Annotated in this window: 921 protein-coding genes, 1 tRNA gene, 1 other RNA gene, 4 pseudogenes, 5 riboswitches and 2 other annotated features (2 of these 934 running past the window's edge); of the genes and pseudogenes, 327 read left to right on the forward strand and 600 right to left on the reverse strand. The window is 48.4% G+C overall.

What is annotated here, in order from left to right; all coding sequences use genetic code 11:
* The 6 genes in view from M1Q06_RS07675 to recO are tightly spaced (at most 53 nt apart) and all read left to right on the forward strand, a layout consistent with a single transcriptional unit that may run on beyond the window.
* On the forward strand, nt 1–593 hold the end of the coding sequence (locus M1Q06_RS07675) for an HD family phosphohydrolase (RefSeq protein WP_434402609.1). It extends 1,537 nt beyond the left edge of the window; 593 of the gene's 2,130 nt are visible here — the last part of the coding sequence; its start codon lies beyond the left edge, outside the window; it ends in the stop codon at nt 591–593.
* 21 nt (nt 594–614) lie between these two features.
* Entirely contained in the window at nt 615–1,097 is a 483-nt protein-coding gene (ybeY, locus tag M1Q06_RS07680; protein WP_434402611.1) for an rRNA maturation RNase YbeY, read from the forward strand.
* The gene (locus M1Q06_RS07685; RefSeq protein WP_121300288.1) at nt 1,084–1,437 is read left to right on the forward strand and encodes a diacylglycerol kinase family protein; all 354 of its coding nucleotides are present in this window, start codon (nt 1,084–1,086) and stop codon (nt 1,435–1,437) included. Before ybeY ends, M1Q06_RS07685 begins: the two co-directional genes overlap by 14 nt.
* Before the next feature lie 53 nt (nt 1,438–1,490).
* On the forward strand, nt 1,491–1,901 hold the full coding sequence (locus M1Q06_RS07690) for a cytidine deaminase (RefSeq protein ID WP_058383646.1): 411 nt from the start codon (nt 1,491–1,493) through the stop codon (nt 1,899–1,901).
* Entirely contained in the window at nt 1,885–2,802 is a 918-nt protein-coding gene (era, locus tag M1Q06_RS07695; RefSeq protein ID WP_058380929.1) for a GTPase Era, read from the forward strand. Before M1Q06_RS07690 ends, era begins: the two co-directional genes overlap by 17 nt.
* Nucleotides 2,803–2,814: 12 nt before the next feature.
* Nucleotides 2,815–3,600 carry a DNA repair protein RecO gene (recO, locus tag M1Q06_RS07700; protein ID WP_121300017.1) on the forward strand — a complete coding sequence of 262 codons (786 nt, stop codon included), beginning with the start codon at nt 2,815–2,817 and terminating at the stop codon, nt 3,598–3,600.
* A gap of 22 nt (nt 3,601–3,622) precedes the next feature.
* On the opposite strand, the gene M1Q06_RS07705 is transcribed toward recO, so the two are convergent.
* Nucleotides 3,623–4,999, reverse strand: coding sequence for a glycine--tRNA ligase (locus M1Q06_RS07705; protein WP_175578514.1), 1,377 nt, complete (start codon nt 4,997–4,999; stop codon nt 3,623–3,625).
* 311 nt (nt 5,000–5,310) lie between these two features.
* Here M1Q06_RS07705 and M1Q06_RS07710 point away from each other — a divergent pair, with 311 nt between their 5' ends.
* From M1Q06_RS07710 to M1Q06_RS07745, 8 genes are all read left to right on the forward strand, one after another.
* The gene (locus tag M1Q06_RS07710; protein WP_058380926.1) at nt 5,311–5,949 is read left to right on the forward strand and encodes a helix-turn-helix transcriptional regulator; all 639 of its coding nucleotides are present in this window, start codon (nt 5,311–5,313) and stop codon (nt 5,947–5,949) included.
* Nucleotides 5,950–5,959: 10 nt separating this feature from the next.
* Nucleotides 5,960–6,769: a pyruvate, water dikinase regulatory protein gene (locus M1Q06_RS07715; protein ID WP_121300015.1), complete on the forward strand. Its 810-nt coding sequence runs from the start codon at nt 5,960–5,962 to the stop codon at nt 6,767–6,769.
* 224 nt (nt 6,770–6,993) lie between these two features.
* Entirely contained in the window at nt 6,994–8,799 is a 1,806-nt protein-coding gene (gene dnaG, locus M1Q06_RS07720; RefSeq protein WP_121300013.1) for a DNA primase, read from the forward strand.
* Between the two features lie 33 nt (nt 8,800–8,832).
* Entirely contained in the window at nt 8,833–9,987 is a 1,155-nt protein-coding gene (gene rpoD / locus M1Q06_RS07725) for an RNA polymerase sigma factor RpoD (RefSeq protein WP_434402615.1), read from the forward strand.
* 209 nt (nt 9,988–10,196) lie between these two features.
* Entirely contained in the window at nt 10,197–11,336 is a 1,140-nt protein-coding gene (locus tag M1Q06_RS07730; RefSeq protein ID WP_112232341.1) for an acyl-CoA dehydrogenase, read from the forward strand.
* Between the two features lie 191 nt (nt 11,337–11,527).
* Entirely contained in the window at nt 11,528–11,917 is a 390-nt protein-coding gene (gene cccA, locus M1Q06_RS07735; RefSeq protein WP_434402617.1) for a cytochrome c550, read from the forward strand.
* 59 nt (nt 11,918–11,976) lie between these two features.
* Nucleotides 11,977–12,690: a tRNA (adenine(22)-N(1))-methyltransferase gene (locus tag M1Q06_RS07740; RefSeq protein ID WP_434402619.1), complete on the forward strand. Its 714-nt coding sequence runs from the start codon at nt 11,977–11,979 to the stop codon at nt 12,688–12,690.
* Nucleotides 12,677–13,789 (forward strand): Nif3-like dinuclear metal center hexameric protein, encoded by a 1,113-nt coding sequence (locus M1Q06_RS07745; RefSeq protein ID WP_434402621.1) that lies wholly within the window; start codon nt 12,677–12,679, stop codon nt 13,787–13,789. Before M1Q06_RS07740 ends, M1Q06_RS07745 begins: the two co-directional genes overlap by 14 nt.
* Before the next feature lie 282 nt (nt 13,790–14,071).
* Here M1Q06_RS07745 and M1Q06_RS07750 read toward each other — a convergent pair whose 3' ends face one another.
* Entirely contained in the window at nt 14,072–15,052 is a 981-nt protein-coding gene (locus M1Q06_RS07750) for a 4-hydroxy-3-methylbut-2-enyl diphosphate reductase (protein ID WP_058380918.1), read from the reverse strand.
* Between the two features lie 131 nt (nt 15,053–15,183).
* Here M1Q06_RS07750 and M1Q06_RS07755 point away from each other — a divergent pair, with 131 nt between their 5' ends.
* From M1Q06_RS07755 to M1Q06_RS07775, 5 genes are all read left to right on the forward strand, one after another.
* Entirely contained in the window at nt 15,184–16,479 is a 1,296-nt protein-coding gene (locus M1Q06_RS07755) for a DEAD/DEAH box helicase (RefSeq protein ID WP_404337541.1), read from the forward strand.
* A gap of 12 nt (nt 16,480–16,491) precedes the next feature.
* The gene (locus M1Q06_RS07760; RefSeq protein ID WP_434402624.1) at nt 16,492–17,394 is read left to right on the forward strand and encodes a deoxyribonuclease IV; all 903 of its coding nucleotides are present in this window, start codon (nt 16,492–16,494) and stop codon (nt 17,392–17,394) included.
* Nucleotides 17,395–17,650: 256 nt separating this feature from the next.
* Nucleotides 17,651–18,424, forward strand: a complete 774-nt coding sequence (locus M1Q06_RS07765) for a metal ABC transporter ATP-binding protein (protein WP_434402626.1) — start codon at nt 17,651–17,653, stop codon at nt 18,422–18,424.
* Nucleotides 18,417–19,271: a metal ABC transporter permease gene (locus tag M1Q06_RS07770; RefSeq protein WP_058380914.1), complete on the forward strand. Its 855-nt coding sequence runs from the start codon at nt 18,417–18,419 to the stop codon at nt 19,269–19,271. Before M1Q06_RS07765 ends, M1Q06_RS07770 begins: the two co-directional genes overlap by 8 nt.
* Complete coding sequence (locus tag M1Q06_RS07775; RefSeq protein WP_434402628.1) at nt 19,268–19,678, forward strand: Fur family transcriptional regulator; 411 nt, start codon at nt 19,268–19,270, stop codon at nt 19,676–19,678. The genes M1Q06_RS07770 and M1Q06_RS07775 overlap by 4 nt, the downstream gene beginning before the upstream one ends.
* Nucleotides 19,679–20,056: 378 nt before the next feature.
* Here the strand turns inward: M1Q06_RS07775 and M1Q06_RS07780 are convergent, their stop codons facing one another.
* The 3 genes from M1Q06_RS07780 to M1Q06_RS07790 all read right to left on the reverse strand — a co-directional run bounded on the left by M1Q06_RS07780 (nt 20,057) and on the right by M1Q06_RS07790 (nt 22,476).
* Nucleotides 20,057–20,644, reverse strand: a complete 588-nt coding sequence (locus M1Q06_RS07780; protein ID WP_101190230.1) for a hypothetical protein — start codon at nt 20,642–20,644, stop codon at nt 20,057–20,059.
* Between the two features lie 12 nt (nt 20,645–20,656).
* Nucleotides 20,657–21,784, reverse strand: a complete 1,128-nt coding sequence (gene ispG / locus M1Q06_RS07785) for a flavodoxin-dependent (E)-4-hydroxy-3-methylbut-2-enyl-diphosphate synthase (RefSeq protein WP_058380911.1) — start codon at nt 21,782–21,784, stop codon at nt 20,657–20,659.
* Between the two features lie 176 nt (nt 21,785–21,960).
* Entirely contained in the window at nt 21,961–22,476 is a 516-nt protein-coding gene (locus tag M1Q06_RS07790) for a DUF1189 family protein (RefSeq protein WP_434402631.1), read from the reverse strand.
* 170 nt (nt 22,477–22,646) lie between these two features.
* On the opposite strand from M1Q06_RS07790, the gene M1Q06_RS07795 reads away from it, so the two are divergent.
* The 13 genes from M1Q06_RS07795 (at nt 22,647) to M1Q06_RS07855 (ending at nt 35,725) form a co-directional block, all read left to right on the forward strand.
* Nucleotides 22,647–24,278 carry a Na/Pi cotransporter family protein gene (locus M1Q06_RS07795; protein WP_434402633.1) on the forward strand — a complete coding sequence of 544 codons (1,632 nt, stop codon included), beginning with the start codon at nt 22,647–22,649 and terminating at the stop codon, nt 24,276–24,278.
* A gap of 85 nt (nt 24,279–24,363) precedes the next feature.
* Nucleotides 24,364–24,846, forward strand: coding sequence for a DUF456 domain-containing protein (locus M1Q06_RS07800; protein ID WP_101805408.1), 483 nt, complete (start codon nt 24,364–24,366; stop codon nt 24,844–24,846).
* A gap of 117 nt (nt 24,847–24,963) precedes the next feature.
* A complete protein-coding gene (locus M1Q06_RS07805) occupies nt 24,964–25,572 on the forward strand; it encodes a superoxide dismutase (protein ID WP_434402635.1) in 609 nt (202 codons plus the stop codon).
* Between the two features lie 113 nt (nt 25,573–25,685).
* Nucleotides 25,686–27,854, forward strand: coding sequence for a penicillin-binding transpeptidase domain-containing protein (locus M1Q06_RS07810; protein ID WP_101805410.1), 2,169 nt, complete (start codon nt 25,686–25,688; stop codon nt 27,852–27,854).
* A gap of 193 nt (nt 27,855–28,047) precedes the next feature.
* Complete coding sequence (locus tag M1Q06_RS07815; RefSeq protein ID WP_434402637.1) at nt 28,048–29,004, forward strand: PstS family phosphate ABC transporter substrate-binding protein; 957 nt, start codon at nt 28,048–28,050, stop codon at nt 29,002–29,004.
* 71 nt (nt 29,005–29,075) lie between these two features.
* Complete coding sequence (pstC, locus tag M1Q06_RS07820) at nt 29,076–30,002, forward strand: phosphate ABC transporter permease subunit PstC (protein ID WP_121299981.1); 927 nt, start codon at nt 29,076–29,078, stop codon at nt 30,000–30,002.
* Between the two features lies 1 nt (nt 30,003).
* The gene (gene pstA / locus M1Q06_RS07825) at nt 30,004–30,882 is read left to right on the forward strand and encodes a phosphate ABC transporter permease PstA (RefSeq protein WP_121299979.1); all 879 of its coding nucleotides are present in this window, start codon (nt 30,004–30,006) and stop codon (nt 30,880–30,882) included.
* Nucleotides 30,883–30,908: 26 nt separating this feature from the next.
* Nucleotides 30,909–31,730, forward strand: a complete 822-nt coding sequence (gene pstB, locus M1Q06_RS07830) for a phosphate ABC transporter ATP-binding protein PstB (RefSeq protein ID WP_121299978.1) — start codon at nt 30,909–30,911, stop codon at nt 31,728–31,730.
* Nucleotides 31,731–31,801: 71 nt separating this feature from the next.
* Nucleotides 31,802–32,461 (forward strand): phosphate signaling complex protein PhoU, encoded by a 660-nt coding sequence (gene phoU, locus M1Q06_RS07835; protein WP_121299976.1) that lies wholly within the window; start codon nt 31,802–31,804, stop codon nt 32,459–32,461.
* Between the two features lie 160 nt (nt 32,462–32,621).
* Complete coding sequence (gene rpmG / locus M1Q06_RS07840) at nt 32,622–32,771, forward strand: 50S ribosomal protein L33 (protein WP_082799233.1); 150 nt, start codon at nt 32,622–32,624, stop codon at nt 32,769–32,771.
* A gap of 115 nt (nt 32,772–32,886) precedes the next feature.
* Nucleotides 32,887–33,462, forward strand: a complete 576-nt coding sequence (locus M1Q06_RS07845; protein WP_434402641.1) for a 5-formyltetrahydrofolate cyclo-ligase — start codon at nt 32,887–32,889, stop codon at nt 33,460–33,462.
* On the forward strand, nt 33,459–33,665 hold the full coding sequence (locus M1Q06_RS07850) for a YqgQ family protein (protein WP_101190241.1): 207 nt from the start codon (nt 33,459–33,461) through the stop codon (nt 33,663–33,665). The genes M1Q06_RS07845 and M1Q06_RS07850 overlap by 4 nt, the downstream gene beginning before the upstream one ends.
* Nucleotides 33,666–33,820: 155 nt before the next feature.
* A complete protein-coding gene (locus M1Q06_RS07855) occupies nt 33,821–35,725 on the forward strand; it encodes an LTA synthase family protein (protein ID WP_434402643.1) in 1,905 nt (634 codons plus the stop codon).
* A gap of 96 nt (nt 35,726–35,821) precedes the next feature.
* Here the strand turns inward: M1Q06_RS07855 and M1Q06_RS07860 are convergent, their stop codons facing one another.
* Nucleotides 35,822–36,004, reverse strand: coding sequence for a DUF2759 domain-containing protein (locus M1Q06_RS07860; RefSeq protein ID WP_068869055.1), 183 nt, complete (start codon nt 36,002–36,004; stop codon nt 35,822–35,824).
* Nucleotides 36,005–36,157: 153 nt separating this feature from the next.
* Between M1Q06_RS07860 and M1Q06_RS07865 the strand changes: the two genes are divergently transcribed.
* On the forward strand, nt 36,158–36,793 hold the full coding sequence (locus M1Q06_RS07865) for an MBL fold metallo-hydrolase (RefSeq protein ID WP_121299970.1): 636 nt from the start codon (nt 36,158–36,160) through the stop codon (nt 36,791–36,793).
* 57 nt (nt 36,794–36,850) lie between these two features.
* Here M1Q06_RS07865 and M1Q06_RS07870 read toward each other — a convergent pair whose 3' ends face one another.
* Nucleotides 36,851–37,093, reverse strand: coding sequence for a DUF2626 domain-containing protein (locus tag M1Q06_RS07870; RefSeq protein ID WP_058380895.1), 243 nt, complete (start codon nt 37,091–37,093; stop codon nt 36,851–36,853).
* Nucleotides 37,094–37,379: 286 nt separating this feature from the next.
* On the opposite strand from M1Q06_RS07870, the gene comGA reads away from it, so the two are divergent.
* The 10 genes from comGA (at nt 37,380) to gcvPB (ending at nt 45,946) form a co-directional block, all read left to right on the forward strand.
* The gene (gene comGA / locus M1Q06_RS07875; protein ID WP_434402646.1) at nt 37,380–38,405 is read left to right on the forward strand and encodes a competence type IV pilus ATPase ComGA; all 1,026 of its coding nucleotides are present in this window, start codon (nt 37,380–37,382) and stop codon (nt 38,403–38,405) included.
* A complete protein-coding gene (comGB, locus tag M1Q06_RS07880) occupies nt 38,377–39,420 on the forward strand; it encodes a competence type IV pilus assembly protein ComGB (RefSeq protein WP_434402648.1) in 1,044 nt (347 codons plus the stop codon). The genes comGA and comGB overlap by 29 nt, the downstream gene beginning before the upstream one ends.
* A gap of 11 nt (nt 39,421–39,431) precedes the next feature.
* Nucleotides 39,432–39,749 carry a competence type IV pilus major pilin ComGC gene (comGC, locus tag M1Q06_RS07885; protein ID WP_058380892.1) on the forward strand — a complete coding sequence of 106 codons (318 nt, stop codon included), beginning with the start codon at nt 39,432–39,434 and terminating at the stop codon, nt 39,747–39,749.
* Nucleotides 39,743–40,177: a competence type IV pilus minor pilin ComGD gene (gene comGD / locus M1Q06_RS07890; protein ID WP_434402849.1), complete on the forward strand. Its 435-nt coding sequence runs from the start codon at nt 39,743–39,745 to the stop codon at nt 40,175–40,177. Before comGC ends, comGD begins: the two co-directional genes overlap by 7 nt.
* Nucleotides 40,178–40,190: 13 nt before the next feature.
* Complete coding sequence (locus tag M1Q06_RS07895) at nt 40,191–40,463, forward strand: hypothetical protein (RefSeq protein ID WP_434402650.1); 273 nt, start codon at nt 40,191–40,193, stop codon at nt 40,461–40,463.
* Nucleotides 40,451–40,891: a competence type IV pilus minor pilin ComGF gene (locus tag M1Q06_RS07900; protein WP_434402652.1), complete on the forward strand. Its 441-nt coding sequence runs from the start codon at nt 40,451–40,453 to the stop codon at nt 40,889–40,891. Before M1Q06_RS07895 ends, M1Q06_RS07900 begins: the two co-directional genes overlap by 13 nt.
* 200 nt (nt 40,892–41,091) lie before the next feature.
* On the forward strand, nt 41,092–41,616 hold the full coding sequence (locus tag M1Q06_RS07905; protein ID WP_434402654.1) for a shikimate kinase: 525 nt from the start codon (nt 41,092–41,094) through the stop codon (nt 41,614–41,616).
* A gap of 130 nt (nt 41,617–41,746) precedes the next feature.
* A riboswitch (glycine riboswitch) is annotated at nt 41,747–41,837 on the forward strand.
* A gap of 148 nt (nt 41,838–41,985) precedes the next feature.
* Nucleotides 41,986–43,086, forward strand: coding sequence for a glycine cleavage system aminomethyltransferase GcvT (gcvT, locus tag M1Q06_RS07910; RefSeq protein ID WP_434402656.1), 1,101 nt, complete (start codon nt 41,986–41,988; stop codon nt 43,084–43,086).
* A gap of 27 nt (nt 43,087–43,113) precedes the next feature.
* Nucleotides 43,114–44,481 (forward strand): aminomethyl-transferring glycine dehydrogenase subunit GcvPA, encoded by a 1,368-nt coding sequence (gene gcvPA / locus M1Q06_RS07915; RefSeq protein ID WP_434402657.1) that lies wholly within the window; start codon nt 43,114–43,116, stop codon nt 44,479–44,481.
* Nucleotides 44,474–45,946 (forward strand): aminomethyl-transferring glycine dehydrogenase subunit GcvPB, encoded by a 1,473-nt coding sequence (gene gcvPB / locus M1Q06_RS07920; protein WP_121299955.1) that lies wholly within the window; start codon nt 44,474–44,476, stop codon nt 45,944–45,946. Before gcvPA ends, gcvPB begins: the two co-directional genes overlap by 8 nt.
* Nucleotides 45,947–45,988: 42 nt before the next feature.
* On the opposite strand, the gene M1Q06_RS07925 is transcribed toward gcvPB, so the two are convergent.
* Nucleotides 45,989–46,369: a rhodanese-like domain-containing protein gene (locus M1Q06_RS07925; protein ID WP_058380884.1), complete on the reverse strand. Its 381-nt coding sequence runs from the start codon at nt 46,367–46,369 to the stop codon at nt 45,989–45,991.
* Nucleotides 46,370–46,757: 388 nt separating this feature from the next.
* On the opposite strand from M1Q06_RS07925, the gene M1Q06_RS07930 reads away from it, so the two are divergent.
* From M1Q06_RS07930 to M1Q06_RS08015, 18 genes are all read left to right on the forward strand, one after another.
* Complete coding sequence (locus tag M1Q06_RS07930; RefSeq protein ID WP_434402659.1) at nt 46,758–49,316, forward strand: vitamin B12-dependent ribonucleotide reductase; 2,559 nt, start codon at nt 46,758–46,760, stop codon at nt 49,314–49,316.
* A 435-nt stretch (nt 49,317–49,751) separates the two neighbouring features.
* On the forward strand, nt 49,752–50,192 hold the full coding sequence (aroQ, locus tag M1Q06_RS07935; protein ID WP_434402661.1) for a type II 3-dehydroquinate dehydratase: 441 nt from the start codon (nt 49,752–49,754) through the stop codon (nt 50,190–50,192).
* Nucleotides 50,193–50,197: 5 nt separating this feature from the next.
* Nucleotides 50,198–51,256 carry a M24 family metallopeptidase gene (locus tag M1Q06_RS07940; RefSeq protein ID WP_121299949.1) on the forward strand — a complete coding sequence of 353 codons (1,059 nt, stop codon included), beginning with the start codon at nt 50,198–50,200 and terminating at the stop codon, nt 51,254–51,256.
* A gap of 20 nt (nt 51,257–51,276) precedes the next feature.
* The gene (gene efp / locus M1Q06_RS07945) at nt 51,277–51,837 is read left to right on the forward strand and encodes an elongation factor P (protein WP_121299947.1); all 561 of its coding nucleotides are present in this window, start codon (nt 51,277–51,279) and stop codon (nt 51,835–51,837) included.
* A 126-nt stretch (nt 51,838–51,963) separates the two neighbouring features.
* Entirely contained in the window at nt 51,964–52,476 is a 513-nt protein-coding gene (gene accB, locus M1Q06_RS07950) for an acetyl-CoA carboxylase biotin carboxyl carrier protein (RefSeq protein ID WP_121299945.1), read from the forward strand.
* 12 nt (nt 52,477–52,488) lie between these two features.
* Nucleotides 52,489–53,841, forward strand: coding sequence for an acetyl-CoA carboxylase biotin carboxylase subunit (accC, locus tag M1Q06_RS07955; RefSeq protein WP_434402664.1), 1,353 nt, complete (start codon nt 52,489–52,491; stop codon nt 53,839–53,841).
* 14 nt (nt 53,842–53,855) lie between these two features.
* Entirely contained in the window at nt 53,856–54,251 is a 396-nt protein-coding gene (locus M1Q06_RS07960) for an Asp23/Gls24 family envelope stress response protein (protein ID WP_058380877.1), read from the forward strand.
* Between the two features lie 165 nt (nt 54,252–54,416).
* Entirely contained in the window at nt 54,417–54,806 is a 390-nt protein-coding gene (gene nusB / locus M1Q06_RS07965; RefSeq protein WP_101192173.1) for a transcription antitermination factor NusB, read from the forward strand.
* A 17-nt stretch (nt 54,807–54,823) separates the two neighbouring features.
* Nucleotides 54,824–55,699 (forward strand): bifunctional methylenetetrahydrofolate dehydrogenase/methenyltetrahydrofolate cyclohydrolase FolD, encoded by an 876-nt coding sequence (gene folD / locus M1Q06_RS07970; protein WP_274623231.1) that lies wholly within the window; start codon nt 54,824–54,826, stop codon nt 55,697–55,699.
* A gap of 72 nt (nt 55,700–55,771) precedes the next feature.
* The gene (gene xseA / locus M1Q06_RS07975) at nt 55,772–57,124 is read left to right on the forward strand and encodes an exodeoxyribonuclease VII large subunit (RefSeq protein WP_434402667.1); all 1,353 of its coding nucleotides are present in this window, start codon (nt 55,772–55,774) and stop codon (nt 57,122–57,124) included.
* Nucleotides 57,125–57,361: an exodeoxyribonuclease VII small subunit gene (gene xseB, locus M1Q06_RS07980; protein WP_058380874.1), complete on the forward strand. Its 237-nt coding sequence runs from the start codon at nt 57,125–57,127 to the stop codon at nt 57,359–57,361. It begins immediately after the preceding gene.
* Nucleotides 57,358–58,236, forward strand: coding sequence for a polyprenyl synthetase family protein (locus M1Q06_RS07985; protein WP_434402669.1), 879 nt, complete (start codon nt 57,358–57,360; stop codon nt 58,234–58,236). Before xseB ends, M1Q06_RS07985 begins: the two co-directional genes overlap by 4 nt.
* Before the next feature lie 94 nt (nt 58,237–58,330).
* Nucleotides 58,331–60,241: a 1-deoxy-D-xylulose-5-phosphate synthase gene (gene dxs / locus M1Q06_RS07990; RefSeq protein WP_121299937.1), complete on the forward strand. Its 1,911-nt coding sequence runs from the start codon at nt 58,331–58,333 to the stop codon at nt 60,239–60,241.
* On the forward strand, nt 60,238–61,083 hold the full coding sequence (locus tag M1Q06_RS07995; protein ID WP_121299935.1) for a TlyA family RNA methyltransferase: 846 nt from the start codon (nt 60,238–60,240) through the stop codon (nt 61,081–61,083). The genes dxs and M1Q06_RS07995 overlap by 4 nt, the downstream gene beginning before the upstream one ends.
* Nucleotides 61,084–61,259: 176 nt before the next feature.
* Nucleotides 61,260–61,709, forward strand: a complete 450-nt coding sequence (gene ahrC, locus M1Q06_RS08000) for a transcriptional regulator AhrC/ArgR (RefSeq protein ID WP_058380870.1) — start codon at nt 61,260–61,262, stop codon at nt 61,707–61,709.
* Between the two features lie 18 nt (nt 61,710–61,727).
* Nucleotides 61,728–63,425, forward strand: coding sequence for a DNA repair protein RecN (gene recN, locus M1Q06_RS08005; RefSeq protein WP_434402672.1), 1,698 nt, complete (start codon nt 61,728–61,730; stop codon nt 63,423–63,425).
* A 33-nt stretch (nt 63,426–63,458) separates the two neighbouring features.
* Entirely contained in the window at nt 63,459–64,208 is a 750-nt protein-coding gene (gene spo0A / locus M1Q06_RS08010; RefSeq protein ID WP_274623236.1) for a sporulation transcription factor Spo0A, read from the forward strand.
* A gap of 209 nt (nt 64,209–64,417) precedes the next feature.
* On the forward strand, nt 64,418–65,149 hold the full coding sequence (locus tag M1Q06_RS08015; RefSeq protein WP_434402674.1) for a glycerophosphodiester phosphodiesterase: 732 nt from the start codon (nt 64,418–64,420) through the stop codon (nt 65,147–65,149).
* A gap of 70 nt (nt 65,150–65,219) precedes the next feature.
* On the opposite strand, the gene M1Q06_RS08020 is transcribed toward M1Q06_RS08015, so the two are convergent.
* Nucleotides 65,220–65,456: a DUF2627 domain-containing protein gene (locus M1Q06_RS08020; protein WP_101190263.1), complete on the reverse strand. Its 237-nt coding sequence runs from the start codon at nt 65,454–65,456 to the stop codon at nt 65,220–65,222.
* A 128-nt stretch (nt 65,457–65,584) separates the two neighbouring features.
* Between M1Q06_RS08020 and M1Q06_RS08025 the strand changes: the two genes are divergently transcribed.
* The 13 genes from M1Q06_RS08025 to M1Q06_RS08085 all read left to right on the forward strand — a co-directional run bounded on the left by M1Q06_RS08025 (nt 65,585) and on the right by M1Q06_RS08085 (nt 82,706).
* Nucleotides 65,585–67,627, forward strand: coding sequence for a sigma 54-interacting transcriptional regulator (locus M1Q06_RS08025; RefSeq protein WP_434402677.1), 2,043 nt, complete (start codon nt 65,585–65,587; stop codon nt 67,625–67,627).
* A 122-nt stretch (nt 67,628–67,749) separates the two neighbouring features.
* Nucleotides 67,750–68,667: a phosphate butyryltransferase gene (yqiS, locus tag M1Q06_RS08030; RefSeq protein WP_434402679.1), complete on the forward strand. Its 918-nt coding sequence runs from the start codon at nt 67,750–67,752 to the stop codon at nt 68,665–68,667.
* A gap of 95 nt (nt 68,668–68,762) precedes the next feature.
* Entirely contained in the window at nt 68,763–69,863 is a 1,101-nt protein-coding gene (locus M1Q06_RS08035) for a Leu/Phe/Val dehydrogenase (protein ID WP_274623239.1), read from the forward strand.
* Nucleotides 69,864–69,891: 28 nt separating this feature from the next.
* Nucleotides 69,892–70,977 carry a butyrate kinase gene (gene buk, locus M1Q06_RS08040; RefSeq protein ID WP_434402681.1) on the forward strand — a complete coding sequence of 362 codons (1,086 nt, stop codon included), beginning with the start codon at nt 69,892–69,894 and terminating at the stop codon, nt 70,975–70,977.
* Between the two features lie 22 nt (nt 70,978–70,999).
* Nucleotides 71,000–72,427: a dihydrolipoyl dehydrogenase gene (lpdA, locus tag M1Q06_RS08045; RefSeq protein WP_121299920.1), complete on the forward strand. Its 1,428-nt coding sequence runs from the start codon at nt 71,000–71,002 to the stop codon at nt 72,425–72,427.
* Between the two features lie 13 nt (nt 72,428–72,440).
* Entirely contained in the window at nt 72,441–73,445 is a 1,005-nt protein-coding gene (locus M1Q06_RS08050) for a thiamine pyrophosphate-dependent dehydrogenase E1 component subunit alpha (RefSeq protein ID WP_058380860.1), read from the forward strand.
* Nucleotides 73,445–74,428 carry an alpha-ketoacid dehydrogenase subunit beta gene (locus tag M1Q06_RS08055; RefSeq protein WP_058380859.1) on the forward strand — a complete coding sequence of 328 codons (984 nt, stop codon included), beginning with the start codon at nt 73,445–73,447 and terminating at the stop codon, nt 74,426–74,428. The genes M1Q06_RS08050 and M1Q06_RS08055 overlap by 1 nt, the downstream gene beginning before the upstream one ends.
* 359 nt (nt 74,429–74,787) lie before the next feature.
* Nucleotides 74,788–76,134: a dihydrolipoamide acetyltransferase family protein gene (locus tag M1Q06_RS08060; protein ID WP_434402684.1), complete on the forward strand. Its 1,347-nt coding sequence runs from the start codon at nt 74,788–74,790 to the stop codon at nt 76,132–76,134.
* A 98-nt stretch (nt 76,135–76,232) separates the two neighbouring features.
* Entirely contained in the window at nt 76,233–77,927 is a 1,695-nt protein-coding gene (locus M1Q06_RS08065; protein WP_434402686.1) for a methylmalonyl-CoA mutase family protein, read from the forward strand.
* Complete coding sequence (scpA, locus tag M1Q06_RS08070) at nt 77,928–80,075, forward strand: methylmalonyl-CoA mutase (RefSeq protein ID WP_434402688.1); 2,148 nt, start codon at nt 77,928–77,930, stop codon at nt 80,073–80,075. It begins immediately after the preceding gene.
* Entirely contained in the window at nt 80,075–81,142 is a 1,068-nt protein-coding gene (gene meaB / locus M1Q06_RS08075) for a methylmalonyl Co-A mutase-associated GTPase MeaB (RefSeq protein ID WP_434402690.1), read from the forward strand. The genes scpA and meaB overlap by 1 nt, the downstream gene beginning before the upstream one ends.
* 65 nt (nt 81,143–81,207) lie before the next feature.
* Nucleotides 81,208–81,648 (forward strand): BrxA/BrxB family bacilliredoxin, encoded by a 441-nt coding sequence (locus tag M1Q06_RS08080; RefSeq protein ID WP_058380854.1) that lies wholly within the window; start codon nt 81,208–81,210, stop codon nt 81,646–81,648.
* Between the two features lie 65 nt (nt 81,649–81,713).
* Nucleotides 81,714–82,706, forward strand: a complete 993-nt coding sequence (locus M1Q06_RS08085; protein ID WP_434402692.1) for an aromatic acid exporter family protein — start codon at nt 81,714–81,716, stop codon at nt 82,704–82,706.
* 111 nt (nt 82,707–82,817) lie between these two features.
* Here the strand turns inward: M1Q06_RS08085 and prli42 are convergent, their stop codons facing one another.
* Nucleotides 82,818–82,913: a stressosome-associated protein Prli42 gene (gene prli42, locus M1Q06_RS08090; protein ID WP_156889046.1), complete on the reverse strand. Its 96-nt coding sequence runs from the start codon at nt 82,911–82,913 to the stop codon at nt 82,818–82,820.
* Nucleotides 82,914–83,078: 165 nt separating this feature from the next.
* Between prli42 and mce the strand changes: the two genes are divergently transcribed.
* The 24 genes from mce (at nt 83,079) to M1Q06_RS08210 (ending at nt 105,239) form a co-directional block, all read left to right on the forward strand.
* The gene (gene mce / locus M1Q06_RS08095; RefSeq protein WP_121299909.1) at nt 83,079–83,477 is read left to right on the forward strand and encodes a methylmalonyl-CoA epimerase; all 399 of its coding nucleotides are present in this window, start codon (nt 83,079–83,081) and stop codon (nt 83,475–83,477) included.
* Between the two features lie 15 nt (nt 83,478–83,492).
* The gene (locus tag M1Q06_RS08100; RefSeq protein WP_434402694.1) at nt 83,493–85,034 is read left to right on the forward strand and encodes an acyl-CoA carboxylase subunit beta; all 1,542 of its coding nucleotides are present in this window, start codon (nt 83,493–83,495) and stop codon (nt 85,032–85,034) included.
* Between the two features lie 122 nt (nt 85,035–85,156).
* Nucleotides 85,157–86,275: a M20/M25/M40 family metallo-hydrolase gene (locus M1Q06_RS08105; RefSeq protein ID WP_121299905.1), complete on the forward strand. Its 1,119-nt coding sequence runs from the start codon at nt 85,157–85,159 to the stop codon at nt 86,273–86,275.
* A 761-nt stretch (nt 86,276–87,036) separates the two neighbouring features.
* Nucleotides 87,037–88,278 carry a DNA polymerase IV gene (locus M1Q06_RS08110; RefSeq protein WP_434402696.1) on the forward strand — a complete coding sequence of 414 codons (1,242 nt, stop codon included), beginning with the start codon at nt 87,037–87,039 and terminating at the stop codon, nt 88,276–88,278.
* The gene (gene rnz, locus M1Q06_RS08115; protein ID WP_434402697.1) at nt 88,278–89,231 is read left to right on the forward strand and encodes a ribonuclease Z; all 954 of its coding nucleotides are present in this window, start codon (nt 88,278–88,280) and stop codon (nt 89,229–89,231) included. The genes M1Q06_RS08110 and rnz overlap by 1 nt, the downstream gene beginning before the upstream one ends.
* Before the next feature lie 84 nt (nt 89,232–89,315).
* Nucleotides 89,316–90,023, forward strand: coding sequence for a DNA alkylation repair protein (locus M1Q06_RS08120; protein WP_434402699.1), 708 nt, complete (start codon nt 89,316–89,318; stop codon nt 90,021–90,023).
* Between the two features lie 90 nt (nt 90,024–90,113).
* The gene (locus M1Q06_RS08125) at nt 90,114–90,335 is read left to right on the forward strand and encodes a hypothetical protein (RefSeq protein ID WP_058380847.1); all 222 of its coding nucleotides are present in this window, start codon (nt 90,114–90,116) and stop codon (nt 90,333–90,335) included.
* Nucleotides 90,336–90,613: 278 nt separating this feature from the next.
* Nucleotides 90,614–91,012, forward strand: coding sequence for a hypothetical protein (locus M1Q06_RS08130; RefSeq protein WP_434402701.1), 399 nt, complete (start codon nt 90,614–90,616; stop codon nt 91,010–91,012).
* 38 nt (nt 91,013–91,050) lie between these two features.
* Entirely contained in the window at nt 91,051–91,515 is a 465-nt protein-coding gene (locus M1Q06_RS08135; RefSeq protein ID WP_121299895.1) for a DUF2691 family protein, read from the forward strand.
* Nucleotides 91,516–91,530: 15 nt separating this feature from the next.
* Nucleotides 91,531–92,379: a TetR family transcriptional regulator gene (locus M1Q06_RS08140; RefSeq protein ID WP_434402703.1), complete on the forward strand. Its 849-nt coding sequence runs from the start codon at nt 91,531–91,533 to the stop codon at nt 92,377–92,379.
* Between the two features lie 27 nt (nt 92,380–92,406).
* Nucleotides 92,407–93,063 carry an NAD(P)H-binding protein gene (locus M1Q06_RS08145; RefSeq protein ID WP_434402705.1) on the forward strand — a complete coding sequence of 219 codons (657 nt, stop codon included), beginning with the start codon at nt 92,407–92,409 and terminating at the stop codon, nt 93,061–93,063.
* Between the two features lie 68 nt (nt 93,064–93,131).
* Entirely contained in the window at nt 93,132–94,514 is a 1,383-nt protein-coding gene (locus tag M1Q06_RS08150; protein ID WP_434402707.1) for a M1 family metallopeptidase, read from the forward strand.
* 136 nt (nt 94,515–94,650) lie between these two features.
* On the forward strand, nt 94,651–95,178 hold the full coding sequence (locus M1Q06_RS08155; RefSeq protein WP_434402708.1) for a DUF421 domain-containing protein: 528 nt from the start codon (nt 94,651–94,653) through the stop codon (nt 95,176–95,178).
* Between the two features lie 115 nt (nt 95,179–95,293).
* Nucleotides 95,294–96,124 carry a LysR family transcriptional regulator gene (locus M1Q06_RS08160; RefSeq protein WP_434402710.1) on the forward strand — a complete coding sequence of 277 codons (831 nt, stop codon included), beginning with the start codon at nt 95,294–95,296 and terminating at the stop codon, nt 96,122–96,124.
* 282 nt (nt 96,125–96,406) lie between these two features.
* Complete coding sequence (locus M1Q06_RS08165) at nt 96,407–96,727, forward strand: hypothetical protein (protein WP_434402711.1); 321 nt, start codon at nt 96,407–96,409, stop codon at nt 96,725–96,727.
* Nucleotides 96,728–96,789: 62 nt separating this feature from the next.
* Entirely contained in the window at nt 96,790–97,305 is a 516-nt protein-coding gene (locus M1Q06_RS08170; RefSeq protein WP_434402713.1) for a hypothetical protein, read from the forward strand.
* Between the two features lie 309 nt (nt 97,306–97,614).
* Nucleotides 97,615–99,255: a M4 family metallopeptidase gene (locus tag M1Q06_RS08175; protein WP_434402715.1), complete on the forward strand. Its 1,641-nt coding sequence runs from the start codon at nt 97,615–97,617 to the stop codon at nt 99,253–99,255.
* Between the two features lie 255 nt (nt 99,256–99,510).
* Nucleotides 99,511–100,335 carry an undecaprenyl-diphosphate phosphatase gene (locus M1Q06_RS08180; protein WP_434402717.1) on the forward strand — a complete coding sequence of 275 codons (825 nt, stop codon included), beginning with the start codon at nt 99,511–99,513 and terminating at the stop codon, nt 100,333–100,335.
* 313 nt (nt 100,336–100,648) lie between these two features.
* On the forward strand, nt 100,649–101,473 hold the full coding sequence (locus M1Q06_RS08185; RefSeq protein ID WP_434402719.1) for an MBL fold metallo-hydrolase: 825 nt from the start codon (nt 100,649–100,651) through the stop codon (nt 101,471–101,473).
* Nucleotides 101,474–101,545: 72 nt separating this feature from the next.
* Complete coding sequence (locus M1Q06_RS08190; protein ID WP_121299873.1) at nt 101,546–102,022, forward strand: hypothetical protein; 477 nt, start codon at nt 101,546–101,548, stop codon at nt 102,020–102,022.
* Nucleotides 102,023–102,109: 87 nt separating this feature from the next.
* Nucleotides 102,110–102,391: a hypothetical protein gene (locus M1Q06_RS08195; RefSeq protein ID WP_434402721.1), complete on the forward strand. Its 282-nt coding sequence runs from the start codon at nt 102,110–102,112 to the stop codon at nt 102,389–102,391.
* Nucleotides 102,392–103,226: 835 nt separating this feature from the next.
* Nucleotides 103,227–103,970 (forward strand): hypothetical protein, encoded by a 744-nt coding sequence (locus M1Q06_RS08200; protein ID WP_434402723.1) that lies wholly within the window; start codon nt 103,227–103,229, stop codon nt 103,968–103,970.
* 25 nt (nt 103,971–103,995) lie between these two features.
* Nucleotides 103,996–104,646 (forward strand): hypothetical protein, encoded by a 651-nt coding sequence (locus tag M1Q06_RS08205; protein WP_434402725.1) that lies wholly within the window; start codon nt 103,996–103,998, stop codon nt 104,644–104,646.
* Between the two features lie 44 nt (nt 104,647–104,690).
* Nucleotides 104,691–105,239 (forward strand): GNAT family N-acetyltransferase, encoded by a 549-nt coding sequence (locus M1Q06_RS08210; protein WP_434402726.1) that lies wholly within the window; start codon nt 104,691–104,693, stop codon nt 105,237–105,239.
* Nucleotides 105,240–105,410: 171 nt separating this feature from the next.
* On the opposite strand, the gene M1Q06_RS08215 is transcribed toward M1Q06_RS08210, so the two are convergent.
* A complete protein-coding gene (locus tag M1Q06_RS08215; protein WP_434402728.1) occupies nt 105,411–105,683 on the reverse strand; it encodes a hypothetical protein in 273 nt (90 codons plus the stop codon).
* Between the two features lie 18 nt (nt 105,684–105,701).
* Complete coding sequence (locus tag M1Q06_RS08220; RefSeq protein ID WP_101190284.1) at nt 105,702–106,346, reverse strand: hypothetical protein; 645 nt, start codon at nt 106,344–106,346, stop codon at nt 105,702–105,704.
* A gap of 217 nt (nt 106,347–106,563) precedes the next feature.
* Here M1Q06_RS08220 and M1Q06_RS08225 point away from each other — a divergent pair, with 217 nt between their 5' ends.
* The 13 genes from M1Q06_RS08225 (at nt 106,564) to M1Q06_RS08285 (ending at nt 114,085) form a co-directional block, all read left to right on the forward strand.
* Complete coding sequence (locus tag M1Q06_RS08225) at nt 106,564–107,004, forward strand: GNAT family N-acetyltransferase (protein ID WP_101805436.1); 441 nt, start codon at nt 106,564–106,566, stop codon at nt 107,002–107,004.
* A 286-nt stretch (nt 107,005–107,290) separates the two neighbouring features.
* Entirely contained in the window at nt 107,291–107,452 is a 162-nt protein-coding gene (locus tag M1Q06_RS08230) for a GNAT family N-acetyltransferase (protein ID WP_232787222.1), read from the forward strand.
* Nucleotides 107,453–107,479: 27 nt separating this feature from the next.
* On the forward strand, nt 107,480–107,878 hold the full coding sequence (locus tag M1Q06_RS08235) for a GNAT family N-acetyltransferase (RefSeq protein ID WP_434402731.1): 399 nt from the start codon (nt 107,480–107,482) through the stop codon (nt 107,876–107,878).
* Nucleotides 107,878–108,132: a hypothetical protein gene (locus tag M1Q06_RS08240; RefSeq protein WP_434402733.1), complete on the forward strand. Its 255-nt coding sequence runs from the start codon at nt 107,878–107,880 to the stop codon at nt 108,130–108,132. The genes M1Q06_RS08235 and M1Q06_RS08240 overlap by 1 nt, the downstream gene beginning before the upstream one ends.
* 577 nt (nt 108,133–108,709) lie before the next feature.
* Nucleotides 108,710–109,123: a hypothetical protein gene (locus M1Q06_RS08245; protein WP_434402735.1), complete on the forward strand. Its 414-nt coding sequence runs from the start codon at nt 108,710–108,712 to the stop codon at nt 109,121–109,123.
* 152 nt (nt 109,124–109,275) lie between these two features.
* Entirely contained in the window at nt 109,276–110,112 is an 837-nt protein-coding gene (locus M1Q06_RS08250; RefSeq protein WP_434402737.1) for an alpha/beta fold hydrolase, read from the forward strand.
* 49 nt (nt 110,113–110,161) lie between these two features.
* Nucleotides 110,162–110,707 (forward strand): NUDIX hydrolase, encoded by a 546-nt coding sequence (locus M1Q06_RS08255; protein ID WP_434402739.1) that lies wholly within the window; start codon nt 110,162–110,164, stop codon nt 110,705–110,707.
* Between the two features lie 252 nt (nt 110,708–110,959).
* Entirely contained in the window at nt 110,960–111,322 is a 363-nt protein-coding gene (locus M1Q06_RS08260; protein WP_434402741.1) for a hypothetical protein, read from the forward strand.
* 32 nt (nt 111,323–111,354) lie between these two features.
* Complete coding sequence (locus M1Q06_RS08265) at nt 111,355–111,858, forward strand: site-2 protease family protein (protein ID WP_434402743.1); 504 nt, start codon at nt 111,355–111,357, stop codon at nt 111,856–111,858.
* Nucleotides 111,859–112,083: 225 nt separating this feature from the next.
* Nucleotides 112,084–112,563, forward strand: coding sequence for a hypothetical protein (locus M1Q06_RS08270; RefSeq protein ID WP_274623297.1), 480 nt, complete (start codon nt 112,084–112,086; stop codon nt 112,561–112,563).
* The gene (locus M1Q06_RS08275) at nt 112,560–113,090 is read left to right on the forward strand and encodes an SMI1/KNR4 family protein (RefSeq protein ID WP_434402745.1); all 531 of its coding nucleotides are present in this window, start codon (nt 112,560–112,562) and stop codon (nt 113,088–113,090) included. The genes M1Q06_RS08270 and M1Q06_RS08275 overlap by 4 nt, the downstream gene beginning before the upstream one ends.
* A gap of 80 nt (nt 113,091–113,170) precedes the next feature.
* Nucleotides 113,171–113,614, forward strand: a complete 444-nt coding sequence (locus M1Q06_RS08280) for a hypothetical protein (RefSeq protein WP_434402747.1) — start codon at nt 113,171–113,173, stop codon at nt 113,612–113,614.
* A 51-nt stretch (nt 113,615–113,665) separates the two neighbouring features.
* Nucleotides 113,666–114,085, forward strand: a complete 420-nt coding sequence (locus tag M1Q06_RS08285; RefSeq protein ID WP_434402748.1) for a hypothetical protein — start codon at nt 113,666–113,668, stop codon at nt 114,083–114,085.
* Between the two features lie 395 nt (nt 114,086–114,480).
* Here M1Q06_RS08285 and M1Q06_RS08290 read toward each other — a convergent pair whose 3' ends face one another.
* Entirely contained in the window at nt 114,481–114,690 is a 210-nt protein-coding gene (locus M1Q06_RS08290; protein ID WP_112233096.1) for a heavy-metal-associated domain-containing protein, read from the reverse strand.
* Between the two features lie 250 nt (nt 114,691–114,940).
* On the opposite strand from M1Q06_RS08290, the gene M1Q06_RS08295 reads away from it, so the two are divergent.
* The 3 genes from M1Q06_RS08295 (at nt 114,941) to M1Q06_RS08305 (ending at nt 119,139) form a co-directional block, all read left to right on the forward strand.
* Entirely contained in the window at nt 114,941–116,839 is a 1,899-nt protein-coding gene (locus tag M1Q06_RS08295; protein WP_112233095.1) for a heavy metal translocating P-type ATPase, read from the forward strand.
* Between the two features lie 115 nt (nt 116,840–116,954).
* On the forward strand, nt 116,955–117,455 hold the full coding sequence (locus tag M1Q06_RS08300) for a Dps family protein (protein WP_225218478.1): 501 nt from the start codon (nt 116,955–116,957) through the stop codon (nt 117,453–117,455).
* A 199-nt stretch (nt 117,456–117,654) separates the two neighbouring features.
* Nucleotides 117,655–119,139 (forward strand): DASS family sodium-coupled anion symporter, encoded by a 1,485-nt coding sequence (locus tag M1Q06_RS08305; RefSeq protein ID WP_434402751.1) that lies wholly within the window; start codon nt 117,655–117,657, stop codon nt 119,137–119,139.
* Nucleotides 119,140–119,225: 86 nt separating this feature from the next.
* Here the strand turns inward: M1Q06_RS08305 and M1Q06_RS08310 are convergent, their stop codons facing one another.
* The 3 genes from M1Q06_RS08310 to M1Q06_RS08320 are packed head-to-tail and all read right to left on the reverse strand — an operon-like array spanning nt 119,226 to nt 121,597.
* Nucleotides 119,226–120,923 carry a cbb3-type cytochrome c oxidase subunit I gene (locus M1Q06_RS08310; RefSeq protein ID WP_434402753.1) on the reverse strand — a complete coding sequence of 566 codons (1,698 nt, stop codon included), beginning with the start codon at nt 120,921–120,923 and terminating at the stop codon, nt 119,226–119,228.
* 20 nt (nt 120,924–120,943) lie between these two features.
* The gene (locus M1Q06_RS08315) at nt 120,944–121,411 is read right to left on the reverse strand and encodes a cytochrome c oxidase subunit II (protein WP_112233092.1); all 468 of its coding nucleotides are present in this window, start codon (nt 121,409–121,411) and stop codon (nt 120,944–120,946) included.
* A 42-nt stretch (nt 121,412–121,453) separates the two neighbouring features.
* Entirely contained in the window at nt 121,454–121,597 is a 144-nt protein-coding gene (locus tag M1Q06_RS08320) for a cytochrome c oxidase subunit 2A (RefSeq protein WP_112233091.1), read from the reverse strand.
* A 459-nt stretch (nt 121,598–122,056) separates the two neighbouring features.
* Here M1Q06_RS08320 and M1Q06_RS08325 point away from each other — a divergent pair, with 459 nt between their 5' ends.
* The 5 genes from M1Q06_RS08325 (at nt 122,057) to copZ (M1Q06_RS08345) (ending at nt 127,196) form a co-directional block, all read left to right on the forward strand.
* A complete protein-coding gene (locus tag M1Q06_RS08325) occupies nt 122,057–122,278 on the forward strand; it encodes a heavy-metal-associated domain-containing protein (protein WP_112233090.1) in 222 nt (73 codons plus the stop codon).
* Nucleotides 122,279–122,292: 14 nt separating this feature from the next.
* Complete coding sequence (locus M1Q06_RS08330; RefSeq protein ID WP_434402756.1) at nt 122,293–122,997, forward strand: Crp/Fnr family transcriptional regulator; 705 nt, start codon at nt 122,293–122,295, stop codon at nt 122,995–122,997.
* A gap of 653 nt (nt 122,998–123,650) precedes the next feature.
* Entirely contained in the window at nt 123,651–125,507 is a 1,857-nt protein-coding gene (locus M1Q06_RS08335; RefSeq protein ID WP_434402851.1) for a heavy metal translocating P-type ATPase, read from the forward strand.
* Nucleotides 125,508–125,933: 426 nt separating this feature from the next.
* The gene (gene gap, locus M1Q06_RS08340; protein WP_068870869.1) at nt 125,934–126,938 is read left to right on the forward strand and encodes a type I glyceraldehyde-3-phosphate dehydrogenase; all 1,005 of its coding nucleotides are present in this window, start codon (nt 125,934–125,936) and stop codon (nt 126,936–126,938) included.
* Nucleotides 126,939–126,989: 51 nt separating this feature from the next.
* Nucleotides 126,990–127,196 (forward strand): copper chaperone CopZ, encoded by a 207-nt coding sequence (gene copZ, locus M1Q06_RS08345; protein ID WP_434402759.1) that lies wholly within the window; start codon nt 126,990–126,992, stop codon nt 127,194–127,196.
* A gap of 441 nt (nt 127,197–127,637) precedes the next feature.
* Here copZ (M1Q06_RS08345) and M1Q06_RS08350 read toward each other — a convergent pair whose 3' ends face one another.
* The 7 genes and pseudogenes from M1Q06_RS08350 to M1Q06_RS08380 form a co-directional block, all read right to left on the reverse strand.
* Nucleotides 127,638–128,342 carry a hypothetical protein gene (locus M1Q06_RS08350; protein WP_434402761.1) on the reverse strand — a complete coding sequence of 235 codons (705 nt, stop codon included), beginning with the start codon at nt 128,340–128,342 and terminating at the stop codon, nt 127,638–127,640.
* 24 nt (nt 128,343–128,366) lie between these two features.
* On the reverse strand, nt 128,367–129,806 hold the full coding sequence (locus M1Q06_RS08355; protein WP_101191801.1) for an MATE family efflux transporter: 1,440 nt from the start codon (nt 129,804–129,806) through the stop codon (nt 128,367–128,369).
* A 322-nt stretch (nt 129,807–130,128) separates the two neighbouring features.
* A pseudogene (locus M1Q06_RS08360) lies at nt 130,129–130,326 on the reverse strand (asparagine synthase (glutamine-hydrolyzing)); the annotation flags it as partial.
* 188 nt (nt 130,327–130,514) lie between these two features.
* Nucleotides 130,515–130,994 carry a TVP38/TMEM64 family protein gene (locus M1Q06_RS08365; protein WP_101191800.1) on the reverse strand — a complete coding sequence of 160 codons (480 nt, stop codon included), beginning with the start codon at nt 130,992–130,994 and terminating at the stop codon, nt 130,515–130,517.
* 142 nt (nt 130,995–131,136) lie between these two features.
* Nucleotides 131,137–132,297, reverse strand: a complete 1,161-nt coding sequence (locus M1Q06_RS08370) for a D-alanyl-D-alanine carboxypeptidase family protein (RefSeq protein WP_434402764.1) — start codon at nt 132,295–132,297, stop codon at nt 131,137–131,139.
* Nucleotides 132,298–132,322: 25 nt separating this feature from the next.
* Nucleotides 132,323–133,774: a UDP-N-acetylmuramoyl-L-alanyl-D-glutamate--2,6-diaminopimelate ligase gene (locus M1Q06_RS08375; protein ID WP_101191798.1), complete on the reverse strand. Its 1,452-nt coding sequence runs from the start codon at nt 133,772–133,774 to the stop codon at nt 132,323–132,325.
* Nucleotides 133,775–133,973: 199 nt separating this feature from the next.
* A complete protein-coding gene (locus M1Q06_RS08380) occupies nt 133,974–134,561 on the reverse strand; it encodes a YdhK family protein (RefSeq protein WP_434402766.1) in 588 nt (195 codons plus the stop codon).
* Between the two features lie 379 nt (nt 134,562–134,940).
* Between M1Q06_RS08380 and M1Q06_RS08385 the strand changes: the two genes are divergently transcribed.
* The 5 genes from M1Q06_RS08385 (at nt 134,941) to M1Q06_RS08405 (ending at nt 139,623) form a co-directional block, all read left to right on the forward strand.
* Entirely contained in the window at nt 134,941–135,648 is a 708-nt protein-coding gene (locus M1Q06_RS08385; RefSeq protein ID WP_068872625.1) for a cytochrome c biogenesis CcdA family protein, read from the forward strand.
* Nucleotides 135,649–135,686: 38 nt separating this feature from the next.
* A complete protein-coding gene (gene resA, locus M1Q06_RS08390; protein WP_101191796.1) occupies nt 135,687–136,232 on the forward strand; it encodes a thiol-disulfide oxidoreductase ResA in 546 nt (181 codons plus the stop codon).
* Between the two features lie 324 nt (nt 136,233–136,556).
* Complete coding sequence (locus M1Q06_RS08395) at nt 136,557–137,465, forward strand: F510_1955 family glycosylhydrolase (RefSeq protein ID WP_101191795.1); 909 nt, start codon at nt 136,557–136,559, stop codon at nt 137,463–137,465.
* A 99-nt stretch (nt 137,466–137,564) separates the two neighbouring features.
* Nucleotides 137,565–138,968 carry an ATP-binding protein gene (locus M1Q06_RS08400; RefSeq protein ID WP_434402769.1) on the forward strand — a complete coding sequence of 468 codons (1,404 nt, stop codon included), beginning with the start codon at nt 137,565–137,567 and terminating at the stop codon, nt 138,966–138,968.
* Nucleotides 138,946–139,623 carry a response regulator transcription factor gene (locus tag M1Q06_RS08405; RefSeq protein WP_029595517.1) on the forward strand — a complete coding sequence of 226 codons (678 nt, stop codon included), beginning with the start codon at nt 138,946–138,948 and terminating at the stop codon, nt 139,621–139,623. The genes M1Q06_RS08400 and M1Q06_RS08405 overlap by 23 nt, the downstream gene beginning before the upstream one ends.
* A gap of 59 nt (nt 139,624–139,682) precedes the next feature.
* Here M1Q06_RS08405 and M1Q06_RS08410 read toward each other — a convergent pair whose 3' ends face one another.
* Nucleotides 139,683–140,015 carry a four-helix bundle copper-binding protein gene (locus tag M1Q06_RS08410; RefSeq protein WP_084632964.1) on the reverse strand — a complete coding sequence of 111 codons (333 nt, stop codon included), beginning with the start codon at nt 140,013–140,015 and terminating at the stop codon, nt 139,683–139,685.
* Nucleotides 140,016–140,287: 272 nt separating this feature from the next.
* On the opposite strand from M1Q06_RS08410, the gene copZ (M1Q06_RS08415) reads away from it, so the two are divergent.
* From copZ (M1Q06_RS08415) to asnB, 6 genes are all read left to right on the forward strand, one after another.
* Nucleotides 140,288–140,491 (forward strand): copper chaperone CopZ, encoded by a 204-nt coding sequence (gene copZ, locus M1Q06_RS08415; protein ID WP_029336157.1) that lies wholly within the window; start codon nt 140,288–140,290, stop codon nt 140,489–140,491.
* 137 nt (nt 140,492–140,628) lie between these two features.
* Nucleotides 140,629–142,767 (forward strand): heavy metal translocating P-type ATPase, encoded by a 2,139-nt coding sequence (locus M1Q06_RS08420; protein ID WP_434402773.1) that lies wholly within the window; start codon nt 140,629–140,631, stop codon nt 142,765–142,767.
* 176 nt (nt 142,768–142,943) lie between these two features.
* A complete protein-coding gene (locus M1Q06_RS08425; protein WP_434402775.1) occupies nt 142,944–144,506 on the forward strand; it encodes an MATE family efflux transporter in 1,563 nt (520 codons plus the stop codon).
* A 158-nt stretch (nt 144,507–144,664) separates the two neighbouring features.
* On the forward strand, nt 144,665–145,375 hold the full coding sequence (locus tag M1Q06_RS08430) for a response regulator transcription factor (RefSeq protein ID WP_434402777.1): 711 nt from the start codon (nt 144,665–144,667) through the stop codon (nt 145,373–145,375).
* 16 nt (nt 145,376–145,391) lie between these two features.
* Nucleotides 145,392–146,774: a HAMP domain-containing sensor histidine kinase gene (locus M1Q06_RS08435; RefSeq protein WP_167456516.1), complete on the forward strand. Its 1,383-nt coding sequence runs from the start codon at nt 145,392–145,394 to the stop codon at nt 146,772–146,774.
* Between the two features lie 95 nt (nt 146,775–146,869).
* The gene (asnB, locus tag M1Q06_RS08440; protein WP_434402779.1) at nt 146,870–148,768 is read left to right on the forward strand and encodes an asparagine synthase (glutamine-hydrolyzing); all 1,899 of its coding nucleotides are present in this window, start codon (nt 146,870–146,872) and stop codon (nt 148,766–148,768) included.
* A gap of 259 nt (nt 148,769–149,027) precedes the next feature.
* On the opposite strand, the pseudogene M1Q06_RS08445 reads toward asnB, so the two are convergent.
* Together M1Q06_RS08445 and M1Q06_RS08450 are read right to left on the reverse strand one after the other, a co-directional pair.
* Nucleotides 149,028–149,294, reverse strand: a pseudogene (locus M1Q06_RS08445) (metal ABC transporter solute-binding protein, Zn/Mn family); the annotation flags it as partial.
* A gap of 116 nt (nt 149,295–149,410) precedes the next feature.
* Nucleotides 149,411–149,938 carry a GNAT family N-acetyltransferase gene (locus M1Q06_RS08450; RefSeq protein ID WP_068870833.1) on the reverse strand — a complete coding sequence of 176 codons (528 nt, stop codon included), beginning with the start codon at nt 149,936–149,938 and terminating at the stop codon, nt 149,411–149,413.
* A 415-nt stretch (nt 149,939–150,353) separates the two neighbouring features.
* On the opposite strand from M1Q06_RS08450, the gene M1Q06_RS08455 reads away from it, so the two are divergent.
* Nucleotides 150,354–151,646: an APC family permease gene (locus M1Q06_RS08455; protein WP_068870831.1), complete on the forward strand. Its 1,293-nt coding sequence runs from the start codon at nt 150,354–150,356 to the stop codon at nt 151,644–151,646.
* An 81-nt stretch (nt 151,647–151,727) separates the two neighbouring features.
* On the opposite strand, the gene M1Q06_RS08460 is transcribed toward M1Q06_RS08455, so the two are convergent.
* Nucleotides 151,728–153,230: a multicopper oxidase family protein gene (locus M1Q06_RS08460; RefSeq protein WP_434402782.1), complete on the reverse strand. Its 1,503-nt coding sequence runs from the start codon at nt 153,228–153,230 to the stop codon at nt 151,728–151,730.
* Between the two features lie 178 nt (nt 153,231–153,408).
* Here M1Q06_RS08460 and M1Q06_RS08465 point away from each other — a divergent pair, with 178 nt between their 5' ends.
* The 3 genes from M1Q06_RS08465 to M1Q06_RS08475 all read left to right on the forward strand — a co-directional run bounded on the left by M1Q06_RS08465 (nt 153,409) and on the right by M1Q06_RS08475 (nt 157,697).
* Entirely contained in the window at nt 153,409–154,311 is a 903-nt protein-coding gene (locus M1Q06_RS08465; RefSeq protein ID WP_434402784.1) for a F510_1955 family glycosylhydrolase, read from the forward strand.
* A gap of 50 nt (nt 154,312–154,361) precedes the next feature.
* Complete coding sequence (locus M1Q06_RS08470; protein WP_434399264.1) at nt 154,362–156,407, forward strand: heavy metal translocating P-type ATPase; 2,046 nt, start codon at nt 154,362–154,364, stop codon at nt 156,405–156,407.
* A gap of 441 nt (nt 156,408–156,848) precedes the next feature.
* Nucleotides 156,849–157,697 carry a cation diffusion facilitator family transporter gene (locus tag M1Q06_RS08475; protein ID WP_121299835.1) on the forward strand — a complete coding sequence of 283 codons (849 nt, stop codon included), beginning with the start codon at nt 156,849–156,851 and terminating at the stop codon, nt 157,695–157,697.
* A gap of 169 nt (nt 157,698–157,866) precedes the next feature.
* Here the strand turns inward: M1Q06_RS08475 and M1Q06_RS08480 are convergent, their stop codons facing one another.
* The 3 genes from M1Q06_RS08480 to M1Q06_RS08490 form a co-directional block, all read right to left on the reverse strand.
* Entirely contained in the window at nt 157,867–160,287 is a 2,421-nt protein-coding gene (locus M1Q06_RS08480; RefSeq protein WP_434399267.1) for a heavy metal translocating P-type ATPase, read from the reverse strand.
* The gene (locus M1Q06_RS08485) at nt 160,280–160,645 is read right to left on the reverse strand and encodes an ArsR/SmtB family transcription factor (protein ID WP_434399269.1); all 366 of its coding nucleotides are present in this window, start codon (nt 160,643–160,645) and stop codon (nt 160,280–160,282) included. The genes M1Q06_RS08480 and M1Q06_RS08485 overlap by 8 nt, the downstream gene beginning before the upstream one ends.
* 79 nt (nt 160,646–160,724) lie before the next feature.
* Nucleotides 160,725–161,339: a CadD family cadmium resistance transporter gene (locus M1Q06_RS08490; RefSeq protein WP_203333311.1), complete on the reverse strand. Its 615-nt coding sequence runs from the start codon at nt 161,337–161,339 to the stop codon at nt 160,725–160,727.
* Between the two features lie 317 nt (nt 161,340–161,656).
* Here M1Q06_RS08490 and M1Q06_RS08495 point away from each other — a divergent pair, with 317 nt between their 5' ends.
* The 3 genes from M1Q06_RS08495 (at nt 161,657) to M1Q06_RS08505 (ending at nt 164,431) form a co-directional block, all read left to right on the forward strand.
* Nucleotides 161,657–162,340 carry a DsbA family protein gene (locus M1Q06_RS08495; RefSeq protein WP_434399271.1) on the forward strand — a complete coding sequence of 228 codons (684 nt, stop codon included), beginning with the start codon at nt 161,657–161,659 and terminating at the stop codon, nt 162,338–162,340.
* Nucleotides 162,340–162,780, forward strand: a complete 441-nt coding sequence (locus M1Q06_RS08500; protein ID WP_434399273.1) for a disulfide oxidoreductase — start codon at nt 162,340–162,342, stop codon at nt 162,778–162,780. The genes M1Q06_RS08495 and M1Q06_RS08500 overlap by 1 nt, the downstream gene beginning before the upstream one ends.
* A 682-nt stretch (nt 162,781–163,462) precedes the next feature.
* Nucleotides 163,463–164,431 (forward strand): arsenic resistance protein, encoded by a 969-nt coding sequence (locus tag M1Q06_RS08505; protein ID WP_434399275.1) that lies wholly within the window; start codon nt 163,463–163,465, stop codon nt 164,429–164,431.
* Nucleotides 164,432–165,034: 603 nt separating this feature from the next.
* On the opposite strand, the gene M1Q06_RS08510 is transcribed toward M1Q06_RS08505, so the two are convergent.
* Nucleotides 165,035–165,313 (reverse strand): DUF1905 domain-containing protein, encoded by a 279-nt coding sequence (locus M1Q06_RS08510; RefSeq protein WP_204591927.1) that lies wholly within the window; start codon nt 165,311–165,313, stop codon nt 165,035–165,037.
* 702 nt (nt 165,314–166,015) lie between these two features.
* Here M1Q06_RS08510 and M1Q06_RS08515 point away from each other — a divergent pair.
* Together M1Q06_RS08515 and M1Q06_RS08520 are read left to right on the forward strand one after the other, a co-directional pair.
* Nucleotides 166,016–167,338 carry a PQQ-dependent sugar dehydrogenase gene (locus M1Q06_RS08515; RefSeq protein WP_434399277.1) on the forward strand — a complete coding sequence of 441 codons (1,323 nt, stop codon included), beginning with the start codon at nt 166,016–166,018 and terminating at the stop codon, nt 167,336–167,338.
* 299 nt (nt 167,339–167,637) lie between these two features.
* Entirely contained in the window at nt 167,638–167,922 is a 285-nt protein-coding gene (locus M1Q06_RS08520) for a hypothetical protein (RefSeq protein ID WP_121299803.1), read from the forward strand.
* A gap of 85 nt (nt 167,923–168,007) precedes the next feature.
* On the opposite strand, the gene M1Q06_RS08525 is transcribed toward M1Q06_RS08520, so the two are convergent.
* Entirely contained in the window at nt 168,008–168,718 is a 711-nt protein-coding gene (locus M1Q06_RS08525) for a hypothetical protein (protein ID WP_434399280.1), read from the reverse strand.
* Nucleotides 168,719–169,016: 298 nt separating this feature from the next.
* Between M1Q06_RS08525 and M1Q06_RS08530 the strand changes: the two genes are divergently transcribed.
* The 7 genes from M1Q06_RS08530 to M1Q06_RS08560 all read left to right on the forward strand — a co-directional run bounded on the left by M1Q06_RS08530 (nt 169,017) and on the right by M1Q06_RS08560 (nt 173,661).
* Complete coding sequence (locus tag M1Q06_RS08530; protein ID WP_434399282.1) at nt 169,017–169,661, forward strand: nitroreductase family protein; 645 nt, start codon at nt 169,017–169,019, stop codon at nt 169,659–169,661.
* A 106-nt stretch (nt 169,662–169,767) separates the two neighbouring features.
* A complete protein-coding gene (locus M1Q06_RS08535; RefSeq protein ID WP_434399284.1) occupies nt 169,768–170,196 on the forward strand; it encodes a MarR family winged helix-turn-helix transcriptional regulator in 429 nt (142 codons plus the stop codon).
* 29 nt (nt 170,197–170,225) lie between these two features.
* Nucleotides 170,226–170,522, forward strand: a complete 297-nt coding sequence (locus M1Q06_RS08540) for a putative quinol monooxygenase (protein ID WP_434399286.1) — start codon at nt 170,226–170,228, stop codon at nt 170,520–170,522.
* A gap of 97 nt (nt 170,523–170,619) precedes the next feature.
* A riboswitch (TPP riboswitch) is annotated at nt 170,620–170,729 on the forward strand.
* 128 nt (nt 170,730–170,857) lie between these two features.
* Nucleotides 170,858–171,865: an ABC transporter substrate-binding protein gene (locus M1Q06_RS08545; protein ID WP_434399288.1), complete on the forward strand. Its 1,008-nt coding sequence runs from the start codon at nt 170,858–170,860 to the stop codon at nt 171,863–171,865.
* A complete protein-coding gene (locus M1Q06_RS08550) occupies nt 171,865–172,158 on the forward strand; it encodes a thiamine-binding protein (RefSeq protein ID WP_434399290.1) in 294 nt (97 codons plus the stop codon). The genes M1Q06_RS08545 and M1Q06_RS08550 overlap by 1 nt, the downstream gene beginning before the upstream one ends.
* Nucleotides 172,158–172,925, forward strand: a complete 768-nt coding sequence (locus M1Q06_RS08555; protein WP_434402854.1) for an ABC transporter permease — start codon at nt 172,158–172,160, stop codon at nt 172,923–172,925. The genes M1Q06_RS08550 and M1Q06_RS08555 overlap by 1 nt, the downstream gene beginning before the upstream one ends.
* Nucleotides 172,918–173,661: an ABC transporter ATP-binding protein gene (locus tag M1Q06_RS08560; RefSeq protein ID WP_434399291.1), complete on the forward strand. Its 744-nt coding sequence runs from the start codon at nt 172,918–172,920 to the stop codon at nt 173,659–173,661. The genes M1Q06_RS08555 and M1Q06_RS08560 overlap by 8 nt, the downstream gene beginning before the upstream one ends.
* A 38-nt stretch (nt 173,662–173,699) precedes the next feature.
* Here M1Q06_RS08560 and M1Q06_RS08565 read toward each other — a convergent pair whose 3' ends face one another.
* On the reverse strand, nt 173,700–174,467 hold the full coding sequence (locus M1Q06_RS08565; RefSeq protein WP_434399293.1) for an alpha/beta fold hydrolase: 768 nt from the start codon (nt 174,465–174,467) through the stop codon (nt 173,700–173,702).
* A 345-nt stretch (nt 174,468–174,812) separates the two neighbouring features.
* On the opposite strand from M1Q06_RS08565, the gene M1Q06_RS08570 reads away from it, so the two are divergent.
* Both M1Q06_RS08570 and cls read left to right on the forward strand, forming a co-directional pair.
* Nucleotides 174,813–175,523 carry a YwaF family protein gene (locus M1Q06_RS08570; RefSeq protein ID WP_434399295.1) on the forward strand — a complete coding sequence of 237 codons (711 nt, stop codon included), beginning with the start codon at nt 174,813–174,815 and terminating at the stop codon, nt 175,521–175,523.
* 151 nt (nt 175,524–175,674) lie between these two features.
* On the forward strand, nt 175,675–177,126 hold the full coding sequence (gene cls / locus M1Q06_RS08575) for a cardiolipin synthase (protein WP_434399297.1): 1,452 nt from the start codon (nt 175,675–175,677) through the stop codon (nt 177,124–177,126).
* Between the two features lie 316 nt (nt 177,127–177,442).
* Here the strand turns inward: cls and M1Q06_RS08580 are convergent, their stop codons facing one another.
* Nucleotides 177,443–178,294, reverse strand: coding sequence for a MurR/RpiR family transcriptional regulator (locus M1Q06_RS08580; RefSeq protein ID WP_101190312.1), 852 nt, complete (start codon nt 178,292–178,294; stop codon nt 177,443–177,445).
* A gap of 131 nt (nt 178,295–178,425) precedes the next feature.
* On the opposite strand from M1Q06_RS08580, the gene gnd reads away from it, so the two are divergent.
* The 9 genes from gnd to M1Q06_RS08625 all read left to right on the forward strand — a co-directional run bounded on the left by gnd (nt 178,426) and on the right by M1Q06_RS08625 (nt 186,710).
* A complete protein-coding gene (gene gnd, locus M1Q06_RS08585; protein WP_404333446.1) occupies nt 178,426–179,307 on the forward strand; it encodes a phosphogluconate dehydrogenase (NAD(+)-dependent, decarboxylating) in 882 nt (293 codons plus the stop codon).
* A gap of 30 nt (nt 179,308–179,337) precedes the next feature.
* On the forward strand, nt 179,338–180,681 hold the full coding sequence (locus tag M1Q06_RS08590) for a GntP family permease (protein ID WP_404333448.1): 1,344 nt from the start codon (nt 179,338–179,340) through the stop codon (nt 180,679–180,681).
* A 62-nt stretch (nt 180,682–180,743) separates the two neighbouring features.
* Nucleotides 180,744–182,288, forward strand: coding sequence for a gluconokinase (gene gntK / locus M1Q06_RS08595; RefSeq protein ID WP_434399300.1), 1,545 nt, complete (start codon nt 180,744–180,746; stop codon nt 182,286–182,288).
* Nucleotides 182,289–182,464: 176 nt separating this feature from the next.
* A complete protein-coding gene (locus tag M1Q06_RS08600; RefSeq protein ID WP_434399302.1) occupies nt 182,465–183,328 on the forward strand; it encodes an aminoglycoside phosphotransferase family protein in 864 nt (287 codons plus the stop codon).
* Between the two features lie 92 nt (nt 183,329–183,420).
* Nucleotides 183,421–183,729 carry a VOC family protein gene (locus M1Q06_RS08605; RefSeq protein WP_434399304.1) on the forward strand — a complete coding sequence of 103 codons (309 nt, stop codon included), beginning with the start codon at nt 183,421–183,423 and terminating at the stop codon, nt 183,727–183,729.
* Nucleotides 183,726–183,878, forward strand: a complete 153-nt coding sequence (locus tag M1Q06_RS08610; RefSeq protein ID WP_434399306.1) for a hypothetical protein — start codon at nt 183,726–183,728, stop codon at nt 183,876–183,878. The genes M1Q06_RS08605 and M1Q06_RS08610 overlap by 4 nt, the downstream gene beginning before the upstream one ends.
* Before the next feature lie 44 nt (nt 183,879–183,922).
* Entirely contained in the window at nt 183,923–184,408 is a 486-nt protein-coding gene (locus M1Q06_RS08615; RefSeq protein ID WP_434399308.1) for an NUDIX hydrolase, read from the forward strand.
* 15 nt (nt 184,409–184,423) lie between these two features.
* Entirely contained in the window at nt 184,424–184,789 is a 366-nt protein-coding gene (locus tag M1Q06_RS08620; protein ID WP_058380749.1) for a cupin domain-containing protein, read from the forward strand.
* 82 nt (nt 184,790–184,871) lie between these two features.
* Nucleotides 184,872–186,710, forward strand: coding sequence for a dihydroorotate dehydrogenase (locus M1Q06_RS08625; protein ID WP_434399311.1), 1,839 nt, complete (start codon nt 184,872–184,874; stop codon nt 186,708–186,710).
* A gap of 103 nt (nt 186,711–186,813) precedes the next feature.
* Here M1Q06_RS08625 and M1Q06_RS08630 read toward each other — a convergent pair whose 3' ends face one another.
* The 5 genes from M1Q06_RS08630 to M1Q06_RS08650 form a co-directional block, all read right to left on the reverse strand.
* Nucleotides 186,814–188,175 carry a VWA domain-containing protein gene (locus M1Q06_RS08630; protein ID WP_434399313.1) on the reverse strand — a complete coding sequence of 454 codons (1,362 nt, stop codon included), beginning with the start codon at nt 188,173–188,175 and terminating at the stop codon, nt 186,814–186,816.
* A gap of 223 nt (nt 188,176–188,398) precedes the next feature.
* Nucleotides 188,399–188,875, reverse strand: a complete 477-nt coding sequence (locus M1Q06_RS08635) for a DUF948 domain-containing protein (RefSeq protein ID WP_101190321.1) — start codon at nt 188,873–188,875, stop codon at nt 188,399–188,401.
* Nucleotides 188,876–189,045: 170 nt separating this feature from the next.
* Nucleotides 189,046–189,744 carry a DUF2294 domain-containing protein gene (locus tag M1Q06_RS08640; protein ID WP_434399315.1) on the reverse strand — a complete coding sequence of 233 codons (699 nt, stop codon included), beginning with the start codon at nt 189,742–189,744 and terminating at the stop codon, nt 189,046–189,048.
* Nucleotides 189,745–190,281: 537 nt separating this feature from the next.
* Nucleotides 190,282–191,370 (reverse strand): FAD-dependent oxidoreductase, encoded by a 1,089-nt coding sequence (locus M1Q06_RS08645; protein ID WP_434399317.1) that lies wholly within the window; start codon nt 191,368–191,370, stop codon nt 190,282–190,284.
* A gap of 15 nt (nt 191,371–191,385) precedes the next feature.
* On the reverse strand, nt 191,386–191,967 hold the full coding sequence (locus tag M1Q06_RS08650; protein WP_434399319.1) for a CDP-alcohol phosphatidyltransferase family protein: 582 nt from the start codon (nt 191,965–191,967) through the stop codon (nt 191,386–191,388).
* Between the two features lie 186 nt (nt 191,968–192,153).
* Between M1Q06_RS08650 and M1Q06_RS08655 the strand changes: the two genes are divergently transcribed.
* The 6 genes from M1Q06_RS08655 to M1Q06_RS08680 all read left to right on the forward strand — a co-directional run bounded on the left by M1Q06_RS08655 (nt 192,154) and on the right by M1Q06_RS08680 (nt 198,775).
* Nucleotides 192,154–194,037, forward strand: coding sequence for an FAD-dependent oxidoreductase (locus M1Q06_RS08655; RefSeq protein WP_121299750.1), 1,884 nt, complete (start codon nt 192,154–192,156; stop codon nt 194,035–194,037).
* Nucleotides 194,034–194,687 (forward strand): TVP38/TMEM64 family protein, encoded by a 654-nt coding sequence (locus M1Q06_RS08660; RefSeq protein WP_121299748.1) that lies wholly within the window; start codon nt 194,034–194,036, stop codon nt 194,685–194,687. Before M1Q06_RS08655 ends, M1Q06_RS08660 begins: the two co-directional genes overlap by 4 nt.
* An 84-nt stretch (nt 194,688–194,771) precedes the next feature.
* Nucleotides 194,772–196,016, forward strand: coding sequence for an ABC transporter substrate-binding protein (locus M1Q06_RS08665; protein WP_434399322.1), 1,245 nt, complete (start codon nt 194,772–194,774; stop codon nt 196,014–196,016).
* Nucleotides 196,000–196,884, forward strand: a complete 885-nt coding sequence (locus M1Q06_RS08670; RefSeq protein WP_121299743.1) for an ABC transporter permease — start codon at nt 196,000–196,002, stop codon at nt 196,882–196,884. Before M1Q06_RS08665 ends, M1Q06_RS08670 begins: the two co-directional genes overlap by 17 nt.
* Complete coding sequence (locus tag M1Q06_RS08675) at nt 196,884–197,711, forward strand: ABC transporter permease (RefSeq protein ID WP_434399325.1); 828 nt, start codon at nt 196,884–196,886, stop codon at nt 197,709–197,711. Before M1Q06_RS08670 ends, M1Q06_RS08675 begins: the two co-directional genes overlap by 1 nt.
* Nucleotides 197,708–198,775: an ABC transporter ATP-binding protein gene (locus tag M1Q06_RS08680; protein ID WP_434399327.1), complete on the forward strand. Its 1,068-nt coding sequence runs from the start codon at nt 197,708–197,710 to the stop codon at nt 198,773–198,775. Before M1Q06_RS08675 ends, M1Q06_RS08680 begins: the two co-directional genes overlap by 4 nt.
* A 498-nt stretch (nt 198,776–199,273) precedes the next feature.
* Here M1Q06_RS08680 and namA read toward each other — a convergent pair whose 3' ends face one another.
* On the reverse strand, nt 199,274–200,290 hold the full coding sequence (gene namA / locus M1Q06_RS08685; RefSeq protein WP_434399329.1) for an NADPH dehydrogenase NamA: 1,017 nt from the start codon (nt 200,288–200,290) through the stop codon (nt 199,274–199,276).
* A 164-nt stretch (nt 200,291–200,454) separates the two neighbouring features.
* Nucleotides 200,455–201,258, reverse strand: a complete 804-nt coding sequence (gene proC / locus M1Q06_RS08690) for a pyrroline-5-carboxylate reductase (protein WP_274625571.1) — start codon at nt 201,256–201,258, stop codon at nt 200,455–200,457.
* 372 nt (nt 201,259–201,630) lie between these two features.
* Here proC and M1Q06_RS08695 point away from each other — a divergent pair, with 372 nt between their 5' ends.
* From M1Q06_RS08695 to M1Q06_RS08725, 7 genes are all read left to right on the forward strand, one after another.
* Nucleotides 201,631–202,581, forward strand: a complete 951-nt coding sequence (locus tag M1Q06_RS08695) for an MBL fold metallo-hydrolase (RefSeq protein WP_404333487.1) — start codon at nt 201,631–201,633, stop codon at nt 202,579–202,581.
* A gap of 87 nt (nt 202,582–202,668) precedes the next feature.
* Complete coding sequence (locus tag M1Q06_RS08700) at nt 202,669–203,262, forward strand: DUF3221 domain-containing protein (protein ID WP_434399332.1); 594 nt, start codon at nt 202,669–202,671, stop codon at nt 203,260–203,262.
* A 221-nt stretch (nt 203,263–203,483) separates the two neighbouring features.
* Nucleotides 203,484–204,716, forward strand: coding sequence for an argininosuccinate synthase (locus M1Q06_RS08705; protein ID WP_058380735.1), 1,233 nt, complete (start codon nt 203,484–203,486; stop codon nt 204,714–204,716).
* Nucleotides 204,713–206,086 carry an argininosuccinate lyase gene (gene argH / locus M1Q06_RS08710; protein WP_058380734.1) on the forward strand — a complete coding sequence of 458 codons (1,374 nt, stop codon included), beginning with the start codon at nt 204,713–204,715 and terminating at the stop codon, nt 206,084–206,086. The genes M1Q06_RS08705 and argH overlap by 4 nt, the downstream gene beginning before the upstream one ends.
* A 248-nt stretch (nt 206,087–206,334) precedes the next feature.
* Entirely contained in the window at nt 206,335–207,045 is a 711-nt protein-coding gene (locus M1Q06_RS08715; RefSeq protein ID WP_121299728.1) for a cytochrome c biogenesis CcdA family protein, read from the forward strand.
* 15 nt (nt 207,046–207,060) lie between these two features.
* Entirely contained in the window at nt 207,061–207,384 is a 324-nt protein-coding gene (locus tag M1Q06_RS08720; RefSeq protein ID WP_434399335.1) for a thioredoxin family protein, read from the forward strand.
* Nucleotides 207,377–207,883, forward strand: a complete 507-nt coding sequence (locus M1Q06_RS08725) for a CcdC family protein (protein WP_434399337.1) — start codon at nt 207,377–207,379, stop codon at nt 207,881–207,883. Before M1Q06_RS08720 ends, M1Q06_RS08725 begins: the two co-directional genes overlap by 8 nt.
* Before the next feature lie 295 nt (nt 207,884–208,178).
* Here the strand turns inward: M1Q06_RS08725 and M1Q06_RS08730 are convergent, their stop codons facing one another.
* Nucleotides 208,179–208,613, reverse strand: a complete 435-nt coding sequence (locus M1Q06_RS08730; RefSeq protein ID WP_083509134.1) for a DUF2621 domain-containing protein — start codon at nt 208,611–208,613, stop codon at nt 208,179–208,181.
* Nucleotides 208,614–208,731: 118 nt separating this feature from the next.
* Between M1Q06_RS08730 and M1Q06_RS08735 the strand changes: the two genes are divergently transcribed.
* The 4 genes from M1Q06_RS08735 to M1Q06_RS08750 all read left to right on the forward strand — a co-directional run bounded on the left by M1Q06_RS08735 (nt 208,732) and on the right by M1Q06_RS08750 (nt 210,026).
* Nucleotides 208,732–208,950, forward strand: coding sequence for a DUF1659 domain-containing protein (locus M1Q06_RS08735; protein ID WP_058380731.1), 219 nt, complete (start codon nt 208,732–208,734; stop codon nt 208,948–208,950).
* An 18-nt stretch (nt 208,951–208,968) separates the two neighbouring features.
* Nucleotides 208,969–209,184, forward strand: coding sequence for a DUF2922 domain-containing protein (locus tag M1Q06_RS08740; protein WP_274625876.1), 216 nt, complete (start codon nt 208,969–208,971; stop codon nt 209,182–209,184).
* 60 nt (nt 209,185–209,244) lie between these two features.
* Nucleotides 209,245–209,373, forward strand: coding sequence for a YvrJ family protein (locus M1Q06_RS08745; protein WP_083509135.1), 129 nt, complete (start codon nt 209,245–209,247; stop codon nt 209,371–209,373).
* A 95-nt stretch (nt 209,374–209,468) separates the two neighbouring features.
* Nucleotides 209,469–210,026 (forward strand): SCO family protein, encoded by a 558-nt coding sequence (locus M1Q06_RS08750; protein WP_434399340.1) that lies wholly within the window; start codon nt 209,469–209,471, stop codon nt 210,024–210,026.
* A gap of 46 nt (nt 210,027–210,072) precedes the next feature.
* Here M1Q06_RS08750 and mscL read toward each other — a convergent pair whose 3' ends face one another.
* The gene (gene mscL, locus M1Q06_RS08755; protein WP_121299715.1) at nt 210,073–210,462 is read right to left on the reverse strand and encodes a large conductance mechanosensitive channel protein MscL; all 390 of its coding nucleotides are present in this window, start codon (nt 210,460–210,462) and stop codon (nt 210,073–210,075) included.
* A gap of 148 nt (nt 210,463–210,610) precedes the next feature.
* On the opposite strand from mscL, the gene M1Q06_RS08760 reads away from it, so the two are divergent.
* The gene (locus M1Q06_RS08760; RefSeq protein WP_121299713.1) at nt 210,611–211,258 is read left to right on the forward strand and encodes a lytic transglycosylase domain-containing protein; all 648 of its coding nucleotides are present in this window, start codon (nt 210,611–210,613) and stop codon (nt 211,256–211,258) included.
* 282 nt (nt 211,259–211,540) lie between these two features.
* On the opposite strand, the gene M1Q06_RS08765 is transcribed toward M1Q06_RS08760, so the two are convergent.
* From M1Q06_RS08765 to M1Q06_RS08775, 3 genes are all read right to left on the reverse strand, one after another.
* Complete coding sequence (locus M1Q06_RS08765) at nt 211,541–211,804, reverse strand: GlsB/YeaQ/YmgE family stress response membrane protein (protein ID WP_068869160.1); 264 nt, start codon at nt 211,802–211,804, stop codon at nt 211,541–211,543.
* A 95-nt stretch (nt 211,805–211,899) separates the two neighbouring features.
* Nucleotides 211,900–212,442, reverse strand: coding sequence for a cysteine hydrolase family protein (locus M1Q06_RS08770; RefSeq protein ID WP_121299700.1), 543 nt, complete (start codon nt 212,440–212,442; stop codon nt 211,900–211,902).
* 338 nt (nt 212,443–212,780) lie between these two features.
* Nucleotides 212,781–213,650 (reverse strand): site-specific integrase, encoded by an 870-nt coding sequence (locus M1Q06_RS08775; RefSeq protein ID WP_121299698.1) that lies wholly within the window; start codon nt 213,648–213,650, stop codon nt 212,781–212,783.
* A 254-nt stretch (nt 213,651–213,904) separates the two neighbouring features.
* Here M1Q06_RS08775 and M1Q06_RS08780 point away from each other — a divergent pair, with 254 nt between their 5' ends.
* The 4 genes from M1Q06_RS08780 (at nt 213,905) to M1Q06_RS08795 (ending at nt 218,138) form a co-directional block, all read left to right on the forward strand.
* Nucleotides 213,905–214,408 carry a DinB family protein gene (locus tag M1Q06_RS08780; protein WP_101190341.1) on the forward strand — a complete coding sequence of 168 codons (504 nt, stop codon included), beginning with the start codon at nt 213,905–213,907 and terminating at the stop codon, nt 214,406–214,408.
* Between the two features lie 130 nt (nt 214,409–214,538).
* On the forward strand, nt 214,539–217,253 hold the full coding sequence (gene acnA / locus M1Q06_RS08785; protein WP_434399344.1) for an aconitate hydratase AcnA: 2,715 nt from the start codon (nt 214,539–214,541) through the stop codon (nt 217,251–217,253).
* 149 nt (nt 217,254–217,402) lie between these two features.
* A complete protein-coding gene (locus tag M1Q06_RS08790; protein ID WP_434399346.1) occupies nt 217,403–217,852 on the forward strand; it encodes an acyl-CoA thioesterase in 450 nt (149 codons plus the stop codon).
* Nucleotides 217,827–218,138: a hypothetical protein gene (locus tag M1Q06_RS08795; RefSeq protein WP_121299692.1), complete on the forward strand. Its 312-nt coding sequence runs from the start codon at nt 217,827–217,829 to the stop codon at nt 218,136–218,138. Before M1Q06_RS08790 ends, M1Q06_RS08795 begins: the two co-directional genes overlap by 26 nt.
* Before the next feature lie 37 nt (nt 218,139–218,175).
* Here the strand turns inward: M1Q06_RS08795 and M1Q06_RS08800 are convergent, their stop codons facing one another.
* Both M1Q06_RS08800 and plsY read right to left on the reverse strand, forming a co-directional pair.
* Nucleotides 218,176–218,472 carry a HesB/YadR/YfhF family protein gene (locus M1Q06_RS08800; protein WP_274625220.1) on the reverse strand — a complete coding sequence of 99 codons (297 nt, stop codon included), beginning with the start codon at nt 218,470–218,472 and terminating at the stop codon, nt 218,176–218,178.
* A 21-nt stretch (nt 218,473–218,493) separates the two neighbouring features.
* On the reverse strand, nt 218,494–219,084 hold the full coding sequence (gene plsY / locus M1Q06_RS08805) for a glycerol-3-phosphate 1-O-acyltransferase PlsY (RefSeq protein WP_434399349.1): 591 nt from the start codon (nt 219,082–219,084) through the stop codon (nt 218,494–218,496).
* Nucleotides 219,085–219,213: 129 nt separating this feature from the next.
* Between plsY and M1Q06_RS08810 the strand changes: the two genes are divergently transcribed.
* The 5 genes from M1Q06_RS08810 to M1Q06_RS08830 all read left to right on the forward strand — a co-directional run bounded on the left by M1Q06_RS08810 (nt 219,214) and on the right by M1Q06_RS08830 (nt 226,656).
* A complete protein-coding gene (locus M1Q06_RS08810; protein ID WP_121300268.1) occupies nt 219,214–219,627 on the forward strand; it encodes a CoA-binding protein in 414 nt (137 codons plus the stop codon).
* A gap of 117 nt (nt 219,628–219,744) precedes the next feature.
* On the forward strand, nt 219,745–221,715 hold the full coding sequence (gene parE / locus M1Q06_RS08815) for a DNA topoisomerase IV subunit B (protein ID WP_101190344.1): 1,971 nt from the start codon (nt 219,745–219,747) through the stop codon (nt 221,713–221,715).
* Nucleotides 221,712–224,138: a DNA topoisomerase IV subunit A gene (parC, locus tag M1Q06_RS08820; RefSeq protein WP_434399351.1), complete on the forward strand. Its 2,427-nt coding sequence runs from the start codon at nt 221,712–221,714 to the stop codon at nt 224,136–224,138. Before parE ends, parC begins: the two co-directional genes overlap by 4 nt.
* Nucleotides 224,139–224,297: 159 nt before the next feature.
* Nucleotides 224,298–224,861 (forward strand): GNAT family N-acetyltransferase, encoded by a 564-nt coding sequence (locus M1Q06_RS08825; protein ID WP_434399353.1) that lies wholly within the window; start codon nt 224,298–224,300, stop codon nt 224,859–224,861.
* A gap of 199 nt (nt 224,862–225,060) precedes the next feature.
* Complete coding sequence (locus tag M1Q06_RS08830; protein WP_121299682.1) at nt 225,061–226,656, forward strand: long-chain-fatty-acid--CoA ligase; 1,596 nt, start codon at nt 225,061–225,063, stop codon at nt 226,654–226,656.
* A gap of 47 nt (nt 226,657–226,703) precedes the next feature.
* Here the strand turns inward: M1Q06_RS08830 and M1Q06_RS08835 are convergent, their stop codons facing one another.
* The 3 genes from M1Q06_RS08835 to M1Q06_RS08845 all read right to left on the reverse strand — a co-directional run bounded on the left by M1Q06_RS08835 (nt 226,704) and on the right by M1Q06_RS08845 (nt 229,588).
* On the reverse strand, nt 226,704–227,252 hold the full coding sequence (locus M1Q06_RS08835) for a TVP38/TMEM64 family protein (RefSeq protein ID WP_434399356.1): 549 nt from the start codon (nt 227,250–227,252) through the stop codon (nt 226,704–226,706).
* Nucleotides 227,253–227,376: 124 nt separating this feature from the next.
* On the reverse strand, nt 227,377–228,078 hold the full coding sequence (locus M1Q06_RS08840) for a helix-turn-helix domain-containing protein (RefSeq protein ID WP_434399358.1): 702 nt from the start codon (nt 228,076–228,078) through the stop codon (nt 227,377–227,379).
* 250 nt (nt 228,079–228,328) lie between these two features.
* Nucleotides 228,329–229,588 carry a YeeE/YedE family protein gene (locus M1Q06_RS08845; protein ID WP_434399360.1) on the reverse strand — a complete coding sequence of 420 codons (1,260 nt, stop codon included), beginning with the start codon at nt 229,586–229,588 and terminating at the stop codon, nt 228,329–228,331.
* A 254-nt stretch (nt 229,589–229,842) separates the two neighbouring features.
* On the opposite strand from M1Q06_RS08845, the gene M1Q06_RS08850 reads away from it, so the two are divergent.
* Both M1Q06_RS08850 and M1Q06_RS08855 read left to right on the forward strand, forming a co-directional pair.
* Nucleotides 229,843–230,238 (forward strand): VOC family protein, encoded by a 396-nt coding sequence (locus M1Q06_RS08850; RefSeq protein ID WP_434399362.1) that lies wholly within the window; start codon nt 229,843–229,845, stop codon nt 230,236–230,238.
* 212 nt (nt 230,239–230,450) lie between these two features.
* On the forward strand, nt 230,451–231,341 hold the full coding sequence (locus tag M1Q06_RS08855) for a DMT family transporter (protein ID WP_434399364.1): 891 nt from the start codon (nt 230,451–230,453) through the stop codon (nt 231,339–231,341).
* 551 nt (nt 231,342–231,892) lie between these two features.
* Here M1Q06_RS08855 and M1Q06_RS08860 read toward each other — a convergent pair.
* Nucleotides 231,893–232,215 (reverse strand): annotated as a pseudogene (locus M1Q06_RS08860) (winged helix-turn-helix transcriptional regulator).
* On the opposite strand from M1Q06_RS08860, the pseudogene M1Q06_RS08865 reads away from it, so the two are divergent.
* Nucleotides 232,215–232,748: pseudogene (locus M1Q06_RS08865) on the forward strand (MFS transporter); the annotation flags it as partial. The pseudogenes M1Q06_RS08860 and M1Q06_RS08865 sit on opposite strands and share 1 nt — an antisense overlap.
* 95 nt (nt 232,749–232,843) lie before the next feature.
* Here the strand turns inward: M1Q06_RS08865 and M1Q06_RS08870 are convergent.
* A complete protein-coding gene (locus M1Q06_RS08870; RefSeq protein WP_434399366.1) occupies nt 232,844–234,856 on the reverse strand; it encodes an ABC1 kinase family protein in 2,013 nt (670 codons plus the stop codon).
* Between the two features lie 242 nt (nt 234,857–235,098).
* Nucleotides 235,099–235,554: an SRPBCC family protein gene (locus tag M1Q06_RS08875; protein ID WP_121299667.1), complete on the reverse strand. Its 456-nt coding sequence runs from the start codon at nt 235,552–235,554 to the stop codon at nt 235,099–235,101.
* Nucleotides 235,555–235,660: 106 nt separating this feature from the next.
* Here M1Q06_RS08875 and M1Q06_RS08880 point away from each other — a divergent pair, with 106 nt between their 5' ends.
* Nucleotides 235,661–235,873, forward strand: a complete 213-nt coding sequence (locus M1Q06_RS08880; protein ID WP_434399369.1) for a hypothetical protein — start codon at nt 235,661–235,663, stop codon at nt 235,871–235,873.
* 67 nt (nt 235,874–235,940) lie between these two features.
* Here the strand turns inward: M1Q06_RS08880 and M1Q06_RS08885 are convergent, their stop codons facing one another.
* From M1Q06_RS08885 to M1Q06_RS08900, 4 genes are all read right to left on the reverse strand, one after another.
* Complete coding sequence (locus M1Q06_RS08885) at nt 235,941–236,285, reverse strand: hypothetical protein (RefSeq protein WP_434399371.1); 345 nt, start codon at nt 236,283–236,285, stop codon at nt 235,941–235,943.
* Between the two features lie 28 nt (nt 236,286–236,313).
* Nucleotides 236,314–236,901: a histidine phosphatase family protein gene (locus M1Q06_RS08890; protein WP_434399373.1), complete on the reverse strand. Its 588-nt coding sequence runs from the start codon at nt 236,899–236,901 to the stop codon at nt 236,314–236,316.
* Between the two features lie 48 nt (nt 236,902–236,949).
* Nucleotides 236,950–237,153, reverse strand: a complete 204-nt coding sequence (locus tag M1Q06_RS08895; protein ID WP_434399375.1) for a hypothetical protein — start codon at nt 237,151–237,153, stop codon at nt 236,950–236,952.
* A 197-nt stretch (nt 237,154–237,350) separates the two neighbouring features.
* Nucleotides 237,351–237,716 (reverse strand): nuclear transport factor 2 family protein, encoded by a 366-nt coding sequence (locus M1Q06_RS08900; protein ID WP_434399377.1) that lies wholly within the window; start codon nt 237,714–237,716, stop codon nt 237,351–237,353.
* A 232-nt stretch (nt 237,717–237,948) separates the two neighbouring features.
* Here M1Q06_RS08900 and M1Q06_RS08905 point away from each other — a divergent pair, with 232 nt between their 5' ends.
* On the forward strand, nt 237,949–238,224 hold the full coding sequence (locus M1Q06_RS08905) for an HPr family phosphocarrier protein (RefSeq protein ID WP_121299657.1): 276 nt from the start codon (nt 237,949–237,951) through the stop codon (nt 238,222–238,224).
* Between the two features lie 90 nt (nt 238,225–238,314).
* Here M1Q06_RS08905 and M1Q06_RS08910 read toward each other — a convergent pair whose 3' ends face one another.
* Genes M1Q06_RS08910 through M1Q06_RS08920 form a run of 3 tightly spaced genes read right to left on the reverse strand, consistent with a single transcriptional unit; the run spans nt 238,315 to nt 241,921 of the window.
* Nucleotides 238,315–240,243, reverse strand: coding sequence for a PTS fructose transporter subunit IIABC (locus M1Q06_RS08910; protein WP_434399380.1), 1,929 nt, complete (start codon nt 240,241–240,243; stop codon nt 238,315–238,317).
* Nucleotides 240,240–241,172 (reverse strand): 1-phosphofructokinase, encoded by a 933-nt coding sequence (gene pfkB / locus M1Q06_RS08915; RefSeq protein ID WP_434399382.1) that lies wholly within the window; start codon nt 241,170–241,172, stop codon nt 240,240–240,242. Before pfkB ends, M1Q06_RS08910 begins: the two co-directional genes overlap by 4 nt.
* Nucleotides 241,169–241,921 carry a DeoR/GlpR family DNA-binding transcription regulator gene (locus M1Q06_RS08920; protein ID WP_434399384.1) on the reverse strand — a complete coding sequence of 251 codons (753 nt, stop codon included), beginning with the start codon at nt 241,919–241,921 and terminating at the stop codon, nt 241,169–241,171. Before M1Q06_RS08920 ends, pfkB begins: the two co-directional genes overlap by 4 nt.
* A 147-nt stretch (nt 241,922–242,068) precedes the next feature.
* On the opposite strand from M1Q06_RS08920, the gene M1Q06_RS08925 reads away from it, so the two are divergent.
* The gene (locus tag M1Q06_RS08925) at nt 242,069–242,338 is read left to right on the forward strand and encodes a phosphocarrier protein HPr (RefSeq protein ID WP_101805477.1); all 270 of its coding nucleotides are present in this window, start codon (nt 242,069–242,071) and stop codon (nt 242,336–242,338) included.
* Nucleotides 242,335–244,047: a phosphoenolpyruvate--protein phosphotransferase gene (ptsP, locus tag M1Q06_RS08930; protein WP_434399386.1), complete on the forward strand. Its 1,713-nt coding sequence runs from the start codon at nt 242,335–242,337 to the stop codon at nt 244,045–244,047. Before M1Q06_RS08925 ends, ptsP begins: the two co-directional genes overlap by 4 nt.
* Nucleotides 244,048–244,093: 46 nt before the next feature.
* Here the strand turns inward: ptsP and M1Q06_RS08935 are convergent, their stop codons facing one another.
* The 3 genes from M1Q06_RS08935 to M1Q06_RS08945 all read right to left on the reverse strand — a co-directional run bounded on the left by M1Q06_RS08935 (nt 244,094) and on the right by M1Q06_RS08945 (nt 247,103).
* The gene (locus M1Q06_RS08935; RefSeq protein ID WP_121299649.1) at nt 244,094–244,816 is read right to left on the reverse strand and encodes a 3-ketoacyl-ACP reductase; all 723 of its coding nucleotides are present in this window, start codon (nt 244,814–244,816) and stop codon (nt 244,094–244,096) included.
* 112 nt (nt 244,817–244,928) lie between these two features.
* Nucleotides 244,929–245,864 (reverse strand): MBL fold metallo-hydrolase, encoded by a 936-nt coding sequence (locus M1Q06_RS08940; RefSeq protein WP_434399388.1) that lies wholly within the window; start codon nt 245,862–245,864, stop codon nt 244,929–244,931.
* 99 nt (nt 245,865–245,963) lie between these two features.
* A complete protein-coding gene (locus tag M1Q06_RS08945; protein WP_434402856.1) occupies nt 245,964–247,103 on the reverse strand; it encodes a M14 family zinc carboxypeptidase in 1,140 nt (379 codons plus the stop codon).
* Between the two features lie 387 nt (nt 247,104–247,490).
* Here M1Q06_RS08945 and M1Q06_RS08950 point away from each other — a divergent pair, with 387 nt between their 5' ends.
* The 4 genes from M1Q06_RS08950 (at nt 247,491) to M1Q06_RS08965 (ending at nt 250,271) form a co-directional block, all read left to right on the forward strand.
* Nucleotides 247,491–248,345: an NAD(P)H-hydrate dehydratase gene (locus M1Q06_RS08950; RefSeq protein WP_434399389.1), complete on the forward strand. Its 855-nt coding sequence runs from the start codon at nt 247,491–247,493 to the stop codon at nt 248,343–248,345.
* A gap of 220 nt (nt 248,346–248,565) precedes the next feature.
* Nucleotides 248,566–249,186: a hypothetical protein gene (locus M1Q06_RS08955; RefSeq protein ID WP_101190362.1), complete on the forward strand. Its 621-nt coding sequence runs from the start codon at nt 248,566–248,568 to the stop codon at nt 249,184–249,186.
* Nucleotides 249,183–249,755 carry a peroxiredoxin family protein gene (locus M1Q06_RS08960; protein ID WP_434399390.1) on the forward strand — a complete coding sequence of 191 codons (573 nt, stop codon included), beginning with the start codon at nt 249,183–249,185 and terminating at the stop codon, nt 249,753–249,755. Before M1Q06_RS08955 ends, M1Q06_RS08960 begins: the two co-directional genes overlap by 4 nt.
* Before the next feature lie 96 nt (nt 249,756–249,851).
* Nucleotides 249,852–250,271, forward strand: coding sequence for a DUF2892 domain-containing protein (locus tag M1Q06_RS08965; protein ID WP_434399391.1), 420 nt, complete (start codon nt 249,852–249,854; stop codon nt 250,269–250,271).
* A gap of 36 nt (nt 250,272–250,307) precedes the next feature.
* Here the strand turns inward: M1Q06_RS08965 and M1Q06_RS08970 are convergent, their stop codons facing one another.
* Nucleotides 250,308–251,402 (reverse strand): acyltransferase family protein, encoded by a 1,095-nt coding sequence (locus tag M1Q06_RS08970; RefSeq protein ID WP_434399392.1) that lies wholly within the window; start codon nt 251,400–251,402, stop codon nt 250,308–250,310.
* A 210-nt stretch (nt 251,403–251,612) separates the two neighbouring features.
* On the reverse strand, nt 251,613–252,302 hold the full coding sequence (locus M1Q06_RS08975) for an SGNH/GDSL hydrolase family protein (RefSeq protein WP_434399394.1): 690 nt from the start codon (nt 252,300–252,302) through the stop codon (nt 251,613–251,615).
* Between the two features lie 137 nt (nt 252,303–252,439).
* Here M1Q06_RS08975 and M1Q06_RS08980 point away from each other — a divergent pair, with 137 nt between their 5' ends.
* Entirely contained in the window at nt 252,440–253,441 is a 1,002-nt protein-coding gene (locus tag M1Q06_RS08980) for an ion channel (protein WP_434399395.1), read from the forward strand.
* 189 nt (nt 253,442–253,630) lie between these two features.
* Entirely contained in the window at nt 253,631–254,362 is a 732-nt protein-coding gene (locus tag M1Q06_RS08985; RefSeq protein ID WP_434399396.1) for a YqcI/YcgG family protein, read from the forward strand.
* A 47-nt stretch (nt 254,363–254,409) separates the two neighbouring features.
* On the opposite strand, the gene M1Q06_RS08990 is transcribed toward M1Q06_RS08985, so the two are convergent.
* From M1Q06_RS08990 to M1Q06_RS09010, 5 genes are all read right to left on the reverse strand, one after another.
* Nucleotides 254,410–255,393, reverse strand: a complete 984-nt coding sequence (locus M1Q06_RS08990; RefSeq protein ID WP_434399397.1) for a LacI family DNA-binding transcriptional regulator — start codon at nt 255,391–255,393, stop codon at nt 254,410–254,412.
* A gap of 332 nt (nt 255,394–255,725) precedes the next feature.
* Nucleotides 255,726–256,616: an HNH endonuclease gene (locus M1Q06_RS08995; protein ID WP_434399398.1), complete on the reverse strand. Its 891-nt coding sequence runs from the start codon at nt 256,614–256,616 to the stop codon at nt 255,726–255,728.
* Nucleotides 256,617–256,739: 123 nt separating this feature from the next.
* Nucleotides 256,740–257,522, reverse strand: coding sequence for a cytochrome c oxidase assembly protein (locus M1Q06_RS09000; RefSeq protein ID WP_434399399.1), 783 nt, complete (start codon nt 257,520–257,522; stop codon nt 256,740–256,742).
* A gap of 4 nt (nt 257,523–257,526) precedes the next feature.
* Nucleotides 257,527–258,006: a DUF2243 domain-containing protein gene (locus tag M1Q06_RS09005; protein ID WP_434399400.1), complete on the reverse strand. Its 480-nt coding sequence runs from the start codon at nt 258,004–258,006 to the stop codon at nt 257,527–257,529.
* Nucleotides 258,007–258,071: 65 nt separating this feature from the next.
* Nucleotides 258,072–258,500 (reverse strand): Hsp20/alpha crystallin family protein, encoded by a 429-nt coding sequence (locus M1Q06_RS09010; protein WP_121299623.1) that lies wholly within the window; start codon nt 258,498–258,500, stop codon nt 258,072–258,074.
* A gap of 369 nt (nt 258,501–258,869) precedes the next feature.
* Here M1Q06_RS09010 and M1Q06_RS09015 point away from each other — a divergent pair, with 369 nt between their 5' ends.
* Nucleotides 258,870–259,067, forward strand: a complete 198-nt coding sequence (locus M1Q06_RS09015; protein WP_058380680.1) for a hypothetical protein — start codon at nt 258,870–258,872, stop codon at nt 259,065–259,067.
* Between the two features lie 95 nt (nt 259,068–259,162).
* Here M1Q06_RS09015 and M1Q06_RS09020 read toward each other — a convergent pair whose 3' ends face one another.
* The 7 genes from M1Q06_RS09020 to M1Q06_RS09050 all read right to left on the reverse strand — a co-directional run bounded on the left by M1Q06_RS09020 (nt 259,163) and on the right by M1Q06_RS09050 (nt 267,093).
* Entirely contained in the window at nt 259,163–259,324 is a 162-nt protein-coding gene (locus M1Q06_RS09020) for a hypothetical protein (protein ID WP_434399401.1), read from the reverse strand.
* Nucleotides 259,325–259,517: 193 nt separating this feature from the next.
* The gene (locus M1Q06_RS09025; RefSeq protein ID WP_121299621.1) at nt 259,518–261,032 is read right to left on the reverse strand and encodes an AbgT family transporter; all 1,515 of its coding nucleotides are present in this window, start codon (nt 261,030–261,032) and stop codon (nt 259,518–259,520) included.
* A gap of 21 nt (nt 261,033–261,053) precedes the next feature.
* Complete coding sequence (locus M1Q06_RS09030; protein ID WP_121299619.1) at nt 261,054–262,367, reverse strand: hypothetical protein; 1,314 nt, start codon at nt 262,365–262,367, stop codon at nt 261,054–261,056.
* On the reverse strand, nt 262,351–263,598 hold the full coding sequence (locus M1Q06_RS09035; RefSeq protein ID WP_121299617.1) for a M20 family metallo-hydrolase: 1,248 nt from the start codon (nt 263,596–263,598) through the stop codon (nt 262,351–262,353). Before M1Q06_RS09035 ends, M1Q06_RS09030 begins: the two co-directional genes overlap by 17 nt.
* Complete coding sequence (locus M1Q06_RS09040; RefSeq protein ID WP_434399403.1) at nt 263,591–264,904, reverse strand: amidohydrolase; 1,314 nt, start codon at nt 264,902–264,904, stop codon at nt 263,591–263,593. Before M1Q06_RS09040 ends, M1Q06_RS09035 begins: the two co-directional genes overlap by 8 nt.
* Nucleotides 264,905–264,915: 11 nt before the next feature.
* On the reverse strand, nt 264,916–266,091 hold the full coding sequence (locus tag M1Q06_RS09045; protein ID WP_434399404.1) for a M20 metallopeptidase family protein: 1,176 nt from the start codon (nt 266,089–266,091) through the stop codon (nt 264,916–264,918).
* A gap of 210 nt (nt 266,092–266,301) precedes the next feature.
* Nucleotides 266,302–267,093, reverse strand: a complete 792-nt coding sequence (locus M1Q06_RS09050) for a hypothetical protein (protein ID WP_434399405.1) — start codon at nt 267,091–267,093, stop codon at nt 266,302–266,304.
* Nucleotides 267,094–267,541: 448 nt separating this feature from the next.
* Here M1Q06_RS09050 and citZ point away from each other — a divergent pair, with 448 nt between their 5' ends.
* Together citZ and M1Q06_RS09060 are read left to right on the forward strand one after the other, a co-directional pair.
* Entirely contained in the window at nt 267,542–268,660 is a 1,119-nt protein-coding gene (gene citZ / locus M1Q06_RS09055) for a citrate synthase (RefSeq protein WP_434399406.1), read from the forward strand.
* A gap of 160 nt (nt 268,661–268,820) precedes the next feature.
* Nucleotides 268,821–270,281, forward strand: a complete 1,461-nt coding sequence (locus M1Q06_RS09060) for a protein adenylyltransferase SelO (protein WP_434399407.1) — start codon at nt 268,821–268,823, stop codon at nt 270,279–270,281.
* 62 nt (nt 270,282–270,343) lie between these two features.
* Here M1Q06_RS09060 and M1Q06_RS09065 read toward each other — a convergent pair whose 3' ends face one another.
* Nucleotides 270,344–270,556, reverse strand: a complete 213-nt coding sequence (locus M1Q06_RS09065) for a hypothetical protein (RefSeq protein ID WP_121297483.1) — start codon at nt 270,554–270,556, stop codon at nt 270,344–270,346.
* A 182-nt stretch (nt 270,557–270,738) separates the two neighbouring features.
* A riboswitch (TPP riboswitch) is annotated at nt 270,739–270,843 on the forward strand.
* An 80-nt stretch (nt 270,844–270,923) separates the two neighbouring features.
* On the opposite strand from M1Q06_RS09065, the gene M1Q06_RS09070 reads away from it, so the two are divergent.
* The gene (locus M1Q06_RS09070) at nt 270,924–271,529 is read left to right on the forward strand and encodes a YkoF family thiamine/hydroxymethylpyrimidine-binding protein (protein WP_434399408.1); all 606 of its coding nucleotides are present in this window, start codon (nt 270,924–270,926) and stop codon (nt 271,527–271,529) included.
* 120 nt (nt 271,530–271,649) lie between these two features.
* On the opposite strand, the gene M1Q06_RS09075 is transcribed toward M1Q06_RS09070, so the two are convergent.
* The 3 genes from M1Q06_RS09075 to M1Q06_RS09085 all read right to left on the reverse strand — a co-directional run bounded on the left by M1Q06_RS09075 (nt 271,650) and on the right by M1Q06_RS09085 (nt 274,329).
* Nucleotides 271,650–272,069, reverse strand: a complete 420-nt coding sequence (locus M1Q06_RS09075; RefSeq protein WP_434399409.1) for a sporulation protein — start codon at nt 272,067–272,069, stop codon at nt 271,650–271,652.
* A 67-nt stretch (nt 272,070–272,136) separates the two neighbouring features.
* Entirely contained in the window at nt 272,137–273,327 is a 1,191-nt protein-coding gene (locus M1Q06_RS09080) for an AI-2E family transporter (protein ID WP_121297486.1), read from the reverse strand.
* A 57-nt stretch (nt 273,328–273,384) separates the two neighbouring features.
* Nucleotides 273,385–274,329 carry an LCP family protein gene (locus tag M1Q06_RS09085; protein WP_434399410.1) on the reverse strand — a complete coding sequence of 315 codons (945 nt, stop codon included), beginning with the start codon at nt 274,327–274,329 and terminating at the stop codon, nt 273,385–273,387.
* A gap of 235 nt (nt 274,330–274,564) precedes the next feature.
* Between M1Q06_RS09085 and msrA (M1Q06_RS09090) the strand changes: the two genes are divergently transcribed.
* Together msrA (M1Q06_RS09090) and M1Q06_RS09095 are read left to right on the forward strand one after the other, a co-directional pair.
* Nucleotides 274,565–275,095: a peptide-methionine (S)-S-oxide reductase MsrA gene (gene msrA / locus M1Q06_RS09090; RefSeq protein ID WP_434399411.1), complete on the forward strand. Its 531-nt coding sequence runs from the start codon at nt 274,565–274,567 to the stop codon at nt 275,093–275,095.
* 159 nt (nt 275,096–275,254) lie between these two features.
* The gene (locus M1Q06_RS09095; protein ID WP_434399412.1) at nt 275,255–275,554 is read left to right on the forward strand and encodes a hypothetical protein; all 300 of its coding nucleotides are present in this window, start codon (nt 275,255–275,257) and stop codon (nt 275,552–275,554) included.
* On the opposite strand, the gene M1Q06_RS09100 is transcribed toward M1Q06_RS09095, so the two are convergent.
* Nucleotides 275,538–276,710 carry an MFS transporter gene (locus M1Q06_RS09100; RefSeq protein ID WP_434399413.1) on the reverse strand — a complete coding sequence of 391 codons (1,173 nt, stop codon included), beginning with the start codon at nt 276,708–276,710 and terminating at the stop codon, nt 275,538–275,540. The two genes, M1Q06_RS09095 and M1Q06_RS09100, sit on opposite strands and share 17 nt — an antisense overlap.
* Nucleotides 276,711–276,795: 85 nt before the next feature.
* Here M1Q06_RS09100 and M1Q06_RS09105 point away from each other — a divergent pair, with 85 nt between their 5' ends.
* Together M1Q06_RS09105 and M1Q06_RS09110 are read left to right on the forward strand one after the other, a co-directional pair.
* On the forward strand, nt 276,796–277,029 hold the full coding sequence (locus M1Q06_RS09105) for a hypothetical protein (RefSeq protein WP_068869215.1): 234 nt from the start codon (nt 276,796–276,798) through the stop codon (nt 277,027–277,029).
* A 106-nt stretch (nt 277,030–277,135) separates the two neighbouring features.
* Entirely contained in the window at nt 277,136–278,743 is a 1,608-nt protein-coding gene (locus M1Q06_RS09110) for an ABC-F family ATP-binding cassette domain-containing protein (protein WP_121297491.1), read from the forward strand.
* Between the two features lie 62 nt (nt 278,744–278,805).
* On the opposite strand, the gene M1Q06_RS09115 is transcribed toward M1Q06_RS09110, so the two are convergent.
* From M1Q06_RS09115 to M1Q06_RS09125, 3 genes are all read right to left on the reverse strand, one after another.
* A complete protein-coding gene (locus tag M1Q06_RS09115) occupies nt 278,806–279,282 on the reverse strand; it encodes a YkvA family protein (protein WP_434399415.1) in 477 nt (158 codons plus the stop codon).
* A 24-nt stretch (nt 279,283–279,306) separates the two neighbouring features.
* Entirely contained in the window at nt 279,307–279,513 is a 207-nt protein-coding gene (locus tag M1Q06_RS09120; RefSeq protein ID WP_121297493.1) for a cold-shock protein, read from the reverse strand.
* Nucleotides 279,514–279,651: 138 nt separating this feature from the next.
* On the reverse strand, nt 279,652–279,852 hold the full coding sequence (locus M1Q06_RS09125; RefSeq protein WP_033541967.1) for a cold-shock protein: 201 nt from the start codon (nt 279,850–279,852) through the stop codon (nt 279,652–279,654).
* Between the two features lie 415 nt (nt 279,853–280,267).
* On the opposite strand from M1Q06_RS09125, the gene M1Q06_RS09130 reads away from it, so the two are divergent.
* Both M1Q06_RS09130 and M1Q06_RS09135 read left to right on the forward strand, forming a co-directional pair.
* Nucleotides 280,268–280,972, forward strand: coding sequence for a 5-bromo-4-chloroindolyl phosphate hydrolysis family protein (locus M1Q06_RS09130; protein ID WP_121297494.1), 705 nt, complete (start codon nt 280,268–280,270; stop codon nt 280,970–280,972).
* On the forward strand, nt 280,893–282,116 hold the full coding sequence (locus M1Q06_RS09135; RefSeq protein ID WP_421958170.1) for a toxic anion resistance protein: 1,224 nt from the start codon (nt 280,893–280,895) through the stop codon (nt 282,114–282,116). Before M1Q06_RS09130 ends, M1Q06_RS09135 begins: the two co-directional genes overlap by 80 nt.
* A gap of 321 nt (nt 282,117–282,437) precedes the next feature.
* Here the strand turns inward: M1Q06_RS09135 and M1Q06_RS09140 are convergent, their stop codons facing one another.
* The 9 genes from M1Q06_RS09140 to M1Q06_RS09180 all read right to left on the reverse strand — a co-directional run bounded on the left by M1Q06_RS09140 (nt 282,438) and on the right by M1Q06_RS09180 (nt 294,258).
* Nucleotides 282,438–284,294 carry a vWA domain-containing protein gene (locus M1Q06_RS09140; RefSeq protein ID WP_434399416.1) on the reverse strand — a complete coding sequence of 619 codons (1,857 nt, stop codon included), beginning with the start codon at nt 284,292–284,294 and terminating at the stop codon, nt 282,438–282,440.
* A 9-nt stretch (nt 284,295–284,303) separates the two neighbouring features.
* Nucleotides 284,304–285,161: an AAA family ATPase gene (locus M1Q06_RS09145; protein ID WP_434399417.1), complete on the reverse strand. Its 858-nt coding sequence runs from the start codon at nt 285,159–285,161 to the stop codon at nt 284,304–284,306.
* 55 nt (nt 285,162–285,216) lie between these two features.
* Nucleotides 285,217–285,414, reverse strand: coding sequence for a DUF6501 family protein (locus M1Q06_RS09150; RefSeq protein ID WP_121297498.1), 198 nt, complete (start codon nt 285,412–285,414; stop codon nt 285,217–285,219).
* A gap of 76 nt (nt 285,415–285,490) precedes the next feature.
* A complete protein-coding gene (locus M1Q06_RS09155; protein WP_121297499.1) occupies nt 285,491–286,090 on the reverse strand; it encodes a DedA family protein in 600 nt (199 codons plus the stop codon).
* Between the two features lie 77 nt (nt 286,091–286,167).
* Complete coding sequence (gene odhB / locus M1Q06_RS09160; RefSeq protein ID WP_101190396.1) at nt 286,168–287,448, reverse strand: 2-oxoglutarate dehydrogenase complex dihydrolipoyllysine-residue succinyltransferase; 1,281 nt, start codon at nt 287,446–287,448, stop codon at nt 286,168–286,170.
* A gap of 24 nt (nt 287,449–287,472) precedes the next feature.
* Nucleotides 287,473–290,301: a 2-oxoglutarate dehydrogenase E1 component gene (locus M1Q06_RS09165; RefSeq protein ID WP_434399418.1), complete on the reverse strand. Its 2,829-nt coding sequence runs from the start codon at nt 290,299–290,301 to the stop codon at nt 287,473–287,475.
* A 244-nt stretch (nt 290,302–290,545) separates the two neighbouring features.
* On the reverse strand, nt 290,546–292,192 hold the full coding sequence (locus M1Q06_RS09170) for a diguanylate cyclase domain-containing protein (RefSeq protein ID WP_434399419.1): 1,647 nt from the start codon (nt 292,190–292,192) through the stop codon (nt 290,546–290,548).
* Nucleotides 292,193–292,210: 18 nt separating this feature from the next.
* On the reverse strand, nt 292,211–293,158 hold the full coding sequence (gene dapF, locus M1Q06_RS09175; RefSeq protein ID WP_434399421.1) for a diaminopimelate epimerase: 948 nt from the start codon (nt 293,156–293,158) through the stop codon (nt 292,211–292,213).
* 23 nt (nt 293,159–293,181) lie between these two features.
* A complete protein-coding gene (locus M1Q06_RS09180; protein ID WP_434399422.1) occupies nt 293,182–294,258 on the reverse strand; it encodes an undecaprenyldiphospho-muramoylpentapeptide beta-N-acetylglucosaminyltransferase in 1,077 nt (358 codons plus the stop codon).
* 109 nt (nt 294,259–294,367) lie between these two features.
* Here M1Q06_RS09180 and M1Q06_RS09185 point away from each other — a divergent pair, with 109 nt between their 5' ends.
* Nucleotides 294,368–295,717, forward strand: coding sequence for an MATE family efflux transporter (locus tag M1Q06_RS09185; protein WP_434399423.1), 1,350 nt, complete (start codon nt 294,368–294,370; stop codon nt 295,715–295,717).
* Here M1Q06_RS09185 and M1Q06_RS09190 read toward each other — a convergent pair.
* The 16 genes from M1Q06_RS09190 to M1Q06_RS09265 all read right to left on the reverse strand — a co-directional run bounded on the left by M1Q06_RS09190 (nt 295,711) and on the right by M1Q06_RS09265 (nt 307,548).
* Complete coding sequence (locus M1Q06_RS09190; protein WP_434399424.1) at nt 295,711–295,950, reverse strand: hypothetical protein; 240 nt, start codon at nt 295,948–295,950, stop codon at nt 295,711–295,713. The two genes, M1Q06_RS09185 and M1Q06_RS09190, sit on opposite strands and share 7 nt — an antisense overlap.
* Nucleotides 295,947–296,828: a CobW family GTP-binding protein gene (locus M1Q06_RS09195; RefSeq protein ID WP_121297507.1), complete on the reverse strand. Its 882-nt coding sequence runs from the start codon at nt 296,826–296,828 to the stop codon at nt 295,947–295,949. The genes M1Q06_RS09190 and M1Q06_RS09195 overlap by 4 nt, the downstream gene beginning before the upstream one ends.
* A gap of 63 nt (nt 296,829–296,891) precedes the next feature.
* Nucleotides 296,892–298,421 carry a S41 family peptidase gene (locus M1Q06_RS09200; protein WP_434399425.1) on the reverse strand — a complete coding sequence of 510 codons (1,530 nt, stop codon included), beginning with the start codon at nt 298,419–298,421 and terminating at the stop codon, nt 296,892–296,894.
* Nucleotides 298,422–298,524: 103 nt separating this feature from the next.
* Entirely contained in the window at nt 298,525–299,229 is a 705-nt protein-coding gene (gene deoD, locus M1Q06_RS09205) for a purine-nucleoside phosphorylase (RefSeq protein ID WP_121297508.1), read from the reverse strand.
* 69 nt (nt 299,230–299,298) lie between these two features.
* Entirely contained in the window at nt 299,299–299,514 is a 216-nt protein-coding gene (locus M1Q06_RS09210; RefSeq protein ID WP_121297509.1) for a YozE family protein, read from the reverse strand.
* 52 nt (nt 299,515–299,566) lie between these two features.
* Nucleotides 299,567–299,992 carry a peptide-methionine (R)-S-oxide reductase MsrB gene (gene msrB / locus M1Q06_RS09215; protein ID WP_434399426.1) on the reverse strand — a complete coding sequence of 142 codons (426 nt, stop codon included), beginning with the start codon at nt 299,990–299,992 and terminating at the stop codon, nt 299,567–299,569.
* Nucleotides 299,989–300,519 (reverse strand): peptide-methionine (S)-S-oxide reductase MsrA, encoded by a 531-nt coding sequence (gene msrA, locus M1Q06_RS09220; RefSeq protein WP_434399427.1) that lies wholly within the window; start codon nt 300,517–300,519, stop codon nt 299,989–299,991. The genes msrB and msrA (M1Q06_RS09220) overlap by 4 nt, the downstream gene beginning before the upstream one ends.
* A 16-nt stretch (nt 300,520–300,535) precedes the next feature.
* A complete protein-coding gene (locus M1Q06_RS09225) occupies nt 300,536–301,111 on the reverse strand; it encodes a YpmS family protein (protein WP_101190405.1) in 576 nt (191 codons plus the stop codon).
* Between the two features lie 11 nt (nt 301,112–301,122).
* Nucleotides 301,123–301,920 (reverse strand): GDSL-type esterase/lipase family protein, encoded by a 798-nt coding sequence (locus M1Q06_RS09230; RefSeq protein ID WP_434399428.1) that lies wholly within the window; start codon nt 301,918–301,920, stop codon nt 301,123–301,125.
* A 29-nt stretch (nt 301,921–301,949) separates the two neighbouring features.
* A complete protein-coding gene (locus M1Q06_RS09235; protein WP_434399429.1) occupies nt 301,950–302,789 on the reverse strand; it encodes a DegV family protein in 840 nt (279 codons plus the stop codon).
* 63 nt (nt 302,790–302,852) lie between these two features.
* Nucleotides 302,853–303,572 carry a lysophospholipid acyltransferase family protein gene (locus M1Q06_RS09240; protein ID WP_434399430.1) on the reverse strand — a complete coding sequence of 240 codons (720 nt, stop codon included), beginning with the start codon at nt 303,570–303,572 and terminating at the stop codon, nt 302,853–302,855.
* Nucleotides 303,565–304,062, reverse strand: coding sequence for a dihydrofolate reductase (locus M1Q06_RS09245; RefSeq protein ID WP_434399431.1), 498 nt, complete (start codon nt 304,060–304,062; stop codon nt 303,565–303,567). Before M1Q06_RS09245 ends, M1Q06_RS09240 begins: the two co-directional genes overlap by 8 nt.
* Nucleotides 304,063–304,081: 19 nt before the next feature.
* The gene (locus M1Q06_RS09250) at nt 304,082–305,023 is read right to left on the reverse strand and encodes a thymidylate synthase (RefSeq protein ID WP_101805069.1); all 942 of its coding nucleotides are present in this window, start codon (nt 305,021–305,023) and stop codon (nt 304,082–304,084) included.
* A gap of 123 nt (nt 305,024–305,146) precedes the next feature.
* On the reverse strand, nt 305,147–305,740 hold the full coding sequence (locus M1Q06_RS09255) for a YpjP family protein (protein ID WP_434399432.1): 594 nt from the start codon (nt 305,738–305,740) through the stop codon (nt 305,147–305,149).
* Nucleotides 305,741–306,334: 594 nt separating this feature from the next.
* The gene (locus tag M1Q06_RS09260; protein WP_434399433.1) at nt 306,335–307,117 is read right to left on the reverse strand and encodes a class I SAM-dependent methyltransferase; all 783 of its coding nucleotides are present in this window, start codon (nt 307,115–307,117) and stop codon (nt 306,335–306,337) included.
* Nucleotides 307,114–307,548 (reverse strand): BrxA/BrxB family bacilliredoxin, encoded by a 435-nt coding sequence (locus tag M1Q06_RS09265; protein ID WP_112231767.1) that lies wholly within the window; start codon nt 307,546–307,548, stop codon nt 307,114–307,116. Before M1Q06_RS09265 ends, M1Q06_RS09260 begins: the two co-directional genes overlap by 4 nt.
* A gap of 374 nt (nt 307,549–307,922) precedes the next feature.
* On the opposite strand from M1Q06_RS09265, the gene M1Q06_RS09270 reads away from it, so the two are divergent.
* On the forward strand, nt 307,923–308,672 hold the full coding sequence (locus tag M1Q06_RS09270; protein ID WP_434399434.1) for an excalibur calcium-binding domain-containing protein: 750 nt from the start codon (nt 307,923–307,925) through the stop codon (nt 308,670–308,672).
* 109 nt (nt 308,673–308,781) lie between these two features.
* On the opposite strand, the gene M1Q06_RS09275 is transcribed toward M1Q06_RS09270, so the two are convergent.
* From M1Q06_RS09275 to M1Q06_RS09290, 4 genes are all read right to left on the reverse strand, one after another.
* Nucleotides 308,782–309,087 (reverse strand): hypothetical protein, encoded by a 306-nt coding sequence (locus M1Q06_RS09275; protein ID WP_112231763.1) that lies wholly within the window; start codon nt 309,085–309,087, stop codon nt 308,782–308,784.
* Between the two features lie 71 nt (nt 309,088–309,158).
* Complete coding sequence (locus M1Q06_RS09280) at nt 309,159–310,289, reverse strand: conserved virulence factor C family protein (RefSeq protein WP_434399435.1); 1,131 nt, start codon at nt 310,287–310,289, stop codon at nt 309,159–309,161.
* 20 nt (nt 310,290–310,309) lie between these two features.
* Complete coding sequence (locus M1Q06_RS09285) at nt 310,310–312,202, reverse strand: ABC-F family ATP-binding cassette domain-containing protein (RefSeq protein WP_434399436.1); 1,893 nt, start codon at nt 312,200–312,202, stop codon at nt 310,310–310,312.
* Nucleotides 312,199–312,834: an HD domain-containing protein gene (locus tag M1Q06_RS09290; RefSeq protein ID WP_434399437.1), complete on the reverse strand. Its 636-nt coding sequence runs from the start codon at nt 312,832–312,834 to the stop codon at nt 312,199–312,201. The genes M1Q06_RS09285 and M1Q06_RS09290 overlap by 4 nt, the downstream gene beginning before the upstream one ends.
* 162 nt (nt 312,835–312,996) lie before the next feature.
* Here M1Q06_RS09290 and M1Q06_RS09295 point away from each other — a divergent pair, with 162 nt between their 5' ends.
* On the forward strand, nt 312,997–313,203 hold the full coding sequence (locus tag M1Q06_RS09295; RefSeq protein WP_058380613.1) for a cold-shock protein: 207 nt from the start codon (nt 312,997–312,999) through the stop codon (nt 313,201–313,203).
* Nucleotides 313,204–313,318: 115 nt separating this feature from the next.
* Here M1Q06_RS09295 and M1Q06_RS09300 read toward each other — a convergent pair whose 3' ends face one another.
* The gene (locus M1Q06_RS09300) at nt 313,319–313,516 is read right to left on the reverse strand and encodes a zinc-finger domain-containing protein (RefSeq protein ID WP_058380612.1); all 198 of its coding nucleotides are present in this window, start codon (nt 313,514–313,516) and stop codon (nt 313,319–313,321) included.
* 141 nt (nt 313,517–313,657) lie between these two features.
* Between M1Q06_RS09300 and M1Q06_RS09305 the strand changes: the two genes are divergently transcribed.
* The 5 genes from M1Q06_RS09305 to M1Q06_RS09325 all read left to right on the forward strand — a co-directional run bounded on the left by M1Q06_RS09305 (nt 313,658) and on the right by M1Q06_RS09325 (nt 316,664).
* Nucleotides 313,658–314,353, forward strand: a complete 696-nt coding sequence (locus M1Q06_RS09305; protein ID WP_058380611.1) for a queuosine precursor transporter — start codon at nt 313,658–313,660, stop codon at nt 314,351–314,353.
* The gene (locus tag M1Q06_RS09310; protein ID WP_434399439.1) at nt 314,350–314,739 is read left to right on the forward strand and encodes a ribonuclease HI family protein; all 390 of its coding nucleotides are present in this window, start codon (nt 314,350–314,352) and stop codon (nt 314,737–314,739) included. Before M1Q06_RS09305 ends, M1Q06_RS09310 begins: the two co-directional genes overlap by 4 nt.
* 102 nt (nt 314,740–314,841) lie before the next feature.
* The gene (locus M1Q06_RS09315) at nt 314,842–315,054 is read left to right on the forward strand and encodes a hypothetical protein (RefSeq protein WP_058380609.1); all 213 of its coding nucleotides are present in this window, start codon (nt 314,842–314,844) and stop codon (nt 315,052–315,054) included.
* An 18-nt stretch (nt 315,055–315,072) separates the two neighbouring features.
* Nucleotides 315,073–315,399 carry a hypothetical protein gene (locus M1Q06_RS09320; RefSeq protein WP_434399440.1) on the forward strand — a complete coding sequence of 109 codons (327 nt, stop codon included), beginning with the start codon at nt 315,073–315,075 and terminating at the stop codon, nt 315,397–315,399.
* Between the two features lie 251 nt (nt 315,400–315,650).
* Nucleotides 315,651–316,664, forward strand: coding sequence for a PQQ-dependent sugar dehydrogenase (locus tag M1Q06_RS09325; protein ID WP_434399441.1), 1,014 nt, complete (start codon nt 315,651–315,653; stop codon nt 316,662–316,664).
* 275 nt (nt 316,665–316,939) lie between these two features.
* Here M1Q06_RS09325 and M1Q06_RS09330 read toward each other — a convergent pair whose 3' ends face one another.
* Genes M1Q06_RS09330 through M1Q06_RS09340 form a run of 3 tightly spaced genes read right to left on the reverse strand, consistent with a single transcriptional unit; the run spans nt 316,940 to nt 318,686 of the window.
* Entirely contained in the window at nt 316,940–317,437 is a 498-nt protein-coding gene (locus tag M1Q06_RS09330; RefSeq protein WP_434399443.1) for a GNAT family N-acetyltransferase, read from the reverse strand.
* Between the two features lie 16 nt (nt 317,438–317,453).
* Nucleotides 317,454–318,464: a S66 family peptidase gene (locus M1Q06_RS09335; RefSeq protein ID WP_434399444.1), complete on the reverse strand. Its 1,011-nt coding sequence runs from the start codon at nt 318,462–318,464 to the stop codon at nt 317,454–317,456.
* Nucleotides 318,465–318,476: 12 nt separating this feature from the next.
* A complete protein-coding gene (locus M1Q06_RS09340; RefSeq protein ID WP_058380604.1) occupies nt 318,477–318,686 on the reverse strand; it encodes a hypothetical protein in 210 nt (69 codons plus the stop codon).
* Between the two features lie 172 nt (nt 318,687–318,858).
* Between M1Q06_RS09340 and M1Q06_RS09345 the strand changes: the two genes are divergently transcribed.
* Nucleotides 318,859–319,503 (forward strand): SDR family oxidoreductase, encoded by a 645-nt coding sequence (locus tag M1Q06_RS09345; protein ID WP_434399445.1) that lies wholly within the window; start codon nt 318,859–318,861, stop codon nt 319,501–319,503.
* A gap of 44 nt (nt 319,504–319,547) precedes the next feature.
* On the opposite strand, the gene M1Q06_RS09350 is transcribed toward M1Q06_RS09345, so the two are convergent.
* From M1Q06_RS09350 to M1Q06_RS09365, 4 genes are all read right to left on the reverse strand, one after another.
* Entirely contained in the window at nt 319,548–319,805 is a 258-nt protein-coding gene (locus M1Q06_RS09350; RefSeq protein WP_434399446.1) for a hypothetical protein, read from the reverse strand.
* Between the two features lie 151 nt (nt 319,806–319,956).
* Nucleotides 319,957–320,157 (reverse strand): hypothetical protein, encoded by a 201-nt coding sequence (locus M1Q06_RS09355; RefSeq protein WP_434399447.1) that lies wholly within the window; start codon nt 320,155–320,157, stop codon nt 319,957–319,959.
* 17 nt (nt 320,158–320,174) lie between these two features.
* On the reverse strand, nt 320,175–320,894 hold the full coding sequence (locus M1Q06_RS09360; protein ID WP_434399448.1) for an SDR family NAD(P)-dependent oxidoreductase: 720 nt from the start codon (nt 320,892–320,894) through the stop codon (nt 320,175–320,177).
* A gap of 2 nt (nt 320,895–320,896) precedes the next feature.
* Nucleotides 320,897–322,477, reverse strand: a complete 1,581-nt coding sequence (locus tag M1Q06_RS09365; protein ID WP_434399449.1) for an amidohydrolase — start codon at nt 322,475–322,477, stop codon at nt 320,897–320,899.
* Nucleotides 322,478–322,643: 166 nt separating this feature from the next.
* Between M1Q06_RS09365 and M1Q06_RS09370 the strand changes: the two genes are divergently transcribed.
* A complete protein-coding gene (locus M1Q06_RS09370; RefSeq protein WP_434399450.1) occupies nt 322,644–323,957 on the forward strand; it encodes a hemolysin family protein in 1,314 nt (437 codons plus the stop codon).
* Nucleotides 323,958–324,270: 313 nt separating this feature from the next.
* Here M1Q06_RS09370 and M1Q06_RS09375 read toward each other — a convergent pair whose 3' ends face one another.
* From M1Q06_RS09375 to M1Q06_RS09425, 11 genes are all read right to left on the reverse strand, one after another.
* Complete coding sequence (locus M1Q06_RS09375; RefSeq protein WP_434399451.1) at nt 324,271–325,203, reverse strand: sulfurtransferase; 933 nt, start codon at nt 325,201–325,203, stop codon at nt 324,271–324,273.
* A gap of 1 nt (nt 325,204) precedes the next feature.
* On the reverse strand, nt 325,205–328,786 hold the full coding sequence (locus tag M1Q06_RS09380; protein ID WP_434399452.1) for a dynamin family protein: 3,582 nt from the start codon (nt 328,784–328,786) through the stop codon (nt 325,205–325,207).
* Nucleotides 328,787–328,876: 90 nt separating this feature from the next.
* Entirely contained in the window at nt 328,877–329,635 is a 759-nt protein-coding gene (locus tag M1Q06_RS09385) for an SDR family NAD(P)-dependent oxidoreductase (protein WP_434399453.1), read from the reverse strand.
* A gap of 43 nt (nt 329,636–329,678) precedes the next feature.
* Nucleotides 329,679–331,172, reverse strand: a complete 1,494-nt coding sequence (locus tag M1Q06_RS09390; RefSeq protein ID WP_434402858.1) for a carboxypeptidase M32 — start codon at nt 331,170–331,172, stop codon at nt 329,679–329,681.
* A 157-nt stretch (nt 331,173–331,329) separates the two neighbouring features.
* Nucleotides 331,330–333,237 carry an ATP-dependent DNA helicase gene (locus M1Q06_RS09395; RefSeq protein WP_274623491.1) on the reverse strand — a complete coding sequence of 636 codons (1,908 nt, stop codon included), beginning with the start codon at nt 333,235–333,237 and terminating at the stop codon, nt 331,330–331,332.
* Between the two features lie 49 nt (nt 333,238–333,286).
* Nucleotides 333,287–334,423, reverse strand: coding sequence for a THUMP domain-containing class I SAM-dependent RNA methyltransferase (locus tag M1Q06_RS09400; protein WP_121297553.1), 1,137 nt, complete (start codon nt 334,421–334,423; stop codon nt 333,287–333,289).
* A 189-nt stretch (nt 334,424–334,612) separates the two neighbouring features.
* Nucleotides 334,613–334,991, reverse strand: an RNA gene (gene rnpB, locus M1Q06_RS09405) — RNase P RNA component class B.
* Nucleotides 334,992–335,039: 48 nt separating this feature from the next.
* The gene (gene gpsB / locus M1Q06_RS09410) at nt 335,040–335,333 is read right to left on the reverse strand and encodes a cell division regulator GpsB (RefSeq protein ID WP_068869266.1); all 294 of its coding nucleotides are present in this window, start codon (nt 335,331–335,333) and stop codon (nt 335,040–335,042) included.
* Between the two features lie 75 nt (nt 335,334–335,408).
* A complete protein-coding gene (locus M1Q06_RS09415) occupies nt 335,409–336,665 on the reverse strand; it encodes a ribonuclease H-like domain-containing protein (RefSeq protein ID WP_434399454.1) in 1,257 nt (418 codons plus the stop codon).
* Between the two features lie 4 nt (nt 336,666–336,669).
* A complete protein-coding gene (locus M1Q06_RS09420) occupies nt 336,670–338,940 on the reverse strand; it encodes a DEAD/DEAH box helicase (protein WP_434399455.1) in 2,271 nt (756 codons plus the stop codon).
* Nucleotides 338,937–339,305: a YppE family protein gene (locus M1Q06_RS09425; RefSeq protein WP_058380589.1), complete on the reverse strand. Its 369-nt coding sequence runs from the start codon at nt 339,303–339,305 to the stop codon at nt 338,937–338,939. The genes M1Q06_RS09420 and M1Q06_RS09425 overlap by 4 nt, the downstream gene beginning before the upstream one ends.
* A 190-nt stretch (nt 339,306–339,495) precedes the next feature.
* Here M1Q06_RS09425 and recU point away from each other — a divergent pair, with 190 nt between their 5' ends.
* Nucleotides 339,496–340,098 carry a Holliday junction resolvase RecU gene (gene recU / locus M1Q06_RS09430; protein ID WP_274623486.1) on the forward strand — a complete coding sequence of 201 codons (603 nt, stop codon included), beginning with the start codon at nt 339,496–339,498 and terminating at the stop codon, nt 340,096–340,098.
* 27 nt (nt 340,099–340,125) lie between these two features.
* Entirely contained in the window at nt 340,126–342,870 is a 2,745-nt protein-coding gene (locus M1Q06_RS09435) for a PBP1A family penicillin-binding protein (RefSeq protein ID WP_434399456.1), read from the forward strand.
* A 103-nt stretch (nt 342,871–342,973) separates the two neighbouring features.
* Here the strand turns inward: M1Q06_RS09435 and M1Q06_RS09440 are convergent, their stop codons facing one another.
* The 16 genes from M1Q06_RS09440 to M1Q06_RS09515 all read right to left on the reverse strand — a co-directional run bounded on the left by M1Q06_RS09440 (nt 342,974) and on the right by M1Q06_RS09515 (nt 357,498).
* Nucleotides 342,974–343,306: a YpoC family protein gene (locus M1Q06_RS09440; protein WP_121297558.1), complete on the reverse strand. Its 333-nt coding sequence runs from the start codon at nt 343,304–343,306 to the stop codon at nt 342,974–342,976.
* The gene (gene nth, locus M1Q06_RS09445; protein ID WP_434399457.1) at nt 343,281–343,961 is read right to left on the reverse strand and encodes an endonuclease III; all 681 of its coding nucleotides are present in this window, start codon (nt 343,959–343,961) and stop codon (nt 343,281–343,283) included. The genes M1Q06_RS09440 and nth overlap by 26 nt, the downstream gene beginning before the upstream one ends.
* A gap of 11 nt (nt 343,962–343,972) precedes the next feature.
* The gene (locus M1Q06_RS09450; RefSeq protein WP_434399458.1) at nt 343,973–344,674 is read right to left on the reverse strand and encodes a DnaD domain protein; all 702 of its coding nucleotides are present in this window, start codon (nt 344,672–344,674) and stop codon (nt 343,973–343,975) included.
* A gap of 444 nt (nt 344,675–345,118) precedes the next feature.
* Complete coding sequence (asnS, locus tag M1Q06_RS09455; protein ID WP_121297561.1) at nt 345,119–346,414, reverse strand: asparagine--tRNA ligase; 1,296 nt, start codon at nt 346,412–346,414, stop codon at nt 345,119–345,121.
* A 29-nt stretch (nt 346,415–346,443) separates the two neighbouring features.
* On the reverse strand, nt 346,444–347,634 hold the full coding sequence (locus tag M1Q06_RS09460) for a pyridoxal phosphate-dependent aminotransferase (RefSeq protein ID WP_434402860.1): 1,191 nt from the start codon (nt 347,632–347,634) through the stop codon (nt 346,444–346,446).
* Nucleotides 347,635–347,648: 14 nt separating this feature from the next.
* Nucleotides 347,649–348,122 carry a DUF5590 domain-containing protein gene (locus tag M1Q06_RS09465; protein WP_121297562.1) on the reverse strand — a complete coding sequence of 158 codons (474 nt, stop codon included), beginning with the start codon at nt 348,120–348,122 and terminating at the stop codon, nt 347,649–347,651.
* Between the two features lie 8 nt (nt 348,123–348,130).
* On the reverse strand, nt 348,131–348,301 hold the full coding sequence (locus M1Q06_RS09470) for a YpmA family protein (protein WP_068869277.1): 171 nt from the start codon (nt 348,299–348,301) through the stop codon (nt 348,131–348,133).
* 43 nt (nt 348,302–348,344) lie between these two features.
* Nucleotides 348,345–351,107: an ATP-dependent DNA helicase DinG gene (gene dinG, locus M1Q06_RS09475; RefSeq protein ID WP_434399459.1), complete on the reverse strand. Its 2,763-nt coding sequence runs from the start codon at nt 351,105–351,107 to the stop codon at nt 348,345–348,347.
* Between the two features lie 140 nt (nt 351,108–351,247).
* Nucleotides 351,248–351,631 carry an aspartate 1-decarboxylase gene (gene panD, locus M1Q06_RS09480; protein WP_058380581.1) on the reverse strand — a complete coding sequence of 128 codons (384 nt, stop codon included), beginning with the start codon at nt 351,629–351,631 and terminating at the stop codon, nt 351,248–351,250.
* A gap of 3 nt (nt 351,632–351,634) precedes the next feature.
* The gene (gene panC, locus M1Q06_RS09485) at nt 351,635–352,471 is read right to left on the reverse strand and encodes a pantoate--beta-alanine ligase (RefSeq protein WP_434399460.1); all 837 of its coding nucleotides are present in this window, start codon (nt 352,469–352,471) and stop codon (nt 351,635–351,637) included.
* Nucleotides 352,472–352,691: 220 nt separating this feature from the next.
* A complete protein-coding gene (locus tag M1Q06_RS09490) occupies nt 352,692–353,672 on the reverse strand; it encodes a biotin--[acetyl-CoA-carboxylase] ligase (RefSeq protein WP_434399461.1) in 981 nt (326 codons plus the stop codon).
* On the reverse strand, nt 353,650–354,783 hold the full coding sequence (locus M1Q06_RS09495; protein ID WP_434399462.1) for a CCA tRNA nucleotidyltransferase: 1,134 nt from the start codon (nt 354,781–354,783) through the stop codon (nt 353,650–353,652). The genes M1Q06_RS09490 and M1Q06_RS09495 overlap by 23 nt, the downstream gene beginning before the upstream one ends.
* On the reverse strand, nt 354,780–355,922 hold the full coding sequence (gene bshA, locus M1Q06_RS09500) for an N-acetyl-alpha-D-glucosaminyl L-malate synthase BshA (RefSeq protein ID WP_241663032.1): 1,143 nt from the start codon (nt 355,920–355,922) through the stop codon (nt 354,780–354,782). Before bshA ends, M1Q06_RS09495 begins: the two co-directional genes overlap by 4 nt.
* A gap of 11 nt (nt 355,923–355,933) precedes the next feature.
* Nucleotides 355,934–356,338: a methylglyoxal synthase gene (mgsA, locus tag M1Q06_RS09505; protein ID WP_058380577.1), complete on the reverse strand. Its 405-nt coding sequence runs from the start codon at nt 356,336–356,338 to the stop codon at nt 355,934–355,936.
* Between the two features lie 18 nt (nt 356,339–356,356).
* Nucleotides 356,357–357,157 carry a 4-hydroxy-tetrahydrodipicolinate reductase gene (gene dapB, locus M1Q06_RS09510; RefSeq protein ID WP_434399463.1) on the reverse strand — a complete coding sequence of 267 codons (801 nt, stop codon included), beginning with the start codon at nt 357,155–357,157 and terminating at the stop codon, nt 356,357–356,359.
* A complete protein-coding gene (locus M1Q06_RS09515; RefSeq protein WP_121297568.1) occupies nt 357,157–357,498 on the reverse strand; it encodes a nucleotide pyrophosphohydrolase in 342 nt (113 codons plus the stop codon). The genes dapB and M1Q06_RS09515 overlap by 1 nt, the downstream gene beginning before the upstream one ends.
* 102 nt (nt 357,499–357,600) lie before the next feature.
* Here M1Q06_RS09515 and M1Q06_RS09520 point away from each other — a divergent pair, with 102 nt between their 5' ends.
* Nucleotides 357,601–358,464, forward strand: coding sequence for a YitT family protein (locus M1Q06_RS09520; protein WP_121297569.1), 864 nt, complete (start codon nt 357,601–357,603; stop codon nt 358,462–358,464).
* Nucleotides 358,465–358,528: 64 nt separating this feature from the next.
* Here the strand turns inward: M1Q06_RS09520 and M1Q06_RS09525 are convergent, their stop codons facing one another.
* The 36 genes from M1Q06_RS09525 to M1Q06_RS09700 all read right to left on the reverse strand — a co-directional run bounded on the left by M1Q06_RS09525 (nt 358,529) and on the right by M1Q06_RS09700 (nt 389,114).
* Nucleotides 358,529–359,212 carry a zinc metallopeptidase gene (locus tag M1Q06_RS09525; RefSeq protein ID WP_101190445.1) on the reverse strand — a complete coding sequence of 228 codons (684 nt, stop codon included), beginning with the start codon at nt 359,210–359,212 and terminating at the stop codon, nt 358,529–358,531.
* A gap of 63 nt (nt 359,213–359,275) precedes the next feature.
* Nucleotides 359,276–359,884, reverse strand: coding sequence for a DUF1405 domain-containing protein (locus tag M1Q06_RS09530; protein WP_101190446.1), 609 nt, complete (start codon nt 359,882–359,884; stop codon nt 359,276–359,278).
* 60 nt (nt 359,885–359,944) lie between these two features.
* Complete coding sequence (locus M1Q06_RS09535; protein WP_434399464.1) at nt 359,945–360,727, reverse strand: c-type cytochrome; 783 nt, start codon at nt 360,725–360,727, stop codon at nt 359,945–359,947.
* A 36-nt stretch (nt 360,728–360,763) separates the two neighbouring features.
* A complete protein-coding gene (qcrB, locus tag M1Q06_RS09540; RefSeq protein WP_058380570.1) occupies nt 360,764–361,438 on the reverse strand; it encodes a menaquinol-cytochrome c reductase cytochrome b subunit in 675 nt (224 codons plus the stop codon).
* A gap of 21 nt (nt 361,439–361,459) precedes the next feature.
* Nucleotides 361,460–361,963 carry a ubiquinol-cytochrome c reductase iron-sulfur subunit gene (locus tag M1Q06_RS09545; protein ID WP_274623472.1) on the reverse strand — a complete coding sequence of 168 codons (504 nt, stop codon included), beginning with the start codon at nt 361,961–361,963 and terminating at the stop codon, nt 361,460–361,462.
* 140 nt (nt 361,964–362,103) lie between these two features.
* Nucleotides 362,104–362,568, reverse strand: a complete 465-nt coding sequence (locus M1Q06_RS09550) for a YpiF family protein (RefSeq protein WP_241663033.1) — start codon at nt 362,566–362,568, stop codon at nt 362,104–362,106.
* On the reverse strand, nt 362,561–363,124 hold the full coding sequence (locus tag M1Q06_RS09555; protein WP_434399465.1) for a ReoY family proteolytic degradation factor: 564 nt from the start codon (nt 363,122–363,124) through the stop codon (nt 362,561–362,563). Before M1Q06_RS09555 ends, M1Q06_RS09550 begins: the two co-directional genes overlap by 8 nt.
* Before the next feature lie 14 nt (nt 363,125–363,138).
* Nucleotides 363,139–364,392, reverse strand: a complete 1,254-nt coding sequence (locus M1Q06_RS09560) for a tetratricopeptide repeat protein (protein ID WP_434399466.1) — start codon at nt 364,390–364,392, stop codon at nt 363,139–363,141.
* A gap of 84 nt (nt 364,393–364,476) precedes the next feature.
* A complete protein-coding gene (aroA, locus tag M1Q06_RS09565) occupies nt 364,477–365,760 on the reverse strand; it encodes a 3-phosphoshikimate 1-carboxyvinyltransferase (RefSeq protein ID WP_434399467.1) in 1,284 nt (427 codons plus the stop codon).
* 14 nt (nt 365,761–365,774) lie between these two features.
* The gene (locus M1Q06_RS09570) at nt 365,775–366,863 is read right to left on the reverse strand and encodes a prephenate dehydrogenase (RefSeq protein WP_434399468.1); all 1,089 of its coding nucleotides are present in this window, start codon (nt 366,861–366,863) and stop codon (nt 365,775–365,777) included.
* Nucleotides 366,860–367,243, reverse strand: a complete 384-nt coding sequence (gene aroH / locus M1Q06_RS09575; RefSeq protein WP_068869297.1) for a chorismate mutase — start codon at nt 367,241–367,243, stop codon at nt 366,860–366,862. The genes M1Q06_RS09570 and aroH overlap by 4 nt, the downstream gene beginning before the upstream one ends.
* The gene (aroB, locus tag M1Q06_RS09580; RefSeq protein ID WP_434399469.1) at nt 367,243–368,316 is read right to left on the reverse strand and encodes a 3-dehydroquinate synthase; all 1,074 of its coding nucleotides are present in this window, start codon (nt 368,314–368,316) and stop codon (nt 367,243–367,245) included. The genes aroH and aroB overlap by 1 nt, the downstream gene beginning before the upstream one ends.
* A gap of 3 nt (nt 368,317–368,319) precedes the next feature.
* Complete coding sequence (gene aroC, locus M1Q06_RS09585; protein ID WP_434399470.1) at nt 368,320–369,492, reverse strand: chorismate synthase; 1,173 nt, start codon at nt 369,490–369,492, stop codon at nt 368,320–368,322.
* A gap of 234 nt (nt 369,493–369,726) precedes the next feature.
* Entirely contained in the window at nt 369,727–370,173 is a 447-nt protein-coding gene (ndk, locus tag M1Q06_RS09590; protein ID WP_058380561.1) for a nucleoside-diphosphate kinase, read from the reverse strand.
* A gap of 86 nt (nt 370,174–370,259) precedes the next feature.
* Nucleotides 370,260–371,234 (reverse strand): heptaprenyl diphosphate synthase component II, encoded by a 975-nt coding sequence (gene hepT / locus M1Q06_RS09595; RefSeq protein WP_121297580.1) that lies wholly within the window; start codon nt 371,232–371,234, stop codon nt 370,260–370,262.
* Between the two features lie 22 nt (nt 371,235–371,256).
* Nucleotides 371,257–371,955, reverse strand: a complete 699-nt coding sequence (locus M1Q06_RS09600) for a demethylmenaquinone methyltransferase (RefSeq protein WP_121299430.1) — start codon at nt 371,953–371,955, stop codon at nt 371,257–371,259.
* A gap of 5 nt (nt 371,956–371,960) precedes the next feature.
* Nucleotides 371,961–372,737, reverse strand: coding sequence for a heptaprenyl diphosphate synthase component 1 (locus M1Q06_RS09605; RefSeq protein WP_121297581.1), 777 nt, complete (start codon nt 372,735–372,737; stop codon nt 371,961–371,963).
* A 75-nt stretch (nt 372,738–372,812) separates the two neighbouring features.
* Complete coding sequence (mtrB, locus tag M1Q06_RS09610) at nt 372,813–373,034, reverse strand: trp RNA-binding attenuation protein MtrB (RefSeq protein ID WP_058380559.1); 222 nt, start codon at nt 373,032–373,034, stop codon at nt 372,813–372,815.
* Between the two features lie 25 nt (nt 373,035–373,059).
* Nucleotides 373,060–373,635 (reverse strand): GTP cyclohydrolase I FolE, encoded by a 576-nt coding sequence (gene folE, locus M1Q06_RS09615; protein ID WP_167456523.1) that lies wholly within the window; start codon nt 373,633–373,635, stop codon nt 373,060–373,062.
* A gap of 237 nt (nt 373,636–373,872) precedes the next feature.
* Nucleotides 373,873–374,145, reverse strand: coding sequence for an HU family DNA-binding protein (locus tag M1Q06_RS09620; RefSeq protein ID WP_052651392.1), 273 nt, complete (start codon nt 374,143–374,145; stop codon nt 373,873–373,875).
* A 164-nt stretch (nt 374,146–374,309) separates the two neighbouring features.
* Nucleotides 374,310–375,029 carry a hypothetical protein gene (locus M1Q06_RS09625; RefSeq protein WP_121297583.1) on the reverse strand — a complete coding sequence of 240 codons (720 nt, stop codon included), beginning with the start codon at nt 375,027–375,029 and terminating at the stop codon, nt 374,310–374,312.
* A 13-nt stretch (nt 375,030–375,042) separates the two neighbouring features.
* Entirely contained in the window at nt 375,043–375,246 is a 204-nt protein-coding gene (locus M1Q06_RS09630; protein ID WP_058380557.1) for a DUF2768 domain-containing protein, read from the reverse strand.
* Between the two features lie 88 nt (nt 375,247–375,334).
* A complete protein-coding gene (locus M1Q06_RS09635; RefSeq protein WP_121297584.1) occupies nt 375,335–376,354 on the reverse strand; it encodes an NAD(P)H-dependent glycerol-3-phosphate dehydrogenase in 1,020 nt (339 codons plus the stop codon).
* Nucleotides 376,355–376,487: 133 nt separating this feature from the next.
* Nucleotides 376,488–377,798 (reverse strand): ribosome biogenesis GTPase Der, encoded by a 1,311-nt coding sequence (der, locus tag M1Q06_RS09640; protein WP_121297585.1) that lies wholly within the window; start codon nt 377,796–377,798, stop codon nt 376,488–376,490.
* Nucleotides 377,799–377,891: 93 nt separating this feature from the next.
* Nucleotides 377,892–378,947 (reverse strand): type 2 isopentenyl-diphosphate Delta-isomerase, encoded by a 1,056-nt coding sequence (gene fni, locus M1Q06_RS09645; protein ID WP_434399471.1) that lies wholly within the window; start codon nt 378,945–378,947, stop codon nt 377,892–377,894.
* Complete coding sequence (rpsA, locus tag M1Q06_RS09650) at nt 378,948–380,093, reverse strand: 30S ribosomal protein S1 (protein WP_058380553.1); 1,146 nt, start codon at nt 380,091–380,093, stop codon at nt 378,948–378,950.
* A 68-nt stretch (nt 380,094–380,161) separates the two neighbouring features.
* Nucleotides 380,162–380,752 (reverse strand): lysophospholipid acyltransferase family protein, encoded by a 591-nt coding sequence (locus M1Q06_RS09655; RefSeq protein WP_121297587.1) that lies wholly within the window; start codon nt 380,750–380,752, stop codon nt 380,162–380,164.
* A complete protein-coding gene (gene cmk, locus M1Q06_RS09660; RefSeq protein WP_121297588.1) occupies nt 380,749–381,429 on the reverse strand; it encodes a (d)CMP kinase in 681 nt (226 codons plus the stop codon). The genes M1Q06_RS09655 and cmk overlap by 4 nt, the downstream gene beginning before the upstream one ends.
* Before the next feature lie 144 nt (nt 381,430–381,573).
* Nucleotides 381,574–382,248 carry a glutamic-type intramembrane protease PrsW gene (gene prsW / locus M1Q06_RS09665; RefSeq protein ID WP_121297589.1) on the reverse strand — a complete coding sequence of 225 codons (675 nt, stop codon included), beginning with the start codon at nt 382,246–382,248 and terminating at the stop codon, nt 381,574–381,576.
* A 29-nt stretch (nt 382,249–382,277) separates the two neighbouring features.
* Nucleotides 382,278–383,249 carry an asparaginase gene (locus M1Q06_RS09670; RefSeq protein WP_434399472.1) on the reverse strand — a complete coding sequence of 324 codons (972 nt, stop codon included), beginning with the start codon at nt 383,247–383,249 and terminating at the stop codon, nt 382,278–382,280.
* 21 nt (nt 383,250–383,270) lie between these two features.
* On the reverse strand, nt 383,271–384,251 hold the full coding sequence (locus M1Q06_RS09675; protein WP_434399473.1) for a YpdA family putative bacillithiol disulfide reductase: 981 nt from the start codon (nt 384,249–384,251) through the stop codon (nt 383,271–383,273).
* 34 nt (nt 384,252–384,285) lie between these two features.
* Entirely contained in the window at nt 384,286–385,071 is a 786-nt protein-coding gene (locus M1Q06_RS09680; RefSeq protein ID WP_434399474.1) for a metallophosphoesterase, read from the reverse strand.
* Nucleotides 385,072–385,140: 69 nt separating this feature from the next.
* Complete coding sequence (locus M1Q06_RS09685) at nt 385,141–385,770, reverse strand: CBS domain-containing protein (RefSeq protein WP_121297592.1); 630 nt, start codon at nt 385,768–385,770, stop codon at nt 385,141–385,143.
* A gap of 61 nt (nt 385,771–385,831) precedes the next feature.
* Nucleotides 385,832–386,584: a LysM peptidoglycan-binding domain-containing protein gene (locus M1Q06_RS09690; protein ID WP_434399475.1), complete on the reverse strand. Its 753-nt coding sequence runs from the start codon at nt 386,582–386,584 to the stop codon at nt 385,832–385,834.
* A gap of 80 nt (nt 386,585–386,664) precedes the next feature.
* Nucleotides 386,665–388,092: a RecQ family ATP-dependent DNA helicase gene (locus M1Q06_RS09695; protein WP_434399476.1), complete on the reverse strand. Its 1,428-nt coding sequence runs from the start codon at nt 388,090–388,092 to the stop codon at nt 386,665–386,667.
* Nucleotides 388,089–389,114 carry a helix-turn-helix domain-containing protein gene (locus tag M1Q06_RS09700; RefSeq protein WP_434399477.1) on the reverse strand — a complete coding sequence of 342 codons (1,026 nt, stop codon included), beginning with the start codon at nt 389,112–389,114 and terminating at the stop codon, nt 388,089–388,091. Before M1Q06_RS09700 ends, M1Q06_RS09695 begins: the two co-directional genes overlap by 4 nt.
* 106 nt (nt 389,115–389,220) lie before the next feature.
* Between M1Q06_RS09700 and M1Q06_RS09705 the strand changes: the two genes are divergently transcribed.
* On the forward strand, nt 389,221–389,472 hold the full coding sequence (locus M1Q06_RS09705) for a ferredoxin (protein WP_068869317.1): 252 nt from the start codon (nt 389,221–389,223) through the stop codon (nt 389,470–389,472).
* Nucleotides 389,473–389,528: 56 nt separating this feature from the next.
* On the opposite strand, the gene M1Q06_RS09710 is transcribed toward M1Q06_RS09705, so the two are convergent.
* From M1Q06_RS09710 to M1Q06_RS09760, 11 genes are all read right to left on the reverse strand, one after another.
* A complete protein-coding gene (locus M1Q06_RS09710; RefSeq protein WP_121297596.1) occupies nt 389,529–390,110 on the reverse strand; it encodes an ECF transporter S component in 582 nt (193 codons plus the stop codon).
* Nucleotides 390,111–390,255: 145 nt separating this feature from the next.
* Nucleotides 390,256–390,391, reverse strand: a riboswitch (FMN riboswitch).
* Nucleotides 390,392–390,469: 78 nt separating this feature from the next.
* A complete protein-coding gene (locus M1Q06_RS09715; protein WP_434399478.1) occupies nt 390,470–391,645 on the reverse strand; it encodes a hypothetical protein in 1,176 nt (391 codons plus the stop codon).
* Nucleotides 391,635–392,168 (reverse strand): RNA polymerase sigma factor SigX, encoded by a 534-nt coding sequence (sigX, locus tag M1Q06_RS09720; RefSeq protein ID WP_101190467.1) that lies wholly within the window; start codon nt 392,166–392,168, stop codon nt 391,635–391,637. The genes M1Q06_RS09715 and sigX overlap by 11 nt, the downstream gene beginning before the upstream one ends.
* Nucleotides 392,169–392,214: 46 nt before the next feature.
* On the reverse strand, nt 392,215–393,993 hold the full coding sequence (locus M1Q06_RS09725; RefSeq protein ID WP_101190468.1) for an ATP-binding protein: 1,779 nt from the start codon (nt 393,991–393,993) through the stop codon (nt 392,215–392,217).
* Complete coding sequence (locus tag M1Q06_RS09730) at nt 393,986–394,702, reverse strand: response regulator transcription factor (protein ID WP_101190469.1); 717 nt, start codon at nt 394,700–394,702, stop codon at nt 393,986–393,988. Before M1Q06_RS09730 ends, M1Q06_RS09725 begins: the two co-directional genes overlap by 8 nt.
* Before the next feature lie 102 nt (nt 394,703–394,804).
* Complete coding sequence (gene ccsB / locus M1Q06_RS09735) at nt 394,805–395,989, reverse strand: c-type cytochrome biogenesis protein CcsB (RefSeq protein ID WP_434399480.1); 1,185 nt, start codon at nt 395,987–395,989, stop codon at nt 394,805–394,807.
* A complete protein-coding gene (locus M1Q06_RS09740; protein WP_101805092.1) occupies nt 395,986–397,638 on the reverse strand; it encodes a cytochrome c biogenesis protein ResB in 1,653 nt (550 codons plus the stop codon). Before M1Q06_RS09740 ends, ccsB begins: the two co-directional genes overlap by 4 nt.
* A 13-nt stretch (nt 397,639–397,651) precedes the next feature.
* Nucleotides 397,652–398,203 carry a thiol-disulfide oxidoreductase ResA gene (gene resA, locus M1Q06_RS09745; RefSeq protein WP_101190472.1) on the reverse strand — a complete coding sequence of 184 codons (552 nt, stop codon included), beginning with the start codon at nt 398,201–398,203 and terminating at the stop codon, nt 397,652–397,654.
* A gap of 89 nt (nt 398,204–398,292) precedes the next feature.
* Nucleotides 398,293–399,024 (reverse strand): pseudouridine synthase, encoded by a 732-nt coding sequence (locus tag M1Q06_RS09750; RefSeq protein WP_101190473.1) that lies wholly within the window; start codon nt 399,022–399,024, stop codon nt 398,293–398,295.
* Between the two features lie 164 nt (nt 399,025–399,188).
* Nucleotides 399,189–399,779, reverse strand: coding sequence for an SMC-Scp complex subunit ScpB (gene scpB / locus M1Q06_RS09755; protein ID WP_101190474.1), 591 nt, complete (start codon nt 399,777–399,779; stop codon nt 399,189–399,191).
* Complete coding sequence (locus tag M1Q06_RS09760; protein ID WP_101190475.1) at nt 399,751–400,524, reverse strand: segregation/condensation protein A; 774 nt, start codon at nt 400,522–400,524, stop codon at nt 399,751–399,753. Before M1Q06_RS09760 ends, scpB begins: the two co-directional genes overlap by 29 nt.
* 62 nt (nt 400,525–400,586) lie before the next feature.
* On the opposite strand from M1Q06_RS09760, the gene M1Q06_RS09765 reads away from it, so the two are divergent.
* Nucleotides 400,587–401,087 carry a DUF309 domain-containing protein gene (locus M1Q06_RS09765; RefSeq protein WP_101805093.1) on the forward strand — a complete coding sequence of 167 codons (501 nt, stop codon included), beginning with the start codon at nt 400,587–400,589 and terminating at the stop codon, nt 401,085–401,087.
* 3 nt (nt 401,088–401,090) lie between these two features.
* Here the strand turns inward: M1Q06_RS09765 and M1Q06_RS09770 are convergent, their stop codons facing one another.
* The 7 genes from M1Q06_RS09770 to M1Q06_RS09800 form a co-directional block, all read right to left on the reverse strand.
* A complete protein-coding gene (locus M1Q06_RS09770; RefSeq protein WP_058380529.1) occupies nt 401,091–401,450 on the reverse strand; it encodes a GNAT family N-acetyltransferase in 360 nt (119 codons plus the stop codon).
* Nucleotides 401,451–401,631: 181 nt separating this feature from the next.
* A complete protein-coding gene (gene lysA, locus M1Q06_RS09775; RefSeq protein WP_434399481.1) occupies nt 401,632–402,954 on the reverse strand; it encodes a diaminopimelate decarboxylase in 1,323 nt (440 codons plus the stop codon).
* Between the two features lie 67 nt (nt 402,955–403,021).
* Nucleotides 403,022–404,326 carry a pyrimidine-nucleoside phosphorylase gene (locus tag M1Q06_RS09780; RefSeq protein ID WP_434399482.1) on the reverse strand — a complete coding sequence of 435 codons (1,305 nt, stop codon included), beginning with the start codon at nt 404,324–404,326 and terminating at the stop codon, nt 403,022–403,024.
* Nucleotides 404,327–404,343: 17 nt separating this feature from the next.
* A complete protein-coding gene (gene deoB / locus M1Q06_RS09785; RefSeq protein ID WP_434399483.1) occupies nt 404,344–405,528 on the reverse strand; it encodes a phosphopentomutase in 1,185 nt (394 codons plus the stop codon).
* 68 nt (nt 405,529–405,596) lie between these two features.
* Nucleotides 405,597–406,499, reverse strand: a complete 903-nt coding sequence (xerD, locus tag M1Q06_RS09790; protein ID WP_434399484.1) for a site-specific tyrosine recombinase XerD — start codon at nt 406,497–406,499, stop codon at nt 405,597–405,599.
* Between the two features lie 66 nt (nt 406,500–406,565).
* Entirely contained in the window at nt 406,566–407,033 is a 468-nt protein-coding gene (locus M1Q06_RS09795) for a Fur family transcriptional regulator (protein ID WP_121297610.1), read from the reverse strand.
* A gap of 104 nt (nt 407,034–407,137) precedes the next feature.
* On the reverse strand, nt 407,138–407,689 hold the full coding sequence (locus M1Q06_RS09800; RefSeq protein WP_434399485.1) for an NUDIX hydrolase: 552 nt from the start codon (nt 407,687–407,689) through the stop codon (nt 407,138–407,140).
* An 80-nt stretch (nt 407,690–407,769) separates the two neighbouring features.
* Between M1Q06_RS09800 and M1Q06_RS09805 the strand changes: the two genes are divergently transcribed.
* Both M1Q06_RS09805 and M1Q06_RS09810 read left to right on the forward strand, forming a co-directional pair.
* On the forward strand, nt 407,770–408,672 hold the full coding sequence (locus M1Q06_RS09805) for an aldo/keto reductase (protein ID WP_434399486.1): 903 nt from the start codon (nt 407,770–407,772) through the stop codon (nt 408,670–408,672).
* A gap of 345 nt (nt 408,673–409,017) precedes the next feature.
* Nucleotides 409,018–409,437, forward strand: a complete 420-nt coding sequence (locus M1Q06_RS09810; protein ID WP_434399487.1) for a hypothetical protein — start codon at nt 409,018–409,020, stop codon at nt 409,435–409,437.
* A 65-nt stretch (nt 409,438–409,502) separates the two neighbouring features.
* On the opposite strand, the gene M1Q06_RS09815 is transcribed toward M1Q06_RS09810, so the two are convergent.
* Both M1Q06_RS09815 and M1Q06_RS09820 read right to left on the reverse strand, forming a co-directional pair.
* Nucleotides 409,503–411,002 (reverse strand): flotillin family protein, encoded by a 1,500-nt coding sequence (locus M1Q06_RS09815; protein WP_121297613.1) that lies wholly within the window; start codon nt 411,000–411,002, stop codon nt 409,503–409,505.
* 107 nt (nt 411,003–411,109) lie between these two features.
* A complete protein-coding gene (locus tag M1Q06_RS09820) occupies nt 411,110–411,280 on the reverse strand; it encodes a hypothetical protein (protein ID WP_158290775.1) in 171 nt (56 codons plus the stop codon).
* Nucleotides 411,281–411,523: 243 nt separating this feature from the next.
* On the opposite strand from M1Q06_RS09820, the gene M1Q06_RS09825 reads away from it, so the two are divergent.
* On the forward strand, nt 411,524–411,667 hold the full coding sequence (locus M1Q06_RS09825) for a hypothetical protein (protein WP_167456508.1): 144 nt from the start codon (nt 411,524–411,526) through the stop codon (nt 411,665–411,667).
* Nucleotides 411,668–411,709: 42 nt separating this feature from the next.
* On the opposite strand, the gene M1Q06_RS09830 is transcribed toward M1Q06_RS09825, so the two are convergent.
* Nucleotides 411,710–411,919: a DUF3886 domain-containing protein gene (locus M1Q06_RS09830; protein ID WP_121297614.1), complete on the reverse strand. Its 210-nt coding sequence runs from the start codon at nt 411,917–411,919 to the stop codon at nt 411,710–411,712.
* A gap of 12 nt (nt 411,920–411,931) precedes the next feature.
* The gene (locus M1Q06_RS09835; protein ID WP_121297615.1) at nt 411,932–413,116 is read right to left on the reverse strand and encodes an acetyl-CoA C-acetyltransferase; all 1,185 of its coding nucleotides are present in this window, start codon (nt 413,114–413,116) and stop codon (nt 411,932–411,934) included.
* Nucleotides 413,117–413,190: 74 nt separating this feature from the next.
* Here M1Q06_RS09835 and M1Q06_RS09840 point away from each other — a divergent pair, with 74 nt between their 5' ends.
* Nucleotides 413,191–414,090: a hydroxymethylglutaryl-CoA lyase gene (locus tag M1Q06_RS09840; protein ID WP_121297616.1), complete on the forward strand. Its 900-nt coding sequence runs from the start codon at nt 413,191–413,193 to the stop codon at nt 414,088–414,090.
* Between the two features lie 12 nt (nt 414,091–414,102).
* A complete protein-coding gene (locus M1Q06_RS09845) occupies nt 414,103–415,062 on the forward strand; it encodes an alpha/beta hydrolase (RefSeq protein WP_121297617.1) in 960 nt (319 codons plus the stop codon).
* Between the two features lie 87 nt (nt 415,063–415,149).
* Here the strand turns inward: M1Q06_RS09845 and M1Q06_RS09850 are convergent, their stop codons facing one another.
* Nucleotides 415,150–415,383: a YneF family protein gene (locus tag M1Q06_RS09850; protein WP_058380516.1), complete on the reverse strand. Its 234-nt coding sequence runs from the start codon at nt 415,381–415,383 to the stop codon at nt 415,150–415,152.
* Between the two features lie 146 nt (nt 415,384–415,529).
* The gene (locus M1Q06_RS09855) at nt 415,530–416,483 is read right to left on the reverse strand and encodes a PstS family phosphate ABC transporter substrate-binding protein (RefSeq protein WP_434399488.1); all 954 of its coding nucleotides are present in this window, start codon (nt 416,481–416,483) and stop codon (nt 415,530–415,532) included.
* A gap of 55 nt (nt 416,484–416,538) precedes the next feature.
* Between M1Q06_RS09855 and M1Q06_RS09860 the strand changes: the two genes are divergently transcribed.
* Nucleotides 416,539–416,802 carry a hypothetical protein gene (locus M1Q06_RS09860; protein ID WP_434399489.1) on the forward strand — a complete coding sequence of 88 codons (264 nt, stop codon included), beginning with the start codon at nt 416,539–416,541 and terminating at the stop codon, nt 416,800–416,802.
* A 42-nt stretch (nt 416,803–416,844) separates the two neighbouring features.
* Here the strand turns inward: M1Q06_RS09860 and tkt are convergent, their stop codons facing one another.
* The 4 genes from tkt to yneA all read right to left on the reverse strand — a co-directional run bounded on the left by tkt (nt 416,845) and on the right by yneA (nt 420,190).
* Nucleotides 416,845–418,845 (reverse strand): transketolase, encoded by a 2,001-nt coding sequence (gene tkt, locus M1Q06_RS09865; protein ID WP_434399490.1) that lies wholly within the window; start codon nt 418,843–418,845, stop codon nt 416,845–416,847.
* 85 nt (nt 418,846–418,930) lie between these two features.
* Nucleotides 418,931–419,164, reverse strand: a complete 234-nt coding sequence (locus tag M1Q06_RS09870; RefSeq protein WP_058380513.1) for a DUF896 domain-containing protein — start codon at nt 419,162–419,164, stop codon at nt 418,931–418,933.
* A 58-nt stretch (nt 419,165–419,222) separates the two neighbouring features.
* On the reverse strand, nt 419,223–419,876 hold the full coding sequence (locus M1Q06_RS09875) for a YneB family resolvase-like protein (RefSeq protein WP_434399491.1): 654 nt from the start codon (nt 419,874–419,876) through the stop codon (nt 419,223–419,225).
* Entirely contained in the window at nt 419,873–420,190 is a 318-nt protein-coding gene (yneA, locus tag M1Q06_RS09880) for a cell division suppressor protein YneA (protein ID WP_121297621.1), read from the reverse strand. Before yneA ends, M1Q06_RS09875 begins: the two co-directional genes overlap by 4 nt.
* Nucleotides 420,191–420,357: 167 nt before the next feature.
* On the opposite strand from yneA, the gene lexA (M1Q06_RS09885) reads away from it, so the two are divergent.
* Entirely contained in the window at nt 420,358–420,978 is a 621-nt protein-coding gene (gene lexA, locus M1Q06_RS09885; RefSeq protein WP_068462754.1) for a transcriptional repressor LexA, read from the forward strand.
* 153 nt (nt 420,979–421,131) lie between these two features.
* Here the strand turns inward: lexA (M1Q06_RS09885) and M1Q06_RS09890 are convergent, their stop codons facing one another.
* From M1Q06_RS09890 to M1Q06_RS09910, 5 genes are all read right to left on the reverse strand, one after another.
* Nucleotides 421,132–421,335, reverse strand: coding sequence for a hypothetical protein (locus tag M1Q06_RS09890; protein WP_121297622.1), 204 nt, complete (start codon nt 421,333–421,335; stop codon nt 421,132–421,134).
* A 60-nt stretch (nt 421,336–421,395) separates the two neighbouring features.
* A complete protein-coding gene (locus M1Q06_RS09895) occupies nt 421,396–421,926 on the reverse strand; it encodes a hypothetical protein (protein WP_434399492.1) in 531 nt (176 codons plus the stop codon).
* A 192-nt stretch (nt 421,927–422,118) separates the two neighbouring features.
* A complete protein-coding gene (gene glnA / locus M1Q06_RS09900; RefSeq protein WP_101190491.1) occupies nt 422,119–423,453 on the reverse strand; it encodes a type I glutamate--ammonia ligase in 1,335 nt (444 codons plus the stop codon).
* Between the two features lie 38 nt (nt 423,454–423,491).
* Complete coding sequence (locus M1Q06_RS09905; protein WP_121297624.1) at nt 423,492–423,878, reverse strand: MerR family transcriptional regulator; 387 nt, start codon at nt 423,876–423,878, stop codon at nt 423,492–423,494.
* A gap of 114 nt (nt 423,879–423,992) precedes the next feature.
* Entirely contained in the window at nt 423,993–425,225 is a 1,233-nt protein-coding gene (locus M1Q06_RS09910) for an aminotransferase class I/II-fold pyridoxal phosphate-dependent enzyme (protein ID WP_434399493.1), read from the reverse strand.
* Between the two features lie 109 nt (nt 425,226–425,334).
* Here M1Q06_RS09910 and M1Q06_RS09915 point away from each other — a divergent pair, with 109 nt between their 5' ends.
* Nucleotides 425,335–425,943 (forward strand): trimeric intracellular cation channel family protein, encoded by a 609-nt coding sequence (locus tag M1Q06_RS09915; protein WP_121297626.1) that lies wholly within the window; start codon nt 425,335–425,337, stop codon nt 425,941–425,943.
* 32 nt (nt 425,944–425,975) lie between these two features.
* Here the strand turns inward: M1Q06_RS09915 and M1Q06_RS09920 are convergent, their stop codons facing one another.
* The 80 genes from M1Q06_RS09920 to M1Q06_RS10315 all read right to left on the reverse strand — a co-directional run bounded on the left by M1Q06_RS09920 (nt 425,976) and on the right by M1Q06_RS10315 (nt 513,974).
* Nucleotides 425,976–426,278 carry a rhodanese-like domain-containing protein gene (locus M1Q06_RS09920; protein WP_274623695.1) on the reverse strand — a complete coding sequence of 101 codons (303 nt, stop codon included), beginning with the start codon at nt 426,276–426,278 and terminating at the stop codon, nt 425,976–425,978.
* Nucleotides 426,279–426,318: 40 nt separating this feature from the next.
* A complete protein-coding gene (hfq, locus tag M1Q06_RS09925) occupies nt 426,319–426,543 on the reverse strand; it encodes an RNA chaperone Hfq (protein ID WP_112231553.1) in 225 nt (74 codons plus the stop codon).
* A gap of 18 nt (nt 426,544–426,561) precedes the next feature.
* On the reverse strand, nt 426,562–427,506 hold the full coding sequence (miaA, locus tag M1Q06_RS09930) for a tRNA (adenosine(37)-N6)-dimethylallyltransferase MiaA (protein WP_121297628.1): 945 nt from the start codon (nt 427,504–427,506) through the stop codon (nt 426,562–426,564).
* Entirely contained in the window at nt 427,499–428,419 is a 921-nt protein-coding gene (locus tag M1Q06_RS09935) for an alpha/beta fold hydrolase (protein WP_434399494.1), read from the reverse strand. The genes miaA and M1Q06_RS09935 overlap by 8 nt, the downstream gene beginning before the upstream one ends.
* Nucleotides 428,420–428,498: 79 nt before the next feature.
* Nucleotides 428,499–430,343: a DNA mismatch repair endonuclease MutL gene (gene mutL / locus M1Q06_RS09940; RefSeq protein WP_434399495.1), complete on the reverse strand. Its 1,845-nt coding sequence runs from the start codon at nt 430,341–430,343 to the stop codon at nt 428,499–428,501.
* Nucleotides 430,344–430,347: 4 nt separating this feature from the next.
* Nucleotides 430,348–432,873 (reverse strand): DNA mismatch repair protein MutS, encoded by a 2,526-nt coding sequence (mutS, locus tag M1Q06_RS09945; RefSeq protein WP_121297631.1) that lies wholly within the window; start codon nt 432,871–432,873, stop codon nt 430,348–430,350.
* A gap of 135 nt (nt 432,874–433,008) precedes the next feature.
* Complete coding sequence (locus tag M1Q06_RS09950) at nt 433,009–433,437, reverse strand: RicAFT regulatory complex protein RicA family protein (RefSeq protein WP_058380497.1); 429 nt, start codon at nt 433,435–433,437, stop codon at nt 433,009–433,011.
* Nucleotides 433,438–433,666: 229 nt separating this feature from the next.
* Complete coding sequence (locus M1Q06_RS09955; protein ID WP_434399496.1) at nt 433,667–434,464, reverse strand: TIGR00282 family metallophosphoesterase; 798 nt, start codon at nt 434,462–434,464, stop codon at nt 433,667–433,669.
* Between the two features lie 68 nt (nt 434,465–434,532).
* Nucleotides 434,533–436,092, reverse strand: a complete 1,560-nt coding sequence (rny, locus tag M1Q06_RS09960; RefSeq protein WP_121297632.1) for a ribonuclease Y — start codon at nt 436,090–436,092, stop codon at nt 434,533–434,535.
* A 228-nt stretch (nt 436,093–436,320) separates the two neighbouring features.
* Nucleotides 436,321–437,388, reverse strand: coding sequence for a recombinase RecA (gene recA / locus M1Q06_RS09965; RefSeq protein ID WP_121297633.1), 1,068 nt, complete (start codon nt 437,386–437,388; stop codon nt 436,321–436,323).
* A 175-nt stretch (nt 437,389–437,563) separates the two neighbouring features.
* Entirely contained in the window at nt 437,564–438,817 is a 1,254-nt protein-coding gene (locus tag M1Q06_RS09970) for a competence/damage-inducible protein A (protein ID WP_121297634.1), read from the reverse strand.
* A 24-nt stretch (nt 438,818–438,841) separates the two neighbouring features.
* Entirely contained in the window at nt 438,842–439,420 is a 579-nt protein-coding gene (gene pgsA / locus M1Q06_RS09975) for a CDP-diacylglycerol--glycerol-3-phosphate 3-phosphatidyltransferase (protein WP_211654416.1), read from the reverse strand.
* Between the two features lie 49 nt (nt 439,421–439,469).
* Nucleotides 439,470–440,336 (reverse strand): RodZ domain-containing protein, encoded by an 867-nt coding sequence (locus M1Q06_RS09980; protein WP_434399497.1) that lies wholly within the window; start codon nt 440,334–440,336, stop codon nt 439,470–439,472.
* 17 nt (nt 440,337–440,353) lie between these two features.
* Nucleotides 440,354–441,154: a YmfK family protein gene (locus M1Q06_RS09985; protein WP_058380490.1), complete on the reverse strand. Its 801-nt coding sequence runs from the start codon at nt 441,152–441,154 to the stop codon at nt 440,354–440,356.
* Between the two features lie 89 nt (nt 441,155–441,243).
* Complete coding sequence (gene ymfI, locus M1Q06_RS09990) at nt 441,244–441,963, reverse strand: elongation factor P 5-aminopentanone reductase (protein WP_434399498.1); 720 nt, start codon at nt 441,961–441,963, stop codon at nt 441,244–441,246.
* The gene (yfmH, locus tag M1Q06_RS09995; protein WP_121297637.1) at nt 441,960–443,261 is read right to left on the reverse strand and encodes an EF-P 5-aminopentanol modification-associated protein YfmH; all 1,302 of its coding nucleotides are present in this window, start codon (nt 443,259–443,261) and stop codon (nt 441,960–441,962) included. Before yfmH ends, ymfI begins: the two co-directional genes overlap by 4 nt.
* Nucleotides 443,254–444,528 carry an EF-P 5-aminopentanol modification-associated protein YfmF gene (gene yfmF / locus M1Q06_RS10000; RefSeq protein ID WP_434399499.1) on the reverse strand — a complete coding sequence of 425 codons (1,275 nt, stop codon included), beginning with the start codon at nt 444,526–444,528 and terminating at the stop codon, nt 443,254–443,256. The genes yfmH and yfmF overlap by 8 nt, the downstream gene beginning before the upstream one ends.
* Nucleotides 444,529–444,798: 270 nt before the next feature.
* Entirely contained in the window at nt 444,799–445,758 is a 960-nt protein-coding gene (locus tag M1Q06_RS10005; protein ID WP_121297639.1) for an ABC transporter permease, read from the reverse strand.
* 1 nt (nt 445,759) lies between these two features.
* A complete protein-coding gene (locus tag M1Q06_RS10010) occupies nt 445,760–446,809 on the reverse strand; it encodes an ABC transporter permease (protein WP_274623705.1) in 1,050 nt (349 codons plus the stop codon).
* A complete protein-coding gene (locus tag M1Q06_RS10015; RefSeq protein ID WP_274623706.1) occupies nt 446,799–448,340 on the reverse strand; it encodes an ABC transporter ATP-binding protein in 1,542 nt (513 codons plus the stop codon). The genes M1Q06_RS10010 and M1Q06_RS10015 overlap by 11 nt, the downstream gene beginning before the upstream one ends.
* A gap of 167 nt (nt 448,341–448,507) precedes the next feature.
* Entirely contained in the window at nt 448,508–449,587 is a 1,080-nt protein-coding gene (locus M1Q06_RS10020) for a BMP family lipoprotein (RefSeq protein WP_434399500.1), read from the reverse strand.
* Between the two features lie 46 nt (nt 449,588–449,633).
* Nucleotides 449,634–450,362 carry a GntR family transcriptional regulator gene (locus tag M1Q06_RS10025; RefSeq protein ID WP_058380482.1) on the reverse strand — a complete coding sequence of 243 codons (729 nt, stop codon included), beginning with the start codon at nt 450,360–450,362 and terminating at the stop codon, nt 449,634–449,636.
* A gap of 176 nt (nt 450,363–450,538) precedes the next feature.
* Nucleotides 450,539–452,953 carry a DNA translocase FtsK gene (locus tag M1Q06_RS10030; protein ID WP_434399501.1) on the reverse strand — a complete coding sequence of 805 codons (2,415 nt, stop codon included), beginning with the start codon at nt 452,951–452,953 and terminating at the stop codon, nt 450,539–450,541.
* A gap of 77 nt (nt 452,954–453,030) precedes the next feature.
* A complete protein-coding gene (locus M1Q06_RS10035; protein ID WP_101805104.1) occupies nt 453,031–454,698 on the reverse strand; it encodes a ribonuclease J in 1,668 nt (555 codons plus the stop codon).
* 251 nt (nt 454,699–454,949) lie between these two features.
* On the reverse strand, nt 454,950–455,960 hold the full coding sequence (locus tag M1Q06_RS10040; RefSeq protein ID WP_241663181.1) for an aspartate-semialdehyde dehydrogenase: 1,011 nt from the start codon (nt 455,958–455,960) through the stop codon (nt 454,950–454,952).
* A gap of 109 nt (nt 455,961–456,069) precedes the next feature.
* Nucleotides 456,070–457,281, reverse strand: coding sequence for a M16 family metallopeptidase (locus M1Q06_RS10045; RefSeq protein ID WP_121297644.1), 1,212 nt, complete (start codon nt 457,279–457,281; stop codon nt 456,070–456,072).
* A 78-nt stretch (nt 457,282–457,359) separates the two neighbouring features.
* The gene (pnp, locus tag M1Q06_RS10050) at nt 457,360–459,468 is read right to left on the reverse strand and encodes a polyribonucleotide nucleotidyltransferase (protein ID WP_434399502.1); all 2,109 of its coding nucleotides are present in this window, start codon (nt 459,466–459,468) and stop codon (nt 457,360–457,362) included.
* A gap of 139 nt (nt 459,469–459,607) precedes the next feature.
* Nucleotides 459,608–459,877 (reverse strand): 30S ribosomal protein S15, encoded by a 270-nt coding sequence (gene rpsO / locus M1Q06_RS10055; protein ID WP_058380477.1) that lies wholly within the window; start codon nt 459,875–459,877, stop codon nt 459,608–459,610.
* 134 nt (nt 459,878–460,011) lie between these two features.
* Nucleotides 460,012–460,953: a riboflavin biosynthesis protein RibF gene (gene ribF / locus M1Q06_RS10060; RefSeq protein WP_121297645.1), complete on the reverse strand. Its 942-nt coding sequence runs from the start codon at nt 460,951–460,953 to the stop codon at nt 460,012–460,014.
* A gap of 1 nt (nt 460,954) precedes the next feature.
* Nucleotides 460,955–461,884, reverse strand: coding sequence for a tRNA pseudouridine(55) synthase TruB (truB, locus tag M1Q06_RS10065; protein WP_434399503.1), 930 nt, complete (start codon nt 461,882–461,884; stop codon nt 460,955–460,957).
* 93 nt (nt 461,885–461,977) lie between these two features.
* A complete protein-coding gene (gene rbfA, locus M1Q06_RS10070; protein ID WP_068462817.1) occupies nt 461,978–462,331 on the reverse strand; it encodes a 30S ribosome-binding factor RbfA in 354 nt (117 codons plus the stop codon).
* A gap of 18 nt (nt 462,332–462,349) precedes the next feature.
* Nucleotides 462,350–462,628 (reverse strand): DUF503 domain-containing protein, encoded by a 279-nt coding sequence (locus M1Q06_RS10075; RefSeq protein WP_274624096.1) that lies wholly within the window; start codon nt 462,626–462,628, stop codon nt 462,350–462,352.
* Nucleotides 462,625–464,940 (reverse strand): translation initiation factor IF-2, encoded by a 2,316-nt coding sequence (gene infB, locus M1Q06_RS10080; protein ID WP_434399504.1) that lies wholly within the window; start codon nt 464,938–464,940, stop codon nt 462,625–462,627. The genes M1Q06_RS10075 and infB overlap by 4 nt, the downstream gene beginning before the upstream one ends.
* 14 nt (nt 464,941–464,954) lie before the next feature.
* On the reverse strand, nt 464,955–465,263 hold the full coding sequence (locus M1Q06_RS10085) for a YlxQ family RNA-binding protein (RefSeq protein WP_058380471.1): 309 nt from the start codon (nt 465,261–465,263) through the stop codon (nt 464,955–464,957).
* Nucleotides 465,260–465,541 (reverse strand): RNase P modulator RnpM, encoded by a 282-nt coding sequence (rnpM, locus tag M1Q06_RS10090; RefSeq protein WP_058380470.1) that lies wholly within the window; start codon nt 465,539–465,541, stop codon nt 465,260–465,262. The genes M1Q06_RS10085 and rnpM overlap by 4 nt, the downstream gene beginning before the upstream one ends.
* Before the next feature lie 19 nt (nt 465,542–465,560).
* Entirely contained in the window at nt 465,561–466,688 is a 1,128-nt protein-coding gene (gene nusA / locus M1Q06_RS10095) for a transcription termination factor NusA (protein ID WP_121297649.1), read from the reverse strand.
* 26 nt (nt 466,689–466,714) lie between these two features.
* The gene (gene rimP, locus M1Q06_RS10100; protein ID WP_434399505.1) at nt 466,715–467,194 is read right to left on the reverse strand and encodes a ribosome maturation factor RimP; all 480 of its coding nucleotides are present in this window, start codon (nt 467,192–467,194) and stop codon (nt 466,715–466,717) included.
* 126 nt (nt 467,195–467,320) lie between these two features.
* On the reverse strand, nt 467,321–471,628 hold the full coding sequence (locus tag M1Q06_RS10105) for a PolC-type DNA polymerase III (protein ID WP_434399506.1): 4,308 nt from the start codon (nt 471,626–471,628) through the stop codon (nt 467,321–467,323).
* Nucleotides 471,629–471,708: 80 nt separating this feature from the next.
* Nucleotides 471,709–473,412 (reverse strand): proline--tRNA ligase, encoded by a 1,704-nt coding sequence (locus M1Q06_RS10110; RefSeq protein WP_434399507.1) that lies wholly within the window; start codon nt 473,410–473,412, stop codon nt 471,709–471,711.
* An 86-nt stretch (nt 473,413–473,498) separates the two neighbouring features.
* Nucleotides 473,499–474,758, reverse strand: coding sequence for an RIP metalloprotease RseP (gene rseP / locus M1Q06_RS10115; RefSeq protein ID WP_434399508.1), 1,260 nt, complete (start codon nt 474,756–474,758; stop codon nt 473,499–473,501).
* Nucleotides 474,759–474,802: 44 nt separating this feature from the next.
* Entirely contained in the window at nt 474,803–475,945 is a 1,143-nt protein-coding gene (gene dxr, locus M1Q06_RS10120; RefSeq protein ID WP_434399509.1) for a 1-deoxy-D-xylulose-5-phosphate reductoisomerase, read from the reverse strand.
* A gap of 18 nt (nt 475,946–475,963) precedes the next feature.
* The gene (locus tag M1Q06_RS10125) at nt 475,964–476,755 is read right to left on the reverse strand and encodes a phosphatidate cytidylyltransferase (RefSeq protein WP_274624104.1); all 792 of its coding nucleotides are present in this window, start codon (nt 476,753–476,755) and stop codon (nt 475,964–475,966) included.
* On the reverse strand, nt 476,752–477,546 hold the full coding sequence (locus tag M1Q06_RS10130) for an isoprenyl transferase (RefSeq protein WP_434399510.1): 795 nt from the start codon (nt 477,544–477,546) through the stop codon (nt 476,752–476,754). Before M1Q06_RS10130 ends, M1Q06_RS10125 begins: the two co-directional genes overlap by 4 nt.
* Before the next feature lie 152 nt (nt 477,547–477,698).
* A complete protein-coding gene (frr, locus tag M1Q06_RS10135) occupies nt 477,699–478,256 on the reverse strand; it encodes a ribosome recycling factor (RefSeq protein WP_121297657.1) in 558 nt (185 codons plus the stop codon).
* Nucleotides 478,256–478,981: a UMP kinase gene (gene pyrH / locus M1Q06_RS10140; RefSeq protein WP_101190520.1), complete on the reverse strand. Its 726-nt coding sequence runs from the start codon at nt 478,979–478,981 to the stop codon at nt 478,256–478,258. Before pyrH ends, frr begins: the two co-directional genes overlap by 1 nt.
* A 79-nt stretch (nt 478,982–479,060) precedes the next feature.
* Nucleotides 479,061–479,945, reverse strand: coding sequence for a translation elongation factor Ts (tsf, locus tag M1Q06_RS10145; RefSeq protein WP_121297658.1), 885 nt, complete (start codon nt 479,943–479,945; stop codon nt 479,061–479,063).
* An 88-nt stretch (nt 479,946–480,033) separates the two neighbouring features.
* On the reverse strand, nt 480,034–480,750 hold the full coding sequence (gene rpsB / locus M1Q06_RS10150; RefSeq protein WP_101805111.1) for a 30S ribosomal protein S2: 717 nt from the start codon (nt 480,748–480,750) through the stop codon (nt 480,034–480,036).
* 255 nt (nt 480,751–481,005) lie between these two features.
* Nucleotides 481,006–481,785, reverse strand: coding sequence for a GTP-sensing pleiotropic transcriptional regulator CodY (codY, locus tag M1Q06_RS10155; protein ID WP_121297659.1), 780 nt, complete (start codon nt 481,783–481,785; stop codon nt 481,006–481,008).
* 95 nt (nt 481,786–481,880) lie between these two features.
* On the reverse strand, nt 481,881–483,278 hold the full coding sequence (hslU, locus tag M1Q06_RS10160) for an HslU--HslV peptidase ATPase subunit (protein WP_101190523.1): 1,398 nt from the start codon (nt 483,276–483,278) through the stop codon (nt 481,881–481,883).
* A complete protein-coding gene (hslV, locus tag M1Q06_RS10165; protein WP_058380455.1) occupies nt 483,275–483,823 on the reverse strand; it encodes an ATP-dependent protease subunit HslV in 549 nt (182 codons plus the stop codon). The genes hslU and hslV overlap by 4 nt, the downstream gene beginning before the upstream one ends.
* A 16-nt stretch (nt 483,824–483,839) precedes the next feature.
* Nucleotides 483,840–484,733 carry a tyrosine recombinase XerC gene (xerC, locus tag M1Q06_RS10170; protein WP_121297661.1) on the reverse strand — a complete coding sequence of 298 codons (894 nt, stop codon included), beginning with the start codon at nt 484,731–484,733 and terminating at the stop codon, nt 483,840–483,842.
* 69 nt (nt 484,734–484,802) lie between these two features.
* Entirely contained in the window at nt 484,803–486,113 is a 1,311-nt protein-coding gene (gene trmFO, locus M1Q06_RS10175; RefSeq protein WP_434399511.1) for an FADH(2)-oxidizing methylenetetrahydrofolate--tRNA-(uracil(54)-C(5))-methyltransferase TrmFO, read from the reverse strand.
* Between the two features lie 20 nt (nt 486,114–486,133).
* On the reverse strand, nt 486,134–488,203 hold the full coding sequence (gene topA / locus M1Q06_RS10180) for a type I DNA topoisomerase (protein WP_434399512.1): 2,070 nt from the start codon (nt 488,201–488,203) through the stop codon (nt 486,134–486,136).
* A gap of 109 nt (nt 488,204–488,312) precedes the next feature.
* The gene (gene dprA, locus M1Q06_RS10185; RefSeq protein WP_434399513.1) at nt 488,313–489,200 is read right to left on the reverse strand and encodes a DNA-processing protein DprA; all 888 of its coding nucleotides are present in this window, start codon (nt 489,198–489,200) and stop codon (nt 488,313–488,315) included.
* Between the two features lie 84 nt (nt 489,201–489,284).
* Complete coding sequence (locus M1Q06_RS10190) at nt 489,285–490,028, reverse strand: hypothetical protein (RefSeq protein ID WP_434399514.1); 744 nt, start codon at nt 490,026–490,028, stop codon at nt 489,285–489,287.
* 153 nt (nt 490,029–490,181) lie between these two features.
* Nucleotides 490,182–491,084 carry a succinate--CoA ligase subunit alpha gene (gene sucD, locus M1Q06_RS10195; RefSeq protein ID WP_101190528.1) on the reverse strand — a complete coding sequence of 301 codons (903 nt, stop codon included), beginning with the start codon at nt 491,082–491,084 and terminating at the stop codon, nt 490,182–490,184.
* A gap of 18 nt (nt 491,085–491,102) precedes the next feature.
* The gene (gene sucC, locus M1Q06_RS10200; RefSeq protein ID WP_058383573.1) at nt 491,103–492,263 is read right to left on the reverse strand and encodes an ADP-forming succinate--CoA ligase subunit beta; all 1,161 of its coding nucleotides are present in this window, start codon (nt 492,261–492,263) and stop codon (nt 491,103–491,105) included.
* A gap of 121 nt (nt 492,264–492,384) precedes the next feature.
* Complete coding sequence (locus M1Q06_RS10205; protein ID WP_434399515.1) at nt 492,385–493,155, reverse strand: ribonuclease HII; 771 nt, start codon at nt 493,153–493,155, stop codon at nt 492,385–492,387.
* Nucleotides 493,156–493,210: 55 nt separating this feature from the next.
* On the reverse strand, nt 493,211–494,086 hold the full coding sequence (gene ylqF, locus M1Q06_RS10210) for a ribosome biogenesis GTPase YlqF (RefSeq protein WP_274624610.1): 876 nt from the start codon (nt 494,084–494,086) through the stop codon (nt 493,211–493,213).
* Nucleotides 494,087–494,097: 11 nt separating this feature from the next.
* Nucleotides 494,098–494,655 carry a signal peptidase I gene (lepB, locus tag M1Q06_RS10215; RefSeq protein WP_121297720.1) on the reverse strand — a complete coding sequence of 186 codons (558 nt, stop codon included), beginning with the start codon at nt 494,653–494,655 and terminating at the stop codon, nt 494,098–494,100.
* A gap of 196 nt (nt 494,656–494,851) precedes the next feature.
* Entirely contained in the window at nt 494,852–495,196 is a 345-nt protein-coding gene (gene rplS, locus M1Q06_RS10220; protein WP_058383570.1) for a 50S ribosomal protein L19, read from the reverse strand.
* Between the two features lie 135 nt (nt 495,197–495,331).
* On the reverse strand, nt 495,332–496,060 hold the full coding sequence (gene trmD, locus M1Q06_RS10225) for a tRNA (guanosine(37)-N1)-methyltransferase TrmD (protein WP_434402863.1): 729 nt from the start codon (nt 496,058–496,060) through the stop codon (nt 495,332–495,334).
* A complete protein-coding gene (gene rimM / locus M1Q06_RS10230) occupies nt 496,060–496,575 on the reverse strand; it encodes a ribosome maturation factor RimM (protein WP_434399516.1) in 516 nt (171 codons plus the stop codon). Before rimM ends, trmD begins: the two co-directional genes overlap by 1 nt.
* Before the next feature lie 63 nt (nt 496,576–496,638).
* Nucleotides 496,639–496,872, reverse strand: coding sequence for a KH domain-containing protein (locus M1Q06_RS10235; protein ID WP_101190532.1), 234 nt, complete (start codon nt 496,870–496,872; stop codon nt 496,639–496,641).
* A gap of 12 nt (nt 496,873–496,884) precedes the next feature.
* Nucleotides 496,885–497,157, reverse strand: a complete 273-nt coding sequence (gene rpsP / locus M1Q06_RS10240; RefSeq protein WP_058383567.1) for a 30S ribosomal protein S16 — start codon at nt 497,155–497,157, stop codon at nt 496,885–496,887.
* A gap of 92 nt (nt 497,158–497,249) precedes the next feature.
* On the reverse strand, nt 497,250–498,608 hold the full coding sequence (ffh, locus tag M1Q06_RS10245) for a signal recognition particle protein (RefSeq protein ID WP_434399517.1): 1,359 nt from the start codon (nt 498,606–498,608) through the stop codon (nt 497,250–497,252).
* A 13-nt stretch (nt 498,609–498,621) separates the two neighbouring features.
* Nucleotides 498,622–498,945 carry a putative DNA-binding protein gene (locus M1Q06_RS10250; protein ID WP_058383565.1) on the reverse strand — a complete coding sequence of 108 codons (324 nt, stop codon included), beginning with the start codon at nt 498,943–498,945 and terminating at the stop codon, nt 498,622–498,624.
* A gap of 67 nt (nt 498,946–499,012) precedes the next feature.
* Nucleotides 499,013–500,029, reverse strand: coding sequence for a signal recognition particle-docking protein FtsY (ftsY, locus tag M1Q06_RS10255; protein WP_058383564.1), 1,017 nt, complete (start codon nt 500,027–500,029; stop codon nt 499,013–499,015).
* A gap of 11 nt (nt 500,030–500,040) precedes the next feature.
* Nucleotides 500,041–503,589 carry a chromosome segregation protein SMC gene (gene smc / locus M1Q06_RS10260; RefSeq protein WP_434399518.1) on the reverse strand — a complete coding sequence of 1,183 codons (3,549 nt, stop codon included), beginning with the start codon at nt 503,587–503,589 and terminating at the stop codon, nt 500,041–500,043.
* 2 nt (nt 503,590–503,591) lie between these two features.
* Nucleotides 503,592–504,347, reverse strand: a complete 756-nt coding sequence (gene rnc / locus M1Q06_RS10265) for a ribonuclease III (RefSeq protein WP_274624614.1) — start codon at nt 504,345–504,347, stop codon at nt 503,592–503,594.
* A 139-nt stretch (nt 504,348–504,486) separates the two neighbouring features.
* A complete protein-coding gene (locus tag M1Q06_RS10270) occupies nt 504,487–504,723 on the reverse strand; it encodes an acyl carrier protein (protein WP_058383561.1) in 237 nt (78 codons plus the stop codon).
* A gap of 40 nt (nt 504,724–504,763) precedes the next feature.
* Entirely contained in the window at nt 504,764–505,510 is a 747-nt protein-coding gene (gene fabG, locus M1Q06_RS10275) for a 3-oxoacyl-[acyl-carrier-protein] reductase (RefSeq protein ID WP_434399519.1), read from the reverse strand.
* On the reverse strand, nt 505,507–506,445 hold the full coding sequence (fabD, locus tag M1Q06_RS10280; RefSeq protein ID WP_121297726.1) for an ACP S-malonyltransferase: 939 nt from the start codon (nt 506,443–506,445) through the stop codon (nt 505,507–505,509). Before fabD ends, fabG begins: the two co-directional genes overlap by 4 nt.
* The gene (gene plsX / locus M1Q06_RS10285; RefSeq protein ID WP_404333891.1) at nt 506,442–507,434 is read right to left on the reverse strand and encodes a phosphate acyltransferase PlsX; all 993 of its coding nucleotides are present in this window, start codon (nt 507,432–507,434) and stop codon (nt 506,442–506,444) included. Before plsX ends, fabD begins: the two co-directional genes overlap by 4 nt.
* Nucleotides 507,431–508,015 (reverse strand): transcription factor FapR, encoded by a 585-nt coding sequence (gene fapR, locus M1Q06_RS10290; protein WP_434399520.1) that lies wholly within the window; start codon nt 508,013–508,015, stop codon nt 507,431–507,433. Before fapR ends, plsX begins: the two co-directional genes overlap by 4 nt.
* Before the next feature lie 89 nt (nt 508,016–508,104).
* Nucleotides 508,105–510,147 (reverse strand): ATP-dependent DNA helicase RecG, encoded by a 2,043-nt coding sequence (gene recG / locus M1Q06_RS10295; RefSeq protein ID WP_434399521.1) that lies wholly within the window; start codon nt 510,145–510,147, stop codon nt 508,105–508,107.
* Nucleotides 510,137–511,036, reverse strand: a complete 900-nt coding sequence (gene sdaAA, locus M1Q06_RS10300) for an L-serine ammonia-lyase, iron-sulfur-dependent, subunit alpha (RefSeq protein WP_058383555.1) — start codon at nt 511,034–511,036, stop codon at nt 510,137–510,139. Before sdaAA ends, recG begins: the two co-directional genes overlap by 11 nt.
* A gap of 16 nt (nt 511,037–511,052) precedes the next feature.
* Nucleotides 511,053–511,715 carry an L-serine ammonia-lyase, iron-sulfur-dependent subunit beta gene (gene sdaAB / locus M1Q06_RS10305; RefSeq protein WP_434399522.1) on the reverse strand — a complete coding sequence of 221 codons (663 nt, stop codon included), beginning with the start codon at nt 511,713–511,715 and terminating at the stop codon, nt 511,053–511,055.
* Between the two features lie 225 nt (nt 511,716–511,940).
* The gene (locus M1Q06_RS10310; protein ID WP_434399523.1) at nt 511,941–513,593 is read right to left on the reverse strand and encodes a DAK2 domain-containing protein; all 1,653 of its coding nucleotides are present in this window, start codon (nt 513,591–513,593) and stop codon (nt 511,941–511,943) included.
* A gap of 18 nt (nt 513,594–513,611) precedes the next feature.
* Nucleotides 513,612–513,974 (reverse strand): Asp23/Gls24 family envelope stress response protein, encoded by a 363-nt coding sequence (locus M1Q06_RS10315; protein ID WP_058383552.1) that lies wholly within the window; start codon nt 513,972–513,974, stop codon nt 513,612–513,614.
* A gap of 220 nt (nt 513,975–514,194) precedes the next feature.
* Here M1Q06_RS10315 and rpmB point away from each other — a divergent pair, with 220 nt between their 5' ends.
* Nucleotides 514,195–514,383 carry a 50S ribosomal protein L28 gene (gene rpmB / locus M1Q06_RS10320; RefSeq protein WP_058383551.1) on the forward strand — a complete coding sequence of 63 codons (189 nt, stop codon included), beginning with the start codon at nt 514,195–514,197 and terminating at the stop codon, nt 514,381–514,383.
* Nucleotides 514,384–514,440: 57 nt separating this feature from the next.
* On the opposite strand, the gene M1Q06_RS10325 is transcribed toward rpmB, so the two are convergent.
* The 13 genes from M1Q06_RS10325 to M1Q06_RS10385 all read right to left on the reverse strand — a co-directional run bounded on the left by M1Q06_RS10325 (nt 514,441) and on the right by M1Q06_RS10385 (nt 527,000).
* Nucleotides 514,441–515,079, reverse strand: coding sequence for a thiamine diphosphokinase (locus M1Q06_RS10325; RefSeq protein WP_434399524.1), 639 nt, complete (start codon nt 515,077–515,079; stop codon nt 514,441–514,443).
* Entirely contained in the window at nt 515,076–515,741 is a 666-nt protein-coding gene (gene rpe / locus M1Q06_RS10330) for a ribulose-phosphate 3-epimerase (protein WP_121297731.1), read from the reverse strand. The genes M1Q06_RS10325 and rpe overlap by 4 nt, the downstream gene beginning before the upstream one ends.
* Nucleotides 515,734–516,630, reverse strand: coding sequence for a ribosome small subunit-dependent GTPase A (gene rsgA / locus M1Q06_RS10335; protein WP_434399525.1), 897 nt, complete (start codon nt 516,628–516,630; stop codon nt 515,734–515,736). Before rsgA ends, rpe begins: the two co-directional genes overlap by 8 nt.
* A 33-nt stretch (nt 516,631–516,663) precedes the next feature.
* The gene (gene pknB / locus M1Q06_RS10340; protein ID WP_434399526.1) at nt 516,664–518,640 is read right to left on the reverse strand and encodes a Stk1 family PASTA domain-containing Ser/Thr kinase; all 1,977 of its coding nucleotides are present in this window, start codon (nt 518,638–518,640) and stop codon (nt 516,664–516,666) included.
* A 2-nt stretch (nt 518,641–518,642) separates the two neighbouring features.
* Nucleotides 518,643–519,392, reverse strand: coding sequence for a Stp1/IreP family PP2C-type Ser/Thr phosphatase (locus M1Q06_RS10345; RefSeq protein ID WP_101190547.1), 750 nt, complete (start codon nt 519,390–519,392; stop codon nt 518,643–518,645).
* 18 nt (nt 519,393–519,410) lie between these two features.
* A complete protein-coding gene (gene rsmB, locus M1Q06_RS10350) occupies nt 519,411–520,766 on the reverse strand; it encodes a 16S rRNA (cytosine(967)-C(5))-methyltransferase RsmB (RefSeq protein ID WP_058383545.1) in 1,356 nt (451 codons plus the stop codon).
* Nucleotides 520,763–521,695: a methionyl-tRNA formyltransferase gene (gene fmt, locus M1Q06_RS10355; RefSeq protein ID WP_434399527.1), complete on the reverse strand. Its 933-nt coding sequence runs from the start codon at nt 521,693–521,695 to the stop codon at nt 520,763–520,765. The genes rsmB and fmt overlap by 4 nt, the downstream gene beginning before the upstream one ends.
* Nucleotides 521,692–522,198 carry a peptide deformylase gene (def, locus tag M1Q06_RS10360; RefSeq protein WP_101190549.1) on the reverse strand — a complete coding sequence of 169 codons (507 nt, stop codon included), beginning with the start codon at nt 522,196–522,198 and terminating at the stop codon, nt 521,692–521,694. Before def (M1Q06_RS10360) ends, fmt begins: the two co-directional genes overlap by 4 nt.
* 18 nt (nt 522,199–522,216) lie before the next feature.
* Nucleotides 522,217–524,613, reverse strand: coding sequence for a primosomal protein N' (priA, locus tag M1Q06_RS10365; protein WP_434399528.1), 2,397 nt, complete (start codon nt 524,611–524,613; stop codon nt 522,217–522,219).
* Nucleotides 524,610–525,809, reverse strand: a complete 1,200-nt coding sequence (gene coaBC / locus M1Q06_RS10370) for a bifunctional phosphopantothenoylcysteine decarboxylase/phosphopantothenate--cysteine ligase CoaBC (protein WP_434399529.1) — start codon at nt 525,807–525,809, stop codon at nt 524,610–524,612. Before coaBC ends, priA begins: the two co-directional genes overlap by 4 nt.
* A gap of 75 nt (nt 525,810–525,884) precedes the next feature.
* The gene (gene rpoZ, locus M1Q06_RS10375) at nt 525,885–526,109 is read right to left on the reverse strand and encodes a DNA-directed RNA polymerase subunit omega (RefSeq protein WP_101190551.1); all 225 of its coding nucleotides are present in this window, start codon (nt 526,107–526,109) and stop codon (nt 525,885–525,887) included.
* Nucleotides 526,109–526,729, reverse strand: coding sequence for a guanylate kinase (gmk, locus tag M1Q06_RS10380; RefSeq protein ID WP_434399530.1), 621 nt, complete (start codon nt 526,727–526,729; stop codon nt 526,109–526,111). Before gmk ends, rpoZ begins: the two co-directional genes overlap by 1 nt.
* Nucleotide 526,730: 1 nt before the next feature.
* A complete protein-coding gene (locus tag M1Q06_RS10385; RefSeq protein WP_121297740.1) occupies nt 526,731–527,000 on the reverse strand; it encodes an extracellular matrix/biofilm biosynthesis regulator RemA family protein in 270 nt (89 codons plus the stop codon).
* A gap of 122 nt (nt 527,001–527,122) precedes the next feature.
* Between M1Q06_RS10385 and M1Q06_RS10390 the strand changes: the two genes are divergently transcribed.
* The 3 genes from M1Q06_RS10390 (at nt 527,123) to M1Q06_RS10400 (ending at nt 530,479) form a co-directional block, all read left to right on the forward strand.
* Entirely contained in the window at nt 527,123–528,778 is a 1,656-nt protein-coding gene (locus M1Q06_RS10390; protein ID WP_434399531.1) for an Rqc2 family fibronectin-binding protein, read from the forward strand.
* A 168-nt stretch (nt 528,779–528,946) separates the two neighbouring features.
* Nucleotides 528,947–529,786 carry a transporter substrate-binding domain-containing protein gene (locus tag M1Q06_RS10395; RefSeq protein WP_434402865.1) on the forward strand — a complete coding sequence of 280 codons (840 nt, stop codon included), beginning with the start codon at nt 528,947–528,949 and terminating at the stop codon, nt 529,784–529,786.
* Nucleotides 529,787–529,801: 15 nt separating this feature from the next.
* Nucleotides 529,802–530,479 (forward strand): amino acid ABC transporter permease, encoded by a 678-nt coding sequence (locus M1Q06_RS10400; RefSeq protein ID WP_058383536.1) that lies wholly within the window; start codon nt 529,802–529,804, stop codon nt 530,477–530,479.
* A gap of 309 nt (nt 530,480–530,788) precedes the next feature.
* Here M1Q06_RS10400 and M1Q06_RS10405 read toward each other — a convergent pair whose 3' ends face one another.
* From M1Q06_RS10405 to M1Q06_RS10605, 41 genes are all read right to left on the reverse strand, one after another.
* On the reverse strand, nt 530,789–531,199 hold the full coding sequence (locus M1Q06_RS10405; RefSeq protein ID WP_101190556.1) for a VOC family protein: 411 nt from the start codon (nt 531,197–531,199) through the stop codon (nt 530,789–530,791).
* A 68-nt stretch (nt 531,200–531,267) separates the two neighbouring features.
* Nucleotides 531,268–532,602, reverse strand: coding sequence for a D-serine ammonia-lyase (locus M1Q06_RS10410; RefSeq protein ID WP_434399532.1), 1,335 nt, complete (start codon nt 532,600–532,602; stop codon nt 531,268–531,270).
* A gap of 108 nt (nt 532,603–532,710) precedes the next feature.
* Nucleotides 532,711–533,340, reverse strand: coding sequence for an orotate phosphoribosyltransferase (pyrE, locus tag M1Q06_RS10415; RefSeq protein ID WP_434399533.1), 630 nt, complete (start codon nt 533,338–533,340; stop codon nt 532,711–532,713).
* Nucleotides 533,337–534,029: an orotidine-5'-phosphate decarboxylase gene (pyrF, locus tag M1Q06_RS10420; RefSeq protein WP_434399534.1), complete on the reverse strand. Its 693-nt coding sequence runs from the start codon at nt 534,027–534,029 to the stop codon at nt 533,337–533,339. The genes pyrE and pyrF overlap by 4 nt, the downstream gene beginning before the upstream one ends.
* Nucleotides 534,026–534,940 carry a dihydroorotate dehydrogenase gene (locus M1Q06_RS10425; protein ID WP_434399535.1) on the reverse strand — a complete coding sequence of 305 codons (915 nt, stop codon included), beginning with the start codon at nt 534,938–534,940 and terminating at the stop codon, nt 534,026–534,028. Before M1Q06_RS10425 ends, pyrF begins: the two co-directional genes overlap by 4 nt.
* Nucleotides 534,937–535,704, reverse strand: a complete 768-nt coding sequence (locus M1Q06_RS10430; RefSeq protein ID WP_434399536.1) for a dihydroorotate dehydrogenase electron transfer subunit — start codon at nt 535,702–535,704, stop codon at nt 534,937–534,939. Before M1Q06_RS10430 ends, M1Q06_RS10425 begins: the two co-directional genes overlap by 4 nt.
* A complete protein-coding gene (carB, locus tag M1Q06_RS10435; RefSeq protein WP_434399537.1) occupies nt 535,701–538,889 on the reverse strand; it encodes a carbamoyl-phosphate synthase large subunit in 3,189 nt (1,062 codons plus the stop codon). The genes M1Q06_RS10430 and carB overlap by 4 nt, the downstream gene beginning before the upstream one ends.
* Nucleotides 538,882–539,976 carry a carbamoyl phosphate synthase small subunit gene (locus M1Q06_RS10440; protein ID WP_175578499.1) on the reverse strand — a complete coding sequence of 365 codons (1,095 nt, stop codon included), beginning with the start codon at nt 539,974–539,976 and terminating at the stop codon, nt 538,882–538,884. Before M1Q06_RS10440 ends, carB begins: the two co-directional genes overlap by 8 nt.
* Nucleotides 539,976–541,250, reverse strand: coding sequence for a dihydroorotase (locus M1Q06_RS10445; RefSeq protein WP_121297750.1), 1,275 nt, complete (start codon nt 541,248–541,250; stop codon nt 539,976–539,978). Before M1Q06_RS10445 ends, M1Q06_RS10440 begins: the two co-directional genes overlap by 1 nt.
* 1 nt (nt 541,251) lies before the next feature.
* On the reverse strand, nt 541,252–542,121 hold the full coding sequence (locus tag M1Q06_RS10450; RefSeq protein WP_121299450.1) for an aspartate carbamoyltransferase catalytic subunit: 870 nt from the start codon (nt 542,119–542,121) through the stop codon (nt 541,252–541,254).
* A 135-nt stretch (nt 542,122–542,256) separates the two neighbouring features.
* The gene (locus tag M1Q06_RS10455) at nt 542,257–543,546 is read right to left on the reverse strand and encodes a solute carrier family 23 protein (RefSeq protein WP_434399538.1); all 1,290 of its coding nucleotides are present in this window, start codon (nt 543,544–543,546) and stop codon (nt 542,257–542,259) included.
* A 30-nt stretch (nt 543,547–543,576) separates the two neighbouring features.
* Nucleotides 543,577–544,116 (reverse strand): bifunctional pyr operon transcriptional regulator/uracil phosphoribosyltransferase PyrR, encoded by a 540-nt coding sequence (pyrR, locus tag M1Q06_RS10460; protein WP_058383525.1) that lies wholly within the window; start codon nt 544,114–544,116, stop codon nt 543,577–543,579.
* 218 nt (nt 544,117–544,334) lie between these two features.
* The gene (locus M1Q06_RS10465) at nt 544,335–545,237 is read right to left on the reverse strand and encodes an RluA family pseudouridine synthase (RefSeq protein WP_434399539.1); all 903 of its coding nucleotides are present in this window, start codon (nt 545,235–545,237) and stop codon (nt 544,335–544,337) included.
* On the reverse strand, nt 545,237–545,710 hold the full coding sequence (gene lspA, locus M1Q06_RS10470; protein ID WP_175578498.1) for a signal peptidase II: 474 nt from the start codon (nt 545,708–545,710) through the stop codon (nt 545,237–545,239). The genes M1Q06_RS10465 and lspA overlap by 1 nt, the downstream gene beginning before the upstream one ends.
* Before the next feature lie 104 nt (nt 545,711–545,814).
* Nucleotides 545,815–548,577 carry an isoleucine--tRNA ligase gene (gene ileS, locus M1Q06_RS10475; protein ID WP_434399540.1) on the reverse strand — a complete coding sequence of 921 codons (2,763 nt, stop codon included), beginning with the start codon at nt 548,575–548,577 and terminating at the stop codon, nt 545,815–545,817.
* Nucleotides 548,578–548,620: 43 nt separating this feature from the next.
* Nucleotides 548,621–548,829: a binding site (T-box leader), on the reverse strand.
* Nucleotides 548,830–548,878: 49 nt separating this feature from the next.
* Nucleotides 548,879–549,406, reverse strand: a complete 528-nt coding sequence (locus M1Q06_RS10480; RefSeq protein ID WP_434399541.1) for a DivIVA domain-containing protein — start codon at nt 549,404–549,406, stop codon at nt 548,879–548,881.
* A gap of 89 nt (nt 549,407–549,495) precedes the next feature.
* Nucleotides 549,496–550,281, reverse strand: coding sequence for an RNA-binding protein (locus M1Q06_RS10485; protein ID WP_434399542.1), 786 nt, complete (start codon nt 550,279–550,281; stop codon nt 549,496–549,498).
* 152 nt (nt 550,282–550,433) lie between these two features.
* The gene (locus M1Q06_RS10490; RefSeq protein ID WP_121297754.1) at nt 550,434–550,697 is read right to left on the reverse strand and encodes a YggT family protein; all 264 of its coding nucleotides are present in this window, start codon (nt 550,695–550,697) and stop codon (nt 550,434–550,436) included.
* 18 nt (nt 550,698–550,715) lie between these two features.
* Nucleotides 550,716–551,219 (reverse strand): cell division protein SepF, encoded by a 504-nt coding sequence (locus M1Q06_RS10495; RefSeq protein ID WP_058383518.1) that lies wholly within the window; start codon nt 551,217–551,219, stop codon nt 550,716–550,718.
* On the reverse strand, nt 551,216–551,887 hold the full coding sequence (locus M1Q06_RS10500) for a YggS family pyridoxal phosphate-dependent enzyme (RefSeq protein ID WP_121297756.1): 672 nt from the start codon (nt 551,885–551,887) through the stop codon (nt 551,216–551,218). The genes M1Q06_RS10495 and M1Q06_RS10500 overlap by 4 nt, the downstream gene beginning before the upstream one ends.
* Before the next feature lie 199 nt (nt 551,888–552,086).
* Entirely contained in the window at nt 552,087–553,277 is a 1,191-nt protein-coding gene (gene ftsZ / locus M1Q06_RS10505) for a cell division protein FtsZ (protein WP_058383516.1), read from the reverse strand.
* Between the two features lie 58 nt (nt 553,278–553,335).
* Nucleotides 553,336–554,625 (reverse strand): cell division protein FtsA, encoded by a 1,290-nt coding sequence (gene ftsA / locus M1Q06_RS10510; RefSeq protein WP_068462961.1) that lies wholly within the window; start codon nt 554,623–554,625, stop codon nt 553,336–553,338.
* A gap of 104 nt (nt 554,626–554,729) precedes the next feature.
* On the reverse strand, nt 554,730–555,092 hold the full coding sequence (locus M1Q06_RS10515) for a small basic family protein (RefSeq protein WP_121297757.1): 363 nt from the start codon (nt 555,090–555,092) through the stop codon (nt 554,730–554,732).
* Nucleotides 555,093–555,094: 2 nt separating this feature from the next.
* Nucleotides 555,095–555,811, reverse strand: a complete 717-nt coding sequence (locus tag M1Q06_RS10520; RefSeq protein ID WP_434399543.1) for a DUF881 domain-containing protein — start codon at nt 555,809–555,811, stop codon at nt 555,095–555,097.
* A gap of 2 nt (nt 555,812–555,813) precedes the next feature.
* Nucleotides 555,814–556,551 carry a DUF881 domain-containing protein gene (locus M1Q06_RS10525; protein WP_434402867.1) on the reverse strand — a complete coding sequence of 246 codons (738 nt, stop codon included), beginning with the start codon at nt 556,549–556,551 and terminating at the stop codon, nt 555,814–555,816.
* Nucleotides 556,529–557,311, reverse strand: coding sequence for a cell division protein FtsQ/DivIB (locus M1Q06_RS10530; protein WP_121297760.1), 783 nt, complete (start codon nt 557,309–557,311; stop codon nt 556,529–556,531). The genes M1Q06_RS10525 and M1Q06_RS10530 overlap by 23 nt, the downstream gene beginning before the upstream one ends.
* A gap of 18 nt (nt 557,312–557,329) precedes the next feature.
* Nucleotides 557,330–558,694 (reverse strand): UDP-N-acetylmuramoyl-L-alanine--D-glutamate ligase, encoded by a 1,365-nt coding sequence (murD, locus tag M1Q06_RS10535; RefSeq protein ID WP_434399544.1) that lies wholly within the window; start codon nt 558,692–558,694, stop codon nt 557,330–557,332.
* Nucleotides 558,695–559,663 (reverse strand): phospho-N-acetylmuramoyl-pentapeptide-transferase, encoded by a 969-nt coding sequence (mraY, locus tag M1Q06_RS10540; RefSeq protein WP_121297762.1) that lies wholly within the window; start codon nt 559,661–559,663, stop codon nt 558,695–558,697.
* Between the two features lie 36 nt (nt 559,664–559,699).
* Complete coding sequence (locus M1Q06_RS10545; RefSeq protein WP_434399545.1) at nt 559,700–562,024, reverse strand: penicillin-binding protein; 2,325 nt, start codon at nt 562,022–562,024, stop codon at nt 559,700–559,702.
* Nucleotides 562,021–562,380, reverse strand: a complete 360-nt coding sequence (gene ftsL / locus M1Q06_RS10550; RefSeq protein ID WP_058383507.1) for a cell division protein FtsL — start codon at nt 562,378–562,380, stop codon at nt 562,021–562,023. Before ftsL ends, M1Q06_RS10545 begins: the two co-directional genes overlap by 4 nt.
* A gap of 12 nt (nt 562,381–562,392) precedes the next feature.
* Entirely contained in the window at nt 562,393–563,331 is a 939-nt protein-coding gene (gene rsmH / locus M1Q06_RS10555; protein WP_121297764.1) for a 16S rRNA (cytosine(1402)-N(4))-methyltransferase RsmH, read from the reverse strand.
* Between the two features lie 21 nt (nt 563,332–563,352).
* A complete protein-coding gene (mraZ, locus tag M1Q06_RS10560) occupies nt 563,353–563,784 on the reverse strand; it encodes a division/cell wall cluster transcriptional repressor MraZ (RefSeq protein ID WP_121297765.1) in 432 nt (143 codons plus the stop codon).
* A 147-nt stretch (nt 563,785–563,931) separates the two neighbouring features.
* Nucleotides 563,932–565,551 carry a bacillithiol biosynthesis cysteine-adding enzyme BshC gene (bshC, locus tag M1Q06_RS10565; protein WP_434399546.1) on the reverse strand — a complete coding sequence of 540 codons (1,620 nt, stop codon included), beginning with the start codon at nt 565,549–565,551 and terminating at the stop codon, nt 563,932–563,934.
* A 75-nt stretch (nt 565,552–565,626) separates the two neighbouring features.
* Entirely contained in the window at nt 565,627–566,007 is a 381-nt protein-coding gene (locus M1Q06_RS10570) for a DUF3397 family protein (protein ID WP_434399547.1), read from the reverse strand.
* A complete protein-coding gene (locus tag M1Q06_RS10575; RefSeq protein ID WP_434399548.1) occupies nt 566,007–566,864 on the reverse strand; it encodes a ketopantoate reductase C-terminal domain-containing protein in 858 nt (285 codons plus the stop codon). Before M1Q06_RS10575 ends, M1Q06_RS10570 begins: the two co-directional genes overlap by 1 nt.
* A gap of 112 nt (nt 566,865–566,976) precedes the next feature.
* Nucleotides 566,977–568,527 carry an acyl-CoA carboxylase subunit beta gene (locus M1Q06_RS10580; protein ID WP_121297769.1) on the reverse strand — a complete coding sequence of 517 codons (1,551 nt, stop codon included), beginning with the start codon at nt 568,525–568,527 and terminating at the stop codon, nt 566,977–566,979.
* Nucleotides 568,528–568,555: 28 nt separating this feature from the next.
* The gene (locus tag M1Q06_RS10585) at nt 568,556–568,771 is read right to left on the reverse strand and encodes an acetyl-CoA carboxylase biotin carboxyl carrier protein subunit (RefSeq protein ID WP_121297770.1); all 216 of its coding nucleotides are present in this window, start codon (nt 568,769–568,771) and stop codon (nt 568,556–568,558) included.
* Nucleotides 568,768–570,117 (reverse strand): acetyl-CoA carboxylase biotin carboxylase subunit, encoded by a 1,350-nt coding sequence (locus M1Q06_RS10590; RefSeq protein WP_434399549.1) that lies wholly within the window; start codon nt 570,115–570,117, stop codon nt 568,768–568,770. The genes M1Q06_RS10585 and M1Q06_RS10590 overlap by 4 nt, the downstream gene beginning before the upstream one ends.
* Nucleotides 570,118–570,279: 162 nt before the next feature.
* Complete coding sequence (locus tag M1Q06_RS10595; protein ID WP_121297772.1) at nt 570,280–571,032, reverse strand: enoyl-CoA hydratase/isomerase family protein; 753 nt, start codon at nt 571,030–571,032, stop codon at nt 570,280–570,282.
* Between the two features lie 103 nt (nt 571,033–571,135).
* Complete coding sequence (gene rpmF / locus M1Q06_RS10600) at nt 571,136–571,312, reverse strand: 50S ribosomal protein L32 (protein WP_082799159.1); 177 nt, start codon at nt 571,310–571,312, stop codon at nt 571,136–571,138.
* Between the two features lie 24 nt (nt 571,313–571,336).
* Complete coding sequence (locus tag M1Q06_RS10605) at nt 571,337–571,873, reverse strand: YceD family protein (protein WP_121297773.1); 537 nt, start codon at nt 571,871–571,873, stop codon at nt 571,337–571,339.
* Between the two features lie 384 nt (nt 571,874–572,257).
* On the opposite strand from M1Q06_RS10605, the gene M1Q06_RS10610 reads away from it, so the two are divergent.
* Nucleotides 572,258–573,472 (forward strand): nucleotidyltransferase, encoded by a 1,215-nt coding sequence (locus tag M1Q06_RS10610; protein ID WP_434399550.1) that lies wholly within the window; start codon nt 572,258–572,260, stop codon nt 573,470–573,472.
* Here the strand turns inward: M1Q06_RS10610 and M1Q06_RS10615 are convergent.
* From M1Q06_RS10615 to rsmD, 3 genes are read right to left on the reverse strand one after another with little or no spacing between them, the layout of a single operon-like run.
* The gene (locus M1Q06_RS10615) at nt 573,445–574,470 is read right to left on the reverse strand and encodes a SepM family pheromone-processing serine protease (protein ID WP_434399551.1); all 1,026 of its coding nucleotides are present in this window, start codon (nt 574,468–574,470) and stop codon (nt 573,445–573,447) included. The two genes, M1Q06_RS10610 and M1Q06_RS10615, sit on opposite strands and share 28 nt — an antisense overlap.
* Nucleotides 574,471–574,525: 55 nt before the next feature.
* Nucleotides 574,526–575,005: a pantetheine-phosphate adenylyltransferase gene (coaD, locus tag M1Q06_RS10620; RefSeq protein WP_434399552.1), complete on the reverse strand. Its 480-nt coding sequence runs from the start codon at nt 575,003–575,005 to the stop codon at nt 574,526–574,528.
* Nucleotides 574,998–575,573, reverse strand: a complete 576-nt coding sequence (gene rsmD / locus M1Q06_RS10625) for a 16S rRNA (guanine(966)-N(2))-methyltransferase RsmD (protein ID WP_434399553.1) — start codon at nt 575,571–575,573, stop codon at nt 574,998–575,000. Before rsmD ends, coaD begins: the two co-directional genes overlap by 8 nt.
* Before the next feature lie 83 nt (nt 575,574–575,656).
* On the opposite strand from rsmD, the gene M1Q06_RS10630 reads away from it, so the two are divergent.
* Nucleotides 575,657–576,037, forward strand: coding sequence for a DUF7147 family protein (locus M1Q06_RS10630; protein WP_434399554.1), 381 nt, complete (start codon nt 575,657–575,659; stop codon nt 576,035–576,037).
* Here M1Q06_RS10630 and M1Q06_RS10635 read toward each other — a convergent pair whose 3' ends face one another.
* Nucleotides 576,038–576,310 carry a YlbG family protein gene (locus tag M1Q06_RS10635; protein ID WP_058383491.1) on the reverse strand — a complete coding sequence of 91 codons (273 nt, stop codon included), beginning with the start codon at nt 576,308–576,310 and terminating at the stop codon, nt 576,038–576,040.
* 126 nt (nt 576,311–576,436) lie between these two features.
* Here M1Q06_RS10635 and M1Q06_RS10640 point away from each other — a divergent pair, with 126 nt between their 5' ends.
* Nucleotides 576,437–577,354: a glycerophosphodiester phosphodiesterase gene (locus tag M1Q06_RS10640; protein ID WP_434399555.1), complete on the forward strand. Its 918-nt coding sequence runs from the start codon at nt 576,437–576,439 to the stop codon at nt 577,352–577,354.
* Between the two features lie 33 nt (nt 577,355–577,387).
* Here M1Q06_RS10640 and M1Q06_RS10645 read toward each other — a convergent pair whose 3' ends face one another.
* Both M1Q06_RS10645 and M1Q06_RS10650 read right to left on the reverse strand, forming a co-directional pair.
* Nucleotides 577,388–577,834 carry a YlbF family regulator gene (locus M1Q06_RS10645; RefSeq protein ID WP_058383489.1) on the reverse strand — a complete coding sequence of 149 codons (447 nt, stop codon included), beginning with the start codon at nt 577,832–577,834 and terminating at the stop codon, nt 577,388–577,390.
* Nucleotides 577,835–577,928: 94 nt separating this feature from the next.
* Nucleotides 577,929–578,993: a CAP domain-containing protein gene (locus tag M1Q06_RS10650; RefSeq protein ID WP_434399556.1), complete on the reverse strand. Its 1,065-nt coding sequence runs from the start codon at nt 578,991–578,993 to the stop codon at nt 577,929–577,931.
* A gap of 140 nt (nt 578,994–579,133) precedes the next feature.
* Between M1Q06_RS10650 and M1Q06_RS10655 the strand changes: the two genes are divergently transcribed.
* Nucleotides 579,134–579,499 (forward strand): YugN family protein, encoded by a 366-nt coding sequence (locus tag M1Q06_RS10655; protein ID WP_121297781.1) that lies wholly within the window; start codon nt 579,134–579,136, stop codon nt 579,497–579,499.
* An 87-nt stretch (nt 579,500–579,586) separates the two neighbouring features.
* Nucleotides 579,587–580,645 (forward strand): sporulation integral membrane protein YtvI, encoded by a 1,059-nt coding sequence (ytvI, locus tag M1Q06_RS10660; RefSeq protein ID WP_434399557.1) that lies wholly within the window; start codon nt 579,587–579,589, stop codon nt 580,643–580,645.
* 461 nt (nt 580,646–581,106) lie between these two features.
* Here the strand turns inward: ytvI and M1Q06_RS10665 are convergent, their stop codons facing one another.
* The 7 genes from M1Q06_RS10665 to cyoE form a co-directional block, all read right to left on the reverse strand.
* Nucleotides 581,107–581,568, reverse strand: coding sequence for a DUF420 domain-containing protein (locus M1Q06_RS10665; RefSeq protein WP_101190597.1), 462 nt, complete (start codon nt 581,566–581,568; stop codon nt 581,107–581,109).
* A gap of 20 nt (nt 581,569–581,588) precedes the next feature.
* Complete coding sequence (gene ctaG, locus M1Q06_RS10670) at nt 581,589–582,515, reverse strand: cytochrome c oxidase assembly factor CtaG (protein ID WP_058383484.1); 927 nt, start codon at nt 582,513–582,515, stop codon at nt 581,589–581,591.
* A 147-nt stretch (nt 582,516–582,662) separates the two neighbouring features.
* Nucleotides 582,663–582,995, reverse strand: coding sequence for a cytochrome c oxidase subunit IVB (gene ctaF / locus M1Q06_RS10675; RefSeq protein ID WP_434399558.1), 333 nt, complete (start codon nt 582,993–582,995; stop codon nt 582,663–582,665).
* Between the two features lies 1 nt (nt 582,996).
* The gene (locus tag M1Q06_RS10680; RefSeq protein ID WP_101190599.1) at nt 582,997–583,623 is read right to left on the reverse strand and encodes a cytochrome (ubi)quinol oxidase subunit III; all 627 of its coding nucleotides are present in this window, start codon (nt 583,621–583,623) and stop codon (nt 582,997–582,999) included.
* Nucleotides 583,610–585,523 carry a cytochrome c oxidase subunit I gene (locus M1Q06_RS10685; protein WP_434399559.1) on the reverse strand — a complete coding sequence of 638 codons (1,914 nt, stop codon included), beginning with the start codon at nt 585,521–585,523 and terminating at the stop codon, nt 583,610–583,612. The genes M1Q06_RS10680 and M1Q06_RS10685 overlap by 14 nt, the downstream gene beginning before the upstream one ends.
* A gap of 25 nt (nt 585,524–585,548) precedes the next feature.
* Nucleotides 585,549–586,631, reverse strand: a complete 1,083-nt coding sequence (gene coxB / locus M1Q06_RS10690) for a cytochrome c oxidase subunit II (protein ID WP_434399560.1) — start codon at nt 586,629–586,631, stop codon at nt 585,549–585,551.
* Between the two features lie 55 nt (nt 586,632–586,686).
* A complete protein-coding gene (cyoE, locus tag M1Q06_RS10695; RefSeq protein ID WP_434399561.1) occupies nt 586,687–587,604 on the reverse strand; it encodes a heme o synthase in 918 nt (305 codons plus the stop codon).
* Between the two features lie 347 nt (nt 587,605–587,951).
* Here cyoE and M1Q06_RS10700 point away from each other — a divergent pair, with 347 nt between their 5' ends.
* Entirely contained in the window at nt 587,952–588,869 is a 918-nt protein-coding gene (locus M1Q06_RS10700) for a COX15/CtaA family protein (RefSeq protein ID WP_434399562.1), read from the forward strand.
* A gap of 38 nt (nt 588,870–588,907) precedes the next feature.
* Here the strand turns inward: M1Q06_RS10700 and pyc are convergent, their stop codons facing one another.
* From pyc to M1Q06_RS10715, 3 genes are all read right to left on the reverse strand, one after another.
* Complete coding sequence (gene pyc / locus M1Q06_RS10705) at nt 588,908–592,348, reverse strand: pyruvate carboxylase (protein ID WP_434399563.1); 3,441 nt, start codon at nt 592,346–592,348, stop codon at nt 588,908–588,910.
* A gap of 15 nt (nt 592,349–592,363) precedes the next feature.
* Nucleotides 592,364–593,530: an FtsW/RodA/SpoVE family cell cycle protein gene (locus tag M1Q06_RS10710; protein ID WP_121297791.1), complete on the reverse strand. Its 1,167-nt coding sequence runs from the start codon at nt 593,528–593,530 to the stop codon at nt 592,364–592,366.
* A 70-nt stretch (nt 593,531–593,600) separates the two neighbouring features.
* On the reverse strand, nt 593,601–593,882 hold the full coding sequence (locus M1Q06_RS10715) for a YlaN family protein (protein ID WP_058383475.1): 282 nt from the start codon (nt 593,880–593,882) through the stop codon (nt 593,601–593,603).
* A 164-nt stretch (nt 593,883–594,046) separates the two neighbouring features.
* Here M1Q06_RS10715 and M1Q06_RS10720 point away from each other — a divergent pair, with 164 nt between their 5' ends.
* From M1Q06_RS10720 to M1Q06_RS10730, 3 genes are read left to right on the forward strand one after another with little or no spacing between them, the layout of a single operon-like run.
* Nucleotides 594,047–594,553 carry a peptidyl-prolyl cis-trans isomerase gene (locus tag M1Q06_RS10720; protein ID WP_434399564.1) on the forward strand — a complete coding sequence of 169 codons (507 nt, stop codon included), beginning with the start codon at nt 594,047–594,049 and terminating at the stop codon, nt 594,551–594,553.
* 11 nt (nt 594,554–594,564) lie between these two features.
* Nucleotides 594,565–594,768, forward strand: coding sequence for a YlaI family protein (locus tag M1Q06_RS10725; RefSeq protein WP_058383473.1), 204 nt, complete (start codon nt 594,565–594,567; stop codon nt 594,766–594,768).
* On the forward strand, nt 594,768–595,217 hold the full coding sequence (locus tag M1Q06_RS10730) for a hypothetical protein (RefSeq protein WP_121297794.1): 450 nt from the start codon (nt 594,768–594,770) through the stop codon (nt 595,215–595,217). The genes M1Q06_RS10725 and M1Q06_RS10730 overlap by 1 nt, the downstream gene beginning before the upstream one ends.
* Here M1Q06_RS10730 and M1Q06_RS10735 read toward each other — a convergent pair.
* Together M1Q06_RS10735 and typA are read right to left on the reverse strand one after the other, a co-directional pair.
* Nucleotides 595,211–595,540: a YlaH-like family protein gene (locus tag M1Q06_RS10735; RefSeq protein WP_434399565.1), complete on the reverse strand. Its 330-nt coding sequence runs from the start codon at nt 595,538–595,540 to the stop codon at nt 595,211–595,213. The two genes, M1Q06_RS10730 and M1Q06_RS10735, sit on opposite strands and share 7 nt — an antisense overlap.
* A gap of 23 nt (nt 595,541–595,563) precedes the next feature.
* Entirely contained in the window at nt 595,564–597,411 is a 1,848-nt protein-coding gene (gene typA / locus M1Q06_RS10740) for a translational GTPase TypA (protein ID WP_121297796.1), read from the reverse strand.
* A gap of 107 nt (nt 597,412–597,518) precedes the next feature.
* Here typA and M1Q06_RS10745 point away from each other — a divergent pair, with 107 nt between their 5' ends.
* Entirely contained in the window at nt 597,519–597,728 is a 210-nt protein-coding gene (locus M1Q06_RS10745) for a YlaF family protein (RefSeq protein ID WP_434399566.1), read from the forward strand.
* A gap of 159 nt (nt 597,729–597,887) precedes the next feature.
* Here M1Q06_RS10745 and M1Q06_RS10750 read toward each other — a convergent pair whose 3' ends face one another.
* On the reverse strand, nt 597,888–598,685 hold the full coding sequence (locus M1Q06_RS10750; RefSeq protein ID WP_121297798.1) for an inositol monophosphatase family protein: 798 nt from the start codon (nt 598,683–598,685) through the stop codon (nt 597,888–597,890).
* Nucleotides 598,686–598,775: 90 nt separating this feature from the next.
* Nucleotides 598,776–598,970: a hypothetical protein gene (locus tag M1Q06_RS10755; protein WP_058383467.1), complete on the reverse strand. Its 195-nt coding sequence runs from the start codon at nt 598,968–598,970 to the stop codon at nt 598,776–598,778.
* Nucleotides 598,971–599,127: 157 nt separating this feature from the next.
* Between M1Q06_RS10755 and M1Q06_RS10760 the strand changes: the two genes are divergently transcribed.
* Nucleotides 599,128–599,772: a YktB family protein gene (locus tag M1Q06_RS10760; RefSeq protein ID WP_434399567.1), complete on the forward strand. Its 645-nt coding sequence runs from the start codon at nt 599,128–599,130 to the stop codon at nt 599,770–599,772.
* Nucleotides 599,773–599,784: 12 nt separating this feature from the next.
* On the opposite strand, the gene M1Q06_RS10765 is transcribed toward M1Q06_RS10760, so the two are convergent.
* Nucleotides 599,785–600,060 (reverse strand): UPF0223 family protein, encoded by a 276-nt coding sequence (locus tag M1Q06_RS10765; RefSeq protein ID WP_121297800.1) that lies wholly within the window; start codon nt 600,058–600,060, stop codon nt 599,785–599,787.
* A gap of 9 nt (nt 600,061–600,069) precedes the next feature.
* Complete coding sequence (locus tag M1Q06_RS10770; protein ID WP_434399568.1) at nt 600,070–601,041, reverse strand: NAD(P)H-dependent flavin oxidoreductase; 972 nt, start codon at nt 601,039–601,041, stop codon at nt 600,070–600,072.
* Between the two features lie 189 nt (nt 601,042–601,230).
* On the opposite strand from M1Q06_RS10770, the gene M1Q06_RS10775 reads away from it, so the two are divergent.
* Nucleotides 601,231–602,700: an aminotransferase class I/II-fold pyridoxal phosphate-dependent enzyme gene (locus tag M1Q06_RS10775; protein ID WP_121297802.1), complete on the forward strand. Its 1,470-nt coding sequence runs from the start codon at nt 601,231–601,233 to the stop codon at nt 602,698–602,700.
* A gap of 48 nt (nt 602,701–602,748) precedes the next feature.
* Here the strand turns inward: M1Q06_RS10775 and M1Q06_RS10780 are convergent, their stop codons facing one another.
* The 6 genes from M1Q06_RS10780 to M1Q06_RS10805 form a co-directional block, all read right to left on the reverse strand.
* Nucleotides 602,749–603,624: a polysaccharide deacetylase family protein gene (locus M1Q06_RS10780; RefSeq protein ID WP_434399569.1), complete on the reverse strand. Its 876-nt coding sequence runs from the start codon at nt 603,622–603,624 to the stop codon at nt 602,749–602,751.
* 89 nt (nt 603,625–603,713) lie between these two features.
* On the reverse strand, nt 603,714–605,123 hold the full coding sequence (gene lpdA, locus M1Q06_RS10785; RefSeq protein WP_121297804.1) for a dihydrolipoyl dehydrogenase: 1,410 nt from the start codon (nt 605,121–605,123) through the stop codon (nt 603,714–603,716).
* 5 nt (nt 605,124–605,128) lie between these two features.
* Nucleotides 605,129–606,520, reverse strand: coding sequence for a dihydrolipoamide acetyltransferase family protein (locus M1Q06_RS10790; protein ID WP_121297805.1), 1,392 nt, complete (start codon nt 606,518–606,520; stop codon nt 605,129–605,131).
* 171 nt (nt 606,521–606,691) lie between these two features.
* Entirely contained in the window at nt 606,692–607,669 is a 978-nt protein-coding gene (locus tag M1Q06_RS10795; protein ID WP_058383459.1) for an alpha-ketoacid dehydrogenase subunit beta, read from the reverse strand.
* 3 nt (nt 607,670–607,672) lie between these two features.
* Complete coding sequence (pdhA, locus tag M1Q06_RS10800; RefSeq protein WP_121297807.1) at nt 607,673–608,785, reverse strand: pyruvate dehydrogenase (acetyl-transferring) E1 component subunit alpha; 1,113 nt, start codon at nt 608,783–608,785, stop codon at nt 607,673–607,675.
* 255 nt (nt 608,786–609,040) lie between these two features.
* The gene (locus tag M1Q06_RS10805) at nt 609,041–609,685 is read right to left on the reverse strand and encodes a YkyA family protein (RefSeq protein WP_434399570.1); all 645 of its coding nucleotides are present in this window, start codon (nt 609,683–609,685) and stop codon (nt 609,041–609,043) included.
* A 146-nt stretch (nt 609,686–609,831) separates the two neighbouring features.
* Here M1Q06_RS10805 and def (M1Q06_RS10810) point away from each other — a divergent pair, with 146 nt between their 5' ends.
* Complete coding sequence (def, locus tag M1Q06_RS10810; RefSeq protein ID WP_434399571.1) at nt 609,832–610,404, forward strand: peptide deformylase; 573 nt, start codon at nt 609,832–609,834, stop codon at nt 610,402–610,404.
* Between the two features lie 72 nt (nt 610,405–610,476).
* On the opposite strand, the gene M1Q06_RS10815 is transcribed toward def (M1Q06_RS10810), so the two are convergent.
* Nucleotides 610,477–611,250: a Cof-type HAD-IIB family hydrolase gene (locus M1Q06_RS10815; protein ID WP_121297810.1), complete on the reverse strand. Its 774-nt coding sequence runs from the start codon at nt 611,248–611,250 to the stop codon at nt 610,477–610,479.
* Nucleotides 611,251–611,529: 279 nt separating this feature from the next.
* Between M1Q06_RS10815 and M1Q06_RS10820 the strand changes: the two genes are divergently transcribed.
* Together M1Q06_RS10820 and rnjA are read left to right on the forward strand one after the other, a co-directional pair.
* Nucleotides 611,530–611,745 (forward strand): DNA-dependent RNA polymerase subunit epsilon, encoded by a 216-nt coding sequence (locus M1Q06_RS10820; protein ID WP_058383454.1) that lies wholly within the window; start codon nt 611,530–611,532, stop codon nt 611,743–611,745.
* Nucleotides 611,745–613,412, forward strand: a complete 1,668-nt coding sequence (gene rnjA, locus M1Q06_RS10825) for a ribonuclease J1 (protein ID WP_121297811.1) — start codon at nt 611,745–611,747, stop codon at nt 613,410–613,412. Before M1Q06_RS10820 ends, rnjA begins: the two co-directional genes overlap by 1 nt.
* Nucleotides 613,413–613,453: 41 nt before the next feature.
* Here the strand turns inward: rnjA and M1Q06_RS10830 are convergent, their stop codons facing one another.
* Nucleotides 613,454–614,113 carry a potassium channel family protein gene (locus M1Q06_RS10830; protein ID WP_121297812.1) on the reverse strand — a complete coding sequence of 220 codons (660 nt, stop codon included), beginning with the start codon at nt 614,111–614,113 and terminating at the stop codon, nt 613,454–613,456.
* Between the two features lie 69 nt (nt 614,114–614,182).
* Entirely contained in the window at nt 614,183–614,479 is a 297-nt protein-coding gene (locus M1Q06_RS10835) for a hypothetical protein (RefSeq protein ID WP_121297813.1), read from the reverse strand.
* Nucleotides 614,480–614,849: 370 nt separating this feature from the next.
* Here M1Q06_RS10835 and M1Q06_RS10840 point away from each other — a divergent pair, with 370 nt between their 5' ends.
* The 6 genes from M1Q06_RS10840 (at nt 614,850) to M1Q06_RS10865 (ending at nt 620,489) form a co-directional block, all read left to right on the forward strand.
* Nucleotides 614,850–615,389, forward strand: coding sequence for a helix-turn-helix domain-containing protein (locus M1Q06_RS10840; RefSeq protein WP_434399572.1), 540 nt, complete (start codon nt 614,850–614,852; stop codon nt 615,387–615,389).
* Nucleotides 615,390–615,404: 15 nt separating this feature from the next.
* Nucleotides 615,405–616,508, forward strand: a complete 1,104-nt coding sequence (locus M1Q06_RS10845) for an ABC transporter ATP-binding protein (RefSeq protein WP_058383450.1) — start codon at nt 615,405–615,407, stop codon at nt 616,506–616,508.
* Complete coding sequence (locus tag M1Q06_RS10850; RefSeq protein WP_434399573.1) at nt 616,501–617,325, forward strand: ABC transporter permease; 825 nt, start codon at nt 616,501–616,503, stop codon at nt 617,323–617,325. Before M1Q06_RS10845 ends, M1Q06_RS10850 begins: the two co-directional genes overlap by 8 nt.
* Nucleotides 617,309–618,115: an ABC transporter permease gene (locus M1Q06_RS10855; RefSeq protein WP_058383448.1), complete on the forward strand. Its 807-nt coding sequence runs from the start codon at nt 617,309–617,311 to the stop codon at nt 618,113–618,115. Before M1Q06_RS10850 ends, M1Q06_RS10855 begins: the two co-directional genes overlap by 17 nt.
* A complete protein-coding gene (locus tag M1Q06_RS10860) occupies nt 618,112–619,188 on the forward strand; it encodes an ABC transporter substrate-binding protein (protein ID WP_434399574.1) in 1,077 nt (358 codons plus the stop codon). The genes M1Q06_RS10855 and M1Q06_RS10860 overlap by 4 nt, the downstream gene beginning before the upstream one ends.
* Before the next feature lie 107 nt (nt 619,189–619,295).
* Complete coding sequence (locus M1Q06_RS10865) at nt 619,296–620,489, forward strand: MFS transporter (RefSeq protein WP_121297818.1); 1,194 nt, start codon at nt 619,296–619,298, stop codon at nt 620,487–620,489.
* Nucleotides 620,490–620,546: 57 nt separating this feature from the next.
* On the opposite strand, the gene M1Q06_RS10870 is transcribed toward M1Q06_RS10865, so the two are convergent.
* The 6 genes from M1Q06_RS10870 to fadH form a co-directional block, all read right to left on the reverse strand.
* Nucleotides 620,547–621,662, reverse strand: coding sequence for an N-acetyldiaminopimelate deacetylase (locus M1Q06_RS10870; protein ID WP_434399575.1), 1,116 nt, complete (start codon nt 621,660–621,662; stop codon nt 620,547–620,549).
* A gap of 11 nt (nt 621,663–621,673) precedes the next feature.
* Nucleotides 621,674–622,387 carry a 2,3,4,5-tetrahydropyridine-2,6-dicarboxylate N-acetyltransferase gene (gene dapD / locus M1Q06_RS10875; RefSeq protein WP_434399576.1) on the reverse strand — a complete coding sequence of 238 codons (714 nt, stop codon included), beginning with the start codon at nt 622,385–622,387 and terminating at the stop codon, nt 621,674–621,676.
* 66 nt (nt 622,388–622,453) lie between these two features.
* Nucleotides 622,454–623,329, reverse strand: a complete 876-nt coding sequence (locus M1Q06_RS10880; RefSeq protein ID WP_101190631.1) for a LysR family transcriptional regulator — start codon at nt 623,327–623,329, stop codon at nt 622,454–622,456.
* Nucleotides 623,319–624,794: an MDR family MFS transporter gene (locus M1Q06_RS10885; RefSeq protein ID WP_434399577.1), complete on the reverse strand. Its 1,476-nt coding sequence runs from the start codon at nt 624,792–624,794 to the stop codon at nt 623,319–623,321. The genes M1Q06_RS10880 and M1Q06_RS10885 overlap by 11 nt, the downstream gene beginning before the upstream one ends.
* Nucleotides 624,795–624,858: 64 nt before the next feature.
* The gene (gene cbpB, locus M1Q06_RS10890; protein WP_058383441.1) at nt 624,859–625,302 is read right to left on the reverse strand and encodes a cyclic-di-AMP-binding protein CbpB; all 444 of its coding nucleotides are present in this window, start codon (nt 625,300–625,302) and stop codon (nt 624,859–624,861) included.
* A gap of 100 nt (nt 625,303–625,402) precedes the next feature.
* Nucleotides 625,403–626,170, reverse strand: coding sequence for a 2,4-dienoyl-CoA reductase (fadH, locus tag M1Q06_RS10895; RefSeq protein WP_434399578.1), 768 nt, complete (start codon nt 626,168–626,170; stop codon nt 625,403–625,405).
* Between the two features lie 128 nt (nt 626,171–626,298).
* Here fadH and M1Q06_RS10900 point away from each other — a divergent pair, with 128 nt between their 5' ends.
* Complete coding sequence (locus M1Q06_RS10900) at nt 626,299–626,760, forward strand: YkyB family protein (RefSeq protein WP_121297823.1); 462 nt, start codon at nt 626,299–626,301, stop codon at nt 626,758–626,760.
* Between the two features lie 37 nt (nt 626,761–626,797).
* Here M1Q06_RS10900 and M1Q06_RS10905 read toward each other — a convergent pair whose 3' ends face one another.
* A complete protein-coding gene (locus M1Q06_RS10905; protein ID WP_434399579.1) occupies nt 626,798–627,667 on the reverse strand; it encodes an NAD(P)-dependent oxidoreductase in 870 nt (289 codons plus the stop codon).
* Between the two features lie 229 nt (nt 627,668–627,896).
* Nucleotides 627,897–628,085, reverse strand: coding sequence for a hypothetical protein (locus M1Q06_RS10910; protein WP_274624147.1), 189 nt, complete (start codon nt 628,083–628,085; stop codon nt 627,897–627,899).
* Between the two features lie 137 nt (nt 628,086–628,222).
* Here M1Q06_RS10910 and M1Q06_RS10915 point away from each other — a divergent pair, with 137 nt between their 5' ends.
* Together M1Q06_RS10915 and M1Q06_RS10920 are read left to right on the forward strand one after the other, a co-directional pair.
* Nucleotides 628,223–628,837: a lysostaphin resistance A-like protein gene (locus tag M1Q06_RS10915; protein ID WP_434399580.1), complete on the forward strand. Its 615-nt coding sequence runs from the start codon at nt 628,223–628,225 to the stop codon at nt 628,835–628,837.
* 99 nt (nt 628,838–628,936) lie between these two features.
* Nucleotides 628,937–629,575 (forward strand): hypothetical protein, encoded by a 639-nt coding sequence (locus M1Q06_RS10920; RefSeq protein ID WP_434399581.1) that lies wholly within the window; start codon nt 628,937–628,939, stop codon nt 629,573–629,575.
* A gap of 31 nt (nt 629,576–629,606) precedes the next feature.
* On the opposite strand, the gene M1Q06_RS10925 is transcribed toward M1Q06_RS10920, so the two are convergent.
* From M1Q06_RS10925 to M1Q06_RS10970, 10 genes are all read right to left on the reverse strand, one after another.
* Complete coding sequence (locus tag M1Q06_RS10925) at nt 629,607–630,050, reverse strand: MarR family winged helix-turn-helix transcriptional regulator (protein WP_121297828.1); 444 nt, start codon at nt 630,048–630,050, stop codon at nt 629,607–629,609.
* Nucleotides 630,051–630,131: 81 nt separating this feature from the next.
* Nucleotides 630,132–631,481, reverse strand: coding sequence for a TrkH family potassium uptake protein (locus M1Q06_RS10930; RefSeq protein ID WP_216968987.1), 1,350 nt, complete (start codon nt 631,479–631,481; stop codon nt 630,132–630,134).
* A 222-nt stretch (nt 631,482–631,703) separates the two neighbouring features.
* Nucleotides 631,704–633,074 (reverse strand): anti-sigma-I factor RsgI family protein, encoded by a 1,371-nt coding sequence (locus tag M1Q06_RS10935; protein ID WP_434399582.1) that lies wholly within the window; start codon nt 633,072–633,074, stop codon nt 631,704–631,706.
* Nucleotides 633,074–633,820 carry an RNA polymerase sigma-I factor gene (gene sigI / locus M1Q06_RS10940; RefSeq protein WP_434399583.1) on the reverse strand — a complete coding sequence of 249 codons (747 nt, stop codon included), beginning with the start codon at nt 633,818–633,820 and terminating at the stop codon, nt 633,074–633,076. The genes M1Q06_RS10935 and sigI overlap by 1 nt, the downstream gene beginning before the upstream one ends.
* 194 nt (nt 633,821–634,014) lie before the next feature.
* Nucleotides 634,015–634,773 carry a TerC family protein gene (locus M1Q06_RS10945; RefSeq protein WP_434399584.1) on the reverse strand — a complete coding sequence of 253 codons (759 nt, stop codon included), beginning with the start codon at nt 634,771–634,773 and terminating at the stop codon, nt 634,015–634,017.
* Between the two features lie 217 nt (nt 634,774–634,990).
* Nucleotides 634,991–636,070: an SDR family oxidoreductase gene (locus M1Q06_RS10950; protein ID WP_434399585.1), complete on the reverse strand. Its 1,080-nt coding sequence runs from the start codon at nt 636,068–636,070 to the stop codon at nt 634,991–634,993.
* Between the two features lie 100 nt (nt 636,071–636,170).
* Nucleotides 636,171–639,257: an efflux RND transporter permease subunit gene (locus tag M1Q06_RS10955; protein WP_434399586.1), complete on the reverse strand. Its 3,087-nt coding sequence runs from the start codon at nt 639,255–639,257 to the stop codon at nt 636,171–636,173.
* A gap of 193 nt (nt 639,258–639,450) precedes the next feature.
* Nucleotides 639,451–641,019 carry a peptide chain release factor 3 gene (locus M1Q06_RS10960; protein ID WP_121297835.1) on the reverse strand — a complete coding sequence of 523 codons (1,569 nt, stop codon included), beginning with the start codon at nt 641,017–641,019 and terminating at the stop codon, nt 639,451–639,453.
* A 145-nt stretch (nt 641,020–641,164) separates the two neighbouring features.
* Nucleotides 641,165–642,628 carry a UDP-N-acetylmuramoyl-L-alanyl-D-glutamate--2,6-diaminopimelate ligase gene (locus tag M1Q06_RS10965; protein ID WP_434399587.1) on the reverse strand — a complete coding sequence of 488 codons (1,464 nt, stop codon included), beginning with the start codon at nt 642,626–642,628 and terminating at the stop codon, nt 641,165–641,167.
* 17 nt (nt 642,629–642,645) lie between these two features.
* A complete protein-coding gene (locus M1Q06_RS10970; RefSeq protein ID WP_434399588.1) occupies nt 642,646–643,695 on the reverse strand; it encodes a M42 family metallopeptidase in 1,050 nt (349 codons plus the stop codon).
* 103 nt (nt 643,696–643,798) lie between these two features.
* On the opposite strand from M1Q06_RS10970, the gene M1Q06_RS10975 reads away from it, so the two are divergent.
* The gene (locus tag M1Q06_RS10975) at nt 643,799–645,370 is read left to right on the forward strand and encodes an ATP-binding protein (RefSeq protein WP_434399589.1); all 1,572 of its coding nucleotides are present in this window, start codon (nt 643,799–643,801) and stop codon (nt 645,368–645,370) included.
* Between the two features lie 57 nt (nt 645,371–645,427).
* Here M1Q06_RS10975 and M1Q06_RS10980 read toward each other — a convergent pair whose 3' ends face one another.
* The 6 genes from M1Q06_RS10980 to M1Q06_RS11005 all read right to left on the reverse strand — a co-directional run bounded on the left by M1Q06_RS10980 (nt 645,428) and on the right by M1Q06_RS11005 (nt 651,259).
* Nucleotides 645,428–645,895 (reverse strand): PepSY domain-containing protein, encoded by a 468-nt coding sequence (locus M1Q06_RS10980; protein ID WP_434399590.1) that lies wholly within the window; start codon nt 645,893–645,895, stop codon nt 645,428–645,430.
* 195 nt (nt 645,896–646,090) lie between these two features.
* The gene (locus tag M1Q06_RS10985; RefSeq protein WP_434399591.1) at nt 646,091–646,807 is read right to left on the reverse strand and encodes a PepSY domain-containing protein; all 717 of its coding nucleotides are present in this window, start codon (nt 646,805–646,807) and stop codon (nt 646,091–646,093) included.
* A 2-nt stretch (nt 646,808–646,809) separates the two neighbouring features.
* Nucleotides 646,810–648,180 carry a sensor histidine kinase gene (locus M1Q06_RS10990; protein ID WP_434399592.1) on the reverse strand — a complete coding sequence of 457 codons (1,371 nt, stop codon included), beginning with the start codon at nt 648,178–648,180 and terminating at the stop codon, nt 646,810–646,812.
* Entirely contained in the window at nt 648,164–648,859 is a 696-nt protein-coding gene (locus M1Q06_RS10995; protein ID WP_434399593.1) for a response regulator transcription factor, read from the reverse strand. Before M1Q06_RS10995 ends, M1Q06_RS10990 begins: the two co-directional genes overlap by 17 nt.
* A 70-nt stretch (nt 648,860–648,929) precedes the next feature.
* Complete coding sequence (locus tag M1Q06_RS11000) at nt 648,930–650,318, reverse strand: aldehyde dehydrogenase (protein WP_434399594.1); 1,389 nt, start codon at nt 650,316–650,318, stop codon at nt 648,930–648,932.
* 20 nt (nt 650,319–650,338) lie between these two features.
* Nucleotides 650,339–651,259, reverse strand: a complete 921-nt coding sequence (locus tag M1Q06_RS11005; protein ID WP_434399595.1) for a Gfo/Idh/MocA family protein — start codon at nt 651,257–651,259, stop codon at nt 650,339–650,341.
* A 98-nt stretch (nt 651,260–651,357) separates the two neighbouring features.
* On the opposite strand from M1Q06_RS11005, the gene M1Q06_RS11010 reads away from it, so the two are divergent.
* The 4 genes from M1Q06_RS11010 to M1Q06_RS11025 all read left to right on the forward strand — a co-directional run bounded on the left by M1Q06_RS11010 (nt 651,358) and on the right by M1Q06_RS11025 (nt 653,049).
* On the forward strand, nt 651,358–651,495 hold the full coding sequence (locus M1Q06_RS11010; RefSeq protein WP_167456511.1) for a hypothetical protein: 138 nt from the start codon (nt 651,358–651,360) through the stop codon (nt 651,493–651,495).
* Between the two features lie 141 nt (nt 651,496–651,636).
* Nucleotides 651,637–652,356, forward strand: coding sequence for a thermonuclease family protein (locus tag M1Q06_RS11015; RefSeq protein ID WP_434399596.1), 720 nt, complete (start codon nt 651,637–651,639; stop codon nt 652,354–652,356).
* 16 nt (nt 652,357–652,372) lie between these two features.
* Nucleotides 652,373–652,879: a hypothetical protein gene (locus M1Q06_RS11020; protein WP_434399597.1), complete on the forward strand. Its 507-nt coding sequence runs from the start codon at nt 652,373–652,375 to the stop codon at nt 652,877–652,879.
* 97 nt (nt 652,880–652,976) lie between these two features.
* A tRNA-Val gene (locus M1Q06_RS11025) sits at nt 652,977–653,049 on the forward strand.
* Nucleotides 653,050–653,164: 115 nt separating this feature from the next.
* Here the strand turns inward: M1Q06_RS11025 and M1Q06_RS11030 are convergent.
* From M1Q06_RS11030 to M1Q06_RS11045, 4 genes are all read right to left on the reverse strand, one after another.
* Complete coding sequence (locus M1Q06_RS11030; RefSeq protein WP_434399598.1) at nt 653,165–655,198, reverse strand: TRAP transporter permease; 2,034 nt, start codon at nt 655,196–655,198, stop codon at nt 653,165–653,167.
* Complete coding sequence (locus tag M1Q06_RS11035) at nt 655,191–655,712, reverse strand: DUF1850 domain-containing protein (RefSeq protein ID WP_112231189.1); 522 nt, start codon at nt 655,710–655,712, stop codon at nt 655,191–655,193. Before M1Q06_RS11035 ends, M1Q06_RS11030 begins: the two co-directional genes overlap by 8 nt.
* A gap of 76 nt (nt 655,713–655,788) precedes the next feature.
* Nucleotides 655,789–656,766, reverse strand: a complete 978-nt coding sequence (locus M1Q06_RS11040) for a TAXI family TRAP transporter solute-binding subunit (protein ID WP_434399599.1) — start codon at nt 656,764–656,766, stop codon at nt 655,789–655,791.
* Between the two features lie 128 nt (nt 656,767–656,894).
* On the reverse strand, nt 656,895–657,479 hold the full coding sequence (locus M1Q06_RS11045; protein ID WP_434399600.1) for a phosphatidylglycerophosphatase A family protein: 585 nt from the start codon (nt 657,477–657,479) through the stop codon (nt 656,895–656,897).
* Between the two features lie 106 nt (nt 657,480–657,585).
* Here M1Q06_RS11045 and M1Q06_RS11050 point away from each other — a divergent pair, with 106 nt between their 5' ends.
* The 3 genes from M1Q06_RS11050 (at nt 657,586) to M1Q06_RS11060 (ending at nt 659,332) form a co-directional block, all read left to right on the forward strand.
* Complete coding sequence (locus tag M1Q06_RS11050) at nt 657,586–658,308, forward strand: alpha/beta hydrolase (protein WP_121297851.1); 723 nt, start codon at nt 657,586–657,588, stop codon at nt 658,306–658,308.
* A gap of 76 nt (nt 658,309–658,384) precedes the next feature.
* Nucleotides 658,385–658,903 carry a YjcG family protein gene (locus M1Q06_RS11055; protein ID WP_058383411.1) on the forward strand — a complete coding sequence of 173 codons (519 nt, stop codon included), beginning with the start codon at nt 658,385–658,387 and terminating at the stop codon, nt 658,901–658,903.
* The gene (locus M1Q06_RS11060; protein ID WP_058383410.1) at nt 658,904–659,332 is read left to right on the forward strand and encodes a GNAT family N-acetyltransferase; all 429 of its coding nucleotides are present in this window, start codon (nt 658,904–658,906) and stop codon (nt 659,330–659,332) included.
* Nucleotides 659,333–659,376: 44 nt separating this feature from the next.
* Here the strand turns inward: M1Q06_RS11060 and fabI are convergent, their stop codons facing one another.
* Nucleotides 659,377–660,147, reverse strand: a complete 771-nt coding sequence (gene fabI / locus M1Q06_RS11065) for an enoyl-ACP reductase FabI (RefSeq protein WP_058383409.1) — start codon at nt 660,145–660,147, stop codon at nt 659,377–659,379.
* Nucleotides 660,148–660,251: 104 nt separating this feature from the next.
* A complete protein-coding gene (mgtE, locus tag M1Q06_RS11070) occupies nt 660,252–661,622 on the reverse strand; it encodes a magnesium transporter (RefSeq protein WP_434399601.1) in 1,371 nt (456 codons plus the stop codon).
* 87 nt (nt 661,623–661,709) lie between these two features.
* On the opposite strand from mgtE, the gene prpE reads away from it, so the two are divergent.
* Complete coding sequence (prpE, locus tag M1Q06_RS11075) at nt 661,710–662,447, forward strand: bis(5'-nucleosyl)-tetraphosphatase PrpE (protein ID WP_121297853.1); 738 nt, start codon at nt 661,710–661,712, stop codon at nt 662,445–662,447.
* Here prpE and M1Q06_RS11080 read toward each other — a convergent pair.
* The 3 genes from M1Q06_RS11080 to M1Q06_RS11090 are packed head-to-tail and all read right to left on the reverse strand — an operon-like array spanning nt 662,444 to nt 664,807.
* The gene (locus M1Q06_RS11080; RefSeq protein WP_434399602.1) at nt 662,444–663,319 is read right to left on the reverse strand and encodes an RluA family pseudouridine synthase; all 876 of its coding nucleotides are present in this window, start codon (nt 663,317–663,319) and stop codon (nt 662,444–662,446) included. The two genes, prpE and M1Q06_RS11080, sit on opposite strands and share 4 nt — an antisense overlap.
* A gap of 4 nt (nt 663,320–663,323) precedes the next feature.
* On the reverse strand, nt 663,324–664,133 hold the full coding sequence (locus tag M1Q06_RS11085; RefSeq protein ID WP_121297855.1) for an NAD kinase: 810 nt from the start codon (nt 664,131–664,133) through the stop codon (nt 663,324–663,326).
* A complete protein-coding gene (locus tag M1Q06_RS11090) occupies nt 664,130–664,807 on the reverse strand; it encodes a GTP pyrophosphokinase (protein WP_058383404.1) in 678 nt (225 codons plus the stop codon). The genes M1Q06_RS11085 and M1Q06_RS11090 overlap by 4 nt, the downstream gene beginning before the upstream one ends.
* Nucleotides 664,808–665,079: 272 nt before the next feature.
* On the opposite strand from M1Q06_RS11090, the gene M1Q06_RS11095 reads away from it, so the two are divergent.
* The 3 genes from M1Q06_RS11095 to M1Q06_RS11105 all read left to right on the forward strand — a co-directional run bounded on the left by M1Q06_RS11095 (nt 665,080) and on the right by M1Q06_RS11105 (nt 666,938).
* On the forward strand, nt 665,080–665,649 hold the full coding sequence (locus M1Q06_RS11095; RefSeq protein WP_434399603.1) for a CYTH domain-containing protein: 570 nt from the start codon (nt 665,080–665,082) through the stop codon (nt 665,647–665,649).
* Between the two features lie 96 nt (nt 665,650–665,745).
* Entirely contained in the window at nt 665,746–666,144 is a 399-nt protein-coding gene (locus M1Q06_RS11100) for a globin (protein ID WP_434399604.1), read from the forward strand.
* A complete protein-coding gene (locus M1Q06_RS11105) occupies nt 666,141–666,938 on the forward strand; it encodes a ClpXP adapter SpxH family protein (protein WP_434399605.1) in 798 nt (265 codons plus the stop codon). The genes M1Q06_RS11100 and M1Q06_RS11105 overlap by 4 nt, the downstream gene beginning before the upstream one ends.
* Nucleotides 666,939–667,386: 448 nt before the next feature.
* Here M1Q06_RS11105 and pepF read toward each other — a convergent pair whose 3' ends face one another.
* The 10 genes from pepF to M1Q06_RS11155 form a co-directional block, all read right to left on the reverse strand.
* The gene (gene pepF / locus M1Q06_RS11110) at nt 667,387–669,195 is read right to left on the reverse strand and encodes an oligoendopeptidase F (protein ID WP_434399606.1); all 1,809 of its coding nucleotides are present in this window, start codon (nt 669,193–669,195) and stop codon (nt 667,387–667,389) included.
* A gap of 52 nt (nt 669,196–669,247) precedes the next feature.
* Nucleotides 669,248–670,336: a competence protein CoiA gene (locus M1Q06_RS11115; RefSeq protein WP_434399607.1), complete on the reverse strand. Its 1,089-nt coding sequence runs from the start codon at nt 670,334–670,336 to the stop codon at nt 669,248–669,250.
* Between the two features lie 127 nt (nt 670,337–670,463).
* Nucleotides 670,464–671,120 (reverse strand): adaptor protein MecA, encoded by a 657-nt coding sequence (gene mecA, locus M1Q06_RS11120; RefSeq protein WP_121297861.1) that lies wholly within the window; start codon nt 671,118–671,120, stop codon nt 670,464–670,466.
* 297 nt (nt 671,121–671,417) lie between these two features.
* Nucleotides 671,418–671,813, reverse strand: coding sequence for a transcriptional regulator SpxA (spxA, locus tag M1Q06_RS11125; protein ID WP_008429739.1), 396 nt, complete (start codon nt 671,811–671,813; stop codon nt 671,418–671,420).
* A 406-nt stretch (nt 671,814–672,219) separates the two neighbouring features.
* Complete coding sequence (locus tag M1Q06_RS11130; RefSeq protein ID WP_434399608.1) at nt 672,220–673,419, reverse strand: putative glycoside hydrolase; 1,200 nt, start codon at nt 673,417–673,419, stop codon at nt 672,220–672,222.
* Between the two features lie 180 nt (nt 673,420–673,599).
* Nucleotides 673,600–674,541, reverse strand: a complete 942-nt coding sequence (locus tag M1Q06_RS11135) for an ABC transporter ATP-binding protein (RefSeq protein WP_135449438.1) — start codon at nt 674,539–674,541, stop codon at nt 673,600–673,602.
* Nucleotides 674,541–675,596 carry an ABC transporter ATP-binding protein gene (locus M1Q06_RS11140; RefSeq protein ID WP_434399609.1) on the reverse strand — a complete coding sequence of 352 codons (1,056 nt, stop codon included), beginning with the start codon at nt 675,594–675,596 and terminating at the stop codon, nt 674,541–674,543. The genes M1Q06_RS11135 and M1Q06_RS11140 overlap by 1 nt, the downstream gene beginning before the upstream one ends.
* Nucleotides 675,597–675,611: 15 nt before the next feature.
* Nucleotides 675,612–676,631 carry an oligopeptide ABC transporter permease gene (gene opp3C, locus M1Q06_RS11145; protein ID WP_434399610.1) on the reverse strand — a complete coding sequence of 340 codons (1,020 nt, stop codon included), beginning with the start codon at nt 676,629–676,631 and terminating at the stop codon, nt 675,612–675,614.
* On the reverse strand, nt 676,631–677,566 hold the full coding sequence (gene opp3b, locus M1Q06_RS11150; RefSeq protein WP_121297866.1) for an oligopeptide ABC transporter permease: 936 nt from the start codon (nt 677,564–677,566) through the stop codon (nt 676,631–676,633). Before opp3b ends, opp3C begins: the two co-directional genes overlap by 1 nt.
* A gap of 184 nt (nt 677,567–677,750) precedes the next feature.
* On the reverse strand, nt 677,751–679,463 hold the full coding sequence (locus M1Q06_RS11155) for a peptide ABC transporter substrate-binding protein (RefSeq protein ID WP_434399611.1): 1,713 nt from the start codon (nt 679,461–679,463) through the stop codon (nt 677,751–677,753).
* Between the two features lie 242 nt (nt 679,464–679,705).
* Here M1Q06_RS11155 and M1Q06_RS11160 point away from each other — a divergent pair, with 242 nt between their 5' ends.
* Nucleotides 679,706–680,047 carry a DUF3899 domain-containing protein gene (locus M1Q06_RS11160; RefSeq protein ID WP_434399612.1) on the forward strand — a complete coding sequence of 114 codons (342 nt, stop codon included), beginning with the start codon at nt 679,706–679,708 and terminating at the stop codon, nt 680,045–680,047.
* A gap of 51 nt (nt 680,048–680,098) precedes the next feature.
* Nucleotides 680,099–680,313 (forward strand) — a binding site (T-box leader).
* Nucleotides 680,314–680,379: 66 nt separating this feature from the next.
* A complete protein-coding gene (gene trpS, locus M1Q06_RS11165; protein ID WP_434399613.1) occupies nt 680,380–681,372 on the forward strand; it encodes a tryptophan--tRNA ligase in 993 nt (330 codons plus the stop codon).
* 76 nt (nt 681,373–681,448) lie between these two features.
* Here the strand turns inward: trpS and opp4C are convergent, their stop codons facing one another.
* From opp4C to M1Q06_RS11200, 7 genes are all read right to left on the reverse strand, one after another.
* Nucleotides 681,449–682,366, reverse strand: coding sequence for an oligopeptide ABC transporter permease (gene opp4C / locus M1Q06_RS11170; RefSeq protein WP_434399614.1), 918 nt, complete (start codon nt 682,364–682,366; stop codon nt 681,449–681,451).
* Nucleotides 682,367–682,381: 15 nt separating this feature from the next.
* Nucleotides 682,382–683,347, reverse strand: a complete 966-nt coding sequence (gene opp4B / locus M1Q06_RS11175) for an oligopeptide ABC transporter permease (RefSeq protein ID WP_434399615.1) — start codon at nt 683,345–683,347, stop codon at nt 682,382–682,384.
* 148 nt (nt 683,348–683,495) lie between these two features.
* Complete coding sequence (gene opp4A / locus M1Q06_RS11180) at nt 683,496–685,223, reverse strand: oligopeptide ABC transporter substrate-binding protein (RefSeq protein WP_434399616.1); 1,728 nt, start codon at nt 685,221–685,223, stop codon at nt 683,496–683,498.
* 29 nt (nt 685,224–685,252) lie between these two features.
* Nucleotides 685,253–686,263, reverse strand: coding sequence for an ABC transporter ATP-binding protein (locus M1Q06_RS11185; RefSeq protein ID WP_434399617.1), 1,011 nt, complete (start codon nt 686,261–686,263; stop codon nt 685,253–685,255).
* Entirely contained in the window at nt 686,260–687,300 is a 1,041-nt protein-coding gene (locus tag M1Q06_RS11190; protein WP_121297874.1) for an ABC transporter ATP-binding protein, read from the reverse strand. Before M1Q06_RS11190 ends, M1Q06_RS11185 begins: the two co-directional genes overlap by 4 nt.
* 246 nt (nt 687,301–687,546) lie before the next feature.
* Entirely contained in the window at nt 687,547–688,782 is a 1,236-nt protein-coding gene (gene fabF / locus M1Q06_RS11195) for a beta-ketoacyl-ACP synthase II (RefSeq protein ID WP_434399618.1), read from the reverse strand.
* A 27-nt stretch (nt 688,783–688,809) separates the two neighbouring features.
* Complete coding sequence (locus M1Q06_RS11200; protein ID WP_121297876.1) at nt 688,810–689,742, reverse strand: beta-ketoacyl-ACP synthase III; 933 nt, start codon at nt 689,740–689,742, stop codon at nt 688,810–688,812.
* A gap of 190 nt (nt 689,743–689,932) precedes the next feature.
* On the opposite strand from M1Q06_RS11200, the gene M1Q06_RS11205 reads away from it, so the two are divergent.
* The gene (locus M1Q06_RS11205) at nt 689,933–690,115 is read left to right on the forward strand and encodes a YjzD family protein (protein WP_121297877.1); all 183 of its coding nucleotides are present in this window, start codon (nt 689,933–689,935) and stop codon (nt 690,113–690,115) included.
* 101 nt (nt 690,116–690,216) lie between these two features.
* Here M1Q06_RS11205 and M1Q06_RS11210 read toward each other — a convergent pair whose 3' ends face one another.
* The 3 genes from M1Q06_RS11210 to M1Q06_RS11220 all read right to left on the reverse strand — a co-directional run bounded on the left by M1Q06_RS11210 (nt 690,217) and on the right by M1Q06_RS11220 (nt 693,634).
* A complete protein-coding gene (locus M1Q06_RS11210) occupies nt 690,217–692,352 on the reverse strand; it encodes an ATP-dependent Clp protease ATP-binding subunit (RefSeq protein WP_434399619.1) in 2,136 nt (711 codons plus the stop codon).
* Nucleotides 692,353–692,489: 137 nt separating this feature from the next.
* The gene (locus M1Q06_RS11215; RefSeq protein ID WP_058383381.1) at nt 692,490–692,798 is read right to left on the reverse strand and encodes a metal-sulfur cluster assembly factor; all 309 of its coding nucleotides are present in this window, start codon (nt 692,796–692,798) and stop codon (nt 692,490–692,492) included.
* 68 nt (nt 692,799–692,866) lie between these two features.
* The gene (locus M1Q06_RS11220; RefSeq protein WP_434399620.1) at nt 692,867–693,634 is read right to left on the reverse strand and encodes an alpha/beta fold hydrolase; all 768 of its coding nucleotides are present in this window, start codon (nt 693,632–693,634) and stop codon (nt 692,867–692,869) included.
* A gap of 136 nt (nt 693,635–693,770) precedes the next feature.
* On the opposite strand from M1Q06_RS11220, the gene M1Q06_RS11225 reads away from it, so the two are divergent.
* From M1Q06_RS11225 to M1Q06_RS11235, 3 genes are read left to right on the forward strand one after another with little or no spacing between them, the layout of a single operon-like run.
* On the forward strand, nt 693,771–694,583 hold the full coding sequence (locus tag M1Q06_RS11225; protein ID WP_434399621.1) for a Cof-type HAD-IIB family hydrolase: 813 nt from the start codon (nt 693,771–693,773) through the stop codon (nt 694,581–694,583).
* 13 nt (nt 694,584–694,596) lie between these two features.
* Nucleotides 694,597–695,448, forward strand: a complete 852-nt coding sequence (locus M1Q06_RS11230) for a DegV family protein (protein ID WP_434399622.1) — start codon at nt 694,597–694,599, stop codon at nt 695,446–695,448.
* A 14-nt stretch (nt 695,449–695,462) separates the two neighbouring features.
* Complete coding sequence (locus tag M1Q06_RS11235) at nt 695,463–696,794, forward strand: CoA-disulfide reductase (protein WP_434399623.1); 1,332 nt, start codon at nt 695,463–695,465, stop codon at nt 696,792–696,794.
* Nucleotides 696,795–696,879: 85 nt separating this feature from the next.
* Here the strand turns inward: M1Q06_RS11235 and M1Q06_RS11240 are convergent, their stop codons facing one another.
* From M1Q06_RS11240 to M1Q06_RS11270, 7 genes are all read right to left on the reverse strand, one after another.
* Entirely contained in the window at nt 696,880–698,331 is a 1,452-nt protein-coding gene (locus tag M1Q06_RS11240; protein ID WP_434399624.1) for an alpha-amylase family glycosyl hydrolase, read from the reverse strand.
* 250 nt (nt 698,332–698,581) lie between these two features.
* A complete protein-coding gene (locus M1Q06_RS11245; protein ID WP_274623586.1) occupies nt 698,582–698,956 on the reverse strand; it encodes a YisL family protein in 375 nt (124 codons plus the stop codon).
* A 68-nt stretch (nt 698,957–699,024) separates the two neighbouring features.
* Nucleotides 699,025–699,924 carry a fumarylacetoacetate hydrolase family protein gene (locus M1Q06_RS11250; RefSeq protein WP_434399625.1) on the reverse strand — a complete coding sequence of 300 codons (900 nt, stop codon included), beginning with the start codon at nt 699,922–699,924 and terminating at the stop codon, nt 699,025–699,027.
* A gap of 43 nt (nt 699,925–699,967) precedes the next feature.
* Nucleotides 699,968–701,149 carry a DUF418 domain-containing protein gene (locus tag M1Q06_RS11255; protein ID WP_434399626.1) on the reverse strand — a complete coding sequence of 394 codons (1,182 nt, stop codon included), beginning with the start codon at nt 701,147–701,149 and terminating at the stop codon, nt 699,968–699,970.
* A gap of 7 nt (nt 701,150–701,156) precedes the next feature.
* Nucleotides 701,157–704,762 carry a helicase-exonuclease AddAB subunit AddA gene (addA, locus tag M1Q06_RS11260; protein ID WP_434399627.1) on the reverse strand — a complete coding sequence of 1,202 codons (3,606 nt, stop codon included), beginning with the start codon at nt 704,760–704,762 and terminating at the stop codon, nt 701,157–701,159.
* Nucleotides 704,740–708,216, reverse strand: a complete 3,477-nt coding sequence (gene addB, locus M1Q06_RS11265; protein WP_434399628.1) for a helicase-exonuclease AddAB subunit AddB — start codon at nt 708,214–708,216, stop codon at nt 704,740–704,742. The genes addA and addB overlap by 23 nt, the downstream gene beginning before the upstream one ends.
* A 73-nt stretch (nt 708,217–708,289) precedes the next feature.
* The gene (locus M1Q06_RS11270) at nt 708,290–708,904 is read right to left on the reverse strand and encodes a TVP38/TMEM64 family protein (RefSeq protein ID WP_101805160.1); all 615 of its coding nucleotides are present in this window, start codon (nt 708,902–708,904) and stop codon (nt 708,290–708,292) included.
* Nucleotides 708,905–709,064: 160 nt separating this feature from the next.
* On the opposite strand from M1Q06_RS11270, the gene M1Q06_RS11275 reads away from it, so the two are divergent.
* Together M1Q06_RS11275 and M1Q06_RS11280 are read left to right on the forward strand one after the other, a co-directional pair.
* The gene (locus M1Q06_RS11275; protein WP_434399629.1) at nt 709,065–709,757 is read left to right on the forward strand and encodes an AzlC family ABC transporter permease; all 693 of its coding nucleotides are present in this window, start codon (nt 709,065–709,067) and stop codon (nt 709,755–709,757) included.
* On the forward strand, nt 709,757–710,065 hold the full coding sequence (locus M1Q06_RS11280) for an AzlD domain-containing protein (protein WP_121297889.1): 309 nt from the start codon (nt 709,757–709,759) through the stop codon (nt 710,063–710,065). The genes M1Q06_RS11275 and M1Q06_RS11280 overlap by 1 nt, the downstream gene beginning before the upstream one ends.
* A gap of 12 nt (nt 710,066–710,077) precedes the next feature.
* Here the strand turns inward: M1Q06_RS11280 and M1Q06_RS11285 are convergent, their stop codons facing one another.
* The 13 genes from M1Q06_RS11285 to hpf form a co-directional block, all read right to left on the reverse strand.
* On the reverse strand, nt 710,078–710,335 hold the full coding sequence (locus tag M1Q06_RS11285; RefSeq protein ID WP_101805147.1) for a CsbA family protein: 258 nt from the start codon (nt 710,333–710,335) through the stop codon (nt 710,078–710,080).
* A gap of 12 nt (nt 710,336–710,347) precedes the next feature.
* The gene (locus tag M1Q06_RS11290) at nt 710,348–711,505 is read right to left on the reverse strand and encodes a PDZ domain-containing protein (RefSeq protein WP_434399630.1); all 1,158 of its coding nucleotides are present in this window, start codon (nt 711,503–711,505) and stop codon (nt 710,348–710,350) included.
* 81 nt (nt 711,506–711,586) lie between these two features.
* Nucleotides 711,587–712,693 carry a trans-sulfuration enzyme family protein gene (locus M1Q06_RS11295; RefSeq protein ID WP_121297891.1) on the reverse strand — a complete coding sequence of 369 codons (1,107 nt, stop codon included), beginning with the start codon at nt 712,691–712,693 and terminating at the stop codon, nt 711,587–711,589.
* A complete protein-coding gene (locus M1Q06_RS11300; RefSeq protein ID WP_434399631.1) occupies nt 712,690–713,280 on the reverse strand; it encodes a peroxiredoxin family protein in 591 nt (196 codons plus the stop codon). Before M1Q06_RS11300 ends, M1Q06_RS11295 begins: the two co-directional genes overlap by 4 nt.
* A 168-nt stretch (nt 713,281–713,448) precedes the next feature.
* Nucleotides 713,449–714,963 carry a murein hydrolase activator EnvC family protein gene (locus M1Q06_RS11305; protein ID WP_434399632.1) on the reverse strand — a complete coding sequence of 505 codons (1,515 nt, stop codon included), beginning with the start codon at nt 714,961–714,963 and terminating at the stop codon, nt 713,449–713,451.
* Between the two features lie 110 nt (nt 714,964–715,073).
* Nucleotides 715,074–715,958: a permease-like cell division protein FtsX gene (gene ftsX / locus M1Q06_RS11310; RefSeq protein ID WP_274623595.1), complete on the reverse strand. Its 885-nt coding sequence runs from the start codon at nt 715,956–715,958 to the stop codon at nt 715,074–715,076.
* Nucleotides 715,948–716,634, reverse strand: a complete 687-nt coding sequence (gene ftsE / locus M1Q06_RS11315) for a cell division ATP-binding protein FtsE (protein WP_121297895.1) — start codon at nt 716,632–716,634, stop codon at nt 715,948–715,950. Before ftsE ends, ftsX begins: the two co-directional genes overlap by 11 nt.
* Nucleotides 716,635–716,901: 267 nt before the next feature.
* A complete protein-coding gene (gene cccB, locus M1Q06_RS11320; protein WP_058383362.1) occupies nt 716,902–717,249 on the reverse strand; it encodes a cytochrome c551 in 348 nt (115 codons plus the stop codon).
* Nucleotides 717,250–717,303: 54 nt separating this feature from the next.
* Nucleotides 717,304–718,119, reverse strand: a complete 816-nt coding sequence (locus tag M1Q06_RS11325) for a YitT family protein (protein WP_407951589.1) — start codon at nt 718,117–718,119, stop codon at nt 717,304–717,306.
* Nucleotides 718,120–718,338: 219 nt separating this feature from the next.
* Nucleotides 718,339–719,538 carry a cation:proton antiporter gene (locus M1Q06_RS11330; RefSeq protein ID WP_434399633.1) on the reverse strand — a complete coding sequence of 400 codons (1,200 nt, stop codon included), beginning with the start codon at nt 719,536–719,538 and terminating at the stop codon, nt 718,339–718,341.
* Nucleotides 719,539–719,680: 142 nt separating this feature from the next.
* Nucleotides 719,681–720,782, reverse strand: a protein-coding gene (gene prfB / locus M1Q06_RS11335) for a peptide chain release factor 2 (protein WP_121299458.1) whose coding sequence is annotated in 2 segments (ribosomal slippage) — nt 719,681–720,709 and nt 720,711–720,782 — 1,101 coding nt in all. Because the reading frame shifts where the segments join, the coding sequence is not laid out codon by codon here.
* Nucleotides 720,783–720,845: 63 nt separating this feature from the next.
* A complete protein-coding gene (secA, locus tag M1Q06_RS11340; protein WP_434399634.1) occupies nt 720,846–723,362 on the reverse strand; it encodes a preprotein translocase subunit SecA in 2,517 nt (838 codons plus the stop codon).
* A gap of 292 nt (nt 723,363–723,654) precedes the next feature.
* Complete coding sequence (gene hpf / locus M1Q06_RS11345) at nt 723,655–724,224, reverse strand: ribosome hibernation-promoting factor, HPF/YfiA family (RefSeq protein WP_434399635.1); 570 nt, start codon at nt 724,222–724,224, stop codon at nt 723,655–723,657.
* Nucleotides 724,225–724,350: 126 nt separating this feature from the next.
* Between hpf and M1Q06_RS11350 the strand changes: the two genes are divergently transcribed.
* A complete protein-coding gene (locus tag M1Q06_RS11350; RefSeq protein WP_434399636.1) occupies nt 724,351–725,058 on the forward strand; it encodes an SDR family NAD(P)-dependent oxidoreductase in 708 nt (235 codons plus the stop codon).
* 58 nt (nt 725,059–725,116) lie between these two features.
* Here the strand turns inward: M1Q06_RS11350 and M1Q06_RS11355 are convergent, their stop codons facing one another.
* The 4 genes from M1Q06_RS11355 to M1Q06_RS11370 all read right to left on the reverse strand — a co-directional run bounded on the left by M1Q06_RS11355 (nt 725,117) and on the right by M1Q06_RS11370 (nt 728,707).
* Nucleotides 725,117–725,776 carry a ComF family protein gene (locus M1Q06_RS11355; RefSeq protein ID WP_434399637.1) on the reverse strand — a complete coding sequence of 220 codons (660 nt, stop codon included), beginning with the start codon at nt 725,774–725,776 and terminating at the stop codon, nt 725,117–725,119.
* The gene (locus M1Q06_RS11360) at nt 725,773–727,101 is read right to left on the reverse strand and encodes a DEAD/DEAH box helicase (RefSeq protein ID WP_434399638.1); all 1,329 of its coding nucleotides are present in this window, start codon (nt 727,099–727,101) and stop codon (nt 725,773–725,775) included. Before M1Q06_RS11360 ends, M1Q06_RS11355 begins: the two co-directional genes overlap by 4 nt.
* 40 nt (nt 727,102–727,141) lie before the next feature.
* On the reverse strand, nt 727,142–727,972 hold the full coding sequence (locus tag M1Q06_RS11365) for a DegV family protein (RefSeq protein WP_434399639.1): 831 nt from the start codon (nt 727,970–727,972) through the stop codon (nt 727,142–727,144).
* 174 nt (nt 727,973–728,146) lie between these two features.
* Nucleotides 728,147–728,707, reverse strand: a complete 561-nt coding sequence (locus tag M1Q06_RS11370) for a DUF4440 domain-containing protein (protein WP_121297903.1) — start codon at nt 728,705–728,707, stop codon at nt 728,147–728,149.
* 131 nt (nt 728,708–728,838) lie between these two features.
* Between M1Q06_RS11370 and M1Q06_RS11375 the strand changes: the two genes are divergently transcribed.
* The gene (locus M1Q06_RS11375; RefSeq protein ID WP_434399640.1) at nt 728,839–729,447 is read left to right on the forward strand and encodes a 3'-5' exonuclease; all 609 of its coding nucleotides are present in this window, start codon (nt 728,839–728,841) and stop codon (nt 729,445–729,447) included.
* Nucleotides 729,448–729,523: 76 nt separating this feature from the next.
* On the opposite strand, the gene M1Q06_RS11380 is transcribed toward M1Q06_RS11375, so the two are convergent.
* Both M1Q06_RS11380 and M1Q06_RS11385 read right to left on the reverse strand, forming a co-directional pair.
* Nucleotides 729,524–730,198, reverse strand: coding sequence for a response regulator transcription factor (locus M1Q06_RS11380; RefSeq protein WP_058383351.1), 675 nt, complete (start codon nt 730,196–730,198; stop codon nt 729,524–729,526).
* A gap of 28 nt (nt 730,199–730,226) precedes the next feature.
* Complete coding sequence (locus M1Q06_RS11385) at nt 730,227–731,372, reverse strand: sensor histidine kinase (RefSeq protein ID WP_434399641.1); 1,146 nt, start codon at nt 731,370–731,372, stop codon at nt 730,227–730,229.
* A 153-nt stretch (nt 731,373–731,525) separates the two neighbouring features.
* Here M1Q06_RS11385 and M1Q06_RS11390 point away from each other — a divergent pair, with 153 nt between their 5' ends.
* Nucleotides 731,526–732,161 carry a YigZ family protein gene (locus tag M1Q06_RS11390; protein WP_434399642.1) on the forward strand — a complete coding sequence of 212 codons (636 nt, stop codon included), beginning with the start codon at nt 731,526–731,528 and terminating at the stop codon, nt 732,159–732,161.
* A 164-nt stretch (nt 732,162–732,325) separates the two neighbouring features.
* Nucleotides 732,326–733,384 carry an LCP family protein gene (locus M1Q06_RS11395; protein ID WP_434399643.1) on the forward strand — a complete coding sequence of 353 codons (1,059 nt, stop codon included), beginning with the start codon at nt 732,326–732,328 and terminating at the stop codon, nt 733,382–733,384.
* An 83-nt stretch (nt 733,385–733,467) separates the two neighbouring features.
* Here M1Q06_RS11395 and M1Q06_RS11400 read toward each other — a convergent pair whose 3' ends face one another.
* Nucleotides 733,468–734,544 carry a glycosyltransferase family 4 protein gene (locus M1Q06_RS11400; protein WP_434399644.1) on the reverse strand — a complete coding sequence of 359 codons (1,077 nt, stop codon included), beginning with the start codon at nt 734,542–734,544 and terminating at the stop codon, nt 733,468–733,470.
* 316 nt (nt 734,545–734,860) lie between these two features.
* On the opposite strand from M1Q06_RS11400, the gene M1Q06_RS11405 reads away from it, so the two are divergent.
* The 3 genes from M1Q06_RS11405 to brnQ all read left to right on the forward strand — a co-directional run bounded on the left by M1Q06_RS11405 (nt 734,861) and on the right by brnQ (nt 736,901).
* The gene (locus M1Q06_RS11405) at nt 734,861–735,151 is read left to right on the forward strand and encodes a hypothetical protein (RefSeq protein WP_121297908.1); all 291 of its coding nucleotides are present in this window, start codon (nt 734,861–734,863) and stop codon (nt 735,149–735,151) included.
* 113 nt (nt 735,152–735,264) lie between these two features.
* Entirely contained in the window at nt 735,265–735,456 is a 192-nt protein-coding gene (locus M1Q06_RS11410; protein ID WP_434399645.1) for a CsbD family protein, read from the forward strand.
* A 122-nt stretch (nt 735,457–735,578) separates the two neighbouring features.
* Nucleotides 735,579–736,901, forward strand: a complete 1,323-nt coding sequence (gene brnQ / locus M1Q06_RS11415) for a branched-chain amino acid transport system II carrier protein (RefSeq protein ID WP_434399646.1) — start codon at nt 735,579–735,581, stop codon at nt 736,899–736,901.
* Between the two features lie 56 nt (nt 736,902–736,957).
* Here brnQ and M1Q06_RS11420 read toward each other — a convergent pair whose 3' ends face one another.
* Nucleotides 736,958–737,902, reverse strand: a complete 945-nt coding sequence (locus tag M1Q06_RS11420; protein WP_434399647.1) for a general stress protein — start codon at nt 737,900–737,902, stop codon at nt 736,958–736,960.
* 163 nt (nt 737,903–738,065) lie between these two features.
* Complete coding sequence (locus M1Q06_RS11425) at nt 738,066–738,659, reverse strand: general stress protein (protein WP_434399648.1); 594 nt, start codon at nt 738,657–738,659, stop codon at nt 738,066–738,068.
* Nucleotides 738,660–739,059: 400 nt separating this feature from the next.
* Here M1Q06_RS11425 and M1Q06_RS11430 point away from each other — a divergent pair, with 400 nt between their 5' ends.
* Together M1Q06_RS11430 and M1Q06_RS11435 are read left to right on the forward strand one after the other, a co-directional pair.
* Complete coding sequence (locus M1Q06_RS11430; RefSeq protein WP_434399649.1) at nt 739,060–740,349, forward strand: helix-turn-helix domain-containing protein; 1,290 nt, start codon at nt 739,060–739,062, stop codon at nt 740,347–740,349.
* A gap of 13 nt (nt 740,350–740,362) precedes the next feature.
* On the forward strand, nt 740,363–740,791 hold the full coding sequence (locus tag M1Q06_RS11435; RefSeq protein WP_434399650.1) for a hypothetical protein: 429 nt from the start codon (nt 740,363–740,365) through the stop codon (nt 740,789–740,791).
* 95 nt (nt 740,792–740,886) lie between these two features.
* Here M1Q06_RS11435 and M1Q06_RS11440 read toward each other — a convergent pair whose 3' ends face one another.
* The 9 genes from M1Q06_RS11440 to M1Q06_RS11480 all read right to left on the reverse strand — a co-directional run bounded on the left by M1Q06_RS11440 (nt 740,887) and on the right by M1Q06_RS11480 (nt 748,749).
* Entirely contained in the window at nt 740,887–741,621 is a 735-nt protein-coding gene (locus M1Q06_RS11440; protein WP_101190720.1) for a gamma-glutamyl-gamma-aminobutyrate hydrolase family protein, read from the reverse strand.
* An 86-nt stretch (nt 741,622–741,707) separates the two neighbouring features.
* Nucleotides 741,708–742,019, reverse strand: coding sequence for an MGMT family protein (locus M1Q06_RS11445; protein ID WP_434399651.1), 312 nt, complete (start codon nt 742,017–742,019; stop codon nt 741,708–741,710).
* A 10-nt stretch (nt 742,020–742,029) separates the two neighbouring features.
* Entirely contained in the window at nt 742,030–742,515 is a 486-nt protein-coding gene (locus M1Q06_RS11450; protein ID WP_434399652.1) for a hypothetical protein, read from the reverse strand.
* Nucleotides 742,516–742,548: 33 nt separating this feature from the next.
* Nucleotides 742,549–743,532 (reverse strand): GNAT family N-acetyltransferase, encoded by a 984-nt coding sequence (locus M1Q06_RS11455; protein WP_434399653.1) that lies wholly within the window; start codon nt 743,530–743,532, stop codon nt 742,549–742,551.
* Between the two features lie 26 nt (nt 743,533–743,558).
* Nucleotides 743,559–744,218: a YveK family protein gene (locus tag M1Q06_RS11460; protein ID WP_101190724.1), complete on the reverse strand. Its 660-nt coding sequence runs from the start codon at nt 744,216–744,218 to the stop codon at nt 743,559–743,561.
* A gap of 327 nt (nt 744,219–744,545) precedes the next feature.
* Nucleotides 744,546–744,845: a MarR family transcriptional regulator gene (locus M1Q06_RS11465; protein WP_058383334.1), complete on the reverse strand. Its 300-nt coding sequence runs from the start codon at nt 744,843–744,845 to the stop codon at nt 744,546–744,548.
* A gap of 189 nt (nt 744,846–745,034) precedes the next feature.
* On the reverse strand, nt 745,035–746,330 hold the full coding sequence (locus M1Q06_RS11470) for a Zn-dependent hydrolase (RefSeq protein ID WP_121297920.1): 1,296 nt from the start codon (nt 746,328–746,330) through the stop codon (nt 745,035–745,037).
* Between the two features lie 20 nt (nt 746,331–746,350).
* Nucleotides 746,351–747,529, reverse strand: a complete 1,179-nt coding sequence (locus M1Q06_RS11475; RefSeq protein WP_434399654.1) for an amidohydrolase — start codon at nt 747,527–747,529, stop codon at nt 746,351–746,353.
* 23 nt (nt 747,530–747,552) lie between these two features.
* Complete coding sequence (locus M1Q06_RS11480; RefSeq protein ID WP_434399655.1) at nt 747,553–748,749, reverse strand: hypothetical protein; 1,197 nt, start codon at nt 748,747–748,749, stop codon at nt 747,553–747,555.
* Between the two features lie 332 nt (nt 748,750–749,081).
* Between M1Q06_RS11480 and M1Q06_RS11485 the strand changes: the two genes are divergently transcribed.
* Nucleotides 749,082–750,506: an NAD-dependent succinate-semialdehyde dehydrogenase gene (locus M1Q06_RS11485; RefSeq protein WP_434399656.1), complete on the forward strand. Its 1,425-nt coding sequence runs from the start codon at nt 749,082–749,084 to the stop codon at nt 750,504–750,506.
* 46 nt (nt 750,507–750,552) lie between these two features.
* Here the strand turns inward: M1Q06_RS11485 and thrB are convergent, their stop codons facing one another.
* Genes thrB through M1Q06_RS11500 form a run of 3 tightly spaced genes read right to left on the reverse strand, consistent with a single transcriptional unit; the run spans nt 750,553 to nt 753,811 of the window.
* A complete protein-coding gene (gene thrB, locus M1Q06_RS11490; protein ID WP_121297924.1) occupies nt 750,553–751,458 on the reverse strand; it encodes a homoserine kinase in 906 nt (301 codons plus the stop codon).
* The gene (gene thrC, locus M1Q06_RS11495) at nt 751,455–752,516 is read right to left on the reverse strand and encodes a threonine synthase (protein WP_434399657.1); all 1,062 of its coding nucleotides are present in this window, start codon (nt 752,514–752,516) and stop codon (nt 751,455–751,457) included. The genes thrB and thrC overlap by 4 nt, the downstream gene beginning before the upstream one ends.
* The gene (locus M1Q06_RS11500) at nt 752,513–753,811 is read right to left on the reverse strand and encodes a homoserine dehydrogenase (RefSeq protein ID WP_121297926.1); all 1,299 of its coding nucleotides are present in this window, start codon (nt 753,809–753,811) and stop codon (nt 752,513–752,515) included. Before M1Q06_RS11500 ends, thrC begins: the two co-directional genes overlap by 4 nt.
* A gap of 128 nt (nt 753,812–753,939) precedes the next feature.
* Here M1Q06_RS11500 and M1Q06_RS11505 point away from each other — a divergent pair, with 128 nt between their 5' ends.
* Nucleotides 753,940–755,307, forward strand: coding sequence for an aspartate kinase (locus M1Q06_RS11505; protein WP_121297927.1), 1,368 nt, complete (start codon nt 753,940–753,942; stop codon nt 755,305–755,307).
* Between the two features lie 67 nt (nt 755,308–755,374).
* Here the strand turns inward: M1Q06_RS11505 and M1Q06_RS11510 are convergent, their stop codons facing one another.
* The 7 genes from M1Q06_RS11510 to M1Q06_RS11540 all read right to left on the reverse strand — a co-directional run bounded on the left by M1Q06_RS11510 (nt 755,375) and on the right by M1Q06_RS11540 (nt 762,422).
* Nucleotides 755,375–755,872, reverse strand: a complete 498-nt coding sequence (locus M1Q06_RS11510; RefSeq protein ID WP_121297928.1) for a cupin domain-containing protein — start codon at nt 755,870–755,872, stop codon at nt 755,375–755,377.
* A gap of 44 nt (nt 755,873–755,916) precedes the next feature.
* Complete coding sequence (locus M1Q06_RS11515; protein ID WP_121297929.1) at nt 755,917–757,542, reverse strand: M20/M25/M40 family metallo-hydrolase; 1,626 nt, start codon at nt 757,540–757,542, stop codon at nt 755,917–755,919.
* A gap of 147 nt (nt 757,543–757,689) precedes the next feature.
* Nucleotides 757,690–758,853 carry an aminotransferase class I/II-fold pyridoxal phosphate-dependent enzyme gene (locus M1Q06_RS11520; protein ID WP_434399658.1) on the reverse strand — a complete coding sequence of 388 codons (1,164 nt, stop codon included), beginning with the start codon at nt 758,851–758,853 and terminating at the stop codon, nt 757,690–757,692.
* A 35-nt stretch (nt 758,854–758,888) separates the two neighbouring features.
* Nucleotides 758,889–760,178 (reverse strand): TRAP transporter large permease, encoded by a 1,290-nt coding sequence (locus M1Q06_RS11525; RefSeq protein WP_434399659.1) that lies wholly within the window; start codon nt 760,176–760,178, stop codon nt 758,889–758,891.
* Nucleotides 760,175–760,669, reverse strand: a complete 495-nt coding sequence (locus M1Q06_RS11530; RefSeq protein ID WP_274623847.1) for a TRAP transporter small permease — start codon at nt 760,667–760,669, stop codon at nt 760,175–760,177. Before M1Q06_RS11530 ends, M1Q06_RS11525 begins: the two co-directional genes overlap by 4 nt.
* Nucleotides 760,670–760,734: 65 nt before the next feature.
* Nucleotides 760,735–761,760, reverse strand: a complete 1,026-nt coding sequence (locus M1Q06_RS11535) for a DctP family TRAP transporter solute-binding subunit (protein ID WP_434399660.1) — start codon at nt 761,758–761,760, stop codon at nt 760,735–760,737.
* Complete coding sequence (locus tag M1Q06_RS11540; protein WP_434399661.1) at nt 761,757–762,422, reverse strand: GntR family transcriptional regulator; 666 nt, start codon at nt 762,420–762,422, stop codon at nt 761,757–761,759. The genes M1Q06_RS11535 and M1Q06_RS11540 overlap by 4 nt, the downstream gene beginning before the upstream one ends.
* Before the next feature lie 214 nt (nt 762,423–762,636).
* Between M1Q06_RS11540 and M1Q06_RS11545 the strand changes: the two genes are divergently transcribed.
* On the forward strand, nt 762,637–764,013 hold the full coding sequence (locus M1Q06_RS11545) for an FAD-binding oxidoreductase (RefSeq protein ID WP_434399662.1): 1,377 nt from the start codon (nt 762,637–762,639) through the stop codon (nt 764,011–764,013).
* A 126-nt stretch (nt 764,014–764,139) separates the two neighbouring features.
* On the opposite strand, the gene M1Q06_RS11550 is transcribed toward M1Q06_RS11545, so the two are convergent.
* Nucleotides 764,140–764,784: a CPBP family intramembrane glutamic endopeptidase gene (locus M1Q06_RS11550; protein ID WP_434399663.1), complete on the reverse strand. Its 645-nt coding sequence runs from the start codon at nt 764,782–764,784 to the stop codon at nt 764,140–764,142.
* A gap of 224 nt (nt 764,785–765,008) precedes the next feature.
* Between M1Q06_RS11550 and M1Q06_RS11555 the strand changes: the two genes are divergently transcribed.
* The gene (locus tag M1Q06_RS11555; RefSeq protein ID WP_434399664.1) at nt 765,009–766,007 is read left to right on the forward strand and encodes a TRM11 family SAM-dependent methyltransferase; all 999 of its coding nucleotides are present in this window, start codon (nt 765,009–765,011) and stop codon (nt 766,005–766,007) included.
* Between the two features lie 85 nt (nt 766,008–766,092).
* On the opposite strand, the gene M1Q06_RS11560 is transcribed toward M1Q06_RS11555, so the two are convergent.
* Nucleotides 766,093–766,938, reverse strand: a complete 846-nt coding sequence (locus M1Q06_RS11560) for a LysM peptidoglycan-binding domain-containing protein (protein ID WP_434399665.1) — start codon at nt 766,936–766,938, stop codon at nt 766,093–766,095.
* A gap of 406 nt (nt 766,939–767,344) precedes the next feature.
* Here M1Q06_RS11560 and M1Q06_RS11565 point away from each other — a divergent pair, with 406 nt between their 5' ends.
* Nucleotides 767,345–767,980 carry a hypothetical protein gene (locus M1Q06_RS11565; protein ID WP_434399666.1) on the forward strand — a complete coding sequence of 212 codons (636 nt, stop codon included), beginning with the start codon at nt 767,345–767,347 and terminating at the stop codon, nt 767,978–767,980.
* 54 nt (nt 767,981–768,034) lie between these two features.
* Here M1Q06_RS11565 and M1Q06_RS11570 read toward each other — a convergent pair whose 3' ends face one another.
* Both M1Q06_RS11570 and M1Q06_RS11575 read right to left on the reverse strand, forming a co-directional pair.
* A complete protein-coding gene (locus M1Q06_RS11570) occupies nt 768,035–768,340 on the reverse strand; it encodes a hypothetical protein (protein ID WP_434399667.1) in 306 nt (101 codons plus the stop codon).
* 90 nt (nt 768,341–768,430) lie between these two features.
* Nucleotides 768,431–769,081 carry a LytTR family DNA-binding domain-containing protein gene (locus M1Q06_RS11575; RefSeq protein WP_121299462.1) on the reverse strand — a complete coding sequence of 217 codons (651 nt, stop codon included), beginning with the start codon at nt 769,079–769,081 and terminating at the stop codon, nt 768,431–768,433.
* Between the two features lie 180 nt (nt 769,082–769,261).
* Between M1Q06_RS11575 and aceA the strand changes: the two genes are divergently transcribed.
* The 3 genes from aceA to M1Q06_RS11590 are packed head-to-tail and all read left to right on the forward strand — an operon-like array spanning nt 769,262 to nt 772,299.
* Nucleotides 769,262–770,554 carry an isocitrate lyase gene (gene aceA / locus M1Q06_RS11580; protein WP_121297941.1) on the forward strand — a complete coding sequence of 431 codons (1,293 nt, stop codon included), beginning with the start codon at nt 769,262–769,264 and terminating at the stop codon, nt 770,552–770,554.
* A 5-nt stretch (nt 770,555–770,559) separates the two neighbouring features.
* The gene (aceB, locus tag M1Q06_RS11585) at nt 770,560–772,152 is read left to right on the forward strand and encodes a malate synthase A (RefSeq protein WP_434399668.1); all 1,593 of its coding nucleotides are present in this window, start codon (nt 770,560–770,562) and stop codon (nt 772,150–772,152) included.
* Between the two features lie 18 nt (nt 772,153–772,170).
* Nucleotides 772,171–772,299: a YhfH family protein gene (locus M1Q06_RS11590; RefSeq protein ID WP_194098862.1), complete on the forward strand. Its 129-nt coding sequence runs from the start codon at nt 772,171–772,173 to the stop codon at nt 772,297–772,299.
* 46 nt (nt 772,300–772,345) lie between these two features.
* On the opposite strand, the gene M1Q06_RS11595 is transcribed toward M1Q06_RS11590, so the two are convergent.
* Complete coding sequence (locus M1Q06_RS11595; RefSeq protein ID WP_058383316.1) at nt 772,346–772,639, reverse strand: hypothetical protein; 294 nt, start codon at nt 772,637–772,639, stop codon at nt 772,346–772,348.
* 127 nt (nt 772,640–772,766) lie between these two features.
* Here M1Q06_RS11595 and M1Q06_RS11600 point away from each other — a divergent pair, with 127 nt between their 5' ends.
* The gene (locus M1Q06_RS11600) at nt 772,767–773,426 is read left to right on the forward strand and encodes an HAD family hydrolase (RefSeq protein ID WP_058383315.1); all 660 of its coding nucleotides are present in this window, start codon (nt 772,767–772,769) and stop codon (nt 773,424–773,426) included.
* Nucleotides 773,427–773,457: 31 nt separating this feature from the next.
* On the opposite strand, the gene M1Q06_RS11605 is transcribed toward M1Q06_RS11600, so the two are convergent.
* The 4 genes from M1Q06_RS11605 to pcp all read right to left on the reverse strand — a co-directional run bounded on the left by M1Q06_RS11605 (nt 773,458) and on the right by pcp (nt 777,545).
* Nucleotides 773,458–774,561, reverse strand: a complete 1,104-nt coding sequence (locus M1Q06_RS11605) for an ABC transporter permease (RefSeq protein WP_434399669.1) — start codon at nt 774,559–774,561, stop codon at nt 773,458–773,460.
* Nucleotides 774,558–775,817: an ABC transporter permease gene (locus M1Q06_RS11610; RefSeq protein ID WP_434399670.1), complete on the reverse strand. Its 1,260-nt coding sequence runs from the start codon at nt 775,815–775,817 to the stop codon at nt 774,558–774,560. Before M1Q06_RS11610 ends, M1Q06_RS11605 begins: the two co-directional genes overlap by 4 nt.
* Nucleotides 775,818–775,830: 13 nt before the next feature.
* Nucleotides 775,831–776,763: an ATP-binding cassette domain-containing protein gene (locus M1Q06_RS11615; RefSeq protein WP_434399671.1), complete on the reverse strand. Its 933-nt coding sequence runs from the start codon at nt 776,761–776,763 to the stop codon at nt 775,831–775,833.
* A 170-nt stretch (nt 776,764–776,933) separates the two neighbouring features.
* Nucleotides 776,934–777,545, reverse strand: coding sequence for a pyroglutamyl-peptidase I (pcp, locus tag M1Q06_RS11620; protein ID WP_434402870.1), 612 nt, complete (start codon nt 777,543–777,545; stop codon nt 776,934–776,936).
* Nucleotides 777,546–777,678: 133 nt separating this feature from the next.
* On the opposite strand from pcp, the gene M1Q06_RS11625 reads away from it, so the two are divergent.
* From M1Q06_RS11625 to M1Q06_RS11640, 4 genes are all read left to right on the forward strand, one after another.
* Nucleotides 777,679–778,449 (forward strand): ABC transporter substrate-binding protein, encoded by a 771-nt coding sequence (locus M1Q06_RS11625; RefSeq protein WP_434399672.1) that lies wholly within the window; start codon nt 777,679–777,681, stop codon nt 778,447–778,449.
* A 31-nt stretch (nt 778,450–778,480) separates the two neighbouring features.
* On the forward strand, nt 778,481–779,140 hold the full coding sequence (locus M1Q06_RS11630) for an amino acid ABC transporter permease (protein WP_101190766.1): 660 nt from the start codon (nt 778,481–778,483) through the stop codon (nt 779,138–779,140).
* Complete coding sequence (locus tag M1Q06_RS11635) at nt 779,133–779,855, forward strand: amino acid ABC transporter ATP-binding protein (protein WP_434399673.1); 723 nt, start codon at nt 779,133–779,135, stop codon at nt 779,853–779,855. Before M1Q06_RS11630 ends, M1Q06_RS11635 begins: the two co-directional genes overlap by 8 nt.
* A gap of 102 nt (nt 779,856–779,957) precedes the next feature.
* Nucleotides 779,958–780,827 carry a hypothetical protein gene (locus tag M1Q06_RS11640; protein ID WP_434399674.1) on the forward strand — a complete coding sequence of 290 codons (870 nt, stop codon included), beginning with the start codon at nt 779,958–779,960 and terminating at the stop codon, nt 780,825–780,827.
* A gap of 50 nt (nt 780,828–780,877) precedes the next feature.
* On the opposite strand, the gene M1Q06_RS11645 is transcribed toward M1Q06_RS11640, so the two are convergent.
* A complete protein-coding gene (locus M1Q06_RS11645; protein ID WP_434399675.1) occupies nt 780,878–781,645 on the reverse strand; it encodes a serine hydrolase in 768 nt (255 codons plus the stop codon).
* Between the two features lie 159 nt (nt 781,646–781,804).
* Here M1Q06_RS11645 and M1Q06_RS11650 point away from each other — a divergent pair, with 159 nt between their 5' ends.
* Nucleotides 781,805–782,077, forward strand: coding sequence for a hypothetical protein (locus tag M1Q06_RS11650; protein WP_058383306.1), 273 nt, complete (start codon nt 781,805–781,807; stop codon nt 782,075–782,077).
* Between the two features lie 70 nt (nt 782,078–782,147).
* Here M1Q06_RS11650 and M1Q06_RS11655 read toward each other — a convergent pair whose 3' ends face one another.
* The 20 genes from M1Q06_RS11655 to M1Q06_RS11750 all read right to left on the reverse strand — a co-directional run bounded on the left by M1Q06_RS11655 (nt 782,148) and on the right by M1Q06_RS11750 (nt 795,194).
* On the reverse strand, nt 782,148–783,155 hold the full coding sequence (locus tag M1Q06_RS11655) for an LLM class flavin-dependent oxidoreductase (protein WP_434399676.1): 1,008 nt from the start codon (nt 783,153–783,155) through the stop codon (nt 782,148–782,150).
* A 96-nt stretch (nt 783,156–783,251) separates the two neighbouring features.
* Nucleotides 783,252–783,545: a hypothetical protein gene (locus M1Q06_RS11660; protein WP_434399677.1), complete on the reverse strand. Its 294-nt coding sequence runs from the start codon at nt 783,543–783,545 to the stop codon at nt 783,252–783,254.
* Nucleotides 783,546–783,967: 422 nt separating this feature from the next.
* On the reverse strand, nt 783,968–784,633 hold the full coding sequence (locus M1Q06_RS11665) for an HAD family hydrolase (protein ID WP_434399678.1): 666 nt from the start codon (nt 784,631–784,633) through the stop codon (nt 783,968–783,970).
* Complete coding sequence (locus tag M1Q06_RS11670; RefSeq protein WP_434399679.1) at nt 784,630–785,178, reverse strand: histidine phosphatase family protein; 549 nt, start codon at nt 785,176–785,178, stop codon at nt 784,630–784,632. Before M1Q06_RS11670 ends, M1Q06_RS11665 begins: the two co-directional genes overlap by 4 nt.
* Before the next feature lie 21 nt (nt 785,179–785,199).
* Nucleotides 785,200–785,391 (reverse strand): hypothetical protein, encoded by a 192-nt coding sequence (locus M1Q06_RS11675; protein ID WP_274623824.1) that lies wholly within the window; start codon nt 785,389–785,391, stop codon nt 785,200–785,202.
* Between the two features lie 112 nt (nt 785,392–785,503).
* Nucleotides 785,504–786,259, reverse strand: coding sequence for an amidohydrolase family protein (locus tag M1Q06_RS11680; protein WP_434399680.1), 756 nt, complete (start codon nt 786,257–786,259; stop codon nt 785,504–785,506).
* Nucleotides 786,256–786,741: an HIT family protein gene (locus tag M1Q06_RS11685; RefSeq protein WP_434399681.1), complete on the reverse strand. Its 486-nt coding sequence runs from the start codon at nt 786,739–786,741 to the stop codon at nt 786,256–786,258. Before M1Q06_RS11685 ends, M1Q06_RS11680 begins: the two co-directional genes overlap by 4 nt.
* A gap of 1 nt (nt 786,742) precedes the next feature.
* Nucleotides 786,743–786,979: a hypothetical protein gene (locus M1Q06_RS11690; protein WP_434399682.1), complete on the reverse strand. Its 237-nt coding sequence runs from the start codon at nt 786,977–786,979 to the stop codon at nt 786,743–786,745.
* Nucleotides 786,980–787,032: 53 nt separating this feature from the next.
* On the reverse strand, nt 787,033–787,566 hold the full coding sequence (locus tag M1Q06_RS11695) for an NUDIX hydrolase (RefSeq protein WP_434399683.1): 534 nt from the start codon (nt 787,564–787,566) through the stop codon (nt 787,033–787,035).
* A 242-nt stretch (nt 787,567–787,808) separates the two neighbouring features.
* Nucleotides 787,809–788,087, reverse strand: a complete 279-nt coding sequence (locus tag M1Q06_RS11700) for an iron-sulfur cluster biosynthesis family protein (RefSeq protein WP_434399684.1) — start codon at nt 788,085–788,087, stop codon at nt 787,809–787,811.
* Between the two features lie 49 nt (nt 788,088–788,136).
* Complete coding sequence (locus M1Q06_RS11705; protein WP_434399685.1) at nt 788,137–788,565, reverse strand: protein-tyrosine phosphatase family protein; 429 nt, start codon at nt 788,563–788,565, stop codon at nt 788,137–788,139.
* 42 nt (nt 788,566–788,607) lie between these two features.
* Nucleotides 788,608–790,377 carry an arsenical pump-driving ATPase gene (arsA, locus tag M1Q06_RS11710; RefSeq protein ID WP_434399686.1) on the reverse strand — a complete coding sequence of 590 codons (1,770 nt, stop codon included), beginning with the start codon at nt 790,375–790,377 and terminating at the stop codon, nt 788,608–788,610.
* Nucleotides 790,378–790,389: 12 nt separating this feature from the next.
* Entirely contained in the window at nt 790,390–790,749 is a 360-nt protein-coding gene (arsD, locus tag M1Q06_RS11715; protein ID WP_434399687.1) for an arsenite efflux transporter metallochaperone ArsD, read from the reverse strand.
* 261 nt (nt 790,750–791,010) lie between these two features.
* Complete coding sequence (gene arsC, locus M1Q06_RS11720) at nt 791,011–791,430, reverse strand: arsenate reductase (thioredoxin) (RefSeq protein ID WP_112230968.1); 420 nt, start codon at nt 791,428–791,430, stop codon at nt 791,011–791,013.
* A 79-nt stretch (nt 791,431–791,509) separates the two neighbouring features.
* Nucleotides 791,510–791,860 carry an ArsR/SmtB family transcription factor gene (locus M1Q06_RS11725; RefSeq protein ID WP_434399688.1) on the reverse strand — a complete coding sequence of 117 codons (351 nt, stop codon included), beginning with the start codon at nt 791,858–791,860 and terminating at the stop codon, nt 791,510–791,512.
* A 179-nt stretch (nt 791,861–792,039) separates the two neighbouring features.
* Nucleotides 792,040–792,984 carry a cation diffusion facilitator family transporter gene (locus M1Q06_RS11730; RefSeq protein ID WP_434399689.1) on the reverse strand — a complete coding sequence of 315 codons (945 nt, stop codon included), beginning with the start codon at nt 792,982–792,984 and terminating at the stop codon, nt 792,040–792,042.
* A gap of 145 nt (nt 792,985–793,129) precedes the next feature.
* Nucleotides 793,130–793,891, reverse strand: coding sequence for an STAS domain-containing protein (locus tag M1Q06_RS11735; RefSeq protein WP_404334208.1), 762 nt, complete (start codon nt 793,889–793,891; stop codon nt 793,130–793,132).
* Nucleotides 793,869–794,519 (reverse strand): cobalamin B12-binding domain-containing protein, encoded by a 651-nt coding sequence (locus M1Q06_RS11740; protein WP_434399690.1) that lies wholly within the window; start codon nt 794,517–794,519, stop codon nt 793,869–793,871. The genes M1Q06_RS11735 and M1Q06_RS11740 overlap by 23 nt, the downstream gene beginning before the upstream one ends.
* Before the next feature lie 4 nt (nt 794,520–794,523).
* Entirely contained in the window at nt 794,524–794,892 is a 369-nt protein-coding gene (locus M1Q06_RS11745; protein WP_101190809.1) for a hypothetical protein, read from the reverse strand.
* Nucleotides 794,889–795,194 carry an antibiotic biosynthesis monooxygenase family protein gene (locus tag M1Q06_RS11750; protein WP_101190811.1) on the reverse strand — a complete coding sequence of 102 codons (306 nt, stop codon included), beginning with the start codon at nt 795,192–795,194 and terminating at the stop codon, nt 794,889–794,891. Before M1Q06_RS11750 ends, M1Q06_RS11745 begins: the two co-directional genes overlap by 4 nt.
* A gap of 197 nt (nt 795,195–795,391) precedes the next feature.
* Nucleotides 795,392–795,494, forward strand: a riboswitch (SAM riboswitch).
* 76 nt (nt 795,495–795,570) lie between these two features.
* Between M1Q06_RS11750 and M1Q06_RS11755 the strand changes: the two genes are divergently transcribed.
* Both M1Q06_RS11755 and M1Q06_RS11760 read left to right on the forward strand, forming a co-directional pair.
* Nucleotides 795,571–796,695 (forward strand): methionine biosynthesis PLP-dependent protein, encoded by a 1,125-nt coding sequence (locus M1Q06_RS11755; RefSeq protein WP_434399691.1) that lies wholly within the window; start codon nt 795,571–795,573, stop codon nt 796,693–796,695.
* Nucleotides 796,688–797,860 carry an aminotransferase class I/II-fold pyridoxal phosphate-dependent enzyme gene (locus M1Q06_RS11760; protein ID WP_101190813.1) on the forward strand — a complete coding sequence of 391 codons (1,173 nt, stop codon included), beginning with the start codon at nt 796,688–796,690 and terminating at the stop codon, nt 797,858–797,860. The genes M1Q06_RS11755 and M1Q06_RS11760 overlap by 8 nt, the downstream gene beginning before the upstream one ends.
* A 143-nt stretch (nt 797,861–798,003) precedes the next feature.
* Here M1Q06_RS11760 and M1Q06_RS11765 read toward each other — a convergent pair whose 3' ends face one another.
* The 16 genes from M1Q06_RS11765 to M1Q06_RS11840 all read right to left on the reverse strand — a co-directional run bounded on the left by M1Q06_RS11765 (nt 798,004) and on the right by M1Q06_RS11840 (nt 817,118).
* Nucleotides 798,004–799,215, reverse strand: coding sequence for an NAD(P)-dependent malic enzyme (locus tag M1Q06_RS11765; protein WP_434399692.1), 1,212 nt, complete (start codon nt 799,213–799,215; stop codon nt 798,004–798,006).
* Nucleotides 799,216–799,338: 123 nt separating this feature from the next.
* A complete protein-coding gene (locus M1Q06_RS11770; protein ID WP_434399693.1) occupies nt 799,339–800,274 on the reverse strand; it encodes a 3-hydroxyacyl-CoA dehydrogenase family protein in 936 nt (311 codons plus the stop codon).
* A 90-nt stretch (nt 800,275–800,364) separates the two neighbouring features.
* Nucleotides 800,365–801,096, reverse strand: coding sequence for a hypothetical protein (locus M1Q06_RS11775; protein ID WP_434399694.1), 732 nt, complete (start codon nt 801,094–801,096; stop codon nt 800,365–800,367).
* Between the two features lie 109 nt (nt 801,097–801,205).
* Nucleotides 801,206–801,535: a hypothetical protein gene (locus M1Q06_RS11780; RefSeq protein ID WP_121297983.1), complete on the reverse strand. Its 330-nt coding sequence runs from the start codon at nt 801,533–801,535 to the stop codon at nt 801,206–801,208.
* 131 nt (nt 801,536–801,666) lie between these two features.
* Nucleotides 801,667–802,350 carry a DUF4956 domain-containing protein gene (locus M1Q06_RS11785; protein WP_434399695.1) on the reverse strand — a complete coding sequence of 228 codons (684 nt, stop codon included), beginning with the start codon at nt 802,348–802,350 and terminating at the stop codon, nt 801,667–801,669.
* A complete protein-coding gene (locus tag M1Q06_RS11790) occupies nt 802,334–803,113 on the reverse strand; it encodes a polyphosphate polymerase domain-containing protein (protein ID WP_434399696.1) in 780 nt (259 codons plus the stop codon). Before M1Q06_RS11790 ends, M1Q06_RS11785 begins: the two co-directional genes overlap by 17 nt.
* Nucleotides 803,114–803,282: 169 nt before the next feature.
* The gene (locus M1Q06_RS11795) at nt 803,283–804,425 is read right to left on the reverse strand and encodes a YeiH family protein (RefSeq protein WP_434399697.1); all 1,143 of its coding nucleotides are present in this window, start codon (nt 804,423–804,425) and stop codon (nt 803,283–803,285) included.
* 77 nt (nt 804,426–804,502) lie between these two features.
* Entirely contained in the window at nt 804,503–805,615 is a 1,113-nt protein-coding gene (locus M1Q06_RS11800; protein ID WP_434402871.1) for an aminotransferase class I/II-fold pyridoxal phosphate-dependent enzyme, read from the reverse strand.
* A gap of 125 nt (nt 805,616–805,740) precedes the next feature.
* Nucleotides 805,741–807,129 (reverse strand): hypothetical protein, encoded by a 1,389-nt coding sequence (locus M1Q06_RS11805; protein ID WP_434399698.1) that lies wholly within the window; start codon nt 807,127–807,129, stop codon nt 805,741–805,743.
* A gap of 37 nt (nt 807,130–807,166) precedes the next feature.
* Nucleotides 807,167–809,026: a polysaccharide biosynthesis protein gene (locus tag M1Q06_RS11810; RefSeq protein ID WP_121297988.1), complete on the reverse strand. Its 1,860-nt coding sequence runs from the start codon at nt 809,024–809,026 to the stop codon at nt 807,167–807,169.
* A gap of 36 nt (nt 809,027–809,062) precedes the next feature.
* Nucleotides 809,063–809,761, reverse strand: coding sequence for a CpsD/CapB family tyrosine-protein kinase (locus tag M1Q06_RS11815; protein WP_434399699.1), 699 nt, complete (start codon nt 809,759–809,761; stop codon nt 809,063–809,065).
* Nucleotides 809,697–810,485, reverse strand: coding sequence for a YveK family protein (locus tag M1Q06_RS11820; RefSeq protein ID WP_121297991.1), 789 nt, complete (start codon nt 810,483–810,485; stop codon nt 809,697–809,699). Before M1Q06_RS11820 ends, M1Q06_RS11815 begins: the two co-directional genes overlap by 65 nt.
* A 42-nt stretch (nt 810,486–810,527) precedes the next feature.
* Complete coding sequence (locus M1Q06_RS11825; protein WP_121297993.1) at nt 810,528–810,950, reverse strand: DUF4870 domain-containing protein; 423 nt, start codon at nt 810,948–810,950, stop codon at nt 810,528–810,530.
* Nucleotides 810,951–811,173: 223 nt separating this feature from the next.
* Nucleotides 811,174–811,866: a response regulator transcription factor gene (locus M1Q06_RS11830; RefSeq protein WP_434399700.1), complete on the reverse strand. Its 693-nt coding sequence runs from the start codon at nt 811,864–811,866 to the stop codon at nt 811,174–811,176.
* A gap of 18 nt (nt 811,867–811,884) precedes the next feature.
* Nucleotides 811,885–815,142, reverse strand: a complete 3,258-nt coding sequence (locus M1Q06_RS11835) for an ATP-binding protein (RefSeq protein ID WP_434399701.1) — start codon at nt 815,140–815,142, stop codon at nt 811,885–811,887.
* Between the two features lie 305 nt (nt 815,143–815,447).
* Entirely contained in the window at nt 815,448–817,118 is a 1,671-nt protein-coding gene (locus M1Q06_RS11840) for a diguanylate cyclase domain-containing protein (protein WP_434399702.1), read from the reverse strand.
* A 270-nt stretch (nt 817,119–817,388) separates the two neighbouring features.
* Here M1Q06_RS11840 and M1Q06_RS11845 point away from each other — a divergent pair, with 270 nt between their 5' ends.
* Nucleotides 817,389–818,147 carry an NRDE family protein gene (locus tag M1Q06_RS11845; protein WP_434399703.1) on the forward strand — a complete coding sequence of 253 codons (759 nt, stop codon included), beginning with the start codon at nt 817,389–817,391 and terminating at the stop codon, nt 818,145–818,147.
* Nucleotides 818,148–818,308: 161 nt separating this feature from the next.
* Here M1Q06_RS11845 and M1Q06_RS11850 read toward each other — a convergent pair whose 3' ends face one another.
* Nucleotides 818,309–818,794, reverse strand: coding sequence for an SRPBCC domain-containing protein (locus M1Q06_RS11850; protein ID WP_434399704.1), 486 nt, complete (start codon nt 818,792–818,794; stop codon nt 818,309–818,311).
* Nucleotides 818,795–818,891: 97 nt separating this feature from the next.
* On the opposite strand from M1Q06_RS11850, the gene uvsE reads away from it, so the two are divergent.
* Nucleotides 818,892–819,764 (forward strand): UV DNA damage repair endonuclease UvsE, encoded by an 873-nt coding sequence (uvsE, locus tag M1Q06_RS11855; protein WP_434399705.1) that lies wholly within the window; start codon nt 818,892–818,894, stop codon nt 819,762–819,764.
* 46 nt (nt 819,765–819,810) lie between these two features.
* On the opposite strand, the gene M1Q06_RS11860 is transcribed toward uvsE, so the two are convergent.
* Together M1Q06_RS11860 and M1Q06_RS11865 are read right to left on the reverse strand one after the other, a co-directional pair.
* Nucleotides 819,811–821,079, reverse strand: coding sequence for an ATP-binding protein (locus M1Q06_RS11860; protein ID WP_434399706.1), 1,269 nt, complete (start codon nt 821,077–821,079; stop codon nt 819,811–819,813).
* 69 nt (nt 821,080–821,148) lie between these two features.
* Entirely contained in the window at nt 821,149–821,637 is a 489-nt protein-coding gene (locus tag M1Q06_RS11865; RefSeq protein ID WP_121298004.1) for a sigma-70 family RNA polymerase sigma factor, read from the reverse strand.
* 240 nt (nt 821,638–821,877) lie between these two features.
* On the opposite strand from M1Q06_RS11865, the gene M1Q06_RS11870 reads away from it, so the two are divergent.
* Nucleotides 821,878–822,315 (forward strand): competence protein ComK, encoded by a 438-nt coding sequence (locus tag M1Q06_RS11870; protein ID WP_434399707.1) that lies wholly within the window; start codon nt 821,878–821,880, stop codon nt 822,313–822,315.
* Nucleotides 822,316–822,405: 90 nt separating this feature from the next.
* On the opposite strand, the gene M1Q06_RS11875 is transcribed toward M1Q06_RS11870, so the two are convergent.
* The gene (locus tag M1Q06_RS11875) at nt 822,406–822,915 is read right to left on the reverse strand and encodes a GyrI-like domain-containing protein (protein WP_434399708.1); all 510 of its coding nucleotides are present in this window, start codon (nt 822,913–822,915) and stop codon (nt 822,406–822,408) included.
* A gap of 323 nt (nt 822,916–823,238) precedes the next feature.
* Here M1Q06_RS11875 and M1Q06_RS11880 point away from each other — a divergent pair, with 323 nt between their 5' ends.
* A complete protein-coding gene (locus M1Q06_RS11880) occupies nt 823,239–824,432 on the forward strand; it encodes a LysM peptidoglycan-binding domain-containing protein (protein WP_434399709.1) in 1,194 nt (397 codons plus the stop codon).
* Between the two features lie 343 nt (nt 824,433–824,775).
* Here the strand turns inward: M1Q06_RS11880 and M1Q06_RS11885 are convergent, their stop codons facing one another.
* The 12 genes from M1Q06_RS11885 to M1Q06_RS11940 all read right to left on the reverse strand — a co-directional run bounded on the left by M1Q06_RS11885 (nt 824,776) and on the right by M1Q06_RS11940 (nt 837,971).
* Complete coding sequence (locus tag M1Q06_RS11885; protein ID WP_121298011.1) at nt 824,776–825,333, reverse strand: DUF4126 domain-containing protein; 558 nt, start codon at nt 825,331–825,333, stop codon at nt 824,776–824,778.
* Between the two features lie 146 nt (nt 825,334–825,479).
* On the reverse strand, nt 825,480–826,382 hold the full coding sequence (locus tag M1Q06_RS11890; RefSeq protein WP_434399710.1) for a hypothetical protein: 903 nt from the start codon (nt 826,380–826,382) through the stop codon (nt 825,480–825,482).
* Between the two features lie 68 nt (nt 826,383–826,450).
* Nucleotides 826,451–827,161, reverse strand: a complete 711-nt coding sequence (locus M1Q06_RS11895) for a hypothetical protein (protein WP_434399711.1) — start codon at nt 827,159–827,161, stop codon at nt 826,451–826,453.
* Nucleotides 827,162–827,302: 141 nt separating this feature from the next.
* On the reverse strand, nt 827,303–828,988 hold the full coding sequence (locus tag M1Q06_RS11900; RefSeq protein ID WP_434399712.1) for a DUF2334 domain-containing protein: 1,686 nt from the start codon (nt 828,986–828,988) through the stop codon (nt 827,303–827,305).
* Nucleotides 828,989–829,005: 17 nt separating this feature from the next.
* Nucleotides 829,006–830,028 carry a hypothetical protein gene (locus M1Q06_RS11905; protein WP_434399713.1) on the reverse strand — a complete coding sequence of 341 codons (1,023 nt, stop codon included), beginning with the start codon at nt 830,026–830,028 and terminating at the stop codon, nt 829,006–829,008.
* Nucleotides 830,025–831,257 (reverse strand): glycosyltransferase, encoded by a 1,233-nt coding sequence (locus tag M1Q06_RS11910; RefSeq protein WP_434399714.1) that lies wholly within the window; start codon nt 831,255–831,257, stop codon nt 830,025–830,027. Before M1Q06_RS11910 ends, M1Q06_RS11905 begins: the two co-directional genes overlap by 4 nt.
* The gene (locus M1Q06_RS11915; RefSeq protein WP_121298019.1) at nt 831,254–832,015 is read right to left on the reverse strand and encodes a hypothetical protein; all 762 of its coding nucleotides are present in this window, start codon (nt 832,013–832,015) and stop codon (nt 831,254–831,256) included. Before M1Q06_RS11915 ends, M1Q06_RS11910 begins: the two co-directional genes overlap by 4 nt.
* A gap of 346 nt (nt 832,016–832,361) precedes the next feature.
* Nucleotides 832,362–832,877 carry a hypothetical protein gene (locus M1Q06_RS11920; protein WP_434399715.1) on the reverse strand — a complete coding sequence of 172 codons (516 nt, stop codon included), beginning with the start codon at nt 832,875–832,877 and terminating at the stop codon, nt 832,362–832,364.
* Between the two features lie 86 nt (nt 832,878–832,963).
* Nucleotides 832,964–833,842 carry a UTP--glucose-1-phosphate uridylyltransferase GalU gene (gene galU / locus M1Q06_RS11925; protein WP_434399716.1) on the reverse strand — a complete coding sequence of 293 codons (879 nt, stop codon included), beginning with the start codon at nt 833,840–833,842 and terminating at the stop codon, nt 832,964–832,966.
* A 95-nt stretch (nt 833,843–833,937) separates the two neighbouring features.
* Entirely contained in the window at nt 833,938–835,302 is a 1,365-nt protein-coding gene (locus M1Q06_RS11930) for a YjiH family protein (RefSeq protein WP_434399717.1), read from the reverse strand.
* 36 nt (nt 835,303–835,338) lie between these two features.
* Entirely contained in the window at nt 835,339–836,649 is a 1,311-nt protein-coding gene (locus M1Q06_RS11935) for an aspartate aminotransferase family protein (RefSeq protein WP_434399718.1), read from the reverse strand.
* A complete protein-coding gene (locus M1Q06_RS11940) occupies nt 836,646–837,971 on the reverse strand; it encodes a sigma 54-interacting transcriptional regulator (protein ID WP_434399719.1) in 1,326 nt (441 codons plus the stop codon). Before M1Q06_RS11940 ends, M1Q06_RS11935 begins: the two co-directional genes overlap by 4 nt.
* Nucleotides 837,972–838,186: 215 nt before the next feature.
* Here M1Q06_RS11940 and M1Q06_RS11945 point away from each other — a divergent pair, with 215 nt between their 5' ends.
* Complete coding sequence (locus tag M1Q06_RS11945) at nt 838,187–839,365, forward strand: processed acidic surface protein (RefSeq protein ID WP_434399720.1); 1,179 nt, start codon at nt 838,187–838,189, stop codon at nt 839,363–839,365.
* Nucleotides 839,362–840,045: a class D sortase gene (locus tag M1Q06_RS11950; protein ID WP_434399721.1), complete on the forward strand. Its 684-nt coding sequence runs from the start codon at nt 839,362–839,364 to the stop codon at nt 840,043–840,045. Before M1Q06_RS11945 ends, M1Q06_RS11950 begins: the two co-directional genes overlap by 4 nt.
* 85 nt (nt 840,046–840,130) lie before the next feature.
* Here the strand turns inward: M1Q06_RS11950 and M1Q06_RS11955 are convergent, their stop codons facing one another.
* The 8 genes from M1Q06_RS11955 to M1Q06_RS11990 form a co-directional block, all read right to left on the reverse strand.
* Nucleotides 840,131–841,570 (reverse strand): trypsin-like peptidase domain-containing protein, encoded by a 1,440-nt coding sequence (locus M1Q06_RS11955; RefSeq protein WP_121298028.1) that lies wholly within the window; start codon nt 841,568–841,570, stop codon nt 840,131–840,133.
* A gap of 368 nt (nt 841,571–841,938) precedes the next feature.
* A complete protein-coding gene (locus M1Q06_RS11960; protein ID WP_121298030.1) occupies nt 841,939–842,307 on the reverse strand; it encodes a hypothetical protein in 369 nt (122 codons plus the stop codon).
* 157 nt (nt 842,308–842,464) lie between these two features.
* Nucleotides 842,465–842,998, reverse strand: coding sequence for a divergent PAP2 family protein (locus M1Q06_RS11965; protein ID WP_434399722.1), 534 nt, complete (start codon nt 842,996–842,998; stop codon nt 842,465–842,467).
* 131 nt (nt 842,999–843,129) lie between these two features.
* Entirely contained in the window at nt 843,130–845,160 is a 2,031-nt protein-coding gene (locus M1Q06_RS11970) for a S8 family serine peptidase (protein ID WP_434399723.1), read from the reverse strand.
* Nucleotides 845,161–845,421: 261 nt separating this feature from the next.
* Nucleotides 845,422–847,095: a glycerol-3-phosphate dehydrogenase/oxidase gene (locus tag M1Q06_RS11975; RefSeq protein WP_434399724.1), complete on the reverse strand. Its 1,674-nt coding sequence runs from the start codon at nt 847,093–847,095 to the stop codon at nt 845,422–845,424.
* Nucleotides 847,096–847,231: 136 nt separating this feature from the next.
* On the reverse strand, nt 847,232–848,734 hold the full coding sequence (gene glpK / locus M1Q06_RS11980; RefSeq protein ID WP_101190874.1) for a glycerol kinase GlpK: 1,503 nt from the start codon (nt 848,732–848,734) through the stop codon (nt 847,232–847,234).
* Between the two features lie 19 nt (nt 848,735–848,753).
* Nucleotides 848,754–849,587 carry an MIP/aquaporin family protein gene (locus M1Q06_RS11985; RefSeq protein WP_434399725.1) on the reverse strand — a complete coding sequence of 278 codons (834 nt, stop codon included), beginning with the start codon at nt 849,585–849,587 and terminating at the stop codon, nt 848,754–848,756.
* Nucleotides 849,588–849,905: 318 nt separating this feature from the next.
* The gene (locus M1Q06_RS11990) at nt 849,906–850,451 is read right to left on the reverse strand and encodes a glycerol-3-phosphate responsive antiterminator (RefSeq protein WP_101190877.1); all 546 of its coding nucleotides are present in this window, start codon (nt 850,449–850,451) and stop codon (nt 849,906–849,908) included.
* A gap of 141 nt (nt 850,452–850,592) precedes the next feature.
* Here M1Q06_RS11990 and M1Q06_RS11995 point away from each other — a divergent pair, with 141 nt between their 5' ends.
* Complete coding sequence (locus M1Q06_RS11995) at nt 850,593–851,303, forward strand: MBL fold metallo-hydrolase (protein ID WP_434399726.1); 711 nt, start codon at nt 850,593–850,595, stop codon at nt 851,301–851,303.
* Nucleotides 851,304–851,313: 10 nt separating this feature from the next.
* Here M1Q06_RS11995 and M1Q06_RS12000 read toward each other — a convergent pair whose 3' ends face one another.
* Genes M1Q06_RS12000 through M1Q06_RS12010 form a run of 3 tightly spaced genes read right to left on the reverse strand, consistent with a single transcriptional unit; the run spans nt 851,314 to nt 852,844 of the window.
* Nucleotides 851,314–851,871 (reverse strand): GNAT family N-acetyltransferase, encoded by a 558-nt coding sequence (locus M1Q06_RS12000; protein ID WP_434399727.1) that lies wholly within the window; start codon nt 851,869–851,871, stop codon nt 851,314–851,316.
* A 25-nt stretch (nt 851,872–851,896) separates the two neighbouring features.
* Nucleotides 851,897–852,538, reverse strand: a complete 642-nt coding sequence (locus M1Q06_RS12005) for a flavin reductase family protein (RefSeq protein WP_274624184.1) — start codon at nt 852,536–852,538, stop codon at nt 851,897–851,899.
* A gap of 18 nt (nt 852,539–852,556) precedes the next feature.
* Complete coding sequence (locus M1Q06_RS12010; protein ID WP_274624185.1) at nt 852,557–852,844, reverse strand: hypothetical protein; 288 nt, start codon at nt 852,842–852,844, stop codon at nt 852,557–852,559.
* Between the two features lie 292 nt (nt 852,845–853,136).
* Between M1Q06_RS12010 and M1Q06_RS12015 the strand changes: the two genes are divergently transcribed.
* Nucleotides 853,137–854,309, forward strand: coding sequence for a DUF2157 domain-containing protein (locus M1Q06_RS12015; RefSeq protein WP_434399728.1), 1,173 nt, complete (start codon nt 853,137–853,139; stop codon nt 854,307–854,309).
* On the forward strand, nt 854,306–854,752 hold the full coding sequence (locus tag M1Q06_RS12020; protein ID WP_434399729.1) for a GDYXXLXY domain-containing protein: 447 nt from the start codon (nt 854,306–854,308) through the stop codon (nt 854,750–854,752). Before M1Q06_RS12015 ends, M1Q06_RS12020 begins: the two co-directional genes overlap by 4 nt.
* Before the next feature lie 93 nt (nt 854,753–854,845).
* On the opposite strand, the gene M1Q06_RS12025 is transcribed toward M1Q06_RS12020, so the two are convergent.
* From M1Q06_RS12025 to M1Q06_RS12070, 10 genes are all read right to left on the reverse strand, one after another.
* Complete coding sequence (locus tag M1Q06_RS12025; RefSeq protein ID WP_434399730.1) at nt 854,846–856,024, reverse strand: glycosyltransferase family 4 protein; 1,179 nt, start codon at nt 856,022–856,024, stop codon at nt 854,846–854,848.
* Between the two features lie 16 nt (nt 856,025–856,040).
* On the reverse strand, nt 856,041–857,117 hold the full coding sequence (locus M1Q06_RS12030) for a hypothetical protein (protein WP_121298043.1): 1,077 nt from the start codon (nt 857,115–857,117) through the stop codon (nt 856,041–856,043).
* A gap of 46 nt (nt 857,118–857,163) precedes the next feature.
* The gene (locus M1Q06_RS12035) at nt 857,164–858,342 is read right to left on the reverse strand and encodes a glycosyltransferase family 4 protein (protein ID WP_434399731.1); all 1,179 of its coding nucleotides are present in this window, start codon (nt 858,340–858,342) and stop codon (nt 857,164–857,166) included.
* 15 nt (nt 858,343–858,357) lie between these two features.
* A complete protein-coding gene (locus M1Q06_RS12040) occupies nt 858,358–858,978 on the reverse strand; it encodes a sugar transferase (protein ID WP_434399732.1) in 621 nt (206 codons plus the stop codon).
* Nucleotides 858,979–858,992: 14 nt separating this feature from the next.
* Nucleotides 858,993–860,174, reverse strand: a complete 1,182-nt coding sequence (locus M1Q06_RS12045) for a UDP binding domain-containing protein (protein ID WP_434399733.1) — start codon at nt 860,172–860,174, stop codon at nt 858,993–858,995.
* Nucleotides 860,171–861,454: a hypothetical protein gene (locus M1Q06_RS12050; RefSeq protein WP_434399734.1), complete on the reverse strand. Its 1,284-nt coding sequence runs from the start codon at nt 861,452–861,454 to the stop codon at nt 860,171–860,173. Before M1Q06_RS12050 ends, M1Q06_RS12045 begins: the two co-directional genes overlap by 4 nt.
* Nucleotides 861,455–861,473: 19 nt before the next feature.
* Nucleotides 861,474–862,988, reverse strand: coding sequence for a murein biosynthesis integral membrane protein MurJ (gene murJ / locus M1Q06_RS12055; protein WP_434399735.1), 1,515 nt, complete (start codon nt 862,986–862,988; stop codon nt 861,474–861,476).
* Nucleotides 862,989–864,281: 1,293 nt separating this feature from the next.
* Nucleotides 864,282–865,298, reverse strand: coding sequence for a GNAT family N-acetyltransferase (locus M1Q06_RS12060; protein WP_434399736.1), 1,017 nt, complete (start codon nt 865,296–865,298; stop codon nt 864,282–864,284).
* A 20-nt stretch (nt 865,299–865,318) separates the two neighbouring features.
* Complete coding sequence (locus tag M1Q06_RS12065) at nt 865,319–866,326, reverse strand: GNAT family N-acetyltransferase (protein ID WP_434399737.1); 1,008 nt, start codon at nt 866,324–866,326, stop codon at nt 865,319–865,321.
* A gap of 58 nt (nt 866,327–866,384) precedes the next feature.
* Complete coding sequence (locus M1Q06_RS12070; protein ID WP_434399738.1) at nt 866,385–867,461, reverse strand: GNAT family N-acetyltransferase; 1,077 nt, start codon at nt 867,459–867,461, stop codon at nt 866,385–866,387.
* Between the two features lie 205 nt (nt 867,462–867,666).
* On the opposite strand from M1Q06_RS12070, the gene M1Q06_RS12075 reads away from it, so the two are divergent.
* On the forward strand, nt 867,667–868,149 hold the full coding sequence (locus M1Q06_RS12075) for an antibiotic biosynthesis monooxygenase family protein (protein WP_434399739.1): 483 nt from the start codon (nt 867,667–867,669) through the stop codon (nt 868,147–868,149).
* Nucleotides 868,150–868,670: 521 nt separating this feature from the next.
* Here the strand turns inward: M1Q06_RS12075 and M1Q06_RS12080 are convergent.
* Nucleotides 868,671–869,924 (reverse strand): ATP-grasp domain-containing protein, encoded by a 1,254-nt coding sequence (locus tag M1Q06_RS12080; protein ID WP_434399740.1) that lies wholly within the window; start codon nt 869,922–869,924, stop codon nt 868,671–868,673.
* Between the two features lie 243 nt (nt 869,925–870,167).
* On the opposite strand from M1Q06_RS12080, the gene M1Q06_RS12085 reads away from it, so the two are divergent.
* Nucleotides 870,168–871,157: a GNAT family N-acetyltransferase gene (locus M1Q06_RS12085; RefSeq protein WP_434399741.1), complete on the forward strand. Its 990-nt coding sequence runs from the start codon at nt 870,168–870,170 to the stop codon at nt 871,155–871,157.
* Between the two features lie 98 nt (nt 871,158–871,255).
* On the opposite strand, the gene M1Q06_RS12090 is transcribed toward M1Q06_RS12085, so the two are convergent.
* From M1Q06_RS12090 to M1Q06_RS12110, 5 genes are all read right to left on the reverse strand, one after another.
* Nucleotides 871,256–872,524: an ATP-grasp domain-containing protein gene (locus tag M1Q06_RS12090; protein ID WP_434399742.1), complete on the reverse strand. Its 1,269-nt coding sequence runs from the start codon at nt 872,522–872,524 to the stop codon at nt 871,256–871,258.
* 148 nt (nt 872,525–872,672) lie between these two features.
* The gene (locus tag M1Q06_RS12095) at nt 872,673–874,196 is read right to left on the reverse strand and encodes a glycosyl hydrolase family 28-related protein (protein WP_434399743.1); all 1,524 of its coding nucleotides are present in this window, start codon (nt 874,194–874,196) and stop codon (nt 872,673–872,675) included.
* Between the two features lie 140 nt (nt 874,197–874,336).
* A complete protein-coding gene (locus M1Q06_RS12100; RefSeq protein WP_434399744.1) occupies nt 874,337–875,749 on the reverse strand; it encodes an amidase in 1,413 nt (470 codons plus the stop codon).
* The gene (locus M1Q06_RS12105; protein WP_434399745.1) at nt 875,746–875,925 is read right to left on the reverse strand and encodes a hypothetical protein; all 180 of its coding nucleotides are present in this window, start codon (nt 875,923–875,925) and stop codon (nt 875,746–875,748) included. The genes M1Q06_RS12100 and M1Q06_RS12105 overlap by 4 nt, the downstream gene beginning before the upstream one ends.
* Before the next feature lie 760 nt (nt 875,926–876,685).
* A complete protein-coding gene (locus M1Q06_RS12110; RefSeq protein ID WP_121298058.1) occupies nt 876,686–877,435 on the reverse strand; it encodes an SDR family NAD(P)-dependent oxidoreductase in 750 nt (249 codons plus the stop codon).
* A gap of 116 nt (nt 877,436–877,551) precedes the next feature.
* Between M1Q06_RS12110 and M1Q06_RS12115 the strand changes: the two genes are divergently transcribed.
* Complete coding sequence (locus tag M1Q06_RS12115; RefSeq protein ID WP_434399746.1) at nt 877,552–878,187, forward strand: TetR/AcrR family transcriptional regulator; 636 nt, start codon at nt 877,552–877,554, stop codon at nt 878,185–878,187.
* A 672-nt stretch (nt 878,188–878,859) separates the two neighbouring features.
* On the opposite strand, the gene M1Q06_RS12120 is transcribed toward M1Q06_RS12115, so the two are convergent.
* Both M1Q06_RS12120 and M1Q06_RS12125 read right to left on the reverse strand, forming a co-directional pair.
* On the reverse strand, nt 878,860–880,947 hold the full coding sequence (locus tag M1Q06_RS12120) for an EAL domain-containing protein (RefSeq protein WP_434399747.1): 2,088 nt from the start codon (nt 880,945–880,947) through the stop codon (nt 878,860–878,862).
* A gap of 320 nt (nt 880,948–881,267) precedes the next feature.
* Nucleotides 881,268–881,594, reverse strand: a complete 327-nt coding sequence (locus tag M1Q06_RS12125) for a hypothetical protein (RefSeq protein WP_121298061.1) — start codon at nt 881,592–881,594, stop codon at nt 881,268–881,270.
* A gap of 132 nt (nt 881,595–881,726) precedes the next feature.
* On the opposite strand from M1Q06_RS12125, the gene M1Q06_RS12130 reads away from it, so the two are divergent.
* Nucleotides 881,727–883,127 carry an LA2681 family HEPN domain-containing protein gene (locus M1Q06_RS12130; protein ID WP_434399749.1) on the forward strand — a complete coding sequence of 467 codons (1,401 nt, stop codon included), beginning with the start codon at nt 881,727–881,729 and terminating at the stop codon, nt 883,125–883,127.
* A 40-nt stretch (nt 883,128–883,167) separates the two neighbouring features.
* On the opposite strand, the gene M1Q06_RS12135 is transcribed toward M1Q06_RS12130, so the two are convergent.
* Nucleotides 883,168–883,584, reverse strand: a complete 417-nt coding sequence (locus tag M1Q06_RS12135; RefSeq protein ID WP_434399750.1) for an Lrp/AsnC family transcriptional regulator — start codon at nt 883,582–883,584, stop codon at nt 883,168–883,170.
* Nucleotides 883,585–883,704: 120 nt separating this feature from the next.
* Between M1Q06_RS12135 and M1Q06_RS12140 the strand changes: the two genes are divergently transcribed.
* Nucleotides 883,705–884,466 carry an MBL fold metallo-hydrolase gene (locus M1Q06_RS12140; RefSeq protein WP_434399751.1) on the forward strand — a complete coding sequence of 254 codons (762 nt, stop codon included), beginning with the start codon at nt 883,705–883,707 and terminating at the stop codon, nt 884,464–884,466.
* Nucleotides 884,467–884,514: 48 nt separating this feature from the next.
* Here M1Q06_RS12140 and M1Q06_RS12145 read toward each other — a convergent pair whose 3' ends face one another.
* The 4 genes from M1Q06_RS12145 to M1Q06_RS12160 all read right to left on the reverse strand — a co-directional run bounded on the left by M1Q06_RS12145 (nt 884,515) and on the right by M1Q06_RS12160 (nt 889,067).
* The gene (locus tag M1Q06_RS12145; protein ID WP_434399752.1) at nt 884,515–884,796 is read right to left on the reverse strand and encodes a hypothetical protein; all 282 of its coding nucleotides are present in this window, start codon (nt 884,794–884,796) and stop codon (nt 884,515–884,517) included.
* A gap of 362 nt (nt 884,797–885,158) precedes the next feature.
* Entirely contained in the window at nt 885,159–885,776 is a 618-nt protein-coding gene (locus M1Q06_RS12150; protein ID WP_434399753.1) for a flavodoxin family protein, read from the reverse strand.
* Between the two features lie 63 nt (nt 885,777–885,839).
* A complete protein-coding gene (locus tag M1Q06_RS12155; RefSeq protein ID WP_434399754.1) occupies nt 885,840–887,030 on the reverse strand; it encodes a MalY/PatB family protein in 1,191 nt (396 codons plus the stop codon).
* An 81-nt stretch (nt 887,031–887,111) separates the two neighbouring features.
* Complete coding sequence (locus M1Q06_RS12160; protein ID WP_434402873.1) at nt 887,112–889,067, reverse strand: LTA synthase family protein; 1,956 nt, start codon at nt 889,065–889,067, stop codon at nt 887,112–887,114.
* Between the two features lie 189 nt (nt 889,068–889,256).
* Between M1Q06_RS12160 and M1Q06_RS12165 the strand changes: the two genes are divergently transcribed.
* Nucleotides 889,257–889,658, forward strand: coding sequence for a DUF2512 family protein (locus tag M1Q06_RS12165; protein WP_434399755.1), 402 nt, complete (start codon nt 889,257–889,259; stop codon nt 889,656–889,658).
* A 91-nt stretch (nt 889,659–889,749) separates the two neighbouring features.
* Here the strand turns inward: M1Q06_RS12165 and M1Q06_RS12170 are convergent, their stop codons facing one another.
* The 5 genes from M1Q06_RS12170 to M1Q06_RS12190 all read right to left on the reverse strand — a co-directional run bounded on the left by M1Q06_RS12170 (nt 889,750) and on the right by M1Q06_RS12190 (nt 894,369).
* Nucleotides 889,750–890,880, reverse strand: coding sequence for a GGDEF domain-containing protein (locus M1Q06_RS12170; protein WP_434399756.1), 1,131 nt, complete (start codon nt 890,878–890,880; stop codon nt 889,750–889,752).
* 155 nt (nt 890,881–891,035) lie between these two features.
* Nucleotides 891,036–891,266: a hypothetical protein gene (locus tag M1Q06_RS12175; protein ID WP_434399757.1), complete on the reverse strand. Its 231-nt coding sequence runs from the start codon at nt 891,264–891,266 to the stop codon at nt 891,036–891,038.
* Between the two features lie 79 nt (nt 891,267–891,345).
* The gene (locus M1Q06_RS12180; RefSeq protein ID WP_434399758.1) at nt 891,346–891,807 is read right to left on the reverse strand and encodes a VanZ family protein; all 462 of its coding nucleotides are present in this window, start codon (nt 891,805–891,807) and stop codon (nt 891,346–891,348) included.
* A gap of 51 nt (nt 891,808–891,858) precedes the next feature.
* Complete coding sequence (locus M1Q06_RS12185; RefSeq protein WP_434399759.1) at nt 891,859–893,910, reverse strand: cell wall-binding repeat-containing protein; 2,052 nt, start codon at nt 893,908–893,910, stop codon at nt 891,859–891,861.
* 123 nt (nt 893,911–894,033) lie between these two features.
* The gene (locus M1Q06_RS12190) at nt 894,034–894,369 is read right to left on the reverse strand and encodes a hypothetical protein (RefSeq protein WP_434399760.1); all 336 of its coding nucleotides are present in this window, start codon (nt 894,367–894,369) and stop codon (nt 894,034–894,036) included.
* Between the two features lie 336 nt (nt 894,370–894,705).
* Between M1Q06_RS12190 and M1Q06_RS12195 the strand changes: the two genes are divergently transcribed.
* A complete protein-coding gene (locus M1Q06_RS12195) occupies nt 894,706–895,179 on the forward strand; it encodes a PH domain-containing protein (protein WP_434399761.1) in 474 nt (157 codons plus the stop codon).
* A 47-nt stretch (nt 895,180–895,226) separates the two neighbouring features.
* Nucleotides 895,227–895,523 (forward strand): TIGR04104 family putative zinc finger protein, encoded by a 297-nt coding sequence (locus M1Q06_RS12200; protein WP_158290836.1) that lies wholly within the window; start codon nt 895,227–895,229, stop codon nt 895,521–895,523.
* 229 nt (nt 895,524–895,752) lie between these two features.
* Here the strand turns inward: M1Q06_RS12200 and lexA (M1Q06_RS12205) are convergent, their stop codons facing one another.
* Nucleotides 895,753–898,179: a transcriptional repressor LexA gene (gene lexA, locus M1Q06_RS12205; RefSeq protein WP_434399762.1), complete on the reverse strand. Its 2,427-nt coding sequence runs from the start codon at nt 898,177–898,179 to the stop codon at nt 895,753–895,755.
* A 256-nt stretch (nt 898,180–898,435) separates the two neighbouring features.
* Between lexA (M1Q06_RS12205) and M1Q06_RS12210 the strand changes: the two genes are divergently transcribed.
* The gene (locus tag M1Q06_RS12210) at nt 898,436–898,747 is read left to right on the forward strand and encodes a TIGR04104 family putative zinc finger protein (RefSeq protein WP_434399763.1); all 312 of its coding nucleotides are present in this window, start codon (nt 898,436–898,438) and stop codon (nt 898,745–898,747) included.
* A 60-nt stretch (nt 898,748–898,807) separates the two neighbouring features.
* Nucleotides 898,808–899,113 carry a TIGR04104 family putative zinc finger protein gene (locus tag M1Q06_RS12215; protein ID WP_434399764.1) on the forward strand — a complete coding sequence of 102 codons (306 nt, stop codon included), beginning with the start codon at nt 898,808–898,810 and terminating at the stop codon, nt 899,111–899,113.
* Nucleotides 899,114–899,259: 146 nt separating this feature from the next.
* Here M1Q06_RS12215 and M1Q06_RS12220 read toward each other — a convergent pair whose 3' ends face one another.
* The 5 genes from M1Q06_RS12220 to M1Q06_RS12240 all read right to left on the reverse strand — a co-directional run bounded on the left by M1Q06_RS12220 (nt 899,260) and on the right by M1Q06_RS12240 (nt 905,665).
* Nucleotides 899,260–899,622 carry a rhodanese-like domain-containing protein gene (locus M1Q06_RS12220; protein WP_434399765.1) on the reverse strand — a complete coding sequence of 121 codons (363 nt, stop codon included), beginning with the start codon at nt 899,620–899,622 and terminating at the stop codon, nt 899,260–899,262.
* A gap of 96 nt (nt 899,623–899,718) precedes the next feature.
* Nucleotides 899,719–899,961 (reverse strand): hypothetical protein, encoded by a 243-nt coding sequence (locus M1Q06_RS12225; RefSeq protein WP_121298082.1) that lies wholly within the window; start codon nt 899,959–899,961, stop codon nt 899,719–899,721.
* 108 nt (nt 899,962–900,069) lie between these two features.
* Entirely contained in the window at nt 900,070–904,200 is a 4,131-nt protein-coding gene (locus M1Q06_RS12230) for a C39 family peptidase (RefSeq protein WP_434399766.1), read from the reverse strand.
* An 89-nt stretch (nt 904,201–904,289) separates the two neighbouring features.
* A complete protein-coding gene (locus tag M1Q06_RS12235) occupies nt 904,290–904,499 on the reverse strand; it encodes a hypothetical protein (protein WP_121298084.1) in 210 nt (69 codons plus the stop codon).
* A gap of 203 nt (nt 904,500–904,702) precedes the next feature.
* Entirely contained in the window at nt 904,703–905,665 is a 963-nt protein-coding gene (locus tag M1Q06_RS12240; RefSeq protein WP_434402874.1) for a N(5)-(carboxyethyl)ornithine synthase, read from the reverse strand.
* A 500-nt stretch (nt 905,666–906,165) separates the two neighbouring features.
* Between M1Q06_RS12240 and M1Q06_RS12245 the strand changes: the two genes are divergently transcribed.
* On the forward strand, nt 906,166–906,960 hold the full coding sequence (locus M1Q06_RS12245; RefSeq protein ID WP_434399767.1) for a glycoside hydrolase family 16 protein: 795 nt from the start codon (nt 906,166–906,168) through the stop codon (nt 906,958–906,960).
* A 308-nt stretch (nt 906,961–907,268) separates the two neighbouring features.
* On the opposite strand, the gene M1Q06_RS12250 is transcribed toward M1Q06_RS12245, so the two are convergent.
* The 8 genes from M1Q06_RS12250 to M1Q06_RS12285 all read right to left on the reverse strand — a co-directional run bounded on the left by M1Q06_RS12250 (nt 907,269) and on the right by M1Q06_RS12285 (nt 917,847).
* Nucleotides 907,269–908,573, reverse strand: a complete 1,305-nt coding sequence (locus tag M1Q06_RS12250) for an O-antigen ligase family protein (protein ID WP_434399768.1) — start codon at nt 908,571–908,573, stop codon at nt 907,269–907,271.
* Between the two features lie 42 nt (nt 908,574–908,615).
* The gene (gene murJ, locus M1Q06_RS12255) at nt 908,616–910,136 is read right to left on the reverse strand and encodes a murein biosynthesis integral membrane protein MurJ (protein WP_434399769.1); all 1,521 of its coding nucleotides are present in this window, start codon (nt 910,134–910,136) and stop codon (nt 908,616–908,618) included.
* Nucleotides 910,137–910,347: 211 nt separating this feature from the next.
* Nucleotides 910,348–910,968, reverse strand: coding sequence for a YveK family protein (locus M1Q06_RS12260; RefSeq protein ID WP_434399770.1), 621 nt, complete (start codon nt 910,966–910,968; stop codon nt 910,348–910,350).
* 386 nt (nt 910,969–911,354) lie between these two features.
* Nucleotides 911,355–912,416 carry a glycosyltransferase family 2 protein gene (locus M1Q06_RS12265; RefSeq protein WP_434399771.1) on the reverse strand — a complete coding sequence of 354 codons (1,062 nt, stop codon included), beginning with the start codon at nt 912,414–912,416 and terminating at the stop codon, nt 911,355–911,357.
* A 182-nt stretch (nt 912,417–912,598) separates the two neighbouring features.
* Nucleotides 912,599–913,159, reverse strand: coding sequence for a sugar transferase (locus M1Q06_RS12270; RefSeq protein WP_434399772.1), 561 nt, complete (start codon nt 913,157–913,159; stop codon nt 912,599–912,601).
* 127 nt (nt 913,160–913,286) lie between these two features.
* On the reverse strand, nt 913,287–914,528 hold the full coding sequence (locus M1Q06_RS12275; protein ID WP_434399773.1) for a DegT/DnrJ/EryC1/StrS family aminotransferase: 1,242 nt from the start codon (nt 914,526–914,528) through the stop codon (nt 913,287–913,289).
* Nucleotides 914,529–914,844: 316 nt separating this feature from the next.
* Entirely contained in the window at nt 914,845–916,740 is a 1,896-nt protein-coding gene (locus M1Q06_RS12280) for a polysaccharide biosynthesis protein (RefSeq protein ID WP_434399774.1), read from the reverse strand.
* Between the two features lie 489 nt (nt 916,741–917,229).
* Nucleotides 917,230–917,847, reverse strand: coding sequence for a GntR family transcriptional regulator (locus tag M1Q06_RS12285; RefSeq protein ID WP_434399775.1), 618 nt, complete (start codon nt 917,845–917,847; stop codon nt 917,230–917,232).
* A 202-nt stretch (nt 917,848–918,049) separates the two neighbouring features.
* Here M1Q06_RS12285 and garR point away from each other — a divergent pair, with 202 nt between their 5' ends.
* From garR to M1Q06_RS12305, 4 genes are all read left to right on the forward strand, one after another.
* The gene (gene garR / locus M1Q06_RS12290) at nt 918,050–918,940 is read left to right on the forward strand and encodes a 2-hydroxy-3-oxopropionate reductase (RefSeq protein ID WP_434399776.1); all 891 of its coding nucleotides are present in this window, start codon (nt 918,050–918,052) and stop codon (nt 918,938–918,940) included.
* Nucleotides 918,941–918,943: 3 nt separating this feature from the next.
* Nucleotides 918,944–920,383 carry a four-carbon acid sugar kinase family protein gene (locus M1Q06_RS12295; protein ID WP_434399777.1) on the forward strand — a complete coding sequence of 480 codons (1,440 nt, stop codon included), beginning with the start codon at nt 918,944–918,946 and terminating at the stop codon, nt 920,381–920,383.
* Nucleotides 920,384–920,444: 61 nt separating this feature from the next.
* A complete protein-coding gene (locus M1Q06_RS12300; RefSeq protein WP_434399778.1) occupies nt 920,445–921,281 on the forward strand; it encodes a class II fructose-bisphosphate aldolase in 837 nt (278 codons plus the stop codon).
* Nucleotides 921,282–921,423: 142 nt separating this feature from the next.
* A protein-coding gene (locus tag M1Q06_RS12305) for a GntP family permease (protein WP_434399779.1) crosses the window boundary here: on the forward strand, nt 921,424–922,746 show its 5' portion. Its footprint extends 21 nt past the window's final position; 1,323 of the gene's 1,344 nt are visible here — the first part of the coding sequence; the start codon lies at nt 921,424–921,426; the stop codon falls past the right edge of the window.

Below are 922,746 nucleotides of genomic sequence, written 5' to 3' on the forward strand. Positions count from 1 at the left end.
TTTCGGATGCGGCGTGCGAGGCGATTGGGGCGAATGGCTTGCTTGCGCGAGTCGGCTGTTATTATCACGATATCGGCAAGACCATCAACCCTCAGTTTTTCATCGAAAATCAATCCCATGGCAACCCGCATGACCATCTTAGTCCGGAACAAAGCCGCGACATCATCCTTGCTCACGGAAAAGACGGGGCGGCAATTTTGCGCAAGCAGAAAATGCCGAAAGAATTGATCGATATCGCAGAGCAACATCATGGCACGACGTTATTGAAATTCTTCTATTATAAAGCAAAAGAGCAAAACGAAGAGCTTCCTGAGGAACAATACCGCTACACGGGGCCGAAACCGCAGAGCCGGGAAATTGCCATCATCATGGTCGCCGACAGCCTGGAAGCGGCGGTGCGGTCGATGCAATCACCGAGTACAGAAAAAATTCGCAAGATGGTTGATTCCATCACAGAAGATAAATTGAAAGATGGACAGTTTGACGAATGTGATATAACGTTAAAAGAACTGAAACGGGTCAAGAGCGTCATGTGCGAAACCTTGAACGGGATCTTCCATTCGAGGATCGCCTATCCCGATGATAAAAAATAATGTATTGGAGGAGGGAAAGCGATGCTGACGATCGATTTCATAGATGAAACGGAACAATTGGACGACAAGGCGCTGGCCTTTGTGAACAAGGTATTGGAGCATGCGGCACAGCATGAGGAAACAGGAGAAGCGGAAGTATCGATTACATTCACGGACGATGAATCGATCCGTGTGATCAACCGGGATTACCGGGAAAAAGACCAGGCGACGGATGTCATCTCCTTTTCGATGGAAGAGCAAGGAGAAGATGAAGTGGCCATTATTGGTGAAACCGGCCCGCGCTTGCTCGGGGATATCATCATTTCGGTAGAGCGCACAAAAGTCCAGGCAGAGGAATACGGGCATAGCTTCGAACGCGAACTCGGCTTTTTGGCAGTGCACGGATTTCTGCATCTGCTCGGCTACGACCATATGAATGAACAAGATGAAAAGAAAATGTTTGGCAGACAGGAAGAAATTTTATCTTCACTTGGCGTTACGCGTGATGCGCATGAAGCTGAGTAGGTTTCTCTCCTCATTCCGTTTTGCTGCGCAAGGGATTGGCACCTCCATAAAACGGGAACAGAATATGAAAGTGCATGCGCTCTCGGCAGTGATTGTCTTGATCGCCGCAATCTGGACTGGCCTCGACCGCACGGAGTGGATGCTGGTGATTGTATTGATCGGCGGCATGCTGGCGCTTGAACTGGTCAATTCCGCCTTGGAGCGGACCGTCGACCTTGTCACCGCAGAGCGGCATCCCTTGGCGAAGCAAGCGAAAGACATGGCGGCAGGAGCCGTTTTGGTATTTGCTGTGACAAGTGCTATAATCGGTTTGCTGATCTTTTTGCCTAAATGGTTTTAAACATCGTCCGGCAGCTCGATGCTGCTGTGATCATAGAAAAGTGAGTGATGAAAATGGACAAACAACAATTAATGGAGCAAGCAATCTCGGCGCGCGGCAATGCCTACGTGCCGTATTCGAAATTCCCGGTAGGGGCAGCGCTATTATCTAAGGACGGTACAGTCTATACTGGATGCAATATCGAAAACGCCGGCTATTCCCTGACCAATTGCGCAGAACGCACCGCGGTATTCAAGGCGGTATCGGAAGGCGTCAAGCAGTTCGAGGCATTGGCAGTAGCTGCCGATACTAAGGGGCCGGTCGCGCCGTGCGGGGCATGCCGCCAAGTGCTGGTGGAATTTTGTGCGCCGGATATGCCGGTTTATTTAACGAATCTAGAAGGAGCGGTGTCTGAGACGACCATCGCAGAATTGCTTCCGGGCGCCTTCACAACGGGGGATTTAGACTATGCATCAAGGAAATAACGGATATAAATCAGGATTCATCTCCATCATCGGCCGCCCGAATGTCGGGAAATCGACGTTCTTGAACCGTGTGGTCGGGCAAAAAATCGCCATCATGAGCGATAAACCTCAGACGACGCGCAATAAAGTACAAGGCGTCGTAACGAACGAAAACAGCCAAATGGTCTTCATCGATACGCCGGGGATCAATGAGCCGAAGCATAAGCTTGGGGATTTCATGCTGAAAGTCGCAAAAAACACATTCCGTGAAGTGGACGTGCTGCTATTTGTCGTCAGTGCAGCGGACCGCATCGGCAAACAGGACCGTTACGTGCTCGACATGTTAAAAGGAATCGATGTGCCGGTATTTTTGGTGCTCAATAAAATCGACCAAGTGCATCCGGACAACCTGCCAAAAATCGTAGAATCCTACCGCAATGAATTCGATTTCGCTGAAGCGATTCCGATCTCCGCCTTGCAGGGCAATAATGTCGAGAACCTGCTCGCGAAAATCGAAGAGCGCTTGCCGGAAGGGCCGCAATACTATCCATCCGACCAAGTGACCGACCACCCGGAGCGTTTCATCATTTCAGAATTGATCCGCGAGAAAGCCTTGCATTTGACGCGCGAGGAAATCCCGCATTCAATCGCCGTTGTCATCGATAAAATTGCCAAAGACGAAGAAAACGAAAACATGATTCGGGTCCAGGCGACGATCATGGTCGAACGCGATTCCCAAAAAGGCATTGTCATTGGCAAAAAAGGCGTGCTTTTGAAAGAAATTGGCACGCGTGCGCGTAAAGATATCGAAAACTTGCTCGGCACGAAAGTATATTTGGAGCTTTGGGTCAAAGTCCAAAAAGATTGGCGCAATAAAGCAATGCATCTCCGTGATTTCGGTTTCAGAGACGACGAATACTAAGGAGCCTGGCTCATGCAGAACCAACTCGAAGCCATTGTTATCCGTACACGTCCCTATGGGGAAAATAATAAAATCGTCACTTTGTTCACAAAAGAAGCAGGGAAGATCACATGCATGGCGCGCGGGGCTAAAAAGCCCGCAAGCCGCCTGGCGGCCATCACTCAGCCGTTCACACATGGCGTTTTTTCGATCTATAAAGGCCGCGGCATGGGTACTTTGCAGGCAGGCGACCAATTGGAATCGCTGCGCTATATCCGCGAAGATATCATGGCCACTGCCTATGCGAGCTATGTCACAGAACTGATCGACCGCCTCACAGAGCAAGATGAGCCGCAGCCCGCCATTTACGATATGCTGTATCAGGCGCTGCATGCCATTGCGGACGGCTATGACCCGGAAGCGATCACCTTGTTTGTCGAATGGAAAATGCTGCGCGTGGCGGGGCTTACCCCGACTTTGCATGAATGCGCCAATTGCGGGGCGACGGAAGGGGAATTCGCATTCTCGTTCCAGGAACTCGGCTTTTTGTGCCACCGCTGCTTCCATCTCGACCGCTACATCATCCGCTTGAGCCCAGCACTCGTGAAATTGATCCGCACGTTTTATTTCGTGCCGATCGAACGGGTCGGGGCATTGACCTTGAAAAAAGAGTCGAAAACCTTGCTCAAGCAAATCGTCCGGACCATTTACGAAGAACAGGCGGGCATCCGGCTGAAGTCGCGTTCGTTTCTCGAGCAGCTCGAACGGACGCCGGAATTTTTCCCGGAACCGAAAAAAGACATCCCAGAAGGCGATTAGCCTCGGGATGTCTTTTTTTTTTTTAGAATTGGATATGCTGTTCGATATACGCTTGTACGTCTTTGATCGGCATGCGGACTTGTTCCATGGAATCGCGGTGGCGCACGGTTACTTCACCGTCTTCGACCGAATCGAAATCATAAGTGATGCAGAACGGCGTACCGATTTCATCCTGGCGGCGGTAGCGTTTCCCGATGGATTGGGATTCGTCGTAATCGACCATGAAATGTTTCGCAAGATCTGCGAATACTTCCGTCGCGCCTTCGGAAAGTTTTTTCGACAAAGGCAATACAGCAGCCTTGTATGGCGCAAGTGCCGGGTGGAACTTCAGCACAGTACGTGTATCATCATTGTCCAAGCTTTCTTCCTCGAATGCATCGACAAGGAAAGCAAGTGTCACGCGGTCAGCCCCGAGGGATGGCTCGATGCAATACGGCACGTAGCGTTCGTTGGTTTGCGGGTCGATGTAATTGAAGTCTTCGCCGGAATATTCCATGTGGCGCTTCAAATCGAAATCGGTGCGGTCAGCGATGCCCCATAGTTCGCCCCAGCCGAACGGGAATTTGTACTCGATGTCGACAGTGGCATTCGAGTAATGGGACAACTCATCAGCGTCGTGCTCGCGCAAGCGCATATTGTCTTCGCCCATGTTCAGCTCAAGCAGCCAGTTTTTGCAGAAGTCGCGCCAATACGCATACCATTCAAGGTCTTCACCTGGTTTACAGAAGAATTCCAGCTCCATTTGCTCGAACTCACGCGTGCGGAACGTGAAGTTCCCCGGTGTGATTTCGTTACGGAAACTCTTGCCGATCTGCGCAATCCCGAACGGCATTTTCTTGCGCATCGAGCGTTGGACATTTTTATAGTTGACGAAGATCCCTTGTGCCGTTTCCGGGCGCAAATACACTTCGTTGGTCGATGATTCAGTGACGCCTTGGAATGTCTTGAACATCAAGTTGAACTGGCGGATCTCGGTGAAATCAGCTTTGCCGCAAGTCGGGCACGTGATTTCATGTTCGTCGATCAATTCCTTCATGCGCTCGAATGACAGACCGTCAACGATCAGTTCGATGCCTTTTTCATCCAATGCATTTTCGATCAGCTTATCGGCACGGTGACGCGATTTACAGGCTTTACAATCGATCATCGGGTCGTTGAAGTTACCGAGGTGGCCGGATGCTTCCCATGTTTTCGGGTTCATCAGGATGGCAGCATCCAATCCGACGTTGTGGACGGATTCCTGGACGAATTTCTTCCACCATGCTTTTTTGATATTGTTCTTCAGCTCGACGCCGAGTGGGCCATAATCCCACGTATTGGCGAGCCCGCCGTAAATCTCAGAGCCCGGGAAGACGAATCCCCGGTGTTTGGCTAACGATACTACTTTTTCCATTGACATCTTCATTACCTCCATAAAATAAAAAAATCGCACACGCCACGGACAAATGTCCGAGGACGAGTACGTTACCCGCGGTTCCACCTCGATTGGCTGAAAGTCCAGCCCGCTCGCATTACCTATGGCTCCGGATTGCCGTTTCCCGCTTTGCAGGCTTTCACCATCCCTGCTCGCTTCATGCGCGGTACTTATCGATCCTTCATTGCCATTATTTGATTCCCGATTATTGTATCATGGCAATCTTTTCTTCGCAATATGGTATGTAATAGTATATAATAATTGGTATTGAGTATAACATATTTGAATTTGAGGCGGTGAGTCCAATCGAACTCAATAAGCGGCAAGAGGAAATTTTACAGATCGTCAAAGGCAATGGCCCGATTACAGGCGAGCAGATCGCAGACCGTCTGAATTTGACGCGCGCCACGCTTCGGCCGGATTTGGCTATTTTGACGATGGCAGGCTTTTTAGATGCCAGGCCGCGTGTCGGTTATTTTTATTCGGGCAAGAAACCGGGCCAGGATATTACCGATACGATGAACAATATGAAAGTGAAGGATTTTCAGTCGATCCCTGTCGTAGTCAGGGATGATGTCAGCGTATACGATGCCATCAGCCAGATGTTTCTGGATGACGTCGGGACGCTTTTTGTTGTGGATAAAAAATCCTGCCTCGCAGGTGTCCTGTCGCGCAAAGATCTATTGCGCACCAGCCTCGGCAATCAGGATTTGAATGCAATTCCTGTACATATCATCATGACGCGCATGCCGAACATCACCTATTGTTTGCGCAATGATTCACTCATACAGGCTGCAAACCGGCTGATCAACCAGCAAATCGACGCATTGCCGGTCGTCGAAGAACAACCGGAAGGGTATAAGGTCGTCGGCAGGTTGACAAAGACCAATATTACGCGGGCATTTTTATCCCTTTCGGAAAACCATGAACTGTGAGGTGCAGAATATGAGTTTATTGCGTGTTTTTATACTCTCCGATTCGGTAGGCGAAACTGGAGAGCTCGTCGCGAAAGCGGCCATCAGCCAATACTTGAATACAGAACAAAATGCCGTCTTGAAGCGGTTCCCATATATCGATTCCATCGAACACTTGCAGGAGATCATCAAACTGGCGGAAGGGCAGCGGGCAGTGATTGTCTATACGCTCGTCTCGAAGGAGCTGCGCCATTTCGTCGAACGCGAAACGGCGCGCCACGGCATCAAAGCGATCGATTTGATGGGCCCATTGCTCGATGCGCTTGAAGAGGAGCTGCATTCGGCACCGATCGGCGAAGCCGGGCTGGTGCGCAAGCTCGACGATGATTATTTCAAGAAAGTCGAAGCGATCGAATTTGCGGTCAAATACGACGATGGGCGCGACCCGCGCGGCATCTTGCTTGCGGATATCGTCTTGGTAGGAGTGTCGAGAACATCGAAAACCCCATTATCGCAATATTTGGCCCATAAACGGCTGAAAGTCGCCAATGTGCCGCTAGTGCCTGAAGTGGACCCGCCGGATGAACTGTTCGACGTGGATCCGAAAAAATGCTTCGGCTTGGTCATTTCACCAGAGAAGCTGAACAATATCCGCAAAGAGCGTTTGATTGCGCTCGGATTGAACGATGATGCCAATTATGCGAAATTGGACCGCATCCATGAAGAAATCGTCCATTTCCGCAAAGTGGTCGACCGCATCGGCTGTGAGACGCTAGACGTCACCAACCGCGCCGTTGAAGAAACTGCGAATTTAATTCTCGGTAAACTCCAGAAACAATAAGAGGATTCCGCCTATTAGGGCGGTTTTTCTTATGCTTGTATAATAGAAAGACCGTTTTTCTACGCCTTTCTATGGATTTTTACAAAAAAACGTTTTATAATGAAGAATTGTGGCTAAAGCTTAGTAACAACATGATGAGCTTTCCCATCTTTTTGTCGAAATTTGAAGGATTTTAATGGATTTCAACGAATAAAGTAAAGTAAGCAAATAAAGATGGTGATAAGGTGTCCAATCGAATTCCTGAAGAAGTGATCGAAGAAATCCGTTCCAAAGCGGATATTGTGGACGTCGTGGGCGAATATGTCCAATTGACGAAAAGAGGCCGCAATTGGTTTGGCCTCTGTCCTTTCCACGGGGAAAGCACACCGTCCTTTTCAGTGACGGCCGATAAGCAGATTTTCCATTGCTTCGGCTGCGGGGCTGGCGGCAACGCCATCACTTTCTTGATGGATATCGAAAACATCAGCTTCCAGGAAGCGCTGGTCAAACTCGGTGAGCGCTCTGGAATCGAAATCGATGTCCAGCCAGGAGAAGGCAAAGGGGCAGCTCAGGCAAGAAATGACGACCCGCTCATTTTGATGCATGAATTCGCTGCAGATATGTACCATCACATTTTGCTGAACACAGAAGAAGGGCAAGCAGCTCTTGACTATTTGGAGAATCGGGGATTCACCCAGGAGATCATCGAAAAATACCGGATCGGCTGGGCGCTTCCTGAATGGAACTATATGGAAGTCGCGTTGCGCAGAAAAGGGTACGACGATGAACAATTGGAAGCGAGCGGGCTGGCCATCAAGCGTGAGAAATCCGATGGCTGGTTCGACCGTTTCCGTGGCAGGATCATGTTTCCGATCATGAACGAAAACGGCAAGGCCATTGCGTTTTCGGGAAGGGTGCTTGAGCAGTCGAAGCAGGAAGCGAAATACATGAACAGCCCAGAATCACCGATTTTCCAAAAAAGCCAAGTTCTCTATAATGTCCATCTGGCTCGAGGCGCCATCCGGAAAAACCGGAAAATCGTCCTGTTCGAAGGATTTATGGATGTCATTGCTGCTGGAAAAGCTGGCATCGACAACGCGCTTGCGACGATGGGGACATCGCTGACATCGCAGCATATCCGCCAAATGAAGCGTTTTGCGCAGGAAGTGGTCGTTTGCTTTGACGGTGATGATGCCGGATGGGAAGCGGCTAAACGGGCGGCGGTGCCGCTTGAGGAAGCGAATTTCAAAGTCGGGATTGCGGTGCTGCCGAATGGCATGGACCCCGATGACTATGTCCGCCAAAACGGCGCCGATGCTTTTCGGGAGAACGTCATCGAAAAGCCGCAAACCTTTATCGCTTTCGCGATGATGCATGCGCGCCGCCATAAGAACTTTCAATATGAAAACGATCTCCTTCAATATATCCAAGAGGTGCTCCAGCTATTGGCCGGTAAATCCTCACCTGTTGAAAGGGATTTGTATATTAAGCAGCTGTCGGCCGAAACAAAGCTTTCAGAAGAAGCCATATTGCAGCAGTACAGGCGCTTAGAAACACGCAGCATCGAACGCAGCCGGCCAAAAGCTGCTGAATCGGTCCAGGCAGCCCCCAAAAGGGAGCAAAAGAAAATCACGTCGCTGCACCGCGCAGAACGTTTGCTGTTCGCACACGCGCTCGCAGACCCGGCCGTGATGGAGAAGCTGGCCCGTGAAGTGGAAACCATTCCGTTCATCAGTGAAGAATACCAAGCGCTTTATGTCCAGCTGCTCGGTTTTTACGAGGAATGGGAAAAAGCGGATTTCCATAAGTTCTTGGAAACCCTAACGGATCAGGAACTCCGGAAGTTAGTGATGGAGACGGCCTTGGCCGAGAGAGATCCCGAACACCCGGAAGAAGAGATCGAAGATTGCCTGAAGCACTTGAACAAGCACCGTATCGAGCAACAAATCAATTTAAAAATCCAGCAATCAAAAGAAGCGGAAAAACAGCATGATTTGAAGCGCGCTTTGCTTCTAGCACAAGAAGTGATTGCTTTACGGAAATCATTGTAGATTATTCCGGTTTTTTCTAAAGGAGGAAGTTGTATGGCTGAGAAATCTGAACGCCAAACAGAAGTCGTAACAAACAGCATCCCGATGCCTGCTGAAGGCCCGGAAGCAAGTGTAGAAGACGCGAAAAAGCAATTGATCGAACAAGGGAAAAAAACCGGAGAATTGAACTACGAACAGATTGCCGATAAATTGGCTATTTTTGAAATGGAATCGGACCAAGTAGAGGAATTCATTGATCAATTGGAAGGGCACGGCATCGAACTTGAACGCAAGAGCGATGATGAAGAACATTTGGACCGTCTCATGAAACCGACCGAAGAGAAGTTCGACTTGAACGACTTGAGCGTACCGCCAGGCGTCAAGATCAACGACCCGGTCCGCATGTACTTGAAAGAGATCGGGCGCGTCGACTTATTGAAGGCCGAAGAAGAAGTACGTCTTGCAAAACTCATCGAACAAGGCGACGAAGAAGCGAAAAAACGCCTTGCGGAAGCCAACTTGCGTCTCGTCGTCTCAATCGCGAAACGCTATGTAGGCCGCGGCATGCTGTTCCTGGATTTGATCCAGGAAGGGAATATGGGGCTTATCAAAGCAGTCGAGAAATTCGACTACTCGAAAGGCTTCAAATTCAGTACCTACGCAACGTGGTGGATCCGCCAAGCCATTACGCGCGCCATCGCCGACCAGGCGCGGACCATCCGCATCCCGGTCCATATGGTCGAAACGATCAACAAACTGATCCGCGTACAGCGCCAGCTGTTGCAAGACCTTGGACGCGAACCTTCACCGGAAGAAATCGGCGAAGAGATGGATCTATTGCCTGAGAAAGTGCGTGAAATCCTGAAGATCGCCCAAGAACCGGTATCGCTTGAAACACCGATCGGTGAAGAAGACGATTCGCATTTGGGAGATTTCATCGAAGATTCCGATGCACAGTCGCCATCTGACCATGCAGCTTATGAATTGCTGAAAGAGCAGTTGGAAGATGTGCTCGACACATTGACTGACAGAGAAGAAAATGTATTGCGCCTGCGTTTCGGCCTGGATGACGGCCGCACGCGGACACTCGAAGAAGTCGGCAAAGTATTCGGCGTGACGCGCGAGCGCATCCGCCAAATCGAAGCGAAAGCACTTCGCAAACTGCGCCATCCATCGCGCAGCAAGCGCTTGAAAGATTTCTTGGAATAAACTGAATGAATCCTTCCGGGTCAAAAGCCTGGAAGGATTTTTTTATGTTCAATAAAATCGCGATAGCGGCGTAGCCCTTGGTGAACAAGTATGTTTTCCATCCGCACAAAGGCATATTGGAATAACTTTCCGTTATGCCTTGCTTGTGTCGGAATTTTAGCTATATAATGAATATTGTAAGCGTATTCATAGCAAAGGGGATGTAAGATATGAATTTCGATTTGACACAAGAACAGCAAATGATCAAGAAGACGATGCGAGAATTCGCCGATAAAGTAGTGGCACCAGGTGCCGTCGACCGAGACCGCACGAAAGAATTTCCGAAAGAAGCATTCAAGCAGCTGTCCGACATGGGGATGATGGGCTTGCCGTTTGATGAAGCTTATGGCGGCGCCGGGGCAGACACCACAAGCTTTGCGATCGTCACGGAAGAGTTGAGCCGTGTCTGTGCTTCGACAGGCATCACGTATTCTGCCCATATTTCATTAGGTGGCGCTCCGCTCAGCTTATTCGGGACGGAAGAGCAGAAACAGAAATACTTGACGCCGATCTGTACGGGTGAATCGTTCGGCGCATTTGGGCTGACGGAACCGAATGCCGGTTCGGATGCTGGGGGGACGGAAACCCGAGCAGTGGAAGACGGGGACGATTGGGTCATCAATGGATCGAAAGTATATATTACGAACGCGAGCCACGCGAAGCATTTGGCGATCACGGCCATCACCGGAATGAACGACGGCAAAAAGGAAATCAGCGCCATCATCGTCCCGACAGATGCAGAAGGTTTCACCATCATCGATAATTACGAAAAGATGGGCTTGAACGCATCGAATACGACTGAATTGGTGCTCGAGAACGTCCGTGTGCCAAAGGAAAACCTGCTCGGCAAACGCGGCGAAGGTTTCAAGCAATTCCTCGTGACGCTTGACGGCGGGCGTATCGGCATTGCGGCGATGGCAGTCGGGATCGCACAAGGCGCGTTCAACAAAGCGCTCGCTTATGCGAAAGAACGCAAGCAGTTCGGCAAGCCTTTATCGGAATTCCAAGTGACGCAATTCAAGCTCGCTGATATGGCGATGAAAATCGAACTCGCGCGCAATATGGTCTACAAGGCGGCATGGCTGAAAGACCAAGGGCGCCCGTTCACGAAAGAAGCGTCCATGGCCAAATTGTATGCCTCCGAAATGGCGATGGAAGTGGCTGACGAAGCGATCCAGATCCACGGGGGGTATGGCTATATGAAGGAATACGAGGTCGAGCGCTATATGCGCGACGCCAAGCTCCTGGAGATCGGCGAAGGGACATCCGAAGTGCAGCGCATGGTTATTTCACGTCTGGTCGGCTGCTGATTGCTTTGCAAAACCGTGAAACTTTGACTGCCTGTTTATTGCCGTCAACAGAATCCTTCGAATTTACCGATTTTGTCACAATACGGCAATTATTATCCGTTATGGCTTTTCGTTTACTGGATAATACAGTACAATAATGAATGATACTTATACTATCATCAAGCAGAACACAGTAGAAGGAGGGGTAACGGATGCAAAAGAATGCAATTGTACCTTATATCTTAATCATGGCTTTCGGTATTGGCCTGATTTTCTTCCTGTCATTGGAAGGAGTCGGCAACGAAGCTGAAATCGCTGAAGAACAAGCGGCTGAAGAAGGCGGAGAAGAAGCGGCTGAAGGCGAAGGCGGAGAAGAAGCAGCTAGCGGCGACTTCGACCCTGAATCCCATGCACAGTCAAGCTGTGTTTCTTGCCACGGTTCAAGCTATGAAGGCGGAGTTGGCCCATCATTGGTAGCCACAGAACTTTCACAAGAAGAAATCGAAGAGATTCTGATCAACGGTAAAGGCTCAATGCCACCGGGTACGGTTCCAGAAGAAAACGTATCAGCAATGGCTGAGTGGGTACTGTCACTCGAATAGCATCAAAAACCCTTAGTTCTTCCGGAGCTAAGGGTTTTTTGTCAATTAGGAGGAACTTTATGAACGCGCAGCAATTATCAGTTCGATTAATGAAAGTGGCGGAATATGTCCAGGCAGGAGCTGTAGTGGCGGACATCGGCTCGGATCATGCCTATTTGCCATGCTACCTTCTCCATAACGGCACCGCCAGCCGTGCAGTGGCCGGTGAAATCGTCAAAGGCCCATATGAATCGGCGAAAAAGCAAGTGCGCGAAGAAGGGCTGGAAAGCAAGATCACTGTCCGTCTGGCGCCAGGCCTTGAAGCGGTCGAACCGGCAGACGGCATCTCGGCGGTGACCATCGCCGGGATGGGCGGTTCACTTATTGCTTCCATCCTGGAAGAAGGAAAAGGCCGGCTGCAAGGCGTGGAGCGTTTGATCCTCCAGCCCAATGTCCATGCCAAAGCGATCCGGCAATGGGCAGCCCAAAACGGCTGGCATATTGCCGCAGAGGATATCCTGAAGGAAAAAGACAAGATCTACGAGATCCTCGTGCTGGAACCCGGTGCTGAAGAAGTGCAGCTGGATGCGAAGCAATTATTGTTCGGCCCGGAACTATTAAAACAGCAAACGGATATTTTTAAGGAAAAATGGCAACGCGAGGCGACACAATGGAGAGCGATCGCCGAACGCTTGGAGAACGCACAACAAACCGAAGACATTCGTACGAGAAGAGAGCAATTGCTCGAGAAAATCGCATTGATGGAAGAGGTGTTCGCGGATGAAAATTCCTAACGGCCAACAGATCATTGAAGAATTCGAGAAATGGTCGCCGAAATATCTGGCGATGGAAGGAGATCCGATTGGGCTGCATGTCGGCACCTTGAATAAAAAGGTTGAACGCGTGCTCGTGACGCTCGACGTCGATGAGGCGGTGGCGGATGAAGCGATCGAAAAAGGTGCAGGGCTCATCATTGCGCATCATCCCCCGATTTTCCGGCCCTTGAAAAATCTCCAGACAGATTTTCCTCATGGCCAATTGATGGAAAAATTGATCAAAAATGATATTGCGGTATATGCAGCACACACAAATCTCGATGTTGCGTGGGGCGGCGTCAATGACCTGTTGGCGGATGCGCTTGGATTGAGCGACACGGAAGTATTGGTGAAAACCTATGAAGCGGAGCTCGTGAAGATTGCGGTATTCGTGCCTGAAAGCCATGAAGACCAAGTGAGAAAAGCGTTTGGCGAAGCGGGTGCCGGAGCAATCGGCGATTACGAATATTGCAGCTATACCTTGTATGGCACTGGGCGCTTCCGGCCAAATGCTTCAGCCGATCCGTATATTGGGGAAGCAGGGAAAATGGAAGAGACAGCGGAATCGAAAATTGAAGTCGTTGTCAGGAAAGCCGAAAAAGACCGCGTAATCCGTGCGATGATGGCAGCCCACCCTTATGAGGAACCGGCATATGACGTGTTCACCTTGGAAAACAAAGAGCTGCCGATGGGGCTTGGCCGCATCGGGCGCTTGAAAGAAAAGATGAACTTGGATACGTTTGCGGAGCATGTGAAAACAAGTTTGGATGTGCCGTTTGTCCGTGTCGTCGGAACTGGCGATGAAACGATCAAAAAAGTGGCGGTGCTTGGCGGCGACGGCAATAAATACATCCAGCAGGCAAAACGCGCGGGAGCGGATGTCTACTTAACGGGTGATCTTTATTTCCACGTCGCGCAAGATGCACAAGCAATCGGCTTGCCGGTAATCGACCCTGGGCATCATGTCGAGAAAGTGATGATCCAGGGAGTCGTAGACCATATGACGGAAAAAGGCGCAAACTGGCAATGCGAATTCCTGCCGTCTGAAGTAAATACAGAGCCGTTTCGCTTAAAGTGAAGATATAAAAAAGAGTGTTAAAGAAGTCTATAATCCGCCATAAATGAAAAAGGAGATACGATTTCTACATTCAAAAATCAATGTGCTATCTGAGTATTTGGAGAAGCGTTCGTTCGACTCCTGTGGGACTAGCGGGTTTGAGAGACCCCGCAGGAACGAAGTGACGAGGAGGCTCGATTCCCGCCCCATGGAAAGCGAGCGATAAGCTTCGGAAAATACGGTTTCCTGAGTTTCTCGACAGCCTGAAAAAAGAGGCCCCATTCAGGGCCTCTTTTTTACGTGTTATTCATTCACCGGATAGGGTTCGATGCGGTCCGATGGTTTCGGATGCTTGATCTTCGGCAAGATTTTATTAAGTGGTACGGAACGCTCGAGTGTGTGCGTTTCCGGATCTTCCGGATCGTATTGATCCAAGAACTTCATCACTTCTTTGACAATCGGTGTAGGCGTTGAGGCGCCAGCGGTCAAGGCGACCGTTTCGATGCCTTCCAGCCATTCCAATTTCAATTCAGACAAATCAGAGATGCGGTAAGCCGGCGTGCCTGCGATATCTTGTGAAACTTGCGCCAGGCGGTTGGAGTTATTGCTCATCGGGTCGCCGATAACCAATAAAAGATCGGTATCCCCGGCTTGTTCCGCGACGGCTTCCTGGCGAACTTGTGTAGCAAGACAGATCTCTTTATGCACTTCTGCCTGCGGGAAACGTTCTTTCAAGCGTTCCATCAAATGGACAACATCCCATTGGCTCATCGTCGTTTGGTTGGTGATGATGATTTTGTCTTCATTCAACTCTAGGGCATTGACGTCTTCGAGCTTTTCAACCAAATGGACTAGGTCCGGAGCGACGCCGATTGCGCCTTCCGGTTCCGGGTGGCCGCTCTTGCCGATGTAGATGATATGGTAGCCTTCTGCCGTTTTCTCACGGATCAAGTCATGCGTCACGGTAACATCCGGGCAAGTGGCGTCGATCGAAACGAGCCCTTTTCTTCTGGCCAGTTCGCGCACTTGTGGGGATACGCCGTGTGCTGTAAAGATGACGGTACCAGTTTCAACCTTCTCCAAAATTTCTAGGCGGTTGGTGCCATCAAGGGTGATGATGCCATCTTGTTCAAATGCATCCGTCACATGTTTATTGTGGACAATCATGCCCAGTATATAAATCGGGCGCGGCAAGGTTTCATCCATGGCTGCATTTTTCGCGATGACCATGGCGTCCACTACCCCGTAGCAATAGCCTCTTGGCGATATCTTTTTTACTTTCATTATCAAACCGCACTCCTTTCAACATCATGACTTCATTATAACGGAGACGCCGTCTCTTTACAAAAGATGCATCGCTAAGGAGAGCCATTTTATGCTATAATAGCTAGAGCTTAAGGAGGGAACTATATCCCATGACAAAATTCAACGAATACCGTCTCAAGCCATTTTTGCTTGAAGCGGTCGAAAAACTCGGTTTCACAGAACCGACAGCTATCCAAAAGGAAATGATTCCACAAATCATGAGTGGAAACAGTGCCATTGGCCAGTCCCATACAGGTACAGGCAAGACCCATAGTTTTATCATCCCGATCGTCGAACGCATAGATGTTTCGAAACAGGAAGTCCAAGCAGTAATCGCTGCACCGACGCGAGAACTTGGGACGCAAATTTTCAACGAAATCCAGAAATTGATTGGCGATTCCGGCATCGAAGTGAAATCGTTCATCGGCGGAACGGATAAACAGCGTTCGATCAATAAATTGAAAACGCAGCCGCATATCGTTATCGGGACACCAGGACGCTTGAAAGACCTCGTCAACGAAAATGCGTTGCTCGTCCATACCGCTAAGATCTTAGTCGTCGATGAGGCTGACTTGGCATTCGATATGGGCTTTATCGAAGAGATCGACCAAGTCGCAGGGAAAATGCGCGACGATCTGGAAATGTACGTATTTTCTGCCACGATTCCAGAGAAACTCAAGCCGTTCTTGAAGAAATACATGGCCAACCCGGCTCATATCAAAATTGGCGACAAACGCCCGACGGCTGAAGGGCTGGACTTTTATTTAGTGCCAGTGCGCAGCAAGAAAAAAGTCGAGCGTTTACAGGAAATAATGAAAATCATCAATCCCTACCTTGCGATCATTTTTGTCAACACGCGCACCAATGCCGACTATATCGCTGAAGAATTATCGAAAAGCGGCATCCGCGTAGGGAAGATCCATGGCGATCTGGCACCGCGCGAGCGCGTCAAGATGATGAAGCAAGTACGTGATCTGGAGTATCAATACATCGTAGCGACAGACCTTGCCGCACGCGGAATCGATATCCAAGGCGTCAGCCATGTCATCAACTACGAATTGCCGGAAGACCTGGAATTCTTCATCCACCGCGTCGGGCGGACAGCGCGTGCGGGCCTTAAAGGCGTCGCCATCACCTTGTTCAGCCCGGAAGATGAAGATGCCATTGTCCGCGTCGAGAAGATGGGGATCCCGTTCCAGCAAAAAGATATCGTCAAAGGCGAATTTGTCGATATGAAAGAGCGCCACGGCCGTAAAAAACGTGTGCGCACGGAGAATGAGGCCGATACTAAGGCGAAATCAATGGTCCACAAACCGAAAAGCGTAAAACCGATGTACAAGAAGAAAATGAAATGGAAAATGGACGAAATCAAAAAAGCGGAACGACGCAAAAACCGCAAAAAGTAAGGGGTTTTGTAAATGCTATTAGGATCGCATGTCTCGATGAGCGGCAAGAAGATGCTTCTCGGCGCGAGCGAGGAAGCCGCTTCCTACGGCTCTACGACTTTCATGATTTATACAGGTGCACCGCAAAATACGCGCCGCAAACCGATCGAAGAACTAAATATCGAGGCGGGACGGGCGCATATGGCGGAGAATGGCTTGTCGAATATCATTGTCCACGCACCTTATATCATCAATATTGCCAACACGACCAAACCTGCAACGTTCGAACTCGGCGTTGAGTTCTTGCAGTCGGAAATCGAACGCACGGCAGCACTTGGGGCGGAGCAAATCGTCTTGCATCCCGGTGCGCATGTTGGCGCGGGGGTGGAAGCCGGCACACAGAAAATCATCGAAGGCTTGAACGAAGTGCTGACGCAGGATTTTCCAGTTAATATCGCCCTTGAGACGATGGCTGGAAAAGGCAGTGAAATTGGCCGCAATTTCGAGGAGTTGGCAGCGATTATCAACGGCGTGACGCATAACGAGCGCTTGTCGGTATGTTTCGATACATGCCACGTCCACGATGCCGGATACGACATCAAAGAAGATTTCGACGGTGTGCTGGCGGAATTCGACCGCATCATCGGAATCGACCGATTGCAAGTACTGCACATCAACGACAGCAAGAATGTGCGCGGGGCAGGGAAAGACCGCCACGAAAACATCGGCTTCGGCGAAATCGGTTTTGATGCACTCAATTCGATTGTCCACCATAAACAATTGATGCATGTGCCGAAAATACTCGAGACTCCATATGTCGGACTGGATGCGAAAAAGAAAAAAGCGCCATATGCATACGAAATCGACATGTTCAAAAACGGCATCTTTGCGCCTGATGACATCGAAAAGATGAAATTGCCGATCGAATCACAATAACGATGGGAAAAGGCTGATCCGAAAAGTCATGAAACATGGCATTTCGGACAGCCTTTTTTCTATTTGAAAGCAAGGGCAGACGCCAGTAAACAATAGCTGCGCAAGATCATGCATTATGTGTCTTTACGATTTGCAATCTTCCGACCCAACTTATCAAAGCTTTATTTAAAAGCCCAAACGGTTTACAGGAGCGTGCAACTGCTCTATACTTTCTATAGTAAATCGTAATCATTCTTATTGGAAAAGGGGCGTCCCTATGGCAGCGCCATTGATCAACATTAAAGAAGTTAGCTATGAATATGAACAAACGAAAGCATTGGACCACATATCGATGACGGTGGAGGAAGGCGATTTCCTGGCGATACTCGGCCCGAACGGATCGGGGAAATCGACTTTATTGAAAATCATGCTCGGGCTCATCCGGCCATCCGAAGGCAGCGTGGAATTGTTCGGCATTGATTCGAGGCAATTCAAACACCGCGAATGGATCGGTTATGTGTCGCAAAAATCGAATTCATTCAACTCAGCTTTTCCGGCCACTGTGCAGGAAGTGGTGGCAGGGGGCCTGGCGAAAAAGGCCGGGCTGTTCCATAAATTGCCGAAAAACACATCACAGCGAGTCGAAGAAGCGCTCGATGCGGTCGGCATGAAATCATTTAAAAACCGCAGCATCAGTGAGCTATCGGGGGGCCAGCAGCAGCGCGTCTTTATCGCACGCGCGCTCGTCGCCAAGCCGAAAGTGCTTATACTCGATGAGCCGACAGTCGGCATCGATGTCCAGAATGTCCAAGCTTTCTACGACATGCTCGCTGCGCTCAATCGGGAACGTAATATTACGCTGGTGCTCGTGACGCACGACGTCGATACGGTGACCGATCGCATCTCGCACGTCGCATGCTTGAACCAGACCATCCATTTCCACGGCTTTAAAGACCAATTGCATATGATGAGCGATGAGAAGCGCGAAGCGTGGTATGGCCATTCCGTCCGGAAAATCCATCATACGGAAGGAAGCCATACGCATGCTTGACGCCATACTGTCCTATGAATTTCTGCAAAACGCATTCGCATCCGGCTTGATCATCGGCGTCATTGCGCCGCTGCTCGGCGTCTTCATCGTCGTGAGAAGGCTGTCGCTGATCGCAGATGCCTTGAGCCATGTGACGCTTGCCGGCATTGCCGGAAGCCTTTATCTAAGCCAAAGTGTCGGGGCACTGGCGTTACTGAACCCGCTGTATCTCGGGATCGCCTCGTCGGTGATGGGCTCGATGCTCATCGAGCGGCTGCGCAGTGTCTATAAGCATTACGAAGAACTGGCCATCCCGATCATCCTTTCCGCAGGCATTGGCTTCGGGGCCATTTTCATTTCCCTGGCGGAAGGATTTTCGAGCGATTTGTTCGGCTACCTCTTCGGCACGGTCTCAGCCGTCAGCCGGCAGGATTTATTTATCGTCGCAGGAATCGCCGTGATCGTGTTGGCGTTTATCCGTATCTTCTTCAAGGAATTATTTGTCTTGTCCTTCGACGATGAATACGCACGGGCATCCGGCCTGCCTGCAAAATGGATCCACTTCCTGTTCATGATCGTCACGGCCTTAGTCATTGCCGGTTCGATGCGCATCGTCGGCATACTTCTCGTGTCATCACTGATGACCATCCCGGTAGCGACGGCAATGCGCGTCGCCAAAAGCTTCAAGCAAACCATCTGGCTATCGATCCTATTCGGTGAAATATCGGTCCTGACCGGGCTGGTCGCTGCGTTTTACTTCGATTTAGCGCCAGGCGGCACGATTGTCGTCACATCCATTGCCATTTTGCTGGTCATTCTGGCTTATCGAAAAATCTCGTTATCTAAGAAAAGGGGGGCAGCCGCATGAATTTACAAAAAGCGTGGGGCATCCTGAAAGAAAACGGTTTTAAAGAAACGACAAAACGCAATCAGATCCTGGAAATTTTCGAAGGGGACGAACGCTATCTGACCGCCCGTGATATTTTGGATGTCATGCAAAAAGACTATCCAAGCATGAGCTACGATACCGTTTATCGCAACTTGGCGACCTTTGTATCGCTCGATATTTTGGAGGCGACCGAGTTGTCCGGTGAAAAGCATTTCCGCATGCATTGCGAAAGCGACCATCACCACCATCATTTCATCTGCATGGATTGCGGCAAGATCAAGGAAATTCCGCTATGCCCGATGGACTTGTTGGGGGCGGCGTTACCGGCCTATGAAATCGACAATCATAAATTCGAAATCTACGGGAAATGCCCGGACTGTAAATAAACGTTAGTAATGAAAAGGGCCTGACAGCTAATGCTGCCAGGCCCTTCGGTCGTCGAGAAAGTTAAAAAGTCGTATTTTCCGAAGCTTATCGCTCGCTTTCCGTGGGGCGGGAATCGAGCCTCCTCACCCGCTATCGCGGTCTGCGGGGTCTCTCAAACCCGCTAATCCCACAGGAGTCGAGCGAACGCTTCTCCAAATACTGAGACAATTCGTTGATTTTTCATTGCGGAATAGTGTCACACTCTTTTCATTTATAGAGGATTATAGCCTTCGTCAAGACTCTAAGGGCCTGACAGCTAATGCTGCCAGGCCTTTTTGTCTACTGACAACAGAAACGGGCAAATAAAAAAGAGCGCAAGTTAGACTTGCGCTCTCTGTTTACCGCTTGAGCAATTCCTGTTGGACGCCGAACTCTTTTTTCACCCATTGCTCGGCTTCGAGCCAATCATAGACGCGGACCACTTTGTTCGGCACCGGCTCACGGTTGTAAGGGGTGTCGAACAAGATGACCGGGATGTCCAGTTCTTCGGAAATCTCTACCGCATTGTCGTGTTTGTCTTCGAAGAACAAATCGACATTATGCGCTTTGGCGGTGCTGATTTTTTTATGCGTGCCAATCAATTCGATATGGTCGTAAGCAATGGCATGCTGTTCGAACCAATCGAATGTAACGCTTCGAACGTTATCTCCGCGAGCGGAGATAAAATAAAGTTCGTATTGGTCTTTCCAATTATTGATAATTTGCTTGGCGTCTTTCGAAATAGGAGAAGCCGCGTAAATTTTCGGTTCGTGCTTTTTGAACCAGGAGTAGAACTCTTTTTTATCGAGCTGCGGCAAGGCCGCTGTCAGGTCGTATTCCCGGATATCTTCGATGGTCAGCTCGCTGCCGAATGCTTCATTGATATGGGGAATCAATGAAGTGGGGCAGGTGACGGTGCCATCGATATCGATGCCAAATCGGTACATATGATCACAACCTTATGCTTGTTGTTGTTCAAGTTCCTTTTGCTTTTTCTCTTCAGCTTGTTTGGCGAAATATTCTTCTGCCAATTTATCGATCTCGATCTTCAATTCTTCGACCATTGTTTCTTCAGGCACTTTACGGACTGTTTTCCCGTGCATGAAGAGCAGGCCTTCACCGCGTGCGCCGGCGATGCCGATGTCGGCTTCACGTGCTTCACCTGGGCCGTTAACGGCACAGCCGAGAACAGCGACTTTAAGCGGTGCTTTGATGTGGGAGATGTATTCTTCCACTTCGTTCGCGATGGAAATCAAGTCAATCTCGATGCGTCCGCAAGTCGGGCATGAGATGAGCGTCGCTGCGTTTGAAGACAAACCGAAGACTTTCAATAGTTCACGGGCTACTTTGACTTCTTCGACAGGGTCTGCGCTTAAGGAGACGCGGAGTGTATTGCCGATGCCTTTAGCGAGCAATGCCCCGAGCCCGGCAGAACTTTTCACAGTTCCGGAGAACAATGTGCCGGATTCTGTAATACCGAGGTGGAGCGGATAGTCGAATGCTTTCGATGCTTTTTCATATGCTTCGACAGCAAGGCTCACGTCTGATGCTTTCAACGAGACGATGATGTCATGGAAATCAAGGTCTTCTAGGATCTTGATATGGTGCAATGCTGATTCCACCATGCCGTCCGCTGTCGGATAGCCGTATTTCTCAAGGATTTTGCGTTCGAGCGAACCGGCGTTGACACCGATGCGGATCGGGATGCCTTTCGCTTTGGCTGCATTGACGACCGCTTCGACTTTTTCGCGGCGGCCGATATTGCCTGGATTGATGCGGATTTTATCGGCACCTTGCTCGATGGCGATCAAAGCCAGTTTGTAATCGAAATGAATATCGACAACAAGCGGGATATTGATGCGCTTCTTGATTTCGCCGATGGCATAAGCTGCCCGCTCATCAGGACAAGCCACACGGACGACTTGGCATCCGGCTTCTTCGAGGCGGAGAATCTCCGCAACCGTTGCTTCTACGTCATGTGTTTTCGTTGTCGCCATACTTTGTATGAATAGTTCATTACTGCCGCCAATCGTTATATCGCCGACTTTGACGGGGCGTGTTTTTGAACGGTGAGTCATTTCGCTCATGTTAAAAATCTCTCCTTTTTGTGAGTTTCCGGTAATCCGGACGGTTACTCAGCTTACCCTTGCACGCAATTCACGTGCGGGTCTATTTCTCTTGCCTATAGCTATTTTAGCAGTGTCTCGTTTGAAAAGACAAGAAAGACGGCTGTTCCGTACAGATTCTTTACAGCGTTGCAACATTAGCTCGGTTTTTTTACAGGTGGGGCTTTCGGATAGAAACGTGCTGCACTATATAGAAGAAACAGCGTCCATAAACTCGTCAACAGCGAAATCCACAAGCTATTGACCCAGAAACTCGCTACATACGCAGCGATAGTCGGCACAGTAACGGCGAGTGCCGCCGTGCGCCACATATGCCGGTATTCCCCGCGGCGCTTGAGCCAGGCGAGAAAGCCATAGCCAAACGCTGCAAACACGCTGATTTTGATGAAATGGTAGAGCGTCGTCGAGACGAATAGAAAAACGAGCGCAAACGGGTAAAGCAGCCATTCGATTTCTTCTATGAATTGCAGCAAGCCTTCCAGTTCAGAGGAGCTCGAGCCGATGCCAAGCACGAACTCGGCAAATGAGATAAGTGAAAGCAAGGTGATGAACAGGAAAACGAATTTCAAGATGCGGCCGATCGGCATAATGCGGACCGCTGCCCGTTTTTTCGGTTCCATGAAGCTTGCTTTCAATAGTTGGTAGAGATTCACAGCAATCTTCCTTTCCGGTTGTATTGTAATATTATCATGCCTGAAACGGAAAAATTCGGGCTTATGTTACGGGTTTGTAAATTTTCAATAAAGGTATTTACATTTACTTAGCGAAGTCTTCATAATAGGTGAGGTGTGATTACGTTATAATTAGGAGTTGAATGTGAATCGTGGAAATGAATTGGCAGGAATTGCTGTTTACCTTCTTCGGGGGTCTCGGTATTTTCCTATTCTCAATCAAGTATATGGGTGACGCTTTGCAGAAAGCTGCAGGCGATAAACTGCGGGACATTTTGGACCGTTTTACGACCAATCCGTTCATGGGTGTCTTGGTCGGTATCGTAGTAACGATTTTGATCCAATCGAGTTCGGGCACGACCGTTATCGTCGTCGGCCTTGTAAGTGCAGGCTTCATGACGCTAAGACAAGCAATCGGCGTCATTATGGGTGCGAATATCGGGACGACCGTTACAGCATTCATCATCGGCTTGGACGTAGGGGCATACGCATTGCCAATCATGGCGGTCGGTGCATTCTTGATTTTCTTCGTCAAGAAAAACCAGATCCAAAATATCGGGCAAGTCATCTTCGGTTTCGGCGGACTATTCTTCGGGATGGAAACGATGAGCGGGGCAATGAAGCCGCTGCGTGAATTGCCGGCTTTCATCGACATGACCGTCAACTTGAGTGAATTCCCGATCCTCGGCGTTGCAGCAGGGACAATCTTCACGTTCATCGTCCAAAGCTCCAGCGGAACGATCGCCATCTTGCAAGGGCTCTATGCAGAGAACTTGGTTACGCTTGATGCCGCATTGCCGGTTCTATTCGGTGACAATATCGGGACGACCGTTACGGCGGTGCTCGCAGCACTTGGTACATCCATTGCAGCGCGCCGTGCAGCAGCTGTCCACGTCTTGTTCAATGTCATCGGCTCCGTCATCTTCCTGATCCTGCTCGTGCCGTTTACAGCGTATGTCGAGTGGCTTACGGGCGTTTTGGATCTCGAGCCAAAAATGCAGATTGCATTCGCACACGGGACATTCAACATTGCGAACACATTGATCCAATTCCCGTTGATCGGCGCTTGGGCATACCTCGTGACAAAAGTAATTCCTGGCGACGAAGTGCTTGTCGAATTCAAGCCGAAGCATCTGGACTTGAACTTCATCGAGCAATCGCCATCGATCGCTCTTGGCCAAGCCAAAGAAGAAGTATTGCGCATGGGTAAATATTCTGTGCAAGGACTGGAAGAAACGTATGAATATTTGAAAACGAAAAGCAAGAAACATGCTGAAATGGGCTATCAATTAGAAGATGCCATCAATAACCTGGATGGTAAAATTACCGATTACCTGGTACTCATTTCTGCAGAATCGATCTCAGCAGCGGATTCCACTCGCCACACGATGCTGATGGAAACGGTCCGTGATATCGAACGGATCGGCGACCATTTCGAGAACATCATCGAATTGATCGATTACCAGGAAGCCAATAAAGTGAAATTGACCGGGGAAGCGATGGAAGACTTGGACGAAATGTTCACATTGACCATTGCGACGGTGTCGAAATCACTTGATGCACTTGACACGACAAGCCATGAGCTTGCACGTGAAGTGGCAGAGCAGGAAGACTTGATCGACAAAATGGAACGCAAATTCCGTAAAAAACATATCCTTCGCCTGAACGAAGGCGCATGTTCCGCTCAAGCGGGAATCGTCTTTGTCGATATCGTCAGCAACTTGGAGCGGATCGGCGACCACTCCGTCAATATCGCGGAAGCCATACTCGGTAACCGTACTTGATCCACACTCCCTTTCATCCTTTACATTTCTTGAAATGTAGGGCACGATGAAAGGGAGTTTTTATATCGGAAAAGGAGGGCTCGTGATGCTCGAAATTGTCGGCTGGGTTTTTGTGCTTGTGTTTTTTGCCATCGGTTTCATCGGACTTGTGTACCCGGTCATCCCGGCGTCGCTGTTCATTTTCGGCGGATTTATCATTTATGGCCTGTTTTTCAGCTTTGCTGATTTGCCGTGGTGGTTCTGGCTCATCGAAATCTTATTCGTCCTGTTATTGTTCGGTGCAGACTTTTTGGCCAATGCGGTCGGCGTCAAGAAATTCGGCGGTTCAAAAGCAGGTTTGGTGGGCAGCACGGTCGGATTGATCTTCGGGCCATTCGTCATCCCGTTTGCCGGCATCCTCATTGGCCCGTTCCTCGGTGCCATCATTGCAGAGATGCTCGTCAACAAATCGTCGATTAAAAAATCGATCCGCTCCGGAATCGGTTCGGTGGTCGGTTTTATTACTTCCGCACTGACGAAAGGTATTATTCAGGCAGTGATGGTCGGCTTGTTCTTCTGGGTGATTTGACTGCCGCCTCCGACTAAGGTCTGAAAAAGGCAGGTCGATATGCTTTATATTTGTGTCGGTCTGAAAATTTTGATACGCTAACAAAGTAGAACAATAGACTCAAGGAGGAATTTAATCATGGCATACGAACTACCGGAACTACCTTACGCGTACGATGCGCTAGAACCGCACATCGACAAAGAAACAATGAACATCCACCACACGAAACACCACAACACGTACGTAACAAACGTAAATGCGGCCTTGGAAGGTCATGACGATCTTTCTTCAAAATCAATCGAAGAATTGATTTCTGACTTGAACGCAGTGCCGGAAGATATCCGCACAGCTGTCCGCAACAACGGCGGCGGCCACGCGAACCACTCGCTATTCTGGCAGCTTCTTTCCCCGAACGGTGGAGGACAGCCGACTGGTGCAGTAGCTGACGCGATCAACAACAAATTCGGAAGCTTTGACGAGTTCAAAGAAAAATTCGAAGCTGCAGGTAAAACACGCTTCGGTTCTGGCTGGGCTTGGCTAGTCGTTTCTAACGGCGAGCTCGAAGTCACGTCAACGCCAAACCAAGATTCTCCTCTATCTGAAGGCAAAACGCCGATTCTTGGAGTAGACGTTTGGGAACACGCATACTACTTGAAATACCAGAACCGCCGCCCGGACTATTTGGCAGCATTCTGGAACGTTGTCAACTGGGACGAAGTGTCCAAGCGCTACGAAGCTGCTAAATAATTGTTAAATATTGAAACCTCGACACACACTTTTTCGTCTGAAAAAGTGTGTGTTTTTTTATGTCCGGTGCTATACTAGCAAATGGATATTTTTTTGAAAGGAGCTACGCGCTCATGAAAACCCCTCAAAAACGGCGTGTTTCGCTGGCGAAGTCCAAACTCCAGTCCAATACGACCTTCCGGATGAACATCCTCTTTTTTGCTATTTTTCTGCTGTTTTCCATGCTCATCCTGCGCCTAGGGTATTTGCAGATCGTTAAAGGTGAGGATTACGCCCGCGCAATTGCCAGAACCGAGGAAGTGGCCGTGAACACCAGCGTGCCGCGGGGACGGATTTTTGATTCTGCAGGACGTTTGCAAGTCGATAACGAGCCCGTCAACAGCATTACCTACACAAAGATGCAAACGACGAAAAGCAGTGAGATGATGGAAGTGGCTGAAGAGCTCGCTAAATTGATCGAAAAAGATACTGAAAAAGTGACCTTGCGCGATAAGCAAGACTTTTACATACAATTGAATACCGAAAGTGCAACTGAAAAAGTAACCGCTGAAGAGCGCGCTGCGATTGAAGCGGAAGATATTCCTCAAAAGGAAAAGCAGCAGAAGCTTGATGCCTTGGTCCGTGAGAAAATCACGGATGAAGAACTCGACAGCCTGACGGAGGAACAATTGGAAGTTCTCGCGATCTACAGGGAAATGACCTCTGGCTATGCGTTGTCGCCGCAGATCATCAAAGGCGAGGGCGTTACCGACGAAGAATTCGCTGTCGTGTCGGAGCGTTTAACGGACCCGAAATTAGAAGGTGTCAATACGGTCACTGACTGGAAGCGCGTGAAAATGACCGATTTGACGATCCTCGGCAGCACGACGTCGCCTGACCAAGGGATCCCGGCCAACCGCCTCGATTATTATTTAAGCCGCGACTACTCACGTAATGACCGCGTCGGCACGAGCTTCTTGGAACAGCAATATGAAGATGTGCTGCAAGGGCAGAAATCGAGCGTCAAAAACGTTACCGACGGCCGAGGCCGCGTCATCGAAACGGTACCGGTTGATGAAGGCGAACCCGGAAAAGATTTGGTTATGACGATCGACAGCGAACTCCAGTATGAGCTGGAAAAAATCGTGGAAGAAAAGTTGCTCGCATTGAAGGCGGGGCCAAACTCACAGCTTGTCAAAGATGCATACTTGGTCATGATGAATCCGCAAACCGGTGATGTGCTGTCGATGGTCGGTAAACGCGTCGGCGAAGATGAAAACGGCAGACGCGTCGTCAATGATTATGCGTTCGGTACGTTCACGGCTGCCCATGAGATGGGTTCCACCATCAAAGGTGCCACATTGCTGACGGGATATGAACAAGATGCCGTGGAGATGGGGGAAGTGCAGATCGACGAACCGCTGAAATTTGCGGGCACCACCCAGAAAAACTCGATTTTCAATACGACTCCATTCAATCGCATCCCGATGAACGATTTGATGGCAATTGAACGGTCATCCAACGTTTATATGTTCAAAATCGCTTTGGATATCGCCGATCGGCAATATCAATACAACCGGCCGTTGAGCGTCGCCCCGGAAAGTTTTGCCGTTATGCGCAATTCCTTCGCGCAATTTGGGCTCGGTGTTGAGACTGGCATCGATTTGCCGAACGAAGGCACCGGCTATCTTGGCGGCACGTATCCTGGGCCGAAATTATTGGACCTTGCGATCGGACAATTTGATACGTATACACCGATGCAATTGGCACAGTATATCTCCACCATCGCCAATGATGGCTACCGTGTGCAGCCGCATGTCGTCAAGGAGATCCGCAAAGCTTCTCCAGATGGCGAGACGCTCGGGCCGATCGAGACGGTCATCGAACCGAAGATCATGAACCGCATCAATAATACGCAAGAAGAAATCGACCGCGTTAAAGAAGGCATGCGCAATGTGTATATCGGAAGCTCCGGCTCGGCGCGCGCGCAGTTCAGCGATACGCCGTATACCGCAGCCGGCAAAACTGGTACAGCAGAAGCTTATTTCTTTGAACGCGGCCATGAATTGCACGGTACGGTGAACGTCAATATCGCGCATGTTGGCTTCGCCCCATATGAAAACCCGGAAATCGCGTATGCGGTTGTCATTCCATACGTAACGACCGATCCAACCAAAGTGCCAAAGACCAATAATGAAATCGCTCGAGCTGCGGCAGACAAGTATTTCGAATTGAAAGAACAGCGCAGCGAAGACGAAGCGAATGAAATCAAGCCGCCTTTCAGCGGAACACGAATTGAATAAACAAGCTTTTTATCTAGATAAACTAAACCGCCCAACCAAAGTCCTGAAACGGACGCTGGTTGGGCGGTTTTTGTTTTTTTCAATAAGACTTTGGTCATTTACAATTTCTTAACAATGGCTTCATATGTCCTCAACAATAGAATCGTATAGTTGGTCTTGTAAACAACAAACCATATTAGGGGGAAACATTAAAATGAGAAACTGGAAGTTCGCTATGGCATCAACAATTCTTGGAACGGCATTTCTACTTGGCGCCTGTGGCAGCACGGAAGAAACTGCCACAGGCAGCGAAACGGCTGATTCCGCTTCAGACGAAGCAGTACTAGAAGGTTCGGTCACTGGTGACGGTTCTTCCACAGTCGCGCCAATCCTTGAAGGCATTGTTGAAGAATACGCAGCAGTTCAACCTGAAGTCCAAGTAACGGTCGGTGTTTCCGGTACGGGCGGTGGATTCGAAAAATTCATCCAAGGTGAAACAGCTTTCTCGAATGCTTCTCGACCAATTAAAGAAGAAGAAGCAGCTGCTCTAGAAGAAGCAGGCATCGAATACACAGAATTCCTTCTTGCTTATGACGGGCTATCAGTAGTCGTCAACCAGGAAAACGACTGGGTAGAGGATTTGACAGTTGAAGACCTGAAAAAACTGTGGGTAGAAGATGGCAGCACGAAAATGTGGTCAGACATCAACCCGGAATGGCCGGATGAAGAAGTCGTATTCTATGCGCCAGGAACAGCTTCTGGAACATACGATTATTTCAATGAAGTCATCCTAGAAGAAGAAGACATCGTCGAATCAGCGACATTGTCTGAAGATGACAACACGCTTGTTCAAGGAATCCAAGGAGATCCAAATGCGATCGGATTCTTCGGCTATGCATACTACATCGCGAACCAAGATACATTGAAAGTCGTAACTATTGATGGTGTCGAGCCAACTCCTGAAACAATCGAATCCGGTGATTATTCACCACTGTCACGTCCGCTCTTCACTTACGCCAACAATGCGAAAATTGCTGAAGATGAAGCGGCTTACGATTTCATGAAGTTCACTTTAGAGAACGCTGGTCAAATGGCTGAAGCTGTCGGCTACGTGCCATTGGCAGTAGAGGATTATGAACAAGGCTTGGCAGATCTTGAAGCGTTGAAATAAATCAAGTTGCAAGTTCAGTCTTAGGGTGAGCAGCTGCTGCTCGCCTTTTGCGGTTGAAAGGGGATTCTATTATGCGCACATCGGTTCAAGAACTGATCGCAAAGTCGAAAGATAAGAAAAGCAAAAAAATCATTGAGAAACTCATACCGGTTTTGTTGTTCCTGATCGCTTCTGTTTCGGTCTTGACAACCATCGGTATTGTCCTGACATTAATCATAGAAACGGTCACGTTCTTTACAAGAGTGCCACTGTCCGAATTCATCCTTGGCACGACGTGGCTACCGTTCGCCAATAGCGGAGCCCAGTTCGGCATTTGGCCGTTAATCGTCGGTACATTGAAAATTACCGGCATCGCGATTGTCGTAGCTGTGCCGATCGGCATTTCGGCTGCCATTTATTTGAGCGAATATGCTTCTGACAACGTAAGACGCGTCGTCAAACCAATTCTAGAGGTTTTGGCAGGAGTCCCAACTATCGTCTACGGCTTTTTCGCCTTGACGTTTGTGACGCCTGTATTGCAAAGCTTTTTCCCGGACATCAAGATTTTTAACGCGATTTCACCAGGGATCGTCGTCGGCATCATGATCATCCCGATGATCGCGTCGCTATCGGAAGACGCCATGTCGTCTGTCCCGAAAAGCATTCGCGATGGGGCGCTTGCCATGGGCTCGACAAAGTTTGAAGTCGCTTGGAAAATCACCGTTCCAGCCGCGTTGTCCGGCATTATTGCCTCGGTTGTGCTCGGCTTGTCCCGCGCGATCGGCGAGACGATGATCGTTTCGCTTGCGGCAGGTTCAACACCGAAGTTCGATGGCGATTTCACTGGTTCGATCCAGACGATGACTGCCTATATCGTGCAAGTATCCAAGGGCGACGCCGGTTATGGAACGACGATTTACTATTCCATCTATGCGGTCGGGTTTACATTATTCCTCTTCACAATGGCGATGAATATCCTGGCTGGGTATATGTCAAAACGTTTCCGGGAGGAATATTAAGATGAGGTACATTGAACAGGAAAAAGTTGTCCGTCGCATGAACGGCCGGATGGTCGTCAACCGTGTCTTCCAAGGGCTCTTCATGTTTGCGACGGCGCTCGCACTGCTGGCGCTGGTGATCTTGCTGTACCGGATCGTCAGTCAAGGTGCGGGGCATCTATCCATTGATTTCTTAACCAACTTCGCTTCACGGTTCCCGGACCAAGCGGGTATTAAAGCAGCACTTGTCGGCTCGATCTGGCTGATGGCAGTAGTCGCTCCGACATCCATTTTGCTGGGTGTGGGATCTGCGATTTATTTAGAAGAATACGCCAAAAAAGGGCGCATCACGACTTTTATCCAAATGAATATTTCCAATTTGGCGGGGGTTCCGTCAGTTGTCTTCGGACTTTTGGGATTGACGATTTTTGTCCGTGCATTGGCGCTCGGCAACAGCATCCTTGCAGCAGGCTTTACGATGAGCTTGCTCATCCTGCCGGTCATTATCGTGGCGGCACAGGAAGCGATCCGTTCGGTTCCAGGTGAATTGCGTGATGCATCGTACGGAATGGGTGCAACCAAATGGCAGACCATCGTGCGCATCATCTTGCCGGCAGCAATTCCCGGTATCCTGACAGGCAGCATCTTGGCCTTGTCGCGTGCCATCGGTGAAACCGCACCGCTGATCGTGGTCGGCATCCCGGTTATCATCCAATTTTTGCCGGAAGGCGTCATGGATACGTTCACGGCGTTGCCGATGCAGATTTACGACTGGTCAAGCCGCCCGCAAGCTGAGTTCCAAACGGTTGCAGCTGCCGGGATCATTGTCTTGATGGTCGTGTTGTTATTCATGAATTCAATAGCAGTCTTCATTCGGAACAAATTCGATAAATCCTATTAAAGTGTCATGCGGAAGGGGAGTTCATTATGAACACAGCAACAATTAAAACAAAAATCAATACAGCCCAGCCTACTTCGGTAGAACAAGCTGAAAAGGAAAGTGTTTATAGCACGCGTCAATTGAATTTATGGTATGGCAATAACCATGCTTTAAAAAATATTGACTTGGAAATCGGGGAAAATGAAGTTACGGCGATTATCGGGCCATCAGGGTGCGGGAAATCGACTTATTTGAAAACCTTGAACCGCATGGTGGAACTCGTGCCTTCTGTGAAAACTTCAGGAGAAATCCAATACCGTGGCCGCAATATCTTCGAATCGAGCTACGGAGTTGAAGAATTGCGCACACGCGTCGGCATGGTGTTCCAAAAGCCGAACCCGTTCCCGAAATCGATTTACGACAATATCGCTTACGGCCCGCGCATCCACGGCATCAAAAACAAGAAAATCCTGGATGAAATCGTCGAAAAAAGCTTGCGCGGCGCAGCCATCTGGGACGAAGTGAAAGACCGCCTGAACGAAAATGCATACGGCATCTCGGGCGGCCAACAGCAGCGGATCTGCATCGCGCGGACATTGGCGATTGAACCGGATGTCATCTTGATGGATGAGCCGACATCAGCACTTGACCCGATTTCGACTTTGAAAATTGAAGAATTGGTGCAGGAATTGAAAGAGCAATACAGCATCATCATCGTGACGCATAATATGCAGCAAGCTGCGCGGATTTCCGATAAAACTGCCTTCTTCCTGAATGGGGAAGTCATCGAATATGACCGCACGGATGCAATTTTCTCAAACCCTGCCGATAAACGGACAGAGGATTATATTTCAGGTCGATTCGGCTGACCCGCAACTCTAATCAGCAGGAACGAGCTTCCTGCTGGCCGTTAGAAATGGATGAATGGGAGGAACTTTAAATGGCAGTACGCGAGAAGTTTGAATATGAACTGCACTCAGCACAGGAACAATTGATTACACTAAGCACAATGGCTATCGATGCACTCGACAAATCGATGAAGGCGCTGATCGCCCACGATATCGACAAAGCGCTTCAAGTAATCGACAATGACGCCAATATCAATCGTCTCGAAGAAGAACTGAATGATCAGGTGATTTTGTTGATTGCCAAGCAATCACCGGTTGCGACCGATCTTCGGCGCTTGATCGTCACAATCAAAGTGGCCTCGGACATGGAGCGTGTCGGGGATTACGCCGTCAATATCGCTAAAGAAACGATCCGCATCGGGCAGCAAGACCTGCTTGAGCCAATCAACAAAATCCAGCGCATGCACGAACTCGCAACTTCCATGCTGCGCCAGGGCATTGATGCCCTTATAGAAGAAGATGTGGAAAAAGCCAAGGAAATCGCCGACCTTGACGATGAAGTCGATGATTTGTACGGTGAAGCGATCCGGCTGTTGTTCCAGCACAGCGCAAAAGAGCCGGAACAGCTCAGCCAAGTGACGCAATTGGCATTTGTTTGCCGCTATATGGAGCGATCTGCGGATTATGCGACCAATATCGCGGAGCAATTATTCTACCTCGTCCGCGGCCGCCATTACGATCTGAACAAATGACAAAAAACCACAGCGCCGGCTGTGGTTTTTTATTTAGGGAAATGATGGGGAAGCATCATTTTTCAGTGGACAATCACTGAAGGTATGCTATAATAATTAAGTCGTATAGATCACGCTTATTAATGAAATGGATTTTTTGAAAGAATTGGGAGGGATATCGATGCGTGTAAACATTACACTAGCTTGCACAGACTGTGGCGAAAGAAACTACAGCACTGTTAAAAATAAGCGCAACAACCCTGAGCGTCTTGAATTGAAAAAATATTGCTCACGTGAAAAGAAAATGACAACACACCGTGAAACGAAGTAAGTAATTGACTGCCAAAACCTCTCGGGGTTTTGGCTTTTTCTTTTGTTATGCGCAGTTTACTATAGAAACTATACATAGAGACAATCTACAGTACAGCAGAAGGGGCGTTTGCGTAATGGAAAAAGCAGTGTTGAGGAAATCGGTCATCGGCCAAATGAGTGAACTTACAAAATCACAACATGCCCAAATGTCATCGGCGATTTTGGAGAAACTTCTGGAAGATCCCGATTTTCAAAAAGCTGAAACTATCGGGGTGACCATCTCGCGCTGGCCGGAAGTCGATACGATTCCGCTTATCGAAACGTGTTGGCGGCTGGGCAAAAGAGTCGCCGCCCCAAAATGTTTCGCAAAAGACCGAACGATGGATTTCCGGCTGTTCAGCAAGCTTAGCCAATTGGAAGTGGTGTACATGGACCTCCAGGAACCGATCGAAGCCGAAACGGAAGCGGTCGGCCCCGAAAGCATCGATTTATTGATTGTGCCGGGTGTTGTTTTTACGGAAAGCGGCTACCGAATCGGCTTCGGTGGAGGCTATTATGACCGCTATTTAAGTGGCTTTAACGGCAATACGCGGTCGCTGGCATTCGACTTTCAGTTAGCTAGCGAATTGCCTATCGAAAGCCATGACATCCCAGTCGATGGCATCATCACGGAAAAACGAACAATTGATTCGAAGGCGGTGAGAGCATGAAAGACCTTTACGATGTAATGCAATTGCTGAAAAGGTACGGAACGATCGTCTATACGGCGGATTTTATTTCGGATCTCGATCTGATGGAATCCGATATCCGCGAGCTGTACGACCACGATTTCATCACGCCGCGTGAATACGCATCTGCCTTGATGATTTTGCGGCAGAAACGCACAGAATACGAGAAAAAAGGAAAATCATGAAACCGAAAGCGTTTTGGCGCGTCTATTAAGGGTAATTGCTTTCTCTCGAAGGTGATTTGTTCTATACTATAAGGTATTGAATTTCCGATTTACTTGAAACTGAAATTCGCGCGAACCGGACAAACGCTCCGGTAAGACGAGGAGGATGTGCGGCAATGAAAAACAAAGAATGGCCTAAGCATTCGGTCCTGGCCATCGCAGTCATCGCGACATGGCTGACGACATATGTCGTCTACAAAACGGCCTTTTCCATAACCATCGACAATGCATTGCAGGAATTCATCCTGTTCTTGAACCCATTAAGCTTACTATTATTCGCCTATGGAGGCGCGCTCTTCTTCAAGAGCAAGAAAGCACGAAACCGCTATATCGTCATAATCGCTGTCGTTACATCGATTATCTTGTACGGCAATGTGGCGTTTTACCGCTTCTTCACGGATTTCATCACACTGCCCGTATTGTTCCAGACGGATAATTTCGGCGACATTGGCAACAGTGCTGCCGCAAGCATCTATTGGAGCGATATTCTCTATTTTGCCGATATCATCATCATCTTATTGGCGATGCGTTTTGTGAAAGAAAAAGAATCGGTGCTGAAATCGGCAGCGACACACCGTAAAGCATACTTCGTCCTGTCGGCAGCTGTGCTGTTCTTTAACCTCGGCCTTGCCGAAGCAGAACGCCCACAACTATTGACGAGAAGCTTTGACCGCGAAATGCTCGTCAAGAACCTAGGGATGTACAATTACCATCTGTATGATGTCTATATCCAATCGAAATCACAAGCACAGCGAGCGCTTGCGGACGGCTCGGAATTGACGGAAGTGACCAACTACGTCCGTTCGAACCAGGCAGAACCATCTGAAGAAATGTTCGGGGCTGCGGAAGGGCGTAATTTGATCGTCGTCACACTCGAGTCATTGCAGACCTTTGTGTTGAACAATGAAATGAACGGCGAGACCATCACGCCTTTCATGAACGAATTGACACAAGACGAAGATACGATTTACTTCCCGAACTTTTACCACCAGACCGGGCTTGGAAAAACTTCCGACTCCGAGTTCCTGCTTGAGACTGGCATGTATCCGCTAAGCGGTGGCGCCGTATTCTTTACACACAGCGGCAATACCTTCAATTCCATGGCGGAAAAGATGGGCAACGAAGGGTATTCGACCAATGTCCAGCACGCCAATACGAAAAGCTTTTGGAACCGCGACATGATGTACGAATCGCTTGATATCGACAAGTTCTATGATATCCAGAGCTATACAGTAGGCGAAGGGCAAGCTGTCAACTGGGGCATGAAGGACATTCCGTTCTTCGAGCAATCCGTCGGCCATATGTCTGAAATGCAGCAGCCTTTCTACACGCGCCTGTTGTCGCTTACGAATCACCACCCATTCACATTGGACGAAGAAGACAAGCTGATCGAGGAATTCGATTCCAATTCAGGTACCTTGAACCGCTATTTCCAGACGGTGCGCTATTTGGATGAAGCCGTCAAATCCTTGTTCGAAGATTTGAAGGAACAAGGATTGTACGAAAACTCCATCATCGTCATGTACGGCGACCATTACGGCATCTCCGACAACCACAACGAAGCGATGGCGCAGTATCTAGGCAAGGAAATTACGCCGTATGAATCGGCACAATTGCAAAAAGTGCCATTTTTCGTCCATATCCCAGGTTATGAAAAGGGCTATGTCGATGAAGAAATCGGCGGTCAAGTGGATATGCGTTCGACGATCCTTCATTTGATGGGCATGGAAACCGAAAAAGACATTCAATTCGGCGGAGATTTATTCTCTGAAGAACACGAGGAATTCGTCATTTTCCGTGACGGGCGCTTTGTGACTGATGAATATGTCTATGCAGCGAATGTCTGCTATGATATCGAAACGGGCGAACCGGTGGAAGACCAAAGCGTATGCGACCCATATGCTGAACGCGCCCTAGAGGAGCTCCAGTACTCCGAATCGATCATCAACGGCGACTTGCTGAGGTTCTACGAAGAGGAAAACGGCCAATTGAAAACATTGGGCGAACAAGAACAACCGTAATTCAAAAAGGGCTGCCACAACCGCATCGGTTTGGCAGCCCTTTTCTTTATGGCCAGTAAAAAAACCGGCGCAATGAATGCGCCGGTTTCTTCGTTCTTAATGAAGGCCAGGTGGGTAACCGTGTGTAATGAGAGTTGCAACGGTGAAACCGCCGAAAATAACAAAGGTCCCAAAATTAAATAAGAATCCTAAAACTTCTTTGTTTTTTAGGGTTTGAACTGTACCGATTGCAGCAAGAACTGCTGTGAGGCCGAAAATAACCATCAAAATCCAACTCATCTTATGACACTCCCTTCAACTTTAACAGCCAGTGCCGTCTTCTACTCTTTATATTGTAAAGAAATTCTGCAAGTTTGTCGAGGCGTAAAAATGTCATTCTATTGAACAAGCAAAAGAATGTGTTCATGATATACTGCTAATGAGGTGAAAGTCATGTTAAAAATCGATCGGCTGGAACTAGGCCCAGTGCAAACGAATTGCTACATCATATCAGGGGAAGGCAAACAATGCGTCATTTTCGACCCTGGCGAAGAAGCTGGTAAAATCCAGGACGTGCTGAAACGCAAGCAATTGACACCGCTCGCGATTCTTCTGACACACGCCCATTTTGACCATATCGGGGCGGTCGACGAATTGAGGGAGAAATATAAAATCCCTGTCTATCTTCATCATAAAGAACGCGATTTCCTTGGGCGGCCGAATTTGAACGGCTCGGGTAAATACGCGGCATTGCCGGATTACCGAGTAGCGGATGCAGACGAATTGATCACCGATGAACAATCGCTTGAAATCGGTCCGTTCAACATGGAGTTGTTCCATACGCCTGGGCATTCGCCAGGCAGCGTAAGCTTTTATTTTCCGCAAGACCGCTTCGCGATCGTCGGGGACACCTTATTTTCAGGAAGCATCGGGCGCACTGATTTGGCGGAAGGCTCAGAACAGCTGCTGTTAAAATCAATCCGTGAGTCTCTATTGACGCTGCCGGAAGAAACCTTCCTGTTCCCAGGGCACGGCCCGGAGACGACCCCAAAACAGGAACAACAGCATAATCCTTTCCTGCGTATGTAAAGGGCATAAAAAAAACGGCCGAGATGGCCGTTTTTTTGCGTTCACATTCAATTTCTATTAATGACCTGCTCCTGGGACGTGGATGAACGTAGAGTAGTAAGTAAAGCCAACGAAAAAGACTGTCAGATAGGCTCCAAAAATATACATGTACATGCGTTCAGAAATGTTTAAGTATCCAAGAAGAACGAAGAAGCCGGTATTGGCAACCATCAACAATGATACTTCTACCATATCGCCGACATAAAATAAAATTGCAAAGATTCCAGTCCACCATCCCATTAATTTAAACATATTATCCATGGGTAATCCCTCCTTTGCCACAATACAATAATCTCCTATTCATTATATAGGAAGACGAGTCTATGTGTAAACAAGGACTTCGGGCTAGTTTGTGACAAAGCGGTGTAGGTGTATCCATAAAGCGGTCTAAAGCTATAGGTGCCTGCCCTGAAAGCCTGGATTTCAGGGCTTTGAGGCGTTCAAATAATTATTTTGGTATTTTCGATATTCAAAGGCCATCTGTGTGCTTATACTAATGGGGAACGGAGAGGCAGCCTCCGCTCGCAGACCCGGACAGGAGGTGACTATGCAAGATATCATTGAACGGCGATGCTTCGACCTATTGCATTCCGCCGTAGAAGAAAAAACCACCGATATCCACATCAGGCCAGAACCCCGCGATTACAGCATCACCTACCGCACGTACAACCATTTCAAGCCGGTGGCGAAAATCCCCTTCGATTTAGGCGATCGCATGATTGCTTACTTCAAATACCTCTCCCTTTTGGACATGAGCGAAAAACGAAAACCCCAAACCGGCTCATTCCATCTTCAGATGAATGGCCATACCCACCATTTCCGAATTTCCACATTGCCGTCCGTGATGACGAAAGAAAGCATCGTCATCCGTGTCATTCCAGACAGCACAGCGTTATTTCTTGATGAATTGGCGGCGTTCCGCGATTCAGCCAGGCTGCTCGAGAAACTTGCCGGCGAACGGCAGGGCTTGATGCTGCTGACGGGACCGACCGGTTGCGGCAAATCCACCACTTTGTATTCTCTCTTGCGCCACTGTTCCGAACGGCTCAACCGAAATGTCATCACGCTCGAAGACCCGGTCGAGCGCCAAAACCCTGCCTTTCTTCAAATCCAAGTGAACGAAAAGTCGGGAATGAATTATGCGACCGGCTTGAAAGCCATTTTACGGCACGATCCCGACATTATCATGATCGGCGAAATCCGTGACGCCGAAACCGCTGAAATAGCTGTCCGGGCTGCATTGACAGGGCATTTGGTGTTTTCGACGATTCATGCCAGGCATTCGGTCGGCTGCCTCCACAGGCTCCATGACCTTGGGATTCCTTATGAAGACATGCTTCAGACGCTCATCGGCATCGCTGCCCAGAAAATTGTGCCGATGTACGAGGATTTGGACCAGCTCGAAACGAAGCATCGCGCGTTATATGAAATTCTGTGCGATGCAAGTTTGGCCGATGCCATCCGTTCGGCGAGACAACAGCAGGATTATCAACTGCCCGAGCATTTATCGTTCGGCGGACAGATCCGGGAAGGGGTGAGGATCGGTGCGCTTCATTCCGGTTTCGAGTTCTAGGCGCTTGCCGTTTCGTGAGCGCGCCCAGTTTTTGACCAGGCTTTCGGTGTTGATGTCGGAAGGCTATTTGTTTCCCGTCGCCATGACGCTTCTTTTGCCGATGCACACAGAACGTGTAGATGAAGCACTTGCAGGCATGGACCGAATCTTGAAGGGTGGCGGCAATGCTGCTGAAGTCCTGAAATTTCTTGGGTTCCGTGAGCGGGTGTTGTTCCCGGTCGAGATTGCTGAGTTCCATGGCAAGCTCAGCGAAGCGATTCATGGCATCGCTGCCGGATTCAAGCGGACTGAAGAAGTGCAGAAGAAACTTCGCAATATCCTCGTCTATCCTGTCTCACTATTGATTCTTACCGCCGCTTTGTTCTTATTTTTCAGGACCAATTATGTGCCCAATCTGACTGCCCTGATATCTTCGCTGCAGCACGGCGAAGAAGGCGCCGGGGTTCCGGTTTATTTGCTGCGCATTCCGGACATAGCGATTGCTGTCTTCGCGGCTGCTGCGTTATTGGTTCTTGGCTTTCGTGAATACCTAAAGCGGCAGCCTGCCGAGCGCCAAATGGCGTTATTGATTAAGCTGCCGGTTATCGGGCCTGTTATGCGGCTTTATTGGTCGCAGCTCGCTTCTAGGGAGCTGGGCACGCTTTTGCATAGCGGAATTTCCTTGCAGGAAGCGCTGAAGCTTCTGCGCATGCAGCGTCATCATCCCATCATCAGCCAAATCGCTGAATCGCTGCATGACGAAGTCAAGACCGGTATCGCGCTGTCATTTGCTGTAGACCGCCATGCCTTTGCGGCGAACGATATGGCGGCGTTCATCCGCCACGGGGAAGCGACCGGCATGCTCGGGAAAGAATTGATGCTCTATAGCGAAGTGTTGCTCGACAGAATTGAACTGCAAGCCCAGCGTTCATTGAAAATCATCCAGCCCAGTTTCTTTGTGCTGATTGCCGTTTGTATCGTCGCCGCCTATTTGGCGATTCTTTTGCCGATGTACAATCTCGTCCATACGATATAAGGAGGAATACGATGAAACGATTAAAAAACCAACGGGGCTTTACACTTATTGAAATGTTGATCGTCATGTTGATCATCACGGTATTGATTGCTATCGCCATCCCGAATGTCTCGAAACAGACATCGGCGGTCGATGAAAAAGGCTGTAAGGCATTTGTGCAGATGGTCCAGGGTCAAGTGGAATCCTACCGAATGGATAAAAAAGCCGTGCCGGTGATGGCGGATTTGGTATCCGAAGGCTATTTGAAAACAGGAGAGACGAGCTGCCCGAACGGGGAAGTGATCAATATTTCAGTTGACGGCGTGGTGAGCTCATCAAAAGCATCTTAAAAAGCAGTTCAGGCTTTACATTAATTGAAATGCTTCTCGTGTTGATTGCGGTCGGAATCAGTACCTCACTTGTCGTGGCTTCCGCTGCGCCGCTCGAAAAAAAGCGCGAAGAAGACCGGTTTTTTGTGTTGCTGGAACAAGACATCCATTATGCCCAAAGCCAGAGCTATTTACTCGGGACATCGGTAGTCTTGACTTTCCGGGACCATAAGCCGGGCTATGAAATAATGTATGGCTTAAGCCATCCGGGATACATCAGGACCATGCCAAAGTCGATCAGCTTGAACGCATCCAGCAATCTTAGCGAAGTATACTTCATGCCGAATGGCTCGATCCGCCAGCCAGGCACCTTGCGCTTTTCGACCAGCAGCGGTGAAAGGGCGGTGACGGTCCATCTTGGAAAAGGGCGCGTGGTGGTTTCAAAATGACAAGGGCATCTCCGTGGCGGAAACGATGCTCAGCCTGTTTATGGTATTTCTAATCTTCGGTTCGCTCCTGCCGCTCGTCCATGATATGCAAGTGAGGCTCGAACTGAAAAAAGAGCGCCTCGCCGCTTATGAGACCTTGCACGAAGCAGCAAAAACCATTGCCGCTACAGGCAGTATTGAAGGCCAGCGCTCGGTGAACGGTACACTGTATTCCTGGCAAGCGAATGGCCATTGTGTTGACTACGTGGATTTTCAAGGAAAGCAGGTGCGCTTATGCATCGAGTGAACATCCGATCGTCAAACGGATTTACGTTTCTCGACAGCTTGCTGGAGTTATTGGCATTATCGATCATACTGCCGCTTGCCGCGATGTTCTATTTGTTCAGTTCGCATATGCTGGTGGATCTGGATTCCGGCGCAACGGAGTTCCGGCTGTTTGCGCTGGAGCTGCAGCAGTATCTGGATGGCAGCGAACAAATTTACATCATGCGCGATGGAAAAGGCGTTCGCATTGTTCGTGAAGGGGTTGTTTACGATATCGAATTGTATGGCAGCGTTGTGCGCAAGAGAAAAGACCAGCTTGGCCATGAAATCATGCTAACCGATGTGAAAAACAGCTTTTTTCAAATGGAAGGCAAGCGTTTAACCATCCAGTTGGAGTTCAGAAGCGGCGCAAAGGAGGAGGCCGATTATGCGCTCTCGCTTCCTGATTAGCCAATCCGGCGCAGTCTATCCGCTATCCCTCGTGTTCTTTCTGTCCGCATTGGCGCTGTTATCCCATATGGTGCTGCTTTATGCGATTGAATATCAAACTTATGATAGTTTGGAAAATGTTCATAGAAATGCTACTATACAACTACTGATGGAAATTGGGCAAAATAAAATCCCTGAGTAGGGTAGTACGGGTGGGAACAATGAACAGAATATATTTGATCGGTTTTATGGGCTGCGGCAAAAGTGCGGTCGGCAGGAGGCTAAGTTTTTTATTGAAGATGCCCTATTATGACATGGACAAAGAAATCGTCCGTCAAATGGGCATGACGATACCGGAAATCTTCGAGCGTTTTGGCGAAGAATATTTCAGGAATCTCGAAACGGAATTTTTGCAAAATTTGCAACAGGATCATTGCATCATCTCTACCGGTGGTGGCGTCACAATGCGCAAAGTGAACCAGCGCCTCATGCGCCAGACGGGGCTCGTGTTATTCTTGGATGCACCGTTCAAGGAAATCTGGCGGCGTATCCATAAAGACCCGAACCGCCCGATCGTCAGGCGCTCGACGCGCGAGGAAATCGAAGCGCTCCACAAATCGCGTTACCGTGATTACAAACGGACGGCGCACATCACCATACGGACCGAATACCGCACGCTGCGGCAGATTACCCAATATGCTGCATTTCAAGTTAAACGCCTGAAAACGAATGATTGGAACGCATAATAATAAAACATTCGTGTTTTAGGCGTTAAGGTAAAAAAGATTGCGCTTTCGTCATTTCAATGTTAGGATGTAGTCGAAGTTATACTATTCTGTATAGCGGGATGGACCAATTCAACATTGATTTGGGCGGATGATTGTACGGGGAGAGAACGCATTGGCGTCGCCGAAGGAGCAAATGATTACATCATGAATCTCTCAGGCAAAAAGACTCGTACAGGACGCATCTCTGGAGAATGCTGACGATGTGCAGCTACCGATGAGGAAAGCCGTTACGGTAAACTTTCAGGTGCCAGGACAGAGAATTCCCTTTTAGTTTAAAGGGAATTCTCTGTCCTTTTTTGTGCGCTTTGAAAACAGGAGGGAAAAAGATTGGGACAATTGAAGCGAACACCTTTGTTTGACTCGTATGCCCGCTACGGCGGCAAAACGATCGATTTCGGCGGATGGGAATTGCCGGTGCAATTTTCTTCCATCAAGGACGAGCATGAAGCAGTACGCACTAAAGCAGGATTATTCGATGTTTCCCATATGGGCGAGATATTCGTCTCGGGCCCGGACAGCTTGTCTTATTTACAGAAATTGCTGACCAACGATGTATCAAAGCTTCAGGACGGCCAAGCGCAATACACAGCAATGTGTTATGAAGACGGTGGCACGATCGATGATTTGCTCGTCTACAAACTCGAAGATGAGCGCTACCTGCTGGTGGTCAATGCATCGAATATCGACAAGGATTTCGAATGGATGCAAAAACATCTTGAAGGCGAAGTCGAACTGGATAACGCTTCTGAACGCTTTGGCTTGCTGGCGTTGCAAGGGCCTCTAGCTGAGAACGTGCTGGCTGCGTTGACGGAGGAAGACTTGTCATCAATCCGCCCATTCCGCTTCAAGGACCAAGTAGAAGTTGCTGGACAGCGAGTGTTGGTGTCACGCACTGGCTACACGGGAGAAGATGGATTTGAAATCTACGGCAGCCCAGAAGCTGTCACTGCACTATGGGACCGGATCTTGGAAACAGGTGAATCGGAAGGCGTCGTGCCAGCAGGACTCGGTGCACGCGATACGCTGCGTTTTGAAGCGGGCCTTGCGCTTTACGGGCAAGAATTGTCGAAAGACATCACACCGCTTGAAGCTGGCATCGGATTTGCCGTCAAATTGAAAAAAGACTCCGACTTTATCGGAAAACAGGCTTTGGTGGATCAAAAAGAAGCCGGGGTACCCCGCAAATCCGTCGGCATCGAAATGATCGACAAGGGCATCCCGCGCCATGGCTATGTAGTTTACAAGGGCGATGAGAAAATCGGCGAAGTCACCACCGGTACACAGTCGCCGACATTGAAAAAGAATATCGGGCTGGCTTTGCTGGATGCTAAGCATAATGAGTTGGACACGGAAGTGGATGTCGAAATCCGCAATAAGCGGCTTAAAGCAAAAATTATCGCAGCGCCATTTTATAAACGCTCTAAATAATCCGAATAAAGAAGGGGACTGCACACGATGAAACATCGCTATCTACCAATGACTTCCCAAGATGAAAAAGACATGCTCGAGACGATTGGCGTCCAATCGATCGACGAATTGTTTTCGGACATTCCTGAAAAAGTACGCTTTAAAGGCGAATACAACATCAAGCCTGCAAAATCTGAATCGGCCTTGACGAAAGAATTGGCACAGCTCGCCGGCAAGAACGCGGATTCTGTCCGCTATGCCTCTTTCCTCGGCGCGGGTGTCTATGACCATTACAAACCGATCATTGTCGATCACGTCATCTCCCGTTCTGAATTTTACACAGCCTATACGCCATACCAGCCAGAAATCTCCCAAGGGGAATTGCAGGCGATCTTTGAATTCCAGACAATGATCGCTGAACTCACCGGCATGGATATCGCGAACTCTTCCATGTACGATGGCGGAACAGCGCTCGCAGAAGCAGGCATGCTCGCAGCCGGCCAGACGCGCCGCAAGAAAATCCTCGTTTCCCGTGCTGTCCATCCGGAGTCGAGAGATGTTGTCCGCACGTATGCACTCGGGCAGTCAATCGATGTGGTGGAAATTCCGCTCAAAGACGGCCGCACGGATATCGACGCCTTGAAAGAAATGATCGATGAAAATACCGCGACCGTCATGGTCCAATACCCGAACTTTTTCGGTCAAGTTGAGAACTTAAAAGAAATCGAGCCGATCGTCCACGAAGCAGGCGCTTTGTTCACGGTATCGTCCAACCCTCTGGCACTCGGCGCATTTACGCCTCCTGGGAAATTCGGCGCAGATATTACCGTCGGCGACGCACAGCCGTTCGGCATTCCTGAAGCGTTCGGAGGCCCTCATTGCGGCTATTTCGCTGTAACGCAGAAATTGATGCGCAAAGTTCCAGGACGCCTTGTCGGCGAAACGACAGACGATGAAGGCAGACGCGGATTCGTATTGACTTTGCAAGCGCGCGAACAGCATATCCGCCGCGATAAAGCGACGTCGAATATTTGCTCGAACCAAGCCTTAAATGCGTTGGCGGCTTCTGTTGCCATGACAGCGCTCGGCAAGGAAGGCACGAAGGAAATCGCCGTGCAGAACATTACCAAGACCCATTACATGAAGCAACAATTGAAGAAATCCGGATTCGAGATTGCATTCGACGGTGCCCATTTCAATGAAATTGCTGTCAAGCTCGGCTCATCGGTCAAGGAATTGAATGCGGCTTTGTTTGAGAAAGGCATGATCGGCGGCTATGATCTTGGCTTGAGCTATGACGAGTTGCAAGGGCATATGCTGATTGCGGTCACTGAGCAGCGTTCTAAAGAAGAAATCGACGCGTTTGTACAGGAAATCGATGCATTCGTGCGAGAAACGGAGGCTTCCCATGCATAAAGACAACCAGCCACTCATTTTTGAAATGACCAAACAAGGCCGTGTCGGCTACAGCCTGCCGGAACTTGATGTGCCGGAAGTGGATTTGACTGAATTGCTCGGCCAAGAACTAGTACGCGAAGAGTTTGCGGAATTGCCGGAAGTCTCGGAACTCGACATCATGCGCCATTACACAGCGCTTTCAAAACGCAACCATGGCGTTGATTCCGGATTCTATCCGCTCGGCTCGTGCACGATGAAATACAATCCGAAAATCAATGAATCCGTTGCCCGCTACTCCGGGTTCGCGAACATCCACCCGCTGCAGGAAGAATCGACTGTCCAAGGCGCGATGGAATTGATGTATGACCTTCAGGAACATTTGAAGGAAATTACCGGCATGGATGAAGTGACGCTTCAGCCCGCTGCGGGTGCACACGGTGAATGGACGGGTCTCATGATGATCCGTGCTTTCCACGAAGCAAATGGTGATTTCAACCGCACGAAAGTCATCGTGCCGGATTCTGCCCACGGAACGAACCCAGCTTCTGCAACAGTCGCTGGATTCGAGACAGTGACTGTTAAATCGAACGAGCACGGCCTTGTCGACCTGGAAGACTTGAAGCGTGTAGTCGGCGACGACACCGCGGCACTCATGCTGACAAACCCGAACACGCTTGGCCTTTTCGAAGAAGACATCCTAGAAATGGCATCGATCATCCACAAAGTCGGCGGCAAGCTGTACTACGACGGGGCGAACTTGAACGCCGTCATGTCAAAAGCACGCCCTGGCGACATGGGCTTTGACGTTGTCCATTTGAACTTGCACAAAACCTTCACAGGCCCGCACGGCGGCGGCGGCCCAGGATCTGGCCCGGTTGGCGTCCAAGCGGACCTGATCCCGTATTTACCGAAGCCGATCCTCGTCAAGACCGATGAAGGCTATACATTCGATTACGACCGCCCTGAATCCATCGGACGCGTCAAGCCATTCTATGGCAACTTCGGCATCAATGTCCGTGCCTATACGTATATCCGCACAATGGGGCCGGACGGCTTGAAGAAAGTCACTGAATATGCCGTATTGAACGCCAACTACATGATGAGAAGGCTCGCACCTCATTTCGATTTGCCGTACGACCGCCATTGCAAGCATGAATTTGTGTTGAGCGGGCGCCGCCAGAAGAAACTCGGTGTCAGAACGCTCGACATGGCGAAGCGCCTGCTCGACTTCGGTTACCATCCGCCGACGATCTACTTCCCGCTCAATGTGGAAGAAGGCATGATGATCGAGCCGACCGAGACGGAATCGAAAGAAACGCTGGATGACTTTATCGATGCAATGATTCAGATTGCGCGTGAAGTGGAAGAAAATCCGGAGATCGTCCAAAATGCGCCGCATACGACGGTCATTAACCGGCTGGATGAAACGAAAGCAGCCCGCAAGCCGGTTCTTCGTTACCAGAAACCGACAGACAGCGAATGACATAAAAAAAACCCCGGAAGCATTTGCTTTCGGGGTTTTTGATTATTTGGATTTGATTTTGCCTGTCCATTTTTTGAAGCCGCCCTGCAATTGGAACAATTGCTCATAGCCTTTTTTCTTCAGGAACAATGCGACGCGTCCGCTTCTTGCCCCGTTCTGGTCGTACAGATAGACCGGTTTGTCGGCGCGGATTTCCTTGTAGCGCTGGCGCAATTGCGATTGCGGGATGTTGCGCGCCCCGAGGATATGGCCGGCTGCGAAATCTTTTGGTTCCCGGACATCGATGAGCTGCGCTTTTCGGTAGCCTTGGATAAATTCTTCCTGGTTGAGATCGGTGACCGCTTTGCGGATGCGGAGGAAGGAGACGACCGCAAAAATGAGGATGGCGATGACGACACCCAATGTGATATACAATAATTCCACTGTTCTTGCCCCTTTCTATACTTACTCATTATAAGAGATAAGGTGACGGATATTCAATGGCTATGTTACAGTAATCGGGGCAAATCAGAGGCAATCCTGTGAAGCCTGCGGGCAGGAAGCGCGCTGTAGCTGGACTTTCAGTTGTCAAGTGCTTTCAACAGGAAATTAAATCGATTTTTGCGCTGATTTATGCGAACATACGTGTCTTTCGTCTCATTTTAACAAAAGCCAAATCGCGAAACCCTTGTCATTGCTCGGTTATCTGCCGAGTCGAATTTTCCATCAGAAAAATGTCATTGCGAGTGAGTTTCAATATATAGTATCATGGGAATTGTAATAATACTATATATAGTGTTAACTCCATATAATATAAAGGAGGATTTGTCAAATGGTTTCCGCCACACAATCCGAATATACATTAAACGTCGAGTCCCTGAACAAAGACATTGAAGCTTTCCCGCAAGTCCACGCGGTAACGAAGGACATGAAGAAAACCCATAAAGGCGTATCCCGCCTGGTCATGATCGACCGCTATTCCTTCAAGGACACCAGCAAAAGCACATTGAAGCCGGGCGATTTCGTCGTGTTGACGGTCAAAGAAGACCCGAAATTCCCAGCACGCGGCCTCGGATATATCGTCTCGATCGACCAAGATGCGAACAAAGCACGCGTCTGGATCGAAGAAGATTACCGCAGTGCCATCGATAACCCTGAAGAAGTAGAACAAGGCATAGTCAACCGGCCGATCGATGTTATCGAAAAACCGCTCGAAGTATTTTACGAGCAAATCGCCAAACGCAATGCCACTGGCCTTTCTGCAGTCGAGAAAACCCCAGAAAAGCAAAGTGAATGGTTCACGAAATTCTATGAGCAGCTCGTCAACTTGAATTTCGTCCCGGCTGGCCGTGTGCTGTACGGGGCAGGCGCTGACACCGATGTCACGTATTTCAACTGCTACGTCATGCCATTTGTCGCCGATTCGCGTGAAGGCATCTCAGACCACCGCAAGCAAGTGATGGAAATCATGAGCCGCGGAGGCGGTGTCGGGACGAACGGCTCGACTCTTCGCCCGCGCAATACACTCGCTCGTGGCGTCAACGGCAAATCATCCGGTTCTGTTTCGTGGCTTGACGATATCGCGAAACTGACGCATCTGGTCGAACAGGGCGGTTCACGCCGCGGCGCCCAGATGATCATGCTTGCTGACTGGCATCCGGATATCGCGGAATTCATCATTTCCAAAATGCAAAACCCGCGTATTTTGCGTTATTTGATCGAAAACACAGAAGACGAAACGATCAAACGCCTGGCGAACGATAAATTGAAATTCAAACCTTTAACTGAGCAGGAAGAAGCGATGTACCAAGGCTTGCTCAACTACCGGACCATTCCGGGCATGGGTGGATTCAACGAAAAAATCATGCGCGATGCAGAAACGAAACTGCGCGACGGCGGCACGTTCTCCGTTCATAACGAAGAATTCCTCACTGGCGCCAATATTTCCGTCACCTTGACGAAAGACTTCATGGAAGCAGTCGAAAAAGACGAAGATTTCGAATTGCGCTTCCCGGCAGTTGAATCGTATTCGAAAGAAGAGATGGCGGTCTATAACGAAGAATGGCATAAGATCGGCGATGTCCGCGATTGGGAAAAAATGGGCCATAAAGTCCGCACATACCGCGTGATCAAAGCGCGCGAACTATGGAATTTGATCAATGTATGCGCGACCTATTCCGCAGAACCTGGTATCTTCTTCATAGATAATGCCAATGAAAAAACGAATGCCACTGCATACGGCCAAAAAGTCGTAGCGACGAACCCGTGCGGTGAACAGCCGCTTGCGCCTTATTCCGTTTGCAACTTGGCGGCTGTCAACTTGGCACGCTTTGCTGATCCGAAAACGAAGCAAGTCGATTTTGAAGCTCTCAAAGAAACGGTGCGCGTCGGTGTGCGCATGCAAGACAACGTCATCGATGCAACTCCTTATTTCCTGGAAGAAAACCGCATCCAGGCACTCGGCGAACGCCGTGTAGGCCTTGGCGTCATGGGCCTTGCCGATTTGCTCATCTATTCGGACCGTGAATACGGCTCCCCGGAAGGCAACGAGCTGGTCGATGAGATCTTCAAGACGATTGCAGTCGCAGCTTATGAAGCTTCTACAGAGCTCTCTGAAGAACGCGGCAGCTTCCCATTCCTCGTCGGCGAAACAGATGCAGAAACGGAGAACTTGCGCCGTGCATTTACCGAAACCGGCTTTATGCAAGGGATGCCGGAAGAAATTCGCCAAGCGGTGCTCGACAAAGGGATCCGCAACTCCCATCTATTGACGGTTGCGCCGACAGGCTCGACTGGTACGATGGTTGGCGTATCGACAGGCTTGGAACCATATTATTCGTTTACTTATTACCGCAGCGGGCGCCTCGGGAAATTCATCGAAGTAAAAGCGGATATCGTCCGTGAATACTTGAAGAACAACCCAGACGCAGATGAAGAGAATTTGCCGCAGGCGTTCATCACGTCAATGGACCTCGCACCAGAAGCGCATGCCGATGTTCAGTGCATTATCCAGCGCTGGATCGATTCCTCGATTTCGAAAACGGTCAACGCGCCGAAAGGCTATACCGTCGAACAGGTTGAAGGCGTCTATGAGCGTCTCTACAAAGGCGGGGCCAAAGGCGGCACAGTCTACGTCGACGGCAGCCGTGATTCACAAGTGCTGACATTAAAAGCTGAAGACAATACTTTCGAAGAAGACCACAAGGAAGAAGACACTGGCAAGCGCCCAGTCGTCTTGATCGACACGATCCAAGACTTGCGCTCGACCAATGTCACGATCGGATCGGAAGTAGGCAATACCTGCCCTGTTTGCCGTAAAGGGACAGTGGAAGAAATGGGCGGATGCAATACATGCACGAACTGTGCAGCCCAATTGAAATGCGGACTGTAACAAAAAACTTCATATAGCCGGAGAAATATTCTCCAGTGACAAAAAGCGGAAGCCAAATAGGCTTCCGCTTTTTCAAGCTGTTGAGAAAGGTAAGAAATCGTATTTTCCGAAGCTTATCGCTCGCTTTCCGTGGGCTCGCGCCCAAGCCTCCTCAGTCGCTTTGCGCCTTGCGGGGTCTCGGTCGTCTCGCTAATCCACAGGAGTCGAGCGAACGCTTCTCCCAATACTTAGAAAGATCATTGATTATTGAATGTAGAAAAAATGACTCCATTCTAGTTCGTTATGGATTAATAGACTTCTTCAACACTCTGAAAAAGCGGAAGCCAAAATAGGCTTCCGCTTTTTTGTTTGCATAAGCGTCTCCGTCTTCTGGCTTGCCGCTAATTGATCGTATGCTAAAATGGAAAAGGAAAGCCAAGAAAGGGGTGCAAGGGCATGAGAGTCCTGGTGTTGAACGGTCCCAATTTAAACCGTCTCGGCAAACGCGAAAAACAAGCGTACGGAAGCTTTACATTGCAGGAGCTGGAGCAGGAACTGGTGGATTTTGCTGACAGTGAAGGCTTTGAGTTGGTCTGCCGGCAGTCCAATCATGAAGGGGAACTGATCGACTGGATCCACGGTGCGGACGATGATGCCATTTCCGGCATCGTCTTGAACGCCGGTGCCTATACGCATACGAGCATCGCGATACGCGACGCCATCGCATCGGTCCAAGTGCCGGTCGTTGAAGTACATATTTCCAATATCCACGCACGTGAAGAGTTCCGCCACTATTCCCATATCGCGCCGGTAGCCATCGGGCAAATCGCCGGCTTCGGCAAGGACGTCTATCGGCTGGGGCTCCAGTCGCTCTTGCTTCGACAACAGAAAGGATGAAACTGATGAAATTGATGAAACTGCGCGAACAAATGCAAAAGCGGGAACTGGATTCCCTGCTGGTGACAAATCCGTATAATCTTCGTTTTATTACAGGCTTCACCGGAACGGCTGGGCTTGCGCTCATCACGCCGAATGATGCTTGGTTCATTACCGATTTCCGCTACACTGAACAAGCAGGAGAGCAAGTCAAAGAATTCAAAGTGGTCCAAGCGCAAAAAGGCTTGATTGACGAAGTGGCGCGAATCGCTAAGGAAGCGGCAGTCGAACGGTTGGCATTCGAACAGGATTATATGACCTTTGCCACATATTCGCAGTATCAGGAAAAATTATCTGCAACGCTCGAACCGGTTAGCGGTCTGATTGAAAAGTTGCGCATGGTGAAATCTCCTGAAGAACTAGAAGTGCTGAAAGCGGCAGCCAAGATTGCTGACGATGCGTTCGAACATATCTGCTCTTACATCAAGGCGGGAATGACAGAACTGGAAGTTTCGAATGAACTGGAATTCTTCATGCGTTCACAAGGCGCAACTTCTTCTTCGTTCGACATCATCGTCGCATCGGGCTTGCGCTCGGCATTGCCTCATGGCGTTGCATCCAATAAGAAAATCGAACAAGGCGACTTGATCACGCTCGATTTCGGCGCCTTGTACAATGGCTATGTATCGGACATCACGCGCACGGTGGCAGTCGGCGAACCGTCTGACAAGCTTAAGGAAATATATCAAGTGGTCTTGGATTCACAAGTGCTGGCGCTGGAGAAAATCAAGCCGGGCATGACGGGAATCGAAGCGGATGCCATCGCACGCGATTACATCAAGTCAAAAGGCTACGGGGAAGCGTTCGGGCATTCAACCGGCCACGGCATCGGTCTCGAGGTCCACGAAGGGCCGGGGCTGTCGTTCCGTTCGGAAACTGTCCTTGAACCCGGAATGGCTGTCACGGTCGAACCGGGCATCTATTTGCCGGGAATTGGCGGAGTGCGCATAGAAGATGATATACTGATTACCGAAACGGGGAATGAGCGCTTGACGCATTCTTCAAAAGAGCTTCGCATTTTATAACAAATGGAGGAACTATTATTATGATTTCAGTAAACGATTTTAAAACAGGATTGACCATCGAAGTGGATAACGATATTTGGCGCGTGATGGAATTCCAGCACGTCAAACCGGGCAAAGGTGCGGCATTCGTCCGTTCGAAGCTCCGTAACTTGCGCACTGGAGCGGTCAATGAAAAAACATTCCGCGCCGGTGAAAAAGTCGCGAAGGCGCAAATCGATAACCGTAAAATGCAGTATTTGTATTCGAATGGCGATATGCACGCATTCATGGATACAGAAACTTACGACCAGATCGAATTGCCGGAAAAGAGCATCGCCTATGAGTTGAAATTCCTGCAGGAAAACATGGATGTACAAGTTATCCAATACCACGGCGAAGTACTGGGCGTCGAATTGCCGAACACAGTTGTCTTGGAAGTGGCTGAAACAGACCCAGGCATCAAAGGAGACACAGCAAGCGGCGGATCGAAACCGGCGATTCTTACAACAGGGCTTTCTGTCCAGGTGCCATTCTTCATCAACCAAGGGGATAAACTAATCATCAATACGACCGATTCTTCATACGTCTCGCGTGCCCAATAAGTAGGAAAGGCCTCTTTTAAGGGGCCTTTTTTTAAAATGTCGGCCTTGCTATTTCAAAATGATTCAAAAAAGTCTAAAATGGTGGAGTAGCTAAAATTAAATACATAACAGGGGAGTAGGTATTATATGAAAATCCAAGAAATTCGCGAAATCATCAAATTGGTGGATCAGTCATCCATCGACGAGTTCAGCTATGAATTCGAAGGCGTTAAAGTGAAGATGAAGAAAAATTCATCCAACCCTTCACAATCAGCAGCCGTAAAGTCAAAAGCTGTTGAAGAGCCTGCACAGGCACCTGCACCAGCAGCTCCAAAACAAGTTGAAGCAGCTGAAGCTGCACCAACAGAACAGCCGGTGCAAACGGAAGCGCCTGAAACTGGCAACGCGTCAAACGAAGATTTGCACAAAATCCTGTCTCCGATGGTCGGCACGTTCTACCAATCGCCATCACCAGAAGAAGATGCTTATGTAGCTGTCGGAACGAAAGTTTCTGCAGACCAAGTCGTTTGCATCGTTGAAGCGATGAAGCTTTTTAACGAAATCGAAGCAGAAGTGGATGGGGAAATCGCTGAGATCCTAGTCAAAGATGGCCAATTGGTCGAATACGGTCAGCCTTTGTTCCTCGTAAAAGCAAACTAAGGGGGGCTGACGATGATGAAAAAAGTATTGATTGCCAACCGCGGGGAAATCGCCGTTCGGATTATTCGCGCCTGCAAAGAGCTCGATATCCAAACCGTAGCGGTTTATTCAGAAGCGGATAAAGAAGCGCTCCACGTTGAACTGGCCGATGAAGCTTATTGCATCGGGCCGAAACTATCAAAAGACAGCTATTTGAACTTTTCCAATATTATTAGCGTCGCTAAACTGACGAATTGCGATGGCATCCACCCAGGATATGGTTTCCTCGCTGAAAACTCGAGCTTTGCCGAATTATGCGAAGCTTGCGACATCATGTTCATCGGTCCGACAGCAGCAGCGATTTCGAAAATGGGCACAAAAGATGTAGCCCGTGAAACGATGCGCGCAGCAAACGTACCGGTCGTTCCAGGCTCTACAGGAATTGTCGGAAGTGAAGAGGAAGGCTTGGAAATCGCAGAGAAGATCGGTTTCCCGGTCATCATCAAAGCGACGGCAGGCGGTGGCGGCAAAGGGATTCGCGTGGCGAGAACACGCGAAGATTTCGTCAAAGGCTTGTATATGACGCAAAAAGAAGCAGCGGCAGCATTCGGCAACCCAGGCGTCTACATCGAAAAATTCATTGAAGATTTCCGCCATATCGAAATCCAGGTGCTTGCTGATTCGCATGGCAATGCCATCCATCTAGGCGAACGTGATTGCTCAATCCAGCGCCGCATGCAAAAGCTTGTCGAAGAAGCGCCGTCTCCTGCTTTATCAGCCGAACTGAGAGCGGAAATGGGCGAAGCGGCTGTCAAAGCGGCGCAAGCGGTCAATTACCGTGGCGCTGGGACGGTCGAGTTCATCTTTGATGTAGAAAACCAGAAATTCTACTTTATGGAAATGAACACACGCATCCAAGTGGAACATCCGGTCACTGAAATGATCACGGGCATCGATTTGATCCAGCAGCAGTTGAAAGTCGCTTCCGGCGAGACCCTCGCCTATAAACAGGAAGACGTGACGTTCAAAGGCTGGTCCATCGAATGCCGCATCAACGCCGAAAATCCGCTGAAGAACTTCATGCCTTCTGCAGGGCGTGTGGATATGTACTTGCCGCCAGGCGGCATGGGCGTACGCGTCGATTCAGCGATGTATTCAGGTTATACGATCCCGCCTTATTACGATTCAATGGTGGCTAAGCTCATCACATTCGCCGATACACGCGAAGAGGCCGTGGCCAAGATGAAGCGCGCGCTGGACGAATTCGTGGTGGAAGGCGTCTTCACGACCATTCCATTCCATCTTCGCCTTATGGACCATGAGGTGTTCAAATCCGGGGACTTCAATACGAAATTCCTGGAAAAATACGATGTAATGGGCTCCTGAGGAGGAACATTCAAATGGCAGAAAAAGTAATCCCATATGTAAAAATGAAATCACCCGGTGCTCAGGATCTCGGGAATATCGAAGTTGCCTCGGAAGTGCTGGAAATCATCGCCAGCATCGCTGCGACCGATATCGAAGGCGTTGCCAGCATGCGCGGCAATTTTGCTTCAGGCGTCGTTGAACGTTTGGGCAAAAAAGTCCATGGCAAAGGCATCAAAACCGAACTATCGGATGAAGGCCTGGCGATCGACGTATATTGCGTTATCGATTATGGCGTATCGATCCCGAATACCGCCAAGAAAATTCAGGAACAAGTCCGCCAGACCTTGGAGACCATGACTTCGCTGCAGACGCAGGAAGTGAATGTGCACATTACCGGTATACATTTCGACAATCCCCAAGTGGACTGATAAGCAGGCTGCCCGGACATGCTGATGCATGTTTCGGCCAGCCTTCTTTTTTATGGATGCGCTGCGCCAGCGGTGATTTGTTGGAACATTTCAAACTTGGAAGTTCCGCGCGATTACCTGTATAATGGGGGGATAATCAGCTTGAAAAAGGAGACCGGAATTATGATGAAACGACACGAAGCACGGGAAAAAGCGCTTCAGACGCTATTCCAGCTCGATGGAACCGAATTGACGATTGAAGAAGCGATGGAACATGTCATGGACGGGGAAACCGACCAGTTCTATAAACTGCTAGTAGAAGGCACCAACAGCAAGCAACAGGAAATCGACGAAAAACTAAAAGGCCATTTGGAAAATTGGTCGCTCGAACGCTTGCCGAAGGTAGAACGCACCATTTTGCGCATGGCTGTTTTCGAACTTGAATATATGGACGATGCGCCGAGCCGCGTCGTCTTGAACGAAGCGATCGAGCTGAGCAAAACTTTCGGGGACGATAAATCAAGCCGTTTCGTCAACGGCGTTCTTTCGAAATTCACTGACCAAACTGCGAACTAATCATTGGAGGAATCTACGTGACTGCTGAATTGATTGATGGAAAAGCCGTAAGCCTGAAAATTAAAGAGCGAGTGCAACAACGTGTAGAGAAACTGAAAACAAACGGAATCACCCCTGGCCTGTCGGTCGTTTTAGTGGGCGATGATTCCGCTTCGCAAACTTATGTCAAAAACAAAAAGAAAACATGTGAATCATTGGGCATGCGTTCGGATCTTCACTTATACCCTGCTTCACTGACCGAGCAAGAACTGCTCGAGAAAATCGATGAATTGAATAACGACCCGGACATACACGGCATTTTGGTGCAATTGCCGCTTCCTGCCCAGATCGATGAATTCAAGATCATCACGGCAATCGCTCCCGAGAAGGACGTCGATGGCTTCCACCCGATTTCCGTCGGCAATTTGATGATCGGCAAGGACACTTTTTTGCCATGTACGCCACACGGGGTGATGGTGCTCCTAGAGCATTACGGCATCGATCCTGCAGGCAAGCATGCCGTCGTCATTGGCCGCAGCAATATCGTCGGAAAGCCGGTCGGCCAATTGCTGCTGCAAAAAGATGCGACCGTGACCTATTGCCATTCGAAAACACCAGACTTGAAAGCGATGACCCAGCAGGCGGACATCATCATTGCGGCAATCGGCCGTGCGAAGTTCATCGGGGCAGACCATATCAAAGAAGGTGCAGTCGTCATCGATGTCGGCATGAACCGTGACGAAAACGGCAAGCTGTGCGGCGACGTCGATTTCGAAGCGGTGCGAGAGCGAGCCAGCTTCATCACGCCTGTACCGGGTGGCGTTGGGCCAATGACCATCGCCATGCTGATGGAAAATACATTGCTGTCGGCTGAAAAAGGATTATCGAAAGACAAAGCTGCCGAAAGCGTGTAAAATGAATAGCAAATAGAGCTGTTTTTCGAAAGAAAGACAGCTTTTTACTTTCTATAGACAGGGGTTGACATTTTGGCGACCGACCCGTACTTAAGTGTTGCAGCGTTAACGAAATACATAAAAAAGAAATTCGACGCCGACCCCCATTTGCGTGATGTCTACGTAAAAGGGGAGCTGTCGAACGTAAAAATCCATACAAGCGGGCATATCTATTTCACGTTGAAAGACCAGAAAGCACGCATGCCGGCTGTCATGTTCTCAGCGAAGGCGAAATCGATGAAATTCCGTCCGGAAAGCGGCATGACCGTCTTGATCCGTGGGGATATCTCTGTGTATGAAGCATCGGGACAATACCAATTATATGCCCAGTCGATGCAGCCTGACGGCATCGGCGATTATTATTTGGCATTTGAACAGTTGAAAGAAAAGCTCAGCAAAGAAGGCTTATTCAATGTTGCGCATAAACAGCAGCTGCCTGAATACCCTGAAAAAGTTGCGGTCATTACCGCACAGACCGGGGCAGCGGTGCGCGACATCATCACGACGCTCAGGCGCCGTTACCCGCTTGCTCGAATCGTGCTGTTTCCGACATTGGTGCAAGGCCAGGGAGCCGTCCAATCGATTGTCCAATCCATCCAGCAAGCGAACCGTACAGATAGCGACGTCTTGATTGTCGGGCGCGGCGGAGGATCGATCGAAGACTTGTGGGCATTCAACGAAGAAGCAGTGGCACGGGCGATTTATGATTCGCGCATTCCGGTCATCTCGGCGGTGGGCCACGAAACCGATACGACGATCGCCGATTTTGTGGCCGATTTGCGCGCAGCCACCCCGACAGCCGCGGCAGAGCTTGCAGTGCCGAGCCGCATTGAACTGCTCGAACGGGTCATGGGACAGCGCCAAGTGATGTTCCGGTTCCTATCGAATGATTTGGAACAACGGCGCATTCGCCTGACGCAACTGCAAAATTCCTATCCGATGGCATACCCGGACCGGCTCTACCGCCCTTTCATCGAACGCATCGAGCGGGCAACGGATGCGCTGCAGCGCGAGACCGTGTTGACGGCAAGGCGTTCAAGCGACCGGTTGGCCATGCTTTCACGCCAATTGGAAAATCGCAACCCGTCTGACCGCATCCGCCAGGCTGAACGCGATTTAGCCAGTCTCGGAGACCGGCTCGACCAGCGCATCACCCAAGTTTTCCGGCAGCGGGACCAGCAATTAAAGTCTGCGATCCGGACACTGGATGCGCTTAGTCCTCTGAAGATCATGGACAGGGGCTATGCGATTCCGTTCAAAGAAGGCGAAGTGGTGAAATCGGTCGATCAGCTGGAGCTTGGCGACCGGCTCAGCCTTTCATTGAAGGACGGAGAAATCGAAACCGTCATCGAAGCGATCAACCCAAAAGATAAGGAGCGCGACTAAATGGCAGAAAATAACATGATGTTCAACGACGCAATGGAGCAGTTGGAGGAAATCGTCAAATTGCTCGAACAAGGCGATGTGCCGCTCGAAGAAGCGTTGACGCTTTACCAGAAAGGCATGGAGTTATCGAAGCTATGCCACGATAAATTGAAAAATGCCGAAACCCAGCTGGTGACGATGATGAAAGACGGAAAAGAAGTCCCGGCTGAAATCGAAGGGGAAGGAAATGCGCAATGAACTTAAAACAATTCAGAACCCATTATGAACCGGTCATCCAGCAGGAGATGGCGGAATTGATCAGTGAATTGGCCATTCCGGAATCTTTAAAAGAATCGATGCATTATTCATTGCAAGCAGGAGGCAAGCGCATCCGCCCAATGCTCGTGCTCGCCACCATGCATGAACAAGGCGCAGCCCATCCAGATGCCTTGAAAGTGGCGGCTGCGATCGAAATGATCCATACATATTCCTTGATCCATGATGATTTGCCGAGCATGGACAATGATGATTTGCGCCGCGGCATGCCGACCAACCATAAAGTGTTCGGGGAAGCTGTCGCTATTTTAGCGGGAGATGCACTGTTGACGTTCAGCTTTGGCATCTTGGCACGTCTGGACGATGTTTCCGCAGAAGATAAAGTGCGGCTCATCGACTTATTGTCGACAGCGGCCGGTGCAGAAGGCATGGTCGGCGGCCAGGTTCTTGATATCGAAGGGGAAGAAAAGCAGCTGGGCTTGGAACAATTGGAGCAAGTACATCTATTGAAGACAGGCGCTCTATTGACCTATAGCATCATTTCAGGAGCCATCCTGGCAGGAGCCAGTTCCGAGCAATTGGTGGCGCTTTCAACATTCGGCCGCCATCTCGGATTGGCCTTCCAGATCCAGGACGATATCTTGGATGTCACAGGCACTTCTGAGGAGCTCGGGAAAACAGCCGGTAAGGATGAAACGAGCGATAAAAGTACGTATCCCGGCATTTTGACCTTGCCGAAAGCGAAAGAAAAACTGGATTATCACGCACAACAAGCGCTTAATGCGCTTGCGGAACTGCCTGGTGAACAGCAGCTATTGAAAGAATTGACCGAGCTGATCGTCCAACGAAAAAGCTGAAAATAGGGCTCTTGTTTGTACATTTGCCCTGTCTTGCTATAATATGGGGAGACAACAATACAGGAAAATATAGAAAAAAGGTGTGTGATGGCAAATGGATCTTCATTCGATAACTGGTCCATCTTTCCTAAAAGAGCTAAATCCTGAGCAATTGGAGCTCTTAAGTGAAGATATCCGTCGATTTCTTATAGAAAATCTTTCGAAAACCGGTGGCCATATCGGCCCGAACCTCGGCGTGGTGGAATTGACGATTGCACTTCACCGTGTCTTTGATAGCCCAGACGACAAACTGATCTGGGACGTCGGGCATCAGTCCTATGTCCATAAAATTTTGACTGGGCGTGCAGATCAATTCGACACGCTGCGTAAATTCAAAGGCCTGTGCGGATTCCCGAAACGCAATGAAAGCGATCACGATGTCTGGGAGACCGGCCACAGTTCCACTTCCTTGTCTGCGGCAATGGGCATGGCGGCAGCGCGCGATATCAAAAAAGACAATAATTACGTCATTCCGATCATCGGCGATGGCGCATTGACTGGCGGCATGGCATTTGAGGCGCTAAACCATATCGGGCACGCACAAACCGATATGACCGTTATCCTCAACGATAATGAAATGTCGATCGCACCGAATGTCGGGGCGCTCCATAGCGTACTTGGCCGCATGCGGACAGCCGGAAAATACAATAAAGTCAAAGACGATCTTGAATACTTGCTGAAAAAAGTGCCGGCAGTCGGCGGCAAGCTCGCTTCTACGGCTGAGCGCGTCAAAGATAGCCTGAAATATTTGGTCGTTTCCGGTATGTTCTTCGAAGAACTCGGATTCACATACCTCGGCCCAATCGACGGGCATGACCTCGAGGAACTTGAAGACAACCTGGAATATGCGAAAAAAACAAAAGGCCCTGTCCTACTTCACGTCATCACGAAAAAAGGCAAAGGCTATTTGCCGGCTGAACAGGATAAAATCGGCACGTGGCACGGAATTGGACCCTATAAAATGGAAACGGGCGATTTAGTGAAATCTTCATCCACTGCTCCTTCGTGGAGCGGCTTGATCGCTGAAACTACACGCAAGCTTGCCCGTACCGATGAGCGCATCGTCGCCATTACGCCGGCAATGCCTGTCGGCTCCAAATTGGAAGGCTTTGCCTCTGAATTTCCTGAGCGCATGTTTGACGTGGGCATCGCTGAGCAGCATGCGACCACGATGGCTGCGGGACTTGCGACGCAAGGAATGAAGCCATTCCTGGCCATTTATTCGACATTCCTGCAGCGTGCGTATGACCAAGTCGTCCACGATATTTGCCGCCAGAACTTGAATGTCTTTATCGGTATCGACCGTTCGGGCCTTGTCGGGGCGGATGGCGAAACGCATCAAGGCGTCTTCGATATCGCCTTCTTGCGCCATCTCCCGAACATGGTCTTGATGATGCCAAAAGACGAAAACGAAGGGCAGCATATGGTGAAAACGGCAATCGATTACAATGGCGGACCGATTGCGTTGCGCTATCCGCGTGGCAACGGCCTCGGAGTACCGATGGACGATGAACTGAAAGCCATCCCAATTGGCAGCTGGGAAGTGTTGGAAAAAGGAACGGATGCCGTCATCTTGGCATTCGGCACGACGATTCCGATGGCGCTGCATGCTGCTGAGCAATTGCGCGAAGAAGGAATCCAAGTGGAAGTCGTCAACTCACGCTTCATCAAGCCGCTCGACGAAGAAATGCTCGCATCGATTTTCGGCCGCAAAGTGCCGGTTCTGACAATCGAGGAAGCGGTCTTGCAAGGCGGTTTCGGGAGCGCGGTACTCGAATACGCGCATGACAACGGCCACGAAGGAGCTGTCATCGACCGCATGGGCATTCCGGATCTCTTTGTTGAACACGGTGATGTGGCCGAGTTGATGGACGAAATCCATCTCAACAGCGACGAAGTGGTCAAAAAGGTGAAAACACGCGTGAAGCAAAATTCACAACAGCAGGAGCGGTCGAACGCTCTATGAATAAAGTGAAAAAAGAACGGGTGGATGTCCTGCTAGTCGAGCGGGGCATTTGCGAAACACGTGAAAAAGCCAAGCGTGCCATCATGGCCGGGGTGATTTTCTCTGGAACTGAACGCCTTGAGAAACCCGGCGAAAAAATCCCTGAAGATGCGCCGCTTGAAAAAAAGGGCAACGATCTGCGTTACGTCAGCCGTGGGGGCTTGAAACTGGAAAAAGCGCTCGCTGAATTCGATGTTGCGGTAGAAGGCAAAATGATGCTCGATATCGGTTCATCGACGGGGGGATTCACCGATTGTGCATTGCAAAACGGTGCCCGCCATGGCTATGCGCTCGATGTCGGCTACAACCAGCTGGCTTGGAAAATCCGGCAAGACCCACGCGTCACCGTCATGGAACGCACCAACTTCCGCCATTCGAAACCTGAAGATTTTCAGGAAGGCTTGCCGGAAGTGGCGACCATTGACGTTTCCTTCATTTCTTTGCGAATTATCCTGCCGGTACTGAAGACCATTTTGGTCCCGGGCGGCGATTGCATCGCACTCGTTAAGCCGCAGTTTGAGGCAGGGCGTGAGAAAGTCGGCAAAAAAGGCATCGTCCGCGATCCGAAGGTGCATCAGGAAGTGCTGCAAAAAGTGGCTGCTTATGCGGTCGATTGCGGTTTTGAAGTCAAGGCCATGACCCATTCACCGATTACCGGCGGTGAAGGCAATATCGAGTTTTTATTCCATCTTGTTTCCAATGAACAGGCAACAAAAAGTGAATTGCCGGATGCGCATTCGTTCGCTCAAACGGTGGAGCGTGCCCATTTAGCATTCAAGGAAAAAAACACACAATCCGATTAACCGGGCAGGGGAATTCATTCCCTGCCCTTTTTTTCTGTCTTGCCGTTGAAAATGAGTGAAGCTAGCCTATAAGGGGTAAATAGTTCTAGTGGGGCAGGAAGTTTCCTTGTTTTCAAAGTGGTTTAGATGTACGATATAAAGTATATGGAATAATTATTCACTCAAGGGGGAGCACCATGAATAAAGGACAACGTCATATCAAAATCCGCGACTTGATTTCAAATCGCGAAATCGAAACGCAAGATGATTTGGTCGACTTATTGAAAGCTGCGGGCTATGAAGTGACGCAAGCGACCGTTTCTCGCGATATCAAGGAACTGCATTTGGTGAAAGTCCCATTGCAGGATGGGCGCTATAAATACAGCTTGCCGGCGGACCAGCGCTTTAACCCAATGCAGAAACTGCACCGTGCGCTCACCGATGCGTTCGTCAGCATCGATGGGGCCAGCCATTTTTTGGTCATGAAAACCTTGCCGGGCAATGCCCATGCGATCGGTTCATTGATTGACCATTTGGATTGGGAAGAAATTTTAGGGACCATTTGCGGCGATGATACGTGTTTAATCATTTGCCGTGACGTGGAACACCGCGAAGTGCTGAAACAGCGTTTGATTGAAATGCTTTAATTAAAGAGGTGGATGTATATGCTGCGAGAATTGGATATCCGCAATTTTGCGATTATCGATACATTATCGGTCAGTTTTACAGAAGGCATGACAGTTCTGACAGGGGAAACCGGTGCCGGGAAATCGATCATCATCGATGCCGTGCACTTACTAGCCGGAGGGCGAGGAAGCCAGGAATTCATTCGCCACGGGGCCCAAAAAGCTGAAATTGAAGGCTTGTTCCACATCGAAAGCGAAAAGCATCCGGTGCATAAAAAACTGGACGATTTCGGGATCCAGGCGAGCGAGGGCGATGTTTTGCTGCGCCGCGAGCTGAACGGCAAAGGCAAGAACGTTTGCCGCATCAATGGCAAACTCGTGACCATTTCCATTTTGCGGGAAGTGGGGGCTGCGTTGATCGACATCCACGGCCAGCACGAGACACAGGAATTGATGGATGAAAAGCAGCATCTTCATCTATTGGATCAATTTGCCGGGAAATTATTGACCAAAGCCAAGGAAGGCTATAGCCATACATTTGATAAATACACGAAATTGAAACGTGAATTTGCCAGCTATAATGAAAACGAGCAGCAAATCGCACAGCGCATCGACTTATTGACATTCCAATTGCGTGAAATCGAAGAAGCCCAGCTCGTGCCGGGGGAAGAAGAAACTTTGCTGGAAGAACGCAAACGATTGCAGAATTTCACCAAAATCTTCGAATCGATTTCACAAGCCCATGAAGCGATTCAAGGGGAGTCGAAAGGGCTGGATTGGGTCGGCAATGCGATGAGCGAACTAGAACACGCAGCCGCGGTCGATGAACAGTTCCAGGAAGCGTCGGAATCGATTGCAGGGGCGTTTTATCAGCTTCAAGACACGTCGACTGAAATCAAGCGCATTCTGGACCAGCTGGAGTTCGACCCGGAGCGGCTCAACGAAATCGAACAGCGCCTGGCATTATTGCAATCCTTGAAGCGCAAATACGGCGCGTCGGTTGAAGACATGCTATTGTATCAGGAAGAGCAAGCGGACGAACTCGATAAATTGCTCAACCGCGACCAGCGTCTGCGCCTCGATCAGGAGAAACTGAAGGAATTGACTGAGGATTTGCGCATCGAAGCGGAAGAACTGACGATGCTGAGAAAACAAGCGGCAGCCAAATTATCGAAAGCGATCATGGAACAGCTAAAAGAGCTCCATATGGGCAAAGCCTCTTTTTCGGTGCAATTCAACTTGTTGCCAAAAGGCAAATTCGACCGTTTCGGCCAAGACAGCATCGCATTCCATATCTCAACGAATGTCGGGGAACCTTTGAAGCCGTTGACGAAAGTCGCATCAGGCGGTGAATTGTCGCGTATGATGCTCGCGCTGAAGACGATTTTTTCCAAACACCAAGGTATCACATCGATCATTTTCGATGAAGTCGATACAGGAGTCAGCGGGCGCGTGGCGCAGGCAATTGCCGAGAAAATCGCTGCCATCGCCCGCCATTCCCAAGTGCTGTGCATTTCCCATTTGCCGCAAGTCGCCGCCATGGCAGACCAGCATTTATTTATCGAGAAAAAAGTATCGAAAGACCGCACGACGACATCAGTGAAAGAACTGGCAGGGCGTAAACGCACTGAAGAAATGAGCCGTATGCTGTCAGGGGCGGAAATCACCGAATTGACCTTGCAGCATGCTGATGAATTGCTGACTTTGGCGAGGGACCGGAAGCTGTTGATGAAATAAGGGACCGGAGCCTGTATTTTAGGAGAGAAAATTATGGAGAAAATAAAAATCGCCATTGCCGATGACAACCGTGAACTCGTGGAGTTGATGACTGAGTTTCTTGAATCGCAGCCAAATATGGAAGTGGTGGGCGTTGCGTACGATGGCAGGGAATGCATCGGCATCCTGGAACAGACCGAAGCGGATATTTTGCTGCTCGACATCATCATGCCATATCTCGATGGGATTGCCGTACTTGATGTCCTGCGTTCCGATGAGCGCATGAGCAAGATCCACGTCATCATGCTTTCGGCATTCGGCCAGGAGTCGATCATGAGCCAAGCGGCTGACTACGGGGCTTCCTATTTTATCATGAAGCCGTTCGAAACCGAGCGACTGGTCGTCCAGATTAACCACATTATGAAAAATGGAGACCAAACAGCGAAGAGCGGCATGGTGACAAAGGACGAGCTCATCACCTTGAGATTGAAAGACATCGGCGTGCCGCCGCATTTGAAAGGCTATATGTATTTGAAAGCGGCCGTGTCAATCGTCGTTGATGAACCTTCCGCCCTTGGCAAAGTGACAAAAGAGCTGTACCCGAAAATCGCCTTGAAATTCGATACGACGGCGGCGCGGGTGGAAAGATCGATCCGCCATGCCATCGGGCAAGTGTGGGTGCGCAGCGAGTCCGTCGCGCATATTGCTAGCGTGTTCGGCTATAGTGAATCGCACCTCCAGTCGAAGCCGTCCAATTCCGAATTCATCGCCATGATCGTCGACAGCCTTGGCACAAACGAATAATCATAGTTACCGACCGTCGCCTGTGAAGGGCTTCGGTTTTTTTTTTTTTTTTGCGCGACAGCGCATCAGTAATAAATGTATTAAACTACATAAGGGAATATAGAAAAATCAAAAAACGCCCACAAGAAAGCCCCACACTTGCAGCTAGTTCATGAGATGATAAAATAAATGATTAAAGATAGGTCCTATCCAGAAAAGGGGAGGAAGCTATGTCTGAAATTGAAATTTATGCGCATCGCGGGGCCTCGGGGCATGCGCTTGAAAATACATGGCAAGCATTTGAATTGGCGGATCAATTGCAAGTCGGCATCGAGCTTGATATCCAGATGACACGGGATGGCATCGCGATCGTTTACCATGACGATCAATTAAAGCGATTGGCGGGGACGCAAGCGGATATTCATAAAATGCCGTACGAATCGCTGAAGTCGTTATCGATCCGCAAAAGGTTCAAGCGTTTTGGGCGCCATTCGATTCCACTGGCCTTTGAAGTGATCGACTGGGCGAAAAAGAAAGGCATTCCGCTAAATGTCGAGTTGAAGTCATCGGTTTCCAGGCATCCCGAGGGCGCTGAGATTGTCTGCGCGTTGTTGGAAGGGGCAGAAGGTGTGCATCTCTCTTCTTTTGATGCGGAACTTCTTAAAAAGATGAAAAGTTTGATGCCGCATATTGAGATAGCGTGGATCTTGAAACGCGCCGTGCAGTGGAACGAGCTGGAGAATTGCCAGTGGCTCGACAGCTTCCACTTCCATAAGAGGTTTCATAAGCCAAAATGGATTGAACCAATTGCCGAAATGGGTAAACCGGTACGGCTATATGGCATATCGGGGCATGAACGCATTCTGCGTAAGCTTCACCCTTCGGTCAAAGGGATCATCACAGACTATCCTGCGCGCGTAAAAGCAGTATGGGCGCAGGAAACCACCAAATTACAACCGTAACAACGAAAAAGAACGCCAGGAACTAAGGTTCCTGGCGTTCTTTTTAATTTGTTCAAATGCCTGCAGTCATTTATCGCTTCTGGAACCGTTCAGACACATTGCCTTTTTTACGGTCGCGGTTCAACAGGAATCCGGCGAAGAAACCGATGCCAATTACTGTAAAAAGCGTCCCGAGCGTGAATTGCATCCAAAGAGCCGGATACGGTTCAAGCAATTTATTAAAAAGGGTATCCCGCATTAATTTGATGCCGTAAGCGGCCATGACGCCGGGAATGAGCAAAATGATAAATGCAATCAATCGTCCCATCTATTCCACATCCTTCATGTTCCATTGTTTCCAATCCACTCAAAGTTGTCAAGAATTGTCCCCTGCGGTAGGCTAGAAATATGTGTGCAGCTCATTGCACGAATCGGGACAGAAAGGTTTGAAGAGAATTGCAAAAAGTGATCATTATTGGTGGAGGGATTGGTGGGTCCGCGATACTAAAGTTGCTCGTCGAATCTGGATGGTTTCACGTCGAAGGTGTAGTAGATATTCACGAGGATGCGCCAGCGTTAAAACAAGCTGAAAAATTCCGCATTGCCATCGGCACAGATTATCGGGAATTGCCGAAAACGGTCGACATTGTTTTTAATGTAACCGGCGACGACGACTTGACGCAGCGGCTGCGCCGCTATTATCCCCCTCGGACGGTCATTATCCCTGGCAGCGTCGCGAACATCTTCGTCCGCCTGATGGATGAGAAAGAGCATTACATTAATCGACTGAGCAACGAAAGCCATAAAGGGTCGATCATTTTCAATTCAATCGATGAAGGCATGGTTGGCATTGATCTGGACAACCATATTAACTTCATCAACCGCAGTGCCGCACGCATGCTTTCGGTCAAGCAAGGCGAAGCCATCGGGCGCCATATCCATGAATTGATTTCGATGAGCGAATTGCCGAGGATCATCGAGACGGGCAGGACGGAATTGAACCGGGAGCTTGAACTGAAAGACGGATCGAAAATCGTCACGAGCCGTTTCCCGATGATCGATGAAACCGGCGAATTGATCGGTGCCTTCGCGGTGTTCAAGGACATCACGGAAGTGGTTTCGCTTGCAGAGGAAATTACTGACCTGAAAGAAATTCAGACGATGCTGCAAGCGATCATCCAATCCAGCGACGATGCCATTTCGGTGGTGGACGAAAAAGGTAACGGCTTGCTTGTCAATCCGGCCTATACAAGAATCACGGGTCTTGAGATGGAGCAAGTGATTGGCCGCCCGGCATCTGCAGACATTTCGGAAGGCGAAAGCATGCACTTCAAAGCCTTGCAAACCCGAAAGCCCGTGCGTGGCGTTAATTTGAAAGTCGGACCGGCCAAACGGGAAGTCATCGTCAATGTGGCACCGATTATCGTCGATAACCAATTAAAGGGAAGTGTCGGGGTCATCCATGACACGACAGAAATTCGCTCTCTCATGAAAGAGCTGGACCGGGCGAGGAGCATCATCCGGACGCTTGAGTCGAAATATACATTCGATGACATCATCGGCTTGTCCCCTGAAATGCAATTATCGTTGCAGCAAGCGAAACTAGCTGCACAGACGCTTGTGACGGTGCTGCTGCGCGGGGAGTCTGGAACGGGCAAGGAATTATTCGCCCATGCGATCCACAGCGCCAGCGAGCGCCAATTCAATAAATTTGTCCGCGTCAATTGCGCGGCGGTTTCGAGTGAGCAGCTCGATGCTGAATTGTTCGGCTACGAAGAAGGTGCGACGATTGAACACCGGACCGGAGCGAAGCGCGGATTATTGGAAGAGGCGAACAACGGCAGCATCTTTCTCGATGAGATCGGGGAGTTGTCACCGCAGATCCAAAGCAAATTGCTGCGCGTATTGCAGGAACACGAAACGATGCGGATTGGCGGGACCAAACCGATCCCCGTCAATGTCCGTGTCATCGCTTCGACCAATGCCAATATGGAAAAAGCGCTGCTTGACGGAACTTTCCGTGAAGATTTGTATTACCGGCTGAACCGCATGCCGATCTTGATTCCCCCGCTGCGCAGCAGGAAACAGGATATTCCGCGCATCGTCGACCGGCTGCTGTTGAAGCTTAACCAGGAATACGGGCGCAACGTCGAAAATGTTTCGGAGAAAGCTTTGCAATTTTTGAAAATGTACGATTGGCCAGGCAATGTGAGGGAACTGGAAAACATTTTGAGCCGCTCGATGATCTTCATGCAAATGAACGACAAAACAATGACAGAAGAGCATATCCCCTTAAATATGCTGAAGGCAAAAGAAGCGAAAAACGAAGTGGTCATTCCGGCATCTGCGCCATTGCAAGAACAGTTGGAAACGGTTGAACGCGGCATCCTTCATCGTGCACTCGAAGAGGCAAAAGGGAACAAATCAAAAACCGCCAAGCAGCTTCAGATTTCCTTGCGCACTTTATACTATAAATTGGAAAAATTCGGACTACTATAAGGTTTTGCAACTCTTTGCAAGGTTTTGCAAGAATTTGCAAATAGAACTGCCGTATTTTGCAAATAAAACGCTTACATCCCTTATATCTCAAGCTTTCTTCTGTTTTAATTAAAAAGAATGAGGTGATAGATATGACCACTTTGCAGAACATCGTCGATGAAATCGACTTGCAGGACGAGCATGCAGTCGCAGTTGCAGCAGCAGCTGACCACGCAGTAATGGAAGCCATTTCATTAGCGCTCGACCAAAACCTCGCAAGCTTTCATCTATACGATGACGAAGCAACATTGAAGCAACTAATCGCAGCTGATTTCCCACATTTGAAAGGGCATCCAAAACTGGCGCTCCATCATGTGAATGGCCCTCAGCAAGCGGCTAAAGAAGCGGTAAGGGCTGTCTTCATGAATGACGCCAGCGTCTTGATGAAAGGGCATATCCCGACCGCTACTTTGATGAAAGCGGCACTTAACGCGGATTACGGACTTCGCACAGGTTCGGTACTGTCCCATGTGGCGGCTTTTGAAGTCGAAGGCTATGACCGGCTCATTTTCGTCACCGACGCCGGCATGAACCTCGAACCGTCGCTTCAGGAAAAAGCCCAGATCATCCGCAATGCCGTCCAGGTGGCGCGGGCAACTGGTGTCGAATTGCCGGTCGTGGCGGCGCTGGCGGCGGTGGAAGTCGTCAATCCTGCAATGCAGGCGACCTTGGATGCTGCAGCACTGACCGCCATGAACAAGCGCGGCCAGATCACCGATTGCGTCGTTGACGGGCCGCTCGCCTTGGACAATGCAATCTCCGTCGAAGCGGCAAAGCATAAACGCATTGAAGGGGATACGGCGGGGCACGCAGACATTTTGCTAGTGCCGAATATCGAAGCCGGCAACATCCTCTATAAATCGCTCGTTTATTTTTCCAAAGCCAAGGTCGGTGGCATCATCGCGGGTGCTAAAGCACCGATCGTGTTGACATCGCGCGCCGACAGTTCAGAAAGTAAATTATTTTCCCTCGCTCTAGCCTTGCGCTCAGCGACTTTATAAAAAGCAGCATGTATCCAAGGGGAACCTTGCTAATTGACTGCTACTAACCGGATCTATAAAAACTATAAAGCTTACACTATTAGGAGGAATTTACGATGGAAATTTTCAAAAAGATGGAAGAACACGATTACGAGCAATTGGTATTTTGCCAAGATAAAAACTCTGGACTTAAAGCCATCATCTGTATCCACGATACAACGCTTGGGCCAGCACTTGGCGGCACGCGCATGTGGAACTATGAAACAGAAGAAGAAGCGATTGAAGATGCCATCCGCCTTGGCCGCGGCATGACATACAAAAACGCAGCAGCCGGACTCAACCTTGGCGGCGGCAAAACCGTTATCATCGGCGACCCGTTGAAAGACAAAAACGAAGAAATGTTCCGTGCTTTCGGCCGTTTCATCCAAGGTTTGAACGGACGTTACATCACAGCTGAAGATGTTGGAACGACTGTTGCTGACATGGACATGATCCATGAAGAAACAGATTTCGTCACAGGTATCTCACCGGCATTCGGTTCATCAGGTAACCCATCCCCAGTGACTGCATACGGCGCATACATCGGCATGAAAGCGGCCGCTATGGAAGCTTACGGCGACGATTCACTAGAAGGCAAAACAATAGCCGTGCAAGGCGTCGGAAACGTCGCTTACCCGCTATGCGAATACTTGCACAAAGAAGGCGCGAAATTGATTGTCACTGACATCAACAAAGAAGCGGTTCAACGTGCTGTTGAAGCATTCGGCGCTACGGCTGTCGAGCCAAACGAAATCTATTCGGTAGAGGCGGATATCTTCGCGCCATGTGCTATGGGTGCCATCATCAACGATGAGACGATTCCACAATTGAAAGTGAAAGTGGTCGCAGGATCTGCCAATAACCAATTGAAAGAACAGCGCCACGGCGATGAGCTCGAAGCGCGCGGCATCGTTTACGCACCGGACTTCGTTATCAACTCAGGCGGCGTCATCAACGTAGCGGATGAGCTTTACGGCTACAACAACGAACGTGCGATGAAACGCGTTGAAACGATCTACGACAGCATTACACGCATTTTTGAAATTGCCAAACGCGACGGAATTCCAAGCTATATCGCAGCTGACCGTATGGCGGAAGAACGCATTGAGCGCGTACGCAACTCAAGAAGCCAATTCTTGCGCAACGGCCACGGCCATGACATTTTAAGCAGACGCTAAGTTTGAAGGAAGAAACGGAGGAATCGATGTGCAAAAACAGCTGAATCGAATTCTGGTCATTAACCCCGGCTCAACTTCGACAAAGATCGGCGTTTTTGACAACGATGTCCAGATCCTTGAAAAAACTATCCGCCACTCGACAGAAGAGCTGGCGGATTTCCCTGCCATTATTGACCAGTTTCAATTTCGGAAACAAAATATATTAGAAGCGCTTGATGAGGAAGGCATGAACGTCTCGAAACTTTCGGCGGTATGCGGAAGAGGCGGATTGCTGCGCCCGATCGAAGGCGGTACTTACGCTGTTAACGAGGCGATGCTAGAAGACTTGCGTGAAGGCTATTCCGGCCAGCACGCTTCCAATCTCGGCGGCATTATCGCCCATGAAATTGCCGAAGGGCTCAACATCCCGGCATTTATCGTCGATCCTGTCGTTGTCGATGAGTTGTCGCCAATCGCACGCATTTCCGGCTTTTCATTGATTGAACGAAAATCGATTTTTCATGCCTTGAACCAAAAGGCCGTAGCCAGACGCTACGCCAAAGAAACAGGGCGTGCTTATAAAGACTTGCGCCTTATCGTTACACATATGGGCGGCGGCATAACGGTCGGGGTCCATGAAGATGGCAAAGTCGTCGACGTTAATAACGGCTTGCATGGCGACGGCCCTTTCAGCCCCGAGCGGGCAGGAACCGTTCCGGCGGGCGATTTGGTCGAATTGTGCTTTTCCGGTCAATATTACCGCCACGAAATCATGAAAAAACTAGTCGGGCAAGGCGGATTAGTTGGCTATCTTGGCACGAATGATGCCGTGACGGTCGAAAAACGCATCCAAAAAGGCGATAAAGAAGCAGCGTTGGTTTACGATGCGATGGCTTATCAAGTCGCGCGGGAAATCGGTTCTGCAAGCGCCGTATTAAAAGGGCAAGTCGATGCCATCATCTTAACGGGTGGCCTTGCTTATGGAAAAGACTTCGTTAAAGCGATTTCAGACCGGATTTCCTGGATTGCCGATGTCGTGGTCCATCCCGGAGAAAACGAACTGCAAGCGCTCGCAGAAGGCGCTAGCCGGGTTCTCGACGGCGAAGAACAAGCGCGAATCTATCCAAACGGTTAACATTCCAAAGGAGGAATTCCCAATGGCTCAAAATTACGATGTCGTCATTCTAGGCGGCGGTACGGGCGGCTATGTAGCGGCAATCCGCTCAGCCCAGCTCGGCCTTAAAACTGCGATTGTCGAAAAGGGCAAACTGGGCGGTACATGCCTGCACCAAGGCTGCATCCCGAGTAAAGCATTGCTCCGCAGTGCAGAAGTATATGCAACGACAAAAAACCATGCTGCCGATTTTGGCGTCAACACCGGTGAAGTATCGCTCGATTTCTCACGCGTGCAACAGCGTAAACAAGGAATCGTCGACCAGCTTCATGCAGGGGTACAAGGCTTGATGAAAAAAGGCAAAATCGATGTTTACGAAGGCATCGGCCGCATTCTCGGCCCATCGATCTTCTCGCCAAACCCAGGGACCATTTCAGTTGAAATGAACAACGGGGAAGAGAACGAAATGCTCATCCCGAATAACGTCATCATCGCGACCGGTTCACGCCCGCGGACATTGCCGGGCCTTGATATCGATGGAGAGTTGGTCATGAGTTCTGAAGAAGCACTTGCGATGACCGAACTGCCAAAATCCATTTTGATCGTCGGAGGAGGCGTCATCGGAATCGAATGGGCTTCAATGCTCAACGATTTCGGCGTCGAAGTGACGGTTCTCGAATACGCAGACCGCATCGTGCCGACTGAAGACAAAGACATTTCCAAAGAAATGCAGAAGTTATTGAAGAAAAAAGGCGTAAAATTCGCAACTAGCGCGAAAGTCTTGCCAGAAACCGTTGAAAAAGGTGAAGGCCAAGTGTCGATCCAAGCCGAAATCAACGGCAGCAACGAAACCTTCACTGCTGAAAAAATGCTGGTATCGGTCGGACGCCAAGCCAATGTCGAAAATATCGGGATTGAAAACACGGATATTCTCGTTGAAAAAGGCTTTATCCAAGTGAAGAACACGTTCCAGACGAAAGAATCCCATATTTACGCAATCGGTGATGTCATTGGCGGCATGCAACTTGCTCACGTGGCTTCTCACGAAGGCATTACTGCGGTTGAGCATATTAAAGGCAATGCGCCACATGCCATCAACTACGACCTTGTGTCACGCTGCATCTACTCGAATCCGGAAGCTGCAAGTGTGGGCATTACGGAAGACCAAGCAAAAGAGCAAGGTTATGAGGTGAAAACCGGAAAATTCTCATTCAAGGCGATCGGTAAAGCGTTGGTCTATGGAGAGTCGGATGGTTTTGTGAAAATCATTGCAGACAAAGAAACAAACGATATCCTTGGCGTCCATATGATCGGGCCGCATGTGACGGACATGATCTCAGAAGCCGGGCTTGCCATGGTACTTGACGCAACGCCTTGGGAAATTGCAGACACAATCCACCCGCACCCGACGCTTTCAGAGGTCATGGGCGAAGCGGCATTAGCGGTAGACGGCAAAGCGATCCATAGTTAAAGGAGGAAATTCAATGGCTACGAAACACGAAGAAGTAGGTTTGACGAACGAAGATGTCTTGAAAATATATGAAACGATGTTGACGGCACGCCGCGTTGATGAGCGCATGTGGCTCCTGAACCGTGCAGGGAAAATTCCTTTCGTCATTTCTTGCCAAGGGCAGGAAGCAGCGCAGGTCGGAGCGGCTTACGCACTCGACAATACGAAAGATTATGTCGCACCGTATTACCGCGACCTCGGCGTGGTCCTTCACTTCGGCATGACGCCGAAAGATCTGATGCTATCGGCATTTGCCAAAGCAGAAGACCCGAACTCCGGCGGCCGCCAGATGCCTGGGCATTTCGGGCAAAAGAAAAACCGCATCCTGACAGGTTCTTCACCTGTAACGACTCAGCTTCCGCATGCAGTAGGTGTTGCGCTTGCTGGGAAAATGAAGAAAAAGGATTTCATCACATTCAACACGCTTGGTGAAGGTTCTTCCAACCAAGGTGATTTCCATGAAGGCTTGAACTTTGCCGGTGTACATAAATTGCCGGTCATCACCATGGTTGAAAATAACCGCTACGCGATTTCCGTGCCGTTTGAGCGTCAAGTGGCGAGCAAAAACGTTTCGGATCGTGCAGCAAGCTACGGAATGCCTGGCGTGACAATCGACGGAAACGACCCGATCGAGGTATATAAACACGTGAAACAAGCAGCAGACCGCGCACGCAACGGCGAAGGCCCGAGCTTGATCGAGACGGTTTCAGAGCGCATGACAGCCCACTCATCTGATGATGACCATCGCCAATACCGTTCAGCGGATGAACTCGCTGCACAAAAAGAAAAAGACCCAATTCTGTTGTTTGGTGCTTATTTGAAAGAAAACGGCATCATGGACGACGAACTTGAAAAAGAAATCAACGACCGCATCATGGCGCTTGTTAACGAAGCGACAGATTATGCAGAAAACGCAGCATACGCACCAGCAGAAAGTGCAATGAAATACGTCTATGCAGAAGAAGGAGGAAACGAATAATGGCAGTTATGAGTTATATCGATGCCATCACGCTTGCCATGAAAGAAGAAATGGCGCGTGACGAAAACGTTTTCGTACTCGGGGAAGATGTCGGGAAAAAAGGCGGCGTCTTCAAAGCGACACAAGGGCTTTACGATGAATTCGGCGAAGACCGCGTAGTTGACACGCCGCTTGCTGAATCAGCTATCGCAGGCGTTGGAATCGGAGCCGCGATGTATGGCTTGCGCCCAATCGCTGAATTCCAGTTTGCGGATTTCATCATGCCGGCAGTCAACCAGATTATTTCGGAAGCTTCGCGCATCCGTTATCGTTCTAATAACGACTGGTCTTGCCCGATCGTCTTCCGTGCTCCATTTGGCGGCGGCGTCCACGGTGCACTTTACCATTCGCAATCCGTCGAAGCGGTATTCGCTAACCAACCGGGACTTAAAATCGTCATCCCATCCACACCGTATGACGCGAAAGGCTTGTTGAAAGCAGCGATCCGCGATGAAGATCCGGTCATGTTCTTCGAGCACAAACGCGCATATCGCCTAATCAAAGGCGAAGTGCCGGAAGATGATTACACAATCGAAATCGGCAAAGCCGACGTCAAGCGCGAAGGCGAAGACATCACTGTTATCACCTACGGATTGGCTGTCCATTTCGCATTGCAAGCTGCAGAACGCCTGGCTGAAGATGGCTACTCCGTCCACATCCTGGATTTGCGCACGATCTATCCATTGGATAAAGAAGGCATCATCGAAGCAGCGAAAAAGACCGGCAAAGTCCTTCTGGTCACTGAAGACAATAAAGAAGGAAGCATCATCGGCGAAGTGGCAGCTATCATCGCTGAAAACTGCCTATTCGACCTTGACGCACCGATCAAACGCCTTGCAGGACCGGACATTCCGGCAATGCCATACGCACCGACCATGGAGAAATTCTTCATGATCAACCCGGACAAAGTAGAAAAAGCCATGAGAGAACTAGCCGAGTTTTAAGAAGAAAAGCGGAAATGGCCGTCTAGCTTCGACAGACATAAAGCAGGCTGGCGAAGCGGCGCTTTTTGCCGCACAGCCGGAATGGTTTATGACCCGAGAAGCTGGCCATTGCAGCTAGACAGAAGAAAAGCGCAGTTGCCCATCTAGGCCCGACAAGCGCTGGAGGGGTGGCCTGAAATGGCGATTTGTGCCATTTCCGGACAGACCGAAGCGACCTCGAGGGACTGGGCAACGGAGCTAGACAGAAGAAAAGCGGAAATGGCCGTCTAGCTTCGACAGGCATAAGCCCGAGAAGCTGGCCGTTAACGCATAAACCTTATAAATGAATATGCATCACAGATTGAAAAGGAGGAATCCCTTTGGCTATTGAAAAAATCACGATGCCCCAACTTGGCGAAAGTGTAACAGAAGGCACGATCGAAAAATGGCTCGTCCAGCCAGGCGACCATGTAAACAAGTATGATCCGTTGGCGGAAGTCAATACCGATAAAGTAACGGCAGAAGTTCCTTCATCGTTTACGGGGACGATCAAGGAATTGATCGCTTCTGAAGGCGATACATTGGAAGTCGGCGAAGTGGTCTGCACGATCGAAACTGAAGGCGGAGATTCTGCCCCAGTGGAAGAAGCAAAACCAGCTGAAGGCGAAAAAGCCAATGAAATGCCAGCTGCAGGAGCCGCACCGACCAAAAAACTCGAAGGTGAAAAAGGCTCATCAAAACCAGCTAAACCACAGGGCGGCAAAGCACGTTATTCACCAGCCGTTCTTCGTCTCGCGCAAGATCACGACATCGACTTGAACCAAGTCGAAGGATCTGGAAACGAAGGCCGCATCACCCGCAAGGATTTGATGCAATTGATCGACAGCGGCAACATTCCTCAAGCGGGCAGCGAGACTGCACAAGCGCCACAAGCGGCTGAAACAGCAGAACCTGTTCAGCAAGCTGCGCCGCAACAAACACCGAAAGCACCAGCTGCTAAGGAAGAATCCATCGAATCAGCTCCTGGCGATATCGAAATCCCCGTCACCGGCGTGCGCAAAGCGATTGCAGCGAATATGCTCAAGAGCAAGCATGAAGCGCCGCATGCGTGGATGATGATCGAAGTCGACGTGACGGATCTTGCGCAATTCCGCGATTCCATCAAAGGCGACTTCAAGAAAAAAGAAGGATTCAACATCACGTATTTTGCATTCTTCGTCAAAGCGATCTCCCAGGCATTGAAAGAGTTCCCAATGATGAACTCGATGTGGGCAGGGGACAAGATCATCCAGAAAAAAGACATCAACATCTCGATTGCGGTCGCTTCAGACAACGCCTTGTTCGTTCCGGTCATCAAAAATGCCGACGAGAAATCTGTTAAAGGCATCGGCCGCGAAATCAACGAACTGGCGCAAAAAGCGCGCACAGGCAAGTTGAAGTCGGCAGATATGCAAGGCGGCACGTTCACCGTCAATAACACCGGGTCGTTCGGTTCTGTCCAATCGATGGGCATCATCAACCACCCGCAAGCTGCGATCATCCAAGTCGAGTCGATCGTCAAGCGCCCAGTCATCATGCAGGGTGGAATGATCGCTGCACGTGATATGGTGAACTTATGCCTATCGCTCGACCACCGTGTTCTTGATGGCCTCGTTTGCGGGCAGTTCTTGGCACGCGTTAAGGAAATACTTGAAAAAATGAACAAGGACAATACATCAGTTTATTGATGAAAAGTTTGGAGTCTTCGGACTTCAAGCTTTTTTTCCTTTCAGTAACTTGCAACGTCAGGTAAAATGGAGACAGAAAGCTTTGAGGAGGGAATAGTTTGACGATTGAATCGATGAAGAACATTCAGTTTCCTGAGCGTACATACGAAGAATGGAAACAAGCGGCAGAAGCTGCACTGAAAGGAAAAGATTTTGAAAAGGTGATGAAAACCAGCACCATTGAAGACATCACCCTCGAACCCCTCTATACGAAAGACATGTTGGAGCGATCCGTATCCGATGTGGAAGCACAAGTAGCCGCTGTCCAGAGCGGCAAGTTCGGTCCTTCCTGGATCGTGGCGCAGGAAATCACAGCGCATGATGCCGAGGGATTTTTGGCTGTGACAGAAGATGATCTGTCACGAGGAAATGAAGCGGTCGTCTATTCCGGTGCACAGCCATTCGACTGGACCGAAGCGCAGCTCGAACAACTTGCGGATTTGATCGTCCGCTATCCGATTTATTTCAAGGTAACTGAAGACAACGATCCCATTTTAAAGGTGTTCGATATGCTTCCAGCTGAACAGCAGGCAAAAGTACAAGGCGTCATTTTCACGGAAGAGCCAATTCAGGCACCAGAAAATGTCCGGACTGGCTTGATTGATACTTTGCCGACGCATAACGCCGGCGGGACGATCATCCATGAACTTGGTGTGGCGCTTAGCATGATGGCCGAATCGCTGGACCAACAGGATTTCGAATCAGCAGCGAAGAGCTTTTGGGTCCGTTTTGCAGTCGACACGCATTTCTTCCAGGAAATTTCCAAAATACGGGCATTCCGTGTATTGTGGCAGGCATTCTGCTCCGCTTACGGAAAACAAGCGCCACGCATCCCGATATTTACGGAAACGTCGGTGCGCTCGTATTCCAAACTGGACCCTTACGTCAATTTGCTGCGGGCAGGCAATGCCACTTTTTCCGCCGTGCTAGCGGGAACGGACGGGCATACTGTGCATCCGCATGATTTCCTGACAGTTCCGACTGGTTCCAGCCGGCGCATCGCACGCAATGTACAATTGGTCATTAAAGAAGAATCCCATGTTTCGCACGTCACCGATGTTGCAGCTGGATCTTATTACATCGAAAGCCTAACGCGCGAATACGTCGATGCCGCATGGAACTATTTCTTGGAAATCCAGGAAGCAGGAGGCTATTCCGAAGTGAAGCGGACTGGCTGGCTAACAGACGACATTCAAGCCAAATGGCTCGATCGCGAACAGCAAGTGGCCAACCGCAAAGCTTCCTTGATCGGCACGAATATCTACGCCAACCCGCAGGAGCCGGTGAAAGACGCCAAAATCGATACCGCCCATTTGGAGTATATGACAGCCAAACGCTTGGCGACGCCGTTTGAGAAATTACGTGCGAAAAGCCGCGAAACGAGCGTCAAATCGGCCGTTATCTTGTTGGAGCCGTTAAAAGCCGTGAAACCGCAGGTGGATTTTGTGCAAGGCTTCTTATCCGTCGCAGGAATCGAGCCCGAAATCAGCCCGTATCTTTCCTCCGCTGACGAAGTAAACCGTTATATCCGTTCTGAAGAGCTCGACTACGCCGTTTTATGTGGAAGCCGTGAAACACTTGAAAAAACGATTCCGCAACTCGATGCGAAAGCGGCAATTGATGTAGCCGGGAAAATCGATAAGGAAACGTTAAAAAGTTGGGAAGCAAACGGGATCCGCGATTCTCTCTATGCGGGCAAGCCGTTGATCGATAAATTAGAAGCTGTTTTGTCACTTGGAAAGGAGGCGCTGTAAATGACGACACCTGATTTTACGAAAATTGACGTCACAAAACTCGATACGGCTAAATTGGGCGACCGGGATGAGAGCGCTTTTATGACCAATGAAGGCATTGCCGTGAAACCATTTTATTCTTCGAAAGACTTGAATGAAGAACAAACGAGCTATCCTGGATTTGCGCCGAACGTCCGCGGGCCATACCCGACGATGTACGTATCACGGCCTTGGACAGTGCGCCAGTATGCCGGTTTTTCGACCGCTGAAGAAAGCAACGCCTTCTATCGCCGCAATTTGGCAATGGGCCAAAAAGGCTTGTCCGTGGCATTCGACCTCGCGACGCACCGTGGCTATGATTCCGACCACCCGCGCGTTGTCGGCGATGTCGGTAAAGCCGGGGTAGCCATCGATAGCGTCGAAGATATGAAAATTTTATTTGACGGCATCCCGCTTGACCAAATGTCGGTATCGATGACAATGAATGGCGCAGTTGTGCCGATTATGGCATTTTTCATCGTCGCTGCAGAAGAACAGGGCGTCTCGCCAGAGCAATTGGCGGGCACAATCCAAAACGATATCCTCAAAGAATATATGGTGCGCAACACCTATATCTATCCTCCGGCGATGTCGATGCAGATCATTGCGGATATCTTTAAATACACATCTGATCATATGCCGAAATTCAACTCGATTTCCATTTCGGGCTACCATATCCAAGAAGCGGGCGCTACGGCGGATATCGAGCTTGCCTATACGCTTGCAGACGGCTTGGAATATGTCCGTACCGGTTTGGATGCAGGAATCGGCATCGACCAGTTCGCGCCGCGCTTGTCATTTTTCTGGGGTATCGGCATGAACTATTTCATGGAAGTCGCAAAAATGCGGGCTGGGCGCGAAATCTGGGCGAAGATGATGAAGAGCTTCGACCCGCAAAACGCTAAATCCTTGGCGCTCCGCACGCACTCCCAAACTTCGGGGTGGAGCTTGACGGAGCAGGACCCATTCAATAACGTGACACGGACGCTGCTCGAGGCGAATGCAGCGGCGATGGGCCATACGCAATCCTTGCACACCAATGCACTCGATGAAGCGATTGCCTTGCCGACTGATTTCTCCGCTCGTATTGCACGCAATACGCAATTATTCCTTCAAGAAGAGACTTTGATGAATAATACGATCGATCCATGGGGTGGTTCGTATTACGTTGAAAAGCTGACGGAAGAATTGATGGAAAAAGCGTGGACATTGATCGAAGAAGTCGAGGAACTCGGCGGCATGGCAAAAGCCATTGAAACGGGTCTTCCGAAAATGCGCATCGAAGAAGCGGCTGCGAAAAAACAAGCGCAAATCGATTCGAATGAAGAAACAATCATCGGCGTCAACCGCTACCGTCTCGATGAGGAAGACCCGATCGATATTTTGAACATCGACAACACGATGGTGCGTAAAAAGCAGATTGAGCGACTCGATCGGATGCGCGACACGCGCGACCAGAAAAAAGTAGAGAAAGCGTTGCTGGAGCTGACAAAAGCGGCAGAAAGCGGCGAAGACAATATTCTCGCCTGTGCAATTGAAGCGGCTCGCCACCGGGCATCACTCGGCGAAATTTCGGATGCCATCGAAAAAGCTTCCGGCAGGCATAAGGCGGTGATCCGTTCCGTGAGCGGTGTATACAGTTCTAACTTCTCCAACCAGGAAGAAATGCAGATCGTCAAACAAATGACGGAGGAATTCATTGAAAACGAAGGCCGCCGCCCGCGTATCCTGATCGCCAAGATGGGCCAGGACGGACACGATCGCGGCGCGAAAGTCATCTCGACCGCATTTGCTGATCTCGGCTTTGATGTAGACATCGGGCCATTGTTCCAAACGCCTGCAGAAACAGCCCAGCAGGCCGCGGAAAACGACGTCCATGTCATCGGCGTCAGCTCGCTTGCAGCTGGCCATATGACACTTGTGCCGGATCTCGCGGCAGAGTTGAAAAAAGTGGGGCGTGAAGACATTTTAATCGTCGTCGGCGGCGTCATCCCGGCACAGGATTACGAATTCCTGCGCAATAACGGCGCAAGCGCGATCTTCGGGCCAGGGACAGTCATCCCGGTTGCCGCCCAAAAAGTCATCGAAGAAATTTACGCGCGCCTCGGGTACGAGGAAGAGGCAGACTGATGGATCGCGAGAAGCAGTCCAGACAAGTCATGTCGGGTGTTTCGGACAAGCATGATGGCATGAAAGCATTGCCAAGGAAAAAATTTAAAAAGCCGGCTGCCAACCAATTTGATTTGGGCGAGCTCGCACGCGGCGTGGAAAGCGGATCGCGCTTGCATTTAGGTAAGGCGATCACCTTGCTTGAAAGCACTAACCCCGATCACAAAAAGCGCGGCCAGGAATTATTGAATGCACTGCTGCCAAAAACGGGCAATAGCATACGCATCGGCATCACCGGCGTTCCAGGAGCCGGCAAAAGCACATTCATCGAAACCTTCGGGACGATGCTGACAGAGCTCGGCCACCGGGTAGCGGTGCTTGCGATCGACCCCAGTTCCTCGCGAACGGGCGGCAGCATACTCGGCGACAAAACGCGCATGGAAGAACTGGCGCGAAACCCTAAAGCGTTCATCCGGCCATCGCCCACTGCAGGAACGCTCGGCGGCGTCCATAAAAAGACACGTGAGACGATGCTCTTATGCGAAGCGGCAGGCTACGACGTAATCTTGGTCGAAACGGTCGGTGTCGGGCAGAGCGAGACGCTCGTGCGCGGCATGGTTGATATGTTCCTGTTGCTTGTGTTGACGGGTGCTGGAGATGAGTTGCAAGGCATGAAAAAGGGCATCTTGGAATTGGCGGATGCGATGATTGTCCATAAAGCCGACCAGGACAATTTGCCGCTCGCAAAAAAAACCGTGCGGGAATACAAACAGATGCTGCATTTTTTGCAACCGGCGACCGAAGGATGGACGACACGCCCTTTGGCGGTTTCGTCCATTGAAGGAACCGGCATGCAAGAGATCTGGGATATGGTCAAGGATTTTGAACAAACGGTGAAAGAAAGCAGCTATTGGGACACGAGGCGTCAGGAACAGACGCGCGATTGGTTCCATTCGATGATCACCGATGAATTGCTTGGCCGTTTTTACGGCGATCCTGAGCGCAAACAGCAGGTTAAAGACATGGAACAGCGCATTCTCAATGACCGATTGACGGTCTCACAGGCGGTCACGGAACTGTTCAAGTAAGCTTTTTTGCAACTGTGCCGCCGTCCTGATATGATAAGAACAGCAATAATGAAGGAGTGGTACAGATGAGCATGGATTTTAATTTCCTGATGAATGATATTGTTACACAAGCCCGCCAAGAACTAACTGACGGTGGCTATACACAGCTCGAAACGGCAGAAGACGTGCAAGAGGCATTCGCAAAACCCGGCACGAGCCTTGTCATGATCAACTCGGTTTGCGGATGTGCAGGCGGCATCGCACGCCCGGCTGCTCTTCACTCGGTCCATTACGACAAACGCCCGGACCACTTGTATACGGTATTTGCCGGCCAAGACAAAGAAGCGACGGCGCAAGCACGTGATTTGTTCGGCGATGACCATTTGCCATCGTCACCATCGTTCGCTTTCCTGAAAGATGGTAAATTAGTGGATGAAATCGGCCGCCACGAAATCGAAGGGCACGATCCGATGTCGGTCATTACGCATATCCAGTCAATTTTCGAAGAGCATTGCGAAGAAATGTAAGAAAAAATGTAAGAAAAAATGCCCCCGGCAGCGGGGGCATTTTTGTATTTTGAGGGGAGACGCCTATGAAACTGAAACCATACCGCATCGGTTACCGGACCATGAAAACAGCACTCGGCGCCGCCATCGCCATTTATTTGGCCCAGTTGATCGGACTCGAATATTATGTATCTGCCGGCATCTTGACGATCTTGTGCATCCAGCCGACAAAAAAGAAGTCGGTCCGTGCCGCGTTCTCCCGCTTTGTCGCCAGCATGATCGCCATCGTCTTCGCATTCATCTTTTTTGAACTGGGCATGTATCATCCCATCACGCTCGGCATTCTAATCTTGCTGTTCATCCCGGTGCTCGTCAGCCTTGGGTTTTCGGATGGCTTCGTCTCCAGTGCGGTCATTTTGCTTCATTTATACGATGCCAAAAATTTGACCGGCGCATTGTTCCTGAACGAAGTGATGTTGATGATGATTGGTTTCGGTACAGCGTTGATCGTCAACATGTATATGCCGAGCATCGAGAAAAAACTCGACCGCTACCGGGAAGAAGTCGAACGGCTGTATTCGACGATTTTTCGTGAAACGACTATTTACTTGCGCCACGGGGAATCGGATTGGACCGGTAAGGAATTGATGGAATCGGAAAAGCTGATCGATAAAGCCAAAGCGCTCGCTTATCAGGATGTTGAGAATCACTTGCTGCGACACGAAAACAAGTATTACCATTATTTCGATATGCGCGAGCAGCAGCTTCAAATTATCGAACGCATCTTGCCGAAAATCACGGCGCTCCCGGTGATCGTCGGACAGACCCAGCTTGTTGCGGATTTTTTGGAAGACTTGTCCGAACATGTGCATTCCGGCAATACCGCCGACCAATACATCACCAAATTGGATCGGCTGAAAGCGAATTTCGCCGAGATGCCGCTGCCGGATACGCACGAAAAATTCCTTGCTATGGCGGATCTGAATGCCATCATTCAGGAAATGGAAACTTATCTCGAGATCAAGCAAAGTTATAAAGGCTTCCACAATAAAAAAGGGCTCAACCCAAGCCTAGCCTAAAAAACCGGCCAGAGAAATCACGCTCTGGCCGGTTTTTGTGTGCGCACGAAAAAAAGGGCCCTCTCAGCGCGTAGTTCATGCGCGGAAAGAAGCCCTTCAGCAGATTTCAAATTAAATGACGAAGCTTAAGCCCATCATCAGGCTCGATAGCAGCATCAATCCGACCATTGCGTAGACAATGACTTTACGGAAAGCTTGGTTTCTCATGGATAGCATAGCTCCTTTATTCCTGTACTTTGAAAGAATCATACCACATATGGGCTGATTTTTAAACTGGCAGCGTCGCCATTTTCTTAATATTCGATAACAACTAGAGTTTTTGGCTTTGAATGGGTACAATAAAGAGGAAGCCAAAAAAGGAAGTGAATAAGGATGAAGAAAGTAGATCATATCGGAATCGCTGTAAAAGATTTAGAGCAGGTCCTGCCTTATTACACAGAGACACTTGGGTGTCCGTTGATGAAAATCGAAGAAGTGGAAGGGCAGAAAGTGAAAGTGGCCTTTATCGATGCAGGCAACATCAAGCTGGAACTACTTGAGCCGATGAGCGAAGACAGCCCGATCCACAAATTTATCGAGAAAAAAGGCGAAGGCATCCATCACATCGCGTTCGGTGTCGACGGTATCGAAGAACGCATGTCGGAACTTCGTGAAAACGGTGTCAAATTATTGAGTGACGAACCGAAACCGGGAGCAGGCGGGGCAATGGTTGCCTTTTTACACCCGAAATCGTCAAATGGCGTTTTGTATGAACTGTGCGAAAAGAAGTGACGGAGGAGTGGGGAAATGGACATTTATGAACGCATCAATGAGTTGTATGACAGAAAAAGAGAAATCGAACTAGGCGGCGGTGAAGCCCGCATTGATAAGCAGCACGAAAAAGGCAAATTGACCGCCCGCGAGCGCATCGACTTGTTGCTCGATGAAGGCAGCTTTGTCGAATTAAGCCCGTTCGTCGAACACCGCACGACCGACTTCGGCATGGGCAAAGGCCCAGGGGAAGGCGTTGTCACTGGCTATGGCAAAGTGAATGGCCGCCCGATCTACCTGTTTTCTCAAGATTTCACCGTTTTTGGCGGTGCATTGGGTGAAATGCATGCGAAAAAAATCGCTAACGTCATGGACATGGCAGCCAAAAACGGCGCTCCGTTTATCGGTTTGAACGATTCCGGCGGCGCCCGCATCCAGGAAGGCGTGTTATCGCTTGATGGCTATGGCCATATTTTTTACCGCAATTCAATTTATTCGGGAGTCATCCCGCAAATTTCCGTCATTATGGGGCCATCTGCAGGCGGAGCGGTCTATTCGCCGGCCATTACCGATTTTGTTTTCATGGTCGACAAAACGAGTCAGATGTTCATCACAGGGCCGAAAGTTATCGAAACGGTCACGGGAGAAAAAATCTCCTCTGAGGATCTCGGAGGATCACGTGTACATACTGCGATTAGCGGAAATGCCCATTTCCGTTCAGGTTCAGAGCAGGAAGTTCTCGAAATGGTGCGCCAATTGGTCAGCTATTTGCCACAGAATAACCAGGAAATGCCGCCACGCCTTGAAGTCGACAACGAAGACGATTACCGCCCGGATCTGGCTGATATCGTCCCTTACGAAGCGATTCGCCCATACGACGTCCGAAAAGTCGTTGAACAAGTCGTCGACAAGGACAGCTTCATGGAAGTGCAACCGGAATTCGCCCGCAATATCGTGATCGGCCTTGCCCGCATTAAAGGCGAAACGGTCGGGCTTGTGTGCAACCAGCCGAAAGTAATGGCAGGCGGCCTCGATATCGATTCTTCCGATAAAGCAGCGCGTTTCATCCGCTTCTGTGATAGCTTCAATATTCCGCTCATTACCTTTGAAGATGTCACTGGGTTCTTCCCGGGCATTAAACAAGAGCATGGTGGCATCATTCGCCACGGGGCGAAAATTCTCTATGCTTATTCGGAAGCGACGGTGCCAAAAATGACCGTCATTTTGCGGAAAGCTTACGGGGGCGCCTATGTGGCACTCAACTCGAAATCAATCGGCGCGGATTTGGTGTTCTCTTGGCCGAATGCCGAAATCGCGGTCATGGGCCCGAACGGCGCAGCGAATATCATCTTCGCCCGTGAAATCGACGCAAGCGACGATCCCGAAGCGACACGTGCAGCGAAAATCGAAGAATACCGCGAGAAATTTGCGAATCCTTACGTCGCAGCGGCACGCGGTATGGTCGATGACGTCATCGACCCGCGTGAAACACGCATCAAACTCATCCAGGCTCTCGAGATGATGCGCCACAAGAAAGACGAACGGCCGAAGAAAAAACACGGCAATATGCCGCTATAAAAGACTTTTTGACCAATCTCTTCCTGTCACAGGGAAGAGATTGATGCGTTTTGCATGAAGTCGACAGGGGCTAAGGCTATAATAGGAACTGGACTAAATGGAATAGAAGAGGAGTTTTTGGAATGAAAACCGATCGCTTATTGGAAGAATTTTTGGAGCTTGTGCAAATTGACTCCGAAACAAAAGAAGAAGCCGCCATTGCGAAAGTATTGACGGAAAAGCTGGAAGCTCTCGGCTTTAGCGTCGTCGAAGACGATTCAAAACAACGCACAGGACATGGTGCAGGAAACCTGGTGGCGACACTTGAAGGCACGAAAAAAGATGCGCCGCCGATTTATTTCACCGTACATATGGATACAGTTGTTCCCGGTAAAGGCATCAAGCCGGAAGTCCGCGACGGCTATGTGTATTCAGACGGCACGACGATTCTGGGCGCTGATGACAAAGCTGGTGTTGCGGCATTATTGGAACTTGCACGCCATTTGTCAGAAGAAAATGTTGAACACGGGGATATCCAATTCCTGATTACAGCTGGTGAAGAAAGCGGTTTGGTCGGGGCGAAAGAATTCGATGCATCCCTATTGAAGGCAAAATTCGGCTATGCAGTCGATAGCGACGGCCAAGTCGGCGGTATTGTGACATCTGCGCCGAACCAAGCGAAATTGTGGACAACGATCTACGGCAAGACGGCGCATGCCGGCGTTGCGCCGGAAAAAGGCGTATCTGCGATCACCATCGCATCAAAAGCGATCGCGCGCATGAAACTCGGGCGCATCGATGAAGAGACGACCGCAAACATCGGCCGTTTCGAAGGCGGTAAAGCGACCAATATCGTTTGCGACGAAGTCCATATCTTGTCTGAAGCCCGCTCGATTAGCGAAGACAAATTGGCAGACCAAACGGCTCACATGGAATCCGTTTTCGAAGAAGTTGCCAAGGAAATGGGCGGACGTGCGGAAACAGACGTCCAGCTCATGTACCCAGGATTCCGTTTTGATGAAATGGACCCTGTCGTAGATATCGCGAAAGCTGCCGCTGAGCGCATCGGCCGCCCATCGCCTGTCCTCACAAGCGGAGGCGGAAGCGATGCCAATATCATCAACGGCCACGGCGTTCCGACGGTCAACCTATGTGTCGGCTATGAAGAAATCCACACAACGAACGAACGCATGCCGGTCCTAGAGCTTGAGAAACTGACCGAGCTCTTGGTCGAAATTGTCAAAGAAGCAGCCACGCGTTAATCAAACCATATCAACTGCCTTCGAAGACCATTCAATATGGTTTTTGGGGGCAGTTGTTTGTGTGTAGAAATGTTCTGGAGATTGCGCTGCAAGGGGCACGCTTGGGGCTCGCAGGATGCGAGTCATGCAGCTGATGCGACAGGACGTCGCGCTTTCAGCTGCCCGGGGATGGGGCGGGTGTTGAGACGCTTCTCTCACTGATATGGAAAGCGTTGCTCCCACATCTGCAAGCAGATGCGTCGCAAATGAATGGACTCGGCTTCCCCTCGCCATCCATTCGCCCCTTTCCGCTTCATCTCTAGTTTTAGAAAGTAAGTCAAATGCATCTGACAATGGAATTAATTTGAATAGTTTTGTTCAGCTTTGTAAGTTCAAATTGAATAGTCACGGCAACTTCATAACCATCAAGTCTAGCTAAGCGTCCCCACCAGTGGATGAATTCAAACGAAAAGACACATCATCGCATGCAATATCCAATGAAATATTAAAGCCGAACCGCGCACACGGGCGAGCCGAAGCAATAAGACAAGTGTTCTTCTTGGCTTATTGTGAGAGGCCAGCCCAAAGCGGGAGGCGGCTATTCAAAGATGAAAAAAACAACGGTCAGCACACCACGCTTACAAGTCCAACTAAGCACTAATTTTATTTAGCAAAGTTTAATAAATCTAGCACAAATCCATTGGAACTGGAAAGGGTGAACAGGATGCCTGTTCGCCTTTTTTTTGATACACTGAAAGAAAAAGGAAAGCGAAGCGATTGTTATGGCGGGGCGAGTTATTTTCCACATTGATATGAATAGCTTTTATGCATCCGTCGAGCAGGCGCACGATCCGTCGCTGAAAGGAAAAGCTCTGGCGATTGCGGGAAATCCGAAAGAGCGCAAGGGCATTATCGTCACCTGTTCTTACGAGGCGCGGGCGCATGGCATTTATACGACGATGCAAGTGCATGAGGCGAAGAAGAAATACCCCGGGCTCTTGCTGATGCCGCCGAACTTCGATCGCTACCGGGAAGCATCGCGGCAAATGTTCGAGATCTTGCGCACCTATACCGATGCCGTCGAGCCAGTGTCGATCGATGAAGCCTATATCGACGTGACGGAACTCTCGGCTGACCAGCATCCGGTGGACATTGCAGAAGAGGTGCAGCAGCGCATCCTGAAAGAACTCGACTTGCCGTGTTCCATCGGCATCGCGCCGAATAAATTCCTGGCCAAAACGGCGTCCGATATGAAAAAGCCGCTTGGCATCACTATCCTCAGAAAGCGCGATATCCAGCGCATCCTATGGCCAAGAGAAGTTATTGAAATGCACGGCATCGGTGAAAGTACCGCGAAAAAGCTCAATAGCTTGAAGCTTTATACAATCGGCGATTTGGCGAATGCGCCGGAGGGCTTGATTAAGGAGAAGATGGGGAAAAACGGCGTGCGGCTGCAGGCGCGTGCCAGAGGAGAAGATAGCCGCGAAGTCGACCCGGATTCAATCTATGACCGCAAAAGTGTCGGCACGTCGACAACTTTGCCGTTCGATGAAACCGACTTGGAAAGCTTACAGAAAATCTTCAAGACTTTAAGCTCGAAAGTCGCCGCCAGGCTGCATGCGAAAAACTTGGCAGGCCCAACCGTCAGCATTCAAACGCGCAGCGCCGACTGGAAAAACCGCACCCGCAGCGTCACCTTGAACAATACCGTGTGGAAAGAGCAAGACATCATGGTACAGGCGTGGCAATTATTTGAGACGCATTGGAACGGCGAACCGCTACGGCTTGTTGGCGTGACCGTCTCAAATGTCGTCGATAAGGGCGACATGACCGAGCAATTATCACTCTTTAATTTCGAGGAGCATGCGAAAGATGAACCGATTCTGGATTTGGTTGCCAAACTCGAAAGCCGTTTTGGCAAAGGCTCTGTCTCTAGAGGAATTCCGTATCATCAGTCGAAGCATGACGCACAAACCAGCTTAAGCAAAGATTTTTTGAGTGACCATGAGAGGAAGAAACGCTAATGCAAGTATTATTTTTAGGAACAGGGGCGGGCATGCCGTCGAAACAACGCAATACTTCGGCGCTCGCCTTGAAATTACATGAAGAACGGGGAGCTGTCTGGCTGTTTGACTGCGGGGAAGCGGTCCAGCATCAGATCCTCGAAACGACCCTCAAGCCGAGAAAAATCGAGAAGATCTTCATTACCCATATGCACGGTGACCATATTTTTGGCTTGCCGGGGCTATTGGGCTCGCGATCGTTCCAAGGCGGCGATGAGCCGCTCGACCTATACGGCCCAAAAGAGCTGAAGGAATACGTGGAAATGACCTTGCGCTTGAGCCGGACGCATTTGACTTACCCGATCCGTTTCCACGAAGTGAAGGAAGGCGTCATCTTTGAAGACGACACGATGACCGTCGAAGCGGGCCTCCTGGCGCACGTCATTCCGACTTACGGCTATCGCATCAAGCAAAAACCGCTATTGCCGAAGCTCGATATGGACAAAGCAAAACAGCTCGGTGTACCGAAGGGCCCGCTGCTTGCCAAGTTAAAGGCGGGCGAAACCGTAGAACTTGAGGATGGCCGAAAAGTGGAATCCAAAGAAGTGACCGACCCGGCAGAACCCGGCTTTACGGTCGCGATTCTCGGTGATACCCAGTACTGCCTTAAGTCGGAACAATTATCGCAAGATGCCGACCTAGTCGTCCATGAAGCGACGTTCGACGGCGAAACGGAAAAACTCGCTAAGGAATACGGCCATTCGACGACTTTGGATGCGGCTAATGTGGCAAGACGAGCCCGAGCTCAAAAACTCATCGTCAATCATATGAGTGCGAGGTTTATGCCGGAACATGAAAAAGAGTTATTGAAAAGCATGCGCCAAGTCCACGAGGACAGCGAAATCGCCCACGACTTTGACGAATTCGGGTGGAATAAAAAAGAGCGCCAGATGGTGAAGATAATAGAGGATTGAGTATCAGGCGTTTTCCGGTTGTTTCGATAGCATCGAATGAACAGCAAGGAAAACGTCTTTTATTAGCGAAAGGAAGTGCGGAACATGGATTTTCAGACTGTCATGCAAGAACTCGAAGCGCTAGGGAAAGAACGCACGAAGAAAATGTACTTGTCGAGCGGGGCGAAAGAGCCAGTATTCGGCGTGGCCACAGGTGCAATGAAGCCAATGGCTAAACAAATCAAAATTGACCAGCCTTTAGCAGAAGAGTTATATGCGACGGGCAATTACGATGCTATGTATTTTGCAGGCATTATCGCTGACCCGAAAGCGATGACAGAAGCTGACTTCGACCGCTGGATGGACGGGGCTTATTTCTACATGCTGTCTGATTATGTCGTGGCAGTTACCTTGTCGGAATCCGATATCGCGCAGCAAGTGGCCGACAAATGGATAGAAAGCGGCGATGAGCTGCGCATGTCTGCCGGCTGGAGCTGTTATTGCTGGCTGCTTGGCAACCGTAAGGACAGTGAATTCTCGGAAGACAAAATTTCCGCCATGCTGGATACAGTGAAAGAAACGATCCACGCATCCCCTGAACGGACGAAAGCATCGATGAATAATTTCCTCTACACAGTCGGCATTTCCTATAAGCCGTTGAGCGACAAAGCGGCCGAAACCGCAAAAGCCGTTGGCAAAGTCGAACTCAAAAGGGAAAACAAGAAACCAACACAGCTTTATGCCTATGACAGTATCCAGCAAGGCTTGGAGAAGGGGCGTCTTGGATTTAAGCGCAAATTTGTTAGGTGTTGATTGCAGCGTTTAGGGTTGAATAAACAATAGAACTGCAAGTTGTTTGTGGTACAATATGATTTAAATGGTAATTTAAAGGAGAATATAATCATGGCAAATGAAACCAAAACACTGGCAGGACTCAATTTGAACTTCTGGAAACAGGATGAACATACGATTCATATGTCTATCAAAAACCCGCATGCCGGAAAAGATTCATGGCTTACGAGCATTGAACATACCGATAAGCATGAAGGGACGCAAATGGCTCGTACACATAATAATTTGTTCAGAGACTTAAAATCAATTCTTGAAGAAAACGGCAAGTGGTAAGAAAACCTTCGTGATGAGTAAGCGAAAAACCTAGATGGCTGGCATGATAAATGCCAGCCATCTAGGTTTTTTTCTTTGCTCTCAATTCTCTCTGTCATTTGCCGACCATAAGCGCTGTGGGGCCATCTCTTTTTTCATCACTTTGATTTCCAGAATGTGTTATATGGTAAAATAAGTTGACATAAAATTCTTACATATCAATAGACCATTCAGAAAGCAGGAAAATCGATGGAACTGCGCCCGCGATTTTCAATATATATACAAAAGGGGAAATAGTGTTGGCGGATTTGGTTTTTGCGTCGCTTGGCGCTTTATTGTGCAGTTCAACGGTTGTTTACTATATAAAAAGAAAAGCCGAGGATTTTTATTTAGTGGTCATTACCACTGCACTATTTGGTTTGCTCTGCCTAATGCTTATATTTTGGACCGTACAAGACATGATTGCGATTAAGAACGGTGATTTCGAAACTGAAAGTGGCAATTGTAGCATTACAAAATTTGAAACGAGCGGAAGAACTCATATAGAAGAAATCCATATTGAATTAAATGGGAAAGTGATTTTTGGAGACTTTGCAGAATTCGACTCTGTCAGACTTGGTGATTACCCCTGTAAGGTTGAATACATTGAACAAACGATGACTTTATACTCTATTGAAGAACTGTCCGCAGATGACTAAAAAACCCATTAAGACTTGGTGGTAAGGAGTGACATGCTTTGAAGAGGGGAATCAGTTTTGAATTGCCGAATGACTATGGAAGTTTTTTTAAAGACATCCTTCATCCAATAAACATTAAAGCCTTTAAGTGGCACATAGACAATGTAGAAGCTTTTGCAAGCAGGAATGGAAGTCATACGAACGATCTGTTTCCACATAATACAGAGCAACTGACAGGTTCAGAGCTGAAGGAAGTAATCGAAACCGAACGAGCTTACGTGATCTTTGCAGAACTTCGCGCTTTTCAGGGGCCTGTTACTTCACATCCAGAAACTTACGAGGAGTTTGCTGCAAGCGACTGTCAATTGGTCCTGCTAATTGTCGATACAATCTATACGACGATCTATTGCAAAGATCAGCAAATGCTCCATGCGCTCTATGAGAACGCACACAGTTTTGGTTTTCGGGATTTGGAATATTTAAATGAACAAAACGATGCGCGTACAAGACTTTCAGTGTGGTGAGTGAGGAGGGTATCGATGGCTGAGCGAATTGAGGAACAAGTTCTATATACCATAGAGAAAAAAGAAACTGGGTCTGTGCAGATAGTTGATGCAGATTGGACAGAAGATGATGGGTTAGCTATTATTTTTGAGAAGAACAAACAATCATGGATTCAGTTAAATGGCGTAGATGTAAAGCTAGGCATTCAAAGAAACTTCCACAGTATTCGATGGATTGATTCAGCAAATTTAATCGTGAGTGCGCTTTCTGACTTCCCCATCAAAGAAAGCAGCAGATTGGAACAATTGATTATAAATAGAGAAGGCAAGATTATAGAAACCCTTTACGCAGGGGAATATGTGGCAGATCAAATTGCCTGCAAAGAAGGCATCTGGTTCAGTTATTATGATGAAGGAATATTTGGCGGTGGGATTGATAAAGAAGTCTTGATATTGAAGGATTTATCGGGTAAGACTGTTTTCAGGTATCATAGCGATTTACTTGATCGGCCGGATATAGATGACTGTTATGCAATCTGTGAAGGGAAGGGCAGGGAACTTTGGTTGTTCCCATATCCGACTTTTCAATTAGTTGCCGTTGACCCACATAAGCGGGGCTTGTGGTTGTTTAATGTTCCGGAAATGCTCCACGGTTCAGCTGGACTTTGTGTTCGCGGGGCTTATGCGTACTTTTATAATCCTTACGATAGCAACGGGAAATTGTATCAGCTGAAAATAGGAACTAGTCAATTAGAGTTGCTAGGGACATTTTCAGGGCGTCTTAGAGGAATGCCTCCTTCAGAACAGGCCCACTTTATTTCAATTGAAGAGAGCGCCGTGAAATTATACGAAATACAAAACGAGGATGAATACATATATTCATAAAAACTTCATCATAAAAGGAGGACCATTATGAACGCATTAGTGATCGGTGCAACAGGAGCGACAGGAAAAGACCTTGTAGAGCAATTGATGAAAGATGATTCATTTGAAAGAGTCGATGTATTCGTAAGGCGTCCACTGGATATTCAGCATGATAAATTAACGGTCCATGTCATCGATTTTGACCGGACGGATGCGTGGCACAACTTGGTGAAAGGGGATGTGCTGTTTTCCTGTTTGGGCACGACAATTAAAGCGGCAGGAAGCAAAGAGGAGCAATGGAAAGTAGATTATGGCTATCAATATGAATTTGCAAAAGCCGCAAAAGAAAATGGAGTCGACCGGTATGTATTGGTATCAGCTGAGTTTGCTTCGCCAAAAGCCCGCAGCTTTTACTCAAAGATGAAGGGGCAGTTGGAGGAAGCGGTCAAAGAGCTAGGCTTTCCCAAGTTAACCATCATCAAGCCGCCGATCTTAATGAGGAAGGGAAGCGACCGCACCTTCGAAGTGCTGGGCTTAAAAGCTATTCAATTCATGAATAAAGCAGGATTATTCCGCTCCCAACAGCCACTTCCCACTGAAGAATTGGCTATGGCGATGATCAACTCTGCGAAACGAACACAAGGTGATAATGAACCATTGATAGGGACAGTCATACGCGAACGCGCGTCTTTAAAATTCGATTGAATATAACCACTTAAAAACGGAAATAAATATCTTTATTCAATTTCTCATTGAGTGAAGGAGGTGTGCTAGTGAAAAGGAAAATCGGGTTCTCGGCTTTTCTGTTTTTCATTGCATTTTTTATTTATTTTGTTATTCAATATTATTCAGATGAACCGAGTGAGCAAACGGGAAATGCTAGCATTCCACAAAGCAACACTAGCTACGACATTGAGCTCGAAATGAGAGAAGCAGGAATTTTCCAGGTTTCTGCAGACATCCTAATTACAAATAACTCACAGGAAAGTTGGGCAGACATCGCGTTCCACTTTGTCCCCAACGCTATGAATACAGAAATGACTAATGCTTATTCAGAAGAACCAGCGGATGTAGAAGTGAATTCAATCACTTCGAGTGAAGATGAATTGCGATATGAATTGGATAGTGGTGGTTTATTTATCGAACTGGTATCGGATTTAACACCAGGCGAGCAACAAGCTGTCACGATTGAATACACCCTCACCTTACCTGAAAACGGCATGCGCTTGGCTCAGGTGGAAAACAATTATTACTTAGCTCATTGGTATCCGATGCTTGCTGAATATGACGGGGGCTGGCAAATCAATGACTATGATCCCAAAGGAGAATCCTATGAAACGGGGTACGGCGATTATACGGTCACTTATCAATTGCCAGAGGATTACCTGATCGCCACTTCTGCACCAGACGGTCCGGCAGAGGCCAGTTCATCTGGAACCTTAACTGGAGAAGCCATCAAGGATTTTTATGCGGCGTTTTTGGATCCAGCCGATTGGCAAGTCGCAGAACGCACGTCTGGAAATACCGAGTTGCGTGTGTTTGTGCCGGCTGAGTCGGAAATCCTGGAGAAGACGGCTGAACTGTCAGTCGAAGCATTTGCTTATTTTGAAGAAAACATTGGCGATTATCCGTTTGCTGAACTGGATTTGATTGCGAATGACGGCTATATGGAATACCCAAATATTGTGGAAGTACCGATGGACGAAGACTTGCTTGATTCGATCTTGGTACACGAAATAGCCCATCAATGGTTTTACTATTTGGTCGCCAATGACCCATACGAAAACGCTTGGCTCGATGAGAGTTTGACCGAGTTTAGCACCGGTTTGTTTCTTAGCGACTATTACGGTGATGAGGATAGCGGTTTTCAAAATGCAAAGGCTTATGAAGAATCTTACGAAACGGAAACCTATGCTGATTTGGCGCTTGATGAATTTGACACTCCGGCCTATTATGCGACCGTCTATGGCAAAGTTCCTTTATTGCTGAAAGGCTTTTTCGACGAGCGCGGCGGAAACGAGGCCGCGCTGGAGTTTCTAGCGGATTATTACGAAGAGTTTCAATTTCAGCGGGTGACGAAACAACAATTCAGGGAGTTCTTTGAGGATTCTTTCGAAGGGGACCAGCAGGCATTTTTGGATAGTTGGCTTCAATAAGATAATCATGCTTTTGAAGACGGGGAACTTAGCTAAAATCGGGTGGGTTCTCCGTTTATCGTTTATGGAATGTCCGTTTAATGAAGCAAAGGCCGGGTATTTGGAGAATACATGAAGCATCCGGAGGGGATTTGAAATGCTGGATACGATTTTATTCGATGGCTGGAAAAGCGTGCTGCGCATCGCGATCATGTGTATGCTGGCGTATCCTTTTCTCATCGTCATGTTGAGGGTTTTTGGAAAACGCAGCTTAAGCAATGTGAACATCTTTGATTTCGTTATCACCGTCACCTACGGGGCCACACTCGGCAGCATCATCACCAGTGACAAAATGTCTTTTGCAGACGGCGTGGTTGTCTTGTTTATGCTCACATTGCTGCAGTATATCGTTTCAAAACTGTCGGTGAATTCCAAAGGGTTCGCTGATTTGATCAAGGCCAATCCGAGTTTCATTTATCATGACGGTAAGTTTTACGAGAAAAGCATGCACAAGCACCGCATCCGAAAAGACGATTTGCGCGGAAAAGTCCGCCAGCAGGGCTTGAGCTCCTTTGAACAAGTGGAAGCGATCGTGTTGGAAGGAGATGGTTCATTGTCGATTATCAAAAAGGAGGATACTCAGTCAAAAGATGCCCTCGAAGGCGTTGAACGTTCCAATGCTTGAAACTATCCCTATATAAATGGAGCTATTGCTCATCATCCCGCTTTTGGACACGAGAGCGGGATTTTTTATGGTATGATGAATTGAGAATTATTATCAATTAAAAGAGGTGAATGCCGTGCTGGGGAAATTACATACCTTTCAAGTGCTGGCTGAATGCGGATCCTATACCGAGGCGGCGAAACAGCTGTATTGCTCGCAGCCTTCCGTCAGCCAGCACGTTCGCTATTTGGAAGAATACTACGGCGTGAAACTCATCATCCGCAAAAAGCAGCAGATTGAGCTGACAGAGCGCGGCATTCTCTTACAAAAACAAGCCAGGCAGCTGCTCGACTTGTTTGAGGCGACACAACAACTCATGGCCACGCCTGCCGCCCAAAAGCCAGTTGCCATTTATATGAGCAACCACATTGCCGAAAATTATTACGAAGAATTATTCGATGTCCACGCTGCTTGTTGCAAGGCTTGCCCTTTTGAAATCAACGGCCGTTGCTATACGGAATTGCATGGGCAGTTAATGGCTAAGAAAGCCAAGTTCGCTGTCATGCCGATTTATCCTGAAGATGAGAAATTACACCAATCGTATGACATCCAAGGCTTGTTTGAGGAAGAATTCCAGTTGGTCTTCTCCGCGAGCCATCCTTTGGCGACCCGAAAAGTGATCTATGCCAAAGACCTCGAACATGCAGCCGTATTGCAGACACAAAGCAGGCATATGCAAACACTCATCCAGCAGGCGCTCGAAGCAAAAGGTGTCGAGGCTTTATATATGCAGATGACCGATTTCAAGATCATCAAAAAAGCGCTGAGGCAAAGTGATTCGGTTTCCTTTCTTCCGCTAAAAGCGCTCGATTCAACGGACGCTTCCTTGGTTTACCGTTCCGTCAAAGGGCTGCGCATTGTCCGGCAAAACGGGCTCGTCATTGATCCGGAACAACAATTAACCTAAGCAGAACAAGCCTATTGCGATCACATTTCGGAAAAGCTCTCTTCATTTTAATGAGGGGAGTTTTTCTATTATAAGAAATGTTTATGGCGCCATCACGAACAATAATGTAACTGGCCGCAGCGTATGGTGGAAAAGGGAAAAATCAGTTATGGCTATCAACCACCTAGTTGATAACAATTCTCAGTGATGGTAGATTGAAGTGGCACAGCGATAGAGAAATCTCGGTTTATGCCGGGTTCTTTTAAAAGGCGCTGAGTTCCACTGGAGAAATGGGGCGAGCAGATGAAAAAATTCCTCTTCTTGCTGATCATCGGCCTGTCGCTTTCCGGCACAGCCGCTGCCGAAATGCTGCAGGATACAAGGATCGAAATTGGAAGCCATGAAACTGCACATAACCCTAACGAAGCGGCGGACCGACTGAAGTGGTTCTTTACTTCAAGTGATTTGAAGTCTGCGAATACTGAGCAAGAGGCGAACGTTCTTATCAAAGAAGAAATTGATGGACAAGCAGGAAAGGTAAACAAGACGACGCTTGCCGTTATGGCAGCCGCTGTTATATTCGCCTATTGGCTGAACAAAAAGAAAAAGCAGGAATTTGATTGAGCTAGAATAAGGAATTCGGAAAAGTCTTATATACACATCATTCATTGCAGGAGGTATTGGAAATGACAGCTATTCAAATCTACGATGAACAGGAATTGGTCCATATCGCTTTCGACGATATCCGTAAATACCACGGAGCCAAAGAAATGGCGTCTGTCGGCGTCGCTTACCGCATGGCTGAAGCCGCATTCGAGGCGCTCTACGGCATGGATGTGCCCGAGCGGCAAGAACTATCCATCCAAGCAGGACAGGGGTGCGCGGGATTCCGAGATGCCTTCGAATTCATCACAAGAGCCGAAACGCGCGGAAAATACTTCGTAGATCCAGACTATCCCACTGCCAGGTTCGATCCTTACACGAAAAGTTCCTATGCATTCATCTTTTCGCGGGCCACAGGAGAAGAAGTGGAAGTCAGCTTGAAAAAAGATTTCCTGCCTGCTTTGTTTTACGACTTGGTGAAAAAAGAAAGGGACTGCCTGCTCACACAGGAGGAAGCAGAAACCTTGGAAACGCTCAAGAAAGACTTATGCCTTCGCGCTTTGGAATTGCCTTTAGACAAAGTGGTGGAAGTGCGCTGAAGAATTGAGTTTGCTATAAAATAGTACTTATAAAACGAGGATGGCAAATGAAACTCTCAATAAGCCCACACAAATAAGAGGAAATGCTGAGACATTCAGCGTTTCCTTTTTTCCATTTATACATATGCCTTTCATCCTGCATAGAGCTGTTTTTAGTAAATCCAATATTTCCCTTTATGTATAAGGATAGAGATTCTCCAAAAATTACTAGGTAGTATTTTTCAAATATACCAAATAATCTGTAATCTTATTGCTTGTCTAAATTTACTTCGGTATACTAAATTTTATCAAAGTCGAGGAGGAAAAAATTTGAAGAAAAAATATATTGTACCTGTCATTTTATCATCTGCTCTCGTCGCAAGTTCTTTCACAGCCAGCACCACATTGGCAAATGGTCAACAAGGAAATGGTGCGCCAGATAAAACGTGGAATGAAAATGCCAATGTCCCTGTATTCGTCAAAGAGAAAATCGCTGAGAAGCGGGCTTCAAGCAATGCGTCAAATGCGCTTGATTACCTAGCGGAAAACGAGAACAAGACCGGACTGAAAAACCCCAAGAAAAACTTAAAGCAAAAAGAGATTGAAAAGGATTCACTCGGCATGACGCACGTCCGCTTTAGCCAGGCAGTCAACGGCGTCCCAGTGGAGGGAGCAGAAGTGGTTGTTCATTACAACGAACAGGACGAATTGGTTTCCGTTAACGGCGGTCATTTCCCTGAAGCGTCCGCCAGCAGTGTCGACACGACGCCGACTGTGAGCGTCGTCAAAGCCATTCAAACAGCGAAAGGCGCAGTTGATGCTCCAGAAGAACTCGAGTATGCTCCAGAATCGGAAGTCGTCGTCTATCCGTTTGACGGTGAAAATCATCTAGCTTATAAGGTAAACGTCAACTTTCTCGGGGACAAGCCCGGCAACTGGTTCGTCTTTGTGGATGCGAAAAGCGGTGGGGTAATTGACCAGTATAATGCGATCATGCATGCTGAAGACATCCATCAGTCTGTCGGAACCGGCGTACTCGGCGAGCAGCGCAAAATTCACACAACGAAGAGTAAAGAAGCCAAAGAAGGCACGACTTTTAGCCTGTCGGATGAGTCTCATAAAGACTTGGAAGGCATCTATACGTTTGATGCCAACGACGGGGAAATTGTCACGAACCACAGCGCTTCGTGGAAAGATGAATATTTACGCCCAGCTGTAGACGCACATTATAACTCGGAGCAAGTCTATGAATATTTCCATGATGAACACGACCGCAACTCGCTCGACGACAACGGCATGGCGATTATTTCCTATGTGCATTACGGCGAAAACTATAATAACGCATTCTGGAATGGCCGCCATATGACTTACGGCGACGGCGATGGCTCGTTCATGGTGCCATTATCAGCCGGCTTGGACGTCGCAGCGCATGAAATGACGCACGGCGTGATCTCCAATTCGGCGAATCTCCAGTACCGTTTTGAATCCGGCGCGTTGAATGAATCCTTTGCGGATATTTTCGGGGCCCTGGTTGATGAGGACGATTGGGAAGTCGGGGAAGACATCATGGGCCCTGATGCTAAAGAAGACGGCAGGGCCTCGTTGCGCAGCTTAAGCGACCCAAGCAAATATCCAGTTAATGCGGCTTACGTGGAGTACGGCGACGGTGAAGGAAACTACCCTTCCCATATGGATGAGTTCTATGACTTGCCGAGAAGTTTGGATAACGGCGGCGTCCATATCAATTCATCCATTACCAACCACGCAGCTTACTTGATCGGCGAAGAGATCGGCAAGGAAAAACTTGGCCAGATTTTCTACCGTGCATTGACGGTCTATTTGACGCCAACTTCCAACTTCAGCGAAGCCCGCAAACTCATTGTCCAGTCAGCGGCTGATATCTACGGAGAAGGCAGCGCAGAAGAAAAAGCGACGGCTAAAGGATTTGACGATGTAGGTATCTACGAATAAGCATTTTAAAACTTGCTAGCCGTTTGTCTACCTGGACAGGCGGCTAGTGCTTTTTAGTTTGGAGTGGAAGATGGCACTGGCACTCGAGCGATTGATTGTGTACGGAATACCGGGTTTAGTTAAGGATGATGCGATCGGTAACGGGACTTTATTAGATTGAAGAAAAATAAATTCAGGCTTGGAATTTTGGCGGAACCCGTATTTAAAAAATAGCGTCTTCATATTGTCAGTCTACTACGTTTAAAGGGAGCAATTATGGAGATCATCGAAATATTGAAAGCGTTGGTGCTCGGGATAGTGGAAGGCCTAACCGAATTTGCGCCCATCTCATCAACAGGGCATATGATCATCTTTGATGACTTATGGCTTAACACGGAAGGCTTTTTAGGAGGGCCGTCAGCCAATACCTTCAAAATCGTCATTCAGCTCGGTTCCATTCTTGCGGTCGTTTTCGTCTTCTGGAAACGCATGCTCAGCCTTGTCGGTTTATATAAAATCGAGCAAGACACACCCACGACATTCAATATCCTGCACGTTTTGATCGGTATTGTGCCAGCAGGGGTTTTCGGCTTGCTGTTTGAAGACTTTATAGATAAGCATTTATTCAGCATTGAAACCGTGCTGATCGGATTGGTCATCGGGGCATTCTTCATGATCCTCGCCGATAAATTCGGCCCCCAAAAAAAGTCGATCAATTCACTGGATGAAATCAGTTACCTTAAAGCCTTAACTGTGGGCACCGTTCAAAGCTTTTCCTTATGGCCAGGCTTCTCTCGCTCAGGTTCGACCATTTCAGGGGGCGTGCTGCTCGGGCTGGATCACAGAACTGCAGCTGATTTCACTTTCATCATGGCCGTCCCGATTATGCTCGGAGCTTCGATCGTCTCGCTCGTGAAAAATTGGGAAGCCATTTCATTTGATCATCTCAGCTTCTATGCTGCAGGGTTTGTCACGGCATTTATCTTTGCGTTGATTTCCATCAAGTTTTTCCTGAAATTGATTTCACACATCAAGCTGGTGCCCTTTGCCATTTACCGTCTTGTGCTCGCCAGCGTTTTGGCGTTCATTGTGTTTCTTTGACCAACAGTGCAATGGCATGGGAATAAATAGATGTAGTTGAATATAGATAGAACCAGTAACGAAAAAGAATTTCTTATGAGATTCTTTTTTTTGTTGAAGTATGCTGCTACCGTGTTTTAGCAAAAACAAGTTCCCCAGACAAACCTGCTTTGTCACACGGCAATTCAAAAGATTACAGCTAGTATTTTCTATTTTGATTCGAAGTCGAAGTTGCAAATAATATAGAAAAACCAGACCTATGAATGAATTTAACTTGAAAATCTTAGGATATACTAATTTTAATAGAAACTTATAAATCGGAAGGATGAAGGAAATGAACAAGTTCATTTGCAACACATGTGGCGTACAAACCGAAAGTGCTGGGACAGTACCTGAGCATTGTTGGATCTGTACCGAGGAGCGGCAATACGTCAATCCAAAAGGGCAAAGTTGGACGACATTGGAAGAGATGGTCGCATCCAATACCTATAGCAATGAGATTTTGTCAGAAGAGGAAGGGCTTTCAAGCATAACGACTGTACCGAGTTTTGGAATTGGGCAAACTGCGTATTTGGTTCAAGGGGAAAACTTCAATATCTTGTGGGACTGTATAAGCTATCTTGATACCGCGACAATCGAAACGGTTAAGGAGCTAGGGGGAATCGATGCTATCGCCTTGTCCCATCCGCATTATTATTCGACTCAAGTGGAATGGGCTGAAACTTTTGATGCGGTAATCTATATTCACGAAGATGACAAGCAATGGGTGACGAGACCAAGCGATCGCATTATCTTTTGGTCAGGCGAAACGCTCGAAGTTGCAGAAGGGTTCACGCTGCACCGGATCGGTGGCCATTTCAAAGGTGCAGCTATCCTGGAATGGAAAGATGGAAGTGCCGGCAAAGGCGTGTTATTGACAGGCGATATCGTCCGTGTCGTAGCAGACCGCCAGTGGGTCAGTTTTATGTATAGCTACCCGAACTTCATTCCGTTGCCTGCGCCCACTGTTGAAAGAATGGCGGCACAGTTAAATGAAATCCGCTTCGACCGAGTGTATGATGCCTTTCACCGGATCGTAATGAACGAGGCGCGGGAAGCCGTACAAAACTCGGCGAAAAGATATGTAGATGCATTAAATGGAGTGCTGTTCAAGACCTGATATCCCGACTTGCGTTATATCTAATTTAATAAACCGGACATTAGAATAAACCAAATATAAAAGGAGCAAAAAATGCATCAATCATTCTATCTTAAGAAACCGAGTACTTTTACATTCGATAAGAACTATAAAGTGTTTATTAAAGAAGGGAAGCTTTTCTTCTTTAAAATTGACTATAAATTCGATAAAGACAATGACGTTTGGTTTTCCTATTCGGGTTTGATTTACATGTTGCGTGATATGATTTACAAAAAATCAGCTAAGCGCAGCGAAAACAAGATTGACCAAGCAGTTCAAAACGATCAACTAGAACTACTAAAGCATAAAAATAATTTTCAACTCAATATAGTTGATATCAAGAGCGTCGAAGTAAATGAAAAACCCACTTCTCATTCATTTTTGCAGGACAACGGGACATTGTTGTTTATTTTAGATGACAATAAGCGTTATCGGTTTATTATGCCTTCGAGTATATCGAGAGAACTTATCATGAATTTACTGGAAGAGGCAGGGGTTTCACTCGAAATTCAACAATTTAATAAGTATTAACGTAAATTTTTAAAAGGTATGGCTAAATTGCCATCACCGCAAAATTTACTTGATTTCTGTATGGATTTGCTTAAAAGGAGGGATTCTGTGCCAAGAACGAACATGGGCAAAATCTCTTTTGCCATGCTTTTGATTCTCATCATTCAAATCATCTCGATCGTAAACATGTTGTTCATCAATGGCTTAGGGGCTTTAACGATTATTTTGTATTCATTTGTTACCGCACCTCTCGGACTGCTTTTTGGAATAGGCGGCATAGTAAAAGAAACCTGCAGCAGCCTCATCGTACCTTGGTTGACCACAACCGTTAGCGCCATTATGCTTGCGCTATTTTTGATTACTTTATTTGGATTTTCTTTTGGAGGGTAGATGCTCAAGGTCATTAGTGAAACTTTTCTATATCAATCGATGTGAAGATAGAAACAAGTCATTTAGACTCAATTTAGGCTTTCCATGAAGATCATTGTAACTAGTAATGAAATATTTACTAATAAATATTTACTTTCCAAATACTAGTGGTATTCTATTAATAGCTAAAATAGTAAACGAATTCCTTTAATTAAGTTCAATTTTAGTTGCAGTCTATTTAGGGAGCGAAGGCCGGGTGTCTCGAGAAAGCGTGCAGTTGATTTTATCCGTTGTTGTCATCATTTTAGTTGTGGGGCTTGGCATTTACCTCCAGAAAGTGGATGCTCCTATGTATGGCATTCCGGGTCTTCTAGAGTCTGTCATCAAGAACTGAAGCATTAAGCTGCAAACTCATTTCATTAGATTTTCATAACTGATGAAATGAGTTTTTTTATTGCAGCTTACCTATACCGTACTCAGTTTCAGTGAACTGAAATTGTCTCAGGAAGAACTGCAGAACCTAATTGATCCCGCGGCCCCGCTCCAGCTTATTAACGAAGGAGAAGATAGTGCTTATGTTGTTTATTAGTTTGAAGCGGTCGTGACTGCCGATATTGAAGAAGATGGGGAAACGATAGAAGTGAATTTGAATGTGGCTGAAGAAGGGGAGATCTGATCTGAGCAAACCATCTACAAATTAACCCTCGATGAAGAACACGAAATCATTGAGGTTTTTGTAAATGATGAAGCTACACCGATTGATGTGGCCTCAGGGATTTAACGCAATTCACGCCATCATGTTATCGCAGAAGTGGAACTGTTTTGGAAGCCATATTGGGGGAGGCTAAAAACGCAAATGATGAAACCATTTGTACCTGTTATGTCGATAATGATGAGTATCTTCCTATGTAGTGGCTGTTCTAGTGCTCCGGACGGATTAGAAGAAGTAGAGGGGACTGGGCTGGCGTTCAGCGAAAATTTCAATGCTTATGACGGGTTGAATGAGAGAGAACATGTGGAGTTTTATAAACCTGCAGAAGCACATCAATTGCCTCCGTCGATTTTAGGTGAACATCACCTGCTCGAAAAAGGGATCGATTCTGATTTAATGCCTTTTGAAGTAAATGAGGAAAATGCGTATGTGGTCACTTCCGAAGACCGAACCGGAAAAGTGACTCATCAAGTCCAGTTAAGCTACCTCGGTAAATCGGAAGAGGGCATTGTAGATGAGTTTTTTATTATCTCTGTAACTGAAATGGAAAAAAATCCGGTTGAGAATTATGAAGTTGCAGAAGCAACTGATTCGGTTGGAAATCGATTTGAAAAACAAGAGCTGAGCGGAGATGATTTTATTTTCCAGCAAGTGCTGACAACAAATAGTGCTTTATTGTACCGATACTATGAATATGATGCAGAGGAAGAACAGTTGAATGTGGTCGGTACCGCCGCAAACGAATTTTATTCCTACCATGATGGCTTCGTTTACCACATTGGTTATTTAATTGAGCGGAAAAGAAATACGGAGCAGGTTCAAGATAATATGCTCAACTTGACGCGTACTATTATTTTAGGGAAAGATCTCGCACATCAAGGAAGATGACCATAACTAAAAAAGGGGATAGATTATGATAAAAAGTAAATCGGGGGTCTTTGGTTCGCTTATTATTTTCGCTATATGCATGTCCTTGTTTTTTCCATTCCCCAACGATGTGATGACAGGGGCACAAATTACTTTTATGTCCTTTGCAATCGAAGATGAAAATGGATACAATCTATTGGGAATTATAGGTTCCCTTTTATTTGTTCTTGCTATTATTCTATTGTTAAACAGCTTAGAGAAATACCAATTTCGCGCACTAATTGCAGTAGTCATTATCTATATGTTTTTACCGAATCTATTGATCACGGCGTATCAGGAAACCCTGGCAAGTGGCGCCGCAGCTATTTCGTACGATGGAAATGGTCAATGTGGCTTTGAAACAATGGATGACACCATGGACGGGGAATGCAACCTGGTATTACAGAATCACAGCAATGAGGCTGTAACAGTTGAATTGGAATTTATCGATTCATTTTTTAGTGAGGAAGATGTGCGGATGGAGTCGCTGATGAATTTAGCTGGCCCTTATACCGTTACACTAGCAGCCAATAGCAAAAAGCACATTCATTTAAAAGAATTAATCGACTTATCAGGTGTTCCCGCGCATATCGACTCTGGAACTTCATTTGGTATAAATCTAAAAATTAAAGCCGGGAATAAAACGAGAATTTTATAGAACTTACATAATGAACCGGTAGGATCTATCGAGAGGAGTTACGTATGGAACATAACGAGAAGGTTTCAATAAAGCGGTTACAGAAGGAATTAATCCCTGTTGTAAACCAAGCAAATGAGCCTTTTTCTATTATCGGCAACATTCTCCCGAGCTTTTCGAATGGAAAATGGTCATACAAAGAACAATTATACGACAATCCATCGGAAACGCGTTTTCCTGATGACCAGCTCAATTGGGAAGAATATATCGACAGTGAGAAGAAAGTGGTGTTCCTGGCGATGAAGGGGAAGGAATGCGTCGGGCAAATTCGCTTGGTGAAAGACTGGAACCGCTTTGCATACATCGAGAATATCGCCGTCCGCAAAAGTTTTCGAAAAAAAGGGGTTAGTCAGCTCCTGTTAGAAGCTGCACAAAAATGGGCAAAGGGACAATCATTGATTGGTCTATCTCTTGAAGCACAGAACGATAATGTAATCGCATGTCGTTTCTATGCAAATCAAGGATTCGTATTGGGTGGTGCTGATACCTTAAAACAAAAAGCGAATCCCAATATAGATATTACTTTGTACTGGTACAAGGTGTTTGAGCTTTAGGAAGCATTATGGAGAAAAGTATCCTAGCTAACAATCTAAGCTCATAAAATCCAGGATTTAATTGAAATGCTTCAGCGAAGTGAACAGTACGGTTTATTCATAAAAAAGGGGAGAAGCTGCGCTAAAATAAATGCGCATCTTCTCCCTCTTCATTTCCGTAAAAGGCTTTTTTTACGAATGCTCGGGTTTTGCAGTGTACCCAATGTACAAAAAGACGAACCCAGTGATGCATGTGGCGGCTCCAAATAACAATCCTGCAGCAGCGGAACCCATTCCAGCTCCTGTTAAAGTGCCTAGAATGTTAAGAAGGAGAAAGAAGACGACCAAGGGCAGGACAAAAGCGGTAAGAAATCCGGCATTGATCCACTTCTCCCTGTTTTTTCCTGCAAACTTATGGACTGCAAAACTTAAAATAGCGATATAGGCAGCTAAAATCAAAATCATGTAATTCCTCCTTATTCCTCAAGGTTCCTGTATCAGTGAGCTCATCTTCTCAAGCCTTTCATAGGTATCTGCATAGACCTCGGCTCTTTCTTGTTCGGTTTCGATCTCATCGAAGTTCATAAGGCTGTTTTCCGTCTCGATCACCCATTGTTCTAAGGGTTCAAAGTCATTCAGTTCTTTGATCTGCTGGAGCCTGTTAAGGATAGGGTCGACTTGTCCTGCGGCATTGCCTTTTGTCCGATTCTCAGGCGTCGGTATTGCCGAAGCATCTTGAAGCCAGCCCATAACGACACCCGTATTTTGGCCATCCGTTGGTTCAGCGGGGCCAGACTCCGAATGAATTCGGGCCACCATGGCTTTCGTGTCTTGATCGAAGGTATAGCCATTTTCGTATTCAACCGCATTCACAAATTCACTGTCCGCCAAACGACCTTCCTCAGGCAGTTCGTAACTGTCGAAATGCTCCTTGATCTCTTGATAAGGAGATTCCAGTTGCGCATCTTCTTGTTCAGGAGTCTCTTCCTCAGCCGTGACCTCAGTTGTGGATTCCTCAGGCGTTGTTTCACTTTCATTACCACCAATATTAGCCGAGCCTTCAGAATCACTGCATCCTGCCACCAGCAAGACGGATGAGATTCCTAATCCTATGGCAAATTTCTTCATTGTATCTCCTCCAATTAATCGCTAATGTATTATAGTATAAAGAACATACATTTTTTATCCAGATAAGTAATTTTACGTCATACGAATTTCATTCATAAAACAGGATGACTATACGACGCAAAACTCTCGATGTTTTTAGCTGTTTTCCAATATACGAGTGTGAAAAAAGATAAAATCGTGTAACAAATATAGCCCCATTAAAGGAGATGTCACCAAAATGAACATCCGAAAAGCGGATCACAGCGACTTGAACGCTATTTTAACCTTATCGCCACAAGCTATTTACGATGGGACTTTGGGTGAAGTGATGCCTTCAAATGAAAAAGTCGAAAGTTTGGTTCAGCCTCTATTGGAAAAAGGCGGATTTTATTTTATTGCGGAAGAACAAGATAAAATCCTTGGCTGGGTACTAGTAGGCACGACAAAAGACCAGTTTACCGAAAAGCCGAACGGGTTTATCTACGAACTGTATATCCGACAACCATATCGTGGCAAAGGACATTCAAAACGTTTGATGAATGCAGTCATCGAGCATTTTCAAGAGGACGGATATACAGAAGTCCGGTTAAGCGCAAAAGCTGAAAATCCAGCCGTGCATATGTATGAGAATATGGGTTTTACAACAAAGACTGTCAGCATGAGCTTGAGTATAAAATGAAAAAAGCGTGAAAGAAATGCTGATCCTCCCACACTCTATCAATCCTACTAAAATTAAGATCGGCTTCTTTTTTTAACGAAAAATCGGATTACAATGAGCAATACCATAAAAAATACAAAGGTGAAAATCATATCTCCCCAGTTAAGAAATTCAAAAGACTCCATAATTATTCGCTCCTCAATATATTTATATCTATATGGTTATACTGACAAAATAAGGAATGGTTTCACATTTCCCAACTAAACATATAAAAGTTTTCAAAGTATGTAACGAAAGGAGGTTCACCATGAAAATTGAAAACCACTTAAAAGACATGCCATCATTCGAAACGGAGCGTCTTCTACTAAGAAAAGTAACGCAACACGACCTAGATGATGTGTTCGAATTCTCTTCCGACCCCGAAGTGGCGCATCGCATGACCTGGGAGAAGAACGATTCCAAAGAATAAACCCTATCCAACTTCCTGCAGCCGACTGTGGACGGATACAAAGATGGCCAAAGCGGTGTATGGGCGATTGTTTATAAAGAAAGCGAGAAAGTCATCGGAACCTGTTCGCTGGTCGGGTGGTCAAATGAACATCAAAAAGCAGAAATAGGTTATGTGTTAAATCGTGAATTTTGGGGAGCGGGAATCGCCACAGAAGCGTTAAAGGAAGTCCTAAGCTACGGTTTTGGCGTGCTTCAGTTGAACCGGATCGAAGGCGGCTGCGATGTAGACAATATTGGATCTGAAAAAGTTATGCTAAAATCCGGCATGGCCTTCGAAGGTGTTTTGAGAAAGAATGAACGCATCAAAGGAGAATTTCGAGATACCAAAATCTTTTCCATTTTAAAAAGTGAATTTGATTCTTTGACCAGAGGAGGTAGACAATAATGAACTCAGGCACAATCTCGGTTGCAGCGTTTTTGATTTCTTTGGCTGTTTATACAGTTTGGTTCTTTAATGAAAATCTATTCTCTAATTCAGCTATGATTGTATCTGTTGCTCTGCCGCTAATCGGAATCGTGGCAGCACTCTTTGCCAAGAACAGATCGCTCAGAGTAGTGGGCTTAGTTGGAAATTCATTGGTTCTTCTTTTAGCTGTCATTATTCCATTTATCTCTACATTGTTTTGGAGTACACCTTAAACTAACAAGATTTTTGTTCATAAGAAAAGACTGCTTTATCAGCAGTCTCTTTAGCGGATTTTACGAATGCCTCATTCGGTAATCTTTCCGCACTATAAACAGAACGTGAAATCCAATTAACGCAGGGACTAGGCTCGTGTTTACCAATTCAACATCAGAAAGTATAAAGACCCGGAACATCACGAAGAATACGAGGCTTGTAAACAAAACATATAAGACAAGCTTGCAGCAATAGGTGACTATCCAATTACTGGACGGTACGAACCGCGTCAGGAAGTCCACTAAATACGACATCGGAATGCCCAGCACAAAAAATGCCGGGAAAATAAATACGTAAGTTGACCATAACACTTTAAATAATGTGGTATCAGACAACAGCTCCTGTTCATTCATAATGAGGAGCTGCCACAAGAACATCAACATTACGTAAAGCGGGGCAGAAATAACCGCAGTGAAAAATCGTTCGAGAAAGCTTTTTATCATATCATGGCTCCCAGTATCTAAGAATCTCCTACCTACATAATCTAATTATACCAACCCGGAGTGAAGGGGCGTAATAATAGTTAGGAGGTGAACTTTGAAGAGGAAATTTCTAGTATTGCTCGCTGCATGTCTTTCAGTGAGGATGGTAATAGGATGTTCTGAAGAGGAAATAGTTCGTGTAGGTACTCCTTTTAACGATGAAGGCACGACGGGAGCGGAGTTTAATACAGGTTTCACGGATTCAGAAACAATATCTGAGTTGCGGGCGATTATTGAAATGGAAGAGAAAATAGAACCGCCCAAAGAGTTAGCGCCAGTCGCGGATCTCGTTCTTACATTGGATAAACCGCAAGAAAATGTTTCTGAACTTTGGCGGTACATATGGTATATGGATGATGGCAGTGCCGTCTTGTCCAATAGAGAAAACGCAGTGGTAGGAGAAGAAAAGCAAGAGTTCTATACTCTAGATCAAGAACAAACAAAAGAGTTGAAAAGCATACTGGAGTAAATGAAATATATAGAACGTAAAAGAAGCTGATGATGAGAAGCTTCTTTTTTTGCATGCTCATTAATAGCTCGAGTTATTTAATAATTATGATTTTAGTACTGTATTTAAAAACATTAAATGGTAAAATAAGTATGTATAAAAAGAGGTATCTTATGAAAAAGGAAATCATTAAATTTGAAACTGGATTACAGATAGGCCTGCGCTCATGGGGGAATGCGAGCCAAACAACGCTTCTTTTTCTTCACGGCCTGGGGAGTTCGGCAGCAAGCTTTATTGAACTGGCCAACTTACTTTCTCCAGAATACAGAATCATCACATTAGATTTGCCTGGCCATGGTTCATCAACAGCTGAACAAGCAGAAGAATCCTTTTCAGTGGCATCTTTGGCTAGGTGGGTAAAGGAAGCAATGGAACAACTTAATATTAAAGATCTTCATGTAATTGGACATTCTATAGGCGGAAATATAGCGTTGGCATTTGCTGAAATTTTCTCGGTTCAATCGGTTGTTCTCTTGGATGGCGGTTATATACGCTCAAGCAGTATTCCGGGTAGTTCAATCACTGAAGAGATTCGATTTGCAAAAGAGCATTGTAAAAATTACACCTTTGCATCCTGGGTTCAGTTCGAGGAAGAGGTGGCCGAGGAAGGCTTGGCTGAACGATTGATTGAAATGATGAAACCGAGTATGAAAACAGAAAATGATGCCATTAAGTTGATTTTAACGAGTGAACATGCCGGATATTATGTGAAACAACATTTCAATGAGCCAAGCATTGATACTTTAAGTGCTGTCGAAGTACCGGTCTTGCTGCTTAGAAGCACTTTGCCGAAGGCGTTTAATTCCCATCGTGAAAGTGAAACTGCGAGACTCAAACAGTACTTAGCTCTCTCTGTGGAAGAAGTGAAAGATACTTCCCACGATATCTATTGGGAGAACCCGGAAGTGGTGAGCCAAAAAATCTCGCAGTGGATCAGCCGCAAAAAATAGACCTGATAAATTAATAGTATCTCTACCATAATGAGCGGGGGATTCAAAGATGAAAACATGGGAGACGCTCTCTGCAGAATATTTGTATAAAAATCCATTCGGAAATTTGAGGAAAGAGCAATGTAAGCTGCCAAACGGAATTATCATTGATAACTTTTACGTAAACGAGTATGCGGATTGGGTGAATGCCGTAGTCCTTACAGAGAGAATGCAACTCGTACTTGTAAAGCAGTACAGGCATGGGACGAGAGGTTTTTATTTAGAAATTCCTGCAGGAAAGCTTGAAGAAAACGAAACAAGTAAGCAAGGAATTCTAAGGGAAGTTCTTGAGGAGACCGGATTCACTTCAAACAAAAATCCGATATTGCTAGGAGAACATATGGTGAATCCGGCCGTTCAAAACAATAAAATTTCTACATACCTAATCACTGATGCATTCATAACAAGCGATCAGCAATTGGATGATACGGAAGAGATCGATGTTAAACTGATCGATTTCGAAGAGTTTGATGACTTGATACTGAATCGGACTATCGAAACACAGTTGTTTACAGCGAGCGCTTATTATATGGCAAAGTCGTTTCTAAACAAATAAGAGTGCAAGTGAGAACTGAAAGGGGACCGATTAAATGATCAAGCAGAAAAAGAAGAATACGAATAAAAGTGATTTTTTCGATGTAGTCTTATTTTGGATCCCAGAACTGTTATTTCTTCCCTTCAAAATCTTCTTTATGGCGGTAAGGGGAATCGGTAGGTTAATTGGAGGCTTTTTTAATGTCGTCTAATTGCCGGCTTACATGGGTCTGATAAGTTCTTTACGTATTTAGTAAAGTCGAGAAGTGATGCGATGAACCGGTTGTGGAAAGTATTGAATAAGTGGATTTTTGAAAAATACGACCAGTTTTCTAATGAATTAGGCTACACGAATTGGAAGAATACTTCAGAAAACACTTTTGGAATTTTTCAAATGGAGGGGGATGCGTTTTATCATGCCACACAGCTGCCTAATAGCGAATGGGCAATTTGGAATGATAATGAAGGAGACCCGCCGTATGCCTTCCAAGTATTTCCGACTTGGGTTGAAGCGATCAACCATCTCCGCACATTGTTTGAGGAAAGCCAATTGCCTGAAAGCCATTGGTATCCTGAAGGATTTGATGTGGGAGAAGATGTTTTTTCAAAAGAGCCAGATCAAGAAAAAATGCTGTAAAAGCATTGATAGAGAATGGGGAGTTTAATTTGATGTTGCTTGAAATAATTATCGTCTTACTCGTTGTGAGCTGCTCTTTATTTATACATGAAATGGGACATGCTGTAGCAACAACAGTCACAGTGAGCAAAAATTCCAAAGCTGAAGTATTTATGGGTTCATCCAGCAAAGCGAAAAAGCTAAGGCTATCTTTTGGAAGAATTACTTGCTATCTGACCGTCGCCATATCGGGCTTCTGCGAGTACTCCATCCCTAAAGAGTCAACGCCGTTTACATATAAACAAAAACTCGTCTTCTACCTTGGCGGGCCAATCGCATCATTGCTTTGTTTTGTGACATTATTCATCGCTTCTCATTTTGTTTCCGGAGTAGCGGGGAATATAATCATTAATAGCGCAGGAGCAAACTTTTTTCTCTTCATCACATCATTGATTCCGTGGACTTATCCCCGCTTTTTAGGTGGCCTTCCGAGTGATGGCTTACAGACTTTGAACTTGATGAAAGCGAATAGAAAAGAGCGAAAGTTTATTACGTAATAAACTGTTGCTTACCTGATCTTTAGAACAAATCATTAAAGTGGTAAGAGTGGTCGTTCAAAATACATAAGTAGTGTGTGAACGAGGGAAACTCAAATATGAGTTTTTCCTTTTTTGATTAGAAATAAATTTATAGTGGAGCTTACTTAAGAATTTGCTAGTTATCTCTAAACGATATCCGTATATTTATAATATATCGAACTAGTGCTGTTACAGGAGGGTATTATGCAAACGATCCATTCAAAAATTGAAATAATGACCTTAGAAGATCGATTTGAAAACGAATTTGCCCTTATGTATGAAACAAATGTAATTCCTGAATTATTAATTGAAACGACAGGAACTTCATATACCAATATCATTAATACTTTGATTGCCCAAAAATATTCCTTAATTGTTTGTTTACCTCGACTACCGGTCTATAAGGAACTAAAGAAAGCGGAGGTGCTTAGAGAAAACCAGGCTTTTAAATTGTTGCGAATTCCTGCCGAAGACTATTCTTCTGCACTTGATGAGTTTCTAAAAGACTTTGAGTATGCTTTTACGTTTTTATGGATAAAGCATGCTTATGAAATCTCTTATGTATTGCCTAACACGAGCCAGGAAAGAATCAAACTTTTAAACTTAGTAGATAACGGAGTATATAGTTTCTGGATAGAAAATGAGGAATGCATCAGAGCTGTATGGATCGGAGAACCGAAATGAAGAAACATTACTACAATGGAAGAAACTTTTGGCAATGCGATACCAACAATACCAGACCTCTTTATCCATGCAATGATAAAGTCATCGAAAAAGCTGAGTTAGTCTTGGGGATCCGTTTTCCTAATTCTTTTAAAAACTTGATGAAAAAGCGAAATGGGGGAGAACTTCGTTACCCATACTTTACTGTTCCCGCATCTAGAGCAAATAGCAGATCAGGTGAGGTATATCATTTGCCAAGTATTGAACCTATACATTTTGAAGTGGAAGACACCGGTATTTTATCATCCAAAGAACTGATTACCTCTACAAATGATGAGCGAGGTAGTACAGCTCTTTCTGACAAGCTCATCGTGCTTTGGACTGATTTTCATCATTGGCTTGTATTTGATTATAAAAATCAAAAAGAAAATCCATCGGTATTATTGATTGTTGAGAATTACGATTCACCCGAAATAGTTTGGGAGATCATTGAGCTCGCCGAGTCTTTTGATCAATTCCTGGACCAATTGTTCCGGGAAACGAATTAAAGCGGTGACTCCCGAATGCTCGCTATATGTTTAGGATTTAGATAGGGCAGTCTCGTGGTGAGAAAGGAAGATTAGGGAAAATGGAAATTACTTGGAGGCCGCTTTGGTATGGGTTAGATCAAGCTATTGTGGCAGGAGATATTGATTATTATTACCTGTCCGACGACGTTGCAGAATTTGCGAATGGTGAAGTAAGCGCTGAGGATCAGGAAGTGTACGCTAAAATAGTGAAGATTATCCATCAGGAGATTGGTAAAGTGCGAGGCATCCTTACAGATGAATTGAGTTATAGAGTGTTTCTTGAAGATGGAGATATTATCCGGATCGATGCAGAAGAAAATATCGGATTGGTAGAATATCCAGCCGATTGCGGAATAAGTGAATGGACTTTCGAAGTGGAAATCGAGATCCTGAAGTTTACTGGATACTCATCTGAGGAGCGGATGACACTTATGACGGATAAGGAGTTCCAGGTTTGGCAGGCAGCAAGGGAAGCAAAACACAATTGCATGTTAGACATCTAGAGAGTCACAGTATTCTAAGGAACTGCAGGCAGTGAAACGGAGCGATGGACAATGGAATACTTTTATTTGTTTTTAAAGATTTCACTCGTAGGTTCGACAATTTTATTCAGCGATTTTATTTTTGGCCAAATTGGCTGGTGGTTCGCAGTTGTCATGATTCTCGCATTATGGGCATCAGGTTATTTCGATAAAAAATCGATTCAAATAAAAAAACAAAAACTGACTGAAAGGTTTTCGATTCTAAAAACCTTGGACAGCGGACAATCAGTCAATGTCGAACTAAAAAGTGGCGAGTTGTTTTCGGATTACAATTTCAGTTCTTTCAATGAGGACGAAATAACTGTCGCTAAAAAACTAGAGCGAGAACAAATTACGCAAGGAGAAGATAACGTTCGGGAGATCAAGTTCACAAAAATTCAGTCAATCACGAGCCCTGATGTTCAAGTTGCAAGAAGAAGACGGCGATTTTAAAAGATAGTCTTAAAAAATCTACTGATTGTTACGGCTAAACCAATCAACCAGGTGAAGATAGAAAACGATTGATACGTATTATGCGAAAACTTTTTCTTAAATAATTAAATTTAAAAGTTCGTAAAGGTGCCTTCAATTTTACGAACGTTCGTAAAGTGTTTTAATACGTTTACGAACGCTAGTTTACTTGGTTTTTGCACTTTTAAAGGTGTTCGCAAAGGTGTACTTTTACGAACGGATTTTAATAGCAAATTGCCCTAAGGTTTAATAAATATGTAATATTCAGCAAATACATTTTTATATCTTTGCCAAATACAAAAATACGAGCTTCCTTTGCCAAAGGAGCTCGTATTTTTGTATTTCGCCATCAAATCTGCAGCTGTCGGCAGCCGTCGTTAAGCAACTACCGGATAACCCAATTTCTCAATGACTGTTCTCAATTCTTCCGGCGCTACTTTGTCCGCGTCGTAGACAGCTTTCACTTTACTGGAGTTGAACAGCACTTTCACTTCCTCGACGCCATCTATTTTCCCTACTTTTCCTTCGATTTTTTTGATGCAGGAAGGGCAAGTGAGCGGTTCCAATTGGAATTTTACTGTGGTCATGTCAATCTCTCCTTTGTTTTTTTCTACCTTAAGTATAGGACGCCCATCCATCCAGTTCCTTGACGGCCATCAATCTTTTGAACGGAATAAGCTTCACGGTAGTTATAGAAATGGAAGAAAGAAAACAAACAGAAAAAGAAAACGCAAAAAAGCTTCAGGGCTTGATGAAGGTCAAGTTATTCTGTCTCGAAACCACTTAAGATAAGGGTGTAAAGAAAATAACAGTCGAAAGAAAGAGGAGTGGAACAAAATGATTGGGTTCATTCATAAACACAAAAAAAGCATCACTTTTCTAGCCGGTTTCTTACTGGTCCTGGCGCTGGTCTTGAACTTCACGGGTCACCATGACCTGCGGCAGTTCACATTGATCACCGCGACGGTCATTGCCGGGATTCCGATCGCGGTCAAAGCGTTCCAGGCGTTAATGATGAAAGCGTTCAGTATTGAAATGCTGGTAACAATCGCCGTCATCGGTGCGCTTTTTATCGGGGAATACGTGGAATCAGCAGTCGTAACGTTCCTGTTCTTGTTCGGGGATTATCTGGAAGCCCGCACACTGGAAAAAACACGTTCTTCTCTAAAAAGCCTGGTGGATATGGCACCGCAGGAAGCGACCATCATCCGTGATGGCGTCAGTGTGACCGTGCCGGTGGAAGAAGTCGTCGAAGGGGATCGTGTCATCATCCGGACGGGCGGAAAAGTGCCGGTGGACGGCAAAATCGTCACGGGGCAAGCGTCGTTGAACGAAGCGGCCATCACAGGGGAATCGGTCCCGGCGTCCAAAAAATTGGGAGACAACGTGTTCAGCAGTACGGTCATGGACACGGGCTATATCGAAATCATCGCTGAAAAAGTCGGCGACGATACAACATTCGCGAAAATCATAGAGCTGGTGGAAGAAGCGCAGGAATCGAAATCGAAAACGGAAAAATTCCTGAACAAATTCGCCAATATCTATACCCCCGCAGTCGTCGTCCTGTCGGTTGTGGTTTATGCCCTTACAAGAGATCTTCATCTCGCCATTACGTTTCTCGTCATCGCGTGCCCAGGGGCGTTGATCATCGGTGCACCGGTATCGAGTGTAGCGGGCATCGGCAATGGTGCAAAAAATGGCGTGCTGGTCAAAGGCGGCGAAGTGATGGACCGCTTCGCGAAAGTCGACACACTGGTCTTTGACAAAACCGGTACATTGACAAAAGGGAGACCAGAAGTGACGGATATCAAGGTCTTTCATTCGCACGGGGAACAGGACTTGCTTCGATTGGTGGCACAGGCGGAAACGGTGTCTGAACACCACCTTGGCCAAACGATCGTCAAAGAAGCGAAGAGTCGTGACATGGCTCTTGATCAGGAACCGGAAGCCGTCGACGTGATCAAAGGCAACGGTTTAACGGCTACAGTGGAAGGACGGGTTTTGGCGATCGGGAACCGCAAGCTTATGAACACGCAAAACATCGTCATCCCGGCGGAAGTGGAAGCGTATGCGGTAAATCGCGAGAAAGCCGGAAACACAGCGATCTTCGCGGCGGTGGACGGGGAAGTCGCCGGCATCTTCTCGATTGCCGACCAGATTCGCGAAGACGCGGCTCCCGCACTCGCTCAAATGAGAAAAAATGGCGTCAAGAACATCGTCATGCTGACGGGCGACAACCAGCACACAGCGGAACTCGTCGCGACAAAATTAGGGCTGGACGAATTCCATGCCGAACTGTTGCCGGAAGACAAAGTGGCTTTCGTGAAACAATTGAAACAACAAGGCCATGTCGTGGCGATGGCAGGGGACGGTGTCAACGATGCGCCGGCGATTGCCACAGCCGATATCGGACTCGCGATGGGTGAAGGCGGCACGGACATTTCGATGGAAACGGCGGATGTCGTCCTGATGGCCGATAAGCTGATGCAATTCTCACACGCTTACTCCCTGTCCAAAGCGACCATCCGCAACATGAAACAAAATACATTCTTCGCTGTCGGCATCGTCGCTGTCCTGCTTGTCGGTGTGCTAATGGGTTCCGTTCATCTGGCGTCCGGCATGTTCATCCACGAAGCCAGCGTCCTGATCGTCATCCTGAACGCCATGAGACTGATGGGCTTCAACCGGAAACAGATGCAGCAGCGGGAAAAAGAATTGGAACCCGTTCAAGTGTAAAAAATATAGGTGAAAATGAAGAGAAGGGAGGAATCCGCTACTTTCTCCCTTTCCTTTCTACAGCTATTGCGTAAAATCCGGAGTTAAAACCAAAACATTTAGGAGGAATCTTATCATGACTGAACATACTAACCACGAACACCATCATGCAACTGCAGCTTTTATGGTCAATCATTTAATCGCCAATCAAAATGTCTTATTCGTGAAACTTCACCAATTCCATTGGTACTTGAAAGGACCAGAATTCTTTCCGCTGCATGAGAAATTCAATGAACTTTATGACGAAGCCAACGAATACTATGATGCTTTCGGAGAACGCTTGATTGCCATTGGCGAGAAACCGTATTCGACTCTCGGTGAATATCTGGAACATGCATTTATTAGTGAAACACCTTATATTGAGCCGCTTTCTTCCCAAGATATGCTTGGCATATTAGTGGATGATTACCGGGTCATTCGGGATGTAACAGTCAAAGCCATCCATCTTGCGGCGAAAGAGAAAGACGATGTAACGGTGGATATGCTGACCGGATACAAAGCCAGCCTCGATAAAAACATTTGGATGCTGCAGGCTTATCTGGGCAACGATGCTTTAGAAGGGGAAGATGAAGAGTAGGAGAAAATAAAACGCGTTGCAGAAATATAGTCTCTCTAAATCAGTAAACCATCATACGATAGAGACACATTCGTTTCTATTGTACGATGGTTTTTTAATGTATTTATCTGAAGCTCTGAACAAGAGTCATCACCGTTTCACTCTGATCTCGACAGGGTAAGCAATGGTTGTGAATTTACTTCAAGAAAGGGTGGTTTTCATGGTGGAAAAAACAGCGGAAGAAAAACCGAAACGCAATTTAAGACCGGTCTATATTTTTTTGGCTTTTGCCATTTTAATTATCATTGTTTTATTGCCAACGCCGGGAGATTTATCAGTGGTGGGGCAAAGCACACTTGCCATTTTAGCATTTGCGGTCGTTTTATGGATGACAGAAGCGGTTTCGTATCCAGTCAGTGCCGCCATGATTATCGGGCTTATGGCTCTGTTGTTGGGTCTTTCCCCAAATCCCGAAAATCCAGGGGAGCTACTCGGTACGGGAGATGCACTCAGTCTGGCATTGGCGGGTTTCAGTAATTCGGCAGTGGCGCTTGTCGCTGCAGCCTTGTTCTTGGCAGCTGCCATGCAAGCGACGAATTTGCATAAGCGCTTGGCGTTGTGGATTTTATCGAAAGTCGGTACAAAAACGGGCGCTATCGTTTTTGGTGCCATCATTGTTTCAATTGTACTTGCATTCTTTGTGCCGAGTGCCACAGCCCGTGCCGGCGCAGTCGTACCGATTCTGCTTGGTATGGTCGCGGCATTCGGATTGCCTGTCAACAGCCGACTCGCAGCGCTATTGGTCATCACTGCGGTCCAATCGGTATCCATCTGGAATGTCGGCATCAAAACAGGTGCTGCACAGAACCTGGTAGCGCTTGGTTTCATGGAAAATGAGTTTGGAGAGACTGTGTCATGGAGCGCCTGGTTCCTTTATGCGGCGCCATGGTCCATCATCATGTCGGTTGTGCTGTATTTCGTCATGATTAAACTGATCAAGCCAGAGACGAAAGTAGTGGAAGGCGGCACCGAGTTGATTCAGAAAGACTTGAATGAATTGGGGCCTCTTAAGCCGGCTGAAATCCGGTTGATTGTCGTATCTTTGGCATTATTGCTTTTGTGGTCGACAGAAGAAATCTTGCATCCCTTTGATACAACAACGGTCACCATCGTAGCAATCGCTATTTTACTGGCTCCAAAAGTGGGTGTCTTTGACTGGAAGACGGTAGAAAAAATGATTCCATGGGGTACGATTATCGTTTTCGCTGTCGGAATTGCGCTCGGCTCCACTTTGTTGAGTACGGAAGCGGCCCAATGGTTGTCCGATAAAGTATTTGGGGCGATGGGATTGGAAAATATGCCGCTTCTTGCGACGATCGCCTTGCTTTCTTTATTTAATATTCTCATTCACCTTGGTTTTGCGAGTGCAACGAGCTTGTCATCTGCGTTGATCCCTATCTTTATCGCTTTGGCCACGACTCTGCAGCTCGATGGCAATGAAATCGGTTTTGTCTTAATCCAGCAATTCGTCATTTCGTTTGGATTCCTGCTTCCGGTCAGTGCGCCGCAAAACATGCTGGCCTACGGAACAGGGGCTTTCACAGTGAAGGACTTTTTGAAATCAGGTGTGCCGCTGACCATCATCGGTTACTTGCTGATATTGCTTTTCAGCGCGACCTACTGGAAATGGATCGGATTATTGTAAGAAAGAAAAAGAGGATGCCCCGAGTCTGCTGAAGAACTGACTTGGGAACATCCTCTTTTATCTATATCTGTAACTTTTCTGCTGAGCTAAGGCATCAAGAACGGCGGCGATCCCGGATTATGGCCCGAAGCAAAGCCGATCAGCGGGATGATATAAGCAATGGCCACTGATACTGTCGCCAGTGCCACCCAAATCGACCAGCGGTCCATGAACAGCGGTGATGCATCTGAAGGGCTGTAATCTTCTCCGATCGGAAAGTCTGTCTTTCCTTTTGGCGCGAAAAAGGCGAGCTGTGCCCAGATATAAACCAGCAGAATGATGCCGACGACCAGGATCACTCCGCCCATCGCCATCAACATTTCGTACATCGCCCAGTCCGCAGCGGCGCTGTGGCCATTGTAGGACGTATTGGCCGTCCGGCGGGGGCTTCCGAGCAGCCCGTTAATATGCATGGCACCCGACATGAGCAGCATGCCGCTCGCCCAAATGACCGTTTGGGCAACGGCCAGCCGGTTGATTGTCGGCGTCATTTTTCTGCCGGACAAATAAGGGATCAGCCAATAGGAAATCCCAAAAAATGTCAGGATGACCGTAGTGCCAACGGTTAAATGCAAATGGCCGGTGACCCAGATGGAATTATGGACAACCTGGTTAATTTGGTTGCTGGCGTTGATAATTCCGCCGAGCCCCGCTGGGATATAGGCAAACATGGCGACAATCAATGCGAAGAAACGGGCATCAGACCAAGGCAGCGTTTTCCACCAGCCGAGCAAACTCGTAACGCCTTTTGCTCTTCCGGTCCGTTCCATAGTGGCGAGCATCGCAAAGGCGGTCATGAGGGAAGGGAAAATGATCATGAATGTTTGAATCACGTGCAGAAATTTCACATTGACGGACAAGCCCGGATCAAGGATCTGGTGGTGGAAGCCGCCGGGTACATTGGCCACCACAAGAATGACCACAGCGACACGCGCCAGTGAATCACTGAATACTTTTCCGCCGATGATTTTTGGCATCGCCACATACCAGGCTGAAATGGATGTCAGCATCCAAATATTCACGAGCGTATGGCCGAAAGCCCAAAATAAGGTGCGGCCCATCATCGGATCAATGGTTGCAACCCATCCGAATGCCCACGGAATGACCATCGCTATGACAAAAACAGCGATGAACAGGGAAGCGAAAACCCAAAGGACGAAAACGGCATTTGCGAAAAAGGCGAAAAGCGGCGTTAGTTTTCCGGGATTTCGTTTGCGCCAGCTCTGATAGGTGATGAACATGCCGATGCAATTTAACAGGATGCCGACGACAATAAGCGCAAGCCCGATATAAAACCAGGGATGCGCCTGCATCGGAGTGTAAAACGTATAAAGCACATTGGCGTTTCCGGTAACAATAAGAAACGCAGCGATCAGCGTGCCGGTTGTCATGAGAGCAAAGCCTGCCCATCCGAAAGCGATGGTTTTATTGGCCAGTCCGCCAAGCACCCGTGAAGTTCCGGCATACAGGTAGCCGATGCTGAAAAAAGAACTTAATACCAGGATGAACATGACGCCGTGGGCAGTCAGCAGTGCATAATAACTGATCCACGAAGGGAGTTCAAAAAAACCGCTGCGGACCAGGCCCTGCAATAGACCGGCAAATCCGCCGATTAATAATGCAATAAATGCGATGAATAAATTCGCGGCCGATAGTCGGATATCCCGTCCCGTAATGCCGGCAGCGGCATCGTCGTTAACGGCCGTCCCTTTATGCAGAATCGGTGTTTCATTGATGTGAGCCATTTCTTCCCCTTCTTTCTTCTTTATTTGACGGTGATGGTGTTCGCCATGAACTCGTGCCCGAGGCCGCAATATTCATTGCATAGGATCAGGTATTCCCCTGGCTCGTCGAATGTATGGCTGACTTTCGAAATATGACCGGGAACGACCATGACATTGACGTTCGTGTCTGTAATTTTAAAGCCGTGGGTGACGTCAGGTGATGCCAAAGTGAAATGGACTGTCGCGCCTGCCGGAATTTCCAAATCACCCGGCTGGAACGCAAACATTTCCGCGATAATGGCAATTTCGTATTCGTTATCGCCGATTTCCTTCAGCTCAGTGTCCGCAAAAATCTCAGACTCGCGGACCGTTTGCGGATCGATCATTTCCGCATGGCTCGGCGGCCCCATTTCCAGGAAAAAAGTTTGAAATGCTAAAATCCCGAGGAAAACGGCTAAAATGAGTGAACCGATAATCAGCCAGAGTTTTTCATAACGATGGATATGCATACGTCGAATCTCCTCTCAAATTTCTATAATAGTTGCCCCGTTTCAGTTGCGCTCCAGGAATAAAAAGAAAACGCTGAACCAGGACACAAGCATGAATACCGCGATGATCAGAACGGAAGTAAAAGTGCCTCGCAATGAAGTTTCCTGAGCGTCTTCGCGGTCTTTCTTTTTGGAAGCTTCCTTCATTTTGATTTCCTCCTTTCTTTTCCGGATGAAGCAGAGAGCAGCTTCAGTTCTATTCAAGTTGCTTCATTAAGGAATGAAACCAACTTAAATTTTTCGAGTAAAACTCAAAATTGGATAATGCCGCAAAATACCAATAGAATGGAATTGCAGGAATATTGAAAATAAATCTGTTAAGACAGTATACGCGAATAAAAAATTGGATTGCTTGATGCCTGTCAATGCAAAACCAATATGGAACATTTCTCATTCACTTTTACGAATAGATGATTTGGGTATGCTTGCATATCGTATAAGTTTTTAGTCTAATTAGACTATACCTCTTTTGTATTATTCACTAAATTTTATTTTTTAATCCTTTTAAGGGTTAATTTCTTTAAACTACTATCATCCTTGACGGCCATCAAGGTTAAAGAAACAGGCACCCCTTATAATGAAGATGAATATAAGGAGGAGAGCAATATGAGAAAAGCGGTATTTCAAATGGAGCCATTCAGTTGTCCGTCCTGCATCAAAAAAATCGAGAATGCTTTGGGGAGACAGGCTGGTGTAAAGGATGGCAAAGTTCTGTTCCATTCCGGAAAAGTAAGAGTCGAGTTTGATGAAGCGCAAATTTCGGATCAGCAGATCGAAGAACTGATTGTGAAACTGGGTTATTCTGTGTATTCAAGGAAAGTTGCCTAACTAGGAGGGAAAGTATGAAGTATCAGGAAGCATGCCGGCATACAAAAGGAAACAAGGGAGCACATCAATTATGTGTTTCCATCGTTCCGATCTTTAATCATCTTCAAAACGAAGAAATGGAGGAAGTCGCCAAAACGACGCGTTCCATCTCCTTGAAGAAAGGGGAGCTGCTGCACAGTGCCGGCGATGCCTCGGATTCCCTGTATATCGTCCATCAAGGGAAAGTGAAAGTTTACCGCCTGTCGGAAAACGGCAAAGAGCAATTGATCCGGATTCTGCAGCCGGGCGATTTCACGGGTGAACTCGCCTTGTTTAAGGAATCGATTCATGATGGTTATGCGGAAGCGATGGAAAAGACCGACATTTGCAGCATCCAGCGCGGCGATCTTCAGGAATTTCTGCAGCGGTATCCAAATATTTCATTGAAAATCCTAAGTGAATTTTCCAACCGGCTTGGCCAGGCGGAAAGCCAGATGACCAGCTTTGCGACAGAAGACGTGGAAACACGGATTGGGCTTTATCTGGCTCAGCAGGTGGAAGAGAACAAATCAACGGAGTACCATTTGCCGATGTCCAGAAAAGATCTTGCATCTTTTCTTGGAACGACTCCCGAAACCATCAGCCGAAAACTTGCCAAGTTCGAAGACGAGGGATGGATCGAGCAGGAAGATCAGCGCCGAATCCGTGTTTTGGATCTGGATGCTTTGCTGCTCATCTAGTAATCGGTACGATATTTGATGGTAATTATGTGTAATGTGAAAGGATTTCAAAATTAAGTAAGACGATAAATCATTTTGGAGGAGATTCTTATGTTGTTGGTTATGTCTCTTGTTCTTATCATTACCGCGATTCTGACTCTTATTATATCTGTCGAAGTAAGTGGGACGGACGAAAATAACTGAAAATAGTTCATTAAAGATTAAACTGCCTGAAGTAATAGGATAATATAAAAACCCTTCGAAAGGATGCACTCGAAATAAGCACTGAAATCGGAGATGGTTTTGCATGTGCAAAACACCTAGTCACATGTCTCGAGATGGGCTGTTCGATTGCCACAGATAAAATGAACGACAAGTGTATAGGGAAAACTTGAGAATGCTTTAAGCAATTCTTTTTAAGGGAGTAGGTTACACTGGCAAAACATGAGGGAAACCATCACAATCACCATGAACATTTGCACTCAACTGGTCAGAACGGTCATCAGTCAGAACAGCATCAGGACGAGACTACGATACAGGAAGAACAGACGCATCCAGAACATGAACATCATGAACATCATGGGCATCACGGACACGGCGATATGGTGGAGGATTTCAAGAAACGTTTCTTTGTTTCCCTGCTTCTTACTATCCCTATCCTGGCATTATCGCCGATGATCCAGCATTTCATGGGAGTTGATTGGCGCTTCGATAATGATATGTATATCTTATTCGCCTTATCGACTGTCGTCTTCTTTTATGGCGGATGGCCATTTTTAACTGGTGGAATCAGCGAATCAAAAGAAAAAAATCCCGGAATGATGACCTTAATTGCGCTGGCCATCACCATTGCGTATGGCTACAGCACATTAGTGGTTTTCGGATGGGACGGCAACCAGCTTTATTGGGAACTCGCCACATTGGTTGTCATTATGCTGCTCGGCCATTGGATTGAAATGCGTTCCATCATGGGGGCTTCAAATGCTCTCGAACAGCTGGTGAAGTTAATGCCAAGCGAAGCGCATAAATTGGATGAGCATGATCAAGTTCAGGATATTCCCTTATCCGAAATCCGGAATAGAGACCGGGTATTGGTCAAACCGGGTGAAAAAGTTCCGGTTGATGGATTGATTGTGGAAGGAAAATCGACAATCGATGAATCGATGCTGACAGGGGAATCTATTCCGATCGATAAGCTGGAAGGCGATGCTGTAATCGGCGGATCGGTAAACAAAGAAGGTTCGTTGACCATTGAAGTGGAGAAAACAGGCGAAGAATCGTACTTGTCCCAAGTCATCACGATGGTCAAAGAAGCACAGGAATCCAAGTCCCGGACACAGGACTTAACGAATCGCGCAGCCAAATGGTTATTTTATCTGGCTTTGGTTGCCGGGTTTGTCACGCTGTCTATTTGGCTGGCGCTGGGCTACTCGTTTGATGTCGCCATTGAACGAATGGTCACTGTGATGGTCATTACGTGTCCACATGCTTTAGGATTGGCAGCGCCACTGGTCGTTGCCGTTTCCACTTCCATTTCTGCAAAACAGGGTCTTTTGATCCGGAATCGTGTGGACTTTGAAGGAGCGCGGAATCTGAATGCGGTGGTATTCGATAAAACCGGTACACTGACGAAAGGTGAATTTGGTGTTACGGATATTGTTTCCAACGACGATTATACTGATGAAGAAGTGTTGCAGCTGGCTGCGGCCATCGAACAACATTCGGAGCATCCGATTGCGACAGGCATCGTGAAATCTGCCAAAGAAAAAGAACTCTCAATCGGGAGAGTAAATGATTTCGAATCAATTACCGGAAAAGGCATTCAAGGACAAGTAGACGGACAGAAAGTCAATGTGGTCAGTCCGGGTTACGTAAACAGCAGCAGGATCAGTTACAATCAGACTCAATTTAACGAACTATCTGAAGAAGGAAAGACGGTCGTCTTCGTTCTTGTGGAAGATCAGCTGGCAGGAATGATCGCCCTCGCGGATATCGTCCGGGATACGGCAAAAGAAGCCGTGGCCGCCTTGAAGGAAAAAGGCATCCATTCGATCATGCTGACAGGTGACAACAAAAAAGTGGCGAATTGGGTAGCGAAGCAAGTGGGAATCGATGAAGTGTACGCGGAAGTACTGCCGGATGATAAAGCTCATCAAATCAAGAAAATCAAAGAAAAGGGCTGGAGGGTGGCAATGACCGGCGATGGCGTAAATGATGCGCCGGCACTGGCAACAGCCGATCTTGGAATCGCCATCGGGGCTGGAACGGACGTAGCGATGGAAACGGCTGATGTGGTACTTGTGAAAAGCAACCCGAACGATGTGGTGGCGTTGATCGATCTTTCGAAGAAGACCTACCGAAAAATGGTCCAGAATTTATGGTGGGCAACAGGGTACAACATCTTTGCTATTCCGTTAGCTGCAGGGGTTTTAGCACCTTGGGGAATTGTGATCAGCCCAGCAATCGGCGCTGTCTTCATGAGTTTGAGCACCATTATTGTGGCGATTAATGCCAAATTGTTAAGAGCATGAGTCATGACAAATAAGTCGGTTAATTGTTTCTTTTTAAGTTTACATATCATGAATTTATCGGAAGCTGCACAAAGAGGAAGGGACGGAAGATGCGCTTGGAATAGCATCTACTCTCCCTTTTCTCTATTGTTGTACTTTAAAATACAGTTTCGCAATTGTGTGGATATATCAATTTAAGCTGCAATTCAAATGTAGGATTCACCCCAGCAGAACGACTTATCATTCGCTGGATAAGTAACGTTATTCAGTGAAAAGCAGGAAATAAAACAATTAAAGAATTAATTTACGGAATGAAGGAGTTTTCTAAGTAGGAATAGAAAGATATGAAATGAAAGTCGTGCAATACTTGTAATAACTTAGTAGAATCGGGCTGCCTGTTTATTCGAGCTAAAAGATGTCTGAATCTATATTAGAGGAGGAAAATAAATGACCACTAGATTAGCTATTAATGGGTTTGGACGTGTAGGAAGAACAACATTAAGAAGATTAGTAGATACAAATTCGGAACTGGAACTGGTTGCTGTTAATGATTTAGCTAATATTGAAAACTTAGCTTATTTATTAGAATTTGATACAACTTATGGGCGATTAAAGCATGATGTTCAGGTACATGAAAATGTCTTGGTTGTTGGTGAGAAGGAAATTAAATTCTACCAAGAAGCTGATGCAAAAGATCTCCCGTGGAATGAGTTGCAAATTGATATCGTGTTAGAAGCAACCGGTATTTATAAAACGGCTGATAAGGCTCAGGCACATCTTGACGCAGGTGCTAAAAGAGTAATTATAACTGCTCCAGCAGATCAGGAAACGAAGATGATTGTTTACGGTGTTAATGAGAGCATTGTTACAAAAGACGACATGATCATTTCTTCAGCTTCTTGTACAACTAATGATTTAGCTCCAGTTGCGAAAGTATTACATGATAACTTTGGAATTATAACTGGTTATATGACTACAATTAAAGCCTATACACCTTCGCAAAAATTACATGATAGCCCTAATACGGATATGAGACGCGGACGGGCAGGAGCGATGAATGCAATTCCGACTTCTACTGGAGCAGCAAAAGCTGTCGGAAGAGTCATTCCTGAATTAACCGGAATTATTGACGGAACGGCAGTGAGAGTACCACTTTTAGGTGGGGCAATAGTGGAGTTTTATACAAACTTAGAAAGAAAAGTAACAATTGAAGAAGTGAATGAAGCCATGAAAGAAGCTGCGAGTCCCTCGTTTGAATACTCTGAAAAGTTAATTGTGTCCTCAGACGTTGTTGGAACTTCAGCCGGAGGTATTTTTGATGCCACATTAACTGATATCGTTGAAAATGGGGATAAGCAGCTTGTTAAAACTGTTTCTTGGTACGACAGCGAATATGGATTTGTATCTAATCTGGTTCGTTTGACTGAACATTTTGCTCAAGTCATTAAATAAATGTCAATTGAAATAGCCGGTTTTAAATCTTCAAAAAGGAGGTGAGAAAACATGCAAACCAAAACTTTAGATGTTAGGGGAATGACTTGTGGCCACTGCAAAATATCAGTAGAAGGCGCGCTAAAAGGTTTAGAAGGAGTATCTGCTGCAGAGTTAGATCTAAACTCTGGTAAAGTGAAAGTTACCTATGACGAATCAAAAGTTTCCTCAGAGAATATGAAAGAAGCTGTTGAGGAACAAGGCTATGACGTAGCATAAAAATAGATGATATAAGTGAGTTCCCTATATTGGAAGCTCGCTTTTTTTGAAATTTGCTTATTTGAGGTGGACGCCATCCAAACATCACCATCTGGGATGCCGGTTAGCAAAAGAGACCTCACCATCCGGTACGTTTTGCCTGCCTAGTTCCGTGACATTTAGGTTTCGATTTGCAATCTATTTATGATTTGGTAAATTTCCATAATTTCCGCACTTGTATAGTTGCCGTTGCGCTTCATCTGGATGACATTGGATTTCTTTCTCAGGATAGAGTTGTTTCAGTACCCTTTTTTGACCCTTTTTTGAAGCTATACAGAAAAACGCCTTGCATAGAATTTTGGTATTTTCATACCTTTTTTCAATGCAAGGCGTTTTTTAGTTTTATGTTTTTAGGTTAATGTCCAAAGTGATACCGAATTAATTTATGCTCTTTCTTGCAAGTTAATTTCTATCAGCGACTTTCATGACAAATGGAAAAGCGAGAACGCCCGCGTCTGAGAATTTGAATTCAACCCATAGTTTATAAAAACCAGGTGAAGGGAACTGAGCTTCAAATACGGGTTTATCTTCTGATACTGGATGGACATGGATAAATTTTTCTCCTTGTTCATCCAGCACAACTACATGGCCTAATGCCCCTAAGTAAGGCAAAGGAGTTTCGCCGTTTAAATCAAAAGATAGAGCAGCTGATTTTCCGGCAGTCAGCTTTGGATGGTGAAACGTAACGGTTTTACCCTCGACTTCTTTTGTAGCACTATCCCTTTCCGCAAGCATCTCCCAATCGATGCTAGGAGTTTCAGTGACTTTGCCAACTGTTATCGTAATTGGCTCGATAACGTAAGTCATTCCTACCGGGGTGATATCCGCGAAAGCAAGGTAACGACCCGGAGGCAGTTCTACCTCCACTTCGAAATCTCCAGAAGCATTTTCGATGGGATGGACATGTAAAAAAGTTTCTAAACCTGCACTGGTAATAACCAGGTGCATTCTTTTTTCGTGAGTTTCAGTTAAAGCTACAGCATTGTTTTCTTTATCACGGACTTTAATCGTCACTATCCCGGAGTTATAAGTGGTATTTACTTGGACTTCAAGAAGTTTTTCATCCATATCATGATGTTTATGATTTTTGTGATGTTCATGTTCCAAAAGAAACTCCTCCTTTTTTCTCCATTAGTAGTTGTTTGCATTTGTAGACATGTTTTCTTTAGTTGTTTGTGGATGGCATTGTGCCTCAGGTTCTGGTGCTTTCTCAAGTGCCATCCATCTTCCGCGACTGAATTGAATTACTAATACTACTGCACGAAAAGCAATATCAATGCCTATCGCCAGCCACACGCCAGCCAAACCCCAGCCTAACTGTATTCCTAACAAATACACGAGCAGTGTGCGGATGGCCCACATCCCAAAAGCGGTCAAGTACATAGGGAATTTCGTATTGTTCGCGCCTTGAAACGCTCCGGTCAAAACCATGAGCACGGCAAGGAAAGGCTGGAAAAGGCCCGATATTTTTAAAGCGGTTCCGATATCTCTGATCACCTCGGGGTCTTCCGTAAAGAAAGTGGCGGCCCATTCTCCAAAGAAGAACAAGACTCCCCCCAATAACGTCATACATACTACCGTGAACTGAGTGGAAAGCTTCGCATACTTTTTGGCTTCTTCCAGATTGCCGGCACCGATCTGCTGGCCAACCAAAATCGTTGCCGCGGTAGCAAAGCCATATCCGATCATATAAGAGAACACTTCAACATTTCCAGCAATTTGATGAGCCGCAAAGGCATTGGTTCCAAGTGCGACGACGAAACCGAAATAGACAATCTGTCCGGCCCGCATGACCAATCGTTCTCCTGCTGCAGGAGCGCCAAGAGTAGAGAGTTCCATTAGATGTTGTTTGTCTGGCTTCCAATATTCTTTTCTGAATGCCAGCACTTTTTCTTTGTTGATGTAATAGAAAAGGGCTAGAGTGCCGATTAAACGGGAAATGACCGTGGCTATGGCAGCACCGGCAATTCCAAGTTCCGGAATGAACAGGAAACCGAATATCAACACATAATCAAGCAAAGCATTGATGCCGTTAATGACTATACTGATCTTCATAGGCGTTTTGGTATCACCGGCTCCACGCAGAATTGCACTCATTACAAACATCAAAGACATGATGACAGAAGGAATTCCGACAATCCGAAAATATTGCGAACCCAATTCCAGGACTTCATCTTCGATGCCCATGAGCCGAAGCAGCGGTTCTGCAAAGAACCACGTAGCCAAGCCGGTGAGAATCCCAAAAAGGATTGCCAGAATAATGGACTGCTGGGAAATGTGCCTGGCTTTTTCTGGTTGGTTTGCACCCAGGAAGTTAGCAATTCGAACATTGGCAGCGACACCGATTGCCATAAAGACGGCAAAGTAAATCGCAAGGACCGCATTCGTGATCCCGACTGCTGAAACGGCTGCCAAACTGATGTGTGAAACAAAGTACGTATCCACAAAACCCAGCAATGTTTGAAAGAAATTCTCTATTACAGCAGGTATAGCTAAAATGGCGATAATCTTCAGCCGTTCTCGATCTGTCTTAGGTTGGAGAGGTTGGTGGGCCAGCAACTGCTCGTTCATGGATTTCTCCTTTCCGGATCTCGCCCCTATAAAACAAAAGCGCACGTTAAGAGGAATGCGTGACCTTGCATAGTCTTACGTTTCGCATTAAGTGATTGATAAAAAGACGGTTTTTTACTTGAATTAAGAGCATCTTATTATTAAAAATGCGCCTGTCCACCAAACTTAGATTAGAAGGGTGTACCCCTGAATCTGTAGTCAGCAATAACACAATGGAATATCCATTCATCTGGTATTTATTTGATGCTATACAAACTTCTACCCATCCGTTCTCTTCGCAAACTCCATAGAAAATGCACATTTGCTTTTGACTGACCAGCTATGATTCATCTTCATTGTAAAGGGGCTGACTGTCTGCCTCTAAATCGATAATGCTGAGGCGGCGAAAGCCTAAAGCAGTTTTGTTATCAATAAACATACCAGAGGAATCAGGTCCACGGTGTATGATGGTGTTCATCATTTGTTCCAAAACGGCTGACGAATTACTCGTTTCGCCGATAAATCCAGTAAATCCACACATAGTTTGTTGCTCCATTCAGTGTTTAATTTTTTCGAACCTCCGTATTATAAAGTTTTTAAGTGCAGATTTTATGCATAAATAAAAATGTAATTTTAAAACAATTTATGGGGGTGTACTTTCATTTCATTGATTTTCATTTATGAAAAAGAGGAAGTGTTTATCGTAGTTTTCTCAAACAGTGGGTAAAATTACAAAGATTTTTTTCTTTTGTTCTTTGCCCAGATCAGCAGAAACGATAGAAAGATCAAAATAAATAAGCCGTACTGATAACCGGGAGGTATGGATTCTACAAGGCCATAAACAACAGCCACTTCAAGAGAAACGGCCGGAATTTTACCGATGGTGCTGGCAATGATGAATAAGCCACCTGGAATGGGCGTCAAGGCCGCCCCTGCTGTCACCAAACCTGATGGAACAAAAGGAATTAAGCGCAGCAAGATGATTGCCCAGAAGACGCGGCTTATTGAAGAACTCTGGATGTACCTCCAGAACGGCCGCTTTAACCACTTTGGATTAACTTTTGAAAACCCATATCGATATAGGTAAAATCCGACGATAGCGCCAAAAATCTCCCCCGACAAAGAAAGGATGACGCCAATGGTTAACCCTAAAGAACTGATATTGAGAGACGTGAGCAAAAAGCTTGGGAAAAAGCCAACTGCACCCATACTTATGTTGAAAATGAGAAGCAGCAGAAATTCTAAAACGGGGAATTGAGTATTTATGGTATGATCCGCCTCCTGTGCTGTTTAAAAAATGGTGGTATATAAAAGTTCAGTTGAATGAAAATTTACGATAGAGAAGTGCGTTCTATATCCGTTTTTTTCGAACTCGGTAATACACTAATCCTGATAAGCCAACGACGAGGATTAACAAATAGATTGAACTTAAAATCCCAGGTGGGAAAAATGAGCGAACGTCTTCAGGGTTAGAAGGACGGTTTGTCTCAGAAGCACTGACAACGGGAAACTGATAAGAAGACAAAAGAGTGCCATCCTGATCAGTAATCCTTAATAGTCCATCTTCTTTTACAGCTTTCGTCACTTGCTCATCTGTTTGGTGTGTATAAAAGAAATCGCCTGGCGTAATGTATTCCACATCACCGGCAAAAAAGCTGCTTTCTTTCGGAATGCTTACTGTTTCAAAATTTTCTAATCCAAAATCCAAAAGTTGAACAGTGTCAGCATAAGCTTCTGCCTCTGTGTCGCTTTTTAAGGTGACGACAATTAAATTCAAGTTTTCTCTTTTGGCTGTCGTGGCCAGCGTGACGCCTGCTTCTGGCACAAACCCGGTTTTACCACCCGTAACGCCTTCATAAGGTTTTTCCCTTAATAGTTTGTGGTGGGTATAAAGCGTGGTATCCCAGGATTCACCGTTCCAGGGCAGTTCTTTTGTTCCAAATATTTTCATGAATTCATCGTTCTTCATCGCATATCGGGTTAACTTCGCTAAATCTTCGGCTGTCGTAACATGCTCGGGATCAAAAAGACCGTGGGGATTTTCGAAGTTCGTATTCCGCAGGCCAATTACATCTTCTAAATATAAATTCATATCAGCAGAAAATAACTCAACGCTGCCGCTGATGTGTTCAGCAATGGCGACGCCGGCATCATTTCCAGAGTTGACTAAGAGGCCCAGCAACAGTTTTTCTAAAGTCACTTGTTCTCCCTCTTCCAAATAAACACGGGTGCCTTCCGTATTGCGTGCTTTTTTACTGATGGTTACAACATCATTTAATTTTCTGTTTTCAATTGCATAAATGGCTGTGGCAATTTTTGTTAGGCTGGCAGGATACATCTGCGACTGTGCATTTTTTTCATAGAGGATTTCTCCAGTCGTTGCTTCCATGACAATAGCTGCTTCACTGGATACGTTTGGCAGGGAAGGGTCATCAGTTTTACTGAAAACGGACGAAACGATTAAAGTGTTGATCATGATTAAAATGGTTGAAACAACACTTAGTTTTTTCATAACTACTCCCTCCTGAGTGATTATTTTAGTTCTGCTTTATTATATAATTGACGGTTTCCCGGTCCGAATCAGTCGGTAAATGAAAGGTTTGCTGGTATTTCTCGTGTCCTTTACCGGTAATCACAATCCAGTCGCCTTCCTTGCTTTCATGGATTGCTTGCTGAATGGCGAGTGTACGGTCTGGAACGATGCTGCCTTTTGAGTTGCCGTATGTTTCATTTAGTTGGTTTAAAACTTCCAGCATATCTCCTGGAGAAACATTGTTCAGGTCGTCCAACGTTAAAATGTAGCGGTCACTCATTTCAGCAGATATGGATAGCATGTGCTTTCTCTTGCTGGCATCTCGATTTCCACGAAAGCCGAAAATATGGGTTATTCGTTGGGCCCCTTGTGATTTTGCAGTTTCCAGGCAGTAAGAGATGGCATCCGGAGTATGGGCATAATCCACAATAACGATCGAGCCCTTGGCCAGTTTCGTGATCTCAAAGCGTCCATCGACTCCCTTGAAATGGTGAATGGAGTTTAAGAGCTTTTCTTTGGGGATACCCAGCAACAATGATGTTCCGTAGGCCATTAAGGTGTTATACATATTGTGCATTCCGGTCATCGCAGCGACCATTTGATACGTTTCGTTACTTTCAATCACCCGCATAGTGGAGGACAGTGAATGAAATTTTGCAACACGCAGGTTGCATTCAGTGGATGTGCCAATTGCATAAATCGGTTTTCCCTTTGTTTGCAGGATTCCACAGAGCTTTCGTCCCCACTCATTATCTGTATTCACTACAGCAATCCCATGTTCTTTCATCTGATTGAACATTGTAAGCTTCGCCTGAAAATATTCTTCCATGGAACTGTGATAATCCAGGTGTTCATGGTGAAGATTGAGGAACAAGCCGTAATCAAATTCAATGCCTTCTAACCGATACTGGGCCAGTCCATGAGAAGAAACTTCCATAATGACGACCTCATCCTGACTGAGGGTCAACAGTTTATGGAGAGCGAGTGAATTTGGTGTGGTGTTCGAGCTTTTCATTTTTTCGCCATTGATAATATTTTGGTTGGTACCGATGACAGAACAACTCATACCGTTGCTTTCCAGAAAGTGCTGGAGCATATAGCTCGTCGTCGTTTTTCCGTTGGTGCCCGTAATTCCAATCATTATTTTCTGGTCAGATGGACGGCCATAAAAATTCCTGGCCAGGATGCCAAGCGCTTTCCGGCTATTTTCCACCTGTAAATAAGGGACACCTAACCGGGTAATTCCTTGTTCTCCGATGACAAGGGCTGCCCCTTTTTCAATTGCCTGGTCAATAAACCCGTGACCATCAATTTCAAATCCTTTAATAGCAACAAACACAAAACCTTTTGCCACATCGCTTGAGTTATCGGCAATCCCCTTGATGTCTAATTCTAATATTCTGGAATCTAATCGGGAGATCAGACCGGATTCGTTCAAAAGCTGATTTGTTTTCATAGATTCGGTGACCTCTCTAAAACTATTTAAATTTGATTTATTCTATTACAAAAATGTTGAAAAAATGTGCAGAATTTATACGGGAAGCCGAACTACTAAAACTTAATGTTTTTGTAATACAAACGAAATCGAATCCTGTATGAACCATCACAGATAAAAACCCGGGATCTTGTTGACAAGATCCCGGGTATTGGCGCTTTTATTCGGGTGACAGTTCGCTTTCAGTCACCCATTTATGATTGGTGACTTCCTCGCCTCCGGTGGTCGGGACGAAATCAACCATATAGACGGTCGTTTCTTCGGCAGAATCAATCGTAGCCGTTGCGCCGTCCATTCCTTCCATATGGTCAGCGGCAATGGCCGCTTCATCGCCCGTTTCTAATGGTTCATCACCTGGATTTTCCAATTCTTCGTGAATCACCCATTTGTGATTTTCAACCGGCTCGCCTCCGTCCGTCGGCGTATAGGTCACTGCATAGGCGGTTGTATCATAAGCCCCGACAATTGTGGCTTCAGCACCTTTCATGCCTTCCATGTGATCGGTTTCAATAATCGCCTGGCTTCCAACTTCAAAGGTTGGATTTTCGGCTTCCTGCAAATCATCCGGGACTTCACCTGAACCGGAATGGTCCATGTTCATATGGCCGGAACCTTCACTCATATTTTCTTCATTGGCATTATCCATGTCCATCGATTCGTCGCTCATGTCATCGCCTGTATTGCAGGCACTTAGCGTGACAGCTGCTACAAGTGACAGCATCCCCATCATCCATTTGTTTTTCGGCATTGCAATCTCCCTCTTTCTGCGGTTGTCTGTAGTTACTCTACCCCTTAATTTTGCATATTGTGTGCAGGAATCATGACATTTTCTTATTCTGGGGTCCGGGTCGCCGGATTGTGGCAAGTTCGTGAACCGATAGGAGAAGTTCACAGTTTAATAGAAGAAACTGCACAGAAAGTCAAGAATTAATCGGTAAACTGGATTGGTTGACGTCTTCTGGAACGGTTAAGCAAGCACGGGGAAGTAGAAGTTAAGAGAGGGGCTGTATTTAATTTTACATACCTTGAAATTCCCCGAGTCTTATATAGAAAATTTCATTTGATTCCTAAGGGATACAAAAATGATAAAGAAGAGGATTCAACTTACTGTAATAGGAGGTCTACAAGTGGCGGAAATTAGTTTGTATCTTGCGTTTGGCGCAGGGCTTTTATCATTTATCTCTCCATGCTCCCTTCCTTTGTATCCGGCTTTTTTATCCTACATTACCGGAGTTTCAGTCAATGAGTTAAAGACGGGCAAGGGAATGATGAGGAGCACGGCTTTGATTCATACGGTTCTATTTTTAATAGGTTTCTCCATCATTTTTTTAGCGTTGGGCTTGTCGACTTCGCTTATCGGAAACTTCTTCTTGGAATATCAAGTTCTTCTACGTCAATTGGGCGCTATTTTGATGGTGTTTTTTGGCTTAGTCCTAACCGGTATTCTGAAATTCGACTTCCTGCTGTCGGATAAGAAATTACAGTTCCAGAAAAGGCCCTCCGGATACGCGGGTTCTGTTCTGATCGGCATTGGCTTTGCAGCTGGATGGACACCGTGTACCGGTCCCATACTTGCAGGAGTTATTGCACTCGGAGTAGCGGATCCGGACAGTGGCTTACTCTATATGCTGTTTTACGTTCTGGGATTTTCAATTCCTTTTCTCTTAATGTCGTTTTTTATTGAGAAAATGACTTTCTTGAAGAAGAAGAGCGCTCTTTTCATGTCAATAGGAGGAGCATTAATGATTCTGATGGGCGTTTTGCTTTACTTTGACATGCTGACAGAAATCATCGCTTTTTTATCGCAATTTACGGGTGGATTTACAGGGTTTTAATGGACTCAACCCAGCATCTAGGAAGGACGTGACATTGTATGGCTGCTAAAAAGGATAAAAAGAGAAATCGCTTGATTATGAGGACAAGTATTTTGTTCATTCTGGTCGTCGCTATTGCATTTACTATCTACAACGGATTAACCAAAGAGAAAAACGAATTGCTGCAAGTTGGAGATTGGGCACCCGATTTTGCTTTGACGGATTTGAATGGGGAACAGCATCAGCTGTCTGAGTACAAAGGGCAGGGGGTGTTCGTGAACTTTTGGGGTACTTGGTGCAAACCGTGCGAAAAAGAGTTCCCGCTGATGGAAAAGCAGTACCAAGTATACAAGGACCAAGGTGTAGAGATACTCGCTGTCAATATTGCGCAATCCGATTATGAAGTGAGACAATTTGCTGAACAGCGAAATTTAACGTTCCCGATTGTTATTGATAAGGACAAAAGTGTTATGGAAGCCTATAATATTCGTCCATTGCCCACTACATTGTTGGTCAATCAAGAGGGAAAAATCGAGAAAATCATTACGGGTGAAATGTCCGAAGAGGATATTGCGAGTTATATGGAACAGATCAAACCGAGCTGATACAACTGAGTTCCCCAGAATAGTGCGAGCCACGTATTTTGAAAATTGATGCAAGGAAAAAACGAGAAAAAGACATTTCTTTAAAGTGGACTAAACCACAAGAAAAGCAATGTCAGGTGTAGAAAATATATAAACAAAAATCAGGTAAAGATCCTACACCGGACTGATTGGAAGGTCTGTTCTTTTAGGGCAATTAGTAAAGGGTATGAATTACCTGTTTGAAATCAAGATATCTGCACAAAAAGTCGAAACTTTTTCGTTAAGCTATAAGAGGTTGATACTTATGGAAAGTATAGAAAATTGACATATTCGGAGGGCATCTACATGAAAAAAAAGAGAATGGGCATAGCGGTACTGTCGGCTTTACTTTTACTGGCCGGCTGCAGCAATGATACAACGGATTCATTTGAAGTGCCGTTTGAAGGGGAACTGAACCATGTCCATGGGATGGGTTATGCAGGAGAAGAGAACGGACTGTATTTTGCATCACATACTGGGCCAAAAATTTACCGCGATGGCGAGTGGTTTGAAACAGCGGATAATTTTTACGATTATATGGGCTTTAACGCCGTAGATGAGGGCTTCTATTCTTCAGGACACCCGAGTGCAGATTCAGATTTGCCCAATCCACTTGGGATTCAGCGAAGTATAGATGGCGGCGAAACTTTGGAAGAGATTGCATTCCAAGGAGAAACGGACTTTCATGCGATGGCGGTAGGGTACAACAGTCACGATATCTTCCTGCTCAATCCGGCAAAAAACTCTTTGCTGGAAGCCGGATTTTACAAAAGTAACGATAAAGGAGAATCGTGGGAACCTGTGAAGGCTGAAGGGTTGAATGGGGAAGTGACTGCGCTCGCCCTTCACCCGACTGATTCGAACTTCGTCGCTGCGGCTACGGCTGCAGGGGTTTATTTCTCGCAGGATGGCGGCGAAGTTTTTGAAGCGATTACAGCCGGAAATGAAACAGGCACAGCGGTGCATTTCACCGAAGACCAGTTGTATTTCGGAAGCTACGGGACAGCGGCGGCTCTGGTGAAGTATACTATGGAAAATGAAGAACTCGAGCCGGTGGATACACCGGACCTTTCACAAGATGCCATCGCTTTTATTGCACAAAACCCGATGGATGGAATGGAACTGGCGATCTACACATTTGAAGGAAATGCCTACTTGTCGGAAGACGGATTACAGACCTGGAAAACGCTGCTGGAAGAGGGGAAAACCAAGTAGAAACCAGCTAGCCGTTTGAAAGACGAACCGAATCCAACAGCTTTCGGCAGCAGTCTTTGTCTTGATTGCTGCTAACCAATCGACTTAAAGAGGGATGCCATGTTAAACAGGCTTGCATTGAAAATAGGTTTGCTGTTTTTTGTGTTTATTATCATCATTGAATCGGTTTTGTTTCTAACCCTGTACGTTACTTTTGTCAATGAACGGGTGGATGAAGTCATGACCAACCTGCTTGCAAGAGGGAACACCCACAGCGAAGTATTGGAAGACAGTTTTGAACCGGCGACATTGAACCATGTGGCGTTGATGGAATCGGCCTCCGATTTCATCGTCATCATCACGGATGCAGATGGCAACGAATTGACCCATTCCGATCTGATTGAACCTGAAATGAGGGAAGTGTTGGAACACACCGATTTTGATGAGGTTCTGCAGGGAGGGAAGGTCGTGGAAGAGCGATGGGACAAAAAAGAGTTTATTGCGACGGACAGCCCAATCACCATTGAAGGAGAACATAGAGGCCACGTGTTCATGTTTGCGGAAACCAATCATATCAAAGGGATGGTCAGTCATTTGCGAAACCAATTCCTGATTGTTGGCCTGATTGCTGTCGGGTTGACCGTCATCACAATTTTTCTGCTATCCCGATTGATTACGTTGCCGTTGATTCGGATGAAAGAAGCGACGGAACAGTTAAGCGAAGGGCACCACGAGGTCAGCCTGAATATTGGCCGAAACGATGAGTTGGGAGAGCTGGCGAACGCCATCACTGCCCTATCCAGTGACTTGGAACATTTAAAAAATGAGCGGAATGAATTTTTGGCGAGTATTTCGCACGAGTTGCGGACGCCGTTGACCTATATCAAAGGATATGCCGATATCGCGAGCCGGCCGGATGCATCCGAGGAAGAGAAAAAGGAATACATTGGCATCATCCGGGAAGAGACGGCCCATTTGACGGAATTGATCCGGCAGCTGTTTGAGCTGGCTCAGATGGATCATAACCAGTTCGCCATTCAAAAAGAGGGATTTTCACTGGAGATGCTTTTTGCATCCGTCGTTGCCTTGGTTCGGCCAGCTTTTGACGAGAAACAGATTTCATTGGCTGTCCATTGTGAACATGAGATTGTCGCCTTCATTGATCCCGAACGTTTTCAGCAGGTATTGCTGAATGTCTTGGACAACGCCCGCAAGCATTCTCCTGAAGGAACACAAGTGGTATTACGGGGAGTCCAAGATAAAGGTACCATCACCATAAGCATCCGTGATGAAGGAGAAGGCATACCGGAAAAAGATCTTCCTTTTGTCTTTGAACGATTGTATCGGGTCGATAAATCCAGATCCAGACAGTACGGAGGAAGCGGTCTTGGCCTGGCGATTGCGAAAGAAATCGTCGAATCGCACGGTGGTCTCATGACGCTTCAAAGTGAGTACGGACAAGGGACAACCGTCCTGATAGAATTGAAAAGGGGGGATTCGCTTGCAGAAAGTGCTGTTGGTTGATGATGAACAACGAATGCTGGATTTAGTGGCTTTATATTTGAAGCCGCATCAGTACCTCTGTAAAAAAGCACTGGGAGCTCATGAAGCCCTCGACTATTTGGAATCGGAACCTTTCGATCTCGTCTTACTGGATATCATGATGCCGGAAATGGATGGCTGGGAACTGTGCCGCGAAATCCGGAAATTTTCGGATGTGCCAATCATTATGCTGACGGCGCGGGAACAACAGGAGGATATTGTTAAGGGATTGAATATCGGGGCGGATGATTACATCACAAAGCCGTTTAATGAAGATGAGTTGCTGGCCCGGATGGGGGCGCTGCTTCGCAGGAGAACTCCGAAAAATACCATTGAAGTGGACGGTTTGGTGTGGGACGAAGACCGGTTTGAACTTACGTACGGCAAACATATCATCAAATTGACGCCAAAAGAATTTCTGATGGTGGGCCACCTGATGAAGAATGCCGACAAAGTGTTTACGAGGGAGCAGCTGATCCAGTTAATTTGGGGATTCGACTCAGAGACGGAAGGGCGGACCATCGATTCGCATGTGCGAAATGTTCGGGAAAAAATCCGCCAGTCCGGTTTTCCGGTCGATGATCATTTTCTCACGGTTTGGGGAATCGGCTACAAATGGATCCATGAAGCAGAATGATGCTTGATAAAAGAAAAGGCCCGTCGGAAAATATTTCCGACGGGCCTTTTTGAGTAAGGTTATGCGGCGTTACGGCAAGCTTCTGCACATCTACGGCAAGCTTCCGCACAGCGTCTGCAATGTTCATGATGATCGGCGTGCTTCTCACATTCCTCTGCGCAAGCTTCGCAAATGGTTGCGCAAACGGCTGCCAGTTCGGAAACGAACGGTGAATTGCGAGTAATGGCATGTTCCAAAAATGCACAAATGTCCGCGCATTCCCGGTCTAATCGAATGCACTGTGCTAGCATCTTCACATCGTCTTCCTGCAGACAAGCGTCAAAACAATGGTTACATTCCGCTGCACAATCATGTAATGCCCGAATCAATTCCTGATGTTGTTCATGAGCCATGTTAAAACCTCCATTTCTTATTTTTGCTTCATTTACTGGATTTCCCTCTCCTTTCCAAACTAAACAGAAATACCGAAACTCCATAGAAACTGCACATTTTATAGACAAGTAATCAAATATTAAAATCAATGGTGCGGTTTTTTTGGGGGGTCATTGTGAACTTCTAAATTAGAGTCATGGAAACAGCGATAAAGTAAAATGATACTAAACACTTGATATACCCTATATGGGTATGTTAAGTTTAAGGAAATATTACTTTAGGAGGAATAATAATGATTGAAACATTAAAAGTACAAGGTATGTCCTGCGGCCACTGTGCAAACTCGGTTGAAACGGGCGTCGGTGAACTCGAAGGGATTTCATCTGTGACAGTTGATCTTAAAAAAGGCGAAGTGGCAGTAGACTATGATACTGCCAAGACATCATTAAACGAAATTCAGAAAGCGATTGAAGAACAAGGGTATGACGTCGTATAAGGGTGCTTTCACAGCACTCTTTACTTTTAAATGAAATATACCCCCGCGTGGTATATTCGGCAAGAACTTTGTGAATGTTAAGAATGTAAATAGGGTTAAATAGGATAAGAACCACTAGTTTGGAGGAGGCGCACTGAATGGCTAAAAATGATAAAGACCATCACCACCATCAAGACGAACAGGTAGATCACAGTAAAATGGATCATTCCAAACATGTTGGGCATTCGTACCATGAAGACCAAGTGAAAGAAGGCATTCAAGACGACAGCAATCCTGCCAAAATTCATGATGATCATGCCCATCACAATCATGGTGGCCACGATCATAGTGACCATGGACATCACCATCATGGGAATTTCAAAGAAATTTTCCTGAAGTCGCTGCCCTTGGGCATTGTCGTTCTATTATTGTCGCCGATGATGGACGTTCGGCTTCCTTTTCAATTTACTTTTCCATACTCGGATATTGTGGTCGCTGTATTAGCAACTATCTTATTGGTTTATGGCGGAAAACCCTTCTATCAAGGTGCAATCGCTGAATTTAAGGAAAAAGCACCGGGCATGATGGCCCTTATTTCATTAGGGATATCCGTTTCCTATTTGTACAGCATTTACGCCGTGCTGGCACGCTACGTAACCGGCGATCACATCATGGATTTCTTCTTTGAATTCGCGTCCTTGCTGTTGATCATGCTCCTTGGACACTGGATCGAAATGAAGGCTGTCGGAGAAGCAGGAGACGCGCAAAAATCGCTCGCCGAATTGGTGCCGAAAGATGCACATGTGGTATTGGAAAATGATTCGATCGAGACGCGTCCCGTAAATGAGCTGAAAGTCGGAGACCTTGTACGGGTTCAGGCCGGAGAAAACGTCCCTGCCGATGGCATCATCAAAAGAGGCACCTCGCGGATCAATGAAGCTTTGCTGACGGGGGAATCTAAACCCATTGAAAAAGGAGCCGGAGACAAAGTGATCGGCGGTTCCACGAACGGTGCAGGCATCTTATATCTTGAAGTACAGGAAACCGGCGACCAATCGTTCATTTCCCAAGTACAAACCCTGATAAGCCAGGCGCAGGATCAACCTTCAAGAGCTGAAAATCTGGCTCAAAAAGTAGCCGGCTGGCTGTTTTATATCGCCATTGCGGCGGCTTTCCTCGCTTTTGTCGTTTGGCTGTACATTGCTGACATTCAAACCGCTGTTCTTTTTACGGTTACGACATTAGTCATTGCATGTCCACACGCTCTCGGCCTTGCCATTCCGCTGGTTATTGCACGAAGCACCAGTTTAGGTGCAAGCCGCGGGCTGTTGGTGAAAGACCGCGAAGCATTGGAGCTGGCAACTAAGGCTGATGTAATGATACTGGATAAAACGGGTACATTGACTACTGGCGAATTTAAAGTTTTGAACATGGAAACACTGGATGGTCAACATACCGAAGCCGAAATCGCGGCGTTAATGGCAGGGATTGAAGGCGGGTCCAGCCACCCAATCGCCCAGTCAATCGTCCAATACGCTGAGAAACAAGGGATTCAGCCTGTCCACTTTGATTCGATTGATGTTGTGTCGGGTGCGGGTATAGAAGGAAACGCCAATGGCCGCAAATACGAATTGATCAGCCAAAAGGCACTTGGAAGAGATGTAGCGGTGGATGTTCCCAAAGGGGCAACATTAAGTATACTAGTTGAGGACGGGAATCCGATCGGTACGGTCGCATTAGGCGATGAATTGAAAGAAACGAGCAGAACGCTGATACAGGCATTGAAGCATTACAATATAAAACCGATTATGGCTACAGGTGACAATGAAACGGCTGCCCAAGGAGTAGCAGAGGAACTGGGCATTGAATACAGAGCCAATCAATTACCGCAAGATAAATATGATTTAGTGGAATCACTGAAAAATAATGGACAAACGGTTATCATGGTCGGCGATGGCGTCAACGATGCACCATCCCTTGCAATAGCAGACGTTGGGATAGCAGTCGGTGCCGGAACTCAAGTCGCCATCGATTCCGCTGATGTGATTTTGACTCAGTCGGATCCAGGCGATATTGAATCCTTTATCGAATTGGCCAATAAAACAACCAGTAAAATGAAACAGAACCTCGTGTGGGGAGCCGGTTATAACTTTATTGCCATTCCCATAGCGGCGGGTGTTCTAGCCTCCATTGGGATTACGTTGGCTCCTGCCGCAGGAGCAGTTCTGATGTCCGTGTCCACGGTTATCGTGGCTATCAATGCGATGACATTGAAACTAAGAAATAGAGCTGTTTAACACCGTGTTTAATTGTCGTACACGAAAAGTGCTGCCTCCCAAAAGTTGAATTTTCTTTAACCTTGGGGGCACAGTTTTGTATTAGGTTAAAGTCAAACGGAGGTTTGAAGACTTTGGATAATTAAATATATTTTTATAGTTAACATATGAGAAATTATCGGAAGAAGGAACTTCATTTGAAGTTCCTTTTCTTTTTCGTTTATGAAGTTAACCTTTGTGAACACTCTGAGACTGTGACTTTTGATAATAACCAGCGTATTAATAGAAAAAAGTACAATTTGAATAAAAAGAATTTTCACTTTACTTTGTTCGAGTCCATAATGGTATTAGTAGCTCGAAGGGAAGATGAAGTGGTGATACCTATGGACGAATTGAGTGAACCTAAATCTAATAGCGAGAAAATCAAAATCATCTTGTTGCTGGCAGTGCCGGCGATGGTGGAATATTTTTTGCAGACGGTGGTTGGCTTTATCGACACATTGTTCATTGCGCGGATCGGGCTGCAGGAAGTTACAGCGGTAGGAATAGCTGGTGCTGTGCTGGCCATCTATTTGGCACTCTTTATGGCTTTAGGCGTAGGAACTTCTTCGCTCGTTGCCCGGAAATTGGGAGCCGGTAATCTTGACGGTGCCAGGAAAGTTGCACAGGAATCGCTCGGGTTTTCCACGGTAGTAGCAATAATATTAAGTATTCTGACCTGGTTCGGTTCAGAGTTTTTTATGTCTTTGTTCGGCGCTGAAGAAAATGTGGTCCAAATAGGCGCCGTTTATTTAAAAATAGTCGGGGGCGGCGCGTTGTTCCTTGCTTGGATGACTCTACTTAGCAGCATACTTAGGGCAGGTGGCGATACCAAAAGCCCAATGAAAGTTGCGTGGATAATCAACATCATCCATATCCCACTAAATTACGTATTGATTTTCGGTATGGGGGCGTGGAATGGATGGGGTGTTGAAGGGGCTGCATGGTCTACACTTCTCGTCCGAGCAGTCGGAACGTGGCTGCTGTGGCGTTATTTGAAGAAATCTGTTTTGGCTATTTCACTCGGCACCTTATTTTCATGGGACAAGAATACAAAGGAAATGATTTATTTAGCCATTCCGGCTGCTGTGGAAAGAATGATTATGCGGCTTGGCCAAGTTGTTTATTTTGGCTTGATTGTAGTGATTGGGACAAAGACATTTGCTGCCCACACCATCGCAGGAAATATTGAGATGTTTTCTTATATGCCAGGGTATGGGCTGGCGCTGGCCGCGACAACTTTGGTCGGACATAGTTGGGGTGCGGAAAATTGGCGTGAAGCTTATCGCTATGGTATTTTGACAGCTGCAATCGGAGTGGTTTTTATGAGTTTTATCGGTCTTGCGATGTTCATCTGGGCTCCGTGGTATGCCTCGTGGTTTACAAAAGATTCCGAAGCGATAGAAATGGTTGCTATTGCTCTTCGCATTGATGCTTTTGCTCAGCCTGCGCTAGCTATAGGATTGATTTTAACAGGGGCGTTGCAAGGATTGGGAGATACGAAGTCGCCGATGTACAGCACGGCAATCGGCATGTGGGCAGTCCGGATAGTGGGTATTTATTTTCTCGGCATATATCTAGAAATGGGGATTGCAGGAATTTGGCTGGCGATTGCGGCGGACATTGCTTTGCGTGCGGTCTACTTATTCTTCAGGTTCAAGTCACAAACAATGCAAAAGATAAAACTAGAACAGGATCGTGACGAGAATATCTTCAACTAATTTGTAATCAGCTCTATTACAAATCGCAATGTATTTTAAGTAATATGTTATTCTGAGTAAAATTACGTACTTCACTTGAAACACGGGATTTATCATGATCAGGCGGTTTTCGCGGCAAACGTGTTAAGGCCCCGTGTTAGTGGGAAAGGAAGAAGCGAATGAAGCGCATTCTGGTAGTGGAAGATGAAAAATTGATGTGTGACCTTATCCGTATTCATCTTGAAAGCGAGTTCGATCTGGTGTTTGCCTACGATGGCGCTCAGGCGCTGCAGATAACAAAAGAGCAATCTTTTGATCTATTGGTATTGGATATCATGATTCCTTTCACGAACGGGTTTGAAGTGTGTAAAGAAATCAGGCGCAACTCCAATACACCCATCCTTATGTTGACGGCCCGATCTGCGATTGAAGATCGTGTAAAAGGGCTTCAACTCGGGGCAGATGATTATTTAGTAAAGCCTTTCGATTTCGAGGAATTGAAAGCGCGCGTCTATGCCTTGTTGAGAAGGAGCGCTCAAGTTAAAGAGAACGTAGCCAATGATTCGATAATTGTTTTAAAAGGTAAAAAATTAATGGTCAATAAACAGAATAAACAAGTAGTTTTCTGTGGACGGAGTATGGAGCTTACAGCGAAAGAGCATGCCATCATTGAGTTGCTCGCAGGGTCACCGAACAAAATCTTTACACGCGAAGAAATACTCGATTTGGTATGGGACTACTCAGAAATCCGGGATGTGCGGGCTATCGATTCGCACATCAAGAATATCCGGCTGAAATTCAGGAAGCTACAGCCAAACGTGTCGGTTATTAAAACGGTGTGGGGTTTAGGTTATCAAGTGGATTTGAAGGAAACTGCAGATGAGGCGTAAAGGGATTGTATTAAAGTTGGGTTTGCTGATTATGGCCCTATTTTTGAGTATCCTGATTCCGTTTGCATTCTTGATCGACCGAATATTCTTGAATGTTTATTCCATTTATCTAAACGATAACGTCAAGTCTCTCGCCCAGAGTTTGGAAGTCGAATGGGTAGAAAAAAATCAATCCCCTGAAGAAATTTATCATCACTTGGATCTTTTCTTCGAACATGAAGTGATTTTTTTAAATCAGGGTGGTCATATAACGCATGGCAATATCATGGAGTTCAATGAAGGGAACCATATCCCGGATGAATGGATCGCCCGGATGCAAAAAGGGGAGACCTTAGAAGGCGAACGTTACAACTCAGACACTGAAGAAAATTTTTATTATTTCGTAGCGCCAGTTTTTGACGATGAATCCTTTCAGGGTGGAGTAATGATTTTCTCTTCTATTGATGAACTGCATAATAAGATGCACAACGTAAGAGACTGGATGTTTCGGGCAATCGCGGCGACAATCCTGATTGCAATAGGTTATACGTTTTTCATTGTTTGGTATCTATCCAGGCCACTGGTCAGTATGGAGAAAGCGACACGCGAAATCGCAAAAGGCAATTTAACTACACGGGTAGAAGTGAAGAGCCAAGATGAACTTGGCTCTTTAGGCAACGCCATCAATGATTTAAGTGTGGAGCTTAATAATTACCGGAAAACCCGAAGTGAATTTTTAGCGAATATTTCTCATGAATTGAGAACCCCGACTTCCTATCTGATTGGCTATGCAAACCTTATTAAACAAGGAAAGTACGAAACACCCGAAGAGTTGGGCCGTTATGCATCGGTCATTGAGGGGGAAGCATCAAGACTTGCGAAATTGATCCAGGAGTTATTCGCTTTATCAAAAATGGAAGAAGGGGAATACACGCTTCAGATCCAAGAAGTGGATATGGAAGACTTTGTCCAAACCTTGCATGCGAAAATGAAACTGAAAGCCGCAGAGAAAGGGCTGGCTGCAACTGTACAGTTGCATAGCAATGACCGCGCATTCTTTACGGATGGCATGAAGCTCGAACAGATTTTGTTGAACCTCCTGGAGAACGCAATCAATTATACAGAACAAGGATCGGTCAGCCTGCAAGTCGAGATGGGAGAGGAACATATTGAGTTCATTGTCGAAGATACAGGGGCAGGAATACCGGAAAGTGATCAGTCTCTAATATTCGACCGATTCTACCGAGTGGACAAATCTCGATCCCGTGCGACCGGTGGGACGGGGCTTGGCTTGGCCATAGCCTCTGAACTGGCCAAACAAATTTCAGGAACCATCCAAATGGAAAGTGAGGAAGACAAAGGGACTCGTTTTATTGTAAAGTTTCCATACAGTATCGATAATCAGGATACAATGAACTGAGGTTTTTGGCTGAAAAGACACATTTTCTCTCCATATTTTCTCCATAATTCATTTCTATACTCATGTGTAACGAAATGGAAATGGGGAGATGTAGTATGTGTGGATTTATAGGGGTTATTCCTGGTTCTCCAGGGGCTAATGAAGAAACTGTGCTGAATGCTATGCTGAACCCAATTGTCCACCGCGGGCCGGATAACCAGTCAGTGTACAGTGATGGTCAAGTTGGACTAGGGTTCGCCAGATTGAGCATATTGGATCTACGAAGTGCTGCCAATCAGCCTTTGGAAGCTGAAGAGGTGGTCCTTGTCTTTAACGGGGAAATTTACAATTTCCGTGAAATCCGGACTGAATTGATGGAACTGGGGTTCGAGTTTTCAACGACTTCCGATACAGAAGTGCTGTTAAAGGGCTATCTGCATTTCGGGGAGAACATCATCGGGAAATTACGCGGCATGTTCGCGATCCTGATTTGGGATAAACCAAACGGGAAGTTCATTGCGGCAAGGGATCCGTTCGGCATTAAGCCTTTGTATTACACAAAAACCTCCGACGGCTCATTCTTGTTTGCCTCCGAGATCAAATCCTTCATGGAGCATCCCAGATTTTTGAAAAAGCTGAACAAACGGGCGTTGAAGCCCTATCTGACTTTCCAGTACTCAGTGTTGGAAGAGACCTTTTTTGAAGGCGTCTACCGTGTGCAGCCAGGAACTTATCTCGTGATGAAAAAAGGCGAAGAGACCCGGACGGTCGCTTATTTCTCCCGTGAATTTAAGGAACAACGTAAAAGTTACGGGGAATACATCGAAGATATCCAGCAGGCTGTCGCCGAATCTGTTGACGCGCATAGAGTAAGCGATGTCCCGGTAGGCTCCTTTTTGTCAGGGGGGATCGACTCGAGCTACATCACCTCTTTGCTGAAGCCGCAAAAATCCTTTACCGTGGGATTTGAAGATTATGAGGACATGTTTGATGAGACCCAACTAGCGGTAGAGTTAGCGGGACAGTTGGGAGTCGAGATTGAGCAGCGGTATGTAAGTGCGCAGGAAAGTTTTGACGTCTTTCCCAAAATTCAATGGCATATGGACGAGCCGCATTCCGATCCGTCGATTATTCCATTGTACTTTTTGAATGAAATGGCCAGCAAAGACGTGACCGTTATTTTATCCGGTGAAGGGGCGGATGAATTATTTGGGGGATACGAATGGTATCAGCCTTCTAAAAAGCTGAATTCGTACCGGCGATTGCCGAAAGCTGTCCAACATACGCTTGCACAAGTATCGAATGCCTTGCCGCAATCAAACCCGTATCGAAAGTTTTTCCAAAAAGCCATCCAGCCGATTGAAGAGCGTTTCATTGGCCATGCGCTTGTGTGGAGTGAGAAAGATGCGCTTGGAATTTTGAAAACCGACTATCAAGCTGGCCCTTCTGTACAGGAAGTGGTGGACCCGCAGTATTCGAAAATGAATTATTACAATGAAACGGATAAAATGCAGGCGCTTGATTTGGAGTTGTGGTTGCCTCGAGCTATCCTTCTGAAAGCAGATAAGATGAGTATGGCCCATTCGATTGAGTTGCGTGTGCCTTTCTTGGACAAGAAAGTATTCGAAACGGCAAGGCAATTGCCGGAAAGCATGCGGGTTGATTATGGCAAGTCGAAAGTCGCTTTACGGGAAGCAGCGCTTAAGAATCTTCCGGAAGACTGGGCAAAGCGGAAAAAGTTAGGTTTTCCCGTGCCGATCCGCCACTGGATGAGAGAAGAAAAGTTTTATCAAATGATTTATTCGACCTTCCAACGAGAGTATGTCCAAGAGTTTTTCAATCAAGAGAAACTGTTGGAGTACCTCGAACGGCATTATAAAAATGAGGAAAATCATGCGCGGTATATTTGGACAATCTATAGCTTCTGCATTTGGTACGAGCAGTATTTCTTGGACGAATCAAATAGACAGGAAGCCAAGAACCAAAATAAGCACCCAGTCTTGCAAGGACAGTAAATGAAACTTCAAATGTGCAGGAAACAACTTTCATTGGTCTTCCAATCAAAATTAGTTTGGACATCAAAAAACACCACGATTCATTATCGCGGTGTTTTTGTTATTTTAGCATCGTTTCTAAAGTTTTCAGGTTCTTTTGCATCAAAGTGAAGTAAGTTTTGTTATTGTCTTCATTTTCCGGAATGAGAACGCTTAGGTTATGAAGCTCCACAGCTCCGACTTCATTCTGAACCACTTCAGGCAGCTTGGAAGACACGTTTTACTCAAACGCAATGTGTTCGATGTTCTTCTCTTTTGCCAAGTCCACGATGGCCGTCAAATCTTTCTGCGAATGCTCATCTTGGCTATTCAACCCGGCAACCGGAACGTGTTCAAATCCGTATGTGTCCGTTATATAGCCAAAAGCATCATAGGAAACGAAAAATGTCATGTTTTCTGTGTTGCTGCCTAGTGCTTGATCGGATTCAGCCACTTGCTGCAGCTCGATAATCAGTTCCTCGTAATTTTCTTCATACGTCTCGGGACCTTCTGCATCAGCTTACACAAATAAATCTTTACAACGCGGTATAAAGGTAACTGGCAGTCATTTTAGGCGAGGCCGAATACAGACTGAGAGGAATATAAACCAAAGTTTATTCTTCTTTATAGTAAAAGAGTTAGTGATTGAAGAGGCAAATATTTCGCTGAAACAAACCGCTGAATTGGCCCAGGCCAATGATCGCGTTTGATTTCCACGTACTCGTTATTTGTATATTCAGATATGGTTTTTCGCCAAAACTTCTGTGCGGGAAGGTTGGTTTCGAGCTCAGCCACTTCCCAGACCCCTTGAAACAGGTCAAAAAGTTGAAATGCGGCTTGCTTGCCGATACCTTCCTTCCGGTATTTTTTCATGATGAAAAATTCGCATATCTTTAAATAGGAAGAACAACTTGAATCCTCAGACGCTATCTCGCGCACCAATGCAAATCCGGCAAGGTTTCCATCCACCTTGATTAGGAACGGGAAATGCGTAGGAATTGTCCAATAGTAATCCAGGTACTTGTAGCCAAACAAACCGTTTTCATCCACATCTTCGGATTCGAACTCGGAGAAGTCGTATTGATACAGTTCCATCAAGTTTTGCAATACATGCTTTTGTTCGATAGTCGGCTGAAAGATTTCAAGTTTCATGTTCCTTCCTCCATTCTGTCGATTTATTTATCTACTATAAATGTGAAATGTGTAAAAAGAATGGAGAAATGATTCTGAAGAATAAAATAATAGAAAAATTAAGAGTGGACTCTATAAAATTCGAAGTGGTGTAGAGATTGATGGGCTAAATTATGGTTGAGAGTAACGTTAGCATATTAGGGGATTATCGGTAGAAAACCTTCACTTGGAGCTTTTCTTTTTTGTAAATGACTTCTTTAGTAAAGATTTAAACCTTAACTATTGTATCTCGCCGAGTATTAAAATATGCAGTTTGTGTGGAATTCTTAACTTTCTGTTTAGCGGAACAGGGTCTAGGGAAAAGTCAAGTACTTGTTATCGATTTGATACTTAACATAAGTTAGCAATGTTTCTATACAGAATGGAGGAGTTGAGGATGGCAGATTATAAAAAGAATAGTATCTCCTTAATCGGTGCTGTAGGATTAGGAACCGGGGTGATGATTAGTGCAGGAATCTTTGCCTTACTAGGACAAGTCGCGCAACTTGCAGGATCATGGTTTCCTCTGATGTTTATAGTAGGGGGGCTTGTTACAGCTTTTAGTGCCTATTCTTATATAAAGCTAAGTAATGAATTTCCATCAGCCGGTGGAATTGGAATGTTTTTAGTTCAAGCTTACGGTAAAGGAACAATTACAGCTGCAGCTGCTTTGTTAATGGCCATTTCAATGGTCATTAATCAAAGTCTGGTTGCCAGAACATTTGGTACCTACACTCTACAACTTTTTGATATCAATCAATCAAGTTATCTTGTTCCGTTATTAGGAGTGGGGTTACTGACTTTTGCATTCTTGGTAAATATTTCTGGAAATAGCTTCATACAGTCGTTTACATCTATAGCTTCACTACTCAAGATTGCAGGATTAGCTGTTTTTGGGATAGGTGGATTAAGCGTAGCGGGATTTTCGTTTTCATCTGTAGAAAGTGGGGGAGATTCAGCAGACCCCACCATAGCAAGCTATATTGCTGCGGTAGCATTGACAATTTTAGCGTTTAAAGGGTTTACTACGATTACCAATAGTGGTTCTGAAATAACAAAACCGAAGAAAAACGTTGGCAGAGCCATTATGATTTCGATTTCAATTAGTTTGCTTGTGTATTTATTAATTGCATGGTCAGTTTCAAGTAATTTACCATTGGACCAGATCATTAAAACAAAAGATTATGCACTTGCTGAAGCAGCAAGACCTGCGTTTGGTGATTACGGTCTTTGGTTTACTGTCGGAATTGCCATCATCGCAACCATTTCCGGAATAATTGCAAGTGTCTTTGCCGTATCACGAATGTTAGCGATGTTAACAGATATGAAACTGATTCCTCATAAACACTTCGGTATGCCTGGTGATATACAAAAACATACCTTGGTTTATACAATCGTATTAGCTATGTTTCTAACCATCTTTTTTGATCTGAGTAGAATTGCTTCAATGGGTGCTATTTTATATTTGGTAATGGACATGATCATTCATTGGGGAGTGTTCAAGCATTTGAGAGAAAAAGTGGGAGCCAATTCAGTGATCGTATTGACCGCTTTGACACTAGATGCCATCATACTCGCTGCATTCATTTGGATTAAAATGAATTCCGACTTATTTGTGGTCGGTGTCTCCTTTATATTCATCCTGCTAATCTTTGCAGGAGAGCGTTTCTTTTTAAAACGTACAGCATAAACGATTTCAAAATGTTTTAAAATCGAGTTGAAAGACACCCGCAAGAAGTTCCCTAGGAACTTCTTGCGGGTGTCTTATTCTTCAATAGATTTCAATTTGTCCCATCATGCCACTATCTTCATGCTCTAAGATGTGACAGTGAAAAACATATACACCTTTCTCTGGAAACGTCACGAGCAATTTCACTTTTTCACCTGGATTAACTAATACACTATCTTTCAAGCCTTGTTCGCTAGGGTCTACTTCCTTGCCGTCACGAGAAATCACTTTAAATTGCGTCCCATGAATGTGAAACGGATGAATCATACCACCCATCATATCCTTCTTATTGTACACTTCCCATACTTCAGTAACGCCTTGTTCTTGGCGTAAGTCAATGCGATCGGCATCAAATTTTTTGCCGTTAATCGTTACCATATCCATCATGCCAAACAATTCAATGTTTTTTTCAATAGGCATTTCTTTTTCTTCCGGCGTTAAGAATGGCTCCTCTGTCGTCCACTTTTCCGTTGGATTTGCAGTAGCATCTTCAAGTTTCACATCAAATGGCAATAATTCAACGCCTTCATCGTTTATGATAGCGAGTGATTCTTCGGCTGTTAGTTTTGAAAAATCTATCAAAATTTCTGCGCGCTCTGATGCCGCTAATGTTAATTCTTGTATTTCTACAGGTTCATCGAGCAAACTTCCATCAGAAGCAATTTGAGTAAAGCTAGCGTCATTGCTTAAACTAAATGTGTAGTTTCGTGCATTCGATCCATTTAATACACGGAAACGCATAATTGGTTTTGTAATCGTTAATTTAGGATTGATTGTGCCATTCACGATAGAAACGTCTCCTAATGTGCCATCTTCATCCATAAGTTGGTTGTAATTCAACTGTTTGTCTTCACTAAAAAGGCGATCTTGGAAAATCAAGGGAATATCGTTAACTCCATAATCGTTAGGTATAACTAGTTCTTCCTTATCGGAGCTATCGATAAGCAACATACCAGATAAGCCTCTATATACTTGCTCAGCGGTCATTTCATGAACGTGTGGATGATACCATAAAGTTGCCGCTGGTTGATCTGCTTCGAGCGTTATAATCCGACTTTCTCCAGGTTGGATTTCATCAAGAGGTCCTCCATCTATCTCACCAGCAACTTCAAGTCCGTGCCAATGAAATGTAGTAGGTTCGTTTAAGTCATTTGTAATTTTAACCTCCACTTTTTCGCCTTCTTCTATTGTGAGAGTGGGGCCTAGTAAGTCGCCATTATATCCGTAAGTTTCCGTTGATATTCCTTTGTAAAACTCGGTAGTTCCTTGTTGGGCAACGACTTCATAATCATAATTTTGACCCTGCTGCTTTTCAAGCAATGGAGGTATAGTTAATTCATTGGAACCCTCAGAAGAGGCAAGGGAAGGTACATTCCCATGATCCATCATTGAACCCATTCCCCCTTGATTCATCCCTCCCATACTTTGGTCAGAATCTTCTCCGTTCATCATATTTGAATCCATTCCACCACGATTACCAGAACAAGCAGATAGAATTAGTAACAAAAAAACCATGAGCCCGATCAACTTAAGAAATGCACGCATTGTTTACCCTTCTTTCGTATTTATTATATTGCTACTGTAAACCTAATATGTGAATATCTTGTGCAGAAATAGTGACACAGTTATGGATAAAAGTTGAAAAAATTTATCTGCACAGAAAATCAAAACTATTCTTTTATACTTATTCTAGAATCGAATGGTAGAAAGTAGGAATACAGCAATGTTGAAAAATTTAGGATCAATAATTATCATGAGTGCGGTAATTTTGTCGGGATGTAATGAAGAGAAAGAACCAACAAAAGAAATTCCATACAGTGGTGAACTCAATCATGTCCATGAAATAGGCTATGCTGGAAATAATGATGGATTGTATTTTGCGAGTCATACGGGTTTGAAAATTCACCGCGAAGGAAGTTGGTATACTATTTCGGATAATTTTTTCGATTACATGGGGTTCAGTCCTACAGACGAAGGGTTTTATACATCTGGACATCCGAGTGCCGATTCAGATATGCCAAATCCACTTGGGATTCAAAAGAGTACAGATAGTTGGAAATCTTTGGAGCATATTGCTTTTGAAGGAGAAACAGATTTTCATGCATTGGCCGTAGGATATGAGAGCCACGATATCTTCCTGCTAAATCCAGAAGTGAACTCTGAATTAGCAGTTGGGTTTTATAAACGTAAGAGTACGCAAGATCAATGGGAGTCTGTAAATGCAGCAGGATTAGAAGGAGAACTTTCAGCGATTGCTTTGCATCCTAGCAACTCCAATTTAGTCGCAGCAGCAACGTCTACGGGGGTATATGTCTCTAAAGACGGTGGAGAACAATTCGAACGAATTACAGAGGAAGCAGTTCGAGGTACAGCAGTTTTCTTTAATGAAACTGAATTGTATTACGCGAGCTACGAAGAAAATGCAATGTTGACCAAATATACAACAACTAACCAGGAAGAACAAGTCAGTTTGCCAAATTTGAAGAAAGATGCGGTAGCTTTTATTGCTCAAAACCCTGCTAATGAGGAAGAATTGGGATTGTATACACTGCAAGGAAAAGCTTTTTTAACACAAGACAATGGAGGTACGTGGTCGTCTTTACTCCAGCAAGGCAAGGTAGATTAACCAAACACCGGTTATAGCTGAGGATAAGTCAATTAAAAGGAGTGATTAAGATGAACAATAAAAACTCACATCATAATCATGAACAACAAGCTTCGGAGCATGAGCATGATAAAGGGAAGGCAAATCATTCAAACCATAATCACGATGGCCATGGCGGTCACGGAGATATAGTAGCAGATTTTAAAAAGCGATTTTATATATCAATGATTCTAACTATACCCATCTTAGCCTTGTCTCCAATGATTCAAAATTTTTTAGGCGTTGATTGGCGATTTGATAACGACCTATATATTTTATTTGTCTTATCCACTATTGTTTTCTTTTATGGCGGATGGCCGTTTTTAACTGGAGGAATTCAGGAACTTAAAAAGAAAAATCCAGGTATGATGACCTTGATCGCATTAGCAATCACCATTGCCTATGGGTATAGTACGATGGTTGTTTTTGGGTGGGACGGTAATCAGTTGTTTTGGGAGTTAGCTACGTTAGTTGTCATTATGTTACTTGGCCATTGGATCGAAATGCGTTCAATTATGGGAGCGTCCAATGCTTTAGAAGAGTTGATTCAGCTCATGCCAAACGAGGCACATAAACTAGACGAAAATAACAACGCTCATGATGTACCATTAGCAGAAATCCAAAACAACGATCGCTTATTAGTCAAACCAGGCGAAAAAGTTCCAGTAGATGGATTAATCATTGAAGGAAAATCAACAATTGATGAATCTTTACTCACAGGAGAATCGCATCCTGTTGAAAAAGAAGAAGGCGACCAAGTTATTGGGGGATCTGTAAATAATGAAGGGTCCTTAATAGTCGAAGTTGAAAAGACAGGGGAAGCCTCTTATTTATCACAAGTAGTTAAGCTAGTAAAAGAAGCCCAAGAGTCCAAATCTCGAACACAAGATTTAACAAATCGCGCAGCTAAGTGGCTATTTTACTTAGCCATCGTAGCAGGACTTGTAACCTTTTCTACTTGGATTCTCATAGGCTACACTGTTGATGTAGCAGTGGAACGAATGGTTACGGTTATGGTAATCACATGTCCTCACGCATTAGGTCTAGCGGCACCACTCGTTGTAGCCGTTTCCACATCGATATCAGCTAAAAAGGGCTTGTTAATTCGCAATCGGGCAGGGTTTGAAGATGCACGCCATTTAAATGCGGTAGTTTTTGATAAGACAGGCACGTTAACAAAAGGAGAATTCGGCGTTACCGATATTATGCCGAGTAGATATTACACAGAAGAGGATGTTCTACAACTGGCTGCTGCGATCGAACAAAACTCAGAGCACCCCATTGCGACGGGTATTGTAAATTCCGCGATGGGTCAAGGACTTGAACAGAAACGAGTAACCGACTTTGAATCGATTACTGGAAAAGGTATACAAGGGCGAGTGGGCGATCTGAAAATAAATGTGGTCAGTCCGAGATATGTGAATGAAAATAATTTAAACTTTGATGAACAGCAATTTAATGAGTTATCGGAAGAAGGAAAAACAGTTGTATTTATTTTGGTTGATGACGAACTTGCCGGTATGATTGCTCTCGCTGATATCGTACGCGAAACTGCTAAAGAAGCCGTATCAGCATTAAAAGCACAAGGAATAAATTCAATTATGTTGACCGGGGACAATCAAAAAGTAGCTGATTGGGTAGCGAAACAGCTTGGCATTGACGAAGTATACGCAGAAGTGCTTCCAGATGATAAAGCCACCCAAATCAAAAAGATCAAAGATAAAGGATGGAAAGTAGCGATGACTGGAGACGGGGTTAATGATGCGCCGGCACTGGCAACAGCCGATCTTGGAATCGCCATCGGGGCTGGAACGGACGTAGCGATGGAAACGGCTGATGTGGTACTTGTGAAAAGCAACCCGAACGATGTGGTGGCGTTGATCGATCTTTCGAAGAAGACCTACCGAAAAATGGTCCAGAATTTATGGTGGGCAACAGGGTACAACATCTTTGCTATTCCGTTAGCTGCAGGGGTTTTAGCACCTTGGGGAATTGTGATCAGCCCAGCAATCGGCGCTGTCTTCATGAGTTTGAGCACCATTATTGTGGCGATTAATGCCAAATTGTTAAGAGCATGAGTCATGACAAATAAGTCGGTTAATTGTTTCTTTTTAAGTTTACATATCAGCGGTTATCGGAAGGGAAAAAGCTTAGATGTAGCTTCTTCCCTTCTTTTTGTTCATGTAAGTGTCCTTTTGCGAACGCTTTTTTTCAAAAATTAACTAGTTATCTTTTAAATAGCTGAGTATATTAAAGCAGCAAGAGAAAAGAATAGCAGATGAAGTTATATCAGGCGCTTTTGCAATAATTCCTACGTGATAATAAATTCCTCATCATTCTGCATGACCGCTTAGCGAGGTACTAAAGCCCCTTTACCTAGCATATTTTATTATTTCTCGGGAATAGAATACTAACCATACAAAGAGTTAGTAAAGGATAAGGCACAAGAAACAATTCTTTTATTAATTTTGATCTTAGAATAGAGAAGATAAAAAGTACCTAAAGAAAGGAGAACTATAATGGCAAAAGCTCATAAATCCACTAAGAATATTAAGTTGGCTTTCGCGATTAACCTTCTATTTTCGATAGGAGAACTCATTGGCGGCTTTTTGATTAACAGTGTCGCCATCATGTCGGATGCCATTCATGATTTAGGGGATGCCATTGCTTTAGGGATTTCCTGGTTTCTCCAAAACTTTTCAAATAAAGAAGGGGATGAAAAGTTTTCGTTCGGCTATAAACGTTTTTCCCTTTTGAGCGCATTAATTAATGCAGCTGTTTTGATTGCTGGCTCTATTTATATCTTTACTCAAGCCATCCCTTTGCTGTTTAATCCCGAACACTCCAATGCCCAAGGCATGATTTGGTTTGCTATTGTAGGCGTTCTTTTAAATGGTTATGCAGCTTTCAAGTTACACAAAGGGAAATCTGTAAATGAAGGAATCTTGTCCTGGCATATGCTCGAAGATGTTTTGGGATGGGTGGCAGTGCTGATTGTCGGTATTGTTCTGCTTTTCAAGGATATCCATATTCTAGACCCAATCTTATCTCTTGCAATTGCCTTGTTTATTTTGGTAAACGTTGTACGCAATCTGACTAAAACTATGAAAATTTTGTTGGAAGGCGTACCCGAGGGAATTAATATAGAAGAAATACAGGTGAAAATCGAAAAAATTCCCGGAGTATTAGCGGTTCAGGAGTTAAACATTTGGTCAATCGACGGAGAAGATAATGCCCTGAATCTACATCTTTCTGTTAAAGGAAATAGCCTTGCAGATTCAACCGCTATAAAAGAAAACGTAAGAAAGGCCACTTCCAACCTGAAAATTGCTCACTCAGCCATTGAATTGGAATGGAAAGACCACTAATACCCCTTCTTTTAATTCATGAGATTTCTATGTAAACCTTGATGGAATTTAATACAGACCTATCAATTGATTATCAGCTGTTTTAACAGACTTTTAAAAAGGAGGAGGCGCATCTTCTAATAGAAATGCAAAAACAGCGTGCATCTTTTCAGGTGCACGCTGTTTCTTTTTATTCTTTTACGCGCATCAGCCGTAAACTGTTGAGGGCAACTAGGAGGGTAGCGCCCATATCGGACATAATCGCGATCCACAGGGTCAACCAACCTGGAATGACCAACAGCAGCGCAATCGCTTTGATGCCAATAGCAAACGCAATGTTCGCTTTAATGATGTTCAATGATTTCCGGCTCAACTTCACCGTGAACGGCAGTTTGCTCAAATCATCTCCCATCAAGACCACATCAGCGGTCTCCATCGCGGTATCAGTTCCGGCACCGCCCATGGCAATTCCGACAGTAGAAGCAGCGAGTGCCGGCGCGTCGTTCACGCCGTCTCCAATCATCGCCACATTGCCGTACTCGGCCCGTAAGCGTTTGATAACATTCAATTTGTCTTCGGGCATCAGTTCGGCTTGGATTTCGGTGACACCGACCTCTCGGCCGATGGCCTGACCGGTCGCTTTGTTGTCGCCCGTCAGCATGATCGTCTTCTTGATGCCCATTTGATGCAGCTTCTGAATGACTTCCTTGCTGGATTCACGGACTTCATCTGCCACGGCAATGACCGCCAGGATATTCTGTTCCGTTCCGATGATCATCGCCGTCTTGCCCTGATTTTGAAGAGTTGTGACGGTTTGTTCCAAGTTCTTATCGGCACTTGCGGCGCCCAGCTCATTGAAGAGAATGGGGCTGCCGATGTAGTACGTGATCCCTTCTACGGTCCCTTTAATCCCTTTGCCGGTAATGGATGAGAAGTCCTCGACCAAGACCGAAGAATAAGAAATGTTTTCTGCGTCCGCTTTTTTCATGATGGCCGAAGCAAGGGGGTGCTGTGAGCGATACTCCAGCGCTGTGACGATGGAAAGCAGTTCTTTTTCATTGATGCTCTTGTTCAATACCTCAAAGTCCGTGACGACGGGAACCCCTTTGGTCAAGGTGCCGGTCTTGTCAAACGCAATCGCTTTGATGGCACCCATTTCTTCCAGGTACACACCGCCTTTTACCAAAACGCCTTTTTTCGCTGCATTCCCGATAGCAGATACAATAGAAATCGGAGTCGAAATGACCAACGCACACGGACAACCCACGACTAGCACAGCCAGCCCTTGATAGACCCAGGTTTCCCAGCTGGCGTCAAACAAGAGGGGAGGGACAATGGCCACGAGTGCCGCAACGGCCATGATGATCGGTGTATAATATTTGGCGAATTTATCGACAAACGCCTGTGAAGGAGCCCGTTCGCCTTGCGCTTCTTCTACCAAATGGATGATTTTTGCAATGGTCGTGTCTTCGACCAGCTTAGTGACTTTGACTTCGAGCAAACCTTCTTCGTTCAGCGTGCCGGCGAAGACTTCATCATTCACCGTTTTGGCGACAGGTACGGATTCACCGGTAATCGCTGCCTGATTGACCGCCGAATAGCCGTTGACCACCATGCCGTCCATCGCAATCTTTTGTCCGGGTTTGACGATCATGGTATCCCCGACGGCAATGTCGTCCACCGAAATCAGCTGTTCTTGTCCATTTCGTCGAACCAGTGCCTCTTTCGGGGCAATGTCCATCAACGAACGGATAGATTGTCGGGCCCGGTCCATGGAATAGCGTTCCAATGCTTCACTGATGGCGAAGAGAATGACCACGATGGAAGCTTCCGCCCATTCGCCGATGATGGCTGCCCCAATGACGGCAACCGTCATCAAGGTTTTCATGTCGAAATCCAGGCGTATCAAATTCTGAAAACCGACTTTAAAGAGCGAGTATCCGCCAATGACGATGGCTGCCACGAACAGGAGGGACGTCATCAGGTTTTCTTCCCCGTTGACGAACTGGGAAATGTACCCGAAGACAATCAACAGGGTGGAGTAGAGCAAGACGCTGTACTTTTGGTAGAACGGCACTTTCTTCTCTTTTGCAGTCGTCGTTTTTTCGGTTTCCATTTTCGGACCAGCTTGCCGACTTGTGATTTCAGGAGCGACCTTCAAATTTTCAAAAGCGCCGGCTTTTTCCAATTCTTCAACCGAGGCCTTCCCGTAAACAGAAATTTTCGAAGCCCCGAAATTCACTTTTGCATCTTGGACACCGGGAATTTTCTTGACGTTGTTCTCAAATTTTCCGGCACAGTTGGCACACGTAAAGCCTTCCACACGGAAGACATTTTTATCTTCTTCTCCCACGTTCACTTCGGGTGCCGTCTGGCGTTTCGGTTTTTCGGGTGCTACTTTCAAATTCTCGAAAGCACCTGCTTTTTCCAATTCCTCAACTGTCGCTTCACCGTAAACAGAAATTTTGGAAGCGCCAAAATTCACTTTTGCATCCTCAACACCGGAAAGATTTTTGACGTTCTTCTCGAATTTCCCGGCACAGTTGGCGCACGAAAATCCTTCAATACGGTAGACGGTTTTTTCTTCTTCTATCTTTGCTTTCTCAACCAACGCTGACACCCTCTTTCTGGTGAGTGAAGGCCACTTGCACGAGATGTTTCACATGCGCGTCATCCAACGAATAATAGACCAATTTGCCTTCTTTGCGGTATTTTGCCAACCCCATATTTTTTAACAGTCGCAGATGGTAGGAGGCGGTCGCCATAGAAGAGCCGATGATATTCGCAACATCACAGACACAGAGCTTGTCCTCCAGCGATAAGGCATAGGCAATTTTGATTCTCGTATCGTCAGATAATGCCTTAAAAATTTTCGCCACTTCCAACGGATTTTGTTCCGAAAGCTGTTGCTGGACTCGCTCTACTTTTTCCTCATCCACACATAAAATTTCGCACGTATCTTTGCTCATTTTATTTTCCCCTTTTCATCAATTTAATTTTTTGCAGCAAGCTTTTCTTCTATAAGAATAGAAAAAGAGAAAAATCACTTCAGCTCACCAGACTCCAAAGGAAACGGAATGTCCCGTTCTCCACCATAATCAAGATGCCGAGTCCGATAAAGACAACCGGCACAATCCAACGTTCCCATTTCTCGATGGTTTCAGAGACCGATTTAACGGATGCCAAGCGGTAACTGAGGTAACACAAAATAGCGATCATAATGGCAAAGACGACAAGCATCACAACGGTTTCACTTGGATTCAAGGTTGAAAAGTAGGGTATGTAGACGCCGATGTTATCCCCGCCGGCCGCCAGTGTAATGACCGTTATGGTGACAAACAAGCGATTGGACTTTCCGGAAGACAAGCGGGACAGGAGATCCTCTTCGTCGTTCTCTTCTTCCTCTCGCTTCCAAACCTTGACTCCCAAATAAATCGGTATGAGACCGAGCAGACCGACCCAGTGAGTCGGTACGAGCGTCAAGCCATACGCAGCCAATAGACTGACACCCACTAATATGGCTGTTCCCAAATATTGACCGATGACAATGGATTTTAACTGACCTTTTTTCATCGTCTGCGAAAACAGGATCAACAAAATGATGACATAATCGATGCTGGTCGCAACGTAAGCTGCAACAGCGGAAAAAATTGTCGTAATCAGCTCCACCAACTCCTTTATGGATATCAGAGCCAACTAATATCCTTCTAATAGTTATACGTTCAAACGAACGTTTGATTAATACAAGTGTACAAAGATTTCGTTAGATTGTCAATTATACATTCAAATGATTGTTTTAATATTTGAACAGGCTTGTTAGAATGAACAGGGAGTGACAAACGGCAAGGCGAATCGGAAAATAGGTGTAGCTAATCCGGACTTGTCTTGTTAAGCATTCTATTTCTATGAATGCTAGAAAATGTATGTGGGAACGATGACGAGTAATTGATTGATAAATCACGATAGGAAAGAGGATTACTATGAAGAAAAACAATAAGAAGAAACAATCGGGGATGAAGCTGGCGGTTCTCTTAACCATTTTGGCTCTCGGAATTCTAGCGGCAATCGTAGTATTGACAAACCAGCAAAGTGCCTCGACAGTAGAGACCACAGAAGTGGATATCACGGGTCAGCCAACACTTGGCGAAAGTGATGCACCGATCACGGTTGTTGAATTTGGCGACTTCAAGTGCCCATCTTGTAAAGCATGGGGGGAAATGGTGTACCCGCAATTGGTGGCGGACTATGTCGATACGGGCGATGTGAAATTCTCCTATATCAACGTTCTTTTCCACGGCAATGAATCGGTGGTGGGTTCTTTGGCTGCCGAAGCCGTTTACGAACAAAGTCCGGAATCCTATTGGCATTTCCACAAAGCCTTATTTGCGGCGCAGCCAGCTGCAAATCACGATGCCGCCTGGCTGACACCGGAGAAAGCTCTGGAAGTGGCCGCCGAATTTCCAGCCATTGACCAAGTCCAGATGAAAGCGGACATGGAAAAGCAAGAGACAATGGATAAAGTGGATGCGGATAAGGCCTTGGTAGAAGAGCACAGTGTGGCTTTGACACCGACGATAGTCGTCAATGGACAGACATTGGAAGATCCGTTTGATTACGATGCCATCAAAGCACTGATCGATGAAGCATTAGCGGAGGACAACTAATGGAAGAGACCAACAAACAATCGGATAAAAGTGGCTTCTTGCTGTACGGGGCTTGGTTTGTCTCGTTAATTGCGACGCTCGGAAGCCTGTATTTTAGTGAAATCAAAGGGTTCATTCCATGTGATCTGTGCTGGTTCCAGCGGATTTTCATGTATCCCCTTGTTTTCATTTTGGGGATTGCGACGTTTCAGAACGATTGGAAGGTTGCCCGTTATGTTCTGCCACTATCTGTTATCGGGGGAAGCATCTCGGCCATGCATTACATGGAACAGAAAATTCCAGGGTTCGGCGGGGTCCGGCCCTGTGTGAGCGGAGTTCCTTGCAGTGCGGAGTATGTCAATTGGTTAGGATTCATTACTATCCCTTTCCTTGCATTTGTTGCTTTTCTTTTGATTACGAGTGCGATGGTGTTGCTGATTGTGAAGAAAAAAGCAAATTAATATAGTAATTGATAGACAGTAAAAAGCGCTTTTCTCCGAATGAGAGAAGCGCTTTTCAAATTCCTTCATTTACTACCGTCTGTCTGTTAAAGATGCTTTCACGCTCTTCTGGTACTTGAATACTTTCGACCACAGATAGATGGCTAGGCCGATGAATAAGATAGGCATTTGCCAGCCAATTTTATCAGTTACTATAAAATCATATATGGACCAAATAAATAGAGCTCCACTATAAAAAAGAAAACCGATAGTAGAAGACCAATCTTTTGAGACATGTTTAGTTCGTGTCACCTATTCTCCTCCTTTTGATGTTGAAGTAGCTAAGTGCTCATCATTGATACGATATCAGAAGAAACACCAGCAAAAATTGAATGAATTGGTACGTGTCGTTCCTACACTTAACTTTAGTATACCTGCCTAAGATATCAAACATTTTTTGATATATTGACGAATGAAGATCCTGAATGTATAGGATTTACGGCAAGTATAAAATGAATTTGGGTTTACGTGTTATGGGATTATCGGAAGCTGTATAAACACAAAGAGAGAGAAGAGGCTGTTCAAAGCTTGTTTTCTTTCTCTTTTGTTTGTAAAAGTGCTGGCTTAAGTTTTTTGACTTAGTTAATCTTAAGAGGCAGTCGCTCATATAGTTAGTTTTCTCTTTCCGTAAAGGAGTGCCATCATGAACGTATTCGAAAAGTTTCAAACTGTTATCATTTTATCGGCAGTAGGAATCGGACTATTACTGGGACAGGTTGTTTTTTTTGAAACGTATGCAGAGTCTTTCATCGTTCCGTTTTTACTACTGATGCTTTACGGGTTATTTCTAAACATTCCATTGCAGCACTTGAAAGATGCTTTTGAAAATCGCAAGTTCTTAAATACCAGCATCTTTATCAATTTTATCTGGACACCTTTAGTAGCGTGGGGGCTGGGAGCTATCTTCCTTTCTGAGCATCCAGCTCTTTGGATTGGTTTTATCATGCTGATGGTGACGCCTTGTACCGACTGGTACTTGATGTTCACTTCCATAGCCAAAGGGAATATACCCTTGTCCACGTCTGTTTTACCGATTAATTTGATCCTTCAGGTAGTGCTTCTGCCCGTCTATCTATTCATTTTTGCTGGTACGATTCAATCCATTCCGTTATCGACCATTGGAGAAAGTATTCTATTGGTACTGGTAATTCCTTTCGCTCTTGCACACTTGACCCGTTATAGCTTGAGGAAGAAAAAAGCCTTCTTAAATAAGAAGTTGGTCCCTTTTTTCGCTACTGCACAAATCATTTTTTTAGCCATAGCAATCATGGCCATGTTCGCGTCGCAAGGAAATTATTTAATCAATAATCTTGAGGCCATTTCTGTACTAGTCATACCGGTGTTACTTTTCTTCGTTGTTAACTTCGTACTTGCCCAAACTGTAGGGAAAGCCATGAAATTTTCATACGAAGATACAGTGAGCCTAAGCCTTACCATCATTGCACGCAATTCGCCCGTTTCGTTAGCGATTGCGGTCATCGCCTTTCCGGATCAACCCTTGATTGCATTAGCCTTAGTCATTGGTCCACTTATTGAATTGCCCGTGTTAGCGATTGTTTCTCAAGCATTGCTCACTTTAAGGAAAAACAAGCCAGTAAATAATTTCAAATAGCTGTTTGCCGAAAAGCTGTTACTGGCATTTGAGGAATGTAGTGTTTGGCAATTAAGGGAATGCATGAATTACCGCATATTCAACGCTTTATACGGAGTGGCGGGTATGATAAGCTCGTGTGCTATGCAAAGTCACATAGCTCATTCCTTTGCGTGAAATCGTACCCGCAGAGGCTCCGTGTCAAGCGACATAGGGCAGAGAATTTATACATCTAACCGAATATTCTTAATTGCCATTATATACATTTCTTATCTGCCAAATACAGAAAAGAAGAGAGTGATTGGGAAGATAGCTAAGTTGAGTTAACATATGACCCCTTATCGGAAGTCTTTCTAAATGAAATATATAATTATAAAACCAGTAATCCTTATAGAAGGCTACTGGTTTTTTAAAACTCCGGTAAAAAATATAGCTTGAAATTGGTTCATATTATCTCTTGAAGTGACACCTAAATAATCGATGTCACGAAGAAGTTATATTAATTCATAAAACTCTATAAGTAGCAAAAAACCATATGATGAATGGTCAGAGCTCCTAAATAAGGAACTTTGAGAAAACCTTTTGTCTAACCTGGGAATTCGATTTGCTTATCTTCTTAGTAGGCTAATCATGCAGATATAAAGTGACCATTACCATATCGCCACCACTTTTGCCAATTGCGTCTCTAACTTCTTGATTGATTGAAATAATCTTGTCTTCATTTTTTCTTGGAGCCAAATTAATGCTTTTTATTTCAAAGTCATCAATTGTACCAGACACCTTTAGGTATCCCCATTTCCCTTGAATACTGGCCGTGCCAGGAAGTCTAATATGATACGTCCACGCTCCAAATCCTTTTTTGTACTGCAATTCGAGTTTCTGATTATCAATTATTTTGATCATAATAAGTCACCTCGTTTCTCATTAAGTTTACCAATAATCAAGGATTAGCAGTAACTGTCGCTGCTTACCCTTAAATAGTATCCAATAAGATGAGCATAAAGCAGAAGTTTCAGTAGACTTTCACGTTCCAACGAGAGCTCAACATGCATGCTTAAACAGTTTACATATTGCCGAATTATCGGAAGCTACAGATTAGAAGGGAGAGAAGAAGGCGGTAAGCCGAATCTTCTCTCTTTTTGTTATTGTTTCCTAAAAAAGTATATTTACGGCCGCTCTTAATATGAAAAGAAAGATTGTGTTCCATAGTTCTGTAACTAAAATAAATCCAACATGGTGGCAAACACATCTTGTTTCATTTTAAAGTGCACCCGCACAAACACGTAATAGAAATACCCACCTTCGTATTGACTGCCATTTCGTTCTGAATAAGCCATGATCTTGAAATCATTATCGTAACCTCTGACACAACAAATATATATAACAATGATTGTAGATGTGATTTCTTTGTCATAAACTTCTTTTTTTCCTCTAACCATAAAAAAAATCACATTACTTTTCATTTTCAAATAATTATGATGACATTATTTTCAAAGGAGTTTCATATATTACTTAGGAAATGGAATTCTTAACCAAGTTTTAATACTGGGTTTTTGGGGAAAGGAATATATAGTGTGTTAAATAGAAAAAAGGGGAGGAACACTAATGACGAAAAATTCGTGGTCAAGATTAATGTCCCTCACAGTTCTAAGTTCTGTGTTGGCTTTAGGAGCATGTGGCAATGAAGATGCTTCAGAAGAAGAGTCAACAAATGACTCTGATGCTACAACAGAAGAAAGTACAGATGAGGGCACTACAACAGAAGAAGGTGCAGACGAGGGCGCAAATGAAAGTGCAGAAACTGAACCCAAAGTCACTGAGTTTGAACCAGCATTTCCAGAACAAACTAGAGCACCTGCAGTAGAGACTGAAACAGAACTTAATGAGGAAGTTGTGGTTGAAGGTCTTGGCGTGACTTGGGGTATGGTAGAGTTTGAACCAAACCGCTTACTTGTGACGCAAAGAGATGCAGCAGAACTTCTTATTGTAAACCTTGAAGATGGTTCTGTTTCAGATCCAATCGAAGGTACACCAGAAGTGAATAACTCAGGTCAAGGCGGTTTGCTTGATGTAGCCGTTGCACCTGATTTTGACGAATCAAGAGCAGTATTCATGACGTTTTCTCAAGATCTTGAAGACGGTACCGTCACTGCTGTCGGTAAAGGTGTGTTATCAGAAGATGAATCCTCACTTGAAGATTTTGAAGTCATCTTCCAAGCAACACCGGCATATGATGGCGACTTACACTATGGCGGTCGTATTATCTTCGATGAGGAGGGCAACCTATTCCTAACAACTGGTGAGCGTTCAGACGATCCAATTCGTGAACGTGCACAAGACTTGGACGCTTACTTAGGTAAAGTCATTCACATTACACAAGATGGAGAGCCAGTAGATTCAAATCCATTTGTCGAAGATGAAGACGCACTGGATGGTATTTACAGCTATGGTCACCGTAATATTCAAGGCATAGACTACAACCCTGAAACAGGAGACTTATGGATTGTTGAATTCGGTCCACAAGCTGGGGATGAACTGAATATCATTGAACCAGCGAACAACTATGGATGGCCAATTGTTTCTTATGGTATCGAGTACACTGGTGAATTAATCAATGATGGTATTTCAGAGCACGAAGCGCAAGGCTTTGTGGAACCAAGATATTATTGGGATCCAACAAGTGCACCAAGTGGTATGTCATTCTATGATAATGACGCAATCCCTGAATGGGAGAACAATTTGTTTATCGGTGGTTTAGCCCCGAACTATATTGTACGTGTCGTTATTGAAGATGACATCATCGTTGGAGAAGAACGACTATTGACTGATGAAGCTCAACGTTTCCGTGACATTCTTGTAACTGAAGATGGCGCGCTTATTGCGAGCACTGATGGCGGTCTGATTTACCAGATTACTGCAGCAGAATAATTTATTATCCTCTAAAAGCATCTACTCTCATATCAGCGTCATTAATTTGAGTGGTATGAAAATATTAAATAAACAGGCATTCATGTATTCTCATGAATGCCTGTTTATTTGCTGTTTGAATAGATTGAAAGTGTAATGGCTGTAGAAGAAGGGGCTTGAAACCATCAGCAACTCTCATTGTCTTTTATGGTATAATTACCCAAATTACCAAGGGGTTATCGATTGCTTAAATACGAAAACATTTCATTAATAAGGTTATTTATGCTTCGTATTCAGTTTTATGAAGAGGAGGTTTCTTTATGAAATTAACCATCATACTTCTGCGTATTGTATACCTTCCTATAGCTGGACTTTTTATACTTCCCATATCTTATTGGTTTGCAGCTGGCTTCATCTCCGAATATGGACCGGAATCACCTGAAGTTATCTTTCCACTCTGGCTAATCCCCGCTGCAGTGTTCTTGCTCGGCGTCGTCATACAATGTTGGAAAAAGTATTTTTGGTTAGGAATAGGTATTACGGTGTTCTCGTTTATTTTGTTCTTTACAGACATCATTCCTTATAGAGCAATCAATCTGTTTTGAAATGATGGAACCGGTTTATGAAAAAGAGAAGCGAAAATAAACAAGCCCGGCTCAGTTCATAACTGTGCCGGGCTTATTTTGATATCTACCATTCGAACACAAATTTCAGTGTAATCGTAATCGCAGAGTATAGGATGACGGAAATAAGGAAAGTCGGGAAATGCGTGTCCTTTTCGCTCGGCAATTCGTGCTTGAATACGGTGAAGATCATGGCGCCGGAAACGAGCGAGAAGACGATCGATTTGAACAGCGGCGTCAGTTCAGTCGTCAAAGCGACAATCCAGCCGGCGACAATGCCGACAGCCAGTATATAACGACCGTATTTATTGTACTCCACAGGAAACTTCCGCCACATATCATGGGCGACCGCCATGAAATGCGGACCGATCGCGACGCAGTAGAACAAAGCTTGAATGGCTGACACTTCAAATGATAGGACAGAGTAGGATACGAGCGCGTTATAGAAAGCATAGAACACGATGACCGACCAGAAAGTAGAGGTGTGGGAAATATAATTTTGCTGAATGACGATTTGAATGCCGACAAACAAGACGACACCGAGAAGGCCGATGAAATAGATTTCCGACTCCATCGTTAGCTGCCGGTACGGTTCTTCGATCGCCGCTTGCTGCTTATGAAGTGTGGGGAGCAGGTAGATAAAAATATACGAAACAGCTAACCCGCCTGAAAACGAGAACCACTTCACTTGCTTCAGTTTATCTCGAGGCACCAGGACGCTCGCGAAGAAATGGATCAAGATGAATACTATGCCGATCAAGAACGGTATCAACAGCATGACCCAAGCCTCCTGTCAGATGAAATGATCTGATGAAATGGCGAGCTTTTGTTAAATTAAAGGGTACTATAAATAACGTAAATTGATTTTCTATATTGTACTGCTTCGTTTAGAAATAATGAAGCCGCTTTTACATAATTTTAGCAAAGAACTAACCGACTTGGCCTTGGCGATTCGATTTGTGAAACTTTCTGGTTGCATTTTTTCTTTAACGGCTTTATATTATGTGAGGCATCAATTAATGAGGGGTCAATTAATATTTCTCAAAACTATTAGGGTAGAAAAAGGAGCAATTAAGATGAACACATTACAAAACAAAAAAACCAATGATTTCAATGAAATCGTCAATGGGCGCCGTTCCATTAAGCAATACGACCCGGATGTGAAAATCAGCCGCGAGGAAATGACCGAAATTTTGGAACAGGCATCCACGGCCCCTTCTTCCATCAATATGCAGCCTTGGCGTTTTGTTGTTATCGACAGCGCAGAAGGAAAAGAAAAGCTTGCGCCGCTGGCATCTTTCAACTTGGAAAAAGTGATGAGTGCATCAGCTGTCATCGCCGTGTTCGGCGACCTTAACAACATTGAATACGCAGAAGAAATTTACGGAAAAGCTGTAGAACTCGGCTATATGCCGGAAGAAGTGAAAGAATTCCAAGTCGGCTACTTCAAACCTTTGTATGAAGGCATGTCCAATGAGCAGATGAAAGACATCGTGCTATTGGACTCAGGGCTTGTGTCCATGCAATTGATGCTCGTTGCCCGTGCATTCGGCTACGACACCAACCCGATCGGTGGCTACGACAAGGAAAAAATCGCTGAAACGTTCGGCCTGGACAAAGAGCGTTATGTGCCAGTCATGCTTCTCACGATTGGCAAAGCCGCCAACGACGGCTTCCAGTCGTACCGCTTGCCGGTCGAGACGACCACAACCTGGAGCTAAGCCAGCCAATCTTGAGTATTCGGGATTTATGTATTATATTTGACTGGTCAATGAATAGTGGGCACAGCTATCAATTGACTTCATCGATTATTTAGGAGGTCTTTCAATGCCGTGTTCATTTTCAAAGCAGGAACAAGTGCTGCACCAGTTTAAGGGCCTGACCAATCAAATCAGCCCGAAGTTCGAGCGTTGCACAGGCATCAGTGCGTCGCGTTATGAGTTATTGTCGCAGCTTTATAAAGTTGACGAAATCAACCAGTCAACGCTACAAAAATTGGTCAATATCGATAGCGCCGCGGTCACGCGCCATTTAAAACAGCTTGAAGCGAGCGGCATGGTCAAAAAGCGCAGAAATCCAGAAGACAATCGCGTCATTTTTGTCAGCCTGACCGATGAAGGCCGCGAGCGCATCGTCGAATACCGGAAAGAAAATACAGGCTTCGTCAAGCAAATGCTCCACGATTTCACCACTGAGGAAGTGGATGCGCTTAGCGATATGCTCCGGCGCATGCAAGACAATATCGTTGATTATTAAAAATACACATTAAAGGATGGCGAAATGAAATGATGATTATCCATGCACATTTGCAAGTAAAACCTGACCAAGAACAAGCGTTTTTAGATGAAGGCAAAACTCTTATTGAAGCATCGCGTCAAGAACCAGGCAATGTACAATACGATTTGATGAAATCGGTCGAGAAGGACGGCCATTACACGATGGTCGAAGTATGGAAAGATGCGCAAGCAATCAAAGCCCATAACGCGAGCGAGCATTTCACGGCATTTTCAAAAAAAGCAGCCGGATTCATGAGCGCGCCGATGGAACTGAAAGTCTATAGCGGTGAAGCTGTCCCAATGTAAGAAAAACTTGATGGTTTAAACGAGATATCAGGCAATGCTTGAACATCTCGGTGAACTGTGACAAGATAGACCTTGAAAGACAAATGCTAATTTCATAAAACACATGTGGGGGAATCGGTGTTGCCGATTGAGAGAATATCCGTGAGATATTGACCCTTGGAACCTGAACTGGCTAATACCAGCGGAGGGAACATATTCAAATCGGTCTATTCTGCGATGATATGCGCCCAAGGTTTCTATAACCTTGGGCGCTTTTTTGTATCCGCAATTGGATATGTCCCCTGACTCGGCTCCTGAAATCATCTTTTATGAATTCATTCAGAGGGGGAAACAAGATGAAAAAATGGTCGATTGCCATTGCACCGGTATTGCTGCTGGCGGCATGTACAGACGAAGCGGAAAATCCGGGCAGCGATGTGGCGAATGAACAGCAGGAATTGCAAGAAGTGACGATGGTCTTGGATTGGACGCCAAATACCAATCACACCGGATTGTATGTGGCACAGCAAAATGGTTATTTTGAAGAGCAAGGGCTCGATGTCGAGATCATCTTGCCGGGTGAAGCGGGCGCCAATCAATTGGTCGCTTCCAACCAGGCGGAATTCGGCATCGGCGCACAGGAAAGCTTGACGGAAGCGAGAGTACAGGACATTCCAATCGTTTCGATCGCGGCGCTCATTCAGCACAACACGTCCGGATTTGCATCACCTAAAGACAAAGGAATTGAGTCGCCGAGCGATTACGAAGGGAAAACTTACGGCGGCTGGGGAGCGCCAGTCGAAAAAGCGGTGCTTGGGTCCATCATGGAACAAGACAATGCCGATGTTGAAAAAGTCGACATCGTCAATATCGGCAATAGCGACTTTTTCACGGCGGTCGAACGCGACATTGATTTTGCGTGGATCTATTACGGCTGGACGGGCATTGAAGCAGAGTTACGCGGCGACGAATTGAACATGCAGTATTTGACGGACTACTCGGACAAACTGGATTATTATACACCGGTCCTGATGACCAATGAAAACTTGATTGCAGAAGATCCGGAAACCGTTCGTGCATTCACCAAAGCAGTCTCGCAAGGCTATGAATTCGCCATCGATGAGCCGGAACAAGCAGCTGAGATCTTGATCGAAGCGGTCCCGGATTTGGATCCGGAACTGGTGAAAGCGAGCCAGAAATGGCTGTCGCCGAAATATCAGGACGATGCTGCGAAATTCGGCCAACAACAAGAGCAAGTGTGGGCGGATTACGCTGCCTGGATGTTCGACAACGGGTTGCTGAATGAAGAATTGGACGTGGAGCAGGCGTACACCAATGAATTTTTACCGGAGGAGGAAAATTGATGGGCAATGCACTATTAAGTATTCAAATCATCCCGAAAACGAAAAACGGGGAAGACGTCATTCCGTATGTGGACAAAGCAATCGCCGTCATTGAAAAGTCAGGCGTCCCGTACCAAGTCAATCCACTGGAGACGACGATGGAAGGGGATATGGCGCAGTTGTTTTCGATCGTTGAGGAAATGAACGAGGCGATGATCGAAAACGGCAGCCCGAACGTCATCTCGCAAATCAAAGTGCTGTATCAGCCGAGCGGCGCATCGATGGATAAATTGACGGAGAAATACCGGCCGTGATGATTGTGCGGAAAGGATGGAGACCGGTTCTGGTCCTCATCCTTTTATTAATCATCTGGCAAGCGCTGGTGCCGCTGTTTGAAGTGCCGGACTGGCTATTGCCGACCCCTTATCAAATCGGGCTGGAAGCGGTAAACAGTTGGCCAAACTACAGCGGGCATTTGTTTGCGACGATCCGGTTATCGATCCTCGGCTTTCTCATCGGATCGTCGATCGGCCTTGGCGTCGCGATAATCCTTCATCTCGCGCCGAAACTGCGGGAGACCTTTTATCCTTTGCTGATTTTATCGCAAAACATTCCGATCATCGTGTTGGCGCCGCTATTGGTCATTTGGTTCGGCTTTGGCTTATTGCCAAAACTGATCATCATCATTCTCGTGTGCTTTTTCCCGATCACCATCGCGGCACTTGACGGGTTCAGGCAGACGAGCGGCGAATTGCTTCATTACATGAAAATGGCAGGAGCCAACAGACGCCAGATTTTTTGGAAGCTCGAATGGCCGCATGCGATGGCGTCGATCTTCTCGGGATTGAAAATTGCGGCGACCTATAGCGTCATGGGTGCCGTCATTTCCGAATGGCTCGGGGCGCAGGAGGGCATCGGCGTCTATATGACGCTCGCCTCGTCGTCGTTCCGGACGACGCAAGTATTTGTCGCGATCTTATTGATCATGTGTTTGAGCATGCTGTTTTTTGCGGCAATTGTGTTACTCGAAAAGCGAGTCATCCGCTGGAAAACGAGTGGGGGAGGGAATCCGAATGGCTGAATTGGCGATTGAGCAATTGATGAAAAGCTTTGAGGGGACCGAAGTGCTGAAAGAGTTATCATTGAATATAGCAGACGATGAATTTGTCGCCGTGCTCGGCCCTTCCGGCAGCGGTAAAAGCACGTTATTTCATTTAATTGGCGGGCTTTATGAGCCGGATGCAGGAAGTATTCTATTGGGCGGCGAGAACATCAACGGCCAAAAAGGCTCCGTCAGCTATATGCCGCAAAGCCCGTCGCTGCTTCCGTGGCGCACCGTGCTGGACAATGTTTTGTTAGGGGCTGAGATCGCTGGACACAAAGATCAGCAAGCAGCTATTCAAATGATGGAAAAAGCAGGACTGGCAGGGTACGAGCAATCGTATCCGCATCAATTGTCCGGCGGCATGAAGCAGCGCGTCGCTTTTATCCGCAGCCTCTTAAGCCCACAGCCGCTCATTTTGCTGGACGAGCCGTTTTCAGCGCTGGATGAATTCACCCGTTCGGAAATGCAAAAATGGCTCCTTGATATTTGGCAGCACAATAAACGCTCGATTCTTTTCGTCACGCATAATATAGAAGAAGCTTTGTTTCTCTCAGACCGCATTCTGGTGTTATCGGAAAAACCTGCGCGTGTCGTCGCAGAATTTAACGTGCAATTCAAGCGGCCGAGAGTACAAGGCATCACGTTGACAGATGAGTTTCTCCAATACAAAAAGGACATTTATAAAGTGTTGAAGAAAGAGGAACCAAAATAGAAATAGAGAAGGCCGTCGAGATTTCCCGACGGCCTTCTCTATTCACTTAGCGAATTTTTCTCTTCGTTTAGATCGCTTGTTATCCATTTCCGTAATAGGCGATTGAATTCTGTTGCTTGCTGAACAGGCCAATCATGTCGAGCGCCTGGAATAAGCATTCCGACCGCATTCGGCATGACAACAGGAGCCATTTTAGTCGAAGCGATTATGGCGAGCGATTCGTGCTCTCCAGCCGCAAACAGTGCGGGCTTGCGGAAAGAACTATACGATGCATCGAGACGGAAGCGAATGATTTCCTTAAATATGGCTTCATATGTCTCGCGCGTTAGCAGTTGATAATTGGAGACGAAGTCAGGGATCTTTTGAGGTGGCAAGCGGTAACGTTCGCGGGCCATCTTTTTGAGATGCGATGTATTGTGTATGTTCCGCTGCACAGCGCATGATTGCAGTTTCAATAAAAACCCGTAACGCAACGGCTGGACCGTGATGCCGCTAATAAAGAGGCTCAATACTTTTTCTGGGAAACGCTTAGCCAATTCCAAGGCGACATGGCCTCCTAAAGAAAGTCCCACTATATGAACAGCTCGATCCTTAATAACTTGATGGGCAATTTGTTCGGCACTATCCGCTAAACTGACCCAAGGTATCGCGGCACTTTTTCCGTGTCCAGGCAAATCAACCATAATCAATTGATGATCGGAAAATGTGTATTCTTGTTGCCACCATATCCAACTGCTTGCGCCAAGCCCGTGGATGAAGAGTATGGGTTCCGCTTCAGTAAACGTGGACTCTGAGTAAGCGATCATATTGGACACTCCTCGGTTTCTTTTTTTAAAACCAATCGATCAAATGCTTGATACCTAAAAAATGCGGCAGAATTTTTAGGGTCTTGAAGTGATCAAATAGCACAGTAGGGTTATAAAACGGTAACACAAAGCATATTGATTTCATCATTCCCCAATTTTAAGGCTTTTATCGTTTTACAGAAATACTGAAATTTTTAATGCCTGAGCGAAATTGGAACTGAGCGTTTGGAGTATAGATTGCCAATAAGCTCAAAAATAAACCTAATTTAAGCGATAAAAAAGTGAGTTCCGTCGAATGAGAAAAATGATAAAATATTATCAAAATACTTTTCGGGAGGGGCAGCGATGGATACGTGGTTTGGTGCAAGATCCGATTATCCGTTCGAGCTTTTTTCCATAAGCCATCTAATCGTATTGGCAATCGCCTTAACAGGATTCCTGTGCCTGGTCCTTTTAAGAGACAATTTCGCCGCTAAAGATTCCTTGTTCCAGCAATTGCGCTGGCTGCTGTTTCTTGTGCTGCTCATCTCTGAAGTGTCCTATCAGTATTGGGCCGTCAGCCACGAGTATTGGAGCTTCGATCGTTATATGCCGCTTCATTTATGCGGTGTCGCTTCTATCACCGCCATGATTGGCTTAGTCACTTTGCATCCATTTTGGATCCGTGTATCGTTTTTCATCGGCATCGTGCCGGCGGCTTTGGCACTGGTGACGCCGGATATGCCGTATGATTACCAGCATTACCGGTTTTGGAAATTTTTTGTCCATCATACTGCCATCGCCTGGGCAAGTCTGTTTTTGGCTTTAGCTATGCCAAGTGCACTTAAGTGGCGCTCGGTGTTTTCGGTTTATGGCCTTTTGCTCGTCTATGCCGCGTTCATCGGCTTTTGGGTCAATCCACAGACCGGCTCGAATTATCTTTACCTGTCGCAGCGGCCATCTACCGTCTCGCCCTTGGATTTCTTCGGGGACGGCGTTTGGTATTATATCAATTTATGCTTAGCTGCTTTCCTGTTATTTGCGGTTCAGTACGGGATATTCCGCTGGATCTTTTAAAAAAACGGCCATGAAGAAAACTGAATGCGACTAACAACCAGCTGCCAGGTGCGGAAATGCTTTCGTCTCGGGCAGCTTTTTCGATTTTCAATAGAGGACTATTTGCATATTTAGAGAATAGAAGGGGGACATAGCGAAAGGGGTGGCGGGGATGGATTGGGTAGTCGTACTGAGCTGGACATTGAACTCTTTGTTGCTGTTGAACATCGTGCTCGCACTTGTCATTATCTTCAATGAAAGGCGGGATGCAGGGACTACTTGGGCATGGCTATTGATTTTGTTTTTCTTGCCGATTCTCGGATTTATTGTCTATTTGTTTTTCGGCAGGCATTTGACCAACAACAACTTTTACAATCTGAGCGAAGACGAACAATCCTATTACACGCGGCAAGTCGAATCACAAGTCCAGCGCATACAGACAAGGGAAGCGGAGTATGATGAAGAGCTGCTGAACAAATACGAACAATTGCTGATCATGAATTTACGATCTTCCAAATCACTCGTCAGCTTCTACAACGAAACCCGGATATTCTCTGAAGGCAACGAGAAATTCGACACGATGATCCAAGACATCAGCAACGCGCAGGAAGAGGTCAATGTCCAATACTACATCATTAAACGGGATGCACTCGGCCAGCGGCTTTTCGATGCCTTGCTCGAGCGTGCCAAGGTAGGGGTCAAAGTGCGGCTTCTCTATGATGCAGTTGGGTCAAAGAGTTTGAAACAGTCGGATTTCAAGGAATTGATCGAGCACGGGGGCGAAGTGGAAATCTTTTTCCCGTCCAAATTGGGAATCAATTTCCGCCTCAATAACCGAAACCACCGGAAAGTGTGCATCATCGACGGGAAAATTGGCTATATTGGCGGGTTCAATGTCGGGACGGAATATTTAGGCGAAGTGGAGAAGTTTGGCTATTGGCGCGATGTCCATTTGCGCATAGAAGGGGATGTCGTCCAACACATCCAAGACCGTTTTGTCTTGGATTGGAATTATGCCAACCAGTATAAGAGCCGCGATGATATTTTTTGTTTCCCAACGCACCAAATCAAGAACTTCTCGCCTATGCAAATCGTTACGAGCGGGCCAAATTCCCATACCGAGCATTTGAAAAACATGAAAATCAAAATGATTTCTTCGGCAAAACGTGAAATCTACATCCAGACACCGTATTTCATTCCTGATAAAAGTTTTATGGACGCCTGTAAGATGGCCTTGCTGAGCGGTGTAAAAATGAATATTATGATTCCCGGCAAGCCGGACCATCCATTTGTTATGTGGGGATCCTGGTCGTTCCTTGGCGAATTGCTCGATTACGGAGCGGACGTCTATTTATACGATCGTGGTTTTTTGCACTCCAAGACGATGACTGTGGACGGCGAGATTTCAACTGTCGGGACCACCAACCTGGATGCCCGCAGCTTCCGCCTGAATTTCGAAATCAATACGCTGGTGTTCAACCGCCGGATTGCGCTGGAACTGGAGTCTTTGTTCGAGTCGGATACGGCCGATTGCCGCAAATTGACGAAAGAACTCTACGCAGAGCGCGACTGGACCATCAAGCTGCGCGAAGGTTTTGCCCGCTTATTGAGCCCGATCTTATAATTTGTGATAGTTACGTGTGGAATGTGGGTTGAAGAAGTCTACTATTCCAGTACGAATTAAAATAGAATTGTTTTTCTACATTCAAAATTCAATGATCTATCTAAGTATTTGGAGAAGCGTTCGCTCGACTCCAGTGGATCAGCGAGACGACCGAGACCCCGCAAGCAGCGAAGCGGCTGAGGAGGCTTGGGCGCGAGCCCACGGAAAGCGAGCGATAAGCTTCGGAAAATACAACTTCTTATCTTTCTCGACAACCTGAAAAAAGCTGGAACCTAAAATGGTTCCAGCTTCTTTATTTGCCCGAAGTTTTCAAGGCCTACAAGCGCTTCTGTGACATGGCTTCGCGCATATGGCGGAGTGCCGTCTTGCCTTCGTCTCCACGGGCGATCATGACGTTCGTGTAGAGCGCATCGATCAAGCTGAGTTGCGCGATGCGGGAAGCGAGGGCTTCCGAGCGGAAATCCGTTTCTTCCGACAAAGTGTACAGGACAATATCCGCCTCTTTGGATAAAGGTGATTTAGCGAAATTGGTTACACAGACGATCGTCACTTCTTTTTCCTTCAAGACGTGAAGCACTTCCAGGACATCGCGCGTGCTGCCGGAGTGGGAGATGACAATGGCCACATCGCCTTTGGTGAGCTGGGATGCGGACATAAGCTGCAAATGGGCGTCCATATTCATCGCCACATGAAGGCCGAGGCGGACAAATTTATGATAGCCGTCCATAGCGATCATCGCAGACCCGCCGTTTCCGAAAAACTCGATCTTGCGTGCAGACAGCACTGCAGCGACTGTTTGTTTCAAGGCTTCTTCGTCGATAATCTGCAAGGTATCTTCGAGTGTCTTGATATTGGAGCGGAACACTTTTTCCGCCACTGTTTTAACTTCGTCGCCTTCTTCGATCTGTTCATGGATATCTTTTAATGGTGCTACAACTTCGGCAGCCAAGGCGATTTTGAATGCCTGGAAGCCTTTGAAGCCGAGGCGCTGGCAGAAGCGGAAGACGGTCGATTCTGCCAGCCCGAGCTCATCGGCAATTTGGTTGATCGTCAAATGGATGATGTTGCGGGGGTCATTCAAGATGTAATCGGCGATTTTCTTTTCCTTTTCACTGAAATTGCGGTAACTGCCACGGATGGCTGCTAATGCGAATTGTTGTTGTTTCATTCTGCCACGCCTCTTTCTGCTACTTGGAGTTTTTTTATATTTCTATCATAACATGCTTGTATGTGGAAAAATATTTGATATACTGAGTTCATTAAGGAAAAATATTCTTTTATTCAACAGGAGGTTATATGATGGAAATCGGAATTATCGGTTTGGGCAAGATGGGGAAAAACTTGGCACTCAATTTAACAGATCATGGCCATACAGTGGTAGGGCATGACGCAAACGCCTTGGAAGTAAGCGATTTCAAAGTGGCAGGATCGCTCGAGGAATTGGTGCAGAACCTTCAGGCGCCTCGTACGGTGTGGTTGATGGTGCCGGCTGGAGAAATTACGGAATCGGTCATCGAACAATTGGTGCCGCTTTTGGACAAAGGCGACGCTATTATTGACGGAGGCAACTCGAACTACAAAGAATCGGTGCGCCGTGCCGAGGAATTGAAAGCGAGCGGAATTTATTTCTTCGACTGCGGCACAAGCGGCGGGACAGAAGGCGCGCGCCACGGCATTTGCGCAATGATCGGTGGAGATGAAGAGAAGTTCAACGACATCGAACCGCTCTTCCGCGACATCTCAGTCGAAGGCGGCTACCTCTATGCCGGCAAATCAGGCAGCGGGCATTTCATGAAAATGATCCACAATGGCATCGAGTACGGCATGATGCAATCGATTGCTGAAGGATTCGATATCCTCCACAAAAGTGATTTCGACTACGACTACGAAAAAGTTGCGGGTGTCTGGAACAACGGCTCAATCATCAGTTCTTATTTGATGGGCTTGACGCAAAACGCCTTCTCGAAAGATGAAAAGCTCGATGGCATCAAAGGGGTCATGAACTCTTCAGGAGAAGGAAAATGGACAGTGGAAACGGCACTTGATTTGAATGTGCCGGCACCGGTCATCACAATGTCGCTGATGATGCGCTACCGTTCGCTCGAAGATGATACCTTTACAGGAAAAGTCGTCGCAGCACTTCGCAATGAATTCGGCGGGCACGCAGTCGTCAAAAAATAAACCATTGTTTATCGGATAGGGGGAAGTCAAATGGCTGGTTCAACATTGATCATGATCGCGGTCGCAAGCATTTTCGTTTTGCTATTTTTGGTCATGCGCACGAAATTGCACGCGTTCGTGGCGTTATTATTGGTAAGTTTACTGCTCGGCATCGCGGCAGGCATGCCGCTTGGGGATGTTATCCAATCGATTCAAAACGGCATGGGCGGAACACTCGGCTTTGTCGCAGTCGTGGTAGGCCTTGGCGCTATGTTCGGGAAAATGCTTGAAGTTTCCGGCGGTGCTGAGCGCTTAGCGGCAACGATGATCGGCAAATTCGGGGAAGATAAAGCACCATGGGCTCTTGGCGTGACAGGCTTCATCGTTGCCATTCCCGTATTCTTTGATGTCGGCTTCATCATTTTGGTGCCGATCGTCTACAGCTTGGCGAAAAAGACCGGCAAATCGCTTTTGCATTACGGGATTCCGCTATTGGCGGGTCTTGCTGTTACACATAGCTTCATCCCGCCAACTCCGGGACCGATTGCGGTTGCGGAACTGGTCGGGGCAGAACTTGGCTGGGTTATCCTGTTCGGGGTGCTCGCGGGGATTCCTTCCATGATTCTAGCGGGACCTGTTTTTGGACGCTACATAGGGAAGCGCATTCATTTGACGATTCCGGATTACATGGATATCAAAGAACAAGAATACGATAAAGAATTGCCAAGCTTCGGCATGATCATTTCCTTGATCTTGATACCGCTTGTGTTGATTCTCTTCAACACCTTGTCAGCCGTCGTGTTGGATGAAGGGAACCAGATCCGTGAGATCTTGACTTTCCTTGGCCATCCATTCGTCGCCTTGACAATCGCTACGATCCTGACGTTTTTCTTCCTCGGCACACGCCGCGGCTATTCACGCCAGGAAGTTCAAGACATTGCAACGAAAGCACTTGAACCTGCAGGGATCATCATCCTCGTTACAGGGGCTGGCGGCGTGTTCAAACAAGTGCTTATCGACTCAGGTGTCGGTGATGTGCTTGGCCAAATGATGGGCGATTCTGCGCTTCCGCCGATTGTTTTGGCATTCTTGATCGCTTCTGCGGTCCGTGTGGCACAAGGGTCCGCTACCGTTTCCATGGTAACGGCTGCAGGATTGATCGCACCGCTTCTAGAAATTACCGGAACCACTGGCCCAGCACTTGGTTTGATCGTTATTTCCATCGCTGCAGGCGCTACGGTTTTGTCTCACGTAAACGATTCCGGCTTTTGGCTTGTTAACCGCTATTTCGGAATGAACGTCAAAGACACCTTGAAATCCTGGACCGTGATGGAAACCATCATCGGCCTCACCGGATTCGTGGTAGTATTGATTTTGAGTTTCTTTATCACATGAGTACAGAAAAAGAAAAAGGGATTCTCCTTTTTCTTTTTCTGTTATAAGGAAGGAAGAAGAACATGCCTGAACAATCCTATTATTTAGGGGTCGATATAGGGACCACTTCCACAAAAGCTGTCCTATTCAATAAAGCGGGGCAAATCAAAGACAGCCATACTGTTTTCTATCCTTTGCACACGCCGAACCAATTGACCGCCGAACAGGACCCGGAAGAAATTTTCCGCGCCGTCCTGACAACTGTCCGGGAAACCTTGAGAAAAAGCGACATCAGCAAAGAGTCATTAAAGCTCTTGTCGTTCAGTTCGGCCATGCACAGCCTGATTGCGGTGGATACTCAAGGAGAGCTTTTGACCAATAGCATCACTTGGGCAGATACGAGAAGCTCGAAGCACGCGAAACACATCAAAGAAAACTTGAACGGGCATGACATTTACTTGCGGACCGGTACGCCGATTCATGCGATGTCACCATTAGCAAAACTTTTGTGGCTGCAGGATGAAAAACCGGAAATCTGCCAAGCTACCGCGAAGTTCATCAGCATCAAGAGCTATATTTTCCATAAGTTCTTCGGAGAATACGTCGAAGATCATTCCATCGCCTCCGCTACCGGTTTGTTTAATTTGGAACAGCTCGATTGGGACCAAGGCGCATTGGATGTATCTTGTGTAACGGCAGAGAAATTGCCGCGCCTCGTGCCGACGACCGAGCAGTTCACTGGAGTCGCACCGGAGTTCGCTGCGTTCATGGGTGTCCGGGAAGACATTCCGTTTGTCATCGGGGCGAGCGACGGCGTATTGGCCAATCTCGGCGTCGATGCCATCGATCCCGGTGTCATTGCTGTGACCATCGGGACGAGCGGTGCCATCCGTACAGTGTCCCCGGTGCCGAAAACCGACCCGAAAGAGCGGACTTTCTGTTATGTATTGACGGAAAATCACTGGGTGATCGGCGGGCCGGTCAACAATGGTGGCATCATTTTGCGCTGGCTTCGCGATGAATTCGCATCATCTGAAGTGGAAACGGCGAAACGCCTCGGGATCGATACGTACGATGTGTTGACGAAGATCGCCGCAACGGTTAAACCAGGAGCTGACGGGCTCTTGTTCCACCCTTATTTGACAGGGGAACGGGCACCGCTCTGGGATGCCAATGCCAGAGGGTCGTTTTTCGGCCTGAGCATCCATCACCAAAAGCAGCATATGATTCGCGCTGTATTAGAAGGCATCGTTTTCAATCTCTATACCGTGCTTCTCGCCGTTGAGGAATTGACGGGAGAGCCGGCACGCATACAAGCATCCGGTGGTTTTGCCCGCTCCGAGTTGTGGCGTCAGCTATTGGCAGACGTCTTCGACAAGCCGGTCATCATCCCGGAAAGCTTTGAAAGTTCCTGTCTTGGCGCAGTGGTCCTCGGCATGTATGCCACCGGCGAGATCGAGGATTTCAGCATTGTTTCCGAGATGATCGGCAGCACCCATACGCATCACCCTGAAACGGAAGCAAGCAATATCTACCGCGAATTGCTTCCGATTTACATCCGTTTGTCGCGTTTACTGACAGAGGAATACGAAAGCATTTCCGATTTCCAGCGCAAACATATGAAATGAACCAGAACCCGAAGCTTAACGGCTTCGGGTTTTTCTAATTCCTCGATTCATTTTCGTGATGTAGTCGATCTATCTTTTGTAGAAAAGTTCTGAAAACGATCCGAATTCGAAGGGGCTTTTGATATACTAATATTTACAAGTACAGGTGGTTGCTGGGATAAAGGAGGGAGAATTCCATGCTTAATCAGGTGTTGAAACAATTCAAAATACAAGTGATTTCCGCCAACGAAGTCGAAGATTCTTTCAGTTCAACGGTGTACAAATGCACATTACCGAATGGCGAATCGGTCTTTTTGAAAATCCCGTATACCCGTGTGAAATACGAGCGTGAGTTGGCCGCTTATGAAATCCTCGCAGGGCATGTCCCGATTCCAAAGCTGCTCGATTATTGGGGAGGCGACGATAGCTGCCCGGGGGCCTTGCTGCTGTCTGAACTGAAAGGAAAGCCTTTGTCCGCAACAGCTTCTCCGGAAATCGCGCATCAAATCGGTACAATGCAAGCATCTATGCATCAAATCAAACCTTCTAACAAAACAGCACACGGCGCCATACAAAATGAATTTCCCAATTGGCATGAATTCATCGAAAGGCAGTTTTATAGCTTTGCGGAAGATGCAAAAGAAGTATTGGATGAAGATTTATATATGGCCAGCTTGCGCAAGTTTGAGCAAATGAAGTTGGAACTTCCAGCACCAGACGGGCCGAGTTTTGTCCATATGGATTTCCGCCCAGCTAATATCATTGTGGAGGAAGGCCAGGTTTCCGGCATGATCGATTTTGAAAGTGTGCGCTTCGGTTCGACGGAAATTGATTTCACTAAAATTTACCGTGATTTTTTAAAGTCGGATCCTGCCCTGCTGAATGCTTATCAGATGGGCTATAACAGCATTCGGCCGATGATCGATTTGCGAGCCGTCTTGCCCTTTTATCGCTTCATTGATGCCTTTAACAGCATCGGCTGGAGTCAAAGACGGGGCCTGGAGAAGAATTTTGCATTCTATGAAACCAATTTGGGGATTTTGAAAAAGATGGTGGAGTAGTTCGGTTATTTTTGAAACAGGTTATGTAGAAATATAGGAAGGAACTCAGTCTTTTTTTCAAGGTGATCTAAAAAAATAAAGAAGGCAAATCAATGATTAAAGGCCTTTACGAAGCGCATTTACCGGTCAGGGATTTAAAACGTTCCATTGAATTCTATATTAGTTTTGAATTGGAACTCGCTTATAAGACTCCAAAATTGGCTTTCTTTTGGATTGTCAAAGGGCAAAGTTGGGTGGGCTTATGGGAAACGGATAAAGTGGAAACGCCTTATCATCCTTCGCTTCGCCATATCGCTTTTCATGTGGATATAGGAGCGATCCGCAACGCGAAGGTTTGGCTGGCCGACAGAGGAATCGAAGGGCGAACGGCTTTCGGTTTTCACCGGAAGAACAACCAGTGATCTTGCCGAACCGGCCATATGCCCACGCAGCAGTTTATTTTCATGACCCGGATGGCAATTCACTGGAATTTATCGCACCGCTAGATTTCAAGGTTGAGGAAGAATTCGACATGATGTCTTTGGCACAATGGGATCAAAAGCACGTATAGAAAATGTTTAGCTGAGCAAGCAGAAAACTACGGGAGGGCATCACATGTTGAACTATATGTTGTGCTTGATTCGAAATGGTGATAAGATTCTGCTCCTGAACCGGGAGAAGCCGCCGCAGATGGGGATGTGGAATGGCGTCGGCGGAAAAATCGAGCCCGGCGAAACGCCGCTTGAAAGTGCCATCAGGGAAACCTTTGAAGAGACCGGCATTCGATTGACAGATATGCTGCATGCAGGAAATGTTCTTTTCACGAATGAAAGCAGCCGTCAAGGAATGTACTTGTTTATGGCGGATTTGCCGGAAACACAAGTTTTGGCTATGCCTCTTGGAACCCGTGAAGGCATATTGGATTGGAAGTCAATCGACTGGATTCTGCAAAAAGACAATCGCGGAGTAGCCGCTAATTTACGTGCCTATCTGCCTTCGTTGCTAAATGGTGATTTGAAATTGGAACATTGCTTCATTTATAAAAATAGGGAAATCGCTGAATACACAGCGGCAGCACTTTCAGAAGCAATACAAGCGTAGAGAGGAGTGGATTCGATGAATTTCAAGCCGATCAATTTCAATGAAAAGCTTTTGAAATTCGACGATCTATGGTCGCCGAAAGTCATCGCAGAAATGAATGATTATCAATTCAAAACCGTGAAAGTGCAAGGGGATTTCGTCTGGCATAAGCACGAAGAAACTGATGAAGTGTTCATTGTGTTAGAAGGAGAACTAGCCATTGAATTTCGGGACGGAAAAGTGGAATTGAAAGCAGGCGAAATGTTTGTCGTTCCAAAAAATACAGAGCACAAGCCATTTGCGAAAACGCAAGCGAGCATCTTGCTGGTTGAACCTAAAGGCGTCGTCAATACAGGCGATATTCAAAGTGGGCAGACGGCAGAAAATGATGTGTGGATCTAAACGGGTTTTTCATGAAATTTACGCTTTCGTTGCGTAAAATGCGGTAAAATAACAGCATACTTTGTTTTAGGACGTGATTTTCTTGCCGGATTGGACTTATCATACGATGTTTGAACCCGCACTTTCCCGCTTGCCGGCAAAAACCGGGAGAGAATTTATCCATAAAGGCATGCATCGGATCGCCTCGATTCCCGGCGGAAGCAAACTCATCGAATATTTGGGGCACACGGCTCCAGCCAAGCAGCTGGAAGCGGAGATTTTCGGGTTCAAGATCGCCAACCCCGTCGGCTTGAGCGGGAAAATCGATCCCTTGCTTTCCGGAACCAAGGCATTCAGCCATTTGGGAACGGGCTTTATCGAGATCGGCCCGGTGTCGTGGGAGCCAGTGGAAGCAGGTTCGCCGGCATTCACCGACTCAAAAGATAAGTTGCTGTTTCCATACCATCTGGAATCACCCGGTCTCAAGCGAACGATCGAGAAGCTCGAGAAGCTAAAGCCGTTCAGTAAGCCGATTTTCATCCGGATAGGGAAAAGCGGTTCTTTTGAACAAACGCGTTCTTTATTGAACAAGCTGTCTGCATATGGAGAAGCTTTTATCATTGAAGAGCCGTTCAGCGAGGAGCAGCGGCAGTCTTTAAAAGAAGCAGTCGGCAGCAAGCCGCTATTATGTGCCAGTTCAGCGGATGAAATCGATTCAGCTGTTATGGGACTGGCAGCTAATGAAACATACATAGACGGAATCGTCATCGATGAACTGGGAATAGACACGGGCGAAGGCATAGAATATCCGATCGAACAAACTGGACTGCTGGCTGAACAAGTGTCTGCCATTCGGCAGCACAGTACAATTCCGATCATCGTCTCAGGCGGAATCGCTGAACCGAAAGACGCCCTGGCTTTATACGGGGCAGGAGCGGATTTGGTGATGCTCTCTAGCGGTTATGTCAGGACCGGCCCCGGTTTGCCGAAGCGCATCAATGAAGGGTTGCTGGATCAACGAATAACGGCGCCTCCTGTGTACGATGGCTGGATTTGGCATTGGCTATTCGGAATGTTCATGTTCCTCGGCGGGGCAGTGGCAATGCTTGTCAGCATGACCATCGTCCTTATGCCTTATGACGAGGCATTTTTGAATTTATCGCGAGAAGAACTCATTGCGATCAATCCGAATATTTACCATTTCATGCAGCATGACCGGATGACCGTAGCCGGTACGATGGTTTCGGGCGGCATTCTTTATATGCAATTGGCAAGGCATGGCGTCCGTTACGGCCTAGAATGGGCAAAACGCGCCATTCACATCGCAGGGGTATTAGGGTTCCTCGGTATTTTATTATTCATCGGATTCGGTTATTTCGACTGGCTCCACGGCATTCTTTGGCTCGTTTTACTGCCATTTTTCTGGAAAGGCTACCAGGCATCCAAAAATCATGGCGAACATTCAGCTTCGCGAAACCGCACGAACCACCAAGCCTGTAAACGCAGCTTGTGGGGCCAGCTGGCGTTTGTCGCACTTGGATTTGCGCTCGCAGTAGCCGGGCTTGTCATTTCGACAATCGGCGTCAACGGCGTTTTCGTCCAAACCGACATCGCCTATATCTGCATGAGCCCTGAACAAATCGCTGCCATCAACGAACGGCTCATTCCTGTAATCGCGCATGACCGGGCGGGACTTGGCAGCGCCTTGATCAGTGTTGGGCTGCTCGTGTTGATGCTCGCGCTTTGGGGCTTTCAGGAAGGGCAGCGGTGGGTCTGGTACACGTTCCTGTTCGGCGGGCTGCCGGCGTTTGGGGCGGCCATCATCATTCATTACGTAATCGGCTATACGAGCTTTATCCATATCCTGCCGGCGTACGTGGCCTTAGTGCTGTTCGCAAGCGGGTTGATAATGTCCCGGAAGTTCTTTTTTTACGGATCATAATTTAGCTCAAAAAAAGACAGCCAAGTGGCTGTCTTTTTATATTCCTGACCATTGAAAGTGCCGAAGAAGTCAGCAGATTCGTAAATTTAAAAACGGCTACGTTTCAATCGCCGTCTTCCCGCAACTCTTCACGTTCTTCTTTCGCTTGATCTCGTGTTTCTTTTCTATGTTCATTGCCGCCACTGCGGAGTTCATTGCGCAAATTCGTGGCAGTGTCTCTTGCAAATTGCCTCAAATCAATGGCCGTTGCACTAATCAACTTGCGAACTGCCGCCCCGTCGATTTTCGCGGTATCTTCCAATTCATAGGTCAGTTCTTTGAATCGGGTTTCTTCGTCATATGTCGCATTGATGAATTCGGTCTCCTGGTCGTACAATTCGTTGATCCGTTCGGTTTCGGATTTGTACACTTTATTTAGATTCTCGGATTCCCATTGGTACCATTCGTTAATGATTCTCGTCGTTTCCTTCTCAAAAAATGCTTTTAGCTCCTGGTCATTGCGCACGGTGGAATAAGTGCCGTCGCCAGCATCAGCTACATCTTTCAATTGTTTCTGCCCATCATTTTCTACGTCGAAACCGATGATGTTGACAATCGCTTTTGCGCCGGACTGGTTCAATTGTTCCGCCTGTTTTACCGGGTTGCCATTGCACGTCTCCATGCCATCGCTCACCACATAGATCAAGTTTTCAGACGCTTGGTCACCAAAATGATTCTGTGCGGAGGCCAAAGCAGAGGCAAGGGGAGTCCAGCCGGCGGGTGAGAACGAATCGAGCGCAGCGGTGAACTGTTGTTCATCGAATTCGCCCAATTCGTACACTTCTTCAATCGCTTCGCAGGACTGTTCTTTATCCGCGGCTTTATCTGTCCCTTTATGGCCATATACGGTGAGAGAGACATTTGCCGAGTCAGGCAGTCCACTAACGAAGGAACTGACTGCCTCTTTTGCGGATTGAATTTTAGGGATACCACCGACATCGCCTGCCATGCTACCGCTGGAGTCAAAAAGAACTGCAATATTAACTTGTTGTTCAGGGGATCCTTGTCCATTCACTTCGCCCGGTTGTGCGCTTGCCGATTCAAAAGACGTATCGACATTGGAGATAAATTCCTCGAATTCCCGGTAATCTTCGCCGGCCAGTGCCAGCATTTCCAAATAAACAGCTTCTGCTGATTGGTCTTCAGTCTGATCTGCCATTTGTTCCATCACGGCGTCTTTCTCATAGTGTTCACCGCTATACGGTGCATTTGCTAAGTCTAGCTTCAATCGCTCTTCAATCGTTGAAAATTGAAGCGAAGCCGTATTATCGCCTGTATTGTTTTCTGCAGCCGCATCTTCCGTGGCAGAAGGGGAGTCGCCGGCCGTTTCTTCTCCTTGCTGTGCATTGTCATCTGCTGCAGAGCAGCCTGCCAACCAGATAAGCGTTGCGGGAAGAATAAATAATTTGTTCATTTTTTTGATCATGTGTACAGAAGCACCTCCAGGTCAATGTGAAAAATCCATCAATGCCGCTAATAGAGTGGGCGGCGTATTTGTATAATGTAAATGGTAATATATTCATATTATCTTTTTATTAATATGTATTGTCAAATTAAGTATGGATAAATAAACATTCGTTTAGTCGTAAAACATTAAAAAACCCCTTTCCGTAATCGAGACGGAAAGGGGTGAGCTGTTTGCAAAACAATTAATAGGTTTTGATTTGTTCTTTTCGGACGGTGGATTCTGGATTATAAGCTTGATCCTGGCTTTTCTTCTTATCCAAGTATTTCATCAAGCCGGCTGCGTTATTACTGTACTGGTTGACTTGGAAACGGTTGGCAGGGTCGTCTTCGACTTTTTTCGAAATGCCCGACGTGATGCTGCGGACTACCGAATTCATATCGATGACTGAATTGATCGTTCCTTTCGCCCCGTCGACCAGGACGGCCACTTTCTCGGATTTTTGTTGGATGTCTTCTTTCAATTCATTTGTCGTGTGCTGCAAATGAGTCGTTTCAAGCATCAGCTTGTCCATGCGGCCTTTCAAGTTATCTGCCGAACCTTTCATTTCTTTCATCGGCTCCTTGATGCCGGATAGCAGCATCACGACACCGACGACGGCGACGATCAGGCCAAGGACAATGATTCCTAGTGCTATGTAAAGCCAAATTATCGGGTCCATATAAACTTCCTCCTTTTTCGTTTGTGTATTAAGCCATACCCGTTTTAGGCAATCTTTAACACAAAACTAAGGAGAGCGTTTAATCTCGGCGGATCCAATTTTTTGGGGGAAAACTTTAAAGTTGTATGTACCAACCGCTTATTCATAGAGAAGATTTTGCTTTATTTCAATTACCGAGGGTCAGCGGATAGGATGAACGCAATGTATCCGACGTCTTGGCTGAAATTCCAGTCCATGAAAACTTCATCGATGTTCCTCTGTAAAGAGTGGTTCAAGGGGGCAGCTTTGAGAAGCTTCCGTTCAAGAGGGCGTTTGGCCAATTTGAGGATTTCAGAGAAGCCCCCCTCTATTAAAGCTTTTTCAATCCCTACCAAAATGCCGCTGCGCTTCAACAGCAAGGTCCGATTGCTCATCCATAAAGTTTCAATGCTATCCGGGATGCGGCCGGCTTCTTCACTGACACGTTCCAGTTGTTTATGGAAGATGTCCCGTTCTCCATCTTCCGGCCATCCTAATGGATCCGCGATGTGTTCTTCACCCATTACCCCGATAAAAATCCCGCTTTTTAGCGGCAAGTTCCAATCGGCGTATAACTCGGTAAATTCCAATTGCGTGATAGCCAAGAGCTCATTTAAAATTTCAGGCTTTAAGGCATTGAACATGAAATCCCTGGTTTCCAATACACGTTTGCCTTCTTCTTGATCGAGTAGAATCTTTTCCATGGGACTGACAAATCCGCGGAAATGTATGGTGATATAAGGCCTTTTAATTGTGACGTAAACAGAAGCAGGCCCTTTTCCGAAATGCTTTCGGAGTAGGTTTGAAATATAGCCCGAAACCTCTGATTGAATAGATCTTGCTTCCTGCATAATAACTGGCTCCTTCCCGGCATGTGACGACCGGCTAGTTCTTTGCTTTTCAATCGCTCTTTTCAGCGTCCAGAAAAATGGTTCTTTAACTGTAGTTCTTCATTCCGTTTAAAATCTTTAGTCAAAACCAAACGGGGGAAGGGGCATTATTGGGTAGATGGAAATGAAAAATCCAACTGTTGCTGGTATTCGGCCGACTCAAGCCGGGGATATGAAATAAAAAAAGACGCCAAAAAGAATGATTCATTCTCTTTGGCGTTATTCCCAGCTCTATTGTCAGGTATATACTCTGCGCAATTCCAATATGGCAGCCCGTGCTGCATTTTTAATTTCCACTCAACTGTTCGATGAAGCCCGCTAGATGTTCGCGGGAGATGATTCAACTACTGTATAAAGAATTATAGCGAGAAAGGGAAAAAATTTCAAGATGCTATTCCGGAATGGGCACATGCCTCACATGAAGATTTTCGCCAAGCGATATTAAGTGAACAGGTTTTCCGCCAGTTTGGCCCCATCTTGAATGCGGGATGGACCAATTTACTTATAAATCGCTTGATAGGACTTCATGAACTTCTTGTCGATAAACTGCTTAAGTTTCCATGGGAGTTTGCCATGCATGCTCCAATGTCCATAAGTCAAGAACGCTTCGCCACCGCCCGTGGAGAGGATGGCGACATAGCGTTTTTGCGGAATGAAGGCCGATAATGGATTTCCATCGAGGAAATTCAGTAGATTGCCCCACAACACGGGTCCTTGGCGAACCGCATAGACGCCGTTTTTCGCAAGGTCCGGATAGCGGTCGATCGAGACGCAATCGCCGGCACCAAAGACTTCGGGGAAACGAATCGATTGAAGTGTCTCACTGACAGCCAAAAATCCGGCACGGTCGACCGGCATGCCTGAGCGCTCGAATAAGGCAGGGCTTTTCGGGCCAGTCAGCCAAAGCACGTCTGACTGGGGATAGGAGGCACCGTTGCTTGCAATGACGGACGTTTCGTCGATGTCTTCTATTTTTACATTTGTGAAAAAAGGCAGCGATTTTTTCCGTGCAATCGCCTCGAGTTTTCTGGAAGCGGCCGCTCCGTGAGCCGATAGCAGCTCACCAGAACTGAACAGTAACGCATCGCTAAAATGCCGCCTCATTCGCCAGGCGTTTGTAGAGAAGGCCAATTCTACGCCCGATGCGCCGCCTCCGACAATAACGGGCTTGGCGGACTTTCGGAACTTCATTAATTGGTCCGGAAAATGATAATTGGGCTTGATTGGCGAGATGTGTTTCTTCAGCGCTTCCGGGCTATCCGTCTGCGACCCGATGTCGAAGGACACTGCATCATAAGGATAGATCTCGCCATGTTGGCCCGTCAGTGTGCGGGAGTCCGGATCGATGGCGCAGATTGCATCTTGATAGAAAGCCGCGCCGATTTTTTCAGCGAGCTGATTCAAGTCGATGCGGATCTCATCCAACCCGTAAACCTCTTCAGTGAATCCTGAAAACATCCCTGAATAATATTGATGCTCCGCAGGCGAGATGAGCACCAATTGTACATCTTCCCGCGGCTTTTTTGCGAATTGTGCAAGGGCGTGCAAATGTACATGGCCGCCCCCAACCAAGACGACAATCTTCATGTTAAACACTCCAATCTAGGACAAAATCCGCTTGGCTTCGGCCATGCGCTGAAAAATGGTGAAAATCTGAACGGCGATAAATAATAGGGTGATTGCCGTCAAATAAGGAGAAAAGACGATCATCAACGTAAACAAGATAAACCCTTCTGTCCGTTCCGCAAGCCCGGCTTGATAATAGAACGATTTCATCCCTTGTTTTTCGGATAATGCCCCGACGGTCAAGAAGACAGTCATGGCGACGATGATCGATGCGCTCAATAACAATAAAGCCCACATCGAATCCGGAAAGCTGAAGGCAAGGCCGAGGATAACGCTGATTTCCACCAATCGGTCAAAACTGATGTCGAGGAGCGTTCCCCAAGGAGAAGGTTTTGTTTTTCTCGCCATCGTCCCGTCGACTACATCCAAAAATCCGGATAGCCAAAGCGCAATGAGTGCCAAAACCGGCTGGTCCAGATAGATGAAGACACCCGATGACAGACCGATGGCAAATGCCGTCTTGGTCACGCCATCAGCTGTCAATCCTTTTTTCAATAGATAGTCGGCAGTCTTGTCGACTGCTGGTTGTACATGTTTTCTGGCATATGTATCGAGCATATAATTCACCTTTTCATGTAAAAGATATTCTAAGTATAAAGCATATCACCGTTTACACCCCCCACAGAACTCTTTAGACTGAGAGGATTTTTTATAAGCAGACTATTCGAGGGTAAATAAGGGTAAGTGTATAGAAGTCTTTGTTAAGATATATTTAATTCAGGATTAAGAAAGGATTTGACGGATATGACCAAGAAGTATGATATCGCAATTATCGGAGCGGGAGCAGCAGGCCTAACAGCCGCTTTTACAGCCGCTGGATTTTCGAAAAAGACCGTGCTGATCGACAAGAATCTGCCAGGCGGGGAATGTACGTGGTCCGGCTGCATCCCGAGCAAATCGCTCATCAATATCGCGAAAGAAGTCCATCACGCCAAAAAATATTCACCTGAGCTGAAAGTCGATACATCAGAAGTATTGAAAGATATCCAAAAAGTCATTCAAAAAGTATACGCCGGTGAATCGCCGGAAGTGCTGAAGGAATCCGGCATCGATTTTATCAACGCTTATGCCATATTTACTGGGCCGAACACCTTGGAAGTGGAAGGGGAAACGATTGAAGCGAAAAAAATCATCCTCTCCACTGGCTCCACTCCACTGGTGCCGCCGATTGATGGCTTGAGTGAAGTGGATTACCTAACCAATGAATCGATCTTCAAATTGGCCTCATTCCCGGAAACGATGACCATTCTCGGCGCAGGCCCGATCGGTGTCGAAATGAGCCAAGCGCTCAACCGTCTTGGCGTTAAAGTGACGCTGGTGGAAAAATCGGATCGCATCTTATCCAACGATGACGAAGAACTCGCGCTGATGATTCAGCAGCGGCTCATCGAAGAAGGCGTCACGATCCATGCTGGCGCAACAGCGGTAAAAGCTGCTCAACATGGCGGTCAAATTGAACTGACAGTCGAAAAAGACGGCAAGGAGATCACTGTTTCAAATGAAGGGCTTCTCGTTGCGCTCGGCCGCCAAGCGAATGTCTCCGGCTATAACCTGGAAACTGCCGGTGTCGAGTACGATAAGAAACGCATCCAAGTGGACGAACATATGGAAACGACCGCCAAAGGCATCTATGCCATCGGCGATGTCGTCGGCCCTTATCAACTATCGCATATGGCGAACGCCCAAGGCATTACCGCGACGCAGAACGCCATTTTGCCGATCAACCGCAAAATGAATTACGACCATGTGACCTGGTGTACATACACAGACCCGGAACTCGGCCACTCTGGCTTGTCCGAAGCACAGGCACGCGAACAATACGGCGATTCAATCCGCGTCTATGAACATGATTATGCGGATATCGACCGTGCCAATACGAAACAAGGCTCGATCGGCAAAGTGAAGATCGTTCTCGATAAAAAAGGCTATATTCTCGGGGCGAGCATTCTGGGCGATCGCGCTGGTGAAATCATCAGCCAAATCCAGACACTCAAAACACTTGGCATCAATATGGGTAAATTATCCAGTGTCATCCACCCATATCCGACCTATAGCGAAGTACTGGTGAAAATCGGCAAGAAAGTCTATGTCGATAACCTGCTCAACCAACCAGTCGTCAAAACCTTCAATAAAGCAAAAGCGGGCGAGTTGCCTGTCGAAAAAATCGGCTTGTACGGGGCTGCAGCAGCGGCAGGGCTCGGCATCGCCAATATGGCCATCCAAAATAACACCAAACCAAAACTTGGCGTTAAAAATGGCCGACTTAAGGAAATGCCTTCCACGCCTAATGCCGTTTCGTCGCAAACGACTGTACGGGACAAATTCGTTCCAGCATGGCCGTATAATGGCAGCAAAGAGCAAGCGAAAAAGAACTTGATCGGCATGTTGAAAGGCTATGAAGGCATCCGGATCGTACAAGTGAATAATGATTATGTTTATGCAATTGCCACGACTAAACTGATGAAATTCAAGGATGACATCGAATTTTACTTTAATGACGCAGCGCAGCAAATTGAATTCCGCTCCGCCTCACGCGTCGGTTATTCAGACCAAGGGCTTAACCGCAAGCGCTATGATGAGATGAGAAAACGTTATTCAAGTATTTCGACACACACCCGTAATTCATGAGTAAAAAGCGCATTGCTAAATGGCTGCTGGTGGCTGTGGCCATCGGCTTGGTCATCTGGCTCAGCCGTTCCGTTTTTGACGTGGAAGCGGAAGATCTTCGCAGCTGGATTTTATCGTTCGGGTTATGGGCGCCTGTCATTTACATTATCGTTTACACCATCAGGCCGCTGATTTTCTTCCCGGCCTCGGTGCTATCGATTGCCGGTGGCTTGGCTTTCGGTGCTTGGATGGGAACCTTTTACACCATCATTGGCGCGACTTTGGGGGCAATGCTGTCCTTTCTTGTCGCAAAGGTGGTCGGCAGAAGCATCGTTACAAAAGAGTGGACAGGAAACGCTGCCAAATTTCAGAGGCAAATGGAACAGAATGGCTTTTTGTATGTGCTGCTGTTCCGTTTGATCCCGGTCATCAATTTCGACTTGATCAGCTATATGGCGGCGATTGCCAAGGTGCGTTTCGCTTCGTTTGCCTTGGCGACTTTGATCGGCATCATTCCCGGAACCTTCGCCTATAATTTTCTCGGCAGCAGCTTTGTCAGCGGCAACCCGAAAATCATTGTAGCGGCGGTCGCCGTTTTCATTATCTTGACAGTCGTCCCGATTTTGATCCGCAACCGCTGGAATCAAAAAAACGGCAGCAAACCGGATTGATTGCTCGCGATAAGCGAGGCTCCCTGTTGATGCTTGATTGAAGATACAGAGAAGTAGCATAAAAGGAATTAGGAAGTGGAATTAATGAAAAAATATCCAATAGCGTCATTGGGCATTCTGGCACTCGCCTTGTCAGCTTGTTCATCCGGAGATGCAGGAAACGCAACCGATGCAGACAGCTTATTGACAGATGACTGGGGCGTTATTCAAGACGCGGCGCAAGGGCAGGAAGTCAATATGTACATGTGGGGCGGAAACGATAACATCAATACTTATTTGGATGAATGGGTCGCGCCGCGCATGAAAGAACAGCACGGCATCGAGTTGACCCGTGTGCCGATGAATGACGCGCAAGACATCATCAACCAATTGCTCGACGAAAAAATAGCTGGGAAAAGCGACGGCAGCATGGACATTATCTGGATCAACGGCGAGAACTTCAAAGCCGCAAAAGACAACGACTTGCTGTGGGGAGATTTCACCGGACAATTGCCGAATTTCAATGACTACATCGATTCCGATGCACCGGAAGTTTCACAGGATTTCGGAGAACCGGTGGAAGGCTTGGAAGCACCATGGGGCAAGGCGCAATTCGTGTTCGTGCATGATGAAAGTAAACACGAAACCCCGCCGAAATCGATGGCTGAACTCGCCGATTGGGTACAGGAACATCCGGGACAGTTCACATACCCTGCACCGCCTGATTTCACAGGAAGTGCTTTTGTCCGCCAGGTATTGTATGAAACGACTGGCGGACACGAGCAGTACCAGCAACCCGCTGCCGAGATTGAAGGTTTGGAACAACGCCTCGAGCCGATGTGGCAATACTTGAATAGCATCGAGCCGTATTTATGGCGCGAAGGCGAAACGTATCCGGAAAGCTTGGCGAAACAAGACCAATTGTTTGCGAGCGGTGAAATCGGCATGACAATGAGCTACGATCCAGCGCTCGCTGCGAGTGAAGTGTTGAAGGGACGTTTTCCGGAGTCGACCCGCACCTATCTATTAGACGGGGGAACGCTTGCGAATACGCACTTCCTGTCAATTCCGTTTAACGCATCAGATAAAGCAGGGGCGCTTGTCGCGATCAATGAACTAATGTCGCCTGCCGCCCAAACCGCCAAATTGTCCCCAGAAAATTGGGGCGATTTGACGGCGCTCGAATTGGAAAAACTATCGCCTGAACAGCAACAGGCGATGAATGCAGTGGATCTCGGGGAAGCGACACTTTCAATAGAAGAATTGGAACAAAACCGCTTGCCTGAATTGTCTTCAGATTATATCGACATCATTGAAAAAGGGTGGACGGAACATGTGGCGAAAGAGTAAACCGTATCTTTTGCTACTGCCGGCCGCCGGTACGATCATCCTCCTGTTTTTCGGGGGGATTTTTGATGGGCTGCTGAAAAGCTTCGGCTATTTTCCGGCAATCGGGGAGACGGAATTGACCTTTGCAGCCTACGACAGTCTCCTGCATTCAGGCTCTTTTTGGGAATCGATGGCGCTCACGTTGCGGATAGCGGCGCTGTCTTCATTGCTGTCGGCAGTCATCGGGGCGCTCGTTGCCTTGGCTTTGTTTTTTCTCAATGATTCCATGAAATCCGCGTCGCCGAAGGCTTGGCATCGCTTATTCCAATTGCCGTTGACCATACCGCATCTGGTCGCTGGCTATATCATCGTGCTGCTGTTCACCCAAAGCGGATTTGTATCGAGACTCCTTGCGGCATTTGGCTGGATTGACGACATCACGGATTTTCCGGTGCTCGTCAATGACCCGTTCGGTTGGGGAATCATCCTCACTTACGCTTGGAAAGAAGCGCCTTTTGTAGCACTTATGCTGTATCCGGTGCTGTCACGGATCCATGGCTCCTGGCGTGAAGTGTCGCGCGTTTTCGGTGCGGGCAATTGGCAATTCGTCCGGGAAGTGGTCGTGCCGGTCATGATGCCGGCGTGGGCGATTGCGACGTTTATCGTCTTTGTGTTTACTTTTTCCGCTTTTGAAGTACCTTATCTACTAGGTGTCACTTATCCAAGTGTGCTGCCGGTTTATTCGTACCAGCTTTACACAAGCGGCACGCTTTCGGATCGCCCCGAAGCGCTTGCGGTCAATATGATTCTCGCGGCTATCACGATTTTACTGGGTCTAGTGGCGTATTACTTCAGTAAGCGCTGGAATGTGCTAAAGGGGTGGGGCTAATGAAAAGACATCCACGCCTTCTGTCCTTGTTTGTCTTCATTACATTAATCATTTTCATCATCGTGCCATTTGTTCCCTTGCTATTGTCGAGCCTGTCATTCGGCTGGCGCTGGCCGGATGTGTTGCCTGAGTCATGGAGTTTTCGTGCGTGGGAATATATATTAAATGACGGGCGAACCTGGCAAGCGGTCGGGATCAGCTTATGGATTGCCTTGATTGTAACAGCCGTGAACATCTTACTGGCGATCCCGGCGGCCAACGCGTTGGTGCGTTATCCAGTCCGCGGCAGATGGTTGTTCGAAGCGATCATTTTTGCGCCGATCATCATTCCGCCTTTTATCTCAGTCATGGGGATCCACTTGACCTTTTTGCGGCTCGGATTGACTGAAACCGTTGTTGGGGTTGTGTTGGCGCATATCGCGCCGACTTTGCCGTATATGTTCCGTGCGGTCATGATTAGCTATCAAACTTTATCGGTTGATTGGGAAGACCAAGCGCGCATGCTGGGAGCGCGTGCGCTGCCGCGATTCTTTCACGTCGTGCTGCCGCATCTGTTGCCAGGCATAATGGCAGGTGCAAGTTTGAGCGTCTTGATTTCCTTGAGCCAATACTTGATCACCATCATCATCGGTGCCGGTCAAGTAGTTACCTTGCCGATTTTGCTGTTCCCGTTTGTCAGTGGAGGAGACCCAGGCATTGCCTCGGCTTATTCATTGCTCTATGCAGCCCTTGCCATTGCGGCTTTGGTTGGAATGGACGCCGCTTTAAAACGTTATTATCAATTGAATAAAGACTCACAGGATCCCGCGAAAGGAGTGAAACCGTGAGTGATTTACGCATCATCGATATAGAAAAGCGGTACAGAGCCGTAAAGCCAAAAAACGATGCGTCGTTCATGCTTCGCCCGGTCCGGCTGTCCATTCGCGAAGGAGAGTTCTTCTCGCTGCTTGGGCCTTCCGGCTGCGGTAAGACGACTTTGCTGAAATTGGTTGCTGGCTTATTGGAGGCAGATGGCGGGGAGATTTGGATAGGGGATAAAAACCTGACAAATGTGCCTCCTGAATCGAGACAATTCGCGATGGTGTTTCAGCAATCCTTGCTGTTTCCGCATAAAAACATTGAAGACAATGTCGCTTTTGCCTTGAAAATGCAGAAAGTCGGCAAAAAGCAGCGCTTGAAAGCTGCCCGCGATATGCTCGAACATGTGGGGCTCAGTGGATTCGGCAGCCGTTTTCCGGATGAACTAAGCGGTGGGCAGCAGCAGCGCGTGGCACTCGCCAGGGCCTTAGTGGCGAATCCGCGCGTCTTGTTGATGGATGAACCATTCAGTGCGCTCGATCCGGGCTTGCGGGAAGAAATGCGCGAACTGTTAAGCCGAATCCAAAAAGAATTTCGTGTCACCATTTTGTTCGTGACGCACGACCGCGATGAAGCTTTTGCGTTATCCGACCGGATCGCGGTCATGGGCGAAGGGGCATTGCGCCAAGTCGGCAATGCGAGAGAATTATACGAACGCCCCGACACGACAGCGGTCGCTGCTTTCCTTGGCTTGCGAAACATCTTGAGTGGTGCCCTGGAAAATGGCCGTTTCGTCTCTTCGGACGGATTTCTTGAAGTGGATGGCATCAGCCAGTTGGCAGATGGCGATTATTTTATGGTCATCAGGCCAGAAGCGATCAAAACGGCGGAAAGTGATCAATCAGGCCATGTCCGGATTCAAGGCATCGTCCAGGAAATGAAATACTCGCGCGGCATGTACAGCCTGAAAGTGAAAGCAGGAAACCAGCTGCTGGAATGTTTGTTTACTACTGCCCAAGCGGAAAAAACAACCGTCGGGGAAGCGATCGATTTGCTGGTGGATATGAAGGCAGTCCGTTTTTTAAAAGAATAGCATCACTCAAGTTAAAAGCCCCTTGCCATCAACGCGGCAAGGGGCTTCATGATTTTCTAGCTAACGGAAGCCTCTGACAACATAGGCGTCATTCCGGAAAGTGCTGAGTTCAATTGGGTTATTTTTACTGATTATTTTTACAGTTATCAATAGAACAAGTGTTCTGTTTGTGGTAAAATAAAGGTACAGCTGCATGAGGGCGGTTTGGCCATTCCCTATAGAAAGGGGGTGGTAGCATGACCATGGCAGAAGCATTTTCGCTTGTGTTCACGAGTGTCGGGTTGACGATCAGCGCATTGACGCTTGTCATATCCTTGATTCTGGTCATTCCGAAAAAAAAATAACCGTCCCATTGGCGTGGGCTGACGGTTATTTGATAAACCTATAGTGTCCAGCCGACCGCCCTCGAAAGGCGGCATGCAGCTGGCCGGATGCATACAGCATCCGGTTTTTTTCGTTACTTTCAGTATACTAAATTACAGCTATTTTGCAACTGTCTCATATCCAACCCCGCTCATAAGGCACAGGAGCTTCGATATCGGCTCCGAGCGTCTGAGCGGCAGTGTAGGCCCAATACGGGTTGCGCAGCAATTCGCGTGCCAGGAAGATGAAATCGGCACGGCCGTTTTGGAGAATTTCTTCAGCATGGCGCGGCTCCGTGATCAAGCCGACAGCGCCGGTTGCGATTGGTGTCTCTTTTTTGATCGTTTCCGCAAAATTCACTTGATAGCCAGGGAATACTGGAATCTGTGCCGGCACGACAGCCCCTGAACTGACATCGATCAAATCGACGTTCTGCTGTTTCATCCATTTGGTCATCTCGACGTATTGTTCAGGCGTCATGCCGCCGTCTGAGTAATCTTCTGCCGAAATGCGCACGAACAAGGGTCCGTCCCAAACCGAATTCACTTCATCCAATACGCGGCGCAGCAGACGGTAACGGTTCTCGCTGCTGCCGCCGTACTCGTCAGTACGTTGGTTGGTCAAAGGAGATAAGAACTGATTGATCAAATAGCCATGGGCTGCGTGGATTTCGATGACGTCGAAGCCGGCTTTTTTGGCGCGTACAGCGCCATCCCGGAACGCTTGGACGGTGTCATCGATTTCTTCGATTGTCATTGCTTTCGGTGTTTTGTATTTATCATTGAAGGCGATCGCGCTCGGTGCCTGGATGTCGCCATCGACTGTCGCTTTTCTGCCGGCATGCGCCAATTGGATGCCGGTTTTCGCGCCATTCGCTTTCATCAAGCGGACGATTTCCGCCTGTCCGTCGATATGGGCATCATCCCATATGCCGAGGTCGCGGGAAGAAATGCGCCCGATCGGCTGGACGGCAGTGGCTTCAGTGATGATCAATCCAACGCCGCCAACTGCGCGCGTCGGGTAATGGACACGATGCCAATCGGTCACATGCCCATCTTCTTTGTCGCTTTGGTACATGCACATCGGGGCCATGACGATGCGGTTTTTGAAAAGGACGCCCTTGAGCTCAAATTCTTCGAAAAGTTTTGCCACGTGAAATTCCTCCTTCAGTCTCTATACAAGAGATTAGTATACCGGAAATCCCGCGGGCGTTCGATTCGAAAGCCTTGCTTGACCTGCTTCTTTAGCGATGAAAACATCAGGGTAAACAGAAACACCCCGCAAAAGCTGTCGCTTCTGTGGGGTGTGATGGGGTTTTATTCGAATTCTTTCCCGAGTTCGCGGGAGCGGTTAGCAGCCGAAGTGACGCAGTCTCCGACGATGCGCTTGAAGTCGTTATCATAGAGGGCTTGAAGACCGGCTGCTGTTGTGCCGTTCGGGCTCGTGACGCGTTTGCGCAATTCGCCGAAATCTTCCTGCTGGAGCATTTCCGCTGCGCCGTCGAATGTTTGGCGCACCAGTTTCTTCGCATCGGCAGAAGACAAACCGTTGTCAATTCCAGCTTGCACCATGGACTCAGCGAAATAATAGAGATACGCCGGGCCGCTTCCGGCAATGCCGGTCACTGCATGCAATTGGTCTTCTTCTACGACCGTCACGCCGCCGATCGATGACAAGAGCTTTCTCAGCAAGTGTTGCTGTTCTTTGGTGACGAATTTGCTCCAGGCGACGCCTGTGGCCGACTTGCCGATTTGCGCAGAGGTATTCGGCATGGCGCGGGCAACAGCGAAATCGCCGACATGTTTTTGGATCGTGTCAATCGAAACGCCTGCCGCAACAGAAACGATGACGGTATCCCCGGTCAATTTTTCGCGGATGCCTTTCAATGCCACTTCGACATCTTTCGGTTTCATCGCGAGCAGGATGAAATCAGCATCTCTCAGTTCGGTCTTGTCGTCGCACACAATGTTAACGCCGTATTCATCATGCAAAAATTCCAAACGGTCCTGATCTGACCGGTTCATGACGGAGATTTCATCGGGTTTCATAATTCGCTTATTGATCCAGCCGTGGATCATGGATTCGGCCATCGATCCGGCCCCTACACATACAATTTTCATACATTCCACTTCCTTTTCTCAAAATAAAAAGCGCAATCATCCCTGTTATTCCAAGGACGAAAACGCTTGTTTCCGCGGTACCACCTAAGTTTGCACGTTTGCACAACTCGATATCCTTATCGCGGACAGACGGCCGTGTTTGCACGGCAGCTCAGAAGCAGGTTCAGGAAGGGAGCGGGGGTGCGGCGTTTCAGCGTTGGCGGCACTCTCTTGTACCCATCATCTTCCGTACTAATCTTCATCTACGCTTACATATGTTATTAAATTATAAGTAAAGAAATTTTATTTGTCAAATCGGCCAGCTGGCGTGACGGGGCTTGCCATTCAAGGTATGATAAGTGAATAGACATTCATTTTAAGGGAGTGGGAATGATGGAACCGATCAAAATCACTATCCCGACGCCATTTGCCGTCGGAGATGTCAATTCTTATTTATTGAAAGGCGACGCGTTGACGTTGATCGATGCCGGACCGAAAACACCCGAAGCCTGGGAAGCGCTCAAGGCCGGACTGAAAGCGGCGAATGTCGCTCCTGAAGACATCGAGCAAGTGGTTTTGACGCACCACCACCCGGATCACGCAGGATGGGTCGACGGCTTCGACGCCGCCAAATTGTACGGCCATCCATATAACGATCTATGGCTGCGCCGGGACGAAGCTTTTTTCGATTATCATGATGCGTTCTATCAGGAGCGTTTGAAAGAAGAGGGAGTGCCGGGCGATTTGATGTTCTGGATGAAGAAGATGAAGCGGCCGCTCAATTTAATGGGCAATCGCCCGCTCGATATGGCGATCAACGAAGGCGATACGATTCCGGGTCATGCGGACTGGCATGTCATGGAGACCTTGGGGCATGCCCAAAGCCATCTGTCGTTCTGGAATCCGGAAGAACGCACGATGATTGGCGGCGACCACGTCATCGCGAAAGTGTCATCGAACCCGCTCATCGAACCGCCGTATAACCCGGAAGAAGGACGCCCAAAGTCTTTGCTGCAATACAACGCCTCCCTCAGCCGGCTATTGAAGATGCCGATAGAGGTCATTTACAGCGGCCACGGGGAAGACGTGCGCAATGTTCATGAACTCGTTTCCACACGGCTCGAAAAGCAGCACTTGCGGGCGATGAAAGTGCTCGCCATGCTCGACCGGTCAAGCGAGCAGTCGGTTTACGAATTGACACAGCAGCTGTTTCCGCATGCCTACGAAAAAGAGCTCGGCCTGACGCTTTCCGAGACGATCGGCCAAGTCGATTACTTGCTCGAAGACGGCTTGATTGAAGAGCGATTGAACGACCGGGGCATTTTCGTCTACCGCCAGGCTTAATGTACAGAGTTGCATGCCTAAGCTTCAGCAGGTAAACTGAAAATTAAGAGTTGCAACAAGAATCTAAGCGTAAAGGATTGGGATAAAGTGAAAAAAGCTAGTTTATTTCTTGCAGGATTCCTGCTATTGGCAGGTTGCTCAGATGATGCCGCACCGACAGAACCGGCGGAGCCGGCAGGCAATGAAGAAGAACCGGAAATTGCAGTTGAACAAGAGGGCATGACGGAAGAAGGATTCATTACGCAGATCGGGGATGGACGCATTCTCATCAATAGCATTTACTTCGCTATTCCGGAAGACGTCGAAGTCCAGTTTGCAGAAGGCGGGGAAACAACAGAAGCCGTTATCAGCGACTTGCGCACCGGCATGAAAGTCAAAACCGATTATACAGGGCCGCTAGAAGAGTCTTACCCGATGCAAGGCGAAGCAGAAAAGATCACGATCTTGCAGGACGAAGAGTCCCAGCGGCAATCGGAAGCTTTGCAGGCCTTTATCAATGAAGAGCAGTTGTCCAAACTCATCATTTTGGGACAACCCATCGTGCGCGGCGACGAGATCGGATTTTTATTCAATAATATGGAAACTGGTGATTTAACGGAAGTGCGCATCGATATGAATACATTGGAATATACAATGGGCAATGAAGAAGATGAAGAACAAGCAGAAGACACCGAGGAATAAGCCGGCAGATCCCGGCAGCAGAAAACCCGGACGGCAGCGAGCCGTCCGGGTTTTTGCATGCACAGAAGTTGTTCTTTCTATAGAAGAAACACGGTTTTTTTGCATATTTCCTAAAAAACATGAAAATTTATGCGCGTCTTCCCTTGCGTTATAAAAAATGCCATGTTATTATGTGTATATTCATCGCATATAACGCATAAAAATACAGGAGGTCATATTATATGAACAAAAAAATTGTACTCGCATACTCAGGTGGACTAGATACATCGGTGGCCATTCCATGGCTCAAATCACAAGGCTATGACGTCGTCGCTGTTTGTCTCGACATTGGAGAAGGAAAAGACTTGGACTTCATCAAACAAAAAGCGCTGCAGGTCGGAGCGGTCGAAAGCTATATGATCGATGCCAGAGACGAATTTGCTGAAGACTATGCACTCATTTCGCTTCAAGCCCATACATTATATGAAGGCAAATACCCGCTCGTTTCTGCATTGTCGCGTCCGTTGATTTCCAAAAAACTCGTGGAAATCGCAGTAGAAAGCGGCGCAACTGCTGTTGCCCATGGCTGCACAGGAAAAGGCAACGACCAAGTTCGTTTTGAAGTTTCCATCAAATCCTTGAACCCCGACCTTGAAGTCGTCGCACCTGTTCGCCAGTGGGGCTGGTCGCGTGATGAGGAAATCGCTTATGCCAAGCAGCATGACGTGCCGGTTCCGGTCAACTTGGATTCGCCATTCTCCATCGACATGAACCTATGGGGCCGTGCCAACGAATGCGGCATCCTCGAAGACCCTTGGGCAACACCGCCAGCAGATGCATATGATATCACCAATGCACTGGAAGACACGCCGGATACGCCGGATATCGTCGAAATCGAATTCGTCAAAGGTGTACCGACGAAATTGAACGGCATCGACTATAAATTGACGGATCTGATTTTCGAATTGAACCACGTCGCAGGCAAACATGGCGTCGGCAGAATCGACCATGTGGAAAACAGACTGGTCGGCATCAAATCCCGTGAAATCTATGAAGCGCCAGCAGCGATGACTTTGATCGCCGCGCATAAAGAACTTGAAGATATAACTTTGGTAAAAGAAATGGCTCATTTCAAGCCGGTCATCGAGAAGAAAATGACGGAATTGATCTACGAAGGGCTTTGGTTCTCACCTCTACGTGTCGCACTTGAAGCGTTCTTAAAAGAAACGCAGGAGTTCGTCAATGGCACAGTCCGTGTCAAACTGTTCAAAGGCCATGCCATCACAGAAGGACGTAAGTCACCAAACTCCTTGTACAGCGAAGAACTGGCGACGTATTCAACAGACGATACGTTCAACCACGAGTCTGCAGTCGGATTCATCGAGCTATGGGGCTTGCCGACAGTCGTCAACTCGAAAATCAACAAGAAAGAAGTTGCGGTCACGGCACAAGTCAAAGAGGAGGTACAGCTATGACCAAACTGTGGGGCGGTCGTTTCCAAAAGACAGCTGAACAGTGGGTCGACGAGTTCGGGGCTTCCATTTCCTTTGACCAGAAATTAGTGCTCGAGGATCTCCAAGGCAGCATGGCGCATGTCACCATGCTGTCTTCCTGCAAGATCCTGCCGCAGCAAGACGCTGACTTGATCTTGTCAGGGCTTCAGACGCTGCAGCAAAAAGCGGAGAATGGAGAACTCGAGTACAGCGTATCGAACGAAGACATCCACTTGAATTTAGAAAAACTCCTGATTGATGAAATCGGCCCAGTCGGCGGCAAACTGCATACCGGCAGAAGCCGCAACGACCAAGTAGCGACGGATATGCACCTGTATCTAAAAAACCGCGTGACGGAAATCATCGAGCTGATTGAAGCCTTCCAGTCGGCGATCGTCGAGCAGGCAGAAACGCATGTTGAGACGGTCGTGCCGGGGTATACCCATCTTCAGCGCGCGCAGCCGATTTCATTCGGCCATCATTTGATGACCTATTTCTGGATGTTGCAACGCGACAAAGAACGCATGCAGGAATCCTTGAAACGCATCGATGTGTCGCCTTTAGGAGCAGGAGCGATGTCCGGGACGAGTTTCCCGATCGACCGCGAACTGTCCGCTGAACTGCTCGGCTTCTCAGGGGTCTACCAGAACAGCTTGGACGCCGTCAGCGACCGCGACTTTATCCTGGAGTTCCTCAGCAACTCATCGATGCTTATGATGCACTTATCACGCTTTGCAGAGGAGATCATCCTTTGGTCGAGCGAAGAGTTCCGTTTCATCGAACTTGACGATACCTTCTCGACCGGCTCGAGCATCATGCCGCAAAAGAAAAATCCGGATATGGCGGAACTTGTCCGCGGCAAGACAGGACGCGTCTATGGCAATCTATTCGGCTTGCTGACGACTTTGAAAGGCTTGCCGCTTGCCTATAATAAAGACATGCAGGAAGACAAAGAAGGAATGTTCGACACGGTCCATACCTTGATGGGATCTTTGCCGATCTTTGAAGGGATGATCCGGACGATGAATGTCAACACCGCCTCTATGGAAAAAGCGGTGAACTCCGACTTCTCGAATGCGACGGAGCTCGCGGATTATTTGGCGGCGAAAGGCATGCCGTTCCGCGAAGCGCACGATGTGACCGGCAAGCTGGTCTTCACTTGCATACAGCGCGGCTATTATTTGAAAGACCTGCCGCTTGAGGATCTCCAGGCAGCCAGCCCGCTCATTGAAGACGATATTTACGAAACCTTGCTTCCGCAGACGGCCGTCAAACGCCGCAACTCACTAGGTGGCACAGGATTTGATCAAGTACATCATCAATTGGGACTAGCCAAGAAACTCATCGGGTGATCATTAGTCCATTTATATGCGCGCTTGTTCTGTTCGGTACAACAGGCAAGTTACTTGCGCCCGGCTCTCTTCCCCCTAAAGAGAGCCGGTTTTTTTATGGCGTTATGGCCCTTTGCGTGTATCCTTAACATATAGGGCGAAAGCGTGAAGATTATGGAAATGTCCATAAAGATTTCACAGGCAATTTGGCGGTTTTTGCGCACTATCTCTGATAAGATAGAGTTCGTGAGAGAGAGGAGCGTGTTCGAATGGCAACCGATATTAATTTACTTTTGGCTTTCGGTGCCGGATTCTTGAGTTTCATCTCGCCATGTACATTGCCTTTGTATCCTGCCTTTTTATCTTATATTACAGGCATGACCATGGATGAGATTAAAAATGACCGAAAAGTAATGCAGCGCCGTGGAATGTTCCATACTTTATTTTTCCTATTGGGCTTTTCCACCATTTTCATCGCGTTGGGCTTTAGCACATCGTTCTTTTATGAATGGTTTGTACGCTACGATGAATTGATTCGCCAAGTGGGCGCTTTGTTCATCATCATTTTCGGACTGATGATCGTTGGGGTCTTCACGCCGAAATTCTTGATGCAAGACCGCAAGTTCTCGTTCAAGAATCGGCCTTCCGGATTTTTGGGCACTTTCGTTATCGGCCTCGCGTTTGCGGCTGGCTGGACGCCATGTACCGGACCGATCACAGCGGCAATTTATGCGCTCGCTGCGGCCAATCCCGGATCAGGCATTTGGTATATGCTCGCCTACGTACTCGGCTTTGCGATTCCATTTTTTGTTTTGTCGTTTTTCGTTACCCGCCTCGGCTGGCTGCGCAAGCATCACAGCACGATCATGAAAGTCGGCGGATTCATCATGATCGCGGTAGGGGTCTTGTTGTTCTTTGACGGCATGACATACATTATCCGCATTTTGAGCCCGATTTTCGGGGATTTCCAAGGATTCTAAAAAGTAGGTGACGAGATGGAAACCATTTCTTCAATGGATCAATTCCAACAGAAAATAGAAAGCTGCGAATCATTTCTGCTATTCGTCAAAACCGACCATTGTTCGGTATGCGAAGGGCTGAAACCGCAAGTCGAAGGATTGGAGCAGGATGCATCCATTCCGTTCTATTTGGTCAATGCAGCGCGCGTTCCGGAAATCGCCGGGCAGTTGATGCTGTTCACGGCGCCTGTGGTCATTCTTTTCAAGCAAGGGAAAGAACAGCTACGTTTCGCCCGTTTCGTGCGCATGGATGAACTGGAGAGCCGCCTCGGCGAATTGGAGGCAGAATTGGATGGATGAATTATTCAATAGCATCCCGCCAGCCGTTTTCTTGGCCGTGACGACCATCGGCGCGCTCATCATGGGTACGCTCGCAATTATCGTCCGCTCGAAATCGGCAAAAAAACCGGTCTCGGTCAAAAAAATCATTTTGCCGCCTTTGTTCATGTCGACCGGCGCCTTGATGTTCATTTTCCCGTTTTTCCGGGTGGCGCCGCTGCAAATCGCTGAAGCGCTGCTCGTCGGTGCTTTGTTTTCGATCATCCTGATCCGCACGTCGAAGTTCGAAGTGCGTGATGGGGAAATCTATTTAAAGCGCTCCAAAGCGTTCGTCTTCATTTTGCTCGGGTTATTGCTTGTGCGCCTGCTGGCGAAAGTCATCCTGAGCTCGTCGATTGATGTTGGGGAGCTTGGCGGCATGTTTTGGCTACTCGCTTTTGGCATGCTCGTGCCGTGGCGTCTTGCGATGCTGCGCAAATACCAATTGATCGCAGGACAAAAAAACGCTGTTCCCGAATAGGGAGCAGCGTTTTTTTAGTTTGTCGAGAAAGGTAAGAACTCGTATTTTCCGAAGCTTATCGCTCGCTTTCCGTGGGCTCGCGCCCAAGCCTCCTCAGCCGCTTTGCGTCTTGCGGGGTCTCGGTCGTCTCGCTAATCCACTGGAGTCGAGCGAACGCTTCTCCAAATACTTGGAGAGAACACTGAGCTTTAAATATAGAATAAGTGATCTCCTTTTTATTCACAGCAAATCACAGAATTCATAAATACTTTGAAAAAAACGCTGTTCCCGAATAGGGAGCAGCGTTTTTTTATGGTTATTGTTCGAAATATTGCTCATAGGGCGTGACATCGATTTCGAGTTCGGCCATTTTTTTGCGCAAAAATTTGTGGTCGCGTTTTGGCGTCGCTTGGATATAGCCACGGATAATGTGTTGCATTTCCATTTTCTTGGCTTTTTCCTCCAGCAGGATCTCGCCGATGCGCCCTGCGATTTTTTGTTTCGCTACCGGGCGGAACAGGTCCGGCACCGGCTGTACGAGTTCGTTCAATAGCTCTTTTTCTTCGGCTCCCCATAGGTGGATCGTCTTTTCTACGTAGTATTCTTCCCAGTTCAGATCCGATAAGCCGTCTTCTTTTGGCATCGATTTCAGGAATTTCCGGAACATAAAATAGCCGCCGATCGCGAACAGCCCGACCAGCACAACGACCCAGAACAATATGAACCATAAAAACCAGCCTTCTAATTCCACTTCGTCTCACCTCAATCATTCTCTCTACCATTATAGAAGCCCACGAAAAAAAATTCACCTGAAATGTATCCTTTTTTCGTGTTTATGTCTATATAGCGAATGAAAGGGGGTGAGCAATATGGCATTCAGCGATTTTAAGAACGCAAGCATGCGCTTGACGTTTGACAACGGGCTTGATGAGCAAGGGCGCTTGAAGCGCAAAGTGAAGGCGTACCAAAACGTGGCGGAAGCGGCTACTGCTGATGGGATTTTCCAGGCAGCGCAAGTGTTGGAAACATTCGGCACGAAACCGCTTATGGAATTGGAGAAAATCTCCGGTTCAAGCATCTACCAATAATGAGGAGGAGTGGGACACATGGCAAAAACATTGGAATTGATTTTTGAAACGGCCGCAAACAAAGCGGTCACCTTGACGGTCGATGAGCCGAGGGAAGACTTGACGGCGCAGGAAATCATCACCGGCATGCAGACGATCGTCGATCAAAATATCTTTGAAGTCGGCGGATCGCCGTTTGCGCTCGCTAAAGGCGCACGTGTCGTCGAACGCAACGTCGTCGAATACGAAGTTTAATGAACAGGGCCTTCCCGCAAATGCGGGAAGGCTTTTTTTAGAAAGAAAGGAGGCGCTTCGATGCAGGAGTGGATGCAATGGATACAGGAACTCGGATTTCCGATATTCGTTTCGTTTTACCTGATGCACCGTGTGGAAGGCAAACTTGTCGCGATACATGACGCGCTCATTACGATGAAGACGCCGTAATTCACAAAGTTGTGATTTCTGAAGTGGTAACCTGGATTGTTTTCAAGCCCTTGTTCGGCTATGATATAGGCAGTTACGAGAGTGGGGGCAATCATATGAAGTGGAAATGGGCGGTGCTTCTGTCAGCGCTGATGCTGTTTCTCGCAGCATGCGGCGCGGATGCGGTCGAAGATTTCAATTATACCGACCACCGCGGCGAACAAGTAAGCAAGCAGCAATTGGAAGGGACGCTTTGGCTGGCGACATTTGTCTTCACGAATTGTGAGACGGTGTGCCCGCCGATGACTTTCAATATGGCTGACTTGCAAAAGGAAATGGAAGCGAAAGGCTTAAGCGACTACAAAATTGTCGCATTTAGCGTAGACCCAAAAGAAGACACGCCGGAAAAAATGCAGGAATACTTGTCGCATTACCCGATTCCGGATGAAAGCAAATGGCATTTGCTGACGGGCTATTCGCAAGATGAGATCGCGGAGTTTGCGACGAAAAATTTTAAATCCTTGGTCAAGAACGACCCGAACAGCGACCAGGTCATCCACGGCACGTCTTTTTACCTGGTTGACCAAGAAGGGGTAGTCGTTGGCAATTACGACGGTTTTGAACAAGTTCCGACAGCGGAAATCATTGAAGACATGCAGAGACTCTCACAATGAAAAAAGAAAAAGCTACCGATAGACTCGGCAGCTGAAGGGAAACCGGTCATTGGCCGGTTTTTTCTTTTGACAAAAGATCGCGAATTTCGATCAATAGCTCTTCTTTTTTATCGAGCACTTCCGGTTCTTCTTCCGCCGGCACATCTTTTTGGCGTTTCATACGTGTAAATAAACGAATCACCATGAATATAGAGAACGCAATGATGAAAAAGTCGATGACGGATTGCGTGAATGCGCCATAGCGGAGTTCGGCCCCATTAAAAGTATAAGTCCAATCCTCGACACTGAATCCGCCAAGCAGAATCCCCACGGCCGGCATGATGATGTCTTCGACAAGCGAAGTGACAATCTTCCCGAACGCCGCACCGATGACTACCGCAATCGCCAAGTCCAGCACATTGCCTTTCAAGGCGAATTTCTTGAAATCTTCCCACATAGGCTGTTCCTCCTTTCTGCAGTTGTCATTATATATATTCTCTTCAACTAAAATTTCTCCTGCACCGGCCTCTAAAAACTTTCAGCAAATGGGCAAAGACCTGCGGGCTATGGTAAACTGAGGCAAATGAAACTATAGGTGTGAACATATGAAACAGAAAAAACGAAAAAAACCTTCGCTTCTTTTGAGGTTCCTCTTTTTATTGATGCTATTTCCTGCGGCGATCGTAGCTTTCACGCTTGTCGCGGTGGTGGCGTATTCCTATTACGGCGATACAGTGAAGGAAACGGTGCAAAAAGGGCAGGACCGCGTATTTGAAGTGCCGTTTCCGGAAGATAATATTACGCTCTACCAGGAAGCGGCAGACCGTTACGGAATTCCTTGGACATTATTGGCCGCACACCACCGAATTGAAACGAAATTCTCGACGATGGATCCGTTGTTGTCGCCGGTCGGGGCAGAAGGGCATATGCAGTTCATGCCCTGCACGTTCGTGGGCTGGAGCCACCCGACCTGTTCTGGACAGGGGCAAGGCGAAATACCGGAAGCGGACAAGACCGACCCGGAAGTCATCGCGAAATACGGGGGATACGGGGTGGATGCCGACGGCGACGGCGTAGCCGACCCGTATGACCTGGAAGATGCCCTCCACAGCGCCGCCAATTATCTGGCGCAAAACGGTGCGGCAGAAGGGGATTTGGAGCGGGCGATTTACCGCTACAACCATAGCGATGAATACGTGGAAGACATCCTTCATTATTACGGGCGTTTTGAAGAACAATATAATAATTCATAAAAAAAAGAGCGGACCGGAGTCCACTCTTTTTTTAAATTGTTGAAGAATTCTATGAAACGCTATAAATTAGAACGATGATTGCTTCTCTACATTTATAAATATTTGGAGAAGCGTTCGCTCGACTCCTGTGGGACTAGCGGGTTTGAGAGACCCCGCAGTGAGCGTAGCGAATGAGGAGGCTCGATTCCCGCCCCACGGAAAGCGAGCGATAAGCTTCGGAGGATTCGCCTTCTTAACTTTTTCGATAAAAAAAAGAGTGGACCGAAGTCCACTCTTTTTTTATTATGCGCGTTTGCGTCCTTTGTTCATTGATCCAAGGATCAAGCTAAGAACGAAGACGAAGATCAATGCGCCGATCAATGCCGGGATGATTGCTACGTCCCAGATGACTGGCCCCATGTCTCCTAGGAGCAAGCCGCCTAGCCATGCACCGATGATACCTGCAATGATGTTACCGATGATGCCGCCAGGAATGTCTTTCCCGAGGATTAGGCCGGCTAGCCAACCGATGATACCGCCCATAATTAGATATAAAATGATTCCCATGATTTTTCCAGCTCCTTCAAAATGTTTTATTGTTATGAGTGCTACACTCTAGGTATAACCACATTCAGGACTTTTAAAACATGGAACAGTAAAAATTATCGTATTTGGGCGCCTAAAATAGTTTCAAAGTGCCGCATGGCATAGCGGTGGCCAGCATCATCGAAACTTGCGACGGCCTGTTCGTGGATGACAATTTGGAATCCTTCATTATAGGCATCAATCGCCGTATGCAATACGCAGATGTCTGTGCAGACACCGATGATATGCACTTCTTCGATACTGCGTTCCCGCAACATCAGTTCAAGGCGTGTCCCGGCGAACGCACTATAGCGGGTTTTATCCATCCAGACGATATTCTCGTGATGGCGGTCGTATACATCCTGGAGACGGCCGTATAACTTGCGGCCATCCGTCCCTTTGATGTTATGGGGCGGAAACAGCTTGGTTTCAGGATGATAGGGGTCATTTTCTTCGTGTAAGTCCACAGGCATGACCACAAAATCGCCGTTTTCAATGAACTGTTCCGTAATGAAGCACACCGCTTCCTCGATTTCCTGCCCCGGGGCACCGCATGTCAACGCGCCGTCTTCCGCGACAAAATCCACTGTATAATCCACTACCAGCAATGCTTTTTTCATTTCAATCGCCTCCTGTTTTTTCTAGTATACCTGTTTCCATACGCACTGTTAACGAATGTGAAAATGAGAGAGGATGTTGCGGTTAAATATCTTGCCAATATTCTGAAAACTAATTATAATAAACAAAACAGAAAAGGGGTGTGTTCCATGCAATATGAAAACTTGGAAAACTCAACAAACAAGGGCTGTGGTTCACGGTCATCCACACACTCATCATTTTCAGCTTTGCGCTAGATTTTGGTTTTTTGGCCTAACAGGCGCATAAACAGAAAAGCAGCACACGAAAATTAAAACGAATCGATAAAAATCCACCCGTTCCAATAGGAGCGGGTGGATTTTTATGCGGGCGGATGGGCTTGGCGTTTCATGCGCACGAGTGAATCCTTCAACATGCGGGAAGCGGATTCGAGGGAGACGCCGAGGATTTCCTGGATCTCCTCCAGATTCTTGTGTTCGACCGCATACAGATGGTGGACGTAGGCAAAGCGGATGTCACCTGAACGCATCGGGGCGCCGACAAATTCGGCAAGTGCTTCCGTGTAGTCGGATAGCGAGCCCATCTGAAAATTGGTGAATTGGTCTTTTACTTTCGATGACAGCAGAAAGGAAGTGCCGCGCGTTTTCGCCCGTTCGATCCCTTGTTCCATCACTGCTTCTTCGTGTTCATCGAAATGCAGCGTGCAATGATAACCGTCTTTCTTTTCGACGTCCAGATGGAGGCCGTCTGCGTCATTTAGGAAATTATCGATGTCGATTGTCACCATATCGCGAAGGCGTAACCCTCTTAAATAGAAGACGTAGAGCAGTTTGGCATTGAGCGGCAGTTTTGCGGACTTCAACACGTCTGGTTTCTTATCCAAAAGATGGCCGTAGTCGACTTCGATGTCATGGGGCTTTAAATCAAGCTTATGGTTTAATTTGAATTTCGGCATGAAGTCATTCGGGATCTTGCCAATCTGCCACATATAATCGAACCAGCGGCGGATGTAGATCAATTTGCGGTTCAAGGTGCTGTCTTTGATGCCGGCTTCTTTTTGTTCCAATAGGAATTGCTGGATGTCGGAGGGACGGATTTCATGAGGCTCCACCGATTTTTTATATGTCTTTCGCAAAAAGGCAAAAAGCGCTCGGATCAATTGGACTTCATGGACAACCGTGTTGGGGCTGATGCCGTTATCCAATCTGTATTTTTCATAACCGTATGGCATGGACATTCACCTCTCTAACTAGGTTTTATTCATTGTACCAGTTTTTAGGCAGAATAGAACGCACTTTCCCTTGTGGCACAAGGAAATGACTGAAAAAATTCTTTATTCATTCATAAGTAACAAACTACTTAAGGGTATTACAAAAAAATCAAAAGCAGCCAACAAGGAATTCGAAATGGAAGTGAAAAAACGAATGATAATCGACAAAGCGGGTATAAAGAAAGATAATGGGAATTAGAAATGAGGTGCAGTAATTGCAAAACGAAGAAAACGCAAGAATACGCCATACCATCTTGAAGAAAGTCGAATCATTCGATGACAATGCGCTGAATGAAAAACCATCGGAAGGCGAATGGTCTGCCATGCAGATTTTGGATCATCTCCTTAAAATGGAGGAGGCGATTACAGCAGGCGTTGCAAAGACAGCGAAGAAAAACGAACGCAAGAAAGCCATGAAGAAACCGATCCAATTATCGGTCAGCCGCAAAGTGAAAGTTGACGCGCCAAATCATACGGTGCCTGAAGAGAAATTTTTTACCTTAAAGGAAATGAAAGAGAAGTTGAATGAATCAAGAAATCGCCTGTATGAAGTCTACACGCATACAGACGAAGAGACGCTCCAGAACAACTCCATGCCGCATCCTGTTTTTGGCGACGTGCCGCTTGTTCAATGGTTTCCATTTATCGGCTATCATGAGAAACGTCATCTAATTCAACTGGAAGAGACCTTAAGAAAAATCGATGAGAAAAAGAAATAGTCATTAGAAAAACTTATCGGAATGTATAATTTTAATGTAATTTACTTATGCACGTTGTTTCGGTATGATGGAAGAGGAGAAAAGACGCGGTAACACGCCTTTTCAGAAGATTTAAAGGAGGAACACGATTATGGCAAAGAGCAGTTTGCACAACAGCCGCACGTCGTTCGAGCTCAACGGCAAGACGTATAATTATTATCGTCTCGCTGCACTCGAAGAAGCGGGGATCGCGAAAGTATCTCGCCTTCCGTACTCTGTAAAAGTACTATTGGAATCCGTATTGCGTCAGCACGACGGATATGTCATCAAAGACGAACATGTAGAAGAACTAGCAAAATGGGGCAAAGACGCGAACAAAGAAGCGGAAGTTCCATTCAAACCTTCCCGTGTCATCCTTCAAGACTTCACCGGCGTACCGGTAGTTGTCGACTTGGCGGCGCTTCGTTCAGCAATGGCTGAAATGGGCGGCGACCCGGACAAGATCAACCCGGAAATTCCAGTTGATTTGGTCATTGACCACTCGGTGCAAGTTGACCGTTACGGCACTGAAGATGCACTGCGCGCGAACATGGAACTTGAGTTCGAACGCAATGCAGAGCGTTACCAGTTCCTAAACTGGGCACAAAAAGCATACGACAACTACCGTGCAGTTCCACCAGCAACAGGTATTGTCCACCAAGTAAACCTTGAGTACTTGGCGAATGTTGTCCACGCTCTTCCAAACGAAGATGGCACATTCGAAGCCTTCCCGGATACACTTGTCGGTACGGATTCCCACACGACAATGATCAACGGGATCGGCGTTCTTGGATGGGGCGTCGGCGGAATCGAAGCGGAAGCAGGCATGCTCGGACAGCCTTCATACTTCCCGATTCCTGAAGTTATCGGCGTGAAAATGACTGGCGAACTGCCAAACGGCGCAACTGCGACGGATTTGGCACTCAAAGTCACTGAAACTTTGCGTAAAAAAGGCGTAGTTGGCAAATTTGTCGAGTTCTTCGGCCCTGGCGTTACGACATTGCCGCTTGCAGACCGTGCAACGATCGCCAACATGGCACCGGAATACGGCGCAACTTGCGGATTCTTCCCAGTGGATGAAGAAGCATTGACTTACATGCGTTTGACTGCCCGTACAGAAGAGCAAATCGCTGTCACAAAAGAATACTTAAAAGCGAACGATATGTTCTTTACTGTCGACAACGAAGATCCGATCTACACGGACCTCGTCGAAATCGACTTGACGACAATTGAACCGAACTTGTCCGGCCCAAAACGCCCACAAGATTTGATTCCATTGTCGCAAATGAAAAAAGAATTCAACACGGCAATTACCGCTCCAGAAGGCCCGCACGGCTTCGCGTTGGACCAAAACGAAATCAACAAAACAGCGACCGTTAAATTCAACGACGGCAAAACAGCTGAAATGAATACGGGCGCTTTGGCGATCGCTGCGATCACATCTTGCACAAACACGTCCAACCCGTACGTTATGCTCGGCGCTGGATTGGTTGCGAAAAAAGCAGTTGAAAAAGGCTTGACGCCGCCGCCATACGTGAAAACGTCATTGGCACCAGGTTCGAAAGTCGTTACAGGCTACTTGAGCGATTCTGGCCTTCTTGACTACATGAACCAAATCGGATTCAACTTGGTCGGTTACGGCTGTACAACATGTATCGGTAACTCCGGCCCGCTCCTTCCTGAAATCGAAGAAGCGATCGTTGAAAACGACTTGCTCGTTTCATCCGTATTGTCCGGTAACCGTAACTTTGAAGGACGCATCCACCCGCTTGTAAAAGCAAACTACTTGGCATCCCCAATGCTAGTTGTAGCTTATGCACTTGCCGGTACAGTGGATATCGACTTTGAAGTGGACCCAATCGGTCAAGACCAAGATGGCAACGATGTATTCTTCAAAGACATCTGGCCTTCAACTGAAGAAGTGAAAGACGTCGTGCACAACACGGTAACGCCTGAATTGTTCCGTAAAGAGTACGAGCATGTCTTCACTGAAAACGCAGAGTGGAATGCCATCGAAACAAACGACGATTCATTGTATGCATTCGATGACAACTCTACGTATATCCAAAACCCGCCGTTCTTCACAGGCATGTCGAAAGAACCGGCACCGATCCAGCCGCTATCCGGCCTTCGTGTCATGGCGAAATTCGCTGATTCGATCACGACGGACCACATTTCTCCTGCAGGCGCAATCGGCAAAGATACACCAGCTGGATTGTACTTGCGTGAAAACGGCGTTGAGCCGCGTAATTTCAACTCTTACGGCTCCCGTCGCGGTAACCACGAAGTCATGATGCGTGGTACGTTTGCGAACATCCGCATCCGTAACCAAGTCGCACCAGGCACTACTGGCGGCTTCACGACATTCTGGCCGACTGGCGAAGTTATGCCGATCTACGATGCATGCATGAAGTATCAACAGCAAGGCACTGGCCTTGTGGTTCTAGCCGGTAAAGATTACGGCATGGGCTCTTCCCGTGACTGGGCTGCTAAAGGAACATTCCTTCTAGGCGTCAAAACAGTCATCGCGGAAAGCTATGAGCGTATCCACCGTTCGAACCTTGTGATGATGGGCGTCTTGCCGCTTCAATTCGTCAACGGCGAAAGCGCTGATTCTCTTGGTCTGACAGGCCACGAAACAATCAGCGTCAACTTGTCCGACGATGTGAAACCGCGCGACGTACTGACGGTTACAGCTACTGCTGAAGATGGCAAAGTAACGGAATTCAAAGTCCTCGCACGCTTCGATTCTGAAGTGGAAGTCGACTACTTCCGTCACGGCGGCATCCTGCAAATGGTGCTCCGCAACAAATTGCTAGAAGCATAAAAAATAAAAAGGCTGCCTTCGGGCGGCCTTTTTATTTTGAGAAGAAATCCCCACAAAGGATCTCGCAAGCTGCGAGAAAAACAGCTTCAGGGCCTTGTGCTTTTTGATCGCAAGGCATGTCCTGTATACTAGAGGAGAGGTGAAGGAAAATGTACATAAGCGAAAAAGAAATTGAGATCCGCTACGCGGAAACTGACCAGATGGGTGTCGTCTATCACGCCAATTACTTGATCTGGCTCGAGCTCGGACGCACCCAATTGATCGAGGATCTCGGGTTTACGTATGCGGGCATGGAATCGCAAGGATTCTTGTCCCCGGTGACGGACATCTCCATCCAATACAAAGCAGCGCTGCGCTACGGGCAGAAAGCGCGCGTCAAGACCTGGGTGGAGTCTCACGGCCGCTTGCGGACGACATATGGCTACGAAGTGCTCCACGAGGATGGCACACTGGCTGCAAAAGCGACGTCAGAGCATGTCGTGGTGAAAAAAGACAGCTTCCGTCCTGTTCCGCTGGCGAAAGTGGCCCCTGAATGGGATGCCAAATACAAGGAAGTGGTGAGGGAGGCAGAAGATGGCATTCGGAATCCGACGACCTGAATTGGAGCGCTGGAAACAGGATGTGCAAGACGGCCAGATCTCTTTTCTTACCCATTACTGGGTAGACCACCGATTCCCCGGCTGCAGCACAGTCACGAAAGTGGGCTGCAGTGACATCGATAAACTTGCCGACTGGGGCAGCCGCTACGGCTTAAGGCGTGAATGGCTGGACTTGCGCAATGACTATCCGCATTTCGACTTATTCGGCGACCGGCAAGCGGAAATCCTGGAGGCGGAAGGCCGCTTGGATCAATTGAATCGATTAATCAAAAACGAAAATGAATAGATTTGAATAAAAAAAAGAAGCATGACGCAACTTTGCGTCATGCTTCTTTTTGTTCGTATGAATAACTTAATTCACCCAATTCGTCATCAACGGTGACGTGCAGGTCGTGTTCGTCGAAATACCAATGGTCGGCTTCTTCTATAAAGTACAGCACGTCTCCTTCTTCGAGGCGGACCACCGCTTCGTAAGGACTATCTTTCGTGACGCCTAGCGAAAAGCCCGGCTGCAAACCAGCGCCTCCGTAGCGGACGAAAAACCGCACCGCTTCACCGGCCTCGACTTCCATTTCGTTATGGAACCAATCTCGTGCATCTTTGCTCAAATGGATCTCCATGCAAACACGTCCTTTCGGGTTCTACCACTTGATCTTCGGTTCGGTGCCTGCGCGTATACGCGCAATGTTCGCGCGATGCCGGTAAATGATGAACGTGGCGAGTGTGAAAATGACAGCCATGAACAGGTAATCACCGGTATTGATCGTGTAGAAGATCGTGTAGATAACCGAGACGACAGCCAAGATGATTGACGACAAGGATACCATCTTGGTGATCTTCAACGCAATCAACAAGACCGCGACGGCCAGTAAAAACAACGGCCATTGATACCCAAGCAAAATCCCGCCGGATGTGGCCACCGCTTTGCCGCCTTTAAAGCGCGCAAACAGCGGGAACATGTGGCCGATGACCGCGACGACGCCGAGAATCAGCGGGTGGACATCGGTCACCATGACGAGCGGCAGCAGCGTCGCGGCGGTGCCTTTTAAAATATCCAGGATGGTGACGACAAAACCCGCTTTCGGCCCGAGCACGCGGAAGGTGTTGGTCGCCCCTAAATTGCCGCTGCCCTTCGTCCGAATGTCCGTATTGTAAAAAAGTTTTCCGATCCATAGCGCTGAAGGGATGGATCCGAGTAAATAAGCGATAATTACCGGAAGCAAAATGTCCATGATTGACTCCTTTGACGTACACTGTTTTCTTTTCTACAGTTTACCATGACCGAAGACACAGAAACAATAGATGGCGGATTATTCAACAAACGGCCCACTTTCATGTATGATAGACTAAAAGGACAGGTGATTTTGTTGAAAAACCCAGACCGCACAGAAATCAAAGAAGTGCTCGACACGGCTAAAACCATTGCGGTGGTAGGCTTGAGCCCGAACCCGATGAGAACCTCGTATATGGTATCCAAAGCGATGCAAGACGCCGGCTACCGCATCATCCCGGTCAATCCGATGGCGGATGAAGTGCTGGGGGAGAAAAGCTACGCGGCGCTTACGGACATTCCGGAACCGGTCGACATCGTCAATGTATTCCGCCGCAGCGAATTTTTGCCGGCCATTGCCGAAGATTTTCTTAAGATCGAAGCCCCGGTGTTTTGGACGCAGCTGAACGTCGTTGATGAAGAGGTCTTCAACCGCCTCCACGCCGCCGGGCATACGGTCATCATGGACCGTTGCATCAAAGTCGAACATGCCATCCTGAAATAGCAGTTTTCACGAAGGGCGCCTAGCGCTCTTTTTCTATGAACATTGACAGGAATGCCTGGAATGGCATACGATTAAAAGAAGAGAGTATACGAACAAATGTTTGTTGGAGGGAAATAGATGGCTAAAACGAACAGCAATGCATACAACGAAGAAGCGATCCAAGTTCTAGAAGGGCTGGATGCTGTACGCAAACGCCCAGGGATGTACATCGGTTCGACCGATGCCCGCGGGCTTCACCACTTGGTCTACGAAATCGTCGACAATTCCGTCGATGAAGCGCTTGCGGGATTTGGCGACCGCATCACGGTGACCATTCACGAAGACAATAGCATCAGCGTGCGCGATTATGGCCGCGGCATGCCCACCGGAATGCACAGAAGCGGCAAACCGACACCGGAAGTCATTTTGACGGTGCTCCATGCCGGCGGGAAATTCGGCCAGGGCGGCTACAAGACGAGCGGCGGGCTTCACGGCGTCGGCGCATCTGTCGTCAATGCCTTGTCGAGTTTTTTGGAAGTGACGATCCACCGCGACGGGCGCAAATACCGCCAGCGTTTTGAAAACGGCGGCAAACCCGTCACGACTTTGGAAGAGATCGGCAAAACGAAAGAATCGGGCACCTTGATCCACTTTCTGCCGGACGAAAGCATCTTTAGCGTATCCAAATACAATTACGACACGCTGAGCGAACGCTTGCGTGAATCCGCGTTCCTCATGAAAGGCATGAACATCGAGTTGATCGATGAGCGCAGCCAAACCGGCGAGAGCTTCTTTTATGAAACCGGTATCAAAGCCTTCGTCGAATACTTGAACGAAGAAAAAGACGTGCTCCACAAAGTGGCGTATATGGAAGGGCAGAGCGACAGCCTCGAAGTCGAATTCGCGTTCCAGTTTAACGACGGCTATTCCGAAACGATCCTGTCGTTCGTCAACAACGTCCGCACACGCGACGGCGGGACGCACGAAACCGGCGCAAAAGCGGCAATGACCCGCGTATTCAACGATTACGCACGCAAAATCAATTTATTGAAAGATAAAGACAAGAACTTAGAGGGCTCCGACATCCGCGAAGGCTTAGCGGCCATCGTCTCGGTGCGCATCCCGGAAGCGTTGCTGCAATTTGAAGGCCAGACCAAGAGCAAACTCGGCACAAGCGAAGCCCGCGGTGCCGTTGATGCGGTGATCTCCCAGCAATTGATGTATTTCCTCGAGGAGAACGCCGAACACAGTGCATCACTCGTCCGCAAAGCAATACGGGCGTCTCAGGCGCGTCTCGCCGCACGAAAAGCGCGGGAAGATGCCCGAAATGGCAAAAAACGCAAGAAGTCCGATACTTTATTGTCCGGCAAATTGACGCCGGCGCAGTCGCGCAACGCCAAAAAGAACGAATTGTACCTAGTCGAGGGCGACTCGGCCGGCGGTTCGGCCAAGCAAGGCCGCGACCGGACATTCCAGGCGATCTTGCCGCTGCGCGGAAAAGTCGTCAATACCGAAAAAGCGAAACTGGAAGAAATCATGAAAAACGAAGAAATCGCCACCATCATCCACGCGATCGGCGGCGGCGTGTCTTCCGACTTCTCCGTAGACGACATCGCTTACAACAAAGTCATCATCATGACCGATGCCGATACCGACGGCGCGCATATCCAAGTGCTGCTGTTGACGTTCTTCTACCGCTACATGAAGCCGCTCATCGAAGCGGGTAAAGTATTTATCGCGCTGCCGCCGCTCTATAAAGTGTCCAAAGGCGTCGGCAAAAAAGAAGTCGTCGATTACGCCTGGACCGAAGCGGATCTTGACGAGTCGATCAAAAAAATCGGCAAAGGCTATATGCTCCAGCGCTATAAAGGTCTCGGGGAAATGAACGCCGACCAATTGTGGGAGACGACGATGAACCCGGAATCGCGCACCTTGATCCGTGTGACGATCGAAGACGGCGCGCGCGCCGAACGCCGCATCACGACTTTGATGGGCGATAAAGTCGAACCGCGCCGCAAATGGATCGAAAACAATGTCGACTTCGGTTTGGAAGACGACAGCAATATTCTAGAAAATGATTTGATTCACGCTGAGGAGGAACTCGTATGACACAAACCGAACGTTTCCAAGATCTGCCCTTAGAAGAAGTCATCGGCGATCGGTTTGGCCGCTATAGTAAATACATCATTCAGGACCGCGCGCTGCCGGATGCCCGCGACGGGCTCAAACCGGTACAGCGCCGCATCCTCTATGCCATGCACCACGAAGGTAATACCAACGACAAAGCGTTCCGGAAATCCGCCAAGACGGTCGGGAACGTCATCGGCAACTATCATCCGCACGGCGATAGCTCCGTTTACGAAGCGATGGTGCGGCTCAGCCAGGACTGGAAAATCCGCCACATGCTCGTGGAAATGCACGGCAACAACGGCTCGATGGACGGGGATTCCCCGGCCGCGATGCGTTACACGGAAGCCCGGCTTTCCGCGATTTCCGGCGAATTGTTAAGAGACATCGAAAAACGCACCGTCGAATTCATCCCGAACTTCGATGATGTGGACGTCGAACCGACCGTCCTCCCGGCGCGTTTCCCGAACTTGCTCGTCAACGGCTCGACTGGGATCTCTGCTGGGTATGCAACCGACATCCCGCCGCATGCGCTGCACGAAGCACTCGATGCTGTCCTCATGCGCATCGACAAGCCGGATGCGACAATCGATGAATTGATGACCGTCATCAAAGGCCCGGATTTCCCGACCGGCGGCATCATCCAAGGCGTCGAAGGCATCAAAAAAGCCTATGAAACGGGACGTGGCAAAATCGTCGTCCGTTCGAAAGCGGCCATTGAACCGCTCAAGGGCGGCAAAGAACAGATCGTCATTACGGAAATCCCGTTTGAAGTGAACAAAGCGAGCCTCATCAAGAAAATCGATGACCACCGCTTCGACCGCAAACTCGACGGCATTTCCGAAGTGCGCGATGAATCCGACCGCACGGGCCTTCGCATCGTCATCGAATTGAAAAAAGAAGTGCAGGCAGCCGGCATCTTGAACTATTTGTACAAAAACACCGACCTGCAGATCAGCTACAACTTCAATATGGTGGCAATCCATCACCGCCGCCCGACGATGATGACCTTGCCGACGATGCTCGATGCCTATATCGAACACCAAAAAGAAGTCGTGACGAAACGCTCGGAATTCGACTTGCAAAAAGCGAGCGACCGCATGCACATCGTTGAAGGCTTGATCAAAGCATTGTCGATCCTCGATAAAGTGATCAAAACGATTCGTGCCTCCAAAGACAAACGCGACGCGAAAAACAATTTGATCGCGAAATTCGAGTTTTCGGAAGCGCAGGCAGAAGCGATTGTCTCCTTGCAGCTTTACCGACTGACGAATACCGATATCACCGAGCTCGAAAAAGAAGAGGAAAGCTTGCGCAAATTAATTGCCGAGCTGACTGGCATCTTGACGAGTGCGACGAAATTGAAAAACGTCATCAAAAAGGAATTGCAGGCGATCCGCAAGAAATTCGCGGAACCGCGGCGCTCTGAAATCGAAGAAAAGATCGAAGAATTGACCATTACGCGTGAAATCATGATTCCAAGTGAAGAAGTGATTGTTACCGTGACGAAAGAAGGCTATGTCAAACGGACGAGCACCCGCTCCCATGCGGCTTCGAACGGCAAGGATTTTGCCATGAAAGACAGCGACCACCTGTTGTTCGAAGGCAATCTCAATACGCAGCATACGGTGTTGATCTTCACGACCGGCGGGAATTTCGTGTTCCAGCCCGTCAATGAACTGCCGGACATTAAATGGAAGGACCTCGGCCAGCATTTGTCGAGCATTGTCACGCTCGATTCCAACGAATCGGTGCTCGCGGTGTTCCCGTTCGAAGATTTTGAACAGGATGCGACCATTTTGACTGTCTCCAAATTCGGCCAAGTGAAGCGTTCGGCGCTAAAAGACTACCACGTGCAGCGCTATTCACGCGCCATCAAGACGATGAACCTGAAAAAAGACGACGACATGATATTCGCAGGGCTCGCGACGAACGAAACCGAATTGTTCCTGGCGACGAAAATGGCGTACGGCGTCCGCTTCCCGCTTGAAGAAGTGCCTGTAACAGGGCTTCGGACTGCCGGCGTCAAAGGGCTCAACTTGAAAGAAGGCGACGAAGCGGTGTCTGCGGTCATGATCGACGCGGAACAGCAGCCAGATCTCGTGCTCGCGACGCAGCGCGGAGCCGCCAAAAAGATGAAACTTAGTGAATTTGAAAGCGGCAGCCGCGCCAAACGCGGCGTCATCATGCTGCGGGAATTGAAATCCAATCCTCACCGCGTGGTTGCAGTCATCGGCACGACCGGCAAAGAAGAGATTCTGCTCGAAACCGCCAAAGGCTTGCGCATCTCGATTGCGCCTGGCCGCCTGAAAGCGGTCGACCGCTATTCCAACGGGTCGTTTATCGTAGACGAAGCAACAGACGGCGCCGTCACGGCAGCTTACTTAGTGCCCGCTACTGAATAATTTTGAAAGGCGTTGAATGAATAATTCATTCAACGCCTTTTTTGTTGTAGGTTTATCCATTCATTGAAAAATGCTGAAATAATTACTGAATAATGTATTGAATTCATTCTTTTTAACCGCACCAAAGCCCAGATGAATCACCAAAAAGGAGGCGTGTATATGACGATACTGGAAACCGAACGGCTGTGGTTGAAGCCTTATCAAGCGAATATGGCAGATAGCGTTTACGCCGTAATTAAAAAACGCGAAATTGCCGATACGATGCTGATGATCCCGCATCCGTATCCAAGAAAGCAGCTCGATGGCTGGCTCGACTATGTCCAAAAAAGCTTTGACATCGGCCAATCCTTTGAATACGCGGTCTTTACGAAAGACCAGCCCGCACGCTATATCGGCAATTGCGGATTGGTCGCCGTGTCAAAAGCCCATCACTCGGGCGAAATCGGTTATTTTATTGATTCCGCCGAGTGGGGACAGGGCTATGCGACAGAAGCATGCCGAAAAATGCTGGACCAGGCCTTCACCGAACACGGCCTGAACCGCGTATTCGGCCGCTGCCTCGTGCGCAACCCTGCCTCGAGGCGAGTGCTTGAGAAGGCGGGCATGGCCTTTGAGGGCCGTTTCAAACAGGAGTTTTTCATGAACGGTGCCTATGAAGACATCGATTATTTGGCGCTGCTGAAACAAGACTACGGTGCGCAGAAACAAGACATGCCATTTTGAATGCCGCCGCTCCTCTCGAATTGGTTAGTAGCTGATGGGAAATGGATTAGCTCGTCGTGAAAGAAATTGTGCTATAACACAAAATGTGTATTGTTTAATTTTTCCGCCAATTCCGAAACTTCCGTTGACAGCCCCTGTCCGGCTTTCTATACTTGATATATAACAGTTGGACACAAGAGACACGAGAGGGGTTTTCGAAATGATCGTACCATTGACACCGCTGGACTGGAAACGACGCGCGGTAAAGTATTACCCGGAGAAAGTAGCCGTGATCGACGGAGACAAGCGTTTCACGTACAAGGAGTTTGCCCGCCGCTCCGACCAGTTGGGGATTGCCCTACATAATGCAGGCATCAAGGAGAAAGACCATGTTGCCGTGATGCTGCCGAATACCCATTATATGCTCGAAGCGTTCTATGGCATCCCGCCGCTCGGAGCGGTCATCGTGCCGCTCAATTACCGTTTGTCTGCCAAAGACTTGGGCTATATCATCAAACACAGCGACGCGAAGATGCTGATCGTCGATGCGGAATACGCCAAGATCATTGAAGACATTCAAGGCGACTTGTCGATTGAGAAATACATTATCGTGCCGGCTGAAGGGCATGAGACAAGTCTTGCGGGCGTCGGCTACGAGGAATTTATCGGAGCGGTCACAGACGATGAACAATTGCCAAACGTCGAACTCGACGAGAACCAGATGCTGTCGCTCAATTACACGAGTGGCACGACCTCAAATCCAAAAGGCGTCATGCAGACGCACCGGACGAATTATTTGAACGGCGCGAACTTCCTGCATCATTTGGAGATCAAATTTGACGATGTTTATTTGCATACTTTGCCGATGTTCCACACGAACGGATGGGGCGGTGTCTGGGCGATCACAGCAGCAGGGGCCACACATGTGTGCTTGCGCAAAGTCGACCCGCCGCTGATTCTCGATCTGTTTGAAAGCCATGGCATCACCTCACTATGTGGCGCGCCGACGGTCGTCAATATGCTGGTCAATGAACCGAAAGCCAAACAGATCGAATTGAAGACCAAAATCCGCATGGGCACGGCCGGTGCGCCGCCTGCTGCGGCACTCATCGCCAAGGCCCAACAAACGCTCGGCCTCAACATGATGCACGTTTACGGGCTGACCGAGACTTCGCCATTCATTTTGTATTGCGAATGGAAAAACGAGTTCGACACGCTGGATGCCGATCAACAAGCGAGCATCAAGGCGCGCCAAGGCATTGAACTGGCCTTTAACGGCGAAACGAAAGTCGTCAACCAGGAAGACGGCCGGGAAGTCGCCTGGAACGGCAAGGAGCTCGGGGAAATCATCACCCGCGGCAATGTCGTCATGGCAGGCTATTACAAAGATCCTGAAAAAACCGCGGAAGCGATCCGCGACGGCTGGTTCTATACCGGTGACCTCGCCGTGACGCATCCGGACGGGTTTATCGAAATCCAAGACCGCATCAAAGACATGATCATCTCCGGCGGTGAAAACATTTCGTCCACCGAAATCGAAGGCGTGCTCTATAAGCATCCGGCGATCGCAGAAGTGGCGGTCATTGCCGTACCGGACGAGAAATGGGGCGAAGTGCCAAAAGCGATCATCGTCTTGCACAAAGGCGCAGAAGTAACCGAGCAGGAAATCCTCGACTACACGCGGGAGCACATGTCGCGCTTCAAAGTACCGAAATCGGTCGACTTCGTGGAAGCCTTGCCGAAGACGGCAACCGGCAAGCTGCAGAAGTTCCAATTGCGTGAAATGTATTGGGGCGGCGGCAAGAAAGTCAATTAAGGCATCTAAAAAAGCGAGAACTCCTCAACCGGGAGCTCTCGCTTTTTTTAATGGGGCATATTCTTTTTCGGGCTGCGTTTACGGATCAACGCAATCAATAGCAAAATCACCAAGCAGAGGCCGAGTGTGCTATACAACAGGGAGCGCGGCAGCCACAACACCAGCCCGAACGCGACCGCAATTTCAATGGCCACTGCCGGCAATTTCCCGAGCGAACTCGCCGCGAAAAAAGCGTGCGCCGAAATCCGTGTCAAGGCAGCGCCTGCCGTGACGGCACCGGATGGGACAAATGGCAAGATGCGCAGCGCCAACACTGCCCACCAAATGCTTACAGGGGATTGATTGCGGAAAAACCGGAGCCAGGAACGCTGTTGCCACGCATCCGGGATATGTTTCGCCCCGTAGCGGTACAGCCAAAACCCGAACAGCGCGCCGATCATCTCCCCGCTGATGGACAATGCACTGCCGCCGATCAAACCGAAGCGGTCGAGGTTGATTGGGGTGATGAGAATGCTCGGGATGAACCCAAGCGTGCCGATGGCGATATTGGCGATTAACAATAAGACGAATTCCAAAAAGCGCAGCAGTCCTTCCATTAGCGCGTCACCTCATTATTTACGGACAAGAAAGAGGTGCTCATCGCTTGGCCTCGAGGTTTTTCCGCTGCTCGCGAAACCGTTTCGGCGTGCTGCCGCTATGGCGTGTAAAAGCAGCGTGAAACTATGTCGCGCTCTTATAGCCGCAGAGCCCGGCAATGTCCGAAACCGATTGCTCTGAAGCCAGGAGCAGCTGCCTGGCGCGCTCCATGCGGCAGCTGATGACAAATTGCAGCGGCGTCTGGCCGACCGACTCCTTGAAATGGCGGCTGAAATGGAATTTGCTGAGGCCGGAAGCGGCAGCGATGGATTCAAGTGAAAAGGGTAAGTGGCAAGTTTCTTCCATTTGGTGCAAAATGCGTGCCGTTTTGGAAGAAGCCGCCGTTTGAATCGGGGCGCTTGGTGGTTTGGCTGCAGCATACAACCAGTTCAGCAAAAGCTGCACTTGTCTTGACGAAGCAGGGCTCACTTGTTGCAATTCACGGTTCAGTTCGTCCATCACGGATGCGAGAAAAGCAGGATGCGCAGGATAAGTGAAACAGATCGTGTCATTTGCTGACTCAAGGGGATGCGTAACCAGCAGTCTTTGATAGCGCTGTTCACTGCTTGAAGCAAAAGACAGTGCGTGCCATTGGCCAGGAGGAATCAGCGCAAGTGCTCCTGTTTCAAGTGTCAAGCATTCAGCGTTTGCGGTGATTTCGAGTTCACCTGACTCCACCCACAGCCATTCTGCCAGTTGCTGGTGGCGGTGGAGCGGGATATGCACGGACTGTCCGGTCGCGACGGTCTTCGATTCAATAGCATGCAATTCAAAATCACGGGTCATGTTCAGCCAACTTTCAGGGAAAGAATATGTTTATTATAGCAAGAAACAAGAAAAAGAACGGAAAATTTTCGGGGGATATACCGAAATCCGCTCCATGAACCGCAAGAATTGATAATCCGGGTGAATTTCATTTAATAGACTGGCCCATTTTCTAAAAAAGCAAGTCATGTTGCGTCCCGTTTCGCTTCATGCCCATAAAAAAGAGGCTTCCGATGAACGGAAACCTATATAAAAAGCAAGTTGTAAATGTCTAGCACACCGAATCGTTGGATTTCGGGACGGACAGGCCGAACAAGGGCCGCAAGTACAAGGCGAAGAACGTACCGGCGAGTGCGAGAATGCCCCAGATATAGCCATGGAGGCTAAATGAAGCGATGCCGCCGAAGTATGCGCCGATGTTGCAGCCGAACGCAAGACGCGCCCCGTAGCCCATCAGCAAGCCGCCGACAACGGATGCCCAGAAATTGCCCATCGTGATTTTGGTGAACTTGAACAAGCCACCAGCTGCTGAAGCGAGAAAGGCACCAAGGATGACCCCGAAGTTCAACACGGTCGTGGAGTCGGCAAAAATGGACGATTCGAGCATCGCTGCGTTCGCCCCTTGCCAGTAGCCCCAGCTTGCGACGTCCACGCCGAAGAATTCAGCAATTTTCGAGCCCCATAACGCGAATGCCGACGTGATGCCCCAAGGCGTTCCGCGCGTCATTAAGGTCAATGCGTTCAATACCGCAAGTGCGATCGCTGCGGCGAACAACGGCCAAGACCCGCGGAAAATGCGTTTCCATCCCGTAGTAGTCGGAAGCGGCGCCATTTTCGGTGCGCGTTTCTTTTTCTCGATAATTAAGGTGATCCAGGCGATGAGCCCGAATAACGTAATTGACACGAGCCATGCGCCGCCGTAGCCAAGCCCTGTAGACGTGGCCAGTGACACCGGTTCAAAAGCCGGCAAATCTTCTGTCCAAAACGGCAAGTGATACGCGCCGATGGTCGTTCCGATAATAAAGAATAATAGCGTAATAAACATGACCGAACGCCCACCGCCGATCGCATACAGCGTACCGGAAGCACAGCCGCCGCCGAGCTGCATGCCGATGCCGAAAATAAACGACCCGACCACTAAGCTCACACCGATCGGGGAGACGTAGCCTGATACACCGGTGCCGAAGAACGAATAGCCATACGCCAGAATCGGCGCGAACAAAGTCACGGCCACCGCCAGCATGAGCATATGCGAGCGCATCGCCTGGCCATTGCCGACCGACATGAAGCGGCGGAACGCAGAAGTAAAGCCGAACCGTGCATGGAATAAGGTATAGCCGAGCAACAGCCCGATGCCAAGCAGCACGGTTTGTGCGATATGCTGCGTGGCGAGTAAATACACCGTCAACAACGCCGCGACCGCAATACCTCCGGCAATCAAGGCTTTCTGCGGTGCGTTCAAGGCGGTCGTGTCGCGGTAGACGGGATCGTTCACTTCATTGACGGGTTGGACCCGTGTGCTAGTCGTCATATAAAACATCCTTTTCTGAGTGATATAGTAGGGAATAAAACATTATATTATAGGAGCGTTTCGGGAAAGTCAACGGAGCGGCTCGCATCCAGCAGGTGGTCACGAGGTTTGCTCGATACGGGCCAGGGAATAGAAAGATAAGTCGAACTGCGGACCTAGACTGGTACTGGAGAAGAAATATGAACATACTTATTAGAAGTTGTTCGATGATCCTGTCAATTGTTGTTTTAGGAACGAAAGCGAGGTGAAGCACCGTGGACAATCGGTTGTGGATCAATTTGCCGGTGAAGGATTTGCAGGCAGCCCAGGCCTTTTATGAACAAGCCGGATTTTTGCTGCCCAAAGCGGATGCCAGCAATGCCCAGCAGGCGGCGTTTTATTTAGAGGGCCAGCAACTCTATGTAATGCTGTTTCCTGAAGAAAGCTTTGAAGCTTTTACGCAGCAAGCAATCGCCGATACATCGATCGGTTCTGAGGTATTGTTTTCATTGTCGGCGAAAACCCGCGAAGAAGTCGATAACTTCATGTTTCGCATCGAACAGGCAGGCGGCACCGTCTTTGCACCTCCGGGTGAACGAAACGGCATGTACGGAGCGGGGTTTTCGGATGTTGACGGACATCGCTGGAACTTTCTAGTGATGGATGTTTAATTCGTACTATTCATAATGATGTAAACCGGAAGCGCCTCCTCGTGTGCGGTTCCGGTTTTTGCTGTGGGATGGAATTTAGCTGCAAATGAATAGCGGCAGATTTTAAAGAAAGGGAGGTAAATGAAACGGAATTGCGGTACGATGGATGAATAGACTAAAAGTTTTGACTAATTCTGGATGAGTTTTATCATGCAGCTAGGAGCGGGTGTCCTGTGAACAATAAATTCCTTTTCGCGTTTCTCGTCATCGTCACCACCAGTTTGATGGGTTCTTCGTTTGCGGTCGGCAAAATCGGCCTCGAACACGTCTCGCCGTTGCTGTTGGTCGGGATCCGTTTTACGATTGCGGGCATCTTGATGGCCACATTTGTCAAACTGTTCAAGCGCAAGCACCCACGGCAGCGTTCCGAATGGCTGCACATTCTCGTCATCGGCTTTTTCCAGACCGCTGGCGTCATGGGTTGTATTTTCCTGAGCCTTCGGACGATCACGGCCGGGGAATCCGCCATTCTGACGTTCACCAATCCTTTATTGGTGGTGATTTTTGGCACAGTCGCTCTCGGCATCCGCTACCGCATCGTTCAATGGGGAGGGGTGCTGCTTGGATTTTTCGGTGTCTTCATTACGATGGGCAGCCAAGTGAACTTGGAAGTCGGCACCTTGTTCGGCTTTGGCAGCGCTGTTTCCTGGGCAATTGGCACGTTGTTGATCAAGCATTGGGGCATTCGGCTCGATACGTGGGTGCTGACGGCGTATCAAATGCTGTTTGGCGGTTTGATTTTGCTGATCGCAAGCAGCTTATTGGAAACCCAGCGACTGGCTATCAATACTGAATCGCTGTTCATCATTTTTTGGCTGGCAATTCCGGCGTCGATCATCCAGTTTGCGATTTGGTTTTTCCTGCTGCAAAACGGCAATCCAGGGAAAGTAAGTGCCTTTTTATTCCTGGCACCATTTTTTGGTGTCATATCGGGATGGCTTGTTTTAGGGGAGCAAGTCGGGGTGTCGCTGATCATTGGCGGCACGTTGATCTTTACAGGCATATTCTTGGTGAATTGGCCGGAAAAGCGGCAGGAAGCGGCAATTCCTGGAAAAGCCATATGAAGGAGTACGATAGCGGATTTATGCGAATAACAGATGCTGTGGATCGATAACAGGCGGCAACCAAATCGAAACTGCAGCTAGGAGTTAGCCGGAGCGGTTTATGGCAACTGAAAACCGATGGAACCAAAAGACACTGAAGGATTACGGAAATACAGAGATGCATAAATGAACCGCGGATTCATCAGCAGGCTGACGACTTACGAGTCGAATTGATTTGCGAGAAGCTGACAATCAATTAAACCCAAACCGGAACGGCTGATCAACAGCTGAACCGGTTTGGGTTTTTAAAATTCGTATATCATTTTAATGAACACAGCGTACTTAGATAAAAACCGATAAAATCATTCAAACAAACGAATCGCTCAGCGAATGGAAAAACAGTCGGTTTCACTGTAAATCTCGGTTTCGTCTCACTATTATGAGTATACTTATTAAATGAAACACAACTTCCTATAATTTATATTATGTAAACTAAAATTTAAAAAAGGTTTAACGAGTGTTCAATCGGTCTCCCTCGTCCGTATCTAGTGTTGCCTGAAACTGGTTTGAGTTTATATCAAATTCTCGTTCTGCACTCCGGATTTCTCTCGATGTACTTTCTCGGTTTGTGTCTTCCCCAAACGCTGCAACGAATCCAAAATGCCCTGCAAGCTCCAGCCGTATTCGATTAGTTCGTATTCGAACTTGGTTGCAGACGATTCGATTTATGACTTCATCAGCTTCAAGTTCACGCAATTGCTGCGTCATCATCTTCTGTGTGATTTTGGCATCAAAGCCAAAGTTCACTCGTTCTTTTCGTGCCGTGCGTCAAATGATAGAGAATCACCTTTTTCCATTTGCCGCCAATCACTTCCAGCGTGGCTTCCACTGAAATTGTCTCCTTTGCTTCAGCAAGTCCCTAGCTTTGCAGCTGGAACCGTTACAATCGTTCTCTTCGGGTATGGCATCGCCATTGCAGCTGGCAATACAATTGGCGGGAAATTGGCCAATCGCAACCCTATTCGGGCATTATTCTATATGTTCTTGATTCAAGCTGTCATCTTGCTCATTTTGTCGTTTACAGCCCCTTTCAAAATCGCCGGTTTGATCACCATTTTCTTGATGGGCTTATTCGCGTTTATGAACGTTCCAGGCCTTCAAGTCTATGTGGTCATGCTCGCTGAGCGTTACGTGCCGAGCGCTGTAGACACAGCTTCTGCCATCAATATCGCTGCCTTTAATGCGGGCATCGCCATTGGAGCGGTGCTTGGCGGATCTGTAGCAGATTCGATTGGCCTGATCCATACGCCTTTGATCGGTGCGGTTATGGTCTTTGGCGCAGTGTTGCTGAGTGCCTGGAGCCGCAGCTTGGAGCAAGGTACTGAGCGAAAAGCTTCAGCTGTTGTCCGGAAATCCGCCACGACGTAAAAGAGTTCATCCATTCCATAAAAAACCCCATCCCAGAAGCAATTCTGGGATGGGGTTTTTCGCTTTATTTTCATTAGACAAATACGATTCAACAGTTATTTGTACTGATTGCTGCGTTTCATGTCCCGAATGGCTTGAATCGACAACCTAACGAGCAAAATGACGCATAAGAACAGCCCTCCATATGCGGCGGTATTCAAATAAATCGCGTACACCGTATCGATGAATTGGGCGATGGCCAATAAGGCAGCCGAGATAAACCCGAATGTAATCCCCGACATCAACAAGACAAACCTGGAGAATAACTGCATGACGAACCCCGAGTTGTGCTTATCGGAAAACACGTCGTGGTGCAAAATGATCTTGCCGCCTTCTACGCGCCGGATCAATTGATCGATGCGTTTCGGCAATTTGGCGACTTCCGGCAAAATCAACACTAATTCCTCTTCGATCCGTTCTTTTGTTGCGAGCGGCTGTTTGAATGGTTTTTTCAACACAGATGTCTTGTATTCTTTCGCAAAGCTTTTCGCTTCCGTGAACATGTCGAATTTCGGGTCAATGGTGTGCAAAGTGCTGTCTAGGCTGATCAACGACCTGAGCGCGATTCCAACGGACGGATAAAACGCCAAGCCGAATTCACGGGTGACATCAAATAAGGAATGGATCAATTCTGCGGTCGGTATGCGGTCGACATAGGAAATCTTTAATAAAATTTCCCCGATGGCTTGTTCAAATTTCGCCCCGTCGAGCTTCTCGCCATTTTCCACCAGCTTTCTGACGGCATCATGGACGATGCTTGCATCGTTTTGCTGGATGCCGATGATGAAATGATTGAGCGCTTCTTGCTGAGGCGCTGTCAAGCGACCGACCGAACCGAAATCAAGCAAAATCGGTTGGCCGTCCGTTTCATCAATAAAGATGTTGCCAGGGTGCGGATCGGCGTGGAATATGCCCGAAAACAGCATTTGTTCCAGAAATGAAAATAGCACCGTGCGCCCGAATTTTTTCGGCTCGACAGCAAAGTGACGAAACACCGCATCTCCTTTGGAAATGCTTTTGCCTCGGAAATACTGCATGACGATAATCGTTGAGTTGCTGTATTCCCTATAGACTTTCGGGATCTTGACTTGATTTTTGCTGTCTTCTAGGGCATTGCTCACTTGGATCATATTGCGCATTTCGATTTCAAAGTCAATTTCCTCGCGCAAACCATTGGCGAAGCCGACCGCCAGTTCACGGAATCCGATGTTCTGCGCCCATGTGGATTTGCTGGACACCCACTCGGCAAATTCCACTAAAATGTCCAAATCATCCCGCATGATGGCGCTCACTTCCGGGCGCTGCATCTTGATGATGACTTCTTCATTGGTCTTGCGCAGCACGCCCCGGTGAATCTGGCCGATCGATGCTGAGGCGAGTGGTTCTTTCTCGAGTTTGGAAAACACTTCTTCAATGGGCTGTGTCATGGATTTTCTCAGGATTTCGGTCACTTGTTCTTTCGGCAAGGCTTTAACATTTTGTTGCAGCTGGCTCAGTTCCTCGATGAAGACCGGTGCGAACAAATCCGTCCGCGTCGACAATACTTGGCCGAATTTGATGAACACGCCCCCGGCTTCTTCAAGCGTCCTGCGGAAAGCGACCGCAAGCTCCCGGTTGTTTTCGCGATGCCGCGCATACTTCAAGGTGCTGGAAATGCCGTTCTTGACTGCAATCTCCAGTACTTTGCTTAAGCGTTTCTGGCGTCTCCAACGGCTGCGCAGCCTTTTCCAGATAAATTTGCGGTTCGTGATGCGTTCACCGCGGTCGCCAAGTTCGATCGGGTCGAATAATTCGAGGATCAAGTAAAACAGCATCGAAATCATCAACATGCTGCCGATCCAAATGACGGTGCTGGTATCTGTCAACATCGTCGCGAATGCATCATCCATGAATTCGGTATAACGTAAATAGGAATACCAATACACAAATGTTGTCAAGACAATCCCTAACACAACAGATAATATCCGTTTTGTGAAATTCACTTTCGACCCCATCAAACGGCCGCTGACGAAATAGATGAAAATGGCGATGACCAGCATTTCTGCAATCATCCGTACATATATGACCATTCGCGGACTCCTTTCCCTGCGCCACTAAACCTGCAATGAATTATCGGTTCGTCTTTTGTTGGAACAAAACTATTGTCCGTCTATATAAGTAGTTTCGAGGTATCGTCAAGCCCTTCCTGCTTTTTATCCTCAATGAATGGATTTTGATTGTTGGCGGTTTTTTTCTTTTTTACGTTAAACCTTATGTAGTTAATTACATTTATATTTTTTATTCGTCCATTTCCTCTTCAAACCAGGCTTTTTTAGCTTTCACGTTCGGCTCGTTCCTTGACCCTGTTCATAAAATTCAACACGGTATTCCGTGCCGCCTTTTTGCTGCCTGCCAAAAGCATCATCTTCCCTGTGACGCTCATCCCTTTGTTTTGCCCTTCATAAATAAAACGCGTGCTTTGTGATGACTCTTTTTCCAAACTGAACGCATAGCGCACTTTGAACATGTGCCCCATCTCAAAAGCCGTCTCCCGGTATTTTCTGTCGGGTTCATCCACATAGGATAAAGTTTCAACAATATAGCGCTGCTGCTGTTTGCCCTCTGTATACACTTGCGCGTGTTTAGCGCCTGTGGCATTATTCTCCCCTTCGAGCAGGTCATGCGATTCCACTTTTGGCATAATGCGCTGGATTTGCTCGTCCTGGAACAATCCCCAAACCCTTTCGATCGGTGCATTGATAATCATTTGCTCTTTCCATTTGACCATTTTTCTCATCCTTTCATGAACTCTTTTCTACAATTCCCGTAAACACTTACTGCTGCCCTTTGATTCCGTTACAATGGAAACAGCAAAACGATTATGGAGTGATTTGATGAGAACCTCAACGATTCTGTTTATTTTTATACTGGTGATGCATCTATTGACCGTCCTCAACACCTTATTGTTCGGCGGCAATTTAAATGATCTTGTGTTCTGGTTCAATTCCGCCTTATTTATGGCGGCGCTGGCTGTGTTTGTTTACCGTCGCGGCATATTCGATGCCAAGGAAGCGCCTCCGTCCGAACCTGCCAAAAAACGCAAATGATTTGGTGCCATCAGCAATTCATCGATACCCTGTAAAACACCGCCTGAAATGGGCGGTGTTTTTCCATTCAATTCTTTTCATATGACTGAAGAATTTCTTCACATTTACCGGATAGCACGCCCGACCCAGCGAAGCCTTGCAGCAAGCCTTTGACAGTCAAGTTCGTGAATTTATGGCCCAAGCCTGCTGCCTGCTGTTCAAAAGCCTTTATGTCGCCGCTATAGCCGCGGATCAATTGAGTGAATTCCTGGAGTTCAGCTTTTGATAAATCATGCACCACAATGGCTTCATGGATAGTCGGCTCACGCATTTTATCTTCCAATGCATCCCCAAGCAACGCCAATAAAGTCCGGTTGTGAAACTTTAGTTTTTCAATTTCCTGATGCAAGCTTTTCAGTTCAATTTGTTCCATGCGTCAAGCTCCTTTTAGCTTTTTGCAATCACTTTGCCTTCGCATCCAACACTTCAAGATGGTCAATGAAGTTATATTTTTGGATCTCCCAGCGCTCGCTGGCATACGCCAAGTGGTTCATGCCCCCATTTTGCAAACGGGCTTCACCGTCGTATTCCCCGTGCGCCAATTGTTCAAGGATGGCATTGATGACGCCTCCGTGTGCCACGACGAGCACACGTTGGTTCCCGAAGCGTTCATTGAGCTGAGAAAGCCCGCTCGACAGCCTGCCGTGGAATTCTTGTGGCTGTTCCTGGCCAGGGTAATTTTTGTCGGGATACAAGCCGTAACGCTCCTCTGCTGTCATGCCTTCTGCTTTGCCAAAATGCTTTTCCTGGAACTCTTCCATTTCAAATACCGGCAAACGCATCGTTTCATTGATGATCGCCGCGGTCTGCTTCGCGCGCTTGAGCGGGCTCGTCACGATGACGTCCCACGCTTCTCCCGTCAGGTGAGATCCACACGCGCGTGCTTGCTGCTTTCCTGTCTCGTTCAGCGGCACATCCGTCGTCCCTTGGATGCGGCCGATTTTATTCCATTCTGTTTCTCCGTGCCGAATCAGGCAGATAATCGTCATCGTACTCTACTTCCCTTCCGTTGCTAATTGATTCATTACTGCTAGCCATCAATCTTCGCGTTGTTTTGTTTTGCGTTGTTTGCTCCAGCGCCAGAACATGATCGCTTCCCCGATTACCACACCGATTGCGCCTGCCGCGACCAATGTCGATGTATCCGGGTCATCGTTGATCAAAAATGCAATGACGATGCCCAAGACAAGCCCGCTCAGTAAAACGGCATATGCATTTTTGCGTGATTTCAGATAATCCACTGTCTCGCACCCTTTCTTGTTGCTATTATTCCATCTTGCCGAAGTTTTCCTGAGAACGCAAGAATTGTCAGCACCCACTTGCATGTACTTCTCTCTTATCTTGTAGGCTTGTTTTTTTTATTATTGAATTTCCTTATGTAGCTTAATACATGTTAATTAAACTAAAAGAAATTAAAAAAATAGAGCCCTTTTCGGCTCTATTTCGTTTCAACCACAAACGATGTCATTTTTGTTATTTGCGGCTCACCGTCTCCTTGCCATTCATAAAAATCGCAATAGCAGTATTTGCGTTCCCGATCATTGCCACCTTTGGCAGTCATAACGCCTTTTACCGCACCTTCCTGCCCTGCCGCAATGACGGTGTCGACCTCGAACGCCATCTGTGTATAATCCTGCATCCCAAAAGCCGCATCCACTAATGCCTGCCTTCCCTTTAAGGGCATCGTTCCGACCATGATCCATTCCACATCGTCCGAAACATGCTGTTCAATGAATTCTTTCTTGCCGTTGAAAAAAGCATCATTGAAATCCCTTAAAAAGTCGGTGGTGCTGCTCGTCTTCATTTTTTTCCCTCCCCTTACGAAAGTCAGGCTCTTTTTCTTCAAACTCGCACCTATTTATCCGAATATTCAACTTATTTACAGTTTACTCTCTTTGCTGCATCCTGCCTAGTCTATTGTTTCCGATTTCCCCTGTTTCTGTTCTTCAAGCTTGGTTTTTTCATTGCTTGTCTCCCTTAAATGGTTATAATGGAAAAATGCATTGTTACACTAAGCACTGAGAGGATACATTCATATGGCCAAAAAACAATTTTTCATTACCGCAGAAGAAGGCTTGCATGCGCGTCCCGCTGCAGCACTTGTCAGTGAAGCGAACCGCTTCCAATCAGAACTATCGCTCGAATTCAAAAACCGGACTGTCAACTTGAAATCCATACTCGGCGTCATGGGGCTTGGGATTCCGACCCGCTCCGACATCACGATCCATGCGGATGGACCGGATGAACAAGAAGCAATTGCCGGCACATCCGCCCTGTTGTTTGAAAAAGGCATGATCGATGCCGATCAATGAACACTTTTGGCTTTAAAGAGAACTATCGCTTGCTGTTTCCTCTCCATCAAAAAATGCCATCCGGTGATAGACCGGATGGCATTTTTTCATTTATGCAGCTGCCGTAATATTTTTCTTCAACAAGCCGACGAGGATCGCTGTTACAAACGAACCAGCGAGGATAGCGATCAAATACATCAAGATGCTTGCCATTCCCCCATCCACTAAGCCGATGACGAAGACGCCGCCGTGTGGTGCACGAAGCCCGATATCAAACAGCATGACCAGTGCTCCGGTTGTAGCCGCCCCTGCGATGGCCGACGGGATGACCCGGGCCGGATCGGCTGCAGCAAACGGGATGACGCCTTCAGTGATGAAGCTCGCGCCAAGAACATATGCCGTCTTGCCCGCTTCACGTTCTGGCTTGGTGAATTTCTTCTTGAACATCGTCGTTGCAATGGCCAGTCCAAGCGGTGGGACCATGCCCGCTGCCATGACCGTCGCCATGAAATTGAAGTTCTGTGCATCAAGCATGGCGATGCCGAATGTATAAGCGGCTTTGTTGACCGGTCCGCCCATATCGACTGCCATCATGCCGCCAAGGAGAAGTCCGACGAGAACCAGGTTGGTGCCGCCAAGGCTTTCAAGGAAAGCGGAGATTCCAGTATATATTTGAGTCAAAGGAGGGTTGATGAGCATCATGATGACCCCAGTGATCAGAATGCTGAATACCGGATAGAACAACACCGGTTTCAATCCTTCCAAGCTTTGCGGAATGCCCGAGAACACTTTCTTCACGAGCAGCGTTACGTAACCGGCAAGGAAACCAGCGATCAAACCGCCGAGGAAACCGGAACCGCCGCTAGCTTCTTCAACGCCTGTGACCGTGATTGCAAGCAAGCCGCCGATCATCCCTGGAGCAAAACCTGGACGGTCAGCGATGCTCATCGCGATGAATCCGGCAAGGACAGGAACCATTAAGAAGAACGCCGTGCCGCCGCCGATGGTTGACAGCATCGCAGCAAATTCATTGTATTGCGGGCTATCCGGATCTGCCGCGTTGATGCCAAAGAAGAACGATAGGGCAATCAAGATCCCGCCGCCGACAACGAATGGCAGCATGTTCGAAACGCCGTTCATCAAATGCTTATAGAATCCGGATTTCGGTTCTGTGCCGGCATCTGCGTCTTTTGTGCGGTCATGCTTATAAACAGGCGCATCTTGTGCAAGTGCGCGGTCCAATAATTGGTCCGTTTCATAGATTGCTTTGCCGACTTGCGTCTGGATGACGTGCTTGCCATCGAATCTCGCCATTTCGACTTTCGTATCGGCTGCGACGATGATGGCATCCGCTTCAGCGATTTCTGCATCGGTCAAGCGGTTTTTCACGCCGCTCGATCCGTTCGTTTCCACTTTCAAGTTGATGCCGCGCTCTTTCGCACGCCCGTTAAGCTTCTCAGCCGCCATATAGGTATGTGCGATGCCTGTCGGGCAAGCCGTAACAGCCAGGATCTTGCCGCCTGCAGCGGGTTCTGCTGTGCCGGCAACCGTTGCACTGTCATCTGCTTGTTCCGGCCCATCCACTTCCGCTTCTTTCGCAGAGACGATATCGAGCACTTGCTGTTTCGACTCGGCTTCCAAGATATTGACGCGGAATTTCTCATCCATCAGGAAAGTCGCCAGGCGTGATAAAGCTTCCAGGTGATCATCATTTGCCCCGGCTGTTGCCGCGATCATGAAAAACAGCTGTGCAGGCTGTCCGTCCAGCGATTCGAAGTCAATGCCGTCAAAAGAACGGCCGAACGCAATGGCAGGTGTTTTGACCGCTTCGGATTTTGCGTGGGGAATGGCAATTGTATCACCGATCCCCGTCGTGCTTTGTTCTTCGCGCGCCAGGATATCTTTCGTGAATTGCTTTTTGTCGTTCAATTTCCCGGCCCGGTCCAGTTGCCCAGCCAGTTCGTCCAATACTTCCCGTTTGGAACCGGCTTTCAGATCCAGAATGATGGTGTTTTCCGTCAATAATTGTGTAATTCTCATTTTGTCACATCCTTTTCTTCGAATGGGGTTACGGTCACTTCTGGGAGCAATTGTTCCACATCTGCCTGCTCGCATAAATCGGTCCGAAAAGCAGTGGCGCTTCCGCTGGCGACGCCGTATTGGAACGCTCTCTCAGGGTCTTGATGCTGAATATAGGAAGCGATGAATCCAGATACCAAGGAATCTCCCGAGCCGACGGTGTTGACGACTTTGCCTTTTGGCACTTGGGCTGTATAGCGATATTCACGGGAAGCATAGATGGCTCCCGCCCCGCCCATGGAGACGACGACATGCTGGACGCCTCTTTCCACCAGCCGGCTGGCATAATGGAAAGCTTGTGCTTGGGTAGTGATTTCGACTCCGAACATCTCTCCCAGTTCATGCTCATTCGGTTTAATGAGGAAAGGCTTCGTGTCCAGTAATTCCTTCAGCGCAGGGCCGGACGTATCGAGCACGAAATGAATGCCCCGCTCCTGGCAACTGTCTGCCAGGTCCTTGAAGAATTGGGTCGGCACCGATGACGGCAAACTGCCCGCCAAGACGAACCAATCGCCTTGTGCCATAACGGCAATTTTTTCTTTCAGTTGTTCCAGCTGCGCTTCCTTTAGCACCGGGCCAGGCCCATTCAATTCAGTTTCTTGGTCGGTCTTGATTTTGACATTGATCCGCGTAATAGCACCGGTGTCGATAAAATCGGTCTCGATGCCTTCTGCGTCCAGGAACTCTTCAATAAAGCGCCCTGTAAAACCACCAGCGTATCCGAGCGCCCGGCTTTTTAGGCCCAAACGGCTGAGTACGCGCGAAACATTGATGCCTTTGCCGCCGGGGTAATAATACACTTCATCCGAACGGTTCAAGGCGCCGCTTTCAAAATGCGTTAAATACGCTGTGTAATCAATGGATGGTGCGAATGTGCATGTGTAGATCATTGTGTCACCACCTTAATAGTCGTTTGTCGTTCGATTTCTTCCAATGCCTCATCCGTCAAGCCGTCGATGATGAGTGCAGACCGGCTTAAGTCGAAGATATGCGCAAAACTGACTTTGCCGTATTTTGATTGGTCCGCAAGCACGTAACAGCTTCTGGATAATTCCCCGGCCCTTCGTTTGACGGCCGCTTCTTCGGGGTCCGGTGTCGTGAAGCCATGGTCCGGGTGGATCCCGTTGACGCCGAGAAAGCTTTTATCGAAACGGTAATTCTCCAGCGATTGGGTGGCCTGCGGACCAACTAAAGCACCCGTGCGCGACTTGATGAATCCGCCCGTCAAATAGGAAGTGATCCCATGCTCGATCAAGGCTTCCAGGTGGCTCAAGCCATTGGTGACAACGGTTACATCTTTATCTGTTAAAAAAGGGATCATTTGCGCCGTCGTCGTGCCTGCATCCAGGAACAGCGAATCGCCTGTCTTGACGAGCGAGGCCGCATAGCGCGCAACCAGCTGTTTTTCCTTGAGGTTCTTTGCCGCTTTATCCGACAGACTCGGTTCCGGCACATTCGGGGCGATTCGGCTGGCGCCGCCAAAAACGCGTTCCAGCTTCTGCAATTCCTCAAGTTCCGTCAAGTCCCGGCGAATGGTGGATTCGGAAGCCGCGGTCAATTCAACCAACTCCTGGATTTTGATGCTCTGCTTTTCTTTTAAAAGGTTTAAAATCAATTGATGCCGCTCCGTCGTCAGCATTCCTTCACCTTCTTTTCTTTTCTGATTAAATAGATAATACTTGAAATCGTTTTCAAAATCAATCATAATCATTCATAAGCAGTCAAATTCATTCAAAAAATGAATGAATCCCGCTCAAATACACGCATATTATAGGAGGAACTCATCATGGTAGAAAAACAATATACAATTACAGACGAAGCAGGCATCCACGCTCGCCCGGCATCCGCACTGGTCGGTTCGATCTCGAAATTCCAATCGGACATCACGCTCGGCTTCAACGGCAAGCAAGTCAACTTAAAATCGATTCTCGGCGTCATGTCGCTCGGCATTGCTTCCGGGTCAACCGTGACGATTGCTGCGGACGGAACGGACGAAGAAGAAGCGATGGCTAAAATCGACGAAGTGCTGAAAGCGGAAGGGATCTCCAACCAATGACAAGCCCTCTCTCCGGTATCGCAGCCTCCACCGGGATCGCCATCGCCAAAGCGTTCCGACTGGAAAATCCGGAATTGACCGTCGAACAGCTGCAAGTGGGCAATCCTGCAGAAGAAATCGCGCGCTTTGATGCGGCCGTTGCTCAATCGGCCGCCGAACTTGAAGTCATCCAGGAAAAGACCGCACAGCAGATCAGCGACAAGGAAGCCGCGATTTTCGGCGCTCATTTGCTCGTCTTGAGCGACCCTGAACTGATTGGGCCGATCAAAGAGCGCATTGTAACTGATAGCGTCAATGCGGAATTTGCGTTGCAGGAAACAAGTGATATGTTCATCACGATGTTCGAAGCGATGGACAATGACTATATGAAAGAACGCGCAGCCGACATCCGCGACGTCCGCAAACGCCTGCTGTCCCATCTGCTCGGCGTGAAGATCCAAGACCCGAGCATGATCGATGAGGAAGTCATCGTCATCGCAGAAGATTTGACACCTTCCGATACCGTCCAATTGAATGCCCAGTTCGTCAAAGGCTTCATTACCGACATCGGCGGGCGCACTTCGCATTCGGCCATCCTTGCACGCACCTTGGAAATCCCGGCAGTGGTCGGCGCACAAAACGCCATGGCCACGATCCTCAATGGCCAAACGGTAATTATTGATGGCTTGGAAGGTAAAATCATCATCGACCCCGATTCAGCGACTATCCAGCAGTTCGAGCAGGAAAAGTCAGCCTATGACGCCCAAAAAGCTGAATGGGCCAAGCTCAAAGATGAGCCGACGCTAAGTGCCGACGGGCAGCATGTGGAACTTGCCGCCAATATCGGCACGCCGAAAGACCTTGCCGGCGTGCTCGAACATGGCGCAGAAGGCATCGGCCTTTACCGCACCGAGTTTCTCTATATGGGCAGAGACGCCTTTCCGACAGAAGACGAACAGTTTGACGCCTATTCTAAAGTCTTAAAAGGCATGAACGGCAAGCCGACTGTTGTCCGGACGCTCGACATCGGCGGCGATAAGGAACTCACGTATCTGGACTTGCCGAAAGAACTGAACCCATTCCTCGGCCTGCGCGCGATCCGTTTGTGCCTGGAGATGCCAGAACTCTTCAGAACGCAACTGCGTGCCCTATTGCGCGCAAGCGTACATGGCAATTTGAAGATCATGTTCCCGATGATTGCAACGGTAGAAGAATTCCGCCAAGGAAAAGCAATGCTTGCAGAAGAAAAGGCCAAATTACTGGAGGCGGGCATCGCAGTGAGCGACTCGATCGAAGTCGGCATCATGGTGGAGATTCCTTCTACCGCCGTCATGGCGGATGTCTTCGCCAAAGAAGTGGATTTCTTCTCCATCGGCACGAACGACTTGATCCAGTATACGATGGCCGCAGACCGCATGAACGAACGCGTGTCGTATCTGTACCAGCCGTTCAACCCCGCGATTTTGCGCTTAGTCAAAATGGTTATCGATGCCGCTCATAAAGAAGGCAAATGGGCAGGCATGTGCGGCGAGATGGCCGGCGATGACATCGCCATCCCGATCCTTCTCGGGCTCGGCTTAGATGAATTCTCCATGAGCGCTTCTTCGGTCCTGAAGGCGCGTGCACAGATCAGCCGTTTGTCAAAACAAGAAATGGCTTCGCATACCGACCGCATACTTGCGCTCTCGTCATCTCAAGAAGTGGAAGCGTACGTCAAAGGAATCAGCTAAAAAAACCCCTGAACGCCGAAAAGGCATTCAGGGGTTTTTCGTGTGATCAAAATGGGTTGGTCGCCCATTGTTTCGATAAAGGGATAAAGATGCGCGGGTTCAATTTCAATTGCGAAACGATGTATTCCGCGATGTCTTCCGGCTGCATGAACTTCTCTTTTTCCTGTTCCGTTTCATTGCCGGAATCAGTCATGCCCGTCACGACGCGGCTCGGTGCCAAAGCGAAGACACGGATATTGTCAGGGCGCACTTCCTGCATCAAAGCCTCGCTCATGCCGAGCACCGCGAATTTCGATGCGCTATAGGCGCTCGAGCCTTTCGTGCCTTTGAGTCCCGAAGAAGAGGAGATGTTGACGATATCGCCTCCCTGTTTTTCCACCATCTGCGGAAGCACCGCTTTGGTCATATGGACCATGCCCATCAAATTGATATTGAGCATATTTTGCCAATCCTCGGTCTCGAGTTCCATAAACTTGCCGTATTTCCCGATTCCTGCGTTGTTGATGAGGATATCGATCGTGCCGAGTTCGTCGGTCAATTTCTGGACGGCCGCTTCAACTTGCTTTGGATCCGACACATCCGCAACCGCAAATGCTGCGCGGCCACGCAACGAACGGATCTCCTGCGCCAATTGTTCGATTTCTTTTTCGGTTCTGGCGATCAGCCCGACGGCCACGCCTTCATTGGCCAGTGCTAGGGCGGTTGCCCGGCCGATGCCGCGCCCTGCTCCTGTAATGATTGCTGTCTTTTCCGTTAACACTTGTGCCACTTTATTTTCCGCCCTTCAGGTAAATGAATTTTCTCTGCCCTAGTCTTTGCCCCTAAACGGGCGGCGGTAAACCGGCTGTTTGCCTGAGGGCGACATTTTTTCTCCAGCCGCCTTAGCCTTGTCTATGGAAATAATCCAATAGGCCCTGTGCGCTGACCTGTAAGTCCATCTCGATATAAGGCATCACGCGGTGCGGCTGTTTGGCGCCTTTTTCCGCCAGCTGCGCCATAACCGGTGCCAGCAGACGTTTTGCCAATTGATCTGCGGATTCTTTGTTCTGATAGGCCACCGCTCCTTCTTCAACAAACAGCTCTAGCCATTCCAGCACCTGCTCTAGTGCTGCATCAGGGTTATGCGCAGCGCCGAAATGCCCGAAATAAAGCACATCGAGTTGCTGACTTTCCATTCGTTCGATGGATGCCTTCATCGCCTCCGGGTCGAATTGGTTCGGTGAGGTGGACGGCAAGTAAAAGTCGATGCCGTCTTCAATCAGCTGTGCATAACGGATGCCGGCCGTATCCCCTACGAAAAACCCATTCGATACCGGGTCTAAGATGCCGAAATGATGCTTGGCATGGCCCGGCGTATCCCAGAACTCAAGCGAACAGTCCGGACCGATTTGCAGCCGGTCGCCTTCCGTTTTGATAGCGATGCGGTGTTCGGGCACCGGAACGATCGGATTGAACAGATCATCGAATTTGTCGCCGTATACTGCGCGTGCGCCGGCGATGAGTCGGCTCGGGTCTGCCAGGTGCCTGGCGCCTTTCGGGTGCACGATGAGCGTCGCGTTCGGGCAGTCCTGCAATAATAAGCCCGCTCCACCGGCGTGGTCGAGGTGGATATGGGTCACGATGATGTAGCGGACCTCATCGAGTGAAATGCCGAGTTCTTTCAATCCTTGTTTCACATGCTCCACCGACGGGCTCGGACCTGTTTCAATAATGGTCAGCTGCTGTTCCATGATGACGTAGCTGCCTGTTCGGTGTTCGAGGCCGAGATCGAAACCGTCGATCAACTGAATGCGGTCGTTCAACTTGCTGATGGCCATACTGGCACCCCTTTCTGTTTGTCTTCAGTCTACCAAAGCCCGAGCTTGCTCTACAACTCGGCACATAAAAACGCCGCCAGAATTTGGCGGCGTTCCTCATCAATTGCTGGATGGGCTATAGGAAGTCAATGGAATGTCTTCATACTCTTCCGGGTCCAATGAATAGACGCTGTCGTCGGCTACCCCTTCGACAATCGCCGTCAATCCGCGCTCCACCGATTTGACCAATTGGCCTTTTTCTTTCTGCCCAAGCGACTGGGTTTGGCCGCGTACTTCAAACAACACGGTGCCGCTGCCGTTCAGTGCATAACTGCCAAGCGCTGTGCCCGGCAAATCGAGCCCTTGTGAATAAAGCGAGATATTGGTGAATTTCGAATTGCCGTAGGACTGCAGCTCCTCATACGCCGCCACATTCAACTGGCGTGAAAAATCATAATCGTACTGGTCTGCATAGTCGCTGTATTTCGCCCCTTCAGCACTGGATGGGTCCGGAACGAATTGGGCAGACAACGACAATGTAACTGGATCTGGCGTGCCATCGACATAATACATCCCTTGGTGATGCAGGTCGATAAAGACGTCGACGGTGCCATATTCCGCTTGCAATGATTTATAGACGTCGCGTGACACTTGGGCTTCTTTCGTGATAAACCAGCCCGGTTCGTTCGATGCGCCAGGGAAATCTTCCGCTTGTGGCACATAGTCCAGGTCCGGATTAAAGTCGCGGTTCACATCAAAGCCTGGATTGGCGCCGTAATCATAGCTTTGGCTGACGCCGCGGTCCAAATAATTCCATGATGGCGTTGCAGCGGCGAGTTCGGGATAATCCGCCACGACATCGCTCCATGTCATGCTATTGCGGCGCTTATCGCCTTCTGAGGCATCCGGATTCATCATCGGCATGAAGACGATCGTCACTTCGTCGCGCAAGGCTTTCGCCGCTTTCGAGTTGCCGGATAGCGATTTCAACATATTCAAAATGGCCACAGTGCCTGTTTTTTCGTTTCCGTGAATCTCACTTTGGATTAGCAGCACTTTATCGCCCGTGCCGACAGTCGCCGTATAAATATCACGGCCTTCGAAGGATTGGCCGGCGACATCCACGGAAACAGAGCCTTTGCTATTTGCTTCGATGCGCTGAAGTTCTTTTTTCAGCTCATCATAATCGATAAATCCGGAAATGGCGTTGTCGTGATGGTGTTCAGTCGGTTGTGCAGGCTCTGATGCTTGCACCGGCATCGCAAGCATCGCACAAAGCCCCGCCATGGTCATTGTCTTGAATATGTGTTTTTTCAACTATCCCCACTCCTTTTCATTTAATAGGCTGAGTATAGCAAAGCTTGTTAAGCTTGCCTATAGTTGTCAGAAATTTCAGTTCTTTGGATATATAATCCACAGCGCTAATCATCCTTCGCCCATTACCATTGCCGGAGCGCAAATTTTGAGCTTGCTGATTTCCATTGTTTCGTGGGACGAAATACCCTCAGCGTCCAGTTAACGGCTGCAGTCATTTATCAGGACTAAAACCCTCCCTCTGTCAACTTGTCTATTTAGCGCTTTTGGGTTTGCCTATTGCCTTAGATCGGCTACAGTTATACCATCAAGGAAGAAACTGGAGGTTATCATATGAACGATCCACAAATCCCGCAAGACAGCATCATCTGGTCGCAGGAAATGGTGCGCAGCACATTGCCAAAACGCGCCCAAGACAGCCATAAAGGCGTATTCGGAACGGCGTTATTAGTAGCTGGAGGCCCCGACATGCCCGGAGCCGCCTTGATTTCCGGGCTCGGCGCGTTAACAAGCGGCGTCGGGAAATTGGCAATCGGGACTTACCGCGAAACCATCCGCAGCATCGCTCACGCGGCCGCCGAAGCGACGTATGTGCCGGATGCGCTGATCCATATCGCCAACGGCACCCATTCACTCACTTCCTATAAAGCCATCGCCTGTGGGCCTGGCACCTTGCCGGATGCATTGACCGAAGCGGCTATTGACAGTTTGCTGAAGTCTTCTGCCCCACTCATTCTCGATGCCGGCGCATTGAGCGAACGAAGCTATGCCAAAAGAAGCGCCCCTCTTATCTTGACGCCGCACACCGGTGAATTCAGCCGGATCTCTGGTTATTCAATGGAGCAGCTTAGCGAGTCTCCCGATTCATGTGCTTCTGCATTTGCCGCGGAACACAATTTGACGATCGTCTTGAAAGGCTCCCGAACAACTATTGCGTTTCCAGACGGCGAACTGTACCACAACCCGACAGGAAATGCCGCGCTGGCAAAAGGTGGCACGGGTGATATGCTGACCGGCATGATGCTTGGTATGCTGTGCTGCCATGAAAACTGGCGCCACGCCGTTTTGAATGCTGTTTACTTGCACGGAGCGTGTGCGGATGAATTCATCAAAACCCGCTCCCCCCATACAATGTTGGCACGCGATATCGCAGAGTTGCTGCCGGAAGTATGGAAACAATTCGAGTGATCCGTTGTTCGGAAAATCGTCACACGCGCAATAGCCTGGCTGTGAATTAGTTCACAGCCAGGCTATTGTTCATTTATTGGATAAAACTGCTCACTATTTTGACAATCAAAAGAGATGAAAAGCTCATACTTTCCGCTATAATGGAAATCGCCAGGCATAAGATTTTCAATACGGACGGAGGTATCTTTATAATGAATAGACACCGGGCGGGACAAAGTTAGTGAACTATGTTCGGATACTTCACTTGACGGTGCCTGCGGTATGGGTTTCTGTGCTGTTGGCAGCCGCTGCAGTAAGCTTGCTGATGCGCGCCGCGATTGGGCATAAACCTGGCGAATGGTACTGGAACGCTTTGGCGCTTTACATCTTGACGTGGAAGCTCAGCTACATCGTTTTCAATTTACAGCATTTTCTTGACATGCCTTTATCGATTCTTTATTTCAACGGCGGGTTGTACGGCCATTTGCTCGCCATAGCATTGCTTATCGGCTATTTGGCCCTGGCACAAAGAAAACAGGCTGCTGTGGCGGAACAGGCTGCCACTGCCTGGTTATTGTTTTTTCTGGCGTATCAGTCCATCCTGCAATATTTTGACGCCGAGTTTGTGCAAGCAGCCCTTCAAACCGCTCTTTTCGCAGCAGCTATCGTGGCCATCCGCGTGCTGGGAAAACGGCCAGACGTTCCGAACAGCTTATTGCTTGCCGCATTTTTCACAGTGGAACTGCTCATCCTAAGCGCATTCGGCCCGCTAGTGACTTGGCAAAATGCGACGCTCATTGTTGTTGCCGCATTCACGATCGCCATGTACATACGTTTTGAACAGAAAGGACCGAGCATATGATAAAAAAAGCCATCATCGGCATATTGCTGCTTGCAGCGATCGCCATCATAGCCATCAATTTCTTTGAAGAAGATGCTCAGCCAATCGACACGAGCGAATCCGCCACTTCCGCAAGCGCACAAGACGAGTCACTTGCCGAAGGCCTCTCACAAGGGCAGGTAGCTCCCGATTTCACATTGACTGACCAAAATGGCGAAACGGTCAAACTATCCGATTACCGCGGTAAAAAAGTCATCTTGAACTTCTGGGCGACCTGGTGTCCCCCATGCCGAGCTGAAATGCCGCATATGCAGGAATTTCACGAAAACAACGCAGGCGGCGATGTCGTTATCCTGGCAGTTAACCTGACCGCACAAGATAACGGAGATGAAGCGATTCGCTCGTTTATCGATGAATTCGGTTTGACATTCTCCATTCCAATGGACGAAACCGGAAGCACCGCCCAAACGTATCAAATCCGTACTGTGCCGACAACGTACATCCTCAACACGAAAGGCGAAATCGCCCAAAAAATTGTCGGCCCGATGGATGAACAAATCATGAAAGACCAGACAGATAGCATCGACTGAGTTTCTCTACAAGGCTTGCATGAACTTAAGGGTTTAAAGAAAAGCCATTTGCGGAATACAAGTAGCAGGACTTGCAATGAAATGGAGGATTTTTTCATGGAACTTGATTTAGCTAAAGAACAATTGCCATCGACACAATCTAAAGTGAACGACCACACACCTGACCACATCAATCAGCAAATCGAACGGGAAACGGAAGCTTCGGTCAATTACTACAAGCGCCAAGGCGAAAGTGAAATCCGGGCGCGCATTAACGAGTTGGACAACGAATGGGACATTGAACGCCTAATGAAAGTAAATATGGCGTCCGTTGCAGCCCTTTCAACTCTTTTGGCAGTAAAGGGCAACAGAAAATGGGCGCTTCTAGCGGGAGCGTCAAGTGCAGCCATCATTCAGCACGCGCTGCAAGGCTGGACACCGGCGATCGTCATTTTCCGCAAATTGGGCGTCCGCACCGTCGATGAAATCAACCGTGAAAAGAAGGCTTTGCAAAATTTATTGAATAAACCTGAATAAGATAAAATCCCCTAAGCCTTAGCGCTTAGGGGATTTTTAAGTATTTTTCGCCGCAGCGTCTGTATCACTTGGCGCCACAACAGGTGTTTTGTTTCGCTGCAGCCAGCCTTTAAAGATTCGGTGCAGCGGCAGTTCGAGCTTGAAATGCGCCAAAATCCCGAAAAACATCATCAAAGCCACGAGCACCAAGCTCATGCCGACATTGCCCAATACTTCATGCAAACCGGCTTGATCCATCCATTCAGAGAATACATCGAGCACTACATTATGGACGAGATAAATCGCAAATGCGGCATTGCCAAGTTGATGAAACGCGTTCGGAATATGGATATCCTTTTTCAAATCGACCACGCCAAGCCCAATCAACAACAACATGATTGAAATGCTGGAGCTCATTTCAAAACTGACTTCCATAAACGGATTTATCGCATTCATCCATGTCACAGGAAAACCAACCAACCCACAGGCGATGAACAGATACCCGGTGATGACCGGTATGTTGGCGTGGAGAATGAGCCAAGCACAAAATACACCCGCTATGAACATTAAATTATAGGAAGCAAACAGAAAATCGAACAGAAAATGATCGATATAGACAATGCCGATGACACCTACAAGTGAAAGGATGCCCCAGGCGGCGAACAGTATCTTCCCGAGCAGGCGCGGGCTTAAAAACAACACGGAAAACATCAGATAAAAATAAACGGTATATTCTAATGACCAGGCCACGATCAAGAACGGGTCTTGCCATCCAGGATTCGGGACTAGGAAAATCGAAGTCAAAATGACAGCCATGTCCCGCTCCGCCCCCGTTGCAAACCATGGGAAGAGAAATGCCAGGAGTAGAAACACCAAGGTCACAACCCAGTACAGTGGATAGATTCGAATGAAGCGATTGATCAGAAAATCCGATAATTGGCCTCTTTTTCCGAATTTTCGTCGGTAAATATAATAAGCCATGAACCCCGACAAGGAAAAGAAATAATAGACGCCACCGGTCAGCGGCAAATACGCCAGGTTCCAAATGTTAAACCCGTAGTAATCCATCATGGTCGTCGATAAATGGTGAAGCATGACCAATATCGGCACCAATGCCCTGGACAATTGGATCAGCACCAGCTTTCTTCTCATGCGCCCCACCCCTCTATTGCAAATTCAAACACTCGACAAAAGACCTGATATAAATCATGAGACTCATCGGAATTTAAAATTTATAGACATAATATACCACGTTCCTTTAAAACCACAAGCATTTTCTCCCACTGTCTGCTAGAGCATCTAGCGCTGGCATATTTCAAGCAACAAAAAACCCGGAAACCATTAATGGCCCGGGTCTGGTCGTTATCGACGGTCTTTTACAACCGCTATGCCGGTTGTCTGCAAGGTTTCCAGCAGCAATTGATGCATGATCGCATAGCCTTCTTCATTCGGATGGATCGAATCCAGCCAAATGGACGGCACTTTCCCCATTTTCCGCGTGTTCGTGACGATGACGCCTTTCGTGCCGATTGCCGAATTCCACATGCGGAACAGCAGGTTGGTGAAACCGAAATACTGCACTTCTTTTTTCATCGAATTATATAAGCTATTTTGGACAATCAATACTCGATCGTTGCCAGCTTGAATATGTCCGTAAATCTCCAACAAATTGCGGCGGTATTTCTTTTTCAATGCAGTAAACTGGCGAATCAATTCACTTGCGCCTCCATCCTTGTATTGACGCAGCAAATCGTTGCCGCCGATATTCAGCAGCACGAGATCGGCTTGAGCCAATTCCGACTGCCAATGATCGGCCCGCAGCCGTTCGACGAGGCCATCACTCGTCAATCCATTGATGCCGAAGTTCAGCACCTCGCTAGCCGGAAAGCTGTCTTCCAAATGTCTCGCAATTCCGCCCTTTGTCCCGTAGCCATACGCTACGGAATCGCCAAGAATGACGATCTTATCTATGTGTCGCGGCCTTGCCGCATTGCGTTGTTTACGTCTGAGTGCCTTTTGATAAAGGGCACTCGACCGGAAATTCTTGCCCAATCTTCTGCACGCCCCCCTCGCTTTCGTATCTCTTCATTTTAGCATATCTGCTTGTTTCTTTTCCCTTTTCACGCTTATATGCATAACCTATAGGGGTGGAAGGGTATGGACAAGTAGAACATAAAGGAGGGATGTTGGTGGATCAGTTTTATCTACTTATCGGCATCATCATCGTCGTCCTCACACTGATCGATTTCATCTGGACGACTTTATGGGTCGATGGCGGCGCCGGCCCATTGACCCACAAGCTCACTTCCGCCTACTGGACACTCCATAAGCAAGTGAGCCGGAACAATTCGAAATTCCTGAGCCTCGCGGGGCCGATTATTTTGGTCTCCACCTTGGCGACATGGATTTTCCTATTATGGGCGGGCTGGACGTTCATTTTTGCCAGTTCCGACATGATCGTCGATACCAAAGACGGCGGGCCTTTGTCGTGGGTTGAATATGCCTATTATGCAGGCTACTTGATTTTCACGCTCGGCAACGGTGAGTTCTCCCCGGATGACGGCATCTGGCAGATCGTAGCAACCTTTGCGACCGGCACCGGCATGCTATTCATTACCTTCGGGGTGACTTATTTGCTGCAAGTGCTGAGCGCCGTGTCAGAAAAACGCTCGCTTGCATCGAGCATCAGCGGCATTGCAAAAGATCCCGCTTCCTTCGTCAACAATTCATGGAACGGGAAAAATTTCGACAACCTTAATCTATTGCTCGATACGTTCGCGAATGAATTAAGCAATGCCGTGTCGAAATACAACGCCTACCCCGTACTCCATTATTACCGCAGCTCGACGCATGACCGATCGTTGCCAGTCAATATCGTTGTGTTGGATGAAGCATTGACTTTTTTACAGCACGGCATACCAAAAGACATTCAACCCAATGCCTTATTGATGCAGGAACTCTCAAGCAGCATCACCAGTTATTTGGACACCTTGCATAGCTCCTCAATCGACGCATCCACGGTAGTCCCGCCCCATCAAGTGCTGGCGAATCTCGATGAATCGATTCCGACCGTTAACGCAGAATCCTATGAAAAGACAATGGAATCACTCGAACTACGCAGAAGAAAGCTTCTGGGGCTTGTGGAAATGACGGGCGAATCATGGCCAGGCACAGCAAACGATCTTGAATGAATCGATGAATGAATCACAACGCCTTGGCTAAATAATCGGATAGATCGACGTGAAGAAAGCGCAAATTCCTGGCGCTTTTTTCATTTCCTATTTTTGTCGTTCTTCCCAATAAATTAAAATAAGGTGTTTCAATTAAAAGCATTCAGGGAACAATTTGAAGGATGAGATTTTGAAATTGGAGGCTAAGTAATGCAAACGACGATTCCTGCTTTATTGACAAAAGAAGATTTCACAAACCGCAACGACTTGCCTGACTGGTTGCTGCGCGAATATAAAACCTTTCATGAGACGGTGACGGATAAGACTTTCCCGTGCTATTTCGGCAGAAGCGGCGAGTTGAAAGGCGAGCTGCGCTATGCATACATAAGCCAAGACGATTGGTCAAACCTGCCGGGAGCCGTGGCGGAATTCTTGACTCTGTTCGAAGATCCGAAACATAAGCGGCATGGCCTGTTTGTGTTCGTGGAACCATTTGAATCGGAAGCGCCACTGGATGCTTACCGCAAGCAGTTTTGGGAAATCCTGCAGTATCTTCATGATATGGATGATACTGAATGGCCCGAACAAGCGCCGCGTGATCCTGATCATTATTTATGGGATTTCAACTTCAAAGGGGAACCCATTTTCATCTTCGGCAACGCGCCTGCCTACAAACAACGGCGCACCCGCCACCTCGGCAATTCGATGGTGCTCGGGTTCCAGCCGAGAAGGATCTTCGAAGGGCTGACAGGGACTGAAAAAGGCGGCATCATGTCGCGTGAAAAGGTCCGGGAACGGGTCGAGAAGTGGGATGAATTGCCGACCCATCCGGATATCAGCCATTTTGGCGACCCTGAACACAATGAATGGAAGCAGTTCTTCATCGGGGATGATGTTGAGCCGGTCAAAGGCAAATGCCCGTTTTCGCATAAGGAACTTTAATTAAAAAAGCGCCTGTACAGTTTGCTGTACAGACGCTTTTTTTATGGTTAAGCTTTGCTTTTTTGCCGCTCTTTAAATTTTTTCACCGTGTTGCCCTTGCTAAGTTGCAACTCGTCCTCGGCAGCTGGCATCGCCGTTTCGCTTCCTTCGATCTGCTGAAGCAGGCGATCCACCACTTGCTGGGCAAATGGCTGTGCAGCGGATGGCGGCTTGACGGCCGTCAATTCAGCGTCATCCCCTTCAGGTTCCCCCACTACCACGATGCTGATGTCTTTTGGCACTTTGAATCCAGCGCTTTTCAAAGAATCGAGTAATTGCAGCCCGTCTTCATAGCTCGCGGCAACAAACGCACTGGTCGGTTTTTTAAACGCACGCAATTCAGCCGCAATGGCATCGAAATCCGTTGGGCTTTGTGTCGAATGGATGCGTTTTTTGCGCAGTTTCAATTGATGATGCGCCAATGCTTCATAATATCCTTGAAGCCTTTCGCTGCCATCCGGCAGATCTCCCCCGACCCAAGCGATCTGCTGGTGGTCTTTTTCAGCAAGATGGCTAGTGGCAAGGTATGCCGCTTTACGACCGTCAAATGGTTTCCCTTCATCCACTGCTTCTTCGGCTTGCAAATAAGGACTTGCTTCTTTCAAATATTCCTTCAGTTCAGCAGGAAGGCTGCCGATGCCGATGACGCCTGCAACTCCTTTTACTAAAGCCTTGCTGTCTTCCATCGATTCATTTCCAGTCAATGCATGGCCAGTCAGCTCGTAGCCCGATGCCTGTGCCGATTCGGTAAATTCGCGCAAACGGGCGAATTCAGCAGGCGCGCAATCCTCTGCAAGCAGGACGGCGATACGTTTTGCTGGCTCTGCGTGTTGTTCACTAGCGGCGCTCGCATTTCCGTAATCCAATTCAGCTAAGGCTTGCATCACTTTGTCGTAAGTTTCCTTTTTAACTTGCTCTGGCCGATTCAATACACGGGACACCGTCGTTTGAGAGACTCCTGCATGCTTTGCAACTTCTGTGGTCGATACCATTTCTGTCACCCTTCCCATTCATTCATTTGTTGAATATACTATAACACATTTAACCAAGATATTCAGGGGTGGTTCCAAAAAATAACGGAGATGAATGGCTCGAGGGATGCGCCGAATAACCGAAAGCTCCTGGTGAATTTAAAATATTTACAAACGAATAAAGTTATTCATAAAATATGGCGAGATTATTTTATTCATTATTATTCAATAAGCAACCGCTTAGTCATTTATTCATATATAGTTTTTTGTCTAACTAGATTTTTATTCAAGCCTTTTAGATAAATAAAAATGAATGGAAAAAGACGCGCAGCACTCGCTGCACGCCAAATTCATTATTCACCTACGAAAAAATTATTTCGATGCCATCTGAAAAAAGCCGTATTCGAATCCTTCGCTGCGATGCGCATATTTTTCTTCAAACCATAATGGCTCGCTTGTGGTTGAAGGGTTGCTGACATTCTCAGCGTACCTACGCCGGTAAAGGAAATTTGGCCGCTTTCATAAAGCGCTGCGTGATTGGCGCATAATAGCACCCCATTCGCTGGATTGATCCGTTCTGCATCAGTGCTGTCTTTCCATGGCTTGCTGTAGGCCGCTTTCAGCAATGCAGGATTATCAAGGCTGCATAGGGCACATTTATTTCCCCACCGCTCCAACTGCACTGTTTTAAACTGCCCCTTCAAGTCCCTGAACTTTCGCCGCAGCAAGTATTCGGAATCCATCATCCAAGCTGTTAAAGAATTGTATTTCTCTTCACGCACAGCGTCGTAAACAAATTCCAATTGCTCGATATTGCGCCATTTTGAAGACGATAATAATTCCAAAAACACCAACGCCAACGCTTCATTGCACGGGTATACATAACCGGAGTTGCCGTTGCCGTCCGGCTGGAAAGCGGAATACTTGATTGGCAAATGTTCCGCTACCATTTTGATGCACGACGCAATTTCCAATGGGTCATCCAGTTCCAAGTATTCACAAGGCGCAATCCACTCAGCTTGTGCAGTACCTGATGCCTGCTCGCGCGCATCTTCCTGGATGGTGCCTACCGCAACCAGTGCCCCCCGGACATAATGAAAGGTCCGATCCCCTTTTTGCAATGATTTTACCCGCTCCCACGAATGTGGCGTGGTTCCCGATTTATCTTTCATAGGCGCCCGGACAATTCCAAGTCGCTTTTCTTCTCTGTAGGTTTCCCCCTGCATAACGATGTAGCTATTCATTACGTGCCTCCTGACAATTGCTTTCTTCTATTCTACCATCATTTTGCCGTTTTCGCCCGGTGCCACGGCAAACAAACCAAATCATGGCCAAGAAAAAAACCATCTCCTAGAAGGAAATGGTTTTCAAATCGTACGGACGATTCGACCAGGGGCGGTGGCTTTATACCAGCTATAGCAAAAAAGGATGATAAGGGCCAGGTCGATAACATCTCCGCCATAGTACATGATTAGCGCTCCCATTTCTCCGTCACTGGTCGTGATTCCAGCAGGTGGCATGGCGTAAAGCGATTTCGCTAACACTTTATGGCTTGCTAGCGCCATAATCAAGACCGCTGCGCGCAAACGGAACGAATGTCGATGGGCAGTCAGGTCGGTATATAGAATCGACCACGTGAACATATAGCCTGCCAACAAAATATGAATATGGACCAAAGCGTAAACCCCTGTCGATTGATGCATCAAGACGAATAAATCCGTTCTGTACAGAATAAACAAGCCACCGAAATTCAACAACGCGGTGCTGGCGGGATGGCTTGCGACTGCAATGAATCGACTATTCAATAGGCGGCTCAGGCGCCGTGCGGATGTGGTCGGCAATCCTCTCATCACCAAAGTCAATGGTTTGCCGTGCAACAATAATAACGGCGCCAGCATGCCGAGCAGCAAATGCCCGGTCATATGGGCGGAAAAGCTGGTATGCGCTTTGTCCGCTAAAGGACCGACTAATGAAGCGCCTGCTGCGATCACGCCAGCAAACCAAAATATGTAACGGTGCATGGGCCATTTTCTATAGCGTTCGTTGGTCCATATCGAAAGCATCGGGTAAAACATCAGGGCCCAGGCAAGCAACAACGCCGCTGTTAGTTGAAACCAAGGTTCTATGGAGCCGAGGTAATGATGTATCATCGCTTTATGCGGACCGCCTTTCCTTGGCGGATTTTGCAAGGAACACCCCCGCAATGAGCAAAGCAGCGCCAAACAAATTCCAGCTCAAGTCATAAGGCCACAATTCGACCTGATAGCGGACTTGGTGGGTCCTGAACACCTTATGGTCTATGATCCCGTCAAATAGCTGGAAAGCCCCTGCGCCCATAAGGACTGAAGCAATCCAATACCGCATGCGGACCGCTTGCCGCCTTCTCAAGTCTGCAAACATGAAGAGCCCGCCGATTGCTGCAAACCAGGCAAAAGAATTCAACAAACCATCTGCAAAAATACCGATTTGCGGTGTCGCCAAATCATAGAAATGATGCCATTGAAGCAATTGGTGGAAGATGACTTCATCGACGAAGGCCATAGAGCCGATCCCGAACAAAATGCCGGACCAAAAATTCCTCTTTTGGAGTGTTTGGGCCGTTTCATCTGTGATTGCTTGTTCCTTACTTGCCATATATGCCCCTCCTTTTTACTCCGCTATTCTTAGCTCAATGAAAAAAGAGCCTCTGGCTGGGCTCTTTACTCGATTTCGATGCGTTTGCCATTGCCGGAGTCTTTTTCTTCCGGCTTTGGCACAGTTAATTGCAAGACACCGTCTTTGAAGTTTCCTTTAATGGCTTGTTCATCGACATCGCCGACGTAAAAGCTGCGCTTGAACGAACCAAAAGAACGTTCTTTACGGATGTAATGGCCCTCGTCTTCCGAAGTTTCCGAGCTTTCTTCTTTTTTGCCGCTGATCGATAAATAACCGTCTTTAAAATCGACCTGGATGTCATCTTTTGAGAAACCCGGCACGTCGACCACCACTTCATACTGCCCATTCGCTTCTTTTACATCGACTTGCGGGTAATTGCTTTCCTTGAAGAATCGGTCAAAGAAATCCGAATCCAAATCGCTTTGGAACAGTTTCGGGAAGAAATCCTCCCGTTTTCTGGGCATGAACTTCATCAGTCTTCCTCCTCGATCGCCGATTATCTAAAACAAGGCCAGAGACTCTTCGCTATAATTGGTGCTGTTACTGTGAATTATAGGGGGTTTTTACAAAAAGTCAACCAATTTTTTACCAATTACCAATAGTTTGACGAAAGCTTTCATAACTCTCCTCCACTGGCAAAAACGGCCGCATTATTCCTTGTCGCAGACTCGGCAGCACAGTATTTGCGCTAGTCTTTTATCCCATTTGGATTACTTATAGGTTTTGGACAGATGATGGGTTTAAAAAAACACGATTACAGGAATACTACAGAAAGCATATGTGTACTACTCATAATGATTTCCCTGTTATAATGGGAGATATTACTGAAGGAGATGATAGCGATGGAAATGGGTACGATTAAAGGTTCGAGCATGATGGTGAAAGTAGTGCGTTCCCTTATGGAAGAAGGCTGGTCTTTTACACCAAACGAATTGGACATCATCGTCCGCGCCGAGCATCCTGAAACTGGCGAATCCATCTCCTTCCCTTCATTCGGGAGCTTGAAAATGTGGCTTTACGAAAAAGGGCTTAGCTACTAACTGAAAAAGCTGCCCCTCTGCCGAATCGGCAGCAGGGACAGCTTTTTTTGTTGGTCATTTTAAGTTGATTGGTGGCAATTCGGGTCGTGTACAGGTTAGACAGACGGTTGAAGAATTGCCGGCTTTTTGCATAGCGAAGCATTGACGCCTTGTTTTCGCAGTTCGGAAACGATGGCGTCGTTGGTTTTTCTGCACGCTTCATACGATTCATCGAACATCCTTTTTAAGTGCTTCATTTGATTGGATTGACGGTTCATTCGACACACCCTCCACTCGGATGACTTCCTAGACCAGTATACAGGGCAACTATGAACAAACTATTAACAAATGGAAAAAACTTTTTAAATAAGTGGTTTTTCTTAATCCGCGCCACGCAAGTCCCTGCCTATTCACCTTCTCGAGTCCTGGCTTTTTAAAAAAATCCGCCTGCAAAAAGGCGGATTTTTTCTTTTACATACGCAAGCTGATCCCAGGACCGATTGGCAGCCCAGTCAATGCAAAGATGATCATCATGACCAGCCATACCCCGAAGAAGATGAGACTGTACGGCAACATCAAGGAAATCAAGGTGCCGAGTCCCGCTTTTTTGTCGTATTCGCGCATGAAGGCGAGCACAATCAAAATATACGGATTGAGCGGCGTAATGATGTTCGTCGATGAATCCGCAATGCGGAATGCCAATTGGACAAATGCGGGATGATAATCCAGCAGCATGAACATTGGGATGAAGATCGGCGCCATCAACGCCCATTGTGCGGAGCCGCTGAAAATCAATAGATTCAAAAGGGCTGCAAGGACGCTGAAACCGACCATGACTGGCAAGCCCGTCATATTGATGCTCGTCAAGAATTCCGCACTGTTGACGGCGAGCCAGATGCCCAGGTTGCTCCAGTTAAAATAACTGATAAACTGGGCTGCGGCAAAGATCAAGACGATATAACCGGACATGTCCTTGATGGCATCTCCCATATAAGCAGGAATATCTTTAGATTCAGTGATTTTCTTGACCGTGATGCCGTATGCGACAGCCACTGTAATGAAGAAGAACAGGATGATCGGCACGATGCCAGATAGAAATGGCGACGGGATGATGCCGCCGTCTTCGTTTCGGACAGGCGAGCCTGGGAAGAACAGCAGCAAAGCGATCAAGCCGATGTAAACGGCACCTGCAATCACGGCATTCAATAAGCCTTTGTTTTCCTGTTTCGTCACCGGTTCAAATGAATTATCGGCTTTGCCCGTGTATTTGCCAAGGCGTGGCTCGACCAATTTTTCGGTAATGATCGCCCCGACGATCGCCATGACGATGACCGATGCACTCATGAAATACCAGTTATCGACCGGCGTTACGACCATGGTATCATCGATGGTTCTCGCAGCTTCTGTGGAAATCCCGGATAGCAGCGCGTCTGTACCGGTAATCAGGATATTCGCGGTGAATCCTGCGCCGGTTCCGGCAAAACCTGCCGCAAGTCCTGCGAGCGGATGCCTCCCGACAGAAGCGAAGACCATTGCCGCAAGCGGCGGCACCAAGATAAAGGCAGCGTCTGAAGCCAAGTTCCCCATGATGCCCGTGAAAATGACTGCGTAAGTGATCAGTGATTTCGGTGCATTCAAGATGGATTTTTTGATGGCGGTCTCCATCAGCCCGACTCTTTCAGCCAAACCGATCCCGAGCATCATGACGAGCACGAGCCCGAGCGGCGCAAAGCCGGTGAAGTTATTGATCGTCTCTGCCAGGATATAACGGATCCCTTCCCCTGAAACGATGCTTTGAATCGCCAGTTCCTCGCCCGTTCCCGGATGGACGACGGTCGTCCCGAGTGAACTGACCAGCCAGGACAGCAAAACGACAAAAACTGCTAAGTATACAAAAATGAAGAATGGATCGGGCAAGCGGTTGCCCCACTTTTCAATAAAATTCAAAAATCCTTTTTTGTCTTGTTGTTCTGTCGGTGTCGCCATTCCCATTCCTCCCTTTTCGTTTTATGCACCGAATAACAAACGGTACAATTTCCGCGGCCGGCCGCGACGCCCGGCTTCTTCCCCCGCCACTTCGGCGAGGCCGATGTTCTCGAGCTCCGTTAAGATCCTGCGCGCATTGCGTTCTGTACTGTTCATCCATTGCGATAATTCCAACGCGGTAAGTTCGTCTTTCGCATAATGCCTAGACAAGGATTCAATGCGGGCGATAACGGTCTGGCTGATTGCTGCGCCTTTCAGCGATTCCTGCCACTTCGATTCGGAGCTGCGGCGGCTGTAGCGGAGACGCTCGCCTGATGAGTTGATTTCCGTTACTTTTCCACCTTCGTCGATATTGATGACCACGCCGTTCTCTTTTTCTCGGGCGTAGTCAAGCGCCAGGCGGACATTCTGCTCCGAGTCCGTGACGGTCCGGCCATAGCCGATGCCGATCCGCACCTGGAACTTGCTGTTGGCAAAAATCTCTTCCTTCAGCTCTTCCGGATGATGTGATTTGCTGTAAAGTTCCAATTCTCCGCGAGTCGTATAGATGAAGTAGATGCCATTGCCCATCCCGACTTTTGAGCCTTTGACTTCTTCGGCAAAATCGATGAGCACACGGTTCATCGCCAGTTCCTGGCGTTCAATCTTGAACGGCGTCTTGCGTTGCTGCGCTTGGCTCGGGTAGATTATTTCGATGCCAATCATCGCCAATTGCTTCATGCGGTACAAATCCGACAAGCTTCTTTCCTTGATGACTGAAATCGCGCGGTGGGCAGCCAGTTCCGATACGCTAATCCGGTATACCGGCACGCCGCGCTCCTTCAAGCCGCTATAAGCGGCGTGTACGCAAGTGAGCGCTGCTTGAATGTGCCCGGAGCGGTACAGTTTCTCGTGGTAATCGATCAATTCTTCTGCTGGGATATAGCCGAGCTCCGGCGCGGTATGGATCTCCAATTTTTCCAGATCAAAATCCTTGAGCATTTTCAGCACTTCGCGGCGTGGAACCGAATCGACGCTGATGCTCGATAACACAGCGCCTTCTTGCATAAAGGCATCGAGCATCGTTCCGAGCAGGCTTGACCCATGCAGCAAAATATAATCCGCATGATCCGCATCGATTAACTCTTCTTTTAAAGCAAAATGATAAGGCGCTGGGCCTGAAAAAAGCCAATGGCCGATGCGCGCAGAATGTTGGTTGATGATGTTTTTCGTTTCTTCCGTGTGCTGGTAAATGAAGGGGATGAGCTCGATGCCTTCTAAGCTGCCCGCCGCTTTCATCGTTTCATTGACCGAATCGTTCGGCCCGATCAGCCCGACTTTAACGTTTTCCGTCATGTCCAGTGGCCTCCATCAAGAAGCGGGACAATAATTCGACGCCCATCTTCAAATCTTCAGCAGTGGCAAATTCGTCAGGGTGATGGCTCAGCCCATCCTGGCAAGGGATAAACAGCAAGCCGCTTGGCCAAACTTGCGCCATGTTCATGACATCATGGCCTGCGCCGCTGTCCATCCGATGCGCCAAATAGGCTTCGTGGTCGCCGGCATCGACCAATTGCTGGGCGATACCGTCATCGAGCAACACGGATGGATTGTCAACGAGCACTTCGATATCGATCTTTACGCCTGTCGTTTCTTCAATGCGCTTCACTTCGCTCCGTATGGCATCTGCCATCTTCTTTTTCAGTGAATCATCCACACTGCGGATATCGACGCCTGCCGTGACGGTTTGGGGAATGACATTCATTGAATTCGGCGATGATGTCAAGGTTGACACGGTCGCCACCAATGATTTGTCGTAAGCATCGTTCATTTGAAGCGCCGTCTCCTGGACGAACGAAATGAACGGCGCGGCAGCTGCCAGCGCGTCTTGCCTTTGGCCCATCGGCGTCGTACCCGTGTGTCCCGCTTTTCCATTGAACGTGACCGCTAAGCGGACGGGGCAAGCGACGCCTTTAACGACTCCATAATCTTTTTCATGGTTGACGATATGCATCCCTTGTTCGATATGCAGCTCGACAAAGCATTGCAAGTCGTGTTTCGAACGCTTCGCATTTACTAGGTCTTGCCACACAAACCCTTGGCTTTCGACCGCTTGCGCGAGCGTGATGCCGTGCTGGTCTTCGAGTGTGCCGATGGACGGATCCAATATTCCGCTCATTGCTTTGCTGCCGATTGTCGAGACCCCAAAACGCGACGATTCTTCCGAACGGAAGCAAATGACTTCGATCGGGCGCTGCGGTTTAAAATCGGCTTCCTTCAACATCTTGATGGCCCCGAGCCCGCATACGACGCCTGCTCCGCCATCGAACGCACCGCCGTTTGGCACAGTGTCGAGGTGGGACCCTGTTGCTACTGCCGCATGCCCGCCTGCAACATTCCAGCGGGCGATGGCATTTCCTGCGGCGTCTTCTGAAACAGCGAGCCCCAGTTCTTCGGCGATCGCTTTAAAGACTTCGATAGCCTCTGTTTCTTCCGCTGTATAGCCTTCCCGCGTAAACCCTTGCGGCTGGATCAGTACATCACTTAAATTCATCCGTTGCAATTGCTCAACCAGCCAGTTATTCACGGGTTTCGTCCTCCTTCAGCAAATGATCGGTCGTCCGGATCAATGTTTCCAACCCTGCCGTCAATGCCTGTTCCTCGTAATCAAAACGCGGGTGGTGATGGCCGGCCGGCAAGGGGCTGGCGAAAATCATGAAAGTCGCTTTGCCGCCGCGTTCACGGACGCGCTCGATCATATACGTGACATCCTCGGAGGCGCCGATTGGCAAGTACGGCACAATATTCAATTTAGACGCGGCGCAGGCACGTTCCACGATGGCGGCGAACTCGAGATCTGCGTCAGCAGAAATCGCTTTTCCCATATGCTCGATTTCCAGTTCGACATCAAACATCGCTGCACTCGCCTGTAGGATGCGCAATGCATTTTCCTGCATGTATTCATCCAACTCGTTGGTCTCGCCCCGCGTCTCGATTTCCATCAGCGCTCGATCGGCGATGATATTGCGTCCCGATCCTGCGTGCAAGGTGCCGACATTGACGCGCGTCGCCCCGTCTTTATGGCGAGAAATGCCGTGCAAATGCATGGTGGCGGATGCCGCTGCGAGCAAAGCATTGCGCCCTTCGTTCGGCTCCAATCCGGAATGCGCCGATTTGCCTTTGAATTTCGCATTGATTTTGGAACTTGCCAAAAACTTGGACGTGGCTGCGGCGACGGTCCCGGACGGCAAATCGTGTATGCCGACATGGCCGCTCAGGAAATAATCGGCATCGTCCAGCCAGCCTTTATCGACAACGGCCTTTGCACCGCGTCCACCTTCTTCTGCCGGCTGGAATAAAATCGTATATTTGCCCCGAAGATGTTCTTTTTCTTTTACTAGGTATTCAGCGAGTCCGAGCCCGACAGCGGCATGCCCATCGTGGCCGCAGGCATGCATCATGCCCGAAATATCCGAGCGGAAATCTTGCTTAGCCGGAACATGGCCTGAGGTATCGTCTTCTTCAATCGGCAAGGCATCGATATCAAAGCGATAAGCGAAATTCGGCCCTGGCTTCCCGGTATCGAGTACAGCAGCAAGCCCGGTATGCCCGCCTTTCATCCGTTCCAGAAAATCAAGCGGGATGCCATAGTCGAGCGCGCGTTGTTCCTGCTGTTTCAAAAATTGCACGTCCGGCACGCCCATGCGTTCATCGCTCGTTAAAAAATCGGTGCCATAAAATAATTCAAAGCCTTTACCGGCCAATTGTTCGCTTAACTCATACGTCGTCACATATTCCGCAAATCCAATTTCGGGATATTGATGCCGTTTGCGCCGTTGTTTGATGAGATGCGGTTCGATTTCTTCCATAAACCGCTCGATAGCATCTGCCATGTCCATTCCTCCTAGTTATTCAATTCCGCGAGCACATCAAGCGCCGCCTGAGCCATCAGGCCGGTCCCGATCGACAATGCTTGTTCATCGATCATAAAGCCCGGGTCATGAAGGGGCTTTTGGGTCTCTCCGACTGATGTGCCGAGCCAGTAGTAAACGCCTTCGTATTTTTTCAAGAAGCGCCCGAAATCTTCGCCTGCCATGCTTCCGATCACTTCTGGAGCAGATTCAGTACCTAATTGCCTCTTGGCAGAGTCACGAACCACTTCAGCCCAGCGTTTCGTATTGACAGTCGCCGGATAGCCATCCGAATAATCAATTTCACACGAGCCGCCCATCATTTCAGTTGTGCCTTTGACGACTTCGTGGAAGCGTTTTTTCAATAATTTCTTCGTTTCGTCTGATAAGGAACGGATTGTGCCTTCCAACACCACACTATCTGCCACGACATTATAACGGTAGCCTCCCGAGATTTTTCCGATCGTGATGACACCAGAGTCCATCGGGTTGGCGTTTCGGCTAATGATGGTCTGAATGGCAGACATCACTTGGTTGGCGATGACGATTGCATCAATCGTTTGATGTGGCATCGATGCGTGGCCGCCCGCTCCATGAATCGTGACGTGAAAACGGTCAGAATTCCCCATGATCGCCCCGTCAATGACGCCGACTTGACCGGCCGGAAGTCCAGGCCATACGTGTTGTGCCAATATGACGTCCGGCTGGTACCGTTCGAACACGCCGTCTGCCATCATCTGATCCGCACCGCCAGTCGGTGCATTTTCTTCGGCTGGCTGGAAAATGAGCAATACCGTTCCTGCGATTTCGTCTTTTTGTTGCTGGAGCAGTTTCCCAACGCCCAAAAGCATCGCTGTGTGCGCATCATGTCCGCATGCATGCATTTTTCCATCAACTTTGGATTTGAATGGAACATCCGCTTTCTCCGTAATGGGCAAGGCATCGATATCGGCGCGCAAGCCGACCGTTTTTCCTGGCTTGCTCCCTTCGATAACGGCCAATACACCCGTTTTTGCATATCCAGTAAAGTAATGGATGCCATATTCATCGAGCTTTTCTTGTATTTTTTTCGAAGTTTCCATTTCTTCGCCGCTCAGTTCAGGCTGTTCGTGGAGATCCCGGCGAAACGCGCGTATTTCTTCAAATAACTCTTGTGCTTGTTGTTTCATGGCTGTCACCTACTTTTCGTATTTAAGGAAATAAACCTTAATCATTCCGTTAATAAAAAGTGTACCGTACTTAAGCAGTAAAATGCTACCACCATTTTGATTTTTCTGAATATCCTTTCAATAAAAAAGAAGCCTTCGCTACTGCAAAGGCTTCTTCAGAAGTCGAGCTATCTTAATTTTACTGAAAGGTGTTATAGTATCGAATGAAATTTAGCCGTATAATGCGGCGAATTGACTTTTGCGCTGCTCGATGGCAGTGAAAATTGCACAATCGTGCACTTCATTGTATTTGATGCCGAGTGTTTCCAAATATTCAGCCAGTTCGGCGTAAAGCTTCTCATAGATTTCCATGAATGCCGGGTCGGTGAGTTCGCTGACCGTTTTCGTATAGTCATCCGCCTGTTCCGTTTCGCCCGCTTGCCTCATGACATACAGCTCGCTTAAGGTATGGATCAAATGGCGGAATGTGCCTGTAATGTATGGGGTAGAAAAACTTTCTTCCTTTTTCGCCAAGACAAACGGCAAGCTTCTCAAGAACAAATCTGCCGAGCCTTCCATCTCGTGTCGGATCACTGAACTATGGACCTGACAGAAATACGTCTGCCAGCATTGGTAGCTGTCACTCTTGTCCAAATCCTGCCACTCGGCATGCCGCCGGATGTCCATGTTCTGCTTGAAATGCTCAATTGCCTGTCCGATGACAAAGGCAATCAAGGGAATGGTGTCATCTCCCGATATTTCGATTCCGATGATGCTTTTGACGCCAAACGGATGATGGACGGCTTTCTTGCCGTCAAATTCATCGTCGATGATGCCGTATTCAGTGAAGATCGCATGGCTGAAATCTTTGCGCTCATTGTAAAAGAAAAGAAGTTCAATTTTATCTTTGAAATTAAACGGTTTATACGCTGTTTTCGCTTTTTTCACCATCGCCGGAATATCAATTCCCGGCTCTCCATCCATTAATTCAATATAGCGGATCCCTTGTTCCGTAGTTTTCAATGGTTTAACTCCTTCTGTGTATGTCCATCTTTCTCCATTTTTCAAGTCATTTCCATTCTCATATGGTTAGCCCTATTATAAGAAAAACCTTTTCAAAAACACAAGCAAGAGCTTTTTCCCTTTTTTCACACCGCGTAAACATTCCGATAGCTGACCCGCTGGCATCCTTGTGAATTTCTTATATGCTTTACTGTACCATTTGATGCGCATAAATTATAATTCCCCTGTCTCTCAGCTCATCAATTAACTGCCTCAAGCCGTTTTTCCGTGTTTCAGCTCCCCAATTCCTGCGACTTGCCAATTTCCTGTAAACTTACATAATAATCAGTTAAATCCGGTCGTGAAAGCGCAGGCTTTATTTTTTGAAACCAGATGAAAGCGCTTTAAAAATAGCGCAACTTAAAGCCCCTGACCGGCAACCAGAATGATCAAAAAGGAGAGATTTTTTATGACAACAACAACTAAAGGTTTAGAAGGTGTAGTCGCAACACAATCGGCGATCAGCTCGATCATCGATGATACCCTTACATACGTCGGCTACAATATCGACGATCTGGCGGACAACGCCAGCTTCGAAGAAGTGATCTACCTATTGTGGCACCAGCGTTTGCCGAAGGCAGACGAACTAGCAGAGCTGAAACAGCAGCTTGCTGACAACATGGCGGTGCCGCAAGCGGTGCTCGACCACTTCAAGACATACGACATCAAGAACGTCCATCCGATGGCGGCACTGCGCACAGCGGTCTCCATGCTCGGTCTCTTCGACGAAGAAGCGGAAGTGATGGAAGATGCAGCGAACTACCGCAAAGCCATCAAAATCCAGGCGAAGATCTCGACGCTCGTCACGGCATTCGGCCGCATCCGTGCAGGCAAAGAACCGATCCAGCCGAAAACGGATTACAGCTTCGCAGCGAACTTCCTGTACATGCTGTCTGGCGAGGAGCCAAAAGACATCGAAGTCGAAGCGTTCAACAAAGCGCTTGTCTTGCACGCTGACCACGAACTGAACGCATCGACGTTCACGGCACGTGTGGCAGTGGCGACATTGTCCGACGTCTATTCCGGTGTGACGGCAGCGATCGGCGCCTTGAAAGGCCCACTTCATGGCGGCGCCAACGAGCAAGTCATGAAGATGCTCACAGAAATCGGGTCGGTCGACAACGTCGAGCCGGTCATCAACGAAAAACTGGCGAACAAAGAGAAAATCATGGGCTTCGGCCACCGCGTCTATCAACAAGGCGACCCACGTGCGAAGCACTTGCGTGAAATGTCGAAAAAGCTCACCGAGCTTCGCGGCGAATCGAAGTGGTACGACATGTCCGTCAAGATCGAAGAAATGGTGACAAGCGCCAAACCGCTTCCACCAAACGTCGATTTCTATTCGGCATCTGTATACCACTCGTTGAATATCGAGCATGATTTGTTCACGCCGATCTTCGCGGTCTCCCGTGCGTCGGGCTGGCTCGCGCACATCTTGGAGCAATACTCGAACAACCGCCTGATCCGCCCGCGTGCGGAATACATCGGGCCTGGCATGCAGACTTACGTGCCGGTTGAAGAACGTTAAGACGATGACCAAAAGCTTGAGCCGCAGCACCTTTTAATAGGTGTACGGCTCAAGCTTTTCTATTTGCACGAGCCAGCCCGCTATGGTTGTTTCAAGGATTTCATTACGGCTATAATAATATAAAGACATGCCCGACAAATTGTAGATAGGAGGCGCTCTCATGAATTACACAGAAACCGGCTGGAAACTGCAGAATAGTTATGCAGGCCTGCCGAAAACTTTATATGCCCCGATGGAGGCCAATCCGGTTTCATCGCCTGAACTCGTTATCGCAAACCGAGCATTGGCAAAATCACTTGGCCTGGACCCAGCACGGCTAGACAGCCCTGAATCACTGCAAATATTTGCAGGCAATCAATTTCCTGAAGGCAGCTTCCCGCTCGCCCAAGCCTATGCCGGCCATCAATTCGGCCAATTTACGATGCTCGGCGACGGCCGTGCCATCTTAATCGGTGAACAGCAAACACCGGATGGCGAGATTTTCGATGTCCAATTAAAAGGCGCCGGCATCACGCCTTTTTCCAGAAGCGGAGACGGCCGTGCGGCACTCGGGCCCATGCTGCGGGAATACATTATCAGCGAAAGCATGCATGCGCTCGGAATTCCAACGAGCAGAAGCCTTGCAGTTGTGTTGACAGGAGAAAAGATTCAGCGCTACTCTGCAGAACCTGGAGCGATCCTGACGCGGGTGGCCTCAAGCCATATCCGTGTCGGCACTTTTCAATTCGCAGCGAAATACCGTTCGACTGAAGATTTGAAAGCTTTGGCGGATTATACGATCAAACGGCATTTCCCAGAAATCTCCGGTCCAGACCGCTATATCGAATTATTCCGCCAGACAGCGCAGCGGCAAGCTTCACTCATCGCGAAATGGCAGCTCGCCGGTTTTGTCCACGGCGTCATGAATACGGACAATATGGCGATCAGCGGCGAAACGATCGACTATGGCCCGTGCGCTTTTCTGGACCGCTATGATGAATCCGCGGTCTTCAGCTCGATTGATGCTGGCGGCCGTTATGCTTATCGCAACCAGCCGCTCATCGGCGGATGGAATTTAGCGCGTTTTGCAGAGTCCCTGTTTCCTCTTTTAGATGAGATTCCGGAAAAACAGGCCTTGTCGTCTCTCCAAGGAGCGCTTGAGGAATACGTAAGTTCAGAAAAACGATTTTATTTAGCAGGCATGCGCGAAAAATTGGGCTTGTTTACCGAAGCGCCAGGAGACGAACAATTGATCGATGACTTGCTGGCATTGATGCAGGAAAAGCAAGCGGATTATACCAATACATTCCGTTTCTTGACTTTCGAAGCAGTGGAAGAGCCCCAACTGGCAAACGACCCGGCTTTTAAAGAGTGGCATAGCCGCTATAAAGCCCGTCAGCAGCAAGAAGGCCGCTCGGCACAAGAAATCCTGGAATTGATGAAAAGCCGGAATCCGGCCGTCATCCCGCGTAACCACCGCGTGGAAGCGGCACTGGAAGCGGCAGCGCAAGGCGATTATGAAGTGATGGAAAATCTTTTGGATATCCTTCGAAATCCATACTCCCATTCCGAAGAACAGCAGCCCTATACGGCCCCTCCACCGCCTTCGACGCCTCCATACCAGACCTATTGCGGAACATGAACCAAAAAATCCCCTGCCTTTTCATCGGCAGGGGATTTTCTCTATTGCGCTTGTCTGTTCGATCACTGTCCGTCTGTGACTTCAGTGACACTGACCATTTTCACTTCGTCCATCTTGAATTGGTAATACGTATCGTTGTCGCCGATAAATTCGCGGAAATCATCCGCATCCAGACCGCTGACCGCTTGTTTTGGGGTATCTGCTTCGACGGTGCTGACCGCTTCGACGCCTGCGCCGAAATGATAAACGACGCGGAATTTTTTTGTTGATGCCATAATAATTGGATTCCTCCTCAAATGCTTGTCTGCTTTAGGTTTACCCGATTTTTTAGGGAGTATTCACCTCAGCCATCACTTTCTCATTGTCGTTGAAAATAGGAGAACCCCTTTACTTGGAAAAGTATTTGGCTTAGACTTTAGCCATCGGGCAAACCCGACACTTAAAACCGCATACAGTTTTTCTGCACTGGGGGTGCATGTTTTGCTGAGATGAGAGCTTTCGCTCCGATCCCTTATGACTCGATCAGGTTAGGACCTGCGTGAGGAAGTGCGGTGACTTTCCGACATGACTACGAAGTAAGGTAAAGTGGCTGCATCTTCACGGATGCGGCTTTTTTGTGCATATTTTTAGGAGGGATTCTAAATGGAACCAACTTCATGCGGCAACAGCCCGATCGTCGGATTTCGCTTTTCCTTGCATCCGATGAGCGGAAATTTTATCAAGATCATCAAAAGCGCGTTAAAGGATACCGATACATCCCATGTGTGGATGCAAACCGATGATGTCTCCACCGTCATCCGGGGCAAACAACAGCATGTCTTCAATGTTGCGAAGGCGCTCACTCTTCATGCGGCGAAGACAAAGGAACATATCGCCCTGTCCGGCACCTTTTCAGCTGGATGTCCTGGAGATACCGCGGGCGATGTGTATTTGGAGACACCCGCTAAACCGGCAAACCAAGACCGTACCGAGCAATATGTTTCATCGCAATTCGCGCTTTACCCGATGAACAACCCCGACTATATGGATGTCATCTACCGCGAAGTGGAACGTGCCAAAGAGTTCGGCGTGTGGAACGATTCCATGCAATACGCTAGCGGCATTCACGGGGATATCCATGAGGTCTTTTCTTTTTATGAAACCTGCTTTTCGAGCGCACGCTCTGATCAATATCCCCATCTAGTGATGACCGTTTCCATGAGCATCAACAGTCCTTCACATAAAACGGGCGCTGAAAATTTTTCTTAAAGAATAAATTACCTTGTGACCCTAAATGTTGGTCATACAAAAACAACACCCCGCAGTTGGATCGTTCTCTGCTGGGAGTGTTGTTTTGGTTAACATAATAAGATTATCTTCAAACTGTTTTCAACTCTCGATTTTGCCGTAAGTGATTTCGTCTTCATCCTGTACATCAACGCCGTTTTTGACGTGGACAATGGTCCGCAAGATCAATTTGGCATTTACGTTTTCCAGCACCCACCGCTCATCTGGGACAATCTCGAATTGCTGCATGACGGTGTTCTTTGATTTCACGGCCCCCGCAAATTCCAAGCTCTGCTTGGCAACTGGCGTTTCATAAAAATCAAAATCGCTGTCTTCCCGGTAATCTTCCACTAAACGAATCACTTGCAGTTCGATATAATCGATTTCCTGATCGCCGCTTCCACCGTCTAAATAGACAGTCCCATTCAATGTTTCGCCTTCTTCAAGATGCGGCCTTTCCACTACAGTGTCCACTTTGATCGAACCGATGCCGATTGAAGATAAAAAGTCTTTGAATTTCATAAAAATCTATACCCCCAAAATTTGATAATTCTCCATACCACTTTTTCCTTGCCTTTAAACGGCACTCTTAAAGCTCAGTATAATCGTATTGTTTATCCAAGTCTGTCTCATAGCGGTTATAACGCCGTTTGAACAACTTGTACAAATGGCTGACGATGACCCGCAGCAACGCGTACATCGGGATCCCCAAAATGACTCCGACGACGCCAAACAAGGAGCCTGCCGTCAATAGGACGAAAATGATCGTGACAGGGTGGATGTACATCGTCTTGCCCATCACTTGCGGCGAGATCAAATTACCCTCCACCAGCTGCACAACGGTCCACACAATCGCCAGTTTCACGAGCATGAACGGCGAGGTAACAAGTGCAATGATCGCAGCGGGCGTAATTGCGATTGCTGGACCGATATAAGGAACGATACTGGTCACCATCGCCAAGGCGCCAAGCAGCAGCGCATAATCCATGCCGATGATCAAAAAGCCGATATAGACCATTACGCCGATGCAGAATGCCACGATGAGCTGGCCTTGAATATAGGCCCCCAATTGTTTGTCTGCATCCTTTAAAACTTCTCTTGTATCGTCGCGGAACCTCGGCGGCAACAGTTTCAGGAAATAGTCCGGAAGCTTATCGCCGTCTTTCAATAAATAGAACAGGATAAACGGAACGATGACAATCGACAAGATAACGCCCGTAATGGTTGAAATCCAGCTGGTGACGCGCGAAATGATGCCTGTCACTGTCGCTTGCAATGTATCCGCGATGCTGGTCGGCAAAGTGGCAATCAACGCTTCGATATTGAAGCTTGAATCCCGGTAATAATCACCGACAAAGGAATTGCGCAAGAACTGGTCGATATTATTCAATAAGCGCATGAAATAATCCGGAAATTCCTCGATCAAGTTCTGGAACTGGTCCCTTAAAAATGGAAACACAAGGACGCTCAACAACGTCAAGAGCCCGATACCCCCAAGGAAGATAATGAGAATGCCCCAAATTCTCGGGATCTTGAACCGTTCCAGTAACCGCAACACTGGCCGCAGCAAATAAAACAGGATAAGCGCCAGGACGACCGGCAAGACGACCGTTTTCATGAATACATTGAGTGGATTGAAGATGAACGACACTTCCCTGAAGATGAACACGACAAGCCCGATCAAAATTAAAATCAATAAAGTAAAGAACGTATTCCTTCCGCCCAGAAAGCGGATATAGTTGGTAGCGAAAAACGGCGGTCTATTGTCATCTGGCGGCATGGCGATCCCCTTCTTTATACAGGCTTCTACCTGTAGTTTACCATATTATCTGAAAAATTAGTTGAGTGGCTGAGACAAAAATTCTTCCAGCGCACGGCGGTTTTGCTCTATATCGATTTCCAGAACAGAGCCCGCTTGCGGATAATTCGCATAGCTGTAGCCGCTTTCAACCGGAATCGTCAAGCGTTCGATTTCGCCGCTGCCACCGGTTCCGAGCTGTGTCGCCAATTTGATTTGGTCGACCAAAGGCATATCGGTCTGCACATAGCCTTGTGCCGCTCCAGCTAGTTTCGGCAGTTTCGGGATTGACGATACGCTGATCAATTCATCTTTCAATGCGGCAATTACTTGCTGCTGACGGCGCACACGGCCGAAGTCGCCTTCATTATCCGAACGGAAGCGCGCGTAGCCTAGCAATTCCTGGCCGTTCAACTGCTGGACGCCGGGAGACAAAGTCACGCCGATTTTCTCGGACATTTCTTTTTCAACGTCGATTTCAACACCGCCTGGCGCTGCGATATCGACGAGCGTTTCAAAGCTCTTGAAGTCAACCAGCGCGTAATTATGAATTTCGACGCCAAACATTTCACGCAAAGTCGATGCCAGCAAGTCGACACCTCCCAAATAATACGCTGTATTCAATTTATAGGATTGATAGCCAGGGATATCCGCATAAATATCTCGCATGAACGACGTGATCTTCACTTCATTGTTTTCACGGTCGTGGGTCACCATCATCATCGTATCCGTACGGGACTGCTCTTCCCCACGCGAATCCACCCCGAGTACGAGGATATTCTGGTACCCGCTGTTGTCTTCATCTCCTGAAAATGGTTCCGGTTCAATTTCGGTTTCGCCGGCTATGTTCTGTCCCTGTTGATATTGGATGAAAAAGTAAATTCCCGCACCGAGCAATAAAATGATCAATAATAAGAAAAGTTTGCCTCTCGGGCGGAAACGTTTGCGTTTTCTGGTCTGCCTCGTTTCGTATTGTTCTTCCATGATGTTTACATTCCTTTCTGAGCTGTAGCAATTGATTAGACGCACATGAATGAAGCAAGGTTTCCCCTTGCAACACGTTTTTATTGTCTGTGCTTGGCTGGAGTGGTAAAATTCTTCTTATTCTCAGGCGCTATTTCCCATCCCCAGTCAAACATCCAGCTGGCTGATGCCCAAAGCTGCATGCATTGTATAGGGATGGTGGCTGCCAGTATAATAAATAGAGGGAGGCAATCCGATGTTTGAAAAAGCAACATTCGCTGGTGGCTGTTTTTGGTGTATGGTCAAGCCTTTCGATCAATTCGATGGCATTGAATCCGTGGTTTCTGGATATACAGGCGGCCATTTGGCGAATCCTTCATACGAGCAAGTGAAAAACGGCTATTCCGGTCATTTGGAAGCGGTCGAAATCACTTTCGATCCAGCGCTCTTCCCGTACGAACAGTTACTGGACATTTTTTGGCAGCAAATTGACCCAACCGATAATGACGGCCAGTTCCAAGATCGCGGGGCTTCCTATCGCCCGGCTATTTTCGTCCACAATGAAGCGCAGCGGCAAATAGCGCTTGCTTCCAGAAAACAGCTCGACGCAAGCGGCCGTTTCGATAAGCCGGTCATCACTGAGATCCAAGATGCTGAGCCTTTCTATCCGGCAGAAGACTATCACCAGGATTTCTACCTGAAAAATCCTGAACATTATGCCCAGGACCGCGCCGAATCCGGTCGCGATGAGTTTTTAACTGCTGTGTGGAAGAAAGCCGACGCCTAATGCGCCGGCTTTTTCTAGTTGTATAAAACTGTGAAAAAACCTAAATCATTTTCACGCTCCACATGGCTTCCATATTTTTCATTGACAGATTATTCACTTAGTTTAAAATCAGGATACGCGGGTCTTCCCGCCATACTGCGTTAAACAGGAGGCTCCCTTATGAAATGGCTCAGCACATTGGACATCTTTTTCGTGCAATTAATCCTTTTTCCGCCGTTTGTCATTCTGCTTGGCGTCGCATCCGCTATCCTAGCCAGCCGGATATTCATCGGGCCCCTCATCACGCTCGTTACAGCGCTTGAACTGAATTATTGGTATTTCTCAACTATCCTTCCAGAGGCGGAGATCCCCCTGATGATGATTGCTTCATGGGCAGTCCTGTTCCCGCTTTTGTCGCTATATTTTTCATGGATGGCGCTGGCCCTGCCCAATAAACAAAGCATTAAGGCTCTCGATTGAGCAAATAAGCAAAAAAGATCATGAAAAAGACGAATGCCAAGAACAACCATAAAGTAATATCGTGGTTCCCTGTCTGGTCATAAACCACTCCGATGATAAAAGGCATGAATGCCGAAATTAAATAACCGCCGGACTGGGTCATGGCAGCCCAACTATTGGCTTCGTCAGCAGAATCCGTCGCATCGAGCGGCAAAAGCAACGCGATCGGGAATAGACCACCAAGCGCCACGCCTATTAAAGCGGCTGCCAGCCACACCGACCAAGTTCCTGCAAACATCAACAATAGGATGCCGGCAGTCCCGAACGCAAGCACTGCCAATACCCACAGGAAGCGATTCGGATAACGGCTGAATAGCAGCGGGATCGAAATATTGCAGATAATCTGCACCGCCGTCATGACGGTAACGACAGCTCCTGCCGACAGCACGCTCAAGCCCTTGTCGATCGCAATGGGCGCGAGCCATGTCAGCATCGAGAAAAAGAAAGCAGATTGGAAGCCGAAGAACAAAAGCATATACCAAGCCTTCACATTTTTCCACGGGCTTCCGCTGATCGGCAATGAATCATCCGGCAGTTGTTCTGACTTTGCGCCCGCTTCAGGCATTCTCAACCATACGATAAGTGCGGCGAGTGCCAAGCCTGACCAAACCGCAAGTCCCGCCGGCCATCCAGAAGCCGCATAGACAACACTCGTCAATCCTGCGGCTAATGTCGCACCGAGCCCCATGCCGAACGAATAGACCCCGATCAAGGAAGCTGTCCGGGTCGGGAAGTCCCGTTTGATCATGGCAGACAACATCGGCCCGATGATGGCGATCGCGATGCCGATGAAAAACGAACTAAGCAATAAATTGAAATAGCTTGGCCAAAAGCCGCGCCCTAAAGTGAAAATGCCGATAACTACCAGCAAAAAGCCGATGGAACGCTTCAAGCCAAAGCGCCGGTTGAAGACGATCGCAAACGGCGCGAACACCCCCATGCATAACACTGGCACAGCGGTCAATAAACTGACTTGTCCATTGGTCAGCATGAGATCCGAGCGAATCGGCTCGAGCATCGGGCCGATTGAAGAAATGGCCGGCCGCAAATTGAGCGCCACTAAAAGGATGGCGAAAATGATGCCGGTCAAAGCAGATTTTTTTCCAACTTCCTTCATATTTTTCTCTCCTTATCCCCCGACACCAAACTTGTGTTCCTGCCGTCGCTTCCCTTAAAATAAGACTGGAAAGGCGGGTTGCTGGATGAAGCTCATAAATTGGAGCTACGCAAAACGATACAATATTAAAGCCACTTTTGATGAATTTCCGCACGTCGTCGTGCTGTTCCGCCAGATCGGCGGCTATTACTTTATTTTCTCGATGAAAGGCCTGACGCCGGAACACGTTCCAGGCAGGCGCGAATATGTACAGATGGAATACCTTCTGAATAAAGAACTCGGCCAATTGGATGCTTATCTCCGCAGAAAAAGCCGTTAACACTTGTCCTTTATTAGTTTAGCCGACACGGGCTTTGAACGCTACCGGTTTAGGGCGTATTCGTGTTATACTATTCATATTGTGAATTTTAGGAGGACGAATAATAATGATAGCAGTAAATGATGTATCCTTGCGTTTTGGCGACCGCAAATTATTTGAAGATGTCAACATCCAGTTCAACCCGGGCAATTGCTACGGCTTAATCGGGGCGAACGGCGCCGGTAAATCGACGTTCATCAAGATTCTTGCCGGCGAACTTGAAGCTCAATCCGGCAATGTCTCTATGGGCTCTGGCGAACGCCTCGCCGTATTGAAGCAAAACCACTTTGAATACGAAGAATATGCAGTTCTTGAGACAGTCATCATGGGCCATAAAAAGCTCTACGAGGTCATGTCCGAGAAGAATGCCATTTATATGAAAGAAGACTTCTCTGACGAAGACGGCATGCGTGCAGCTGAACTTGAAGGCGAATTCGCGGAACTGAACGGCTGGGAAGCTGAATCCGAAGCCGCCATCCTGTTGCAGGGCCTTGGCATTTCCGAAGATCTCCACGATAAGAAAATGGCGGAACTCTCCGGATCCGATAAAGTCAAAGTTCTTTTGGCACAAGCTCTATTCGGCAAACCGGATGTTCTTCTTCTGGATGAGCCGACCAACCACTTGGATTTGAAAGCCATCCAATGGCTTGAAGAATTCCTGATCAACTTTGACAACACTGTCATAGTTGTATCGCATGACCGCCACTTCCTTAATAAAGTATGTACCCATATCGCCGACCTCGATTTCGGGAAAATCCAGCTCTATGTCGGCAACTACGACTTCTGGTATGAATCCAGCCAATTGGCAACTCGCTTGGCATCCGACCAGAATGCGAAAAAAGAAGAAAAAATCAAAGAGCTCCAGGCCTTTATTGCCCGTTTCTCTGCCAACGCCTCGAAATCCAAGCAAGCGACCTCACGGAAGAAAATGCTTGATAAAATCGAGTTGGACGATATCCGCCCATCTTCCCGTAAATACCCATTCGTCAACTTCACCATCGGCCGCGAAATCGGCAACGATGTATTGACGGTAAAAGACCTGAGCCAAACAGTCGACGGCAATCAATTATTGAACAACATCAGCTTCAATATGAACAAAGACGACAAGATCGTCTTGATGGGCGACCCATTGGCGAAATCGGCGCTCCTTCGCGTACTTGCCGAAGAAGACGAGCCGGCTTCCGGTTCTGCCCGTTGGGGTGTCACCACTTCACGCGCCTACTTGCCGATCGACAATACCGAATACTTCGAAGGCAGTGAAACTTCCTTGGTGGATTGGCTCCGCCAGTATTCACCGGAAGATGAAAGCGAAACATTCCTTCGCGGCTTCCTTGGCAGAATGCTATTCTCTGGCGAAGAAGTGAAAAAGAAACCTTCTGTTTTGTCCGGTGGCGAAAAAGTACGCTGCATGCTATCAAAAATGATGCTGTCGCATGCCAACGTGCTGCTATTGGATGAGCCGACCAACCACTTGGACCTTGAATCGATCCAAGCCTTAAACAATGGCATGATCGCATTTAAAGGCGCCATGGTCTTCACTTCCCATGACCATCAGTTTATCCAGACGGTTGCTAACCGCGTCATCGAAATCCAGGAAGATGGCTCGATTCTCGACAAGCAATTGACTTACGATGAATTCTTGGAATGGAAAGAAACACAAGGCATCGCCAAATAATTCCCAGACATAGGAAAGCCCTTCAGAAATTTTATTTCTGAGGGGCTTTTTTTGTTTTGGTTTTATTTCAGGAAGCGTTTCACGGCTTTTCCGGCTGGCAACTTCGCTGCCCAACGGTCCCCGGAATTCGCCAGTTTGCTGAGCACTTTCAACAGGTCTTCGTCTCCCGCCCAGTGCTCGGTCACAACTTCTTTCGGGAATCGGTTCAAGACCGTGTTGATGACGTATACTGCGACAATGACATCGTCCATGAATCCGCCTGGCCCGACTAAAATTTCCGGGAGAAAATCAATCGGCGCCATGAAATAAAGCACGCCAGCACCGACGTAGGCTTTGCTTTTCTTATCGATCCGGCTGTCCAGCAGCAAGCGGGTCAATAAGTGGAAAAGGTCTGGTGCAAATAAGACGAACTGGCCAGCGGAATCCAGTTTTGATGATTTGCTCTCGAGCCAATTGTGTACCCTAACACGAAGCTTTTGATAGAAATCCTGTTGTTTCTCTTCACTTGGCAGTGGCTTTTTTAAATATTCGTTACCCATATGCGTTCCCCTTTCATCCGGCAGTTAGAAGACTAATGTAACGTTCGTCGCTACCCGTTCCTTGCCGGGAGCACCGTCGTAAATGGTAAATTCAACGTGTTGGTTCGGCATGAAGCGGCGGAAGCCTTCTTCATTGATGTTGATCGTTTCGAAATAGAACAATTCGCCAGTATCGCCTTCGATATAGCCGAATCCTTTGTCGTCATTAAATTCTTTGACTTTTCCTTGCATGGATAAATCCCCCTTCAATGTTCTTGGTATTCTAATTTAGATATACCCGACTAATACCGGAGATTAAACAATGGAAACCGCCTAGGAAAAAATCCATCAAAAAAGAACTGCCATTACGGCAGTTCTTGGATTGGAGAATTAAAGTTTAGTTACGTTAGTAGCTTGAGGTCCGCGGTTGCCTTCCTCTACTTCAAATTCTACGCGCTGTCCTTCGTCAAGCGTTTTAAAGCCTTCGCCTTGAATCGCTGAGAAGTGTACGAATACGTCGTCGCCGCCTTCAACTTCGATGAAGCCAAAACCTTTTTCTGAGTTAAACCATTTTACTGTACCTTCTTGCATGTTAAATTACCTCCTGTGGTAAGAAAAATTTTTCAATATGCGAACTTTCATAAAAAAATTCACATATTCCCAAAAGTACCGACACTTGCTGATCACTTTTGGGAATATGTGAATAGCTGTTGCGGAAGTTCGTATGTTGAATTACCTTAATTATATCAAATTGACTATAAAAGTCAAACAAATCTAAAAACTTTCTGAATTTTTTCCAAACTATTTTTTTGGCCTTCTAAAAAATCCTTATAAGCATTATGCCAAATTAATGGGAATTTGTAAAGCGCTAATGTGTCAGGCTGCTAACGGTCCGGAAGTTTGTATTGGCTCTCCCGTTCACGTAAAATAAGGGATAGAGACGCGCGCGATGAAACTTTTTCCTGCGCCGCACGTATAGTTTAGTAGCCGTTAAGGAGGTTAAAGCATGAAACCCATTAAGCCGATCGAAAACTTCATTAAAAGACAATCGGTCAGCCTCCCTCTCATGTCCGCTATGTTTCCGATCCTTTATTTAGGCGCGGAAATCGGGCTGCTTGCTTCTGGTGCAGTTGCTGCCGGCACCTATTTTGCCAGCAATACGTCGATGAAGCAATACCAGCTGTCGAGCGATTCCAAGCAGCTCGGCATGACCAGAAGCGAATACCGGAATATCCGCGTGCAGATCAAGGAAGGCAAAGAAAAAATCAAAACCTTGCAAAGCCAATATTATAAAGTGCGTTCCATTTCCTCTTTCAAGCAATTAATGGATATGGTCAAAATCGCCAATAAAATTCTACTTATCGTCCAGCAAAACCCGCGCAAATTCTACTTGGCAGAACCGTTCTTCTATTCGCATCTGGATTCAGCCATCGAATTGACCGGCAAATATACATTATTGGTCGGGCAGCCCGTCAAAGACATGGAAATGCGCATTGCGCTCCAGGAAACGCGAGAAATGCTTCGTTCATTGCAGCAAGTAATGGAAGCCGACTTGAAGCGCGTGCTGTCTACGGATGTGGAGCAATTGCGCATGGAACTCGATTATGCGCGGCTCGCTGTCGACCAGCACAATACGAGAACGATCGACCAGCAACAGCAAATCGAACATAAAGGAGACATGGAAAATGACCAACAATCAGACGAGAAATGAGTTGGATGAGCTTCTTGGAACCCCTTTTGGTATGGAGCAAGCATCCCCGCAAACGCAGTTGGCGCAGACGGAAGGACAGCCTGTCGCGCTGCTCGACCGCCTGAGTGCCGAAGAACAGGAAAAAGCACGTGAATTGGCCAAGCAGATCCCGACCGGCAACCGTGAAGCCATCCTCACATACGGTGCCAATGCCCAAAACCAACTGAGCCAGTTTTCGCATAAAATGCTCGATCATGTACAGCGAAAGGATATCGGCCCTGTCGGCGATGTGCTGCATGATCTCATGAAAAAGCTCGAACAGCTGAACCCGGAAGAACTGACGCAGAAAAAGCAAAAAGGGCTGCGCAAAGTGTTCAACCGCGCGAAGTATTCCGTCCAGGAAATGATGAGCAAATACCAGAAGTTAAGCACGCAAGTCGACCGCATCAGCATCCAGCTTGACCATTCAAAACGAGGCTTGTTGGAAGATGTCCAGATGCTCGAGCAATTATACGACCAGAACAAGACTTATTTCCAGGCTTTGAACGTCTATATCGCAGCAGCGGAAATCAAACGGGATGAGATCATGAACGAAACGATTCCGGCACTGCGCAAGAAAGCCGAAGCATCCAACGACCAGATGGCCTATCAGGAAGTGAACGATATGGTCCAGTATGTCGACCGCTTGGAAAAACGCCTGTATGACTTGCAATTGTCGCGCCAAATCACCATTCAAAGCGCGCCGCAGATCCGCATGATCCAACAGACCAACCAAACGCTCGCAGAAAAAATCCAATCATCGATCATGACATCCATTCCGTTATGGAAAAACCAGATTGCCATCGCTTTGACCTTGAACAAGCAGATGAAAGCGGTCGAAGCGCAAAAACAAGTGACCGCCACCACAAACGACCTGCTATTGAAAAACTCGGAAATGCTCAAGATGAATTCGATCGAAACCGCACGTGAAAACGAGCGCGGCATCGTCGAAATCGAGACCTTGAAGCAGACCCAGGAGAATTTGCTTGAAACGATCGAAGAAACATTGAAGATCCAGGCAGAAGGCCGACGTAACCGCAAAGCGGCAGAGCTTGAAATTGGCCGCATGGAAGAAGACTTGAAGCAACGCCTGCTTGCCATCCACGACGGCCAGGAAAAGAACTGATAAAAAACCCCTTCGCATTTTTTGCGAAGGGGTTTTTACAGAGTGTTGAAGAAGTCTATAAATCCATTGCGAAATAGAATGGAGTCGTTTTTTCTACATTCAATAATCAATGATCTTTCTAAGTATTTGGAGAAGCGTTCGCTCGACTCCAGTGGATCAGCGAGACGACCGAGACCCCGCAAGGAGCACAGCGACTGAGGAGGCTTGGGCGCGAGCCCACGGAAAGCGAGCGATAAGCTTCGGAAAATACGACTCTTAACTTTCTCGACAAGCTGAAAAAACCCCTTTGCATTTTTTGCGTAGGGGTTTTTAGGTTCTTCATTACAATGCCTGTACAACTAAATGCAAGGTACGTTTCAATAAGCGCAGCGTCTGCTCGACAAATTGCTCCAACGAATCAGCGCTTACCGATTTATTGCCATACAGCATCCGGTAGAATGCAGCTTGTTCTTCGCTCGTCGATTCACCGCTCAAGAACAGGTGCATCACTTCCATGCCCATTTTCTCGGTTTCCGAAACGGCTTGTGCCGTATCGATGATGCCGTTGTCGGCATAATTATAAGCAGATGGCTCGCCGTCCGAAAAGACCAGCATAAAGCGGTGTTTTTCCGGGCGCTGTTTCAAGCGTTCGGCCATCCAGCGAATCGCAAAGCCATCGCGGTTGTCCTCATGGGCATCGAGCGAGAGAATCTCTGCCGCATGGTCGGTCATGCCGTCGGTAAATTTATGCAGCCATTCAAAATAATTGGGCTGTTGAGCATCCCCCGCCTCATAGGCATCTTCATAAAACACCGCAATTTCATGAGGGATCTTGAGCGCCCTGAGCACATCGTGGAATAATAGCACTGCTTGTTTCGTCTCGTCGAGCTTGTCAACCATCGATGCAGAACCGTCTATCATCAAGCTGAATACCGCATCCAATTGTTTCGATGGGGCGGTTTTCCGGTAGAAAGGCTTTGGCCGTTCATCGGTGATGAGCGGCAACAGATTTTTCGATAATCGCCCGGCATGCAAATTCGTCCGTTCGCTTTCGATACGCTGCTGCATGCGCTTTTGCATTTCCTTCAGCAAGGCGCGCACAAAGGGTGCTTGCTCGCTGCGCCATTGCTGCAACTGCTGGCGGTCAAAAGGCAAAGCCTCGATGCGCGATTCATAATATACGACGCCATCGTTCGCGGAACCGAAACGGCCATTTGCTTTTTTCGGTTTCTTTTCGTCTTTTCTCTGTTCATCAGGCAAATTATCTTCCCGGTGTTCACCTTGGGATTCCCCGGTCCCGGTTTGTTCAACTTCCCCGGCGCCTTCTTCTTCCCTGCCCCCATCGGCAAGCTTCGAATCACCCCGTTCAAGCTCATATTCCAGGGCGGCGGCATCATTCAATTCCGTTTCACGGTGCCAGGATTGAAACCATTCTTCGATCGTGTCGATTTCCTCTTGTTCTTCGGACTGCTCCGCCTCGATGCCTTCATGGTACCTTGTCGGCGGCGTTTTTTCAGCCGGCTCCCCGAAGGTATAATACGTATGGAGGGCGTCAGAGCCCAATAAATACTCCAGGCGCGGCAACACTTTGGAGACCGTACGCGCAGAGTCTTCAGTGGAATCCGCACTGAACAATTCCGTCCATGTCAAAAACAAAGGATCCAGTTCATCACTTAACGAGACTTCCCGGCCGCGTAATTTTAAATAAGCGGCATTCAGGAAAGCATCCGCCCAAAACCCTTTTTTGCGATTTTGTTCCAGTTGGTCGGAATGAAAACCTGAAACGATGTTCTCCCTCACTCCAAAAGCATGCTTGGTCCCGGGGCGTTCCGCAGTGATGCGGTCACTTAAACGGAATTCTTCTGCCATTAACAGCAATTGCGCTGCCAGTTCCGGCAAACTGGTCTCCGTCTGCTCGAAACGGCGCCAGGAACGCAAGCTGAAATGGCGCCAAAATCCGGCGCTCACCAAATAAATATCCGAAAGATAACCTGCTTGTTCGACCTCTTTTGGGCGATGGCGCCAAAATACACTCATGGAAACAGCGCCTTCAGATGGCCTGAATTCCCAAAGCTTCCTTGTCGTCAGGCTTAGGTAAGGCGCGGATGACAATGCTCTCGCAAGCTGCTGCATCCGGTTGAGGAGCCTCGTATCAACCGTTTCGTTATTGAATTGGATAAAGCGATTGATTGAAGTCATCCTGCATCCCTACTTTCGCCACGTATTCGCCAAATCCATCAGCAACTCCCGTTCACTTTCGTCATCCAGCTTTTCGGCGATGGCGTAGCGGACGGCGCGCAGGGGGTCGATATGCAATGCGAGCGCTGTGGCATCGAGCAAGCTCCGGATCGAAGCGGCTTCTTCTGACATCAGGCCCGTTTCCACTTGCTTCATCAAATCCGCTGCCAAGTTCAGCATAAACGTTTTCAGTTTCGGGTCGGCATCCGGAAATTCCCGGTCCCATAGGCCCCGCAGCTGTTCTCCGGATAAATAAGGAACCGAATAAGAAATAAAGCGGTTTTTCAGCGCTTCATTCATTGGCGAGGTGCCGATATACCCTTCATTGATGGCAGCCATTACCGAAAAGTCAGGATGCGCTTGGATCACTTCACCGGTAAACGGATTGGTCAGCATCCGCCGATAGTCGAGCGCACTGTGAAGGATCGGCAAGGTTTCAGCTTTCGCCATATTGATTTCATCGATGTAGAGGATATGGCCATGTTTCATGGCGGTCACGACTGGGCCTTCAACAAATTCAATCGCGCTCTGGCCATCACGCTGCACCAATGTCTTAAAGCCAAGCAGCGCTTCCGCATCCAAGTCGACGGAACAGTTGATGCTCTGGATCGGCTGTTGGAACAGGTCGGAAACGCTTTCGGCGAGTTTCGTTTTGCCTGCTCCAGTCGGCCCTTTCAACAGCACCGGCTTCTTCAACACGACAGCTGTCAGGATATCATTCCATAAATTTTCATCAGGCGAGATATAGCCACCTTCCCCAATCAGGTTTGAATCTTCTGCATGGTCCCGTTGCGTCCGTTTCTTGATTTCTTCATCAATAATCGTCATTTGCTCCACTCCTGTCTCCATAGAAAAAACCGATGGATTCATCGGTTTTTTGTCATCACTCGAAATAAGTTTTGTAATAGCCGCCGACTTTACCTGTGTTGTCCACGACAAACAAAAATTCTTCAGTTTCATTTTTCACGTCGTATTGCTGTCCAGCTGTCAGCACGTTCGACACTAAAAATTTGTCGGCATCGGTATGCTTACACGTAACGGTGCGAACGGTTTCTTTTTCGAGCCAATTGGTATGTATCATCGGTATCATCCTTTTCTGTCAATGTGAATGTGATGTTCTGCTACTCTATTCAGTATAAGGAAAATTGTACGGGAATTCAAACTTGCCCTCCCTTGCCGCCCTTTCGCGTGATTGCCAGATACCCAATCAACCCGATGACCGCGATACTCGATAAAGCGATCAAAAACCATTGTAAATTCCCAAGAATCGCTTCATAAGCATATGGAAAACTGCGGCCTAATGTGAAATACGTGATGGTCCAGACAAATCCGGCAGGCATCGCGAATAGCAAATAACGGCCAAGTGGAAAGCGGTCGGCCCCTACGACATAAGGCATCGCCCAGCGCACACCGGGCAGGAAGAAGCTGAATGCAATTGCCCAATTGCCTTTATGGGCTAAAAATTGCCGGAAGCGTTCAATGCCATTCTGCAGAAATGTCGTTTGCAGCCATTCAATTAAGCGATGGCCGAACAGCCACCCGAGCCCGTAAGCAAATAAATTGCTCGTGACCAACCCGCTATATGCTGATAAAAAAGCTGGAAGCGGCTTGAAATCGCTCGTTTCTGTCACGACACCTGAAAACGCTGCCGCGAATTCATTCGGAATCGGCAGGCCAAACAACAAAAGCCAATTCACCAAGAACATGCTCAAGTACCCGTATTCCATCGCCATTTCCCATAAAAAATCCAGCTCCATCCAAATCCCCCGTCTCTATGCCACATTATCCCATAACAAAAGGCAGCCCCGCAATGGAGCTGCCTTCTGGAGTGGTCTTAAGATTCAAGCAATAGGTCTTCTGGGTTCTCGATCAATTCTTTCACTGTTTTCAAGAAGCCGACAGAATCGCTGCCATCGATGACACGGTGGTCATACGATAGCGCTACGTACATCATTGGACGGATTTCAACATTGTCGCCCACTGCGATCGGGCGCTTCTGGATCGTATGCATGCCGAGGATCCCGACTTGCGTACCGTTCAAGATCGGTGTAGACAAGAGTGAACCGAAGACACCGCCGTTTGTGATCGTGAACGATCCGCCGGTCATATCGCCGATCGACAATTTCTTGTCGCGTGCTTTTGTTGCCAATTCGCCGATAGACGCTTCGATTTCTGCAAAGTTCTTTTTATCCGTATCGCGGACGATCGGCACTACAAGGCCTTCTTCAGTCGATACAGCGATCCCTACATCATAAAATTGCTTCAAGAGCACATCCGTGCCATCGATTTCAGCATTGACGTATGGGTATTTTTTCAATGCAGCAGTTACTGCTTTTGTGAAGAATGACATGAATCCAAGCTTAACGTCATGGTCTTGCTGGAATTTGTCTTTCTTGCGCTTGCGCAGTTCCATTACATTGGTCATGTCGATTTCGTTGAACGTCGTCAGCATGGCAGTCGATTGCTTCACTTCAAGCAAACGCTTAGCAATGGTCTGGCGGCGTCTTGTCATTTTTTGACGGACTACGCGGCCGCTTTCTTCATCAGAAGAAGGCGCTGCAGGTGCAGAAGCTTTTGGTGCTTCCTGTTTAGCTGGAGCCGCTGCCGGTTTCGAACCGTGTGCTTCAACGTCTTGGACGCGTACGCGGCCCATTGGGTCTACTGGGGTGATAGAAGCCAGGTCGATGCCTTTTTCACGAGCCAATTTGCGGGCTGCTGGGCTTGCGATTGTGCGGTCAGAAGAAGTGCTTTCTTCTTCTGTAGGCGCAGCTTCCTGGTCTGCAGGAGCTTCTTGCTTCGCTTCTTCTTTAGCAAGATCTTCTTTTGGTGCTTCTTCTTTTTTCGCTTCTTCTTTCGGTGCTGAAGCTGCCGCTTCGCCAGAGCCTTCTCCGACTGTTGCGATTACTTGGCCGACTTCAACTGTATCGCCTTCTTCAGCGAGCAATTCCTGAACGACGCCCGCTTCTTCAGAGATGACTTCAACATTGACTTTGTCTGTCTCAAGTTCAACGATGAATTCCCCTTTTTCTACTGTATCGCCTGGCTGTTTCAGCCACTGGGCGATTGTTCCTTCTGTAATCGATTCTGCTAATTCCGGTACTTTGATCTCTGCCACAATTAATTCCTCCTTAAAAGTTCATCATTTCGATTTAGCTAGAGCTTCATCGATGATGCGTGCCTGTTCGACTTTATGTGACTCGCCGTCGCCTTCTGCAGGGCTTTGGCGCTTCATGCGTCCGTAGTATTTCACTTCTTTGCCATCTGCGAGTTCGCGCAAGTAAGGGTCGGCAAATGACCAAGACCCCATATTTTGCGGCTCTTCCTGGACCCAAGCCAATTCCTTGGCATTCGGGTAGCGGTCGACAATCGCTTTGATTTTTTCAGCCGGGAACGGATACAACTGCTCGACGCGGACGATATGCGCCCACTCGTAGTCTTTTCCGTCTTTGACGCGTTCCGCCAAATCGATGGCCATCTTACCGCTAGCGAATAGCAGGCGTTTCACTTTCTTCGCATCCTGCCCCATGCCCGGCTGTTCGATCACTGTCTCGAACTTGCCTTCTGCCAATTGATCGACTTCAGCCCCGACGAGCGGGTGTCTCAGAAGTGACTTCGGCGACACGATGATCAATGGGCGGATCGCTTCTTCCCCAAGCATTTTCGCCTGGCGGCGGAGAATGTGGAAATAGTTTGCTGCGCTGGATAGGTTAGCGACTGTCCAGTTATTTTCTCCAGCCATCTGCAAATAACGCTCGAGACGTGCACTGGAGTGTTCCGGGCCTTGCCCTTCATAGCCGTGCGGAAGCAGCATAACCAGGCCGGATTTTTGGCCCCATTTTGCGCGGCCGGACGAAATGAATTGGTCGAACATGACTTGTGCCATATTGGCGAAATCTCCATATTGAGCTTCCCAAATGACTAAAGCTTTGTCGTTCTCTACGTTATAGCCGTATTCGAAGCCAAGAATAGAAGCTTCACTTAACGGGCTGTTGTAGACGACGAATGATGCTTTCGAGTCGGAAATGTGGTGAAGCGGAACAAGTTCGTTGCCGTTCTTCTCATCATGCAGCACAAGATGGCGGTGTGCAAAGGTTCCGCGCTGTGCATCTTGCCCTGTGAGGCGGATCGGGTTGCCTTCTTGCAAAATGGCACCGAAAGCCAAAGTTTCTGCATGGGCCCAATCGATTTTGCCTTTTCCTTTGAATGGCTCTTCGCGGCGTTTCAGGATGCGCGCCAATTTGCCGAATGCGGAAAAGTCTTGTGGCCATGACAATAGTTCATTGTTCATCTTTTCAAGGACGTCTTTGCCGACGCCCGTTTCGATTTCCGGGAAACCATTCAAGACAGCTTCCGGCATCTCTAATTTCGGATGATCGTCGGATTTGTTTTCTTTTACTTTGTCATACGCTTCCTGCATCACTTTTTGGATGTCTGCATCAAGCTCTTTGACTTCATCTTCTGAAAGCACGCTTTCGGAAGCTAATTGTTTTCCGTACAATTCACGGACCGTATCGTGCTGGTGAACGCCGTGATACATCATCGGGTTCGTCACTAACGGCTCGTCCATTTCATTATGGCCATAGCGGCGATAGCCGATCAAGTCGATCAGGATGTCCTTGCCGAATTTCTCGCGGTATTCAAACGCGAAGCGGGCAACAGCTACAACAGCTTCCGGATCGTCTGCATTGACATGAAGTACCGGAACTTCAAAGCCTTTTGCAGGGTCTGATGAATAATGCGTCGAACGGGAATCGTGCTGTTCCGTTGTGAAACCGATCAGGTTATTGGCGATGATGTGGATCGATCCGCCCGTCTGGTAACCTTTGATGCGGCTGAAGTTCAAGGTTTCCGTCACGATGCCTTGCCCTGGGAACGCGGCATCGCCGTGTACGAGGATTGAATAGGCTTTATTCGCGTCTTGTGGTGCCAAGCCGCTCTGTGCTGTCATTTCCTGCGCAGCGCGTGTTTGCCCTGTCACAATCGGGCTCACGACTTCCAGGTGGGATGGGTTATAGGCAAGTTTGATCTTAGTTCCTGCTTTGGAACTGTGAGCAGCACCCATATGGTACTTCACATCGCCGAACCAACCTTTGGTGATCTCAAGTGACCCGTCTTCCGGAAGGAACGCTTCATCGCCGACATGCGCGAATCCAGCGAACATCATTTCGTACGGTTTATGGAGGATGTGCGTCAACACATTCAAGCGACCGCGGTGGGCCATGCCGATCATGATGTTTTCAGTGCCTGCCGATTCAGACATGCGGACCAGTTCATCCATCAAGACGACAAGCGAATCGACACCTTCGATAGAAAAGCGCTTTTGCCCGACGAATGTGCGGTGGACGAACTTCTCAAATCCTTCAACGCGCGTCAAAAGATCCAATACCTGTTTTTTCTTGTCGGCATCGAGTTTCGGCTTCATATCGCCCGCTTCGATTTTCGACTGGATCCAGCTGCGTTCCTGCGGTTGGATGACGTGCGCGAATTCGTAAGCGATTTTGTCCGTGTAAAGCGATTTCAGGTAATTGATTGCATCGAGGCCGTTTTTCACTTCGGCTGGAGGATTTTCCAGGATCAAAGATACGGGAACATCTTTCAAATCGGCTTCAGTCAAGCCATATTTCGAAATTTCCAGTCTTTCCGTATCACGCGGCTGGTCTTTCAACGGATAGATATCCGAAGCCAAATGGCCATGTGCACGGATAGCTTCCGCCAAATTAACCGCTGCCAATACTTTTTCAAAACGGTTCGGTTCGACTGCTACACCAGAAGCAGCGCCAGTAGCATCGCCTGTCTGTACGGCAGGCTGCTCTGTAGGGGGGCCGTATTGTTTGAATAGCTCTGCAAACTCAGGATCGATCAATTCAGGGGAATCCTGGTAAAGGTCGTACATCTCCATCACGTACCCTAAGTTCGGGCCGGTTATGGAATTCCATGGGGATTTTGTGTCCGGTTGATTGGTAGACATTGAATAACCTCCAACTATTTGCCTTATGGCATTCACTTTTATTTATAGGTCTTTCCTATTTTAGCACGCCCCTCGCCCGACTTAAAGCGGCAGGGCTGTAGCGGTACTGAACGAATTTCCATATCAATCTTACTACTTCCACTGAAAAAAACAATGCTTTTGGTTGAAAAGATTCAGCTAAAGCGCATTGAAGCGCTTACATGCCTGCAAGGTGGCAGAATTTCCATCTTTTAATGGAAGAAACTCATGATTCGCCATGAAAACAAACAATGCCTCCGCCTTTTTTCTTGGCCTCATACAGCGCATGGTCGGCTTTTTGGATCAGCTCCTCGAAATCGCTCCCATTTTCCGGATACAAAGCACTGCCAATTGAGCACGTCGGCGAGAAATGCTGGGCGTCGATTGCCCATCCATCTTTCAATGTTTGCTGAATTCGAGAGATGATGTTCTCAATCTGGCTCCGGCTATTGATCGCGGATATGCCGGGCAGCAGGATGAGAAATTCGTCTCCGCCGATGCGCGCCGCTACATCGTGTTTTCGTATGCTGCGTTCAAGCGCCCGGGCAAATTGATGAATGAATTCATCCCCGATTTCATGGCCATGCCGGTCGTTGATTTCCTTGAAATTATCGCCATCTATGTACAAGACAGCGACTTGGTCTCCTGTCCGGTTGCTTTTGGCTTCCATTTCACGAAAATGCTTGACCATCATCCGGCGGTTCGGCAAATTCGTTAACGGATCGTGATACGCCATATGATGCAATTGCTCTTCCATTTCTTTGCGGTCGGTGATGTCAAATAAGATGGACAGCATTTGATAGATGCGCCCTTCGACATCAAACAGCGGAATGATTGTGGCATCTACCCAAAACGGCTGGCCATTCTTTTTTAAGCTGCGCACTTGCCCACGCCAAATCTCGCCTTTTTTCAGAACCGACTGGAGATGGGCAAGTTGTTGGCTGGACATGATCGCCTGTCCAATCGACTGGATATTCATCCCAGTCAATTCACTGCTGTCAAAGCCCGTCAACTTCTTGAAATTTTCATTGGCAAATTCAATCATACCGGAGTTATCCCAAATGAGGACGAGCGCTGCGTAATTCAGTGCATCTTTGTAGCTTTCCAGAATATTCTCCGTCCGTTTCAGTTCATGCTTCAATAATAATTCATTCGTTAGCTCACGGAACACGACATGAAAAGCACGGATAATCCCGTTTTCCTTGATCAATGAATAACTGGCCGAAAACTTCGCTTCGCGGCCATCGCTTTTGATGCGGGTCAAAAAAATCGAACTCGCCTTATGAGTGCTTGTGCTGTTTTCAAGAAGAAGCTTGCCCATTTCAAAAAATTTCTGTTTGTCCTGCGGGATATCATCGTAATTGTGGCCGAGCCATTCCTTACGGTGCACGCCAAACGTTTTTTCGTAAGCCGGGTTCATATCGAGGATCGTGAAATCCGCTGAAATCATCAACATCGGGTCGACTGAATTTTGGACAAGCGATTGATAGAACAAATAATCCTCTTCGATTTTCTTTTGTTCGGTCACATCTCTCGTGACCGCCAACACATATTGCGTGCCTTCATGGCTGAAAGGGGTCAGTTCGGTTTCCATCGCGGTTCCGCGGTCGGAGAACAAGCTATAATCCCTGTATCGATGGCGTTCATTGCGCTTGATCGCAATCCGGTATTGCTTATGGATTTCAAGCGCCAATTCCCTCGGCATGCATTGTTCTACGCTGCGGCCCGTCAAATCGATCCCGAAAATCTCCCGGCAGACCGGATTGACCCAAGCATAAACGAAGCCGTTGCCCTGCTGCTGCATGAAATAGACCGGGTCGGCCGCTTTCCCGTACAGCATATCCATTTGCTCTTTCGTAAAAGGTCCCGACATCGAATCCACCGCTTTCTGTTATCTCAGCCCTGCTGTCGCACCGCTGATTTTCTCAATGAATTTTTCATAAGCCGGCTGCTCATCCGACTGTTTCACCAATTCCAGCTCGCTGTCTGCTAAAGCCGCGCCGGCATGGAAGCGATAAACGCCCAAATATGTCGCATTGCCGCTCAACTTCAATCGATAGTGGCCACCTTCGGATTTTACCGAACAGTTAACCATACCACCTGGGTTAAAGACGGAAACGTCCCCGAATGGAACAAGCCCCGCAAGACAGCTGACCAAGGCGGAAGCCGTCATGGCCGTACCGCAGGCATCCGTAAAGCCGACGCCTCTTTCATAGGTCCGGACAAAAATCCCTTCTTCTATTGGTGTCACATAGCTTAAATTGACGCCATCCGAGAAATACGGGTTATCGCCGTTAAAATATGCCGCCCATTTTTCCTGATGTGACGGATCTTTCTGCAATTCCTTGCCGACGATCCCGATCAAATGAGGATTCGGCACAGCGACAGCCGTAAACGGAATGTCAGCATCGATAAAAGGCAGCGCTTGCTGGCGCCATTCCGTATGCGTTTCGAGCGTCATCGGCAAATCGGCAAGCTGGAAAGATACCGGCGAAATTTCCACGCCGTACATGTTCACGCCAGCGTCAATCTCCGGTTCTTTCTGCACTGCCAAATCCGCTTTCATCGTTTCGATCACTGCCTGATCGATGCCTTCCCGCTCGCAAACAAAGCGCGCCACGCAGCGCAAGCCGTTGCCGCACATGGACGCTTCAGAGCCGTCCGTATTGAAAACACGCATTTTCGCATCAGCGTGTGTGGATGGCGAGACCGTCAAGAGGCCGTCTATTTGCTCATCAAGTGTCGCCAGTTGCTTCGTTAATTGCGGAAAATCCTTGCGGTCGTTTCCTTCATAGAGAAAAAATGTATTCATTGAACCATGTACTTTCAGTAATTCCATAACGACACCTCTTCAGCTCGAGTTTATTTTGCGTGGGCAGCTACCAATTTCGCCATTTCATAAGCAGTTTTCGGCGGCTCTGCTTCTGTCATTGCGTGGATCAATTGCTCTTCTTCAGCTACCAGGCGCTCAATTGCCGCCATGAAGCTTTCAGCATTCACTTGTTCTTCCTCAAGCACATGGGCAAAGCCTTGCGCTTCGAACAAATTAGCATTTAAGATCTGGTCCCCACGGCTTTTTTGCTTCGATAAAGGAATGAGCAGCATCGGCTTTTTCAATGCCAAAAATTCAAAGATCGAATTCGATCCTGCCCGGGAGACGACCAGGTCCGTCAAATGCAAAAGATGCGACAATTCATGCGTCACGTATTCAAACTGGCAATACTGTTCGTGGCCTTCAAGACGTTCATCGATATTGCCTTTTCCGCATAAATGGATGATGTTGAATTGCTTGGTCAATGTATCCAGATTTTCGCGCACTGCATCATTGATAAGCGCAGACCCTTGGCTTCCGCCCATGATCATCAATACTTTATGGGTGTTGTCGAAATGGCATAATTCCCTGCCGCTCGCAGCTGAGCCATCGAGCAATTCGCTGCGGATGACCGAGCCCGTGCAAGTCGATTTCTCTTTCGGCACATGGCGCATCGTTTCCTTGAAGACCGTAAAGATATGGTCCGCAAAAGGAATCGCCAATTTATTTGCAAGGCCTGGCGTGACATCGGATTCGTGAATGATGACAGGCACGCCTGCGAGACGCCCCGCCATCGCAACCGGCACCGAGACGAAACCTCCTTTTGAAAAGATCGCGACCGGCTTCACTTTGCGGATGATGTTCAAGGCTTGCGTCAATCCTGCCCCGACACGGAACGGATCCGTGAAGTTCTTCATGGAGAAATAACGGCGCAGTTTGCCGCTGGAAATGGCGTGATAGGTGATCTCCGGATACGAATCGCTGATTAATTCGTTTTCAATTCCTTCTTTGGAGCCGATATATTCTACACGGAACCCGAGTTTTTCCAGTTCCGGAATGATTGCCTGATTTAGAGAAACATGGCCGGCTGTCCCGCCGCCCGTTAAAATGATTGTCTTGTTTTCCATCTGTTGTCCTACTCTCCTACTATGCACATATGTGTCTTCATCACTTTGCGCGGTTTGTGTGATATACTCGTTTTATTTGGTATTGCAAGTGTATTGGGAGGCTATGTATATGTACGAAACAGAAACGACTCAAGAAAAACTCAAATTGTTAATGAAAATCGTCCTGCCGATTCTCATCACCCAAGTCGCTATGTATATGGTGACTTTTTTCGATATTTACATGACCGCCCGCTACGGGACCGAGGATCTTGCCGGCGTGTCGATTGGATCCTCTTTTTGGGTTCCGGTGTATATCGGACTTGCCGGCATCCTCATGTCCATTACTCCAATTGTAGCACAATTGATGGGGGCCAAGAAAAAAGATGGCGTGAAAGACGCCGTGCAGCAAGGGATTTACTTGGCGGTCATCCTGGCGGCGATCGTCTTCGCCTTTTTCTTCTTCGGCATCGATTGGATGCTCGGCTTCATGGATCTCGAGCCCGGCGTCAACGATGTGGCCAGCCGCTATATTTTCGCGATGAGCTTAGGGCTGGTGCCCCTATTCGCTTATAATGCGCTGCGCTCGTATATCGATGCGCTCGGCGCCACGCGCGTAACGATGTTCATCACTTTGATGTCGGCGCCGATTAATGTGTTCTTCAATTATTTGCTGATTTTCGGAAACTTCGGCTTCCCTGAACTGGGCGGCCCGGGTGCCGGTATGGCTTCAGCGATCACGTATTGGCTCGTGTTGGCGATTGCCGCGTTCATCATCCACACGAATGAACCGTTCAAGTCATTTGGGATTTTCCGCAAATGGGCTCGCCCTTCCTTAAGCAGATGGAAAGAAATCACCGGCATCGGCGTGCCGATCGGCATTTCGATCTTTGCCGAAACGAGCATCTTTTCTGCGGTGACGTTCATGATGTCTGTGTACGGGACGATCACCATCGCCGCCCACCAGATCGCCTTGAACTTCGCCTCGCTCCTCTATATGCTGCCACTCAGCATATCGATGGGCGCGACGATCCTGGTCGGTTTTGAAGTCGGGGCAAAACGCGCGTCACATGCTAAGCAATACAGCTGGCTTGGCGTCGGCGCTGCCGTGACGCTCAGTGTCATCTCGTCGGGCATTCTCTATTTCCTGCGAGAACCGATCGCCGAGTTGTATTCATCCGACCCCGCCGTCATCGGGCTCGCTGTCCAATTCCTGATCTTCGCTGCCTTGTTCCAAGTGTCGGACGCCGTCCAAGCTCCGGTTCAAGGGGCGCTGCGCGGCTATAAGGACGTCAATATCACGTTCATCATGGCGCTCATTTCCTATTGGGTTATCGGGCTGCCTTCCGGCTATTTGTTCGCCACGTTTACCGATCTTGGTGCGTTCGGCTATTGGGTCGGCCTAATCGTCGGACTCACGGCAGGCGCCGTCACTTTATCGATCCGCCTGTTGATCATCCAAAAAAAACTTGCCGCTCATTGAGCGGCAAGTTTTTTGTATAGCTGGATCAATTGTGTTTTTTCCTCTTCCATAAGCGCAGACTCCCCAATTCGTTCGACCGCCAACTCCAGCTTTTCTTCCACTGATTTGCGGACACGCGGATGCGTCAGTTCGTCGTTCAGCTCCACGCGTATGCTTGCCTCCAACTCGTCTTGTGTCGTGATGCGTTGCACCCCTTGCCTGTGCGGCCATAATCGTTTATACGCCTCAATCATGGCATTGACAGCTCCTCAAGGTTTTCACCGATCAGCACAATCTGGTTGCGCAGCTTCATGTATTCTGGCAGCCACTGCACCATGCCATAAGCATACTGGAAAGAATGCGGATAGCTATGGCCAGAAAGCGTAAGATAGCCTTTGATGCGGTAAACCGTATCCGGCAAATTGCGCAGCCATTCCTCAAACGCTTCGCGCTCGATTGGCTCATCAAATGACACGATCTTCGTCTGCAAATTCAATTTTGACACCGGTGCTTGTTCGACCGGCCCGCGCTGTGCAGGGCTCACAGATTCAAGCAATTTTAGCGGCACTTTGGCATGGACCGTCTGGACGATGCGCGCCGTCGGATTGATTTGCTGAATCTCGAAAATGGCTTGGCTTTGTTCCGATTCGCTCAGCAAATCCGTTTTATTCGCCAATAATAAATCGGCGTGGCGGATTTGCTCGATGAACAGCGAGCGGATTTGCGGAGACAATTGCTGGCGCTCTAAAAAGCGTTTGCTGTCCGCCACGGTGACAATGCCACGGAAGTTCAAGCGCTCCGCAAACAAAGGCGAGAAAATCGCGTCGAGTGCTTCGACGGGATGTGCCGCTCCTGTCGTTTCGATCAGCAACACATCGAATTCAGACTCCGCGAGCAGAGTCTGGATCTGCGCTTCCGATTTTTCCGAGCCGCTGCAGCAAATGCAGCCATCCAGAATTTCCTTAAGCGGCACCCCGTCCCCGACTTCTTCCGAATCGAAATTCATCGATCCGAGTTCATTCATGAACACTGCCGGCTTCAAGCCTTTTTCTTTAAATTCCATAATCATCTTTTTCAGCAAGGTCGTTTTCCCGCTGCCGAGAAACCCACTGAACAAATACACATCAACCATCAACTCACCCTTTCTCTCATTATGCAAGAAAAGGCCCGCCGGAAGCGGGCCTTTTCAACAAACTTATTCTTCTGTGTCAGCTTCTTCATCCGCCGGTTCTTCCGTTGCTAAGCCAGCCTGCTCCATCAGGATATCTGTTGCTTCCTGGAGCTGAGGATCTTCCGTATTGATCTTTTCGCGCAATTGGTCCATGACTGCATACGTCGTGTCTTCGGTCAATACACCGTCCGCTTCCAGATCGTTCGCTTCCTGGAACTCAGTTACGGCCTGCTCCATCTCTTCTTCGAACACGCCGTCGATTTCGCCGACTTCATAACCGAGTGCATCCAGCATTTTTTCTGCCGTCTGTACTTGTTCGGATATGCTGCCATCTTTCAATTCCACTGACGGGTCAAGGAACGGTAAGGATGCATATTCTGGATATGGAACCACTTCATCCGGCTCGATGCCTTCTTCGTGGATCCAATTGCCATCCGGCGTCAACCATTTGGCGGTTGTGAACTTCAAGTTTGAGCCATCCGAAAGGTCATTCGCTGTTTGGACGGTCCCTTTCCCGAAGGTTTTCTCTCCGACCAAAGTAACATCCGCGGATTCGCTCATCGCTCCTGCCAAAATCTCAGAAGCCGATGCACTGCCTCCATCGATCAATAATGTGACCGGGATATCCAATTTATCGCCGCCTGTAGCCAAATACACTTCCGGCTCTTCGCCTTTTGCCTGCACTTCGAACATTTCCTTGCCTTCTTCAATGAACAAGTTCGAAATATCGAGTGCTGTATTCAACAAGCCACCTGGATTCTGGCGCACATCGAGGACTGCTGCTTCCATGCCTTGTTCTTCCATTTCAGCGATGGCTTTCTGCAGTTCATCATATGTGTTTTCAGAGAAACTGGTGATATTGATGTGGGCGACTTGGTCATTGACCATTTCCGCATACACCGTTTCGATCGGGATTTCATCACGGACAATCGTAATTTCGATCGGATCTGCATTCTCGCCGCGCTGGATCGTTAAGGTCACTTCGGTTCCTTTTTCACCGCGAATCAACATGACCGCTTCAGTCGTAGAAAAACCTTGAATGCTTTCTCCATCAACTTCCAATATCTGGTCATTTGGCAAGACACCTGCTTTTTCTGCCGGTGAATTTTTGATCGGCGAAACAACCGTCACATAACCGTTGCGCTCTTGGACTTCTGCACCGATTCCTTCAAAGCTGGAGGAAATGCCTTCCATGAACTGGGCAGCTTCTTTTTCATCCATATAATCGGAATACGGGTCGCCAAGTGCATCCACCATGCCATTGATGGCACCATTGATTAATTCTTCCTGTTCCACTTCCTCGAAGTATTCCTGCTCAATCTGGTCATAAGCCGAATATAACTTCTGGAATTCCTGGCGCTCAGGGCTATTCACTTCCACTGCTTTATCTTCTCCGAAAGTTAAAGCGAAAACGGTGATGCCCGCTGTCGCGATAATCAAGAAGAAGACGAGCATAATGAAATAGAAGGTTTTCATTCGAATAAAATGCGGCTTCGGTTCCTCTGCCGCCTGCGCTTCGGGTTGTTGTTCTTCGCCCGGTCGCTTTTCGTCCATATGTTTCACCACTTTCTTCATTCACTTGACAGCAAGTTTCAAACACTCTTCCGAAACTTGGCGGGGTTAAAAGAAAAAGACTGCCTCGACAGTCTTTTTCCTGTTAGTCTTGGATCGCTGCGTCCAATGCCACAACAATCATATCGTTGAAAGTTGTTTGGCGTTCTTCTGCAGAAGTTACTTCACCAGTCAATAGATGGTCGCTGACTGTTAGAATCGATAGCGCTTTGCGGCCGAATTTCGCTGCTAGCGTGTACAATGCGGAAGATTCCATTTCCAGGCCTAGAATTCCGTATTGCGCCCATTTTTCGTGCTCTGCGTGTTCGTTGTAGAAGACGTCTTCTGTAAATACGTTCCCGACGCGCAAGTTCAAGCCTTTTTCCTGCCCTGCTGCATAAGCTTTTTGCAGAAGGTCGAAGTTGGCGATCGGCGCATACGTGATGCCGTTGAAGATGATGTCGTTCATTTTCGAATCCGTCGAAGCTGCCTGTGCAAGGATGACATCGCGCACTTTGACATCTTTGTGGATCGAACCGCAAGTGCCGACGCGGATCAATTTCTGCACGTCGTATTCCTGCATCAATTCCGTCACATAGATCGAGATCGACGGGACACCCATGCCCGTTCCTTGAACGGAAATGCGTTTGCCTTTGTATGTACCCGTGTAGCCGAACATATTGCGGACTTCGTTATACAATGTTACGTCTTCAAGGAATGTTTCCGCGATGTACTTCGCGCGAAGCGGGTCTCCAGGAAGCAGAATTGTATCGGCGATATCGCCTTTTTTAGCATTAATGTGGACACTCATCATAAAACCTCACTTTATTTTAGTCGATTTAATCATACTGTTTTTTTTAGCTAAGTGCAATGAAGAGCCTCAACCTGCCTCGTATTCTTCCCACATGCGGTCGAATGTGGAAGCTTGGAGAACGGGATGCGCCTTTTCTTCGACGTATTGCGAAATCTCCTGGAAATCCGTACTCGTTTTCGGAAAGCTGTGGTCCAAAAACATCGCCTCGGCAAATTGGGAATATTCATCCTGTACAAGCTTGCCGCGGTATTTCAATGCAAATTGATAAAACGAGCGATTCACGAGAGGCCCCTCCTTTCAGCAAAAAGCCCGGACCGGAGTCCAGGCTGCCTTTTTATTCAAATAGCTGCAAATACTCGCTATAGCCTTGTTGTTCCAATTGGTCTTTCGGAACGAAACGCAATGCTGCGGAGTTGATGCAGTAGCGCAAGCCGCCAAGTTCAGATGGCCCGTCCGGGAATAAATGGCCGAGATGCGAATCGGCTGAAGCAGAACGCACTTCAGTCCGTCTCATGCCGTGGCTCGTATCGAAGCTTTCTTTGACTTCTTCGCCTTCGATCGGCTTAGCAAAACTCGGCCAGCCGCAATGTGCGTCGAATTTGTCTTTCGAGCTGAACAAGGGTTTGCCCGAGACGATGTCGACATAGATGCCTTCTTCGAAATGCTGGTCGAATTCACCTTGGAACGGCGGCTCAGTACCGTTTTCCTGCGTGACGTGGTATTGCATCGGCGTCAATTTCGCTTTCAAATCGTGTTTCATTTTGATTCCCCCCAATGGTTTTGGATAAATGCCTTGCGACCGGATCCTGTCGCATAGCGGTTATAATGCGTTGGGTTTTTCTCGTAATAATCTTGGTGATACGTTTCGGCTGGATAAAATTCCTTCGCCGGTAAAATATCCGTTGCAATCGGTTTAGTGAACTTGCCCGACTGCTCCAATTGCTGTTTGGATGCTTCAGCAGCGATCCGCTGTTCTTCCGTATGGTAATAAATGGCGGTTTTGTAAGAATCACCGCGGTCGAAAAACTGGCCGCCCGCATCGGTCGGGTCGATCTGTGACCAATACACTTCTAGCAGTTGCTCATAAGGGTAAAGCTCCGGCTGGAACGTGATTTCAACAGCTTCCCGGTGGCCGGTCAAGTTTGTGCAGACTTGCTCATAGGTCGGATTCGGCAAATCGCCGCCTGTATAGCCACTGACGACCGCTTCGATACCTTCGAGTGAATCAAAAGGCTGTACCATGCACCAAAAACAGCCGCCGGCAAATGTCGCTTTTTCTGTCTTCATCTTACTCCTCCTCACATTATGGCTGAATCGTTACTAAAAGACGGATGTCGTCTTCTTCAAGGTCGAACGATGTTGCGCGTACTGAAACGCCGCCGTTGATGGGAATTTCGGTGAGATTCAACACGACTTCCTCTTCTTTCGGCAGTACTTCCATAAATTCTGGAAGATCCACGGAGTCTCGAAGCAATTTTAACGCTGATTCCGGTGGTATGTCGAGCCGTCCGACTTCGACCGAACGCTGTTCCAACAGCAAATTGCCATCCGGCAGCACGACCGGGTCGAATGTCAACAAGATCGGCAAGGTCACCCCGAAGACCGTTAACTCGGTCGACAAACTGACATTGTCAGTCACCGCGAGGCGCAAAGGCATCGGCTGGCCTTCCATCGCATCGGCGATATAGGTATTCGCAATGCCTTCAAAATCGGCTTTTGTCGTATTGACGACGACGGTATTGCCTTCAGGCGGCGGGCTGCTTTCCGCTTGATAGGTTTTAAAGTTATCGGATGGTGTTGTAATGAACAGGAAAAATCCAATGACGGCAATAAGGTTCAACACCAATAGCACGAAAAAGGCAAAACGCCATTTCTTCATCTTTCCACCTCCTATCCTTGGAAGCTGATTCCGCATTGCTCCATTCTTTCCGATACCCGCTCAGCCATCAAGTCATAGCCTTTGCTATTTGGGTGGAAAAAATCGGTATGATATACCAAATTCTCGTTGCCGACGAATAAATCGCTGACAGGGACGAAACAGGCATGCGGATCGTCTTCCACTGTTTCTTGCATGACTCCATTATAGGAGGCGATGATTTGATCGAATTCCTCCACTTCATCCGTCACCAGTGAAAACGGATTGTACAGGCCGACGACGATGAGCGGCGCAGATGGATTCAATGAACGGATGGATGCATAAATGGTCTCGAAGCGGTTCTGGTAAAGAATTAACTCTTCGGTGAATGCATCGATATTCAGCGAAAACAAATCCCGTTTCACGATGCGCATGACGTCGTTGCCGCCGATTGTCATGAAAATGTAATCCGAAGCGAGCAACGGACCGGACAGCTTGCCTTGCTGGAACAGCGCCAATAATTGGTCGCTTCTTCTGCCGCGCTTCGCTGTGTTTTCAAGGGCGATGCCTTCCACCCCCGGCCATTCCGCCATTTCGATCGCCAGGCGGCCGGCATAGCCCCCGCGGTTCTCCGTATCACCCACTCCTTGTGACAAAGAATCGCCAAGGGCCGTGATGATGACAGTTTGCGGGATGAAGTTCGGCGGGACGGTGTAAGGGGTGAATTCCACCGGCAAGCGCGGCGCCGCTTCTTCTTTACCGAAATTGAACGTTGAAGCACATCCCGCAAGCACAATCGATAAAGCGATGACAATATACAGGATGCGTTTCACGTCCGTCTCTCCTTTATGATTCTTTTAATTTACTCCGTGTAATACATGAACCCGATGGCGCCAATTCCCGTATGCGTGGAAATGACCGGAGTCGTGAAATCATAGCGTACGGCGGTAAAGCCGGTTTCCTTGATTTTTTCGCGCAGCGGCTCGGCCATCGACTGGCCATTTGCCTGGGCGATGCCGACACCTTTGACCACTTTGCCTTTTGTGCGTTCAGCAAAATCTTTCACCAAATAATCGACCACTTGCTTATGGCTGCGCATTTTGGCGACAGGGGTGTATTCGCCGTCGTCAAGAGAAGCAATCGGTTTGATCTTCAAGAACGATCCGATCATCGCACGGCCTTTGCCGATGCGCCCTCCTTTGACTAAATTATCGAGCGTATCGACTACGACATACAGTTTCGTATTGCGCCGCACCAGCTCCACGCGTTCGACGATTTCCTGGACGGTTTTGCCTTGCTTCGCCATGTTTGCAGCTTCGAATACCTGGAACGTCAGGGCATGGGAAATATAACGGGAATCGATGACGGTGACATCGGAAGCGGTCAATTCCGCAGCGGTTCGAGCAGATTCCACGGTGCCGCTCATGCCCCCGGTCATATGGATTGAAATGATTTGGCTTCCGTCCTTGCCGAGTTCGTCATAGAGCTCCTTGAAAACGCCTGGTGCCGGCTGGGAGCTCTTCGGGAATTTATCCGAATTCTTCATCAGTTCAAGAAAAGCTTCCGGTTCCAAATCGACGCGGTCGAGATAGGTCTTGCCCCCGATTTGGATCGACAACGGAACGACGTGTAGCCCGTATGCTTCTATTTCTTCTGCTTTCAAATCAGCAGTCGAATCCGTTACAATGTGAATTTTCGACATTCGATCACTTCCATTTCATCTGCTTATAGGGTGTTAATGGGATTAACTTTTCACACAAACGATTTACTGAACATCAGCCAGCGCTTGTTCAATACGGCTTCTGACCAATTGCACCGCTTTCACGCCCGCAGCGTCCAGCTCTTGCGGAGTTAAGGGTTCAAGCACTTGAACCCTTACACGGGCCGGGCGGATTTGGTTATTGTTGTTTTCCATTATGCGCGATGTGCCTTCGATGGCGATCGGCACAACCGGTACGCCAGCTTCTTTTGCGATGCGCATGAATCCTGCTTTAAACTCCTTGAGCCCTTGCCCTTTGCTTCTCGTGCCTTCCGGGAAAATCAAAATGGAATGGCCTTCGTGAAGCTTTCCGATGGTATCGGTGATGGACTTGAACGCGCTGCGGCGATCGGTGCGGTCGAGGAATACGCAATTCATCTCTTCCATATAAGACGGGATGATCGGAAATTTCCTCACTTCTTCTTTGGAAATAAAGCCGAACGGTTTAGGGATCGACGACAACAGCACTGGGATGTCGAAGTTGCCTTCGTGGTTGCTGACAAATAACACGGGCCCTTCCGGTAAGTGTTCGAGCCCGCTCACTTCGACCTGGCTGCCCGTCCGCTTCATGATGCCTGCCGCCCATTTCTGGGGTTCGCTATGGATCAGCTTGCTGTATTCCTCTTGGCTCATGCCCGCTTTACGCTTTTTGAACTTCGCCAGATTGGTTGCAGCAATCGGCAAATAGCCGAATAGATAAGAAAATGTTCGGGCGGACTTAATCACCTGATTCTCCCCCTGTGTTTCGTTCGTACACCAAATACGAATACGGGATGCCGTTCGAGTGTTGGCGTTCAGACTCCGATACTAACTTCCATTCCCTTCCGTATTCAGGAAAAAACGTATCTCCCTCGAACGGTTGATGAACCAGTGTAATATACAGCCTGTCGGCGATCGGTAAGGCTTCACGGAAAATCTGCTCGCCGCCGATAATCATTACTTCGTCGTGCTGCTCTTTGGCCAATTCGATGGCATCTTCCAGGTTATGGGTGATGTCGGCGCCTTGTGCTGTGTATTCCGTGTTGCGCGTCACGATGATATTGCGCCGCTTTGGCAAGGGACGGCCAATCGATTCAAAAGTATTGCGCCCCATTACCATGCCTTTTCCGAGGGTGTGTTTTTTAAAATAGGCCAAATCTCCCGGAATATGCCACGGCAATTGATTGTCCTTGCCGATTACGTGATCCTGGTCATGCGCCACCATCAATGAAATCATAAGTTCTCCTCCTTGGCCGTTATACAGCAACAGGCGCTTTGATCCGCGGATGCGGGTCATAGCCCTCGATTTGAATGTCTTCCATGTCCATATCGAACATCGATTTGCCTTCTGTTAATTTCAAAATTGGCAAAGCTTTCGGTTCTCTGCTCAATTGCTCCTGCACTTGTTCTAAATGGTTCACATAAAGATGCGTATCGCCGGTCGTATGAATGAATTCACCAGGCTCGAGCCCGCATTCCTGTGCAACGAGATGCGTCAAAAGGGCGTAGGACGCAATATTGAACGGCACGCCGAGAAAGACGTCCGCGCTTCTTTGGTATAGCTGGCACGACAATTTGCCGTCTGCTACGTAAAACTGGAACATGATGTGGCAAGGCGGAAGCGCCATATCATCGATGAATTCCGGATTCCATGCCGTTACCAAATGGCGGCGCGAGTCTGGATTGTTCTTGATCGATTCAACGACATTTTTTAACTGGTCAATCTGGCCGCCGTCAGTCGCTGCCCACGATCTCCATTGCTTGCCGTAAACCGGCCCCAAATCACCGTATTTTTTTGCAAACTCGTCATCTGCCAGTACTTTTTCCTGGAACAGCGTCATTTGCTGTTTGTACAGTTCTGCAAATTCCGGATCGCGCTGTGCCCGCCTACCGAAATCATTCATGTCCGGTCCGTCGTATTCATCGCTTTCGACCCACTGGGCAAATGCCCACTCATCCCAAATGTGGTTATTATCTTTCAATAAAGTTTGGACGTTCGTATCGCCTTTGATGAACCAGAGAAGTTCAGAGACGATCAGGCGAAACGCTGTTTTTTTGGTGGTCATGAGCGGGAAGCCCTCTGCCAGGTCAAAGCGCATCTGGTGGCCGAATACGCTGAGCGTCCCGGTCCCCGTACGGTCTTCTTTTTTGGCTCCTTGATCCAGAATATGTTCACACAACGCTAAATATTGTTTCATGCAATTCCCTCCATTATTAGTATCATCATAACAAAAACAAATCGAATAAGAAAAACTTTAAGAGTATCACATCCGAAGAAAGAAATGGGCGCATTAAAAAAAACCGTTATGGTGATAACGGTTTCAGGAAAGCCATTTAGGCGGTGTATTTTTTGACCAGTAGATGTCCCCGATGCTGATGTGACGCTGGTACTGATCGCTTGCCAAATGGTAATGGAAATTGAACGAATAGCCTTCAAGCGGTTTTTTCTCAGTCCGGACATGGAAGCGGATTTCATCTTGCCCGCTGTCTTTGTCATAGACGTGAAAGATTTTCTCGGCGTGGTCGCCGGACGGTTTTTCGGAAATCGCCAAATTGCGCAATCTGTCTTTGCCGTATGCAGCCAGTTCCGTGTCGATGACGTCCTGGATCGTCGGCAAAATGCGCGTACGGAATTCCGAGTCGATCACCGGGCCAATGCGCGAACCGAATTTCATATAGGACTGCTCTTCAGCGGCTTGGCGGAAATCGGCCAAAATCGAGTCTGCCGTCACATAATACTCTTCCGGGTCGATCCATTCTATCGTATATTGTTTCGTATCCCCTTGGCTTGCATGTGATTTCGGTTCCCCTTTTTCATCGAGCAAGGACTCCCAAATCATATGGTTCGGTGTAATTGCGCCCAATGTTAGGACCGCCACTACGACCATCAAGGATTTTTGCCACCAGCTTTTCACATTCATCACCTTCAATTTTGAACATTTTGTCAAGCTTACTATTGTAATAAACGATTTTTATGTGGAAAGGTTTCATCTTCTTCTAATTCATTGTACAATAAAGCGAGTAAGCACGCCTTGTTTTTTTCAAAAAGGAGGAATTTTCATGGACGCGTCATTATTGATTGGATTGGGTCTATTGTTTATGCTTGTGTATTTGACTTCGCTATCCTTTACAGACTAAAAAAATCTCCCGCTTTGGGAGATTTTTTTATTGTGTCGAGAAAGGTAAGAAGCCGTATTTTCCGAAGCTTATCGCTCGCTTTCCGCGGGCGGGAATCGAGCCTCCTCGATCGCTACGCTCTCTGCGGGGTCTCTCAAACCCGTCGCTTCGCTGCTCCCGCAGGAAAAATAAGATCGAACTACGTGAGAGCTTATCTTTGCGAAGTAATGCGCAGCATTATTGAGCAGAAGGGTTTACGAACGAACGCTTCTTTAAACACTAAACCACATCATTGATTTTTGAATGCGGAAAAGATAATCTTCGTTTAATTTATAATGGATTTCAGACTTCTTCAACACTCCGAAAAAAATCTCCCGCTTTTGGGAGATTTTTTATTGGGTCTTATTCATTTGGATGACACCGAAATGGAATTTCGTATTTGGGCGCACGCGCCGCTTGAAGCCGAACGCCTCAAAATCAGTCGAGCGGAAATGCGCTTTCAAGACGACGCTTTTCCTAGCGACGCGCTTCGCTTCCTCTACCCATTCCTCCGTCAATTGCCCGTGGTCCGCATTGTTCCGGAGCGGCGCGAAGTTCGACGCTTCGGCAATCTGTTCCGTGAACATCGGATCCATGTAAACGACATCGAAGGCATCATCATCAAGGCCCTTCAAATAATCGACCGCATTTTGCGGGACGACTTGGATGCGCCTCATCGATTCGTGCAGCTTCGGCATGTCCTGATAATTTTTCAAGCCTTCCCGGATGACATGGGCGATGACCGGGTCGCTTTCACAACCAACGACTTTTCCTGTGCCTCCAACGACAAGCGAAGCAATGAGCGCATCACTTGCCATGCCGAGCGTGCAATCCAGATAGGCATCTCCTGGCCCGAGTCCGGACACTTCAACAAGTGGATCGTTTTCTAATGGCCGCTTCGAGCGAAATGCCGCCGAATTGGGATGAAAAAAGAACGGCTCGCTTTGTCCGACTGGATAAAGCTCGAGCCGTTCTTTTTTGCAGACGATGATGTCCGCAGCCAGTTCTTCGTGCAGTTTGTAGATCGGCCGCTTATTGCGCTCGACTACCTGCAGACCAAGGAGCTGTGCGGTCTCTTGTGCACAGCGCTTAGTCGCATCAGTCGGCCGGTAAGCGGTCGTGACGACCGTCTTCACTGCGCTGCTTCCTCGATCGCTTGTTTCACGGCATCACGCACTTGTTCCATCTCAAAGCCTTCGATTTCTTCGCGCGGAATGAAATGCGCAAGCTGCCCGTCTTTCAAGACTGCGATTGAAGGAGACGATGGCGGCACTTCCTCAAAATACTGGCGCATCTGCGCTGTCGCTTCCTTGTCTTGCCCAGCAAATACTGTCACCAAATGATCCGGCTTATGCTCAGACAGTTCAACCGCTTCGCGTACTGCCGGGCGTGCAAGCCCTGCGGCACATCCGCAGATTGAGTTGATGATCACGAGGCTCACGCCTTGTGCCGTGCTCATATGTTCATTGACATCTTCAGCCGTCGTCAGCTCCGTGAATCCGGATTCCGTCAATTCTTTGCGCATCGGGACGACAATGCCCTTCATGTATTCATCGTATGCGTTCATATATATCCCTGCTTTCTTTAATTTTTTATAAGAATGGTTTTACTTCTCCACTCTTTATTCTAACTTACTTGAAGGTTAATTTCATTTGTTGACATGTAAATGATTTTAATCACATATCCTGGACTGAAATCATCTTTCCAAAATTGGACATCCAAAAAATCTTCTTGCGTTTTTTTCAGACTCCACGAAATATCAAAAAGTTATTTATTATCATTTTTTTAACATAAAAAATTTACTTATATGTTATAATTAATTTAACTTTTATAATAATTTACCATTGATGATATCAATTTTCAGTGTTTCAAAAATTGGTTTACCATAGTCTCTCTCTTCCGCTGTTATAAACTCACAAAAAAGGTTAAGGGGGGAGTTTAATGCAAGCGTTTTTCATCCTACTGGCTGTGGCTGCTGGAATCCTTTTTGCTGTTTTTGGTATTCAATGGTTAATGGTCAAATCAACTAAAAAAGCCCATGGGCCACAGGGCTATGGGCGAAATGCTTTTATCGCTTTTGCTGTATTGGCGCTTTCCATACTCATTTTTGATTTTCTAGGGACCAGGCAAATGGAAGCCGAGCGTGATAATTTACTGGTGTTAAACGATGAACTTGAATTCGAGAACAGGGAAATTGCCGCTGAAAAAAACGACTTAGAAACTAAATACAATGAATTACAGAGCGATTGGAACGACAAAAAAAATGAATTGGCTTTATTGAGTGAAGAAAACACTACGAATAAAGAACTGATTGAAGAGATGACCGTAAAAATGGCGGAAAATGAAAATGCAACTGACGAATTGAAAAAACAAAAAGAAACATTCAATCAAGAAAAAGAAGGTTTGACGGAAAATATAAGCGCTCTCGAAAAACAGCTCGCTGATGCTCAAGCTGAAAATGACGCGTTAAATGACACCATTTCAGGTTTAACAGCACAGGCTGAAGACTCGACTCCTCAAGTTTCTAATGAACCATCAACAGCTGCCGCAGCCCCGGCTTCATCAACTGCTTCGGTAGAGTATGACAATTGCACTGCGGCCCGGGAAGACGGGGCCGCCCCTGTTTACCGTGGCGACCCCGGATACGGTAAGCATCTCGATCGAGACGGTGACGGTGTCGGCTGTGAATAAAAATCATTGTGATTTTTCTCAGCATTGGTCATCGCTAACTAATCCCAGTAAAAAAATGGCAGCAAACTGCATACATGCAGTTTGCTGCCATTTTTTTACTGGGATCCAACTAATGTTTTTCTTTATAATGTTCATTAATATACGCCAGCATATCCCCGAAACTATCGTAATGGAACCAGTCATAGCGCATTTTCTGGTCCACTTCGCCTTCCTCATCGATATGCATGGAATTGGCGCTCAGCTGCAGGATTTCCGTATCTTCCACATCCGTCGGCTCTTCTTCGAACGCATGATCGGCGAATTCTTTCTTCACCGACTCATAAAACCTGTCGCGTTCGTCTTCCTGCTCGAATTCCCACGATTCGTACTTGCCTCGGCAAAGCACTTCTATCGAATACACTTGTTTTTCAGCCATTTTCTATCTCCTCCAAGTAAAGCGTCGTATTGCTCTTTACCTCAAGGAAGGAGGCGGGAAACATTTGCCTCTTACTTATTGTCTTTCATCGTCTGGCGGGCTTCGGTCATTTGCTTCCATACCGAACCGCGCGCTTCTTCGCCTTGTTCGATGCGGGCAATCGCCATCTTGATCTGAAGCTTCACTTCGAACTCAGGGTCATTTTCCGCTTCCTTAAGTGCCGGAAGCGCTTTTTCTGTCCCGGTTTCATACAAGAACATCGCGGCACGCCAGCGCACGAGCTTATTCTTGTCTTGCAAGGTTTCGATCATGATCGGCTCGAACGCTTCGAAGCCAAGGTCGCTGATGGTATCACCAGCTGTGCGACGGACCGCCCATGACTTGTCTCTCATCGCCTGTTCAGCGTAAGGTACGACCGCTTCGTCGTCGATATCGCCGAGATAGATGGCTGCTTGGCGGCGGATCGACATTTTGTCGTCTTCCAATGCCTTTCCTAACAACGGCAAATCCTCAAGATCCGCTTCAACCAATTGGCCGAGCAATTGAAAGCGCGTTTCCCAATCCGGTGCGTCGAATTCTTCCAGCGATACTCTGCGTTTGTCGATTTTGCCAGCCGATTCATTTGATTCGGTTTTGCTGGTCAAGGATTCCAAACGGTCGTCAGGGTAAGCCGCTTCGATTTCTTCGACGATGCTTTTGCCGATTTCCTCTTTTTCGCCGTAGCGGACGCCGTAATCTGCCCATTTGCGCTGGAAAATGAAGTTTTCATCAGTTGGGTCCATGACTTTGTTCATCGCCTGCACAAAACGGTTCGGCATCGCAAAGCGCTCTTCCGATTGCGAATCGAACACTTTTACTTGCAGCGGAATGCCTTTGAATTCCTGGACATGGACATACACTTCACCGAAATGCTCATCGATCTCGAGTTCTTCCTCGGAGCCATTGCCTTCGCCGAAGACGCGCCGGACATCAGCAAGAATGCCTTCCCAGTCGGATTTTGCGTTGCGTTCGACGGCAAGGAAATCCGCCACATGGTAGACGCCTTTGACGCCATCGATCTCTAAGATTTCCTGCACTTCTTTCGGCGCGCCTTCCGTCTGGTCTTTCTTGTAATTATGGCTTTTCCCGAACGGCAATTCCTGGTCGATGATCACTTTCATCGTATTCGGGCTTGGAGTCGGTTCAATAGCTACTATTTTCAAGATAATCCCTCCTGTGTAAATTACGCTTCTGCCAGTTCCTGCAGATAGCTCCACCGTTCGATCAATTCATCGTACTGGGCGGTGTAGGCATCGATTTGGTCGGTCAATTCCTGCAATTTATCAAAATCAGACCCGGCTTTGGACATTTCCGCCTCGGTCTGCTCGATTTTGTCTTCCACTTCCGCGATTTTGTCGAGTATGCCATCATATTCCTTTTTCTCGAGGAAACTCATCTTCTTCTTTTTTTCCGGTGCTCGCGATGCAGAGTCTGCAGCCGGCATGTCATTTGCCACAGTAGCAGCTTGCGGCTCAACTACCGGCTTCTTTTCTTTCAGCCAGTCCGTGTACAATCCTTGATACTCTTCGACCGTGCCGCTTCCGAGCGTCCATAGCTTTTTCGCGATCCGGTCAAGGAAAAAGCGGTCATGGGAAATGGTCAAGACGACGCCTGGGAAATTCTCCAAAAAGTCCTCTAAAACAGATAAAGTCTGGATATCCAAATCATTTGTCGGCTCATCGAGCAATAAGATATTCGGTTTTTCCATCAATAATTTCAGTAAGTACAAGCGCTTGCGCTCGCCTCCTGACAATTTGCCGATCAAAGTACCGTGTGCATTCGACGGGAACAGGAATCGTTCAAGCATTTGTGTCGCGGACAAGCGTACGCCTTTTTCCGCTTCAAAATCACTTGATACTTCCTGGATGTACTCGATCATGCGCTGGGATTCGTCCATTTCCGGCAAACGCTGCGTGAAATGGGCAATCTTGACGGTGCTGCCGTAGTCCAACGTGCCGCTTGTCGCTTCCAAGTCGCCAGCGATCAATTTCATAAGTGTCGATTTCCCTGCGCCATTCGGGCCGACGATGCCAATGCGGTCGCCGCCTTGCAAGAGGAAGTCAAACGAATGGAAAATTTCATGGTCGCCGTATGAAACGCCCAAGTTTTCCCCTTCAATAATCTTCTTGCCGAGTCGCTGGCTCTGCATTGATAATTCAAGGCTCGTATTATCGGACGTTGATTGCAGATCTTCCGACAATTGGTCAAAACGCTGGATGCGCGCTTTTTGTTTCGTGCTGCGGGCTTTCGCGCCACGGCGAATCCATTTCAGCTCCGAGCGGAAACGGTTGTGCATCTTCTGTTTCGTCGCTTCGGCCATTTCTTCGCGCACGGCTCTGGCTTCCAGATAATCGCCGTAGTTTCCTTTATGCGTATACATCGTCTGGTCCGCCAACTCAAAGATATGCGTCGAGACAGCGTCAAGGAAGTAGCGGTCATGCGTCACGAACAGCATGGCGCTGTTCATGCGCAAAAGTGTTTCCTGCAGCCATTCCGTAGAGCCTGCGTCCAAATGGTTGGTCGGCTCATCCAAAAGAATTAAATCAGCTGGTTCGATCAATGCTTTTGCAAGTGCTACGCGTTTGCGCTGGCCGCCGGATAATTCACTGATCTGCTGGTCGTACATATCGATGCCAAGTTTGGTCAAAGCGGTTTTCGCCAAGGCGTTGATGTCCCAGGCATTTTCGCGTTCCATGCCTTCCTGGATTTTCATCAATTCTTCCTGCAATTGTTCAGATCCAGAGTCAGCAATCATGTTTTGCAGCGCTCTTTCATAAGAGCGGTTGAGCGCGAGCAGCGGCGAGTCGCCGGAGAAGACAGTCTCAAGGACGGTCAACGATTCATCGAACTCAGGCTCCTGCATCAAGTAGGTAATCCGGTATTTTTTCGGATGGTCCATTTCCATCGTGTCGGATTCGAGATCCCCTGCGAGGATCGACAAAAGAGTCGACTTGCCGGTGCCGTTGACGCCGATCAAGCCGGCGCGTTCTCCCGGATACAATGAAAATTCGACATTGGTAAAGAGGGTCTTGACCCCCACTGATTTGCTTAAGTTTGTTACGTGTAAGTGGCTCATTTTTTCCCATCCGTTTCGTTTTGTAGTTGCTCTAGAAAGGATAGCATAAATCGGTGGCGTTCTTCAGCCATTTGCTTTCCGCTATCCGTCACCATGCGCTCTTTCAAAAGCAAAAGCTTTTCGTAAAAATGCGTCACGGTGCTCGTATCGCCGTTCCGGTATTCGTTTTCAGTCATCGCTGTGCGCGCTTGTTCATTCCGGTTATATAATTTGCGGCCTTTTGCGCCGCCGTAGGCAAAGGCGCGGGCGATGCCGATGGCGCCAATAGCATCGAGCCGGTCAGCATCCCTCACGATTCTGCCTTCAAGCGTTTCCGGCTCCTCGTTCGTCCCGCCTTTAAAGGAAACGGTCCGGATGATTGAGTGGATGTCACTGCGCTCTTTGTCCGTCAGCTCGAGCTGCAAGAGGATTTCTTGTTCCGGGTCTTCCCCTGCTTTTTTGTATTTCGGATCGGAGACGTCATGCAACAGCACGGCAAGCTCGATCAGCGCCAGATCGCCGCCTTCTGCCTGTGCAATGTGGCGGGCATTCTCCAGTACGCGCTCGATGTGCTGCCAGTCGTGGCTCGCGTCAAACTGTTCATAGATGCTTTTTACTTTCATGCGGCAGTCCGCTATTACTTGGGGATTCATGGATTCTCTCCTTTAAGGTGTCCTGACTCCATTATAACGTGAAACCGGCTGAAACGGCGCCCCATCGCCGTATTGACCTTATATGCACCATCATGTATAGTTAAGCCATCCATTGGCTCTAAGGCTGAGGGTTCGACAATCTGAATATTAGGGGGAAGGTCCATGCACCACGGAATTGTGAAATGGTTCAATTCAGAAAAAGGCTATGGCTTTATCGAATGTGACAACGGTGATGATGTTTTTGTCCATTTTACCGGCATCCAAGGTGATGGTTTCCGCTCGCTGCAAGAAGGCGCAGCCGTTTCGTTCGATATCATCGACGGCAATCGCGGGCCGCAAGCAGCAAACGTCGTGCAGGACCAACCATAAAAATTGAAACAGCAAAAGACCCAGGAATTTTTCCTGGGTCTTCTTTTTTATTCAAGTAAATCTGTGCATACTGGATTGCTATGCTAATGAAAACACCCTGCAACTGCTCAAGGGTTTACTTACCGCCCGTGCCAATTTTATTTAATTCCTGCCCCAAAAACTGCAATTGGGTGCCGACTGTGCATTCGCTGATGCAAAAGCGGTGCGCCGCCGTTTTTCCTTCGTCCTTGCGGAGTTGGGCTTTGACAAAGCAGCCTTCACAATACGTATTGAGCATTTCATCGATTTCGTTGATGATGGATACTTTTTTCATTCGGGTCCCTCCGCAAAATGTCATTCTATTATTCTACTATGAATTTGTTTTTTTCTGCAACAATCGGTATACTGGCTTGGGACATTTTCGTCCTTAGCGGTTCGAAACTTCCCGCTCTACCAAAACTAAGGAGGAAGCAGTTTGTTTAATGAATTCTTAGGGCTCGGCTTCGCCCTGTTCAATTTTGTGTTATTGCTCATCATGTATAAAGTGTTCGGCAAGACCGGGCTGTTCGCCTGGGTCGCGTTCGCCACCATCCTGGCGAACATTCAAGTGACAAAGACGATTGAGATCATAGGTTTGACCGCAACGCTCGGCAATAGCTTGTACGCCTCGACTTTTCTCGCAACCGATATCCTCAATGAAAAATACGGCAGAAAAGAAGCGAAGAAAGCAGTATGGCTCGGCTTTTCCTCGCTTTTGATCATGGTCGTGACGATGCAGTTCGGCCTTCAATTCATTCCGGCGGACAGTGATTTTGCGCACGAAGCACTCGAGACAGTCTTCGGATTGGTGCCGCAAATCGCCATTGCCAGCATGATCGCTTACTTGCTCGCGCAGCATATCGACGTCATCGTCTTTTCGGCTTTGCGAAAAATCTTTCCGAAAGACAGCCAGTTCTGGATTCGCAATAATGGCTCGACTTTGCTTAGTCAATTGATCGATACCTTGATCTTCACATCGATCGCTTTTTTCGGCGTCTTTCCGTTCGATGTCTGGATCCAGATCTTTATTTCAACGTATGTATTGAAATTCATCGTGTCGGTGCTGGATACGCCGTTCGGCTATATCGCGAAGAAAATTCGGCCGCTCGATGAACAGGAGGCCGTGCGATGATCGAATTGTTCGTGGACGCATCGACTGCTGGCGGTGTCAACGTCAGCGCAGTCGGCGTATTTTTAAGAGGCGAAGGGCATTCCATCAAATGGAGTGAATACGTCGGCGAAATGGATAATCACCAGGCCGAATTCACGGCGCTATTAACAGGGCTGGAGCTCGCTCGTCCGCTCGCGACCGGCATGGTGTCCATCAAATCGGACTCAAAACTCGTCGTTGACGCCTTCGAAAAACGCTTTGTGAAAAATCCGGTCTACAAAAAATTGCTGGACGAGTCCTTGTCGATTGCGGACGAATTCGATTATTGCTTCATCAAATGGATCCCCGATTCCCAGAACAAGGCGGCCCACGCACTTGCCAACGACAAACTAAAAGAGCATAAATAAAGAAAGCAGCCGTTCAACTGAGCGGCTGCTTTCTACTTTGGGATGCCAGAAGTCGCGCGATTCTGATATGATGGTGTCATACTGATTTACTGGAGGCTATTTATGAGATCGAAACTAGGCACCGCACTCGATATTTTCATCATCCTGATCGGCCCATTCATCATCTATGCACGCATCGTGGACATCATGCAAAACGGTGTATCGCTTTATCCGTTATTGTCGGTGATCATTGTCGGCCTCGCACTCGCTTTCGCCGTCTTCAATTTGGTCCAGCTGTTGAAAGAAAGACAAAACAGCACACCGCGCAAAAAATAGCAGAAATGAGGATATCCCTTGAAAACGCTTTTATTGTATCTCGTTCCATTAATCGTTTATGCACTGATGAATAATCTGGTCAACGACAGTTTTACTTGGCCGCAATACTTGCTTCTGTTATTCGCGTTCCTGGCGTTTCAGCTCGGCCGGCTGCGCTATCCGAAAAACGAAGTGCCGCCTGCTGCCAAAGTGACGCAGGCTGTCTTCTACGTTTTGACGGTCGCCATCATTTTCCGCGATAAGTATTTGGACGCCGGCCTGATTAATTTGATGATTGTCCTTGTAGCAGTTTTTGTCATCGTCGAGTGGATCATTGCCAAACCGCAGCAAAAAACAAATGCCTAACTATAAAAACGCGAAGCCCAGACTAAGGGCTTCGCGTTTTCCTATGCATTCCCTTTAAATTACATACCACAGGATGAACAGTACGACCGCGATGCTGATCCACGTGATGATGCGGACCAAATTGCGTTTTTTGCGCAGTTCTTCTTGTTCTTTGACGTCTTTTAGCAGCGGCATTTCTCACCCTCCTTGCTGTATTTCATTTCCCAACGCTTCCTGCTTCGATTATGATGAATAAAAAGGAGGTTTTCAAGTTGAAAAAATGGCTTTTCCCCGGGATTCTCGCAGCAGCACTTGCCGGATGCAGCAATGGGCCGGCGAATCCCGATGAAGCGACCGCACCTGCAGATGTGATTGCGACAGACCTTGAAGCCCCTTGGTCAATCAACAAGCAAGGAGACGCTTTCTATATATCAGAACGCCCAGGCACAGTCGCTTATATCGATGCCGAAGGAAAGTTGGAACGCCAGGATGTCAATTTCTCTTCGCCTTTGTCTTCGGCTTCTGAAGCCGGATTTCTTGGATTTGTGCTGAAGCCGGATTTCGATGACTCACAGGAAGCTTACGGCTATTATGTCTATGAAGATAATGGCAATACTTATAATAAAATTGCAGAATTCCGGTTGGACAGCGGCAGCTGGTCGGAAACGGCCGTCCTCTTGTCAGGCATTCCAACAGGCAATGTCCATCACGGCGGCCGGTTAGAATTCAGTGAAGACGGCACGCTGTATGCCACAATCGGAGACGCATCCGAACCCGATCTTGCCCAGGACCCCGCTTCAGTCAACGGGAAGATTCTCCGCCTCAACGAATTCAATGAATTTGAAATCTACTCGCTCGGCCACCGCAACCCCCAAGGCTTGGCGTGGGACGGGGAGACGATGTTTGCAGCGGAACATGGGCAATCCGCGAACGATGAAATCAATATCATCGAACAGGACGCCAATTATGGCTGGCCCGATATCGAAGGGGAAGAAACTGCTGATGGGTTAGAAGCGCCGTTTGTCACGAGTGGTGGAGATGATACGTGGGCACCTAGCGGGATCGACTTTCACGACGGTGCGCTGTATATCGCAGCACTTCGCGGGACAGCGATCAAAGTGATGGACCCGGAATCGGCAGAAATCACCGATTCCATCGAAGGATACGGCCGCATCCGCGACGTCCATTCTGACGGCGACGATTTGTATTTCATCACGAATAATACTGATGGCCGGGGAACCCCGACAGAAGGCGACGACAAATTGTATATTTTAAATGAACAATAAAAAAGCGGAGACCAGTGTCTCCGCTTTTTTCTGCTTTTCTAGAAAGGTAAGAAGCCGTATTTTCCGAAGCTTGTCGCTCGCTTTCCGTGGGCTCGCGCCCAAGCCTCCTCAGTCGCTATGCGCCTTGCGGGGTCTCGGTCGTCTCGCTGATCCACTGGAGTCGAGCGAACGCTTCTCCAAATACTTGGACAGGACATTAATTTTGATATATTGAATAGGTAATCTCCTTTTGATTCATAGCCGATCACAGACTTCTTCAACACTATTGTTCATTACTACAGCTTCAACACCATCAACAACTCATCGATATAACGGTTGTCCGCCTTCTGGGCATTCGGCGTGATGCCGATGCGCTGAAAGCCGGATCGTTCGTAAAAACGGATGGCACGCAGGTTGGCAGAATTGACGGCGAGTTCGAGCTGCTCAAGCCCATCCCATTCTCTTGCAAATGCCAGCAACTGATCAAAAAGCGTGGACGCAACTCCTGTCCCTCTCGTTTCTTCTGCTGCATAGACGGCAAGTACTTCAGCTCGATGGCTGGTCTTCTTCCCCGACAATCTGAGCAGCGTCATCATGGCGAGCAAACGGCCTTCATCGTATGCACCGAATGTCACAGCTGAAGGATTGGCGAGATTTTTAGCGGTCGCACTTACCGGCCTTTGGCTTGCTTCATTGAAATCAGTCGAAAACGCATCGGCATCTGTCTGCAATGCCGTCAAGCGAAGTTCCCGGTATTGTTCAGCATCTTCTTCTGTTAATCGGCGATAGTCCATGGCATTCATCCTTTCTTTAACGGAATTCCTGGACGACACGCCCTTTTCCATCGTCAACGTGGAAAATCGCGTGCGCCCCGTTGACCAATATCACTTGCGGAGGCTGATGGCCGATGTCGGCATCATATACAATGGGAACTTTTAATTGCTCCGCCAGTTCTTGGTACACCATCTCCGCGGTATAGCCTTGAACGGCATCGTTCGCTTCGCTTCTGCCGAAGACGATTCCTGAACAATTGTCGAACCAGCCTGCATATTTCATCTGCAGCAAACTACGCTTTAAATCCGGTGTGTTCATTTCGCAGTTTTCCAAGAACCAGACGACTGGCTCCCCTGAAATGAATTTCTTCCGGAAAGCATCCACGTCACCGTATGGCGTACCGATCAGGTGGCGGATCACGTCGATGCATCCGCCGAGAAGACGGCCTTCCAGTCGTTCAGCTTGTCCCGATACGGTTTTCCATTCGGTCGGCTCGGTCAAATTGAAAACGCCAGGAGACGGCTTGTCATGGCTCCAATTTTTTTGGTATCGCTCAGAAGAGACTTGTTTAATGACCGTGCCTTTCGTCGAAGACAGCACATCCACCCAGCGCGCAGTAGTCGGATCGGTTTCACTGCCGCGCAAGTCGACGATATTGGTGCCATGTGCTGTCGCGATCCCGGTGTTCAAGGTGATTGCCAAGGCCAGCAAGCTGACATCCGAATACCCAAGAAGCCATTTCGGCGTAAACTTCTTGAAGTCCAGATGCTCCAGCACTTCCAATAACAGCTCCCCACCCCACGGCGGGATGATAGCGTCGACTGTGGAATCCCGCCAAATGCTGAGGAGTTCTTTTGCGCGGATGGCTGCAGGCGACGACTTCGCTTCTTTTTGTGTCCAGGCATTCGCCGTAGTTTTGATAGCAAATCCTTGCTTCTCCAACTGGGCTGTAGCTCCTTCAAGCAAATGATGAAGTTCTTCGGACACCCCTGAAGAAGGTGCCGTGACGCCGATGGTTCTTAACGCTCGATCGGGATAGCGGATCATCGTCTCTCCTCCTTACCAATTGATATAATTGAACAATACATAAACGATGCCCAGCAGTAAAGCGGCTCCAAAACCGGTTAATACAACATGGACCAAACCGTCTACCAATAGATTCGGCTGCTTGTCGAGACGCTTGCCTTTGAACTGTGAAAAATCCGGCGGCGTTTCTTTTAAATTGCGTTGCTGTATGGACAGGTCATTTTCCTCGAATTGTTTGCTCATATATATACACCCCTATAATTTAACATTTTTAAATTATTTTTCTTTTTACAATTATACTAAAAATTGTGCCAAGAAAACATGCTAGTTTTTTGCATCATATCCTATATTTTGGCTATAGCCCGATTTTTCGGGTATAGAGTTTAGGTAGCCATATTTTAAGGAGGAAATTGAAATGAAAACACTCGTAATCGGAGCAAACGGCAAGATTGGACAGCATTTGGTGCGCCTGCTTGCGAAACATCCGGATCACTCAGTGAAAGCGATGATCCGCAAATCCGAACAACGCCCGTTTTTTGAAGAGCTGAAAGCGGAAACAGTGGTGGCAAGCCTCGAAGGAAGCGTGGAAGAACTGCAAAAAGCGATGGCTGACTGCGATGCAGTGGTCTTCACAGCTGGCAGCGGCGCTTCGACCGGTGCAGACAAAACGATGACCGTTGATTTAGACGGCGCGGCAAAGGCGGTTGAAGCCGCAGAACTAGCCGGCATCGATCGCTTCATCATGGTCAGCGCCATCCATGCCGATGACCGCTCCCATTGGACCAAGGAAATGACGCCGTACTATATCGCTAAACACCATGCCGATCGCATCTTGCAATCGAGTAGCTTGGCGTATACAATCGTCCGACCCGGCTTATTGACAGACGATCCGGGAACTGGGCAAATTGCCGCCGCCGGGAAACTCGATCCCGGCAGCATTCCGAGAGAAGACGTCGCAGCTGTTATCGTCGCGTGCCTCGAATCCAATGACCTCACAGACAAAGTATTCGAGTTGACTTCAGGCGACAGCCAAATCGAAGACGCCTTGAAAAATATTTGATAAACCGCAAAAGCAGGTGAAGAATTTCTCTTCACCTGCTTTTTTCACGCTTTTGTATACTCCTGGCCTTTCCAATTGCGATAGCCGATCACCGCTTGGAAAACGAATGCGATCGAACAGACCACAATCGCGATATAGCCGAGCATCGTAATCGGCTGCATCAAAATCGACTGAACGACAAGCAATAGCATCAAAGCCGCGATTCCGAAATTGACGATATAGGGTTTGTTGTAAAATTTCTTCGATGCGATCCCGACAAAAACCGCCACCCCGATAATTGCGATAAACAACAACATATCCATTGAATTCCATCCTTTTTTGAAAGATTAAGTCATTTTCTAACATCAACTACAGTTACTATAGCATAATTCACATCCGGAAAGCGGCTTGCTTTCGGCTGAAACGACAGCCAAAAACCCCCAATCCATAAATATTGGATTGGGGGTTTTTAGCTCAATGCGCTTTTAATTCCGCTACAAGCTTCCGGTAGTAGTCAAAATCGAATTCGACGCTTCCTTTTTTATAAAACCATAGCACGGCATCTTTATCGCCGCGTTCGAGCATGTGCGTAACGACAGCTTTTGGGCTCGACACATCGACGCCTGCTTGGTCCGCTTCACGCAATTTCGTTAGCATTTCCTGTTTCGTAGCCATTTGGGCTTCCCCCTTTTTCATTTCGGCAACGCCCTCAAATCAAGCAATACCGGCAGTTCATTGAAATCAGGGCGCTGCATCAATTGGATCAAGCCTGATGCTGTGTCTTCCGGGCTGCTGAGTTTGCCGCTGCGCTTATAATCGCGGAAATGCTCGATCTGCGGAAAATCTTCTTCCCCGCTTTCCCGGATTTTTTCTTGCATACCGGTATCAATAATGCCCGGCGCGACCGAAACCGCTTTAAGGTTTTCATATTCAGCATCCAGACAGGTCGTGTAATGATCAAGGCCCGCCTTTCCGGCGCAATAGGCGCTCCAGCCTTTGACCTGTTTTCTGCCGGCACCTGACGAGATATTGACGATGCGGCGCGTCTTTAAGGACTCTGTCCCACGCAAGAAAGCGGAAGATAAAGCCATCGGCGCCGTCAAGTTCAAGGTGATGCTCTTCTCGATGTCCTGTCCATCATTCGCGGCGGCAAAGCCGATCGGTTCGACCGTTCCAGCGTTATTGACCAAAGTGACCGCTTCCGCCTCAAGTGCAATTTCTTTTGCCGCTCGTGACATGACTTCGGAAATCCCGGCGATATCGGTCAAGTCATGGCTGATGAACAGTGCACCTGTCCAGTCTTCAGGTTGCGTACGGGCAATGCCGATCACTTGATGGCCGGACGCTGCCAATTGCTTGCTGAGTGCAAGGCCGATGCCTTTCGAAGCACCGGTAATGATAAACGTTTCCATCTTCACACCTCCACTCCATTTTTCTCATACATGACTTCACCTGCAACGACCGTCATTTCCACTTCGGCGTTAAGCAATTGCTCCTCAGGCCCTTCAAACAAGTCGCGGTCAAACACGGTGAAATCCGCATCGAAGCCTTCTTTGATCAAGCCGCGGCGATGCTCCATGCAAATAGCTTGTGCACTGCCGTACGTATACAAGCGGATCGCTTCGAAGCGGCTGAGTTTTTGTTCCGGCAAATACCCTTCATGCGTCTCTTCAGGCTTTCTGCGTGCAACAGCCGCAAACAAGCCTTGGCGCGGGTCGACTTCTTCAATCGGCGCATCGGAGCCACCTGCACAGATGATGCCCTCATCCAATAGGGTCTTCCAGGCATACGATAACGCGAGACGGTCATCGCCGAGGCGCTCCACTACCCACGGGAAATCCGAAGGCACAAAACTTGGCTGTAGATCAAGCGCAACATCAAGGCGCTTCAAGCGTTCGAGTAAATCTTCTCTCAGCACCATCGCATGGATGAGCCGGTCCCGTTTGCCTTCAGGGGTTGGATGAGCTTCGATCGCATCGAGCGCTTTTTCCATCGCAAAATCCCCGATGACGTGAATAGCGACCGCTTCCCCGTGTTTTCTTGCTATGGACACGAGGCGCTTCAATTCTTCGTCGGAATGAATCGCCACCCCGCTAGTCGATGGGTCATCTGTATAAGGGCGGCTAAGTAATGCCGTTCTGCCGCCTATCGAACCATCAGCAAATAATTTCATCGGGCCCGGATCGATAAACGGTTCCAAATACTCGGCGTCATCCATCATTTCTTCAAAAGCCACGTGGGCGCGCAGCAAATGGGCGCGGAATTTCGTTTCCTTGCCGATGACATTATGGAAAGCTTGCAGCGGCCGTGAGTAATGGCCGTAATACCCCATATCTTCTGTATGGCCTCCTGTCAGCCCAAGCTTGAGCAAATCGTCGACCGAGGTTTTCAGCGCTTTCGTCAAATAGTCGACGCTCACTTCCGGCACGACTCCTGCGACGAGATCCTGTGCTGCATCGAGCAAATACCCTGTCGGTTCGCCGTTTGTATCACGCACGATGACGCCGCCCTCTGGATCTTCAGTTTCTTTCGTGATGCCTGCTAGTTCAAGCGCGCGCGAATTGGCGAGCACTGCATGGCGGCACACGCGTTTTAGCATCATCGGCGATTCGCAGATGGCATCGAGTTCGCTACGGTGGAAAATTTTCCGGTCGGGGAAATTGTTTTCATTCCATCCTTCTCCAATAAACCATTCATCTCCGGAATGGCCTTCCGTTGAGCGGATCAATTGCTGTTTCATTTCGTCTGAACTGTCGATTTTCGATAAATCGACACGCATCAACTTTTCTCCGTGCTGGATCAGATGCAGGTGGCTGTCAACAAGCCCCGGGTACATAGTACGTCCAGCCAAATCGATTTCCTTATCGGCTAGTTGACGCAATTCTTCGTAAGACCCTGTTTTTTCTATGCGATCGTCAGAGACCAGCACCGCTTCTACGGTCTCGCCTTCTGTCGCCATTGTATAAATTTGTCCCCCATAAATAAGCACCTTCATCTAAAACCACTCCTTTTCTCTTTGTTCATCATAAATATATTTTTCAGTGCATTCAATAAGTTTGGCTGGAAACGGCTAAATTTTTCTACGCCTGCCCGCTGATACAAGATTCCCCATTTATGATATACTATGCACAACTTTAGAAAGCTGAGGTGAGCTCCCGGACATGGGGGACGAATTGGACAGTATATTTTATCTTTATATCGCAACCGCAAGTATTCTTTTATTTTTTACCGCTTTTTTTGTTGGAGCGGAATTCTCCATCATCCGGGTGCGCTTGTCGCGCATCGAACAAGCCTTGTCGGAAGGGCGTAAAAATGCCAATTGGCTGGAAAAAATCAGCAATAATCTGGATTATTATCTATCCGTTTCGCGCTTTGGCATCGCAGTGACGGCAATCGGTCTTGGCTGGCTGTCTAAAAACATTGCCGAATTGCCTTCTGTACGTGCAGTGGCTGACAACGCTGGACCAAATGCGGCAGGCCCAATCTCTTATATCACTGTGCTCGTGCTGGTCTTTTCCATCCGGGCGATCATCGGGGAACTGGCGCCAAAAGCTTTGGCGGCCCAGTACGCAGAACGCGCGGCCTTTCGTCTCGCCCCTGCACTGAGCCTTGCGGGCAGTGTATTTGCACCGATTCTATGGCTGCTAAACGCAGCGGCACGGCTCCTCTTGCGGCCGCTCGGCATCCGGACTTTACAGCCGGAATACGGCCACTCCGAAGAAGACTTGAAGCATTTGATGCATGAAAGTTACCAAAGCGGTGAAATCAACCAGAATGAATTGGCGTATATGCAAAACATCTTTTCGTTTGATGAACGGCTAGCGAAAGACATCATGCTGCCGAGAACGCAAATGATTACTATTTCACTGGAAATGGATCATGATGAATTAATGGAAATTATTGAAGAACATCAATATACACGCTATCCCGTAACTGAAGACGGCGATAAAGACGCCATCATTGGCTTTGTCAATATCAAGGAATTGCTGACGAGCTACACGACAGCAGGAGATCTCTCGAAAAGCTTGACGATCCATGACTTGCCGTTCGTCCACGACCAGGCGCCAATCCAGGATGTTCTGCTGCACATGCAAAGCCAGCACGTCCATATGGCAATCGTTGTCGATGAATACGGCGGGACAGCCGGTGTCATCACTATGGAAGACATCCTAGAAGAAATCGTCGGTGAAATCCGCGATGAATTCGACCATGACGAAACTGATGATATCAAACGGATAGATCATCATAATTTCCTCGTCAACGCCCGGGTGTTGCTTTCAGAACTCGAAGCCCGCTTCCCAATCGAATTCGAAGAAAGTGAAGACATCGACACTGTCGGAGGCTGGGTCCAGATGATGGACACGGACATCGCAGAAGGCGGCGTCATTGACTTGACTGACTTCCGCTTTATCGTGCGCGAGATGGAAAACCACCAAATCATCACTGTCCAATTGAACAAGAAAAACAAATCATAGAAAAACGGCATTGCTAATGTAGCAATGCCGTTTTTTAAGTTCTCGAGACAGTTAAGAAGTCGTATTTTCCGAAGCTTATCGCTCGCTTTCCGTGGGCTCGCGCCCAAGCCTCCTCAGCCGCTGCGCGTCTTGCGGGGTCTTGGTCGTCTCGCTGATCCACTGGAGTCGAGCGAACACATCTCCAAATACTTGGATAGAACATTGATTTTTGAATGCGGAATAAGCGGTCTCCTTTTTCATTCATAACAGATCACAGACTTCTTTAACATTCTGAAGAAAAGGCATTGCTAATGTAGCAATGCCTTTTTTTCATTTACTTTTTGTCTTCCAAAAGTGATTTCTCGTATTCGAATTTCTTCATCAGCATCTCGCCGGTGTAGCCTTCTTCGATCAATTTCGCCAATACCGCTTTCGTCTGGTCATCAGCCGCTTCCGGATGCTCATTGCGGTCGATTTCCACGACACTGTCCTCATCGGAGATCCAGTCGGAATAGCTGCCGACATACAATTTCAAGTCTTCGTATTGTTTTTCGGCAAGCATGGCATATAGCGCAGCCGCCGTTACGCCGCTGCCGCAATATACGACAGCTGGTTCTTTTGGCTGCAGCAAGCTGCCGAACTCTTCGTCGGTCCGGAATGCGCCATTTGACACCAGTTGCGACCAATCGTAATTGCGTGCACCCGGGATGCGCCCGGCGACGGCGTCGATCGGTTCGTTGATGCCGGCATAGCGTTCCGCAGAACGGGCATCGATCAAGACGCCCAATTCTTTGCCATCGACGATTTGCTGGACGTCTTTACGCGTCGCAAGCAAGCTATCGTCAAACTCCGGCGTAATGGATGAAGCTGAATAGGATGTTGATTCTGTCGAAGTGGCAATGCCTTGCTGCTTCAGTTCGTCAAAACCGACACGGCTGATAAAAGCGTGTTCGAATCCGGCATAAGAAAGCAGCCACCATGCCCGCGCGGCATAAGGAGAGCCGCCCTGGTCATAGACGACGATCGAATCGGTCAATTCCAAACCTGCTGCTTGGAACAATTGCGTCAGCTGTTCTTTACTTGGCATCGGGTGGCGGCCGTTTTCAGACGCCATATCGGATAAATCGTTCTCCAAGTCCCAATGGATCGCCCCTTCAACATGTTCCGCCGCAAAGCTTTCGCTTCCCCATGCGGAATCCTTTAAGTCAAAGCGTGCATCGATCCAACGGTATTTCTCTGTATCTATCGTTTCAATAAAAACAGTCATATTATCCCCTGCCTTCCATCAATTTTTCGTGCAATTGCTTCCATTGAGCCAAAATTTCGCTTTGCTGCAACAAGCTGCGCTCCGATTCGATCTGCTCGATCGCCTGGCGCAACAGATGCTGACGGAGCCCTTCCGCTTCCTGTTCAATCCAGAATTCCGCCCATTCGATCAACGCGGTTTTTTCCTGTTCCAAGTAACGGCTTGCGTCCGGTTCCATCATTCCCTGTAGGGCGTCGCGCATCGCTTCTTTTTCATTTTTCTCAAAAAAGCTCTTGTTGTTTTTATAATACGATTTAGCCGTGGAATAATCGGCATCGTCAAACGGCTGGCCCGCTTCCAGTAACTGTGCTTCTTTCACTTCATATGGAAGGAACGAAAACTCCGAATTCCAGTCCTTCAGTTTGGCAGCATCGTCTTTAAAGCGTTCCGTCAATTTCTTCTCGACAAATCGTGCAAGTCGCAGATTGGTCACTCTCATCTCCTGTTGGAAATCAAAAGCGGTCATTTCCTGCAAATCGCGCAATGCCGTATCAAGCGCTTGCTTCGAGGATTCTCTTGCGAATAGCGAAGGGTTGAATGCTTCCTTGAAGAAATCGTTGAAGCGGTAAAATACGCGTTGTTTCACATAATACAGCAATTCGCCGAGTTCTTGGCTCGCTTCTTGCTCCAATACCGGCGCCATCGTTTCGCTATAGCGTTTGCGTACTTTCTGTTCCAATTGCTTTAATTCTTCCAAGCGTTCGTTTTTGCGTTCCAAGTTCTTTTCGGTCGACTGAATCAAATTGCGGAAACGGTCCACTGTCTTCTGTTCTTCTTCCGACAATGACTGGACCGCCATTCCTTTCAATTCTTCTTTCAGGAAATGCTGGAAGTTTTCTTCGAACTCCGGCATGCCGGAAATGTCGCGGTCTTTCAAGGCTTGCAGGCTCGAAACACCGAATAGGCGCGGGAAGCGGATGCCGAAACGCTGCAATTCGTTGCCGACATAGTCGATGACTGCCTGTTTTTCCTCTTCATTATTCGCCAAATCGATGGCGTTGACGACAAAGAACATCTTATCCATTTCGAACGCGTCTTTCACGCGGCCAAGCTGAATCAAAAATTCGCGGTCCGCACGGGCAAAGGCGTGGTTGTAATATGTGATGAACAACACAGCATCAGCATTACGGATATATTCGAATGCGACATTCGTATGACGCGCATTGATCGAATCCGCACCTGGCGTGTCCACTAGGGTAACACCGTTTCTTGTCAGCTCGCAATCGAAATAAAAGTCGATTTCCTCGACAAAACAACTGCGTTCTTCCTTAGCAACATACAAGCTGAATTCTTCGCGGTTTACGCGCAAGGTTTCGCCAAGATGTCCGGAAAAGGCTTCATAGCCGCCTTTAAAGGCCAGCAGGAACGATTTGTGGATTTGCTGCTCGGTCGTTGCATCGTCTGGCAGCGCATCGGTTTTCGCATAGGCTTGTTCCAATGTCTCCACTTTCACACCGAACACGGCAAATGAGTTTTTAACATCTTCGGTCATCGCCGAAACGGTTTTCAAGCGCACATCAGCGGTTTCATGCGGATGGGCGTCGGTCACCGGGCGGATGCGGTTGATGGTCGCAGTCGTCGGGTTCGGGGAGACTGGCAGCACCGTCTCGCCCATCAATGCATTCGAGAACGATGATTTCCCCGCACTGAATGCGCCGAACAAAGCAATGGTAAATTCCTGGCCTTTCAGACGCTTCGCTTTCCGCTTCAAATACTCGACCGTTTCCGCGAATCCACGCACCGGCTCCAAAATATCGGCGGTTTTTTTCACGCGTGACAGTACTTGCTGTTCATCAAAAGATGCCAGTTCGTGTGTCGGGGCACTTTCGCCATCGTCCCATTGCTGCTGTTCTTCCTCTTCGAGCATCGATGGCGTGAATTCCACCATGTCTTCAGCTGACAAATGAAACGCATCTTGCCATCCGGCCACTTGTTTTTCTGCCGCATCCATCTGTTTTGGCAAAATGGCGGTGAAGGATTTTTTCACTTTATCGATTGCTTCGTCCATTTCCTCGAGCGTGCGGATCGCAAGCACCTTTTGTTCAAGCGACTCGGATTTCATGTCGATCTCTGTTCCCGCATCGTCTGGAAGCCCTTCGAAGCCCTCCTTTTGGCGAGCTTTCCATGGATCGGTTTCCTGGATGAGCCAGCGCTGCACTTGGGCAGTCAGGCTCTTGCTGACATTGAGCACCGTATCCGCAGTCATCGTAGCCGTTTCGGGAACATTCTCCTCGACAACCGAGAACGGCAAGTCGAATTGCATCTTGTCGATTTCAAGCGACTCGGTGTCCGTCAAAAGGCCGGCTTCTCTGAGGGAGGTCTTCATCAATTTTTTTAAATGACCGGACATTTGTGAGTCGATCGTTTTCGACAGCTTGTCCTGCAAGTCTTGTTTACGTTTTTCCCGCTCTTCTTCGGTTTTCTTGCCGCTGAACAACAAGCCCACTTTGAATCCAGGTTGACGCGCTTCTATATAAGCACTGAGCGCATCCCTCACTTCATACGGCATGATATTGGCGTTTTCAAGCAGCTCTTTGCGCTTTTTCTCGAAATTCGATCGCCAATTGTCGTAATCCTGGACAGAACTGCGGCGCTTGATCAGTTCGTGTTCTTTTTTCAGGTCTTCGCGTGCAGCCCATTCTTCCTCTGACAACACATTTGCGAAGGCTTCGAGCCGCTCCGCTTTTTCATCTTCCAAAAAGCCGATGTGCTCATCTTTTAATTGACGAAGTGCAGACGCCGATGCTTCGCCGAGATGCCCTTGCCAATTGTCCATAACTGAGGAAACGAGCTGTTTCACTTCTGGAAATTCATTGCCCGGGAAGTCATGGACTTTCAATGAAGTGAAAAAGATGCCTTTCGGTTCAACGCCCCAAGCGGCAAAACTATCCGCAACCGATTGCTGGAATTCCGCGAACGACATCTCGCTTTCCTGATGCTTATCGATCTGGTTAACGATCAAATAAAGATCCGTGTATTTCTGCAATTCCTTTGTGAAATTGAAATTGAGTTCGGATTGCACATGGTTGTAATCCATCACGTAAAACACCATGTCGGCCACGTGCAAAGCCGATTCAGTCGACATTCTGTGGGCATCATCCGTTGAGTCGACGCCTGGCGTGTCCATGACGGTGATCCCTTCAGGCAACACAGAAGTCGAATGCCCGATGTCGATTTGCGTGACGTCCCCGCTCTTACAGAAATCCTTCACTGCCTGGAAATCATAGTTTTCAGGGAAATACACGGGACGGTCTCCCCTGCGGTTGACGATGGCATAGTCTTTTTCTGCCTTATGGACATTGACGATGTTCGCGCTTGTCGGAATCGGGCTCGATGGCAATAATGTCTCGCCCGTCAAAGCGTTGATCATGGACGATTTTCCGGAGGAGAAATGGCCGGCAAACCCGATGATGAATTGGTCTTTTAAGATTTTGCGCGCAAATAATTCCGCTTTTTCTTCACGTTCCGTATCTTCATTGTCTTTGAAAATCCGGTAAAGATGCGCTGTTTCGATTAATTCCTGTTTATGGTCTGTCGCTGTCATATGTATATCTCCTTCACCGTTACTTCTATTCATCATATCATTTTTTCAGCAGAACGAAAAACATCCTTCCATTACTGGAAGGATGTTTCTTCATAAAAATCCGTGGATCGACATGCCACCATCGATGAACAAAGTCTGCCCGGTGATATAGCCCGCTGCATCCGATGCAAGGAACACGACAGGCGAAGCGACTTCCGGCAACTCCCCGACGCGCTTCAGCGGTGTCACTGCAAGGATCGAATCCAGGTATTCCTGATCCGACAGCAAATTCTCCGTAAGCGGCGTACGGAAATACCAAGGGCCGATTGCATTGACGCGGATGCCCCGCTCGCCCCATTCCATCGCCATCACTTTCGTCATTTGAATAATTGCTGCTTTGGAAGCCGCATAGACGACACCTGTTTTCAACGCCCGGTCGCCGCCGACGGAACTGACGTTGATGATCGAAGCCCCTTTAGTCATGTGTTTCGCCGCTTCCTGGGAAAACATGAATACGCTTTGCGCGTTGGTATCCATGATTTTATGCCACTCACTATCGGTCGCATCATCCAGTTTCGAACGAATATTCATTCCTGCATTATTGACTAGGATATCGACCTTGCCGAACCGCTCAACTGCCGCTTCGACTGCTTGTTGGATATCGCCTCGGTCGGTCACATCAGCCACTGCATAGGATGTCCGATCGCCAGCCATTTCCCCCATCACTTGCTCGAGGTCGCTTTCGGTCCGTGCGACAAGCAAGACATTCGCCCCTGCTTCACCGAGTGCCAATGCAATCGCACGCCCGATGCCTTTGCCGGCTCCGGTGACGATCGCTGTCTTGCCTTCTAAACGAAAAGATGCCAACACAAGTAACCCCCCCTTTTAGTCATTCCTTATTCATCTTTTTGCTTTAATCCAATTGATAGATTTTTGCATATTTCGATTCCAAGTATTCGGCTAGATAATTTCCATTCAAGCCTTCGCCTGTCGCTTCTTCCAAAAGCTCAAGCGGTTTCTTGACAGCTCCGTGTTGGTGGACTTTTTCAGTCAGCCATTCGGTCACCGGGCCGATCTCTCCTTTTGCCAGCAATTCATCATAGTTCGGGATGTCTTTTTGCATCGCATTCTTGAACTGCGCTGCATATAGAAGCCCCAATGCATAGGAAGGGAAATAGCCGAAGCTGCCACCCGCCCAGTGGACATCCTGAAGTACGCCTTCTCCGTCATGTTCCGGGCGGATGCCTAAATATTCCTCGTATTTATCGTTCCATAAAACCGGGAGATCCTTCACTTCATATTCGCCGTCAAACAAGCCTTTTTCCAATTCATAACGAATCATGATATGGAGTGCATAAGTCAATTCATCGGCTTCGATACGGATCAATGAAGGCTTTGATTCATTGATGGCTTCTAAGAATTCATCGAGCGCCACGTGCTTGAATGAATCTGGTGCGTAAGATAGGAATTTTTCGTAGTTATGGCGCCAAAACGATTCATTGCGCCCCACAAAGTTTTCAAAAAACAATGACTGTGATTCATGGATGCCCATCGACGATCCACCGTCGACCGGCAAGCCGCTTAAACTACTGCTGATGTTCTGTTCGTACAAAGCATGGCCCGCCTCGTGAATCGTGCCAAAGACGGCCGTGCGGAAATCCTCTTCATCGTATTTCGTCGTTACCCGGACATCGCCACGGTTCACTGCGATCATGAATGGATGGACTGTTTCATCCAGTCGTCCGGCTTCGAAGTCATAGCCCAATTGGTTCAGCACATCCAAGCTGAAATCCTGCTGGGCTTGTTTCGGGAAATGCCCATATAAGAATTCGGTGTTCGGCTGGTTTCCAGACTCCTGGATTTGTTTGACGAGCGGCACGATGCGCTCTCTCAATTGCCCGAATACCTGATCCAGTTGTTCGGTCGTGACGCCTGGCTCATACTGGTCGAGCAAAGTATTATAGACACTGCCGTTTTTCATTCCCCAATAGCCGACAAAGCGTCTAGTCGTTTCCACGAGCTGCTCAAGGTATGGTTGGAACATGGCGAAATCTTCCTGCTCTTTCGCCTCTTCCCATACGGATTCCGCTTTGCTCGTCAAGATGACGAAATCGCGGTATTCTTTTGGCGGAATTTTGGCGTTCAATTGGTATTCACGGTCGGCTTCTTCCACAGAACGCTGCATTGCAATTGATAAACCGTCCTGTTTTTTCAGCTCAGCGATTAGCTTGCCATATTCCTCAGATGTCGACATCGCAAACAGTTCTGAAGACAAGGTCCCGATTGTCTCTGAACGCAAGTCTTGGCCTTTTTTCGGTGCGCCTGTCCGCATATCCCAATACAGCAAGGAGATGGCTTCGTTATAGCTTGTCATTTTCTGATGTAGTTCCTTGAATTGTTGTTCCATTGACACAATATTCCTCCTTCTTTACCGGTCTATTGTATCATAAGGAGTCTTTTCCCTGCCCCATCAGCTTTTGAAAATTTCAGTTCTATAGGCAGCTTTTCGGAAAAAGACAAAAAATCAGCGGGGAACTTCCCCGCTGATTCGTCACGTATTCTATTTAGCGATTTTTCGCCGGCACTGGCAAGACATTCTGCCAGAGGTGTTCAATGCGCAATTCCTCTTCGGTCAATAGCAAGTGGATTTCTCCATGGTCGGAAGAAGAACGGATGAGTCGTCCGACGCCTTGCTGCAGGCGCAGCTGCATGAACGGCAAGTCGATCTCTTCTAGCGGATGTTCGCTGAATTTACGTTTCGCGTCGAATACCGGATCACTCGGCGGCATCGGCAAGTCGACGATGATGACTTTCGTCAAGGCATCGCCAGGCAAATCCATCCCTTCCCATAGATGATGGGAACACAACACTTGGAATTTGCCTTCCTGGAAATCGCGCACGACGGACGATAGCTCACGGTCGCCTTCGAACTCGATGGCAAGTGGAGAGTCTGTCGGCACTGCGCGTTTGAAAGATTGCATGGCAGCTTTTGATTTGAACAACACCAAGGTTTGTCCGCCTTCCGCTGCCAACTCCAGTACTTTTTGCGCTTTTGCCTGCTGTTCAACCGGATGCTTGAAGATCTCCATCACTTCTTCGTATTCAAACGGAGACGGAACCGAGAACGATTCGAAATTGTCGATCCCCAAGGTATCCGCCAGATAAGTAAAATCCTTCGCGACGGACAATGTGGCGGAAGAAAAGACGATCGGCAGTTTGCCATCGAATAATTTCTCATCAAGAATATCCGTCACAAGGCGTGGCATGATGACCAAGGTTTCAATTTCATCTTTTTCTTCAAGCCAACTGATTGCGTCGCCATTTTCGACAAACAAGCCCATCGAGAAGTTATACTGCTCGAAATACTCCTCAGCCAAATTGAGTTCATATTCAGGAATGCTGAACAATTCCCCTTCAAAGACGAATTCTTCCAACAGGCTGTCGACGGTGCGGATCAATTCGGTCCCGATGCGTTTCAGCAACGGGTCTTCCTGGATTGCTTTGCGGTCTTCTTCGCTTGGGATCAAGTTACTGCGCAGTACACGGAAAAACTCGGTATGCAAATCGATGGTCCGTTCAATGAGGCCAAGTGTCTTTTCACGGACGCCGTCGACCATGACTTTTTCCGTCACATCGTAAAGCGAACTTTCCTGCACTTCATAAGTAAGCGCGCGCTGTGCCGCGAATTCCAGTAAGTGGCCTTCATCGAGCACGATTTGTGAAACTTCCGGAAGCAATGGCGCCTGGCCTTCGTGCTTGCGGTTTTCCTTTGTCCAAATATGCTCCATCAGGAAATCATGTGAGCAAATGACGAGGTCAGTCGCTTCCCGGTAATGGTTGCGGTGCAAGGTCAATCCGCATTTATTGCGCATATCGCAAGCGTTGCAGTTTTGGATCGGATGGTAATTGACTTGCTGCCACTGGTCATCCGTGAGTTCCGGATAACTTGAGCGTTCGCCATACGGATACATTTGCTGCATCGAATAGGTTTTGTTGACGAATTCGGGAAGCGTGTCTTCGATATGGTCGAGAAAATCCGCTTCGCTGCGTTTTTTCGCCCCTTCGAAGCGTTGCAAGCATAAATACTGGTCGCGCGATTTCGCAAGGCGGACATCCAGGTTCAAATTGAACAATTCATCCAACCGGTCGATATCGCCGCCTTTTTTCACCAATTGCTCGATCAATGCCTCATCGGCACAAGAAATGAGCGCCGGCTTGCCTGTATAGCGGGCATAGGCAATCGCTGGTAATAAATACGCCATCGTCTTGCCTGTTCCTACGCCAGCTTCTGCAAATAGCACTTGACGTTCTTTCAACGCTTTTTCCAATTGAAACGACATGAAAATCTGTTCATCGCGAAGTTCATACCCTTTTTCAGGCAGAATATCGTAGAAGATATCCCCGATCCAGTCGTTCAATGAGTCAAAGAACGTTTTATCTTTGGATAACGGAAATGGCAATGCTTGTCTCATATAAAACCCCTCACAGAGAAACGGAAGGGCTGGCGCCCTTCCGTTTTCCTCATTTATTTTTTGGACGTTCTCCCCAGAATTGGAACAGGTCCGTGCGGATAAAGCCATTATATAATTTGCGTTTTTTCGTCGCTTTTTGGCCGTAGAGTTTTTCAAAGCCTTCCATCGAAGACAGCATATAAACAGACCATGTCGGGTATTTCGAGAACATTTGTCCCATATCCCCAATCATTTCTTCGATGACTTCCACTTCACCGATCCGCTCGCCGTACGGCGGGTTCCCGATGACAACACCGTTCTCTTCAGTTGTTGTGAAATCTGTCACTTGACGCTGCTGCAAACGGATAATTCCTGCAAATCCAGCTTCAATGACGTTTTCTTCGGCAATTTGGATCATCCGGTGATCGATATCCGTGCCGAGAATATTAAGCGGCTGGTCGTAATCCGCTTGTTCTTCAGCTTCAGCGCGGACTTCTTCCCAGATCTTGGAACCGATCCATGGCCATTGTTCGCTATCGAATTCCCGATTATAGCCCGGCGCGATGTTCTGGCCGATCATTGCTGCTTCGATGACGATTGTCCCTGAACCGCAGAACGGGTCGACAAATGGGCGATCTGGGCTCCAGCGCGACAATTTGATAAGCGCTGCCGCTAAAGTTTCTTTTAGTGGTGCTTCGCCTTGCCCGACGCGGTAGCCGCGTTTATGGAGTCCGGCTCCGCTTGTATCGATCGATAACTGCACTTTGTCTTTCAGGATCGATACCTCAATCTTGAAGCGCGGTCCCGATTCATCCAAAAAGGCGTTGCGGTGATATGCTTTTTTCATGCGTTCAACAATCGCTTTTTTGACGATCGATTGGCAAGTCGGCACGCTGTGAAGTTTCGATTTGACCGATTTCCCTTGAACCGGGAATTCTGCATCGACAGGCAAGTATTTCTCCCATTCGATCGCTTTTGTCTGTTCGAACAGATCATCGAATGTCGTCGCTTCGAATTCGCCGGCGATCAATTTCACGCGGTCAGCGGTGCGCAGCCAGAGATTCGTTTTCGCAATATCGCGGGCAGTTCCTTCGAAAAATACTTTGCCATTGTCTGTCGTCGTTTCGTACCCAAGTTCTTTTACTTCATTCGCCACGATGGATTCAAGTCCCATCGCTGCAGTGGCCAGTAATTTATAACTAGTCATAACAACTTCCTTTCCGTCTTTCTAATACCTGTTTTAGACATATGGCAATGACTGCTGAAAATACCGAATGTTGATAGGCAGCAACTTGAACCATATATAATTTTTCACTTCAAACTTTTTTCATTCATATGAAGAAAGGCTCCCCAGCAGGAGAGCCTTTCAAAGATAATAAGTTAAGACCATTCAAAATTCTATAAGCCATGTTTTGTCTCCACGTACTCAAACAGCCAAAGCCTCGTACTAGCGGATGGCAATCATCTATCTGCGGATTCACTCCGCCTCTTCCGTCGGTTCATTTCCCTTGGAAAAGTGCCCCTACCATAATTTGGGTTTCTCACTCGCGGGGTTTACCTCGTTCCACCTGCATAGTTTCCTATACAGCTCCGTCACTGTGGCACCTTCAGGGTATTTCGGCCATATCCGAAGACTTAGGCGTTCTACCCGCCGTCAGCATAAATGCTGCCCCAGCTTATTGTTTCGCTGGGCGCGATCACTACGGTCATCGCAGATCCGTGTGAGCATGGACTTTCCTCTCCTGCATCAAGTGCAGGAGCGATTGCCAGAATTTCAAATGGCTAACTAAGTATACGCTATTCGGCTGCCGTTGACAAGCTTGTTATCGATTGTCGAGCTTATTGCCGAAGACGTGATTTTCCAAATGGGACAATCTGCGCAAAATATCAAAATTGGTGGTTCCAGGCGCGGGAGTTGCTTGCTTTTTTGGCGATTCCTCCAGCTCCGCGCGCAATCGGCGGTTTTCATTTTGCAATTGTTCGATTTTTTTGTTGTACAATTCATAGTCTTGAATGATTTCATCCAGGAAATGGTCCACTTCGTCCTGGTTGTAGCCGCGCATGGCTGTTTTAAAGTCTTTTTCAAGAATGTCTTTTGCTGCGTATTTAATATCCATTCGAATCGTCCTTCCATTAAAAGAAACTTCGTAAAATATGTCTATTCCTTACGGCTAGTATAGCATAAGCGATATTTAACGTGTTCTGTGAACCGTGGATTCGGCGGCTTTTTTTCGTTTTTTCTCCTCGAGCCGCAATTCACGCTTGGCCAAGTCGTCCACTATCGACTTCCTGACTTTCGTATGGCTGGCTGCTTCTTTTGCAAAGCCGGTCATGACGAGTGCCTGTGCCGGATCTTTGAATTGATGTTCGTGGAGTTTCGCTAAATGCACCCACGCCTCCACTTCCACCGGGCCACGCAAATGAGGCGCCGCTTCTTTGAACAATTGAAGCGCTTCCTCAAATTCGCCTTTGCGCTTTTTTTGCACTGCCAGCAAAAAGCGGGCAAGCGCACCGGCATCTCCGCGCTCAAGCGTGACGTGTTCTAGATAAGCGGCGCTTTGGTCGAATTGTTTCAAGTCTGCATACCATTTGCCGATATTCGTATAGGCGCCGCTCGATTCGCTCGAGAGATCCTCCATCAGTAAATCGGATGAACGGATGTACAGCGACACGAGCGACAGGATGTCCAGTTCATTATGGTACAGCACTTTCGCCAAACCTTCCGGAAAGCCGCTTTTGACCGCATCGAGGTAAATCGCGGGGATCAAATATCCCGGCACGTCCCCGCTGCGGGCAAAGCCGAGCTTTTCTTCTTCGATGACGCTGAGCTTGAGCCGCTGCAATTCGTTTTTCCAGATTCGTTTCGTGCCGTGGAATAAATCGATTTGCTTCGGGTCCGGCAGTTTCGGCAATGCCCCGCGGTGCATCGTCCAGCGCGAATGAAGCTGCGGCCAGTCGAAACTTTTGCCATTATAGGAGAAAATGATCGAGTCTTGGGCCTGCCATAAATTCGACTCATAGAGAAAAGCCGCTTCCTGCGACGGATCCGGCATGATCCATTGAGTCATTTCAAAGCTGTCTTGTTTACGTTCCAATACGCCGAGCAGGAAAATATACGCCCCCGTCCCACCGAGCCCCGTCGTTTCCGTATCGAAAAATACCAAAGGGGCTTCTTCAGAGAGTTTGAACGGATGATCATACTCAGTGTTCTTCCATGCTTGAAGCACACGGTCGAGTTCGCCCAGGACGACATTACCATGGCGGTAATCAAGCGGATATGCGATTTTCTTCTCAAACACAAAACCGAATTTATTTTCCTTCAAGGTCAAACCGATTTCTTTCCATTGCGTTTCGTGAGGCGGCCTTACAGGAGTCGTTTGCGCTTTTCGGGCTGCCGGTTTTTTATTCAGCATGCCTTTCATCTGCATCAACTTGTTCTCAAAAGACATACGCTCACCCCTCTTTCTCCAATTCCACGAGCAATTCGATGACGCGCCCTTTCATATCCATCGCCGCATCCTGAGCCCCTATGCACGACGGGCAACCGTCAAAGCATGGGCATTCCGTGACGTGCTGGCGCGCTTTTTCAAGCAATGGCTGCCATAACTCATAGATGCGTTCGCTGATACCGATGCCACCCGGGTAGGAATCATGAATGAAAAACGATGGCTGGTCGTTATGCGGCGATTTCACTTGCGATACGACGTGGACGTCCCTCCGGTCACATTGCACGAATATCGGGATAAAGCTTTCGATTGCATAAGCCGCACCGGTCATCATATCCGACAAATCCGAATCGCTGAAATCGGCTGGCTTGTCGAAGCTGAGCCAAGTCGATGAGGTATGCAATTCTTCAGCTGGAAGTGAAATCGGCCCTGAGCCAATATTGTCGTGTGTATCAAAGCGGATTTTCTTGAAAATCGTCGGCATGGCAAGAACCGCCACGTCGCCGTAATACACATTGGACTGGTGAAGCTTGCGATGCTTGTCTTCGCTGATCACTTTCAGTTCGATCGCCAAGTTCGCGTCCGTGAAATAATCGACGTCCACTTCGCGCACATACGCTTTTTTCTCTTCCCAATCCAAGATCTCCACTTGGAACTGGGTGCCTTGGTGAAGGTAGATCGCTTCTTCGTGCAGGAGCGTCATGGCACTGAAGCGGTCCATTTCGCCGATGACTTTTGTGTCGGCCGGAACCGATTGGTCGACGATGACGACGTTTTCCTGTGTCGCCGAACGCAAGGAAATATCGTGCGCCGGAAAACGGTCGCTCATCCAATGCCAGCGGTCTGATGTGCGGACGAGCACCCCTTCTTCCTGAAGGTATTCAAGCAATGACTGGACGTCAAATTCCCCGTACATATCATCTGTCGAGAATGGCAATTCAAACGACGCACATTTCAAATGATCCATGAGAATAATAATGTTCTCTGGATGGATGCGCGCTTCCTCCGGTGATTGGTCAAGAAGATATTCCGGATGGTTAATGATGTACTGGTCAAGCGCAGTCGACTGGGCGACATAGACAACGAGCGATTCATCCTGGCGCCTGCCTGCACGGCCTGCCTGCTGCCAGGCGCTCGCGATATTGCCTGGATAGCCGGTCATGATGCATGCCTGCAATTGGCCGATGTCGACACCGAGTTCGAGTGCATTGGTCGATACGACGCATTGAATGGAACCGTCGCGCAAACCTTTTTCGATGGCACGCCGCTCCGAAGGTAAATAGCCGCCGCGGTAGCCTTTAATCGATTCGTCCTGCAACTTATATTTCGTAATTTCGTTTAAATAAGTTACCAGCATTTCCACACGCACGCGTGATTTAGCGAACACGATTGTCTGGACGCCTTGCTTGACGAGATATGTCGCCAGATCACGCACTTCGAGCACCGCACTGCGACGGACGCCGAATGTCGGATGGACAATCGGCGGATTGTAGAACAGGATATGCTTTTTGCCTGCTGGCGCGCCGTTCTGGTCGATCAGCTCGTGGTCAGTGTTGGTCAAACTTTCAGCCAGCTGCTTCGGATTGGCAATGGTCGCCGACGTACAGATAAAGACCGGATCGCTGCCGTAAAAGTTGCAGATTCGTTTCAGGCGGCGGATAACGTGTGCCACATGGGTGCCGAACACCCCTTTGTAAGTGTGCAGCTCATCAATCACTATATAATGAAGGTTCTCAAAAAGAGACACCCATTTCGTATGATGCGGCAAAATGCCGGAATGGAGCATATCGGGATTGGTCATGACGATTTGTCCGGCCTTCCTTACCTTGGTGCGGATCGACGGGGACGTGTCGCCGTCATAAGTGTAGGACAAGATCGACTGCTCAGTCTTTTCAATTAAATCGTGCAAATCGCTTTTTTGGTCTTGGGCCAAAGCTTTCGTCGGAAACAAGTACAATGCCCGCGCATTCGGGTCGTTCAATATTTTGTGCAGCACAGGCAAATGATAGCAATACGATTTGCCTGATGCGGTTGGCGTCACAGCTGTAAACGAATTGCCCGCCTGCGCCAAGTCAAACGCCTGCCGCTGATGGGTATACAATTGTTCGATGCCTTTTTTGCGTAAAGCTTGTTTCAGGCTATCGTGCATCGCTTCCGGAAAATCGGCATAGCTTGCCGGTTTCTCAGGCTTCGTATGCCAATGGTAAATGCGCTCCATCATCTCCGGCTCCACTTTCCATTCGGCGAGGATTTCCGGTATTGTCTTTTTAATTCTCATTGTTTCTCATCGCCCTTTTCATCTATCGCTGTAAGCAAGGTCTGTATCGTATACTGAGCCGCTTGAATCGTCTGGACAAAACGTTTTTTGCTCGTATCTTTATAGAAACTTTGGACGAATACTTGCCCCATGCCTTCTGCCGCATTGTCGATTTGCAGCTTATGGACGTATTTCGGCCGTTCGTTCCGGATAAACATAAGCGAAGCATCTTTCCATTCATCTATGGCTGCATGCCATTTATCGGCATACGGTTTTACATCTTGAAAAAAATCAGGATCTGCATCCAGCTCACGCATTTTCTTGAAGCGTGCGAGACACATATCGCATTCGTGGTAAAGATCGGTTGATAATTGCTTGAGGTCCATTTTCTTCCCCCTCCATAGCCATTAGTTTATCACAATCCGGCAACCCATATACAGTTTGCCGAACAAGCATTCTTTTCAGTTGGAGATGGCTCAAAAATCCGCTATTATTAGGAATAAAGTTCGGAAACCTTTCATCATATTTATCGTCTAGGTGCGTGTGATATGATAAAGTAAGCGAGGTGTATCACAAATGGCAATCAATTACCCAAATGGGAAGAAATTTTCTCCACCGAAAGATCAGCCGGTGCAGAAGAAGAAAAAAGATGTTTCATTCAGCAATCGCGGGAAAACCCTGGAGGATGAACTGAACGAAACCAATAGTTTTTATTTACAGCGCGGGCTCGCCGTCATCCACAAAAAGCCCGTGCCGGTGCAAATCGTGCGTGTCGAATACCCGTCACGAAGCGCTGCAGTTATACGGGAAGCTTATTTCCAAGCCCCGTCTACGACCGATTATAACGGCATCTGGCAAGGCCGCTACGTCGATTTCGAAGCGAAAGAAACCGAAATCCGGACTTCTTTCCCGTTGAAGAACATCCACGAACATCAAGTGCACCATATGGCAGACATCATCCGCCACGGGGGCCTGGCCTTTTTGATCATCCGATTCTCTTCCCTCGACCGCTATTTTGTCTTGCCATTCGAAATACTGGAAACCTATTGGAAGCGAATGGCCTCTGGCGGAAGGAAATCGATGACTTTAGCGGAAGTGGAAGAAGCTTCGGTTGAAGTAAAGCCAGGTGCTTTCCCGAGAATCGATTATTTGTCCGTGCTCCATCAGCTAATGAAATAGCATATACATGAAAGTGAGGAAGCGCATGTGAGTGATAAGAAAATATCGCGTGAAGAACGCAGAAAATCAATTGAACGGCAACGGAAAAACTCGAACAAACAAAAGAAATCCGGTGCAAAAACATGGATTAAAAGAGGGTTACTGGCTATTGTAGCCTTGGCCGTCGCCGGCTTTCTATTCGGGGTCGTCTTATTCGCTGTCTATGCGTCCAGTGCGCCTAAACTCGACGAAGAACTGTTGAGAGACCCGATCAGCCCTGTTTTCCTGGCAAATGACGGTGAAACTGAAATCCCGTATTTCACCGCCCAAAACCGTGAATATGTCGAATATGACGACATTCCGCAAGTAATGGAAGATGCGATTCTTGCAACTGAAGACAATCGCTTCTATGACCATTCCGGAATCGATTTGATCCGCCTCGGCGGCGCGGTCGTCGCCAACATCACTGGTGGCTTCGGTTCTCAAGGTGCCAGCACCATCACCCAGCAAGTCATCAAGAACTCCTTCCTGTCCAATGAAAAAACATTGAAACGTAAAGCACAGGAAGCTTACTTGGCTTTCAAGCTCGAACAACAATATTCCAAAGAAGAGATTTTTGAGATGTATTTCAACAAAATCCTGATGTCAGGCAATACTTATGGCTTTGGTACTGCTGCTGAGCAGTTCTTCGGGAAACCAGCAGCTGAGCTTGAACTTCACGAAGCTGCCCTTCTTGCCGGAATGCCGCAAAGCCCGAACCGTTATAATCCGTTCAAGAACCCGCAAGCAGCTGAAGAGCGCCGCGATGTCGTCTTGAACTTGATGGAACAGCACGGGAAAATCGATGCAGCTCAAAAAGAAGAAGCGTGGAACACGCCAGTCGAATCCACCCTTCTTCCTGAAGATCAGCGCACCACAACGGAAGAAAGCACGGAATACACAGCATTCATGGAAATGGTTGTCGATGAGCTCGAAGCCCTCGAAGGCGATTATTCGCTCGATGAAGGCTTGACGATTTATACGACACTCGAACCGTATGTACAAGAACGCGTCAATGAAACGATGGAATCGGATCTCTTCTTCGATGACGAAGTTGAATCTGCCATGACAGTCGTCGATACTAAAACCGGCGGCATCAGTGCAGTCGGGGCGGCCCGTGAATACGAAGGCGATGTGCGCAGAAACTTTGCAACTGCTAGAGACCGCGTCATCGGTTCTACGATCAAGCCGCTCGTCAGCTATGGTCCGGCCATCGAGTACCTGGATTGGTCAACCGGACAGACATTGGTCGATGAAGAATATTCCTATAGCAGTGGACAGGAAATCCGCAACGTTGATGGCCAGTTCCTCGGGCCAATGACAGCGCGCGAAGCCCTGTACCGCTCACGCAATATCCCTGCAGTTAAAGCGCTGGCGGAAGTTGGATCTGACAACGCAACCGACTTTACAAAAAAACTTGGCTTGGATTTTGGCGGTATTTATGAGTCAGCAGCACTTGGTACGCCTGAAAAACAAATCTCTACCGTAGAAATGGCTGGCGCATTTGCAGCATTCGGCAATAATGGCGTATTTACCAAGCCACACACCATCAAGAAAATCGTCTTCCGCGACGGTTCGACGGAAGAAGTCGTCGCTCCTGAACCGGTGACAGCGATGAAAGACAGCACTGCATATATGGTGACAGACATGCTGCGTGATGCAGTCGATACAAGCATTGCCGGTGCGACTGGCAAAGAAGCCGCCATCAGCGGACTCGATATGGCCGGTAAAACCGGGACATCTAACTATTCTGAAGATAAACTTCAAGAATATAATCTTGATGCGACTTCTGCACGTGATGTCTGGTTTGCCGGGTACACAACTGATTATTCAATCTCAGTGTGGAGCGGCTATCCTAATGTTGAAACACCGATCGACACCGCTTCAAACGAACGCCTGCTTGCACAGCGTTTGTTCAAGCAAGTGATGAGCCAGATTTCTTCACCGGAAACGGCAAGCTTCCAACAGCCGGACTCGGTATCCCAGGAAGTGATCGAAGTCGGCACTGAACCACTTCGCCTGGCGAGCCCGTTCACCCCGTGGAGCATGCGCAGTGAAGAATTGTTTGCAAGGGGGACGGAGCCCAGTACAGTATCAGAGCGATTTGTGGCAGACCCTGACCGACCTTCTGGATTAAGAGCAGACGTCAGCGGCTCAACAGCTAACTTGAGCTGGAGCCATGGTTCGGATGATGTATCATTTGAAGTTTCCGTCAACGGCGAAGTGCTGACGACAACAGATGACACCAGCTATTCTTATGATGGCCTGGAAGAAGGCGTCACATATACATTCCGCGTCGTCGCCACTCAAAATGGCAGACGCAGTGACCCGGCTTCCACGACCATCGAGATCACGCCTCCTCCTGAAGAGGAGCCTGAGGAAGAGCCGGAAGAAGAACCTGTTGAAGAAGAACCAGTAGAAGAAGAACCGGCTGAAGAAGAGCCAGCTGAAGAACAACCGGCCGAGGAAGAACCTACTGAAGAAGAGCCTACTGAAGAAGAGCCGGTTGAAGAGGAACCGGCTGAGGAGGAAGAAGCCACCGAAACTCCAGATGATCTCGTAGACATTCCTGAGCAGCCGGAAGAACCAGAAGAAGGTAACCAAGAAGGATCAGGCAGCAATGCCTCATCCAACCAAAACGGCAATCGCAATGGAAACGAGAATGGCAACGGCAGTGGAAGCGAGAACGGTAACGGCAATGGTAATAATAACGGTAATAACTCAAACACCGAGGACGATGAAGAGGCATCTTGATTTTTCGTCCCAATTTTAAAAGGCCAATCCTAGAATTCTAGGGTTGGCCTTTTTTTACGCAAAAACCCCGGGCAGAAATGGTTTCTGCCCGGGGTTCAATCATTCACTCAGCTGGGTAGCCGATCTTTATGCGTGCTATTTTCTTCTTTAGCTCCATGAATAATTGCTCCAGCTGTCGTGAAGCTGCGTGTGCACTTTTGGAGTTTCTCACAAACTCAAGCCGCTCGCGTTCATTCAATGGAGATGGTGCTGCACTTCCGAACAGGCCATCCAGCGTTTGTCGCAATGCTTCGTAAACCTTATAGCCTTGTGCAATGAGCTCATGGCAGTCACCCGCATGCTGCTGAACACAGGATTGGATCTCCTGTTTTAGGTCAGCCCAGTCATCGTAAAACGGCGAGACGGACTGATCAATTGATTTCCGTGACAGCATCATGTTTCACTAGCCCTTTTTTATCGCGTTTTTTCCCTTCCCGGCAACGGTCGAATAACGGGCATACGTGACAGCCGGGGTTTTGCGCCTTGCAGTGGTAGCGCCCGAAGAAAATGATTTGGTGATGGGTTTTCGACCAATCCTCTGCAGGGGTTTTCTTCATGATCGTCTCTTCCACTTGCAAGGGAGAATCTTTCCAACGGCATAAGCCGAGCCGTTTCGAAACACGTTCGACATGCGTATCAACAGCTAGCGCCGGTTTATTGAAGGCAACAGAAACGACCACATTGGCGGTCTTTCTTCCGACGCCTGGCAAAGTCATGAGCAGGTCGCGGTCTTCCGGCACACGCCCGCCGTGCTGCTCAATCAGTATCCGGCTAAGAGCCTGGATATTTTTCGCTTTATTGCGGAACAAGCCAATCGACCGGATGTCCTGTTGCAATTCTTCCAAAGGAACCGAAAGATAATCTTCCGGTGTATGGTATTTCTCAAACAGGTCTGCCGTCACTTTATTGACGAGCTTGTCGGTGCATTGTGCAGATAACAATACCGCAATGACTAAATCGAACGGATTGCGGTGGATCAATTCACAATGTGCATCGGGAAACATATGGTCCATTTCCTCAAGGCAAGCCAGCCATTCCTTTTTCGTCATCATCCTATCACCTGCTAATTCCGTTCCTCCAGCCAGTTGTAGAATTGCACTTTTTTCGCGGTGCTTTCCTGCGGCTGGATGCGGATGTTTTTTTCCCTAAACGAATTTGCATGCCGCGTTACTTGGCTAGACGTCCGGATATTCTTTTTCTTCCATTCGAACAGGATGCGGTCAACATAGCGCAAACTGATTTTCTGCGCGATGACAGCTTCTTTCAATGCCATGCGGATAACTTCCGGTGTATGGCCGTCCTGGTCCATCCACATGGAAATCGTCTCGATCTCCATCGGCGATAGAAAACGTCCGAATTCTTGTTCAAACAGCTGGAAGATCTCGCCTTCCTGTTCTTTTTGCGTATGCTCTTTTTCGGTCTGCGCTTGAACTTCCAGGCAATCTACGAGTTTGTCCCATAAGGGCTGGAGCGAAATGGTCTCCGTCAGCATGCCGTCAGCCGTTTCTTGGCTAATCGATAAATAGCCTTGCTGCATCAATTTCTGCAGCATTGTCGTTACGCTGTTCTGGCTTGCAGACATCCTTGAGGCAATTTCATCCGGTGTCGGAAACACGTTCCCTGCCTGTTGGAAAGAGTGGATTTGCAATAGCATGATCGCTTCCTCGTCACTGATTTTCAAGCGCCGGTAAAACTGAAAAAAAAGCTGGGAAATGGTCACATTTCCCTGCTCAATCCATTGCTGCAATCGGTCAGACTGTTTCATATCCCAACCACCTTTCTGTATGCAAATTTCTAGCTGTCTAAATCTATTAGGATATTTCAACTTGTCGAGAAATTTAAGAAGTTGATTTTCCGAAGCTTATCGCTCGCTTTCCGCGGGCGGGAATCGAGCCTCCTCGTCACTAAAAACGTTGCTCAACTCTCACTGCGTTCGAGCATCGCAAAGGAATGTGCTCAGCGATGCTTCGCTCATTCATTGCCTGCGGGGTCTCTCAAACCCGTCCCTTCGCTGCTCCCGCAGGAGTCGAGCGAACACTTCTCCAAATACTTAGAGAGAACATTGATTTTTGATTGTAGAAAAAGTGATTCCCTTTTTGATCTACAGCAAATTATAGACTTCTTTAACACTCTGATTTTTCATCCACCGCGGCAGAAATCCTGTTGAAGGGATTTGCCGGGCAGCTTCTTATTGTCTTGTTTAACTTTTTTAAGGGTATAGACGGTTCAACAAACGCGGGAATGGAATCGATTCGCGGACATGTTCTGCCCCGCTGATCCAAGCGACTGTGCGTTCAAGGCCCAAACCGAATCCTGAATGCGGTACAGCTCCGTATTTGCTAAGATCCAAATACCATTCATACGCAGCTTCGTCCAGGTTGTGCTCTTGGATGCGCTGTTTCATCAACTCGTAATCGTGGATGCGTTCAGATCCGCCGATGATTTCACCGTAGCCTTCAGGTGCGATCATGTCAGCGCACAGCACGACATCGTCGCGGTCTGGATGCGGCTGCATATAGAACGGTTTGATGCCGATCGGGTAATGCGTGATGAAGATCGGCATATCGTAGCTTTCAGCCAAAGCAGTCTCGTGAGGGGCACCGAAATCTTCCCCCCATTTGATGTCGTCAAACCCGTTATCATTCAACCATTTGATGGCTTCATCATATGTGACGCGCGGGAACGGTGCTTGGATTTTCTCCAATTTCGTTGTATCGCGGCCAAGACGCTCGAGTTCCAGCTTACAATTCTTCAAGACGGATTGCACGATATGCGCCACGTACTGCTCTTGCACTTCCAAGCTCTCTGCATGTTCCACAAAGGCCATTTCCGGTTCGATCATCCAGAATTCGATCAAGTGGCGGCGGGTTTTCGATTTTTCGGCACGGAAAGTCGGGCCGAAAGAGAACACTTTACCTAATGCCATCGCAGCCGCTTCCATATAAAGCTGGCCGGATTGTGACAGATACGCATCTTCATCGAAGTATTTCGTCGCAAATAGTTCCGATGTGCCTTCCGGCGACGATCCCGTCAAAATCGGCGGGTCCACTTTGACGAATCCGTTGTCATTGAAGAATTCGTAAGTGGCACGGATGATTTCGTTGCGGATTTTCATGATGGCGTGCTGTTTTCTTGAACGCAGCCATAGGTGGCGGTTGTCCATCAGGAATTCAGTGCCGTGTTCTTTTGGGGTGATTGGGAAATCTTTTGCTTCCTGGATCACTTCGATCTCTGAAATGGCCAACTCGTAGCCAAACGCAGAACGCTCGTCTTCTTTCACTTCACCAGTCACATACAATGAAGTTTCTTGCGTCAATGCTTTTGCTTTGGCAAAGATTTCTTCGCCTACTTCTGCTTTAACGACGACACCTTGCACGAAGCCGGAACCGTCGCGCAATTGAAGAAAGGCGATTTTGCCGCTTGAACGTTTATTGGCGATCCATGCGCCAAGCTTGATAGTTTGTCCGTTATATTTTGCCATTTCGGCGATAGTGATTTTTTTCATCTGTCAAATAGCCTCCAAATGTATAGTGCTTATTCTTGCCAATGCTTATGAACAAATTGGCTGATGCGTTCGACTGCTTGTTCCAATAACTCGAGTGATGTGGCATAGGACAAACGGATCGTCGAATGCGCGCCAAATCCAGATCCCGGAATCACTGCCACGTTTGCTTCTTCGAGCAATGCTTTCGCAAAATCATCCACTGAAGAAAAGCCGGTTTTCGCTGCAGCTTCTGAAACATCCGGCAATAAATAGAATGCCCCTTGAGGACGCAAAACGGTGAATCCTGGAATTTCTTCCAGTTTCGGGAAAATAGCTTCCAGACGGCTTTCAAATGCCTGGCGCATTTCTTCCACGGCATCTTGCGGGCCATTATACGCTTCGATGGCCGCGTATTGGGATGTGGTCGTCGGGTTTGAAGTCGAATGGCTCGCAAGATCGGTCATTGCTTTGATCAATTCCTTAACACCGGCTGCATAGCCGATGCGCCATCCGGTCATCGAATGCGATTTCGACACGCCATTGATGATGACCGTGCGGTTTTTAGCATCTTCTGACAGCTCTGCTACGGAAATATGGGTGGCATCACCGTAAATCAATTTCTCGTAGATTTCATCGGAAACGATGAGAATATCCGCTTCGCGGCATACTTCAGCGAGTGCTTCAAGCTCTTCTTTCGAGTACAGCATGCCTGTTGGATTGCTTGGCGAGTTGATGATGACGGCTTTTGTGCGGTCTGTAATCGCTTCGCGCAATTGTTGGGGAGTGATTTTATATGATTGACCGGCTGTCGCTTCTATGTAAACCGGTACCCCTCCAGCCAATTTCACTTGTTCCGGATAGCTGACCCAGTAAGGGATCGGGATAATGACTTCATCGCCTTCGTTCAACAATACTTGGAATAGCGTATAAAGTACATGTTTTGCCCCGACGCCGACCAGGATTTCATTTTTTTCGTAGCTTAGACCCTGGTCGCGCTGCAATTTGTCCTGGATCGCTTGTTTTAGCGCCGGCAACCCGCCCGCAGGCGTATACTTCGTCTTGCCTTCTTCCATGGAGCGCTCGGCTGCATCGAGAATGTTTTGAGGCGTATTATAATCCGGTTCTCCTGCCCCAAGCCCGATGACGTCAACGCCTTGCGCTTTTAGTTCATTCGCTTTTGCCGTAATCGCCAATGTCGTGGATGGCGTTAAGGTCTGTACGCGGTTTGCTAATTTCAACAAATTGATCAACCCTTTCACAAATTCAATATGCGTTTCCACCAAGTGCCGTCTTCCGCCAAGAGATAGACGTAGTTCAAGCGCCCAGCTTCATTCAAAAAGGCGATTTCCCATACAGCCCCGGCCTCTTCCATGCCAAGCTTTGTATGGAGGATTTCCTCGACTTCCATATCTTCTTGAACGATTTCGCGCGCTTGTTGAGCGGTCAGTTGGTCTTCAAGCATCAATGCTTCCATGTCCCCTTCTTCAGGGACGAAGGCGGCTTTTATCTGTCCTTCCCCGTCCGTTCCAAGAACCGTCACGGATTGGGTCGAGCTGGAATAGACGTATGCCCGCTCCACTTCATCGAGCAGCCCTTCCGCCTCCACTTTTTCTACGGCTGCTTGTTCCGCTTCCGAGAACGGTTTATTGCCGAGGAATAAAATGACCAGCACAATAGCTACAGCCAAAAAAGACAGAAAAACGATGATGAATTTCATCCATTCTTTCATATAATCACCTAGGTTTTATAAATTGTGAAAACCGCTTTTGACTGATCGTCTTTATCGAGCGCCAGTCCAAACATCAAATCACGGTCTTTCAATGTCCGGTTCAATGCATCGACCACTTTGTACAGGTCGGATTGATACTCGACTTGCACAGTATTTAATACTTCGATCTTGGATTCCATTGTTCGGCACTTCCTTTCGATTGAAGGAACCGTTCTTCCCTCTTTATCCTTGCTTATTATACCAATGTTCAATATCGGTTACCATCTTTTCCAAAGACACTTTGGCGACCGGCACGTCCGGCAAGGCATGAAGGAATTCCTCGCCGTATGATTTCGTTTCAATGCGGCGGTCCAGCACGATAAACAAGCCCTTGTCCTTTTTCGAGCGGATCAGCCGCCCGAACCCTTGGCGCAAACGCAGCACAGCTTCTGGCAAGGCATAATGCATAAATGGATTAATGCCTTCTTTCGAGATGATCCGTGATTTCGCTTTAAAAACAGGCTCTTCGGGCGAGGTGAAAGGCAGCCTCACAACGACGACGGCGCGCAACGCATCACCAGGCACATCGACACCTTCCCAAAAACTATTCGTCCCGAACAACACCGATTTCTGGAATCGCTGGAACGATTTCAATAATTTCATGCGGCTGCCTGAAGACATGCCTTGCGCAAACAGCATATAATCATCGAGCAGCTGGGAATCCTGGATCAAATCGACCGTTTTCCTCAGCATGTCCTGTGACGTGAACAACACAAAACAGCGCCCTTCGGTGACAAGCACCGTCTGGGTGACCGCGTCCGCCACGGATTCGATGTATTCCTGTTGGGACACTTGCTGGATGTCCGGCATGTCTTCAACGATATAGACTTTTGCGCCGCTGTAAAATTGATCGGCAGGTTCAAACTTTTCGATCGGCACCTGATTCGGTATGCCGAGCTGGTTGACGATAAAGCGTTCATTCGACGGAACGCTCATCGTGCCCGACAGCCAAATGACCGCTTTTTCGCCTCTCGCCTGGCCGATGACTTTATCGACAAGCGACGCGACTTCATAGGGGCGTTTGTACAGCGACAAGCTCGTCGGCATACTGCGCAAGTCGCCTTCAATCCAGGAAACTTCATCTTCTTTCGGGAACAGGAAAATCTCACTGAACTCCACCGATTTCAGCATCAACTCTTCAGTCCAATAACGGAAATCCGCGAGCACGAGCCGTTCATTCATCGTCAGTTCCGTGAAGCGTTCTGCTTTTTGCAGGATGGTCTGGGCGATGTCGATCCAACTATTCAAGAATCTCAGGAAATCCATGAAACTTTCCCGTTCGAAATCCAATTCATCCAATAAAGATGCACATTTCCGCGTGTGGCTATTATGGAATTTGTTCTGGAAAGCCTGCGCAAGATAGAGCGTCACTTCATCGAATAAACTCGTGTACTTCAAATACAAAGATTCCATTTGCAATAGCTCAGGTACCCTGGCAAAGCCGTGCGATTCAGCGACGCGGTAGAATTTTGAAAACAGCTGGTTTTCATCAAAGCTCCCCAACTGGCCGAATACATAGCGCCATTGCGTGTAGACGAAAGTTTTCTCTTTATGGGCAACTGCCGCCTGCACGACTTGATGCGCTTCATCCCATATATAGGCCTCAACGTTCTTCAATATTGCGCGCTTTTGGTTATGTGGATTCAATAGGAATGCGTGGTTGGTCACAATGACATCGGCATGTTCGGCTTCTGTCAGTGCGTGTTCGTAGAAATCGACGGTTTTTTCAAGCTTCGTCAATTTCCTCAAATGTGAACGGCGCACTTTGTCGACCAGCAACTGGCCGCCGCTTGACACGTTCAACTCATTTAAGTCGCCCGTCTTGGTCGAAGTCAGCCAGACCATGATCTGCATGATCGTGAACGTTTCATCATAAGACTCATCTTCCCCGTGAAGCAACTCGAAAAAGCGTCCCAAATCGATATAATGCGACAACCCTTTAATGAGCGCGACGTGGATGTTTGCGCCGAGAAACTCTTCTGCGAGCTTGACTTCCTTGGAGACGAGCTGGTCCTGCAGGTGGGTCGTATACGTACTGATGACCACTTGCTTGCCGGATTCCTTAGCATAAGCCGCTGCCGGCAACAAGTAGCCGAGTGTCTTGCCCATGCCTGTCGATGCTTCAATTACCAATTCACTTCGCTCATGGATTGCCCGCTCCACCGCTTGCATCATCGCGACTTGGCTCGGCCGCTGTTCGTATTCCGGCTTGACCATTTCCAGCCCTTTTCGCCAAGCGGACTGCTGCGGCGAATCGTCGGAGACTTGCGTGCGCTCCGCTTTCGGGACAATCGGAATGCCGCGGAAACGGCCATATCGATCGGCTTGGCCGTTGCGTTTTTGCTGCGTAATTTCAAACAGCAAGCGCGACAGGTCCGATTTTAATTGGAAAGAGCGCTTATGCAAAAGGACAAGCGTATCATAAGGAAGTTCAGCCAGTTCCTGTTTCGCCCGTAAAAATAGTTCAGCTGTCGCCAAGGCATCATCATCAGCGCGATGCGCATTGTTCAAGCGAATGCCTTGTTCTGCCGCAATGTCCTGTAATTTGTAACTGAAGGCCGTCGGATACACAAGGCGTGAAAGCTCCACAGTATCCATGGCCAGCCCCTGCCATTTCGGCATGCCGGCACGGCTCAGTTCCGCTTGCAAAAACGGTAAATCAAAATGGATATTATGGGCAATGAAAATAGCGCCTTCCAATTGCCTGTAGATTTCCTCGGCGTACGCTTCAAAAGGCTCTGCATTTTCCACGTCCCGCTCCGAAATATTGGTCAGATCCTGTATAAACGCCGGAATTTTCCGTTGCGGATTGATGAATTTCGTATATGTATCAACGATTTCTCCTTGTTCGATCGCCACCATCGCCAATTGGATGATCCGGTCACCTTTTGCAGGGGAATGGCCCGTTGTTTCGATATCGACAACGACATATTTTTGGGAATTCATGATAACCCCTCTTTCTCAGGTGATTCTCTCAGGAAAAATTGTAACATATTCGCCCGCTGTTCGCCGGCGGGAACACGCCAAAAAAAGAAACACTCCAAAAGGGGAAGCTTTTTCCTTTTGGAGTGTTCAAGGATCGATCCCTACATGACCGTCGCTTCCGGTTCGTAATGGATGATTTCTTTGATGGAATTGTCTGCGTCCATAATCGCCACAGTCGGTTTATGGCTGCGCGCATCTTTGTCCATGACATAGCCGTAAGACAAGATGATGACGATGTCCCCGCGCTGCACGAGACGCGCTGCTGCCCCGTTGACACAGATAACGCCGCTTCCGCGTTCCCCCGCAATGATATACGTCTCGAAGCGTGCGCCATTATTATTATTGACGATATGGACTTTCTCATTCGGCAGCATGCCGACTGCATCCAATAGATCCTGGTCAATCGTGATGCTGCCGACATAATTCAAATCGGCTTCAGTTACCGTTGCACGGTGAATTTTGGAATTGAGCATCATTCTAAGCATAGGTCAGTTCTCCTTTAAATTGAAAATAATATTGTCAATGAGGCGGGCTTTTTGGAATTGGACAGCGAGTGCGAGGATCGCTTGCCCGTTCGGCGCTTTGGTCAAGTCCGGGTAAGACAGCAGCTCGATGTAATCGATTTTGCCGGAAGTTTCCGACTGGATAAACCGGGTCATTTCCGGAATTGGATCTTTGCCGTCGCGAGCGGCGGTCACTCCCCGTTGCAAGGATTGATAAAGTTTTGGCGCTTCGGCGCGTTCTGTTTCACTCAGATAGACATTGCGCGAGCTTTTGGCAAGCCCGTCCTGTTCACGGACTGTTGCGATGCGGCGGATTTTCAGCGGGAAATCGAAATCCCGCACAAGCGACTCAATGATCGCCAATTGCTGCGCATCTTTCTGGCCAAAATAGGCCGTATCGGGTTGAACAAGATGGAATAATTTCGTCACCACTTTCAGCACACCATCAAAATGTCCCGGGCGGCTTTTTCCGCATAAGACATCCACAAGCGTTCCCGCTCCCATCGTGATTTGCGATTTGCGCGGGTACATCTCTTCTACACGCGGGGAGAATATCACATCGACGCTCGCTTGTTCAGCGAGCAGGCTGTCCCGTTCGAAATCGCGTGGATAGCGGTCAAAATCTTCATTCGGGCCGAATTGCGCCGGGTTGACGAAAATGCTCATGACGACCACGTCGTTTTCCGATTTCGCGGATTCAACAAGTGCCAGATGCCCTTCGTGCAAAAAGCCCATCGTCGGCACCAATCCAATCGACTGCCCGTTTTCTTTTGTGCTCAGTACCCAGTTTCTTAAGTCCTTCACCGTGTTTACGACTTGCATGTTTTCCTCTCCTTTTTAGGAGAAAACCATATAAAAAACCTTCTGTCAGAAGACAGAAGGACAGAAAATTCCAATTCGGTTTCCTCCGTCCCTGTCATGTAATGATCAAGGCAGAATCGTATTCAGTTATTGCTTGCTGTTGCGTGCCACGGTGCAGTTCGCATCGGATACTGCCCGTTATTTTCACTATAGCAGAATTTCTGGAAAATGCCTATATGCTTTACTTTAGCTCGATATCTGCGGAATAAATGCCATGAAGCTTGCCGTCTGCCGTACGCAGCTGCAAGACGCCGTCTTCTGTAATGCCTTCCGCGACACCTTCAAGGGTTTCACGCGACATGCGGGCGCGAATGGCTTTGCCGATTGTCGCGGAATGCCCTTCCCATAATATTTTTAACGGTGCAAATCCTTTTTCAATATAGAGCTCTGTATAGATTTCAAGAAAGTGCAGGATTTCCTGCACTAATTCCCTGCGGTTTATCGGCTGGCCAGACTCAAGGCGCAAAGAAGTGGCGATGTCCTGCACGGCAGCATCAAAATCTTCCCGTTCTTGATTGACGTTGACCCCGATGCCGATGATCAAAGCTTGGATGCCATCCGCATCCGATTGCAGCTCTGTCAGGATGCCTGTCGCTTTTTTCGTGCCGAACAGGATGTCGTTCGGCCATTTGATAGATGCTTCTAAACCCGTCACCGATTGAATCGCCCGGACGATCGCTACCGCAGCGACTAATGTAAACTGTGGCGCTTTATGGGGCGGGACGTCGGGACGCAAAATGATGCTCATCCAGATTCCTTGCCCCTTCGCCGAATCCCACTTTCTCATCAAGCGGCCTCTGCCTTCTGTCTGAAGCTCCGCAATAACCACCGTTCCATCCGGCGCCCCTTCTTGTGCCAGTTGGTGCGCAACGATCTGAGTCGATGCACATTGTTCCATATACTCGATGCGCTTGCCGATTTTTTTCGTCTTGAGATCGGCCTGGACAAGAAAAGCTTCCAGGCTGTCCGGGCTTTTTTGGATGCGGTAGCCTTTTTTGCGCACCGATTCGATTTCATAACCCATTTCCTCAAGTTCTTTCATATGCTTCCAAATCGCCGTTCTGGAAACCCCGAACTCGTCTGCTAATTGCTGGCCGGACACCGGTTCCGTTCCTGCTTCTAATAGCCGTGTCGCCAATTTATGTGTGACGGTGATATTCATCTATGAACCAGTCCTTTATCTGTTCTTTATCATTGGCCAAGCGGCGTTCGACCACTGCTTTTTCAATATGCAAGGTCCATTCTTTCAGCCATGGCCCCGCCTTTTTTCCAGTCCATTCCATCAAATCACGCCCATTGGCCGCAAGTTCTGATTTCGATTGGATTGGCAACGCCTGTTGCCGCTCTTTCACCGCTTGCGTTTTATGCGATGTGGCCTGTGCAATCGTCAATTGGCGTTCGGTGAAGCTATAATAAACCCAGTCGTCCCAAAGTGGCAGCCGGCTCGCTTCAAGTGCATGTTGAAGGTCTTTTTTGTCCTGGTTGGAGAAACGGTATTCACGTATTGCACTGAAAGGCTCGCCATTTTGATGCAATAGGTAAAACCAGCCCGACAATGGATCTTTGCTGGCTGTATATCCAGACCAATCCAGCTCGAATAATCCGCCTGAGGGCAAAAAACGGTTCAGCTGTGTTTCGATCAAATACACCATGCTGATGCGCGGAGCTGGAGAAACCATGACTTTGTCCAATTCCGCCTTGATGCGCTCCATGGCGACGGACTGTATCTTCTCTGCGTGTTCGATGATGGCTTGTTTGGTCGCGGACTCGATATGGAAATTCAACTGTCCAGAAAAGCGGATTGCCCGCAGCATGCGCAAAGCATCTTCTGCGAAACGCTCTTGTGGAACACCGACTGCACGGATGATGCCTGCACTTAGATCTTCCTTGCCGCCAAAAGGATCGATGATTTCCATTTGTTCAGTCATCGCCATTGAATTGATGGTAAAATCACGGCGTTTTAAATCTTCTTGCAACGAATTGACGAATTCCACTTTATCCGGTCTCCGATTATCCGAATAGCCGCTTTCTGTTCGAAATGTGGTGACTTCGGTTCCTTGGCCTTCGATGAGGATCATAACCGTCCCATGCTCGATTCCTGTATCGATCGACCGTTCGAATAGGGCTTTCACTTGTTCGGGTGACGCCGATGTCGCTACATCGATATCATGAGGCACGGATCCGCGCAAATAATCCCGCACCGCGCCGCCAACCATATAGGCTTCAAATCCCGCTTCTTTTAAACGCGCGATAATCTGCTTGGCCCGTTTCATTGCTTATCGGCCTTTTTCAGCAAGCGCGCGTATAGCGTTTCGTATTCGGCGAGGATTTTCTCTGAGCTGAAGCGTTTGGTCGCGGTTTCCAAAGCCGTCACCGACAATTTTTCATGGAGCATATCGTCGGTCAATATGCGGATTGCCGCGTCAGCCGCAGCATCAATATCGCCCAGTTCCACCAAAAAGCCGTTTTCGCCCGGTTCGATGATTTCCGGAATGCCTCCGATTTGCGTACCGATTGCCGGCACGCCGCAAGCCATTGCCTCAAGCAACACAAGGCCAAACGCCTCTTTTTCCGACATCAGCAATTTCACATCGCTCATGCTGTAAAGCTCGGATAGATTGTCTCGCTTGCCGAGGAACAAGACCTCCTGTTCAATATGGAGGTCTTTCACTTGCTGGTGGATGCGGCTCATTTCAGGGCCGTCGCCGACCAGCAATAATTTGGCGCCGACCGTCTTTTGCACTTTTGCAAAAGTGGAGACGACATCTTCCACGCGCTTCACTTTGCGGAAATTCGACACATGGATCAATACTTTTTCATGCGCTTCAATGCCTAGCTCTTCCTTCAACTTGGCTGAATCGTGCAGATGATATTCCCGTTCGTCGACAAAATTATGAACGGTTTCAATCTCTTTGTCCGGTGCGATCATCTCGTAGGTCTGCTGTTTCAATGAATCCGACACTGCCGTCACGATATCGGATTTCTCGATGCCGTAACGGATTGCATCTTTCAATGAGCTGTCTGTACCGAGGACTGTAATATCGGTGCCGTGCAAAGTCGTGACGATGCCGATATCGGACCCTGCCATATCGCGTCCCAATATCGCACAAACGGCATGAGGGATTGCGTAATGCACATGCAGAAGGTCAAGTTCTTCGTTTTTGATCACTTCCGCAATCTTCGTTGCCAGCGCGATGTCATACGGTGCATATTGAAACACTGAATAGCTGTTGACATCCACTTGGTGGCTGAATATATTCGCATACAGCCGGTTTAGCCGGAACGGCGTACTCGAGGTGATGAAATGGATTTCATGGCCTTTTTCAGCCAGCATTTTTCCCAGTTCCGTCGCCACTACGCCAGATCCGCCGACTGTCGGGTAACATGTAATTCCGATTTTCATTTTTCGCAAATTTTCTCCTCCTATTTCCGGCGGTCGCTGAGGAGCCGCCAATCGACCAAGCCATTTTCCAAACCTTTCAGGAGGACTTCGGCTGTTCCCATATTGGTCGCAAGCGGGATTTGGTATACATCACAAAGGCGGATTAAAGCCGTAACATCCGGCTCGTGCGGCTGGGCTGTCAGCGGATCGCGGAAAAAGATGATCATATCCATTTCATTCTGGGCAATCATCGCCCCGATCTGCTGGTCACCGCCAAGCGGCCCGGATTGAAAACGATGGACCGATAACCCTGTTCCTTCAACTAAACGGGAACCGGTCGTTCCTGTTGCGTACAATTGATGCTTCGCCAAGATAGGCTTATAAGCTAGTGCAAATTGTATCAAATCATCTTTTTTTCGATCGTGCGCAACCAATGCGATATTCATCCAATCGCCTCCATTATTTTAGCCTATGATATGTTCCAGGCCGTAAATTAATTCTTTGCGTTCTACCACTTCGCGAATCGACAAACTGACGCCTGACATGAATGAACCGCGATTGAACGAATCGTGGCGCAATGTCAAAAGCTGTCCTTCGCCGCCCAGCAGCACTTGCTGATGCGCCACTAACCCCGGCAGGCGGACGCTATGGATGCGCATACCTTCGTAGTCTGCGCCGCGAGCGCCTTGCAAAGTTTCCTTTTCATCCAGATGGCCTTGCTGATGTACTGGCCGCGTTTCACTCATCATATGCGCCGTCTTCATTGCGGTACCTGACGGGGCATCCAGTTTTTGGTCATGATGCATTTCGATGATTTCCACATCCGGCAAATATTTTGCCGCCTGTTCTGCAAATTTCATCATCAAGACTGCCCCCACCGCAAAATTAGGCGCGATGATGCAGCCAAGCTCTGAGGTTTTGGAAAGTTCTTTCAATTCTTCCAATTCCTCAGTGGAAAATCCTGTTGTCCCGACGACCGGGCGGATACCGAGCTGCAGCGCTTGTTTAGTATGCGCATAGACATGCTCGGGCGTCGTCAAATCGACGAGGACATCCGGTGCATGCTGGCCGTGAAGCTTTTCTAGATCGGTAAAGACCGGCACTTGAAAACTTTCAGGAAACAAGCCCGTCTCCGCCAACGTTGCACCGATGTCTTTATAATCCAGTGCTGCCACGAGTTCCATATCGGCATTTTCCATTACAGTATGTACAGCTTCTTTGCCCATTTTCCCGCGGGCTCCGGCAATCGCTACTTTTATCGTCATCATTGTTCTTCCTTTCTTGTCCAGCGGTCTTTATCACGGGTCCGGAATTTTTCCATGACCCCGTCGTGGGCTTCCTGCAAATCGATTTCCATAGAGTTGGCCATGCAGATCAAGACGAAGAGCACATCGCCCATTTCCTCTTCGATCAGCTTTTCGGCTTCTGACTCTTTTTTCTTTTTCGGCCCGTATACATGATTGACTTCGCGTGCCAATTCCCCGAGTTCTTCGGTCATTCGCGCAAGCATCTCCATCGGAGCAAAATACCCTTCTTTAAACTGCCCGATGTGGCGGTCCACTTCTTCCTGTAATTGCCTCATGCTTTTATCTGCGTTCACTGTCATCACACTCCCATTCAATCGTAAAGAAAACGGGGGGTGTTGTCAAAAACGGCAGCATGGCAGATAATACAGAAGTTAATGACAAAAAAGGGAGGCTGATTTTTTATGAAAGATCTTCAGTTGAAAAATATCTTTTTCATCCTTCTCGGCTCAGCTATCTATAGTTTCGGCTTTGTTCATTTTAATATCCAAAATGAGCTCGGTGAAGGCGGCTTCGCAGGGATCACGCTGATCCTGTATTTCCTTTGGAACTGGGATCCTGCATTGATGAACCTGTTATTGAACATTCCTTTATTCTTTATCGGCTGGAAATTGCTCGGGCGCAAGGTTTTTCTTTATACGATCATCGGCACGGTCGCCGTTTCCGTCTTCTTGAAAATCTTCCTTGTCTACGAAGTCCAAATTCCTTTGCGCGACGACTTATTCCTTGCCGCTTTGTTTGCGGGCGTCTTTGTCGGGATGGGGCTTGGCATCATTTTCCGCTACGGGGGAACGACGGGCGGTGTTGATATCATTGCAAGGCTCGTTCAGAAATACATCGGTTGGAGCATGGGCAAGACAATGTTTCTATTCGATGCATTGGTCATTATGCTGTCGTGGTTGACCTTCCTCGACTACCGTTCCATGATGTATACGCTCGTCGCAGTCTTCGTCGGCGCCCGCGTTATTGATTTCGTCCAAGAAGGGGCCTACTCCGGACGCGGCGCCTTGATCATCTCTAATTCCCAAGAGGAGATTGCAAGCCGCATCGCCATCGAAATGGACCGCGGCATTACCATCCTTCGCGGCTATGGCCATTTCACGAAAGAAGAGCGCGAAGTCCTTTACTGCGTCGTAGCGCGCAACGAACTCGTCAGATTGAAGAATATTGTCAATTCCGTCGATCCCCATGCATTCGTCTCGTTAATTGAGGTGCATGACGTCATGGGTGAAGGGTTTACGCTCGATGAACAAAAACAGCCTCTTTAATGCAATTATGCCAAATAAAAAACGGGCAGGAAAAGCAAATGCTTTTCCCGCCCGTTTCGTTTTATTATGAACGGTCCATGCTTGTGTAAATCAAGATCAGACGAGCAAGTTCGATCACTGCAACTGCAGTAGCTGCTACATAAGTCATCGCCGCTGCGTTCAATACTTTTTTCGCATGTCTCTCTTCATCGTTGCGGATGATGTTATGCGACAACAGCTGGTCCATCGCACGGTTCGAAGCGTTAAACTCTACCGGCAAAGTGACCAATTGGAACAACACACCTACCGCTAGAAGCGCGATACCGATCAACAAGGCGCCGCTCATCTGTGCGAACAAGCCGATCATGATGAACACCCAAGACATATTCGATGAAATATTGACCATTGGCACAAGGCGGTGGCGGAAGCGCAAGAACGAATAATCCGTCGCATCCTGGATCGCGTGCCCCACTTCGTGCGCTGCGACAGCAGTGCCGGCTACCGATGGCTCATGGTAGTTATGGCTGCTGAGCGCAACCGTTTTGGTCATCGGGTTGTAATGGTCGCTAAGCATGCCGCGGCTTTCGACGACTTTGACATTGTTCAAGCCATTTTGGTCGAGAATGATGCGAGCCACTTCGGCCCCTGTATGCCCGGAAGTCGACCGGACTTTGGAATATTTCTTATACGTGCTTTTCAATTTCATTTGAGCCCAAATCGGCACAATCAACAAGACGATAAAATAAATCAAATAGCCGCCCAATCCCATTTTATTGATCAACCTCTCTTTTTGTTTCTATACGTCTATTTTACTTGTTTTTCTGACTTTCGGTCAACTAATACGCCGCGGTTCTAGATGGCGGTTCTGTGACGCCGTGAACCAGGCAAACGCGATGCAGGCAATCGACAGCCAGAAAGTGAAATAGCCGATTTCTGCACTGAATTCGCTCAAGCTCGAATAGATCGGCATCTGCCCGAACACATAATCGATGACATCGTTATGTAAAGTCCAAATAGCGGTGAGTGCAACGGAAATATAGCCGAAGCGGTAATGCTCGAAATACAGCACCGCTTGAAGCGCCATGGCAAAATGGGAAGCGACAAGCATCCACCCCAGCCAGCCGATCGATCCGGTTTGAAGGAGCGTCAAAAGATTCATGACGACTGCCCATAAACCATATTTGATCAAGGTGACAAAAGCGAGCGCTTCAATCAGCGGGCTATGCTTGCCGATGATCCATAAGCCGAGCACTACCGTGAAAAACAGGCTGGCCGTTGGGCTATCCGGCACGAATATGAGAAATATCGGTTCGGTGATGCGCAATTGCCAGCCATACCAAATGTATCCGTAAATCGTGCCTCCTAGATTGACGAAGAACAGCAATATCAAAAACGGACGGAACATCAGCCATGCAGAGATTTTTGCTATGAATCCCACCATCCAATCGTCCTTTCCTGTGCAGAAAAAAAGAGCCGGTTTCCCGGCTCTTTTTCTGTAAGTTTATTCAGCTTCAAGCCCGGAGATAAACTCTGTCATGACTTGAAGGTCTTCATCTGATCCATCCCATGATGGCGGCATCAATTGAGTGCCTCCATCTTCGATACCATTTACAGCGATTTCAGCGATTTCTTCAGGTGACAAGCCGGTTCCGATCAAGCTCGGCCCGACTGCCCCTTCCAAGTTGTCGCCGTGGCAGCTGATACATGCAGAAGCAGAGTAGATTTCATATCCAGGGTCCGCTGTATCGATTTCAACTTCTTCCGTGATTTCCCCTTGGCGAGCCGCTGCTTCCCAGTCATGGTTGGCTACGGATTCCCAAGTCAAGAAGACGATGGATGCGACCGCCAAAAGCATAAAGCCTGTCGGCAATGGGCGTTTTGACGGACGGCGTTCCGGTCCACGGTCAAGGAACGGAGCAAGCATCAAGGCACCGAACGCAAGGCCCGGCATGATGATTGCGCCGACGATGTTGAATGGGCCGGACGCGAATTCATATTTCAATAATTGATATAAGAACAAGAAATACCAGTCTGGCAATGGAATATATGCCGTGTCTGTCGGATCAGCCTGGCCTTCAAGAGGCGAAGGGTGGGCGACAGTCAAGAGCAAATAGCCAATTAGGAAGACAGAACCGATCATCCATTCTTTCAAAAGGAAGTTCGGCCAGAAGGCTTCTGTTTTGCCAGGATATTCGGAGTAATCTTTCGGGATATTCGGTTTCCGAAACTCCTTGCTCGGAACACGTGAATCCCCTACAAATTTCATCCCTTTTCCGCGGTGCATAGTGTCCCCTCCTTAAAATCCTTGGTCAAGGATGAATTACAATGGTCCTGAAATACCTTGTCTTCTAATCATGATAAAGTGTGCTGCGAGCAACCCAAGCAAAGCAGCAGGCAAGAAGAAGACGTGGATCGCGAAGAAGCGTGTCAAAGTTTGTGCGCCGAGAATCGTTGAATCCCCTGCAAGCAAAATTTTGATCGTTTCGCCGATCACCGGTACAGAAGCTGCAATTTCAATCCCAACTTTTGTTGCGAACAATGCTTTCATATCCCATGGAAGCAAGTAACCTGTGAAAGATAGGCCGAGGATTACGCCAAATAGCATAACGCCGACTACCCAGTTGAGCTCACGAGGTTTCTTATAAGACCCTGTGAAGAATACGCGCAGTGTATGAAGGAAAATCATAACTACTACTAAAGAAGCTCCCCAGTGGTGCATCCCACGCACGATTTCCCCAAAAGCGACTTCATTCTGGAGATAATAAACCGACTGCCAAGCATTTTCAATATCTGGCACGTAATACATGGTAAGGAACATGCCAGACAGGATCTGGATGACTGTGATAAAGAACGTCAGTCCTCCGAAACAATAGACAAATGCTGAAAAGTGGTGTGCGGGGTTAACGTGTTCCGGTACTTCATGGTCTGCAATATCGCGCCAGATCGGCGTGATGTCCAATCGCTCGTCTACCCAATCATATAACTTGTTTAGCACTGGTGTCGTACCCCCTAACTATTAAACTAAAGTATTTGGTTTTACTTGTCCGATGGCTACAAAACCATCCTGCTCTTGAACGTCGTACTCATCAAGAGGTCCGAGCGGTGGCGTACCTGGAATGTTCTGGCCGTTTTTCTCATAGCGTCCAGCGTGGCACGGGCAGAAGAACTGTGTTGGCTGTTCTGGGTCCCCGCCCCAGTTGACTGTGCATCCCAAGTGTTTGCAGACAGGTGAGAGTGCGATTAATTTATCGCCTTCTTTGTAAACCCATGCAGAATTCGTGACTTCAGATGTATACCATGCGTCCACTTGTTCAAATGTAAAGTCGACACGTACAGGTTCTTCTGTGATATCGGCAACAGCCTGGTCAGTCAAAACATAATCTCCAGCGTCTTTTTGCTGCAACACCGGATCGACTGCAAAACGCACCATCGGCATTAACATTCCAGCTGCCATGAAACCACCTACACCAGTCAGTGTGTAACCTAAAAATTGGCGTCGTGATACACGATTATTACTCATTCTTTTCCCCCCTCTAACAGTCAAGGTCAGTCCAATGGACATACTCATTCAAATATAATTACTAGGACAACCTAATGATATATCAATCAAAACTTAAGGTCAATATCGCATTCAGTCTAATGGAACAGTTTGTGAACATTTCATGAATGATGTGTCCATTCTTTGGTAAACAGCGGCAGCACTTGGCGCAGCTGGTCTTCCATGACCGATTTTTTGAAGGATTGGTCCATATCCCCCGTTGGAATGGCCGGCAGCCAGAGAACATTGTCAAGTTCTTCGACAGAACGCCATTTCGGATCAGTCGTCAGGTAAAAAATGTGCTTGAATCCCGTTTCCGACAGCTCTTTTTTCAATTGTTCGCCCAGCTCTGTTCGGTCTGCCGCCCGGACATAAGAAATAGGCGGAAGCAAAAGAATCCGCCCTTTGAATTGTTTTTCCAGTATAACAGTTAGAGATTGCAAATATTCGGACGCACCTGCACTCGCCTTCATGCCCGAAGCAGTCAAGTCCAATTCGATCAGCGGCACGACCGCCGTATCGACATAATCTTTTTGGCTTACGTATAAATCGATATCTTTGCTGTTGAAATGCATGTATTCAGTCACTCTCCATTTTTTTGGCCGATTTCACTATAGACAGCAAGGCAGACAGTTCAAAGAACCGCTCTTTATCTCCTGCATCCAGTGCTTCGTCAATTTTTTTAAGGATCGTTTCTTCCTGGTAAGACGACAAACTCTCGTTTAATACCTTTTCTGCTATCAAGCGGTCCTGTTCGCTGACCGATGCCCCTTTTGGCATATGTGGATTCTCTTCCAACACCGCCAAGTAAAGCGGCGCAGGCGGAATGCTCGGGAAATTCAATTGCACATACAAAGGTTCATCGGGATGGAGCCTGAGATCGTGGAAAGACTTTTCAGCATCAGCGGTCATCAGCTTGCCTTTATAGAATTGGAACGGGATTTGTTTGGATTCAGTCGTCGACATGACCATGGCACGGGGACAATAATGCGCTTCTTCCACAAAATGCGTTTTCTCCAGCAATTCATCATTGCTCAACAAGTAGTTGAGGATCCAAATGCATTCACGCCTTTTCATCTTATAAGACCCGAGGAACCAGCGGACAAATTGTTTTTTCTCCCCTACAGAAACAGATGCAGTCATATCGTCTCCCCCTTTCATTCAAACGATTGCAGCCAATCGAACCACTGCGGGTTTTCCGGCTCCAGCGCTTGAAGCTGTTTGATTATTTCGAGAGCGCGGTCGCGTTTCCCTTCCTCTACCAAAAATAAGGCGTAGGATTCGAGGAATTCGGGGTCGTCGGAAAATGCCGGATAAGCTTTTTCATAATACTCCAGAGCTTTGCCGAATTGTTCGGTCCGGTCGTACGCTTTAGCAATCATTGGATACAGCGCATGCCAGTCATTGCCGCTTTCCACAGCCATAGAAGCGAGCTCGAGCAGCTCCTCGTCCCGTTCTTCTGTATGGAAATAAGAGATTAATGCATATAAAGCCTCCATGTATTCGGGATCGAGCGCGATTGCCTGGCGCAGCATTTCGACTCCTTCTTCCCCTTTGCCGAGTTTCAGTGCAAGCTTCCCTGCAAACAAATACAATTCCTTGTCAAACTCGTCACGCGCGAGCCCTTCTTTGATGGCATCGTAAGCACGTTTGTAATCTTCCATCATGTTGAAGCATTGCGCTTTCAATAAATAAGCAGAGAAGTAATCGGGGTCGGCACCTAGAAGTTCATCGAGCCGCTTGACCGACAATTCATATTGTTTCGCCTGGAAAGCGGCAAATGCAGCGCCGAATAATACGTCAGGCTGGGCTTCGTCTTCCAAAGCGCGCTCATAATAAGGTAAAGCTTCCTCGTAAGCCGCACCTGCGCTATAGACTTCAGCCAAGCGTTCGTTCAGGTTAACGCCATCGATTTTGACATTGCGGCTTTCCAGTTCTTGATAGATGCGTGCAGACTCAAGGTAGCGCCCCGAGTCAAGCAAAAGTTCCGCTTTTGCCTGCTGCAGCAGCGGTTCGTCGGGCATCAGGCCGATCGCTTCGTCCAGCCGCAGTTCCGCTGCCTCAAGAAGCCCCTGCAGCTGAAACAGGTCCGCTAGCGTGACCAGTGCCTGAGGGTATAATTCATCGTCTTTCGGGATCGCCATCAACTCATTGAGCGCCTCGTCTTCACGGTCGGCATCAATCAGCAGTTTAGAACGGTCGACACGCAATTGCGCCTCTTCCGGAAACATATACTGAAGATGCTCCACCACGCGGAGCGCTTCTTCGATAAAACCGATTTCCTGCAGCCATTCCATAACTGCATATTGTTCATCGGGATTGCCTTTCAGCAAATATTGTTCGAGCATTGTATCGAGCGCAGCCGTATCTCCAGCCTGCACCGCTTCTTGGATCTTTTGTAAAGTTGCCATTTGCATCACCTATTCTTTGCCGTTATATAGTTATCGTACACGAAACCATCATGCTAGCATAATAAAAACTCCCCCGAAGGAGAGTTATTGTGTCAGCTTATCCAGATGTTCAAAAAAGTTCGGGTAAGAGATCGAAATACAGCCCGGATCGTCAATCGTTACTGGGCCGTCTGCGATAAGCGCAGCGACTGCGGCCATCATGCCGAGACGGTGATCGCCGTAGCTATTCATCGCTGCGCCAGTCAATGGAGTCGGCCCTTGTATGACCATTCCGTCTTCTGTCGCTTCGATATCGGCCCCGAGTTTTTTCAGCTCGGTGACGACCGCCTGTATGCGGTCGGTTTCTTTGACGCGCAATTCTTCCGCATCGCGGATGACCGTTTTGCCGTGAGCTTGCGTCGCCACAAGCGCAATCAATGGAATTTCATCGATCAACCTCGGAATGACATCGCCCCCGATGTCCGTGCCCCTCAAAGAAGTGCTGCGGACCGTCAAATCTGCAGCTTGTTCCCCTTCGGAAGTATGGCCGCTTGCTTGGATGTCAGCGCCCATGGCTTTGAACACATCAAGCAAGCCTGTACGCGTCGGGTTGACGCCGACGTTTTCTAATTGGATTTCACTGCCTTCAGCAATGAGTGCCGCCCCGATCATAAAAGCAGCGGAGGAGATATCGCCTGGCACCTGGACATGCGCAGCACGCAATTCCTGTCCGCCGCTCAATGAAATGACATCGCCATCGCGGGAGATGTCCGCTCCGAAATGCTTCAGCATAATCTCTGTATGGTCCCGTGACGGAACCGGTTCATGGACAGTCGTGGTACCTCGCGCCGATAATCCCGCAAGCAGCACCGCTGACTTCACCTGTGCGCTTGCAACAGGCATCGTATAGTCGATTGCCTGAAGAGCTGTCCCTTGAACGGCAATCGGCGTAAAATGGCCATTGGCGCGCCCGCGGATATCCGCTCCCATCAAACGCAACGGTTCAACGATGCGCTTCATCGGGCGGCGTGCGATGGATTCGTCCCCTGCCATGACCGAATGGAAATCAGTGCCCGCGAGCAAACCGAGCATCAAGCGCGTCGTCGTGCCTGAATTTCCGGTATCCAATACGACATCCGGCTCTTTCCAGGCTTTCCGGCCGCCGCTTGTCACTGTCACGTGTTCGCCGTCTATTTGGATATCGATTCCGAGCGAACGAAAACAGCTGATGGTGCTTAAGCAGTCGTCTCCCATCAGGAAACCTTCGATGGTCGTCGTTCCCTGTGCCAGTGCGCCGAACATGATGGCCCGGTGTGAGATAGACTTATCCCCGGGCACTTGAACACTGCCCGTTAGCGCAGGTTTTGCGTAGCAGATCGTTTTGGACATGAATTTCATTCCTTTCAGGAGATATACGTATCATAAGCGGTCCGTTCGGAAAAGACGCGTTGCGCACTTTCCCGGTCTTCCGCAGTCTGGAAACTAAGGACAAGAATCCCGAAGACATCTTCACGAGTCTCCAAAATCCTCAAATTGACGATGCTGATGCCGGCTTCCGCCAGATAGCCCGTCATTTCCGAGATGATCCCCGGCACGTCGGGGATATCGATATACAAATCAAATACGGAATACATGGCACCGTGCCCTGCAACCGGCAGTTCATCACGCGTTTCCTTCGCTTTCGCGAAAAAGCGGTGAATCGGTTCGGGCTCGTTCTTCTGCAAGATCTCGCGCAAATGCGTCATCTGGTCCATCCAGTGGTCCAGCTGTTCGACAATCATCTCATTGTTTTGCGTCGTGATGTCACGCCACATATCCGGGTTCGCCGAAGCGATTCGCGTCGTATCGCGGAAACCGCCCGCTGCGAGCTGCCGCGCGAACGGAAATTGCTCTTCACGGTCCAGTTGATGGACCAGAGCAGCTGCGATCAAATGGGGGAAATGGCTGACAATCGCCGTCATATGATCGTGTTCTTTCGCTTCGAGCACTTTGATCTTCGCTTTGGTGACCGACAATAGCCCAACCAGTTTCTCAACGTCTTCCTCAGCCGTCTCTTTGCCGGGCGTCAAGATATAGAAGGCATTTTCAAAGAGCACTTCTTTGGCGGCTTCGACACCGCTTTTATGGGAACCGGCCATCGGGTGGCCGCCGATAAAGGTATACTCCAACTTTTCTGCAGCTTCCATAATTTGGACTTTGGTGCTGCCAGTGTCTGTCAAAATGACATTTTCTTTTAAATCCCAGTATTTACTTCGTTCCATTAATTTGACAGTTGCTCCGACGGGCGTAGCAAAAACGATGACATCAGCCGCAGCCGCTGCCTGCTCGAGAGAAGGCGGCGAGCTTTGGATGATGCCCATTTTGAAAGCTTTTCTGGCAGTCAATGCGTCCGCATCATAGCCCGATACATGAACATCTTCATTGCGCTGCAATGCTTTTGCTAACGATCCGCCAATCAATCCGAGGCCGATAATGAGGACTTCTGTTTTCACGCTTGGCTCACCTGGCTTTTCTGGGATAGATCAGGACGCAATTTCACAGCATCATTCATGTAGATGTGCTGGATTTTATCCTGTGCAAGTTTCGTATTGACGTGCATCATCACGCGAATGCATAGCGGCATGCTGCCTGGTACATCCATTTCATGAGTACACATGACCGGCACATACGTCCAGCCTTCGATAGTGCGTACGGCCTTTGCAGGAAAAGCTGCAGAAATATCCGTCGTCGTCGATACGATGACCGAAGCCACTTCATCCGGTTCGATGCCGTTTTCTTTGGCCATTTCCAAGACCAGGCGACGCGTTTGCTCCAAAATTTCGGGCGCTTCATCTTTTGTGATGGTGATGGCGCCTCTGACTCCTCGAATCATCAGATCATCTCCTTGATCGTTTTTCTCAGCTTGTCGTAAGCCGCTTGTGCTCGTTGTTCTGGAACCGTTTCAATATATGGCCGGCCCACTGCGCCAAGCAATACGAAGTTCAGTGCAGCAGCGGTCGATTTTTTGTCTTTTTTCATATAAGGCAATAGTTCATCGAATGGCATATTAACAAATAGCTCGAGCGGATAACGGTTCACTTTCGCCCAATTCAAGAAACGCGGCAACTCGGGGCTTTCGGACAATTCAAGTGCATAGGCCATGCCAAGCACGACAGCTTCTCCATGGGTCAGTTTGCCATAACCCAAATGTGCTTCGATGGCATGGGCCAGCGTATGGCCGAAATTGAGGAACTTGCGGACACCGCCTTCAAACTCATCTTCTTCAACAATCGCCGATTTGACGGCGATCCCTTTTTCCAGATGCCCTTCGAGTTCCTGTCCGGGCATCGTGCTGAAATCTTGATACCCCATCAGTTCATCCAGCCAGCCTTCATTCGAAATGAATGCATGCTTGATTACTTCAGCCATCCCTGAACGAATTTCATTTTCAGGCAATGTCTGGAGAAAGTCGCCGTCGTAGATGACCGCACGCGGCTGATAGAAGGTGCCGATCATGTTCTTGCCGAGCGGATGGTTGATCGCGGTTTTGCCACCCACAGCGCTATCATGGGCCAAGATTGTTGTCGGCACTTGGATAAAAGGCACTCCGCGCATGAAAGTCGATGCGACAAAGCCAGCCAGATCCCCGACTGCGCCTCCCCCAAATGCGAGAATGACCGTATTTCGCGAGCAATTCTCCGAAAGCAAAAAGCTATGGCAATCCATAAAACTTTCGGCTGATTTCGCTCCTTCACCTGCTGGAACGCGGAAAACTTTCGGCTGAAAATCCTCCAGCGCCTCGAGCATCTGCGGCAAATGCAGTTCAGCCACTTGGCTATCTGCGATTACGACGACTTGGTCAGCTGCAGCGAGCAAATCACGATAGTGCTTTGCCAGCAGCTTGACCGCCCCTTGTCCGATATGCACCGTATATGGATGTTCAGTCTCGACCCGCAACTCCCTCATGGATTAAAACTCCTTTGTATAGGCTTTATAGCTTTCGATGTTCTCTTTCAGCCGCGGCAATTGGTCCGCGTCGAATTGTTCAAGCAATGCATTTGCCGCTTCAAAGGCGACGACGTGTTCTGCCACGATCGACGCTGCCGGAACCGCACAGCTGTCTGAGCGTTCGATGCTTGCCTGGAACGGCTCTTTTGTTTCGATGTCCACGCTCTTCAAAGGTTTATAGAGCGTTGGGATCGGCTTCATGACACCGCGGACGATGATCGGCATGCCCGTCGTCATCCCGCCTTCAAAGCCACCAAGGTTGTTCGTGCTGCGGGTATAGCCCGCTTCTTCATCCCAAATGATTTCATCATGGACTTCACTGCCCGGGCGGCGCGCCATTTCGAATCCAAGGCCGAACTCTACGCCCTTGAATGCGTTGATGCTCATGACGGAAGCTGCGATTTTCGCATCCAGTTTGCGGTCATAATGCACATAACTGCCAATTCCGGCTGGCATGCCTTCCACGATGACTTCTACAGTACCGCCGATCGAGTCGCCGTTTTTCTTCGTGGCATCGATCAAATCAGTCATTTCTTTTGTTTTTGATGAGTCTGCGCAATAAACGGCATCCTCTTCGACGATCGCACGGATCTCATCTGCGGATTTTCCTATGTAGCTTGCCGGGTCGACTTTAATGCCGCCAATTTCTGTCACGTGTGACACGATTTTGACGCCCAGTTCCGAGAGGAGCTGCTTGGCTACTGCGCCAACTGCTACGCGCACTGTCGTTTCCCGTGCAGAAGAACGTTCCAATACATTCCGGAGATCACGGTGCCCATACTTCATGCCGCCGTTCAGATCAGCATGCCCAGGGCGCGGGCGTGTTAATTGGCGTTTCACTTCATCGGTTTCTTCGATCGGTTCGATCCCCATGACATTCGTCCAATGCTTCCAGTCGTCGTTCTTGACGACAAGTGCGACAGGAGAGCCCAAAGTCTTCCCGTGGCGGACGCCTGAAACGATCTCTACCGTATCTGTCTCGATTTGCATACGGCGGCCGCGGCCATGGCCTCCCTGGCGCCGTTTCAACTCTTTATTGATCATTTCCGCCGTCAAAGGCAATTGCGCTGGCAACCCTTCAATAATGGCGGTCAATTGTGGACCGTGAGATTCTCCTGCTGTTAAGTAACGCATGTACGCTTTCTCCCTTCAACGTGCTAAAGTATTTAAGTAACACTATACCATATGGCATTTGTTCAATTCTATCCTAAATATGAAGAAAACTAAACATTCGAATAGCAATAAACCCCTGTCACCAAAAGTAATCGCTTTCATTTTTCTATTTATTTGTGCACTTTTTGTTTCTCCACTCGCTCCTTAAAATAAAAAAATGCGGCCGATTGCGCGGCCGCATTTTCAATAGTTGGATCAGTTGACCCAGCTGTTCATTGTTTTTTCGTAAGATACCAATTCTTCTTCTTTGAAGAACAAGCCGATTTCGCGCTCAGCGCTTTCAGCTGAATCGGAACCGTGGATCATGTTTTTGCCGACAGTGACTGCGAAGTCGCCGCGGATCGTTCCTGGAGCTGCATCTTTCGGGTTAGTAGCTCCCATCATTTGACGCGCAGTCAAGATGACGTTTTCGCCTTCCCAAACCATTGCGAAGACTGGTCCGGAAGTGATGAAGTCTACAAGTTCGCCGAAGAATGGGCGCTCTTTGTGCTCACCGTAATGCTGTTCAGCAAGCTCAGTCGGGATTTGCATCAATTTAGCGCCTGCCAAATGATAGCCTTTTTTCTCAAAACGGGAAACGATTTCACCGATGACATTGCGTTGGACACCATCAGGTTTTACCATCAAAAATGTTTTTTCCATTATAGAACACTCCTCTGTTAAAAAGCTCGGGCACATTGCCCACCTTAAAAAATACTATCATTGTCCGATCATTTGTCAACTGGAAACTAAAACTTTCGCTTGCCGATGAAGAAGGCGATTTTGCGCATCGTTTTCATCGCGGGGCCTTTCGGCAAATAGTCCAGTTCTTTCAGCGCCTTTTCCAAATAACGCTCACTCATCCGCTTCGCTTCATCGACCGCACTGCTTGTGCGGATCGTGCGGACGATTTCCAGGCGTTTTTCATCGGAAATGTCCTGGTTCAAATTGTCACGGAGCATCTGATAGATCTGCGGATTCTGGCGCGCATATAAAATCGGCAAAGTAATATTGCCTTGAATAAAATCGCTGCCAGCCGGCTTGCCCAATTCCTGGTCGCTGGCTGTGAAATCGAGGATATCGTCGATAATCTGGAACGACATGCCGATGAAATAACCAAAACGGCGCAAATGCGCTGCAGTTTTCTCATCGGTTCCTGCCACCAAGGCCCCCAATTCACAGCTGGAAGAAATCAATAATGCGGTTTTGCGTTTGATGCGCCGCAAATAATCCCGCAAGCTTTGGTCAAGCCTATACTTGTCTTCGATCTGAATAATTTCGCCGCGGCACACTTCGATCAATGTCTTCGACAGAATATCATGGATTCTTGGCGATTCGATTTCCGTAATGCGTTCCAGCGCCCTGGCCAAAATGAAATCGCCTGTATACATCGCCACGCTATTATTCCATTCCGACTTAACGGTCGGGCGGCCTCTGCGAATCTCCGAATCATCTATGACATCATCGTGGACCAAAGATGCCATATGTATAAGTTCCAAAGGCACAGCGACCCGCTTCAGCAATTCGATATCATAATCCCCGAATTTTCCGGCAAGCAAAACAAAAACAGGGCGGATACGTTTTCCTCCGGCCTGCAATAAATGAAGAGAAGCATCATTTAATAGAAGGGATTCGGAATCCACTGCCTGTTCCAGTTCTTTTTCGATTAGTTCTAGCTCCGGTTTCAGGTCGGAATAGAGCAATTTCAACTTCATCTTTTCCACTTAATAACCTTCTCCCGCTTGTTTACTTTTTCAATCCCATATGGAGGGCAGCAGCCCCTCCTGAGTACGGTTTGTATTTGACTTTGTCGAAACCGACCTTGCTGAACAGTTTCGCAAGCTCTTTCATGCCTGGGAACGTTTTTGCTGATTCCTGAAGCCACGAATACTCTTTATAGCTTTTCGCAAAAAGCTTGCCGAATACTGGCATGACAAAACGGAAATACATCCGGAAAAACGGCTTGAATACAATGCTTTCAGGCTGTGAAGTCTCCAAGCAGGCAATCATGCCCCCAGGTTTCAAGACTCTGTGCATTTCTGATAGCACCTGTTCGTAGTCCGGCACATTGCGCAGCCCAAAACCGATTGTTGCAAAATCGAATGAGTTGTCAGGGTAAGGCAAAGACATCGCGTTTCCTTGCACCAATTCGACTTGAGGCATATGGGCTGTTTTTTGATGACCGACATTCAGCATGTTCTGGCTGAAGTCCAATCCGACCACACGACCAGTAGGCCCTGCAGCTTCTCCAAGCGCAATGGTCCAGTCCGCCGTGCCGCAGCAGACATCGATGCAGGACGCGCCTTTTGCTACTTGCATTTTGTGCATCGTGTCGTTGCGCCATTTATTGTGTTGCTGAAAGCTGATGACCGAATTCATCTGGTCATAGTTTTCGGAAATTTTTTCAAACACTTCGTGAACTCGTTGTTCTTTCGTTTTCTGCATCATCGTCATCCTTCTCGCGTCAGCGGTTCAGCGCTATGCCGATGCGGAATAATTTGGTGGAGCAATATATTCTTGAGTTCAAAATCCAGTTCGCAATCATTAATGGACTCCAGGATTTCATTGCCCAAAGCCTCCAGGCGGTCAACGAGCCAGCGCTCGATAAATGTCGAATGAATCAATGATCCACTCAGCAATTTCAGAAGATAACTGAACTCGCCTTTCTTCAGCGCTTCCAGCTCTTCTGTGTAGCGGATATACAATAAGGATTGTTCCATGAGCTGCTTATAGTGGCCAAACCCATTCTCTTCATAAAACGCATTCAACAGAGCAGTTTCAATCACTGTCGCTGTCTCTTCCACTTGTTCCGGTTGCTGGATCGCAAGTTCGTGGAAAGAGGCTTTCTTTTCGCTCACCTGGATAATTGCCGTAGCAAGCTTTTGAACCATTTCGATATTTTTCCCTTCAGCCAGCAATTGGTAGTAGATGCCGCTGTAAAAATCACCGGCAAGTACTGTCAGCTGCTGTTCTTTGCTGATGGGCATTTCTTCTTTCACCCGGTCGTGTGCGTGCAGCGCAGCGTAGACGATTGCCACTGTCCGGGCGCTTGTCTCCATTTTGTCCGACCATTGCTCTCCGTTAAAAAACGGCAGCAGCAAGAAAAACAGGCGCGCTTCCTTAACAAAAGGCCCTTCCGTCAACTGGTCTAGCGTTCGTTGGCGGACTGCTTTTAGTACGTCGATTTCCATGGAGATGATTTTGGATTGTATTTGTTGTCCGTTCATACTGCCTGCTCCATTCATAGGTTAGCCATAGCTCATATTATAGCATATTGCCCTTATGGCCTTCACCATTAACGCTTATTTTTTCGCGTCGCTCTCAATGATGCCATGTGCGGAATGGATTTCCGCTTTGCCGCGAATTTTCATCGCCGATGTATGTTCGGTGAATTGGGCGATCATCACTTCGCCGCGGTCGAGCTTTTCGGTATGATGGAATTTCGTGTCATTTCCGCGCGTCAGCCCGATGACGTTGACGCCGTCCTCTTGTGCACGGATCACCACATATTCAGTTTGTGCCATTGTCTACACCTGCTTTTCTAGTTTATTAGTCCATATTGATATAAGTAATGACTTCCGAACGTTTGATGTCGTCTGTCTCCAATATCCCTCTTGACACAGCCGTAACGGTCTTCGAGCCTGGCTTCTTGATGCCGCGCATCGTCATGCACATATGTTCGGCTTCGACCATGACGTATACGCCGTGGGGGTTCAAGGTTTCCATCATTGAATCGGCAATGGTGGAAGTGATGCGCTCCTGCAACTGAGGGCGTTTTGCGACTGTTTCAACAGCTCTCGCCAATTTACTGAGCCCTGTGACCACTCCGTCACGCGGGATATAGGCGATGTGCGCTTTCCCGAAAAATGGCACCAAATGATGTTCACACATCGAATAGAACGGGATATCCTTAACCAATACAAGTTCTTCGTGATTTTCGTGAAACACTGTGCGGAAATATTCTTTCGGGTCTTCCTTTAATCCCGCAAAAACTTCCGCATACATTTTCGCGACGCGCTTCGGGGTATCCTGCAGCCCTTCACGGCCGACGTCTTCTCCGACTGCCTCCAAAATCATCCCGACAGCTTGCTCTATTTTATCCAGATCTACGTTATGGCTTTTCATATCTATCACATTGTTTCCTCCTGTAGAAAAATCACTCTATTTGGGGCAGCGGGTGAAAGCAGCCATTGAACATTGCAGTTTCACGCGCCTATTTCTGCTGAGCCGAGAGACAACTCCGCTTTTCTCACCTGAATTGTAGCATTTACGGGGGGTATTGGCAAAAACGTGGCCGAAAAAAAGAATGGCCTTTGCAAGATTAGATCTCGCAAAAGCCATTCTATGTACAGTAGCCGAAGCTTATTTCACTGCGTCTTTAAGTGCTTTACCTGGCTTAAAGGCAGGAACTTTGCTTGCGGCGATCTCGATTTCAGCACCTGTTTGTGGATTGCGTCCTTTACGGGCCGCGCGCTCACGAACTTCAAAGTTACCGAATCCGATCAATTGTACTTTGTCACCTTTAGTTAGAGCATCTTGAATCGCTTCAAATGCAGCGTCAACTGCTTTCGCAGCATCTTTACGAGAAAGTTCAGCCGCTTCTGCAACAGAGTTCACTAATTCTGTTTTGTTCATGCTATTCACCTCCTCTCAAAGGGGATGCTTGCCATCAATCCTGTAAAAAGAGTATCACAACGAAAATCGCATAGCAACAACAAATAGGCCGCATTTCAAAGAAAACCACCAAATACTCCCAATATTTTCAAAAACATGTGGATTTCGGGCAAATCCGTGCTGTATCAGGCTTTTTCATCCGTCAGAAAAATGGGTTCACCATTTTCATCGATGGTATACGGAAGCGAATAAGCAGGCACTACGGGACTGTTTTCGTAGAGGATAAAACGGATATCCTGGCCTTGCTCGAGTTCGCCCTCATAGTTTTGGATCGCTTCATACAAATCAATGGAATAATCGATATACACATCGCCTTGCCCAGTGATGACCATCGGCAGCATCTTGCCGCTATATGGGCTTTGTACCATCGGTTCTTCACTGAAGCCCATCGCTTCGTGATTGAATTTGTAGACATTATCGGCAATGATTTCGGAGATTGGGGCCCTGCCGCCATTCGCGCTCTTTCTGACATTGACAGAACGGATGCCTTCCGCTACCCGCAAGTCGACGAGCTTGACGGTCGGATTTTCCTCGACATCCATCAAGACGTATTGGTAGATCCCGCCGACTTCAAATGCGTTGCTCGGGATTTCCGCTGTAAATTCCGGTACGACTTTCGAAAAATCGATAGGGTATTTGATGAATTGGTCAACGTCCATATCTCGTGTCTTGATGGGCAATAAGCCACTATTGGCCTCTTGGTAGCGTTCAACCGCTTGTTGCGCAGTGGCTAACTGATCTTCATAGGGAATCTGATTTTCCGCCCGCTCGCTGCTGGGATACGCACAAGCCGTTAGCAGGCTTGCCGTCAGCAGGACGAGCAGCAACGCTGTTGTTTTTTTCATTATGTCCATCCCCTCAGGCGCCACCGGTCGGTCCGCTGAATACAGTGAAAACCATAATAAAGAAGCCCAGGATCAGCAGAACGTACGCGATCAGCGCAAATAGAAATTTCAGGATGCCGTTTTGCAATTTGTACCGGCTCAAATAAATCATCCCCATGGAAATGATCAAAAAAGCGATGCCTGCAAACGATACCCACATTTTATCCAAAGAACTCATGAATAAGCCGCCTTTCGTGGAGTTTCAGTCCATAGTATAGCATAAAAAAAGAAGGGGCAGCAGCAAGCAGCCCCTCCGTTTGTGACAATTACAGCAAGTCGATTAAATCTTCCATTTCATTTTTCTTCATGCGTCCCATCAGCTCTTCCACGGCATTCTCCGGCTTGACGCCTTCAAACAACACCGCATACAAGGCTTCCGTTATCGGCATGGGCACTTTGTATTCAGCGGCTAATTGATGGGCAGCTTTCGTAGTCCGGATCCCTTCGACGACCATGCCCATTTCAGCCAGCACTTCATCGACGCTCTTGCCTTTGCCGAGCATATTGCCTGCCCGCCAATTCCGTGAATGGACGCTTGTGCATGTAACAATCAAGTCACCGACTCCTGACAACCCTGAGAAAGTCAGCGGCGTTGCGCCCATCTTGACGCCGAGGCGTGCAATTTCAGCCAGGCCGCGAGTCATGATAGCAGCTTTCGCATTATCTCCATAGCCGAGGCCATCTGTAATGCCCACCGCTAAAGCGATGATATTCTTTAATGCCCCGCCAATCTCCACTCCGATCACATCGGTATTCGTGTAGACGCGGAAATAGGAGTTCATGAACAGATCCTGTACACGGTTTGCCGCTTGCGTATTTTCGCACGCTGCGGTGACCGTTGTCGGATGCTCCTGCACAACTTCTTCTGCATGGCTTGGACCGGACAAAATGACGACTTCCTCGATCAGCTCAGCCGGGATTTCTTCACGGATCATCTCGCTGATCCGTTTGAGTGAATCCGGTTCGATGCCTTTAGAAACATGGACGAACAAGCCTTTTTTCGTCATCCGCCCGCGGATATCCCGCGAAACTTCACGAATGGCTTTTGTGGGTACCGCCAATACGAAAATATCGGCATGTGCCACTGCTTCATCCAGGTTCGCTGTCGCTTTTAAAGACTCCGGCAAAATGGTCTCTTTTAAATAGCGCTTATTCGTATGTTGATTGATCTCATCCGCTTGGTCTTGGCGATGGGTCCATAATAGAAGATCATGGCCATTTTGCGCCAGTACATAACTGAGCGCCGTTCCCCAACTCCCTGCCCCAAACACAGTGACTTTTTCCATCTTTATCTCTCCTTTATCCTGCTTTAGCAGAAAACCAAACTCCCACCTCTTCAAGTGGGAGCCATGATATTCCGTAAAATCCGATTGGATCAATTAACATCAGCAGGAAAGTAGAAACACCTGCTGATTGAATTTAAGTACGTGCGCGCGTAATCAACCGCAGCGGCGTGCCTTCGAAATCAAAGCTTTCCCGGATGCGGTTCTGCAAGAAGCGCTCGTAACTGAAGTGCATCATTTCCGGTTCGTTGACGAACACCACGAAAGTCGGCGGCTTGACTGCCACTTGCGTCACATAGTAAAGACGCAGACGTCGCCCTTTATCGGACGGTGCCGGGTTCATCGCTACGGCATCTTCAATCACTTCATTGAGTATGCTCGACTGGATGCGGCGCGAGTGGTTGTCGTTGACACGGTTGATGATATCAAGAATGTTGTGCACGCGCTGCCCGCTGAGTGCGGAAACGAAAATGATCGGGGCATAATCCAAGAACAAGAAATGCTCACGGATTTGTTGCGTGAATTTGTTCAAAGTCTTGTCGTCTTTTTTCAGGGCATCCCATTTATTGACGACGATGACGATTGCTTTCCCTGCTTCATGGGCATAACCCGCAATTTTCTTGTCTTGTTCCTGGATGCCTTCTTCAGCGTTCAGGACGACCAGGACAACGTCGGAACGTTCAATCGCGCGCAAAGCGCGCAGTACGCTGTATTTTTCCGTGCTTTCATATACTTTCCCTTTTTTGCGCATGCCTGCCGTGTCGATGATGACATATGGCTGTTCATCATATTCATACTGTGTATCCACGGCATCACGTGTTGTTCCGGCCACTTCACTGACAATGACACGGTCTTCGCCAAGGAATGCGTTGACCAATGACGATTTCCCGACGTTCGGGCGCCCGATCAATGAAAACTTGATGACATTGTCCGGATATTCTTCTTCGTCCTCTTTCGGGAAGTGCTTCGCCACTTCATCCAAAAGATCGCCCAAGCCAAGCCCGTGCGATCCTGAAACCGGGTAAGGTTCGCCGATTCCAAGGGAATAAAAATCATAGATCATGTGGCGCATATCGGGATTGTCAATTTTATTGACAGCCAACACCACAGGTTTTTTCGTACGGTACAGGATTCTCGCTACTTGCTCGTCTTGTTCCGTCACGCCGTCCCGCCCGTTGACGAGAAAGATGATGACATCCGCTTCATCCATCGCCACTTCTGCCTGGCTGCGGATCTGTTCAAGGAACGGCTCGTCGCTAAGGTCGATGCCTCCTGTATCAATGATATTGAATTCATGCGTCAGCCAATCTGCCGAGCTGTAGATGCGGTCACGCGTAACCCCTGGAATATCTTCCACGATGGAGACGCGTTCTCCTACCACGCGATTAAAAATCGTGGATTTCCCTACATTCGGCCGGCCAACAATTGCTACTACCGGTTTTGACATAATTAATTCATCCTTCCACTTCTGATAAGCCTATTATACACGAAAAAGAGGATGGCATCTGAATAATGTCCATCCCCTTAAATTGTCCAATATTCAGTTTTTCAAAGGAACTGCAAAATGTTCCGTCTCAAAGCCTCTTTGCTGCAAATAGGAAAGCAATTCCCCATTGATGACAGCAGGGGCGGAGCGGATATCTTCAATTGTACGGGCGCCGAGTGCGGTCATCAGCATGCGCAAATCTTCGTGGAGCCCATTGATTTCTTCGATCAAGCCGGATTCCCCGAGACTGACTGCATGCTTCAGGAAACTGCCTGCAATGCCTGCAGCATCTGCACCGAGCCGCAATGCCCGGACCACGTCTCCGGCGTCCTGGAGGCCTCCTGAAGCCAATACCGTGCGGTTGAAGCCTTGTCGGCATTCAACGATTGCAGCAGCCGTCGGGATACCCCAATCTTCGAAATAAGCCAGCTTGCGTTTCCTGCGTTCATTTTCAATGCTCGCAAAATTGGTGCCGCCGAAGCCGCTTGCATCGATGGCCGCCACTTGAGTCTTTTCAAGCGAGATGGCAGTTTCTTGTGAAATGCCGAAGCCGGTTTCTTTGACGATGACCGGCACATCCAATGCTTCTGCTATCATGGCGATGCGCTCAAGCGCCCCGCGGAATTGCCGGTCGCCTTCTGGCATCGTCAATTCCTGGACGACATTCAAGTGAATCTGCAGCGCATCCGCTTCAATCATCTCGACCGCTTCGAGCGCCTGCTCAACAGTCGCTTCGCTCCCAAGATTGCCGAAGATGACCCCGTCCGGATTTTCTTTCCGGACGATGCTATAACTTTCACGCTCTTGCTTGTCTTTCAGCGCGGCCATTTGTGAACCGACGGCCATGGCGATTCCTGTTTCTTTCGCAGCCCGCGCAAGCATCGCGTTCAGCTGCAAAGTTTCAGAACGACCGCCACCGGTCATGGCATTAATAAAAACAGGTGATTTTAGTTTCAAATCACCTGTTTTGGGTTCCAACGATACATCAGCGACGCCGATTCCCGGCAGTGCCTGATGGACAAAACGGACGCAGTCGAGCCAAGTAGCCCGACATTGCCCGGTGGACAGTGCGTAATTGATATGATCCATCTTTCTTTTTGCCCGTGACATTTATTCGGATTTGAACCCTTTTAATTTATCTCCGATGACATCACTAATCGAGAATCCGGATGCTTCTTCCGGCATATCGTATTGTGAGAAATCCTGTTCCGCTTCTTTTTCCTGAAGTTCTTTGATGCTGAGGGACAAGCGCTTGTCTTCTTTATTGACTTCCAGCACTTTCACTTCAACTTCCTGGCCTTCCTGAAGCACTTCATGAGGCGTCGCGATATGCTTATGCGCGATTTGGGAAATGTGCACAAGGCCTTCTACTCCCGGAAGCACTTCAACAAAGGCTCCATAGCTGACAAGGCGTTTCACTGTTCCTTGATGGACAGAGCCTTTCGGTGCCTTCTCGTCGATGGCATCCCATGGCCCTGGCAAAGTATCCTTGATCGACAGCGAAATGCGTTCGGAGTCACGGTCAACAGAAAGGACTTTGACTTTCACTTCCTGGCCTTCCGTCACGACGTCCGACACTTTGTCGACATGTTCGTGTGACAATTGTGAAATATGGACAAGCCCGTCCACTCCGCCGATATCGACGAATGCGCCGAATGATGCGATGCGCTGGACTTTGCCATCAAGCACGTCTCCTGCATTGATCGAATCCATCACTTGTTCTTTCTTGGATTCTTTCTCGCCTTCCACGACAGCGCGGTGGGAGAGGATCAAGCGGTTGTTCTCTTTTTCCATTTCGACAATCTTAAAGGTCATGACGCGGCCTTTGTAATCCTCAAAAGATTCGACGAAATAATCTTCCACGAGTGAAGCCGGCACAAAACCGCGCACGCCGAGGTCAATGACCAAGCCGCCTTTAACGACATCCTTCACTTCCGCTTCGATGATTTCACCGGATTCGAATTTCTTCTCGAGATCGTCCCAAGCGGATTCGGCATCGACTTTGCGTTTCGACAACACAAAGTTCTCGTCTTCCACTTTGGTGATGATCAATTCAAGCTCGTCTCCTTCTTGGACCGAGTCTGAAGCTTTTTCGATATGGAGGCTCGATAACTCGCTGATCGGGATGATCCCGTCGAACGGCGCTCCGTCAATTGTCACCGTCACCGCTTTTTCCTCGATTTTGGCGACTATTCCTTTTACGCGATCTCCTGTTTGGAAGTCACGGTTTTCCATCAAATTCATATCCTCTGACATAAGTAGCCCTCCTTCACAAACTATCCATCTTCTATTTTATTCGAATTCTCTAATAAAAACAAAAATAATCACTTATTTTCAGTGTTTTCATCCAGAATTTTTTGAATACTGGCCATGATGGCTTCTGTCACTTCTTCTGCGGAAGCTTTTCGTTCGCGATAAGGGTCCATCAAAATCGGGTCGCCGTAGACTACTTTCACTTTCCCGAACGGCTTATACGGCCCGATGATGGCGCATGGCATGACGTCTGCATTGCCGCGAAGGGCAAAGAATCCGGCGCCGCTCAAGCCTTTTTTCAATACGCCGTCAGTCGAGCGCGTACCTTCTGGAAACAGCCCGACGACTTCCCCGCCTTTCAGCAATTTCAACGCCGTCCGCAGCGCTTCCCTGTCGCTCATCCCGCGTTTCACCGGAAAGGCGTTGACCTTCGGCAGGATCGAACCGAGCACCGGCGCTTTGAACAATTCTTCTTTCGCCATGAAATGAACGGTTCTCGGAGCGGTCATGCCGACTACCGGCGGGTCGAGTGCATGGATGTGATTACTGCAAAGAAGCACTCCGCCTGTTTTCGGGAACTTTTCAGTTCCGCTGACCTGGAAACGATACATCGGGCTCAGCGCAGTCTTTACGAGCGTTTTCCCTACTGCATACAAATTCATGATGCCATCAGCCTCTCTTCTGCTAATTTCAAGATGGCTTCCGCCGCTTCTGCGATTGTCAAAGGAGTCGTATCTAAGAACACGGCATCATGTGCTTGCTTTAAAGGCGCAACTTCACGCTCAGAATCCATCTTGTCGCGCATGGCGATTTCCTCCTGCAGCTCGACAAGCGGCGTCAAGATATCGCGTTTTTTATTTTCCTCAAAGCGGCGTCTTGCGCGTTCTTCGACCGTGGCCGACATAAACACTTTAAGTGCAGCGTTCGGCAAGACATGCGTGCCGATGTCGCGGCCATCCATGACGACGCCGCGATCTTCAGCCAGTTTCTGTTGAAGCTCGACCATACGCTTTCTGACCAGTTCGTGGGCAGCCATTTCGGACACGGCCTTCGTCACGTACTGGGAGCGGATCGCTTCCGAGACATCTTCTCCGTCGAGCAGCACTTTCTGTCCCCCTTCTACCGGGATCAAATCGATTTCAGTTGCCTCAAGCAAAGCTCCGGCTTCTTCATTGCTCGCCAAATTAATGCCTGCGTTCAACGCCTTCAGCGTGATGGCGCGGTACATCGCGCCAGTATCGATATAAATATAGCCCAATTTTTCTGCCACTATTTTAGCGATTGTGCTCTTGCCCGCAGCAGCCGGCCCATCAATCGCGATTTGTATAGCTTTCGTCAAAACAGTCACCTCATCTTATGTAATGATTTCATTTTATCACAATATGCAAAAGGTTTTGGGCAAAATCAAAGCGCCTGGCGAATAGTTCAGAAGCCAAAGCAGCACAAAAAGAAAAAGCCCTCCAGCGGAAGGCTTTTGATCTAATCAACTAGGGGTGTGCTTATGGTAATGGCTGACCGATAACTGGTGGGCTTGGCGAACTTTGCGCAAACCGAACCACCACAAGAACAGCATAAACGGGACAGCGCCGTACAATAGATTATCGTAGGCGTAAAGAGAAGCATTATAGGCGATGTGCAAAAGTGCCCCCGCAAATAAAGCTGCCACAAGCCACCATTTACTCTCCCTTTTTTCGGTGAATTTCGCTTTTCCGTAATAAAAGCCCATGACTACACCGAATAAGGCATGGCTCGACACTGGCAGGAATGCCCGCAGGAAAGCTGCTCCTAGCCCGAACTCCAGTAGATATAAAATGTTTTCGACTGTGGCGAACCCGAGCGATAAACTCGCGCCGTATAAAATCCCGTCGTACGGGTCTTCAAAATCGATATGGCGGAATACTGCCGCAAGCAGGACGATCCACTTAAAGAATTCTTCCAACAAACTCGAGAACAAGACGGATTTCACGAAGGTGTTCTGAAACACATTTTCAGCTTCAAACACATATTGGATAAACAGAATAGGGAATGTCAGAAGAGCGCCGTATAGAAAGCAATGAAAGATCAGTTTCGACGGTTCTCCTGCAAATTGATCACGCAAATAAAAATAACTGAACAATGCGAGCCCGGGCGCAATAGCTACCGTCAACAGCTCTAACATAGACGCCCTCCTCCATTCAGACGGTGCTGTTAAATTTCAAACGCTTCCTTGTCGATTTCCTCATTGCCCGACAGCAAGATTGCCAATTTAATGCGCGCTTTCTTGCTGTCGTAGTCACTGCCCAAAATGACACCGCGCGTCAGCAAATCGTGAGCGCTTCCGGGATAGCTGTAAGCCGGATAGGCATTGCCTTCTTCGGCGCTCGTCGTCAACACGACGGGGATGCCGGATTTTACGGCGCGTTCGACCGCCTCCACCATATGGGGTGATATCTGTCCGCGGCCAGCCGCTTCTAGGACGATGCCTTTCGATCCGCTTTCAGCCAGCATATCGACAATCGATCCTTCTTGACCTGAATAGCATTTGACGATATCGACGCGCGGCATCCCTCCTGGCACGCGATGCACTTCACGCAGCACCGGCTTTTGGTAGATGCGGACCTTATCGTTATCGATGATGCCCAAATAGCCATGGCCAAATGAATCGAAGCCCTGCAAATTGCTGGCATGCACTTTCTTGACGTATTTCGCACTGTAGATCCGCTCATTGAAGACGACGACCGTCCCAACGCCTTTGATCACCGGATCGACAGCCACATAAATCGAGTTGCGCAAATTAGAGTAGACATCCGTTCCGACTGCTTCTGGCGCACGCTGGCTTCCTGTCACTACGACCGTCCGCTCATCGCCAACAGTCAAGTCCAGGAAATAGGACGTTTCTTCCAAGGTGTCAGTGCCATGCGTAACGACGACGCCCTCCACTTCCGGGTCTTCCAATTCTTTCAAAATCGCTTCCTTAACGATATTCATTTCATCGAAGCCGATATGCATGCTTGGCAATTGATAGACATCGATCACTTTCACTTCGATTTCAGCCGGCAATTGGCAAAGCTCCGCCAAATCTTTTCCTGAAATGGCGCCGGATTTCAGCAAGCCATCGTCTGAAATGGCTTTACTTGCAATGGTTCCTCCTGTCGTAATTAACGATACTTTCTTTTTCATGATGCACCTCTTTTGGATAATCTAGTCTGTTGAATTTTTAAGCGCTTGTTTTTTCGCAATCGCCGCTGCGATTTGCTGGCCATGGAAACGGCCATTCTCGATAAAGATTTCATTAGCGTTGTTACCGGCCGCGATGACACCAGCGATAAACAAATCCTCGACATTGGTTTCCATCGTTTCCTCATTGAAGGATGGCCTGCCGCTTGCCACATCGATGTCGATTCCCATCTGACGGAGGAATTGGTGATCCGGATGATAGCCGATCATGGCGAAGACAAAATCATTCGCAAAGGTTTCTTTCGTATCATTCACGGTCAGTTCCACTTCATCTTCACGAATCTCGTCGACGATGGAATCGAACAGCATGGTAATTTCACCTTGGCGCACGAGCCCGTCGAACTCCGGCAAAATCCACGGCTTGACACTTTTCGAATAGCTCGTGCCGTGATAAGACACCGTCACCCGGCTGCCAGCTTTATGTAGCTCAAGCGCTGCATCTACCGCCGAATTCTTGCCGCCGATCACCAACACGTCACGGTCGAAATATGGATGCCCTTCCTTGAAATAATGCATCACTTTCGGCAAGTCCGCACCCGGCACCTCTAGCTTGTTCGGGTGGTCGTAATAGCCTGTTGCCACTACGACATATTTCGCCTTGTAATCATTTTGGGTCGTTTTCACGAGAAAGCCGTCCGATTGTTCGATCGATAAGGCCGTTTCGTACGCCCGCACATCCAACGCGTGCCGCTTCACCACTTCCCGGTAATAAACGAGCGCTTGATTGCGCTTCGGCTTGCGGTCTTCGGTAATGAAGGGCACATCCCCGATCGATAATTTTTCGCTGCTGCTGAAAAACGTCTGGTGCGTCGGGTAATGATAGATGGCGTTGACAATATTCCCTTTTTCGAGAATGACGGGGTGCAGGCCCATTCTCTGTATTTCGATGGCGGCCGATAAACCACACGGCCCGCCTCCTATGATGATGACATCTGCATGTTCCATTTCAACCACTCCTGTAATAATGTCCATATCCATCTTAGCCGATTGAAGAGCTTTGTGCCAAATGCTTCCTGCCTGGTGAAGGGTGAATTTCAAGCACATGGTATTCTGCTTTTGCGCCGAGCCGGAGCGGCAAAGTCGTCGTGCCGAACCCGTTACTGATGAGTTCGGTAATTCCTCCCGACACAGTCAAAGAGCCCCGGTCGAATATCCCATATGGTCCCAGCCTAATTTGCCCGCCGTGTGTATGACCGGCAATCAACAGGCTGACTGGATAATGTTGTTTTACGTGCTTAAAGACAAAAGGCGTATGCGAGATGAAAATGACGGAATCGCCTTTCTCGACAGTGCGGAAAGCATTTTCCACACTATGCTCCCGAAAAGCGAAATAATCGATCCCGGTCAATTTAAGCTTAGCATTGCCGAACAATTCAACAGATTCATCATCAAGGATAGTAGCGTCTTGTTCTTCGAGCAACGCCCTTAATCGCTCTTCGCCGATTTCCCTGTCGTTGTTTCCGAATACATAATATACCGGAGCAAGTTCAGTTAGAATCCGCAAGTTTTCGCGGATGCGTCGTTCCGGAACCTCCCGTTCGACAAAATCCCCACCGATGACAACGAGATCGACTTGATCGTTGAACATATCAGGCCGAAGCTCGCGCCGGTGAACGTCGGAAATGAACAGCAGTTTAAAAGGAGAAAACTCAGCGTCTCCCAACAAGCGGATGACCGCGGTCTCTTTATGCTCACTATGGGCGGAGCGGAACATCCATGCCAGTAAAACCAAGCCCGCTAATATAATACGTAAAATCCACTTCATCATGTACATCCTTTCCGAAGCAACAAAAAAACATAAGCTGCGCTTATGTTTTCCTGTTCAAGCCGCTATTCAATCTTCAGTGATATCTAGAATACGGAAGCCGGATTTTTCCAGTTCCTTCGTGAACTTGTCGATATTGTTCTTTTTCTTCACTTTCAAAACGATGCGGCGCACCATTTTGTCGGTTTCATCGAAAGTAACCAGTGAAACGACGGATTCTTTATGTTTTTCAATGATTTCACCTAGCCGGCCAATGCGGCCTTCTGATTCGACCGATGTAACGGTGATGCGAACCCCTGATTGCTTCATGCCGAATGCACTTTGCAATTGGTTAACAACATCAAAGCGAGTGACGATTCCGAGAAACTTCTCTTCGTCGACGACAGCGATGATCGGGAAATCACGTAATTCGACTAAGGCTTTTTCATACACATCGTCGATATTCAAGTAAACATCTTGGTTGACCATGATATCTTTCACTTTTGTCGAACGCACAAACTCGTCTTTCTGGGCATCCGAATAGAAGAACGCACGGTATGCATGATACCAGGTAAAGATCCCTTTGAATTGGTCGCCATCGACGACAGGCAATGCATCAATGGAATGCTGCTCCAATAGCTTGAGCCCTTTTTCCATCGTATCTTCCGGTGTTACCGTAAAACATCTTTCTTTTTTCACTAATGCACTTTTGACAAACATTCGCTCACCTCTTTTTAGATTCTTCCTACCTTTTCCCTAACAGGAGGCATTTAATCCCTCCTTAAGGCAAAATCAATGTTTGTCCGGGGCTGATATCGTTAGATGCCAATCCATTCGCCTGTTTGATCTTCTCAACAGCGGCGGCTGCACCGCTCGCACCGTAATTATTGACGGCAATACGGTAAAGCGTTTCACTCGATTGGACGGTTACCGTCTTGCCGCCGGCAGTCGGTGTCTCTTCCTGCTCTTGTTGCTGCTCTTTTTCTTTTTCTTCAGCTTGCGCACGTTGTTCGGCTTCGGCTTTTGCTTTCGCTTCAGCTTCCTCACGCGCTTTTTGTTCTGCCAGCGCCGTTTCCTGGGCTTTTTTCTCTGCTTGCTGTTCCGCGGCCGCCTGCTCTTTCTCTTTCGCTTCTGCAGCCGCCTTTTCTTCACGTTCACGTGCTTTTTCTTTTAGCTCTTTCTGTTCTTGTGCTTCTTTTGCTTTGGCGTTTTTCTTTTCTTCTTCGTCTTTCTCCTGGTCGTCTGCAGCAGCAAGTACCGTGCTGTCAGAAGGCGGCTGGGAGTTCAGTTCAAAGCTCACTTCATTTTCGTTTATTTTGGCAGTTAGCGTGTCATCCGGTTCATAGTAAAACGCAACATAAATCAACAAAGTGACCGGAATCAAGATAAAGATAAAAAACAAAGAAGGCAATAATAAGCCCCTGCTTTTCGGCTTGGGCATTTGGCGTGCGCGCCTCGTCAATTCTGCCATGCGTTCCTGTGACAATTCCTGGCGATTCTTTTCCATTGATTCATGATAATTATCGTTTCCCATTTCACGACTACCCCTATCTGTACTAATATATCTATTATGACGAAAAAAGGCTTATTTGTAAATAATAGAAATAGAGATTTTCATATAGGAAGAAGGACCTTCAAACGCTCTTTCCAAGAGCCTTGTGTCGATGCTTTCGGCTCGCTTCGACTACCTTTGAACAGGCTGCGGTCAATCCCATGAAAACTACAGCAATTAGGCGGTATAGCAGGGTTTTCTTGATCGAAGCTCATGCTGATGTATTGCCGGATGCAGCCGCTTGAATGAACCAGCCCGCGGACGGAAGCCGCTTGCCGTTGTTTTTCTTTTTTCAATTGCTCGATCTGGTTCAATGTGCCTTCAAGGGGCAGACGCTCACGCCAATAGGAAATGATGCGATACGCTGTCTCCCTCATCATCCCCTGCTCAATCAATTGCTTCGCTTCTTCCCCGCGCTCATAGATCAGCTCGATTTCATGGCGTTCGGGCAAATCATCCATGATCAAACTCTCCACTAGCCGCTCGTCGCCGGCGGCATACAATAAAGTCGCAAGTGAAGGCAAAGAATCCCGGCCAGCACGCCCGACTTCCTGGACATATCCTTCTATAGAGGACGGTAATTGGAAATGGATGACGTGGCGGATATCAGGAATATGTACCCCCATGCCGAACGCATTGGTCGCACATACCCACTCCAGCTCCTTATTGGCAAATTGCTGTTGCACAAAAATACGGTCCTGCTGTTCCATTCCACCATGGTAAAATGCCGCACGGATGCCGAGTGCGAGGATACGCTCCGCCAATTCCTGCGATTTCCGGCGTGTTCCGGCATAAATGATCCCAGGTCCGGCATATGTTGACACCAAATTCAATAGTTCTTCCAATTTGTCACTATCATTGTCGAATTTGCGAATGTCGTAGCTGATGTTCTTTCGGTCCATCGGATGTGAATAGACGAATGGGTCACTCAATTTTAAGTAACGTTTGATTTCATCTGTGACTTTATCGGTCGCCGTTGCGGTTAGCGCCAAGGTTTGCGGATTGCCAAGCTTTGGCAGAACCTCTGCAATGCGCAAATAATCCGGGCGAAAATCGAAGCCCCACTGAGAAATGCAATGGGCTTCATCCGCGACTAGCAGCGAGATGCCGAGTGATTTCAATTTGCCGAGCACATACGGCTGTACAAGCATCTCGGGAGCCACGAAGATGAATTTATAATTGCCGAGCGTGTTCCACGCCCTTTCGCGATCTTCCGGTTTCATGAAGGAATTGATGGCAATGACCGATTTTTCCCCCATCTTCTTCAATTGGGTGACTTGGTCTTGCATCAACGATAAAAGCGGCGAAACAATGACAATGGCGCCAGGCAAGACTTTGCCAGGAAGCTGATAACACAGCGATTTCCCCATTCCGGTCGGCAGCAGCGCCAAAACGTCACGCCCCGCCAGCACTTGTTCGATCACTTGTTTTTGACCGGGGCGGAATTCCGTGTAGCCGTAAGCTTCGTATAATAGCTTTTCAAGATTCATGTGACGCCACCTCTCATCGCCAGCGCCAACCGGATCTGAAAATAGCTGGCTTCAGGCAATCGCTCTTTAATGTCCCGCAGGCGCATCGTCTTCAACTCCTTGCTGATGTGATGGATCGACTCGAATAACTGCTCGTCCATAAACGGTGCGGAGCTGAACGCTGGGTCGTTCATGGCCATCTCCACGAAATGATCCTCGATCGTACTTGTTTTCAGCTGCCGGAGCTCAGCAATCTGCTTGAGTGAAAATCCGCGTTCAGACAGATTTTGCGTCCGCTTCGCCGATTCTGTCAAGGCAGATTGCTGAATGATGCCTTCAAGCATACCCGCGAGCAATGGATATTCCATGCCTTCGAGCACATCCAGCCAAGCATGCATGGCTTCAACAGCCGCAATCTTTACATCTATCGGCAAAACGCCATGCTGCATGGCCAATTGATCCCAGGTAAGCCCCCCGACACCATAGCCCGACAACCGTTCCACCAGGATATCTTTATGCGTTTCGGTTGTTTTTGCCATAGCCAAGCTGGTTTCGAGCTGGTTTTTAAAAGTTTCTTGAACAGCGGGTGAGCGAAAATCGACGCGTTTCAAATAAGCTTTGGCCCACGCCTGCACCGTTTCATCGGTGACGACTGGATCAAAGCGCTTTTGGCCTTGCATAAAATTGGACATCGTCTGGACCACCAACGATAGGCGCGCAAAGAACCGATTTTCATTGCCCCTGTACTTCCAGCCATTCAAAAGCGTAGGTGGAATTTCCAGATTGAATGCGGAGCGATGGAGCTGGACGATCTTGTCATCTGGGATCAAATAGCCCTGCGCCTGCAACCTGTCAATGGACGCTAGATACTCTTGCTTATCCAGTTTTGGAAGCACTGCAAAATAAGGATGCAACCCGAAATAGCCGATATCCTGAATCGTTTGCCCTGATTTCTTTCCTTTAATTAAATGATAAGGGGAAGATACGGTCCGTTGACCGTCTACCGCTTTCATAATCGCTAAAACGACTTCATCGAATCGCACTGAATTACCCTCCTGGCGGTTTTGGGTTGAAAAAATCATGAAATATCTATAGAATAAACACGATAGTATAACTGAACTTGTTCGGAGATAAAGGAGAGGAACTGGAATGGCTAAATATACCATTGTTGATAAGGATACGTGTATCGCATGCGGAGCTTGCGGAGCAGCGGCACCAGACATTTACGATTATGATGATGAGGGCATCGCCTTCGTTATTCTTGATGATAACACGGGGACTGAACAAGTGCCAGATGAGCTGATGGAGGATATGGAAGACGCATTTGAAGGATGCCCAACCGATTCCATTAAAGTTGCAGACGAGCCATTTGAAGGGGATCCACTTAAATACGAAGACTGACCAAATTTTGGTCAATAGAAAAAGCGGCCGGAAGAATCATCTTCCAGCCGCTTCTTTTATGATAAATAATAGGAACGTTGTTTTTCAATCCAGGTATGCATGCTGCCGAAGATCAATAAGACGACGGTCGTAAGCGCCAAGCCTTTGATCAAGTTGAACGGCAGGATCCCGAGGACAATGGTCGTGTACAATGCGTTTCCGGTCTGTTCTGGCATGTTCAGGAAGTACGTGTACATCGGCAAAAAGACGAAATAATTCAGCAAGCTCATGCCGATTGCCATCGAGAATGTCCCGATGACCAAACCGAATGCGATTCCTTTTTTTGTGGAAACTTTACGGTAAATGGCGTAGACCGGCAAAATGAACAATAGGCTCGTCGCGAAATTCGCCATATGCCCTACAGGGACGCCAGTCGGGCTTCCTGAAAAAATCCAGTCCAATACGTTCTTAAAGAATGCTACCAAGACGCCTGCGACAGGCCCCATCGTGATCGCCGCGATTAGTGCAGGCACGTCACTGAAATCCACTTTCAAAAATGCTGGCAATGCCGGCAGCGGAAAATTGAATAGCATCAACACAAATGAGATGCTACTCAGCATACCGATGACAATCATCGATTGCAATTTCTTGTTCTTCATGTTCCTCTCTCCTTGTCGTGATTCACCAGAAGAAAGGTTCGGATCGCATGCTGCCATAAAAAATCCCTTAAGCAAGGTTCACTTAAGGGAGAGTTAGGCACACTGAAATAAACGGCCCGCCATTAAAAACGGCATGCGTCCGTACCTTCACCTTCTCCCATCCAGACTATACTGTCGGCTTTGGAATCTCACCAAATCCTGCTTTTTACGGCTCGCGGGCTGATGGACCATTATGTCCAATTACCGCCGGTAGGGAATTACACCCTGCCCCGAAGATGAATCGATATTTTTTTATACAAGTTAATCTTATAAAAAAAAGACAGCAATGTAAACCATACTGCTTACATTGCTGTCTTTTTTTATTTTTCTGGCCAGTCGATGCGGTTGGGCGAAACGGGCAGCTCAAGTTCTTTGGAGAAATCGAATTTTGCCCATTCCACTTGTGCCGTATTGGATACCGTCAACGATGAGCCGTAGGATTGAGCCGTGAGCGCCATGCTTTCAATCATCTGCATCGCTTCCATTCCGTCAAGCGCCTCCAAGTCCATTGGCTCTTCGAATATCAATGTGGCGTTCATTCCATCCACTTCAACGCGGTAACTGACCCCGTTAGGAACCGGCGATCGGTAATCCTCATTCGGCGATTGCTGAAGTGCCATCAGCGCATCTCCTACATTTTCCGGCGACATGCCGTAAGCGGGAGCCAAATGCCATTCACTTGTTGACGAAGCAAGCAAGTAAAAGCTTTGCCCTTGCTCGCCCGGAACGAGTGGTTCCGCTGTCCCTACATGGGATAATTGCGCTGCTTCCCCGTCTTCATTCAATACACGAATTTCCTGCTGACCCATGAACGTTTCCTCCAAACTGTTCAGATACAGCAAAGTGGAGGCCGAACCTTGATCATAGGAATGGCCGTCCGGCAAGAAATGGCTGATCGTCGAACCGTTTTGCTGGAGCTCGCCTTCATATGGATGATACTCATCAAAACCCAAGCCGGATTCATCGATTTGACCGGCGAATGTTTCATATAGTTCGAGAGCGTTCGGCTCTGCCGTATCGGCTAGCTGTTCAGGAATGACGAAACTTATGGGCACAACATAGCCATGATAAGCAAGCCCGATGCGCAACACATGCGCACCTTCCAGTTCGCTCTCATAAACTGCGCTCCGCTTCACTTCCGGGCCATCCGTGGCCAAACTCGCTGCCCCTTCGGATTCTTTTGTGGACCCGTCTGCTGGCTCTGTTTGTTCCGTCGGTGCCTCATCTGTTGCCATCGTCGACTCCGCTTCACTGCTTTCACTCTCGCTGCTTGAGTCGGTTCCATTCTGCTGCAGCAAAGAGGCGACGAGCACCGAGATGCTCAGGAATGCGACGATGGCAACTAATAGCGGCAGCCAGCGCTTCGGCTGTTTGGGTGCTTGTTCTTTATGGGAAAGCTTTTTATACACTTCGGCTTTGGGCCGCCTGTCTTGTATTTTGGGGAAATCCCGCAACAAACTTTCGATTTCTTCATCGTCCCATTTGTCATTCGGCATATTCTCCTCCCCCTTCTGCTTCTAGTAATTTTTGGCGGAGGGACCGGATTGCCCGGTGCTGTGTCGTTTTGACTTTGCCTTCCGACCACTCCAGGACTTCAGCAGTTTCCGCAATGGAGAGATCTTGGAAATAACGCATGATGATGACCAGCTTCTGGTCGCCTGTACACAAATCGAGCATTTGGTATAAGCGGATCTTGTCTTCATTGAGCAATGAAACTTCTTCCGGTATTTTTTCAGTTGAAACCAATTGTTGGGTTTCCCAGTCGAAGAAATCCATCGAATGCTTTTTCCTTACTGCGGTCTTGCGGAAATGGTCGATGGCGACATTTTTGGCGATCGAAAAGAGCCAGGTCTTTTCCGAACTCTTTCCTTGGAACCGGTCATAAGCGCGCAGTACCCTCACATAAACTTCATGCATCAGATCTTCTGCCACATGCCGGTCCTTCACTAAATACACCAAAAACTGAAAGACATCCTGATGGTATTGATCGTACAGCCGATGAAACACGGAGTCATTCACGCAACTCCCCCCGTTCCTTGGATTAGTCGTCACGACAGCAGAAAAGTTACATCGCCTTCAGCGGCAATGTGAAGATGAACGAAGTGCCTTCGCCGAATTTGCTTTCGGCGCGGATTTCTCCCGAATGCGCTTTGATGATATTGCTGGCAATCGCGAGCCCGAGCCCTGTGCCGCCTTTGCCGAGCGTCCTTGCCTTATCGGCTTTATAGAAACGCTCAAAGACGAATTCCAGGTCTTTCTCTGTAATTCCGGCCCCGGTATCGTTGATCGAAACTTTTGCGTAGTCTCCCATGTTTTCGACATGCACATGCACTTGCCCTCCCTGCGGAGTGTGGCGAAGTGCATTATCGATCAAATTCGTCATGACCTGTTCGATGCGGTCTTCGTCGAGTTCGGCTGCCGCCCAGTCATCGAGTTCTGTCGTGAAGCTCAGTTCGATGCCTTTTTCTTTCGCGGCTTGGCTGAATTTCAAGCTCATCCGCTCGATGGCATTATTGAACTGCACCAATTCTTTGTAGAGGCGCATATGGCCTGATTCCAATCGTGCCAAGTTCAATAGGTCCGTGACGAGTCGGCCCATGCGCTGGGATTCCTCGTAGATGATCTTGGTCATTTCGTTGCGCTCTTCTTCGCTTGCACCGACGTCATCCAATAAGGCTTCGCTATAGCCCTGCAGCATGGCGATTGGCGTCCGCAGTTCGTGGGATACATTGGCGATGAAATCTTCACGCAGCTTCTCAAGGCGATGCTGTTCCGTCATGTTATGGAGCACAGCCACCGCCCCGCGTACGCTTTCTCCGCTGTATAGCGGGCTGAAATTGACCGCATAATAGGCGCCTTCGATTTCAAGCTCTTCCTCAATTTCCTCCTGGAATGTCAGGACATGGTCGAGCATATGGAGCATTTCCGATGGCAGCGCATTGGCATCGGTCGTGCCGTCTTTGAAGAGCCATTGCTGCAGCAGCTTCTCTGCTGGCGGATTGTTCAACAGGATCGTCTTATCCTGATTGAAGGTGATTACGGCATCCGCCATCGAGGTCAAGATGCTCGATAATTGCTCTTTCTCCTGGTTGATCACTTCGAGATGATGCTTTAACTGGCGGCCCATCTGATTAAAGGCGATCGCCAATTGGCCGATTTCATCTCCGGAAGATACTTTCACTTTTGTGTCGAAATTCCCTTTCGCCAATTCAAATGCCCCTTCGCGCATATTGCGCAGCGGGGAGGTGATCCGGGTCGATAGGAAAAATGCGAAAAACGTCGTCAATAATAACGCGATAAACGCGGATAGGAAAACGATATTGGTTGTTCTTTCAGCAGTGCGGTCCATAACTTCCAATGATTGGTAAATGAAAACCGTGCCGTGAAGCTCATCGCTTGTTTGAAGAGGCGACGCCATGACGATATACGATTCCATGCGGTCTGCTTCCGACAAGGATGGCAGCAGCATTTCTTTCGTTACCGTATCATCGCTTTCAAATACTTTTTGAAATTCGTTTTCGCTGACGATCTTTTCCCTGATTTCCTCGCCATTCAAGCCATCATGCAAATAATACGAGATTTCCCCCGGTTCTTCGGCGATGACTGCATTGGTTTCGGGCCCTAATACTTCGTCGACGATCGATAAATTGCCTTCCCCGGAGTGGTCATTGAAGATCCGGGCTATCATATTCGCTTCGTTGTGAAGCGCTTCTTCCACTGTCTCGCTATGGAAGTTCCCGAGAAACTCCAACAGCAGCACCGTCACGATAAAAAGGACAAAGGAAACGAGAAGCAAAATGGTTACCCACAGCTTCCCGACGATGCTATTCCATATTCTATTCATTGCCGACCTCGAATTTGTATCCGACACCCCATACGGTGACGATCATCTTAGCGGCGGATTCGGAGACGCGGTTCAATTTTTCACGCAAGCGTTTGACATGGGTATCCACGGTACGCAAATCGCCGAAAAAGTCATAATGCCATACTTCTTTGAGTAAATGTTCCCGGTCGAACACTTTATCCGGGGATTTTGCCAGGAAATATAAAAGTTCGTATTCTTTCGGCGTCAAATTCACTTCCACGCCGTCTGCTGTCACGCGGTGCGCATCGTGGTCGATCGTCAGATGAGGAAAGACGACCAAGTCTTTTGAGACAGTCGAACTTGTAGAAGGCGAATAAGCAGACGACCGGCGCAAAATCGCTTTTACGCGCAGCACGACTTCCCGCGGGCTGAACGGCTTGACGATATAGTCATCCGCTCCGGATTCAAACCCTTCCACGCGGTTTGCTTCCTCGCCTTTGGCCGTCAGCATGATGATCGGCGTCATTTTCGTCTCCCGAAGTTCGGTTGCCACTTCGATGCCGTCTTTTTCCGGCATCATGAGATCAAGCAGGATGCAATGGTAATCCTTCTCCACTGCTTTTTCCAATGCTTCCACGCCGTTTTCGGCTTCTTCCACCATATATCCTTCACGCTCGAGATACATCTTCAACAGGCGGCGGATCCTCTCTTCATCATCCACTACAAGAATTGTAATTTCTTCAGACATCCTAATCCCTCCAACTTTCATCTCTATACCTTTCATTGTACCGATAAGGGTTCCAAAAATAAACGAAAAGCCTTTTCCTATAGAAGGAAAAGGCTTTTATCGTCAGGCGTATGAATGCAGTCCGGCAATAATCAAGTTGACTGCCACCAAGTTGAACATGATGATGACAAAACCGATTACCGCGAGCCAAGCAGACTTTTCGCCTGCCCAGCCTCTGCCAAGCCGCAAGTGCAAATACGCTGCGTAGAACAAGAATGTAACGAGCGCCCAAACTTCTTTCGGGTCCCAGCCCCAGAAGCGCGACCAGGCGATTTGCGCCCAGATCATGGCGAAGATCAATGCCCCGAGTGAAAAGATTGGGAAGCCGATGATGATCGAACGGTAATTGATCTCATCCATCAGCTGCAGATTGACGTTTTTCGTGAACGGCTGCAGCATTTCGGAAATTCGTTTACGGAAGATGAGACGGATCAATGCGTACAGCACCGTCCCGACCATGACGGACCAAAACACGGTCGTCAGTTTTCCGGCGTGGACGATCGGCGGCATTTCCACCAGCGGCGTAAATGCCCCGTCTGTCATTGACTCAAATTCGTTCATCCCGAAAATTGCCGGCATATTGTAAGTGATTTCCGACGGCTGGCCGTCTTTATTGACATAAGCGAAATCCGCTTCATAATTCGTCAAGGTGAAGAATGTGCTGGTCACGACAAAGCCAAGAACCAAGACGAGCGAATACATGATGGCTTCAAGCCAAAAGCGCTGCTTGGACTTTTTCTTTTGGTCGACGACTTTGAGCAAATAAATCAACCCGGCCGCTGCACTGATCGCAAGAATTCCTTCCGCAATGACGACCGTGATGACGTGAATCGCCAGCCAGTTCGTTTGAAGGGCCGGAATCAACGGGCTCACTTCACTTGGGAACATGCTTGCATAAGCGATGATCAATAAAGCGATCGGCAAGACGATCATCCCGAGCACAGCGGTTTTGTACAACGCGTAGATAATGATGAATCCGCCGACAAGCGTCATGCCAAATGCGGTCGTGAATTCGAACATATTACTGATCGGTGCGTGTCCTGTGACCATCCACCGTGTAATAAAATACCCTAATTGCGCAAGGAAGCCGATGACCGTAATAGTGATGGCAACTTTGCCCCAACGCTGTTCAGATCTGTAAGTGCCTTCTTTATTGCCTTTTACAGCGCCCCCGAATACGAATGTTGCAATCAGGTAGGCGATAAAGGCTACGTATAATAAATTGGAACTGATGTCGACTAATGTCATGTCAATTGTTCACCTTCCCTTTTCTCCTGTGCTTCCATGTCTTCCTGTTGGTCGCGATATGCCGGAAGAGAAGCGTGTTCAGTCACCTGGTCCAGATCCTTTTTCAGACCGAACCAGTTTTTATTCGTATGGCCCGCAAGCAAAATGCTGCCATCCGCTTGCTGCTGGATCCAGAAACGGCGGTGATTGAAGTACATCCCTTGCGCCACGCCGATCATGAAGATCAAACCGCCGAGCCCAAGAATTGGCAAGGTGCGGTCTTTGCGCACAGTCAAGCCGGATGCATCTCGCGTCTCGACTCCCTGGAAGGCCAGTTTATAGTCGTTATCGCCTAATGGCTCAACCGTGTTCTGGATGGTGATGAAACTTGTTTCACCGTCCGGCGTATCGGGAGTCGTCATTTTCACGAGGAATCCCGGGTTTTTCGGCAGCGGTGTCGCTGTTTGCGGTTCACCGTTTTCAAAACCGGAGAAGTCAGGATAATAGCCGAGCAGCTCCACAACAGAGCCGTCTTCGAGCTCATAATTGGTTTCCGGATTCACCAAATCGATGGTCAAATCCCCGCGGCTTTCGCCTGTTTCTTTGTTCTCAAGCGCGAAGCTCATCGTTTTCAGCTCATCCTGTTGGAAATCCATCTGATACAAGGCGTAGCCATCGAATTTGAACGGTTGGTTGACGCGGATGGCGTGTTCTTCCACCATTTCCATATCGGCTGTATCGCCAGGCAATGCGCCTTCCGGAATTTTGTAGAGAACGACATCCGTTTGGTAATTTTTCGCTACCGTTCCGACGCGGTCGATCGCTTCACCGAATTTCTCTTCTTCACCTTCACCTGTATAAGTCTCCAAAGTGAAGCCTTTGCTTTCTAGGACGTAACCTGGCGCATCCGGGATCGCACGCGTTTCGCCTTCACGGATCCACAGCGTTTCGTCTACATAGAAACCGGGCATCATGCGCAGCATGACCCCGAACAGGAAGATGATCAATCCGATGTGGTTAACATAAGGGCCCCACCGCGAAAAACGGCCTTTTTCAGCAAGCAAGCCATTTTTATCGGTCGACACCTTATATTTCAAATCGGTCAATTTCTCTTCGGCTTTTTTCAGCGTATCCGCTTCACCTGGCCCTTCCGCCAAGATGCGCTGTTTGCGCATAAAGCTGGAATGGCGCAACACGCGCTGGTTTTTCAAGGATCTATAGAGCGGTACAAAACGGTCGAGGCTCGCAATGATCAGCGAGATCGCGAGCATGCCCACCAGCCCGATAAACCAGAAGGAATTGTACATATCATGAAAGCCAAGCGCATGGTAAACGGTCCCGACACTTCCATAGATATCGGTGTAATAAGCTTCGATATCTGCATCTGTCGCAGCCGGGACGTATTGTTTCTGCGGCAGGATCGTGCCGAGGGCGGCTGCAACCAGTAAAACGATGATGATTCCGACGCCTACTTTAACGCTGGAAAAGAAATTCCAAATTTTGTCGATGATCGACTTATTATACGTCTGTGAACGCCTTGCCGTTCCTTCATAGCGCATATCCGCCAATTGCTTGTTTTGTTCTTGTTCATTGAGCGGCCGGCCGCACGATTCACAGAGAACCGTACCTGGCGGGTTTTCATGGCCGCATTTGCAAATCAATTTGTCCATCCCAAAAATCTCCTTATTCAGGTTTGATTTCTTCCATAAAACCTGCGATATCCTGCTCTGTCATTTCACCGGTTACGATGCGCTGGATTTCGCCTTGCGGATTCACCAGCATGGTCGTTGGAAGCGGGCGGATATTATATGCAGTCATGACGCTTTTATCGCGGTCGATGACAATCGGGAAATTGAGTCCGTATTGACGGGCGAACGTCTCTACTTCAAAATTCGATTGCGCAATGTTCACCGCAAGGATCTGGACGCCTTGATCTTCATATACTTCGTACTGGTTGGCCATCGCAGGCATTTCCTTGATGCACGGTTCACACCATGTGCCCCAGAAGTTCAGGAACACGCCCTGCCCTTTATAATCGGACAGCTTATGGGTTTCACCGTCGAGATCCGTCAGCGTAAAATCCGGTGCCGGATCTCCCACTTTCAGCACTTCCACTTCGTCAGCCGTCACACTATTGTAGATCGTATAACCAATGGCCGCGACCAATAGCAGCAAAATAACGGAGCGCATGATCGTCCGGTTTTTCTTTTTGTTTCTTTTTTTCTCCGTACTCATAAAGATCCTCCTTCGAAGGATTGGATGCACATCAATTATAGCAAAGATTTAATGGGCGCCTGCCCACAGTTTTGAAGGGTTTGTGAACGTTAGCGGCGTTTGCCGGTATCCGCAAGCACGCGCAATTGCTTCACTTCGTGGGGGCTGAGCTCTCGCGATTCCCCAGCGTTCAAGCTATGCAATGTCAAAAAGGCGAATTGCTCGCGGCTTAGCTTCTGCACCGGGAAGCCGATCGCTTCGAACATGCGGCGGACTTGGCGGTTGCGTCCTTCGTGGATTGTAATCTGGACAATCGCTTTTGCCGCTTTCGTGTCGGCTGACAATAATTTCACTTTTGCCGGCGCGGTCATGCCGTCTTCCAATTTGATGCCGCGTTCGAGTTTCTGGAGATCTTCCTTGTTTGGAATGCCTTTTAAGCGCGCGACATAGGTCTTGTCGATCTCGAATTTCGGATGTGTCAGGCTATTGGCGAATTCACCATCGTTCGTCAAAAGCAATAATCCTGAAGTATCGTAATCGAGGCGTCCGACAGGATAAATGCGTTCTTCGACATTCGGGAAGAAATCCGTCACGACTTTGCGATTCTTGTCATCAGACACTGCTGAAATGACGCCGCGCGGCTTGTATAGCAAAAAGTATACTTTGCGTTCTTTTTCCATTTGAACGCCTTCCACTTCGATTTTATCGGATGGTGTCACTTTGACACCCAATTCCTTGACCGTTTTCCCGTTGACTTTCACTTTGCCATCCAAAATCATTTGTTCTGCTTTGCGCCTAGATGCAATTCCTGCATGCGCCATTACTTTCTGTAATCTTTCCATTTCCTGTTCACCCCATCTAATTAAATACCGGCTGCATAGGTGGCCGATTCACGTTCTTCGCGGTCTTTCTAACCGGAATTATGGCATAATTCCGGTCAAAGAGAAAGCGCATCGCTCAAAAGAAAAGAAGACTGTTAATGCGTCCCAGTCTTCCCAGTAAGCTCCTATGCATTTACTTCTTCTTTGAATGCTTCTTGAAATTTCGTCATGAAGAGATCGGTGTCTTCTTCCGGTTCCTGTGCCATCTCTTCAGGCAGCGGAGGCAATTCCTCCAAGTTCTTCAAACCGAAATAATTGAGGAATTCGCCGGTCGTGCCATACAAAATGGCACGGCCCGTCCCTTCAGCGCGCCCGCATTCCTGGATCAAGCCCTTGGCTGCGAGAGTCGCCAGTGCTTTTTCGCTCTTCACGCCGCGCAAATCCTCCAGCTCGACTCTGGTGATCGGCTGTTTGTACGCCACGATCGCAAGCACTTCAAGCGAAGCCTGCGACAGTGATTGGGGAGTCGGGTTCTCAACCAGCTTCTGGATGGTTTCCGCCATTTCCGGCTTGGTCACCAATTGATAAACGCCCGCCAGTTCTTTCAGCGTCACCCCGAAACCTTCTCCGTCATAGCGGCTCTTCAGCTCCGTGAGCGCCTGCTCCACTTGTTCTGCATCGGCTTCCGTCAAAAACTGCAATTGGCTGAAACTCAAGCCATCGTCTCCTGTGACAAAAAGCAATGCTTCAATTTGGGCCAAAAGGTTCTTCTTCATCTTGCCACGTTTCCTTTCTTAGTTCCACCGACAATTCGGTGAAATTCTTTTGCTGTTCGACCGCAATCACTTGCCGCTTCATCAATTCAAGCAAGGACAAAAACGAAACGACGAGCACCGCCTGGTCATCAGAGGGGAAAAGTTCGGAAAAATTAGCCCGCCCTTTGAATGATTTCAGCCGTTCGACCATTGAGCCCATCTGTTCTTTAATGGATACTTCCTGGCGTGCGACACGTGTCGAAAGCGGCGCCCTCAATTGCTTTCGGCGCAGCATCTTCTGGAATGCCCCAAGCATATCATAGGCATTGGCATCATAATCCATGGCGTCGGGCTGCTGCTGGAGTTCCGATAAATCAGCAGGCGCTTTCGAATAAAGCACTGCCCGTTCATTTTCCAGCTTCTTCAGTTCGCCGGCCGCTTCTTTGTATTTCTTGTATTCGATCAGCCGCGACACCAATTCGTCGCGGGGGTCTTCTTCATCAAATTCATAATCGACTTCATCGATTTCCCCTTCATGCACCGGCAGCAGCGTCTTGCTCTTAATCGCCAGCAAAGTCGCCGCCATCACCAAGTATTCGCTCGCTTCATTGAGTTCGAGCACTTGCATTGCGCGGATATGCTCCATATACTGTGTAGTGATTTGAGAAACGGGTATATCGTAAATATCGATTTCCAAACGATGAATTAAATGCAATAATAAATCAAGCGGGCCTTCAAAGGCGTCCACTTTCACTTCATAAGACATGTGACTACCACCTGACTGTTCATATTCCTACTATACTTGATTATAAAAGAAAGGAGATTGAAATGCATCCGCTTAACCATCCCTTATTCCTTCAGTACATCATCCACTTCAATGATGAAAAAGATTATTTCGAATGCCATGAAGTCGGGGAAGAGTATTGGAAACAAATCGCCCCGAAAGACAAGACGCATCCATTGACTGGGTGGATCCAATTGGCGGTCGGCATGTACCATTGGCGCCGCAGCAATTATCCCGGCGCGCTCCGTTCGCTCATACGGGCAAAACCGAAACTCGCTGAAGCAAGCATTTGGACCGAAGGCTTCGACCAGCAGCAACTGACGATGCTTCTTACTGAATCGATACAAGGAGTCACTGACCGCGAGCCATTCGAGCACCGCGACCTGCCGCTTTTGCCAGGCGAGCTGGTTCAAGCGATCGAAGAACGGAAGCAGCAATACTTAGCCCCTGCGCATGATGAATATTATTTGATGCACAAGCACCGATTGCGTGACCGGACGGAAATCATTGCGCTCCGGCAACAGAAAAAAAGGCGGAACCTTTAAGAATTAAAGGCCGCCTTTTTTTACTGGGCATTTATTCAGGAAAGCTTCGGTTTCGTCTGTAGCCCGCATTTCCCGGTGCTGCATCATGTCTTGAATCTTATCGATCATCTGATGGCCGATCCCGTCGCCCCGATGGGATGGATTCACCGACACATGATGGATGGTGTAATGATCATCTGCGACTTCCACACCTAACAACCCGACAAAATCGTCCTCTTTTTTCCATAGGAACAATTGCCATTCTGGGTTTTCTTCATAGATGTGCATCGTCTGCTGCAGCTTTTTCAGTTCGCGCTCTTTGGGCATGAAAGATAACAACCCCATGGCGATTTTTTCAAATGATTTTTTGTATCTGTATAACATAATTGATCCCTCATTTTCATCTTAAAAGCAGCTTTACCCATACTACTATAAACTCCCCAATAACTCAAGTTTACGCAGGATCAGCCGCCTGTGACATTGTCTGCAAAGAACAGCCAGTAGGCGATGCCCCAGGCGAATGCCATCAACAGGACGAATAGGAACAGCATGATGTTCTGCTTTCTCAACGCTTAGCCCCCTCTTGCATATAACCCTCTTCATTCTTGATCAAATCTTCAAAACTTTCCCGATGGATGACGAGCTGATGCTTGCCGCCTTCCGCAAAAACGACTGCCGGCCGTGTGATCCGGTTGTAATTGCTTGCCATGGAATAGCCATATGCGCCGGTGCAGAAAACAGCCAGAATGTCACCAGCTGAAACTTCCGGCAACTGTGCTTCTTCGATGAGCTTATCGCCGGATTCACAGCACTTCCCTGCGATTGTATAAACTTGCCCTGCCTCTTCCTGAGCGCGGTTGGCGAGCAGGGAACTGTATTTCGCACCGTACAGAGCAGGGCGGATATTGTCGGACATTCCGCCGTCGACCGCTGCATAGCGACGAGTGTCGGGCACATCTTTTGTCGATCCTATCGTATAGAGCGTCGTGCCAGCATCACCGATCAATGAACGGCCCGGCTCGATCCAAATCTCCGGCACCGGGAACCCGGCCCCTTCGGACGCGGTTTTGACCGTGCGGATCATATCTTTCACATACACGGCTGGCTCAAGCGGAGCATCTTCTTCCGTATAGCGGATGCCGAATCCGCCGCCTAGATTCAACACGCTGCATGTGTAGGAATGGTCTTGTTTCCATCCTGCCATTTTCAACAGCAATTTTTCAGAAGCCATCTGGAACGCCGCGGTTTCGAAAATCTGTGACCCGATATGGCAGTGGAGGCCAATCAACTCGAGATGTCCGTGAGCATAGGTTTCCTCAAAAGCACGGTCTGCCTGGCCATTGTTCAAATCAAAGCCGAATTTCGAGTCTTCCTGTCCGGTCGTGATGTAGTCATGGGTATGGGCTTCAATCCCTGGCGTGACGCGCAGCAAGATGTTCATCTTCTGCTGGCGCCGCTCCGCTGTTTTTTTCAGCAGCTCGATTTCATGGAAATTATCGACGACGATGCAGCCGATTTCCTCATCAAAAGCCATGTCGATTTCGGCTTGGCTCTTATTATTGCCATGGAAATGGATTTTCTCTTTCGGGAATCCGCTTTGGATCGCCGTGTAGAGCTCCCCGCCGGACACGACATCGAGCGACAGCCCTTCTTGTGCTGCGACTTGATAGATGGCGATGCCGGAGAACGCTTTGCTGGCATAAGCGACTTGATAACCGACTTGTTCGTTTTGGAAGGTTTTTTGGAACGCTTGAGCGCGTTCGCGGAATAGCGCGATGTCATAGACGAAAAGCGGTGTTCCGTATTGTCCTGCAAGGTCTATTGTGTCTACTCCCCCAATCGTCAAATGGCCTTTTTCGTTAATTGATTGTGTCCCGTATAGATGCATGTCGACTCCTCCTGAATGGGCTATGTATAGTAAAAATCTTGCTGAGCCTAGACCCAGCAAGATTCGTTTAATCGGTGATCAAAGCAGAGACGAGTTGAATCGCTTCAACTGGCTCGTTTGAATACTCGATACTATTGTATAACATTTCCTGGCATTCCGCGAGGTCCTGTGTATTGGAATAAATCGTCGCCAAAGCTTCGCCTTTTTTGACGAAATCGCCGACCTTCTTGTGCAGCACCAAACCGACCGATAGATCGATGACCGAATCCTTCGTCGCACGGCCTGCGCCGAGCACCATGGCCGCTGTTCCGATTTCATCCGCTTCCATAAAGGAAATATAGCCATCCTGCTTAGCCGGCAGTTCAGTAACGAATTTCGCTTGCGGCAATAGGCTGAGATCATCCACTACAGCCGGATTGCCTCCCTGGTCTTCGATCAATTGGCGGAATGCTTCGAGTGCTGAGCCGTCTTTGATGACGCCTTCTAGCATGGTACGCGCCTCTTCTAACGTTTCTGCCTTGCCGCCGACGACGACCATTTGGCTGCCGAGCACGAGGCATAGTTCCGTCAGATCTTCTGGGCCTTTGCCTTGTAGCGTTTCAATCGCTTCTTTCACTTCCAGCGCATTGCCGATCGCAAATCCGAGCGGCTGGCTCATATCTGAAATGATGGCCATCGTTTTGCGCCCTGTCGCATTGCCGATGCCGACCATGGCGTGCGCTAGTTTTTTGGCATCTTCTTCGGTTTTCATGAATGCGCCCTCGCCTGTTTTCACGTCAAGGACGATGGCATCGGCGCCGGCTGCGATTTTCTTGCTCATGATCGAACTTGCGATCAGCGGAATGCTGTTGACGGTCGCCGTTACATCGCGCAAGGAATACATTTTCTTATCGGCAGGCGTCAAATTGCCGCTTTGCCCGATCACCGCCAATTTGTGTTCGTTCACTTGGCGGATAAAATCATTCGTTGACAGCTCAACGTGGAAACCGTCGATCGCTTCAAGTTTATCGATTGTTCCTCCGGTATGTCCAAGCCCGCGTCCGCTCATTTTCGCAACTGGCACGCCGCACGCTGCGACAAGCGGCCCGAGGACTAGCGTCGTCGTATCGCCGACGCCTCCTGTTGAATGCTTATCCACTTTAATGCCTTCAATGGCTGACAAATCGATTTGGTCTCCAGATTCTGCCATCGCCATTGTCAAATCTGCCCGTTCACGTTCACTCATATCCTGAAAAAACACAGCCATCAAGAATGAACTCATTTGGTAATCGGCAATTTCGCCATTCGTATAGCCGGAGACGATAAAACGGATTTCTTCTGTGGACAGCTCATGGCCATCCCGTTTCTTTTCGATCAAGTCCACCATTCTCATTGGTCATTACCGCCTTTTCAGTTTAGTTTCGTTAGGAAGCTTGTGCCGAATTTCGGCAATTCGCAAGCGAAATTCTCGGCAATGGTCGCACCGATATCCGCAAATGTCGATCCTGTTCCAAGGTCAGACCCGCCGTTGAAACGAGGAGAGAATGCGAGAAGCGGAACATATTCGCGCGTATGGTCGGTTCCCGGGAAAGTCGGGTCGTTTCCATGGTCTGCTGTAATGAGCAGCAAATCGTCTTCTCTTAAGCCTTCCAGCACTTCCGGCAGGCGCACATCGAATGCTTCGAGCGCTTTTGCGTAACCTTCCGGGTCTCTGCGATGCCCGAAGAGCGCATCAAAATCTACGAGGTTCAAAAAGCTCAAGCCGTTGAAATCCTTGCCGACCACTTGAACGAGCTTATCCATGCCGTCTGTGTTATCCGTTGTTCTCAAAGCTTCTGTCACGCCCGCGCCATTATAGATATCGTTGATTTTCCCGATGGCGATAACATCTTTTCCAGCATCTTGCAGTTCATTCATGACAGTGCGGTCAAAAGGCGTCAACGCATAATCATGGCGGTTGGATGTGCGTTTAAATGCCCCCGGTTCACCAAGGAATGGGCGAGCGATGACACGCCCGACCAAAAATTCCGGGTCCAATGTCAATTCACGGGCTGTTTCACAAATCCGGTACAGCTCATCCAATGGAATTACTTCTTCGTGTGCTGCAATCTGCAGAACCGGGTCAGCAGACGTATAGACAATCAAGGCGCCCGTTTCCATGTGTTCTTGGCCGAGTTCGTCAAGGATTTCAGTGCCGCTTGCCGGTTTATTGCCGATAACTTTGCGGCCCGTCGCCTGTTCAAGCTTGTCGATCAGTTCTTGTGGAAACCCTTCTGGATAGACTTTAAACGGCGTATCAATGTTGAGCCCCATGATTTCCCAGTGGCCTGTCATCGTATCTTTTCCGACTGAAGCCTCCTCGAGACGCCCGAAATGGGCAGCTGGTTCATTTTGTGCTTCCAGTCCTTTAACGGGAACGATATTGGCTAGTCCCAGCTTCTCCATATTCGGCATCGAGAGTCCGCCGACAGATTGCGCGATGTGGCCGAGCGTATCGGCTCCCTTGTCCCCAAAAGCTTCAGCATCCGGCGCTTCGCCGATGCCGACCGAATCCAGTACGATTAAATGTATGCGAGTAAACGGTTTCATTGTCATGTGATTTCCTCCTTATTTGCCCTTTTATTCTATCATATGATTGGTCCATGTCGGAAGTCAGACCTCTGTTAGGCACGCGGATGAAATTGCGAGTACACGTCTTTCAAACGCGTCTTGCTGACATGGGTATAGATTTGGGTCGTTGAAATATCTGCGTGCCCAAGCATTTCCTGAACGGCCCGCAGATCTGCCCCATTTTCGATTAAATGAGTAGCGAATGAGTGGCGCAATGTATGCGGCGTCAACTCTTTTTGGATGCCCGCTTTCTGGGCGTGCTGCTTGAGCAATTTCCAGAACCCTTGGCGCGTCAAGCGTTTCCCTCTTTGGTTAATGAACAAAGCATCGGTTTTCTCAGACGGATTTCGCAACACAAGACGCCCCGATTCGATGTATTGGCGGTTCGCCTCAAGCGCAGCCCTGCCAAGCGGGATGATCCGTTCCTTGCCGCCTTTTCCTGTGCAGCGCACGAACCCCATCGTCAAATGGACATCTTCCATATCCAAGTTGATGCATTCACTGACACGCATGCCGCTCGCATAAAGCAATTCCAGCATGGCCCGGTCGCGCAGCCCGCTGGCTTTTGACGTATCCGGTGAATTCAATAAGGCATCGATTTCTTCTATAGATAAGATGTTCGGCAGCTTCTTGTCCATCTGAGGCATTTCCAAGTGAACGGTCGGATCTGAATCACTCCGCTTCTCCCGTATCAAGAATTGGTGAAAACTGCGGATCGAAGAAATATGCCTCGCCACTGTACGCGATGTTTTCGCCATTTCCTGCAAATGGCGCAGGTGATTCAAAATATGGACCCGCTCAATTTTCCCGAGCCGTTCCAATTGTTCGACTTCACTCATATATTGTATGTAGCCTTTTAAGTCGCGTTCATATGAAGTCAGCGTATTATCAGCCAGTTGCCTCTCCACGCGGAGAAAGTGCAAATAATCATCCAGTGCATCTTTCGCGTCGTTCATCGGGATTCCTCCTTTTGCGCTGTTTTAATTGAAGATGAAAAAAGACGGCCTTCGACAGGCCGTCTTTTATGCGTCTTTTTCCGGCTTATTGGGCCCCGAATCATGGCAGCGCCAGCAAATGCCATGAAAAGTCAAACGGTGGTCTTTGATCTGGAAGTTCCAGCGCTTTTCCACGACTGCTTCGACATCTTCAAGCAAATCTTCCTGTATTTCATCTACTGCCCCACACTCTAAGCAGACCAGGTGATGGTGGAAGTGTGCTGCGCCTTCCTGACGCAAATCATAACGGGAAACGCCATCCCCAAAATTTATTTTATCGACAATTTTCAATTCGGTCAGAAGTTCCAATGTACGGTATACCGTAGCTAAGCCGATTTCCGGTGCGATGTCCTTGACCAAAAGATAGACATCCTCAGCACTTAGATGGTCTTCTTCATGATCCAATAAAATTCGTACCGTTGCTTCACGCTGTGGCGTCAGCTTATAACTCGCAGCGTGTAATTGCTTTTTTATACGATCTATCCTTGTTTCCATGCGACGCCCTCCCTCAAACTGTATTCATTATATCAAAAGGGCGTTCTCGATTACAACAATCGATGCCGTTTATTATTTAGAATCATTCTTAACTGGTAATTGGATTAATTCTTATCTGATAAGTAGTTTTTAACCCATTGCACAGCGTAAGCGGTTTTCGCGTCAAAAATCCGTTCGTTCTCAATCAAACCTTGCGCTTCCTCTACCGTCACTTCGAGCAATTCCACGAATTCGTCCTCATCCGTCACTGCGCCATTCTCTGCACGGTGCAAGCCGCTCGCAAAGAAAACGTGCACCACTTCATCGGCAAATCCGGGAGACGTCGAGAAGCTGATCACTTTTTCGAGCTTATCCGCTGAATAGCCTGTCTCTTCTTCCAGTTCACGCATCGCCGTGTGCTCCGGTGCCTCCCCGGGTTCCAGTTTTCCGGCCGGAATTTCGACGAGTGAACGTTCAAGGGCTTTACGGTATTGTTCAACCATGATGATTTTCTTGTCACCCGTCAATGCGATGACCGCTACCGCTCCCGGGTGTTCGATCAATTCGCGCTTCGACTGTTTGCCATTTGGCAGTGTCACATCATCGACTTTCAAATTAATGACCTTGCCCTCATATAAACGTTCACTATGAATTGTTTTTTCTTCAAATTTCTTCATACTGGCCCTCATTTCATTTGTAGTTTCAATACCGCAAAGTATACCATAGAGGAAACAAATTTTTACAATGAGGTGAAATGATGAAATACAATACACTGGGAACTAGCGGGCTTGAAGTCAGTGAAATTGCACTCGGCTGCATGTCATTGCCGGAAGACCCGAAACAGGCAGGAGCCATTATCGACGAAGCGATAGACAATGGCGTCACTTATTTTGACACAGCTGATTTTTACGGCAAAGGAAAAAATGAGGAAATCGTCGGCGATGCACTTGGCAACCGGCGCAAAGACATCATCCTCGCCAGCAAAGTAGGGAATGAATGGTCGGAAGACTCGGATGAAGTGAAATGGAATCCGACGAAAGCTTATATCAAAGAACAAATCCACAACTCGCTGCGCCGCCTAAAAACGGATTACTTGGATTTGTATCAGCTTCACGGCGGAATGATTTCCGATAACTCAGAGGAAACGATCGAAGCGTTCGAGGAATTGAAAAAAGAAGGCTTGATCCGCGCTTACGGGATCTCGTCCATCCGGCCGAATGTCATCCGGCGCTTTTTGAACAATAGTGAGATTGCTTCCATCATGATGCAGTACAGCCTTCTTGACCGGCGCCCTGAAGAATTCCTTCCGGAGATCGGTCAAACCGGCCGTTCTGTCGTTGCACGCGGCAGTTTGGCAAAAGGCTTGCTGACGGCTGAAGGATTGAACCGCGCTGAGAAGATGATCGACTATCTGCAGTATGGGCCAGATCAGCTGACGGCTACGTTGAAAAAGCTTTCCGCCATCCACGACAATATCCATGCACTCGCCCTGCATTCGGTGCTGTCAGACAGCACCGTAGCTGCAGCAGTAACCGGCGCAAGCAGCCCTGGGCAATTACGTGAAACGCTGCGAGCTTATCAACAGACTGTCACTGCACAACAGATTGAAGAAGCCAAGAAAGCGACGCGGCTGGACCGCTACGAACAACATCGCGATTGACCTGTTGCTTTAGAATAGCGTCCCGCCTGCTGCGGGGCGCTTTTTCATTTCGTGCGCGCCTCTTCAAAAATCCGTATAATCCCATTAAGGACGTTTGTACCTTTTTTCAAAGGCAAGTCTTATACATGTAAATTACGCAGTTATGTGATTTTAAGCTAACCCCATCTATGTCGCGGGTTTGCTTATTTTTATCGGGTGTTTTTTCGAGAAAAACAGAGTTTGTACCTAGAAGATTTTATTTATCGAAAAGGACTTTTGCAGGTTTGAAAGAATACCCAGAAGTGAATATACTGATTACGACTGAAATTTTCAAACCTTAATTTCAAGAAATCGGGGGCGTGCAAAATGATGAATTTTTATTTGACCCAATCCAAAAAATCTTATCAGTCAGCAGACGGAGATGCCATTTCGATGCATTCATACCTCGTTGTTGAATCTGTGACTAGATCCCTTGGACAGGAGTTTAAAAATCATAAGCTGGCATGGGAAGCAGAAGACCGCTGGCTGCTTGCAGACGCCCCGGAGAAAATCATCCATATGCCTGAAGGCTATCAGCGTTTTGAACTCTCAGAGCCGGTGTTTGCCTCCTTGCGCTTGCTGGCCGAAACCCAGCCAAAAGAGCTTCATACCTTGACGCCTTTTTCCAGAAAGCGCACTTCCGAAACATTCATCGAGCAGCAGCAAGCTGAAGCGCGGAGGGAATTTCATTTCAACGACGTCGCCAAGAGCTTAAAGCAGATGTTCAAAGACATCATGACGGTCTAGAAGCTCTGCATATAAAAAAGACGGAGAACAGAATCTGTTCTCCGTCTTTTTGTGTTTAATTCGCTTTAAATTTGTTCCGGGTCTTCTTTGGCAGCTTCATCTACAGGCTGTTCATTTACCTGGTCATCAAGTTGGTCATTGGCTGGTTGGCTGACCGGTTCGATAGTTCGTGTATTTCTCGATGTGTAGGTCTTCAGCATGTCAGCAATATCAATGCCCGTCATTTCCTTCAATGGTTCTTGCATGTCGACCATCGTGCGTGTCACGCTTCTGCCGAATGACGGAACGCCTTGGCCGTTACCGGAATCAATGATTTTTACGGAATCGATATTGTTAAGCGGCTGCGCTACTTTTTCAGCGAATACCGGCAGCATATCGATCAGTTTCTCCGCAATGATGACATCGCCATGTTCTTCCATGGCTTCCGCGAGCAATTTGCGGGATTCCGCTTCTGCTTTACCGCGTTCACGGATGACTTCGGCTTCGGCAGCACCTTCATCGCGTTTGATCTTCGCTTTCGCTTCCCCGTCGATCACTGAACGTCTTGCTTCCGCTTCTGCCGTACGTGTCGTTTCGTAGTAGCTGGCATCCGCTTTTGTTTTGCGGACTTTGCTTTCTTCTTCTTCAAGGCGGACCGCACGTTCGCGTTCCATGAACTGCATATTCAATTCTTCTTCCTGGATTTCCATTGCGAGTTTCGCTTTTTCAAGCTCATATGATTGTTCAGACTTGGCGCGTGCGCGTTCGGTTTCTTCCTTGAAGGCCGCATCTTTCAAGTCTTTCTGTTTGCGCGACTCGGCAATGGCGATTTGGCGCATATATTCTTCTTCTTTCGCTTCTTGGTCGGTCTGGGCACGGTGGATGCGTGTTTCCCGCTCCGTGTTCGCTTCTGCGATTTCCGCTTGCTTGCGGACTTCAGCGATGCGCGGGCGCCCGAGGTTCTCGAGATAGCCATTGTCTTCATCGGCGTCGCGAAGGTCCGTCAATCCGAGTGAAGTGATTTTAAAGCCCATTAAATCAAGTTGCTTTTGCGCGATTTCCTGGACATCGGTATTGAATTTCTCCCGGTCGCTATTGATGTCTTCAACGGTCATCTTCGACAAGATGGCACGCAAATTACTGCCAAGGACCTCGATAATCTCGCGTTCGATTTCATCTTGCTTTTTCCCAAGGAATTGCTCGGCGTAATTAGCGATGCCATTCAAGGTATCTGCGACTTTGACCATCGCGACAGCATCTGCTACGATCGGCACGCCGGCATTCGTGTAGACACGCGGCGTCGACAGTTTCAACTGGAACGACGTCAAATTGACCGGTGTCGAAGTCTGGAAGCGGCGCAGCAAATACCCGCCGCCGCGGATGATCTTCATGGATCGCCCTTCATCGTCCGTAAAGATGTTCGTGTCTTTTTTCGGATCCCCGAGTTTCGGCCCTGTAATGATCAAGGCTTCATTCGATTTGGCGGTGCGGTAGCGTATTTTCATCCAAAAGAAATAGCCGACGCCGGCAACTGCCGCCAAAATAAGAATCACAATTAAAATTGAAATAATTCCGATTGACTCCATCTTATCCCATCCTTTTCAATAAGCTGATTTTCTCCTGCACTATTCTATACGGTCGAATCAGTAAGATGTTTCAAAAAAAGGGAAAGAATAGCCATTCTTTTTGCAAACTAGTCCGCCATCACTTTAATCAATGAAAAAGTGACGGATAACACCATCAACACAAACACAAAATATCCGAAATGAATCCACGGTTTCGTATGCGGCTGGATGAGCCTGGGTTTCCTTTGTTCCGGCTCTTTCTCCAGCGCCGGGTTTGGCGGCATCTCTTCATCCCTCATCTTCTAATCCTCCTGTAATCATGTTTTTCCCTATTTAAGCTTCAATGCTTCGTTGAATAGTCTTGATAGTAACGTGCACTTCTTTCATTATATCAATTGACGGTAAATGGAATATAAAAATATTTTGGAAATTATTTACTAAATTCAATTAAACAAGCCGATGAACAGCTTTCTTTGGTAAAATAAAAACAATAGCTGCATTGTACAAGGTGGGTATTCTCTCAGAAATGGGGTGGGCAGGCCATGAAACTTATCGACGATCTGGCTGGCGCGATTTATGATGTCTTGAGCTGGCTTTTATGGGGTTTTTCATATTTTTCTGCAGGGATTATTATTGTAGGCATCCCGTTATATTTAATCACTTATCTATTCAAATGGTTAGCCTGAACGAAGAACCCCCTGCCACATTTGTGACAGGGGGTTTCACCGTTAATATTTAGTTCCTGAATCTCCATGCCGCTCAAGTAATTCGGCAAACGACAGGTTCTTCTCGCGTTCTTTGCGTTCAAACTGGCGCTGCGCTTCTTTTTCTTCTTCAAGCTTCTGCTGATCTTTCACTAATTCTTTTTTTGTGGCTTTGAGCTTCAATAGCTGCTCTTCTGAAAAAAGGCCGTTATCGTTGAGTTTATCTTTCGCCATACTATTCTCTCCTTATGGGCGTTTTACGATCGTTGCAACGCCTTGTCCGCCGCCGATGCAAAGTGTCGCAAGGCCTGTCTTGGCGTCGCGCTTTTTCATCTCGTGCAGAAGCGTCACGAAAATCCGTGTACCGCTCGCGCCGATCGGATGGCCAATTGCGATGGCTCCTCCGTTGACGTTCAATTTTTCGTGATCAAACTTCAATTCACGGTCAACTGCAATTGATTGCGCCGCAAACGCTTCGTTCGCTTCAATCAAATCGATGTCGCCAAGCGTCATTCCCGCTTTTTTCAAAGCATTTTTCACCGCTTGCACGGGTCCGATGCCCATGACAGCAGGATCGACGCCTGCGTTGCCGTTCGCAGAAATGACCGCAAGAGGCGTGATGCCAAGCTCGTCGGCTTTTTCTTTTGTCATGACGATCACTGCCGCTGCGCCGTCGTTGATGCCGGAGGCGTTCCCCGCTGTGACACTTCCTTCTTTTTTGAAAGCCGGGCGAAGTTTCGCCAGTTTTTCTTCAGTGGAAGAAGCTTTCACATACTCATCCGTTTTGAAGACGACGGGCTCGCCTTTGCGCTGAGGAATTTCGACAGGCACGATTTCTTCGTCAAACCTTCCGCCTTCGATGGCCGCTGATGCCCGGGCTTGTGAACGGGCCGCAAAACGATCCTGTTCTTCGCGTGAAATCTCATAGCGGTCACACAGGTTCTCGGCTGTTACACCCATGTGGTAATCATTGAATGCGCACGTCAAGCCGTCATGGACCATGCTGTCGACCACTTTCTGGTCTCCCATGCGGTAGCCCTCTCTTGCGCCTTCTAATAGATACGGGGCACGGCTCATATTCTCCATGCCGCCTGCCACGATGATATCGGCATCGCCCGCAAAAATCGCCTGGTACGCCAAATGGATCGATTTCAAGCCGGATCCGCATACTTTATTGATGGTCATCGCCGGCACCGTCTCCGGAAGCCCGGCTTTGATGGAAGCCTGGCGCGCCGGATTTTGCCCGAGCCCAGCCTGCAGGACATTGCCCATGATGACTTCCGATACTTGGTCGCCCGCTACCCCTGCGCGCGATAGAGCTTCCTTGATGACGATGGCCCCGAGGTCTGTCGCCGGCACATCTTTCAGCGCCCCCTGGAACGAACCGACCGCGGTTCTGACAGCGCTTGCAATTACGATTTCTTGTGACATTTCTTTTATCCCCCTTGTCTGCTTCTTGCTCTTTTATCCCCCCTATCGCTACAATAAAGCTGAGGGGGGATAGTATGTTTAGTTTACCAAAAACAGCTACGATTATCGAGGTTGGGCCGCGCGATGGCCTGCAAAATGAAGCCAGGACCGTCAACACCGAAGACAAACTGGATTTTATCAAGGCCTTGCAAGAAGCAGGATTAAAGGAAATGGAGCTGACTTCGTTTGTGTCGCCTAAATGGGTGCCGCAAATGGCCGATGCACGGGATATCGTTGCCGGTGCAAAAAAGACCGGCCGCCAAATGGTGCTGACGCCGAATGAACGCGGCATCACATCTGCCTTGGAGGCAGGTGCTGATTCGATCGCCGTATTTGTCGGGGTTTCCAATTCATTCAATGAAAAAAACATCAACAAGACGACAGCCCAGTCCATGGAAACGTTGAAGCCATTGATCGAAAAGGCCAAACAAGACGGCATCTTCGTCCGCGCCTGTATTTCAACAGCGTTCTACTGCCCGTTTGAAGGAGCAGTCGATCCACAACGAACGATCGATTTATGCCAGCAATTTGTCGATTGGGGAGTCGATGAATTGAGCGTCGCCGATACGATCGGCCTGGCGAATCCGCAAGAAAGCCATGAGTTGTTCAGCCGATTGAAAGAGCAATTTCCGGATGTACTGATTGCAGCGCACTTCCACGACACGAGACGTATGGCGCTCGCCAATGCCTATGCAGCACTTGTTGCCGGAGTCGACCGGTTTGACGCTTCTGCCGGCGGGCTCGGCGGCTGCCCATTTGCACCGGGGGCTACCGGCAATGTCGCGACCGAAGATTTGGTCCATATGTTCCACCGCATGGGCGTCGACACCGGGGTCGATCTCGAGAAACTTTACGAAGCGATCTCGCTCATTGAACCGCATGTATCGAACCCGCTGCAAACAGGCATGTATACGTTGTACAAAAACAGAAAATGAGGTGTGTGCGCCGTGAAAAAACGACTCTTGATGACAACAGCCATCGTCTCGAGCACATTGACTGCTTCTTTTGCCGCATTGGGTTTTGCCGCAAGCAACCGTCTCATGTATGTAAAGAATAAAGACGCATCCTTGATTTTGGAACGGGAAACGAACGCCAAACGCTATGATGAAGCTTGGTATGCCAACGCCAAGAAAAGCGAACAATGGATCGAATCCGCTAACGGCTATCCGATCAAAGCGATTTTCCTGGAGCCGCACACCACAAACCGATACGTCATCATTTGCCATGGCGTCACCGAAAGCAAAGTGAACTCGTTTAAATATGCGCGCATGTTCGAACGCCTCGGATTCAACTCTGTCGTCTATGACCACCGCCGGCACGGCGAGTCCGGCGGCAAGACGACGAGCTTCGGGCATTATGAGAAGCTGGATTTGCAAGCAGTTGTAAAGGCCTTACAACTCCATGTTGGGCCATCTTTGTTCTTTGGCATCCACGGCGAATCGATGGGCGCCGCGACGACGCTATTGTATGCCGGAATGGAGGACTCGGCGGATTTTTACATCTCCGACTGTGCCTATTCCGATATCAGCGAACAGATTCTGCACGTCATGCGCACGACGACGCCGATGCGCACTTCTTTGGCGCTTCGCCTTGCCAACGTATTCCTGAAACTGCGCGACGGCTATTCCATCACCACCGTATCGCCCCGGGAAGTCGTTAAAAAGATTGCAAAGCCTGTGCTGTTCATCCATAGCCTGCCTGATGAGTTCGTCTTGCCGAAAATGACGAAAGAATTATTCGAATTGAAACAAGGCGCCAAACAGCTGAAATTGTTTGATGAAGGCGAGCATGCCCAGTCTTTCAATAAAAATCCGGACGAATACGAAGGGACGGTTGCAGAGTTCTTGACGGCCTATGATTTATTAATGCCTAAACCTGCTGCCGGCATTTCACAGATTTCCAGCTAACCGAAGCACAAAAAAGACCCACCGTTCAGAAGCGAACGGTGGGTCTTCTTGTATTCATCACCTATGGGCGAATAATTGCATAAGCGTTTATTTTTTGCCCGGTTTTGTCGAGGCTTTGTTCATTTGAGCCATCATTTGGTTGATTTTCTTTTGAGATGGTTTTTGTCCCATTTGCATCATCATAATCCGCAGCATCTCTTCGTTGATTGGTGGGTTATCCTGCAAATATTTCATCATGTATCGGCGAGCGATAAAGAATCCAAGTGCAACACCTGCGAGTAAAGCCACAATAACGATAACAATCCAGATCCATGTATCCATACAAATTACCTCCTTCGTGTTGCCAATTAAATCATGCACCAAAAAGGATTATACTATAAATTTCAGGACGTGACTATATGAACGGCATTAAAATTGCGGAGAAACAAAGACTGCCTCCCATCATACACTGAGCAGCCGCTGCACGGTCACTCGCGGGACGAATCCAAGGGTACATATCCCGCTGCTTCAACCAAGCGCTGCCCTTGACCGGAAGTGAACCATTGTGCCAATTCCAAGGCTTCCGGGCTGCTGTGCTGCGTGGTGGCGATATAAAACTCCGAAGTTAGGGGATATTCATCATTTCGAATGGCGCCAACTGACGGAATAACGCCATCGATAGCCAAGTATCGAATCACTTTATTGCCGGCCATTTCCTCCCCGTAGAAACGGAATGTAAAGCCGAGCGCATTTTTGTGGTTTTTATATTCTGCCACCTGATTGATGATGCCGCCCATGCCTTCTTCTATGTTTTCACGTGGAGCCTCCATCACCGGCACGTCTCCCATGAACTGAATCAGCGCTGTTTGGCTGCCGCTATCTTCGGGACGCTGGAAAGCCCTGATCTCTTCAGCCTCTCCACCAACTGAAGACCAATCGGTGATTTCGCCGCTATAGATCATGCGCAGATCTTCAGAACTTAATGACTCGACCGGGTTGTCTGCATGGACGAAAAAGACGAAAGCCTCTTTCCCGATCGGCGTCAGTGTCAGCTCGAGCCCCTTGGCATCTGCTGTTTTCAACTGCCCCTGTGATGGCGCAGCGGCAAAAATTGCATCCACCTCTCCTTCAAACAAATTGGAATACGCAAAAGGCGTTGTATTGACCATCACTTCGCTGTCGGATGGTTCATACCAATCTTCCGGGTAGAGCATTTCTGCAGCGGCTGCATATATGGGGTAAAGTGCAGTCGCCCCGTCGAGCCTTGGCAAATCCCCTTCAAACTGGAGTTCGGGTTCCTCGTCCAATACATTCAGCTTGGAGTCTTCTTGAAACGGCATATATGAATAGATGTCCACTTCAGCCGAAACGCTAGGGATGGAATCTAAATAAGCTTGGTAAAGCGGCCAAACCGCAAGCGTGATGGCAAGAACAACGAACACTACTCCTGTCTGTTTCCATCTCTTCGCGTCGCCAATTCGCTTGGATAGCAAAAAAATGAAAAACAAAAACAGGAGGACAAAGAAAAACAGCGGTAGCCACGCCCTTTCTCCTGAGAGTAATAACATGATGCCACCAAAAAAGCCGACAATGCTTATAGCGATGAAAATAGCAAAAACTGGTATTAAACTCCATAGTTTCTTCATAATTCCACCTCTTAAACCGATTATAACCGGGCAGGGCTATAAAATGATCGAACTGAAAAAAATTCACAAGAAAAAGCCGCCAGAATTATTTTCTGACGACCATTCCTTATATTAAGACTTTAATTTCACTTTCAAGAACCGAGAACTAAACCGGAATTCACCCGTTGATCAATTGCTTCACTTTGGATGCAACGTTTTCAGGCGTGAAACCGAATTCTTCCATGATTTTCTCACCAGGAGCACTTGCACCGAAGTGATCGATCGCGAGGACATCGCCTTCAAATCCAGTGTAGCGATCCCAACCGAATGATGAGCCCATTTCGATGGCGAGGCGTTTTGTGATGTTTTTCGGCAAGACGGATTCTTTGTACTCTTTATCCTGCTGTTCGAAACGATCCCATGATGGCATCGACACAACAGACACCGAGATGCCTTGTTCTTTTAATTGCTTCTGTGCATCGATTGCTAGGCTGACTTCAGATCCAGTCGCTAGAAGCAATGCTTGTGCATCTTCAGCTGGAGACACGACGTAAGCGCCTTTTTCGACTCCTGCTTCCGCTTTTTCGCCAGTTGTTTCGAGGACTGGCAAGTTTTGGCGGGACAATACGAGCAAGGTCGGCTTGTCTTTAGACGTGAGCGCCAAACGCCATGCCGCTTTTGTTTCGTTCGCATCGGCTGGGCGGATGATGCCCAAGTTTGGCATTGCGCGAAGTGAAGCAAGCTGTTCGATCGGTTCGTGTGTCGGGCCATCTTCTCCGACCGCTACGCTATCATGCGTAAACACGTAAGTGACTGGAAGTCCCATCAAAGCGCCTAGGCGGATCGCTGGGCGGACGTAGTCACTGAACACGAAGAATGTACCGCCGAAGACATGCAAGCCACCGTGAAGCGCCATTCCGTTAAGTGCAGCGCCCATCGCGAATTCGCGAACGCCGAACCAGATATTGCGGGCTTCTGGATGCTCAGCATCGAAGTCGCCGCCGTCTTTGATATTGGTTTTGTTCGAACCAGCAAGGTCAGCGCTGCCGCCGAAGAACGAAGGAACCGTCTTAGCGATGGCATTGACCATATCACCGGATGATGCACGCGTTGCTTGCTTTTTACCGACTTCGTATTGCGGGAACTGCGAGTCGAAATCAGCCGGCAAGTCACCACGGATCGCTGCTTGCAGCTGGGAAGCAAGTTCAGGATGCTGCTCTTCGTACTGCTTGTACAGTTCATTCCAAGCCGACTCCGCTGTAGCGCCAAGTGATTCTGTCGCTTCTTTGAAGGTTTCGTAAACTTCTTCAGGAACATGGAAATCTTGATCGAACGTCCATTTATAGTATTCTTTCGTCAATTTCATTTCATCTTCGCCAAGTGGAGCACCGTGCGAATCCGCTTTACCGGATTTGTTCGGGGAACCATAGCCGATGACTGTCTTGACTTCCACCAATGTCGGTTTGTCAGTAGATTTTTTCGCTTCAGCGATTTTTGCAGACAAATCGTCCATGTCGTTGCCGTCATCTACACGGAGATAGTTCCAGCCGTAAGACTCGAAACGCTTCTGGATGTTCTCTGAGAAGCTCATCGACAAATCGCCGTCGAGTGAAATGTCGTTGCTGTCATACAAAACGACTAATTTATCCAGTTTGAGGTGCCCTGCAAGCGAAATTGCTTCTCCGGCTACGCCTTCCATCAAATCACCATCTCCACAAAGAGCGAACGTGTGGTGGTCAATGATGTCGAGACCCTCTTTATTATATGTAGCTGCCAAATGGCGTTCTGCCATTGCCATGCCGACTGCCATGCCGATCCCTTGGCCAAGCGGTCCAGTTGTCGCTTCGACACCGACAGTGTGCTTGTATTCAGGATGTCCTGGCGTTTTGGAATCCCATTGGCGGAAGTTTTTGATTTCCTCCATCGGCAATCCGTATCCGCTTAAATGAAGCAGGCTGTAAAGAAGCATGGAGCCGTGTCCTGCTGACAGCACGAAACGGTCGCGGTTGAACCAGTCTGGGTTGTTCGGGTTGTGGTTCATATGTTTTGTCCAGAGTGTATACGCCATTGGAGCGGCGCCCATTGGAAGTCCCGGGTGTCCGGAATTGGCTTTTTCGATAGCATCGATAGAAAGTGTACGAATGGTATTCACTGCAAGTTGATCTGCATGGTTTGACATAGTGACATCCTCTCTGAAACTAAATTTAATCCTATTCTAGTTTAGTCAACAATAGGACAGAATACAATGAAAAAGAGAATAAGTATTAATTCAAATACTTATTCTCCCGTTTATTTTTAATTTTGTCTGGCGTTACGTCTTTTCCTTCCGGATCGATGACGGTAACATTTTCTATCGTTCCACGCATTGACTTGCGGAAACTTTGCAAGTATTCCTGGCGCAATGCTGATTGTTCTTTTGCTTCTTCTTGCGACAGCCCGTCACGCTTGGACTTTTTCGATAGTTCATTGATACGTCCGATCTTATCTGGAGATAGCATGTAAAGTCCCCCTTTCCACTGCTCCATCGTACAAAAAAAGGCGGGACAGTGCAAGGTTTCAGCTTTCTTTCATTTGCTGGTACTCGCGGAAACGGCGGTGCACCGTCGCTTTGCTTGCTTGGTAGCCGAAGCCTTGCAGCGTAACCGCGATTTCATGGAAGGTCAAGCCGCTCGCTTTCAAGCTGACGATTTGGTCTACCGGAAGATCCAAGCGCTCACGGCCGTCCGGATTGCCTTTTCCTTTCAAATTGCGTTCTGGCTTGTAGCCGTTCTCCACAGCACGCTTCATGCCCCGTTTGATCTTGGCATTGTGGATTTTGCGTTGGTATTCTTCAACTATAGCCAAGATTTCGAGCACCATGTCATCCATATCGTTCAAAGCGATCGGGCCGTGGTCGGACAGGGTGTAGACATCGACTTCATGCTTTTTCATGACATGCAATAAAGCGATGCGGGCATGCCCCCTGCCTAAACGCGTTTCATCCTGGATGAAAACGGCATCAACTTTTTCGCTTTTGACTTGGTTGAGCATCTCGAGAAGCCCTTCACGGTCCATCTCATAGCCGCTATGTTGGTCAATGTAAACGTCTTCGACCAGGTAGCCTTGCTCGAATGCAAATGCCAGCAATTCTTCTTCCTGCCGTTCAAGTGAAGTTTCCTGCTCGTCTTTAGTGGTACTGACACGGCAGTAAACTAACGCTTTTTTCTTCATTCTGCATCACCTGCGTAGTATTTAGTTTCATCCGGAGAAAAGTTCAACTGATCTGCAGGAATCTTCAACGATTGCCCTGCTACGATTTTTGTCGTCTTCAAATTATTCACTTCCATAATCTCTTCTATCCATTCATGGTGGGGAGTTTCGCCGCTGAACGATTCAGCCAGCTCCCATAGCGTATCACCTTTTTCAATTTGCAGCTCACCCAGTTGCTGCTTTTCGGCATTATGGCTGATCACCGCGTAAAATGTAAACACTACAATGAGTGAGAAAAAGAAAACCAAATATGAGTTCCGTCGAAAGAATGTCATTCAAGCCGCCTCCTTTAGAATATTTGTTCGGAATGTATGTTCTCATATTAAAGCGAACAAGCGTTTCTTGTCAAGATTAAATTCGAACCTATGTTTGCATTTCAATGCCCGAGTTGCTATACTATAGATAGTTAATCTTAAATAAATCCTATAAAGAGGTGAAACTGGTGAAAAAAGTATCTAAGCGTCAGGAAGACATCCTGAATTTCATAAAAGATGAAGTCCGTGCAAAAGGCTATCCACCCTCCGTCCGGGAAATCGGCGAAGCGGTCGGCCTAGCATCCAGTTCGACTGTCCACGGCCATCTAGCGAGACTCGAAAGCAAAGGCCTCATCCGCCGTGACCCAACTAAACCGAGAGCAATCGAAATCATCGGCTCCGAAGAAGCACTGATCGATAAGAGCCCTGTACTTCATGTGCCGCTGATCGGTAAAGTTACAGCAGGTATGCCAATCACTGCGATTGAAAACGTGGAAGAGTATTTCCCGCTGCCTCAAACATATGGCACAGAGGAAGATCATATTTTCATGCTCGAGATTATGGGTGAAAGCATGATTGAAGCCGGCATTCTAAATGGCGATTACGTCGTCGTCAAACAACAGCAAACTGCCAACAACGGAGACATCGTCGTCGCGATGACCGAAGAAAATGAAGCCACGGTCAAACGCTTCTTCCGTGAAGATAATTACTTCCGCCTGCAGCCTGAAAATTCATCGATGGATCCGATCATCGTTGACCAAGTGAGCATTCTCGGCAAAGTCGTCGGCGTTTACCGCCAAATCCATTAAGAACGCCGCTTCAATTCAAGAAGCCATAGAAAAAAGGAGGAACGCATGACTTCCTCCTTTTTTCTACGGCTTTTTTATCGGTAATAATCTTATGTAACCTTAAAAATATGAAAACAGCTGGGGAACTATCACCAGCTGTCTATATTGTGTTTTTTAACTTGTTTGCGTTTCCGTTACGACGATGTATTTGACCAAGTTAATGGTAATGCGATAAATCTTGCCATTCGCTTCGTCAGTCAATTCATAGGTGCCGTTCGATGGCACTTGGCTGATGGCCGATTCCTTGTCGATCGCTTTCACTGTATGCACGATGGTATTCCCTTGATCAAAGAAGAATTCTACTTGAAACGTTTTCACCGAGATTCCTCCCTTCGACATGAATGGATATGCATTTATTAGTGTAGCATAAACTGCCGCTTAGTTTCGGTTTTGCCATTCCTTGAAAATCATAACTTTTAAAGCCAGCATTTCTTCTTCATTCAAATCATCGTCGAGTTCCTTCATGACTTGTTCAGCTGTCATCGTGTCGTTTTCGACGGCATTCTTCATTTTCAACAAATTGCGAAAACCGACTTTCTCCATCATAACGCTAGCCGCATCCTCTTTGGTCTCAAAAGCCAGTTCCTGCTCTTCTGGCGCTTGTTGAGGGTCGATTTCAATAGAATCCCCTTCATCTATGTTTCCTCCTTCAAACTGCTCGTCCATGCCGCTGCCTTGAGATTCTTCCGGAATCTCTTGCTGGGACTGCCATTCTTCCATATAGCGGCTGACTTCCGGGTCCGCCTCGATTTGCTGGACCATTTCCTCCATCTTGCCGCTTTGCTCGAGTTCTTCAAATGCTTTTTGCGCTACTGCCTCCGAAGATAGATTCGGCCCCACCGCATATAAGGTGATTCCTGCGAATGAAAAGGCAATGAGAAAGACGATGATGACATTCATAAACCGCATTTTATCCCTCCAGATATTAAAAGTTCTTTCATATAAGTAAAATCTTACCACGTTTTCTTCGCTCAGCGTATGTGTGAAAGGGCACAATCTTAAGACTGTTTTCCTTGAGTGGTCCTTATATCTCTTACCGTATGGCCTAAGTCATTACCAACCATAAAAAAACCGGAGCGCTGGGCTCCGGTTTTTTCGTTATTAATACATTTTCAAGTATTGCTCGCGCTCCCATGGGTGGACGCTAGTTCTAAACATATCCCATTCGATTTCCTTCGCTTCCACGAAGTTATTCAAAATATGTGAACCGAGAGCTTTTGTCATGACTTCATCGTTTTGCAGCTCATCAAGCGCCGCATACAATGTGCCCGGCAGATCTTCAATGCCGACTTCTTTGCGTTCTTTGCGGTTCATCGCATAGATATTGCGGTCAACTGCTTTTGGTGGAGTCAAGTCACGCTTGATACCGTCAAGGCCAGCGCCAAGCAATACAGCCATAGCCAAGTAAGGGTTCGCAGCAGGGTCAACAGAACGCACTTCTACGCGCGTAGACAAGCCGCGTGAAGCAGGGATGCGGATCAACGGGCTGCGGTTCTGGCCAGACCAAGCGATATAGCAAGGTGCTTCATAACCAGGAACCAAACGCTTGTAAGAGTTGACTGTCGGGTTTGTCACAGCGGTGAATCCTTTTGCGTGCTCAATAATGCCAGCCAAGAATTGGTATGCTGTTTTGCTCAACTTCATGTCGCCGTCTTCGTCAAGGAAAGCATTTTCGTTGCCTTTGAACAAGGAAACGTTCATGTGCATGCCCGATCCATTGACGCCGAACAATGGTTTCGGCATGAATGTTGCGTGAAGGCCGTGTTTACGGGCGATCGTTTTAACAACCAATTTAAACGTTTGGATATCATCGCAAGCTTTGATGGCATCTGCATATTTAAAGTCAATTTCATGCTGTCCTGGCGCTACTTCGTGGTGGGATGCTTCGATTTCAAAGCCCATTTCCTCCAGCTCAAGTACGATGTCGCGGCGGCAGTTTTCGCCAAGGTCCATCGGTGCCAAGTCAAAATAGCCACCGTGGTCATTCAGCTCAAGAGACGGTTCGCCTCTTTCATCAAGTTTGAACAGGAAGAATTCCGGCTCTGGCCCTAGGTTGAAATGAGTGAATCCAAGTTCTTCCATCTCTTTCAAGACACGCTTCAAGTTTGTACGTGGGTCGCCAGCAAATGGCGTGCCGTCCGCATTGTAAATATCGCAGATCAAACGTGCAACTTTACCTTTTCCTGTAATCCATGGGAATACAACCCACGTATCAAGGTCAGGGAACAAATACATATCGGATTCTTCGATGCGGACGAAGCCGTCGATAGAAGATCCATCAAACATCATTTTGTTGTCGAGTGCTTTTTCAAGCTGGGATGTTGGGATTTCTACGTTTTTGATAACGCCGAGAATGTCGGTGAATTGCAGGCGGATAAAATTGACGTCTTCTTCTTTAACCAATCGAATAATGTCTTCTTTTGAATACTTGCTCATGTACTGTTCACTCTCCTAGGTTATATTATGTAGCCCGCTTATTTAAAGAAACGGGATAAATCACCGTGTCGTTGGGATGCCTGGCTAAACGGCCGTGCCTGATGCTTCATCTCCTCGCGCAGCAAGCTGCGGAGTTCTGCATCACTCAATGTCTTCGGCTCGGCTTGGTCGTTTTGCGGCATCTCTTTTGATTCGTACAGTTTTCTGATGCCTGCAACGTTAAGTCCCTGCTCCAGATAATCCTTGATCTCGAGCAGTGCATCGACATCATTTAATGAAAACATGCGCTTATTGCCTTCTGTCCTAGCCGGACTGATCAGCTTTTGCTCTTCGTAATAGCGTATTTGCCGTGCTGTCAAATCCGTCAGTTGCATTACGATGCTGATCGGGAGAATGGGCATGGTGCGGCGAACCCGATTTGTCATAAGTTTCACCCATTTCACTAATTACTACATTTTCAGTTTATTACATGTCAGGTTATTTGTCAAACAGATGTTAGATTTTCTGACATGGTTTTTTCAAACTATTTTTAATAGCTCTTATAGCAACTGTTCTTTCTCCAAAGCTTGCAATGCGTTGACGACCGCCAGCTTTACATGCTCATAAGTCAATCCACCCTGCACAAAAGCTGTAAATGGCGCCCGAATTGGCCCATCAGCTGTCAATTCGATGCTCGCGCCTTGAACGAAGGTACCGGCTGCCATGATGACATCGTCTTCGTAGCCAGGCATATAGGCCGGTTCAGGCAGAAATTGTGCATTAACTGGAGAATTCGCTTGGATTGCGCGGCAAAACGCCACCATTTGCTCAGCTGTCTGGAACGATACCGACTGGATTAGGTCTGTCCGCTCTGCACTATAATGAGGGCTGGTTTTCATGCCGGCCGTCTCCAATAAAGCTGCAGTGAAAATCGCACCTTTCAAAGCCTGCGACACGACATGCGGAGCCATGAAGAACCCTTGATACATGTCAGCGAGCGCATTGAGCGAAGCTCCAGCCTCCCCTCCTATACCCGGAGAGGTCATGCGGTAAGCGCATTTTTCAACAAATTTGTGTTTACCAGCGATGTACCCGCCGATTTTGGCAAGTCCGCCTCCCGGATTCTTGATTAATGAACCCGCGATGAGATCTGCACCCGCTTCAATCGGTTCTTCGGTTTCCACGAACTCGCCGTAGCAATTATCGACGAATATGACAGCGTCCGGCTTGATGTCCCGGATTTTTTCGACCATGCCCTTGATTTCACTGATGGTGAAAGAAGGACGGTTATCGTAGCCTCTCGAACGCTGGATCGCGACCATCTTGGTATTGACTGAGATGGCTTGTTCAACGGATGGCCAATCCACTTGGTGTTGTTCGTTCAGGCCCACGTGCCGGTAGGAAATACCAAAATCCTTAAGGGAACCTGTATCTTCCTCTCCGCCAGAGACAATTGAAGCAAGCGTGTCATAAGGCTCGCCTGTGATATATAGTAGTTCATCCCCTGGCCGCAAGATGCCGAACATCGAGATGGTAATGGCGTGCGTGCCTGAGATGATCTGCGGGCGGACCAGCGCCGCTTCTGCCTTGAACACATCAGCATAAACACGCTCCAACGTATCTCTGCCTTCGTCATCATAACCATAGCCTGTAGATGGATGGAAGTGATGGTCGCTCACTTTCTGCCGGTGGAAGGCTTCAAGTACTTTTTGCTGGTTGTGCAAAGCGATGTCATCGGCCGCTTCTAATTGCGGTCGAATCATATCTTCTGTCTTTTTGATTAGGTTATACATAGGAATCTCCATTTCTCTTCGGTGGTTGATTGCTCATTAAGCTATTTGAAAATGTCTCCAATTCTGCTACAATTCATAGAGTTGTTTAAGTTAAGGAGGGCGTCGAATAATGGCTTGGGAAGTACTAAGCGCCATCGGGACCATTGCTTTCGCGGTATCCGGGGCGATCATTGCCATGGAAGAAGAATACGATATTTTCGGCGTCTATCTGCTTGGCGTCGTTACGGCATTCGGCGGCGGAGCCATCCGCAATCTATTGATTGGGGTGCCCGTATCCGCTCTATGGGAACAGGAATTCATGTTCCAATTGGCGCTCATCTCCATCACCATCGTGTTCTTGTTTCCGCATAAGACACTGGGCCACTGGAATCGCTGGGGCCATTTCTTCGATGCAATCGGCTTGTCCGCATTCGCGGTGCAAGGCGCTTTATTTGCGGTCGAATTAGGGTTGCCGGTCTACGCAGCCGTTGTGGCTGCAGTGCTGACGGGGTCAGGCGGCGGCATGGTGCGGGATCTTCTCGCAGGAAGAAAGCCCCTGGTGTTAAAGGCGGAAATATATGCTGTCTGGGCAGCAATCGCAGGGTTGCTGATCAGCATTGATGTCATCCGGACCGATTTTATGCTTTACGCCTTGTTTTTCGCCATTACACTGCTGAGGATCTTATCCTATACGTATAAATGGAAATTGCCAACACGAAAAATTCTCACCACATCATAAAAGCCGACCGGCAAATGCCGATCGGCTTTTTCTCATCCGTAAACAGTAACACCGCGCCATGAAGACATGCCGCCATCGACATTGACTGAATGGAATCCATTAGACTCCAAGTATTCTGAAGCTTTCGCGCTGCGGCCGCCTGCCTGGCAGACGACATAGTATTCTTTCGAGGAATCCAATTCCCCTGTACGCTCCGGCAATTCGCCGAGCGGGATGTGCTGTGCTCCCGGAATCATGCCGGCAGCCACTTCATCTTTCTCACGAACGTCGATGATGTGGAGTTCGTCTCCGGCATCCACTTTCTGGTTCAGTTCATCTGTGCTGATTGATTTCATTCGCTATTCCTCCCATTGATTATTTGCGCTATTGCATTGTTTATTCCTGATGCTCGATCGATACCGGTTTTGACGGTGAAAAAGTCGAAATGGCATGTTTGTAGATCAATTGTTGCTTACCTTCCGTTTCCACCAGCACCGTGAAATTATCATAGGATTTGATGGTGCCTTTCAATTGGAAGCCGTTAAGCAAAAACACCGTGACGAAAATATTGTTTTTGCGCAGCTGGTTTAAGTATACATCTTGGATATTAACCGGTTTCATGGAACTCCCCCTGTTTCTCTAGCGTATAGTTTTGGCCATTTGTTCAATTCGACGATTCCGGTCGCTTTCCTGCCAGAAGCGCATAATTTCTTCCAAATTGTTTTCTGGATCTATTGTTGCATCCAGCCAAAGAATCGGCATTTTATTGCGAAAATAAGTAAATTGGCGCTTAGCGTATTGTCTTGAATTGCGTTTCAGTTTAACAATTGCCTCTTCCAATGGATACATGCCATCGAAATATCCATACAATTCCTTATACCCGATCGCTTTAATGGACTGAACATCACGCAACCCACTGTCATGCAAGCGCCGAACTTCATCCAGCAAGCCGGCTTCCATCATCCCGTCGACGCGGCTGTCGATGCGCTCATACAATTCGGCCCTTGGCACATCGAGGCCGATGATCAATTCATCATACATCGGCGTCCTTGCCAGACTGCCGTCTTCTTTTTCCTCGCCGCTCAATAAAATCTCCAGCGCACGCAAGACGCGTCGTGTATTGTTCGGGTGGATGTCGATGTCCGGATCCAAGGCCATTAATTTGCTGTGCATCGCCTCGGGCCCAAGGTGTTCGAGCTCAGCTTGCAACGCGTGCCTGAGTTCTTCATCGACTTGCTGCTTGGAGAAGCGGTAATCGAACAGCACCGATTGGACATATAGCCCCGTCCCACCGACAATGATCGGCAGCTTGCCGCGCTGTTGGATTTCTGCAATCTTCTCGCGGACCAGCGATTGGTATTCAGCAACTGAAAACGATTCGTCCGGGTCCCGGATGTCGAGCAGATGATGCGAAATGCCGTCCATCTCCTCCGGCCGGATTTTGGCCGTTCCGATATCCATTCCCCGATAAACCTGCATTGAATCCCCGTTGATGATCTCTCCGTTAAAACGTTTGGCAAGTTCGATGCTAAGTGCGGTCTTGCCGGAAGCGGTTGGGCCAACAATGGCGATTACTTCAACCATAATCATTTATCCAATCGATAATGACTTGCTGATACGTTTCAGCGTTCAACTCATGCAGCACTTCGTGGCGGCCTTCTTCTGCCATATAGACTTTCACTCTTTCAATGCCCGCTTTCTCGAATTGGGCAGCCGCTTCGAATACGCCGCTGCCTTTCGCGCCGACCGGGTCCATCGATCCGCTGATGAACAAGACGGGTAGCTTTTTGGGGATTCGCCTGACTTCACCCATCTGGTGAATAATCTCCAAGCCTTCGAACAAGTCGACATAAAATTGGTTGGCCATTTCAAACCCGCACCACGGATCCGCTTCGTATTGTGCGACCGTTTCTGTTTTGCGGCTCAACCAGGAAAACTTGGATTTTTCATCCAGAAAATCTTTATTGTAACTGCCGAAGATCAACTTCCCGAGAATCGGGTTGATCGCTGTCTTCCCCTCGAGCCTGCTGAAGCTTTTCGCGGCAGCGATGCCTGCAGACAATGAAAATCCAGGATGCCCGCCGGTCCCAGACAGCACAGCACAGTCCACTTGCTTTCCATAAAGCTGCAAATAGCGCCTGGCGACAAATGATCCCATCGAATGGCCAATCAACGTGAACGGCAGCTTTCCGATTTCATGTTGTGCATGAACAATGGCTTCGTGTGCATCTTCAACGACGCGCAAGAAGCCCTCGTTTTCCGCAAAATATCCAGCTGCTCCATTGTGTTCCGCTGTTTTGCCGTGGCCTCTTTGGTCATGTGCCGATACTGAATATCCTTGTTGGTTCAGTGAACGGATAAAATCTTGGTAACGGCCGCTATGTTCAGCCATCCCGTGGATAATATGCACATGGCCTTTCGGATTTTCCGCCCTATGCATGCTGCAGTAGAGTTCGTGGCCATCCGACATTCGAACGAATGAACTTGTCATGTCCATCGATTCACATCCTTTCTATAACCTTATAATGATATATCTTTTGCCATTCCCTTAAGTAGTTGCCGATAAGTCTAAGAACTCAATTCATGACGCGCTTGAACATTTTTTCGATATCGTAGGTTTTAAAATGAATGATGACCGGGCGCCCGTGGGGGCAAGTGAATGGCTGTTCTGCATTTTTCAAATCAGCCAATAAACGTTCCATGTCATGCTTTTGCAGAAAGTGGTTCGCTTTGATCGAACGTTTGCAGCTCATCATGATCGCCGCATCTTCACGCATTTTCTTGATATCGACTTTGCGCTCGGCCAACACTTGCTCAATCAAGTCCTCAATGACTTCCTGTTCAAAGCCTTTCGGGAACCAGGTCGGGTATTCCCTGACAATGAACGTCGTATCGCCGAATTCCTCGAGAAACACGCCGCTTTCTTCCAAGGCATTCAATTGATCTTTCAAATGCAACGCCTCATCGCGGCTGTAATGGAAGGTTAACGGCAGAAGCAGCGACTGGCGTTCGTTCGAGTCAGTTTCGCCGACTTTTTCACGGAAAAACTCATACTTGATGCGTTCTTGAGCTGCATGTTGATCGATCAAATAAAAGCCGTCAGAGCTTTGTGCCACAATGTAAGTCCCGTGGATCTGGCCGACCACTTCCAGTTCCGGAAATTGCGGACCCTCGTCAATCGCTTGACGGCTTTCGGGTTCATCAAATGGCCCTTGCACGTCTTCTACCGGTTCCTGGGCCGGTTCAATGACCGGTTCAAGCCTTGGCTCCAGCTTGAAATCCTCGACCCGCTCTTGCAGTTTGTCCTGTTTCCAATCCATCGATGACAGGGGTTCCGGTTGATGGCGCGCCGTTTCTTCAACGGGGCGCTTCCACAAATCCAATTGCCGGCTCGGCGCCTGCTTGGCCGGTTTCGGCTTCTCGATGACCGGTGCGCGAACGGCGGTCTGGATGGCACGTCGAATCGTGTCATGGACCAGTTCGAGCAATTCCTTTTCTTTGCTCAGCCGGATTTGCTGTTTCGAAGGATGGACGTTGACATCGGTCAAATACGGGTCCCCTTTGATATTCAAGACGACAATCGGCTGGCGCTCAAGCGGCAGGAATGTATGATACGCTTTGTGCACCGTATTGGCGATGGCGTAATGCTTGACCCAGCGGCCATTGACGAACAGCGAGATGTAATTTTTATTGGCGCGCGTAATTTCAGGCAATGAAGCAAAGCCCTCGATTTGGTAATCAGGCGATTCGCCTTCAAACGCGACCATTTTCTTGGCAATGGCCACTCCGTAAATATCCGCCAGCACACGGCGGATCTCGCCGCTTCCTGCAGTCTGGAGGAGTTGCTTGCCGTCATGGACCAAGCGGAATGAAACCCCTGGATAACTGAGCGCGAAGCGGTTCATCAAATCGATCGTGTGCCCGAGTTCTGTCTGCAAGGTTTTCATATACTTCAATCTTGCCGGCGTATTGAAAAACAATTGGCCGATGCGGATATCTGTGCCTTGCCGCAATGCCCCTGCACGCTGAACGGTCAATCGCCCGCCTTCAATCTCCAGATGGGTCCCTGTCGTTCCGTCGGAAGTATGCAATACCACTTTCGAGACGGAGGCGATACTTGCCAGCGCCTCCCCACGGAAACCGAGCGTGCGGATGCGAAATAAATCATGTTCATTCTCGATTTTGCTTGTGGCATGTCTTGAAAAAGACAATAACGCGTCTTCTTCGTCCATTCCCGCCCCGTTATCGATAATTTGTATCGATGTCAGCCCTGCTTCCTGCAAAAGCACTTCAATAGCTGTGCTGCCGGCATCAATCGCATTTTCCACCAATTCCTTAACGACAGAAGTCGGCCGTTCGACGACTTCCCCTGCCGCGATTTTATTGGACAGCGGTTCGTCCATCAACCGGATTTTGCCCATGGGATCAGCCTCCTCCGCTTATTTTCTCCTGCAAGTCGTTGATCAGCTGCAATGCTTCAAGCGGCGTCATTCGTGAAATCGACGCATCTTTTATCGTTTGCAGCACTTCTTCATTCACCGTATCCCGTTCATCAAAAAACGATAATTGTTCTGCCTGCTGCTGCGTTTTGTGGTTATCTGCCTCGAAACTAAGCAATAATTCGCGCGCACGGCGCAAAATCGCTTCCGGCAAATTGGCCAGTTCCGCCACATGGACGCCGTAGCTCTTATCGGCCGGCCCGCGTTTCACTTTATGCAAAAACACAACTTTTCCGGATTGCTCCATTGCCGAGACATGGACATTGCTCAGCTTCGGCAAAGTTTCTTCCAAAGCCGTCAATTCGTGGTAATGCGTTGAGAACAAGGTATTGGCGCCGATCTGTTCATGGATGTATTCAATCATCGACTGTGCCAGCGCCATGCCGTCATAAGTGGAAGTGCCGCGGCCGATTTCATCGAATAATAACAAACTGCGTTCCGTCGCATGGGTGATAGCGTATTGCGATTCCATCATTTCGACCATGAATGTACTTTGGCCTGAGACGAGGTCATCCGCAGCGCCGATGCGCGTGAAAATCTGGTCGACAATCGGCAATTCCGCAGAAGCCGCTGGGACGTAGCTGCCGATTTGTGCCAGGACGATCGTCAAAGCGACTTGGCGCATATAAGTGCTTTTCCCCGACATGTTCGGACCAGTGATCAATAGCATATTGCCGTCGTCGCCGAGTTCACAGTCGTTCGGAACATAATGCTGTTTATTGAGCATTTTTTCGACGACTGGATGGCGGCCTTCGCGGATCGAAATTTTCCGCCCGTCGTTAAATGCCGGTTTCGTGAAGCGGTATTTTTCCGCGACTTCCGAAAAGCTGATATAGACGTCGAGTGCGCTGACTTTTGAAGCTAATTGCTGAATTCGCGAAATGTATTCCTTTACTTGCTCGCGCACACTGACGAATAATTCGTATTCCAGTGTCAGGCTCTTTTCTTCAGCCGTTAAAATCAAGGTTTCTTTTTCTTTCAATTCCGGCGTAATATAGCGCTCAGCGTTTGCCAAGGTCTGTTTTCTTTCGTATCGTTCAAGGTCCGCCAAATGCATATTGGCTTTTGAAATTTCAATATAATAGCCGAAAATCCGGTTATAGCCGATCTTCAACGAACGAATTCCGGTTTTGGCCCGTTCTTTTTGCTCGAGTTCCGCAATCCAGTCCTTGCCGTTTCGTGAAGCGTCCCGGTATTCATCCAATTGCGCGTTGAAGCCGTCGCGGATGATGCCACCTTCTTTGGCGGATAGTGGCGGATTGTCGCTGATCGCTGACAGCAACTCGCAAACTTCCGGGCACGGGTCCAAACCGGCGCTGAATTGCTCGAGCGAGGCATGGCCTGAATCTGCGAGCTCGCGTACGAGTTCTGGAATCTTCTCCAAGGAATTGCGCAGCTGCGCCAAATCCCGCCCGCTCGCGCTGCCGAATGCCACACGTCCAGACAAACGCTCCAAGTCATACACTTGTTTCAATAATTGCTGCAATTCCACGCGCACGAAATAGCGGTCCATTAAAGCTTCGACCATTTGCTGCCGTGCTTCGATTGCAAAGCGGTCCGCCAAGGGCTGATGCAGCCATTGCTTTAACTTGCGGCTGCCCATGGCCGTGACCGTTTCGTCCAATAGCCATAATAACGTGCCTTTATTGTCTCCGCCGCGAATGGATTCAATCAACTCCAGATTGCGTTTCGAGTAATAATCGATGCCTAGGATGCGGGCATTTTCACGGAATGTGAAGGGCTGGATATGGCCGAGCGATTGCTTTTGGGTCGCTGCGATATACGCAAGCAATCGCTTGCCGCACATTTCCAACTCGCTCGGGCATTCGGCGAACAAGGCCGGTTCCGCCGTAAAAGGCGCTTCCATATGCTCGACTGATAAAATCAGTTGCTGATCTTCTTCTGCTAGCAATAAGCGTAATTGCTCCGAGACGACCAGTTCACGGATGTGCAGCGCCTGGAGTTCGTTGAGCAATGCTTTTTCGTTGCCTGCTATGTATGTGGCGGTTGATTCGCCCGTTGAAATGTCCAAATACGCCAGGCCGAAACCGCCTGCTACTTCATCGGCCGCCGCTATGAAATTATTCGCCTTGGCATCGACGCTCTTGCCTTCGGTATGCGTTCCAGGCGTGATGAGGCGGACCACTTCGCGCTTGACTACGCCTTTGGTCGTTTTTGGGTCTTCCACTTGTTCGCATACCGCGACTTTATGCCCTTTTTGGATCAGCTGGTCAATATAGTTTTTCGCGGAATGGTGCGGCACCCCACACATCGGAATGCGGTCTTCTCCGTTGCCGCCGCGGCTCGTCAATGTGATTTCCAGCAACTGGGACGCTTTGATGGCGTCGTCGTAGAACATTTCATAAAAATCGCCTAAACGGAAAAACAGGAATGCATCCTGGTACTCTGATTTCACTTGCAAATATTGTTGGATCATTGGTGTCGGTGCCATTGTCTACCCTCTCTCATTCAATCAATTGTCCGTTTCCCCATTATAACAAACTCGCAGTCAGAAACGAAAAAACTGAAAGAGCTGGGCTCTTTCAGTTTCTATAAGATTACCGCGCAATTCGTTCCGCGCTGTGGCTTATGAGCAGCTTCCGCCGCCATCGTTTCTTACTTTGGATCCTGTTTCGCCGCGCAGCAAGTCGCCGCCGGTATCCGTGATGATGTTGTTCGTCACTTGATTGGCGATCGCCGTAGAAACCATCTGCAATAGCGAGTTAACATCGCTTTGTGATTGCTTGAATTCCTGAACGATCGGCACAGCGTCGATTTCATCTTCGATTTTCTGGATTTTCTTCTCGATCAATTCAAGCGCGCGTTCTTTTCCGTAATGCTGGAAATTGACGGCTTGTTTTTGAAGGCTTTTCAAGCTGGCGATTTTTTCGCGGATCTGCTGGTTTTCATTGATCTGTGCTTCTGCACGTTTAAAGAAGTCCACTTCTTCTGTTTCAGCGATCATGTCCGCCACTTCACGCGCTTTATCGACGATTTGTTGTTTTGTATAAGTCATTACCGTAGACACCCATTTCCTGGTCCGGTACCGAGAGCCGGCATCAGACGCTGTATTTTGATTTTCTCTATCTGTCAGAACACTTTCGCTTACGATTGTACAGTGAATCCGCTAAGCCCGACAAGAATTTCGTCTCAAGCCAGCCATTCGTCCATCTCTAACCATTATACTGAACGGATGGGGCTTGATACAAGCTGTCCGGGCAATTGTCGTTAATTCGACACCGGGATCATGCCTGGAAAGGGTAATCCTCATTGATATAGATTCTCTCGCAACTCAAAGCTTTCCCTGTATTGTCGTCAATCTCCGTGAAAAATCCGCTGACGACCGAACGGCCCGATTTAGGCACTTCAAAGCGCGTCGGCATATTCGTCTTGAAACGGTATAGAACCGAGTCCTTTTTCATGCCAAGGATTTCGTCGTACGGGCCAGTCATGCCGACATCCGAAATATACGCCGTTCCGCCAGGGAGAACACGTGCATCCGCTGTTTGGACATGGGTGTGCGTCCCGACAACGACAGAAGCGCGGCCATCCAAATGCCAGCCCATCGCAATTTTTTCGCTTGTCGCCTCCGCGTGGAAGTCGACAAAGACGAGCGGCGACACTTGCTTGGCTTCTTCGATCAATTCGTCTGCCATCTTGAACGGATCGTCATGTGCAGGAAGGAACACGCGGCCGTGCAAATTGATGACCGACAAAGTTTTGCCGTTTTTCGTGACAGTTCCCATGCCGCGTCCAGGTGCCTCTTCCGAAAAGTTCGCCGGGCGGATCAAGTAATCCACATCGTCGATAAAATCAAAAATTTCTTTTTGGTCCCACGTATGGTTACCCATCGTCACCATGTCGACCCCCATGAACAATAGATCCTGGTAAATCGATTTGGTAATGCCGCGTCCTGCAGCGGCGTTCTCGCCGTTTGCGATGACGACATCGGGTGCATATTTGCGCTTCAGCCGCGGCAAATAACTTTCGAGTGCTTCTCTCCCGATTGACCCTACAATATCCCCGATAAATAAAACTTTCATGCAATCACCTTTCTCCATAAGAAAAAGGCTTCTTTGAATGGATATTCAACGAAGCCTTTTTCGTTTTTTTATTTTGCGTATTCAACGGCACGCGTTTCGCGGATGACCGTCACTTTGATATGTCCTGGATAATCCAGTTCTTCCTCAATGCGCTTGCGGATATCGCGTGCAAGGCGGTGAGCTGTCATATCGTCGATCTGCTCTGGGCGAACCATGATCCGGATCTCGCGGCCTGCTTGGATGGCGAACGATTTCTCGACCCCTTCGTAAGACTCCGAAATCTCTTCCAGCTTTTCAAGCCGGCGGATGTAGTTCTCGAGCGTTTCGCTTCTGGCACCTGGGCGTGCTGCGGATAATGCATCCGCAGCTGCGACGATGACCGAAATGACCGAAGTCGCTTCTGTGTCGCCGTGGTGGGAAGCGATGCTGTTGATGACGACTGGATGTTCCTTGTATTTTGTGCCGAGCTCCACACCGATCTCGACGTGGCTGCCTTCAACTTCGTGGTCGATGGCTTTACCGATATCGTGCAAGAGACCTGCGCGTCGTGCAAGTGTCACATCTTCTCCAAGCTCTGCTGCCATGAGGCCTGACAAGAACGCCACTTCCATTGAGTGTTTCAAGACGTTCTGGCCATAGCTCGTGCGGTAGCGGAGTCGACCGAGTATTTTGATCAAGTCTGGATGCAAGTTATGTACACCTACGTCAAATGTGGTTTGTTCCCCAATTTCACGAATTTGTTCATCGACTTCACGTCTTGACTTCTCAACCATTTCCTCGATTCTCGCTGGATGGATGCGCCCGTCCGACACCAGTTTCTCAAGTGCCAGACGCGCCGTTTCGCGGCGGATCGGATCAAATCCGGAAAGAATGACCGCTTCCGGCGTGTCATCGATAATCAAATCGATACCGGTCAAGGTTTCAAGCGTCCGGATATTGCGTCCTTCACGCCCGATAATGCGGCCTTTCATCTCATCATTCGGCAAGTTGACCACGGAAACGGTCGTTTCCGCTACATGGTCTGCAGCAAAGCGCTGCATCGCCAGCGACAAGATGTTCTTCGCTTTTTTGTCCGATTCTTCTTTGGCACGGGCTTCCGATTCTTTGACCATGACCGCGATGTCTGTCGACAATTCATTCTCCACTTGCTCGAGAATGATGCTTTTCGCTTCTTCACGCGTCAACGATGAAATCCGTTCCATTTCGGTTTGTTGCTGCTGAACCAAATTCTCAGCTTTGCTCTCCATCTGTTCAATATGCTGTTGTTTTTCGGCAAGAGCCTGATCCTTGCGTTCAAGGCCGGCCTCACGTTTGTTTAATGCATCATCCTTGCGATCCAAATTTTCTTCTCTTTGCAACAACCGATTTTCGTGTTTCTGCATTTCCGATCGGCGTTCGCGAATTTCAGATTCAGCTTCAGTACGCAATTTATGATTTTCGTCTTTCGCTTCCAGCAAGGCTTCTTTTTTCAGCGCCTCTGCTTCCCGTTTTGCATCTTCGACGACTTGCTCTGCGGAATGTTTGGCGCCTGCCATTTTGGAATCGTTTGCCTTTTTCAATGCAAAATACCCAACAACTACACCGACGATGATACCAAGCAAAGCGAAGATGAACTCAGTAATACCCATTCGGACACCTCCTCTTGCTATTGATTTTTTACATTTTCAAAGGATGAATCAATAACTCTTTGTCTTTCATCATTCGTTTAAAAATTAGTAAATAATACAATTTTAATTGTATAGATGGACCTATGCGCTGTCAACCCTGCCAAGCCGGCGCCCTTTGCTTGTAAAAAGACTGCGAAGCATTCGCTTCGCAGTCTTTACAGAAAGTCATTATAAAGTTCCAGGAACAGCCTATTCCTCTTCGTCAGTGAGCAAGTTAAAGTCTTCTGCTTCTTTCTTGTCACCTTTAGGAACGGATACTGAATAGGAAGCTGCGGTCATGCCGTAGTGTTCACGGACTTTGCCTGCAATTTCATTACGGATGTCTTCATGCTCGCGCATGAATTGCTTGGCATTTTCACGGCCTTGCCCAACTCGTTCGTTATTGTAGGAGTACCATGAGCCGCTCTTTTGGACGATATCGAGGTCTGCTGCAAGGTCAACGATCTCACCTTCACGCGAAATCCCTTGCCCGTACATGATATCCACTTCCGCTGTGCGGAACGGCGGAGCTACTTTGTTTTTGACGACTTTGATCTTCGTGCGGTTACCGATGATGTCGTTGCCGGACTTCAAAGCTTCTGCACGGCGTACTTCAAGGCGCACGGATGAATAGAATTTCAACGCACGGCCGCCCGGCGTGACTTCAGGGTTCCCGAACATGACGCCGACTTTTTCTCGGATTTGGTTGATAAATACAGCGATGGTGTTCGATTTGTTGATGGCGCCCGACAGTTTACGGAGAGCCTGTGACATGAGACGAGCCTGGAGCCCGACGTGTGAGTCGCCCATTTCGCCTTCGATTTCAGCTTTTGGCACAAGTGCCGCTACGGAGTCGATAACTACGATATCTACTGCGCCGCTGCGCACGAGCGCTTCTGCGATTTCAAGTGCCTGCTCGCCTGTATCCGGCTGGGATAGCAATAGCTCATCCAAGTTGACGCCGAGTGCTTTTGCATACACCGGGTCAAGGGCGTGCTCCGCATCGATAAATGCAGCCGTGCCGCCTGAAGCTTGTACTTCAGCGATGGCATGAAGTGAGACTGTTGTTTTACCTGAGCTTTCCGGCCCGTAAATCTCGATGACTCGCCCGCGCGGATATCCGCCTATGCCGAGTGCGATGTCCAGTGACAACGAACCACTTGAAACAGTTGAGACATTATGGCCTGTGCTTTCACCCAATTTCATGACAGACCCTTTACCGAATTGCTTTTCTATTTGTTTTAGCGCCATATCCAGCGCTGCTTTACGATCGCTCAAAAGAAATCCTCCTCTTATGTGAAAACCAATTTTCTAACTGATTTCAGTATACTAGTTTATTGAGAAATTTACAAGAAAAAAGCGAACGTTTATTCGTGTTCGTATTATTGTTTCACGAATTTGATTCTCGCTATCCTATCATTCCCCTGAATTGGGCATGAAAAAACACGCAAAATTAAATTTTGCGCGCGTCTTCATCTGCCAGTGTCCGTATCAAGTAATACAATGCCAGTTTCACCGCTCGTAAGCGATTCGTGTTTCTTAAGCCGGATAATTCGAGCCGGTAAGTATGTGTACCTTGATCGCTATCGATGCCAATCCAAACCGTCCCGGCCGGCTCTTCTCCGTGAGCATCAGGACCAGCTGCGCCGGTGAGGCTCACTGCGATGTCAGTGCCGAATTTCTCCCTGGCGGCCTTTGCCATTATGGCTGCCGCTTCTTCGCTGACAACAGAGTGCTTTTCGAAAAACTCAGGCGCTATGCCGAGCTGCTGAACTTTCATTTGCTTATTATAGGCTACGACGCCCCCATTCAATACAGCACTCGCCCCTGTAACGGATGCGAGTTCTGACTGGAACAATCCTGCCGTCAGGCTTTCTGCTGCCGAAATGGTTTTGCCTTGCTGCTTCAACAGGTCGATTGCTTTCGAAGCGAGCGAATCGTCATCATAGCCATATAAGTATTGGCCGACGCGCTCCAAGATTTCTTCTTTTGCACCGTCGATCAATTTCCATGCCTCATCCGTGGTGTCCGTTTTTGCCGTGATGCGCAGCGTGACTTCGCCGGCGGATGCCAGCGGTGCAATCGTCGGGTTGGTCTGTTTGTCCAAGATATCCTGCAGGCGGTCTTCGATTTCCGCTTCCCCGATGCCGTAAAACCGCAAGACATGCGATAGGATGATATTTTCTTCATTTAGCATCCGCACCAATTTCGGTTTTGCCTCGAATTGGAACATCGGCTCTAATTCATGCGGCGGGCCTGGCAACAACATATACATATGATCGCCGTTTTGATACATCATTCCCGGCGCCATGCCATTCTCGTTGACGAGCACTTCACTGCCCTCAAGGACAAGAGCTTGTTTTTTATTGTTTTCGGTCATCGGGCGCCCTGCCCGTTCGAAAAAGGCAGCGATCGATACCATTGCATCATCATCCATTGATAAGGTCGTGCCTAGATGGTTGGCAATGGTCTGTTTGGTCAAATCGTCTTTCGTCGGCCCGAGCCCTCCAGAGAAGATGATCAGGTCTGCACGCGATTCCGCGACAGCGATCGTTTCCTTCAAGCGCTCGGGATTGTCTCCTACTACTGTATGGTAATAGACATTGATCCCGATTTCAGCGAGATGCCCGGAAATGAAGCGGGCATTCGTATTGGTAATCTGGCCGAGCAGGAGCTCCGAACCAACTGCGATAATTTCAGCGTTCATAGCAACCTTCCTTTCATGTGGCGCTTATTTGGATGTCATAAGCCCTTTGCGGTTGGCATAGAAATAATCCCATCCGGACCATACCGTAAACAGCAAAGCGATATAAAGCATGATCTCGCCGAATGGAATGCCGACCAAGGCGAAGAGCATATTGTAAAGCAATAGCGAAATGATCGCGAATAGTTGTGTGACGGTCTTGATTTTGCCCAAGTTGCCGGCTGCCACGACTTCCCCTTCACCGGCTAGCACTAAGCGAAGGCCTGTGACGGCGAATTCGCGGCTGATGATGACGATAACGACCCATGCCGGCGCGAAGCCAAGTTCGACCAGAATGATCAATGCCGCAGAGACGAGAAGTTTATCGGCAAGGGGATCCAAGAATTTGCCGAAAGTCGTGACTAAATTGTATTTGCGTGCATAATAGCCATCGACCCAGTCGGTAGCGGACGCGAAAATGAAGATCAATGCACCGATGAAATGCGCAACCGGCAGTGTTGCACCCAGAAGCGTCATCTCTCCCCAGCCGAAATCGATAAGCATGAAAGCCATGAAAATCGGGATGAGCAAGATGCGTGAAATGGTAATTTGGTTAGGAATATTCATTTGTTTTTCTCCTTTCAATCCTTGCAGAAAAATAGCCATCGGGTGATGGCTATTCAGCATCATCAAAACGGATGACGATGTTTTGCGGTTTTCGCTCTTGTTCATACGGCACCGTTTCGCCGTTCAATTCGATTGACAACATCGAGTAATCCCCGACGCGCATAAAGATTTCCGTTTCATCAGACACATCAACGGCTTCCGTTTCTCCTGCCTCGAAAACGCGGGCGAGGCTCAGTAGTTCCACGCCGCCTTCATTCAAGACGGTCAGCCATGATGCCCCCTCTGCCGTGAATTCAAGCTCCCGGTCAGCCGGTCCAGAGAACGTATAAGTCGTCGTTTCACCCGAGACGCTCTCAAGTTCCAATTGGGCTTGTGGCTCTTCAGGTTCCGGTTGTTCTTCCGGTTCATCAGCGGGAGGTGCTTGTTCCTCGGCCGCTTCCGGCTGTTGTTCAGGTTGTTCAGCCGGTGCCTCGTATTCCACATCGCCCCCGCCTTCTTCTTCCTGTTGGACATCGTTCCCCGACGTGCTGAGCAGATAGAAATACCAAATGACCAATAGTATGAATACGATAAATAATGCTACCAACACCTTCGGCATAGATTCTGCGACGGGGCCGGAGCTGCGTTTTTTCTTCTCGGGCCTGCGCGTCAAATGCTCTGCAGGAACGGCTTCCGGTGCATCTTCCGGCAATTCGTTTTTGTGCTCCATCAACAGCGAATCGCCATCCAAGCCGACCGCTTGCGCGTAGCGCTTGATAAATGCACGCACATAAAAGCCGCCGGGGATGGCCGAATAATCCCCTGTCTCGATGCCTTCCAAATGATGCTTTTGGATTTTCGTCCGCTCATTGAGCTGTTCAAGGCTTAAGCCTTGCTCCAGCCTTGCCTGTTTCAGCTTCGTGCCCAATTGTCCCATCGTCATCACCTGCCTGGTTAAAAATTGAAACCGTCGCCGAACATATCCATCTGGTCTTTATTGTCCATAAACGTGTTTTTCTCCAATACTTCATACGTGATCTTTTCTTCCGGATGATGGCGCAATTCGATAATGTAATCGAAATCATCGATGCTGTACTCAGAATGCTCAACGAATTTATCGGGGTGCTCAACCACTTTGATGGTCGGCATGCGCATCATCTCCCGCACGAGCTGCAAATGGCGCTCATCGGCTGAACGCCTTGTGACGATGCCGTCCAAGATGAAAATATTATTGTCATTGTGTTCATCGCCCATCAATTGGTTGCGGACGGTTTGCTTGATCATCGTGGACGACAGGAATATCCATTTCTTGTTGGCGCTGACGCTTGCGGCGACGATCGACTCGGTCTTGCCAACACGCGGCATGCCCCGCAGCCCGACCAGTTTATGGCCTTCCTGTTTGAAGATTTCTGCCATGAAATCGACGAGCAGCCCGAGTTCATCCCGCACGAAACGGAAAGTTTTGCGGTCGTCTGCATCGCGCTGGATATAACGGCCATGGCGCACCGCGAGAATGTCCCGTAATTTCGGTTCGCGGAATTTCGTCACCGCTATGGTTTCGATTGTTGAGAGGATCTGTTCAAAGCGTTCGATCTGCACGTCATGCTCTGCACGCAGGAGCATGCCGCGGCGTCCTTGGTCTACGCCGTTGATGGTAACGATATTGACGCGCAGCATGCCGAGAAGCGACGCGATGTCCCCGAGCAGGCCCGGCCGGTTGACTTGGATTTCATACTCAAAATACCATTCTTTCATGCTTCACTCTCCCTCCCATATATGTGTCATCCTATGGTCCATTGCCTTTATGATAGCCTAGATTAACAACGATGAAAAGCTGGCGTACGCTAGATCAGCCAGCCGCCGTTGACACGGATTGTCTGTCCGGTAATATAATCCGCCTTGCCGCTGGTTAAAAACGCAACCGCATGGGCGATATCTTCTGGTGAACCAGCCCCAAGCGGAATCTCTTCTTCAAGTTCCAGCCAGTCTTCATCTGTCAACCCGTCATTCATTTTCGTGCGGATCAACCCGGGCGATACGGCATTGACGCGTGTGCCGGACGGCGCCATCTCTTTGGCATAGGCTTTCGTGAATGCGAGTTGTGCGCCTTTTACGGCCGAATAAGCCGTTTCCATCGAAGCCCCCGTTTCACCCCAAATCGATGCAATGAAAATGACATAGGATTTTTCATGCCTCCTGAAATAAGGCGACAACAGCCGCACCGTCTCAATCGGATTTTTTACATGGACGCGCCATAAAGCATCCTGGTCGGCGCTGCTGGTGTCCTGCAATAGGCCTGACAGCGCGTGGCCGCTCGCACAGACAACGCACGAGCTGTCGAACACTTGGTTTGCGACTTGCTGGGCGCCGCCGTCTTGTGTGAAATCGCCCTGTACCGGAATAAATTCCTGCTGCGGGTAGCGCACGCTGAGTTCCTGCGCAAACGCTTCAAGGGCTGTTGAATGGTAATGAAGATAAAGCGACCAGCCTTCCTCCGCCATCTGCTGGGCGATCGCGCCGCCGATGTCTCCCGATGCCCCGAGAATCAGAGCGAATCGCTTCACGCCTGTTCTTTCTCCGGTGATTTGATCGTGAAGACCGATTGCTGGCTTTCTGCACTGACTAAGGCGAACGCTTCCTGCAAGTCGGCCACTTCAATTTGTTCAAGCACCGGCACGACATCGAAAAGGTTCATCCCGTTGAACGCATATTGTGTAAATTGGTTAGCGATGTATTCCGGTGAATTTAGGGCGCGCATGAAAAACCCGATTTTCTTGCGTCGCACGCGATCCAGGTCTTCTTGACCGAACGGCCATTTTTCCACTGCCTGATGAATTGCTTTTTTGACTTCTTGCGCAAACTTTTCAGGATGATTCGTGTCCGTACCGATTAGTGCATAACCGAATCCGCTTTCCAACGAATAGTCGAATGAATACGATTCATCGATCCAGCCATTTTCGTAAGCTTCATGGTAGAAATTCGAAGTTCTGCCAAACAATAATTCGTAAGCGAGCTGCGCGGACAATTCATGCTTGAGCATTTCCGGGCCGTGCAAATCAAGCCGCTCCGGTTTGATTCCGACAAAGACTTTCGGTTTTTGGACCGCCATTTCCAATGTGCGTTCCTTGACCGCCGCTTCTTTCGGCTCATCCGGGAAAATGCGCTCAATCGGTGCAGGCGCATCGAATGTTTTCGCCGCCTGGTTGTCTTTGACGAATTGCATCATGCTTTCAGGCTCAACGTTTCCGACGATGAACAGCGTCATATTCGACGGGTGGTAGAACGTATGGTAGCACGTGTAGAGATGTTCCGCCGTGATGTGCTGAATCGACTCAACCGTCCCTGCGATATCGATTTTGACGGGATGGTTCTTGTAAAGATTCTCGATCATGCCAAAATACAGGCGCCAATCGGGCTGGTCGTCATACATGGTGATTTCCTGTGCAATGATGCCTTTTTCCTTTTCTACCGTCTGCTCTGTGAAATATGGGCTTTGGACAAAATCCAACAAAGTGGTGACGTTTTCCTGGATGCGCCCTGTCGCTGAAAAGAGATACGCCGTCCGTGTGAACGAAGTGAACGCATTAGCGGAAGCCCCGTTTTTGCTGAACTCCTGGAAAATATCGCCTTCTTCTTTTTCGAACATTTTATGCTCGAGGAAGTGGGCGATGCCATCCGGCACTTGAATCGCTTGCTTTTCACCGAGCGGTACGAAATGGTTGTCAATCGAGCCGTATTTTGTCGTGAACGTGGCGTAGGTTTTCGAAAAACCGCGTTTTGGCAAGATGTAAACCGTCAAGCCATTTGGCAATTGTTCTTGATAGAGTGTTTCTTCGAGTTGATTGAATTCCATTTTATTCATCACTTGCTTCCTCCTTGCCAGACAAGAAATACGTCATTTGCAAACTCATATTGTTTGCGGCCTGCGCAATCTGTTCTTTTGTCACGCTTTCCCATCTTTCGATCAAATAGGCAGGTTCAAAGTCTTCCGAAAGTTCCATGTATTGATCGTAAATATCGATTTGGCCTCTTGCCGAATCGAGCGCTTCTTTTAACTGGTTGGTAAGCAATGCTTTCGTCTGCTCCAACTCGGTATCGGTAATATGACCTTGTTTGATTTCATCCAATTGGCCAAGGATCAGCGAAACGGCTTTTTCTTCCAGCTTACGGTCGATCCCGGCAAGGACGAACATCAAGCCGAACTGCGATGCATAGGAACTCGAGACGTAATACGCCATGCTTTCCTTCTCACGGATATTCGCGAACAATTTTGAGTGCGCATATCCACCGAAAACGCCGTTCATCAATTGCATGACCGGGAAATCCTCATCGCGGAAGGTGACCGGCGTGAAGAACATCATATGCAATTTCCCTTGTTTCATGTCCTCATATTCCAGCACGCGGGACTGTTCAGGCGGCTGCAATTGGCTTTCTGCTTTTTCAGGAAGTTCTTTGCGGTCGGTAAAATGGAAATAATCGCGGATATGCGAAGAGATCAATTCCGGTGAAACGTCACCCACCACATAAATCTCCACTTCGTTATTTTCCAACATATGATGATAAGCAGCGACAAGCGATTCATTCGTCACTTGCTTGACTTGATCGATCGAACCGTTCGAAGTGATCGAAGCTGGATGGCCGGGAAGCCCCAGTTCCATCATGCGCTGCTGGGCGTAACGGGTTTTGTCATCAAATACCGATTCGATGCGCTGCACGATGGATTCCTGTTCGCGCTTGAAGATGCTTTCCTTGAACAGGCCATTCTCGAAATTCGGCTTGAACAGGACGATATACATCAAATTCATCACTTTTTCAAGAACGCCTTCATCCGATAGATATTGGTCGTTGACAGTTTCGACATTCAAATTGACGATATGGTCGTCTCCGCGTTTGGTGGAATCTATGTATAAGGAAGTTCCGTATAAATCATCAAGCACCATGCGCAGTGCTGTATGGGATGGGTACATTTCATTGCTGTGCTGCAAAACATTCGCCAGGATTGCGCGCTCGGAAGCATTTTTCACGGTGAGCCGGTCCTTGAAGCGGATCGAGAAATTAATGGTCTTGAATTGCGTCGTTTCATGTACGTGGACATGGACGCCTTGTGCAATCTTCTTTGTTTCAAACATGTTGGATCCCCTCTCGTGATTCTTACACTAACTATACCGGACTTTTTCCTTTAAATGCAATGAAACCGGAGGAAACAGCTGGAAAAAAGCAGGTGAATATCAAGCGCCTGCCCGATTATGCGATTTCCGTGCAAAATCTTGGCTTCCTGCGCTTTATTTAATGAAGGGTTTTTACAAATCGCCTATAGCCGTTGCTTGATTTTCTCCATAAAAAAACTGGCGGGGAACTCCCCGCCAGTTGCTTTTTCCCGCTGATTCGCGGTGTTGTTTTTAACGCTGACCTTTGATATACGGTTTGCCGTTCGCTTTCGGCGCATTGGCGCGGCCGATAAAGCCAGCCAGTGCGAAGATCGTCAAGACATACGGCAAGATCAACAGGAAGACGTTCGGAATTTCCTGGATGTATGGAATCGAAGAACCGACGATGCTCAAGGATTGTGCGAAGCCGAAGAACAAAGCTGCGCCCATCGCACCGAGTGGATGCCATTTCCCGAAGATCATCGCAGCCAGTGCCATGAACCCTTGGCCGTTAATTGTCGCATGACCGAAGTCCCCAGTAATCGTCTGCGCGTAGATTGCGCCGCCGATTCCCGCAAGAGCGCCGGAAATCATGACCGCAACATAGCGCATTCTCGCGACGTTGATCCCCATCGTATCAGCTGCCATCGGATGCTCCCCGACTGCACGCAAACGCAAGCCGAACGGCGTCTTATAGATGACGAACCAAGCGAGAAATGCAACGCCGATCGCGAAGAAGGACGTATTGTACACCGACGTGAAGAATAATGGGCCGATGACAGGAATCTCAGATAACACCGGCACGTTATAGCGTGCAAAGCGTTCGCTGATGAAATCCGTCTGGCCTTTATCGAAAATGCTCTTAACCAAGTAAAGCGCAAGTGCAATCGCCAATAAGTTGATGGCAACCCCTGAAACGACTTGGTCTGCGCGGAATGAAATCGATGCGACGGCGTGTAGCAGCGACAATAAAAGCGCTGCGACCATCGCGGCAATCAATGCCAGCCAAGGCGTCATTCCGCCGAATGTATCCGCGAACAGCAAGTTGAACAATATCCCGACAAATGCACCGATGACCATCAAGCCTTCAAGGCCGATGTTGACGACGCCCGAGCGTTCAGAGAACACTCCGCCGATTGCGACAAGAATAAGCGGTGCTGCGTAGAAAATTGCCGAAGGGACGATGAAATATAGGATTTCCAAAAAGCTCATATCACTTCGCCTCCTTCTTTTTGCCGGCCGCTCGGAGCAGCAGCAAACGAATGATATAGCCGGATGCTACAAAGAAGATGATCACGGCGATGACAATTTCAACAATCTCAATCGGAATGCCCGCAGCATTCGGCATGTTGAGTGCGCCGTATTTCAAGGAACCGAATAACGTGGCCCCGAAAACGACACCAAGCGGCGTATTCATCCCAAGAAGCGCAACGGCGATGCCGTCAAAGCCGATTCCGGTGAAACCGCCTTTGGACGAAACATACTCAAACGTCCCGAGCGCTTCCATCGCGCCTGCAAGACCGGCAAATGCACCGGAAATGACCATAGCCATAATGATATTTTTATTGACATTCATCCCTGCATATTCAGAAGCGTGCTGGTTAAAGCCGACCGCTTTCAGCTCGAAGCCGAGCGTCGTCTTCTCCAAGATGAACCACATGACGGCGACCATGATTAGCGCCAGCAATAAGCCCAAGTGCAAACGGGAAAATTCCGTCAAGTTCTCCAGGAATTCAGAACGAAGGGAAGCACTGGCGAAAATGCGCTCTGTGCGGTCTCCCCCTTCGGATACCGTTCGGATCAAAGCATTGGTAACGTGAAGGGCAATATAGTTCATCATGATGGTGACGATAACTTCGTGTACGCGGAACTTGGCTTTCAATAACCCCGGAACAAAGCCCCATAATGCCCCGGCTACAGCCGCTGCCAAAATCGCCAGCGGCAAATGAATGATTTTCGGCAGTTCAACCGCTACGCCGACATAAGCTGCAGCGAACCAGCCGACGATCAATTGCCCTTCGACCCCGATGTTAAAGAGCCCTGAGCGGAAAGCAAATGCCACGGCTAAACCAGCCAATAGATAAGGTGTAATTTGGCGAAGCGTTTCGCCAATTGTGTAAAGGTCTCCAAATATACCGTTCCATAATGCGGCATAGCCTTCAATCGGGCTATAGCCGCTGACGAGCATGATGATTGCGCCTACGATCAGGCCGAGCACGACGGAAACGATCGGGACCAGCAAGTTTGTCGCTCTATTCGACACGGTGCTTCCCGCCTTTCTTGTCTTTGTCCGCATGTCCTGCCATGAGAAGACCCAGTTGTTGTTCAGTCGTTTCTTCCGGAATGACCACATCTACGATCTCACCGTCATGGATGACGGCGATGCGGTCTGAGACGTTCATGACTTCATCCAGCTCGAAGGAAATCAATAGGACCGCTTTGCCGTTATCGCGCTGTTCGATCAAGCGGCTATGGATAAATTCGATAGCACCCACGTCCAAACCGCGCGTCGGGAGCGCTGCAATGAGCAGATCTGGATTGCGGTCCACTTCACGGCCGATAATCGCTTTTTGCTGATTCCCCCCAGACAACGCGCGTGCCGGCTCATGCGGACCTTGCGTCCGGACATCGAAATCCTTGATGATTTGCTGGGCTTTTTCTGTAATTTTGTTATAGTCCATGATTCCCGACTTCGAGATCGGCGCAGTATAGTACGTTTGCAGCGCAATATTATGGCCGATCGGGAAATCAAGTACCAAGCCGTGCTTATGGCGGTCTTGTGGAATATGGCCGACGCCGGATTCAGTCACTTTCCTTGGCTTCATGCCGGTTACGTCCTTGCCATGAATCAGCACTTTGCCACTTTTGACTTTGCGCAGTCCGGTAATCGCTTCGATTAATTCCGATTGGCCGTTGCCATCGATTCCCGCAATTCCGACAATTTCACCTTTGCGGACAGTCAGATTCAAATTCTTTACCTTGGCGATGCCACGGTAGTCTTCGACGACAAGGTCTTGAACGGTCAAGGTTTCTTCTGTCGGGTGTGCCGGGCCTTTTTCGGTCTTGAATGTCACTTGGCGGCCGACCATCAAAGCAGCCAATTCGTTCGGGTTCGTTTCCGCCGTGGTGACAGTGCCGATCCCTTGGCCTTTACGGATGACCGTGACGCGGTCTGAGACGTCCATGATCTCTTTCAATTTATGGGTGATGAGAATGATCGATTTGCCTTCAGCGATCAAACGTTTCATGATCTGGATCAATTCCGTAATTTCCTGCGGTGTGAGCGAAGCTGTCGGCTCGTCGAAAATCAGGATTTCCGCACCACGGTAAAGTGTTTTCAAAATTTCCACCCGTTGCTGCATGCCGACTGAGATGTCTTCGATGATGGCGTATGGATCGACATTCAATCCATATTGCTCCGATAACTTCGCCACTTTCTGAGCGGCATCTTTTTTGTTCGTCACGCCCATCTTTGTCGGCTCGCTGCCGAGAATGATGTTTTCGGTGACGCTGAAATTCTCGACCAGCATAAAGTGTTGATGCACCATGCCGATTCCGAGATCGTTCGCTACGTTCGGGTTGGAAATGTCCACTTTCTTCCCTCTGACGCGGATTTCCCCGCCTTCTGGTTGATACAATCCAAACAAGACGTTCATCAAGGTGGATTTTCCTGCCCCGTTCTCACCGAGCAGTGCATGAATTTCCCCTTTTTCAAGCTGCAGGGTGATATTGTCGTTGGCGACAAAGTTCCCGAACTCTTTGCGGATATTCAGCATTTCAATAACATATTCCACGGTTCTCACTCCCTCGGAGACTGGTTAGTTCTTTTTTTAAATGAATTAATACATGAAAGGCTTCTTTTGTCAGAAACCTTTCATCTATTAATCTTTCGAAAAATAGACGAAAAAAAATCATAAAGACCGGATACCCGGTCTTTATGATGACCGTATTTAACTACAGCTTATTCAGAGACTGTTTCAGGAACTTCGATTTCTCCTGAAATCACTTTCTCTTTGTATTCTTCAATCTGGCTCATGACATCTTCTGGAATCGCGCCGCGTGAATCCGCAAGAGCTACCCCTTCATCAGACAAGCCGTAAGTGATAGTTTCCCCGCCTGGGAATTCACCGTTCATTGCTTGTTCTGAGATGTCGATAACTGCATTGTCAACGCGTTTCAATACAGAAGTCAAAGTAACGTTCGCATCGCCAGTTTGGCCCTCTTCGTATTGGTCAGCATCAACGCCGATAACCCATACGTTTTCGTCAGGATTGGCTTCTTTGCGTTCTTTGGCTTCAGTGAATACGCCGTTACCAGTTCCGCCTGCTGCGTGGAAAATAATATCAGCTCCAGCGCTGTACATACGGTTTGCTGTCGTTTTACCCAATTCCGCTTTATCAAAAGCACCTGTATATTGAACATCGACTTCGATTGAATCATCAACAGCTTTTACGCCTTCAAGGAATCCAGCTTCAAAGCGCTCGATAACCGGGATTTCCATACCGCCGACAAAACCGATTTTGTCGGTTTCAGTTATCAATGCTGCAGCAACACCTGCAAGGAATGCGCCTTCTTGCTCTTTAAACATGACACTTGCCACGTTTGGAGCATCCACTACTGCATCGATGATAGCGATTTGTGCATCCGGCTGCTGCTCAGCGATTTCCTTAACAGCACCTTCCATCAGGAAGCCGATACCGAAGACGACATCAAAATCACGGCGGATCAAGTTGTTCAAGTTGGTGTTGTAATCAGCGTCGGAAGCCGACTGGAGGTAATCAAACCCGCCATCGCCTTTTTCAAGGCCATTGTCTTCACCGAATTTTTGGATGCCTTCCCAAGCTGATTGGTTGAAGGATTTATCATCCACACCGCCGACATCTGTAACCATTGCTACAGAGAAATCACTTGCTTCTTCAGTGCCTTCTCCGCCTTCAGCAGAGTCGCCGCCGTTTGAAGTGTCTTCTTCGCTTCCGCATGCTGCAAGAACTCCAGCCGCCAGCATTAATGATAAACCTACGCCAAATTTACGTTTAATCAATGTGATAACCCCCAAGGTTTTTTTGATAATAGCAGGAATCAGATGTTTACAGCCGTTTGCGAACTACGTGGAAACTGAATTTATCAGCCCGGAAATAGTTCTTGGAATACAGCACCAAGCGATCGTTTTCATCGTAATGATGCTGTTTTAATACGAGTAATGCAGTTTCTGGATCGCATTCAAGAATCGGCGACGCTTCTTCATGATACCCTGTTGGGTCAATGAAAGTTACCGCATACGAGATGCGGATATCGCCGGATTCTTCAAGCGCCGAGAAGATGGAACTTTCTTTGCGCCCGAGAAAACCTTCTGGCATATAGACCGAAGGCACTTTGTCGATGCAATAGACGACAGGCTCCCCGTTTGCCGTTCGGACGCGTTCAATGGAAATGACAGTATCATCCGGATTGCAATGAAAGCGGTTAACATCTTCTTCAGAACAAATGGACTCCGAAGTGCTTAAGTAGACCACTCCGGGTTCCATTCCCGCCTGGCGGATCATATCGGAAACGCTTGTCAATTCCTCGATGCCCGATGAAAAGACCGGTTTCGAATTGACAAACGTCCCGACTCCGTGGCGCCTGACGATTACATTATCTTCTTCCAGGAGCCGCAGCGCCTCGCGTAGAGTCGCACGGCTCACTCCAAGTGATTTCGATAATTCGAACTCGGATGGCAATTTCTCTTTCTCTTTATAGACACCCGAAGCAATATCCTGCTTCATTCGATCGATCACTTGGAGATACAATGCACGGTGATCCGATTTGATTGTCATACGATTCACCACCCATGACAGAGATCAGACATCTGATGTAAAACATTCCTACTAATCAGAATTACTATACCATTTAATAGAAATGAAATAAATAGCAATTTGTCGAATTCTGCGAATTTTCCTCCACAAGCTTTCTCAAATACTAAACATTTTGTCACAAATCAGCCATTGGCGGGTTAGTATTCTTCCTGCTTAGGAACCAGGACATGCCGTGGCTTACTGCCTTCATAAGGTCCGACGACCCCGCGCTGCTCCATTTGGTCTATAATCCGGGCGGCACGGGAATAGCCGACACGGAAACGGCGCTGCAACATGGAAACGGAGGCTGTCTGCATTTCTGTCACCAATTGAACCGCTTCGTCGTATAATTCATCAGTTTCTTGGTCGACGCTTACTTCTTCGACATCCGACGGGATCATGTCTTCCTGGTACTGCGCTTTTTGCTGTTCGATGGAAAAGTCGACGATTTTCTCCACTTCAGTATCCGACAAGAACGCCCCTTGCACGCGTACCGGTTTTGACTGTCCGGCACCAAGGAACAGCATATCGCCGCGGCCGAGCAATTTCTCTGCCCCGCCCATGTCGAGAATGGTGCGTGAATCGATTGCGGATGATACCGCAAAGGCGATGCGCGACGGGATGTTCGCCTTGATGACGCCCGTGATGACGTTGACGCTCGGGCGCTGTGTAGCGATGATCAAATGGATGCCGGCAGCACGCGCCATTTGCGCAAGCCGTGTGATGGCATCTTCTACTTCGTTAGACGCGACCATCATCAAATCCGCCAATTCATCGACGATGACGACGATAAACGGCAGCTTCGGATGTTTTTCATCATTTTCTGCATTGAATGTGTCGACATAATCATTATAGCCTTCGATATTGCGTGTGCCGGTATGGGAAAACAGCTCATAGCGCCGTTCCATTTCCGAAACGATTTTCTTCAAGGCTTGTGCCGCTTTGCGCGGGTCCGTCACGACCGGCGCGAGCAGGTGGGGAATGCCATTATAAACATTCAATTCGACCATTTTCGGGTCGATCATCATCATCTTCACTTCATGCGGCTTGGCGCGCATGATGATGCTCGTGATGATGCCATTGATGCACACCGATTTCCCGCTGCCGGTAGAACCTGCTACGAGCAGATGGGGCATTTTATTGAGCTCGGTCATGACTGCCTGGCCCGTCACATCGCGGCCGAGCCCGAATAATAGTTTCGAGTCGGGACGATTGTTTTCTTCCGATTCCAATACTTCCCGAAGACTGACGACTGCGACTTCGGTATTTGGCACTTCAATGCCGATCGCCGATTTCCCGGGGATCGGGGCTTCAATGCGGATATCTCGGGCGGCAAGCGCCAATGCCAAGTCGTCGTGAAGGCTGACGATTTTGCTGACTTTCACGCCGACATCCGGCAGCACTTCGTATTTTGTGACGGCAGGCCCTAGATGGACTTGCGTCACTTTAGCGCGAACGCCGAAACTTTGGAAGGTTTTCTCGAGTTTTTTGGCGTTTTTCTGGATGCCCGAATACTCGCCACTTTGGTCGCTATGCGGCGGCAAGGTCAAGAGATCGATTGGCGGCAACGCATAATCTTCATTTTCCGCCTCCTCTTTCATCGACATGACCGGCTCTTTCAAGATCTCTCCCGTTTCTGGGTCAACATGCCTGATTTCCTCAGAAGCTTCGGTTTTCGGTTTTTCCTCTTCCGGATTCTGGCGCTTCGGCTTGACCTTTTCCGTAAAGGCCGAAATGATTGGCTCTTTTTCCGTTTCCTCTTCCGGCTCGCGCTCGGTCTCCTGATCAAAGACCAGCGTCGTCTCTGTCTCTTCCAGCGCGTCGTCGTAAGCCAATTGCTCGTTCATTTCCAACACTTTTTCAGGCGCATTTTTTCTGCGCGGCTGTTTTTTCGCCGGCTTGCGTTCCGGCTTGAAGCGTTCTGCGAGTGACCGCATCGCTTCGCCGACTACCGGCAAGCGCTCTGCAATAACGGGCGCAGCCGTTTTGCCGGTCAAGATGATGGCGCCAATCGACAATAAGATGATGGCGATGACCCATGTGCCAGCTGTCGCAAATAGCACGTGAAGCAACGCATATAGCACAGCGCCGAAAAATCCGCCGCCAGTTGCTTCGTAATTGCCCCAGATCGTGCCGGTCATTTGCGTCATTTTCGATGTTTCCGACAAGACATTTGCAGTAGTGATCGGCAAGATCGAACCTGCTGCCCAGATTAAATGGCTGATCAATAAAGCACCGGCAAGGAGAAACATAGAGCCGGCTGCAATTTTTGCGCGGATTTTCGGCAGCCCGCGTTTGACCATGATGTGGAGTGCGGCTGCGATCAATGCCAGTGGTGCGAGAAAAGCTAAATAGCCCAGCAGATACTCAGCCATATTATTGAACATGCGGCCGACCAAGCCGAGCCTAAAGACCATCAAGATCGCGATGCCGATCATGATGAGGCCTGTCACTTCATAGGCGATCATCGGAACCGGCTGGCGCTTCTTCTTCGCTTTCGGTTTCGGTTTTGTGCGCGGCTTGGTACGCGGCTTTGTGGTAGTGGTTTTTTTGTTCGTACGGCTTGGCGCCATGGGATTCCCTCTTTTCTTACGTAATGAAAAAGGATTCCTGCCGATAAAATCGGTATGGAATCCCTTTACTTGTATTCTTAGTATTCCATGATGATCGGAATGATCATCGGACGCCGTTTCGTCTGCTGATACAGATACGAATTAAGCGTGTCGCGGATTTCCTGTTTGATGTTGTTCCATTCGAACGCATCGCGCGTCACGTATTTATCGACGACTTTGCGCACCAATTGGCTCGATTCATCAAGCAATTGCTCCGATTCGCGAACATAGACAAAGCCTCTGGAAATGATCTCAGGCCCTGAAGCGATGCGTTTTTCCTTGCGGTTCAAGGTAACAACGATGATAAAGATGCCGTCTTGAGACAAAAGCTTACGGTCGCGGAGCACAATATTGCCCACATCCCCGATGCCGATTCCGTCGATCAAGACATTGCCTGTCGTGACACGGCCGCTCATGCGGACTTTTTCTTTTCGGTATTCGACGATATCACCTTTATCGGCGATGAAGATATCCGATTTCGCGATGCCGACTTGTTGTGCCAATTTCGAGTGGGCGATAAGCATTTTGTATTCCCCTTGGATCGGGACAAAATACTTCGGCTTCATCAAGTTCAGCATCATTTTCAAATCTTCCTGGCTGCCGTGGCCGGAAACGTGGACTTTCTTGTTGGATGTCAGCACTTTCGCGCCGGCTTTCGCCAATTTGTTCATAGTCTGGAACATCGGCACTTCCATGCCTGGCGACGGTGTGAACGTGATCAATACCGTATCCGTTTCATTGATGCGGACATCTTTATGCTGGCGTCTGACCATTTTGTCGAGCGCTTCAAGCGGTTCGCCCTGGTTGCCGGTCACGATGATGACGACTTCATCGTCATTGTATTTCTCCAAGTCTTTCAAGGAAATGACTGTGTCTTCGTCGACTTCCAGATACCCGAGTCGCAAGCCGACTTCATAGCTCTTCTCCAGGCTTTTGCCGATAACGGCTACTTTCTTGCCCGTTTGATGCGCGATATCGAACACTTGCTGGATACGGATGAAGTTTGATGAATAAAGTGATACGAGAATGCGCCCCGGTGCCTGGTGGAATGCCGTCAAGATATGATCGGCAACGACCGTTTCAGACGTCGTATAGCCTGGGCGTTCGGCTTCGGTGGAATCCGACAACAGCATCAAGACGCCGTCTTCGCCAAGCTTCGCCATTTTGGCATAATCCGGGCGGTAGCTGCCTTGCATCGACTGGTCGAATTTGAATTCCCCGGTGTGGACGATTGCGCCTTCCGATGTATGGAAGACGATTCCGAGCGCATCCGGGATGCTGTGTGTCGTATGGAAAAAGGTGACGTGTGTTTTATCGAAATTCATGCGGCTCTTGTTGGTGACTTCAAAGAATTTATGGTGCTTAAGCGAACCGAGTTCTTTCACGTGTTCTTTGGCCAGCGCGATGGTCAGCTTCGAACCGTAGACCGGCGCTTGGACTTTCTTCAATAGATAAGCAATCGACCCGATCGCATCTTCATGGCCATGCGTCAGGAAAATCCCTTTGACACGGTCTTTGTTTTCTTCGAGATAAGTGACGTCCGGAATGACGATGTCGACGCCAAGCATCTCATCTTCCGGGAACATCAACCCGCTGTCGACGACGAACAGGTCATCGTCGATATCGATGACGTACATCGCTTTCCCGATCTCTCCTACTCCGCCAAGCGGAATGACTCTAATGACTTCGTTTTTAATTTTACTCAATTGATTTCCTCCTAAAAATATTTCACCCGTACAGATCCATAAACTTCATTATACGGTAATCACCGGTAACAGTCCAAAGAAAAAATATCCGCAGCCATTCCCCCCACATGGCTGACGCAAAACCATCCGTTCGTGAAACAAAAAAAGCCACCCAGAGACACGAGGAAGACATGACTTCCAAGCGGCACCGGATGGCCAAAGATTTCACATGCGCCAGCAGATCACCCGCTACCGGATGATTGCCTGACAGCTTACAGCAATTGTTCTTCGATGAGCGCTTCGGCGATTTGAACCGAGTTCAACGCCGCGCCTTTGATCAAATTATCGGAGACGATCCACAAATGATAGCCGTTCGGGTTGTCGAGATCTTTGCGGATACGGCCGACGAACACCTCGTCTTTCCCGGCTGCCATCAACGGCATCGGGTATTCCTGATTGGCGGGATTATCTTGTAGCACGACGCCTGGCGCGCCGCTCAGCGCCGCTCTCACTTGCTCGAGGGACGGTGCGTCATCCAGTTCCACATAGACGGATTCGGAGTGGCCAGTTACGACCGGCAAGCGCACACATGTCGCCGCGACTGCCAAGCCTTGGTCGCTCATGATTTTCTTCGTTTCGTTAATCATTTTCATTTCTTCCAACGTATAGCCGTTGTCTGCGAATTGGTCGATTTGCGGCACTGCGTTGAAGGCGATCGGATAATGGCGATCGGCTGACTTCACAGGCAAGACCTTCGCTTCGGCAGTGGCTGCGTTCTCAAAATCCGCTGACTGTTCTTTCAACTCATTGATTGCATCAATTCCTGCACCAGAAACCGCCTGGTAAGTGGAAACGATGATTTTCTGCAAGCCGAACTGCTCTTTTAGCGGCTGCAATGCGCACACCATTTGGATCGTCGAGCAATTTGGGTTGGCGATCACGCCGGAATGGCCTTTTAGCGCTGATTTATTCACTTCAGGGACGACGAGCGGTACATCTTCATTCATGCGGAATGCGCTCGTATTGTCGACGACGACTGCGCCGCGTTTTACGGCTTCAGGTGCAAACTTTTCCGAGATGCTGCCGCCTGCGCTGAACAAAGCGATATCCACACCTTCAAATGATTCGGGCACTGCTTCCTCTACTGTATAGGATTGTCCGTTGAATTCGATTTCCTTGCCGGCAGAGCGTGCAGAAGACAGGAATTTGATGTCCCCTACAGGGAAATTGCGCTTCTCCAGCTGGTCTTTCATTTGCTGACCGACGGCACCGGTTGCGCCCATGATCGCTACATTATAGGTTTTCACTCGACTCTCTCCTTCTTGGCTAATTTGCGTTATTGTAACATAATTTATCGCGTTAATGTGACAAATTGTCGCAATTCCTGCTCTTTCATTGGGAACGGATGATGGAGACGGCAGGCGCAGTGGCAGTCAATTGCATCAAATCCAGCACATGCTCACGCTTCACTGCATCGATCAAGTGGATGATGTCATCCGCGGACTGGTGTTTGCCGTGAAGCAATTCATATTTGCCGTTGCGGCTCATTCTGGAGCCTGTGCTTTCTAGCCCAAGCAGCAAATTGCCTTTCAATTGCTCACGGGAATCCGTAATTTCCAAGTCGCTGATGTCCCCTTCTCGCATGCGCTGCAATGATGTGCGAATCAATTCTTCTACTTCTCCAACTTGATGGTCGGCAGTGCCCCCGTAAATGGCGAGCGTACCGTGGTCCGAATAAGCGGAATGGTAGGAATAGACCGAATAGGCAAGACCACGGTCTTCTCGGATTTCTTGGAACAAGCGGGACGACATCGAGCCGCCGACGATATTGTTCAATACCGCCAGCGCAAACAGCTGATCATCCTGTAGCGACAGCCCAGGATACCCGAGGCAAATATGGGCTTGTTCCGTTTCTTTGTGCTTGATCGATTGGCCGGGCACGAAAGTAGGCATGACATGGGCATTTTCCGGGCTTTTCCGTTCAAATGACCCGAATAAAGTTTCGATTTGGCTGAGCAATTTGCCATCGATATGGCCTGCCACGGAAATGACCGTGTTCGATGGGGTGTAATGGCGCTCCATATAATCCAAAATCTGCTGTCTTGAAAAACGGTCCAGTGTTTCGGCGGTACCTAAAATCGGTGCGCCGATGGCATTGTCGGGATACATGACCCGCCATAATTGTTCATGGACATCGTCATCCGCCATATCTTCGGTCATGCTGATCTCCTCTTTGACAACAAGCCGTTCTTTATCGATCTCTACTGGATCCATCACTGAATTGAAAAACATATCCGCCAAGACTTCGACTGCGAGCGGCGCATGATGGTCAAGCACTTTGGCGTAATAGCACGTATATTCTTTTGAAGTATAGGCATTCAAATCGCCGCCAATGCGGTCGAATTCCCGCGCGATATCTTTGGCGCTGCGTTTTTCGGTGCCTTTGAACAAGAGATGTTCAATGAAATGCGTGATGCCGTTTTCTTCCGGGCGCTCATCACGTGACCCTGTATTGACGAATACCCCGACCGATACGGAGCGGAAATGCGGAATATGTTCAGAAACGATACGCAAGCCATTTTGGCAAGTATAAGTGGTAACCATTGAAAGCCCTCCTGTATATGAAAAAAATTGCCGGCGAGTGCCACCGGCAATTTTTCCAATCTGTTTTCATTTACTGTTTCAAGCCTTTTCGGCTGCTTCTTTTTCTTCTTTCAAAACCGTTTTGCGGGACAAGTTGACGCGTCCTTGGCGGTCGATTTCGATGACTTTGACTTTGATGATATCGCCCATCTTCAAGACATCTTCCACTTCTTTCGTCCGCTCTTCCTGGATTTCGGAAATATGGAGAAGGCCGTCTTTGCCCGGGAACAATTCAACGAATGCACCGAATTTTTCGATGCGCTTGACTGCGCCTTCGTAATATTCGCCGACTTTCGCTTCGCGTACGATATTCTCGATCATCGCTTTCGCTTTGGCGTTCATTTCTTCATCAACAGAAGAAATGAAAATCGTGCCGTCTTGTTCGGTATCAATCTTGACGCCTGTTTCATCAATGATTTTATTAATGACTTTTCCGCCAGGCCCGATGACGTCACGGATCTTATCCGGATTGATTTTCACCATGATGATCTTCGGCGCAAATTTCGACAAAGTCGTGCGCGGTGTATTGATCGTAGCGATCATCGATTCGAGAATGTGCAAACGGCCGATTTTCGCTTGCGTCAATGCTTCTTCTAAGATCTCGCGGGACAAGCCGTCGATTTTGATATCCATCTGCAAGGCTGTGACGCCTTCTGCGGTTCCGGCTACTTTAAAGTCCATATCGCCGAGATGGTCTTCCATCCCTTGGATATCGGAAAGAACCGTGTAGTTCTCGCCTTTTTTCACAAGGCCCATCGCAATTCCGGCAACAGGTGCTTTAATTGGCACACCTGCATCCATCATCGCCAAAGTAGATGCACAGATACTTGCTTGTGATGTGGATCCGTTCGATTCCAATACCTCGGAGACCAGGCGGATCGTATATGGGAAATCTTTTTCATTTGGAATGACTGCTTCAAGCGCACGTTCGCCTAGAGCGCCGTGGCCAATTTCGCGTCGGCCGGGGCCGCGCAGGAAGCCGGTTTCCCCAACGGAGAACAACGGGAAATTATAATGGTGCATAAAACGCTTCGTCTCTTCCAAGCCGAGGCCATCGATGATTTGCACATCGCCGAGAGCGCCGAGCGTACAGATGCTCATCGCTTGCGTTTGGCCGCGCGTAAACAGGCCGGAACCGTGAGTGCGCGCAAGGACGCCAACTTCAGAAGAAAGCGCGCGGATTTCAGATGGGCCGCGGCCGTCCGGGCGAATCTTTTCATCTGTGATCAGGCGGCGCACTTCATCTTTGACCATTTTATCGAGCACTTGGCCCGCTTGTTTCTTGATATCGTCTTCTGAATCTGCATATGCTTCAAGCGCACGTTCGCGGACAGCCGCAATGGCTTCATTGCGCGCCTGCTTTTCGTTCACTTGAACGGCAGCATTCATGTCTTTTTCCACAGCCGTTTTCAGTTCAGCCGTCAAGTCAGCGTCCAGTTCGTACAATTGAACTGCTGATTTCTCTTTAGCCACTTCCGCAGCAATTTCTTCCTGGAAAGCGATCAATTTCTTGATTTCTTCGTGGCCGAACATGATTGCTTCAAGGATCACTTCTTCGGACACTTCTTTGGCACCGGCTTCTACCATATTGATGGCGTCTTTTGTGCCGGCAACCGTCAAGTTGATCGAGCTTTTCTCCATTTGCTCGCCTGTTGGGTTGATGATGTACTCGCCATCCACCATCCCGACGATGACGCCCGCGATCGGCCCGTCAAACGGAATGTCTGAAATCATCAATGCTAAGGAAGACCCGAACATCGCTGCCATTTCAGATGGGCAATCCTGGTCGACTGACATGACCATTGAAATGACTTGCACCTCGTTGCGGAATCCGTCTGGGAACAACGGACGCAGCGGACGATCGATCAAGCGGCTGATCAATGTCGCTTTCTCGGATGGGCGCCCTTCGCGTTTAATGAATCCGCCCGGGATTTTCCCGACAGCGTATTGGCGCTCTTCGTAGTTCACCGTCAATGGGAAGAAATCCAAAGGCTTCGGTGATTTTGATGCGGTTGCAGTGGACAGCACTGCTGTATCGCCATAACGGATCAATGCCGCTCCGTTTGCTTGTTTTGCCAGTTGACCGACTTCGACCTTCAGTTCGCGGCCAGCCCAGTCAAATGTGTAAACCTTTTTTGTTTGCTCCATAGTCGAGCTCCTCTCTTACCGTGTTTCGTGTAGTATGTATCTTTAAATAGTGTATCAAAAAAGCACATCAAGTGCGATTCAATGATAAGTTTTAAGCATAAAGAAAAAGCGGGACGAATCCCGCTTTCTCTGCTTGCTATTATCGGCGTAGGCCAAGTCTTGCGATTAACTCACGGTAGCGTTGTACATCGTTCTCGCGTAGGTATTTAAGCAAGTTACGACGGCGTCCAACCATTTTGAATAGACCACGACGTGAATGGTGATCTTTCTTGTGGGTACGCAAGTGCTCGTTCAAGTTGTTGATGTCTTCTGTAAGAATGGCGATCTGAATTTCTGGAGAACCAGTATCAGTGTCATGCACTTTGTATTCATTGATCAATTCATTTTTACGTTCTTGAGTGATTGCCATGCTGTTCCACCTCCTAATCTCTGATAGCCCCTATTACCTAGCAAACGTTGGTGATTCGATGTGCCAAGCAACGGTTAGTACGTTCAGTACTTTGATATCATAGCACAGTGATTTCCTGAAATCAACTGTCCAACTTATACTTCGAAATATTGCTTTGCGGTATTTTTGTCCTGCCCGATTTGGGTTTTCAGTTCATCAATGCCGGAAAATTTCTGTTCGTCGCGTATGCGCTTATGCCATTCAACGACGACTTTTTCACCGTAAATCGACTTATCGTAATCCAGGATATGGACCTCGATGACCAGGTTTTTGACATCGGGATTGTTGAATGTCGGCTTGTAGCCGACATTGCAGACGCCGTCGAAGTAAGCGCCTTGTACTTCAATCCGCACAGCATAGACGCCGCGCTTTGGAACGAATGTCCCGAGTTCAGGTTCGACGTTCGCTGTCGGAAAGCCGATCGTCCGCCCGCGCTTGTCGCCGTTGACCACCGTCCCGGAAATCCGGTACGGCCTGCCGAGCAGATGATGGACCGGTTCGACCATCCCATCTTTCAATAGATGGCGGATGCGCGTTGAACTGACTTTTTCATTTTCCGCTTCGATCTTGCCAACCGTCGTGACATTATAGCGCCCTCTGCCGGCCGACTCCATCAATTTCATATCGCCGCCGCCTTTAAAGCCGAACGAAAAATCAAACCCTGCCACGACTTCCTTGACGCCGAGGCCGTCGATGAAGTGCTCAATAAATTGTTCAGGGGAAAGTTTGGCAAACTCTGAAGTGAATCGGACGATATAGCAGATGTCTACGCCCATCTCCTGCAAGATCTCCATTTTCTGGCCAAGCGGCGTGATATAGAAGACTTCTTCTTTCCGGCCGCCGAGCACGAGCGACGGATGCGGATCGAAGGTCATAACAGCGGATTTCATCCCGCCTGCTTGCGCCTTGTCAATTGCCGTGCCGATCACTTTCTGGTGCCCGCGGTGAACGCCGTCAAAAAAGCCGATCGCCATCGACAGCGGGCCATCTTCTTGTGCTTTCATCTCGTGAGGATAACTCAAGTGAATAATTTTCATACTACACCTCGTCCGTTGGAGGAAATCCAAACATTTTTTCGGGTTTCATTTTGCCCGGCTTATCCGGATGCCGTTTATACAAAGCTGCCGGCTTGCCTTGATGGGTAAAAACGACGAATGCTTCCGTCTTTAAGACCGGATGCTCTTCGAGAACTTGGCCGTTTTTAATGCCGAACAATAGATCCGGCGTGATTTCTTCAAATGGAAACGCACTTAAGCCATAGGCAAGGGGCTGCAAAATAGAACCGATATCTCCATTTTGCGCAATTTCCTCCACTTCGGCAAGCGTCACACATTGTTCTTTCGTAAAACTCCCCGATTGCGTGCGCGTCAGCTGTGACATATGAGCCGGATAGCCAAGTGCTTCCCCGATCTGGACAGCGAGCGTCCGGATATAAGTCCCTTTTCCGCAGCGGATGCGGATGCGGAAATGGATATTCTGGCCTTCCCACATCTCTGCTTCATCCAATAATTCAATCGAGTCAATATGCACGGTCCGCACCGGGCGTTCCACCGTTTCGCCTTTACGGGCATATTCATAGAGCTTTCTGCCGTTCACTTTGACGGCGGAATACATCGGCGGAATTTGTTCAATGTCGCCGGTCAGGCTTTGCAATACATCTTCAAGCTGCTTGCGTGAAATCATTTTGTCGCTGGCGTCTTGTTCCACTATAGCGCCTTCTGCATCTTCTGTTTCCGTTGAAAACCCGATCAATACTTCCGCTTCGTACGTTTTTCCTTGATCAGTGATATACTCTGCCACTTTGGTCGATCGCCCGAGGCAAATGGGCAATACGCCGTCCACTTGGGGATCGAGCGTTCCGGTATGCCCGACTTTTTTCGTTTTCAGGATTTTCCGCAAGCGGAAAACACAATCATGCGATGTCATGCCTGGTTCTTTCCATAATGGAAGAATTCCATTCGGTTCCATATTGAAAGCCCCTCTCTTTATCGGTTCTAGGACCGAACGTATAGTATGTAGAAAAAAGCCTGCTGTCTAAAAATAGACGGGCAGGCTTTCGGTTTACTCTTCTGTTGGATCTTTGATATCCCGCAGCAATGATTCAATCCGATTGCCGTATGCGACAGACGAATCGATTTCAAACGCCAATTCAGGAGTCTTGCGCAACCGGATCCGCTGCCCGATTTCTGAGCGGATGAATCCTTTGGACTTGGCAAGGCCGAGCAAAGTTTGCTCTTTTTCCTTGTCATCGCCCAATACGCTAATATAGACGGTTGCCTGCTGAAGGTCGCCCGTCACTTCGACATCTGTCACTGTGACAAATCCGATGCGCGGATCTTTCAGTTTTCTGCCGATAATCTCGCCGAGCTCTTTTTTCATTTGCTCAGCTACACGATTCGAGCGCATTGATGACATTTCGAATCCACTCCGTTCTTACAAATATTCTTTCTCTATTTCCATGCATTCCCACGACGGATTACTTTCCAGAAAGCGCAGCACATGCTCCATTTCACGCTCCGCTGCTTCTTTTGACGAAGAAACGGTAACAAACGCAAGGCGCGTGCGCTGCCAAACTTGCTGGTGATCGACTTCCGCCGCCGACACATTGAATTTTTGCTTGGTGCGCGTCATCATGCTTTTGACGACGGCGCGTTTATCCTTCAATGAATGCGCGGTAGGGATGAAGAACTCGCATTCCATTGAAAGGATCATTTTCTTTCGATTTCTTCCATGATGAACGCTTCGATGATGTCGCCTTCTTTAACATCGTTGAAGTTTTTGATCGTCACACCACATTCGTAGCCTTTTGCAACTTCTTTTGCGTCATCTTTGAAGCGTTTCAAGGTATCGATTTCGCCTTCGAAGACCACGATGCCATCACGGATGACGCGCACGCCGCTGTCGCGGGTGATCTTACCTTCCGTTACATAGCTTCCGGCAATCGTTCCGACTTTAGACACTTTGAACGTGCTGCGGATTTCTGCTTGGCCGATGATTTTCTCTTCGAACTCTGGGTCCAAGAGGCCTTTCATCGCTGCTTCGATTTCTTCGATCACTTTGTAGATGATGCGGTGCAAGCGGATATCGACGCCTTCTGCATCTGCTGCGCGCTTGGCGTTAACATCTGGGCGGACGTTAAAGCCGATGATGATGGCGTTAGAAGCTGCCGCCAGTGATACATCAGATTCGGTGATCGCCCCGGCGCCTGTATGGATGACTTTTACGTTGACACCTTCTACATCGATTTTCAAGAGTGAAGCAGCCATGGCTTCCACTGTCCCTTGAACGTCAGCTTTGACAATCAAGTTCAACTCTTTCATTTCACCTTGTTTCAATTGGTCGAATAAGTTATCCAAAGTAACGCGGTTCTTCTCAGAACGCATTTCCTGCAACGCTGTAGCCGAACGGGCTTCACCGATTTGACGAGCAGTTTTCTCGTCTTCAAACACGACAAAACGGTCGCCGGCTTGCGGTACATCACTAAGTCCAGTAATTTCAACAGGCGTTGATGGGCCAGCTGTTTTCACGCGGCGGCCAAGGTCGTTGACCATCGCACGGACGCGTCCGAACGTATTACCGACAACGATTGGGTCGCCGACATGCAAAGTGCCATCCTGCACGAGCAAAGTCGCGACAGATCCACGGCCTTTATCCAGCTCCGCTTCAATGACCGTACCGATTGCACGGCGGCCAGGATTCGCTTTCAATTCCCCGACTTCAGAAACAAGAAGGATCATTTCAAGAAGCGTATCAATGCCGTCTCCAGTCAATGCGGAAAGCGGTACGAAAATCGTATCGCCGCCCCATGCTTCAGGTACAAGACCGTGCTCGGTCAATTCCTGCATGACGCGGTCCGGGTTAGCGGACGGTTTATCCATTTTATTGACTGCGATGATAATCGGAACTTCTGCAGCTTTTGCATGGTTGATCGCTTCCACTGTCTGCGGCATGACGCCGTCGTCAGCAGCAACAACGATAATAGCAATATCAGTTACTTTCGCACCGCGCGCACGCATCGTCGTGAACGCTGCGTGGCCTGGTGTATCAAGGAATGTGATTTTTTTGCCGTCTTCCTCGACTTGGTAAGCACCGATATGCTGCGTAATCCCACCAGCTTCTCCAGCAGTCACTTTCGTGTGGCGGATTGAATCCAGCAAAGTCGTTTTCCCGTGGTCGACGTGACCCATGATCGTAACAACAGACGGGCGTTCTTCTTTTTTGGCTTCTTCTTCAGGTTCGAAGTAGACTTCCAAATCAGTTTTATCGACCAAGATTTCTTCTTCTACTTCTACATCGTATTCTGCACAGACAAGCTCAATGGCATCTTTATCCAATTCTTGGTTGATTGTTGCCATAACACCAAGCATGAACAATTTTTTGATGATTTCTGAAGGCTCGCGGCCTAGTTTTTTCGCCAAATCGCCAACAGTCAAAGATTCACTGAATGTGATTTTTGACGGCAATTCTTTTTCTCTCTTCGGCATTGGCGGCATCGGGTTTACCGGACGCTGCTGTTTGCCTTTACGGTTGCGGTTTTGCCCGCCGCGTCCCGGGCCGTTCGAACGGCCGCGTTGGCCAGGTCCTGGAGCTGGTTTTGCAGCTTTTGGCGTGAAGTTGGAACCGCGCCCTGCTTGGCTCGTTCCTTGCTGCGTGGATGACGTACGGTTCTGGCTGCCTTGTGTGCGGTTTTGGCCGCCCTGGCTGCTTTGTCCGCCTGTGCGGTTCTGGCCTTGTCCGCTTTGGGGACGGGATTGGCCGCCTTGCGTACGGTTTTGGCCGCCTTGGCTGCCTTGTCCGCTTTGCCCGCGGCGCTGGTTTTGGCCTTGTGGGCGGGATTGTGAACCTTGAGCACGGTTTCCTTGTGCAGGTTTTTTATAAATGCCGTCCAATTTCGTTACAGCAGTATCTTCTAATGTCGCCATATGGTTATTGACTTTAATATTCATTTTTGACAATTCGTCGATGATGTCTTTGCTTGGTTTATTTACTTTTTTCGCGTATTCATGTACTCGAATTTTGGTCATCTGCTCACCCCCGGTTAGTTTTCGTCAAACAAGCTCGTCATTTTCTTGGCAAAACCGTTATCGGTAATCGCCAGAACGACGCGTGCTTCTTTTCCTATTGCGTGACCAATCTCATAGCGGCTAGCGCCTATGCGCACTGGCACGTTATAGGAATTGCATTTATCGTGCAGTTTTTTTCTTGTGTTTTCAGACGCATCTTCAGCCACAATGACTAATTTCGCGTTGCCGCGGCGCACTTCGCTGATGACCAATTCTTCACCGGTTACCAGTTTTCGTGCACGTGTAGCAAGCCCTAAAAACTGCAGGATTTTTTCTTTATTCATGATTTCAGCTGCTCTCTGCGTACGGCATGGACGAGCTCTTCGTAGATTTCGCCTGGAACTTTCACTTCAAGCTGCTTGTCCAAAACCTTCTTTTTACGTGCCAATTCGATGGCATCTTCCGATTTGGAAACATATGCGCCTCTACCTGACTTTTTGCCGGTAAGATCGACGAATACTTCTCCTTCTTTGGAACGCACGACGCGGATCATTTCCTTTTTCGGATGCATTTCACCGGTCGCGACACATTTTCTCAGCGGAATTTTCTTTTGCATAGCCAACGGATATCACCTTCTCAGCTTATTCTTCTTCGTCGTAAAAATCAAAGTCATCTGTGTCAGTTTCAGCATCCGACTTCACGATTACCGCGCCTTCAGGCGGATAAATCCCTAGTTCACGGGCATCCGTTTCACTCTTGATATCAATTTTCCAACCTGTCAATTTCGCCGCCAGACGGGCATTTTGACCGCGTTTGCCGATCGCAAGAGACAATTGGTAATCAGGCACGACGACTGTCGTCGATTTATCGTCTTCACTCACTTGCACATCCAACACTTTAGATGGGCTAAGGGCATTCGCTACAAAAACGACTGGATCTTCCGACCATTCCACGATATCGATTTTCTCGCCGCCTAATTCATTGACGATGGTCTGTACACGGCCGCCTCGTGACCCGACGCATGAACCGACTGGATCCACTTCTTCATCGTTTGCGTGGACGGAGATTTTTGAACGGTCTCCCGCTTCACGCGCAATTGACTTGATCTCGACAATGCCGTCGTAGATTTCCGGCACTTCGTTCTCGAACAAACGGCGCAAAAGCCCTGGATGTGTGCGTGAAACGAACACTTGCGGGCCGCGTGTTGTGCGCTCGACTTTAGTGATATAGACCTTGATGCGGTCATGCGGCTGGTAGCTTTCGTTCGGCATTTGTTCCGTCTGCGGCAATACCGCTTCGACTTTGCCTAAACCGACATACAAGTTGCGTGCGTCCATGCGTTCGACAATTCCGTTGACGATATCATCCGCACGGTCCACATATTCCTCAAAAATCAACCCGCGCTCTGCTTCGCGTACGCGCTGTGTGACGACTTGTTTCGCCGTTTGTGCAGCGATGCGGCCGAAATTGCGCGGTGTGACTTCCTCTTCCACAATATCGCCGATTTCATAGACCGGGTTGAGTGCATGCGCATCTTCCAACGAGATTTGCAGGCGGTCATCTTCGACTTCCTCGACTACATCCTTGCGGGAATAGACCAGCATTGTCCCAGTATCAAGGTTCAAATCGACACGGACGTTCTGCGCTTGGTTGAAATTGCGCTTATAGGCGGTGACGAGTGCTGCTTCGATTGCTTCGATCAACACATCGCGTGAAATCCCCTTTTGTTTTTCCAACACTTCTAAAGCATCCAATAGCTCACTGCTCATAGTTATTCACTCCTAAATTCTTCTATTCAGCTTGCAGAAAAATCGATCGCCAGACGAATCACGGCAATTTTCTTTCTCGGGATGCTGATGGTTTTTCTGCGGGTCTTGATCTTGATCTCAATCTCCACTTGTTCTTCATCATATGACTTCAAATAACCTTCGAATTCTTTCGTATCTTCAATCGGCTCGTACGTTTTGATATAGATGAAGTTTTCCAAAGCTTTTTCGAAATCCTTCTCTTTCTTCAACGGGCGTTCCGCTCCTGGCGAAGATACTTCCAGGAAATAGTTCTGCTCGATCGGGTCGGTCGCGTCAAGCTCTTCGCTTAAGCGCTCACTGACGATTGCGCATTGATCGATATCGATCGGCTCTTGTGGATTGTCCACATAGACGCGCAAGAACCAGTTCTTGCCTTCCTTCACAAACTCGACATCGACTAGTTCAAGTTCCAGTTCATCGACGATCGGTTGTGCCATTGCTTCAATTTGTTCTGTAATTTTGCTCATAAAATGCCTCCTGCCAATAATATGCCATAACAAACAGAAAAGAGCGGGAGAACCCACTCTTCTGCGACAGAGCTATCAGTAAATGTTATTACAATAATACCATGCTTAGCGGCACGGCGCAACTGACTAGAACAAGGACAGCTGATTGGCGTCAGGCATCCCCTCTAGGCAGCCGTGGTCATCCATGTACTCGATGATCGTTTTCGAAACGCGGCCGCGCTGCTGTAAATCTTCCTTCGACAGGAATTCGCCTTCCGCCCTTGCGGCAACGATCGACTTCGCGGCATTGGTGCCGAGTCCTGGAATCGCGTTGAACGGCGGGATCAAGGTATTGCCTTCGATCAGGAATTCATCCGCAGAGGATTTATACAAATCGACTTTCTGGAATGAATAGCCGCGTTCGACCATTTCAAGCGCAAGCTCCATGACCGTCAGCAAGTTCTTCTCTTTCGTCGAAGCTTCCAATCCTTTTGAATTGATTTCGTCCACTTTGGCACGGATCGATTGGGACCCTTTAGCCATGGCGTTGACATCGAAATCTTCCGCCCGCACCGTAAAGTACGCTGCGTAATAGAGAACCGGGAAATGGACCTTGAAATAAGCGATCCGGACTGCCATCAAAACGTAGGCCGCGGCATGTGCTTTCGGGAACATGTACTTGATTTTCTTACACGACTCGATATACCAGTTCGGGACCGCTTTCTCTTTCATCGCCGCTTCCATCTCCGGCGTCAGCCCTTTCCCTTTCCGTACCGATTCCATGATCTTGAACGCCAAGGAAGACTCGAGCCCTTGATAAATCAAGTAGACCATGATGTCATCCCGGCAGCCGATGACATCGGACAGTTGGCATGTGCCGTTATGGATCAATTCCTGGGCATTGCCAAGCCACACGTCCGTGCCGTGCGACAATCCGGAAATCTGTACGAGTTCCGAAAATGTCGTCGGTTTCGTATCTTCAAGCATTTGGCGGACGAAGCGTGTCCCGAACTCGGGAATACCGAGCGTTCCGGTTTTACAGCCGATTTGCTCTTTCGTGACGCCGAGCGATTCGGGACCTGCAAAAATCTTCATCACTTCCGGGTCATCTGTCGGAATCGTCTTCGGATCGATACCGGACAGATCCTGCAGCATGCGGATCACTGTCGGGTCATCATGCCCGAGAATATCAAGCTTCAATAAATTATCGTGGATCGAGTGAAAGTCGAAATGGGTCGTCTTCCATTCGGAATCTTGCGCATCCGCTGGAAATTGAATCGGCGAGAAATCGTAGATGTCCATATAATCGGGCACAACAATGATGCCTCCCGGGTGCTGGCCTGTGCTGCGCTTGACGCCGGAACAGCCTTGCACCAAACGGTCGATCTCCGCGCCGCGCATCGTCATATCGCGGTCATTGGCGTAGCCGCGCACATACCCGTAAGCTGTTTTTTCTGCTACGGTGCCGATTGTGCCGGCCCGGAAGACATTGTCTTCACCGAACAGCACTTTCGTGTAATTATGCGCTTGCGGCTGATATTCGCCACTGAAGTTCAAATCGATATCGGGTACTTTATCGCCTTTAAATCCAAGGAAAGTTTCAAACGGGATGTCCTGTCCGTCTTTTTTATACGGAACCCCGCAATCCGGGCAATCTTTATCTTTCAAGTCAAAGCCAGAACCGACAGAGCCGTCATCGAAGAACTCGGATTTTTTGCATTTCCGGCACACGTAATGAGGCGGCAGCGGGTTGACTTCCGTAATCTCCGTCAGCGTCGCGACAAGTGACGATCCGACAGACCCTCGGGAACCAACGAGATAGCCGTCGTCAAGCGATTTTTTCACCAGTTTATGCGAAATCAAATAGATGACCGCAAAACCGTGGCCAATAATAGACTTCAATTCTTTCTCGATGCGCGCCTCGACGATTTCCGGCAAGTCGTCTCCGTAAATCGAACGCGCCATCGTATAACTGAGTTCACGGACTTCTTCATCCGCTCCTTCAATTTTCGGTGTATACAATTCGTCTTTGATCGGTTTGACGACATCGATCATATCGGCAATCTTCAAGGAATTGTCGACTACGATCTCACGTGCCGTCTCTTCTCCGAGAAAATCGAATGCGTCGAGCATTTCATTGGTCGTGCGGAAATGCACTTTCGGCAATGTGGAACGGTTCAATGGATTCGCGCCGCCTTGTGAACCGATCAGCACTTGGCGGAAGATGGCGTCCGTTTCATCAAGGTAATGGACATTGCCTGTAGCGACCAGCGGCTTGTCGAGCTTACGGCTCACTTTGGCCAGCTTGCGGATGATGTCTTCTAGATTCCATTCGTCGCGAATCAATTCGCGGTCGATCAATGGCTGGTACACTTCTTTCGGATGCACTTCCAAATAATCATAGAACTGCGCCGTGCGCTCTACTTCTTCCATGGATTTCTGCATGACCGCTTCGAACACTTCGCCTTTATCGCAGCCCGAACCGACGAGCAAGCCTTTTCGGTGGCGCTGCAACAATGAGCGAGGTATGCGCGGTACACGGTAGAAATAATTGATATGGGATGCCGAAACAAGCTTGAACAGGTTTTTCAGGCCTTCCTGATCTTTTGCCAAAAGCGTGCAATGCGTCGGCCGTGAGCGCTTATAGGAATCGCCTGTCCCGACATAATCATTCAATTGATCATGATAGAGAATGCCTTTGTCGTCCGCTTCTTTCAATAAGTGCGTCAATAGGTAAGCGGTCGCTTCCGTATCGTAGATGGCGCGGTGATGCTGAGTCAGTTCGATATTGAACTTTTTCGCCAGCGTGTTCAAACGGTGGTTCTTCATTTCCGGGTGGAGCATGCGGGCAAGTTCTAGTGTATCGATCGTGGCATGTGTTTTATCGATGCCGTATTTCTTATAGGCAACATACAAAAAGCCCATATCGAATGAAGCATTATGCGCGACCATGATATGATCGCCTGCCCATTCATGGTATTCGCGGATGACGTCTTCGACTTCGGGTGCGTTTCGGACCATATCATCCGTGATGCCTGTCAAGTCGATTGTCGTCGCCGACAAAGGATGATGCGGATTGGCGAAACGCTCGAATTTATCGATGATATTCCCGCCCTTGATCTTGACCGCTGCCAGCTCGATGATCGTGTCATAGACGGCGGATAATCCAGTCGTCTCTAAGTCAAAGACGACGAAAGTCTCTTCCTCAAGCAACGCATGCCGTTCTTCGTAGGCGATTGGGACGCCGTCATCAACTAAGTTCGCTTCTAAGCCGAATATCGCCTTGATGCCATGCTTTTGGCTCGCGGCATAAGCGTCCGGAAATGCTTGGACGCCTGCATGGTCCGTGACTGCGATCGCCGGATGGCCCCATTTCGCCGCTTGGGCGACCAATGATTCAATGGAAGAAACAGCGTCCATCTGGCTCATCGGTGAATGCAAGTGCAATTCCGCCCGTTTGGTTTCAGCGGTGTCTTTTCGGACAGACGGGTTGATTTCGACCATGTCATTCGACATCATGACCAAATCCCGGACGAATGTATCGGTTTGGATCGAGCCTCTCGCTCTCAGCCACATGCCTTTTTTCGCCTGGGCCATGAGCTCTGCGTCTTCTTTATCGCGCGAGAACATTTTGACGAGGATCGAATCCGTATAATCGGTCATCTTGACGGTCAATAGCGAACGGCCGCTGCGCAGCTCACGGACTTCGACATCAAACACGAAGCCTTCGATAGTGACGCGGCGTTCTTCGTCGACGATCGAACGGATCTCGACAATCGGCTCATCCGGCTTGATGGCAGAGCCCATCTGGAAAGGACCGGATGGCGCGCCATTTTCTTTGCGTTCGGTTTCGCGTTTCTTCATGTCCGCGACAGCTCTTTTGGCCATCGCTTCTTCTTCGGCTTTGCGCTCTTCCATAAAGGCAGCGCGCGCTTCCTGTTGGTCTTCTGCCGATAGCTGGAAATCGATTGAAAACGCAGGGAACCCGAATTGCTGAAAAACCTGGCTCAGTTTTTCGGTATACTTGGATTTCAATGCCATCATTTCATGTTCATGGCAGCAGTCGACAATCAATTTATTGCCGTTCCACACAGGTGCTTGCGACAGCAGGCGCTCGCGTAAAGGCGGTGCCATATCCGCTAGTTCATCGACGACATGCCGCCAGTAGGCGGAAACTTGCTCGCCGTCAGCTTGTTGCGCGGGTGTTTCTATATGCACTTGAACGCTTGCAATCGATGAAAACTTGGCTTGCAGCCGCTCGCGGAAAATAATAAATAATTCAAGCGGCAGCACTTGCTTGAGTTTGACGATAAAACGCCATGCCCGGTCTTTCTTATGAACGGTCATGCGTGTCAATTCCGCCCCTTCAAAATATGGCATATGGACATCGTCGGTTAACTCCAGATGCTGCAGCAGCAATTTAAATCTCATTTTGGCGTCTTGCTCATTTATCATGATTATCCCCTTCGCCATTTATTTCAGAAAAAGAAAGGAAAGTACGTTTGTACTTTCCTTTTATCATATCAGATTATTATTCATTTCTTAAAGAATTCGCGTACCTTGTCTTGCACTTCATCTTTATGCCATTCGACTGTTTCGTTGGTTTCGCGGATTTTCACTTCCAGGATTCCTTCAGCGGCACGTTTGCCGACAGTGATGCGGAGTGGCAAGCCAATCAAATCGGCATCGGCGAATTTCACGCCGGCGCGCTCTTTGCGGTCATCAAGCAGCACTTCGAATCCTTGGGCTTTTAGTTGTTCATAAATTTCTTCGCCGGTTTCGCGTTGCACGTCGTCTTTGACGTTGACCGGCACGACGTGGATTTCATACGGTGCGACTGCAGTCGGCCAAGTGAACCCGGAATCGTCCTGGAATTGTTCAGCGACAGCCGCGACAATGCGGGAAACACCGATGCCGTAGCAGCCCATGATATAAGGCATCGCTTTGCCTTGGTCATTGAGGAATGTCGCTTTCATCGGCTCGCTGTAAGTCGTGCCGAGCTTGAAGATATGGCCGACTTCGATTCCTTTGGCGAATTGAATCGTGCCGTTTCCGTCTGGTGAAGGGTCGCCTTCTTTTACAAAGCGCAAGTCTCCATATGCTTCTACCGTGAAATCTTCATCAGGTGTAACATTTTTGAAATGGACACCGTCTTCATTAGCGCCTGTGACGCCGTTGACGATCGATTTAACAGCATTGTCCGCAAATACGCGGACGCCTGCAGGTAAGTTCACTGGCCCGATTGAGCCGATATCGCAGGACAACAATTCACGCACGTCTTCAGGCGTCGCCATATCGATCAGCTTAGCACCTGAAATATGCTTGACTTTAACGTCATTCACTTCATGGTCGCCGCGCGACAATACGACAATCAGCTCATCATCCGCTTTGAACACAAGCGTTTTAATGCAGTTTTCCGGCGTCGTCTCGAGGAACTCCGCCACTTGTGCAATGGTCTTCTGATCAGGCGTTGAGACTTTTTCAACTTGACGCGCTTGCTCATCGGATTTCGAATAGTCCATTTGAACGGCGGCCATTTCAATATTCGCGGCATATGGTGAATTGTCTGAATACGCAATCGTGTCTTCGCCGATTTCCGACAGCACCATGAATTCGTGGTTGTCCTTGCCGCCGATTGCCCCTGAATCCGCGATGACGGCGCGGAAATTCAACCCGAGGCGTCTGAAGATATTGCTATAGGCCTGCATCATATCGTCGTAGGTCTTATCCAGGCTTTCCGGCGTCGCATGGAAGGAATACGCATCTTTCATGAGGAATTCGCGTCCGCGCAGCAAACCGAATCGTGGGCGTTTCTCATCGCGGAACTTCGACTGGATTTGATACAAAGTTAGCGGTAATTTCTTATAGGACTTGATTTCGTCGCGCAGTAGGCTCGTGATGATTTCTTCATGAGTTGCACCTAGTGCAAATTCACGGTCGTTGCGGTCTTTTAAACGCATCAATTCGTCGCCGTAAGAATACCAGCGTCCAGTCTCCTGCCAAAGTTCAGCTTGCTGAAGCGCAGGCATGAATACTTCTACGCTATTGATCGCTTCCATTTCCTCACGGATGATTTTCTCGACTTTGTGCAGAACGCGTTTGCCGAGCGGAAGGAATGAATAGATCCCGCTCGTATTTTGGCGAATAAATCCTGACCGCAGCAATAATTGATGCGATTTCACTTCCGCATCAGCTGGAGTTTCCCGTAACGTCGGGATAAAGCTTAATGTTTGTCTCATATCCGAATACACCTCGACTGGTTATTGTATTTGTAAATCCCTATGTAGCAGAGAAAGGAAAGCGTTAGACGCTTCCCTTTCTCTCATTAAAAGAAGAATCGCTGAATGTCATTCCATGTGACGACAATCATCAAGAGCATTAACAGCATGATCCCGACAAAATGGACCATCCCTTCTTTTTGCTTATCGACCGGCTTGCCTCGCAATGCTTCAAGGACAAAGAACATGAGGCGTCCGCCGTCAAGCGCTGGCAGCGGCAACAAGTTCATGATCCCTAAGTTGATGCTGAGCATGCCAGCCCAGCTCATGAGCGTAAAGATGCCATACTGGGCGACTTCTTCAGTGGTTTTGTAGATACCGACAGGACCGGACAAAGCATCGATGGTGAATTGGCCTGTCACAAGCATGCCGAGCAAGCGGAATATCTCTTTAAACCAAAACACTGTTTGTTCAGCCCCATACGCGAATGAACCGAAAAAGTCTTTTTCCACCGGGCTTTGGTACAAGACGCCGATGACGCCGACTTCTTCTCCAGCTTGCTCAGACAATTCGGGCGTGATCGTGAAATTCAGAGGTTGACCATCACGCTCTACTTGGAAATCAAGCGCTGTTCCTGCACTGTCTTGTACGGACTCCACCAACTCGTCCCACGTGCTGATCGATTGGCCTTCGATTTCCGTCACCAAATCGCCGTCTTGCATGCCCGCCTCTTCAGCAGGGCTGTCTTCTGTCACTTCGGAAATCACTGGTTCGAAAGTCGGAACCCCCTGCAGCATGCCGATGGCCGTAAAGATGAAGAATGCCAGGATAAAGTTGAAGAACGGCCCAGCAAAAATCGTCATGAAGCGATTCGGCAAATTTTTTGCATCGAATGTGCGGTCATAAGGCGCCAAGATCGTTTCACGGCCATTTTCTTCCACTACCGCATCACGGGCAACTTTGATATTCACCAATTGCTCGTCTTCGTCGTATCCTTTGATGAAAAGATCTTTTTCGAGATCTGCTTGTTCTACTTCCAGAAACAGGATATCGGGATAGACATGCTTTTGGTTAAGGATGACTTTCTTGGCCTGTCCCTTTTCATCCAACAGCAATCCGATGCGATGGCCTGCCTGCAGATGAATGGCATCCATTTCTTCACCAGCCATGCGGACATATCCGCCAATCGGTAGCAATCTAATCGTATACAGCGTCTCGCCTCTTGTAATGCCTAAAATCTTAGGGCCCATTCCGATAGCGAATTCACGAACGAGGATTCCGGCCCGCTTAGCGAACAGGAAATGGCCCAGCTCGTGGAAAAACACTAATGCGCCGAAAATGATAATGAACGCTAATACTGTCTCCATATTGAACCCATCCTTAATAAACCTTATTCGGTTTTAATCTGTCGCTATTTTAGCATGTTTTCCACAGTTTTTCTCGTTTCAGAATCTGCCACAAGAATCGTTTCGAGATCTGGCGAAGCAATCGTCTGATGGGCAAGCATAGCCCGTTCAATAAATTCCTCGATTTGCAAAAAGCTGATTTGACGGTTCAAAAACATCGCAACTGCCTGCTCATTGGCAGCATTCAAGACAGTGGTCATCGTGCCGCCTTCCCGCCCGGCATCGAACGCCAACTTCAAAGCACGGAAGCGTTCGTAATCCATCGCCCGGAAATTCAACTGTGCGATTTCCGCCAGGTCCAGCCGTTTGGCAGCTGGTCGCGGCAGGCGGTCTGGATAGGAAAGCGCATACTGGATCGGCACTCTCATATCAGGTGTCCCGAGCTGTGCCATGACACTCGTGTCCTGGAATTCAACCATGGAATGGATGATGCTCTCACGGTGCAATAGCACATCGATATCATCATAGGCAAAATCGAACAGCACATGCGCTTCGATCACTTCCAGGCCTTTATTCAACATCGTCGCGGAATCGATCGTGATCTTGGAGCCCATCGACCAGTTTGGGTGATTGAGTGCATCTTCCACTGTGACATCTGCAAGTTCATTGCGCGTTTTGTCACGGAAGCTGCCGCCTGAAGCCGTCAGGATCAACCGACTTGCCTGCTCGAGCTTTTCTCCGTTGAGCGCTTGGAACAGAGCTGAATGTTCACTGTCCACCGGCAAGATATCGGCACCGTATTTTTTAGCGCTTTGCATGACGAGATGCCCCGCTGTCACAAGTGTTTCTTTATTGGCGATTGCAATCGTGCGGCCGAGTTTAATCGCTTCCAAAGTCGGTTCAAGCCCGACACTGCCGATCACTGCATTGACCAATACATCCGCTTCATATGTCGAAACATCAATCAGGCCTTTATTGCCATGGACGAATAGAATGCCCTTGTAATCCTGCTGCAGCTGCCGCGCATCTTCAGCGAGCTGGGCGCAGACGATTTCTGGCTGGAACTCTTGAATTAGCTCGCGTGTTTTTTCCATGTTTTTACCGGCTGATAATCCGACTAGTGAAAATTCTTCGGGATGTTCCCGGATGATATCGGCTGTCTGGATGCCGATTGAACCGGTCGCGCCGAGCAATATGATTTTTTTCATCTATGAAACAACCCTCTCTTAAATAAAATGCAGGAAATGTAATAGCGGCATGACAAAAAGGATACTATCGAAGCGGTCTAAAATGCCTCCATGCCCAGGCAGCATCTTGCCGGAATCTTTAACATTAAAATGACGCTTCAAAGCCGATTCCACCAAATCGCCCAATTGTCCGAAAATCGAAGCAACAATTGCGACGATGATGACCAATACGATAGGCTGTTCCATGCCCGCAAAATAAGCGAAAATAAGCGCGATGCCAACAGCCCAGATAATGCCGCCGACAAACCCTTCAATTGTTTTATTCGGTGAAATTTCCGGCCATAGTTTGCGCTTTCCGATTTTGCGCCCTGTAAAATAAGCTCCGGAATCGGTGAACCATACAACCAGCAGTGCAAAAATCAATACCGCAAGCCCAGATTCCCGTGTTTCGATTAAGTAATAGAACCCTAGCCCCACATAAAGGGTGCCGAGGATAGCGAACGCGGCATCGTCAAAGGTAAAGCTATTTTTAACGACGACCGTATGTATTAACAGTAAGATGACCGCCATGAAGACGAACTCCACTTTCAGATAGCCAGTCCATTCGTATACTTGCTGGGACCAATCTCCTGGCAGCATGAAAGCATACAAGGCCACAAGAGAAATAAGGCCGGGCACGCTCATGAGGCTCCGGCCTTTCATTTTAAGCAATTCCTGAAAACCGATAGTTGCTAGGACGTAGACCAAAAGAATAAACGGAATCCCGCCGATGATGACAAATGGAATAAATAGGGCAGCTGCTATAGCTCCTGTAATAATGCGTTGCTTCAATTTGCTTCTTCCCCCTTCAACCCACCATAACGCCGATTTCGTTTCTGATAAATCTCGAATGCCTCGAGCAAGCAATCTTCACCGAAATCAGGCCATAAGGTGTCGGTAAACCAAAATTCGGTATAAGCCAATTGCCATAGCATGAAATTGCTCAAACGAACCTCCCCGCTCGTTCGGATCAATAGATCAGGCTCCGGCAAACCGCTCGTCATGAGACGGCTTGTGATCATGTCTTCTGAAATTTCGGATGGCTCCAGTTCACCTGCTTGTACCAAAGCAGCCAAGTTTTTCACGGCGTCGACGATTTCCGCGCGGCTGCCGTAATTCAATGCAAAGTTCAACACCAATCCGTCGTTGTGCTTGGTTGCCTCTTTCGCTTTTTGGATCGCCTGGATCGTATGGGCTGGCAGATCATCTACATAACCCATCATTTCCACACGGACGTTCTCTTCAATCAGCTCCGGTAAAAAACTCGATAGAAACTCTTCCGGCAAACGCATCAGAAAGTCGACTTCCATTTTCGGGCGCTTCCAGTTTTCCGTCGAAAACGCATATAACGTCAATACGTCGACGCCGAGATGGCTTGCGAGCTTCGTTATTTTGCGGACGGTCTTCATTCCCTCGTGATGGCCTGCCACTCTCGGCATCGAACGCTTTTTCGCCCAACGCCCGTTGCCGTCCATGATGATCGCCACATGGGACGGTACGCCTGCACCGGCTACAGCCATGGCACGCTCTCCGTATTCCACCACTACCGGCTCTATATTTCTCTTTAATAGTTTATTGAACATAATTAATCCTCCACTTGTAACCAATCGGAATGTCTATTGCTTATCATATCAAAAAAATGCGCGTTGTGCGTGAACTTTCAAGGCACTTCCGAAATTTTGGCATGAAAAAAGCGTCCTGTTATACAGGACGCCCGGGAACAGATGAAGTTCGCTTAAACTGCCATGATTTCAGTTTCTTTGTCTTTGACCATGTCATCAATTTTAGCGATATGCGTGTTTGTCATATCTTGCACATCGTCTGAGTAGCCACGCAAATCATCGGTTGTAATCTCGCTTTTTTTCTCAAGCTTTTTCAAATCGTCGTTGGCATCGCGGCGAATATTGCGGATGATGACTTTAGCATCTTCCCCTTCTTTCTTCACTTGCTTGACCAAATCTTTACGGCGCTCCTCTGTAAGAGCTGGAACCGCAAGACGGATGACGTTGCCATCGTTTGAAGGACTGAGTCCAAGATCCGATTTCATGATCGCTTTTTCGATTTCAGGCAATACGGTTTTGTCGTAAGGCTGGATCATGATCAAACGTGCTTCCGGGACTGAAATGCCGGCAACTTGGTTGACAGGTGTCGGGGCACCGTAGTACTCGACGGTAATTTTGTCGAGCAATGAAGGGGTCGCACGCCCCGCGCGGATAGAAGCCAAATCACGCGAAAAAGCTTGAATGGCATTGCTCATTTTCGTTTTCGTATCGTTCATGATTGTTTTCGGCATTATAATGATCTCCTCACTACTGTCCCGATCTTTTCACCAAGAACAGCTCGTTTTATGTTTCCTTTTTCCATTATAGAGAATACTACGAGTGGAATATCATTGTCCATACATAATGTGGAAGCTGTCGAATCCATCACTTGAAGTCCTTGTTGAATGACGTCGAAGTACGACAGTTCATCGTATTTGACCGCTTCAACATCGGTTTTTGGATCGGCAGAATAAACGCCGTCCACGTTGTTTTTCGCCATCAAGATGACATCTGCTTCAATTTCTGCAGCTCGCAACGCAGCTGTCGTATCTGTCGAGAAGTAAGGGTTTCCGGTTCCGGCCGAGAAAATGACGACACGTTTTTTCTCGAGGTGGCGGATCGCTCTTCTGCGAATATACGGTTCTGCGACTTGGCGCATTTCAATTGAAGACAATACGCGTGTTTCCACGTCTTGCTTCTCGAGCGAATCCTGCAAGGCCAGTGAGTTCATGACAGTTGCCAGCATCCCCATATAGTCGGCAGTCGCACGGTCCATGCCCATTTCCGAACCGACTTTTCCGCGCCAGATGTTTCCTCCGCCAACCACTACCGCTACTTCTACGCCAAGGTCTACGATTTCCTTCACTTGCGCTGCGACAGATTTGATGATTTCAGGGGAAAGACCGAAACCTTGTCCGCCTGCCATCGCTTCTCCACTTAATTTCAGTACAATGCGTTTGTATTTTGGAACACTCATCGGTACCCTCCGTTACACGTTTATTGAAAAACAGGGAACACAACATTGTGCTCCCCGGATAACTCTTATAAAAGTTGGATTATTTTTTGTTGACTTGGCTCATGACTTCGTCAGCGAAGTTGTCTTCGCGTTTTTCGATGCCTTCGCCCACTTCGTAACGGATGAACTCTTTCACAGTGCCGCCAACAGATGCTGCGAACTCGCGGACTTTCTGATCAGAGTTTTTGACGAATGCTTGGTCAAGCAAGCAGATGTCTTCGAAGTATTTCCCAAGACGGCCTTCAACCATTTTTTCAACGATTTTTTCTGGCTTGCCTTCGTTCAACGCTTGCTCAGTCAATACTTTGCGCTCACGCTCTACTTCTTCAGCAGACACTTCGTCGCGAGAAATGAATTTCGGGTTAAGTGCAGCGATGTGCATAGCGATATCACGTGCAGCTTGTGAATCGGAAGAACCTTCCAAAAGAACGAGAACACCGATGCGTCCGCCCATGTGCAAGTAAGGGCCGAAAGCGTCATTGTCTGATTTTGTGCGGATTTCGAAGCGGCGCAAGGTGATTTTCTCACCGATTTTAGCGATAGCGTTCGAGATGTGGTCCGCTACGGACAATCCGTTTGACATAGTAGAAGCATTTGCTTCATCGATTGTCGCTGGTTTAGTTGCAAGCAAATGCTCGCCGATTTCTTTAACCAAAGTTTGGAAGCCTTCGTTTTTCGCTACGAAATCCGTTTCAGCGTTAACTTCGTAGATGACTGCTTCGTTACCTTCTTCAAGGATTGACGTGATTCCTTCAGCTGCGATGCGGTCTGCTTTTTTAGAAGCGCTTGACAACCCTTTTTCACGAAGGAAATCTAGAGCTGCGTCAATGTCACCGTCAGTTTGTACCAATGCTTTTTTGCAATCCATCATACCTGCGCCTGTTTTTTCGCGCAATTCTTTAACCATTTGAGCTGTAACTGCCATGATTAAATTCCTCCTTCAACTTGTCTGTGTTTTCTCAAAAAAAGGTGATAAGTGGGGTTGGCCGCTTATCACCTGTAAACATTGCGAATTACTCAGCAGTTTCCGCTGATGCTTCTTCGTCTTCTTCCGGCTTAGACTCAAGAAGAGCGTCAGCCATTTTGCCAGTCAATAGTTTGACCGCACGGATAGCATCATCGTTTGCAGGGATTACGTAATCGATTTCGTCCGGGTCGCAATTTGTATCAACGATACCTACGATTGGAATGTTCAATTTCATAGCTTCTGCTACTGCGATGCGTTCTTTACGAGGGTCTACGACGAACATTACGTCTGGAAGACCGTTCATGTCACGGATACCGCCTAGGAATTTCTCCAAGCGTTCGTGTTGTTTTTTCAATTGGACTACTTCTTTTTTCGGAAGGACTTCGAAAGTGCCGTCTTCTTCCATACGCTCGATCTGTTTCATGCGGTTAACACGTTTTTGGATCGTGCCGAAGTTAGTCAAAGTACCACCCAACCAGCGTTGGTTGATGTAGTAGTTGCCAGAACGTTCTGCTTCTTCTTTGATCGCGTCCTGAGCTTGTTTTTTTGTTCCTACGAACAAGACTTTACCGCCTTCTTCGCCCACTTGCTTCATGAAGTTGTAAGCTTCCTCAAGTTTGCGGACCGTCTTTTGAAGGTCGATGATGTAGATGCCGTTACGTTCCACGAAGATGTATTTTTTCATTTTCGGGTTCCAACGACGAGTCTGGTGGCCAAAGTGAACACCAGCTTCGAGCAATTGTTTCATTGAAATTACTGCCATGATGTGTTTCCTCCTAATAGGTTTTTGTTTGCCTCCGCACTCTTCGCTTCTGAACCGTTACCAATAAAGGCACCTGCGGAACAGATCGGAATGCGTGTGTATTTAACACCATTTGAAATTATACCACGCAGTTGCTGGTGCCTGCAACTGATATTTATAAAAACAACCGATTGCAATATTGAACGGCGATCGGGAACACTGCAGAACGCAAAAGCCACCCCGGAACTATTGGATAGTCCGGGGCGGCGTGTGGGTTTAATTCATTTTCAATTGTTCAAGCTCTGCAAGGAATTTCGTATTCAATACTTTGATATACGTTCCTTTCATGCCCAGTGAACGCGATTCGATAACGCCGGCACTCTCGAGTTTGCGGAGTGCGTTGACGATGACCGAACGCGTGATGCCGACGCGGTCAGCAATTTTAGATGCGACAAGCAAGCCTTCGTTGCCGTCAAGTTCTTCAAAGATATGCTCGATCGCTTCAAGTTCGCTGTATGAAAGCGAGCTGATCGCCATTTGCACAACAGCTTTGCTGCGTGCTTCCTCTTCGATGCGGTCGCCTTTTTCACGGAGGATCTCCATGCCGACAACTGTCGCGCCGTATTCGCCAAGGATCAAATCGTCGTCGCCGAACTGGTCGTTAACGCGTCCTAGCAACAAAGTGCCAAGGCGTTCGCCGCCGCCGATGATCGGAACGATCGTCGTCAAGCCGTTTTTGAATAGTTCGCGCTCTTCCACTGGGAAGATTGTGTGCTCACTGTTCACATCCATGTTAGCGGATGTTTCTGTAACGTTCGAAAGGTTTTGTGTGTATTCGACCGGGAATTGGCGTTCTTCGAGCATGTTCTTCATGCGCTCGTTTTCGATCTGCTGGTTGACAGCATAGCCAAGTACCTTACCTTTGCGGCTGACAACGAAGACATTCGCTTCGATGACTTCGCTCAATGTTTCAGCCATGTCCTTAAAGTTTACCGGCTTGCCGGCTGCTGCTTGCAGCATAGAGTTAATTCGTCTTGTTTTTCCCAATAAATTCATAATTATGAACCTCCTACATGATTCGTACGTATTTCGCACCGTTTATTCAATATTCTAAAGGTTTTTACACTTTAATGAAACCAATACGCCTTGTTCTACAAGATAAATTGTGACAAATCTTTGTTTTTCGCCACATTTTCAAGTTTTTCGTTAACGTATTGAGGAGTGATATCGATTTGGGCAGGTGAAATCTCAGATGCCTCAAATGATAGGTCCTCCAATAAGCGTTCCAATATTGTATGAAGTCGGCGAGCGCCGATATTATCCGTCTGTTGATTTACTTCATAAGCAATTTCCGCAAGTCTGACGATTGACGCATCAGTAAAGTGTACCATAACTCCCTCTGTTTCGAGAAGGGCTTTATACTGATTGAGCAAGGAATGTTTCGGTTCCGTCAAAATTTTCACGAAATCATCGACTTCCAGCTTGGTCAATTCGACACGGATCGGGAAACGGCCCTGCAATTCCGGGATCAGGTCGGATGGCTTCGACATATGGAATGCACCAGCCGCGACGAACAGCATATAATCAGTTTTCACCGCGCCATATTTTGTCGATACAGTCGAGCCTTCAACGATCGGCAAGATGTCGCGCTGGACCCCTTCCCTCGATACATCGGCAGAGGAAGTGGAACTTTTGCTGGCGATTTTGTCCATTTCATCGATGAAGATGATGCCATGCTGTTCAGCGCGGCGAATCGCTTCGGACGAGATTTCCTCGCTATCGACCAGCTTTTCCGATTCTTCAGCCGTCAATACGCGCCGTGCGTCTTTCACTTGCATGCGGCGCTTTTTCTTTTTCTTCGGCATCAAGGAAGACAAGGCATCCTGCATGTTTTCGCCCATCTGCTCCATCCCCGATCCTTGGAAAGCGTCAAACATGGAAGCCGTGTTTTCCGTCACTTCCACTGTTACCCACTCGTCTTCCAACTTGCCAGCTTTCAGGTCAGCGGCAATTTCGCGGCGCTTGACGCGCACTTCCACTTCAGCTTCAGGATCTTCCTCTTCCTGCTCTTGTTTTTGGCCGAAGAACATTTCAAGCGGATTTTGCGCAGTCTGCTTTTTCTTCATCGACGGCGCCAGCAATTTCACGAGGCGGTCGTTGGCAGAGGATTCTGCGCGTTCTTTTACGGCTTCGTATTTTTCTTCTTTGACGATGCGCACGGATGCTTCCACTAAATCACGCACCATCGACTCCACGTCGCGGCCGACATATCCGACTTCCGTAAACTTCGTCGCTTCGACTTTGATGAATGGCGCCCCGGTCAGTTTTGCGATGCGGCGCGCGATTTCCGTTTTCCCGACACCGGTCGGGCCGATCATCAAAATATTTTTCGGGATGACTTCATCCTGCATTTCTTCATCGAGGCGGCTGCGGCGATAGCGGTTGCGCAGCGCAATTGCGATTGAGCGCTTGGCATCTTTCTGCCCGACGATGAAACGGTCCAAGTGATCGGTAATCTGCCGGGGAGTTAAATCGGTTTGTGTTTTCATTCTGACAACTCCTCCATGATAATTTGGTGGTTGGTGTAGACGCAAATATCTGCAGCCGTTTCAAGCGCAGATTGGGCAATTTCGCCCGCCGTCAGTTGGTCGCCTGCATATTTCTTCAATGCCCGGCCAGCCGCAAGCGCGTAATTGCCGCCTGAGCCGATTGCCAGGATCCCATCATCAGGTTCGATGACTTCTCCGGTGCCTGAGACGAGCAATAGTTCATCTTTGTTCATGACGATGAGCATCGCTTCCAGCTGTCGCAGCATTTTATCGCCACGCCATTGCTTCGCAAGTTCGACAGCAGCGCGCTGAAGATTGCCATTGAATTCGGTGAGTTTGCCTTCAAACATTTCAAACAGCGTGAAAGCATCCGCCACAGAACCAGCAAATCCCGTCAGTACTTCATTGTTGTAAAGCCGGCGCACTTTTTTCGCAGTATGTTTCATGACGACGGCATTGCCGAACGTCACTTGCCCATCTCCGGCCATAGCCGATTTGCCTTTGTGCTTTACTGCAAAGATCGTGGTTGCATGAAATTCCTGCATGGTAAGGTTCTCCTCCTTATGCCCTTGGATGGGCTTTTAAATACGTATTGCGCAAATGGTCTTTCGTCACATGCGTATAGACTTGCGTGGAACTGAGATGCGCATGTCCCAGTAATTCCTGTACGGTGCGCATATCCGCTCCATTGTTCAATAGATGCGTAGCGAATGTATGGCGGATCATATGGGGATAGATCGATGAATTGAGCGACGCCTTTTTCATGCATTCGTTCAGGATATGGCGGACGCCACGGTCCGTCACCCCATCACCTCGGCTATTGACGAATAGCATTTCGTGCTCTTTCGACTTCATTAACCTTGGACGGGCCGAGTCGATATAAAGTTCCAACGCGTCGTGTGCAAACTGGCCGTAAGGGATGTAACGTTCTTTCCTGCCCTTGCCGAGCACTTTAACAATATGCATATGGCGGTCCAAATCTTTCATCTTGATCGATACACATTCACTGACGCGCATGCCGGTCGCATACAGCAACTCCAATAATGCACGGTTCCGGAGTGACAGCGCATCTTCACCCGTGAGTGAAGCGAACAGCTGCTCAAGCTCTTCCTCGTAGAAAAACTGCGGCAGCCGCTCTTCTTTCTTCGGATGGAACAGCGAACGGAACGCTGCTTCACTGAGCCCGAATTCGCGGTTGCCGTACCGGAAAAACGACCGGATGGCGGAGATTTTCCTTGAGATTGACGTTCTGGATAATTCAGCTTCATATAGTTTCGTTACATAATTTCGCGCATGAAGGTATTCGACTTCGTGCAGATCACTCACGCCTTCTTGTTCCAGGAACAGAAAAAAACCCTCCAGATCCTGTAGGTACTGGTGGACAGTGTGGGCGGAATAATTCTTTTCCAATTGGATATAGCTCATGAACGATTCGAGCATCTGTTCTTTCGTCATCTGGCACGCCGCCTTTCAGGCAATTAAAAAAGCCTCTAAAGTATACCAATACTTAGAGGCTTTTTTCAATTAAACCGTCACTGAATTCATATAATTTTGAATTGACTCCAACGCACGGTTGGCGTGGCGTTCAGCGCGCTCCTGCTTTGACTTGATGCGTTCGCCGAGATCCGGGAACAAGCCGAAATTGATGTTCATCGGCTGGAAGTTCTTCGAATCGGCTTCAGTGATATAACGCGCCATGCTGCCAAGTGCCGTTTCTGCCGGCAATACGACCTGCTCCTCGCCAAGTGCCAGCTTCGCCGCGTTGATGCCCGCGAGCAAACCGCTTCCCGCAGATTCCACATAGCCTTCGACGCCTGTCATTTGGCCGGCGAAGAAAATGTTCGGGTCGGCTTTTAGTTGATAGGTCGGCTTCAACACGTTCGGTGAGTTGATGAATGTATTGCGGTGCATGACGCCGTAACGGACGATTTCGACATTCTCGAGCCCCGGGATCATGCGCAGGATTTCTTTTTGCGCTCCCCATTTCAAATGCGTCTGGAATCCGACGATATTGTACAGCGTGCCGGCTGCATCGTCCTGGCGCAATTGCACAACCGCGTAAGGGCGCTTGCCGGTTTTCGGGTCTTCCAATCCGACAGGTTTCATCGGCCCGAAGGTCAAGGTCTTATCGCCTCTGGCAGCCATCACTTCGACCGGCATGCAGCCTTCGAAATAGATTTCTTTTTCGAATTCCTTAAGCGGCACGACTTCCGCTTCGACTAAAGCCGTATGGAAGCGGCGGAACTCTTCTTCTGTCATCGGGCAGTTCAGATAAGCGGCTTCGCCTTTATCGTAACGCGATTTCAAATAGACTTTGTCCATGTCGATGCTGTCTTTTTCGACGATCGGCGCTGCCGCATCGTAGAAATAGAGGTATTCTTCGCCAGTCAGCTTGCGGACTTTCTCGGCAAGCGCCGGCGAAGTCAATGGGCCGGTTGCGATGATCGTGATGCCTTCCGGGATTTCCGTCACTTCTTCATTGATCACTTCAACAAGCGGGTGATTGCGGACATTTTCCGTGACCATCCCTGCAAACTCGTGACGGTCGACTGCAAGCGCGCCACCAGCAGGCACCGACGCTTTATCGGCTGCATCAATGATGACCGAATCCAGTTTGCGCATTTCTTCTTTAATGACGCCGACCGCATTGGTCAATGAATTGGCGCGCAACGAGTTGCTGCAGACCAATTCCGCAAATTTATCCGTATGGTGTGCCGGCGTTTGTTTGACCGGGCGCATTTCATAAAGCCTGACATTGACGCCGCGTTTGGCGATTTGCCATGCCGCTTCGCTTCCTGCAAGTCCGGCACCGATTACATTTACAATTTTCGTCATGATAAAACACCTCTATATTATTATTGAACTTCTTCTTTGTAGTCGCAGGCTGTGCAATTGATCTGCACGCCTTTTTTCACTTTCTTTTCGACCATCAAGCTGCTGCATTTCGGGCAAGGGCGTTCGATCGGCTTGTCCCAAGAAACGAATTCACATTCCGGATAGCGTTCGCAACCATAGAATACGCGGCGCTTCTTGCTTTTCCGTTCGACGATCTCGCCTTCTTTACAAGTCGGGCATTTGACGCCGATATGCTTGACGATCGCTTTTGTGTTGCGGCATTCCGGGAAGTTGCTGCAGGCCATGAACTTGCCGTAGCGCCCAAGCTTGAACACCATCGGCGAACCGCATTCCTCGCAATCTTCTCCAGCGGGCTCGTCTTTGATCTGGACTTTCTCCATTTCGTTCTCTGCCACTTCGAGATCTTTGGCGAATTCTTTGTAGAAGACATCGATGATCGCACGCCAGTCGACTTCACTTTCTTCGATGCTGTCCAGATCGTTTTCCATTTTCGCGGTAAACTCGATGTTCAAAATATCCGGGAAGAAATCACGCACCAATTGATGGACAATTTCCCCAAGTTCGGTCGGGATGAAACGCTTCGCGTCGAGTGCAACATAGCCGCGCTTTTGGATCGTATCCAAAGTCGGCGCATAGGTTGACGGTCGGCCTATCCCGAGCTCTTCCAAAGTACGCACCAGGCGCGCTTCCGTATAACGCGGAGGCGGCTGGGTGAAATGCTGGTTCGGCGTAATTTCAGTCGCTTTGACTTTGTCGCCTTCCTTCATTTCAGGGAGAATATTGTCTTTTTCTTCTTTCTTATCGTCGGTCCCTTCAATATAAAGCTTCATGAAACCAGGAAACTTCACTTGAGAACCGTTGGCACGGAAAATCGCTTCGCCGTTTTGCAGCTCGGCCATCACCGTATCCAGGACGGCGGGTGACATCTGGCTCGCTACAAAACGGTCCCAGATCAATTTGTACAAGCGGTAAAGATCGCGGGACAAAATGCTCTTCAGCGATTCCGGCGTGCGGTGTACGCTAGTCGGGCGGACAGCTTCGTGGGCATCCTGTGACTTCTGGGATTGTTTGGCTGCAGGCTTCTGCGTCACATATTCTTCGCCATATTTATCAAGGATGAAACCGATCGTATCTTGCTTGGCCGATTCGGAAATCCGTGTGGAATCGGTACGCATGTAGGTGATCAACCCGGTTACGCCTTCTTTTCCGACCGAGATCCCTTCATAGAGCTGCTGTGCGAGCATCATCGTTTTCTTGGCACGGAAATTCAGCTTGCGCGCTGCTTCCTGCTGGAGAGAGGATGTGGTGAAAGATAGGGAAGGATTGCGTTTGCGTTCTTTTTTGACAACGCTCTTCACAAGGAAATCCTTGCCTTTCATCGTAGCCAATACGGCTTTGACATCTTCTTCATTGGAGAGCTTCAGTTTCTTTTCGGGCGTTCCGTAAAACTGGGCCTCGAATATTTTTTTCGCTTTTTCGAACTCGCCTGTAATCGACCAATATTCTTCTGGTTCGAAATTCTTGATTTCGTTCTCGCGGTCGATGATCAGGCCAAGTGCAACCGATTGAACACGGCCGGCTGACAAGCCTTTTTTCACTTTTTTCCATAGGATCGGGCTGATGCTATACCCGACAAGACGGTCTAGGATGCGTCGCGCCTGCTGGGCATCGACCAAATCCATATCCAATTTGCGCGGTTGCTTGAATGCATCTTTTACTGCGTCTTTTGTAATTTCGTTGAACACGACACGGCAATCCGAATCGACGTCCACTCCGAGCGCGTTCGCCAAATGCCAGGCGATCGCTTCGCCTTCTCTGTCGGGGTCAGCCGCGAGAAAGACTTTTTTCGCTTTTTTCGCTTCTTTTTTCAGATCCTGTAGAATCGGGCCTTTTCCGCGAATCGTGATATAGCGGGGCTCGTAATTATTTTCGACATCTACCCCCATCTGGCTGCGCGGCAAATCGCGCAAATGGCCGAGAGAGGCTTTCACTTTATACTTTTTTCCCAAATACCGTTCAATTGTCTTCGCCTTTGCGGGCGATTCGACAATCACCAAATAATCCGCCATTCATACTCCTCCTCATAGAGGTCTCTTCAAATTGTGTAAAGAATCACCTGATGCAAAATGTATAACAGTTTTTGGCTGATTGCAAGGCTTTTCGTCGAACCGCGAGTTTTCAGCTTCTCAATTGGCGGTATTCTTCCAGCACTTGAGCCCCGTTCCAGACGGGTTTTGCGCCTTCTGCAATTAATTTATGCGGACCGGCGGAAAGCGGGGAAAAGATATCCCCAGGAACGGCGAAGATATCTTTTCCGTGGTCCAACGCGTGCTCAATGGTGCTTAAAGTTCCGCTTTTCACTTCCGCCTGTGTGACGATGACCCCCTTCGACAATCCACTGATGATGCGGTTGCGCATCGGAAAATTCCACTTTCTAGGGGGCATATACGGCGGGTATTCACTCACCAGCAATTGAGTTTCTTCTATTATAAAAGACAGCCCATCGTTGATTTTTGGGTAGCGATGCAAAAAGCCGCTCCCTATGACAGCAATGGTTTTGCCGCCCGAATCGATGGCACACCGATGCGCCATTGCATCAGCTCCTTTAGCCAAGCCGCTGACGATGACAAAGCCTTCCGCCAGTAAAGGCGGAAGCAATTGTTGGATAACCGATTGCGAATAGATTTCGGCTTTTCGCGAACCGATAACCGCTATTTTCTCTGGCGCATCCAGTAAAGCGGTATCACCTTTCAAGTAAAGTACAGCAGGCGGATCGATCAAATCGTGCAAAGAGGATGGATAAAGGGGATCACGATAAATAAGGGGGCGTATTCGTTGGTGGCCGTAGATTTTCAGGAAAGGGGTATTTGCATAATGGAGATATGAGCGCTTCAAGGCATTCGCTTTCTCCAAGGGGATTTGCATCGTTTCTGCAAGATCGACAGGGCTTCGAAAACGCAGGTATTCCAGGTCTGGATCATCTTTCATTAAGGGCGACAATCGGTTCAAAGGTTTTGGGTACACATAATGCAGGGCAAGCAAACGTTGAGTGAATTCGTCGTTCATGACAGTCCTCCTCCATTAAAGGTCCGCGCAAAAAAGCTGCGTCTACACTTATCATAGAGCTTCAGTCACAATCCGTAAATATTTTTAAAAACGGATTTGCCCTTTATTGCGATGAGTATACCGTTTATTATAATGTTCATGGAATTGCTCGACTGCTTTCAGCTCCACTTCCCCTTGCGCTTCCTTTTCGAATGCCTGGAAAATGATGCGGACAAAATTCCCCCGTCGCTCACTGCGCAATTCATCATCTGCCATCATTTCACGGAACACACCGGCTTCAATTTCTCTCAATGCATTGGAAAAATAGGAACTATGATGGATCAATTCAAGGACGCTGCCTGGCGCATCGGCCTGTAATTCCTCATGGCAAATACACCACACCGCCAATTGTTTCTCAAGCAGCCTGGTTTCCCGCAGCAAAGGGTTCGATTGAGCCAGCACATCCTTTAATATGGCGTTCGAAAAATCAAGGTACCAAAACAAGAACTTGAGCAGCTCCTGCTGGCTGTTTTGTGCAGCTGGCGCCAAATCCTGTAACTGGTCCAGCGCATCATGGCGGTCAAAACGGCGATATTCCTCGACGAGGCTCTGTCGATAAATCCCCTCCACCAACTTTTCCCTGTCTATAGCTGAAAGCGTATCTTTCCCTAACACTTCCAAATGATAAAACCCCATCACGTCCGGTAGAAACGGCACGACGAATTCATCCATGATCGTCTGTTCTTTTAATTCCTGCTTCTTGCTTTTCGTCCTATTGTTCGCAATCTTCATTCCAGAGGCCGCAGCGATTGCCCCTGCCGCTATCCCCAAGACCCATTCTGCTTCCATTCCGTGCCCTCCTACTTGCGCATGATGCTATTCATTCCATTATAGATGAGGATTGGCAAAAACTGCTGCAAATTCGCTCGATTTTTTCTTTTGATTGCCGGAAAACAAAAAAAATCCCCGAAACATCTAAAAGATGCTTCAGGGATTCGTGTATTAATGCGTTTTGCAAGCGTCGTAAAGGCCTTTTTCTTTGATCACTTTGATCAAAGTTTCGCCAATTACAGAAGGTGTGTCTGCAACTTCGATTCCAGCAGCGTTCATTGCTTTGATCTTGTCTGCAGCTGTCCCTTTGCCTCCGGAAATGATCGCACCGGCGTGGCCCATGCGTTTTCCTTCTGGAGCTGTTTGGCCGCCGATAAAGCCGACAACAGGTTTCGTCATGTTCGCCTTAACCCATTCTGCCGCTTCTTCTTCAGCTGTTCCGCCGATTTCGCCGATCATGACAACCGCGTACGTATCTTCATCTTCATTGAATTCCTTCAATACATCGATAAAGTTCGTGCCGTTGACCGGGTCTCCGCCGATACCGACAGCAGTTGACTGGCCGATGCCTTCTTCAGACAATTGGTGAGTCGCTTCATACGTCAAAGTACCAGAGCGCGATACGACGCCGACATGTCCTTTTTTGTGAATGTAGCCAGGCATGATGCCGATCTTACATTCGTCCGGAGTGATGACACCCGGGCAGTTCGGTCCAACAAGACGTGTTTTCTTGCCTTCCATATAGCGCTTCACTTTTACCATGTCCAATACTGGAATGTGTTCAGTGATGCAGATTGCCATATCCAACTCAGCTTCTGTTGCTTCAAGAATTGCGTCAGCAGCAAAAGGAGCCGGTACATAAATTACAGATACATTGGCACCTGTCGCTTCTACGGCATCTTGAACTGTATTGAAGACAGGTACGCCTTCAACTTCAGTTCCGCCTTTTCCTGGTGTTACACCCGCAACGATTTTCGTTCCGTATTCAAGCATTTGCTTTGTGTGGAAAAGGGCAGTTGACCCTGTAATTCCCTGTACAAGCACTTTTGTGTCTTTATTAATGTATACGCTCATTTTTGTCCCTGCCCTTCTTTAGCCTACAAGTTCTACGATCTGTTTCGCGCCATCTGCCATAGTGCCAGCAGCTACGATGTTCAGACCTGATTCGTTCAGCAGTTTTTTACCAATTTCTACGTTTGTGCCTTCAAGACGGACGACTAATGGCACTTCCAGGCTGACTTCTTTAGCCGCTTGGATAACGCCTTCCGCAATGATGTCGCACTTCATGATTCCGCCGAAAATGTTAACGAAGATTCCTTTGACATTCTTATCAGAAAGAATGATCTTGAATGCTTCTGTTACTTTCTCAGCGGTGGCACCGCCCCCAACGTCAAGGAAGTTAGCGGGTGAGCCGCCGTAATAGTTAATCGTATCCATTGTTGCCATAGCAAGGCCGGCACCGTTAACCATACAGCCGATGTTTCCGTCCAAAGAGATGTAGCTCAAGTCATACTTGGAAGCTTCGATTTCTTTAGCATCTTCTTCATCATAATCGCGCATTTCCATGATGTCCTGATGACGGTAAAGAGCGTTTGCATCGAAGTTGAACTTCGCATCCAAAGCTACTACCTGCCCGTCGCCTGTAACAACCAATGGGTTGATTTCAACGATTGCTGCGTCTTTTTCCACATAAGCCTGGTAAAGGCCTAGCATCAATTTCGCGGCTTTGTTGACAAGCTTAGCCGGGATGTTCATGTTGAATGCCATGCGGCGAGCCTGGAAGCCAGTCAAACCGACAACAGGATCGATAGCTTCATAGAAGATACGCTCCGGTGTGTTTGCTGCCACTTCTTCGATGTCCATGCCGCCTTCTTCTGATCCCATCAAGTTGACTAGGGAAGTTTCACGGTCAAGAACCAATCCAAGATAGTATTCCTTCTCGATGTTGCTGCCCGCTTCGATGTAAAGGCGTTTAACTTCTTTGCCTTCTGGGCCTGTCTGATGCGTTACGAGGACCTTGCCAAGCAATTCCTTCGCATATTCACGCACTTCGTCCAAGTTTTTCGCCAGCTTGACGCCGCCTGCCTTGCCTCGTCCACCTGCGTGGATTTGGGCTTTAACAACGACAACATCCGAACCAAGTTCTTTCGCTGCTTTGACTGCTTCTTCAGGTGAAAAAGCAACATGGCCTTCTGGTACTGATACGCCATATTGTTTCAGGACCTGTTTTCCCTGATATTCATGGATATTCATCTGTCATCCTCCAATCAAACATCTGTCTCTTAATTTTATTGCCTCTACCATTGTATTAAAGTTGCCACAGAATGTCCACAGCTGACAGCCACTCTGCATAAAACTTCGAATTTTCTATCTCTTACGGTCTTTCAGCCATCGATTTCACTGGCTCAAAGCTCTTGCGGTGGATTGGGCATGGGCCATGCGCTTCAAGCGCCGCGAGATGGTCTTTCGTACCGTATCCCGCATGCTTCGAAAACCCGTATTGTGGATACATCTCGGCATAGTCATCCATTAGGTCATCGCGGCCGGTCTTTGCCAGGATCGATGCAGCGGCGATGCATAAACTTTTCGCATCGCCTTTGATGATCGCTTCAGAAGGCATCGAAAGCGTCAACTTCATGGCATCCGCCAACACCACATCAGGTGGCGTGCCCAAATTGTTGGCTGCTGCTTCCATCGATTGTTTTGTCGCTTGGAAAATATTCAGCCGGTCGATGGCTTCAGGCGGCTGGATATGGACCGACCAACTGATCGCCTGTTGCTTGATGAGCAGCGCCAATTCATTGCGCTTCGCTTTCGCTATTATTTTTGAATCGTCCAATCCGATGAATGCGCTGCAATCTTCCGGCAAAATGACGGCTGCCGTTACGACCGGGCCGGCAAGCGGACCGCGCCCTGCCTCGTCGATGCCGGCAACGAGCGAATCCGGATGTTTCTTGAACTGCCGATCAAAGCTTTGCTTGTCTTCCAAGTCCCGCAGCAAAGAAAGCTTTTTGTCGAAACGGCGCTGCCAGGAGGCAAGCAATTGCTGGACGCTTTTGCGCGAATCGCTTTTCAACTCCTCCATCCACGGCTCGAATGTTTCTGCCTGCAATAATTTTTCCTTGATTGATGCTGTCGTCTCCAAGTAGCCACTTCCTTTTCACAAAGAAATAGCGGGTCCTGTTTGAGGACCCGCTGTGTTATGCCAATTCGTCTTGTTCCGCAATCATTTCATCCCGGTAATCGAATGTGATGCGCCCGAGATGCTGGTTGCGGATATCACGGATGATGATCTCGGCTGTCATTTCATAATCGACTTCGTTGTCCGGTCCGATCATATAGCGTTTTTTGCCGATATGGTCGAAGGTCTTCACCAAGTCTTCATCGATATGGTCAATGCCGTAACGGTCCATCAAACGGTCCGGATAGCGCTTTTCCAAAAACTTCAGCGCATAGATCGCCAGTTCCTGCATTTGGATGACCGAATCTTTGATCGCCCCCGTGACTGCAAGTTTCTGCCCGGTCTCCTGATCCTCGAATTTCGGCCAGAGGATCCCTGGCGTATCGAGCAATTCGATTTCTTTGCCGACTTTGATCCATTGCTGTGCTTTTGTGACGCCTGGCATATTGCCCGTTTTCGCTAGGCTTTTCTTGGCGAGGCGGTTGATCAACGTCGATTTCCCGACGTTCGGGATTCCGACGATCATGGCCCGTATAGCGCGCGGCTTGATGCCTTTCGCTTCCATGCGGTCCCACTTCTCTTTAAGGATCTCCTTCGAAGCTTTCGTGACTGCCTGAAGCCCTTTTCCTTCCAAGGAATTGATCGCCACGGCGCGTGTCCCTTCTCGTTCGAAATGCTCGATCCATTTCTTTGTTTCCCGCTCGTCTGCCATATCCATTTTATTGAGGATGATGAGGCGGGGCTTTTGCTGGATTACTTGGTCGATCATCGGGTTGCGCGATGACAACGGCAAACGTGCATCCACCAATTCGAAGATGATATCCACCAACTTCAGTTTTTCTGTTACTTCCCGGCGCGCTTTTGCCATATGCCCGGGAAACCATTGAATCGTCATGCTACCACTCCTTATTTTACGATGCCGGCTTCATCCACCGGCCAAAAAACGAAATTCGTATTGCCGATCACTTCATCGATCGGCACCAGCCCGATATGGCGGCTGTCTTTGCTCGCCCTGCGGTTATCCCCCATGACGAATACATAGCCGTCCGGGATGGTGGAATAGCTGGTGATATCCTCAAGCACAAAATCTTCTGTCAAGGTGCCGGTAATGCCGGTCTTGTACTGGTCAAGATAAGGTTCTTCCACTGCTTCTCCATTTATAAAGAGCTGGTCTTCCTCATAGGCAACATGGTCGCCCGGTAATCCGATGACCCGCTTGATATAGTCTTTTTGTTCCGGCGCATGAAAAACGATGATGTCGAATCGATCCGGTTCGCCGATATTATAGCCGATTTTGTTGACGATCATCCGGTCGCCATGTTCAAGAGTCGGCATCATCGATTCCCCGTCCACCACAATGGGGGTGAATAGGAAAAACCGGATAATTGCCGCAAGGCCGAACGCGATCAATAGAGCTTTGGACCATTCCCACACTTCATTTTTCTGTTTCCCTTCAGCTTCCATGCGTGTTCCTCCCCGCGCTTAATGCTTTAATTGTACAGCGAAACAAGGTGTTTAGCAAAGAAAAGAAAAGCTATCTCCCTGCATTCACTATGCTCTTTACGCCCTGTAAACAGCATAGTAAAAGGCCCAGGCGATAAGCCCAGGCCTTTTAAATGCAAAAGAAGAAGGCGTTAAGCCTTCTTCCTTGTTTGCGATATTAACGGATTTCTTTGATACGAGCTGCTTTACCGCGTAGGTTGCGCAAGTAGTACAATTTAGCACGACGTACTTTACCACGGCGAGTAACTTCAAGCTGAGCGATTTTCGGTGTGTGTACAGGGAATGTACGTTCAACACCTACACCGTAGGAGATTTTACGGACAGTGAATGATTCACTGATTCCGCCTCCGCGACGGCTGATAACGACTCCTTCGTATACCTGGATACGTTCGCGAGTTCCCTCGACAACTTTCACGTGGACGCGAACAGTATCTCCTGGACGAAAATCTGGAAGATCCGCACGAAGTTGTTCTTTAGTGATTTCAGCAATGATGTTTTGCATATTTTTTCTCTCCTTCTACAGATGCTCTTGCAATCCGTAATCTTTGCAGCGGAACACCGTGATTCGTGTACTTTACATAAAAGTACATTCTCCATACTATCACTTCATTCGTCTGTCTGCAAGAGCTATCGTGATTTATTTTTCGGCTTGTAAACGAGCCAATATGGTTTTCTGCTTATCGCTAAGTTCGACATGGTCGAGAAGGTCCGGGCGGCGTTCGAGCGTGCGCTTCAAGCCTTGCTCTTCGCGCCAGTCTTCAATTTTAGCGTGGTTGCCAGAAGTCAATACGTCCGGGACGGCCATGTCTCTATAGATCGCTGGACGCGTGTAATGCGGATGCTCCAAGAGGCCGGTCGAAAAGGAATCGCGGACCGGTGAATCGCTATTGCCAAGCACACCCGGCAACAGCCTTACAACGCTGTCGATCACGGTCATGGCCGCCAGCTCCCCGCCGGTCAATACGAAATCGCCGATGGAGATCTCGTCAGTGACCAAATGTTCCCGGATGCGTTCATCGTAGCCTTCGTAATGGCCGCAAATGAACACCAGTTCCTCTTCAAGGGCAAGTTCTTCCGCCTTCTTCTGTGTAAAGCGCTCGCCTTGTGGGCACATCAAGATGACACGCGGTTTCTTGCCGTCATTTGTAATGCTTTCGACCGCATTGAACACCGGTTCGGGTTTCAGCACCATGCCAGCGCCCCCGCCGAACGGGTAATCATCCACTTGGCGCTTATTGTCGGCAAATTCGCGGATGTCAACAACCCCTAAAGTTACCGCACCTTTATCTTGTGCTTTTTTCATGATCGAATGCTGGAACACCCCTTCGAACATAGGCGGAAAAAGAGATAGCACTTGGATGTTCATCATGATAACAAGCCATCCAAAACATCGATGGTGATTTTCTTTTCATCGATATCGACTTCTTTGACCACGTCTTCGATATAAGGGATGTAATGCTTTTTGCCTTTTGCCGGCGTTACTTCCCAGACATCATTGGCGCCTGTCTCCAAAATCTCCGTTACTTTTCCGATCTCTTCACCTTCAACAGAAAACACTTGGCAGCCGAGAATTTCGTGATGGTAAAAAGCGCCTTCCTCCAAATCGCCGAGGTCGTGTTCAGCGATCTTCAGATATCCTTCCTTGAACGGTTCGACATCATTGATGTTCGGATAGCCTTCGAAAGATAGGAGATTGAAGTTTTTATGTGTACGATGGCTCGCCACTTTCACCATGATCGGTTTTTTAGCGCCTGGCGTAAAAAGGCCGAGCTTATTGCCGATAGCAAACCGTTCTTCCGGGAAATCGGTACGGGACATCACGCGCACTTCACCGCGGATCCCGTGAGTATTGACTATTTTTCCTACGTTAAACCATTCCACGCATAAACACCCTTCCTGTATTTTTTCCTGAAAAAAAAAGGAAGGAACCGGGGCTCCTTCCTTTCAATCCACAATATCAAGGTACGTTTTCTTCTTATGATAATTCCCTGCTGCTGAATAGACGACAGAGCGTACAGCTTTCGCCACACGTCCTTGCTTGCCGATCACTTTCCCTGTATCGCTTTGATGCACGGAAAGCTTGTAGACGACTCGGTTAGTGTTTTCGTCTTTTTCAATACGAACTGCTTCCGGATAATCAACTAGCGGCTTGACGATCGTTTCAATCAGCTGCTCCATAAGAACGCTCCCTTACTTGTTTAGTTTTTCGTTATGGAATTTCTCCATAATGCCGTTCTGAGAGAACAAGTTGCGTACTGTGTCAGATGGTTTAGCGCCATCGTGAAGCCATTTCAACGCCAATTCTTCGTCGATTTTAACTTCAGCTGGAACTGTCAGCGGGTTGTAAGTACCTACTGTTTTGATTTGACGGCCGTCACGTGGAGCACGTGAATCAGCGACTACGATACGGTAGAAAGGAGACTTTTTAGCTCCCATACGTTTTAAGCGAATTTTTACTGCCATTTTATAAAGCACCTCCGAATAGTTTCACACAAGATATTATATTAGCAAGCTTTAAAAGGTTTGTAAAGTATTTTTTCTTAACACTACTAAATTTACTTGAAAAGCGAGTCCAGGCCTGGCATCGACATCTTTTTCTTGCCCTTTTTGCCGGCCATTCCGGACATTTGTTTCATCATTTTCTTCATGTCTTCAAACTGCTTGAGCAGCCTGTTGACGTCTTGGATGGACGTTCCGGAACCGCGTGCAATCCGTTTTTTGCGGTTTGCATTGATGATTTCGGGAGTCGTCTTCTCCTGGATCGTCATCGAGCGGATGATCGCTTCGACGCGCCCCATTTGGCTCTCGTCCACTTTGGCGTTTTCAAGGCCTTTGATTTTACCCGCGCCTGGGAGCATCTTCAAAATTTCATCGAGCGGCCCCATTTGCTTCACTTGATCCAATTGCTCAAGGAAATCATCGAATGTGAACGAAGACGTCCGGAATTTCTCTTCCAATTCCTTCGCCTTGGCCTCATCGACGTTCGTTTGCGCTTTTTCGATCAAGGAGAGCATATCGCCCATGCCGAGTATGCGGGAAGCCATGCGCTCTGGGTGGAATGGTTCAAGCGCGTCCATCTTCTCGCCTGTACCGATATACTTGATCGGTTTTTCGGTGACGGTCCTGATAGACAATGCCGCACCGCCGCGCGTGTCGCCGTCAAGTTTCGTCAAGACGACCCCTGTGATGCCGATTGCGTCATCGAAGCTCTGCGCGACATTGACTGCATCCTGACCGGTCATCGCATCGACGACGAGGAAAATTTCATCCGGCTCTTTGATCGAACGGATGTCCTTCAATTCCTGCATCAATTGCTCATCGACATGCAGGCGGCCTGCCGTATCGATGATGACTGTATCGAGATGTTCCGCTTTAGCATGTTCGATCGCTTCACGGGCGATATCGACAGGGTTTGCTTCCGTACCTTTGGAGAACACCGGCAGCGATAATTGCTTGCCGATTGTCTCGAGCTGGTTGATCGCAGCCGGGCGGTAGACGTCCGCTGCGACGAGCAATGGCTTGCGGTTGTTCTTTTTGCGGAGCACGCCTGCAAGCTTACCGGTCGTCGTTGTCTTACCGGCCCCTTGCAAACCGACCATCATGATGACAGTCGGCTGGCGTGTCGCAAATTCAATTTTGCTTTGTTCGCCGCCCATTAATTCAGTCAGTTCATCTTTGACGATTTTTACGACTTGCTGGCCTGGTGTCAAACTCTCCATCACTTCAAGGCCGACAGCGCGTTCGCTGACTTTCTTGATGAACGATTTGACGACTTTCAAGTTGACATCCGCTTCGATCAAGGCAAAGCGGACTTCGCGCATCATCTCTTTTACGTCTGCTTCGGACAATTTCCCTTTGCCTTTAATTTTGGTCATCGTTCCTTGCAGGCGTTCAGATAATCCTTCAAATGCCACTATATACCGCCTCCTAGTCCCATTCCTTCAACTCGTCCAAAAATTTCTGGACATTATCATCTGTGAATGGCTGTTTTTCAAAAGTCGAGACGAGTTGCTGACGCCGCTGGAATTTCTCGAACAGCTGCAACTTCTCCTCATATTCTTCAAGCATCGCTTCGGTCCGGCGGATATTGTCGTACACCGCTTGGCGGGTGATTTCATATTCTTCGGCAATTTCGCCGAGCGAATGGTCGTCCAGATAATACAAGCTCATATAGCTGCGCTGTTTGGGCGTCAGCAGCTCCTGATAGAAATCAAAAAGATAGTTCATTCTTGTCGTTTTTTCCAGTCCCATCAATGACGCTCACCCCATTCATACTCCTGTATACCATACTGAATCCCGAAGCCTCCGTCAAGTAATTTTACTTGTCTGAGCCCATTTCTTCCTGCTCTTCCCGGTCCAAGCCTTCAGCAAATAAACCGTAGACGTATTTCTGCGGGTCGAATGGCTGCAGGTCATCGAGTTTTTCGCCAAGCCCGACGAATTTCACCGGGATATTGAGCTTGTTGCGGATGGCCAAGACGATGCCGCCTTTTGCGGTCCCGTCGAGTTTCGTCAAGACGATGCCTGTCACTTCCGTCACTTCTTTAAAGGTTTGGGCTTGAATCATGGCGTTTTGCCCTGTCGTCGCATCAAGTGCAAGCAGCACTTCATGAGGCGCCCCTGGAATTTCACGGGCAATGACGCGATGCACTTTCTGCAATTCATTCATCAAATTGACTTTGTTCTGCAGGCGGCCTGCCGTATCGCAGATCAAGACATCGATATTGCGCGATTTCGCGGCCCGCACAGCGTCGTACATGACCGCTGCCGGGTCGGAGCCTTCACTTTGTTTGATGGTTTCAACGCCGACACGCTGCCCCCACACATCGAGCTGGTCGATCGCTCCGGCACGGAACGTGTCACCCGCAGCTAGCATGACGGACTTGCCTTCATTTTTCAGGCGCTGCGCCAATTTTCCGATGGTTGTCGTTTTTCCGACGCCGTTGACGCCGACCATCAAGATGACAGTCGGGCCGGATTCAGCAAAGGTCAATTCGCTCAATTCCTGATCGCCTGCCTCATATATTTCGACAAGCTTTTCGGAAATGACAGACTGGACATTGGAAGTGTCTTTGACATTCTGTCGCTGCACTTCATAACGCAGTTCTTCCATCAGTTCGATGACCGTCTCAAATCCGACGTCTGCCTGCAATAGCACTTCTTCCAATTCTTCGAAAAAGTCTTCGTCGACTTTGCGGTAACGAGCGACCAAATCATTGATCTTCGACGTGAAGCCGGTACGCGTTTTGCTTAAGCCTTCGCGGTATTTCTCGGTTGATTGTTCTTCTTCTACATTATTGCTGAATTTATCTTTTAATTTTTTAAAGAAACTCATCGACTCACTCCTTATTTGATGTCTTCCTGCAATTTTACGGAAACCAGTTTGGAAATACCGGATTCCTGCATCGTGATGCCATATAGCACATCAGCGCCTTCCATCGTGCCTTTACGGTGGGTGATGACGATAAACTGTGTGTCTTCACTGAATTTTTTCAAGTATTGACTGTAACGCACGACATTTGATTCATCAAGCGCAGCTTCGACTTCATCGAGAACACAGAACGGCACGGGGCGCACTTTCAAGATGGCGAACAGCAAGGCGATCGCCGTGAGTGCCCGCTCCCCGCCGGACAACAAGCTCAAATTCTGCAGCTTCTTGCCTGGCGGCTGTGCGATGATATCGACGCCTGTCATGAGCAAGTCAGATGGTTTGGTCAACACCAGATCCGCAGAACCGCCGCCGAACAGTTCACGGAACACATGGCGGAAGTGGCTGCGGATGGCATGGAAGGTTTCGTCAAAACGCAAAGTCATCTCCTCATCCATTTCTGCGATCAAGGTGCGAAGCGTGCCTTTCGCTTCATTCAGATCATCCCGCTGCTCGCTCAAGAAGCGATGGCGTTCCGCTACATGTTCATATTCTTCGATGGCGCCAATATTGACGCTGCCGAGCTCTTCAATCGATTGTTTCAGAAGCTTCACTTGCTTTCTGACAGCGGCTTCCTCCCCTTCTAGCGGGTAGCGGCTTGCCGCTTCAAGATCCATTTCGTAATGATCTTCGAGCTGTCCGAGAATCCCCTGCAATTGCACTTCAAGGCGCGTCGCCTTCACTTCACAGATGCGCACAGCTTCTGTAAAGCCTTTATGGATACGGCTTTGTTCACGCAGCTGCTGTTCTTCCGCATCGAGTGCTTGCTGCAATGTGTGGCGCTCTTTGCGGGAAGCATCGACGGTGGCGTTCGCTGTCTGTCGTGCATCAGACCATCTTTGGATTTCTGTCTCGATTTCTTCGTCCGAAAAGTTTTTGGCCGCTTCTTCCGATTGAATCCATTCCAGCTCGCGTTCAAGCTCACCGAGCCTGTTGCGGCTGGCTGTGCGGCGTTCCAATAATTCATCCACTTGCGCAGTGAGCTGCTGGATGCGCTCTTTGCGGACTGCCATGTCTGATTTGAATTCGGCGAGTTTAGCCAGCAATTCGCCTCTGGCTGTTTCTTTTTGCTGCTTGAAGCCGGTCAATTCTTCAATTTCGCCGTTCAAGCCTGCCAATTCGCTGGCGATTGCGTCCATGCGGCCAGCCGCTTCTTCCCTGCGTGTAGCAAGGCCGGAGAGATCCTGTTTGTTCTGCTGTTCTGCACGGAATAGCGCAAAGCGGCTGTCGGTCGTTTTCCACACCGCCTCGATTTCCCGCAGATGCATCGCACTTTCCGCCTCAAGCTCTCGGTAGCGCTCTCCTTCTGTGCGAAGATGTTCTAATTGCTCTTTCGCGATTTCTGCACGCGATTGCAATTCACGGACTTTCTGTTCGGCTTCTTCAATAGTGCTTTGAAGTTCAGTTGCCTGCTGCTGCAATTGCTCCAGTTCTGCTTTTCTCGTAAAGAACGAGGCTTGGTTTTTCGTTGCGCCGCCTGTCATGGAACCTCCGGCATTAATAACATCGCCATCCAATGTCACAACGCGGTACCGGTGGCCGATTGCTTTGGCTATCGATGTCGCGCCCTCGAGATCTTTTGCCACAAGGACATTGCCGAGCAGGTTTTGGAAAATCATCGCGTATTGTTCGTCATAGCTGGCGAGCTGTGAGGCGATATCCACAAACGAAGGATGTGCCGAAACTGATTGCACTACTTGCTGGGAGATCTGTCTCGGTTTCATGACCGTCATCGGGAGGAACGTAGAACGCCCTGCGCGTTTGGTTCTCAAAAAACGGATCGCTTCGCTGGCACTTTTTTCATCGCTCGTGACGATATGCTGGCTAGCTGCGCCAAACGCGGTTTCGATCGCTTTGGCATATGGCTTTTGGACATCCGCCAATTCTGCCACAGCGCCGATGATGCCATTTAATTCGTTGCGCTCCCTTGCCTGCAATACTTCGCGCACCCCATGGAAGAATCCGGAGTAATCGGCTTCTAAATCCTGCAAGGTCTCGATGCGTGCAGATAGTTGTTTATGGGATTGGTACGCCTGGAATAATAGGGATTTCTTGTGATCGTAATCCGCGGCTAATTGTTTTGCGCCGGTTTCCTGTTGTTTGAAATGCTGGCGTTTGCGGTCAAGGTCCGCATGAATTTCTTCATACGCTTTTTCCGCTTGCTGTTTTTCTTTCAATAGGCGGGCAAGTTCTTTTTCGAACGATTGTTGTTGCGCGGCAATGCGGCCGCTCGATTCCGTCATTTGCTGCTGTTGGAAATCGATGTTTTTCAGTTCATTTTTCAAGCCTGCCTGTTCGTTCATCAATTCGATATAGAGGGATTTCTTCGCTTCAATTTCATTGTCGATATCGGCAGGCGTCAAATTCAATTGCGCTTCTAGCTGCTGAATCGACTTGCGGGTCTTCTGCTGATCCATTTTCTGCTGTTCGAGGGAAGCGCCTTGTTCTGCATGGCGCTGTTCGAGCTTGGCAGTTTCTTCACGCTCAGCCTTGATCGACTCTTCCAACGCCTGGCGCTGGCGGTCTGCATTATGCTTTTTCTCGTGCATCAGCAATTTGCGGCCTTCCCATTTTTCGGCTTCCGAACTCGCTTCAACGAGCGCCGCTTGTGCTGTGTCGATTTTTTTATCCAGCGCATGCACCGACCGCTTCGAAGCCGCAATCAATTGTTCCGTTTCCGAAATTTCGCCCGCCAGACGCTGCTCTTCCGCTGCGTGCTGCAAAGCTTCTTGCGACAGCTCTGATAGTTGTGCCTTCAAAGCATTCGCATCGTATGCCAATAGCGCAATATCCGCGTCTTTTAATTGGGCGCTCATATCGAGGTAATCGCGTGCTGCGGATGCTTGCATCTGCAACGGCTCCATCCGCCCATCGAGCTCATGCAGGATATCGAGCACACGGTTCAAGTTTTCGTCCGTTTCGTTCAATTTGAATTCGGCTTTCCGTTTGCGCTGTTTGTATTTCAACACTCCGGCCGCTTCTTCAAAAATGGAACGCCGCTCGTCCGCTTTACTATTGAGGATTTCATCCACGCGCCCTTGGGAAATGATGGAAAACGCTTCTTTTCCTAATCCCGAATCCATAAACAGATCGGTGATATCCTTCAATCGGCACGGCTGCTTGTTCAAGAGATATGCACTTTCGCCACTGCGAAAAACCCTTCTCGTTACGCTGATTTCGCTGTAATCGAGAGGGGCTTTGCCGTCCGTATTATCCAACACCAATGTGACTTCCGCAAAATTAAGCGCTTTCCTCGAATCGCTTCCGGCAAAAATTACGTCTTCCATTTTCGCTCCGCGCAGCGATTTTGCGGATTGCTCGCCGAGGACCCAACGGATCGCATCGGTTACATTGCTTTTGCCGCTGCCATTCGGCCCGACAACGGCGGTGACGCCAGGGACGAAATCGATGCCGACACGGTCGGCGAACGATTTAAACCCGATTACTTCCAATCTTTTCAAAAACATGTTCAATCCTCCGCTGTTTCCTGCAATTTAAGGATGGCAAGCTGCGCTGCCTTCTGCTCCGCTTCTTTTTTGGAGCGCCCGTCGCCTAGGCCCAGTTCCTGGTCGCCCAAGGAAACGCGCGTCACAAAAATCCGGCTATGTGCAGGACCCTTTTCTTCGATGATTTCATAATTCAAGGTGCCGGTATTCTTCTGCTGCACCAGCTCCTGCAATTGGCTTTTATAATCCATCGCATGAGAAAAAGCACCGACTTCCACTTTCGGGAATAGCACTACCTCTAAAAAGGCCACGACCTTCTCAAGCCCCTGATCCAGATAAAGCGCGCCGACGAATGATTCGAAGACGTCCGCAAGAAGTGCCGGGCGCGTTCTGCCCCCTGTCAATTCCTCGCCTTTGCCGAGCAGAATGTATTTGCCAAAATCCAGTTCGTTGGCAAATAGCACAAGAGACGGCTCACAGACGATCGAGGCGCGCAGTTTAGTCAGTTCGCCTTCAGCCATTTCGGGATATTTCATATAGAGGAAATGCGATACCGACAATTCCAATACGGCGTCGCCTAAAAATTCCAGGCGTTCATTGTCCGTAAATTGTCTTCTTCGATGCTCATTCACATAAGATGAATGGGTAAATGCCTGCTGCAGAAGGGCAGGTTGTTCAAACTGGATATCCAGCTCTTTTTGCAATTGCTCAAATGCCTGTTTCGCGCTTTCTTTCAGCGCCATTTGTTTGGTGTGTTTCGGTTTTCGTTTCATCGCCATTTTTATCTGCCTTCCTCTATTGTTCTCTTGTTGATTTTACCTGTTTTTCGGGCATTGTGCAAAAAGAGAATTGACGCACAGCTAGGCTGTGCGTCAATCATTTGTGCTATCAAGCTGGGACGGATCCCGTTTATTCAACTTAAGCTTGTTTTTTTTCGATGTAAGTTACTGCGTCGCCTACCGTTGACATTCCTTCTGCGTCTTCATCGGAAATTTCCATGTCGAATTCGTCTTCTAGCTCCATGACCAATTCAACTACATCCAATGAGTCTGCCCCAAGGTCGTTTGTGAAAGATGCTTCAGGTTTCACTTCGCTCTCTTCCACACCAAGACGATCTACGATTACTTTGGTTACTCGCTCCAATACTGTTGACAATGCCGTCACCTCCCCTCAAATCAGTATACATAATTGTGAACTACATGACCATGCCGCCGTCCAGATGCAAAGTCTGGCCGGTTACATAACTTGCTTCATCGGAAGCCAGGAACAATGCCGCATTCGCCACATCTTCCGGCGCGCCGAAACGGGCGAGCGGAATTTGGGCAAGCATGCTCGATTGTACATCATCGCCGAGCTTTTCTGTCATGTCGGTCGTGATGAATCCAGGGGCTACCGCATTTGCCGTAATCCCACGGCTTGCAAGTTCTCTCGCCGTCGTCTTCGTCAAACCGATGACGCCCGCTTTTGCCGCCACGTAATTCGCTTGTCCTGCATTGCCCATGACGCCCACGATCGACGCGATATTGACGATGCGCCCTGCGCGCTGTTTCATCATTTGGCGGGTTACTGCTTTGGTGCACAGGAAAACGCCTTTCAAGTTCGTATTGATAACGTCATCCCATTCGTCTTCTTTCATGCGCATCATCAAGTTGTCGCGTGTGATGCCGGCATTATTGACAAGGATGTCGATCGAGCCGAATTCCTTCATCGCCGCATCCGCCAGCGATTTCACTGCATCAGCATCCGCCACGTTTGCCTTGATGGCGATGGCTTTGCCGCCTGCTTGTTCGATCTCGGCTACGACGGCTTCCGCTTTGTCCTGGCTGCCGCTGTAGTTGACGACGATATTTGCGCCTTCTTCAGCAAAGCGGCGGGCAATGGCTGCCCCAATGCCGCGGGATGCCCCTGTAACGATGGCTGTTTTTCCAGTTAATTTGCTCATGTTGTCAACTCCTCTACCGCTTTTTCGAATGACGCCAGGTCATGGACCGGAATAACAGTGACTGAACGGTCGATTTTTTTCACCAAGCCGCTCAGCACTTTGCCAGGTCCGACTTCGACAAAAGTGGTGACGCCAAGTTCGATCATCTTCCGCACGGATTGCTCCCACAAAACAGGCGAGTACAATTGATGGATTAACATGTCCTGCAATTGTGTCGCGTTCGTTTCCGGTTCGGCCCTGAAATTTGTCACAACAGGAACTTTTGCATCGAGCAGGAATGAATCACTTAGCACTTTTGCCAAGTCATGTGACGCGGAACGCATCAATTCCGAGTGGAACGGGCCGCTGACGTCAAGCGGGATGGCACGTTTTGCGCCGCGCTCTTTTGCCAGTTCACACGCTTTTTCCACTCCCGCTTTCGTTCCGGAAATAACGATTTGCCCCGGGCAGTTCAAGTTGGCCAATTGGACGACTCCTGCGCTATTGGTCGCGTCATCCGTCACTTCTTCCAGCTTGTCTGCATCCATCCCCAGAATAGCGGCCATTGCGCCTTCACCTGCAGGCACTGCTTCATTCATGAATAATCCGCGCTTATGGACCACTTCCACCGCTTTCGGAAATTCCAGGACATTCGATGCGACAAGTGCACTGTATTCACCAAGGCTGTGCCCTGCTGTATAATCCGGTCGGATGCCTGCACGGATCAATCGTTCCGTGATCATCGAGCTGACAGTCAAAAGTGCCGGCTGCGCGTGATAAGTCAAGGTCAATTCTTCCTGCGGGCCTTCGAGCATCAATTTCGACAAACCCATCCCAAGCACTTGGTCTGCGCTGTCGTAAAACTGGCGGCTCTTGTCATCTTCCAGAAAGCTTTCGCCCATGCCCACTGCCTGTGAGCCTTGCCCTGGATAAATAAATGCGATTTGCTTTCTCATGACGATTGTTCCTCCTTCAAGGTGCTGTAAATCTTGCCGGCAACATCATGCTCGACCATCGTCCGCGCTTGGCGGATCGCGTTATAGAATGCAGTGCCGTTGGATGAACCATGCGCTTTGATGACTGGCGCCTTCAACCCGAATAATCCAGCACCGCCGTATTCGCTGTAATCCAGCATGCCTTTTAACGCGCTCAAATCATTTTTCACGAGCATCGCCGCTATTTTAGTTTTAGTTGAAGCCATAAAGACATCTTTGATCATCGCGAATACGTTCATCGCAGTCCCTTCGATCGTCTTCAAGACCATATTGCCGGTAAAGCCGTCTGTGACGACCACATCAGCAGCGCCGTTCAGCAAGTCGCGCGACTCCACGTTTCCGATGAAGTTGACGGGCGCTTCTTTAAGCAGCGGAAATGCCGCTTTCGTCAGTTCATTGCCTTTTTTCTCTTCTGTTCCGATATTCAGCAAGCCGACTGTCGGATTTTGGACGCCGCGTACTTTTTCGGCGTAAATGCTGCCCATGATGGCGTATTGCACAAGGTGCTCCGGCTTGGCATCGGCATTGGCGCCGAGGTCCAGCATGAGAAAGCCTTTTCCGTCCATCGTCGGCAAAGTCGGTGCAAGCGCCGGGCGGTCGACACCGTCGATGCGGCCGACGATAAACAAGCCAGCTGACATAAGGGCTCCTGTATTGCCAGCAGATACTGCCGCGTCCGCGGTTCCTTCTTTGACCGCTTCGGCCATACGGACCATCGATGCATCTTTTTTGCGTCGCACCGAACGGACCGGATCGTCTTCCGATTCGATCACTTCAGCGCAATGGATAATGGTCAAACGGTCATGCGGTTTTATGTATTCGTCAATTTTGTCCTGTTGCCCGTAAAGCAAAATCTCCACGTCGCTGAACGCTTCGAGTGCTTGTTTGACACCTTCGATAATTTCTTTCGGGGCGTTGTCCCCGCCCATTGCATCGATCGCTATTTTCACGAATTGTCACCTTCACTTTGTTCAGTCATGCGGTACATTTCAAATGTCCCGATAAAAACTACTGCCTGGTCAACCGTCGACACCACTTTGACAAATGCGCGGTGCTTTTGCGGCTGCCTGTCGGTCACTTGCGCTTTCGCGACGACCCGCTGCCCGGCTTTAACCGGCTTCAAAAATTGCAATTCCGATTTCACCGTCAACGCCAATTCCTCGTTCATCACCGCTACCGCCAAGGAATTCGCCTGTGCAAACAGATGATGCCCCCTGGCAATTCTATTGCGCTGGAAAACGTGTTCCGGCTTGACATCAAAAATCGAAATGGCTTTATTGTCCAATTCTATATCGATAATCTCGCCAATCACTTCGTCAATCGGCAAGGATTTCACTTCATCATCAATTGTCTTCTCGGCAACATGTTTAATGCGCTCCCGAAGTTCAGGAATCGAAAGCTCCATCCTGTCGAGACGGATGGTCTGGACACTCACCCCGAACTCGGCCGACAATTCTTCATCGGTCACGAACGGATTGTCTTTGATAGAGGATTTCAGCGCAGCCTGCCGCTCTTTTTTAGGTTTTCTCACTATGTCACCGCCCGCTATTAGCACTTGGTACTAATATGAGTATATAAACAACAAAAAAAGAATGCAAGGAAAATCGGTCTCCCTGCATCCTAATCAAGCCTTCCGCCTTCGAGAATGCCGGACTCTTCAAGCATCGCCCGCAGGCATTTCGTTTCATCCGAGACCCAAAATGACTCGCTCGCGATCAATGCTTCCGCGTCTTTTCTCGCCGCTTCCAGCGCACGGTAATCATGGACCAAATCCGCCATGCGGAATTCCGGGATGCCGCTTTGCTTGCGGCCGAAGAAATCGCCAGGGCCGCGCAGCTCCAAATCCTTTTCGGCAAGGATAAAGCCGTCGTTCGTTTCCGTCATCGAATTCATGCGCTCTTTGCCGATCTCCGTTTTCGGGTCCGCCAATAGCACACAATAGGACTGATCGCTGCCGCGGCCCACACGCCCACGCAATTGATGGAGCTGGGACAACCCAAAGCGTTCCGCGTCATAAATAAGCATGAAGGAAGCATTCGGGACGTTGACGCCGACTTCGACGACGGTCGTCGATACAAGCACTGCAATCTTTCCTTCCGCAAATTCGCGCATCGTTTGCTCTTTTTCGTCAGGATGCAGACGGCCGTGCATCAAGCCCACGGTATGGCGGCCTTCGAAATATACCGTCAATTGCTGGTACAGCTCGACCGCATTCTGATATTCCAAAGTTTCGGATTCTTCGATTAGCGGTGCGATGACATACGCCTGCCGCCCGGCGAGAAGTTCTTTTTCCATTCGGCCGACAATCTTGCCGAACATTTCTTTTTTCATCCAATAGGTTTCGATCTCTTTTCGCCCGGCCGGCATTTCATCGATGATCGAGACGTCCATTTCACCGAAAGCTGAAATCGCGAGCGTCCGTGGAATCGGCGTGGCGGTCATGAACAGGACATCCGGGTTCAAGGCTTTATCTTTCAGCACACGTCGTTGATCCACACCGAAACGATGCTGTTCATCGGTGATGACCAATCCTAGGCTTTTGAACAAAACTTCCGGCTGGATCAATGCATGGGTGCCGATCAAAATGTCGATTTCGCCATCCACTAGACGCTTCAATACTTCCTTGCGCCTCTTACCTTTAACGGATCCCGTCAATAAGGCGACGCTGACGCCGAAGGGCCGGAACCATTCCTCGAGCGTATTGGCATGCTGCTCAGCGAGGATTTCCGTCGGTGCCATGAGCGCCCCTTGTTTGCCTGCTGTGACGGCGGCATACAAAGCGATTGCGGCGACGACAGTCTTGCCGGAACCGACATCCCCCTGCAATAGGCGGTTCATCCGGAACGGTTCTTTCATGTCGCGGCAGATTTCATTGACGACGCGTTTCTGGGCACTGGTCAAATCGAACGGCAAGGCATCGATGAACGCTTTCAAGCGATTCAAATCATAATCGATGAACGAACCGCCCTCCGCTTCCCGGTTCTTCTTGCGCAGCGCCTGCATCTTCAATTGAAACAGCAATAGCTCTTCATACACAAAGCGCCGGCGCGCCTGCTTGAGCGAAGCCGCATCTTCCGGGAAATGGACGGTTTCGAGCGCTTCTTCAAACGGCAGCAGCTGGTATTCTTCGCGGATGGAAGCGGGCAGGCAATCCTGGAGGCCGCCTTTTGTGGCATCTAGCGCCTGCCGCATCAGTTTGCGGAACGTTTTCTGGTGCATAGAACCTTTCAGGCTGTAAACCGGTTCGAAATCCGCGCCATCTGTCCGCGGGCCGATCGAATGGCTGGAAACCGTGATCAATTGGCGGCCACGGTCCCATTTGCCAGTCAAAGTGACAATCGCGCCGATTTGAAGCTTGGCTTTCACGTAATGCTGGTTGAAGAATACCGCTTTGACGAGATGGCGACCGACGAGCACCGTCACAGTCGTCCGCGATTTATTTTTTCCTAAAAAAAGGACGGAAGGTTCATTTTCGACCCTTCCCTCCACCGTTACCCGTTCATTATGGGGCGTTTCAGCCAGATCTTTGAGCTGGAAATCCTCGTGGCGATACGGGAAGGTCATGATCAAGTCTTCAAGACTTTCGATTTTCATGTCCCGCAAGGTTTCAGCCGCTTGCTTCCCGACCCCCTTCAATGAAGAGACGGGTGCTTTATTGTCCACTGCCGACTACCGACCCGCCGAAGATTTTCGATTCTAGCCATTTGCCGGTCGGTGTTGCAGCCAATCCGCCTTTTGCCGTTTCGCGGAACGCGCTAGGCATTGCTTGCCCGATTTCGAACATCGCGCTGATGACTTCGTCGCACGGGATGCGGCTTGTGACACCAGCTAGCGCCATATCGGCTGCGACAACCGCATTGGATGCCCCCATTGCATTGCGCTTAACGCATGGCACTTCCACGAGCCCCGCCACAGGGTCGCAAACTAGACCAAGCATATTCTTCAAGGTAATGGCAAAAGCTTCAGAACTTTGCTGAGGCGTGCCCCCTGCCATTTCAATGATGGCAGCAGAAGCCATTGCCGCTGCAGAGCCGACTTCCGCCTGGCATCCACCAGCGGCTCCGGAAATCGAGGCATTATTGGCCACGACAAAACCGAAAGCACCAGACGTGAACAGATAACGGATCATCTGTTCACGTGTCGGGTTCAATTTATTCTTGACGGCAAACAAGGTGCCTGGGACAACCCCTGCAGATCCTGCGGTCGGCGTCGCGCAAATCGTGCCCATCGCCGCGTTCACTTCATTGGTCGCGACGGCTTTGCTGACGGCATCGAGCAGCAGATCGCCGGATAGGCTATTGCCTTGCTGCATGTATTTTTGCAGCAGCACCGCGTCGCCACCCGTCAAGCCGGAAACGGAATGAACGCCTTGCAAGCCTTTTTCGACCGCTTCTTCCATGACAGTCAAATTGCGCTCCATCTGCTGCATGATATCTTCCCGCGAACGGTCTGTGATGAGCATTTCCTGTTCGATCATGATCTCGGAAATGAGCTTACCTTCTTTTTCTGCCCGTTCTACGAGCTCCCTTACGTTTCGGAATAGAACATCCATTTCTCTTACCTCCTGTTTAGTCGGCGATGCGTGTGACTTGCGTAATATTCGGTAACTCGCGCAATTCGCCCATTACTTCTACATCTACCGTCTGATCGACTTCGATGACCATCAACGCCATGTCCCCGCGCTCTTTGCGGGATACTTCCATATGGCCGATGTTGATGTCGTATTTATATAAACAATTCGCTACGTTTGCGATACAGCCCGAGCGGTCGTCGTGGACGACGAGGATCGCCGGGTGGTTGCCGGATAACCTGAGCGGGAAACCGTTGAGTTCCGTAATTTCGATTTTGCCTCCACCGATGGAAATTCCCATCATCGACATTTCGGATTTTTCATCCCCGATGACGAGGCGCGCCGTATTCGGATGATCGACATTCCCCGTTTCTGGGATGAACTCATAGCTCATGCCGAGCTTTTCCGCTTCTTCAAAAGCGGTTTTGATGCGTTCATCGAATGTATCGTAATCCAGTAAGCCGCCGACAATCGCCACGTCGGTCGAATGCCCTTTATAGGTTTCTGCGAAAGATCCGTATAAATGGATCTTCGCCCATGCCGGCTGCCTGCCGAACAGGTCGCGCGCTACCCTGCCGATGCGTGCGGCACCTGCAGTATGCGAAGATGATGGACCGATCATTACCGGGCCGATTATATCAAAAACAGATTTGAACTTCATGCTCAAACCCCTCACTTTCCGTCTCGTATAATTTCATTTTACATGAAAAGCGCCGCGGAAACAAAAATAATAAAGCGCATACATTGTCTTAACCGTGGGCTTTTCCGGCTATTCGCCGAGGTTTTTACTGTTTTGCGCCATTCCGCACTTCGCACGGTGCTTTTCTATTGTGAAAAAATAAAAAAGCGGAAGCCCGGTGTCTTGTTCCCGGACCTCCGCCTAACATTATTCAACTGCGAGAATATATGGATAGAGCGGCTGCTTGCCGTTGTGGATTTCAACTTCGGCGTCGCCGTTCAATGATTCGATGAACGCGCCGAGCTTTTCGGCATCCGCTTCACTGACATCTTCTCCGAAGAGGATCGTGACGATCTCTGCATCCGCATCGACCAGCGTTTTGCATAGTTCTTCTGTGACTTTTTCAAGGCTTTCATCCGACACGACGATCTTGCCTTCTGAAATTCCCATGAAATCGTCTTTTTTGATGGAGACGCCGTCAATCGATGTATCGCGCACCGCAAAAGTGACCGACCCTGACTTGACGTGCTTGATTGCATCCCCCATCGCTTGTTGGTTGTCCGCAACAGCCGCTTCCGGATTGAAAGCGAGAAGTGCTGACATGCCTTGTGGGACATCTTTTGTCGGCACGACAGCCGCTTCGATATCGAGAAGCTCTGCCGCTTGTTCTGCTGCCATGATGATGTTTTTATTGTTCGGCAAAATCAGCACGCGCTCTGCGCCGATCGAACGGACCGCATTGACGATATCTTCCGTTGACGGGTTCATTGTCTGGCCGCCTTCGATGACGTAAGAAGCGCCGATTGAACGGAGCAATTCCGCTACGCCTTCGCCCATTGCGACCGTGACGATCGCATATGGATGCTTCGCTTCTTCAACTGCCGCAGTCTTTTTATGGCCTTCGCCGACAATGTCGGTATGCTGCTGGCGCATGTTCTCGATTTTCATGCTGATCAGGCTTCCGTATTCCTGGCCGTATGTAAGGACTTTCCCAGGCTCTTCGGAGTGGATATGGATTTTCGCGATTTCATCATCTGAAATGACCAGAAGTGAATCACCGTAAGCGCTCAAATCTGTACGGAACGCGGCTTCATTGAATGAGCGTTTGCCGTCTTCAAATTTGACCATGAATTCCGTGCAATAGCCGAATTCGATATCTTCGGTGTTCATGAAGCCGGCGATGTTCTTATGGTGCTCGGCACTGACTAGGTCATCCATTGAATTATCGACATGCTTCTCCGGCAATGCTTCGCCTTTCAATGATGCAAGAAATCCTTCGTAGACATAGACGAGGCCTTGCCCGCCGCTGTCGACAACTCCAACTTCCTTCAGCACCGGCAACAGGTCCGGTGTTCTCTCAAGCGATGCTTTTGCTTCTGTGACAATCGCTTCGAACAATACGATGATATCTTCTTCACTGTCTGCTAGGCTCATTCCTTTAGCCGCTGCATCTTTCGCGACCGTCAGAATCGTGCCTTCGACCGGTTTCATGACCGCTTTATAAGCTGTCTCGACCCCATGCTGAAAAGCTTCTGCCAATTTTTTCGCGGATAGTTCCGGCTCATCGGCGATAAATTTGCCGAATCCGCGAAACAATTGGGACAAAATGACTCCTGAGTTGCCGCGCGCGCCCATGAGCAAGCCTTTTGATAAAGCGCTTGCTGTTTTCCCGATATGTTCTTGTGTATGGGCTTCTGTTTCTTTTGCACCGGATGTCATCGATAAATTCATGTTCGTCCCAGTATCGCCGTCTGGCACTGGGAAGACGTTCAATGCATCTACATAATCCGCATTTTGGTATAGATGGTGCGAACCCATCTGCACCATTTCAGCGAATTTCACTCCGTTTAATGACTTCATAACCGAATTTTCCTCCTCTTACGGGTTCGTCACACGAACGCCCTGGACATAAATGTTTACCGCACTAACCGGCATGCCCAATGTTTTTGTAATTGTATATTTCACTTTGGATTGGACTTGATACGCCACTTCCGAAATTTTCGTTCCGTAGCTGATGATTACGTACATATCAATGACCAAATCGCCATCTTCTTGGCGCACAAGGACTCCTTTGGCAAAGTTCTCTTTGCGGAGAATGTCCGTGAGGCCGTCGCGGATCTGGTGTTTCGTTGCCATTCCTACGATGCCGTAGCATTCGATCGCAGCACCGCCGGCTATTTGGGCTATCACATCATTGGAAATATCGATTTGACCATATTCATTATTCAACTCAATCGACATTAAAATTCCTCCTCGAGTCCTATTTCACTCTTTTCATTCTACATGAAAGCCCTTTATAAGAAAAGCCAACGTTTTAGCCTGTAAAGGTTTTTTTCTTGAAAGGCTGTGAATTTCACTTGCGCCTGTCTTTTTTCTATGGTAAATTATTAAAGTATGTGAAACGAAAAACGAACTGAAATTCTATTATAATTTTCAGCTTCACTTGTGAGGAGGGACTTACATGCCAAAAGTATGTGCAGTATCTGGACGTAAAGCTCGTGCAGGAAACAGCCGTTCACACGCGTTGAACTCGACAAAACGTACATGGGGAGCAAACCTTCAAAAAGTTCGCATCCTTGTAGACGGCAAGCCGAAACGTGTATGGGTTTCCGCGAGAGCATTGAAATCAGGAAAAGTTGAGCGCGTCTAAACCGCTCATGAATAATGCCAGGTCTGACAATTGTCAGCCTGGCATTTTTTCGTGCGTTCAATCGGAACTTTCGATGACGATTAGATGACCGCCCGTGAATTCAACCGTTCCATCCTGTACTAATTCATTGCTGATAAAGCGCGTCGAACCGAACGGAATCCGCTCATCGTTCACCGGATACTTGAATCCTTCTATCGTAAAGCCGCTCACTTCTTCCGCGAATGGATAAAAGGAGACGTATTTGAAAGCTTGATCGGCTTCCATAGGATATGTTCCGGGCTCCATGAACCGGATGCGGTTCTGCTTGTTCACGATCATGAAATCGATATACGGATAGCTTCTTTGGTAGGCAAAGACGATGTGCAAGGCAGCCATATAATGGTCGAGCCTGCCGCCGGTCACACCGGTAACAATGACAGTGTCCGGATTGTAATGCATCGCTTTCTTCAAGGCAAGTTCCGTATCCGATTCATCTTTTTCCGCCGGCGACCGTTCAAGTAACGGAAATGCTGAGCGGATTTTTTCATACTCGCTGTCTGTCACCGAATCAAAATCCCCGACCGCTTCCACTGGTTCAATGCCGAGCCCAAGCAGCGTCATGACCCCTGCATCCACCCCGATATAGGATGCCCCTTCATATGAAGAAAGGTCCGGCAGTTCGTCTGCCGGACCTCCTGCTGTGATTACGATAATCACGAGATAACTCCTTGCCCCGCCTTTTTGATCGCCTGCAGAGCTTGCGTGCGGTCTTGTTTGCCGAAAATGGCTGACCCGGCCACGAACACATTCGCCCCTGCTTGCGCGCACGGAACAATCGTTTCTTCATTGATACCGCCATCGATTTGGATATCGACAGACAAGCCTTTATCTTTGATCAATTGCGACAATGCCGCAACTTTCGGGACGACTGAATGGATGAACTTCTGTCCGCCAAATCCAGGGTTAACGGTCATGAACAGCACCAAATCGATATCTTCCAAAACATGCTGGATCGTTTCGATCGGCGTGTGCGGGTTCAAGACGACACCCGGTTTGACGCCGAACGAACGGATCAATTGGATGGTGCGGTGAAGATGTGGGCACGCTTCGACATGGACGGTAATATAATCCGCTCCTGCTTTGGCGAAATCCTCGATGTAGCGGTCTGGGTTCTCGATCATCAAATGTACATCGAGCGGAAGCTGTGTCAACGGGCGCAGCGCGTCGACCACAATCGGCCCCATCGTGATATTCGGGACGAAATGGCCGTCCATGACATCGATATGGATCCAATCGGCTCCGGCTTTTTCGACTTCCTGTACTTCTTGTCCAAGTTTCGCAAAATCTGCTGCTAGAATAGACGGTGCAATTTTAATCATGTGAATACCTCGGCTTTCGATTCATTATTTCTTCCAAAAATTTCAAGTAGTGCTTATAGCGGTATTCAGGGATGTCCCCTGTCTCAACCGCTTTTTTGATAGCGCATTTCGGTTCATTCAAATGCAGGCATTCGCGGAATTTACAGCCGCCTGCGCGTTGTTCCATTTCCGGGAAGCATGCCGACAATTGTTCTTTCTCGAGCTGTTCAAAGTCGAACGAGCTGAATCCCGGCGTATCCGCCAGCAAGCCGCCATTCACTTCGATCAATTCCACATGGCGCGTTGTATGCTTGCCTCGGTTCAAGGCTTGCGAGATGTCATCGGTCTTCAACTTCAGCGACGGCAAAATCGTATTCAGCAAAGTTGATTTCCCGACGCCAGACTGCCCGGCAAGCACGCTTGTCTTGCCTTCGAGGACCGGCATCAGCCTTTCCTGTAATGTCGGGTCATCTATGAAAGATTCAATGACATCGTAACCGATTGTCCGGTAATCATCGGCATAACGGTCCAGTTCTTCGCGCTCCGCACCCGACAATAAATCGGTTTTCGTCAAGCAAATGACCGGCTGGATATCAAACGATTCAACCGCTACCAGGAAACGGTCCAATAACAGCGGATGGAAATCGGGCTGCTTGGCTGAAAACACTAGAATCGCCTGATCAATATTGGAGATGGGGGGGCGCACCAGTTCATTTTTGCGTTCATCAATATCCAGTATCGTCCCTTCGCGATCGTTATCCGCTTTGTACTCGACAAAATCCCCGACAAGCGGCGTGATTTGGCGGTTGCGGAAAACTCCACGGCCCCGGCACTGGGTGTAACGTTCACCGTCATCATCCAATACATAATAGAAGCCGCTCAACGCTTTTCTGATCTGACCTTTCGGCATAGCACCACTCCTTATCCATTCATTGTAGTTGTATTAATCTGCGTTCTCATAGTCCACTGTCTTTTCCAGGATGATCGTGGCATCCCTGACGATACGGTAGGAAGCGCTTGCGCCTTCGACAATCTGCATTTCAATCTGGTGTTCGGTCGTTTCCGTGATTGTGAATTCCTCAACCGGTTCGACCATGCTTTGGTTCTGGTCCTGAATATAGACGCGGATGGTCTGCTCGACCGGGTCTTCACCTTCTTCTGCAGGCTCTGCCGGCTCATAAGGGATTTCCACTGTTTCGACGTAGGTATTCACCGGAAGTTCCGCACTGCCAGAAGACAACACGACTTCAATCGTGCTTCCGACTTCAAGCATCTCTCCGCCCGCAACGTTTTGCGACAGCACCAACCCTGCTTCTACGGAATCGGATTCTTCTTCACGGACGATGCGGATATTGAATCCCGATGAACGGGCATACTCATTTAATTGTGCTTCTCCATAGCCGGTCAAATCTTCCACTTCGCGCATGTCCGGTCCTTTGCTGACGACGAATTCGACAGCGGTCTCGCTGATGGTGACCTCGGTTCCCGCTTCAGGACTTTGGCTCAAGATCGTGCCGGGCGCTTCATCGGAAAATTCCTCACGCACATCCGGCGAAGGAAAATTCGTTCCGTCTAGCATACGCTGTGCCTGTTCAAGCGAGTCACCGACATAATCACCAAACTCGGTTGTTTCTTTGCCCATGCTAATGAATAGGCTGATGCTTGACTCTGGATCGCGCATCTTTCCTTCTTCCGGTATGGTACGAATCACATGATTCTCTTCGACATCTTCAGAGAACTGTTCCGACTCTTCTGCGACAACAAAGCCAGCAGCGGTCAGCTCTTCGTGTGCCGCTTCTCTTTCCATCCCGGAAACATCCGGCACGGCCACTTGCCTAGGCTCAAACAATCCCGGGAACGCAAAGGCCGTGATTAACCCAATCAAGATCAAGGCGGCGAAAATCGCCAAGACAATCGGCGTTTTCTTTCGTTTTTTCTTCTCAGGCGGCTTGTTCTTCTCTTTTTTATCCTCTTTGACAGGAAGCGCCATCGTTTTGGTCGCATCGGCCTGTTCGTAAGTGCCCGTATCTTTGATTGCCGGCATGGCGCGTGTTTCCCCTTCGTCTACCGGCACGGCAAATTTCGGTTCGTTGATTCGTTCCGGAGTGAGCGCCGTCGAAAGGTCTTCTGCCATTTCATCCGCTGAGGCATAACGGTATTGCGGATTTTTGGCGGTCGCTTTCAATACGATATTTTCAAGGCTTTGCGGCAGGTCCGGTACGGTTTCTTTTAATGAAGGCGTTTCCGTTTGCAGATGCTTCAAGGCGATCGCGACAGCTGATTCACCTGAAAACGGCAGCTTTCCAGTCAACAATTCATACATGACGATGCCGAGCGAATAAATATCGGATTTCTTATTGGCGGTGCCGCCTCTCGCTTGTTCGGGAGACAAGTAATGAACAGTCCCGAGCACCGAATTGGTCTGTGTGTAGGAAGTGGCACTCAATGCCATGGCAATGCCGAAATCCGAGATTTTGACGTTGCCGTCTTCGTCCACCAGCACGTTCTGCGGCTTGATATCCCGGTGGACAATATGGTTGTGGTGGGCATGCGCAAGGGCAGATGCCAATTGCTTCATGATTTCCACGGCGCGTTCCGGTTCAACCGGGGAATGTTTGATGATGTATTCTTTCAACGTATCACCCGGCACATATTCCATGACGAGATATGGCAAGTCATTGTCTTCCCCGACATCGAAAATACTGACGATGTTCGGATGGCCAAGGCTTGTCGAAGACAGCGCTTCCCGTTTGAAGCGGCGGCGCAATTCCTCTTCATTGTTGAAGTCGTAGCGCAGCACTTTGATGGCGACATCGCGGTCAAGGATCATATCATGCGCCAAATAAACATTGGACATGCCTCCGCTGCCGATCGCTTCTAGCACCTTATAGCGGCCGTTGATTCGTTTTCCAACTAACATCGCTACACCTCCTCACCAAGCGCCGTCAACAATACAAATGAAATATTGTCTTCTCCGCCGAGGTCATTGGCCAGCGCAATTAAGGCTTTGCCTTTTTGTGACAATGAAGCTTTCGAGCGGACAATCGACGAAATGTCCCGCTCGTTCAATTTATTGCTTAAGCCATCAGTGCATATCAAGAAATAAGAAGTGCCAGCGAGAGAAAAATGGTGCATTTCCCGTTCGATGTCAGGTTCTGTGCCAAGTGAGCGCAGGATCCAGTTTTTCTTCGGATGATCTTCCGCCTGCTGTTGCGTAATTTCCCCGTTATCGACCAGCACGTTGACATAGGAATGGTCCCGTGTCACTTGCGCCATCGACGGGCCGATGACATACGCACGGCTGTCGCCGATATGGCACAGCACGCAATCATCCTCTTCGATCAATGCGGCGATCAGAGTCGTGCCCATCCCTTTGCATTCACTATGGGTGATGGAATGTTCATACACAAGCCGGTTGACTTGCAATACTTGGCCAGACAGCCAGGCCGTCTTTTCTTCTGTGTTCTCGAACCTTGCTCCGTCCGCTTCCATGAATCTTCTGCCGAGTTCATCGACTGTCATCCGGCTTGCAACGTCTCCTGCATTATGGCCGCCCATGCCGTCTGCGACAAGTGCGAGCAACAATCCGCCAGGGCGTTTGAGCACAGCGACGCGGTCTTCATTGACTTCCCTTTTTCTACCGGTATCGCTTTCAATTACATACTGAAACAATAGTGTACACCCCGCTTTTTAGCTTTCGGCAACTTGGCCGTCGGTTTTTCTGAAGCTTGCGATAAAAAATCCGTCACTCCCGAAATCCTGCGGGAAGACTTGGACAAATCCTTTGCCTTTGCTTTTGAAAGCAGCAGGCAATTCAGCAGGGATCTGTTCCATTTGCGGATGTGTGTTCATGAATTTCTCGGCAGTTCCGCGGTTCTCTTCGGTATCGACCGTACACGTGCTGTAGACGAGAATGCCGCCGGGCTTCAACAGCTTCACCGCTTCATCGAGAAGCGCAAGCTGAATCGTCTGCAAGCGCCCGAAATCATCCGGCGTTTTCGTGTATTTGATATCCGGCTTGCGCTTGATGACACCAAGCCCGCTGCAAGGTGCGTCCACCAGGATCCGGTCGAATTTTTCTTCGCCGAAGCGCTCGCTGCTTTCACGGCCGTCTCCGACTGTGGTTTCGATTGTCTGGTGTCCCAAGCGTTTTGCGGTTTCTTCAATCAATTTAACTTTATGGGCGTGCAAATCCATCGCCAGCACCGCCCCATGTCCTTCAAGCTTTTCGGCGATATGGGTCGTCTTCCCGCCAGGCGCCGCACACATATCGAGCACGGTCATGCCAGGCTCCACTTGCAGTGCATAAGCCGGCAGCATTGAACTTTCATCTTGTATGGTGATGAAGCCTTTTTCGAATGTTTGTGTGCGAACCGGTTGCCCGCCCGTAACGACAAGGCATTCCGGGATGATCTTGCTCGGTTCGGCAGTCAATCCTTCCGACTCAAGCATTTCGATTACTTGTTCCGGCGTCGCCTGCACGGTATTGACACGCACCGTCTGGAGTGGCGCTTTATTGTTCTCGAGCGCCATTTCGCGGGTTTTTTGCAAGCCGAATTGTTCCGACCAGCGCTTGATCATCCACGCCGGGTGGCTCGTTTCAATGGAAATCTTTTCGATCGGGTCGGCGATTTCATTGAATGAACGCACGCCAGACCGCTGGACGGAGCGCAGAATGCCATTCACCACAGATGCAATGCCCCCATGCCCGCGCCGTTTGGCGATTTCCACCGCTTCATTGATGACGGCATGGAACGGGATGCGGTCCAAATAAACGATCTGATAAAGCGATAGGCGCAAAAGCGTCCGTACCCATGGATCGAGCTTGCCTTTAATATACGGTTCCAAATAATAATCCAAGGTCATTTGATGCTGCAGCGTGCCGTAAGTGATTTCCGTCAATAAGCCTTTGTTTTTGGCGGAAATGCCGTAGCTGTCCATCGTTGTATTCAATAAGAGGTTGCTATATGCCTGTTTGTTTTCCACGGCATAGAGAATCGACAATGCTGCATCTCTTACATTGCCGTGGATTTTTTTGTTTTTCATTCGAATCGGTCCCCTGCCTGTAATTTCGGCCCACGTAAATAATCTTCAGCCGTCATGCGTTTTTTCCCAGCCGGCTGCAATTCTTTGATGGCAAGTGCGCCTTCGCCGGTTTGGACGATAATGGCATCTTTTGTCAATTCGATGATTTCACCCGGCGCGCCGGTTTTCTGGCTGTCGGCAATTTCCGTCCACCACAATTTGACATTGGCGTCTGCTAAAGTTGTGAACGCGACCGGCCATGGATGCAACCCGCGCACTTGGTTATAGATGTCACGTGCGGATTTGTTCCAGTCGATGCGTTCCTGCTCTCTTGAAATATTGCGAGCAAACGTGACAAGCTCCTCGTCCTGCGAAATCCGCGGATTGGTCCCGTCAATGATTGACGGCAAGGTTTCTTTCAATAAGTCCATACCGGCCGCACTCAATTTCTCGAACATGCTGCCGGTATGGTCCGTTTCTTCGATCGGTATCGATTTTTGTGAAATGATATCCCCTGCATCCAGACGATCCACCATATACATGATCGTCACGCCGGTTTCTTTTTTGCCGTCAATGATCGCCTGGTGGATCGGCGCACCTCCACGGTATTCCGGAAGCAGTGAGGCGTGCACGTTGATGGCGCCCAGTTTCGGGGCTTCGAGTACCGATGTGGGCAAGATTTGCCCGAATGCCGCTGTCACAATCAAATCCGGCTTTAGGTCGAGAATTTTTTGCGCTTGTTCGGGATCTTTCAGTTTTTCCGGTTGGTAGACCGGCAATCCAAGTTCCAATGCTTGCTCTTTCACTGGCGTCGGCGTCAGGATTTTCTTTCTGCCGACAGGGCGGTCGGGCTGTGTGACGACCGAAACGATGTCGTATCCCTCATCGGCAAGCATCTTCAAGATTGGAGCCGAAAATGCCGGCGTTCCCATGAAAACAATTTTGGTCAAAGCGAATCCTCCTCTTCCTGCTGGCGGATCAGTTCATCCAATTCTTCTTGGGTGACATATTTCTCGATTTTGCTCGTGAACAGCACGCCGTCCAAATGGTCCATTTCATGAAGGATGGCACGCGCTTCGTAACCTTCCGCCTCCAGTTCATACCACGAGCCGTCGCGTTCCTGGGCTTTGATTTTGATGCGGCCGTGGCGCTCGACTTCCCCGAAAATACCCGGGAAGCTCAAGCAACCTTCGATATCCGTCTCTTTCCCTTCGAATAGCGCGAGTTCCGGATTGATCATTTCAATCGGCTCCTGCCCTTCTTGGAAATCGACGATCGCGACGCGCAGTGAGACACCCACTTGCGGTGCGGCAATGCCGACACCGTCCGCTTCGATCATTGTCTCGTGCATATCGTCCAATAAAACAGCGAGCTGACGGTCGAATTCAGTGACCGTCTTGCAAGGGGTTTCCAATACTTCGTTCGGATGTTTCACAATTTTACGGATTGCCATTTCTATTCCTCATTTCTGCTACATGACTGTTGTTGGATTCATGTCGATGGACAAAGTTGCACCCGTTTTAATCCAGTCGCTGCGGTAGATTTTGATCAATTGCTGCAGCGCTTCAGCCAGCTTCGGTTCATTTTTGTATTTTATCAAACATTGATAGCGATATCTATTGTTCACACGCGCAATGAGCGATGCGGAAGGCCCGATAATAATGGTTTTGGGCGACAGGCGGTGGCGCAGGTATTCAGTCATCTGCTGGGCATAGCCCGACACCGTCATCAAATCCTCATGGGTGAACTGGATATTGACGACATAATAATACGGAGGGTATCCGCTCGCCCGTCGCATGGCCATTTCCTGCTCATAGAATGGTTCGTATAATTGGTCTTTTGCGAGCGTGATCGCATAATGCTCCGGCGTATAGGTCTGCACATACACTTCTCCCGGCAATACGTCGCGTCCTGCACGCCCGCTCACTTGCGTCAATAATTGATAGGTTTTCTCAGCTGCCCGGAAATCCGGCAAATGCAAAGTCGTATCCGCTGACAAGACTCCGACCAATGTAATATTCGGGAAATCCAAGCCTTTGGCGATCATTTGCGTGCCGAGGAGAATATCGGCTTTGCCCTCGCCGAATGCTGACAAGATCTTTTCATGTGCGCCTTTATTGCGGGTCGTATCGACATCCATCCGCAACACGCGCGCATCCGGCACGAGCTTCGCCAGTTCCTCTTCAACTTTTTGGGTCCCTGTGCCGAAAAAGCGGATATGGTCGCTTTCGCATTCCGGGCAAGTCGTCGGCACGGGTTCATCATAGCCGCAATAATGGCATTTCATGCGTTCGCTCGCTCGGTGATAGGTTAGCGAAATATCGCAGTTCGGGCATTGCAGCACCGTTCCGCAATCGCGGCATAAGACGAATGACGAGTAGCCGCGCTTGTTCAAAAACAGTACGACTTGCTCTTTCCGCGCCAGGCGCTCCCGTATCGCTTCTGCCAATTCCACAGAAAACATCGACCGGTTGCCGGTGCGCAGCTCTTCGCGCATATCGACAATATGAACCTCAGGCAGCGGCTGGTTTTTCGCCCGGTTTTTCAGCGCCAGTAATTCATAGACGCCTTTTTGGGCGCGCGCATACGATTCAAGTGATGGCGTCGCGCTTCCAAGAATGACGGGGCATTGATGCTGCTGGCTGCGCCAAATCGCCACATCCCGTGCGTGGTAGCGGGGCGAATCGTCTTGTTTATAGCTCGATTCGTGCTCTTCGTCGAGGATGATCAAGCCGAGATTTTGAAACGGCGCAAAAATCGCCGAACGGGCCCCTACGACGACTTTCACTTCCGCACGCTGGATTTTACGCCATTCATCGTATTTTTCCCCTGCTGATAAGCCACTGTGCAGCACTGCGACCAAATCGCCGAAACGTTCCTTGAAACGGATGGTCATCTGGGGCGTCAAGGAAATTTCCGGGACGAGCATGATCGCTTCCTTGCCTTCTTCAAGCACTTGGGCGATCGTCTGTAAATAAATCTCCGTTTTCCCGCTGCCGGTGATGCCATGAAGCAAAAAGGTTTTTTCCGTGTTGAGCGAGGATTGAATAGCATCGAATGCCGTTTGCTGTTCATCCGTCAAATCCAAAGCGATCTTTTGTTCAATAGCGGTCAGAAGGGAAGGGTCCCGATACGATTCCATGGACGAAAAATTGGCCATGCCTTTTTCCGCCAGTGCGTTGATTGTCGGGAGCGAAACACCCGCCAGCTTTTGCAGTTGGGAAGATTCAAAGCTTTGGCCCACGTGTTTCAAGAAAAACTCCTGCAGCTTCAATTGCTGCTTGGCGTTCGCTCTTATGGAGATATTTTCTATATCTTCTGCAGAATCTGTAATATGGACCATGCGTATTTTTTTCACGCCGGTTTTCTGCTGGATGTTCGTATCCGCAAGCACCGTACCTTTATCCATTTCCTTTTTCATAAGCCCATAGACCGCTTCCGCTTCCTGGGCACGGACAAAGTCACGTGTGCCGAAATACGGATGCAGCTCTTTCGGCAGCTCGTCGATAGCAGCATTCAACACGAACCGCTTCTCGTATTTGGCGCGAAGTGCTGCTGGCACCATGACTTGCAGGGCATCGATTTCAAAACACACCGTCTGGCGTTTCATCCATTGTGCAAGCTCGAGCATTTCTCCGTTCAATACGGGCACGACATCCATCAATTCGTGGATCGGCTTGAGCCGTTTTGGGTCAAATTCAGATGTGTCTTTGATAGTTGTAATAAAACCGAGCACTTTGCGGTTGCCAAAAGGCACTTTGACGCGCATGCCCGGCTCGGTGAGTGCCTGGAATTTTTCCGGCACTGCATAATCGAACGGCCGGTCAATCGGATGTGCGGCAACATCGACGATGACTTCGGCAATCATTTTGCAAATTCCTTTTCAGTGATAAGCGTTAACAAATCGAGCGCAAGCGCTTTTTTCGGCATGACCGGGAATGCCCTTTCGAATTCCCCGCGGCCGTAGACCGTCACTGCATTCGTGTCATGGTCAAAGCCCGCCGAATCCGCACTGACATCGTTGGCGATGATATAATCAGCATTTTTCCGCTCGAGTTTATCTTTGGCATATTGCGCCACATGATCGGTCTCTGCCGCGAAGCCGACCAGGATTTGATGGTTCTTCATTTGGCCGAGCTGCTGCAGGATATCTACCGTGCGCTCCAGCTCAAGAACCGAATTGCCTTCTTTTTTCTTAACCTTCTGCCCCGCGATGGCCGCCGGGCGGTAATCAGCGACAGCTGCTGTCTTGACGACCAAGTCTGCGCTGTCGTATTCACTAAGCACTGCTTCTAGCATCTGCTGTGCGCTTTCCACGTGAATGCGTTTGACACCGCTTGGCACCGGCAATGACACCGGGCCGCTAATCAAAATTGTCTCAGCGCCGAGTTCCGCTGCCGCTTCTGCCATGGCATAGCCCATCTTGCCGCTTGAAAAGTTCGTCAAAAAACGCACCGGGTCGATTCGTTCCCGAGTCGGCCCAGCCGTCACGACCACTTTTTTATCTTTTAATGGCTTGTTTTTCGTGAAATGGCCGGCCACCAGTTCAGTGATTTTCTCTGGTTCTTCCAAACGCCCTTTGCCTACATAGCCACAGGCCAAAAAGCCTTCAGAAGGCTCGATGAAACGGATGCCGTCATGATGCAAACGGTCGATATTGCGCTTGACTGCCGGATGGTCGTACATATGGACATTCATCGCAGGCGCGACCCAAATCGGTGCTGTCGTTGCAAGCAATATCGTCGAGACCATATCATCGCCTAGGCCATTTGCCATTTTAGCGATCATATTGGCGGTAGCAGGCGCGACGATCACGAGGTCCGCCCAGTCCGCCAAATCGATATGGGCGATGACTGAAGAATCTTTTTCATCGAATGTATCAAAATAGACATCGTTTCTGGACATGACCTGGAACGATAAAGGCTGGACGAATTGCTTCGCTGATTCTGTCATGACGACTTTCACTTCCGCCCCTGCCTGGGACAACTTGCTGACGAGGGCGACCGCTTTATAGACGGCGATGCCGCCGCTTACACATAATAGGATTTTTCGATTTGCCAACACCGCTAAACACCCTTTCTAAACAACAAACTCCCAAAGAACAGGTTCGCTCTGGGAGTCGTCAATTGAGATCATAAGTTAAATTTCGTCTTCGTAAATCGCGGATGCATCTTGCTGAACCGGCGTCAATGCACCAGCTGCAATCTCTTCAAGCGCTTTTCCAACCGCTTTGTGGGATACGTAGGAATCCAGTTTTTCATCGCCATGTTCGTGCAATTGGCGGGCTCTCTTGGACGCCAAAGCGACCAGGGAGTATTTCGAATCGATGCGGCTTTTCAGTTTATCAACAGATGGGTATAACATCAGGCATTCTCCTTTAGCATATCTAAGTATCTTTTTTCGACGCGTTCCCGCTTGCAATGTTCTGCGATGATGATGGCATTGATGCGGTCGCATGCGTGTTCGACTTCATCATTTTCGACGACGTAATCGTACAGGTTCATCATCTCGAGTTCTTTCCTGGCGGCATGGATGCGGGAAGCAATCAGTTCATCCGACTCCGTGCCGCGGCCGACCAAGCGCTCTTCGAGTTCTGAGAGGCTAGGCGGCGCAAGGAAGATGAACAAGCCATCCGGCACTTTATCGCGCACTTGCGCTGCCCCTTGCACTTCGATTTCCAAGAACACATCACGCCCGGCATCGCGCATTTTATTGACGTATTCGAGCGGCGTGCCGTAATAATTGCCGACGTACTCGGCATATTCAAGCAATTGTCCCTGGTCGATCAGTTCTTCAAACTCATGACGGGTCTTGAAGAAATAATCGACTTCATCCACTTCCCCTTCACGCGGTGAGCGCGTCGTCATGGAAATGGAATATTCATAATTTGTATCCGGCTGTTGGAACAGCTCTTTTCGCACCGTGCCTTTGCCGACGCCCGAAGGCCCGGACAGCACGATGAGCAGTCCACGATGTTTTCTCATTTTATCCCTCGCTTGCCTCATCATCATTTTCTTCAATCCGCGCAAGGGCCGTCTCGACCGACAAGGCGGAAATGACCACATGATCGCTATCCATGATAAAGATCGACTTGGTCTTCTTGCCGCCTGTCGCATCGACGAGCAAGCCTTTGCTGCGCGCTTCCTGCATCAAGCGCTTGGAAGGCGCCGAGTCCGGCTGGATCATCGACACGATGCGGTTCACTGACACCGCATTGCCCGCCCCGATGGATATGAACTTCGGCTTTCTCTTCATCTTCCTCACCGCCATTGATGCTCAAGTAATATATTCACGCTTAAAACTAACTGTCTTATTATATCATATTCTTCCGTGAAAATGATAAGATGGAACAAAACGATTTGAAAGAGGGATTTTTCATGGCATTTGATGGATTATTTACGAAAGCGATGACGAGCGAATTGCAACAGCTCATCACCGGAAGGATTTCAAAAGTTCATCAGCCTAATCAGCTCGAACTGCTCCTGCACGTACGCGCACAAGGAAAAAACCATAAATTGCTCATCTCGATCCACCCGTCTTATTCGCGGATTCATTTGACCAACACGGCAAACGTCAACCCATCGGAACCGCCGATGTTCTGCATGCTCTTACGCAAACATATTGAAGGCGGCGTCATCACGGGCGTCGAGCAGCACGGCTCCGACCGGCTGATCATCTTGCGCATCCGCGCACGCAACGAAATCGGCGACGAAATCGAACGCGAGCTCCATGTCGAAATGATGGGCCGGCATTCGAATATCATTTTAGTCGACGCCGAGCGCGACATGATTCTCGACAGCCTCAAGCATTTGCCGCCAAGCGTCAACTCCTATCGGACGATTTTACCGGGTCAGGATTATATTTTCCCGCCTTCCCAAGACAAACAGGATCCATTTGCGGCGGATGCTGACTTCACCGGGCTTACCGACAAGGAAATCGTCTCACAGTTTGCCGGCTTTTCCCCGCTGACGGCGAAAGAGTTGAACTACCGGCTCGAACGAGATCCTGATAGCGCTGCTGCCTTTTTGCAGGACTTCAATGATCCGGAACCGACCGGCTATTACGTCGAACAGCAAGGAAAAAGCTATTTTTCCGCGACTGAATTGACGCACCTGGGGCAGGACAATATGCGTTTTGATAATTTATCCGAACTGCTCGACCGGATTTATTACGCCAAAGCCGAGCGCGACCGCGTCAAGCAGCAGGCGGGTGACTTGGAGCGCTGGCTGCAGAACGAAATCGCCAAACTGAAATTGAAGCTGAAAAAATTGCAAAAAGAGCAGGATCAGGCACAAAAACGCGACCAATTGCAATTGAACGGCGAATTGATCATGGCCAATCTGCACACCATCAAAAAGGGGATGAAACAAGCGGAAGTCGTCAATTATTATAATGAAGAAACAGTGACGATCACTCTCGACCCGCGCAAGACACCGATCGAGAATTCCCAGAAATACTACTCGCGTTACCAAAAAGCCAAAACAGCGGTTGTTAAAACGCATGAACAAATCGAAAAGACGGAAGAAGATATCCGCTATTTCGAATTGCTCATGCAACAAGTGCAACAGGCGGGACTCTCCGATATCGAAGAGATCCGCGAGGAATTGGCGGAACAAGGCTATATGAAAGCACAGAAATCGAAGAAAAAGAAAAAGCCGCAAAAACCGAATGTCGAGCATTATGTATCCAGCACCGGCATTCCGATTTCAGTCGGCAAAAACAATAAGCAAAACGATTATGTGACTTTCAAGGTCGCATCGAAATCCGATACATGGCTGCACACGAAAGACATTCCAGGGTCCCATGTCATCATCCATTCGCAAGAACCGGATGAAGACACCATCCTAGAAGCTGCCAGCATCGCCGCTTATTTCAGCAAAGCGCGCGAATCGGCCTCCGTCCCGGTCGATTACACCGAAGTCCGCCAAGTGAAAAAACCGAGCGGCGCCAAGCCCGGTTTCGTGATTTATTTCGAACAGAAAACCGTCTACGTCACGCCGGATGAAGACTTGGTTTTGAAATTGAAAAAATAAGTTTGGACATGCCCGTACTGGCTTTTGCAGTGCGGGTTTTTTCTTACTACAAATTAAGTTTACATAATAATATTATAAAACAAATAATGCGGCAAAGCATTGCCCCAAGCTATAGTTAATGCTATCTTTTTATAGGACATCAATTAAGGGGGCCTATCATTGAATATCATGACGAAACGAACATACATAACTGCCGCCCTGTTCGGTACGGCAGCAATTGCATTATCAGCTTGCGGAAATGAAGCTGCTGAAACCGAACAGCCGTCAGAATGGGACCGCATCCAGGAGGAAGGCGTCTTGACTGTCGGTACATCCGGCACACTGTTGGCGACTTCATTCCGCGACGAAGAAAGCGGCGAATTGACGGGCTTTGAAGTAGAAGTCGTACGGGAACTCGGCAAACGCCTGGATCTTGACATCGAATTCCGCGAACTCGGATTCGACGAAATGCTGACAAGCGTCAGCACAGGACAGCTCGATATAGCAGCGAATGATATCGAAGTGACGGAAGAAATGACCGATCAATTCCTGTTTTCTACACCGATCAAATATTCCTACGGCACCGCCGTCGTACGTAAAGACGACCTGTCCGGAATCGAATCACTCGAAGACTTGGAAGGCAAAAAAGCAGCCGGCGTCTCAACATCCGTCTATATGCAGATCGCCCGCGATTATGGAGCGGAAGAAGTGACGTATGACAATGCGACGAATGAAATCTATTTGCGTGATGTCTCTATCGGACGGACCGATGTCATTTTGAATGATTATTATTTGTCGAAATTCGGCGTGGCCGCTTTTCCGGAATTGAACATAACCATCCATCCGGATATCAAATACCTACCATCTGAAGTCGGGCTGGTCGTCAATGAAGACAATGAAGAACTTCTTGAACAAGTCAATACCACACTTGAGGAAATGCTTTCCGACGGCACCATCAGTGATATCTCAGCCGAATTCTTCGACGGGGCGGACGTTTCCGTCGAACCGGATGTCGAAGAGGCAAATTAAAGGAGGGCCATCTGTATGAGCGATATCGAATGGGGGCTGTTGTTCGATCCCGAACTTGCCATCAATTCCTTGCCCTATGTGCTTGAAGGCATTTGGTTGACGCTGTTGATTTCGATGGGCAGCATGCTCGGCGGACTGGTCATCGGCTTTTTCATGGCGCTCGCCAGAACGTCAAAACAGCCGCTGCTCCATCTGCCGGCGCGCCTTTATATATCATTCATGCGCGGTGTGCCGATTCTCGTCATCTTGTTTTTGCTGTATTTCGCACTTCCTGTCATCGGCCTCGAATTCACCGCCTTGCAGGCAGCGCTCATCGGCTTCACCATCAATAGCGCCGCCTATATCGCGGAAGTGTTCCGCTCGGCTCTTGCCTCTGTCGACAAAGGCCAATGGGAATCGTCCACCGCACTTGGCCTTAGCTATTGGCAGACCATGCGCCGGATCATCTTGCCGCAATCGGTGCGCATTGCGGTGCCACCCTTATCGAATGTCTATTTGGACCTGATCAAGGCCTCGTCGCTCGCAGCCATGATCACGGTCCCGGAGATTTTCCAGAAAGCGCGCATTGTCGGCGCACGTGAATACGACCTGTTGACATTGCTCATCCTGGTCGCGCTCATCTACTGGGCCATCTGCACAGTCATGACCGTTCTTCAGAACTACCTGGAAAAACGCTACGCTGAATACTTATAAACATAAAACCGCACCGGAAATCTATCCGGTGCGGTTTTCAGAGTGTGGAAGAAGTCTATAATCCGCTATGAATGAAAAAGGAAAGCACCATTTCTACATTCAAAAATCAATATGCTATCTGAGTATTTGGAGAAGCGTTCGTTCGACTCCAGTGGATCAGCGAGACGACCGAGACCCCGCAAGGCGCATAGCGACTGAGGAGGCTTGGGCGCGAGCCCACGGAAAGCGAGCGATAAGCTTCGGAAAATACGGTTTCCTGAGTTTCTCGACAGCCTAAAAACCGCACCGGAAATTTCCGGTGCGGTTTTTTTATTCGAATGCCTCGTCTTCCATATACATGACTTCCCATAAATGGCCGTCCGGGTCGTGAAAACTCCAAGAATACATAAACTTATTGTCCATCGGCTCGTTTGCGGAACTGCCGCCGGCTGCCATCGCTTTTTCCACCCATTCATCAACGGCCTCCCGGCTAGACGCCGATAAGGCAATGATCGCCTCTGCACATTTGGATGTGTCGGCAATGTCTTTATGGGTGAAGCTTTTGAAGAAGTCTTCCACCAGCAGCATGGCGTACATATTGTGGCCGATGATCATGCAGGTTGCGTTATTGTCCGTCATCCGCTCATCGAAATCAAAGCCCATCTCGCCAAAGAACTTCATCGATCTCTCCAAATCCTTAACCGGCAAATTAACGAAAATCTGGTTCGCTTGAATGGCCATGTCTCCGCTTCCCTTCTTTTTCGTTTATCGTTCACTCTTCTATTCGTGGAATGAACTGAAAATCCTCCCTATCGTTTCAGTTTCTTTACCCTTCTTCCATAAAAGCCGGCCATCTCTTCCTCGGGGACGAGCGCCCCTCCTGTCAGCCAAACGATATGTGTCGCTTTTTCCGGATCGATGCCATGGTCTTCAGTATAGTTTGTCGCTGCCATCATGAACGGCCCGGCAAACCCGGCTGCTGCGGAAGGTTCGATTTTGATTTCTTCGCTATCCTTCAGCATGGCGAGCAGCGGAAACAACTCTTCATCTTCGACCGTCGCAATCCCTGAAATCAATTGCTCAGAACTTGTCGACGCGAAGCTCGATGCCCTGCCGACTGCGAGCCCGTCCGCTTCTGTCCTGTTGTCGATACCAATGTCCTGGACGCAGATGCCGCTCTTCAAGCCCGTCATGAGACCGAGCAAGACAGCCGGCGAATGCGTCGGTTCGATGAACACCGGGTGGACGTGATCGCCGAACATGTGGCGCAGCCCGAATGCGATCCCTCCTGGTGCACCGCCGACACCGCATGGCAAGTAGACGAATAGCGGATGCTCTTTGTCTACCGGAACTTTATTTTGTTCCAATTGCTGTTTCAAACGAAGTGCCGCCACGCTATAGCCGAGAAACAATTCGCGTGATTTCTCGTCATCGACAAAATAACCGTTCGGCAGATGAAGCGTCTCTTCGCGACCTGCCGTGACCGCTTCACTGAAGTCCCCACTGAATTCGACGACGCGGACGCCTTTTTGCCGAAGCAGCTCTTTTTTCCACTCTTTGGCGTCCGCCGACATATAGACGGAGACCTTGAAACCAAGCTCTGCGCTGATGATGCCGATGCTCAAGCCTAAATTCCCGGTCGATCCGACGCCGATGGAATGGTGTCCGAAGAACTTTTTAGCTTCGTCCGTTGCAAACCATTCATAGGAATCCTCCCGCGTGACAAGCCCTTCTTCCAGCGCCAGCGTTTCTGCATAGCGCAACACTTCGAAAAATCCGCCGCGCGCCTTCACCGATCCTGCAACAGGCAGTTCATTGTCGCATTTAACGAATAACTTCCCTGGCAGCTGCTCGCCGTAATACACTTCCAGTTGACGTCGCATGCGGCTAACTTCCCGCAATTCCGATTCGATGATTCCTCCCGTTTCAACCGTCTCGGGGAACACTTTCATCAAATACGGAGCGAAGCGCAGCCATAATTGTTCTGCCTCCTCCAAATCATGCATTGTCACCGGCAAGCCTTGTACCTGATTCATTTCCCTGCGTTTCGGGTTTAGCCAGACGACCGGCTTCAAGTCGAGCAAATCTCCCATCAGCGGATGTTCATCCGTCCATTTGTGGATTTCATGTTTGGTAAGTCCCATGTCTACCGCCTCCTTATCGTTAGTTGTACCATACCCCTTTTTGCTTTCTTTATTTCCTTAAGCAGATGAAAAAACCTTCACACATCCTGTCGATGTGCGAAGGTTTTCTTATGAAGTCAATGCGCCGGCTTTCAGTTTTTCGTGCCATTCGCTGAGCATCGGCAAATCCTCTGCCGCTATCGCTCCGCTTTCCCTGGCTTGTTCAACCAGTGCCGGGAAATCCGTCAAGGTGTGGAAGATAAAGCCCGCTTCCTGTATCGCTTGCTGTGCTTGAGGCAGCCCGTAAGTGAAGATCGCGGCAATTCCCGCCACTTCAAAGCCGGCATCTTGCAAGGCTTGTGCCGCCTGCAGTACGGATCCTCCTTTAGAGATCAAGTCTTCGATGACGACGGCTTTTTGGCCTGGCTCGATTTTTCCTTCGATCAAATTCGATTGTCCGTGGCCTTTCGGTTTCGAACGCACATAGACCATTGGCAGATCCAGGCGTTCGGCCACCCACGCCGCATGCGGGATGCCCGCCGTCGCGGTTCCCGCAATCACTTGCGCGTCCGGATACTCCCTGCGAATCGTTTCCGCGAGCCCATCAGCGATTGCCTTGCGGACGGTTGGATAAGACATCGTCAGCCGATTGTCGCAATAGATCGGCGATTTGACACCTGATGCCCAGGTAAATGGATCGTTCGGGCGCAACTCGACTGCCCCGATGGATAATAACTGTTGTGCGATTTGCTTTTTCATGAACGACCGCTCCATTCTCCGTTGATGTAATCATAGCTTTTTTGCGGGTTTTCCGAGCGGGTGATGGCTCTCCCGACGACGATATGGGTCGAACCTTGTGCTTTTGCATCGCTTGGCGTCGCGATGCGCTTTTGGTCATGGCTTTCCGATGCAGCCGGGCGGATGCCCGGTGTGACACGCAGGAAATCGTCGCCACATGCCACGCCGATTGCTTTCGCTTCATGGACCGAACAGACGACACCATCAAGCCCCGCCTGTTTCGCTAGTTTCGCGTAATGCACGACCGATTGTTCCAGGCTCACCGAAATCAATTGCTCTTGTTGCATCTGTTCTTCGCTCGTCGAAGTCAATTGCGTCACCGCAATCAATTTTGTCCCACTGCCGGCGAGCCCGCGTTTTGCGGCTTCCATCATGGCAAGGCCGCCTGCTGCGTGGACATTAACCATATCAACGCCGAGTTCTGCGATGCGGCGCATGGCAGCTTCAACGGTATTCGGGATATCGTGTAATTTTAAATCCAGGAAAATATCATGGCCGTAGCGATTCAATGTATGGACGAGTTCCGGCCCTTCCTGGTAGAACAATTCCATTCCGACTTTCACAAACAGTGGTTCTGTGAACTCCGATAAAAATTCTTCCACATCGAGCTTCGACGGGAAATCGAGTGCAATGATCGGTTTGCTGGTCATAAGCGATGGCTCCTTCCGGTGAGTTCTTGAACGGATTCATAGCCCAGTTCATGCAAGCGTTCCGGCAGCTTGTCGATCAGCTCGGGGCATACGAACGGATTGACGAAGTTCGCCGTTCCCACTGCGACAGCATTCGCTCCCGCTGACAGAAAGTCGATGACGTCATCCACTTCCGCGACGCCGCCCATTCCGATGATCGGCAGCTTTGTATGGCGCCGCACTTCGTAAACCATGCGAAGAGCGACCGGTTTAATCGCGGGGCCTGACAAGCCGCCTGTGATATTGGCAATGACCGGGCGTCCCGTTTTCGGGTCTAGCCGCATGCCGAGCAGTGTATTGATCATCGTGATCCCATCTGCCCCGCCTTCTTCGACCGCTTTGGCGAGCTGGACGACATCGGTGACGTTTGGCGATAGTTTCACGTAAACCGGCACGTCCGATACGTCTTTTACCATGCGCGTCAATTCTTTTGCAACATTCGGGTCCGTCCCGAAGGTGATGCCCCCTTGCTTGACGTTCGGGCAGGAAATATTCAATTCCAGTGCATGGACATTCGGTGCCTTGGAAATGGTTCTTGCGACTTCTACATAATCCTCTGCAAGTGAACCAGCCACATTAGCGATAATGGGAACATCGAATTGTTCGAGCCAAGGCAATTGTTCATCGACTACTTTTACAAGTCCGGGATTTTGCAGACCGATCGCATTGAGCATGCCGGATGAAGTTTCCGCAACGCGCGGCGTCGGATTTCCGAGACGCATCTCGGCAGTTGTCGCTTTGATCATGATCGATCCGAGTTTCGATAAATCATAGAGCTTTGCGTATTCTTGTCCGAAACCGAAGCAGCCGGATGCGGGCATGATCGGGTTTTTCAAATCGAGGCCTGGCAATTTCACGCGTAAATCCGTCATGAAATCACCACCCCTGCTGGAAATACGGGGCCATCTGAACATACTTTGATGTAATCCGTTTCGCTTCTAGTCGTCCGGCAGACGCAAGCAAAACATGCCCCGATGCCGCAGCCCATGCGTTGTTCATAAGATAAAAACCCTTTTTTCTCTGGGTACGCCCATTGCACCGCTTCGAGCATCGGCGTCGGCCCGCAGGAATAATAGGTATCGAAATCGTTCGGTAAGCCATTCAAAATATGGGTCACGAAACCTTCCGTCCCGTGCGAACCGTCGACTGTCGCAATATGCGTATCGCCGAGAGCCCTGAATTTATCTTCATAAAACACCGCTTCACTGCTTTCGAAGCCGAGAATGTGGACGGTTTCCACACCTCTCGTATTCAATTGCAATGCCAGTTCGTATAGCGGTGGCACGCCGATTCCCCCGCCGATCAAATAAGCTTTTTTTCCAGCTTCTTCAACCGGGAAACCATGTCCGAGCGGCCCCAAGACATCCAGTGTGTCGCGTTCTGTCTTTTGGGACAATAAGCTCGTCCCGCGCCCTTCCGAACGGTAGATCATCGTGAAGCTCGATGCTTCCTTGTCGATTTTCGCCACCGAGATCGGCCGGCGCAATAGCGGTTCAAAGCTGTCCGCCACACGCACATGGACAAATTGCCCCGGTTCGTTCATTTCCTGCACCAAAGATCCTGCTACGGTCAGTTCAAAAATGTTCTTTGCGATTTCAGTTTGGGAGACAATCGCCATTTTCTCCTGTTTGATCATACACCTGCCCCCATTTCCTCTGCCTGGAATGTCATCGATTCGATGACTCTGAGCATCGCTTCCGCTGTATCGAGTGAAGTCAAGCATGGTACTCCGTTTTCAACCGATTCCCGGCGGATGCGGAATCCATCACGTTCTGGCTGCTTGCCTTTTGTCAACGTGTTGATGACGATTTGTGCGTCGCCGTTTTGGATGACATCCAGCAAAGTGCGTCCTTCCGCACCGATTTTCCCGACTTGAGCAACGGCAATTCCGGCAGATTCGAAAGCTTGAGCCGTACCGCCAGTTGCCATAATTTGGTATCCGATATCCCGGAAGCGCTTCGCCAGTCCAACTGCTTCTTCTTTATCCTTATCCGAGACGGTCAGAAGTACGGTGCCATGGTCTTTTACTTCCATGCCAGCTGCAGCTAGCCCTTTATAGAGTGCTTTTTCAAGCGTGACGTCTTTGCCCATCACTTCTCCGGTCGATTTCATTTCCGGCCCGAGCGTAATATCGACGCGGCGCAGTTTTGCGAATGAGAACACCGGCACTTTGACATAGACGCCTTTTTTCAGCGGCGCTAGCCCCGTCGTATAGCCTTGTTCAATAATACTCTGCCCCAAAATTGCTTTTGTTGCGATGTTCGCCATCGGAATGCCGGTGATCTTGCTGAGGAACGGCACCGTGCGGCTTGAGCGTGGATTGACTTCGATGACGAACACTTCGCCTTTTGAAATGACGTACTGGATGTTTAACAAGCCGACAATTTTTAAGCCTTTGGCAAGCCGTGTCGTGTAATCGGTCAATGTCTCGATTTGCTGCTGCGAGATGTTTTGCGGCGGATAGACGGCAATCGAGTCACCAGAGTGCACCCCTGCGCGTTCAATATGTTCCATGATTCCAGGAATCAAGACATTCTCGCCGTCGCAGATGGCATCGACTTCAATTTCCTCGCCTGTCAAATAACGGTCGACTAATACCGGATGTTCCGGGCTTGCTTCAACGGCGTGTTCCATATAATGGATCAAGTCGCTTTCGTTGTAGACGATTTCCATCGCACGGCCCCCGAGTACATAAGACGGGCGGACCAGTACCGGATAGCCGATGTCCGAAGCGATGACCACCGCTTCTTCTGTCGATACCGCCGTTTTGCCGAGCGGCTGCGGGATGCCGATTTCATGGAGCGCCGCTTCGAATTTATTGCGGTTTTCCGCTCTGTCGATGTCTTCAAGCGTCGTGCCAAGAATCTTCACGCCATTTTTTTCGAGCTTGTCGGCCAAGTTGATCGCCGTCTGCCCCCCGAACTGGACGACAACGCCTTTCGGTTGTTCGAGGTCAATGATGTGCATGACGTCTTCAATGGTTAAAGGCTCAAAATAGAGCTTGTCGGAAATGGAGAAATCAGTCGAGACCGTCTCCGGGTTGTTGTTGATGATGATTGCCTCGTAGCCCGCTTCTTTGATCGCCCAGACGGAATGGACCGTTGCGTAATCAAATTCGACGCCTTGGCCGATGCGGATCGGGCCTGATCCGAGCACGATGACGCTTTCTTTGTCGGTGCGGATCGATTCGTTTTCGTCTTCGTAGCTGGCGTAGAAATAAGGCGTTTCCGATTCGAATTCTGCAGCGCATGTGTCGACCATTTTATAGACCGGCATCAAGCCTTGTGCTTTGCGCCATTCGTATACTTTCGCTTCTTCCGATGACCATAGCTTGGCAATCGTTCTATCTGCAAAGCCCATGCGTTTTGCTTTTCTCGTTGTCTCATAATCAAACGGATTTTGTTGTAAAACGTCTTCAAAGCGCACGATTTTATCGAACTTCTCCAGGAAGAACAGGTCGATTTGGCTCCAGTCGTGGATTGTTTCGATCGTCACCCCGCGGCGGAGCGCTTCGCCGATAAAGAACAGCCGCTCGTCGCCGGCTTTGCGGATGCGTTTTTCGATCCATTCATCGCTCATGTCCGTGCCGTTTTTCAGCTCGAGATGGAATTGTCCTGTTTCGAGCGAACGGACCGCTTTCAGCATCGATTCCTCGAACGTCCGGCCCATCGCCATGACTTCGCCGGTTGCTTTCATTTGCGTGCCGAGGTTACGTTTGGCTGCTTCGAATTTATCAAAAGGCCAGCGCGGGATTTTCGATACGACATAGTCGAGCGCCGGTTCGAATGCGGCGTAAGTACGTCCTGTCACCGGGTTCATCATTTCGCCAAGCGTCAAACCGACCGCGATTTTGGCCGCCAGTTTGGCGATCGGGTAGCCAGTCGCTTTGGATGCCAGTGCAGAGGAACGGCTGACGCGCGGGTTCACTTCGATGATGTAATAATCGAAGCTATGCGGGTCGAGCGCGAGCTGGACGTTGCATCCGCCCTCGATTTTCAAGGCGCGGATGATTTTCAATGATACGTTGCGGAGCATTTGGTATTCACGGTCCGACAAGGTTTGGCTCGGTGCGACGACGATTGAGTCGCCGGTATGGATGCCGACCGGATCGATATTTTCCATATTACAGACGACGATGGCGGTATCCTCCGCATCGCGCATCACTTCGTATTCGATTTCCTTGAAACCGGCAATCGATTTTTCCAGCAAGCATTGTGTCACTGGACTGTATTTCAATCCTGATGCGACGATTTCATGCAGTTGTTCGTCGTTATGGCAGATGCCGCCGCCCGTTCCGCCAAGTGTAAAGGCTGGTCGGACGATGACTGGATAGCCGATTCTCTCCACAAAACGTTTCGCTTCTTCCATATTGTGGATGATATCAGAATCCGGTACCGGTTCCCCGAGTTCGTTCATCAAGGTGCGGAACAAATCGCGGTCTTCCGCTTTATGGATCGCTTCCAGCTTGGTTCCTAAGATTTCAATATCCAGTTCATCCAAAATCCCTGATTCGTCCAATTCGATGGCCATGTTGAGCCCTGTCTGTCCGCCGAGAGTCGCAAGCAAGGCATCTGGCCGTTCTTTTCTTAAGATGCGGCTAACGAATTCCAAAGTGATCGGTTCGATATACACTTTATCGGCGATTTCGGTATCGGTCATGATCGTCGCCGGGTTGGAGTTAATCAAAATGACGCGGTAGCCTTCTTCTTTCAAAGCGAGGCAGGCTTGTGTGCCCGCGTAGTCGAATTCTGCAGCTTGGCCGATGACGATCGGGCCAGAACCAATTACGAGGATGCTTTTGATATCTTGTCTTTTAGGCATGTTGTTGCTCCTTCCGCTGTGCGTTCATCATTTCCAAAAATCGGTCGAACAGATAGTTTGAGTCTTCCGGTCCCGGTGAGGATTCCGGATGGTACTGGACGGTGAAGGCTGGGTAATCAAGGTGCGCCAGCCCTTCGTTCGTTCCGTCGTTGAGTGCGGTATGCGTCACTTTCAGGCGCGTGCCTTGCAAGGTTTCTTCATCGACTGCATAGCCGTGGTTTTGTGACGTGATTTCGATTTTACCGGTGACAAGATCGCGCACCGGGTGGTTGCCGCCGCGGTGTCCGAACTTCAGCTTGAACGTCTCGGCGCCGCAAGCTCTTGCGAACAATTGATGGCCGAGGCAAATTCCGAAAATCGGCACTTGTCCAAGCAATTCTCCGACAACATCCACACATTCCGGCACGTTTTTCGGGTCTCCTGGTCCGTTTGACAGCATGACGCCATCCGGTCCCCAAGCAAGGATCTCCTGAGCGCTCGTATTATGCGGCACGACAATAACATCGCATTTGCGTTTGTTCAGCTCGCGCAAAATCCCGTGCTTCATGCCGTAATCGATCAAGACGACGCGCTTGCCGCGTCCCGGGCTTGGATAAGGGCGTGTAATCGACACTTGCGCTACTTGGTCAGTCGGCAAAGGGGTTTCTTTCAGCTTCCCGACCACTTGTTCCACATCCGGCTCTTCCCCAGCAGCCGTCAAAATGCCTTTGATCGATCCGTTGACGCGTATCAATCGTGTAAGCTTTCGCGTATCGATTCCCGCGATGCCCGGGATGCCTTTTTTCTCAAGCAATTCGCTCAAGCTCATGGTGCTTCTGAAATTCGACGGAAAATCAGCAGCTTCCCGGACGACCATGCCTTTGACGGCTGGGTCGATCGATTCGAAGTCATCGCTGTTGATGCCGTAATTGCCTTGCAGCGGGTAAGTCATCGTGACAATCTGCCCGCAATAGGATGGGTCGGAGAGGATTTCCTGATAGCCGGTCATGCTCGTGTTGAACACCACTTCCCCGAATGATGCCGTTTGTGCGCCGAATGCTTCCCCTGCGAATACTGTGCCGTCTTCTAAGATCAAATAACGTTTCATCAGTTTTCCTCCTGCCATGCGATGTCACCGCCGAAAATGGTCATTACTGGCCAGCCGGTGCAAGTTTGTCCGCCAAATGGCGTGTTCGTTCCTTTGGAAAGGAAATCTTCCGTGCGGATTTCCTGCTGTTTGTCCAAGTCGAGCAGCACCAGGTCGGCTGCTTGTCCTGCCTCAATCGTCCCGTATGGAAGGCCAAACACATCCGCCGGCTTTTTCGTCAACCAGCCGATCAATTGCCCGAGAGTCCATTTGCCGCTTTGGACAAATTCCGTATACAGGAGCGGGAACGCCGTTTCGAATCCGACGATGCCGAATGGCGCTTTTTCCATGCCGTTCGCTTTTTCTTCCGCCGCATGCGGGGCGTGGTCCGTCGCAATGAAATCAAGTGTGCCGTCGAGCAGCCCTTCGTGAAGCGCTTCGTAATCTTCTTTCGCGCGAAGCGGCGGGTTCATTTTGTAATTCGCGTCGTCGCCTGGGATGTCATCTTCCGTTAGCAATAGATGATGGGGCGTCACTTCCGCCGTGACGCGGACGCCTGCCCGTTTTGCGTCGCGGATGACGCGAACCGACTCTTTCGTGCTGACGTGGCAGACGTGATAATGTGCGCCTGCCGCTTCAGCAAGCAGGATGTCGCGCGCGATATGGACCGACTCTGCAACAGACGGGATTCCAGGCAAGCCCAACTCGCGGCTTCGCTTGCCATCATGCATGACGCCGCCGTAGATCAGGCTATTGTCTTCGCAATGTGCGACGACAGCCATATCGAGGTCTGCGGCTTCTTTCATCGTCTCGAGCATCATTCCTGCTTCCTGGATGCCAACACCGTCGTCTGTGAACGCAAAGGCGCCATGTTCTTTCAGTTCTTTCAAATTGGTCCGTTCTTTGCCCGCTTCGCGGATCGTGATGGATGCATACGGCAAAACCCGGATGAGCGCATTTTTTTCGATCAAGCTATTGACGTGATCGAGATTTTCTTTCGTGTCGGGTACCGGCCGTGTATTAGGCATGGCGCAGATGGTCGTATAGCCTCCGCGTGCCGCTGATTTCGTGCCGCTTTCAATGGTTTCCTTTTTTTCTCCCCCCGGTTCACGCAGATGGACATGGACGTCCACAAATCCTGGTGCGATCATTCGGCCTTTGCCGTCGATTTCCGTTTCTCCCTGCCCGTTCAACTGTGCCCCGATCTCCTCGATGCGGCCATCCTTGACGCGGATATTCGTTTCCTCCAATTGTTCCCCGTTCAACATCTTTACGTTCTTAATGAATAATCCCATTTTATTCTCTCCCTTTCATTGCATATTCAAGTACAGCCATCCGGACGAAAACGCCGTTTTCCATTTGTTTGAAGATTCTTGAACGCTGGCATTCGACGAGCGAATCCGCGATCTCCACTCCCCTATTGATTGGTGCCGGATGCATGATGATGGCGTCTTTTTTCATTTTGCGCTCGCGTGCTTCTGTCAATCCGAATTTAATATGGTAGCGTTCTTTGGAAAATAATGCGGAGACGGCGTGCCGTTCATGCTGCACGCGGAGCATCATGACGACGTCCGTTTCGCCGATCAAGGCATCCAAATCATCGGTTGTGTCGTAGTCGCCGCTCCACTCTTCCGGACACACGAAGCTGACTTTCGCACCGAGTTGTTTCAGTGCGGCTGCATTCGACTTGGCGACACGGCTATGGGCGATATCCCCGACAATCGTTACATGGATGCCATCGATGCGGCCGAACTCCTGATGGATCGTGTACAGATCGAGCAGCGATTGCGTCGGGTGCTGGCCCGAGCCGTCGCCGCCGTTGATGACCGCTACTTTGCAGCCTGCTAGCTGCTGGTAATATTCTTCTTCCTCGTGGCGGATGATGACCGCCTTGACGCCTATCGCTTCCATCGTTTTCACCGTGTCGTAGAGCGTTTCGCCTTTTAGAATGCTGGAAAAGGCCGTTTCGAATGGCAGTACGGATAGCCCAAGACGATGTTCAGCCATCTCAAAGCTCATTTTTGTCCGTGTGCTCGGTTCGAAAAATAAATTGACGACCGCCCCCTCGAGTGACGCTTTTTCACCTTTTTCGAACTGCTCGGCTCGCTTCAGCAAATTCATGATTTTGTCGTTTTCAAGATTGTTCATCGTTAACAGATTCGGCAATTTGCTCACGCCCTTTCGTTGACTGTACAAAAAAACACCTTCCCAGGGGCAGGAAGGTGTAAGGAAATAAGGGTAGACTGCACCCCTATCCATAACCCTTTCCATGCCTCTCTGGACATTCCTTAAAAGGTAAGTTTATTCAGTTCCATCATCCAATTCCTGTTTGTTGAGCCCAGGCAGGATTAAGTTCAAGATTACGCCGACGATGGCGGCTAGCGCCATTCCTTCGATCGCGAACGATTCGCTGAACTCGAGTTTCGCGCCGCCGATCCCGATGACCAGGATGACCGACGAGATGACCAAGTTGCGGTTATTGCCGAAGTCGATGCCGTTATCGACCAGCATCCGTAGTCCGGACGAAGCGATGATGCCGAACAACAGGATCGAGATGCCCCCGAGCACTGCTGTCGGAATCGTGTCGATGACTGCCATCAATTTTCCGAAGAACGAGAACAGGATGGCGAATACCGCAGCACCCAGAATGACATAGACGCTGAACACTTTCGTGATGGCAAGTACGCCGATGTTTTCGCCGTAAGTCGTTTTCGGCGGGCCTCCGACAAGCGAGGAGATGAACGTCCCGATGCCGTCGCCCAAAATCGAGCGGTGAAGTCCCGGGTCTTTTATGTAGTTGCGGTCGACAATCTTGCCGAGTACGAGCTGATGTCCGATATGCTCAGAGATTGTGACGATGGCGATTGGCACCATGACGAACAACAAAGTCGGTGTCACTTGGAAAGAGTAATCAATTCCCGGCAGCAAAAATTCCGGTACTTGGAACCAGCTAGCCGCTGCCACTGGAGCAAAGTCGATAATGCCGATGAGTGCCGAGTAAGCGTAACCCGCGATGATGCCAATCAAGATCGGCATAAGCGAGATGATGTTCTTGAAGTAAATATTGCAGATGATGGCCGTGGCGAGCGTGACCAAAGCGGCTGAGAAATGCAGCAGGCTGTATTCAGAGCCGCCGTCTGCTGTCGGGATGTTCATGGCCATGTCGACCGCTGTGCCGGACAGTGCCAGCCCGATGACAATGATGACCGGGCCGACGACGATCGGTGGCAAGAGTTTCATGAGCCATTTGTAGCCGGTCTTCCAGATGACTAGCGAGACGATGGCGTAGACGAGCGAGACGAACATCGCGCCGATCATCGCCGAACCGATGCCGCCTGTTTCCGTGGCGATCTGTATCGGGACAATAAAGGCGAATGAAGATCCGAGGTAAGCCGGCACTTTGAATTGCGTGATGAGGACGAAGATGATGGTGGCGATGCCGCTCGTCAATAGCGCGATCGCGGGGCTCAAGCCAACTAGCTGCGGCACCAGGATCGTTGCGCCGAACATGGCGAACATGTGCTGCAGGCTAAGGGAAATCCATTGCCCCGTTTTTGGTTTATCGTGTATGTCTAGAATGGCATTGCTCAAGCTGTTTCTCCCCTGTCTCTGTAATGATTCTTAGTCGTTGATGGTGACGCGGTCGGTGCTGTCGCTTTCTGTCATCTCGACCACGATTCGTTCTTCACTCGAGGTCGGGATGTTTTTCCCGACATAATCGGAGCGAATCGGCAACTCCCGGTGTCCACGGTCGATCAGGACGGCGAGCTGAATCTGCGCCGGACGGCCGAGATCCATGACCGCATCCATTGCTGCTCGGACAGTGCGGCCCGTGTAGAGAACATCATCGACCAGGATGACTTTCTGGTCTTTAATGCTGTGTTCGATATCGACTTGCTGGACAAGCGGTTCCTGGCCCGGGTTTTTCTGGCTTAAATCATCCCGGTAAAGCGTGATGTCCAGTTCGCCTGTCAGAATGGGCTTGCCTTCGATTTGTTCGATTTTCTCCGCCAAACGCTTGGCGATGAATGCGCCCCTTGTCTTGATGCCGACTAAGATGCATCCGTCGATTCCTTTATTGCGCTCGATGATTTCGTGGGCGATGCGTGTAATCGCGCGCCCGATTGCCTTATCATCGAGAATGACCGCTTTTTCTGCCATGTGTTCCACTCCTTTATGATTGCATCGAAATTTCTGCATAAAAAAACCCTCCGCCGAAGAGGCGAAGGGTGCATAAGCGCAGAAAAAAACCTTCCGGAAGACACACTTCCGGCTTTGCGAATATCCCTTTTCAGCCTCTCTGGACTGTTCTTAAAGGTGATGCGTATTCAGTTGACTGGTCTAAGTATAAAGAACAGCCATTTCGTTTGTCAACCCCCTTAGCGGAGAGTCTCGAGAAGTTCTTCGAATTCTGCTGGCAGTGGAGCAGAGAATTCCAGGTATTCTTTCGTTCGCGGATGGATAAAGCCGATGACGCCAGCATGCAAGGCCTGACCGCCGATATCCATCGTTTTTCTCGGTCCGTATTTCGGGTCTCCGACAAGCGGGAAGCCGATATAGCGCATATGGACACGGATTTGATGCGTGCGTCCCGTTTCAAGCCGGCATTCCACTAATGTGAAATCGCCGAAACGCTCAAGAACGGTGAAATGAGTCACCGCATGCTTGCCTTTATCGACAACAGCCATCTTCTGGCGCTCTTTCGGGTCTCTAGCGATTGGGGCATCAATCGTGCCTTTGTCGTGGGCGATATGCCCGTGGACAAGTGCGATGTATTTGCGCGTCACCGATTTTTCGACCAATTGATCCACTAAAGATGCATGGGCGAGATCGTTTTTCGCGACCATCAATAAGCCAGAAGTATCTTTATCGATACGGTGGACGATTCCCGGGCGCACGATGCCATTGATGCCCGAAAGATCGGTGCAATGGTACATGAGGCCGTTGACGAGCGTCCCGCTCGCATGTCCTGGAGCCGGGTGGACGACCATGCCTTTCGGTTTGTTGACGACGAGCACGTCTTCATCTTCATAAACGATATCAAGGTTCAGGTTTTCCGGTTCTGCATCCAATTCTTCCAATAGTGGCGGCGTGATGAGGATCTCATCTTCCAAACGCACTTTGTAATTCGGCTTCACCGTTTCACCATTTACTTTGATATGGCCATCTTTGACCCAATTGCTGATCTGCGAACGCGACCATTCCTCATCGATGGCAGAGATCACTTTATCGATCCGCTCGCCTTTTTGTTCTTCTGTAATGTTTATCGTCAGTTCTTCCATTAAGACACCTTTTTCTTTTGTTGTTTTTCATCCATGATCACGTAAATGACCATTAAGACGACACCAATGGTCAATGCAGCATCCGCTACATTGAAGATCGGAAAATCATAATTGATTACTGGAATCAGCACATCGACAAAATCGACCACTTCCCCGCGGTACATCCGGTCGATGAAATTACCGATCGCGCCTCCTAGTAGCACCATCAGCGCTAATTGAAACAGCGGCTGCCCTCCAGCATGCTTATGGAAATAATACAGAATCGCCACGATCACTACGACAGTGATGATGGCAAATAGCCACATCTGCCCTTCTAACATTCCCCAAGCCGCGCCGCGATTGCGGTGGGAAAGCCATCCCAGATACGGTTCGAGCACAGGAATCCGTTCCCCGAGCTCCATATTTTTGACGACCAGCCATTTGGTCCATTGATCCAATGCAATAATTAGTAGAGCAATCCCATAATAAATCACTTGTATTTCCTCCGTCATTCATCAGTCTATTCATTTTAACACAGAGCGGGCGAAAAAAGAAAAAAGTCCGAAAACCGGATAACCGGCTTTCGGACCGTTCAAACTTAAGCGTATTCGATTTCAACGACTTCTGCACAACGTGGGCAAAGCTCAGGATGTGCTTCCGATTCGCCGACATGCTTGGAGATCGTCCAGCAACGGCCGCATTTCTCACCTTGTGCTTTTTCTACGATGACTGATACTTCATCGAGTGAAAGCGCATTTTCCGGCGCTTGTTCTCTCGCTCCGCCGAATTCATATTCGGAAACGATGAACAATTGCGCGAGATTGGAATCGATAGCTGGCAATAAGTTCGCCAACTCGTCACTTGCATAGACCGTTACTTTCGCTTCAAGCGATTTCCCGATCGTTTTCGCAGCACGCGCTTCTTCCAAAGCTTTCAAGACATCGTCACGGACGTCCATGAAACGGCTCCATTTCGCTTCAAGATCCTTGAATTCAGGACGCTCTACTACTTCTGGGAAGTCGGTTAACTGGACGCTTTCTTCTGAAGCGGCTTCCAGATACGACCACATTTCATCCGCTGTATGCGGCAAGATTGGGGATGCAAGCTTGACGAGTGCCATCAAGCTGTCGAACATCACTGTCTGCATCGCGCGGCGGTGCGGATGGTCAGCGCGTTCGATATAGACGACGTCTTTTGCGACATCGAGATAAAACGAGCTGAGATCATTGGCGCAATAACTGTTCAATGCCAAATAGACAGATGCGAATTCATAATTCTCATAGCCTTTAGTCGCTGTTTCGATCAATTTATTCAATTTCATGACCATGTACTGGTCCATTTCACGCATGTCTTCAAACGCTACACGGTCTTTTGTTTCATCGAAATCAGCCAAGTTGCCGTGAAGGAATTTCAGCGTGTTGCGGATTTTGCGGTACACTTCAGATACTTGCTTAAAGTTATCATCCGATACGCGCACATCCGCTGTATAGTCGACAGAAGAAACCCATAGGCGCAGGATGTCCGCTCCCATTTGGTTCATGACTTTTGCCGGCACAATGACGTTGCCAAGCGATTTACTCATTTTGCGGCCATTGCCGTCCAATGTAAAGCCGTGGCTCAATACTCCTTTATACGGAGCGATGCCGTTGATGGCGACGCTCGTCGTAAGCGATGAGTTGAACCAGCCGCGGTATTGGTCAGAGCCTTCGAGATAAAGGTCAGCCGGGTATTGAAGGTCTTCGCGCTCATCGAGCACTGCCTGATGGGACGAACCGGAATCGAACCAAACGTCCATGATGTCCATTTCTTTCGTAAAGATGCCGTTCGGGCTGCTCGGGTGCGTAAAGCCTTCCGGCAATAATTCCGCTGCCGTGCGCTCGAACCAGATGTTCGATCCGTGCTCGCGGAATAGCTCGGCGATATGCGCAATCGTTTCTTCTGTAATAACCGGATCGCCGTTTTCCGCATAAAATACCGGAATCGGGACGCCCCATACGCGCTGGCGGGAGATGTTCCAGTCGCCACGGTCGCGCAGCATATTGTAAAGACGTGTTTCGCCCCATGCCGGAGTGAACGATGTCTCATCGATTGCTTTTAAGATTTGGTCGCGGAACGCATCGATCGATACGAACCATTGCGCAGTCGCACGGTAGATGACCGGTTTTTTCGTACGCCAGTCATGAGGGTACGAGTGGGTGATGAACGACAAGGCTTCTAGTGCGCCTGCTTCATCTAATGCTTCAGTGATCGATTTATTCGCTTTGTCGTAAAACTCGCCCGCAAATCCTGGCGCTTCTTCTGTCATGACGCCGCGCTCATCGACTGGACACAATACATCCAAACCATATTTTTTGCCGATCAAGAAGTCATCTTCCCCGTGTCCAGGAGCGGTATGGACACAACCTGTACCGGAATCGGTCGTAACATGGTCGCCAAGCATGACGAGTGACGTACGGTCATACAATGGGTGTTTCGCCTGGATATACTCCAGTTCCTGGCCTTTCACTGTGCGGACCACTTCATAATCCGCCCATTCCAGCTCTTTTGCCACTTCTTCTAGCAAATCTTTCGCAACGACGAACTTTGAACCGCCGTGAGAGACTTCCACGTAATCCAGATCCGCATGAACGGAGATTCCGAGGTTGGCAGGGATCGTCCAAGGCGTCGTCGTCCAGATGACCAGCTTGACGCCTTCATCCAAAACGCCTTTTCCGTCTGTAACACGGAAGGATACATAGATCGATGGTGATTTTTTATCGTGATACTCGATCTCCGCTTCAGCAAGCGACGATTCACTGGATGGGGACCAGTAAACCGGCTTCAAGCCTTTATAGATATAGCCTTTATTGGCCATTTTGCCGAATACTTCGATTTGGCGCGCTTCATAAGAAGGCTTCAATGTAACATATGGGTTTTCCCAGTCACCGCGTACGCCGATCCGTTTGAATTGTGAACGCTGGCTGTCGATCTGTTCGTATGCGTATTCCTCACATAGCTTGCGGAATTCCGCGAGTGACAATTCTTTGCGGTTCACGCCTTTATTGGTCAATGCCTGCTCGATCGGCAAACCGTGTGTATCCCAGCCTGGGACATAAGGGGCGTGGAAGCCCATCATGCTGCGCGAGCGGACGATCATGTCCTTCAATACTTTGTTCAAAGCGTGTCCCATGTGAAGGTCGCCGTTCGCATATGGCGGCCCGTCATGAAGCACGAAGAACGGACGGCCTTTTGTCCGGTCCTGGACTTTTTTATAGATGTCCATTTCTTCCCATTTCTTTTGCATTTCAGGTTCCCGGTTCGGCAAATTGCCGCGCATCGGAAACTCGGTTTTTGGCATCAATAATGTATCTTTATAATCCATTTTCCATTCCTCCTGTAAGCATAATAAAAAGCCCCCATCCCTGGAAAGGGACGAGAAGCTCGCGGTACCACCCTTGTTGCAGCTGTGCGCTGCCAACTCTACACCGTAACGTGGCGGGGACGGGCCCGGTTACTTGCGTTCACCGGTCCAGCTCAGGAGTGATTTTCCAAGACGGACCCGCGCCAGGCTTCCACCGCCCCCGGCTCGCTCGATCGGATTTCCGTTTTGTACTGTCTCCATCAATGCGTTTGTAAGTATGTCGTAATTATAGAAGCAGAATGGGCCTCAGTCAAGAGCGGGCTTATTCCTTCGCCGCGCTTTCCGCTTCGTTCTTCTCGATCTGGTCAAGGTTTTCCGTGTCCAAGTCGTATTCAAGCAATGTGTTCCAGTCTTCCGTTTCAATCAAATCAAGCTGCGCTTCCACAAGCATCTTGAAACGATTGCGGAAAATCTTCGACTGCTTTTTCAACTCTTCGATTTCGGTCGCGATGCGGCGCGCTTTCGCCAAAGATTCATTGACGATGCGGTCTGCATTCTTCTCCGCTTCCTGAACGATCAAATCCGCTTCTTTCTGGGCGTTGCGGCGGACTTCTTCTGACGCTTCCTGAGCGACGAAGATCGATTTTTGCAAAGTCGTTTCCAGATTGGTGAAATGGCCCATGCGCTCATCCGTGGATTTCATGCGCTCTTCCATTTCAGTCCGTTCTTTAATGACTTTTTCGTAATCTTTCATGATCTGCTCGAGGAATTCATTGACCTCATCTTCTTGATAACCGCGGAATGCGCGGCTGAACTCTTTATTATGTATATCTAATGGTGATAAAGGCATCGTATCTCTCCTTACTCTCTGCATGTTTACACTCATTATACCTGTCATGGCGAGAAATTTCAGTAATATTCACCACATTCGCAGGTGTTTTATTTTTTCAGTTCCAATTTGCCGACCTGCAGGCGGATCTTGTCCTTTTTCGTTCGTCCTTCGATTGCGATGATTTGCACGCGACCGAGCCCTCTCGCTGAAATCAAATCGGATTCGTGCAGTTCAAACGAGACACTTTCTTGTGCTGTCCAATTGACTTTCACTTTACCGCCGCCGATCAATGCGGCTGCTTTCTGGCGGGAAATCTTATAGACCGAGCTCATGACCGTGTCGAGCCGCAGCGAACTGACCGTATGCGCCTCTTCCGTCCACTCCTCGATGACCGGGAGATAGTCGGCGGGGTCGGTCACTTCTTCGAGCTGGACTTTCACTTTGCCGGCGCTGATAAAATTGGCGCGCAAATACGGCGCTATTTCCTCCATCACTGCGAGCTGCACGGTGCCTTCACCGATCCGGATATCCCCAAATTTCCCCCGTTCCAAACCGAGCGACATGAGTGCGCCGAGAATGTCGGGATGCTTCAAGGTAACGAATTTCACAGGGTAGCGCAGCTCGAACATAGTCACTTGGAAATCACTTTCTTCCGGAACGTAATATGAAGGATGCAGCAAGACGCGCTGCCGCTCTGCCTGGCTGAACAAGCCGGAAGCAGCCATTTCCACTTCCCTGCCGCCGATCAGCGATTTGACGATAAAGCGCTGGCGCGGGTCCAGAAAATCGGTGAGCTTCGGCGCATACATATCTTCTACATCTCGCAGCCAGTCCGATGCCTGCTCGATAAATTGTTGTTCGTCTTTGCGAAAATGCTGGAATATCTCTTCCATAGGCCGTTCCCTCCGGTTCTTGGATTCGTTCTTTGTTTAACAAGCATTCTACAAACAGCAGAAAAACCCTTTCGCAGTTTGCCGCAAATAAAAAAGACAGAGAAATGGATTCTCCGTCTTCCTATATCAGCTGTTCTTTATTCAGCTTCTTATCAGAGAAGGTACTCAGCCAATGTAATGATTCCTTGGCTTGCGAGACTTAATGTGAAAATAGCCACAATCGGCGAGATATCGATCATGCCGATCGGCGGGATGAAGCGGCGAAAAATATCCAAATAAGGATCGGTAATCCGGGAGATCATCTGACCGAATGCAGATTCCTTGATGCTCGGCACCCAGCTCATGAAGACGCTGATAATCAGGATATAAAAGTAGATGTTAATAGCGCTCAATAATAAATTTACAAGAAGATACATTCGATTTTTAGCACCTTTCTATTGTTGATCGTCGTGATAATAATCGGAGATGGCGCCATCCACTTCGACCGTGTCCGGCACGCATAGGAAAATGTCCGTCCCGATACGTTGAATGTCCCCACCTAGTGCATAGACAGTGCCGCTCAGGAAATCGATGATCCGAAGGCCTTGGTCCCGTTCAATGCGCTGCAAGTTGACCACGACGGCCTGTTTTGTTTTCAAGCTTTCTGCAATGTCCTGCGCTTCCGCATAGACGCGCGGTTCCGCCAAACTGACTTTCGATGAAGAAGCAGATGAATTCTGCAAATTGACTAAATTCTGCACGGTAGGTTCCTCCAAATTCTCACGGCGTTCTTTCACTGGCTTTGGTGCTTTCGGTGCTTTCTTCTGCGGCTGTTCGGCAGCTGCCGGGGCAGGCTTCTCATAACGCTGCACGGGCCGCTGCTTGCGTTCTTCCTGGACGGGCTCTTCCTCGTACTCGTCCAGATAAAAGAAATTCTTGAATTTATCTTTCATGCTCATCTTTCCGCCTCACTTTCCGACCCTACCAATGCGGTCCCGACGCGAACGAACGTCGCGCCTTCTTCAGCCGCAATCAGGTAATCATTGGACATGCCCATCGACAATTCTGTGCAAGGGGCGTGCTCCCAGTTGTTCGCTGCGATTTGCAGCTGCAAGTCTTTCAAACCTTTAAAAGTCGCTCTCAATAAAGCTTCATCTTCTGTGTTCGGGGCCATGGTCATCAAACCGACCACATGCACTTTATCGAAATCCTTTAGGGATTCGATAAATGCGGGAACTTCCTCAGCAGAAAAGCCGCTCTTGGAATCTTCGCCGGAAACATTGACTTGGATAAAGCAATTGACTGGCTTATCGGCACGTTTTTGGATTTCTTTCGCCAGGCTCAGTCGATCCAGCGAATGAAGATAATCGATCAGACCGATCACTTCCTTGACTTTCCGCGACTGAAGCGTACCGATATAATGCCAAACGACATCGCCTTTTATCTCCCCATGCTTCATCTTGAGGCCTTCCGGACGGTTTTCACCGAGATGGCGGATGCCCGCATCGACGGCTTCCTGGGTTCTATCGATTCCGACTTGTTTTGTGACTGCGACGATTTCAATGCCGCTATGGATTTGATTTAATGTATGGGCCATTTCTTCAAACTTCGGTTTAATCGCTTTCATCTGCTCACAACTTTTCTATAGAAGTTCACTTTATTGTACCAAGCCGAAGCTGATTTATCAATTCAGCCTGGCATTAAAACAATAAAGCCGCCCATTTTTCAACAAAATTATGAAGGAACCGTGGCAACCGCCGTTAAAAGAAATTCTACAGCCTTCCAAAAACAAAAAAGCAGCTGCCAAATTGGCAGCTGCTTTCGTATTAACGGCGTTTTTGTCTGTTGCGAAGGAATGTCGGAATGTCCAACGCATCTTCACTTTGCTTATCCTGGCGCTGAGGCTCCTGGTTGTAATAAGGAGTTTGTTCTTCGCGGCGCTGGGACTGTTCTTCGCGGCGTGCTTCACGAATGGAAGGAGCCGGGTTTTGCTGCTGGATCGATTGGATACGGTTTGCGTTCAATCCAGATCCGCGTGGTGCACGTCCAGCAGGGTTCAATTGTTCTTCGTTGAATCCAGTAGCAATAACCGTAACGACGATTTCATCTTTCAAGTTGTCGTTGATAACGGAACCGAAGATCATGTTCACTTCTTCATCAGAAGCGGAAGCGACGATATCGGCTGCTTCTTGCACTTCATACAAGCTCAAGTTCGAACCGCCTGTAATGTTCATCAAGACGCCTTTCGCCCCATCGACAGATACTTCAAGCAATGGGCTCGATACAGCTTTTTTCGCTGCTTCGGCAGCACGGTTTTCTCCAGAAGAGACACCAATGCCCATAAGTGCTGATCCTTTGTTCGACATGATCGTTTTCACATCGGCAAAGTCAAGGTTGATAAGACCAGGAACTGCGATCAAGTCAGAGATGCCTTGTACACCTTGGCGAAGAACATTATCCGCTTCACGGAATGCTTCTAGCATCGGCGTATTTTTGTCGACGATTTCAAGTAGGCGGTCGTTCGGGATAACAATCAATGTATCGACTGACTCTTTCATCGTCGCGATTCCGCCGATAGCCTGAGTCGAACGCTTGCGTCCTTCGAATGTGAACGGGCGAGTAACAACGCCAACTGTCAAAGCGCCAAGTTCTTTGGCGATGCCTGCGATGACAGGTGCCGCACCCGTACCAGTGCCCCCACCCATACCGGCAGTGACGAAGACCATATCGGCTCCACGCAAAGCTTCTTCGATCTGTTCTTTGCTTTCTTCTGCTGCTTTTTTCCCGACATCCGGGTTAGCGCCAGCGCCAAGGCCGCGCGTCAATTTTCCGCCGATTTGCAGGCGTGTTTCCGCTTTCGAAAGGTTCAAGGCTTGCGCGTCTGTGTTAACAGCGATGAATTCCACCCCTTGAACTCCATGTTCGATCATCCGGTTGACTGCGTTGTTTCCGCCGCCACCGACACCAATGACTTTAATTACGGCTAATGCATCGATATTTGTATCAAATTCCAACATTCTTTTTTCCTCCTAAGATTGCTCAGCTTTTGAACATAAGCCGGACACAATGATGATTTTATTCAAAAAAACGATCAAACATTTTTTTGGCTTTGCTTACGACACCTTCGTTATCCTGTTTCGGTTGTTTCGGCTGCTTCTGCTTTTTCGGCTGCTGCTCCACATACTCAGGTTTCTGCGAATGTGCTGCTGCTGAACTATGGCCGACGTTTCCGTAGAACAAATCTTCTGCGTAAGCGTATTGGATCAATCCGACCGCTGTTGTATACTGCGGCTCGCGAACTCCGATGAATTCAGGCGTGAACAGGCGCACACGCGTTTGGAGAATGCTTCTTGCCAGTTCTGGAAGGCCATCCATTTTGGCCATTCCGCCTGTCAATACGACACCACCAGGCAGCTCATCGACGCCGAGGCGATATAACTCATCCAAAATCAATTCGAAAAGTTCTTCCATGCGAACTCCGATTATTTCAGATATGTATTTTTGGCTGTATTGTTCTCTTGAGTCCGAACCGATCACCGGCACTTCGAATACTTCTTCTTCTGAAGCATCGTCGAAGAATGCGTGGCCATGTTCGAGCTTGATTTTTTCAGCCTGCTCTGTCGGCGTTTTCAAAACGATCGACAAATCTTTCGTTACGTGATCCCCGCCCACTGGAATGACGGATGCCGCACGCAAGTGGCCATCGCGGAATACTGCGATTGAAGTTGATCCACCGCCGATATCGATACAGGCCGTTCCGTGGTTCTTTTCATCTTCCGTCAACGCATAGCTTCCGGCTACTAGAGGCTGGACATAAATCTCACGGATTTCGAGGCCAGCACGCTCAACACAGCGAAGCACATTGTGCAAGACCGTTTTCGAAGTCGTCACCATTGTACCATCCATTTCAAGGCGGATGCCGATCATGCCTCTAGGGTCTTTGATCTCGCCTAAGTGGTCGACGACATATTCTTCAGGAATGATGTTGACTAGCTCACGTTCTGGCGGGATCGACATGACTTGTGCCGCTTCCAAAACGCGTTCCAAATCTTCATCCGTGATTTCACGGTTCTCGCTGTTTACTGCAACGATTCCCTTAACCGGCTGTAATGCCACTTGGTTGGCTGGAATTCCCAGCACGACTTCATGGATTTCTTTGCCGATCATGCGCTCTGCCTGATCGACAGCTTTTTTAATGGACTGGACAGTTGCATCTATATCAACAATCGCACCTTTTTTGATTCCATTAGATTTGACGTTGCCAACGCCGATGACGTGCAACGATTTATTGGTCATTTCCCCGATCAATACTTTGACGGAGGAAGACCCGATATCCAAACTTACATATAATTCTGATTGACTCAACTCGTGGCACCTCCTTATAAAACTTCTCTACATTACATTCTATTGTAAAATACACACCTTGTCTAAGTAAAATAGCGAAACTTAGAAAATTTTCCTGCAATTCGTCAATTTGCCTCACCAAGCTTCTTTTTTTCGGCCCATTTCGCAAGCAGAATGCGGCGAATCACCGCTATATTCTGGAATAGCCGCACACCGAACGCGAAAATGGCTGCCAAATACAAATCTACACCTAAATGGACGCCGAGAAAAGCGAGGCCTGCAGCCAGTACGATATTAAAGAAAAAACCTGAAACGAACACTTTATCATCGTAAACTTGCTGCAAGTGGGCCCGTATACCACCGAACAGCGTATCCAGTGAAGCCAGCACTGCTATTGACAAATAACTGGCATATTCAGGCGGTATTTGGATATCTGTCAACAAGCCGAGCGAAATGCCCAACAGCAATCCAAGAATCGATATCCACATTCCTACTCCCCCTCCTCGGCTTGAAGATGATCTATGTTGATTTCTTCATCGAAAGCCGGCAGCGTCAATTCTTCCTGCGGCTCCGAAATAGTGATCGTCAAATCGTCTATGTAAAAATCATCGTGAATTGCAGAAGCCGTTAAATAACTAGAAAGTTTCCGTGCTTCTTCCATGCTCGTTGCCGTAATAGTAATCACAAACGGTGGCGTCGAGATAGGCTCAGTATTCACTGTGGTGTAGCCATTGATATCGCGTATCGCGGTCGTGTTGATGACACGCTCCCCAGCAATCGCCAGCTCGATGCCGTCAAAGCGGTTGATTTCATTCACCAAGCGGATCAATAAATCCGGTGGAATTTCTGTTATTTCGGTTCCTAGCGCAATCGCTTCAAGCGAAGGGCTGATCTCGAGTTCAATTCCCGGCCCGCTCATTTGCGAAAGGCCGGCAGTGATCCGCAAATCTTCGACCGTCTCTTTCAAAACCGCCTCCGGATCTTGAGTCGCTTCATCGCTATACTTGCCGAGTGTCTCATCCAGTAGGCTGATTTCCGACAGCAATTCCGAATGAAGTTGCTTTTCCCGCGATAATTGCTGACGGATTTCCCATGTATCCCGGGAATCCCGGCTGTCATCCGTATTCACAGTATTGTATTGTGTTGCAGTCATAAAACCGATGACAAAAAGAATGACCGTAAAACGGCCAGTAATGCGTTTTTTCATCGTCATCCCCCTGTATCCAACTCCGACAAAAGTGCCGGCATGCGGATGGCTTGCCCTGAATCAAGCGTTACAATGATGTTATCGTTGACGAGCTGGTCCTGGACGCCGCCTGACAGCTGCATGGAGGCAGCCAATACTTCCGGACTCCCAATCGCTTCGATGGTAAAAGGCGCAGGATGCTGGATGCCATCGACTGTAATGACAGGGCCTGTACAAACTATATGGGAATTGCCGTGAATCCGCTGGCCATTCACCGCAATCGCCTCGGCTCCTGAAATATAGAGTTCGTTGATTACTTGAAACACATGGCTTTCGTGGACAATATAATCGTTCGGGTTCACATGGTCAGCCGTGTACTCGCCGTCCTCGAGAGTCACTTTCAAGCCTTGCCCTTTAACCGGAACAAGCCCGAGGAAGCGTCTCAATTCTTCTGCTTCCCGGGCGTATGCCGTATAGTTTTCCTCGCCATCCACCACTGACCGTTCGAATTCCTGGACGGCTTTTTGCTTATCATCCAACTCTGCGCGTAATTCTTTATTACGCTCTTGCTGTTCGATTAATTCTTTCCGGTATTGTTCTTTTTGCTCGAAAAAGCTGGCTCCCGTAAAATCATTTTCCGCTTCCCGCTGGTTCGATAAACTATAGGAATAGGCCATGAGAAACCCGAGAACTAAGAAAACGAGCGAGAAGATGATCGACTTGCTGATGCTTTTGCGGTCATTGTTCTTCGACATTTTCAAGTTCCTCACCCGCTTCCGCCAATCCAAACACATCGTTATAGGAACGGAAATAGATGCCCACTTCCATGTCGATGATGCCTTTGCGGTCTTCTAATTGAGCGGTAACAGACGGATAATAATTTATCTTCTCTGCTAAAGTCGATAAAATCGCCTTGATTTCGTTTCCGTCATTCATATAGATTGTGATGTAATCCGCACGTTCCTGTTCTGTATCCAAAATAACTTGCGAGATGAGATTCTGCACTTCCGGGTCGGTTTTGACCAATTGTTCAATCAGCGCTTCCCGTTTCGCTTCATCTTCGAAATTCGAAAAGATCGGTCCTTCCACAACGCTGATTGGCTGATTGAGCACGACGCCATTCGACAAGACCACCTGATAGCTATTGCCTTGGTCCAAATACCCCATCTCGACAAATTCCTCGATTTCGATTTCAACAGAGCTCAGCCATTTCTTTTCGACAGTTGCCGATTCAACCCACTCTAGCGATTCGATTTCTTGTTCGATCTCCCCGCTGTCAAATGACCACATCGATTCCCCCACAGCCAAAGTGCTGGCCTGCTTATAACTCTCGCCATCGAACAATTCAGCACCTGTGACTTTGATGTCGCGGATTTCGCTGTAAGTGGACTGGCTGTATAAAAGAATGAACAGCAACGAAACGAAAACGGTCAATAATGCCGCAAACTTGCGGTTCGACCTTTTTCTGCGCCGCTCCCGGAGCGTTGGTATGCGTTCTTCGATGTCTATAACTTTGTCCATATCCGCCGCTCCTTCGCCTTATTCGTTCGCTTCTGTATATTTCCGTACCGCTTCGATGAACGCATCGCCACGGACTTCAAAACTTTCGTATTGATCCCAGCTCGCACAAGCAGGAGACAATAGGATTGTATCCTCCGCAGAGGAGTGGCTGACCGCCTTTTCGACCGCGTCGTCCATCAATCCAGCTTTGATGACCGTCGGGACATGGCAGCTTCCTGCAAATTCAGCAAAACGGTCTGCCGTCTCGCCGAAAGTGACGAGCACTTTCACGCGGTCCATATAGGGACGCAATTCTTCTAGGGAATGCTGGCGCTCCAGTCCCCCCGCAAGCAAAATGATGTTGTCGTTGAAAGCTTCCAGCGCACTCTTGGTGGCAAGTTCATTCGTTGCCTTTGAATCGTTATAGAACCGTCTTCCTTGCCATTCCCCAACGAATTGGGAACGGTGCTTAACCCCAGTGAAAGAAGTCAATACGCGAATGATGGTTTCTTTCGTTCCTCCTGAAAGAAGCATTGCCGCAGTGGCGGACAAAATGTTCTCAAGATTATGCTCACCTGCCAGCATGATCCGCTTGCGCTCGATCAGCGGTTCGCCTTGCCAATAAATATAGTCGCTGTCTGCGCTGATGCTTTCTTCGGTGCGGCCTTTCAAGGTGAAAGGAATGCCTTGTGCTTTAACAGTCTTGGCATGGTCCACGAGCATTTGCTGGTCGGCATTGTAAATGAAATAATCATCAGCCGTCTGGTTTTCCGTGATTTTCTTTTTCGATCCGATATAGTCTTCCAGCGATCCATGATAATCAAGATGCGCTTCATATAAATTGGTGATAATCGAGATATGCGGGCGGAACGATTCCGTCCCTTTTAGTTGGAATGAAGAAAGTTCTGTGACAATAACGTGGTCAGCTGTCGCTTTTTCTGCCACTCCGCTTGCCACTGTGCCGATATTCCCCGCAATAAGCGGTGATTTACCATCTTGATTGAGCATATGGAATAACAAAGTCGTCGTCGTGGTTTTGCCGTTCGACCCCGTGATGCCGATAAACGGCGCTTCGCTGATGCGGTAAGCCAGTTCGATTTCGGTCCATACCGGGATGCCTTTTTCCAATGCTTTCTGGATCAGGTGGTTGCGATAAGGAATCCCCGGATTCTTGATGACCAGCTCAAAACCTTCATCCAATAAATCTTCCGGGTGACGCCCGCAAATGACCGTGACACCCAAATTCAATAGTTCCTGGGCTTCAGGGTTTTCTTCAAAGGGCTTGGAATCATTGACCGTCACGAAAGCCCCGAGTTTATGTAAAAGGCGTGCAGCGGTAAAACCGCTCTTCGCCAATCCGAGCACAAGCACTTTCTTTTGATGCAGTTGCGGCAAATCTTTCATTTACATGACCTCCAATAAAACGGCAATCGCAGCGCTGATGAAGCCGACACCCCAAAATACGGTGACTACTTTCCATTCAGACCAGCCGCTCAATTCAAAATGATGATGGATCGGGCTCATTTTGAATATGCGTTTTTTCCGTAGTTTAAAACTTCCGACCTGCAAAATGACCGAAGCGGTTTCAATGACGAACACCAAACCGATCAAGAGCAAGAGCAATTCCTGTTTCAGTAGGATCGAAACCATGGCAAGTGCACCGCCAAGAGCCAAGGAACCTGTATCGCCCATGAATACTTTTGCCGGGTATTTGTTGAAAACGAGGAATCCGATCAGCCCGCCTGCAACAGCAAACGTGAACAAGGCAATCCCGGTTTCCTGCTGGACGATCGCCAATATGCCGAATGCAGCAAAAGCGATGGATGCCGTTCCAGCGACCAGCCCGTCAAGACCATCCGTCAAATTGACGGCGTTTGAGAAGCCGACCAACCAGAACACGATGAACAAGACATATACCCAACCAAGTTCGATGGATACATCCGTAAAGGGAATGCCGAGTGCCGTATCAAAGCCGTTTGCGCGCAGTAAAAAGAACGACAAAACGGCAATGACAATTTGCGCCAGCAATTTCTGCAGTGACGTCAGCCCAAGATTGCGCTTGAGCACCACTTTGATGAAGTCATCCAAAAATCCGATCAATCCGTAACCGAATAGAACAATCAGCAAAATGACCACTGGCGTTGTCAATTCACCATTGAAAGCGGCGACCAATAGGACCGTGACGATGATGGAAATAAGGAATACTAATCCGCCCATCGTTGGTGTCCCTGTTTTTTTCAAATGGGATTGCGGGCCTTCCTCACGGATGCTTTGCCCGAATTTCATGCGTTTCAATAGTGGGATGAATACTGGCATCAATGCAACGGTCATGACCAATGCAATCCCAAATCCAAATATATTTATACCTTCCATAATAGAGCTCCTTTAAAGACGAGTACACTCGTTCATTTATTCATTATTCACAGGTTGTTCCGTTTGTTGTTCTGTTGGTTCTGTTGGTTCTGTTGGTTCTTCAGTTATGGGTTCTGTTGTAGTTTCAGTGGTTTCCTGGCTTTCTGTTGCAGCTTGTTCAGTCTCAGTCTCCTGCGCTTTTTCAGCATTCAGCGATTGCTCCGGATAAAATATTTCCGGTGGCTGCAATTCGATGATTACCGATTCGCCTTTATCCGGTACTGCTCCTTGTGCCACACTTTGCGTCATGGCAAAACCTTGGCCTGCAATTTCAAGCGGCAATCCGCTGAGCGCCTGGAACGCCAATAGTTCCCGCTTCGACCAGCCCGTGAAATCTGGAATGGCCGTGGTACCGCCAGTTCTCAAAATGATATTTTCACCAGCCACCAATTTCTCGCCGGCTGCTGGATATTGATCACTTATTTGAGAATTATCACCAGCGATAATCGGGTTCACCTCCTTGGCTTTTAGCTGAGAAACCGCCTCTTCCATAGGAAGCCCTTTATAGTCTTCAATTTCAACAGTCTTTGCTTCCACTGAATTCTCAGGTGCGATGTTCAAATACTTCAATCCGTTTTCCATGACAGACGTGAAGATTTTGGATACCGGGACAGAACCGTATTCATCCGCAGGCAATTGAGGCTGCTGCACGCCGATGTAAATCAATAGTTCCGGGTCATCTGCCGGGGCCATTCCGAGGAATGAGAACAAATAATTGTTCGAGCCCGTCATATACCGTCCGTCTTCTCCAGGAACTTGTGCGGTACCGGTCTTCCCTGCTACAGAATAATCCTGCAATGCGAAGCCTTGCGCAGAGCCGACTTCCGATGTGACAGTGGAAGCCATGATTTCACGCACTTTTTTCGCGGTTTCTGCTGAAATCGGCGTACCGGCTTCTTGTGGTTCAGATTTCACAGTTACATCGCCTGTATCCGGATTCTTGATTTGATCGATGATATACGGTTTCATCATCGTGCCATCTCCAGCCACGGCTGTTGCTGCCTGGATCATCTGAATCGGCGTAACGGTCGATCCTTGTCCATAGGAAGTGGTCAATTTATTGATCGGGTATTGATCCAGGATCTTTCCTGCCGCTTCATTCGGCAAATCGATGCCGGTTTTTTCGCCGAAACCGAAGGCATCGATGTAATTCATGAAATTATCCGCACCGAGGCGCTCAAGTAAATAACCCATCGAGACGTTGGAAGAACGCTGGAAGCCTTCAAGGAACGTGATGCTGCCCCAGCCGCGGCCGCTGTTATGGTCGCCGATTGTGCGGTCCAGCAGCGTATAGGTCCCGGAATCATAATAAGCATTCGGATCCCATTTGCCTTCTTCGACAGCTGCCGCCAATGTGAATACTTTCATCGGCGAGCCAGGCTCGATTGTCAGTTCGATGCTCTCGTTTAACCAATTGTCCGATAAGCCTTCACGCGTGTTCGGGTTGAAGGTCGGGCGCTGGGACATGCCCAGGATCTCGCCGGTATCCGGATCGGCGATCACAGCGATCATGCGTGCCGGGTTGTATTCTTCCTGGACGCTCGACATGGCATCTTCCAAAAAGTTCTGAAGCGTGCGGTCCAGCGTCAATTGCAGATTGGATCCGTCGATAGCGGGAGTGACAGCTTCTTGGCTGTTCGGCAATAGATATCCCCATTTATCCGTATCAAACTCCATTTTACCGTTTTTGCCCGTCAAGACTTCGTCATGAATGGACTCTAAGCCCATTTTGCCTTTGGTCTTCACTTGGCCATCCTCGACTTCTTCTTTCATGGCGAAGCCGATCAGATGGGAAGCGAACACACCGTTCGGGTAAAGGCGTTTAAGGTCCTTGACAAACAATAAGCCCGGCAGATCTTTTTCCTTCATCTCAAGCATCTGTGTGTGGCTGATTTCGCGTCCGGCTGCGCCGAACTCCACCTGATAACGGTCTATTTCGATTCCATTTTCCAGAATGCTGACTAACTCTTCTTTCGGCGTCCCCAATTGCTCAGAAAGGTACGCTGCCGTTTCTTCGGCATCGATCACGTGATTCGGTTCTTTTGGATTCGTCGTTACCGATTCATCCAGCACCGCCACTAATTTATACGTCAATGTATCTTCTGCAATGACTTCGCCGTTGCGGTCCAAAATCTTCCCGCGTTCTGCGGTCAGTACTTCTTCCTGGCTGTATTTGGCAGCTGCTCTCGCAGCCAATTCCTGACCTTCCACTTTGCCCGTCGCTTGAATTGTGATTATTCTGGCCATTAAAAGGAAAAAGAGCCCTGCAAATAGTAAAAATAGCAGAAAGGCTCCTCCTTGAAAACGAAATTTTTTCTTCATTGTCCCGGCACTACCTTTACATTTCGCTCATTTAATTTTAAGCCGTAATCCTTTGCTTTCGACCAAATGCGCTCATATGAAGACAGTTCACTTACTTGCACGGACAAATCGGTATTTTGTTTCGTCGTTTCATTGATTGAATTTTCAATTGTCTGGATTTCCTGCGTGGAAGCTTGGATTGTCGACTGATTTTGCAAGACGAGCAATGCGCACATGATGCAGACAGCCAGGAAAGCTGTGTAAAGGATTTTCTCGCCCTTCGTAATGCGTTTTTTCTTTTTTGCCGGCTGTCTATTCGGACTTTGCGGAACGGCCGGCTGCTGGATGTAGGTTTGGGTTCTCGCATTCAACGCCATTTAAACACGTCCTTAGAGTTTGATTTTCTCCGCAATCCGCAACTTGGCGGAACGCGACCGATTATTATGCGCCAATTCTTCTTCCGATGGCAATATTGGTTTTCGAGTAATTAATTTCAATTTCGGTTCAAGACCGTCCGGGATGACCGGCAAGTTCGGCGGCAGTTCCGGAAGTGATGAAGCTTCCTTGAATAATGCCTTCGTCAAGCGGTCTTCGAGCGAATGGAAAGTGATGACGCTGATTCTTCCGCCGATTGCGAGCATGTCGATCGCATCCTGCAAAGAAGTTTCAGCAGCCCCAAGCTCATCGTTCACCGCGATGCGGATCGCCTGGAATACACGTTTTGCCGGATGCCCGCCTTTACGCCTCGCTGGCGCCGGAATGCCGTCTTTGATGCATTCGACCAGTTGCGCTGTCGTTTCGATTGGTTGTTTTTCTCTCGCAGCTTCGATTTTACGTGCAATCTGCTTGGAGAACTTTTCTTCTCCATAACGGTAGAAAATGCGTACCAAATCTTCGAAGCGCCATTCGTTCACGACATGGTAAGCGCTCAGTTCCGCACTTTGGTCCATGCGCATATCGAGTGGGGCGTCATGATGATAGCTGAATCCGCGTTCCGGCGTATCGAGCTGCGGCGACGAAACGCCCAGGTCATATAAGATGCCGTCCACGTGCTCGATTCCGCGTTGTTCTAATTCTTCCTTTAAATCTTTGAAGTTTGCATGGATAAAAGTGATCTTATGTAAATGGTCTTTCAGTTTTTCTTTTGCATGTTCGATTGCTGTTACATCCTGATCAAAGCAGTACAGATGTCCCTGATCGGATAGCTGCTGGGCCAAATATTCGCTGTGGCCGGCACCGCCGAGTGTACAATCTACATATATGCCATCAGGACGAATGTTCAGCCCATCGACAGTTTCATGCAGCAAAACTGTAGTGTGATTGAACAACCCAGTCCCCCCATTCGCTAATTAAAAATCAAAGTCAGTTAAGTTTTCGGCAATTTCATTAAAGGATTCTTCGGATTCTTCGAAATACGCTTCCCATGCATCTTTCGACCATATTTCAAAGCGGTTGGAGACGCCGAGAATGACGCACTCTTTTTCGATTTTGGCATATGACAAAAGGTTGGCAGGTATATTGACGCGCCCCTGCTTATCAAGTTCCACTTCCTGGGCCCCTGAGAAGAAAAAACGGGTGAATGCGCGCGCATCTTTTTTCGTAACTGGCATTTCTTTTAATTTTTCTTCAATTTTATTCCATTCATTCATCGGATAACCAAATAAGCACTGATCCAGGCCTCTGGTGATCACAAAATGCTCACCAAGCAATTCACGGTATTTTGCAGGAACGATTAATCTGCCCTTAGCATCAACATTGTGTTGAAATTCGCCCATGAACATGCCTTTCACCCCACTTATTATAATTAATGTACCACATTCCCCCACATGCCACCACTTGTTTTTGAAATATTTCACTATTGTTACAGCATTTCATCTCAAAGAGTTTACTTCACATAAAAAAAGCCTGCATATGCAGGCTTTTCCAAGTTAAAGAATGACAATTTTGTGGGTGTTATCGTATTTCATCGGCAGCGCTAATAGGTCTTCCACTAAAGCTTTGCCATACTGGTTCAAATAAGGGACCGGGTTATATATCCGCTCCTGCAACCCTGATTCCGGCAAGAGGGCATTTTCGATCGTTGCAAGTTGATTGAACTGCGTGCTGTTCTGGATCGCCACTTCATCTTGCAGTTTGTGTTTCAAGAAGTCGAGCTGAGCCAAGTGGATGCGCAAGTTCTTCTCGGCCAAAGGCGTGAGCCCGGCACTAACCGCTGTAAAACGGCTGATCAGTTCTTCGTACTCTTTCGCCAAGCCTTGTTTGACTTCATCAATTTTCGCTTCCGTTTCTTCGTCTCTTATGTGATCGAAAAGTTCATTGCGCAATTGGGGAATTTTCCGCTCCACGACGACCTCTTCAAAACTCAAGTTCCGCTTCTCCAAAAGTGCTGCAGTCCGGCGGTCGACCAAGCTGACACTGAGCCTTGGCATGACAATCGGCATCTCCATTCCCATGACTTCGAATGCGCCTTTTAACGCCGCCCAATAGGCGATTTCGCCTGGCCCGCCGACAAAAGCGAGCACCGGAAAGACGAGATCCTGCATCAACGGCCGTGTTACGACGTTATTGCTGAGACGCTGGGGTTCGTTCTTGGCAATCTCCAAGAGTTCCTGTTCCGTATAGCTGATTGCCGTATTCTTGACGGCATAACGGCTACCATCACGCTCGAGCAATAGGCGTTCGCCTTCGATCGTGATAAAGAGATGCGCCGCTTCCTCTCTGGCATCGATCCCTGCTGTATAACCGTCCTCTTGAAGCGCTATTTCAGTTTCCACAACTGTTTTCGCTATCGCTTTGCTGTTCCCAATGATCTGTGAGAAAAAGCTTGATTCATAGGCGCGCAATTGCTCATAGGCTGCGTCAATATAAAGCAAGCCTTCCTGGTTGAAGAAATGATTGAGCAAACTTGCGAAAAATGCGGTAAATGTATCGGCTTTCTCGAGATGGCCAAATACTAAGGAATGGATTTCCTTCGTATGCACGGTCTCGGGCAGGCTGCGGAAATATTCTTCCAAAAACGCCTCGATTTCATCTGCTTTAAGCGGTGCGTGTGAAGCAGCGCATTTCCCAAGTTTGGCATGCGGGTAATTCAGCTTTTCGACACGTCCGTTCGTTTCGCGGTAAATATGGCAAATCTCGGCCAAGTCATGGTCTTCCCCGGCGATCCAAAATACCGGCACGACCGGTGTATCTAGCTTTTCAGAAGCTTCTTTCGCCAATAAAATCGAAGAAATTGCTTTGTGCACCGTATACAAAGGACCGGTCAATAACCCGGCCTGCTGGCCTGTGACGACGACCGATGCGCCTTTTTCGAAACGCTCAAGATTTTGCCTTGCCGCTTCAGAGATTCCGAAAGGTTCCATATAACTTGCGATGATGGACACCAGCTTTTCGCGATCGACCGGATGGCTTTCAAGAGTTTCAAGCCTTTTACGGGCTTGTTTCAAGGAAGGCCCATAGGAAAAGTATCGCAAAATCGTTTGTTCTTCGTTCGTATAATCAGCCATCAGTTTGGAGGATGGCGGTATGTATTTCTCCTCTAATTTCATGAAGTTGAATCCCCTTTTCGCTTTACATTCAAAGACTACTATAACAAAAGGAGGATTGCTTGAGAAAAAATCCGCCTAGCGGAATGATTGGATTGCTAAAAAGATGAGGCCGGCAAGCCAAGTGACGGCATAAATGGCAGACAAAGCCAAAAAACAAATGCGCCAGACTTTGCGCAGGAACTTGATCACTTCGAGCTCTTTTTGAGTCTTCCATTCACGGATCAGCAGAAAAATCGCAAACAGTAAAGCTGCCATGAGGATAAAAGGCTGAACTTCCAAGCCAAACAGCAATTCAATCGATGCCGGCACTGAAAAGAACAACAGAAAGGCAGTGACATCAGCCGCAATGCCAAGCGCTTTGCGTTTTTGTGATTTATAGGTCAATGCGTAAACAAATAAAAACAAGATAAACGGGACGTAAAGCAGCACGTTCCCGGCAGTAGATATCCATTCCATCAGTTTTCCTCAACAGTCTTCAATAAGTGGTAGAACGCTTTGAACAAAGGCAAATCCAATTTCGAAATCTGCAGGATGTATAGCATCAGCCCGTCCACATCCATCGGGTCACCGGCCATTCGGTCTGCAAGCATGGAAGATATTTCTTCCGGGCGTGACGCGCAATAGGCAGCGACGCGCTCGATTGGCTGCAAGCTTTCGATTTCCGGAAATGCTAAGTACAATTCATTGTACAGATTGCGGAACAGTTCGTAGGCATTCGGATCAGTAATCAAACGCCCCTTTTCGATTTTCATCAGCGCCGTCAACGGATTGATGAGGCTGTCTCTCAACAGCTGTTCGAACAACCGGCTCTCGATATCCTCTGTCCATTGCACCGCCATGTGGCCCACATTCGTGAGCGCTTTGAATTGAGCCGGCTCGCCTTTTATTAGACCAAGGCTAAGCTGAGGCGTTTTCGAGTAATTAATTTCGTGTGCATTGATTTTGAACGCGTCGCAGTCCAATGTGGCAGCCGCGATTTGACGATGCGCCAATAAGCGGGCTTTTTCGATATAGAGCATCCCTTGCTGGACGAACACGAGCGGATTGCTCGGCCGGCGAATTTTCAGCAGCCTTAGGATAGGCGGCAGTTCATCTGAATGAACCGTAATAAATATATAAGCAACCGGGTCCACCTGTTCAAAATCATTATAAACGGCGATTTGCTGTTGTTCTGTTCCATAAACGAGGCCATGCGCGTTAAGTTCAGCGGCTTGTTCTTCATTCGTGATGATCAGCTGCACATCGCCTTCTTTTTTCAATAGATGTGCCAGCAGCAATGCCTGGGCGTTTCCGCCAATAATTGCGAATTTCATGGAAACCCCTCCTTTTTTAAAGAGCAATCGTAGGTAGCAAACGGTCTCTTGTCTTGGGCGTCTGCTAAAAAAGAAGCCTGCCTTATAAGGCAGACTCCACGTCTATTACTCATTATACAGGAATGATCGGATGTTTTCGATATGGCAAAGGCAAATCTTTCGTCGCATAAATCGACAAGCGCTTGGACAGTTCCTCGCGAAGTGCATATGGCGCGACGATTTCATCGACAATGAGCTCTGATGCCAAGCGGTAAATATTAATTTCTTCTTTATATTCCTGATGTTTTTGCTGGACATAGGCCAGGCGTTCTTTCGGGTCTTCAATCGCTTCGATCTTGTTGGAGTATACTGCGTTGACTGCCGCTTCAGGGCCCATGACGGCAATTTGCGCTGTCGGTAGCGCAATGCACACGTCCGGCTCAAAGGCAGGGCCCGCCATCGCGTACAAACCAGCACCGTATGCTTTACGCACGACGACTGAAATCTTCGGCACAGTAGCTGCACTCATCGCAGAGATGAACTTGGCGCCGTGGCGGATGATGCCTGCGCGTTCCACTTTCGTGCCGATCATAAATCCAGGCACATCGGCTAAGAACAAGAGCGGAATCGAGAAGGCATCGCATAGATTGATGAACTTGGCGCCCTTGTCGGCAGAATCACCGAACAAGACGCCGCCTTTTACTTTCGGCTGGTTGGCGATGATGCCGACTGCTTGCCCGTCGATGCGCGCAAGACCGGTAATCAATTCCGGCGCGAACAGCTTCTTGATATCGAAGAAGCTGTCTTCATCGATCAATTGGTCGATTAATTCATACATATCGAATGGTGCGTTCTGATTTTCCGGAATGATCTCTTCCAGGCTGCGGCCCGCTTTTTTCGCTTTCGCTTCGAGCACTTCAGGCTTGCCGGCAAAATTCGCCGGGAAAAATGCCATATAACGGCGCGCTTCTGAAATTGCTTCTTCTTCAGTGGAAACGAGAACATCGCCAACGCCGCTCACGGTACAGTGCATGCGGGCGCCGCCCATTTCCTCGAGCGATACTTTTTCGCCGATGACTTTTTCGGCCATGCGCGGCGACCCCAAGTACATCGAAGCATTTCCTTCGACCATGATGACGATATCGCAAAACGCAGGGATATACGCCCCGCCAGCTGCAGACGGGCCGAACAATAAGCAAACTTGCGGCACCATTCCGGACATGCGTACTTGGTTGTGGAAAATACGGCCTGCGCCGCGGCGGTTCGGGAACATCTCCAATTGATCGGTGATGCGGGCGCCTGCAGAGTCGACCAAATAGAGCATCGGCACTTGCATCTTTTCAGCCGTTTCCTGGATGCGGATGATTTTTTCTACAGTCCGTGATCCCCACGACCCGGCTTTAACGGTCGAATCGTTCGCCATGACGCAAACGGTTTCGCCGTTCACTTTGCCGATCGCCGTGACGACGCCATCTGCCGGAAGATCGCCCGCTTCCACATTCGCGAAACGGCCGTCTTCAATATAGTCACCGTCATCAAAAAGTAGATTCAAGCGGTCTCTGACAAATAGTTTATTGCTTTCTTTCAATTTCTCATGGTATTTCTCTTGCCCGCCCGCGAAAATCTTGGAAAGCTTTTCTTCGAGCCGTGTATTATATCCCGTTGTTTCAGTCGTTTTCGTCATTTCTTCCACCCCTTTGGATTCAAATGCCTTATTCGCCGAGCGTCACCAATGTGTCCCCTTCGTTGACAAAGCTGCCAACTTCCACATCGACTTTTTCAACGTTTCCGCCGAATTCCGCTTCTACCGGAATCTCCATTTTCATTGATTCAAGAGTCATGACGGTTTGTCCCGCAGATACGGAATCCCCTTCGGATACTGCAATGTTCAAGACCGTTCCGGCCATAGATGCTGTTAGTTGTTTCATACTGTTTTTTCCTCCTTTTGTTGTGTAAGCCACTGAGCCAATACAGCGGTCGCATAATTTCCTTCTATAAATGGTTTCGATTCAATGAATTGGTCGAAGAGCGGCAAATTGGTCTTCACGCCTTCAATCGCCGTTTCGTCAAAGAACTTCCTGGATTTCTCCAAGACCTCTTCTCGCGAAGCTCCTGTCAAAATCACTTTGGCGATCATCGGATCGTAAAAAGGCGTTACTTTATTGCCTTCTTCGTATCCAGTTTCAATGCGGGCGCCAGTACCCCATTTCAAGACAGCTAGCGTCCCTGGTGACGGGAAGAATGTTTTCGGGTCTTCCGCATAAATGCGGTATTCGATCGAATGGCCGTTTGTATGGATCGTATCTTGCTCAGGCAAAGTTTCACCCTTGGCCACATTGATTTGCCATTCGACGAGGTCGACGCCTGTCACTTCTTCAGTAATTGGATGTTCCACTTGCAAACGGGTGTTCATTTCCAGAAAATAGAAGTCATTATTCTCATCAACGATGAACTCAACAGTTCCCGCATTGGTATAATCCACCGCGCGAGCCGCTTGAACGGCTGCTTCGCACAATTTGGTTCTGGCGGATTCCGGCAAATCCGGTGACGGCGATTCTTCAATGACTTTTTGGTTGCGGCGCTGCACAGAGCAATTGCGCTCATACAAATGGACGATATTGCCCGACTCATCGCCGAAAATCTGAACTTCGATATGGCGTGCATTGGCAATGAATTTCTCCAAATAAACGATATCGTTCCCGAAGTACGCTTTAGCACGGTTTTTCACCGAATCAAACTGTTGAGTGAGCGCTTGCTCATTTTCACACAGCACCATGCCGATGCCGCCGCCTCCTGCACTCGCCTTCAACATCAGCGGATAACCGATCGCTTTCGCTTCCAAGACAGCCGCATCAATGTCTGACACCCCTTCAGCTGTACCTGGCACGACCGGCACACCGGCTTGTTTCATCGTGTGCCGAGAGCCGAGCTTATCGCCCATCGTTTCGATGACTTCAGGTTTCGGGCCGATAAAGATTAGCCCCGCTTCTGTGACTTTGCGCGCGAAATCCGCATTTTCCGATAGCAGGCCATAGCCTGGATGGATTGCTTCAACATTGCGCTTTAATGCTTCTTCAATGATTTTATCTGCTTGTAAATAGGATTGCGCGACCGGATTCGGGCCGATCGCTGCCGCTTCTGTCGCTTCACTCACATATGGCAGTTCCCCATCCGCCTCGGAGTGGATCGCGACTGTTTCGATGCCGAGGCGGTCGCACGTGCGGATAATGCGCCGTGCAATTTCGCCCCGGTTGGCAATCAGGATTTTTTTCATGTATGAAATACCCCCTAAGTTTTCTCCCTTCTCTAGCATATACGAATTTTGTAAGCGATTTCAACTATTGAAAAAAATATTTTCCATAATGTTCCGTCTGTTCGCTTCTATTACGCGGCGAAGCTGTTGTCAATCCATAAAAAATAAGCCCCCTTAGGAGCCTTATTTTTTGCTTTTATTCAAAAACCCATCGACGGCTTGATGATGGGCTTCTTTGGCCCACAATCTAGCACACTCACGGATCTCCTGATCGACCCGCTGTTTCAAATTCGTTTCCTGCCATTTACGGATCGCGATCTCTTTATAAGCACGGTGTACGGACGGCAGCACACGGTTCATTGATGCCAGGAATTGTTCGATATCCCCGTCCTCTTCGATGATGGCACTAGCCCATCCGTTTTCAAGCAATTCGGTCGCTGTATAAGCGCGCGCATCGCTGAGCATTTTGAGTGCCGCGTCATGCTTCAAAGTTTCAAAAAGATAGGTGCCGCCTCCCCACCCGCTCGTGATGGCCAGCGTCCCTTGAATAAAGCCGCATTTGGCGTGGCTCTTCACCAGCCGGTAATCGCACGCTGTCGCAATCTCACAGCCCCCGCCAACCGCGGTGCCGTTGACGAGCGCAATGACCGGGACAGGAATTGTCTTGATGCGATACAAGGCTTCGCCCATGCGGCTGAGCATCGGCCAAGCCTGCTGTTCTGTTTTCAGTTCGTGGAAAACGGACAAGTCGCCGCCTGAACAAAATGCCTGCTCGCCTGTTGCCGTGATGATGACATAACGGATGTCTTCTTCCCTGGCGCGGTTAGCGAGTTCTTCAAACCCTTCCATCACTTCGTTGTTGATAGCGTTGCGGATATGGGGCCGGTCGATCGTAAATGTCATTACCTGATTTTTTGTTTCGATTATGTATGCCATGTTTTGACTCACCTCTGGCTCTAGTTTACCTGTTTTTCGGCAAATGAAAAAGGTTATCCGGAGCCATGGCCTCCAGATAACCTTTTTCTAAGCAAATACTGTTTTATTTGCTAGCTACTACTTCTTTGCCTTTGTATGATCCACATGCTTTGCAGACATGGTGAGCCAATTTACTTTCGCCACAGCTTGGGCACGCTACCATACCAGGTACGGATAGCTTGAAATGCGTACGGCGTTTTCTTTTAGCGGTTTTGGATGTTCTTCTGAACGGTACAGCCATTGGTGACACCTCCTTACAATGATTCTATTCATCTGTCTGATCGAAATACTTGGCTAAATCAGCCAGTCTTGGATCCGGTTTTGATTGTGCTTCTTCCTTCTCGGCCTGAACTTCTTCGTCTGACAAATAAGACCAGTCGTTGCCGCCTTTGATGACGGTTTGTTCTGAGTCTTCCTTGAAGACCTGAATAGGGACTTCAAGGGCGATCAGCTCTTCCAATATCGGCTGAAGATTAATGACTTCAGTCGTTACCGTGTGGACATATTCGTCCTCGCCTTCTTCACGGCCTTTTTCAGACCAATCGAAGATTTCCACGGTGTCGATGCTGATCGGGTATTCGACATCTTCCCAAGTTCGTGCACAGGGCAGCGTAAGCGTCCCTTCAAGATGGAGCATGCACGTCATTTGTTGCGAACCAATCGTACAGTGTCCTGTGACGTGTATAGGAGATACGGCGCGAATATCGCTATTGCGCTTTTTCGCCTCATCCAATTGAACATACTGGTCAATTGGCATCCCGTCGTTACGATACTTTTGTAGCTGTTGAATCGCTATTTTCATAAGTAATCACCTCAAGACAACAAAGTTGATTATATAATGTAGAACAAACGATGTCAAGAAAAAATCTTGTCACCATAATTCGCTCATCGTTATACTATATAAGTTGAACAAATGCTTTAATAATTTAATATAAAACGATATTCCGCAAAACAGCTAGCTTTCCTGGGGGCTTGCGCTGAACTAATTCGGGCTAGCCGCCCGAATGGATTTCAGCACTTCGCTAATCCCCAAGGAGTCTGCGCTATTTTGCTCCATATCTGCTAAATACCTCAAATGAAAGAGTGGAAAGCGTCCGTCTCGAACGGTTTCATTTCTAACTTTTACGGATTATAAAATTTTTGTTTAACTTATATACAACCAATCATACCAAAAGAAGGTGCTGTAATGAAAGCGACAGGAATCGTTGTTGAATATAACCCGTTCCATAATGGCCATTTGCATCATGCGTCGAAAGCAAAAGAGCTGTCAGGCGCCGATGTGGTCGTTGCCGTCATGAGCGGCCAATTCCTCCAACGCGGCGAGCCGGCGTTTGCCGATAAATGGACGCGCACGGAAATGGCGCTGTCGGCTGGCGTCGATGTGGTCATCGAATTGCCTTATGCTTTCGCGACCGCTCAGGCATCTGAATTCGCGCGCGGCGCCATCCATTTGCTCGACGCAGCAGGATGCGATTCTTTTTGCTTCGGCAGCGAACAAGGCGAAATTGAACCGTTCTTGAACAGCCTGGAGTTATTGAACACCAAAAGAGAGCAATACGAAACAATCATCCATGACAGGGTGCAGACCGGAATCAGCTACCCAAAAGCGTTGAACGACGCTTACCTTTCTTTAACGAATAACAGCAACCGCTATGCCGACTTAACCAAACCGAACAATATCCTCGGCTATCATTATATCGAAGCCGCGCATGCGATCAACCGAGCAATAGCGCCGCTGACGATACAGCGCATCGGTGCAGGCTATCACGATCCGCTAGAGCCTGGTGTCGCGATTGCCAGTGCGACCGGCATCCGCAATGCCTTTTTCGAAGGTGAGGAGCTCGGGGAACTAGCACCCTATTTACCGTCGAGCAGCATCCGTTTGCTCGAGCGGGTTCACGCGGAACAGCAAGGATTTGTCGACTGGCAACGATTCTATCCCACGTTGCGCTTCACGATTTTACGCGAAGGGCCAAAAGCACTTGCACGTTTTGCCGAAGTAACGGAAGGCATCGAAAACTTGATCCATGAGTCGGCTAAGCGCTCGGAGACCTTTGATGTCTTCATCAGCCGCGTGAAGAGCAAACGCTTCACACGGACGCGTATACAGCGCATGTTGACCCACATCTTCACGGGGTACACGCAACAGGAAGCACAAGCGGCCAAACAGCCGGAATACATCCGCTTGCTTGGCATGACGCATAGCGGCAGGCTTTATTTGAATGAACGAAAAAAAGCCATCCCGCTCCCTGTCATCAGCCGCGCAGCGGATTTGACAGGAAACATGGGACAGCTCGATATCCGCGCATCGGCACTTTACCTTCAAGCGATCGGCGCAGACTCATTGAAAAAGGAATACACAACACCGCCTATTTACCTGGGCGATAGTTCCGACAAATAATCAAGTGCCGCATCGATATCGGTGACGGGGACGATATCCATCTCGGTGCCGATTTCTTCTGCGGTTTCCATCGCGACATCAAAATTGCTCGGCGTTCCGGATTCGCCCTCATTGTCCGGTGCGAAGAAAACGTCGATGCCGGCACGGTCTGCCGCCATGACCTTTTGGTCGATCCCGCCGATAGGCCCGACCGTCCCGTCGCTTTCCATTGTGCCGGTTCCCGCGATGTCATACCCGTGGGTAATGTCTTCATCGAGCAATTGGTTCAGGATTTCCAAGGTGAACATCAACCCGGCGGACGGCCCGCCGATGGTGTCGGAATCGATCGAAACATCCGGAGTCGTTTCGATTTCTTTGTCTTCCACAAACGAAATGCCGATGCCCGCACGCTCAGGCTCTGTCGGCAGCGGGGCTAGCGTGACCGTTTGGTTAATCGTGCGCTCATCGCGCTCGATCACCAGTTCCACTTCATCCCCCACCTTCTTGGTGCCTAAATAATCAAGGAAATCTTCCATCGAATCATAAGCTTGCCCATCGATTTCCAATAAACGGTCGCCTGGCGACAATAAACCGGCAGCCGCCCCGTCTTCCAGCACGTTTAGGATGAACACGCCGTTACTCGATACTTCATAGGGCTTTCCTGCTTCTTCAAAGGCCACTTGCAGCGCATTGAACTGTGAATCGGACATCAGCTTTAATTGCCTTACATTATATTCCTCATCGCTTTCATGAGGGCTTCTCACTTGTTCCGGGTCGAGCACTTTATAACCTTCCTGAAATTGCGCCATGATGTATAAAGCTGGAGTCGCATTGAACATCGTCACCGTCATCAAGCTGAGCGTACCTGCATCATCTTCATCCCGTCCCTCCACTTCCACCAGCGGCGATAGCTCATATGCATCGCCTGGGCGTGAAATATAGGCATCCAGCCGGTAGGAGCTGACAAACACGACGAGCGCCATCACCAGCACAAAAAACCATAGTTTTTTATTTTTCATCGCATATCCTCTCCTTTTCGTTCGAACCACAACAAAAAGCCACGTGTCACGTGACTTATTTGAACTTTTCTATTAATGCTTGTTCCACCGCTTCCGGGACTAGCCCGGAAATCTTGCCTTGATATTTCGCCACTTCTTTGACAATGCTCGAACTGAGGAAAGAATATTGGTTGTTCGACACCATGAACAAAGTCTCGATGTTTTCATTCAAGAAACGGTTCATGGACGTGATTTGCATCTCGTATTCAAAATCCGATACGGCCCGCAAGCCGCGGATGATCGCATTCGCTTCTGCTTCCACCGCGTAATCGATCAGCAAGCCGGCGAAGGAATCGACCGTCACGTTCGGAATGGTTTTGGTCACTTCGGCAATCAAAGCCATCCGCTCATCTACATCGAACAATGGATTCTTCGACGAATTGTTCATGACTACCACTTTCACTTCATCAAAAATCGATGACGCCCGTTTGACGATATCCAAATGGCCCATCGTAATCGGGTCGAAACTCCCCGGTACTACTGCAATTTTAGTCAATGCGTTCTCCCTCTTCCCCCTGGTAGCGGTAAATTGAAATGATCGTATTTCCATATAATTCCTTTTTAAACCGAACACATCCAGCTGTTTCGTCCGGCAATTCAATGTCCCGCTCATGTTCACACACGATGATTGCCTCTTCTTCAAGCAAGCCGAATTCAGCTGCCTTCCCCATCAATCCGTAGGCTTTTTCCATATGGTATGGCGGATCGAGAAACAGCAAGCGAGCTTTTACGCCATTTTTCTTCATGGCTTTCAACCCGCGTTCAGCATCGGCGCGGTATACTTCCGCTGATTCCGCAAACTTGGTTTTTTCCAGATTCGCCTGGATGGTCTCTACGGCTTTTTTGTCTTTATCGGTAAAAATCGCATGGTCGACACCACGGCTCAAGGCTTCAATCCCGAGCCCGCCGCTTCCGGCAAACAAGTCCACTGCCGTTCCGCCATCAAAAAATGGGCCGATCATATTGAAGATGGATTCTTTTACTTTATCAGTCGTCGGCCTCGTCGAATTCCCGGGAACCGCTTTCAAAGGCAGGCCTTTCGCCTGTCCTGCTACTACACGCATACTATCGCCTCTTACTTTATCATTTTAGTACTGCAAATACCGCCCATAATGTTAGAATGGATTCTGGAAAGGACGTGTTTTAGATGATACAACGTTTTATCGAGCTTGGAGAAGGGTACGGCGATATATATGAACTTCGCCAATTGATGGAAAGCAATCAAGAACGGTTTATGCACGGATTCGTCTTCGTTTCAAAAACAAAAGATGGCCATCCAGTCGTTTCCGTTGCAGCTGCATTCCGACCAGCCCAAGAAGGCAATTTCATGCCGATCTATTTATGCCGCGAAGGCGTACCGGACGGGTCAAAACGATTGGCCGTGTTTGAGGACGCAGTAAAGCAATTGGGCCATGAGCCGATTCGCATGGACGTCAAGCATTCTTCACAATACGCAGACACCAAACTTTATTTCGGCCATCTCATCGCCATTCTCAGGCTCAACCATTATATTCCGCCAATGCAATGATCACAAGCCGATTTTATAATCGTATTCCTTCGCTTTATCGGGCTTGGCATTTTCATATTCCGTCTTAAGGAAAGGACGCTGGGACTCCAGCACTTTCTTGACATACGGCAGCTTGGATAGTTTTTCTTTTGTGGCTTCGATTTTGTCCTGGTCCATATAGACGACAACATATTTCAATTTGCGGGAAATAAAATGGACGTGTCCATACTTCCGCAGCGATTTTGCTTGTTTCAGCTGATGCACATAGACAATCAGACCTTGGCGATCATGCATATCTATCCCTCTTTTCTAAACTCTAGAATACCATAGGTCTAAAAAAAGCCGCAACCGAATAAACTGACAGCAAGTGAAGCGTTCCGCTATAATGTGGATACTACCAAAACAGGGGGTAATACATATATGGGTAAGAAAACGAAAATCGGACTGGCCGCAGCCGCTGTTGGCGCAGCCGCATGGGCCGGCTCTAAAGCATTTACGGAACCACAGCAACGGCCTCAAAAAGCCGTGCTCGATTATAAGCATCCGATCGTACTGGCCCATCGCGGCGGCAGCTCGCTCGCGCCCGAACATACGATGGCGGCTTTTGACCGCGCCGCAGAACTCGGCGTGCACGGCTTTGAAATCGATATTCGCATGACCAACGACGAAGAAATTCTGGTTTTCCATGATGAATTTGTTGATCGCACGTCCGGCTCAGCCGGCCGCGTAGCCGAAATGACACTCGAAGAATTGCGTGAGCTTGACCTTGGCTATCATTTCGTCGATGACAAGGGCGAAAATTCCTACCGCGGAAAAGGCGAAAAAGTCGTCCTGCTTCGTGAACTGCTGGAGAAGTTCCCGCAGATGTATATCAATATCGATATCAAAGACGCACCTGATACGTATGAAGGCAGTCTGGTGCCATCGAAGTTGTGGCGCTTGATCGAATCACTTGGCGCGGAAGACCGTGTCGTCGTCACCAGCTTCTTCGACGAACAAATCGACCGCTTCAATTTATACGCCCAAAACCGTGTGGCTCTTGGCGCTGGGGAAAACGAAGTGCGCAAAGCTTTCACTTCCTTCAATAGCCAGTTCGGCCATCTGTATGCACCGCGAGCGGATGTTGTGCAGATTCCGGTGAAGCATTCGGTTTTCCGCCTCGACTCCGCACGGTTCATCGCCTTCCTGGACCGACTGAATGTACCGGTTCATTATTGGGTCATCGACAACAAGGAAGCGATGGAGAAATTGATCAACGCCGGAGCCAAAGGCATCATCACCGACCGGCCTGATATCGCCATCGAATTGATTTCGGCATTAGAAGAAAAACGCCAATAAAAAAGTGCAACCTCAATGGGTTGCACTTTTTTATTATGCGGAGCAGGAACAGCCGCCGCCTGTGCCGCAGCCGCTTCCGCACGAGGAATCCGAAGAAAAGAACGGATTGCTCGAAGGAATCTTAACGGCTTCTGACACCGAACGGCCCAGGATAAAGCTCACTTGGTCCATCAAATCCTGCAGCTCATTTTCCGCGAGCCGCAGCTCTGCTACCTTTTCATTAAGGTCCAGCCGGCGTTTATCCACGCGGATTTGCTTCATCACCCGTTTGTAGTCAGGGTGGTATTTGCCGAAGCGCTGCACTTCTTCGTACAGCTCCTTCAGCCTGGCGAAATCATGGATCTCCCTTGCCAATAGTTTATCGCTATAGACAGAGTCATAGGCATCGCGGTATTTCGCAGCCTGCTCTGATTGCAGTATCATTTCACTCAGCTCGTCCGCAGAGTCAGTTATACCGACCCATTCGTAGGTCATGATCACTTTGCATTCCTCCTCTACGCTTTCATCATATCAGATTGTTTTCCAGATTCATACACCGATTACTCCTGAAAATAGCTGAAAATGAAAGCTCGCCCTATTGGCTTTCGTAGACGCCCGGATCTTGCTTCAACAGGATCTGGCTATAATACTTGCCGAACACGCCGACGCCGACCTGGTTGTATTGTGTACTCAATAAGGTTCCCCTGTGGCTCGGGGAGTTGAACCATCCATGCAAGGTCTCCGGTGCATCATAATAGCGCGAAGCCGTATTGATTGCCGCCAGATCAAACGGAATATCCGCACCTTGCAGGCGGGCTTCCAAATCCGACACTTCCATCTCAACGGAAGTGAACTCCATGCGTGCCATTTCTTCGCTTGTCTGCTCTGCCAATATACTGATGCCGACATTTTCCTTGACCAAGGAGCGCTGATGGCGAAGCCGGTAGACATTGGTCAAATCGACCAGTTGTTTAGCGTTCGCATCATCAATCGACCGCTGCAAGGTCGACGACGGCCTTGGAGTCACCAATAAATCGCCTGAATACATCATATCGTAAGGCTGATGGCGGATCAGCGTTTCCGCATCCATGAACCTAACCGCCTCTAATTGCTGGTCTTCAGCGTCAATATACAATTGCGCGTAGAGGTCTTCAAACCTGACCAAGATCCGTTTATCCATATCCTGCTCACTTAAATTAAAAGTATACGTATTGGTGCCATATTTTACGGTCACTTCATTCTCGACGATCGTAAACCTGTACAAGTCAGCGAGCGTCTGCCCGATCGTATAAGGTTCGACATCTGTAGACTCACCAGCTGCATAAACTTGGACAACGCGCCCTTCCTTTACTCCCACCATGACGAAATTGGAATATGCGGCATCGTACACCCACCACTCATAGCCAAAAGCGGATGGCTCGATGCGGTCGGGCTGGCCATGCTCTGCCAACCAGTCTTCCGATGGCTCCCCAATGTGGACGGAAAGCCCGCTCGTTGGCCGTTCAACATCAAGCACAGATTCCGTCAAGTTATCGGCCGGTAAAGGATCTGCTGGCCGCGGTGCTTCAAGTAATTCATTTTCACTGATTGACGGGTCCAAGTAAAACAGTCCAATCAGGACAATCGCCAAGAAAATCATGATGCGTAACAAGTCCTTCACTGAATCAGCTCCTGACACCCATTTTCCCCATTATAACAGCCGCCTGCATTCTGACACAATCTAGCCATTGCATGTACCTAAAATATGATCTATTATTAAAGGAGCATTCAGTCTTTTTTTGTTATAGAGGAGGAGATCCCATGTATTTTGAAAATACAGGACTAGAGAACATCGAAGTGGATATTACATTGCTTGAAGACATCATGAACAAGCATGGCTTAACGAAAGAAGGCCAGTGGGATTATGAGCGTGTCACATACGACCGCAAATTCATCGTCCGCGAAGGCACTTATTACTTGCGCGTTTTCGCATACGCGATCGACGGAGATGTTGATGCCAACGATGCGACTGTCCGCGTCTTGAAGCCGGTCATCGGCAAGCACTACTACCCGCATGGCGTTGAATACGGTGAAGACGAGCATTTCCCGGATCACCTATTGAAAACTGGCGCTGAAATTTTGGCTTCCATCAAAAAAGAAATTTCCGAGTTCGAAATCAAAGCGTAAAATTTCCGCAGTTCAATACGAACTGCGGTTTTTTTAAACAAATGCTTTGCCGTGGAATTTCACGCAGTCAATTGAAGGAGGTTTATTGTGGGCAAGTGGTTTAATAAAAAATTGGCGACCATATTGCTGGTCATCGCTATCGTGGCTTTAATCTCTATATACATATTGCCGATTGCTGTTCCGTTAATCATTGCGTTGCTCACCGCCATCTTTCTTGAGCCTTTCGTCAAATTTATGCAGAGAAGGTTCAAATGGGAGCGCAAAGGTGCAGTCATCACGGTATTCATCCTATTCCTCGTCATCGCTTCCGGCTTGGTTTACTGGATTATTACGCAGTTGGTTGGGCAAATTATACAATTCTCAAAAATGGTTCCAGAGTATACAAATTCCCTCTCACATATGTGGGGCGAAGTGGAAGCCTTCTTCCTGCGTTCTACCGCCGAAATGCCTGTTGAAGTCGTCAATTCATTTGAAACGGAAATGATCGCTTTTGCAGAAGGCATTCGCGACTGGATCTTAACATTCGTCAACTACGATACAGTCACTAATTTATTGACGGGCATCCCTTCTTTTTTGGTCAGCTTCATCGTCTTCCTCATCGCCCTATTCTTATTCATGCTTGATTTGATGGATTTGAAAGGCATGCTGTTCAACCGCTTGAAGGAATCGACAGCCGAGAAGGTACGCTTTATGAGCGCACGGTTGAACAATGTCGTTTTCGGCTTCCTGAAAGCGCAATTTCTCGTCAGCTTGATCATCTTTGCGGTTTCATTGATCGCCTTGTTGTTCATCGCCCCCGAATATGCCTTGGTCATGTCGCTCGTCATCTGGATCATCGACTTTATCCCGATACTCGGGTCGATTATCGTATTGACCCCTTGGTTCATTTACATGTTCATCGTCGGCGATATCGTCCAAGGAACGCAGCTTGCGATTTTGGCCTTGGTGCTATTGGTCATCCGCAGAACTGTTGAACCGAAAGTGATGGGCACTCAAATCGGGCTGTCCCCTCTTGCCACATTGATCGCCATGTTCATCGGCCTTCAATTGATCGGCTTTCTTGGCTTTTTCATCGGGCCGCTATTGGTCATTCTCTTTACTTCGGCACGCGAAGCCGGAATCATCAAAATGGAGTTTAAAGTTTAAAATGCACAAAAAAAGCACTGAGCAAATTATGCTCAGTGCTTTTTCAGAGTGTTGAAGAAATCTGAAATCGCTATAAATGAAAAAAGAGACCACTTATTCCACATTCAAAAACCAATGTTCTATACAAGTATTTGGAGAAGCGTTCGCTCGTAAACCCTTCTGCTCAATAATGCTGCGCATTACTTTCGCAAAGATAATGTCTCCCGTAGGTCGACTTTATCTTTCCTGTGGATCAGCGAGACGACCGAGACCCCGCAAGCAATGAATGAGCGAAGCTTCGCTGAGCGCATTCATTTGCGACGCGTCTGCGTGCAGATGTGGGAGCAAGCGGGTTTTCGATAGCGGCTGAGGAGGCTTGGGCGCGAGCCCACGGAAAGCGAGCGATAAGCTTCGGAAAATACGGTGTCTAACCTTTCTCGAAAACCGAAAAAGCACTGAGCAAGTTATGCTCAGTGCTTTTTTTATCCACCCAGAATCGCTTTGAAAACCGAAGTCGTGTGTCCGCCTTCGTAGAATACATAAAGCAGTAAATAAACGGTAACTCCTGTAATCGCGGTGAAGAACCACACAACACTCGTGAACGGGCCGATCTTGCGGTGTTTATCGAGGCGGTTTTTCAAGCCCCAGTAGATGGTCACCAGTCCCATCACTGCCCCGATAGTTGCAAGCGTGATATGGAAAATCAGAAAGACGGTATAGTAGATTTTCAATTCATCCGGTCCCCCGAATGCCGTATTTCCTACGAATAATGTACGCGAGACATAGATGATGAAAAACGTCAGTGCAGCGGCACCGGCGCCAAGCATCACTTTTTTATGTGCTTCGATGCGGCGTTTGAGGATCAAGTTCCATCCGATCGCCACCAATACGGCGCTCAAGACGATAAAGAATGTACTAATGGTTGGCAATAGCGGCAAATTCATTTAATTAAACTCCTTTTGGGTCATTGCCCATTATGTCTGTAATACGCCATATCTTTGCGGTCCTGCAAAACTTTAGCGGTGATTTCATCGGCATTGGCTGTTTCATTTTTCAGCCATTCATGGAAGACTAGCCAAATGAACACAGTAAATACCAATTCCTGGATAATTTTCATTGTGATGCCGCCGGTGCGTTGGTCTTCGATCAGCGACATATTCGTGAAGAGTTCAGGGCCTGACAAGTTAAGCTGGGCCAATGTCCCTGCAGGTACGCATAAAGCCATCGCCTGCATCCAAGCTTCCCCGTCTGAGTACGTTGCATAAAACGGTGTCGTGCTGAAAATGATCAAAGCACAAGCAGGCGTCATCAAGACGCTCAAGCCGAATAAATAGCCCAATTTCTTCAGTCCGTGGAATTTGTGCATGCCTTCTAGATTATTGACCACCGGCCACCAGTAAAGAAGTGCCGACACGAATAACAATGTGCTGACGATGCTGTGGATCAGCATGTCCTGCTTGACGAAATCGAAAACAAGCGGCAAATGGTAAACGGAGAAGAACAAACTGAATAGCAGCAAGGCGATCAATGGTTTAGTGAAGAACATGAACAGAGGGTTGATAATTGGCAACTCGATGAATGCCCGCCAAATATATGAAGGAATCCCCATGATCACAAGAGGGGCAGCCAATAGCAAGAGCAGCGCCATCTGAACCATATGCATCGTCAAGGTGATGTGTCCAAGCAAATCGACCGGCGAGCCTTTCAAGATGTAGATCAAGGCCATCCCTGACACGAAGAGCAAGGCCTGCTTGGTTTGAAGCGGTTCACTATCCGTGAATTTATGTCTCCACTTTGTGGTGACTAGAAAATATAAAAGCGTAATCAGTACGAGAAATCCAAAATACCAGGGGCTCCATAACGCCTCGAAGCCAAAAATGCTGATTGGCATTAGACCGTACCTCCTTTTTTCCTTAAGTACCCTCATTATATAGGTGATGCCTTGCCATATCAATGAACGAATCATGACATTTGCGAGCCGACACAATGCATCCACATAAAAAAACTCCGGACTTTTTACAGTCCGGAGTTTTTTAGTTTACCACCAAACGATGGTGACCATCGTAAGAACGATAGTGAATGCGACAAAGATGCCGCTGAACATGAAGAATGCCATCATGCCATGGCCTTTATTGCTCATGTGCATGAAATTATAAAGCTGAAGCACGACTTGAATTGCAGCCAATAGCAAGATAATCGGCACGATCAAGTAATTCGAAAAATCAGCTGCCACTAAAGTGAACGCGATCAATGTCAAGAAAATCATCATAGCGAATGATGTCAACTGGCCGCGCATTTCGTTAGCACGTTTTTTCTTGATAAATTCAAATTCCGTTCTGGATCTGTGAATATCGTGAGTATCGTGTGCCATATTAACCGATCACTCCCATCAAGTAGACTACAGTGAAGATGAACACCCATACTACGTCAATGAAATGCCAGTAAAGAGCGGCAAGATAAAACTTCGGTGCATTGTACATGTTCAAGCCGCGTTTAGCGTTACGGAGCATTAACGCGATGAACCAGCTAAGCCCGAAGACTACGTGAGCTCCGTGAGTTCCGACTAATACATAGAATGCGGAACTAAAGGCACTATTGGTAAAACCAAAACCGAGATGTACATAGTGATTAAACTCATAAATCTCCAGACCTAGGAACGCAAGCCCCAATAGCACGGTAATTCCGAGCCATGCCTGCATGGCCTTGAAATTATGATTCTTCATATGATACATCGCGTAGACACTAGTCAACGAAGAGGTCAAAAGAATCATCGTCATGGCAAAAACAAGCGGTAGTTCGAACAGACCGGAAGCGGAAAATTCCATTCCGCTTGGGCCTTTATCTTTCAACGCAAGATAAGTTGCGAAGAGAGAGGCGAAGGTGACGGTCTCAGCTGCCAGCAGCAACCAGAAACCAACGAACTTGTTCTTCCCTTCGAGCGTCGCCGTTTCAGGATGATCGGGCCAAGTTTGTGGGGTATATCGTTTATTTAAGTCCACCTTTTTTGCCTCCTTCCAGCGCTCTTGCTTCTCTTTGAATGCGTTCGTTATCCGCAATCAATTCTTCTTTTGTTACATGGAAACCAAGGTCATCTTTCAAAGAACGCACGAGCATTGAACCGAATGTGATCGCAAGACCGCCGATCAATACAGGAAGCGCCCACGCATGCCCATCCATATGGTACATTGCGCCAAATGAAGCAATGAACATGCCAAGTGAGATAACGAAAGGAATGAATGATCCGTTCGGCATGTGGATATCGCCGAGTGGCTCAGCATAGACCATGCCTTCTTTATTGCCTTCCATTTTCTCGATCCAATACGGGTCAAGTCCACGGACAAGCGGTGTTTGTGCAAAGTTGTAGAATGGCGGTGGTGACGGGATTGCCCATTCAAGCGTACGTCCGTCGCCCCATGGGTCGTTGCCGACACGTTCGCCTTTAACAACTGTCATGACAACGTTAACGAGGAGAATGATAACCCCGATCGCCATCAGTAAGGCACCAGCCGAGCTGATTGCGTTAAATAGATCCCAACCTTGGTCTGCTCCGAACGTGTAAACACGGCGAGGCATACCCATGAGGCCGAGGAAATGCTGGATAAAGAATGTCAAATGGAATCCGATAAAGAAGAACCAGAATGTCCATTTCCCAAGTTTTTCGCTCAACATCGTACCGAACATTTTTGGCCAGTACAAATGCGTACCTGCCAAAATGGCGAGCACGACACCACCAACGATTACGTAGTGGAAGTGGGCAACGATAAAGTAAGAATCGTGCAACTGGTAATCCAGCGGCGCAATCGCCTGCATAACGCCCGTTACCCCACCTGCTACGAATGACGGGATAAACGCGACTGCGTAAATCATCGGCACTGTGAAGGAAATGTTTCCTCCCCAGATTGTAAGTAGCCAGTTAAAGATTTTAATCCCTGTTGGAACTGCGATAATCATCGTGGCAAGGGCAAATACAGCGTTAGCTGTCGGTCCAAGACCAACTGTAAACATATGGTGAGCCCAAACCATGAATCCGTAGAAACCGATCAAGATGGTCGCAAAGACCAATGCCGTGTAACCGAATAGGCGTTTGCGTGAGAAAATCGCAAAAATTTCAGAGAAAATACCAAATGCTGGCAAAATCAAGATGTAAACTTCGGGGTGACCGAAGATCCAGAAGAAGTGCTCCCAGATGATGGTGTTACCGCCCATTGTTACATCAAAGAAATTAGCCCCGAACAAACGGTCGAATACCATAAAGAAGATACCAACAGTTAGTGGAGGGAATGCCAGGAGAATCAAAGCGGACGCTACGAAAGTCGTCCAAGTGAATAGCGGCATTCTCATATACGTCATACCCGGGGCACGCATATTGATGATCGTAACAAGGAAGTTAATCCCTGCAATCAATGTACCGAAACCGGATATCGTCAAACCGAGTGAGTAGAAATCGATTCCGTGTCCTTCAGAGGCAAGTGCCAAAGAAGCGTAGTTTGTCCATCCTGCATCCGGTGCTCCTCCTAGGAACCATGAAAGGTTCAAGAACACACCACCGAAGAAGAACAGCCAGAACCCAAGTGAGTTCAAGAAAGGAAACGCCACATCACGCGCACCGATTTGCAAAGGTGAGACCGCGTTCATGAATGCCAAAAGAATCGGCATGGCTGCAAGGAAGATCATGGTCGTTCCGTGCATCGTTAAAACTTCGTTATACGTTCCTGCGCTAAGGAAATCGTTTCCGGCTTTCATCAGCTGAATCCGGATCATCATCGCTTCTACACCGCCGACTAGGAAGAAGAATCCGCCGGAGATCAAGTAGAGGATCGCGATTTTCTTATGGTCTACCGTTGTCATGTAGTCCCAAATTGTAGCGCCGAAACCCTTTTTCTGAGAGTTAGAACTCACAATAGTTTACCTCCTTTTTTAACTTTTACTCTTCAACTTTCAAGCCCATCAAATATGCAGCAAGTGCATCAAGCTCTTGATCAGAGAATGGCTCTCCATTGTTGATTTCTTCTGGATTAGGCATCAAGTTGCCCGGCTTATACTGCTGAGGGTCAGCAATCCAGTTTTTCAATGTTTCTTCATCATGCTCCATGAATCCGGCGATTGTTGTACGGTCGCCGAATGTTGCAAGGTTCGGTCCTACTCCAGTAGCCGCTCCTGCTGCGTTAGTTGCGTGGCAGGCGATACAGCTTTGCTCAAAGATTTCCTGTCCTTCTTGAGCAACAGTTTCTGAAGGCGCAGCTTGTTCTTCCTGCATTGCAGCTACCCATGCATCAAAGTCTTCGCGATTAAGCGTTTTGACTTTGAAATCCATCAAAGCGTGGGAAGGGCCGCAAAGCTCGGCACATTTACCGAAGTAAACGCCTTCTTCAAGTTCTGAAGATTCTTTATCGAATTCCAAATAGAAGGTGTTGACGTTTTCAGGGTTGACGTCGAGTTTACCGCCAACAGAAGGAATCCAGAACGAGTGCTTAACGTCTGCAGCAATCAAATTGAAGTAGACGCGTTCGCCAGTCGGGACGACCAGTTCCTGTGCAGTGATGATTTCCTGTTCAGGATACTCGAATTCCCACCAGTAAAGTTTCCCGGTTACATTGACCGTCAAGTTTTCGGCCACGCCGTCTTCATCCTGTGCGTCCATCGCCGTGACATCAGCCAGGTCGAATGTTGAGTAGACCGTCGGAACAGCGAGGATCAAAAGCAGGACGATTGGAATTGCTGTCCAGATAAACTCAAGACGCGCGCTTCCTTCGACTTGTTCAGGGATCATGTCCTCCCCTACTTTTGAACGGCGGAATTTCACAATTGCCAATACATAGATGATAGTGACGACGACGATAACGAATAACATGACAATGGATGACAAAATCAGCAAGTTGAACTGATCTTGTGCAACCTTACCAGCCGGTATCAGCGTCGAGATCTCTTCGCGCCCGCAGCCTGAAAGAAAAACAAGCAATGCGGTCATCAAGGCGAAGAGGCGCCATTTCTTAGGTCCTTTCATCATAGCTTTTCATACCCCTCTCTGAATAAAATGTTTTACAGTTAAGTAAAAGAGAAATTTAGACGAATACTGCAAAAATGATCATCGAGACAAATAGAATCGTCATATAGTTCAACGAATAGATGAACATTTTCTTCGCCCATTTCAAATCATCAGCTGCTTTGAAGCCCCGGATTGCAAGAACAAGCCATCCGATATTCAACGCTGTAGCTAAGATGATGAAGCCTATCCCAAGTTCCATAAGCAGGAACGGCAATGGGAAAAGCAGTAAAACCCATGCAAGCATCGATTTTTTTGTCCGGTGGAATCCTTTGACCACCGGAAGCATCGGTATATTTGCAGCCCGATACTCTTCCGTCCGTTTCATGGCAAGCGCATAAAAATGCGGCGGCTGCCAGATGAACATAATCAGAAACAGCGCCCAAGCGCCCGTACCGAGCGTCGGCTCCACCGCAGCCCAGCCGATAAGCGGCGGAATTGCGCCGGAAATGCTGCCGACGATCGTATTGCCGACATGCCGTCTCTTTGACCACATCGAGTAGAGGACAACATAAGCCAAGATGCCGGCGATTCCAAACAGACCTGCTGAAACAGAAGCGGAAAACAAAAAGAGTTCGCCTATAACGATGAAAGAAATGGCGAGTGCCAAGACAGCGGATGGCTTGAACCTGCCCGTAACTGTCGGACGGGCTCTCTTGCTGGCCATCAATGGGTCGATATCTGTGTCGATATAATTATTCATCGCCGCAGACCCCGCAATGATCAATGCCGAACCGACGATGGTATAGACAAGAATATCCATATGGTCAAGGAAATTCTTATCCGAAAACTGGAAAGCGAGCCACAGTCCCGTAAAGACGGTAATTAAATTGGAATTCACGATCCCAATCTTAATAAGTGCCAGAAAATCTTTAGTGAACGTGCTCGATTCTACAGCATCGGTCGGTTCTGCAGACAAAGACCGGCCGTTTGACATATAACTCCCTCCTTTCAAAGTTGTAAGCATATTCCGCTAACCATAACTATATCTAAATTCCAGCTTCTTTTCTACATATTACTGAAATTTCCTGATATAAAGTGATGATTTCACGCAATTGGTCTTACAAATATTCATCTCTAATCATACAGTAGCCCCCTCGTTATTTTAAGATAGAAAAAACGCTGTTTTTGAACAGTTTGTGAAGGTCTCTATTATTATGTCCAATTCTTGAAAGTTTAGGGGAACGCCCATTTCTCGTTGTATTTTAAACGCAGTTTCGCTATCATCGAGTATGCAGGTTATCGTTAACGCTAAAAGTTTTTCTAAAAAAAGTAGGTGGCATTTTGAAAAGCAACATTTATATAAAAATATTCGGGGTTCTTGCGTCTGTCGGCATGCTGCTCATCCTCCTCGGCGGGGCTTTGGTGACCAAAACCGATAGTGGCATGGGGTGTGGCCGCAACTGGCCGGACTGCAACGGCAATTTGATTCCGCGGGAAATCACCCCTGAAGTGCTGATCGAGTTCTCCCACCGCCTGGTAACGGGCGTGGTCGGAATTTTGATCGTGGTGTTAGCGGTGTGGGCTTGGCGCAAGTTCGGCCATGTACGGGAGACGAAGTTCCTCGCCTTTATGGCGGTCTTCTTCCTCGTGTTGCAAGCATTGATCGGTGCCGCGCAAGTTCTATGGGGCCAAGGCGATTTTATCCTCGCGCTTCACTTCGGGATTTCTCTCCTGTCGTTCGCAGCTGTCCTGCTGTTGACCTTGCTCATCTTTGAAGTGGACCGCAAGTTCGATGCGGACCGTGTACAAATCGGACGCACTTTGAAATTCCATACGCTTGGCGTCGCGCTGTATTCTTATGTCGTCGTCTACACCGGCGCTCTTGTCCGCCATACAGAATCAAGCTTGATCTGTTCCGATTGGCCATTGTGCCGCAACGACCAGTTCGCGCTGCCAAGCAATATGTATGAATGGGTCCAGATGGGGCATCGCTTCGCAGCTGCGCTCATCGTGATCTGGATCGGCGTTATCGCACTCCATGCGTATCGCCATTACCGCGACCAGCGCGTCATCTATTGGGGCTGGCTCATCGCTTTCACCATCGTGCTTCTTCAAGCCACGTCCGGCATGCTCGTCGTCTTGACGAAGTTGAATCTTGTGGTTGCCTTGCTCCACTCCTTGCTCATCTCAATGCTTTTCGGATTATTATGTTATATGGTCCTTCTCGTATCCAGAAGCAAGTACATCAAATCCAAATAAAAAAAATCCGGTGCAGATCGCACTGGATTTTTTTTATTTTATTTTGATTCCATTTCAATGAGCAAATCGCCCGTTGAAATGCCGTCTCCGGCTGTTACATAGATTTCCTGGATCGTGCCGTCAAATGGCGCTTGAACAGTTGTCTCCATCTTCATTGCTTCCGTGACCAAAAGATGGTCGCCGCGTTTTACTTTCAGCCCTTTTTCCCCGACTACTTTCAGGACAGTGCCAGGCATTGTCGCTGCAATATGATTTTCTTTTGTCGGGTCGGCTTTCGGTTTTGCTGCTGAATCGGTTTCAACTGTCATATCCTGGATGCTGATTTCACGTGGTTGGCCGTTCAATTCGAAATAGATAATGCGCGTGCCATCTTTTTGCGGTTCGCCGATGGACACGAGCTTGATCATTAAGGTCTTGCCTTTTTCGATCTCGACTTCGATTTCTTCGCTAAGGCGCATGCCGTAAAGGAAGGTCAAGGTATCAAGGACCGATACATCCCCGAAGGTTTGGTTCGTCACGCTGTACTCTTCGAATACTTTCGGATAAAGCGCATAGGCCAGCACTTCGTGGCTAGTGACCGGGCGCTTCAGGCGTTCGAATAATTTCTCGCGTATCGCCTCAAAATCAGCAGGTTCAAGCAATTCGCCCGGACGTACCGTGATCGGCTCGCGTTCTTTCAAGATCACTTTCTGCAATTCTTTCGGGAAGCCCCCGTGCGGTTGGCCGATATAGCCTTCGAAGAACTCGATAACCGATTCAGGGAAATCGATATTCTCACCGCGTGTCAGTACTGTTTTTTCATCCAATTCGTTCTGGACCATGAACAAAGCCATGTCCCCTACGACTTTCGATGACGGCGTAACTTTTACGACATCGCCGAACAGCATGTTGACGCGGGAATACATTTCCTTTACTTCTTCCCAGCGCATGCCCAGGCCGACCGCTTTTGCCTGCTGCTGCAGGTTGCTGTACTGCCCGCCTGGCATCTCGTGGACATAAATCTCGGAATGCGGGCTGTTCATTCCGCTCTCGAAATCACTGTAATACTTGCGGACATCTTCCCAGTAATGGGACATGGTCTCAAGAGACTCAATATCCGCTCTGACTTTCCGCTTGCCGCCGCTCATCGCATAATAAAGCGAGTTGGCGCTTGGCTGCGACGTGAGCCCGGCCATTGTGCCAAGGGCAGTATCAACGATATCGACTCCGGCTTCAATCGCTTTGGAATAAAGGTAGATGCCGTTTCCGCTCGTATCATGCGTGTGCAAATGGATCGGCAATGAGACTGTATCCTTCAGTTCAGAAACAAGACGGTACGCTGCTTCTGGCTTCAAAAGGCCTGCCATATCTTTGATAGCGAGAATATGCGCGCCTGCCGCTTCCAGCTCTTTCGCCATATCCTTATAGTATTGAACCGTGTATTTATCGCGGCTCGGGTCGAGAATGTCTCCTGTATAGCAAATCGCCGCTTCTGCGACTTTTCCGGAGTTGCGCACTTCATCGATGGCAACTTCCATTCCTTTAATCCAGTTAAGGCTGTCGAAAATGCGGAATACGTCGATTCCAGCTTCAGCCGATGTCCGGGCAAACTCGCGGATGACATTATCCGGGTAGTTTTTATAGCCGACCGCATTCGCTCCACGGAACAACATCTGGAATAACACGTTCGGGATGTCTTCGCGCAATTTGATGAGGCGCTGCCACGGGTCTTCTTTCAGGAAGCGGTAAGACACGTCGAATGTCGCGCCACCCCACATTTCCATCGAGAACAAATCGCTTTGGAGCCGGGCAGTTTCTTTCGCGACTGCAAACATATCGTGTGAACGCATGCGCGTTGCAAGCAGCGATTGATGGGCGTCGCGAAGAGTCGTATCCGTCAGTAGCACATCATCTTGCTCAATTATCCACTTCGTCAAACCTTCTGGGCCGCGCTCATCGAGGATTTGTTTTGTGCCTTGTGGAACTTCCGTAATGATGTCAATTTCGGGTTTGCGCGGTGCTGCATAAATTGGTTTCTTTTTCTTCTCGATTCCAGGGAAGCCATTCACCGTCACATTGCCGATATAGCTAAGCAATTTCGTTCCACGGTCTTGGCGCACAGGGAACTTAAATAATTCTGGTGTGCTATCGATAAAGCTGGTATCGAAATCTCCATTGATGAAATTTTGATGTTTTACTACATTTTCAAGGAACGGGATATTCGTTTTGATACCGCGAATGCGGAATTCCTGCAAGTTGCGGTCCATCTTCGCTGCGGCTTCTTTGAACGTTGTTGCCCACGTAGATACTTTAACGAGTAATGAATCGTAATACGGGGAAATGACAGCCCCCTGGAAACCGTTTCCGGCATCTAGGCGTACACCAAATCCGCCGCCTGAACGGTAGACCATCAGTTTTCCGGCATCCGGCATGAAATCATTCAATGGGTCTTCTGTGGTCACACGCGATTGAATGGCGAATCCGAACAAAGGGATATCTTCTTGTTTCGGAATAGCTATCGTTTCGCTATGCAACATATGCCCGCGGGCGATATGGATCTGTGCATGGACGATATCGATGCCTGTGACCATTTCAGTGATCGTGTGTTCAACTTGGATGCGGGGGTTTACTTCGATAAAGTAAAATTCATCTCCCGCCACCAGGAACTCAACTGTCCCGGCATTTATGTAATCGATGTTTTTCATTAATTTAACGGCAGCGTCGCAAATTTCATTTCGCAATTCATTGCTGATCGAGTTGGATGGGGCGATTTCCACGACTTTCTGGTGGCGCCGCTGAATGGAGCAGTCACGTTCGTACAGATGGACGACATTGCCTTCTGCATCGCCGAGGATCTGCACTTCGATGTGCTTCGGTTTGTCTACGAATTTTTCCACATACATTTCGTCGGAACCGAAGGCAGCTTTCGCTTCGGATTTCGCACGTTCGTAAGATGATGCCAGTTCACTTGCGTCTTTGACGATGCGCATGCCGCGTCCGCCACCGCCTAGTGATGCTTTGATCATCAACGGGAATCCGGCTTGGTCAGCAAATGCCTCTACTTCAGCCAATGATTCGACAGGTCCGTCCGTTCCCGGAATGACAGGAATGCCTGCAGCGATCGCTTGGTCACGGGCTTTGACTTTATCGCCGAACATATCGAGATGGCGGGATGTTGGCCCGATGAATACGATGCCTTCTTCTTCACAGCGCCGCGCAAAATGCACGTTTTCGGATAGGAATCCGTACCCTGGGTGAATGGCGTCCACTCCTGAGTCCTTGGCGATGCGGATGATGTCTTCGATGTCCAAATAAGCATCAATCGGCTTTTTTCCTTTGCCGACTAAATACGATTCGTCAGCTTTGTAACGATGAAACGAACCGCTGTCTTCCTGCGAATAAATCGCAACTGTCCGAAGATTCAGTTCTGTACAGGCGCGGAAGATCCGAATTGCAATTTCTCCGCGGTTGGCTACTAAGATCTTGTTAATCTCTTTCACTCCGACGCACACCCTTTACTTTTTCGTTTTTTCGTATTTATTGAACATGGAAACATTCATTAATACTCCCATAGCTAACGATAACAAAATTACTGAAGTTCCGCCATAGCTTATAAATGGAAGTGTAACGCCAGTCAGCGGTATGATGCCCGACAGGCCGCCCAGATTGACGAACGATTGGATGCCGATCATGCTTGCGACGCCCGCTGCAAGCATGCGCGCAAGCGGGTCGCTAGTCGTCATCGCGATCCACAATCCGCGAAGGACAACGAATCCCAATCCGCCGATGACGACGAAGACGCCCAGAACGCCGAGTTCTTCCGCAATGACCGACATGATGAAATCGGTATGGGGCTCGGGCAAATAGCCGAGCTTTTGGATGGACTGGCCGAGGCCAAGGCCGCTAAGCCCACCTGAGCCGATTGCCAAATAACCGTTGACGATTTGGAAACCGAATCCGAGCTCATCAGAAAATGGGTTAAAGAAGGCATCGATGCGCCCCACCCGTTTTTCAGTGAAAATCAAGTCTTTGGCGAAAATCATCGCCGGCACGATGAAGACGGCGGCAGCTGCAACGACGATTCCTGCCAATTTCACGAACGGTTTCAGGCGGACGCCTGATGCTGCCATTACCGACAGGCCGACCGCGCCAATGATGACCATCGACCCCAAATCAGGCTCAAGGAAGACTAGCAGCAAAACTGCGGTCAAAATGATGACCGGCGGGATGATCGATTCGTTCAGTTTATTGATGGACCCGTTACGATATTTATTCGAAAACACACCCGCCAAATAAAAAATCAAGCCGACTTTAGCGACTTCCGATGGCTGGATATTGGCGAAGCCGAGGCTGATCCAACTTTTCGCACCGCCTGCCGCAAAGCCGATAAAATGGACCAAGATGAGTCCGGTGAAGATGACTGCGAGTACGGTCGCCATCATCCACTTTTTCTTGAAATGCTTATAGGGGAATACGGCTGCAAGCAGAAATACAGGGTACGCGATGGCCAAGTTGATCAATTGCTGTATGTAGAAGCGGTCCGGTGAGTCATTGTAATAGTTTACAGACCAAGCCATGCTCGAGGAGTAAATCATGATCAGACCGAAAATGGTCAATGCCAGGTATGTAAAGAGAAGCGGGTAGTCTATGTACTTGCCGTATTTCTTGATGTAGGATTTCATTGTTTTTTATACCTCATTCAATTGGATTCATTAGTAAAAAAACTCAAACTGGAATCGTTTGAGTTTTGGGTCATTTATTTGTATACGCGTCATGAAGGATGGACAGTTTCTTCTCCAGCGTATCCATTAAATTTTTACCGGTCTCACGTTCGATCAAGCCGAGTTTGACGGCAAAATCGATTTCCCGTGATAAGCCAAACATTTGCGTATCAAGAACTTCTTCATATAAAGGGCAGGAAGGCAATGTAAGATGATCCATCTGCACCTTGATCAATTGCTCGATTTTCTCTGCATCAGCTTTAAGGAGTTCCAGCGCTTTTTCCTGATAAGTCTGTTCTTCTGTATGTTCCATGAGGACTCCCCCATCACTTGTATTTCTGCTCCATTAGCCTGTTTAAAGTGTATCTTTTACGCTGTCAAATTGCAAGTCTCTCATAAAAGGGATTAAACCCTTTGGGAATTGTATGTGAACAGTTATACTGAAGAAGAGAGATACTATAATGGAGGGTTTTATTTATGGAATTCATCATACCGTTCAAAGGGAAAGTCACATACAAACTGACCTTGGATCCAACCGTGTGGATTTTTGATGACCGCAAACTGGATCTTAAGACGTTTTTCACAGAAGAGCATGTCGATAAGGATGATCTAGAAGAATACAAGCGCGGCATGGGCGAACATTGGTCACGTGAAATCATGGAAGGCGCTACCGTTCCGCCGACCTTGAATTCAGAGAAAAAATACAAGCGCCAGGAAAAAAAAGACATGCTTACAGGCACATTCGGCATGCGATTCCAGCCATTCTTAGAGAACGCCGAGCCAACAGCTGGCTCGTCCAAAGTCGTGTTCGAAACGGCTTCAGGAGACCATGCTTTCGAAATTGAAAATGCCAAGCAATTGATTTTCAAATTCAGCCAGGATGGGAAGCCTCTCCGTGAAGATGGACCCGTCCATATCCTATTTCCGGATGGCTCGAATACCGATCAGCCGATTACCCATGTCTCCGCTATCCGGGTCGAATAGGAGGAATATCTATGCGTGTTCAATGCGTCATCTGCGATAAAATCGAAGAACTTGAAGACGATACGTTGCAAGCCAAGCGCCTTCGCAACCGGCCGATCCACACCCATATGTGCGAAGAATGCCACGACCGGATCACCAAACGGACAGAAGAGCGTCTAGCGACGGGACATTTTCATTTCTTCCGCAGCTCCCGCAGCATCGAGGATGATTTCTGATGAAAATCCTAAAAGGTTTGTGGATTGGTTTCTGGAGCGGCCTCATTCTCGGATTGTTGCTGAAATGGATGCAGGCAGTGACCGGTGTCCGGAATTACGAATTGCTATTGAACGTCGATTTCATCCCGCTGGTCAATCAAGTGAACTGGTCGGAGCTGACTGAATTCGTTTTCCATTTAATCATCTCACTGATAATCGGCATCGTTTATGTGTATATTGCCAAACGCCGCAACTATACATTCGGCCAATTGACGATCATTAGCTTGGTGCTTACCATACCGACCTACATCCTGTTTTTCCCACTGGCAATGCTCGCGGTAGAAGCCGATGTCCCGGAACCGACCGATATGGGGGCTTTCCTCTATTGGATCTTGGCACATCTGACATATGCGCTGCTGTTGCCGATACTTTACAAAACATTTGAACGCAAAAACGCTGCCTCTCATTGAGAAGCAGCGCTTTCGCGTTTTTCGCGCCAAAGGCGGATCTTATAAAGGATGAGAATCAATGCGGCAATGACCAAGCCCTCGACAACGGGCAGGAAAAAGGCCAGGAATGTCAGGCCCAATCCTCCCGCAGCCAAGAACAAAATGATGACTGCATTTTTTCCGATCGATAATTTTTTGGCAAAGCCCAGCTTATACACAAGTGCCGATAACAGGAAGATGACAGCAAACAGTGCATATCCCGCCACATCGAAATTAGGCATGTTCTGGTAAAGAATGCGGGCTACCGGATACATATTTTCATAGACAAAAGCCTGCTCGTCCACGGATTATACATCCTTCCAGTTGTTTATTCTTCGATGGCTACTTTCTTTTTCTTCGCCATGCGTTCGCGCTCATTCTTATCAAGAATTTTCTTACGCAAGCGGATCGACTGAGGAGTGATTTCGCAGTACTCGTCATCGTTCAAGTATTCAAGTGCTTCTTCAAGGCTCATCAAACGCGCTTTTTTCATCGTAGTCGTCTGGTCTTTGTTGGCAGAACGGATGTTAGTCGCCGCTTTGATCTTGACAATGTTGACTGTCAAATCGTTGTCGCGGTTATGTTCACCGACGATCATGCCTTCATAGATTTCAGTTCCGACTTCAACGAATGAAGTTCCGCGGTCTTCGATGCCCATCAAGCCGTAAGTTGAAGATTTGCCGCGTTCCATTGAAACGAGCACGCCTTGGCGACGGCCGCCTACGCGTCCTGATGCAACTGGCTGATAGCTATCGAATGTGTGGTTGATGATTCCATATCCGCGTGTTTGCGTCAGGAATTCAGTTGTGTAGCCGATCAATCCGCGTGCAGGGACATTGAATACTAAACGTACTTGTCCACTTCCGTTATTGATCATATCGAGCATTTCACCTTTACGTTCACCAAGTGACTCGATGATCGCGCCAGTGTATTCTTCGGGAACATCCACTTGAACGCGTTCAACCGGTTCGCAGCGGACGCCATCCACCATGCGGACGATAACTTCAGGTTTCGATACTTGAAGCTCGAATCCTTCACGGCGCATATTTTCGATCAAGATCGATAGATGCAACTCGCCGCGGCCCGATACGACCCATGCATCCGGGGAATCCGTTGGATCAACGCGCAAGGAAACATCTGTCTCTAATTGAGCATCCAAACGCTCTTGGATTTTTCTTGATGTAATGAACTTACCTTCTTTACCAGCGAACGGGCTGTTGTTGACAAGGAATGTCATTTGCAGCGTCGGCTCGTCGATACGCAGAATCGGCAAGGCTTCTTGATGATCTTGAGGACATACCGTCTCACCGACGTTGATATCTTCTAGACCAGAGATTGCGATCAAATCGCCTGCCTCGGCTTTTTGGATCTCAATACGCTTCAAGCCCATGAAACCGTGGATTTTTGTAATACGGAAGTTTTTGACAGAGCCGTCCAGTTTCATCAAGGAAACGGATTGCCCGACTTCGATCGTGCCGCGGAATACGCGCCCGATACCGATACGGCCAACATAGTCGTTGTAGTCAAGAAGCGCCACTTGGAATTGCAATGGTTCTTCGCGGTTATCGATCGGTGCAGGTACATGGTCCATGATGGCATCATAGATGACCTGCATGTTTTCTTCTTGGTCGGATGGGTCAGATGAAAGACTTGCCGTTCCGTTCATGCCTGATGCAAAAATGACAGGGAATTCCAACTGGTCATCGTTTGCTTCTAGTTCGATGAACAATTCGATGACTTCATCGACAACTTCATCCGGACGCGCGAAATCGCGGTCGATTTTGTTGACGACTACAATCGGTTTGAGGTTTTGCTCAAGCGCCTTTTTCAAGACAAAGCGTGTCTGTGGCATACAGCCTTCGTACGCATCGACAACGAGCAAGACACCATCAACCATTTTCATGATACGCTCAACTTCACCACCGAAATCGGCGTGTCCAGGAGTATCCAAAATGTTGATTTTAGCGTCTTTATATTGAATCGCGGTGTTTTTAGCTAGGATTGTGATTCCGCGTTCTCTTTCAATGTCGTTTGAGTCCATCGCCCGCTCATCAACATGTTCGTTTGATCGGAAGATTCCTGATTGCTGAAGCAACTGATCCACCAATGTCGTTTTGCCGTGGTCAACGTGTGCGATAATTGCAATGTTTCGTAAATCGTTTCTAAGGTTAGTCATACTTTCACTCCAATATTCTTTTTTCGAGCCTATAACTGTGCTAGTATAGCACATATAGGGGAAAAACCCTACGATTTTATTTTCTTGTATGCAGGAGGTTAGATGGGATGAAAGAAGCGATCGTAGAATCATGGCATAATATAAAATGGATTTTTGTACTATATTCATTGGCGGCAATCGGGGCGATGGTGCTCATCGGCGTCGCAGTGGCACTTCGCAGCGTGACCGGTATTTTGCTTTCCATTCTATTGTTGTTGGTCATCATGGGCTTTGGGTTCAAACGCAAAAAAGAAATGCGCGAAGCAGACGTATTATAGACAAAAAAAGGGGCTGCCCAAAAGGTCATTTTTCATGACCTTTTGGGCAGCCCCTTTTTCCTTCTAGCAAAGCATAAAAAAATCGTCCTTTCTGTTAAATGGGCATTGCCCCACTCCTGCAGAAAGAACGATTTTATGCGCAATCCATTTTCAGCTTTATTATGCTTGCTTTGGCTTGATATAATCCTGGAGCAGTTTTCCGTGTATGGACGGGTTAGCGGCGACGAATGTATCCGACTTCAGCAGGTTTGCAGCTGCGCCCGAAAAATTGCTCGCAACAGCACCTACTTCTTTTGCCATGACCAATCCCCCGGCGATGTCCCACGGCGATAGCCTCATGGAAATATAAGCATCGATTCGCCCGCTCGCCAGATAAGCGAGCTCAAGCGCCGCGGAACCGTACGAACGCATGCCACGCGCATCATGAACGAGGCGTATCGTCGCTTCATGCTCCACGTGCCGGTTCGGCGTTGCCCACATGGCGTTCATGCCGATGATCGATTCGCTAATGTCCGTCTCGATGAGCGGCTGCAGGCGTTCATCGTTATAATAAGCGCCGCCTCCTGCTATTGCATGATACAAATCGTCATTGACGACATCATAGATATAACCCATTTTGCCGACACCATCTTCATAAATACCGAGCGAAATGGCAAAATTGCGTCGTTGGTGCACAAAATTCATAGTGCCATCGATTGGGTCGAGCATCCATACCGTGCCGCTTAATTCTTCGATTGTGTCTCCAAATCCTTCTTCACCAAAAACGCGGTGGCCAGGAAAATCTTTTCGGATGTTTTGGATGAAGAATTTCTCCACTTCCTTATCCACGTTTGTGACCAAATCATTTGCATGGGCTTTCGTATCCACCGAGATGTCACTAAGAAATGAATTACGGATCCGGTGCCCCGCTTCTTTGATCATTGATTTTATGTATCGGTCCATTGCGTGCTGGTCCATGTATGAGCTCCCCCTTATTTCTTTCCAGTATAACGAAAAAAGCATCCACTGTCTTTAGCCAGCAGATGCTTCTACGGTATGGTCGTCTGTTTACAATGCATGAAGAGCCTCCAGTTCTACCTGTATTTCTGCAAGCCGTTTCTTGCTCTTGTCTTTTTGGCTGCTGTCATTTTGCTGCATTGCATCATACAAGGTGGCCAATTCGTAATCAAGCTCCAGCTTCAAGGTATTGATATACTCTTTTTCTACATCCGCTTTCCGGATAATCTGTATCATCTGCTTCATAAGTGAGCGCCCCCCTTCCCTCATAATCGGAATATTCCGATTGCGATGTTTGTTACACATCTTTACCCCGTTTTTTCTTCTTGAAAACTTATTTATATTCATTCTTCCAAAACTTCGTTAAAATAAACCGTGATGATTATTTAAGGAGGGGATGTCCGTGAATCCATACTGGACTGAACAGGATTTTGAAGTATTTGAAACTCCAGGGCTCGAGGAACGCATGGAAGCATTATCGACTTATGTACGGCCAAAGTTCGAAGCATTGGGCCAAGACTTTTCCGCTTATTTCTCTGGAGAAACCGGGGATGAATTTTTCCCCCATGTCGCGAAACACATGCGCCGGACTGTTAATCCGCCGAATGACAGCTGGGTGGCATTTGCACCTTATAAACGCGGCTATAAAGCCGTCCCGCATTTCCAGATTGGGCTTTGGGAAAGCCATGTATTTGTCATTCTTGCTGTCATTTACGAAGCGCCCGGCAAACCGCAAATGGCGAATCAACTGATTTCCACTGCGGCTTTAGCCGACATGCCGGAAGAATTTGTCGTTTCAGGCGATCATATGAAGCCTGAAGCCGAAACCATCGCATCGCTTGGCGAAGAGGGCATCGAAAAGCTGCTCACGCGGCTGCGCGATGTCAAAAAAGGGGAGCTCGTCATCGGCAGGCAGTTGGCACGTGCTGATGCTGCTGCGCTCGATAAAGATGGATTCTATGCTTTTGCAGAAGAAACATTCCGCGAGCTGCTTCCGATTTACCGGAAGTTGCTTCAAGCAAACGAAAAAACCGCCGTTCATCGCTGAACGGCGGTTTTTCTATCTTTTGATGCGGATCAATTCATCGCCTGAAGCTTCTTTCATCTTTTTGACGACCGTAAAACTGACATAGCCGCTTTCTTCTTCAAACTCACGGAAGTATGTCTTTTCTTCTGCCATCGATGGCACAACTTTTTTAAACTTACGGTATTTGTCCATCAATTCCTGACGTTTGACCCCTTTTTCATAAGCTTTTTCTATCGCTTCGAAAAATTCCACGACATCGACGATCTCATCGGTCGTCCAATCGATGGAAAATGGATATGAATATTCCATGGCCTTCACCTACTCTCTTTCATTAATCCCCCAGCGTTTGCGGATTTCTTCAGTTTGCTGGATCATTCTGTCGAACAATTCCTGGACAGTCGGCACATCCCGGATCAAGCCCGTCACTTGCCCTGCCCAGCCGAAGCCCTTTTCTTGTTCTCCATCATAAATATAGCGTTTATTGGCGGTTCCGCTAATATAATCTTTTAGCGCTTCATAGTTCGGCGTCTCTTTTTCGATTTCCAAGATGCGATCCGTCCATGCATTGGACAATGTACGGGCCGGTGCACCGATACTGCGCTTGATAATTACTGTATCGTTTTCTGTGCTGTCAATCAACTGCTGCTTATATAGCTGGGACGCGTGAATGCATTCTTTCGTTGCGATGAAGCGCGTTCCCATTTCAATTCCTTCAGCTCCAAGCGCATGCGCCGCCATCCATCCGCGCCCATCGCCAATGCCCCCAGACGCGATCACAGGAATCGACACGGCATCGACCACTTGCGGAATCAGGACCATTGTCCCGATATCATCACGGCCGAGGTGCCCACCACCTTCATGCCCGACGACCATAACGGCATCTGCCCCAAGCGTCTCCGCCTTTTCAGCTTGGCGCCTTGCTGCCACCAACACCAATTTCTTGATATCGGTGCCTTCCAATTGTTCAAAAATCGGTGTCGGGTTGCCGCCAGTCATCGACACAACAGGCACCCGTTCTTCGATTGCTACATCGAGCATATGCGAAAATGCACGCCCATGCTCACCGATCGCAAAGTTCACGCCGAATGGCTTATCTGTCAATTCCCGGACTTTGCGGATTTCTTCGCGCAACTCATCAGGCCCCGGCAGGCTCATCGCCGTGATTTGGCCAAGCCCTCCGGCATTCGAGACCGCTGCGGCCAGGTCTGCATAAGCCAAATATGCCAAGCCCCCTTGTATGATCGGATAGTCGATTCCAAGTAATTCAGTGATTCTTGTCTTAAACGCCATTATCCCACTCCTTTTTTGTCCTCTATTTGTCTATTCGCTTCAATTTCGAAATTCCCTTTTCCATGCGTGCAGCTTGTTCCATGCGGACGAAAATAAGTCAGACATCCATACTATAAGTATAGTAACGAGGCGTCTTGCATGCTATAATTTCTCTTGTTTTCATTTTGATAAAGTGAGGTGCACGTCCCATTGTCACAACTCGAAACTCCGCTCTTTGATGCTTTATTGAAGCATCGAAACCGGCATCCTATACAATTTCACATTCCCGGCCATAAAAAAGGCCAAGGAGTCGATCCCGCATTCCGGGAATTCGTCGGCGATAATATCCTGTCGATCGACTTGATTAATATAGCGCCACTAGATGACCTGCATTCTCCAAAAGGCGCCATCAAACAAGCGCAGGAATTGGCAGCGCAGGCGTTCGGCGCAGACCACACCTTTTTCTCGGTCCAAGGAACGAGCGGTGCCATCATGACGATGATTTTGAGCGTCGTCGGGCCGAACGATAAAATTCTCGTCCCGCGCAACGTCCATAAATCCATCATGTCCGCCATTGTTTTTGCCGGCGCCATCCCTGTCTTTATCCATCCGGAAGTCGATCCGGAACTCGGCATCTCCCATGGCATTTCGCCTGAATCAGTAGAGAAAGCCTTAATTGAATATCCCGATGCCAAAGCGGTGCTCGTCATCAACCCGACTTATTTCGGCGTGGCGGCTGATTTGAAGCGCATTGTCGATATCGCCCATGACAAATCCATTCCTGTGCTCGTCGATGAAGCGCACGGCGTCCATATCCATTTCCATAAATCCTTGCCGATTTCCGCGATGGCAGCAGGAGCGGACATGGCTGCCACATCGGTCCATAAACTGGGGGGCTCCATGACGCAGAGTTCTGTGCTGAACGTACGTGAAGGCTTGGTGTCGCCGAAGCGCGTCCAAGCGACTTTGTCGATGCTTACGACAACATCCACTTCCTATCCGATATTGGCATCGCTCGATACGGCACGGCGCCAGCTCGCGATACACGGCTTTGACCTGATCGACCAGACGATTCGGCTGGCACAGGACGCACGCAAGCGGATCAATAAGATCCCCCATTTAGTATGCGTCGGGAAAGAGCTGCTTAATTCTTCTGCGACTTACGATATGGACCCGACTAAGTTATTGATCAGCGTCAAAAACCTTGGCATTACCGGGCATCAGGCGGAAGAATGGCTGCGCGAGAACGCCAATATCGAAATTGAACTATCCGATTTGTATAACATCCTCTGCCTCGTCACGCTCGGCGATAGCCGGAAAGAAATCAACTTGCTCGTCAATGCCTTGCAGCGTATGAGCGAAGCCTTGGAGACTGAGCATGCGGTTTCGGAACCGATTGTCTTATTGCCGGAAATTCCACGGCTAGCGATGACGCCACGCGATGCTTTTTACGCAGAGACGGAAATCATTCCAATCGATGAAGCGGTAGGACGCATCTCGGCCGAGTTCATTATGGTCTATCCACCAGGAATCCCGATTTTCATCCCCGGGGAAATCATTACCGAAGAGAACATTTCTTATATCCACACGAACGTCAAAGCCGGGCTGCCGGTGCAGGGGCCTGAAGATGATTCGCTCCAAACGCTTCATGTCATCAAAGAACATCATGCATTCCGTTAACGATATACAGTAAAAAGGATCCAGCGCAATCAGCGCCGGATCCTTTTTTTACGGTTGGATCTCTTCTATTTCATCTGGATCTACAAATTCATAGCCTTTATCGCGCAGCCCTTCGATAATTTGTGGCAGTGCCTCATTTGTCCACTCCCTATCATGCATCAGCAGATTCCCGCCGCTATTGAGTTCAGGAGCATTGACCATGATCTCTGTCAATGCTTCCGGTTCCATATAGCCCTGCATGAAATCATAGCCGTAGGTCCAGTTCATGCGCACCATGCCCTGTTCTTCGGCAAGGGCTTTACTGAACTCGGTGTTTACGCCAAACGGGGCACGGAAAAACTTCGGCGCCTCCCCGATGATCGCTTCCACACGCTCATTCAGCGAAACGATTTCATCTTGCTGGACGCTTTCTGTGGACTGTTTCAAGTTGACATGGGTATTCGTATGGTTGCCGATCGCAAAGCCCATGTCGTGAATTTCAGACAAGGTCTGTTGTTCTTCCTCTGTATCGAGGAAATGCCCATTGACGAAAAAGATAGCCGGTACATCAAGCTCTTTCAAGGTTTCGGCCATTTCAAGCGAATATGTATCCGGTGCATCGTCGATCGTGATCAAGACCGCTTGTTCGTTCGCATCGCCGATCGGTTCGACTTTCGAGTTTTGCGGATTGATACGGTAGCTCGGCTCGGCAACCTTTTCGCTGTCTTCTTCAGCCCCCTGCTCTTCCGCATTTTCCTGCTCTTCTATTTCTGCTTGATCTGATTGCTCACTTGCGGATCGCTCTGATGCCACGTCTTTCTCGACATCATCCGTTTGCGCTGATTGTTCTTGTGCTGTATCTTCCGGCTCTGAAGCAGTCTCATCAGAACAAGCCCCAAGCAGAAACATCGCACATGCTGGCAATAGCCAATTCTGTTTTTTCATAATCAACCTCCTTGTGTAAAATTTTAACATACGCAGTACGTACAAAGCATAGAAAAAAGGACCGCATTTTGCGGTCCTTTTGCAATTATTTATTTAATGATGTGAATCGGCGTACCTAAAGCTACTTCGGCAGCTTCCATTGTAGTTTCAGCCAAAGTTGGGTGAGCGTGGATCGTCATTGCGATATCTTCCACTGTCATGCCCGCTTCGATGGCCAAGCCAATTTCTGCAACCATATCGGAAGCGCCTGCTCCGACGATTTGCCCGCCTAATAGCAACCCATCTTCTTTACGAGAGACAAGTTTCACGAAACCTTCTGCAGCGTTCAGTGACAAAGCACGGCCGTTTGCGCCGAATGGGAATTTAGCAGCTGTTACTTCAAAGCCTTCTTCTTTTGCCTGCTCTTCAGTCAAACCAACACTTGCAAGTTCAGGGTCTGTGAAGCAAACCGCTGGAATTGCCAAGTAATCGACTTCTGATTTTTCGCCGGCAATCGCTTCAGCAGCGATTTTACCTTCGTATGAAGCTTTATGCGCCAATTGAAGTCCTGCCACAATATCACCGATCGCATAAATGTTCGGGATGCTTGTACGGCATTGCTTGTCGACTTCGATAAGGCCGCGCTCGCCCATTTTGATGTTGAGCTCTTCAAGGCCCATTTCATCCGTGTTCGGACGGCGACCGACAGTAACCAATACATAGTCCGCGTCGATTGTTTTCTCTTCGCCGCCAGCTTCGTATGAAACCGAAACGCCTGAATCTGACTCTTCTACGCCTTTAGCTGACGCTTTTGTGATGACTTCGACGCCTTTTTTCTTCAAGCCTTTTTTGACAATTGATGTCATTTGCTTTTCGAATCCGGCAAGGATATCCGGTGCACCTTCAAGGATTGTCACTTCAGAACCCATGTTCGCATAAGCCGTTCCAAGCTCAGTCCCGATATAACCGCCGCCAATGACAACAAGTTTTTTCGGAACTTCTTTCAACGCAAGGGCGCCTGTTGAATCGATGACGCGCTCTGAGTATTTGAATGTTGGGATTTCAACCGGGCGTGAACCCGTTGCGATAATCGCGTTTTTGAACTTATACGTTTGGGCAGAGTCCGCGTCCATGATGCGAACAGTGTTCTCGTCCACGAAATATGCTTCGCCGCGTACGATTTCCACTTTATTGCCTTTTAGCAAAGATTCGACGCCGCCAGTCAATTTCTTGACGACGCTATCTTTGAACGCTTGTGCTTTTTCGAAGTTCAAGGAAACTTCTTTTGCCACGATGCCCATCTCATCGGAATGCTGGGCTTCTTCAAAACGGTGGCCGACAGAAATCATCGCTTTTGAAGGGATACAGCCGACGTTCAAACAAACGCCGCCGATGTATTCTTTCTCAACGATGGTAACTTTTTGGCCAGTCTGTGCTGCACGGATAGCTGCGACATAGCCGCCAGGGCCTGAGCCGATGACGAGCGTGTCTGTTTCGATTGGGAAATCTCCTACTACCATAAGTTTTACGCCTCCATTAATAGTAATTCTGGTTCACTTAACAAACGCTTGATGTGATTTAATGCGTGTTGTGCGGTTGCTCCGTCGATCATGCGGTGATCGAAGCTCAATGATAATGCTAACACAGGAGCTGCTACAATTTCACCATTTTTCACTACCGGTTTTTCAGCAATGCGCCCGATGCCCAAGATAGCAACTTCCGGGTGGTTGATGACTGGCGTGAACCATTGGCCGCCTGCAGAGCCGATATTCGTGATCGAGCATGAAGCGCCTTTCATTTCTGCAGATGATAATTTCCCTTCGCGAGCTTTTGTCGCGAGCTGGTTGATTTCATCGGAAATGGCGAAGACGGATTTGCGGTCTGCATTTTTGATGACCGGAACGAGCAAGCCTTTATCCGTATCTGCAGCAATCCCGATATTGAAGTAATGCTTGTGAATCACTTCGCCGGTTTCATCGTCGAACGACGTGTTAAGCGCAGGGAATTCGCGCAATGTGCTGACTAAAGCTTTGACTACGTACGGCAAATACGTCAGCTTGATTTCTTTTTCTGCAGCGATGTCTTTGAACTTTTTGCGGTGTGCAACGAGTTCTGTTACATCGACTTCGTCCATCAACGCAACATGAGGAGCCGTGTGCTTCGAATGCACCATCGCTTTGGCGATCGCTTTGCGCATGCCGGACATTTTCTCGCGAGTTTCCGGGAACTCGCCTTCTGGAGCGGCTTTCGCTGGTGCTTCTTTTGTTTCCTGTGTTTCTTGTGAAGCCGTTTCTTGATCTGCTGCCGGTGCTTCTTGCTCCTGGCCGCCTTCCAAGAACGCTTCGATATCTTGTTTCATAATACGCCCGTTGTCGCCGGACCCTTTGACTTTCTTGATATCGACGTCTTTTTCACGAGCGAATTTACGCACAGATGGCATTGCGATGACGCGTTTATTCGAGTCGCTGTCTGCTTCATCTGCTTGCGGCTGGTCGCCTGCGCCGGTTTCGCCTTCTGGCTTGCTTTCCGGAGCCGGCTCTTTTTCGACGTTTTCGCCGGATTCAGCTGTTCCGGATTGAACTTGCTCTTCTGTTTCTTCTTGCTGCTCTTCTTGCTTCGCTTCAGGTTCAGGTTTTTCTTCGTCGTCTTTTCCGCCCTTGAAGTGGACATCATCCGCATCCGGAGAATCGATTTTCACGAGTACATCTCCGACGACTGCGACGGTTCCTTCTTCTACGAGCACTTCCTCGATGGTTCCTGAAACAGGAGACGGGATTTCTACGACCGCTTTATCATTCTGTACTTCACATAGAATATCGTCTTCTTCGATCGTGTCTCCGGCCTTGATAAACCATTTTACTATTTCACCTTCGTGGATACCTTCACCGATATCCGGCAATCGAAATTCAAAAGCCATTCTAGTCACCCTTTCTATTGTACATTCGATACGGCGCACCATACGGAATGCTGCTGTTTAGCAATGATTCAGTACCGGCTTTCATTACGCGAAAGCCGGTTCAACTGAATTCAAGCTGTTTTTCTAATTTCACGCTGGAAAGAACGGCGTGTTGCTTCCGCTATCCGGCAATTAGAAATTCAGTACTTTTTTCGCTGTTTCTACTATATCCTTTGCATTCGGCAGCCAAACTTGCTCAGCTTGCGAGAATGGGAAGACAGAGTCCGGTGCTGTTACGCGGAGTACTGGAGCTTCAAGGCTCAAGATTGCACGGTCGTTGATCTCAGCTACGACATTCGCTGCAATTCCAGCTTGTTTTTGTGCTTCTTGTACAACGATTGCACGGTTTGTCTTTTCAACGGATGCGATAATCGCTTCGATATCAAGCGGCTGAACTGTGCGCAAATCGACGACTTCCACTGAGTGGCCATCTTTTTCCAATTCTTCAGCTGCTTTCATGCTCTCCTGCACCATAGCACCGTAAGTGATGATGGAAAGGTCTGTGCCTTCACGTTTCACGTCGGCTTTGCCGAGTGGAATCGTGTATTCTTCTTCCGGCACTTCTTGGCGGAATGAACGGTACAATTTCATATGCTCAAGGAAAATGACCGGGTCGTTGTCGCGGATTGCAGAGATCAACAATCCTTTTGCATCGTATGGTGTCGATGGGATGACTACTTTCAAGCCGGGCTGTGAAGTCATAAGCCCTTCGAGTGAGTCAGCGTGCATTTCCGGCGTATGTACGCCGCCGCCGAATGGTGAACGGATTGTCACCGGCGATGTCAACGTGCCGCCGCTGCGGTAGCGCATACGCGCCATTTGGCCGCTGATGGAGTCCATGACTTCGAAAACAAAGCCGAAGAACTGGATTTCCGGTACCGGGCGATAGCCTTGCAATCCAAGACCGATCGCTAGGCCGCCGATGCCTGATTCAGCGAGTGGCGTATCGAATACACGATCTTCGCCGAATTCTTTTTGCAAACCTTCAGTTGCGCGGAATACACCGCCGTTATTACCTACGTCTTCACCGAAAACCAGAACATTTTCATCGTTTTTCATTTCTGTTTTCAGAGCGTCCGTAATCGCTTGGATCATCGTCATTTGTGCCATGGCTTACTTCGACTCCTTTGCTTTATAGATATCGAGTTGTTCCTGTACGTTAAATGGAACTTCCTCGTACATAATTCCGAGAAGGTCGGATACTTTTTGTTTCGGCGTGCCATCTGCTTCTTTGATTGCCGCTTTGATTTCTTCTTTTGCTTTCTCAATCACTTCGTTTTCTTTTTCTTCGTTCCATAGCTTTTTAGCTTCAAGATATTTACGGAAACGTACAAGCGGATCTTTCTTTTCCCACTCGCTGTCAATGTCCGAAGTACGGTAGCGCGTCGGGTCATCCCCGGCCATCGTATGGGGCCCGTAGCGGTAGCACATCGTTTCGATCAACGTCGGCCCTTCGCCTTTCACGGCGCGCTCACGTGCATCACGAGTGACTGCGTATACTGCAAGCGGGTCCATGCCATCAACAAGCACTCCTGGGATCCCTGCTGATACAGCTTTTTGTGCAATCGTTTTTGCTGATGTCTGCAATTCACGCGGTGTCGAAATCGCGAATTGGTTGTTTTGTACGATAAAGATCGCCGGTGCGCGGAATGCGCCGGCAAAGTTGATGCCTTCGTAGAAATCACCTTGTGAAGATCCGCCGTCGCCTGTGTAAGTGACTGCGACTGCTTCTTTTTTGCGTTTCTGCATGCCAAGCGCAACACCAGCTGCCTGGATGAACTGTGCGCCAATGATGATTTGCGGAGGCAAGATGTTCAAGCCTTCAGCCATCTGGTTCCCTTTGAAATGCCCACGGGAGAACAAGAACGCTTGGTGCAACGGCCAGCCGTGCCAGATCAATTGCGGTACATCGCGGTATCCTGGCAAGATGAAATCATCTTTTTCCAACGCGAAATGGGAAGCCAATTGAGACGCTTCCTGTCCGGCAGTCGGTGCATAGAACCCAAGACGCCCTTGGCGGTTCAATGAAATCGAGCGCTGATCCAGGATGCGCGTGTAAACCATGCGCTTCATCAATTCTTCCAATTGCTCATCGGATAGATTCGGATCGTAATCCTTATTAACAATTTCGCCTTCTTCGTTCAATACTTGAACCATTTCGAACTTTTCTTCGATCGCTTGAAGTGTTTCCACCGGATCGAATTGCTGATTCTTTTTCGCAGCCATAAAAGCAACTCTCCTTTATCTGTATTAAAATTTTAACACTAGCTTAGTGATACAATTGCCACATTCTTTTTCAGTATACGCCACCACAATATTACGGTCAATCATAGAAGAACATTACATTATACGTGTATACCCGTTTTTGCAGAACTTAAAAATAATCGTAACTGTACTATAAGAATAATTGGTACTGTGTTATAATACGAAAAGAAAAAACCACTCTTTTATAGCACAGAAAAAAACAGCCGGGGCGGCTGCTCAGTCGTTTTCTGCATTCATTTTTTCTGTGGTTTCGTTTTTTAGCTCATTGAACTGTTCCGTTTGTTCGTTGAAGGCTGTTACGGCTTCTTGGACCAGCTCATTCTGCTCATTCACTTCATTTGTCTTATCTTGAAGAGTGGCAAGATCCATATCTTCCTCTGCCACCATTGCATACAATTCTTTCTGCCGTTCGATCAAAGTCTCATAAGCGTCCGTGAATTCGGCGTGCTTTACAAAGCGTTGATTCATCTGATCTCTCAGCGCTTCGAGATCTGACTGGACAGTTTCGTCTTCCGTTTGTTCGATCAATTGGTCGATTTCCTTGAATTCCTCAGCTGCATTTTGCATCGATTCACGTTCTGTTTCCAAAAGTTCGAGTCGTTCATCGGCTGAAGTGATCGCTTCCTGAGACTTCTCTTCCACTTCTGCCTGTTGCTCTTTGGTCAAAGCCATAATCGATTCGAAGATTTCTTGCTCGTTCTGTTCATGACTTTGCAATTCGCTCTGCACATCACGGTACTCGGCTTCCTCTTCGAAAGTCGTCTCCAATATTTCGTTCAGTTGCTCCTCTGTCGATGCCCCTGAACATGCCGAAAGAAAGAGAGTGCCTGTCAAAACCGTGGCGATGGTTAGTTTCTTCACAATAAAGTCCCCCTTGATTTCCATGAATTAACTATAGAATGAATATCGGCAAAATACAATAACGGCAAGAGCTTTTTCTTTTTTCAAAAATGCGATCATACGCTACAATAGAGATACTAGTGAGCACCATGAAAGGATGAACATACGTGATTTTGATGAATGACATTATCCGTGAAGGGCACCCCACTCTTCGCCAGAAAGCCGAAGAGGTCAAGCTCCCGCTTTCTGCAGAAGACCGTAAGCTCGGTGAAGAGCTTTTGGAATATGTAAAGAACAGCCAGGATGACGAGCTGGCGGAAAAATATGATTTGCGTCCGGGCGTCGGAATCGCCGCTCCCCAGATCAATGTCTCCAAACGGATCTTCGCTTTGCATTTTGACGAACATTCCGGCGAGAATTTGAGCCTGGTGGCAGTGAATCCGAAAATTGTCAGCCATTCTGTCGAGAAAACCTATCTATCCAGCGGCGAAGGCTGCCTGTCTGTCGACCGTTCAGTTCCTGGCTATGTTCCGCGTTATGCCCGCATCACCGTCAAAGGCCATACGCTTTCCGGCGAAGAGTTCAAAATGCGCTTGAAGGGCCTTCCAGCCATCGCTTTCCAACACGAACTTGATCATTTGAACGGCATCATGTTCTACGATCACATCAACCCGAACGACCCGTTCCAGGAAGTCGAAAATGCTTCACCCATCGACCTTCAAGCTGAAACCGTGAAATGACAAAACCCCGCCTCCATTTTTTGGAGGCGGGGTTTTTCTATGGAAGTTAAAACTTCTAAACTAGCTAAAAAATTACCGGCTCAAGCCAAGGAACTCGAATGCGCTGGCCAGCCCGCCTTCGTCGACGTGCCCTGTAATGTGGTTGGCGCGTTTTTTCGTTTCTTCGTGGCCGTTCGCCATCGCAACGCTGAAACCGGCGATTTCCATCATTTGAAGATCGTTCAATCCATCGCCGAACGCAATCGTATCTTCCAAGCGATGGCCAGTCGCGCGGATCAATTGCTTGATGCCTTCCGCTTTGCTGCCGCCTTTTGGAAGAATGTCGCACGATACACGGTGCCAGCGGACAAAATCCACGTTCTGGAATTCTTCATGGTATTGGCTTTCTTCGTGCTCTTCACAGAATACGAGCGCCTGGTACACATCATTCGTACGGTAGAAATCTTTGTCCATTTCCGGATGAGGGAATTTTAAGCTCTTGATGCTTTCGTCGATGTCCGGATGAAAATCGATGGAAGACACCATCTTATGCTCGTTCAAGAAGACTAGCGGATGGTCGCGCTGCTCTGCAAACGCCAACACTTTTTCCAAGGTTTCCGAATCAATAGCCTGTTTGTGCACCGCTTCATTTTCAAATGCAATGTACTGGCCATTGAACGTAATATACGTATCGATCGATAATTCCTCGAGAAGTGCACCGATCATAAACGGCGCACGTCCCGTCGCGATGGCCAGCTGGTGCCCGTTCGCGCGGGCTGCAATCAATGCTTGTTTGGTAGCTGCCGGCAATTGTTTGTTCGTATCAAGCAAGGTGCCATCGATATCCAATAATAATAATTTCGACATAATCCTATCTCCAATCTTTTGGGGCATTTCTCAATACACCCTCTTTGCTTTTGTCAGAAAAAACAGTATACTATACATAAGGAGTGGTGAGCCATGCTGAAACGGTTGAAACGCAGACTACTCAGACAGCTCAACGGCATTATGAACAAAAAGAAGATAGCATAAGGTTTGTTTCGGCCCTTCTTAATAAATAGGAGGGCTATTCTTTATTTTAGAACAATGACATGATAATATAAAGAAAGTGCATTTATATTGAACGTGGAAAAAGGAGAGCAAAATATGATTTTTAAAGTATATTACCAAGAAAACCGTTTTGAAGTACCAGTTCGCGAAAACACACAAAGTTTGTATGTAGAAGCTTCCACCGAGCGGGAAGTCCGTCACCACCTGAAGGACCGCAACTTCAACATCGAGCTCGTGCAGCTTCTAGAAGGCCAGCACCTCGAATATGAACAAGCCTCCCAAGATTATAAAGTGGAGTCTATCGACGCATAATGAAATTCGTGAAAAATGATCAAACAGCTGTTTTCGCGCTCGGCGGACTGGGCGAAATCGGCAAAAACACATACGGTGTCCAATTCCAGGATGAAATCATCCTCATTGATGCCGGCATCAAATTCCCGGAAGACGATTTGCTCGGAATCGATTACGTCATTCCGGATTACACCTATTTGGTTAAAAATGCCGATAAAATCAAGGGCCTGTTTGTTACACATGGCCACGAAGACCATATCGGCGGCATTCCCTACCTGCTCAAGCAAGTGAATATGCCAGTTTACGGCGGTAAGCTAGCACTTGGCTTATTGCGTAAAAAACTGGAAGAACACGGCTTGTTGCGCCAAACGAAAATGATCGAAATCGAAGAGGAAGATGTTATCAAATTCCGTAAAACTTCGGTCAGTTTCTTCCGCACGACCCACAGTATTCCCGATTCATTCGGCGTAGTCGTCAAAACACCGCCCGGCAGCATCGTCCACACGGGTGACTTTAAATTCGACTTCACACCAGTCGGCGAACCGGCCAACCTATTGAAAATGGCCCAAATCGGCAGCGAAGGGGTATTGTGCCTATTGTCTGACTCGACTAATGCTGAAATCCCGAATTTCACGATGTCCGAACGCAAAGTCGGCGAAACGATCAAGGAAATCATGCGGAAAGTCGAAGGGCGTTTAATTTTCGCTACGTTCGCTTCTAATATTTACCGTTTGCAACAAGTGACCGATGAAGCTGTGCGCCAAGGCCGCAAAATCGCCGTTTTCGGCCGCAGCATGGATAATGCCATGACGATCGGACGCGAGCTCGGCTATATCACGGCTCCTGAAGATGCGTTTATCGATACGCAAACCTTGAACCGGATGCCTGCCGATAAAGTTGTCATCCTATGTACAGGTTCACAAGGCGAACCGATGGCTGCACTGTCACGTATCGCCAACGGTACACATCGTCAAATCCAGATCCAGCCAAACGATACCGTCGTCTTCTCGTCTTCCCCGATTCCGGGCAATACGAGCAGCGTCAATCGCACGATCAACCTATTGTTCCGTGCAGGGGCTGATGTCATCCATGGTTCATTGAATGATATCCACACATCCGGCCACGGTTCACAAGAAGAAAACAAATTGATGCTGCGCTTGATCAAACCGAAATACTTCATGCCGATTCATGGCGAATACCGGATGCAGGCTCAACACGCAGAACTCGCAGTCGACTGCGATGTTCCGCGCGAAAATACCTTCATCATGGAAAACGGCGATGTTTTGGCTCTTGGCCAAGACGAAGCTTCGGTTGCAGGCCGCATCCCTTCCGGCGATGTTTACATCGACGGCAGCGGAATCGGCGACATCGGCAATATCGTCCTTCGCGACCGCCGCGTGCTGTCTGAAGAAGGACTAGTCATCGTTGTCGTCAGCGTCGACAAGAAGAAAAGCCGTATGGTGTCAGGACCTGACCTCATTTCGCGCGGGTTCGTCTATATGCGCGAATCCGGTACGATGATCTACGAGGCACAGCAGATGCTGAACCGTCACTTGAACAAAAAAATCCACAGCAAAAATACCGACTGGGCTGAACTGAAGACCGAAATTTCAGATGTCCTCGGACCGTATCTTTACGAAAAAACGAAACGCCGCCCGATGATTCTCCCAGTGATTATGGAAGTATAAAAAAAAGAAGCCCTCTGCGGCTTCTTTTTTTATTGCCTTATTTAGTTCATGACTTTCTTTTCAAAACGGTTGATGTCGGCATCGGATCCGATGATGATCAGGATGTCCTCCCGTTCGATTTCCATATCGGCTTGCGGGGATACGATGATATCGTCACCTCTTTTGATTGCGACGATATTGATGCCGTATTTGGCGCGGATATCCAATTCGATCAAGGTATAACCAGCCAGTTTTTCGTTTGCTTTGATTTCCATGATTGAATGCTCGTCAGACAGTTCCAGGTAATCGAGCACATTGTTCGATAGGATGTTATGGGCGATTCGGATACCCATATCGCGCTCTGGATGTACGACTTTGTCCGCCCCGATTTTATGCAGCACTTTGGCATGGTAATCGTTTTGGGCTTTGACGGTGATTTTCTTGACGCCAATTTCCTTTAACATGAGTGTCGTCAGGATACTCGCTTGGATATTCTCCCCAATCGCAACGATGACCTGTTCGAAATTGCGGACCCCAAGAGATTTCAATACTGATTCGTCTGTCGTATCGGCAACAACAGCTTGTGTCGCGATTGAGGCGAATTCATCCACCCGCTCATGGTCTTTATCGATAGCCATCACGTCGGCGCCTTGTTCGATCAGTTCCCGGACGATGCTTCCGCCGAAACGCCCTAAGCCTATTACCACGAATTCCTTTTTCATGTCCATCCCCCATATTCTTGTTTGCTCTTCTTCATCATATCCTTCTTTCTTCTATAAAAAAACCCCCGCTTATTTACGGGGATCTAGTGGCCTTGCAGGGCGATTTTCACAGTATTCGCAACTGATGTCGCTGCAGCGCTCTTCGCGCCATTCATTACAGCTCGCGCAATAGCTTGCGTCGAATTCATTATCGAAAGTTAAAGGATCCATGCACGTATGGCAAAACGTGTGGACGTCCATCCAATTGATGAACTTTTTGTCGGCCAATAAATAAAGCCCTTTTTCGTCTTGTTTGTAATTCATGATGGATGGTTTTTGCGCTACCCGATTTTTCGGGTCGAGGAAAAAATTCATCTTTCCGTTCAAGTTGATCACTCCCGTAGTTGGTTGGGCTTTTATGTCCCTGTCATCTGTCAATTTTGCACAACCGAAAACTTCTATATCAGTCTTTGTGGACTTTATGGTTTTTGCACTTTCTCTATAATAGTAATTGCCTTAGCTGATTGCAATAGATTCGGATTCATTTCCCAAAGTTTTTTTCCCTTGAATTTCAGCGCAGGTTTTGTATAATGAATAAATACTTTAACTAAACTAAAAGTATATTTTAACTAAACTACCCTCTGTTCATTCAATCATTCAAGCCATTTGCATTTATTTCACCTGAATGACAGGGTTCACATCACCTATCGCAATTTCTTTCTATATTGTACCACTACTGAAGAATCGAGGAGACTGTATGGAAATCGGCAAAAAGATCAAGAATTTGCGGCTGAAAAACGGTTTGACACAAGAAGAGCTCGGCTCGAGGACGGACTTGAGCAAAGGATTCATTTCACAGCTTGAACGCGACATGAACTCCCCTTCCATTGAAACGCTGTTCTCTCTCCTTGAAGTTCTCGGAACGACTCCAAAAGAGTTTTTCACGGATGCTGAAGAGACAAAGCTCGTCTTCAAGGAAGAAGATCATACGGTCCACATCGACAGGGAAACTGGCTATGAAGTCGATTGGCTTGTCCCGACATCGAACAAAAAGGAAATGGAACCGGTTTACCTGACCTTGGAATCGTCGGGGCATTTCAAAACTTTCGAACCCTCGGCATCCGAAACCTTCGTCTATGTCCTAAAAGGTGAAGTTCGCCTGAATATTGGCAGCCGGTCCTATACAGCTAAAGCCGGCGATTCCATCTACTATAGCGCGGATCATGAACACCAATTAGCGAACCATTCAACGGACCGTTCAGAAATGATCATCGTTGCAACGAAATCTTATTTATAATCCAGGAGGTATATTATGACGGACCAAGCGATCATCCGCTTTGATAATGTTGTCCAAACTTTCGAAGGCGCGGGCAATGTTTTGAACAACATCAGTTTTGAAATGGAAAAAGGTAAATTCTACACCTTGCTCGGCCCTTCCGGCTGCGGCAAAACGACGATCCTGCGATTGATCGCGGGATTCAATCAGCCAACGAGCGGTGACATCTATATCAAAGGCAAAAAAGTCAATAAGATCCCGGCAAATGAGCGGCAAGTGAACACCGTATTCCAGGATTATGCGCTGTTCCCTCATTTAAATGTATTCGAAAATGTAGCATTCGGCTTACGCATCAAAAAAATCAAAAAAGCGGAAGTCGAGCGACGCGTCAAAGAAGCCTTGGCATTCGTCAATTTGAGCGGCTATGAAAACCGCGAAATTCACGAAATGTCCGGCGGCCAGCGCCAACGCGTCGCCATCGCACGGGCCATCATCAATGACCCGGAAGTGATTCTGCTCGATGAACCGCTGTCCGCACTCGACTTGAAGCTGCGCACCGAAATGCAATATGAATTGCGGGAGCTGCAGCAGCGCCTCGGCAAGACTTTCGTCTTCGTTACGCATGACCAAGAAGAAGCACTCGCGATGTCTGATGAAATTTTTGTCATGAATGCCGGGGAAATTCAGCAGAGCGGCACGCCGATGGATATTTACGATGAACCGATCAACCGTTTTGTCGCCGATTTCATCGGGGAGTCGAATATTGCCGAGGGCGTCATGGTCGCTGATTACCGCGTGCGCTTTGCCAATAAAGAGTTCGAATGCGTCGATAGAGGCCTAAGTTCGAACGAACAAGTGGAAATCGTCATCCGCCCGGAAGACTTGGAAATCACCAAGCCGGAAACCGGCAAAATGGCGGTTCATGTCGACAGCCAATTGTTCCGCGGCGTCCATTACGAAATCTCCACTTACGACGAAACGGGTAATGAATGGCTAGTGCATTCGACAAAACGCGTGGAAGTCGGCGCACAAATCGGGCTCGATTTCGATCCAGAAGCGATTCACGTCATGCGCTTGAACGAATCCGAAGAAGCCTTCGATGCAAGGCTTGAGTCGTACGGAGCCGTTTCCAATGACTAATCGCTCATCGCGCCCATGGTACTTGGCACCTTATTATATATGGATCTTGTTATTCGTCATTGCGCCGATCGCACTCGTCGTCTATTTTTCTTTTCTTGACTTGGCCGGCAATTTCACTCTGGAAAACTACGCGAATTTCTTTTCATCAACGTATTTCCGCATGACGCTCAGCTCGTTCTGGTACGCCTTCCTCATCACCTTTATTTCGGTGCTGATTGCCTACCCGACAGCTTACTGGCTGACGAAAACAAAGCATAAGCAACTCTGGCTGCTGTTGATCCTCATTCCATCGTGGATCAACCTGTTGCTCAAAGCCTATGCGTTCATCGGTATTTTCGGGCTGTACGGGCCTGCCAACCAATTGATCCAATTTTTCGGTGCAGGACCGCTTCAGATCCTGTTCACCGACTTCAGCTTCGTTTTTGTCGCCGTCTATATTTTCATCCCGTTCATGGTATTGCCGATCTTCAACTCGCTCGATAAAATCAATCCGGCTTTGATTGACGCATCGCGCGACCTCGGTGCATCCCAGTGGACAACATTCCGCCGCGTCATTTTTCCGCTGGCGATCAACGGCGTCAAATCCGGCGTGCAGGCCGTCTTTATCCCGGCCTTGTCCTTGTTCGTCATTACACGGCTTATCGCCGGCAATAAAGTGATCACGCTCGGTACGGCCATCGAACAGCAATTCCTGGTGACGCAAAACTGGGGCATGGGTTCGACGATTGCCGTGTTCTTGATCTTGTTCATGATTATCATCATGCTGCTCACAGGCCCGAAAGAGAAAGGAGGGGCATTGAATGGCAAAGCTAAGTAAACCCGCCAAAATCTATTTGGCGTTCGTCTTTTTTATTCTCTATGCCCCGATTTTCTATTTGATTTTCTATTCCTTCAATAGCGGCGGCACCATGTCCGGCTTTGAAGATTTCACTTGGGAACATTACGCGGCCGTATTCAATGACACACGCCTGCTCATCATTGTCTTGAACACGGTCATCGTCGCTTTGCTGTCTGCACTCATCTCGACAGCGATCGGCGTGCTTGGCGCCATCGGCATCATTTTCCTGCGCAACCGGAAAATGCGCAACGCCGTCTTGTCCTTGAACACCGTGTTGATCGTCAGCCCGGATGTCATCATCGGGGCATCGTTTCTGATTCTCTTCACGATGGTCGGCGTCAAGCTCGGCTTTGCGTCCGTCCTGGTATCGCATATCGCCTTCAGCATCCCGATTGTCGTCATCATGGTATTGCCAAAACTGCAGGAAATGAGCTCAAGCTTAATTGACGCGGCGACGGACCTCGGGGCATCACAGCGCGATATTTTAACGCGCGTCATTATCCCTTACATCAAACCGGGGATATTCGCCGGCTTTTTCCTGGCGCTGACGTATTCGCTCGATGATTTCGCTGTCACGTTCTTCGTCACCGGCAATGGCTTTGCGACATTGTCCGTTGAGATCTATTCGATGGCGCGAGCAGGCATCACGCTAACGATCAATGCCTTGTCCGCTTTGATTTTCGTTGTGACGCTTGGTCTTGTCCTCGGATATTATTTCTTTAATCAGCGCTCCGGGGCAAATGCTGGAACAGGAGGGACACGACCATGAAAGGCATCATTAGAGCAAGTGCAGCGATCGTAATCATTTCCGCCGTCCTTTTCTACGCCGTCCATCTGTTGGAGAGCAGTTCTGCCACCAGCGGCAGCGGCTCGATATCGGTCTATAACTGGGGCGAATACATCGATCCCGAACTGATCAGCCAATTTGAAGAAGAAACCGGCATCCAGGTCATCTACGAGACATTTGACTCGAATGAGTCGATGATGACAAAAGTCGAGCAGGGCGGAACGTCTTATGACGTCGCCATGCCTTCGGAATACGCCATTGAAAAAATGAAGGAAAACGATTTACTGTTGCCGATCGACCACAGCAAAATCCCGAATCTCGAAAACATCGATCCGTATTTTTTGGATTTGCCATTCGACCCGGGCAACGAATATTCCATTCCCTATTTCTGGGGAACCGTCGGCATCGCCTACAACCCGACACTTCTCGAAGGGCAGACTTTCGAAAGCTGGGATGACCTGTGGAACCCGACGCTCGAACAGGAAGTCATCTTGGTCGACAGTGCCCGCGAAGTTATCGGCATGGGCTTGAACAGCCTCGGCTATTCGCTGAACTCCACCGATCTCGGGGAATTGCGCGAAGCGACCGATAAACTAAAAACGCTCGGGCCCAACGTCAAAGCGATTATCGGCGATGAAATCGTCGAAATGATGCGCCGCGAGGAAGCGGCAGTTGCCGTCACCTGGTCGGGGCAAGCTGCAGATATGATGTGGATCAATGAAGACATCGATTATGCAGTGCCGGAAGAAGGCTCCAATCTTTGGTTCGATAACATGATAATCCCGTCGACAGCCGGCAATGTCGACGGCGCACATCAGTTCATTAACTTTATGCTCGACGCTGAAGTAGCTGCGCAAAATGCGGATTATGTCGGCTATTCTTCCCCGAATGCAGCCGCACTCGAGTTGATGGATCCTGAAGTGACAGGTGATGAGCGTTTCTATCCGACAGAAGAAATGCGCGACCGCCTCGAAGTCTATGAAAACCTCGGGCTCGAAATGCTCGGCATCTACAACGAACTGTTTTTGGAATTCAAGATGGATATGGAAAAATGACAGGCAGAACTTCTGCCTGTTTTTTTCCGTTTAAATAAGGTATAGTAAATAAGTTCATAACACCAAAATTTAGCCACACGAAATAAAAACGAGGGAAGGTTAGCCTCATGGCCGTCAAATCAACTAAATTCGCCTTATATATACTCATGTTCAATATGTTCATCGCCATGAGCGGAATTGGCCTCATCATCCCGATCATGCCCGCTTATCTGGAAACATTCGGTGTCGCAGGCCAAGCGCTCGGTACCTTGATCGCCACTTTCGCTTTTGCCCAATTTCTATTTTCGCCGATTTCCGGAGAACTCTCCGATAAATACGGGCGCAAGAACTTGATCATTTTCGGACTGGTCGTATTCGGCTTGTCGCAGCTGCTCTTCGGCATGGCAACCGAATTATGGGTCCTCTACCTTGCACGCTTCTTCAGCGGCGTCGGCGGCGCATTCCTGATCCCGCCGATGATGGCATTTGTAGCCGATATCACAACTTACGAAGAACGCGGCAAAGGAATGGGATTGCTCGGCGCTTCGATGTCTCTCGGTTTCATGATCGGGCCGGGTATCGGCGGCTTCCTCTCTGAAGTCAGCCTGCAATTCCCGTTTTATGTCGCGACCTCTGTCGCTTTGCTGTCCGCCTTGCTCTCCTTCTTCGCCTTGCCGAATGTCAAACCAGCGGTGCAGGCTGTGGATTATAAACGAGAAAATTTATACCAGCAGATGAAACGTTCTGTCTACACACCGTATTTCGTCATGCTGCTGGTGATGTTCATCTTTGCATTCGGGCTGTCAAATTTCCAGTCGACAATCGCCTTGTATGTCGATAAGCAATTCCAATTCACACCGAAAGAAATCTCGGTTGTCATCACTGTCGGCGGCTTTGTCGGCGTCATCGTCCAAACTTTCGTCATCGACAGTTTGTTCAAGCGTTTCGGTGAGATGCGCGTCATCCTCGTCAATCTGCTCATTTCAGCCGCTGCCATGATCGGCATTCTCTTCGTCAATACATTCTGGACGATTCTATTCGTGGCAGCTGTCTTTTTCACAGCCGCCTCCCTCCTGCGCCCGGCAATCAACACGCTCATCTCAAAACTCGCCGGCGACTCGCAAGGATATGCGGCTGGGATGAACAATGCTTACATGAGCCTCGGCAATATGATCGGGCCTGCGCTTGCCGGGATTCTCTTCGACATCGACATGAGCTTCCCGTACATTACAGGAACCTTCATCCTACTCGTCTGCTTCTTCATCGCCTTTAACTGGTCGGCGAGAAAAAAAGAGCTACTTCAGGAAAGCCGCAGTACCTGATTCATCGATTAATCTAAATGCAAAGAAGCGAGGCGCCATAGCGGCGTCTCGCTTTTTTTATCGTTGCTTAAAATAATCGTAAATGAATTGTGGCATGAACGATAGGATTCTCTCGTCCGGCATCAGTTTTGAATGATGCAAGCCGTAATCGGAGCCGGCCCCTGCCCAAAACATCAAAGACGGCAGCCGTTCGGTGAAGTAACCGAAATCCTCACCTGTCATGGCCGCTTTGCTGCGGACAGCTTGTATCTCCGGAACATCCTGTGCATAGCGCAAAAATGACTCAGCAAGCTGTTCATCATTGTCCACTTGGCGATAGTTCGCTCCGTAATCGATCGACACTTGGCATTCATAGCCTTCTTCAATCGACCGGCACAGCGATTCGACGCGTTTTTTTACGCTTTCCATCGACTCAGGCGTCAAGGTGCGGATTGTCCCTTCCAGGCGTGCCCGTTCAGCGATAATGTTCTGCACAGTGCCCGCAGACATTTTCCCGACCGTCAAAACGGCCGAATCCATCGGGTCGACATTGCGGCTGACGACTGTCTGCAATTGCATCAATAAAGCCGCTGCTGCCACAGCCATATCGCGCGTCTGATGCGGGTATGCGGCATGGCCGCCTTTGCCGTGCAAATCGATGAACAATTCCGATGTGTTGGCAAAGAGAAGACCAGGTTTCGTCGAGACAGTGCCGACCGGCAGTTCAGGTGCAATGTGCAAGGCAAAAAGTTCATCCGGCAAGAGATCCGGACGCTCTTTTTCAAGCCATGCCAAGAGCGGCTGTGCGCCGCCCGGCCCCTCTTCTGCAGGTTGGAACAAGATCACTGCATCGTTATCAAGCGGATGTTCAACCAACTGTTCCAGCAAGCCGAGCGCGACTGCCATATGGATATCGTGCCCACAGGCATGCATGAACCCTTCATGGCGTGAGGAAAACGGCAATGCGGTTTCTTCAAGGATCGGCAAACCGTCGATATCCGTGCGCCAACCGATTGTTTTCTCAGGCGACCTGCCCTTGACTTTGACCACGAGTCCTGTGCGCCATTCAACCAGCTCGATGCGGTCTGGGGCCATTTTGGAAATGATGTCTATTAAGTAACTTTGTGTTTTGAATTCCTGAAACCCGATTTCTGGAATTTCATGCAGTTCTCTCCTGATTTGAATAAGATCCATAGGAAGGCCTCTTACAGCTGGCGAAGTTCTTGCTTGATTTCCGTTTTCGAACGGGTTTTTTCATCCATTAGCTTCAACACACGTGCTGGCGTGCCGCCGACAACTGCGTTTTCAGGCACATCTTCGATGACGACAGCGCCTGCTGCGACGACGGAGCCTTTGCCGATGCGGACGCCTTCCAATACGACTGCGTTCGCGCCGATCATGACATCGTCCTCAACGATTACCGGTGTAGCAGATGCAGGCTCGATTACGCCAGCAAGTACAGCGCCAGCACCGATATGGCAGTTTTTCCCGACTGTCGCGCGGCCGCCCATGATGACGCCCATGTCGATCATCGTGCCATCGCCGATGACAGAACCGATATTGATGACAGCGCCCATCATGATGATGCAGTTGCTGCCGATTTCTACGTTCTCGCGGATAAACGCACCTGGTTCAATGCGGGAGTTGATGTTTTTCAAGTCAAGCATCGGGATCGCTGAGTTTCTGCGATCGTTTTCCACTACGGAATCTTTTATGACGGAGGCGTGCTGTTCAAGTGCTTTTTCCACTTCAGCCCATTCGCCGAATACTGTTGCATGATTGCCTTCTCCGAATACTTTCGAGCCTTCGCCAAAATTAAGCGCAGCTACACCCTCACCTTTGACATATACTTTTACAGGCGTCGATTTCTTCGCATTCTGTATGTACGAAATAATTTGATTTGCATCCATTTGTTCCATTGATTAAAACCTCTTTCTCTCGTGTAATGGTGTTATTATATCTGATTCAGTATAATAATACATCCTTTAGCTTAACAGAGTGGCATGTTTTTTGACAATATCGACAAATGCCTCGACCTGCCTTAACTGGAAAGATGATTCATAGCCGATCAACCATGTATCCCGTGTCAACTCCAGTTCCTGTTCACTATTCGTCAGCGGCATCGTGTGAACATCTTCTGCCCCTGTCAAGGTAATTGAGGGCAGAATCGCATAGCCGATGCCATTGACTGCCATCTGCTTGCACGTTTCGATTTGGTCCACCGTGATTTGGCGTTTCGGGTTGGAAGCGAAATGCTTTTGCCACCATTGCTGAATTTCTTCATAATAGGTCGAATCGCTTTTAAATTGGATAAACGGCCGTTCAGTCTTCATCACTTCTTCCAGCGAACTGATTTCTTTGTCGACCAAGTACAAAGTGTCTTTAAATAAATGGATCTTCGGGCCTTTCCAGTCGGTCTGTCCCCGGACGATGCCGATATGAGCTTCGCCGTCGTACAGGGCACGGACGATTTCAGAGCTCCAACCGGTGATCAATTGCACTTTCGCTTCCGGATACAGGGTAATGAAATCTTTTAAGACCTTTGGAAGCCAGTTCTGGCCGATGATCGACGCACAGGCGATCTTCAAGGTGCCATGCACTTTTTCACTTAAGGTATGCAGCTGTTCGAAAATTTCCTCCCGGCGCATCACGGCTTCTTTTGCGTATTGAATGACCAATTCACCAGCTGGCGTCGGCGTCAGCCCTTTTTGTGAGCGCACGAACAATTGCTGGCCCCACTCCTTTTCAATCGATTGCAGCCGCTGGGACAAGGCAGGCTGCGACAAGAAAAGCCGCTCTGCCGCTTTTCGCATATTGCCTTCTTCAGCGAGTACTTTAATGATCATTTCTTCATTTGACATCCGGTTTCACTCCTTTCAATCCGCGCAATCCGAAAATCAGCAGGAAACTGACCAAAGCGCAGAGAAATGCAATGCTGTATACATTGCGCAGCCCGAAAGCCAAAGCTTCCTGCAACACCAGCTTATCCGCTTCCGGCAACTGCACGCGGCTATCGATGCTTAAAATCGAGTTGACGGATTCCAGCGATAAATTGCTTGAATCGTCCAGCCGGTTCAATAGCGAGCTGTTCAATATGCTGCCGAGAAGCGCTACGCCGATCGTGCTGCCAAGGTTTCGCATAAACATATTAGAAGCGGTTGCCGCTCCCCGCTTATCATAGGACACTGCGGATTGGATCGAGACAATAAAGGCGGTGCTGGTCAATCCCATGCCGACACCGACGAAGAAACTCGACATCCCTGCCCATAGCGGACCGAACCCCGGCTGCATCGTTACAAACAACGCCGTTCCGATAAGAAGGAACGAGCCCCCAAGAAGCGAGGTGCGGAAATAGCCGATGCTGATCAAGAGCCTTCCTGACAGGACAGAAGCGATCGGCCATCCGATCGACATTGTCGTCAACGTGAAGCCGGCAATGGCTGCTGGCTGTTCCATGACACCGGTCACATAAGCCGGCAGATAACTGGAAATGCCGATCAATATAATCCCTGTTGCGAGCGAAACCAAATTCGCATAGAGAATCGCGCGGTTTTGCCATATTTCAAACGGCATCATCGGATCACTCGACGCGCGTTCTGCTTTGACAAACCAGAACATGAACAAAGCGCCGATAATGGCAAGCAAATAAGAAGGAGCCGAGAGCCAGCCAAAAGACACGCCTCCTTCGATAAGCAGATACAAGACGCTGCTAAGTGCAATCGTCAAAAACAAGGCCCCTCTGTAATCGACTTTCGCCCGCTCCATACGCACCGGTTCTTTCAAATAAATCAAGATGCCGAGCAGCGACAAGATCCCGAGCGGCAAGTTGACCCAAAATACGTATTGCCAGCCGATGGTCGCTACCAAAACACCGCCGATGGCAGGGCCGGCGATAGCCGAGATGCCCCAGACGCTGGACAAATATCCTTGGATCTTCGCCCGTTCTTCAGGAGAATAAATATCCCCCACGATCGTCGACGCAATCGGCATGATAGCTCCAGCTCCCGCTCCTTGAATGAAACGAAAAGCGATCAATTGCTCCATCGAATCCGCTAAACCGCAGAGCAGTGAACCAACTAAAAATAACAGCATGCCGAAAGCAAAAATTGCTTTCCTGCCGACAAGATCAGCTAATTTCCCGTATAACAGCACCGTCACTGTGCTCATCAGCAAATAAGCGGAAAATACCCAACTGTATTTCGAAAACCCGCCGAGGTCTGCAGCAATGCTCGGCATCGCGGTCGAGACGATGGTCGCCTCAACTGCAGAAACGAACATGGCGAGCATGACCGCAATCAAGATGAGCGGGCGTTTCGTTTGTTCCATAGTGATCCCTTCTTTCAACCAGCAGAAAAAAAGGCCTCAATGGATGAGACCTTTTTCAGGGTAATTATCGTTTGAACTGGTAAAGTTGTTTTTTCAATTGCTTCAAGACAATCCGTCTTGTCAAAATCCCCATGAACATTCCATCGTCATCCACTACACAAAGGAAATTCTGGTCGATCACCAGATCCAAAGCTCTTTGGAAGCGGTCATTCAAATGGATCAGCGGCAGGTCGGTCTGCATAATCTCCTCGACTCGAATATCGCCAAGTTTCTCATACTCTATATGGTCCATTCCAAGAATGGCGTCTGTGATGCGCTGGGCATTAATCAAGCCGTGAAACCGGTACTTCGCATCCAAAACCGGGATGGCTGAATAGCCGGTCTTCGTCAAAACCAATAAAGCATGCTCGGCACTATTGCCGATTTGGACATGTGCTACTTTTTCGGACGAGATGACAAATTCTTCGATCGGGGTTTCAAGAAAATCTTTGCTCGGTAATGAAATCATGTGCTCTACTCCTTTTGCATCGCATGGTCTGATGCCGAAACACTTCGATTACATCATAACATAACACGATTCCCGAAACTATTTAATTGGGTGTTTTGGCTTAAAAAGGGAATTTATTCAACCACTGTCCACCGTCTAAGGTCACGATTTCCCCATTCATATAAGCCGCTTTCTCTGACATGATGAACGCTGCCAGATCTGCCACTTCTTCCGGTTTTCCAAGCCGGCCTAAAGGAACAGATTTCAAGGTCCGCTGCATCGCTTCTTGAGATTCGAAAAGTTTATCTGCGCCCCCGGTGCGTTCGATCGGGCCAGGAGCGATCCCGTTGACACGGATGCCGTATTGAGTGCCCCATTCAACTGCGAGCGTCCGGGTCAGCGACATGACGCCCGCTTTAGCGGCGGCGGAATGAGCGACGCCGGCTCCGGCATTCCAGGCATACGTTGCCAGCATATTAAGTATATTCCCCTTTGTGCCATTTTCAATCCAATAATTGCCGACGGCATGAGAACAAAAGAAAGTCCCATTCAAGACGATATCAATAACAGAGCGCCATCCATTCGGTGATAATTTTTCTGCATGGACGATGAAATTCCCCGCCGCATTATTGACAAGGCCATCGATCCGACCGAATTTCTCATGCGCAAAATTGACCATCGCCTTGGCATGTTCAGGTTCACGCACGTCCATCTGGAATGCTTCCGCCTGTCCCCGCAGCCCGGACAATTTCGTCAATGACTCATTCAATTTTTCCATATCCCGCCCTGTAATGATGACGTTTGCTCCTTCAGAGGCAAATTTTTCTGCCATATGAAAGCCCATCCCACTGGAGCCTCCGGTCACGATTATTGTTTGTTCACTCAACATCTCAACATCCCCTTTTTTTGGATCATTTCCTGCAGTTCGGCACTGGATTCGGTTTATGTACAGTGACTGAAAATTTTGATATGATGAACAAAGACTGATCAATCCACTATTGCGAAAGGAATGAGCCCATGTCCCAAACGACGAAAGATTCGGAAATCGCACAAGCTATTTTCACTGTCAACCGCCACGCTAAGACTGCTCCTGATAATCAATTTCTGTATGCATTAAAAAAGCAAGCATTGAATCTGATGATTCAACAAAAACGGGCACAAAAACTAGGCCTGCACTTCAGTAAAAACCCCCGAAAAAGCCAACAACAATCATCTGTCCTCGTGAAATGCGGCAATTATTATTTCCACATGCTCCCCAAAAAGGAAGACTTCCATTCGCTTGAGCATTTTGGAGATTTGGATGAATCCTATCGCAATCCACCGAGCCGCATGAATTTGAAACATGCAAAAGAATTGCTTCAAAATTACACCGGGCTGGAGGCGCCGGATAAAAAGCCTGCCATCTCGGCTTTTTCCAAGCGCTACGAACCGAAAGAAATGAATCGTTTCTATTCACCGAAAAAATCCTATTTTGATTGAGCCGGCCGGCGGTTCTGTACTGCCGGTTTTTTTGTGCTTATTTTTCCGCAAAATCGAAATGGCGGATCAATGCTTGGGTGCCTAGGTCCCCATCTCCTGCACGTTCCAATTCCTCATAAATCCCGAGTGATAATTTCAGCCCTGGAAGGTCCAGGCCCCATCGCTCGGATTCCTCTACCGCTATTTTCATATCCTTGATGAAATGCTTAATGTAAAATCCTGGACGGAAATCGCCTTCGATCATTTTCGGGGCTAAATTCGACAAGGACCAAGATCCGGCTGCACCAGCTGAAATGGAGCGCAATACGTTCTCGGGATCGAGCCCTGCTTTTTTCGCGTATATGAGAGATTCACAGACCCCCAGCATATTATTGGCGATATTGATCTGGTTGCACATCTTTGTATGCTGTCCGGAACCCGCCGGCCCTTGCAGAATGATATTGCCCGCAAACAAACGAAACAGTGGAAGCAAGCGATTGAAAACCTCTTCTTCGCCGCCGACCATGACAGACAGCACTGCATTCTTGGCGCCTATGTCCCCTCCAGAGACTGGCGCATCCAGGGCATGCAAGCCTTTAGCCCGTGCAGCGCCTGCAATTTCCTGCGCCAGCTTTGGCTGGGAAGTAGTCAAGTCGATAAGCACCGTTCCTTCGACGGCATTTGCCAACAAGCCGTTTTCCCCGAAATAGATTTCCTGCACGTCCGATGGGTATCCGACCATCGTAAAGATCACTTCCGCATCTGCCGCCAGTTCCTTCGGATTGTTTTTCCAGGACGCGCCTTGTTCCAGTAAATCCTCAGCTTTCTTGGCCGTTCTCGTAAATACGGAAAGTTCATGGCCGCCCTCCAGCAAATGGCGTCCTATGCTATTGCCCATGACCCCGGTACCGATAAATCCAATTTTCATTTGATTGCCTCCTTTATATTTCCATAATAGCAAAAATCATCAGTCTATTCACTCTTCTTTTTTGGCATAAAAAAAAGGCCGGTCCATAAAGGGCCGACCACAAAAGGGGGAAATGAGAATGTTGCTGTGTTCAAGTATACTATGCCCCCTCCAAACATAGGATAAACCTTTTTCTCAAAAAAAAATTTCATTACATGATTTTCCGGCGCCGCCTCATTATGTTGCGACTTTATTTGGACGGTTCTACCGTATATTCATATTGCGTCTTGCCGTGATGGAATGCCGTCCCCCGAAAATGTTTAAAGTCTTCCCGTTCAGTCAATATCTTGCGGAACTCAAGAAATTCGTCTTTTGGAATATCCAGCGTGTCGATCTCGCCATTTTTCAATCGCTCCAGTTCGTTCGCATAATCAGTCATGAAATGTTCTCCTTTCCTTTCGTGTTGTTAAAACCCTTCTGTTATAATACTATACGGACGAAACCATACCCGTCCAGCCACATTGCGCTTTGCCCCCAATCCGGGCAGCCTTTGTTGATTTTAGGAGGATTTTTTCTATGCTTACTCTATTAAAGCGCCATACGCTTATTTGGCTATTGCCGCTTTCTCTTTATTTGTACCATCTAGCTTTCGAAAATACAGCCATCTTCTGGTATATGTATACGTTTGCCATTCTGGTGCTGATGTCGATTGCACTTATCAATTACGCTGTATTCGATGAAATGAAAACCTGGAAATCACTAGTGTACGGTACCTTGTTCGGGGGGATGATCTATGCCTTCCTGGCGTTCGGTTATCTATTCTTCGATATCCTTCCGCTTAATGTGGAAGGCCCCGTCACCGCCATGCAAACCCTGTTCGCCCCTACAAGCATCTGGCATTACCTATTATTGATGTTTGTCATCGTTCCAGGTGAAGAACTCTTTTGGCGAGGCTATATCCAACAGCAATTGAAAAAATACATGAAACTGCCGTTCGCCATTTTAGGTTCATCCCTCTTATTCGGCATCGCGCTTGCCTTCAGCGGCTTTTGGCCAAGTATTGTGGCAGGCATTGTGGCAGGGGCATTACTCGGCATCCTGTATGAATGGAAACGCAGCATGCCGCTGTTGATCATCACTCATTTGATTGTCCTGGTGCTCTTGTTCATCGTCATGCCGCTGCCGGTTTAAGCTAAATGCCGGTTTCGCACAAATGGCCTTAGCGAACTGCTTGAAACATTCCCTCCTTCTGCCCATCTAATTGGGAAATTGGAAGGAGGAATTCAACTCATGAAAAAGAATGCCTTATTCATTCCAGCTATCCTCACTGCCGGGATTCTGCTTACAGGCTGCGGAACTGCAGACCTTGCAGGAGAAGAGCCTGAGACGGAACCAGCCGAGACAACTGAGGAAGAAAGCAGCGACACGACACAAGACATGGAAACGCCTGAAGAAGCACCTGAAGAGCCTGAAGCTAGTTCCGGCAACGAACATAGCGAGACTCCTGAAGGCGAGCTGACGATGAGCGATAACCAGGCTTATCAGCTCCATGTGCTGGATGGCTATGAGTTCACTGCAGAAGAACCGAACCGCGACGTCATCTTCCTGCAGGAAAACGATGCCGTCTTCATGCGTGTTGAAACTTATTATCCAAGTGATATCGATTTCGATGAGCTGGTTAGCAATACACAAGATACTGTCCAGGCTTCTAATCCTGATGCTGAACTGGCTGAGTTCACAGACTATGATAGCTCCGCATTCAGCAATTCAGTAGCCTATGAAGTGGAAACGGCTGAAGGCCACGTAACCGGCATCGCCTTCGAATCCGATAATATCGTGGTTCGTGTGACGATCTTTGACCATAGCACCGTCGAAGCGAGGGACGATTTCATCCAAATGGCCCAAACGATCGAACGTGTGCAGAAATAAAAAAAGATCCTCCCAAGCGGAGGATCTTTTTTCAATAGGACAAGTCTTTGATCGACAAGCCGATTTTCTTCATCAATTCGATGGCCTGCTCTTTTTCTTCCGATGATAAAGCTGCCGTCAGTTCGTGAAGCTTTTGCTCGTGTGCCGGGAAGATGTCTGCCATGAATGTCTTGCCTTCTTCCGTAATTTCCGCATAAGTGATGCGGCGGTCTGTCGGACAATTGACACGCGTGATAAACCCGCGTTTTTCCAGCTTGTCGATGACATAGGTGATCGACCCGCTGGCAAGTAAAATTTTACCGCCGATTTTCTGCAACGGCTGCCGCCCTTTATGATAGAGCAGCTCCAACACCGCAAATTCTGTTGGATTAACGCCGTTTTCCTGGAAAAATTGGTTGGTTTGTTCTGAAATCGCTTTATGTGCACGGGACAAAACGATAAACAGTTTCAATGACTGTTTGATGTCTTCATTCATTTTCGTTCACTCATTTCCGCTATGATTACTCGATTATTTCAATTATATCCCTTTGACAGCCGAATAGCACGTGCAGTTGACTTATCCGATAATCACGCGTTCTTTCGGATAATGGAATTTCGTCGGATCCGTCTTGCCGCCGATGGTGAACAAGAAGGAAATCAAGCCGACCCGCCCGATGAACATCAGGACCATGACGATCACTTTGCCGATCGAGGATAATTCACTCGTCAGCCCGAGCGACATACCGCACGTACCGAACGCTGAAGTGATCTCAAAGAGAATTTCCACGATGGATGCGTTCGGTTCAGTGATGATCAACAGCATCGTCGCGACGATGACCATTGTGCCTGCAAGGAAGAGGACCGCAAATGACCGGAACACATCAATCAACTCGATTTCACGGTTGAAAATCTGGATCGTGTTCTTGCCTCTCGCAAAATTAATCAAAAACAGGATAGCGATCGCAAAAGTGGTCGTCCGAATACCGCCGCCTGCCGAACTTGGCGAGGCTCCGATAAACATAAGCGCACTCATGAATACATTGGTCGCGTCGCTGAACTGGGTGATATCGATGGTGACCAACCCGCCGGAGCGGGATGACACAGAATGGAACAGGGCCCCGAAAAAGGTCTGGTGCCACGACATCCCTTTAAAGGCATTGACCGACTCCAAAATCAAGATCCCGACCGTGCCGACGACCAAGAGCATGCCGAAGATGCTCGTCGTAATCTTGGTGAACAGCGAGAACCGGAAATTTTTTGTCTCGTTCGACAAAAACTCTTTCAACTCGATCAATACCGGAAAACCGATCGCACCAAGGATAATCAGCAGCATATTGACGATCTGGACAAAATAGTCATCGACGTAAGGCTGCAGGGACGCGCCGGTAATATCGAACCCGCCATTAGTTGTGGCTGTGACCGATCCGAAAACGCCGTGCAATAGAGCTTCGCTGAAACTATAGAAATACTGCGTGAAATAGACGGTCAATATGAGCGCGCCGATCGCTTCGATCAACAACAGGATCTTGACAATTTCAGTGATCAATTTCACGACGCCGGACATGCTCGACTGGTTATGGTCGACCATGATCAATTGGCGCTCTCTCAGCCCGATCCGTTTGCCGAGCAGGATCCAGAAAAATGTCCCGATCGACATGATGCCGATGCCCCCGAATTGCAGAATCACCATCAACACGATGATGCCAAACACCGATAATGTTTGCGATACATCTATGACGGTCAGGCCGGTGACGCTGACAGCGCTGACGGCGGTAAATAATGTGTCGATATAGGTCATGCTCACCCCAGGCTGCAGGACTCCTGGAAGCCGCAGGAGCAAAAAGGAAAAAGCAATCGCTACGAAATAATACGCCACGATTGCCTGTGCAGGTGTAAGATTTCGGACACGTTGAAATGATTTATTCATAGGCGTAAAATTCCCTTCCGCAACTGACTCTCTTCCCATTCTATGTAAAGTACGGGGAAAAGAAAAGGGCTTTTTTGTAAAGCACAGTCCGCTTTATCTGTTCCAATGCAAAAGAGCCGCTTTTCCTGTCTTATTTTCCACTGCCGCAGAATAAGCGCTTATTCCTTTGAGTTACACCGCTGAATGCGGATTTGAAGGAATAAGCGCCATTCACAGAAGGCATTATGGATTTTTCTTATCTTTCTTGTCTTGCTTGTCTGCTTTTGGAGATTTCTTTTCATCGGCTTTGGGTGAATCCGAGACTCCCTTTTCCTTCACATGGGGTTTGGCCTGTTCAGCTTTCAAGTCCTTTGGTTCCGCTATCTTCGCCCCATCTACTTTGGAAGAATTGCCGCTATTATTGTTGCTGTTGCTGTTGCTGTTGCTGTTGCTGTTGCTGTTGCTGTTAGAATTGCCTTTTTTACTGTCCTTTTCTTTTGGTTTGTCTTTGCCGTTATTGTCTTTGGACGGTTGTTCAGTTTTGTTCTTTCCGGAAGAAGGCTTTTCTTTTTTCGCTTTTGTTTCAGCTTTTGAATTCCCAGCGTTGTTGCCTTTTCCAGCATTCGGGCTTTTCGGTTTAGCCGGCTCAGGTTTTTCTGGTTTTTTCGGTACTTTTTTTGCTGCTGGAGCGTTGGAGCCAGGTTCTTTTGATTTGCTGTCAGGTTTCTTTTCTGGAACAGGTTTCTTTTCCGGAACAGATTTCTTTTCTGGAACAGGATTTGCCTGTGTATCCGACTTTTGTGTTTTGTTTGATTGGCTATTGCCCGGAGAGGAAGGCTCATTTTTCGGTTTAGCCTTTGGAGTAGCAGGATCTTCAGCTTTCGAAGGGGCCTCCTGGCTATCCGGTGCTTTTTTTCCCTGCGTATTTTTTTCTTCATTTTGCGCAGGCTGGACATCATTTTCTTGTTTCTTTGGCGACGTGAAAGTTCGGTCTTTTTCGATTAGCTTCGCGACTGGCACTTGTTGTTCTTTTGCCTCGCGCCATTGCTTTTTATTCGCTTCTTTCAAATGCACCCGCAAGTTTTTATTGCTGCCGGCAAACAGTGCCGCCAATGCGATCTGTTCCACGTTAATCGCGGCATCCGATTCTCCATCTCCTCGTATCGTGGTAATCGTCACATGCTCTGTATCTTCATCCACGGATAAGGCAAGCACGTTCTCTAAAACCACTTCGAGTTCACGATTTTCCCAATCGGTTAATTGAGCAATCAATTTTTTGCCGTCCTCATTCAGCTCCCTCAGCGAAATGACGTGCCAGGCCTCGTCTACGCCGAGTTCGATTCCCGGGTTTGATTCAACTTGTACATAGCCATAAGCTTCTTCGGCGGGGAGCATCCATGTGGAAATCAGTAAGAATAGAGCCGCGACCGAAGCTATGAGCGGCACGGTAAACGGCTTGAATCGGCGGTTCGAAGCTTTTACGGATTCGAAATATGCCTCTTCTCCCACTACCGTACTCCCTGTCGGCCTGCCGGTTACAAAGCTGCCATCTGCAAGCATGTAGACAGAACGGTCTCCATCAAGTTCCATACATATGCCTTTTCGCATTCGCATCAGTTCAACCGCTCCTTTAAATAATCTTTTAAATAATGCAACTCGCTCATTATCAATAGCGACATTGCAATTATGTATTTCCTGTTTCTCTCAATAGTTTTTCTCGAGACCTGGACAAGTTCCTCGATATGTTTGACCGGCAGTTTTTTCTTATCAAGCAAGAAGTGTTTGTATTCATCCGTTTCCGCTACCAATTGCGCGATTTGGATTGCATTTCTCCTGGCGTCTTCATGTGCAGGAGAAACTTTGGCGATCATTTGGAAAGATAAGCCGAACTCTGAGAGCATTTCCTCGAATTGGACAATCTCTTCACGCCGCTTGGCAATCTGCTCCTGTTCTGAATAGAGAGCCGATGATGCCCGGTCGCCGATATAGTTGTGATGGTCTTCATTCGGCGATGCTGTGAAATCATGGCTGAATTCCAGACGCTTGCTTTCTTTCCGGATATGGTCAATTACTCTGCGCCTGATGACCATATGCGCGAAAGTTAAAAACGACGCCTCATGTCCCGGACGGTATTGGCGCATTGCCTCATGAAATGCCAAGAGCGCGATGCTGAATTCATCCTGATTATCATCGATGAACCGCTTGCATACTTGTGCGGCGGTTTTTTTCACGAACGGGATATGTGAAGAAATCAATTGCTCTTCGGCCTCTTCATCGCCTTGTTGTGCGAGCTTCACCAATGTTTCAGCGGGCATTTCTGCTCCATATCCAAACAAACCGCCCAAAGCAGTCAATAGCATGCAACTCACCTCATTTCAATTCCTTTTTCTCTATTGTATCTTTCAGTCCAGGAATTTGGAAGATTGAGGCGGTCTTGCTAAGTATTACATTCGTGTGACAGCGAGTGTTTGTGTCCGTTACTAATGAAGCAATGCATAAAAATAGCCCTGCGGAGAAAATGCTCCGCAAGGCTATTCGACCAATCTTTATTCAATTAAGCGTTTTGTTCTTTATTCTTTTTAAGACCTGTAAACACTCCGGTCAAGACGATGCCTAAAAGCACAAGCCAGAAAGTAATTGTCCACGCCGTCGAATGCGGAAAATCATGCGGTAAGACACCAAGTTTGTCGTGGGATAAGGTCAAAACGACCAATTTGACCCCTACCCAGCCGACCACGACGAATGCCGCCGTTTCAAGCTGTGGGTATTTCTCCAACAGCCGGACGAATTTATGGGCCGCAAAACGCATGATGATTACACCGATCAACCCACCTGCAAGCATGACGCCAAACTGTCCGCCATTGATGCCGCCGATGTCAAAATCGCCAAGATGCGGCAATGTTACCGCGAGTGCAACGGCCGCGAGCATTGAGTCGACGGCAAAGGCGATATCTGCCAATTCCACTTTTAAGACGGTCATCCAGAATCCCGATCCTTTTGTTGTTTCGGGTTCTATTGTATGTTCTTTCCCTTTGCGCTGGTCATATATGTGCTTGACCGCGATAAACAACAGATAGGCTGCGCCAAGGGCCTGAATCTGCCAGATATTCACCAAGAATGTGATCATGAACAAAGCTGCAAAACGGAAGATAAATGCTCCTGCCAAACCGTAGAACAAGGCCTTTTTCTGCTGGGGTTTCGGCAAATGCTTGACCATGACAGCCATAACCACCGCATTATCTGCAGCGAGCAAACCTTCCAGCCCGATGAGCACAAGCAGCACCCATGCATATTCCAATAAGATAGTATCCATAATTCCCCTCCTATTTTTTCCCGACAAAAAAGACCCATGCCTAATAAAAGGCAAAGGTCTTGCTAAGCGTCGTAATGTGCCGCTATCACAACCGATGGCCACAAGCCACGTCTTGACGACTGTGAAATAGGTTTCCCTATAGCTACTCCCCTTTGTCGAGAGTTCGAATTATTGGTCTGTAGATGTATTATAGCACTTGTACGGACAGTGTAAACAATTAGGCGATTGTCACGTGGTATTTGCGGTCTTCTTTATGTATGTTGTAGAACTCCACCATTGCCGGAATCGTTTCCAGAAAATCCGCCGGGCGGATGCCGCTTCCTTCCAATAAAGACTGGGCGTTTCGCGTATCGAATTGCGCTTGCCAGTCCATATAATCCAAAGTTTCCGCTTCGACACCGAGATATTTACGGATCGCCGGCGCCTTCATCGATATAGCCGCCAGTTTTTTCGGGATCCTTCCTTTCGGATAACGCCCGGTCATTTCATGGACCATTGCCCGGTACACTTCCTCTACAGGATGAGGATTGGGGTCGGTTAGATGAACCGTCGCAGACTCGGCCTTTTTAAGTTCGCTCAAATACACGGTGGCATCCAAGATGTAATCGACAGGCACGACGTTAATGACTGTGTTCGAGTGTCCGATGTATGGAATGGCAGGTAAATGCCTCATCCGGTCGATCATATTCAAAAAAAAATAGGGCCCATCGAATTTAGAGGTTTCGCCACTTGCGGAATGACCCCTGACAATTCCTGGACGGATGATGGTCGTCGGCACTTCCTTTTTCAATTGTTCAACGAGAAGTTCTGCTTCAAATTTAGTTTCTTCGTAATGGTTTTTAAATGATTCCGGACGGATGAGTTCACTTTCGAGCAACAGTCCTTCACGCTTTCCAGCGATATACGCCGTGCTGAAATACATATAGCGCTCCAGTTTATCGAGTGTTTTCACTAAATCATTAACGTTTTGAGTGCCTAGGATGTTGACTTTTTTCGCTATATCTTCCGGCACCGCCAAATCATAGATTGCCGCCAAATGCCAAAAGACGAGTTGCTGTTTTCCAAGCCAGGACCGGTCTTCTCGTGAAAGCGCCAAGCCTTCTACCGTGATATCTCCCGGCAGTAAGCGGATCGGCCCGCAGCCTGTCTTCCCCTCAATGCTGAGTGCCTGCTTTTGCGCTTTTTCCATTTCACTGGGCAGGACGATTGCCGCCAAGCCCCACCTTTTTCGGGCGCACGCTTCCATCAAACGCGTTGCAATAAACCCCGGAAACCCGGTAAACACCATCATCTTCATCCAATCACACCCCTTTTCTGTATTCTACTAAAAAATGGATAGCTGTGCCCATAAAACTTATCCAAAAAAATCCTGTGCAGATAATTCTGCACAGGATTGGTTATTCTCCGGTTTTTGCTTGTTTTCTCTTCTTGCTGTTCATGAAACGTGTTTCCCGGTCAAATAAACTATAGACGACTGGCACGACATATAAAGATAAGAAAGTCGAACTGATCAGTCCGCCGATGACAGCAATTCCCATCGGCTGGTTGATTTCCGTTCCTTCACCGATGCCAATGGCTAACGGCAAGAGGCCTAGAATCGTCGTCAAGGCCGTCATCAGGATCGGCCTTCTGCGGTCATGGACTGCCGTTACAATCGCATCAAAGGAACCTAATCCATCCGCTTTGCGCTGATTGATGTAATCGACAAGGACGATGCCGTTATTGACGACAATCCCGACGAGCACCAGCACGCCGATAACAGCGGTAATGCTGATCGGTGTTTGTGTCACAAATAGCGCGATGGAAACACCAATGACCATCAATGGCACCGTGAACATGATGACCAATGGATATTTGAACGATTCAAACTGTGCTGCCATGACGATGTAGACGAGCACAATCGCCAATACGACCGCGAGCAGCATATCATCGATCGCATCGTCGAACAGCTCTCGATCTCCTCCGAACGAGACTTCCGTCTGTTCCGACAAATCAAGATCCGCTATAGCTGTGTCGACAGCAGTCGACATATCGCCCAAAGTCTGGTCGGATGGATACTGCAGTGTAAAGGATACACTTTCCGCTTGGTCAACCCGGCTGATCGAAACAGGACCTTGTGCAACTTCGATGTCCGCCAGTTCCTGCAATTCGACGAATGCACCGGATGGCGTTCGAAGCGTCAATTCACGCAAGCTGTCTACACTGTTGCGCTGTTCTTCGTCATAGGAGACGAACACGCTGAGCACTTCATCCTGTTCATCGATGACTTGTGTGGCGAGCACTCCGCGGGTAATATTATTGACCGTCTGGGCAATTTGTGCCGGCGCCAGGTTGTTTTCAGTCGCCGCTTCCCGGTCGATTGTCATCTGGATTTCATCGATGGTCTCCTGACGGTCATTCGTCAATTCAACAACATTCGGCAGACTCGACAACTCTTCATCGATTGCTGCCACGGCTTCATCTAAGCGCTGCTTGTCTGTATCGGTCACGGTAAAACTTAATGTATTCGGCGTAGAGCCGGCAGCTGTCTGGAGATTGAAGCTGACGAGCGCATCGTCGCCGATTTTCTCCAGCACCTGCGGCTGTACATCATCGACAAATTCAAAAACCGAACGATCGCGTTCATCTAACGGCAATAATTTCACGTAAATTTCTGCCGTATTGGATTCTGCACTGCCCTGCGCCTGTCCTTGCTGGGTCGTACCGATTAAGCTGACATACACATCAACGTCTTCTTGAGCCTTGAGCTCTTCTTCAATGCTCTGGACCACTTCATTGGTCGCAGACGTTGAAGAACCGTTTTCAAGTTCGACAGTTACGCTGACAAAGCCTTCATCCGTTGCCGGCAGGAACTCAGTGCCCACTTGGGAAACGCCAAATGCGCCGATTCCAAGGAACACAAGCGCTGTCAAGAGCACCAGGATGCGGTGACGCAAGGCCCACAAGACGCTTTTCTCAAAGCGCTGGACGCCTTTTGAATCTGGCTTCACCGGCTTTGGTACGCCGTCTTTTTGGCCGAGCATCCTTGAGGCCATCATCGGGATGACGGTCAAGGCGACAGCGAGCGAGGCGATCAAGCTGAACGAAATCGTCAACGCGAATTCAAAGAAAATCTCCCCAATCAAGCCGGAGATGAAAATGACCGGCACGAATACGGCAATGGTCGTCAATGTCGAAGCGGTGATTGCACCGGCTACTTCACGCGAACCGTCTGATGCCGCTTGTTTCGGCTTTTTGCCCATCGCCAGATGCCGTTCGATGTTTTCGATGACGACAATGGCATTATCGACGAGCATTCCGATGCCGAGCGCCAAAGCACCGAGCGTCAAGATGTTCAAAGCGAAATCGGCAAAGAACATCAAGACAAAGGTCACGATGACCGAATAAGGGATCGCGACACCGATGATGATCGGGCTCTTGATCCCGCGAAGGAAGAAGAACAACACGAGCATTGCAAAGATGCCACCGAGTATTAAGGTCTGACCGATATTATTGATGGCGAGTTTAACGTAATCTCCTTGGTCGAACAGGATATCGGCTTCGACAGCCGAAAAACGCTCTTCAGCAAGCAATGCATCGAGGCGTTCCTGGAATGCCGTAGAGACGTCTGCTGTATTGCCTCCAGACTCCTGAAGCACTGACAGCAAAACAGCAGGTTCTTCATTGGCACGGGTTTCGCTATTGGTCTCCCGTTCTGTCACCGCTACTTCAGCCACGTCGGCCACGGTAACATTGTCGCCAGACATCGGGTCGACCGTCACGATCAGGTCTTCAATGTCTTCCACACTTTCCAACGTGCTGACGATGCGCGTCGTTAAATTGCGCCCATCTTCCGTTTCAATTGGGTCGCCCGGCAAGGAAATATTGTTCGCTTGAATCAATTGGACGATATCTGCCTGCTGTAAGCCACGCTCTTCCAATTCTGCCGGATCCAGCTTGATGGAAATATCTTCAATCAACGAACCCGAAACATTTACGCTCGCTACACCATCTGTCTGGCGCAGCTGTGTTTCCAATTCTTCGGCAATGACCCGGACATCCTGCTCTGCATCAGTGGCGCGCAAAGATAATTGGATAATCGGGAATTGCGAAGGGTCGAACTTCAAAAACCGGGGGTCGTTCGAGTCGTCAGGAATCGGCGTCTGGTCGATTCGCTGCGTAACTTCCGCCTGGACATCATCAATATCCGTATCCCATCCGAACTCTAGCAAAATGAAATTGGATCCTTCCTGGCTGTTCGACTGAATTGATTCGATTCCTGGCAATGTCGCCAAGCTCTCTTCCAGCGGTTTTGTTACTTTTTCGTTCACTTCCGTCGGGCTTGCCCCTGGATAGTTTGTGACTACAACGCCGATCGGCGGATTCAATTCCGGAATCAAGGTGACAGGTATGCGGAGAAATGACACTGCCCCTAAAATGATGACCAACAACATCGTGACGATGGTCAATACTGGTCGTTTGATGGAAAAATCGCTTAATTTCATGTGTTCAATCCCTCTCTATGCCTGGTCCCTTTATCATAAGAAAAAAAGCCTTATACCGCAAACTTGAGGCCGTGTGTTCACAAGAACGCCATGTTTTTCCTGTTCGATGGAAACCACGGCGAATCTCGGAAATTTGTTCGCTAAATGAAGAAAACAGCCTGCCGGAAAAGGCAGGCTGTTGAAAATTCCACTTTTAAAGCAGGCTGTACAAGCGGATTTCCGGATTTTTGTCCTGGAACCAACGGGTTGCAAAATCATTTTCGAACAAGAACACCAAGTTGTCGTAACGGTCTTTAACCAACATCGAGCGGCCGCTCGACATCGACTCTTTGACGTCTTCTTCGTTCTCGATCCAGCGCGCAATTTTATTGCCGACTGGCTCCATTCTTACATCGACATTGTATTCGTTTTTCATGCGATGCTCGAACACTTCAAACTGAAGCTGCCCGACCGCACCGAGAATGACTTCTTCCAGGTGTAGCGTTTTATAATACTGGATTGCGCCTTCTTGCACGAGCTGCAGGATCCCTTTATGGAAATGCTTTTGCTTCATGACGTTTTTCGCCGTGACTTTCATGAACAATTCCGGGGTGAATTGCGGCAAGGCTTCGAATTCGAACTTTTTGCCGCTCGTTATGGTATCGCCGATCTGGTAATTCCCGACGTCGTGCAGGCCGATAATATCGCCGGCGACGGCTTCGGATACCATTTCCCGGTCATCCGCCAAAAATTGTGTCGTTTGGGATAGCTTGAACGATTTACCGGTTCTGGATAGGGTGACGTTCATGCCGCGGTCGAATTTTCCCGAGACGATACGTACAAAAGCGATGCGGTCTCGGTGAGCCGGGTTCATATTGGCTTGGATCTTGAAGACGAATCCTGAAAATGGCGTTTCCACTGGGTCCACGATGTCTTCTTGTTTCGTCAAGCGAGGCTGCGGCTGAGGCGCAAATTGCAGATACGTCTCCAAGAAAGTTTCCACACCGAAATTGGCAAGTGCAGAGCCGAAGAAGACAGGTGTCAGTTCACCTTTTTTTACGCGGTCGATGGAAAATTCATTTCCAGCTTCCTCCAATAACTCGATGTCTTCGAGAGCTTGTGTATAATAGGAAGTTTTCGTCATTTCATGCTCGCCAGCGAGATGGCCGTTTTCATCAAGTTCCATGAAACGGTCTCCATCCGTGCGGAATGGTTCTATGCGTTTGTTGTAGCGATCGTAAATTCCCATGAATTCCTTGCCCATGCCGATTGGCCAGTTCATTGCGTAGGATTGGATGCCTAGCACTTCTTCCAACTCTTCCATCAACTCAAGCGGCTCTTTTCCTTGGCGGTCCATTTTGTTGATAAATGTAAAAATTGGAATGCCACGCATCTTACAGACTTTGAACAATTTCACGGTCTGTGCTTCGATCCCTTTGGCGACATCGATGATCATGACGGCACTGTCGACCGCCATCAACGTACGGTACGTATCTTCACTGAAATCTTGGTGACCAGGCGTGTCGAGGATATTGACGCGGTGTCCTGAATAATCGAATTGCATGACGGACGAAGTGACGGAAATGCCGCGCTGCTTCTCAATTTCCATCCAGTCGGATGTGGCGAACTTGCCAGTCTTTTTCCCTTTGACCGTCCCGGCATCGCGGATCGCGCCGCCGAACAGCAAGAGTTTCTCGGTTAAGGTCGTTTTCCCGGCATCCGGGTGAGAGATAATTGCGAAGGTTCTTCTACTTTCAATTGCTTGTTGTAATTGGTCTGACATTGTATACGCTCCTTTAATTTCCTCTCTCTATCTTAGAGAAGGGACGTTCAAAAAACAAGAACTATCGCCTGGAGTTGCGGAAAGCGACATCGGCAAAAACGCAAAAATGAACGGAGAAAAATGCTTCGATTTTTCTCCGCTCCATTTATGATCCGAATTTACGCTGGGCTTCTTGTTCTGCTATTTGTTTATCGCTGTGAGGATATTTCGTATTTTCGATAATCTGGTAATCTTCATGCCCTTTACCGGCCAGAATGATAATATCGCCCGCTTCTGCCTGCTGCACTGCGTGGCGCACCGCTTGTTCACGGTCGCCGATGCACGCGTAGTGGTCGTGCTGCATGCCGGCTGCCAAGTCATTTAGAATGCTGTCATATGGTTCATAGCGCGGATCGTCTGTCGTCAACACGACGTAATCTGCAACCGAAGCTTTTTCTGCCATGATCGGCCGCTTCGTCTTGTCGCGGTTGCCACCTGTGCCGACCAAAAAGATAAGGCGGCCGGTCTTGAAATCCTCCACAGCGGCAATCGCTTTTTCTATGGCGTCCGGTGTATGTGCATAATCGATGAAGACCGACACCGGGGCATCGATTTCCGCTTTTTGCATGCGGCCTTCGACAGGCGAAATGGCTTCGAGTGCGGCGATGACCTGATCAATCGGATAGCCTTCTGCAGACAACGCGGCAATGGCCGCAAGTGCGTTATAGACATTGAAATGGCCAAGCAATTTCATCTCAACTGGAAATTCACCCTCGGGGCAAAGCAATGTAAAAGACGTCCCTCTTGCTTCCAAGCGGATATCGGCTGCACGGAACATCGCTTCATTTTCCAAGCCGTAGGTATAGACGGGAAAAGGCGTCATGGCTGCAAATTTCTCGGACCATTCATCGTCTGCATTCAGCACCGCCCGTTTGTTCTGCGTCAAATCCTGGCCAAGCTGTGAGAACAGCAGCCCCTTGGCGTGGCCATATTCTTCCATCGTTCCATGGAAATCCAGATGGTCATGCGTCAAATTCGTGAAAATCGCCGTATCGAATTCGACACCGGCCAAGCGTCCCAATACAAGGCCATGAGAAGAAACTTCCATCGTCATATGGGAACTGCCCGCCTCTAAAGCACGGCTGATCATTTGCTGGGTGGTCAGTGCATCGCTCGTCGTATTCGCCGACGGGTGCAATTCCCCGTTTAAATTAAAGCCGATTGTACCGGTTAAAGCCGATGTCTTCCCAAGTTCCATGAGCATCGCGTGCAACATGCCGGCGACGCTGGTCTTTCCATTCGTCCCTGTCACGCCGATCATATTCAACTTTTTGGAAGGATGCCCGTAAAAACGTGCCGCCAACATGCCGAGCGCACGGCTCGTATCGGTTACCGTGATGACCGCTGCCCCTTCTATAGCCAGCGGTTTTTCCGCCAATATGACCGATGCACCCTGCATCACTGCTTGTTCAGCAAAGTCATGGCCGTCAACGGTATAACCTTTAATGCAGACAAAAAGAGAGCCTTGGACAATTTCCCGGGAATCCATTGTCATATGAGAAATGGATTGCGGCAATTCTCCTTTTATGGATGAAATTGGAATATTTAAAAATAGTTGCTTGCTGTCCATCTGAAATCCTCCTAGTATTATGACCCGAGCGGTGAGTTGATATACGCATGAAGAAGCGCTGCTGTCGCTTTCAATGAATCGGTATGCGTTCGTTCATACGCATGGGACGCTTCGATTCCAGGACCGAACAAAGCGTGTTTCACATCGGCGCCTGCCCCGATTGCCGCCGAAGCATCGGACCCATAATACGGATAAATATCCACTTTATAATCGATCTCCTGCTTTTTCGCTAATGCGATCAATTGGCGTGTCAGCCCGTAATGATAAGGCCCGCTTGAATCTTTTGCGCAAATGGAAACCGTGAATTCATCCGAAGCCTGGCCATCTCCAATCGCTCCCATATCGACAGCAATGTATTCTTCTGTTTCCGTAGGAATATTGGAATTTCCGCCATAGCCAATTTCTTCATTATTTGAGATGTAGAAATGGGTTGTCTGGGGTAAAAGATCACCGGTTGCTGCTTGCTTTGCCAACTCCAGCAACAATGCCGTGCTCGCTTTATCATCCAGATGGCGCGATTTGATAAATCCGCTTTCCGTTTTCGTGAAGCGCGGGTCGAATGAAACAAAATCGCCCACTTCGATGCCCTGTTTGCGAACATCTTCTACAGAATCGCATTTGATATCCAAGCGCACTTCCATATTATCTGCCGAACGCTCCGCTGTACCGGAATCACGATACACATGGACAGTTGTCTGATGGAGCAGGATCGTGCCGGTGATCGTTTCGCCGCCGGCTGTATGGATCAGGCAATTCTCGCCTTCGATGGCATTGAATTTGAATCCGCCGACAAGTGATAACTTCAAGCGCCCCGAAGGTTTGATTTCTTTCACCATCGCACCGAGCGTATCGACATGTGCTGTGAGCAAGCGGTGGCGCTTGTCGTCCTGCCCTTTGACCGTGGCGATGACGCCGCCTTTATTGCTGATTATGTATGGAATCGTTGCCTGGTCGAAAAAATCCGTGACGAAATCCATCACTTGCATCGTGTAGCCGGAAGGGCTTGGAATGTTCACCAGTTTCTCCAACGTGCTGATTGTTTCTTGTTCTTTCCAGTTAAAAGCCAATTTAATCACTCCCTGATTTTTTAATCATATCAAAAACTGCCATTTTCGCACAGTCCCGACTATAGTAAGATGAATAAGACTCTTAGCATGATGAGGTGCAATTATGGAACGCTCACTGACAACCCGCAAGCGCAATCAATTATTTATCCATCTGTTCGGCTTCGGCAGCCTGTCCCATTTGGTTCTGAATTATTTCGTCGACTTCAACGCTTCCATTATAGCGCCGATCTTCGGCATGCTCGCCTACTCGGTGCTATTCACTCTACTATATACGAAATTGCCCCCTTCTCGGTTGCGTTTTGCCATATTGTTTGCGTTAAATGTCTATATTTTAATTCTTCAATTCGAATCGCTGTCGTTTGTCACGGCCATTTACTTCATCATCCCAATCGTAGCGGCCTCGCTTTATAACGATACCCGGTCCATTATTGCCCTGTCGCTCTTGACCATTATCGAAGTGATTCTTTTAACATTTGTCTTCGGCCGCTTTCAAACGAGCGGTTCCTTGGAGTATATCCATGTTTCGATGGTGATGTTTTTCGGCCTGGTCATGCTGCTGACAATTTTACATAGCTTTTATTTCAGCAATTATTGGCGTCAACTGGAACTTCGCAATGCGTCGATGGAAAAAGCGCTCACTTCAAAAGAAGGTTATCTCGATCTGTTCTTCCAAGCAGCTAAAGACGCAATCGCCGTATTTGATTTCGAAGGGCGCATCATTGCGATCAATCCCGCTTTTGTTCAATTATACGGCTGGACAGCAGAGGAATGTCTCGGAAAAGTACTTGCGCTTTATCCTCCTGAACACGCAGAAGCAGCGGAGTTGCGCGCCGAACAAGTCCGGCAAGGCGAAAGTTTCACACTCGAAACGGAAGATGTCAAAAAAGATGGCACGCGTTTCCCTGCACAAATCACGCTCTCCCCGATTTTTGATTCACAAGGGGAGGTCATCGCGACCTCGGTCATTTCCCGCGACATCAGTTACCGGAAGGAAACCGAACGGATGCTTTTGCAAACGGAAAAACTCAAGATGGCGGGTGAAATTGCCGCCGGAGTGGCACATGAAATCCGCAACCCGATGACGGTCATTTCGGGCTTTGTCCAAATGATGCATAATGACCCGAACCACCGCTATCCAAGTTATACTTCATTGATGCAATCGGAACTCGACCGTATCAATTTGATCATCAGCGAATTTCTGATCCTTGCAAAACCGCAAGCGCCTCAAAAGAAGCAACTTGATATAGGAAAAATTCTCGACGAATGCATCTTCCTGTTCGGCCCGGAATTCGTGCTCCATGATATTTCGGTTAAAGCGGAAGTCTCTGGCCCGTTTATCGCGGAGGGCGAAGAGCATCACTTAAAGCAAGTGTTCATTAACTTATTGAAGAACGCAATCGAAGCAATGGAAGACGGCGGCACCTTGAGAATCATCGCCATTCGCGATGTGGACAAGCTGAAGGTCCATTTTAAAGACGATGGCCCCGGCATTCCTCCTCAACTGGCGGAACGTGTATTCGAACCATTCTACACGACAAAAGCGACAGGAACCGGCCTTGGCTTACTGATTTCCCAGAAAATCACGCAAGAACATGGCGGCAACTTGGCGATCGACAGCACGGAAGATCAAGGTGCATGCGTCATCGTCACTTTGCCGCTATTGCCGGAACAATGAAAACATTAAAACCTCTCGCCTTAAAAATCAGGCGAGAGGTTTTTTTCAGGTCTTATATCAATCATCATCTTCATCGTAGCGGCTATCATCGTCATCATCTTGGTCGTCATCTTGGTCGTCATCGGACTCTACCGACACCACGGTCCCATCCGCTGCATCCACAATGACATCGTAATCGGTTTTTCCATCTTCAAGCTCCACTTCGTAATACACCCAGCCGTCATCATTCTCACGCTCTACCTCTTCCACTTTTCCTGGAGCTGCGTTTTGTGCTGCTTCGATCGCTTGCTGTTTCCCGATGAACTCTTGGCCATTTGTTCCGGCTTGCTCTTTGGCACTAGCTTCTGCCGTCACAGCGCCATCTGCCGATTGCCCATTAGAGCGGTCTTCTGAATCCTCGAATAGCTTTTCACTTTGGACATTTTGCGCCTCCCACTCCGCTCCGGTGTCATCTGTATCTGCAAGAACAATCCCACCGAATGCCAAAATTCCTGCCGCTGCTGAAACATAGATCAATTTTTTCATCTTAATCTCCTCCTGTTCTTTTGTTACTTTGAATATAACCAGCAAAGCTTAAACTGTGCTTAAACTAAGATGAGAAATTCATGAGAACAGGCAGATTCAGCGCAATCTATTCAAAAGAAAACCGTTTTCAACTCGAATCATAGCCGATTTCCTATCAGCCCCGATTCCGTGAAAACGGCATTCGTTCAACTCTTCTTAATCATCCCATTCCACGGTCATCGTCTCTCCACGAATCGCATGGATTTGAATCGTCGCTTCCCGGTCGGATGCGTCATCATCCATTTCAACCAAATAATAGCCGCCATCTGTGGTCTGGACAAATTCGACTTCGTCAACTGTTCCATTCAAAGTCTCTTTTGCGATAGCGATTGCCCCATCCTGGCTGATGATGCGTTCCGGTTCTTGTTGAGCGGGCGCTGAATCCGGTTCAGGCTCAGCCGGAGTTTCCAGCGCTTCTGTCTGGACATCCAGCACTTCCCCGGTTTCTGCGGAAATGGCCAAGATTTTCCGTTCCGTCTCGCTATGGATTTCCACTTCATAACGATTATCCGATTCTATATATTGGATTTCTTTTATTTCACCTGGCTCTGCTGCTGTGGCCGCTTCGCTTGCTTGATCTTCAGAAAGTGCTTTTGCAGGGCCGGTTTTCTCCAGCAATTCAAGTGATTCGACTTGTCCATCGGCGCGGTTGATGGCCGCTAAATACGTTCCATCGTCCCGTTTGAATTCGATCTGGTAAAACCCTTCTGTTTCAGTAGCATTTTCAATCGAACCGCCGTAAAGCTGTTCAATCGATTGCGCCGCTTCATCCATTGTCACGGAATCAGCAGCCGTTCTCGGAAACAGGAAAAAGGCCAGTGCAGCGACGGAAAATACGATGACGATTATAACGATAGCCCACCATTTTCGCATGATCATCCCTCCTGTCCTGATTGTAACTCTCCAACATTAAAATTCTGTGAGAAAACGATTGTTACCGTTGTCCCCAATTGTTCAATGCTGTCGATCTCGAGACGAAGATGAAGAGAATCAGCCAATTCTTTGGCGAGCGAAAGGCCAAGCCCAAATCCGCCAGTCTCGCGGCTTCTCGCCTTGTCAACGCGGTAAAAGCGTTCAAACACATGAGGCAACGATTCTTTCGGGATGCCGACGCCGTAATCACGGATTTTGATATATACCGCACCGTCCGTCCCCGCCTCCAGATCAATGCTGTCTTCACTATATTTGCGGGCATTGTCGAGCAAGATGTAGAGCAATTGCTTGAGCTGCTGGATGTCGGTTTCGACAATCAGCGACTGTTCGGACTGCAGGCGAAATTCCCTGTCATAGGAAGCGTTCATTGCTGTCATGACTTGCCTGAGCACCGGTTCCAGATCCGTTTTTTGCCAATCCATTTGGGCTTGGCTGCGCCTCGCAATATGCAATAATTGTTCAATCAGCTGGCGCATGCGTTCCGCTTCGGCACGTATCGCAGTCAAGGCTTCATCCTGCAGTGCCGGGTCCTGTGCACCCCTGCGCTGCAATAGATCAGCATAGCTAGAAATGACCGTCAGCGGCGTTTTCAATTCATGGGAGGCATTTGAAACGAACTCTTCCTGCTTGCGGTAGTTTTCTTCCAATAAACCGATCATTTCATTGAAGGTGACACCCATTTGGCTTAGTTCATCCCGCGATTCTCCTGCGACAGGCAGCTTCTCAAAAGAGCCGTCGCGCTGGATGCGCCGCATCGTCCCGGTAAGCCCTTCGATCGGGCGGGTCAACACGCGCCCTAGCAATGCACTCGATAGAAAAATCGGGATCATCGAGAGCAGCGTGACGGAGATGAGCACTAAGCGCAAAGTCGCGAGGTTTGCGGTCACTTCCCTGAGCGACTGGGCAACGATCAATTCCACCACTTCACCGCCAGGCCAGATCACAGGAGCAGTGACGTAGGCAAATTGTTCTCCTTCAACAGCCATATGTCCGGATGTGTCTGCGACATCATTTGGAAATTCTACACTGACGGATGGATCTTGGATAATTGTATTCAGCAAGCCGCTGCTTCGGTTTTTCTCCTTGATCAAGCCGTCTACCGGCACATAGGCTCGCAAGATATTATCCGGCAATTCTTCATTATTATTGGCATTAAACTTCGCGACCATGACTTCCACTTCCGACTCCAGCCGTTCGACTTCCGTTTCATAAGCCAGGCTGCTGAAGGAATAGTAAATGACAACTGCCAGGATCAGCAGCACGAAGAACATCAACAAAGTCGAGGACAAGTGGATTTTATGCTTGAGCTTCATGAGGCTGCTCCTTCAAGACATACCCGACGCCTCGTACGGTCTGCAAGTAGGTGGCATCTTCCCCGAAGTCGATCTTTTTGCGCAAATAACGGATATAGACATCGATGACATTCGTGTCGCCATAATAATCATAGCCCCACACTGCATTCAACAATTGTTCACGGCCCAGCACTTGCTTCGGATGGCGCATTAGATACAATAGCAGATCGAATTCACGAGGGGTCAATTCAATCTGCCGCCCCGCTCTTACGACTTCCCGTGTGCTTTCGTTAAGCGTGAGCTCTTCAAAACGGTGCAAATTTTCATCCACTGGATTTTTCACCCTTAAGTTGGCGCGGATTCTGGCAAGCAGCTCCTCGATTTCAAATGGTTTCGTCACATAGTCATTGGCACCAAGGTCAAGCCCAGCCACTTTGTCTTTGACATCATTTTTGGCGGTCAGCAAAATGACCGGCAACTTGGCATCAAATGCACGGATCCGTTTCAGGACATCAAGCCCATGGATTTCCGGCAGCATCAAATCGAGCAGCACCAGATCCCATTCCTGTTCCCTGAAATGAATCAAGGCTTCGGAACCGGTCAAAGCGACCGCGGTCTCATAACCTTCGAATTTCAGTTCCAGCTCCAGGACGCGGGCGATACTTTTTTCATCTTCCACAATCAATATACGCTCCGTCATCTGCGCACCCCCCCTTTTTTTCTTAATCATAGCAGGTTCAAAAAGAAAAAAGCGACCTAAAGGCCGCTTTCTACTTCAATACTGTCCGGATCCATTTCGCCCGGTTTTTATAAGGGGGATACGTCAAATTGGTCGACAATTTTGTGGACTTCTTGACGATCGATTTGGCGTGCGTAAAGGTTTCGAAACTTGCTTTGCCATGATACGAATTCATGCCGGATGACCCGACGCCTCCGAATGGCAAATAATGGCTACCGACATGCGAGACGGTATCGTTGATGCATCCTCCACCGAATGGCAATTGGTCCAGGAAGAACCGGACGGCCCGGTCATTCTCGGAAAACAGATAGGCAGCAAGCGGCTTCGGCAAACGCCGGATGTCCCGCAGCAATTGCGGCAAATCGTTATAGGTGATGACTGGCAAGACCGGCCCGAACAATTCATCTTCCATCGATGGGCTGTCCCATTGTATGCCATCGAGCAAGGTCGGTTCGATGTACCGATCGGCACGGTCAGTGTCACCGCCGTAAACGATATGGTCCCGTTCTTTTTCGATGATGTCAGTCAGCCTATCATGATGTTTTTCGTTGACAATGCGTCCGTAGTCGGGGCTGTCCTGTGCATTGTCTCCATAAAACTTGCGGATCGTCTGGATAAAGATCTTCATAAAGTCTTCTTTCACCGACTCATGGACACAAAGATAATCCGGCGCCACGCAAGTTTGTCCGGTATTCATGAATTTGCCCCAGGCGATGCGTTTTGCCGCAAGCTCCAGGTTCGCCGTCTGGTCGACGATTGCTGGGCTTTTGCCGCCGAGCTCCAAAGTAATCGGGGTAAGCCGTTCGGATGCCGCTTTCATGACCACTTTCCCGACCGGCACGCTGCCGGTGAAGAAAATATAATCAAAGGAAGCATGGATCAGAGCCGTCACTTCCTCGCGCTCCCCTTCGACCACTCTCACGTGATGCGGCTGGAAGCTCTCCTCCAACACTGTGCGGATGACGCGTGCGACGTTCGGTGTCGCTTCAGATGGTTTGACGATGGCGCAATTGCCTGATGCCAAGGCACCGATGAGCGGTTCCATGACTAATTGGAACGGGTAATTGAACGGACCGATAACCAGCACCGAGCCATAGGGTTCACGGATGATAAAGCTTTTTGCCGGTTGCAAATGGATCGGCGTTTTAACTTGCTCAGGCTTCATCCAATCTTCAAGATGCTTTGTCATATGGCCGATGCTATCGAGCACAAAGCCCACTTCCGTGGCATATCCTTCAAACTCACTTTTTCCAAGGTCCAATTGTAACGCTTCGATAATATCGCCTTCATGGGCTTGAATCGCAGACTTTAGGCGCTGCAGCTGCGCAATGCGGAAATCCGCCGACTTGGTCACGCCTGTAAAATAATAGCCGCGCTGATCGGCTATCATATCTTCTACATCATTGGCTGTAAAATTCACTGTTAAAAACCTCCTGTGGGTCATTGCAATAATTGGTCAATATAACGCTGGACAACCAGTCCTTCGTCAAAGCCGACGAGGAACGTTGATTGCTCTTTCATTTCATCGAATAGGGAATGCACTGTTTTTTCGGTTTGCACTTCTACACGTGTTTTCCCCCGCTCTTCGAGGTACAAACGCGACCAATTTTCAAGCGTCAGCACCCCGTCTTCGCCGTACACTTTAAATTGCAGCAACTCATTCTGCCCTGCCCCGCTCATGCCGGACAACAGAAAAGGTGAACCTTGCTGCGTCTTGCCGTAGGCGATGACCCCGGTTTCGCATTTTTCGGTGTCTTCCGGAAAATCCACTTGGTGGGCGGCAATCTCCAATGTGCCGAACAAGCGATGCATTAATTGCAAGTAATGAGGAAAGACTTCCCGCACAAATCCTCCCTGGTCCCTCGTGGCAATCCATGGATTTTGCTGCCACGCACGCGGCCATTCAGGAAATACGGTATGCAACTCAATGCGGCGGACTTTTCCGATGTCTCCGCTTTTGATGCGCATCGCCATATCGCGGACGATCGGCGAATACATCAATGGAAAATGCATAGCGGTGTGGATTCGGTTATTCGTCGCGGACTCCGCCATGGCCTGCGCTGCCTGTGCGTCATGGGCAAGCGGCTTTTCGCATAATACATGCAGGCCCCTTCTTGCTGCAGTTTCTGCAAGCTCTGCATGGCTGTTTGGGGGCGTGCCGATGTACACCCAATCAATATCAGCCTGAAACAGTTTGTCCAAGGAATTGGTGACGGCTACATCGTATTGTTCTTTAATATAGTTTAGACGATTCCTGTCCGTGTCATAAACCGCTTCGACCTGCGCGGCATCGTCTTGTAAAATTTGCTTAATGATGCGCTCCCCGACAATGCCGGCACCAATAATTCCAATCGCTATCAAAACCATCGCCCCTTTTTGAGTTTCATTGTTTATAAGTGTAACCTTCCGGGGTATAGAATAGTCAAACAATTACATTCGGAAAACTAGGAGGAATCATCATGAATGAACAGAAAAACTGGTGGGAGCCGATCTTTACGGGAACATTGGAAATGGGCGTCGACAAAGAAAGACTCGAAACAATCAACGAGGACAGCCTTTTATACTTTGAGGATGCAGCAAACACTTTAGAGCAATAAAGATGTTCAACTATTTCGCAAGTACATAGCAGCGCTTGATCCGGCCTCATGCGGAGCAAGCGCTTTTTCATGGAATCCGGAAGTTTTATTGTCGGCTGCAGTTGTTTTCGTTATAATTCGAGATAGAAAGCAGGGGTTGCCATGAAATCATTCATCTTATTATTGATCAGCCTGCTGTTGTTGTCTGGATGCAATCTACTTGGAGCTACCGATACCGGAAGCTCCACTGACAGGACGGCTGTGGAAGTCACTGAGGTCATCGACGGGGACACGGTGAAAATCATCTATGACGGCAAAGAGACCACGGTCCGTTATTTGTTGGTCGACACGCCGGAAACGAATCACCCGAGGTTCGGCGAGCAGCCACTCGGCCCAGAAGCGACCGAGCGCAACCGCGAACTGATCGAACAGGCACAGCAAATCGAAATCGAATTCGATGTCGGCGACCGTTTCGACGACTATGACCGCCTGCTCGCGTATTTTTACGCTGATGGGGAAAGCGTACAAGAACAGTTACTTGAAGAAGGCTTCGCTCGCGTCGCCTATGTCTTCCCGCCGAACACTCGCTATGTCGATGAATTCCGTACTGCCGAATCTGAAGCGAAAGATGCCGAAATCGGTATATGGGAATATGAAAATTATTCAACGGACCGCGGATTCAATGAGGATGCTTACCAGCAAACTGAAACTGACGCCCCGGATATCGATGGAGACTGCCGCATCAAAGGCAATATTAACCGGAGTAGCGATAAAATCTATCACTTGCCGGGCTCCCCTTCATATGAAGAAACCAATCCCGAACAATGGTTCTGTACAGAGCAGCAAGCAAAAGATGCTGGTTTCCGCAGTTCCGGCCAGTAACCAGAGGAGGAATACGATGCAATTGCTTGCCCTGCGCCTTGATTACCGCAGCTCTAAAATGATTGAAAGTCTTCAAAAACAGCTCCGCCAGCCGAATTCCAAACTGGCGTTGCAACTGCCGCATGTCCCGCTGCTGGCTTATGAAAATACTGACCCACTTCATTTGAAGGCAGCACTGGAACCGATTGCAAAAAAAATCGAGGCCCCTTCTTTTCATGCCAGCGAGATCGGATTTTCTAAAGAAGGTGCCCGATTTTATCTGCAGGTCCTTCCGAATGAAACACTAAATGAACTTTACAGCTCGCTGAAATTGGCAACACATGAATTTCCGAATGGCGCTGATGCACAGTGGCAGCCGCACATTCCACTCATCGACAATGTTCCCGCTCCGTTTTGGGGCCCGGTGTTTGCCAGGTTAGCGCTGGAGTTCAATCCGCTGGAAGGGACAGGTGCTGCATTGGAATGCTGGTCTGTGATCGGCAACCGCACGACAATCGAATGGAGCTTGTTCTTGGAAAGCTAAACAATAATGCCGGTTTTAAAAAGCTGAAAGTTTTTTTACAAAAACTATTGTCTTTTTTCAAACTGGCATATATAATAATAAATGTCCTTGAGATTGCGATTCCTTAGCTCAGCTGGGAGAGCGCTACCTTGACAGGGTAGAGGTCGCTGGTTCGAGCCCAGTAGGAATCATCATATGCATGCTACGCGCTGCACAAACCACCAGCCGGTTTTCCGGCTGGTGGTTTTTTAATATTATTGTTGCAAACAAAAAAAGATGGAAGCCCGCGGGCTTCCATCTTTTTTTCTATGCAGTTTGAGCTTTACTTGTCTTTTTGTCTCTCGACATCCATTGAATTACGAACAAGACGACAAAGACAGCTGCCCCGATGAGATCTGTGAAACCTTCCGGATAGATCAAGGCGATCCCTGTGACAAACGTGATAATCCGCTCAAGCCAATTGAGCTTGCGGTACCAATAGCCGATCAAACCGGCCCCGATAGCGATCATACCAGTGATCGCGGTGATCAACACCCAGATCAATTGCGTCCAGGTCGTATCGATCATCAACAGTTCTGGAGACAAGACGAACATATACGGAATGATGAATGCCGCAATAGCAAGTTTCGCCGCATTAAACCCGGTCCGTATTGGCTCCCCGCCGGAAATCCCGGAAGCTGCGAACGCAGCAAGCGCGACCGGCGGTGTGATATCTGCAATGATTCCGAAATAAAAGACGAACAAATGCGCAGACAATGCAACGACGATCGGAACAGCTGCGCCAGCCGGCTCGTCGACCATCAGCAAAGTAATGATGGCAGGAGCGGCAATGGTGGACGTGATGACATAGTTAGCCGTTGTCGGCGATCCCATACCAAGCACGATTGCTGCAAGCATGGTGAAGAACAATGTCAAGAGGACGTTCCCGCCGGATGCGGAAACGAGCCCGTTTGCCAAGGACAAGCCCAGGCCGGTTTTTACGACCACCCCGACGATGATCCCTGCTGTTGCTGTCGCTGCTGCGACAGCAAGTGCAGTTCTCGCACCATCCACAAGTGCATGGATGATGTCTTTAAAGCCAAGACGTGTTTCTTTATTGAAGGCACTGACGAAGATCGTCAACAAAATACCGTATAAAGCCGCTTGCATCGTCGGAATTCCGATTAACAAGAACACGATGATTGCAAGAATCGGCGTCAATAGGTAGATTTTTTTCAATACTTCTTTGCGATCGGGCATTTCTTCCGGCGACAGGCCTTTCAAGCCGATGCGTTTCGCTTCAAAATGCGTCATGATCCAAACGCCCGTAAAGTAAAGAAGCGCCGGGATGGCTGCCGCTTTGGCGATTTCCCAATAGGTGACACCGCCAATGAATTCGACCATCAGGAACGCTGCGGCCCCCATAATCGGTGGCATTAACTGACCGCCTGTCGAAGCCGCTGCCTCAACGCCGCCAGCAAATTCTTTCTTATATCCGAGCTTTTTCATCATCGGAATCGTGTAAGACCCAGATGTTACGACGTTCGCGACCGAACTCCCCGAAATAGTCCCTTGCAGGGCAGAGGAGAAAATCGCTACTTTTGCCGGTCCGCCGGTCAAATTTCCGGCCAGCGATACAGCGAGATCATTGAAATACTGGCCCACTCCTGTTTTAACCAGGAAGGAACCGAATAATAGGAACGTAAAGATGAACGTTGCGGAAACGCCGATCGGGGTACCGAGAATCCCGTCCGTCGTATAGAACATCAATTGGATCAAGGATTCCAGGTCCTGCCCCCGGTGCCTCATGAATCCCGGGAAATAAGGGCCGAAGAAACCGTAGGTCAAAAATAGCGCACCGATAACCGTAATCGGCATACCGACAGCCCGGCGCGTTGCTTCAAGCGTCAGGATGACGGCTAAAATCCCGACTATCAGATCCAGTTCGGTAACGCGCCCGATGCGGAACACCAAGTCGTCATACATGATCGGCCAATAAGCACCGATCCCAATAGACGATAGGGCAAGTATGTAATCATACCAGGCCACCTTATGGCGCGCCCCTTTCCGGCGGCGCATCGGGAATAGGATGAAAATCAGCGACAGAGCGAATCCTAAGTGGACAGAACGCTGGATATACGCTGTGTATTGGCCGAAAATGGCTGTGTATAGCTGAAACAAGGAAAATGCCAAAAGCCCGAAAAACACGACATGTTTGATGATGCCTGACAAATCACGGGTATTCGACTCTGGATCGTACTTCTGGAGAATCTCTTTTTGCTTCTCCTCCGAGATATAGCTTTCGTCTTCAGGCGGAAGCTTTCTCTCTTCTCTTTCTTCTGGCGATAGTTTATCACTCATAGATGTTCACTCCTTCTAATTGCTGATAAATGGAAAGGCGTTGGGCACGGAATGTGTAGATCTTGCCTCTTTCCAAACTCTTCTTCAAATCGAGTTCTTTTCCTGCGAATAGGAAAACGAGTTCCGCGTCCACGTCCCCGACTAGCAATCGGAATTCGGGCAGCTTCCGCTTCATATCCTCAATAAAGTATTTCCCGTCTTTTTCGACAAAGCGCTCCCCTTCTCCTGCATTCGACGGCATGCCGATATTGAAATCTTCGTACTCAAGTTCCGTCATCACCAAATTCCCCTCATCATCAAGGCGGTAACTTTCAATCACATCCGATAGATGGATCGAATGGGTATAGCGGATCTTGAAGCGGTCTTCTATAACGGGAACATGCGCTGTGATCTCGTTTGTTTCCGATTCGATGAAGACGAAGTGTTTCTTGTATGGGATGAAGAAAAGTGCGGAGCAGATAAGGATGAGGATGGTAAATATAAGAAGGATTTTGAGAATTCTTTTATTCCGCAAGATAATCCCCCTAGCGACAAAAAATAAATAACGACGATAAAGCTTGCGCTTTATCGTCAGTTATTTTGATCAGTTCTTATTGGTTTACTTCATCGAAGTAACGCTGTGCGCCAGGATGGATATCGATCCCGATTCCATCAAGAGCTGTTTCGGCTTTGATGAACTCAGCTTTGGCGTGTTGGATTTGATCTGTGTTTTCATAAATCGCTTTTGTAATATCGTAGACTGTGTCTTCGGAGATGTCGTTCTGTACAACAAGCATCGCAAGAACGGAAACCGTCGGAACTTCTTCAGTCAATCCATAAGTGCCGGATGGTACTACATCCTCTGCATAATATGGGTATTTCTCGATCAATTCAGCTGCTTTATCAGCTGCGACAGGAACGATGTTGACATCGGCAGTTGCACTCAAGCTTTCAACTGCGCCAGTCGGCGTTCCGGCTGTGATGAATGCTGCATCGATCTGTCCGGATTGCAAGCTTTCCTGAGATTCGCCAAAGTCCAAGTTCTGCGCGTCGATGTCATCCATCGTCATGCCGTGGATTTCAAGCAATTGCTCAGCGTTGATATACGTACCAGAGCCAGGTGCCCCGACGGATACCGATTTTCCTGCCAAATCTTCAAATGCAGTGATGCCAGATCCTTCAGTCGTTACGATCTGGATCGTTTCCGGATAAAGAGCCCCGATTGCGGACACGCTGTCGATGACTTCCCCTTCGAACATGTTCGAACCTTCAGATGCGTAGAAAGCCGTGTCTGTCTGCACAAAAGCGATTTCGCCCGTGCCATCAGCAAGTGATGTCATATTGGCTGCAGATGCTTGGGACACTTCGGCAGTCGTATCGATGCCTGTCTCATTCTCGATGATCGTCGCCATTGCTCCACCAAGCGGGTAGTAAGTTCCCGTTGTTCCACCAGTCAATACACTGATGAATTCCGGCTCAGCTGCTCCGCCGCCTTCTCCTTCATTTGCTGCATCGTCTCCACAGCCTGCTAGGAATACGGATCCGGCCAAAGCGACAGTCGCGTAGAATCCAAACTTTTTGTTTAACATAAATCGGCCTCCCTTTATCTATAGTTTCTTTCATCCTTCATAATACCATGACTTTCTGTCCATCTGTCAATTTATTTTTTTCAAATGGAATCGGTTTCAAACCAAATTTCTGGCAATAAAACCCTTTTTTATATTTCTGCTCCAGGCACATGAGTTTCCGGCGTCGTCTCTTCAGGAGTCAGGTCTTCGAAGCTTCTGCCTTCCTCTTCCAAATCGCGCGTGCGGTGTGCGATGCGGGCCGAGGCACACGCCGCGATGCTTGCTACAAGATCGTCGAGGAAGGTGTGGACATGCTCGCCGTATTTCGTATCGAGTTTATGGATGATGCCGGTCTTGTTTTTGTCCAAATGGCCAAACGTCGTCACGGCGATGCTGCCGTACGTGAGCACTGCTCCGAGGCCGATCATTTCATCGACTCCGAACAAGCCTTCATCCGAACCGACGATCTGCTGAAGCGGTTGGGATAACTTCCCTTGTTCAGCCAGTTCATCGAGTTCAATGCCAACCAACAGGGCATGCTGCATTTCCCGTTTGCGCAAGACGCTTTCGACCGACTCGATGCAATGGGCCAATGTCAACCCTTCATTAAAAGGCAACTGCATTTCCAACACGATTTTCGCGATATCTTCTTTCGTGACGCCTCTTCTTTCCAAAGCTTCATGCGTCGCTTTATTCACTTCTTCTGAATGCACACGGAAATGTCCTCCATCCATGTTGCCATCCCCTCTCTCTATTTGGATTTGTCTTCCTGTCCATTATACCTTGCATAGTGGAATATGTTACAATTTTTGTACAATAGAATTAGAAGGAGGCAACATCATGAACAAAGGAAGCGTAGAAGATTTCACGCTTTATAGCGATGCTCTTGGGGAAGACATGCAGGTGCTCGTCCACCTGCCCGCAAATTATTCTCCCCTCTATAAATACAGCCTCGTCATTGCATCGGATGGCAAGGATTATTTCCAGCTTGGCCGTGTTCCACGGGTCGTCGACGAATTACTTGAAAACCAGGAGATCGAAAACATCATCTTCGTCGGCATTCCCTATAAAAGCGTAGAAGACCGCAACCGGAAATACGAACCGACCGGCGAACAGCATGGCGCATACTTGCGTTTCCTGGCCCATGAGCTGGCACCTTATCTAGACGAAAAATACCCGACCTACCAAGTGGGCATGGGCCGGACATTGATTGGCGATTCACTCGCAGCCACCGCTTCCTTGATGGCCGCACTTAAATACCCGAATATTTTCGGGCGCGTCATTCTCCAGTCGCCAAAAGTCGGGCCGGAAATGATGGAAGCCGTCGAGAAGTTTCCGATGAACAATTCATTCACGGTCTACCATGTCATCGGCTCGGAAGAAACCGAAGTCAAGTTGACCAACGGGGAAACCGCCGACTTTCTCACGCCGAACCGCGAGTTGAATGAGTTGATGAAAAATAAAGGGTTTTCGCTCTTTTACGAAGAATTCAAAGGAGACCATACATGGAAATACTGGCAGCCGGACCTGAAGAGGGCGCTGTTGATGAATTTCGGCATGTAGGCCTTAAGGAAACAAAGCGAACAATTTGATATAATTGAAGAGAAGATCATTTATTAGATGAGGAGGTCTATTGATTATGAAATATGGTATTGCAGCATTTCCATCAAAAAAACTACAAGACTTGGCGAATTCCTACCGGAAACGCTATGACCCGCATTACGAGTTGATCACGCCCCATATTACATTGAAAGGGCCTTTCGAAGCGGATGACTCTGAAGTCAAAGCAATGGCGGAGGAGCTCGGCAATATCGCCAAACGCCAAAAGCCTTTCCGCATCCATGCGACGCGCGTCAGCACGTTCACCCCGGTGACGAACGCTTTGTACTTCAAGATCGAGCCTTCAAAAGAGCTGATGGATCTTCACGAAGACCTCCACTCCGATTTTCTAGGCGGCATGCCGGATCATCCTTTTGTGCCCCACATCACCATTGCACAGAAACTTTCAGATTCGGAGCATGCTGATGTGTACGGCCAATTGAAAATGGCTGGCATCGACCACGAAGAGACGATCGACCGCGTCCACTTGCTCTACCAATTGGAAGATGGATCGTGGACTGTATACGACACATTCCGGTTGTCAGGAGATGAAGCTTAATTGCAGAAAGTGAAAATCGTTGAAACCGAACTCGAAAAAGAACAGGCTTTTGAGATCCGCCGGAAAGTTTTCGTCGATGAGCAAGGCGTCGCACTTCATGTGGAAATGGATGAACATGACGACAGCGCCACTCATTTTATCGGATATGAACTCGAACAGCCGATTGCCGCTGCCCGGATCCGCGAATACGAACAAGGCGTCGGCAAAGTCGAACGCGTTTGCGTATTGCCTGAATACCGCGGACATCACTTCGGGGCGGAGATGATGGAACAGCTGGAGGAATATGCCCGCTCGATTGGCTATTTCCGCTTGCAACTCAATTCCCAGAGCCATGCCATCCCGTTTTACGAACGGCTTGGCTATGATGTGGTCTCTCCCGAATTCATGGACGCCGGCATTCCCCACCGACAAATGGAAAAAACCCTATAATAAAAAACCTTCCGGAAAACTCCGGAAGGTTTTTTTCATGCGTTTTATAAGACGTGATAGCCGCTGTCGACGTGCAAGACTTCGCCCGTGATGCCGCGGGACATATTGCTGAACAAGAAGACGGCCGTGTCGCCGACTTCTTCAGGCGTCGTGTTGCGGCGAAGCGGTGCTTTCTCTTCGATTTCACGCAAAATCGAGTTAAAGTCGCTGACGCCTTTAGAAGACAATGTGCGGATTGGGCCTGATGAAATCGCATTGACGCGGATATCGTGCTTGCCAAGATCCGCTGCCAAATAACGGACAGACATTTCAAGCGATGCTTTGGCAACGCCCATGACATTATAGTTCGGCATGACGCGCTCTCCGCCGATGTAAGTCAGCGCTACGATGCTTCCGCCTTCTGTCATCAACGGTTTTGCATATTTCGAAACGATTGTCAATGAGTACGAGCTGATGTTATGCGCAAGCAAAAAACCATCGCGCGATGTATCCGAAAAGTCGCCTGACAATTCTTCGGTTTTCGCGAATGCGATGCAATGTGCCAGCCCGTCGATTTTTCCAGCGCTTTCTTTGATCGTATTGAAGCATTTCTCTACGTCCTCGTCACTGGTCACATCACATGGCAAGATCTGCTCATGATTGCCATCGAGTGTCGCGACCAAATCACGCACCGACTTTTCAAAGCGCTCCCCTGCATATGTAAAGATCAAGTTCGCTCCAGCCGCATCCAACGAACGCGCGATTCCCCATGCGATGCTGCGCTTATTGGCGACACCCATGATGACGTATGTTTTATCTTTTAATGAAATCGACATATATATACCTCCTAATATTATTACCTGGTACTAATATTACCCCATAAAAAAAGAAAGTGCAATTGCACTTTCCGGGAACTTGCTTCATTTAGTCATTTACCGTCTTATAAATTCGTCAGGAAGGTCGTCGCCAAGCCCAAATAAATAAGGATGGAAATGATATCGTTCAAAGTCGTGATGAACGGCCCGGATGCGACGGCAGGGTCAATCTTCATCCGGTGAATCAATAATGGGATAAACGAGCCGGCCAAGGTCGCGACAAAAATCGAGCTGGCGACCGCAGTGCCGACCAACATCCCGATCAACAGTTCAGACTTCCAAAAATAAACGAGCCCTACAACTACGATGCCGCAGATAACACCTGTAATCAAGCCTGTGCCTGCTTCGCGGAATAAAAGCTTCATCTTGCTTTCTTCTTCGATATCACCCGTCGCAATACCGCGTACAGCAACCGCGAGCGCCTGCGTGCCGCTATTCCCCGCCATTCCGGCAATCAACGGGATAAACACGGCGAGCAGCGCCACCTGGTCGAGCGTCGCTTCGAACATGCCCATCAAATTCGCTGTCAGCATGCCAAGGAAAGTCAGCAGGATGAGCCACGGCAAGCGTTTTTTCGCTGCTGTCAGCGGTCCACGGTCAAAGGTATCCATATCGGATACGGCAGCCAATTTGGAGTAGTCATCAGACGCCTCTTCATCCAACACGTCGATGATGTCATCAACTGTGATGATGCCGAGCAGGTGGTCTTGGAAATCAACTACCGGCAATGCGAGAAAGTCATAGTCTTTGATCATGCGTGCGACTTCTTCCTGGTCTTCGCTTACCTGGACACTGACGACACGATCGTTCATGATCGATTCGATCAAGGTGTCCTCATCCGCAACGATCAAATCACGCAATGTTACGATGCCTGACAGTTTACGGTCTTCATCGATAACAAAAACGTAATAGATCGTTTCGGCGTTGGGTGCAGCATTGCGCAGGATGTTCATCGCTGAACGCACCGTCGAGTTTTTCGGGATCGCGACAAATTCCGTCGTCATGATGGAGCCCGCCGTATACTCTTCGTAATGCAGCAAGTCTTTGATCTGCTGGGCAGATTCCTTGTCCATGATCGTCAAATAGCTGGCGACTTGGTCTTTGTTCAATTCATTGAGTACATCGACTGCATCATCGGTGTACATATAGGACAGGATATCTGCAGCATAGCGAGCATCCATTTCCTTAAACAGGTCTTCGTATTCGTCATCGTCCACTTCAATGGCTTCAAAAATGTCCGCCATTTCTTTCGGAGAGAGATACTGATAGAGCAAATGCCTCGTTTCCCCGTTCGCTTTCTCATAAAAGCTTGCTTGGTCGTATGGATGGTGGGACAAAAATTCTTCTCGGAATGCTTCAACATCCCCTTTTTGCAATAATTCATGCATCAATTCTTCGTTCAGTTCCTCGTCACGGATCTTCGTTTCGCCCATCATGTATACTCCCTCCTTTCAATTGTTTCAGCTTTTTTCCCGATATGCGTTACACTGAAATCACCAGTTGGCAGTTAGGAGCTGAAGAATATGAAATATGATGTCATCGGTGATATCCACGGATGCTTCAATGAGTTGATCGAATTGATCGAACAACTCGGCTACCATTTCGAAAATGGCCTGCCTGTTCATCCCGAAGGCCGCCATCTCGCTTTTGTCGGTGACGCCATGGACCGCGGCCCGGAATCCCTCGCGGTGTTGCAATTATTATTCGCGATGCAAGATGCGGGCATCCTTTATTATTCCCCTGGCAATCATTGCAACAAACTCTATCGTTTTTTCAAGGGAAATCCCGTTGAGCTCTTACACGGCTTGGAAATGACCGTTGCCGAATGGCGCGGACTGGAAAAGCAACAACAGAAAAAGTTCAAGGATCGCTATCTCCAGTTTTATGAAGCTCTTCCCCTTTATCACCAGCTGCGGGATGAGTTGATTGTCGTCCATGCGGGCCTGCGAGAGGATATGATCGGTCAGGCATTGAACCGTCAAATGATCACATTCGCTCTATACGGCGAAATCACCGGCAGGTACCATTCCGATGGCCGTCCAGTGCGCGGCAATTGGGCGAAGCGCTATAAAGGCGAACCGTGGATCGTTTACGGCCATACTCCGGTCAGGAAGCCGCATTTCCAGAATAACACCGTCAATATCGATACAGGCTGCGTCTTCGGCGGAACCTTGACCGCACTGCGTTTTCCAGAAATGGAGATTTGCCAAGTGCCGTCAAAACAGGCTTACCAACCCGAACGCTTCCACCATTATAATTAAATCAGTATACGCATATCACCGGCAAGCGCAGATGTAAATACCAGCCGCTCCCCGGAGACAGGATGATCGAGCTGCAATTCCGTACAATGCAGCGCTTGCCTGTCGATCAACTCGCGTCCGCCGCCGTATAAATCATCCCCCAGCAGCGGATGCCCGATATGGGATAAATGGACGCGGATCTGGTGTGTCCTGCCAGTATTCAATTTCAGCCGGACATGGCTGATGCCGCCGATTGACTGGATTAACTCTATCTCAGTCTCTGCAAATTTGCCGTCTTCCCTTACTTCACGTTCGATGATGCTGGTGCCTTTCCGGGCGATTGGGGCGGTGATTACCGATCTTCCAGCAGCCACTTCGCCGTACACAAACGCTTCATAGCGCCGGTTCATCCGCTTTTCCTGTTGCTGTACGGAGAGCAGATGATGGATATGGCGGTTTTTGGCGATGCATACTAGCCCCGATGTGTCTTTATCAAGGCGGGTCGCAATATGCAATGTAGACGGGATTGCATGACGTTCGAAATGCCCGGCGACAATATTCGCCAAACTGCCGAACGGCTGTTCACGTGACGGGATAGTGTTTTGCCTTGGCGGCTTTTCGACAATTAAAAGTGCGTCGTCTTCATAAACGATGGCAAGCGGCCCGTTTTCTGCGGTCAAGCCTTTGCCCTGTGTTTCTATCGGAAAAATAACGGTCACGGCATCCCCAACTTCGAGCGGATGCCTGACCGTCACTTCCGAACCGTTGACCAGCAAATGGCCTCCGCTATACTTCACAGAAGCCAAGGTCCTTTTGGAAATCCCATAATTTTGCAGCGCTTCCCGTAACAGGCCGCGCTTTTTTGCAGTGAATTCAACTTGAAATGCTTTCATATTTTCAATCCTCCGACAGTTCGCTGTCGATGAATGAGTCATGGACGCGGCGCCAAAACGGGAATGCACGGAAACGGGCGAAGCGTACTTTTTCTTTCGCCACCCGATACTCGATCGATTCGACATCTTTATGCAGCAATTGAAGATGGTCGATCGTCACCATGAAATCCGGCGCCTTCACCGGAAGTAAAGTGCAGCGGTGATGGGACGGCAACACAAGCGGTGACCCGACAGTCCGGAACACCCGGTTGTTGATTGAAGCCATCTCGGTCAATTGCATCGCCGGCAAAGACGGATGGATGATCGCCCCGCCGAGCGCTTTATTATACGCCGTGCTTCCTGAAGGAGTCGACATGCACAAGCCGTCTCCGCGGAACCGTTCAAAATGGCTGTCGTTCAGGAAGACATCCATCACAAGCGTGACGTCCGGGGATTTCACGGTCGATTCGTTCAAAGCCAAATAAGTGGAAGATTCCTGGTCACTTCGGTAATGCACCGTCACTTCCAATAAAGGATATTCAATGACTTCAAATTCCTTTTTCGCGATTGCCAAGACGAGCTTCTCGATCTCGATCGGCTTCCAGTCCGCATAAAACCCTAAGTGGCCTGTATGGATTCCAACAAATGCGACAGCATCCAAACGGTCGCTGTACTTATGGAATGCATGGAGCAAAGTACCGTCCCCGCCGATCGATAAGACGATCTGCGGGGATTCCTCGTTCCATTCCATGCCGAAATCCTCTAGATATTCACGGGCCTCTTTCATCAATCGATTGGACAGATCATCACTTCTCGATATGATATAAAATTTCATGTATCCTTTCGACCTCCTTCCGCATCCGCCGGAAATCGTGTTCCCGGAGATTCTTTGTATTCGCTGAAATATGCTTGCGCTTCCTGGATTTCATCCCTAATCTGCGTCATTTCCTCGTCGAGCTGGAATGCCGCTTCCGCCGCACGCTGCAGCCGGAGTTTGATCTCCTCAGGGAACACGCCTTTATACTTATAATTCAATGAATGCTCAATCGACGCCCAGAAATTCATCGCCAAGGTGCGGATCTGGATTTCCGCTAGGATCAGCTGCTCGCCGTCGATGGTTTGTACCGGATACTCGACGATGACATGATACGAACGATAGCCGCTTTGCTTTTCATGCGAAATATAATCCTTTTCTTCAACGATGCGCAAATCGTTGCGCTGGCGCAATAGCTCCACGACGGTTTCGATATCTCCAACGAATTGGCACATCATCCGCAACCCGGCGATGTCCTGCAAATTGCGGGCCAATTCTTCCGACGGCTCAAATAATAGCCCTTTTTCCAAGGTCTTGTCATAAATGCTCGCCAGCGGCTTGACGCGCCCGGTAACGAACTCAATCGGTGAATTTGTGTTATTCGTTTCAAATTGCTTGCGCATGCCTTTAAATTTCACTTTCATCTCGTCGACCGCCTGTTTATACGGCGCCAAAAAACGATTCCATTGCCCCATGTCTGGCCCTCCTCACTGCTTTGCCCATTTCACTATCCATTAAGCCCAGCACAGGGCTGATTCTTCATACCGTTATTTTACCACAGCAATGCTCTGCGTTGCAGATTGCACCCAACTATCCGATAATGAAATTAACGGCTATTCCAAGAGCAATCGGCGTGAGCATGAAATTCCCGCTCCTCGCCGGTTGACCCACCGCGCTTTTGAAATGCCGCTTCTTTCCTATAGAAAAGGAAACAGTATTGCAAAAGCGCGATTAATGAGGTGAACAAATGACAAAAGAACTTGAAATTGAATTCAAGAACATGCTGACAAAAGAAGAGTATAGCAAATTATTGGCGGAGCAAAATACCTCCCCGATCAGCCAGACCAACCATTATTTCGACACAGCGGATTTCCAGCTGCGCGACCAAAAGGCGGCCCTTCGCCTGCGCAGCATTGGCAGCCGTTTTGAATGCACACTTAAAACACCGGCCGCTTCCGGAAATTACGAAACGACCGATAGCTTGGACGAACAACAGGCGTCCGCCATCCTGGACTTGGAGCGATTCGATGCCCCGGAAGTTTCCGCTGAGCTCGAACGGCTCGGGGTGTCCCCGTCCGAATTGGTGCTTATCGGTTCTTTAACGACCCATCGTGCAGAAGCTGCTTACGAAGGCGGCCTTCTCGTACTGGACCATTCGGAATACTTAGGGGTGGAAGATTACGAGCTGGAATATGAAGTTACAGACGAAGCTGCCGGCAAGCGGAGTTTCCTCTCTTTGCTCGAAGAAAAATGCATCCCGTTGCGTCCGGCAGACAAGAAAATCGCGCGTTTTATGAAGGCGGCTTCCAAGCGCTAAAGGCAGCACAGCCGTTCGATGGCATGCGATTTGTTTGAGATATTTACCAGGCGTTGATAGAATGGATTTACAGCAAACACAAAGGGGACAAGACTGATGACTGGAAAACCGCTTCTCCCGTACGATCAAATCGGCGCGGAAACATTATCAAACCTGGTGGACGCCTTCTATGCGCGCGTCTCAGCCCATCCGAAACTTGCACCCATTTTCCCTGACGACCTGACCGAAACAGCGAGAAAACAAAAACAGTTCTTAACACAATATTTAGGCGGCCCGAACATTTACTCGGCAGAACACGGGCACCCGCGCCTGAAAGCACGCCACCATCCTTTCCCGATCACTCCCGACCGCGCGCAAGCCTGGTTGGAATGCATGAGTGAAGCGATGGATGAAGTGGGGCTCAGCGGCCAATTTCGCGAGACGTTTTTCAACCGGCTCGTTTTGACAGCCCACCACATGGTGAATGATTACGACAGTGAGGAGGAGTTGGAGTGAGCAACCTGGATCTGGCAGAGGACATCCGCGAACACCAAGCTTCCTGCAAACCGATGGAATTATACGTGTTCATGGACCCGATGAATCCCGCATGCTGGGAACTTCAATCCATCATCCGCAAATTGCAAATCGAGTATGGCCATTATTTTTCAATGCGGATGATCTTAAGCACACAATTATCCGCCCTGAATATGAGCATGAAGAATACCGATATGGCCGGCGGTGAGCTTGAACACCCCGCACTTCCCTCTGTTGCCATCAAAGCGGCGGAGCTCCAGGGAAAACGGGCAGGCAATCGATTCATGTACAAACTGCAAGAGCATCTCTTCCTGCAATCACGGAACGTCACATCCTACGATGTACTGCTTGAAATAGCGGAAGAAGCAGAACTGGACCAAGCCGAATTCAAAGATGACTTCCATTCGGTCCACAGCGCAAAAGCATTCCAATGCGACCTTCGGATCACGCGGGAAATGGAAATTTCCGAAGTGCCAAGCATCGTCTTTTTCAATGAATGCATCGAAGACGAAGGCGTCAAAGTTTCAGGCCTTTATTCATACGACGTCTATTTGACCATCCTCCAGGAAATGCTGGGAAAAGACCGGCTCAACCGGCAATCCCCGCCTTCTCTCGATGACCTGTTCATAAAGTATCCGACAATGGCGACGCACGAGGTCGCAAGCATCTACAATATCAGCGAGCAAACCGCAGAACGCGAGCTGAAAAAGCAAGTGCTGCAACAGAAACTGGAGCGTATCCCTATGCAGGACGACACATTGTGGAAAGTAAAATAAGCTAAGCTCCCAATAGGAGCTTAGCTTATTTTTTCTTTTATATAATGGCGAAAGGCGCCTTCCACGTCCGGAAGGCGCCTTTCTTATCTTACACAAAGGGGATGGGAGAAATGTTCACGCTCAAACAAAGGGGTGTATGTTTGTATGTGATTAATTTCACAACCTAATAATATCACGCCATAATAGTTAATGCAATAAATCACAAACCATTTCACAAATCTGTCATAATATCAAGCGCTTACATAAACATAACGTATAAATAAGTTATTTAAGAATAACTTATTATTCTCTGATACCCCCTTTTTCCATTGTCCATCCTTACCTATTTCCATTTCGCTATAATATCGTCCATCATCCCTCCTCTTTCACCGATTCAAATATCACAATCCCTAGACAACGCATAAAAAACCTCTGCAGGTCTCACGCTGCAGAGGTTTTCGTCGGTCTTTTATTTCTTCAATAGCAATCCTTCGAGTTCTTCAAGCTTTTGCCCGAAGACTTTGCACGCCTCTTCGACCGGCTCGGATGAGGTCATGTCCACACCGGCTTTTTTCAATACTTCAATCGGGTAATCGGAGCTGCCCGCTTTCAGGAATTCGTTAATATAACGCTCTACAGCTGGCTGCCCTTCTTCAAGGATCTTTTTGCTTAATGCAGTAGCTGCGCTGAAGCCTGTCGCATATTGGAATACATAGTAATTATAGTAGAAATGCGGGATGCGTGCCCATTCGAGGCCGATCTCTTCATCCACTGCCATGTCTTCACCAAAATACTTTTTGTTCAATTCGTAATACACTTCAGTCAACCGGTCAGCCGTCAAAGCTTCACCGTTCTGGTCCATCTGGTGGATTGTGTGCTCGAATTCAGCAAACATCGTCTGGCGGAAAACTGTGCCGCGGAAACCATCCAGCCAGTGGTTGAGCAAGTAAATGCGTTCTTGCTCATCTTCTGTCGTATTGACCAAGTGTTCATTCAACAAGGCTTCATTCGTCGTCGATGCAACTTCCGCCACAAAGATGGAATAATCGCCATAGACAAACGGCTGGCTTTCTCTTGTGTAGTGGCTGTGTACACTATGGCCGAATTCATGTGCCAAAGTGAACAGGTTGTCTACATTGTCCTGCCAGTTCATCAGTATATAAGGATTTGTGCCATAAGCGCCGGAAGAATAAGCGCCACTTCGTTTGCCTTTGTTTTCTTTCACGTCGACCCAGCGGTTGTCGATGCCGTTTTTGACGATCCCGACATATTCTTCACCGAGCGCATTCAAGCCTTCGAGCATCATGCCTGTCGCCTTGTCATAAGGGATCTCCATCTTGACTTCCTTAACAAGCGGCGTATACATGTCATACATATGGACTTGGTCAAGGCCCAATACTTCCTTGCGGAGCGCTACGTAGCGTTGCAATAGATGAAGGTTGTTGTTGACGGTTTCGACCAATTGATCGTAGACAGCTTCCGGAATATGGTCATCCGACAGTGCCGCTTCGCGAGCCGATGAATAGTTACGGATTCTCGCGTGAACGTTATCCCGTTTAACATTTCCGGATAAAGTGGATGCAAACGTATTACGGAATTTTCCATATGTTGCATAAACGGCTTTGAATGCGTCTTCACGTACGCGGCGGTCTTTGCTTTCCATAAAACGGATGTAATTGCCATGTGTGATCTGCACTTTTTCGCCGTTTTCATTTTCGATTTCCGGAAACTCCAGATCGGCATTGTTAAGCATGCCGAAGGTTTCGGAAGATGCTCCGACCACTTCCGATAATTGTGCAAGCAGCGCTTCTTGCTCCGCTTTCAGTACGTGCGGACGCATCGTATTAAGTTCTTCAAGGGCATGCTTATATAGCTTCAGACCTTGATGTTCATCTACATAGCGGTTCAGTTCTGCTTCATCCAAAGACAGGATTTCAGGCGTCATGAATGACAAGCCTGCTGCTGTTTTGGCGAAAAGCGATTTGATGCGACTGTCCATCGCCTGATATGTTGAATTCGTCGTATCTTGGTCGTAGCGCATATGAGCATATGCATAGAGTTTGCGCAATCGCTCCGACAATTCATCTTTATAGCTTAGCGCGTCATACAAAGCGTCCGCGCCTCCTGATAGAGTACCTTCATATTTTCCAGCTTTCTCAGCCAGTGCTGAGACGGCTTTGAATTCCTCTTCCCATTGTGAATCTGTAGCAAAAATATCTTCCAAGCGCCACGTCAGTTCTGCAGGCACTTGATCTCTGGTCAATAATTTTTCCGTCATTTGGCTGCCTCCTCTTTCCCTTGTTTCGGGAAACGAATTACACCTTATTTTCTCAATTTTCCCACGCTTTTGCAAGCAGATGATAGGAAATATCCACCACTTCCGAAAAACACGTGGAATGGCCATTTCTGTAGAGAGTTTCATACGCCGAAAGCACCTCCAAGGGCTTGCACTTGTCTACGCCAGAAGGCGCAAGCTTGACCAGCTGATCAGCCAATAAGGTCTCCACAGGTTTTCCAGACTCGATTATAAGCGCTGCTTTCATTTGCCAAATAAGAGGATGCTCTAAAAAAAGATGCCCGCCTGCAAGCGGCAACCCGAAAATTTCCGGGATGTCCCCCTTGTCGAGTTGCAGTTCATAGCTTAATCGCCAAAATGGGTTTCTCATCCGGTTTTTCGCAAATAATTGGGAACGGATGTATTTATTCTTTTCTATCCGCATGAGCGATATTACCTGCTTGTATTCTGCTTTTGTTAATTTTTTCGGCACCGCGAAAGGAAAAACTTGTTCCTTCATTGGCAAAAGCGACGCCTTCCCGATCCAGCGGTTTCCTTGTACATAAAAAAGGTTGGAGTAGTAGACGAAGAGGGAATGATTGGGGTTGAATTGCAGGAGATGGGGATGAAGTGGCGTGCTGCGGAACATTGCTCTTTCAAAGGTGCGAATTTGGAAAATACCCAGTCCTGGAGCCGGCACATTTTCTATGCCGCGGATCCATACGGCGTGAAGACCCATTTTGGCATATCCTTGGCTACGCTTCACAACTTGCTCTACAGCTAATGTGCTGCATTGGAATTCAATCGCAGATTTCTCGGCCAACAGGTCAGGCCGCTGCTTGATCGCGGGTAAGTAATGCTCGACATGGACCGGGATGTTGTTGTCGTGAAAAAAAGAGGACAGGCGGGATTTTCCGAGCAGATGAAGCGGAGTTTCCGGTTCACCGCCCGGCGTGCAGGAGAATTGCTGGAGATGGGCAAAATGGGGAATTTTCGTCGCGCCGACTTTTAAGACGACTGGGGATTCACAGGCGGGACATAGAAACGTTCGGTTCCTTCGCAGCTGAATCAGCTCTTGCCTGGTGTGATAAGCTTGCAACGTGAATAAATAGCCATTATCGAGCGCTGTCAGTATATAAATCACTCTCCTTTTTTTCAGTTTACGTTGAAGAGCCATTATGCGCAATACGAAAAATACTGCGGCTTCTAAAAATCTACCACAGCTTCCCCTACATAAAATAGCATAAAAAAAACCTCCCAAGAGGAGGTTTTTAGCCGAAATAATGCAATACATTCGACAACGCATCTTCTTTGAAGATTGGCTTGCCGTATTCTTCAAGACGGTGAATCGTCATCGGGGTTTGCTGCAAGTACTCAGTGATGACGCTCAACTGGTCTTTAATGTCTTTTTCGGAATGCAGAATTTCATCAAATTTCACGTGCATATAATACTTTCCGTCAAAGTGGTACAATGCCGTATCGACCGGCATATACATGAGGCGCTTCGCAATCGGAAGCAATTCTTCCACTTCAGAAAGAACAAACGAGTATTCGAGTTTCTTCGTATCACCCTCGTCATAAACCGGTTCGAATTCATCAAACTCCTGGGAACCAGCTTCTTCCCCTGAAAACATTTTGCGGCGTTCTTCTATATCATCCGGCAAATCAAGTTTTTGCCCGTCTTTCGTCAATTGCGCACGAGTGACAGTGACTTCAAGTCCTTTGTCCATGGCTTGCACTTGGATCCACAGCGGCCCTTCCATAACGAAATCGGCTTCTTCATTGACTTCATCCATCATTTCCCAGAAAAGCTCTTCGCTTTTGTCTCTGTTAAACCAAATTTCGTCACGGCTGAACCCTCGCTCTTCAACATCAAGATAGGAAATGTAAAATTTCACTGTGTTGTCGTTAATGCGTTCTATTTCCATTTTACACCTCTCCTTTTCGGATCGGATTAAGAGGAAGTTCCTCAAAAGCCGTGATTTATTACTACCTTCATTATACCTTTCCTGAAGGCTTAAAAACATTTTTCTGCCTATAGGCGGCACCAGAAGATAATTATCTTAGAGTCTAATCGAATCGACAGACTTTTGCAACTAATCAGGTTGATCGACATAGGGTCGACAGAAAACTTTTTCTAGGCGTTCAGTAAAAAGATAAAGAAAAGCCGTCCCATGATCCCTTATGAAATACCATAAAGACCGGACAGCTTTTTCTCCTTATTCTTAGTTGACCATGCGCTGAGCTTCCAGCAATTGATACGCGCGCACTTTGCGTGGCAAGAACCGGCGAATCTCGTCTTCGTTATAACCGACTTGCAGGCGTTTTTCATCCATGATGATCGGGCGTCTCAATAAGCCCGGATGTTCTTGGATCAATTCATAGAGGCGCTGCAATGGCAAGCTCTCTACGTCTACATTCAGTTTTTGGAAGATCTTCGAACGAGTCGAAATGATTTCATCGGTTCCGTCCTCTGTCATACGTAAAATTTCTTTGATTTCACTAATTGTCAAAGGTTCAGAGAAAATATTGCGTTCTGTATATGGAATATCATGTTCTTCCAGCCACGCTTTCGCCTTACGGCAAGACGTACAGCTTGGAGAAGTGAATAATGTAACCATCATAATGAAGCACTTCCTTTCGGATTCATAGGTGTTGAGGAAATTCATTCTTAAATTAGAATCACTATCGTTTAGAAGCTCTACAATCATTATACAACATTGGGCTTCAGTAATATATAGCTAACAGCGAGAATTTCAAAAAAAACATTGATTTTGTCACAGTCTTGCTACATTTTCTGAGAGTTTGTAAAACTTATACATTAAGAATTTACCCGCTTCTTTTATCAATTAAACTTCAATAAGAAAATTTTATTCTCATTTACAAATTTCTTTTGAAAACAAAGCTTCTATCATATAGTACGTTTCATATCGTGAAAGGTTTCAAATTTAAAGTTTATTTAAAAAGCGTAACGCCTGCAAAAAAATGCCCTTGCTGGTCGTCTGTATGACAGCAAGGGCATTTCGTTTATTCGGGTGTATAGTCGACTCCAGCTGAATAGCGGTTTCCAGCGTTCCAAAGAAGGAATTCATCAATTCCTTGTTCGTTTAAAGCGCGAATCTGGGCTTCCACTTCTGCCTTACCGTAGCGCTTATAGTTTCCTGCCCCCAGGTAGCTAGCCGTGAAATCCTGTAGCCACGGGCGCGATACGGGCGCATCGTCTAGCTTGGAAAGAACATCGTTTTCCACTTTAGCATACTCGGCGACCAATTTATACGGTTCTAAATCTGGCTTTGCGATGCCAAAATACGATGTCCAGTGGCTAGGGTATATCATCGAAGAGATGACATCGACGTTCTCGGAGATCTTCGAGAAGTTCTGTCCAATGCCAGGTGCTTCTGGCAATGTTGCTGCGTACCCGAAGATATCAACCGATACCTCTACTCCATAAGGTTCAAGCTTTTCTTTCGCATAAGCGACGAAATCTGTCACAGCTTCCACACGGCGTTGAACCGGGTCTAAATTGGATTCTGCATAATCGCCCATCGAGTAGTCAAGTTGCTCACCAAGCCGTTCAAACCCTTCTGGAAAGCGCACATAATCGAACTGGATTTCCTTGAAACCTAGTTTAGCTGCTTCGATCGCCACTTCTACATTATAATCCCACACATCCTGCATGAACGGATTGACGAACGCCTCGCCCCTGTTGTTCTTCCATACTTCCCCTCCGGAAGTAAATGAAAGCTCTGGCTGCTGCTCTGCAAGCACTGTGTCCTTGAAGACAACCACGCGCGCAATCGGGTAGATTTGCTCCTGTTCCATTTGTTCAAGCATTGCACGGGGATCCTTAATCAATGAAGTTCCGATGTCTTTATCAGCCAGCGAGGAATCTTCTTCCGGGATATACGTTAAATGCCCCATGTCTTCCTTGACGTCAATGACCATCGCGTTCAAATCGGTATTTCCTATGAGATCGACCAGTGAAGAAAATCGCTCTCCCCCGGCTGAGTTTCCAGTGACGAATATTCCCCGGACCGCATCAGGATAATCAAAATTCAATCCTGAATCGAAGCGGAATCGTTCCGATGTCCCAAGCAAGCCAAAGTCGATGCTCGCTAATTCATATGTACGGGTCGAAAAGTCTTCTGTTGCGGTTTCAGCTGCCTGCACTACATTGGCACTTCCCACTAAAACTAGGGATGCAGCAAGCCATTTCAAGGATTTCACAAAAATTCACACACCTTTTCCGCTTTTCTCCAGTCTACCATTTTTACGTACTTTAAGCAGGATAATTTAGTAAATTTAGAGAAACTCAGACATTTATTTGTTTTGAGAAGATATCCCCAGCATTTGTTCCGTTCAAAAAAAAAGCACGCACCTTATAAACAGGTACGTGCTTCACGAGTTTTATTTTTTAGCTGCTAGATGCTCTTGAATCTCAGCAAATTCTTTCTCTGAACAATCGACAAAATGGTTCGGTGAAACTTCGCGCATTTTCACATCTTCCCCATCCACATAGTTATGGACTGCCGGGTCGTATGCTTTACGCGTACGGTTGCGCTCATAGTTCGGGTCCGGAAGCGGTATCGCCGAAAGCAATGATTGCGTATATGGATGCATAGGGTTTTCGTACAATTCGTCAGCTGGCGCCAATTCCACCAACTTACCAAAGTACATAACGCCGATGCGGTCTGAAATGTATTTAACCATCGACAAATCGTGTGCGATGAACAGATACGTCAAACCTTTTTCTTCCTGAAGCTCTTTCAACAAGTTGACGACCTGTGCTTGGATGGAAACATCAAGAGCAGAAATCGGCTCATCCGCGATGATAAAGTCCGGATCTACCGCCAGAGCACGCGCAATACCTAAACGCTGGCGCTGCCCGCCTGAGAATTCATGCGGATAACGGTTCGCGTGCTCTTTGTTCAAGCCAACCGTTTCCAATAGGTCATAGACCATTTTCTTGCGGTCGTTGGCGTCTTTTGCCAAACCGTGGATATCGATGCCTTCAGCGATGATATCCATGACTTTCATCCGTTGGTTCAAGGAAGCATAAGGATCCTGGAAAATCATCTGCATTTTACGGTTGAATTTCTTTAGGTCTTTCTTGTTTTTCTTGCCGTGCACACTTTCACCTTCATAAAGAACTTGGCCATCTGTCGCATCGTACAAACGAATGATCGAGCGGCCAGTTGTGGATTTTCCGCAACCTGACTCGCCTACAAGGCCAAGCGTTTCCCCTTTATAAATATCGAAAGAAATGCCATCGACTGCTTTTACTTCGTTTGCTTTGCCGACATTGAAATGTTGTTTGAGGTTCTTGATTTCAACCAATTTTTCAGCCATTAGTTCGCGCTCCCTTCATAATAACGGCTTCCAGGGAACTTTTTCATCCGTTCGATAACCATTTCAGGCGGTTCAACTGCTGGCGCTTCAGGATGAAGAAGCCATGTGGCCGCCATGTGCGTATCGCTGACTTTAAAGAACGGAGGCGGCTGTTCCATATCGATCTTCATGGCGTATTCACTGCGCAGCGCGAATGCATCGCCTTTTGGTGGATCGAGAAGATCCGGCGGCGTGCCAGGAATCGCATACAGTTTTGCATCTTCTGCATCCATTGAAGGCATTGAACTGAGAAGGCCCCATGTGTATGGATGCTGCGGGTTGTAGAAAATCTCATCGACTGTGCCGATTTCTACGATTTTCCCTCCGTACATGACTGCTACGCGATCTGCCACGTTTGCCACTACCCCAAGGTCATGGGTGATGAAAATAATCGACGTATCGATTTTCTTCTGCAAGTCTTTCATCAATTCCAGGATTTGCGCTTGGATCGTCACATCGAGAGCAGTTGTCGGCTCATCAGCGATCAAGATCTGCGGGTTGCACGCTAGCGCAATGGCAATAACGATACGCTGACGCTGTCCACCTGAGAATTGGTGAGGATATTGTTTCATGCGAAGCTCGGGTTTTGGCATGCCTACTAAATGCAACAAGTCGATCGCGACTTTTTTCGCTTCGTCTTTGCTGATTTTTTGGTGCTTCAAAATCGGCTCTGTAATCTGGCGGCCAATCGGCATCGTCGGGTTGAGCGATGTCATAGGATCCTGAAAAATCATCGAGATGTCTTTTCCGCGGATTTTCTGCATTTCCTTATCGCTCAATTTCGTCAAGTCACGCCCGCCGAAAAGGATTTCACCGTTTTTGAATTCTGAAGTTGCTTCGGGCAATAAACGCATGATCGATTTGGTTGTAACGGATTTACCGGAACCGGATTCACCTACGATTGCCAATGTTTCACCTTTATATAGATCAAAGTTGACGCCTCGGATTGCCTTTACTTCGCCACCAAATGTGTGGAAGGAAAGTTCGAGGTCTTTTACTTGAAGTATTTTTTCCATCTAAGGCTTTCCTCCTTAATCTTTCATCTTCGGATCGAGCGCATCGCGCAAGCCGTCACCGATTAGGTTAAATGCGATCATGATCAAACTCAACACGACAGCCGGGAACAAAAGAATATGCGGCTGATACTGAATCAGTTTATACCCATCATTGATCAATGTCCCAAGAGACGCATCCGGAGCTTGAAGCCCGAGCCCGATAAAGCTCAAGAATGCTTCGAAGAAAATCGCGCCTGGAATCGTGAACATCGTGTTGATGATGATGACGCCAAGAACGTTCGGCATCAAATGCTTCCAGATGATGCGGGTATCGCTTGCGCCAAGCGTGCGGGCTGCGAGGACGAATTCCTGGCTCTTATATTTAAGAACCTGGCCACGCACAACCCGCGACATTCCCGTCCAACCGGTTATAGTCAAGGCGATGATGATCGCGAGTATCCCCGGGTCCATGATAAGGATAAAGAGGATAACGACGACCAGGTTTGGAATACCTGTCAAAATCTCAACAATACGCTGCATGACATCATCCACACGGCCTCCGAAGTAACCAGAGATCCCGCCATAAATGACACCGATCAACATATCGATCGCTGCTGCAACGAACGCGATGAACAAGGACACTTGTGTCCCTTTCCATACACGCGAGAACATATCCCGGCCAAGACCGTCTGTCCCGAACCAGTAATTCTGTTCAACATTCTTCATTTCGTACATATCGACTTCACGCCCGCCAAGGGTACCTACCCCGTCCATGATGCCTAGGTTTTCGATGACCGGCATTTTCGGCGGCAAGTTGGCATGTGTAATGGTCTGGTCATTTGGTTCGTAAGGGCTGATCATCGGTCCGATAAAGGACATGAGAACAATCAAGCCAAAGAGAATCAAACTGATGATTGCGCCTTTGTTTTTCTTCAGGCTGCGCCAAGCATCCTGCCAAAAGCTAACACTTGGTTTGGAGATTTTTTCTGCCTCTTGTGTATCTCTAGGGATGCGAGTGAATGCATCTTGAGGAAGCTTTTCATAATTCTGTGTCATTAACTCTTACCTCCTGAAAGACGAATACGAGGATCGATGACGCCGTACAAAATATCCACAACCAAAATGACGACAATTAAGAATACAGAGAAGAAAATGGTTGTACCCATGATAATTGAGAAGTCATTGACCATGATTGATTTTACGAATTGCTCACCGATTCCAGGAATCGCAAAAATCTGCTCGACTACGAGTGAACCTGTCAAAATGCTGACTGCCATTGGCCCAAGAACCGTAATCAATGGAATCAAAGCATTTCGGAATGCGTGTTTGAAAGCGATTTCAGACCCGCTGGCCCCTTTAGCTTTTGCTAACGTGATGTAGTCAGATCCAAGAACTTCGATCATTTCTGTACGAATAAACCGTGCAGCCGTTGCCAGTGGGAACATCGCCAATGCTATTGATGGCAATACGCTGGACATGAATCCATCTTTCCACAGCGCCACTGGGAACAGGTCCCATTTTAAACCGAGCCAATATTGTAGCATGGATGCAAAAACAAACGATGGAATGGATATACCGATGATTGCAACAATCGTACTGCCATAATCCACCCATGTATTTTGCCTGAGCGCCGCGACCATCCCGAATAGGATTCCAAGAACAGTTCCGAGGAGCATTCCTTGGAATCCGATCTGGGCTGACGGCCCCATGCGGCTTAAAATAACATCCGTTACGTTTGCGCCTTTGAATTGGTTAATCGAAATACCCAAATCACCTTGTAACAAACCAAACATATAATCGAAATATTGAACAGGAAGGGGTTGGTCCAGTCCGTACCGTGCCTCTACGACTGCCCGTTGTTCAGGAGATAGCTTATCTGCGGAAGCAATTGGGGAACCTGGTAATATTTTCATCAAGAAAAATGTAAACGTGGCAATAAGCGCTAAGGTGATGAACATATAAATTAATCTTTTTCCAATATAGCGTGCCATGGTGCACCTCCAAAATAAAATCGCTCTATTATATCAAGCATCAATCGACACTTGTATTTTTCTGATTAAGCAGAATACCGTTAATTTTCGGTGAATTTATCTACAGTAGAAAAGAGAGTATATCAATCCCTTGATATACTCTCTTTCTATTATGTTTTCCTAAAGTACATTCAGTTGGGAATTCTTATTCCTTACCGGAAATGTAAGCCCATTTGTAGCTGTAATCTCCACCGAATGGGTGTTTGATGATGTTGTTAACATATGGCTTTTGAAGGGACATGATACCGCGCTGATAGATCGGTGCGATAGCAGCGTCTTCTTCAATCAAGATTTTTTCAGCTTGAGCCATTGCTTCCCAGCGTCCTTCAGCATCCTGTGCCAATTCGCCTTTAGCTTGCTCAACCAAGTTATCGAACTCTTCACTAGAGTAAGACATCAAGTTGTGAGAAGAGCCAGTTACGAATAGGTCGATGAATGTCATTGGATCCTGGTAGTCAGGGCCCCATCCAGAGTTTTGGATATCGTAGTCTTGTGCTTCATCAAGCTCAAGGCGTACGCCGAATGGTACAGCTTTCAAGTTAACTGTCAAACCTTCAAGGTTTGTTTCAAGTTGCTCTTTCAAGTAAGCATCCATTTTACCTGCAAGCTCAGAGTCGCCGCCGAGAAGTTCCATAGTCACTTCTGTTTCGCCGATTTCCTCTAGGCCTTTTTCCCAATAAGTTTTCGCTTCTTCAGCGTTGAATGGCAGCATGTCTCCATTGATATCACGGAAATCTTCGCCAGCTTCGTTGAAGGAGAAATCAGTTGGTACAAGGTAGTTAGCTGGAAGTGATCCATTTGCTAGAACTACATCTACAAGGTCTTGCTTGTTGAAGCCAGTAGCAATCGCTTTACGGATGTTTTCGTTAGCAAGTGGAGTTTCTTCGCCATTACGTTCTTGGTTAAATTTCAAGTAGAACAAAGTTGGTTCAAGTTCTTTCACCACTTCTGGGTCTTCAGCGTATTGCATTGCGAATTCGCCAGAAAGTCCGACACGGTCTTTTTCACCAGATTGGTAAAGGTTAACTTGCGTAGAAGTTTCTTTTACAACGTCAACATTGATTGTTTCAAGTTGAACAGTTTCAGCATCCCAGTACTCAGCGTTTTTCTCCATTGTCCAAGTCAGGCCAGTGCCATCCCAGTTAGTAAGAGTGAACGGTCCGTTGTATAGGATTGTTTCAGAGTTAGAAGCGTAGTTATCGCCTTGCTCAGTTACGAATTCTTCGTTCAATGGGTAGAATGTACCGAAAGCCATCAATGACATGAAGTAAGGAGTCGGGCGCTCAAGTTCTACGACAAGAGTCTTGTCGTCTTCAGCTGTGATTCCTAGTTCAGAGACTTCCATGTCCCCTTCAGATACTTCTTTAGCGTTTTTAATTGTTCCTGCCATCATGTATGGTCCGTAAGGTGAACCGGTGGCTGGATCAATCGCGCGCTGCCAAGCATAGACGAAATCGTTAGCTGTGATCGGTGTACCGTCCGACCAGTTAGCATCACGTAGTTTGAAAGTATACGTCAAGCCATCTTCACTGATCTCAGGCTCGCCATCAGCAAGTGCAGGTTCAGCAATGTTTTCTTGGTTCAAGCGGAACAAACCTTCGTTTACGTTGTTAAGGATGTTGAATGCTACTGCATCCTCAGCAATCGAAGAATCCATTGACGGGATTTCTGCTCCTTCGACCAAGTTTAGTTCTTGTACAGAGTCAGGCTCGCCGCCGTTGCCTTCTGCGCCTTCTGTACCTTCTGTGTCTGTGTTTTCTGTCCCAGTATCAGTGTCGTCTCCGCCGCCGCAAGCAGCTAGGAAAGCACTAAGTACCAAAACCAGGCCAAGTAGCCATAAAATCTTGCTGTTTTTCACTGATTTTGCCCCCTTAAATTTTCTGAAAAATTGGTACATGATTAATTATACATAAATATTTTTTGTTGTACAGCGTTTTTTTTGGAATATTTTACACTTTCACCATTAATCATGCTGTTCATAATATCACTAATAGGCTGAAAAGCGCGTCGTGTAAGCGTTTTCTTATTAGATGAATTTCGAATAATTTTTTGATTTTTTTTGTTATTTCTTCTACAATAAGAACGAATAGGGGTGCCATAATGAAAAAAATAATCATCGGAATTGCCGCTGTGCAATTGGTCATCGTACTGACGATGCTTGCGCGAAGCGAACCGTTTTCACTGCTGTCATATATCAATAACTCCTTTATCTACGGGGGAATCCTTGTATTTTTCGGTGCCTGGGTATTCGTCGTCCGGACAGGGGTTTTCGATGTATTTACGATGAGCATGCGCAAGGTGTTCAAAAGCAAGTCCACGCTCGAGGACGACGAGATGCGCCTCCCATCGGAAGTGTTGGCATTCTCAAGTTCCCCACTCTTGATCGTGGGCGGGGCGACTTTGGTTGCCATGGCTATTTCTTTGGTGTTCTATCAATCGTAGAATTGCGTATTGCAGCGCCAATCTCTTTTGTATTATAATAAATTCAATACAAAATGAGCGTTGACAAAGAGTAGTAAATGCAGTTTCTTCTATAATAAGAGAGCTTGTGGTTGGTGTGAACAAGCAGAAGACTGTATTGAATGGACTTTCGAGCTAAAGCGGCGAAACAAGTAGCCGCTTTCGAGTTCTCCACGTTAAGGAGATAAGAGGCCGCTGCTGCGGCAACCAGGGTGGTACCGCGGAACCGCACATCATTCGTCCCTTTAGTTCCAGGGACGGAGATGTGCTTTTTTGTATCCATTTTTAGTTTACCCATTAGAGGAGGAATTGCATTGAAGAAAATTTTTTCAGGCGTACAGCCAACCGGTATGGTTACACTCGGCAATTATATCGGAGCGTTCAAGCAGTTTACTGAACTGCAGGAAGAATACGATTGTATTTTCTGCATCGTCGACCAACATGCCATCACCATGCCACAGGACCGGCTTGAATTAAGAAAGAATATAAAATCGCTTGCCTCGCTATACCTTGCTGTCGGCATCGATCCGGAAAAAGTTACGCTGTTCATCCAATCGGAAGTGCCGGCGCACGCACAGGCCGGCTGGATGCTGCAATGCGTCTCGACCATTGGTGAGCTCGAACGCATGACACAGTTCAAAGACAAATCGGCCAAGGCCGCTTCCATCTCTGCCGGACTCCTGACATACCCGCCTTTAATGGCTGCTGACATTCTTTTGTACCAAACGGACATCGTCCCTGTCGGCGACGATCAGAAACAGCATATCGAATTGACACGCGACTTGGCAGAGCGGTTCAATAGAAAATACAATGACATCTTCACGATACCGGACATCCGGATACCGAAACACGGTGCGCGCGTCATGTCCTTGCAGGATCCGACGAAAAAGATGAGCAAGTCCGATTCAAACAAAAAATCAATCATCACATTGTTGGATGATTTGAAAACCATCGAAAAGAAAGTGAAAAGCGCCGTCACCGACTCAGAAGGAATCGTCAAATACGATCCCGAAAACAAGCCTGGCGTATCCAACCTCTTATCGATCGAAGCAGCATTGACAGGGGCCTCCATCGACGAACTGGTCGCTAAATACGAAGGCGGCGGCTATGGTGATTTTAAAGCGGGTGTTGCCAAAGCGATCACGGACCACCTGGCACCGATCCAAGAGCGCTACTATAAATTGCTCGACTCCGAGGAGCTTGATACGATCCTCGATGAAGGCGCAGAAAAAGCTAATTTCATCGCCAATAAAACATTGAAGAAAATGGAGAACGCGATGGGCCTAGGACGCAAACGGAAACGCTGAGGCACTTCCCTCTCTCAAAGCAAAAAGGATGAACGAAGTGGCATGCCACTTGTTCATCCTTTTTGTTTTGTTTAAATTAACGCAACGATTTCGGATTCAACGCATCCTTCAACCCTTCCCCGATAAAGTTGATCGACAGGATCGTCAAGGTAATAATGATGGCTGGAGGCATCCAGATCCATGGCTTGCCTTGCAGGACATCCGGCTCGTTGGCAGAAGACAGCATATTGCCCCAGCTCGGTGTCGCTTGCGGGACGCCAAAGCCTAAATAGCTAAGTGCCGATTCGATGACAATCATCGTCGCAAAAATTAAGGTCCCTTGCACGATGATGGTCGAGATGACATTGGGCAACAGATGCTTCGTGATGACTTTGAACGGGGAACAGCCGATCGATAAAGCGGCCAGGATATACTCATTCTCTTTTTCTGCCAACACTTTGCTGCGCACCAAGCGGGCGACGCCGCCCCAGCTGAGCGCACCGATGACCATGATCAAGACCCATAAGCCATCCACGATGCCATAGAGGATCGTGTTCAAAACGATGACGAAGACAAGGAACGGGAAATTCAATACGAAATCCGTGAAGCGCATCAAGATGCTGTCGATAAAGCCGCCGAAAAATCCGGCAAGCGCCCCGACCACTGTTCCTAAAGTGATGACAATGAGCGTTGCACTAAAACCGACCAATAGCGAAATCCGGCCCCCGTAGAACAAACGCGTCAAGACATCGCGCCCGCTTTTATCCGTGCCGAGAAGGTGTTCGCCGTTCGGCTCGATATTCATCGCGCTGATATTGACTTTTGAAATATCCGGCAGCGGCGACAACACCGTTGCGATAAATGGTGCCGATAACGACATTAAAGTGACCAGTACGATAAAAAAGGAACTGATCATCGCCAATTTATTGCGCACGAATTTCCTTCTGGCAATCTGCCAAGGAGACAAGCTTCTTTCCGGCTTCTTCTGTTGGGTAATGGTAGTTGATGATGCCATTTTACTGCTTCCTCCTTAATCCAGGCGAATTCGTGGGTCCACGACGCCGTATAGAATATCTGCCAATAAATTACCAAACAAAGTAAGGAACGACAAAAGCATGGTCAAGGCCATCAATGTCGGATAGTCCCGGCTCGTCACGGATTCCAAGAACAGCTGGCCGATGCCCGGATAAGTGAAAATCGTCTCTGTGATGATGGCTCCACCGATCAATGCGGCAAAATCAAATCCAAGGAACGTGACTAACGGAATGATCGAATTGCGCAGGATATGCACATTATAGATTTTCTTCATCGGTGTGCCTTTCGCACGCGCTGTCCGGACAAAATCCTTGCGGGAATTCTCGATGATGTCATTGCGTAAAAATTGTGTGTAGCTCGCTGTGCTCATTGCCCCGAGAACAATCGCCGGCAGCAATACGTGGTGCATGCGGCTCACGTAGTATTCAAAGCTTCCCTCTTCCACCAAAATATCCACCGATCCGGCAAATGGAAACCAGTTCAACTGGAACGCAAAAATATAAATTGCGAAAACGGCAGCGACGAAAGATGGAATTGCCAGCATGACGTAGTTGAATCCTGCAATAGCATTATCGCCTAAAGTATAGGGCCGCCTGCCTGAATACATGCCCATAATGAACGCCATGATGTAAGTGATGACGAGAGCTGTCACGCCCAATAACAAAGTATTTGGCACTTTTTCCATGATCAAATCGAATACCGGAATTTGAAAGCGTGTAGATTTGCCAAAATCCCCTTGTACGAATCCAGTGATCCAATTAAAATATTGGACCGGCAAAGGGTCATTGTAGCCGAGCTTCTCACGCATTTCCGCTATGTATTCCGGGCTGGTGTTGAGCGGGTCGATTTCCCCGCTGAGTGAATCGCCCGGCATTAGTTTGGCGAGGCTAAAGACCACGATGGAAATCAAGATCAGCATCGGAATCATTCCAAACAACCGTCTAATCGAATATTTAAGCATAGGTACTCTCCTTGTCTGATAGGTTCTCTGCTGTGCTCTCGTGCACGGTAAGGATTGTTTTTTGAAACAGCCCTTACCGTGCATAAGAGCTTCATATAAAGATTCAACGATGGGCGGACCGCCCATCGTTGAAGGTTTGTTGCTGATTTTATTCTGTTACGAACCATTCAGCAGGGCTGTTTTGACCGGATACGTCATATTCAACTCCACCAACACGCGTGTTCAATGCCTTAATTTCTTCTAGTTCCGCGATGTAAAGCATCGGGAGGTCTTCGTTGACAATTTTCTGCCATTCTACATACAATTCTTTACGTTTTTCCTGGTCAGTGCCGACGATTTCGATATCAAGTGCATCGTCTAGCAATTGATCTGCTTCAGGGTTGTTATAGCGCGGGTAGTTCCAAAGCTGGTCTGCTTTCCATAGTCCAGATGGATCCGGGTCAGTTCCCGTGCCCCAGCCGCCGAAGAATGTTTCAATAGAAGCATCATCTTTTTCGACCATATCGTAGTAAAGGTTTACTTCGACCATTTCCACTTCAGAACGCAATCCGACCGCTTCGAAATACTGGGCAATTGCTTGTGCACGGGATTCGAAAGTCGGGTTGCCTGTTGCATAATGCGAGAATTTCACGACAAACTCGTCGCCATTTGGATCTTCGCGGAATCCGTCATCGTTCGTATCAACGTATCCTGCTTCATCCAGCATTTGCTTCGATTTTTCAGGATCGTATTCATATTGAGTCAATTCGCTGTCATCTGCCGAATTCCAGTGGGCAGACGGTACTGGCTTATTGACAACATCAGCATAGCCGAAGAAGAATGCATCTACCCATTCCTGGCGGTTCAACGCATACATCATGGCCTGGCGAAGTTCTTTGCTTTGGTATTTCGGAAGTTCTTCTGTAATCGTTTGGGATTCATTATCGAATTTACCGAGCTTGAATCCTACATAATAATAAGTCAATCCAGGGTAAGTGACGATTTCAACATTTTCTAGAGGCTCTACTTCAGGGCCGGATACCGGCTGAAGGGAAATCATATCGATGTCATTGTTCTGCAAAGCGCCGACAACAGAAGAGTTATCGATGACGCGCAGGACGATTTTATCCAAGTTGACATCGCCGTTCCAGTATTCATCGAATTTCGAGAATTCAACTGACTCGCCAGGAACGATTTTGTCGACTTTGAATGGCCCGATTCCGATTGGTGTCGAACGTACCCATTCCGACGCTGACATTTCGGCAACCGGTACATCGCCGAGAACGGATTCAGGCAGCGGATAAGCCCATAGGTTAGTTAAGTTGTTGACACGTGCTTCGTCGAAAGTGATGTTGATTTCATAGTCGCTCACCACTTCGATTCCTGAAATGGACTCGGCGTCACCGCTGCGGTAAGCTTCAGCACCTTCGATTGTTTGCACGTTTGCGTAGCGGGGGCCGTCATAGTCAGGATCTGCGATCGTTTCAAGCGCAAATACCCAGTCGTTGACAGTCAATTCTTCTCCGTTATGCCATTTCACGCCTTCTTCAAAAGTGAAGTTGAAAACTTTATTGTCTTCAGTTTCCCAAGAAGCGACGTTCGGTTCCGGCTCCAGGTTTTCGTTATAGCTGATCAATGCTTCATCGAATAGTTCGATGACTTCAAAATCAGTGGCAATGCCGTAAAATGCGGAAGAGTATAAACCTTCCGGTGGAGCATCAAGGCCGTATACGAGCGTTCCGCCTTTTTGTGGTTCGCCATCTGCGGCAGCTTCAGAAGAACCTTCGCCTTCTGAGCCTGACTCGCTGGCATCATCGCTGCCTCCGCCGCACGCCGCTAAGAATGCGGAAACAATGAGTACGAGCGCGAAGAGCCAGAGTAAGGATTTTTTCTTCATCTCTTTTCCCCCTAAAAAAATTTTTTTGATCAATACAAATGGCACGCGACTTGATGGCCTGGCCTTACTTCTGCCAACGCTGGTTTCTCTTGTGAGCAGATTTCCATCGCCATTGGGCAGCGCGTATGGAACGGGCAGCCGGCAGGCGGGTTTTGCGGGCTCGGCACATCCCCTTTTAAGACAATCCGCTCTTTGCGCTTTGCCGGATTCGGTTCCGGAATTGCAGAAATGAGCGCTTGCGTGTAAGGATGCAGCGGTTCTTTGTATAAATCTTTATTTGAAGCAAGCTCTACGAGGTTGCCCAAATACATCACTCCGATTCGATCGCTCATATGCTTTACGACACTCAGGTCGTGTGCAATAAAGAGATAAGTCAGATCGAATTCGATTTGCAGTTCTTTCAACAAGTTCAACACCTGCGATTGCACGGAGACATCGAGTGCGGATACCGGTTCATCCGCTACAATCAACTTGGGGTGCAGTGCCAGCGCACGGGCGATTCCGATGCGCTGTCTTTGGCCGCCTGAAAATTCATGGGCGTATTTATAATAAGCCTCTTCAGGCAAGCCAACTCGTTTCAGGAGTGTTTTGATTTCCAGCTCCAGCTCTTTTTTATTGCGCTTTTCATAATTCAGGATCGGCTCGGCGATGATATCGCCTACCATCTGCGTCGGATTCAGTGATGCATACGGATCTTGGAATACCATTTGAAAATCACGTCGCGCTTTTTGCAATTTGGATCCCGATAATCGGGTAATGTCTTTCCCTTCAAAGAGGATCTCGCCTCCTGTCGGTTTCATGAGCCTCAAGATGGTCCGTCCCGCAGTTGATTTGCCACAGCCCGATTCGCCAACCAAACCAAGTGTTTCGCCTTTTCGGATAGCGAACGACACATCATCCACCGCTTTGACATTGCCAATCGTCCGCTTAAAAAAGCCGCCGGTTACCGGGTAGTATTTTTTAAGATTGCGAATTTCGAGGAGGTTTTCACGCTTATCTAAATAATCGATACGGTCCTGGATGAAATCTCTAGTGGTCATAATGCGGCGACTCCTTCTCGTTCTCTTTTTCCGTCCGTGGGCCAGCTTTCTTCATATAATAGGCACGCAGCTTCATGGCGATCGGCCACTTCCGCAAGCTTCGGCGTCACCGTCAAACATTCCGCCATCGCCTTCGGGCAGCGGTTTGCAAAGCGGCAGCCAACTTGAGGCATATTGATGACGGACGGCACCAGTCCTTCAATCGTCGCGAGCTCTTCGACATCTTCGTCCATTTTCGGGATCGCTTTCATTAATAATTCGGTATATGGATGTTTTGGATCACGGAACAAATCTTCGACAAATGCACGCTCTACGATTTTGCCCGCATACATGACCAGTACTTCGTCGCAAATTTCGGCCACAACTCCTAAGTCATGCGTAATGAGGATGATCGACATATCATTCGCTTCTTGTATGCCTTTCAACAATTCGAGAATTTGCGCTTGAACTGTTACATCCAAAGCTGTCGTTGGTTCATCGGCGATCAACAATTTCGGCTGGCAGGCAATGGCCATCGCAATCATGACCCGCTGGCGCATTCCACCGGACAATTGGTGAGGATACTCCGTGACGATTTGTTCGGCACGCGGAATTCCCACTTGCTTCAATAAAGCGACCGACCGCAGCCGTGCTTCTTTTTTCGTCAGGTTCTCATGGTTTAAGATCACTTCTTCTATTTGATAGCCGATGGTGAAAACCGGATTGAGCGAAGTCATCGGTTCCTGGAAAATCATCGAGATGTCTTTTCCGCGAATGCTGTTCATCTGCTTATCCGAAAACGTGGAAATGCCCTGTCCTTCGAATTCGATCTCGCCGCCGCGAATCTTTCCGATGCCGTTTGGAAGCAGTTGCATAATGGATAACGACATGACACTTTTGCCACAGCCTGATTCGCCCACCACTCCGACAATTTGCTTCGGAAGGACATCGAAACTCACATTCTCGACTGCGTTATAATAATCCCCATCTATTTTGAAACCCGTTTGGAGGTTTTTGACCCGCAAGAGCGGTGCAGCCTCTTTAGATCCATACGTCATGAAAACACCTCAAAATTCTTTTTTTTCTGTCAATTCTAACTAGTTTTAAGCATATTACAAAAGTATTACATGCGCAATATAATTTTTGTATTTTAAGCAATGATTACCAAAATAGATAATCATTTCTCTCCTCCAATCCTTGCTATAAAAGCATTCCCCATCTTATTCAAGACGTGCATATTTTTTACCATTATAAGAAATGGATAATAAAAAAAGCTCCCGGCATCGGGAGCTTTTCAATAAGCTTTAAACTTTTTTCAATACGAGCGAAGCGTTATGTCCGCCAAATCCGAGCGAATTGCTCATTGCATAGTCGAATTCTGCAGCTCGAGCTTCATTTGCTACGTAATCCAAATCCAATTCCTCATCTGGTGTTTCGTAGTTGATCGTCGGTGGCATGACGCCTTCTTTCAAAGCCAGCGCCGTAAAGATAGCTTCAATACCGCCAGCTGCACCGAGCAAATGGCCAGTCATCGATTTCGTTGAGCTCATGCCAAGTTTATACGCATGGTCGCCGAACACTGTTTTGACAGCCATCGTTTCGAACAAATCGTTATACGGCGTGCTCGTTCCATGGGCATTGATATAGCCGACATCGGTTTTTTCGATTCCTGCATCTTCGATGGCTTGCTGCATGGCACGTGCAGCGCCTTCACCGCCTGGGGCTGGAGCTGTAATATGGTGCGCGTCACCAGTCGAACCATAGCCGACGAGTTCTGCGTAGATTTTTGCGCCGCGTGCTTTCGCGTGTTCGTATTCTTCCAGGATGACAATCCCGGCGCCCTCACCAATGACAAAGCCGTCACGGTTTTTATCGAATGGCCGTGATGCGGTCGTTACATCATCATTTGTTGTCAATGCGGTATTGGCCGTAAATCCTGCAACAGAAAGACGAGTGATCGGAGCTTCCGCGCCACCTGATATCATGACATCGGCATCGCCGCGCTGAATGACTTTAAAGGCATCGCCGATCGAGTTCGTGCCGGATGCACAAGCTGTGACCGAGCAAGAGTTAATCGCTTTTGCGCCGAAGTGGATCGACACCTGTCCAGAGGCCATATCTGGAATGATCATCGGCACGAAGAACGGGCTGATGCGGCGAACGCCGCGGGAATTCAATACGTCCATCTGGTTTTCAATCGTCTCCATCCCGCCGATTCCTGATCCGATCCAGACGCCTGTACGAAGTGCTGTCTTTTCATCCAACTCAAGCGCTGCATCTTTCATTGCCATGATGGATGATGCGAGTGCGTAATGGGTGAAGCGGTCCATCTTGCGCGCTTCTTTGCGTTCGATATATTCTTCGATCGAGAAATCCTTCAATTCAGCGGCAACTTTTGCCGGATATTGATCAGCATCGATGCGTGTCAACGGGCCGACGCCTGAACGTCCTGCCTTCACCGCTTCCCACGTTGATTCTGCGCTGTTTCCAAGCGGTGTTACGGCACCGATACCTGTAATGACTACACGACGATTTTCCATTTCTTTTACTTCCTTTCGCATATCCGATTATTTCCCCCACTTCATAGCAATTGCGCCCCAAGTCAAACCGCCACCGAAGCCGACCATGACGACGACATCATCGTCTTTAATCCGGCCTTCCTCTAAATCCTCCACAAGGGAAATCGGAATCGACGCTGCTGAAGTGTTTCCGTATTTTTGTATAGTCTTCGACATTTTCTCTACCGGCAAGTCAAGACGTGCCCGTGACGATTCCATGATCCGGATGTTCGCCTGATGCGGTATGAGAAAATCGACATCCTCTTTATCCAAACCTGCTTTTTCGATGACGTTGATGGCGGACTCGCCCATTTGGCGCACCGCAAATTTGAACACTTCACGGCCATTCATCACCAAATGCTTGTCTTGATACAAATGTTCCCCGCCTGAGCCGTCCGCTCCAAGCTCGAACGATAATATCCCGCGGCCTTCCGACACTTTACCGATTACGGCAGCGCCGGCTCCGTCACCGAATAGCACAGCTGTATTGCGATCTTCCCAATTGGTGATTTTCGAGAGCTTCTCAACACCAACTACTAGGACGTAGCGATACGTATCCGACTCGATAAATTGTTTCGCCGTAATGACACCGTACATGAATCCAGCACAGGCTGCAGAGATATCCATAGCGGCCGCATTCACGGCACCGATCTGTTGTTGGATATCGCACGCGACAGATGGAAACGGACGGTCTGGCGTAACTGTCGCTACCAGTATCAATCCGATGTCCGCTGGATCGATGCCGGCATCGGCAATCGCCTTTTGCGCCGCGACCCGTGCCATATCCGATGTATCTTGTTCATCGTTTGCAATCCGGCGTTCTTCAATCCCGGTCATGGTCCGGATCCATTCATCCGAGGTGTCCATGCGCTGCTCTAAATCAAAGTTGGTCAATTTATCTTCCGGCAGGCATCTGCCGGTACCGATGATTCCAGCATTCATATCTATGTCCCTCTTTTCGATTAACATCAATTATTAGTACCTGGTGTTAATGATACGCCCTTTTGCTATTGATTTCAAGTTGCCGACATATTTCTGACAAAAACTTTCGAAACGCGCGAAACTTTCTTTCTGAAAAGGCTTCCTTATGCTATGATAAAACTAGTTATTCTATATATAGAGGTGAAAACAGATGCAATATATTGGAACACTTTTCTGGTCTGTCCTTATTATTTCAATGTTGAATTATGTCGTAAGTGCGGTGCAAAACGTGCCATTCAACTTTATGATGGGTATCATCATGGCAGTGGCAGTCACTGTATTGGTCATCGTGATGGATGCCATCATCCCGAAAGAAGCAGCGAAAGAATATTAATCACAATAAAAACGGAAGCCGCGATGGCTTCCGTTTTTTATTTGCCCGAATCGGACGGTTTAGATAGGAAAAAGCCGCATTTCAATGAAATGCGGCTATACTCATACAGTGATAAGCAATTGTTTATTGGCGTCCATCGATACCTTCAATGCCGAACCTGGAGTGACCTCTCCTTTAATCAATTCCTTAGCGATGCGAGTCTCGATTTCACGCTGGATAAAGCGTTTCAGCGGGCGCGCCCCAAAGACCGGGTCCGTTCCTGCTTCAATGATATAATCGATGACCGAATCCTCGACTTCCAAGGAAATTTGCTGTTGTTTCATCCGAGCGGCCAATTCGCCGATCATTTTCTTGGCGATGCCATAGAAATGCTCATTCGACAAGGAATGGAAAATGACGATATCGTCAATGCGGTTCAACAATTCCGGCCGGAAATGCTTGCGCAGTTCCATCATGACGATGTCTTCTGTATCGTGTTCGTCACTGCTTGCGCTGATATGCTGGGAACCGATATTCGATGTCATGATGACGACGGTATTGGAGAAGTTCACGAGCCGCCCTTGGCTGTCGGTGATACGCCCGTCGTCGAGGATCTGCAAAAGGATGTTCGCGACATCCGGATGGGCTTTCTCGATTTCATCGAGCAGCACCACGGAATACGGATTGCGGCGGACCGCTTCTGTCAATTGGCCGCCTTCTTCATAGCCGATATATCCAGGAGGCGCCCCGACAAGACGCGATACGCTGTGCTTTTCCATGTATTCGGACATGTCGATGCGGATGAAATGGTCTTCTGAATCGAATAAGTTTGCTGCCAACGATTTCGCAAGCTCCGTTTTCCCGACACCGGTCGGACCGAGGAAAATGAACGAGCCGATCGGCTTTTGTTCATCCTTGATGCCGGCACGTGCACGCCATACGGCTTCTGTCACCAGTTCGACGGCTCGGTCCTGTCCGATGACTCGCTCTTTCAACGTATCCCCAAGGCGCAATAGCTTTTCGCGCTCGCCTTCGACCAGTTTCGTTACGGGAATACCCGTCCAGCGAGCGACAATACCCGCAATTTCCTCTTCGGTCACTTCTTCGCGCAGCAACCGCTCCCCGCCGTCTCCGGCAAGTTCAACTTCCATCGCGCTCAGTTCTTTTTCAAGCTCTGGAATTTTTCCGTGGCGCAACATCGCCGCGGTATTTAAATCATATTTGTTTTCCGCATCTTCCAATTGGCGGCGGTATTGATCCAATTGTTCGCGCTTGGCCTGGATTTTCTGAAGCGATTGCTTTTCTTCGTTCCATTGCTGCTGCATGCCTTCAGAAGACGACTTCAGCTCTTCAATCTCTTCGCGCAGCGCAGCGAGGCGTGTTTTGCTCGCTTCGTCTTTTTCTTTCCGAAGCGCCTGCTCTTCAATCTCTAGCTGCATGAGGCGCCGCGTTACTTCATCGAGCTCTTGCGGCATGGAGTCGATCTCCGTCCGGATCATTGCACACGCTTCATCGATCAAGTCGATTGCCTTGTCCGGAAGGAAACGCTCCGTGATGTACCGGTCTGACATTGTAGCAGCTGCAACAATCGCCCGGTCATGGATGCGCACGCCGTGGTGGAGTTCGAAACGCTCTTTCAATCCACGGAGAATCGATACCGCATCTTCAACAGAAGGCTCGCGCACCATCACCTGCTGGAAGCGGCGCTCAAGTGCCGCATCTTTCTCGATGTGCATGCGGTATTCATCCAGAGTGGTGGCTCCGATGCAATACAGCTCTCCGCGCGCAAGCATCGGTTTGAGCATATTTCCGGCGTCCATCGCGCCTTCCGTTTTACCGGCGCCGACGATGGTGTGGATCTCGTCGATAAACAGGATGATCTGCCCTTCACTGTCTTTCACTTGCTTCAATACGCTTTTCAGCCGTTCCTCGAATTCCCCCCGGTATTTTGCGCCTGCAATCAGTGCACTCATATCGAGTTCATAAATGACACGGTCCTTCAAGCCTTCCGGCACATCGTTGCGGACGATGCGCTGTGCCAGTCCTTCGACGATTGCGGTTTTCCCGACGCCTGGTTCACCGATCAATACCGGATTATTCTTTGTCTTTCTGGAAAGAATCCGGATGACATTGCGGATTTCCTGATCGCGCCCGATGACCGGATCCATCTTACCGGACTGTGCTTGTTCAACCAAATTGCGGCCGAATTGTTCCAATGGCGACTTTTGCTCTTCGTTTGGATTTTGGAATTGAACCAATCAAATCACGCTCCTCTGATTAATTTGACCATCTTTGACTAATTAAATTATATGATTGCCGTACCCCTTTTGCAACGGAAATGCTCATCAAAAAAAGCCGCAAGGAATTTCTTCCCTGCGGCTTTCTGCTATTTCTCTTATCGAACGCCGAGCGCCATTTTTGCGTAGCGCGACATATGGTCTTTACTCCAGACAGGCTGCCAGACGATTTTTACATCGACTTCTTCCACTTCCGGCAATTCATACAAGGATGTTTTAACCATCTGGACGATTTGCGGCCCCATTGGGCATCCCATAGAAGTGAGTGTCATCGTGACCACGCAGAAACCATCTTCGGATAATTCTACATCATATACAAGGCCCAAATTGACGATATCAACACCTAGTTCAGGGTCGATGACATTTTCGAGTGCGCCTAATAGATAATCTTTTGTTTCTTGATCCATTCGGAATCCCTCCTTTTCCTGTTACTGCTTATCTTACCAAACATCACAGTGAAATGAAATCGACTTGCTTATTCCTTTAATCGGTCGGCAATCCAAGCCGTTGCAGACAGCATCCCTTTGCGGCTGACCGCGTGTGCAGCTTCTGTTTCTTTCATGAATGCCAGTCGTTCAGGATAGGCGGCATAATCCTGCTGCAATGCATGGAAAAGCCGGTTGGTCGGTTCGAAAGGAACGGTCGGGTCTTTTACGCCATGCCAGAAAAAAACCGGGCGCCCGCCAAAGGATTGGCGGTTCAAACTGATATCAAAACGTGACAGGGCCTGGAGCATGCCTTCTCGTTCCTCATCGGTGAGCGGCAAGTCAAAACCGCGCGACTCGTATTGCCGCATTTGGGCTTTCGCAAGCTCCACGTAATTTCCGGATCCCATCATGACGGCCGCCGCTTTGATCCACGGATGTGCCGTCAATGCGCCGAGCGTCGTGATGCCGCCCATCGATGTGCCTCCGACAGCCGGTTCTCCGCTAATCAGCTGGCGCTTGTGCAATTCTTTGTGCAAAAATCCGAGTTCTTCGATAGACGTCAAAACGATTTCCCAAAAGCGCAGGCTGATCTGGACCTCATCAAGCGATTGATCCCGCTCTCCGTGAAGCAACGCATCCGGCAAGATGACACGGACCCCTTTTTTGGCCCATTGCCAGGCATAATGCAAATTATGTTCTTTGGCACTCGTATGCCCATGCAAGAAAATGACCGTCGGCAATGGACCGCCCGTGTGCCCTTCAGGTGTTATATGTAAGATCGGGATATTTCCCCATAATTCATTTGCTACTTTCATGCGCTTCACTCCTCACCCTAAATCCTACCAATTTTTCTTTGTTACCGCAAATTCCGGCATTGCCGTCAGGTTTTTTTGACGGATAGCCTCTATTATCGCTAAACTGAAGGTAGATAGAAGGGAGCCGGATTTTCATATGAAACAACATTTAATCGTACTCGACTTGGACGGAACATTATTGACCGACCAAAAAGTCATTTCACCTAAAACCAAGTCCATTTTGAATCAAGCCCAGCAAGCAGGCCACCAGGTCATGATCGCTACGGGGCGTCCATACCGCGCAAGTGAAATCTATTACCGTGAACTCGGCCTCAACACGCCGATTGTCAATTTCAATGGAGCTTTTGTCCATCACCCGAACGACGAACGCTGGGGGCTGCACCATACGCCGATCGGCTTGGATGTCGTACACGAAGTCGTCGAATCGATGCACGATTTCGATTTCCACAACATCGTCGCGGAAGTATTGGATGAAGTCTATGTCCACCACCACGATGAGAAACTGATGGATATCTTCAGTTTTGGTGACCCAAGCATCACGACGGGGGATTTGCGCAATTATTTAAAAACCGATCCGACGTCGATGCTCATCCATGCACCATACGAAAAAGTCCATGCCATTCACGACCACCTATCGGAAGTGCATGCGGAAGTCATTGACCATCGCCGCTGGGGCGCACCTTGGCACGTCATTGAAATTGTCCGCTCGGGCATGAACAAAGCTGTCGGTATCGATCGCGTCTCAAAATCACTGGGCATCGCGAAAGAGCATATCATCGCATTCGGTGATGAAGACAACGATCTGGAAATGCTGGACTTTGCAGGAGTTGGGGTTGCGATGGGCAATGCCATTGCGCCGTTGAAGAACATCGCCAACGAAATCACCTTGACCAATAACGAAGACGGCATCGCTGAATTGCTGATGGACCGTTTGAAACTGAAACTCTAAAGGAGGAAGATCCATGAGATTATTTGCAGATAGCGCATCTGATTTACCGAAAGCTTTTTTTGAACAGGAACAGGTCGTCCTGTTCCCTTTGCGCGTCCATATCGGAGACGCTGAGTACGAAGACATCCGGACCATCGATTCCATGAAAGTCTATGATGCCATCCGCTCCGGCGTCCATCCGAAAACATCTCAAGCGTCTCCGGAAGAAATGCTCAAGGCATTCGAACAATTGGCAAAAGACAAAGAAGCTGGATTCTACATCGCCTTTTCCTCGGAATTGTCCGGTACCTATGCCACAGCCGTCATGGTGGCAGATCAAGTGCGCGAAGAATACCCGGATTTGGACTTAACGATCGTCGATTCCAAAGCGGCTTCACTCGGCTACGGGCTGCTCGTTAAAGAAGCCGTGAAATTGCGCAATGCCGGTGAAAACCACGATGCGATCATCCAAAAAGTGCGTTTCAAGGCCGATCATCTCGAAAGCCTGTTCACGGTTAAAGATCTGGATTACATGGCGAAAGGCGGCCGTATTTCAAAAGGCAGTGCATTCGTCGGCGGCTTATTGAATATTAAGCCTTTGCTTCATGTCGAAGACGGCAAGCTCGTTCCGATCGAAAAATTGCGCGGCCGTAAAAAAGTCATCAAGCGGATGATCGAGCTGATGAAAGAACGCGGCAGCAATTTGGACCAGCAAGTGATGGCCATCAGCCATGCCGATGACCTGGAGTTTGCCAACGCGTTGAAAGGCGAAATCGAAACTGCCTACAACCCGAAAGAAATCGAAATCCACATGGTCGGTTCCGTGATCGGCGCCCACACAGGACCTGGCACGCTCGCCTTGTTCTTCTTTAATAAAACCGATTGAGGAGTGGACTATTGATGAAAAAAGTGATTATAGTCGGCGCGGTAGGCGGCGGTGCGACTGCAGCGGGCCAACTCCGTTTCTATGATAAGGAAATGAGCATCACGGTATACGACCGGGATTCGACAATGTCCTATGCTGCTTGCGGAACGCCGTATGTAATTGGCGAGGTCATAGAAGATGAGACTTCGATCCTGATGGCCGACCCGGAACAGTTCCAGCAAAAACGCAATATCGATGTCAAGCTCGAACACGAAGTCGTGGAAATTCTCCGGCCGGAGAAAAAAATTCGCGTCCGCAACTTAAAGACTGGCGATGAATTCCACGATTCCTATGACGCATTGATTTTGTCTCCGGGCGGCAGCGCCATCATGCCGGATATTGAAGGCTCACAGAAGAGCCATGTATTTACGCTGCGCAGCTACGGTGATATGCAAGCCATCCATTCCTATATCCAAAGCGAGAAGCCTTCCCATTGCGTCGTTTCAGGGGCCGGGTTCATCGGGCTTGAAATGGCGGAGAACCTTAAGCATCTCGGCCTGGAAGTCGATATCGTCCATAAGTCGAGCGCCATCCTATCGATTTTGGACGAGGACCTGTCACAGATGCTGCATGTCGAACTGGAGAAAAATGGCGTCCAAGTCCATACCGAAACCGTCATCGAAAAAATCGATGATCGAAGCGTTCTGTTGTCCGATGGAAAGAGTCTGGAAACCGATTTTGTCATCATGAGCATCGGCTTGAAACCGAATACCGAACTCGGTGAAACCGCCGGACTTAGCATTGGTGAAACCGGAGGAATCCGGACCAATGACTTCATGCAGACCGACGATGAATCAATCTACGCCATTGGAGACGCGTCGGAGAATTTCGATTTTATTACGGGAGACCCAAAACGCGTCCCGCTCGCTTGGCCTGCGCACCGCCAGGCTTTTCTCGTCGCGCAGCATATTACCGGCAACCCGATTGCGAAAAAAGGGCTGCTCGGCACTTCCGCATTGAAAGTTTTCAGCTTGGATGCGGCGATGACTGGACTGACAGAAACAGCAATCAAAGAAAAAGGGCTTGCCGCCAAAACGGTCAGCCATACCGGAAACTCGAACGCGGGCTATTACCCGGATCACGAAAAACTGACCTTAAAAGTCCATTATAACCTTGAAACCAGACAGATTTTGGGTGCACAATGTGTCGGAGGCAAAGGAGTCGATAAGCGCATCGATGTAATAGCGACCGCGATTTATGGAGGATTGACCGTCGATGATTTGCAGGCGCTCGAACTGTGCTATGCTCCCCCATTCTCTTCGCCAAAAGACCCTGTCAACATGATTGGCTATAAAGCATTCGACTGACTTTTCATTGAAAGCACCTGGAAACGGGCGCTTTTTTCACACAAAAAAGCTGTGAACAGGTTGTTACCTGTTCACAGCTTTTTAATTATTTATTTTGTTTTGCTGCTTCATCAGCTTTCCGCTGCTTGCCCTTTTTCCAGACAATCCATAAAAAGCCCATGAAAATCAAATACATTAGCCCAAGCGTGACGATATACGCCGTATTCAGCCCTCGTTTTTCAGTAATATGGTAGGTTTCCACCAATTCTCGGTCCAAAGTGAGACGATATTGCCCGTCTTCATCCGGACGGACGATATCGCTTTCGAACAGCCCTCGAAGTTCCATTTCTTCACCCACAACCTCTGGCGCCAAACTCAAGCTTTTCGTTCCGGATGAGTTATTAATGGCAATGATCCAAGACTCTTCTTCGTTAGAACGTTTATAGACCATCCAGCCCTCTTCTTCATGAAGCAATTCCAATTCACCGGTGCGCAATGCTTCAGATGAATTACGCAATGAGTTTAGATTGGTGATGTAGTCGATCAATTCCTTTTCGACCGCCATGTCCAAAATCTGATGCGACTCCGGCAAGGCTTCGCCGTTCATCGCTGTTTCAGAACCATATTGGACGACCGGAACGCCAGGCATCGTCAGTAATTGCGCAAATAGCATGCGCCAGCGGGTCGGCGGATAGCCTCTTGACTCAACAATGTCCGATGTAAAGCGTGAACCGTCGAGTGAATCGACACGGATCAATTTGCCTTCTGCTTGCTGCATCAATTCAGGGATATCGGCCAACGATTGGTCAAAATTGCGATAGCTGTCGCGAAGCGTCTGTTCTACCCCTTCTTGCACGACCGCATCAAATCCAGCCTGGTTCTCCATTTCTGCATCTGCCAGCACGTAAAACCCTTCTTGCTGCTTCATGGCTGTGGAGAAGTTTTCGACGAATGCCGGCTCCAGTTCCTCTGAATCCTGCAGGCGGACTCCGTCTATCCCGTATGTATCACGGAAATCGCTGAACATTTCGATCAAGGCTTGTTGGACTTCTTCATTACCTGTATTGAGCGCGAGCGTCTGGTCACCGTTTTCAGTAAACCAATCTGGATTTTCCTCTGCCCACATATGATCCACGCTCACTTCTTGCGTCGGCAAATCGACAATGACTTTCATGTCGCCTTCATGCACTTCATCGACGAGCGACTGGAATTCTTCCGCCGTCCCGAAATGGCGTTCCAACTGGCTGTAGTCCAGCACTTGCCGCCCATCGTAGCTTGCGGTCTGGAAGACTGGCCCAACTGACAGCACCGTAAAGCCCATATCCCGGAGGTGCGCTAGTTCGCTTTCCATCCCTGAAAAATCACCGCCGCTGAACGATGCCGGGTCGGTGGAATCCACTTCATAATCGTTTTGGATCTGTTTATTGAAATAGCGGTCTACGAGCACGTCGTAGATGCTTTCGTCTTCGATTGTGCGGGTTTCTTCAGCTGCCACCATAGTTGTTGACGGCAATAGCAATGCTGCTGCCAACGCCCAAATCATAGTTTTTCTCTTCAATTCCGTACTCCTCCTTCAATGAGGCCAAGATGATGCTCACCCGGTCTATTTTATCAAACTCACTTGTTTGCCGCCATGTCATCTTGGTGAAAGCGCGGCTGTTTATGTCTAGTTTCGTCCAAACTGTGAAATCCCTATGAGGAATGGCCCGATTTTTCCTATTTCGATGACAATACAAAAAAACTGCACGTCTCTTGTCAGTAAAAACCAACAAGGAACGTGCAGCTTTCTATTTGATGGAACGGCCGTTTTAAGCTAAGAAGTTAAAGCCGATCGGCAATTTGAAGCCGAGGAACAAAGTCACGAGCAAGAATACTGCAAACAATGCCCAGAACAAGGTTACAGGCTTTTGTTTCTTGCCACGCACAAGCACCATTTCCATCATGCCGATGGTCAATAGCCCGAATAGGAATTTCAAGCCGTAAAGCATGGCATCGTATGACGAATGCTCAATGAACAATGTCAGCCCGGTAATGATGATCAAAACGTAGATCAGTCTCGTGATCATGTGGACGATTTTGCGTCCCTTGCTGTCGCGGTGCATAAATGCAGCCACGAGGAAAAGCACGATGCCTACTACCCACATGGTAATGTGTAGATGTGTTGTATCAGTTAAAAATCCCAAAAGCTCACCTCATTTAATATAGTCCCCTCAAGTTTACCACATGCAGGACAATTGGAAGTGATTGTTCCTTATGACAAATGTGTGACGAGTGTGCCGATTGACTGGATGGATACTTTGATCGTATCGCCCGCTTTCAAGAACTTTGGCGGATTGAATCCTTTGCCGACGCCAGCCGGGGTTCCGGTCAAGATGACATCGCCCGGTTCAAGTGCCACCGATTTGGAAATCTCTGCGATTAACTCATCCACACGGCGGATCATGTTTTCCGTATTGCCATTTTGGCGTACTTCGTCGTTCACTTTCGTCACAAGGGACAGGTTCTGAGATTGCGGGATCTCATCCTTAGTTACCAAATATGGTCCCATCGGGCAAGAGCCTGGCAAGCTTTTCCCAAGGAAATATTGCTGGTGTTTTTCCTGAAGATCACGCGCTGTCAAGTCGAGCGCGATGGTATACCCGAATACATGATCGTAAGCCAACTGTTTCGGGATTTTATGTCCTGCTTTGCCGATAACGACAGCTAGTTCACCTTCGTAGTCATACGAATCGGTGATATCTTCATGCACAGGGACTGTTTCTTCATCAGCAGCGACCGTATTCGGCGCTTTCGTGAAAACGACCATATCCGTTGGTGCCTGCCCGCCCATTTCTTCTGCATGATCAGCGTAGTTCTTCCCGATGCAGATAAAATTTTTCGGAGGTCTCGGGACAGGCGCCTGCCATTCGATTTCCGAAAAAGAGTGTTTGAATTGCTCAGGGGTTTCCGATTGGACAGCCGCCTCCGTCAATTTGCGGATCTGTTCCACAAACTCCATTCCTTGCGACACTCCATCAATCAGCTTTTCCGGAAATTCCGGCAGTACTTCCAGCTGCTCCTGGATGGCGAGGACATCCCACACGGCTTCTTCTTTTTTTACCTTTGGTCCAAAACGTTCTTCTCCTTGAAAGCGAAACGATAGAAGTTTCATTCGTCAAACACTCCTTTTCTGTGATTGCATTCATTATACACATTCAGCGTTTTGAATTGTTGCTTTTTTCAAAATTATTTCCGTACGTCCAGCGCCGCCAGATCATTTCGATCGGCCCCCGTTTGAATTTACTAAACCACAGTTCCGCAAAGATCAATTGGACAACGAATATACCGACAGCGATCAAAGTCCCCGTCAACAGATCCACTTGGCCGTATAAGCCCAGGCCAAAGGAATAGAAGATGCTCGTTGCGATGATCGATTGCGTGATGTAGATCGTCATCGACATCCTGCCCGCTTTGATTAGCGGTGATAAAGCCTTCATGAAATTCAGATTCAGCGACAATAAGGCAATGATCCCGGCATAACCGATCGAAACAAGCGGCCCACCGAACATCTCTTGGACATACTGATAGGCATAATTCTTATCGAAGAGGTACGGAGTCGATTTCAACAGCAGCCCTGCCGTAAGCGAGCCTGTAGCAAGTACGAGCCAAACTTTTTTCTTGGCAGCTACTTGTTCGATCATCCGCCATTTCGCCGCAGCCGCCCCGATCATCATGAGTGGCAGAATGGTGACGGTAAAGATGATAAAGCTAAATGGATTATTGACATAATACCAATCCGTTAAACGCCGGCTGAATATTTCAGCGAAATTGCCTGATTGATAGGCAGCTACCGATTGTTCAGCTTCCTGATACCCGATGTAAATATTCGGGTCGACCGTGACCGCCAAAAACATGATGACGGTAAACATCAGATGCGGCAGCGTATAAAGCAATACCCCAAGTCCAAGAAGCCAAGCGGGCGGAAGCCGCAGCATCCCGATCAATAATAAGCCCATGAGCGCATAAGTAATCAAAATATCCCCATACCAGATTAAAAAGGCATGGACGATCCCGAATGCCAGCAAAATCAATAGACGCTTGACGGCAACTGGCATAAACGGCTGCCCATAATCTTGGGCGCGCAAAAATTGCATCATCAGCCCATAGCCGAACAGCATCGAGAATAACGGATAAAAACTTGCCTGAACGAAAATGTCCAAACCGGTGAAAATGGTTTGATCCATATTTCCGCTGAACCATTTATACGGATCGATATAACTTAAAGGCGTGTGGAAGGCCAGCATATTGATGAGCAGGATTCCGAATAACGAAAATCCCCTCATCAAATCGATGGCGTCCACCCGTTCACGTAAAGAGATCGGCTGTAATTTCAACATAATCCTCCTAGACTTCCACTTCTTCATTTGTAGAGAACAAATACAAGACACGCTGTTTTATCGCAATGCGCAAAATCGCTTCCACCGCTTCTTGGTACACCGATAATTGGATCGAGTAGCGCTCTTTCATGGCCGATTGGACATTGCCCATACCGCGCGTTTGGTCGGTTTTATAATCGAGCAAGATCCATTCCCCGTCTTCCTTGAACAGGCAATCGACGATCCCTTGGACGATTTGATGGTCGCCATCTTCATCAGCGCGTGCATACGTAAAAGGGACTTCCCGTCTGACATCCTCGGCGTTCATCAGGCGCTGTGCAATCGTACTGTGGAAAAACGCTTCAACTTGCTCAGCTTTGACAGCCTGCGCTTCTTCCTTCGTAAGAATTTCACGTCCTGTCAACTCGTCGAGAAATTGCCGGATCTCCTCCACATCCATCTGCCGCTCAAGCGGCAAATGCTGCATGACGGTGTGGACTGCCGTACCGATATCTGCAGCTGACAGTTTGCGATCCATCAGGAAATCCGGGCGATGCGGTGCTTTCTTTTGCGCTTTCGGCTGATAATTCTGGATGAACGATTCCGGCTCATCCGAACGCTGCAATAACTGCAGCCTCTTCATTTCCGTCACCGATTGCTTGGAACGTTTTTCGACAGCTGCCTGATGGGGATAAGCGAAGTCGAATCGGCTGTGGATCAATGCGGCATCCGCTTCGGCTTCCGGCCGGTCTTGTTGCGCTTCGAGCAAAGGCTGCGGCTCTTCCAAGGAAGCGGTCTCGACAATGTCGATGTGGAAGCGCGAATGATGATCGAGCACTTCACCGCCTACATGCAGCTCTTCGGCATCGGGATGCCTAGACACGGCGGGGCCGATCCAATCCAAATAAGATTTTGCACGCGATCGTTTAAAATCAGGCAACAGCACATCGCCCGAGACAGTCTTCCATTTTTCCAGCAAGCGGTCGATGTCTTTTATAGAGGCGGTCAAGTAGAGCTTTTCTTTCGCACGGGTCATGGCCACATACAACACCCGCATCTCTTCAGCCTTCATCTGCAATTGTTTCATTTCTTTAACGGCAAGATAAGGCAATGAAGTGTATTCGATGCGTGTATCGGGATTGACGGCCTTGACCGCTAGGCCATATTGCTGGTCGAATAAATACGGTTTGTGGAAATCCATTTCATTGAACGGCCTTCCTGTCCCAGCGAAAAAGACGACCGGAAATTCCAAGCCTTTCGATTTATGGACGGTCATGAGCCGTACGACATTTTCCTTTTCGCTCAATGATTTTGCCGTCCCAAGATCATCCCCGCGCTCCCGCATGCGGTCAATAAAGCGCAGGAACCGGAACAATCCGCGAAAAGCGGTTTTTTCGTATTCGAGCGCACGGTCATGAAGGGCGCGCAGATTCGCTTGGCGCTGCTTGCCGTTCGACATGGCACCCGCCATTTCGTAGTAATTCGTATCCAGGTAGACTTTCCAAATCAACTCCGACAACGAGCCCCTGCGCGCCAAATCCCTCCAAGTACGGAGGCTGTTCGTGAAACGGGCCAGCTTAATACGAGTCGCTTCATCCATTGTGCCGATGCGGATAAACGCTTTCAATGCATCATAAAAAGTTCCTTTTGCATCGGCAAGACGGATCGCTGCCAACTCATTTTCCTGTAGGCCGAAAAACGGCGCGCGCAACACGGCGGCAAGCGGAATATCCTGGTACGGGTTATCGATGACGCGCAATGTATTGAGCATGATCATCACTTCAAGAGCATCGAAATACCCCCCGCTCAACTCTGCGTAAAGAGGGACGCCAGCCATTTTGAATTCGTCGGAAAAGTCACCCGACCAAGTCATCGAACGCATCAAAACGACAATGTCGCGGTATTCAAGCGGGCGCTCTTTTCCGTTCCATGGATCGTGCACGAGCGTTCCCGCATCCATCATATGGCGGATCTTTTGCGCAATCCAGCGTGCTTCCCATTGCGACTTGTCCATATCGACAGTTATTTCTTCCCCTTCTTCTGTTTCCGGTTCATGGATAAGCGTCAAGTGAATCGGCACATCTTCTTCTGGATAGGGCGCTTTCGGCTTCAATGCCGCATCTTCATCGTAACTGATTTCACCGACGCGCTCGCCCATAATTTGCGAAAAGATGTAATTGGTGCCATCGAGCACTTCTTTGCGGCTCCTGAAATTGGCGTTCAAATCAATTCGCAGGCCCGTCTCGTTCGCTTCCCGGCTAAAGCGGGAATACTTGCCCAAGAACAACATCGGCTCCGCCAAACGGAAACGGTAGATGGACTGTTTAACGTCCCCTACCATGAATAAATTGCCATCTTGTTCCGATCCGGACTTCACAAGGCTGAGTATCGTTTCCTGCAGCATATTCGTATCCTGGTATTCATCAACTAGGACTTCTTTGAAGCGCGTGCGGTAATCCTGTGCAATTGCAGAAGGCTCTCCCTCATCGCTCAGGATTTCCAGCGCGTAATGCTCCAAATCCGAGAAATCCACCAAACCGCGGTCAATTTTAAGGGCCTTGTATTCTTCCGCAAAACGCTTCGTCAAATCAACCAATGTCCGCATAAGCGGCGCCATTTCGCGCATTTCCACAAGCAGGCGCTCAGGGGCGCGGGTGAAATACCCCTCTTTCACATCATTGAACAGTTTTTTCGCTTCATTTCTCCGTGCTTTCGCTTCTTCCGCCAACTGCGGGTCGCAGGAATCCTTTTTCACGGATGCTAAACGCTCCCATTTAATGTTCTGGGCATAAGCATGAAGCGATGCCCAAGATTCATCCAGTGCGTCGATTGCGGCGCGAATCAGCGTAGCATCCATCCGGAAGTTCTCTTCCAATACGGCAGGGCCGTCCGGACGGGTGGCTATCTCCCAACCTTCATCAAGTAGATTAAGCGCCGCTTCAAAACTATGACGTATCGTCATCTTCAGCTCTTCCATAAATGGCAATTCATCAATTGTGGCATGTTCCGGCACATCGTATAACGTTGGCAATTGTTCGAGCCAAGCTTCCGGTTCAGGATGCACACGTGAATAATCGTATAGTTTGCCCAACAGGAGCTCCATTGCCTGGTCGCTGCGGTCAGAAGTAAAACTGTCTGCGAGCCTGTAGACCTTCTCGCGCCCTTCGCCTTCGTACGCGGATTCAAGCACCGCTTCCATGACGTCATCACGAAGCAAGGCCGCTTCCGTATCTCCCGCAATGCGGAAGCCAGGGTCAATTTCCAGCAGATAGGCGTACTGCTTCACGACTTGCAGGCAGAACGAATGCAAAGTCGAAATCTGTGCTTTATTGATCAGCCGCAGCTGCTTTTTCAAGTGAACGGATTCTGGCTGTTCCGTGACCGCCTGCTCAAGCGCCGCTGACATGCGGTGGCGCATTTCCGCTGCCGATGCGTTCGTGAAGGTGACGACCAAAAGCTCATCGACGGATATCGGATCTTGTTCATCGAGCACTTTTTCGATCATCCGGTTGATCAGGACAGCCGTTTTCCCGGAACCTGCCGCAGCCGATACGAGCATATCCTGTCCCTTTGCCCATATCGCCTGCCATTGTTCATCGGTCCATGTAGCATCATTCGGTTTTTCCGGTATCATCAGCGCTCAACTCCTTGCGTATTTTCTCCACTGCCTGGTCAGAGCTCAACACCGGCAATTTGCGGTAGCTTTGTTCGGGATCACTCGGGTCGAATTGGCACACCGCACGGAAATTACAGAATTGGCAAGGCGTGTCATCTTTCAAGCGGTATGGTGAAACGGCTGTATTGCCGTCAAGAATGCCATTCCCTGCCCCTTGGTGTTTTTTCCGGACAAATTTGCGGATGGTTTCCATATCGTCTTTTTCGACTGTTTTCGATGAACCCTTCGAGATCGAGCCGTTTTTATTGAGCCGCACTGGAATGACATTCGAATAGCCATCGATCTGATCATCCATCGCTTGTATGACTTCCGGATCTTCAACAACCAAACCGTTCATCTTGAATGATTTCGCAAGCTCTTCTTCCAGTTCTTCAGCGGTCAATAATTTTGTCATTTTCAACATTGGGTTATGCATATGGAAATACAGCACCCCTGCCGGTTCCGCCTGCTCCCCAAGCCAGCGCTTCGAATGGGTCAAGGCCACATCCAAATAAGTAAAAGTTTGCAGGGCCAGGCCATGGTACACTTCGCCGAGATCCAGGCCCTGCTTGGATGATTTATAATCGACGACCCGCAAATACGGCTTGCCGCCGATATCGGTCGAATCGATGCGGTCAATACGCCCCCTGACATTCATCTTGCGCCCGCGTTCGAGCGGAATGTCGAGCGGCGGAATCGCTTCTTTCGTGCCGAAGCCCACTTCAAGCGCGACCGGCACGAAGCCGGATACTTGTGCATGCTTGCTCAACATGAAAGCTGTTTGGCGGATGATGCCTTCAAGTTTGTACTGGATATAGCGATAGCGATGCGAACTCAACAGGATCTGGTTGACAAAATAAGGCGATAATTGTTCGATCGCCCGCTTGGCGAGATCTGCGCATTGTTCTTTGCTTAACGACGACCAGGAAACGCCGAGTTGCATCACTTCATCGGAAATCCATTTGATTGCGGCATGGAATAAATCTCCCATTGCCGGCGCAGCCAGACGGTATTGGCTGCGTTCTTCGAGTTTCAAGCCGTAAGCTGCATAATGGGCAAATTGGCAGCTATGATAGGTCTCGATGCGGGATACGCTCGAAGCGATCGGTGCACCATAAAGCGATTCAGCGATCTCTTCCGATAGCTTTTCAGCTTTGCCATGGCTCAAAGGCTTGAACACCTGGTGGATGATCGACGACCACAACGGGTCTTCGCGGTAATAATCGAGCACGGCCTGCCACTGTCCGGTAAGCTCTCCGCTCCTGATTTGGGCAGCCAAATGCGAAAGCGTTGCACGCGGATGGCTAATGTATTCCAAGGCATCCGGCTCATGCAGCTCTTCCGGGCCGATCGCTGCCAATTTGGGCTCAAGCTGAAGCAAATCGGCGATTTTTTTGATATATAAAGAAGGCAATAAGGCCTTCCCTTCTTCGTCCGCAATCGGGTAAGAGACGTTCAGCCGATCGGAAGCGGAAGAGAACGAGCGATAGGCCATATAGGTTTCATCCATCAAACGCATACGGGAGCTCGGCGCGAGTTCGATGCCGATTTTTTGGAACCACTCGCGCTCTGCATCTGTCAAGAGCCCTTCGTGTTCGATGCGTTGCGGCAAGACGCCGTCATTTGCGCCGATGATAAAGACCGACCGGATGTCCATCAGGCGTGCCAGGTCCATTTTGGCGATGGTCACTTGATCTAGCGACGGCGGTATGCGGGAGAACTCCAGAGTTTCGAAGCCTTCATCGAGAATCCGTGCCGCGCTTTGAAGGTCCAGTTCTTTGTCCCCGAACATCAGGACAAATTGATCGAGCACACCGACCCATTGATTCCACGCCTGCTCGTGCTCCGTCGCAGCAAGCAATTGATGATCGGCTTCTTCGCGGTCTTTCAGCAGCTGGATTTTCGCATAAACATCGAGCTCTTCGATGAACTGAAACAGCGCTGTAGCAAAGTCACGGCCGGTGACGCAATCGCCGAGGCGTGTTTTCAAGCGCTCAAGCGGGTCGCGCACAACATCCCGGACAGTTTGCAATTCCATCTGGAGCGCCAATTCTTCGTCCGTCTGGATGCCTGAATGAAATTCGAGCCCGCGATATTTTTTATAGATCCAACGCTTGTCATCAAACCAGCGGTCTCCGTAGATGCCATTGGCAAGGACGAAATTCTCCAATTGGTCCCCTCGCTCCCGCCATTTGCTGACATTGCCTTCAGGAAAGAACAAATCCGTCTTCAACGCCCGGAAAATTGGTTCATACGCATAATTGCCGATGACCGCTTCGAGTGCGGAGCGGCTGAATTCGATCAGTGGGTGATGAAGCATTGACTTTTTCTGGCTGATGAAATAAGGGATTTCGTATTGAGGAAAAATAGTGTTGATCAATTCGTCGTACACTTCCGGCTGGCGGTACAGCACCGCAATATCGTTATAGCGGCAACCATCCATCACTTGCTGTCGGATCGACCGCGCAAGCTCATGGATTTCAGCACGGCGGTTGGACGCTTCGACCAATTCGACAGCCCCTTGCCCTTCAATGGACGGGGCAGGAAAGGTTTCGATGAAGCGTTCGATATGCAGAAGTTCCTCGTTCATGAAACGTTTTGGCTCTTGCAGGTATACTTCCGGTTCCAGCCCGATTCCTTCCGATGCGGCAAGATCCGTAAGCCGGCTTGCCGTGACGGCGGATTGGTAGAATAACGACTGTTCATCCTCCGTACTGCTTGTGTCATCCATCGGCAAGACGATCGTCACCGATTTGGCATGTTTCAATAACTCTTCAATGATTTGGAACTCGCGCGCTGTAAAGCTAACGAACCCATCGATATAAATAGCCGAATGCTTGATTGTTTCCGAATGGCGGATTTTCTCGCTCAATAATCCGAGATGGCCTTCGGAATCCACGAACACTTTGCCTAGCCTGCGGTCGATTTCCAGCAAGATAAGTTCGAGATCTGCTGCCTTGTCCTGCAGCGTCCTCGGGGCTCCGGCTGTTTCAAGAGATGACCGGATGGTGCCGAGTTCATCGCAATCGATGCAATAACGGGAAAACTCTTTGATCAATTGCTCAATTTGGTCGGTGAAGCCCCGTTTGCCTGCGGCTCTTCTAAATAAATGAAATTCATCCTTATGTTCTTCGAGCAGGCTGCGGATCAGCATGCGGTAGCCGAATGTGTCGATTTCCTTGCGGCTGATCCCGCCGACCTCTTGCAACACGCGCCAGGCAAGGCGCTTGAAAGTCACGGCCTGCGCACGGATCATGCCGTTCATGCCGTATGCGGCGGACAAACGATACTCCGTAGAAAAAGACATCTGGTCGGGGACGATAAGAAATATTGGATCCCCATCCGCTTGGTCTTTCAAACTATCGGCGATTTCTTCTTGGACAAAACGGGTTTTTCCGGTACCGGCGCGCCCGTAGACAATTCGTAAAGACATATAATGCACTCCTTTTCAAAAAGAACATCTGTTCTTATTATACAATAAACAATCGAAAAGAACGACTTTCCTGTTAAGATAGCCGTTCTTTTTCGCGTTCTTCTTTCGCCCTTTTGAAGTCGGCTTCCACTTTTTTGTTGAGCCGCTTCTCCAAAATTTTCCCGATAACATAAAGCAGTACGATGACAGCAATGACGATACCTGTCCGGATCGGCTGTGTGAACAAAGCGCGGATATCATAGCCGACGTATGAAATCGTCAAGACCATGACGAATTTGCCCGCCATCAAGGTCAATAAGTAATAATGGCGGCTGATATTCGATAGCCCGGCCACTAAGTTGACCAATGCCGACGGCGTAAACGGGAAACACAGCAGCAAGAACAAAGGGCCGAAGCCGTTGCGCTCCACCCAATGGATGAGCCTTTCGACTTTCTCATGGCGCGTCATGAAATTCATGAATCGCGCTTGCCCGAACTTGCGGATCAGCAGGAAAACGGTATACGAACCGGCGACTGCCCCGCCCCATGACAGGAGGAACCCGAGCCATAGGCCATAGGCTGTCGCATTGGCGAAGACGAAGACAAAGAGCGGCAAAAACGGCAAAAACGATTCAATGAACGGCAGCAAAAACCCGATGAGCGGGCCAAATGCCCGGTAAGATTGCGTTAACTCGACAATGTTTTCCATAGTGAAAAAATCCGACATAGGCTCATTCCTTTTAAATTGCGCGATTTTTCAATAATGAATCTAAAAACAGGAGAAAATATGCTATGCTATTATAATTACTTTACACTCTTTCTCCCGTTTTGGAAAAGAGAAATACTTGCGGCAAAAGGAGCGGAATAAATTGCAAGAACACGGATTCTCTTCAGGGCTGAAAGCCGGCGCCAGCATTGCCATCGGTTATTTCCCGGTTGCGTTGACTTTTGGGCTGCTGGCCAAAACGACAGGTTTATCACTCATCGAAGCGACCGCCATGAGCATTTTCGTCTTTGCCGGCGCTGCCCAGTACATATCACTTTCCCTTATCACAGCCGGTGTACTCCCGGCGCTCATTGTCGTCAATACGTTCATCGTCAACATCCGCCACTTTTTGATGACAGCGGCATTGAATGAAAAGATGGAACCGGATGCCCGCTGGAAAAAAGCGCTGTACGCATTCGGCATTACCGATGAAACGTTTACGGTGCTAGCCACTCAACCGGGCGACAAAATCCGTACCTCATTTGCCGCGGGCGTCATCGTTATTTCCTACGGAAGCTGGGTTGTGTTCACTTCTCTCGGCCATTTGATCGGCACAAGCCTCCCTGCGTTTTTGCAAGCTTCCATGTCGATCGCGCTTTATGCGATGTTCGTCGGCTTGCTCGTGCCGTCCATGAAAGGCAATAGGAAAGTCGTCAGCCTGGCATTTATTGCCGCACTCTTCAACTCGATGTTCTATTTCACCGGTTGGCTGTCCACTGGCTGGGCGATCATGGTGTCGACGCTTGCTTCAGCGATCATCATTGAACTGATTTCACGGAAAGGAGTTGCCGCCTGATGGGTGCTTGGTTTTGGTGGATGATTTTTGGAATGGCCGTTGTTACATATATTCCACGTGCAATACCGTTAACCTTTTTGGAAGGCCGTGAATTACCGGAAGCCGTGCAGAATGTTTTGCGCAATATTCCTTATGCCGTGCTCGGCGCATTGATTTTTCCGGCTGTGTTCTTTATACAGGAAAACGTCTGGTTCGGCGTAATCGGGGCCGCATCCGCATTTGCCATCGCGTTTACCGGGGCGAACGTTATCCTCGTCGTACTCGGGACCATTGCCATTCTCTCCGTATACGGACTTTGGTTCGGATAAGAAAAAAAGCCGTCACTCATTTTCATGAGCTTCGGCTTTTTTTCTTTTATGATACATATTGCTCGCATACCAGAAACCAGCTGTTAACGAAGCGGCGTTGACGACAAACAATAGCCACGTATGTGTGAAGCCGGCATAAACGGCCGCGGCAATCAATGCCACGGTCAATATGAGGCCGACATAATGGTTGAACGTCACGCGCGTAAACAGGATAACAAGAAGCCCGGGCACAAACAGCGATAGGAAAAACTTAGTCACCATTGACTCCATATTCTTCTCTCCTTACTCGACAATCAAGAGACCCAGGCGGTGATGGTCATGGCGGAAGACGACATGCTGCCGCAAACGCATTTCCAGGTTATGATCGATTACTTCCAGGCGGCAATGCGCTGCATTGAGCTGGATCGCTTCGTATAGTTCTGTTTCATTCGTTACGGTCGTGCCGTTCACTTTGCGGATGATTTCCCCGCGCACAAGCCCCATCTTCTCTGCCGGAGATCCCGGAAGCACGTCGATGATTATGACGCCTTGCGCTTGTGGTGTCACGGTGTAATTCCCGCTGCGCTCTTTCTGTGCATAATACAAGCTAATTCCCAAACGGAACAATGCTCCGGCGGCCAGCGCGATAATCGCCATCGGCTGCCAAAGAAAACCGAATAAGGCAAGGACGATCGTCAACACAGCTGACCAAGCGACCGATTTCGCGATTTTTGGATACAAATAAACAGGCAGCGTGCGTTTGCTGCGCCCTTGGAAACCAAATACCAGCGGGAACAAAATGAATGAAAAGGCCGTTTCCCCGATCGGCAGCTGTGGCCAGTACGGTGCGTATTCGGAAATCATTTCTCCAGGGACGACCAGAACAGCCGGTATCAGCCATAGGCGGCGTGAAATATAGGCAGCGGCACGCAATCCGCGAGCCGATTTATGCAAACGCGGCGAAGCGGCAGCAGCAGCTGACTTTTCGACCATGCGGCTTTCGATGAATAGCAAAAGCCCTGCAATCAACGCGACTGAAATGAGCCAGCCGTCCGCAAGCCCCCTGCCCGTCATTTCGGCGAACCCTAGATTGATCACCCAATCATTGGCTTCGAACAACCAGACGACCAGCGCTGCCGCTCCCGCCAAATAGACGAAAGAAGCCAGGTGGTAAAAACCTGTCAGCATGACGATAATGCTCACGATGCTGAGTGCAATCAACCATTCCATCGGCACTGCCAAACCGGCAGCAGCCACGATGACCGATAAGATTAACGCATACAACCAGCCATCTTTCAGCAAGCGTTTAAATTCTGTTCCGCCATACACGATCCGCGTGCGGAAAATGCGGCGTTCTTTTTTAACGCGAAAATATCCAAGCATCGTCGCAGCAAATAATGCGACATAAAAAACAGGGTTAAGAAAAAACATGGCGATCGCCATCAAAAAATCCGTTAACACTCCACTGACACCATCCTTAAGCTAAATGAACTTATCTTCCATTGTACCAAAGATGCAGGGATAGCCCTACATCTTTTTCAATCAGTTAAATGCCTGCTGCAGCTGCCCAAGGATATCTTCAATGCCTTCGATTCCGGCGGAAAGCCTGACGACCCGCTCAGTTACACCGATCCGCGCTTTTTCTTCTGCGGATAATGCACGGTGAGACGTGCCGAATGGATAAGAGACGGTCGTTTCGACACCAGCCAAAGTCGGAACGATCTTGATCCAGCCGAGTGAAGAAAAGAAGGCTGAGACGTCGGCAGTTTCAGGAAGTTCAAATGAAACAATCGCGCCCTTCCCCGGATACCACACCCGTGCCTTGTCTTGCAGGAAGTCGGCAATCGCCTGTGCATTGGCGTTTTGCTTTTCCATACGAAGCGCCAAGGTCTTGATGCCGCGTATCGTTAGCCATGCTTCAAAAGGACTTAAGTTCATGCCGAGATTCACGACACGTTTTGTGGCTTCTTCGATTAAAGCGGGATCGCCTACCAATACGCCTGATGTGACATCACTATGCCCGCCAAGGTACTTGGTGGCGCTATGTACGACCAAATCCACGCCTTGTGTATAAGGTGTAAACGTATAAGGCGTCGCGAATGTATTATCGATCATCACTTTAACGCCGTATTGATTTTTCAATTGGACGAGCCCTTCGATGTCTTCGATCCGCAAAAAAGGATTGGTAATCGATTCGCTCACCATCAATTTCACTTCAGGGAAATCGACCAAAATCTGCTCAATCGTTCCGCTTTCCGAGAAATCAGCGAAATGGACCGTAATGCCAAGCCTTCTCAATTCTTCCTTCAGCAAGTGGAAAGTTCCTCCGTATACATCCTCTGCGGCGAGGATATGGTCTCCCGCTTCTGCGACGGACAGGATACCCGCGAGTATCGCGGACATGCCCGAAGACGCAGCAACGCCTTTCGGTGCACCTTCTAGCTGTGCGACCGTCTGGCCGAGTGCATCCGTGTTCGGATTAGCTGTCCGCGTGTAGAGATAAGTTCCGTTTCCTTCGTAATAGCCTTCCAACTCTTCTAAAGAAGAGAAAGAAAAGGCGGATGTTTGGTAGATTGGCATGACTTTCGGGCGGATTGTCCGCTCTTCCATTCCCGCTGTGTGTACAGATTTCGTATCGATTGATGTCATTGTGATTCCCCCTCATTGATTTCTTCGATAAATCCATTCATCATTTCTTCATCCATCGGGCCGACAATTTTATGCAAGATACGGCCTTCTCTGTCTATGATATAGGAAGTCGGAATGGAAAACGCTTGGTAGAGCGCGCCAATATCTCCATCCACATCCATCGGAATCGGAAAGCTCAAGCCGAACTCTTGAACAAAGTTTTTAATTTCCGTCATGCCGCGGTCTTCTGTCGTCAAATTGACAGCTACCACTTCGACATCTTTATCCTGTTGATTCTCATAGAAAGTTTGCATATGCGGCATTTCTGCTCGGCAAGGGGGGCACCATGTCGCCCAAAAATTAAGGATGACCGCTTTGCCCCGGTAATCCGACAAGCGCATGTCCTCACCTTTCAAAGTCGTCAATTCGAAGTCGGGAGCGAGTTCGCCTTTTGCCAGCCCTTCATCGGTCGGCAAAAAATCGACGGTGCTGCCAAGGGCCATTTTATTCAGTGCGCGGTCTTCTTTTTGGCTATCAAAGACAGCCCATACCGCTAGAATAATGACCAAAATGGCTGCTATCAGAAGCCCGATCACTTTTTTCGACATTCTTTTCACTCCATTCCGTTACCATCATACGATAAACGAACTGTCCGTAGCCAGTAAATTCGCCGGAATTGTTCCGCAACAAATTGTGTCCATAAAAAAACCGCCAAGCCCCTTTCCGAAACTTCACTAGTCATGAAGCGGAAAGAATGGCTTTGGCGGCTTTTTGGATTAATAAGAAAGATAATTGGCTGGGTTCACAGCGTTGCTACGCGAACCATTCCAAGATCCCACGTGGATTTCAAAATGTAAGTGTGGCCCTGTCGAACGTCCGGTATTGCCCATTCCGCCGATAAACTGGCGTTGGCCGACTTTTTGGCCGACCGATACGCCAATCGAACTTAAGTGTGCATATGCTGTCGCATATGGTTGCCCGTTAATCGAATGGTTGATGATGATGACATTCCCGTAACCGCCCATTGACCCTGCAAATGATACATATCCAGCAGCTGAAGCAACAACCGGCGTGCCTGGGCTATTGGCGATATCGTAGCCAAGATGCGTTTCCGCGCCGTCTCCGATATCACGTCCGCCGAATCCTGATGTATGGCGTCCTGATGCCGGCATCACGAAGTTTGCTGATGGCTTGACGACTGGCGCCGGAGCCGGTGCTGGCGTTGGAGTTGGTGCTGGTGCCGGGCTTGCGGTGCTGGCACTTGCTGATGAAGATTTAGTTGCTGCTTTTTCGGCTGCTGCTTTTTCAGCTGCCGCTTTTTCGGCTGCTGCCCGTTCAGCTGCTGCTTTCTCTGCTGCTGCACGCTCAGCTGCGGCCTTTTCTGCAGCGGCTTTTTCAGCTGCCGCTTTCCGTTCAGCTTCTGCAATACGCGTACGTTCAGCTTCTTCTTGCTGAGCCAGTTTCGCCATGCGAGCTTGCTGTCCCATAATCTGCTTCTCGACTGCAGCGCTGACTTCAAGCGCCTCTTCATGCTGTGCTTCCAAATTGTTTTTCTCTGAAGCTAAACGTTTCTGTTCTGCTTCCATTTGCTTTTTCAATCCAGCTTGTTCTTTTTTCTGGCTATCCAATGATGCTTTCAAAGAAACCAGTTCAGCGCGACGCTCTTCTTGATTGGCAAGAATCGTTTCAACCGCTTCTTTTTTTGCAGCCAATTCTTTTTTGTCGGCTGCTTGTTCACGCATGATTTCACGGTCAGCTTCGATCAAAGTGTTGACTGCCGAAAAACGGTCGATAAAATCGATAAAGCTATTGGCGCCAAGTAGAACATCTATGTAATCGACAGACCCACCGCTCAACTGGATGGCGCGCGCACGTTCTTTCAATAGTTCAGTGCGTTCGTCAATTTTACGTTCGAGTTCTTTGATCGCTTCTTTTAATTCATCGATTTCTTCTTTGGTTTGGTCGATTTCAGCTTGTACTGTATCGATTTTAGACTGTGTTTCCTGCATTTTCTTATCCAATTGCTGGATTTCCGAAACGATGCGGTCAAGCTTCGAAGACGTTTTCTTGATCTCGCCTTCTTTCTTCTCGATGCCTGAGCTCAGGTCTTCTTCTTTTTCTTCCAATTCCTTGCGTTCTTTTTCCAATTTCTGCTGTTCTTTTTGGACTTGCTGTTGCTCCTGTTCCAATTCATCAAGCTTGCTAGTGTTTGCGTGTGCAGTAGGCATTAACAAAGACAATGCGAGAATTGATGAAACGCCGGACAACATCAATTTAGACTTCGAATTCAAGTTCGTTTTCCCCCTTGGATTTACGTTCTTTTTCTATGTCTGTATTTTATTTCCTAATTTATGTAAGCTTTAGGCCTATGGTTAAGATGCGACCATAGGCCTTTGATTGATTATACACGTAAGAATTTGCGAATGGACATAAAACTTCCCCAAATCCCGATAAAGACACCCATCGCCAAGATCAACGCGCTCACTTGGTAGATGAAAGGTGAAAACTCAAGTAGTTGGAAGAGTTCCCCGCTGAGCCGCGGTTGTGCAAATTCCGTAATCTTCTGGTAAAGAAGTACAACGAGGCCGATCGGTATAATGGAACCGAGAATCCCGAGCCACATGCCTTCGAGAATGAACGGAACACGGACAAACCAATTGGTCGCCCCGACTAGTTTCATGATCTCGATTTCGGTGCGGCGCGCCACGATTGTGATGCGGATCGTATTCGAAATCAAGAACATCGCCGTAAACAATAGAGCTAGAATAAGGATCAGGCCGACATTGCGCCCTGCGTTAAGGAAATTGAAAAGCTTCTCAATTTTTCCTTCCCCATATTCCACGTCTTCGATATATTCAAGGGCAGCAATTTCTGTTGCTACTGTTTCTGTCTGCTGAGGTTCTGTCGCTTTTACATAGAAAACGTCAAACAATGGATTGCTTTGCTCGAATAGGCTAAGCTCTTCACCAAAGTCGAGCACAAGATCCGTCAACTCTTCTTCTTTCGTTGAAAAGTCGGCTGATTCAACGCCATCGAGCCCGGATATCTCTTCTTCAAGCTCTGCAATTTCCTCTTCTTCCGCATCCAGTGACACGAACACTTTGATTTCGACATCGTTTTCCAGGTCATCGGCGATTTTGTTCAAGTTCATCATGATCATGACGAACACGCCAACAAGCAGCAAAGTTACGGTAACGGCGCTGACAGATGCAAACGTCATCCAGCCGTTTCTGCCAAGGCTCTTGAGGCTTTCTTTGATATGGCGGCCAAATGTTCTAATCTTCATAGCCGTAATCACCTCCGGCTGCGTCTCGGACAATCAGCCCGCCTTCAATAGCGATGACGCGATGTCTTAACTTGTTGACGATCTCACGGTTATGGGTTGCCATGATGATGGTGGTCCCTGTCGAGTTGATCTGTTCGAAAAGATTCATGATGTCCCAAGACGTATCCGGGTCAAGGTTACCCGTCGGCTCATCAGCGATCATGATTTTCGGCGTATTGACAATCGAACGGGCGATTGAAACGCGTTGCTGTTCGCCTCCGGACAATTCACGCGGAAACATCTTCGCTTTGTGCTTTAGCCCGACCATGTCCAGCACTTCCATGACACGCTCTTTGATGATTTGTGGTTTCTCCTCGATGACCTCGAGTGCAAACGCAACATTTTCATAGACGTTCAGGCGTGGCAATAGTTTGAAATCCTGGAACACGACGCCGATGTCGCGCCGTAGAAATGGCACTTTCCGGTTCTTCAATTTTGCGATATCTTTTCCGTCGACAAGCATTTGCCCTGAAGACGGGCGTTCTTCACGGTACATCATTTTGATGAACGTGGATTTACCAGCTCCGCTCGGGCCGACGATGTATACAAATTCGCCCTGGGCAATCTCAACATTTAATCCGTTGAGTGCCACAATGCCGTTCGGATATTTTTTGTAGACATTCTTCATTTGTATCATTAAATAAACCACCTATATCACTTGGCATTTCGCCAAATTTTATTTCCCAAGTACATAGCAAATTTTGCAGCACGGTTATTATAACACTCCTAAACCCCTTTTTTGTTACAGTTACATTTCAATTCAGACTCAGTCTCGATACAAAGAATTATCTGAAATTTTAATAATATAAGGTCTTAGTTCATCAATAATTACCTTATTTTTACCATATATCTATAATAATGCCTTGTTTTATGGCAAAAAAAATAAACCGGGCAAAATGCCGGTTTATTGTTGGTTCGCAAGATATTCTGCTACGGCTTGCGCTTCTTCGCCCTCGATGATGTTCGGAGGCATTGCACCTTGGCCATTTTCAATGACTGATAGGATTTCTTCTTGTGACAAGCGCGATCCTACATCATTCAATGCTGGGAAGTTGCCTTGGCCCTCTAAGTTTTCACCGTGGCATGAAATACAGTTTTGCTGAATGACTGCTTCTGCATCCACTGTCGTTGTTTCAGTTTCTGTATCGCCGCCTGTATCAGCTGGTTCCTCAGGAGATGTTTCTTCCCCGCCGCCACATGCGCCAAGTACGAGAACTGAACCGAACAATACGGTCATCAATTGCTTTTTCATGGAAATCCTCCTCTTTGTCTTGCTATTTTTACCTTCTATAGGAGTATACCAAATTTAGGCACGTTTGAAACCTTCCCCGAGCACTTCGGAAGCGTCGGACACAATTACGAAGGCTTGCGGGTCAATCAATTTAACCAATTGTTTCAACCTTGTAAATTCTGTCTGCGGTATCACGACCATCAAAATCGGCTTTTCATTTCCGGAGTAGCCGCCGGTCGCTGTCAATTCCGTTACGCCTCTATCGACTTCATCATAAATGGCATCCCGGATCTCCACTTGCTTGTTCGTTATGATGTATACCATCTTCGAGCGGCTGAAACCGACCTGCACCAAATCGATGGTTTTGGTTGTCAGGTACAATCCGATCAATGCATACAGTCCCTTTTCGATGTCAAAAACGATGGCAGCTGCCAATACGATCATCCCGTCGATGATCGCGACGCTTGTGCCGAGAGTCAGGCCGGTGTATTTGGTGATGATCTGCGCGGCAAGATCGGTTCCGCCAGTCGATGCTTTCCCACGGAACACGATTCCCAGCCCGAGACCGACCATGATGCCGCCAAACAAAGAGCCTAGCAGTGGATCTCTCGTCCAAGCTTCCCAATCTTCAGTCATGAACACAACTAGCGGCAAAAACACCGTGCCGACTGCCGTCTTGATGCCGAAATTTTTCCCGAGCAAAATGACGCCCGAAATAAACAGCGGAATATTGAATGCCCATTGGACGAATGCCGGTTTCCATTCGAACAACCCAAATAGAATCGTACTGATGCCGCTGACTCCGCCTGAGGCCACTTCATTCGGCAATAGGAACACGTTGAATGAAATGGCGACGATTGCCGCTCCTGCCAAGACGGAGATATAATCCATCACGCTTGTTAAAACCGGATGTGGATCTTTTGATTTGCGTATATTTCGTTTACCCATAAGCTGTTATTCCTCTTCTTTCTATATTCACTTGAACCCTGTCAGAGTATAGCAGACCCCCCGTTTTTTGTGAACTTCATCTGGATAAAGCAATAGCCCTTCCTCAACAGAACTGCTAGCTGTATTCTAACGGCAAACTCCGACATTTTTGCAACTCTTCTTCTATTGTAGGTTTTTTAATACTTTCGATAATGGATAAATGCCAATGCTCTGGATGGCGAGTGATAGCAAAATCACCGCAAATGCCAAGGAAATCAGCACTTGGTCTTGTCCAGAAGCCGTTTCTTCGAGCCACAGCAAAAGTGCGACGGACATGGCGCCCTTGATTCCTGACCAGGCAGTTAAGGTAATCGTCGAAAAATCATTGTTGAATTCATGCCGCCATTTGGGCACTCCATAAATGAACAGCGCGATGACGATAAAGCGGACAATGATGGCCAACAGGAAAATGACGATTGCGAACCACCAGCTTGAAAAAGCCAGATACTCTGCACCGCGTATGCCGATCAGCAAAAATAACACTGCCAATAGAATCGGGGTGACGATATCCCAGAAACCGTCCAATGACTGAGGGAGCGTATCTTCCTTAATGTCCCTGCCCATTTCATAAGCGACGAATATGCCTGCTGCCACTGTCGCGAGCACACCCGATACCCCGATGGCTTCGCCAATATAAAAAGCGCCGTAAGCTCCGATCACGCTTAACATGACTTGGTATTTTTTATCCTGGGTGAAGCGGATTGTCTTGCTCATCAGCCAGCCGATCGCGATTCCGAGAAGGACACCGCCAATCGAGACGAGCAGCAATTCCGAGACAAATTTGCCCAATGAAAACCCGTTCCCGGTTTGATACATCGTCAGGAAAATCGTGAAAAAGACGATGCTTGTCCCGTCGTTGATCATCGACTCCCCTTCGACCACATCGGCAATCTGTTCTGCACCGCTGCTTTCTTTCAAAATAGCGGTCACCGATACCGGATCGGTCGGCGTCAGGATCGCCGCTAGCAAGAAAGCCGCCGTGAGGGTCAAGCTGGTAAATATCCCGCCTGTGAAATAGATGGACAAGCCGAGCAGAGCAACTGTGAGCATTAGCCCAATCGTGCTCAAATTGACGATGATGCCGATGTTTTGTTTTAACTGCTTCAAAGGAAACTGATAAGCAGAGGTAAACAACATTGCCGGCAAGAAAACATTGAAGATGATGTCCTTCGAAATATTGAATTCATCAAAATACGGAATAAATGAAAGCCCTAAGCCGATCGCCACCAACACGACGGGAACGGGGAAAAAGTTCTTTTTAATGTCGATTGTATAGACGATATAGCCAATGATCAGCAAGACCAATAATTGATGGGTCATCATATCCAAAACCTCCTTGGCAAATATAAGCTTCTTGTTCTTCTATTGCCTTTTCACGCGTAAAAAAACCCCCAAACGCCACCGCTCTATTGAGCAATAGCTTTTGGGAGTCGTATTTACGATGATTGGAGATGGATTTTTCAGCTTATTGCATTTTTGAACGCAGCATGGCATGGATAAATCCGTCCAAGTCACCATCCATGACAGCCTGCAAATTCCCTGTTTCGTAGTTCGTCCGGTGGTCTTTGACCATGGAATACGGGTGGAAAACGTAAGAGCGGATTTGGCTGCCCCAGCCGATTTCTTTTTGCTCACCGCGGATTTCCAGCAATTCTTGCTCCTGCTCTTCGATTTTCAATGCGTAGAGCTTCGCTTTTAGCATTTGCATCGCTTTTTCGCGGTTTTTGATCTGTGAACGTTCTTGTTGGCAAGTCACTACAGCACCGGTTGGCAAGTGGGTGATCCGGACAGCGGAGTCTGTCGTATTGATGTGCTGTCCACCCGCACCACTTGCACGGTAGGTATCGACTTTCAGATCTTCGGTGCGGATATCGATTTCGATTTCGCCCGTGAACTCCGGCATCACTTCACACGATACAAATGATGTGTGGCGGCGTCCCGAAGAATCAAACGGCGAAATGCGAACCAAGCGATGAACGCCTTTTTCAGCTTTCAAATAGCCGTAAGCATTATGCCCTTTAATGCCGAGCGTCACTGATTTGACGCCGGCTTCATCCCCTGCCAGGTAATCCAAAGTTTCCACTTTGAATCCGCGTTTCTCAGCCCAGCGCGTATACATGCGCAGCAGCATCGAGCACCAATCCTGGGATTCTGTTCCACCAGCACCAGGGTGTAATTCTAATATGGCATTGTTTTTATCGTATTCTTCACTTAATAGAAGCTCCAACTCGAACGCGTTCAAGTCTTTAAGAAACTGCTTCAGTTCCCCGCTTACTTCTTCGTGAAGTTCCTCATCCGGTTCTTCACGCAACAGTTCAAGCGTCATTTCCATATTCTCTTGCTCTTCCTCGAACTTGCGGTAACGATTGACTGTATCTTTCAATGCATTCACTTCGGAAATGACCACTTGCGCTTCTTCTTGGTTATTCCAGAAATTCGGGTCGATCATTCGCTCGTCCAATTCCTGTATACGTGCCTCTTTGTTTTCTAAGTCAAAGAGACCCCCTGAAGTCCGCCAGTTTTTCGGCTGTTTTGTCAAGCTCGTTGCGAATATCCGCTAATTCCATCATATAAAGTTCCTCCTCATAATAATGCCGAAGAGCTTTAGCTCTTCGGCCATAAACAATCGTTTACGAAGCTGCCCCGTGGCAGTTCTTGAATTTCTTGCCGCTGCCGCATGGGCACAAATCATTGCGCCCGACTTCCATCTCACGGCGTGCCGGCTCTTTTCTCTTGCGTGGTGCATCCCCGCCTTCTTTCGGGTTGACGGCTTGGCCTTTTGCCACTTCTTCACGCTCGAGATTGTTCTTGATTTCCGCTTTCATGGCGTATTTCGCCACGTCATCTTCAATCGCCTCGATCATCGCTTCGAACATGGCAAAGCCTTCGTTCTGGTATTCACGAAGCGGGTCATTCTGGCCATATGCACGCAAGTGAATCCCTTGTCTCAACTGGTCCATCGCATCGATGTGGTCGATCCACTTCGTATCGATCGAACGCAGGAGAACTACTTTCTCGAATTCGCGCATGCGGGTAGGTGTCATTTCGACTTCTTTTTCGTCATAATGCGCTGTTACTTTCTCGCGGATAAATTCGATAATCTGTTCTTGCGTCTTGCCTTCTAGATCTTGTTCGGTGATGGTATCTTCCGGCAAGAGATTGGCGGAAATCACTTCCGTTAAGGACTTCAAGTGCCATTCTTCAGGCTTTTCAGCTGTTGTATAGCTTGCAACCATACGGCCGATCGAACTATCGATCATATTGTCGACAAGTTCACGCATATTGTCCGTCTCGAGCACTTCCATCCGCTCTTTATAGATGATTTCACGCTGCTCGCGCAACACATCATCGTACTGCAAAAGACGTTTCCGTGCATCGAAGTTATTGCCTTCCACCCGTTTTTGTGCGGATTCGACAGAACGCGTCACCATGCGTGATTGCAGCGGCTGGGAGTCGTCCATACCCAGTTTGCCCATCATATTGCGCATGGAGTCCGAACCGAAGCGGCGCATCAAATCATCTTCAAGCGATAGATAGAATTGCGTCACGCCGGGATCTCCCTGGCGTCCGGAACGGCCGCGCAGCTGGTTATCGATGCGCCGGGATTCGTGGCGTTCCGTACCGATGACCGCGAGGCCGCCCGCTTCGATGACGCCTTCACCCAATTTGATATCCGTTCCGCGCCCTGCCATATTCGTGGCAATCGTGACGGCGCCTTTTTGGCCGGCATCTAGGATGATTTCAGCTTCATGTGCGTGGTTTTTCGCGTTCAAGACCGAATGCTTGATGCCTTTTTTGGTCAAATAAGCGGAAATGATTTCGGACGTTTCAATCGCTACGGTACCGACAAGAACCGGCTGCCCTTTTTTATGGCGCTCAATAATGTCCTCGGAAACCGCTTTGTACTTGCCTTCCGTTGTCGCATAAATCAAATCGACACGGTCATCACGGATGATCGGCTTATTCGTCGGAATGGAGATGACATTCATATTGTAGATATTGCGGAACTCTTCTTCTTCCGTTTTTGCCGTACCGGTCATACCTGACAATTTCTCATATTTGCGGAAGTAGTTCTGGAACGTGATTGTCGCCATCGTCATTGATTCGTTCTGGACTTCGAGGCCTTCTTTTGCTTCAATCGCCTGGTGGAGCCCGTCCGAATAGCGGCGGCCTTTCATGAGGCGGCCAGTGAATTGGTCGACAATGACCACTTCGCCGTCCTGGACGACATAGTCAACGTCTTTTTGCATCGTCACATGCGCTTTTAGCGATTGGTTGATCGCGTGATTCAGACGCACGTGGGTCAAATCGAATAAATTATCGATGCTGAAGGCTTTCTCGACTTTTTCAATACCTTCTTCCGTCAACACGACACCTTTTGTTGTTTCATCATAAGCGTAATCCGTATCTTTCTGCAGCAGGCGGCCGAACGCGTTTGCCTGCATATAAAGCTGTGCAGACTTCGCCGCTTGCCCGGAAATGATCAATGGCGTCCGCGCTTCATCGATCAAGATTGAATCGACTTCATCGATGACGGCAAAATGAAGCGGGCGCTGGACCATGTCTTCTTTATATAGCACCATATTATCGCGCAAATAATCAAAGCCAAGCTCATTATTTGTGCTGTACGTAATGTCCGCTTGATAAGCTTCACGTTTTTGTTCTTTTGTCAGGCTGTTGACGTTGAGTCCGACCGTCAAACCGAGCCAGTTATAAAGTTGGCCCATTTCTTCCGCATCGCGGCTCGCCAAGTATTCGTTGACGGTCACGACATGGACGCCTTTTTTCGTGATGGCATTCAAATAGACGGCCATCGTCGAAGTCAAAGTTTTACCTTCACCTGTCTTCATCTCGGAAATATTCCCTTGATGAAGCGATGCGGCCCCCATGATCTGGACGCGGAATGGATACATTCCCAGTACGCGCTTCGATGCCTCGCGCACTGTCGCGAATGCCTCAGGCAGCATGTCGTCGAGTGACTCGCCTTGTTCGAAACGTACTGTGAATTCGGCTGTTTTTGCTTTTAAGGCTTCGTCTGTCTTAGCCGTATACTCATCGGCCAGCGCTTCCACCTGATCTGACACTTTTTCCAATCGTTTTAAATCCCGTTTGTTCGGGTCAAATACTTTATTCAATACTCCAAGCATGTTTAACCGCTCCCTGCATGGCGATTCCGGCTGAAGACAGCATAGAAACCGCGATTGCTCATATTTTCATTCTTTGGGTTTATCTTAATCATATGCAGCATTTTCAAAAAAAATCTCACCATTCATTTTAACACTGCACTATAAAGCGTGCAAACAATGCATTTTTCGCCCGCGCGCAAATTTTTGTTAAAAAGAATCGATTGCTAATACATCTACAATCAAGAAAATAACTAGACACGTATATGTAAATAACTGCATAACAAAAGCCTCCCGTTACAGGAGGCTTTTACTATTATGAAGTTGTTTCTATCAATCCGTATGAACCGTCTTTACGTTTGTAGACGATGTTCGTGCCATTCGATTCCGCGTCTGTGAAGACGAAGAAACTATGCCCGAGCATATTCATCTGAAGAACCGCTTCTTCCTCGTCCATCGGTTTCAAATCGAATTGTTTTGTGCGGACGATTTTCAAGTCTTCTTCATCATCCGATTCCGCAGCCCCGTTGTTTTGTGCTTCGCTTTCGGCTATAGCAAATGCTAGACCCATTCCTTCGCGGTCACGGAATTTACGATTGACTTTCGTTTTATACTTGCGGATTTGACGTTCCAGTTTTGAAACGATCAAATCGATCGCTGCATAGAGGTCATCGTGCCGTTCTTCTGCACGTAGTGTTAAGTTTTTCATCGGAATTGTAACTTCCACTTTTGTTTGGCTATGGTTATACGTTTTCAAGTTGACCATCGCTGTTGCATTCGCTCCATCGGTGAAGTAGCGTTCGATTTTCTCTACCTTCTTCTCGATGTGTTCGCGTATTGCGGGAGTTACCTCAATATTCTCGCCTCTGATGTTGAATTGCAGCATGTGAACTCCTCCTTCTGTTTTGCTATCTATCTATTTCTAGTTGTTCCCTCCGGAATCCTTCTTGAAACGTAAAAAGTTTCAGCACTATAGTAAAAAGGTAAACTATATGACAAGGAGATGAAGCCCATGTTTACAAATAAAACGATTGTAGTGACTGGTGCCGCACAAGGCATCGGGAAAACCGTAGCACACTATTTCCAAAGAGAAGGCGCGAACGTCATCGGCCTGGATATTGAAGAAGTCAAAATCGACGGAGTGGAATACCGCCGCTGCGATGTAGGAAGTTTTTCGGAAGTCGAACGCGTCTTTTCCGACATCCATAATGCGCACGGCAGCATCCATGTGCTGATCAACAACGCAGGGATTTCGGAATTTACGCCGCTTTGGGAATTGACTGAAGAAGATTGGGACCGCGTGCTCAATACGAATTTGAAGAGCGTCTTTATCTGCAGCCGCGAAGCTGCCCGTTATATGGATGAAGACATCCGGTCAATCGTCAATATGTCATCAACGAGAGCGTTCATGTCAGAACAAGGGACGGAAAGCTACTCTGCATCCAAAGGCGGGATTTTTGCGCTCAGCCATTCACTCGCAGCAAGTCTTCATACAAAAGGCATCCGCGTTAACTCGATTGCCCCTGGCTGGATACATACCGGTGATAAGGATGAACTGCGTAAAGTCGACCATGAGCAGCATTGGAGCGGGCGTGTCGGTACCACAGACGATATCGCTAGAGCGTGCTTATTCTTGTCGAATCCCGATAATTCTTTCATTACCGGCGAATGTTTGACGATTGATGGCGGCATGACACGCAAAATGATTTACGAACATTAATACAGGCGGCTGCTATGCAGCTGCTTTTTTATTGCCTAAGAGTCAATTGGCTGTTCAATTACGCGCGAATCAACGTGAGTATGCGGATCGACTCTGCGCCCGCTTCCTGCAAAGTTTTTGCTGCCTGCCGCATCGTTGTGCCTGTCGTATAGAGATCATCCACCAGCACCAGCTGTTTCGGGACCACTCTCCCGTTCAATCGAAACAATTGCTTTATCGCCATCCGTTCCTCGCGGGTTTTCTCCCCCAAAGTTTCACCGCATTTTTCCAGCAGATGACTGTACGGAATCCCCGCCGCCAATAGCAATTCGTCCACTTGTAAAAAGCTTCGTTCGCGCAGCTTCTCCGCATTCAGCGGAATCGGCACGATTAGCGCTCGCTCGTTCGCCAAGTCTTCCCTTAAATCCTTCGCAAACACTTGTGCCAATAAGACATCTTTTAAAAACTTGTATTGGTGGAACCAATCTTTCATGGCACCGTTGTAGCGGTAAAGGCTTTTTCCTGAGCAGATAAGGCCCCGGTAGCCATGCTCTTCCCAGTAATGGCAATCACGACAAACCGCTTCGCCCTCTTTGCCGCAATATTTACAGCCTTGTCCGGTAATTTTTAAAAACTCATTCCGGCACGGCTGGCAGAGCAATTCTGGTGGTTCATAGAGGAAAATGCCGCGCCACGAAGGGACAAAGCGCAATACTTGATCGCATAAACAGCAGTTCATGCTTTTCCCTCCTTGTTATAGAAGAGAATCTCTTCCCTGGCCGCATCCATTTGCCTGGTGATGCCATTGTGGAAAAAGATGACGTCCCCAGTAGGGTCTTTCGCGCTTCGCCCGACCCTCCCGGCAATTTGGATGAGCGCTGCCCGGTCGAACACCCGGTGATCGGCGCCGATGACGGCGACTTGCAAATGGGGGATGGTGATGCCGCGTTCCAATATGGTAGAGGTGGCAAGGCCTGATAAGCCACCATTCCTCAACTGCATCACTTTTTCTTTGCGCTGTGGATCTTTCGAATGGACTGCAGCGATTGCGCAATCGATTTTGTGCAGCAACGGGCTTGCTTGCTCGATCAATTGAATAGATGGAAAGAATAAAAGGAACGGCTGTTTTTTCTGCAGCTTGTCTTCTATCCAATCTTTTAACGGAGCAGGGATTTTGCCTTTTTGGATATGGCGTTCATAATTCCACATCGCCCGGTAAGTGGGAACTGGCAGTGGCGCGCCATGGTAACGCCTGAATATGGTGGAGTGTCCGGCAATCTGTTTTCGGAGAGTTTTGGATGGAGTGGCAGAAATGTAGACGATGGGAGCGGACGGCTTGGCGGCTTTTTTCACTGCCCGTTCAAGTGCTGGGTCAAGCGAATATGGAAAAGCATCTGCTTCATCGACGAATAGTAAATCAAAGGCTTCCTGGAATCGATACAATTGGTGGGTGGTGGCCAGGATGATTTCGCCGTAGCCGGTTTGTTCGGGGCTATCGCCGTAGAGTGTGTGGACGGTGGCATCGGGGAATGCCTGCTTGAACCTGGGTGAGAGTTCGAGGATAACATCGGTGCGCGGTGCAGCTACGCAGATGCGTAATCCTTTTTGCAGCGCTTCGTGGATCGGGGAAAATAGAATTTCTGTTTTGCCAGCACCGCATACGGCATACAAGAGGTGATCTTCTTGCTTTCGGATGCTGTCGGAGATGGCTTGCGATGCGTTTGCCTGCTGGTGCGTCAGGCTGCCGGCCCAGCCAAAGGCACGAGGATCGGATTTTGGAATGGACGGAGCTGCCCATAAAACCAATTCCGTGCAACTGCTGATCCGCCCCATCTTGATGCATGTCCGGCAATAGCGGCAAACTTCGCCGCACGTTGCGCATTGGAATGGAATCACATAATCGGGCGACGTCTCAAGGCATCTTGCACACTGGCCGTCAGCCGATATACCGCTAACTACGCGTGCGCTGCCTTTCTCGATTGCTTCCTGTATGACTTCTTCCGGGAACGGAATGAATTGCTTTATCCATATCCTCCCTGTTAAAAATGCTTCGATTGCTTGCATGGATTTCCTCCTTTTTTTATAGCCGAAAGGCCTTGGCCGGTCATTTCTTTGCCCAGCCAAGGCCCATTGCGCCTTCTCCTAAATGCGTGCCGATGACCGGACCGAAATGAGAAATCGTGAATTCCACATCCGGGCAGGCCAGTTCAAGCTCCGCTTTCCATTTTTCCGCTTCTTCGAGCCGGTTGGCGTGGATGACCGTCGCTTGAAGCGGTTCTTTGCCGCAGTCTTTTTTCAATTCTTCCGCAATGCGGTTCATCGCCTTTTTTCGTGTGCGGATCTTTTCATACGGGACGATCAGCTTGTCCTGGAAATGCAGCAACGGTTTGATCTGGAGCATGCTGCCAACCAAAGCCTGAGCGCCTGATAAACGCCCGCCGCGCTGCAAATGGCGAAGATCTTCCACCATGAAGTAAGCACGCAGCGTTTTTTTCATTTCCTCAAGTTCTGCGAGAATCTCTTTAGCATTCATGCCTTGCTCCGCCAGTTCCGCTGCTTTTAGCGCATAGAAGCCTTGAACTGCACACGCGATTTCCGAATCGAATACGTGGACATCTACGCCTTCGGTCATCTCTCCCGCTTGCTTTGACCCAGCCATCGTTCCGCTGATACCGCTAGAAAGATGAATGGCTACCACTTCCTCATGTTGCCCTGAAAGTTGCTCGTATAATGAAATGAACTCACCGACCGGCGGCTGAGAGGTTTTCGGGAGCTCTTCACGCGCTTTTTCGTAAAATTCCACAGTATCCAATTCGGTTTCCGCATAGGACTCATTGCCGAATGTAATCTGCAAAGGCACCACATGTATGCCTTTATCTTTTGCTTGCTGCTGCGGAATATATGCTGTGCTGTCTGTCACAATTGCTGTTTTCATTTTCAATCAGCCTCCACTGCTATCTTACCAAAACTTGCCTGCCAATAGACAGAAAATCACGTCCATTGAAAGGTCTATTTCCGACATTATTTAACCTAGCATGAATCCAAAAAAGCTTTTCCGGTTACAAGCATCCATTTGCCTGCCAGGAAAAGCCTTTCGTTTAGTTTTCCATTATTGATTTCCGATGAAATGCAGGCTCGTCACTTTCCAGTCGCCTTGCTCTTTCTTGAAAACGACCACTTGGCGCCCGGATTGCTGCATCCCTTGTTCTGTGCCGGCTTCATTCATTTCCACATCGATGGTGGCAAACACTTCAGCCCGGTCCTCTTCGTATTTGACGATTGTTTCGTCGCTCGTCGTATATGTTGTGTCGTAGTTTTCGAAGGCTTCGCTCAATGCCTGCTGGTCTTCTTCACGATCAAAACCATCGGGATTTTCCGCGATGGTCGCCATATAGCGGTCCATGTCTTCCGCATTAAAAGCCGCGATGTATTCCTCATACGCGCCAAGGAGTTCCTGCTTTTCAGCTTCTGGAACATCCGCAGCGATGACGTCTCCCTCATCGTCCAATGTAAACCCTACTTCTTGGTCTGTGATGCCGTGTTCAACCGCATTATTTTCATTGGTGGCATTGCCGTCTTCTGCAGTATTGCTATTGACCGACGAATCGTTTTCGTCTGAACAACCTGCGAGCGCCAATATGAGCCCAGTTGCAACTATCCATTTTTTCATGATGCATTCCTCCTGCGCTCATTTTGCCATAGCCTCGCGCGGAATACAATGAAGAAACAGTGTCAATACGCGACAGGACAATTCCTTCCGCTGTCATGTACAATGGAAGGAAACCGAAAGGAGACGATCATTTGGAAAAATGGGAAGCAGAGCGCTTGCTCAACCAAAAGATGCGTGACACACGTACGTATCCGAAAAAAAGAACCGCTGCACGAGCGAAAAAATACAATTTGACGATGGAACCGGCAAATGACTATATCGTGCTGGATTTTGAAACGACTGGCTTGCGTGCCGGCGATGATAAGATCATCCAAATCGGTGCCGTTAAATATATCGGGCATCAACAACAAGATACGATGTACCTGCTGATCAATCCGGAACGGCCGATTTCCAGCACGATCACCCGCATCACCGGCATCCGCAACGGAGACGTCCAAGATGCGCCAGTCATCGAGGAAATCGCTCCCCAACTGATTGACTTTATCGGCGATTTGCCGATTGTCGCCCACAACGCACCATTTGATATGGGATTTCTCTATGCGCTTGAGCACATCACGCCGGTGCCGCCTTATCAAGTCATCGATACGGTCAGGCTGGCACGTAAGTTCATCACCGAAACGCCGAATCATAAATTGACGACACTATCCGCCTATCTCGAGCTCGAACACAATGCACACGATGCGCTCGGGGACTGTCTGGTCACTGCATCGATCTATCAGTTTTGTATCGGACGCATGTAAAAAAGCGCCGGAAGCTTTTGCTTCCGGCGCTTTTTTTAATTTTCGGCATCGGAACCCGTTGCCGCCAAATGTTTTTTTAACGTACTTCTACCCAACCGTTTTTAATGGCTGTAACGACTGCCTGAGTACGGTCATTGACCTGCATTTTTTGCAGGATGCTCGAGACGTGGTTTTTGACTGTTTTTTCTGAGATGAACAAAGTTTCACCGATTACGCGGTTGCTCTGTCCGTCCGTCAATAGCTGCAAAACTTCGCTTTCGCGTTTTGTCAGTAAATGGTAAGGGCGACGGATCTCTGTTTGATGGAAAGAACCTTTGTTTTCACGTTCGCTCAAACGGCGGAATTCCATCACCAAATTACGCGTCACTTTTGGATGCAAGTAAGAGCCGCCTTTTGCGACCACTTTGATCGCCTGGATGATGGCGTCCGCGTCCATTTCTTTCAGCATATAGCCGAGTGCGCCTGTTTTAAGGGCATGCGTCACATACGATTCATCATCGTGAATGGACAGCATAATGACTTTAGCGTCCGGGAATCTTTCGATTAGTTCTCCCGTTGCTTCGACGCCGTTTTTTTGCGGCATGTTGATATCCATCAACACAACATCCGGCTGATGCTCTTCGTACAGCTTGATGACTTCCTCACCGTCGCCGCCTTCTGCGACCACTTCAAACGATTCTTCGAAGTCCAGGATGCGCTTAACGCCCTCCCGGAACAATTGGTGGTCATCAATAATAATAATTTTTGTCATTATGTCGTCCTCCTCAAAATACCATATCTTACATACCCGCCTTCAGCGGGATATGAAACATTAACACCGTTCCTTCGCCAAGCGTGGAGTTGATGAAGAATTCCCCACCGATCAATTCGATCCGCTCCCTCATGCCGGTCAAGCCGAATGACTGGTCTTTGACGATTTCCTGGTCAAAGCCGGAACCATTGTCTTTGATGATGATGGACACCTGTTCAGTGAGCCACTCCATCTTGACTTCGATATCTGTCGATTTGCCGTGGCGAATCGCATTCGAGACCGCTTCTTGCACGAGCCGGAAAATGGAAGTTTCAAAATTATTCGGGAGCCGTACCTCGTTTCCGTTGGAATGGAAAGACAGCCGGACACCGCGATTGTATTCTTCAATCGTCTCCAGATATTTTTTCAATGTCGGGACCAGCCCGAGATCATCAAGCGCCATTGGACGCAAGTCATAGATAATGCGCCTGACTTCCGTAAGCGCTTGCCTTACCATATCCTTTAACGAAGAAATTTCCTTGAAGGCCTTATCCGCACCTTTTTCGCGGTAGGTTTTTTCGATCAGATCCGAACGCAGCAGGACGTTCGCCATCATCTGGGCCGGTCCGTCGTGGATTTCACGCGATAGCCTCTTGCGCTCTTCTTCCTGGGCTTCGATAATCCTTAAGCTGTAATCCTGCTTGCTCTTCGACTTGTCGACCGCGTCCCCGAAATCTTCCAGATCCGACGCTAAATAATTGGTGGCCACATTGATTTGATTGACTAGCCGCTCTGCACGCTCGATCGTCTGAAGTAACTTCTGGAGCTTGCGCTGCAGGCGGTCCCGCTTTTGCCGAAACTTTTTTTCCTCGGCGCGGTTCAAGGATAATTGCACTTGCAGTTCGTTGGCCAGCTCAAAAGCTTCGCGAACCTGGCTTTCAGTGAAAGATTCGAATGAACCCGATAGTTCTGCGAGTCGCCGGCGTGCCGAGCGGGTCCGCTCTTCAAGTGCGTCACCTTCCGCGATGATGCGGCTGATGTTCGTCCTGACATTCTCCAGTTCGTCCTTCATCTCTTCATAGCTGCGGCGACTTTCTTCGCTAATGGCGAAAATATCCTGTTTCGACTGGTCCATCTTTGCGACCAGCTCGTCAAAGATGGAATCTAATGAAGTTCCATCGTTTTTCTTTGCCATTCTAAAACCGCCTTAGCTATACTTACTGTAACCATCCGTCTCTTTGCTTCTTTCGCCTTACGGGCTTTAACAAGTATATCACTATATACGCAACAGCATATTAAGAATACATTACAAATTATCTGATTTCATTTTACAACAGGGGGAATAAAAATGCGAGAAAATTACATAACAGTAGGTTCTTCTGCCAATGCAGAAATACTCATAAACAAATCCCGTTTTATCGGCCATGCAGCAAGGGCAGAAACGGAGTCGGAAGCGATCGCTTTCATCGATTCCATCAAATCCAAGCATCGCCAGGCTACCCATAATTGTTCAGCTTACATCATCGGTGAACACGATTCCATCCAAAAAGCGAATGACGACGGGGAACCAAGTGGAACGGCGGGCGTTCCTATGCTGGAAGTGCTGAAAAAACAAGGATTAAAGGATACTGTGCTGGTGGTGACGCGCTATTATGGCGGCATCAAACTCGGAGGCGGCGGCCTGATCCGTGCGTACGGAAAATCCGCGTCGGAAGCGATTGCCGCTAGCGGTGTGGTGGAACGGCGCCTGCACCATTTGATGAAAGTGTCTATCGATTATACTTGGCTCGGCAAAATCGAAAACGAAATTCGCCAGTCGGATTATCCGTTGGCAGGGATCGATTATTCTGATGCCGTGGTGCTATCCATCCATGTGCCGGTCGAAAAAGAACAAGCTTTTATCGACTGGGTCAATGAACTGACGAACGGGCAAGCTGAAATCGAGTCAGCGCACACGGAATTCCTCGAATTTCCCCATCCTTGATTTCTTTTCATTTACGTGCAGAAAAAATCACTGTATAATATCCACAGCACAAAAAAATGAAAATTCGTAAATTCACTATGCCCTTAAGATCAGTGAAATGGCACTTGCATGTGCTTGGCTACTACCAAAGCCGCACATAATCCCCCTTTAGAGGAGCAACTATAATGAGTAGAAAAATGAAACGGGAGGCAAAGTCCAGCCGGCAGCGAAAGATCATCAAAATTTCTGCCATCCTGGCTGTCTCCTTGTTGATTAGTTTATCCGCCTTTGGAATTTGGCTCGTGAAAAAAGCCGAGTTTGCTGCGAACAATGCGTATGAATCAGCGGATGGACGCGACAAATCCGATCTCCGCGACGAACAAGTCGAACCGTTAAACGATAATATCTCGATTTTGTTCATCGGTATCGATGATAGTGCCGCAAGAGACCAAAGCAGCGATAACATCCGGTCCGACGCGTTGGTTTTAGCTACATTGAATAACGAGGATAAATCCGTCAAACTCGTCAGCATTCCGCGTGATACCTATACCTTCATTCCTGACTCTGGTTATGAAGACAAGATCACGCACGCCTATGCACTGAACGGCCCGCGCTCCACAATCGAAAGTGTCGAAGGCCTGCTCGATGTACCGGTTGATTATTACATGACGATGAACTTCGATGCCTTCGTCGATGTGGTCAATGCACTTGGCGGAATTACAGCCGATGTTCCTTATGATTTAAAAGAAAAAGACGAAACGGATTCCCATAATGCCATTGAATTGGAAGAGGGAATCCAGCAGTTGAACGGCAGTGAAGCCTTGGCCTTGGCCAGAACCCGTTACTACGACAACGATATTGAACGAGGCAAGCGCCAGCAGATGATTCTTGAATCGATCATGGATAAAGCCTTGTCAGCAGGATCCATTACCAAATACGGCAATGTTATCGATGCAGTCGGGGACAATATGAAAACCAATATGAGCTTCCGCGATATGCAGGCATTCTTCGAATATGCGAAAAATGGCAAACCGGATGTGGAGACGATGAGTGTCCAAGGTTACGATGATATGTCGACAGGCATTTACTACTACATGCCCGATGAAGAATCGCTTGAGGAATTGAAAGATATTCTCCAAAGCCACCTCGGCTTAAAACCGGACACTTCCAATCTTTCCTTGAATGAAGAAGACCTCACCGATCAGGCTTTTCCAGCTACCGGATCAGATCAGGAACAAGAATAAAAAAACTGGCAACCGATAGCGGTTGCCAGTTTTTTGTATCTTTAATTATTTTGCCTAAAATAAAAAGCGGCCGCAGCCGCTTTTTATTTCCCTATCGTTCTAACTAAATTGATCAATGGGCGGTAATTCTTCCCTGCGAGTCCAACCACTTCGACAAACAATTCAATCGCCAGAAGCATGACACCGATCAACAGGATGCCTCCCCAGAGTGTCGCTTGGGAGAATAGCAAGGCTGCAAGCCCGAACAATGCGGAAATGCCATAGATGATCAGAACGGTCTGGCTATGCGAAAACCCGATGTTCAACAAGCAATGGTGCAAATGCGATTTATCTGCTTCTGAAATGGATTTCTTTTCACGCACGCGGCGCACGATGGCAAAGAAGGTATCCGAAATTGGCACGCCGAGCATGATGATCGGGATAATCAAGGCAACGACTGTCACGTTTTTGAAACCCATCAAGGCGAGTACGGAAATCATGAACCCAAGGAACAAAGCCCCTGTGTCCCCCATGAAGATCTTCGCGGGGTGAAAATTATAGAATAGGAAGCCGATAGAACTAGCAGCAAGAATGGCAGCTGTCGACATGACGAAAATATCGCCCATGATGAAGGCCATCGCCGTCAGCGTCAATAACGCTACCGTGGAAACCCCTGCAGCCAAACCATCAAGGCCGTCGATCAAGTTGATGGCGTTAGTGATGCCGACGATCCAAATGATCGTCAGCGGGATGCTGAAGTAGCCGAAATCCAAGACGCCGCCGAATGGCAAGTTAATGAATGAAATTTCGAGCCCGCCGCCAATGACGACGACGCCGGCCGCAGCCAGTTGCCCGAGCATTTTGGCTTTAGCTGTAATTTCGAGCATATCATCCAAGACACCCGTCACGATGATCAAAAACGCACCGATGATGATGGCTGTTTCAATCGGGATCAGCGATGATTCAAAAGCAGCTGAAACCGGATCCTTCGGTTGAAGGAAAAGATAAGCGATCAAAAATGATCCGAATATGGCTAATCCGCCTAAACGCGGCATGATCCTTGCGTGTACTTTTCGGTAATTAGGCCGATCCACTGCCCCGATGCGAAATGCCAATCTCTTCACAAGGGGTGTCAGGAGAATCGAAGCGATAAATGCCACAACCAGCGTCAGGTATAGCATGTCCTTCCTCCTTAAAAAACTCTCATTTTGCATACATATCCATCATTATTATAGCACGACTGATAAAAAAAGGAAGTGATATATGCTACCATTTTTTATCTTTCCTTTAGTTATAGACGGCCTTCATGGAAGAAAAGTTTCCGGCTCTCCGATATTTTTCATGAATAAGTTATGAGCATGATGCTTTTGGACCGGACAATGAATTTTTTGCTAATTTTCAGAATTGAAAGGCACTTTTATAGTATTATATCCATAATATGCTATAATAAACCCATGGATCACGAATATCATACTAATTTGAGCGGGAGTGCGGACTATGGACAGCAATCTTCTATTTTATGCATCGAAGAAAGAATGGTCTCCTTATGATGAAGCAGCTGTATTGAAAATGGATTATCTCAAACGGGCAGAGCTTGCACGTTCCATCAATTGTGAAGGGCTCCTTGTAGACTTATCACTCGATCAACATCCTGAAGTCCGAAAAGGCGTCGCCGCCAATGCAGCCACCCCTTTGACCACGTTAAAACGGTTAGCAGCACAGGATCTATGCATTTCAGTCAAGGAAAAAGCAAAAGAAACACTCAATGAACAACCTTTAAAATCATAAACTCACGCTTCCCGATGCCCTCGTCGGGGAGCTTTTATCTTTTATAATAGAAGGTTTATAAATTTCAAGATAGGAAATATAGGGAGTAAAGATATTCTAAAGGAGGCATTCAAATGGCTGATAAAGAAGGTTTCTCAGATAAAGTGAAAGGTGCCGTCAGCAAAGGCAAAGGCGAGTTGAAAGACCAGGTCGGCAACGCGACCAATAACCCAGATATGCAAGCTGAAGGCAAATCCGACAAAACAAAAGGCAAGGTACAAGATACGGTCGGCAAATTTAAAGAAGGCTTTAACAAAGATAAATAAGTACATGAAACCCGGCGTAATTGCCGGGTTTTTTTATTTCCAAATTTTAATTTTCATAACTGCGTGAATTCAGTTATAATAAATTCTTGTGCGACTATGTTTAATTTAGAAGGAGAACTCCCATGAACAAGAAAACGCTTACAAACACTGAAACTTTAACTATTGGCCTTATGCTTTTCGCGCTGTTCCTTGGTGCCGGAAATTTAATCTTCCCTCCCTATCTCGGCCAATTGGCAGGAGAACAATTACTTCCCGCCATCATCGGTTTTTTGCTGACCGGCGTCGGTTTGCCACTGTTAGGCATACTTGCCATCGCAAAAGCGGGCGGAGATCTGCAGTCGATTGCTGGACGGGTTCACCCGGTCTTCGGCATCGTCTTTACGATGATCGTCTATTTGGCTATCGGGCCATTCTTTGGAATTCCCCGTACAGCCACTGTCGCCTTCGAAATTGGCACTGCGCCTTTTTTGTCCGCTGAAATGGCATCATCGTTTTGGTCATTATTTCTCTTCACGATCATTTTCTTTGTCATCACCGTCCTGTTTGCATTGAACCCAACGAAACTAGTCGATCGCATCGGTAAAATCCTGACACCTATCCTCATCGTCGTCATTGGCTTTTTAGCTGTCAAAAGCTTCTTGACGCCTATGGGGCCAATCGGTGCGCCTGTCGGAAATTATGACACGGAAGCGTTTTTCGAAAGCTTCCTTCAAGGCTATTTGACGATGGACGCAATTGCCGCCCTCGTATTCGGGATTGTCATCATCCAGTCCATCCGCGCGAAAGGCGTCGAAGATAAGAACACCATCCTCAAAACGACGGCATACGCGGGATTCATCGCGGCAGCCGGATTGTCGCTGGTGTACCTATCCTTAAGCTATATCGGGGCGACCAGTGTAGAAGCTATCGGCATGCAGGATAACGGCGGAGAAGTCATTGCGCTCGCTTCACGCGTGCTGTACGGCGAAATTGGGGGCATCATTTTAGCTACCGCAATCACATTCGCTTGCCTGACGACGTCCATCGGGCTTGTGTCAGCTACCGCCCAGTTTTTCAATAAAATCTTCCCACAATTGCCGTATGTCGTCTATGTATTCATTTTCGCCGGATTTTCAACCATCATCGCTAATGTCGGGTTGACCCAATTGATCGCTATTTCATTGCCGGTATTATTGGCCATCTATCCACTGGCGATTGTCCTCGTCATCCTATCGTTTTTCGATCATTTCTTTTACCAAAAATCTTACGTCTATATCATTCCACTTGTGCTTACAGGTATCGTAAGCGTCTTTGATGCATTGAAGAGTTCAGGTTTTGAATTCAATGCAATCATGCAGATTTTCTCTTACCTGCCATTTTATGAACAAGGAATCGGCTGGCTTGTTCCCGCAATCATCGGAACGCTTATAGGCATCTTCATTGCGCGCAGCACCCACAAAAAATAAATGCAGACAACAAAAAGGCCGGAGAAATGTAACATTTCTCCGGCCTTTTTCTTTTTTTAGAATAGACGCGGTGTCGGTGGCGTACCCGTTTTCTTCTCTACGTTTTTATGGAAATCATCCACATCTCTAGGATTTTTCGTAGATTCAAAATCGTCACGGCGCTCTGTATCAGCTAGATGTTCTTCTTCTGAATCACGGCCGAACGGCGCTGGCCCAAGATTTGGATCCACTCCCGGAGAAGGTTCATCTTGTCGGCGGTTTACCCCATCTTCCCGGTTCAATTCCTTTTCACCGTCTCGGTCTCCCAGTTTCGGCTCATGCTCCATGCGCTTTTCAGATGGCTTTTCAGCTTCCGACGGCTTTTCACGGTCGCTGGTCGGGTGAATTTCAGCACCTTTCAAACGGGAATCCTGGGATTTGCTATGCAATTGGGATTTATTCGTCTGCTCACGCGTGGCATCGGTTGTGTAGATGCCGTCAACACCCGTATCGTGGCGGCCTTCGTGTTTTTGAATGTCTTTGTCGATGAGCTTTTCATCGTCGTGCATTCTGCCGTCCCGCTCGACATCGCGGCCAAACGGCGCAAATGCTGTATTGCGCCCATCTGCCTCCAGGTCCATTGGGCGGTTGTCGTCAGAATGGGAAGAAAAGTGTTCGCTTTCTCCATTCCCGCTCGGCGTCCCATCCGTATATAAAAGGACAGCGCCGCGTTCAATTTCGCGCTCGTAATGGTCAGCCGTGTCGCGATCCACTCCAAACTCATCCAGTTTGGCGCGAGCTTTGTCCTCCCCGGTCAACAGGGTTTTGATGCGGTTGCCAAAAGAGTTCGCTTTGTTGGAATCCACCCCATAACGATCGTGGGCTTCATTCACCAAGTTTTTATCATTTGCAAGCACATGGATATCTTCATTCCGATAACCCTTTGAAATGAGGGCCTCCAAAGCACGCTCCATTTCTTCCTGTGTATAAACGATTTCAAATTGACGGTTTGTCTGTGCCATTCATAAAACCTCCTGATTTAACTTGTCTTGCTATCTGTTTACCCGCACTTTATCGTTGCTAAAACATTTCGTTTCTTCTATATAATGATTTCAATCCTGTTAAAGTCCAATTTGCTGAAAACCAGAAAAAAACCCGATCTTTTTTAAGATCGGGGGCAAGCTATCATCTGTATTTTCTATCAGTCTTGCTTTGCGCTTCAGTTTTGCTCGTTCCGCCTCTGGCTTTTTCGACTTCAGGTTTTTCCTGCGTCGTAAACGAAACATGGCGCTCGTCTTTCACTAATGTTGGATCTTGCAGGAAAGTCTCCCCGCGGGCGAAACGGTCTTCCTGTTCATCATAATTATTATCGACGGACTGGATATACTGACGGCGTTCTGCATCGGTCGGTTCGTGTTCAGGCGCCCCTTCCGATTCTTTCACCGCATCGATGATCCCTTTTCTTTCGCCTTCTACATAGAGCAGGATACCGCCTTTAGCGACATCTTCTGTGTACCGCTTTGACTCTGCTTCTGACAAGCCCAGTGAATCGATGGATTCCTTGACTGCGCTTTTTCCTGTTACGAAACTCTTCATTTTATCTCCGAACGAGCCCGCTTTTTCCACTTCGACTTGATGGTCGTTTAGTTGATCCGTATGTTCAGCCACCGCATGGATTTCGTTTGCGGAATAGCCTTGCTCGTTAAGCTGGTTCAGTTTACGGTCGAAATCTTCCTGAGAATAAACAATCCCAAGCACTTTTTTATTTGATGCGTTCATTATAATACCCCCAATTGATTGATTTGGCTGTTGCATTATTCTTCCTTACCCTTCATTGCACTTTATCTAAACTTTCACGAAATTATTCCGATAGAACAAAAGGACTAGTAGTAAGTCCAAATACTGTAATGATTTGGCTATTATTTTAGCTGTTAGGCACTTTTTACCTTTTTTCTCAAAACAGGAGTTACCGAAATAAAAAAGCAGTTTATTTTGAAAATTGATGCTATCATAGATTTAATATATGTAATTAAAGTAAAATGTGGATGTGGAGGCGGTAATTATCGTACTAAACAATCTATCGGATATACGCTTGTCAGGGCCGCCTGGCCAAGCGGAGATAAACTCTCCTACATGGATGATTGAAGTACTGCCCATGCAAACGGAAAGGAGAGCGGACATGGACACTGGAATGCGACTGAAATATCATCGGCTGAAAAAACGGCTCAGCATGGAAGAAACTGCATCAGGCATTTTCTCTCCAAAAGATCTGAAAAAAATTGAAGCTGGGTTGAAAGAACCCGCGCTAAAAGATTTGGAAGCATTATGTAAAAAACTCGAAATCCCACTGGCTGCCAAAGACAACCCGATTGGCAAAGTGCTAGTGAAAAACTTTAAAAACTCATTGCTCCATCCTCAGAACAAAGGCAAGATCATGGAACATTACGCTGACATTTGCAACCACCCTCTTTTGCGCGCAGACGAAGACGTCGAACTTGAATTCGACATACAACAAATCCGCTATTTCATCATTACGGGCGACTTGGAAAGTGCAGAAAAGAAAATCAAAGAAATGGACCGTTTCAAAGAGTTCATGGATCAAGAACAGTATTATCTGTATCACAAATACAATGGCAACTATAATTATATTTTGAATGATTATGAGAATGCATTAAAAGTATACTTAATCGCTGAAAAAATTGCTCCAAAGTCTATATCCCCTGCTGAAATAGGAGATCTATACTATTCTATTGGCATCTCAAGCAATCAGTGCGAAGAACATGAATTAGCTTACAAATATTCAGAACTAGCTTTAAAAATTTATCAACAAGAGTTTGTGCCTAAACGAATTGTGGAGTGCCATTTGAATATTGCGATTACGCACGAACACTTTGGCAACTACAAACTATCTCTTGAACACCATAAGAACGCTTTAACTATAGGCAGTAAATTAGATATTGACATTCTTAAATTCACCACCGAATACAACGTGGGATTTTCAAATTTTATATATCAACAATATGAAGAAGCAATTCTTCATTTGAATAACGCTTTAAAATACATCCCAGACGAATACCTGGCTGATTGCGTTTCCACATACTGTTTGCTGATCAGAAGTTATTTAGAAATCAATGATAAAGTTAAAGCTAAAGAAGCCATTGAAGCTGGATCAGAAAAAATCAAAGCAAAAGATATAGCTTTAAATTCACCGGCGAACTCTTCTTTCAGAAACGTTTATATGGAATTCATTGCTCTAACTTATTTACTTGAGGGAAATGAAACAGAGTTTGAAAACATTTTACTTAAAGAGCTAATAAATACTTTTGAAGAATCAAATAGTTTTCATGATTTAGGATACTATTTTGGATATTTGGGTAAAATATACTTTAGACAAAGCCGATACAAAGAATCAGCTATCATGTTAGAAAAATCAAAGGATGCTTATAAAGCAGTCCTTAATATTAGTTAGGAGTGAGAATATAATGAAAAAAAGCATGTTTTTCTTATTAGTATCTACTTTTGTAATAAGTACTTTGCCAAGTGTTATTGCCCCAAACTCTACCAACGATTTAGCGGTCCAGTATCATAACCCTGAACTTTCGTCAGTCGAAGACCAGTTTGCTGTTAAGTCTCGTATTCCCGAGCCTTGGTCTGTCGAAGACCAGTTTGCTGTTAAGTCTCGCATTCCTGAACCTTGGTCTGTTGAAGACCAGTTTGCTGTTAAATCACGCATTCCTGAACCTTGGTCCGTCAAAGACCAGTTTGCTGTTAAATCTCGTATTCCTGAACCTTGGTCCGTCGAAGACCAGTTTGCTGTTAAGTCTCGTATTCCTGAACCTTGGTCCGTCGAAGACCAGTTTGCTGTTAAATCACGCATTCCTGAACCTTGGTCTGTTAACCCGAAAGCATAATTTATTAATTGCATTGTTAACCCGCCCTTCCAATACGGAGGGCGGGTTTTTGCTTGTTAAATAAAAAAACACAGGGGCAGCCCCTGTGTTTTGTCTTATTGATTTTGTTTTTTTTCGATCAAGCATTCCTTGACGAAGTACGAGAAGATGTTGCGTGAAGCTTCATCGCCTTGCAGTGCAAATTCTTCAGGATGCCATTGGATGCCCATCGCAAATTGATGTTTCGGGCTCTGCAATGCTTCGACAAGTCCATCAGCCGCACGAGCTGCTACTTCCAAGCCTTCTGCGACATCTTTTACGCCTTGGTGATGGAAGGAATTCACGTGGAATTCCTTTTCTTTCATGATTTCATATAACAAGCTGTCTTCTTCTAATTTTACGGAATGCGTACGGTGTGTCCGCATTGCCATTTGTTTATGCTGATAAAGCGTGCCTTCATATTGAGCTTCCAGGTCCTGATACACTGTTCCACCTAAAGCCACGTTGAACATTTGCATGCCTCGGCACATCCCGATAAACGGTTTATCCAGTTTCAGGAAATTCAAGATAAGTTCTGCTTCGTATTTATCGCTGCCTGGATAGACTGCGCCCAAACGGATATGAGGCTCCTCCCCATAAATATTCGGGTTGATGTCCCCGCCCCCTGTGACGATCAAACCATCCAATCGTTCGCACAATAGCGGAATATCTTCTTCGTCCACAATCGGGACAATCAAAGGTAATCCCCCTGCCTGTAAGATGGCATTTGCGTATACTGGATCCAAAGAATACATTTGATCTTCTTCTACACGGGCCGTAATTCCAATCACCGGTTTATTTTCTGTAGCCACTATAATTCCCCATTTCTGCACAAAAAAATTTGTCGATGCAGGTTTATACCCTTTTTCAGGCTCGTGATAAACTTACATTTTCTTGCTTACAGATCCGGAAAGTGTTGATAGTGGCTTAAAGAGACTTTTCCTTCGTCTTCAAAACAAAGCCCCTCTTCTTCCAATAGCAGTTGTTGGGTATAGCGCCCTTCCCCGTCCTTGATGGCGATTTCGCCTTTCGCATTGACGATTCTGTGCCAAGGGATATTGTGTTTTTCACTCATGCTGTGAAGAATCCGCGCGACTTGGCGGGCAGAACGCGGGCTCCCGGCAGCATGTGCCACTTGCCCGTATGACATTATTTTGCCTTGCGGTATGTTTTTTATGACGTCGATCGCTTTCTTCGTAAATGGCTGCATCCTTTTATAACTACCCCTTTTTAGCGTTTGGTGAATTCTTCATTATTTCTTCAAGCAACTCGCCAGCCTCGTAGCGCTGAAGCAATTCTTCAACAAATTCATACAATGGCAGATTGGATGCTTCCACAGCCAATCCCTCGCTTTCGTCATGTACTTGGCGGTAATAAGCAGTCATTTTTTCGACTTGCTCCTTGAAACCACCCAAACTGGATTCGCCTGTATGCTGCAGCGGTTCTGGGACCGTTTGCTTCTTCCCTTCATTTACATAAAGAAAGTGCATTTTGTCAAGCTCTTGTACTTTTTGGTCGAATAGCCGTTGGTGGTCATCGTATCTGTAGAAATTGCGCCAGTATTCAAAGATGGTTTTTGCAACACCTAAGCGCAGCGCCCCGTTAAGTGAATCCAATCCCTCTACAACACATAATTCATACATAATTTTTCGCAACGACTTCTTATATTCCCGTTCCACTACCCCTTTATATTGTGTATATCTCATTTGTTATACCTCCCTGTATTTGCTGAACCTAGTTCAGATATTGCGGTAGCGCCGGATAATGTCTTCGTCGTCCAAAGAAATGAATCGATCGTACAGCTGTTGTTCATGGATACATTTGCCGATGAAAAAAGTGGATACCGGCATATTGGCAATCGTCCGTTTTGCATCGCCCAAATCGCTGTCCAGGCTTCCTCCTAAATGAAACTCTTCGTAATAATTATCCAAGCCCCATTCGGCTACTTTAGCCAACAATTTACGGTCAGCTTGATGCTTTTCCCCTTCCGGCAAATTGCCTTCTAGATGGAAATGAATGGTCTTGCCCATCGCTAGCACATAGCAGGCGGAAACCAATTTCTCTTCTATATATGCCCCGAACAGATGAAGGTTCGGGCCAAGCGTGCTGACTAATGCTTCGAAGTAATCGTTGGTGAAAAAATAATAACTATCAGCTTCTTCCCGTCTTCGGGCGTTCGAATAATAAAGGACCAAGAACTCGAACATATGGCGGACAGTCCCTAACTTCCGGAACTCCACCTCAGATGAAAATTCTTTTTCTATCACTGAGGGACTTTGCCATTTTTTCAAATCGATCGAATAGGTCTCGTATAAGGGCAATAACTGCATATAGCCTTTAAAGAATTCAGCATTTTCCTTGGAAGGGTGAAAGCGGATGAATTCAGCGATGATCTGCTCTTTCTTACAGAAATCGATGAATTCCTTCCTGAAGTTCTCTACGAGAGAAGCGCTGTCGGAACGTATATTCAAGACCGGCCCGCCATAGCCGAAGGGCGTGGCAATATCGAAACAATGCGGCTGTTCTTCATTCACTTTCCTCTTGATGAAAGGATAGGCCACTTCCCCGTCTGCACATTGAAAATAAAAGAGGTAAGCTTCTCCTGGATCCAGTTTAAGGGCACTCAGAAAGTATTGGGTCGTGTAGTAAATATCCTGTATGTCTAAGGCATCAAGTATTTCCTGCCATTTGATATGCTCTTGAATGGAAACCAGCTTGTACATAATCTCACCCCTGCTTTAACTGCTGCTTATTTGAAGACGGTTTGTAAATGAGCGCTTTTCTTTCTGCCAAATTGGGCATATCGCCTTACAACACCCAATAACTCGAATGTCAGGCTCAGAAGAATTCCAACGATCAACCCAGCGACGGCTGCAAGAGACAACAGAATGCTCAAGCTCCCGTTTTCTTCCAGCGCGCTATGGGACGTGCCCGCTTTCAAGATGACGCTCACATTATCTACTTTCAACAAATGTGTTACTTCTTCTTGCAAGCTGAAGGCTATGGCATTCGCTATGGAAGCAGCTTCATTCTTATTTCCTGCAGAGACGACGATATTAAGAACTTGGGAATTTTCGGGCCGGTTAATCGCTATGCGGTCATGAAGCTCGGCCATCGAATAATGGCTTGCTGTATTGTCAAGAACCTCGGACAGGACAGCTGGACTTTTTGCTAAAACCTGGTAAGCTTCCAAAGTTTGATAATCGGATGCGGCTAAAGCCTCCCCGTGAATCGTCTCGGATGTTAACGGTTCGACAAACACTTGGCTTGTCGCCATGTATTCCGGCTCATAGATAAAGACTGACACAAGCCATACGGCAAAGACTGTAGATACCGTCGTACCGGCTACCAGCACGAAATTCCGGCTGATGCATGCTAAAAGTGGACGCCCAATTAGTTGTTTCCCCATTTCCCATCCTCCTTACTAACGCCATATCGAATTTCCTATCTAAAAATTCAGATTATTCTAGTACCTTTATATCACACTTTCTTGGTTCATTCTACACTTTTAAGCGGATTTTCATAAAAATTCTCAATAAATATAAGTAATTAGACTATATAGGCAAGACTATTTTCATTAAATTAAATAATTATAGTGATATGTATCCATAATAAAGAAGGTGATTATTCTTAAAATCCCGGCTTTCAATCTAAATGGACACAAAAATCGGCATGAGAAAAAGACCGACGGAATATCCGCCAGTCTTCGCTAAGCTGATTTTTCAGATCGCTCAAATTATTCCTGCCACAAACCGATGATGCCGTTTCTTCTATAGATAATCTCTTCTTCCTCGAGCCGTTTCAGGACTTTGGTCAAGGTTTGGTGAGAAATATTCAAGTCGTGGGTGATTTCTTTGATTGTCTTGAAAAGTACACCTTCCGACGAAGCATTCCTAATGAAGTACTCCATGAATCTTTCAGCGATTTCTGCTGTTCGAGCAGTTTCAGATGAAAAATAGTGACGGCACTCCTTCAAGATTTTCTCTTCGGAAAACGGGCGTGCATTATTAGAAGCATTATTCTCAACTGCTTTCACGTTCATCACCTCCGTACAGGTTTTAATATCATTCCTTGCATTCTATATACCCGATTTACCGGTAAATATACACTCTATATCAATTTAACCTGATAATTCCATAATAAGGATCTCTACATCCATATTTTTCAAATACATTTATACTAAAAAAAAGACAGAGGCATCTCCCCTGTCTTCCGAAAAAATTGCTTATGATTTTGCCATTCTCGATTCGATGAATGCTTTTAAAGCGTGAACCCCGTGAACGCAATCAGACAAGGACGACCACTCTTTAGGATTGTGGCTGATGCCGTCTTTGCTGCGGACAAACAGCATCGCAACCGGAATATGGCGTCCGACGATCATGGCGTCATGGCCCGCACCGCTCGGTATCCGCACCGGTACGATTCCCTGCTCCTCCAATACCGCCGCAATTTCCTGCTGCAATTCCTCTGCTATCGGCACAGGAGTGATGCTCGTATTTTGCTGGAGCGAAACACTAACTCCATGCTTGTCAGCTACTTCTTCTGCCAGGCTTCGAATGCGTTCTACAAGCATATCCCGCGGTTCTTTATGAATGTCGCGCGCATCGACATGCAGCACGACCTGCTCCGGAATGACATTAATGCCATTTGGCGATACGTCCAGCTTGCCGACCGTCGCCACCGCCGTCTCACTAATCGCTGGAGGAAGCTGTGGCAAGCGGCTGACGAATTCACCGGCTGCGACCAAACTATCCGTTCTGCCGATCATCGGCGTATTGCCGGCATGTCCTGCCTGACCTGAAAACTTCACTTCCATCCAGGCGGGGCCGGCGATTCCGCTGACGATGCCAACCGGCTGGTTTTCTTGTTCCAGTTTTTTGCCTTGCTCGATATGCACTTCTGCAAACAATTCCAGCTCCGACAAATTCCTAACCGACTTGCGGAACCCATCTAGAGAACTTCCGTAGGTGTCAAGAACTTGTTCCAAGCCTTCTCCGTTGTAATCCCGCAATTGATTCATCTCTTGTTCGGTAATATCCCCCGTCATCGCTCGGCTCCCGGTCAGGCCGCTATTGAATCTTGAGCCTTCCTCGTCGGTGAAAATTACCACTTCATAGGGTTTTTCAGGAACAAAACCGACTGACTTCCAGGCTTCAACTACTTCTAGCGCAGATAGCACCCCAAGCGGGCCGTCAAAATTGCCGCCATTCGGTACGCTGTCGACATGAGACCCGGACGCGATGGCCGGCCCAGCCGAGCGTCCCGGTAAAGAACCGAAAACATTTCCGGCACCGTCTTCCCTCACGCTAAGCCCAGCCTCTTCCATCCAGGATCTGACCAATTGCTTAGCTTGTTTTTCTTCATTGGATAACCCCGGGCGTTTGATTCCGCCGGGTTCGGTATAGCCGATTTCCGACAAGGCATGCAAGCGTTTTGCAAGGCGTTCCCCGCTGACTCCCGAATGGTCCAATTGTTTATCGTATCCCTTGATCAAGTCTTCGTATAATGCACTATTTCCCATAAGCCCCTCCATCGATTCGATTATTTTCTATTCAAGTAAGAATAAGCGTATTGTGCATATAATTCCGCACCGGTGGAAAGTGCCTCTTCATCGATATTGAACCGACCATGGTGATGCGCCCACTCCGTATCTTTTTCTGGATTCCCCGCTCCGACCAATGCGAAACAGCCAGGTGCTTCGTCCAAAAAGAATGAGAAATCTTCTCCGCCCATCGTCGGCTCTTCATGGTACAAAACATCTTCCCCGAAAGCTTCCGCTGCAACTGCACGGGCCAACTGTGCGCTTTCAGCTTCATTGATGACCGCCTGCGTGCCGCGGATATATTCGAGTTCAGCAGTTCCCCCATAGAGCTCGGCAGTGTTTCTGGCATATACTTCGAGCTGCTTTTCGATATGGTCGCGCACTTCCGGATCGAAACAGCGAACCGTGCCTTCAATAAGTGCATTTTCTGCAATAACATTAAAGCGCGTGCCGACCGTCATCTTGCCGACGGTAACAACTGCAGGCTGCTTTGGATCAACCGTTCTCGAAACAATCGACTGTACGTTCATGACGAATGAAGAAGCCATGACCGATGCATCGATGCACGCTTGCGGCATGGCACCGTGCCCGCCGCGCCCTGTGAATCGAATATTGAAAATATCAGCAGACGCGAATGATGGACCTGCTGTGCAAGACACCCTCCCAGTCGGGCTTTGTGACCAGATATGCATGCCGAATACATTATCAACGCCTTCCATCGCGCCTTGTCGGACCATTTCCCGTGCGCCTGTCGCCACTTCTTCCGCTGGCTGAAACAAGAACCTGACCGTACCCTCGAGCTGGTCTTTGACCGAAACGAGCGCTTTTGCGGCAATTAACAACATCGCTGTATGGGCATCATGCCCACAAGCATGCATTTTCCCTTGTTCTTTGGAACGGTACGGCAAATCCGAAGTGAGCTCTTCGACAGACAAAGCGTCCATGTCTGCCCGCAGCGCCACCGTCTTCCCGGGTTTGGCGCCAACTAACTCTCCAATGACACCGGTCGGTTCGGTTTTACGGCATTCAATCCCAAGTTCGGTCAAATAGTTAAAAACGTACTCCGTTGTCCCATACTCTTCCCAAGACAGTTCTGGTTCGCTATGCAATTTTCTCCGGATATCAATCAATTCCCCGGCATGATTTGCTATTTCTTTTTTGATTGCTTCAAGTATCACTGCAAAACCCTCCTAAATGATGTTTACAGGAATCCGACAAAGATTCCTGCCAAGATGACCGAGACGATGGTGACCGTAATGAATCCAGCGACGAGCATCGGCGGCAGCATGCGGCTAGTCAGCATTTCGCGTTCTTTTTCGTCCTGCGTCAATGCATTGATCACTTCAACCGTGATGATATAATCTGCCGGGAATCCGTAAAGTGCCGTCAACGAGCAAGCGAACGCCATTTCTTTGCTGACTTTGAGGATCTTCCCGATGATGAATGAAAAGATGTACATCCCGACAAGCCCGATAATGATGCAACCAATCAACGGATAGAGAATTTCCAGCATCATTTGAGGAGTCGCCGTTTTCAACCCATCGAAGATGAATAGCAGCAAAGCCATAATTGCAAAGCCGAAGCCATTTGCCTTTTGCAGCGGGTGGCGCTCCAAGAATCCGATCGAACGCGCTAATACCCCGAACAATAAGCACAATACATAAGGGCTGATTTCCACAATCGGCGCAGCCAATGTTGAGACAAGATACGCAGCATATCCGACTAAAGCAAGACGGAAGAATTTGAAGAAATCGGTATTGTATTTCTCCGGCAAGGCCGCAAACAGCTTCGGTTTTTCGTCCTGGACTTTTTCTTCAACCGTTCCTGCTGCTAAAGGTGCGTAATCCGTCAGTTCATTATTGCGGTATTTCTGCAGCAAGTTGCGCCCTTCTCTTTTTAGCATGACAGAAGTCAGTGGATAGCCTGCAAACCCCTGGATAACATAAATGACGATAGCGAACACGGCGAGCGTCGGAAGCCCCGCAGCCGTCGCCCCTTCCGACATGATCAATGCCGATACCAATCCCCCGACAAGTGGCGGGATGGCTACGATAACTGTTTGAAAATCAAACAACAGTGTCCCGATCGCAAGCAAGAAGACGACAATTCCCAAGATTCCGGATAAGGCGATCAAAATCGTGCGCCACTGCTTTTTCAGTTCATCCAGCGACAATAAGGTCCCCATATTCGTGATCAGCAAATAAATCAGCAAAGTGGCGACAACCGGCGGGATCCCCCCGATGGTCACGATATCTTCCGGGAAAAATGTCCAATACCCGATCAAGAACAATACCCCACTTACAAAAATCGATGGAATCCAAGCTTTGGTGCGGATGGAGATCAGTTCTCCGATAAACAGGATGAAAGCCATAATGGCTAAGGCCAACATTTGGGGCATAGTGTTCATTCCTCTCTCTCAGCTTCAAAACATTATTCATTATTTAGTTTTTTCAGAAGCTTATTAGTTTTAAGCAATAGTAGCACAGAATTTCGAGTTCGGAAATAAAATTTATAGACTATTTTGAAATAACTTTAAATTGAATAATCGTTCATTTTAATGTAAGCGCAACCAATAGCGATATATTGCGTATTTCTCAAGACGTGAACTTTTTGAGTCCATTATTTAATTTTTATTGAATTTTTCAAGTACCAGCCCTCCCTCTGCGCAAGTTTAGAGATTTTCCAGGTGAGGTATTGACTACAAGAAGCATAATTTAAGGAGGAGTTTGAATGAACGGCAAACATTATATAAATGGCGAGTGGACGGATAAAGGCAACGATTCCATCAATGTCATGAATCCTGCAACCGGCGAACAAGTCGGCACAGTCCCCAACGGCGGCGAAACGGAAGCGACTGAAGCGGTCGAAGCTGCAGCTGCGGCATTTCCTTCCTGGTCGAAGACGACGGCTTATGAACGAGCAGAATTACTGATGAAATGGCATGATCTTCTATTGGAACACAAAGAAGAAGTCGGGGAAATCTTGACGAAGGAGATGGGCAAGCCGCTAAAAGAAGCGATCGGTGAAGTGGAATATTCCGCCTCGTTCATTTCGTGGTTTGCGGAAGAAGGAAAACGCGTTTATGGCCGGACCATCCCTGCGAGCAAAGACGGCAAACGCATCCAAATCAACAAACAGCCAGTAGGGGTCGTCGCGTCCATCACACCTTGGAATTTCCCTGCGGCCATGATGGCACGGAAAATGGCGCCTGCCCTCGCAGCCGGCTGTACTTTCGTCTCGAAACCGGCGAAGATGACGCCGCTCACAGCCGTCCGCATGTTTGAGCTCGCGGAGGAAGCTGGATTCCCGAAAGGCGTCGTCAACCTGGTGACCGGCAGCGCCTCACAAATCGGCAAAGTGTTTACGAGCCATCCATCAGTCCGCAAATTGACTTTCACCGGCTCGACTGAAATCGGCAAGGAATTGATGAAACAAGGCGCTGATACGATGCTGAACCTGTCGTTGGAACTTGGCGGGCACGCGCCGATCATCGTGCTCGATGATGCAGATATCGACAAAGCAGTCGAAGGCGTCATGGCATCAAAATTCCGCAACGCCGGACAGACTTGCGTATGCGGCAACCGCATTTACGTCCAAGAAGGAATCGTCGATGAATTTTCCGAGAAGTTGAAGCAAGCAGCCGGCCAATTGAAAGTCGGCAATGGCCTCGAAGACGGAGTGGATATCGGCCCGCTCGTCGACAAAGATGGATACGAAAAAGTAGAGCGCCACGTAAAAGACGCCGTCGATAAAGGCGCAAAAGTACTAGTCGGGGGTGACGGCCAGACGGATAACGATGCTTACTTCTACAACCCGACCGTTCTCGTTGATGCTACAGAAGATATGCTCGTCATGAACGAAGAAACTTTCGGGCCAGTTGCGCCGATCATGAGCTTCAAAACCGACGAGGAAGCGGTCAAGCTCGCAAACGACACACGCTTTGGCCTGGCTTCATACTTCTTCACTGAAAGTATGTCACGCGGTACGTTTATCGCCGAGAATCTCGAATACGGCATCGTCGGCTGGAATGATGGCCTGCCTTCTACGGCACAAGCTCCATTCGGCGGAATGAAAGAAAGCGGCGTTGGCCGTGAAGGCGGACAGGAAGGCCTCGATGCATTTCTTGAAACCAAATACATCTCCATCAAACTGTGAAGAATATACAGAAAAAGCTCCGGATCAAGGGATCCGGAGCTTTTTGTTATGCCACTGTTTCATATGATTTGGTGCCGCTACAGGCCGGCTTCATTGCCATGCTTTCATAATGCGGGAATAGCTGGCCGAGCGCCTGTGCGATGCGTTGTTCATCGCCAGCGCGGACCGGGATGAAGAGGGACGGGCCCGCTCCGCTGATTGCGTATCCGTAAGCGCCGAGCTCGCGGCACGCTTCACCGATTTCCTTGAAATCCGGGAAGCGATTTTGGCGATATGGCTGATGGAACGTATCTTTGCTCATGAGCTTGCCGGCTTTTTCCCAATCGCCAAGCACCATCGCTGCAGAAAGCACATTGGCTGCGGCACTTCCACGTACACTTTCAGCGTGTCGAAGCTGTTCGGGCAAAAGGCTTCTGGACTCTTCTGTCAGGAAAATCTCCTGGGGGATCAATAGCACGACCCCGATATCGACTTGTTCGACGTGCACAGTTTCGATCTGCTCTTCATCATAATAGGAAATTGTCAGTCCCCCGAGCAGTGAAGCGGAGATATTATCCGGATGCCCTTCCATCTCTGTACCGATTTGTACTTTTTCCTGGCCGGACATATGCAGATCGAGCAAACGATTGGCCAATTCAATGCCTGCTGCAATAGCTGAAGCGCTGCTGCCGAGCCCCCGCCCGAGCGGGATATCCGTTTCGATTTCCAATTTGGCTGCCGGCAACTCTTTGCCGTAAGCGGCAGCTGTGCGTTCAGCCGCTTGCAGGATCAAATTATCTTCAACACCGGACAAATGGGCGTATTCAGGTGTTTTATAGTCAAGCTGCCACGAATCTGCAGGCGATACATGAATATTTAAATGGAGGTCCAGGGCAAGGCCGATGGAATCGAATCCGGGGCCTAAGTTGGCAGTGGATGCAGGTACTGCTATCGAAAACTCTTTACCGCTCATACTTTGACCTCCTTTTTTAACTCCTCCCAAAACTTTTCCATGTTCGCCGCTTCGAGCATGCCGTCTTGCTTGCTGACTTCGATGGCTGTCGCTGGGTCTTTCAAACCGTTCCCTGTCAATACACAGACGACAGTCGACCCTTTTTTGATTTGGCCGTCTTCGACTTGTTTTTTTAGGCCGGCAATCGATGCACAGGATGCCGGTTCCGCAAAGACGCCTTCTGTCTTAGCGAGCAACTGGTAAGCTTCGAGGATTTTATCATCGCTTCTCGCAAGGATTGTGCCATTCGATTCATCAAGTGCGTTAAGTGCCAACTGCCAGCTCGCCGGGTTGCCGATGCGGATTGCCGTCGCGACAGTTTCAGGCTGCTCCACGACTTTGTTCTGGACGATCGGCGAAGCGCCTTCTGCCTGGACGCCGAGAAGTTCAGGGCGTTTTTCGCCAGTGCGTTCTGCATATTCAGTGAAGCCTTTCCAAGCGGCCGAAATATTGCCGGCATTGCCGACAGGAAGCGCGAACAGGTCCGGCACTTTCCCGAGCTGTTCGATCACTTCGAATGCGATGGTCTTCTGGCCCTCTAAGCGGTACGGGTTGACTGAGTTGACGAGCGCGATGCCTGGGGATTTGCCGATTTCACGGACCATTTCCAAGGCTTCGTCAAAATTGCCTTTGATCTCCAAAATTTCCGCGCCGTACATTTTCGCCTGCGCCAGCTTGCCAAGCGCAATGCGCCCTTCCGGAATGACGACAATCGTCCGCATGCCCGCTCTTGCGCCGTATGCAGCGGCCGAAGCCGATGTGTTTCCTGTGGATGCACAAACGAGGACGCTCTTGCCTTCTTCCTTCGCTTTAGCGACTGCCATGACCATGCCGCGATCTTTAAAAGAACCGGTAGGATTGGCGCCTTCAATTTTGGCGTAGACTTCGATGCCCCAATCAGCAGATAGCTTTTCGAGATGGATCAGCGGCGTATTGCCTTCTTGCAAAGTTAGTTGAGGCGTAGCTTCCGTCACCGGCAGCCACTCTTTATATTGTTCGATCAGTCCAGGCCATCTCATGCTGCATCCTCCCCTTCAATGCGGTAATGGCTGATCAGGCTTGCCATTCCTTCAAGTTCTTTCAAGACATCCAAATGCTGCTGTCGGGAGATTTCATGCGTTTTTAAAATGAGCTCCGCTTTTCCTTCGGTTTCATTTGTTCCTGGATTCTGTACGATTGATTGGATACTGGCGCCGTGTTTGCTGTAAATGGCGCTCACTTTGGACAATACACCGACGACATCATCCACCAACAAGCGGTGGAAATATTTTGAACAGCTTTTATCCGCTGGCTTGATGACACGTTCATGCTGTGCTGCATGTTCGCGTTTTCCGTTCACGCCGAGAAGCAAATTCCTGCAAGCTGCAATGATATCGGATACGACGGATGTCGCAGTCGGCAATGAGCCTGCACCTGGGCCGTAAAGCATCGTTTCACCGACCGCATCGCCGTAGATGTAAACGGCATTGAATTCGTTATTGACCGAAGCCAAAGGATGGCTGTTTGCCAGGAAAATCGGTTCAACCGAAACGTCGATGCCGTCTTCATCTTTTGTCGAAGAGCCGACCATTTTCATCGTATAACCCAAGCTCTCGCCCATCTCCACATCGCCATCCTTGATCGTATCCATTCCGCGGATATTGACATCATCCAGCTTCACTTCTGTCGAATAGGCGAGTGACGACAAAATGACCATTTTGCGGGCTGCATCAAGCCCACCGACATCCGCTGTCGGGTCGGCTTCCGCAAACCCAAGTTCAGTCGCTTCCGCAAGTGCATCTTCATAGCTTTTCTTTTCCTGCTTCATTTTCGTTAAGATGAAGTTCGTTGTTCCGTTGACGATGCCCATCATGCTCGAGATGCGGTCTGAAGCCAGCCCGTCTTCTAGCGTGCGGATGATCGGGATGCCGCCGGCTACACTCGCTTCATAGAAGAGATCGCATTTCTCGGCATCTGCCAATTTTAATAAATCATGGCCATATTCCGCCATGACGTCCTTATTCGCCGTCACAACTTGCTTGCCTGACTTCAGCGCTTGTTCCATTGCCGCTCTGGCGCCTTCGATGCCGCCCATCACTTCTACAATTATGTCGAGGGAAGAATCATTCAAGATTTCTTCGATGTCTGTCGTGAACACATTCGGATCGAGGTCCGATATCCGGTCTTTCCCGGCATCACGCACCAACACTTTCCGGATCGCGACTTTTGCGCCGAGTTTATGCTGCAGATCTTCCTGATGCTGTTGGATGATCTTCGCCACGCCGCTCCCTACTGTCCCGAAACCTAATAATCCGATTGAAATTTCATTTTTCATTGACGATTCCTCCCATGGTGTGTACACTGTGAAAAAACAGCTGTTTTTGTCATAGAGACATTATAGTATTATATTTTGGTGAAAACAACCCTTTTCACAGACTATTAAAAAAGATGGGACTTGATAGGATGAAAGTATGCAAATTCGGTGGAACTTCAGTCGCTAGCGCGCAGCAAATCAGAAAAGTCGCAAGCATCATCAAAGCGGACCCGGCACGCCGGATTGTGGTCGTCTCAGCTCCAGGCAAACGCCATAGTGGAGATGTAAAAGTGACCGACCTGCTCATCCGTCTCGCATCCGCCGCATTAATGGGCGAATCCATCCAGCAGCCCTTGCAGGCAGTCATCGACCGTTACACGGAAATCGCAGATGAACTCGGTCTCGACCGGGATATCATCGACATCATCCGTGCCGATCTCTCAGACCGCCTCCGTGCAGACAGCGGCCAGCATGATTTGTATATCGACTCGATCAAAGCGGCAGGGGAAGACAATTCAGCGAAATTGATCGCTGCTTATTTTACTTCCATCGGAATGCAAGCGGAATACGTCAATCCACATACAGCCGGCTTATTCGTCAATGATCCGCCAGAACGCGCACAAGCTTTGCCGGAATCTTACAGCCAGCTTGCCGCTTTGAGCGACAAGCCGTCAATTACCGTGTTCCCCGGATTTTTTGCTTACACAAAAGACGGCATGCTCCGGACATTTGACCGCGGAGGCTCCGACATTACGGGATCGATCCTAGCAGCTGCAGTCAAGGCTGAGCTTTATGAGAACTTTACCGACGTTGACTGTGTGTTTGCCGCCAATCCGCAAGTCGTGGATAATCCAGTGGAAATCGAGCAAATGACGTACCGTGAAATGCGCGAGCTGTCCTACGCTGGATTTGCCGTTCTTCATGATGAAGCCTTGATGCCTGCATACCGGGCGTCCGTGCCGTTGTGCATCCGCAACACCAACAATCCATCAGCGCCAGGCACGATGATCGTCGCGGAACGCGCCGACTCCCCGCGCCCTGTTACCGGGATTTCCGCAGACAGCGGCTTCTCCACTTTGTATGTCGGCAAGTATTTGATGAACCGCGAAGTCGGATTCGGCCGCAAACTTCTGCAAATTTTGGAAGAAGAAGAAATCTCCTATGAACACATCCCATCCGGCATCGATAATCTATCGGTTATCCTCAGAAGCCATCAGCTCGATGATGAAAAAGAACAGCGCATCATCGAACGAGTGAAAAATGAACTCCAAGCAGATGATGTCCACATCCGCAATGATTTCTCGATGGTCGTCTTGGTGGGCGAAGGCATGAACAATAATAAAGGCCTGACTGCCCGTGCAGCCGCTGCATTTGCGCGCACCAACGTCAATATTGAAATGATTAACCAAGGGTCTTCCGAAGTCAGCTTGGTATTCGGCATCCTGAAAGAAGACGAAGGAAAAATCCTCAATGAACTATACAAGGAATTTTTCGCACCGGCGCTTGTCGGCCAGTAAATTTCCTAAACAAAAAGGACGAAGCGCGAGGTCATCACCTTGCGCTTCGTCTTTTTGTTATGCAACCTCAAGCATTCCATTCCGAAAGCAATGGCCCTTCGTCGCCGTAAACAGGGTCGGTCTTCGGAAGCGGCGTATTGTGGATATCTTCCAGCACATACGGGCGTTCATCAGGCTCCCCGGTTTTCAGGTTGTATTCCACACCCCTGGGATATGCCCCTACGATACGGAAGTCATCGCTTGCCGATAGACGTTTATGGCCTGTCCCCGCCGGTAAAACGCAGACATCCCCTGCTGCCACTTCCACTTCTTTTCCACTTTCGCCCCCCAATTGCAGGCGCGCCGACCCACTCACTACACCGAGTGCTTCGTGTGTGTTGCTGTGGAAATGGTGAAAATCGAATACACCGCCTTGCCACGTATTGCCCCAGCCATGCTGCTGAAAAGCCTGTTCGATTCGCTCTGTCTTTCCGCTGAATGCAGCGGGATAGAAAACTACTGGAAGCCCGGGATTATTCGGGATGGTGCCATCATCTTCAAAATGAAAAAACTGTGCTTCTTTCATTTCGATCAGCTCCTTTTGTCCTTCTTTACCCCGCGTGCTTCCAGTTATGCTTGTTTATTCGACAATACCGGCGTGAACTGAGTCAGCAGCAAATCTTCCAGCAGTACAGGAAGTTCCTCGAATGCACTCTTGCGGTTCAAACGCTCCGTGCGCTGATGCGCATCCCGCCCGAATGGCCCGACATTCAATACCGGTGCCTGAAGCTTTTTCATCGCATCAAATGGGACGCTATAGCTTCTGCCGTAAACTGGCGTGTTTTGTTCATAAGTCTGCCAGCCTTCGTTTTGGTCCTGGAAATTGACGTAACTTAAATCGGAGATGCCGTTGAAATAATGGCCTTGCTTCACTTCCAGGCCAAACCGCTCTAACGCCGTTTCTTGTACTTGCTGAATGCATTTCTGGACAAGCTTGGAATCGCTTGAATTGACTGGCGGATAATAGGGCGGCGCAAACAGCAGGATGACCGCAGGCGTCAGTTCATGACATTGAATCAACAATTGATCGGTGATGGCATGGGATTGCTCCCGCACATCGTGGTCCACATCCTCTGTCACATTCGACATGATCTGCTCAACCGTTTTCTCGCCCAATTTTTCAAGCGCATATTCCTTCAGCTCTTCAAAGCGGAAAACTTTCACTTCGTTGACCGGCTCGATTCCTTCACGTTTGCACATCTCGACGTAATCACGGCTCATTTTAGCCAATGCTTCACGAGCCGTTTCTTCAAACATTTGCATCGTTTCTTCCGCATTGCGTTCGAGCAGGAAAACATTGTACATGGAAACCGCGCGATACGGTGTCTGCGCGGAGTATTCCATTTTAACGTCGCGCTGCAAGACCGTTACCGGAAGCGGCGATGTTTCACCGTAAAGCGTTTCACGGAATTTCGGGTTCCAGCTCATTTCCTGGGTCAAATACGAAGCCATATAATTCGAAGTCAGCCCGCTGAGCGGTTCGCCGACATGTGTTTCTTTCCCGTAAAATAAGGCGCTCGGCATGATTTTCCCGATACTTCCGCTGTAGACTTTAAAATCGCTTTCTTTTGGGTCCTGGGCAAATACCGGTTCGCCGTTCAAGAATAAAGAATAATCGAGCTGATGCGTTTCGGCCAGTTCCAGGAGAAACGGGACGGCATGGCGCATGCCATTGGAATTGACTTCCTCATCCGGCACCGTCAACAGCAACAGATTGACCGGCCATTGTTCCGTCGATGCCTTTTCGAGCAAGGCCATATGCAAAGCGAGCCCCGCTTTCATATCCATCGTGCCGCGTCCGAACAAATAATTGCCCGATTCCAAATCGGCCAAAGCTTCTTCAGTGAGCATTTCCTTCCGGTCATGGAGCGCACGTGTCAACAGGCGCGGATTTGAAGCCAGCGGGCGCAAAACCCCGTAATCCTCAGTGGACACCGTATCGAAATGGCTGATCAGAACGACCGTATCCACAGCGTCTTCATGTTTATAAAGTGCCGTCAAAAACGTCCGGCCCCAGTTGACTTCGCCGAGCTCTAAGTGGTCCGGGTGCTGTTTAAAATACTCCAATTCACCCAATAAACCTTTTAATTTAACCGGGAATTCCGCTTCTCCTTGCGTCAGGTAAATACTTTCCCAGCTGACCAGCTCGCACAGCAAATCCTCCAATTTCTCCGGTGTATCCCAGAAACGCTCCATGTAGACCAACCCTTTCCTGTTCCTTTAAATTCAACTTATGGTGTTTAGTTACCGTCGTGTCAAAAAGAACCATTTTATCTCCATAAATACTTCGAACAGCCCGTGCGATTAATCCGCCGCGGGCTTTTCGAAGCTGTTGCCATTGCCTTATATTGTATGGAGTGTGGATATAAATTTCTCCAGACGGTCCATGCCCTCTTCCAGGACAGACATGCTGTAAGCATAGGAAATGCGCAGGAATCCTTCGCCGTATTCCGTAAAAGCAGATCCCGGAACAGCGGCCACTCCGCCTTCTTTCAATAAGCGGATGGCAAATTCATAGGAAGGTAACCCGAACTTTTCAATCGAAGGGAAAATATAGAAAGCCCCGTTCGGCTTGATGACGTCAATGCCCATGTCCGTCAGGCGCCCATAAACGAAATCACGCCGTTCAATATAGGCTTTGTTCATTTCCGCAGGCACATGGCGTTGATTCGTCAAGGCTTCGATTGCGGCGTATTGAGCCGGGGCAGAAGCGCAAATTGCGTTGTATTGATGTACTTTCAACACATGCTCCATGAGTTTCGCTGGCCCAAGTATATAGCCGATGCGCCATCCTGTCATGGAATGGGATTTTGACAAACCATGGATGAGGACCGTTTTATCGCGCAAGCTCTCGAAGCAAGCAAATGTGCAATGCGTGCCGCCGAATGTATTCTCGCTATAAATCTCATCAGTCACGATATACAATTCGTGGCGTTCAAAGACATCTTTTAAAGCGGACAATTCATCCATCGTCATCGTGACGCCTGTCGGATTGGACGGAAAGTTCATCAATACCGCCTTCGTGCGCTCATTGATCAATTGTTCAAGCGCTTGTGGCTCGGGCTTAAAATCGGTATCCGATGTATCCAAGTAGACGACTTTGCCGCCGCATAGTTCCACTAATGGCCCATACCCCGAATAAGTCGGTGCCGGCAGGATGACTTCATCGCCTTCTTCCAGTATCGTCCGGAAAACGGAATCCAAGCCTTCGCTCGCGCCGTTCGTGACAATGATTTCGTCTTCTGTCCGATAAGACAAGCCATAGCTGTCCTTGAAAAAAGATTGAATGGCTTTGCGCAACTCCAAGACGCCTGCGTTATGCGTGTAATTGGTTTGGTTATTGCGGATGGCATCGATTCCTGCCTGCTTGACCGCATCCGGCGTCGGGAAATCCGGCTGGCCGACCGTCAAATTGACCGCATCCGGATAATCCACCATTTGGTTGGCAAATTGGCGAATGCCTGAGAAGACAATCGACTCCGCCCGTTTGTTAATTGTCATGCTCATAGAAAAAACAACCTTTCTTAAATTAGAAATAGCCCTTATTCATAAAGACCTGGCAGCCATAGGGAAAGCTGCGGGACGAACGTGATAACCAGCAAACAGATGATCATTGTGAATAAGAATGGCAGGACCGCATAAGCGATTCGCTCGAACTTGACGCCGCCCACACTCGAGGCCACAAATAAATTGACGCCGAGTGGCGGTGTAACAAAGCCGATCGCCAAGTTCGCGACGAGCACGACACCGAAATGGACAGGGTCCACGCCCACTTCCGTCACGATTGGCAGCAGGATTGGCGTCAGGACGACTAGTGCCGAAATCGTATCGATAAACATTCCTACTACGAGCAATAATACATTAATGGCGAGCAGAATAACGAATGGATTGGTCGATAAAGCCGTTAAATAATCGGAAATCTCACCCGGTATTTGCTGGATCGTCATGAAATAGGCGAAAGATACCGATAAACCGATGATGATCATCGTCGTCGCATTGATGACAATCGTTTCGCGGAAACTTTCATACAAGCCTTGCCAGCTAAGTTCTTTATAAACAAATTTCCCGATAATGATGGCATATACGACCGCGACAACTGCCGCTTCTGTCGGCGAGAACACCCCGCCGTAGATGCCGCCAAGGATGATAACGGGAATCAGCAATGCCCATTTAGCATCCCAAAACGCTTTTCCGACATCCTTTAAATGAAACTCCGATTCTTTGCCGGGTTCCGGTTTATAGCCGCGCTTTTTCGAAATCAAATATGCCGTCAGCATCAACGCAGAACCGACAAGAAGTCCCGGCAAAATACCGGCCAAAAACATGCTGCCGACAGATACACTGCCGATGACGCCGTACAAAACGAACGGAATGCTCGGCGGAATCATGACGCCGATCGAGCCGGCAGATGCCGCAATGGCAGAAGCAAAACCACCGCTGTATTTCCGTGCTACCATCGCTGGAATCATGAAGCCGCCGATTGCCGCAACAGTTGCGGGACCGGAACCGGATATCGCAGCGAAGAACATACAGGCAACAATCGTCACCATGCTGAGCCCGCCAGTCATCCAGCCGACCATGGCAGACGCTAGATTCAACAAGCGCTTCGAGACGCCGCCCTTGCCCATCAGGACTCCGGCAAGCATAAAGAACGGAATCGCAAGCAGCGGGAATGAATCAAGTGAAGTAAACGCTTTTTGCGTAATGATGCTCAGCGGCATCGTCGTACCGAAATAAATAGCCGTCAGCGCCGACACGCCAAGTGCGATGGCGATCGGCACACCAATCAATAAACAGACAAACAAAGTACCGAATAACAGGGCGATCGTCATGCCTGAACACCCCCGTCTTTATGCATTTCGTAATCGCCTTTCCAAATTTGGCGCAATTGCACAATCAAACGGATACACATGCCGATACCGCCGATTGGAATCGCCAGGAACGGAATCCACATCGGCAATTGCATGGCTGGGGTCACTTGACCGTTGGATAAACTTTGCATGACAAGAAGGGTTCCAAAATAAGCCAGGAATAAAGCCATCGCAAACCAAATCATTAAAGAGATGGTTTCCAAGATCTTTCTCGTAAGCCCATGAAAGCGGGTAATGAATGCTTCGACTCGGATATGTTCACGCAATTTCACGGCATAGCTTGCGCCAATCCATACTTGGAAAATATGGATATAGCGCGCCATTTCTTCCGTCCAGCTCGGCGCATTGGAGAATACGTAGCGCCCGACCACTTGGCCGAAAATCAAGGCGACCATCGCAACCAGCGTCAGCACCAATAATGCTTCTTCTGCTTTCGCGAATTTCTTCATCATCAGAATCTTCCTTTCTAAAAAGAAAAATCAAGGAACCACGTCCTTGATTTTTCATCTGTCATTGCTTAGTTATTTGCCTCAAGAGCTCTGTCGATTAAATCTTTTCCGATCTGGCCTTCGTATTTTTCATAAACCGGTGCTGCCGCTTCGCGGAAAGCGTCGCGCTGCTCATCAGTCAAGTCGTTGATTTGCATGCCTTCCGCTTCCAGCTGCTCCATGAACTCAGTATCCTGCTGTTGAGCAAGTTCACGTTGTTGGTCGCGGAACTCTTCAGATGCTTCCATCAGCAACTCCTGTAAATCTTCAGGCAAGCTATTGTAGAAATCATCGTTCATGAGAAGTGAAGTCGCGGCATACACGTGTCCTGTCAATGTCAGGTAATCCTGCACTTCATAGAATTTATTCGTGTAATAAAGCGAAATCGGGCAATCCATTGCATCGTATGTGCCTTGCTGCAAGGCTGTGTACAATTCACCGAATGCAAATGGCGAAGCATTGGCGCCGAACGCATTGAATGTATCCGTATGAAGCGGGCTCTCGAGTGTACGCATCTTCAAGCCTTCCATGTCTTCCGGCTTTTCAATCGGCCCTTCATTATTGGAAACATGGCGGAAGCCGTTTTCCCCGAAGACAAGCCCTTTCAAACCATTGCTTTCCAAATCGGCCATCAATTCCTGGCCCAGTTCCCCGTCAAGTGCTTTGTAGGCCGCTTCATTGTTATTGAACAAGAATGGCAAATCGAATACCTGGAACTTCTCATTGAACGAAGCCATTGCAGCTACTGCTGGAATCGTCATCTCAATATTGCCAAGCTGCACCGCTTCGATCGCTTCGCGGTCAGAACCGTATAGCTGTCCGTTCGGATACAGCTCCACTGTAATCCGGCCGTCGGATTCAGATTCCAGTTTTTCTTTAAAATCGACTGCCGCCACATGGGAGGACTGCTCCTCAGGCACCAGATGGGCGAGGCGGATCGTATACGTTTCGCCGTCTCCGCCTTCGTCGCCTGATGAACTGCCGCTGTCCGGCCGGCCGCAAGCGGCAAGGATCAATACGAGCATAAGTAAAATTAGTCCTGTAAGTTTTTTCATAGTTCCTCCTGTGAAATGTATTTCAGCAGCCTGTCCTCGATATTGTCGAGGTGGGCAGCCAAGTATTTTTTAGTCTTCTCCAAATCCCCTTGTTCCAAAGCTTCAATGATGGCACCGTGTTCTTGGTGGGCGATCACGGCACTATCGAATACTTTTTTAGACAACAGCAAAAACGCACGGCTGCCTCCTGTGTTCACTGCGTGAATCAATTCACGCAAGCGCTTGTTCGGGTGGTATTCATAGAATTGGTCATGGAACCATTGATCCCAATCCATGAATTCCGCAAAATCATGCGCTTGAATCGCTTCCCATTGACGTTCATGGGCATAGCGCAATTCCTTTAAGACATGCTGTTGATCTGCTTTCGACAACCCTTCAATCCCGTAAATCTCAAGCAATCTCCTGAGCTCCATGATTTCCTTGACGTCCTGGTGGGTAAATTTGGCGACGAGCGCCGGTTTCGTTTTCCTCAACTCGATAAGCGCATCAACAGCGAGTCTCTTCAGCGCCTCCCGCAGCGGCGTCCGGCTGATGCCCAGCTCAGCTGCGAGCTTTTCTTCCGGCAATTCTTCCCCCGGCTTCAATTCTCCGCTGATGATCATTTTCTTGATGGATTCGTATGCCTGTTCAGCCAGCGTCGGCTGCTTGACGATTTTTCTCATGATTCCTCCCTTCCCATCCAAAACTTACACAGTGTATACTGTATACAGAAAGTATAGAATACTCATTTTTATTTGTAAACATAAATTTCAGAATAAATTCACATTTTAGACATATCCTTTTTCCGTTGAAGAACCTATACTTTTAAGTTACCGTTCCACCTCGCGAGAAAAAGCCAGTGCATGCTCTTGTATAAATAGAAAAGGAGTTGTTCAAATGTCCATTAAAACGAATGACGAGTGGATCAAAATCTTATCAGGCCGCTTGAACCCCGGCCAATTATCCACAAGCGAAGGCGAACGCTATCGCCATAGCCATGATGAATCCGACCATGCTCCTGTCGAACCCGACGTGGTCTGTTTCCCCGAAAGTACAAAAGATGTCCAGGCGGTGCTCTTGATTGCGAAAGACCATCACATTCCGGTCACGGCTTTTGGTGCCGGCTCTGGTCTCGAAGGATCCGCCATACCGATCAGAAAAGGCATTTCGCTTAATTTTGAACGGATGAATCAAGTGCTTCATTTTGCACCCGAAGACTTGCTCGTGACTGTTCAGCCCGGCATCACACGTCTCGCCTTGAACCAGCGCATCAACCGGCATGGCCTGCAGTTTCCGATTGATCCCGGTGCGGATGCATCGATCGGCGGCATGGCAGCGACCAACGCGAGTGGCACGACCGCCGTCCGCTACGGCGTCATGCGCGACCAGATCCTGGACATGGAAGTCGTGCTGTCAAACGGCAGCATCATCCATACCGGAACGAAAGCAAAAAAAAGTTCTTCCGGTTATTCCATCGGCGGTCTGTTCGTCGGTTCAGAAGGAACGCTTGGGATCATTACCGAAATCACCTTGAAGCTCCACGCCATCCCGGAACATACCATTGCAGCCTCGTGCACTTTCGAAACGCCGCGCGAATGTGCCGAAGCGGCGAATAGTGTGCTATTGATGGGCATCCCGGTGCAGCGTATGGAATTCGTCGATGCCCCGAGCATTAAAAAGGTCAATGAATACGGCAATTATGGGCTTCCTGAAAAACATTCGCTGTTCTTTGAATTTGCCGGACTGACGCAGTCGGCCATTGAAGACGCCCGCCTCGCGGAGGAACTCATGGAGGATTTGGGCGCGCAAAATTGGCACGTTGCTGCCGATGCTGAAGAACGTGCCACGATCTGGAAAGCACGCCATGAAATGGCCTATGCCTACCGCCACCAGCCCGGCGTTTCTGTCACGGGCGGCGACGTCTGCGTGCCGATTTCCAAATTGCCGGAGCTTCTGGAACACGGCCGTGAACTGATCGAAGCGAGTGGATTGGAAGGCGGCCTGCTTGGCCATACCGGCGATGGCAATTTCCATACCTGCATCGTGTACGACCCTGAATCGATAGAACAAAAACAATTGGCTTTCGGAATTAACGACCAGCTGGCGTTCCGTGCGATTGAACTTGGCGGCAGTTGCACAGGGGAACACGGCGTCGGTCTCGGCAAGCAAAAGTTCCAGGAAAGTGAACATGGCGAAGCCTTGGCTCTTTTCAAAAACATGAAGCAGATGCTCGACCCGGACAATCTATTGAATCCCGGGAAGATCTTCGCGTAGCGGCCATCATCTTCAGCAACAAAATAGGCTATAGGCCAGCTTATGTATCATCTTTTTATCCACACCAAAAATCCCCGGCAACTTTGTTTACACAAAGTTGCCGGGGATTTCTATTCGTCTATCAACTCAATAAATCCATAAAAAGAATACCACGGACGAAAAATTCGCCAAAAAATGTGAGATGGCACTGATCCAGGCATTGCCTGTTTTGTAAAAGACAATCCCGTAAAGCAAGCTATTGATGAACACAAAGAATAAATCATATACAACGATAGACGTATCTCCTAAAGCGGCATGGCCGAGTGCAAAGAGCAACGACGATAGCAGCAATGCCGGAAGAATGGGCATCGCTTTGCCCAATTGATTTTGGAAAAAAGCACGCCATGCAATCTCTTCCCCTAAGGCGAAAAAGGCTAATTGAAAAACTAACAGCAACAGCAAATCCCAGGATAGAAAAGCTTCGGTTCTCGCGACGACATGCACGAGATAATCAGGCAAAAAGACGATGGCAATACCGATGCTGACCAAATTCACCACTACCGGAAGAATGATCCACAGCCAGATGCCTTTGTGTTTCAAATTCTTCGGCACGTTCCGGAGGTCCAATCCACTTTCGCTAGAAGACTGCTTTTCTCTCCGTTTAATGATAAAAAAGAAAATGATGCCGATGATCACGGCAAGTCCCGCAATTTCGACTCCTGAAAAATTGGCGAATGACAGGATCGCCATAAGGATCATGCCGATTAACGGCAATACACCTATGTTTTTCATCTGTCCACCCCTTCAACTGATTTAGAAACCCCAAAGTGATGTTTCCAGTTTCTTCTAGCTTTACAATTCGGCTCAACTCCTGTTATTCCTCCTTTGGTGAGGCGTCTCTGTTGTTTCATAAACTAACTCACCATTTGGAAGCCCATTAACCGCTTTTATCGCTTTTGATTCGAGACAATTGGTATACTGTTCAAGATAACAAGCTTCAAGAAGGACGGGATGAATTGAAACCATTATCGCCAACAGGCGGATTTATATATACCTATGCTTATCATCAAGACGAGAAGGATTTATGCCAATTGGAAATGCGCGCATTTTTTGGAACGGACACTGGCGGAAAAGTCATCAAAAGCAACCGCGCCATCGCCCCAGGGCGAAGCCCATTCATCAAGGAACGAATCGAGCTCTTGTTTGAAGAAGCCGAATTCGCGGATATTGTAAAACGGGCTGGTGGATTGGACATGGAGGATTCCACATTTAAAGTGATCTTTCCGAAAATCAACGGCTTGGAGGCGGCTGAGCAAGTGGATTTTGACGAAAAGCGTGACATGGAGCGCCAGATCGGCTTTGTGATTAAAGGAAAAGCCGATGTCCACAACCCCAATATCATATTTGGGTTGATTCCATATGGTGGCCGCTGGCATTTCGGCATCTATCAATTGAGCGAGTCGGTCTGGTTCAAACATCAGCAAAAACCGCGTGAATACTCAACTGCTCTCAGCACGAAAACCGCTCGCGCCATCGCCAATATTGCCGTACCGGATCCGAAGGGAGTTAAAGCGATCGACCCTTGCTGCGGAATCGGGACGGTGCTCGTCGAAGCTTTATCGATGGGGATCGACATCGTCGGCCGGGATATCAATCCGCTTGTCGTTGACGGTTCGCGGGAAAACATCGCGCACTTCGGCTTGTCGGGATCGGTTGACTTGGGTGCGATTGCCGACATTACAGAGCAATATGACGTCGCCATCATCGACATGCCCTATAACCTGTACACCCACGCAACCCCCGATGAACAACAGGAAATCCTGAAACACGCTTTGCCGGTCACCGAAAAACTGCTTGTCGTCACCATCGAACCAATCGACCATATGATCGAACAAGCAGGGTTCACGATAATTGACCGCTGCATCGCGAAAAAGTCATTGTTCCTACGGGAGATTCTCGTCTGTGAAAAAATAGGGATGCCCTCTTATGCCGGGAAGAAATTTCAACAAGCATGAAATACAATGCGCGACCATAAAAAATCACCCCGACAATTAGTTCGGGGTGATTTTTCGCTAGCCGTCCAAACACCTACACCATTTGCTATTCCAGTTCTTGCACCGCATAGGAAACCATTTCATAGCGTTCGCCGACCCGTACGACCGTAAATGTCAGCCTAAGATCATTGCGATCCGCCAGATGCTGGATAGGCTCGTTTCCTTGGTAAAGGTTGACCGCATAGTAATCATTGCCGACTTTCACTTCGATCACGCGGCCATCTGCCAGCCCGAATGGTTCTTCAGTGGTGAGTTCAAGAACTTTCCCAGTGATTTTAAGCGGCTGGAGTACTTGCAATTCTCTGCTGGGCAAAGTGATGGTGTTGCCGAATTTATTTCGCAACGTGTATTTCGTATCGCCTGACCTCACATAGTACGTTGCAGAAGTCCGCTCAATTACTCCGACATCTGGGTACAGCGTCAAGACTTGTCCGATCATGATCAAGTCTGATGTCAAATTGTTCATTTTCTTAATGCTGTCGATCGACACGCCTGTTCGTTTGGAAATGGAGTACAAAGTATCCCCTTTGACCACTTGATAATTTCTTGCATTTAAATCTTCCTGGTTTCCGGACCATGGTTGGGTTTTATGCGGGATGGCGATTTTTTGCCCAACGATGATTTTCGTGCTCGTCGTGAAGTTCGCCGCCATCAGCTGTTCCACCACCAAGCCATACTTTTTCGCGATGCTGTAGAACGTATCCCCTTTTTGGACAATGTAATAACTGGCCACTTCGGTAGCTGCACTGGGTGACAGGATAGGGCCTGCCGCTGCTGCGGATGAGACTAGCGCAAATGATAAGAGAACTTTAGATAGCCGTTTCTTCCCTTTCGGCGTTCGTGGCTCTTTCTGGTTGGCTGGAGGGACAGGTGTCAAATGAAGTTCAGTCATTTTACCTCCCTACTTTCCTGTTTTATTTTATATCCACCACTACTTAAGTACCCTTTTATTAAAAATAACAATCATTAATTTGTTATTATTACAGCATTTTCACATTTCGTTATACCGTATGTAAATCTTTCACTTTCCTGACTTCTATCCATGGGGCAGTCATCAATTGCTACATTCCCCCTTAATATAAGGTGTTGGATATTTTGACATCGCCTACATCAATGGCTATCATAAAACCATAGAATTAATTCTGCTCCATAACAGGGTCAGGCCATCGTTCATGCGCGAATGTCGCCCCTTTTCCAGTGATTGATTGTCCCATATTTTAATAATTCGGTAGAGTGAGCCAGACAATTGAGCTGGAGTAACACCAAGAGAGCGGAAGCTTCTTTTTGGTGTTTTTATTTTGCATAATAATCCTATTTATATACTTTTTGTTGTTAACAAAGACAGAAAGGAGAATTCGATGTTCGGTTTTTCTGATTTTATTTCACTCGTGATTTCCGCTTTTATCATACTGCCATTAACGATTCTCATAAGGGAAACGGGATATCTGATTGCCAGCGGCGTTGTCGGGGTGAAAAATCCGAGGCTGACGATCGGCTCAGGACCGCGTGTTTTTAAAATCGGGATATTCGATGTACGCAAGTACTATCAATTGTACAGTTGGTTTTCTTACGATTCATTGAAGAGAGACAATAAATTCGCTTATATTTTTTTATATGGGAGCCCTATCATGATGACGCTTGTTCTGGCATTGTCACTCAATGCGCTCCTTGCTAATGGCGTCCTACAGTCATTCATGACTTTTTGGGATCGATTTATTTTCTACGCTATTTTTTACCTATTGTTTGATGTGGTGCCGATGAAAATGCAAGGGGGCATGCCCAATAACGGCATGATTATTTACGAGATGCTGCGGTATGGGAAACGGATGGATTACAACGAAAGCCCTTTTATCCCTGCAACATCAGACATGGAACAAGACCAGGAAGAGCTTATCGAGAAACTTAAAAACCAACGAAGTGAACAGGGAAAATAAATACACAAACAAAAAAGCCGTTGCTTTCCAACGGCTTTTTTATATGGAAGAAACTTATATCCACCAATTCCACGAAACGACGAGCGCGATGATAGAGACGACGACCGAGGCAATGACTGCCATGGAACGTTCTCTCCGTATCAACATCGAAGTAATGCCAGAGACCAACGCAACGACAAATGAAGCAAGGGACATCAGCAGCAGAAACGTCAAAAGCAAATTATCGGTCATTTCCCCTTCAAATGCCAGCGGCAACTCCTGGAATGCACCGGCAAGCGCGATGAGCAGTGCCAATAGCAGCGGGACGACCGTGAAGACCACAGATATATTGCCGAGCTTGGATTTAGGCCAGATTGTCATATCAGCCTCCACCTTCCCCCTCGTTTTATGTTCTGCATAGTGTATTCCACTTGCCGCCCCCATTTCCTGCCGAACGAATTGTAAAAATTGTTAAAATCCGAGGCGGCTGCGCACTTCGGCTGTATAGTTTTGGCTGACGGGAATCGTTGAGCCATCGCGCAAAGTCAAAACATAATTCGAGGCGACGTCTTTTGCGATTTCTTCTATATAATGCACGTTGACGATAAATGAACGATGGACGGTCAGGAAATAATCGGGCAATTGTTCTTTCAGGTTCTTCAGTGTATGGCTCGAACAATATGGATCTTCATCTGCATAGAACCAGGTTTTCTTTTGGCTGCTTTCGATATGGGATACTTTCTCGACGGGAATCGGCCGCCAACTGTCGTCTTGCTTGCCTGTCAAAAAGGCGAGCGGCTTTTTTCTCCCTACCACATAATCGGGCGGCAAAGTGATGACCAGCACGGCATCTCGGTTGTCGATGGTAATCGGGTAGCCAATGCCGTAATAAGCAGATCCAAGAACAGCTTCTTCAACATACATCTCGACTTTGCTGCCTTCTTTTGCAACGCGTGCCGCAATGGTGCCGGATGATACTGGCTGCCCTTCTTTAATGGAGAGATCGTGGACACCGGCTTTATAGTAGATATACCGATTATCGGCTGCAACCGCGATCGATGCCTCTTTCGGAATCCAGTCCCCGATGATGAATCCTACCTGTTCCAATACAGTGTTTGCCATAGTCATTTCCCCTTTCAAGTCCATTCGTCCGAATATTCCGCCTCTTATCCGCCTATATCGGCTTTTGTCATTTTTTCAGGACAGGCTGAATATTCTGTTATATATTAATATACATCAAAACAAACTGTATTAATACAGTTGATTTTAAAAATATTTCTACACCGGAAAGGGATGGTTGGAATGGTAAACAAACAACAGCAAATCGAGGAACTGAACAAAACATGGCAGGAAGATAAACGCTGGGAGAACATCGAGCGTCCATATACAGCGGAAGATGTTGTCAAACTCCGCGGATCAGTCATGATCGAGCATACACTCGCGAAACGCGGTGCAGATCGCCTCTACCGCCAGATTAACGAAATGCCTTTTGTCAACGCACTCGGTGCACTGACTGGCAACCAGGCAGTCCAGCAAGTAAAAGCAGGACTCCAGGCGATTTACTTGAGCGGCTGGCAAGTAGCAGCGGACGCAAACTCCGCAGGCCAAATGTATCCTGACCAAAGCTTGTACCCGGTTAACTCGGTTCCGGATGTTGTCCGCAAAATCAACCGTGCATTGCAGCGTGCAGACCAAATCGACAGTGTCGAAAACACAGAAGGCTTCGACTGGTTCGCACCGATCGTCGCAGATGCTGAAGCTGGATTTGGCGGCCCCCTTAACGTATACGAATTGATGAAGTCAATGATCGAAGCTGGCGCAGCTGGCGTTCACTTTGAAGATCAACTCGCTTCCGAGAAAAAATGTGGACACTTGGGCGGGAAAGTATTGCTTCCGACTCAAAACGCAGTGAAAAATCTTGTCTCTGCTAGACTTGCAGCTGACGTCATGGGCGTTCCGACACTCATCATCGCACGTACGGATGCAGATGCAGCAGACTTGATCACAAGCGATATCGATGAGCGCGACCACCAGTTCATCACCGGCGAACGCACACCGGAAGGCTTCTACCGCACAAACCCAGGCATCGACCAGGCAATCGCCCGCGGCCTTGCTTACGCACCATACGCTGACTTGATCTGGTGCGAAACGTCCCACCCGAACTTGGAAGAAGCACAGCAATTCGCTGATGCCATCCATGCACAGTTCCCGGGCAAGATGCTTGCGTACAACTGCTCGCCTTCATTCAACTGGGCTGCGAAGCTTGATGAGGAAACCATCGCGAAATACCAAGTTGAACTTGGCAAGATGGGTTATAAATTCCAATTCGTTACACTTGCAGGATTCCATGCACTCAACCACAGCATGTTCGAACTGGCTTACGACTACAAAGACAACGGCATGGCTGCTTACTCGAAATTGCAGCAAGCTGAATTCGCTTCAGAATCAAAAGGCTACACAGCAACTCGCCACCAGCGCGAAGTGGGCACAAGCTACTTCGATGAGATCTCACAAATCGTTTCCGGCGGAACTAGTTCAACGACGGCGATGAAAGGCTCGACTGAAACCGAACAATTCCAGACAGTGAAAGGGTGATTTGATTGCTGACGAAATCGAATGTACAGATTACAGGTGAAGCAGTTCCAGGCATGGAGGAGATCCTGACTCCTGAAGCGCTGGAGTTCATTGAGAAGCTGCACACTCGTTTCGACAAGCGTCGGATCGAACTTCTGGAAAAACGCCAGGTGCGCCAACAAGAACTCGATAGCGGCAAGAAGCTAGACTTCCTTCCTGAAACGAAAGAAATCCGTGAAGGGGACTGGAAGATCGCCCCCCTTCCGGAAGATATGAAAGACCGCCGAGTGGAAATCACCGGCCCGACCAACCGCAAAATGCTCATCAACGCGCTGAACTCCGGCGCGAAGATGTTCATGGCGGACCTCGAAGACGCTACAGCGCCAAGCTGGTACAACGTCATCGACGGACAAGTCAATTTGCGTGATGCAATTCGCCGGCAAATCGATTTTGAAATGCCTGAAACCGGCAAGAAATATGCGCTCAACGAAAAAACTGCCGTCTTGATGGTCCGCCCGCGCGGCTGGCATTTGCCGGAGAAGAACCTTCTCATCGATGGAAAGCCGACTTCCGGCAGCCTTGTCGATTTCGGACTTTACTTTTTCCATAATGCGAAAGAACTGATTGACCGCGGCACTGGCCCTTACTTCTATTTGCCGAAGCTTGAGAGCCACCTGGAAGCCCGACTTTGGAACGACGTGTTCATCTTTGCACAAGATGAGCTCGGCATTCCGCAAGGCACGATCCGGGCGACGGTGTTGATTGAGACGATCATGGCAGCATTCGAAATGGACGAAATCCTTTACGAACTGCGCGACCATTCTGCGGGACTCAACTGCGGCCGCTGGGATTACATCTTCTCTGTCATCAAGCGGATGCGCAACAATCCGGAATACATTTTCCCGGACCGCTCCCAAGTAACGATGACGGTTCCATTCATGAAAGCCTATACCTCGCTGTGCATCAAAACCTGCCACCGAAGAGGCGCTCCGGCGATGGGTGGCATGGCTGCACAAATCCCGGTCAAGGGCGATGACCAAGCAAACACGGCCGCTTTCAACAAAGTTGCCGAAGACAAACGCCGTGAAGTGACGGATGGACATGATGGCACGTGGGTCGCCCATCCAGGCATGGTCCAGACGGCGATGGAGCAATTCGACAAATACATGCCAACGCCGAACCAAATCGACAAACAGCGCGACGATGTCCACGTGACCGCAGAGCAGCTGGTCGAAGTTCCGGAAGGCTCGATCACTGAACAAGGCCTCCGCTCCAATATCTCGGTCGGCATCCAGTACATCGCCTCTTGGCTCTCCGGAAACGGGGCTGCACCGATCAATAATTTGATGGAAGATGCGGCGACAGCGGAAATTTCCCGCTCCCAAGTGTGGCAATGGATTCGCCATCCGAAAGGCGTACTGGATGATGGCCGCAACGTCGACGTCAGCTTGTTCCACGAAATCATCGAACAAGAAGATGCGTTGATCAAACAAACGGTCGGCGAAGAACGCTATAACACCGGACACTACGCGGAAGCCCGCGAGTTGTTTACAAGTCTCACGTTGCAAAGTGATTTTGCTGAATTCTTGACGCTGCCAGGGTACGAAAAACTAACCTAATAACTGGAGGAGATCACTATGAAAAACATGCAAACATTTGAGACGCGTACACGTAAAGAATGCCGGGAATGCGGTTGTGAAATCAAGGAACGCCGCGAATCGATCATCTACGAATGCGAACGCTGCATCGCGAATAAAGACGAATAGACAATAAAGAAGGGAGATCCATAATCGGATCTCCCTTTTCTATCGTTCATTCCTGGTTTGATGCTTCAATGCGGTAGCTTTCATCAGCTTCGATAGCGTTGAAAATATTGATATAACGCATGCCTTGCTGCGCAGGTTCTTCCGGTGCTTCCTCTTCATCGAGCACTTCCTTGAGCGGTTGCTTGACCGGCTCTTCGACAGTCGCATCGTAGTCTTCCATCAAACTTTGGAGTTCTCCGTATGAGTCGATGCCTCTCGATTCTTTCACTTTTTCAAACAGGCGGTCCGATTCGTCTTGCGTCAATTCCACATATCCGACCGTGATTCGTTGCTTTGCCATGTCTACCCCTCCAGCTTCATCGTTTCTTTTCCATACCCTCGTGAAGAAAAGGGCTAAACATACTTGGTGAAAACTGGAGGTTTCCGCTATGATGGAAACAGCAGGAAAATGAAAGTGGAGGGATTCTATGCGCGTCGCCATATTCGATTTCGATGGCACTTTATATGCAAAAGAGACATTTCAATTGATGATGAACCATTTAAAGAACCACCCGATCCACAGCCGCAGATACCGTAAATTTTACCGTGCCATCATGCCGCCATATATCGGCCATAAACTGAAAATCTACCCGGAAGCGAAAATGAGGGCTCGTTCCGTCCAGGCCTACCTCGCCGCACTCGAGACTTTTTCCAAACAAGAACTGGAAGAATACTTCGGCGAAATCGCCGAACTCATGCACGATGATTTCAACCACGAAGTCGTCGAGCGCCTAAAGCAGCACGTCTCCAACGAAGACTATTGCATGCTCGTCTCCGGCGCATTTACGCCGCTCTTGCATGCCGTAACGAAGGAATTGCCGATTGAGAAAATCATCGGTACAGAAGTTCCTTATGAAGCAGATATTCTTGCACACAGAACACCTGTTATCCATATCCAGGGGCCGCTCAAAACCGAAAAGATCTTGGAAGCACTTGGCGATCAAGCAATCGATTGGAAAAACAGCTATGCCTACGGCGACAGCCTGTCAGATGTACCTGTACTGGAACTTGTCGGCAATCCCGTCGCTGTTCGTCCCGAACCGCGACTGCGAACACTCGCCTCTGAACGTAATTGGGAAATTATTTAAAAAAGAATCGCACATAGCGATTCTTTTTTTATTATGAAGCGCTGCGCCATTCCATCAAACGGATGGCAATCGCCATGCAGATGCTGCCGAAACCAAGCAACAGCAATAACGGAATCGCGACCGCCTGCAGGCCGTTTCCGTAGACGGCGACACTCGTTAACGCCTGCAAACCGTACGTGATGGGCAATGCTTTCGAGACCGCGAGCAGGATTTCATTGGTCACCAGCTCAATCGGCCAGAACGCCCCGCCCACCATCGCCATTCCTGTCGCGACAATCGGAATGACGGCACCAAGCTGCTGCGGTTTGGTGATGAGCGAGATAATCAACAGCCCGAGTGCGACGATGGAAAATGTGTAACATGCCGCAATGGCGATCAATAGCCAGAATCGATCCCCTAGCTCAAAGCCGAACGCAAAGCGGAACAATAGGAAAATAAGCGTAATCTGGGAAAAACCGATCAAAAAACTATAGCCCAGATGGCCAAGATACATCTGCCATTTGCGGACCGGCGAAATGATCATCCGGCTCCAGGTCCCTGTCCTCTTTTCATCCACGATGCGTACCAGGCTGAACATGATCGTATAGATGACAAAGAACAAGGTCATGCCAAACAATAGCTGAAGCTGCCCATTGTATTGAAAACTGTCTTCCTCGCCTTGCAGCGATTCAACTGATAGCGTTAACGCCGGTTCAGACAAGGCCGACTCCATTTCCGACCTGATTCCTGGTGTCGTTTGCTCCGCATTTTCGAGACGCAATTCTTCTGAATAGATGCGTCTCAGGAACGAATCCAAGGTAAAACGCGCCGGATCTTCCCTGCCGACAAGCAAACGGTAATCAGCTTCAAGCAAATTGACGGCTTGGGAGACGTCTCCTTCCGCTACATATGAACGGGCTTCGGATTCGGACATTAATTCAAACTGGAATTGTTCTCCGCCGTTCAAACGTTCAATCCAAGTTTGTGCTTGCTGATTGTTCATTGATTTATCCGCATAGACGGGAATCATTTGCGGCCCGCTTTGCCCGCCTGCCGCTGTAACAGAGACGAAAATGACGGTAAGCCCAAACATCGCCAACACGAGCAGGGGTTTTCGGTAAAAACGGCGCCATTGCAGTAAGAACACAGCTTTCATGCCGCTCCCCCCTTTCTCGGAAATATGGCGAGTGCCAATAGCAAGAAGATTACTGCTACGACCGCAATCCGCAAGAGCGGACCTGTCAATTGGCCGAGCTCAGGTTCTAACAGCCAGGAAAAATAGGCGGACAGCGCCGCTCCGTTCGGGGTCCAATTGCCGATCGCCCGAAGCATTTCGGGCATGCCGTCAAGCGGCATAAAACTGCCGCCGACAAACGCCATTAGGGAAATGACACCGCCTGAGAAAATCGCTGGCACGGCATCGCTTTCAAGTCTCAAGGTTATAGCGACCATCAGAGCTGCGAGGCAACCGACCGATAATGCCAGTACGATGGAAATGATGGCGATCCCCGACCAAAAAGCCCAAGAATCCGCTGCAAATGTCTGGAACAACAACGCCGACAAGCCGAACAATAAAGTAAGCTGCACCGAGACAATTGCCGCTGCAGCGATGGCCTTGCTACTCAAATACAGCAGCGGCGGCCGGTTCGACAAACGGATCCGGTCGAAAACCATCTGCTTTTGTTCAAGATTCGCCTGTCCGGCAATTGTGGACCCGACAAACAACACAAACATGACGGCCATGCCGATCGTATAGTATTGAAACGAAGTGATCGGCTGACGTGCAGTGATCGTTTCGATGCCGCCAGACACTTCCGTTGCCGATTGTTGTCCCGACAGCCTGGAAATCGATGCTTCAAAATTTACGGTGCGCACAAATTCGTTGAGGATGGACTTGAGAACATCTGTTTGCGGAGATGATAAATCCGCTACCAGCAATTCCAGTTCGCCGCTTTTGCTTTCGCCAAACAGCATATTTCTTAGGGAATCTTCTGTGAACCCTTGCGGCAAGGTAATGACCGCATCCACCGTTTCTTCATCCAGGCTTTCTTGCGCCTCTGCCCGGCCCATCCGTTCAATCGTTATTAATTCACTCAAACTCTCATCTTCCAGAAGGGAGACAAGCATCGTTTGCGGACTGGCCGATTCAGCCGCCTGTTTCAGCGCTTGTGTTTCTTCCGGTGGCAGCCCCATTTCCTCGATATCACTTTGAAGCGACGCCACTGCCTGCGCTTCGTCCTCTTGTGACACAAGCGCTATGTCCATTTCCAAAGCTTCCAAATCCCCTGAAAAAATGCCGCGCAGTGAAAAGCCGAGAATCGCGATGAGTAAAAAAGGCATCGCTAAAAGTATCAATAGTTCGGAACGGTCGCGGAGCAATAACATGATGTCTTTTATCAAAAAAGCGCTCATAAAGCTCCCCTCCTCAGTCCCTTAATTTGCGACCAGTCAGCCGCAGGAATACGTCTTCAAGGGTCGGCGTCTGGACATTGACGTTGACCACTTGGGCCCCGTAGCGTTCCGCTTCGTGGAACAAAGCCGCAAGCAATCTTGTTCCTTTCGGGATGATCAGCTTCAAGCTATGCTCCTCAGCTGTCGCCTGCTGCACCCCTTCTATTTCGCTGAGTTTTGTAAAGAGTTCCGGATAACTTTGGTCGAAATCGATCATTACCGTTTCCTGATCCGACAAAATCGCTTTGAGCTCTTCTTTCGTTCCTTCCGCGATGACTTTTCCGTGGTCCATGATGTAGACGCGGTCACAGAGCTTTTCCACTTCTTCCATGTAATGGCTCGTATAGAGGACCGTCATTCCTTCGTCCTGGTTGAGCTTGCGGATTGTCTCTAACAGGTGGTTGCGCGATTGCGGGTCGATGCCGACTGTCGGTTCGTCCATGATCAGCACTTCCGGTTCATGCATCATCGCTGCTGCCAAATTGACCCTCCGCTGCATGCCTCCAGAATAATTTTTGACCAGCTCTTTTTTCCGGTCTGCCAAACCGACGAGTTCCAGCACATAATCGATGCGCTGTTCGAGCTCGTTTCCCGACAATCCGTATAGCCGGCCAAAGAACTTCAAGTTCTCATAAGCGCTCAACTCTTCGTATAAGGCTATTTTTTGCGGCACGACGCCAAGCACACGGCGCATGTCACCAGGCTTTTTCAACACGCTCTTGCCGTTAAGCTTCACATCTCCCGAGCTCGGCTTCATCAACGTGGAAATCATGGCAATCGCCGTGGACTTGCCAGCCCCGTTCGGCCCCAATAGTCCAACCGATTCCCCTTGCCTAAGCACCAAACTCACATCATCGACCGCAATGGTATCTTTGAATTTTTTTGTCAGCTGCTCCGTTTCAAGCATAAGGCACCTCCATTCCTAAAACTCTTGTTAAATCTATCCTACTGCAATTCACAAAAAATGCCATTATATTCTATAAAGAATATTCACTCTTTTGCTGTGAATTGCTCTCCCATCTATTTCTGCTCACAATAAAAAGACAGAGCTCCAAGGCTCTGTCTTTTTAAGTTTCATTATCTTTCTTCAGCCATCGTTTCCAAACAAATCCGCACGCCGCGCAATAAGTCTTCATGGGACCAGCTCGGCAGCTTTCCGTGTTCAATTGCCAATTGGTGATCCGCCGGTATATGGATAAAGCCCGACAGCATTTCCGGCTTGTTCGTAGCTGCGTAATGAAGCCCTTCATACATAATATTATTGCATAGATATGCACCAGCTGTATTGGAAATCTCCGCTGGAAGCCCTGCCTGAATCAAAGCTTTTGTCATCTTGCGTACCGGCAAGGTCGATAAATAAGCGTCGGGCCCTTGCGCAGAAATCGGTTCATCAATCGGCTGGTAGCCTTCGTTATCCGCATCTCCATCTTTCACATTAAGTGCGACACGCTCAGGTGTAATCTTGTAGCGGCCAGCTGCGAACCCCAAAGAAACGACTGCATCAGGCTTCAACTCATCGATCCATTGCACTATCAGTTCACCTGAATGATTAAAATTGACCGGCAAGATGCGGCTGATGATGCGGTATCCGCCAATCTGTTCGCCGTCCAATTTCTCCGCAATTCTCATCGTCGGGTTGACCGTGTATTCCAAAAAAGGTTCGAATCCTGTCAAAAGCAAAGTTTTCATCATTTCACACTCCAGTTTTCTGAACTATTTGAATTAATAATTATTCATAAATATGTATAAAAACTCTTTTACTTGTCGTGTCGTCGTGTTAAGATTCATTTTATCGAATAAAAATACAACGGAGGGAATTATTATGAAAAAATCATACTTACTTGCAGGCGGCGTTTCTGCACTGCTATTGACAGCTTGCGGCCAAGAAGACACAGCGACTGGAGCTGCCGAACAAAAAGAGGTATTGGAAATGGGTACATCCGCTGAGTTCGCGCCTTTTGAATCGCGCAACCCACAGGGCGACATCGTCGGGTTTGATATCGACCTTGCTAATTATATCGCAGATGAACTTGGGGTTGAACTGAAAATCACTGATATGAAATTCGACGGTTTGATCGGCGCTTTGCAAAATGACCGTGTCGACCTGGTGTTGGCTGGCATGTCGGCGACGGATGCCCGCAAGGAAAACGTCGACTTCTCCACGGAATACAATCATTCCGGTGAAATGTTCGTCTCCCAAAAAGGCTCAGGCCTCGAGACGCTTGAAGACCTGGAAGGATTGACGGTTGGCGTCCAACTCGGAACGATCCAGGAAGAAGGCGCCAAGAGCATCATCGAGGAGGAAGCAATCGATTTTGAACTAAAGGCGCTCGATGATTCCGGCGCATTGGTCCAGGAGATCCTTTCCGGACGCATCGATGCTGCCTATATGGATAAGCAAGTTGCGCTCGGCTATATCGAAGCACAGGGGCTCGATGCATTTGACGATCCGACGACTGCCTCACCTGGCATGGCTGTTGCCTTCCCGAAAGGCAGTGACCTAGTTGATGAAGTCAATGCCGTCCTCGCTGAAATGGAAGAGAGCGGCAAACTCGATGAACTAAAAGACAAATGGCTCACAGACGAGCAGTAAAATTCACCCTTAGAAAAGAGTTGGAACTGTTATGAATCTAGATTTTTCACAAATCGTCCCGTATATTCCCTTCATGCTCGAAGGCATTTGGGTGACTTTAAAATTCGTCTTTTTCGCGATCATTCTCGGCTCCATTCTCGGGACCGTGCTGGCACTGTTTAAAATCGGTTCAGCAAAGCCGCTGAGATGGTTCGCCGATGCTTATACGTCGATTTTTCGTGGAACGCCGCTTATCTTGCAGCTGATGATCATTTACTATTCGATCCCCCAATTGACCGGCTATGATATCTCGCCATTTCTATCCGCAATTCTCGCATTCGGCTTGAACTCCTCCGCTTATATTTCGGAAATCATCCGCGCCGGCATCCAGGCGGTCGACAAAGGCCAACTGGAAGCGGCGCAAGCTCTTGGTGTCCCGTACGGTGCGATGATGAAAGACATCATCTTGCCGCAGGCGCTGAAGAATATCCTGCCTGCCTTGATGAATGAATTCATCACCTTAACGAAAGAATCCGCCATCGTCTCGACGATCGGCTACCTGGACTTGATGCGCCGGGCACAAGTGGTCGGGGCAGACTTGTTCCGCAACTTTGAGCCGCTATTGTTTGTCGGCCTGATCTATTGGTGCCTGGTCATGGGCTTAACGGTAATCGGGCGCATGGTCGAAAGGAGATTGAAGCTTAGTGATTGATGTACAAGCTTTATCGAAAAAATTCGGGGACAACCTCGTATTGAGCGATATTACAACCAGTATCCAAAAAGGCGAAGTCGTCGCGATCATCGGCCCGTCCGGCTCCGGTAAATCAACCTTTCTGCGCTGCTTGAATTTACTGGAGACACCGAGCTCGGGAAGCATCGAAATCAATGGCAAGAACTTGACCGCCTCCAAAAAAGAAATTCACAAAATCCGCCAGCAAATCGGCATGGTGTTTCAGCATTTCCACCTTTTTCCCCACATGACGGTGCTGGAGAATTTAATGTATGCCCCGATGAAAGCGAAAGGCATCAAAAAGTACGACGCTGAAGGAAAGGCACGCCAATTGCTTGAGCGCGTCGGCTTAGCACAAAAAGCCGATGCCTACCCGAATAGCTTATCCGGCGGCCAGAAGCAACGTGTCGCGATTGCACGCGCACTTGCCATGGAACCGGAACTCATGCTGTTCGACGAGCCGACTTCGGCACTCGACCCGGAAATGGTCAAGGAAGTATTAGAGGTCATGAAAGATCTTGCAAAATCCGGCATGACGATGGTTGTCGTCACCCATGAGATGGGCTTTGCGAGAGAAGTCGCAGACCGCGTGTTGTTTTTGGACCACGGTGTCCTTGTCGAAGAAGGCGAGCCTGAAAGCTTTTTCAAACATCCGGCGAGCGAACGCGCACGCGATTTCCTGGATAAAGTACTGTAACGGAAAACGTTCATGTGATGCTCAAAACTCTCGCCCATTTTCGGGTTTCCCTCGTGCTATAATCGGTAGTGCAGGAAATACCCGAAATTTGAGGTGGAAATTTTGTTCAGAAAGATTGTCATATTGATCATTACTTTGTTTTTCATGGCACTGATCATTTTTACAGCAGTCATGTTTTTGAAAAATGAAGAAACTCTTTATACCCACGAAGACGTTGAGCTCAGCATCGACAAGCCGACCTTCATCACGCTCGGCAAAGTACAGACGGAAACAGACGGAAATGTCACCACTGACATCTATCCTTTGACCTTCCTGACCTTGTCAATCGGTTCGCTGGCCATTACGGAAGAAACTTTGCCCAACGGTGATGTCCTCCTCTTCGACAAAGTCGAAAATACCGGCTGGATGCCGTTTACGTTTTCGATGAACCGCAGCGGCGTGGAAGATGCCATGATTACACGTTGGAATGAAGACACGATGCTGCAGCAAGAGGAAGAAACATACGGCACTGATGCCACGCGCAATCCCTTTGGCGTCATTCGCAGTGCAGACACCGAAACGCTGCAAGGCAATATTTATGTGTCCCGCGGCTTGTCGCTTGGAAACGGTGAACGCGTACAGGAACTGCGCCATGAGATCTACGATTTCCCTGTCGAAGAAGGCGTGATGGAAAAGAGCTTATGGCTCCCGCCGAAGCACCAAAGCGAAAGCTGGATGCTCATTTCAAGCGAAGCACTGTTCGACTCACCTGAACCCGAGACCGATTGGGTCCAATTCGCCAACGACAACCGCCGCGCGCAATTCAATTGGCTGACGCCGGATGGCCCGCGCCAAAAGATGGCCTTGACGGATGATTTGCGGACCGAGCTTGCCTATACCATTCCAGAAGATCCGGAATCGGCGTACTCTGAATGGTTCGAGCAGACATCTTCACGCTTTTTTGAATCGATGCAACAGTATTTAGCTGAATAAGCCTAAATCCCCCTCGCCTAGAAATTGGCCCGGGGGATTTTTAAAATTTCTTAAGTAACTGATTTCATCTGTTGATGGATTAAGAGCCCGATATTCGCAATCAAATGTTGGGCTTCCAGTGGATTACCCGCCCCTTCCACAAAAACCGCAGCGATGGCGACATTTTCTCCTTCCCCAAAAACCCCGACATCTGCCTGCAGGCCAGCCAGTTCACCGGCTTTGCCGTAAAACTGCACTTCATCTTCCTCGATGGCTCCTGTCAGTTTGCGGCTTTGCTGATTACCCAGTATCTCCATGGCCCGCTTTCTCTCCCGCTCCGGCAATTCGCCTGGCATGGCGAACGCTTCCATTAAGCGAATCATATCGCTTGCACTGGTTCGGTTATCGAGCCCTTTTTCAGCCGCTTCGAAATCCATGAAGTGCCGCTCGATTTTCGTGTTGTTCAAACCAAGATCGCTGCACGCCTTATTGACGGTTTCTTTCCCAAGCAACTCCAGCACCGTATTCGAGGCGGCATTATCGGAAACGATAATCATCAAGGTCAATACATCCCATAAGGCTAATTCTTTAAGTGATGGCAGATGGTCCAGCACGCCTGCTCCTCCGGTCGGTTTGCCCCCGAACGCAATTTTCTGGCCGCCCGACAGCGTGCCATTTGCGATTTGCCGGCACGCTTCGAACAACAGGGCCAATTTGATCGTACTCGCTGCACGCGTCGAGGCCTCACTATTGATATACACTCGGCTTGCCCGGAATTTAATTGCCACACTGACATGGCCTGAAGACTCGCCAATCAGTTCTTTTATCGCCTTTTCCACTGCTGTCACACATCCTTCCTTGATGATTCATTTCGGCAAAAATCGTTCCAGTCCTTTAAGTCAAATTAATATTAAAAAGACAGAATAATCTGTATAATAAAAAGTGAAAATAGAGCTTGTCCGTCGTTCTTGCGATTTTAACAGAAGGAGGATATCATCATGGAACGCAAATGGGTGGAACGGAAAGAAGTCGAATTGCGGCTCGATGAAGAGTTCAATGCGATTTTGAACATGATCGGCGAAGGCGGCCCGGACTATGCAAGAATCGACGAAGACATGGAACCGAAGGAATTGAGGGATTGGCTTGCTGAAGAATTCGATTCGATCTTGAACATGATCGGCGAAGGCGGCCCAGACTATGCAAGGAACGATGAAGATATCGAAATGCAAATCATGAAGCACGACGAAGCCAAATCCCGAGACCTTCATTGATTGCTCCCCCTTCTTAACCGGAGGGGGATTTTCTATTGAAAAAAGCACCAGCTCAGGGCTGGTGCTCAAATTATTCCATCATTTCTGCAAGCAACGAATACGAATGCAGGCGGTCTTCCTGATAGAAGATCGGTGAATTGACGATGACTTCGTTCGCGCGGGTTTTCGAGACAAATGCGGCAAGCTTCTCGCGTACCACTTCCGGCGTTCCGACGATCATCGATTCGGATTTCAGCTTATCCTGGAACATGACGATTTCACGCGGCGTCCACACCGAGCCAAGATCATCAATTGGCGGCTGGAAGGTCGTCGGTTCGCCTTTCATCAACGCGAACATTTGCTGCTGCGAAGAAGTTGCGAGCCATTCCGCACGTTCTTGCGTGTCAGCCACGATCAGTGACACACCGACCATTGCATACGGGCTATCAAGCGCCGCTGATGGCTTGAAATTCTGGTGGTACAACTGCAGCGCCTGCATTGTGAAGTCCGGCGCGAAATGGCTGGCGAATGAAAACGGCAAGCCTTTTTGCGCGGCGAGTTGTGCGCTGAATCCGCTCGATCCAAGCAGCCAGAGCGGAATGTCCATGCCTGTTCCCGGGTACGCTTTAACTCGGCCGACCGGTTTATCGGAGAAATAATTCTCCAATTCCATCACTTGCTGAGGGAATTCGTCGCCTGTGCTGTGAAGCGTACGGCGCAAAGCATAAGCCGTCGCCTGGTCGCTGCCAGGTGCACGGCCAAGGCCGAGGTCGATGCGGTCCGGATACAATGACGCAAGCGTTCCGAATTGCTCCGCGATGACCAGTGGGGCGTGGTTCGGCAGCATGACGCCTCCGGAACCGACGCGAATCGAATTGGTTTTCCCGGCGATATGCCCGATCAATACGGACGTTGCCGAACTGCCGATGCCTGGCATATTGTGATGCTCCGCCAGCCAGTAGCGGTTAAACCCAAGATTCTCTACGTGCTGCGCAAGTTCTACGCTATTTGCAAATGATTCTGTTGCGGTGCTGCCTTCATTGACTGGCGCCAAATCGAGCACCGCCACAGGAATCTGCTGAAATGTTTTTTGTGTCATGTCTATAAGCACTCCTTTACCTCCCTTATTGTACCGCTCAAGTTTCGGAAGGCGTAAGAAAATGCTCAGAGATCGAATTTCATTATTTCATTGAAGTTAAACTGCCAAGCGCATACACACCCATGTACTGAAGAAAATGCTGATCCACAACGCAAAGTTAATCAATAAAATGACGGGGTAGGAAACCATTTCCGTTTTCTTCTTATAGAAATAGATCACGACGAGAACGGCCTCCACTACCCACAGTGGAATCATCCAGAGAAATTCAGGTGCCACGAAGCGTTCATTCGTGTAATTTTCCCCGATGGCCCCTTCCGCAAAAAACATGGAAATTGAAATCGTCATAAACCCGCTGAACAATAAATTGCCCCATAACAAGACTGCTTTCATACACCGCCACTCCCTATGCAAGTTGAGTGAAGCTTAGCCTGAACACAATTTAATCAGAGTGTTGAAGAAGTCTATAATCTTCTATAAATGAAAAGAGTGTGACACTATTCCACAATTAAAAATCAACGAATTATCTCAGTATTTGGAGAAGCGTTCGTTCGACTCCTGTGGGAGCAGCGAAGCGACGGGTTTGAGAGACCCCGCAGACAATGAATGAGCGAAGCTGTGCTGAGAACATTCATTTGCGACGCATCTGCTTGCAATATTTTTTGCGATGCATTTGCTTGCAAATGTGAGAGCAGATGTGGGAGCACAAGGGTCTTCGATAGCGGGTGAGGAGGCTCGATTCCCGCCCCACGGAAAGCGAGCGATAAGCTTCGGAAAATACGGCTTTTTAACTTTCTCGACAGCCTGATTTAATTTTATGCATTTAACTCTTGGACGATCCTATTCACTTCGTCCAACTCATCTATAGCGTAATCCGCCGCAGCTTCATTCCACCCAGCATCTTTCTTCCATACCCCGATCATGCCGGCATTTTTAGCGGCCTCTACATCCGTCGTTGGATGATCCCCGACAAACAAACTGTGGGAAGGCAAGACATTCAAGCTGGCCATCGCTCTTTCAAAAATCCGCGGATCGGGCTTTCTTAAATTCTCGCTTTCAGAAATCAAGATCACATCAAACCACTTCTCGATTCCCAAGGCTTTAATATTATCCAACTGGAACTTTTCTTTGCCATTCGAGATAATTCCTAGCTTCACGCCTTGTTGTTTCAAGCTCTCCAGCATTGCTTGAAGGCCATCGAAAGGATGGCAATGGAAACGAAAATGGGCGAGATAATCTTCCAATAAAAGTTCCACCGTTGTCTGTTCGATTTCAAATTCCTGGATCAATTGTGCATAGACCCGGTCTTTCCAGACATAGCCGCGACTATCCAATTCAATAAAGCGGCCGACGTACAACTCTTTCGGAATATGCCCGAGAGATCCATGCATCCGTTCGTATTGATCGTCGATAAACGACACCACTGAAGCATCCCGATTGAGCAAGGTCCCGTCCAAATCAAACAGCACCGCTTGAATCATCGAGAGTCCTCATTCCACAATCGTTCCCCGCTCTTTCCATCTGGCGCGTCAGTCAAAATGAACACATCCGGATTGCTTAAAGCACGCCATCCTTCAAACCCGAAGCCTTCCACATAACGCGACAGAAGCAATGCCATAATATTGCCATGGGTAACGATTGCTGCTGTTTGGCCACTTTTTTCAAGCTCGTCTGCGACTTGTGAAATTCGGTCCAGCGCCTGTCTGCTGGATTCGCCGCCTTCAAGCACGAGCTCGTGGTCATCGAAAGTGTTTTTCAAGTGCTCGAACCAATCGGGAAGGTTTCCTGAACTCAAGACCCGTTCTTTCAAACGCTCGTCGGTTTCGATTTCTACAGCCAACGCCTCCGCTAACGGTGCGATTGATTGAACGGCTCGGGTATACGGGCTCGAGACGATCCGCTCGATCCCCAGCTCACTCAAAAAGCCGCTTAATTCTACAGCTTGTGCCATTCCGGTTTCCGTAAGCTCTGCCCCCGGCTCCTGTCCAGAAGCGGCACAATGCCGGATGATGTAAATCTTCGTCACTTGAAATCACTCCATTTCCGTTTATAAACCAAGCAAATCCGCCATGATTTCCGCGCTGCCTGGCGAGAACATGAATAAGGAAAACCCAATGCATAGAGCACCGCCAACGAGCAAGCCGGTTTTCACAACGAGCGGAAATCCTCTTTTCGGCAAAATCCCTGCAAAAAACAAACAAATTCCGATGAATAACAACAGCATGTACCAGAAGCCCATCTGCCCACCCCTTTTCAATATGTTAATAACTGGACGCTTGTTGGATGAAAAGGTTCTGCTGTTGTATGTCTATTGTCACTCCTTGATCTCCCTTACTTGCTCCCGGCAAAACTTATTCAATTCCATACCATTTCAATGCATTCCGAAAGAGAACTTTTTCCGCTTCCCTGTCGCCCAAAGCTTCTTGGATCACTGTCACGTCATTTTCCTGAAATGGTGTTTTCGCGCGTGTCGATGGCAGGTCGGTGCCGAATAGCAAGGCATTCGGATTAGTTTCATGAATGGCTCGGACTGCGTAAGACGGATCGAAATCAATTCGCCCAAATCCAGTTGCTTTCACTTTCACGCCTTGTTCCACCAGTTTTAACAGTTCGGGGAATCCTTGTTTTGATAAGCCGAGATGATCGATGGAAACGGCCGGCAAGCGGCTGATTGTTTCTTTCAGCCCTTCCAGATCTTTTGAATCGATGTACAATTCGGCGTGCCAGCCGGCGATATCATGAACGCGTCTTGCGAAATGATCAAGCCGCTCGATCGTTTCTGAACCGCCGCGCTTCACATTAAACCGTATGGCACGTACGCCTTTTCCGTGCAGCTTTAGGATTTCTTTGTCCGATGTATCTGCAGGCAATTGCGTCACGCCAACAAACCCGTCACCGAGCGTATCAAGTGCATCCACTAAATACGATTGGTCAAAGCCTTGGAACGAGCCCGATACGATGGCGCCTCCGGTTACTTCGAAGTGTTCAACAGCGGCCACATAATTCGAAGCGGTGAATGCAGGCGGCAAATAACCTTGATTTTCGGCCAACGGAAATCGCGGGTCGATAATATGTAAATGGGCATCGAAGATTTTCACTTTACTCATCGCTTCAGTTCTTCCGTCAATTCCGAAATCGCTTGCCTGACACTCTTTAGATTCGCTTCATCGTTCATCTCATTTCGCGCATGCAAAAGCACGGGCCGCACCGACTCGACCGAACGCCCAAACTCATACATCCATTCATAGCGCGGCACCATCCATGTATGGAAATGATGCGTCGTATCTTCATTATAGAAATAATAGACCGATTCGATGCCAAGGACGTCGCGCTGTGCTTTACGGATTTCCGACAGGATCGTGATGTAATCGAGCCGCTCCGCTTCGGTCAATTCGTCCAAGCTTTTTAAATGGCGCTTTGAGGCGAGGATGATCAAGCCGGGGATGGGATAAGCCACATCCTGATGGGCATGGAAATGCTCCGTCTCTACCACGACGCCGCCTTCCGGTTCGATCAATCCATTCACTAAAGCGCAGCTCAAGCATTCCACTTCGACGGTTTCGCCATTTGCCAAGGTGATCGTTCTCATTTCAATCGCCCTCCTCGCTTGTTTTTTTGCCGAAATCTTCTGCAGCGGAAAATGCCACGATCCCGATCATCAAAATCACAAACCAATTATCGATCAATGCGTTTCCAATAAAATATTCAGAAATGCCATTCGCCAACAGAATCAATCCCCAAATTGCGAACACCCAAAAATAACCGCTTTGGCCCCCGTCTTGTTTATCAGAGTCTTCTTCAAAAAATAAACCGAGCAGTTTTTTCATGGCCCCTCCCCCTTTGCAGCCTATCTTTCTGTAGATTCGTGCATCTCATCCGTTTACCGGAATGAACCATCCCATGCATAAGTCGAAAAAGAGGCCAATTTCTCGAAATAATGCTCCATACGCTGATAGACCGAAGGCACGATCAAGCGCTCCCGGTTCATTTGCTGGAATTCAATCCAGTTGACTAACTGTGCGGCGCACACTTCGCCAGGTTGAAGCTGCAGGGCATCCATATCGATGCGTTCTTTGCATCTCCAGACATAGCTGTCCAGGAAATAATTGCCGCCTTTCATTTGGCCTAAAAAGCGTAGTTCATCGGGTCTTGCCAATAAACCGGTTTCTTCCTCCAGCTCGCGGAGAGCCCCCGTTAAACTGCTTTCTCCCGCAATCACGGAACCGCCCGTCGTTTCCCAAAGCATCGGAAGCGGTTTTTCCGGGTCCCTTTGCGTCATGAAAATCCTTCCATCCGCATTGAGCGTAATGACTTCCACGACAATGTGGAACTCGCCAGGCTGCAATTTATTGCCTCTAATATGTTTCTTTCCAAGCGGGTTCCGCTCCCCGTCATACAAATCCCAAACTTCCATTTCTATATCTCCCATCCCTTTGTACTGTAGTTTCATGTCGTACTTCTTTCCTATTTCAGCTCTGTATATACTTTAAAGAATATTCCCATTAATTAACAGACTTTTTTATTCATTTGTGCTTTTTTATTTTTCATATAAAAAGCACCGGAGGCAGACGCCCTCGGCACTTGATTTCTCTCTCACAATATCAAAGTAAACGGAACCCATTAAAAAAGAGCTCACGGATGAGCTCTTTTTTCTATTTAACAGCCAGTAGGCGCACCGATCATGACTAGGCCGCCTTGCTCGCCTTGCGTATCAAAATCCAAAGCGAGCTCCTCTGCCATTTCTTTTGCGTCCGGCGAGACCGCTACACGGATGCCGTTCACATCGATGAGTTCATCCCTTTGTTCCGGTGCATCGAGCGACAAGCCGATTTGCGGGCCGCAGCAGCCGGCGACTGCATAAAGGCGCAAGTTTTCCGTTTGCTGCTCTTCCAGAATGGATTGGATATAGTTCTTAGCTTCATCGGTAATCATCATAAACTCCATCTCCCCTATTCTTTTCAATTATTCTTCACTTTTACATGGACTAGGCTTGCGGAAAAATACGGTGCAGCGATTCTTTCAATTCCGGCTTCACGCTGATGATCGGACGTACGTTCGTCGCCATTTGTTCGGCTTCTTCAACCGTCTCCGCTTTACCTAATGCAAGCAAAGTGCCGATTGCCACGGTACCGGTGCGATTGCTGCCCCCTGCGCAGTGGAAAAAGACTTTCTTGCCTTCTTCGTACGCAGTGACAACCCCGTCCACCGCTTCTTGTATCGACTCATCCTGATGTTCTTTAGAATCGTCGACAATCGGTGCATGGATGCGTGTATAACTTTCTTCGCTGTCCCCTGCTTCTGCGCGCAAATCGAAGACGACGTCGATGCCTTCATTTTCAACTGCTGTTTTCGCATCTGCTGCGCCGCCGATGAAAATGCGGTCTTTCACTAATGGCTGGTATGCTTCACTCATCGTTTTCCTCATTCCTTCCAAACTCATTTGATGTCTCCATTATTATAAAATGAATTCTTTCAATTGGTCATAACCAATTTTCTCTTCTTCGAGCCAAGGAATGATGGCGCATTTCTCGGCCAGTTCTGCGTCAACTTTGCGAATCCACTTTTTCTCGGAGATCGCGCGTCCCGTCAGTACAGCATCCGCTGTATTTGTAGCATAAAGGCTTTGGTTAATGACCCACCATTTCGGCTCGATCCCGGCACGCTTTAAGTCTTCTTCGAGACGCGCCGCTTCCAATACCGGTGTCGCTTCCGCCAAGGTGACGATGACGACACCTGTTTCTTTTGGATTGCGCAGGCGCGGCAATAGTTTTTTCACACTGTCCGGCACATCGCCTGTCGAGCGGCTCATTTCCTTATGATAGGCTTCTGTCGAATCGAGCAGCAATAAGGTATGCCCGGTCGGCGCAGTATCGATGACGACGATTTCGTTCTCGGATTTTTCCACTACTTTGGCGAAAGCTTGGAACAACGCGATTTCTTCGGTGCACGGCGATTCCAGGTCTTCTTTCAAATAAGCGAGCTCTTCCTCAGTCATCCCGCTGCCTGCCTGTTCGATGACGGTTTCTTTATAACGCGCCACTTCGATGTCTGGATTGATGCTGCTGATGGACAAATTATCGCGTGTGCCGCTTCCTTCAAATGTATACGCTAAGTGAGCTGCCGGGTCGGTCGTCGTCAAATGGACTTGATGGCCTTTCTCGGATAAGCCGACTGCGATGGCGGATGCGACGGAAGTTTTGCCGACGCCTCCTTTGCCCATCGTGAAAATGACGCGCGTATTGTGTTCGGATAAGTCATCGATGACGCTGTTCAATCCCGGCAAGTCGAGCGGCTCGCCCGCTTCTTCCGTTTCGAACGAAGTAATTGCGTATGAACTGAACAGATGGCGCAAATTTTCAACGCCAGTCAACGAATAAGAAACGTATGGCAATGCATAAGCCATCACTTGCTTCAACGCTTCAGGTGTCCGATCGATCGCCTCACGCTGCCGCTTGTAGAACGCTGTCGATACAGCGTCTTCCGGCTGATGCGTCTGAAGCAGCCCATTGACGATGAGCAATTGGTTTTTGATGCCGATTTCTTTTAATTCAAATGATGCACGGTCCGCCTCGAGCAAGGAGGAATTGTCAGGGCGCGCCACTAAGATCAAAGTCGTTTTGTTGCCATCGGAGAGCGAATCCACCGCTTTCTTGTACAGTGCCTTTTTGCCTTCTAGCCCAGCGAGCGGGCCGAGGCATGAGGCACCGTGCGTACTGTCTTCCAAAAAGCCGCTCCACGCCGTCGGCAATTGCAAAAGGCGCAGCGTGTGGCCGGTCGGTGCCGTATCGAACAGCACATGGTCGTATTGCGCTAAAATCTCTTCATCTGCCAGCAAATGCGAAAACTCATCAAACGCCGCGATTTCGACCGTGCAAGCTCCGGATAATTGCTCTTCCATCGTAGCCAGAACCGCATCTGGCAATTTGCCGCGGTAAGGACCGACGACGCTTTCTTTATAAGCTTTGGCCGCTTGTTCCGGATCGATATTGCAGGCGGACAAATTGGCAACAGACGGAATGGCTTTCGGATCGTTTGTCAGTTCCACTTCTAGCACGTCTTGCAAATTGGAAGCCGGATCTGTGCTGACGAGCAATACCTTCTTGCCCTGATCAGCTAAGGCGACAGCTGTTGCACACGCAGTCGAAGTTTTCCCGACACCGCCTTTACCGGTGAAAAACAGAAACGGGGTGACGGCCATTTGATTCGGATTGAACAATGAATACATAGGAACGCTCCTTTAGTTGTTGATGTTCAGTGACACGTGCACACGCGGCTTTTCATGTAATTCGGACGGTGCGGTCTCGAACCACTCTGCCAATTCTTCTGTTGTCGGGTATTCGGCAATCTTTGCGACTTCTCCGTTGACCAGCACAACTGGCAACGCGTCCGGCCCTTTTTCGACCAGCACTTGATTGACTTGTTTATTGTCCACAAACGCACCAGGATCATCCGTCAAATTATGGCGTGAAATTGCAAAGCCCTTTTTCTCGAGTGAATACACGGCCGACGCGATGCGCGTCAGTTCCGGGTCCACAGTAGGGCCGCAAACACCCGTCGAACAGCACATCGCCGGATCGAAAATTTCTACCTTTTTCATATTCAGCTCTCCTTCAACCTGTGTAGTTTGGTTCTATCAAATAACACTAACGGAATTGCACATATGCTTACTCTATTCAAAACTTAGAACAGCTGGATTTGAAAAATTTAACATTCTAATATTGGAGATGAAGCGGAAGGCCTTGACTCCTGGGGGACCGCGCGGGACTGGCGAGACTTATGTGGCGAAGCCACAAAGGCTCGACGCCCGCCCCCCGGAAAGCAAGGCCTGGAGCGCAATCTCCCCCTCCCGAAACTTCACTTACTCACCAGTTGCAGCGAAATGGCGGATGCGCGCTTCGATATCATCGCGTACCGATTGGAACACTTTCCATTTCTCTTCTTCGGTACCTTGCGCTTTCGCCGGATCCGTAAAGCCCCAGTGGTCGCGTTTTACGTGAGGCGGCGTCATCGGGCATTTATCTGCCGCGTCGCCGCAAAGTGTCACCACAAAATCCGCATTGTTTAAAATTTCGGTGTCGATGACATCAGATGTTTGATTCGAAATATCGATATTCACTTCATTCATCGCTTTTACGGCGTTCGGGTTCAAGCCATGTGCTTCGATTCCGGCACTCAATACTTGCCAGTCATCGCCCAAAATTTCTTTCCCCCAGCCTTCCGCCATTTGGCTGCGGCATGAATTGCCCGTGCATAAAAAGTACAATGTTTTTTTCGTCATATTGATTAGCTCCCTTGTTCCATGAATGGTTTTTAGTATCTCTATGTTTATTCAACGTGATACCTTTTCCGTATCACTATTACTCACAACGAATGCGCAATCCCTGCTCCACCAATCTCTCGATGCGCTCATCCTGGTTCGGAATGAATGCCAAGACTTGCATGAGCATATCGTATAATTCACTGTCCTGGTTCAATGAATAGAAAATCCATTGCCCCTTGCGTTTTTCCTTCACTAAACCGAGATCGCGAAGCTTGCGCAAGTGCTGGCTGATCGCCGACTGGCTGACGTTAAAGATTTCCACGAATTCACAGACGCAGCAATCGTTTTTTTCGAGCAATTTGACCATCGACAATCTCGTCTTGTCGCCTAATAGCTTCAGCACCATGCTCGCTTTGTCAATTTCTATTTCGCGCGCTTTCACTTCCATCGGATGATTCCCCCGCTTCTATACTTAGGTTTGCTTAAATACTGTAATACCAAATACAGCATATCAGCATATGCTTATATGTTCAAGCAGTGATCTGGATGATAAAACATATACAACACGTATTTTTCATAGAAAAAAGGAGCGGTATGGTCCCACTCCTTACTGGTCGATTCTTTTCTTCAGTGATGATGATGCCCTGCCGCTTCAGCCTCTTCTTGCCCTTGGCAGCGAATCGAGTCGTCATGTGGGTGGTCTTCATTTTCCAATTGGACAGTGACATGGCCGATTTTCAGCTCCAACAGCGCATGTTCAATATCCCTAAGCACTTGCTGGCTGTCTTTGAACGAGATATGTTCTTTGACGACTACATGTCCCGACATGGCATTTTTTCCGCTCGTGATGCTCCATACATGCAAGTCATGGATACTTTTTACACCAGGCAACGCTTCGATCGTTTGCGCTACTTGCTCCAGGTCGACATTTTTCGGCGTGCCTTCCATCAAGACATGCACCGCTTCTTTCGTTACGCGCCAGCCGCTGATCAAGACAAGGATGGCGACAACTACACTCGCCAGCGGATCTGCCCATGCCCACCCGAAGAAAATGATCAAAAGGGCTGCCGTGATTGCACCGACCGAGCCAAGCAAATCACTTAAGACATGCAAAAAAGCAGCACGGAGGTTCAAGTTTTCTTTCGTATCTCCGCCGCGCATCAAGATCCACGCGACGAGGATATTGACGAGCAAGCCGATGACCGCGATAGCCAACATTCCTGAAGTCGCAATTTCCGGTGGATCTGAAAACCGGTGGTAGGCTTCATAGAAAATATAGAACGAAATCAAGACGAGCGTCACGCCGTTAAAGACTGCCGCCAGAATTTCAAAACGTTTATAGCCGTAAGTCTTCATTTGGTCGGCTGCTTTTTCGCCAATGGAAAAAGCCAGGTAGCCGACACCGAGCGAAATGGAATCGCTTAGCATATGGCCGGCATCAGCTAGTAGCGCTAGGCTGTTCGTCAAATATCCACCGACCGCCTCGACCACCATATAACTGGTGATGATCAAAAAGGCGATCAGCAATGTTTTTTTATTGCGGCTATGCGAATGATCATGTGATGATCCCATCGCCAACACCTCCACTGCAGCTTTTAATAATCCTTTTCTCTAAATGTATTCCCGAAAAATCGCCGGATACCCTATGGAAAATGAAACAAACATCCAGTCACTAGGCTTCCTAACCAAAAAAAACCGGCTCCCGTGGCCGGTTTTATCACTGATTTTCTGAGGCTGTTGTCAGGACGGATTCCAGTGATGCTTCAAAACGCAAATTCATTTCCCGTTTCAACAGATGCAATTTTTGGGCATGGTCCGGCTTTACGCCGGTGATGACTGCATCGATCCCCATGACGCCCAAGGTCTGCACGAGCGACTCCAGGTAACTGACGCCTTCTTGCGTCACCGAACCCATCGCCGTCAAATCGATCACGACCGTTTCGGCTTCGTATTCATAGATGCGCGTGACAATATACGGGCGGATCGCTTCAACTTTTTTTGCATCCAAATTACCGAACAACGGAATGAGCACATAGCCTCCGCCGATTGCGATGCACGGTGCGGAAAGTTCACGCACTTTATCCAGCAGCGCATCCGACCGTTCTTTTTCCTTGAGCAATTCATAATCCGTTTCTTTCAAGCGGCCCCGCAAGCGAATCAATTGCGCCGTGATGGCAGCCATTTGCTCATCTTTTGGCACCAGTACAAGATTCAGTGAAAAGTCGCTATCCCACCGGTAATAGACGTCCGCCAAGAAGAAGCCGGCTGCTGTGGTGAAATTCAATTCGATTGGTTTCTTGCTGCCGCGTGTTTTCAGTAAGCGTTCCGCTTTGGCGTGGCTGCCTTCATCGAGTAATTCAAAAAATCCTTTTGGTTTTCCGAAAAGCTGTTCTGCCTCATGCGAATAGTCGACGACCGCAAAGCTATTGTTCAATTGAAAAGCCGGAAGCGGCCATTCAGCCAGTGGAGAGCGTGTCATCGTTCGACCCCTTTCCAGTACGGATCCATTCCCTGAGCGCACCAAGTTCCCGGACGACGACCGCTCCTTTTATGCGCAAATCCGCAAAGCTCGACAAAGTGACAGCCCTGCCGCCAATCAGGACGGCTGGATTTGAGTCCACCTTAGAGAAAGCTTCGGCGTAGGTTTTCAAAACCGGCAAGCGGTGTGCAAGTGCACCCGACAATGCCACAACATCGGGCTGCCAGTCACCGGCCAATTCGAGTGCTGAATCGAGCGGCAAATTTGGCCCCATATAGCGGACATCATAGCCCTCTTCACGGAACATCGCCGCGACCATCTTGAGCCCGATATAATGCTCTTCGCCTTCTGGCCCAAAGATCATCGCTTTTTTACGGCCATCCTTATCTTTATTGCGCAGTTCCGTAGCGGACAAGACAAAATCGCAAACAGCGGTTGCCAAGTGCTCTTCCGCTACCGATATTTCATTTTGTTCCCATAATTCCCCGATGCGGTACATCGCCGGCGTCAAAAGTTCGCCGTAGAGCTGTTCATGTGAATGGCTTTCCAGGAAATCCTGGACGTATTTCAAAGCTTCCTCTTCCTGGCCTTGCAGGAAAAGATCCGAAAGCTGTGTTGACTCGTTCATTTGATCAGCCCCTTTTATGTGGAGGGAGCTCCAATAACCGGACTGCGCGATCGAGGCAGCCCCGCATGAAATCTCCTTGCGTTGTTTCGGTATAGCGCGGCACAATTTCGATGAGCCGCTGAAAATTGTCGATGATGAGCGCAGTTTCGACATTGCGGCTCACGAGCACCGTTTCGAGCCAGAGTGCATAGTCTAGAAAGGATTGCTCGCTTTGCAGCTCCCACGCGGTTTCGAGGTAATCCAAGTGGTGATGATTGTCTTTGACGGTATGTTCATATCCCTTATCGCCGAAACGTTCCCATAAATTCGGGTACGCTTCGTATATACCGTCTGCCGTGTCGGTCGCGATTTGCTGTTTTTGTTCCTGGTTCATTCGGCCACCACTTCGTATTGATGGACTTTCGGGACGATGCCCGCGAGTTCCTGGTCTGGATAATTCTTCTCCAAATCATGGATCTCCTTGAACTCCTGGCTCTTGACCCAGTTCATGTAGGCCTGTTTGGATTGCCATTCCAAGTGGACGGTCAGTTCATGGCGCTTTTTCGTGTTTTGGATTAGCCGGAATGAAGTGAAGCCTTCCGCCTGGTCTACACGGCGCGATCGTTTTCGGTATATTTCTATGACGTCTTGCACCTTGTCTTCCGGCACAATGACGGTCGATGTGACGATGTACATAATTCAGAACCCCTTTGCAACTGGCCTTGTATAAGCCGGGCATGATAAAAGTATACCTCAGCATACCATTTCAGCTTCCGAAATAAAAGCGAGCGCCTTCGGGACATTTACAAGAGTATTTTCAATATTCCGCTTGTATTTCGCAAGTAATTGCCGTATGATGGAAAACATCAACCAACCACAACTATATAAAATGATTCTTATCGAGAGAGATGGAGGGATTTGGCCCTGTGAAGTCTCAGCAACCGGACGTGTTTGTTACGGTGCTAATTCCAATAGGTGAAGCCTAGTAGATGAGAAGATAGCATATACGGCAGGGGCTTTCTTCTTATCATAGAAGAAAGCCCCTGCTTTTTGATTTGAAAGGATGAGGACCATGACACAACATAGCCTAGAAACACGCCTGGTACAACTCGGCAACCGCAGCGATCAACGCACAGGGGCGGTCAATCCCCCGATTTATCTTTCTACCGCCTACGAACATGAAGGCCTTGGCAAATCCACAGGCTATGATTATACGCGGACGAAAAATCCGACACGCCAGCTCCTCGAAGAAGGGATCGCGAATCTAGAAGGCGGCGACGCAGGCTTTGCGTGCAGCTCTGGAATGGCCGCGATCCAGCTGGTCCTTTCCCTGTTCCGCCCGAACGATGAGATTTTGCTTCCTGAAGATATTTACGGCGGCACTTACCGTCTGCTGGAACAATATGAGGAAAAATACCATATCCGTCCCGTATACGATCCCTTCGTCGATCCGAAAACGGCCGAAGCGAAAATCACTGACAATACAAAAGCGATTTTCATTGAAACGCCGACCAACCCGTTGATGCAGGAGATCGATTTGGAATTGTATGCACAACTGGCCAAGCGCCACAATCTTTTACTGATCGTCGACAATACCTTTTTGACCCCTTTCTTGCAGCAGCCGCTCAAAATCGGCGCCGATATCGTACTCCATAGCGCCACCAAATACATCGGCGGCCATAACGATGTGCTCGCAGGCCTCGTCGCTGCAAAAGGCGCAGGGTTATGCGAGCAGCTTTTCAACGCCCACAACTCAGCCGGCGCTGTGCTGTCGCCGCTTGATTCCTGGCTGTTGATCCGCGGCTTGAAAACCTTGCCGCTGCGTATGCGCCAGCACGAAGCGAATGCCAAAGAACTTGCCCGCTTTCTGGAATCTCAAGATACCGTGACAGACGTGCTGTATCCTGGGAAAGGCGGCATGCTGTCGTTCCGCCTGCGAGAAGAACAATGGGTCGGGGAATTCCTCGAGAGCCTGTCGCTCATCACATTCGCAGAGAGCCTCGGCGGCGTGGAAAGTTTCATCACGTATCCCGCGACCCAGACCCATGCCGATATGCCGGTTGCAGAACGCACGGCACGTGGCGTCTGTAACCGCCTGCTCCGCTTCTCTGTAGGCGTCGAGCAGGCAGAAGATTTGATCGCTGATTTGTCACAAGCCTTGGCCAAACTGGAAAAGGAGGTCGTTTCCCATGAGTGAACGACGCGAGACCAAATTGATCCATTCAGCAGGCATCGATCCATTAACAGGCGCAGTCAATGTGCCGATCTATTTATCATCGACTTTCCATCAGGAAAGCATCGATTCGTTCGGGCCGTTTGATTACAGCCGCTCCGGCAACCCGACGCGCAAATCGCTTGAAGAAACGATCGCCAAACTTGAAGGCGGCGCGCGGGGCTTGGCCTTTTCTTCCGGCATGGCAGCCATCTCATCGGCCTTCATGCTGTTGAAAGCCGGCGACCATGTGCTGGTCTCGGAAGACGTTTACGGCGGCACTTATCGCTTCATTACGGAAGTGCTGGAAAAATTCAAAGTCGATTATACATTCGTCGACATGACCGACCTTGGCGAAGTGGCCGCAGCGTTCCAGCCGAACACGAAAGTGGTCTACATTGAAACGCCTTCCAATCCCGTCATGAAAATCACCGATATTGAAATGGCTGCTAAACTGGCGAAAGCAAACGACGCCATGACTTTCGTCGACAATACTTTTATGACGCCGCTTTACCAAAACCCGCTTGAACTCGGCGCGGATATCGTGCTCCACAGCGCGACGAAGTTCCTGTCTGGCCATAGTGACATCACGGCCGGCCTTGCGGTGACAAAAGATGCCGGCCTCGGCGAACAATTGGCATTCATCCAAAATACATTCGGATCTGTGCTCGGCGCACAGGATTCCTATACATTGATCCAAGGCATCAAAACGCTCGGCGCCCGCACAAAACAATCCGGCGAGACGACCGCCCGCATTGCCGAGTATCTGCATAGGCACCCGCTTGTCGAAGAAGTCTATTATCCCGGCTTCTCATTCCATCCCGGAAATCCGATCCATAGCCGCCAAGCAAGCCACGCAGGCTGTGTGTTGTCATTCCGCCTGGCGGATAAGGACGCCGCCCGCATTCTCGTAGATGCTTTGGAAATCCCTGTGTTCGCCGTCAGCCTCGGCGCCGTCGAATCGATCTTGTCCTATCCGGCCACGATGTCCCATGCCGCAATGCCGCCCGCTGAACGCGAAAAGCGCGGCATCACCGATGGGCTTCTGCGCTTTTCCGCAGGACTCGAGCATCCCGATGACTTGATCAACGACTTCAGCCAAGCACTCGAAAAAATTGCGATCGCCAAAGGGCTCAGCGTCGCCGATTAATTTTGTTCATTCAAAAAGACCGTCCGACTCGTCATCAAGCTGATGGGTCGGACGGTCTTTTTTCATGCCTTTGCATCCTACCGCCACTAAACCTAAGAAAGCCTGAATTCCAGGGGGAGGGAATTCAGGCTTTCTTCTATTTATTATAAGACAATCTGCTGGGCAGGCTCTTTGAGCGATACTTTGGCAACGCCCGTTTCTTCGGCAGCCCTAGCGACTGCTTCGGCGACCGCCTGTGCCACACGCGGATCGAACGGCTTCGGTATCACATAATCTTCGTGAAGTTCATGGGTGGCGATCAAGGCGGCGATCGCTTCAACTGCCGCGATTTTCATCGCGTCGTTAATGTCGCTCGCCTGTACATCAAGTGCGCCACGGAACAATCCGGGAAACGCCAGCACATTATTAACCTGGTTGGCAAAATCGGAACGCCCTGTCCCGATGACCCGTGCACCGGCTGATTTCGCGGCATGCGGCAAGATTTCAGGATTCGGGTTCGCCATCGCAAAGATGACCGGCTCTTCATTCATCGAGCGCACCATGCTTTCCGTCAATGCGCCTTCTGCCGATACGCCGACAAAAACGTCAGCACCGACAATGACATCTGCCAACTGCCCTTGTTCCATCTGATAATTGCTCATTTCCGCAACTTCCGCCTTGAAGGGATTCATGCCATTCGGGCGCCCGTTATAAATCGCGCCTTTTGTGTCGCACATGACGATATGGCCAAACCCGAATTTCGCCAGCAATTTAACGATGGCGATGCCTGCCGCACCGGCGCCGTTCACGACCACTTTGACATCTTCGATTTCCTTTTCGACCAATTTCAATGAATTGATCAGTCCGGCAAGCGTGACGATCGCGGTGCCGTGCTGGTCATCATGGAACACCGGGATGTTCATTTCCTGTTTCAGGCGCTGCTCCACGATAAAGCAAGTCGGGGCGGCAATGTCTTCCAGATTGACGCCGCCAAAGCCAGGTTCGAGCAATTTGACGGTTCGGATGATTTCTTCGGCATCTGTCGTATCCAGGCAGATTGGGAATGCATCCACACCGGCAAATTCCTTGAACAATAAAGCTTTTCCTTCCATGACCGGAAGCGCTGCTTGCGGGCCGATATTGCCGAGCCCAAGCACCGCTGTGCCGTCAGTAATGACCGCTACCGTATTGCCTTTCATCGTGTATTCATGCACTTTGCTTGGATCCGCATGAATTTCACGGCACGGTGCGGCTACGCCAGGAGAGTAGGCGAGGCTCAAATCCCTCTCGTTTTCCACAGCCACTTTTGAACGAATCTCCAATTTCCCTTGATGCCGTCTATGCAAGTCCAGCGAATCGTTTTTCAAATCGGTCATTTGCCTCATCTCCCTTTTGATTATAATTGTTTATTATATCGCCTCCACGTCAAATTGAAAGACTTTTCTTATAATTCTGATTAATTTCAGACTTTAGGCTGATAGAGAAATGATGAGCCTATATCATTCTTTTTCCATATCCTGTTTAAGGAAATGGATCAACACTTCTTCCCGTTCAGCTTGCACAGCTCTCGATTGCGCTTCCGGCCACTCGTAAAAGCCGCTTCCTGTCTTGGTCCCAAGCTTGCCACTTTTCGCTAATTCACTCAGCGTGCGGCCCGGCTTTTGTTCTGTCGACAGGTCCTCGAACAGATAATCCGAAATCGCATAAAAAATATCCAAACCGCCGAGATCCGCCGTCTGCAGCGGACCGGTTACTGGCAAGCGCCTGCCGATGCTATACGTGACGGCAGCATCGATATCTTCTTTTGACGCCACCCCCGCATCCAGCAAAGCCTGTGCTTCACGGAACAAAGCGAATTGAAGCCGGTTGCCGATAAAGCCAGGGAGTTCTTTTTTCAATAGTACAGCTTGCTTGTTCATCTGCTCGATGAGCGCTTTCGTTCGTTGTAAGGTTTGTTCACTGGTTTTCTCGCCGCCGACGATTTCCACGAGCGGGATTAAATGTGCCGGATTCCAAAAATGTGTCAATACGAAGCGTTCCGGATGTTTCATTCCTTCGGCGAGGGCAGTCGGCATCAACCCCGAGCTATTGCTGGCAATGATAATATCGTTTGCGATCAAGCCCTCCAACTGCTGGTAAATTTGATGCTTCAACCCTATATTTTCAGGTACAGCCTCTATGATGAATTCTGCATTTTTCACCGCTTTTTCCAAAGAACTCGTGAAGGACACGTGCTCCGCCATCTCCTTTGTTTGTTCATTGTCGATCAGTTCATTGTCTGCCATGAGGCGCAGTTTCGTTTCAAACCCTTTTTGCGCAGTTTCCAGATCTCGGGCGTCCACTCCGAATATACTTACTGACTGGCCGCTCCATGCCGCTGACAATGCAATTGAATGTCCCATTGTGCCAGCACCGATAATCGTGATATTTCCCATCTTGACCCTCTCCTTTAGCTAGTAATGATACGCCCATTATACAGCGAAAAAGCCCGCTAAATCAGCGGGCTTTTCAATGAAATCGCCTGTCTACTTCTTTTCTTCGGCAAGTTCGATGGAGGCGAGTGTAGATGTGATCGTCATTTCATCGGAGTCATCGGCATTTGCACGGAATTCACGTTTCACTTCTCCGTAACCTTCCACGAAATAATTGCGGTTGATCGAACCGTCCTCTGTCATTGATTCAAGCACGAAAACATCATCAAAATTTTGATATGGCGTCTCTAAGCTTGTGCCAGTTTCCACCACAGTCGCGTCACCGATTTCCTGGCCTTCTTCGATCGGAAATTCCAGGTAAGTTGAAATCACTTCCAAGGCTTCCAATTCTTCGAAACTTGCCGTGTAGTCATCGTAAAACTCACCTTCCTGTTTAACGAGCTCGATGCGATCCTCATGCAGTCGGAAGACTTTAAGAACGACGGTTCCGCCATTATCTTCATACGTTGCGACATGGTTCGCTTCCATGTAATCGGTTTTCAGCGTAAATTCGGCAAATTCATTTCCGTATCCTTCAAATTTAGCAGTAGACCCATCCTCAAGGAAGTAATCATACGGATCGACAGTGGCCTGTTCACTGCCATGGCTGTCACCGCCCGTGCCTTCCGCTGGCATTTCCTCCATTTCTGCTTCTGGCGCCTCTTCCTGGGCTGCCTCTTCCTGTACCGCGCCTTCTTCAGGTTGTTCAATGGTTGTATCCTGCGTTCCGCAGCCGGCCACTGTAAGCATCAGTGCCATCCCTCCAAAACCAAGCCAATATTTCATTAACTCTCCTCCTTTTTTAAAATATTACGGCTAACAACCTGATGATAAATTGAATATTCAGTTATTGATTAACAGAATTGATTCGAAATTCCTGTACGCCTCCGGCTAATCAAAGATGGAGTGAATCGTGATAAATGGGCTTTAGATGGATATCGTATTCTTTCCGCACTTCGTTTAAATCGTAAATATGCCCTCGAAATTCCGGGTCTTCAAGTTTCTCGATCTGTTCATGCACTAGATCCGCAAAATAAACCCCCACGGCTACGCCTTTTGGGTATTTACGCTTCACTTCTGCCACAAATTCGTCTGTAAGCTCTTGGTTGAAAGCATGATAAAGCGCCGCATTCACCACTGTCAAGGAATCTTTCGTCGCGTAGGAGACGACATAATAATTGCCATATTCGTCCTTCAAAAGATCGCGTTCGGCTTCTATATTCATTCTCTTCTCCTCCTTTTAACACTATTACTTGTCCATACCCTCAGCGAGCTTGGCGAAAACAGGAATTCCGACTCTCCCGCTTAGCCTGAAAATGCCCCAGCTGCCTGAAATAGCGGGCTGGGGCGTATACGTCATTCTGTGGCTTGCATATACGAAAGAGTCACTTTCAAATTAGCATTGCGTTCGCGGATCCGGTCAAGCAAGTACCTGTCTTTAACACCTTGTTTCCCGCGAATCGAGAAGGTATAAAGAATCATCGTCCCAAGATTCGCCGTCTCCACTTGGCATAGCTTGAACTCATCGGTATGCTCGACCAAAATATCATCCAGCAATTGTTCTTCATTCAAGTTTTCCGGAACCATGACTTTAAGCAATTGGGTGCTGCGGCCTTTTCCGTAATTGCTTTTGAAAAGGAAATAGAAAACGAAAGATGCAAACAATGTCAAAGCGATTGCCAACTGGAATTGAAACAGCCCTGCAGTCATCCCGACACAGAGGCCGAAGAAAATGTATGCGATATCTTTCGCGTTGGTGACGGCGCTGCGGAATCGTATCAGCGAGAAGACTGCGAACAAGCCGAAAGCGACGCCGGCATTGCCACTGACGACGTTCATGACAACCGAGACGACCACGCTCATCATGACGATCGTGTGGACAAAGTCCTGGGAGTAATGTTGCCCCGTGAATGTCAATTGGTATACTTGCGTGATGATCAAGCTCAAGACAAGCGCAATGGCCATCGCCATTAAACTCATCCACAGTGTCGATTCCCCAGTTTCTGCATTAACACTAAAAATTTCATTGATCTTTTCCATGCGAATCTCCCCCTATAGTGGTTTGTTCAGTGAAACCCGCCGGTGCGAGCACAGTGTCTGCCAGCTGTTCAGTCGATGTACAGAACTTCGAAGCACTGCGCTGTTCACAATTTTGCTGCTGCAAGATCCGTGCAAGCCAAAGCGGTACACTCTGGTCGACCTTCACTTCCATGACGACCAGATCCGGATCGATGAAATGGCTGCCATGCGGGCCTTTCTCCAGCTGCAATTCATCCCGGCGGCAACGTAAATTGAAATCGAAGGTGATCCGCAACTCACTATTGCTTTTGCCGTGCATGGCGTGGCGGTCATAAGCGACAATCATTGTCGGCTCTAGCCGGTACAAACGGCGAAAATAGTCGATTTCTTTTAGGACTTGCGGATTGGAGCTTTCGTAGTCATCCACTGATTCGAATATTGGCGCGTTTAAATAACGGTGCGCTTCTGAAAGGGGCATCGTCAGCCTGCGCTTATAGACGACTTTGCCGTGTTTTTGCTTGACCTCGAAAAATGCCAAGCCATCCGGGCCAGTATCGCCATATATTCGCAGCCTCAGCTTTTGCCGGTATTTCAATTTGTTTTTCGTCTCGTAGTAGATAGCCCGTTCCGCGTTGTCGAAATACAGGCTGCTCACGGTATAGCGGCCGTCTTCCCCATTCCGGTCATCGCGCATATACGGAGCCAGTTCAGCGATCAATGCCTGGTACTGTTTCCGTGTTATCAAATACTTCTGTTCCCTCCTGCTGAAAATTTCAATAGCCACTTGCTCCCTCCTTAATGGATAGTAATTTGTACGCCATAGAAAAAGTATAGATTTTGAAACTGAGAAAGCACTGAGACTATTCTGAGAGTTTAATGAGAATTATTTATGGTAAATACTTGAATTAACGCATATAAAAAACCTGGAGCCTTTGAAAGGCCCCAGGTTCCGTTCAGGCAGCCAGCTGCACCAAATCGCCGAATAGCGAAATAAGCAATAAACTGACCGCCCCGACAGAGATGGCCGCGATCAAGCCGATGTAAAACGGCTTCAATCCCATCCCGCGGAATATTTTTAAGTTGGTCGATAACCCGACGCCTGCCATCGCGAGGCCGAGCATATAGGTAGATCCGAACGAACTCCAAAAGCTGTAGAATTCTTCCCAGCTAGAGGCGCTGAAAATGCCGAACGCCTGCCCGCCTGAAGCGAGCGTAGCATCTCCAACCGTGCGTAGAAACGATAGCAGAAGAAACCCAAGAATGAAGAACGGAAACAATTTATACCATTTCGGCATGGGGTTCCCGTCCTGCCCCTCGCTCCGGAAGAACAAATACGCGATCAACGGAATCACGGCAATGATGAACAGATTGCGCGTCAACTTCGTGATGGTCGCCACGTCAAGCGCCAGTGTCGAGCCGTACATTTGCTCATACATCAACGCAGCACCGGTTACTTGCGCAGTGTCGTGTATGGCGGTACCAAGGAACAACCCGGCTTTGATCGGCTCATCTGCAAAAAAGAAATGGGCAAGGTATGGATAGAACAACATGCCCAACAATCCAAACACCGTAATATTGGCGATGGCGTACGAAATTTCGTTCTCTTTTGCGCGGATTACCGGTGCTGTCGCCATAATGGCGGTTACGCCGCATATGCCCGTGCCATTTGCAATCAATGCGCCAAGCCGGTTGGACTGGCCGAATAGTTTGGTAAAAAACAAAGTGACGCTGATTCCTACTGTGATACAGGCTATGATGAGCGGCATGCCCCACGCCCCGAGCGTCAAAGCTTCCGTCAAACTCAAGCGCAAACCGAGCAGGATAATGCCTGCCCGCAAGGCGTATTTGACTGAAAAACTGACGCCGCTAATGAAGATCTCCGGCAAGCCTACTGTGTTGCGGATGATGATCCCCACCAGGATCGCCACAAAAATCCCTGACACCGGGCTTTTTCCGCCTTCCGGCAATAGCCCGGCCGCACCGAGTGCCGCACCGATTAAATCCGCCCCATAAATTCCTGCCCATATAACCAACAAACAAAGGGCCAGGCCTGGAAGCAGCCTGACCATTCGCTGATTTTTCGTGTTTTCACTCACACTCATCTGCTCCTCGCGAACCGTCTTTTGATTTCGTACTAATCGTACCACCAAAATGCGGCTCCGTCTAAGGGCGTTTAAGCTAAGATTTCTTCAAGCAGCCCGATGATGCGTTGTTGCTGCTCTGGTTGCAAATCAGATCCTGAAGGCAGGCAAAGCCCTTCCGCAAATAATTTTTCGCTGACAGCCGTTTTGCCATGCGGATTATGCGAATAGAATTTGCAGCCCGCAAACAATGGCTGCAGATGAAGCGGCTTCCATACACGGCGCGATTCGATATTTTCCGATTCCAGCCATTCACGGATATAATCCGGCGACCGGTCGGTTCTAGCTGGGTCAAGCAGCATGACTGTCAACCAGCGGTTCGAACGCGTACCTTCAAGTTCGGGCTGGAATTTCACCGCTTCATGCTTGCCGAGCGCAGAAACATAGCGGCCGAAGACAGCTCGGCGGGCCGAGACGCGCAGTTCGATTGCCTCAAGTTGGGCACGCCCGACGCCTGCCAGCACATTGCTCATCCGGTAATTATATCCGACACGGCTATGTTCATAAAATGGGGCGTTATCTTTCGCCTGGGAAGCGAGAAACCGTGCTTGCGCCACTCCTTTTCTGTCATTTGACACTAACATGCCGCCTCCGGACGTCGTAATGATCTTATTGCCATTGAATGAATAAATTCCGTATGTTCCGAGACTCCCCGTTTTCTTGCCTTTATAAGTGGAACCAAGCGATTCCGCTGCATCTTCGATGATGGGCACCCCGTAATGATTACAAAGGGCAAGAAGTTCATCCATGCGGGCGCTTTGTCCATATATATGTACAATAATCACCGCTTTTGGAAGTTTGCCCTCTTGTTCTGCAGCCGCGAATGCTTTCTGCAGCGCCCAGGGAGACATATTCCACGTTTCTTCTTCTGAATCGATAAAGACAGGTTCCGCCCCAGCGTAGAGAATCGGATTGGCACTCGCCACAAACGTCAAACTGGAACAGAAAACACGGTCTCCTTTACCGATGCCCAATAGTTGTAAAGCCAAATGGATTGCGGCAGTCCCTGAAGATAAAGCAGCCGCTGCCTGAGTCGTGGCATACGCCGCCATTTCTGCTTCGAACTGATTGACATTCGCCCCCATCGGCGCAATCCAATTGGACTCGAACGCCTCGCTGATATACTTCTGCTCATTTCCCGTCATGTGCGGGGCAGAAAGAAAAATCCTATCACCTGTTTCTTTAACCGGAACCGGAAAGGGCACAACCGATGTTCCTGCATCCTGTCGAATGTTCATGTACAACAGCCTCCTCTTCTTTCTTCGCACGTTCAGTCCGTGCTGTAATCACTTTGGCAAGTTCGCGGGAATTGCAAATTATTAATAATCAAGCCGGCAGGACCGGTTTCTTCCGACAGGCCATTCGAGCGGCCTTTCACCGTAAAAATCATATCCTCACCGAATATACCTTCCATTTCCTGGATAATATCTTGTTCAAGTTGCGGAGGAACGAAATCGGTTCCACTGAGCCATATTTCAATCGCATCCAGAGAGTTCTGGACGAACTGCATGGAAGGCGCAGCTTGCTGGAATTTCCCTTGCACCGTGGCTAAATACAAACTTGTCACCTTGCCTCTGCTCCTCGATTGCAAAAAGCCGGATATTGGCTTGAACGGCTTGCGGACTACCGGATGCACGCTGCCGCATGGACATGGACAATGCACCGGCATCCACTGTTCTTGAATCTTCAGCCGGATCAGCGGCGTCCCTTTTGTGTGGAAGCGGGTCAAGAGAACTTCGCCTTTGTCGGTAAACTCCAACACCCCTGTCCGCATATTGAAGTGCAGATTCCCGACAGCACATTCAGAAAGAAATGGGGAACGTTCGGTTGCCATGCTCCACCTGCGGACAGGGCAACCAAACGCGCTTTCGATCTCCAATCGTTCGCTTTCGGACAATATTCCCGTTTCCACAAAAACGGCCACAGCTTGAAAATCCAATAGAAGCCGGTGATCGTTGATGAAACGGGCTAACGTTACGATCGATTCAAATAAACCATCGATGAAATCAGGACCGAAATCATTCAAGTTGCGGACCACAGCTGAAAGATAAGGCTCCGTGCAATGATGGGCTGAATATAGGCGCTGGTTGAGATAGTAAATATCACGCCAGAACGCACCTTCTTTCTGGCCGATAGGAACAAAATCCCCACGGTAGAATGTCGCACGCTTCATGTCCAGGTTGATTGCCCCATGCTGCTTCTTGAAATGGTCCATTGCTGCGGTTTGTTTTTGCAGATCCAAATTGCTCAGCCATAAACGTGGTAATTGGCCTGGTTCCGAGATTTCAGGTTCCGCCCTTTTCTTGCGGCCGTTTTGCGTATGGATTTCTTCAATCCGCTCATTAAAAAGCTCCTCTTCGATAACCGGAAGCTGTCTTAAATCACTGGCAACTCGGATATCAGCCAAGTCCTCCCCATAAAAATCCCGGTAAAATGCACTATGCTCAGCAGCATGGCGGAGAAGCGAGCGAAGTTCCTGGTCTTGATACCGCTCCTCTGATTGCCGGTCATTCTCGTCCATGCCCGAAAGTTGATGAAGAAAGCGATAATAGCCCATGCCATACCTTTTACGTGAATTGGCATATTCACGTAAACTGAGCAACAGACTTTGGAGGTAGACGGGAGAATTCCCATACAGTTCCGTTGATAGCAGTTTCACTTTGCATCCCCCCTGCGCTTCTAGGCAAAAACTGTAATCAGGCCAATCCCCCTTCGATCTTCCATTGTTCTTTCCAAGCTGTTTCTTTTACCTTGTCTTCTTTCGGGCGATTCGCGAGTTTCAACAAAGTGTCGCGGATTTCCTGTTCTTCCATTTCAGGAAGCTTCTTCAAAATCCGGCTAATTTCCACTTGGCTGATCGGTGTGGCTTTGCCGATATGGATTTTCGCAAACACTTTTTCCGATTGGATTTCACTCGGATCCAGCAATTCCTCATAGAGTTTTTCACCCGGCCGCATGCCCGTGTACTTGATTTGAATCTCATCCTCTTCAAAGCCGGACAAACGGATCATGTTGCGGGCTAAGTCGACGATTTTCACCGGTTCTCCCATGTCCAGCACAAACACTTCACCGCCGGATGCGAGCATGCCTGCCTGGATCACCAGGCGGGAAGCTTCCGGAATCGTCATGAAATAGCGGGTCATTTTCGGATCAGTGATAGTGACCGGGCCGCCTTTCGCGATTTGTTCACGGAACAGCGGCACGACACTTCCTCTAGAGCCGAGTACATTGCCGAATCGCACTGCGGCGAATGTCGTATCAGAAGAAACCGCTAAATTCTGGACGATCATTTCCGCAAATCGTTTAGAAGCTCCCATGATATTCGGGGGATTAACGGCTTTATCGGTAGAAATCATGACGAAATTGCCGACGCCGTGGCGATCTGCCGCTTCTGCCACATTCTTTGTCCCGAAAATGTTGTTCTTCACCGCTTCAAGCGGATTCGCTTCCATTAATGGCACGTGCTTATGGGCAGCAGCGTGATAAATGATATCGGGCTTGAATTTACCGACCATTTCAAAAATCCGTTCACGGTCCTGGATATCCGCAATGATCGGGACAATATCGATTTCTTGCGGCACTTTTGCACGCAACTCACGGTCGATCGTGTAAATCGAGTTTTCGCCATGGCCAAGCAAAAGGAGGCGCGCCGGTTTGAAAACACTGATCTGGCGGCATATCTCTGAACCGATTGATCCCCCGGCGCCAGTGACCATTATGCTCTTTCCTGCGATTTTTTCAGTCAATGCTTCCATATCCAGGCGAACCTCTTCGCGGCCAAGAAGATCCTCGATTTTCACGTCACGGATATCGCTGACTTTGACTTTGCCGACCATCAGATCTTCAATTCGCGGAATCGTCTGTACTTTAAGTCCGGTTTCAATGCACAGTGTTGTCACTTCAGCCATTTCCCTCTTCGACAGCGAGGGAATGGCGATGACGATCTGGTCAATCTCGTTGTGTGCCGCCAAACGCGGAATTTCAGAAATCGGCCCCGCCACTCCTAATCCAAATATCTCCAGACCCCATTTTGTCCGGTCATCATCAATGAAAAGAATCGGCTTTCGTCCCCATTGCGGATTCTGCTTCATCTGCCGGACAATCATGCGCCCGGCTTCACCCGCACCGACAACAATTGTGCGGCTTAATTGCCCTTCACCTTTACGCGGCTCGCGCTCATGATACAAGCGGAATGAAAAACGCGATGCCCCGAGGAATAGAATGAGGAACATCCATGTCAGCGCCAGGATCCGGACAAACACCCCGCCGGTCTGGATATATTGCATCACTGTCGCGACGAACATCGTCAAAGTGACCGCTTTGACGATCGACTTCAGCTCGTGGACCGAAGCGTATGCCCACACTTTTCGGTATAGCCCGTAATGCCAGGCAAAGGAATGATGGGCAATGAACAATGTAATCGTCATCAGCAATAACAGGCGGTTTGACATGATGTTGTCGAATGGCAGCAAAAACAAATAACAGAGATACGTTGCTGAGAGGATGATCAGCGAGTCAATTATGAACAATGAAGTATAGCGTTTAGTAATCGTCATGTCATTAGCTCCTTCACCTCGCGCAGGCACCCCTTATTAGTTGTAGTCATGGCTGTAATAATGGTCCTTGCTGAGTTTGTAATTATTCATCACGACTCCAACGATATAAGCTTTGGAAGTCGCCAGGCTGTCGCGTGCCTTGATTGCGCTTTGCTTTTCGGTTTTTCCAGTATTGACGACGAGCACCGTGCCGTCGCATTTATTCGCCAGGATTTTGGAATCCGTCACCGATAGGATCGGCGGCGAATCGAAGATGATCAAATCGTAGCGTTCCTTCATCTCAACAACCAATCGATCCAGCACCGGTGAATCCAGTAGTTCTGCCGGATTGTGCGGAATCTGCCCTGATGTCAGCAGTTCCAGGCCACGGATGCCGCTATCGCGCACACTTTGCTCAAGCTCCCCTTTGCCGACCAATAAATTCGACAAGCCGATATGATTGTTCAAATTGAAGGTATGATGCAAAGTCGGTTTCCGCATATCCGCATCGACGAGCAGCACCTTTTTTCCGGATTCCGCAAAGACGACGGCCATATTGGCTGAAGTCGTCGATTTCCCTTCCTCTTTCGAAGCGGAAGTGAACAATAAAGTCTTCATTTCGTTTCCTGGCAAGGAAAAGTTGATGGTCGTGCGGATCGTACGGTATTGTTCGCTGATCACCGAATTCGGCTTAATAAGTGCTACCAACTTTCGGGCGAGCGGCCGTTTTGACGCTGTCTGGTTCAACATTCTCATCCAACTCCATTCTGTCAGTATGTTTCGATGGTTTATCCGTTCTGTCCAAGTCGCCGACCGGGCTTACCACGCCGAGCACTTGCAGGCCAAGCAATTCATCGATATCTTCTTCTGTGCGCACTGTCGTGTTCAGTTGATCCAGAACAATCGCAAGGCCAGTTCCGAGCATGAAGCCGATGATCGCACCGACGGCCATATTGAACAGCGGATCCGGCTTGACCGGCTCAGGGCTTGCAGGCATAGTGGCAGGGGCGAGTATGCTGACATTGTCGACACGCATCAAATTCCGGATTTCCTGTTCAAACACTTTGGCGGTCGTATTGGCGATCAATACCGCCTGTTGCATCGAACCGTCTTCGACTTCTAGCGTCACGACTTGTGAATCCTCGATGCTGGAGACTTCAATCCGCTCGTTCAATGACTGCACCGTTTCGTTAAGCCCGAGTTCATTGATGACTTCTGTCAAAATCGCCGGGCTCTTGATGATAACGTTATAGGTGCTGATCAATTGAAGATTCGTATCGATATCCTGCATGCTGAACTCCTGGGCATTTGCCGGGGCTTTATTGACGAGGATCTGAGTAGATGCCTGATAGACCGGCTTCATCCATAAATAACTGACAGCTGCCGCGATGGCGACAAAAGCGACAGTCATCGCGATGATGAGCGGCAGGCGTTTCTTCAAGTTCTTGAAAAATTCTTTCATATTGAATGTACTTTCCATGTCTTCACCTCATATCCCCATGTACGGGGTGATTTTGCTTGTTCAATGGAGCTGTTTTTCTGCAAAGCGGCCGATGATCCACAGGCGTAGCGCCTTGCCGTTATGTGCGTTCAACATGAGGATGATCCATAGCACTAAGCCGATCGGCATCAATAGCACTTCGGCCACCCATCCTGTCATCGGCATCATGCCGGCTGCTGTAAACAATGTGAAAAAAAGAATCGAGACGTATACGGACTGGAAAGCGTGGTAACGGACGAAACGGTTTTCCCGCTCAACCATCAATAGGATGAAGCCCGAGAAAAACCCGAGCAAATACGCAAGCGACCCCGCTACATTTTCCGAAAGGCCAAGCCCAGTGATGGAAGGCTGTGTACTCGGGGCTTCCCGGCTCTGCTTGAAGACGGTTTGCTGCTCAAAATTGACAGGCGGTTCATTCGTCATCTTGATTTTGTTCTCAATCATCTGCTTTTCCTCCTTGATATCTGTCTTCCTATCGGTTAAGACCCATACTAAAGAGAGCAGGTTAAAACAAAGTTAAATAGTTTCACTAGTTTTATTTATCTAAAAAAATAATTCCTTGTGGCGCTTTTGTCATACTTGCATGCAAAAAGTTCCACAGAATTTCGGCAAAAAAAAAAGCCGACCGCTTTCGCCTGTTCGGCAAAAACAATCAGCTTTTCCATTTTCAATTCATGAACTTATAACCGAATCCCCGGACAGTCTGAATATAGCGAGGAGTGGCCGGATCGTTCTCCACTTTCCGGCGCAGATTACTGATGTGGACCTTGACGGTTTGGACATCGCCTTCTGAATAATAGCCCCACACTTGATCGTATAATTGTTCGGCTGTCCAGACGCGGTTCGGCGTCTGGGCCATCAACAGCAATAATTGAAATTCTTTATGGTAGAGTTTCACGGGCTTGCCCTTCACATACAGCTCGCGTGAATCGACATGGATATGAAGGTCGCCGAATTTCAGGATCGATAGCTTGTCCTCTTCCCCGCTCTTCCAGCCATTGCGGCGCAGGATCGCTTTGACGCGCGCCTCCAGCTCTGTGAAATCGAAGGGCTTGGTGATATAATCATCGCCGCCCACTTCCAGCCCTTCGATTTTATACGCCAGTTCTTTCCTATAGCTGACGAACAGAATCGGCGTCTTGGTGCGTATCCGGATTTTCTCGCATAATTCCAAGCCGCTCATGCCAGGCATTTCGATATCCAGCAAGATCAGGTCCGGATTTTCTCTCGACAGCACATCCATCGCTTCATAGCCGTCTTCAGCCTCGATGATTTTATAGCCTTTCTTCACCAAGAACAAACGCATCAATTCGCGGATGCCGTCTTCGTCTTCGACAATCAATACAGTCGCACTGTTCATGAAAATCCCTCCCATGTGTTAGTATCTCAAGGGCAGGGCAATGATGAATGTGCTGCCTGCGCCTTCTTCGCTTTCTGCCCAGATTTCGCCTTTATGTGATTGGATGATTTCTTTGGCAATCGCAAGGCCAAGCCCGCTTCCTTTATAATGGATCGATTCATCGATTTTGAAGAACCGGTCGAATATATGCGGCAAGGCTTCTTTTTGGATTCCGCATCCATTATCTTCTACACGGATGATCAATTCGCCGTCCGCTTCCGTTTCGTCCAGTACATGTGCGCTTGCCCGGATGCTTGTCGATAAAGTGATGCGCCCTTCTTCCGGCGATGTGTGCTTGACCGCGTTCCACAATAAATTCGAGAAAACTTGATCAACACGGTCCACATCGACCAAAAGCCGCCAATCCGCTGGCCGTTCTTTTCCGCTCGGCCTTTCGAAACGGAAGCGCCTGCCGCTTTGCGCAAGATCTGCTTCCATTGACGCCGCAATCCGCTCCAGCCACTCATCCAATTTCAGCTCCGCGAAACGCAGCGTCATATTGCCTGATTTGTATTTTGACAGTTCGACCAGATCTTCCGTCAAGCGCTCCAGCAATAGGAGTTTTTTATGGATCATATCCAAATAACGGGGATTGTTCTCTTCAATCAAGCTTTCCTTCACGGCTTGTATATAGCTATGGATCAAGGTAATTGGCGTACCCAGTTCATGTGAAATCGCTGATAGCATCTCATTGCGCGATTTTTCGACTTCCTGGATTTCGTCGTTCACCGTCAACAAGTTCATATTGGTGATCTCCAAAGCCATCGTCCGCTCTTTGACATTGCGTTCAAGGAAGAAATTCAAATTGGTGATTTCCTGTGTCATGCTGCGAAGCGTGGCAAGCGTTTCCACCCTCATGAGAAACTCTTCGACATCGCATGGTTTCACCAAATAATCGTTGGCCCCTGCGCTGAACGCGTTGGTCTTTTCCCTGACCCCTTCTTTATCGGACAGCATCAAAATGGGTAATTCCGTCAAAGTCGCATTGACCCGGATGCGGCGGCATAATTCATCCCCTGCCATATCCGGAAGCTCGTCATCGAGAATGACCAAATCCGCCGGCCGGTTCTCTAAATGCACAAGCGCTTCTTCGCCGCAACTAACGCCTTCCGCTTTATAGCCTTCTCCTTTGAGCTGATGGACCAGCATCAAGCGGTTGACTTCTTCCGCCTCCACGACGAGAATGCGCAATCCTTTTTTGACGTTCTTTTCTTTGATCAATGAGTCTGCCAGCTGCGAAGCTGTCAGTTCCCTGATTTCTGTCGGCGACACAGTTTCCAGTTCCTGTTCTTCTGTAAGCGGCAGTGTGAAGGTAAAAGAAGAGCCTTTGCCAATGGCCGATTCTGCCTTCAGCCAGCCACCCTGCATTTCCACCAGCCTTTTGGTAATTTTCAGGCCCATCCCGATGCCCAGATGAGGGGTCGTCGAAGTACCGATCGGGTCAAACAAGCTATCCAGCTGCTGTTCTTCCATTCCGCTTCCCGTATCTTTGACCGTGATGGCGACTTGTTTTTTGATGATTTTTGCAGTAATGATGATTTCTCCACTATCTGTATGCTCCACCGCATTGCCGACAAGATTATAAAGTACTTGGCGCACCCGTTCCGGATCGGCGATTACTTCCGGGAAATCAGCGGGGATTGTATGCTTCAAGTTGACTTCACTCGACTTTAGCAAAGGGGTGCATAAGCGGATGACTGAATCCGCGATGGCCGGAAGTTTCACTTTTTCCAGATGCAACGACAGCATATGATGTTTCGGCCCGGAAAAATCCAATGTTTCATTGATCATCCGTGCCAGCTTTTTGCCGCTTTCAGAAATCGTCTCCAATTGCTGGATAACGGAATGAGGCATTTTGCTATAGGCGGATTCCTGAAGAGATTCCGCAATTCCGACCATTCCATACAGCGGCGTCCGCAAGCTATGGGAAGTAATGGCCAGCAATTCATCTTTGCGTTCATTGACTTGCCGGAGCCGTTCGATTTCAATGCGCTGCCGTTCAGTAGCATTGCGCTCACGCTGGAGCCTTTCCTGTTCCCTGATTTTCTCTTTATCCCGGAGCGCTAATGCAGCGAACAGGACTGCAAAGATTCCCAAGAAGAAAATCAAACCTTGTGCTGCCATCGTGATCGGCAAAATTCCCGAAACATAAAAGGCGTTTAAAGCGGCTGCAACTGAAAAGAAAATTAAGGATACCGCATAATAACGGGCATGCACCAATCCCCTTTTCATGCCATAAGCCGCCAATAACAAGCTAACAGCCAGTGTAGAGCTGAGTGCCAGCACGAGCAAGAGCCTCGCCCATTCGAGCGAAATGAATAAAGTAGTCAACACCACTGCATTGAATATGAGCAGCGACTTGATCATGCGGTCCGTTTCAGGCAAATGGCGTTTCGTATTCAATAAACCTTCCGTCAGCAGCGTTACCGAAAGCGCTGCCAGCCCGACCATGAAGAACACGCTGTGCCCATTCCATAAATCCAGCTCTGGCCAGATCACATCCAAACTCAAGCCGGCTGCGGAAGAAAAGAGGAAAAACGCCGTAATGGCATAAATAACGAAATACAAGTAGGCGCGCTGCCGAATTACGGTGAAACGGTGAATATAATAGAACAAGAACATTAACCCAAGCCCGCCAAGCACACCGACAAACGCGACCTGCTGCCTGGTCTGGCTCTCAAATGCCTCTCGATCCCAAACGGTCACCGGCAATTGAATCGGCGCAGAAGATTCGACGCGCATCCAGTAAACGGCCGATTCGCCTGCAGGCGGCGCTATCGGGAAAACTGCCGTCCTGTGGATGATTTCCGAGCCGATTTCCTGGCCTGCCTGCTCGACCGTAAATCCTCCTTCGCCATCATCCGTATAAAGGCTCACTTGATCGACGCCCGAAGATCCCAGTTCGAGAAGCCATTCCTTCTCGGCATGAGCCATGTTTTCAACTTCCAGCATTAGCCAATACACTGATGAGCTAAAACCGATATTCATCGAGTTATTGCTAGCAGGCATAAAATTCCAAGCATGAGGCGGCTGTTGGATATCTTCAATTTGCAGATTTCCTGATTCATCTTCCAGAACAGAAAGCCGGCTGCCCGCAGCAACTTCTTGCTGGGAATCATCCAGCACGAGCAGATTGCCGGAATCGGCCGAAGTATTCATGCCGGCACCCGAAAGCGCCATGCAGCATACGAGAAAAAAGAATAGAGCTGAGTTTATCTTTCTCTTGGAATAACCCATGGAACAGCACCTCTTTTATCCGAATTATCAGATATCCGCAGTTTTTAGCAGCACTTGTGTTGAATACGACAATGAAACGCAGAAAATAATCATTTGACCTAAGGCAAAAGATTTATTTTTTATTTTTTTAATCCATATTATGTATATTAACTAGGTTTATTGATTTAACGAAATCATATCATTTCTCACAGGAAAAGAAAACCATTTTAATTTCCGAATATTCAAATATATATTTAGAACTATGGTTTTCACATCATTTTATCCCCCTTAGTCCGAAAGCATTAAAAAAAGCCGTAAGCTTCTACTTACGGCTGCAATATTTTAATTGTATCGGTTTCGTTTCCTTTTGCTTGGTACATCGCCTTATCCGCCCGCCTTAAAATAGAGGAAATGCTTTCCTCTGCGGATAAGGCTACAGCTGCCCCTAAGCTGAAATTGACCGGGATGGGATTGCCTTGGATGGTCCAGTCTCCTGTAAGCTCAGTACGGATTTTTTCAGCAGCTGCTAGCGCCTCTGAATCAGTGGCCACACCTTCCAGAATTACGACGAATTCATCACCGCCCATTCTGGCAGCAACATAACCTGCCTTCTCCAACTTAGCTAAGCGAACTGCAAATTCCCTCAAAACCATGTCCCCGAAATCATGTCCATAATCATCATTAATGCGCTTGAAATCATCGAGATCCAACACAGCCAAGGCTATTTTCCCTTCTGCTTGCTCCTGATTTTTCAGTTTGTTGCGGCTATATTCCTGGAAATAGCGGCGATTCGGCAGCCCGGTTAACGAATCATGGAATGCATAATATTCCAATTGGGCTTCGTATTTCTTCTGAACTGAAATATCACGGACAATCATGACCATATGAGAGAATGCGCCTTCCTCATCGTAGACAGGGGTCCCATTCATCTCCCCCCAAATCCAGCCACGCCCCGGATGATCGAAGCGCAGCTGCAAGGAATACGGGCCCGCCTGTTGCACTGCCTCCTGAAACTGCTGATCCACAAGCGCTAAATCGTCTGGATGCACGTTAAAGAACGGTTTCTGCTTAACTGTTTCTTCGGATGCAATGCCGAAAATCTCCTGGCTCGATGGGGATACATATAAATACTCCTTCTGCTTGTTCATCAAGACCACTACATCGTAAACATTTTCGGCGATCACCCTGAAATTTTTCTCACTTTCCAAATATTTGCTGACCAGCCTATCCAACTCGGTCATGTTTTTCGCCATCATATAATAGCCCGTTACTTTGCCTTGGACGCTGATCGGGATGAATTTCACTAAACACCCGATAGCTTTCCCATCCTTCGATTGCAGGCTCAGCCTGTGGTCTTTGTAGAGGCCTGTGGACGCTTCCTCAAAGATTTCTTTCGACCTCATGCGCTCAGCCGGCTCGACCAATTCACAGAAATCCCTTCCAGCCAATTCACTGATCGGCCGTTGGATGAGCGCCCTGGCCATCCGGTTCCCGCCATTGATCTGCCCATCCAATGTCAAAGTGAATACCGCATCGCCGTTGCTTTCAAATAAGGAACGGTATTTGGCATTGCTTTCCTCAAGCCGGCTAAGCGCTTCTTCGCGTGAATGCTTCGCCAGCTTTTCCTCCGTCACATCATTGACCACACTGACAATATGGCTGCACTGCCCAGAATCATCGAACATCGGCGTTAAACGAGATTTTGAATAACGCAGTTCGCCGGTCGGGGCGTAATAGGAATCTTCATAGAAAATGCTCGTCCCCACCGTTAAGGCCTTTTCATAAAAATGAATCAGCCGCTGTGCAATTTCTGGTTCGTGCACTTCCCGGAATGCCTTCCCAAGATCGGAGTCATCCATCTGCGTATTGGCTTTAACCGCCTCATTGATAAATTCGTAAACCCAGGCATCCTTCTCAACACGGACAATAAAAATCATTTCCTCTACTCCTTCAAGCAATACACGCTCCAATGCCAATCGTTCAGGCTTGCTCCCCATCTCTAATCCCCCAATTCCGCGTAATGCCACTGACTTGTTTTAACTTCTTTAACATCTTATCAGACTTTCAATCCAGCAGGAACTTTCTGCCTAGCTATAAATCCTATCGATACGCTCGCCACCTTCAATCGGATTGGTTCCACAGGCCCAGTTGCTAAGCACTCCATAAGCCAAGGCGATCCGTATCCGCTATAATGAAAGCAGCTTCATGCAGCCGAACTGATTTTTTGCGTTCATTTCCTGATCGGACCGCAACTAGGAGGGACTATTATGTGTTTAATCAATTTGCAATTCCAGCAGCACCCCCGCTACAAACTGATTGTCGCCGCAAACCGCGATGAGTTTTATGGCCGCCCCGCTGCGCCCGCCCATTTCTGGGAAGACTTACCCGGGATTCTTGCCGGCCGTGATTTAAGCCAGATGGGCACTTGGCTCGGCGTGAATAAATCCGGCCGCTTCGCTGCGCTGACCAATTACCGGGACCCTGAACATATGGCAGCTGGCGCCAAGTCACGCGGCGAACTGGTCACACAATTTCTTGATGGCCATATCTCCCCCGAAGATTATCTGCGGGCGATTAATGACCAGGATTATGCCGGATTCAATTTAATCGCTGGCGATGCCGAAGGGCTTTATTATTACAACAATATCCATGGAGAACCGGTAAAAGTTCGGCCTGGCACGCACGGGTTAAGCAATCATTTCCTGAACACGCCTTGGCCAAAAGTCGAGCGCGGAAAAGAAAAGCTTGAGGCCTATGTATCGGTGAATGAACAATTGGAACTCGACCGCCTGTTTGAAATTCTAGCGGATGCCGAACAAGCGCCCGACCACCTGCTCCCGCAAACCGGCGTCGGCCTGGATCTGGAACGTGCGCTGTCGCCGATGTTCATCAAAATGCCCGATTATGGAACACGCTCAGCCACCGTATTGCTCATCGATCACGATGGGCTGGTCACTTTCGCTGAGCGGAGCTATGAAAATGGCGAGTTCCGTGAAGACCGCAAATACGAATTCCAGATTCCCTGAAAACAGCCATCAACAGGGCGGACCCCCCGTCTCTAGCAATCCCATTGAATTCCGGGAAGCAACTTTATGCATTTTCCTCTCCTCCATAGAAATGATCTACAATAAAATAAGCCCATAAGAAACCCCAAGCGGACGATCCGCTTGGGATTAAATTCAAACTCCTATGCAAAATCGACGCCCATGCTTTCGAACAAGCGCTTATATTCAGGATACCAGCGCTCCCATTCAGACGTGCGCTCAATTCCGCGGCCATCCAAAATCGCTTCCATAATATCCAGCGCTACGTGCCAACCCGCTACGTCTTTCAGGGTTTGATCTGTAATATCCGGCAAAGTTTCGACCATCTTCACTCTCGTTCCCTGGCCGTCCGGGCCCAGTTCAAAACGCACATGGTCGTCACCCCATTCAAAAGCTAGAAGCTCGCCTTTTTTATAATCAGTAATTGGAAATTCTTTCTTTTCTCCATGCCCCATGTCCAGCGTCAGATGGCCCGATTCGCCTTCTTTCTCCATTTGAAGGTCTGAAAACCAGCGATGGATTTTGTGGTTGTCTGTCAGCATCGCCCATACTTGCTCAGTGGAATGCTCAAAATTTCTGTCGAATGTGGCGTTGTAGCCGGTAGGATTTTTGGTGATTTCTGCTGTCATTGAAATTCCTCCTCCACTCGTCTTTACTAATAGTATACCCAAGTTCCGTGTGTTTTCTACGTAAATCGGGTATATTGTGCGGGAGGAGCTGAAAACGATGAGATTAGGATATGCATGCATGAACACAGAGCTGAAAACGGTTTTTCGCACATTGCGACTAGCCACAGCTGAAAAAGAGGGCGTCGAGAAGATTAAAGAATTAACAATCCAAAATATGGAAACCACTTTAGAAATCATTCGCTGGAATTTGGAGCAAGGCATTCTTTTTTACCGTGCCTCCAGTTCCATCGTCCCGTTATCGACACATCCAATCAATGATTGGCGCTGGTGGGAAGATGAAGATTTCCTGGCGATAGCTGGCGAGATCCGCCGATTGGTAAACGAGCACGGCATCCGAGTTTCTGTGCATCCTGGGCAGTATACGGTCTTGAATTCGCCGAAGCCGGAAGTAGTCCGAAAATCGATCGAAGACCTTGAATACCATGACAAATTGATTCAATTGCTCGGCGGCACAGACATCATCCTACATACGGGTGGTGCATATGGCGATAAAGAAACTGCCAAACGGCGTTTCGCTGAAAATTACTTGATGCTGTCTGATAGCATCCGGCAGCGTTTGAGGCTAGAAAACGATGACAAAACATTCACAGTGCGCGACGTTCTCGATGTTCATGCCATGTGCCAAGTGCCGATTTGCTTCGACATACACCATCATAATTGCAATAACGATGGGGAGCCGGTTGATTTCTCGGAAATTTTGGCTACTTGGGAAGGATACGGGCGCCCGAAAATCCACATCAGTACTGGACGTGAAGGATTCACCGACCTGCGCCACCACGACCTCATTTCGGAAGAAGATTTTGCCGAATTGTTGAAGCTCGTTGAAGGCTATGAAGTCGACATCATGTTCGAGGCGAAGCTGAAGGAACAAGCGGTCTTGCCATTTCTCCACAAACTTCAAAACCAATAGCAAAACCCGCCTGGACAGCCATCAATCGGCCATCCAGGCGGTTCTTTTATTCAGTCGGCAATTTCGGAAATTCCAAGGTGAATTTGGTGCCTCTGCCGACTTCCGATTCGACGGTAATTTCTCCGCCCATTTGATTGAGTATGCTGTAAGTGACCATGAGCCCAAGCCCTGTCCCTTTTGACTTGTTGGAGAAATACGGTTCCCCGAGGCGCTTGACCTGCTCTTTTGTCATGCCCACCCCTGCGTCTTGGATATGCACGCAAACCGCCTGGGCAGACGTTTCGAGCTCGACTTGCAGCTTTCCGCCATCCGGCATCGCTTCAATGCCATTCCGGATAATGTTCACGAGCGCCTGATGGAGTTTTTGCGAATCGCCCAAAATCGGGTTGGCAGCGTCAGCGCCCTGCATAAAAATTTCAACATTCCTGGCATTGGCATAAGGCGTCATGATTTTGATGACATGGGATAGTTCAGGTTCTACTTCGATGCGTTTCATTTCACCGTAAGCCGGCTTTGCATAAATCAAATAATCATCGATCAAGTCTTCGGCTACTTTGATTTCCTCCAGGATGGTTTGCTGGAACTCCAGTTGTTTCGCCCGCGGGTATTCGTATTCCTGAAGTAACTGGACAAACCCTTTTACGCTTTGCAGCGGATTGCGCAGTTCATGGGATACGGCCGCTGCGAAATGGCTGACCGTCTCCATCTTTTCATGGCGCATGAGCGAATTATATAAATACTCCTGTTTCTGCAAATGCTCGATGAGCAAAGCGGTCAAGATGATGATACCGCCTTGATTGAGCATGAGCATGAGCCAAATGCCGATCAGGTTGTGGATTGGATCCCCGAAGAAGAAATAGCCTGCAAACATATTGAATAGCAGGGACGCGATTGAAATGGAGAAAACGACTACCGCTTTCCCCCAGCGATTGACTTTCCTGTAAAGAGGCCCAAGCAAAGGCACGCCGGCCGCTAATAAAAACTGGTTCAGAATCGCAATATACATGCCATCCCCACCAATGGCTATACGCCCGACAGCCGATACGATGAACAGCACCGCACTGACCAAGGGCCCGCCGTATAAAGCTCCGACAATCATCGGTACTTGCCGGAGGTCGAATATATAATCTTCCGTGAGAAATTGGTACGGAAACACCATGCACAGGATGATGGAGATGGAAAACAGGATCGTCATGGTGATCCTGTGGCTGACGAAGAAGTTTCGCTGTCCGGCTGTCGCGAACATTTGATAGAGGATGATCGGAAAAATGATGAAGAAAATATTATTGATCATGCCGGTCATCATCGCTTCCATGGCTGCACCTCCCTTTCCCGTTTCAGATTACTATTATACCGATAATTTCCCCTCACCTTCCAGCTATTTTTAACGATCTTTGTACGGATGGTCAATTGCCGCCCGTATCTTCGTCAAGGTCCGTTCCCTGCGCTTTTTCATTCCGGATAATGTGACGCCATAATGTTTTTGCAATTCTGTCAGGCTGTAGCCGTCTATATACATCTCTTGAAGCAGCCTTCTTTCTTTCGGGCTCAACAAAGCCGCATCCAGCCAGTCCGGCAACTTTTCAGCCACCCACTCCACCGCTTCTTCCTCTTCAAGGAATAAATCGGAATTCTTGACCTTCTTACCTCCTTTTTGGCGCCTTGTCAATTCGTCTTTCATGGCACCTTTGATGCTGCGATAGGCAAACGGCGCAAAATGGCCGATTGCCGGATCGTGTTTTTCCCACGCCTGCCACAGCGCGATAAACCCAAGTTGGCGGAATGCATCATAATCGGTGTAAATATTCAATTTGCGGATAATCGATGAGATCATCGGCGCGTACTGGTCTGCCACTTCCGTAAAAGCTTCCATCTTCTTTTCCTTCTGGACGTCCTGTTTATTCCCGGGTGAATACAGCTTATGAAAGCTTCCCCGCTGAGTCTAGGTCGGAAAGTGAATATCAATGCTTTTAAAATTGGATAATAAACCCATTTTATAATACTTAAGTTTTTAATAATTTCCACAATAATTACAATTATCTGTATATTACTATTGATTCATTAAAAGAGAAATGATACGATTTCCACACAATGCAAAAAGGAGAGAGACGGAATGAAAAATTGCGGCGATTTGCGAGTTGATCGGGACGTCTTATTCCTCGAATCATGGCACGAGACAGGAAAGCGTTCACGCATCACTACTACATACGGTGTCTTCTATTCGCCCGACCCGCCGCTAACTTTGCTCGATAAAGCATCCATGTTGTTCGCTATCCCTAACGGCGGACGTGTAAAGGCTACGCGCCATAACCTCAAGAAACATGGGAAGAACATTATTCTATTCTCAAATGGCGGTCTTGCCGCCTACCCGACTCATTCCCCTTGCCAACTGGGATGTGTATGGATCTTCAATCACCACTATAAACTGGAGGCCATCTCTTCCGTCAGGACACGCATCATTTACGAACGCTTCGGGATCTCCAAAGAAGTCGACGCCTCTACCCACAACTTATCCAAACAGAGGAAACGGCTGCATGAAATAATTTTTTGATGATAAACAAGCAGTGTTTTCATCAGCTGCATCCATAAAGAAGCCACGCAGTCTGCCGGCAGAATCCGGCAAACGGCGTGGCTTCTCTTTTTATGCGGCATGATCAGCAAGCAGCAAAATGAACAACTCAATCACCCAAGCATCCTGTGTCTTTTTTTCAAGGGGGTCGGTAATAAAAAAAGCCATATGCCCGTCCCATATCTTCGTCTCAGCTTCGTAACGCAGCGCCGCCGAAAGACCATCCCTTTCCAACCAGCCCACGAGCGCATCTGCAGATGACCAATATTGTTCCGGCGGCCCATTGTGAATTGCATGGGCAAAATCTCCTCCCGGCAAATATCCCGAAATGATGCGATGATCTTCAGCCATCAACTTTTTTGTCGGAATGCCGACTTCGATCAGCCGCTGGCCATTATCGTCCAAGCACCAGAAGCGGATAAACGGCAGCCCAACAGGCGATTCATTACGCGCACTCAACCATGACAATACTTCAGCTGCAAGTTCAGGCGCTTCTCCGATATGGCCTGAAATCCTTGCAGTAATGCCGACATATGGCTGTTCCCCACGCGCTTCAATGGTCGGTTCATTCATATAATGCATGCAAAAGCCCCTCCCGTTCCATCATTTGCTTTTCCATACCCGCCTCGAGACTTTTTCAGTCACTAGCGCTTTTGCACTAGCCCGATTGCCATATCATAGATTGAGGGGGAAGCTTCCATTGCCTAGGAAAGATTTATTATATTTTATTTATTATTTACTGAATTTTCAATCATAAAGATAGTTTTTGTATTAGAACGTGATATAATAAGACTATAAAAACTGATTGAAAAAAGAAATATCGACATATTATGAGCCTTGAATCATGCAAAGTTTTCCATATACATAAGCCGTCTGCCGGCTAAATCATATAAGGGGTGAGCAGAATGTTATCCAGATGGAGCAAGTTGCTAGCTGTCACGGGATTATTGCTCTTTTCACTGCTGTCGTTCACAGGCCAGGCCGATGCCGCATCCTCTACTTATGTCACGAAAGGCAACACGACGAGCAAAGTGGTCGCCTTAACTTTTGATGACGGATCCGATGGAACGAACATCAACAAAATCCTCGACATCCTAAAAACCAATAATGTTAAAGCTACTTTCTTTCTGACAGGTTCCGGCATTAACCATCACCCGAGCTGGATCCGCAACATCGCCAATGCAGGACACCAGGTCGGCAACCATTCCTACTCGCATCCGGACTTCACAAAGATCAGCATTGCCGCTATGCAAAGTGAACTCGCCCGAACGGAAACCGCTTATAAAAACGTCACAGGCAAATCGACCAAACCTATTTTCCGGGCCCCATTCGGCGCGTCCAATGCGACCGTGTTGAAAGGTGTCGGTGATGCAGGCTACACGCATACCATCCAATGGAATATCGATACCATTGACTGGAGAGGCTTATCTTCTACCGAAATCACCAATAAAGTCGTCAATAATATCGTGCCAGGATCCATCGTTTTGATGCACACCGGTGCTGGAGCTTCCGGAACCCCCGGTGCACTCCCAGGCATGATCAGCAAACTGAAAGCGAAAGGCTACAAATTCGTCACCGTTTCCGAGCTGTTGAAATTGCCGCCAACAGGCGGAGCGACTTACACAGTCAAAGCGGGCGACACGCTTTACAGCATCGCCAAAAAATATAATGTCACTGTCGCCGCTCTTGCGAAAGCCAATAACATTACCAATTACAATTTAATCCGCGTAGGACAGGTCTTGGTGATTCCAGGCACAACCGCTCCGACACCGCCGCCAGCAACGACCGTCAAGTACACGGTAAAAGCTGGAGATACGCTCTATAGTATCGCCAGCAAATATAATACGACTGTTGCAGCTATTGCATCCGCCAATAAAATTACTAATATCAATCTCATCAGCGTCGGGCAAGTCTTGATCATTCCGGTCAAACAAGCACCGCCGCCCGTAACAACCGTCAAGTACACAGTGAAAGCCGGAGATACACTTTACAGTATCGCCAGAAAATACAATACGACTGTCACTGCCATTGCCAAAGCGAATAACATCACCAACGTCAATTCCATTCGCGTCGGCCAAGTACTGATCATCCCACGCTGACATTGAAGGCATAAGAAAAAGCCATCCTCGGATGGCTTTTCCAGAGTGTTGAAGAAGTCTGTGATCTGTTATAAATAAAAAAGGAAATCACTTTTTCCACATTCAAAATCAATGTTCTAGCTGAGTATTTGGAGAAGCGTTCGCTCGACTCCAGTGGATCAGCGAGACGACCGAGACCCCGCAAGGCGCATCGCGACTGAGGAGGCTTGGGCGCGAGCCCACGGAAAGCGAGCGATAAGCTTCGGAAAATACGGCTTCTTACCATTCTCGACAAGCTAAAAAAGCCATCTTCGGATGGCTTTTTTAGCTTTCTTGATTAATAAAATATTGATTCCACAGCGAATTAAGCCGGGCTTTTCCTATATAAGAAGCGTTTATACAGACGAAAAATAACAATCGCCATTACCAGTAGAAACACAACAGCCAATGCGGGCACGAAGAAAATCAAAATTGGCGCAATGGTGGCGGTGGCATCCTCTGCAACCGAGACAGCCGGGCCCATCAATGCTGTATCGCTGACCCCTTTCACTGCCGTCAAGGTCGCATGTGAAGCCGTAGCCACACCCCCTCCTCCGATAATCGCAATCGCCCATTCCAGAAATGGGTTCATATCGCCGATAAACGATGCCGTCAGCAAAATTCCCGCAAGTGCCGCGACCGGCGTAGAGATCAATTTCATGAACGATCCAACCGCCGGAATATAATTGACCAGAACCTCAAATATCGTGGCTGCACCGAACGCAATGAGTGCCGGCGTGCTGCCAACCCAACTAAACCCTTCAGACAAGGTAACCCAATCCACCCGTTCGAAAATCCCTGTTATCAATAATGGGGTGAAAATACGGAATCCGACCGTGGCGCTCAACGCCAGGCCAATCAGAACCGCCATGACCATCTCCATTCAACCACCTCCAGAAATCTTCTTCTTAACGATTCCATACCCTTCTGGAAAATAAACTAACTACATAAGCTGAAACACTCGAGTCTTCTCCACCCAAAAAGGATGAAAAGGATATCCCTTTTCATCCTCGCGCCGAAACAGCTCGATTACTGTTCATGCATCATCATTTGATAATGGATAAAGTCAAAGAAATGCAAATCGCCCGGTAATTCCTCTCCTGCGAGCGACTCCGCACGCTGAACTACCTGTTTCGCAAATTCCGCTTGCTCGATTCGTTCGAAATACTGCCATAAGTAATAATAGACTGCCAAGGACTCGTAATCGACAGTCGGTTTTCCGGTTTCCCGGTCGTACCTCCCGGCCAATTGCCCTTGATTAACCCACTCTTCGGTCAGCCAACTTTCAAATTCAGGGGATTCGATGTCCTGATCGAAGCGGTTGACCGCAATCAATAATTGGTCGATCATATGGACTTCGCCGCTTTTCACATATTTTTCTTCATCAAAGTCATAGAACTCAGGGAAAAAAACTTCGCTCTCTCCCGTATCCAGCATAGTGAACGATTCCGGAAGCACGGTCATTTCCTCAATCAAATAGCTGAGCGTAAGCCGATTTCCTGCAAGCTGATAGGACCAATCATAATAATCAACCGCTGTTCCTTGTTGGTGTTGGCGGTCTTCAATCGCAGATACAATCTGCTGTGAAAGTTTCAAATAAGCTGGTTCTGCAAATTGTTCTGCTGCACCTTCCAAAGCCGCCGCAATGCGCACATCATCGATCAATGCATTTACATTCGCTTCCTCGTATAGGCGCCAAGGGATAAACACCTGGTTACCTGCTTCGATCAAGAAACGGTCTTTTAAAATTGCCGCCTGCTCCGCGAAACTTTCTTCGTCTTCAACTTGAAGCAGATAATCCAAATACAAGCCGAGGCTTTCCGATAAATATTCAGAATCCCGGTTGTCCGGATAGGCATGGATGACCCCTTCATCATTCACATAATGAGAATCGATCGTTTCCTGAACCGTCGTTCCTTGCCCGTTGACCATTCCGCACCCTCCTGTCGCCAAGCTACCCAAAAACGCCAACATGAATAATTCACTTCTTTTTAATCGCTTCAACTGAGTAAACTCCCCATTTCACCGACTGTAGTAATCGCTGTTTTTTTAACTTCGTATGTTGCCGATTCACTCTTCGCACTCATTTTTTGCTCGATTCGTTTCAATAAAGGCTGAATCGAATCCTCTTCCGTTTCCTTGACCAATACATAAACCGCGCCTTTTCGGCTCGTTACGAGATCCCGCTCCCGAACGATCGACTGCAACGCCGCACGCTCCAATTCCGATGTCTGTACAGGGCAGTTGGCGAAAGGCGTCACTTCCATCAACCATGTACGCTCTTTTCGCTTACTCGTTTTCAACATCCATAAAGCCTGTTCGACAAACTCCTGTAACTCCAGCGCACGGAGTTCCCCGTCTTTTTCCAATAGTGACCGCCGCTGTACCTCCAGGAGCCCCATTTCTTCCTCCAGCAATTTAACTTGCTCGGAAACCGCCCAGAGCGAAAATTGAAAAACCGACAACAGGAAATAAGTTCCTATTGAAGTCAATGAAGCTGCAGGTTGCTGAAATGCCGTCCCAATCGCCGCAAGCAAGACCAGAAATAGAAAAGCAGGCAGCCATTTTCTCGGCAATAACAAGATAAAAGGGACAGAAAGGAAAGCAGCCGCTACAGCGGATTCATAGAAGGGCCAACGAAAATAAAGCAATATGATTCCAGAAAGCAATGCTAAGCATATGAAAAAAGGTAAAAATTTCAATTTATTCATTTTATTATCTTCCTCGTAAAATAATTGGTAAAAACTCAAAAAGATATTGAATTTCATTACCAAAATTATCTTACACTAGCTTGCATAAAAAAACTATGGGACAGAGAAATTCTCTGTCCCACTTTCTTTTTCTAAACGCACTCATTGCTTCTCCCAGAACTCGCTGTCCGTTTTGCGTCTGCGGAATTTCTGTGCCACGGCCGCTACGGCAATGATGACGAAGATGGCTAGCGGAATAGAAACCCACCAGAGATCTCTTGTCGTTTGCGCAACAAGAACGCTCATCGGGCGCGAAACTTCGATATCGCCACCTGCTGTTTCGACTACCATACCGTCCACTTCTGTTTTATGATCCATCTCTTTCAAGTCGACCCATTCATACTGATTATATTTTTCCAATTTGGTCATTACTTCATCAAACTTATCGATTCCCAAATATGGATGATAGAAGAACGCCAAGTAACTATCGCTGAATTGGGCAGTATAGTCGGCTTGTTCAATCATTTCATCTACTGCATTGTCATTCTCCGGGTCGATATAACCCAACGTTTCTGGAATCACTTTCATCCCGTGCAGCCCTGATGGCGTTGTTTCATATACTGGCACGAAAGTTCCGTCATAGGTCCGGTCAGAAATTTGGATCTGCCCGACATAGGTAGTGAAATATTTGGAAAGCTCTTTATAGCCGGTTTGCGACATGGAATAATGGGGCGCCTCGAAAGCGATCGGATACAATCCTTCTGCCGTCATTTCATAGACTCCATTGACGATGGAATCGTAAATATGTGTCTGTTCGTATGGCAAACCGACATTCTGGACGAAATCATCGTATTCTTCATCTGAAGCGAAGTCCTCGCGCAGTTTCACTTCGTCATCTTTCGACTGGAAGATCGGCCGGTCATTCTCGACATCCCAATACTCGAATCCTTCCCCTGTCTCATCTTCACGGTATTGATGGATATAGCCATGCTGGATCAGGCTGGCTCCATTTTTTTGCATTTCCTGCAAGACATCCACCAATTCAATCGCTTGGGATAAATGGATCTTCTGGCCAGTTTCGGGGTTCGTATAGACGGGCACAACTGTCACCGCGTACGGAATATTCCGTTCTGCCAAATAATCACCCACTTGCTTGACGAGAACCGGATCGCTTCTTGGATGGATGTCTTCCAGGCGAATCAATTTTTTCGGTTGGGATTTCTCTTCATCAAAAAAGTCGAAAAGCGATTCACCTACAATGTCGCTGATCTGGCCAGTAATCGAGTTGGCCGCGACATAATATAAATTATCGTTTTTAAAGATCAGCGGATATGCCCCGTCTGCTGCCTGCCCTTCGAAAAGAACTTCCATCTGTTCGATACCATTGATGAGCATCATGTCCTTTTCTTCCTTCAAATCGAACATTTTACCATCTCCGCTGACGGAATCAATGTGCCGATAATCTCGGATGCTAAGATCGGGAGCTTCTTTAAAGTACTCAAAATAATTCCCGATAAACATTTTTTTCACGTCGTCATATTGGTCGACAACAAACAGCTCTTCTTCAGTCAATTGCCGTTTCCCAAGCCCAAAGTATATGACGTGCGTGTAATCGCCTTTTACGTATTCTGCTGCAGCTTCCTCAATGGATTGTATGGTGATATCCGAACTGAAATGCCCTGCCAGCATATCCAGAATCGGCACTTCTTCCCTTTGCGTCTGCTCTTCCGCATGGTACAAAATCAGCACTTTCGCTTGTTTGCTGGACGAGTCATCAGCTGCAGCGATTGGCCACGGGCTGGCGGCCAGGAAGGCGAGCAGCAATATGAAAGACAAGATTTTTTTCATCAACAGCGCCCCCTTTCCTACTTCGACTCATCTTCCATCATGAGATGATAATGGATGAAGTCGAAGAAATGCGTTTCACCTTCGCCATTTTCTTCAATCATTTCGGTCGCGCGGACTTTCACTTCTTCAGCAGCTTCCTCTTCACCGATAATCAGAAAATATTCATTCATGAAAAAGTACATCGCCAGCGATTCATAAGTGACTGCTGGCTGCAGGGTCTCGCGGTCGTACCTTCCGTATAACCGGCCTTCTTCTTCCCATTCGGTTTTAAGCCACTCTTCAAAACGCTCTGACGATAACCCGATCCGTTCACGGTTGATCGCTATAAGCAATTGATCTATCGGATGGATTACATCCCCCTTCACATAAACTTCTTCCACCACATCGAAATACTCTGGAAAGAATACTTCATCGGTGTCGACATTTTCCAGTACACGATCGGCGTTCATGTCTTTCGGAACGTCATCTATTAAATAGCTCAAGGTCACTCTCTGTGCTGGAAATTCCACTTCCCAATCATAATAATCGACTGTATAGCCATTATTCGTTTGGATACGGGAAATGGTTTCGATAATCCGGTCTGCGGTTTCCGAGTACTTTGGCTGATCGAATAATTGGTCCGCCTGCCTTAGCGCAGCTGCAATCCGGATATCGTCAATTAACGCATTGACAGTTGCATCCTCGAAAATTAGCCAATTGATAAAAAAGTTATCTCCCTCTTCCACCACAAATTCGTCCATGAGATTTTCGTATTGCTCTGCAAACTTTTCTTCATCTTCCATCATGACCAAATATTCCATATACAAGCCGATGCTCTCGGACAAATATTGCGAATCGGGAGCCGAAGGATAAGCATGGATAAAATTATTTTCGTCGAAATAGGCTTCCGCAAAATCTTCCGGAACCGCTTTTTGCTCCACCGGCTGTTCTTGATCCTCTGGCGCCTGTTGCTCATCTGGTTGAGGCGACGGTTCGCTTGTTTCCTCGCTGCAGGCAGCGAGCATTGCCACACCCATCACCGGCAAGAGCCATTTCCTCATGAATCCACTCTCCCTTTGAAGCGCTGGGTTTTGTCCCAGGCAATCGTTTTTTTGCGCAATTTGCTCCATGTATAAGTGGCAACGCTGCGGATCAGCAGCAAGATGAACAATTGGGCATACGTGAAGTACATGATCAGCACGTACAGCACATTGGTCAACGAAACATTCCTGTCGACGACAAGCGCACTCAAAAGCTGCGCGGTATAGACGATATAGGTCATAAACCAAAGCATCATGAGCGGCGCGCCGATGTTCGGAATGTCAACTCCGGAAATGCTCAGGATGAAAAAGATATCTGAAATCAGCAGCATCAGCACAAAAATCAGGTACGTGAAGAGATGCTGTAAACTGAGCACAAAGGTTCTGCCTTTCCAGTGCGACCAATCTTTCATTGACTTCTCCAATAAATACAAATTGCCGGTAAGCCAGCGTGTCCGTTGCTTGATGAAAGCTTTGAGCGTTTCCGGTTCCTGCTCCCATGTGCGTGAAGTCGGAATGACCGGCAACACGTAACCAGCAGCTGTCAGACGGACCGTCAGTTCGGCATCCTCTGCCAAGGCATAAACATCGTAGCCTCCCAGCTTCTCGATGACCGAACGGCGCAAAAGCATGTTCGTCCCCGCTAGTGAACCAAGTCTGAAAAGTGCCCAGCGCCCGCATTGCATGAGCAATTGGAACACTTGAAATTCAAGCGAAATCATGCGGGTCAAGACATTTGTATCGACATTTTTCGTCTTGACATATCCGACAGCCCCTGCAGCGTTCGGCACTGTCTCTGCTGCCTGGACCAATTTCTCCAACGCATCCGGCTCAGGTTCATTATCCGCATCGTAGACGACAAAATAATCCGAGTCCGTTACGCTCAAGCCGTAGTTCAAGACCCGCGATTTCCCCTTTGGATTGCCGGGCGGCACAGGAATGTAATGGATGCGCGAAAAGACTTCAGCGAATTCCTGGACGATGGCAGCCGTCCCATCCTTGGAACTGTCATCCAAAATGTAAATATCGAGTTTGCCTTCGTATTTCAGCCGCGCCATGGCGCGCAATGTATTTTCAATGACGATTTCCTCGTTGTGTGCAGGGATCAACACGGCCACGCTCGGATAATGTTTGATTTTCGGCGGATTGCGGAACCGCAGCCGGTACCAAACACCGCCGATTGTCACCGCGGAATAGAACAGCAGCAAGATCCAAAACAGGACAACTGTGGCTGTGATGAGTATATTCATATCGCTCTACCCAAAGCACGCGACAATTCATTCAGATTGGACACCTGCTCCTTTCTGACTTCATACGGTGAATCCAGCAAATTCAATTCCTGCTTCACTTTGTCGCGGTAGCGCTCCATCATGAGGCGTACCCCTTCTTCGTCTATATCTTTCAGCAGCAGGTAAATTGACTGGCCGGTCGAGGTCGCCAAGTCGAACTTCTGGCGGATCGTGGCCAACGTTGCTCGTTCAAGCGATTCTTTGATGTTTTGTTGGGTGCGCTTGTTTTTCGTATTGATCGTGATTTCCACGAACCACGCCTCTTCCTGCCGGCGTTCTGTCGTCTTGAGCACCCATTGCGCCTGCTCAGTGAACTCATTGACCGTCAGGATGTCAGTTTCTCCATGATATTTTTGGAGAAGCTGTACTTGCCGGCGCAATTCGCTCGCTTCGTAGCCGATTTGCTTGATCTGATTGAGCAATAGCCAAAAAGACAAGATGAAACCGGTGAATAGCAAATGGCTATAGACATACATGATTTCCAAATCCGGCCGCTGCGTGAAGAAAAAGGCAAATACTGTCAAGAAAACCCCATAGCTCAAAATGATGCTTATGCCGTACAGGAATACATAACGTTCATGAATTAATGTCATAAACAAGATGGATAGCCCCGCCACAAGCAGCATTTCGGTGGAAAAAGGCAGAACCAGCGAGAATAACGCCCAACCGAATCCAAGCACCATCAAAATCAGAATTCCGAGCTTTAAATTATTTTTCATTCCGCCCACCCCATCGTATAGGTTAAAGTACCTGTTATTTATTCCAATATTATAAATATTGAAATATCATAAACCTATACTACTACATAGAGTGAATTTAAACTAGTATAAAAATTATTGTCAGTAATAATATCCTGTGATTCTTTAATTATTATAGGTATTAATATCTATATAATTCTAATTTTCAGATATCATTTTCAGTATGAAGAAAGGCATAATGCGCTTAATTCAAAGCCTATGAAAGCGGATGCAAATATTGGCATTAACTTTTTAAAATCATTTTCGATTTTTATTCAATCTCTATATAAACGCAATAAAAAAACTGCCAGATTGGCAGTTTTTTCTGTTATAAATACGTATACATGACCGGATTTTCCATATTTTTCTTCAAACGTTTAAAGCCATTCTTCTTATAATATGTCCTGATTTTCTTGTTATATGCTTCATCCTGCTTGGAAGTATTCGTATAATAACCCGGAATGACGACCAGCAGTTCTACATCCAAGAACTTCAATTCCTCTAGCATTTTTTGACCGAACGATTCCCCGATGCCTTTGTTTCGCTCTTCCTCAGCTACCTGCAAATCATCAAACACTGCCACCAGGCCAAAGACATCATCGATATCCGGAATATGCTTCAAGTCACGGTAAACATCCCCTAAGCCTTCGGAGATATGCTCTGCATACATGGCCAGTGACTCGAGCGAACTGCGCTGGGGATTGAACAGGTAGAAATGGGCATCCCCGACTTGCGGCTGCTCTTCCTGCCCCTTCAACGTACAATCTGCTTTGCATGCAAAGATTTCAGTCCCCGGCCGCATCTGAATCCGGTAGTCGACGTGGATATCATCTTCTGTAATCATCGAATCTCCTCCTTCACAGTGTCCATTCGGTTGAACATATATCAAGTATGTCATTTATTATCAGAAAATTCAATCACTAACGAAAACTATTCTCTCGCCTTTTCTTCAGCCAGTTTCTTTTCGAATAGGTCAAGCAACTGCGCTTTGAGTTCAGGGCGCTGCAGTGCGAATTCGATTGTCGTTTCGATAAATCCGTACTTTTCCCCCACATCGTAACGTTTACCTTCAAAAGCGAATGCCTGTACCGGGCGGGTCGCATTCAACTTTCCGATGGCATCGGTCAATTGGATTTCCCCGCCAGCCCCCGGTTCCTGCTCTTCCAGCAAACGGAAGATTTCCGGTGTCAGGACATACCTGCCCATAATGGCGAAATTAGATGGGGCGTCTCCAGGCTTAGGTTTTTCGACGAAATGGCCGACTTTCATGAGCGGTCCTTCGGTTTTGGACGGGGCAATGATGCCGTAACGATGGGTTTCATCCTCATTTACTTCCTTGAGCCCAATGATCGGGCTGCCTGTCTTCTCGAACTGCTCGATTAACTGGAGGAGCGCCGGGGGATCGTTTTGAACGATATCATCCCCGAGCAGCACCGCAAACGGCTCATCGCCAATAAAATGCCGCGCCGACCAGATGGCATGCCCGAGGCCGAGCGGCTGTTTTTGGCGGATGTAATGAATTTCCACTTCTGAAGTGGCAAGAACCGAATCAAGCATATCGAGTTTTCCTTGTTCTTTCAGGATATGTTCAAGTTCAAAAGCATGGTCGAAATGATCTTCAATGGCACGCTTGCCTTTTCCTGTGACGATGATGATACTCGTGATGCCAGAGGCAATTGCTTCTTCGACGATATACTGTATGGTCGGCTTGTCGACAATTGGCAGCATTTCTTTCGGCATCGCTTTGGTCGCCGGCAAGAAACGGGTACCCAGGCCCGCCGCCGGGATGATCGCTTTTGTGATCTTCATGGACCTTCCCACCTTTCCTAATGCAGTCATTTACTTGAGAGTATAGCATTGTTTCCAGAAAGCAAAAAAGCCTCCGCCGTGGCGGAGACTTTTGTTTAAACGAAAAGATGTGCGAACAATACGATGATTGGCAAAGTGATAGCTGTGCGCAAAAGGAAAATGACAAGCAGCTCCCAGAACTTCACCGGAATATTCGATTTTAGGATCAAGATGCCGATTTCCGACATATAAATCAATTGCGTGAGCGACATGCCGGCAATGACGAATTTCGTCAAATCGCTTTCGATGCCGCTGCCGAGCACTGCCGGCAAGAACATATCGGCAAATCCGACCAGTAAAGTCGGCGCCGCTTCAGCCGCTTCCGGCAAGCCCAAAAGCGTCAGCAGCGGAATGAGCGGATAAGCGATGATGCGGAAAATCGGCGTGTATTCTGCGATGACCAGTGCAGCCGTACCGAGCGCCATGACCAGCGGAATCAAGCCAAGCCAGATATCCATGACCGTGCCGATGCCTGACTGAGCCAGTTTCTTCCCGCTTGCGGCTTGGCTCGCTTTCAAGCGTGCGGCTTCAAATCCCCATTTGACCAAGGAAGCATTTTCCGGAACGCTGTCGTCGATTTGTTTACCGACGCCTTCCCGGTATGTATCGGTTTTACGGGACAAAGGCGGAATGCGCGGCATGATGACCGCTGCGACGAGGCAAGCGACCGAAACCGCCAGATAGAACGGCAAGAACAAATGGCCGATGCCGATGACATTTGCGACGACTAGGCTGAACGCAACAGAAGCGATTGAGAACGTCGTCGCGATGACGGCAGCTTCACGTTTCGTGTAATAGCCTTCATCGTATTGCTTCATCGTCACTAATACCCCGACAGGCGCAGCGCCCATCCAGGAAGCCATCGCATCGATCGATGAACGCCCCGGCAATGTGAACACCGGGCGCATGATTTTATTGAGCAAAGTCCCGACGAACTCCATCAAGCCGAACTCGACTAGAAGCGGCAAGAGAATGCCGGCAAACAAGAACCAGGTCAACAGTACCGGAGCCAAGTCGTACAGCACGACGCCCCCTGTGTTGCGGGAAGCGATGGCTTGCGGGCCGATTTCATAAAAGGCCATGATGCCAACCGCAAATCCGATAAAGCGAATCGCCAAGCTGACGGGCCCAACGATGAAAATCGGGCGAAGCATATCGGAATTTCGGATAATACCCGGTTTTGCGACTGTTGCCGCCAAACCTGCGAATGCCGAGAAGCCAAGAAGCACCAAGATGAATCCAGGAATCCACTCTCCAAACGTCGACAGCAGGAATGAGGCAAGAATACCGACCCCGATCGTAATTTGCCCGTCATAGGACACAGGCACCAAAAACAATAATGCCCCGATCAATGATGGGATAATGAATTTCCATGTAGCAGATGGCGATAAGGCCTGTTTCTCTTTTGGAATGCTGGTCATGAACGTTCCCCCCTTTTGTATATTCCCCTTCGTTTGTTACTGTAAGTTCGCTAATGCCTTGTCCAGTACTTTGATGCCTTCATCAATCTGTTCTTTAGTGACCGTCAGCGGCGGGATCATCCGGATAACCTCTCCCGAATTACCGCATAGATAGAACAGCACCCCTTGCTTCAGGCAATCATCCAATACCGTCATGACCGCTTCGCCGTCAGGACGCTTGGTTGTTGGATCCATCAATTCAATGCCGATCATGAGCCCGACGCCCCGCACTTCGCGAATGGCTGGATGTTTTTGTTTCAGCTTGTCCAACTCTTCTAAGGCATAAGCACCGAGCGTCTGCGCATTTTCCAATAGCCGCTCTTCTTTCAGCACTTCGATCGATGCAAGCGCCGCAGAACAAGCGAGTGGATTGCCGCCAAATGTCGTGCCATGCGTGCCGAGCGGCCATTGATCCATCAATTCTTTCGATGCCACCGTCGCACTGAGCGGGAGCCCGGCGGCAATGCCTTTTGCGACAGCCATGATGTCCGGCGTGACCCCAAAAGTCTGTGCGGCGAACCAATTGCCGGTGCGGCCGAAACCGGTCTGTACTTCATCGAATATCAACAGGATGCCGTGGCGGTCGCAGATTTCACGCACTTTCGCCAGCCATTCTTTTGGCGGGATGATATAGCCGCCTTCCCCGAGCACCGGCTCTAGAATGATGCACGCCACTTCTTCCGGCGTCACTTGGTGATTGAAGAGCTTTTCCATATCACGCTCCAGTTTCTCCGGGAAAAAGACTGTCGGATCTGCACCTTCTGGCAAATCATCCGGATGCGCATAGGGCAATTGGTAGGTCAGCCACGATGGCTGCATGTGCTTGCGGTACTTGCTTTTCGACGTGGACACGCTGAGCGCACCCATCGACCGGCCATGGAAACAGCCGGTGAACGACACGACGTACGGGCGTTTCGTGACGTATTTCGCAAGCTTGATGCCGCCTTCGATCGCTTCTGTCCCGCTATTGGCAAAAAAGAAGTTATCCAGTTTCCCCGGCATGATCTGCTGGAGTTCATACGCCAGCTTCAAGATCGATTCATAGATGATGACGCCGGATGGGCCGTGGATCAAATGGTCCGCCCCGTCTTTGATTGCCTGGACGACTTTCGGATGGCGATGCCCGACATTCTCCACCGCGATACCTGAGGTGAAATCGAGGTAGGTGCGCCCATCCGCCCCGTAGTAATAGCAACCTTCCGCTTTTACGACCGGCAGATTCGGGTGGTCTTTCGCCATGCTCGGCGCCAACAAATTGCCGATGGAGTTCGTCATTTCCATCCATCCCTGTGTTTGTTTTGTTGTCATAAGTCTTCATCCTTTCCTGTTGCGATAGCATGTTTTTTCAGTTTGCGCACGACGGAGGGCTGGCTGATGCCAAGCCTTTCCGCCATTTCGGTCGTCGTTCGGTAGCGTTTCTTGGCGTTTTCCAACACTTTTTTCTCAACTACATCAAGCAAATGCGGCAGTGTGCGGCCTTCAAGTTCGATGCCGACTTGCTCATCTTTTGCGGGACGGTAACTTGCCGGCAGGTCTTCCAGGCAGATGTCACCGTGCTCGCTTTCAAGATAGCCACGTTCCAGTACATTGCGTACTTCCCGGAAATTGCCTTTCCAATCCAGTTGAAGCAAATGGACATATGCCGGGTCTGTCAGTTTTTTCCGAGCCCCATATTTATCCCCCAGTTCATCGATTGTCCGGGTCAAAAAGGCTTCCAAATCCTCCGGCCGTTCGCGCAGCCCTGTAAGTTGAATCAGCGAGACATGCAATAAGTAAAATAGGGCCTCGCGGAACCTTCCTTCCTGCATATGCTTCTCCAATGAAGTGTCGCTGATGGCGATCAGCCGGATGTCACGTTTTTCCGCAAGCAATTTTTCAAGCATCGACTGCGTACGGCCTGATAGCTGGTCAATTTCGTTCAAAACGAGCGTCCCGCCTTGTGCCAGGCCGAAATAGCCACCTTCGCCTTCAAATGATTCAACGAAGATTGTTTCCGGAATGGCACCACAGTCGACTTCGATAAAGGCTTCATCCTTTCTCGCGCTATGCTGGTGAATGAGCTTGGCAAACATGCTTTTTCCGGTTCCCCGAGGGCCTTCGATTACTAAAGAAGCATCGTATTCTGCCAATTTCAACGCACTGCGCAGCGCTCGTTCGGACTGTACGCTTTGGGCGATGACCCCGTCGACTGATAATTGCCTGCCGCGTAAATACGCCAACTCCCCTTTGACACGGTCCATCTCTGTTTCCAGGGATTCAAGATATTCTTTTATGATCATCAGTTCTGATACTTCATAGGAATAACTGATGACGTATTCCACTTCACGTTGTTCATCGAATACCGGCATCCCCGTAATGAGCATTTTTTTACCCGTCGCAGTTTCCTGAACGAGCACCAGTTTTTTCTTTCGCTCAATGACAAGCGGCGTGACGGCTGGCGTAAAGACGCCTTCCTGCTCCAACTCATAGATCGAGCGGCCAAGCAGTGCAGCCGGTTCCAATCCATAATGCAAGCCGCTCATTTCCGTTACTTTAATGATGCGGCCTGCCCGGTTAGTGATGATGATATCTTCATCGTGCATGGCCATGACTTCTTCGATAGCGTCTGGCACCAGTAAATGTCGGTGCATGTTTTCACCTCATTTATTCATTATTGTATAGACTATACGATAATGAATAATCGAAAAGCAAGATAATTCGAACAATTATTTCTTTTATCTTTAAAAACCTAGCTGTTACATGAAAGGAAAAGCAAGTTATAATCTAATAGACCTATTCTAAAAGTCATGATTCAAGACTATACTATTCTAGATATTCCATTTATTTCACATATAGGAGGATTCAAATGAAAGGTGCGTTAACACTTATTACTTCCCTCTTACTGGCTCTTGCGATTGGAACAGTTCCGGCGTTCGCCATTTCAGAGGATGACCGCGGCTTTAACCGCTTATTGACAGAAATCGGCTGGGAAAAAGCGGATTACATCGATTATTTGGACAGCAAAGGCTGGACGCTGGATGATTTTTATTCTTCCACCGATCTCGGTACACCGCTAACGGAAGACGGCATTGCACAAGTTCTGGATACATACGAGCTGACACGCGTTGAATTGAACAGCCTGCTGGAAGAGTTCGGCGATCTCGATGCAGGTGTAGATGTATTGGACGGGGACTTCATTATTTTCATGGAAGAACTGGAAGAATCGGTAGACTTCTATTTGACCTATCAAGAAGATTGGACACCGATCACCGAAGCGAACTTAGCTTTATTGCTTGAGGATTTCGGCTTTGCTTCCAAAGAAGAACTGGAGGAATTCCTTAACTTATTCGATGATTCAATCGCCAATTATGAATTCATCGAGGACTTGGAGAGCTCCATCATGTTCTATCAGGAAGACTGGCTGTTTGACATGGATTTGGAGGACGTATTCGCTGAATTCGGCTTGACTGAACAGGAACTTGAGCGCCTCGCTCAGCATTTTGAAACGCTTGATTACACGAATCCGGAATTTGAAGAACGGTTGATGGAACTCAGCGAGCGCATGATGGCGATCGAGGAATTCTCCACGGTGACCGAATTATCCGCCGAACAAATCGCGGAACTCCTGTCAATCTACGACGAATTCATGGAAATCTTCGAAATGGAAGCCAAGTACTATTTCGTCAAAGGCGATGAGAAAAAAGAGATGAGCGTCCAATCTCTCATTTCCCTTGAGTCGACGGACGGCTATGATCTGTTGATCGAGCTGTACAATTTACAAGGCGACTTTCTGGCAAATATCCTGTTGACCGCTGATATGTTCGGATCTGACCTCATTGTCGATACCGGAAAAGAATTGGAAAACAGCACACCGACGGTTATACCGCCGCCTAAAAAGCCAGCTGATAACACGAACCAAACCGTCAAAGGCGGAAAACTGCCAAAAACAGCCAGTGACTTCGCACAAAACGCGGCTATCGGGCTGGGCTTTATCGCATTCGGTACTTTGTTGTTCAGACGCACACGGGTGAAACCCACATCATGAACAAAAAGCGAATTTCCTGGTTGATGACAATGGCGGCAGCCGGAATGATCGTCTTTGGCCTATGGTTCAGCGGCACACAGGCTGCCACTTTCGCAAAAGGCTATTTTCTATACAAAGCTGATTCAGTCTCCGCAGAGGACTTTGCGCTCAAACTGCAGACGACAAATGCCGAAGTTTCATTACCGGATGCTGCGCCGAATGAATCCCCACAGGCTCCAATCGAAGAAACTAAAGAAGTAGCCCAACTCCCGAAAGACATCCAGTATCCGACAGATCCACAAATCGGCGACTTGATGGGTGAACTGATCATCCCGAAACTCGGGGCCAGCCTGCCAATTATCCATGGCACCGATGAAGACGAATTGGAAAAAGGCGTTGGCCATTATGCAGACAGCGTCTTGCCCGGTCAATCCGATAACTCAGTCTTGTCAGGTCATCGCGATACGGTGTTCCGGGAACTCGGAAAAGTCGGCAAAGGCGATGAATTCATCGTTAATACCGCTGATGGCACGTTTACCTACCGCGTCCGCCAAGTGCGCATCGTCGATGAAGACGACCGCACTGTTATCGTCCCGAAACCGAGGGCGACATTGACGGTCTCGACGTGCTATCCTTTTGATTTCGTCGGCTATGCGCCAGAACGCTATATTCTCGTAGCTGACCTCATCTCGAGCAGCTAAACGAAAGACCGCAGCTTCCCAAAAGGAAGCTGCGGTCTTTTTGCATTCATTTAAAAAGCCCTGAATTCTCATTCAGGGCTTTTTACTATTCCACGTTGACGATATCGGAAATATAGAAGAATCCGTAATCATCCATGACGATCGTATAAACTTTCGTTCGTTCCTGCACCGACCAATTGCCTTCCGCGTCCTTGAACTCAAACGCTTCTTCCGTATAAACAAGGGCATGGTCTTCCTTGATTTCAATGTTGGTGATATCAAGTTTATTGAAAATATGTTCCATGTCTTTGCCAGCGATCTGGTCGATATACTCAATCATGCTATTGTAAATATCGCTTTGGTAGACCAGCAAGTTCTGGACATAATAGAAATCCTCTTCCTGCAATGCCAGTTCGTAAAATTCCTGGTAGCTCACGACAAATTCCGTCAATGATTCTTCCGTGAATTCATGTGTTGTGCTGTAATCGAATTCGTAGTTTTCGTCTTCGTAGCTGCTATCAAAATCGTCGTAGGCCGGGAAGATCTTGGCGACCGCTTCACGGCTCATCGGATTTTTCGCCCATGCATCCAATTGGTCATACATCGAATAGAGAGGGATGGAGAATCCGATTGAATCCCCTTCAGGGAATAACAGTGAGTTGATGCCAATGACTTTTCCTGTGCCTGCGTCAAGAAGCGGACCGCCGCTTGAACCTGGCGCAAGGGCAGCATCAATCTGGTAAATATTTTCATACGTGAATTCCTGGTAGAAATCACGGTCGATGCCAGTCAAATAACCCATTGACGCGGTATTTTCAAAACCGGACGGACTGCCGAGCGCGATGACTTCCGTGCCGACATCGGTTGCTGCCATTTCCACTTCCAAAGGCTCGATGCCCGTTAAATTATTTACTTGGATCAAGGCAATATCGGATTCAGCTGAAATACCGACAACGGTTCCTTCATGGTCCTGCCCATTGATATTGCGCACGATGACATCTGTATACCCTGACACAACGTGCGCGTTCGTCACGACCATGCCCGTTTCCGTAAACAGGAACCCGGATCCTTGGCCGCCTTCCGTCAAGATGGTGTAGACGCGTGATTGTGCGTCTTTAATGATGGCCGCTTTGTCTTTTTTCTTCGGCTCGACTTTTTCTTCCTGGTCGGAAGGGTGGGTGATATTTTCTGCTTTCGTCACCGTGCCTTCTACCGGTTCTTCAGACGACACTTGCGTTTCCGGCTCTTCTACCGGCATTTCTTCTTCCACCGGCTCTTCTTCCACCGGTTCTTCTTCAGGCACCTCTTCAGGCACTTCTTCAGACGCTTCGGTGTCTTCCTGAGGCAATGCCACTTCCGGCTCTTCCTCACCTAGCAATTGCCCTAATCCAAATCCAAGCCCCAATAACACGGCCAACAACACGAGCGCATACATGAATTTATTGCGCTTCGGTTTGCGTTGCTTTCTTGTGGCAAGCGGCGCTCCGCAATTATCACAGAACTTTGCAGACTCATCATTCATCGTGCCACATTTTGTGCATTTCATAGCTGTACCTCCTGCCGGACATTATTCATCCCCGAATTTTCTTCATTATAAACCTTAGAACGCCAAACCTCCACCTTAGGTTGCCTTTGTAATATTTTGTCCTTATTTGGTAATAAATTTCAAAATTCAGAACTTGTTTTTTAGGTCTTTATAGGTACTAAAATTGCTTAAAGCCCCGTTTTCCCTGCTTCCATCAGAAAGCGGATAAATTGACCGTCTCGTTCTTTTGGGAAATGCTTTTGGGATAATCGCATAGGAGATTAGAACTTGCCAGCTTCAACATCTTGCTGCAAAAATAATCTCCACTAAAAAAAGCAATGCCTCAGCATCGCTTCCTGTACTCGCTTCTATTGCACGCTTCAACAAGTTCAGCGGACATCGATCCCTGTGACCGCTTCCTGCAGTACCAACACGTCGCTGAATAGCTGGGCATCGGCTTTTCCGCTTGCTTTCGCTTGTTCGTTGACACGCTGCAGCAGTTCATCCAACTGTCCTTGAATCTCTTGATACTCTTCAATCGTTAATGTGCTTTTGCTGTCTACATGCTGTTCTAGCTGTTCCAATTCTTGTTCCACATCGCCATGAGGGCCCAAACGTTCGATCACTTCGCGCCCCGGTTCGTGCTTTTTGCCGCCTGTTGAATTCTCGCTTGCAAACGTCACCGGTTCAAAATGCGCCATAAATACCGTCCCAAAAACGAGCGCCGAAAGTGAAATGTTCAGAGCAGAAATCTTCAAATGATTTTCCTCCTTCGAATTGGTCTGCTTTCACTCCTAGGCTAACCGATTTGTCCGTCTTCGTAACCCCTTTGGCGACAGTCTTCACCAACACTTAACAAACTTTACATTCAGTTTCAGCGCAAAAGAAAAAGCCGCCTAAGCAGCAGCTTTTTTCTTATCTGTAATCTGCACGGGTCATGCGACCATTGTATGGCAGCCGTTTTTGCTGTTCCAAATCACGTTCACGATTCTCGATCTTTGCGGCAACGATGCCAAGCAATGTGCCGAACGCAGCCCCTGCGAACACTTCGATTGGCTGATGGCCGAGCAATTCCTTCAACTCTTTATCGCGCTCCACAAATTCAAAGCTCGGAAACTCCCCGGAAATTTTCGTGAAGCTGTCCTCGAGGTCATTGACCAAACGCGCAATTTCGCCTGTATGGCGGCGTATGCCTTGCGCATCGTACATGACGATGGCGCCGAATACGACTGCCAGTGCCGTTTCCGTGTGGCGTGCACCTTTATTGGAAGCGACGTATGCGGCGAGTGCCGACACACCTGCTGAGTGGGAACTCGGCATTCCACCTGTCGTAAAGGCTTGCTGCCAATCCCATTTCCCTGCCACCACTTTATGCGTGACGATTTTCAATCCTTGTGCGATGCTGATCGCCCCGAGTGACGTGATCATTCCGCGGTTCATCTTTCTCATCTTTTCATCCTCCAATACAGTAGCTGCTGCGGCTTATGCCGCCTGATAACTCCCTTTACCCTGAAATCCCTAAAGATATGTAAAGGCAGGGAATTTTTTTGAGGAACCGCTTAGAAAAGCGGATTTTCCGTTTATTTTAATTGCAAATCAACTTCAAACTTCACATCTGGCGTGATAGCGCCTTTGCTGCCGAAGATTGAATACGCCGGATACGAAGGAAGCAAACTTTTCGTAGGGGAAGGAATCGAGTTCGCTGCGGTCAATAAAATCGGCGCGTCTTTTTTAGCCGCAAGTACCGATCCCGCTAAAGCGTCCGGGAAGTTCGTGCCGGTGGCGATAAAAGCTTTCTGTTTCCCCATCGGCAAGCCTTGGTTGATCAACTTGCCGGTATCGTAGCGGCTGGTTCCACCGTACCGCTTAGCGCCAGGCAACTGGGCCATAACGGCATTGCTGACCGCGCTTGTGCCTCCGGTGACAATCGTCGAATCTTTACCGGCTAGGGCAGCTTTCGTTTCTGCCGGCAATGTACCCGTCCGTGTCAGCAAAATCGGAATGCCATTTTTCGCTGCATAAGGGGAAACGGAAAGAACATCCGGGAAATTCTGGCCGTTGGAGACGACTGCCCGGTCACTCGTAATCTTTTTAGCAATCAGGGCGGCCGTCTTGTAGCGCGTCTTGCCGCCAATGCGGTCGACATGGGCCACCAGCTGGCCCACTTGCTGTTCAACAGTTGCCGATAACGCCCCGTTGCTGCCGAGAAGAATAGCTTTGCCGGGTTTCAAACGACGGATTTCAGCTGCTGCTGCCGGGTGAAGGGCATCCCCTTTTGTCAGCAGGATCGGCGCATTTTCTTTGTAGGCAAGCGGACCACCTGCCAATGCATCAGGAAAGTCAGTGCCTGTCGCAATGATCACTGTCGAAGCCGAGCTCCATCCGGCTTTGGAAATGGCAACCGCCGTATCATAGCGGCTGGAACCAGCCAATCGGTCCGACCAATGGCTTGCATCCAAAGTCAATGCACGGTCTATATTAAGGCGGCCATGGCCGTAGTAGACATCTTTTCCAGCCGTCCCAAGGTCTTTTGCAGTCAGCATCAAACGCCCTGCGATATCGGTATTGCTGAGTTTCGGTTCATTCGCCTTCAGCAGCGCTGCAGCCCCCGAGACGATTGGCGTGGACATGGAAGTTCCGTCCATTCCACCGAATGATTGATCAGGGAATATGGAAAAAACACCTGTTCCCGGCGCAGCAATATCGATCGTTTTGCCGAAATTCGAGAAATTGGAGCGCTTGTCCGCAGCATCAGTTGAAGCGACGGATAGCACTTCTTGATATGCTGCTGGGTAGTAAGGGGAACTGATGCCATCGTTGCCGGCTGCTGCCACGACGAGAACATTTTTGGAATGTGCATATTGCACAGCTTCTCTCAGGACGTTCGTGTCGGAATATGCCACTAGGCTCATGTTGATGATGTCAGCCCCGTTATCGACTGCATGATAAACGCCAGCGGCAACGTCCGAGATAAAGCCATCCTCGCCATCGAATACATCAATCGGCATAATGCTCGTCGATGGTGCCACGCCAACCCCGAATAATTCATTGTCCATGTTTCCGGCGATAAGCCCGGCTACATGTGTCCCGTGGACCTCTACACTGACGCTTCCAGGTTTTCCAGTGATGATATTGAACGGGGAAACGATGCGTCCTTTCAGATCGGGATGCAGCAAGTCAAATCCATCATCGATTATCGCCACAAGCACATCGGCTTTACCGGTCGTCTTATCCCAAGCGGATTCTGAACCGATGAGCCGGTGGTGGTATTGATACCCTGCATAAAACGGGTCGCCCGGTATGGCGGCCAATTCCACTCGATAGTCCGGCTCGACGTATTCAATATCGCCTTGCTTGGAAAGCTCCGCCATAAACGATTCCACGCTCTGCCCTTGCGGCACTTCGAGTGTGACGATTTGCCCCTCGCCCGTTTTTGCTGTTGCGACTTTCTGTGCAGCAGCTGCACCTTCCATAGCGGCTTGTTCCCGCAATTTAACGATGACCCGGTCTACCGGGTTTTCTGTCGGTCCTTGCGCTTGCGCCGTTGTGCCAATGCCGATCAGAGAAAGGGCTAATGTCATAGCCGCCAATACTGTAGTTGTCTGTTTCATGGTCATTCCCCTCACATTCCCATAGTCTTTCCACCCTATATTTTCTGATAATTCAAATAGTTATTTACAAAAATTATACGACCTTTCCTGACAAATGCCTAGACAATGTAAAAATTCTTTTGAATTTCGATAAAAAATGGATATTAATCTCTACCCTTCGAAACCCATCTTTTAGCACTAATGGCATAAGTTTTATTTTTTTAATCAAAAAAACAGTTCCTTGTCAAATGGATGACAAGGAACTGCTACAGCAATTAGCACTTATTTACTTAATTCGGATACCGGGGTTGGAATGACAGCTTCGTGAAGAAGGATCTCCAACTCTTCCGTATAACGCGTTTTCTGTTGGGCTGTCCAATTGAATACGCCTGCCATGTAATCCGCTGCGGCTTCTTTATGGGCATGTACCCAGTGGATATCGAAATAAAGCGCGCCTGTACGGCGGATGAAGAAATCGACCGGCTTGCACACAGCTTCCGATTCGATGCCGTATTGCAGCATTGCATAGACGAGTGGATCGAGATTATGCTCAGCGGCATCCGCCACCCCGTCTTTATAATGGCGCAACACATGGTCGACGTTCGCGCCGTAGCGGTTGACGAGCAATTCCATTGCGTCTTCCGTAAGACCGAATTTGGCCGCACGTTTCAAGCGATCGGCTTTGAATGTTTTAAAGCCTTTCGATCCGCCAACTTCCCCGCCGGACAGCGCCATTTTTTTCGTGGATACTTTCTTGAAAGCAGTACCGTATTCCTCTTGAAGTTGCTTGGTGACTAGATCCATGATGCTTTCGCCCATTTTCCGGTAACCGGTGAGCTTGCCTCCGGCGATTGAAATCAAGCCGGAATCCGACACGAAGATTTCGTCTTTACGGGAAATCTCGGATGGGTCCTTGCCTTCTTCGTGGATCAGCGGGCGCAGTCCTGCCCAGCTGGATTCGATATCCGCAGCTGTAATCGCCACGTCCGGGAACATGAAGTTAACAGCTTCTAGCACATAGTCACGGTCTTCCGTCGTCATCGTTGGGTGCGCGATATCCTGTTTGTATACCGTATCGGTCGTACCGACATAAACTTTGCCTTGGCGCGGGATGGCGAATGCCATACGGCCGTCCGGCATGTCAAAATAAATCGCTTGCTTGAGCGGGAAGCGCGATTGGTCAAATACCAAATGGATCCCTTTCGTCAGCTGCAAGGTTTTGCCTTTTTTCGATTTGTCTTCTTCGCGCAATGTGTCGACCCACGGGCCAGCTGCATTGACGATTCTTTTCGCGAAGATTTCGTGGATTGTGCCGTCAAGTTGGTCTTCGGCTACTACGCCGACCACTTTGCCGTTGTCGTAAAGGAAACCTTTCACTTTCACATAGTTCATCGCAAGTGCGCCCTTTTCAACAGCTTTTTTCATAACTTCCATTGTCAAGCGTGCATCGTCCGTTTTGTATTCAACGTAATACCCAGCGCCTTTCAAACCATCTTGTTTTACGAGTGGTTCGCGGCGGATCGCTTCTTCGCGGGAGAACATTTGGCGGCGTTCGCTTCTTTTAACCCCTGCGAGGAAATCATAGACACGGAGGCCGACGTTTGTGCTGAGTGGGCCGAATGTGCCGCCTTTGTGGAACGGCAGCATCATCCATTCAGGTGTCGTGACGTGCGGCCCGTTTTCATAAACGATTTCGCGTTCTTTGCCGACTTCTGCGACCATCTTCACTTCAAATTGCTTGAGGTAGCGCAAACCGCCGTGCACGAGTTTCGTCGAACGGCTCGAAGTTCCTGCTGCAAAATCCTGCATTTCCACGACGCCTGCACGAACGCCGCGTGCTGCGGCATCGAGCGCGATCCCTGCTCCTGTAATACCTCCACCGATGATCAATACCTCAAGTGGCGCCTGTTTCATTTGTCCATAAGTTTCTGTACGTTTTAAGCTTGAGAATTTCATTCTTAACCGACTCCTTTTCCAATATATTCCATATTAAAAAGAGAGACCTGTACACAGCCGCAGATTCGCATCTGCTGTACTGGCATGGTCTCTCCTCGTCTCCGGCCATTTATCTCTCGGTGATTAACTTGTAAGTTTAGTTGACGGGCTTGAATGTACGAGTCGCGGCTACCGCATTCTGCCAGCCTGTATACAGTCGCTCGCTTGTTTCATCGGACATTTCCGGCTCGTAAGTTTTATCAAGCTGCCATTGTGCGGCAATCTCGTCTTTATCTTTCCAGAATCCTGTAGCGAGGCCTGCCAAGTAAGCAGCCCCGAGCGCCGTTGTTTCTTGGATGCGTGGGCGTTCAACAGGTACGTGAAGCAAATCCGATTGGAATTGCATCAGCATATCGTTGCCGACTGCACCGCCATCGACGCGCAAAGTCTTCAATTCAATCTCTGCATCTTCTATCATAACATCTACAACGTCTTTTGTCTGATATGCGAGCGCCTCGAGCGTCGCACGAATGAAATGTGCTTTTGTCGTGCCGCGCGTCAAGCCGAATACAGCGCCTCTCGCATCGGTATCCCAGTACGGGGTACCGAGCCCGACAAATGCCGGAACCATGTAGACACCGTCCGTCGAGTCTACTTGTTGTGCAAACTGTTCGCTCTCCGGTGCCGTCTCGATGACCTGCAGTCCGTCGCGCAGCCATTGGATGGCCGAGCCTGCGACGAAAATACTGCCCTCGAGTGCATATTCGACTTTGCCATCGACGCCCCAAGCGAGTGTCGTCAGCAAGCCATGTTCGGATTCGACTGCTTTCTCACCGGTATTCATCAACATGAAGCATCCAGTTCCGTAAGTGTTTTTCGCCATGCCTTTTTCGAAACATGCTTGACCGAACAAGGCTGCCTGCTGATCGCCTGCGATTCCTGCGATCGGCACTTCATGGCCAAAGAAATGATAATTGATGGTATGTGCATAAATTTCGGATGACTGGCGAACTTCCGGCAGCATGCTCTTCGGCACTGTCAGGATATCGAGCAGTTCATCGTCCCACTCAAGATCATGAATATTGTACATGAGCGTACGGGATGCGTTGCTGTAATCCGTGATATGCGTCGAACCGCCAGACAAGCGGTAGACGAGCCATGTATCGATCGTGCCGAACATCAAATCGCCGTTATCCGCTTTTTCTCTTGCGCCTTCGACATTGTCGAGAATCCATTTCACTTTCGTGCCTGAGAAGTACGCGTCGATCAAAAGGCCGGTCTTCTTGCGGAATGTATCGTTCAATCCCTGGTCTTTCAACTCATTGCAGATGCCGTCCGTTTGGCGCGATTGCCAGACGATCGCTTTATAGATCGGCTTGCCTGTATTGCGGTCCCAGACAACCGTTGTTTCACGTTGGTTGGTGATACCGATGCCTGAAATTTCGGATGGGTCGACGTCAGTTTTGCGCAATACTTCTGCGATACACGCAAGAACGGACGTCCATATTTCATTGGCGTCATGCTCGACCCAACCCGGTTTCGGGAAAAATTGCTGGAATTCCTGTTGGCCTGTCCCGACTATCTCGCCGGCATGGTTCAGCAGGACCGCCCGGGAACTGGTTGTTCCTTGGTCGATCGATAGAATATATTTTTTACTCACTGGAATCTCCTCCGCTAACTTATGAAATGGTTTTTTCTCTTAATTGCTTGGCTTTCACTCGGCCATTTTTCAATTCTACACTGGCTGCCCCGATAAATACCAGGAAGAGCACTGCACTCAATGCAAAGAACGGCAAGCCGAAATCTCCTGTAAAGATCGCTTTATAGAACACTGCCCCATAAATACCGCCAAATGCAGGTCCCACAATCGGCACCCAAGCATAGCTCCAGTCAGATGGGCCTTTTCCTGGAATCGGCAACAAAGCGTGGGCGATACGCGGCCCCAAATCACGAGCAGGGTTGATTGCGTATCCTGTCGTGCCGCCGAGCGACATGCCGATCGCGATGATGAGTGCGCCGACGATCAACGGGTTCAAGCCTTCCGTGAAATCATTGGCTCCGATGAACAACAAGCCCATGACCAAAACGAAAGTCCCGATGATTTCACTGATCAAGTTGGAAAACGGGCGGCGGATCGCTGGAATCGTTGCGAACACAGCAAGTTTCGATTCAGCTTCCTTTGTTCTATCCCAATGCGGAAGATAGTTGAAGAAGACAATAACAGCACCGATAATTGCCCCAAGAATTTGGGCGGCAATATAAACCGGCACCTGCGACCACGGAAATTCACCGACAAACGCAAAGCCTAATGTGACTGCTGGATTCAAATGCGCCCCTGAAAAATTCCCGACCGCATAAACACCCATTGTTACCGCGAGCCCCCAAGCGATCGTGACGACGATCCATCCTGCATTCTCCGCTTTTGAATCTTTTAAAACCACACCTGCTACAACACCCGCACCAAAAATGATGAGAATCATTGTACCGATTAATTCCGCTAAAAACATTGTCATTTTCCCTACACCCCTTTTTCAGATCCTCCGCTTGTATCGAACCTGTCGAATGACAAGGCACGCTTTCCAGCAGAATTCCCATGTATAATCAAGGACTAGCCACAAAAAATCCGCACCGAACGAAGGCCCGATAAACTGGGCCTTGTCCGATGCGGATCTCTTTTCTCCTGCACGGTCCTTAACTTGTAAAATCAATTTAGCAGTTTTTGAAAACGCTGTCAACAATTAATTGGGGCTTATCTGGGAGTGATGGAAATTGAAAAAAATCGGTACGCACCCTCTCTGAAGAGCGATCGCCGATGAATGGGCTTTACAAAATCAGGTATCCCACAGTTCTGGCTGGGATGTCGAGACGGCCTCCGCCCCGCCTTGGTAGGCAAGTTCGATATCTTCCCTTGTGCGGATCAAGCCGCCTGCAATGATGGGGATGCCCGTCCGTTCGTGCACTTCTTTGATGATTGACGGGATGAGCCCCGGCAATAATTCGATGTAATCGGGTTTTACTTGATCGATCAAGCTTAAATTATGTTCGAGCGCATGGCTGTCGAGCAGGAACAATCGCTGGATCGTCGTCAATTTATTTTTCTTCGCAAGAGCGATGACATTGCTTCTTGTCGAGACGATGCCATCCGGTTTCACTTCCCGGACCAAATACTCAATGCCGTAAGCGTCCGTTTTCAGGCCTTGAATCAAATCGGCATGCAAAATCACTTTCTTGCCAGCCTTCTTCGCAGCCGCAACAAGCGGCTTGAGCTGGGCAAGCCGGACTTCCAGGAAAATGATGGTCTCCTGGTCACTGGCAAGCAGCCGTTCAAATTCCTTTAGGTTACGCATGACAGGCACTACGCCTTTTAACTTAACCAACAGATTTTCCTCCTCCGTTAAAAAACAATCTACGGACATTATGCGCCAGCTTTGTTTCCTGCACAACTATTTCCCCCCGGCTTCATTTCACCAGCCAATTGCGATAAAATGGCAGTAATCATCCAAAAGGAGTTGGCGGTCATGCGAGTCAAGAAGGTGCAGAATGTTTATCAACTGGCTTTTATGCCTACAGTGTTTCCGGTAAATTGTTATTTGGTCGAAGAACAGGAAGGCTTGACGCTCGTCGATTGCGCTTTGGGTTTCGCAGCCAGGGACATCGCGCTGGCTGCAAAAACCATCGGCAAACCGATTACAGAAATCGCGCTGACTCATGCCCATATCGATCACGTCGGCGCACTCGATGCTTTGAAAAAACAGTTCCCCGAAGCGCAAGTCTCCGTCTCGGAAAGGGAAGCGAAAATCCTTTCGGGGGATAAAAGCACTTCGCCTGAAGACGCAGGCAAACCCGTCAAAGGCGGAATCCCGAAAAATATCCAGACGACACCCGACCGGCTGCTGAAAGAAGGCGACCGGGTCGGGTCGCTCGAAGTCGTCTTGTCTCCCGGGCATTCTCCGGGCTCCATTTCCTTTTTCGATAGACGTTCGGGCGTCCTCATCGCGGGAGATGCCTTCCAGACACGCGGAGGCACCGCAGTTTCCGGGACATTCAAGCCGCTGTTCCCGTTTCCGGCGATGGCGACATGGGACAAGCGTACAGCGCTCGACAGCGCCAAGAAATTGACCTTGCTGCAGCCGAGCTTTCTCGCTGTCGGACACGGCCGCCTGCTTGATCATCCTGTGCGCTTCATGGAACAAGCAATCCGCGATGCCGAACAAAAATTAAAACCCTAGCCATAAGTGGCTAGGGTTTCTTCTGTTTCAATTGCTGGCGACCGACGCGCATAAACCAGACAGGCCGCGTGATTTCCGATACTTCCTCCACACGCCGGACGATTTCAAACCCGACTTTTTCGTAGGCACGGATCGCCGGCTTGTTGCGGATATCGGGATCAGTAACGCAGCACGTCACCGAGCCGTCGCGAAACACCACTTCCTCTAAAAAGCGCCGGATGATCGCTTGGCCAAAGCCTTTGCCGCGATAGGCGGGCGACCCGATAAGGATATCCAGGCCAGCTGCACGCTGTAATTCCTGAAACTGTTCACTGCCCGGATAATCGCTCCAGCGAAATGTCTGGATATAGCCAATTGGTTGCTCCAGATAATAGATAAGATACGGTTCAGTCGGATCCCGGCCTTTGATGCTCCCGACAAATTCGCGCACAAATTCCCCGTAAGTTCCATTATAGCTATATCCCCAAAACCGGTTGATCTGTGGCTCTTTCGTGATCCATTCGTAAAGTTGCGGCAAATGTTCCCGGCGCAAACGTTCGAAACTGACATGTTCAATTTGCAAGGCCATGAAGCATCCCTCCCCGTGGTCGCGGCTACTCCCGGTCTTTATCTACCGGCGGCCGCAAATATTCCTCCAAATGCTCATTCGGCAACGAAAACATCGATTCTACAGGCGAATAATTCCCGGCAAGCCGACCGATCGGCGCGAGCTTTTTCGTATCGATACGTCCCTTATCATATAATTCATCCTGGATGTGATAACGCAGCACTTTGCCGATGACGAGATGATCGTCGCCAAGCGGAATGACCTGCACCAGCTCACATTCCATGCTGACGGGAGATTCTTTCACGCGCGGCACTGAAACCACTTCAGATGACACAGGCGTCAATCCTACGTATGCGAATTCATCGACGTCCGGCGCGACATGCTCGCCACTTCTCGCCATTTCATTCGCGAGTGGTGCGGAAACGATATTGACGACAAACTCGCCCCGCTCCCGGATATTCGTCAAGGTGTCTTTCACTGTCCCTGCCCTTGCCTCGACCCCTTCACCGATTGAAAAGATCAGCATCGGCGGATTGCGCGAAGCGACTGTAAAAAAACTGAAAGGCGCCAAATTCAACTCGCCGCCCGACGAGACGGATGAGACCCAGGCAATCGGCCGCGGCAACACGCTGCCGATCAGCAGTTTATAATTTTCCTTGCTCGTTTGTTGTGCAGGATCGATGATCACGAATGTCCACTCCCTTTTCTATTCCTCCGAACCGTTCTGCTTCGAATGGTCAATCGATTTTTGAAGCAAATAGCCGAACAGTGAGATTCCCGCCAAATACGGCAGGATCATCATGCCGAAACCGGTCCCGAACTCTTCCATAGTTCCCGTAGCTTGAAGATACAGCCCCCAAGCTATGTAAAGTACATACCCGACTGCCACGAAACCAAGCCAGATGTATCGCTTTAGCCACCATGGCAGTAATAGCGGCGCCAGCAAAAATACCCCCAATTGGATGTGGCCCATCCATTCATATACAAACTCCACCACTTTCACGCTCCAGCCTTTATGAAATCATCAAGCCCAATCTCCAGCGTCGCCCAACCCAGTTTTTCATTCTTTAAGATAAGTTTAAACTTTCGCCATAAAGCAGCTTTAACCCTTTTTATGTGAGTTTTTTCCTGCAAATAATGCAAAATTTTATGCAAATATGGTTTACTATGAACGCAATTATTACGCGCTCCGAATTACTAAAATAGACCTAGAAAATAGGAACGTTTTCTGTTATTTCTGTCAATATAGGTTTATAATACAGTTAATAATTAGGGAGGTGTCCTATATGGAATGGGAACGCAAACTCGCCAGGTGGCGGGCGGAAGGGCTTATCGACCAAGAGACGGCCGAGCGCATCCAGGCGTTTGAAACCCGTCAGCCGAAAAAGCGCAAATTGCCTCTTTTGCTCGTCATCGGCTTGATCTTTTTTGCGCTTGCCGTCTTCAGTTTTATCGCTGCCAACTGGCAAGCCATACCGGAGCTCGCAAAAGTCGGCATGGTCGTCTTGCTCATGTGGATTTTCTATGTGCTCGCTTATTTCTCCGAGAAAAAACATTTTGGCCATCCCATCATTTTTCAGGTGCTTGGATATGTGATGTTCGGTGCGAGTTTAGTCGTGACTGGCCAAACCTTCCATCTCGGCACCGGTTCCAGCATCGTTCCGTGGGCGCTGTTCATTGCCGCTATCGCCCATTTCTTCATCTGGCGCCATGCCGCATTCACTGTGTTGGCGTTCATTAGCGGAATCACTATCCTGACATCGGCAGCTCCCGGCATTGGCTTGATCGAATGGCTGCTGTTCATCGCCGTTACGCTCGCTTGGCTGTTCCTGAGCAAAGACGGGCCGACGATGGTCTTCAGCTGGCTCTTGTTGTTCGGTTCCGGCTTTCTCGTATGGAGCATATGGGACATCGACAGCCCGCTCGTGCCGATCTGGACATTGTTCGCACTCACCTTGCTGTTGCTGGTGATCCCAAAAGACAAACAACAGCTATTGAGACCGCTTTACTTAATTGTGGGAGGGATCCAGTTGATCGTCTTCCTGGCAATTCGCGGGGAAAGCGATATGGCTTTCGCCGAGTTGACCATGCCTGAATCGATCGCTCTTGCAGTGGCAGGGGCAATAGTGCTCGCACTCGCCTACTTCCGCGAACGCCATTTGATGTGGCTCGGCGTACTCGGGCTTGTCGGTTTCATGCTCTTCGATGAAACGGCCATCGCCTTAGCCATCGTCGCGGAATTGACCGCGCTTGCCTATTTGGTCATCGCCCAGCGCCAAGATCAACCGCTCGCTTTGGGCTTCGTCTATTTCATCGTCGTGCAATTCGTCATCTACGTCATTTACGCGTGGGAACGGCTCGACATGTCGCTGTTCTTCCTGATCGGCGCCATCCTGCTGTTCGTGCTGTCAGGCATCGCCTGGTGGCTTAACCGCAAGAAAGAAGGTGCAGTGACATGAAGAAATGGCTAATGCCTGCTCTGCAGACCGTCTTTGTCGCATTGCTCCTCGTCAGCTTCTACGCCACTTCCTGGTTTGGCGATCAATACTTATTGCGTGCTGAACCTTACGACCCGTTCGATCCTTTTTATGGTGAATACGTCATGCTGCAGTATCCGGATCTTGACGCACCTGCTGGAATTCGCGACGGCGCAGTCTACTTCACGTTGACAGAAGGCGAAGATGGCTACGCCGTCATCGACCGCATCGAGGAGCGACCGTTCTTCGGCGCCATCAACGGCAGCAAATACGACCGCCGCATCGTCGCCCCACAGCTCGAAAACTTTTATGTCGAGCAAGGCCGCGGCCCAGAACTGGAAGAAGCGGTCGACCTCGAAGTCACCATCGACGTTGCGCCATGGGGCTCCATACGCCCGATCAGCATTGCCCCAAGAGAAGAGTAATAGCATAAACAAAACCCGGCATACAACATGCCGGGTTTTCGTTTGGCTTGAATCCATTTTGCAATCAGGAAACAGATTAAGTGCAAGCACATTTCATTGCACTTCACCGAGTACACTCGAGCGTTCTAGCAAGCAGCTTCGGTAATATTGATCCATCTCTTCCCATAAGGCTTCATTGCTGAAATTCTGGCGTACCCATTCCTGGCCATTTGCCCCCAGCTCTTTACGCAGCATGGGATCACTGATCAATTTGTCCAGTTTTCCCATCACATCTTCGTGGCTGTCGGGGTCGACCAAATAACCGGTTTCCCCGTCCACCAAGGTGTCGCGCGCGCCCGTGACGTCCGCTGCAATGACCGGTATCCCCGTCAGCGCCGCCTCCGCCGACACATTGCCGAATCCTTCGCGTTTTGTGAGGAATAAAAACAGGTCCATCAAATGATAAAACGGTACGGGGTCCAATTGGTAATCTTCGTGGATGATATGCGGATGACTGGTGATTGTCTCACGCGTCCACTCGGAAACTGCATCCGCCGATTCGTAATCGCCGACAATGAGCAGCCTTAAATTCGGGTGCTGCCCATGCAGCTCGGTGAACGCGCGCACCGTTTCGTCAATGCCTTTATCTTTCGTGATCCGCCCCATCGACCCGAGAACAAGTTCGCCGCCGGTCCATCCATAAGCTTGGCGCTTTTCCTCCACACGCCGTTTCATCTCGTCATCCAGTTCAAAGCGCTGCAGGTCGAAGCCATTGACGCTGCCATGCCCGAGAATCTTAATTTTATCGGCAGGCGCAATGCCAAGCTCGACAATTTGGCGCTTCAGGCTCGGCGATACTGCAAGCATATGGGTTGAAGACGCTGCAGCGATTTTCTCTGCCATCAGCAGTATCTGTCGCTTAATGCCCCCAGTCGTCTCGAGGCGCAAGCCCAGCACATTATAGATGCGCACGGGCACCCTGCAAAAGTAAGCAGCGAGCGACACGATCAGCCCCGCTTTCGGCGTTCCGGCATTGACGATATCCGGCTTTTCGGAGCGGATGACACGGATGCAGGCGAACAGCGATTCCAAGTCTTGCTTCAAGGCGATTTCACGCTCCATACTGACGTGCAGCACCTTCACTCCCTCTTGTTGTTCAAAGATTTTGGCGTAGCTTCCCTCTGAAGTCAATGCTTTCACTTCATAGCCGTGCGTTTCCAATGTCTTCAATTGCCCTCTCACCAATTGAAGGCTTTGCGCAATGGTCATGGCGTGCAACACTTTCGCTGACATGATGGACCGCTTCCTTTCAAGCCCCTTGCACTGCTTTTGCAGGTGCAATCGGGCTGCCGATTTGTTCGAGTAGTTCCTTCGCGTAATGAGTGGCGTTATTCTTTTTCACGGAAAACACTTTCTCACTGCCCCGGATCAATTTCGTCAAAACTTCGCGTTCATTGGCGAGTGCCTGGTCGATGTTCAATTCCGGATTGAAGAATTCATACGCCGTCAGTAATGGCGAGCGTAAATAATTGAATTCATAGCGGTTTAAGTTCATCAGCTTCTGGAGCGCTACGGCTTCCGTCTGTTCCGCGACATAATCATCGCCGCGCTCAAGAATGGCGACATGCGTCACTACTTGATGGTCGAGTATCGATTGTTCACCAACGTACTCTGTAATCGGATCCGGCTTTTTGAAGCTGATGTATTCCATCACCGGCAATAGTTTATCGACGCGGTTCTTGATCTTCGCGCCCATTCCCTGCTCAACAGTGGAGTAATAGCGGAATGTACTGGTCCACGGCACGGAATGGATCGTTTTGCCATCTGTGATGGCCAGATCCTCTGCGATGAATTCAGCGCCATGTTCCATGCAAGCCGTCATGCTGCTCAAGGTCTTGCCAGTATCCGGCGGAGCGAACACCGTCAAAGTCGACTCATCTTTCTTGAATGCGGAGCAATGAATCGGCGCATAGCCTTTTCTCAATAGCAACAATGTCGCAAGGTCGGTCATGATATAGCCGATGGAATGAAGGTTCATGATCCGGTGGGTGATGAGTTTATAATAAGCGCGGTTGACGGTGATTTTCGGCTCGTCTGTCAAAAACCCTTCTGCGCGGATGCGCATGCGGCCTTTGCCGGCGTAATTGCGTGTGTAATAGATTTTGTCCGCTCCTGGCGTGCCGCTGAAATAATGGTATTTCCCCATCGCTTCATGTTCAGCATCGTCATTGAATTCCCTTAAATCGACCTGCATACGGACCACGCAGCGCTCGTATTGTTCCCTCGTGCCTTCCGGGACATTATGGCCATATGACCAGCCGAAATTTTTGATGTTCGTTTTGACTCCGAGCACTCCAGCAGACGCAATATAATAATATGTTTTCAAATGAAACTCCCCTTTGTTTTTGATTTTCCCCGCATGACCTGAACCCTTAGTTCAATTCGCCGGCTGGTACCAGCGATTCGCTGAGGCAGTTTTTATAGAAACTGTCCAGCTCTTTCCATAACACCTCGTTGCTGAAATGGGTGCTTGCCCATTCCCGCCCGGCTTCCCCAAACCGTGCACGCAAACTGTCGGATGCTATCAATTTGTGAATCGTTTCCATGATTTCCTTTAAGTTCCCAGGATCCACCAATAAGCCGGTCTTCCCGTCCACAATCGTATTCCGTGCACCCGTGACATCGGAAGCGACTACCGGCAGCCCACATAAAGCCGCTTCGATTGACACATTGCCAAAACCCTCACGTTTCGTCAGGAATACGAAAATGTCCATCAAATGGTAATACGCTACCGGATCCGGCAGAAATCCGGTCTTGATGATTTTCGGGTTGTTCTCGATTTCCCATCTCACTTCTTCTTCCACCGGGTCATCGTCTTCGTAATCGCCGACGATGAGCAATCGCAGCTGCTCGTTGTCCAGGCTTAACAGCTTGAAGGCGGCAACCAGTTCATTGACTCCTTTGTCTCTTGTCAGCCTGCCGACAAACCCGAGAACGATATGCTCTTTGCTGAGTTTATAGCAATCGCGCAGTTCATTTCCGGCTGCCTCAATTTCAGGGGTACGCTGGAACCTCGCTACATCAAATCCGTCGCCGCTGCCTTTTCCGAGCACGCTGATTTTTTCTTCACCGGCGATGCCGAATTCAATCGCCCGCTCCCGCAAACTGTCCGATACCGCCAAACAGTGAGTTGCAGAAGACGCAGCAATTTTTTCCATACTTAACAACAAACTGCGCTTCCATCCCGCAGTCGTCTCCATTCTCAAGCCCCTCATCGTGTAGATTCGCACAGGCACGCGGCACATCCGCGCCGCCATGGTGACGACCAGGCCAGCTTTCGGTGTGCTGGCATTGACGACTAACGGGCGCTCCCGGCGAAATAGCGTGATGCACCGGGCAAGCGATTGCAGGTCGTGGATCGGCGAAATGCCCCTGTCCATCGACAGTTCAAGCATCTCCACTTGTTCACTTGCCCGAAACTCCTCGTAGCCGGGGCCTTTGGAGCTCAATGCTTTCGGTTCGAATCCACGGGTTTTCAAATAGCGCAATTGGCCATCCATAAAGCTCAAACTTTCCGAAACAGTTACGGCGTGGATCAGTTTCGTTGTCATGGCATTACCCTCCGCTCAGCTTTTTTCATAAATTTCTTCTGTCCGGAACACTTTGACCAGCGTCTGCATCAAGATGTACAAATCGAGTCGCAAGCTTTTGCGGTTGATATAATCGATATCGATGTCAATTTTTTCGTCCCAGCTTAAACTGTTGCGCCCGCTCACTTGTGCAAGGCCCGTAACACCCGGTTTCACCATCAGCCGCTGCTTCTGGTAATCGTTGTAATTGTCGGTCTGATCGGTGACAGTCGGGCGCGGCCCGATGAATGACATATCGCCTTTGACGATGTTGATCAGCTGGGGCAATTCATCGATGCTTGTTTTGCGGAGGATGTTGCCGATTTTTGTAATGCTCGGGTCGCCGTCGAATGGATCGATGCGGTTGCGCTTCTTATCCCGCCCGTGCTCCATCGTCCGGAATTTATAGATGGTGAAATGCCGTCCGTAAAGTCCGCCGCGCTGCTGCTTGAACATGGCAGGGCCTTTCGACTCCAGCCGAATCAATAAGGCGACTATTAACAATAATGGCGATAAGACCAATAACATCAAAGTGGCAATAACGACTTCCAGGAACCTCACCGCTGCGTTCGAGCGCTTCGGCCGCTTTTTCTCTTCACTGAAATCTCCAACAATCATGGGCTGCCCCCTCCTCACATTCTCCATAAAGTCACCTTCTCCGGTTTCTCATTCCGTTCAAGTATGCTTTTGACATCAAAGACATAGCCTTCCTTGCCTTCCAGCAAACGCTCGAATAATTTCCATCCTGTTTTTCGGTAAGCTTCATGCGGTACCGCAAGTATGACCGAAACCGCTGGAAGCAGTTCCTCCTGCTTTGTCAGCAAAACGCCTCCCACGCATTCCGCCTGGTCCAATTCGAGCCTGGCATCCGTGACTTGGACATCCATGCCGTATTCCTGAAGCTCCGAGACGAGTTCGAGCACCCCCGTTTCCGGCACTTCGCTTGTCCCGTCTTCTTTCGTGAGGCCAAGCACCGTGATGCGCGCTTCGTGGATGATGACTTCGTTCTGGATCAATTTCTTAATAATCCGCTGTGCCACTTGCCTCCCTTTCTGCTCGCCTTTGCACCAGAATTGGTCCACTCCATGCCATGGCACGGGATTGTCTCCGAGAAGGTCTGGTTCGAATTTGATGAATCCCCGCTTCGTATTGGCAGTTTCCAATACATCATGCGTATCAATTCCCTGCTGGTTCAAGGTCAGCGCAACTTCGTTCATCAATGCGATATTCACTTCTTTTTGGGCGATTTCGAGCAATTGGGCGGCTTCTGCGACACGGATCGATTTCGCTTTATAAATGCCCCCGTCATGGATAGGTGCGAATAAATCTGCCAGATAATCGGTGACGGGGCCGCTTTGCCCGGCAATCACTTTGCGCATTTTCGCAACCTTGCCTTGCGGTTCACTGCCTTGCCATCTGGATGGTGCGAAACCGACGAAAAATTCCTTTCCGGCGACAAAACCTGAATGCTGCTCGATCAAGGGGATGCAAATTTCTTCGGTTGTGCCAGGGTACACCGGGGCTTCAAAAATGAGCACCGAACCTTTTTTCATATGCCTCCCGACAATCCGGCACAACTCCGTAAGCGCATCCAAGGTATAGGCGGGGCGCTTCGATCCGGTCATCAGGAGGATGCCGGCATCCGCCAGTTCGCTTGCTTGATCGGTAAAAGCAATGCCGCTTTCGTCAAACCTTGCTTGTTTGGAGCGATCCGGATCGAATACGATGACCGGATAAACGGTGCCGAATGTTGTTGCCGCAAGCAAGCTAGTTTCGCCGGCTCCAACTATTGCGATTTTCAAATTCTCCATCATGAGCCCACCTTCTCCCCCTTTTTCCCAGTCCATTTCGTTTTGGTGAATTCCAGCAATTGCTTGCTATTCGCTGCTCCGAACGACAGCAATAATAGCGGGATGATCTTATTGCGGTGGCGCATCGCCGTTCCGGCACTTTGCGTTCCGTATGAATAGATGAAAACAGTCATTCCGATCACCAGCAGGATGAATATTTTTGTCCTTACTGGCATTTCGCTCCGGAACAGGCCGTAAAGCGTAGCGCCGATCAGGAACAGGTAAACGGTGGAATCAAACAGGAAACTGACGATATCCCCGCCTCCCCGCCAATCGAGCGGAAGCGGTGAAAACAGGAAGTAGAACATTTTAAGCGGTGCGACGAGCAATGCTGCGACACCCGACAAACCGCTGAAGCTTGCCAAGTAGACCGACCCGCCTTCCGCGAAGATCTCGTAGTCGACCGTCCCGCCTTCTTCCGTGACGAATTTACTCAAGAAGACATCGGCGTTCTGGAAGACGAGAAACGAAATGCCTCCGACAAATAGCAAGTAGATAAGAGGGGTTGAGATTTTCCTGCCCATTTTCCCGCGCTCCAGCCAAACGAACGAAGCGATATAAACGAGCAGCAAGCCGATCATGCCGGTGTGGAACATCATCGCCAGAATCGACAACACCACAGCCCAACCGAATTGGAGGAACGAGCGCTCCCCGATCCAGCGCAGGAAGTAATAAAGCGAAACCGTCGTAAAGAAAATGATCAGCGCTTCCCGAAGCAGGATGCTCGACATGAAAATACTGTTCGGCATAAGCGTGAAGATGAGCAACGCGATAAAGCTCAATTTCTTCTCGATCTGCAAATAGTTCAGTGACTTGAAGAGGAACACGGCCGAGAATACCCAGCAGGCGATATTGAGGAATTGCGAGTAAACGCGCTGCTCCCCGATCATGTAGTAGAGCCCTGACAGAAACGGCACATACACCGTCGAAGTCTGGTCCAGCGGATATTGCCCGTTCGCCACCATTACGGAAACTTCATGGAAGTATTCCGTATCCGTGCCGCTCGAGAAAATCCCGATCGACGGAACATACAAGTCGATGAATAAAATGACCACCCGCACCGCGAAACCGGCAAAAATGACGAACAGCCATTCATTCTTCAAATTGCGGTATAGATACAACGAAATGGCGACGATTCCTGTAAAGACGAGAAGCATCCCATATCCATCACCTGGCGGAAGAAAATCTTTGATTAAAAACGTTGCCAGAATCTGTATCACAAAAAATCCAAGTACATAAATCATGAACCCCCACCCCCTTCTTTCAACGTTTCGCCAATGCCATCAATCGCGACTTGTAGTAGGCGATATCGCTCAATTGCAGCGCCCACAGCATCGCCGCATAAACAATGACCCCCGTCAATACGCCGATGAACAATGCCGGAATATCGCCCACTGCCAGTAAGGAAACCGTGAATGCCGTTCTTGCCGCGATGCCCATGACGATTGCGGCGAGTATGCCTTTCGCCAAGTCGACCATAAGCCGCCGACTGTCGAGCGAACCGATTTTCCGGACCAACGATGCATACAACAGCACCGTACTGACGATTGCCGCGATGCTGGTCGCAAGCGCCAAGCCGTTCAGCCCGATAACGCGTGATAGCACCAGGTTCAATGCGACATTCAAAAACATCGCGCCGAATGCGTTGATCATCGGCGTCCGTGAATCTTCCAAGGAATAAAACACTTTCGACAACACTTCACGCAAACCGAAACCGAGCAAGCCCAGCGCGTAGAAGAACAACAAACCCGTTGTCATCGCAATGGCACGTTCCTCGAACGCCCCACGCCCGAACAACAGCTCCGTGATCTGCCGGGCAAAAATCATCATGCCGACCGCAGCGGGAATGACAATCAACGACACCGTCGTAATGATCTTGCCGACGACGCCTTTCAATTCCTCCATATTTTTCCTCACAGCCAATTTCGAGATTTTCGGGAACATCACTTTCACGACCGCCAGCACGAAGATTGCTTGGACGAAGAATACGATGCGGTGCGCATAGGTCAATGCGGATATCCCGCCTTCCGCCAACTGCGAAGCGATCGTCCGGTCGATCAGGATATTGACTTGGTCAGCCGATACCCCGATGATGACCGGAATCGCGAGCATCATCATCTGCTTCAAATCACGGTCTTTCAGGTTCAGCACCATTTGATGGCGATAGCCGCTTTTACGTATTGCCGGCACCATGTACAGAAACTGCACGATGACAGCGATGACCGTTCCGATGGCAAGCATCATGATGTCCATTTTCGAACTGACCACAATCGTCGTGATCAGCAGCACATTCAGCGGCAAGCCGCTCAGCACCGTCGGCAGGAATCGGTCCTTCACTTCCAGATAGCTGGTGAAAATGAAGATCAGGGCGGTGAAGTAAAGCGTCAGCGAAATAATCCGCGTGAACAGCACCGCGATGCGCAGCGTCTCCCCTTCGAACCCGTAGGCGAACAATTTGACGATCGGCACTGGGAACACCAAGAGCAAGATGACCAGCACCGTCGACAGCAGCATGACCGCGTTGGTGACGTTCGCTGTAAAGCGCTCTGCCGCTACATCGCCCCGCTCTTCACGAATTTTCGTGTAGACCGGGATGTAGCTCGCGGCGATGCCCATGCCGATAAACGCAAAGAACACTGTCGGGATATCGGTCGAGATCAAGTAGGCGTCGGTCAATCCATCGGCACCGTAGAAAAACGATAGGAAGATATCCCGTGAGAAGCCGAGAACTTTCGTGATGATGACGACGAACATGATGGCGATGACTGTTTTTTCCATAGTTTCAACCTCTTTTGCGTTCATTCTGGAAGCCAAGATCCGCTCCCGAAGCAGTGATGCAGCATATCATTTGATCCGGCCATCTGTTTGCGGCGGCGATCCTCCTTAGAATTTGGCGCGGACGGAATCCTGTTGCTGTTAATCCTAGGGGGCAGAGGTTAAAAGAGGGTTAAACTGTTTAGGTGTTTTGAAAAAGCTTTGGATAATTCGAAATATTTTAATAGAGAAGATTACAATCGGAACTTTGTGGGGAGGAGATTGCGCTTCAAGGGGACGCTTGGGACCGGTCATGCAGATGATGCGACAGGACTTCGTCATTTTGAATATGAATAATAGAGATAGTGGAAGAGACTTCGCTTCAAGGGGACGCTTTCTGAGGGGGCCGGCTTCAGCCGCTTCCCTCGCTAGCGCTCAGTCCAGGGCACCTAGTTTCTCTGTGTTCGAGCATCACGAGAAAACCGTTGCTCCCACATCTGCTCAACCCTCACTATGTTCGGGCATCGCACAAAAACATTTGCTGCACAGATGCGTCGCAAATGAATGGACTCGGCTTCCCCTCGCCATCCATTCGCTCCTTTCCGCTCCATCTCTAGTTTTAGAATGAACGGCATGCTTTCTTCCATTGGTATTTGCGTCAATAATTTTATACATCCTTCCAAGATGAAAGGTGAAAGTTATAACATCTTTATAATTGCTATATCCAAATAAGCGTCTCCCACTAGTGGATGAATATAAGAAAAAGATGCTTCATCACTCAAAAGCATCAATGAGATCTATTAGCCGAACCGCGCATATGGGCGAGCCGACGCCATAAGACAAGTGCCCTTCTTGGCTTATGGCTAAAGGCCAGCCCTAAGCGGGAGGCGGCTGCTTCGTGATGAAAAGATCGACAAACCATTCGTCTCACTCACAAGCCTAAATAAGCATCATCGATCAGCGGATGAACACGAGAAAATAACATACTTCGTCAATTACCAACTTCAGTGGAATGTAAAAGCCGAACCGCGCTCACGGGCGAGCCGAAGCAATGAGACAAGTGTTCTTCTTGGCTCATTACGTGAGGCCAGCCCCAAGCGGGAGGCGGCTAATTGGTGAAGAATTATCTAAAGGCATTCCACTTCACCCGCCAGTCCAACTAAGCATCACCAGCTAGTGGATTAAATTGATGAATAGAGATATGCCATCTCGCTAGCTAATCCAGCTAACCTTGCCGTTACCCAAAGATCTTCAGCAACATGACAATAAAAAAAGCCCGCAAAAAACGCTGCGGGCACTTTGGGATTTCATAAAGTTTCATACGCTGCTCAATTGCTTGCTGGCATTCGCCCGGTACGCCGGGAAGAATGGTTCCGCCGCATTGGTTCTGGACTTTTTGCAGAGCTCTTCATAAATCTCGGCGTTCCAGATTTTCCGGCCGGTGTAAAAGCGGAAGCCCGTATGCTGGCCGAACTTTTTCTTGAATTTGTAAAGTGGATCTTCCTCGTCGTTTGTCCGGCCACCCCCTGCATGGATCAGCTTGACGCCGTTCTCTTTGCCCCAGCGCACAGCGCCGTATTGCAAAACGTAGATCGGCGACAGTTGATGGAAATCGTGGATAGTGCCCGAAAGATGCGTGTGCAAAATGCCGTCATACAGAAAGTGCAGCTCTGCAGCGATCACTTGCCCTTCATAAATAGCTTCAGCCAAAACAATTTTATCGGCGAATTTCAGCAGGCAGCTATCGAAATACGTATCATCAAAGAAATAATAGGAATCGGCGTGGACGCGGCTCATCGTTTCATAGTAGATTTCCTTGAAACGGCCCAGGTCGCTCGGCGCAACGGTGATGCGGCACGTAACGCCTGCATTCAGCGAACGGCGCAAAGTTTTTCTGGCGGATTTCGAGAATTCGGACGCAACCGGATCGTCGAAGCCGTCGAGTGTCGTCCCGACGGTTTCGCGCTGGAACGTGACATCGTAGCAATTGGAAAAGTCGCGAGCGTTGTCGAAGATCGGATGAAAGCGGACGAATTCGCTAACGATGCGTTGGTCCTTGCAGTATTCACGGAAAGCATGCTCAAAAGCACTGACCAAATCGGAATGGCACCCTGTCGCACAGCGCATGATCCGCGGGCCGCCGTAACCATAAGGTGTGATGGCGTCATACCATCTCTCCCCATGCACCATCATCGGAATTTCGCGTTTGATAAACAGATGCCTGATTTCACCATACGCGCTTTGAAACACAAATTCCTCGCATACTCCGTGTTCCATCCTTTCGTAAAGCTTGCCGTAAGCTTCTTCAAAAAACAGGTCATTCAATGGATCCACTTCCTTTCATCATGTGCCGCCTAGACACGGCTCGCTTCCAAATGCTTTTTACAGCGGTAAGCCGGGAAATAATCGGTCGCTGCATCGGCCGCATTGAGTTCGCATAATTTCCTATAGATCGGCTTGTTCCATATTTTCTTTCCGATATAGAAGTCAAATCGGGTATTTTTGCCGAACTGCCTCTTGAACATCAACAAATTATCATTCGGGTCGTTAGTCCTTCCACCCCCGTCATGAATCAGCCGATAACCGTTCGCTTTCCCCCAAACCGTCAGTGCATATTGCAGCACGTAGGCAGGATACGCGTGATTGTAATCGCTCAAAGTCCCGGACAGATGCGTGTGGATGCGGTCTTCGTAGGCGAAGTTCAAGCCCATGCCTATCACTTGCCCATCGTAGATCGCTTTTGTCAAAACGATGCGGTCGGCAAAATATTTTAGGCATTCCGTGAAATAATCTTCCTCGAAATAATAATAGGCATCCGCATTATTGCGGTTCATCGTTTCATGATAGATGTCTTTGAACTCGCCCAGGCTAACGGGATTTTCGATGATCTCGTAAACCACGCCTGCCTCAAGCGCTTTGCGGATATTCTTGCGTGTCGATTTGGAAAACTCGCTTTGGACCGGATCCTCGTAGGCCGCCAGATTGGTGCCCACCGTCTCGCGCAAATACCGCACCTCATAGCAATTTTCGAAATCCAGCGCATTGCCAATGACCGGGTGGAACCGGACGAATTCGCTGATGATGCCATGTTCCGCGCAATATTCCCCGAAAGCTTGCTCGAACGCCTCCACCAATTGGGCTTTTCCTCCTTCTGCACATTTTTTGATGACCGGCCCTCCATAGCCATACGGAGTCACAATGTCGAAATATGGTCCACCTGTTACTGGAATCGGAATCTCACGGCGGATAAACTGATGACGAACACAGCCAAGCGGATGTTCAAACTCGAACACTTCGCACCGGCCATTCTCGATCACTTCGTACAATCGGCCGTAATTTTTTTCGAAAAACAAATCCTTCACATGCTAAACCCCATTTCTTCTTTTGTTGTTTGCGTGCTCCCCCTCTGGTTTCTCTCTGTCAAACCTCGCTTGTCTCTTTCGCCGGCCGTTTCCGGTAAGCCGGGAAAAACTCATCTGTCACGGCAGTATTGGCTTCTTGGCAAAGCCTTCTGTAGATATCTTCATTCCATACTTTTTGGCCGCTATAGAATGAAAACTTAGTATGGTGGGCAAATTGCTGTTTAAACCGAAGCAAGCTATCGTCCGGGCTATTGGTTCGCCCGCCTCCACCGTGGATGAGCTTGATGCCATGCTCTTTAGCCCACAAGACCGTAGCGTACTGCATGATGTAAACCGGCGATAGATGATGGAATGCTTCATATGTTCCCGACAAATGCGTATGGATCAGATCGTTGTAGACAAATTGCAATTCCATGCCGATCACTTCGCCCTCATACAGTGCTTCGACCAGCAATAATCTCTCCCCGAATGACTCGAGCAATTGAGTGAAATACTTTTCACTGAAGTAATAGAACGAATCGGCATGATTGCGGTCCATCGTCGCAAAATAAATCCGCTGGAACTCCCGCAGGTCGCGTGGCCCGAGCGTCATCCTGAACTCAACGCCATCTCGCAGCGCTTTGCGGATGTTCTTGCGGGCTGAAGCGCTGAATTCCGCTTTGACCGGATCGTCGTAAGCATCGACCGTGGTTCCGACCGTATCGCGCAGATAGCGCACTTCGTAGCTATTTTCGAAATCCTTTGCATTACCGAGCACCGGATGGAAACGGATAAATTCACTGACCACGCCTTCAGCTTCGCAATACTCAGCAAATGCTTCCATAAACGCGGATGCCAGCTCTTCCCGATGTTCCGGCTTACAGCCCGTCATCAACGGCCCTCCATATCCGTAAGGCGTGACGATATCGAAGTAGCGATTAGCCCCGATCAATATCGGAATCTCCCGCTTGATGAACAGATGCCGAACACGCCCGAGCGAATGATTGAACTCGAATATTTGGCAAACGCCTTTTTCTATTTCTTCGTACAACTTTCCATAACGCTCATCGAAATAAAGATCCCCCATCATCTTTTCCTTCTTTCTCGTTGTAAGTTGCGAATACTTCCCCCCAATGCCTGGTGGAGTTCCTGCCATCGCATGCACTCCTTTCCAAATGAAACCTTTCATTAGCACCTATCCTAAAAGGCCTAGGTTAAAGACAGGTTAAACAAGCCTGGAATTTTTTAAGACTTATATATATAGACAAAACCGCCCGAAAAGGGGACAACATTCTTTGCGAAAATGAAATAATTTACTTAATATAGGAAATATAGAACTTTCAAAGAAGAGGTGCATATCGATGAAGCTTTATAAATGGCTCGGCAATGAACAAGAAACAGATACGCTGAAAGACAAAGGCTGGTTCGTTTTAACAAGCGGCAGTGACGCAGCAGCCATCAATGAACAAGAAGTTCCGGCTGGCGATCAGATTGAATCTTACGAAGTACTTGATCAAAAAGGGAAGCTCGAAGACGGGGTTTTCGCCGTATTCAATAACATCCCGGTCACCGAAGAAGGCCGCGAATTGTTCGAATCGCGCTTCCAGAACCGCGCCGGACTCGTCGAAAAAGAACCGGGCTTCGCAGCGATCCGCATCTTGCGCCCGCTCGATTCCGATACGTATGTCATTCTCACGATGTGGGAAGACGAATCCGCCTTCACCACATGGCAGTCGTCCCAAGCTTACTCGCACGCACATAAAAAACGCGGCACATCGGAAGGCATCGACAAACGCCCGAACATCTTCCCGCGCCCATCGTTCGTCACCACTTATTCCAAATAAAAAGAGGCTTCCAATTGGGAGCCTCTTTTTCTGTGGAGAAGTATGTGTGCATCGATATATTTGAGTGAATTAGACAGGTGCGCAAAGTGGAATGCCTTTGGACATTTCTTCGTTAGCTAGCCCTTGCACGCGGTTCGGCTGATAGATTTCATTATATTTTGCATGCGAAGAAGTGTCGCTGTTCATTGTCTTCATCCGCTGGCGGCGACACTTAGTTGGACTCGGTAGCTACGAAGATGTTTGGTGTCTATTCAATGTGTTGATTCAGAGCTGTCCAAACTATTCATGCTAATTTCAATGACAGATGAATCTCATTCATTTCCACACTAAACTTAGAGATGGAGCGGAAAGGGGCCGACGCCTGAGGGATCATGCGGGCCCCAAGCGTGCCCCTTGGAGCGCAATCTCCAGCACGAGCATTTACTCAATCTCATCTCGATTTTATTTCTGGATGAATTCAATTTCTACTCTACACTTAGCCATGGAGCACAAAAGAAAAAAACCGCAGCAGCCGCTGCGGTTTAGCCCACTTTTTCTTCTGCCAAATAACGGGCGAGCACCATGTCCTCACCGTTTTCCGAGACGACTTCAAGCGTCCGGTTGATTTCGCAGATCGTCCCATTCAGCTCTTCCATCGTCTGGCACACGATATTGAAACGGCCCAGCATCTGTGAGTAGGAGCCGGTCACCGTGATCTCATCGCCCACTTCACGCGTCGGCACCCAGGAAATCACCGACGGCAAGTCCATGATTTCCTCCAGGCCACGAATCTCGTGGATCGTCCCTGGCCCGAGCAACACCGATAGATTGCAAGATGGATAGCGCATGAACCCATCATCGAAATTGCTTAAATCATATCTTGAGATGTCTTCCCCGACCGCAAAGTCAATCATCATTTCCAGCAAATTGACGTCGGTCTGGCGTTTGACGATTTGGTAATGCTGCTCGCCGCTCAATCTATAGCCCATCTCGTAAATATAGAATTGTCCGCCGTCATAGAGCGACTGGATCAGCACGAGCCCGTTCTTGAGACCCATCCCTCTCAACATCTCCCGGATATTGGCGTCATGAAGCGCGATGAATTCAGCGAGATGGCTCGATGGGTAAATCGTGGCGACCGGCAGCGGCGGGCTTTGGCGCCCTTGGTTGTGGACAAAGCGGTCGGTGACAGCGGATAAGATCACTTCTCCGTTTTGCAAGGTATAGTACATTTCGACGCCGTGGTTCGTATCGATAAAGCGTTCGACGAGCACGCGGCCGTGACGCGAAAATCGCCTTGCTTTTTCTACTGCATCATAAAGTTCCACTTCATTTTGGCAGACCGTAATGCCTTTGCTGGCGTAGCTGTCGACCGGTTTGACGATGACCGGATAACGCACCGGAACCCCATCGTCTTTTTCGTATTGTTCGATGACCGGCACATCGAATCTTCGGCAAAACTCCTTGAACCGATCTTTATTGGAACTGATCTCTAGATGTTCTTTTGTAGCATAAAACGGCAAGCCAAGCCGGTCAGTCAACAATTGGGCATTCCATGTGTTGATGTCGTCGAAAGCCGTCAGCACGCCATCGATTTGTTCTTGACGCGCCATGGCTTCCAAGGCGTCGATGTCTGCGGTGCTGATATGGTAAGCTTTGTCGGCGTTTTTCTTTGCCGGCGATTCCTCGTTGTTGTCCGTAACGATTGTGTAAAGTCCCATGTTCTTAGCAGTTTCGACTACATCGATCATATGCGTAATGCCGCCGAGAATAAGCAGCTTTTTCTGTCTTTCCACAGGAAACACCCCCTTCAGTCTATTCAGGTAATATTGACTAGGAATTTCTCGGATTATACAAAATCCATCAATTTTCTTGTTTGTTTGTAGAACAAATTTACCAACCGGGGTATTGTTTTGTCAATCTGGAATTCTGAAAAAAATAATATTTCTTCCTATTTAAAAAGCTTTACCTCTTTTTAACCCGAAAACCCTATTGTGAAAGCAGATAGCATACCATTTATTCTAAGGAGGCAGAGAGCCATGGCAATACCTACTAAGCAAGCGGTTCCGGACATTTTCTTTACGCCCGAATGGAACGCAGCATACGCCGCACACGAGGGAGGGGAATTCCAGCAGTTCGAATGGAAAAGTGAGCTCGGGCACATTATCTATCCTTTCATCAAACGGCCGGTGCCGCTGTTAGAAGGCTGGTTCGATACGATTACCGCGTTCGGCCAAAGCGGCCCTGTTGTCATAAGTGGCGAAGAAAGCCAACGCCGCGCATTGGTCGACGAGTTCGATGCGGCATTCCAGGATTACTGCGAACAGCAGCACATCGTTTCCGAATACATCCGCTTCAGTTCCTGGATCAAGAATGCGGAAGACTTCTTCCCGTTCTATGGCCTTGATATGCGCGGCATCGTCATGTATATCGATTTGACTGTCGATGATCCCTTCCGTTTTGAATTTTCTTCCGCCGCCCGCCAGCAAGTTCGCCGTGCGTTGAAAAACGGCGTAACAGTGGAATATGATTTCACCGGGGACACATTGGATGATTTTTGCCGGCTATATGATCTCACAGCGGACCGCAATGAGTTTCCGGATCATTATTTATTCAACCCGGCCATGTTAAAGGAATCCTTTACGTATCTGGAAGGCAAGCAATTTTTACTCAATGCGAAATACGACGGCAAGACCGTCTCCTCCGCATTGATCGTCCACCACGGCGACTATATGCACTACCATTTGGTCGCTAACGACCCCGAGTATTTCCGCTGTGCCGGAAATTCACTGATCATGGCGGAAGCGTGCCGCTACGGCAAAGAAAACGGCTTTTCCCAATTTCATCTAGGCGGTGCTTCAACAGAAGCCCTATACCGCTTTAAACGGCGGTTCACCAAAACGGAACCGCTCGAGATCTTGACCGGCAAACGCATTCGCAATACCGATATGTACGGCAGGCTGACCGAGCTGAAACGCCTTCAAACCGGCATCGAAAACACTGGCCATTTCCCTTTATACAGAGGTTGAAAAAGCGCTGGATCCTATATGGATCCGCGCTTTTTTCATTTCACTTTCAAGGCATCAAAAAACAGCGGGCATACGCTCACGCTGTTTCATTGATACTATTACGAAGCGTTCACTTTTGCGGGTTGGAAACGGGCCATGATCATATCTTGGCCGTCTTCTGAGCGGATGTCGAGCGTACGGTAAATCCTTTCAATCGTTTCAAGGAGTTCCTGTTGTGATTTTGCGACCACATTGAAACGGCCGAACATTTGCGAATAGGAGCCTGTCCGCTCGATCGCTTCGCCTTCGGAACGGTTAATGACGCAGGAAATCACTTCTGGCATCGCTTTCACTGCCTCCAAGCCCCGGATTTCCGTAATCGTTCCCGGCCCGAGCAAAATCGGCAAATTAGCGGAAGGGTATGGCATCGGTGCATGGTCGAATTGTTCGATCGGATGGCTGGCCGTATCTTCGCCGACCGAGAAATCGAGCATCATCTCCAATAAATGGACGCCTGTCTGCTTGTGGATAATGTGATAGTGCTGCTCGCCGCTGAAACGGAAGCCCATTTCGTATACATAGATCCTGCCCCCATCGTACATTGTCTGGATGAACACCAAGCCGTTCTCGATGCCCATATTGCGGATCATCTTGCGCACTGTTGGATCGACTTCCTTTATATACTGCTGCTGATGCTGGGAGGGGAATAGCATCGCCACAGGCAGCGGCGGATGTTCTTTTGATTGCTTATGGGTAAAGCGGTCCGTGACGGCAGTCAAGACGAGATGGCCATCCCGTGCGGTGTAGAATGCCTGAACACCGATATCCGAATCAACAAAGCGCTCGAGCATAATCTTGCCCGTTTTTGATTCCCCGACTGCCTTTTCGACCCCCTTTGTAAGTTCGTCTTCTTCATAGCACACCGTGATCCCTTTGCTCGCGTAGCTATCGACCGGCTTGACGATGACCGGAAATTCCACCACAGGGAGCTCAGGGTCCTGGATTGGATCACATTCATATTCTTCAATGACCGGCACGCCGAATGTCCGGCAATATTCCTTGAAACGGTCTTTATGCGAAGTGATTTCAAGCTGCGCGGGCGTGGCGTAGAATGGCAAATGGAGCATCTTGCACAGCGCGACTGCATGCCATGTATTGATATCGTCGAATGCGGTGAAAACGCCATCGATCTGTTCGCTCCTTCCGATTTCAGCAAGCTTCCGGATATCTGCGGTACTGATGTCGTACGATTGGTCGGCAATTTTCTTCGCTGGCGAACCGGCCATATTATCGGTGACAATCGTGTAATAGCCGATGCGTTTGGCCGTTTCGACTACATTGACCATATGGAATGTGCCGCCAAGGATCAAAATTTTCTTTTTATCCATCTCAAACCCTCCACTTCGCGATAATCATGCATATATAGTATAAGTGCTGATTCAAAATAACTAAGTAATTCGATAGGTGTAATACAAAAATACCAATTAAAAACAGAAAGGTCAATTGAAATCTGAAAATTCAGGTATAAAATGCGCCTTAAGCTAGGGGTGTCGTGTGGGAAACCATCCAGCTCTTATCGCTCCTATTGTAATAGGCGGTGATTTTATACCCGATTCCCGCCGGCGCAAGCACCCCCTCGCTACCCGGCCGGTTATTGACTTTGGCATTATCGCAGACGAGCCTCACTTCCTGGCCGCCGCTGTGTTCGACGAAAATCTCCACTTCTTCGCTGAATTTATGGGTCGGCGCTGGCGGCAGCTTGACGGTTTCTGCTTCGGACGCGCCGTTTTTCTTATTGACCGTCATACGCGGCTCATCTTTCATATCGATCGGCGAGCGCCTCCCTTCCGGAACGTATTGATGCAGGCGCCCGTTATAAAGGATGCTTGTCGTATCGTATTGGTATTCCTCATTGTATAGGGAAGTGATCGAAGCAAGGCCGCCCGCCATGCCATCGCGCGGTTTCGCGAGGAGCGGCTCGATGATGCTGAGCCCTGCCGCATAATCGAGCAAAACATTCGCATAGCCGTTGTTCTCGAAATAGCTGTGGTTGATGCTGCCGGAATACGCTGGCGTCGTGTTGATCGCGCCGCTGCCGATATGGATGCCCGCGATGCCGTTCGAATCGAAATTGCCGCCTTGAATATGGTGGCCATACAACCCGCGCACCATCAGGCCGGTCGCGGCGTTGCCGACGAAATGGCAATCGTAAATCCCGTAGACGTTATTATCGCTACCACGGTCCGTCTGCAATCCGCAGCCAAGATGGATTTTATACGGCGTTCCCGGCGAAATCGTCTCTTTCAGAGGCGGCGATACTTTAATGCTGCGCGGCCCGACTTCATCGATGTGGTAGACAGACCCTTCTCCGGATCCTACCTTGAAGTAAGCGCCGACATGGACATCGCGCGCGGCTGGGTCGAGTTTCATGAATGAAACATTCGCCCCCCTCCCTGAAGCCCCGCTGCCTTCGATAACCGAGCCGTTTTGGGAAAACTGGCACAGCCGGTCGAATACGCACAGATTGTTATTGCCTTCCCCTAAAATCTGCAAGCCATGGACAGACCCCCACATGAACGCCGCGCCTGAGAATAATTTATCGCGGATTTCGCTTGCGACCATACAGACCTTGACCAATTGCGTATAGCCGTTTTCAGGATCGGTCCCCATGAACTGGATGCCTTTGACCGAGCCGCTGCCGCCGCGCATGCGCACCAAATAATCCATCGGTTCAGACGGTGCGATGCGCGTCGTTTCCGAACTATGCCCGATCCACGAGACAGCTGCCCCCATGCCCCATTCCGGCACTTCAATGGGGCCGCTGATGCGATACAAGCCTGGTGGAAAAAACAGATTACCGCCTTTACTCGTGCCATATGCGGCATCGATCGCTTTTTGCAGCGCTTTCCGGTCATCGGCTTTGCCGTCGCCGATTGCCCCGTACGATTTCACATTGAATAATTGGTCTGCCGTCTTTTTCGGGCTCCACATTTCGCGGACGATATCCTCTTTATTGCGCGGAAGCAATTCTTTCTCCCTCGGTTTTTTCCAAAATGCCATGATTGTGCCGCCCCTTTGCTCACTGAATGTCGTACGACGATTCTACCTGCTAAATGTTAAAAAACGGTTAAAAAATTTTAAAATGAAAAACAGCTCCCAATAACCGGAGTTGTGCCGGCGGGAGCTGCCCATGAAAGGTTCTATTTTACTAAGGTCGGTGCATGGCCTTTCATCAATTCCATTCCTTCGATCAGCGCAGCTGCCTGCAGCACTTTCTCTTCTTCAAAAGCGGGCCCCATGATCTGCAAGCCCACCGGCAAGCCATCTTTCACCCCCACTGGAATGCTGAGTGCCGGTAAGCCGGTCAGATTTCCCGGCCCCGTAAAGCGGATCACTTCATCCAAGAAACTTAATTCCTGGCCGTTGACATCCACTGTCTGTGAACCGATCGGCGGCGCGAGGAACGGCAGGGTCGGGCTGATCAGCACATCGACGCTGTCAAACGCCGCGGCGAATTCCAGATCGAGTTTCCGCCGGATCTGCTGGGACTGGACGTAATCGACGCCGCTCATCAATTCTCCGACTTCCAGTAAAAAGCGCACGTCTTCGCCGAATTTCTCCGGCGATTTCAATAAATTCGCATGATGCACAGCGCTCGCTTCTGTCGTGATCGTCACGAGCTCCGCAAATTCCGCTTGCTTCAAGGACGGAATACTGACAGGCTTAATGACCGCGCCCGCATCTTCCAGCTGTTTCAAAACGTGTCGCACTTGTTCGTCCACACGGCTATCGACGTTCTTGAAGAAATATTCCTCCTCAATGCCGATGACTAAATCTTTCGCATCGCTTTCCAATAGCCCTGAGAAATTCTTCGCCGGGCGGTCGATTGAAGTCGGGTCTTTCGGATCGTAACCACTTAATAATTCCAATAGCAACGCCGCATCGTACACCGTCTTTGTCATCGGCCCGATATGATCGAGCGACCAGGCGAGCGGGAAGCAGCCGTATTTCGAAATGCGCCCATGGGTCGGCTTGAGCCCGATGATGCCACAGCTCGACGCCGGGATGCGGATCGATCCGCCCGTATCCGTACCGAGCGACGCAATCGACATATGGGACGCTACCGCAGCACCCGAGCCTCCGCTTGAGCCGCCCGGAATCTTCGTCAGGTCCCACGGGTTTTTGCACGGCCCGAAATGCGGATTGGTCGTCGTCGCACCCCACGCATATTCGTGCATATTGAGCTTGCCGGTGAATGTCACACCCGACATCTTCAATTTCGAGACGACCGTCGCATCGAAATCCGCCACGAACTCACTGTGGATACTCGATCCCATTGTCGCTTTCTCGTCCTTGAAATAAAGAATGTCCTTTAGCGCCATCGGAATTCCGTGAAGCGCGCCGCGGTAGTTGCCGCTTTGGATTTCCTGTTCAGCTTGGGCGGCAGCTTCCAGCGCTTGTTCTTTCTGAACGGTTATATACGCATTGATCTCCCCGTCATATAAATCGATGTTTGCCAATACCTGCTCCGTCAATTCAACAGGCGAAACCTGTTTCGATTGGATGAGCGGCGCCAGTTCCCCGATGGATTTCTGCGCGAGTTCATTGCTCATTTCTGCTCACCTCCCGGAATATGTGTCAAGGCCATATCCAGGTCTTTCAATTGTTCCTGGTTCACCGTTTTGCGCAGCTCCTCGAATCCTACCATCTGGCCGGTGAGCATTTCCTTATGATGATCCGGGACGTCAATGCCTTTCCTCTCCAAAACTTCGTGAATGTCGAACGCCACATGAATCCCCCATTCCTGAATTTTTTCTGAGGTGTAGGTCCTGCTGATTACCGACAGTTTACCATTCTTCGTTGTCAATTAACAGATTGTTCTGAAATCAAATAGTTTGTATTCGAATTTACAAGCAGTGATTAGAAAAGCTTCCGCTTTTCGACTGCGTTGCAGGGGCACGCTTTCCGGAGGGCTCGCATTGAGCCTCTTCGTCGCTGCGCTCCTGCAGGGTCTCAATTGTCTCGCTATTCCTCCCGGAGTCGGCCCCTTCCACTCCGTCTTTAGTTTTAGAGTGGAAGATAAATTTTTCAATCCACTCAATATAGAATATAAAAAGGCATCATACTTTGTATTTCCAGACATCGTGACCGAGATATTTGTAATTGCTAGTCCTAGTCCACCAACAAATTTTTCGATTCAAGCCTCTATATGCCAGGTGGTATGGGCCGGGAAGCGATTTCCCCGCTAGCCGGCAACTCCATATAGAAGTAGATTTAGTTAAACACACCCGAATTGACGAAGTCTTTTAGCCGACCGGCGCTAAGGGTGAGCCGATGCCGAAAGACAGGCGCTCTTACTGGCTTTCGGCAAGAGGCCAACCCAAAGCCAGGAGGCGACTACCAAAATGAAGCTTAAATGGCACTCAGGAACAATTCCACTATTAATACCCTGCATGCTTCCTTTAATTCTGCCCTGAAAAACCCTTCAGCAACCAGCCAGCAACAAAAAAGAAGACACAGCCAAGGCCGCATCTTCTATCAACTACTATTTATTTCGCCGTCACGCCGCCGTCTACCGGAAGCTCGATGCCCGTGATATGGCTCGCTTCATCTGATGCGAGGAACAACATCGCATTGGCGACTTCAACTGCATTGCCGAGCTCAGGGAGCGCAATTTGTGAGAGGAAATGTGGGCGGAATTTTTCGCTTTCCATGTATTCCGCACTCATCGGCGTCACGATATATCCTGGATGCACGGAGTTGACGCGGATGTTCTGTTTGCCGTAATCGACAGCGGCCGCTTTTGTAATCGACCGGACAGCTCCTTTGGATGCCGTATAAACGCCCGCTCCCGACATACCGGTCAACGCTGCGATCGATGACACATTGACAATCGATCCACCGCCATTTTCAATCATATGTGGAATCGCCAGCTGCATGCCGTACATAACGCTGTTCGTATTGATTGCAAAGCCCTTCGCAAAATCTTCTTCGGTTTGGTCCAGGAAATCTTTAGCCACGGAAATGCCTGCGTTATTGACAAGAACATCGATCTTGCCGAAAGTTTCAACGGTCTGGCTGATGACTGACTGCCAATCCGATTTGTCCGCCACATTCTGCTTCATCGCCACCGCTTCAAAACCTGCGGACCTTACTTCTTGCGCAACCTTTTCCGCCGCTTCCAAATTGATATCGGTTGCAACGACTTTCGCGCCTTCTTTTGCAAACAAGCGCACAGCCGCTTCTCCCATGCCAGATCCGCCGCCAGTGATAATGGCTACTTTGTTTTCCAATCTCATTATAATCACCTCGAATTAAATTTTGATAGTCTGACTATCAATTTATTTCAAGTATACTCCCGCAACGCCATTACTTCAATTAAAGCGCTATACTAAAAGCAAGGAGTGAAAACGACATGCCATCAAAACGACAAGAAAACAAACAACTGCAAACCGATAAAATCGTCGAAGCCGCAAAAGAACTCTTTACAGAACGCGGGCTGAACGACGTGCAAATGAAAGACGTCGCCGAACGCGCCGGTGCCGGGGTGGCGACGGTCTTCCGCTACTTTCCGAAAAAGGACGAATTGATCGTCGAAGTCGCCATCCGCTCACTGGATGCCGTAGAAGCTGAATTCCAGCGCATCATTTCCATGAAATCAAGCGCCTTCGAACGGCTGGAACAATTGCTCGATACTTTGCTCGATGCACAAAAAGCTGAACAATATAAATCCGCACGTTTCCGGGAAGCATTCGAAAGCTATGCCTCGTTCCGCACCGAACCGCTTCCTGAGATTGACCGCTACTTGGCAAGGCAGCGCCAGATCATGGATTTGCTCGAACCGCTCATCCAAGATGGCCAACGAGACGGTTCCATCAATAGCTCAATTCCCGCTAAACCGCTTATCGTCACCATCATCAACAGCTATTCAAGCTTCACGAACAACGTCGCCTTAAAATCGTCCATCTCTTACCTGGACCAAGACATTCAACCCGAAACCCAGCAAAAAGTGTTAAAAAAAATACTACTCGACTATTGCAGAGCCCAATAACTTTGCTAAATTAATCTTCCGCCTTATTTTTAATTTCACCCGTATGGATTGTCTTTCGATTCTAAAACCAATCATTACCAGATACCATAATGGGGAAGCGATTCCCCCACTAGCCGGCAACTATATATAAAAGCAGTTCCAACTAAACACGCTTCATCCAACGAAATCTCTCAGCTGCCCAGCGCCAAGGGTGAGCCGACGCAGCAAGACAGGCGTTCTTCCTGGCTTGTTGCCAAAGGCCAGCCCAAAGCAAGGCGGCGACTACTTAGTTGAAACAAAAACAGAAGGACGGAACAGTTCAACATGCAAACACTCGCTATCTGCCCAACACTTATCCAGGGAAGCGATTCCCCCACTAGCCGGCAACTCCATATCGAAGCAGATTTAGTTAAACTTGAACTGATTAATGAAATTACTTAGCCGCCATGCGCCAAGGGTGAGCCGACGCAGCAAGACAGGCGTTCTTCCTGGCTTGTTGCCAAAGGCCAACCCAAAGCAGGGCAGCGACTACCTTGATGTCACAAAACAGAAAAACGGAACAGTTCAACACGCAAACACTCACCATCTTCTTTTATCTGTCCAAGGTCACAATTCTCGCTACCCATTATCTCCAGCTAAATACTGTTCATTCAAAACAAAAAAGACGCAGCTCATCGCTGCGCCTTTTTATATTCAATATAAGATCGGTGCATGAAACATCCCGTCAGGCTGTTCAAGATACTTGTCCCACACCCTCGCCGCTTTGTCGGCAGGGAGCGGCCTGCTGAAATAATAGCCTTGACCGATAACTTCATATTGCCGCATCAAGGTCACTTGCTCGAGTGTCTCGAGCCCTTCCACGACTACGTCCGCCCCCAAGTTTTTTCCGAGTTCGATAATGGTCGCCAAGATCGCCATGCTGCGGTCGCTGCCGAGCACTTCGTCGACCAGGGATTTATCGATCTTCAAGGTATCGATCTGGATATTCTTGACCGCGTTGAGCGATGAATAACCGGTGCCGAAATCATCGATCGCCAGCTTGACGCCGATTTCCTGCAGCTCTTCGACCAATGCGGCAGCGGTATCGAGGTCGATCATGACGCTTTCGGTGATTTCAATTTCCACGCATTCGGCAGGCACGTTGGTTGCAATTAAAATACGCGCCACTTTCTCGGCAAACTCCGGATCGAGGAATTGCTTGGCCGAGACATTGACCGACACATGGATATCTGGCCGGCCTTCCCGGCGCCACGCACTCAATTGCTGGCAAGCTTCACGCAGCACCCATTCACCGATTGAATGGATCGCGCCGCATTCTTCAGCGACGGGGATAAATTCAGATGGCGGAACCGCGCCCAGCGCAGAATTCCAGCGCAGCAAGGCCTCGAACCCGATGACACGACCGCTCAATAATTCCACTTGCGGCTGATAATGAACCGAGAACTCCCCGTTCACCAACGCCTGCTGCAGCGCCGAAGTTATTTCCTGCTTGCGGATCGAGCTGTCCAGAAGATCCGGGGAAAAGAATTCATAGCTCTCTTTGCCGGCGCTTTTCGCCATGAACAGCGCCAGGTCCGCCTGCTTGATCAAACTCTCCTCGTTAAGCTCCTTAATTTTTTGGCAGCTGATGCCGAGGCTGATGCCAGAAGCGACCGACCGTTCCCCGATCTGTATCGGCTCTTCCATGATTAGCAAAATGTTTTGGCAAAGCCGCTCAAGATACTGCTTTTTTGCATTCGGCACCGCAAAGACAAATTCGTCCCCGCCAAGTCTGGCAAGCGAAATGGTTGCCGGCAGCACCGATTTCAAGCGCTCGACGACTTTTTTCAGGAACTGGTCACCGCCATCATGGCCGATCAATTCATTGATCGATTTAAAATCATCAAAATCGAGCAGCACCACCCCGACCGACTCCACTTTGCCGTCTGGTGAATCCATCAACTCCCGAAAATGCGCAAAAAACCAATGACGATTCGGAACACCTGTCAATTGGTCGGTATAGGCGAGTGTCCGGAAACGGCTTTCACTCGCTTTTACCTGTTGCAACAGTCCTGTTTCTGTCTCAAGCGCATGCAAATCGACCAAGGCCAAATTCGCTGCAGACAATAGCAACAAGGCAACAATCGAAGCGACAAAAACAGCCATCGTGATAGCCCCCATGCCATCGGCTGTCGCTTCCGGAAGAGCCATATTGGTATAGAAGGTTTTTGTTGAAGTGTAATAAAGCAAAGTGAGCACGAATCCTAAAATAGTGGCGTTTTTAAGCCGCTGTTTCTCTGTCACTTGCATTGCATTGGTCTTCAAAACGAAGCGGAAGCTGAAGTAGCTTATTCCCAGTACCGTAATTGCCGACAATACATAATAGCCTGGCGAAATCGCCGAAAACCGGACGTCCAATACGCCCGATAACCCAAGAAAATGGACTGCTTTCATGAAAAATGCCGTGACGAGTACCCGTCTCGCCATGTCACTGCGGTTGTTGATGCCTTGTGGCAGGATCTTCAAGACATAGACTGCCAATATACAAGCGGTTACTAGCGCGAGGGCAAGCAGCCAATAGCGTGGCGTAAACTGGTACTCCGCCATAAAGGTCAGGATTCCGATCACTTGAATGCCAAAAAATCCACTGCCCAACGCCAGCACCGCCAGCAAATTGGAGCGCGAATTAATGGCTTTTTTCCGCTTGCTTACGTATTCAATCAGGATCAATACAGTGTAACTCGTCGCTATGGAAACGATAATGGATAAAAAGATTAAACTGATATGCGGGAACATAGCCATGACAAACCTCCTGACTTGGCGAACCGAAAAAATATTATTTAGCTAACTATTTTCTAATTACAGAAAGAAACAGATCGATTAAAGGACTTTTTACTTATCAATTAAAATTCACAGTGATTCTTAACGCTCTTATTTCTGGAATATAGTAAACATTATACCTTCGATTCCCTCCTTTTTACATAGACCTTAATGCCTGCAGCTACCTCATGAAATTATCATTTATTCACTTATCAATGCCAATTATCCTATCCCGTGCATTTATTGAGCGTTTTTAGAAATTAAAAAAACGCCGCTATCGCAGCGCCGCCTTCCGTTGCCCTTTATTCTTTCGGTTTTCCATGGCTCCCTTTCTTTTTCAATGTCACTGTCATTCCAGCTTCCGCTTTGCCGGCAACGATGAACTGCAACAGGCCGCCCGTCTCGACTGCCCCGACCACGTTCAATTCAATCGTCTCCACTTCGTAGCCTTCGAAGCCGCGCACCATCTCTTCCAATTTGTCTCGGGAAATCGGTGCATGCTCACGGCTATCACCTTCTGAAGCCATCTTGAATTCCTTTTCGGTGATATTGCTTTGGATCTGAACATCTTTTCCCTGCTCCTCCTTGATGATCGGCAGCCAGATGAACGGCTCCTTGGATTCCGCCATACCCATCCTCCCCTTTCGCTTTGTCTCCTATATTCCATATTTTCTGCCAATTTCCTGCCGCGGGGTGACCAATGGACATTTTTCCCTTAGAATGGATATAGACACATCAAAACGCATCAAGGAGGAAATGGGATGGCAACTTTAAGCGACATCGCTCTAGCTGACGATTTAGGGCAATTTGAAATAAAGGAAATTTACGGGGCGACGCATCAGCTCCTGCAGGAAATGCAACAAGCGAAAGCCGAAGCTTTCCCGGGCCGCATCAATGCCATGATCAACCATTTGAAGGAGCGCCTTCAAGGTAAAGCGGCTTATCCGCTCGCTGTGCTGCTGGAGACGAGTTATATATCGATTCAGCATCAGCTGAAAAAAGACTGGAACTCCGACTTGAAACAACGCCAATTGTATCTATACGATAATACGATTGAAACATACCGCGGACGCATTCCATCGAATGTCTGGAACCAGGTGTGCTTGAACTATGCGGAAACGCTCGTCCACACCGGACGCTCGATCGATGCACAGGCGGTCCTGAAAGAAATGGTCAAAGATGAAAATGATCCATCTTACCAGCGCCTGAACGGCGAATTCGGCTGGACGTTGATTTTCTATTCGACCTTCTTGCCGGTCAAAGCAGAACGCCTCAGCGCACTCGAAAAAGCGCTTGATTTATTCAAGACAGCCAAAACCGACATCAAAGACGAAAAAGGCCAAGCCCTTTACGACGAACGCATCAAGCTTGCCGGGAACATGATCGACCAACTCGGTGATGTGGATCCAGTGAAACTCGCCCAGCAGCCGGAACCGACTGCGGACGAACAGCGCTATCTCAACTGGTGCGCCGAGCAGCAATTGTTCCTCAATAGCGGCAACGATATCGAACCGGATACGATGGCGAAGCGCGATCTCCCACTGCGCATCCAGAACAACGCGTTCCTCGGCAATTTCCTGGACTCGTTGACGCATGAATTCACCGCAATGCGCCGTTCACTCTACCTCGCATTGAACAGCGAAGATGTCGCGGACGACCATAAGATGGACGGCGACAATACACGCTATACGAAACGCCATGAAGACTTGAAGCAAATTTATCGCCAAGCCTATTCTCTATTCGACAAAATGGCGCTGTTATTGAACCAGACGATGCAACTCGGCGTCGAAGAGCCGCGCGTCAATTTCCAGCGCATCTGGTTCGAAGACGAAGACTTGAAAAAACCGCTCAAGCCATTTGTCCAGAACACGAAAAACGATGCCTTGAAAGCCTTGTACTGGCAATCAAAAGAAGTATACGGCTATGAGCAATCGGACGAGCAAAGCCTGTTCGTGAAAAAAGCCTTGCACATCCGCAACCGCATCGACAATAGCTATTTGCAAGTGGTCGAAAAAGCGGAGCCTTTCGAAAAAGACAATGCCCGTGCACAAAGCCACCACATTACGGAAGCAGAGCTTGAACGCATGACGCTCGCCATGAGCCAAAAAGCGCGCAATGGCCTGATGTACTTGCAGTTCGCCTTGGCGATTGGCAAGAAATAACTAGAGAAAAAAGCCGTGCATTTTTGCTGCACGGCTTTCTTTATTGCCCATATTGCTGGATGGCGATGGTGACTTTGTAGCTCGCGAACTCGCTGATGTCATTCAAAAAATCATCCAGTTCCTGATGCGTCGGGAAGTGGCATTCGATCAAATAACAGCCTTCGCCGCTCGTCTTGAAATACCGGCTGACAGTGTCCTGCCGGCAATCCAGTTCGTCGAGAAATTTCTGATGGCGAGGCTCATGCATGATGGCCGTAACAAAAGCATGGACGATGTAGCCGAGTTTTTCTTTCGGCACACGGATCGTATAGCCATCGATAATCCCTGCTTCCTCCAATTTCAAGACGCGCGCAGCGGTCGCCTGACCGGTCAAATGCACTTTTTCGCCAAGCTCCTTCATCGTCATGCGCCCGTTACGGGAAAGTTCACGTAGGATAAGTTGATCTGTCGAATCCATTGCCAGGTCAATTCCTTTCATTAATCAAGTGAAAACGCCAAAAGACCTTCATGAGGCCATCGTCTCTATCGTGAGTTTCAGTATATACTAGGGTCACACCTCATGAAAGGAGTTCGAATCATGAAAATCGAACAGATCCGCAACGCTACTTTACGCATCCAATACGCAGGCAAGCATTTCCTCGTCGACCCGTTTCTCGGCGACAAAGGAAGCTACCCGCCATTCCCGAATTCCGCAAGACAAGATCAAAACAATCCTTTGTCGGAATTACCGGTTTCAAAAGAACAGCTCATCGAAGGCATCGATGCACTCATCATCACCCACCTTCATATGGACCATTACGATGAAGCGGCCAAAGAATTCTTGCCAAAACACTTGCCGCTCTTCAGCCAAAACGAGGAAGACGCACAAGTGCTCCGTAACGACGGCTTCACGAATGTCAACGTCCTCGGTGAAGATACGAGCTTCGAAGGCATTTCCTTGATCAAGACGCAAGGCGAACACGGGCGCGGCGAAATCCTGAAAATGGCAGGGCTAGTGTGCGGCGTTGTCTTTAAACACGAAGACGAAAAAACGCTTTATATTGCAGGCGACACCGTATGGTACGCGGGCGTTAAAGAAGAAATTGACTTGCACCAGCCGGAAGTCATCGTCCTGAACGCAGGCGACAACCAGTTCCTAGAAGGGGGTTCGCTTGTCATGGGCAAAGAAGACGTCCTACAAACGCATAAAGCAGCACCGCAAGCGACATTGATCGCGAGCCATATGGAAGCCGTCAATCACTGGGCCTTATCGCGCGAAGACCTCAAGCAGTTTGCAGCTGAACAAGGCTTCTCCAACCAATTACACGTCCCACAAGACGGCGAAGCATTCGAATTTTAATCGTCAAAAAGCCAGGAATCTGAATTCCTGGCTTTTCCTATGCAAGAATTAGACAATCGACGCCGCACGCTTCTCCTTGCCGCAGCGCTTGCAGCGATACCAGCGCATAGCGGGAACTTCTTCAACCCGCTCCTGACGCTCAAAATCATGAAACCCGATCCGGCACAGCCAATGTTTCTCGCCGTTCCCCGCAAGCTGGCTAATCACCAATAACAGCAAGCCGCCGCCAATGAAATACCCCGCAAATCCCCCCAAAGGCGCGAGCAGCTCAGCATCCGCAAACAACAAAATAATTCCCATCAAAATAATAAAACCCGCTAAAGTCTTCATAAGATCCCCCTTAGAAAATCGACTATATATCAAATCTTGGCTAATATTCATTTACATATTTGCTCTAAATGAACATGCATTTGCTTTTCTATTTTAAAACAAGAGATGAAGCGTAGAGGGGCCGACGCCTGAGGGAAAGAGCGGGCTGGCGAGACGTCCTGTCGCTTCAGCTGCATGACCCGCATCCTGCGGGCCCCAAGCGTGCCCCTTGCAGCGGAATCTCCACGCCAGAAAAATTCCTTTATAAACTTTCATTGTACTGTAAAACGCGTCCTGAAACGGAGTCTCCAACATTTATATGTATTCGTACACCCCAACTTCCCAATACAAAAACCCCTTCTCAAAAGAGAAAGGGCCAAGTTTTATAATGTATTGCCTTCTGCTGGAATCGGATTCTCTTTCAGCATATTCGCTAAATGGTACGTATTATACGCTAAGCGCTGGATCGCCGATTTGGAGAAGTCGTTGCCATGCCCCGCTTCCAAATACGACGGCCCTGGACCGGCTTCCCCGACCCAATACGCATCCACATTCGGCGGGATGACAAAGCCGATATGCGACAAGCCGTATAACAGCGATGCTGCTGAATGCTTTGCGCCGTCTTCATTGCCGGTAATGACGGCCCCGCCGACTTTATTATAGAAAATCGCCTGGCCTTTATCGTTGGTCACGCTGCTTGAGCCATACAAGCGTTCGATGGCTTGTGTCGCAAGCGAACTTTTTTCTCCGAGCCAAATCGGTGTACCGATGATCAGGATATCGGCATCTTTGACTTTCTCCAATATCTCCGGCCATTCGTCGCCGTCTTCCATGTCTTCCTCCACGCCGTAAGCGATGTAATAATCCGCTAAACGGATGATTTCCGACTCGACACCAAGCTTTTTGTAATGGGTTTGAACGTCTTTCATGAATCCTTCAGTATTGGATTTTTCTTCCGAACTCTTCAATGAACAATTGAGAAATATTGCTTTCAAAGCCATGCAGGCACGTCCTTTCGTTTTCCGTCTCTCTCTAGCTTTCCCTGAAACGGCACGAAAAAAACATTAGTTCAAATCTTCGAATTCACGTGCGATGCGTTCCATCGCTTCTTGGATCAGCGGGCGCGGCGACGGGATGCAGATGCGCTGGAATCCTGCACCTTCAGGGCCGAACATCGTACCGTCTTCCAAAATGACGTTCGCTTTGTTGTAGATGCGGTCATGGATTTCCTTATCGTCAATCCCGTAGCCGCGGAAATCGAGCCACATGACGTAAGTGCCTTCCGGAATGCGCACTTTCACTTTCGGCATGCGCTCTTTGAGAAATTCCTGCATCCATTCGAGTGTCCCGTCAAGGTATTCGTTCACTTGCCCGAGCCAGTCGTCACCTTCCGTATAGGCTGCGATGAGTGCCGCGACCGTAAACGGCGTCGGCAATTGCATGCCGAGTTCCGCTGTGAATTTCTCGCGCAAGCTTTCGTTTTCGATGATGACGTTCGTGCAGTGAAGCCCTGCCACGTTGAAGGTTTTATTGATGGCCGTGCATGTGATGATATGGTCGGTTTCATCCGCTGCCAGGACCATCGGCGTAAACGTCTCACCGCTGCGCACCAAGTCGCCATGGATTTCATCGGCGATGATCGTCACATTATGGCGCTTGCAGATGTCCGCCAGCTTGTTCGATTCTTCCGGCGTGAAGACGCGTCCTGTCGGGTTGTGCGGATGGCAATGAATGAATAATTTCGTATCTTCATCTTTTGCGAGTTCCTCGAATTCTTCGAAGTTGATCGAGTAACGGCCTTCTTCATCCTGCACGAGTGCGTTGTTTTTCACGACGCGCCCGTTGCCCTCGACAGCGGAGGTGAACGGCGGATAGACCGGGCGCTGGATGATGACGCCGTCGCCCTCTTCGGTGAAGGCTTTCACGGCGATATTCAAGGCGTGCACCGTTCCTGGACTGAAGACGATCTGTTCTTTGTCAATCGCCCAGTCGTAACGTTTCTGGAAATACTGCTGGATCGCTTCGAAATACGTATCCGGCAAAATCGTATAACCGAAGATGCGATGGTCGACCGTTTTATGGAGGGCATCGACGATCGGCTGCGCGACCGGAAGATCCATATCCGCCGTAAACAGCGGGATTGTGTCCTCATCGTAGCGATCGGTGATGCCGAATTGCTTGATCAGTTCCGCACCGTCCCATTTCAGTGAATAGGTATTGCGGCGTTCAATTGTTTCGTCAAAATTATAGTTCATGCAAAAACTCCCTTTCTCGAATGGATTCAACACATCTAGTGTACCGCTCCTATCCAGTGAGTTGGTGAATTTTGCTTATCGTTACTCTTGGAACTTCTTGAGCAAATTCCCCCGCAGGACGTCATCCGAGATTTGCAGTTCTTTCGAGCCTTCCTTGAATGGCTCTTCGCACGCCTCGACACCCAACTCTTCGCCCGTCATGCGCCAGAAGCAACTGCCATTTTCGTAAATTCCGTCTGATGAAGCGATGAAACTCAGTTCGCTCGTGATGAACGAGCCGTCACGGAATGTCGCCCGCCCGCCTTCTGCATCCCACATATTACGCCCGATGAAATGATGCTGTGCCGGGTCGCCGCCGAGCACATCGAGCAAGCTCGGTGCCAGATCAAGCTGGCTTGCCACTTGGCTGAAGGTTTTCGGTTCCGTACCTGGAATATGGAGAATAAGCGGCACGTTTTTATTCGTTTCGAAATAAGTGAGCGGGTCTTCCGCATCAGTGAACTCCACGAACTTTTTCGTATTCGACGTCATGCCTGTGCTATGGTCGCCGTAAATGACCAGCACCGAATCATCGAGCATCCCTTTTTGCTCGAGCCCATCGACAAATTTGCCGATTGCCTGGTCGACATAATGAATCGACTGCAAATAATTCTTGAAGTGGCGGTCATGATAGCCGTTATAGCCTTCTGTATTGAGCAGTTGCAAGTGTTCCGGCATCTCGAACGGGTGATGGCTCGTCAAAGTAACGATTTGCGAATGGAAGGGTTCTTCAAATCCAGCCATCTCCTCGAGTGATTGTTCGAGCAGCGCTTCGTCATTGATCGCCCAGCCGATCACTTCCGCTTCCTCGAAATCATCGTCCGAATAGAACGTGTCGATGCCAAGCTGTGGATAGATGATATAGCGGTTCCAGAAACTTGCTTTATACGGATGGAACACATTGGTCCCGTAGCCTTGCTCCTTTAAGATGCCCGGAAGTGCGTCGAATGTATTTTCAGCATGGAGCATATAAGCGGAACCTTCAGCTGTTGGATACAAGGAGGTATTCAACAGGAACTCGGCATCCGAAGTCCGGCCAAGCGCCGTCTGTTCGTAGAAGTTCGGGAAATAGAGATTTTCCCTTGCCAAACGGTTCAAGTTCGGCGTGATTTCCTGCCCGTTCACTTCACGGTTCAGGACGAAATTCTGCAGCGCTTCCACTTGGAGGACGATGAGGTTTTTTCCTTCTGCCACCCAGGAATACGGGCCAGGCATGCGCTCGGCATTGCGTGCGTCAAACCAATCCTGGCTCGCTGAGATTTCATCTTCACTATAGACTTTGCGGTTGATGAAATTATCATCGATATAGCGCGTGATATTGGCGCTGTGGAATCCGAGCAAACCGGTGAAATTATACACCCGCATATTCGAAATCAATTTATTGAACTGCCATGCGCCGCCGCCTTCCATCGATTTAGCGAATGGCACCGCCGTCAACTGCCAGCCGAGCACGAGCACCAACAGCGCCGTCCCGACTTTCGCCCAACGAGAAGGCATGCGGACATCCGCCTTTTTCCGGCTGATAAACAGCCAGAGAATCGCCATCAATAACACGTCCGCCAAAAGCAATGCATCGCTCAAGCGGAATAAAGCGAAAATACTTTCGCCGACATCGCCCACTTGGCGCATCTGCATCAACACCGTCACGGAAATGATGTCCTCGAAATAACGGAAGTACAAAGTATCCGCCAAAATGATGAAACTCAGCACCAGATTGGTGATCGCCATCCAAAATAGCCGTTTTCGGCCGTGCAGAAGCAATAGCCAGAACGTGCTGAGCAGGAGCGTCCCAACGCTGATCATTAGCACCCCTTCAAAAATCCGTTCATTGTCCCCTCCGAACAGCCAAGAAACGAATTCCTCGGCATACGCAAATGGGCCGAGCGTCGTAAACAGCGTGCCGCTGACATTCGAAAAATAATACACCTTTCCTAACAGCAATAAAACAAATAATGCATAATCCCATTGGCCGAGCAGAAATTTCCCAGCCGCTTTCACTTTTTCCAATCACAAAACGCCCTTTTCTCTTTTTCTCATAATATTACCATACAAGAAAATAATATTTCCATTTTTTGATTAATTATTGATTTTTTCGACTCACTCTTTCTTTCACATGAAAATCACGCATATCAATTTAATGGAACGGGTAAAGATTCCTATACTTCATTCTAAAAAAGGAGGGATTGCATGAAACATCTCATTGCACTGGCTATTAAATTCGTCATCATCACCGTCGTCCTGTTGATCGTTTTGACGTGGGCATTTGATATCAGCTTCATGAATACCTTAATGATCAGCCTTGCACTCACGGCCTTATCCTATGCGGTCGGCGATATGCTCATTTTCTTGAATGCCGGCAAGCCGAACAACCAGTCAACCCGCAACACAATCGCGACATTCACGGATTTCATCATGGCACTGGGCATCATCTTGTTGGTCGGCTGGCTCTTGACGGGCGAATTCGCCCCACTGGTCGCCCCTGCACTCGTCAGCGCATTGGTGCTGTCGGCTGGCGAATGGTTCTTCCACCAATACGTCGACCACAGCGTCGTCCCTTGGTATAACGAATACAAATCGGTAAAGGGCTGAACGTAAAAATGCTATCCCAGTTCCGTGGGATAGCATTTTTATATCCAGCAGTCCGTACACCCTGCCAACTCTTTATATTTTTCGAGCGGAATCATGCATTCACGTGATAGCTGGATTTTTTTTCGATACTTGTTTTCATCGATGCAACCGTCACTTGGTTGCGCCCTGATTTTTTCGATTGGTATAACGCACGGTCAGCCTGTTCGATCAATTCGTCAAGCGGCTGTTCCGTTTCGGAAATCGCAGCTCCGAGCGATACGGTCAAGCGCCCGCCCGGCTGCTGCTCAGCACCGTAGAATGCATGGTCTTCGATCCGTTCTCTTAAGGCATTGGCCAATTCGAACGCTTGCCGTTCAGTAGACACTCCGGTAAAGCACAGGATGAATTCTTCCCCGCCGTAGCGGGCGATGACATCTCCCGGACGCGCCGATTCTTCCATCAATCGGCCGAGCGACCGGAGCACGCCGTCCCCTGCCGGATGGCCATGTGTATCGTTATAATTCTTGAAATGATCGACATCCATCATGACGATTGTCATCGGAACGCCCCGGTATTTCAACTGGCGCACCTTTTCATGGAAAAACCGAAGATTCGGCAAGCCCGTCAGCACGTCATGAGTCGAATCGTGTTCAAGCGCTTTCCAGCGGATGATGTTGCGATGCGTATCGTTGAGGATCCAGCCCAACGCCAATACCCCAATGGCCGCCATCATGGCCATTATCAATGCCATCTCTGCAGTCGCAGGCGTTGACAACACCATCCACACCGATTTGATCACTTCAAATACCGCAAAGCCGAGCATCATGCGTTTGATGCTGGCCATCGCATAAGGCGGACGGTAGTTTTTCCGGTCATGGAACAAGCTGCCGATCAGCACTGGCAAAAAGATCGCCTGCATGATGCCGAGCCATACCGTCGGCCCTTCCATCATCATCCGGTAGATGAACGGGATGATCATGGCAATGACACCGGGCAGCCAGCCGCCGATAAACGCGATGAAATAAAGCGGCGCTTCGCGGAGGTCGATGCGCATCCCTTCGTGAAGCAGCGGATTGTACATGATCGCGAATGCCAAAAATCCTGTCAGCAAGCCGTTCAACAGTGGCGCTTTCCTCGATTCCGCCAGTTTCGGCACGAGATATTCCCGGGCTTTCAAGCCGAGATACATCATCGCAATGATCAATGCCATATTTTCAAGGAAATAAAAAAAGTACGCCTCCATCAATACACCCCACTCTTATCAGTCTCTTAAGTTTAGCAGGAAATGTCTTTTGGTACATATCTTTTGGAAATAACATATAGAAAGATAGGTACTTGCACTCATTTAATTCCACAAAAATACCGCAAGCTCTCATTTCAAGCGTTGCGGCACATTCCCTAAATATCCAATAACAGTTTCGACAGGCGGTGCGATTGTTCGTCCAGCTCCTCGTGTTTTCTCACGAGATCGCCGAGTTTCCCTTTCATCGCGTCGACGTCTTTATCGTCTTCAAATTGTTCGGTGATTGCCACCTGTTCCTGTAAAACGTGGATCGTCTGCTTTAAGTTCTCGCGGTATTCGGTGCTTACCGCAAATTTCTCTTCCTTGTCTTTTAGCTTATCTTTCATCGATACCCACCTCCTGCTTGTTCTATTCCCGTTGTGCGCCTTCAAAAACACCGGTTTTACACAAAACAAAAAAGGCCGCTCACCAACTGGTTTCGGCCTTTTTCTCGTGTTGCCATTTAAACTTGGCCAAAAGCCAGTACAAAACTAAACCCGTCGCCGCCCCTGCGCTGTCGATCAAGACGTCGCGAACTTCGCCGCTGCGCCCCGGGATGAATAATTGATGGAATTCATCGGACGCTGCGTAAAGCGCGCTCAAGGCGAATGCCACAAAAACCGCGCGCTGCACGGCCATCCCGCTTTTTCCGAGCGCCCTTACGAATAGTAGCCCGAGCACGAGATACGCGAAGAAATGGGCGCTTTTCCTGAACAGCGTATGAAGTGTATCGAACTCTATCGGGACAAACGATGCGATGGCTTCAAACACTTGCCGGACGATTTCCGAACTGATGCCGCCCGAAACCCCGGCTGGCTGATGCGATAATCCAAATATAAAAATCATCCATAAGACCGGCCATAGCCAGGCCAGCGATTGCTTTTTCATCCTGCCAAATCCTTTTCTTTCTTGTCGTTCTTCTATTATAACCTAGTGCGCTCAATCAACAAGTGCTTCAAGCGAACGGCTCATTTCCGCATCGATCAGGCCTTCCGAATCGACGACCAAAAATGATTCATAGCGCTCCAGCTGCTCTTTCAGCTCTTTCGTCAAGCCGCTATCGCCAATCAAATACAAAGAAGCGTTGCGCCTGGCTGCAGCATTCGCCCCAGCCAAGGCATCCGTGAAATTCGATGCCGGCGCCAAAACCGCGACGCGGCGCTCGGCGTCTTCCTCTTTCGTTCGCGCTTCGATCGACAATCGGTCAGCGGCCAAAACGATATCGCTGCGCCCCCTCATCGCTTCGGTCGTCTCGCGTGGCATGCGGTTGCCTTGTGACAACAAAATAGGGTATTGGTTTTGCGCCGCAAAGACAGACGCAAGTGAAACATCCTTGAATGTCGCACCGTCCGCCACGACCGCCCCTTCCGAATCGATGCGTTCGGAAACTAACGCCGCCGTCTCATAGCGGTTCGCGCCGCCGATGCGTTCGGGTTCAACTCCCATGCTGGCCAATTCCTCCAGCTGCGCATCCGAGATGACTGGTTCGCTGCCGAGGATGATGGCGTTCGTGGCACCGAGACGTTCGATTTCCGCTTTGGCCGACGCGTTCAACTCATCATTTTCCGTGAACAATAAAGGCCCGCCTTCCTGATAGGCGAGTGGCGCACCGGCTAATGCATCCGCAAAGCCTTCACCTGTCGCCAATACGACCGTCTCTGCCGAATCCCATACGGCCTCCGATAACAAAGCCGCCGTCTCGTAGCTGTCATCGCCGCTGATTTTCTTCACTGCAGCCGCTTTCGGTTCCGGTTCTCCGCTATACGCCGCAATGCCGCTGCCGCCGTAGACGTACACCGTGTCGTTAATGGAAGCGAGCAGTTCACTGCCTTGCGGGACACTCTCCTTGGCCACTTGATTGCCTTTGGCATCGTAGAATTTCAACTTCCCGCCGCCCAGTACCGCTGCCCCGCCGGACGGAGACAACGCCGCTGCTTCGATGGAATGCTCCAGCACTTTATTGAAACCACCGTTTGGTGCCATCACTTGCAAGGCGCCGAGATGATACGGATTACCGAACGCGCTTGCGCCTTGTTCCTGGAGCAACAGCAAGCGGTGATCGCTTTGCTGTTGATGGCTCAGTGCGGATTCCGTCACCACTGGGCGGTAGCGGCTCTCAAGCGCACGGAACGAAGCCGAGCGGATCGGCTTGCGCAAGCGCTCGTTTCCTTCGGCGTTCAAAAATGCCCACTCGCCCGAATCCACGAATTCCACGATTGCCCCGTCCGCGTCGGTCCCAGCCAGCCGCACCTCTTCTGCAGCAGGCAAGGCTTTTTCATATATGACTCGTTCTTTGCCAAGCGACCGCGCAATCAAGGTCGGCACCATCAGCTCTTCGTTTGGTGCTTTAATATAGTAGATGATGCCATCTTTCACTGCATAAGGCTCCAGGACATTAGGCGATTGCCACTCCTTGCCTCCTGAAAGCGTACGGCCGTGAAGCACCGAGCCATCGAAATACATCAAATGGCCGCTTGATATGGCCGCTTGCCGTAAATCACCGCCCGCCACGTCTGCGACCGGTTTGCCGTCAAGTTTATATACGAGCAAGCGCGCGCCGAGGTTGCCGGTGATGATCACGTGCCCCGAATCGAGCGCGACATCCGCACCGGATCCGCTCATCCGAAAACCGTCCGCAAGCTTAAAGGCCCCAGTTTCTTTGCCATCCGCTACATCATGCACGGACACTTCATTTCCGGAAATCACGACAAACTCCCGGTCGCCGATTGCATACTGTGCACCTTCAAGCTCTTTGCGCCACAATTCCTTGCCTTCTGCGTTATAGCTGACGATCGCTTGCGGCCCCAACTGGCTCTCGAGCACTGCGATGACTTGTTCATCCACCACTGCGAGCTCTCCTGCCTTGACGCCGTCCGGGAACTTGGCCAACTCCCGGTACTCCGTTTCTGCCGCGAGCGCTTCATGCGTTAAGATGCCCGCCCCGCCCGCCGCTGCAAGCAAGGCGATGCCTATGATTTGAACCTGTTTCATGTGCGTCCCCCTCTTCTCCTGGCTGTCTTCTTTCAGCTTAATGATAGAAGGTTAAGGAAATGTTAAAAAAACGAGAAAACGCCCTGTCTGGATTGCTCGAATCCAGACAGGGCGCATATGGCTTCATACCGTTTCTTCGCGTTTCGGATGCGGCTGTGTGATATCGACCGCATATACTTCGATTTTATTGACCATCAAATCTTTGATTCCGTAGACTGGGCGTTCGCGTTTTTCGACGTCCGCTACGTATTCATTGAGCTTCTCCTGTAAAAAAACACCGACTGGCTTATCGGAATCCGTAATTTGAGACGCCGCATACTGGAATGAAGTCTCGAAAAACAGATTGGAGATTTCGATTGCCTTCAGCGTGTCTTCATCCTTATGTAAGCCCACCACTTTGTAGTAATTGCCGTACTCATCGCGCACCAAATCCTGTTGTTCGATGTTCTGCATGCTCATCAAAATTCCTCCTTCAACTAATGTCGATTGGAATTGCCTCCATTATTCCTATAGACGAAACGAAGGGTGCTTAAACAAATTTTCATTAGCGAGAACAGATTGGGGGTGAATGAATTGAAAATGAGTAAAGTATGGCTGCTTATCGTTTATGCTTGCACCAATCATAATGCTCTTTCGCCCAGTCCCAAATTAAATACATGAAAAATACGATAATCCCGAACAGCAGGCTGTTTCCCCATTGGATTTCACCGCCGGAAAGAAGATCCTTGAAAGAATTGAATTTAAAATGAAGCCCTCGGCGCTTTCATCCGTATAGTTACATAGAGGTGAGCATAAATGACTTTCCATTCGAAAATCGATTCATTTTTTATCCGTTTCATGTTGGCAGCTATCCTGTTCCTCGCCGCCGTTTCGTTTATTCCATTGTTATTCGAAGGTGCGCCGTTTTCAGCTTTCATGATCGTCACGGCTACTTTTGTAATCACTACTGCACTCATCCTGTGGATCACATTCGCCATCCGTTACGTTTTCCTGGAAGATCATCTGCTCGTGAAAGCCGGCCCTTTTAGAAGCCGTATTCCTTACACAAGCATCTTGAAAATCACCCCGACACGCGATATTTTCACGGGCTACCGCCTGTTGTCATCGCGGGATGCGCTGGAACTGATCAACAACAAGACGATGTTCGGGACCGTGAAAATCTCACCGGAAAATCAAGATGCGTTTATAGCAGAGCTGAAGAAACGTTGCCCTGATGTGAAACTTGATGAAAAATTTTTCGGCCAGACATCTACCAGCGAAAAACCATAGTATGATGAAAAGAATAGAATGTTTTTCAATCGGAAGGAGCGCCCCTTATGCCACATTGCCAAAACTGCGGGTTCAAATGGAGTTGGAGCGACATGATCAAAGTCGCCCTGAAAGGAAACATGCCTTGCCCGAATTGCCAAAAAGACCAATACGTCAAAAGCGGCCGGAATCTCTTCGGGGCGTTTTTGGTCGTCATGCCCTTTGTGCTGCTGTATTCCTATCTTACTTCCAATTTCAGTTTCAGCTGGCCTTTGGCAATTACGGGTTTCATTTTTTATATGACGCTAGGTACGGTCATGGGGCCATTCTTCTATAGATTATCGAATACTTCTCGAAAAAGGTAAGAAGTGGTATTTTCCGAAGCTTATCGCTCGCTTTCCGTGGACTCGCGCCTTGCGGGGTCTCGGTCGTCTCGCTGATCCACAGGAGTCGAGCGAACGCTTCTCCAAATACTTAGATAGGTCATTGATGTTGAACGGCGAAAAGATGGTTCCATTTTAATTCATAACTGATTAATAGACTTCTTCAACACTGTAAATAAAAACAGCCCGAGGGCTGTTTTTTTAATGCCTTCTATTTCTTCATTACCCCAATGACCCGCCCGTTGATGTACACATCTTCGCTGCGCATCATGATCGGTTCGAATTCGGGATTTTCCGCAACGAGCAGGATCTCGCTGCCCATCGGCATATACTTTTTCATCGTCGCTTCGCCGTCGATGACTGCGATGACGATGTCGCCGTTCGAGGCGGTATTTTGCTGGTGGACGACGACCATATCGCCTTTATCGATGCCGGCACCGGTCATGCTGTCCCCTGTCACCGTCAGCAAGAAGCTGTCTTTCGGCGACACGAGCCAGTCACGCGGCAAGCTGTGCGCCGTTTCGTAACTTTCAGAAGCAAGCGCGGGAATGCCCGCCGCGACGTTTCCGATGAGCGGCACTTCCGCCAATTCGTGCACTTGGATCAATACGTCTTCGCCCGCTTCACGCACTTCGATGTCCGCACCCGGTTCTTGGGCGTATTCGTAATCGCGGCCGTTCTTCAAGTTTTTATACAAGCTGTGCTGCTTCGTGTCCGGCAAAAAACGTGCCTGGCATTTCGGCAAGTCCTGTACTTCCTCGCCTTGCCGGTCGATGATCTTCACCGATAAGCCGTCTGTCGCGATTCCGTAAAACGCCCGGCTGTCCGCTTCCAAATAACTCTTCAGCTGATTCACGGCGTCGGCAATACTCGTGCCGAAACGTTTCACTTCGGCGATAATATATGGCCGCGCTTCGCCGTCCGCATGAATTTCCACGGCGATATCACAATAGCCTTTTTTCGAAAATTGCTGGACCGGGTATTCGAGCTGCATGAGTTCATACGGATATCCGTACGTCTCGTGTAGTTCGCGGATGAGCCACTGTCGGGTCAGTTCCTCTTTGGAATGCAAATCGACCAATTGATCGGCCAAGCGGTAATCGGTCATGCTGATGGACTCGAATGGGCGGAGCGCAGCGTCTTTTCGCATGCGCAAATGCTTGCGGTCGATTTCCTTGATGAATTTCGACGGCTTTTTCACCGACGACATATACAATAGTTCATTCGCGCGCGTCCTGCCGACATACAATAGCTTGCGTTCATCGGAATCGATCGTCTTCTGGTCTTCGGCGTCATCGTAAAGCTCCATCGGGATGACACCTTGATTCAAATCGATGAGGAAAATGACTTTGAATTCCAGCCCTTTGATCGAATGCATCGTCACGAGCTTCACTTTGTCCGATTCGAAATCCGGCTCGTTGCTCTGGAGGATCTCACAGGCAATGCCTTTGGCCGCCAAATCCGCTGCGGCGCTTTCGACGGAGCGCTTGCCTCGCGCGACGATGCACATCTCGGACAGGCGGTAATCGCCGCGAAGCCGCTCGATTTCCTCTGCAAGAAAAGCCACTTGCTGCTCGGGCTGCATGAAGAACTGGTAAATCGGCGGATGGCCGTGGCGGTCAATGAGCGCCGGTTTGACGAAATCGACATTCGACTGGATCGTTTCGTCCGCTTCGATCAAATCGAAAGCGGCTTGCGAAATCTCCGTCGTCGTCCGGTAGTTCTTGCTCAAGGTCCGCGATTTTCCGCTCATGTCATAGCCGATTGTCGTATACGGCCGCCCTTTGCCGAGCCAGGAATCCGGATAGATGCTTTGCGTATTGTCCGCCACGAACATTAGCGAAGAATGCGCTTTTTCCTTATACAGCTCCTTCAGGAATTCCAGCTGCACGCGCGTCAGATCCTGGCTTTCATCGATGATGATATGGGTATACTTGCCGCCGTTCGAGCGCCTCACTTCCTCAAGCGCCAGCTCGTTCATTTGCTTGAATGAAACGAGCCCTTCTTTTTCCAGAAGCTCACGGTACAATCTCGCCACTTCAAACACCGCTTCACGGGTCGGCGAATTCTTTAATAATTTCTGCGGCGTCCCGCTATTTCCGGAAGCGCGCCCGATGCGGTCTACCGATTGGTAGGTCTCGATATCCACCATCGCGCAAGACGTGATCCACTCCGCCTCGTCTTTCAAGAACTTCATATTTTTCGGCGTCAGCAGCTTCACATCCGGGTGGGATTTCTTCACTTCGTGAATCGCTTTCGTCAGCACTTGCCATTCCTTATCGCCCGGCGCAATGGCCAGCTTGCGTTTCGTGCGCTGCAAATATTTCATGAACTGCCCGTACATGAGCGAATCGATCGTCGCGATCTTCACTTCCGCATTTGACGCAAATAACCGTTCCGCCTCGCCAGCAGCTGCATCCGCCAACCGTTCGTATTGAAATTTTATGTAATTGAGCAAAGTCTTATTGTACGTCACCAATAAAATCTGGTCATCTTCCTCGTGGCAATAATGATCCATCAAGAAATGGATTCGCCGAATCGCCACCGTCGTCTTGCCCGATCCGGCCACCCCTTTCACCAACATCGGCCCGCCCGGCTCCAATTCCACAATGCGCCGCTGTTCCATATTCAACTTCATACCCCGCACCCTCCCTATTTACAACTTATACCTTTATTCTAAGAATATTGTCATGCAATAGCAAGGTCTTGCTGCATATATAGGCGTGAATATAGACTTTAATTATGGAACGAAAAGAAAAAGCCGAGGATTTCGACTTTCCATTCGTTCACAGGCATGATTTCATATTTTATTCCCAATAATTTGGATTACTTCTGAAATCGAGGGTATATAAAACTTAACTAACTAAAAATACTGGAGTGAAAGGAAGTATTTTATGACCCGCTGTCAAAACTGTGATTTTAAATGGAGTTGGAAAGATGTCATGACGCTCAGTATGACAGGAAAGAAGGAATGTCCGAATTGCCATAAAAGACAATACATATCCGCCAAATCAACCTTCTGGATCACCTTTTTAATTAGCATGGTCTTCCTTATGCCGATGAACGTGCTGCGGTATTATTACGAAATCGGTTGGCCATTGATCATTCTGTCCTTTGTCATCTACATGCCGATCGCCCTTATGTTGATGCCTTTCTTCTGCAAACTATCGAACACGTACAAACGCTTCGGCAAAACGGTCGAATAGCTGACTGATTTAAAGTCTTTAAATCTTATGCATAATTGATTAACAGAAAGGATGAATCTCATGGCTCGTTGCCAAAATTGCGGTTTCCAATGGGGCTGGAAGGATATGTTCAAGCTCAGCCTCAAAGGTGAGAAAGAATGCCGAAACTGCCACACCTCCCAATATGCAACTCGCAAATCAAATTTCTGGAGTTATATGGTATTCCTCATTCCATTTGCTTTGATATTTAATTACTTTGTTGTCTATAGTGAAGCCGGTTGGCCGATTCTCATCCTGATCTTCATTGTTTATGTAACGATGGCCTCATTGTTGATACCGTTTATGCTCAGTTTATCGAGTAAAAAAAATACAATGCTGAAATCTTAAAAAAAGATTTTAGTTCCCATCACCAGCTGCAAGATTCGCTTCCTTCGAGCCGCTTGCAGCTTATTCCCATGCTTAATTTTCCTATCTGTCTAAAAATCTACTAGTCTACAAATCCATTAAAAAAAAGAACCGCCTATTGGCAGTCCTCACTCTACATCGCCTTCCCACAACGACATGCCTTCGGATACGTTCACTACATCGTATCCTGCTTCATTTAAAATGGCGCTCGCTTCCTGGGAACGGTTACCCGACTGGCAAATCACCACATACTGTTGATCTTCCGACAAGCCGGAAAATTCCTCTTCCCGAAGCGTGCTGAGCGGCTTGTTCTCCGCGCCGACAATATGCGCCTCTTCGTACTCATATGGCTCCCGCACATCGAGCACCGTATAGCCCGCCTCCTGCTTCGCCGCCACTTCCTCAATCGCAATCGTCTCGTATTCGCCATTGCCGCATGCCGCAAGCAGCAACACGAGTAGTATCGCCATCAAGCCCATCATTCTTTTCATCTTGCGTCTCCCTTTCCTATCGTTCTACTCGAATTGTATGAAATTCCGTCGTTGATTACTATTTATAAGCTCAAAAAAACACCTGAACAAAACTGTTCAGGCGTTGACTTTGGGTGTCTCTGGATGCAAATAGCTGTCAATGAACTGCGTCGCTTCTTCAAGCGTTTTGTATTCCCACGCCATGCCGTTGGACATGTCGCGAATGACCAATCCCCCCGTGCTTGGCTCACACTGAACGATAAGCGTTTTGCCGTCTTCGGAGTTGAAAGTCTGGGTAATACGCACGCCGCGATATTCGAGAAGCGTGGATAAAAATGTGCGGATACTCTCTAACTTCATACGGAACGCCCCTTTCAGGTTTGTGGTCCGTGGCTCGAAATCCGTGCAGTCTTATGCTACTCCACAATATCATATTCAGAATAATTGCACGAGAGACTTTTTTCCTCTTTATGGACTAGAAAGCTCTACAAGAAATGAAGCGAATAGGTCCTCTTCCACTGCCATCTCCCAAATCGCGGAAGCCTCTTCCGTTTCGAGTAGTTCCTTTAGAATCGTCTTTGCGGCCAGTGGCTGATGCCTTGCTGCTTGCGCGCGCGCCAGTTCATACTTCGCCGGCACAAAGCCCGGCATATCCGCAAGCAGCGGCTCGATCATCTCTTTTGCCCGCTGCCCGTGGCGTTTCGTCGAATAGCTCGACGCCCTTGCGAGAATCAGCCATTCCGCGTAATGCATTTCTTCCGGCAAATTGTCTTCCAGTTCCATACGCATTTCGCATTCCATCGACTCCAAAGCATTCCACTTACGAATATAAAGGTCCGGATTGAATGGTTCCAATGCAATGGCGGCATCTAATTTCTCGAGTGCGCCAGGGATATCCTCTAAAATTTCCAGCGCTTCGCTCCACCAGGCGAGCATTTCCGCATCGAGCGGCGCCGTCTCCCCATACTCACGGAAGCGATGGATGACCGTTTCGTAATGCTTCGGCTTGCCGGTCTCTTCCGCCAATTGAAGTTCGGCAAAAATCAGCATGCGCTGCGCTTCTCCAGGTGCTTTCGTTTTCGCATAAGGTTTCAATTCATCGACCGCTTCCTTTGCCATGCCGCGGTTCAAATAAAACTGCGCCAACTGGATCGCTGCGTCTTCGCTCTCCGGTGCCAGCTTGGCGGCGGTTTCGCACAACGTGATGATAGTACTTGCGAACATCAAGCGTTTGCTGCGGTGGCGCATGCGTTTAATGATGCCGGCAGGCGGTTGTTCTTTCAACTGTTCAAGACGCTCCATCATTGACTCGGCTGCAAGGACATATGCGGCTGCCTGGCCCTCTGCCGGAAGCCATTTCTGTAAATTGCGCTTAAGGAACGGAATCTTTCCGAGCGCTTCCAGTGTCAGCACATATTCGCCGTACAATTCCTCTTCGTCCGGCGCTTCCAAAAGCAGCTTCTTGAGCTCGTCCAGCGCGCGTTTATGTTCGCCGTGGCGGTTCAAAAACTGCACATATTGGAAACGTGACGGGAACGCGTTCGGTTCTTCATTTGCCTTGTGGAAATATGTCTCCGCTTTCTCAAATTCGCCCGCTGCTTCATGGACATGTGCCCGTGCGGCATACAACCACTCCGCCGGCACTTGGTCTTCAATCCGGTCGAGCAAACGGTTTAATTTTTCGATATCGGCAGGCGTCGCAGCAAACCCAACTAAGTCCGGCAAGACAGCGGATAACGGCTCGGCTGCGATAAAATCCAGCGCTGCCGCAAATGCTTTTTGGTTTTTCCCAGTTTCCCGGTAGCAGCGCAATAATCCACCAAGTGCCGGCGCGTAACCGGCTTCCTGTCCAGCCGCTTGCTCGTAACAGGCAATGGCCTCGACAATGTCGCCGTTCGTTTCCGCCAGCTGCCCTTGTTTGGCGAGCGCCAACGGGAAATTCCCTGCCGACTTATACAGATGCCTCGCAAAACGCGGATTGCCGGCCAGTTCGTGAAGTTCCGCTTCCAGACAGAGAATTTGCGGCGCGCCGATCTTGCGCAACTTTTTCAATCCAGCGATGACGCGGTGGCGTAGGCTTGGAGCCGCGCCGAACTCGCTATAGCGTTCAGCGAGCATATACAAATCTTCGCCTTCGGAAAGCTCAAATCCGTCTTCAATGAGTTTCAAAGCTTCCCCGGCAGACGCTACGTCCTCTGCTTGTTCCAAGATCAATTCGGCAGCTCGGAGACGGTAGCCGGCATCGGCCCGTTCCAGCCTTTGTATCAAAAACGCCAACGCTTCCTTGCCGCGCTTTTGGCCGTATAGAGCCTGCGCGATGTGGACAGGCGTGAACAAATCCGTGGGATCCAGTTCATACGCACGCCTGTAGGCAGCCTCCGCTTGTTCGAATTGTTGCTGTTCGATCGCGATATGGCCAAGATACGAGTGAAGAATGTCTTGATTCAACTCTTTCTTCAAGGCGTCTCCAATGATTTTCTGCGCTTCCGCCCAGCGTTCTTTCTCCATGAACAGTTCGGCCATGCGCAAATACGCAAAAGGCTGTTCTGATTCCAGTGCAAGTGCATGGCGGTACTGCTCCAAGGCTTCTTCCGTTTTGTCGAGCGCTTGCAGGCAACGGCCCATTTCATAGGGGAAATAGCCATCTTCCGGATGGTTTTGGTTCAATTCGGCAAAGCGGCGGTACGCCTGCTCGACAGCCCCGTACTCATACTGGATGAGGGCGTGCGTAATTTGTGCGTACATGTCTTCGGGCAATTGGCCGATCGCGATTTTCGACCATTTATAGGCCTGGAAAATGTGGCTGCCTTCCAAATAGCAGCGCGCCAAATGGCTATAGGCGAGCGGCTGGTAATGATCGAGTTCGATCGACCGTTTCAATAAAGGAATCGCTTGTTCCACTTTTCCTTCATTCATGGATATGGCCGCTTTTAAAAACAGGGCATACGGGCTTCTCGTGTGTGCCGGTTCTTTTAAAGCGGAGAGCGCTTTACTGCCTTGATCTTTTTGGAAATACAGATGCGCTTCCAGTAATTCCAGTTCCGCATCATGTGCGTCGAACTCAGCCCGCAGCCGCTCGAGCCACTTTTCATGCCATTCGGCGGACTGGCCGGCAAGCGCCATCGTCAATCCGATCACCGCTGCGTAGGGCTGTTCTTCGTGCTGCTCCAAAAAGTCCACGAATTGCGCTTCATTGAGCGGCTCGACATCGAGAAGTCCATAAATTTCTTTAAAGAACAGGTGATCCGCCGGGTCCAGCGTCTCCAGCAATTCATTACGGGAACCGTCCACAAACGCCACGCTCAGGGAATCGGTCATGCGGAACATTTTCGGCACTTCGTCATAAGCGACGAGGAACGGCCCCAAGTCATTCGGGTCTTGGATGACGAGCGCTTGCAGACGATCGTCGTATCCGACCACGACCTGCACGTGCGCGCTGTTTTCGATCATCATGCTGAGCAGCACCGGAACGCCGGCGTCGATGAAAGTTTTATAACGTTCGATTGTTCCTTTAAAATAACGCGCAGTGAAGCCAAGCGTTTCCATATAAGACATCGTCGTCTGCAATTTCGAACCCGTTACATCAAAGACGTGCGCGGCGATGTCGTCTTGCGTCGCCTTGCGCCCAAACGCCTGCAAAATCAGCGACAGCGAAGCCGGGACGCAATAATTGAGTTTCTGCACTTCAGGCGTCAAGGATAGCTTTTTATGTGTCCCATTCGGCTTGATTTCAGCTTTCGTATAAAGGCTGTCTTTCAACTCGCGGGGATGTGTGGCAACCCAATGGCCCAGCTCCTCGAAACGCTCGAGTTCGTACAAGCAATGCGCCGTTAAATGAATGAACATTTTTTTGCGCGAATGAAAAGGATTGGCTTCAAGAACCGCCTGCATTTCATTCAGGACTTCTTCAAAACGGCCCAACTGATGCAGCCTGGCAATCTGTTCCGTCCGAAAAGCGTGGACATGCGGAAATTCAGCAGCGGCTTGAATCAATAACTCAAGCGATTGTTCCGGCGCCCCTCGCATCGCCAACAGGTCCGCATACAACAAGTGGATGCTCGTGCTCCAGCGGCTGTTTGTATCCGGCAGCGCACTCAATAGAGTTTGTTCCGCAAGTTCCCAGTCTCCGCTATGGATAGCGAAAAACGCTTCCTGGTCCGGGCGCGCCCCACCGAGCTCCTCGATGCGCGCCAATTGCTCGGCAGCCTCTGGGATACGGTTTAATTGGCAATAAACTTTCATCAATAAATGATGCGCATGCATCAATTCTTCATCTTCATAAGCATCGGCATGAATGCCTTGCAGGCGGGCTAAAATCCTTTCCTCTGCTTCCAGGCTGCGCCCGTTTTCCATAAAACGCACGCAATGCCATGCATAGGAACGCAAGCTTCCGAAACGCTTATAGCTCACCGTCGCCAGCAAATTGCTATAGCCGTACAAATCGGATTCATCCGCCATGCGGATCAAGCGGTAAAATTCCTCTTCATTCGGAATGCTGGCCAAAAACTCCTTTGCCGCACGCAGCGACTTCTTCTTCCATAACTCCCCGATAACGCGGACCAAATCATCCGCCGTCTCGATGTGAACAGTCGCCATCATCTCTCTATCCCCTTTGGTTTTCTTCTATATAATATGGATATTCATTTTTCGTAAACTGGTTATCTTTCTTTCATTTCCACAACCATTCCTTAAATGGTTCGCCGGGATTCTTGCGGAACTGGCGTTTTCTCGATCGTGGCCTGCGAGATTTTTTTATGGAGCTGGCTCAATAAATAAAGCCCCCTGAACATGCAGCCGAACAGGATGCCGAAAGCCAATATCCCGCCATATAACGGCCCGAACATGAACAATATATAGCCCAATAGCGAGCTGAAAAGTATAGACCAAAATAATTTCATGCCATTCCTCCTAAAGTATCTATTCAGCACACAGGGTTAACCCCGAAATTCATCAGAAATCTACTTCATTATCATGAGATAAACCAATCAACTTATTATATATTGGCGGGTTCTAGGCCGCAATGACTATTTCGAAAGATAGCGGCATAATAAAATCCGCCCTTGTCGACGTGACAAAGGCGGATCATTGGTTTCTTCTATTATTAGACGGTCAATCCGCGTGCTTGGCGGAATTCAGTGATGCGCTCATCTTTGATGATGCCGTCTTCGATGACGATGGCATTTTGGACCATTTCGGACATATGGCCTTCAAGCAACTCATCAAGCATTGGCGCAAAGCCGGTGCTGAGCACTTTCGTAATCGTGTGCGGGAACATCGCCGGCGTGTTGTCAACGGCGTAATGAATGATCCCGTCCACAGTGTAGACCGGGTTGTCGATCGTCGTCGGAGTCGAGGTTTCGATCTCGAGTTCCGGGTCGCAGCTGACGTCGATAATCATCGCGCCTTTTTTCAAGCGCTTCAGGTCTTCGCGGTAGATGATGCGGTCGGTGCGCGTCGTGTCCCACATGATGCAGTTGACGAGCACATCGTAATCGACCATTTTCTCGCGGAACAAGGCTTCAGCGCGGCGGCCGTAAACGTCCACTTCCGCACCAAGTCCATGAAGGATGCGCATTGCGCCTTTTGCCGTATGGCCGTTTCCGAGAATCGCGACACGCGTCTCATACGGCATCTTGCCGCAATGCTGGTAAGCCTGCAGCACAGCTGCTTCGCCGGCCACTTCACGGTTGCGATAGAAAATATAACGCCCGCCTTCGAATAACTCTTCCCAAGCGACAACCGTATGCTTGCCAGCAATCGCGCCATCCGTGAACTTAACGTCCTGGATCGCATGCGCCCAGCCGATCAACAACTTGCCGTCTTCCAATTGATCGAAATAATCCGCAAAGCCCAATTTCACATCGACAATCGCGTCGCAAGACAAGACTTCATCACGCGTGGCGATATGAACGCCCATCGCACGATAATCTTCATCCGTCAGGCCGAGTACCTCGCCGTAGCCTTGCTCAAAATACAAACGCTCCGGATGTGCCACTTGCTTCAAATCTGCCGGCAAAATCGCCCGCCGCTTCTCGTTATTCTTGCGGCTAATTACAAAACCCATCGTCTTCAAAATCCATTCCCCCATTTTCTCTCGGCAAAGCCGTTAAACCCATATTATCATGAAAACCCTTTCAACAGCGTATTCTGACAGTGGTGATTTTGTGTCCCTACTTAGCACTTAAAAGCCCAACATTATTCCTTGGCTCAGAACATCGGTATCAAGACTCGAACCCTATAGATGAATTGATTAGGCGCCGGAAAGAGTCATGATTCTACCAGACATAATTTTTCATACTTTAATGCGTACCCTAAAGTTGCGAAATATTTTTAAGTAGACTAAAATCCAAATCACCTATAGTTTTCTAAAAATTCTGAATAAAATGGTGCATATGACTATTACCCCGCTTTTAAATTAATGTTAAGTTTAAAATATATGAATGAAAACAAAAAATATTAAGCAATGAAAGCATTTCCTATACCGTGTAGAAAAAACGATGATTTTATTTTCAATATCCCTTCAATGACGAATTCAGCATTTAAAGAAATGAGGTGAATTAAGTCATGAAACGAACTTTTCACTTGATTTGTACTTCACTGATATTACTTTGTACACCAGAACACACAGTTCTTGACCAAAAAACCGAAAACTTTTTTGGATACAGAGAAGAGGCAATTATGCGGACGAATTCTAATTTACCCTGGAAACTTGCTTGGCAAGAAGATTTCGAGGGGCCAACTATAAATTCTGAATCGTGGAATGTACTAGAGGATGCTTTTGGGTGGGGAAACCGGAAACAACATTTAAAACCCCAAAACGTCACAGTGGAAGACGGAATGTTAAAGGTCACGACAAAAGAGGAATGGTCTGAAGGAATGCCCTATACTTCGGGCGCGGTGACCACGAAAGGGAAAGTCAACTTTCAACAAGGGAAGATTGAAGTGCGGGCTAAGCTGCCTTCGGGGCGGGGAATTCTTTCTGCTATTTGGCTGTGGACAGAGAACGGAGATCAATTTCCTGAAATTGATATCGTTGAAATACTCGGCCAGGAACCAGGCAGGGCTTGGTCGACTATTCACTACGATATTCGTGGAATCTATGCAAAACAAAGTGGATTTGTCGATCTACCCGATCTAACCAAAGATTTTCACACCTATGGAATCGAATGGTATTCAGACAGCATTACTTTTTTGGTTGACGGCGCGCCAGTATCCACTATCCCTAAGTACTTTGAAGATCAAGATATGTATTTGTTCATCTATACAGTAGTAGGAGGCGACTGGGTCGGGGAACCCGATAGCACTACTGAATTCCCGAAAGAAATGCTCGTAGACTGGGTGAGATATTACAAGAATTAAAAAATGGAAATCCCTATGCGCGGATATACGAAGAGATAATTTCAAGAAAGTTAGCGAGCGTGATTCGACTGTTTGGATAACGAACATGAACAACTCGTCATTACAGGCAATGTTAGCCATACTGCAAATTGAATTAGCCGAAGCACAAATTCCATTTACAAAATTAAAAGTGCCAATGAAGGACCTTTTTATTTAGCTTCTCACTTTCCACAGCATGAATTGACCATTATCCATCTCCAATTCTTTTGGCAAGATTTCTCGCCATTCACCTTAGCGGGGTATTCCATTGAACAATAAAAAAACCATCTTCATTTCAGGAAGTTATTTGAATAAAGAAGAGGTACAGTAATAAAGAATATGGTAAACAATGAGCCAACGTAGCCTATGGTGAAAAAAGATACGCTCTCTATCAAACAATAAAATAAAAGTGATACCAGTGCGGATATATAAATAATTCCTGCCTCTCTATCGGCGCGTTTGAGGACCCAATATCTATTAACCATCAGAACAAAAATGACTATATAAAACAGAAATAAGGCTAAGCCGCCTTTTACTAAAGTTTCAATATAAAAGCTGTGAAGTTCTGTGACAGTGTAACCAAGATTACGGAAATAATTAATACTGGTGAATTCACCTACACCAAAAAACCAGTTTGTTTGATTTAATAATTTTATGCCTTCTAGCCAAAAACTAAATCTTCCCGTCGTCCCTGTTTCTTCCCGGATTAGCATACTTGATATAAAATTGTTTGCTGTAGGGTTAAACCACAGCAGAAAGAAAATCGGGAAAGAAATTAAAGCTAAAGATAAGTTTCTCACCAGGCTTTTTTTCATAGTGAATAACATGAAAACCAATCCAAAAACAACAGTTGCAGCGATCCCCCCTCGAGAGATCGTCAAAAGTAGGCTTATGCCTAAAAAGAAAAAAGTTAAATAATATATCTTTTGTTTCTTTACTAACAATAAATAGGTATTCGCGACAATTGAAAAGAAAATAATCTGGGCGAAACCATTTCTATTTGTATAGAAAGAGCTGAAATTAACGTCATACGCACTTTCGATTTCAAGAATGTTTATCATTCCCTGAAAATTAATTACTAAATTGTACAGGCAGGATAGTACCCCGAGGATTACAATGCTTATGAAAAAGTTCGTCAGTCCTTTTTGCGTAATTTTTAATGCGGAGGGCACACAAACGAATATAATAAAACTCATTACTGTGCCAACTGCATTTATCACATCTATGTAATCCATATCTATAGGCAATAGAATTGCCGAATAAATCGTCGCACTTTGAGAGACGATCAAAAAGAATAACAAGAAAACAAAATCTTTATCGATATTCTTCTCAGTAAAGAAAAGAAAATATACAAATAGCAATATCACTTGTATTGTAAATCCCACACCTACTACCAAATTATAAACCCCATAATCGTTCAATCCTGGGATGATAGCACCCGCGACGATAACAGGCGCTATGGCCACCACCAAACAAATTACCAACAATTCGATTATATAATTTTGATTTTTTACATGAAGTGTATTTTCCAAATGAATCTTCCCCTTTTTAGAAAAGACTTCAACCAAATTAATGCAAGTAATGATTTTCAGCATCATAAGACTCCTGAAGCAATTTCGGCTACTGACTTATAATGCCTATTGTTTAGCAAATAGTCTCACTTTGAATCCATTAACTATGGTATTAACTTCTTTTATATTCATTAAGTAGATAAATATAAAATACGCCAAAGCACCAACAGCGATGCTGATCAATAATGACAAAACAAAAGTGATATACAGACTTAAAATCATGAACGATACCTTAACAATGACTCCCATAATTGCAGAAGCAAGCATGATCTTCATAAAAGAAGCCACTATATTTTTAAAATCAAGTGACCCGATTTTGCGTTTAAGACTTGCGATTAATAATGCCGTACAAAAGATAATGGAAAGACTGGTAGCTAATGCTAACCCACTGATTCCCATATATTTCGATAACATTAAACTTAATATAATATTCAATGCTACAGCTATGACAGCATTTATCATGGGAATTTTACTATCTTGCAGAGAATAGAAGACCGACGATACCACATCCCTTAACGCATAGCCGATTAACCCTATTGAATAGTAAAACAATGCATTGGCAGTCATGAATATCGCTTCGTTATCAAATGCACCTCTTCCATATAACATCGTAACAATCTGTTCAGATAAGATCATAAACCCTGAGATTGCCGGGATAACCAAAACCATCATGCCTATAATTACATCCGATAAAATTTCCTTAAGTCCTGCTATATCGCTATTGGCTGCTTTTTTGGACAATAAAGGCAGCAACACCGTGTATATGGATGCAACAACTACCGCTAATACAAAATTAGATAAGGTATTTGCATATTCCAAGGCCGAGATTCCTCCTACCGACACAGTGGAGGCTATAGATTTATTTACAATCAGATTAATTTGATTAACTGAAGTTCCAATAATGACCGGAATGGCAATGAGGATTATTCTTCTTATATTTTTGTCTTTGAAATCCAAGATAATTTCATAACGATAACCTTTTCTATAAGCATGTAATAGAAGCATTAAAAATTGGATGAAAGTGGCAAAGACATATCCAATCGCTAATACAATCACGTCTGAATGATAACTTACAGCAATCGATACAATTAATACGATGCTAAAAGGGATTCCGATAATTGTTGAAATAAAAAAGCTCTCTTTAACTTGTAGAAACCCCCTGAATATATGGGTCAATATATTGAAATATATACTGATAAAACTTATTCTCGTGAATAGAATGGCCATCGATAATATGTTTTGATCAAATCCTGGAGCTACTACATTAATAATGAGTTCAGTGAAAATTATTCCAAAAACCAATACGATAGTGCAGATTATCAACAATAAATTTATTAGTTTGTTGGTAAACCTTAACCCCTCTTGAGAATTAATGTTTTGGATTATATTGGTCAATAAAGGAATATATCCAGTAGCGATGCCTGTTCCTATCAGGAAGAAAAAAACACTGGTTATAGTTAAAGCAATCAAATAGACATCACTCGTACTGGAAGTACCATAAAAATACGCTAATGTTAAATCCCGTGCAAAACCGATGATTTGTGCAATGAGAGTTAAAATCATAATAATGAATACAGTTTTTTTCATTTGGATTCATCAGACCTTTGGGGATTTGGCTTATGATTCTTAGGTGGTCATTTAGCGTTTCCTCTCTTGCAGAAATGCAGCAAAGCCTTCCCCTCTCCTTACTCCAGCAGCATTCTAAAATAATTCTTCCTGGAGCAATTATTTTAGAATGCTGCTGGAAAGAAAAATCAAGATGATAGGATACCGAGAAATGGAACTCTGGAAATGCCTTCTATTCTTCCAGTTTTTTTGTTTTATTCATATATACCAGGAGGAGAACGATCCCTAATGCAAGCATCACCCCAATAATTGCAGCAACTGCCATATTGAGTATCGGGTTTGGCGAAACCGGAACCGGGTCCCCCTTAAATGCCGCTGGTGATAAGATGGTGACATTATCGACGTTCATCAATTCCTGAATAACCGTTTCAAAAACCGTGGCTGTCGTATTCGCAATTTCCGTTGCCATTTCGGGATTTTCATCTTTCACAGTAATTGTAATTAGCTGTGTTTGTTCAGTATTGCTGACGCTGATTTTGTCGCTTAACTTAGCCCTAGACATATCAAGATTCAATTCATCCATCACCTGATCGAGGATTATAGGGTTCTTGAGAATGCCAGTATAAGTACTGGCCAATTGCAAATTGGCTTGAATATTTTCATTCATCAAGAGCTCTGCTTCTGCAGGGCTTTGGTTGACGAGAATCTCGGTCGATGCCTCATAGACAGGCGATAGCACGAAATACGAGATAAGGCCGACAATAGCGATTGAAAGAACTGTCACCAAAGCTATAAGTCCAATACGCTTGCGTATCGTGTTATAGATGTCCTGTAATCTGATAGTTTCTTCCATTGAACTGGCCACCCCTTTAGGATCGTATTTTACTAATAAGCTTTAATCTTCCATACATTTACTCATATCATAGTCTAATTTCTTAAAAAATGAAACATATTTTACTGATTATTCAGACTTTTTAATCATATCTATCTCGTACTTTACTCCTTTAAATTTATTTCTTGATCTACAAGAAATAAATGATTGATTCCCTGAATCTTTTAAAGAACAGAAATTGCCCATATGAAAAGCCCACTCCTCTAGGAAACAGGCTTTCTCTCGATGTATAGCACAGTCCAAACAGGTAATTACCATGTCCCTCCTGCTTCACGCGGCCTCATTAATTAGATTTTGATCGTTTCAAGGTACTGAGCGAACCACACCAAACTGAGGCATGTTTTCAATCAAGTAAATCCTTTTCTCCCAAATTTCCCTCTTCCATTGAATTGTTTTTTAATGAGATTATAATATCCATTCAAAGGAAACCCAAAAACCACATAGCCTTTAAAAGCACCAAGTATCCAAGTAAGCTGGATAACCGCTATTATTGACATTCCCACGAATATTTCTTTTTTCTCAAAAATCTTTGTGGATAAAACCCATAAAAATGCAAGGTAAAAAACTATATTAAACAATAAAAATAGAGAAACCAAGCCAGTATCAACAATAGCAAGCAGAATGGAAATCACTAGCATGAAAAGAAAGACAAGAGGGACAAGATGTGATAGCCGTATGGATTCTTCATGCTTTTTCGCTGTTTTTATCCGCCAATAGCCATAATTAAAATATTGTTTAGCTAATTTTTTCAATGTGTTTCTTGGAAAGTAATCAATAACAATGTCGGGGTCTAACACTATCGTTTTGTGAGTGGCCTTTCTCAATCGGCAGTTTAATTCAACATCTTCATTTATTAGCCAATCCTCATCCCATCCACCGACCTTTAGTAGATCCTCTCTCAACCATGCCCCCGGAAACAGGGTGTCCACTTCAATTCTCTTTTTGCTATAGCGGAACTCTGCCCCTCCTATTACCCATTTATTCGAAACCGCTTTAGATACGATGCTTGAAGTTTTATCATATCCTTTTGCATTCGTCCTTCCGCCAAAGTTGCAGTATTCTGCTGAATGCTTATCCAGTTGGTCATATATTCGGCTGAGATAGTCTTCTGGAATGGTGCTGTGGACATCCAGCCTTATAATATACTGCCCTCTACTTGCTTGAAGTCCGACGTTTAAAGAAGAAGCAATATACCTTTTAGCATTGTGCAATATTTTGATAGTAAATTCCGTATTATTTTCATTTAGTTTATTTAGCTTCTCCAAGGTATTATCAGTTGAATCTCCATCGATGAAGATGACCTCTACCTTTTGACGGGATATATTCTTTTGTTTCAGCAAGGAGTGATAGAGAGATTCAATAAAAGGCTCTTCATTAAATACGGGAACCAATACACTGATGTTATACATAGCGTCCTCCTATCTACAAATGATCATATTTTTGATATTTGCATCCTGTAGATTGATATTTATAGCGGAAGTGCCTCTCCTTGCCTTAAATCTTTTCTGATAAACGTTAGAATTTTCATCGTATGGATAGTGACATCCCTTTTCCATAGGTACGGACTGATGATTCAAGTCGACAAGTTAATTCATCTGGCCCCATACCCTGTACAAAGTATTTTCACAGTGGTTAACATAATCTTTAAATCCAATAACACACTTTTATTCTTTATATAGTACAAATCGTAGTCCAAGGTTTCAGCCGGAGTTAATTCGTACCCGCCATTTATTTGTGCCCACCCTGTCAGCCCGGGTTTAACCGCTAATCTATCGTTAAAGTTTGGCATAACTTTCTCGAACTGTTCTTTGAGTTCAGGCACTTCCGGTCTTGGCCCTACGAGCGACATATCGCCTTTGAGTATATTCCACAACTGCGGTAACTCATCGATGCGTGTTTTCCGGATGAATTTCCCTACCTTGGTAATTCTATTATCATTGGCGAGCGTCCACAGCGGGCCGTTTTTATCAGCATCCGTATACATCGATCGCAATTTATACATCTTAAAAACCTGTCCGTCTTTTCCTAACCTTGTTTGCGAATATAAAGGCCCCCCCTTACTTTCCAATACAATTAGAAGAGCAAAAAACAAAGTTATGAAAATAGCGAACGAAAAAACAACTAAGATTAACGCAGTTTCAAAAACTTTCATTCCCTCTCACTCTCCTTCGCCTTGCCTCAAGAGTCTTTTATTCACAGACTTTGAATTGCCGCTAGTTGCCGATTGGACCATCTTCCATTGCGATTTAAAATTAAACGTAAATATATTGCCAAGTCATTCACATTCTATCCCGTGGAGATGGCGGGGTTGCCATTCCTTTTTGGCTATTGCTTATCAAGCGAATTAAATTCTCTTCCGCAAAGTCTTTTGGTTTCCGCAGAGGAATTTGATTAATCGTTTTAACAATACGATCGATATCTTCTATTTCCAAAGTAGAGTAAAGAGGCAATGACATGATCTCGCTAAACCATTTTTCTGTATTTGGCAAAAAACTTTGGCTTCCAAATTCTCTGTATGCAGTCATCATATGTACCGGTATAAAATGTACACTTGTACCGATATTCTTCTCTGCCAAATAATCGATCAGCTCATCTCTACTCATCGGAAACTCTTCAGTAACCCGAATGATGAATAGGTGCCATGCATGTTTTGACGTCCCCCCATCGACTTTTTGAAGTTCAAGCCCTTTCACTTCCGATAAGCCTTTAATATAGATCTGTGCTTTGGATTCCCTATTGTTCTGCATTTCCCCAAGCCGCTCCAATTGGGCGAGTCCTAGGGAAGCTTGGACATCAAACATATTATATTTGTAGCCGGGTTCTTGAATGTCGTACATCCAGCTGCCGCCCTGAGCGTACCGTTTCCATGCGTTTTTATTCATCCCGTGAGTGATTAAAACCCTTGCCCGATCGGCAATTTCTTTACTTTCCGTAACGAGCATGCCACCCTCACCCGTTGTCAGGTTTTTTGTGGCATAAAAACTGAAAGAAACTGTTCCTAAGGCTTGATTGCCTAGTCTTTTGCCTTTGTATTCGGTATAAATGCCGTGTGCTGCATCTTCTGAAACGAACAAATTGTATTTCTTAGCAATGCCATAAATCCTGTCCAAGTCACAAGCCTGTCCCGCATAATGAACTGGAACAATGGCTTTAGTCCGATCAGTTATTTTTTCCTCGATTTTCTCAACATCCATCAACCCCGTTTTAGGATCAATATCGACAAACACCGGAACTGCGCCAACGTGAAGGATTGTGCTTACGGACGCAGCGAAAGTCATCGATGTGGTGATTACCTCATCCCCCGGCCCGATATCAGCCGCGACAAGAGCGATATGCAAAGCTGCAGTACATGAATTCATCGCTACAGCATATTTCGCCCCAACGAACTCCGCAAATTTCTTTTCGAATTCAATTGTTTTCGGGCCTTTCGCTAACCAGCCCGATTGTAATGTTTCAACGACTTCTTTTATCTCCAATTCCGTGATATCAGGAAGGCAATATGGGATGAATTTTTCCGTCATGTAAATACCCCTCTCTTTACCGGTAATGCTGAAAAAGATATTTCCTCACTAGAAGTCCAGATTAGTAATGTCTATTTATAGACTGTTAGGTGATTTGTGCGAGCGATATATTTCCTTTTTGCCGCTTTTCAACAGAGGAATTCATGCCGATTTCTCCTGTGAAAAAAGTTAAAGTATGGTACGATTCATCATCCCAATCTCTGATAAATTGAATGCTTCCTTTGCCAATGGGATTTGGCTAGATAAAATCGATTCAGTGAAAATAACTTATCCTTCACTTAATGAAATGCCTATACGTTTGGGTGACAGTAAGAAATCAATAATTCGATGACTTATTAAGAATTTCCATATTTTTTGTCCATTTCAATTCTTCGTATTTTAAATTAGCTACGCTCGGCTTTTGAATTTCTTCATGCTTCCGATTAGCCAAGCCGATAAGCACTTTCTTCACTTCTTGGGAATCCATTATCGGAAACTTCTCCATAAATTGCAGCAGCTCCCTTTCTGCACATGGATTCGCCTTGCCGATATATATCTTCGGAAATACCATCTCGCTCTGGATCTCGTCCTCCTTCAACAGTTCTTCGTACAGTTTTTCGCCAGGCCGGATTCCTACTTCCTGAATCGGAATATCCAACTCCGTATAGCCTGACAATCGGATCAGGTTGCGTGCGAGGTCGACGATTTTAACTGGTTCGCCCATATCCAGCACGAACACTTCACCTCCTTCAGCAAGTGTTCCTGCTTGAATCACAAGCCTCGATGCCTCTGGAATCGTCATGAAATATCTTGTCATGCGGGAATCCGTTATCGTTATTGGGCCACCTGCCTCAATCTGTTTTTTAAATAAGGGAATCACTGACCCCCGTGAACCAAGTACGTTGCCGAAGCGTACTGCTGCAAATTTCGTTTTGCTGCGTTTCGCGAGGTTCTGAACAAGCATCTCAGCAAAACGTTTTGTTGCGCCCATGACATTTGGAGGGTTTACGGCTTTGTCGGTCGACACCATCACGAAATTCTTGACGCCGCTATTATGTGCCGCATCCGCAACATTCTTCGTACCAAAGATATTGTTCTTAACCGCTTCCAGCGGATTTTCTTCCATTAATGGAACATGTTTATGCGCAGCTGCATGGTAAACCACATCCGGTTTATATGTTTCCATGATCGTGAACATCAATTCCCTGTCCTGGACATCAGCAATGATTGGAATGACCTCACTATCCGGTGTCACATTCTTCTGTAATTCCATGTCAATCGAGTAAATTGAGTTTTCGCCGTGTCCGAGAAGCAACAGCTTTTCCGGGCAAAAGCGTTTGATCTGACGGGAAATTTCAGAACCGATCGAGCCTCCTGCACCAGTGACAAGAATCGTCTTACCGGTCAATTGATCAGCAATCAGATCCATATCAAGCTGGATTTCGTCCCGTCCAAGGAGATCTTCGATTTTAACATCACACATATCTGTAACAGAAACCTTTCCCGTTAAAATGTCTTCTATCATGGGAACGGTCTGGGTGTGGATGCCGGTATCAACACAGAGCTTCATGAGCTCTATCCTTTTTTGGCGGCTGATTGAAGGAATCGCAACAATGATGCGTTCGATTTTATTATTTTTAACAATGTCATTGATGGAATCCATTCCGGAGTTGGCCACAGGGACCCCGTGAATTTTATAGCCGTATTTTTTAGGGTCATCATCCAGGAACAGCACTGGCAAAAGACCATTTTCCGGATTGGACTGCAATTGTCTTGCCACTATCCCGCCTGCCGCCCCCGCTCCGATAATCAAGGTCGGTTTCAGATGATTTGCCTTGCCACTAGAGCTGGTCCCGCGGAAAATACGCCACGATAAACGGGATCCTCCGATCAGTAAAAGATGCAGCATCCAAGTAACGGCGAGAGTGCGCACTAACACATCGCCATAGAAGAGATATTGCACCAGCCCAACAGCAACAATCGAAAAACTTACTGATTTAAAAATCAGTATCAATTCACAAACCGACGCATATTCCCACAATCTCCGATACAAACCGAAATACGCAGCGAAACCAAAATGCGCCGCAAAGATGGCTACTGCACTTGCAATCAATAGTTCACTCCCAAACGGATTTGTCAGTGGATATAACAGATAAAAACCGATAAAAATCGAGAAGAATACGATAAGAGAATCCACTGCGATGAGTATAAGAATAATTTTTGATAGATTCATACCACCACTCTCCTCATCTTGATATGGTGTATATTTAGTGAAAAATTTGAATATTCATTAAATTAAAATCATTGTATCACGCCTTTTAGCCTATGTCACTACGAAATATTTATATTTTTTTAATAAACATAAATCTTTAGAACTATAAAAATTTATAAAGTAATTTTATTGTATTTAATTAGTGTAATAAGAACTACTTTCATCAATTATTTCTGTGTCCCTGTGTACCACACAATTTCGTCGTCGTTCTTTCTGGAAATTCCACGTGCCGCAAGGGTTCGTGAAAACATTTTTTCTGATGCGCCCCTGTGCGCCACACAATTTAAAGAAGCATCCATCCGTTTTCACGGATGGATGCTTCTTTTTTCTAACGAATTGTGTCTTGCACAGGGACGTTTCCGCGCCAAAATCCCGCCCCATCAGCGTTTCTGTCTTGTGAATTGTGTCTAACACAGGGACAGAAGACGGGAAACCAAACCCGAAAAGCCCCTACCCCTTCATACGGTTCAAGCAGAACTCCAGGTCTAGCTGCAGATGCGCTTTCATGAGCCGTTCCGCTTCGTCTGCATCGTGGCTGGCGATGGCTTCGTAGATGTCTTGATGTTCGTCGATCAACAGCGGGCGTTTGTGGTAGACGACCGTCTTGCGGAACAGGTAGATGATCGATTGCATGCGTTCGAAGATGTCGATCATGACGGGATTGTTCGTGGCGCCGACAATGATTTCATGGAATTCCTTGTTCGCCGCCATGACTTCTTCCATCGTGCCGGTACGGCCGACTTCGACGCATCCACGCAATTTGTCCAGATCGCCTTCGCCCATGTACATCGCACAATGGCGCACGGCGAAGCCTTCGAGCAAGGTGCGCACTTGGAAGACGTCGCGCAAGTCGCTGTCGCTCGGGTTGACGACGCGTTTGTCTTTGATGAGCCCTTCTTGCTCGAGCTTGCGGATGGAATCGCGCACCGGCGTCCGGCTGATGCCCATCTCTTCGGCGAGCCGCTCCTCCACCAATTTCGTGCCGCGCTCGAGTTCACCGTTCAGGATCCGGTCCCGGATATATTCGTAAGCTTGGATATACGCAAGCTGTGTGGCTTTTTTGGTCATGCTAATCGACTCCTGGCTAATTTATTTCTCCTTACAAAGTATAAGTTCTATTGGAAAAATTTAAAAGCCACTATATTTTTTGTATACATTTTAAAATATTTTGTATACAAAATGAATGATAATGTGTACTATATTGATTAATACCAAAATGAAAGCGCTATTATGTATGGCAGCTTTGTGAATTTGAAGGGAGCAATCATCAATGAACAAAACGATAGGATTTATCGGGCTCGGCATCATGGGCAAACCGATGTCATTGAATTTACTGAAAGCAGGCTACCAAGTGTCGGTCAATGACCTCAACACAGAGGCTGTCGACACACTTATCAGAGCCGGCGCACAATTCGCCACCCCTGCAGAAATGGGTGCAACCTGTGATGTCGTCATCACAATGCTTCCAGCGTCCCATCACGTGAAACAAGTCGTCCTCGGCGACAACGGCATTTTGACGAACGCCACACCAGGAACGGTCATCATTGATATGAGCTCGATCTCCCCTGTCGCTTCGGTTGAAATTGCCAACGAAGCAGCGAAGCGAGGCGTCGACATGATTGATGCACCTGTTAGCGGCGGAGAGCCGAAAGCCATCGATGGCACCTTGGCGATTATGGCGGGCGGAAAAGAAAGCGTTTTCGAATCCGTCAAAGATGTCTTCGAATGCGTCGGCTCCGATATCGTCCTTGTCGGTGATAACGGCAGCGGCGTCACCGCTAAACTCGCGAACCAGATTATCGTCAACTTGAACATTGCGGCGATGTCCGAAGCGCTCGTACTTGCAGCGAAAGCCGGCATCGATGTGGAGAAAATGTATCAAGCGATCCGCGGCGGCTTAGCCGGCAGCGCAGTGCTCGATGCTAAAGTGCCGTTGATCCTCGACCGTAATTTCGTAGCAGGCGGACGCATCGACATTAATTTGAAAGACATGACGAACGTGATGGAGACCGCACACGAAATCGGCGTGCCGCTTCCGCTTTCGAGCCAACTAGTGGAGATTTTCCACGCCTTGAAAGTCGACGGCAAAGCAGCCGACGACCACGGCGGAATCGTCCAATACTATGAAAAGTTAGCGAATGTCGAAGTAAGGAAGGTGTAACGGATGGCTCATTCTGAAATTCTAAACGCACACGACGTGCTTGCTTCATTACCGGCAGTTCCGGACGCCGCAAAAGTAGACGCAATGCTTGAGCAAGAGCTGCTTGATTTCAATAAAAAAATCATCGTGCTCGACGACGATCCGACCGGCGTGCAAACCGTCCACAGCGTTTCAGTCTACACCGACTGGACAGCAGAAAGCATCGACGCTGGATTTAAGGAACAGCAGTCGATGTTCTTCATCCTCACCAATTCCAGAGGCTTTACGGCAGCGGAAACAAAACAAGCGCATGAAGACATCGCGCGCGTTATCCAAGAAACCGCCGCGAAGCACGATAAAGACTTCATCATCATCAGCCGCGGCGACTCGACCTTGCGCGGCCATTACCCACTCGAAACCGAAGTGCTGAAAAACACGGTCGAATCCGAATCCGATCGTTCATTCGACGGCGAAGTCATCATGCCGTTCTTCCAAGAAGGCGGCCGCTTGACCATCAATAACATCCATTACGTCCAGGACGGCGAGCAGTTGGTGCCGGCCGGTGAAACCGAATTCGCGAAAGACCGCACGTTCGGCTATACGGCATCGCATCTCGGCGAATGGGCAGAAGAAAAGTCAAATGGTGCCTTCAAAGCACAAGACGCGGTCTATCTGTCGCTCGAAGACATCCGCGCATTGCGCATCGATCATCTCGTCGACCAGCTGATGACTGTTACGGATTTCAATAAAGTGATCGTCAACGCCGTACAGTACGTAGATGCCAAAGTCGTCGTCATCGCCTTGATCCGCGCGATGAACGCCGGCAAGCAGTTTATGTTCCGCAGCGCAGCGGCCTTGACGAAAATCATCGGCGGCATCAGCGACAAAGCCTTGCTGACGAAAGAAGAACTGATCACTGAACCGAGCGACAACGGCGGGCTCATCATGATCGGCTCCCATGTGAAAAAGACCACTGAGCAATTCGAAGTGTTGAAGACGTGCGACTTTATCGAATTCATCGAGTTCGATGTCCATCTGGTCTTGCACCCCGAACAATTCGAAGCGGAAATCAACCGCGTCATCGACACGAGCGAGCGCTTGATTCGTGAGGGCCAGACCGTCGCTGTCTACACGAAACGCGAACGGCTCGACCTCGGCGACAACCAGCAAGAAGAAGAATTGAAGCTGTCGGTGAAGATTTCGGACGCCGTCACGAGCATCGTCAAAAATCTCCACGTGCGCCCGAGCTTCATTATCGCAAAAGGCGGCATCACCTCGAGCGATATCGGCACCAACGGCCTAAGCGTCCAGCGCGCCACGGTCGCGGGCCAGATCCAACCCGGCATTCCGGTATGGCTGACGGGCAGCGAAAGCAAATTCCCTGGAATGGCTTACGTGATTTTCCCGGGCAATGTCGGCTCGAAAACCAGTTTGAAAGATGTATCGGAAATCCTCCACGGATAAGCAAGGCGGCACTTGCCGCTTGCCATCCATGTAAGCGAATACAATAAAAGGCGGTGTGTGAATGTTTATCCAAACAAAAGAAATGTTACAAGCGGCACAAGCCGGACACTACGCGGTCGCCGCATTCAATGTTTACAGCCTCGAAACCTTGCAGGCTGCAATCCAGGCAGCGGAACAAGAAAACCAGCCCGTCATCATCGCGCTCGGCGAACGTTATTTCGGCACTGTCGACGTCGAAGGCTTTGCGGCACTCACGAAAACTTTGGCGGAAAAAGCGTCCGTCCCGGTGTCCTTGCATCTCGACCACGCGTACGAAAAAGAATCCATCATCCGCGCGATTGCTTGCGGCTTCACGTCCGTCATGTACGACGGCTCGAAACATGAGCTCGAACAAAACATCGCCTACACGAAAGAAATCGTCGAACTGGCGCATCAGGCAGGCGTCAGTGTCGAAGCGGAAATCGGCTCCACTGCCCGCGGCGCGTTCTCCGATGAAGAAGAAGGCACCGGCGCCTTGACGGACCCCGCGTCCGCTAAAGAATTCGTCGACCAAACCGGCGTCGATTTCCTCGCCGCATCGATCGGCACCGTCCACGGCATGTACACCGGCGAACCGGATATCAAACTCGGGCTACTCGACGACATCCGCCAAGCTGTCGGCGTCCCGCTCGTGCTCCACGGCGGCTCGGGCACTCCGGACGATACGATGCAACAAGCGGTCGCCAAAGGCATCTGCAAAGTCAATGTCAATACGGAAGTGTCGCTCGCTGCGACAAAGTATTTGAAACAAGCGGCCGATCAGCCGATGCACCTGTCCGATATGATGGCCGGCATGCAACAAGCCATCACGCCGGTCATGGCGCGATTTGTCCGTCTGTTGAAAAATCCGGATGCTTGATTGATTTATTGCGAATAACAAGCTTTATTATTTGAGGGAAATTTTTGCATTCATTAAAAAATTAAGGCTCATATAGGCAGCGCCACTGGCTTCTAGGCTATAAGCTGCCCCACCAAACTTTACCGATAAGGGAGATGTTCACATGGTTACAGGAAATTTGTTGATTGTGATTTTTGTTCTGTCGCTCGCCGCTTTGTTTTTTGCCATTCTTAAATTAAAAATCGAGCCATTCCTTGCCTTGATTACTATCGCCGTGCTCACTGCGCTCGCAATCGGCATGCCGCTGCAAGACGTGGCATCGACCGTCACGACCGGATTCGGCAATACGCTTGCAGGCGTCGGGATCCTCATCGGCCTTGGCGTCATTTTCGGCCAATTCCTCGGCGCGTCCGGCGCGGTCGAGAAAATCGCACAAGCGGTTTTGAAAGTGTTCGGCATCCAACGCTCCCCGGCAGGCCTTGCCTTGACCGGTACCGCTGTTTCGATTCCGGTATTCTTTGACGCTGCTTTCGTCATCTTGAGCGGCTTGATCCGTTCGCTTTCCAGCAAAACCGGCATTTCGGTCATCAGCTTCGTCACGGCTCTCGGTGTCGGCTTGATCGTGTCGCACAATATGATCGCCCCGACACCCGGCCCGCTTGTCGTTGCAGAAAACACCGGCGCTGAACTTGGCCTGTTCATCATCTACGGCATCATCGTCGCCATTCCAGCGACATTGGTCGGCGGTTATCTTTACGGCATGTTCATCGGAAAACGCGTCAAGCATTCCGGCGAAATCGAAGAAATCATCGTGGAAAAAGAAGACTTGCCGAAAAAAGAAATCAGCACGGCCTTGAGTTTCTTCATGCTGGCATTGCCGATCGTGTTGATCTTGGCAAATACAGTGTCCCAACTTTTGGTGCCTGAAACTTCTGTTTCCAGCTTCTTTGGATTTGTCGGTGAGAAAAACGTTGCCCTCTTGATCAGTGTGTTCGCAGCGATTATCTTCCTGCGCCCTTATATTTCCATCCCGAACAACCGCTTGTATAGCGAAGCCATCAACTCTGCCGGTATCATCATCCTGATCACAGGAGCCGGCGGTGCATTCGGTGCCGTCATCAACAACAGCGGCATCGGCGATCACTTGATCTCAACAATGCAAAGCTGGAGCATTCCGGTACTCTTGCTGGCATTCATCTTCTCGCAGATCCTGCGCGCTTCACTCGGCTCGGCAACTGTCGCGCTCGTCACCACTTCGAGCATTCTCGGGCCAATGGTCGCAGAACTCGGCGTCTCCCCGATCCTTTTGGGTCTCGCCATCTGTGCCGGCGGAATCGGCTTGTCCTTGCCGAACGACTCAGGCTTCTGGGTCGTCAACCGCTTCGGGAAACTCACTGTTCCCCAAACGCTTCTTGCCTGGACTGGCGGCGGTTTCATCGCCGGCGTCACTGCACTGATCACCGTCTTTATCCTGAACTTGTTCTCA

Origin of the sequence: Planococcus sp. 11815, assembly GCF_051096385.1 — a bacterium.
GTDB classification, from domain to species: Bacteria; Bacillota; Bacilli; order Bacillales_A; family Planococcaceae; genus Planococcus; species Planococcus citreus.

Coding starts and splice junctions, on each gene's coding strand:
- ybeY (WP_434402611.1), top strand. CDS start 615: ATGCTGACGATCGATTTCATAGATGAAACGGAACAATTGGACGACAAG.
- M1Q06_RS07685 (WP_121300288.1), top strand. CDS start 1,084: ATGAAGCTGAGTAGGTTTCTCTCCTCATTCCGTTTTGCTGCGCAAGGG.
- M1Q06_RS07690 (WP_058383646.1), top strand. CDS start 1,491: ATGGACAAACAACAATTAATGGAGCAAGCAATCTCGGCGCGCGGCAAT.
- era (WP_058380929.1), top strand. CDS start 1,885: ATGCATCAAGGAAATAACGGATATAAATCAGGATTCATCTCCATCATC.
- recO (WP_121300017.1), top strand. CDS start 2,815: ATGCAGAACCAACTCGAAGCCATTGTTATCCGTACACGTCCCTATGGG.
- M1Q06_RS07705 (WP_175578514.1), bottom strand. CDS start 4,999: ATGTCAATGGAAAAAGTAGTATCGTTAGCCAAACACCGGGGATTCGTC.
- M1Q06_RS07715 (WP_121300015.1), top strand. CDS start 5,960: ATGAGTTTATTGCGTGTTTTTATACTCTCCGATTCGGTAGGCGAAACT.
- rpoD (WP_434402615.1), top strand. CDS start 8,833: ATGGCTGAGAAATCTGAACGCCAAACAGAAGTCGTAACAAACAGCATC.
- M1Q06_RS07730 (WP_112232341.1), top strand. CDS start 10,197: ATGAATTTCGATTTGACACAAGAACAGCAAATGATCAAGAAGACGATG.
- cccA (WP_434402617.1), top strand. CDS start 11,528: ATGCAAAAGAATGCAATTGTACCTTATATCTTAATCATGGCTTTCGGT.
- M1Q06_RS07740 (WP_434402619.1), top strand. CDS start 11,977: ATGAACGCGCAGCAATTATCAGTTCGATTAATGAAAGTGGCGGAATAT.
- M1Q06_RS07745 (WP_434402621.1), top strand. CDS start 12,677: ATGAAAATTCCTAACGGCCAACAGATCATTGAAGAATTCGAGAAATGG.
- M1Q06_RS07750 (WP_058380918.1), bottom strand. CDS start 15,052: ATGAAAGTAAAAAAGATATCGCCAAGAGGCTATTGCTACGGGGTAGTG.
- M1Q06_RS07755 (WP_404337541.1), top strand. CDS start 15,184: ATGACAAAATTCAACGAATACCGTCTCAAGCCATTTTTGCTTGAAGCG.
- M1Q06_RS07760 (WP_434402624.1), top strand. CDS start 16,492: ATGCTATTAGGATCGCATGTCTCGATGAGCGGCAAGAAGATGCTTCTC.
- M1Q06_RS07765 (WP_434402626.1), top strand. CDS start 17,651: ATGGCAGCGCCATTGATCAACATTAAAGAAGTTAGCTATGAATATGAA.
- M1Q06_RS07770 (WP_058380914.1), top strand. CDS start 18,417: ATGCTTGACGCCATACTGTCCTATGAATTTCTGCAAAACGCATTCGCA.
- M1Q06_RS07775 (WP_434402628.1), top strand. CDS start 19,268: ATGAATTTACAAAAAGCGTGGGGCATCCTGAAAGAAAACGGTTTTAAA.
- M1Q06_RS07780 (WP_101190230.1), bottom strand. CDS start 20,644: ATGTACCGATTTGGCATCGATATCGATGGCACCGTCACCTGCCCCACT.
- ispG (WP_058380911.1), bottom strand. CDS start 21,784: ATGAGCGAAATGACTCACCGTTCAAAAACACGCCCCGTCAAAGTCGGC.
- M1Q06_RS07800 (WP_101805408.1), top strand. CDS start 24,364: ATGCTCGAAATTGTCGGCTGGGTTTTTGTGCTTGTGTTTTTTGCCATC.
- M1Q06_RS07805 (WP_434402635.1), top strand. CDS start 24,964: ATGGCATACGAACTACCGGAACTACCTTACGCGTACGATGCGCTAGAA.
- M1Q06_RS07810 (WP_101805410.1), top strand. CDS start 25,686: ATGAAAACCCCTCAAAAACGGCGTGTTTCGCTGGCGAAGTCCAAACTC.
- M1Q06_RS07815 (WP_434402637.1), top strand. CDS start 28,048: ATGAGAAACTGGAAGTTCGCTATGGCATCAACAATTCTTGGAACGGCA.
- pstC (WP_121299981.1), top strand. CDS start 29,076: ATGCGCACATCGGTTCAAGAACTGATCGCAAAGTCGAAAGATAAGAAA.
- pstA (WP_121299979.1), top strand. CDS start 30,004: ATGAGGTACATTGAACAGGAAAAAGTTGTCCGTCGCATGAACGGCCGG.
- pstB (WP_121299978.1), top strand. CDS start 30,909: ATGAACACAGCAACAATTAAAACAAAAATCAATACAGCCCAGCCTACT.
- phoU (WP_121299976.1), top strand. CDS start 31,802: ATGGCAGTACGCGAGAAGTTTGAATATGAACTGCACTCAGCACAGGAA.
- rpmG (WP_082799233.1), top strand. CDS start 32,622: ATGCGTGTAAACATTACACTAGCTTGCACAGACTGTGGCGAAAGAAAC.
- M1Q06_RS07845 (WP_434402641.1), top strand. CDS start 32,887: ATGGAAAAAGCAGTGTTGAGGAAATCGGTCATCGGCCAAATGAGTGAA.
- M1Q06_RS07850 (WP_101190241.1), top strand. CDS start 33,459: ATGAAAGACCTTTACGATGTAATGCAATTGCTGAAAAGGTACGGAACG.
- M1Q06_RS07855 (WP_434402643.1), top strand. CDS start 33,821: ATGAAAAACAAAGAATGGCCTAAGCATTCGGTCCTGGCCATCGCAGTC.
- M1Q06_RS07860 (WP_068869055.1), bottom strand. CDS start 36,004: ATGAGTTGGATTTTGATGGTTATTTTCGGCCTCACAGCAGTTCTTGCT.
- M1Q06_RS07865 (WP_121299970.1), top strand. CDS start 36,158: ATGTTAAAAATCGATCGGCTGGAACTAGGCCCAGTGCAAACGAATTGC.
- M1Q06_RS07870 (WP_058380895.1), bottom strand. CDS start 37,093: ATGGATAATATGTTTAAATTAATGGGATGGTGGACTGGAATCTTTGCA.
- comGA (WP_434402646.1), top strand. CDS start 37,380: ATGCAAGATATCATTGAACGGCGATGCTTCGACCTATTGCATTCCGCC.
- comGC (WP_058380892.1), top strand. CDS start 39,432: ATGAAACGATTAAAAAACCAACGGGGCTTTACACTTATTGAAATGTTG.
- M1Q06_RS07900 (WP_434402652.1), top strand. CDS start 40,451: ATGCATCGAGTGAACATCCGATCGTCAAACGGATTTACGTTTCTCGAC.
- M1Q06_RS07905 (WP_434402654.1), top strand. CDS start 41,092: ATGAACAGAATATATTTGATCGGTTTTATGGGCTGCGGCAAAAGTGCG.
- gcvPA (WP_434402657.1), top strand. CDS start 43,114: ATGAAACATCGCTATCTACCAATGACTTCCCAAGATGAAAAAGACATG.
- gcvPB (WP_121299955.1), top strand. CDS start 44,474: ATGCATAAAGACAACCAGCCACTCATTTTTGAAATGACCAAACAAGGC.
- M1Q06_RS07930 (WP_434402659.1), top strand. CDS start 46,758: ATGGTTTCCGCCACACAATCCGAATATACATTAAACGTCGAGTCCCTG.
- aroQ (WP_434402661.1), top strand. CDS start 49,752: ATGAGAGTCCTGGTGTTGAACGGTCCCAATTTAAACCGTCTCGGCAAA.
- M1Q06_RS07940 (WP_121299949.1), top strand. CDS start 50,198: ATGAAATTGATGAAACTGCGCGAACAAATGCAAAAGCGGGAACTGGAT.
- efp (WP_121299947.1), top strand. CDS start 51,277: ATGATTTCAGTAAACGATTTTAAAACAGGATTGACCATCGAAGTGGAT.
- accB (WP_121299945.1), top strand. CDS start 51,964: ATGAAAATCCAAGAAATTCGCGAAATCATCAAATTGGTGGATCAGTCA.
- accC (WP_434402664.1), top strand. CDS start 52,489: ATGATGAAAAAAGTATTGATTGCCAACCGCGGGGAAATCGCCGTTCGG.
- M1Q06_RS07960 (WP_058380877.1), top strand. CDS start 53,856: ATGGCAGAAAAAGTAATCCCATATGTAAAAATGAAATCACCCGGTGCT.
- nusB (WP_101192173.1), top strand. CDS start 54,417: ATGAAACGACACGAAGCACGGGAAAAAGCGCTTCAGACGCTATTCCAG.
- xseB (WP_058380874.1), top strand. CDS start 57,125: ATGGCAGAAAATAACATGATGTTCAACGACGCAATGGAGCAGTTGGAG.
- M1Q06_RS07985 (WP_434402669.1), top strand. CDS start 57,358: ATGAACTTAAAACAATTCAGAACCCATTATGAACCGGTCATCCAGCAG.
- dxs (WP_121299937.1), top strand. CDS start 58,331: ATGGATCTTCATTCGATAACTGGTCCATCTTTCCTAAAAGAGCTAAAT.
- M1Q06_RS07995 (WP_121299935.1), top strand. CDS start 60,238: ATGAATAAAGTGAAAAAAGAACGGGTGGATGTCCTGCTAGTCGAGCGG.
- ahrC (WP_058380870.1), top strand. CDS start 61,260: ATGAATAAAGGACAACGTCATATCAAAATCCGCGACTTGATTTCAAAT.
- recN (WP_434402672.1), top strand. CDS start 61,728: ATGCTGCGAGAATTGGATATCCGCAATTTTGCGATTATCGATACATTA.
- spo0A (WP_274623236.1), top strand. CDS start 63,459: ATGGAGAAAATAAAAATCGCCATTGCCGATGACAACCGTGAACTCGTG.
- M1Q06_RS08015 (WP_434402674.1), top strand. CDS start 64,418: ATGTCTGAAATTGAAATTTATGCGCATCGCGGGGCCTCGGGGCATGCG.
- M1Q06_RS08020 (WP_101190263.1), bottom strand. CDS start 65,456: ATGGGACGATTGATTGCATTTATCATTTTGCTCATTCCCGGCGTCATG.
- M1Q06_RS08035 (WP_274623239.1), top strand. CDS start 68,763: ATGGAAATTTTCAAAAAGATGGAAGAACACGATTACGAGCAATTGGTA.
- lpdA (WP_121299920.1), top strand. CDS start 71,000: ATGGCTCAAAATTACGATGTCGTCATTCTAGGCGGCGGTACGGGCGGC.
- M1Q06_RS08050 (WP_058380860.1), top strand. CDS start 72,441: ATGGCTACGAAACACGAAGAAGTAGGTTTGACGAACGAAGATGTCTTG.
- M1Q06_RS08055 (WP_058380859.1), top strand. CDS start 73,445: ATGGCAGTTATGAGTTATATCGATGCCATCACGCTTGCCATGAAAGAA.
- scpA (WP_434402688.1), top strand. CDS start 77,928: ATGACGACACCTGATTTTACGAAAATTGACGTCACAAAACTCGATACG.
- meaB (WP_434402690.1), top strand. CDS start 80,075: ATGGATCGCGAGAAGCAGTCCAGACAAGTCATGTCGGGTGTTTCGGAC.
- M1Q06_RS08080 (WP_058380854.1), top strand. CDS start 81,208: ATGAGCATGGATTTTAATTTCCTGATGAATGATATTGTTACACAAGCC.
- M1Q06_RS08085 (WP_434402692.1), top strand. CDS start 81,714: ATGAAACTGAAACCATACCGCATCGGTTACCGGACCATGAAAACAGCA.
- prli42 (WP_156889046.1), bottom strand. CDS start 82,913: ATGAGAAACCAAGCTTTCCGTAAAGTCATTGTCTACGCAATGGTCGGA.
- mce (WP_121299909.1), top strand. CDS start 83,079: ATGAAGAAAGTAGATCATATCGGAATCGCTGTAAAAGATTTAGAGCAG.
- M1Q06_RS08100 (WP_434402694.1), top strand. CDS start 83,493: ATGGACATTTATGAACGCATCAATGAGTTGTATGACAGAAAAAGAGAA.
- M1Q06_RS08105 (WP_121299905.1), top strand. CDS start 85,157: ATGAAAACCGATCGCTTATTGGAAGAATTTTTGGAGCTTGTGCAAATT.
- M1Q06_RS08110 (WP_434402696.1), top strand. CDS start 87,037: ATGGCGGGGCGAGTTATTTTCCACATTGATATGAATAGCTTTTATGCA.
- rnz (WP_434402697.1), top strand. CDS start 88,278: ATGCAAGTATTATTTTTAGGAACAGGGGCGGGCATGCCGTCGAAACAA.
- M1Q06_RS08120 (WP_434402699.1), top strand. CDS start 89,316: ATGGATTTTCAGACTGTCATGCAAGAACTCGAAGCGCTAGGGAAAGAA.
- M1Q06_RS08125 (WP_058380847.1), top strand. CDS start 90,114: ATGGCAAATGAAACCAAAACACTGGCAGGACTCAATTTGAACTTCTGG.
- M1Q06_RS08140 (WP_434402703.1), top strand. CDS start 91,531: ATGGCTGAGCGAATTGAGGAACAAGTTCTATATACCATAGAGAAAAAA.
- M1Q06_RS08145 (WP_434402705.1), top strand. CDS start 92,407: ATGAACGCATTAGTGATCGGTGCAACAGGAGCGACAGGAAAAGACCTT.
- M1Q06_RS08155 (WP_434402708.1), top strand. CDS start 94,651: ATGCTGGATACGATTTTATTCGATGGCTGGAAAAGCGTGCTGCGCATC.
- M1Q06_RS08165 (WP_434402711.1), top strand. CDS start 96,407: ATGAAAAAATTCCTCTTCTTGCTGATCATCGGCCTGTCGCTTTCCGGC.
- M1Q06_RS08170 (WP_434402713.1), top strand. CDS start 96,790: ATGACAGCTATTCAAATCTACGATGAACAGGAATTGGTCCATATCGCT.
- M1Q06_RS08180 (WP_434402717.1), top strand. CDS start 99,511: ATGGAGATCATCGAAATATTGAAAGCGTTGGTGCTCGGGATAGTGGAA.
- M1Q06_RS08185 (WP_434402719.1), top strand. CDS start 100,649: ATGAACAAGTTCATTTGCAACACATGTGGCGTACAAACCGAAAGTGCT.
- M1Q06_RS08190 (WP_121299873.1), top strand. CDS start 101,546: ATGCATCAATCATTCTATCTTAAGAAACCGAGTACTTTTACATTCGAT.
- M1Q06_RS08200 (WP_434402723.1), top strand. CDS start 103,227: ATGATGAAACCATTTGTACCTGTTATGTCGATAATGATGAGTATCTTC.
- M1Q06_RS08205 (WP_434402725.1), top strand. CDS start 103,996: ATGATAAAAAGTAAATCGGGGGTCTTTGGTTCGCTTATTATTTTCGCT.
- M1Q06_RS08210 (WP_434402726.1), top strand. CDS start 104,691: ATGGAACATAACGAGAAGGTTTCAATAAAGCGGTTACAGAAGGAATTA.
- M1Q06_RS08215 (WP_434402728.1), bottom strand. CDS start 105,683: ATGATTTTGATTTTAGCTGCCTATATCGCTATTTTAAGTTTTGCAGTC.
- M1Q06_RS08220 (WP_101190284.1), bottom strand. CDS start 106,346: ATGAAGAAATTTGCCATAGGATTAGGAATCTCATCCGTCTTGCTGGTG.
- M1Q06_RS08225 (WP_101805436.1), top strand. CDS start 106,564: ATGAACATCCGAAAAGCGGATCACAGCGACTTGAACGCTATTTTAACC.
- M1Q06_RS08230 (WP_232787222.1), top strand. CDS start 107,291: ATGAAAATTGAAAACCACTTAAAAGACATGCCATCATTCGAAACGGAG.
- M1Q06_RS08240 (WP_434402733.1), top strand. CDS start 107,878: ATGAACTCAGGCACAATCTCGGTTGCAGCGTTTTTGATTTCTTTGGCT.
- M1Q06_RS08250 (WP_434402737.1), top strand. CDS start 109,276: ATGAAAAAGGAAATCATTAAATTTGAAACTGGATTACAGATAGGCCTG.
- M1Q06_RS08255 (WP_434402739.1), top strand. CDS start 110,162: ATGAAAACATGGGAGACGCTCTCTGCAGAATATTTGTATAAAAATCCA.
- M1Q06_RS08260 (WP_434402741.1), top strand. CDS start 110,960: ATGAACCGGTTGTGGAAAGTATTGAATAAGTGGATTTTTGAAAAATAC.
- M1Q06_RS08265 (WP_434402743.1), top strand. CDS start 111,355: ATGTTGCTTGAAATAATTATCGTCTTACTCGTTGTGAGCTGCTCTTTA.
- M1Q06_RS08270 (WP_274623297.1), top strand. CDS start 112,084: ATGCAAACGATCCATTCAAAAATTGAAATAATGACCTTAGAAGATCGA.
- M1Q06_RS08275 (WP_434402745.1), top strand. CDS start 112,560: ATGAAGAAACATTACTACAATGGAAGAAACTTTTGGCAATGCGATACC.
- M1Q06_RS08280 (WP_434402747.1), top strand. CDS start 113,171: ATGGAAATTACTTGGAGGCCGCTTTGGTATGGGTTAGATCAAGCTATT.
- M1Q06_RS08285 (WP_434402748.1), top strand. CDS start 113,666: ATGGAATACTTTTATTTGTTTTTAAAGATTTCACTCGTAGGTTCGACA.
- M1Q06_RS08290 (WP_112233096.1), bottom strand. CDS start 114,690: ATGACCACAGTAAAATTCCAATTGGAACCGCTCACTTGCCCTTCCTGC.
- M1Q06_RS08295 (WP_112233095.1), top strand. CDS start 114,941: ATGATTGGGTTCATTCATAAACACAAAAAAAGCATCACTTTTCTAGCC.
- M1Q06_RS08300 (WP_225218478.1), top strand. CDS start 116,955: ATGACTGAACATACTAACCACGAACACCATCATGCAACTGCAGCTTTT.
- M1Q06_RS08305 (WP_434402751.1), top strand. CDS start 117,655: ATGGTGGAAAAAACAGCGGAAGAAAAACCGAAACGCAATTTAAGACCG.
- M1Q06_RS08310 (WP_434402753.1), bottom strand. CDS start 120,923: ATGGCTCACATCAATGAAACACCGATTCTGCATAAAGGGACGGCCGTT.
- M1Q06_RS08315 (WP_112233092.1), bottom strand. CDS start 121,411: ATGCATATCCATCGTTATGAAAAACTCTGGCTGATTATCGGTTCACTC.
- M1Q06_RS08320 (WP_112233091.1), bottom strand. CDS start 121,597: ATGAAGGAAGCTTCCAAAAAGAAAGACCGCGAAGACGCTCAGGAAACT.
- M1Q06_RS08325 (WP_112233090.1), top strand. CDS start 122,057: ATGAGAAAAGCGGTATTTCAAATGGAGCCATTCAGTTGTCCGTCCTGC.
- M1Q06_RS08330 (WP_434402756.1), top strand. CDS start 122,293: ATGAAGTATCAGGAAGCATGCCGGCATACAAAAGGAAACAAGGGAGCA.
- M1Q06_RS08335 (WP_434402851.1), top strand. CDS start 123,651: ATGATCCAGCATTTCATGGGAGTTGATTGGCGCTTCGATAATGATATG.
- gap (WP_068870869.1), top strand. CDS start 125,934: ATGACCACTAGATTAGCTATTAATGGGTTTGGACGTGTAGGAAGAACA.
- copZ (WP_434402759.1), top strand. CDS start 126,990: ATGCAAACCAAAACTTTAGATGTTAGGGGAATGACTTGTGGCCACTGC.
- M1Q06_RS08355 (WP_101191801.1), bottom strand. CDS start 129,806: ATGAACGAGCAGTTGCTGGCCCACCAACCTCTCCAACCTAAGACAGAT.
- M1Q06_RS08365 (WP_101191800.1), bottom strand. CDS start 130,994: ATGGGTGCAGTTGGCTTTTTCCCAAGCTTTTTGCTCACGTCTCTCAAT.
- M1Q06_RS08370 (WP_434402764.1), bottom strand. CDS start 132,297: ATGAAAAAACTAAGTGTTGTTTCAACCATTTTAATCATGATCAACACT.
- M1Q06_RS08375 (WP_101191798.1), bottom strand. CDS start 133,774: ATGAAAACAAATCAGCTTTTGAACGAATCCGGTCTGATCTCCCGATTA.
- M1Q06_RS08380 (WP_434402766.1), bottom strand. CDS start 134,561: ATGCCGAAAAACAAATGGATGATGGGGATGCTGTCACTTGTAGCAGCT.
- resA (WP_101191796.1), top strand. CDS start 135,687: ATGGCTGCTAAAAAGGATAAAAAGAGAAATCGCTTGATTATGAGGACA.
- M1Q06_RS08395 (WP_101191795.1), top strand. CDS start 136,557: ATGAAAAAAAAGAGAATGGGCATAGCGGTACTGTCGGCTTTACTTTTA.
- M1Q06_RS08400 (WP_434402769.1), top strand. CDS start 137,565: ATGTTAAACAGGCTTGCATTGAAAATAGGTTTGCTGTTTTTTGTGTTT.
- M1Q06_RS08410 (WP_084632964.1), bottom strand. CDS start 140,015: ATGGCTCATGAACAACATCAGGAATTGATTCGGGCATTACATGATTGT.
- copZ (WP_029336157.1), top strand. CDS start 140,288: ATGATTGAAACATTAAAAGTACAAGGTATGTCCTGCGGCCACTGTGCA.
- M1Q06_RS08420 (WP_434402773.1), top strand. CDS start 140,629: ATGGCTAAAAATGATAAAGACCATCACCACCATCAAGACGAACAGGTA.
- M1Q06_RS08430 (WP_434402777.1), top strand. CDS start 144,665: ATGAAGCGCATTCTGGTAGTGGAAGATGAAAAATTGATGTGTGACCTT.
- asnB (WP_434402779.1), top strand. CDS start 146,870: ATGTGTGGATTTATAGGGGTTATTCCTGGTTCTCCAGGGGCTAATGAA.
- M1Q06_RS08450 (WP_068870833.1), bottom strand. CDS start 149,938: ATGAAACTTGAAATCTTTCAGCCGACTATCGAACAAAAGCATGTATTG.
- M1Q06_RS08455 (WP_068870831.1), top strand. CDS start 150,354: ATGGCAGATTATAAAAAGAATAGTATCTCCTTAATCGGTGCTGTAGGA.
- M1Q06_RS08460 (WP_434402782.1), bottom strand. CDS start 153,230: ATGCGTGCATTTCTTAAGTTGATCGGGCTCATGGTTTTTTTGTTACTA.
- M1Q06_RS08465 (WP_434402784.1), top strand. CDS start 153,409: ATGTTGAAAAATTTAGGATCAATAATTATCATGAGTGCGGTAATTTTG.
- M1Q06_RS08470 (WP_434399264.1), top strand. CDS start 154,362: ATGAACAATAAAAACTCACATCATAATCATGAACAACAAGCTTCGGAG.
- M1Q06_RS08475 (WP_121299835.1), top strand. CDS start 156,849: ATGGCAAAAGCTCATAAATCCACTAAGAATATTAAGTTGGCTTTCGCG.
- M1Q06_RS08485 (WP_434399269.1), bottom strand. CDS start 160,645: ATGAGCAAAGATACGTGCGAAATTTTATGTGTGGATGAGGAAAAAGTA.
- M1Q06_RS08495 (WP_434399271.1), top strand. CDS start 161,657: ATGAAGAAAAACAATAAGAAGAAACAATCGGGGATGAAGCTGGCGGTT.
- M1Q06_RS08500 (WP_434399273.1), top strand. CDS start 162,340: ATGGAAGAGACCAACAAACAATCGGATAAAAGTGGCTTCTTGCTGTAC.
- M1Q06_RS08505 (WP_434399275.1), top strand. CDS start 163,463: ATGAACGTATTCGAAAAGTTTCAAACTGTTATCATTTTATCGGCAGTA.
- M1Q06_RS08510 (WP_204591927.1), bottom strand. CDS start 165,313: ATGATCAAAATAATTGATAATCAGAAACTCGAATTGCAGTACAAAAAA.
- M1Q06_RS08515 (WP_434399277.1), top strand. CDS start 166,016: ATGACGAAAAATTCGTGGTCAAGATTAATGTCCCTCACAGTTCTAAGT.
- M1Q06_RS08520 (WP_121299803.1), top strand. CDS start 167,638: ATGAAATTAACCATCATACTTCTGCGTATTGTATACCTTCCTATAGCT.
- M1Q06_RS08525 (WP_434399280.1), bottom strand. CDS start 168,718: ATGCTGTTGATACCGTTCTTGATCGGCATAGTATTCATCTTGATCCAT.
- M1Q06_RS08530 (WP_434399282.1), top strand. CDS start 169,017: ATGAACACATTACAAAACAAAAAAACCAATGATTTCAATGAAATCGTC.
- M1Q06_RS08535 (WP_434399284.1), top strand. CDS start 169,768: ATGCCGTGTTCATTTTCAAAGCAGGAACAAGTGCTGCACCAGTTTAAG.
- M1Q06_RS08540 (WP_434399286.1), top strand. CDS start 170,226: ATGATGATTATCCATGCACATTTGCAAGTAAAACCTGACCAAGAACAA.
- M1Q06_RS08545 (WP_434399288.1), top strand. CDS start 170,858: ATGAAAAAATGGTCGATTGCCATTGCACCGGTATTGCTGCTGGCGGCA.
- M1Q06_RS08550 (WP_434399290.1), top strand. CDS start 171,865: ATGGGCAATGCACTATTAAGTATTCAAATCATCCCGAAAACGAAAAAC.
- M1Q06_RS08555 (WP_434402854.1), top strand. CDS start 172,158: ATGATTGTGCGGAAAGGATGGAGACCGGTTCTGGTCCTCATCCTTTTA.
- M1Q06_RS08560 (WP_434399291.1), top strand. CDS start 172,918: ATGGCTGAATTGGCGATTGAGCAATTGATGAAAAGCTTTGAGGGGACC.
- M1Q06_RS08565 (WP_434399293.1), bottom strand. CDS start 174,467: ATGATCGCTTACTCAGAGTCCACGTTTACTGAAGCGGAACCCATACTC.
- M1Q06_RS08570 (WP_434399295.1), top strand. CDS start 174,813: ATGGATACGTGGTTTGGTGCAAGATCCGATTATCCGTTCGAGCTTTTT.
- cls (WP_434399297.1), top strand. CDS start 175,675: ATGGATTGGGTAGTCGTACTGAGCTGGACATTGAACTCTTTGTTGCTG.
- M1Q06_RS08580 (WP_101190312.1), bottom strand. CDS start 178,294: ATGAAACAACAACAATTCGCATTAGCAGCCATCCGTGGCAGTTACCGC.
- gnd (WP_404333446.1), top strand. CDS start 178,426: ATGGAAATCGGAATTATCGGTTTGGGCAAGATGGGGAAAAACTTGGCA.
- M1Q06_RS08590 (WP_404333448.1), top strand. CDS start 179,338: ATGGCTGGTTCAACATTGATCATGATCGCGGTCGCAAGCATTTTCGTT.
- gntK (WP_434399300.1), top strand. CDS start 180,744: ATGCCTGAACAATCCTATTATTTAGGGGTCGATATAGGGACCACTTCC.
- M1Q06_RS08600 (WP_434399302.1), top strand. CDS start 182,465: ATGCTTAATCAGGTGTTGAAACAATTCAAAATACAAGTGATTTCCGCC.
- M1Q06_RS08605 (WP_434399304.1), top strand. CDS start 183,421: ATGATTAAAGGCCTTTACGAAGCGCATTTACCGGTCAGGGATTTAAAA.
- M1Q06_RS08615 (WP_434399308.1), top strand. CDS start 183,923: ATGTTGAACTATATGTTGTGCTTGATTCGAAATGGTGATAAGATTCTG.
- M1Q06_RS08620 (WP_058380749.1), top strand. CDS start 184,424: ATGAATTTCAAGCCGATCAATTTCAATGAAAAGCTTTTGAAATTCGAC.
- M1Q06_RS08630 (WP_434399313.1), bottom strand. CDS start 188,175: ATGATCAAAAAAATGAACAAATTATTTATTCTTCCCGCAACGCTTATC.
- M1Q06_RS08635 (WP_101190321.1), bottom strand. CDS start 188,875: ATGGACCCGATAATTTGGCTTTACATAGCACTAGGAATCATTGTCCTT.
- M1Q06_RS08640 (WP_434399315.1), bottom strand. CDS start 189,744: ATGCAGGAAGCAAGATCTATTCAATCAGAGGTTTCGGGCTATATTTCA.
- M1Q06_RS08645 (WP_434399317.1), bottom strand. CDS start 191,370: ATGAAGATTGTCGTCTTGGTTGGGGGCGGCCATGTACATTTGCACGCC.
- M1Q06_RS08650 (WP_434399319.1), bottom strand. CDS start 191,967: ATGCTCGATACATATGCCAGAAAACATGTACAACCAGCAGTCGACAAG.
- M1Q06_RS08655 (WP_121299750.1), top strand. CDS start 192,154: ATGACCAAGAAGTATGATATCGCAATTATCGGAGCGGGAGCAGCAGGC.
- M1Q06_RS08660 (WP_121299748.1), top strand. CDS start 194,034: ATGAGTAAAAAGCGCATTGCTAAATGGCTGCTGGTGGCTGTGGCCATC.
- M1Q06_RS08665 (WP_434399322.1), top strand. CDS start 194,772: ATGAAAAAATATCCAATAGCGTCATTGGGCATTCTGGCACTCGCCTTG.
- M1Q06_RS08670 (WP_121299743.1), top strand. CDS start 196,000: ATGTGGCGAAAGAGTAAACCGTATCTTTTGCTACTGCCGGCCGCCGGT.
- M1Q06_RS08675 (WP_434399325.1), top strand. CDS start 196,884: ATGAAAAGACATCCACGCCTTCTGTCCTTGTTTGTCTTCATTACATTA.
- proC (WP_274625571.1), bottom strand. CDS start 201,258: ATGAAAATTGTATGTGTAGGGGCCGGATCGATGGCCGAATCCATGATC.
- M1Q06_RS08695 (WP_404333487.1), top strand. CDS start 201,631: ATGGAACCGATCAAAATCACTATCCCGACGCCATTTGCCGTCGGAGAT.
- M1Q06_RS08705 (WP_058380735.1), top strand. CDS start 203,484: ATGAACAAAAAAATTGTACTCGCATACTCAGGTGGACTAGATACATCG.
- argH (WP_058380734.1), top strand. CDS start 204,713: ATGACCAAACTGTGGGGCGGTCGTTTCCAAAAGACAGCTGAACAGTGG.
- M1Q06_RS08715 (WP_121299728.1), top strand. CDS start 206,335: ATGGCAACCGATATTAATTTACTTTTGGCTTTCGGTGCCGGATTCTTG.
- M1Q06_RS08720 (WP_434399335.1), top strand. CDS start 207,061: ATGGAAACCATTTCTTCAATGGATCAATTCCAACAGAAAATAGAAAGC.
- M1Q06_RS08725 (WP_434399337.1), top strand. CDS start 207,377: ATGGATGAATTATTCAATAGCATCCCGCCAGCCGTTTTCTTGGCCGTG.
- M1Q06_RS08735 (WP_058380731.1), top strand. CDS start 208,732: ATGGCATTCAGCGATTTTAAGAACGCAAGCATGCGCTTGACGTTTGAC.
- M1Q06_RS08740 (WP_274625876.1), top strand. CDS start 208,969: ATGGCAAAAACATTGGAATTGATTTTTGAAACGGCCGCAAACAAAGCG.
- M1Q06_RS08745 (WP_083509135.1), top strand. CDS start 209,245: ATGCAGGAGTGGATGCAATGGATACAGGAACTCGGATTTCCGATATTC.
- M1Q06_RS08750 (WP_434399340.1), top strand. CDS start 209,469: ATGAAGTGGAAATGGGCGGTGCTTCTGTCAGCGCTGATGCTGTTTCTC.
- mscL (WP_121299715.1), bottom strand. CDS start 210,462: ATGTGGGAAGATTTCAAGAAATTCGCCTTGAAAGGCAATGTGCTGGAC.
- M1Q06_RS08760 (WP_121299713.1), top strand. CDS start 210,611: ATGAAACAGAAAAAACGAAAAAAACCTTCGCTTCTTTTGAGGTTCCTC.
- M1Q06_RS08765 (WP_068869160.1), bottom strand. CDS start 211,804: ATGGGAATCATTTTATATCTAATTATGGGCGGTATCATCGGTTGGCTA.
- M1Q06_RS08770 (WP_121299700.1), bottom strand. CDS start 212,442: ATGAAAAAAGCATTGCTGGTAGTGGATTATACAGTGGATTTTGTCGCG.
- M1Q06_RS08775 (WP_121299698.1), bottom strand. CDS start 213,650: ATGCCATACGGTTATGAAAAATACAGATTGGATAACGGCATCAGCCCC.
- acnA (WP_434399344.1), top strand. CDS start 214,539: ATGGCAAAGAGCAGTTTGCACAACAGCCGCACGTCGTTCGAGCTCAAC.
- M1Q06_RS08790 (WP_434399346.1), top strand. CDS start 217,403: ATGTACATAAGCGAAAAAGAAATTGAGATCCGCTACGCGGAAACTGAC.
- M1Q06_RS08795 (WP_121299692.1), top strand. CDS start 217,827: ATGGCATTCGGAATCCGACGACCTGAATTGGAGCGCTGGAAACAGGAT.
- M1Q06_RS08800 (WP_274625220.1), bottom strand. CDS start 218,472: ATGGAGATCCATTTGAGCAAAGATGCACGAGATTGGTTCCATAACGAA.
- plsY (WP_434399349.1), bottom strand. CDS start 219,084: ATGGACATTTTGCTTCCGGTAATTATCGCTTATTTACTCGGATCCATC.
- parE (WP_101190344.1), top strand. CDS start 219,745: ATGGCTAAAACGAACAGCAATGCATACAACGAAGAAGCGATCCAAGTT.
- parC (WP_434399351.1), top strand. CDS start 221,712: ATGACACAAACCGAACGTTTCCAAGATCTGCCCTTAGAAGAAGTCATC.
- M1Q06_RS08825 (WP_434399353.1), top strand. CDS start 224,298: ATGACGATACTGGAAACCGAACGGCTGTGGTTGAAGCCTTATCAAGCG.
- M1Q06_RS08830 (WP_121299682.1), top strand. CDS start 225,061: ATGATCGTACCATTGACACCGCTGGACTGGAAACGACGCGCGGTAAAG.
- M1Q06_RS08835 (WP_434399356.1), bottom strand. CDS start 227,252: ATGGAAGGACTGCTGCGCTTTTTGGAATTCGTCTTATTGTTAATCGCC.
- M1Q06_RS08840 (WP_434399358.1), bottom strand. CDS start 228,078: ATGACCCGTGATTTTGAATTGCATGCTATTGAATCGAAGACCGTCGCG.
- M1Q06_RS08845 (WP_434399360.1), bottom strand. CDS start 229,588: ATGACGACTAGCACACGGGTCCAACCCGTCAATGAAGTGAACGATCCC.
- M1Q06_RS08870 (WP_434399366.1), bottom strand. CDS start 234,856: ATGGTCATATATGTACGGATGATTGCAGAAATGCTGGTCATCGCCATT.
- M1Q06_RS08875 (WP_121299667.1), bottom strand. CDS start 235,554: ATGGTCAAATGGAAAGAGCAAATGATTATCAATGCACCGATCGAAAGG.
- M1Q06_RS08880 (WP_434399369.1), top strand. CDS start 235,661: ATGAGAACCTCAACGATTCTGTTTATTTTTATACTGGTGATGCATCTA.
- M1Q06_RS08885 (WP_434399371.1), bottom strand. CDS start 236,285: ATGGAACAAATTGAACTGAAAAGCTTGCATCAGGAAATTGAAAAACTA.
- M1Q06_RS08890 (WP_434399373.1), bottom strand. CDS start 236,901: ATGACGATTATCTGCCTGATTCGGCACGGAGAAACAGAATGGAATAAA.
- M1Q06_RS08900 (WP_434399377.1), bottom strand. CDS start 237,716: ATGAAGACGAGCAGCACCACCGACTTTTTAAGGGATTTCAATGATGCT.
- M1Q06_RS08905 (WP_121299657.1), top strand. CDS start 237,949: ATGGCCAAAAAACAATTTTTCATTACCGCAGAAGAAGGCTTGCATGCG.
- M1Q06_RS08910 (WP_434399380.1), bottom strand. CDS start 240,243: ATGAGAATTACACAATTATTGACGGAAAACACCATCATTCTGGATCTG.
- pfkB (WP_434399382.1), bottom strand. CDS start 241,172: ATGATCTACACATGCACATTCGCACCATCCATTGATTACACAGCGTAT.
- M1Q06_RS08920 (WP_434399384.1), bottom strand. CDS start 241,921: ATGCTGACGACGGAGCGGCATCAATTGATTTTAAACCTTTTAAAAGAA.
- M1Q06_RS08925 (WP_101805477.1), top strand. CDS start 242,069: ATGGTAGAAAAACAATATACAATTACAGACGAAGCAGGCATCCACGCT.
- ptsP (WP_434399386.1), top strand. CDS start 242,335: ATGACAAGCCCTCTCTCCGGTATCGCAGCCTCCACCGGGATCGCCATC.
- M1Q06_RS08940 (WP_434399388.1), bottom strand. CDS start 245,864: ATGGCCATCAGCAAGTTGAACGACCGCATTCAGTTGATCGACGGTTTC.
- M1Q06_RS08945 (WP_434402856.1), bottom strand. CDS start 247,103: ATGCCGGTGCAAGCATCAGAGCCTGCACAACCGACTGAACACCATCAC.
- M1Q06_RS08950 (WP_434399389.1), top strand. CDS start 247,491: ATGAACGATCCACAAATCCCGCAAGACAGCATCATCTGGTCGCAGGAA.
- M1Q06_RS08960 (WP_434399390.1), top strand. CDS start 249,183: ATGATAAAAAAAGCCATCATCGGCATATTGCTGCTTGCAGCGATCGCC.
- M1Q06_RS08965 (WP_434399391.1), top strand. CDS start 249,852: ATGGAACTTGATTTAGCTAAAGAACAATTGCCATCGACACAATCTAAA.
- M1Q06_RS08970 (WP_434399392.1), bottom strand. CDS start 251,402: ATGAGAAGAAAGCTGGTGCTGATCCAATTGTCCAGGGCATTGGTGCCG.
- M1Q06_RS08985 (WP_434399396.1), top strand. CDS start 253,631: ATGCAAACGACGATTCCTGCTTTATTGACAAAAGAAGATTTCACAAAC.
- M1Q06_RS08990 (WP_434399397.1), bottom strand. CDS start 255,393: ATGGTATCGACCACAGAAGTTGCAAAGCATGCAGGAGTCTCTCAAACG.
- M1Q06_RS08995 (WP_434399398.1), bottom strand. CDS start 256,616: ATGAATAGCTACATCGTTATGCAGGGGGAAACCTACAGAGAAGAAAAG.
- M1Q06_RS09000 (WP_434399399.1), bottom strand. CDS start 257,522: ATGATACATCATTACCTCGGCTCCATAGAACCTTGGTTTCAACTAACA.
- M1Q06_RS09005 (WP_434399400.1), bottom strand. CDS start 258,006: ATGGCAAGTAAGGAACAAGCAATCACAGATGAAACGGCCCAAACACTC.
- M1Q06_RS09010 (WP_121299623.1), bottom strand. CDS start 258,500: ATGAAGTTCATGCCCAGAAAACGGGAGGATTTCTTCCCGAAACTGTTC.
- M1Q06_RS09015 (WP_058380680.1), top strand. CDS start 258,870: ATGGAAATGGGTACGATTAAAGGTTCGAGCATGATGGTGAAAGTAGTG.
- M1Q06_RS09020 (WP_434399401.1), bottom strand. CDS start 259,324: ATGAACCGTCAATCCAATCAAATGAAGCACTTAAAAAGGATGTTCGAT.
- M1Q06_RS09025 (WP_121299621.1), bottom strand. CDS start 261,032: ATGGCGACACCGACAGAACAACAAGACAAAAAAGGATTTTTGAATTTT.
- M1Q06_RS09030 (WP_121299619.1), bottom strand. CDS start 262,367: ATGACGGAAAACGTTAAAGTCGGGCTGATCGGGCCGAACGATTCGGTC.
- M1Q06_RS09040 (WP_434399403.1), bottom strand. CDS start 264,904: ATGGCAGATGCTATCGAGCGGTTTATGGAAGAAATCGAACCGCATCTC.
- M1Q06_RS09045 (WP_434399404.1), bottom strand. CDS start 266,091: ATGAAACAACAAGCACAAGAGTTATTTGAAGAAATACGCGCGTTTCGC.
- citZ (WP_434399406.1), top strand. CDS start 267,542: ATGACAACAACAACTAAAGGTTTAGAAGGTGTAGTCGCAACACAATCG.
- M1Q06_RS09060 (WP_434399407.1), top strand. CDS start 268,821: ATGAATTACACAGAAACCGGCTGGAAACTGCAGAATAGTTATGCAGGC.
- M1Q06_RS09065 (WP_121297483.1), bottom strand. CDS start 270,556: ATGGCATCAACAAAAAAATTCCGCGTCGTTTATCATTTCGGCGCAGGC.
- M1Q06_RS09070 (WP_434399408.1), top strand. CDS start 270,924: ATGGAACCAACTTCATGCGGCAACAGCCCGATCGTCGGATTTCGCTTT.
- M1Q06_RS09075 (WP_434399409.1), bottom strand. CDS start 272,069: ATGAAATTCAAAGACTTTTTATCTTCAATCGGCATCGGTTCGATCAAA.
- M1Q06_RS09080 (WP_121297486.1), bottom strand. CDS start 273,327: ATGCCGCCAGATGACAATAGACCGCCGTTTTTCGCTACCAACTATATC.
- M1Q06_RS09085 (WP_434399410.1), bottom strand. CDS start 274,329: ATGGAAGAACAATACGAAACGAGGCAGACCAGAAAACGCAAACGTTTC.
- msrA (WP_434399411.1), top strand. CDS start 274,565: ATGTTTGAAAAAGCAACATTCGCTGGTGGCTGTTTTTGGTGTATGGTC.
- M1Q06_RS09095 (WP_434399412.1), top strand. CDS start 275,255: ATGAAATGGCTCAGCACATTGGACATCTTTTTCGTGCAATTAATCCTT.
- M1Q06_RS09100 (WP_434399413.1), bottom strand. CDS start 276,710: ATGAAGGAAGTTGGAAAAAAATCTGCTTTGACCGGCATCATTTTCGCC.
- M1Q06_RS09105 (WP_068869215.1), top strand. CDS start 276,796: ATGAAGCTCATAAATTGGAGCTACGCAAAACGATACAATATTAAAGCC.
- M1Q06_RS09110 (WP_121297491.1), top strand. CDS start 277,136: ATGATAGCAGTAAATGATGTATCCTTGCGTTTTGGCGACCGCAAATTA.
- M1Q06_RS09115 (WP_434399415.1), bottom strand. CDS start 279,282: ATGGGTAACGAATATTTAAAAAAGCCACTGCCAAGTGAAGAGAAACAA.
- M1Q06_RS09120 (WP_121297493.1), bottom strand. CDS start 279,513: ATGCAAGGAAAAGTCAAAGAATTTAATGACGACAAAGGATTCGGCTAT.
- M1Q06_RS09125 (WP_033541967.1), bottom strand. CDS start 279,852: ATGCAAGAAGGTACAGTAAAATGGTTTAACTCAGAAAAAGGTTTTGGC.
- M1Q06_RS09130 (WP_121297494.1), top strand. CDS start 280,268: ATGAAACCCATTAAGCCGATCGAAAACTTCATTAAAAGACAATCGGTC.
- M1Q06_RS09140 (WP_434399416.1), bottom strand. CDS start 284,294: ATGACTTCAATCAATCGCTTTATCCAATTCAATAACGAAACGGTTGAT.
- M1Q06_RS09145 (WP_434399417.1), bottom strand. CDS start 285,161: ATGACGATTATTGATGAAGAAATCAAGAAACGGACGCAACGGGACCAT.
- M1Q06_RS09150 (WP_121297498.1), bottom strand. CDS start 285,414: ATGATACATACCAATTGGCTCGAAAAAGAAACCGTTCGCACCGTTACG.
- M1Q06_RS09155 (WP_121297499.1), bottom strand. CDS start 286,090: ATGGAGCTGGATTTTTTATGGGAAATGGCGATGGAATACGGGTACTTG.
- M1Q06_RS09165 (WP_434399418.1), bottom strand. CDS start 290,301: ATGTCTACCAATCAACCGGACACAAAATCCCCATGGAATTCCATAACC.
- M1Q06_RS09170 (WP_434399419.1), bottom strand. CDS start 292,192: ATGTCGGGACCTTTTACGAAAGAGCAAATGGATATGCTGTACGGGAAA.
- dapF (WP_434399421.1), bottom strand. CDS start 293,158: ATGGAATTACTGAAAGTACATGGTTCAATGAATACATTTTTTCTCTAT.
- M1Q06_RS09180 (WP_434399422.1), bottom strand. CDS start 294,258: ATGGAAAACAAGACAATCATTTTAACGGGCGGCGGGACAGCCGGCCAT.
- M1Q06_RS09185 (WP_434399423.1), top strand. CDS start 294,368: ATGTACGAAACAGAAACGACTCAAGAAAAACTCAAATTGTTAATGAAA.
- M1Q06_RS09190 (WP_434399424.1), bottom strand. CDS start 295,950: ATGATTGAGGCGTATAAACGATTATGGCCGCACAGGCAAGGGGTGCAA.
- M1Q06_RS09195 (WP_121297507.1), bottom strand. CDS start 296,828: ATGGTTGATGTGTATTTGTTCAGTGGGTTTCTCGGCAGCGGGAAAACG.
- M1Q06_RS09200 (WP_434399425.1), bottom strand. CDS start 298,421: ATGGACGAAAAGCGACCGGGCGAAGAACAACAACCCGAAGCGCAGGCG.
- deoD (WP_121297508.1), bottom strand. CDS start 299,229: ATGAGTGTCCACATTAATGCTAAAAAAGGCGATATCGCCGATACAATT.
- msrB (WP_434399426.1), bottom strand. CDS start 299,992: ATGAAACACGATTTGAAAGCGAAATTGACGCCGATGCAATACCACGTC.
- msrA (WP_434399427.1), bottom strand. CDS start 300,519: ATGAAGACAGAAAAAGCGACATTTGCCGGCGGCTGTTTTTGGTGCATG.
- M1Q06_RS09225 (WP_101190405.1), bottom strand. CDS start 301,111: ATGAAGAAATGGCGTTTTGCCTTTTTCGTGCTATTGGTGTTGAACCTT.
- M1Q06_RS09235 (WP_434399429.1), bottom strand. CDS start 302,789: ATGTCGAAAATTCACATTGTAACGGATTCGACTGCTGATTTGAAAGCA.
- M1Q06_RS09245 (WP_434399431.1), bottom strand. CDS start 304,062: ATGATTTCATTGATGGTGGCGCATGACCAGGATCACGTAATCGGCAAG.
- M1Q06_RS09250 (WP_101805069.1), bottom strand. CDS start 305,023: ATGAAACAATATTTAGCGTTGTGTGAACATATTCTGGATCAAGGAGCC.
- M1Q06_RS09265 (WP_112231767.1), bottom strand. CDS start 307,548: ATGAACGCATACGATGAATACATGAAGGGCATTGTCGTCCCGATGCGC.
- M1Q06_RS09270 (WP_434399434.1), top strand. CDS start 307,923: ATGCAAGCGTTTTTCATCCTACTGGCTGTGGCTGCTGGAATCCTTTTT.
- M1Q06_RS09275 (WP_112231763.1), bottom strand. CDS start 309,087: ATGGCTGAAAAACAAGTGTATTCGATAGAAGTGCTTTGCCGAGGCAAG.
- M1Q06_RS09285 (WP_434399436.1), bottom strand. CDS start 312,202: ATGAGCCACTTACACGTAACAAACTTAAGCAAATCAGTGGGGGTCAAG.
- M1Q06_RS09290 (WP_434399437.1), bottom strand. CDS start 312,834: ATGAATCCCCAAGTAATAGCGGACTGCCGCATGAAAGTAAAAAGCATC.
- M1Q06_RS09295 (WP_058380613.1), top strand. CDS start 312,997: ATGCACCACGGAATTGTGAAATGGTTCAATTCAGAAAAAGGCTATGGC.
- M1Q06_RS09300 (WP_058380612.1), bottom strand. CDS start 313,516: ATGAAAAAAGTATCCATCATCAACGAAATCGATGAAATGCTCAATACG.
- M1Q06_RS09310 (WP_434399439.1), top strand. CDS start 314,350: ATGATCGAATTGTTCGTGGACGCATCGACTGCTGGCGGTGTCAACGTC.
- M1Q06_RS09315 (WP_058380609.1), top strand. CDS start 314,842: ATGAGATCGAAACTAGGCACCGCACTCGATATTTTCATCATCCTGATC.
- M1Q06_RS09330 (WP_434399443.1), bottom strand. CDS start 317,437: ATGGACTATCGCCGATTAACAGAAGAAGATGCTGAACAATACCGGGAA.
- M1Q06_RS09335 (WP_434399444.1), bottom strand. CDS start 318,464: ATGATCCGCTATCCCGATCGAGCGTTAAGAACCATCGGCGTCACGGCA.
- M1Q06_RS09340 (WP_058380604.1), bottom strand. CDS start 318,686: ATGAGCAAACAATTCGAGGAAAATGACCTGTCCATACAGCAACGCAAT.
- M1Q06_RS09345 (WP_434399445.1), top strand. CDS start 318,859: ATGAAAACACTCGTAATCGGAGCAAACGGCAAGATTGGACAGCATTTG.
- M1Q06_RS09350 (WP_434399446.1), bottom strand. CDS start 319,805: ATGGATATGTTGTTGTTTATCGCAATTATCGGGGTGGCGGTTTTTGTC.
- M1Q06_RS09355 (WP_434399447.1), bottom strand. CDS start 320,157: ATGGCTACGAAACAGGAAATGCTAACGAAATTGCGTGAAGCGGACCAA.
- M1Q06_RS09360 (WP_434399448.1), bottom strand. CDS start 320,894: ATGGAAACGTTTATCATTACCGGTGCTTCGAAAGGCATCGGCCTTGCA.
- M1Q06_RS09365 (WP_434399449.1), bottom strand. CDS start 322,477: ATGAAGGTGCTTATTTATGGGGGACAAATTTATACAATGGCGACAGAA.
- M1Q06_RS09370 (WP_434399450.1), top strand. CDS start 322,644: ATGGGGGACGAATTGGACAGTATATTTTATCTTTATATCGCAACCGCA.
- M1Q06_RS09375 (WP_434399451.1), bottom strand. CDS start 325,203: ATGACTGTTTTTATTGAAACGATAGATACAGAGAAATACCGTTGGATC.
- M1Q06_RS09380 (WP_434399452.1), bottom strand. CDS start 328,786: ATGACAGCGACAGACCATAAACAGGAATTAATCGAAACAGCGCATCTT.
- M1Q06_RS09390 (WP_434402858.1), bottom strand. CDS start 331,172: ATGGAACAACAATTCAAGGAACTACATCAGAAAATGACAAGCTATAAC.
- M1Q06_RS09395 (WP_274623491.1), bottom strand. CDS start 333,237: ATGAGACAAGCATTGCCATTTCCGTTATCCAAAGATAAAACGTTCTTT.
- M1Q06_RS09400 (WP_121297553.1), bottom strand. CDS start 334,423: ATGACTAGTTATAAATTACTGGCCACTGCAGCGATGGGACTTGAATCC.
- gpsB (WP_068869266.1), bottom strand. CDS start 335,333: ATGGATATTAAATACGCAGCAAAAGACATTCTTGAAAAAGACTTTAAA.
- M1Q06_RS09415 (WP_434399454.1), bottom strand. CDS start 336,665: ATGTCTTTTGAGAACAAGTTGATGCAGATGAAAGGCATGCTGAATAAA.
- M1Q06_RS09420 (WP_434399455.1), bottom strand. CDS start 338,940: ATGAGAATTAAAAAGACAATACCGGAAATCCTCGCCGAATGGAAAGTG.
- M1Q06_RS09425 (WP_058380589.1), bottom strand. CDS start 339,305: ATGGACCTCAAGCAATTATCAACCGATCTTTACCACGAATGCGATATG.
- recU (WP_274623486.1), top strand. CDS start 339,496: ATGGCAATCAATTACCCAAATGGGAAGAAATTTTCTCCACCGAAAGAT.
- M1Q06_RS09440 (WP_121297558.1), bottom strand. CDS start 343,306: ATGATGCTGTCACGGAAATCAATTGATCAGTCCGTCTCGCCGTTTTAC.
- nth (WP_434399457.1), bottom strand. CDS start 343,961: ATGATGACGAAAAAGGAATGGCTGGCTTGCCTTGAGGAAATGGACCAT.
- M1Q06_RS09450 (WP_434399458.1), bottom strand. CDS start 344,674: ATGAAACAGTCTGACCGATTGCAGCAATGGATTGAGCAGGGAAATGTG.
- asnS (WP_121297561.1), bottom strand. CDS start 346,414: ATGAAAAAAATCACTATCGCCGAAATGGCAAAATATAACGGACAAACT.
- M1Q06_RS09465 (WP_121297562.1), bottom strand. CDS start 348,122: ATGAAAGAATGGATGAAATTCATCATCGTTTTTCTGTCTTTTTTGGCT.
- M1Q06_RS09470 (WP_068869277.1), bottom strand. CDS start 348,301: ATGGAATCCAAGATCGAAGTATTAAATACTGTGCAAGTCGAGTATCAA.
- dinG (WP_434399459.1), bottom strand. CDS start 351,107: ATGAATTCCCAAAAATATGTCGTTGTCGATATCGAAACAACGGGCCAT.
- panD (WP_058380581.1), bottom strand. CDS start 351,631: ATGCTTAGAATGATGCTCAATTCCAAAATTCACCGTGCAACGGTAACT.
- panC (WP_434399460.1), bottom strand. CDS start 352,471: ATGCAAGTCGTAAACACGGTGAAGGACTTAAGAAACTGGGTACTGAGC.
- M1Q06_RS09490 (WP_434399461.1), bottom strand. CDS start 353,672: ATGAATATCACCGTCACACATAAATTGGCGACACGGCTATTAGAAGCA.
- M1Q06_RS09495 (WP_434399462.1), bottom strand. CDS start 354,783: ATGAAACGGGCCAAGCAGATTATCGCGCGTTTAAAAGAAGCGGGATTT.
- mgsA (WP_058380577.1), bottom strand. CDS start 356,338: ATGAATATCGCATTGGTTGCGCACGATCGAAAAAAAGATGATTTGATA.
- dapB (WP_434399463.1), bottom strand. CDS start 357,157: ATGACGATAAAAGTAGCGATTGCCGGAGCCCGCGGGAAAATGGGCAAA.
- M1Q06_RS09515 (WP_121297568.1), bottom strand. CDS start 357,498: ATGACAGTGAACGCAGATAAAAGCATGAGGCAATTACAGGAAGAAGTG.
- M1Q06_RS09520 (WP_121297569.1), top strand. CDS start 357,601: ATGAAAGATCTTCAGTTGAAAAATATCTTTTTCATCCTTCTCGGCTCA.
- M1Q06_RS09525 (WP_101190445.1), bottom strand. CDS start 359,212: ATGGGATTGGGCGGCTATTTGATTTATTTTATCGTCTTGTTGATTGTG.
- M1Q06_RS09530 (WP_101190446.1), bottom strand. CDS start 359,884: ATGGTGGGATTCATAGCAAAAATCTCTGCATGGCTGATGTTCCGTCCG.
- M1Q06_RS09535 (WP_434399464.1), bottom strand. CDS start 360,727: ATGCACCGCGGAAAAGGGATGAAATTTGTAGGGGATTCACGTGTTCCG.
- M1Q06_RS09545 (WP_274623472.1), bottom strand. CDS start 361,963: ATGAGTAATAATCGTGTATCACGACGCCAATTTTTAGGTTACACACTG.
- M1Q06_RS09555 (WP_434399465.1), bottom strand. CDS start 363,124: ATGACTGCATCTGTTTCTGTAGGGGAGAAAAAACAATTTGTCCGCTGG.
- M1Q06_RS09560 (WP_434399466.1), bottom strand. CDS start 364,392: ATGGCAACTTTACAAAAGATCCAAGAAGCGGTGCAGGCTGGAGATACG.
- aroA (WP_434399467.1), bottom strand. CDS start 365,760: ATGTCCAAAACGATCTGCTACGCAAAACCTGCGCTAACGGGCAGTGTT.
- aroH (WP_068869297.1), bottom strand. CDS start 367,243: ATGATTCGAGGAGTCAGAGGCGCCATCACCATCACAAAAGATGAAGCG.
- aroB (WP_434399469.1), bottom strand. CDS start 368,316: ATGAGGGAGTTGCGGGTCGAGACTGAACATCCATATACGGTGCATATC.
- aroC (WP_434399470.1), bottom strand. CDS start 369,492: ATGCGTTACTTAACAGCAGGAGAATCTCACGGTCCACAATTGACCGCC.
- ndk (WP_058380561.1), bottom strand. CDS start 370,173: ATGGAAAAAACATTTTTGATGGTAAAACCTGATGGTGTCCAACGCAAT.
- M1Q06_RS09600 (WP_121299430.1), bottom strand. CDS start 371,955: ATGCAGAAAACGAAAGAACAACGAGTTCACGAAGTGTTTGAAAAAATT.
- M1Q06_RS09605 (WP_121297581.1), bottom strand. CDS start 372,737: ATGAACGGACAACAAATACAATCCAAAATCATCTCCATGGAAATCGAC.
- mtrB (WP_058380559.1), bottom strand. CDS start 373,034: ATGGCACAAACTGAATATGTGGTGATCCGTGCACAAGAGGACGGCGTC.
- folE (WP_167456523.1), bottom strand. CDS start 373,635: ATGAAAAGCCATAACGTAGATCTGGATAAAATAGAGCAAGCTGTCGGG.
- M1Q06_RS09620 (WP_052651392.1), bottom strand. CDS start 374,145: ATGAACAAAACAGAATTAGTGAACTCTGTTGCAGAAGCGGCTGAACTT.
- M1Q06_RS09625 (WP_121297583.1), bottom strand. CDS start 375,029: ATGAAAAAAACAACAGCGTTGCTGCTCGTCCTGCTGACGGCAAGCCTG.
- M1Q06_RS09630 (WP_058380557.1), bottom strand. CDS start 375,246: ATGAGTTCTTTGGATAAAATGTGGGTATCGTTTGCAGGCATCGCTTTT.
- M1Q06_RS09635 (WP_121297584.1), bottom strand. CDS start 376,354: ATGGAAAAAGTCACTGTGTTTGGGGCAGGGAGTTGGGGAACGGCGCTC.
- der (WP_121297585.1), bottom strand. CDS start 377,798: ATGTCAAAACCGGTAGTAGCAATTGTTGGCCGGCCGAATGTAGGGAAA.
- fni (WP_434399471.1), bottom strand. CDS start 378,947: ATGTCACGGGCAAAAAGAAAGATGGATCATATCAATTACGCACTGTCC.
- rpsA (WP_058380553.1), bottom strand. CDS start 380,093: ATGTCAGAGGATATGAATTTGATGGAAAACCGTGACTTCCAAACAGGA.
- M1Q06_RS09655 (WP_121297587.1), bottom strand. CDS start 380,752: ATGAATTTGTATGCAGTAGGGAAAACGCTCGTAAAGACTGCGCTGAGC.
- prsW (WP_121297589.1), bottom strand. CDS start 382,248: ATGTTAGAGCTGTTGACGGTAGCTATTGCGCCCGGGCTCGCATTGTTC.
- M1Q06_RS09670 (WP_434399472.1), bottom strand. CDS start 383,249: ATGAAAAAGAAAGTATCGTTAATTACGACAGGAGGAACCATTGCAAGT.
- M1Q06_RS09675 (WP_434399473.1), bottom strand. CDS start 384,251: ATGGAACATGCAGATGTCATCATCATAGGAGGCGGGCCGTGTGGTTTA.
- M1Q06_RS09680 (WP_434399474.1), bottom strand. CDS start 385,071: ATGAAGTGGATTTTACGTATTATATTAGCGGGCTTGGTTTTACTGGCA.
- M1Q06_RS09685 (WP_121297592.1), bottom strand. CDS start 385,770: ATGTTTGTCAAAAGTGCATTAGTGAAAAAAGAAAGATGTTTTACGGTA.
- M1Q06_RS09690 (WP_434399475.1), bottom strand. CDS start 386,584: ATGGGAAACGATAATTATCATGAATCAATGGAAAAGAATCGCCAGGAA.
- M1Q06_RS09695 (WP_434399476.1), bottom strand. CDS start 388,092: ATGAATCTTGAAAAGCTATTATACGAAGCTTACGGCTACACGGAATTC.
- M1Q06_RS09705 (WP_068869317.1), top strand. CDS start 389,221: ATGGCTAAATATACCATTGTTGATAAGGATACGTGTATCGCATGCGGA.
- M1Q06_RS09710 (WP_121297596.1), bottom strand. CDS start 390,110: ATGAAGAACAAGAAATTGCAATCGATGATTGTCATCGGTATGCTGAGT.
- M1Q06_RS09715 (WP_434399478.1), bottom strand. CDS start 391,645: ATGCCGAATGACAAATGGGACGATGAAGAAATCGAAAGTTTGTTGCGG.
- M1Q06_RS09725 (WP_101190468.1), bottom strand. CDS start 393,993: ATGAATAGAATATGGAATAGCATCGTCGGGAAGCTGTGGGTAACCATT.
- M1Q06_RS09730 (WP_101190469.1), bottom strand. CDS start 394,702: ATGTCTGAAGAAATTACAATTCTTGTAGTGGATGATGAAGAGAGGATC.
- ccsB (WP_434399480.1), bottom strand. CDS start 395,989: ATGACATTAGTCGACATCAGTTCCAATTTATTATACGTAGCCTTTATC.
- M1Q06_RS09740 (WP_101805092.1), bottom strand. CDS start 397,638: ATGGACAAATTGATTTGCAAATGCGGCCATGAAAACCCGCCAGGTACG.
- resA (WP_101190472.1), bottom strand. CDS start 398,203: ATGAGTACGGAGAAAAAAAGAAACAAAAAGAAAAACCGGACGATCATG.
- M1Q06_RS09750 (WP_101190473.1), bottom strand. CDS start 399,024: ATGGAAAGATTACAGAAAGTAATGGCGCATGCAGGAATTGCATCTAGG.
- scpB (WP_101190474.1), bottom strand. CDS start 399,779: ATGAAGAAGAACCTTTTGGCCCAAATTGAAGCATTGCTTTTTGTCACA.
- M1Q06_RS09760 (WP_101190475.1), bottom strand. CDS start 400,524: ATGTCTTATGAAGTGAAAGTGGACGCCTTTGAAGGCCCGCTTGATTTA.
- M1Q06_RS09765 (WP_101805093.1), top strand. CDS start 400,587: ATGCATCCGCTTAACCATCCCTTATTCCTTCAGTACATCATCCACTTC.
- M1Q06_RS09770 (WP_058380529.1), bottom strand. CDS start 401,450: ATGTTATACAGATACAAAAAATCATTTGAAAAAATCGCCATGGGGTTG.
- lysA (WP_434399481.1), bottom strand. CDS start 402,954: ATGCATCTATACGGGACACAATCAATTAACGAAAAAGGCCATTTGACG.
- M1Q06_RS09780 (WP_434399482.1), bottom strand. CDS start 404,326: ATGAGAATGGTGGACTTGATCGAAAAGAAACGGGATGGCCATGAGCTG.
- deoB (WP_434399483.1), bottom strand. CDS start 405,528: ATGACAATGAAACCGTTTACTCGCATACATTTAATCGTACTGGATTCG.
- xerD (WP_434399484.1), bottom strand. CDS start 406,499: ATGAACGACGCGAAAGATGCACTGGATGATTATTTGCACTTTCTCCGC.
- M1Q06_RS09795 (WP_121297610.1), bottom strand. CDS start 407,033: ATGGAAACAAGGATAGATCGTATAAAAAAGCAATTACACGCTGCGAGT.
- M1Q06_RS09800 (WP_434399485.1), bottom strand. CDS start 407,689: ATGAAGAAATTTGAAGAAAAAACAATTCATAGTGAACGTTTATATGAG.
- M1Q06_RS09805 (WP_434399486.1), top strand. CDS start 407,770: ATGAAATACAATACACTGGGAACTAGCGGGCTTGAAGTCAGTGAAATT.
- M1Q06_RS09810 (WP_434399487.1), top strand. CDS start 409,018: ATGATGAATTTTTATTTGACCCAATCCAAAAAATCTTATCAGTCAGCA.
- M1Q06_RS09815 (WP_121297613.1), bottom strand. CDS start 411,002: ATGGAGTCAATCGGAATTATTTCAATTTTAATTGTGATTCTTATTTTG.
- M1Q06_RS09820 (WP_158290775.1), bottom strand. CDS start 411,280: ATGAGGGATGAAGAGATGCCGCCAAACCCGGCGCTGGAGAAAGAGCCG.
- M1Q06_RS09825 (WP_167456508.1), top strand. CDS start 411,524: ATGAAACTTATCGACGATCTGGCTGGCGCGATTTATGATGTCTTGAGC.
- M1Q06_RS09830 (WP_121297614.1), bottom strand. CDS start 411,919: ATGGCGAAAGATAAACTCAACGATAACGGCCTTTTTTCAGAAGAGCAG.
- M1Q06_RS09835 (WP_121297615.1), bottom strand. CDS start 413,116: ATGTCACAAGAAATCGTAATTGCAAGCGCTGTCAGAACCGCGGTCGGT.
- M1Q06_RS09840 (WP_121297616.1), top strand. CDS start 413,191: ATGTTTAGTTTACCAAAAACAGCTACGATTATCGAGGTTGGGCCGCGC.
- M1Q06_RS09850 (WP_058380516.1), bottom strand. CDS start 415,383: ATGGATACATGGATCTGGATTGTTATCGTTATTGTGGCTTTACTCGCA.
- M1Q06_RS09860 (WP_434399489.1), top strand. CDS start 416,539: ATGAAAAACAAAAACAGGAGGACAAAGAAAAACAGCGGTAGCCACGCC.
- tkt (WP_434399490.1), bottom strand. CDS start 418,845: ATGTCAAACCATGCAGATCAACTTGCAGTGAATACCATTCGTACACTT.
- M1Q06_RS09870 (WP_058380513.1), bottom strand. CDS start 419,164: ATGCTATCTCCAGATAAGATCGGACGTATCAATGAACTATCGAAAAAG.
- M1Q06_RS09875 (WP_434399491.1), bottom strand. CDS start 419,876: ATGAAGAAAAAAGCGTTAGTTTACTGCCGTGTCAGTACCACTAAAGAC.
- yneA (WP_121297621.1), bottom strand. CDS start 420,190: ATGACATTCTTTCGACGGAACTCATATTTGGTTTTCTTTTTCTCACTC.
- M1Q06_RS09895 (WP_434399492.1), bottom strand. CDS start 421,926: ATGCGGTTTATGAATGTCATCATCGTCTTTCTCATTGCCTTTTCATTC.
- glnA (WP_101190491.1), bottom strand. CDS start 423,453: ATGAGCAAGTATTCAAAAGAAGACATTATTCGATTGGTTAAAGAAGAA.
- M1Q06_RS09905 (WP_121297624.1), bottom strand. CDS start 423,878: ATGACAAATCGGGTTCGCCGCACCATGCCCATTCTCCCGATCAGCATC.
- M1Q06_RS09910 (WP_434399493.1), bottom strand. CDS start 425,225: ATGTATAACCTAATCAAAAAGACAGAAGATATGATTCGACCGCAATTA.
- M1Q06_RS09915 (WP_121297626.1), top strand. CDS start 425,335: ATGGCTTGGGAAGTACTAAGCGCCATCGGGACCATTGCTTTCGCGGTA.
- M1Q06_RS09920 (WP_274623695.1), bottom strand. CDS start 426,278: ATGAAATCAATCAGCACAGATGAACTGAACCAGAAAGTGGATGCCGGA.
- hfq (WP_112231553.1), bottom strand. CDS start 426,543: ATGAAACCGGTTAATATCCAAGATGTATACTTAAACCAGCTGCGCAAA.
- miaA (WP_121297628.1), bottom strand. CDS start 427,506: ATGGTTGAAGTAATCGCCATTGTTGGCCCAACCGCTTCCGGCAAGACC.
- M1Q06_RS09935 (WP_434399494.1), bottom strand. CDS start 428,419: ATGGACATGACAAGTTCATTCGTTCGAATGTCGGATGGCCACGAACTC.
- mutL (WP_434399495.1), bottom strand. CDS start 430,343: ATGGGCAAAATCCGGTTGATGGACGAACCGCTGTCCAATAAAATCGCG.
- mutS (WP_121297631.1), bottom strand. CDS start 432,873: ATGGCACCGACACCAATGATCCAACAATATTTGCAAGTGAAATCAGAG.
- M1Q06_RS09950 (WP_058380497.1), bottom strand. CDS start 433,437: ATGACTTATACAAAACAACAAATCGTCGATAAAGCGCGTGAAGTGGCG.
- M1Q06_RS09955 (WP_434399496.1), bottom strand. CDS start 434,464: ATGAAAGTTTTATTTATCGGGGATATTGTAGGGTCAATCGGGAGAGAA.
- rny (WP_121297632.1), bottom strand. CDS start 436,092: ATGGGTATTACTGAGTTCATCTTCGCTTTGCTTGGTATCATCGTCGGT.
- M1Q06_RS09970 (WP_121297634.1), bottom strand. CDS start 438,817: ATGAACGCTGAAATTATCGCAGTTGGTTCGGAGCTCCTGCTCGGCCAG.
- pgsA (WP_211654416.1), bottom strand. CDS start 439,420: ATGAATATTCCTAACCAAATTACCATTTCACGCATCTTGCTCATCCCG.
- M1Q06_RS09980 (WP_434399497.1), bottom strand. CDS start 440,336: ATGGGACAATTGGGCACGAAGCTGAAACAGGCAAGGCTGGAGCAAGGC.
- M1Q06_RS09985 (WP_058380490.1), bottom strand. CDS start 441,154: ATGAAAGAATGGTATTTTGAGTATGAAATCCAAGTCAACCGGCCGGGC.
- yfmH (WP_121297637.1), bottom strand. CDS start 443,261: ATGAATAAAATGGAATTCAATCAACTCGAAGAAACACTCTATCAAGAA.
- yfmF (WP_434399499.1), bottom strand. CDS start 444,528: ATGTTTGAAACAAAGAAGATTGCACAAGGCGTCCATGTCCACGTACAT.
- M1Q06_RS10005 (WP_121297639.1), bottom strand. CDS start 445,758: ATGAGCTTTTTGGAAATCCTATATTTCATCGTCCCTTCGGCAATTTTC.
- M1Q06_RS10025 (WP_058380482.1), bottom strand. CDS start 450,362: ATGACAATCAAATCGGATCACCGTGCATTGTATCTCCAAGTGATCGAT.
- M1Q06_RS10030 (WP_434399501.1), bottom strand. CDS start 452,953: ATGGCGCCAAGCCGTACGAACAAAAAAACCACTACCACAAAGCCGCGT.
- M1Q06_RS10040 (WP_241663181.1), bottom strand. CDS start 455,960: ATGGGCGCAACCGGTGCCGTCGGTCAGCAAATGAAAGACCAGCTGGAG.
- M1Q06_RS10045 (WP_121297644.1), bottom strand. CDS start 457,281: ATGGTTACCACTTATACTTGCCAAAATGGCTTGCGTATCGTTTCTGAA.
- pnp (WP_434399502.1), bottom strand. CDS start 459,468: ATGGAGCAAACAAAAAAGGTTTACACATTTGACTGGGCTGGCCGCGAA.
- rpsO (WP_058380477.1), bottom strand. CDS start 459,877: ATGGCAATCACTCAAGAACGTAAAAATGAATTGATCAATGAATACAAA.
- ribF (WP_121297645.1), bottom strand. CDS start 460,953: ATGAAAATTATTCACTTGAGTTATCCTCACGAGATGAAAGCACAAGAA.
- truB (WP_434399503.1), bottom strand. CDS start 461,884: ATGGAACCGAATGGAATTCTTCCATTATGGAAAGAACCAGGCATGACA.
- rbfA (WP_068462817.1), bottom strand. CDS start 462,331: ATGTCATCAATGCGCTCGAATCGTGTAGCTGAGCAAATGAAAAAAGAG.
- M1Q06_RS10075 (WP_274624096.1), bottom strand. CDS start 462,628: ATGATCCTTTCAATGGAATGCGAGTTCTTCATCCCTACCGCGCATTCA.
- infB (WP_434399504.1), bottom strand. CDS start 464,940: ATGACCAAAATTCGAGTACATGAATACGCGAAAAAAGTAAATAAACCA.
- M1Q06_RS10085 (WP_058380471.1), bottom strand. CDS start 465,263: ATGAATAAAGAAAAAATCCTGCAGTTTTTAGGGCTTGCTACACGTGCA.
- nusA (WP_121297649.1), bottom strand. CDS start 466,688: ATGAGCAGTGAGCTATTGGATGCTTTAGAAGTGTTGGAAAAACAAAAG.
- rimP (WP_434399505.1), bottom strand. CDS start 467,194: ATGAGCAAAATTACAGAACAAATTGAAGCAATGGCACAACCGATCGTC.
- M1Q06_RS10105 (WP_434399506.1), bottom strand. CDS start 471,628: ATGATAAATGAGCAAGACGCCAAAATGAGATTTAAATTGCTGCTGCAG.
- M1Q06_RS10110 (WP_434399507.1), bottom strand. CDS start 473,412: ATGAGACAAACATTAAGCTTTATCCCGACGTTACGGGAAACTCCAGCT.
- rseP (WP_434399508.1), bottom strand. CDS start 474,758: ATGGAGACAGTATTAGCGTTCATTATCATTTTCGGCGCATTAGTGTTT.
- dxr (WP_434399509.1), bottom strand. CDS start 475,945: ATGAAAAAAATCATATTGCTCGGCGCGACCGGTTCAATCGGCATCCAG.
- M1Q06_RS10130 (WP_434399510.1), bottom strand. CDS start 477,546: ATGTTCAATAAACTATTAAAGAGAAATATAGAGCCGGTAGTGGTGGAA.
- frr (WP_121297657.1), bottom strand. CDS start 478,256: ATGCCGAAAACAATCATGAACGATACGAAAACGAAAATGAGCAATGCC.
- pyrH (WP_101190520.1), bottom strand. CDS start 478,981: ATGAGTGTTCCAAAATACAAACGCATTGTACTGAAATTAAGTGGAGAA.
- tsf (WP_121297658.1), bottom strand. CDS start 479,945: ATGGCAGTTACAGCTCAAATGGTTAAAGAATTGCGCGAAAAAACAGGC.
- rpsB (WP_101805111.1), bottom strand. CDS start 480,750: ATGGCAGTAATTTCAATGAAACAATTGCTCGAAGCTGGTGTTCACTTT.
- codY (WP_121297659.1), bottom strand. CDS start 481,785: ATGAATTTATTGGGAAAAACAAGACGAATTAACTCTATGCTGCAAGCA.
- hslU (WP_101190523.1), bottom strand. CDS start 483,278: ATGAAAACACAAACCGATTTAACTCCCCGGCAGATTACCGATCACTTG.
- hslV (WP_058380455.1), bottom strand. CDS start 483,823: ATGCAGGAATTTCATGCAACCACGATCTTTGCAGTAAAGCACAAAGGC.
- xerC (WP_121297661.1), bottom strand. CDS start 484,733: ATGACGAAAGAACAGATGCTCGAATCGTTCATGAGCTATATCCAATTG.
- trmFO (WP_434399511.1), bottom strand. CDS start 486,113: ATGACGAAAATTGTAAATGTAATCGGTGCCGGACTTGCAGGAAGCGAA.
- topA (WP_434399512.1), bottom strand. CDS start 488,203: ATGGCGGATTATTTGGTGATTGTCGAATCGCCCGCAAAGGCGAAGACA.
- dprA (WP_434399513.1), bottom strand. CDS start 489,200: ATGAACGACGAATTCACTCAACGTTTGCTTGCCCTGCATTATGTGTAC.
- M1Q06_RS10190 (WP_434399514.1), bottom strand. CDS start 490,028: ATGGAAGCAGAATGGGTCTTGGGGATAGCGGCAGGGGCAATCGCTGCG.
- sucD (WP_101190528.1), bottom strand. CDS start 491,084: ATGAGCGTATACATTAATAAAGACACAAAAGTGCTTGTACAGGGAATT.
- sucC (WP_058383573.1), bottom strand. CDS start 492,263: ATGAATATCCATGAATATCAGGGAAAACAGGTCCTGAAACAATATGGC.
- ylqF (WP_274624610.1), bottom strand. CDS start 494,086: ATGACGATTCAATGGTTTCCCGGGCATATGGCAAAAGCGCGCCGGGAA.
- lepB (WP_121297720.1), bottom strand. CDS start 494,655: ATGGAAGCTGAAGGGAAACAGAAAAATGAAGTGTGGGAATGGTCCAAA.
- rplS (WP_058383570.1), bottom strand. CDS start 495,196: ATGCAAAACATCATTGCTGAAATCACTAAAGAACAACTTCGTGCGGAT.
- trmD (WP_434402863.1), bottom strand. CDS start 496,060: ATGAACATCCAAGTGCTATCTCTTTTTCCGCCTATGTTCGAAGGGGTG.
- M1Q06_RS10235 (WP_101190532.1), bottom strand. CDS start 496,872: ATGGAGCAGCTGATTGAAACGATCGTCAAGCCGCTAGTTGATTATCCG.
- rpsP (WP_058383567.1), bottom strand. CDS start 497,157: ATGGCAGTAAAAATTCGCTTAAAACGTATGGGAGCTAAAAAGTCTCCT.
- M1Q06_RS10250 (WP_058383565.1), bottom strand. CDS start 498,945: ATGGGACTGGAAAAAACGACAAGAATGAACTATCTTTTTGATTTCTAT.
- ftsY (WP_058383564.1), bottom strand. CDS start 500,029: ATGAGTTTCTTTAAAAAATTAAAAGATAAATTCAGCAATAATGTAGAA.
- smc (WP_434399518.1), bottom strand. CDS start 503,589: ATGTTTTTGAAAAGATTGGAAGTAATCGGGTTTAAATCGTTCGCCGAC.
- rnc (WP_274624614.1), bottom strand. CDS start 504,347: ATGGCGATGAAACGAAAACCGAAACACACCAAACAAATGGCGCTGAAA.
- fabG (WP_434399519.1), bottom strand. CDS start 505,510: ATGAGCAAATTAACTGGAAAAACAGCCATCGTTACAGGGGCATCCCGC.
- fabD (WP_121297726.1), bottom strand. CDS start 506,445: ATGAGAAAGCAAATCGCATTTATTTATCCAGGGCAAGGCTCACAGGCA.
- sdaAA (WP_058383555.1), bottom strand. CDS start 511,036: ATGGATGTTCTATTCCGAAACGTAAGGGAGCTCGTAGAACGGGCAGAA.
- sdaAB (WP_434399522.1), bottom strand. CDS start 511,715: ATGAAGTTCAAATCTGTTTTTGATATAATCGGCCCGGTAATGATCGGT.
- M1Q06_RS10310 (WP_434399523.1), bottom strand. CDS start 513,593: ATGAAGTCATTAAACGGAGTGAAATTCGCTGAAATGGTGCAGATGGGT.
- M1Q06_RS10315 (WP_058383552.1), bottom strand. CDS start 513,974: ATGTCGATTGAGTTGAATAATGAATATGGTCAAATCGATATTTCCAAT.
- rpmB (WP_058383551.1), top strand. CDS start 514,195: ATGCCAAAAGTATGTGCAGTATCTGGACGTAAAGCTCGTGCAGGAAAC.
- rpe (WP_121297731.1), bottom strand. CDS start 515,741: ATGATTAAAATTGCACCGTCTATTCTAGCAGCAGATTTTGCGAAACTT.
- rsgA (WP_434399525.1), bottom strand. CDS start 516,630: ATGCCGAAAGGTCAGATCAGAAAAGCGTTGAGCGGCTTCTATTATGTA.
- pknB (WP_434399526.1), bottom strand. CDS start 518,640: ATGTTAGTTGGAAAACGAATCAACGGCCGCTATAAGGTGCTAGAAGCG.
- rsmB (WP_058383545.1), bottom strand. CDS start 520,766: ATGAAAAACAAAAAAATCCACGGCAATGTAAGAGATGCAGCATTGTCG.
- def (WP_101190549.1), bottom strand. CDS start 522,198: ATGGCAATCCGTAAAATTGTGAAACATCCGAACGAAGTATTGGAAACC.
- priA (WP_434399528.1), bottom strand. CDS start 524,613: ATGATTGCCGAAGTCATCGTCGATGTTGCCGCACATCCGATTGACCGG.
- rpoZ (WP_101190551.1), bottom strand. CDS start 526,109: ATGTTATACCCATCTGTTGATAAACTGAAAAGCCGCATCGATTCGAAA.
- gmk (WP_434399530.1), bottom strand. CDS start 526,729: ATGAGAAAACATCGTGGACTGCTCATCGTGCTGTCCGGGCCTTCGGGC.
- M1Q06_RS10385 (WP_121297740.1), bottom strand. CDS start 527,000: ATGAAGAGAAAGCCGAAGTTCATATCCATCGGGGCGGGCAATGCGGTG.
- M1Q06_RS10390 (WP_434399531.1), top strand. CDS start 527,123: ATGGCATTTGATGGATTATTTACGAAAGCGATGACGAGCGAATTGCAA.
- M1Q06_RS10395 (WP_434402865.1), top strand. CDS start 528,947: ATGACGAAACGAACATACATAACTGCCGCCCTGTTCGGTACGGCAGCA.
- M1Q06_RS10400 (WP_058383536.1), top strand. CDS start 529,802: ATGAGCGATATCGAATGGGGGCTGTTGTTCGATCCCGAACTTGCCATC.
- M1Q06_RS10405 (WP_101190556.1), bottom strand. CDS start 531,199: ATGGCCATTCAAGCGAACCAGATTTTCGTTAATTTGCCGGTTAAGGAT.
- M1Q06_RS10410 (WP_434399532.1), bottom strand. CDS start 532,602: ATGGGACTTACCAAACATGAAATCCACAAATGGACGGATGAACATCCG.
- pyrE (WP_434399533.1), bottom strand. CDS start 533,340: ATGAAAAAGCAAATCGCACAACAGTTATTATCCATCGGGGCAGTCGAG.
- pyrF (WP_434399534.1), bottom strand. CDS start 534,029: ATGACCAGCAAACCGATCATTGCACTCGATTTCCCGTCGAAGCTCGAT.
- M1Q06_RS10425 (WP_434399535.1), bottom strand. CDS start 534,940: ATGACGGATTTACGCGTGAAATTGCCAGGCCTCGATTTGAAAAACCCG.
- M1Q06_RS10430 (WP_434399536.1), bottom strand. CDS start 535,704: ATGATCAAACAGGAGAAAATGGCGATTGTCTCCCAAACTGAAATCGCA.
- carB (WP_434399537.1), bottom strand. CDS start 538,889: ATGCCTAAAAGACAAGATATCAAAAGCATCCTCGTAATTGGTTCTGGC.
- M1Q06_RS10440 (WP_175578499.1), bottom strand. CDS start 539,976: ATGAAACGTTATTTGATCTTAGAAGACGGCACAGTATTCGCAGGGGAA.
- M1Q06_RS10445 (WP_121297750.1), bottom strand. CDS start 541,250: ATGGGATTATTCATTAAGAACGTAAAGATGTTGAACGGGGAACAATTG.
- pyrR (WP_058383525.1), bottom strand. CDS start 544,116: ATGGCAGAAAAAGCGGTCATTCTCGATGATAAGGCAATCGGGCGCGCG.
- M1Q06_RS10465 (WP_434399539.1), bottom strand. CDS start 545,237: ATGGAAGAACTGACGATAAACATTACAGAAGAACAAAAAGGCGAGCGG.
- ileS (WP_434399540.1), bottom strand. CDS start 548,577: ATGGATTATAAAGATACATTATTGATGCCAAAAACCGAGTTTCCGATG.
- M1Q06_RS10480 (WP_434399541.1), bottom strand. CDS start 549,406: ATGCCTTTATCACCATTAGATATACATAATAAAGAGTTCAGCCGCGCA.
- M1Q06_RS10485 (WP_434399542.1), bottom strand. CDS start 550,281: ATGGAAGAGATATTCCAGCATTTTCGCAAAGACGAACAACAATTTATC.
- M1Q06_RS10490 (WP_121297754.1), bottom strand. CDS start 550,697: ATGTATCTTCTTGTAAATTTATTATTGAGCGCTATTAACATCTACTTT.
- M1Q06_RS10495 (WP_058383518.1), bottom strand. CDS start 551,219: ATGAGCATGAAAGATAAATTCAAGAATTTCTTTTATCTGGACGAGTAC.
- M1Q06_RS10500 (WP_121297756.1), bottom strand. CDS start 551,887: ATGAAAGCGATTAAACCGAAGTTTGAAGAAATGGCCCATACATTAAAT.
- ftsZ (WP_058383516.1), bottom strand. CDS start 553,277: ATGTTGGAATTTGATACAAATATCGATGCATTAGCCGTAATTAAAGTC.
- M1Q06_RS10515 (WP_121297757.1), bottom strand. CDS start 555,092: ATGTGGATATCGATTCTTGGATTGCTGTTGGGCATTTCGCTCGGCTTG.
- M1Q06_RS10520 (WP_434399543.1), bottom strand. CDS start 555,811: ATGAAAAAACGCATTACTGGCCGTTTTACGGTCATTCTTTTTGTCATC.
- M1Q06_RS10530 (WP_121297760.1), bottom strand. CDS start 557,311: ATGGACAAAGTTATAGACATCGAAGAACGCATACCAACGCTCCGGGAG.
- murD (WP_434399544.1), bottom strand. CDS start 558,694: ATGAAAGATTTGCCGCAACTGCATCAAAAGAAAGTGCTTGTGCTCGGA.
- mraY (WP_121297762.1), bottom strand. CDS start 559,663: ATGGAAGGTATAAATATATTTGGATTTGGGATTGCATTGGTCATGACC.
- M1Q06_RS10545 (WP_434399545.1), bottom strand. CDS start 562,024: ATGAAGAAAAAATTTCGTTTTCAAGGAGGAGCCTTTCTGCTATTTTTA.
- ftsL (WP_058383507.1), bottom strand. CDS start 562,380: ATGGCGTTGAATGCGAGAACCCAAACCTACATCCAGCAGCCGGCCGTT.
- mraZ (WP_121297765.1), bottom strand. CDS start 563,784: ATGTTCATGGGCGAATTTCAACACAATGTTGATGCTAAGGGCAGATTA.
- bshC (WP_434399546.1), bottom strand. CDS start 565,551: ATGAAATTAGAGGAGAAATACATACCGCCATCCTCCAAACTGATGGCT.
- M1Q06_RS10570 (WP_434399547.1), bottom strand. CDS start 566,007: ATGGAATGGATATCTACTGCCGGGAACGTGCTGCTTTACGTCCCGTTT.
- M1Q06_RS10575 (WP_434399548.1), bottom strand. CDS start 566,864: ATGAAATTCGCAATTATTGGCGGAAACGCCCAGGCATTGCTGCTGGCA.
- M1Q06_RS10580 (WP_121297769.1), bottom strand. CDS start 568,527: ATGACGAAAACGACTGAAACAACGGGATATAATACACGGCTCGAAGAA.
- M1Q06_RS10585 (WP_121297770.1), bottom strand. CDS start 568,771: ATGAAACAACTAACAGCATCTATGGCCGGAACGGTCTTGAACATTGCA.
- M1Q06_RS10590 (WP_434399549.1), bottom strand. CDS start 570,117: ATGAAAAAAATCCTGATTGCCAACCGGGGCGAAATTGCACGGCGCATT.
- M1Q06_RS10595 (WP_121297772.1), bottom strand. CDS start 571,032: ATGGCATACATAATCGAAACAAAAAATCAGGTAATGACATTTACGATC.
- rpmF (WP_082799159.1), bottom strand. CDS start 571,312: ATGGCTGTACCGTTCAGAAGAACATCCAAAACCGCTAAAAGAAAACGC.
- M1Q06_RS10605 (WP_121297773.1), bottom strand. CDS start 571,873: ATGAAAATAGCGATTCAACAGCTACAAAAGTATCGTAACGACGGGATG.
- M1Q06_RS10610 (WP_434399550.1), top strand. CDS start 572,258: ATGAAAGCGACAGGAATCGTTGTTGAATATAACCCGTTCCATAATGGC.
- M1Q06_RS10615 (WP_434399551.1), bottom strand. CDS start 574,470: ATGAAAAATAAAAAACTATGGTTTTTTGTGCTGGTGATGGCGCTCGTC.
- rsmD (WP_434399553.1), bottom strand. CDS start 575,573: ATGCGTGTAGTAGCAGGACAGGCGAAAGGCCTGCCTTTGAAAGCGGTT.
- M1Q06_RS10630 (WP_434399554.1), top strand. CDS start 575,657: ATGATACAACGTTTTATCGAGCTTGGAGAAGGGTACGGCGATATATAT.
- M1Q06_RS10635 (WP_058383491.1), bottom strand. CDS start 576,310: ATGCATGATCGCCAAGGTCTGATTGTCTATGTGCATCAGCTGAAACAA.
- M1Q06_RS10640 (WP_434399555.1), top strand. CDS start 576,437: ATGGGTAAGAAAACGAAAATCGGACTGGCCGCAGCCGCTGTTGGCGCA.
- M1Q06_RS10655 (WP_121297781.1), top strand. CDS start 579,134: ATGTATTTTGAAAATACAGGACTAGAGAACATCGAAGTGGATATTACA.
- M1Q06_RS10665 (WP_101190597.1), bottom strand. CDS start 581,568: ATGAATTTGCCGCTATTGCCAACCATTAGTACATTCTTTATCGTCTTG.
- ctaG (WP_058383484.1), bottom strand. CDS start 582,515: ATGCCAATCAGCATTTTTGGCTTCGAGGCGTTATGGAGCCCCTGGTAT.
- ctaF (WP_434399558.1), bottom strand. CDS start 582,995: ATGGCACACGATACTCACGATATTCACAGATCCAGAACGGAATTTGAA.
- coxB (WP_434399560.1), bottom strand. CDS start 586,631: ATGATGAAAGGACCTAAGAAATGGCGCCTCTTCGCCTTGATGACCGCA.
- cyoE (WP_434399561.1), bottom strand. CDS start 587,604: ATGTCAAACGGCCGGTCTTTGTCTGCAGAACCGACCGATGCTGTAGAA.
- M1Q06_RS10710 (WP_121297791.1), bottom strand. CDS start 593,530: ATGAAATCCTACATCAAGAAATACGGCAAGTACATAGACTACCCGCTT.
- M1Q06_RS10715 (WP_058383475.1), bottom strand. CDS start 593,882: ATGGAACATACAGAAGAACAGACTTATCAGGAAAAAGCGCTGGAACTC.
- M1Q06_RS10720 (WP_434399564.1), top strand. CDS start 594,047: ATGGAATTCATCATACCGTTCAAAGGGAAAGTCACATACAAACTGACC.
- M1Q06_RS10725 (WP_058383473.1), top strand. CDS start 594,565: ATGCGTGTTCAATGCGTCATCTGCGATAAAATCGAAGAACTTGAAGAC.
- M1Q06_RS10730 (WP_121297794.1), top strand. CDS start 594,768: ATGAAAATCCTAAAAGGTTTGTGGATTGGTTTCTGGAGCGGCCTCATT.
- typA (WP_121297796.1), bottom strand. CDS start 597,411: ATGACTAACCTTAGAAACGATTTACGAAACATTGCAATTATCGCACAC.
- M1Q06_RS10745 (WP_434399566.1), top strand. CDS start 597,519: ATGAAAGAAGCGATCGTAGAATCATGGCATAATATAAAATGGATTTTT.
- M1Q06_RS10750 (WP_121297798.1), bottom strand. CDS start 598,685: ATGGACCAGCACGCAATGGACCGATACATAAAATCAATGATCAAAGAA.
- M1Q06_RS10755 (WP_058383467.1), bottom strand. CDS start 598,970: ATGAAGCAGATGATACAGATTATCCGGAAAGCGGATGTAGAAAAAGAG.
- M1Q06_RS10765 (WP_121297800.1), bottom strand. CDS start 600,060: ATGGAATATTCATATCCATTTTCCATCGATTGGACGACCGATGAGATC.
- M1Q06_RS10770 (WP_434399568.1), bottom strand. CDS start 601,041: ATGGCGTTTAAGACAAGAATCACTGAATTACTTGGAATCGACTATCCG.
- M1Q06_RS10780 (WP_434399569.1), bottom strand. CDS start 603,624: ATGAAAAAACAGAATTGGCTATTGCCAGCATGTGCGATGTTTCTGCTT.
- lpdA (WP_121297804.1), bottom strand. CDS start 605,123: ATGGTAGTAGGAGATTTCCCAATCGAAACAGACACGCTCGTCATCGGC.
- M1Q06_RS10790 (WP_121297805.1), bottom strand. CDS start 606,520: ATGGCTTTTGAATTTCGATTGCCGGATATCGGTGAAGGTATCCACGAA.
- M1Q06_RS10795 (WP_058383459.1), bottom strand. CDS start 607,669: ATGGCACAAATGACGATGATCCAAGCGATTACGGACGCTCTGAAAACA.
- pdhA (WP_121297807.1), bottom strand. CDS start 608,785: ATGGCTGCGAAAAAGAATCAGCAATTCGATCCGGTGGAAACACTTCAA.
- M1Q06_RS10815 (WP_121297810.1), bottom strand. CDS start 611,250: ATGTCGAAATTATTATTATTGGATATCGATGGCACCTTGCTTGATACG.
- M1Q06_RS10820 (WP_058383454.1), top strand. CDS start 611,530: ATGATTTTTAAAGTATATTACCAAGAAAACCGTTTTGAAGTACCAGTT.
- rnjA (WP_121297811.1), top strand. CDS start 611,745: ATGAAATTCGTGAAAAATGATCAAACAGCTGTTTTCGCGCTCGGCGGA.
- M1Q06_RS10830 (WP_121297812.1), bottom strand. CDS start 614,113: ATGAAAAAGGAATTCGTGGTAATAGGCTTAGGGCGTTTCGGCGGAAGC.
- M1Q06_RS10840 (WP_434399572.1), top strand. CDS start 614,850: ATGGAAATCGGCAAAAAGATCAAGAATTTGCGGCTGAAAAACGGTTTG.
- M1Q06_RS10845 (WP_058383450.1), top strand. CDS start 615,405: ATGACGGACCAAGCGATCATCCGCTTTGATAATGTTGTCCAAACTTTC.
- M1Q06_RS10850 (WP_434399573.1), top strand. CDS start 616,501: ATGACTAATCGCTCATCGCGCCCATGGTACTTGGCACCTTATTATATA.
- M1Q06_RS10855 (WP_058383448.1), top strand. CDS start 617,309: ATGGCAAAGCTAAGTAAACCCGCCAAAATCTATTTGGCGTTCGTCTTT.
- M1Q06_RS10860 (WP_434399574.1), top strand. CDS start 618,112: ATGAAAGGCATCATTAGAGCAAGTGCAGCGATCGTAATCATTTCCGCC.
- M1Q06_RS10865 (WP_121297818.1), top strand. CDS start 619,296: ATGGCCGTCAAATCAACTAAATTCGCCTTATATATACTCATGTTCAAT.
- M1Q06_RS10870 (WP_434399575.1), bottom strand. CDS start 621,662: ATGGATCTTATTCAAATCAGGAGAGAACTGCATGAAATTCCAGAAATC.
- dapD (WP_434399576.1), bottom strand. CDS start 622,387: ATGGAACAAATGGATGCAAATCAAATTATTTCGTACATACAGAATGCG.
- M1Q06_RS10880 (WP_101190631.1), bottom strand. CDS start 623,329: ATGTCAAATGAAGAAATGATCATTAAAGTACTCGCTGAAGAAGGCAAT.
- M1Q06_RS10885 (WP_434399577.1), bottom strand. CDS start 624,794: ATGGAACAAACGAAACGCCCGCTCATCTTGATTGCGGTCATGCTCGCC.
- cbpB (WP_058383441.1), bottom strand. CDS start 625,302: ATGATTTCATTACCGAGCAAAGATTTTCTTGAAACCCCGATCGAAGAA.
- fadH (WP_434399578.1), bottom strand. CDS start 626,170: ATGTTGAGTGAACAAACAATAATCGTGACCGGAGGCTCCAGTGGGATG.
- M1Q06_RS10900 (WP_121297823.1), top strand. CDS start 626,299: ATGTCCCAAACGACGAAAGATTCGGAAATCGCACAAGCTATTTTCACT.
- M1Q06_RS10905 (WP_434399579.1), bottom strand. CDS start 627,667: ATGAAAATTGGATTTATCGGTACCGGGGTCATGGGCAATAGCATAGGA.
- M1Q06_RS10910 (WP_274624147.1), bottom strand. CDS start 628,085: ATGACTGATTATGCGAACGAACTGGAGCGATTGAAAAATGGCGAGATC.
- M1Q06_RS10915 (WP_434399580.1), top strand. CDS start 628,223: ATGCTTACTCTATTAAAGCGCCATACGCTTATTTGGCTATTGCCGCTT.
- M1Q06_RS10920 (WP_434399581.1), top strand. CDS start 628,937: ATGAAAAAGAATGCCTTATTCATTCCAGCTATCCTCACTGCCGGGATT.
- M1Q06_RS10925 (WP_121297828.1), bottom strand. CDS start 630,050: ATGAATGAAGACATCAAACAGTCATTGAAACTGTTTATCGTTTTGTCC.
- M1Q06_RS10930 (WP_216968987.1), bottom strand. CDS start 631,481: ATGAATAAATCATTTCAACGTGTCCGAAATCTTACACCTGCACAGGCA.
- M1Q06_RS10935 (WP_434399582.1), bottom strand. CDS start 633,074: ATGCGAATGCGAAAAGGCATATGTATGGAACTTGATGGAGACCGTTCT.
- sigI (WP_434399583.1), bottom strand. CDS start 633,820: ATGCTATTGACTGCTTTGGGCGGTTTGTTTGGATATGGAGCAGAAATG.
- M1Q06_RS10945 (WP_434399584.1), bottom strand. CDS start 634,773: ATGGATACTATCTTATTGGAATATGCATGGGTGCTGCTTGTGCTCATC.
- M1Q06_RS10950 (WP_434399585.1), bottom strand. CDS start 636,070: ATGAAGATGATGGTGTTTACCGGGTTTCCGGGGTTTATTGCAACGCGT.
- M1Q06_RS10955 (WP_434399586.1), bottom strand. CDS start 639,257: ATGAAATTAAGCGATTTTTCCATCAAACGACCAGTATTGACCATCGTC.
- M1Q06_RS10960 (WP_121297835.1), bottom strand. CDS start 641,019: ATGTCAGACCAATTACAACAAGCAATTGAAAGTAGAAGAACCTTCGCA.
- M1Q06_RS10965 (WP_434399587.1), bottom strand. CDS start 642,628: ATGGACAGCAAGCAACTATTTTTAAATATTCCAATTTCATCCATAAAA.
- M1Q06_RS10975 (WP_434399589.1), top strand. CDS start 643,799: ATGGAACGCTCACTGACAACCCGCAAGCGCAATCAATTATTTATCCAT.
- M1Q06_RS10980 (WP_434399590.1), bottom strand. CDS start 645,895: ATGAAAAAATTGATCTATGTTTCAGCAGCGGCAGGAATTTTGGCATTC.
- M1Q06_RS10985 (WP_434399591.1), bottom strand. CDS start 646,807: ATGCGAAAATGGTGGGCTATCGTTATAATCGTCATCGTATTTTCCGTC.
- M1Q06_RS10990 (WP_434399592.1), bottom strand. CDS start 648,180: ATGAAGCTCAAGCATAAAATCCACTTGTCCTCGACTTTGTTGATGTTC.
- M1Q06_RS10995 (WP_434399593.1), bottom strand. CDS start 648,859: ATGACGGAGCGTATATTGATTGTGGAAGATGAAAAAAGTATCGCCCGC.
- M1Q06_RS11010 (WP_167456511.1), top strand. CDS start 651,358: ATGAATGAACAGAAAAACTGGTGGGAGCCGATCTTTACGGGAACATTG.
- M1Q06_RS11015 (WP_434399596.1), top strand. CDS start 651,637: ATGAAATCATTCATCTTATTATTGATCAGCCTGCTGTTGTTGTCTGGA.
- M1Q06_RS11020 (WP_434399597.1), top strand. CDS start 652,373: ATGCAATTGCTTGCCCTGCGCCTTGATTACCGCAGCTCTAAAATGATT.
- M1Q06_RS11030 (WP_434399598.1), bottom strand. CDS start 655,198: ATGAGTGATAAACTATCGCCAGAAGAAAGAGAAGAGAGAAAGCTTCCG.
- M1Q06_RS11040 (WP_434399599.1), bottom strand. CDS start 656,766: ATGTTAAACAAAAAGTTTGGATTCTACGCGACTGTCGCTTTGGCCGGA.
- M1Q06_RS11045 (WP_434399600.1), bottom strand. CDS start 657,479: ATGGATGGAGGACATTTCCGTGTGCATTCAGAAGAAGTGAATAAAGCG.
- M1Q06_RS11050 (WP_121297851.1), top strand. CDS start 657,586: ATGAACAAAGGAAGCGTAGAAGATTTCACGCTTTATAGCGATGCTCTT.
- M1Q06_RS11055 (WP_058383411.1), top strand. CDS start 658,385: ATGAAATATGGTATTGCAGCATTTCCATCAAAAAAACTACAAGACTTG.
- fabI (WP_058383409.1), bottom strand. CDS start 660,147: ATGTCGATTTCATTAAAAGATAAAACATACGTCATCATGGGTGTCGCC.
- mgtE (WP_434399601.1), bottom strand. CDS start 661,622: ATGATGGGCGAAACGAAGATCCGTGACGAGGAACTGAACGAAGAATTG.
- prpE (WP_121297853.1), top strand. CDS start 661,710: ATGAAATATGATGTCATCGGTGATATCCACGGATGCTTCAATGAGTTG.
- M1Q06_RS11080 (WP_434399602.1), bottom strand. CDS start 663,319: ATGAAAGCATTTCAAGTTGAATTCACTGCAAAAAAGCGCGGCCTGTTA.
- M1Q06_RS11085 (WP_121297855.1), bottom strand. CDS start 664,133: ATGAAATTTTATATCATATCGAGAAGTGATGATCTGTCCAATCGATTG.
- M1Q06_RS11090 (WP_058383404.1), bottom strand. CDS start 664,807: ATGGGGCAATGGAATCGTTTTTTGGCGCCGTATAAACAGGCGGTCGAC.
- M1Q06_RS11095 (WP_434399603.1), top strand. CDS start 665,080: ATGACAAAAGAACTTGAAATTGAATTCAAGAACATGCTGACAAAAGAA.
- M1Q06_RS11100 (WP_434399604.1), top strand. CDS start 665,746: ATGACTGGAAAACCGCTTCTCCCGTACGATCAAATCGGCGCGGAAACA.
- pepF (WP_434399606.1), bottom strand. CDS start 669,195: ATGACGGAAAAATTATTGACCAGAGATCAAGTGCCTGCAGAACTGACG.
- mecA (WP_121297861.1), bottom strand. CDS start 671,120: ATGGAAATAGAACGCATTAACGACAACACAGTGAAATTTTACATTTCC.
- spxA (WP_008429739.1), bottom strand. CDS start 671,813: ATGGTTACATTATTCACTTCTCCAAGCTGTACGTCTTGCCGTAAGGCG.
- M1Q06_RS11135 (WP_135449438.1), bottom strand. CDS start 674,541: ATGGCTGAAAAATTGGTTGAAATCAAGAACCTCAAACAACATTTCAAT.
- M1Q06_RS11140 (WP_434399609.1), bottom strand. CDS start 675,596: ATGGAAAAAATACTTCAAGTAAAAGACCTCGAACTTTCCTTCCACACA.
- opp3C (WP_434399610.1), bottom strand. CDS start 676,631: ATGACACAGAATTATGAAAAGCTTCCTCAAGATGCATTCACTCGCATC.
- opp3b (WP_121297866.1), bottom strand. CDS start 677,566: ATGGCACGCTATATTGGAAAAAGATTAATTTATATGTTCATCACCTTA.
- M1Q06_RS11160 (WP_434399612.1), top strand. CDS start 679,706: ATGAAAAAAATAATCATCGGAATTGCCGCTGTGCAATTGGTCATCGTA.
- opp4C (WP_434399614.1), bottom strand. CDS start 682,366: ATGGCATCATCAACTACCATTACCCAACAGAAGAAGCCGGAAAGAAGC.
- opp4B (WP_434399615.1), bottom strand. CDS start 683,347: ATGCTTAAATATTCGATTAGACGGTTGTTTGGAATGATTCCGATGCTG.
- opp4A (WP_434399616.1), bottom strand. CDS start 685,223: ATGAAGAAAAAATCCTTACTCTGGCTCTTCGCGCTCGTACTCATTGTT.
- M1Q06_RS11185 (WP_434399617.1), bottom strand. CDS start 686,263: ATGACCACTAGAGATTTCATCCAGGACCGTATCGATTATTTAGATAAG.
- M1Q06_RS11190 (WP_121297874.1), bottom strand. CDS start 687,300: ATGACGTATGGATCTAAAGAGGCTGCACCGCTCTTGCGGGTCAAAAAC.
- fabF (WP_434399618.1), bottom strand. CDS start 688,782: ATGGAAAATCGTCGTGTAGTCATTACAGGTATCGGTGCCGTAACACCG.
- M1Q06_RS11200 (WP_121297876.1), bottom strand. CDS start 689,742: ATGAATGCTGGAATCATCGGTACCGGCAGATGCCTGCCGGAAGATAAA.
- M1Q06_RS11205 (WP_121297877.1), top strand. CDS start 689,933: ATGCAATATATTGGAACACTTTTCTGGTCTGTCCTTATTATTTCAATG.
- M1Q06_RS11215 (WP_058383381.1), bottom strand. CDS start 692,798: ATGGATCAAGAAACAAAAGATTATCTATTAGGCGCACTCGAAAATGTC.
- M1Q06_RS11220 (WP_434399620.1), bottom strand. CDS start 693,634: ATGAAAGTAGCAAATGAATTATGGGGAAATATCCCGATCTTACATATA.
- M1Q06_RS11225 (WP_434399621.1), top strand. CDS start 693,771: ATGAAACAACATTTAATCGTACTCGACTTGGACGGAACATTATTGACC.
- M1Q06_RS11230 (WP_434399622.1), top strand. CDS start 694,597: ATGAGATTATTTGCAGATAGCGCATCTGATTTACCGAAAGCTTTTTTT.
- M1Q06_RS11235 (WP_434399623.1), top strand. CDS start 695,463: ATGAAAAAAGTGATTATAGTCGGCGCGGTAGGCGGCGGTGCGACTGCA.
- M1Q06_RS11250 (WP_434399625.1), bottom strand. CDS start 699,924: ATGAAACTTCTATCGTTTCGCTTTCAAGGAGAAGAACGTTTTGGACCA.
- M1Q06_RS11255 (WP_434399626.1), bottom strand. CDS start 701,149: ATGTTGAAATTACAGCCGATCTCTTTACGTGAACGGGTGGACGCCATC.
- addA (WP_434399627.1), bottom strand. CDS start 704,762: ATGATACCGGAAAAACCGAATGATGCTACATGGACCGATGAACAATGG.
- addB (WP_434399628.1), bottom strand. CDS start 708,216: ATGTCTTTACGAATTGTCTACGGGCGCGCCGGTACCGGAAAAACCCGT.
- M1Q06_RS11270 (WP_101805160.1), bottom strand. CDS start 708,904: ATGGAAAACATTGTCGAGTTAACGCAATCTTACCGGGCATTTGGCCCG.
- M1Q06_RS11280 (WP_121297889.1), top strand. CDS start 709,757: ATGGGTGCTTGGTTTTGGTGGATGATTTTTGGAATGGCCGTTGTTACA.
- M1Q06_RS11285 (WP_101805147.1), bottom strand. CDS start 710,335: ATGGAGTCAATGGTGACTAAGTTTTTCCTATCGCTGTTTGTGCCCGGG.
- M1Q06_RS11295 (WP_121297891.1), bottom strand. CDS start 712,693: ATGACATCAATCGATACGAAATCTGTACACACAGCGGGAATGGAAGAG.
- M1Q06_RS11300 (WP_434399631.1), bottom strand. CDS start 713,280: ATGTCGAAAAAAGTGATCGGGCTTCTGATAGCAGCCATTTTGGTCATT.
- ftsX (WP_274623595.1), bottom strand. CDS start 715,958: ATGAAGATTAGAACATTTGGCCGCCATATCAAAGAAAGCCTCAAGAGC.
- ftsE (WP_121297895.1), bottom strand. CDS start 716,634: ATGATACAAATGAAGAATGTCTACAAAAAATATCCGAACGGCATTGTG.
- cccB (WP_058383362.1), bottom strand. CDS start 717,249: ATGAAAAAGCAATTGATGACCGTATTGTTCGGTTCAGTTCTCGTACTT.
- M1Q06_RS11325 (WP_407951589.1), bottom strand. CDS start 718,119: ATGGATTATATCTCCGTCTTGGCAGGAGCGGCAATCGTCGCCATTTCA.
- M1Q06_RS11330 (WP_434399633.1), bottom strand. CDS start 719,538: ATGATGACCCATCAATTATTGGTCTTGCTGATCATTGGCTATATCGTC.
- secA (WP_434399634.1), bottom strand. CDS start 723,362: ATGCTTGGAGTATTGAATAAAGTATTTGACCCGAACAAACGGGATTTA.
- hpf (WP_434399635.1), bottom strand. CDS start 724,224: ATGCTGCAATTCAACATCAGAGGCGAGAATATTGAGGTAACTCCCGCA.
- M1Q06_RS11350 (WP_434399636.1), top strand. CDS start 724,351: ATGTTTACAAATAAAACGATTGTAGTGACTGGTGCCGCACAAGGCATC.
- M1Q06_RS11355 (WP_434399637.1), bottom strand. CDS start 725,776: ATGAACTGCTGTTTATGCGATCAAGTATTGCGCTTTGTCCCTTCGTGG.
- M1Q06_RS11360 (WP_434399638.1), bottom strand. CDS start 727,101: ATGCAAGCAATCGAAGCATTTTTAACAGGGAGGATATGGATAAAGCAA.
- M1Q06_RS11365 (WP_434399639.1), bottom strand. CDS start 727,972: ATGAAAACAGCAATTGTGACAGACAGCACAGCATATATTCCGCAGCAG.
- M1Q06_RS11370 (WP_121297903.1), bottom strand. CDS start 728,707: ATGAAAAAATGGATAGTTGCAACTGGGCTCATATTGGCGCTCGCAGGT.
- M1Q06_RS11380 (WP_058383351.1), bottom strand. CDS start 730,198: ATGACAAAAATTATTATTATTGATGACCACCAATTGTTCCGGGAGGGC.
- M1Q06_RS11385 (WP_434399641.1), bottom strand. CDS start 731,372: ATGGCAAAGAAAAACGATGGAACTTCATTAGATTCCATCTTTGACGAG.
- M1Q06_RS11390 (WP_434399642.1), top strand. CDS start 731,526: ATGCGAGAAAATTACATAACAGTAGGTTCTTCTGCCAATGCAGAAATA.
- M1Q06_RS11395 (WP_434399643.1), top strand. CDS start 732,326: ATGAGTAGAAAAATGAAACGGGAGGCAAAGTCCAGCCGGCAGCGAAAG.
- M1Q06_RS11400 (WP_434399644.1), bottom strand. CDS start 734,544: ATGCTATACCTGACGCTGGTTGTGGCATTTATCGCTTCGATTCTCCTG.
- M1Q06_RS11405 (WP_121297908.1), top strand. CDS start 734,861: ATGGACAGCAATCTTCTATTTTATGCATCGAAGAAAGAATGGTCTCCT.
- M1Q06_RS11410 (WP_434399645.1), top strand. CDS start 735,265: ATGGCTGATAAAGAAGGTTTCTCAGATAAAGTGAAAGGTGCCGTCAGC.
- brnQ (WP_434399646.1), top strand. CDS start 735,579: ATGAACAAGAAAACGCTTACAAACACTGAAACTTTAACTATTGGCCTT.
- M1Q06_RS11420 (WP_434399647.1), bottom strand. CDS start 737,902: ATGGCACAGACAAACCGTCAATTTGAAATCGTTTATACACAGGAAGAA.
- M1Q06_RS11425 (WP_434399648.1), bottom strand. CDS start 738,659: ATGAACGCATCAAATAAAAAAGTGCTTGGGATTGTTTATTCTCAGGAA.
- M1Q06_RS11430 (WP_434399649.1), top strand. CDS start 739,060: ATGGACACTGGAATGCGACTGAAATATCATCGGCTGAAAAAACGGCTC.
- M1Q06_RS11435 (WP_434399650.1), top strand. CDS start 740,363: ATGAAAAAAAGCATGTTTTTCTTATTAGTATCTACTTTTGTAATAAGT.
- M1Q06_RS11445 (WP_434399651.1), bottom strand. CDS start 742,019: ATGCAGCCATTTACGAAGAAAGCGATCGACGTCATAAAAAACATACCG.
- M1Q06_RS11450 (WP_434399652.1), bottom strand. CDS start 742,515: ATGAGATATACACAATATAAAGGGGTAGTGGAACGGGAATATAAGAAG.
- M1Q06_RS11455 (WP_434399653.1), bottom strand. CDS start 743,532: ATGTACAAGCTGGTTTCCATTCAAGAGCATATCAAATGGCAGGAAATA.
- M1Q06_RS11460 (WP_101190724.1), bottom strand. CDS start 744,218: ATGGGGAAACAACTAATTGGGCGTCCACTTTTAGCATGCATCAGCCGG.
- M1Q06_RS11470 (WP_121297920.1), bottom strand. CDS start 746,330: ATGGGAAATAGTGCATTATACGAAGACTTGATCAAGGGATACGATAAA.
- M1Q06_RS11480 (WP_434399655.1), bottom strand. CDS start 748,749: ATGCCCCAAATGTTGGCCTTAGCCATTATGGCTTTCATCCTGTTTATC.
- M1Q06_RS11485 (WP_434399656.1), top strand. CDS start 749,082: ATGAACGGCAAACATTATATAAATGGCGAGTGGACGGATAAAGGCAAC.
- thrB (WP_121297924.1), bottom strand. CDS start 751,458: ATGAGCGGTAAAGAGTTTTCGATAGCAGTACCTGCATCCACTGCCAAC.
- thrC (WP_434399657.1), bottom strand. CDS start 752,516: ATGAGATGGCCTGGACTGATCGAACAATATAAAGAGTGGCTGCCGGTG.
- M1Q06_RS11500 (WP_121297926.1), bottom strand. CDS start 753,811: ATGAAAAATGAAATTTCAATCGGATTATTAGGTTTCGGGACAGTAGGG.
- M1Q06_RS11505 (WP_121297927.1), top strand. CDS start 753,940: ATGAAAGTATGCAAATTCGGTGGAACTTCAGTCGCTAGCGCGCAGCAA.
- M1Q06_RS11510 (WP_121297928.1), bottom strand. CDS start 755,872: ATGAAAGAAGCACAGTTTTTTCATTTTGAAGATGATGGCACCATCCCG.
- M1Q06_RS11515 (WP_121297929.1), bottom strand. CDS start 757,542: ATGGAGCGTTTCTGGGATACACCGGAGAAATTGGAGGATTTGCTGTGC.
- M1Q06_RS11520 (WP_434399658.1), bottom strand. CDS start 758,853: ATGAGCATGACAATTAACAAACGGGCGGAGTCGATTGTCTTCTCAGGC.
- M1Q06_RS11525 (WP_434399659.1), bottom strand. CDS start 760,178: ATGACGATCGCCCTGTTATTCGGTACTTTGTTTGTCTGTTTATTGATT.
- M1Q06_RS11530 (WP_274623847.1), bottom strand. CDS start 760,669: ATGATGAAGAAATTCGCGAAAGCAGAAGAAGCATTATTGGTGCTGACG.
- M1Q06_RS11535 (WP_434399660.1), bottom strand. CDS start 761,760: ATGAAAAAACTTACAGGACTAATTTTACTTATGCTCGTATTGATCCTT.
- M1Q06_RS11540 (WP_434399661.1), bottom strand. CDS start 762,422: ATGAGAAAAATCGTCAAGCAGCCGACGCTGGCTGAACAGGCATACGAA.
- M1Q06_RS11545 (WP_434399662.1), top strand. CDS start 762,637: ATGTCCATTAAAACGAATGACGAGTGGATCAAAATCTTATCAGGCCGC.
- M1Q06_RS11550 (WP_434399663.1), bottom strand. CDS start 764,784: ATGAAAAACATAGGTGTATTGCCGTTAATCGGCATGATCCTTATGGCG.
- M1Q06_RS11560 (WP_434399665.1), bottom strand. CDS start 766,938: ATGACTGAACTTCATTTGACACCTGTCCCTCCAGCCAACCAGAAAGAG.
- M1Q06_RS11570 (WP_434399667.1), bottom strand. CDS start 768,340: ATGACAATCTGGCCTAAATCCAAGCTCGGCAATATATCTGTGGTCTTC.
- M1Q06_RS11575 (WP_121299462.1), bottom strand. CDS start 769,081: ATGGCAAACACTGTATTGGAACAGGTAGGATTCATCATCGGGGACTGG.
- aceA (WP_121297941.1), top strand. CDS start 769,262: ATGGTAAACAAACAACAGCAAATCGAGGAACTGAACAAAACATGGCAG.
- M1Q06_RS11590 (WP_194098862.1), top strand. CDS start 772,171: ATGAAAAACATGCAAACATTTGAGACGCGTACACGTAAAGAATGCCGG.
- M1Q06_RS11595 (WP_058383316.1), bottom strand. CDS start 772,639: ATGGCAAAGCAACGAATCACGGTCGGATATGTGGAATTGACGCAAGAC.
- M1Q06_RS11600 (WP_058383315.1), top strand. CDS start 772,767: ATGCGCGTCGCCATATTCGATTTCGATGGCACTTTATATGCAAAAGAG.
- M1Q06_RS11605 (WP_434399669.1), bottom strand. CDS start 774,561: ATGAAAGCTGTGTTCTTACTGCAATGGCGCCGTTTTTACCGAAAACCC.
- M1Q06_RS11610 (WP_434399670.1), bottom strand. CDS start 775,817: ATGAGCGCTTTTTTGATAAAAGACATCATGTTATTGCTCCGCGACCGT.
- M1Q06_RS11615 (WP_434399671.1), bottom strand. CDS start 776,763: ATGCTTGAAACGGAGCAGCTGACAAAAAAATTCAAAGATACCATTGCG.
- pcp (WP_434402870.1), bottom strand. CDS start 777,545: ATGAAAACTTTGCTTTTGACAGGATTCGAACCTTTTTTGGAATACACG.
- M1Q06_RS11625 (WP_434399672.1), top strand. CDS start 777,679: ATGAAAAAATCATACTTACTTGCAGGCGGCGTTTCTGCACTGCTATTG.
- M1Q06_RS11630 (WP_101190766.1), top strand. CDS start 778,481: ATGAATCTAGATTTTTCACAAATCGTCCCGTATATTCCCTTCATGCTC.
- M1Q06_RS11650 (WP_058383306.1), top strand. CDS start 781,805: ATGGAACGCAAATGGGTGGAACGGAAAGAAGTCGAATTGCGGCTCGAT.
- M1Q06_RS11655 (WP_434399676.1), bottom strand. CDS start 783,155: ATGACACAAAAAACATTTCAGCAGATTCCTGTGGCGGTGCTCGATTTG.
- M1Q06_RS11660 (WP_434399677.1), bottom strand. CDS start 783,545: ATGAAAGCAGTCTTGTTATGGGGCAATTTATTGTTCAGCGGGTTTATG.
- M1Q06_RS11665 (WP_434399678.1), bottom strand. CDS start 784,633: ATGATTCAAGCGGTGCTGTTTGATTTGGACGGGACCTTGCTCAATCGG.
- M1Q06_RS11675 (WP_274623824.1), bottom strand. CDS start 785,391: ATGGGCTTCTGGTACATGCTGTTGTTATTCATCGGAATTTGTTTGTTT.
- M1Q06_RS11680 (WP_434399680.1), bottom strand. CDS start 786,259: ATGAGTAAAGTGAAAATCTTCGATGCCCATTTACATATTATCGACCCG.
- M1Q06_RS11685 (WP_434399681.1), bottom strand. CDS start 786,741: ATGAGAACGATCACCTTGGCAAATGGCGAAACCGTCGAAGTGGAATGC.
- M1Q06_RS11690 (WP_434399682.1), bottom strand. CDS start 786,979: ATGAAAAAACTGCTCGGTTTATTTTTTGAAGAAGACTCTGATAAACAA.
- M1Q06_RS11695 (WP_434399683.1), bottom strand. CDS start 787,566: ATGGAAGTTTGGGATTTGTATGACGGGGAGCGGAACCCGCTTGGAAAG.
- M1Q06_RS11700 (WP_434399684.1), bottom strand. CDS start 788,087: ATGATGATTACCGATGAAGCTAAGAACTATATCCAATCCATTCTGGAA.
- M1Q06_RS11705 (WP_434399685.1), bottom strand. CDS start 788,565: ATGAGTGAAGCATACCAGCCATTAGTGAAAGACCGCATTTTCATCGGC.
- arsA (WP_434399686.1), bottom strand. CDS start 790,377: ATGTATTCATTGTTCAATCCGAATCAAATGGCCGTCACCCCGTTTCTG.
- arsD (WP_434399687.1), bottom strand. CDS start 790,749: ATGAAAAAGGTAGAAATTTTCGATCCGGCGATGTGCTGTTCGACGGGT.
- arsC (WP_112230968.1), bottom strand. CDS start 791,430: ATGACGAAAAAAACATTGTACTTTTTATGCACGGGCAATTCATGCCGC.
- M1Q06_RS11725 (WP_434399688.1), bottom strand. CDS start 791,860: ATGGAAGTGAAAGCGCGCGAAATAGAAATTGACAAAGCGAGCATGGTG.
- M1Q06_RS11730 (WP_434399689.1), bottom strand. CDS start 792,984: ATGGGATCATCACATGATCATTCGCATAGCCGCAATAAAAAAACATTG.
- M1Q06_RS11735 (WP_404334208.1), bottom strand. CDS start 793,891: ATGACACGCTCTCCACTGGCTGAATGGCCGCTTCCGGCTTTTCAATTG.
- M1Q06_RS11740 (WP_434399690.1), bottom strand. CDS start 794,519: ATGAACGAGTCAACACAGCTTTCGGATCTTTTCCTGCAAGGCCAGGAA.
- M1Q06_RS11745 (WP_101190809.1), bottom strand. CDS start 794,892: ATGAACCAGGAACAAAAACAGCAAATCGCGACCGACACGGCAGACGGT.
- M1Q06_RS11750 (WP_101190811.1), bottom strand. CDS start 795,194: ATGTACATCGTCACATCGACCGTCATTGTGCCGGAAGACAAGGTGCAA.
- M1Q06_RS11755 (WP_434399691.1), top strand. CDS start 795,571: ATGACACAACATAGCCTAGAAACACGCCTGGTACAACTCGGCAACCGC.
- M1Q06_RS11760 (WP_101190813.1), top strand. CDS start 796,688: ATGAGTGAACGACGCGAGACCAAATTGATCCATTCAGCAGGCATCGAT.
- M1Q06_RS11765 (WP_434399692.1), bottom strand. CDS start 799,215: ATGACCGATTTGAAAAACGATTCGCTGGACTTGCATAGACGGCATCAA.
- M1Q06_RS11770 (WP_434399693.1), bottom strand. CDS start 800,274: ATGGGAAATATCACGATTATCGGTGCTGGCACAATGGGACATTCAATT.
- M1Q06_RS11775 (WP_434399694.1), bottom strand. CDS start 801,096: ATGAAATATTGGCTTGGTTTTGGAGGGATGGCACTGATGCTTACAGTG.
- M1Q06_RS11780 (WP_121297983.1), bottom strand. CDS start 801,535: ATGAATATAGAAGCCGAACGCGATCTTTTGAAGGACGAATATGGCAAT.
- M1Q06_RS11785 (WP_434399695.1), bottom strand. CDS start 802,350: ATGGAAAAGATCAATGAAATTTTTAGTGTTAATGCAGAAACTGGGGAA.
- M1Q06_RS11800 (WP_434402871.1), bottom strand. CDS start 805,615: ATGACGGGAAATGAGCAGAAGTATATCAGCGAGGCGTTCGAGTCCAAT.
- M1Q06_RS11810 (WP_121297988.1), bottom strand. CDS start 809,026: ATGACGATTACTAAACGCTATACTTCATTGTTCATAATTGACTCGCTG.
- M1Q06_RS11815 (WP_434399699.1), bottom strand. CDS start 809,761: ATGAGAATGTTGAACCAGACAGCGTCAAAACGGCCGCTCGCCCGAAAG.
- M1Q06_RS11820 (WP_121297991.1), bottom strand. CDS start 810,485: ATGGAAAGTACATTCAATATGAAAGAATTTTTCAAGAACTTGAAGAAA.
- M1Q06_RS11825 (WP_121297993.1), bottom strand. CDS start 810,950: ATGATTGAGAACAAAATCAAGATGACGAATGAACCGCCTGTCAATTTT.
- M1Q06_RS11830 (WP_434399700.1), bottom strand. CDS start 811,866: ATGAACAGTGCGACTGTATTGATTGTCGAAGACGAAGACGGCATCCGC.
- M1Q06_RS11835 (WP_434399701.1), bottom strand. CDS start 815,142: ATGGGTTATTCCAAGAGAAAGATAAACTCAGCTCTATTCTTTTTTCTC.
- M1Q06_RS11840 (WP_434399702.1), bottom strand. CDS start 817,118: ATGGGGAGCAAGCCTGAACGATTGGCATTGGAGCGTGTATTGCTTGAA.
- M1Q06_RS11845 (WP_434399703.1), top strand. CDS start 817,389: ATGTGTTTAATCAATTTGCAATTCCAGCAGCACCCCCGCTACAAACTG.
- M1Q06_RS11850 (WP_434399704.1), bottom strand. CDS start 818,794: ATGACAGCAGAAATCACCAAAAATCCTACCGGCTACAACGCCACATTC.
- uvsE (WP_434399705.1), top strand. CDS start 818,892: ATGAGATTAGGATATGCATGCATGAACACAGAGCTGAAAACGGTTTTT.
- M1Q06_RS11860 (WP_434399706.1), bottom strand. CDS start 821,079: ATGGAAGCGATGATGACCGGCATGATCAATAATATTTTCTTCATCATT.
- M1Q06_RS11865 (WP_121298004.1), bottom strand. CDS start 821,637: ATGGAAGCTTTTACGGAAGTGGCAGACCAGTACGCGCCGATGATCTCA.
- M1Q06_RS11870 (WP_434399707.1), top strand. CDS start 821,878: ATGAAAAATTGCGGCGATTTGCGAGTTGATCGGGACGTCTTATTCCTC.
- M1Q06_RS11875 (WP_434399708.1), bottom strand. CDS start 822,915: ATGCATTATATGAATGAACCGACCATTGAAGCGCGTGGGGAACAGCCA.
- M1Q06_RS11880 (WP_434399709.1), top strand. CDS start 823,239: ATGTTATCCAGATGGAGCAAGTTGCTAGCTGTCACGGGATTATTGCTC.
- M1Q06_RS11885 (WP_121298011.1), bottom strand. CDS start 825,333: ATGGAGATGGTCATGGCGGTTCTGATTGGCCTGGCGTTGAGCGCCACG.
- M1Q06_RS11890 (WP_434399710.1), bottom strand. CDS start 826,382: ATGGTCAACGGGCAAGGAACGACGGTTCAGGAAACGATCGATTCTCAT.
- M1Q06_RS11895 (WP_434399711.1), bottom strand. CDS start 827,161: ATGAATAAATTGAAATTTTTACCTTTTTTCATATGCTTAGCATTGCTT.
- M1Q06_RS11900 (WP_434399712.1), bottom strand. CDS start 828,988: ATGAAAAAAATCTTGTCTTTCATATTGCTGCTCGCCTTCCTGGCCGCC.
- M1Q06_RS11905 (WP_434399713.1), bottom strand. CDS start 830,028: ATGAGGAAATGGCTCTTGCCGGTGATGGGTGTGGCAATGCTCGCTGCC.
- M1Q06_RS11910 (WP_434399714.1), bottom strand. CDS start 831,257: ATGAATATACTCATCACAGCCACAGTTGTCCTGTTTTGGATCTTGCTG.
- M1Q06_RS11915 (WP_121298019.1), bottom strand. CDS start 832,015: ATGAAAAATAATTTAAAGCTCGGAATTCTGATTTTGATGGTGCTTGGA.
- M1Q06_RS11920 (WP_434399715.1), bottom strand. CDS start 832,877: ATGATTACAGAAGATGATATCCACGTCGACTACCGGATTCAGATGCGG.
- galU (WP_434399716.1), bottom strand. CDS start 833,842: ATGAAGATCACAAAAGCGATCATCCCGGCGGCGGGCCTGGGTACCCGT.
- M1Q06_RS11930 (WP_434399717.1), bottom strand. CDS start 835,302: ATGACCAGCATTCCAAAAGAGAAACAGGCCTTATCGCCATCTGCTACA.
- M1Q06_RS11935 (WP_434399718.1), bottom strand. CDS start 836,649: ATGACAACAAAACAAACACAGGGATGGATGGAAATGACGAACTCCATC.
- M1Q06_RS11940 (WP_434399719.1), bottom strand. CDS start 837,971: ATGCACCGACATTTACTGGTGCCAGACGCTATCGAAGAAGTCATGGCC.
- M1Q06_RS11945 (WP_434399720.1), top strand. CDS start 838,187: ATGAAAGGTGCGTTAACACTTATTACTTCCCTCTTACTGGCTCTTGCG.
- M1Q06_RS11950 (WP_434399721.1), top strand. CDS start 839,362: ATGAACAAAAAGCGAATTTCCTGGTTGATGACAATGGCGGCAGCCGGA.
- M1Q06_RS11955 (WP_121298028.1), bottom strand. CDS start 841,570: ATGAAATGCACAAAATGTGGCACGATGAATGATGAGTCTGCAAAGTTC.
- M1Q06_RS11965 (WP_434399722.1), bottom strand. CDS start 842,998: ATGAGAAAGATGAACCGCGGAATGATCACGTCACTCGGGGCGATCAGC.
- M1Q06_RS11970 (WP_434399723.1), bottom strand. CDS start 845,160: ATGAAACAGACAACTACAGTATTGGCGGCTATGACATTAGCCCTTTCT.
- M1Q06_RS11975 (WP_434399724.1), bottom strand. CDS start 847,095: ATGAAATTCTCAAGCTTAAAACGTACAGAAACTTATGGACAAATGAAA.
- M1Q06_RS11985 (WP_434399725.1), bottom strand. CDS start 849,587: ATGACAATGTTTTTAGCGGAATTAATCGGTACAATGATTCTCATCATT.
- M1Q06_RS11995 (WP_434399726.1), top strand. CDS start 850,593: ATGCGAGTCAAGAAGGTGCAGAATGTTTATCAACTGGCTTTTATGCCT.
- M1Q06_RS12000 (WP_434399727.1), bottom strand. CDS start 851,871: ATGGCCTTGCAAATTGAACATGTCAGTTTCGAACGTTTGCGCCGGGAA.
- M1Q06_RS12015 (WP_434399728.1), top strand. CDS start 853,137: ATGGAATGGGAACGCAAACTCGCCAGGTGGCGGGCGGAAGGGCTTATC.
- M1Q06_RS12020 (WP_434399729.1), top strand. CDS start 854,306: ATGAAGAAATGGCTAATGCCTGCTCTGCAGACCGTCTTTGTCGCATTG.
- M1Q06_RS12025 (WP_434399730.1), bottom strand. CDS start 856,024: ATGTCAGCGAAAGTGTTGCACGCCATGACCATTGCGCAAAGCCTTCAA.
- M1Q06_RS12035 (WP_434399731.1), bottom strand. CDS start 858,342: ATGACAACGAAACTGATCCACGCCGTAACTGTTTCGGAAAGTTTGAGC.
- M1Q06_RS12040 (WP_434399732.1), bottom strand. CDS start 858,978: ATGATTGTTGGAGATTTCAGTGAAGAGAAAAAGCGGCCGAAGCGCTCG.
- M1Q06_RS12045 (WP_434399733.1), bottom strand. CDS start 860,174: ATGATGGAGAATTTGAAAATCGCAATAGTTGGAGCCGGCGAAACTAGC.
- M1Q06_RS12050 (WP_434399734.1), bottom strand. CDS start 861,454: ATGATTTATGTACTTGGATTTTTTGTGATACAGATTCTGGCAACGTTT.
- murJ (WP_434399735.1), bottom strand. CDS start 862,988: ATGGAAAAAACAGTCATCGCCATCATGTTCGTCGTCATCATCACGAAA.
- M1Q06_RS12070 (WP_434399738.1), bottom strand. CDS start 867,461: ATGGCAGGAACTCCACCAGGCATTGGGGGGAAGTATTCGCAACTTACA.
- M1Q06_RS12075 (WP_434399739.1), top strand. CDS start 867,667: ATGAAGCTTTATAAATGGCTCGGCAATGAACAAGAAACAGATACGCTG.
- M1Q06_RS12085 (WP_434399741.1), top strand. CDS start 870,168: ATGGCAATACCTACTAAGCAAGCGGTTCCGGACATTTTCTTTACGCCC.
- M1Q06_RS12090 (WP_434399742.1), bottom strand. CDS start 872,524: ATGGATAAAAAGAAAATTTTGATCCTTGGCGGCACATTCCATATGGTC.
- M1Q06_RS12095 (WP_434399743.1), bottom strand. CDS start 874,196: ATGGCATTTTGGAAAAAACCGAGGGAGAAAGAATTGCTTCCGCGCAAT.
- M1Q06_RS12100 (WP_434399744.1), bottom strand. CDS start 875,749: ATGAGCAATGAACTCGCGCAGAAATCCATCGGGGAACTGGCGCCGCTC.
- M1Q06_RS12110 (WP_121298058.1), bottom strand. CDS start 877,435: ATGAGATTGGAAAACAAAGTAGCCATTATCACTGGCGGCGGATCTGGC.
- M1Q06_RS12115 (WP_434399746.1), top strand. CDS start 877,552: ATGCCATCAAAACGACAAGAAAACAAACAACTGCAAACCGATAAAATC.
- M1Q06_RS12120 (WP_434399747.1), bottom strand. CDS start 880,947: ATGGCTATGTTCCCGCATATCAGTTTAATCTTTTTATCCATTATCGTT.
- M1Q06_RS12125 (WP_121298061.1), bottom strand. CDS start 881,594: ATGGCGGAATCCAAGGAGCCGTTCATCTGGCTGCCGATCATCAAGGAG.
- M1Q06_RS12130 (WP_434399749.1), top strand. CDS start 881,727: ATGGCAACTTTAAGCGACATCGCTCTAGCTGACGATTTAGGGCAATTT.
- M1Q06_RS12135 (WP_434399750.1), bottom strand. CDS start 883,584: ATGGATTCGACAGATCAACTTATCCTACGTGAACTTTCCCGTAACGGG.
- M1Q06_RS12140 (WP_434399751.1), top strand. CDS start 883,705: ATGAAAATCGAACAGATCCGCAACGCTACTTTACGCATCCAATACGCA.
- M1Q06_RS12145 (WP_434399752.1), bottom strand. CDS start 884,796: ATGAAGACTTTAGCGGGTTTTATTATTTTGATGGGAATTATTTTGTTG.
- M1Q06_RS12150 (WP_434399753.1), bottom strand. CDS start 885,776: ATGGCTTTGAAAGCAATATTTCTCAATTGTTCATTGAAGAGTTCGGAA.
- M1Q06_RS12155 (WP_434399754.1), bottom strand. CDS start 887,030: ATGAACTATAATTTTGACGAAACAATTGAACGCCGCAATACCTATTCA.
- M1Q06_RS12165 (WP_434399755.1), top strand. CDS start 889,257: ATGAAACATCTCATTGCACTGGCTATTAAATTCGTCATCATCACCGTC.
- M1Q06_RS12170 (WP_434399756.1), bottom strand. CDS start 890,880: ATGGAGGCGTACTTTTTTTATTTCCTTGAAAATATGGCATTGATCATT.
- M1Q06_RS12175 (WP_434399757.1), bottom strand. CDS start 891,266: ATGAAAGATAAGCTAAAAGACAAGGAAGAGAAATTTGCGGTAAGCACC.
- M1Q06_RS12180 (WP_434399758.1), bottom strand. CDS start 891,807: ATGAAAAAGCAATCGCTGGCCTGGCTATGGCCGGTCTTATGGATGATT.
- M1Q06_RS12185 (WP_434399759.1), bottom strand. CDS start 893,910: ATGAAACAGGTTCAAATCATAGGCATCGCCTTGCTTGCAGCGGCGGGC.
- M1Q06_RS12190 (WP_434399760.1), bottom strand. CDS start 894,369: ATGAGCATGCAGAACATCGAACAACAGGATTTGGTGCGCGATGAGTAC.
- M1Q06_RS12195 (WP_434399761.1), top strand. CDS start 894,706: ATGACTTTCCATTCGAAAATCGATTCATTTTTTATCCGTTTCATGTTG.
- M1Q06_RS12200 (WP_158290836.1), top strand. CDS start 895,227: ATGCCACATTGCCAAAACTGCGGGTTCAAATGGAGTTGGAGCGACATG.
- lexA (WP_434399762.1), bottom strand. CDS start 898,179: ATGAAGTTGAATATGGAACAGCGGCGCATTGTGGAATTGGAGCCGGGC.
- M1Q06_RS12210 (WP_434399763.1), top strand. CDS start 898,436: ATGACCCGCTGTCAAAACTGTGATTTTAAATGGAGTTGGAAAGATGTC.
- M1Q06_RS12215 (WP_434399764.1), top strand. CDS start 898,808: ATGGCTCGTTGCCAAAATTGCGGTTTCCAATGGGGCTGGAAGGATATG.
- M1Q06_RS12220 (WP_434399765.1), bottom strand. CDS start 899,622: ATGAAAAGAATGATGGGCTTGATGGCGATACTACTCGTGTTGCTGCTT.
- M1Q06_RS12225 (WP_121298082.1), bottom strand. CDS start 899,961: ATGAAGTTAGAGAGTATCCGCACATTTTTATCCACGCTTCTCGAATAT.
- M1Q06_RS12230 (WP_434399766.1), bottom strand. CDS start 904,200: ATGATGGCGACTGTTCACATCGAGACGGCGGATGATTTGGTCCGCGTT.
- M1Q06_RS12235 (WP_121298084.1), bottom strand. CDS start 904,499: ATGAAATTATTTTGGTCTATACTTTTCAGCTCGCTATTGGGCTATATA.
- M1Q06_RS12240 (WP_434402874.1), bottom strand. CDS start 905,665: ATGGGTTTTGTAATTAGCCGCAAGAATAACGAGAAGCGGCGGGCGATT.
- M1Q06_RS12245 (WP_434399767.1), top strand. CDS start 906,166: ATGAAACGAACTTTTCACTTGATTTGTACTTCACTGATATTACTTTGT.
- M1Q06_RS12250 (WP_434399768.1), bottom strand. CDS start 908,573: ATGCTGAAAATCATTACTTGCATTAATTTGGTTGAAGTCTTTTCTAAA.
- murJ (WP_434399769.1), bottom strand. CDS start 910,136: ATGAAAAAAACTGTATTCATTATTATGATTTTAACTCTCATTGCACAA.
- M1Q06_RS12260 (WP_434399770.1), bottom strand. CDS start 910,968: ATGGAAGAAACTATCAGATTACAGGACATCTATAACACGATACGCAAG.
- M1Q06_RS12265 (WP_434399771.1), bottom strand. CDS start 912,416: ATGTATAACATCAGTGTATTGGTTCCCGTATTTAATGAAGAGCCTTTT.
- M1Q06_RS12270 (WP_434399772.1), bottom strand. CDS start 913,159: ATGAAAGTTTTTGAAACTGCGTTAATCTTAGTTGTTTTTTCGTTCGCT.
- M1Q06_RS12275 (WP_434399773.1), bottom strand. CDS start 914,528: ATGACGGAAAAATTCATCCCATATTGCCTTCCTGATATCACGGAATTG.
- M1Q06_RS12280 (WP_434399774.1), bottom strand. CDS start 916,740: ATGAATCTATCAAAAATTATTCTTATACTCATCGCAGTGGATTCTCTT.
- M1Q06_RS12285 (WP_434399775.1), bottom strand. CDS start 917,847: ATGACCAAAAAAGCCACACAGCTTGCGTATATCCAAGCTTACGAATAT.
- garR (WP_434399776.1), top strand. CDS start 918,050: ATGAACAAAACGATAGGATTTATCGGGCTCGGCATCATGGGCAAACCG.
- M1Q06_RS12295 (WP_434399777.1), top strand. CDS start 918,944: ATGGCTCATTCTGAAATTCTAAACGCACACGACGTGCTTGCTTCATTA.
- M1Q06_RS12300 (WP_434399778.1), top strand. CDS start 920,445: ATGTTTATCCAAACAAAAGAAATGTTACAAGCGGCACAAGCCGGACAC.